This is a genomic window from Micromonospora sp. 050-3, assembly GCF_046549335.1.
In the GTDB taxonomy this organism is placed as follows: Bacteria; Actinomycetota; Actinomycetes; order Mycobacteriales; family Micromonosporaceae; genus Micromonospora; species Micromonospora trifolii.
Map to the genome: position 1 here is coordinate 2,458,651 of NZ_JAJPVX010000001.1, position 808,132 is coordinate 3,266,782.

The following is an 808,132-nucleotide window of genomic DNA, read 5'->3' on the forward strand; positions in this document are numbered from 1 at the left end:
CGTACTCGACCAGGCGGAGGCCATGCTCGGCGGCGTTCAAGGTGGGCGACCCGATCCGCAGCACGGGCAGGTCGACGGCTGCGCTCACCGCGTCCTTGAGTCGCTCCAACCGCTGCTCCGCCGAGCCGGCGGACGGCACAGGGCCGATCTGCACGGCGACGACCGGGCGGCCGGTGTCGGCGGCGTAGACCACGAAGTCGAAGCTGGCGCGGCTCGCCGAGGTCCACTGGCTGCCGGTGACACCGGGTGGGCGGCCCTGAACCAGGTCGCTGAGCCGGCGTGCCGCCAGGACCCGGTGACCGGCGCGGCTGAGCAGCGCGTCGCTACCCGCCTCGGCGGGCATCGCCCGCAGCCAGCCGCGGTCGTTGCTCCCGGTGCTCGTCATCTGCCTGATCCATCCGCCGGTCGGTCGAGCCGGGCCGAGTCTAGGTGGTCGATCATGGGCCACCGACTTCTCATGTGACGGGGATCACAGCAGCGTCGACGTTCCAGGGATGGCCGCCGGGTGTATCCAGCGACCGCCGGTACCGGACCGGCCCGGAGGTGACCATGTCGCGACAGCAGTTCGGCTTCCTCGCCGGGTTCCTCGCCGTGGCGGTCTGGGCGCTCGCCGGCGTCGGCGTGGCCGCCCTCGCCGTGCTCGCCGGCCTGCTCGGCTGGCTGGTCGTCCGGGTGCTCGACGGCGACCTCGCGGTGACCGGTCTCGGCGACCGCCGCGCCGACGCTCGGCGGCGTCGATGACCACCCGCCCATCCGCGGGGACGAACCCCAGCACCGGCCTGGCCGCCGGGACGACCGGTCCCGAGCGCCGCCCGGTCGACACCGCGGACGTCGCGCGGATCGCGGTGCGGGCGGCCAGCCTCGTGCCGGGCGTGTCCGTCGTCCGCCCGGCAGCGGTCCGCCTGGACGACCGGTCCGTCGCACTCGACCTGCACCTGATCACCTGGTACGGGCACAGCGTGCCGACGATCGCCGAAACGGTCCGGGCGGTGGTCACCGACCGGGTGGCCGCCCAGACCGGGCTCAGCGTGGCGGTGGTGACCGTCACCGTGGACGACCTGCTCGTCCCCGGCGTCGACTCCTCCGGCGCCGGCACCGCCACAGTGGAGGACGGCTGAGATGCGCACCGCCAACCGGGTCGCCTCGTTGATGCTGGCCACCGCCCTGCTTCTCGGCGGCGCGGCGGCGGCCGTCCAGGCGTTGCTGCTCGCCCTGCACCGACCGACGCCGCTCGACACCACCGGCTGGCTCGACGCGCTGAGCGGCACCCGCTGGCGTGACCCCACCGTCCGGGCCGTGGCCGGCGGGGCGCTCCTGCTGGGCCTGGCCATCCTCGTCGCCCAGCTGCGCCGCTGGACGCCGGTGCGCCTGCGCGCCGACGAGCGCGACGGCTGGTATCTGCACCGGCGCTGTGTGGAACGGCGGCTCGCTGACGCCGCCGGCGCGGTGCCGGGCGTCCGCCGCGCCCGGGTCCGGGTCCGACGACGCGGCGGCCAATGGCGCCCCCGGGTGCGCGCGACCGGCGACCCGGCGGCCCGGGCGGAGATCGAGTTCGCCGTGCACCAGGAGTTGCGCCACCTCACCGCGCCCCGCCCGGCCCGGATCGACGTCCGGCTGCTGCCTCGGCGACGGCCGGCGTGACAAACGCCGGGCACCGACTGCTGTGGACCATCATCGCGCTGCTGCTGGTGGCGGGCGGCGCTGCGGCGCTGACGGCCAGCCTCGGAACGTTGCCCGGCGCTGACCCGGCGGCGGTGCTGCTCAGCGGCGAGCTGGTCGACCGGTGGCGACTGGCCGCGCCGTGGAGCACCCTGGCCGCGGCCGTCGCCGGAGCGCTGTTCGCGCTGGCCGGGCAACGCCTGCTGGCCCGGGAGCTGCGGGGCCCGGACGGCACGCTGCGCGGCACCCTGAGCCACCCCGGACGCCGGCCGGGCCGCACCCGGCTGGCCACCGACGTTCTCGCCGACGCGCTGGTACGCGATCTGACCGGCAACCCCGGGGTACGCCGGGCCCGGGTGGTGCTCACCGGCGCGCCACCGCACCCCGACGTGTGGATCCGGGTGGACCTCACCTCCGACGCGCCGGCCGCCGGCGTACGCGAGCACGTTCGCGCCGCGGTCCGCCGATTCGCGGTGACGACCGGCTGCCAGCCCGCGCACCTCGACGTGACCGCCCGCATCGAGCCCGGCCACCCCTGACCCGCCGCCGACCCGACGGGCATGATCGGTGTCGGCGAACGGAGGTACGCGGGTGCGGGTGGTGTCGCTGGTGCCGTCCCTGACCGAGGCGGTGGCGCTGACCCTGCCGGGGGCGCTGGTCGGGGCCACCGACTGGTGCAGCCACCCGGCCGGGCTCGACGTGGCCCGGGTCGGCGGCAGCAAGTACCCCGATCTGGACCGGGTGCGCGCGCTGCGGCCGGACCTGGTGCTGCTGAACGTGGAGGAGAACCGCCGGGCCGACGCGGAGGCGCTGCGGGCGGCCGGCGTACCGGTGCGGGTCACCTATCCGCGGACCGTTCCTGGCGCGTTGACCGAGCTGGGCGACCTGCTGACCGAACTGGGTGCGCCGGCCGAGCCGGCCTGGCTGCGGGACGCCCGGCGGGCGTGGGCCACGCCACCCCGGTTCACGACGACCCGCCGCGCGGTGGTGCCGGTCTGGCGTCGGCCGTGGGTGGTGCTCGGCGGCGACACGTTCGCCGGTGACGTGCTGCGCCGCCTCGGCGTGCTGAACACCTACGACGAGCACCCCGAACGCTATCCCCGCCCGACCCTCAGCGAGCTACGCGAACGAGAGCCCGACCTGGTGGTGCTGCCCGACGAGCCGTACCGGTTCACCGCCGACGACGGGCCCGAGGCGTTCCCCGGCCTACCCTGCGCACTGCTCTCCGGGCGGCACCTCACCTGGTACGGCCCGTCCCTGGCCGAGGCACCGGCGCTGCTCGCCGACCAGCTGTCCCGGCCGGTGCGGGTCGGCTGACCCCGGACGCCGCCCGGCGGCTCAGCTGTCGGTTCGGCGGCGGGCGGCCAGGGTGCTGGCGCCGATGGAGACCGCCAGGGTCAGCAGCACCACGGCCAGGGTCAACCAGACCGGCAGCTTGCCGACCGGCGTCTCGGCGAGGATCAGCTTCAGCCCGGCGAAGGCCAGTAGCAGCGCGAGCCCGTACCGCAGGTAGCCGAAGTGCCGCAGCAGGCCGGCGAGGCAGAAGTAGAGACTGCGCAACCCCAGGACGGCGAACGCGGTGGCCGTCCAGACCAGGAAGGTGTTGGTGGTGATGGCGAGGATCGCCGCCACCGAGTCGATGGCGAAGACCACGTCGGTGGCCTCGATGGCGACGAGCGCCACCAGCAGCAACGTCGCCACCCGCCGGTCGGCCACCCGGGCGGTGAACCGGTCGCCGTGGTAGCGGGCGTCGGTGGACACCAGCCGCCGGAACAGCCGGACCACGACGTTGCGCTCCGGGTCGACGTCCGGCTTTCCGCGTACGGCCAGGCGCCAGCCGGTCCAGATCAGGAACGCGCCCAGCACGAACCCGGCCCAGGCGAGCCGGTCCAGCAGCTCGGCGCCGGCGAAGATGAACAACAGCCGGAAGACGAGCGCCCCCACGACACCCCAGAACAGCACCTTGTGCTGGTAGCCCGGCGGCACCTGGAAGTAGCCGAAGAGCAGCGCGAAGACGAACACGTTGTCCACCGAGAGCGCCTTCTCCAGCAGGTAGCCGGAGAAGTACGCGATGGCCGGGTCACCGCCGAGGCCCCACCAGACGACCAGTCCGAACAGCAGACCCGCGCCGATCCAGATGGCGCTCCACAGCAGCGCCTCGCGGAGCTCGATGACGTGGTTGTCCCGGTGCAGGAGCACATCCACGGCGAGCAGCACCGCGATCACCGCGCCGACCGCCGCCCACGCCCACAGCGGGACCGCGACCGTCGCCTCAGCCACCGACGCCCTCCGCATCGACCACTGTGCACCGCCCGTCACCAGGCCGGCCGGCCCTTTCCGAGCCTAGGTGAACACCCCACCCGGTATCGGGCGGTCCAACAAAGTGGGGTCGGGCCCCGCAACGGCGACCTGGCAGCTACCAGTGGGCGGCGAGCGGCGCTTCCGGAGCCGAGGGGGTCAAAGGTCCCGAGCGGTTGCGGTCTGTCGACCCTGCCGCCGAAAACGCCGTGGGCGTCCACTGGAGATGCCACCGGGAAGCGCGGTGCGAAGCTGAGAAGGGACGTGGAGACCATGATCGCGACGATCGAGCGGGTCACCGCCGAGAACACCGCTCCGATGGCCGGCACCGCTCACGAGCGGGCCATCCGGTACATCCTGGCCGGCACCCGGCTGGCACTCGGCTGGATCTTCCTCTGGGCCTTCATCGACAAGGTGTTCGGCCTCGGGATGGCCACCGAGTCGAAGAACGCCTGGATCAACGGGGGTAGCCCCACCAAGGGATTCCTGGCCTTCGGCGTGACCGGCCCGTTCAAGGATCTCTACGCCGGGATCGCCGGTGCCGCCTGGGCGGACTGGCTCTTCATGGCCGGCCTGGCCGGGATCGGTGTCGCGCTGCTGCTCGGCATCGGCATGCGGGTCGCCGCCGTGGCCGGTGGGCTGCTGCTGGTCATGATGTGGACCGCCGTCCTGCCTCCGGAAAACAACCCCTTCATGGACGACCACCTGATCTACGCGGCGGTGCTGGCGGTCCTGGCGCTGGCCAACGCCGGCGACACCTGGGGCCTGGGCCGGGTGTGGGCGAAGCTGCCGATCGTCCGGCGGACGCCCTGGCTGCGGTGAGCACCGCGCACCCCCTCGGCGGGCGTCACCAGCACCGGTGACGCCCGCCAGGGCGTCGTTCCACCGTCCGGACCCGGAGCGCCATCGGGACCGCCGGCGCACGACCGGCGTGTGGGGCTGCGGAGCAGGTTGCGGGTCCGCCGCACATCGGTGAGGGGTGATCCGGCAGGATCGACGGTGACCGGACACATCACCCAACACGGCAGGAGATCCCCGCATGACCCAGGCAGCAGGCGCCCAGTCGGGCAAGCCCGAGGTTGGTCCGATCGAGGGTGCACCGCCGGCCGACCTCGTGATCGAGGACATCACCGTGGGCGACGGCCCGCAGGCCGAGCCGGGCCAGCTGGTCAGCGTGCACTACGTCGGCGTGTCGCACTCCACCGGCGGCGAGTTCGACTCGTCGTGGAACCGCGGCGAGGCGTTCGACTTTCCGCTCGGCGGCGGTCAGGTCATCGCCGGCTGGGACCAGGGCGTCGCCGGCATGCGCGTCGGCGGTCGCCGCCGCCTGATCATCCCGCCGCACCTGGGGTACGGCGACCGGGGTGCCGGCGGCGTCATCAAGCCGGGCGAGACGCTGGTCTTCGTCGTCGACCTGCTCGGCGTTCGCTGACCGATTGTCGGGGTCGCCGGCTCACGCCGGCGGCCCCGTGCCCGGTGCGACGGTGGCGGCCCACCTCGTCGACCAGCGTCAGGCGGCCAGTTGCAGGTCCGTGGTCGCGACCACCGGGCGACGCGCGGCCTCGATCGGCGAGGCCAGCTCCAGAATCGGCATCACGCGGTGCAGCCCGCTGACGCGCAGCACCCGGGCCACCACCGGGCTCGGGTCGACCAGGACCAGCTCGCCACCGCAGGCCCGCACGCGCAGATGCGCCGCGAGAAGCGTGCGAACGCCGGCGGCGGAGAGCAGCCGCAGCCCGGACAACTCCAGTTGAAGCACCGGGCGGGCCGGCGCGGACCACAGCGCGGACCGGAACGCGGCCACCGTGGCGATGTCGATCTCGCCGGCCACCCGCACGAGGACCATCTGGTCACCCACGCTGACCTGCACGTCCAGCCGGTCGCTGTGCTCTTCCATGCCCAGAAATCTAGCCGGCACCACCGACACTTTCGCCCCTCCACGGAGTGATTCCGGGTACGCCCAGGGGCATACCCCGAGGTACCCCGCCTCCCTCTCGGGGTGGAGTCAGGGGCCCGGGCGGCGCGCCGCGCGGTCCCGGAACCCGGGGGTCGGCCGGCATTCGGGTGGAGAATAGGTCGATGCTGATCCCCCGGCCCCGGCCGCCCCGGCTGATCCGCCCCGTCCGCGAACCGGCGACGAGCCCTCCGGCGCTGGCCGGGGCGTGGGCCCCCACCGACCGCCGGCTCGATGAGGCCGAGTTGCTACCCCTCCCCGCGGGAGCCGTCGGCCCCGAGGACGTGCTGGTCGACGGCGCCGGGCGGGTGATCAGTGGCGACGAGGACGGTCGGCTCTGGTGGTGGCCGGTCGACGCGCTGGCCGGCACCCCGCCTCAACTGCTGGCCGAGACCGGGGGCCGTCCGCTCGGCATCGAGCTGGACCCGTCCGGCGAGGCCCTGGTGGTCTGCGACGCGTACCGCGGGTTGCTGCGGGTCACGCCCGACGGCGCGGTACGGGAACTGACCGGAACGGCACCTCCGGTGCACCTGGCCAACAACGCGACGGTGGGCCGTGACGGCACCATCTACTTCACCGACAGCTCCGACAGGTTTCCGGTCTCGCACTGGAAGCGGGACCTGCTGGAGCACCGCCCCAACGGTCGGGTGCTGGCCCACCATCCGGGCAGCGGCCGCACCGAGGTGGTGACCGACGGGCTGTACTTCCCCAATGGGATCGCGCTGACCCCGGACGAGTCGGCGCTGATGCTCGTGGAGACCAGCACCCACCGCCTGCTGCGGGTCGAGCTGAGCGGCGGTGTGCGGGTCCTCGCCGACCTGCCCGCGTACCCGGACAATCTCGCCTCGGTGGGTGACGGGACGTACTGGATCGCGCTGCCCAGCCCTCGGGTGCCGATCGCCGAACGGCTGCTGCCCCATCCGCGGCTGCGCCAGATCGCCGCCCTGCTGCCCGACGCGATGCAGCCGCAGCCACGCCGCTACGGGCTGGTCGCGTTGGTCGACGACGCGGGAACGGTCCGCCGGACGCTGCACGGCCCGAACGGGCACTACTCGATGATCACCGGGGTACGCCAGCACGGCGACCACCTCTGGCTGGGCAGCCTGACCGGGTCCGGGGTGGCCCGCGTACCCCTGGCGTGATGGGCGGCGACAGGGCCGGTCCGCCGTCATGGCGGGCCGGCCCTGTCCTGCCGTAGGTGGTGTCTCAGCGGCCGCTGACCGAGGGCGCCGGTGCGGGCGATCCGCCGGCCACCGCGCCCGGGTGCGCAGGGGCGACCGGCGCGGGCTTGAGCCCGGGCGGCACCGGCAGGGCGCTGCCCCGGGCGAACTCGTCCCAGCTCACGTTCCACGCGGTCCAGCCGTTGCCCGGCTGTAGCTCCACCTCGGTGCCCTTGACGGTGACCAGGTCACCAACCTGCGTCACCCCCATCAACCAGTCGGCCGCGGTGGCGGAGACGTTCGCGCAACCGTGCGAGACGTTGGTGTTGCCCTGGTCCCCCTCCGACCACGGGGCGGAGTGGATGAACTCGCCGCCCCAGGTGTAGCGCTGGGCGTCGTCGACGTCGACCACGTAACCACCGTCCGGCTCACCCCGGGTGTCGAAGGTGACCCGCTCGTGCTTCTCCATGATCACCATCTTGCCGCTGGAGCTCGGCGTGCTCGACTTACCCAGGCTCACCGGGATCCGGCGGACCTGCTTGCCGTCACGCAGCACCGTCATCTGCTTGGTGGCGTTGTCGATCTCCAGCGAGACCTGCCGTCCGATCTTGGAGGTCGCGGTCCGCTCGGCGTCGCCGACCAGTTTCTTTCCGATCGGCAGACCCTCCAGACCGGCCCGGACACTGACGGTGGTCCCCGGCTTCCAGAAATCGGGAGCCCGGTAATAGACCTGACTTCCATCCTCAAGCCACGACCAGGCACCCGGTTGCGGTGGATTGGTCTTTACGAACAACCGCCGCTGGACATCCGCTCTGGCCTCTTTCGGAATTCCTGGGTCGAACGCCACAGTTACCGGCATCGCCGTGCCGTACGTCCGATTGCCATTGAAATAGAGGGTGCTGGTGATCTGCGGTCTGGTCGATTTGGCCATCGTCGTGAACGTGGTGGTGCGGGTGGTGGTGGCACCGGAGTCACCCGTCGCTGTCACCTCGGCGGTGTAGGTCCGTCGCGGTTGCAGCGGGGCGCTCGGCACCCAGCCGGAGCCGTCCTCGCGAGGCTCAGCGTTGACCTGCTTGCCCTTGTCGTCGGTCAGGCGTACGCCGGTGACCCGCCCGCCCTTGACCACGGTGCCCACCTCGGCGCTGACCGGTACGTCCCGGGCCTTGTCCCCCGGTGTCACAGCGAGCTCCGGTGGGGCGGCGTGCTTCTTGGCCGAGCCGGTCGCCGAACCCCGGTCGGCGGTGCACGCACCCAGGACGAGTGGTGCGGCTGCGATGGTTACCGCCAACAGCGTCAATCGCCGCCTAGACGTCATGTTCAGTCCCCCCGTTTTCGACTTCCCTCCGCCACATTCTTGCTCGCTTGAGCGGACCATTCGCGGCATTTCGAAATAATCGGCAGCGCATTTATCGACGCATTTTCCGACAATGCTCCGCTTGGCCGGAACAGGGGTTCAACCGACCCGTGTCATGCGCTTTGCTCCGCTTGAGCGAGGCAACGTCGACTGTCCGGATGGCGGTGGGGGCACCGTCGACCCGCTTCATGATCGACTCAGCTTCAAGGAAGTCGCGGTATCCCGGTCGTCCTGACACCGCGACTTTCATGAACCCTCGGGCCCGGGGGATGCGGATCGCGCGGCGCGGTAGGCGCGGGAAGTAGAAGGCCACGCCCGGCGGCGCACCTCGTGGGCGGACTTTTGTCAGTTGAAGCGAAACTTCCGGCGAACGCGACAAAGCTTTGCCTTCGTCCGGAGGCAAGGGTAGGGTCTCGATCTAGATAGAGGGTTGCCCATTCGTCGATCAACTTGCCGCCACCTCTGCCGGGTCGCCGCGTTCCGCTCCCGATGGGTCCGGGCCGCACCCGCGCCGTCCCTCACCGTCCAGCCGGAGCCCGCCTCCGGCCGGTTCGGCGCGCCCGGCGGACGGCAGTCAGGTCGACCGCCGCCGACGGCGTACCAGCCGTCAGGAAGGGACCACCACCATGGATCAACAACTCAACCGACCGGGGCCGACACCGGCGTCCGAGCCGGTCAGCCGGCGTGGAGTGCTGCGCGCCGCGACCGTCTCCGCGGCCGCCGTCGGCGCCGCCGGTCTGCTCGGCGGCACTGCCGTCGCCGCGCCCGCCGCATCCACCGGGCAGGCCCAGGGCCGCCGTCGGGTGCCGGTGGACCGGATCAGCATTCAGCTCTACACGCTGCGCGATCAGCTCGCCGCCGACCTGCCCGGCACCCTGGACGCGCTGCGTCGGATCGGCTACCGGCGAGTGGAGCACGCCGGCTTCGTCGGACGCACCGCCGCACAGTTCCGGGCCGCGCTCGACGAGGCCGGGCTGCGTTCCACCTCCGGTCACGTCGGCATCCCGCAGCCGTTCGACGCCGCCACCTGGGAGCAGGCCCTCGCCGACGCCAACGTGGTGGGCTGCAAGAAGATCGTCCACCCGTACTTCGGTCGGGACGCGAGCGGTCAGCCAATCCGGGACCCCGCCGTCTACCGGGCCCTGGCCCGGGACCTGAACCGCGCCGGTCGGCTCGCCGAACGCGCGGGGCTCGACTTCGGCTACCACAACCACCAGCTCGAGTTCGTGCCGCTGACCGGCGGCTCGACCGGGTTCGACATCCTCAGCTCGCAGACCGATTCCCGGCTGGTCCACTTCGAGCTCGACCTCTACTGGACCTGGCGGGGCGCCCACGACCCGGTCGACGTGATCCGGGCCAACCGCGGTCGGATCCGCCAGGTGCACGTCAAGGACCTCGACGTCGAGGGTGGCTTCGCCGACCTCGGTGACGGCGTCATCGATTTCGGCCGCATCTTCGCCCACGAGCGTGAGGCCGGCATCGAGGAATACATCGTGGAGCGTGACGACGCGGGCACCGCGCCGCGCTCCCCCGCCGACGCCCTGGACACCGCTCGCGTCGGCTTCGACTATCTCGCTTCACTTCGGTACTGAAACCACCCCGGGGGACTCACCTGATGAACAGGACCGCATTAGCGTCCGCCCTGCTACTGGTGACGGCCGGCCTGGCCGTACCACCGTCGGCAGCGGCCGCAGCGCCGGCCGCGCCGCCGGACAGCAGCTTCCAGAAAGTGACACTGAACGACTTCCCGGGCGAGCCGATGAGCCTCGCCGTCCTGCCCGACCTGCGGGTGCTGCACACCTCCCGCACCGGTGAGGTCCGCATCCACGACCCGCGCACCGGGCTGAACACCCTCGCCGCCGACATCCCGGTGTACGAGCACGACGAGGAGGGTTTGCAGGGGGTCGCCATCGACCCGAACTTCGCCCAGAACAAGTGGGTGTACCTCTACTACTCGCCGCCGATGGACACCCCGGTGGACGACCCGGCGACCCCTGGCGTCAACGAGGGGGACGCGCCGGAAACCGGCACCGAGGCGGACTGGCAGCGGTTCAAGGGCGCGCTGCGGCTGTCCCGGTTCAAGCTGGACGGGACGAAGCTGAACCTCGCCAGCGAGCAGCAGATCATCGACGTGCCCACCGACCGGGGCATCTGCTGCCACGTCGGCGGCCAGATCGACTTCGACAGCAAGGGCAACCTGTACCTGTCGACCGGTGACGACACCAACCCGTTCGCCTCCGACGGTTACATCCCGATCGACGAGCGGGCCGACCGCCACCCGGCGTACGACGCCCAGCGCACCTCGGCCAACACCAACGACCTGCGCGGCAAGCTGCTGCGTATCAAGGTGAAGGCCGGTGGTGGTTACACGGTGCCGGCTGGCAACCTGTTCAAGGCCGGCACGGCGCAGACCCGCCCGGAGATCTACGCGATGGGGTTGCGCAACGCGTTCCGGTTCGCCGTCGACCGGCGCACCGACAACGTGTACGTGGGTGACTACTCCCCGGACGCCTCCAACCCGAACCCGGAGCGCGGGCCGGCCGGGCACGGCCGGTGGATGCTCGTCGACAAGCCGGCGAACTACGGCTGGCCGTACTGCGTGACGCCGACGATCGCCTACCGCGACTACGACTTCGCCACCGGCGAGTCCGGTGCCAAGTTCAACTGCAAGCGCCCGGTCAACGACTCACCGCACAACACGGGCAAGCGCGTGCTGCCGCCGGTCGAGCAGCCGGAGGTCTGGTACGCGGCCGCCCCCTCGGCCGAGTTCCCGCAGCTGGGCACCGGCGGCATCTCTCCGATGGGTGGCCCGGCGTACGAGTACGACGGAACCAGCACGTCGCGCACCCGCTGGCCGGCCTACTACGACGGGGTGCCGCTGTTCTACGAGTGGTCCCGCGACTACATCAAGGAGTTCCGCCTCGACTCCGACGGCGACGTCACGGACATCCGTCCGGTAGCGCCGTCGCTCGTGGTGGACAACCCGATGGACATGGAGTTCGGCCCGGACGGCGCGCTCTACGTCCTGGAGTACGGCGACGGTTACTTCGCCGAGAACCCGGACGCGCAGCTGTCCCGGATCGACTTCGTCCGGGGCAACCGGACGCCGATCCCGAAGATCAGCGGCACCCCGACCGTCGGGCAGGCCCCGCTGACCGTCGCGTTCTCCAGCGCCGGCACGACCGACCCGGACGGTGACAAGCTCAGCTACGCGTGGGACTTCAACGCGGACGGCTCGGTGGACAGCACCGCTCCGAACGCGAGCTGGACGTTCCCGGAGAACGGCTCGTACACGCCGACGTTGAAGGTCACCGACCGCACCGGACGGTCTGCCTCGGCGTCCCTCCCGCTGGTGGTCGGGCCGACCGCGCCGATCGTCGAGTTCGTCGCCCCGGTGGCCGGACAGCCGTTCCAGTTCGGGCAGACGGTCGCGTACGAGGTGAAGGTCACCGACGACCTGCCGGTGGACTGCTCCCGGGTGAAGGTCACCTACGTGCTCGGGCACGATGAGCACGGGCACCCGCTCTCCACCTCGACGGGTTGCTCCGGGACCATTCCCACCTTCCTGGACGGTGGGCACAGCGGCGCGGACAACCTGACCGCGGTGTTCGTCGCGGAGTACACCGACGCGCCGACCGACCCGGGCGTACCCGCCCAGTCCGCTTCGGCGACGGTGGTGCTGGACCCGACCCCGGTGGCCGGTCTGGCCGGCTGATCAGTTAACCGAGACAGTGGCGGCGGCCGGATCCTTCCGGCCGCCGCCACACGTCGTTCAGCGCCGATCTCGGACCGGGCCGGTCAGCTCCAGTCGCTGTCGACGTGGTTGTCCCGCCACCGTCCGCCCACCGGCGGGGTGTCCAGTCGCATCCCCTGCTCGGCGTTGCCGGCCAGGTCGTTGTCCTCGACCCGGCAGTCCACACAACTGCCCCGCTCGGTGATCCACAGCCCGTGCGTCTGGGTCGGGTTGTCGTGGTTGTCCCAGACCCGGTTGCCCCGGATGGTGGCCGAGTCGAACGGGGCGTCGATGGTGATGCCGGCCCGCAGCTTCGGTGCGGCGGCCAGTTCGTAGCCGCATCCCGGCGGTGGCACGTTCCCGCTCCACGCGGTGAACGCGTCCGGGCGGACCGGGGCGAGGGTGAGTTCGTCGCCGGTGTTGGAGGCCACCATGGCGACGGCCTTCCCGACCCGCAGGACCTTGCCCCGGTGCCCGTCGTGCGGCCAGTTGGCCGACCGGTCCACCAGGCACCGCTCGCTGTAGCGGACGGCGTCGCCCACGCCCTCGGTGCCCTCGCCGTACTGCCGCCCATTGTTGCGGATCCGGTTGTTGAGCAGCACCGCGTCGGTCATCTGGTGGTCGATCCGGACCGCGTCGAGGCCGTTGCCCCAGAACTCGTTGCTCTCGATCACCACGTCCCGGATCGAGCCCCGGTAGCCGCGCCCGAGGTCGTGCGCGTGATAGCCGTGCCGGCCGTTGCCGCTGATCCGGTTGCCTCGGACGGTGTACGGGCCGGGGCTGTTGCCGAGGCTGACCCCGTCGCACATGTTGCCGTCGATGACGCAGTCGGTGAGCAGCCCGCCCCGGCCGGCCACCGACGAGGTGCCCTGCGCCGACACGTCGAACCCGGTCTCCAGGTTCCCGGTCATGGTGCAGGCGGAGACGATCAGGCCGTCGGCGCCCCAGTCGGAGATGCCGAAGCGGTTGCCCTGACTGTGGCAGCCGATGATGCGGTAGCCGCGCGGCGGCATCCAGTAGTCCTTCTGCAACTCCAGGAAGATGCCGTTGGTGCCGTTGGCCAGGGCGGTGCAGTTGGCGATGGTCAGCCGCTCCACCGCTCCCCAGCCGCCGATGCCGATTCCGATGCCGGCGCCGCCCATCTGCTCGCCGTTGTCCAGTCGGCCACAGCCGACCACCACCACGCCGTCGATCAGGGAGTCCTGGAGGAAGTCGCAGCCCAGCCCGGTGGCGGCGGTGTGGTGGATGTAGAGGTTGCGGAAGACGCCCCGCACCACGTACTGGAGGCCGAGGCCCTTGGCCAGGTAGTTGTACTCGGCCATGGCGACGCCGGAGCCGTCGATCTGAAAGTCGGAGAAGGTGCAGTCGGCGATGTGCCGGTCCCGGTCGGCGCCGTGCTGCACAGTGGTCCAGAAAGCCAACGGGGTGGGGTCGGCCCGGTTGCCCTCGTTGCTGAGCATGAACCGGGTCGCCGCCGGGCCGGCCCCGATCAGCGACACACCGCTGCGCCACACAGTGCCCGCGTCCCGGATCGAGTAGATGCCCGGCGGGCAGTAGATGACCCGGGCCCGCCCGTCCGAGGCGTACCCGTCGCCGAGGCGGTCCACGAGGGCCGCCAGCGCCGGCTGGTCGTTGGTAGCGCCGTCACCGGTGAGCCCGTACTCCAACGCGTCGCAGTACAGCGGCGCGCCGGCCGAGGCGGGCCGTCGTACCCGGACCGAGTTCAGTAGCAGCTCGTTCGCCACGGCCACGGTCGGGCTCCCTTCGACGCGTTCGGTGCGCTCCGGCGGGGCCGACTTCCCGGTGAGGCCGCAGGGAAACCCCGGGCCGATGACACCGCCGGGGAGGCCCGGCCCGATGACACCGCCGGGGAGGCCCGGACGTGCGTCGGCCCCGGCGCCGCACGGGCGGCGCCGGGGCCGAGGGGGTACGCGTCAGACGGCGGCGATCAGCAGCGCCGGTCGCTCCACGCAGTCGGCGACGTGCCGCAGGAAGCCGCCGGCCACCCCGCCGTCGCAGACCCGGTGGTCGAAGGTGAGGCTGAGCTGGGTCACCTTGCGGACGGCGAGCTGCCCGTCGACCACCCACGGCTTGTCCACGATCCGCCCGACCCCGAGCAGAGCCGCCTCGGGGTGGTTGATGATCGGCGTGGAGCCGTCGACGCCGAACACCCCGTAGTTGTTCAGCGTGAAGGTGCCACCGGTCAGCCGGGCCGGGGGCAGGCTGCCGGCCCGCGCGGCGGCGGTGGTCGACGCCAGTTCGGCGGCCAGCTCGGCGGTGGTGAGCCGCTGGGCGTCGCGCAGCACCGGCACCAGCAGTCCCCGGTCGGTCTGCGCGGCAATGCCGAGGTGCACCCCGGCGGACTGGACGATGCGCTGCGCCTCGGTGTCGACCCGGGCGTTGAGCTGCGGGAACCGGCGCAGACCACTGAGGCAGATCCGGGCCAGCAGGGCCAGGATGCTCACCGGCGCGTCGGGCGTCGCCGCGTTGATCGCGGCGCGGGTCTCCAGCAGCCCGGTGGCGTCCACGTCGACCCAGATGGTCACTTCCGGGATCTCCCGCCGGCTGCGGGAGAGCTTGTCGGCGATCACCTTGCGGACGCCGGTCAGCGGGACGATCACGTCGCCGTCCCCGACCGGGGCCGACCCGACCTGCGGGTCCGGCACGGCGGCGAGCCGGGCGGCGGGCGCGGTCAGCGCGGCCTCCACGTCGGCGCGGCGGATCACGCCTCCGGGTCCGGTGCCCCGCACCGTGTCGAGGTCGACTCCGTGCTCGCGGGCCAGCCGCCGCACGATCGGCGAGATGACCAGGGCGGCGACCGGTGGTGCCGGGTCACCGGACGCGGCAGCCGCGCCGGACGCGCCACCGGAAGCGGTCGGGCCGGCGTCGAGCGGTTCGGGGGCCACCGCCAGTCGAGGCCGACGCCGACGACGGGTGGCAGTGCCGTGGCCGGTGCCGTACCCGATCAGCACGTTGCCGGAGCCGGCCCGCTCCTCCTCGCGGTAGGTGGCGTGCCCAGCGGGCTCGTCGCCCCCGTCCAGCGGCGCGATGGTGATCAACGGCTGGCCGACCGGGCGTACCTCACCGGCCGCGCCGTGCAGGGTGACCACCCGGCCGGCGTACGGGCAGGGCACGTCGACGACGGCCTTGGCGGTCTCCACCTCGACCACGCTCTGGTCGACGGTGACCACGTCACCCACGGCGACCCGCCACTCGACGATCTCGGCCTCGCTGAGCCCCTCGCCCAGGTCGGGCAGGAGGAAGACCTGCGTCCGTTCGACGATGGTCATGCCGCCGCCCAACGCGCGTCCGGCTTGTCGTCCCACTGGAGGCGGGCCACCGCGTCGAGCACCCGGTCCACGCCGGGCAGGTGGGTGTGCTCCAGCATCGGCGCCGGGTACGGGATGTCCAGCCCGGCGACCCGCAGCACCGGGGCGTGCAGCGCGTGGAAGCAGCGCTCCTGCACCCGGGCGGCGATCTCCGCGCCGACGCCAGCGAAGCCGGGCGCCTCCTGGATCACCACGCACCGGCCGGTACGCCGGACCGAGGCGGTGATGGTCTCGTCGTCGAACGGCACGATGGTGCGCACATCGACGACCTCCAGGTCCCACCCCTCCTCCCGGGCGGCCTCGGCGGCCTCCAGCGCGACCGGCACCGCCGGCCCGTACGCCACCAGTGTGGCGTCGCGTCCGGGCCGACGCACGACGGCCCGGCCGAACGGCTCGTTGCGGGTCGGCAGAGACGCCTCGGCGCTGGCGAAATAGAGCTTCTTGGGCTCCATGAAGACCACCGGGTCGGGGTCCTCGATCGCCTCACGCAGCAGCGAGTACGCGTCGTCGACGGTCGCCGGGGTGACGACCTTCAGCCCGGGGGTGTGCGCGTAGTACGCCTCGGACGAGTCGCAGTGGTGTTCGACGCCGCCGATCCCGCCCGCGTACGGCACGCGGATGACGATCGGCACGCTCAGCGCGCCCCGGGTGCGGTTGCGCAGCTTCGCCACGTGCGAGGCGATCTGCTCGAAGGCCGGGTACGCGAACGCGTCGAACTGCATCTCGACCACCGGGCGCAGGCCGGACATGGCCATGCCGACGGCGAAGCCGACGATGCCGGCCTCGGCGAGGGGGGTGTCGAAGCAGCGCTTCTCGCCGAAGCGGGCCTGGAGGCCGTCGGTGATCCGGAAGACGCCACCGAGCGCGCCGACGTCCTCACCGAAGACGACGACCCGGTCGTCGGCGGCGAGCGCGTCGGCGAGCGCGGTGTTGAGCGCCTTCGCCATGGTGGTGGCCATCAGGCGTCACCCTCCTCGGCATGGGCGGCGGCCAGCTCGGCGCGGACCTGCTCACGCTGTTCGATCAGCTGTGGGGTGGGCTCGGCGTAGACGTGGTCGAAGAGGCTCAGCGGGTCGACACTGGGCTGCTCGTTCATCCGGGTCCGCAGGTCCGCCGCGTACGCCTCGGCCTGCTCGGCGATCTCGGCGACCGCCGCGTCGTCGAGCACGCCGCGGGCGCGCAGGTAGGTCTCCAGCCGGGCGACCGGGTCCCGGTCCCGCCAGGCGTCGACCTCGGCGCCGTCGCGATAGCGACTGGCGTCGTCGGCGTTGGTGTGCGGCTCCATCCGGTAGGTGTGCGCCTCGACCAGGAACGGCCCCTTGCCGGCCCGGGCGTGGGCGACCGCGCGGGTGAGCACGGCGAGCACAGCGACCGGGTCGTTGCCGTCGACCTGCTCGCTGGGTACGCCGTAGCCGACGCCCTTGTAGGCCAGCGACGGCGCAGCGGTCTGCCGCGACAGCGGGACGCTGATGGCGTACTTGTTGTTCTGCACGAAGTAGACGACCGGCGCCTTGAACACGGCGGCGAAGTTGATCCCCTCGTGGAAGTCGCCCTCGCTGGTGGCGCCGTCGCCGATGAAGGCCAGCGCCACCGTGTCGCGACCCTGGTACGCCTCGCCGTACGCCAGCCCGGCGGCGTGCACGCACTGGGTGGCGAGGGGGGTGCACTGCGGTGCGGTGTGCACAGCGGTGGGGTCGTAGCCGCAGTGCCAGTCGCCACGCAGCAAAGTGAGCACCTCGACCGGGTCGATGCCTCGGGCAACCAGCGCCATCGACTCGCGGTACGTGGGGAAGACCCAGTCGGTGTCGCGGACCGCGAGCACCGCGCCGACCTGGCAGGCCTCCTGGCCTCGCGAGGACGGGTAGACGGCGAGTCGGCCCTGCTTGGTCAGGGCGGTCGCCTGGGTGTCGAAGCGGCGGCCGAGCACCATCCGCCGGTACAGCTCGCGCAGCACCTCGGCGGGTGGTTCGGGGTAGTCGGCGCGGGCGGGCAGGGGCGTGCCGTTCTCGGCGAGCAGGCGGACGGGCTCGGCGTCCGGTAGCAACGAGCGCGCCGGGTCGGGCGGGGTGACCGTTCGACGGGTGCGCGGGGATGCCCTGCGGACCGCCTGGGGAGTGGTCGTCACGGCGGAACCTCCTGGGACGTGTGGTGAGCCTATGCTTCCGCTTGTGGATGATTGACTCAAGATCGACACGGAAGGCGGGACGGTTGGCATGCGGAGGGCCCATCAGTGAGCCAGGAGACCGCCGACGAAGCGAGCCGGGGCGCGGGATCGGGACGATCGGCCCGAGCGTTGGACGAGGTCGACCGGCGGATCCTCGACGAGCTGGTCCGCGACGGCCGAACCTCGGTGCGCACCCTCGCCGAGCGCATCCACATCTCCCGCACCAACGCGTACGCGCGGGTGGAGCGGTTGCTCCGCGACGGGGTGATCACCGGGTTCCGGGCCCAGGTGGCGCCCGAGGCGGCCGGGCTGGGCACGTCGGCGTACATCGCCCTGACCATCGAGCAGAACACCTGGCGGGAAGTGTCGGCCGAGCTGGCCCAGGTGCGCTACATCGAGCACGCCGCGCTGCTCGGCGGCGACCACGACGTGCTCGCGCTGGTACGGGCGCCGGACAACGCCGCGCTGCGCGACGTGGTGCTGGGCCGGGTGCAGAGCATTCCCGGGGTGCTGTCCACCCGCACCTGGCTGGTCTTCGAGGAGTTCGACGGGGTGGGCAGCCCCTGGGCGTGACCGGCAGCGGCTCAGCGCTCCGGCGGGGCCTCCAGCCCGTCGCGGTCGGCCAACTCCAGCAGCGGTTCCAGCGAGTGCCGGTCACCGTCCAGCCCGGCGTGCGGGTCGCCGCGCTCGGCGAACCGAGCCGGCATGCTGAGCACGTCGAAGTCCTCCGGTCGGACCTGGTCCAGCTCCGACCAGTCCAGCGGCGCGGAGACCAGCGCTGCCGGCGTCGGCCGGATCGAGTACGCCGAGGTCACCGTGTGGTCCCGGGCCATCTGGTTGTAGTCGACGAAGACCGGCCGGTCCCGTTGCTCGCGCCACCAGGTGGTGGTGACCAGGTCCGGCAGCCGGCGCTGCATCTCCCGGCCCAGCGCGAGCACCGCCCGACGGCAGTCGCCGAAACTCCACAGCGGCTCGATCGATATGTAGACGTGCAACCCCCGACCGCCGGTGGTCTTCGGGTAGCCGGTCATGCCCAGCTCGGCGAGGAACGCCCGCACCTCGTGCGCCACTGGCACCACCTGCTCGAAGCCGACGCCGGGCATCGGGTCCAGGTCGATGCGCAACTGGTCGGGGCGTTCCACGTCGGCGGCGGTGACCGGCCACGGGTGGAACCGCAGGGTGCCCAGGTTGGCCGCCCAGATGACCACTGCCAACTCGCTCGGCGCGACCTCGTCGGCGGTACGGCCACTGGGGAAGGTGATGTGCGCCGTCCGCACCCACTCGGGCGCGCCGGCCGGCAGGCGCTTCTGGTAGAACGCGTCGCCCCGGTTGGTCTGCCGGGTGGCGATCGTCGCGCCCTCGAAGACGCCACGGGGCCAGCGTTCCAGCATTGTCGGCCGATCCCGTAGCGCCCGCAGGATGCCCTCGCCGACCGCCAGGAAATAGTGGACGACGTCCAGCTTGGTCAGCCCACGCTCCGGAAAATACGGCTTGTCGGGGCTGGAGACGCGGACCAGCCGCTCCCCCACCTGGATCTCCTCCGCCGCCGTGGCCACGCCCTGAGGGTACGACGCACGAGCGCGCCGTACACCGACCGAGCGGACACTGGCGCGCCGCCGACGGAGCTGCCCTAGCACGGCAGCGATGACGCGCTGAGTCAGGTGAGCAGCAGCACGCCGACCACGATCAGTGGCAGCCCGACGAAGAGAAATATGCCGACCCCGGTGAGCACGCGCCCACCGTCGGCCGTCTCCCGCTCTGGCCCGGCACCGAAGGTGGCACGCGGGCCGAGCATGCCGATCCGACTCAGCGTCAGGTCGCCCGTCACGCCGAGTAGCCCGCCCACCACAACCAACCCGATGCCCAGCCGGGCGGCGTAGTCACCGCCAGCGACCGCCACCCAGATCATTGCCGCAACCGCGACAACCGCCCCGACCACCACGAACAACAGGAGCGCTTCCCGCAGACCTCGCAAGACTGTCATCGTCGACCCCCGTCGGCTGTCCGGCGCACATTGTTTCGCATCACCAGGTCGCGGCGCTGCCCCGAAACCGACAGCGGAGACCGGATACGGTTACCGGCGGCGGCGCCCGGGTAGGGGGGCCGCATGGCGGAACTGGCAACCCTCTGGATCGTCCGGCACGGCGAGAGCACCGCGAACGTCGCGGCGACGCAGGCCGAGGCGTCGGGCGCGGAACTGATCGACCTCACCCACCGCGACGCCGACGTGCCGCTGTCCGCGACCGGCGAGGAGCAGGCTCGGGCGACCGGCCGTTGGCTGGCCGAGCTGCCGGACGCGAAGCGCCCGGATGTGGCGGTGGTGTCGCCGTACCTGCGCGCGGTGCAGACCTCGCGGCTGGCGCTGGCCGGCACCGGCATTCCCGTCCACCGCGACGAGCGGCTGCGCGACCGGGAGCTGGGCATCCTCGACGGGCTGACCGGGCACGGGGTGCGCCGGCGCTACCCGGACGAGGCCGAGCGTCGGGAGCGGTTGGGCAAGTTCTACTACCGGCCGCCGGGCGGTGAGTCCTGGACGGACGTGGCGTTGCGGCTGCGGACGCTGCTGGGCGACCTGCGCCGGGACCACGAGGGTTGCCGGGTGCTGCTCTTCGGCCACGACGCGCTGGTCTTCCTGCTTCGCTATTTGCTGGAGGGGTTGACCGAGGACGAGCTGATGGCGCTCACCCGGCAGGACGTGATCGCCAACTGTTCGATCACCGAGTGGTCGGCGGACGGCGACGACCGCCTGGCCCTCACCGCCTTCAACAATGTCGCGCATCTGCGTCAGCAGGGCGCCCAGCCGACCAGGGAGGACGAGATCCATGCCGAGCCGGTCTGAGGTGAAGGTGATCACCCCGGCGTTGCTGCGGGACTGGGCGCTGCCGGTGCCGGTCGGTGGAAAGGAGAGCCGGGGCACCGTGCTGGTGGTCGGCGGTTCCCGCTTCACGCCGGGCGCGGTGCTGCTCGCCGGGGTGGCCGCGTTGCGCGCCGGTGCCGGGGTGCTCCAGCTCGCCGCCGCCGAGTCCACCGCCGCCGCGCTGAGCATCCAGGTGCCCGAGGCGCTGGTGGTCGGTCTGCCGGAGACCTCCGACGGCGCGGTGGCCGCCGACCGGGACGGCCAGCTCGGCGAGCTGGTCACGCAGGCCGACGTGGTGGCCATCGGCCCCGGCCTGAAGGCGATCGACGAGACCAACCGCCTGCTGAGCCTGGTCCTGGAGGCGGCCCGTCCGGACACGTCGCTGGTGCTCGACGCGTACGCCCTCGGTGCGCTCAGCCACGCACCGGACCTGCTGGTCGGCTCGGGTCGACCCGTGGTGCTCACCCCCAACGTCACCGAGGCCGGGCACCTGCTCGGGCGGGACCCGGGCGACGACCTGGACGCCGAGGCGGCCGAGTTGGCCGCCCGGTACGAGGCGGTCGTGTCGCTGTACGGGCACGTGGCCGCCCCGGACGGGCGGGGTTGGCGGGAGGAGAGCGGCGACGCCGGGTTGGGCACCTCCGGCAGCGGGGACGTGCTCGCCGGGTTGCTGGCGGGGCTGTTGTCCCGGGGTGCCGACCCGGCGCAGGCGGCCTGCTGGGGCTCGTTCGCGCATTCGGTGAGCGGTCAGCGGCTGATCCCCCGCTACGGCCGGATCGGCTTTCTGGCTCGGGAGTTGCTCGACGAGATCCCCCGCACCCTGGCCATGGTCTGATCGGACCCAGGCCCCTTCGTCGAACCTCGGCAGAGCTTCGCTGGAGGGCGGCCCGAACGGCCGGTAACGGCCCGGTAGGATCCTCCCGGGCCGTTACTGGCGCGTGGGGATGGAGAACCATCGGGGAGCGGCCTCGTCACGTGGACGTTTGCCGAGCGCCTGGGCCTTCCCGCACGTCTGTTGGAGGTCGCATGTCCCGCAACGCCGAATCCACCGCATTCCGGAGTGCCCTTGAGGTGATCCGGGCTGTCGAGCCGCGGGTCGCCGACGCCATCGGCGCCGAGCTGACCGACCAGCGGGAGTCGCTCAAGCTGATCGCCAGCGAGAACTACGCCTCACCGGCGACCCTGCTGGCCATGGGCAACTGGTTCAGCGACAAGTACGCCGAGGGCACCGTCGGCCGCCGCTTCTACGCCGGCTGCCAGAACGTCGACACCGTCGAGGCGCTCGCCGCCGAGCACGCTCGGGAGCTGTTCGGCGCCGCGCACGCGTACGTACAGCCGCACTCGGGCATCGACGCCAACCTGGTCGCCTTCTGGGCCGTCCTGGCCGACCGGGTGGAGTCCCCCGCCCTCAAGAAGGCCCAGGTCCGCCAGGTCAACGACCTCAGCGAGGCCGACTGGTTCGCGCTGCGCCGGGAGCTGGGCAACCAGCGGATGCTCGGCATGTCGCTGGACGCCGGCGGCCACCTCACCCACGGTTTCCGGCCGAACATCTCCGGCAAGATGTTCGACCAGCGCAGCTACGGCACCGACCCGACGACCGGCCTGATCGACTACGACCGGGTGGCCGAGGCCGCCCGTGAGTTCAAGCCGCTGATCCTGGTGGGCGGCTACTCGGCGTACCCCCGGAAGGTGAACTTCCGGATCCTGCGCGAGATCGCCGACTCGGTCGGCGCCACCTTCATGGTCGACATGGCGCACTTCGCGGGCCTGGTGGCCGGCAAAGTGTTCACCGGCGACTTCGACCCGGTGCCGCACGCGCACATCGTCACGACCACCACGCACAAGTCGTTGCGCGGCCCGCGCGGCGGCATGGTGCTCTGCCAGCCGGAGCTGGCCGACCAGGTGGACCGGGGCTGCCCGATGGTGCTCGGCGGCCCGCTGCCGCACGTGATGGCCGCCAAGGCCGTCGCGCTCGCGGAGGCCCGCCGTCCCGACTTCGCCGACTACGCCCAGCGGATCGTCGACAACGCCCAGGCGCTCGCCGAGGGGCTGCTGAGCCGGGGCGCCACGCTGGTCACCGGCGGCACCGACAACCACCTGGTGCTCATCGACGTGTCCGGCTACGGGCTCACCGGCCGGCAGGCCGAGCAGGCGCTCCTCGACTCGGGCATCGTCACCAACCGCAACTCGGTCCCGCAGGACCCGAACGGCGCCTGGTACACCTCCGGCATCCGGATCGGCACCCCGGCGCTGACCACCCGGGGCCTGGGCACCGCCGAGATGGACCAGACCGCCGAGCTGATCCACACCGTGCTGACCCAGACCACCGCCGGCGCCAACGCCGACGGCACCCCGTCGAAGGCGAAGTACACGCTGGACGCCGGACTGGCCGACAAGGTCGCCCGCCAGGCCACCGACCTGCTTGCCACGTACCCCCTCTACCCCGGCGTCGACCTGAGCTGAGCCGACCGACTCGCGTCGATCATGGAGTTGTGGTGCCCGAATCAGGGTGGTCGGCGACTTTTGTCCACCACCACAACTCCATGATCGACGCGGACAGGCCGGCGGCCCTCAGGCCATCGGGCGCTTCAGGTGATAGCGGTGGACTTCGGTGCTGCCCTGGACGTTGTTGACGTCCTCGGCGGCGGAGACCAGCTCCCACCCCTCCCGGCCGGCGCGGTTGAGGTGCGCGATGGCGGTGTCGCCGTAGGCGGTGATGTCCTTGCGGGACCCGTCCGGCGCGTACCAGACGAACGAGACGTGAAAATTGCGGCCCTGTCCCTGATAGCGACGGACGAGCAGGGCGTACTCCCAGGCAACCATGCGGCTTATTATGACCGTCCAACCAGGACGGCGGCACGCGGGTCGTCGCGCATTGCCATCCGATGAACGCGGTGTGTCAACCCGCCCGGCGAGCCAATTCGTCGGTGATCAGCGCCGTGAGGCGATCCAGCCCGACGTCGATCTGCTCCGGTGTGACAGCGCTGACCGACAACCGCAACGCGCACACCGGCGCGGTGTCGTCGTAGAAGTGCGCCATTGGCGTCCACAACACCCCGTAGTCGCGCGCCGAGCGGTCCAGCAACGCGTCGTCGACCGGGAACGGCACTGTCACCACCACGAAGAAGCCGCCGGCCGGCACCGTCCACCGCACCGCCGGCCCGTCCGGCTGGTCCGGCTGATCGGGGAAGCGCCGGGTGAGGCCGGCCACCAGGTGGCGCAGATTCCGGGTGTACGCGGACCGCTCCCGGGTGTTCGCGGCCACCAGGCTGCATCCGTGCTCCAATAGCCGGCCGCCGATAACCGCCTGCGCGATCGGCGACGTGTTCACAGTGACCATGCTCTTGATCATGGCGAGCTGGTCGGCGAGCGGGCCGACCCGCCCGTCCGGGCCGGCCACCCGCTGGTCGGCGACGACGTACCCGACCCGTGCGCCGGGGAGCACGGTCTTGGCGAACGAGCCGAGATAGACGACCCGCCGCCCGGTGTCCAACGCCTTGAGAGTGGGCGGGCGCGGCCCGTCTTCGCTGTGGAACAGGCCGTACGGGTTGTCCTCCAGCAGCAGCAGATCCTCCCGCGCGGCCAGGTCCAGCAGCCGTTGCCGGTGGGTGGCATCGATGCTGACCCCGGAGGGGTTGGCGAAGTCCGGCATCACGTAGCAGGCGCGCGGCCGCAGCCCCGCCGCCCGGGCCCGGTGTACCTGGGCGGCCAGGTCGGCGAGGTCGACCCCGGTCGGCCCACCAGCGACCGGCCACACCGGCAGGTCCACCAGCCGGGCCGCCCCGGTCAGCCCGACGTAGGTCGGGGCGACCGCGAGCAGCACATCGGTCGGCCCGGCCCGCAGCGCCCGCAGCACCAGGAACATCGCCTCCTGGCAGCCGACGGTCACCACGATGCCCTCCGGGTCGACGGTGATCCCCTCGTCGACCGCGAGGTTGCGGGCGATCAGGTGGTGCACGATGCCCTTGGTCCGGCCGTACTGGAGCAGCAGCCGGCGGGCCTGCTCGGGTCGGTGCCCCAGGTCGTCGACGAGGTGCCGGTGGAAGGTGTCCAGGTGCCGGTGCACCGCCGCGAGGTCGAAGAACTCCTCGTACGGCCGGCCGGCCGCGAGGGACACCGCCGCCGGGTAGCGCTCGGACACCTCGTTGAGAAAGTTCATCGAGGTCAGCGCCGGATCGCCCAGCGCGGGGTGCAGGTCGGCGACGGTCAGGTCGACCGGTTCGGCGGCGCTCATCCCTCACCCCACCCCGAGGGTGCGCAGCTCGCCGGCCGCCACCACGTCGGCGCAGCCCGCCAGGGTGAGCGCGTCGGTCAACTCGGCGACGAGCAACCCCAACGCGTTCCGGGCGGCCGCTTCGCCACCGACGGCCAGCGCCCAGAGCAGCGGCCGGCCGACCAGCACCCCGGCCGCACCCAACGCCAGCGCCCGCAACACGTCGGTGCCGCACCGGATGCCGCTGTCCAGCAGCACCTGGCAGCCGTCCCCGACCACGTCGACGACCTCCGGCAGCATGGTGACGCTCGCCGGTGAGCCGTCCAGTTGCCGCCCGCCGTGGTTGGAGACGACCACAGCGTCCGCGCCGACCCGTACCGCCTCGGTCGCGTCGCGCGGGTCCAGCAGCCCCTTGACCACCAGCGGCAGGTCGACCTGCTCGCGCAGCCACGCCAGGTCCGCCCAGCGCAGCGCCGGCGCGAACGACGCGGCGGTGTGCGCGGCGATCGCGGACACCCCGGGGGCACCGGAGTGCGCCAGCGCGTCGCGACCGTCGGGGAGGTTCGCGGCGACCACCTCGGCCGGCAGCCGGAACGCGTTGCGCAGGTCCCGGGGACGTCGGCCGAGCACCGGGACGTCCACGGTGACCACCAGCGCCCGGCACCCGGCCTCGACGACCCGGTCCAGCAGGTCGCGGACGAGCGCCCGGTCGCGCAGCCAGTAGAGCTGGAACCAGACGTCCGCGCCCGCCGCGGTGACCTGTTCGATGGGGGTGCTGCCCAGCGTGCTGGCCAGGTACGGGATCCCAGCCGTGCCAGCCGCCGCCGCCAGACCCAACTCCCCGTCCGGGTGCACCAGCCGCTGGTACGCCATCGGCGCCACCCCGACCGGCATGGCGTACCAACGGCCGAGCAGATGGGTGCCGAGGTCGACGGTGTCCACCCCGCGCAGCACCCGGGGCAGCACCGCGACCCGGTCCAGCGCGTGACGGTTCGCGGCGAGGGTCACCTCCGCCGCGCTGCCGCCGGCCAGGTAGTCCCATACGTCCGGCGGCAGCACGGCCCGGGCCCGCTCGGCGTAGTCGGCGAGCGACACGGCCGGCGGGTCGGCCAACACCCGCTCACCCATCGCCCGCCGCCGGGCCCGTCGCGGCTCCCGGCTCGGCCGGGCCGGCCAGGTCGTCGGCCTCGCCCGCCCCGGCCGGCAGCCCGAAGCGCTCGCGGAGGAAGGCCGCAGCGCTATCCTGCGCGCGCCGTCCGTCGGCGAAGGTGCCCGGCATGGCGAAAAACCCGTGGATCATGCCCGGGTAGTGCGCCAACCGGGTGGATACGCCAGCGTCGCGCAGCCGCTCGGCGTACCGCTGCCCCTCGGCGCACAGGGGATCCAGTTCGGCGGTGATCACCAGCGCCGGCGGCAACCCGGACAGGTCGTCGGCGAGCAGCGGCGAGGCCAGCGGATCCTTGGCGTGCGCCGGGTCGGCCAGGTAGTGCGTCCGGTACCAGGCGACCGATCGGCGGTTGAACAGCGCCGGGTCGTCGTCCCCGGCCGGTTCGCCGCTCTGGTCGGTGTTCGGGTAGACCAGCAGCTGCGCGGCGAGCGGCGGCCCGTCCGTACGGCTGAGCAGGGTCACCGCGGCGGCCAGGTTGCCGCCGGCGCTGTCGCCTCCCACCGCCACCCGGGTCGGGTCCACGCCCAGCTCGTCGGCGTGCCGGGCGATCCACGAGGTGGCAGCGTGGCAGTCGTGCACCGCCGCTGGGAAGGGGTGCTCCGGGGCGAGGCGGTAGCCGACGGTGATCACCTGACAGGGCACCGCGTTGGCCAGGCGCCGGCAGATGCCGTCGGCGGTGTCGACGCTGCCGAGCGTCCACCCGCCGCCGAAGAAGTACAGCAGGGTGGGCAGCGGACCCGACCCGGTCGGCCGGTACACCCGCAGCGGCAGCTCCCCGGCGGGGCCGGGGATCCGCGTGTCGCGTACCTCGGTCACCGGCTCGACCGCGCCGCTGCCGGCGCGGATCGCGGCCAGGTCCGCGGCGCGCGCCTCGGACAGGGTCTGCGCGTACAGCGGCGGGGTGCCGGCCGCGGCACGGGCCGCCCGGTAGGCCGCCACCTCCGGGTGCACTGCCATGTCGCTCCTATCCACCGGTGCTGACCAGCAACGTGTCGATGCCGCGCAGGAACAGGCTGCCGCTGTACGTGGGCGTCTCGGTGACCGTCAGCGCGGGGAACCGGGCGAACAGCCGGGGCAGCGCGAGGCGGCCCTCCAACCGCGACACCGCCGCGCCGAGGCAGAAGTGCGGGCCCACCCCGAAGGCCAGCGACGGAGGGCCGGAACGGGTCGGGTCGAAGGTGTCCGGGGCCGGGAAGCGGGCCGGGTCGCGGTTGGCCGCTCCGATCATGATCAGCACGTTGTCGTCAGTGGCGACCGGTACGCCGTGCAGCACTGTGTCGGCCGGCGCGGCACGGGCCAGGAAGTGCACGGGGCTCGCCAACCGCAGCACCTCGTCGACGCAGCCCTGCGCGAGCGTGGCGTCGGTGGGCAGCGCCGCGACGGTCTGCGGGTGGGCCAGCAGCAACGGTAGTCCGTTGCTGAACATGTAGACGGTGGTGACGAAGCTGGCGTTGAACAGCACGATCAGGTTGCTGACCAACTCCTCCTCGGTCAGCTCCACCTCCCCGGAGTCGAGCGCCTCGACCAGCGCGCTGAGCAGGTCGTCCCCGGGCACCCGGCGGCGGTGCCCGAGCAGCTCCCGGTAGAAGGCCCGCAACTCCCGCGCGGCGGTGTTGGCCGCGGCCAGCCGCTGCGGCGTCTTCCCGGCCACGTCCAGGAACTCGTCGATCCACTCCACCCGCTCGCGGTACCACGGCAACTCGGCGGCCGGGATGCCGATGAACTCGGCCATCACCAGGGCCGGGATCGGGTACGCGAAGTCGGCCACGAAGTCGACGACGCTCTCCCCGGCGTCCGCCATCCGGTCCAGCAGCTCGTCGACCACCCGCAGGATCACCGGTTCCAGCGCGCCGAGCCGGCGCGGCGTGAAGGTACGGGAGAAGACGTGTCGCATCCGGGTGTGATCGGGCGGGTTGACGAACATCATCGAGGTCTGGAAAGTCCGCAGGATCTCCTGCTCCTCCCAGCCCGGCGGCGGCTGTTTCGTCCACTCCGGATCGCGCAGCAACCCGTCGACGAGGTCGTAGCCGACAGCGACGGCGGCCACCGTCCGGTGCTCGGCGCGCGCCGGCACCGCGCTGATCGGGCCGAGCCGGTGCAGGTCCGCGTACCACGGGTACGGGTCCTGTCTGCCCTCCTCGCTGTACAGGCCGGTGAGTATCTCGTCCACGTCCACGGCCAACTCCTCCGCCAGGATGTCGGTGACCGGGGGCAGCGGGGATCCCCCGCCGCCCCCGGCCGATGTCACAGGTCGAGCAGCCGCAGCGGCACGGCGTTTGCCAGTGCCTGGTTACCGGCGTCGTTCGGGTGGATGTGGTCCCCCGAGTCGTACGCGGGCAGCAGCTGGCTGGGCCGTGCCGGGTCGCGCAGCACCCGGTCGAAGTCGAGCAGCCCGTCGAACTCCCGACTGCCGCGCAGGTACGCGTTCACCGCCTGGCGGGTGGCCTCCTTCTGCGCCGTCCACACGCCCGGCGCGCCGTGCCCCTCGTACGGCGTCAGCGTGGCCACCAGGCTGGTCAGCCCGCGCTGCTGGAGCTGCTGGTTGATCTGCCGCAGCGTGCCGATGATCGCCTCGGGTGAGTCGTTCGACATCCAGATGTCGTTGATGCCCAGGTGGGTGACGACGGTACGCACCCCGGTCTGGGGAAAGACGTCCTCGTTGAGCCGTGCCGCCGCGTTCGGGCCGAGCTGGTAGTAGCCCGGGTAGTTGCCGTCGCCCGGCTCGGTGCCCTCGTGGTTGAGCCGGTTGCCGGCCAGGCTCAGGTTGAGCACGCCCGGGGTGCGCTTGTCCGGCCGGTCGGCGAGCAGCCGGTCTGAGAGCAGGTCGGGCCAGCGCCGGTTGGCGTTGACGGTGCTGCCGTTGCCGTCACCGATGGAATCGCTGAGCACCACCAGTGCGCCGGGGCTGCCCTTGCGCTGCACGTCGACGCCGGAGAGGAAGAACCAGCAGCAGGTGGGACGGGTGGTGAACCCGGTGCCCTCGGCCGCCCCGGTCAGGTCCCCGGCGCCGATGAAGTTGGCCTGCTGGGACTGCCCGTGGAACGTGGTCGGGCCGGTCGGCGTCGGGAAGTGCACTGTGACCACCAGGTCGCTGTCGTCAGCGACCGGGAAGGCCAACGGGTCGCTGAGCAGTTCGGCGCCCCGATTCATGGTCGCCGTGGTGGCACCGGTGAAGGTCAACGGACGCACCGACGCCGCGTCGATGTCGGAGAGGTCGTCGGGAGTCGCGGTGTTCGGTCGGGCCACTGTGGCGCGCCCGACCTTGACCGCCTGCTCGCCGTAGAGGTTGCTCAGGCGGACCCGCAGCGCCGGGCCGCCCACCGACACGTGCACGATCATCCGGACGCTCTGGTCGTTGAGGCCAGTGTTGGTCAACCCGACCGAGTTGCCCCGGGTGACCGCGGTGGCCCAACTGCCCGCCCAGTCGGCGCGGTCGGGTCGGCTGGCGACGGTGCCGGACGGACCGGCGCTGGCGACGACGGCGGGTGCGCCGGCGACCAACAGCGCGGCCGCAGCGGCGATGACAGGCCATCTCTTCGGGGTTGCCGTTGCCATGGAACCTCCATCGTGTGGCAGCCCAGGGCCGTCCGCTGACGGCGCCCGCCTGGACGATGGTCCAGAAACCTAGCCGCCGCCGCTGACGGGCGTCAATCAACCTGATCGACGCGATCAAATGTCCGGCGGGCCGCTCGGACCGCCCTTCGGCACGGTTCCGACCAGCCGTTTCCCGCCTAGGCTTCCAGGCGGCGGCGGTGCGGTCGCCCAAGCGCGCCACCGTCGCGTCGTCACCGGGAGCTGCCCGGGGACCGCCGCTTTCTCGGATGGGGGCTGCCGGATGACTGACGGACCCGGGCACACCACTACCTACGTGCACAGTGTGTTGGACCTCTTCGCCGAATTCGGCGACCGGGAGGCGTTGGTCGGCGCCGATCGGCGACTCACCTACACCGAGGCCGCCGCGCGGGTCCGGGCGATGGCCGCGACGTTGACCCGGCACGGCGTACGGCCCGGGTCGGCGGTGCTGGTGACCGTCGCGAACGCGGTGGAGGGTCCACTGCTGCAACTCGCCCTGCACCTGCTCGGCTGCCGGACGATGTGGGTCGCCCCGGTGACCGCGCGCCGGGAGGTCGACGAGTTCATCCGGTTGGCCCGCCCGGACGCCCTTGTCTACGACGCCCGGGACCGGGCCAGTCTGGGCCCGGAGCTGGCCGCCGCGCTGCCCGACACACCGGTCTGCTGTCTGGGCGCGGGCGGCGCCGGCCCCGACCTCACCGCCGACACCGACGCCGACGTGGCGGAGCTGCCGGCGTCAGTGCCAGCGCCCGAGTCGTTCCTGCAGACCAGCGGCACCACCGGCAGCCCCAAGCTGGTGCACCACCGGGAGAGCTTCTACGCCCAGATCCTCACCCTGGCCGCCGACTTCCGCGCCGCCGGGTTCCCGCTGCTGCGGCACCTGTCGCACTCGCCGATGTGGCTGGCCAGCGGGCAGATCACCACGCTGTTCAACCTGTTCACCGGCGGGGTGCTGTTCCTGCGCGACGACTGGGACCCGGTGGCCTTCGTGAACACCGTGCAGCGGGAGCGGATCAACTCGACCTTCGTCACCCCGCCGATGCTCTACGAGGTGTTGGACCACCCGGCGCTGGTCGGCGCGGACTTCTCCGCCATGTTCATGTTCAACGTGGGCGCCGGGCCCGCCGCGCCAGCCCGGCTGCGCCAGGCCATCGCGCGGTTCGGCCCGGTGCTGCGCATCGTGTATGGCCTCAGCGAGGCGGTCGTGATCACCGCGCTGCCCGGGTTGACCGACGATCCGGAGCACCCGGAGCGGTTGGGCTCCTGCGGGCGGCCCTACGGCGACGTCCGCATCGAGATCCGCGGCGACGACGGCACCGTGCTCCCGACCGGCCGCGACGGCGTGGTGTGGGTGCACACCCGGCTGAGCTTCGCCGGCTACCACGGCCAGCCGGAGCTGACCGCGCAGACGCTCGTGGACGGCTGGGTGCGAACCCGCGACATCGGTCACCTCGACGACGACGGCTACCTCTACCTGGTCGACCGGGCAGACGACGCGATCCTCACGAAACGACGGAGCTGGCCGATCTTCTGCCGCCCCATCGAGGACGTGCTGGCCGGGCACCCGCGGGTACGGGCCGCCGCCGTGATCGGCGTACCGGACGAGACGGCCGGTGAGGTCCCGTACGCGTACGTGGTGCTCGCCCCGGACGCGACGGTCGCCGGGGCGGAGCTGATCGACCTGGTGACCGCCGAACTCAACGAGATGTGGGCGCCGGCCGCTGTGGAATTCGTCGACCAGTTGCCGGTGAACCGGTCGATGAAGGTGGACAAGCGGGCGCTGCGCGCCCAATACGCGGGCCGTCGGGCGGCGGCGGTCGGGGCGTGACCCCCCGCCGACAGCTGGTCGTCCTGGTCAGCGCCGACCTGATCTCCAATCTGGGCACCCGCATCTCGGTGGTGACCATTCCGTGGCTGGTGCTGGTCACCACCGGCAGCCCCACCAAGATGGGCCTTGTCGCGTTCGCCGAGACCCTGCCGTACCTGCTGTCCAGCGCGTTGGGCACGCCCTGGGCGGACCGGATCGGCCTGCGCCGTACCTCAATCCTCTGCGACGCGGGTAGCGCGGTAGTGATGGTCGTCGTGGCGCTGACCCCGTGGTTGGGCTTCGTCCCGCTGGTGGCGCTCGTCGCGGTGGCCGGCGCGCTGCGGGGCATCGGGGACCGGGTGAAGCACGTGATGTTCCGCCCGGTCGCGGAGGCCGCCGGAGTGCCGCTGATCCGGCTGACCTCCGCGTACGACGGGCTCAGCCGGGTGGTGACCCTGTTCGGCGTCGCCGTGGGCGGTCTGCTGATCGCCGCGTTCGGGGTGACCGAGGCAATCCTCATCGACGCGGCCAGTTTCGGCGTCTGCGCACTGCTCATCGGCGTCCTGGTCCGCCCGCCGGCCACCCCGACGCAACCCGCCCAGCCGGAGAGCTATCTGCGCGCCCTGCGGGGTGGCTTCAGCTACCTGGGCCGGGACCGGCCGCTGCTCGGCATGCTCGCCGTCATCTCGGCGCTGAACATGGTGGCCAACGCCAGCGTTGCCGTCTACATCCCGGTCTGGGTCGCCCGGGAGCTGTCCGGCCCGAGCGGTCTCGGCCTGGTGCTGGCGGCGTTCTCGGCGGGCGCGCTGCTGGGCAACCTGGTCTTCACGACGCTCGGGCCCCGCCTGCCCCGGCGACTGACGTTCCTGGTCGGCGCGCTGGTCGCCGGCACGCCCCGGCTGGTGGCGCTGGCGATCAGCGACGAACTGCCGGTGGTGCTCGTGGTGACGTTCCTGTCCGGAATCGGCATCGCGGCGATCAACCCGCTGCTCGGGGTGGCGCTCTACGAGCGGGTGCCGCCGGAGTTGCAGACCCGGGTGATCGGCATCGCCGGTTCGTTGGCGTTCGTCGGGTTGCCGGTCGGCGGGCTGCTCGGCGGCTGGTCGGTGGACGCTCTGGGATTCACCCCGGCCCTGCTGACCATGGCAGCGGCGTGCCTGGTGGTCACCGCGTATCCGCTGGTGGCCCGCTCGTCCGAGTCGAAGACGCAGACGCAGTCCACCCCCGCCGTCACGCCCTGACGCGACACGCGGGCTGCCGGCCATGCCAGAAGACTCGGGCGGAACTCCTCGCGAGCAGAGCGTGGCCCGCTGAGCGCGTACCGTCTGTGCATGGCCAGCTGGGACGACGTCCGTCGGATCGCGCTCGCGCTGCCGGAGGCCACCGAGCGGCCCTCGTACGATGGGCTGCCGGCCTGGCGGGTGCGCGACAAACCATTCGTCTGGGAGCGACCGCTGCGGCAGGCCGACCTCGACGCCCTCGGTGCCGCCGCGCCCGACGGCCCGCTCCTCGGCGTACGAGTGGCCGACCTCGGCGTCAAGGACGCACTGCTCGCCGACGACCCGTCGGTCTACCTCACCACCCCGCACTTCGACGGCTACCCGGCGGTGCTGGTCCGACTCGACCGGATCAACCCGTCCGAGCTGATCGAGGTCATCACCGAGGCGTGGTACGCACGCGCCCCGAAGCGGCTCGCCGCCACCCACCGCACCGAACAGGGACCGACCGACGCCTAGCAGCGCCCGGCGGCAGCCGGGGTGGCGTGTTCGGTACGGCAGCGCAGTCGCGCAGTGCGACAGCCCACGTTGTTCGTCGGACGTTCGGCTGCTGGCCGCGCGGGCGTCGACCGGGGACGGCTAGCGTCGACCGTCGTCACCGCACCTGGAGGCCGCCGCGTATGACGTCGTCACCCACCCGCCGCCGCACCGCCGAGGTCACCGCCGTGCGCCGGATCGGCGACAGCGCGCCGCACAGCGCGTTCACCGACCTCGTCCGGTACGCCGGAAGCTGGTTCTGCGCCTTCCGGGAGGCCCGCACCCACCTCAGCGACGACGGCGTGATCCGGGTGCTGACCTCGACCGACGGCCGGTCCTGGACCTCCGCGACAGTCATCGCGCAGGCCGGCACCGACCTGCGCGACCCGCGCTTCGTCGCGCGACCCGACGGGCGGCTGCAACTACTGGCAGCGGCCGCCACCGGCGAGGCCACCAAGACGTTCCAGACGGTGACCTGGCTGTCCACCGACGGGCACACCTGGGGCGATCCGAACCCGGTGGGCGAGCCAGGCGTCTGGGTGTGGCGGGCCGCCTGGCACGACGACGCGATGTACGGCGTCGGCTACGCCACCCGGGAGCCGAGGTTCGCCCGGCTCTACCGCAGCACGGACGGTGTGGACCTGCGGCCCTGGGTGCCGACGCTGTTCGAGGACGGGTACCCCAACGAGTCCGGCCTGGTCTTCGCCCCGGACGGCACCGCCCTCTGCCTGCTGAGGCGGGATGCGGCCACCGCGAGCGCGCAGCTCGGCAGGGCCGTGCCGCCGTACCGGGACTGGACCTGGACCGACCTGGGTGTCCAGGTGGGCGGGCCGACGCTGCTCCGACTGCCCGACGGGCTGCTGCTGGCCGGGGTGCGGCTGCACGACGGCGAGGTCCGTACCGCGATCTGCGTCGTGGACCCGGACCGGGGCGAGCTGACCGAGTTGGTCGCGCTGCCGTCCGGCGGAGACACCAGCTACCCCGGCCTGGTCTGGCACGACGACCTGCTGTGGGTGAGCTACTACTCGTCGCACGAGGGGCGGACCTGTGTCTACCTGGCCGAGGTCAGCCTGACCGGCTGAGCCTGGCCCGGCAGCCCGGCGGTCGGCTAGCGTGCCGGCATGCCATCGACGTTCACCGAATCGACGGATCCGCACTGTCTGCGCCCCGGGGAGGCCGACGAACTGCTGCGCGGGCACCCGTGGCGGCGGTTCGTGGCGCTCGGCGACAGCGTCGTGGAGGGCATGTGTGAGCCGACACCGGGCTACCCGGACGTGCAGTGGGTCGACCGGGTCGCCGCCGAGCTGACCGCCGTGCGCCCCGAGCTGGCGTACCGGAATCTGGGTCGACGCGGGCTGCGCGCGCACCAGGTGCGGGCCACCCAGCTCGCCCCGGCGCTGGCCTTCGCCCCGGACCTCGCGCTGGTCGTCTGCGGCGGCAACGACGCCTTTCACCCGGCGTACGACGCGGAGGCGGTGGACGCCGAGCTGACCGCGATGATCACCGCGCTGCGCGACGTGGGCGCCGACGTGATCACAGTGGGCATGTTCGACGTCTCGCACAGCCCGGCGGTGCCCGAGCACCTCCGGCCCGGCCTGGGCGAACGGATGCGCCGTCTGTCGGCGCACACCGCAGGCCTGGCCGAGCGCCTGAACACGATCCACGTGCACCTGACCGACCACCCTCTGACGGCCGACCCCACCCTCTACAGCACCGACGGCCGCCACGGCAGCGCCCGCAGCGACGCCATAGCAACAGCCCAAACCCTCCGCACCCTCTCCCGCCGGCACCCCGGCCCTGTTGATCATGAAGTTATTGCCACGACACGCCGCCGCGATGGGCAATAACTTCATGATCAACGAGCGCAGGGCAGGGGTCGAGCGGGTTCAGTCGGTCAGGAGGATTCCGGTCAGGAGGACGCCGTGGGCCAGGTTGAGGATCCCGTCGCACCCGGGGTAGCCGACCCTCGCCAGGCCGCCGGAGGCGTGGCGACCGAACAGGTACGGGGCCAGGGAGTACGGGACGTCGGCGGTGACCGTCTCACCCGTCTCGATCTGGACGAAGTCCATCGACACCCGGTCGGTGGGCAGGTACTCCTGGAGGATGGCGCCGCCCTGGTCGACGGCGGCCCGCACACCGTCGGCCCAGTCCGCCGCGCTCAGCTCCGGGCCGAGCAGCACGCCGTGCCCGGCCGAACCGTCGGCCGGCTTCGCCACCAGCGTGGCCTGCTCGGCGATGGCCCGGTCGAGCACCGCGGCGGTCAACGGCACCGTGTACGGCACGTGCCGGCGGATCAGTGCCTGGTCGTCGGCGGGCAGCCCGTCCACGTCCTCCCACAGCCAACCGAACGTGGTCTTGTTACCGAGCAGCCAGGCAGCCGCCGACACGAACATCGGTAGGGTGCCGGCGGCGAGGGCCACGGCCACCGCGTCCAGGCCAGCGGTCGGGGTGACCCGGTTGGGCACGAACAACCGGAACAACGCGTCGACCGGCGCGCCGTCGACGACCAGGCGGTTGTCGGCGTCCACTGTGGCGGTGGCGACCGGGGCGATGACCAGGTCGATGCCGAAGTCCCGGGCCCGCACGGCGAGGGGGTCGAGGATCCGGATGAACGTCTGCGGGTCGTCGAGGCCCGGGTAGTCGCCGTCGAAGTCCATCAGCAACGCCACCCGGGTGCCCTCGGGCAGCCGCAGCTCCTCGCGGATCGCCACGAACCGCTGGTCCAGCAGCGACGGCGCGGCCCGCACCGGCAGGTCGTCGAGAATGCCGTGCTCCCGGTAGAGGCCCGCGTACCGCTGGATGACGGTGTCGGCGTCGAACCCGCCGCCGAGGCTGCTGTCGATGTTGTACTCGACGAACTTCGGCACCCCGGCGGAGAAGATCACGTCCGGGCGGTACGCGGCCAGCAGCGCCTCGGTCAGCGGCTCGGCCTCGTCCAGCAGCCGGGTCTCCCCCGCTGGTACGCCGAGCAGCCGGCGCAGCTCACCGGCGGTGCCGGCCCGCCGACGGCAGGCGTCGAGGATGAGCTGGGCCAGCCGGTCGCAGACCTCGTTGAGTTCCCGCCAGGCGTCGGCGGTGAGCACCGGGGGTCGGGCCAACCGCCACTGCTTGTTGTAGGTGGCCCGGCCGTGGAAGACCTGCTCCCAGGCCGCCGCCCCGCTGGCCACCATGGCCCGACGGGCCGGTTCCGGAAGGTCGGTCCAGGCCCGGTCGGCCGCCGGCCACGGATAGTTCGGGTCGATCATGATCCGTCCTTCAGTGTCAGGTGGATGGCGGTGGCAAGCTGGTCCCGGCCGGGCTGGACGGCCCGGTCCAGTGCGGGGGCGAACGGCAGCACCGCACCGTCCGGGCGAGTGACCCGGCGCGGCGGGGCGAGCAGCCGGACCCGCTCCACCACGCTCGCGATGATCTCGGCGGCCATCCCGCAGGAACGGTTACCGTCGTCGAGCACCACGAGGCGTCCGGTCCGGGTCACCGACTCGGTGAGACCGTCGATGTCGAACGGGTACAGGGTGCGTGGGTCGAACACCTCCACCGAGACCTGGTCGGCCAACTCCTCGGCGACGGCGAGCGCGTCGTGCACCAGGTGCCCGATCGCTACCACCGTCACGTCGTCGCCGAAGCGGTGGATCCGTCCCCGGCCCAGCGGCACCGGCGCGAGGTCGTCGACGTCGTCACGCACGTCCATGGCGCCGGCCGGCGCGAACACCACCACCGGGTCGTCGTGGCGGATCGCGGTGACCAGCAGCCCGTACGCGTCGGCCGGGGTGGCCGGCACGACGGTGACCACGCCGACATGGGCGAAGAGGCTGTACGGGTGGTCGGAGTGCTGCCCGGCCCACCCGGTACGCGAGCCGGAGCCGGGCACCAGGTAGGTGACGGGAACACTGCACTGCCCACCGGTCATCAGCGGGAACTTGTGCGCGTGGTTGACGATCTGCTCGAAGACCAGGAACAGCAGCGACGGGATCTGGAACTCGATCACCGGTCGCAGCCCGGCCAGCGCCGCCCCGGTGGCGAAGCTGGTGAACGCCTGCTCCGACAGGGGGGTGTCGCGAACCCGTTCGGTCCCGAACCGCTTGGCCAGCCCGGTGGTCACCAGCGACGCACCGACCTGGACGTCCTCGCCGAGCAGGAACACCGCCTCGTCGCGGGCCAACTCGTCGGCGAGGGCCCGGGTCAGCGCCCGGCGGTACGACAGTCGGGGCACCTCAGCCACCTCCGGTGCGCACGGTCATTCAGCCACCTCCGGTGCGGGCGGTCAGGCCGCTGGCGTACAGGTAGGTCAACGCGTCGGCCGGGTCGGGTTCCGGGCTGCCCAGGGCGAACCGCACCGCCGCGTCGAGGGTCGCCTCGACCTCGGCGTCCACGGCGGTCCGGTCGGTGTCGGGAAGGCGTTCGCCCTGGATGCGCACCGGGTCCCGGGCCCGACCACGGGTCACCTCGTCGGGTGGCCGGTAGCCGTCGAGGCGTACCGCGTGTTCGAAGGTGTGGTGGACGTCGAAGCGGTAGGTCCGGGCCTCGATCAGCTCGGGGCCGCCGCCGGCGCGCATCCGGTCGACGGCGGCGGACGCGGCGACGCGTACCGTCTCGGGGTCCTGGCCGTCGACCTGCACGGCCGGGATGCCGAACGCGGCGGCCCGGCCGGCGATGCTGCCGGCCACCGCGCCGGCGACCGGCATGGTGGTGGCGTAACCGTTGTTCTCGCAGACGAACAGCACCGGCACCCGCCAGAGCGCCGCCAGGTTGAATGCCTCCAGCAGCATCCCCTCGTTGACAGCGCCGTCGCCGAAGAAGCTCACCCCGACGGTGTCGCGGCCCTGGCGGCGGTGGGCCCAGACCGCGCCCGTGATGATCGCCCCGGAGGCGCCGACGATCGCGTTGGCGCCGAGCACGCCGATGCTCAGGTCGGCGGCGTGCATCGAACCACCCCGGCCGGCGTTGAGGCCGGTGATCCGGCCGCACAGCTCGGCGAGCATCCGGGCCGGGTCGGCACCGCGGGCCAGGACGTGCCCGTGCCCGCGGTGGGTGCCGGCGAGCACGTCGTCGGCGTCCAGCGCGGCGCAGACGCCGGCGGCGATCCCCTCCTGACCGAGGTACGGGTGGATGCCGCCGACGATCTGCCCGCCGTGGACCAGCTCCACCGCCCGTTCCTCGAACCGGCGGATCAGCCGGACCGTGCGGTAGAGCCGGACCGGGTCGGCGTCGGTCACGCAGGCCCCTTGATGGCGGCCAGGATGTCGTCCCAGAGGCGGGCCCGGGCAGCGAGAGCGGTGTTGACAGTCTCGGCGCACTCCTGCCACTTGCTGTCGTCGTCGCCGCACAGGTCGGCGAGCATCTGCATGGCCATCGGGGTGTGCTGTTCGCCGTCGACCTCGATGTGCCGCTCCAGGTAGTCGACGAAGGTGTGCAGCCTGTTGCTGTGCTCGTTGACCGAGACGACCTGGGTGAACATGTCCGGGATCAGGTCCTCCCGGCCGAACGCGAAGGCCGCCGCCTGGCAGTGCACCGGGGTGGACTCGATGATCTGCCAGGTGGTCGCGGCGAACCTCGCCGACGCGGCCGGCACCCCGGCCTCGGCGAGCGCCTCGGTGACCGGCCGGCCGGCGCGCAGCAGGTCGATGAGGGCGTTCACCGCAGTGGTGTCCGCGCCGGCCTCGGCCATGCCCTGCACGTACAGCTCGAAGTGGCTGATGTAGCCGCCGCCCAGCTCGTCGCTCTCCTCGACCATGACGATGTCGTTGATGAGGCGGCGGCTGCCGGTCGGGCCGGTCGGGATCCACGGCACGCTGACGCAGGTCAGTTGCCGTTGCAGCGACTTCAGCAGGGACATGAAGTCCCAGACCGCGAAGACGTGGTGCTGCATGAAGGTGACCAGCGCCTCGTGGGTGTCGAGGTTGGCGTAGAGCGGGTGCTTGACCACGACGTCGCGCCGGTCGGTCACCGCCCGCTCCAACCGCTCGATGCCCGGGTGCGTCTTACCCCAGTCGTACCGTGACATGTCAGCCTCCCTGCTGGGCGCGGTGGCGCCAGATGATCGGGCAGTAGTCGGGGTCCGCGTAGTCCGGCCGCCCGTCGTGGGTGCGGCGGACCAGCACGTCGTGGTTGTACGCGGCGAGCGTGCCGTCGGAGAGCGGATACTCCCGCCAGGCGTTGTCGCCGTCCTGCAGGTGCAGCGAGATCGCCTGTCGGGGGCGACCGCTGACGTTGGGTCCACTGCCGTGATAGGTGCGGCAGTGGTGGAAGCTCACATGTCCCTTGGGGATCACCATCGGGATCTTGCGGATCTCCGCGCCGTTGTACGCGGCGTTCTCGGCCAGCATCTCCTCCAGCTGGCTGCGGTCCCGGTCGGCGAAGTGCCGCACCACCGTGTCGTCAGCGCCGATCTCCTTCCACCGGTGCGAGCCGTCGACCATGGTGATGGTGCCCATCTCCTCCCCGCAGTCGTGGAAGGGGATGAAGGCGGTGAGCATCTTCTCCGACGACGAGGACGCCCAGTAGTGCTTGTCGAAGTGCCAGGGCACGATGTTGCTCGGCTCGCCGGAGATCGGCGGCTTGTAGATCAGCGTGGACTGGAAGACCCGGATCTCGTCGGCCTGGGCCAGCCGGGCGGCTACCGCGCCGAGCAGCGGCTTGCGCAGGATCGCGCCGAGCCCGTCGTGTTCGTGGTGGACATAGTCGTTGTGCCGCTGCACCGGGCCCAAGGACTGCTCCCAGTAGGCCAGCTTCGGTGGGCGTACCGGCAGCCGGCGGTCCCGCTCCCCGTCGTAGTAGCGCTGCGTGGCGGCGGCGAGGGCGTCCACCTCGTCGTCGGTGAACACCTTCCCCGACAGGTACCAGCCGTGCTCGGCGTAGTGCCGCACGTCGTCGTCGGACGGCAGCAGCGCCCGCTCCTCGGCGGTCAAGCTCACGCCCCCACCCCCTGTGGTGTGGCCGCCACGGCGGCCAACTCCCGCTCCTTGGCCTCGTAGAGCGCCTTGATGTTGCCGCTGCCGAAGCCCCGCGCGCCGCGCCGCTCGATCAGCTCCAGGAAGAGCGTCCGACGCACGTGCATCGACTCGGCGAAGATCTGCAACAGCTGACCGTCGTGGTCGGAGTCGACAAGCACACCCAGCTCGCGCAGCCGGTGCAGCGGAGCGTCGATCCGACCGACCCGCGCCTCCAGAGCGTCGTAGTAGCTGGCGGGGGTGCCGGCGAAGCGCACTCCGCGCCGCCCCAACGCCTCCACCGCGCCGACGATGTCGTCGGTGCGCAGCCCCAGGTGCTGCACTCCCCCACCGGCGTGCTGGTCGAGGAACGCGTCGATCTGCCCGGGCCGCCGCGTGCGGTCCGGTTCGAGCAGCACCACGGTGACCCGCCTGGACGGGCTCTGCACCACCTTGGAGTTCATCCCCTGCCCGTCGACCTCGATGTGCTCCTCGAAGATCTGCGCGAAGTCGAACAGCGCCTCGAAGTGCCGGACCGTCTCCTCGAGCTGGCCGGGCGGCACGCAGACCGCCAGGTGGTCGATCTCGGCGAGCACCGGCGGGTGACCGTCCGTCGTGGACGCCGCCGCGGTGATGGCGCCGGGCAGGAATCCGCCCCCCTCGCCCCGGCGCTGCACCAGCCGGTGCCGCACGTCGGCGAAGCCGTCCACCTCGGCGATCACCACCTCGGCGTCCGCGCCGGTGTGGGTGGTCGGCGGCGTCACCCCGGTCGCGCCCCGACCCACCAGCTCGGCGTACGCGGCCGACACGTCGTCGACCTCGACCGCGACGACCCCGATGCCGTCGCCGTGGCGTTGCACGTACCGCGCCGCCGGATGCTCGGCGCTCAACCCGGAGGTGAGCAGCAACCGGATGTCACCGTGGCAGAGCAGCAGCGAGCGCTGCCCCGCCAGCCCGGTCTCCGGACCACCCTGGCCGCAGATCTCGAAGCCGACGGCGGTGCTGAAGTAGAAGGCCGCCTGTCGGGCGTCCCCCACGTAGAGTTCGATGTGGTCGATACCACGGATGTCCATGTCCCCTGAAACCCTTCCCACCCGATTCCCCCTGTGTTGCCGTCCGGGCACACCCCGCCCGGAATGCCGCCTCGATCACCCCCTCGGCTCGGCGACGCGTGCCAGCAGCAGGCTCACGTTCTGGCCGCCGAACCCGAACGAGTTGGTGACCGCGTACTCCAGGTCTGCCTTGCGGGGCGTGCCACGGATGTGGTCCGCCGGGCAGGCCGGATCCGGATCGTCGAGGTGGTACGTCGGCGGGAGCAGCCCCCGACCGAGCGCCAGCGCGGTGGCCGCCGCCTCCAGCACCCCGGAGGCCCCCAACAGGTGACCGCTGAGGGCCTTGGTGGAGCTGACCGGCACACCGCCGACGCCGAAGACGTCGGCCAGGGCGGTGGTCTCCGCGATGTCACCGAGCTTCGTGCCGGTGCCGTGCGCGTTGACGTAGCCGACCACCGCCGCCGGCACACCGGCGCTGCGCAGCGCCCGGCGGATGCACGCCGCCGCGCCGGCGCCGTCCGGGCGCGGGGCGGTCGGGTGGTACGCGTCCGTCGTCGCGCCGTGGCCGGCCACCTCGGCGTACCCGACGGCGCCGCGCGCCGCGGCGTGCTCGGCGCGTTCCAGCACCAGCAACGCGGCCCCCTCGGACAGGACGAACCCGCTGCGGGAGGTATCGAACGGTCGACTCGCCCGGCCCGGGTCGGTGCCGGCGCGCGCCAACGCCCGCGCGTTGCCGAAGGTGTCGGCGAAAGTCGGGAAGAGCGGCGCCTCGCTGGCCCCGCAGAGCACCACGTCGACCTCTCCGGTCGCGATGAGCCGCACCCCGTCGGCGATTGCCTGGGCGCCGGAGGCGCAGGCGGTGCCGACCGACGAGCTGTAGCCCCGGATACCGTGCGCGATGGCGATCCGCGCCGCCGGCATGTTCGGCAGGATCCCGGTGAGCAGGTACGGGCTGACCGCAGCACGACCCCGGGCCGCCCGGGCCAGCACCTGCGACTCCAGAGTGGCCATCCCGCCGACCCCACCGACGATCACACCTATCCGGTCGGGGTCGACGTCGCGACCCACCTCGATGCCGGCGTCGGCGAGAGCGTCGGCGGCGGCGAGCAGAGCGAGGACGACGATCCGGTCCAGTACCCGGGTCTCCGGCCCGGACGCGACGGTGCGCGGGTCGATGTCGGGCAGCAGGCCGGCGACGTCCAGTGACGCGCTCGCCGGGTGCCCCTCGGGCGGGCGGGTCAGCCCGGACCGGCCGCTGGTCAGCGCGTCGAAGGTCTCCTCGACGCCCCGCCCGACCGGGGTGAACAGACCCATCCCCGTGATCAACGCGCTCACGCCGCCGCTCCGCTTCGCTCCACGGCGGTGTGAGACTCATCGCTGCTGAGCCGCCTGATTCGCTCGCTGCGCTCGCTCATGAACTGGCCTCGGTGAGGTAGCGCTCGCGCAAGACCACCTTGCGGACCTTGCCAGTCACCGTGACCGGGATGTCGGCGGAGCGCACCGGCACGACCCGGCGCAGTGTGGCGCCGACGTCCGGGCCGAGGGCGGCCCGGACCCGCTCGGTGCGGTCCTCGGCCTCGTCGGCGCCGGCGGCCAACTCCAGCAGCACGTCGGTGACGACCGCGCCGGCCTCGGCGACGATCACCACAGTGCAGTCGGTGACGTCCGGGCAGGCGGCGAGGATGCGCTCCTCGGACAGCGCTGTGTAGAAGCGCCGCCCGTCACCGGCGTCGACCGAGTCCACCGCCCGGTCCAGGTGGTAGTAGCGGCCGTCGGCGTCGGCGCGGACCAGGTCACCGGTCAGGTACCAGCCCCGCTGGCGGAAGCGGTAGGTGGTGACCGAGTCGTTCCAGTAGCCCCGGAACAGCGACGGCGAGTCGATGCCCAGGAAACCCACCTCGCCGACCGGCACCGGTTCGCCGTCGGCGTCGAGCACCGCGACCTTGGCGAACTGGTACGGGCGGCCGATGCAGCGGCCGTACCGGTCGGTGTCGGCGCGGTGGGTGATGTGGAACATCGAGTGCCCCATCTCGCTGGAGCCCAGCCCGTCGATGAAGACCGAGCCGGGCACCTTCGCCACCCCGTCGCGGGTGACGGTGTCGTGCCAACCGACCGCGACGAGGCGGCGGATGTGCGGCTCGTGCGAGGCGTCGCCGGTGTTGAACCACAGCCGCACCGAGTCCAGGTCGTACCCGGACAGGTCGAAGCGGGCCAGCTCCGCCCAGGTGACCGAGAAGCCGAAGACCCCGTCGGGGCGCCAGCGTTGGATGGCGTCCAGCACCTGCGCGCCGCCCTGCTCGGAGAGCAGGAACATCTGCGCGCGGTTGCCCAGCGCCTGGTTGACCATCAGCACGGTGGCGGTGTGCGGTGCGGGCAGCGCGTTGAGGATCCGGGTGGTGCCCTGCGCCTGCGGCATGGTGAGCAGGTGTCGGGTGGCCGCGAACAGGCTGGCGTGCGAGTGCAGCACCGCCTTGGGCACCCCGGTCGTTCCGGAGGTGTGGGTGATCACGATCGGGTCGTCCGGGTGGTGCCGGTAGTGCGCCGGGGCCGCGGCAGGGTTGCCCGTGCCGGCCTGCGCGGGGGTGCCGAGCAGGGGTACGCCCAGGTCGTGCCCGGCCAGCAACGCGGTGTGCGCGTCGTCGGCCAGCACACCGACGCCCCGCAGGCGGCGGATGTACTCGGCGGCGATCTCCGGGCGGAGTTTGCCGTTCATCAGCGCCGGGATCGCCCCGAGCCGGGCGAGCGCCAGGAAACTGAGCACCATGTCGGCGGCGGCGGTGGCCCAGACGGCGACCGGGTCGCGGGGGCGTACCCCTTGTTCGTGCAGCCAGGCGGCGCGGGCGGCGACCCGCTCGTCGAGCCGCCCCAGCGTCAGTGGCGTCTCGGCGGGGTGCCCGTCGACGGCGGTGTCGAAGGTCAGGCCGGGCCCGTCCGGGTCGGCGCCGTGCGCCAGTACCCGGGTCAGGACGTTGCCCGCACCCAGCTCGGTGTCGGCGGCCAGCGCGCCGCGCAGTCCCCGTGTCCTCATGGTCGTGCTCCTCCCCCCAGCAGCACCGCGACCGCCTCGGTCGGCTTGTCGGGTGCCTGTTCGATCAGGATCAGCAACACCTCGTCGGCGTCGCCGTCGTCGCGCAGCAGGTCGGCCTCGTCGACGCCGTCGGTGTACGGGTCGCCGGTCGGGCTGAGGCAGACCACCGGGCCGCGCAGGTCCCAGCGGGCCGCGATGTGCCCGGCGACGCTGTTGGGCACGGACTGGAAGAAGAACAGTGGGCCGATCCGCCCGCCGGCCTCGACTGTCGCCCGTACGTGCCGGGCGCTGGCGTGATCACCGCTGGCGCTGACCAGCACGATCCCCGTCCGCACCCCGGCGGGCACTCCCGCCGACCCGTACCCCCGCCGTAGACACCGCTCGGCGACGGCAACCACCACCGGCGCGAAGTCCGAGTGCACAAACCCCGGCACCCCCGCGACCGTGCCGTCAACGTCCCCACCCTCAGGCCAAAAGGCCCAAGCCCTCTCCCCGGCCCTCTCCCCCGGTGATCTTGCGGTTTCGGTCGTCGGTTTGGGTGATTGGTCGGATTCGTCGGGGCAGAAAGTGCACGATCGCGGGGAGTGGGGGGCGGTCATCCGACGCCGACCAGGAGAGCGGTGTTGGCGCCGCCGAAGGCGGCGTTGAGGGTCAGGGCGTGGGTGGCTTCCGTCTTGTGGGGACGGTTCGTCACCACGTTCAGGGGGCAGGAGTCGTCTCGGCCCAGCCAGCCGGCGTTGACCGGCAGTTCGCCGTGGCGCAGCGCGAGCGCGGTGACCACCAGCTCGAGCAACCCGGACGCCTCCAGCGCGTGCCCGTGCACCGACTTCGTGGAGCTGACCGGGACCCGGTTGGCATGCCCGCCGAGGGCCCGGCGCAGGGCGGCCGCCTCGGCGGTGTCGCTCTGCGCGGTACCGGTGGCGTTGGCGTTGACGTAGCCGACGGACTGCGGTGGCAGCCCGGCCCGGCGCAGCGCGCCGTCGACCGCGCGGGCCAGCCCGGTGCCGCCGGGCTCCGGCTGGCAGGGATGGAACGCGTCACCGCCCCGCCCCCAACCGGCCACGGTGGCCACCGGATCGACACCGCGTCGTCGGCCGGTGCTCGATTCCAGCACCACCGCGGCCACGCCGTCGCCCAGCAGCAACCCCCGGCGGCCAGCGCTGAATGGGCGGACCGCCCCGTCGACCGCGAGGGCGCGACCGGCGTCGAAGAGCGCGAACTGGTCCGGTTCCACCAGGTAGCCGGCCGCTACCACCACACGCTCGACGTCACCCCGGGTGATCCGGGCGGCGGCGTCGGCCACCGCCGTGCTCGCCGACACGCAGGCGCTGGTGTAGACCCGGGTGTGACCCGACAGTCCACATCGGGTGGCGAGCTGACCGGCGAGCACGGCCGGCGTCGGGCCCACGGCCGGGCCGCCGTGCACGGCGAGCAGCAGGGTGCAGCCGGCGCGCTGCGCGCGGTCCAGACCGGCCGCCCGACAGGCCGCGTCGATCGCGGCGGCCAGCTCGTCGGGAAGCGTACCGACCTCGGACAGGGTGGCTGCCACGGTGACCCGGCGGGCGGCGGTGTCGAATCGGCCCACCGGTCCGAACGCCGGCACCCCGGCCAGCACACCGGCAAGCTGCGCTTCGGCGCCCCGCCCCAGGGCGCTGACCGCGTGCACACCGGTGAGCTGGGCGACCCGCGCCTCAACCATCTGCGGAGGCGGTCAGCGACGCCCGGAACACCAGCAGGGCGTCGTCGACGGTGCGGATGCCGGCCAGCTCGTCGTCGGTGATGTCGAGCCGGCGTTCGTAGCGCTGCTCGACGAGGTGCACCAGCCAGGCAAGCTCCATCGAGCCGATCCGGTCGGACACGTCAGCAGCCGGTTTCGCGGTGAGTTCGGCGAGCATGGTCATCAGGTCAGCTCGCCCCAGATCGGGCTGACCGCTCATCAGGCTTTGTCGCTCGTCGCCTCGGTGACGCGATTGGCGACCATTGTGGTGAACTCGCCGACCGTCATGAGGGCAAGCTGCTCCGACTCGTCGTCGGCGAACGTCAGGCCGTACCGGTCCTCGACCCGGACGGACAGGTCGGCCAGGGCGAGAGACTCCAGGTCGACGCCGGAGGGGCCGAGCGTGGTGTCGTCGTCGAGTCCCTCGACGTCGTAGTTCATGTCGGCGAGCTGCTCGACGACGAAGGCGCGGACCTCGGCTCTCATGGATAACCTCTCTGTGTGGCTCAGCTGACGGCGTCCGGTCGGGACACCGCCTACGTGTGGGTCGGTCGGGACACCGGCGGTCAGCCGGATCCGGCCGCTGTGCTGTTGCGGCGGGCGGGTGCCCTGCTGCTCGGTCGCCCGGAGACCGAGCTGGTGCTGACGCACGACCGCGAAGGACGGCCGGTCGTGCGGGTCGACGAGGTGACCGGGTCGGTCGAGCTGGCGGTCAGCGTCAGCCGCACCGCCGGGCTGGTGGTGGTCGCCGCCCGTCGGGCCGGCGCGGTAGGGGTGGACGTGGAGCGGATCCGTCCGCTGCCGGCGCTCGCGCTGGCCCGCCGCTGGTTCCCGCCCGCCGAGCTGGCCTGGTTGGGCAATCGGCCCGAGGCCGGCCGGACGGTGGACTTCCTGCGGCTGTGGACCGCCAAGGAAGCTGTCGGTAAGGCGCTCGGGCGGGGGTTGCGCAACGGCGGGCTGCGCCGGTTGATGCCGGTGCCGGGGCTGCCGTTGCGACCGGTGCCCGGCGCCGAGCCCCTGTGGGTCGGTCACCCGCAGTTGGGCGGGGGCCTCGTCCTGGCGGTCGCCGCGCGGGCGAGCGCGCAGGTCGACGTCGAGGTGGTGCAGCGGCCCGGTCACGGGGTGACCGCCGAGCGCAGCGCGTCGGTCGAGCGGACCAGCTTGCCGGTGGTGGTACGGGGCAACTGATCGAGCAGGTGCAGCGCTCGGGGCCGTTTGTAGCCGGCCAACCGCTCGGCGAGGAGCTTGTCCAGCGTCTCCTCTGACAGCGGGCCGTCGGGTTGGACGTAGGCGGTGATGCCGTCGTCCCAGACCACCACCGCGGCGGCCACCCCGGTCAACTCGGCGACTGTGGCCTCCACCTCGGTCAGGTCGACCTTCATTCCGCCGACGGAGACCTGCGAGTCGAGTCGACCTCGCACCGTGACCAGGCCGGTGTCCTGATCGACGGTGCCGGCATCACGGGTGTGCAGCCAACCGTCGGACCAGCGGGTCGGGTCGCTCGGTCCGACGTACGGCGAGGCCGGGCAGGACACCCACAGCTCACCGCCGGACTCGCGGACGTCGATGCCGGGCGCCGGGGCGATCGACGGTCGGTGCGCGCCGTGCAGGTCGGTGCCGATCACCCCGACCTCGGTCATCCCGTACATGTTGCCCAGGGGCACCCCGTACCGGTCGGTGAACGCCCGGGCGACGGCGGCCGGCACCAGCTCGCCTCCGGTGGTCATCCGGCGCAGCTGCGGGAGCGGACCGGTCGGGCGGGTGGAGGCGAGCAGTCCGATGTGGAACGGCACTCCGAGCACGGTGGCCGGTGTGGTGCCGGCACTGATCGCGGCCAGCACGGCGTCGCCGCTGAGCCGCTCCGGCGGAACCAGCTCGACCCCGGCGTGCAGCCCGTAGAGCAGGCCGCCGACCAGGCCGAGCACGTGCACCATCGAGGGCAGCAGGATGATCCGCTCGCCGGGCAGCGCGACCCCGTCGATCCGGGTGTAGCGGTGCACCTCGGCGACCAGGTCGGCGGCGGTGCGGCCGATCACCTTGGACGGGCCGGTGGAGCCGGAGCTGAGCTGGATCACGGCGTGGCCGCTGACCGCCGGACGGTCGGCGTACCGGGTGACGCCCTCGGTGACGTCGACGAAGATCTTCAGCGCGCCGCCACCGGTCCGCAACGGGGCGACCACCACCTGCGGGGTCAGCCGGGCAAGCGCCCGGTCCACCTCGTGGTCGGTGAGCCGGTGGTCGAGCAGGATCGCCTGTCCCCCGGCGCGCCAGGTGGCCAGCAGGTTCACCACGTACGCCAGGGACGGCGGCAACCGCAGCGCCGCGGCGCCACCGGGGCGCAGTCCGGCGGCGGTGAGCCGGTCCTGCGCGGCGGTGACCAGCCGGTGCAGGGTGGCCCGGTCGACGGGCTCGGGCAGACGGAGACAAACGTCGGTCGGGTGGCCGGCAAACAGGACTTCGTCCACCCATCCCGGGTCGGTCGCCGTAGGATCTTCTGCCGTCATTGCCGTTCACCGCCCAGCATGAAAGAGGGCGAATCCGCCCATCACGTACGCTTGTTGGGGTGCTGCGGGGAACCATACGACGCCCACAGGGCCATTGCTAGATGCGAATGGATGGATCAAAAGAAGCGGCCAGCCGGATTGCCGACAGCCCGTTCGGCCGACAGGATCGGGCGGGAGATCTGGCAGAGCGTCACCGAGGCATGACGCCTCGTACAAGCGTCGCATGGCCCCAACCGGACGGCCGATGGCGTCGCGGTCGCCGGGTGAGCCCGACGATCCTCGGGCGCTAGCTCGGTTTGATGCTGGCGAGTTGGACGAGCAGCTGAACCAGCCGGTATGCCTCGGCGACGTCGGCGGCGTGGAAGGCGACCGTCCGGCCGCCGCCGACGCGGGTCACACCCGGCACCAGCGTGGCGAGGTCGACCATGTACGGGCCGTACAGGTCGACCTCGACGTCCAACGGCCCGGCCATCGCCTCCGGGGGGATCGAGGCGCGCCGGGCGATCGCGTCGGCGGCAGCGCGGCGCAGCCGATCCCGTGCCTCCTGCGGATGCAGCGCCACCGCGGCGGCCTGCCCCAGGGTCTGCTTGACGGCGACGGTGACTGCCGAGGGCACCAGCTCACTGAATTCGGCGCAGGCGGTGTCGTCTCCGCTGAGCAGGACGACGGGCGCGTCCAGGTGCCCCGCCATGGCGACGTTGAGGCCGATCTCGCCCAACGATCGGCCGGCCACCCGCACGTCGAGGACGGCGTCACTCATCGTGTGGGCCAGCACGGCTGGCCCGGCACCGGCTCGAGCGTGATAGCCGATGAGCAGAACGGCATCCGTGTGCTCGTCCAGCCCCGCGAGCATGCCCAGCGGGCGGGGTTTGCCTCGCACGAGGCGAGCACGCCGGTCGAGGTCCTCCGGCAGGATGTTCCGAAACGTCCCGTGCGCGTCGGCGACCCACACCACAGCGTCGGGCTCGGCATCGAGGACCCCGGCGATCACCGCGTTCGCCTCGGCCGTCATCAACGCCCGGCCGCGCTCGTAGTCGTACCGATCCGGATTCGTCTCGGTGGGGTGCACGATCCCCGAGATGCCTTCCAGGTCTACCGAGATCAGCACCTTCATGGCTCCAGGACCCTACGCGCTCCCGAGACAATGTCGACCCCCGCGCGGCGCAGCCCGTCCCACAGGGCCGATCTCGCAGTTTCGGTCGTCGTCGGGAAGGAAGCCGTCGATCATGGAGTTGTGGTGCCTGGATCGTCGCGGTAAGGGGCACTTGTCCCCCGCCACAACTCCATGATCGACGGCGGGGCGGGGCGGGGGCGGCGCGGTTCGTCAGGCTAGGGCCGGGGTTTGGGCGTGGATGTGGAAGCGCAGCGAGCGGGCGTCGGTGAAGCACTCCCGCATCGGGCGCACCAGGTCCCGGTGCTCCGGGCTGCGTTCCCACTCTTCGAAGTCGGCCAGGCTCGCCCACTCACTGGTGATCAACCACTGCTCCGGGTCGGTCGACGACCGGCACACCTGGTCGACCAGGTGCCCCGGCACACCGCCGGCGACCAGGTGCCGCACCTCCTCGTACGCGGCGAGGAACTGCTCGGTGCGCGGCACCGGCACCCGTACCAGAAAGACCACCCGGGCTCGTTTGTCGCTCATGACGCCTCTCCCCTCATCGGCGCGGCCCCGCGCAGGACCAGCGCGCTGTTGAACCCGTCGAAGCCCCGCGCGCAGATCAGGGCGAGTCGGCTGCGCGGTCGCCGGTGCTCCCGCAGGAAGTCCAGCTCGCACCCCTCGGCCACCTCGTCCGGACCCGCCGACGCTGGCAACGTGTCGTGGGCGAAGGCGAGCAGCGCGGTGGCCACGTCCAACGCCGAACCGCCCTGGTACGCCCGACCGGTCAGCGGTTTCTGCGTGGTCACCGGGGGCGGCCGGTCGGCGAACACGGCACGCAGCGCCTCGGCCTCGCTGCGGTCGTAGCGGGGCACACCCAGCGCGTCGGGCAGCACCACGTCGATTCCGGCCGCGGCGACGCCCGCCCGGTCCAGGGCCAGGCGCATCGCCCGCGCGTACTGAGCCGGGTCGCCGGTGCTCTCCGCCGTGGTGTGCGCGGCGTCGTGGGTGGAGCCCCAGCCGCTCACCTCGCCGTAGACCCGGGCGCCCCGGGCCAGGGCGTGCCCCAGCTCCTCCACCACGAACACCGCTCCACCCTCGGCCGGCAGGTAGCCGCTGGCAGTGGCGTCGAACGGCCGGTACGCCCGCTCCGGGTCGGCGACGTCACTGAGCAGCCCCGAGCGCAGTTGGCAGGCCAGCGCGTACGGGCTCAACGGGCACTCGGTGGCCCCGGCGATCACGACCGGGGTGCCCCGGCGCACCGCGCGGGCGGCGTGCGCCAGGCTGTCCAGCCCGCCGGCCGACTCCGCGACCAGCACTCCGCTCGGACCCTTGAACTGGTGGTGGATGGAGAGCTGCCCGACGCTGGCCGCGTAGAACCAGGCGATCGACTGGTACGCCCCGACCGTCCGGGACGTGCCACCCCACAGCCGTTGCAGCTCCCGCTGACCGAACAGGTTGCCCCCGGACGAGCTGGCCAGAGTCACCGCGTAGCCGTACGGGTCGGGGGCCCGCTCGGGCAGGCCGGCGTCGGCCAGCGCCAGCCGGGTGGCGGCGAAACCGAGGTGCGTCCACCTGTCGGTCTGCACCAGTTGTCGACTGTCGGCGTAGGAGTCGGCGGTGAAGCCGGGCACCTCCCCGCCGAAGCGGGTCGGATAGCCCGCCGGGTCGAACAACGTGATCGGGCCGGTCCGGCGGGTGCCGGCGAGGACCGTGCGCCAGTGCGCGTCCGCGCCGATGCCGCTCGGTGCGACCACCCCGATGCCGGTCACCACCGCCCGGGCCGTCGCGCCGCCACTGTGCGGAGCGGCGCTCACGCCAGCACTCCGCTTCGCTCCGCGCCGGCGCGAGACGCCACGCTGCTGTGCCTGATGGCTCGCTCGCTACGCTCACTCACGTCGCCACCGCGCCGAGCATCCGACGGAAGACCATCGCCGACTGGAAACCGCCGAACCCGCTGCCCACCGAGAGGGCCACGTCCACCGGCACCTCCCGCGCCTCGTTGGGTACGTAGTCCAGGTCGCACTCGGGGTCCCGGGTGCTCCAGTTCGCCGTCGGCGGCACCACACCGAACTCGATGGCGAGGGCGCACGCGGCCATCTCGATCGACCCGATCGCGCCGAGCGAGTGCCCGACCATCGACTTGATCGAGCTGATGGGTATCCGGTAGGCGGCCTGGCCCAGCGCCCGCTTGAACGCGGCCGTCTCGTGTCGGTCGTTCTGCCGGGTGCCCGAGCCGTGCGCGCTGATGTAGGAGACCTGCTCGGGCAGGATCCGGCCCTGCCGGAGCGCGTCGGTGACGGCGAGGCCCATTTCCAGCCCGTCCGGCCGTAGCCCGGTCATGTGGAAGCCGTTGCTGCGGCTGGCGTAGCCGGCCACCTCGCAGTAGATGTGCGCTCCCCGCCGCCGGGCGTGCCCGGCCTCCTCCAGCACCAGCACCGCCCCGCCCTCGGCCAGCACGAACCCGTGCCGGTCGGCGTCGAACGGGCGGGAGGCGTGTGCCGGGTCGTCGTTGTCCGGGCTGGTCGCCTTGATCGCGTCGAACGAGGCGACAGTGACCGGCGAGATCGGCGAGTCGGACGCGCCGGCCAGCATCACGTCCGCCTCACCGTCCACAATCATCTGGTGGGCGTACCCGATGGCGTCGATGCCGGAGGTGCAGCCGGTGGACACCACCTGCGCCGGGCCGTGCAACCCGTGCCGGCAGGCCACGTCCGCCGCGAGGCTGCTGGGCACCAGCGCCTGATAGAGGTACGGGCCACCGCGCGCCCCGTCCACCAGCCAACGCCGGCCGTGCTCGCTCACTGTGACGTACTCCTGCTCCAACGCCATCGTGCCGCCCACCGCCGTGCCCAACACCACCCCGGCCCGGTCCCGCTCCGCGTCGGTGAGCACCAACTGGGCGTCGGCCACCGCCTCGGCGGAGCAGGCCAGCGCGAACTGCACGTACCGGTCGGCCCGCCGCAGTTCGGCCTCGCTCAGCCCCGCCGCGACCGGGTCGAAGTCGCACTCCGCCGCGATCTGCGACCGGAACGCCGACGGGTCGAAGAAACTGATCCGACGGGTGGCGGTCCGCCCCTCGGTGATGGTCTTCCAGAAGCGGTCCCGGCTGGCGCCGCCCGGGGCGACCACCCCAATCCCGGTCACCACCGTGCGGCGCCCCGTCATGACCCGCCCCGCTGTTCGACAAGCTCGGTGTCGACGTGACCCAGTTCGGGCCGGGGGGCGAGCGGGCCCAGGTGGAAGACCACCTCGGCCGGTTCGACGCCGGTGTTGCGCAGGCGGTGCCGCACGTTCACCGGTACGAAAAGCCCTTCGCCGGCGGCCAGCAGCGTCGGCTGGTCGTCCAGGTCCACGGTGATCGCGCCCCGGACCAGGTACAGGAACTCCTCGCTGTACGGGTGGTAGTGCTCGGCGATCCGCTCCCCCGGCTCGAGCGTGGCCACCCCGAGGAAACCCGAGGTGCTGCCGACGGTGCGAGGGCCGAGCAGCACCCGCAGCTCACCGCCGCGCCGGCGGTCGGCGGGTACGTCCCGGGCGGCGATCGGGCGGGTGCTCAGGTCACTCATCGTCGGCCTCCGTCGGTGCGTCGCTGGCGGTCGGGCTGCCCTGGTCGGCGCGCTGCCAGGCGGTCCGCTCCACCCGGTCCTTGATCACCGCGAGTTGGATCACGCTGTTGGTGTTGATCCGCTCGGTCATCGCGGCGTTGTCGACCGGCGCTGTCGGCTTCATCGCGAAGTCCTGCGTCCAGGTCATCCGGGTGCCACCGGCCTCCTCGGTGTAGCGCCAGTGGATGCGCATGTACTCGAACGGTCCGGTCTCCACCCGGTGCGCCCGGACCTGCCTGCTCACCGGGTCGGCGGTGCGCTCGCTGACCCAGCTCCAGGACACCCCGTTCTCGTCGGGGTACATGGTGAGGCGGAACCGCACCGTGTGCCCTTCGCGGTGCAGGATCTCCACCACGGCGTACTCGGTGAACAGCTCGGTCCAGTTCGCCACGTCGTTGGTGACCTCCCAGACCAGCCCCAGCGGCGCGTCGATGACCACGCTGTTCTCGGTGTGCCCGGGCGGGTCGGCGCGGCGGGCGACCAGGTCGGCCACCGCCGGGATGCTCAACTGCCCGGCCTGCTCGGGGATGCTCACCTGCCAGCGGTCGGCGACGACCGCCGACAGTTCCAGCAGGGCGAGCGAGTCCATGCCCAGCTCCTCCAGCGACGCGGCGGGCGCCCGGGCCGCGGCGTCGGCGTCCAGCCCGCAGTGCGCCACCAGGATGTCGGTGATCTCGGCGGTCATCGGTCGACCATGGGTGACGGTCATCAGGTCCTCCTGTGGGTTGCGTCGGGATCTGCGGCGGGCGCGGTGCGCGGTGCGGGGGTGGCCGCCGGCCCCCGCACGGGGGCGGCGAGCAGACGGTCGACAAGGCCGGTGGTGTAACGGCCCTTGCGGAATGCGGCGTCGTCGAGCACCCGCCGGACGAACGGGATGGTGGTGTGCACGCCCGGACCGGCGATGTCGAACTCGTCCAGGGCACGTTCCAGCCGGTTGAGGGCCAACTCCCGGTCGGGCGCCCAGACGATCACCTTGGCCAGCAGTGAGTCGTACCAGGGGCCGACCACGTAACCGGCGCTGGCGTGGGTGTCCACCCGGGTGAACGGGCCGCCGGGTGGGGTGAACCGCTCCAACCGGCCGGGGGTGGGGGCGAAGCCGCGCGCGGGGTCCTCGGTGTTGACCCGACACTCCACCGCGACGCCGTGCAGGCGGATCTCCTCCTGCCGCCACCGCAGCGGCACCCCGGCGGCGATGTGCAACTGCTCGTGCACCAGGTCGATGCCGGTGACCATCTCGGTCACCGGATGCTCCACCTGGATCCGGCAGTTGATCTCCAGGAAGTGGAACTTCTCCTCGGCGTCGACCAGGAACTCCAACGTGCCGGCACCGACGAAACCGACCTGGAGCGCACCCCGCAGGGCGGTCTCGGCGATGGTGTCGAGAACGGCGGCGGGCAGCGCCGGAGCGGGCGCCTCCTCGAGGAGTTTCTGGTGCCGGCGCTGCACCGAGCAGTCCCGGGTGCCCAGGTGCACCCCGTTGCCGTGGGCGTCGCAGAGCACCTGCACCTCGACGTGCCGGGCCTCGGTGAGGTAGCGCTCGACGTATACCCGGTCGTCGCCGAAGGCGGCCTGCGCGGCGGCCCGGGTCCGGGTGTACGCCTGGCGCAGCTCCCCCGGGGTGTGCACCACTGTCATCCCCCGGCCCCCGCCCCCGGCGGCGGCCTTCACGATCACCGGGTAGCCGACGGCCTCGGCCACCTCTGCCGCCGCGGCGGCGGTCGGCACCGGCGCGACACTGCCCGGCGACAGCGGCAGGCCGGCGCGGCTCATCAGCGCCCGTGCCGAGGACTTGTCGGCCAGCGCGGCCATCACCGCCGGTGGCGGGCCGATGAACGTCAGCCCGTTGTCGGCGCAGATCTCGGCGAAGTCGGCGTCCTCGGAGAGGAAGCCGTAGCCGGGGTGCACGGCCTGCGCGCCCACCTGCCGGGCCGCCTCCACGATGGCGGCGGCATTGAGGTAGCTGCGTCGACTCGACGCCGGTCCGATCCGGACGGCCTGGTCGGCGAGGCGGACCACCGCAGAGTCGGCGTCGGCGGCGGAGTAGACCACCGCCGTTCGCACGCCGAGCTCCTTGCAGGCGCGCAGCACCCGCAGCGCGATCTCGCCCCGGTTGGCGATCAGCACGGTCTCGAACATGGTCAACCACTCCGCGCCGTCATGCCGGGTCCAGTTCGACGAGCGGCTGGTCGTACTCGACCGGCTGGCCGTCCTCGACGAGGATCGCGGCCACCCGGCCGGCCCGGTCGGCGGTCACCTCGTTCATCAGTTTCATCGCCTCGACGATGGCGACCGGCTGGCCCGGGCGGACCAGGTCGCCCACCGCGACGAACGGCCGCGCGCCGGGCTCCGGCGCACGGTAGAAGGTGCCGACGATCGGTGCCCGCACCGCGGCGCGCCCGGGCACCGGTGGCCGGAGCACCGCGGGTGCGGCGCCGGGCGCCGGCACGACCGCCGGTGCCGCCTCGACCCGGGGCAGGGGTACGTCCGGTCGGGTCGCGTCCTCGGGGTGCCACTCGACCTCCAGCACCGCCGGCCCGCTGCGCAGCCGGATCCGGCGCACCGGCCCGGCCAGCTCGGCAATCAGGTGTTGCGCCTGCCGGCGCAGCCCGGCCAGTGCCTCCTCGCCGTCCACCCCCAGGTCGTCGGACGCGTCGACTGTCGACAGCGCGCGATCGCCGGCGGTCATCGCAGGCCCGCCCGAGCGCCGACGCGGTTCGCGCCGAACCGTCGGAAACGTTGCCGGCGCAGGCGGACCAGCATGGCCGGCGGCACGTCCAGCAGCGGCAGGAGGTTGGCCAGCAGAGCGGCGCGCAACCGGTGGGCGGTCTCCGCCGGGTCGTCGTGCGCGGCACTCGACGGCTCCGAGACGACCTCGTCGACCACCCCGAGCCGGCGCAGGTCGGGCGCTGTCAGTCGCAACGCGCGGGCGGCCTGCGGCGCCGCGGAACGGTCCGGCCAGAGGATCGCCGCACACCCCTCGGGGCTGATCACCGAGTAGACGGCGTTCTCCAGCATCAGCACCCGGTCGGCCACCGCCAGCGCCAGCGCGCCGCCGCTGCCCCCCTCACCGGTGATCACCGCGAGCACGGGTGTGGGCAGCACGGTGAGGGTGAGGATGTTCTCGGCGATGGCAGCCGCCTGGCCCTGCTCCTCGGCGCTCACCCCGGGATCGGCGCCGGGGGTGTCCACCAGGGTGACCACGGGCAGGCCGAGCCGGGCCGCGAGGCGCATGAGCCGCAGCGCCTTGCGGTGCCCGGCCGGGCTGGCCATGCCGAAGTTGCGGGCGACCAGCTCGGCGGTGGTGTGCCCCTTCTGGTGACCGATGACCATCACGTGCCGGCCGGCCAACCGGGCCACCCCACCCACGATGGCCGGGCAGTCCGCGCCGAGCCGGTCGCCGTGCAGCTCCAGAAACCCGTCGAAGACCGAGTCCAGGTAGTCCAGAGTGGTGGGTCGCCCCGGGTGCCGCGCCATCCGGACGGTGTCCCACGCGTCGCGTACCGCCGGGGTGTCCCCCGCTCCCGGGGTGCCGGCGTCTCCCTCGGCCGCCGGGTCCGCCAGCGCCGCGCCGTCGTCGGCGAGGCGCTCGCGGCGCGACGCCGGCTCCTGCCGGGGTACGGGCGAATGCGCCGGACGGCCGGCGCGGGTCGCGGCGAGCAGCGCCATCAGCCGCCCGCGCAGCGACCGGCGCTGCACCACCATGTCGACCTGCCCGTGTCGGAGCAGGAAATCGGCGGTCTGGAAGCCCTCCGGCAGGGCCCGCCCGGTGATCTGACGGATCACCCGGGGGCCGGCGAAGCCCATCCGCGCGCCACTCTCGGCGAGCACCAGATCGGTGTTGGTGGCGAACGAGGCGGCCACCCCGCCGTAGGTCGGGTCGGTGAGGACGCTCACGGTGAGCAGCCCCGCCTCGCGTAGCGCGGCGATGGCCTGGCTGACGGTCGCCATCTGCATCAACGACAGCGCGCCCTCCTGCATCCGCGCCCCGCCGGAGGCGGTGATCAGGACGAGCGGGGTGCGGTCGTCCAGCGCCCGTTCGGCGGTCCGGGTGATCAGCTCACCCACCGCGCAGCCCAGGCTGCCGCCGAGGAAGCGGAAGTCCATCACCGCCAGTGCCACCGGGTGCCCGCCGATGGTGGCCGTGGCGCAGACGACCCCCTCGGCCAGACCCGTGCTGGCCCGCGCCCCGGTGAGCCGGCGCGGGTACGGCAGCACGTCGACGAAGTCGAGCGGGTCCGCCTCCGGCAGCAGGTCGGGCAGCAGGCGCTGCGAATCCGGGTCGACCAGTTGGCGCAGGCGTTCCGGCGCGCCGAGTCGGGCATGTTCGCCGCACTCCGGGCAGACGTCGAGGTTGCGGCGCAGCCGTTTGCGGTAGAGCAGGCTGGCGCAGCCCGCGCAGCGAGACCAGAGCTGCTCTTCGCGCGGCGCGGTGGCCGTCACGACCGCCGCCCGGCGTCCGGGGCGTCGAACCGGTAGAAACACCGCGCCATGGCGTCGCGCGGCGAGCGCCAGGTCGACAGGTACGGCGACACGTACGGGCGTAGACGGTCGCTGACCCGGATGAACTCGGGGTGGTCACGAGCGGCCTCCACCGCGCCCTCCGCCGGCTGCGCGGTCTCGAGCAGGTGGACGTAGAGATCGTGTAGTCGGTACAGCGAGCGGTGCCGGACACCGACCAGGCGCGGCAGCTCCGTAGCGTCCGACTCGGCGAAGATCTCGGCGACCCGCTCCTCGGCGGTCGGATCCACCTTCGCGACGATCAGCGATCGGTCCATACTGGGCCTCCCCCCACAGCGTCCGGCCGGCGACGGGTGGCCCCCGGACGCACTGGACGACTGCCGACACGATGCGCCGATCCTCGTCACGGCGGCGTCACCGCGCCGGGTCGGCCAGCGACGGATGGTGGTGACGCTGCGTTGACGCAACCTGTGTATCAGCTATGCGCCCGGTGTACGGCGAGCGCTAATGTTTATGCAGTTCAGAACCGATCTCGGGTTGACTGTCACTAACAGAAGGTCCACGCTGGCGTTGACGCAACGTGACCACTATTGATAATCTTCAGCGTGGTCAGCCCGGCGGCCTCGGCGGGCGGGTCCGCGCCCGGCCACGCCGCGATCGGCGGGGTCGACAGTGGCGTCGAGGGCAACCGATCCGGGACACAGCAGACAGTCGGGACGAGCGTTCCGCAGGGGGTGCCGCCGTGGCCGCTGATCCGTCCGTGCCGACCGCCGGAGACCCGCCCGAGGAGGGCGTCTCACTGCACCTGCTCGGCGGCTTCCGACTCCTTCGCGAGGCGGTGCCTGTCGTGGTGCCGCGCGGGCTGCAACGGGTGATCGCGCTGATCGGGCTCCGCCCCGGCGCCACCCGCAGCCAGCTCGCCGGGCTGCTCTGGCCCGACGTGTCGGAGGAACGGGCGCTGTCCTCCCTGCGTACCGCCCTGTGGCGGCTGCGACAGGACCCGTGCTGCCCGATGACAGTGGCCAGCGACACCGTACGCCTCGGCTCGGCGGTCCGGCTCGACGTGGACGACCTGGTCGGCACCGCGGCCCGGGTCCGGGACGGCGACGACCCGCGCACCGCGGCCGGGGCGCTCGCCGCCGGGCGGCACGACCTCCTGCCCGGCTGGTACGACGACTGGGTGCTGCTGGACCGGGAACGCCTGCGCCAACTCCGCCTGCACATGCTGGAACAGGTGGCCGGGCACCACCTGGCCGCGGGGCGGCACGGCGAGGCCCTCGAAGCCGCGTTGGAGGCGATGGCCGCCGAGCCGTTACGGGAGACACCACACCGACTGGTCGTCCGCATCCACCTGGCCGAGGGCAACGCCTTCGAAGCCGTGCACGCCTTCTACGTCTACCGGGACCTGCTGCGCCGGGAGCTGCGGCTGGAGCCGAGCCCCGCCATGTCCGCCCTGCTCGACGACACCCTCGCCCCGATCCGCCAGGCCAGCCGCGAGGCCATTACCGACCGCCCGTCACCGGCCGCTCGGCGTACGTGACGGTGATGTGACAGGTGCTGCGGCACGGTGGGCGCACAGTGCACGTGGCACCGATCCCCGAGGGTTCGGGCAGGCCACCGGCGGAAGGGGTCCCATGAGTCGTCTACTGATCGTCAGCCGGATCATCCCGGGAGCGGAGGGTCGCGTCGCGCAGATCTTCGCCGAGTCCGACGCCACCGAACTCCCCAGCCTGACCGGTGTCACGCACCGATCCCTGTACTGCCTGCACGACCTGTGCGTACACCTGCTGGAGACCTCCGACGACGTCGACCCGGACGCCCTCGCGGCGGCGCGCAACCACCCGCTCTTCCAGCAGGTCAACGAGCGGCTCTCCGCGCACACGTCGCCGTACCTGCCGACCTGGCGTTCCCCCCGGGACGCGATCGCCGGCTGCTTCTACCGCTGGGACGCAGCCGAGGTGCCGACGGCACGCCCGACCAGCACCGACGTGCCCACGACGCGCCCCACCAGCACCGAGGCGCCCGCTCCGCGCCCGGCCAGCACCGAGGCGCCCGCCGCGCACCCGGCCGGCTGACATGCTCGCCGCGCCGCCGCACGTCCTGATCATCGGCGCGGGCACGGGCGGGCTGTGCCTGGCGCACGGCCTGCGCCGCGCCGGGATCAGCGTCGCCGTCTACGAACGACACCGCGACCGCGCCGAAGGGCTGCTCGGCTACCGGGTCGGCATCGGCCCCACCGGTAGCCGGGCGCTGCGGGAGTGCCTGCCCCCGGAGCTGTTCGCCACCTTCCTGGCCACCTGCGCCCGGCCGCCGCACTACTTCAACGTCGTCACCCAGGGGCTGCGCCAGACCGCGTCGTTCGCGCTGCGGCCGAGCGCCGACCCGGTACGCACCGAACACTCCGTGGCCCGGATGGTGCTGCGCCAGGTGCTGCTGACCGGCCTGGAGGACGTGGTGCACTTCGACAAGACCTTCACAAGGTACGAGCAACGCGACGACGGCACTGTCACCGCGCACTTCGCCGACGGCACCAGCGCCACCGGCGACCTGCTGGTGGCGGCCGACGGCACCCATTCCGCCGTACGCCGCCAGTACCTGCCGCACGCCGTCACCCGCGACGCCGGGACGATCAACATCGCCACCCGGATCCCGCTGACCCCGCACACCAGCGGCCTCATTCCGGAGCGGGTCCAGCAGGGCATCTCGCTGATCTTCGGTGTCGGCGGGATGATGGGCGTGCTGCACGTCATGGAGTTCAAGTGGGACGCCCAACGCGCCATCAAGCCCGGCGTCAGCGAGCCAGACGCCGCCCTGCTCCGAGGCTGGCCCGGCCTGGCCCACGACACCACCACCGACAACATCAACCTGATCATCTGGAGTGCGGCCAACCGGTTCCCGGCCGACATCATGGAACGCCGCGGCGAGGACCTGGTGCAGGTCGCCCTCGACCTCACCTCGAACTGGCACCCGCACCTACGGGAACTGCTCGCCCACGCGGACCCGGCCAGCGCACTGCCGATCAAAGTGTCCACGTCCGAGCCGGTGCCGCCCTGGAAGAGCAGCACCGTCACCATGCTCGGCGACGCCATCCACACCATGACCCCGGGTCGGGGCGTTGGCGCGAACACCGCGCTGCGCGACGCCCGCCTGCTCTGCGCACAGCTCAGCCGCGCCACCGCCGGCGACAAGACGCTTCTCCAGGCGGTCGCCGACTACGAGGCCGTGATGGCGCCGTACGGCTTCGCCCGGGTCGCCGAATCGTTGAACCGCAGCGGCACCAGCGGTGATGACCGGATGTACCGACCGGTGGTGGGTCGGCTCGCGCTGCTCGGCGCGCGCGGCTACTTCGGAGTGACCAGCCGGGTACCACGGCTCCGTCGCCGGTTCGTTGACGACTTCCACACCTACGAGGGCGACCGGGACTGAACCCCGCATCGCCCGACCCGGGCTCGGCTTCCCACGCCGAACCCGGGTCTCATCGTGTCCGGAGCGTTCTGCCGACCGATCCATGCCCGGCCCGGTCTCATCGGGTCCGGTTTGGCGTGATCGGGCGACGCTGTGTCACCCGGCAGGCACCGGCTGAGGTGGCTGTCCCACCCGCACCGCCGACGGCCGATCCTGCCTGTCGTCGGCAATACGCGTGTGCGAAGCTGCGGCGAGTTTTTCTCGTGACTTTTCCAACGAGCTGAGAGGGAGGTTCGCCGTGGCGTGGTCTTTCGGACACTCGCTGATAGTGGTACTGGCACTGTTGCTGGGCCTGGCCGCCGGGTGGCTGTTGCGCGGCCGGCGGGGCGTACAGGGCAATTCGATTGTGGATGGTGACCCCGTCGCCGGCCTGGCCGTGATCAACACGCCCACGCCGGCTGCCACCACCGACGAGGCCCGGCCTGCGGCCGCCGTCGACCCGGCACCGACCGCGGTCGCCGACGAGCCGGTACCGGTCGACACGGTCAGCGCGCCCGGCGCGCTGACCGAACCGGACGGTCCCACCCCGGTGCCCGTGCCGGCCGACGCTCCGAGCACCGTCGACCCGGCGGACATGGCGCTGACCGAGGACCCGCCGCCGGTACCGGCCACCGAGCAGTCCGACGCCGCTGAGCTGCGGCAGGAGCCGGCAGTGGAATCGGCCCCCGAGCCGGTCACTGTCGACGAGCAGCCCGCCCCGGCGGCCGTGGTCGCTCCCCGCCAGCCCGCGGACGATCTCCCGTCCGCCGACACGGCACCGCTCGACACGACGCCGGTCGACGATGCGCCGGGAGCGGCCACCCCGGCCGACACCACGCCCGCCGACACGACGCCGGTCGACGATGCGCCGGTTTCCGTCGGCCCGGCCGACGACGTGGAGACCACGGCGACGGCGGCCGACGCCACGCCGGCAGAGGCGTTGACGACAGCAGGTACGTCCGATGCCGAGCCGGTGCACGCCGATTCCGTGAACGCCGAGCCTGCGGAGGCCGCCGCGGAGGCCGAGCGGTCGACGGTGGCCACGCCACCGGTCCGACCGGTCAGCACCGCTACCCCTCCGGTTCGTTCGGCCGCCGACACGGCGATCGGCAGCGTCGACGCCGACCCGACGGGCCCGGCCGACGACTTCCGCCGGATCCAGGGGGTCGGGCCGAAGATGGCGGCCGCGTTGCAGGACGCGGGCGTGCGCACGTACGGCCAGCTCGGCGAGTTGGATGAACCGGCACTGCGTGACCTGATCCGGGCCGCCGGCCTGCGCGCCGCACCGGGGCTGGCCAGCTGGCCGCAGCAGGCCCGCGTGCTCGCCGGCGCCGGCGACCAGATGGCCTCGGTGCTGCCGAACGGCAACCAGGCCTGACCGCCTACGGCCGAGCCCCCGGCAGCCGTTCATCGCGACGGCGCGCCGGGGGCTCGACCGTAGGTGCCGGGGATGCTCCGCCGCCCGGTGATCGACTCGGTATTCAGGAAACCGCGCGATCCACTCGACCGGGACACCCCGACCTCCCGAAACCCGAGTCGATCACGCCGGGGGCGCGGGGGGGGGCGGGTGACGTCCGACTCAGGCGCGCAGGTCGGCCGCGAGGTCGCCGATCGACGCCATCGCGTACCGCTGCATTCCTGGACCGAAGGTGATGCGGGTGGCGCCCTGCCGGCCCAGCTCAGCCACGGACTCCCGGTCCGGTCCGGCGGCCATGTTGATCGGCCCGGAGATGCCCTCCCGCAGCCTTGGGAGCACCTGCGACGGCGCCAGGATCGGGTAGACGCAGTCGGCGCCGGCCGCCACGTAGAGACGGGCGCGTTCCACAGCGTCGGCCGGGTCACCCGTTCCTACCAGGAAGGTGTCGACTCGGGCGTTGATGAAGAGGGCGTCGCCTGCCTCTGCGCGCACCTCGGCCAGCCAGTCGGCGTGCCGCCGGGGGTCCTTGAGGGTGGCGGACCCCTCCGAGTCTTCCAGGTTGCAGCCGACGGCGCCGGCCTCCAACAGCCGTCCGACCAGCTCGCGGGGCGCGAGGCCGTAACCGCCCTCGACGTCGGCGGAGACGGGGACGGACACGGCGCGGACGATGCGCGCGACCGCCGCGAACATCTCGTCCGGCGGGGTCGCCCCGTCCTCGTATCCGAGCGAGGCGGCGACACCCGCGCTCGGGGTCGCGAGCGCCGGGTAACCGGCGTCGGCCAGCACCCGGGCGCTGCCCGCGTCCCAGGGGCCCGGCAGGACGAGCGGGTCACCGGCGGCTCGGTCGTGGTGCAGGGCACGGAAGGTGGAGGCTGTCATCGTTGTGGTCTCCCGACGGGGCTGCGGAGGGGCGGGGCTCAGGCGGTGTATCCGCCGTTGGAGTCAAGCACGGCACCGGTGATGTACGAGGCCGCGGGGCTGGCCAGAAACGCGATGGCCGCGGCGGTCTCGGCGGGGTCGCTGACCCGTTGGATCGCGAGGCTGGACACCATGCCCTTGAGCATCTCCGGGGAGGGCGGCTCCATTCCGGTCGGCATCAGCCCGGCCTGCACCATGTTGACGGTGATGCCGCGCGGCGCCAGGTCGCGGGCGACGCCCCGGGTGTAGCCGACCAGCCCGGCCTTGGTCGCGGCGTAGTCGGCGAGACCGGGCACCCCGACGCGGGTGCCGATTCCCGAACCGATGTTGACGATCCGGCCGTTGTCGCGCAGCACCTTCGCCGCCGCGCGGATGATCGCAATGACGCCGGTGTAGTTGGTGGCGTGCATGCGGTCCAGGGTGGCCACGTCGACGTCCGGGTCGTCGACCGTCCTGCCCTGCTCCAGGGAGATCGCGGCGTTGTTGACCAGGATGTCCAGACCGCCGAGCTGGGTGACAACGTCGTTGATCAGCTGCGGTGCGCGGGAGCTGTCCGCCTGGTCGTTCTGCAGGGCGAGGGCGCGCACCCCCCTCCTCACCAGCTCCTCGACCACGGCGGCGGCCTTGTCGGCGGAGCCGACGTAGGTGATGGCGACGTCCGCACCGGCGTCGGCCAGAGCGCGGGCCGTGGCCGCGCCGAGACCGCGGGAACCGCCGGTGACGAGGGCGACCTTGCCGACAAGAGGCTGCGTCATGGGTGGTCCTCCAGGTTGCCTGGTTATTGACTGATCGGTCCACCATACGTTTGGTGGACCGTGCGGTCAACAATTGCTACGCTGGTCACATGGCCAGGCCACGGCAGTTCGACGAGGAGCAGGTGATCCGCGCCGTCCGGGACCAGTTCTGGGATGCCGGCTACGCGGCGACCTCGCTGGAGGACCTGGTGCGCGTCAGCGGGCTGGGCAAGGGCAGCCTCTACGGCGCCTTCGGCGACAAACACCGACTGTTCCTGCGGGCGTTGCGGGAATACACCGACACCAGCGGCGGCTACCTGCGCGAGATGCTCACGTCCGCTCCCCGTGCCCTGGACGCGCTGCGCGCGTTCGTCATGGCGCCGGTGAACGATCCGGGCGGAGCTACCGCCCGGCGCGGCTGCCTCATGGCCAACAGCACGTACGAACTCGCCACCAGCGACCCCGACGTTCTCGCCGAGGCGCGACGCACCTACGAGGCGACGACCGCCCTGGTCGCCGAGAGCGTGGGGCGGGCCCAGGACGAGGGCGACCTGCCGCGCGACGTCGACCCGGTCGAGACGGCGCGGGCGCTGCTCGCGGCACAGCAGGGCCTGGTGTTCATGGGGCGGACGGGGCTGGACATCGACACCCTGACCGCGACGGCCCGCACCCTCGCCGCCAAGCTCCTACCGGATGCCTGACACCCCGCGACCAGGGGCAGCGATTATTTGATCTTGCGGGTGGACCGGACCACGATGCTCTCGTACTCCGGGTGCTTGATCACCCAGTCGGAGAGGAACGGGCAGATCGGCACGACGGTCCGGCCCTTGCTCCGCGCGTCGTCCAGCACGGCCCGCGCCAGCGTCGACCCGAGGCCCTTGCCCTCGTACGCCGGGTCGACCTCGGTGTGGGTGTAGGCGATGATCGAGCCGGTCAGCTGGTAGGTGACGGACCCGACGACAGCGCCCGCCTCGTCGCGCGCCTCGAAACGCTCCCGCGCCGGCGCGTCTGTCACTGTGAACTGCACCCGACCATCCAACCACCCGGCCCGGCGGCGCCACCCGCGAGGCCGGCAGGGGACGCGACCCCCACGCGCATTGTCTCGGCCGAAACGGGAAACGCAACGCCGCCGGGCACCGGGAAACGCACCATCGCCGGGCACCACCGCGGGAGGAGACACGCCACCATGACGAACCCATCGACGGACGGCGGCTTCGCCGTCGTCGAGATGTTCACGTCCCAGGGCTGCAACAGTTGCCCTCCCGCGGAGGAGTTGCTGAGCGAGATCGAGCGCGACGCACGGGAACGGGGCCAGAACGTCTTCGCCCTCGGGTTCCACGTCGACTACTGGGACGACCTGGGCTGGCCCGACCAGTTCGCGGACGCGTCGTACACCGCGCGGCAGGAGGCGTACGCCCGCGCGCTCGGTACCCGAGGTCTCTACACCCCGCAGATGGTCGTCAACGGCACCGTCGAGTTCGTCGGTTCCGATCGCCGACGGGCGGCCGCCGCGATCATGTCCGCCATGGCCTCGACGGCCACCACACCACTGGCGCTCTCCATCGCCAACCTCGACAACGACCGGGTGATGGTGGACTACCGGGCCGACCAGCCGCCGGGGCGCGCGGTGCTGCACGTGGCAGTCGTGGAGCGGGACCTGACCAGCGAGATCGCCCGGGGGGAGAACGCCGGGCGGACGCTGCGGCAGGACAATGTCGTGCGCGCCTTCCGGTCGGTGGGCCTGGACGCCGAGCGGGGGCAGGTGGAACTGGCAACACCGCCTGGCCTCGACCCAGGGAGCGCCAGCGTGGTCGGCTACGTCCAGGAGGGCGGCGAACGGGCGATCGTCGGCGCCACGGCCATCGAGCTGTCCACCGCGTAATCTCGGCGCATGCGGATGGTGCGCGGTGCGAGGAGGTTCGGTGGCTGACGCGGACGACGTACGCCGGGTGGCGCTGGCCCTGCCGCACACGGCGGAGATCGCCAGTGACGGCTTCGACTTCCGGGTGGCCGACAAGGGCTTCGTCTGGTCCTATCCGGAGCGGATACCGGGCAAGCCGCGGGTGATCCGGCTCGACGTCGCGGTGCTGTTCGTCGGCGACGAGGCCGAGAAACAGGCTCTCCTGCTCGGGGAGCCCGAGGTCTTCTTCACAGCGCCCGGTTACGACGGCCTGCCCCTGGTGCTGCTGCGCCTGGCGGCGGTCGACCTGGACCGGCTGACCGAGCTGGTGACCGACGCGTGGCGGATGCGCGTGCCGGACTCGCTGGTGAGCGACCGTGCGGGCGAGCCGCTGGGCAGCCGTGCGGGTGAACCGCTGGGCGACCGTGCGAGCGCCGGCAAATAGCGACATCAGCACGCAACGGGTTGGACACATTGACGGGGATCTCGGTGCTCGTTTACCGTTGCCGAGAGAGCGCTCTCTCACCTGACCTTCCCCCCAATTCAGACGCATAGCGCTGGACCCGGCAAGGGCCGCACCCGGCGCGCGCGATGGAGGCACGATGAAACCTCCCGTCCCCCACCGCCGATGGGCCCTGGCCGCCGCCACCGCGCTGGCCCTGGTCGTCGGCGGCCTCGCCATCCCCGTCACCCGCGCGGCCGAAGCCGCACCCGTCGGCGCCGGCAGCTACACCACCACCCCGGTCGGCCCGCTCCCCAGTGGCTGCGGCGCGATGTCCAGCAACCCCCGGCAGTTCGCCACCGCCAACGCGCCCGCCGGGCCGATCCCCACCAACGACTGGTGGTCCTCACTGCTGTGGAAGCGCACCGACTGCTCCTTCAGTGAGCCGCTGCACGCCCACCCGATCTCGTACGACACCTTCGGCGACGGGCTCGGCTTCTCCGCCAACTCCACGCCCGCCATCAGCGGCACCGCCACCGGTGTCGGTGAGTTCCACTACCCGTACGTGCAGGACATCCGAGTCGGTGTGGCCGGGCTCAGCGCACCCCTGGTGAAGGTCGACGGCTGGACGGACTGGACGGTCAGCCCGCACTGGAGCGACGGCACGCGCACCATGCGCGCGACCATCGGCCACGGTCTGCCCTTCGCGTACTTCCAGACCACCGGCGGGAACGCGCAGATCAGCACCGCCGGCACCCCCGACGTCTGGTCCAACAGTGGCGCCACCATCGGTTTCCGGGTCAACGGCCACGACTACGTCGGGTTCGCGCCCAGCGGCGCCAGCTGGACCGTGGCGTCCGGCCGGATCTCGTCCACCCTGGCCGGTCGCGGCTACTTCTCCGTCGCCCTGCTGCCGCCGACGTCCAGCGCGGCCGAGCGCGCCGCGCTGGCCGCGACCTACGGTCAGTACGCGCACGCCCACGTGACCGGCACCCAGGTGTCGTACGCCTACAACCCCGCGACCAGCGGCCTGACCACCACGTATGCGTTCACCACGACCGCCCGGGAGGGCACCGCCACGCAGACAGTGGTCAGCCTCTACCCACACCAGTGGAAGTCGCTGAGCGGTTCCACAGCTATCACGCCGACCTACCCGTCGGCGCGCGGCCGAATGAAGGTGCTCACCGGCGTCAACCAGTTCCGCACCGCCATGAAGTTCCAGGGCATCCTGCCGGAACTGCCGGCCGTCGGCGACGGCAGCGGTGGTGACCTGTCGACGCTCACCGGGCACCTGACCGCCACCCGCGCCAACCCGATGGACCAACGCGGCAACGACACGTACTGGACCGGCAAGGGGCTCGGCCGGGCCGCGCGGATCGCCGAAATCGCCGACCAGGTCAACGACACCACGACGCGCGACAGCGCGCTGAACGCGATCCGTAGCACGCTCACCGACTGGTTCACCGCGTCCAGCGGCAAGACCAGCCGGGTCTTCTACTACGACAACAACTGGGGCACCCTGATCGGCTACCCGGCGTCGTACGGGTCCGACCAGGAGCTCAACGACCACCACTTCCACTACGGCTACTACATCGCGGCCGCCGCGACCCTGGCGAAGTTCGACCCGACCTGGGCGGCCACCAGCCGCTACGGCGGGATGGTCGACCTGCTGATCCGGGACGCCAACAACTACCGCCGCGGCGACACCCAGTTCCCGTACCTGCGGGACTTCGACATCTACGCCGGGCACGACTGGGCGTCCGGGCACGGCTCGTTCGGCTCCGGCAACAACCAGGAGTCCTCGTCGGAGGGGATGAACTTCGCGAGCGCCCTGATCCAGTGGGGGCAGACGACGGGTAATACCGCCATCCGTGACGCGGGCGTCTTCCTCTACACCACGCAGGCCGCGGCGATCCAGGAGTACTGGTTCGACGTCAGTGACCAGAACTTCCCCGCCGCCTTCGGGCACTCGACGGTCGGCATGGTCTGGGGTGACGGCGGCGCATACGCCACCTGGTTCAGCGGTGAGCCGGAGATGATCCAGGGCATCAACCTGCTCCCGGTCACCGGCGGGCACCTCTACCTGGGCAACAACCCGGCGTACGTGCGGACCAACTACGCCGAACTCGTCCGCAACAACGGCGGACAACCGACGGTGTGGCAGGACATCCTCTGGCAGTTCCAGGCCCTCGGCGATCCCGACGCGGCGCTGGCGAACCTCCGCGCGAACCCGGGCTACACCCCGGAGGAGGGCGAGAGTCGGGCACACACGTTCCACTGGATCCGTAACCTCGCCGCCCTCGGCAATGTCGACACGACGGTGACCGGAAACCATCCGCTGTCCGCGGTCTTCTCCCGCAACGGGGCCCGCACCTACGTGGCGTCGAACCCGACGGCGACGCCGATCACTGTGACGTTCTCCAACGGCACCACGCTCAGCGTGGGAGCCGGAAAGACGGCCACCACCGGGGCGTACACCTGGAGTGGCGGCAACGCGGCTGGCGGTGTCCCTCCGACGACGCCGACGGATCCCCCGCCGACGACCGACCCGCCGACCACCCCGGGCAACCCGACGCGGTACCTGCTGCCCGGGGGCGGGTTGGGCGCCGCCGGTAGCGCGGCCACGACGACGGTCGCGGCGGCAAACGGAAACCACGACGGTACGCCCACCAACGCCCAGGTTTTCACGGCGACCGGCCTCAACCTCGCCTACGCCGGCGGCCAGACGGCGTTCGACCTGTTCGTGGACGCCGGGACGGCGGTCGGCAACGGCGTGCAGGTGCGGATCTCCTACGACCTCACCGGCAACGGCAGTTGGGAGCGGGTGGAGACGCTGCGCTACTTCGCCACCGACCCGGTCACCGGCTACGAGCACTACACCCAGAACGCCGGCCTGTCCTCGGCCACCGGCACCCTGGGCGCGCTGAGCAACGGCACGGTCCGGGTGGAGGTCTGGTCGGCGATCGGCAACAACCCGACCACCGTGGGCATCGGCAACCAGTCGGTGCTGCGGCTTCCGTACTCCTGATCGACAGGTTCGAGCACGACACGACGCCGGCCGGTGTGGAGGAGCAGGATCGCTCCTCCACACCGGCCGGACTGTGCGGTCGGTCAGTCGTGCTCAGGAAGCGGTGCAGGTGGGCGTGATGCCGGCCCCACTGCCAGTGCCCTGGAAGCCGAACTCGGTGACCTGACCCGCTCCGAGGCGGCCGTTGTAGTCCACGTTGGCGAACCGCACCGTGCCGGTCGAGCCACTGGCCGTCGCGCTCCAGGTGTTGGTGACACTCGCACCACTGGCAAGGGTGACACCGACGTTCCACCCGCTCGTGCCGGCGGAGCCGGCGGTCACCTTCACTGTGGCCACGAACCCGCCGTTCCACGAGTTGAGTGACACCGATGCCGAGCAACCACCCGTTCCCGGCGGCGGGGTGGTGGGCGGGTCGGTCGGCGGGTCGGTCGGCGGGTCGGTCGGCGGGTCGGTCGGGATGGCGGGGCCGGCGTTGAGGGCGTTCAGAACGCTGGTGTACGCGGCCTTCTTGTTGCCGTTGCAGTCGAACAGCAGCGCGTTGTCCGATCCACGCCACGAGTCGCAGTCCCGTACTCCCCAGGTGGTGATGCCGGTGCAGCGGGAGACGTTCATGCAGGCGCGGGTGACGGCGCCGAAGATGTTGGCCTGGTTGCCGCCGGTCATCACGTCCAGCTCGGTGATCTGCACATCCACACCGAGATCGGCGAACCGCTGCAGGTTCGCCTGGTAGTCACCGGCCAGCGAGGTGCCCAGGTGCGACTGGAAGCCCACGCAGTCGATCGGCACGCCACGGGACTTGAAGTCCCGCACCATGTTGTAGATGCCCGTCGACTTCGCGTTGATCCCGTCGGTGTTGTAGTCGTTGTAACACAACTTCGCACCCGGATCCGCTGCCCGCGCCGCCCGGAACGCCGCCTCGATCCAGTCATTACCGGTGCGCTGCAGGTTCGAGTCCCGACGCCCACCGCCACCACCGTCGGCGAACGCCTCGTTCACCACATCCCAGGCATAGATCTTCCCCCGGAAATGCGTGGCGACCTGGGTGACGTGGTTGATCATCGCGCTGCGCAACGCGCTGCCCGACATGCCCTGCGCCCAACCCGGCTCCTGCTGGTGCCACAACAACGCATGGCCCCGCACACTCATGCCGTTGGCCTGCGCGTGACTGACCAGACGATCACCACCGGTGTAGCTGAACCGACCCTGCTGCGGCTCGGTGGCGTCCCACTTCATCTCGTTCTCGGCCACGACACTGTTGAACTCACGGTTCAGAATCGTCGTGTAGGCGCTGGTGGACAGCTTGCCCGTCGCGACGGCCGCGCCGAAGTAGCGACCCTTCTCGGCCGCCGAGGCCCGGAGGGTCGTGCCGGCGCTGGCCGTGGAGGTCAGGGTCATCGTCATAGCGGCGGCGAGAGCGCCGGTGACGGCGACGGTCACCACCGCTCGCAAGGCTCTTCTGTGATTCATGCGGATTCCTTCTCTGTGGTGGTGCGGCGATGGAGGCGCAGCGCCCGAATCTGCTCCTGCGACGTCGGCGACGGCAGCACCAATCGCCGTCGCGGCAGCAGTGCGGGGAATCCTGACCCGACGTCCGGCATGCCCTGGGCGGACGTCGCGCTCCGAGGGGCCACAGCAGGTTCGCCCGGTGAACCACAGGTGCGGCCGCCCTCAACCATCGACTGTGAGCGATAACATGCCGTTCGTCAAGTCGTAACCAACCACGCCGGGGCACCTGTCGCTCCGTCGCAGTGGTGGGGCACGTCGCCGTGCTGCCGGAGCCGCGCCGAGCACGGCCCCGGCAGCACCCGTCACTGGAACGAGGCGTCGTCGACGAGGAGGCTGTCGGTGCCCTCGGCCGTCTCCACGTAGAAGGCGGCACTGGACAACGTGCCGCTCCACGACACGGTCGCGGTGCCGGTGAGCAGGGTCCAGCCGTTGACGGTCACGCCCACCGCCGGCGTCAGTTGGAGGTAGTTCGTCGTGCCGTTCGCGGTCAGCGACAGTGTCGCCTTCGCCGACGGGGTGCCGCTCTGTGCTCGTACCCAGACGTTTGTGGTGTAGCTCTTGCCGTTGGTGAGCTTGGCGGTCACGTCCTGACTGGGGCCGTTCCAGGCGCCGGTCCGGCCAGTGATCGACAGCGACCCGCTGCCGCCGTGCGCGACCGCGGTGATCCTGGCGAGGGTGCCGCTGCCGTGCACACCCCAGCCCGTCGTGCCGTTCTCCACGTCGCCGTTGGTGAGCAGGTTGGTGGCGCTGCCGCCGCCGGTGCCGCTGAACTGCCACCAGTTGATGTTGAACAGGTTGCCGCTGCCGCCGGCGAAGCGCAGGTAGAGATCACGGGTGCCGGTCGCTCCGCTGACCGCGCAGGTGCTGGTGGTCCAGGTCTGCCAGCCGCCGGTGCCGCCCACTGTGCAGGTGCCCACGGTCGGACCACTGGCACTGTCCAGGCGTACCTCGATCCGGCCGCCGCTGGTGGCCGACGCGACCCGGGCGCTGAACGAGGTAGCACCCGCGCCGAACGCGACGCCCTTGACCTTGATGTAGTCGCCGTTCTCGATCCAACCGACGTTCATCCCGCCCTCGCTGGACGCCTCGGTCTCGATCCCCGAGCCCCACGCGATCGTCTCGGCTTCCTGCCGCACATACGGGTTCAGCGTGCCCACCTGCGGGGCACCCGTGCTCGTCATCGTGATCGTCGGGAACAGGCCACTGCTGGTGTAACTGAACTTCTCCACAGCGACCGAACGGGTGTAACCACCGCCACCGGGCAGCGCACCGTTGTGATAGAAGAAATACGAACCACCCTGGAAATCGATCACACCCGCGTGATTGGTGAAGCTGGCGCCCTGCCGTGGCATGATCGTTCCCCGATAGGTCCACGGCCCCGTCGGTCCGGTCGCCGTGGAATACGCGATGAACTCGGAGCAGCATTCCGCCGCGAACACGTTGTAGTACAACCCGTTGCGCTTGAACACCCACGGGCCCTCCTCGTACAGCGTCGGCCGACTCGCATTGCCGTTACGGGTACCGAACCCCGCCGTCGTGAGGGGAATACGGGTCGCGCTGCCGGAGAACGAGATCATGTCCGGGTTCAATTTCACGTACCACAGACCAGGGTTACCCCAGTACAGATACGCCTGCCCGTCGTCGTCGATAAACGCGTGCGGGTCGATTTCGTTGTTTCCGACCAGTGGTCGACCGAGCGCGTCGCGGAACGGCCCGGTCGGGCTGTCGGCCACCCCGACGCCGATGACCATCTGCCCGTTGGAGCGCTGGCGCACCGGCACGTACCAGTAGAACTTTCCGTTACGCGGAACTACCTGCCCGGCCCACGCGTTGGCGTCCGCCCACGCGAACGTCACCAGATTCATCGGCGATCCGTGGTCGGTCCAGTTCACCATGTCGGCGGACGAGTACACCCGCCACTCACGCATGGTGAAGTAGGTGGACCCGTCCTCGTCATGTCCGGCGTAGAGGTAGACCCGGCCGTTGTGCACCATTGGCGCCGGGTCGGCGGTGTAGATGTTCTGGACGATGGGGTTGTCGGCCCTGGCCGTGCCCGGGACCAGTGCGAGGACACAGGCCATGCTCGCCAGCCAGGCGATGGCGCGCCTGGCCCGGTGGCCGATCCGGGTTGTGGTTCGGTCTTCCACTTTCACGATTACTCCTACAGAGAGTGCGCCGTGCGCGATGTCTGACTGGGCGGGCCACCGCAGTGGCTGGCAGCCGGTCGAACCGGCTTTGCCGTTCCCGGCAACAGCACGGCCGGCGGCCGTGTTAGCGCTAACAGCCTTTCCTGAATGCCTCCTCCCCCATCTGACCTGGATTTATGTGAGGTGCGAGATGACCGTCGTAACCACATCGCAGCATTGATGTATTGACGTTGACATCGAAGATTTACGATGCACCGTACTGAGCGGCCGGACGGGCGTCAACGGACGGAAGCTCATCGACATCCGTCACCCACTGTCACGCTCCGGTGATCGCAAACCCGGTGGATGTCCGTTTCGGACCATAGCTGCCACCAGGCCCGGCGGCACCGGGCCAGGTCGTCCCAGGGATAGGTCGACGAGGCGCCCCGGGGGTTGCGGGCGTGTTAACGACGAACTATGTTAGCGATCACATCGATGTGCCGCGATAAGCGCAGGGGTGGGCACCCGGCGTCCACGGCGACCCACGTCCCACCCACCACAGCGCACCCGGCGTCGGCGGCCCATTGCCGCCGACCACCCACCGCCATCGATGGCGGCCCCGACGTACCCGGCCACCTGGAGGTTCCCCCATGCCACCACCCCCGCCCCTCAGCCGCCGCCACCTGCTTCAGGCAGCCGGAGCCACAGTGGTGGTCTCCGCGACTGGCGCCGCCATCCTTCCCGGGAGCGCGTCCGCCGCCGTCGTGCCCCCGGCCCGGTCCGACATCGGCGTCTCGGCGTACGCATTCGACCCGGGTCAGGTTCGACTCAGCTCCGGCCGTTGGATGGACAACCAGACCCGGACGCTCAACTATCTGCGGTTCGTCGACGTCGACCGGATGCTCTACAACTTCCGCGCCAACCACCGGCTGTCCACGAACGGCGCCGCCACCAACGGCGGCTGGGACGCGCCGAACTTCCCGTTCCGGACCCACATGCAGGGCCACTTCCTGAGCGCGTGGGCGTACGCGTACGCGGTGCTGGGCGACACCACCTGCCGGGACAAGGCCAACTACATGGTGGCCGAGTTGGCCAAGTGCCAGGCCAACAACTCCGCCGCCGGGTTCGGCGCGGGTTACCTCTCCGGCTTCCCGGAGTCCGACTTCACCGCGCTCGAGGCACGGACGCTGTCCAACGGCAACGTGCCCTACTACTGCATCCACAAGACCCTCGCCGGTCTGCTCGACGTCTGGCGCTACATCGGAAACACCCAGGCCCGTACGGTGCTGCTGTCCCTCGCCGGCTGGGTCGACACCCGGACCAGCCGGCTGAGCTCCGGCCAGATGCAGTCGATGCTGGGCACCGAGTTCGGGGGCATGAACGACGTGCTCGCCGACATCTACCAGCAGACCGGCGACAGCCGGTGGCTCGCCACCGCGCAGCGGTTCGACCACGCCGCCGTGTTCGACCCGCTGGCCAACAACCAGGACCAGCTCAACGGCCGGCACGCCAACACGCAGGTGCCCAAGTGGATCGGTGCGGCCCGGGAGTTCAAGGCCACCGGGACCACCCGTTACCGGAACATCGCCAGCAACGCGTGGAACATCACCGTCGGCGCGCACACCTACGTCATCGGCGGCAACAGCCAGGCGGAGCACTTCCGGCCGCCCAACGCGATCGCCGGCTACCTCAGCAACGACACCTGCGAGCAGTGCAACACGTTCAACATGCTCAAGCTGACCCGGGAGCTGTGGCTGCTCGACCCGAACCGGGCGGACTACTTCGACTTCTACGAGCGCGCGCTGATCAACCACCTGATCGGCGGGCAGAACCCGGCCGACAGCCACGGCCACATCACCTACTTCACCCCGTTGCGGCCGGGCGGACGTCGCGGTGTGGGCCCGGCGTGGGGTGGCGGTACCTGGAGCACCGACTACAACTCGTTCTGGTGCTGCCAGGGCACGGGCCTGGAGATCAACACGAGGTTGATGGACTCCATCTACTTCTACAACGGCACCACACTGAGCGTGAACCTGTTCACGCCGTCGGTGCTGAGCTGGACGCAGCGCGGCATCACCGTCACCCAGACCACCAGCTTCCCGGTCAGTGACACCAGCACGCTGACCCTGTCCGGCTCGATGAGCGGGTCGTGGAGCATCCGGGTGCGGATCCCGTCCTGGACCAGCGGCGCGACGATCGCCGTCAACGGCACTGTGGAGAACGTCACCACCACACCGGGCAGCTACGCCACTGTCACGCGTACCTGGGCCGCTGGCGACACCATCACCGTGCGGCTGCCGATGCAGGTCGCCGTCAAGGCCGCCAACGACAACGCCAACGTCGGCGCGGTCACGTACGGCCCCTCGGTGCTGGCCGGCAACTACGGCAACACTGCCCTGAGCACCCTGCCCACCCTCACCGTCTCCTCGATCACCCGGACCAGCACCAGCTCGCTCGCGTTCACCGCCAGCGCCAACGGGTCCACTGTGAACCTCGCCCCCTTCTACGACGCCCACGGCTACAACTACACGGTCTACTGGAACACCAGCGGCAGCGGCGGCCCCACCGGCAGCTACCGCCTGGTCAATGTCGGCACCGGGCTGGTCCTCGGTGTTCAGAACATGTCCACCGCCGACGGTGGTCTGGCCGTGCAGTGGGGCGACAGCGGCACCGCTGACCACAACTGGGTGGTCATCACCGACGGCAACGCGGTCCGGTTCCGCAACGTCAACAGCGGCAAGGTCCTGGGCGTGGAGAACATGTCCACCGCCGACAACGCCCGGGTCATGCAGTGGGCCGACAACGGCACCGCCGATCATCGGTGGATCCTCGTGGACAACGGCGACGGCACCTACAAGATCCGCAACGTCAACAGCAACAAGCTGCTCGGAATCCTGAACGGGTCGACCGCCTGGGGAGCGCAGGCCGTGCAGGATCCGGACAACGGCAGCGCGGACAACCGGTGGAGGCTGGTCCGCAACGCCTGATCTCCGCCCCGCTCGACGGGCGCACCGGCGCGGTCACCCGAAGGCCGCGCCGGTGACGCCGAGCGGGCGCCCGCCAGCGGTCGTACAGTGGGGAGGGTCCTGGCCCCAGTGAACGTGGCGGACGTGTCGGCTCGTGCCGCTTCCGCCCGGAAGGAGCACAGTGAACCGCCCCCTCCGCACCACGCTCGGCGGCGCGTTGACCGCCGCCATGCTGGCCACCGTCGCCGTCGCACCGGCGCAGGCGCACCCCGCAGGGCGGCCGCCGGCCGTCCTCGCCCTCCCCGACGGGTTCCAGCCCGAGGGCATCGCCACCGCCGGCCGGTACGCCTACTTCGGTTCCCGCGCCACCGGTGCCATCCAGCGCGTCGACCTGGTCACCGGCCGGGGCACGACGATCGGCGCGGCCACCGGCACGCCGTCGCTCGGCCTCAAGGTCGACCCGCGTGGCCGGCTCTTCGTCTCCGGTGGCACGGCCGGCGACGCCCGCGTGCTCGACACCCGCACCGGTGAGGTGCTGGCCCGCTACCAGTTCGCCACCGCCCCGACGTTCGTCAACGACGTCGTGCTGACCCGCGACGCGGCATACTTCACCGACTCGAACCGGCCGGTCCTCTACCGGCTGCCGCTCGGTCGCGGCGGGGCGCTGCCGCCCGCCGACGCGTTCACCACGATCACGCTGACCGGCGCGTACGAGCAGGTCGGCACCGGGGTTAACCTCAACGGCATCGCCACCACACCGGACGGCCGGGCGCTGATCGTCGTCCAGTCCACCACCGGCACGCTGTACCGGGTCGACCCGGCGACCGGCGCGAGCACCGTCGTGGACGTGCCGGGCCACACCTTCACCAACGGCGATGGACTGTTGCTGCTCGGCCGCACCCTCTACGTCGTGCAGAACCGCCTCAACCAGATAGCGGTGGTCCGGCTGAACCACTCCGGTACCGCCGGAGCGCTCACCGGCACCATCACCGATCCGAACTTCGACGTGCCCACCACAGTGGCCAAGGCGTTGGGCCGGCTGTACCTGCCCAACGCCCGGTTCACCACGCCGCCGACCCCCACCACGCCGTACACGGCCGTCGCGGTCCGCGCCCACTGAGCGACCCGAGGGGGTACGCGCCGCGCGCGTGCCCCCTCGGCCCACCGCTCTGGATCCCGATCGCCGATTCGGCCGCCAGTAGGATCACCGGCACCTCGGCGATGACTGTCGCCTCGTGCACCCCGGAGTCCGTGTGGCCGCCCGTCCGTACCGGTTCCTGCGCCGAACCCTGGCCGTGGGCTGCCTACTCGCCGCCGCCGCACTCCCGGCCAACCGGCCGACCACATCGCCGGTCGCCGGGGCCGCCGCGCAGCCCACTGTCCTACGGATGCTCCAGCTGAACCTCTGCAACAGTGGCCGCGCCGGCTGCTACACCGGCCGAGCGATGGCCAGGGCCGCCGAGGTGATCACCATCGAGGCACCCGACCTGGTCACCCTCAACGAGATCTGCGAGCCTGACGTGTCCGCCCTGCACGGCGTGTTCCAAGCCGTCCACCCTGGGCGGACCGTCGTGGCCGCGTTTCAGGCCGCCGGCGACCGTCCGAGCGGCGACGACACCCGCTGCCGCAACGGCCAACGGTTCGGCATCGGCCTGCTGACCCATGTGCGGACGCCGGCCACCCCGAACACCGTGTACGCCGGAACCCATCCGACGCAGGACCTCGCGGACCCCGAGGAACGAGCCTGGCTCTGCGTCGACGTCGACGGCACCCTGCTCGCCTGCACCACGCACCTGTCGGCCACCGGCTACCGTGTCGCGCTCACCCAGTGCGACCACCTGGTCGACACCATCCTGCCGACGATCAGCCGCAACGCCGGGTACGAGCCCACCGTGCTGGCCGGCGACCTCAACCTGCGCGCCGGCCACGACCCCGACGTGCGGTCCTGCACTCCGCCGGGCCATCAGCGGATCGACGACGGCCAACTGCAACACGTCACGGCCACCACCGACGTCACGCTCTGCTGTCGCAGCCTGGTGCCCATGCACGGGGCGACCGACCACCCGGGGCTGCTGGTCACCCTCACCATCGACCGCGGCCGACCCGGTCGGCGGCCGGCCTGATCCGCCTCCGTACCCGGGCACGGAGGCGGCCTGACCCGCGAGGCCGCCAGCAACGAGGCGCAAGCCGGCCGCACGGTGTCAGCGCGGCGGCGTGTCCCGGCGCGACGGGAACGGAGTGCCGGGCTGGCCGAGGGTGGAGCGAGCACGCAACCCGACCGGGTCGGGAGCAGCGGTGGGCACCGGGGCCGCCGGCTCCGAGAGCCGCCGCCCGTCCAGGTACGCGGCAGCGGCCCGGTCGTCGTCGGTCGGAGCGGCGAGCAGCGCGTAGAGCAGACCGACCACCCCGAAGACCACCGCCAGCACGATCGGCACCAACAGGGTGCTCACCCCGGCGCCGGTCACCTCACCCGCCCGTTCGTGGCGGTGCACCGACAGGGCGCTCATGCCGGTGAAGTGCATCCCGTTGACGGCGATCCCCATGACCAGCGCGGAGGCGAAGATCGCCAACCCCCGCCGGACGGTCATCGCGAGCCACAGCGCGACGGTGGACGCCACCACGGCGATGACCACCGAGAGCACGACCCGGACCGTGTCGTAGCCGAGGCTGCCGTTGAGGCGCATGGCGGCCATGCCGGTGTAGTGCATGGAGGCCACGCCGGCGCCGGTGAAGACGCCGCCAGCGATCAGTCGTACCGGATTCAGCCGGCCGGTGCCCACGATGGCCAGGCCGATACCGACCGCCACCACGGCGATGGCCGTGCTGGCCGCGGTCAGCGGCACGTCGTAGCGGATTCGGGTGTTCTCGACGGCGAAGCCGAGCATGGCCATGAAGTGCATCGCCCAGATGGCGGTGCCGCCCAACGCCCAGGCCGACAGGAGACCCCACCACGCCCGCTGACCGTTCGTCCGGGCCGTACGGATGCGCCCGGCGCAGACCAGACCGAGGATCGAACCGAGCACGGACAGCGCGTAACTCAGCGCGGGCGTGATCCAACCGTACTCAAAGTGATTGATCTCCGCCACGGCGGCTTTCTCCCCATTCGTTACCGACGCGTCAACAAGACGCCTCGGCAATGATCAGGGGTGCTGTGATCAGGCGCAACAGTGCCCCCCGGGCTATCCGAGGGGTGCGGTTGCGGTGACCGTCCGCTGCGTCGATTCGACGACGATAATGACTGAGCGTGATTATCAGGCTGACGTGTGGTATGCGAGAACGCCCCGATTGACGGCCGCTATAGCCTGTCGAGCGGTGGACCGCAGCTCCGTTGTGGCACCGCCGGAGTCGGCAATCTGACCCAGCAGGTCGACGACCTGTCGGGCCCACCGGACGAAGTCACCAGCGGGCATCTCACCATCGATCTCGTGCCCGCTGCCGAGCACCTTGGCCAGCGCCTCGCCCCGGGCCCACCGGTAAACGGGCCAGGCGAAACCGAGATCCGGCTCCCGGGTCGCGGTCAGCCCCCGCGCCGCCTCGTCGGCCTCGATCTCCCCCCACAGCTTCAGCGTCTCGTCCACCGCGTCGGCCACCGGCCCGCGCGGCAGCGACGCCCGCTCGTCGACATCGCGGCGCGCCTCGAACACCACCACGGACACCGCGGCGGCCAACTCGGCCGGGGACAACCCGTTCCACACCCCCCGGCGCAGGCACTCGGCGACCAGCAGGTCCGCCTCGGTCCAGATCCGGCCCAGCATCCGACCGGCGTCGGTGACCGCGCCGTCGGGGGCGAGGTAGCCACGCTCGGTCAACAGCGCCACGATCCGGTCGAACGTCCGCGCGAGGGATCCCGTACGACCACTGACGCGCTCGCGCAGCTCCTCGGTGTCGCGCTCCAGCCGCCGACGCCGCTCCGCCCAGCGGGCGTGGTCCTCCCGCTCGGGGCAGACGTGGCAGGGGTGGTGGCGAAGCTCGGTGCGGAGCTGGGTGATCCGGTGGTCCTCGCCGGTCACCTGCCGGGAACGGCCCCCACGTCGGCCACCGTGCCGGTCCAGGCCGGTGCCGCTGACCTCGGCGGCTAGATCCCGCCGCGCGCCCGGGGACCGGTGGTTGAAGTGCTTGGGCACCCGGATGCGGGCCAACACCTCGGCCGGAGTGGTGAAGTCGCCGGGGCTGACCCGCCCGGCCCAACGGTCCTGGGTGAGCACCAGTGGCCGGGGCTCACCGAACCCGCCGGTCGCCGGGTCCAGCACCACGGCCAGCCCGGCCCGCCGGCCCGACGGCACCCGGATCACGTCGCCCACCCGCAGCCGCTCCAACGAGGCCACCGCGGCCGCCTTGCGCTGGGTCTGCCCCTGCCGGGCGATCGCCTTCTCCCGGTCGGCGATCGCCACCCGCAGTGCGAAGTACTCGTCGAAGTCGCCGTGGTGGCAGGCGGCCTCCGCGCCGTACGCCTCGATGGTCTCGGTGTTGCGCTGCACCTGCCGGGCCAGGCCGACCACCGACCGGTCCGCCTGGAACTGGGCGAACGAGGACTCCAGCAGGGCCCGGGCCGGCTCCACGCCGACAGTGCCGACCAGGTTCACCGCCATGTTGTACGACGGCCGGAAGCTGGAGCGCAGCGGGTAGGTGCGGGTGGACGCGAGCCCGGCCACGTGCCGGGGATCGGTCTCCGGGGACCACACCACGACGGCGTGCCCCTCCACGTCGATGCCTCGGCGGCCGGCGCGCCCGGTGAGCTGGGTGTACTCCCCCGGGGTCAGGTCGACGTGCGCCTCGCCGTTGTACTTGACCAGCCGTTCCAGCACCACGCACCGGGCCGGCATGTTGATGCCCAACGCCAGCGTCTCGGTGGCGAAGACCGCCTTGACCAGGCCCCGGACGAACAGTTCCTCGACGATCTCCTTGAACACCGGCAGCATGCCGGCGTGGTGGGAGGCCAGGCCGCGTTCCAGGCCGTCCAGCCACTCCCAGTAGCCCAGGACCGACAGGTCCTCGCCGGGGATGGCGGTGACCCGGGACTCGACGACCCGGCGGATCTCGGCCCGCTCCTCCGCTGAGGTGAGCCGCAGCCCGGCGGCGAGACACTGCTGCACCGCGGCGGCGCAACCGGCCCGGCTGAAGATGAACAGGATCGCCGGCAGCAGACCCTCCCGGTCCAGCCGGTCGACGATGTCCGGGCGCAACGGACCCCGCCAGCGCGGGCCACGCCGGCCGGCACCGGGCCCCGCGCTGCGCCCCTCGCCCAACTCCAGCCGCCGCGCGGTCTCCCGGGTGTAGCGCAGCAACTCCGGGTGCACGTCGTGCTTGCGGGCGGCGTCGGCGTCGTGGAACAGGTCGAACATCCGCTTGCCGACCAGCATGTGCTGCCACAACGGCACCGGCCGGTGCTCGCTGACCACCACTGCGGTCTCGCCTCGTACGGTGACCAGCCAGTCGGCGAACTCCTCGGCGTTGGAGACGGTCGCCGACAACGAGATCAGGGTGACCGAGGCGGGCAGGTGAATGATCACCTCTTCCCACACCCCACCGCGGAACCGGTCGGCCAGGTAGTGCACCTCGTCCATCACCACGTACGCGAGGCCCTGGAGGGTGCTGGAGCCCGCGTAGAGCATGTTGCGCAGCACCTCGGTGGTCATCACCACCACCGGCGCGTCGCCGTTGATCGCGTTGTCGCCGGTCAGCAGGCCGACCTGCTCGGCGCCGTACCGGGCGACCAGATCGTGGTACTTCTGGTTGGACAACGCCTTGATCGGCGTGGTGTAGAAGCACTTGCGCCGAGTCGGCGGGGTCGTCGCGTCGACGGCGGGCACCGGGTCGTCGGGCCGCCCCCGCAGCGCCAGGTGGACGGCGAACTCCCCGACCACCGTCTTACCGGCGCCGGTGGGAGCGCAGACCAGCACACCACTGCCCCGCTCCAGCGACTGACACGCCTCCCGCTGGAAGTCGTCGAGGTCGAACCCCAACTCCAGGGCGAACTCGTCCAGCGCCGGAAACTGTGCGGCTTGTGCGGCCTTGCGGCGCGCCGCTGCGTACCGCTCGGCGGGGCTCGACATGGCACCAAGATTAGTGCGTGCCGAGTCATGTCACCCCACAAGGCCGTCCGGAGGCGCGGTCGGGGGCGGTCGGTAGGGTGCACGGCGTGCCGGACCATGCCGAACCGCCCCAGACCAGTCCGCCGGGCACCGCCGAGGCGCCCGCCGCCCGCCGGGCGTCCCGACGCCCTGTCAAGGCGGTGCTCTTCGACTTCCACGGCACCCTGGCACAGGTGGAGGACCCCCAGCGGTGGGTGCTGGAGGCCGCGGCGACGTGCGGCGTGACCCTGGACCGGGTCCGCGCCACCTCGCTGGCCGACCGACTGCTGACCGCCGGCCGCGCCGGCGGGCCACTGCCGGCGCGGGTGCCGCCCCGACTCGCCGAACTGTGGGCCGACCGGGACCTCTACGAACACGCCCACCGGGGCGCGTACACCGGGCTGGCCGAGACCGTCGATGCCGGCATCGAGGGCTTCGCCGACGCGCTCTACGAGCGGCTGCTGACCGCCGAGGGCTGGCTGCCGTACGCCGACACCGCCCCCACTCTCACCGCGCTGCGCGACGCCGGGGTGCCGGTGGCGGTGGTCAGCAACATCGGCTTCGACCTGCGGCCACACTTCGACACCTGGGGGCTGACCGACCTGGTCGGCGCGTTCGTGCTCTCGTACGAGGTGGGGCGCTGCAAACCCGACCCGGCGATCTTCTGGCGTGCCTGCGGCATGCTCGGCGTCGACCCGGAGCAGACCCTGATGGTCGGTGACACCCCGGCGGACGCGGGCGCGGTGGCCGCCGGCTGCCCGGTGCTGGTGCTCCCGGCAGCCGACCCGGGCCGGGAAAACGGGCTGGGCGCGGTGCTCGACCTCGCCCTGCCAGGCTGACCGACGGTTGGGGTGCCGTCAGTCGGGGATGTGAATCACCGGCAGCTCACCGTCGCCGTACCGGTCCTCCGCGGTGAGGATCGAGGCGTCGTGTTCGAGGACGGCCAGCGCTGTGCTGGCCAGATCGGCACGTCCCGTCACCGTCCGCCAGAAGCTGAGTTCGTGCCAGGAGTGCCCTTCGGTCGAGAGCACCTCGCAGGCGTCCAGGCCCAACAGCCGGTGCAATGTCGCCCGTTCCTTCGGGTCGCTGACGATGGCCAGCGCCTCCGCCGCGGTCACGGCGGTGACGCCAAACCTGTTGCGATCCTGGATGACCTCGTGCAGCGGCTCCCCGACATGCACCGACCCCGCCAGGTACGCCAGCAGCGCCGACCGGTCCAGCACGAGCCGGACCGGGCGGTCGTCCTCGGGGCTCACGCCGCCGGTTGTTCGAGCGTGCCGGCGGCGGCGTCCAGCGCGTGCTGGCGGGCCCGCTCGCGAAGGGCGTTGCGGCGCTCCGGCGACCAGTCGGCCTCCACGGCAGCCCGGCGGGCGCGCGACTCGGCCACGCCCTGCTCGGTGATCGGGATGCCCTGGTGAGCCAGCTCCGCGTCCAGGGCGTCCAGCCGCATCCGGTCACGGACAGCCTGGGTGATGTAGGCGCTGGCGTTGGACTCGCGCTCCAGACGCTCAGCCACGTCGGTTGGCACGGAGATCGATAGCTTCCGCATCGCGCTGGTCATACCAGGGACCGTACGCCGGTAGCACCACGTTGGCGAACACTTACGGCCGTGTCGGCAGGTGGATACCGCCGCCAGGTAGCCGGAGCTGAGCGCCTACCGTCGTGCCCGTGACGGACACCCTGCTGCCCACGCCACTGTCGGGCGAGACACGACCGGCCCGGCGCGGTGGCGTCGTCGCGGTGGGGCTGGTGCTCGGTGGGGCCCTGTCGGTGCAGTTCGGCGCCGCCGTCGCCGCGTTGCTCTTCCCACGTACCGGGGTGGCCGGCGCGGTGACCCTGCGGCTGACCATCGCGGCGGTGCTGCTGCTCATCGTCTGCCGGCCCCGACTGCGCGGACACGACCGGTCGGCCTGGCTCGCGGCCGGAGCGTTCGGGCTGGCGCTGGCCGGCATGAACTCGCTGTTCTACCAGGCCATCGAACGCATCCCGCTGGGCCCGGCGGTGACGCTCGAGGTGCTCGGCCCGTTGGCGCTGTCGGTGTTCTCCGCCCGCCGACTGGCCAGTTGGGGCTGGGCGGGGCTCGCGCTGGCCGGGGTGGCGCTGCTCGGGCAGGGCGGCTTCGACCGGCTGAACCCGGTCGGCGTGGCGTTCGCGTTCGGCGCGGGCGCCATGTGGGCCGCGTACATCGTGCTGAGCGCCCGGGTCGGCGACCGCTTCCCCGGCGCGGACGGGCTGGCCCTGGCGCTGACCCTCGCCGCGCTGGTCACCCTGCCGCTGGGCATCATCGACGGCGGCGCGGCGCTGCTCGACCCGCCGGTGCTGGCACTCGGCACCGCCCTCGCGGTGCTCGCCTCCGGGCTGCCCTACACCCTGGAACTGCTGGCGCTACGGCGGATGCCCACCGCCACCTTCGCGGTGCTGATGAGCCTCGGCCCAGCCGTCGCCACGCTCGCCGGGTGGCTGGTGCTGCGGCAGGCGCTGACAGTGCTGGAATGCGCCGCCATCGTGCTGGTCATCGCCGCGAGCATCGGCGCGGTACGGGTCAACGCAGCAGCCGCAGGGCGCCTGGAACCGCGCTGATCGTCACCGGCAGCTTCAGGGAACGTTCCCCGTCGGCGTACGAGGTGATGCCCTCGGCGGCCAACTCCACCGTGCGGGCCCGGAAGCTTTGCACCAGCGGGTGGCTGACGTGGGTGCCCTGGTAGATGCGCGGCTTCACCCGAACCAGCGTCCGCCGGTTGACCCGACCCGCCACCACCACGTCGAGCAGTCCGTCGGTCGGGTCCGCGTCGGGGCAGATCCGCATCCCACCGCCGTACGTGGGGCAGTTGCCCACCGCCACCAGCACCGCGTCCAGGTCGTGCGACACCCCGTCGAGGCGCAGCGTGTAGCGGCGTGGGCGCAGCCGGGCCAGCTCGACCAGGATCGCCAGGTCGTACCGGCGCGGGCCGCGTGGCCAGCGCATCCGGTTGGCCCGCTCGTTGACGATCGCGTCGAACCCGGCCGCGAGGACCGCCCCGTACCAGCGCTCGACGCCGTCGAACCCGACCATCCGGGCCAGGTCGACCGGTTGGCTGCGGCCGACGCGCAGCGCCTCGGCGATCACCGCCGCCGCCGCGAGGGGGTCGGCCGGGAAGCCGGTGTCCAGGGCGAAGTCGTTGCCGGTGCCGGCCGGGATCGGGCCGAACGGCACGGCGGTCCCGGCGACCGCCTGCAACGCCCGGTGCACGGTGCCGTCCCCACCGACCGCCACCAACGCGCCAGCGCCCTCGGCGATGGCGGCCCGGCACGCCGCCTCCGCCTCGGCGGGGCTGGACGCCGGCAGCAACCGGATCGGCCGCCCGGCGGCGGCCAAGCCGTCCAGCAGCCGGGGCAGTAGCGCCCGGTGCCGTCCGCGACCGGCGGTCGGGTTGGCGAGCACGGCGACCGGGCCGGGCAGGTGATCGTCTGCGGTCACGGGCAGCACCGTACCGGTCGGACACCCGCCGTTCGCAGGGGCAGGTGCCGTCACCATCAGTTCCGCTGCCGGCGCGCGTGAGGTGACGCGACGACGCCGCCCCCGGGAAACGGGGACGGCGTCGGTGGACCGGTCGGCGCGGGGCCGTCAGGTCATGTCGTCGTAGCGGCGTTCGATCGGCGCCGGTGGGGCAACCGGTTCGGGTACCCCGATCGGAGCGGTCGAGTCGACCCGCTGCCCGGCCACGACCGGATCCGCGTCGAACTCCAACGGCGACACCTCGTCGTCGTCGATGCCGGCGTAGACCTCCTTGCCCCGCCCACGCCGCCGATCGTTGATGAACGCGACGCCGACCGCGGCGAAGTAGAGCGCGGACAGGCAGAGCGCCAACGCGGTCATCCCGAACGGATCAGGGGTGGGAGTGACCACTGCGGAGAAGGCGAAGAACACGAAGATCGCCACCCGCCACCAGCTGAGGAGCCGTTTCGCGCTGGCCAGGCCGACGAAGTTGAGCATCAGCACGATCAGCGGGAACTCGAACGCCACCCCGAACAGCAGGATCAGGTTGGTGACGAACGAGATGTACCGCGTGACTTCCAGATTCGTCGAGATGTCATCGCCGGACACGTTCAGCAGGAACTCGAGGCCCTTGGTGGTGACGAAGAAGGCCAGCACCGCGCCGGCCGCGAACAGCGGCGCGGCCAGAGCGGTGAAGATGTACGCGTAGCGCCGCTCGTGCCGGTGCAGACCCGGCGCGATGAACGCCCACAGCTGATAGAGCCAGATGGGCGCCGCGATGACCAGGCCCACCCAGAGACCGATCTTCAGGTTCAGCAGGAAGACGTCCGCGACACCGAGCTGGACGAACTTGCACTTGCCCGAGACCGGATCGATCGAGGCCGGGAGGTCGCAGTACGGCTTCGACAACAGGATCCGGACCGGCGTCGCCAGCCAGATGCCGACGCCGAAGCCGATCATGATCGCCAGCGACGCGCGGAACAGGCGGTTGCGCAGTTCGCGGACGTGCTCGATGAGCGTCATCGAGCCGTCGGCGGCCCGCTCGAACGCCTTTGGGGCGCGTTTACGCAGTGCGAAGGCCACTGTGGTGGGGCCCTTCGGTCAGTTGTCGCGGACGCGGTGCACCGGGTCGACGACCGGCTGCTGCGTCGGCGCCTGCTGGTACGGGGCCTGCTGCGGCTGGCCAGCGTACGGCGCCTGCTGCCCGGCGTGCGGCGGCAGCGGCTGGTAGCCGGCCTGCGCGTCGGCCTTCTCGGCGAGGTCGCGGTCGTCGTCCTGCAGGCTCTTGGTCTCGGCCTTGATGATCCGCAGCGACCGACCCAGCGAACGGGCCGCGTCGGGGAGCCGCTTCGCACCGAAGAGCAGGATCAGCACAACCACGAGAACAGCGATGTGCCACGGCTTGAGGGCACCCATGAGAAGCTCCAGTCGCTCTGTGTCCGGGGGGTGGTACGCAGCCCATCGTACGTGCGGATCGGCTGCCCGCCACCCGCCGGGTGGTGGTGGTCTGGGCAGGAGGGTGAAGTCTTGACCAACCCGCGATGATCCGTCAACCACCGCCGGGTGCGTACTCGGTCAGCCGCGCTTGGCCTTGATCACCGCGAGTCGCTGGGATGCGGTGTCGAGCCGCCGCTGGATTTCCTCGGCACGCTGTTGCAGCGCCTCGGCGGTTTCCCGCAGCGCCTCGGCCTCGGCGGCCCGCCGCTGCAACGCCACGGCGGCCCGTTGTAGTCGGGGCAGCCGGGCCAGCACCGGGCGCACGGCCAACGCGAGCGCCACGAGGGGTAGCAGCACCACCGCGAGCACGATCCAGATCAGCACGGCGGTCAGCCTACTGGGTGCGGCCAGCCACCGCCGGGTCACCCGACGGCGCGCGCTCCCGGTCGACCTCGGGCGGCCGGGGCACGGCCGTGGGCGCGGGAACGGCGTACGCGTCCAGCGCGGCGGCCGCAGTCGCCCGCACCTGCTCGGCCAACTCGACCGGGGCGACCACAGCCACCTCCGGGCCGAGGCCCAGCACGAACCGGCGGGCCCACCCCAGGTCGGTGACTCGTAGGGAGACGAGCCACTGGTCACCGTCGCCGGCCTCCACCCGCTCGCACGGGTAGTACTCGGTGATCCAGCGCTCGCCCCGACCGATGCGCAGGGTGATCAGCGGCAGGTCGGCCGAGGGGCGGAACACCCCCTCGGTGAGGTCGTGCGGGACGGCCTGCGGCGGCACCGTGGCCGGCTCGTCCAACTCGGTGACCGCGTCGATCCGGTCGGCGCGGAACAGCCGGACGGCCTCCGCACGCCGACACCACGCCTCCACGTACGCCCGGCCGCCGACCATCAGCATCCGCAGCGGGTCGATGACGCGCTCGGTGGTCTCGTCCCGGGCAGCCGTGTAGTAGGTGATCCGCAGAGCCTTGCCGCCTTCCACGGCGGCACGCAGCGCCTCGGCCCGCGGGGTATCTCCGGGCAACCGGACCGCGACCGGCGCGCCCACCAGGTCGCCCGCGGCCTCGATCTTGGCGAGGGCGCGTTCGACGGCCTCCCGGTTGGCCACCCCGGGCGTCTCGGCCAGCATCCGCAGGGCCACCACCAGTGCCAGGGCCTCGTCGGGGGTCAGCCGCAACGGCCGGTCGATGCCGGCGTCGTAGGTGATGGTCACCCGGTCACCGTCGAACGCCATGTCGATCAGGTCACCGGGGCCGTACCCGGGGAGCCCGCACACCCAGAGCAGCTCCAGGTCCTCCCGGAGCTGGCGCTCGGTAACGCCCAGGTCACCGGCCGCCTCGGCGATCTCGATGCCGGGCCGGGCCAGCAGGTAGGGCACCAGGTTGAGCAGTCGGGCCAACCGGTCGGCGGACGCGCGGGAACCGTTGCGGGCGGCCGGGCGGGTCACCGGGCGCCCCCGCTGACGGCCAGCTCGTCGTGACGCACGGCGATCTCCTTGAGTCGTTGGATGACCGCCTCGCGGACCTCCGGTGGGTCGAGGACCCGCACGTCCGGGCCGTAGCCGACCAGATGACCGGCCAGCCCGTCCGGGTCCGCGTACGGCAGGACCAGCCGGTCGCCGTCCGGCCCGGCGGTCACCTCCAGCGCCCAGCGGCGCAGCCCGGCGGCCCGCCCGGGCGCGGCCAGCACGGTGGCCCGACCGGTGCGCTCCACCGGACCCGACCAGCGGGCGACGTGGCTGATCAGGTCGACGTTGGCCGGCGGCTCGTACGCGCCGGGGGCGCCGGTCACCCGGACCGCGCCGACGACCCGGGACAGCCGGAAGCAGCGGGTCGCCTCCCGGTCCTGGTCGTGGCCGACCACATACCACCGGCCGCGCCAGCAGACCACGCCCCACGGTTGCAGCCGGCGCCGGCTGGGCGCGTCGCGGTCGGGCACCCGGTAGTCGAACCCCACCTCGCGGCGGTCCCGGGCGGCGGCGGTCAGCGGCGCGAACGCCGGGTCGACGGTGACCATCGGCTCCAGGCCGAGGGTGGCCTGCGGGTCCACGTCCACCCCGGCGGCGCGCAGCTTGGCCAGCCCCGACGACGCGGCGGCGGCCAACCCGGCGTGCTGCCACAGCCGGGCGGCGATGCCGACAGCGGCGGCCTCGTCCGGTTCGAGCAGGATGTCGGGCAGCGCGTATTCGCGGTGGGCGATCCGGTAGCCGGGCTCGGCGTCGAAGGCGCTCGCCGTGCCGGTCTCCAGTGGCACACCCAACTCGCGCAGCTCGGCCTTGTCCCGTTCGAACTTGCGCTGGAACGCCTCGTGGTCGCGCGCGTCGTCCGGATCGTGCTCGTAACCGGGCACGGTCGCGGCGATCTGCGCGGCGGTCAGGAACCGTCGCGTGGACAGCAGGCAGATCACCAGGTTGACCAGGCGTTCGGTGCGGGTCCGCGACACGCGGTAGACGCTAGCAGCCGACCCGCCCAGACCGTGCACCCACGCGGGCGTGCCGCACACTTGTTCGGATCGGGCCTCCCCCGGCGCGTCGCCGTCTGCGGTCATAGGGTGATTCTCATGTCGCAAGCGGACGTCAGGCCCGAGAGCGAGAGCGTCGGCACCGTCGTCGTCGCCGGCGCCGCCAACCTCGCCATCGCGATCGCCAAGCTGATCGCCGGGGTGATCTCCGGGTCCGCCGCGATGCTCTCCGAGGCGGCGCACTCGGTCGCCGACACCACCACCGAGGTACTGCTCTTCCAGGCGCTGCGCCGCGGCGCCCGCCCGGCCGACCAGCGACACCCCTTCGGGTACGGCAAGGAAAGCTACGTCTGGGCGTTCTTCGCGGCCATGTTCACGTTCGTCGCCGGCGCCGGTTTCGCCGTCACCCACGGCGTCACCACGATCCTTGTGCACAAGCACAGCGGCGACTACCTGATCTCGTACATCGTGCTCGGGGTGTCGTTCGTCATCGAGTCGATCTCACTGGCCCGGGCGGTGCGGCAGGTCCGCCGCGAGTCGCGACGCTGGCGGACCACGCCTCGGCGGTTTCTGCGGCTGACCGCCGACACCACCGTCAAGGCGGTCTTCCTGGAAGACAGCGCGGCCCTCATCGGCCTGGTGCTGGCCGGGCTCGGCGTCGGCCTGTCGCACGCGACCGGCGACGAGGTGTGGGACGGCGTCGCGTCGATCCTGATCGGGCTCCTGCTGCTGACGGTCGCCGGGGTCCTCGCCGGCAACAACCTGTCGCTGCTGGTCGGCCGGGCCGTGCCGGAGCGGCTGCGCCACGAGATCGAGCAGGAGTTGGCCGGGCTGCCCGAGGTGGAGCGCATCGACACCCTGTTGACCATGCAGCTCGGCCCGCAGGACATCCTGGTCGCCGCGAAGGTCGACTTCCGCGACGAGGCCACCGGCGCGCAGATCGAGGCCACCGCCGACGAGGCGGAGCTGCGGCTCACCGACAGGTACCCGGAGATCCGATTCGTCTTCCTCGACCCGACCCGTTCGATGCCCGGCGCCACCGGCAACGCCCGGCACACCCAGGCTGGGCCGAGCCCCGACGCCGGCGGGCCCGAACCGACCTGACGCACACCCGGGCGCGGGCCGCCGGGCCCGCGCGGCTAGCGTGCCCGTCATGGTGCGATGGCGTACGGGGACGGTGGCGACGCTGCGACGGCAGTGGACCGGGGCGGTGGAGCTGGACGTCGACCTGCCCGACGGCACCCGGATGCGGGCGCTGGCCTACCCGGAGCTGGTTGGCACACCCGAACCCGGCGACCGGGTGCTGCTCAACGCCGGCGCGCTGCTGATGGGGTTGGGCACCGGCGGGTACGCCCTGGTGGTCGCCCTGCCGGACCGGCTGCCGCCGGACCCGCCGGACGTCGCCGACACCCGCGACGCCGGGCACCTGGTCAAGGCCCGCTACACGCCGTTGCAGCCGATCCTCCTCGGCGTCGACGAGGAGGCGTCCCCGCACCGCGACGTGCTGGCCGACGCGGACGACCTGGGCGGCCTGCCGGTGGTCACCGCCGACCTGCACTCGGCGCTCCCGGCGATCCTGGCCGGCATCCGGGCCGACGCCCCGCAGGCGCGGGTGGCGTACCTGCTCACCGACGGTGGTGCGCTGCCCGCCTGGTTCTCCCGCACCCTCGCCGGGCTGCGGGCCGAACTGGCCGGCACGATCACCGTCGGGCAGGCGTTCGGCGGCGATCTGGAGGCCACCACCCTGCACGGCGGTCTTCTCGCCGCCCGGTACGTACTCGAAGCGGACGTGGCGATCGTGGCGCAGGGGCCGGGCAACCTCGGCACCGGCACCCGGTGGGGCTTCTCCGGCGTCGCCGTCGGCGAGGCCGTCAACGCGATCGCCACGCTGGGCGGAAAGCCGGTCGGCTCGTTGCGCATATCCGACGCCGACCCGCGCCCCCGACACCGGGGCGTGTCACACCACAGCCTCACCGCGTACGGCCGGGTGGCGCTCGCCCCGGCGGAGCTGGTGGTGCCCGAGGACCTGCCGCCGTCGCTCGCGACCGAGGTGCACGCGGCGCTGGCGCCCCTGGCGGCCCGGCACCGGATCGTCGTGGTTCCCACCGACGGTCTGGACGCCGCGCTGCGGTCCAGCGCCGTGCCGCTGTCCACCATGGGCCGTGGCCTCGACGCCGACCGCGCGTACTTCCTGGCGGCAGCCGCCGCCGGCCGCCACGCCGCAACCCTGATCCCCTAAACCCCCGGCGGGGGTAGGGCACGTGGGGGCGGGGTGGGTTAGGCCAGGAAGATCAGGGCTAGCCAACCGCCCACGATGAGCACCAGCGCCAGGGCCAGCACCCAGGTCGGCACCGTGTAGTCACCGCGCCGGTTGCGGTCGATCTCGGCGCGGATCTTCTCCCGCCGGCGCTCGATCCAGTTCTGCCGCTCGGCGCCGCGCTCGGAGCGGTCGGAAGGTCCAGAAGTCGTCATGGCGCGCTCAGCTTAACCGCTCAGCGCATCGGGCTGACCGGCCCCGTCGGCGTAGCGCACCGCCGGGGCCGGCAACCGGTCACATGCTGGCGATCAACCGCTCCACCCGCTCGTCGTACGCCCGGAACGGGTCCTTGCACAGCACGGTGCGCTGCGCCTGGTCGTTGAGCTTCAGGTGCACCCAGTCGACGGTGAAGTCCCGGCGCTTCTCCTGGGCGTGCCGGATGAACTCGCCCCGCAACCGGGCCCGGGTGGTCTGCGGCGGGGTTTCCTTGGCCTCGAAGATCTCCGGGTCGGTGGTCACCCGGTCGACGTCGCCGCGGCGCTCCAGGAGCCCGTAGAGACCCCGGCCACGGCGCACGTCGTGGTAGGCCAGATCCATCTGCGCCACCCGGGGGTGCGACAGCGGCAGGTCGTGCTTGCGCTGGTAGCGCTCGATCAGCCGCAGCTTGCTGACCCAGTCAATCTCCCGGGAGACCGGCTCCAGGTCGCCGCTCTCCACCGCGTTGAGCACCCGGCCCCACAGCTCGACGACCCGCTTGGCGGCCTGGTCGCCGCCGCGGCGCTCGACGAACTCGGTGGCCTTGGCGAGGTACTCCTGCTGGATGTCCAGTGCGCTGACCTCCTTGCCGTTGGCCAGCCGCACCTTGCGCCGTCCGGTGATGTCGTGCGACACCTCCCGGATGGCCCGGATCGGGTTCTCCAGGGACAGGTCGCGCATCACCACCCCGGCCTCGATCATCCGCAGCACGATGTCGGCGGTGCCGACCTTGAGCAGCGTGGTGACCTCGTTCATGTTGGAGTCACCGACGATCACGTGCAGCCGCCGGTAGCGCTCGGCGTCGGCGTGCGGTTCGTCGCGGGTGTTGATGATCGGGCGGCTGCGGGTGGTCGCCGAGGAGACGCCCTCCCAGATGTGCTCGGCCCGCTGCGAGAGGCAGTAGACCGCGCCGCGCGGGGTTTGCAGCACCTTGCCGGCCCCGCAGATCAACTGCCGGGTGACCAGGAACGGGATGAGCACGTCGGCGAGCCGGCCGAACTCGCCGTGCCGGGAGACCAGATAGTTCTCGTGGCAGCCGTACGAGTTGCCGGCCGAATCGGTGTTGTTCTTGAACAGGTAGATCTCACCCGCGATGCCCTCGTCGTGCAGCCGCTTCTCCGCGTCGACGAGCAAGCCCTCCAGGATCCGCTCGCCGGCCCGGTCGTGGGCGACGAGATCGGTCACCGAGTCGCACTCCGGTGTCGCGTACTCCGGATGCGACCCGACGTCCAGGTAGAGCCGGGCCCCATTGCGCAGGAAGACGTTGCTCGACCGACCCCAGGAGACCACGCGACGGAACAGATACCGCGCGACCTCGTCCGGGGACAGCCGCCGCTGCCCGCGATAGGTGCAGGTGACGCCGTACTCGGTCTCGAGGCCGAAGATTCGCCGCTCCATGGTGTGACATTAGCCGCCCGGAGGCCCGGTTCGTCACTGTCAGACCACAGGTCGTGCCCCGAGCGCGGTCACATACCGGTTGAGTGCGACATTCCGTCCGGACCGAGGCTCGCCACGAACCGCCGGCAGCTGTCGTACTCCGGAAGCAGGCCCCGCTCGCGGGCCTGGGCGAGGGTCGGCGCCGCGTCGTCGCGCGCGGACAGCAACGGAACGTCGGCGGGCCACTCGATGCCCAGTTCCTCGTCGAGCGGGTGCACCGCGTGCTCCCCGGTCGGGTTATAGGTGGCCGAGCAGAGATAGCTCAACGTCGCGTCGTCGGTCAACGCGCAGAACCCGTGCCCCAGCCCCTCGCTGAGGTAGACCGCCCGGCGGTCGGTGTCGTCCAGCCGGACGCCCTCCCAACGACCGAAGGTCGGCGAGCCCACCCGCAGGTCCACGATCACGTCGAGGACCGCGCCCCGCACACAGGTGACGTACTTGGCCTGCCCGGGCGGGACGTCGGCGAAGTGGACGCCGCGCACCACGCCCCGCGCGGAGACCGACAGGTTGGCCTGGGCCAGCCGCAGCGGATGCCCCACCACCTCGGCGAGCTTGTCGAAGCGGTACCACTCCATGAACATGCCGCGCGGGTCACCGTGCTGCTGAGGGCTGATCTCCCAGGCGCCCTCGATGCCCAGCTCCCGGATCTTCACCAGGAACCCCCGTCGGCGCCGGCCTGATCGCTGAGCAGACCGAGCAGGTAGTTGCCGTAACCGCTCTTGGTCAGCGGCTCGGCGAGCGCGCGCAGCTGCGCATCGTCGATCAGGCCCGCCCGCCAGGCGACCTCCTCGACGCAACCGATCTTGAGACCCTGCCGCTCCTCGACCACCCGGACGAACTCGGCTGCCTGCATCATCGAGGTGAACGTGCCGGTGTCCAGCCAGGCGGTGCCCCGATCCAGCACCGTCACCGCCAGCTCCCCGGTCTCCCGGTACACCTCGTTGACCGCCGTGATCTCCAGCTCGCCGCGGGCGCTCGGGGTGAGCTTGCGGGCGATGTCGACCACCCGGTTGTCGTAGAAATAGAGGCCGGGGACCGCGTAGCGGGACTTCGGCCGGGCCGGCTTCTCCTCGATCGAGAGCACCCGACCATCGGCGTCGAAGTCGACCACGCCGTACTCCTGCGGGTTGGCCACCTGGTAGGCGAAGACCCGCCCGCCGACCGGGTCACCGTGGTCGGCGAGCTGCCGACCCAGACCCACGCCGTGGAAGATGTTGTCGCCGAGGACCAACGCCACCGACTCGGTGCCGATGAAGTCCGCGCCCAGGATGAACGCCTGCGCGATGCCCTCCGGGCGCTCCTGGCTGACGTACTCCAGCCGCAGGCCGAACTGGCTGCCGTCGCCGAGCAGCCGACGGAACTGGTCCTGGTCGTCCGGAGTCGTGATCACCAGGATCTCCTGGACCCCGGACATCACCAGGGTGGAGAGCGGGTAATAGATCATCGGCTTGTCGAAGACCGGCATCAGCTGCTTCGAGACCGCCCGGGTGATCGGCCAGAGCCGGGACCCGGTGCCGCCGGCAAGTAGGATTCCGCGCACCGGGGAAGCCTAGCCGCACCCGGACACGTTGTGCGGGGGTTGTATACCCGGCGCCGCGTCGCCCGTCGCGTATACTTCCGGACCCGTGAGGATCCTCGTCACCGGCGGAGCCGGATTCATCGGGTCGGAGTACGTTCGCCTGCTACTGGGCAAGCCCCTCGGCAGTGCAGACGGCGTGCCGCCGCTCGAGCCGGCCGCGGTGACCGTGCTGGACAAACTGACCTACTCGGGCAACCTGGCCAACCTCGACCCCGTCCGCGACGACCCGCGACTGCGGTTCGTGCAGGGCGACATCTGCGACCCGGTCGTGGTTGACGAGGTGGTCGCCGAGCACGACGTGATCGTGCACTTCGCCGCCGAGTCACACGTCGACCGCTCGATCGCCGGCGCCGCGCCGTTCGTCACCACCAACGTGCTGGGCACCCAGACGCTGCTCGACGCGGCGCTGCGCCACGGCACCAGCCGGTTCGTGCACGTCTCCACCGACGAGGTCTACGGCTCGATCGACGAGGGCTCCTGGACCGAGATCTGGCCCCTCGCCCCCAACTCGCCGTACTCGGCGTCCAAGGCCGGCTCCGACCTGCTCGCGCTGTCGTACCACCGCACCCACGGCATGGACGTGGTCGTCACCCGCTGCTCCAACAACTACGGCCCGTACCAGTTCCCCGAGAAGGTCATCCCGCTGTTCGTCAGCAACCTGCTCGACGGCGGCACCGTCCCCCTCTACGGCGACGGCGGCAACATCCGGGACTGGCTGCACGTGCACGACCACTGCCGCGGCATCGCCCTGGTCCAGCAGAAGGGCCGCGCCGGCGAGGTCTACAACATCGGCGGCGGCACCGAGTTGACCAACAAGGAACTCACCGGCCTGCTCCTGGACGCCTGCGACGCCGGGTGGGACCGGGTCGTCCCGGTCACCGACCGCAAGGGCCACGACCGCCGGTACTCCCTCGACATCACCAAGATCAGCGAAGAGCTCGGCTACCACCCCAGCATCACCCTTGACCAGGGCCTCGCCGACACCGTCCGCTGGTACCGGGACAACCGCAGCTGGTGGGAACCCCTCAAGTCCGCGCCGACCGCATGACCCGACTCCTCGTCACCGGCGCGGGCGGGATGCTCGGCCGGGACCTGGTCACCGTGCTGGGGGCACGGCCCGACCTCAAGGTGACCGCCGCCACCCGCGCCGACCTGGACGTCACCGACCGCGCGGCGGTAGACGCCGCCGTCGCCGGGCACGACCTGGTGATCAACGCGGCCGCGTGGACCAACGTCGACGCCGCCGAGGCCGACGAGGCCGCGGCGACCGCCGTCAACGGCCACGCCGTGGCCAACCTGGCCGCGGCGTGCGCCACCGGCGGCACCCGGCTGATCCAGGTCTCCACCGACTACGTCCTCGCCGGCAACGCGGAAACCCCCTACCCGGAGGACGCGCCCACCGCGCCGGTCAACGCCTACGGCCGCGGCAAGCTGATCGGCGAACAGGCCGTCGCGCGGCTGCTACCCGACACCGGGTACGTCGTGCGCACCGCATGGCTGTACGGCGCGCACGGCCCGAACTTCGTGGCCACCATGCTCCGACTCGCCACCCAGCACGAACACCTCGACGTGGTCGACGACCAACACGGCCAACCCACCTGGTCCTACGCGCTCGCCGAGCGGCTCGTCGCGCTCGCCGACGCGGCGCTGGCCGGTCACGCGACGCCCGGCGTCTACCACGGCACCTGCGCCGGGCAGACGACCTGGTACGGGCTGGCCCGCGCCGCGTTCACGCTGGCCGGGCTGGACCCGGACCGGATCCGACCCACCACCAGCGACCGGTATCCGCGTCCCGCCCCCCGGCCTGCGTACAGTGTGCTAGGGCACAGCCGCTGGGCAGCCGTGGGTCTGCCCCCGCTTCCGGACTGGCACAGCGCCCTGGTTGACGCGTTCCACTCCCCCGCTCCACCCGCCCCGTGGAAGGTCGCATGAAGCTCACCCTCGTCACCGGCCTGACCGGCCTGCTGCTCCTCGGCACCATCGTCGAGCTGCTGCGCCGCCGTCAGCTGCGCGAGAAGTACGGCATGCTCTGGCTCGCCGTACTGGTCGTCGTGATCCCGCTGTCCCTGTTCCCCCGGCTGCTCGACAACGTCGCCGAACTCCTCGGCGTCGCCTCCGGTGTCAGCCTGGTGCTCTTCCTCGGCATCGTCTTCCTGCTGCTCGTGTGCGTGCACCTGAGCTGGGAGGTCAGCGCACTCGAAGAAGAGACCCGCACCCTGGCCGAGGACTTCGCCCTGCTCCGCGCGGAAATCGACGCGGACCGTGCGGCCCGTGACGAACTGGTGTCGACCGATGGTTAACGGCAAGCGCACACTGATCATCATTCCGGCCCTCAACGAGTCGGGTTCCATCGCCGACGTCGTCGGTGAGGTCCGCGGCGAACTGCCCGGCGTCGACGTGCTCGTCGTCGACGACGGCTCCACCGACCGCACCGCCGCCGTCGCCGCCGCCGCCGGCGCCCAGGTCGCCAAACTGCCGTACAACCTCGGCGTCGGTGGGGCCATGCGCCTCGGCTACCGCTACGCCCGCGACCACGACTACGACGTCGCCATCCAGATCGACGCCGACGGTCAGCACGACCCCCGGTACGTGCCGAAGCTCGTCGACCTCCTCGACGACAACGACCTCGTCATCGGCGCCCGCTTCGCCGGCGAGGGCGACTACATGGTCCGCGGCCCCCGCCGCTGGGCCATGGTGATGCTCTCCGCCGTGCTGTCCCGGGTCGCCCACACCAAGCTCACCGACACCACGTCCGGCTTCCGGGCCGCCAACCGGCGGGTCATCGAGATGTTCGCCACCTGGTACCCGGCCGAGTACCTCGGCGACACGGTGGAGACCCTGGTACACACCGCCCGTCGTGGATACCGCATCCGGCAGGTGCCGGTCGCCATGCGCAAACGGATGGCCGGCACGCCCAGCCACTCCCCCGCCCGCGCGATGATCTACCTCGGCCGCGCGTTCGCCGTCCTCACGCTGGCGCTCATTCGCCGGTGATCCAACGCCTGCTACGCCTGATCCCGCCCGGCACCATCGCTGTTGGTGCCGGGCTGGGCCTTCTTGGCCTCGCCTCCTACGTCCACCTCGCGGTCGCCGGCCACAGCCTCAGCAAGGCCGACTACTCGTCCCTGTCGGTGCTCTGGTCGATCGTGTTCACCCTCGGCATCGGCGTGTTCATGCCGATCGAGCAGGAGGTCGCCCGCGTCGTCGCCGCCCGGCACAGCCAGGGGCTGCCCCCAGGGCCGGTGCTGGCCCGCGGCGTCACCGTCGCCGCCGTGCTGCTCGCCGTGCTGGTGTTGGCCGTCACCATCGGCCGACAGCCACTCGCCGACAAACTCTTCGCCGGTGACGGCAACCTGGTCACCGTGCTGATCGGCGCACTCGCCGCGATGGCCGTCGCCTACGCCACCCGCGGCGTGCTCTCCGGCCTGCAACTGTTCCCCTGGTACGGCACCCAGCTCGGGATCGACGGCGGCCTGCGCATCGTCATGGTCGCCCTGCTCGGGCTGGCCGGAGTGGCCTCCCCCGTCTGGTACGGGCTGGTGCTCGTCGCCGCCCCGCTGGTCAGCGTCCTGCTCACCCTGCCGCCGGTGCTACGCGCCATCGGTGCAGGCCCGCCCGTCGCCTGGGCCACCCTGCTGCGCGGCCTCGGCCTGCTCACCGCCTCCAGCCTGCTCTCCCAGGTCGTTGTCAACATCGGCGTGATCAACGTGCAGCTGCTCGCCCCCTCCGACGCGGCAGCCGCCGGCGCGCTGCTCTCCGCCCTCGTGCTGGTCCGCATCCCCCTGTTCGTCTTCGGCTCCCTCCAGGCGTCACTGCTGCCCGGCCTGGCCACCACCGCCACCACCGGCGACCAGGCCGGCTTCCACAGCCTGCTGCGTCGGGCGCTCGGCATCGTCACCGCGCTCGGCCTCACCGGGGCCCTCGGCGCCGTGCTGCTCGGCCCGTGGCTGGTCGGCACACTCTTCGACGCACCCGGCGTCCTCGGCCACGGCGACTTCGCCTGGTTGGCGGCCGCCACGCTCGCCTACCTGTGGGCGATGGTGCTCGGCCAGGCCCTGCTCGCCCTCGACCGGCACCGCGCCCAGGCCCTCGCCTGGACCGTCGGCGTCGCCGCCCTGATCGCCGTGACGCTGATCCCGGCTCCGGTCACCCTGCGAGTCGAGTTGGCGTACACCATCGGCTCCGTCATCGTCGCCGCCACCATGGCGACACTGCTGCTGCGCGGCGGCATCCGCCGACCCACCACCCCCACCCGGCCGCTCGCCGAGGCCGTCGCCCCTGCCGCATCCGGAGGCCTCCGATGACCCGCCCACAGGTGACCGCCGTCATGCTCGCCTACGGCGCCGAGCCGTACCTGGTCAACGCCGCCCGAGCCGTCCTGGCCAGCACCGACGTCGACATCGAGCTCGTCGTCGTCGACAACGGTTGCACCGGCGACGGCATCGACATCGTCAAGGGCTTCCCCCAGGTCCGGGTGGTCCGCCCCGAACAGAACACCGGCTACTCCGGCGGCTGCCGGATCGGCGCCGCCGAGGCCACCGGAGACTGGCTCGCCTTCGTCAACTCCGACGCCATCGTCGCCCCCGACGCCCTCGCCAAGACGGTCACGGTCGCCGCCGAACCGGGCGTCGGCGCCGCCATGGCCTCCATCCGGCTCGCCGACACTCCCGAGCTGATCAACACCTCCGGCAACCCACTGCACTTCACCGGGCTGTCCTGGGCCGGCGGCAACGGCGAGCCAGCCACCGCCCACGCCGTACGCAGCAAGGTGCCGTCGCTCAGCGGCTGCTGCTTCGTGATCAGCCGCCAACGTTGGCAGGAACTCGACGGCTTCGCCGCCGAGTACTTCGCCTACCACGAGGACACCGAGCTGAGCCTGCGGCTCTGGCAACGCGGCCTGCGCCTGGAGTACGTACCCGACGCCGTCGTGCGCCACCACTACGAGTTCTCCCGCAACGACCTCAAGCTCTACCTGGTGGAACGGAACCGGCTCGTCACCCTGCTCACCGCGTACCAGACCCGGACGCTGGTGGTGCTCGCCCCGATGCTGCTGCTCACCGAAGCCGCCATGCTCGCCGCCGCGCTCGCCGGCGGTTGGACCCGGCAGAAGACCCGCGGCTGGGGTTGGCTGTGGCGCAACCGGTCCTGGGTCGGCGCCCGCCGCCGTCAACTCCAGGCCGAACGCACAGTGCCCGACGGGGTGATCGCCGAGCTGATGACCGCCCGGGTCGCCCCCTCGAACGTCGACTCGCCGCCCGGCATGGGCGTGTTCAACGCCGTCGCCGCCGGCTACTGGGCCCTCGCCCGGCCCCTGCTCCAGCGCCGCTGACCCTCGACAGACAACAGCGCCGGGGCCCGCGTGTGCGGGCCCCGGCGCTGTCTCGTCACCTGATCAGCTGTCGGGTTGACCCGGCCGGTCCTCCAGGTCAGCGGACCCCGCAGAGCTGGTCGGCTTTCCGGCCTTTTCGGTCGGCACGCTCGGCGTGTCCGGCCGGTCGCTGGTCGGCGGCGCGGACTCCCCGTCCAACAGCGCGGTCAGCGCAGCCCCGGTGATCCGCCGAAACGTCCGGCCGACCCGCTGCCGGTCCAGCACCGCCACCTCGAGCTGGTTAGCGGCGATCGTCCGGGCGGCGCCACCCTCACCACCGACAGTGCTCAGCGCCTGCACCGCGACCTGGACCGCCTCCCCGAGCGACATTTCCGGCCGGTGGTTGGACTTCAGCACGCCGGTGATGGCCTCAGCCTGACCACCCATCGCCATCCGCCCAGGCTCGTCGTTGACCGAACCGTCGTAGGTGAGCCGGTACAGCTCGTCGTCAGCGGCAGTGGCCCCGACCTCCGCCACGCAGATCTCCACCTCGAACGGCTTCGACTGCTCGGTGAAGATCGCGCCAAGGGTCTGCGCGAACGCGTTGGCCAGGGCCCGACCGGTGACGTCCCGGCGGTCGTAGCTGAGCCCGTTCAGGTCGGCCATCCGCACGCCGGCCCGCCGGAGGTTCTCGAACTCGTTGTAACGGCCGACCGCGGCGAAGCCGATCCGGTCGTAGATCTCACTGACCTTGTGCAGGGCGCTGGAGAGGTTCTCCGCGACGAAGAGCACCCCGCCGGAGTAGCTCAGGACCACCGCGCTACGCCCGCGAGCAATGCCCTTACGGGCCAACTCGGAGCGGTCACGCATGATCTGTTCGGGCGAGGCGTAGAACTGCATGGCCACGGCGGCGGTTCTCCTAACGGCACTGTGCTGACGACTGCTGGCTGGTGGGGGTGGTCGGGCGGAACTAGCCGCCCGGGTTTTCCATCCGGCCGGCGACCACGCCCTCGGCGATCGTCGCCGTCTCGGCGTCGGTGAGCCGGTAGGTGCCCTCGGCAGTAGCGGTCATCACCACGGGGTAGATCCGCCGGGTCAGGTCGGGCCCGCCGGTCGCAGTGTCGTCATCGGCCGCGTCGTAGAGCGCCTCGACCGCCAGCCGCGTCGCGTCCTCGACGGACAGCCCGACCCGGTACCGCTTCTTCAACGCGGACTTGGCGAACAACGACCCGGACCCGATCGCGTCGTAGCCGGTCTCCTCGTACGGGCCACCGGTCACATCGAAGCTGAAGATCCGACCGGCCCGCGCCGGGTCGGCGGCGGCCAGGTCGAACCCCGCGAAGAGCGGCACCACTGCCAACCCCTGCATGGCCGCCCCCAGATTGCCCCGGATCATCGAGGCCAACCGGTTGGCCTTACCGTCCAACGAGAGCATCGCGCCCTCGATCTTCTCGTAGTGCTCCAGCTCCACCTGGAACAGTCGCATCAGCTCGATGCCGATACCGGCGGTGCCCGCTATGCCGACCAGCGAGTACGCGTCGGCGGGATGCACCTTCTCGATGTCGCGCTGGGCGATCAGGTTGCCCATGGTGGCCCGTCGGTCGCCCGCCATCACCACACCGTCGGCGGCCGCGATGGCCACGATGGTGGTCGCGTGCGGCGCCAGGTCGGCGGCCATGCCCGGCGGCAGCGGTCGCCGACCGGGCAACATCTCGGGGGCCACCCGACTCAGGAACGTCGTGAAGGAGGACGTCCCCGCGTTGGTGAACACATCTGGTAGACGCCCGGATGGATCAAAGCCCGCTGCCACGTGGTTCCTCTCAGGTACGTGATCGCCCTGGCCAGCCTCATGGGACTGTCACGGAACTGGCCAAGACCACCGTTGCAGTTGAAGCAGAGTATCCCGCGCACCCATCCGGTGCGATGATCGTGGTCCAGATGTTGCGGGTCGGCGCGGCCACAGATCGCGCAGAGCCCGCCCTGCTCGGCCAGGAGCTCCTGAAACTCTTTCTCACCCACGCCGTAGCGCTGCCGCAGGTGGTACTCGCGGTTACCCCCGTAAAGCCGCTCTTTCGTCTCTCTGGTCTTCGTGTTGTGGCAGGGCTTGCAGTAGCTGGCATATCCGGAGCTGTCCGCCCGGTTACGGGGAAAGGCATCTAACGGCTTGTCCGTATCGCAGGCCGAGCAATACTTGTGCCCCTCCGGCACGGCTCGACCTGCGCGCACCTCACGGTCGAACTTGGCCCTCACCCGACGCGCGTAACTTGCCTTGGACCGCTCGTTGAAGCAGAGCTTGCAGTAGCTGCCCCGCCCACCCGGCCTTTTGGAATTCGCACAGAACTGATCGAGCGCCTTCCATTCGCCGCAGTCTCGGCAGCAACGAAGGCCGTCCCGATCATCGCTTGCTTTAGGCATGTCCGAATTAACCCTATATGTTTACTGACCTCCTTTTTGTACGTAACCCCTCACAAATTCCTCTGCGTTTTCTTCGAGGACGGAGTCGATCTCGTCGAGGAGGTCGTCGACGTCCTCGGTGATCTCGGCGTGCCGCTCGGCCACCTCGGGGTTGGCCTCGGTGGTGACGTCCTCGATTTCCTCGCCCTGACGGGACTTGCCGGACTGCGACTGGCCGCCGCTGTCATGAGTGGCCACTGCTGCCTCCTCCACGATCGTCTGCGATGAACTTACCTCGCGCGGGCGACGAAAAGCCCGCCGCGCGCCGGCTTGCGGCACGCGACGGGCTGACGAATCCGGAATCAGCCCCCGGTCAACGTCTCGAGCAGGTCCTTGGCGCTGGCGCAGCGGTCGAACAGGGCACCGACGTGCGCGCGGGTGCCCCGCTCCGGCTCCATCATCGGGACCCGGACCAGCGACTCCCGGCCCACGTCGAAGATCACCGAATCCCAGCTCGCGGCGACCACCTCGGAGGCGTACTGGGCGAGGCATCGACCGCGGAAGTAGGCCCGGGTGTCCTCCGGCGGCTCGGTCATCGCGCTGCGCGTCTCGTCGTCGGTGAGCAGCGTCTTCATGGCCCCCCGGCTGACCAGGCGGTGGTAGAGGCCCTTCTCCGGCCGGACGTCGGAGTACTGAAGGTCGACGAGCTGGAGCTTGTGCGAGCCCCAAGCGAGCTTCTCCCGCTCCCGGTAGCCCTCCAGCAGCCGCAGCTTGGCGACCCAGTCCAACTCGTCGGCGCAGAGCATCGGATCGCGACCCAGCCGGTCCAGGACGCTCTCCCAGCGGTCGAGCACGTCGACGGTCTGCTCGTCGGCGTCGGTGCCGTACCGATCGTCGACAAAGGACCGGACCCGCTCCAGGTAGGCCCATTGCAGGTCCAGCGCGGTGAGCCGGCGGCCGTCGCGCAGTCGCATCCGGTGCGTCAGGGAGGGGTCGTGGCTGACGGCGCGCAGCTCGCTGACCGGGTCGGCGATCCCGAGGTCGGCCCCGAGCGCCTTCTCCTCGATCATGGTGAGGATCAAGGCGGTGGTGCCGACCTTGAGGTAGGTGGAGATCTCGGAGAGGTTGGCGTCGCCGATGATGACGTGCAGCCGGCGGTACTTGTCGGCGTCGGCGTGCGGCTCGTCGCGGGTGTTGATGATCGGACGCTTGAGCGTGGTCTCCAGGCCAACCTCGACCTCGAAGAAGTCGGCGCGTTGGGAGATCTGGAAGCCGCTCTGGCCGCCGTCCTGGCCGATGCCGACCCGGCCGGCGCCGCAGACGATCTGCCGGGTGACGAAGAACGGCGTCAGGTACGCCACGATGTCCGCGAACGGCGTCTGCCGGCGCATCAGATAGTTTTCGTGGGCGCCGTAGCTGGCGCCCTTGTTGTCGGTGTTGTTCTTGTAGAGGTGGATCGGCTGGGTGCCCGGGATGGTGGCGGCCCGGCGGGACGCCTCGGCCATCACCCGCTCGCCGGCCTTGTCCCAGCGCACGATGTCCCGGGGGGTGGTGACCTCCGGGGTGGAGTATTCGGGGTGGGCGTGGTCGACGTAGAGGCGTGCGCCGTTGGTGAGTATCACGTTGGCCAAGCCGAGGTCTTCGTCCGCGAGGGCCTCGGCGGGGTCGTACGCGGCGCCGGAGTAGGTGAAGCCGCGGGCGTCGCGCAGCGGCGACTCTTCCTCGTAGTCCCACCGGGCCCGGCCGCCCCGGTTGAGCTCCGGACGTGCCCCATAGGCGTTCACCACCTGCGATGAGGTGACCATCGGGTTGGCTCCGGCCTGCCCGGGCACGGAGATGCCGTACTCGACCTCGGTGCCCATGATTCGCCGTACGCTCATGCCGCGCCCCGCTTCAGCTCGCTGACGTACCGGTCGACGCCCATCGCCGGCCGGCGCGTTACCGCTCGATCGGCCCTGTACTCCAGCCTAGTCCGAATCCGACAGCAACGCCCGCACCGGGCGTGGTCGGCCGGTCGGCCGATCAGCGCAGATCCGTCGCCGGTGTCTGCTCGGCGATCGCGGGCGTCGGCTCGTCGGGCTCGTTCAGTGGGCGCATCGAGACCCGCCAGGCGAGGACGCCGAGCAGGGTCAGGCCGAGCACGCTCGCCAGCAGGGGCGTGATCGAGCCCAGTGGTGGGTGCCAGTCGCCGGCGAAGGGGTTGAAGGTGCGGAAGGTCAGGTATCTGGGCAGCCCGTCCTGCCACCGCACCATGGTCAGGATCAGCGTGAAGAGTTGGATCGGCAGGAGCAGGATGACGCTGAGTCGGACCAGGGTGCGGCTGCGGGTGGCGTCGAGCCCTCGTTCCTCCCAGACGTACGCGGCGAACAGCATCGCCCCGCCGAGCATCGGCAGCATGTAGCGGCCCTGGGTGACGAACCCGGTCTGCTTGACCAGGGCCACCTGCATCACGGACGGCACGACGGTGCCGGCGACGACCAGGACGAGCAGCCGCCAACGGTCGACCAACCGGCCGAAGACGAACGCCCCGATCAGCAGCGTCGCGGCGACGAACTGCCAGGTCAGGTAGATCGGCGCGGGCATCCGGGTGTCCAGCCATGACGTCACTCCGACCATCTGGTCGAGGTAGCTGCGCCACCGGTCGGCCTCGGCGAGGGCGGCCTGGCCGTAGGTGTACACGTGGCCGCCGTACTTGCCAAGGTCGGAGGACTTCATCACGACGCCCCAGCCGACCGCGGTGAGGGCCGCGACGGCGATGCCGCCAACCCACCACCAGACGGCCTTCTCGCGCACCAGCCGGCCGACGTTGCTCTGCCGCCAGGGGAAGGCGAAGGCGACGAACGCCGCGGCCAGCCAGAGCGGCCCGGTCTGCCGCAGCATCGCGAGCAGCAGGCCGCTGATGCCGGCCAGGATGAGCAGCCCGTGGTGCGGCTTCGGTCGGCGGTCCAGGAACAGCGGGATGGTCGCCGCGAAGAACGCCACCCCGGCGGCGATCTCCACGCCGTTGGGGTTGACGGCGCTGGCCATCTGGGCGGCCATCGGGGTGACGGCGACCAGGAGGCCGGCGACCATCAGACGACGCCGGGACCAGTTCACCGCCACGACGAAGGCGCTGGCCAGCAGCGCGGCGGCGATGCCGGCGCTGATGAACCGGGCGAGCAGCACCCCGGACCAGCCCGGCCAGAGGTCGAGCGGCCAACCCACCAGGGCGTAGTAGACGGGGTGGTAGCGACCGGCGCCGGTGCCGGCGCGTACGGGGGTGTCGTCGCTGCCCGGTGGGACCGCGCAGGCGGCGGAGACGGCCGGCTTGAACTGCCAGCACTGCTCCCTGACCAGGCCGGCGGGCACGTCCTGGAAGGCTCCGGAGCCCTTCTTGGCGGCTGCCGGCGGCGGGGCGATCTCCCCCGCCGCCACACCGGCGGCGCGGATGATGTGTTCCCGCTCGTCCGGTGTGCCGTCATAGGGGGCGGCGACCGACCAGGCCCCGATGGTCAGCAGGAAGCCGACGAACGCCAGGATCCAGACCCGGCGGGCGCCGGCGACGGCGCGGTCGCCGTCGCCGGCCGCAGGTTGTTCGGTCATCGCGGTTCTCTGCGCTGCCTTTCAGGGGGCGTGGATCGGATCAGGGCCCGGTACCGGTCAGTCCGGCGTCGACTGGATGTCCAGGGTGAGCGCGGAGATCAGCATGTGGATGCCGGTCAGCAGCGGCCCGACGCAGAGCAGGACGCTGCCGGTGGTGGCGACCGGTGGGCCGAGCGTCTCGGCCAGCACCCAGATCCCCCAGCCGCCGCCGAACAGGATGAGGAACAGGCCGGTGAAGAAGAGCAGCGCGACGGCGGAGAACGAGGCGAGCACGTGCTTGAGCAGCATCCGCCGCCAGAAGCCGCGGAACAGGAGGCTGGCGATGCGGGGGGCCACCCGGTGGATGCGCATCGTCGACACCTCCTCGCCGTAGCTGGCGGGGATCGGCACGTCCTTGGCTCGGGCGTTGGCGATGTTGAGCCAGATCAGGAGGTCGTTCTCGAATTCGTAGCCGCGGGCCACGGCGGCGACGTTGAGCCGCAGCAGGGCCGAGCGGGACACCGCGGTGTAGCCGTTCTGCGGGTCGAAGAGGTTCCAGTAGCCGCTGGCGACCTTTGTCGCGAACGACAGGGCGACGCTCCCCAGCATCCGTACGGCCGGCATGTCGGCGAACGACGTGCGGGAGAAGAAGCGGTTCGCCTTGGTGAACTCGTAGCCGTCGTCGCAGATCGGGTCGAGCAGCGCCGGCAGGTAGGCCGGGTCCATCTGGGCGTCACCGGCCATCACGACGTTGATGTCGGCGCCCAGGGCGAGGGCCCGCTCGTGCCCGTCCATGATCGAACCACCGACGCCGGTGTTCTTCACGTGGTCGATGACGACGACCCGCGGGTCGCCCACCGCGCGGGCACGCTCGGAGGTGTCGTCGGTGGAGCAGTCGTTGATCACCACGATGAGGTCCACGAAGTCGGGCATCGTGGTGATCGTCTTGCCGATGAGCCGGCTCTCGTTGTAGGCCGGGACGACGGCGGCGACCTTCTGACCCTTGTACATGCTCAGCCGACCAGGGCGGTGTCGCGGATCTGGAGGCACACCTCGAGCGCGGCCAAGCCGTCTTCGCCGCTGACCACGGGTCGGCGACGGTTGACGACGCAGTCGGCGAAGTGCCGAAGCTCGTGCATCAGCGGCTCGCCGTGCTGCGAGAGGAAGGGGATCTCGACCCGCCCGCTCTGCCGGTAGCGCACGCCGCCGTCGGAGAGGAACTCGGAGTGCTCGATCCGGTGCACCTCGACCTGCTGGCGCAGCAGGTCGGCGATGACGCAGTCATCGCGCTGGGTGAGGGTGACGCGGCGGATCTTTTGCTGGCTGACTCGGCTCGCCGTGATGTTGGCGATCATGCCGTTCTCGAACATGAGCAGGGCGAAGGCCAGGTCCTGCTCGGCGGAGCGGACGATCCGGGTCGCCGCGCGGTGCGCGACGATCTCCGAGCCGGCCACCGTCCGTGCCAGGTCGACGTCGTGGATCATCAGGTCCAGCAGGACGTCGGCGAGGGCGCGGTTGGAGAACGGACCGACCCGGGTGATCTCCAACGACAGTGGGTCGTCCACCAGTTGGAGGAGCTCCGTGACCGCCGGGTTGAAGCGCTCGACGTGGCCGACCATCAACACGCGTTCGTGCTTCTCCGCGAGGTCGATGAGGTGCCGCGCGTCGGCGACGGAGGTCGCGATGGGCTTCTCGACGAGCAGGTCGCGGCCGCTGCGCAGGATACGCGCGCCCAGTTCGCCGTGCGTCTCGCTCGGGGTCGCCAGGATGGCCGCGTCCACGCCGGCCAGCGCCTCGTCGAGGTCCGTCGTGTACTCCGCACCGATGGCCTTGGCCAGGGTGGCGGCCCGCTGGGGGTCGGGGTCGCAGACCGTGGTGACGGTGACGTCCGGCGTGGCGCGGGCCACGCGACCGTGGTTCGCGCCCATGATGCCCGCGCCGATGATTGCCAAATTAGGCATTGAACGCACCTCGTACGGCCTCGATCACCTGGTCGACGTCGTCGTCGGCCAGGTGCTGGTGAACAGGAAGGGAGAGCGCCTCTTCGGCGGTGCGAAGGGCACGAGGGGTCTCGTCCGTGCCGATCTGGGGGTGACCCACGTAGCAGTCGTAGTGGTGCATGAGGCGGGGGTAGTACAGACCGTAGCCGATCTCCCGCTCGTCAAGCCGCTTGCCGAGGTCGTCGCGGCTCAGCGGCGCGTCGGCGCCGATGCGCACTGTGTACTGGTGCCAGACGTGGCTTCGCCCAGCCGGCACCGACGGGGTGGTCAGCCCGGGCAGGTCGGCGAGGCCGGCGCTCAGCCTCGCGGCGTTCGCGGCCCGGCGGGCCGTGGTCTCGGCCAGCCGGCCGACCTGCGGTACGGCGATGGCCGCCTGGAGGTCGGTCAGTCGCCAGTTGTGGCCCGGCGCCTCGTACTGGTAGCGCACCCGCATGCCCTGGTTGCGCAGCAGCCGGAGCCGGTCGGCGATGGCGTCGTCGGAGGTGGTGATCAGGCCGCCTTCGCCGCACTGCAGGTTCTTCGTGGCGTACATGGAGAAGCAGCCGACGCCGAACGAGCCGACCGCCCGGTCGCCGACGCGGGCGCCGTGCGCCTGGGCGGCGTCCTCGACGATCGCGAGCCCGGCGGCGTCGGCGATCGCGGTGAGGGCCGTCATGTCGGCGGGCAGGCCGTAGAGGTGCACCGGGAGGATGGCCTTGGTCCGTGCGTTGACCAGCGCCTGGACCGAGTCCGGGTCGATGGTGAAATCGTCACGGATGTCGGCGAAGCGGACCGTCGCTCCGGATTCGAGAATCGCGTTCAGGGTCGCCGCGAAGCTGAAGGGAGTGGTGATCACCTCGTCGCCGGGCTGCAGACCGAGCGCTTCGAGAGCGGCCACCAGGGCAACTGTGCCGTTGCTGACGGCCACGGCGTGGGGGACGCCGCAGAGTTCCGCGAAGGACCGCTCCAGTTCGGCGACCATCGGTCCCTGGGCCAGCCTGCCGGACCGCAGAACCGACAGGACCGCGGCCTCTTCCTCGGGGCCGATGACCACCGAGGTGATGGGAATAGACATGGGGGTTATCTCCTGAGAGGTTCAGCGGCCTTCGAGTACGCCGGCGGGCAACTGCTCGTCGCCGCGGGCGACCACCTCGCCGTTGCGGTTGACCCAGCCGAGATGCCGGGCCGGGTTGCCGGCCACGAGTTGGTACGGCTGCACATCCCGCGTGACGACGGCACCCGCGGCCACGAGGGCGAACTCCCCGATCTCGGTGCCGCAGACGATCGTGGCGTTGGCGCCGATCGAGGCGCCCGTGCGGACCAGGGTCGGCGTGACCTTCCAGTCCGGGTTCTGGGCGCGCGGGTTGAGGTCGTTGGTGAAGACCGCACTCGGGCCGACGAACACCTCGTCCTCGAGCGTGACACCGTGGTAGACCGAGACGTTGTTCTGCACCTTGACGCGGTCACCGATGGTGACCCCGGCGTCGACGAACACGTTGCGGCCGAGCGTGCAGTCGGCGCCGATGCGGGCGGTCGACCGGACATGCGTCAGATGCCAGATCCGAGTCCCGGCTCCGACCTCGGCCCCGGCTTCCACCTCGGCTGTCGGGTGGACGGAGACGCTCGGCATGTCGGTCACTGAACACCTTCGGGGGGTCTCGGGGCGATCGCGGGACGGGGAGACGATAGCGTGCTCCACCGTGACGACACATGGCGGGTCCGCATCCAAGGGTCAGCGATGAAGGCGGCGGCCTCGGCGACGCTCGCCGGGCTGACACGCCGCAGCGAGGTGCGGTTTCTGATCGTCGGTGGTCTCAGCGCGATCACCGACACCAGCGCGCTCTACCTGTTCCACGGTGTGCTGGGGGTGTGGCTGCCGTTCGCCACGGTGCTCGCCTTCGCCGTGGCGTTCGTGGTCAACTTCGGGCTCAACCGCGCATGGTCGTTCGGCTCGACCGGCGACGTCGGCGGTCAGGCCTGGCGGTATCTGCTGCTGGTGATAGTCAACCTGGCTCTCACTGTCGCCCTCGTGCAGGGGTTGACCTGGGCCGGCCTTCCGTACCTGGTCGCGAAGGTGCTCACCACCGGGGGCCTGGCGGTGCTGAATCTCTTCGTCTCCCGCAAGTGGATCTTCACCGACGGTCAGAGCTGACCCGCGCGCGACAGCCCGCCGGACGCCGGCGGAACGACAACCGGGGCGGCGCGTCGAAACGCGTCGCCCCGGTTGAACGCTGGCCCTACAGGTACTGGCCGGTGTTGCTGGCGGTCTCGATGGACCGGCCGGCCTCGGCGCCCTTACCGCCGGAGACGAGCGTGCGGATGTAGACGATCCGCTCGCCCTTCTTGCCGGAGATGCGCGCCCAGTCGTCGGGGTTTGTGGTGTTGGGGAGGTCTTCGTTCTCGCGGAACTCGTCGACGCAGGCGTCGAGCAGGTGCTGGAGGCGCAGCCCCTTACGGCCCGAGGTGAGGAACTCCTTGATGGCCATCTTCTTGCTCCGGTCGACGATGTTCTGGATCATCGCGCCGGAGTTGAAGTCCTTGAAGTAGAGGACTTCCTTGTCACCGTTGGCGTAGGTGACCTCGAGGAATCGATTCTCCTCGGTTTCCGAGTACATCCGCAGCACCACGGCGTCGATCATCGCCGCGACGGTCGCCTGGGGGTCGGTGCCGTGTTCGGCCAGGTCGTCCGGGTGCAGGGGCAGCCCGGAGAGGATGTACTTGGAGAAGATGTCCTTGGCCGCCTCGGCGTCCGGTCGCTCGATCTTGATCTTCACGTCGAGGCGACCGGGGCGCAGGATCGCGGGGTCGATCATGTCTTCCCGGTTGGAGGCGCCGATGACGATGACGTTCTCCAGCCCCTCCACGCCGTCGATCTCGCTGAGCAGCTGCGGAACGATGGTGTTCTCCACGTCGGAGGAGACACCGGAGCCGCGGGTCCGGAAGATCGAGTCCATCTCGTCGAAGAACACGATCACCGGCGTGCCCTCGCCGGCCTTCTCCCGGGCTCGCTGGAAGATCAGCCGGATGTGCCGCTCGGTCTCACCGACGTACTTGTTGAGCAGCTCCGGGCCCTTGATGTTGAGGAAGAAGCTGGTGTGCTTCTCCTTGCCCTGCCGCTCGGCGATCTTCTTGGCCAGCGAGTTGGCCACCGCCTTGGCGATGAGCGTCTTGCCGCAGCCGGGCGGGCCGTAGAGCAGGATGCCCTTGGGTGGGCGGAGCTGGTGCTCACGGAACAGGTCCGCGTGCAGGAACGGCAACTCCACAGCGTCACGGATCTGCTCGATCTGCGACTGGAGGCCACCGATGTCGCCGTAGTCGACGTCGGGCACCTCCTCCAGGACCAGCTCCTCGACCTCACTCTTCGGGATCCGCTCGTACGCGTACGCCGAGCGGGGCTCGATCATGAGCGAGTCGCCGGCCCGGATCGCCGAGCCGATGAGTGTCTCGGCGAGGTGCACGATGCGCTCCTCGTCGGAGTGGGAGACCACCAGCGCCCGGTCGCCCGGCCCGCCGTTCGGCCCCTCCAGGATCTCCTTGAGCATCACCACTTCGCCAACCCGCTCGTAACCGAACGCGTCGACGATGTTGAGCGCGTCGTTGAGCAGGACCTCCTGGCCGCGCCGCAGGTCACCCACGTCGAGCGAGGGCGAGACCGCGACCCGCAGTTTGCGGCCACCGGTGAAGACGTCCACCGTGCCGTCCTCGTGCTTGGCCAGGAAGACTCCGTAACCGCTCGGCGGTTGCGCGAGCCGGTCGATCTCCTCCTTGAGCGTCACGATCTGCGTGCGAGCTTCCTTGAGGGTGCTCACCAGCCGGTCGTTGTTCTCGGTCAGCCGCGCCAACTGTGCCTGGGTGGCCGCCAGCCGCTCTTCGAGCTGCCGGACGTGTCGGGGGCTCTCGGTCAACTTGCGCCGCACCAGGGCGAGTTCCTCTTGCAGGAACGCGACCTGCGTGGAGAGATCGTGGGCTTCCTTCTCCCACCGTGCGGCGCGCGAGTCCGCGTCGTCGCTACGTGCTGCCACGTCCCACCTCCCCGGGGGGCTTGAACGTTCTGCCCTAACACTAGCCGCTATGAGGCCGATTCGGTCCCACGCAACACCCTCGTCACCGAACCTTGATCGCCAAGGGTGGCCTGACGGGCCGTTACCGGCGTTCGGGTACCGTCGGAGCGTGGCACGGGAGAACATGGGGGGTGCACAGGTGGCCGAGGTCGCGACCGACGAATTGCAGGTCTGGGTCGACCAGGACCTCTGCACGGGCGACGGGCTCTGCGTGCAGTACGCGCCGGAGGTTTTCGAGTTCGACATCGACGGCCTGGCCTACGTCAAGGGCGTCGACGGTGAGCTGCGGATGGCGCCGGGCAGCCGGGTCGACGTCCCCGCGCACCTGCGACTCGAGGTGATCGACTCCGCGAAGGAGTGCCCGGGCGACTGCATCCACGTGGTGCGCGGCGACGGCGTCGAGGTCGCCGGCCCGGACGCCGAGGAAGACTGACCCACCGCCCGGGCCGCGCCGCCCGGCCGGGTCCAGAACGGGGTACGCCTCAGAGCATCGGACGGCCGACCACCGAGGCGACCAACCGCGCGAACTCCTCCAACCGGGCGATCTGCCCGGCCCCGCCGTCGTCGAGGGTCTTGCCGAAGCGCAGCGCGTCGTGCCGGGGTGTGCCGGCCATCTCCTCGCTCGGCGGTGCCTCGTCCAACGAGGTGAGCAGCAGGTAGACGTCGATGCTGTCGACCCGGATCTCGCCGCTCTCGGCACGGTTGAGCCGCCGCCGGCAGCCCACCTCGGTGACGGTGGAGACCGGCACCACACGCAGCGACGAGGTCATGGAGCCCGGCGGGCCCTCCTCCGGCGGCACGTCCTCGCCGTGCCAGAGGATGAGCCGGCTGCCGTCGCAGACCACTACCTCCTGCCACACCCCGTTGACCTCGTTGACGAAGCGTTCCAGGGTGAAGCCGAGCACCGACGCGCCGCGCAGCACGCCGCCGAGCGCCTCCAGGGCAACGTCCGGGTCACGCAGGTAGGCCCGCGCCGCCGACTCCAGATCCTGGTAGGGCGACCAGTCGGGAAAGACCGCGGGGAGGTCTCCACCGCCGTAGCCCGGTCGGCTCATGCCAGCGTCTCCCCCTGCTCGGCGCTGCCGACACCCAGCTCGTTGGTCACGGCCTGTCCATCTCCCCCGCACCGTTGGGTTGCGCGCCGGCCGCCTGCGCGGCAGCGGCCTGTCGGGCGGCCTCCGCCTCGCGCAGGTCCTGGCGGCGCTGCGCGTACGCCTCGATGCCCTTGCTGGGCTTGCGCCGGCGCGGCGGAGCGGTGACCCCCGGGGCCAGCTTGCGCGCGGAGACCAGGAAGGCGGTGTGCGCGATCATCCGGTGGTCCGGGCGGACGGCGAGGCCCTCGGCGTGCCAGTCGCGCACCAGGGACTCCCAGGCCCGCGGCTCGGTCCACCCGCCGCGCTCGCGCAGCGCCTCCACCAGCTCGGAGAGCTGCGGCGTGGTGGCGACGTAGCCGATGAACACCCCACCGGGCACCAGCGCCCGCTCGACCATGTCGAGGGTCTCCCAGGGGGTCAGCATGTCCAGGATGATCCGGTCGAAGCCGGTCTCCTGGCACTGCGCGACGTCGCCGACGTGCAGGTTCCACGAGGGGTGCGGCCCGTTGAAGAACGCCTCGACGTTGCGCTTGGCGATCTGGGCGAAGTCGTCGCGCAGTTCGAACGAGTGCAGCTCGCCCTCGGTGCCGACGGCGCGCAGCAGGGAGCAGCTCAGCGCGCCGGAGCCGGCGCCGGCCTCGAGGACCTTCGCGCCGGGGAAGATGTCGCCCATCGCGACGATCTGCGCGGAGTCCTTGGGGTAGATCACCTGTGCGCCGCGCGGCATGGACAGCACGTAGTCCGACAGGAGTGGCCGCAGGGCCAGGAACGCGGTGCCGCCGCCGGAGGTGGTCACCACGCTGCCATCAGGGAGCCCGATCAGCGCGTCGTGCGCCAGGATGCCGCGGTGGGTGTGGAACTCCTTGCCGGGCTCCAGCGTCACTGTGTGCATCCGCCCCTTGGGGTCGGTCAGCTGGACCCGGTCGCCGGGCCGGAACGGCCCGCGGTGCACGGGTGTCAGCGCCGGGTTGGCGGGGTCGGCGGCGACGGTGGAGGGAGTTGCGGTCACGGTGTCATCTTCCGGTTGGGTTCGAGGAGCTGTGCCAGGTCCGCGATGTGCAGAATGCCGACGACATCTTCGCCTGACGTCACCACGTACTGTGCGCCCGGGTAGGTCTGTACGGCCTCCATCACCCGCTCGCCGTCCCACCCGATCGACAACGTGGGAAGTGTGCCCAGCGACCGGGCGACGGCGTCCACCGCCAACCACGGTCGGCGCTCGACCGGCACCGCGTCGGCGGCGACCGGGTCGACCAGCGCCACCGGTCGACCGGTGGAGTCGGTGACCAGCAGCGCGGCGCCGGGCTGCTCGCTCTCGGCGCGTCGGCGCTGGGCCTCGGCCAGCGGCGTACCGGTGGCCACCGGCCAGACCGGACGGGCCAGCCGGGCGAGGTCGATCAGCGGGAACCGGCGGCTGACCCGGGCGGCCCGGATCGACTGCCCGGCGCCACGCCAGAGGGTGACGGCGACCAGCAGCATCAGCGGCAGCGCCAGCGGCGCCAGCCGCCGCTCGACGGTCAGCAGCAGGACCAGGGCTGCGGTGCCGACGGCGACGACCCGGCCCGCCCACCCGGCGACCTCGGTGCCGAGGTGCCGGTCACGGGTCAGCCCCCACACGGCGGCGCGCAGCGCCCGGCCGCCGTCGAGCGGCAGCCCGGGCAGGCTGTTGAACAGCGCCACGATGACGTTGCTGACCGCGAGCTGGAAGGCGAGCTGGTGCGCCACGGTCCCCTCGGGCAGGGCGAGCGTGGCGGCTACCGCCAGGACGCCGAGCACCGCGGAGACCGCCGGGCCGGCCAGCGAGACCAGCAGGTCGACGCGGGGCGACGGGGCGTCCCGGTCCATCTCGGTGTAACCGCCGAGCAGTTCCAGGGTGATCCCGCGCACACCGATGCCGTACCGCCGGGCGGTGAGCGCGTGGCCCAGCTCGTGCAGCAGCACCGAGCCGAGCAGCGACACGACGAACCCGAAGCCGATCAGGTATCCGCTGAGCTGCGGCAGGTCCAGTTGTCGGCGGGCGAACTCGCCGTACAGCACCGCGATGAGCACCGCGAGCAGGACCATGGAGCCGTTGAGGTGCAGCGGCACCCCGAACACCCGGCCGACGTTCAGGCCGAGGCGTCGGTCTGGTCGGCGCGGCGGCCTGGTTGTCTGCTCCATCGCCACGATGCTACGGACCGTCGCTGTGTGGGGCGGGCGGCGGTCGGTGTCACACCGGTGCCCTAACCTTTGCCGACATGACGGCGGAATCGGTCACCACCTCCCAGCCCTCCCCCGCGGCGCAGGCGCCGCCGACGGTGCGGGCCTCGCTGTCCCCGTCGCGGGCGGCGGATTTCAAGACCTGCCCGCTGCTCTACCGGTTCCGCAGCATCGACCGGCTGCCCGAGCGCACCACCATCGAGCAGGCCCGGGGCACGTTGGTGCACGCGGTGCTGGAGCGCCTGTTCGACCTGCCGGCCACCGGCCGCACGCCGGAGGCGGCCGGCGACCTGGTGGCCCCCCAGTGGGACCGGCTGGTCACCGAGCAGCCGGAGCTGGCCGGGATCTTCGACGGCGCGGAGCCGGCCGGCCCGGTGGAGTTCCTCCGCTCCGCCGCCGGGCTGTTGCAGGGTTACTTCGCGGTGGAGGACCCGACCCGACTGGAGCCGGCCGAACGCGAGAGCCTGATCTCCGCCGTCGTCGACGAGGAGTTGCTGATCCGGGGCTACCTCGACCGGCTCGACGTCGCGCCGGACGGCGCGCTGCGGGTGGTCGACTACAAGACCGGCGGTGCTCCGCGGGAGGCGTTCGAGGCACGGGCGCTGTTCCAGCTGAAGTTCTACGCCCTGGTGCTGTGGCGCACCCGCGGGGTGGTCCCCCGGGTGCTGCGGCTGCTCTACCTGCGCGACGCCGAGGTGCTGGATTACACCCCGGACGCCGACGAGCTGGTCCGCTTCGAGCGCACCGTGGTGGCGCTGTGGCGGGCGATCGAGCAGGCCACCGCCCGGCAGGATTTCCGGCCCCGGCCGAGCCGGCTCTGCGACTGGTGCAGCCACCAGGCGCTCTGTCCCAGCTTCGGCGGCACCCCGCCGCCGTTCCCGGTCGCCGCGGCGAGCGCCGACCCGCTGCGCGACTCCCGGGCCACCCCGGTGGCGCCGGGCGCCGACGAGTGACGGCCTCCTGACCGACGCGTACGCCCGGCGCGGCGATTCAGGCCGCCGGGGCCGCCTGCCGCACGCCGCCGCCGAAGACCCGACCGCAGCGGTGCCGCCGCGGTCGGGACAGGGCGACCGGCCGGCCTCTACGGTGATCCGCGACGCACCGGCTCCGGTGCGCAAGGATGACCGGTGCGCGTCACGACGTCGGCGGACGGGAGATGACATGAGCGATCAGGTGCCCTCGGCGCGGCCGGTGCGGATCCTGCTCGCCGACGACCAGCCGCTGCTGCGGACCGGGTTCCGGATGGTACTGGGCGCCGAGAGCGACCTGGACGTGGTGGCGGAGGCCGGTGACGGCGTGGAGGCGGTGGAGCTGTCCCGCCGGCTGCTGCCCGACGTCGTGCTGATGGACATCCGGATGCCCCGGATGGACGGGGTGGCGGCGACCCGGGCGATCGTCGACGCCCGACTGCCGGTACGGGTGTTGGTGCTCACCACCTTCGACCTGGACGAGTACGTGGTGGGCGCGTTGCGGGCCGGCGCCAGCGGGTTCCTGGCCAAGGACGTGCCGGCCGAGGACCTGATCGCGGCGATCCGCACGGTCGCCGGCGGTGACGCGGTGGTGTCACCTCGGATCCTGCGGCGACTGCTGGACCGCTTCGCCGAACTGCTGCCCGACCCGGCGGCGACGCCGTCGGCGACGCTCAAAGCGCTCACCGACCGGGAGCGCGAGGTGCTCGTGCAGGTCGCCCGGGGGCTGTCCAACGCCGAGATCGCGACGGTCCTGTCGGTGAGCGAAACCACCATCAAGACGCACGTCGGGCATGTGCTGACCAAGCTGCGGCTACGCGACCGGGTGCAGGCGGTGGTGCTGGCGTACGAGTCGGGGCTGGTCCGCCCCCGGGCGTAGTTCCGCCGGCCCGGGTACCTCACTCGGCGTACTCGAAGATCCCTCCGTGGGGGGACGGCTGTCGTTGCCGTCGTCACCTACCGTGACCGGAGACGGCTCGGTTCGGTTGACCCTCCTGTGGCGTCAGGTGCAAGTGTCGGTGCTGCCGCCCGCCACAGTGGGAGAAAACGGTCGACCGGCCGTCGACTCAGGGGCAACCCTGATGCGGCATGGGGGTGCACCCGCAGCGGGAAATCCGCGCCGGGTCCCCCCAGGGTCGGACGGGGTGGGCGTACTCAGCACCGATGATTGAACAGTCGCGCCGGACCATCGGGGGGCGGCGTGCATTTTCGGACAGACGGAAGAGGTAGATGACGTGACCGCGACGGTAGGCCAGCAGGCGCAGGCCGCGGCCCGGGCGAACGACGTGTGGAAGGTGTACGGCAGCGGCGAGGCTCAGGTCATCGCGCTGCGGGGGGTCAGCGCGGAGTTCGAACGTGGCCGCTTCACCGCGATCATGGGCCCGTCGGGTTCCGGTAAGTCGACGCTGATGCACTGCCTGGCCGGCCTGGACTCGGTGACCCGGGGGACGGTGTCGATCGGTGAGACGACGGTCACCGGGCTGGGCGACGCGGGGCTGACGAAGCTGCGGCGCGACAAGGTGGGTTTCATCTTCCAGCAGTTCAACCTGCTGCCGACGCTGACCGCCAAGGAGAACATCCTGCTGCCGCTGTCGATCGCCGGGCGCAAGCCGGACCCGGCCTGGTACGACACGGTGATCGAGACGGTCGGTCTGAAGGACCGGCTGGACCACCGGCCGGCGCAGCTCTCCGGTGGGCAGCAGCAGCGGGTGGCGTGCGCCCGGGCGCTGGTCTCCCGCCCCGACGTGATCTTCGCGGACGAGCCGACCGGCAACCTGGACTCGCGCTCCGGCGCGGAGGTGCTCAACTTCCTGCGTAACTCGGTGCGGGAGCACGGCCAGACCATCGTGATGGTGACCCACGACCCGACGGCCGCCGCGTACGCCGATCGGGTGGTCTTCCTCGCCGACGGCGAGATCGTCTCGGAGCTGATCGAGCCGACCGCCGAGACGGTGCTGGACACCATGAAGAAGCTGGACACTGCGGCCGAGGTGGGCAACTGATGTTCCGCGCGACGCTGAAGAGTCTGCTGGCCCGTAAGGTCCGGCTGATCCTGTCCGGCCTGGCGGTGGTGCTCGGGGTGATGTTCGTCTCCGGCGCGTTCGTGCTCACCGACACTCTGGGTCGCTCCTTTGACTCGGTCTTCGCCGACGGTTTCTCCGAGATCGACGTGAACGTCGCGGCGAAGCCGAAGGTTCAGGTCAACGAGATGGAGGGCGAGCAGACCGTCGCCCCGCTGCCGGCCGCTCTGGTGGACCGGGTGAAGCAGGTACCGGGGGCGGCCTCGGCGACCGGCGTGGTCAACGCCGACGGTGCCCGGGTGATCGGCAGCAACGGCAAGGTCGTCACCTCGTTCGGCCCGCCGCAGTTGGGCGAGAACTGGACCGGCGAGAGCGAGCTGCTGAAGCTGCGTGAGGGGCGCGCGCCGCAGGCCGAGGACGAGATCGTCATCAACAAGGCGTTGGCCACGGCCGCGAAGGTGCAGGTCGGCCAGAAGGTCGGCGTGCTGACCGCGTTCGAGTCGAAGAAGCGGGACTTCACACTGGTCGGCGTCTTCGGTTACAGCGGTGACCGGGATTCGATCGGCGGGGTCAACGAGGTCTTCTTCACCACGCCGGTGGCGCAGCGGCTGATGCTGGGCGAGCCGGACGTGTTCAGCAGCATCACCGTGCAGGCCGCAGGCGGGGTCTCCGATGAGAAGCTGCGCGACGACGTGGCCCGCACCCTGGGCGCGGACTTCGAGGTGAAGACTGGCGAGCAGGTGGCCGCGGACGCCTCGGCCAGCCTGAAGGAGGGCCTGTCCTTCTTCAACAAGATCCTGCTCGGCTTCGCCGCTGTGGCGCTGCTGGTGGGCACCTTCCTGATCCTCAACACCTTCTCGATCATCGTGGCGCAGCGGACCCGGGAGTTGGCGCTGATGCGCGCCATCGGGGCCAGCGGCCGGCAGATCATCGGCTCGGTGGTGCTGGAGGCCATCGCGGTGGGCCTGATCGCGTCGGTGCTCGGCCTCGCCGCCGGCATCGGGGTGGGCGCGCTGCTGGCGTTCCTGTTCGGCAAGCTCGCCGGTGGGCTCACCCTGGCCGGAATCGGCGTGCCAGCGGCTGCGGTGATCGGTTCGTTCGCCGTCGGTCTGGTGATCACCGTGGTGGCGGCGTTGCTGCCGGCGCTGCGGGCGTCCCGGATCCCGCCGATCGCTGCCATGCAGGACGTGGCCACCCCGGACCGACCCTTGACCAAGATCACGGTGGCCGGGTCGCTGGTCACCGGCATCGGCGCGGTGCTGCTGTTCCTCGGGCTCAGCGGCAACGCCCGCGGTCAGACCCTGGCCACGATCCTCGGTGGGGTGCTGTTCGCCTTCATCGGCGTGGCGCTGCTGACCCCGCTGATCAGCCGGCCGGTGGTGAGCCTGCTCGGCGCGATCTTCTCCTGGTCGGTGCCGGGCAAGCTGGGCCGGCTCAACTCCGGGCGCAACCCACGTCGTACCGCGATCACTGCCGCCGCCCTGATGGTCGGCATCGCGCTGGTCACCGGCGTCACGGTCATCCTCGATTCGGCCAAGGGCAGCATCAGCGCGCTCGCCCAGGACACCATCAAGGCCGAGTTGGTGATCGCCGGCCAGCAGGGCGGCCCGCGTCCGCCGACCTTCGACCCGGGGGTGCTGGACAAGGCCAAGGCCCTGCCCGGTGTGCGGATGGTCGACGGCGAGTACGGCGACATGGGTCGGATCGACGGCGAGGGCACCTGGGTCGCGGCGAGCAGCGACATCGCGTCGCTGCGGCAGATCTTCGGCGCGAAGCCGACCGCCGGTGACATCGACCGGCTCGGGCCGACCCAGATGCTCGCCAGCTCGGACACTGCCACGTCCCGTGGCTGGTCGGTGGGCTCCACTGTGAATGTGCAGCTGACCCGGGGCGAGGCACGCACCTACACGATCAGCGGCATCTACGAGTCGTCGCAGCTGACCAACCCGGTGACGCTGCCAGCGACCGCGGCGAAGGACTTCGCCATCCCGCAGCCCATCCAGGGCTTCATCCAACTGGATCCGGGCACCCGGGTGTCCGACGTCCAGCCGCAGGTGGAGGCGTTGCTCGCGGACAGCCCCGAGGTGTCGGTGGCTGACCGGGACGCGTTCATCAAACAGCAGACCAGTTCGCTCGACGGGCTGCTCACGATGATCCAGATCCTGCTCGCGCTGGCCATCGTGATCGCCGTTCTGGGCATCATCAACACCCTGGCCCTGTCGGTGCTGGAGCGGACCCGCGAGTTGGGTCTGCTGCGGGCGATCGGCCTGCGCCGGTCGCAGACCATGGGCATGATCACCGTGGAGGCGGTGGTGATCTCGGTGTTCGGCGCGCTGCTCGGCGTGGCGGTGGGCACCGGCCTCGGCGCCGCGGTGGTCGAGGCCCTCAAGGACGAGGGCATCACCGACCTGATCCTGCCCTGGGGGCAGATGGGTGTCTTCCTCGGTCTCGCCGCCATCATCGGCGTGGTGGCCGCGGTGCTCCCGGCCATCCGGGCAGCCCGGATCAACGTCCTGGGCGCCATCGCCCACGACTGATCGGCACGAGAAGGGGGCCCTGCTGACGCCAGCGCGTCAGCAGGGCCCTCTTCTCGTGTTCAGGCCGCGGCCCGATCGGTCAGCAGCGCCGCGAGCAGCGCCAGGTCCACGCCGGTCAGGCTCTCCACCTGGTGTACGCCGACAGTGCTCGGCAGCGCCACCTCCGCCGGTACGGCGAGCACCGCCGCGCCCGAGGCCAGCGCGCTGGCCACCCCGGTCGGTGAGTCCTCGATCGCCACGCACCGCTCGATCGGCACACCCAGCAGCCGGGCGGCGGTCAGGTAGGGCTCGGGGTGCGGCTTGGCCGCCACCACCTCGTCGCCGGCGACCACAGTGTCGAAGTTGTCCCGACCGAGGGTGTCCAGGGCGATCTCGACCAGCGCCCGGGGGCTGGAGGTGACCAGCGCGGTGGGGATCTCCGCCGCGCGGACCGCGCGCAACAGGTCGAACGCCCCCGGCCGCCAGCGCAGACCGGTGCGGAACAGCTCCAGGATCCGGGCGTTGATCCACGCTGCGCTGATCTCCGGATCCCGTTCGGGCTGCCCCAGGTCGTCGTGCAGGATGCGCATCGACTCGGCCATGGCGGTGCCGATGATCGACTGGCGGGCGTCGACGGAGAGTTCCCCGCCGTACTCCTTCGCGAGTTCCTGCAACGCGACGTCCCACAGCTTCTCGCTGTCGACCAGCGTGCCGTCCATGTCGAAGAGCACAGCGGCGGGGTGATGGCTGCTCAGCGGAACCTCCAGGGTCGTGACCGACACCGGCGATCCTGCCAGCACCTCCCGTGGCAGGTGGCGGCAACGGGCACCAGGGTGATCCGGGCAACCCCGTTCAGCCCAGGTCGCACTCCTTCAGCGAACCCTCGTAACCCCTGAAGAACATGTCGGTGCGCTGCTCGGCGGTGCCGTGCGCCCCTTCCGCGAACCACGGCTGGTCCGGGTCGTCGCCGACCGCCGCCACCCCCTCTCGGAACTCGTCCAGGTCGCCCTCGGCGAGGGTCAGGGCGCCCGAGCGCACCGAGTCGCCGAGGTACGCCCCGGCCATGCAGTCGGCCTGCAACTCCTGCTGGATGGTGAAGCTGTAGTTGATGCCGAGTCGCACCTGGATGGCGTGCGCGTACTCGTGCCCCAGCAGGTAGAACACGAACGCGTCGCCGACCTGGCGGAACGCCGCCACCGACCAGGCGACGTCGTAGGCGATGAAGTCGCCCTGCGAGCAGTAGACGGCGTTGTTGCGGGGCAACGGCTGGCCGCCGCAGGACACCTCGCCCTCGCGCTGGTACGGGGTGATCCGCCGGATCGGTCGGAACCGCTGCCCGGATTCCTTGAACTGGGCCGCCCAGTACCGCTCGGCGACCGCCTGCGCGTCGGCGACGTCCTGCTCGAACTCGGCGACGCTGGTGGTGCTGTCGGCCCGGGTGGTGCTCGGCCCCGGTGCGGCTGCCGACGGGTTCGCCCCGGGGCGCTCGGCCTCCGGCTCGGCCAGCCCACCGCCGGCGCAGGCGAGGGAGACCAGTGCGGCGATCAGCAGACCCGCCAGCGGGCCCCGCGCGTCGCGGCCGAACCGTGCTCCCACTGCGCCTCCCCAGACATCGGTGCTCGCGCTGCGATGTACCCCGACGATACGACCGCCACGCCCATCACCGATTCACGCACGAGGTGGCCGGACGGTTCACGCCCGGTCGCGAGGGGCGCCGCTGCGGGGGCCGCCACAATGCTCCGGGGCGGGTGTCGCCGTCCAGGGAGGAGGGCCGTGGTGCACGAGCTTGGCAGTCGCAGCCGACGTCAACCGGCGCCGGCACACATCCTGTGGCGGTCACTGCGCTACCCGTACGAGGCCGGCAGCCGGCCCTGGTTGGAGTTGCGCGACGACGAGGTACCGCCCCGGGTGCTGGCGGGCTACGCGCCGATGCTGCTCGTCTGGTCGTCGCTGTGGCCGCACCGACCGTTGGACCGGATTCGCTTCGACCTGACCCCCGGGCTGCCCGGCGGGGACTGCACCCTGCGCTGGACGCTCACCACCGACGGGGAACTGCCGAGCGAGAGCACCCTCGGCCACCTACGCCACCGCCTCAACTACCTGATCAACGGCCGGCTGCGCCGCTCGTACGGCCAGTAGGGTCGCTCACCCGCCCGACTCCCGGCCGCGCTGCCAGGTGTCGCCCTGGTCGCCGTGCCGCTCGGCCTCGTAGCGCTGCTGCCGTGCCCGAGCGTCCCGCCCAGCCCGAGGGTCGTCGCCCCCAACCTCACGGATCCGCCCCCGCCGCGCCACGACGCCAAACGCCACACCCGCCACCACAACGAAAGCCCCGACCACCACCCACACCACAGTCATCCCGCCAACCTAGGTCCCACCCACCACCCCGAACCTCGGTGATCATGAAGTTAGCGGCATCCCACTCGGCGTGTCGTGACGCCAACTTCATGATCACCGGTTCGGGTGGGGGGTGTGGGTGTCCGGGTGGGGGGGTTGGGTTCGACGTCTTCTGTGGGGGCGCCGGGGTGGCGTCCCGCAGGAGGAGGGGGAGAACCGTGAAGTACATGATTTTGCTCTACGGGTCGCAGCAGGACTATGACGTGCTGTCGGGGCGGGCTTCCGACCGGCCGGCGATGTCGGCCGAGCAGATCGCGGCGATGCACCAGCACATGGAGACCTTCCACCAGGCGCTGGTCGAGTCCGGCGAGTTGGTCGACGCCCGGGGCCTGAGCGAGCCGGTGCACGCCCGCCGGGTGCAGGTGCGCGAGGGAGCACCAGTGGTCACCGACGGCCCGTACCCGGAGACGCAGGAGGTCCTCGCCGGTTACACCATCGTGGAGTGCGCCAGCTTCGACCGGGCCACCGAGATCGCGGCCGGCCTGGTCGACCCGGACGCCCCCGGTGGTTACGTGGACGTGCGGCCGGTGCTCGACGGTGTCGAGGACCTGGCCGGCTGACCCGGTGCCGGAGACTCCCGCCGAGGACCTGCTGCGCGAGCTGGCGCCGCAGGTCCTCGGCGCGCTGGTTCGCCGCTACGGGCACTTCGACACGGCCGAGGACGCGGTGCAGGAGGCGCTGATCGCGGCGGCGCAGGGTTGGCCGCGCGACGGCGTACCGGACAATCCGCGGGGCTGGCTGATCACCGTGGCGTCCCGCCGGCTGACCGACCTGCTGCGTCGCGAGCAGGCCCGGATGCGGCGGGAGGACACGGTGGCCCGGTGGGTGCTGCCGGAGCAGTGGCGCGCCCCCGCCGCCGACCGTCCGCCGACGGACACCGACGACACGCTCATCCTGCTGTTCCTGTGCTGCCACCCGTCGCTGTCGGCGGCGTCGCAGATAGCGCTCACCCTGCGGGCGGTGGGCGGGCTGAGCACCGCCGAGGTGGCGCGGGCGTTCCTGGTGCCGGAGGCGACGATGACCCGGCGGATCAGTCGGGGCAAGCAGCGGATCCGCGACAGTGGGCTGCGGTTCGCGCCGCCCACCGGCCCGGAGCGCGCCGACCGGCTCGCCGCCGTGCTGCACGTGCTCTACCTGATCTTCACGGAGGGGTACGCCCGCACGGCCGGGCCAGGGTTGCTGCGCGCCGACCTGACCGCCGAGGCGATCCGGCTGACCCGTCTGGTGCGCCGGCTGGTGCCCGAGGACCCCGAGGTCACCGGGCTGCTCGCGTTGATGCTGCTCACCGACGCCCGCGCGCCGGCCCGGATCGGCCCGCACGGTGAGCTGGTGCCGATGGCCGAGCAGGACCGCTCCCGGTGGCGGGCCGACCAGATCGCCGAGGGGATCGAGCTGATCACCGGGGCGCTGCCGCGCGGGGTGGTCGGGGCGTACCAGCTCCAAGCGGCCATCGCGGCCGTGCACGACGAGGCGCCCAGCGCGGCGGCCACCGACTGGGCGCAGATCACCGCCCTGTACGAGGTGCTCCTCGGGATGTCCGACAACCCGGTGGTGGCGCTCAACCACGCAGTGGCGGTGGCGATGAGCCGGGGCGCCCCGGCCGGGTTGGCGCTGCTCGCCGACCTGGCCGACGACCTCCGCCTCGCCGACGACCCTCGACTGCCGGCCGCCCGCGCCCACCTGTGGGAGCGGGAGGGTGAGCGGGTCGCGGCGCGGGAGGCGTACCGGATGGCGGCGGCGCGCTCGACGAACCTGGCGCAGCAGCGCTACCTGAACGCCCGCGCGGAGCGTCTCGCGGGCGACCCGCCGCCCACCGGCTGAACCGGCGGGCGGTGCGGGGTCACGGGATGAGCCGGCGGGCCGTGCGGGTCACGGGCTGGCGGCCAGGAAGACGAAGGCGGCCATCAGCACCAGGTGTACGCCGCCCTGCAACACGTTGGCCCGGCCGGGCACCACGGTGAGGACGGCGGTCACGGCGGTGAGCGCCAGCAGGGCGAGCTGGGTGCCGCCGAGGCCGAGCAGAAGCGGGCCGTCCAGCCAGATCGAGGCGATCGCGATGGCCGGGATGGTCAGACCGATGCTGGCCATCGCGGAGCCGAGCGCGAGGTTCAGGCTGGTCTGGACGCGGTCGCGGCGGGCGGCGCGGGCGGCGGCCAGGGTCTCCGGCAGCAGCACCAGCAGGGCGATGATCACGCCGACGAACGCGTGCGGCAGGTTCGCCGCCGCGACCCCGGCCTCGATGGTCGGGGAGACCGTCTTGGCGTCGCCGACCACTGCAACCAGCGCCACCAGGAGCAGGCCCAGGCTGACCATCGCCGCGCGGGTCGTGGGCGGCTTGGCGTGCTCCTCCGTCTCGATGACCTGGCCCCGGCTGTCGACCGGCAGGAAGTAGTCGCGGTGCCGGCCGGTCTGCACGAGCACGAACAGCCCGTAGAGCGCCAGCGAGGCGACGGCGGCGAAGGCGAGCTGGGCCGGGCTGAACTCCGGGCCGGGCCGGGCCGTGGTGAAGGTCGGGATGACCAGGCTCAGGGTGGCCAGGGTGATCACGGTGGCCAGGGCCCCGCCGGTGCCTTCCGGGTTGAACACCGCGACGCGACGGCGCAGCGCCCCGAGCAGCAGGGACAGGCCGAGTATCCCGTTACACGTGATCATGACTGCGGCGAAGACGGTGTCGCGGGCGAGCGACTGGGTCTTCTCCGGCCCGCTGATCATGAGCGTGACGATCAGGGCCACCTCGATCACGGTGACCGCGACGGCGAGCACGAGGGACCCGTACGGCTCCCCCACTCGGTGGGCGACCACCTCAGCGTGGTGCACGGCCGCGAGCACCGCGCCGCCCAGCAGCACCGCGACAACCACGATGACGGGCCCAGGCAGGCTCCGCCCCCAGGTGACCATCAATATCAGGACGGCGAGCACAGGTACGACGAACGTCCAGTCGGTCAGGCGGGAGCGAAGGAGGGCGGCCATGCCATAGAGAGTGCCAGGTCAAGTGATCATGTGCCCACCATCGACGCGGCGACATGCGGCCGTCCGTGGCCTTCACCACGCCAACCCGTAACCCATAGGTTACGCTTTCCGGGTGAACGAGGTGGCCACCGCGATCGCTGACCCGGTACGACGGCACATCCTGACCCTGCTGCGCGACGAGCCGCTGTCCGCGGGTGACATCGCCCAGCGATTCGTGATCAGCCGACCCGCGATCAGCCGCCACCTGCGGCTGCTGCGCGAGAGCGGTCTGGTGCACGACGAGATGGTCGGCCGACAGAGGATCTACCGACTCGATCCGCGTCCGCTCGCCCCGCTGGTCGACTGGCTCGCCGCGCTCGCGGCCACCGACCGGTGGGAGCGGCACCTCGACGCATTGGAGACCGAGGTCTATCGCACCCGCCGAGAGCGCCGCAGCCGCGGTCCGGCGGAGCACCGAAGGGAGAACACGGCATGACCCGCACACCCGCCGGACGCCTGTTTTACACCGACACCGGCCACGACCTCGTCCTCACCCGAACCTTCCGCGCCCCGGCGGAAGACGTCTGGGCCAGCCTGACCGAGCCGGAGCGTACGGCCCGCTGGTTCGGCCCGTGGGAGGGCGACGCCGGGCCCGGACGGACCATCCGGGTCCAGATGGCGTACGAGGAGCAGCAGCCCTGGTGCGAGGTGCGCATCGACGCGTGCGAACCGCAGCAGCGCCTCGCCGTGTCGATGATCGACAGCTACGGGACCTGGCTGCTGGAGATGGTGCTGACCGAGACCGACGGCTGCACCGAGCTGCGGTTCGTGCAACACCTCACCAGCATCGAGGGCATCGCCGAGGTCGGCGCCGGCTGGGAGTACTACCTGGACATGCTGGTCGCCTCCCGGGACGGCTCGCCCCGCCCGGAGTTCGACGACTACCACCCGGCGATGCAGCCCTACTACCAGGGGCTGGTCGCCTCGGCCGGCTAGGTGTCGAGGGCCCGCCGCAGTTTGGCGAACTCGGCGGTCAACGCCGGCAGCGGGAAGTGCGCGTTCAGGCCGCTGGGGTTCGGCAGCACCCAGACCCGGGCCGGCCCCAGCCGGTCCGGTCGCGGGCCCAGCCCGGCCTTCGGTCGGACGAAGGCGATCCGGTACGCGCTCACCCCGAGGATCGCCACCCAGCGCGGCCGGTAACGCTCGGACTTCACCGCCAACCCGGTCACCCCGGCCACCAATTCCTCCGGGGTCAGCTCGGCGGCGCGGGCGGTGGCCCTGTTGCTCAGGCTGGTGATGCCCAGACCCTGCCGCAGCAGCTCGTCGCGTTCCCACGAGTGCAGCTGGCGATCGGTGAAGCCGGCCCCGTGCAGGGCCGGCCAGAATCGGCTGCCCCGGCGGGCGAACGGCTCCCCCACGGCAGCCGAGTAGAGGCCCGGGTTGTAGCCGCAGAACAGCACGCGCAACCCGGGCCCGATGATGTCCGGCAGGCCCCGGCCCGCCGCCGCCGCCACCTCCTGCGGGGTCGGCCGTCGCGGCGGCCCCGCACGCTCGGCGTCCATCACACCGATCCTGCCGTATGCCCCGGTGCCGGACCCGGCGGACGGCTTGACACCCTCAACGGATGCAGTCAACCGACCACCTCGCCGCCAGCCGTTACGCGCGGATGCGCTGGAACACTCCGCTCTCGCCGGAGCACGCCGCGTTGCTGCTGCAACGGCTCGACGTCCGCCCCGGCGCGCGTGTGCTCGACCTCGGCTGCGGCTGGGGTGAGCTGCTGCTGCGGGCGGTCGCCGCCGGCGGTGTATCCGGCCCGGTCGCGACGCGGGGCGTCGGCGTCGACACCGACGAGGCCGCGCTCGCCCGAGGGCGGCGGCTGGCCGCCGGGCGGTCGCTGAACCGGCACGTCGCCTTCGTGATGGGGGAAGCGGCGGCCTGGCAGGAGCCGGCCGACCGGGTCCTCTGCATCGGCTCGGCGCACGCCTTCGGCGGCACCGGGGCCGCCCTCGACGCCCTCGCCACAGTGGTCCGCCCCGGTGGGCGGCTGCTGTTCGGTGACGCGTACTGGGAACGGTCTCCCACGGCGGAGATCGCCGAGGTCTTCGGCCCGGAGGTCCCGACCCTTCCCGGGCTGGTCGAGGCCGCCCGCGAGCGGGGCTGGCGATTGCTGCACCTGAGCACCGCCGACCAGCGGGAGTGGGACGACTTCGAGTCCACCTGGCTCGCCGGCCGGCAGGAGTGGCTGCTGGCGTACCCGGAGGATCCCCGTGCGGCCGAGGTCCGCGCGGAGCTCGACGATCGGTTGCGCCAGTACGTCGGCGGTTACCGGGGTGTCCTCGGCCTCGGCTACCTCGTCCTCGGCCGCTGACCGTCCATCCTTGACGCCGCTGGCTAGGCTGCGCGTGGTGAGCGCCGGATCTCGTCTCGCCCTGCCCTGGCGGATCCTCGTCGTGGCCGCCGCCGCGGTGCTGGTGTGGCTGTTCCTGGGCGTCCTGCTCGATCGTGACTACGACCGGCCCACCCATGCGGTCGGGGCGGTCCTCAGCACAGTTGTCGTCGTACCCCTGGTGATCCTCGCCCGTCGCGTCCTGGACCGACGGCCGTGGGCAGGCCTCGGGTTGCCGTCGCTGCGCGCCGGCTGGCGGCGTCTGCTGTTCGGCGCGGCCTGCTGGCTCGTCCCCGCCGCGGTGGGGTTCGCGCTCTGCCTCGGCGTCGGTTGGGTCGAGATCAGTGTCCGGACGTCGGTCGGGGACGTGCTGCGGGTGGCGGCGCTGCTGGTCGTGCTGGTCTTCCTGAAGGAGGCGCTGCCGGAGGAGCTGCTCTTCCGCGGGTACCTGCAACACAACCTCGCCACCCGGCTGCCCGCCTGGCAGGCGGTCATCGGTCAGGCAGTGCTGTTCACAGTGTTCGGGTTCCTCACCGGGGCGGCCAGATCCGTCGACCGGCTGGCGCTCTTCCTCGTCTTCGCGCTGCTGTTGGGCGCCTTCCGCGCCGCCACCGGCGACATCTGGGCCGGCATCGGCCTGCACGTCGCGTTCCAGACGGTCGCTCAGTTGTTCGGCGACGTCGGGGCGGTCTTCGACGTGGTCGGCGCGGACGTCCTGGGCGTGGTGGCCATGGGGGCCATTCCGTTCTCGGTCAGCTGGTTGGTCCTGCGTCACCACTACCGGGACCGCCTGAACTGGCGCGCCCTCGCACCGGACCCGGTGTGCCAGAGCGGCTGAGCCTGAGCGTTTGGCCCACCGGCCCCACCGGCGTGGGGAAGAGTGGCGGGCGAGAGCTGTCGTCGACGAGCGAGCGACGGCGCGGCGTCGTGCGGAGGTTTTCGGATGAGCGAGACGTCTTCGGCCAAGCCCGCCCGCAACGTCGTCCTGGTCCACGGCGCGTACGCCGACGGGTCGTCCTGGTCCGACGTCATCCCGCTGCTACAGCGGGCCGGGCTGGCGGTCACCGCGGTGCAGAACCCGCTGACCTCCCTGGCCGACGACGTCGCGGCCACCAACCGCGCCCTCGACCGTCAGGACGGCCCGACGGTGCTGGTGGGCCACTCCTGGGCCGGCACGATCATCAGTGAGGCCGGCAACCACCCGAGGGTCACCGCTCTGGTGTACGTCGCGGCCCGCGCGCCGGACGCCGGCGAGGATTACAACGCGCTCGCGGCGAAATATCCCACGCCGCCGGCGAACGCCGGCCTTGTGCATCACGACGGGTTCGCGCAGCTCAGCGAGGGCGCGTTCCTGGCCGACTTCGCCGGGGGGATCGAGGAGTCCCGCGCCCGCGCCCTGTACGCGGTGCAGGGCCCGATCGCCAAGGACCTCTTCCAGGGCCGCACGACGACTGCTGCCTGGCGGGACCGGCAGTGCTATTACTCGATCTCCACGCAGGACCGCACCACCGCGCCGGAGCTGGAGCGGTTTCTGGCCGATCGGATGCACGCGACGACCATCGAGGTCGAATCATCGCATCTCGCCATGGTCACTCACCCGGACACGATTGCCGACCTCATTCTGATGGCGACCCGGGGCACCCGCGGCCCCGCGTAGGGCCGTTCTCCCACAGACCCTGGTCCATCCCAGGGTTCCCGTCGTAGTAGTCGATCTTCATCGGTGGCATACCACCGACCATACGTCATACGTCTCACCTCCACGCCACCGCCGGCCGTGCACGGGCGCACTCGGACCGGAGCACGTGGGCTTGACGGGGCGTAGACATCGGAGGTTTACTGCGTCAACGATGCCAGTCGATGAATTCTGACCGTCCAATGTGGGTGGTCTGCATCATCGGCTGGTTTCACCGGCCCACCCCCGCACCCCCACCACTCCGCACCACCTCAGCCGAGCATCGGCGGCCCGGCTTCCGCACCACCGCCATCGCGGCCTCCGGCCTGCCTGTGTGCACAGCCTGAGGTCGACGCTCAGCAGAGGAGCAAGACCATGCGTTCCCGTCCCCGCCTGTTGGCACTCGTCACCGGCCTGGCCGTCATGCTGGCCGGCCTGGTCACCCTGCCGACCCCCGCCTCGGCGGCACCCCTGACCAAGGTCCTGGTGTTCAGTAAGACCGCCGGCTTCCGGCACTCGTCCATCCCCAACGGGATCGCCGCGATCCAGCAGCTCGGCTCCGCCAACGGCTTCACAGTGACCTCGACCGAGGACGCCACCCAGTTCACCACCTCCAACCTGGCCCAGTACCAGGCGGTGGTCTTCATGTCGACGACCGGCGACGTCCTCAACGCCAGCCAGCAGACCGCGTTCGAGTCGTACATCGCCGCCGGTGGTGGCTACGTCGGCGTGCACGCCGCGGCCGACACCGAGTACAGCTGGCCGTGGTACGGCTCGCTGGTCGGAGCGTGGTTCGACTCGCACCCGGCGATCCAGACGGCGACCGTGAAGATCGAGGACCAGACCAACCCGTCGACCGCCCACCTCGGCACCACCTGGGTCCGCTCCGACGAGTGGTACAACTACCGCACCAACCCCCGGTCCAGCGCGCGGGTGCTGGCCAGCCTCGACGAGTCGTCCTACAGCGGCGGCAACATGAGCGGCGACCACCCGATCACCTGGTGCAAGGCGTACGGCGGCGGGCGTGCCTGGTACACGGGCCTCGGGCACACCGAGGCGTCGTACACCGACCCGAACTTCACCCGGATGCTGCTCGGCGGCCTCCAGGTCGCTGCGGGCTCCGTGACTGCCGACTGCTCGCCGCGCACGACGACCCCGCCGCCCACCGCCAGCGGTTCCACCCTGCGGGCGCGCGCCAACAACCAGTACGTCAGCGCGCCCAACGCCACCACCGCGCTGATCGCCAACAAGACCTCCGTCGGCACCAGCGAGCGGTTTGACCTGGTCAACCTCGCCAACGGCAACGTGGCGGTGCGCGCCAAGAGCAACGGGCAGTTCGTCGCGGCCGAGAACGCCGGGGCCGCCGCGCTGATCGCCAACCGGGCCACCGCCGGCGCCTGGGAGACGTTCCAGCTGGTCCGCAACTCCGACGGCACGGTGAGCCTGCGGGCCACTGTGAACAACCGCTACGTCGCCGCCGACAACGGGGGCGCTTCACCGCTGATCGCCAACCGGACCTCCATCGGTCAGTGGGAGAAGTTCGACCTGGTCACCACCAACTGACCTGGTCCCCCCGCTCGTTCTCCACCACCCCCACCTGGTCGTGGCGCGCCCCCGCGCGCCCGTCCACAGGTCGTCGAGAAAGGACGATCATGCTCTCGTACCCCCGGCGCTGGCCCCGGGCCCTCCTTGCGGCGGTCACCACCGTCGCGAGCGTGGCCCTGGCTGTGGCCGCACCGTCCACCGCGCAGGCGGCGGTCATCCCCGCCTCGGACTATCAGCAGGTCAAGCTCGCCACCGGCTCGGGCGAGCTCGGTGAGGCCATGTCCCTGGCTGTCCTGCCCAACCGCTCGGTGCTGCACACCGCCCGCAACGGCGTCCTGCGGGTGACCGACGTGGCCGGCAACACGAAGGTTTCCGGCACCCTGTCGGTCTACACCCACGACGAGGAGGGGTTGCAGGGCGTCGCCGTCGACCCCAACTTCGCCAGCAACCGGTGGATCTACCTGTACTACTCCCCCACGCTGAGCACCCCGTCCGGGGACGCCCCGACCACCGGCTCTCAGTCGGACTGGGACCGGTGGAAGGGGCACCTGCGGTTGTCGCGGTTCACCCTCAACAGCGACGACACGCTCAACCTGGGTACCGAGAAGATCGTGCTCCAGGTCGCCAACGACCGTGGGCAGTGCTGTCACGTCGGCGGTGACCTGGACTTCGACGCCGCCGGCAACCTGTACCTGACCACCGGCGACGACACCAACCCGTTCGAGTCGTCCGGCTACGCGCCACTTGACGAACGGACCAACCGCAACCCGCAGTTCGACGCCCAGCGCTCGGCGGGCAACACGAACGACCTGCGGGGCAAGGTGTTGCGGATCAAGCCGCAGGCGGACGGCACGTACACGATCCCGTCGGGCAACCTGTTCGCGCCCGGCACGTCGGGCACCCGCCCGGAGATCTACGCCATGGGCCTGCGCAACCCGTTCCGGATGAGCGTCGACAAGGCGACCGGTGTCGTCTACCTCGGCGACTACGGCCCCGACTCCGGGTCCACGAACTCGAGCCGTGGCCCCTCCGGTCAGGTCGAGTTCAACCGCATCGCGGCACCCGGCAACTACGGCTGGCCGTACTGCACCGGCAGCAACACCAGCACGGAAACATACAATGAATACACCTTCCCGTCCGGGCCGTCGCAGTCCAAGTACAACTGCACCGGCGGGCCGACCAACAACTCGTTCCGCAACAGCGGGCTCGGCACGTTGCCCGCGGCGAAGCCGGCCTGGATCAAGTACGCGGGCGACTCCGGCTCGCCGTCGGAGTTCGGCAGCGGCTCGGAGTCCCCGATGGGCGGGCCGGTCTACCGGTACGACGCCTCGCTCAACTCCAGCATCAAGTTCCCGTCCTCGCTGAACGGTCAGTTCTTCGCCGGTGAGTACGGACGCCGCTGGATCAAGGCCATCGCTGTCAACTCGGACGGCTCGCGCGGGGAGATCTCCAACTTCCCGTGGACCGGCACCCAGGTCATGGACATGGCCTTCGGCCCGGACGGCGCCCTGTACGTGCTGGACTACGGCACCGGCTCGAACAACCAGGCGCTCTTCCGGATCGAGTACATCGGCGGCGGCAACCGCAGCCCGATCGCGGTCGCCTCGGCGAACCCCACGTCGGGGGCCAACCCGTTGACCGTCAACTTCTCGTCGGCCGGCAGCTCCGACCCCGAGGGCGGCGCGCTCAGCTACCTGTGGACCTTCGGCGACGGCACCACGTCGACGGCGGCCAACCCCACCAAGACGTACACCACGAACGGCAGCTACAGCCCCACTTTGAAGGTCACCGACCCGACCGGCCTGTCCGGCACGGCGAGCCTGATCGTCACCGTGGGCAACACCGCACCGACGGTGTCGCTCACCTCGCCCACCGACGGACAGCTGTTCACCTTCGGTGACACGGTGCCGTACCAGATCTCGGTGAGCGACCCGCAGGACGGCACGATCGACTGCTCCAAGGTGAGCCTGACGTACGCGCTGGGCCACGACAGTCACGCCCACCAGATCACCTCGAAGACCGGGTGCAGCGGCACGATCACCGTCCCGACCGACGGTGAGCACGACGCGGCGGCCAACATCTACGGGGTCTTCGACGCCGCGTACACCGACAACGGTGGGCTCACCACGCACAGCATCAAGACGCTGCAACCGAAACACCGCCAGGGTGAGCATTTCAGCGCCCAGTCCGGTGTCCAGGCCACCGACCACACCAACGCCGAGGGCGGTCGCACGGCCGGGTTCATCGAGAACAACGACTGGATCTCCTACCAGCCGTACAACCTCTCCAACGCGAACCGGTTCACCGCGCGGGTCTCCTCGGCCGGCGCCGGCGGCACCATCGAGGTACGCGCCGGGTCCGCCACCGGCACCCTGCTGGGAACCGCCACGGTGCCGGTGACCGGTGACTGGGAGACCTTCGTCGACGTCTCCACCGCCATCAGCAACCCGCCCGCCTCGACGACCACGCTGTACCTGGTCTTCAAGGGCGGCTCGGGCAACCTGTTCGACGTCGACGCGTTCACCTTCACCACCGGCACCAGCAGCGGCACCCCGGTGACCACCCTGCGGGCGCAGGTCAACAACCAGTACGTGTCAGCGGTCGGCAGCACCGCGCTGATCGCCAACAAGGCCAGCGTCGGCACGACCGAGCAGTTCGACCGGGTGGACGCCGGCAACGGCAACATCGCCCTGCGGTCCCGCGCCAACGGGCTGTACGTCTGCGCCGACAACGCCGGCGCCAACCCGTTGATCGCGAACCGCACCACGATCGGACCGTGGGAGACGTTCCAGATCATCAACAACTCCGACGGGACAGTCGGTCTGCGGGCTCTGGCCAACAACCAGATCGTGGCCGCCGAGAACGCCGGGGCCGGATCACTGATCGCCAACCGGACGTCGGTCGGGTCCTGGGAGAGGTTCGTCCTGACCACCGGCTGACGCGCACGTGGTGGGCCCGGCCTCGGCGGTGACCAGGCCGGGCCCTACCGTGTGAAGTAGGCGGCGCTCTGCTGGTCCGCCGGGTAGTAGGACTCCACAGCGATCTCCTCGATGCTGATGTCCATCGGGGTGCCGAACGTGGTGATGGTCGAGAACAGCCGCAGCTCGCGTCCACCGATCCGCAGGATCATCGGGATCACCACGTCGGCGTCGACCCGTTCGGCCGGCGGCTCCTCGGGCAGCGGATTCAGCAGCTCTTCGTAGAGCGCCGCGAGTTCCGCGTCGGGGGCTGCGGCGAGCTGGCGCGAGATCCGACTGCGGAACACCGCCCGCACGTCCGCCAGGTTGACGACCAGGGGGGCGAGCCCGCGCGGGTGCAGGCCCAGCCGAACCAGGTTCACCGGCGGCCGCAACAGCTCGGGCGCCGCGTACGCGAAGAACGGGTCGACCGCGCGGTTGGTCAGCACGATGTTCCACCGGCGGTCGAAGACCAGCGCCGGATACGGCTCGTGCGCCTGGAGCACCCTGCGGACCGCGTCGAGGGCACCCGACAGGGCGACGTCGTCGAGCGGGCGCTGCGCGTACCGGGGCGCGAAGCCGGCGGCGAGCAACAGCTGGTTGCGATCACGCAGCGGCACGTGGAGCTGGTCGGCGAGCCGGAGGATCATGTCGGCGCTCGGCGTGGACCTGCCGGTCTCGACCAGGCTGACGTGCCGAGCCGAGACGTCCGCGGCGATCGCCAGGTCGAGTTGGCTGAGCCCTCGGCGCTTACGCCACTGCCGCAGGAGTTCCCCGACCGCATACACGATCATGAGCCTACTCATCGTCGCCCGGAACGCCATGAAGTGCGATGTCATCGACAGGCACCCGGGCCGGGGAAACACTTGCAGCTATGACCACCGAGAACAAGAGCATCGTCGGACGTGCGTTGGCGGGGCTGGTCGACACCGGCGACGTCGAGACGCTCGCCTCGTACCTGAGCGAGGACTTCACCCATCACCGGTCGGATTCGACGACCTCGACCAGGGCGCAGTGGCTCGCCGCGGTCCGCGCCGCGCTGGGCCCGACCGCCGGCATGCGGGTCGACATCCTGCACCTGCTGGCCGACGGTGACCACGTCGTGGTGCACTCGCGGCGCCGGCTTCCCGGTGCGGGGCCGGAAATCGTGGTGGTCGACGTCCTGCGGATCGCCGACGGCTTCATCGCGGAGGTGTGGGAAGTCATCGAACCAGCGGCCCGCGCCGCCGCCAACACCGCGTGGTGGGACGCGCGTGCCTAGATCGGGAAGCGGCCGTGGCGCCAGTGCCAGTGGCCGCCGGCCCGCAGGTGGTCGATGATCGCGCGCTGGAGCGCGGTGCGGCGCGGCAGCTCGTCGAGCGGCGTGGTCAGGGTCCGGAACCCGAAGCGCAGCACCTCGATGTCGGCGTCCGGCCCCGCCGACTCGTCGTAGGGCTCCAGCTCGAACCGGCGCTGGAACCGCGCGATGTTGGAGTCCTCGGGAAGGTACTCCCGCAGCTGCGGGTCGAGCAGCCACGAGGCGCAGGAGAACGCGGTGTAGCGCTCGTCGGGGAAATGTCGGGGGAAGAACGCGCGGGCCTCGTCGAGGGACGCCGCTACCGCCTCCGGGGTCAACGGCCCCGAATCGGGGACGTGCAGGCCGATGGCGCCGTCGCCACGCTGGTGCTGTAGCCGGCCCAGCTCGTAGACGCTGCCGCGCCAGTGCAGCGTCAGCCAGCTCTGCATGATCGGCCAGCCCTCGCCGCGCATCCGTCGGTCGACGGCGAGGTTGCGGCCCAGGTCGGCCAGGGTCACCCAGGTTACGGCCTCGGGGACGCCGTGGTCGCTGTGGTACCCGCGCACCACGTCGACCAGGGCCAGGTACGCGTACACGTAGAGGTGCCGCCACGCGGGCCCGCGCTCTCGCGGCAACTCCGGGCCGGGCGAGAGCCACTCGTAGCCCGCGAGGTCGGCGCGGACCAGGGCGATCGAGCGGTCGAGCAGCCAGCGCAGCTCCGGGGTCCAGAACGGAGAGTCCGGGTCGGGCCAGCCCGCCATGACCTCGGCGGCGTCGTCCGGCGGCACGGCGAGCCGGTCGAGGATCGCGGGCGCGTCGGCCTTGGCGGGCAACGGGGCTGACGGCTTGTCACCGGCGAGCCGGTGCAGGCGGTCGACCTCCTCGACGGGCACCCCGAGCCGGGCGGCGATGTCGTCCAGATCCACGTCGACGACCCTACCGGCCGGCGGGCTTCTCAGGAGTCCGCCGGCACCCCGGCATCGAGCTGCCCGATCATCGGCGCGAGAAGGTCGTTGAGCTCCCGGGCCAGCACCGCCACGGCCCGGCGCGCCGCCACGGCGACCTCGTCGTCCGGACCCTCGGGCGTCGGCGGCAGGTCGTCGAGCGGCACCGGCGCCTCCACCTGGAGCAACGCGCGCAGATGCGGGCGGCGCGTCTGGTCCTGCTCGGTGGGCGTGGTGAACTGGCCGAACATCTGGGGCCAGTTCTGCCAACCACGGTCGCGCTGCCACTGCTTGGTCCAGGTCAGCTCGGCCGGCCAGCGGGACGCCACTGCCACCGCGCAGACCAGGCTGCCGTCCCACGGGCTGCGCGCGCAGGTCGCCGAGATGATCCGCCGGTGCCAGCGGACGAAGCCCGGCGACAGCTCGGTGGCCAGCCGCCAGGCGGTCACCGCGAACGCCACGGGCGCGAAGTCACCCCAGGTGTCGGCGAACTCGTCGATCCGACGAAACACCTCGGCCTCGTACCGGCCGCGCCCGTCGGTGCCGTGCTCGCGGTCGAACTGCTCGTCCAGCCAGAAGGCGCGCGGCTCCGGCATCCTCAACCCCGTTTCACAGCGATGGCGATCCGTACCTCGAACCTATGCCAATGTCGGGGTTGCGGACGCCATCCTCGCCCGTTGTCAACCTGCGCTGCGGTGAGGTGGCGGCAACCCGCTCAGCCGACGAAGACGCAGAAGGGGTGCCCGGCCAGGTCGGCGTACACCCGGAGAGGCTCGTCCGGGTCGTCGATGCGGTCGTACAACTGCCGGCCGCCGAGGCGCAGCACGCGCTCATGCTGGACCAGCAACTCCTCGACGGACTCCACGGTCAGGTCCAGGTGCAGCAGCTGGGGCACGGTGTTCGTTGGCCACGTCGCCTCCGGCAGAACAGCTTGGGCACGCTCTCCTGGTCGACCATGGTCGATCACCTCCGGGTGCCATTCTGGTCCGAACCGCGCCGTTGCCGCAGCCGCAGCGTCTTGACAAAGGGCGGGTTCCAGAGTGGACGATGCACTGTGAGAATTCTTGTGGTGGGTGGCAGTGGCCTGATCGGCGCTCACGTCGTGGACGTTCTTCGGGAGCGTGGCCATGCCGCGACCACTGTGGCGCGTACGGCCCAGCCGGGTGTCGACCATCTGCTCGATGTCGGGTCCGCCTCGATCGAGGAACTGCGGCCGTTGCTCGCCGGTCACGACGGCGTCGTGTACGCCACCCGCACCGAGGAGCAACGGCCGCTGCCCAAGCCGATCTACCCCGAGTTCCGCCGTGACAACGTCGACCCGGTGGTACGCCTGTTCACCGCCGCCCGCCTCGAAGGTCTCACCCGGGGCGTCGTGATGGGCTCCTACTACACCTACTTCGACCGGCTCCACCCGCAGTGGCGCCTCGCCGAACGGCACACGTACATCCGGTGCCGTCTGGAGCAGGCCCGGGAGGGGCGGGCAGCCGCCGGCGAGGGCCTGCCGATCGCCGTACTCGAACTGCCCTTCGTCTTCGGACGGGCCGGCGACCGACTGCCCAACTGGGCCGGTCCGCTGGACCGGTGGGCCCGCTCGCGTACCCCGCTGGTCGCCCCGACCGGCGGAAGCGCCGCGGCCTCCGCCCGCAGCGTGGCCGAGGTCGCGGTCGACGCCCTGGAGCAGGCCAGCGGCGCGGACCTTCCGGTCGCCGACGAGAACCTCACCTGGACCGACATGATCGGGCGCATCGCCGACGCGGTGGGCCGACCCCGCCGGGTCAGCCGCCTGCCGGCCGGCGCGGCGCGCGCCGCGCTGCGACTCGGCGGCGCGGCGCAGGCCCTCGGCCGCAAGGAGTCGGGGGTGAACCCCAGCTACCTCGCCGACCTCCTGCTCACCGACCTGTTCATCGAACCGACGAGCGGTCGACCGCTCGACCCGGCCCTACGCGAAACCTTCCCGATCGGCGCCGCCTGACCCCCCTTGGCGTCGATCGTCGGGTTGTGGGGCCTGCCGGGCGGCGATCTCGACGAACTCGTGCACCAGAGGTGAGCGGTTGTCCTCGGCCCAGGCCAGGCACACCTGGTTGTGGCCGAGGTCGGCGACGGGCACGTGGCTGACGTCGGGTCTCGTGTAGAACGTCGCCGTCGACAGCGGCAGGATCACCATCCCGGCGTACGCGGCGACATGCTCCAGCTTCTCCTCCACGGAGTTCAGCTCGGGGCGAGGGCGGGGGTCGGGCTCCGTCGGGCGGTTCGGCAGGTCCCGCCACTCCGGCACCGCGTCCGGGTCCTGCAAGAGCCGTTCCTCGAACAACTCGGCGAGGTCGACCGACTCCTTGCCGGCCAGGCGGTGATCGGTGGGCAGGACGACGACGCGGGGTTCGGTGAACAGTGGGCGCAGGCGCAGGCCACGCTGGTCGACCGGGAGCCGCACGTAGCTGACGTCCGCGCGCCCCGCGCGGACGATCTCGGCCTGGTCGTTCCAGGACGTACGGACGACGTTGACGGCCAGGTCGGGGTGCCGCTGGCCGATGACGCGGGCCTCGGCGGTGACGAGTACGCCGGGCATGAACGCGATGGTGAACGTCGGCCTGCCGTGCGCGGCCCGTTGCACCCGCCGCCGTAGGGCCTCGGCCGAGGCGAGCAGCGGACGGGCGTCGGTCAACAGTTGGCGGCCGGCGTCGGTCAGCACGGTGGAGCGGCGGTCCCGGATGAAGAGCTCGGCGCGCAGTTCGTGCTCGAAGGCCCGGATCTGGCGCGACAGGACCGGCTGGGCGATGTGCAACCGCGCGGCGGCCCGACCGAAGTGCAGCTCCTCCGCGACCGCCACGAAGTAGCGGAGCTTGCGCAGATCGACGTCCATCCTGCCCCCGTCCGGTTTCCGCTCCGGGCGGTTCCACGATACCCGCCGGGTATGCCTGGGGTGATGTTCAACGGGCATCACAGGAGGTGAAAGAGGTCTTGGACGCGGGCGTTCCCGGCGGAGCACGGTGGTAACCGTTCCCACCACACCATCCGGAAGGACACGATCATGACCCTCATCGACCAGCGCGTCGTCGTACTCGGCGGAACCTCGGGGATCGGCCTCGCCACCGCCGCCCGCGCCGCCCGTGAGGGCGCCCAGGTCGTGGTCGCCTCCAGCAACCAGCGCAGCGTGGACCGCGCCCTCACGACCCTGCCGACCACGACCCAGGGGTACGTCGCCAACCTCACCGACCCCGACGCCGTGTCCCGGCTGTTCCACGATCTCGGGTCGTTCGACCACCTCGTCTACACCGCCGGCGAACCCCTCGCGCTGATGTCCGTCGACGCCCTCGACCTCGCCGCCGCCCGGGCCGCCTTCGACCTGCGCTACTTCGGCTCCCTGTCGGCGGTCAACGCGGCACTGCCGCACCTGCGCCCCGGTGGGTCGGTCACCCTCACCACCGGCACCGCCAACCACCGGCCCAGCGCCGGCTGGTCCGTCGCGGCCAGCATCACCGGGGCGATCGACGCGCTGGTCCGCGCGCTCGCCGTCGAACTCGCGCCGATCCGGGTCAACGCCGTCTCGGCCGGCGTGATCCGCTCACCGCTCTGGGACTCACTGCCGACCGAAACCCGAGAGCAGATGTACGCGCAGCTCAGCGAGTCGCTTCCGCTCGGCCGGGTGGGCGAGCCCGAGGAGGTCGCCGAGGCGTTCGTCTACCTCCTGCGGGCGACCTACGCCACCGGCACGGTGGTGACCGTGGACGGCGGCACCCTGATCTCCTGAGCCCTTCTGCTCCTGCTGGCGGCTGGGGTGCTCCAAGATCCGCACTACTTCAGGGATGTAGTGGTCTCCGCCACCCGCGAGGCCCCTACATCCCTGAAGTTGCGGGTGGATCGGGCTGCGGCGGCCGTCAGCGGAGCTGTTCGGCCAGGCCGACGATGATGCCCTCGGGTCCGCGGACGTAGCAGAGCCGGTAGACGTCCTCGTACCGCTCCAACTCCCCGACGAGTTCGGCGCCGTGGCCTCGCAGCCGGGTGATCACGTCCTCGATGTCGTCGACGGCGAACATGATTCGTCGAATGCCCAGCGTGTTCGCCGGCGCGTCCTTCGGGTCCGCACTGATCGCCGCCGGTCGGTGGAACATCGCCAGCTCGACCTTGCCGTGGCCATCCGGGGTCCGCAGCATCGCGACCTCCTGCCGGACGTCGTCGATCCCGATGACACGCTCCACCCACCGCCCCTCGACCGGCCCTCGCCCCTCCAACTCCATACCGAGTTCGACGAAGAACGCGATGACCGCGTCGAGGTCCTCGACAACGATGAGGACGTTGTCCATCCGCTGGATCGCCATGCTGGATCTCCCTGCTCTGGTGCGGTCACAGTGACCGCATCCTCCCCTCGAAGACGGAGCCACCCGGCCGTTCTCGACATCTAGAGCTTCGCGTGGCGGCCCCGCTAGCCGTCGGCGAGCCTTAAGCGAGGGGCGTTCAGCTGTCCGGCGTCCCGAGGATCAGGGTGAGCCCTTCGTCAGCCGCCAGCACCGCACCGCCGAACTCCACCTGAGCGGCGGCCACCGCGGCCGCCCGGTCGTTGCCGGGCCAAAAATGGGTGAGCATCAGGCGGCGGGCACCCGCGCGGTGAGCCCACAGACCGGCCTCGGTGGAGGTCAACAGGTTACGGGTGGGACGGCTGGACTCGCCGTCGTAGTCCGTCGCCTCGACGATGAACAGGTCGGCGCCACGGCCCAACTCGGCCAACGCGGGAGTCGGCCCCGTGTCCCCGGAGTAGGCCACGGCAATCCCGTCTGCCTGAATCCGGATGCCGGCGTTGGGCACGAAGTGCGGCAGAGACAGCCCGGTGAGGTCGAACGGCCCGACCCGGTAGCTGCCGGGTAGTGGGTGCACATCGAAAACCGCGTGCAGGTCGACATCGGGCTCCAAGCCGCCGAGCCGGTCGAGCACGCCGGGCGGGCAGTACAACGGCAGCCGTGGTCCGCCCGGCTGACCGTAGAACCGCATCCTGAACAGACCGTGCAGGTCGACGCAGTGATCCGGGTGCTCATGGGTGATGACGACGGCGTCCACCGCACCATCAGGCCACTGCTTGAGCAACCGCGGCAGCGTGGCGTAGCCCAGGTCGAGCACCAGGCGGTAGCCGTCCCAGTCCACCGCGAATCCGCTACAGGCGCGGCCTGGCTCGGGAAAGGCACCAGAACTGCCGAGCACGGTGACCTGTCGCATCCATTCAGCTTCTCACCTGGCCGGGCTCGGCCGAATGGCGTGGCAGGAGTGTCCGGCCTCGTGCAACCCAGTCGCCACCCGGCTAGTCACATAAGCCCTGGGTTCGAGATCCGGCTGGCCGAAGCCTCACCTGCCAGTTGTGGGCAACGTGGTCGATGACAACCGCATCGAGGTAAACGCCGACAGGTGGGGGCTCGCTGCCGCGCGGAAGCGTGGTTATCTCGATCAGGGCGAGCGCACCGGGCTGACCGTCGATCTCGGCGAAGACGCCGAACGGCATTGTCGCGAGCACGCGCGCTCGGACTCGCGCCCCCACGGGCAGTAACGACGTGGTTTCCGACCATGAGCTCTTCGCTCGTTCGGCTCTGCCGTCGAGCAAGCTCCACGCGTCGGGGCTCATGGCCAAACATCCTCGCATGATCAGTGCGGAAGGAGGCCTGTGCCCACTTTGACGGACCGTTTGGTACGCCTGCCGACCAGCCGTACCGCTGGTCGGGGACGGGTCGGGGACGGTCTGTGGACCAGCGTGCCGTGGAGTGTGCCGAACCGGTGGGAGTAAGAGGCGGCGCGGGGAGACCGCACGCGTGGCACGCGACCGGTGCCCTGAGTAGACCCCACCGGACCCGGCACCCTTCAGTGAGCTGGTGGGGAGGTCCGCTAGCTGCGAGATCCTTGCGTCAGTCGTCTTCGGTGACCGTGAAGGGCGCGTAGCCCTCCCCCACCTCCGTCACCTCAAGGTCGCTGAAGACGAGAGTGATGGCGTGAGCGTTCATCTTCAAGTGCACCTCGTGAAAGGGAATGCCGATCTTGTCAGCCCACGACCGCGCACGCTCGGAGTCCGCCACCACCTTGGCACCTGGGTAGAGCGGCTGCCAGCGCACTGCCCACACGAAGCCGTCCAGGTCCGGGCCGATCTCCCGGTCGGTCAGTCGATCGTCGAGCGAGCGACGCCAGGTATCGGGACTCACCGCCGTCTGCACTTCAGCTGCGACGCAGTACGTGAAGAGGTAGCGGAGGTGGGCAGGTGGGATGCCGGTACGCGGATCTGCGGTGACGTAAACGACGATCTCGTAATCGCGAATGTAGTCGGTGTAGCCGTGGTGCACGACCGCACCGTCGAAGATGTCATCCAACGCCTGGCTGAGCTGGCCAATCTCCACGCCCCGTTCTATCACCCTCCGGAAACCCGATCCACAACGCTTTAAGACGCTGATTGCGGCAGATCGTGCGACTGAGCTGCTAGAGCGGTCTCACAGTCGGTTGCGGCCTGCTGATCGTCGCGCTCTTGGTCCTCGTCGACCTGCGCCTCAGGTTGCCAGCGTCCGCTGCTGTTCGGCGGCTTGGCTGCTCCGATGGCTGCTCGACCGAAGTGCCGCCCAGCCAGGGGCCGACGGGGGTTTGTGCGGTAAAGGTTCAGTCAAGCGCCCTGTACTCAGCCCGCGTTTCAGCAAGTTCCGGGTGCTGGATCCAGTACCTCTCCCCGTAGATCTTCAGCATCGCCCAGTGCCATGCTTCGTCATGGAAGACGAGTCCTCGGTACGGGGCATCGCTGGCCTCGAAGGGGTAGTGCTGCACGGCCGCCGTCTCGGCCTGGGTTGCGCTGAGACCCCCGTAACGCTGCATCACCCACGCGAAGCGTCGGCGCTCGTCGTGCAGGTACTGCACATACTCGTCCTCGCTCCAGTCCGCCCAGTCCGCCATGTCTTTAGCCTCGGATCCCGATACCGCGGTCTTTGAGCGATAGCCCAAGCTTGAGCCGCTCTTGGGTGACACTCCGGTTGCTATCGCCGTTGCTGTCAATCATCGGGGACTACGCAGGGCAGCTATCACCGACCTCGCAAGGCCTCGTCCAATGCCTAGATCAACTGTGATGCCACGTTCTGGCCGCCGCACGCAGCACTGCCGCCTCAGCACGGGCAGCCTCTGCTTCCATGCAAGCAAGGGCTCGGTCTTGCGGGAAGGGCATGACGTGGGCCAGTTCATCCAGGACCCCAGCCATCGCTTCGCGCCACACGGCAAATTCGAAGGGATCAGCAGAATCAGCCGGGCGCTGCGACCGCACGGTGCGAAGCTGGCGCAGGGCGGCCTTCAGTACAGGCTCGACACCCATCACGCAGTCTTCTCTCGCCTCCGCCACGACAGCGACCCCGCAAGGTCTTACCAACTACAGTGACACGATGCCCTGGCTCGATGGCTATCCGCTGTCGCGGGGCGGCCGGAGATGCTGGCTCATCCGCTCCTGCCGATGATCCGGCCGGGGTCTTGTGCTTGGATCCGGACGGGGCCGCGGGAAGGGCGCTCACCGCTGCCAGTGGTAGGGCGTCGTCGTCGACACCTTGATCAGACCGTAGCGTTCAAGGATCGGGCGTGAGTACTCGGTCGAGTCGCTGTTGATGAGTGTCTTGCCCATGCGGAGTGCTGAGCGGGCCCGCGCCGCGGTCAACGCGCGGTAGATCCCACGGCCGCGCCACTCCGCGCGGGTCGCGCCGCCCCAGATCCCGGCGAAGTCGGTCCCACGCACCGGCTCCAGCCGACCGGCACTGATGATCCGTCCCTCCGCCTCGGCAACCCACAACTCCATCCCGTCATCGCGGGCCAGGCGGCGCAGGAGGGCGTTCGCCATGTCATCGCTAACCGGGTTCTCAAAGGCTTCGTCCTGCATCGCACTCATCGCACGGACGTCCGCCTCCTCGCTGACCCGACGCAGTGTCACGCCTTCGGACAGCGGAACGTCAACGGCTAGTAGCCGCGCCTCGCCAATCATGATCGACTCAGGCTCATCCGCGGTGAACCCATTCACCAGCAACGCCTCGTGCAACCCCGGCGCATGGTCGTGCCCACGCGTCTTCCACTTGACCCGCCCGATCTCGGAGTCTGCCTGGTAGTGAGCGAGCGCCTCTGGGACGAGCCGACGAACCGTATCGGCGTCCGCCCCGCCGAGATCGCGGTAGGTGACGAAACCGCGACCGCCCGCGAAGGTCACGAGACGCAGTGGCCCGAGTCGGGTGACTGAGACCGCGCTCGGCGTCTCGGCGTCAGTCCGAAGCTGTTCGTCGTAGGCCGCAAGCAGTCGAGCCAAGTTGATCATGGTCGTAGGCTGCAACAACGGGGGCCGGAGACGCAACCGCTTTTCGAGTCCACGACCTCAGGTGCAGGTCAGTGCACCTGCACCCGTCACTTGGCGTTGAAGTAGTTGGCCTCCGGGTGGTGGACCACTATCGCGTCGGTGGCCTGCTCCGGCATCAGCTGAAACTCCTCGGACAACTCGACCCCGATCCGGTCCGCGCCGAGCAGATCCATGATCTTCGCCCGGTCCTCCAGGTCGGGGCAGGCCGGGTAGCCGAACGCGTACCGGCAGCCCCGGTAGTCGTTGTGCAGGATGCCGGCCAGGTCCGCCGGGTCGTCGTGCCCCAGCGGGCGACCGTCGGGCAGGGTCATCTCGGCGCGGATGCGCTGGTGCCAGTATTCGGCGAGCGCCTCGGTGAGCTGCACGGAGAGCCCGTGCACCTCCAGATAGTCGCGGTACTCGTTGCGGGCGAACAGCTTCGCCGCGTACTCGCTGACCGGCTGGCCGACGGTGACCAGTTGCAACGCGACCACATCGAGCTGGTCGCCCTGGGGCCGGAAGAAGTCCGCCAGGCAGAGCCGCCGCTCCTGCCGCTGCCGAGGGAAGGAGAACCGGGCGCGCTCCGCGTGCCCGTTCTCGTCGAGCACCACCAGGTCATTGCCTTCGGAGTACGCGGGGAAGTAGCCGTACACCACTGCTGCCTCGAGGACCTGGTCGGCGATCAGCCGGTCCAGCCAGTACCGCAGCCGCGGCCGACCCTCGGTTTCGACAAGCTCCTCGTAGGAGGGTCCGCCGCCGCCCCGGGCACCGCGTAGCCCCCACTGCCCGGAGAAGGTGGCCCGCTCGTCGAGCAGCGCAGCGTAGTCGGCCATCGGCACGCCCTTGACGACCCGGGTGCCGAAGAACGGCGGGGCGGGCACCGCCACGTCGGCGGCCACGTCGGAGCGGACCGACGAGTCGTGCAACTCCGGCAGCGACGTGGTGACCATCGAGCGCTGCCGTTCCCGGCGCGCCCGCCGGGCCGCGAGAGCCGCCTCCCGCTCCGGGTCGACGACCGGGGCGCCGCCACGCTTGGCGGTCATCACCCGGTCCATCAGGGACAGACCCTCGAACGCGTCCCGCGCGTAGTGCACCTGCCCGGGGAACGTCGACCGCAGGTCGTCCTCGACGTACGCGCGGGTCAGCGCCGCCCCACCCAGCAGGACCGGCCAGCGCTCCGCGACCCCGCGCGTGGCCATCTCGGCCAGGTTCTCCTTCATGATGACAGTGCTCTTGACCAGCAGCCCGGACATGCCGATCGCGTCGGCGCGGTGCTGCTCGGCGGCGTCCAGGATGGCGCTGATCGGCTGCTTGATGCCGATGTTCACCACCTCGTAGCCGTTGTTGGACAGGATGATGTCGACCAGGTTCTTGCCGATGTCGTGCACGTCGCCGCGCACTGTGGCGAGCACGATGCGGCCCTTGCCGCCGTCCTCGATGGTCTCCATGTGTGGTTCCAGGTAGGCCACCGCGGTCTTCATCACCTCGGCGGACTGGAGCACGAACGGCAGCTGCATCTGGCCGGAGCCGAACAGCTCGCCGACCACCTTCATGCCGTCCAGCAGGATGTCGTTGATGATTGACAACGGGGACCGGCCGCCGGCCATCGCCTCGTCCAGGTCGGCCTCCAGGCCGTTGCGCTCACCGTCGATGATCCGCCGCTTGAGCCGCTCGTCCAGCGGCAGCGCCGCCAACTCCTGGGCGCGGGTGGCCCGGGCGCTGGTCACGTCGACGCCCTCGAAGAGCTCCAGGAAACGCTGCACCGGGTCGTACCCCTCGCGACGCCGGTCGTACACGAGGTCCAGGGCGACTTCGCGCTGCTCGTCGGGGATCTTCGACATCGGCAGGATCTTGCTGGCGTGCACGATCGCCGAGGTCAGGCCGGCCTCCACACACTCGTGCAGGAACACCGAGTTGAGCACCTGCCGGGCCGCCGGGTTGAGCCCGAACGAGATGTTCGAGATGCCCAGTGTGAAGTTCACACCGGGGTAGCGGCGGGAGATCTCCCGGATCGCCTCGATCGTCTCGATGCCGTCGCGGCGGGTCTCCTCCTGGCCGGTGGCGATCGGGAAGGTCAGCGCGTCGATGAGGATGTCGGAGCGGTCCACGCCCCACCGGCCGGTCAGGTCGTCGATCAGCCGCGCCGCGACCCGGACCTTCCACTCCTGGGTACGAGCCTGGCCCTCCTCGTCGATGAGCAGCGCCACCACGGCCGCGCCGTGCTCACGGACGATCGGCATCACCCGCGCGTAGCGGGATTCGGGGCCGTCGCCGTCCTCGAAGTTCACCGAGTTGACCACACAGCGGCCGCCGAGCATCTCCAAGCCGGCCTCCACCACGTTCGGCTCCGTGGAGTCCAACATGATCGGCAGGGTGGACGCGGTGGCGAAGCGGCCGGCCAGCTCACGCATGTCCTGCGTGCCGTCGCGGCCGACGTAGTCCACGCACAGGTCGAGCAGGTGCGAGCCGTCGCGCGCCTGACTGCGGGCGATCTCCACACAGGCCCGCCAGTCGCCGGCGAGCATCGCGTCCCGGAATGCCTTCGAGCCGTTGGCGTTGGTCCGCTCCCCCACCATCAGCACCGACGCGTCCTGGGCGAACGGCACCGGGTGGTAGACCGAGGAGACGCCCGCCTCGTGCCGGGGCTCGCGGGCCGGGGCGGTGACGCCGTGCAGCCGCTCGGACAGCACCCGGATGTGCTCCGGGGTGGTGCCGCAGCACCCGCCGACCAGCCCCACGCCGTACTCGGTGATGAACCGTTCCAGGGCCTCGCCCAGCTCCACGGGAGTCAGCGGGAAATACGCCCCGTCGGCGGTCAGCACCGGCAGGCCGGCGTTCGGCATCACCGACAGCGGGATGCGGGAGTGCTGCGACAGGTACCGCAGGTGCTCGCTCATTTCAGCCGGGCCGGTCGAGCAGTTGAGCCCGATCAGGTCCACGCCGAGCGGCTCGATCGCGGCGAGGGCCGCACCAATCTCGCTGCCGACCAGCATGGTGCCGGTGGTCTCCACCGCCACGTGACAGATGATCGGCACCGACTGGCCCAGCTCGGCCATCGCCCGCTTCGACCCGACCACTGCCGCCTTGACCTGGAGCAGGTCCTGGCAGGTCTCGATGATCAGCGCGTCCGCGCCGCCGACGATCAGACCCGCGGCGTTCTCCTGGTAGGCGTCGCGCAGGGTCGCGTAGGCGGCGTGCCCGAGGGTGGGTAGCTTGGTGCCCGGCCCGATCGAGCCGAGCACGAACCGGGGCCGCTGCGGGGTGCTGGCCGCGTCGGCGGCCTCCCGGGCGATCCGGGCGCCCGCCTCGGACAACTCGCGGATGCGGTGCGGGATGTCGTACTCGGCGAGGTTGGCGAGGTTGGCGCCGAAGGTGTTGGTCTCCACGCAGTCGGCACCGACGGCCAGATAGGCGTCGTGCACCCCCCGCACCACGTCCGGACGGGTGACGTTGAGGATCTCGTTGCACCCCTCAAGCCCGTCGAAGTCGTCGAGCGTGAGGTCCGCGGCCTGAAGCATCGTGCCCATCGCGCCGTCGGCGATGAGAATGCGATCAGCCAGCACATCCATCAATGAAGTCCGCACCCGTTCAGGTTAGTGCGATTCGGCCGGACTCCACGACCATCCTCGAGCGATCCCCTATTGTGTCACGGGGATCACCCTGTCTGGTTCGTTCGGGTATGACCTGCTGCCGGAGCGGCCGACCGGCGCGGCCGACGGGCCGCACCCTCGCCCTGCACGTAGGCTGACGGACGTGAAGGACAACAGGGACGCCGCCGTGCCACACGGTATGACGACCGGGCGCGGTCCCGGCGCCAGCCGCGACGAGCAGGGTGAGGTGACGGCGTGACCGAGTTCGACGGACTGCCGGTGCTGCGGTCCCCGGTGGCGATCGCCGCGTTCGAGGGCTGGAATGACGCCGCCGACGCGTCCACCGCCGCGGTCGAGCACCTGGAGCAGGTTTGGAACGCCCGGCAGATCGCCGAGCTGGATCCGGAGGACTTCTACGACTTCCAGGTCAGCCGGCCCACCATCACCATGGCCGACGGGGAGACCCGACGGGTGGAGTGGCCGACGACCCGGTTCATGGTGGCCAGCCCGGAGGGCACCGACCGTGACGTGGTGCTGATCCGCGGCATCGAGCCGAGCATGCGCTGGCGGACGTTCTGCGAGCAGGTGCTGGAGATCTGCCACAGCCTGGAGGTGGAACGGGTGGTGCTGCTCGGCGCGTTGCTGGCCGACGTGCCGTACACCCGGCCGCTGCCGATCAGCGGCAGCGCCTCCGACGCTCAGGCCGCGGAGCGTTACCAGCTCACCCCCACCCGGTACGACGGTCCGACCGGCATCGTCGGCGTGCTGCACGACGCCTGCACCCGCGCCGAGGTGGACGCCGTCTCGTTCTGGGTGCACGTGCCGCACTACGCCAACAACCCGCCCTGCCCGAAGGCCACCCTCGCCCTGCTGCACCGGGTGGAGGAGGTCGTCGACCTGCCGGTGCCGATGGCCGACCTGGCCGAGGAGTCCGCCGAGTGGGAGCAGCGGGTGCGCAGCGCCGCCGAGCAGGACGCCGAGCTGGGCGAGTACGTCCGCGAACTGGAAGAACGGGTCGGCGACGAGGGAATCACGCCGTTGACCGGTGACGAGATCGCCCAGGAGTTCGAGAAGTACCTGCGCCGCCGGGGCGGTTCGGCCGGCCCCACCGCCGGCTCCTGGTAACACTGTCTCGCTGCGGGCCTTCGGACCTTTTGTGGTTCGAGGGCCCGTTTTCGCGTGTCCGGGGTAGCGCCGTCACAACCACTGGGGCATCCTAGGAACCTAGATGTGATCAAGGAGGCGGGTGTGCAGATCAATCCCGGGGCCGCCGAGTTCCCGCACCGACAGATCGCCGCGCAGCTCAAGGCCCAGGTCCGCCGTGGCGACTGGGGGCCGGGCGAACGGCTACCGTCCATCCCGGCCATCGCCGAGATGTTCGGCGTCGCCAAGCAGACAGTGCAACGCGCCGTCGACCAGCTGCGGGTCGAGGGCATCCTGATCACCAAACCCGGCTCCGGTACGTACGTCCGGGGCACCCGCCGCCGCCTCAACCGCCTCTCCCGAGGCCGGTACGGCGGCTTTCGCGGCTACCACACCGACCTGGCCGCCCGATACCGTCAGCAGCTCGTCTCCGTGGGGCTCGCCCCCGCCCCCGCCGAGGTGGCCGACGCCTTCGGCGTGGCCGACGGCACCAGCCTGCTCTGCCGCCGGCACCTCGTCCGCACCGACGACTCCCCCGTGGAGGTGGGCGCCTCCTGGTTCCTCCCCCGCGACACGGACGGCACCTCTCTGGAGCGCACCGAAGCCTTCGGTCGACCGCTCTACCAGGAGGCCGAGGAAGCCACCGGACGGCGGTACGTCTCGGCCACCGACACGATCAGCGCCCGCCAGCCGAGCCGGGAGGAGGCCGAGACCCTCCAGATCCGGCCGGACACCCCGGTGCTGCATCTGCTGCACGTCGCGTACGACGCGCACCGCAAGCCGATCGAGGTGTCCCAGGCGACCTGGCCGGGCCCGATGACCACCCTCACCGAGGAGTACAAGATCCCGGGCCCGACCCCCGACCCGGAACCCGACCCCGGTCTGGTCCTGGGCTAACGGGCACCCCGCCCCGGCGATCTTGCGCTTTCGGTAGTACTAATGCCGACTTTGCGCCTTTCGCCGGGACAGAAACTGCAAGATCGCGGGGCGCGGGGCGCGGGGCGCGGGGCGCGGGGCGCGGGGCGCGGGGCGCGGGGCGCGGGGCGCGGGGCGCGGGGCGCGGGGCGCGGGGTGGGCCCTGAGAACTCCGTGCCGACACCGTTGCAGCTATACACTCAGTATATATACTGCGGGTGTATCGGTGGCCGGGCGGCTCGGTTCCGGCGTCGAGCAACCCAGGGGAGGACCAATGCCAACCGTGAAACCTGTTGGTACACGGGGGATAACGCGCCGTGGCCTTGTCGGAGCCGCGCTGGCGGTCGGGGTCGGCGTACCGATGGGCGTTGCCGGCCGCGCCACGGCGGCCGCCGCCGATTCGGGTCCGGTCCGGCTCACTCTCCCCCGGCCGACCGGGCCGTACCGCGTGGGTGTGGTGCCGCTGCACCTGGTCGACCGGTCGCGGCTGGAGCCGCTGGCCGGGCCGGGGCGGTATCGGGAACTGATGGTCAGCGTCTGGTATCCCGCCCGGAACGAGCGGCGCTACCCGCGCTCGCCGTGGATGACAGCTGCCTCGATGCGCATGCTGCTGGACTCCGCCGGCTTCGACCCCCACGCCGCGCTGGCACCCTTGACGGCCGGGCACGAGGGCGCCCCGGTGCGGCATTCCGGTCGACGGATGCCGGTGGTGCTGTACTCGCACGGTGCCGGCAGCCACCGTTCGGACACCACCATCGTGGTGCAGGAACTCGCCAGCCACGGGTACGTGGTCGTCACTGTGGACCACACGTACGACGGGTTCGGCGAATTCCCCGACGGCCGGGTCACCGTCCAGGAAGAAGACTTTGATTCCACCCCGTGGACCTACACCCGGGACGTCCGGTTCGTCCTCGACCAGATCGCCGACCTCGCCACCGGGGGCAACCCCGACGTCGACCACGCGCCGCTGCCGGCCGGGCTGGGAGCCGCCCTCGACCTGAGCCGGATCGGCATGTTCGGCTGGTCGAAGGGTGGCACCGCGACGGCCCTGACCATGGGCACCGACCGGCGGATCCGAGCCGGGCTGAGCCTGGACGCCCCGATGCAGTCCCAGCCGCTGCCCACCGTCGACCTGTACCGGCCGTTCATGCTGATGACGGCGGAGTTCACCCGGGCCGCGGAGCCCGCCGTCGCCGAGTTCTTCACGCACCTACGCGGATGGCGACTCAACGTGCAGGCCGACGAAGCGGTCCACTCGTCCTACGGCGACAACCAGTGGCTCGTGCCGCAACTGGCACGGCTCATCGGGATGAGCGACGAGGAGCTCGCCGGCTGGGTCGGCGTGCTCGACCCCGCCCGCGCGGTCCGCATCGGGCAGGCGTACCCGCTGGCGTTCTTCGACCTGCACCTGCGGCACCGGGGCGGCCACCTACTGAGCGGCCCGAGCCGGTCCTTCCCCGAGGTGAGGTTCATTCCGTGACCGGATCGAGGGCGCGCCCCGACCCCGACCTGGGCTGAGCCGTTTGATCGACTCGGCTTTCTGGAAATCGGTGCGTCGCACGCGTCGGGACACCGCGACTTCCTGAAAACCGAGTCGATCAACGCGGGCGCACGGCACCACGCACGTGGCCTCAGAGGCGGATGCCCAGGAGGGCGTCGACAGTGTTCGCGAAGAGGGCGGGCGCTTCGGGGTCGTCGGTGGCGCCGGCGAGGGTGGCCTCGGCCCAGCGGTCGGCTGCGGCCAGCGCTCCGGGGGTGTCCAGGTCGTCGGCCAGGCGGGCGCGTACCTCGGCCAACAGCTCAGCCCCGGACGGCCCGGCGGGCGCGGCGGCGGCCCGCCGCCAACGGTCCAGGCGCTCGTGCGCGGCGGTGAGCAGTTCGTCGGTCCAGGTGCGGTCGCTGCGGTAGTGCCCGGAGATCAGCGCCAGCCGGATCGCCATCGGGTCGACCTTGTCGGCGCGCAGCCGGGAGACGAAGACCAGGTTGCCGCGGGACTTGGACATCTTCTCGCCGTCCAGACCGATCATGCCGGCGTGGACGTAGTGCTCGGCGAACGGTGCCTGGCCGGTGAGCCGCTCGGCGTGCGCGGCGGAGGCCTCGTGGTGCGGGAACAGCAGGTCGTTGCCGCCGCCCTGCACGTCGATCCGGTCGCCGAGCAGGTTGAGCGCGATCACGGCGCACTCGATGTGCCAACCGGGGCGGCCCGGGCCCATTTCGCCGCCCGGCCAGGACGGCTCGCCCTCGCGGGCGCCGCGCCACAGCAGCGGGTCCAGTGGGTCGCGCTTGCCGGCCCGGTCGGGGTCGCCGCCGCGCTCGGGGAAGATCTCCAGCATCTGCTCGCGGGTCAGGTTCGACTCGTAGCCGAAGCGGGGCGTGGCGGAGATGTCGAAGTAGACGTCGCCGGTGCCGTCGTCGAGCCGGTACGCGGCGCCGTCCTTGAGCAGCACCTCGACCTTGTCGGCGATGTCCGGGATCGACTCGACAGCGCCCACGTAGTGCGCCGGCGGGATGATCCGCAGCGCCTCCATGTCCTCCCGGAACAGCGCCGTCTCGCGCATCGCAAGGACCACCCAGTCCTCGCCGTCGCGGGCGGCCCGCTCCAGCAGTGGGTCGTCGATGTCGGTGACGTTCTGCACGTAGCGCACCGGGCGGCCGGCGTCGCGCCACATCCGCTGCACCAGGTCGAACGTGATCATGGTGGCGGCGTGGCCGAGGTGGGTGGCGTCGTACGGGGTGATGCCGCAGACGTACATGCTTCCCGCGTCGGTCGGCTCACTCGGGTGGACACCCTGCCGCGCCGAGTCGTACAACGCCAGTGGCTCGCCCCTGCCCGGCAGCCGTGGCACCTCGTGTCCCGCCCAAGACTCCATGGGATCAGCCTAGCCAGCCCTGCGACAACGCCGGAGCACCCCACGGGTGATCAAGATGACAGCGGGTCACATGGGCGGCCAGGGCATCGCCGGCCAGTCCTCCGGAGGCTGGGGGAAGCAGCCGGTCTCGCGCAGCCGGTCGACCCGGGCGCCCACCTCGGCCACCTCGCTGATCGTCAGATGGTCGGCCAGCTCCGCCCCGAGCGCACCGGCGACCTGCCCGGCCAGCGCGTCGAGCATCTCCACGGCGTCCGTGGGCAGCCGCTTACCGGCCCAACCCCAGAGCACCGTGCGCAGCTTGTCCTCCACGTGGAAGCTCACCCCGTGGTCCACGCCGTAGATCCGGTCGTCGGCACCGACGAGCACGTGACCGCCCTTGCGGTCGGCGTTGTTGAGCACCGCGTCGAGCACCGCGAGCCGGGCCAGCCGTGGGTCGTCGGCGTGGGCGAGGGCGTACGCGGCGCCGTCGTCGTCCCGGGCGGCGGCGATCGGGATCCAGCGCGGCGGCAACTCCCCGGCGGGCAGGAAACCGACGAGCGGTTCGGCGTCCTCCGGCTCGTCGATCCACAGCTGGCAGGAGCCGGGGCCGAACGGGCCGTCCCGCAGCACTGTGGGCGGCACCAGGTCCCATCCGGTGGCCCGGGAGACCAGGTACGCCGAGACCTCCCGACCGGCCAGGGTGCCGTCGGGGAAGTCCCAGAGGGGGCGCTCGCCCCGGACCGGCTTGTAGACGCAGCGGGCGGTCAGCCCGTCCAGGGTCAGGATGCCGCGCAGCGTCGTGTTCGACGCGTCGACCAGCCGACCCTCCAGGTCAAGGACGCCGTCACGCAGCAGCCGCAGCGCGGCGTCGCCGTCCTGGCGAGGCTGGAGGCCGGACGAGGTCACCGGTGATAACCGTTGTGCCGCGGGCAGAGGTGCCCGGCGGGGTCCAACGGTTGGCCGCAGAGCGGGCACGGTGGCCGGCCCGCGTTGACCACTCGCCGGGCCCGCTCGATGAACTGGCGGGTCGCCTGCGGGGTGAGCCGGACCCGGAGTCGATCCAGGTCCTCGTCCGGCTCTTCGTCCTCGTCGTCGTCCTCGTCGTCGTCCTCGTCGCCGAGCTCGACCTCGGGCTCCACCTCGCCCGCGGCGATCGCCTCGATCACCACGGTCGCGGTGTCCACGTCGAAGGCCAGCCCGAGCGTCCCGACCCGGAACTCCTCGTCGACGGGAGTGTCCAGCGGCTCGTTGTCGCCGATCACCGGCGCCAGCTCGGGCAGGTCCACCCCGAAGCGACGCTGCGCCTCGGTGAGCAGCTCCTCCAGCTTCTCGGCGAGCAGGGACACCTGGACCTTCTCCAGCGCGACGCTGACCAGCCTGCCGCCGCCGCGGGCCTGCAGGAAGAACGTGCGCTCCCCCGGCGGCCCGACAGTCCCGGCGACGAACCGCTCCGGCGGTTCGAAGGCGTGCACCTGGTGGGTCATACCCACGACCCTATCCGGCCCGCCTTGGCATCGCGCACCCCACCGACGCGAATCGCCCCAGCGGCGGCGCGCCCGGCGTACCAGGGGCTAAACCCGGGCGTGGCGGCCTTTCCGGGGTGAGCTGACACCCCGGCCGGGGGTGGTGTCGTGACGCGCCTCACCGCGAGGCACCCGCCCCACCGCCGACGGCCGCGTCCGAGTCGGTCACGCGGTTCGCACGGCGACGCCGCTTGGCCGGCGGCGGCACCAGCGCCGCCAGGTCGCCACCGGTGTCGTTGAGCCGCACCAGAAACGGACGCAGCGGCGTGAACCGGATCGCCGTCACCGACGCCGGGTCGGCCACGATCCGCTGAAAGGCATCCAGGTGTACGCCGAGCGCGTCCGCCACGATGGCCTTGATCACATCGCCGTGGCTGCACGCCAACCAGACCGCCTCGGGCCCGTGCTCGGCGTTCACCCGGGCGTCCCAGGAACGCACCGCCGCCACTGCCCGCGCCGCCATCGCCGCCATCGCCTCCCCGCCCGGGAAGACCGCCGCGCTGGGGTGCTGCTGGACCACCGGCCAGAGCGGCTCCTTGGCGAGCTTCTTCAGCGGCTGCCCCTCCCAGCTGCCGTAGTCGCACTCGATCAGCCCGTCCTCGACCACCGGGGCGGCCTGCGGGAGCGCCAACTCCAGGGTCTGCCGGCAGCGGATGAGCGGGCTGGTCACCACGGCGGCCAGCGGCACCGCCCGCAACCGCTCGCCGACCGCGGTGGCCTGGGCGCGCCCGGTGTCGTCCAACTCGACAGGTTGCCGACCGGCCAGACCGCCATCGGCGTTCGCCGTGGTTCGGCCGTGTCGCAGAAGAAGAAGGGTCGCCACGGAGACCACCCTATGACCTGGCCCCCAGGCCGGGCCGTCGCGGGCGGCGACCCGACGACTGCGGCCCCCGGCTACGCCTGCGGGCGGAGCCGGGGGCCGTCGACAGATCGGTCAGGTGGCGTCGATGGTGCCGGTCAGCAGCAGGGCCAGGACCAGGGTGCCCAGCGCGACCCGGTACAGCACGAAGACGTACAGGGTGTGGTGGGCGACGTAACGCAGCAACCAGGCGATGGCCGCGTACCCGATGCCGAACGCGATGAGGGTGGCCACGATCGTCTGGGCCACGGTGGGCACGGACGTGCCCGGGGCGGACGGTTCGAAGACGTCGCCGAGACTGAACACGCCGGACATCACCACCGCCGGGATGGCCAGCAGGAACGAGTACCGTGCCGCCGCCTCCCGGGTCAGGTTGAGCAACAGGCCGGCGGTGAGCGTGCCGCCGGAGCGGGACACCCCGGGGACCAGCGCCATGGCCTGGGCGAAGCCCATCACGATGCCGTCCTTCATCCGGAAGTTTTCCAGGGTGCGGGTCTGCCGCCCCCAGTACTCGGCGAAGGCCAGCACGAAGGCGAACACGATCAGCGTGGTCGCCACCACCCACAGGTTGCGCCCGGCGGTCTTGATCTGGTCCTTGAACACGAAACCGAACAGCCCGATCGGGATCGAGCCGACGATCACGTACCAGCCCATCCGGTAGTCGAGGCTGGAGCGGACCGACTTGTCCCGGATGCCCACCAGCCAGGTCCGGGTGATCCGCCAGATGTCCTTGGCGAAGTAGATCAGCACGGCCGCTTCGGTGCCGAGCTGGGTGACCGCGGTGAACGACGCGCCGGCGTCCCGGTCGAAGAAGATCGCCGAGGTGATCCGCAGATGCCCCGACGAGCTGACCGGAAGGAACTCGGTCAGTCCCTGGACGATGCCCAGGACGATGGCCTCGACCCAGGTCACTCGCCGACTCCCGAGAGGTCGAGAGCCTCGGCGACGGTCCGCAGGGTCTGCACGCCGCTGTCCCGGTCGGCCACGAAGAGGGTCACCGACAGCGTGGTGACGCCGGCCGCGGCGTACTCCCGCATCCGCTCGGCGATGCGCTCCTTCGGGCCGAGCAGCGAGGTGCGGTCGATGAACTCCATGGGTACGGCGGCGGCCGCGTCGCGCTGCCGCTTGGCCAGGTACAGGTCCTGCACCTCGCGGGCGGCGTCGCCGTAGCCCATCCGGGTGGCGAGCTGGTTGTAGAAGTTCTGCTGCCGGCTGCCCATGCCGCCCACGTAGAGCGCGGCGTACCAGCGGACGAGTTCGGCGCAGGAGGCCACGTCGTCGCCGATCACCACGGGCACCGACGGCACCACGTCGAACCCGGCCAACTCCTTGCCGACCTTGGCCCGCCCGGCGCGCACCGAGGCCAGCTGCTCCTCGGCGAACTCCGGGGCGTAGAACACTGCCAGCCAGCCGTCGGCGATCTCGCCGGCCAGCTCCAGGTTCTTCGGGCCGACAGCGGCCAGGTAGATCGGTATGTGCTCGCGGGGTGGGTGGAAGCCCAGACGCAGGGCCTTGCCCGGGCCGTCCGGCAGCGGCAGCGTGTAGTGCTCGCCGTCGTACGCCACCTCCTTGCGGGCGATGGCCAGCTTGACGATGTCGACGAACTCGCGGGTCCGGGCGAGCGGCTTGGCGAAACGCACGCCGTGCCAGCCCTCGGAGACCTGCGGGCCGGAGACACCCAGGCCGAGCCGGAAGCGGCCGCCGGAGAGCGCGTCGATTGTGGCGGCGGTCATGGCGGTGGCCGCCGGCGTACGGGCGGGGATCTGCATCACCGCGGCGCCGACGTCGATCCGTTCGGTCTGCCCGGCCATCCAGGCGAGCATGCTGGGCGAGTCGGAGCCGTATGCCTCCGCCGCCCACACCACCGAATAGCCCAGCCGGTCCGCCTCCTGGGCCAGCGCCAGGTGGTCGGCCGGTGTGCTCCACGCCGTCTGGTATCCGAGACTGAGCCCGAGTCGCACTGGTCCTCCCCCATCCGTGGCACAGGTCGCCCCAGGTTACGCAATGCCGATAACGGACTCGATCACCGGCTCGACACCTTTGGTCCCCCCTCCATCGGGGCAGCCCGGGGCGGCGGAACCGGCAGAACCGGCAGAGATACGGGAGCGAGGATATCGGTGGCGGCAGGTTCGAAATAAGGTTCACCCATGCAACAGCGACCGCTCGGCCGAAGCGGGCTGGCGGTTTCGCGGCTCGCGCTCGGCACCATGACCTGGGGCCGGGACACCGACGCCGACGATGCGGCCGCTCAGCTGAAGAGTTACCTCGACGCGGGCGGCAACCTGATCGACACCGCCGACGTGTACGGCGACGGCGACGCCGAGTCGGTGATCGGCTCGCTGCTGGGTTCCCTCGTGCCCCGCGAAGATCTGCTGATCGCCACCAAGGCCGGTTTGCGCCCCGGCAGTGGCCGCCGTCGGGACGGCTCCCGGGGGCACCTGCTGCGCACGTTGGACGCGTCGCTGCGCCGGCTCGGCACCGACCACGTCGACCTGTTCCAGGTGCACGGGTACGACCCGGACACCCCGCTGGAGGAAACCTTGGCCGCCCTGGACCACGCGGTGGCCAGCGGTAGGGTCCGCTACGTCGGCGTGTCGAACTTCTCCGGCTGGCAGACCGCGCGGGCCGCCGCCTGGCAGACCGCCTGGCCGGGGCGGGCGCCGGTGGTCGCGTCCCAGGTGGAGTACTCGCTGCTGGAGCGCGGTGTGGAGCGGGAGGTGCTGCCCGCGTGCGACGCGCTCGGCCTCGGCGTGCTGCCCTGGTCGCCGCTGGGCCGGGGCGTGCTCACCGGCAAGTACCGGCACGGCCGTCCGGCCGACTCCCGGGCCGCGTCGCCGCACTTCGAACGGTTCGTCTCGACGTACCTGGAACCGCGCTGCTCCAGCATCGTGGAGGCGGTGGCGACAGCGGCCGGTGGGCTGGGGGTGTCGCCGCTGGAGGTGGCGTTGGCCTGGATCCGGGACCGGCCTGGCGTGACCGCGCCGATCCTCGGTGCCCGCACGGTCGGGCAGCTGCTCGGCGCGCTCGCAGTGGAACGGATCACCCTGCCCGAGGAGATCACCACCGCGCTGGACGACGTGTCCGCGGTGCCGGTCGGCTACCCCGAACGCGACGGCTGACCGGCCGGCCGGGCACGGCTGACAAGCACGCCGGCCTGCTGCTGACCCGCCGGCTGGGTCACGGCGTCGGGCGCTGCCCGGGAAGGTCGTGGATGGCGGTCAGGAAGCGCGACTGGTCGTCGCGCAGCGCGGGCTGGGTGAGCCGGACCCACGAACCGTCGTCGAAGACGATGGTGGAGGTGAGCTGCACCATCCCGCTCGCCCCACGCTCGGAGTCGACCCGGGCCACCCGGTCGCGTCGCACACTCCACAGCACCCGCGGTTGACGGCGGTCGGGCCGGTCGGCGTCCGGGCGGGGGCCCATCCGCAGCAGGTGCAGGTGAGTGTCGGTCACCGCCAACGGGGTGCCGCTGTAGCGTTCCAGGAAGAGCAGCAGGCTGCCGGCGAGGGTGGCGAGGTCGCCGCTGAACACGTACCGGCGGCGGTAGGCGATCTCGGCGAGCTGCTCGGCCAGCGGACGGTACAGGCTCAGCCGGAACAGCGCGCGGAACGCCTCCTGCTCCTCGGTGAGCGGAATCGGCTCCCGCTGGGCGGGTTGGTGGGGCAGGCCCGGCTCCGGCGCGGCCAACTCCGGCACCCCGGCGGCGATGGCGCCGGCCTTTCCCGGCAGCAGCAGCACACCCGCGGCCAGCCGCACCGGCGCCAGCACCGCGTCGACCCAGACCACCGGGTTGACGATGTTGAGCAGCCCGAACAGCACCTTCGGGTCGAGCGCGTCGGCCAACTCGGCGCCGACCTCGTCGGCGAGCTGCCGACCGGCCTGGTGGGTCTGCGACAGGCGCACCGGCCCGAGCCCCACGTAGCGGAGATCCTGCCCGGCCAGCAGCGGCGCCACCAGGGCGCGCTCCGGCTCGTCGCTGGTGCGGAGTTCGTCCCGCAGCTCGCGGGCCCTGTCCCGGGCCGCCCGCGCGCCGCCGAGCACCGCGTCGGTGAACCGGCCCAGCCGACCCCGCTCGCCTGACATCACCCGTCGCCTCCTTAGCGGCCCGCCGGCTGACCTGCCGGCGGCTGCCCGAAGACATTCTGGTCGATCCAGTCCGCGCCGCCCTGCACCGCCTGGTCGATCTGGTCGCCGACCTGTTCGCTGCCCGGCACGGAGAGCCCGCTGGTCAACGCCACAGTCCCCCAGGTGACACCGTGGACGACGGAGTTCGGCACGTTCCACGGCAGGTGGGTCGCCCAGTCCCGGGCGATCACCCGGGCCCCGTCGGCAACCCCGTGCGCCCGCAGCGCGGCGGCCCGGTCGAGGGCGCCCATGTCGAACGGGGAACCGGACTTGCCCAGCTTGTAGGTGCCCTTGGAGGGGTCGAGGAACTTGTGGTGCCACTTGTCGAGCTTGCCGGCGGCGCGGCGCTTGTCGGCGTACTTCTTGCCGGTGCGCAGCGCCTTCTGCATGTCGACCAGCTTGTCCAGGTGGGTGCGCAGCTTGCGCAGGTACAGCAGGACCCGTTGCAGCAGCCGGATGACCTTCTGCAGGTGCACAGCGAGCGGCCGGATGACCTTCAACATCCGGGTGACCACGATCAGGCCCCTGGTGACGGCCACGCCCACGCCGGCGGCCCAGGACGCGCCCATGGTCACCGGCGCCATCAGCAACGCCGTCACCAGCGTCACCAGGAGGAAGTTCACGAACTCCACGCAGAGGTCCACCAGCACGTCGTGCACGGTCTGCAGACCGTCGGCGACGCTGCGCAGGTACTCCGCGGTCGCGGCGAACTGCTCGGCGACGTCAAGCAGCTGCTGCTCCACCTCGGCCAACCGCTGGCCGTACGCCACACCGGACGGTGAGCGCCAGCCGGCCTGAGCGGACTCCCGGGTGCCGCGGTGCCCCTGGGCCAGGTCGCGCACCTGCGCGGCCAGCGCGTCCCACTCGGCGGCCTTCGCGCGCAGCACGGCGGGCTCGCCGTCGACCAGGTCGACGAGTTGAATCAGTGGCCACGCCAGGGTCCGGCAGACACTGTTGACGGCGTCCTGCACCCCGGAGAGCGCGCTGTCCAGGCCGTTCCACAGTTGGACGGCGCTGCCGGCCGGGCCGCTCATCCGGGCAACCCCGACTGGATGGCCTTGAACCCGGCGTCGAGGTCCCGTTCGTTGTGCTCGTACGCCTCGGCCGTGTCGCCCAGCGCCGTGGCGACCCGGCCGAACGCGGCGTTCGCGGCGGCGAACAACTCCTTGCCGCCGGTGACCTGCTCGGCGTACTTGTCACGGAGCATGTCGCTGGCGAACGGCAGGTGGCCGAAGGCGTCCGACGGCACGTCGCCAGCCGAGACGATCTGCCCCTCCAGCGCGGCCAGCGAGCTGGCGACCTGCTTGGCGGCTGTCTCCAGTCGACGGACCGCCTGCACGTCGACATCGATATCCGGTGGCATGCCGTTCCTCCCCCATGAGTCGAGCGCACCGACGATACGATCTCCCGGCCGCCGGGCACCACCCGGTCGCATGATTCACGGGGAGGAATCTCATGACGGACCCGACGTCCGCGTTCGACGCGCTCGCCGGGCGGATCGCCGACATCGAACGCCGCTTCGCGGGCCTCCGCGACGACCTGGCCGAGCTGTCCGGCACTGCGGCCGACGAGAGCGGGCTGGTCTCGGCGACCGTCGACGCCACCGGCGCGCTGATCGGCCTCACCCTCGCGCCCGCCGCCCTGCGCATCGGCACGGAGGGGGTGGCCGAGCTGGTGCTCGACGCGTACCGGCGGGCTCGCGAGGTCGCCTCCGGGCACGTCGACGAGCACACCGAGGGGTTGGACGTCGCGCTCGGCGCGGGGCTCGGCGACCTGTTCGGCACACCGGGGGACTTCTCGGCGCTGGGCCGGCTGGAGGAGACAGTGGCCAAGCTCGGGCGGCTGGACGACCGCCTGCCGGGCGCGCCGGCGTGACGTCGCCGACCTGGCCGGAGATCGCCGCTCGACTGCGGGACACCGTCGCCCGCTGCGACCGGGACACCGACCTGGAGCTCTCCGCCGGTCCGCGCGGGATCCGGCTGCTGGTGCGCCGCCAGGTGGTGCGGGTGATCTGCCCCGGCCACGACGAGGCACGCCTTGCCGCGCTCGGCTGGCACCGCCCGACCGGCGACGAGGGCTGGTGGTACGAGGCGGCGCGCACTCCGGAGCAGGTGGAGCAGCTCAGTGTGTTCGTGACCCGTACCGCCGCAGAGGTGTTGACCGACGAGCCCGGCACGCTCTCCTGCCGGGCGCTGCCGCCGGCCGCGCGCCCTGGCCCGGCGGCGGTGCCGGCCGCGCGCCCTGGAGCGACTGTGCCGGCTGCTCAACCTGGACCGGCGGTGCCCGCTGTGGACGCGGAGCCGGCGGTGGTGGCGGTGCTCGCGGCGGCTGTCGACCGGCGTGACCTGCCCGGCTACCTCGGAGTGCTGGCCGGGGCCACTGTGTGCGTCCCCCTCTCCCGGGAACCGGCGCCGGATGCCGACTTCCCGTGGACGGTAGTCGGCGACGCGACCGGCGCGCCGCTGCTGCCGGTCTTCACCTCGCCGGGAGCCCTCGCCGCGTTCACCGGGGACGGGGTGCCGTTCGTCGCGCTGCCCTGCGCCGAACTGTTCGAGGACTGGCCGGACCCGTCCTGGGGGCTGGCGGTCGACCCGGGCAGCGCCCGGGCGGTCGCCCTGGCCGCGCCAGCCCTCGCCGCCCTGCTGTCAGCAAACCTTCCCACCCCCTGACCCACAGCCCCGTCCCACCGCCCGTCGATCATGGAGTTGTGGCGCCCGATATGACGAAATAACAAACCGTTTGTCGCCCACCACAACTCCATGATCGACGGGTTAAACGGAATGACGTGCACGGGCGGCGGAGAGGGCTCACTGATCTAGCGCGTCGATCTTGCAGTTTCTGTTGCCGTTACGGCGGGTATGACTGTTTTGTCGCGACAGGAAGTGCAAGATCGGCGCGGGCGAGGGGGTCGGGCGGGCGCGGGGGCGCGGGTGGGTGGCGCGTTCGGTGGTGGCGTCGTTGGTCACTCCGGAGGGGGTGGCGAACGGCCGCTGGGCTGGGCAGCATGGAGGGCATGGACTACGAGTACGCGCCACTGCGGCTGCCGCCGAACGTCGACCGGTTGACCGCCGCGGCGCAGTTGGCGATCCAGGCGGAGTTCTCTGGTTGGGAGTTGGCCCGGGTGCGGCTGTACCGGGACGGCACGCGGCAGGTAGTGCTGCGTCGTCGGCGGGTCAACCAGCCGCAGCCGGGTCTGTCGTACTGACGACCGGGCGGTGCCGCCCGAGGCCGGAGTCGGCCCCGGGCGGCACCCGGCCTAGTGCTGGTGCCCGGCGTGGTCGTGGTCGTCGTCGAGCTCCAGGAACGGGTGCTCGTCGAGCCGACCGACCAGCCGGTCGTCGGCAGCCGGCTGGAACGGGCCGACCGCGTCGTCGTCGTCGAACGACTCCAGATCGACCGGGGTGCCCACCTCGCTGACCATGACCACCCCGTCGAGCGGTTCCAACTCGGGGACGTCCAACGCGCCGAGCGAGCCGTCACCGCTCTGCAGCAGCTCCAGCACCGCCTCGCCGACGCCCTCCACCGGCGCCGGCTCGTCGTCCTCCGGAGTGCCCTCGCGGCGGGCCGCCTCGGCCACCCGCAGCAGCGCGGCGACGCTCGGCACCCGGTAGTCACGACGCTGACGCACCGAGATCACCCGGGGGTGCGGGTCGCTGGCCTCGGCTCCCTCGCCGCCGCCGAAACGCTCGTCGGCCTCGTCCGGGTCGATCGAGTCGACATCCCACGGCGTCACCTCGCCGAAGGCGTCGAGCAGTCGCTCGTCGTACGCGAAGGAAGCGTTGTTCAACGCCACGTACGCCTGCCAGACGTCGTCGTCGTCGACGCGGCCCTGCGCGGCGCGTACGGCGGCCAGGTGGTGGCGGGCCGCTTCGATCACCCGCTCGAGAGCGGCGTCCAGCTCACCATGCTGGTCGGTCATGTGGGGCAGTCCCTTCACGATGGGGAGGTTGCGCGCCGGCGGCTACCGCCGGACACGACTAGCAGGTGCGGAGGAACCGGTCGAGAACCCGCACGCCGAACTGTAGTCCGTCGACCGGAACGCGCTCGTCGATGCCGTGGAACAACGCGGAGAAGTTCAGGTCGGCGGGCAGCCGCAGCGGGGCGAACCCGAAGCAGCGGATGCCGAGCTGCGAGAACGCCTTGGCGTCGGTGCCACCGGAGAGCATGTACGGGACGGGCCGCGCCCCCGGGTCCTCCGCGCGCAGGGCCGCCGACATGGCCTCGACCAGGTCACCGTCGAAGGTGGTCTCCAACGCCGGCTGCCGCTGGACGTACTCGATCGCGATGTCCGGGCCGACCAGCTCGCGCAGCTGTCGCTCCAGCAGCTCGGACTGGCCGGGCAGGCTGCGGCAGTCGATGGTGGCGGTGGCCCGGCCGGGGATGACGTTGTCCTTGTAGCCGGCGCTCAACCGGGTCGGATTGGCGGTGTTGCGGATGGTCGCGCCGATGATGTTGGCGATGGGGCCGAGTTTCGCGATGGCCGTCTCCGGGTCGTCCGGGTCCAACTCGATGCCGAGCAGGTCGGAGACCTCGGTCAGGAAGGCCCGCACGGTGTCGGTGACCACCACCGGGAAGCGGTGCCGGCCGATCCGGGCGACCGCCTCGGCGAGCGCGGTGACGGCGTTGTCGTCGTGCATCATCGAGCCGTGCCCGGGGCGGCCCTTGGCGTGCAGCCGCAGCCAGTCGATGCCCTTCTCGGCGGTCTCGATGAGGTAGAGCCGCTGGCTGTCGTTGACCGAGTAGGAGAAGCCACCGACCTCACCGATCGCCTCGGTGCAGCCGTCGAAGAGGCCCCGGTGGTTGTCGACCAGGAAACGCGCGCCGTAGTCGCTGCCCGCCTCCTCGTCGGCGGTGTACGCCAGCACGATGTCGCGCGGGGGTCGCACGCCGGTGCGCTGCCAGTGCCGCACCACGGCGAGCACCATCGCGTCGAAGTCCTTCATGTCGATCGCGCCCCGGCCCCAGAGGTAGCCGTCGCGCAGCTCGCCGGAGAACGGGTCCACCGACCACTCGTCGGCGTCGGCGGGCACCACGTCCAGGTGGCCGTGCACCAGCAGCGCGCCCCGGCTCGGGTCGGTGCCCGGGATGCGGGCCACCACGTTCGCCCGGCCCGGCGCGGACTCGTGCAGGACGGACTCCACGCCCACCTCGGCGAGCTTCTCCGCCACGTACTCGGCCGCGCGGCGCTCGCCGACGCTGGTGTCGTTGTCACCCGTGTTGGTGGTGTCGATGCGCAGCAGGTCGCGGCAGAGGTCCACGACCTCTGCGGTGGGGTCGGGTCGGGCGGAGGCGGCATCGCTCGTCATCGCCTCTTCATACCAGCCCGGGCTGCTCGACAGGCCGGCGCGGGGGGACGCATCGACGGGTCGGTTTCGCCGCGGCCGCGTTCGGGTACCGCGGCCCACGACCGTACGTCCCTGCCGGAGCTTCCGCCCGCCAGTCGAGGAGGGCACCATGTCCGCTGTTCCCCTGCCGCCGCTGCCGCCCGCGCCCGCACCCGAGGAGGGCTACCGACCCGCCGGTCGCAGCATCGCCGACATCGTCGACCGGGAGCACAAGCAACTGCTGGCGCTGCTGGACCAGCTCACCGGCCCGGGCACCACGCCGCAGGAGGGGCTGGCGGTGCTCACCGCCGCGCTCTCGCGGCACCTGTCCGCCGAGGAGCAGTACCTGCTGCCGGCGGTCCGCGCGGCGCTGCCGGCGGCCACCGAGCGGGTGGACGCGGAGATCAACGCCGACGCGGCCCTGCTGAGCGCTCTGAAGGGACTGACGGACGAGGCGCTGACCGAGGTCGCCGAGCGGGTCCGCCGGCACGTCGACGGGGTGGGCACGCTGGTCACCGAGCTGCGTGCCGTCGCGACCGAGGAGGAGCTGATCCGGCTCGGCAACCGCTTGGAGATCGCCGAGGAGGCCGCGCCGACCCGGCCGCACCCGGGCACGCCGGCCACCCCTCCGTGGAACCGGATCGTGGAGCCGGCGGTCGGGGTGGTGGACAAGGTCCTCGACGCGGTGACCCGCCGGCCGACGTACCTGGCGGACCTGCCGGAGCCACCGCGCGACCGGTGACCGGCGACCGCCGGCAATGCATTCATTATCACCGATCCGCTTGGGCTATTCCGCCAGCAGACGCGTAGTCCTACCGTCACCCTATGAACCTGGAGCTGCGTCACCTGCGGGTGGTCTGCGCAATCGCGGAGACGGGAAGTGTGACGAAGGCGGCCTCGGCGCTCGGCCTGGCCCAACCAGCGCTCACCGCCCAGCTCCAACGCATCGAACGGACGCTGGGCGGCCCGCTGTTCGACCGGGACCGGCGCGGGGCTCGGCCCACCGCGCTCGGTGAGCTGGTGCTGGCCCGCGCCCGGGTGCTGCTGCCGGCGATGAAGGGCCTGCAGGACGAGGCCGCCCGGCTGGCGGGGGCGGGCGACACGTTGTCGTCCTACCGCTTCGGTGGGGTGAACAGCCCGATCCTGGGTCGGCTGGTGCACCGGTTGGCGGCCGAGCAACCACCCGCCCAGATCACCACGTACGCGTCCTGGTCGGTCGACGAGTTGGCGCAGTTGGTGGCCGGCGGTCGACTGGACTTCGCGCTGGCCGGCGTGTGCGGTGACGCCAGCCCGTCGGCCGGGTTCGGGTTGAGCTGGCAGGAGGTGGCCGTCGACCCGGTGCTGGTGCTGCTGCCGGAGACCCATCCCCTCGCGGCGCAGGACGAGGTACGCCTGGCCGAGCTGCGCCACGAGCAGTGGGTCGCCGCGCCGGGCGACGGCTGCTTCGCCGACTGCTTCGCCGCCGCCTGCGCCCGCGCCGGCTTCACCCCCCGCAAGGTGTACGAGACCGACATCCGCGGCTGCGTCGACCTGGTGGAGGCCGGCGTGGCGGTGGCCCTGTGCCAGGCGACGTTCCGCCCGGTGAGCGGTCTGGTCACCCGTCAACTCGCCGGGACGCCGCTGCGCTGGCGGCTGCTGCTCGGCTGGCATCCGGACTCCCCCGCCGCCCAGGGCGCGGAGCTGGTGCTGGAGACGGCCAAGGCGGCGTACGTCGACTCGTTGGCGCCGCATCCGGCGTACCTGGCCTGGCTGCCCCGTAACCCGGGCTTCGGCGTCCGGCAGCCCACCGGGGTCCGGCCGGGCTGAGCTGCCGGTATTCCCGGCCGTTGGCGGTGCGAACCGCCGTGGGCCGGGTATCTGGCGGACATGACCGACCTCTACCCGCCCGCCGACGACCGCGAACTGCTGCGCCAGGCGGCTGCCGCGCACACCGCCGCCACCCGCGAGGTGGAGGCGTTCCTGCGCCGGCTGCCGACGGTGCCCGACCCGGCCGACGTGACCGAGTACGCGAACCTGCTCACCCGGGAGGACCAGACCCGCGGCGACCGGGACGCCGCCGCCGACGCGGCGGGCCTGACCATCGCAAGCCTGGAGCCCGACCAGGGCCAGTAGCGCGCCGCGACGGTGCCGTCCCGGGTTCGGGACGGCACCGTCGCGGGTGAACCTCGTTCAGAGTTCGACGAGCGGGTCGTGACCCAGGTCCAGCAGGGAGTGCCGCCAGCTGTCGTCGGCGTTGCCGCGCGACGGCTTGGCGTCCATCAGCTCGCGGATCCGCTCGACCGCCTCCCGCATCACCTCGATGTCCTCCGGGGTGAGGTCCACCTTGCGTTTGTTGAGCACCTTGAGGATCTCCCGGCCGGGCTGGGGCAGGTCGAGGTTCGGGTTCGGGCTGAACGACTCCTCTCCCGAACCCCGGGTCAGCAGCCAGGTTCGCAGCTGCTCCGACGGGACGTTGACCTCGGCGTGGAAGTCCTCCCAGAGCACTTCCACCTCGGGGTCGAGCCGCGCTTCGCGTACCATCAGGTCTCCTCTCCGGGCGGCGGCCCGGACGTCTCCGGGTCGTCCTTTTCGGTCTTCGGATGCAGGCCCTCCGCGGGCACCCGCGTGCGGCGGGGGTTGGCGGTGGGCGGCGCCAGGATCGGGTCGGGATGGTCGTCCTCGTCCCGGGGTTTCGCGGACTCCGCAGGCTGGTGCGGGTCCTCGTGGTCGTCCCTTCGCGCCGACCCGCTCATCGCGGGTGTGTTGTCGTGGCGGCGGTGTACCCCCGCTCGCCCGCGGTCACGTCGAAGGTGAGCGCGCCGTCGCGGACGTCCACAGTGACCTTCTGTCCCGGTGAGATCGCCGACTCCAGCAGCATCCGGGACAGGTGGTTGTCCACCTCCCGCTGGATCACCCGGCGCAGCGGGCGGGCGCCGAACTCCGGCTGGTACCCGTGCTCGGCGAGCCAGTCGATGCCGGCGGTGGTGAACTCGACCTGGAGGTCCTGGGCGTGCATCCGGCGGCGGGTCTCCTCCAGCAGCAGCGCGGTGATGTCGCGCAGCTGCTCGGCCTCGAGCCGGCGGAAGATGATGACCTCGTCGATGCGGTTGAGGAACTCCGGGCGGAAGTTCTCCTGGAGGCGGCGCATGAGCCGTTCCCGCAGCTCGTTGCTCTCCTGCTCGCTGCCCACGTCCCCGGTGCCGAAGCCGACCGAGCGCTGGGCGCCGGTGATCAGCTCGGAGCCGAGGTTGCTCGTCATGATCAGGACGGTGTTCTTGAAGTTCACAGTGCGACCCTGGCTGTCGGTGAGCCGCCCGTCGTCGAGCACCTGGAGCAGGATGTTGAAGACGTCCGGGTGGGCCTTCTCGATCTCGTCGAGCAGCACCACCGCGTACGGGCGGCGACGCACCGCCTCGGTGAGCTGACCGGCCTCCTCGTAACCGACGTATCCGGGCGGAGCGCCAACCAGCCGGCTGACAGTGTGCCGTTCCTGGAACTCGCTCATGTCCACCCGGACCATCCGGTCCGCCTCGCCGAACAACGCCTCGGCCAGGGCCCGCGCCAACTCGGTCTTGCCGACGCCGGTCGGGCCGAGGAACAGGAAGCTGCCCATCGGTCGCTCCGGGTCGGCCAGCCCGGCCCGGGAACGGCGCACGGCCTCGGCGACCGCGGTGACCGCGTCGTCCTGACCGACCACCTTCTGGTGCAGATGACCCTCCAGGCGCAGCAGCCGGTCGCGCTCCTCCTCGGTGAGCTGGCTGACCGGAATGCCGGTGGCCCGGGAGACCACCTCGGCGATCTCCTTGGGGCCCACCTCGGGCACCTGGGAGCCGGACGAGCCGTCCTCGCCGTTCGCGCGTCGGATGTCCTCCTCCAACTCGGAGATCCGGTCCCGCAGCGCGGAGGCCCGCTCGTACTGCTCGTCGGTGACGGCCTGTTCCTTGTCCCGGCGTACCTCGTCGAGTTCCTGCTCCAGCTCGCGCACGTCGGACGCGGGGGTGCGGGTCCGCAACCGCACCCGGGCGCCGGCCTGGTCGATGAGGTCGATCGCCTTGTCCGGCAGGAACCGGTCGGTGACGTACCTGTCGGACAGCTCGGCGGCCGAGACCAGCGCCTCGTCGGAGAAGCGCACCTGGTGGTGGGCCTCGTACCGGTCGCGCAGCCCGCGCAGGATGGCGATGGTGTCGTCGACGCTGGGCTCGGGCACCAGCACCGGCTGGAAGCGCCGGGCCAGGGCGGCGTCCTTCTCGATGCTCTTGCGATACTCGTCCAGCGTCGTCGCGCCGATCACCCGTAGCTCGCCCCGGGCGAGGGCGGGTTTGAGCATGTTGGACGCGTCCATTCCGCCCTCGCTGCCGGCGCCACCGGCTCCGACCAGGGTGTGGATCTCGTCCATGAAGATGATCAGCTCGTCCCGGTGCGCCCGGATCTCGTCGATCACCTTCTTCAGCCGCTCCTCGAAGTCGCCCCGGTAGCGGGTGCCGGCGACCAGGCCGGCCAGGTCGAGCTGGACGACCCGCTTGCCGAGCAGGGTCTGCGGTACGTCGCCGTCGCAGATCCGTTCGGCCAGCCCCTCGACAATGGCAGTCTTGCCGACGCCGGCCTCGCCGATCAGCACCGGGTTGTTCTTGGTCCGCCGGGACAGGATCTCGATGGCCTGTTCGATCTCGTCGGCCCGGCCGACCACCGGGTCGATCTGATCGTTGCGGGCCAGGTCGGTCAGGTCCTGCCCGTACTGGTCCAGGGTGGGGGTGCCGCGGTCCGGCTTCGGCCCGGTCATCGGCCCGCGCTCGGCGTTGGCGGCCTGCAACGACTCGGGTTGGATCCGGCCGGCGGCCAGCATCCGCCCGGCCGGCGACTCCGGGTTGAGCGGCAGCGCCATCAGGATGTGCTCGGGGCCGATGTAGTTGGCGCCCATCGCCCGGGACAGCTGATGGGCGTCGAGCAGCGCCCGCTTGGCGGCGGGGGTCAACGACAGGTTGGGCGGCACCTCCCCGCGCGGCGCACCGTCGCCCTTGCCACCGAGGGCGTTGAGCAGGGTGTCCGGGTCGGCGCCGGCCCGGCGTACCAGGTCACGCAGCGGTTCGCGTTGCAGCGCCGCCCAGAGCAGGTGGTCGGTGTCCAGGTCACTGCTCTGCCGTTGCGCGGCCCGCCGGGCCGCGTCGGCCAGCATCTCCCGGGCGTCGGCCGTCATCAGTCGGGTGATGTCGACCCGGTGCGGCGGTCGGCGCCCTCCCTCGCCCCGGCCGAAGTACCTGGCCAGGAATTCGTCCCACGGGTCGGAGCCGATGTCACCGGGTCCCATCATGTCTGTCCTCCGCAGTAGGGCTCGGCACGGTCGGCAGGGGCTACCCGGCGCGCGCCCCGACAAACGCCGCAGGTGGCGGAGGACCGGCATTCCGGGAGTGGCGTCGGGTCAGGGCCGGCCGATGGTGGCAGGCTGACGGGATGGATGAGACCCCGCTGCTGATCGTGGATGGCGCCAACGTGGTGGGCTCGCGCCCGAACGGCTGGTGGCGTGACCGTGCCGGGGCCGCGGCCCGGTTGCGCGACTCGCTCGCCCCGGTGGCGAGCGTCGGGTTGCCGGCCCGGCTGACCGCCCCGGTGGAGGTGGTCCTGGTGGTCGAGGGGGCCGCGCGGGACGTGCCGGGCACCGAGGGCGTCCGGGTGGTCTCCGCCGCCGGCTCCGGCGACGACACTGTGGTCGAGTTGGTGGAGGGCGCGCCGCGGCGTCGGCGGCTGGTGGTCACCGCCGACCGGGAGCTGCGCGGGCGGGTGACCGCGCTGGGCGCCGAGGTGTACGGCCCGCGCTGGCTCCGGGAGAACCCGACCAGCAACTGAGAAATCTTCGCACTGGGACTCCCACAGATCGGACTCCCGGCACTTCCGTGGGCCTTCCGGACAGGCGGGCAGGAACACCGACAGGGCGGATGTTCTTTAGGAACCGCCGATAGGCTCTAATGGAGATCTCCCCGCCCCCAGGAGGTTCCGCCGTGGCGAGCGTCGCCGAGCTGAAGGCTGCCATCGATGTCGCCCTCCAACAGATCGGGGACGGGCAGACAGCCGTGCAGGCGGCCGGCGAGAAACTGTCCGAGGCACAGCAGACCCTGGCCGGGGCGCTGGAGGGCAGCGGGCACGAGACGGTGGAGGCGGCCCAGGCGTCGCTGACCCAGGCCAGCCAGGAGCTGGAGGAGTGTCTCGCCGCGACACTTGTCGCGGTGGAGCAGGCGCAGCTCTACGTCTCCACCCTGTAGGCCGCCATGTCCATCATCGAAGATGTCGGCGGGCAGGTCCGTGCCGCCACCGAGGAGTTCCCGGTGGCCCTGCTCGGGCAGGCGCTGGAGAAGTTCGGCCTGGCCGCGGAGCGCCTGCGCTGGGTCCGACAGGAGTCGGCCAACCCGATGGGGGTGCCCGAGCTGTCCGCCGCCACCGAGCACGCCGAGAGCGCCGGCTACGCGCTGCGGGTGGCACAGGAACAGCTGTCGGCCTACCTGACGGCGATCGGGCTCGGCGCGGACGGCGCCCCGGCGCCCCGCCCGGAGCAACGCGCTCCCCGACACGACACGCCACCGGCGGGCGGGCCCACAGCAGTCGCGCCGGAGCCGGCCGAGCAGGTGCGAATGCGCCGCTGGTGGTCGGTGCGGGTGGCCGAGCTGACCGGCGGGCGCGAGGGCACCGACGACGAGCCCGACGAGCGGGTGCACGACTCCCAGGAGTTGCTGCGCCGGGTGGTGGGTGGTGTCCGCTCCGGCGACCGGGACCGGCTCCGCAAGGAGCTACGCCGGGCCCCGGCCGACGTGGGGTTGGGCATGGCCGCGCTGGCGCCGCCGCTGCTGCGCGAGCTGGCCGGTGAGCTGCTCGGGCACCCGCCGCGCGCCACCGACCTCGGGCGGCTGCGCGGCGAGTTGGACGGGCGGGTTCGCGACCTGCTGCCCGGGCTGCCGCCGCCGGTGCTGGAGACGCTGCTGACCCGGATGTGCCGGATGCCGCCGCCGCGCGCCTCCGGGGAGCCACCGCACGCCGCCGACTCCGCGGTGACCGCCGGGGTGGCGACCGGGCTGCTCCTCGCCCGCCTCGGCCGGGACCTACCGGCCGGCGGCGCGAGAGAACCGGCGGGCGCCAGAGAGCCGGCGGGCGCCGGACAACCGGGCGGCGCGGGGCAACCGGCACGGGCCCAACCGGCCGGCGCGCAGCAACCGAGTGGGACCGGGCGGCCGGGCGCGGTTCCCCGCGCCGGCGGTGCGGTGCAGCGGCCGGGCAGCGCCGCCGCGCAGCGCTCCGGTGGCCTGCCGCCGCGCGCGGATGGGCCGCCGCCGCGCCCCGGTGGGCTGCTCCCGCGCTCGGGCAGCCCCTGGCGGGACGCGCCGACGCGTCGGGGCTCCGATGGCTGACCGGCGCGGTCAGCTGGCCAGCCGGGTCCGGGACACCCTCGCCGAGGCGTTGGGCGCCACCCGTACCCGGCTGTCCGCCGCCCAGGCCGACCTGACCGCGGGGCGGGAACGACTGGCCCGCGTGCAGCGGGCGGCGGCCGCCGTACCGGCGCGGGTGGGCGCCCAACGGGACCGCCGCATCGCCGAGATCGACGACCGCTACTCCACCCGGATCGCCGAGCTGGCCCGGCGGGCTGCCGACGCGGCACGCCAGGAGGCACCCGGCTGCGCGGGAGCCAACTGGGCCGGATGGACGCCGACGCCCGCCCGCCGGGCTGAGCCGCCCGGCGCGCTGCGGGTCGGCACGGTCCGGATCGACGGCGTCGACAGGGTGCCCGCGCTGGTGCCGCTGCTCGACGCCGGGCACGTCCACCTGTCCGGAGACGACCGCGCCGGCTGCGACGCAGTGGTGTCCGCGTTGCTGCTGCGGGCCGTCGGCCGCGCCGACCCCGGGGCGGTACGACTGATCGGGTACGACCCGGATCAGCTCGGCGGCGGACTGGCCGGGTTCGCTCCGTTGGGCACGGCGGGGCTGCTCACCTTCGTCGGCCCGGGCGGGCTGGGCGCGCTGCTCGACGACCTGGTGGAGCAGATCCGCCGGATCAACGAGACGGTCCTCGCCGGCGAGTACGCGTCGCTGCGCGAACTGGCGGCGGCGACCGGCCGGCGACCCGAGCCGTGGCGGGTGGCGGTGCTGCTCGGTGGTGAGGAGCTGAACCGGCACGAGCGCGGGCAACTGGACCGGGTGGTGCGGGCGGGCGCGGCCTGCGGCGTACACCTGGTGGTGCACGGTGTGCCGTTGCCGGAGGACCCGACGGTGACCCGGGTGGTGGCCGGGGTGTCCGGCGCACGGATCGGCGGTTCGGCCGGGCTGCCGGTCCGGCTGGACCCACCGCCACCGGCGACGCTGGTCACCGAGACCTGCCGGGACGTCGCCGCCCGGGTGAACGCGGGCCCCCCGCCGACCCCCTTCACCGACCTGCTGCCCCCGCCCGAGCTGATGTGGCGGGAGGACTCCGCCGACGGGCTGATCGCGCCGATCGGTGAGGGCCCACAGGGCCGGCCGGTGCGGTTGACGCTGGGCGACTATCCACCGCACGCGCTGATCGGCGGGCCGTCCGGCACCGGCAAGACCAACCTGATCTTCGCGTGGATCGGTGCCCTTGCCGCCCGCTACTCCCCCGCCGAGCTGGAGTTCTACCTGCTGGACTTCAAGGAGGGGGTCTCCTTCGCGCGGTTCGCCCAGGGCCGGCGCGACCCGAGTTGGCTGCCGCACATGCGACTGGTCGGCATCAACGTCAACACCGACCGGGAGTTCGGGCTGGCGCTGCTGCGCTTCCTCACCGAGGAGTTGCGCCGACGCGCCGACGCGGCCAAGAAGCACGAGGTGACCAAGCTGGCCGAGCTGCGGGCGGTCGACCCGACCGGGCACTGGCCACGCATCGTCGCCGTGGTCGACGAGTTCCAGATGTTGCTGGCCGGCCGGGACGCGGTCGCCCGGGAGGCGGCCGACCTGCTGGAGGACCTGGCCCGGCGCGGCCGGTCCCAGGGCATCCACCTGGTCCTCGCCTCGCAGGACGTGCGAGGCATCGAGGCGCTGTGGGGCCGCCCCGCGCTGGTCGCCCAGTTCGCCCTGCGCATCGCGTTGCCCAAGGCGCTGCGCATCCTCGCCGAGCGCAACGACGCGGCGCAGTCGCTGCCGCGCTGGCACGCTGTCGTCAACGCCGAGTCCGGCATGGTGGAGGGCAACGAGGTCGCCCGTATCCCGTCGGCCAGCGAGTGGGAGACGTGGAGCGGGTTGCAACACCGGCTGTGGCGGATGCGCGCCCCCGACGCGGCGCCCGCCCGGCTTTTCGACGGCGACGCGATCCCCCGGCTCGCGGACGCCCCGGACTTCCGGGCGCTCGCCGTACCCCCGGACGGGACCGCGCCGCGCAACCCGGTGGCGCTGCTCGGCGAGATCATCGACGTGCAGTCCCGCTCGGCGTCGCTGCGGCTGCCGCGCGCCCCGGGCCGCAACCTCGCGGTGCTCGGGACCCGGGTCGACGAGGCGTGCGCGGTGCTGGACGCGGCGGCCCGGTCGCTGGCCCGCCAGCACACGCCGGGCACCGCCCGGTTCTCGATCGCCTGCCTCGACCCCGACGCCGACCCGATCGCCCGCGCCCTCTACGACGACCTGGCCGACGACGCCGCCTGGTACGACGAGGAGACCGTCGGCGAGCTGATGGCCGAGACGGCCGACGGGCTCAGCGGCCCGGGAAGCCCGCACTACCTGCTGCTGTTCGCGGTCGACGCGGCAGCGGGTGCGCTGGCCGCCCGTGCGGGTCGCCGTACCGGCCTGGAGCAGCTGCGCCGGATCATGCACGACGGGCCGGAACGACGCACGCACGTGCTGGCCTGGTGGCGGGGTGTGGCCCGGATGCGCGCCGATCTCGGTGGGCCGGCCGCCCGTACCGACCAGATCGGCGCCTGGGTGGCCCTGGACGCGCACGGCGGCGAGTTGGGCTCGTCGCTCTACCCAGGCACCGGTGGCCCGGACTGGTACCCCCGCCCCTGGCGAGGGCTCTTCTTCGACCGGGCGGTCCACCGCACCGGACAGGTGATCATCCCGTATGGACCCGCACGATGAACGAACCGGTGACCAGCGAGACGTACGCGGCGCAGCTGCGGCGGCTGGCCGACCTCACCGCGCGGGTGCGCGAGCAGCGCGCCGAGGCGCACACCTGGCACGAGCGGCAGTGCGCTGCCGCCGAGCGGGCCGTCGCCGACGCGGCCGAGCAGCTCCAGAACGCCGAGGAGGAGCTGGTCGCCGCCCGTGAGCAGCAGGAACGGGTCGACGCCGAGGTGGCCCACCTGTGGCAGCAGGTCCGGTCGCGCCTCGGCGCCCGCCGCCTCGGCGGCCCGCCCGCCCCGGCGAACGGCGTCGGGGCCACCGACCCGGTGCTGCTGCTCGCCAAGGCCCGTGACCTGCTCGACCGGGCCGGGCAACCGGGGGAGCTGCCGGGATCGGTCAACCCCCTGCTGGCGCTCTGCGGGGTGGCCGGCGCAGTGCTCGCGTACGCGCTGGGGGCCGGGGCGCGGGCGTTGGGGGTCGGGTACGGCGGCGACCTGGCGGTCGGGATGCCGGTGCTGGCGCTTGTGGTGACCCTGATCGGGCCGTTGGTCGGGCTGGCGCCGGCGCGCGTGTTGGCCGACCGGAGACACGCGGTGCTCGGCCCCCGGCCGATCATCGTGGTGCTCGGCGCGGGTCTGCTGACCACCGCGCTGCTGCTGGCACTCGGCCGCTGAGCCGGTCGGGGCGTCCACAGAGGGTTGTCGAGTAGCCGACCGCAGGCGCGGCGACAATCAGAGGGCGATCTTCGATACGGTACGTGAAATGGTCAGCTTCCTCATGAGTTACCGCTCCGACGACGATCACGCCGCCGCGCGCCTGCTCGATGACGCTCTGACCGCTCGATTTGGCAGCGAGAGCGTCGTTCGCGACGATCCCCGCGCGATCCCGCGCGTCGCCGAGCTCCGACGCCGCCTGTCCGCCTCGGCGGCGCTCATCGTCGTGATCGAACCGCTTCCACGCGGTGAGTCGGCGGGCCCCGTGAAGCGCCTACCGGGCTTCAGCCTCCGGACGATCGCCGCCGCCTTCGCTCAGCAGGTCCCGGTCATCCCGGTGCTTGTGGACAACGCCGAGCTGCCATCCGCGAGGCACCTGTCCGAAGCGCTCAAGCCGCTTGGCCACCAGCACTACCGGCGGATCCACACGGACAGCGTCCAGGCGGACATCGGGCACCTGGTCGACGACCTCGCGACGACCTTCAGCCCGGAGACCGCAACGGCCGGGCCGCCGATCCCTCTGATCCTCAGCGCGGAGCCGGTGCGATGGCTCATGCCGCCCCCCAGCCACGGGCCCTCGGCGGCGATCGTCTACTCGACCCGCCGGGGTGGTCTGGAGGCCGCCGACGGTGACCGGCCGATGTGGTGGCGGCAGCCCGGGTTCGTGGCCCGATACTCGACGCGCTACGAGGTGGACACCAGCGACCACTCGATCGTCGTCAACCTCCGGCTGCCGGCCAAGACCGGCGCGTACCACTTCGAGGCGTCGATCACCCTCGGCCTCCAGGTGACCGACCCGGCGCGGATCGTCCGACACGCAATCACGGACGCCGGGGTCCTGGTCCGCGAGTTCCTGCTGCACACCTGCCGGCTGATCACGTCGCGGTACACCATCGACGAGATTTCCCGGGCCGAGATCGCCGTCGACCGACAGCTTGCTGAAGACGCCTTCAAGCTCGGCGGCATCACCCTTCGGCAGAGCGACACCCGGCTGTCCCTCGACGAACGCACCCGCCGCTATCTGCGCGAGCGCGAGCCGAAGCGGCAACCAGGTGACCTGCGCGAACGCGCCGAGCACCGGCCGACGTGGCCGCGCAGGCTGAGCATTTCGGCAAACGACGAGGACTACGATGCGGCGCTCGGCGAGGACAGGGCGACACCGACGCTGAGCGGACGTTGGACCTCGCCCGAAATCACGGGAGGAGCCGGGCCCTGGGAGCGGGCGGGATCGACACCAGTGGCGAGACCTCGCTCCTCGGAGACTATTCCGACATCGGACCGGCAGCTGGTGGTCCGGGCTCCCACGCGAGTCCCGGCGGGTCGGGACTTGAGCGTCGAGGTGCGGCTCGTCTCCGAGGGACGATCTGTTCCTGCAGACGCCGTGTCGGCACGCATGCGGAGCTTTCTCGTCGCCGAGGCCGGCACACCGGTGACCGTGACCATCCACGCGCCCGCCGGCCTGCACGCCGAGGGCCCACTCCAGCAGACGGTGCGGGTCACGCCGAACGATGATCCCGATCCGATCCGGTTCGGTTTCGGGGCGCGTACCCCTGGTCTGTATCGCATCGACGTGACCGCCTGGGCCGGCGGCACGTTCCTCACCGAGGTGTCGGTGGAGGTCTCCGTCGCGGACGGTGGGCCGTTCCGCGACGGGCAACCGCAGACAGCGCCGATGGGCGCGCCGCAGGCGCGGCCGGGCGAGGTCACCATGGAGGTCCGGTTCGACGGCAGCCGGTACACCTTCCAGTTGCGGTCCGATGCGGCGCTGTTCGCGCCGGTCGTCGAGTCGGTCACGAACCCGCCGGACGCCGCCGTGGAGAACGCCATCCGGGAGATGCAGCAGTTGGCCGGCGGTGGTTCCCGCTACACCGCGAGGATGACCCGCGAGGTCATCCGGTCGGCGGGCATCCAGCTGTGGTCGGAGCTGGTGCCGGCCGACGTGCGGGACCAGTTCTGGCAGGTCGGCGGCGACATGAGCGCCTTCACGATCGCGACCGACCACGACGTGGTCCCGTGGGAACTGCTCTATCCGCTCAGCGCCCAGCGCGACGCCGGCTTCCTCGTCGAGCAGGTCCCCGTGGTACGCCGCACCTACGGTCAACGCCGCAACGCGACGGTCGGCCTGCGCAACCCGCGCTTCGTGGTGCCGACGAAGGCCCCCACCGGCGCGCACGAGGAGATCGCCACCATCCGCGCGATCCTCGGAGCGGCCGACAGCGAGCCCATCACCAGGGCCGACGACCTCCTCGCCCTGATCAATTCGGGGGCGCTCGGGGCGACCCACTTCGCCTGCCACAACACGTTCTCGTCGGACGGCTCGTTCATCGACATGGACGGCGGCCGGTTCAGGCCGACCCTGCTCGCCGAGGCCAGTATCCGGAAACTGCTGGCGGAGACCGGTCCCCTCGTGTTCATCAACGCGTGCCGCAGCGCGGGCGTGGCCCCGACGTACACGAAGATGCTCGGCTGGGCGCAGCAGTTCATGTCGTCCGGGGCCGGCGCTTTCGTCGGCACGCTCTGGGCGGTGCGCTCGGACAGCTCGGCGCGCTTCGCGACCGCGTTCTACCGGTCCCTCGCCGACGGCGCCACGCTCGGCGCGGCAGCCCTTGCCGCGCGTGTCGAGCAGCAGGACGACCCGCTCGACCCGACCTGGCTGGCCTACACCGTGTACGGCGACCCGTTCGCCACCGCCGCCGTCTGAGCGGGCGGCAACCCCACTCGTGCAGAAGGATGGTGCGGCATGGATGTGACCGACTACAGCGTGCCCGTCGAGGAACTGGTGGCGGCGGTGAAGAACGCGGTGAAGCAGGCCGGCATCTCCACGACCGACGAAGGCCGGGACCTGCGGGTCGACACGGTTCAACTGATCTTGAGCGCGGTCGTCACCACCAAGCTCGGCGGTGGCGTGGACTTCCGGGTCCCGGTGATCGGCTGGAAGGTCAAGGTCGGCGGCAGCCACGCCCGCCAGCGGACCCACACGATCGACATCACGCTCGTCGCCGAGGATCTCCAGGATCGGCACGAGCTGCGCCACAGCGCGGTCGAGGCGACCCTGGTGGACGCGATCACCACGATCCGCGCGGTGGTCGCCGCCGGCAACAGCGGTGATGACCCGCTGGTGTTGAAGGCCGGCACTGTGGAACTCGTCTTCGGCGTCACCGACCAGGGCACGATCTCGGTCGGCGCGGAGGGCGAGCTGACCGACGAGGTCACGAACACGCTCAGGATCGAGCTGGTCGTGGCCACCGCCGGCTAACTCAGGCCGGGACGAGCACGGCCTCGCGGAGCAGTCGGCGGGCCAGGGTGACCCGGTCGGCGTCGTCGGGCAGGCCGGGCAGGTCGCCGACCCGGGTGACGGTGCCGTCGAGCAGGGTGCGGGCGGCCGGCTCGCAGCTCGCCGGCAGGGTGATGGTGCGGTCGAAGAGCCGCAGCGCCACCGTGTCCGGGTCGTGCGGCACCAACTGCCAGCGCAGGCCGGGCCGCACTGTGACCCGGGAGTCGGCGTCCAGGGTGGCCAGCGCGTCGGCCTGGGCGAGCGGCCGGATCGGCGCCGGGCGGGCGGCCGGCCAGGCCCGCTGCCGCAGGCGCGCGGCGACAGCGCCCGGGTCGGCGCGCAGCAGCCAGTCCCGCAACGCCTCCACGGTCTCGGTCAGCTCCGGCTCGATGGCGTCCGGGTCGGCGACGTCGGTGCCGAACGGCAGGCTGGCCCGCAACCGCTGGTCCTCGGCGGCCAGCGCCAACAACTCCTCGACCAGGGCGTAGCGGGTGAGCGCGCGGATGCCCACGGTCAGGTGCAGCGAGCTGGCGTCCTGCGCCTGCGCGCTGTGCAGCCACCCCCGGGGCAGGTAGAGGGCGTCACCGGGGGCGAGCACCACGTCCAGCGCGGCCGGGCCCTGCGCGGTGGCACCGACCTCGTCGGCGCGCCCACCCCAGTGCTGCTTCTCCAGCGGGTCGGGCAGCACCGGTGGGTGGATCCGCCAGTGCTTGCGGCCGTCGACCTGGAGCACGAACACGTCGTGGGTGTCGTAGTGGGTGGCGAAGCCCTGGCTGCCGGCCGGGGTCAGGTAGGCGTTGATCTGCAACGGCTGGTTGAGCGCGAGGCCCAGGTCGCGGGCGAAGTCGACGAGCGGCGGCCAGATCCGGTGCAGACCCTGCAACACCAGGGTGGCCCCGGCCGCGTACTGCTCCAGGACCCGCTCGTCGAGCACCTGGTCGCCGATCTCGGCGCCCGCGCCGCCGCCGCCGGTCCAGCGCGACGCCGCGACCAACTGGCCGTCCCTGGCGACGCGCAGGAACGGGGTACGCAGACCGCGCCGGCTCAGCAGCTCGTCGGCGTCGGCGGGGCTGAGCAGGTCGGTGAAGCCGGCCTGGTCGGGCAGTTCGGCGGCACGGGACAGCAGCGGGGTGTGCCCCCAGTGCGCGGCGGCGAATTTGGCCGGTTCGACCGAGACGCAGCGGGCCAGCGCCGTGGTGGCCTCGGCGGACGGAATCGCCGGGCGGCCGTCGTGGCCGCCCGGCGGGTCGAGGTAGGTCATGGCGTGCCGCTACCGGGCGCTGCCGTCAGCGCCACCGTCCTGATGGCCCGGGGTGGCGCCACCGTCGGCGGGGCCTTCCGCGCCGCCATCGGCGCCACCGTCGTGCTGACCCGGGGTGGCACCGCCGTCGGCGGGGCCTTCCGCGCTGCCGTCAGCGCCACCGTCGTGCTGACCCGGGGTGGCACCGCCGTCGGCGGGGCCTTCCGCGCCGCCATCGGCGCCACCGTCGTGCTGACCGGGGGTCGCGCCGCCGTCGGCCGGACCCTCCGCGCCGCCGTCGCCGGTGGTCTGCATGTCGTCATCGTTGAGTGCCATCGGTACTCCCTCGGGTGTGCCGCCCCGCCGTACGCCGGGGTCCGTCGTGCTGCGGGTGGTACCCCACGCGCGATCTTCTCTAACCCTCACCGTAGACGCCGAACCGGGGCGACACGGGCAGTTCTCCGGGCAGCGCGGACGGCTGAGCCCGCCCGACACTGGGCCGGACGGGCTCGCGGTGTCAGGCCGTCACGGCATCATCGTCGCGAGGTCCTTGGGCATGGTGTCCTTCACGTCCTGCCACTCACCCTGGGTGACGTGGCGGCGCAGCGTGTCCAGCACCACCTGCGTCACCCGCTCCGGCCCACCCTCAGCGTCGTACGGGAAGCCCTGCCGGACCTCGTAGAGGAAGTCGTCACGGTTGAGCTTGATCGGCACGTCGGACGGCACCCAGCCGTCGAAGTAGATGCCCCGCACCAGCACCGGCAGCTGCTGGGCGAACTCCACGCTCTCGTCCACCGGCAGCCGGTCGCGCAGCAGGTGCAGCACAGTGCGCAGGGCCGCGTACGACTGGTTGCGCCGATCCTTCGGCCAGCCGTAGGCGTTCTCGATGTCCTTGAGAATGAGGTTCGTCTTGTCCAGCGAGGACTCGAACGCCGAGATCATCGAGTCAGCCATCGGTCGACCCCCGTTCCGTGGCGTCCCACCGTCGGTCGTCGGCGCGGCGCGGCGGCCCCACCGGGCCACGGCGGGCCCGCAACGGGCTGCCCTGCGGGGCGCGCCGGGCATTGTCGGCCGTGCCGACCACGTGCAGGACGGCACCACGCCGTCGATCCGTCACCAGTCGAACCGTCATCCCCGTCACCTCCGTGTCGTCTCCGGCTTCGGCCGTCCACGGGGCGGCCGAACCCACCGCGTCCACCCTCCCCGGAGGGCGGGTGAGGCGGCCCCACCCGGATCGGGTGAGGTCAGCCGGCGTCGAGGAGGCCCGCGAGGGTCTTCGCGTTGGTCTGCGCGTAATCGCGGTAGCAGTTGTTCATCAGCACGTGGGTCTGCCCGGCCTCGTCGGCCAGCTCGCGCAGCTTCGGCGCCCAGTCGGCCAACTCCCGCTTGGAGTAGTGGTAGCCGAACTTCTCGTGGATGTCCTTGCTGGTCCACTTGTCGCTGTGCCCGTGGAAGCGCACGACCGCGAGGTCCGCCGTGGCGGCCAGCACCGGGGGCAGCGACGAGCGGTGGCCCTGCGGCATGTCCACGCAGACGTACGGCAGTTTGTGCTCGCGCAGGAAGGCCAGGGTCTCGTCGGCGTTGTCGCCGTCGAACCAGGAGGCGTGCCGGAACTCGTACACCGGGCGCAGCGGCGCGCAGCGCTTCGCCACCTCCAGCAGGTACTGCTTGTTGGCCCGCTTGATGGTGAACCAGGGTGGGAACTGGAACAGCAGCGCGCCCAGCTTGCCGGCCTCGACCAGCGGGTCCAGCGCGGACAGGAAGCGCGTCCACACCTCCTCGTACGACTGCGCGGGCAGGTCGTCGGGGTAGACGTTCTTCTTGTCGGTCTCCGGGCGCAGGTCCTTGTAGAGGGCGCTGACCCGGGTGGGGTGCCCGGTCAGCAGGCTGAACGCCTTGATGTTGAAGGTGAAGCCGGCCGGGGTGCGCTCGACCCACAGCCGCGCGGTCGCCTCGGCGGGCGGCGAGTAGTAGGTGGCGTCCACCTCGACCAGCGGGAACTGCCGGGCGTAGTAGGCCAGCCGCTTCTCCGGGGTGTCGGCGGTCTGCGGGTACCACCCCGAGTCCAGCAGTGTGCGGTCGGTCCAAGACGCGGTGCCCACGAGGATGTCACCCATTGTGGAAGTCCATCGCGTCGCGGACCGACCGGCAACCGCTGGAGTGGCTCAGGCTGCCCGCCGCTCGCGAGTCTGCTTGCACGTCACACAGGTGGTGGCGGACGGGAAGATCTCCAGCCGCTCCACCGGGATCGCCGCCGAGCAGCCCTCGCACCAGCCGTAGGTGCCCTCCTCGAGCCGGCCGAGGGCGTGCTCGTACTGGGCGCGGCGGTCGAGGATGGTGCGCAACAGGGACTGGGCGGTGTCCCGCTCGGCCGTCTTCGTGCCGCTGTCGGCCTGGTCGTCGCCAGCGGTGTCGCCGACCTCCACCAGCCGCAGTACCTGGCTCTGGAGCACCGCGTGGTCGTACTCCGCGGTCAGCTCGTCGTAGCGCGCCTGGAGCGACTGTCGGATCTGATCGATCTCCGTCTGGGACCGGGTCGTACCGACCGTGTCGTGGACGAGCATCGCTGCCTGCCTTTCCTGGGCCTGTGGCTCAAGGTGAACCGGGTGCCGGCGGCGCGGGCCCCGGTCACGGTCGCGTTCGGTACGCGGGCGGTCACCCGCGCTCTGTGAGCCGGGCGAGTACCCGCCGGATCCGCCGTGCAAACCGACAAGTTTTCGGTTGTTGTCAGTCGTTGCCGCCGGGCTCCACGAGCGCCGGTCGGCGGGGGTCGTCGGCGCGTACCACGACGTCGGCGAAGCTCGCCGGGACGACCTCCTCGGCGTACCGGTCGAACGCCGGCAGCGCCCACTGCTGGGCCGGTTCGGTGCGCCGGCGCAGCGCTGCCGGGGACAGCTCCAGGTGGACTGTCACATCGAAGGGCAGGCCGCCGCCGAGCAGCAGCGAGCCGCTGACCAGGACGACGCCGCCGGGTGCCAGGTCGACGTAGCGGGCGCGGCTGGCCCGGTCGGCGTCGGCGTCCCAGAGCGACGGGAGCAGCCGGCCACTGCCGCCGGGACCGGCCGGGTCGAGTACCTCCCGGCGCAGCCCGGCCTCGTCGACCCAGGCCTCGTAGAAGGAGTCCGGGTTGGTGCGCCCCAACTCGAAGCGCAGCGACGCGGGGCGGAGGAAGTCGGTGGCGCGGACGTGCAGCACCGGGTGGCCCTGGGCGCGCAGCGGGTCGACCAGCGCCGCGGCCAGTTCGTCGGCGCCGGCGGCGGGGGCGCCGTCCACGGCCACCCGCAGGCGCGCGGGCCCGGCGGCGGCGCTCGCGGCGCGGGTCGCCGCGTCGACAAGCCGGCCGGTCAGCTCGGTGCGGAGCAGGTCGGGCGAGATGGGGCGGATGCGCACCGGACCATCCTGCCCCGCGCCGGGCGCGTCGGTGCCGCCGGTCAGCTGCTGCGGTCGATGGTGACCCGGGCGTCGTCGGCCAGCCGGTAGCCCACGCCGTAGACGGTGGTGACCAGCGGGACGTCCACGCCGACCTTGCCGCGCAGCCGACGCACGTGCACGTCGACGGTGCGTACGCCGGCGTGCTCGTAGCCCCAGACGGCGTTGAGCAGTTGCAGCCGGGTGAACACCCGGCGTGGGTGGGCGACCAGGTGCAGCAGCAGGTCGAACTCCAGCCGGGTCAGCGGCAGCGGTTCTTCGTCGCGCAGCACCGAGCGCGACGAGGCGAGGATGTGCAGGGCGGGAATTGTTGGGCTGATCGGGCGGGTCGCCGACCGGCTGGCGGGCGCCTGGTCGGGGCGGCGTTCGGCCGGGACCGAGCCGACGATCACGCCTTCACCCCGCTCCAGCATCTCGCGAGCGGCCTCCAACAGCCGACGTGCCGCCGGGGTCAGCGACTCCTCACAGGCCAGCGGGATGGACAGCGTCACGGTGAGCACGGGCGCGGCGGTGTTCGCCGGGCGACGCTGCCCGCCGGGAGGTCGACCGGGCACCGCGGGTTGGGACGTATGCCATCCGGCGCGCGACGAGGCGGGGCTGACCGACATGGTCCTCCTTGGGCTGGTCCGGGTATCTCCCCACGGCCCGGGATGCCGCTTCATCGATGCTTCCCGGCGCCTGGGCGAGGGTCAAGAGGCGGCTGCGTTGCATGAATGTGACAATTGACGAACACATCGGAGCCAGATGCTCGCTCTGCGTACGAGGCCTGATGATTACAGCAGAGTCGTCGAGATGCCCCGTTACGGGGGTCCCCGACCGGTTCACCAGGCGGTCACATCGCCGCCGGACCAGGGCTCAGCTGCTGTGATCCACGCTGATCGGGGCCTCGTCGGCCAGTCGGTAACCGACGCCGTAGACGGTGGTGACCACCTCCGAGCCGGCCAGCTTGGCGCGCAGCCGGCGGACGTGCACGTCCACCGTCCGGGCCACCGCGTGCTCGTAACCCCAGACGCTGGAGAGCAGTTGCAGGCGGGTGAAGACCCGGCGGGGCCGCTCGGCCAGGAACAGCAGCAGCTCGTACTCGATGCGGGTCAGCGCGATGACCCGGTCACCCTGGCGGACCATCCGCGAGCCGGCCAGGATGCGGACGTGGTCCGCCTCGGCGGGGCGCGGGGCCGGTCGCGGCCCCGACGCGGCGTCCTCCACGGCCCGCAGTTGACCCTCTCCCGATTCGGCCAGCTCGCCGAGCAGCTGCACCAGCCGGGCCAGCCGAGGGCTCAACGGCCCGGGGACGAGGTCGAGGGTGATGGTCAGGGTCGGGCCGGTGCGCGGACGGGCCGACGGACGCACGCCGGGGTGGCGGCGCGTGGGGATGGCGACGACGGACATGGTGCCTCCTGAGTGGCGGTACGCCCGCCACGCCGGGTGTGGCGTGACGGTCAGTGGCGCGCCCAGCCGGCGTTGACCGGGGACGCGAGGGGAGAGGGGTGATGCAGTGGGGTCGGGCCGAGGGCCGGCAGGCCGGCGATCCGCCAGGCCGCGAACCCACCGACCACATCGGTGGCCCGGTGCAGGCCGACGTCCTGCAACGCGGCGGCGGCCAGCGACGAGGTGTAGCCCTCCTGGCAGAGGATCATCACCGGCACGTCGTAGTCGACGGCCTGCGGCAGGCGGGCCGGGCAGCGGGGGTCGAAGCGCCACTCCAGCACGTTGCGCTCGACGATGAGCGAGCCCGGCACCACGCCGTGCGCGGCCCGCTGGGCGGCCGGGCGGATGTCGACCAGCAGCGCTCCGGTCCGGTACGCCAGGTGGGCCCGCTCCGGGTCCAGCCGGTGCAGCCGGGCCCGCGCGGCGGCCAGGATCTCGTCGATGCCCCGGGAGCCCGGTGGCGGCACGGGGGCGGGACAGTGCTCGGCGGTTATCTGCATTCTCGGGTTCCTTCCGGTGACAGGGGGTTCTCGGTGCGCGCGGCTACCAGGACCGGCCGGCCTCGGCGACCTCGGCGACTCGCAGCCGACCGTCGATGAGGTGATAGCGGGTCATCCGCAGCAGCGCCGGCCGGTAGACGTGCACGCTGACCGCCGGCGCCGAGCCCCGGTTGGTCACCTGGTGCACGTGCCGGGGGCCGAAGCGGCGGCCCGTGCCGGCCGGCAGCAGTCGGGGGCGTAGTCGACCGGCGCTGACCGTCTCCTCGGTGAGCGCGCCGCTGACCACCCGGAACGCTCCGGAGGAGCCGCCGTGGTCGTGCAGGTCGGTGCCCTGCCCGGGTAGCCAGCTCAGCGCCCACACCTCGTGCTCGTCACTGACGGCGAGGCGGGCGTACCAGCGCTCGGCGGGATCGAAGCGCAGCGCGACCGGCCAGCCGGCCGGGTCGGCCCACCCGGCGGCAACGGTGAGCAGGTCGGGCTCCGGACGGTGGTGCGTCATGGCGGTTCCTCGCGGGTCGTTCGGCGGGGTGCTCTCGTACTCTAGACGGCAAAGCCTATAGGTTTAGTAGGTAATTCCGCCTGTTGGGACACGAGTCACCCGCACGGGTGAATCAGCGCAGCACCGGCGGGTCCGCCCGGTAGCCCGGCAGCGAGGGCCACCGCACTGTCAACACCACCGACGCGCGCTCGGCGAACCAGGAGTGGTCGACCCCACGAGCCCACACCACGTAGTCGCCCGGCGCGGCCAGCCGTACCGTCCGGTCCGGCAACTCCACCCGGAAACACCCCTCGACGAGTACGAGCAGAGTGGTGCGCACCTCGCCGGTCGCCCACCGCGAACGGGCCTGCCCGGGCGGGTGCACGCCCCACTTCACCTCGACGTCGGTGCTGTGCCGGATCTCCCCCGGCGGCGCGAAGTGCCCGAGCAGCCAACCCGCGTTGGTGGCGCCGTCGACGCCGGCGTTGCCCACGTACACCGTCTCATCCATCGGACCTCCCCCAGCGCGCCGGCCGAGCAACCTATCAGGACCCTTGCGACTAATCTGGACCGGTGACCGAGGACCTCGACGCCGAGACGCTGGCGTTCGCACACCGGATGTTCGACCTGGCCCGAGCCGGCGCCACCGACGAGCTGGCGGCACAGATCGACGCCGGCCTGCCGGTCAACCTCACCAACGACAAGGGCGACACGCTGCTCATCCTGGCCGCGTACCACTCCCACCCGGACACGGTGGCCGCCCTGCTCAGCCGCGGCGCCGACACCACCCGGTCCAACGACCGGGGCCAGACCGCGTTGGCCGCGGCGGTCTTCCGCAGCAGCACCGAGGCGGTCCGCGCGCTCCTCGCCGCCGGCGCGGACCCGGCACACGGCAACCCGTCGGCAATCGAGACCGCGAGCTTCTTCGACCTGCCGGAGATGACGGAGCTGCTGCGCGTCGGCTGACACCCGCACGGCCGGCCGGTATACAGGGTCGGTGGAAGATCCTCTGCCGGAGCAGATGCGGGCCGCCGGCACCGCGTTGCTGACCGCCCTCGACCCCGCCGCCCGTGAGAGCGCCATGCACTCCTTCGACGACGAGGCCGCCCGACGCTGGCTGGAGTACCGGCCTCGACCCCGACCGGGCGTCTGCCTCGCCGAGCTCGACGTCACCGCCCGCAAGGCCGCGCACCGATTGCTGGCCACCGCGCTCAGCCCCTCGGCGTACGCGCAGGCCATGGCGATCATCTCGCTGGAGGAGGTACTGGACCGGGCCGAGGGCTGGCAGCGCGGGCGGCACAGCGGCGACTACTGGGTGGCCGTGTTCGGCGACCCGGCGCGCGACGAGCGCTGGGCGTGGCGGCTCGAAGGGCACCACCTGTCGGTCAACATGACGGTGGTGGACGGTCAGGTCTCCCCCGCGCCGATCTTCTTCGGCGCCAACCCGGCCGCTGTCCGCTACGCCGGCCGTCCGGTCTCCCGCCCACTTGGTGTCGAGGAGGACCTGGCCCGCGCCCTGCTCGACGCGCTGGGCCCGGCCGAGCGGGCCGCCGCGATCATCGCCGACGAGGCGCCGGCGGACATCATCAGCGCCACCCGTGGGCGGGTCGACGCGCCGCTGGAACCACTCGGCGTACCGGCGGATCGACTGGGACCGACCGGCCGCGCGCTGCTCGACCAGGTGGTCGCCCTCTACCTCGACCGGCTGCCGCCCGAGCTGGCCATCCGGGAGGCGGCTCGACTGGACGCCGGCCCGCTGCACTTCGCCTGGGCCGGCCCGACCCACCCTGGGCGGCGGCACTACTACCGGGTGCAGGGCGACGACCTGCTGATCGAGTACGACAACACCACCGCGGACGGCAACCACGCGCACACAGTGCTGCGCCGCCCCGCCAGCGACTTCGGCGCCGACGTCCTAGCCACCCACCACCAATCCCACCCCCACTAACCCCACCAACCCCGCTCCCTGCTCCCCGCCCCTGTCGATCTTGCAGTTTGTGTGGTCGAGTTGCCCTGGTGAATGGCTTCGCGGGGGCCGAAAGTGCAAGATCGGCGGGGTGGGGGTGTCCGTCAGGGGCGGGTGGCCTCGATGAGGAAGCGTTGGGCGTGGGCTACGAAGGGGCCCTCGTTGACGATGCGGTGGTGCAGGTCGCGCAGTGGTGCGCGGTAGCGCTCAACAGTGAACCCGGGCACCGTCCAGATCACCTTGCGCAGGAACCAGACCACCGCCCCGATGTCGGCGAAGGTCGCCCGCAGGGTGGCCCGACGCAGATCCACCACCCGCAGGCCGGCGGCTTCGGCAGCGGCGACCGCGTGCTCGGGGTGCCGTTGGGTCGGCGGCGGCGACGGCCCCAGGATCGCCTCACTCAGCTCCCGCATGGTGCCGGCCCCGATCTGCTGCGACAGGAACGTCCCGCCCGGCCGCAGCACCCGCGCCGTCTGAACCCAGTCGGTACGTACCGGATGCCGACTGACCACCAGGTCGAACGAGGCGTCGCGAAACGGCAGCGGCCCGTCCGGCGCGACCGCGACCACCGACGCGCCGACCCGACGCAGGGTCCGTCGGGCGACCTCCACGTTCGGCGGCCACGCCTCGGTCGCCGTCAGCAGCTTCGGTGGACGCGGCACCCCGGCGAGCACCTCACCGCCACCGGTGTCGACGTCGAGGGCCGCGTCGGCGTGCGCCATCCGGTCGGCGACCAGCCGGGCGTAACCCCAGGGCGGACGCTCCTCGGTGGCCCGGCCGGCCAACCAGCCGAAGCCCCAACCATCGACAGGCTCTGCGGCGGCCTCCGCGATCAGGTCCTCGGCGTCACGCTCAGCAGTCATGCCGGTCAGCCTCGCGGCCGGTCACCTGGCCGGCAACTGATTTGCCGCCGCCCGGCCGGGGCGCGGGTGGTGGATCTCAGCCGAGGCCGAGCCCGTGCTCCTCGAGGGCGGCCTGGAGGATTCCGAGCGCCTTCGGACCCATGCCGTGCAGCTTGGCCAGATCCGCCCGCGGGACGCCCGCGAGCTGGCGCAGCGCGGTGTAGCCGGCGCCGTGCAGGGCCCGGGTGGCGGGCGCGCCGATCTTCGGCAGCGTGTCCAGAAAGGAGGTCATCCGGGGATGGTAGACGGACCAATCGCACGGATGCTGGCCCCGCGCACCAGGCCTGCCGGCCGCGCCCGGCTCGCCGGTCGAGCGAGCCCGTCCGGCAAGCCGGCTCAGGGCGAGCCCGTCCGGTGGGTGGGGTCAGGGACGAGCCCGGCGGGCGGGTCAGGGCGGGCCCGGCGGGTCAGGGGCGGGCGATCTCGCCGGTGGAGCCGGCGAGCGCGTCCAGGCCGCCGGCCTCGGCACGGCCGCTGTCGAACTGACGCATCAGCCGGGCGCCCAGGTGCACGCCGACTCCGCCGACGGCCAGCGCGACCAGCTCGGTGACCAGGACCGCGACCGACGCGCCGCGCTGCGGGGAGTGCGACCGGACCAGGCAGGTGAGCAGGAACATCGCGGCCATCACCGCGTTCACCAGGTTGAAGGCGACAGCGGTGCGGCGGGTACGGTCGCCCGGCACGTCCCACAGGTCGACCATGCCGGCCACGGCGGTCAGCGCGGCGGCGACGAGGGCGGCGACGCCGGTCCAGTAGCCGACCTCGCCGAGGAACGCGGGCCCGCCGATCACGTCGGTGAGGTCGAAGACGGTGGCGCTGACGAAGAGCCCGAGCGGAAACGTCACGAGCATCGGTTGGATCGGGTGCCCCTGCACCCGTAGCCGGCTCTGCATCGGTCCTCCCCCGGGTCGGCGCAGCTCACCCGACCAGAGTGCTACCCGGGGCCGGTAGAGGCGAAACGATGCCGCCCGACTCGCCGGCAGCAGGGAGAACGGGCACCCTTGCCGCCGCTCGCCGAGGCCGAGCGACCGGACCGACGCCTGATCGACTCGGCTTTCAGGAAGTCGGGGCGTCCGCCGGCCCGTAACGCCCCGAGTTCCAAGAACCCGAGTTGATCCTCGGACCAACACGGCCCGAGCCGCCGACGCGGCCCGAGCGGGCGACGCGGCCCAGCGGGCGACGCGGCCCAGCGGGCGACGCGGGCGGGGTCAGTTGTCGCGTTGGCGGGAGACCGTTCGGACCAGGCGCTCGGCCACCTCGCGCAGCGGGATGTCCAGCGACGAGGCGGCGGTGCGCAGCACGTCGAGGGCCTCGGCCGGCGAGCACCCGCGCTGCGTCATGATCACGCCGACGGCCTGGCCTACCACACCGTCCTGCAGGAGTGAGGCGTCCCGTTCACCGGCGAGGGTGAGCTGTCGGCCGCGGTCGCGGACGGCGGCGAGTAGCAGACCGGCGTGTTCGGCGAGCAGCATGGCGGTCAACTGGTGTTGCGGGGTCAGCAGGTCCGGCGCGGCGGCGTACAGGTTGATCGCCCCGATCACCTGGTCGTCGATGTCGACCGGCGCGGAGATCACCCCGCGTACGCCGAGGTGGCGGGCGTGCGCCGTCCAGGCCGGCCAGCGGGGCTCACCGGCCAGGTCGGCGGCGAGGATCATCTCGCGGCGGTGGACAGCGCTCATCGCCGGCGTGTCCGGCCCGTGTCGCAGGTCGTCCAGCCCGGCCAGCCCTTCGTCGGAGGCGGCCACCCCGGCCGGCTCGCCGGCCCGCAGGGCGGTGAACCCGCACCAGCGCACCCCGGCGACGGCGTCCCGGGTGACCCGGACCAGGGCCAATAGCGCCTCGTCAAAGTCGGTCAGGGCGATCAGCCCGGCGGTCAGCTCCCGTAACAGCGCGGCTGCTTCCAGGACGCCGAGAGTCTGCACCACCGGCATCCGCGTGTCGAGGTTCACCGGTTCGCAGCCTCCGTGCCGTCGCGCGCCTGTCCGGCAAGCATCGTCACCTGTGTCATCGTCTGCTCTCTCCCGACTCGACCGACCAGCCCTACTACCCTGGGAAACCTGGGTCGAAACGGCGTAAATCCGGGCCCCGGTCGCACGCGGAGGCGCGATCGGGGCCCGGACGGTCGATTCGTCAGCGCGAGGCGCCGCTGAGCCGCCGCCCGATCGACGCGATCAGTCGGTCGAGCTCGGACCCGAACGGGTTGTCGTGCACCAGGTACGTCCAGGTGGCGGTGGGCCGGACCAGGGTGCCGTCGTCGGGCTGCCAGTCCTCATCGAATTCGGTCTCGGTGAAGGTGGCGATGGTACGGGCCTCGATCTCCGGGATCAGGTCGTTGAACGCCGGCACCGCGGCCCGGTGGAACTCGTCCAGCGGGTCGAGCCGGCCCAGCGCGCGCAGGTGCACGCCCTCGCGGACCTCCGACAGCTCGGCCAGGTGCTCGGCCCAGAGCCGGTCCAGGTGGTAGAGCGCGATCGACCGGGCGGCACGGGCGAGCAGGTCCTCGTCCATCTCGCCGGCCTTCTCGGGCTCCTTCTCCAGCAGCATCACCGCGGCCACGTCGCTGGTGAGCAGCCGCTCCCGGCGGGCGGCGAGGGCCTTGCGCTGCTGCTCGATCACCACGCTGTAGCGCCAGGTGTTGCGGTGGATCTCGTGGTTGACGCCCTCGGCGACCCGCTGGGCGTGCTCCACCGCGTAGTCGACCTGCTCATCGGTCACCAGACCGTCGGCGTTCATCCGCGGCGACGCCGGCACCGAGTCGGCGGCGTGCCGGACGACGAGGTCGTCCTCCAGGCTGACGAGGAAGACCGAGCCACCCGGGTCGCCCTGTCGGCCGGCCCGACCACGCAGCTGGTCGTCCACCCGGCGGCTGTCGTGCCGGCCGCTGCCGATCACGTAGAGCCCGCCCAGCTCGGCGACCCGCTCCTGGTCGGTCTGGTCGCTGCCGCCGAGGCGGATGTCGACGCCCCGGCCCGCCATCTGGGTGGAGACGGTCACCGCGCCGTGTGCGCCGGCCTCGGCGATGATCGCCGCCTCTTCGTCGTCGTTCTTGGCGTTCAGCACGACGCAGGGCACCCCGGCGGCGTTCAGCCCGGCGGCCAACCCCTCGGACTCCTTGACGTCCAGGGTGCCGACCAGCACCGGCCGCCCCTTGGCGTGCCAGCGCTGGATCTCGTCGATCAGCGCCTCGTCCTTCTCTGCCCGGGTGGCGTAGATGCGGTCCGGCTCGTCCTCGCGGATGCACGGGGTGTTCGGCGGGATCACCGCGACCTCGAGGTCGAAGAACTCCCGCAACTGGTCGCCGACCAGCACCGCGGTGGCGGTCATCCCGCAGACCTTCGGGTAGAGCGCGATGTACGCCTGCATGGCGATGGTGCCGAGCACCTCGCCCTCGGCGGTGGCGTCCAGCCCCTCCTTGGCCTCGACCGCGGCCTGGAGACCGTCCGGCCAGCGGCGGCGCTGGGCCACCCGGCCGCGCATCTCGTCGACCAGCTCGACCGAGCCGTCCCGGACGATGTAATCCACGTCACGGTGCAGCAGCGCGTGCGCGTGCAGCGCCACGTTGACGGCGGAGAGCTGCGCGACGTGCTCCTCGTCGTACAGGTCGATGCCGAGCTTGGTCTCGATGGCGGCCAGGCCGGCGGAGGTGAACGCCACGCTCCGCCCGTCCTCGGCGACCGTGTAGTGCTTGCCCTTGCGCAGGCCACGCACCAGCGCGGCGGCGGCGTGCACCGGGTCCTGCTCGCCCGGCACCGCGCCGGCCAGGACCATCGGCACCCGGGCCTCGTCGATCATGATCGAGTCGGCCTCGTCGACGATGGCGGTGGTCAGCGCCGGCTGCACCCGGTCTTCCACGTCGGTGACCAACTGGTCGCGCAGGTAGTCGAAGCCCGCCTCGCTGACCGAGACGTAGGTGACGTCGCAGCCGTACGCGTCGCGCCGCTCCTGCGGGGTGGATGCCTCGTTGACCCAGCCGACGGTGAGGCCGAGCAGGGTGTAGACCGGCTCCATCCACTGGGCGTCGCGGCGGGCCAGGTAGTCGTTGATGGTGAGCACGTGCACCGGGCCGTTGCCGAGCCGGACGTGCCCGTACGCGGCGATCGTGGCGGTCAGTGTCTTACCCTCACCGGTGGCCATCTCGGCGACCTTGCCGGAGAGCAGCGACATCGCGCCGAGCAGCTGCACGTCGTACGGCCGCTGGTCGAGGCCACGGCGGGCGGCCTCGCGGCCGACGGCGCAGATCTCCTCGTAACCGGCGGCGGCGCCCGCGGCCGCGGTCAGCTCGGCGTCGTCGAGCGCGGTGAGGTCAGCCTCGCGCGCCTCGATCGCCGGGAGCAGTTTCTCCAGCGGAGCAAGATCCACGGTCGAGCCGGGGCGCTGGAGGAACCGCCGGAACTTGCTCTTGAACCGTTGCGACACACCCATGAGCGGCAACGGTACGCGATTCCGGGCGGCGCGCGCGGCCCGGCCGCCCGGCAAGTCGGCCTTCCTGGGGCGCAGTCAGCCGACCAGCAGCTGATGGCTGGCGAGTTCCCGGTACAGCGGGTCGGTGGCGGTCAGTTCGGCGTGGGTGCCCACGGCCACCACCCGGCCGCCGTCGAGGACGACGATCTGGTCGGCGTCGACCACTGTCGCGAGCCGGTGCGCCACGATCAACAGGGTCCGGCGGACGGCCACGGCGTCGATGGCGCGGCGCAGTGCGACCTCGTTGCGGGAGTCGAGGTTGCTGGTCGGCTCGTCGAGCAGCAGCACCGGCGGGCCGGCGAGCAGCGCGCGGGCGATGGCCAGCCGCTGTCGCTCACCTCCGGAGAGCAGCACGCCGCCCTCCCCCACCTGTACGTCGAGGCCCAGCGGGGTGCGCTGCGCCAGGTGGCCCAGGTTGACCTCGTCCAGGACGTCGCGCAAGCGGTCGTCGGTGGCGTCCGGGGTGGTGATCAGCAGGTTCTCCCGCAGCGTGCCGGCCAGCACGGGGGCCTCCTGCTCGACGTAGCCGAGCCGGGCCCGCAGCGCGTCGCGGGGCAGGTCCCGTATGTCGGTGCCGTCGAGTCGGACCGCGCCGGCGCTCACCTCGTAGAAGCGCTCGACCAGGGCCAGCAGTGTGGACTTGCCGGCGCCGGACGGGCCGACCAGGGCGGTCCGGGTGCCGGCGGAAACCGCGAAGCTGACCTCGTGCAGCACCGGTTCGCCACCCGGGTAGCCGAAGCCCACCCGGTCGAACTCGATCATCGGGGTCGACCGGCGCGGGGTCGCCGTCGCGACGGCCGGCGCCGGGCGGTCGTCCGCGCCCTCGGCGGGCACGGCCAGGATCTCCTCGATCCGCTGGAGAGCGCCCAGGCCCGACTGCAACTGGGTGTACGCCCGCAGCACCTGACCCAGCGGCAGCGCCAGCAGGAACAGGTACATGACGAACGCGACAAGGTCGCCGACGGAGATCGCCCCGGCGGCGACCCGCGCCCCGCCGATGCCGAGCACCAGCAGGAACGCGCCCTGCACGGTGACCGAGCCGATCGGGCCGACCAACGCCTGCACCCGGGCCACCCGCAGCCCCGCCTCGTACGCCTCCCGGGCGCTGCCGGTGACGGCGTCCGTCTCCCGGGTCTCCGCGCGGCTGGCCCGGATGGTCCGGGCCGCCGAGATGGCCCGCTCCACCGCCGAGGTCATCTCGCCGATCCGCTCCTGGGCGACCCGGGCCAGCGCCCGGACCCGGCGGGCGAAGGTGGCGGCGAAGACCAGCCCCAGCGCCACCCCGAGCAGGGTGACGCCGAACAGCAGCGGATCGAGCAGCACCATGGCCGTGCCGGCGCCGACCACCGTCACCGCCCCGGTGACCGTCTCGAAGAGCCCGGAGGTGACTACCGCCCGCAGCAGTGTGGTGTCCGAGCCGACCCGGGAGAGCAGGTCGCCGGTACGTCGGCGGTCGTACTCGGCGATGGGCAGCCGCAGCAGGTGACCGGCGAGCCGGCGCCGGGTGCCCAGCACCACTCCCTCGGCGGTGCGTTGCAGCAGGTAGTCGCGCAGCCCGCCGATCGCCGCCCCGAGCACCACGAGGGCCACCAGCACCGCCACCAGCCGGGACACCCCCTGCTCGGCGCCGATCCGCTCGAGCACCGACCGGGTGAGCAGCGGCTGCGCGAGCGACGCCGCCGAGCCGATCAGCGACAGCGCCCCTACCACAACCAGGGTGCCGCGGTGCTCCCGCAGGTACGGCAGCAACGCGGCCAGGCCGACCGACCGGCCCGTCGGGCTGCCGTCGACCGGCCGGTCGGTCGAGGTGTCGCCGGGAACCGGCCGGTCCTGCACGGTGCTCATGTCGCGAACGGTAGTCGGCCCCGGCACGCGGCGAAGGCGGGTCAGGCGGCGAGCACCACCTGAAGCTCCTGGCGGCGACGGTCGGCCAGGTCGGTGAGGAGGGCGGGCGCCTCGTCGAACGGCACCACCGCCGAGACGAGGTGCTTACGGATCGCGTCGCCGTACGTCCTGAGCAGGTCGACGGTCTCGGCGGAGAGCCGTTCGCGGTCCCAGGTGGGCGCGAGCCCGCGTGGCACCCGGCCGATCTGGGCGCAGCGCAGCGACAGACCGTTGTGGTGGAACTCCTCACCGAGGCGGACCTCGTCCGCGCCGCCCTGGTAGAAGGCGAGGTCGATGACGGTGCCCTGGGGCCGCAGCAGCCGCAGGGCGAGGTGCAGCGCCCACGCCTGCCCCCGACACTGGAACACCACGTCGGCGCCCCGGTCGCCGGCGGTGTGCGCCCAGCGGGTCTTGAGCACCACCGCCGGGTCGTCCGCGTCGGGGTCGAGGGTTTCCAGACCGAGCGCCTCGGCGACCTGGCGGCGTTGCGGGGTGGGGTCGAGCACCACCACCGACGCGGCGCCGTTGCGACGGGCGAACAACGCCGTCAGCAGCGCCACGACACCGGCGCCGACGACGGCCACCCGTCGGCCGCGCACCCCGTCGCCGAGCGCCCGGACGTCGGTGCCGTGCAGGTCGGCGGCGGCGTGCAGCAGACCGTTGGCGCAGATCGGGCCCATGTGCGCGACGTAGACGCCGAGAAGCGGGTCCAGGTCGTCGGGCAGCGCCACGAACCGTTCGGCGACGGGGTCGGCCAGCCAGCCGGTGCGGTGCCCGTACGTCATCGCGCCGACAGTGCCCACCTCGATGGCCGGGGTCTCGCTCTCCACCACCCGGCCCACCTGCATGTAGCCGAGTCGGGTGACCGGGTAGGGCGTGCTGGCCGCGCCCGGCTGGAACAGGCCCAGGTCGGCGTTCCAGGTGACGTTCAGGTAGGGGTTCGTGCCCTTGACGTAGCTCAGCTCGGTGCCGGCGGACACACCGCTGAACAGCGTCTCGACCCGGAACGTGCCGGGGCGCAGCGGGGCGGCGTCCTGCTCGACCAGGTCGACCCGGCCGGGGCCGGTGACCACCACGACCTTGTCACGCATCGACGGTCACCCCGGTGGCGAGCACCGCCGGGGCGGTCGCGCTGGCGAGCCGCACTGTGGTGCCGGTACGGGCCGAGTCGGCCACCGCGAGGGCCAGGCGCTGGGTCGCGAGGGCCTCGGCGTACGGGACGCGCACGTCGTCGCCGATGCCGCGGACGGCGTCGACGAAGGCGCGGTCCACCGCCACCCGGGCGGCTTCCGGGTCGGCCGGGACGTGTCGTTCGCCGTCGGCGTCGCGGATCGACAGCCCCTCCTCGGTGATGGCGAGGGCCAGCCCGTCGGCGAGGATCTCCAGGCCGGCGCGGTGCTTCCAGCCGAGGACGCAGGCGGCGCTGAGCGTGCCGACCGCGCCGTCGGCGAAGCGCAGCGCGGCGGTGGTCACCGAGTCGATGTCGGCGCCGTCGACCGGCGGTGGGGTGCCGTTGCCGTACGCGGTGACCTCGGTCACCTCGCCGGCCAGCACGCGGATCAGGTCGAGCACGTGGGCGGCCTGCTCGACCACCGGCCCGCCGGAGCGGTCCCGCCGCGACCACCACGCCACCGGGGGCACCTTGTCCAGCCAGGCGCCGCTGACCATCCGCACCGGACGGTCGGCGAGCAGGTCGCGGGCCTGGTCGAGCACGCTCAGGTAGCGCCAGTGGTGGCCGACGGCGGTGCGCAGCCCACGCCGCACGACCAGGTCGGCGATCCGCTCGGCGGTGTTCAGGTCGACAGCGACCGGCTTCTCCACGAACATCGGCACCCCGGCCTCGATCACCGCCTCCTCGGCGGGACCGTGCGCGAACGGTGGCACACAGACGTACACGGCGTCCAGATCGGCGGCGAGCAGCTCGGCGACGTCGGCGCAGGCCCGCCCGCCGTGCTGTGCGGCCAGCGCGGACGCCGCCTCCGGCGCCACGTCGGTGACCCCGACCAGCTCCACGTCGTCAAAGCCGGCCAGCACCCGGGCGTGACGTTGTGCCACTCCCCCGGCTCCGATCAGACCCACCCGGCATTCCCGCATTCGGCACCCCTTTGAAGACCTTTCATGAGCGATGGGAGCAGTCCCCCGGGGTGTGCGCAATCAAACGTTCATCCCCAGGGAACGCGGAGATGTCACCGTTGTGATCAAGCTGTTGCCGAGAAAGCGGTTAGCGCGTGATGAGGAATGGGAACAACCAATTTCGGTTTTTCCACGCACGAACGGAGGGGTGCCCGTGCGGGATACGACATCGAATGTGTCACCGGTGGTGGAGGCGTGGGCCACGTACCGGACGACAGCTGCGTCGGACTGGCCGACCCGTCGGCTGATGCGTGCCAAGGGTGAGACCCGGGTCAGCGTGGTGCTGCCGGCGCGCAACGAGGAGGCCACCGTCGGCGCGATCGTGTCGACCATCCGGGAACACCTGATGGATCGGGTGGCCCTGGTCGACGAGCTGATCGTTGTGGATTCCCGCTCGACGGACCGGACCGCGCAGGTGGCCCGCGCCGCCGGCGCGGAGGTGGTCAGTCAGGACGCGATGACCAGGGGGCTGCCCCGGCTCACCGGCAAGGGCGACGCGCTCTGGGCCGGGCTGGCCGCCGCCGAGGGAGACGTGGTGGCGTTCATCGACGCCGACCTGCGGGAGTTCCGGCCGCACTTCGTGAGCGGGCTGCTCGGCCCGCTGTTGACCGACCCGTCGGTCGACTTCGTGAAGGGCTTCTACCACCGGCCCCTGGTGGGCACCGCCAGCGTGGAGCAGGACGGCGGCGGCCGGGTGACCGAGTTGATGGCCCGTCCGTTGCTCAACCTCTTCTGGCCGGAGCTGGCCGGCTTCGTGCAGCCGCTCGCCGGCGAGTACGCGGCTCGCCGGGACGTGCTGTCCCAGGTGCCGTTCGTCTCCGGGTACGGAGTGGAGACGGCCATGATGATCGACCTGCTCGACCTGGTCGGCCTGGACGCGCTGGCGCAGGTCGACCTCGGTGAGCGCAAGCACCGCCACCAGGACACCGCCGCCCTGGGCCGGATGTCCGCGCAGATCATGTTGACCGCCTGGTCCCGGCTGCAACGTCGCGGCTGGGCGACCCCCGGTCTGGCGCCGGAGTCGTTGCTGACCCAGTTCCGTCGCGGTGGTTCGGACACTCTGCCGAACCTGGACCGCGAAATCGTGGTCAGCGACGTGTCAATCGAGGAGCGCCCGCCGTTGGCCGAGCTGCGCCACCGGGTGCCCCGCCGACGGGTGGCCGCCGCGTGAGCCCGACGAGCCTCACCGTGCTGATGAACGCCGGCCCGTGGCTGTCGGTGCCACCGCCCGGGTACGGCGGCATCGAGAACGTCATCGCCACGCTGGTGCCGGAGCTGCGGCGACTCGGCGTACGGGTGGTGCTCGCCTCGGTGGGCAGCAGCACCCTGCCGGTGGACGAGCAGATCTCGGTCTTCGCCGACGGGCAGTTCGCCGCGTTGCAGCGGCCGTACAACCAGGTCTGCGGGATCGCCCAGGCGCACCTGGCCGGGGTGGTCCGGGAGCTGCACTCCCGCGACGACATCGACCTGGTGCACGATCACGTCGAGGCGGTCGGTCTGGCGACCCTCGCCGCGATGGGGCCGGCCGGACCGCCGACCCTGCACACCCTGCACTGGGACCTGGCCAAGCACCCCGCTCTCTATGGCAGCCTGGACGGCGGCGACCGGGTCCGGGTCAACGGCGTCTCCGCGTCGCAGCTGGCCCGCGCCCCGCTGGCGCTGCGGGAGCACTCGGTGGGGCACGTGCACCTGTCCACGCCGCTCGCCGTCGACGCCGACCGGCAGCCCCGACCGGAGAAGGGCGAGCACCTGCTCATCCTGGGCCGGATCAACCCGGGCAAGGGCCAGGACGTGGGCGCCCGTCTCGCGCACCGGGTCGGCATTCCGTTGGTGCTGGCCGGGCCCGTGGGCCCGTACCATCGGCCGGCCGACCTGGCCGCGGCCGGCGACGAGGCCCGGCAGAACCCGGACGTGCGGTTCTTCCTCGACGAGGTGGCACCGCACGTCGACGGTGACCTGGTCCGCTGGGTCGGCACCGTGGCCGGCCAGGAGCGCGACGACCTGCTCGCCAGCGCCCGCGCGTCGCTGTTCCCGCTGCGGTGGGAGGAGCCGGGCGGCACTGCGGTCGTCGAGTCGCTCGCCCTGGGCACGCCGGTGGTGGCCACCGCCCGGGGTTGCCTGCCGGAGCTGATCGAGCACGGCCGGACCGGGCTGCTCACCACCGACGAGGAGGAACTGGACGACCTCATCCTCGCCGCCGAGTTGCTCGACCCCGACGAGTGCCGGCGGGTGGCCGCGCAGCGCTTCACGCCCGCGGTGATGGCGCAGCGTTACGTCGAGCTGTACGAGCGGGTCCGGCAGTCGGCGAGCGCGCCGAGGTTGCTGCCGGCCTGACCGACGGCGGGGCCGGCCGGTTTGCCGGTCGCGACAGCGGGTAGCCGACAGCGCTCATGCCCGCCGCGCGACGAGGAGCCGGGAATGGTCGGACCAATGGCGCACTCCCGGGCCCGACCCAACCCGGCCGACGGCAAACCGCCGGTCCGACGCGCGGCGGCCACGGCGGGGGTGTTGTTCCTGCTGGTCGGCGTGCTCGGCTTCGTGCCGGGGATCACCAGCGGCACGGACGCGCTGCGCTTCGCCGGCCACGACTCGGGCGCGTACCTGTTCGGCGTCTTCCAGGTGTCGGTGCTGCACAACCTGGTGCACCTGGCGTACGGGGTGGTGGGTCTGCTGTTGGCCCGGACGGTCACCGGCGCTCGGGCGTTCCTGATCGGCGGCGGCGCGGTCTACCTGGTGCTCTGGCTCTACGGGCTGGCGGTGGACCACGACACCGGGGCGAACGTGCTGCCGGTCAACGACGCCGACGGCTGGCTGCACCTGGGGCTCGGCGTCGGCATGATCGCGCTGGGCGTCCTGACCGGCCGGCCTCGCCGCTGACCGCCGATCCGGCCTGACTGGTCGACCCCGTCCCTGACCTGGGGTTGCGGGACGTGACCTGCCTCGCCCCGCCGTCGGCCCGGTTTGATCGGGAACCGCCTCGGGTAGTTGGCAGATCCCGACCCAGCAGCGAATTGAGGCGCCCGATGTCCAGCCGGATCACCTGCGAGGTGCGCACCACAGCACCGGTGGCGGTCGTTCGGCTCGCCGGCCCGCTGCACCTGGGCACGATGCGCTCGGTGCACCACGCGCTGACCGAGGCGCTGGTCGACCAGCCGGAGGCGCTGGTGGTCGACATGGCCGAGGTGAACGTCGAGGACCGGTTGGCGCTGTCCGTGTTCGCCGCGACCGCCCGCCGGGCCGAGGAGTGGCCGGCAGTGCCGGTGCTGCTCTGCTCCCCGTCGCCGATCGCCGCACGATGGCTGGCCGAGTCGACCACGTGCCGCGTCCTCCCGGTCTCCGCGGACTGCGCGGAGGCGACCCGGTTGGCCGGCACGACGTCCCCGTTGCGGATGCGGGCCCGGCTGGAGCCGGTGGCCGGGGCCTGCCGGCGGGCCCGGGAGCTGGTCACCGACGCGTGCGCGCGGTGGAACCTGCCCGACGCGTCCGGCCCGGCCGCGTTGGTGCTCAGCGAACTGGTCGGCAACGTGGTGCGCCACGCCGGCACGCCGATGCAGGTGACGGTGACCCTGCGCCGGCCGTATCTGCACCTGGCGGTGGTGGACGGCAGCAGCGCCCAGGCCCGGGCGCGCGGGACGGACCTGCACGCCGAGGGTGGGCGAGGGTTGATGCTGGTCCGGGAGCTGACCCAGCGGTGGGGCAGCGTGCCGGCCGGGCAGGGCAAAGCCGTTTGGGCGATGCTGCCGGCAACCTGAGTGTTCGAGGCGCTTGCGCCCGGTACCAGCGTTCTGACCGAAATTACCGCTCTGGCCTGGTTAAGTGGTGCGAGGGTCGGGTAGGCACGCCCGTCCTTTCTGCCGTCACGACGGGGTGAGCAGCCATGCCCAAGCGGGTAACCACGGAACCCGGTCGCGATCGGGGCCCGGCGATCCTGGCACCGGCCCGTTTCGGGGGGTTCCCGGGAGCGGTACGAGCGCCGGTCCCCGGCAACTCCCTGATCAAGTTCCTCGCCACTACCGACCACAAGCAGATCGGCCTGCTGTATCTGCTGACCTCCTTCGGGTTCTTCCTGCTGGCCGGGCTCCAGGCGATGCTGATGCGCGCCGAGCTGGCCCGCCCGGGGATGCAGTTCCTCTCCTCCGAGCAGTACAACCAGCTCTTCACCTCGCACGGCGCGGTGATGCTGCTGCTGTTCGCCACGCCCGGCGCGTTCGGGTTCGCCAACTACATCGTGCCGATCCAGATCGGCGCACCGGACGTGTCGTTCCCCCGCCTCAACGCGCTCGCCTACTGGCTGTACCTCTTCGGCGGCCTCATGGTGGTCGGCGGCTTCCTCGCCCCGGGTGGCTCGGCGGACTTCGGCTGGACGGCGTACAGCCCGCTCAGCAGCGTCGAGAACAGCCCCGGCGTGGGCGCGAACATGTGGGTGCTCGGGCTGGTCGTCTCCGGGCTCGGCACCATCCTCGGCGCGGTCAACCTGATCACCACGATCCTCACCCTGCGCGCGCCCGGCATGACCATGTTCCGGATGCCGATCTTCACCTGGAACATGCTGTTCACCAGCGTGCTGGTGATCCTGGTCTTCCCACTGCTGGCCGCCGCGCTGCTGGCGCTCTCCGCCGACCGGTTGCTCAACGCTCACGTGTACGACGCGGCCACCGGCGGCCCGATGCTCTGGCAGCACCTGTTTTGGTTCTTCGGCCATCCCGAGGTCTACATCATCGCGTTGCCGTTCTTCGGGATCATCACCGAGATCATTCCGGTCTTCTCCCGCAAGCCGCTGTTCGGCTACACCGGGATCGTGCTGGCCACCATCGCCATCACCGTGCTGTCCATGACGGTCTGGGCGCACCACATGTTCGCCACCGGCCAGGTGCTGCTGCCGTTCTTCAGCATCCTGAGCTACCTGATCGCGGTGCCCACAGGTGTGAAGTTCTTCAACTGGATCGGCACCATGTGGAAGGGCCAGCTCACCTTCGAGACGCCGATGCTGTTCGCCATCGGATTCCTGGTCACCTTCCTGCTCGGCGGCCTCACCGGCGTCCTGCTGGCCAGCCCGCCGGTCGACTGGCACACCCACGACAGCTACTTCGTGGTGGCGCACTTCCACTACGTGGTGTTCGGCACCGTGGTCTTCGCCCTCTTCGGCGGCTACTACTTCTGGTGGCCAAAGATGACCGGGCGACTGCTCGACGAGCGGCTCGGCAAGGCGCACTTCTGGACCATGTTCATCGGCTTCCACGGCACCTTCCTGGTGCACCACTGGCTGGGCGCCGAGGGCATGCCCCGCCGGTACGCCGACTACCTGCCCACCGACGGTTTCACCACCCTGAACACGATCTCCAGCATCTTCGCGTTCATCCTCGGCCTGTCCACCCTCTTCTTCATCTACAACGCCTGGAAGTCCTGGCGGTACGGGGCGGTGGTGACTGTGGACGACCCGTGGGGCTTCGGCAACTCCCTCGAATGGGCCACCAGCTGCCCACCGCCGCTGCGCAACTTCGACCGGATGCCCCGGATCCGATCCGAGCGCCCCGCGTTCGACCTGAAGTACGGCCCGCTCGTCGCCGACCTGGGCCGCGACCTGCCGCAGCGCACCACCAAGCCGCCGCAGCAGTTCGCCGAGGAGCTGCGGACGGAGCACCACGTCCCGGAGTCGCCGTCCGCCGAGGGCGCGCACGGCGCCCGCGACGCTGTCGACTACCAGCCGGCGCCGCGCTCCGGCGCCCGGCCGGTGGACGTGCCGGAGCCCGAGGGCGTCCGCCGGCCGAGCTTCGAGCAGTCCGACCCGCCGAAGGACGCCGAGGACGCGCCGAAGCCGCACGAGCGCTGGCGGCACCCGCACAGCGACGGCAACCCCGAAGAGCACTGACCAGGGGTACGCGCAGAAGGGCCGACACCCGGCGGGTGTCGGCCCTTCGTTCGTCAGTGTGCGGTCAGTCCCGGGCCGGCGCCAGGCCGGCGGCGGTGAGCGAACGGCGTACCGCGGGCTGGACCCGGGTCAGCCGCAGCGGCACCCCGGTCCGCTCCGCCGCGTCCCGACCGGCCATCAGCGCGGCGATCCCACCGGCGTCGAAGCCACCCGCGCCGACCAGGTCGACGACCACCTCGCTGGGCTGTCCGGTGACCGCCTCCAGCATGGCCCGGCGCAGCTGGTCCGCGCCGTCGCGGTCGATCTCGCCGCCGACCTCGACCACCACCGAGTCGCCGTCCTGCTTGACCGAGATCCGGGTCTTGCCCGGGTCGGGTTCGGCGGCGCCGTTCTGCCACGGCGGCGGCGCGTCGGCGAGCATCGCCTGGCGCAGCCAGGTGAGCGCCCGCGACAGCAGCCGGGACACGTGCATCTGCGAGATGCCGAACCGGGCGGCGATCTCCGCCTGGGTCTGGTTGCCGTAGAAGCGCATCGCGAGGATCCGTCGCTCACGCCAGGGCAGTCGGTGCAGCAGACCACTCACCGTCACCCGGTCGTCGACCGACTCCAACGCGTTGTCGGACTCGCCGACCAGGTCTCCGAACTCGGCGGAGCTCTCCCCACCCACCGGCGCGTTCAGCGAGGCCGGGCTGTAGCCGGCCGCCGACTCCAGGGCGGCGAGGATCTCCTCCTCCGGGGTCTCCAGCCGGGCCGACAGCTCGGCCACCGACGGGGCCCGGGACAACTCGCTGGTGAGCGCGGCGGTGGCCTGCCCCACCTCGAGGATCAGGTCCCGCAACCGGCGGGGCACGTGTACGCCCCAGGTACGGTCCCGGAAGTGCCGTTTGATCTCGCCCACGATGGTGATCGCGGCGTACGCGGTGAACGAGCCCCGTTCCGGGTCATAGCGGTCGACGGCGTTGACCAGCCCCAGCCGGGCCACCTGCTCCAGGTCCTCCAGCGGCTCCCCCCGCCCCCGGTACCGGCGGGCCAGCCGGCCGGCGAACGGCAGCGCGAATCGCACCAGGTCGTCCCGGGCCTCCCCCCGCCGCTCCGGCGGCAGCCCGGCGATCCGGGCCGCGTACGCCATCGCCGCCGCGTCAAGGTCCTCCAGACCTCGATCGGTGGGTGGTGGTGTGGTCGTGGTCGTGCTCGTCTGTCCGAACATCCGCGCCTCCCTCAGGAAGGTCCCCCGCCCGGATCGGGAAACCGGTCGTGCGCGTGGTCGAGCCACGCACCGGGCCGGAAAGTGGGTCAGTGACTGGGATGCCAGCGGGCGACACCGCCTCTACGCAGCGCAATCAGGCCGTCGCAGCCAGCGATGTTCCCGCTCCGTAGGTACTCAATCACGGGACCCCGGGTTCGCGAGGATGTTTCGGCGTGCTCCGTCTCAGGAGACCAACAACCCCTGGTGGCCGCCGCTGTCGCTGAGCACGGCCAGTGCCTCGGCGACCCCCAGCGGGGGCGGCGTGGGCAGGTCGTACGGCTGAGCGCGCAGCACCTCGGTGGCCCGGCGGGTGGGCACCGAGGTGACCGGGTAGCCCCGGGCGGTGGTGCGGTCCAGCGCCCGACGCCGCCGGCCGAACCCGGCGACGGCCAACCACTGCGGCAGCCCGGCCAGCGCTGGCGAGCGCACCCCGGGCGGCTCGGGCAACACGTCCACCGAGCTGAACGCCTCGCTGCCGGCGAGCCACCACTCGGCCTCGTCGACGCTGCGGCGGGTGGCGTTCTCACACCAGTACGGCACCAGCCCCGCCCGCACCACCTGCCACGGGTCGAGCAGGCGACCGCATTCCACCACCAACCGGTCACCGGTCTTGCCGGCCCGCCGCAGCCACCGCCGGTACAGGTCGGCCACGGCCGCGCTCAGCGCCGCCGGCCGGGGCACCAACACCCGGTGCAGCGGGTGCTGGTGGCGGGTGGACCAGTCCCGCGTGGCCAACTCGAAGCCCGAGTCGACGCCGTGCTCGGCGTACGCCGACGGTACTGACACCTCCGGCGGCTCCCACCGGGTCGCGTCGCCGCCGGCGGAGCGCAGCACCTGCCGCAACGCGTGGCTGTCCGGGTGGAAGTCCACCGGGTCCAGCCCGCTGCCCGGGCAGCCGACCTGGAAGCTGTGCCCCGGTCCGCGCTCCAGCACCGGCCAGGTGCGCGCGTCGTGGACCAGCAGCACGGGGGCACCCGGCACCAGCCGGTCGGCCAGGAACTGCGCGTACGCGGCCGGTAGGGCCCTCCACGCGGCTGTCAGCGACACGGTCGCCCCCGTCAGCGCGCCACGGCTGGCCGGGCAGTGCACCTGGCGCAGGTGCAGGTCGGCGTTGCCGGCGAGCAACCGGGTGGCGAGTGCCGCGCCGTGCTCCGCGGCGTCCGCCGGGCGGTCCACCCCGCCGTCGGACCAGTGCACTGTCATCTCGAAGCCCGCCGGAAGCCACGGCACGCCGAGGGCCACCGCGAGGTGCGCTGCCGCGCCGTGCGGAGAGCCGATCAGCACCCCGGGGTAGCGCCGGCGGGGGTACTGGTCGACGAACCAGCGGGCCACCCGAGCGGCGTCCACCTCGTCGATCTGGGCCACTGTGAGCGCGACCCGGCCGGCGGCGCGGGTGACAGCGGCACGGCGTACCGGCTCGGGGGCGCCGGGGAACCGCGACGTCGGTCCGGTGTGACCGAGGTCGGCGCAGTCGTCTCCGCGCAGTGCCCGGGCGGTGGCGGCGACCAGCACCCGGGCGGAGCTGCCCGCGGCCACGACCCGGTCGCCGGCGAGACCGGCGCCATCGGCCGTGAGCCCCTTGTGCACCTTGTGCACCGGCCCCACCTTGCCTCGTTCGCTCACCACGCGGCCCGGCTTCCCGTCCCGATGGGGTTCAAACGGGGCATCACCCACCCGGCGGCACATTTCGCTGGTCAGCGGGGTGCCCCGGTCATCACCGGCGTTCGGCGGCTCGGGTTTCGCCAGGGCCAGGACGGGCACTTCCGGGGCCATGCGCACCGACGACACCAGCGAGCCCGCCGCCGCCACGATCACCCCGTACGAGGACGGACCGCTGCTGGTCCGCGGCGACTTCGCGTTGGTCACCCCGGACGGTGAGCGCATCGACGCGCGGCGGGGCACTGTGGCGTTGTGCCGGTGCGGCAAGTCGGCGCTCAAGCCGTTCTGCGACGGCACCCACAAGGCGATCAACTTCCGCGCGGGCACCACCCGCGAGGGCTGACCCCACGTCGCCACGCCACGCAGCGAGAGCGCGCCTCGGATCAGACGAGCGCGGGCGGGGCCACTTCGGGTGACGCGACGAGCGAGACCTTCGGCGGCAGGGCCGGCGGGGCGGGTGTCCGCAGCGAACTGCGGCCGGCGGCCCAGCTGTCCAGCAGGTGAGCCGCGAACAACCGGTCCACAGCGAGCCCGGCTGCGGCACCGAAGAGCACGTCGGCGGCGAGGGCCGGCTCGACGCGGACCAGGCCGCCGCACAGGTCGTGGGCGGCGATCTGCTCGTGCACCGCGTCGGCCTCGACGTGCTCGTCGTAGAAACGGGTGGCCACCTCGTCGAAGCCGAGCCGGCGCAGCCCGTTGCCGTAGCGACGGTTCGGCAGCGAGGAGGTCATCTCGAACGCGGCCAGGTGCCCGAGCAGCGCGCCGCGCAGCCGTCGGTGCAGCCCGAACAGCGACATCAGGTTGTTGGTCGCCAACGTCACCGCCGGTGCCACGTCAATGTGGGCGCCGTAGCCGGTGTCCAGGCCCAACCGGTCGAGGGTGCTTCGGAACAGCTCGGCGTGCATGCGGTCCAGCCGCCCGTTGCCGTACTCGTCGGTCTGGATCTCCACGAGCGCGGCCTTGGCCGGGCCACCGAGGCGGGGCAGCGCCCAGCTGTGCGGGTCCGCCTCCCGCAGGTGGTAGACGGAGCGGTGGGTGACGAACTCGCGGAACTGGGTGAGGTCGGCGCGGCGTTGCAGTGTCGCGGCCAGCGACGGCCCGTCGTCGGCCCCGACCAGCTCGGCCAGGCCGGCCGCCACGCCGGCGGCGGGCACCGACGGCGCGCCGACCAGCCGACGCAGCGCCGCCTCGAAGACCCGTTCGCAGCGGGCGCGCAGCGCCAGCAGTGTCGGCTGCCACTCCCACGACTCGTCCACTCCGAGCCAACCCCGGTAGTGCAGCTCGTAGCAGAGGAACAGCGTCAGCTGAAGGTCCTCGTCGGTGATCGGGTCCGCCGGGTCGAGGTCGACGCCGAGATCGGCCGGCAGGTCGCGCGGTGGGCGCCGCAGAGCCTCGACGACCGCTGCGGAGAGCGGACCCCGCGCCGTCGGCAGTGTCGCGGGACCGTAGCGGCGGTCGGCGGGCTCGGACATGGGACCTCCAGCGTCGTCGGGCCGCTACTGATGCCCTGGTCCGGGGTGGCTAAACGAGATCGTCGGCGTTCGCGGTGACCTCCACCTGCTCGCGGACCTTCCGGGCCGGAGCGCCCTCGGCGTACAGGCCGCGCAGGTCGGCGAAGGCGGGCTCCGGCGGCGCCAGCGACACCGCCGGGTCGACGACCGCCTCCAGTACGCAGGGGCGGTCCGCGGCGAGGGCCTCGTCCCAGGCAGCGCCGACCAGCTCCGGGCGGTCCACCCGCACTCCGTGCAGCCCCAGCAGCCGCGCCCACCCGGCGTACGGCACGTCGGGGCGGCGGTGGGTCGGGTCGGACAACGGTCGTCGCCCGCCACCCATGCCGTTCTGGTCCCGGTTGTTGAGCACCAGCACGACCAGCCGCGGGTCACGCCACTGCTGCCAGAGGTGCGAGACGGTGATCAGTTCGGCGAGCCCGTTGAGCTGCATCGCCCCGTCACCGAGCAGCGCGACCACCGGCTGGTCGGGGGCGGCGAGCTTGGCCGCCACGGCGTACGGCAGCGCGCAGCCCATCGAGCCGAGGGTGCCGCACAGCTGCGCGTTGACCCCCGGTGGCAGGGTCAGGTGCCGGGCGTACCAGTAGAGGACCGAGCCGACGTCGACGGCGACCGCGCCGGTGCCGGGCATCCGGGCGGACAACTCCTGAAGGACGAGCTGCGGGTTGACCGGGTCCGCGGCGGCGGCGGCCCGCTCGGCGGCGACCTCCCGCCAGCGGTCCACCGAACTCTCCACAGTGGCGCGCCACTGCTGTTCGGGCCGGCCGCGCAATCGGCTCAGCAGCGCCCGGAGCGTCTCGGCGGCATCGCCGACCAGCGGCACGTCGGCCGGGTACCGGGTGCCGATCCGCCGGCCGTCGATGTCGATCTGCACCGTGCGCGCCTGCTCGGGCATCGGGAAGTAGTCGGTCCACGGGTCGTTGGTGCCGACCATCAGCAGCGTGTCGCAACCACCCATCAGCTCGGCCGCCGCCGGGGTGCCGACCTCGCCGAGCACCCCGGTGTGGAACGGTAGCCGCTCGTCGAGCACCGGCTTGCCGAGCAGCGAGGTGGCCACCCCGGCGCCCAGCCGGTCGGCGATCTCGATGATCTCGGCGGCCGCGTCGCGACCACCCTGGCCCACCAGGATCGCGGTCCGCTGGCCGCCGGTGAGCAGCTGCGCGGCGGCGTCCAGGTCCGCCTCGTGCGGCAGGACCCGGGCCAGCGGTTCGCCGGGGGTCGCCGTGATCACCCCGGCGCCGTACGACTGCAGGTCGGGCACCAGCGCCTCCTGCAACTGTCGCGGCAGCACCACGCACGTCGGGCTGCGGGTGGCCGCCGCCGTCCGGAACGCCTGGTCCAGCAGCGCCCCCACCTCATCGGGGCTGCGGCCGTACCGGACGAACTGGTTGCACACGTCCCCGAAGAGCCGGCTCAGCCCGATCTCCTGGTGCGCGCCGCCGAGTGGCCCGGAGATGTCCTCCCCGACGATGGCCACCACCGGCTTGCTGTCCAGCTTGGCGTCGTAGAGGCCGTTGAGCAGCTGGACGGCGCTGGGCCCCTGGGTGGCGAGGCAGACCCCGATGCCGCCGGTGAACTTGGCGTGCCCGGTGGCCATGAACGAGGCGGTCTCCTCGTGTCGGGCCGGGATGAACGCCGGCTCGCCGCCCGTGCGGTCCAACGCGTCGACCAGTGGAGCGATCGCCTCGCCCGGGTACCCGAAGGCGCGGGGTACCCGCCAGGCCAGCAGCCGCTCCACCACGACGTCCGCGACCGTTCGGTCAACCATTGCCGCGCCCCGGTGTGCTGGGGTCGACGTAACGCAGTACCGCGCCGACGCCGTCGGTCAGGTCGGGCGCCTCGTCGGCGCCGAGCACTGTCAGTGCCGCGTCGGTGCCGACGAGCGCTCGGACCAGCGCCGCGTCGGCGCGTACCCGCTGCGGGTCGGCCACCGACATGGCGGCCAGCTGCCCCGGGTCGACGGCGATCTCGGTGGGTTCGGCGCCGATCCACAACTCACCGTTGGCCGACGGATCATCCACGATGATCATCATGTCCACCTGGTTGCGTTGCAGGGCCGAGACGACCGCGTCGAGGCCGCCGCCCACGTCCTCCTGCACGCCGAACTTGTCCAGCGCGTCGCTGATCCGCTGGTCGGCGATCTCCGCGATGGTCTGCACGGTGAGGTCGTCCAGCATCGTCTGGTCGGCGCCGCCGGCCCGCGACCCGGCATCGGTGCGGACCACCAGGTCCTGCCAGCGCTCCGGCATCTGGGCGGCGATCATTCCGGTGGCCCGGACGTCACCGGCGACCACCACCACGTCCGCGCCGACCCGGTCGGCCAGCTGCACTGTCGCCGCTGTGACGTCGCCGGCGTTCTGGTGCCACGCCTCCATGGCCGCCCGTTGGTAGCGCGACTGGGACCAGCCGCCGGGCTTCGCCCGCCGAAGCGGGTACTCGTCCCGGCCGGCGACGTGCGCTCGCCGGGGCACCCCGCCGGCGCTGACCGCCATCGCGTCGGCGCCGAGCCGGTCGGCGACCACACGCACCCAGGCCACCTGTTCGCCGCGCTGGGCGAGCAGCGGCATCACGTGCGGCAACGGGCCGACGTTGGCCAGGTCCCGCAGTGGCGGCGCGGACAGGTACTCGGACAGCACCACGTGGCCGTGACTGGCGAAGAGCGCCAGGCCGTAGTCCCCGACCATCGGATCGTGACCCCGGACCACCCGGTCCAGCGCGGCGATGTTCGCCTCGTCCGCACCCTGTTCGGCCAGGCTGCGTTCCAGGGCGCGCCAGCGCAGGTCCAACGCGGGTTTGGCGTCCTCCGTGTCCGCGGAGGCGTCCAGATACACCGAGCACCACGGCCCGGGACGGTCGTAGAGCGGGCGCAGGAAGGACAGCTGCATGCTCGACCCCTTTCCAGCTCGGCCCCCCGCTTACCCGGGTCGCCGGGGATGTCACCTCGCGGCCGTGAGCCCGTGACCAGGTTTCATTCACGTCGTTCAACCGAGGACGTCGATACGATCTGTGAACACAAGCGGACTCTCGGTGGTGGAAATGGACAGCGGACTCGATACCCGACGGATCGCGCACCCGACGGAACGGATCGTCACCGGGCGGCTGATCCGCCTGCTCGACGGCTACACCCGTGAGGTACGCATCGGTCAGCCGGTGTTGGTGGCGGTGCTCGCCGCCGCGGCCTTCGCCCGGTTGCCCGCCCTGCTGCTGCGCTCGCTCTTCTCGTTCGGTGGTGGCGGCACCCGCCGTCGCTGGAAGGAGCTGAAGCAGGGCCCGGAATACCTGGTCACCCCGGTGCGGCTACGCAACACCGCCGGCCAGCTCTGCGAGGTGGAGCTGCACGGTCACCTGCCGCAGAGCGCCCTGCACCCGGCCGACCAGGTGCAACTGACCCTGCGCCCGCAACGCGACCCGGAGCTGCCGCCCCGGATCGAGCGGATCGTCAACCTCACCACCGGGCAGTTGCTGACCCCGCGTACGGCGACCCTCTGGTCGCATCTCGGGCCGCCACTGCTGTTGCAGGCGTTCCTGGGCACGCTGCTGCTGGCCGGCATCGCGGCCTGCTCCGCGCTGACCTGACCGGTCCGGCGGGCGGGCGGGCCGCTCGGCGGCTCAGCTCAGCGGGTGGGGTCCGCGGGCGGGTCGGCGGCTCAGCCGACCGGAACGGCCTCGCGGGCCGTTTGCCGGTCGACGCCGAGCATGCCCCGGCGGCGGGCCCAGCGCTCGAAGGCGAGGGTGGCGAACGGCGGCACCGCGCTGGCCAGGGCCACCGCCGTAGCCAGCAGGCTCCACCGGTGCAGCCGGGCCACGGCCAGCACCAGCAGGACGTACGCGACGAACAGGCCGCCGTGGATCGGACCGAAGATCTTGACGCCCAGCTCGTTGTCCGGCGGACCGTACTTGACCAGCATGCCGACCAGCAGGGCCAGCCAGGAGCAGGCCTCGGCGATCGCCGCCGCGACGAACAGCCGGGTCACCTTCTCGCGCATCCGCACGCCACCACCTCTCGGGCCGCAATGCTATCGGTCTGCTCCGGCTGGGCTAACGGGGCGGGCAGTTGGGTAGGAAAGGGTCCTCGGGTCTTCCCCCGCCCGCCGATCACGTGCGAGGTTAGGGGGACCAGCGGTGACAGGGTGGTGACCATGGGCGAGGACGTCGGCGTACGAACCTTCAGTCGAGAGGATCGCGCCCGCTATCGCGACAAGGTCCGCCGCTGCCTCGATGTCTTCGCCGAGATGCTGCGCGAGTCCCGCTTCGACCTCGACCGGCCGATGACCGGCGTGGAGATCGAGCTGAACCTGGTCGACGAGGCGTCGAATCCGGCGATGCGCAACGCGGACGTGCTGGCGGCCATCGCCGACCCGAGCTTCCAGACCGAGCTGGGCCAGTTCAACGTCGAGATCAACGTGCCGCCGCGCCGGCTGACCGGCACCGGCACTGCCGACTTCGAGGAGTACGTGCGGGCCAGCCTCAACGCCGCCGAGGTGAAGGCCCGGGCGATCGGCGCGCACATGGTCATGATCGGCATCCTGCCGACGCTTCGTCCCGAGCACCTGACCGCCGAGACGCTGTCGGCCAACCCCCGTTACAAGCTGCTCAACGAGCAGATCTTCGCGGCCCGTGGTGAGGATCTGCCGATCGCCATCAGCGGGGTGGAACGGTTGGCGGTCACCGCCGACACGATCACCCCGGAGGCGGCCTGCACCAGCACCCAGTTCCACCTCCAGGTCAGCCCGGCCCAGTTCGCCGACTACTGGAACGCCGCCCAGGCGGTGGCCGGCATCCAGGTCGCGGTCGGCGCGAACTCGCCGCTGTTCTTCGGCCGGGAGCTGTGGCGCGAGACCCGGATTCCGCTGTTCCAGCAGGCCACCGACACCCGGTCGGAGGAGATCAAAGCCCAGGGGGTGCGCCCCCGGGTCTGGTTCGGCGAACGCTGGATCACCAGCGTTTTCGACCTTTTCGAGGAGAACGTGCGCTACTTCCCGGCGTTGTTGCCGGTCTGCGATCCGGAGGACCCGGCGCAGGCACTCGCGGCCGGTGAGGTCCCCAATCTGGCCGAGTTGCGCCTGCACAATGGCACCGTCTACCGGTGGAACCGCCCGGTGTACGACGTGTCGCGGGGCCGCCCGCACCTGCGGGTGGAAAACCGGGTGCTGCCGGCCGGTCCGACAGTGTTGGACACCATCGCCAACGGCGCCTTCTACTTCGGTTTGGTGCGCGCCCTCGCTGAGTCGGACCGGCCACTGTGGTCACAGATGTCGTTCAGCGCCGCCGAGGAGAACTTCACCAGCTGCGCCCGGCACGGCATCGACGCGCAGGTCTACTGGCCCGGTCTCGGCTACCTGCCCGTCACCGAGTTGGTGTTGCGCCGGTTGCTGCCGATGGCGCATCACGGCCTGGACCGGTGGGGGCTCGACCCCACCGAACGGGACCGGTTGCTCGGCATCATCGAGCAGCGCTGCCTGACCAGCCGCAACGGCGCGACCTGGCAGGTGGAGACGCTGCACCGGTTGGAGTCGGCCGACCACCTGGACCGGCCGGAAGCGCTGCGCGAGGTGGTCCGCCACTACGTCGACCTGATGCACAGCAACCGGCCGGTGCACGAGTGGCCGATCCCGTAAGCCCTCGTGTGCCCCGCTGGACCCCCGACCGGGTCCCGACCCAGCGGCCCGCGGTGGTGCGAAGCGAGGCCGCTCGATTCGCTGCCGGCAGGAACGTTTCTCGGTCGAGACGCCCCGCGGCGCCGACCGCTCGGCGCGCCTGTCGTTGATGATGGGTGCCATGACGTCAGTGGGCGCACAGCGGGCGCGGGATGTGAACGGCGCGACGCACACTGCGGTGGAGCAGCGGCTGATCGAGTCCGTCGCCCGCGGTGAGGTGCTCGACTTGGCCGGCGACGGGCCGGCCGACGAGGAAGCGATGCGCTCCTGGGGCGACGACCACGCGATCTCGGCCTCGGTCATCCGTGAGCTGATGCGCGGCCGGCTGGTCAGCGAGCCCGACCCGCATGGCCTGCGGCTGCGCGGGGCCCGGATCGTCGGCCAGATCGACCTGGAGAACGTCATCAGTGACCTGGCACTGGAGTTGCGCGACTGCCTGCTGCCCGACGGCGTGAACCTTCGCAACGCCCGCCTGTCGGCGGTCGCCCTGAGCGGGTGCCGCATCGAGCAGGCGCCCGGCTCGGCGGACGCGGCACTGGAGGCCACGCGCTGTGCGGCCTGGGCGCTCTCGCTCGAGTGGAGCACGGTGAGCGCCGACACCGTCGCCGCCACGATTCGTCTCGCTGCCGCCCGCGTCGGCACACTGGACTGCCGCGGAGCGCGGTGGAAGAACAGCACCGGACCGGCCCTGGATGCCGACGGCCTCACCGTCGACCAGAGCGTGTTCCTGAATGACGGCTTCACCGCCACCAGCCCCAGCGCGCGCGGCACGATCCGGCTGCTCGGCGCCCACATCGGCGGCCAGCTCAACTTCGGTGGGGCACGGCTGGAAAACACCGTCGGCCCGGCGCTCAACGCCGACAATCTTCGAGCCGACCAGGACGTGCTGCTCTGGAACGGCTTCAGCGCCAGCAGCGCCAGCCAGCAGGGCACGATCCGGCTCATCGGCGCGCACATCGGGTCGCTGAGCGCGGGCGGTGCGCGGCTCACGAACACCGCCGGACCGGTCCTCGACGCCGACGGCCTCACCGTCGACCGGGACCTGGCCCTGGATCGTGGCTTCACCGCCCGCAGCGCCAGTGAGTGGGGCGGCGTCGGCCTGGCCGGCGCCCACATTGGTGGGCTTCTGGCCTGCGGTGGGGCGCAACTGGAGAACACAGTTGGTCCCGCCCTCGACCTGAACGGCCTTCGGGTCGACCAGGACGTGCTCCTGGATGATGGGTTCAGTGCCACCACCGGCGGTGACGAGGTGGTGGTGCTGGTGCTGGCCGGAACCAGGGTCGGTGGGGCACTCCGCCTCGAGACCGATCGGGTGGCCCGTACGGCACCGGGCCCGGGACCGCTTGTCGAGGTGGAGGGGCTCACCTACAGCGGGCAGCCGCGGCCGGCGTCACTGCGCCGCTGGCTGACCCTGCTGCGCGAGGACACGCCCCGTTACAGCGCCCAGCCCTACCAGCAGCTCGCCGCCGCCTACCGGGCCGCCGGCCATGACCGCGACGCCCGCACCATCCTCATCGCCCAACGCCGTGACCAGCTCCAGCGCGCCGGGCTGAGCGCCGCCCAACGCGCCTGGGGTCGCCTCATCGGGATCACCCTCGGCTACGGCTACCAGCCCTGGCGAGCCCTGCTCCTGCTCCTCGCCACACTGGCGGTCGCCGTCGCGCTCAGCGTCGTCGGCGGCCACCATGGCGGCCTCGCGCAGAAGGGGGTGGCCAGCGGAGCTGCCGCCGCCTGCACGAGCATCGACCAGATCGGTGTCGGCCTCGACCTCGGCGCCCCACTGTTCAAGACCGGTGCCCGGGATCGCTGCCAACCGACCGACACCGGTGCCGGTCGGACCCTCACCGTCGCCGGCTGGATCCTGCAACTGCTCGCCTGGAGCTTCGCCACCCTCTTCATCGCCGGCTTCACCAGCGCGGTCCGCAAGACTTGAGCCCACGCTGACCTGCTCCGCGCCGGTTGCGGCGGGGGCGGTGCTCAGCCTCGCGGGGTGGGGACACCGAAGAGGTCGATGATGCCGCCGGGCAGCTGGGCGAGCAGGTCGTGTCGCTCGTCGTCATTCAGCGCCTCGGCAACGGTCCGCAGCACCGCCTGGGCGTGTTGACGCACCTGGTCCGCGTTCGCGACCTGTTCGCGGTCGCCGACGTGCTTCAGGAACTCACCAATGTCCCACCGGCGGCCCTGCGGATTACGGGTGACCGACGTGTCCAGCCGATCCGGTAGTTGCGCCGCCAGGTTGTCCGCCTCCTGTCCGGCGAGCCGTTCGCCGAGCACCGACAGGACTGCCTGTATGGAACGCACCGCTTCGTTCTCACCGAGGCCCGCGCGCTGTCGTACCGTGGCGATCATCTGCTCGTACTCCATTGCCCCGCTCCTTCGGTCTCGTCGGCATGCCGTGAGGCCTGCCTGCGGACGAACGGGGCGAGTTCCCAGGCTCCCTGACCACAAACGGGGCCGCGCGCGGATCCGGACTCCCCGCCATCGGCGGGTGGGGCCTCACAAAACGTGCCAGTCACGTCACTCGGGTCGCCAGCTGAGCCAGGTCGCGCCCTATGTCGTCCTTTGTGGACACCCATGCGGATCGATGGCTGTCGTAGGCTGTGGCAGCTCGCACATCGTCTGATCACGATGAGGGGACGCCGGTGACCACTTCTGGAACAGACCCAGCCACGATCCAGGGGCCCGCGCGGGTGCCCCTGTCCCGTCGACACATGCTGCGGATGGGAGCGGCGGCGGCCGGTGGCGCTGTGCTCGTCGGCACGGCGGAGGCCGCGTCCGCGCAGGCCGCGCCGGTTGGTGCGAAGCGCGTCCTGCGGGCACCGGCGCTGGCACCCGGTGACCGGGTCCGGGTCGTTTCGCCCGGCAGCACGCCCGACCCCACGAACATGGCCCGCGGCATCGAGATCCTGCGCAGCTGGGGCCTGGAGGTCGAGCTGGGCACGCACGTCTTCACCAAGTACGGCTATCTGGCCGGCACCGACGCGCAGCGGCTGGCCGACCTGAACGCCGCCCTGACCGACCCGGGCATCCGTGCCGTCTTCGCCGCCAGAGGCGGTTACGGCACCCAGCGGATCGTCGACCAGATCGACGCCTCCGTTCTGCGCCGGGACCCCCGGGTGGTCGTCGGCTTCAGCGACATCACCAGCATCCACGGCAAGCTCTGGCGCGACACCGGCCTGGTCACCTTCTACGGCCCGATGGTCAACTGGAGTGACGCCCGCACCGGCCCCGAGTCGGCCGAGGCGCTCCGCAGGGCGGTGATGACCACCGCGCCCGTCACCATCTCCCGTGACCCGGCCGAGACAGCCGCTTCCGTGGTGGTGCCGGGGCGCGCATCGGGGCCCCTGCTCGGCGGCTGCCTGACGCTGATCTCCACCTCGCTCGGCGCGGAGGACTCCCCAAAGTTCGACGGCGCGATCCTCTTCTTCGAGGACGTGGACGAGGCGCCGTACAGCATCGACAGCATGCTGACCGAGCTGCGCCGGGTGGGCGTGCTGTCCAGGGTCGCCGGGGTGGTCATCGGCCAGATCACCAACAGTGTCGGTGAACCGGGCGAGTGGGACGCGGCGGCGGTGCTCAAGGACCGCCTGTACGACCTTGGCGTGCCGGTACTGGGCGGGTTACGGCTGGGGCACGGCAACGGGCAGCTCACCGTTCCGCTGGGCTCGCGCGCCACGATCGACGCCACAGCCGGGACCCTGACGGTGGAGCCTGGGGTCCGCCCGCGCTAGTGCTCAGACCTGCGGTGTCGGGTCCCAGGGGGACGGGTCGTCGCGCAACCGGCTGTACAGGTAGCCGTCGCGCCACCGGCCAGCCCGAAACTCGCTGGCCCGCACGACGCCCTCAAGCTGGAAACCGGCCTTCTCCAGCGCCCGTTGCTCGGCGACGTTCTCCGGGTGCGTGCCGGCCTGGATGCGCTGGGCCGGGCTGTGGTGGAAAAGGTAGTCGCAGAGCAACGCCTGGGCGCGCCAGCCGACGCCCCTCCCCCGCCACTGCGGCAGCAGGGCGATGCCGATCTCCCAGTACGACGCCCGGCCGGCGTAACGCCCAGCGGTGTAGCTGACGACGCCGGCAGCGGCCTGCTCCTGCTCGACCTCCACGACGAGCCGTCCGTCGTCCTCGCCGAGGTAGCCGTCGACGGCGAACCGCCGCGCCGGCACCCCGGCGTCCCGGAAGCCGGCCCAGTCCAGACCGATCAGGCCCGGCTCGGTGCAGAACCGCCGCAACATCGCCAGGTCGGGCTCGGCAACCGGCCGTAGCCGGACAGTGAGATCAACCGAGACAGACATCGAACTGCCACCACTTTCCATGGCGACACGCTAGCTGCCGGACAACGGGAGACGTGCTCGGAGCTTTCGTCGCATGCACGTGCGGCGACCCGCGGTGGTGGCCGAGGGGTGGCCGCCAGTCAGACCTTGAGCAGCACCTTCGTACAGTCGTCCTGCTTCTTCTGGAAGATCTTGTAGCCCTTCGGGGCGTCGCGCAGCGACATGCGGTGGCTGACGATGAAACTTGGGTCGATCTCGCCGCGCTGGATGCGCTCCAGTAGCGGCCGGGTGTAGCGCTGGACGTGGCACTGACCGGTCCGCATGATCAGCGAGCGGTTCATGAACGCGCCCATCGGGAATTTGTCCACGAAGCCGCCGTACGCGCCGACGACCGAGACCACCCCGCCGGAGCGACAGGCCAGGATCGCCTGCCGCAGCGCGAACGGCCGTTCCGTCTCGACCCGCGCGACCTGCTTCGCCCGGTCGTAGGCGTACATGGCGGCGTTGCCGTGGTGGCCCTCCAGGCCCACTGCGTCGATGCACGCGTCGGGGCCCCGACCGGCGGTCATCTCGTTGAGGGTGTCCAGCACGTCGGCTTCCTCGTAGTTGATCGTCTCGACGTCGATGTGCTCCTTGGCCAGCCGCAGCCGGTACGGGAACCGGTCGATGACAATCACCCGTTCCGCGCCGAGCAACCGGGCGCTGGCCGCGGCGAGCAACCCGACCGGCCCGGCGCCCCAGACGGCGATCACCTGCCCCGGTTTGATGTCGCACATCTCGGCGCCCATGTAGCCGGTCGGGAACACGTCGGCCAGCATGACCGCCTGGTCGTCACTGATCTCGTCGGGCACCTTGACCGGGCCGACGTCGGCGAACGGAACCCGGGCGTACTCGGCCTGGCCGCCGGCGTACCCGCCGAGCAGGTGCGAGTAGCCGAAGATGCCGGCCGGCGAGTGCCCCAGGATCTTCTCGGCGATGCCGGCGTTCGGGTTGGAGTTCTCGCAGACCGAGTAGAGGCCGCGCTGGCAGGACGAGCAGTGCCCGCAGGCGATGGGGAACGGCACCACCACCCGGTCGCCCGGCTTGAGGTTGCGCACCTGCGGGCCCACCTCGACCACCTCGCCCATGAACTCGTGGCCGAGGATGTCGCCCTTGCGCATGGCGGGGATGTAGCCGTGGTAGAGGTGCAGGTCGGAGCCGCAGATCGCTGTGGTGCTGATCCTGACGATCGCGTCCCGGGCATTCATGATCTTGGGGTCGGGTACGTCGATGACCTTGACGCTGTCGGTGCCCATCCAGGCGGTGGCCTTCATTCTCGGTCCCTTTCGGAGAGCTCGGGCGGTCAGCGTCGGGACGCCGGCAGCGGCTGGGCGGGTCGCTGCATGGCCTGTTGGCGTACGGAGATGCCGTTGGGGCTGCCCTCGGAGCGGACGACCTCGCCGGTCTCCAGGACCTGCTTGAATCGGCGCAGGTCGTCGCGGACCTGTTGCTCGGGTTCCTCGCCGAAGAGCTTCGCCACCACTCGGCCGAGCGCGCCGGCCGGCGGCGCGTAGCGCAGCTCCACCCGTACCTCGGTTCCCCGGTCGCCGGGTGCGGGCACGAACCGGACCCGCCCGGCGTTGGGCACCCGGGTGCCCGGCAGCGAACGCCAGGTGATCAACTTGTTCGGCTGGTCGTCGATGATCTCGGCGTCCCACTCGACGCGGCGCCCGGCCGGACCACGGGCGATCCAGTGCGAACGGCGCAGATCGTCGACGCGGACGGACTCCAGGTGCGCCATGAACCGGGGCAGGTTCTCCATGTCCCGCCAGAACCGGTACGCCTCGGCGGGCGACCGGTTCACCGTCACCGCGATCTGCATCCGGATCACCCGGGCGCGGGCCCGTCGAGCCCGGCCGACGCGTGCAGCGGCGAGCACGTCGACGGCGGTGATGCCGGCGATGGCGAGGGTGGTCAGCGCGACCCGGTGGCGGCGTTCACCGCCGCGGTCGGCGAGGGCCCGCCCGAGCAGTGTGAGGTCCATGGCGTCGCCGACCACCCGACTCCAGGCCCAGCCGGCCGGGCGGCGGCCGCTGAGCAGGCCGGCGGCGCTGCCCAGCTCGCGTAGGCCGATGGCCGGGAGCACCGCCCGCGCGGCGGGGATGTCGTCCACTCCCGTCATCCGCGCGACGGGTCCGGGCGCGACCAGCGCGCCCACTCCCAGGGCCAGGCTCAGCAGACCGAGCGCGCTCGGCAGCGTCGCCGGCACCGGCCCGTCCAGCTCCGGCAGGAGCACACTGTCGACACGACTCATGTCCGGTCCCTTCCGGTGGGCGCCGCCGCCGGTCCGCCGGCGGAGGCGGCGGTGGTCCCGCCCCCGTGACGCTATGTCGTACCCGTGCCGCATGCGCCGGGTTCGGGGCAGAACGTCCGATGCGGTCGGTGTGGGCCGGAACGCTCGTGGTGGACTTCAACCTCGGCTGACCCGGATTCTGGCCGGACACCGGAACCTTCTCCCCGGCCCGTTGGTGGGAGTGGTGGAGAAGGGGGGTGACGGTGTCCGACGGCGATCTGATCTCCGAGCTCTACGCCGGCTGTTTCCGACGCCTGGTCGTCCAGCTGTACGCGGTGACCGGCGACCTGACCGAGGCGCAGGAGGCGGTCCAGGAGGCGTTCACCCGGGCGCTGATGGCGCCGGGGCGGTTCGCCGGGCTGGAGAACCCGGAGGCCTGGTTGCGTCGGGTCGCTGTGAACTGGGCCCGCAGCCGGTTCCGCCGCCGTCGGATGCTCGACGGGCTGCTGCGCCGCATCGGTCCGCCGCCGGCCGTCGCCGACCACTCCCCGGAGCACCTCGCCCTGCTCGCGGCGCTGCGCGTGCTGCCGGAGGGGCAGCGACACGCGCTCGCCCTGCACTACCTCGTCGACCTGCCGGTGGACGAGGTCGCCGCGACGCTGGGCGTGTCGTCCGGGACGGTGAAGTCCCGGATGTCGCGGGGCCGGGTCGCTCTGGCGGCGTTGCTCGCCGACACCGACGCTACGGAAACCGGGAGGATCGATGTCCGGTCGTGAATTCTCCGGCTTCGACGTGGACACCGTCACCGAGGCCGTCTCGCAGCCGCCCCTGAACGAGCTGCGCACCACCGCCCGCTCCCGTCGGCACCGGTCCGTCGCGACGGTGACGATCGCACTTGTCGCACTGGCCGGGCTGGCGGTCGTACCGCTGCTGGCAGAGCCGGACCGGGCCGCGCCGGCCGACCCGCCGACACCGTCGGGTGCGCAGTTCAGCCAGTTCACGCTGACCGGGCAGGACTCCGGGGTCGACGTGCGGCAGGACGGCTGCGTCGTGCGCTTCGCCTACACCGACGACGGCGGCCGCAGCTGGTCGGACTGGGACGCGGCGCGCTTCGAGGGCACCCGATGTGCGGCCGGCATCGCCGCCGGGACGCCGGGCAGCGGCACTGACTTCTTCGTACTCGGTGAGCGGTCCTACCTGGCCACCGACTCGGGGCTGGCGAAAATCTCCACCGACTACGGCCGCACCTGGCGGGACGCGGCTTCCGCGATCGTGGCCGTACCCACGTTCCCGGCGACGGCCCGACCGGTCCTCTGCGGGTTCGGCTGTAGGCCGGTGTTGGAGCCGCTGGCGGTGGACCCGTCGAACGGAACCGTGTACCGGCTCACCGCCACGGCGCCCTCGTGGCGTGCGCTGTACAGCCTCTACCCGGCAGCGGACGGCAGCATCTGGGCCACGTACCGGATGGCGAGCGCCCAGGGTTCGACAGTCGCCCGCAGCGCCGACCGGGGCGCCACCTGGACCACCTGGGAGGTGGGCGACGGCGGGGATGTGATCGCGGCGGTCGGCATCGACGACCAGGAAGGGTACGTGCTGACCGAACCGACCACGGCGGGTGGCGGGGCGCGGCTGCTGCGGACCACCGACGGCGCGAAGACCTGGACGGACACCGGCGCCGAGCTGTCGGATCAGCTCCACTACGACCTCACTGTGGGGTCGGACGGGTCCCTGCTGGCGATAACGCCCGGTGCGGGCACCGAACCCGACCGCCGCGCGCGCCTGCTGGTCAGCCGGGACGACGGGAAGCGATTCACTGTCGCCCGGGAGTACGGCCGGCTCGTTGGTGCGGTCAGTGTCGCGCCCGGCTACGCCTGGCTCTTCGGGCGTGACGACGGGTCGACGGAGGAGCCGGACCACGTCCTGGTCACCACGGACGCGACCACCTGGACCCGCTTCTCGCTCGCACCCTGAACAAGGTGCGCCGTCCGGCGTTAGGAGTGCGCGGCACCGGGTAGCCGGCATGCGCTCTTACCAGCGCCCGAGGAGGTGGGATGTCGGCGACCAGCGCCTTCTTCGAGCGGTTGACGGTCGCTGGCCAGGATCCGCGGTTCAGCAAGGTCTGTGGCAGCGTGCGATTCGACATCCGCGACGACGGCCACCTGGAGCAGTGGCTGCTGGACATCGATCATGGTCGGATGCGGGTGACCCGAAGCGGTGGCCCCGCCACCACCGTGATCCAGGTGTCCGCGCAGCTTGCGGAGGCGATGGCGCGGGGCGAGGTGAACGGGCTGGCGGCGATCACCCGGGGCGAGATCATGGTCGACGGTGACCTCGCCCTGGCGTTGCGCATCGGGCGGCTGTTTCCGCGAGAGCCCGGACGGCTTCAGCGCGACAACCCCGACAGCGGGACGTGACCGATGAGGGATATCGCGGGCACCGCAGCGTGCATCGATGGCAACACGTTCATGGTGTCCGACGCCAGCGGCGACGTGCAGTCCTCCCCGAGCACCCCGGTCGGCCTCTTCGCCGCCGACACGCGTTTCCTGTCCCGCTGGCGGCTCACCGTCAACGGCGAGTGCATGACAGCGCTGTCGGTGGACGACAGCCAGTACTTCGAGGTCACGTTCTTCGTGGTGCCGGGCGCGGCGGTGGACTACGTGCAGGCCGACGTGTCGGCCATCCGGCGTCGGCGCATCGGCCCGGACCTCACCGAGTCGCTGACGATCTTCAACTACGGCGAGCGGGACATGACGCTCGACGTACGTCTGGAGGTGGCCGCCGACTTCGCCGACATCTTCGAGATCAAGTTCGACAACGGCGACAAGACCGGCGAGCACTACACGCGCGTCGGCCCGAACGAGTTGCGGCTGGGCTACCGGCGCGGCACCTACCGACGTGAGGTCGTCGTGTCGGCGAGTGAGCCCGCGGAGTTCGACCCGGGCGGCCTCCGCTTCGCGGTCCGGCTGCGCCCCGAGCAGCAGTGGTCGACCCGCTTGCAGGCCGTCATGCTGGCGTTGCGCCCGGACGGCGTCGACCTGCGCGCCGCCCTGCGCGCCCAACGGCCGGACGACTCCACTCTGCCGGCGAGCGTGCAGGCGTGGGTCGCTGCGGCCCCGACCCTGGACACCGACAGCGTCGGCCTCCAGCAGGTCTACCACCGCAGCCTGGTGGACCTGGCGGCGCTGCGCTTCGCCCCGCTCTCGCTCAGCGGCGCGAGCGTGCCCGCGGCCGGGTTGCCCTGGTTCATGACCCTGTTCGGCCGCGACAGCCTGTTGACCTGCTTGCAGACCCTGCCCGTCACCCCGTCGCTGACCCCACCGACACTGCGGATCCTCGCGTCGCTGCAGGGCGTCCGGACCGACGACGTGCTGGAGGAGGACCCGGGCCGGATCCTGCACGAGCTGCGCTACGGGGAGTCGGCAGCGTTCGAGGAGCAGCCGCACTCCCCGTACTACGGCACTGTGGACGCCTCACCGCTGTTCGTGGTGCTGCTCGACGAGTACGAGCGGTGGAGCGGCGACACCGCGCTGGTGATGGAGTTGGAGCAGGAGGCACGCGCGGCCCTGGCCTGGATCGACAGGTACGCGGACCTGACCTCCACCGGCTACGTCTGGTACCAGCGGCGCAACCGTGCCACCGGGCTGGACAACCAGTGCTGGAAGGACTCCTGGGACAGCATCTCCTACGCCGACGGCCGGCTGCCGGGCTTCCCGAGGGCCACCTGCGAAACCCAGGGGTACGCCTACGACGCGAAGATCCGAGGAGCACGACTGGCCCGTACCTTCTGGGGTGATCCTGCCTTCGCCGATCGGCTGGAAAGCGAGGCGGCGGCCCTGTACGACAGGTTCAACCGGGACTTCTGGCTGGAGGACCGCGGCTTCTACGCCCTCGCGCTCGACCACGACGGCACCCCCGTGGACAGCCTGTCCTCCAACATCGGGCATCTGTTGTGGAGCGGCATCGTGCCACCGGAGCGGGCTCCCCGGGTGGTCGAGCACCTGATGGGTCCGGCGCTGTTCTCCGGTTGGGGGGTGCGGACGTTCGCCGAGGGGCAGCGCCGCTACAACCCGCTCGGCTACCACAACGGCACGGTCTGGCCGTTCGACAACTCGTTCATCGCCTGGGGTCTGCGCCGCTACGGGTTCAGCAACGAGGCGGCCCGCATCGCCGAGGGCATCCTCTCCGCCGCCACCTACTTCGAGGGTCGGCTACCCGAGGCGTTCGGCGGGTTCGACCGCGAGACCACCCGGTTCCCGATCCGGTATCCGACGGCGGGCAGTCCGCAGGCGTGGTCCAGCGGCGCCTCCATGCTGCTGATCCGCACCATGCTCGGTATCAACCCGCACGAGGACCACCTGGCCGTGGACCCGGCGCTGCCCACCACCTTCGGGCGGATCGCGCTCCTGGACATCCCCGGCCGCTGGGGCAAGCGCGACGCGTTCGCCCGGCAACGCCCCGACCAGCGCTAGTGCTGTGACCCTCAGCTCACGGCGAAGCCGCCGTGAGCGCGTGCCTCCCTCAGCCAGTCGAGCCAGGCCACCCACAGCTCGTCGGTCTCCCACTCGGCGCGCGGGCTCGTCGGCGACGCCTCGTAGAGAATCAACGCCTGCTCGATCTCGGTCCGGCCCACCACCCAGGGGCCGTTGCTCGTCAACTTGAACTCGGGGATCCCCACCTTGCCCGGGCTGGTCTGCGTGGACGCCGCCCGTTCGGCCTCCTTGTAGGCGTCGCGTCGGCGCTGATCGTTGCGCCAGTCGTCGACGCTGTCGAACGGCCAGTCCGGAAAGGGCTGTGGCGTTGCCTGGTAGGTCATGCCGGCCCACCGCATGCGTTCCCGACAGAACGCCATGCCGGCGATGTTCAGGTCGAACTGGTAGGCGGCGGCGAGCGACGAGTACTCGTCGTAGCACTGTGGCCAGTTGCCGCACGACCCGTTCAGATCCATGCACGCTTCGGCGTGGGCGCGCGCGGTAGCGGCGGGTTCGGGCAGATCAACGTGTTCGAAGCTGTAGCCCATCGGACCCCCGACCGCCGGCAGAGCAGGAGCTTGGCATTCTGCCCGACGCCGACGAGCGACGCCCTCCGCGCGTACCCCGGTCAGGGCTCAACCCGCGGCAGGCTCAGGCGCTGCGGAAGGTGCGCCGGTACGCGTCCGGGGGCACACCGACGGTGCGGTGGAAGTGCCGACGCAGCGTCGCGGCGGTGCCCATGCCGGCCGCCTCGGCGATGGCGTCGATGCTGTCGTCGGTGTTCTCCAACAGCTCCTGGGCGCGGCGGATCCGCTGCGTCGACAGCCACAGCAGTGGGGTGGTGCCGGTGACCGACCGGAAGTGGCGGGCCAGGTTGCGTGAGCTCATGTTCGCCTGCCGGGCCAGGTCCTCGACTGTCAGTGGCCGGTCCAGTCGGGCCAGCGTCCAGGGGAACAGCGTGGCGAGCGGGTGGTCCTCGCGGGCCGGCACCGGGGTGGTGACGTACTGGGCCTGACCGCCGGCGCGATGCGGTGGCACGACCAGGCGGCGGGCGACGGCGTTGGCGACGGTCGAGCCGTGGTCGCGTCGGATCAGGTGCAGGCACAGGTCGATCGCGGCGGCCTTGCCGGCGGAGGCGAGCACGGAGCCGTTGTCGACGTAGAGCACGTCCGGGTCGACCAGCACCCGGGGATAGCGGGCGGCCAGCGCCTCGGTGTGCGCCCAGTGCGTGGTGGCCCGCAGCCCGTCGAGCACCCCGGCGGCGGCCAGCACGAACGCGCCGGTGCACAGCGAGACCATCCGGGCGCCCGCCCGGTGGGCCACGCGGACCGCGTCGAGCAGGTCGGGGGGTACGTCCGCGTCGACGTCCCCGACCGACGGGATGATCACGGTGTCGGCGCGGGCGAGCCGGTCCAGCCCATCGTCGGGCGCCACCAGGAAACGGCCGATCCGGACCGGGCCGGGGCCGCAGATCGCCACGTCGTACCAGGGGTCGGCCAGGCCGGAGGGGTCGTGGGCGAAGACCTCGCAGGCCAGAGCCAGCTCGAAGTGCAGCATGCCGTCGGTGGCGGCGATCGCGACGAGAGTCATGTCCGAAACTGTACGGGGCTTGGCGTTCCCGACACTGGTCGGTCGCCGGCCGCTGCGGGAGGCTGGACCCAGTCGATCTTCGAGGGGGCAGCGATGGGCCACAACGTGGCGGTGTTCGGAGCGTACGGGCACACCGGACGGTTCGTGATGACGGAGCTACGCGAGCGCGGGTTCGACGCGCTGGCGGTGGGCCGCGACCCGGGCCAGTTGGCGGCGTTCGGGCTCACCTATCGGGTGGCGTCGGTCGACGATCCGGCCTCGCTCGACGCGGCGCTGACCGGCGTGGACGCGGTCATCAACTGCGCCGGTCCGTTCGCGTCGACAGCTCCCGGCGTGATCGAGGCCGCGCTGCGCGCCGGAATCCCGTACGTGGACGTGGCGGCCGAGATCGAGGCGAACCTCGACACGTTCGCGCACTTCGGCGAGCGCGCCCGGGCGGCCGGTGTCGCTGTGGTCCCGGCGATGGCCTTCTTCGGCGGGCTCGGTGACCTGCTCGCGACGACGGCGATGGGCGACTGGACGTCGGCCGACGAGGCGCACGTCGCGTACGGACTGAGCAGCTGGCACCCGACGGCCGGGACTGTCGCCGCCGGCGTCGTCTCCCGCGAGCGCCGCGCCGGCCGTCGGGTCCGCTACACCGGCGGCCGGCTGGAGTACCACTCCGGTGGGGAACTACCGAGGGTGGACTGGGACTTCCCTGCGCCGCTGGGCCGGCGCACCGTCCTCGGGGAGTTCACCATGGCCGACGTCGTCACCATCCCCCGTCACCTGGCCATCCCCGAGGTCCGCACCTACATGACCGTCGACGCCGCCACCGACCTGACCGCCGCGGCGGCGCCGGTCGCGGTCGACGGGCGGGGCCGGTCGGCGCAGACGTTCACCGTCGACGTCATCGTGCGTCGCGGCGACACGCGCCGCCGCGTCGTGGCCAGTGGCCGGGACATCTACGCCGTGAGCGCGCCCCTGGCCGTGGAGGCGGTCCGGCGTGTCCTCGATGGTCAGACCAGGACCAGCGGCGTCGCCTCCGCCGGCGAGATGTTCGACGCGCCCGACTTCCTGCGCGCGCTGTCGCCGGCCATCCGCGTCGAACCGGTCGGCGACTGAGGCCGAGAATTCGGCCACAATTCGTTAGGCAAAAGTCGTAATCATTGGGCCAGAACGGTGCGACGGGACTTAAAAGAAACTTAAGACTGTACGAGCGAAAAATTGTCATTCGGAGCCGCCGCGCTGGCTGCCAGGGCACTTGTCGACCGGCCTCCTTAATTCTTTCCCCACAAGTTGATGAAGGTCCCTGACGTGCACATACTCCTTCCGACAGGAGCTTTGTCGTCGACTCGAAGGAAACCACTGGTAATGCGGACTCCCCCCGCGCACGTCGCACCGCCGGATCGGGCGCGAAAGCGTCGTCGCGTCACTCGTATCACGCTCGCCTCCGCTGTCGTCGCCGCGCTGGCCGGCAGCGGCATCTACATCGCCGGCGCCCAGGCCGAAGAGGTCGCCGTGCCCGGCCGGGTGCAGGCAGAGGCCTTCGCGGCACAGTCCGGGGCGCAGACCGAGGGCACCGGCGACGCCGACGGCGGCCGGAACGTCGGCTGGCTGGCCAGCGGCGACTGGCTGCGCTTCGACGGTGTGTCGGTAACTGGCGTCGACCTGACGGCCCGGGTCGCCTCACACAACGCCGCCGGCGGCACTGTCGAGTTGCGCCTCGGCGCGCAGGACGGTCAACTGCTGGCCGGCTTCCCGATCGCCCAGACCGGCGGCTGGCAGAAATGGACGACCGTCACCGCGAAGGCATCCGCTGTGCCGGCCGGGGCGCAGACCGTCTTCGCGGTCATGAAGAGCGCCTCGAAGTCGGATTTCGTGAACCTGAACTGGTTCACGTTCGGCCCCGCGACGGGCACGTCGCCGAGCGCGTCGGCCACGCCGAGCACGTCGACCGCCCCGTCGGCCACGCCGAGTTCCACCGCGTCCGCGTCCGCGTCCCCGTCGACGTCCGTCCCGCCGAGCGCGCCGGCCGGCGGCTGGGTGCCCGTCGACCAGGCCAAGTGGAACAAGGAACTGGCTGCCTTCAACGCCATCAAGCCGAAGGCGGTGCCACCGGGCACCACCCGGGTGCCGGAGTTCCACACCGACTGCGGCGTCGCGAACTCCGCCCCGGACGACCCGATCGTCCTGCCGGGCCTCGCGGGCGCCTCGCACATGCACACCTTCTTCGGCCCGAAGATCGACGCCTTCACCACGACGGACAAGTTGTTCGCCGCGGCGAACACCTGCAACGCCCCCGGGGACAAGAGCGCCTACTGGACCCCGGAGCTGCGCAAGGACGGCAAGGCCGTGCCGATCAAGAGCATGCGCATCTACTACGGCTCGCGGGTCAAGGACCCGTCGACCGTCAAGCCCTTCCCGCCGGGCCTGGTGGTGGTCGAAGGCGACGCCAAGCGGCAGGTCGACACGCCGAAGAACGCCGGTAGCAACCAGTTCTGGTGCGCGGGCAGCGCCGAGGTCGGCCGCAGCGCCGACGGCAACTGGCCGAAGTGTGCCCCCGGCGGCAACCTGATCTTCCAGCTCGTGTTCAAGGACTGCTGGGACGGCAAGAACATCGACTCACCCGATCACAAGTCGCACATGGGCGACCCGGTGAACGGCGTCTGCACCGGTAAGTACCCGGTGGCCGTGCCGGATCTCTCCTTCATGGTCAACTACGAGTCGCTGGGCGGTGACGGCCTCAGCCTCTCCTCCGGCAAGCCGTCATCCATGCACGGCGACTTCATGAACGCCTGGGAGCCGGAGCGTCTCGGCGACCTGGTGAAGTCCTGCCTCAACCAGAACGCCAAGTGCGGCGTCGACACGACCTTCGCCGGCGGCTGACCACCGCCTCCGCTGTCGACGGACGGCCCCCACGCTCAGGCGTGGGGGCCGTCCGTCATCGCACCACGTTGGTCACAGGACCAGGTTGACGCCGAACGCCTTGCACGCGGTGGAGATGTCCTTGCCGGCCTTCTCGAAGACCGGATTGTCGGCGGCGGTCGCCGGGTCCGCCGCGGCCGCGGCCTTGGCCGCCTCGGCGCCGAACGTACGCAGGGCAGCGGCCAGCTTGCCGTCCCCGCTCGCGGCGACCGCTGTCACCTTCTTGTCCAGATCGCTCAGGATCTTCTGGTAGTCCGCGGCCGACGGCTCGCCGGCAGTGGCGACCTTCACCAGCTCCACCCTCATCTCGTCGCTGGCCTTCTTCGCCGATTCGCAGAGTTCCTTGTCGCTCGCGGTGCCCGCGGCGGGTGACGAGGCCGGAGGGGCGGCAGCGGAGGTGGCCACAGCGGACGGGGCTGCGGAGGTGGGAGCGGGCGTGGTGGATCCGGCGGTCGTCGCCTTGTCGGCGTCGCCGCAGGCGGCGAGGGCGGCCGAAACGGCAAGGATCAACATGGCGGAGGCAAGACGGGAAGATTTCACGGACGCGGACGATAGTCGAAGTCCCAACGATGATCAATTCGCTCGGTGCCCCGCCCGCTCTGGACTACTCCACAGTGTTTGGTCCTGGTGAAGCCACGTCACGGAGCGCGAGGATGGAGGTCGCCGTCAGTGCGACGGCCCGGTCCTCGTCGCGCGACAGGTCAGTGAGGGCGCGTACGGCGGCGCTTCCCGGGATGTCCGCCAACGCCTCGGTCAGCCGTCTCCGTGCAGACGGTGCGACGCCACTCCGCCCGAGGCAGGCCACGAGCCCTGTCGTGATCTGGTCTGCCAGCGCGGGATTGGCCGCCAGCAGGCTCAACGCGTCGGCGGCGTCGACGTCCCTGGTCTCTTCCAAGACCATGCCGACCAACGTGGGTAGCGCGTCCGCCACTCCGCGTGCCCCGAGCGCCAGAGCCGCGTACCCGCGGACCACGGGATCGGGGTGCGCGAGGGCGTCCCGCAGCACGTCGGTCGCCGCAGCGTGCGGAATCTCGGCGACGGACTGGACGGCACGCTTGCGTACCTCGGCTTCTGGTGAGCCGAGGCCCTCGGCCAGCGGCGCCACCCCGCCGTCGCCGGACTGCGCCAGCGCCCAGCGCAGGGCTCCGGCGACGTTCGGGTCCGACTCGCTCAGCACCGCCTCGACAAGTGCCTCCACCGGCACCGGACCCTCACCGACCGAGGACAGGGCGGCGCGCTGGCGGGTGCCCGCGCTCTCCGACCCCAGTGCCCGCAGGAGCGTGACGACCTGAAGGACGTCCTCCCAGTCGGTGGGGTCCGCGGCACCGATCTGGTGGAGTCGGGTGAGCAGCTCCATCTCGTCCGCGATGCGGAGTCGCGTCCGCCGGATGAGGTCGTCGACGAGTTCGGCGGGTGTGAAGCCGGGATCGTCGAGCGCGCGGCGCACGTCGCGTAGCGACAGGCCCAACGACCGCAGGCTCTCGACGTGGAAGATCAGCCGGATGTCCTCGCTGGTGTACTCGCGATAGCCGGAACCGGTGCGACCAGTGGGCCGGATCAGCCCGAGCGCGTCGTAATGCCTGAGCATGCGGGCGCTGACGCCGGACCGTCGCGCCACCTCACCGATCAACACCTGGCGTCATCCCTTCTCTCCCGTCGAGCCGAGGGCGACGACACGCTTCGCGGCCTCGATCGCGAACTCGAAACCGGCATCCGGATCCCGCATCAGCCGCTGCGTGGCGACCGCGTGCGCGCGTACGCGCGGGTCGGGATCCGCCATCGCGGCGCGCAGGATCGGCATGACCACCTCGCCGAGCGCTATGAGCGCCCGGCTGAGGCTCAACTGCATCTCCCGCCCGCCCCGCCCGAACTGTGTCGACAACACCACGGCCAACTCGGGCTCTCCGCCGGGGGGTACGAGCACAACCGCTGCGCGCCAGGCGCTTCGCGCCACCTCGTCGTCGGCGTCGGTCAGCAGCGCCCGAGTGATCGCCGGCCAGGCTCGCCGGTCCCCGATCTTGGACAGCGTGTGCAACGCCTGACTTCGGGCCTGCGCACGCTCCGAGCGGAGCTCGTCGGTGAGCTTCGCGACGGTCAGTTCGGTTGGGTGGCGCAGGAGTGCCCAGGTGAGCATCTCACGTACGGAGAACTCGGGCTCGACCGCGCAGCGCTCGATGAGCGTGTCGATGAGCTGCGGGTCAGGGGTCGTGCCGACAGTCAGTGCCGCGCGCAGCCGCACCGACGAATCGCTGTTCTCCAGCCCGCGGAGGACCCTCATCGCGTTCATGTCCTGTTTCGGCGTGGTCATCGGAATCACCCCTTCCGCCTCAGTGAAGACCTTGTCACGGTGTCAAGGTCAACCCGTCAGTGTTGTTGGTCGCGGTGGCGAAGGAGCAGGGGCGTGTCACCGTCGCCCAATGGCCACCGCACGGCAATCACCTATGTGGACGGCGGGCTGGTAGGAAGAGACGAGATGCCTCACCCCAGGGAGATGATCGTGGCACGTTCCCACCTGTCCCGCCGTTCGCTGTTGACCGCCGGTGGCGCCGCCGCCGTGGCGCTCGGCGCGGCCGCAGCCAGCCCGTCCGCCGCCACCGCCGCGCCCGCCGACAACCCCGTCGACACGCCGACCGAGGCGCTGCGTCGGCTACAGGCCGGCAACCGGCGGTTCACCTCCGGCCACGGCCGGCACCCGCACCAGGGCCTGACCGACCTGCACCGACTCGCCGCCGGCCAGCACCCGTTCGCCATCACCGTCGGCTGCGCGGACTCCCGGGTGGCCCCCGAGGTGCTCTTCGACCAGGGGCTGGGTGACCTGTTCGACAACCGGGTGGCCGGCAACATCGTCGACGACCTGCTGCTCGGCAGCGTCGAGTTCGCCGTGGAGGAGTTCGGCAGCCTGCTGATCGTCGTCCTCGGCCACGAACGCTGCGGCGCGATCACCGCCACCATCGACGCCATCCATACCGGCGGTACGGCGCCCGGGCACATCGGAACCATCGTGGACGCCCTGCGCCCGGTTGTCGAGCCGGTGCTGGACCAGCCCGGCGACCCGGTCGAGAACGGGGTGCGCGCCAACATCGCCGCCCAGGTGCGGGCGCTCAGCGCCCGCAGCACCATCATCGCCGACAAGGTGCACGAGGGCGCGCTGCGCGTGGTGGGCGCCCGCTACGACCTGGACAACGGGCGAGTTTCCCTGGTGGCCTGAGGCCGTCACCCGATCCTGGGCCACCCGGACCGCGGCGCTGGTCGGTCCTCCACTGCCGCCGACCAGCGCCGCCGTTGGCCTCGCGGCAGACGGGTACGGCGGTAGTAGGACCAACCGGCCAGCGGCAGCGCGACAGTCCAGGCCAGCAGGAGCGGGAGGCCGATCAGGACGCCGGTCGGGGTGAAGATGTCGTCCGCGCTGGATTTCCTCAGATCCGTGGCGAACTGCCAGGGCAGGGTCACCGAATACCCGATCATCAGGGCGGATCCCAGCACCGTTGGCGTCAGCGGCAACCACTGTGGCACCCGACGTCCGCGCAGCCACGGCACCCACCGGGGGAAGACAGCGCCCCAGTCCTGAATGAGCCCCAGCGCCAGTACGCCGCCGAGCCCGGCGAGCACGCACAGCAGACCCAGGTAGAACGCGCCGGCCGGCAGGCCCAGGAAACCGTCGACGGGGTGGTCCCCCACCCCGGGCCCGCGACCGTGGTACCACTCGCGGAACGGACCGGGATTGGCGAACAGCGGGATGCCGAGGATCCATGGCACGTGCAGCGGGATGAACCCCAGTACGGGGGCGATCCACGCCACGTGACCGGCTCGGCGGGCCCAGGGCGGCGGCGGTGGCGGGGCGGGCATTGTCGTCGTACGTGATGTTCGAGTCACGGCGTCGTCTCCATCAGCGGCGGGCGTTGGCACCTCTGAGATCACCGTGGCCGAACGGCGGGACGAGCGGATCGCCGCGCGGAGGGAATCGCCTCCCCCTGCCCGGGGATGGGGCCTTTTCATCACGACAGCCCGTGTGACGAAAACACTTCACGGCAGCGGGCCACGCTCCGGAGGCTGGACACCATGAATGTGACAGGGCTCGACCGACCGGGCGACGGCCACCCACAGCCCTCGCCCGAGGACACCCTCGCCCGCATCACCGCCGTGGACGCGCTGCGGGGAAGCGCGCTGCTGCTCATCCTGCTGGTGAACATCGCGTACTTCAGCTCCGGCTACGACTTCCACCTGGTCGACGATCCGACACGTGGCGCCGTCGACCTGCTGATCGCCGGCGCTGTGGAGCTGTTGTTCGCGATGAAGGCGTACCTGCTGTTCGCCTTTCTGTTCGGCTACAGCTTCACCCTGCAACTCGACTCCGCGGCTCGGCGCGGCGCGGCGATCCGCCCGGCGTTCCTGCGTCGGCTCTCCGGGTTGTTCGTCCTCGGTGTGCTGCACGCGGTGCTGCTGTTCCATGGCGACATCCTCACCACGTACGCGCTGCTCGGTCTCGTGCTGCTCGCGGTCCGGCGGATCGAGCCCCGCACCGCGCTGATCGCGGCGGCGTCCATCATCGGCGGCATCGCGGTGGTGGTCGGGATCGCCGCGGTCCTCGGTGCCTCGCTGGTTCCGGACGAGGCCATCGCGGTCAGCGCCGGTTCGCGTTCGACGCTGGCCCTGGGCGGCGGCCTCGGCGATGTCGTCCTGGAGCACCTGCGGTCGATGCCGGCGATGATCGGCGGTCTCGCCGTGCAGGGGCCCCTGGCGTTCGCGGCGTTCCTCGTCGGCCTCGCCGCCGGCAAGCACCGGCTGCTCGCCGCCGTGCCCGCCCACGAGGACCTGCTGCGCCGGTGCGAACGGGTGGGGTATCCGATCGGTCTGGCCGGCGCCGTCGTGTTCGCGGTCGGTGGTTCTACGGCGAACCTGACCGGACTGATGGTCAGCATCGTCACCGCGCCGTTCCTGGCTGCCGCCTACGCCGCGACCCTGCTGCGCCTGTTCACGCGGCGGCCGCGCGTCGCGGACGCGTTCGCGCCCGCTGGGCGGATGGCCCTGACGAACTACCTGGCCCAGTCGCTCGTGTGCGTGCTCGTCTTCACCGGCGTCGGGTGGGGCCTGGTCGGCCGCACCTCGCCGGCACAGACACTGCTGATCGCACTGGTGATCTTCGCCGGGCAACTGGTGGTCAGCTCGTGGTGGCTGCGGCGGTTCCGCTACGGCCCCGTCGAATGGGCGCTGCGCGCCTGGACCCACCGGGAACGCCGCCCCGACTAGGGTGCTGACATGGTCGATCGGCACCAGGTGATGAACTTCCGGGTCCGGGCCCAGCAGCTCGACCGGGACGAGGGCACACTCGCCGACACCGCCGTCCTGGACCTCGGGGTGCAGAACACCGGTCCGGACGGCGGCCGGTGGGCGCTGGCGGTTCGCGGGGTCGACGTGACCGCGCCGTCTAACACCGATCTGGTCCTGCTGTGGACCGTGCGGGGCGCTCCCCACCTCTACCGCCGGGCCGACGTTGCGAAGGTGGCGGCCGCCGTCGAACCCTTCTCCGAGGCCGACGCGGGCAAGCGCATCTACGACGCCGCGAAACCGTTGAAGGCCGCTGGCATCGACACCCTCGCGGCCCTTGACGAGATCGCCGAACGGATGCGGGCCATCGTCAGCACCCCGACGGTCAAGGGGGACGTGTCCGGCCGGCTGGCCACCATGCTGCCCGAGCCGTATCTGCGGTTCTGCCGGCCGTGCGACGCCACGCACGTCTACGAGATGCCGTTCCGGCTCGCCGCCGTGCGGGCCGGGCTGGAGTTGCAGCTCGACACCTCACCCCCGGTCCTGCGGCGCATCACCGGGTTCAGGAAAGCAGCCGCAACGGGCGACCGCTTCGACCTGATCCGCGCGTATCTTCGCCTGCTGGGTCCTGCCACCCCGAAACAGGTGGCCGACTATCTCGACGCCCCGGTGAAGGACGTGAAGGCGCGCTGGCCCGACGATGTCATCGAGGTGACGGTCGACCGCGAGGTGCGCTCACTGCTGGCCGCCGACGAGGAGGCGCTGGAGTCGGCCGACGCCAGGGTCACCCGTCTGCTCGGCCCGTTCGACCTGTTCCTCCAGGCCAAGGACCGGGCAACGCTGGTGCCGGACGCCGCCCGCACCAAGGAGCTGTGGCCGGTGCTGGGTCGCCCCGGCGCCGTCCTGGTCGACGGAGAGCTGGTTGGCACCTGGCGGCCCCGCAAGTCCGGCAGGACGTTCACGGTCGCCGTCCAGCCGTGGCACCGGCTGTCGGACGCCACGCGTAAGGCCATCACCGCGCAGGCAGAACACCTCGCCGCGTACCGCTCCGTCTCCCTCAGTGGCGTCGACTTCGGCAGCTAGTTCTCGAAGGCATTCACTCCACCGCCCAGGCGATGGCGGGCGGGTGCACCCGAGCGCAGATCGGCCCGCCGGCGGCATCGGTCAACCCAACCCGGCCGACCAGCGTCGCGTTGCCCTCGTGTGCGGCGCGCAGCAGCTCGGTCGGCACGTCGGTGAACATCAACTTCGCTCGTCGGAACATCGCGAAGCCGTCCTGGGTCACAGCCCCCCAGCTCAGGTAGAGAAACCGCGCCCCGGGGCGGCCGTGCACCCAGGGGCCACCGACGTCGAGCGCTCCGTCGATCTCGCGGCTGGACACCTCGAAGGACCAGGTGGCGCTGGCCGCGTCGGCCGGCACCTGATCGACCACCTCGGCCTTGCGCTGAACCCCGACGTGCACGTTGCCCCGCCGCAGCGCGTCGGCCCCCGCACCGGGACGCTGACCTGGGAAATCGGTGCCGTCGATCCTGATCCGCATGGCAGCGACTCTAGTTACCCGGCCGGCTGCTCGGCGGAGGTATCGTCCTCGCCGTACTCGCCGCGAATGGGCAGGTAGTAGGCGGGCAGGAACGCGGCGATGATGGCGACGCCGGCGATTGGCACGAACGCGCCGACGAGGATGCCGGAGCCGATCCAGACCAGCGCGAGCGCGAACCGGCGGCCGATGGCCCGCGCACCGAAGGGACCGAGGCCGGGGTCCAGCAGTTTGGCACGGCGCAGGTGCGCCCACACGATGTTGAAGAGAGCCGCCGCCGTCCACAGTGTGCCGCCGTAGACGACGACCGACGCACGCAGTCCCTGCTCCGCGCGCAACGCGTCGGCGAGCAGTGACGTGGAGAACGGCAGGAACGCGATGACCATCAGGAGCAACGTGTTGAGGAACAGGACCCACCGGTCGACGTGCCGGACGCGGTCGAACATGACGTGGTGATTCACCCACACCTGCCCGATGAGCAGGAAGCTCAGCGTGTACGCCAGATACGAGGGCCACAGCGCACCGAGCCCCTGGACGAGGCGCCCGAAGTCGTGGGGCGGTTGGATCTCCAGCACCAGGAGCGTCACGGCGATCGCGAAGACACCGTCGCTGAAGGCCAGCAACCGACCCGGGCTACGGGTCAGCCGCGAAGTTTCCCTTTTGGGAGGCACATAGCGAATTATGCAATAGGTCAGCTTTCGTCATTGGCGGCGCGACGCCAGAACTGACGTGGCGCGAAACCCTCACGTCGCAGCCAGTGCTCCGTGTAGACGATCCGCTCCGCCTCGACGACAACGAGCGTGTCCTCGGGCGGCTCGGACAGCGCCCGCCCCCGCTCGGCGTGCTCGTTCTCCCATCGCACCGCTGCCCAGTAGTGCGCGCGGTCCGGGTGCTCCGGAGCGAGCACCCGGGCCGTCCCGAACAGTTGGGCACCGCGGCTGCTGGCCAACCCGACCAGCGGCGCGAAGATGCCGATGGACACGCGCGGGTCGGCGGCGATGTTGCGGATCTTGGGCGATCGTGGCGCGGCGGTGAAGAGCACCGCGAAGCCGAGCGGGTAGTACCGCACCGGCGTGGCCAGCGGTCCGTCCGGACCCGTGGTCGCGAGCACGCACATGTTCTGCGACGACAACAGGTTGAGCAGGCGCTCTTCAAGCCGTTCGCGATCGAGCCGCCTCGCTGGCGTGGGCTCCGACAGCCACGGATTCGTCAGCGGCATACAACGTCCTCGATCATGGCGAGCACTCTAACCGCGCAGCCCACCGTCAAGATCGGCAGGGCGCACCCTACGCCGTCCTGCGCAGGTAGGACTCGGCCAACTGGCGAAGGCGCGTCCGGTCAAAGCTGTTTCCGTGGCCGGGATGGACGAGGGACACGTCGAGGTCGACGAGGACCTGCATGCTTCGCCGGTACGCGGCCACGTCGGAGTTCGGCAGATCGTCGATCAGGGCGCCCTCGTAGATGATGTCGCCCGAGTACAGGGTCCCGGTGTGCTCTTCCAACAGGGCGATGCTCCCCGGCGTGTGGCCGGGCAGGTGCAGCACGGTCAGCACCCGACCGCCCAGATCGACCCGGTCGCCGTCGTCGAGCAGACGGTGCAGGGTCATCGGTGCGACGCGGTAGGCAGCCGGGTCGTAGCCGGCATCGGGCAGGACGTCGATCATGAGCTCCGGGATGTCTTCTTCGGCAGCGTCGATGCCCAGCTTGTCGAAGAGTTCCGCGCCGTACAGGCTCGCCGGTACGCCCGCCGCCAAAATCCCGGCCTCTTCGGGGTGGGCAGCCCGGTCCACGAACTCCGACGCCCCACCGACGTGATCCAGGTGCGCGTGGGTGAGCACGACCATCGGATCGCGCTCGAACAAGCCCGGAATCGCCTGCCGCACGGCGACGACACCGAGCCCGGCGTCGATCACGACGTCCCGATCGTCGCCCCGCAACCACCAGAAGTTCGCCGACAGCAGTTCGTTGACGTGCGGCTCCGAGATCCGGACGACGCCGCCGTCCACGTCGGCCCGCGCAAACCAATCGACCATGCCCGAGAGTCTGCCAGCGCGGCGATGCCTCTTCTATGCCTGACCGACGGCCTGAGCAATGGCGAAGGTGTGCTGATACTCGCGCCAGTGGGCCAATTTGCCGTCCCGGGTCCGCAGCACCCCGATAAACGGCGCCGAGGCGGTCACCCCGGTCGCCGTATGGGTGCCGACCAGTTCGTATTCGACCACGATCACCTCGGGGTCAGCGGTCTCGTGCAGGACCACGTTGCGGCAGTCGTCGAATCTGCTGACGGCGTTGCGCACCCAACGGGATCGGGCGCTGCTGGAGATGATGTGGGAAGGCGGCCTGCGGCCGGGCGAGGTGCTGGGCCTGCGCCTGGGGGACATCTCGTACGGACGGCGCCGCATCGTGGTCCGGAATCGCACCGACCATCCCGCCGGCGTGCGGCAGAAGTCGCGTCGCGACCGTACCGTCGACCTGTTGGAGGGCCGTGCGCTGCCCGCCGTCAGCGACTACGTGTTGCACGAACGGCCTCCAGACGCGGAGACCGGCTACGTATTCCTCGTCGGCGGTCGAGGCCAGCGGCGCCACGAGCCGCTCAGCTACGACGGACTGGTTCGGATGTTCGCCCGTGCTGCCGGGCGGGCAGGTGTCCGCGACGCCTGGTTGACTCCGCACGCGTTGCGTCACACTCACGCCACCCGCATGTTCGAAGGCGGGATGCGGGATCTGACACTGATGACCCGGCTCGGCCACGCCTCCCCGGACTCCACCACATCCCCAGGCTCCAAGACCGGCTGCGCGTCGAAGAACAGCTCATCGCCGATGCTGCCGAACGTGGCTGGCCGCGTGAGGTCGAACGATACCGATGCGCATTCACAGCCTCCTCACCGACCTGAGCGAACCGCACGCTGAGCCTGAGCCGCGGGCCTCCGGCAGAGTCGAGCGGTAACCAGGCCCGATCCGCCCCGCGGCGGACGGCGATGGTGCGGATCATGAAAGATAGGACGATGGCGAGACTCGAAACTCCACGACTCGTGCTGCGCCGTTGGCGCGATGACGACATCATGCCCATGACGGCGATCAACGCGGATCCGGACGTGATGCGGTGGATCGGCAGCGGGACGCCTGCCGATCCAGAACGCACGGCGGCGGGAATCGCCGGCTGCGAAAGCGCCTGGGACGAACACGGGTTCGGGCTGTTCGCGGTCGAGGTCCGCCAGACCAGCGAACTGGCGGGTTTTGCCGGCTTGGCGATCCCAACCTTCCTGCCCGAGGTTATGCCCGCGGTCGAGATCGGTTGGCGGCTGGGCAGACCGTACTGGGGACAAGGCTTCGCCACCGAGGCCGCCCACGCAGCGCTGCACTTCGCGTTCGTCGATCGAGAACTCGATCGGATCCTCAGCATTCACCAGATCGGCAACGACGCATCTGAACGTGTCATGCAGAAACTCGGCATGCGGCTAGACCGCGAAACGATCGACCCCTCCTGCAACCGCCCGACCCGCGTTTATGCGATCACCCGCGATGAGTACAACCGCACTCGCGCCATACCGGCCTGACAGGGCACTCGACAGTTGTGAGGTGCCCCACAGGGTGCTTCAAATGTCCAGATAAACCCTCCACCGTCCAGGCCAGGCTGGGGAGAGTGAATCCGTCCGCTCCGGCAGGCGGGAACGCCCGATCCGCCAATCCGAACGAGTACGACATGAAAGACTCGCCCGGCTGGCGGAAGGGGCGCGGATGCAACCTACCTGGCTCGTAGCGCTCTCGTGGGCTTCGCTCGCGGTCGGTGTCGTCAGCTTCGCGGTCGTCCTGGCCGACACCTATCTGCGCGGACACCGTCAGCCGGTCCGGGTCATGGAGATCGTCTGGCTGGTGACCGTCCTCTACATCGGCCCTGCCGCCGTCCGCCTCTACTGGAACTGGGGCCGGCCCGAGTCGTTCTTCCGGCGGCGGCAGGAGGGTCAACCGCGGCGGCCCCGCCGGGGCATCGTCGTCACCCACGTGTCCCGCTGCGGCGCCCACTGCGCTCTCGGCTTCATCGTCGCCGAGGTCGCCCTGTACGCCGTGAGATTCGACCCGGCCGAGGACCCGCTGTGGGTCGACTACGCCGGCGACTACCTGATGGCGGTGACGATCGCCGTGCTCTTCCGGTACTTCGCCGGGCCGGGTCGCAGCCTGACGAAGGTCTGGCACGCACTGTCGAACGTCGGCAGGATCGAGCTGCTGACCATCACCGCGTTCGAGGTGGCGCTGTTCGTGTGGCTGACCCTCGCGCATCGCGTGGTCCTGCCGGAGCCACCCCTGCGACCCGACAGCCCCACGTTCTGGTTCGCCGGTCAGCTCGGGCTGATAGCCGGGTTCATCGCGGCCTGGCCGACCGCCTCCTGGCAGCTCGGCCGGGGGCTGAGTATCGAGCCGCGGCCACTCCCCTACGACTGAGCGGCCCGGCAACCCCGACAAAAAGCAAGCGGCAAGGAGATCGCTCTCCCTGCCACTTCTAACGTATACCGCACCTGGGGGCTTGCGGCAAGACCCCGGTCGTGGCGCAGAATCGGCGGCCGGACCAGCACAAACGAGGTAACGGGGGCGCGACGTGGGTGTGTTGTCGATGGACGGGGACCGCGGCGACCAGGCACCGCTGGTGGATCTTCGAGAGGTCGACGAGACGCAGGTGTCGGTCGTCGGCGGCAAGGCCGCGCACCTGGGCGCGCTGTCCCGGATCGACGGCATCCGGGTGCCGGCCGGGTTCTGCGTGACGACGGCCGCCTTCCGGCGGGTGATGGAGCAGGCGCCGTCGATCGACGGTTGGCTCGATCAGCTGTCGCGCCTGAGCCCGGATGACCGGGAGGCGATTCGCACGCTCAGCGCGGAGATCCGCCGTAGCGTCGAAGAGACAGCGATCCCGGGCGACCTGGCCGCCGCGATCACCGTCGCGCTCGCCCGGTTCGGCGAGCAGACCGCCTACGCCGTGCGCTCCAGCGCGACGGCGGAGGACACACCCACCGCGTCCTTCGCCGGCCAGCAGGACACCCACCTGAACGTGGTGGGGCCGGAGGCGATCCTGCGGCACGTCAGCCGGTGCTGGGCGTCGCTGTTCACCGAGCGGGCCGTCATCTACCGCCTGCGCAACGGCGTCGACCACCGCACCGTCCAGATGGCTGTCGTCGTACAGCAGATGGTTTTTCCGGATGCCTCCGGCATCCTGTTCACGGCGGACCCGGTGACGGGCAACCGGAAGGTCGCGACAGTGGACGCGAGCTTCGGCCTCGGCGAAGCCCTGGTGTCCGGCCTGGTGAACCCGGACGTCTTCACGGTGCGCGACGGTGAGGTCGTCGCCGGCACTGTCGCCGTGAAAGAGCGTGCCGTCGCCGCGCTGCCGGGCGGTGGGACGCGGGAGGTGGCGATCGACAGGCAGCGGCAGGAGCAGCCGGCGCTGACGCAGGCTCAGGTGCTGCGGCTCGTCCGGCTCGGGCGACGGATCGAAGCGCAATTCGGCCGTCCGCAGGACATCGAGTGGTGCCTGATCGACGACGAGTTCCAGATCGTGCAGAGCCGGCCGATCACCACGCTGTTCCCCATCCCGGCGGCCGACGACCAGGAGAACCACGTCTACCTCTCGGTCGGCCACCAGCAGATGATGACCGACGCGATGCGGCCGCTGGGGCTCTCCATGTGGCAGCTGACCGCCATGGCCCCGATGCTGGCGGCCGGCGGGAGGTTGTTCGTCGACGCCACCCGGCTGCTGGCCTCCCCCGCCAGCCGCGCCGGCTTCCTCACGATGGCGGGGCGCGACGATCCGCTGATGCGGGACGCGCTGGAGACCCTCCTCGACCGCCGGGACTTCCTTCCGACGCTCCCGGACCAGGGCGGTTCGGGTAGGCCGACGACCGGCGGCGCGTCCACCTCGGTCGACACCGACCCGGCCGTCGTCGCCGAACTGATCGAGCGCAGCGAGGCGTCCATCGCCGCCCTGCGGCGCGACATCGCGACGGTGACCGGTACGGCCCTGTTCGACTTCCTGCTGGAGGCCTTTCAGGAGCACAAGCGGGTCCTCGGTGATCCGCTGAACATGCAGGCGATCATGGCCGGCATGGAGGCCACCTGGTGGCTCAACGACCGGCTGCACGAGTGGCTGGGCGAGAAGAACGCCGCGGACACTCTCACGCTGTCCGCCCCCGGCAACGTCACGTCGGAGATGGGGCTGGCGCTGCTCGACGTCGCCGACGTGATCCGTCCGCATCCGGAGGTGGTGGCGTTCCTTCAGGACGTCGCGCACGACGACTTCCTCGACGAGTTGCCGAAGGTCGCGGGCGGGGCCGAGGCGCGGGCCGCCATCGAGGCGTACCTCGACCGGTACGGCATGCGCTGCGTCGGCGAGATCGACATCACCAGGCCGCGGTGGAGCGAACGCCCCGGCACGCTCGTGCCAGTGCTCCTGGACAACGTCAAGCTCTTCGAGCCGGGCGCGGCCCGCCGGCGCTTCGAGCAGGGCCGACAGCAGGCGCAGGAGCAGGCCCAGGAGGTGTTGACGCGCCTGCGGGCGCTGCCGGACGGGCAGCAGAAGGCCGACGAGACCGCGCGGATGATCGACCGGGTGCGGGCCTTCATCGGCTATCGGGAGTACCCGAAGTACGACATCATCAGCCGCTACTTCGCCTACAAGCAGGCTCTGCTGGCGGAGGCCGAACGCCTGGTGCGGGCCGGCGTGCTCAACGAGACCGAAGACGTCTTCTACCTCACGTTCCAGGAGTTCCACGCTGTCGCGCGCTCGCACCGGGTGGACGACGAGCTGATCCGGCGACGCCGGGAAGAGTTCCGGTCGTACCAGGCGCTCACCCCGCCCCGGGTGCTGACCTCCGACGGCGAGGTCATCACCGGCGCGTACCGACGCGACGACGTGCCGGCCGGCGCCCTGGCCGGTGTGCCGGTGTCCGCCGGGACGGTCGAAGGGCGCGCCCGCGTCATCCTGGACATGGCGCAGGCCGACCTCGAAGCGGGTGACATCCTCGTCACGGCCCACACGGACCCGAGCTGGACGCCCCTGTTCGTCGGCATCGCCGGCCTGGTGACGGAGGTCGGCGGGTTGATGACCCACGGCGCGGTGATCGCGAGGGAGTATGGCCTGCCGGCTGTCGTCAGCGTGCTCGACGCCACCCGGCTGATTCGCGACGGGCAGCGGATCCGCGTGCACGGCAGTGACGGGTACGTCGAGATCCTGCCCTGACCGACGGCACCCTCAGGAGGAACGACGATGGCGGTTTCGGTCCGACGGCTGGCGATCGTGGTGGTCACGGCGTCGACAGTGTTGTCGTTGGCGGGGTGCAGCGGCGGCGGCGAGGCGGGGACGACGACGCCGAGCCCGCAGGTGTCGCTCGCCCCGTCGCCAGCCGCCGATCAGGAGTTCCGGCGGCTGGAGGAGCAGTTCGGGTCGCGGCTGGGGATCTACGCCGTCGACACGGGCACCGGCCGCACCGTGGAATACCGCGCCGACGATCGGTTCGCGTACGCCTCGACGTGGAAGGCCCTCGCTGCCGCCGAGGTGCTCGACGGCACCACCGACGCGCAACTCGATCGGGTGGTGCGGTACTCGGCGCGGGACCTGGTGGCGCACTCCCCCGTCGCCGAGAAGCACGTCGGCGAGGGCATGAGCCTGCGCGCCCTCGCCGACGCCGCGGTGCGCTACAGCGACAACACGGCCGGCAACCTGCTGCTGCGCCACCTCGGCGGGCCGGCGGGGTTCGAGTCGAAGCTGCGCGCGCTCGGCGACACGGTCACCGACGTCGCCCGCTACGAGACCGCGCTGAACGAGGCAACACCCGGCGACAAGCGGGACACCAGCACCGCGCGGGCCCTGGTGCGCGACCTCCGGGCGTACACAGTGGGGGAAGCCCTGGAACCGGCGGACCGTGACGTGCTGCGCGGCTGGCTGCGGGGCAACACCACCGGCGCGGCGCTGGTCCGCGCCGGGGTGCCGGCCGGCTGGGTGGTCGGGGACAAGACCGGAACCGGCGGGTACGGCACCCGCAACGACATCGCGGTGCTCTGGCCGCCCAGTCGCGCCCCGATCGTGCTCGCGGTGCTGTCCAGCCGCGGCAAGAAGGACACCACGCCCGACGACGCCCTCATCGCCCAGGCCACCCGGGTGCTCGTCAACCAACTGTGAGCAGGAGTCGGTCAGGTCGCGCTGCGGTTGTCGTACGCCGTCTGGTGGTGGCGGATCTCGGCGTGGTGGTCGGCGGACCAGGCCGCCAGGGCCAGGACGGTGGAGAGCAGTGACCTGCCCAGGTCGGTGAGGGCGTATTCGACGCGGGGTGGCACCTCGGGGTACGACGTCCGGGTGACGAGGCCGGTGCGCTGGAGGTGTTTCAGGGTCAGCGTGAGCATGCGTTGGGAGATGCCGGGGATCGCGTCGCCCAGGTCCGAGTAGCGGACGGGGCCGTCGGCGAGCGTGCCGATGATCAGCACGCTCCACTTGTCGCCGACGAGGTCCAGGACCTCGCGGATGAAGTCGGCGTCCTCGTCGTTCCAGTGCGCGCAGGGCCCCGGAGCGTCCCGGACGTTCCCCCGGACGTTGGTGCGCCTGCGCCGAAGTTCTCCTGCACTCATCCCCGCCACCCCCTCCGCGCAGTCCGCGCTACGCACATGAATGTACCTTTTGTGGCCCTCCGATTCTGATGCATCATGGCGCTACGAACAAGAAGTAAGAATCAGTGAGGAGCATCATGAAGATCGAGTTCTGGTCGGACATCGTCTGCCCGTACTGCGGGCTGATGGACCACCGGCTCCACCAAGCCCTGGACCGGCTCCCGTACGGCGATCAGGTCCAGGTGATCCACCGGTCGTTCCAGCTACATCCCGACCTGCCCCGCGCAGGCGTCAGCCAGCGGGAGCTGATCACGATGGCGGGGGCTCCCGCGACGACCGTCGAGCGGGTCCTGCGGCCCATCGAGCAGGCGGCCGAGGCGGAGGGTTTGACGCCCTACCACGCTGTGGACCGCACGCTCGGGCCGACGGACTTCGCTCACGAACTGCTCGCGTACGCGACCGACCAGGGTCGCGGCGCCGAGATCTGGACGGCGATGTTCCGCGTGCACTTCGGGCAGGCCCGCAAGCTGTGGACCGTCGAGGAGGTCCTCGACTTCGCCGCCGAGGTGGGTCTGGACCGCGCCGGGGCCGCCGACGCCCTGCGAAGCCGCCGCTACCGGGCCCGCGTGGCGGCCGACCAGCGCGAGGCACAGCGCCTCGGGGCACGCGGCGCGCCGTTCCTCGTCTTCGACGGCCGCTTCGCCGTTCCCGGGGCGATCGGCCTCGACGACCTGCTCGCGGTCATCGACAAGGCGTGGGCCGAGAGCCACCCGACGCCGCAGCCGCTGCCGGTTGTCGGTGCGGCCGAGGGCATGTGCGCCCCGGACGGGTGCGTGGTGCCCGACCGCACCACCTGAGCCCGTCAGGCCGGGTGGTACTTCAGCAGGACGACACCGGAGGCGAAGGGTTCGGCGGACATCAGCTCCAGTCGTGCCGGCGGCTGACACCGTCGAACAGCCCGCTCGTATTTCTGCAGGTGGTCGTCGACCAGGAGCCCGTTCACTCGGCGTGCTGGCTACTGGCCGCCGCTGAGCGCGGCTCGGACGGGTTCGGCCCCCGGCGGTTCAACGACCTGCTCGGCGGCCTACCGGGCGTGAGCCCGAACGTGCTGAGCCAGCGGCTGCGCCAGTTGACCGAGCACGGCGTGGTGCACCGGCGGGACCTGGGCCCGCCGACGCGGGTCGACCTCTACGAGCTGACCAAATGGGGCCGCGCCCTGGAGCCGATCCTCCTTCAGTTCGGACGCTGGGGAAGCCAGTCCCCCCGACTCCCCGACGGCCCCCTCGGCGTCGACTCCCTGCTGCTCAGCATCAAGGCGGCGTTCGACCCGGCGCGAGCCCCGGCACTCGCCGGCAGCTACGCGTTCCACATCGACTCCGACACGTACCTCGCCGACGTCGCCGGCGAGACGGTGCAGCTCCGGCGTGGCACCGCGTCCGACCCCGACGCGGCCCTCACCACCGACATCGACACCCTCCGGGCCGTCTGTGGCCAGGAGATCACCATGGACGCGGCGCTGGAGTCGGGTGCGCTGCGGTTGAGCGGCGACGAGGACGCCAGGCGGCGCCTCACCGATCTGCTCCTGGCCCCGTTCGCCCCCGCACCCCGGCCCGCCACGCCCTGACGACCGGCCACCCGGCCCCCGCGGAGAAACGTCACCCTCGACGTGGGCTGATTCCCGCTACCGCCAGGTCGAGCAGTCGGGTCGCGGCGGCGGCGGGATCCCGGTGGTGCTCGGTTGCCAGGGCGATGCCGGTGATCAGCGCGAGCAGATCGGCGATGGTCACGTCTGGTGCCACCGCGCCGCCCTGCACGGCGCGACGGACGAGTGGGTCGCCCGCCTCGGTGAGCTGCGCGGAGGCGCAGTGCTCGTGCGCCTCGGTGGGGTTGGCCGTGCAGTCGCGGGTCAGCGCGATGGCCAGGCCCCTGATGGTGGCGACGTTGCCGTTGACTGCGGCGAGCCAGTCCAGCAGCGCGGCCCGCGCGTCGGCGGCGTCGGAAAGCTCCCGGGCGCGGGCGCCGAGGTTCTCGATCACGCCACGGAAGACGGCGTCCAGCAGCGCGTGGCGGCTGGGGAAGTGTCGGCGCACGGTGCCCGAGCCGACTCCGGCGATGCGGGCGATCTGCTCCAGGGACGCGTCGGCGCCGTGGGCGGCGATCTCCTGTTCAGCCACGGCCAGCAGACGCGCGTAGTTGCGCCGGGCATCCGCTCGCTGGCCGGACATGGCGTCACCTCACGGTTGCTAAGTGGCGGGGTCCGCCGTATCTTAGCGAAGCATAAACGGCGGATCCCGCCGTTTATGCTTCACCCCGTGACAGGAGACCCCTCATGCCTACCGAATCCGCACCCGTCCTGGTCACCGGCGCCACCGGAAGGCAGGGCGGCGCCACCGCTCGCGCCCTGCTCGCGGCCGGCGTACCCGTCCGGGCTCTGGTCCGTGATCCCGCGACCGACCGTGCGCGGGCCGTCCAGGCCCTCGGGGCCGAACTGGTCACCGGCGACCTCGACGATCGCGATTCGCTGGTCCGGGCCGCGCGCGGAGCACAGGCCGTCTTCTCGGTGCAGATGCCCGCGATGACTGGCAACAGCATCAACTTCGCCGGCGAATTGGCGCAGGCCGTCAACCTGATCGAAGCTGCGCTGGCCGCCGAGGTGCCGCAGTTCGTGCACACGTCTGTGAGCGGGGCCGGCCAGCACACCGAGGCGCCCGGCTGGGCCGAGGGTCGGTGGGCGGCCATGGAGCCCTACTACACCACCAAGGCCGGCATCCAGGAACGCGTACGCGAGGCGGGCTTCCCGCACTGGACGCTCATCAAGCCGGGCTTCTTCATGGACAACCTCCTGCCCTCGGCGGCCTACCTGCTCCCCCGGGGCGTCGCCGGCGGTCTGGCGACAGTCCTCAAGCCACAGACCTCACTTTCCCTCGTCGCGGTCGACGACATCGGCCGCGCAGCCGCCGCGGCCATCGCCGATCCCGATCGGTTCCACGGAGTCGAGCTGGAGCTGGCGAGCGACCACCTGACGATGACGGAGATCGCGAAGACGCTCTCCGACGCGCTGGGCGCCGAGCTGACCGCGCCGGACATGACCGAGGAGGAGGCGGTCGCCGCCGGGATGCCGGAGTGGGCCGGCATCTCCCACGATCTGATGAACGTCGCCGGCCAACCCGCTCGCCCGGAGTACGCGCGGGCCCTCGGCATCCCCCTCACGACCTTCGCGGAATGGACGCGCGAAGCTCTGCGCGAGTCGTCGCTGCGATAAGTGGCTGACGCCCACCCCCAGCCCGAGGCAGGATCCCATCGCGGCTCGCAGGCGTGGAAATGGCAGGTCTGGCAACCAACGCTGTGGCTCGTCGACTCCTGGCCTAATCTATGAGCGTCGATTGTTGTCGCCCTGGCCGCACGACTGGATCCGACCTGACCGGGGGCCGGCCGCCGGCGAGCCGAGTTCGAGGAGAGGAATCCCGATCGTGAACGTCGGTAACCGAATCCTTCCCATCCTGTTGACCGTCGTGCTCGCCACCGGCCTGTCCCTGGTCGGCGCCGGGCCAGCGGCGGCAGGGCAGACCAGCCTGCGGGCCGCCGACCCGAGCGTGATCCGCGTCGGCGGCACCTACATCTCCGTACAGTCGCTCAACGGCGGGATCGCCGTCCGGCAGGCGGCCTCCCCCGACGCGCTGGCCGCCGCACCCGCGCGGCAGGTGTGGACGGACAGCCGCAACCTCGGTGAGGTCTGGGCCCCGGAGATCGTCACCGACGGTGGCCGCTACTACATCTACTTCTCGGCCGGGCGCGGCACCGCACACCGCATGTACGCGATCCACTCGGCGTCGCCGGCCAGCGGATACACGGCCGAGAGGCAGCTCGCGCTGCCCGACGGAAAGTGGGCCATCGACGGCAGCTTGTTCACCTTCAACGGTCAGCGGTGGTTCGTCTGGTCCGGTTGGGCCGGCGACACCAACATTGAACAGAACATCTACCTCAGCCGCATGAGCGACCCGCTCACCCCAACCGGCAGCCGGTACGTCATCTCCCAACCACGCGAGAGCTGGGAGCGCGTCGTCGGCAACCCGTTCATCAACGAGTCCCCCGAGGCGATCAGGGACCCTAACGGGCAGTTGCACATCGTCTACTCCGCCAATGGCAGTTGGAGCGACCAGTACTGCCTCGCCGACCTGCGGCTGCGCGCCGGCGGCGACCCGACGTACGTGTGGGACTGGTACAAGTCGAACGGCTGCCTGTTCGGCTCGAACCGGGCCACCATGATGGCCGGCTGGGATCCCACCCTGCACGTCAACGGCCCCGGCCACCACAGCTTCGTGCTGCTCAACGGCGACATCGCCACCAGCCCACCCGCCGGGCCGAGGTTCCCACTGATGTACCACGGCGTGCCCAAGGGCACCGCGTACTCCTGGGCGAACCGCTACTGGTACACCGGCACCTTCTGCTGGTGGGGCAACACCACCTACCGCCGCGCCAACGTGCCCGGCCCGACGGCCGACACCGGGTTCAGCATCAAGTTCTTCGAGTGATCCGACGAGCATCCTGATCGTTTCGGGTCTGGTGAAGCCGGCGCGTCCCCGACTCGGGCACGATCAGACGGTGGCGGCTACCTGGCCCACCGGGAACCGCACGCCGGTGAGGTCTTCCGAGACGGCCCAGAGGCGTTGCTGCACGCTCACGTCGTAGGACTCGGGGCTGGAAGTGACAAGCCTCGGGTAGCCGCGCGCCTCGGCCACGCCGTCGGGGCCGTAGTACTGCCCGCCGAGGACGGACGGGTCGGTGGCGGCCCGCAGGGTGGGCAGCGCACCCGCCGTCGCGGGCTGGGTGATCACGGGGGCGAGCCAGGTGAGCGGTCGGCGGACGACCGCCGGGGCGTTGCGGGCCAGTTCGGTGTTGGAGATGCCGGGGTGTGCGGCCACCGCGACGGTGGTGCCGTGCGCGGCGAGCCGGCGCTGCAACTCGTAGGTGAACATCAGGTTGGCGAGCTTCGACTGGCCGTAGGCGGCGACCCGACCGTAGGACCGTTCCCATTGCAGGTCGTCGAAGTGGATGGCGGCGCGGATGCGGTGGCCGGTGCTGCTGACAGTGACCACCCGGGAGCCGGGCACGGGCAGCAGCAGGTCGAGCAGCAGGCCGGTGAGCGCGAAGTGGCCCAGGTGGTTGGTGCCGAACTGCATCTCGAAGCCGTCGCGGGTGGTCTGCCTCGGGGTGTACATCACGCCGGCGTTGTTGATCAGCAGGTCGATCCGCGGGTGGGTGGCGCGCAGGCCGGCCGCGGCGTCGCGTACCGATTCCAGCGAGGTCAGATCCAGTTCCCGTACGGAGACGTCGCCGTTGATCCGGGCGGCGGCAGCCTTGCCTTTCTGTGTGTCCCGCACGGCCAGCACGACCGACGCCCCGCGCTCGGCGAGCCGCCGGGCGGTCTCGAAACCCAGCCCGGTGTTGGCGCCGGTGACCACGGCGACCCGGCCGTCCTGGCGCGGAATCTGCTGCTCGGTCCACTTCATCTCAGGCTCCTTAGGTACCGCCGGTAACTTATGCCAAAACGGTAAGGTACCGCCGGTACGTTGTCAAGGGACCGCCGGTACCTAAGCTAGGGTTGGCGACATGACGTTCCAGCGGGCGCGCAGCGAGGAGCAGCGTGAGGTCCGGCGCCGGGCCATCCTGGAGACCACCTCGGCGATGCTCGACGAGATGCCGGTGGCCGAGGTGACCCTGAACGAGCTGAGCCGGCGGGTCGGCCTGGCCAAGACGGCGGTGCTGCGCTATTTCGAGTCCCGCGAGGCGGTGCTGCTCGACCTGATGGACGACCGGACGACGACCTGGCTGGCCGAGCTGGACCAGGACTTGGCCCACGGTGTCGACCTGGGCCGGCCGGCGATGGAACGGGCGGAGCAGACGGCCGACGTGCTCAGCCGGTCGCTCGCCGCCCAGACGGTGCTCTGCGATCTCTTCGGCGCGCAGGGCGGGGTGCTCGAGCACAACGTCTCGGTCGAGGCGGTCCGCCGGCACAAGCGGGCCTCACTGGGCAACCTCGCGGTGATGGCCGACCTCGTCCGGCGGCACCTACCGGAGGTCGGCGACAACGCCGAGCTGTTCTGCCTGAACGCCCTGATCCTGGGTGGCGCGCTGTCCGCCTACACCTCGCCGCCGCCGAGCCTGCTCGCCGTCTACGAGTCAGAGCCGGCGCTCGCGGTCCACCATGTCGACCTACGGACAGCCCTGCGGGTCGCGATCATCACGTCGCTCGTGGGCATACTGCCGCGCTCCTGATCCCGGCGGGAAATCGGTGGTCATGAGCTTGTGTGCGGTCTACCGTTGCCCGCCGTGCTCTCAAACGAACAGATAATCGGACAGGCCCTGGACCGGATCGAGGCCGGGTATGTCTTTCCGGAGAAGGTCGCTGACATCGACGCCGCGATCCGGCGCCGTCTCGCGGCAGGCGAGTACGACAATCTGGACGGGCCGGCGCTCTGCGAGACGGTGACCGTCCACCTCCAGGAGGTGTGCCCGGACAGGCATCTGCGGCTGCTGTGGTCGGACCAGCCGCAGTCGCTGGATCCAGCCGCCGAAGACGGCGGGCGCGCCGCGTTCCTCGCGCTGCTCAGGGCGGAGAACCAGGGGATCCGGCGGGTCGAGCACCTGGACGGCAACGTCGGGCTCATCGACGTGCGGCGCATCGCGTACGCCGACGAGGGCGCCGCCGCGATCGGCGCGGCCATGCAACTGGTCGCCCTCAGCTCCGCGCTCGTCCTGGACCTGCGCGCGTGCTCCGGCGGAACACCGGAGGGAGCCGCGATGTGGTGCAGCTACTTCTTCCGCGACGACCAGGTGCACCTCAACGACTTCTACGAGCGGTCCACCGGCGCCACCCGCCAGTTCTGGACGACCGCGCACCTGCCCGCGCCGCGCTACACGGACCGCCCGGTCTATGTGCTCACCAGCGCGGCGACGTTCTCCGGCGGCGAGGACGTGGCGTACACCCTTCAGGCGCACGGTCGGGCCGCCGTCATCGGTGAGACGACGCGCGGCGGCGCGCACCCGACGGCCCGCCACCCGGTCACCGAACACATCCTCGTGACAGTGCCGACCGCCCGCACCATCAACAGCGTCACCGGCACCAACTGGGAAGGCGTCGGAGTGGTCCCCGACGTACCCGTCCCGGCAGACCAGGCACTCGACACGGCCCTCAAGGCCGTCCTGGCCGGATAGGCGCGGCGGCGGCCGTTGCGAACCGCGACGGTGGCCCCCGTTCCGTCTTGCCGGCGGTGGCGAAGATCGACTCGGGTTTCGTGAAGTCGGGGTGTCCTTAGACCCCGGACACCCCGACTTCCGTGAACGCGAGTGGATCACCAGGTCGTGCTGGCGGTGCCGCCGCCAGCACGGGGTTGTCCCCCGGTGGCACCATCGTTCTGATGAACGTGCGTCGCTTGGCGGCCATCGACATGTACGGCAGCCGAGGAACCACCCGCCGGCGGCGGATCATTCTGGCCGAGTTCCTCGTCGGCGTGGTTCTCATGGTGACGTGGGGCATCTGGCTGCTGACGTCGTCGAGCGGCCTCAGCACCCGAGCGATCGGCCTGTGGCTGACCGGCGCAGGTCTCAACTACGCACCGCTGTCCCTGTACGCGCTGGCGCTGATGCGACCCGGTGCCCTCGAAGCCGAACTGGCAGGCGCCGACATCGACCGGGAACTGCGCCGGTACACAGTGCTGCAGCTCTGGGTGTTCGTGCCGCTCTCGCTCGTCGTTCTCGCCGTCCGCGACGCACTCGCCCGGCGTAAGGCTCGAACGACAACTCCTTGACCACCTGACGTGCCTGATCGACGCGCCCGTCATCACACAGGTTTGGCCGACGACAACTTCGAGCACAACCAACAGGGTCAGGTCCGGTTGCCACTCAGGAGTGAGCCCAGTGAAACGACCGACTCTCGGCGTACTCCTCATAGTCCTGGGCACCATCATCGGGTACGTGCTCGCCAGCACCGTCGGTGAGCGCTATCCAGACGCGTTCGTGGGCGCATCCGCCGTGATCATCATCCTGGTCCTGACTGCCGTGCTCGTGCACCTGCTGCGCCGCAAGCGACAGCAGAGGGACTGAGGGAACCGCGGACCGGACGGTCAGGGCCGACGAAAGCCCTGGTAGGCCTGCCAACAGCCCCAGCCGAACGCGGCGAAGCAGGCGACCCGCGCCGCCAGCAGTATCGGCAGGCCCAACCGGCCCTGATCGGTGAGCCAGTCGTACAGTCCCCAGAAGAGGGCCGTGAACATGATCGCCGCAATCACGGCGACGGCCAAGCCGCTCACCACCTGCGCCCAGCGGCGGCTCGGCAGGACCTGAGCCGAGTCGCGGTCGCCGTCGAGCGGGCGCCCGCCGTCATCGACCCCCGTCATGCCCGGCAGCCTAGTCGCGCCCGGCCAGGGCTGATCGGCTTGGTGCGGCAGTTCCGGGACGCGATGGTCCGCGCCGGCAACGAGTGCACGCTCCTGGAGTACGAAGGCGCCGAGCACGGATTCCACTACCCCGGCACCGGCGGGCACTTCGACGACGTCATCGCCGCCGCAGCGCGGTTCCTCCTCGACCGGACAGCAACGACCTGAACGGCGCGCGTGTCAGCTGGGCGGCGGCGGACATTCCAGGACGGCGATCGAGTTTCCCGCGAACAACCCCAGGTGCGGGTGCCCGGAGAAGATCTGAACCGCCTCGTCGTGCGAGCCCGCTTCCACAGTGGTGTAGGCGATCAGGGCGTCGGTGAAGTCCTCGACACCTCGCGCCGTGACCCGCTTCTTGGCGTTCAAGGGAGCACCGGGGTCGACGATGGCCTTCTCGTTGGCCTGCGCCCAGGACGCCCACGCGTTCATGAACTCGGTCTGCTGCTGTTCGGTGAGTTCGGCCTTGTCGGCCTCGTCAGCCGCGCCGTTGAAGAGCGCCAGGAACCTGCCCACCTCGGCATCCTAGCGGCGGCCCGTGCAGGCCGCCGAGTCACAATCGCGACCCCGGCCGAAATGCCAGGTCGTTGACGCCTCAACAGAAGGGGTACTTTCCGTCACAGGTGAAACACTCTCTGCTTCCGTACTCATCGGGCATCGTGGATGCATGAAGCTACGTATGCTCCTGATCGCGGCCTTCGCGGCCCTCATCGCCACGCTGGCAGTGCCGTCGGCCGCCACCGCGGGCCCGGCCGATCAACCCGTCGTCAGCGTCGCGGCGCAGCCGGCCAACGCGACTGCGGCCGACAACCCGAACGCCGGCATCAGCGGCGTCGCGTCCCAAGCGCTCGGCCCCTGCCCGTACGGGGCCACCTACGTCTACACCGACACCTACTTCGGCGGACGGATGTTCGTGCTGTACCAGTGTCGGTGGTACTCGCTCACCAACTGGAACGGCTGGGGTTCCATCTACAACAACCAGACCTGGGGTGCCTGGGCCGACATCATGGACCGGAACGGCAACCCGATCCGCGGCTTCAGCTCTGGGGTCGCCTGGGAAGCTGTCGACTTCTCGCCGGTCTGGTACATCCGGATGTGCTGATCCGCTTGCCGTGGGCGGGAGTCGGTGTTGCCCGCTCCCGCCCGCCGGGCGCCCGGCAAGCAACACCCTTCGACCGCGGCGGGACCTCTTCGGGTCCCGCTGCGGTTTCGCGTTCCCCGCCGGCGGAGAGATCGACTCAGGCCTCCTGTAACCGAGCACAGCCTTAAGAAAGTTAAGATCAGCTTCTTGGAAGTTGAGGATTCTTGAGATACAACTTTAGGTATGACAGAGCAGGCGATGGACTGGCAGGAGCTGACCAGCCTGACGCGGGGGCAGCCGTTCGTCGTCGAGCGGGTGCGCCTGGCGAACAACGGCGTCGCGATCGAAGGCGCGTTCGAGCCACCGCAGCTGGCTCAGCTCAACGTCGATGATCAGGTCTTCGTCACGGCGTTCGTGCGCTGCCACGGTTCGATCAAGGAGATGGAACGCATCTTCGGGGTGAGCTACCCGACGATCAAGTCACGGCTCAACCGGATCACGCAGATGCTCGACTTCGTCGAGACCGACCCGGCGCCCTCGCGAGCCGACGTCATCGACCGGCTGCGCCGCGGTGAGATCACCGCACAGCAGGCGCTGGCCGAGCTGGACGGCCGGTCGTGATGCCGCAGTTGGTGACCGTCAAGGTCAACCGCCCGGACCGCCGGCCCATCCGCCTCTGGGTTCCGGTGCTCCCCGTGGCGCTCGTGCTCTTCCCCGTCGTGGTCCTGGTCGTGCTGGCGGCGATCGTGGCCTGCGTCGTGTTCCGCATCGGTGTGGTGCGGGCACTCGGCGCCGCTTGGCGTGTCATCTCGGCACTGCCCGGCGCCCGCTTCGACATCGAGCAGGGCCCCATGGCCGTGCTCGTGGCTATCCGATAAGGAGAGGTTCGAATGACCGAACAACGCAAGGACATCCTCGACATGCTGGTCACCGGCAAGATCACCACAGAGGAGGCGGACCAGCTGATCGCCGCACTCGAACGGGACCAGGCACCGGCGACGGTGAGTCACGACGCCCGGCCAAAGGGCAAGGTGAAGTACCTGCGGGTGATGGTGGACGCCACCGAAAACGGCGAGCCGTCGCGGGTCAACGTGCGGGTGCCACTGCAACTGCTGCGGGCCGGTGTACGGCTGGCGGCGCTGATCCCGCCGCAGGCCCTGGTCAAGGCCAATGCCTCACTCAGCGACTCGGGCGTGCCGATCGACCTGACGCAGCTCAAGCCCGAGCAGTTGGAGGCGCTCGTGGAGCACCTCGACGAGGTCACCGTGGAGGTGGATTCACCCGATGCCACAGTGCGGGTCTTCTGCGAGTAGGCGCCGTCTGATGGGACGGGCCCTCGAGAGGGTGCTCGAACACCCTCCCGAGGCTGCGCCCGCCGCAGCAGAGCACAGGTGAACTGCCAACCTGAAGTTTAGCCACTCACCAGCAACCGCGGAGGGACCACTCGGACGGGTGGTCCCTCCGCGGCTCGCCCACTGACCGACTCTTCAGCTCTTGGCCTGGCTGCGACGGGCCCGCCGACGGGGCTTGTCGTCACCGCCGGCAAGCCGGGTGAAGGTGAGCATGTTCGCCAGCGCCACGGCGATGATCGCGACGACGACCTGGATCGCGAGCACGACCCAGTCCCAGCGCAGCACCCACACCTCCACGCCGGCCCCGTCGTCGATATCAAGCGCCCTGGCGACCACGGTGCCCAGCACCGCCGAGCCGACGCCGATGACGAACGTGGCGAAGAAGCCGATCCGTTGCCGCCCCGGCAGGATGAGCCGGCCGAGCAGGCCGACGAGGGCACCGATGAGCACCGCGCCGAGATAACCAGTCACCAGCATTGCCGTCTCTCCCCTCCAGCAGTGCCCAGGTACATGCCCGAATCTCACGTTCCCGGAAACCCCGCCCCGGCCTCGACCGGTCGCGGGATGGTGTCGAAGCGACGCCATCGGGCACGTCGATGAGGGGCGCTCGGAGGGGATCCGCGCCGTCCGCAGTGCTCGTGTGGGGCCCACTCGGCACGATGGGTAGCCTGCCGGCATGGCAAAGGTTGTCACGTACCTGGAGATGAACAACGCCACGGACCTGCGACCGGGAAAGGTCGTGCCGGAACTTTCCCTACGGCGCGTCGACGTTGGCCTGCCGCTCGTGCACGCCATCAATGCTCAGGTCGGGGCGCCCCACGGGTGGCGTTGCGCGTCTCGCACGAGCGAAGAGTGGCAGGAGCTGATGCGGTCTCGTCCGCTGCGCCAGTACCGGTTCATCACCCTCAAGGACGAGACCGTGGGGGTGGCGAATGTGGAGCCCCACCCGGGCGGAGATGTGGAGATCACCGCCTTCGGGCTGTTGCCAGAACATGTCGGGAAGGGTCTCGGCGGCCATGCGCTGACGCTGACCATCCGGCAAGCCTGGGACATGGTGGCCCTGGAGTCTCCAGCTGTGCACAGGGTGTGGCTGCACACCTGCTCGTTGGACCATCCGAATGCGCTGGGCAACTATCAGCGACGCGGCATGACTGTCTACCGCACCGAGGTCGAAGCCGAGTAGGTGTCGGCTCAGGCCGAAGCGAACCGGCGGTACGACCGCGGCACAACGGAGCACTACTGGTAGCTGGAGACGGGGATGGCGAAGTGGAACGCGCCCGGGTCCGGGACGTGCGGCCCGCCGTAGCGGAAACACACCCCTCGCTGTGGCGCCCAGCCGTTGTAGAACAGCTGACAGCAGTTGATGCAGTACTCCCAGTTCGCCTGGGTGCCAGGGGGCTCGCCGATGTCGTGCGGCAGTACATAGTTGTTGCCGACGCATCGACCGTAGTTGGAAAAAAGCCACTGAAGAACAGCCCGAAACAGTTCCGGCACCACCGCCAGTCAGGCTGGTCGTTGGGCGTCCAGCCACCCCCGAACGGGATTTTGAAGATCCAGCCGATCTGACGGTGCGTGCTGCCCGTCGCCGCACAGCGCCCACTGGGAGCGAAGCCCCAGTAGAACATCACGAAGCAGTCGCCGCAGTACCGGTACGGGGCGTGTGTGGTGCTCGTCCAGGCGGACGCCGGGGAACCAGTGCCCACGGTGGCGAGAAGGGTGGCTGCCGCGCCCAGACCGGCGGTCGTGGTGAGAACCGCTCGGCGAGTCCAGCGTGGAACTTGATGAGGGCTCCGAGCGAGTGGCGTGACACGAATCGTTGATCTGACAACGCGCGGCGGAATTGCGCTGGGCGGCCGTCGGGCACGGGCACCGATGATCGCGGCCCTCGTCAACGCACCACACGAGTTGCCAACTGCGAGCCGACGGCGGTGTCTCCCCACAACCCCGCTGAGCGATGTCTCGACATGGCTGCGAGGGCTACGATCGGCCGTGCGATCGGTCCGGCGAGGAAGCACCCGCCGGTGCTCATCTGGCGGACGTCGACGTGCCGATCATGAACATGCCGCAGGCAGCCGTGCACCACGGCGGCGCGGTCTCGATCGGCGCTCAGCCACGGAAGGCCTGACCAGTGCATCAGTTCCGGGCGGTGATATTCGACTGGCGAGGCACGCTCGTCACCACGCTGTCGTCGCAGGACTGGGTGCACGCAGCGTTGCGGCTACTTGGGCGTGACGGTCGGCCGGAAGCGGTCGCCGGCGTGTTGGCAGCCATCACCGAGGCGGCCGGACAACCGGATTGCCTGGCGGCCCCGGGCGTGGACCGGGATGCCGCGGTGCACCGGGCGACGTACCACGGCGTCTTCACCGCGGCCGGCCTCGACGTCGACCTGGCAGATGCCCTGTACGCCGTGGAGTCCGATGCCGCGTACAACGAGTTCGCCGTCGACGTGGCTCCGGTACTGCGCGCGATCTCCACACACGGTGTGCGCATCGCAGTGGTCAGCGACATCCACTTCGACGTGCGCCCAGCGTTCGTTGCTGCGGGTATCGCCGACCTCATCTCGGTTTTCGTGCTGTCCTACGAGCACGGTGTGCAGAAACCCGATCCGGAGATCTTCCAGCACGCCCTCGACCGACTCGGTGCGCTGCCGAAGGAGACGCTGATGGTCGGCGACCGGCACGAGTACGACGGCGCCGCCCTGGACGTCGGCATGACGACGCTGCTGCTACCGCCGCTGAACGACGTCCGTCACGAGCGGCTCGGCCTGGCCGCCCGGCTGCTCGGCGTACCCCTCGGCGACGTACCCCCGCCGCCCGGCCCACGGTGACGCCCCGGCGTAGCTAGGCGGCGTCATTCCGGGCCGGAGCCAGGGCCACCGCGCGCAGCACGCCCATGATCAGGTCGCGGGCGTGTCAGCTCGTTCCACTACGCTGACGGAGCTTTCACACGTGAACGAAGGACGCCCATGGCCCGCCCCTACAGTCCCGGACCGAAGCTGTTCGTCTTCGCTGCCGGTGATGGCAACGACCAACACGTCTCGGTGGGCGACCCCCAGGAGGCCTACGTCGCGTTCTCTGCGTTCTTCCGGGGTCGAGAGTCTGACACCTACACCATCACTGACGAAGCGGCGAAGCAGAGCTTGGAACTCAGGCCCCGTCGAGGTGTGATCTCCCGAATCGAGGATGCAGGCCAACCTCGGTCGGAACACCTCCAGGTCGACAGGGGCAACCGCTACCTTCCGAGCGCGATGCTGTTCTTCGAGAACGGATACGCCGGCCTCGACCACTTCGGCCAGTGGTTTTCTGACCTCTCCGACCTCGACGCCTCACCGGAGACCCGTGGTGCCGCCCGCGCCGCCACGTTCACGACGGAAGCAGCGGCAATCGAAGAAGTCGCCCGGATCTGGTCGGATTCGGGCATCGTCGACCCGAGCGACAAGTACTACGTCTTCTTCGACTCGCATGATGTCGACGAGGACCGAGCCGAACGAGCCGAGCTGCTTCGATTGATCGAATTCCTCGGTCTCGAACGGGTCGACGCCCCGGCCGAGGCCGCCGGGGGCGAAGTCTGGGTGCGCACCGACCCACGCCTCGCTGTCGAATGTGCACAGTGGTCGTGAACAGATGACAGACATCGTTTTCACGCGTAGCGGCAACGGCTGGATCCCGAAGGTGATCCGCGAGGACGGCGAGCTGAAGCTGATGCTCGCCGCCGGGGCCGACGCCAACCATGACCCTCGCACGTTCGCGTTCCCGATCGGGGAAGCCCACCTCGCGGTGATCCGGGAGGACCTGGCCAGACACCTGCTGCTGTGGAGTGCGGTCCTTCCGCTGTGCGACGCCGCCGGAACCCGGGGCCAGCTCGACGAGAACGCCGCCGTCGCGCTCCTGGACCCGATCCTGCTCTCCCCGCCCCCGGATGTTGACGCGCTCTTTCGGCGCATCCGGTGGGACAGGAGTCGTCTCGTCGCCCATGGCGCCGACATCGAGCTACTGGAGCGCGGTCAGGTCTGCGAGGCGATGCGCACGGCGACGGAGCTGTCGAACGCGAAACGTGCCCAGGAGTATCACGCGAACCGCCGTCGCGCCGAGCGCGGAGTAGTCCTCGGGCCACTCGACGCTGAGGTTCTGAGGTACACGGGCCAGTATCTGCATGGCGCGACGGTTCCACGGCGGAACCCCGATGCCGTCGACCCCGCACTGCTGCCCCAGGTCATGCGTGTGATCGCCACCGCGGAGCAGGCGTGCGCCGGGATGCGGATCGGCCTCGATCCGCGGCGGGGAAAACGGGCCACCGACAAGCGCGACTGGGATCGGATGGCGGCGACGGTCGACGCGGCAGTGCGCCACGCGTACCCCGAACTCGTCGATGACGCGGTGCGGACGGTGAGCTTCCTGATGTGCTCGGAGGCCGCGGACCGCTCCAAGAGCACACCGGTGGAAGACGACGACGAGGCCGCCGACGACCACGGTAAGACGGCCCTGTCGTTCACCGATGACAAGGGCGGCGAGAAGAAGTGGGTACGGGACGGTCCCCGCACCGCCTCCGCCGAGTTCTGGGAGTTCGTCGCCGATCGCTCCGCTGGGGACAACGAAGTGTTCACCATCGAGGACGAGGAGATGGGCGAGGGGATTCAATTGCACTTCTACGCCGACTCCATCGCCCGGATCACGACGGTGCGAAACGGGGAAGCCGGGTCGGACCCGGAGTACCAGGTCGAGTACAGCCTGGTTGACGGGATGGGCGGGTACCGAAAGCTGGTGAGCGCCTTCGTTCGCGGCGGCTGCGCCGCACTCGAACAGCACGGTCCCTGGATGTCGGATGTCGCCGAGTTCGAGCGCGCGCGTCGCCGGCGCAACGCCCGGTAGTCCCAGAGGGAACTGACTCCCGCGCCGTCCCGGGCACTCAGCTGGTGACCGCCGCGTAGGAGGCCGTCGCCACGCCGATGTTAAATTCGCTGACGTGACTGGGCAGATCACGGCCGCGCAGTTCCACGCGGCCGACGGTGTCGAGGGCTGGCGCTGCCTCTACCATCTGGTCTCGGCCTACTTCCCGACCGGCTCGCTGTCCAAGGGCATCGCGCTCGTCGATGAGATTGGCCGGCTCGCCGACGAGGCCCAGCAGCAATACCTCAGCGTCGACCTGCGCGGCACCGGCGTCACCGTGAGCCTGACTCGGCGCGACATCTCGTTGGCCCGGCGCATCTCGGCCGCCGCCAAGGAGTTGGGCCTCTGCGCCGACCCGACCGCCGTCCAACTCATCAACGTCACCCTTGACGCACTCGTCGGCGCGGACGTGCTGCCGTTCTGGCAGGCGCTGCTCGGCTATCGGCAGATTGGCGACGACTACCTGTTCGACCCATCGCGCCGCGGCCCGGGCTTCGGTTTGCAGCCGTCGGACGAGGCGCGCCCACAGCGCAACCGCATGCACCTCGACATAGCTGTCCCGCACGATCAGGCAGAGGCTCGCATCGCCGCCGCCCTGGCCGCCGGCGGCAACCTGGTCTCCGACGCGCACGCACCCAGGTGGTGGGTCTTGGCCGACGCCGAGGGCAACGAGGCGTGCGTCGCCACCTGGGTCGGTCGCGAATAGCAGGACGGCGAGCTTTCACCTCGTGAGGCCGGCCGGCGTCGCCAGTCGCGCCACGCCAGCCGGCGGCGGCCATCGCCCGGTCGGCGGCGGCCATCGCCCGGTCGGCGGCCAACCAGGCTAGGTCGGCCTCGCCGAGCTTCACCAGCAGCGACGAGGTGATCCTGGGCGATGGCGGACGAGCGGATGATCGATCCGGCCAAACCGGCGTCGTTCACTACGGCTCCGACCCACAATGTGGGGTGCGGAGGCGGTATCCGCAGCCGCCATGCGGAGCGCCCGGTTGTGGGTGGGTCATCACCGCGGACCGGCACGAAAGAACCAGGAACCCCGATTCGGGACATTCCGCGCAGTTAGATCAATCGGCCGTGGCTGCAGGTGCCAACGGTCCGACCACACCAGCGTCAGCCACTCACGCGGTGCTGATCAGATGCTCATCGGTCTGCGGCAAGGTCGAGAGGAGCGCCTGCCGAATTGCGGCAGGTGCACCGTCTTGGCACCGGTCGGCGACCACTCACTAGGAGAACAGCACGTGGACCTGCAGCTCAGCGGCAAGACCGCATTCATCAGCGGATCCAGTCAAGGCATCGGTTACGCAACCGCGAGGGCCCTGGCCGGCGAGGGCGTCGACGTGGTCCTCAACGGCCGCGACCCGGCAAAGCTGGCCGAGGCTGTCGAAGTGTTGCGTCGGGAGGCGCCCCGCGTATCCGTCACTGGTATTCAAGCCGACTTCTCGGTTGCCGATGACGTCGACAGGCTGTGCGACGAACTGCCCAGCGTTGACATTCTCATCAACAACGTCGGGCTCTTTGAGCTCAAACCTTTCGAACTCATTTCCGACGAGGAATGGCGGCTCTACTTCGAGGTGAACGTGCTCAGCGGGGTCCGGCTTGCGCGGCACCTCATGCCGGCAATGCTCGATCGGGGGTGGGGCCGGATCGTGTTCGTGAGCAGCGAGTCGGGCGTCAACATCCCCGCCGACATGCTCCACTACGGCACGTCCAAGACGGCGATGCTCGCAGTGGGTAACGGCCTGGCGAAGCTCACGAAGGGCACTGCGGTAACCGTTAACTCGGTGCTGGGCGGCCCCACATATTCCGCCGGCGTCGCCGAAACGGTCAAGTCGCTGGCCGATGCCCAATCCCTGCTGGAGGACGACCTGAAAGTGGCGATCATCGGCGCCAACCAGACCTCCCTGCTGGGACGCTTCATCGAACCGAGTGAGATCGCAAACACCGTGACCTTCCTCGCCAGTCCCGCCGCGTCCGCAATCAACGGATCGGCGGTACGCGTCGACGGAGGCGTGCTGACAACGATTCTGTGAGTCCGCGGCGGGATTAACCCGCCGAGGCCTGTACCGGTGGTTGCGTCGGTGACAGGTCGTGGGATCACCGGAGCGAGCCCACAGTAGACGGCGAGGTGGCCGGGGCGGCGACGCTGCTTCCGCGTCGCGCCACGCCGGCCGGCGCCAGCTGCGCGCGGGCAACGTCGGCGATCACGGGTACGCGCCAACGGCTGCCCCCGCTGACCACCCCGGCGCGGGCGCACCTTCGCCTCGTTGATCATGAGGTTGACGGGCGCTTCGATCTCCAAAAGCCCGCCAACCTCATGATCGTCGGGGTGGGATGGGGACGGAGCGCACCCCGCCTCAGCCTGCGCGAGCAGCCTCTGCTTGGCGGTTCAGCGTTCGGCTGCCTCAGACTGCTCGCCGTTGCTTGCCGGCGTGCGGACCAGGCCAGACGCGTCCCCTACGGCATGCGGACAAGACCCCCAGGCTCCTGCGGGAGCTGTTCGAGCTGCCGGCGGCACCATCCTGGCGCCCCTTACCAAACCCGGGCGGACCCTCAGCGGCAACCCGGAAAACGCCGCACAGGATCGAGATTCGAACTGGTTCGAATGTCTCGGCTGCGCCGCTACCCACGGGGTTGACTGACCTCGTCCACACCGGTGCCACCAGCACAATCACTCAGCTCCGGCAGAAAGATCCCAAAGCTAAGGAGACTCATGAAGCGACAAATCCTGGCGTTCTTCGGTGCGTTGGCGCTGGCGGCCGGCGGGCTCCTGGCCGTGGCCAGCCCGGCCCAGGCGGCGACCTCGCGCAACGGCGTGTGCGAGAGCGGCGAACTGTGCATGTGGCAGCACCCTGACCTACGCGGCGGTCGCTACGACACCCTCTCGACCACTGCGGACTTTAAGCAATGGTCGTTCGTGGCTGCCTGCACCTCGGACTGCTCGCTGCATGACAACGTCAGCTCACTGCGCAACTACGACCCGGTGAATCCGGTCCGCCTCTTCGAGCACGAGAACTACCGGGGCCTCTACTTCTGGCGTCAAAAGGCCAACAGCGGCCAGTCGGACGAGGCCTTGAACCTCACGCTGGACCGGGACCAGAACGGGAACAACTGGAACGACCGATTCAGCTCGTTCTGCTTTGTCTGGGCTGGCCAGCCGCAAACTCGCTGCCGCCCCTAGGACCGCATCGAGGGGCTCGCGTCGGCCGTGAGGTAGCGGGCAACGCGAGCCCCTCCAGCCTGAGCGAGGTCTCCATGCCCATGATCCGCAGACAATTCGCGGCCCTGGTGCTGGCCTGCCTGACCGTCGGTGCCGGGACCGCCTGTGACCCGAACGAGCCCGCGCAGCGGCCCGCCGGGCCGTCACCGGTGGCGACCGTGAGCCTTCCGTTGGATCGGCTGTTTCCGTCCGGGGACGAGGACCTGCTTCTCCAGCGGGCCGAGGCGAAGCTTGTCGTGGCCTGCATGCGCCGGCTCGGCATCTCCTACCGTCCGCCGGAACCGCACCACACCGACCCGGCTGCCACGCGCGACGGGCTGTACGGCCTGGTGGAGCACGACCAGGCGCAGCGCCTCGGCTACCACGCCGCACCCGGCGGTGACGCGGCTGAGGACAAGGGCCAACCGCCACCGGAAAAGACGGCGCTGGCGCTCAGCGGCACCCGGTTCGGCGCCGACGGACCGGAGCCGGCCGGCGGTCGGATCCCTGTGGGCGGCTGCCTCGGCGAGGCGAACCGGCGCCTGACCGAGGGCGCGCCACCGGTCGGCGAGACGCTCCTGTACGACATGGCCCTGCGAGCCGGTCAACAGGCAGAGCAGGACGCGCGCGTTCAGGCCGGGTTCCGGGCCTGGTCGACGTGCATGGCCGGCAAGGGGTTCACCTACTCCGACCCGTGGCAGGCCAACGACGACCCGAGGTGGAGCACCGACCATCCCAGCGACGTGGAGCGCCGGACCGCGGTGGCCGACGTCGCGTGCAAGGACAGCACGGATCTCGTGACGATCTGGCAAGCGGCGATGGTGGAGCATCAGCGGCGCACGATCGCGAGCCGCTCCGCCGACATCGAACGCTACGAGCAGGCCAAGAGGGCCCGACTCGCCAACGGCCGACGCGTGCTGGCGACGAGGTGAGGCCAGCGCGACCGGCGGGTAGGTCGGTCAGCGGGTGAGGCCGACCAGGTTGGCCAGTCGCGCCACACCGGCCGGCGCCGGGTGACCCCTGGCGACATCGGCGATCACGGTACGCGCCAACGGCCGGCACCGGACCTCAGCCGGCGCGATGCTGTCCGCGTCGACGAGCGCGCGGGCAGCGCCGCGCAGGTCACCCACTTGGAGGTACGCCCGCGCGACATCCACCAAATACGCGCCCCGGTACTCGGCCGGTAACCGCCGCCACGCCTCCCGCCGCACCACTGTCGAATGCCTTTGGAGTGCCTCGACGACTTGACCCCGTTGCGCCGCCACCAGCACCCGCGCCAACTCGACGGCGACCGGTCCGAAGCTGGTCCGGTGTACATCGTCGTACCCCCTGAGCCCGGCGGCGATCCCCGCGGCCCGGTCGATCAGCTCGTCGGCGCGGCGGGTGTCACCGCAGCCAACGGCGGCCAGGGCGGCCTGGAGCAGCAGCGTCCCACCCACGGCCCACTCCCCCGCCGACCGCTGCGGACCTGACGTGATGCGATTCGCGGCAACGAGCGTCGCGGCCAGGGCCAGGCGGTCGCGGCCCGACGCGCGCAGCGCCTGGGCTACCGAGATGGCCGCCGTCGCCGCCAGGATCGGATCGTCGCCGGCGGCGGACATCGCCCGATCGGCGGCCAGCCACCCGAGGTCGGCCTCGCCGAGCTTGACCAGCAGCGACGAGGTGATCCGGTACGCCTGCACCAGCAGCTCTGGTGTCCGTGCACCCTGGGCGGCGTCGAGCAGACCCGGCAAGACGCGCACCAACTGCCCGTAGTGCGCGTGCTGGTAGCTCAACCAGGCGTACCCGACCTGCCTCCTCATCTCGTCCGTCTGCTTTGGGGCTTGCGGGGTGTCGTAGCGGGCGAGAGCGGCCCGGATGTCGTCTACCCCGTCCGGCGTGCCCGCCGGCGTGCTGGGCTGTTGGCCGAGCAGCACCTCCGGGTCGACCCGCAGGACGTGGGCCAACTCCTGGATCACTGAGTACCGGTCCAGCGCGCGCACGCCCCGCTCCACCTTGTCTACCCAGCTCTTCGACCTGCGCAGCCGGTCCGCGAGCATCTGCTGCGTCATCGACCGCCGCACCCGCCACCGCGCGACGCGGCGGCCGATCGGCACGTCATCGCTGCTCACGCCGCCACCGCCGGTCCGGGACCGCGCGGGTCGTGTCCTCCACGGGTACGCGTTCCGCCTCGGCCTGCGCCAGGAGACGCTGCTTGGCGGCCTCCCGCTCGGCCGCCTCAGACTGCTCACCCTTGTTCGCTGACTCGTCGCTCTGCATAGCCACCTCCGTCAACCCGGGGCGCGACGCTCAGACTTCGTCGGCACCCAGGACACCTGCGATCAGCGAAGCGGGCTGACGATCAACGGACCAGATGGCAAGTAATGCGCTCGATTGCGCTGCTCAGGACGTGGGTTGCGCAGGGTTGCGCGGGTCCCCATAGGACTTCGGCAACCCATAGGCTCATCACTGTTGGTAGTTGACCGATGCGTGGAGGCGGAACATTGGCGCGACCGGTAACGAACGCGGCATTCGAAGGACTTCTGCTGGCCGCCGGCTACGCCAACTCTCACGCTGCTTTCTCCCGACAGCTCAATCACACCGGCCGCAAAGAGGGCGCCTGGCGCTACGATGCCGCCAGCGTCTACTGGTGGTTGCGCGGTCGCCGGCCTGGCGAGCACGTCCAGGCCGCGATGGCTGAGACCCTAGCCCGCAAGCTCGGTCGCTCGGTCGCCATTACCGAACTGGGCTTCGGCTCGGGCGACAGCATCGGAATGTGTGTCTACCCCGTGACCGTCGATGGGGCGATCGATACCGCCGAGCAGATCTGGACGCTGGCCAAGCACCTCAACCAACAAGCCGGCGGGACGTTCGACAGCGGTAAGGCGTTAGAGGCAGCACTCGGCTGGCGGTATGACCTGCCCGACAAGACGGCCAGCCGGAACGGCCGGCAGCAAGTTACCTCCACCGACGTTCAATCGCTGTACGCGCTGGCGGACCACTTCACCGATCTCGACCGACGTCATGGCAGCGGCTCTCCGCACACCCGTGCCGTCATGGCCGACTTCTTGGTGCGTCAGGTCGCGCCGATGCTGCACGGCACCTACACCGATGCCGTGGGACGCGACCTCATGCTCGCAGCGGCGACGCTCTCCGGCCAACTCGCCTTCATGTCGTACGACGCGGGCGAACATGCGATGGCGCAACATCATGTAACGCTCGGCCTGCGGCTCGCCAAGGCCGCCGGCGATCGGCTCTACGGCGCTCACCTGCTGGCCAACCTCGCCACCCAGGCGGTGTTCCTGGGCCACGGTCGGGAGGCGGCCCGGCTTGTCGAAGCAGCCATTGACGGGGCCGGCCGCGCACCCGCAGCCGTCCTCGCTCGGCTACAGGCCACCGCAGCTACCGCTTATGGACAGTCAGGCGAGCGACGTGCCTGCCAACTCGCTCTCACTAGGGCTGACCGTGCTCTCGACCGGACAGGCACAGACCCCGGCCCACGCTGGGTCGGCTACTTCAGCCCAGCCCACCTGGCTGGGGCCGCGTTAAGGTGCCTGGGCGACCTGCATCTGTACTCGCAGGCCCTTCGACACGCCCCCGATGCGCTCAACCTCGCCGGCGAGAACACCCGGACGCGTGCCCTTCACACCGCCCTCATCGCCACGACTCATGCCCGTGCTGGAGAAACCGACGCCGCCTGCAATTGGGCCTCTAAGCTCGGACGGCACGGTGTGGGCATCCAGTCGGCGCGAGTTCAACAGCGGGTCCGCGAACTCGCTAACACTCTCGGCTCGCAGCAGGCATCGCCCGGGGTCAACGAAACCCTGCATGCCCTCGCGGCCATACCCGCAGCCCTCCAGGGCGAACCTGGACATGTCCGCTAGCGTCACCGACGTGACTTGGACGGAGCCCAACATCTGGTACGCCAACCTGGCTTCCTTCTACGCCGCCGCTGCGGCTTTCATCACCGATCCGGACGGCAACGTCTTGCTCGTCAAGCCCACGTACCGCGATCACTGGGCCTTTCCCGGTGGCTACGTGGACGAGGGCGAATACCCGCACGACGCCTGTGCCCGCGAGATCCGAGAGGAGTTGGGGGTCGCTGTGGCGGTGGGCGACCTCCTCGTAGTCGACTGGGCCCCGCCCGTCGGGGAACGACCGCGCGCGATCATCAGCTTCACGTTTGACTGCGGGTCCGTTGCCAGCCTCGACTACTTCAATCTGCCGGGACAGGAGCTTGAGGACTTCGGCTTCTTCCCGCGTCAAGAAGCGGAGCAGCGTCTTCCCGACAACGTCGCCACGCGGGTTCATGCGGCGATAAGTGCGCGCGAGCGACGCACTCCGGCCTACCTTGCTTGCGGCTCGGCCGTCCCAGAAGCCATGGCTGACACAGCAGACAGCGCGTGACCTGGCCACCCGCTACGCCAAACGAGCGTCCCTCTACCAGGCCAGCCTCGTCCTCATCGCCGCCATCATCTGGCTTCCATGATCGACAGGAGAGGCCCTAGTTGCCGCGAACCTCGCCAGAGTCAGGCAGGTCGAGGTACGCCAGCAGCCGCAAGAGGCCGCTCACGTGCGGGATGTCGTGCCACAGCGCTACGACGTCCATCGGATCTCGCTGGAGAAGGCTGGACAGCTCTGCGAGATCGTCGGTGCTTTGCCCGCAGTCGATCTCCAGCTCCGGCCGCGGGACCATCGCGAATGCTGCACGAAGATCGACGTTCCAGTAGTAGTCAACGCCGAGCTGTGACAGCTGCATCTGAGGACCGAACCGGCTCTCCGCCGCGTCTAACATCATCGAGCACGCTCGGCGCAAATCCGCGATCCTCAGCACCGCATCAGCATCGGTCATGCCTCATGATCCTTCGATGTGACGTCACCTGACCAGTCGATTCAAGATCGACAGGACAGGCCCTAGGCTTCGGGCGGCGATCATGCTTGGACACCCGACCCGGGCGAGCCGTCCGCCAGCCCCGCCCTGGTCCGGTGGTACACCACGAGGCCTTCGTAACGTATCCGAATGTTGAACGGTTGCGAGGCCCGGTGGCCGCCATCGATTACACTGACATGCTCCAGATCTCCCTGCCTGAAGGAGTGGACGAACAGGATTCGCTGTAGTTCCCGGCTGGCGGACAGCCCGTCCCGACCTTCGGGCGACGGCTCCCCAAGGGAACGTTGTCGAATACCGACCCCGCCACGCAGAAGGACTTTAGCCAGCACGGACGGCGGGTCGACAGCTCATCTTGGTTGATTACCCGTTAAGTCGGTAGCGACAGCCGGCCCAAAAGTTGCATGGAATTGGTAGCCCTTAAGAAGTTGCCTCTTCAATACACGTCCGCAAAACCGTGAGGTCCCGCCTCTTTCAGAGCGCCACGATCGCCGCAGTCTCGGCCGGCAACTGGATCCGGTCCCGCATGACGGTGACCCCCTCCCCCGTAGCCAGCAGCACCCGCCGCGCTACCCCAGGCAGCGACACCCCCTGCCCCCGCCCAGCCAGGTTCGCCACGACAAGCGTGTCCCCCCGCCGCATCACCAGGAACTGGTCCCCGTGCTGCACAGATACCTCGTTCATCCGAGGATCCGACAGATCAGGAAGAGACCGCCGCAGGGCGATCAACCGCTGGTAGAACGCCAACATCTCCCGATGCTCGGGCTTGTCCAGCTCCGCCCAGTCCAACCGCGACCGCACGAACGTCTCCGGGTCCTGCGGGTCGGGCACGTCCCCCTCCGGCCACCCGTGCGCAGCGAACTCCCGCCGCCGCCCGGTCCGCACCGCAGAGGCCAACTCCGGCTCCGGGTGCGAAGTGAAGAACTGCCACGGCGTAGAAGCAGCCCACTCCTCCCCCATGAACAACATGGGAGTGAACGGCGCCGTCAACAGCAACGTAGCCCCAACCCGGAGCAGCGAAGGCGATAGAGAAGCCGAGATCCGGTCCCCGGTAGCCCGGTTCCCGATCTGATCGTGGTTCTGCAGGTAAGCCACGAACCGGTGCCCCGGCACCCGAGGATCAACAGGCCGCCCATGGTGCCGGTTCCGGAAGCTCGACCAGGTGCCAGCGTGGAAGAACCCGCCGGTCAGCACGTCCGACAGCGTTTCGAGGGACCCGAAGTCCCCGTAATAGCCCTGCCGCTCCCCCGTCAGCAACGTGTGCAGGGCGTGGTGGGCGTCGTCGTTCCACTGCGCGTGCAGCCCGAGGCCACCCGCCTCGCGCGGGGTGATGACCCGCGGGTCGTTGAGGTCGGATTCGGCGATGAGCGACAGCGGCCGACCCAGGTGCGTCGACAACGACTCCACGGAGATGGCCAGCTCTTCCAAGATGGGAACGGCCCGCGAGTCGTGCAGCGCGTGTACAGCGTCCAGACGCAGCCCGTCGACGTGGTAATCGCGCAGCCACATGAGCACGCTGTCGATGATGTAGCGGCGTACCTCGTCGGAGTGCGGGCCGTCCAGGTTGATCGAGCGTCCCCAGCTGTTGCTCTGCTCCGCGAGGTAGGGCCCGAACTGCGGCGCGTAGGCCCCGGAGGGCCCGAAATGGTTGTAGACAACGTCGAGGATCACCCCCAGACCGCGAGCGTGGGCGGCGTCGACGAACCGTTTCAGGCCGTCGGGGCCGCCGTAGGGCTCGTGGGGGGCGTACCAGCAGACGCCGTCGTACCCCCAGTTGTGTTCGCCGTTGAAGGCGTTGATCGGGAGCAGCTCGATCAGGTCGACGCCCAGTGACACCAGGTGGTCGAGGCGGTCAATGGCCGCGTCGAAGGTGCCTTCCGGGGTGAAGGTGCCGATGTGCAGCTCGTAGAGGATGCTGCCGGGCAGCTGCCGGCCGGTCCACGCGCTGTCTGACCACGCGAATTCGGCGTGGTCGTAGCGGCGGCTCGGCCCGTGCACCCCCGCAGGTTGCCACGGTGACCGGGGGTCGGGCAGCGGGGTTTCGTCGTCGTTCAGCAGAAAGGAGTAGTCGAGGCCGGCGTCGGGCACCTCGACCCGCCACCAGCCGTCTGCGGCGGCGCGCATCTCGTGGTCGGTGTCGCCGGCCAGGCGCAGCCGGACCCGGGTGGCGTCCGGTGCCCAGACGGAGAATTCGGTCATGAAACGGCCTCCTCGGCAGCGGTGGGAGGAGCCAGCAGAGCCACTGGATAGTCGGCCAGAAGGTCGTCCAGAGGGGTCTCCCCGCCACTGTAGACCCGGCCGGTGAACAGGTCCTTCATCTCGTGAACGGGAAGTGACAGAGCTGTGTCACACCAACCACCGGCGCGTGCCAGGCCCAGCGGCAGCCGGGTCGCCACGGCGATCACGCCACCCCGGTCGAACGCCACCACGTGCCGGCCCACCGGCCCGTGCGCGGGCACCGGCCGGTAGGTGGTGAACAGCTCCGGGTGCGCCCGCCGCAACCGCAGGGTCCGCGACACGACGAGCAGCTTCGCCGCTCCGTCGGTGTCGACCGGGGGACGCCAGCCGCCGTCGATGCGTGCCAGCAACTCTCGGCGTACGTCGAAGTCGACCGGTCGGCGGTTGTCCGGGTCGACGAGGGAGTTGTCCCACAGCTCGGTGCCCTGGTAGGTGTCCGGCACTCCGGGCATGGTGAGTTGGATCAGCTTCTGCCCGAGCGAGTTGCACCAGCCGGCCGGGGCGATGGCGGCGGCGAGTTCGGTCAGCTCGTCGTGCAGGCTCGGGTCGTCGTACATCTGGTCGACCACGGCGTGCACTGCCTGCTCGAAGGCCGGGTCGGGGTCCGCCCAACTGGTCGAGGCCCCGGCCTCCCTGGCGGCCTTCTCGACGTACGCGTGCAGCCGTTCCCGCTCGATCGGCCACGCGCCGACGGCGGTCTGCCAGAGCAGGTGGGCGAAGGCCGGGTCGGGCAGCGGCGCGTACTCCATCCAGGTCTTGACCTGCTCGGCCCAGCGGCCCGGCAGTTCGCTGAGCACGGCGAGCCGGGCGCGGACGTCCTCGCCGCGTTTGGTGTCGTGGGTGGAGAGGGTGGTCATGCTGGCCGGCCAGCGGACCTGTTGGGCGGCGGCGAAGCGGTGGAATTCCGCCGGCGGCACCCCGAAGTGGGAGGGGTCGTCGCCGACCTCGTTGAGCGCCACGAACCGGGTCCAGCGGTAGAACGCGGTGTCCTCCACGCCCTTGGCCATCACCGCGCCGGTGAGCTGCGGGAACCGTTGGGCCAGCTCGTCGTCGGGGTTGCGCAGTCGGCGGGTGACAGCGTCCAGGGCGCCGGCCAGGTCGGGGCGGCGGCGGCCGGCCTCGGAGCGGGCGGCGGCGAGGTGCCGGGCGCCGTGCGGCGGGTAGCCCCGGTAGACGGCGAACGCGGCGGCCAGCTCGGCGAGCGCCGCGCGGGCCTGCTCGGTGGGCACCTCGGGGGCGAGGGCGGCCAGCCGGGTCAGCTCGGCGGCGAGCAGTTGGGTGGCGGCGGCCAGCTTCGTGGCGTGGGTCAGGTCCTCCCAGGAGGTGTGCTGCCCGGTGAGGCGGTTGTCCAGCGCGGTGAAGTCACCCTCGGCGTCGGTGTCGACGAAGAGCCCGCCGACAGCGGCCAGGGCGTCGTAGCCGGTGGTGCCGTCCACCGGCCAGTCCGGCAGCTCCTCGCCGTACTCCAGGATCTTCTCCACCACGAGCCAGGCGTCGGGCGCGGCGGCCCGCAACCGGGCCAGGTAGCCGGCCGGGTCGCGCAGGCCGTCCGGGTGGTCGACGCGGATGCCGTCGACCTCCCCGGCGGCGGCCCAGCGCAGGATCAGCTCGTGGGTGGCGGCGAAGACCGCCGGGTCCTCCACGCGCAGACCCGCCAGGCCCGCGATGGCGAAGAATCGGCGGTACGTCAGCTCGGCGTCACCGCGCCGCCAGGAGACCAGCTCGTAGTGCTGCCGGTCGTGCACCTCGCGGGCGTTGCCGTCGCCGGTGCCGTCGGTGATCGGGAAGCGGTGCTCGTGGTAGCGCAGCTCCCCGTCGACGACCTTGAGGTCGTCGAGGGCGGCCGGGTCGTCGCCCAGCACCGGCAGCAGCAGCCGGCCCCGGTCCCAGTCGATGTCGAACCAGTCGGCGTACGTCGAGTCGCGACCCCGGCGCAGCACGTCCCACCAGGCGGGGTTGGCGGCCGGGACGGCGACCCCGGCGTGGTTGGGCACGATGTCGACGACCAGGCCGAGTTGCTTGTCGCGTAGCGCTGCCAGCAGCCGCTGCCGGGCGGCCTCCCCGCCCAGCTCCGGGTTGACGGCCCGGTGGTCGACCACGTCGTAGCCGTGCTGGGAGCCGGGGGTGGCGGTCAGCAGCGGGGCGCTGTAGAGGTGGGTGACGCCGAGGTCGTCCAGGTAGTCGACGATCGCGGCGGTGGCGTCCAGGTCGAAGCCGGGGCGGACCTGGATCCGGTAGGTGGCAGTGGGAGGGGTGGCCGTCATGTCAGATCGTCCTCTCCAGCACGACGAGGGAGCGGTCCGGCACCCGGATGGTGCCGCCCGCGCTGATCACCGTGGCGTCGCCCGGCTCGGGTTCGGCGGTGCCGATGACCCGTTCCCACTTCTGGCCGTACTCGCTGCCGGGCATGGTGAAGTCCAGCGGCGCGTCGTGGGCGTTGAAACAGAGCAGGAACGACGCGTCGTGGTGCTTCTGGCCGTACTGGCCGCGCTCGCGGATGCCCTCGCCGTTGACGAAGAGCGCCACCGAGCGGCCGAAGTCGTTGCCCCAGTCCTCGCCGGTCATCTCCCGCCCGTCCGGGGTGTGCCAGGCCAGGTCGGGCAGTGGCTCGTCGATGCCGCGCCCGTTCACCGGCAGGCCGGTGAAGAATCGGCGACGCCGGAACACCTGGTGTCGTTTGCGGAACGCGGTGAGCGTCTGGACGAACTCCAGCAGCTGCTCGTCGACGTTGTCCCAGTCGACCCAGGCCAGCTCGCTGTCCTGGCAGTAGACGTTGTTGTTGCCGTGCTGGGTGCGGCCCAGCTCGTCACCGTGGCCGATCATCGGCACGCCCTGCGACAGCATCAGGGTGGCCAGGAAGTTGCGCCGTTGCTTGGCCCGCAGGGCGAGGACAGCCCCGTCGTCGGTGTCGCCCTCGACCCCGCAGTTCCAGGACCGGTTGTGGCTCTCGCCGTCGCGATTTTCCTCGCCGTTGGCCTCGTTGTGCTTGTCGTTGTAGGACACCAGGTCGTTGAGGGTGAACCCGTCGTGCACGGTGACGAAGTTGATGCTGTGGAACGGGCGGCGGCCGTCGTCCTGGTAGAGGTCGGCGGAGCCGGAGATCCGGGACGCGAACTCGGCGAGGGTGGCCGGCTCGCCGCGCCAGAAGTCCCGCACGGTGTCGCGGTACTTGCCGTTCCACTCCGTCCACAGCGGCGGGAAGTTGCCCACCTGGTAGCCGCCGGGGCCGACGTCCCACGGCTCGGCGATCAACTTGACCTGGCTGACCACCGGGTCCTGCTGCACCACCTCGAAGAACGTGGACAGCCGGTCCACCTCGTAGAACTCGCGGGCCAGGGTGGCCGCCAGGTCGAACCGGAAGCCGTCGACGTGCATCTCGGTCACCCAGTAGCGCAGCGAATCCATGATCAGTTGCAGCGAGTGCGGGCTGCGCACGTTGAGGCTGTTGCCGGTGCCGGTGTAGTCGACGAAGTAGCGGCGGTCCTCCTCGCTGAGCCGGTAGTAGCTCGGGGCGTCCACGCCCTTGAAGCTCAACGTCGGGCCGAGGTGGTTGCCCTCGGCGGTGTGGTTGTAGACCACGTCGAGGATGACCTCGATGCCGGCCGCGTGCAGCGCCTTCACCATGCCCCGGAACTCCTGCACCTGCTGGCCGGTCCGGCCCAGCGCGGAGTAGCCGTGGTGCGGGGCGAAGAAGCCGATGGAGTTGTAACCCCAGTAGTTCTTCAGTCCCAGGTCGACGAGGCGGTTGTCGTGGATGAACTGGTGCACCGGCATCAGCTCGATCGCGGTCACCCCGAGCCGGGTCAGATAGTCGATCATCGGCGGGGAGGCGATGGCCGCGTACGTGCCGCGCAGCTCCTCCGGGATGTCCGGGTGGCGCATGGTCAGCCCGCGCACGTGCGCCTCGTAGATCACCGAGTGGTGGTAAGGGGTGCGCGGCGGCTTGTCGTTGCCCCAGTCGAAGTACGGGTTGACCACCACCGACTTCGGCATGAACGGCGCCGAGTCGGTCTCCGACATGCGCTCCGGCTCGCCCAGCTCGTAGTCGTAGACCGCCGGGTCCCACTGCACGTCACCGTCGACGGCCTTGGCGTACGGGTCGATCAGCAGCTTGTGCGGGTTGCAGCGCAGCCCGTTCGCCGGGTCGTACGGGCCGTACACCCGGTAGCCGTAGCGCTGGCCCGGCTCGATGCCCGGCAGGTACGCGTGCCACACGTAGGCGTCCACCTCGCGCAGCTCGACGCGGCGCTCCGCGCCGGTGTCCCACTCGTCGAAGAGACACAGCTCGATCCGCTCGGCCACCTCGGAGAAGATGGCGAAGTTGGTGCCCATCCCGTCGTAGGTGGCGCCCAGGGGGTACCGCTCGCCCGGCCAGACCTGCATGTCGCTCCTTAGACCATGGTTATGTGCGCACCGGCCGAGATCGCCCGCGCGCACGCAGGTAGTGCCCCCGGCCCGGGCACGCCAATCCATCCTTCCAGGCGTGACCGGAAACCACCCGTCTGATGCGCGCTACACCACTCGGGTGTCCTCCGTCACGATGACCCTTTTCGAGGTGCGTTCTTGGCCCCGATGGACTTTCCTTGTTCGGGGGCAAGCGACCGCGTGTGCCCCGCCAGGCCCTCGGCCACCCCTTACACCTCTCGCTCCGCCGCCACTGATGCCGGCGCGCACCACCATGCATGGACGGAGATTGATGTGACGACCCTGCGGGTCGACGAGCAGTTCGCTGCCACCAAGGACCGGGCCCACCGGCCCACACTCACCTCCCGGCCCACCGCGCAGTCCGGGCCCACCGCGCAGCCCGGCACGCCCGTGCCGGCGCAGTCCGGCCCCGGGGCGCCCCCGCAGACCCGCCGCATCCTCATGCTGTCCTGGGAGTACCCGCCGGTGCTCGTCGGCGGTCTCGGTCGACACGTGCACGCCCTCTCCGTCGCCCTCGCCGCCGCCGGCCACGAGGTCACCGTCGTCACCCGCCACTCCGAGGGCGCACCCCTGGAGGAGTACGCCGACGGCGTACGCATCCTGCGCGCCCCCGAAGACCCGGTCACCTTCCCCCTCGCCACCGGCTCGCTACTGGCCTGGACCATGGCCTTCAACCACACCCTCACCCGCACCGCCCTGCGCGCCACCCAGGCCGGCTCCTACGACGTCATCCACGCCCACGACTGGCTCGTCGCCCACACCGCGATGACGTTGCGCGACCACCTGGACGTCCCGCTGGTCAGCACGATCCACGCCACCGAGGCCGGTCGTCACCAGGGTTGGCTGCCGGAGGAGATGAACCGCACCATCCACGGCGTCGAGCAGTGGCTCAGCAGCGAGTCCAACCGGGTGATCGTCTGCTCCGGTTACATGCGCGACGAGGTGAACGCGCTGTTCGGCGTACCGGCCGGGCGGGTCGACGTGGTCGCCAACGGCGTGGAGCCGCACCGCTGGCGGGTGCCAGCGCGTGCCGTGGCCGCCGCCCGCGCCCGCTTCGCCGGGAACGGCCCGCTGGTCACCTTCGCCGGCCGCCTGGTGTACGAGAAGGGCGTGCAGCACCTGATCGCCGCGCTGCCCCGGCTGCGCGAGCGGCACCCCGGGCTGCGTGCCGTGATCGCCGGCGACGGCCCGTACCGCGCCGAACTGGAGGCCGAGGTGCACCGCCGCGGCCTCGGCGGCATGGTCACCATGCCGGGCTTCCTGGGCGGCACCGACCTGCCGGCGCTGATGGCCGCGTCTGACTGCTTCGCCGTGCCGAGCATCTACGAGCCGTTCGGCATGGTCGCCCTCGAGGGCGCGGCGGCCGGTGCTCCGCTCGCCGTCGCCGCCACCGGTGGCCTCGGCGAGATCGTCGAGCCGGGCGTCACCGGGATGACCTTCCGCCCGCACGACCCGGACAGCCTCACCGACGCCGTGGACGCGCTGCTGTCGGACCCCGACCGTGCCCGCGTCATGGCCCGCCGCGCCCGCCGGATGGTCCACGACCAGTACGGCTGGGCCGCTATCGCCCAGCACACCGCCGCCAGCTACGCCGCCGCCATCCACCACGACGCCGCGTTCACCGCCGAACGCGCCGAGCAGCGGATGTCGCAGGGCCGCGCCCTCCCGGCGCTCCCCGAGGGCAACCTGCTCGCCGCCGCCGGCCTGCGCTGACGCTCGTCGTTTGCGATTGATCGACTCGACTTCCTGAAAGTCGCGGTGTCCCAGCGCCACGGACACCGCGACTTCAAGGAACCCGAGTCGATCATGGCGGGACGGGGCAGCGCGGAAACGCGGCAGGCCGCCGACCCGGAGGGGTCGACGGCCTGCTGGTGCAGCGAGGAGCGGGTCAGCGCTCCCCGAAGGGGACGTAGTCCCGCTCGGCGGAGCCGACGTAGACCTGCCGCGGACGGCCGATCTTGGTCTCCGGGTCGCTGATCATCTCGCGCCACTGGGCGATCCAGCCGGGAAGCCGGCCGAGCGCGAAGAGCACTGTGAACATCTTGGTCGGGAAACCCATGGCCTTGTAGATCAGGCCGGTGTAGAAGTCCACGTTCGGGTAGAGCCGACGGGAGACGAAGAAGTCGTCGGCGAGGGCGATCTCCTCCAGCTCCATGGCGATGTCCAGCAGCGGGTCGGGCTTGGCCATCCGGCCCAGCACGTCCTGCGCGGCCTTCTTGACGATCGCCGCCCGCGGGTCGTAGTTCTTGTAGACCCGGTGGCCGAAGCCCATCAGCTTGACGCCGTCCTGCTTGTCCTTGACCTTGCGGACGAAGGACCGGACGTCGCCGTCGCCGGCGTGGATCTGCTGGAGCATCTCCAGCACCGCCTGGTTGGCGCCACCGTGCAGCGGGCCGAACAGCGCGTTCACGCCGGCCGAGACCGAGGCGAACAGGTTGGCGTTGCTGGAGCCGACCAGGCGGACTGTCGACGTGGAGCAGTTCTGCTCGTGGTCGGCGTGCAGGACGAAGAGCATGTCCAGCACCTTCGACATCACCGGGTCGACCTCGTACGGCTCCGCCGGCACGCCGAACGTCATCCGCAGCAGGTTGTCCACGTACCCGAGCGAGTTGTCCGGGTACAGCAGCGGCTGACCGATGGACTTCTTGTACGCGTACGAGGCGATGGTGGGGACCTTCGCCATCAGCCGGACCGTGGAGATCTCCACGTGCTCGGAGTCGAACGGGTCCAGGCTGTCCTGGTAAAAGGTGGACAGGGCGCTCACCGCGGACGAGAGCACCGCCATCGGGTGGGCGTCCCGGGGGAAGCCGTCGAAGAAGCGGCGCATCTCCTCGTGCAGCAGCGAGTGCCGCCGAATCCACTCGGTGAACTCGGTCAGCTGCTGCTCGGTCGGCAGCTCACCGTAGATGAGCAGGTAGGAGACCTCCAGGAAGGAGGACTTCGCGGCCAGCTGCTCGATCGGGTACCCCCGGTAACGCAGGATGCCCGCGTCGCCGTCGATGTAGGTGATCGCGGATGAGGCAGCGGCGGTGTTGACGAAACCGGGGTCGTACGTGGTCATCCCGGTTTCCTTCAGCAGCTTGCTCACCCCGATACCGGCGGGGCCCTCGACCGCAGGATGCACCGGCATCGACAGCTGCCCACCGGGGTGATCGAGCTTGACTTCCGTCATGTGGTTCCTCGCTTCGCCGGCAGATCTACGTTGAATTGCCTTCGCTTCTACCGTAATTGCGGCTCGGGGGACAACGCCCGCCGTGGTTCGGCGGTGAGGTATGCGTCACCCGATTCCCGACCGGGCGACCGGGAAACCCAGCATCCCGCCAGACGGGACCGGACCGGACCGAACCCGGAAGCCAGGCCGGACCAACCCCGGAAACCAGGCCGGAAGCCAGGTCACGACAGGGTGAGGCGTCGCAGCGTACCGTCCGTCGCGACCTGGAAGACGTCGAGCTGGTTGGTGCCGGCGTGGAACAGCTTGTCGTCGGCGAGCAGCGCTGCGAACCGGCGTCCGCCGGGGTCGGCCGGCACCACCGGGACGACGGCCCCGATGCGGCCGTTGACGGCGACGGCGAGCAGGGTGCCGTCCGGGATCCGGTCCGGGACGTCTCCCCAGACCAGCGCCGGAAGGGTGCCGGTGTCCGGGTCCGTGGCGGTGAACGCGGCCAGGTCGGCGACCCGGGCGCTGCCGGCGGCCGGGCCGGCGCGGACCTCGGTGCCGACCAGGGGGTGGGGTGTCGGCAGGGGTGGCGGGGCGGGCACGCCACCGGGGAAGGTGACCGGAACGCCTGGGCGGTCGTAGAAGTGCTTCGCACCGTCGGTGCGGGGGGCCTGCCGGGCGGAGCGCCCGTCGACCCGCCAGGGCAACCGGACGCCGGCCTCGTCGGCCACTGTCGGCAGCAGGTCGACGTGTTCCCAGTTGCGGTCGTCCACCCGGCCGGTCTGCTGCCGGGGTTCCTTGACGAACGTCGGCACCCAGGCCACCTCGCCGGCGGCGGCCTTGATGGCGTCCATGCCCCGGCCCTGGGCGCCGGGGCGGAAGCTGACCCCATGGTCGGCGGTCACCACGACGAGGGCCTGGTCGTAGAGGCCGTTGGCGCGCAGCGTCCGCAGCGTCTCGCCGATCAGCCGGTCGGTGTAGCCGAGCTGGGCGAGGTGCCGCTGCCGGGCCAGGTCGACCCACCCGGCGCCGTCGTTGGGCAGGTCCTCGGGGGCGTCGTAGCGCGCCCCGGACGGCAGGTACGCCCACGGTGAATGCGGCATCAGCAGGTGCAGGAAGTGCAGGGTGGGCCGGGTGGTCGGCTTCAGCCCGGCCAGGAAGCTGGTGAACCGGGCCGGTTGGTTGTCGTCCAGGCTGTCCCAGCGGAACTTCGGGTCGGCCGGCACCGGTTCGGCGGCGTCCAGGCCGGCTTCGGCGCGGGTCTGCTCGCGGTAGGAGTCCTCCGGGTCGACAGCGCTCTCCGTCGGCCCGGCGACCCGGCCGAGCAGCTTGCCGGTCTCCCGGACCAGCACGCCGAGCCCCTGCTCCGGGGTGACCGGCTGCTCGCAGCGACTGGGTGGGCAGAGCCGGGTGATGCTCTCCTCGGCGCGGATGTCGTACAGGCCGCCGAAGGCGGTGAAGATGTTGTCCGGGTACTGCGAGTAGTGCGGGGCGACCGGCTTGGCCGGGTAGCGGCCGGTGAGCATCGCCGGCAGCGCGTTGGGCGTCCATCCGCTGACCCCGGTGGAGTTGCGGTACCAGGTGGAGCCGCCGGCCAGCTCGGCGAAGTGCGGGTACCGCCCGGCGTCGACCTTCCCGTCCGCGCCGAGCAGGCTGACCAGCGGCAGCTCGTCGAGGATCAGCATGACCACCGGCGGGTGCACGGCCGAGCCCTGCGCGGTGCCGGCCGCGCCGCCGTCGCCGCGCGGCAGGACCACCGCCGAGGTCGGTGAGGCGAGCAGGAAGAGCGCCACGAAGGCCACCGGGCCGGCGGCGGCCAGTCGCAGCACCCGGCCCGGCGCCCGCCACCGCCGGTGCGCGGCCGCGCCGGCGGCTCCGGCCAGCACGGCCACCAGCAGCAGGGGTACGCCCCGAAGTGGCGTGACGTGTCGGCCCACCTGCACGGCGAGGGCGGCGGCCAGCAGCCCGACCAGCGCGGTGTGGGTGAGGGCGCGGGCGGTCCGGCCGGCCAGTCGGCTGAGCGCGCCGAGCAGCGCCACCGCGGCCGTGGGGAGCACCGTCACCAGGGCGAGCAGCAGCAGGATCTGGGCCGGGCCGGCGCGGTGGAAGAGGAAGAAGTCGGGGCTGCGGCCGAGCACGTCCAGCAGTGGCTGGGTGACCACGAGGCCGACCAGCGCGACGATCTCCAGCAGTCGGCCCAGCTCACCTCGCCAACCCCGGTCCCACAGCGGTTCAGCCACCCATCACCGTCCGGTAGAGCGTGCGGGTGCCCGAGGACAGTTCCAGCCGGTCGGTGATCCGTCCTCGGGAGGCGAGCAACGTCTCGAAGGTGTCGCGTCGGTAGTCCGGGAAGAGACCGGCGGGCTTGTTGGCCAGCAGTCGGGTCGCCATCGGGTCCTCCGGGTGGACGAATTCCACCACCACAGCGCCGCCCGGCGCGGTCAGCCCGGCCAGCCAGTCGATGACCTCCGGCAGCGGAACGTTGCGCCCGATCGCCAGGTGGTGCACCACGGCCAGGGCGAGTACCACGTCGGCGGACGCCCGCTCGGCGAAGCCGGCCCGCTCGACGCCCCGCCAGCCGCCACCCGGCGACGGGTCGGCCAGGTCCAACACGAGCGGCAGGATGCGGCGCTGCCCCTCGGAGCGCAGCTGTCGGTACAACTCGTCGACGACTGTCGGGTCCTGCTCGACGGCGACCACGTAGTCGGCGTGCCCGGCCGCCAGCCGGGAGTAGCGGCCGTCGTTGGCGCCGAGGTCGAGCACCAGGCGGGGGCGGGTGCCGGCGGCCACGGCGGTGGCCACGAACTGCTCCTTCGCCACCCGGTCGCGGGCCGAGTAGCCGCAGCTGCGCTGGTAGTCCGACCAGTGGCTCTCGGGCGGGCGGCGGTCCAGCTTGCGGACCAGTTTCTCGATGCCGCGGACGGTGGCGAGCAGCAGCTCCCGGGAGAAGCCGGCGGTCCGCAGTTGGTCGCGGACCTCGGTGGTGCTGGCGGCGGCGTTGCGTTGCTGCATGGCCCCGTGCAGGTGCAGGTGGGTCAGCACGCCGGGGCGCAGCCGGCGGGCCCCGTTGAAGAGTGGCCGCAGCTCGTCGGCCTCGATGCCGTCGACCCGGGCGCGCAGCCACGGTTGGAAGTCGACGCCCAGGTGGGCGGTGAGCATCAGCGGGTAGAGCACGGTCTGGCAGAACTGCCGGTAGCCGGCCCACGGTTCACCGTCGCGAACCGGCTCGAAGGAGCCGATGTCGATGAAGACCGGTTGGGCGCCGCGCCACTGGAGGTTGTACGCCGAGCCGTCCTTGGTGGTGAATCCCTCGCCGAGCGCGGCGGTCAGGATCTCCAGGTGCAGCAGGGCGGCGTCGCGCAGCATGCTGAACGACCACTCGTACGGGTGGGAGACGAACGGGATGCGCTCGTGGCGCAGCACGGCGGCCCACGGTGCTCCGGTCGCGGCGGGCACCAGGGTGGGCGGGGCGTCCTCGGTGGCGCAGACCTTGCGCGCGGCGACGAGCGCCGGGAAGAACGTGCTGCCGGTCAGTGCCCGCCAGTGCTCGGCGGCCTGGGGGTCCAGACCGCGCAGCACCTCGTCGCCGACGTGGAAGACCCGGTTGGCGGGGTCGCGGAAGGAGGCCGGCTCGGGCCGTACCTCGGTGGGTGAGATCGCCATCGTCGGGGCTGGCCCGTTCAGCGCTGGTCGGTGGGTTGCCGGCGGAACCGGTCGACCAGCCGTCGCCAGTAGAGTTTCGCGGCGACCGCGGCGCCCGCCACCCCGCCGACGACCGCCTGCACGATCAGGCTGCCGGACCCCGCGTCCAGGTAGGCCAGATGTTCCACCGATCGCTCCTTGCCTCGCCGCCTCGACACCGGCGTCCCGGGCGTAACCGATGAGGCTTTTGACCCAGAAAGCCGGACTTGTCCCTCACCGTACGCCGGTCGTCCGCGCCGTCGCGGGCACATCGGCGTACTCCCAGCCTCACCACAGAATGCGGCCGGGACGGCCGGCCGCGCCGGTACGCTGCGGACGTGCGCTGGATGATCGTGGACGCGCCGCTGGACTCCTCCGGGGCAGGGCGCGGCGAGGAGCGGGCCCCGGCCGCGCTGCGCCGGGCCGGCCTGCGCGAGGCCCTGGCCGCCGACGACGACGGGCGGATCGACGAGGCGCGGTTGCGCGGCCCGAACCGCGACCAGTCCAGCGGGGTGATCGGCGCGGCGGACCTGGTCCGGGCCGGCGGCGCCATCGCCGCGCGGATCGGCGCGCTGATCGCGGACGGCCACCGACCACTGGTGCTCGGCGGCGACTGCGCGATCCTGCCCGGCATCTGCCGGGCACTGCCCCCGGCGACCGACCTGTGGTTCGTCGACGCCCACCCGGACTTCCTCGACGGCACGACCTCGCCGACCGGCGAGGCCGCCGACATGGACCTCTCGGTGGTCACCGGGAACGGCCCCGCCGCCGTCGGCCCCGGCGGCGCGCTGATCGAACCGAGCCGCGTCCACCTGCTCGGGCACCGCCCGGCCACCGACGAGAGCAGCCGGGTCGAGGCGGCCCGGATCGACCCGGCGATCCACCAGGTCAACGCACCCGAGTTGCTGCGCCGGGGCGCGGCGACGGTCGGCGTGGGCCTGGCCGCCGACGGCGACGGACCGGCCTGGCTGCACCTCGACCTGGACGTGGTGGACCCGCGCGACCTGCCGGCCGTGACCTACCCCGAGCCGGACGGGCCGCGCTGGGCCGACCTGATCGCACTGGTCACGCCGTTGGCCCGCGCCGACCGGCTGCTCGGGATGAGCGTGACCGACCTGAACACCGACGAGGACCCCGACGGGCGGCACACCCGCCGCGTCGTCGAGGTCCTCACCGAGATGCTGGTCGGCTGACCAGCCGGTGACTCAGGTGCGCCGGTGGTGCATGCCCAGGCGCAGCAGCACGAACCGCAGCACTGTGGCGGCCAGGTTCGCGGCCACCAGCACGGCCAGCTCCACCGGCCGGGCCGGTACGGCGGAGACGACGTGCAGCACCGCCAACGCGCCACTCGTCAACGCCAGACCGAGAGCGAAGGCCAGTAGCCCCTGCGCGTGGTGCCGGGCGGCGTGCCGGCGTCCGCTGATGCCGAACGTCAGCCGGCGGTTCACGGCCGTGTTCGCCACCGCCGTCACCAGCAGCGCCAGCAGGTTCGCCGGCTGCGCGCCGAGGATGCCCCGGGTGGCCACGAACAACAGCAGGTACGCGAGCGTGCTCGCCACCCCGACCGCCGCGAACCGGACCAGCTGCCGAGGCAACCCGACCGGCACCTGCCCCGGCAGCGCCTGGCCGGGCTGGGCCTGGCCGGGCTGGGCCTGACCGGGCTGGGCACTCGGCGCGGTCAGCGGCGTCACGCCCGGCTGGGCACGCGGCGCGGTGAGCGGCGCCCGGCCGAGCTGCGCGCGTAGGTCGGCCAGGGGCAGCGCGCCGGTCAGCAGCGCCCGGCCCAGCCGGCCCACGCCACGCAGGTCGGCCAAGGCGGTGGCGACGATGTCGACGCGGCTGTCCGGGTCGTCGACCCAGTCCACCGGCACCTCGTGGATGCGCAGCCCGGCCCGCTGGGCCAGCACCAGCAGCTCGGTGTCGAAGAACCAGCCGGTGTCGCGTACCAACGGCAGCAGCTCCGCGGCCACGTCGGCGCGGATCGCCTTGAACCCGCACTGCGCGTCGGAGAACCGCGCCGCCAACGCCCCGCGCAGCAGCAGGTTGTAGGCCCGCGAGATCACCTCCCGCTTGGCGCCGCGCACCACCCGGGAGGTACGCGCCAGCCGGGTGCCGATCGCCAGGTCGGAGTGACCGGAGATGAGCGGCGCGACCAGCGGCAGCAACGCCGCCAGGTCGGTGGAGAGGTCCACGTCCATGTACGCCAGCACCGGCGCGGACGACGCCGACCAGGCGGCGGAGAGCGCCCTCCCCCGGCCCTTGGCGTCCAGGTGCAGCACCTCGACGCCGGGCAGCTCACCGGCGAGGCCGTCGGCCACCTTCAGGGTGTCGTCGACGCTGGCGTTGTCGGCGATGGTGATCTGGAACGGGTACGGGAAGTTCGCGCTCAGGTGGGCGTGCAGCCGCCGTACGCACGGCCCGAGGTCGACCTCCTCGTTATGGACCGGGATCACCACGTCCAGCACGGCGGCGGTGGGTCGGGCCTGGACGGCGGCCCGTGGTCCGCCCAGCGCGGTCACGACGCCTCCGTACCGGCGCTGAGGTCGTAGAGGGTGACCCCGTCGACGGTCTGCGCCGTGAACGTCTCCGCGACCCAGGCGGCGATCTCCTGAGAGGCCGAGCTGCCGCCGTTGGCCCGGAAACCACCGCCACCGACGAAGTAGTGGATCTTTCCGTCGCGGACGTACCGCTGGAACTGCCCGAGGGTCGGTGACGGGTCGCTGCCGTTGAAGCCACCGATCGGCATCACCGGTTCGCCGGTGGCGAGCTGATAGCCGGACGCGTTGTTCGAGCCGATGGTCGCCGCCACCCAGGTGTAGTCGGCGCTGTCGTGCTCCAGCAGCTCGCGTAGCGCGGCGCTGGGCTCACGGGCGTCGAGCAGGCCGCCCATTCCCCCACCGGCCGGGCGCCCCTGGCCGCCGGTGGCGCCGGGCCCGCCGGTGCGGCCACCGCCGGGGAAGCCGGGCATCTGACCGCCGTTCTGGCCGCCACCGTTCTGGCCGCCGCCCGGGAACTGGCCCCCGCCGGGGAGACCGCCCGGGAACTGGCCGCCACCGTTCGGCCCCCCGCCCGGGAACTGACCGCCGCCGGGGAGTTGACCGCCGGCCGGCAGTTCCATGCCGCCGGGCGGTCGCCCGCCGGGGAAACCGCCCCTGCCGAACCCACCCGCCACGAACGGGCCGGCACTCGGAATCGACCCGGTGTGCGGGGTCGCGGTGGTCTGCACCGCGTACGCCACCGGGCCGGCGAGGGCCGCCGCCGCGCCAAGACCCAGCACCACCGGCACCAACCGGCGGGGCAGTCGGGTGACGAGCAGGAGCAGCACCGCGCCGACCAGACCGGCGACGAGCACAGCGGTCCGCAGCCACGGGTGCCAGTCGGGGCTACGTCCGAGCAACACCCACGCCCACCACACGGTGACCGCGAGAGTGCCGGCGAGCGTCGCCGTGGCGGCCAGCGGACGCCATCGCCGCCAGCGCGTACCGGCAGCTTCGGCGGACCCGGACGCGGGCAGCAGTCGGCGGTGCCCCCAGAGCAGCGTCACGCCAATGCCGACCAGCGCGCCGATCGCCGGTGCGAGCGCCACCGTGTAGTAGGCGTGGAAGATCCCGGACATGAAGCTGAAGATCAGGCCGGTGACCAGGAGCCAGCCGCCCCAGAGCAGCAGCCCGGCCCGGGTGCGGTCGGTGCGGGCCGCCCTTCCGGCCAGCAGCAGGCCGACGACCAGCAGGATCAGCGCGGCCGGCAGCAGCCAGGAGACCTGACCACCGATCTCGCCGCCGAACATCCGCAGCACGCCGTTCTGCCCGGAGAACGGGCCACCGCCGCCGCCCGGTCGGGCGCCACCGCCGCCGACGCTGCCGACCTCCTCGCCGGTGATTCGGCCGAGGCCGTTGTAGCCGAGGGTCAACTCCAGGATGCTGTTGCCCTGCGAGCCGCCGATGTACGGGCGGGCGCTGGCCGGCACCAGCTCGACCAGCGCCACCCACCAGCCGGCGGAGACCACCACCGCCAACCCGGCCAGCAGCAACTGCCGGACCCGCCGCCACAGCCCGGTCGGCGCGGCCAGCAGGTAGACGCCGGCGAAGACCGGCACCACAAGGAACGCCTGCAACATCTTGGTGAGGAAGCCGAAGCCGACCAGCACACCGACCAGCACGATCCACCGGGTGCTGGCCGTCTCCAACGCGCGCACTGTCGCGTACGCCCCGGCGACCAGCAGCAGGACCAGCAGCGCGTCGGGGTTGTTGAACCGGAACATCAGCGTCGCCACCGGGGTGACCGCGAGGACCGCCCCGGCGATCAGACCGGCGGCCGGCCCGTACCAGCGCTTCACCGTCGCATAAAGCACGCCGACCGATGCGACCCCGCAGAGCGCCTGCGGCACCAGCATCGCCCAGCTGTTCAACCCGAAGACGCGCACGGACAGGGCCATCAGCCACAGCGACGCGGGCGTCTTGTCGACGGTGATGGAGTTCGCGGCGTCCGACGAGCCGTAGAGGAAAGCCTTCCAGCTCACCGAGCCGGCCTGCACCGCCGCCGCGTAGAACGAGTTCGCCCAGCCGGACGCGCCCAGGCCCCACAGGTAGAGCAGGCCGGTGGCGAGCAGCAGGATCGCCAACGCGGCCCGGGCCCAGGCCGGCGAGCGGCGCGTCGGCGGCGAGTGCTCGTCGGGGCGTGCGGCAGTTGGCGGCTCGGGTTCGGCGGGTGCCGTCAGCAGGGTCTCGGTTCTGTCCATGCGGCCAGCCTTGAGGGCTCGCCTGGCGCGACCCCGTGCACGAACTATGCGTCAGCTGTGGGATTCGGCAGCCGGACGGTGAACCGTGTCCGACCTGGACGGCTGTCCACGCCGACCGTGCCGTGGTGCGCCTCCACCACCGCCGCGACGATCGCGAGGCCGAGGCCGGTGCTGCCGTGGGCGCGGGAGCGGGAGCTGTCGCCCCGGGCGAACCGCTCGAACATCTCCGGTTGCAGCTCCACCGGCACCCCCGGCCCGTCGTCGGCGACGGTGAGCACCGCGCTGGCGGCGTCGACGGCCAGTGTGGTGGTGACAGTGCTGCCGGGCGGGGTGTGCACCCGGGCGTTGGTGAGCAGGTTCGCCACCACCTGATGCAGCCGTGCGGCGTCGCCGGGCACCCGGATCGCCACCTCGGGCAGTTCGAGCTGCCAGCGGTGTTCGGGGCCGGCGACGTGCGCGTCACTGACCGCGTCCACCACCAGGGCGGTCAGGTCCACCGGTTCGACAGCGAGCGGCCGGCCGGTGTCGAGGCGAGCCAGCAGCAGCAGGTCGTCGACGAGGCTGGTCATCCTGGTGCTCTCCGACTCCACCCGGCGCAGCGCGTGCGCCACGTCGGCGGGAACCTCGTCACGGCCACGCCGGGCCACCTCGGCGTAGCCGCGGATCGCCGCGAGAGGCGTCCGCAGTTCGTGGCTGGCGTCGGCGACGAACTGGCGTACCCGGGTCTCGCTGGCCTGCCGGGCGGAGAGCGCGTCGGCGACGTGGCCCAGCATCCGGTTCAGCGCCGCGCCGACCTGACCGACCTCGGTGCGCGGGTCGGTGTCGGCGGCCGGGACCCGGACGGCGAGCGCCACCTCCCCCCGGTCCAGGGGCAGCTCGGTGACGCGGGTGGCGGTGGCGGCCACCCGGTTGAGCGGTCGCAGGGTCGCCCGCACGATCAGCGCGCCCGCCACACCGGCGAGCAGCAGCCCGACCGCAGCCACCCCGGCCTGCGCGGCGACCAGCGCCCAGACGGTCTCCTGGACGCCGGAGAGGGGGATCGCGACGACGCGTACCCGGCCGTCCCAGTACTGCCGGGCCACGGCCCGGTAGTCACCGCGATCGCCGAGGTCGACGGTGCGCGGTCTGGCGTCGACCGGCAGGTCCGCCAGCACGGCGACCTCCCCCACCGCGACGGACTGCTCGTCGGGGAACGGATCGGCGCTGGAGACGCTCTTGGTCAGGGTCCGGGCGCTGGTCACGCGGCCGTCGGTGATCTCGGCGACCACCGCGCCGGACGGCAACCCGGGCGGGATGCCCGGTCCGTTGCCGGGAAACGCCGGCCGCCCCGGCCGGTCGCCCCGCATGGCCGTCGCGGGGGCCAACTGGGCGTCGAGCCGGTCGATCAGGAAATGTCGCAGCGCCACAGTGGTCAGGCCACCGATGGCGACGCTGACCAGGGCGAGCAGCGCGAGCAGCGCGAACACCAGTCGGGTACGCAGGGAGCGCCCGGCCAGCCACCCGCGGGCGGCACGCAGCGGGCGGCGCCTACTCGGCGGGTTTGAGGACATAACCCGCGCCGCGCAGCGTGTGGATCATCGGCGCCCGTCCGGCGTCGATCTTCTTGCGCAGGTACGAGATGTACAGCTCCACCACGTTGGCCTGACCACCGAAGTCGTAGTTCCACACCCGGTCGAGGATCTGTGCCTTGCTGAGCACCCGGCGCGGGTTGCGCATCAGGTAACGCAGCAGCTCGAACTCGGTCGCGGTGAGGGTGACGAGCTGGCCGGCCCGGCGGACCTCGTGGCTGTCCTCGTCGAGGCTGAGGTCACCGACGGTCAGCACCGCCTCCTCCCGGGCGGCGATCGCCAGCCCGGAGCGGCGCAGCAGCGCGCGCAGCCGGGCGATCACCTCCTCCAGGCTGAACGGCTTGGTGACGTAGTCGTCGCCGCCGACGGTCAACCCGGCGATGCGTTCCTCGACCGCGTCGCGGGCGGTCAGAAAGAGCACCGGCACTGTGGGGGCGTGCTCGCGCAGCCGGCGCAGCACCTGGAAGCCGTCCAGGTCGGGCAGCATCACGTCGAGCACCACGGCGTCCGGTTGGAAGTGTCGGGCGGTGCTCAACGCCGCCATGCCGTTGCCGGCGGTGCGGACCTGCCAGCCCTCGTAGCGCAGGGCCATCGACAGCAGGTCGGTGAGCGTGGGTTCGTCATCGACCACCAGCACCCGGACGGGTTCACCGTCGGGGCGACGCAGCTCGATCCGGCTCGGCGCGGCCTGCCCGTTCATGACCATGGGCCCCATCGTGGCCGCCACGCCTGTGCCGCGCCCCTGCGGAAGCTGTGCGCGAGCTGTGCGGCCGGGCCGACGCGACGCCGGCGAGACCACCGGTCAGCCCCGCCTCGTGGTCACTCGGACACCCCGTACGCGTCGGTGCGCACGAACCGCATGCTCCAGCCGCCGGCCTCGTCGAGCCGGTCGCGTTCGTAGAGGTGGTCGGGGCCCGGCTGCACCGGGCCCGTGCCGTCCGGGTGCCGCATGATCCAACGCTGGGGTGGGGCGCCGTCCGACCCGGCCGGCAGCAGCCGGACCAGGCCGTCCGCGGGCCCACCGATGAAGCGTACGGTGACCTCGCTCATCGCGGCGTCCCCCCGGGTGACCGTGCCGGCACAATCGGTGACACCGGCTCTGGCTCGCAAGCTACCGCACCCACCGCCCTGGCGCAGCGAGGTGCGCACTGCCCGTCCGCCCCGAGTCGGGCTCCGGTTTGCCCAGCTCGGCGCTCGGGTACCGGCACCTGAGCACCCGCCGTCGGCGGGGCGAGGACGAGGAGCGGTCGATGCGAATGCTGGACGGGCGGTACCGGCTCGAACAGCGCATCGGGGTGGGCGGGATGTCCGAGGTGTGGCGGGCCTACGACCAAGTGCTGGACCGGCCGGTCGCGGTGAAGCTCATCTCGCCCGGCCGCGACGATCGGGACGGCCCGGTGGACCGGATCCGCGCGGAGGCCCGCTCGGCGGCCCGCCTGGAACACCCCAACGTGGCGACAGTGCACGACTTCGGCACCTCCTCGACCTGGCCCGGCCGACCGGTGCCCTTCATCGTGATGGAGCTGGCCGAGGGTGAGACGCTCGCCGTGCACCTGCGCGCCGGGCCGCTGGACTGGCAGATCGCGGTGCGGGTCTGCGCGGAGGTCGCCGCCGCGCTGGCCGCCGCGCACGCCGAGGGCATCGTGCACCGGGACGTCAAGCCCGCCAACGTCATGCTCACCCCGGCCGGGGTGAAGGTGCTCGACTTCGGCATCGCCATCGCCGCCGGGGAACCGGACCCGATGCCGACCGGGATGGTGCTCGGCACCCCGGCGTACCTGGCGCCCGAACAGCTGGACGAGGCGCCGGCCACCCCCGCCGCCGACATGTACGCCCTCGGCGTGCTGCTCTACTACAGCCTCACCGCCCGCCTGCCCTACCGCGCGGCGACCGCCAGCGAACTGCTGCACGTCCGCCGCCATCGGCCACCGGAGCCGCTGCCCGACATCGCCGGGCTCCCGCCGGAGGTCGCGGAACTGTGCCACTCCTGCCTCGCCGACGACCCCGAGCAGCGTCCGACCAGCCTGGTCGCCGCGCTGCAACTGGCCGAGGCGGTGGACGCCCGGGTGTACGTGCCGATGACGATCCCGACGACCCGCCGGCCGGCCCCGACGTCGCCGTGGACCGAACGGGCCGCCGCGGCGGCCACCGAGGCGGTGGCGCTGGTGGACGAGCCGAACCAGCCCGCCGGGCGCTGACCGGACGACAGGCGGCGTTTCGCCGGGCGGCGAAGGGGTAGCCGTCCTGGTGAGCGACGGGAGAAACGCGATGCCGGATCAGAGTTCCTGGCTGCGTGAGGCCACAGCGACCGCCGAGGGCGGTCACGTACGCACCGACGATGGCGGGCTCTCCACCGCGCTGGCTTCACCGCTGGCGCCGCACTGCACCGGGTTGACCCCGGAACAGTTGCTGGCCGCGGCCTTCGCCTCCTGCCTGCATCACGCGGCAGTGGAGGTGGCCGGGGAGATCACCGATGAGGCGCACACCGTGCAGGTCCGGGCGGAGGCGAAGCTGGGACGGGACACCGACGGTCGATACCGGGCCGACGTGCACGCGGAGATCTCCTCAGCCGGTCTGAGCCGAGAGCAACTGGCCGACCTGGTCGAGTACGCCGACCGGCTCTGGCCGTTCTCCAGCAGCGACACCAGCCGACACCGCCTAACCGTCACCCCAGCCGAAAACGGCCGACACTAACGCCGCAGCCCGCCAGCACGCCCGCACGCCCGCACGCCCGCACGCCCCACCGCGCCGATCTTGCACTTTCGGTCGTCGATATCGGGGGGATGCCCCCCTTATGTCGCGACAGCAAGTGCAAGATCGCGGAGCAGGGCGGGGATCTTGGGGCGGCGCCGGGACCGACCTGCGGGGCGGGCGGGGGCCGGTTGGTGGAGGTGGGGCTCGGGTGTTCGGGTGAGTTCGGGAGGTGGCCAAGGGCTTGGCCGGCGGGGTGGCGGGGCGACCGGATTTGGCCGGCGAATCGGGAATAACCGTCTGGGGTGATCCGCGAGGTTGATCAGCTTCGCTCGTGTTTTGCCCGCTAAAGTCGGCATGATCAGGGCAAATTGTGGCGCATGCCACCGTACGGGCTGGTGGCATCGGGCATTCAGCTCTTTAACCTCGGCAGGTGCATCCCGACGACCCCTCCGACCAGAAGCTGACCGAAGCGCGCCCGACCACCCTCTCGGACGACGCCACATCAACCGAACGGACGATCGGCCGTCACCGCGCCGCCGAACCGTCGCGGCGCGCCCTGCTGGGCTCGACCCCGGTGCGGGTGGCGCTGGCCACCGGTGTCACCTGCTGCCTCAGCCTCGTCGCGGTCGCCACCGCGCGCGGCAACGACGACACCCCCCGCCCGGTTGAGCCGCTCGCCGAGGCGGTGGCCGACCGCGCCGCCATCGCCGACGAACGCGCCTCCCGGTCGCTGGACCGCGACGCCGCCCCCGCCCGGATCCTGCCGCCCAGCCCGACGGCGAAGCCCACGCCCACTCCCACCGCCGTCCGCAAGGCGCCCAAGAAGCCGGTCAAGCCCCGCCGCCCCCGACCGGTCGCCGGCCTCGACCAGGCACAGATGGACAACGCAAAGATCATCGTGGACGTCGGCCTGGAGATGAAGATGCCGCGTCGGGCCCTGGTGGTGGCACTGGCCACCGCCATGCAGGAGAGCAACCTCTACAACCTGGCCAGCGACGTCCTGCCGGAGTCGGCAGAGTACCCGAACCAGGGCAGCGGCTCCGACCACGACTCGGTCGGGCTGTTCCAGCAGCGGCCCAGCAGCGGCTGGGGCACTGTGGCCCAGCTGATGCGCCCGTCGTACGCCGCGCGGGCCTTCTACACGGCGCTCAACGAGATCCCCGGCTGGCAGGACATGAGCGTCACCACCGCCGCGCAGTCCGTGCAGATCTCCGCCTACCCGGACGCGTACGCCCAGCACGAGGATCGGGCGACCACCGTCGCGGCGGCGCTCACCGCCTGAGCCGGGCACCCACGCCCGCGCCCGCGCGTCTCAGCGACGACCGGGTGGAGGCTCCACGCCCGCGTCCCGGCCGCCGACCCCGACCCGACTGCCCGGCACCCCGGCGGCCGCGGTGGGGGTGTCGGCGGGCACCTGGTCGACAGTCACCTGGCTGAGGATCTCGTCCACCCGCACCTCGCGCCGTCGACGAGCGTCCAGCGCGGCCTCGAAGTCGCGTCGGGCCTGCACGGCCTCCGTGTACGCCCGCTCCCGCACCCGCCGTGCCTCCTCGCGGGCCTCGTCCAGCTCGGCGCGGGCCCGGGCCCGGATCTCGGCCGCCTCGTGCCGCACCGCGTCACCGGCGTGCCATCTGGCGGCGGCGTCGCCCAGGTCGAGCCGTTGCAGGAGCCCGCTGAGCCAGGCCGCCTCCTGGCGGATCTCGTCCCACTCCCGGGCCGCCCCGGCCGCCCCCTCGGCCCGCGCCGCGAGCCGGGACAACCGGATCCCCAACTCGTCCAGGCAGTAATCCACCTGCCGCTGGTCGTAACCGGTCTCAACGACGGAGAACCTCATACTGTCGCCCCCCAGGCAGCTGCTGTTATTTCCCCACCTGGATCCTCGGCCGCGACCGCTCGCGCCGAGGGGGTTCGGGAAAAATGTTCAGCATGCGCGCAGGTGGCGCGGGCGTCAGCCTCGCTTGGGCAGCACGACGACCCGGCCGAAGAACTCGTCGATGCGGCGGACCACGTCGTTGAAGTCGTCCAGGTCGATCGGCTTGGTGACGTACGCGTTGGCCTGCAACGTGTAGCTGCCGACGATGTCGGTGTCGGCGTTGGAGGTGGTCAGCACGACGATCGGGATGGTCCGCAGATCCTCGTCCTGCTTGACCGCCCCGAGCACCTGCCGACCGTCCATCCGGGGCATGTTCAGATCCAGCAGGATCACGTCCGGTCGGCGGGCCTGCTCGTGCCGGCCTTCGGCGCGGAGGAACTCCATCGCCTCCTCGCCGTCACTCACCACGTCGATGATCTTCTCGACGTCGGAGTCCGCCAGCGCCTCCTCGATCATCAGCACGTCACCCGGGTCGTCGTCGACCACCAGGATGCGTACCGGCTGCGGGCTGTCTGCGCCCATCACTACCTGCCTCGGAGTCGGCGGGGACGGGACCCTGACGGTCACCGCTTTGGCGGGGAAATGCTGGCGGGGAAATCTAGCCCATCAGGAAGCACTGCGGGACGCGGGGTCGACCGACTCCGGTTCGTAGCGCAACACGTCGGCGAGGCCGGTCACCCGCAGCACCCGCTCGACCCGCCCGTTCGCACCGGTGAGCCGGAGCCACCCCCCGTCGGCCGCCGCCTGATTGTCGCCCCGGACGAACACGGCCATCCCGGTGGAGTCGCAGAACGTGAGGTCGGTCAGGTCGAGCAGCACCCGGGTCTCGCCCGCCGCGGTGAGCCGGTCGATGGCGGCGGTCAGCTCGGGGGCGGTGCTCAGGTCCAGCTCGCCCACGAGCCGCAGGCAGGCGCCACCACCGTCGCGCTCGACGTGATTGACGCTGAACGTCACCGTTCTCCCCCTCGCTCCACCATCGGGTGGGACGTTTGCAGTCCGGCAAGTATACGCAGAGCTGCCTCGTCCGCCGCCGAGCGCGGTGATCGATCCGGCTGCCACCCGGCGGGTCGGTCAGCGGGCCGTGCCGGGCAGCGCCGCGCATCCCAGCGCCAGCGCCCGCGCCGCCCGGGGGAAGTCCCGCAAAGCGGCGGCGTAGTGCTCCAGCGGCAGGACTACCGCCCCGGCGGGCACCCCACGACTGCGCAGAATCTCCGACAGCCACTCCACGAACTCGGTGAACAAAGAGTGGTCGTCGACGTAGACCGCAGCGGCCAGAAAATCCACTATCTGGCCCAGGTCGCTCACTGTCGCGTCGAGCTGCGCGTCGCTGTACGCCCGCGCCGCCGGCACCCGCTCCCGCAGCTCCGCCAACGCGCTGTCGATCAGCTCACCGCGACGGCGCACCAGGCTGGCGTACTCGTCGTCGGCCAGGTGGGCCAGCCGCGCCGGCGGCACCCCGCGCAGCGCCCGCTCGTCGGCGATCAGCTCGGCCGCCGAGGGCGCGTCCGGTGCCCACGCCACCCCGAGCCGGCGCGCCCACCGGCCGTCCGTGCCGAACCCACGCCCGCCGACCACCACCGGCACGTCCGAGCGGCGGCAGGCCTCGATCATCCGGTGGGCGTACGGCAGGCGCATCGGTAGCGCGCACGCCAGCGCGACAGCGTGCGCGTCGTAGCGGTGCAGGTACGACACGAGGTGCGCCGCCGGGACGCTGGCACCCAGGAAGGTCACCTGCCACCCGCGTAACCGCAGCACCTCCGCCACCAGCCGGGGCGGCAGCGCGTGCCACTCGCCGTCCATGCAGGCGACAACGACCCGGCCGCCGGTTGGCCGCGGTTTGACGTGCGCGGAGACTGCCGCCACCACCTGCTCGCTGATGTGGGTGGCCGCGTGCTCCTGGGCGACGCTCCACTCGTTGCGCGCCCACCGCTCGCCCACCTCGGCCTGGGCGGGCGCGACAAGGTCGAGCAGCACCCGCTCCGCTGGGACGCCCGCGTCGAGCAGGCCGATCGCCAGGTTGGTCGCGGCGTACTCGTCGGCGTCGGCGAGGTGGTCCAGGTATCCGGAGTACGCGTCGCCGAGATCGGTGGTGGCCGTGGCGGCGGTCACGCGTCGGTCCCCTCTGCGTGGTCGATGCCGGCGGGCACCGAGTGCAGGTGCCGTGCCCCGCGCCCGCTCAGGCCGGCCGCCCGCAGCGCCAACACGGCGATGTCGTCGTGGTCGCCCTGCGCCAGCCAGTCGCAGGTGAGCTGCTCGACCCGTTCGGCCAGGGCCGGCGCGGGCATCCGGTGGCAGCCGGTCAACGCGGTGACCAGTCGCTCGGCGCCGAACTGCTCGTCGCCGCGTCGCCCGCCCCGGGCCTCGGTCACGCCGTCGCTGTAGAGCAGGCAGGTCTCGCCCGGCGCCAGCCGCACTGTCACCTCCCCGACGCGGGGGTCGGGGACCACTCCGATCAGCATGCCGTGCAACGGCACCGTCTCCACCTCACCGGAGGCGCGCAGCACCAGTGGTGGCAGGTGCCCGCCGCCGGCCATGGCGAGGGTGAGGCCACCGTCGCGCTCCGGGCGGGCCACGCCGAGCACGATGGTGGCGAAGCGGCCCTGGCCGTGCGCCTGGGTCGTCTCCAGCAACGCGTCGTTGAGCAGCCGCAGCAACCGCGCCGGGTGCGACTCCAAGCGGTGCAGCGCCTGGAGGCACTGGCGAAGTTGGCCGGTGAAGACGGCGGCTTCGACGCCCTTACCGGACACGTCGCCGAGGAAGAACACCGAGCCGCCGTCGGTGAGCCGGTGCGAACCGTAAAAGTCACCGCCGATGCGCAGCCCCGCCTGCGCGGGCCGGTACGCGGTGCCCCACTGCACACCGACGGCCTCGACCGGCTCGACCGGCAGGAGGCTGGCCTGGAGGGTGTCGGCCACCTCGGCCTGGTCGCGGTAGAGCAGCGCGGTGGTCAACGCGGCGCCGGCGCGGGCGGCGAACGCGCGAACCAGCTCCACGTCGTCCTCGTCGTACCAGCGGGTGGCGCGACGGGCCACCAGCAGCACACCGACCGGTGCGTCGCGGCCTGGCAGCGGGACGACCCGGGCGGCGCTCTCGGCGCCGGCCAGCCCCGGCAGCCAGCCGGCGTCGACCGCCTGCTCGACCAGCCAGTCCACCGCGTGCGGCTCGGCACCGGTCAACCCGTCGGCAATGGCGGTCGGCAACTCGCCGCCGGCCAGTACGCCGCTGTCCACCGTCGGCACCTCGTCGTCGGTGCGCGAGGCCCGCCACCAGCGGGCGCGCCCGGCCCGCGGGGCGAGCACCAGCACCGCCACCTCGGCCAGGGTCGGCACGGCGAGTCGGACGACAGCGGCTGCCGCCCGGTCGGGGTGCAGGGGGTTGCCCAGCTTGTCGCCGACCACGGCCAGGAACGCCGAGCGGGCCCGCTCGGCGAGCAGCGCGTCGGCGCGGCTGACGCTGTCGGTGACGTCCTCGACATACCAGCAGCAGCGGTCACCGGAGAGCGGCACCTGGCGCGCGGTGAGCCGGTGCCCGCGATGGGTGAACCCCCCGGGGACGCCGTTGCTCAACCCGGGCACACCGGCCGCGCTGAGCAGCTCGCCGGGTGTCACCTCGGGCAGCAACCGTTCAGCCACCGGGCTGACGTGCCGCACGACGCCATCGGCGTCGCAGACCACCAGGCCCTCGCGGAAGTGCTCGACGACCTCTAACCAGTCGGGCGTGGCCTGACCCCGGTCGGGGGCCAGCGGCGGCAGGGCCGCAGTGGGGCGGCGAACGTCGGCGGACCACGCCGAGGGTCGTGTCGCGCTCGGCGTGGAGAGCCGTCCGTCGCCCGGGTCCCAGTCCCTGACGTCGGAAGCAGTCACCAGCTGAGCCTCACTCCTTGTCGTTCACCGAACCCGTGCCGGAACCGGCGTCTACGGTCAAAACTCTCCAGCCACCCTACGCCCGAACCCGGAAAGCGGCATCTCACGGCGGGTGGCGGGCACCGCCACGGCGGGGGTCCTGGACGAGGGACACGGGGGCGCGTCGCGGCCCCCGCTTTGCGTTCTGTCGCTCGACAAGCAAAATGGTGGGATGCCCGATCAGCTGTTGACCATCGAGACAACCCGGCTCGCCGCCGGGAACGTCCGACTCCGGCTGACCGGCGAACTCGACTACGACAGCGCGCCCCAGCTGATCGCCGCGGCAGGCGAGCTGCGCGGCGACGATGACGCCCCGGTGCTGGTCGACCTGACCGAGGTGACCCTCTGCGACTCCTCCGGGCTCAGCGCGTTGCTGGTGGTGCACCGCGCCGCCGGGGCGATCCGACTGACCGGGGTCAGCCCTCAGCTCCAGCGGATGCTGGATCGCACGGGTCTGACTGAGTTGCTGGCCGTGGCGTACGCCGACGACGACGTGCGCGCCATCGGCTGACCCGCAGGCCACCTCCAGAACAGACGGGGTGGCCCCCGACCCTGGGACCTGGGGTCGGGGGCCGGAGGAATGTCTAGGGCACCGTCATCGGCTGGAGCCGGGGGCCGTTCTCACGCAGGTCGCCGACTGGAGCCGCGTCCACGTCCTCGGGCTCCCCCGAATCGGGCGTCTGGTACAGGTAGCGGACGAACTGCCCACCCGCCTCGTTGTCGTCCGCACCGGGCCACTGACCGATGCAGTCCATCCCGATCACCTCGCGGCCTGTTCCGTCGGCCTCCTCCAGCAACGCCCACAGGCTCACCGGGTAACACCTGGTGACCTCGGGTGTGAGCTGCCAGCGGGCGTACCAGCCGGGTCGAGCGGGGACGATCTCGACAACTTCCTTCATGACGACCTTCCTTCCGCGTACCTCGGAAGAACTCCGGTCCTGACCCGATCGTGCGGGCCGTGCGGGTGAACACCCCTCACCCCCGCCGGATGAAGCGTGGCGCAGGCCGGTCCGACCCGGCCGGCGGCCTCCGTTTCGTTCTCCGGGACGGCGGGAAGGCGACTGGCGCAGCAACGATCCCCAGCGGAAGGGATGCCAGCATGCGCAAGCAGATGGAGGGCGACAACCAGAGGCGCCGGGCGCTGGCCCGGCAGGCCCGGGAACAGAATCGCCAGCCCAGCGAGATCGGCGCCAGCCTGAGCGCGTCCAAGCAGCTCACGAGCCTCGATGCGGGTAAGCGCGCCGGCCCGCCAGCGGCCGGGCCGCACAAGTCGGACACCACGCGCGGTGGGCCGGCACCGCCGCCGATCGGTAGCGCCGACAACCCGCGACCTCAACCGTCCCCGCCGAGCGGCGCGGCCGGTGTGAACAGCATGGGCTACCACGACCTGGTCGACGAGGTCCGGCGTCGCGCCGGGGTCGACTTCAAGACCGCCAAGGTGGGCACCGAGGCGACGGTGCTGGTCCTCGCGTTCGCCCTGGAGGCCGCCGAGCGGCAGCGGCTGCTCGCCGCGGTGCCGGCGTCGCTGCACGACGTGGTGCCGGTCGACGGCATCGAACGGCACCAGGACCTGCCCGGCTTCCTGGCCGAGGTGGGCCGGATCAGCGGCAACACCCCGGAGCAGGCCCGGTACCAGGCCGAGGCGACGATCGCCGCGCTCGCCGAGCAGGACGGCGACCTGGTCGAGTCGTTGCACGTACCCGACGGGTTGCGCGACCTGCTGAACCCGCCGGAGGCCGGCGGCGGCCTGGTGGGCGCCTCCACCACCACGCCCACCCTGGACGCCGACGAGATCAGCGCGGCGCTGGACGACCTGCCCTACTGGGCCGGCGACAGCCAGGGCCTCTACCGGGTGGTCGCGCTGCCGCCCGACAACCTGGACCGGGTGCTCGCCCGGCTCGACCGGCTGCGCCAGGACAACGGCCGAGGCCCGAGCATCGGGCGTCCGGGCGACACCGCCGCCGTGTTGAGCGTGCGGACCAACCAGGCCAACGGGGTCACCGCGCTCGACGTGGACCTCGCCCGCCAGATCGACGACGCGATCGACGAGGTGGGTGCCGGGATGGCCGGCGGCTGACCGGACACCACGACATCGGCGGGCCGGCGGACCGGGGGCGACCCCGCTCCGCCGGGCCGTCCGCCGCGCCGGGCCCCGGGCCGGGTGCACCATGGGCTCGGCTAGCGTGCCGGATATGAACCGCGCCGCCGACCGGCTGGAGCTGGTCGCCGACCCGGTCCGCCGGACCGGGCGGACACTGTTGTCCGCCGGTGTCGAGCAGTCGTACGTGGATGTCGAGGACCCCCGGCACCTGCACTTCGAGTACGTCCGGCGGATCGCCTCGGCGGTGGAGGTGGCGGCCCCGCCCGGCGCCCCGCTGAACGTCCTGCACCTGGGTGGCGGCGCGTTGACGTTGCCCCGCTGGCTGGCCGTCACCCGACCCGGCTCCCCGCAACGGGTCGTCGAGCGGGACGCGGCGGTGGTCGAGCTGGTGGCCCGGGAGTTGCCGCCGCTGCCGCCGGAGGTGCGGGTGGAGGTCGCCGACGCCCGGGACGCCCTGACCGGCACCCCGGACGGCCGGTACGACCTGGTGATCGCCGACATCTACCGCGCGGCCCGGATGCCCCGGCACGTGCGCACCGTCGAGTTCGCCGCCGAGGTGGCCCGCGTCCTGCGCCCCGACGGGTCGTACCTGGTCAACGTCACGGACCTGCCGCCGCTGGTCGGGACCCGGGTGCAGGTGGCCACGTTGCGGGTGGTCTTCGCCGACGTGTGCGTGTTCGGCGACCGGCGGATGCTGCGCGGCCGCAGGTACGGCAACCTCGTGCTGGCCGCGACCTCCCGCCCCGGCGGGCTGCCGGTGGCCCGGCTGGCGGTGGCCGGCCTGCGCGACCCGGTGCCCGGCGGGCTGCTGCACGCCGCCGCGCTCGACACGTTCGTCGCCGGCGCCCACCCCGTCACCGACGCGGACGACAACTCCCGCCACTGATCGCCGTTGTGCCCGCAATGCCGGGTTTCCGACGGCACGCGCGGGGAAGGCCCGCCGGATGAGCAACGCCGACAATCGGGAGACCGGCCGCCGAACGCTGATCGTGATCGGTCTGGTGCTGGCGACCGCGCTCGCGCTGGGGTTCGTGTACGCGACCCGGCGGGTGCTGGTCTGGGCGGTGGTCGCCGCGTTCTTCGCCGTCGCGCTCAAACCCCTCGTCGACCGGCTGCAACGCCGTTTCGTCCGGCGTCGGGCACTGGCCACCCTGCTGGTGTTCCTCGCCGCGTTCGTGCTGCTGGCGATCCTGGCCGCGCTCATCCTGGTGCCGTTGTTCGGGGAGTTGGGCCGATTCGCCGACCGGGCGCCCGAGCTGCTGCGGGAGGCTCGCGCCGGACGGGGCCCGGTGGGGCAGGTGCTGGAGCGCACCGGGGCACGACGTTACGTCAGCGAGCATTCCGAGCAGCTACGTGACCTGGGCGGCCGGCTGCGCCAACCCGCTGTCGGTGTGCTGCGCGGCGTCGTCGAGTCGGTCGCCGGGCTGGTCACTGTCATCGTGCTCGCGTACCTCATGGTGTTGGAGTCGCCGCGGATCACCCGCGGCCTGCTCGCGGCGGCCGGGGACGGTCAGGGCGAGCGGCTGCGCCGGGTGGGCCGGGAGGTGTCGCGCACGGTCACCGGCTACCTCACCGGGAATTTGCTGATCAGCGTGATCTGCGGGGCGTTGACCTTCGTGGTGCTGACCCTCACCGGGGTGCCCTTCGCGGCGGTGATCGCCCTGCTGGTGGCGGTGGCCGACCTGATACCGCTGGTGGGGGCGACCCTCGGCGCGGTGATCGCGGCCGGCGCCGGGTTCCTGCACTCCCCCACCGCCGGGGTGGTGGTGCTGGTGTTCTTCGTGGTCTACCAACAGCTGGAGAACCACCTGCTCCAGCCGCTCATCCTGTCCCGCGCGGTCCGGCTGAACCCGTTGACGGTGCTGATCAGTGTGCTGCTCGCGGCGGAGCTGGCCGGTCTGCTCGGCGCGCTGCTGGCCATCCCCGCCGCCGGCATCATCCAGACCCTGCTGCGCGAGTACGGACCGCGCCGGCTCCGACCCGCGCCGCCGGCCGGTCCGGCCGCACGGTCCGCGCGGTCGACCGGCTCCACCGACTGACCGCGCGGGGCCCGCTCAGCGGGACCGGCTCGCGACCTCGGGTGTGGTGCTCTCCAGCGGGACCGCGTTCGCCGGCACCAGCCCCAACTGGACCGCGGACCGGGTCAACGCGGCGTCCAACGCCCAGTCGGCGCTGACCCGCGTGCGGTTTCCCGGCATCGCCATCAGGTGGTACGCCCGGGTGACCGCCTTGGCCGGCAACCCGGCCAGGTTGACCTGCAACGGGTTCGCGGCCGCGTCCTTGCCACCCAGGTCGACGACCCAGCCCAGGTCGTGGTGCTTGTACGGCTTGCGGCGGCCGAATCCGTACGACGCGGCGATGTTGTACGCCGCCCGCTTACCCTGCCGCTGCGCGTGCTGGGCGGTCATCCCGCACACCTTCCCCGGGTTGACCAGGTCGGGCACCGCAGCGGCGTCCCCGCAGGCGAAGACCTCCGGGTAGCCGGGAACGTTGAGGAACTCGTCGGTGACCAGTCGACCCCGGTCGGTCCGCAGGCCCAGCTCGTTGACGAACGGGTCGGGGCGCACCCCCACACACCACACCAGGGTGCAGGTCGGCACGTACTCGCCGTCGGTGAGTTTCACCCCGTCGCAGGTCGCCTCGGCTACCGAGGTGCCCATCCGCACGTCCACCCCACGCCGGTTGAGCACCTTGTGCGAGGTGTCCGACATCCGCTTGTCCAGTTCCGGGAGCACGCGGGACGCGACGTCGAGCAGCATCCAGCGGGGCCGGACGGTGAGTCGGGGCCGCTGGGCGTGCAGCGCGTCGGTGAACAGCTGCCCGTGCGCCGCGACCTCGGTGCCGGTGTAGCCCGCCCCGACCACCACGAACGTGGACCGGGCCTGCTGCTCGGCCGGATCCTCGGCCTGCTCGGCCAGCTCGATCTGCCGGACGATGTGATCATGCAGGTAGACGGCCTCGGGCAGGCCACGGAAGCCGTGCGCGTACTCGGTCACCCCCGGGATGGGCAGCAGCTTGTTGACGCTGCCCACGGCGAGCACCAGCCGGTCGTACGCCAGTCGGTTCTTCTCCCCCTCGGCCTGGGTGAACCCGACCCAGCGGTTCTGCAGGTCGACGTGGTCCGCCTCGCCGACCACCACCCGTACGCCCTTGAGCGTCCCGGTCAGCGGCACGGCGATCCGTTTGGGCTCGACCACCCCGGCCGCCACCTCGGGCAGCAGCGGCAGGTACAGGAAGTAGTCGGTGGAGTTCAGCACCACGATCTCGGCCCGGTCCCGGGCGATCCGGCTCAACGTCTTCGCCGCGTGGTAACCGGCGAACCCGGCCCCCACGATCACCACACGAGGTTTCGTCATTGCGGGCCGTTTCCCGTCGAAGCCCCGAACAAACGTCCGGCGCGCCAGCCGCGGTCAGCTCGACTGAAGCCGGACGTGGCCGCTCTGACCCACCGCCTCCAACTCCCACTGCTGGCCGAACGCGCGGACCCGCTCGGCGGTGATCCGGCCCAGTTCCGGAGGAACGTCCGGGTCGAGCACCAGCCGTCCCTCGACCGGGTTGACGCCGAGCATGGCGCGGATCAGGGCCAGCGGCGTGCCGGCCGCCCACGCCTGCGGGCTGCAAGCGGTCGGGTAGGGCACGGCGAAGATCAACCGCTCCCGGTCGAACCCGCTGAGCGCCTCAGGCAGGCGGTAACCAAACTGGTCGGCCGCCTCGATCATCGCCAGACTGATCCGGTTCGACTCGGCTCGGTAGCCGTAGCGGGCCAGGCCGAGTGCGGCGATCGAGTTGTCGTGCGGCCAGACCGTGCCCAGGTGGTAGCCGAGGGCGTTGTAGAGCGTTTCCTCCCGGGACAGCGTGCGGATACCCCAACCGGAGAACATGTCCGGCGACATGAGTTGACGCACCACCGCCTCGGCCCGGTCCGGTGGCACAATCCCGCTCCACAGCAGGTGACCCATGTTCGACGTCTTGGAGTCGACGCGGTTCTTGTCGCCGTCCAGCGCAACCGCGTAGTAGCCGCCCCGCTCATCGATCCAGAAGTCGCGGTTGAACCGCTCGTGCAGGGTGTTGGCCTCGTCGCGCAACCGGTGGGCCAACGCGGGGTTGTCCAACGGCCCGTCGAACAACTCGGCCAGCCGCAGCTTGGCGTCGTAGGTGTAGCCCTGCAGGTCCGAGGTGGCCAGCGGGAGCACGGGGATCCGGCCGTCGGCGAAGACGACGCCGTCCGGGGAGTCCCGCCAGCACTGGTTGCCCAGCCCTTCGGGCGAGCGGGTGGCGTACTCGACGAAGCCGTCGCCGTCCCGGTCGCCGTACTCATCGATCCAGCGCAACGCCGCCAGCGCGTTGTCCTGCAGGTGCCGGACGGTCTCGTCGTCGCCGGTCCAGCGCCAGTACTCGGAGAGCAGGATCAGCCAGAGCTGGGTGGCGTCGGCGCTGCCGTAGTACGGCCCGAACGGCTTCTCGCCGCTGCGAGTCAACTCGCCGCTGCGCACCTCGTGCAGGATCTTGCCGGGCTCCTCGTCGGTGAAGTCGTCGCACGTCTCACCCTGCAGCCGGGCCAGGGCGAGCAACGCACCCTTCGCCAGTGCGGGCCCGGCGACCAGCGTCTGATAGGCGGTGATCAGCGTGTCCCGGCCAAAGACGGTGAGGAACCAGGGCAGTCCGGCACCGGGCAGCAGAATCCGCTGCCCCTTGACCTCCAGGTCGAGGCGCAGTGCCGCCAGGTCGTTGCGAGACTGCCGCACGGTGCGCTCCACCGTCGCGTTGTCGCTGCGCAGCACCGCCCGGTCCTCAAGCCACCGGCGCAGCGGGTCGTCGGCCCGGCCGTGGATGACGTCGGCGATATCACCCCGGACCGGCTCGACCACCCCCATCCCGGGCGGCAGTGGCACGTGCAGGTCGACCTTCCACTCCTCGCCGCGGCCCAGTTCCAGCTCCCAGACCAGGTCGTCGCCCTCGATGCGGTCGGCCGGCTTCGCGCTGCACACCCGGGTCTGCGCGGAGAAGTCACCGCGCTGGTAGGAGAAGCACAGCTCGGACCCGTCGGCGGCGTGGTGGCGGGTGATCTCGGCGGAGCGGTCCCGGACCCTCGATTTCACCTCGAACAGGTCGGCGAAGTCGGCGGCGACGGCCAGCCGTAGCTCCACCCGGACCGGCTCCAGCCGGAAGGAGACCAGTTCCACGCGCTCGTGAAAGCCGTCGCCGACGTAGCGCAGCCGTCGCAGGCCCAGCGTGTTCGGCGGCAGCCCCGGCAACTCCGGGTTGGTCAGCACGTACTGCGCGGAGTAGTGGTCGATGGTCTCGGCGCGCAGCACCAACAGCTCGCCGCCGTTGACGGTCAGCCTCCAACCACTGATCAGGCGGGTGTCCAGGTGGACGAGCCCACCGATGCTGCCCGTCGGCACATCGCCGCACGCGTTGGAGTACAGGAACGTGGGCCCGCTGAGCACCGCGAGAGAGTCGGGGCCCAATTCGGGCGGGATGGCCCGCTGGTCGGCGCTGTCCGCCTCCGCGAAGGACAGGCCGGGGAAAGGGTTGGCAGGGGTCGCGCGAGCGGCAGCCATGACACCCACCGTAGGAAGCAGGGTACGGAGAGTCATCACCCGGTCCGGGTGAAAGTTGCCGAGCAGCGCTGCACGCCGACTGGCAGTTCAGGCCTGCGGCGCGGTGATCGCCCAGCGCTCGTGGTCGCGCCAGGCACCGTCGATGAACAGGTAGTCCGGGGAGAAACCCTCCAGCCGGAAACCCAGCTTGCGGGCCACCCGCCGCGACGGCTCGTTGCCCGGTTGGATGTTCGCCTCCAACCGGTGCAACCCGACCGAGGTGAACGCGTGATCGATCACCAGGGCGACGCCCGCCGAGGCGTGCCCGGTCCCGCTGTACGGCAGGAACGCCGCGTACCCCAGGTAGCCACCACGCAGCGCGCCGAGCACGATCCCGCTGATGTTCACGTAGCCGGCGATCTCGCCGCTGGCCCGGTCGCAGATCAGGTAGCCGGCGCTGTCGCGGCGACGGATCCGGCGCAGATAGAGCTCGTACTCCTCCGGGTTGGCCGGCGCGGCCAACCACGGGTGGTGCAGGTCCCGACTGCGACGCACGGCGGCGACGAATTCGTCGGAGTCGGTGGGCCGGGGTCGCCGGATCGCGGCGGGACCACCGGTACGCAGGTATCTCACGGCGGATCACTCTGACCGACCGGTGCCGCCGGTGTCCAACCGGCCGCCGCGTGAGCGTGCCTCGAGCAGCGCCGGGAGATGCTCGTCGCTCCAGGCACGCGCGGCCGCGATGAGGGTCAACAGACTGCGCCCCAGCGGGGTGAGTTCGTACTCGACACGGGGCGGATTCTCCGGGTAGGCGGTCCGCACCACCAGACCGTCCCGCTCCATCGCCCGCAGGGTCTGCGTGAGGACCTTGGGCGTGATGGCACGAAGTGGCACCCGGATCTCGGTGAACCGACGCGGGCCGCCTTCCAGGCAGAGCACGACCATCCCGGTCCACTTGTCGCCGATCTGGAACGGCAGGGCGCCCGACGGGCACATCGGATCGAACATCTCGGCATCGAGATCCGTCATACCAGTATCTTTGCAGTAACCGGTATCTCGTGGATACCGTCTCTGACGTCGAGGAAGGCCGCCGGACGGGGACGAACACATGAGCAGCATCGCCATTTTCGGAGCAGCCGGCAGAGCGGGACGGGCCATCACCGCCGAGGCGCGCGACCGTGGCCATCGGGTCACCGCAGTTGTCCGGGATCCGCGCAAGGCCGGCGACATCACGGCGGACGGCATCGCGGTGGTCCGGGGTGACGTCACCGACCCGCGTTCGACAGCCGCGATCGCACCAGGCCACGACGCCGTGGTCAGCGCCGTCACTCCCGCGTCAAGCCCTGAGGCCCTCGCCGCCCTCGGCCACCTCGACGACCGGTTCTTCGTCGACGCCGCCGACGCGCTCCTGCACGGCATGACCGAGGCCGGAGTGGTTCGTCTCGTCCTCATCGGGCTGTTCGCCAACCTCCAGAACGAGCACGGCCGCCTGATCCTGGACGACCCCGCGTCGTTCCCCAGCCACCTGCGCCCCTTCGCCCTGTCGCACACCGCCGGCCTGGACCGGCTCCGCGCGGCGGACACCACTGTCGACTGGCTCATGCTCACCCCGCCGGCGATGCTGGACCCGGCGGCCCCACGGCAGGGCCGCTACCGGGTCGGCGGGGACACCGTGACGGCGTCCGGATCAACGACGTTGTCGTACGCCGATCTCGCCGTCGCGGTGATCGACGAGATCGAAGCCCCTCGGCACCACAGCACCCGGGTGTCCCTCTTCGACTGACAGTCGACTAGCGGGACGTCAGCAGGCTGAACTCCTGACCATCGGGGTCGGCCAGCACCAGTCGGCCTGTCCCCTCCTGGTCGGTGTCGACTCGCGTCGCCCCGAGCGAGAGCAGACGGTCGACCTCGACCTGCCAATCGACGTCGACAGCCGGGGCGAGGTCGAGACGCACGCGATCCCTGCCGCCGTTCGGCATGTATGGCGGGCCACCCCAGGAGATCTTCGTGCCGCCGTGCGGCGACTGGATCGCGGTTTCCTCGTCCTGGTCCCAGACCAGCGGCCAGCCCAGCGCCCGGCTCCAGAAATATCCGACCTTCTGCGACCCGTCGCTGGCCAGCGCACCGACGAAGCCGCAGCCGGCGAGGAAATTGTTGCCCGGTGCTATGACGTCGAACTCGTTGCCCTCGGGGTCGGCGAGCACCACGTGATCGATCTCCGGGCCCTGCCCGATGTCGGTGTGCCGCGCCCCGAGTTCCAGTGCCCTGGCCACCGTCTGCCGCTGGTCCTCCAGCGAACTGCTGGTCAGATCGAAGTGCATCCGATTCTGGACCACCTTCGGCTGCTGGTTCGGGGCAAAGCGGATGTGGAACCCGTTGTCGTTGGTGGGTCGGAGCAGGACGCCGTCGTGCGGATCGTCGACGATCTCCCGCCCCAGGAACCCGGCCCAGAACTGCGCGAGCCGCAGAGGCTCGCTCGCGTCGAAGCTGATCGCAAACAGGTGTGCGGTCATCGCTGCGCTCACTCTCCCGTCGGACCGGACGCCGTGCCGGCCGTCGGAGCGGGAGCCTAGGGGTGTGCCAGGTCGACCGCACCCGAGTTTCGGGTCAAGCGGTGAGGTACGGCGGGGCCACACCCCAGCCCCAGCGTGGGACCGGCGCCTGCCTGATCGGGTCCGCGTCCGGTTGGGAATTGCCCACCGCCAACCGGGTGCCCCACTCCAGGTAGCCCGCGAAGGCGGCGCGAAACTCCGGATCATCGGGTAGGCCGACCTCGTCGGCGGCGTCCATCATCAGGTTGACCCACCGCCGACGCTGCGCCTCGCTGATCGCCTTGCCCAGGTGCTGGCCGAGCATGTGGCGGTAGCCGCCGTGCTGCGTCGTGTAGGTGGCGGGTCCGCCGAAGACCTCGGCAAGCCACACCGCTACATGCCGGGCGTGGTCGGGGTGCATGTGCGCGAACATCGGCGCCAGCAGGTCGTCGGAGCGGACCAGGCGGTAGAAGGCCTCGCAGAGCTTCAGAAACGCGTCGGTGCCGCCGGCCCACTCGTACAAGCTCGGCGGCGCGGCGCCGCCAGGGCCGGCAACCGACGTTGGGGTGTAGTGCCGCATCTCCTGGATGTCCTCGACGTACGGCTTGATCGCGGCGAAGAACTGCCCGAACACCGGGCCGCCCCGAAACCCCTCCAGGTGCTCGTCCACCGATGTCCAGGTGATGCGCAGCAGGTGGCAGGCGGGGTCGTCCAGGCAGCGGCTCAACTCGTAGTCCACACACTGCGGCGCGGCGCGTAACGCGACAGCGGCCCGCTCGTACGCCGCCTCGAAACCGTCCAGCCGTTCCTGCGGGACGCGGTACCTGATGTACTCGATCACCATGGATACAGCTCAACACCCGCAGCGGCGATGATCAAGTACGCACCATTTGGTACGTGCCGAGGGAGGCCACGATGCCTAAGCGATACCACTGCCCGGTGGAGCTCGCCGTCGACGTCGTCGGCGGAAAGTGGCGACCGGTGATCCTGGCCCATCTCAAGGAGGGCGTACACCGCTATGGCGAACTGCGCCGCCGGATGCCAGGGATCAGCGAGAAGATGCTGACCCAGCGTCTGCGCGAGCTGGAGGCCGACGGGCTCGTCCTACGGCACGACCACGAGACGACACCACCTCATGTCGAGTACCGGCTCACCGAGGAAGGACTCAGCCTGGCTCCGGTGTTGCAGGCCCTGTACGACTGGGGCGCGGCTAGGGCCGCACGTACCGGCACCGCCATCGACGAACCCTCTGCTGCCTGACTCGACGCGCCGCATGCCGCCCCGCAGCAGTCGGAGGACCGTCGTCGGGACGTGCAGGGTTGTGATCCACTGGCCTGGTGAGCCGAACTCCCCCGATCCCTGCGGCGGACGTCGAGGAGCGACTGTCGCGGGAGCTGAACGTCTGGCTGTGCACGGTGCGGCGCGACGGGTCCCCCCACCTGACGCCGGTCTGGTTCGTCTACCTCTCCGCGACGTTCTGGGTCGGTTGCGAGAGCCGCAGCGTCAAGGCCCGCAACGTCCTGGCCGACCCGCGGGTGTCAGTGGCTCTGGAGGGCGGCAACGCCCCAGTGGTGGCAGAGGGTGCCGCCCAGTGAGCCGTCGATGCGAGAATCGGCCGGTGGAGCACGAGCTGACGACGGCCCTGGCGGGCGTACGGGACGCGTGGACCGACGACCGTCAGAGCGGGCCGGGGAACGTCTGTTCCATCGGCATCGGCACCTGGAGGAAGGTGGTGCCACGCATGTCCAGCCAGGCCCGGTCTGGCCCGCGCACCAGGCGCACCATCACCTCCTCGCAGGAGGGGCAGCGGGCGACGAGGCCCGGGGCGTGCGAGTAGACGTGCAGGCTGGCCATCGAGCCGGTCGTCCCGCAGTTCTCACAGCGGCCCATCGCGCTGCTCAGGTCGACGGTGAACAGCTCACGCATCGGGCCGTCGAGCATGTTGCCGTCCAGGTACGACATCTCGGTCATCGGATCTCCTCGACACTGCGTGAGCGGGCGGGTGGTCAGCCGGTGGGGCCGAAACGTTCGGTCTTGACCCGACGCGACGGGTGACCCAGCCCCACCAGCAGGTCGGCCACGGTCTCCACGAAAGCGGTCGGGCCACAGACGTAGGTGAGCGGTTCCAGGTCCGGTGGCCACCCGTGGGTGTTGACGTCGGCCAGCCCGATCCGGTGCGGCTCACCGCGCCAGCCCTCGGGCGCCTCACGGGTGTAGACGTACGCGACGTCCAGCCCGAAGTCGTCGCGGCCCCGGCGGCGCAGCTCGTCGGCGTAGATCACGTCGCCGGGGGTACGCACCGAGTAGATCAGCCGAAACGGCGCCTTGCTGCCCACCGCCCGCCGTGCCCGGATCATCGCCATCAGCGGCACGACGCCGGAGCCGCCGGCGACGAGCTGCACCGGCGCGGTCTCCTCGGGCCGCCAGATGAACCAGCCACCGAGCGGTCCGCGTACCTCCACCGGGTCGCCGGCGCCAAAGACATCAATGAGGTACGGCGACACCTCGCCGTCGTGCACCCGCTGCACTGTCACCTCGATGCGCGGCCCTCCCGGCCCGTCCACCGCCGGCCCGGCAATCGAGTACGACCGGGCCGCCTGGTAGCCGTCCGGGGCGGTGAGCCGCAGGTCGACGTGCTGACCGGGCAGGTGCCCCGGCCAGTCCGGCACCTCCAGCACGAGGGTCTGCGCTGTGGGTGTCTCCACCCGACGCTCCACCAGCCGGCCGACCTGCCAACGGTTCGGCGTCCGGCGCTGGGTGCTCGTCGCCACGGCGCGGTCAGTCACCCTGGTACCGCTGTTCGCGCCACGGGTCGCCGTAGTCGTGGTACCCGGCGGTCTCCCAGAACCCCGGCTCGTCCATCGTCTTGAGCCGGAGGCCGCGCACCCACTTGGCGGACTTCCAGAAGTACAGGTGCGGCACCAGCAGTCGCGCCGGCCCGCCGTGCTCAGCGGGCAGCGGGGCGCCGTCGAAGGTGTGCACCACCCAGGCCTGGCCGCCGCGCAGGTCGTCGAGCGGCAGGTTGGTGGTGTACCCGCCGTAGGAGTGCGCGAGCGCGAAGTGCGCCCCCGTGTCGACGTCGGCGAGCAGGGTGTCCAGTGAGACGCCCTGCCAGTTGGTGCCGAGCTTGGACCAGCGGGTGACGCAGTGGATGTCCACCATCGGCGTCTCCTGCGGCAGGGCCATCAGCTCCTGCCACGACCACCGGTGTTCGCTGCCGTTCTCGGCGGAGATGACGAACTCCCAGGTGTCCAGTGACACCCGGGGCGTCGGGCCGGCCGAGAGCACCGGAAAGTCCTCGGTCAGATACTGACCGGGTGGCAGGGCCGGCTCCTGCGTTCGGGGCCGACCCTGAAAGCCCGGTGACACGATTCCCATTGCACAGTCGTACCACCCGCGCCGGTGGGGGCGGGAGCTTTCCCGCGTACCCCGTCGTCAGCCGGCGCGGCGCGGTCAGTGCCGCTCCGCGACGACCTTGCGGTCCTCGGGCAGGTCGCCGCCCTGGGTGGCGCGCAGGCTGGTCAGGGTGACCACCACCAGCACACCGATGATCACGCCGAGCGAGGCCAGGGTGGGAATCTGCGGCACGCTGTCCCAGATGCCGTGCGCCCAGTGCAGACCCAGCTTGAGGCCGATGAACGCCAGGATGATGGCCAGGCCGTAGCTGAGGTGCACCAGCCGGCTCAGCGCCGCGTGCAGGACGAAGTAGAGCGCCCGCAGGCCGAGCAGGGCGAACGCGTTGGTGGCGAACACCAGGTACGGGTCCTCGGTGATGCCGTAGACCGCCGGCACCGAGTCGACAGCGAAGACGATGTCGGTGGCCAGCACCGCGACCACCACCAGGGCGAACGGCGTGAGTGCGCGCTTCGCGCCCTGCCGGATGGTCATCTTGGTGCCGTGGTAGTCGTCGACCACCGGCATGACCTTGCGCAGCAGCTTCACCGAGCGCATCTTGTTGATGTCGACTTCCTGCTGATGCCCGGACATGGCATCGCGCAGCAGCTTCACCGCGGTGGCGATGAGGATGATCGCGAAGAGCAGGAAGGCGAAGTCGAGGGTCTGCAACGCCGCCGCGCCGAGGGCGATGAAGACGGCCCGCAGCACCAGCGCGCCGGCGATGCCGTAGAGCAGCACCCGCTGGGCGAGCACCGCCGGCACCGCGAACGCCGCCAACAGCAGCATGAAGACGAAGAGGTTGTCGACGGAGAGCGACTTCTCGACCAGGTAACCGGTCAGGTATTCGACGCCCTGCTGGGAGCCGAAGCGGGACCAGATCCAGCCGCCGAACGCCAGCGGCAGCGCTATGTAGAACGCCGACCAGCCGATGGCCTCCCGCATGGACACCTCGTGCGGGCGACGGGTGACCAGGAAGTCCAGCACCAACAGCAGGAGGACACCGATGATGGTGACCGCCCACAGCGTGGGCGTGCCCACCGACGACAGGTCACTTGCGGCGGACAAATAAGACACTTCGGTCATGGCTCTCCTCGAACACCGTCATGTTCGAGGTCTCCTTCACCCACCACCTGATGGGCAACCACCCGAGGCGCGCCGGGCGCGCCGTACTGACCGGAATGGTTCGTGGGAAGTACTCCCCTCGCACGACAAGGTTAGGCCAGGCGGAATCGTCACGCCAAGCGGGACATTGATGGTTGCCCTGGTAAACAGCTGTGTGTGCCCGGTGCGAGCGCTGTCAGCCGCGGCGCAACGTCGTGCCCGGGGCCATCGCCTGCTCGACCAGGCCCCGATAGTCGCGCGGCAGTTGGGTCGCCACGTCGTCGAACTCACCGCCGGTGATCGCCTCCCGCAGGGTGGTGAAAACCGCCCGACTGGCGTCCTCGGCGGCGGGCTCGGGCACACCGGCGCGCAACGCGACCCGGGCGACGAACTCCGCCGCGCCGAACCGGTCCGCCTGCTCGGTGCTCGGGCTCGGTTTGAGCACGAGTTGCAGCGGTTGGGGCAACTGGGCGGCCAGGTCCAGGACCTCACCGCCGGTCAACCGCTCGGCGAACGTCTCCAACACGGCCCGGGTCAGCTCGACCGCCCGCTCGGACGACGTGGCGGTGCGCTGGGAAACCTGGTCGATGAAGGTGTCGTAGTTCATCGCGTACTCCCTTGGGCTCGCGTCGGCGTCTGCGGATACCCGCGGCGGCCGAGGAGAAACGGCGCCGGGAATCCTGCACCGGGCGGGCGTGACCGGCCGGCGGGCGGGTAACCGCCGCCGGTCGTCACCACATCGATGCCCGAGGGAGCCCACGCCATGGCGAGCTACGCCGACGTCCTGCAGTACCTGTCGAGCCTGGACTACCCGGCCGAGAAGGACGACGTGGTCCGCGAGGCCGAACGGGAGGGTGCCCCGCCGGACGTGCTGAAGGCGCTGCGCGCCCTGCCGCCGGTCGACTACGCCAACGGGACCGAGGTGGCCCGGTCGGCCGGGATCGAGGCGGCGCCCGAGGTCGGCCCCGCCCAGCGGGCCGAGCAGGCCCGGGACAAGAAGCACAACCGGGTCTCGCAGCATCTGCGCGGCATCTGATCCGGCGGTGACGCCCACCACCCCGACCCGGGAGCGGCCGGGATGACCCAGACCGGCCCCGACCGGCCAGCGGACGTGCGTTTCCCGGCTGCTGCGAAGCAGCTCGCCGTGGTGGCGGTGGTCGGCGTCGTTTCCGGCTGCGCCTTCGCGCTGCTGCTGCCACTGCCGCTCGCCGCGCTGGCCGGCTGGGACGTGGGCGCGCTGAGCTGGCTGGTGCTGGTCTGGCACAAAATCTGGCCGATGGACGCCGAGCGGACCGCCCAACTGGCCGTTCACGAGGACCCGAATCGGGCGATCCGGGACGCCCTGCTGCTCGTCGCCTGCCTGGCCAGCCTGCTGGCCGTCGGGTTGGTAGTGGCCAGCGCGCAGAGCGCGCCCCCCGGGATGGCCCGGGAGCTGCACAGCGGCGTGGGCGTGCTCAGCGTGGTGCTCTCCTGGTTCGTGGTGCACACGGTGTTCGCCGCCCGGTACGCCCGGATCTACTACACCGGCCCGGACGGCGGGGTGAACTTCAACCAGCCCGAACCGCCGCGCTACTCCGACTTCGCGTACGTCGCGTTCACCATCGGGACGACGTTCCAGATCTCCGACACCAACCTCACCAGCAACGAGATGCGTCGCACGGTGCTGCGGCACTCGATGGTGTCGTACCTGTTCGGCGCGTTCATCATCGCCGTGACCGTGAACCTGCTGGCGGGTCTGGCGCGGTGAAGCTGGTTTCTCGGCCGCGCTGTCCCCCGGAGTGCGACACGGGGAGGAGCCGATCGAAGGGCCGGGACAGGCGGGCGCCCCTGGTCACGAACCGCGACCTAGGGCGCCACGCAAGCCTGCCCAGGCGGTGAACCGCATCCGAACCGGTCGCGGTCACCAGGCGGTGGAGGTCCACTCGAACCGAGCGGCCAGCACTGCCGGGTCCAACCATACGGCAGAACATCCTCCGTTTGGTCAGAATTTGGGGAAGTGTGGGCCAGGGCACGTCACGGCCGACCGGTCACCTCCGCGTACCGATGCTCCAGGTCAACCCGGGCCAACGCCCCCACCAGCCAGGTCAACTGCTCGGACTCGCCAGTGGCCAGGCCGGCCAGGTCGTCCGCCGACCTGCCCAGCCCGAGCCGACGCGCGGCAGCCAGCGCCCGCCGATCGGCGACCGGCGCCACCTCCCGCCACAACGCCTGCGCCTCGCGGAGAAACAGGTCGACGACCTGCTCGTCCACGCCCGGAAGCTCGGCCAGCAGCGCCCGCTCCCGGACCGGGTCGTGGTGCGCCACCGCCCGCAACCGGCGCAGATCACCCCTGTACCGCTCGACCACCGTCCGAGCCAGGTCACCCAGCACATCGGCGAGGGCGTCCACGTCACCGCGCTGGCCGCTGGCGCGCAGCACCCGGACCCGGTCCTCGTGCAGCGAACGCGCCAGCCGGGCCGCGCTGTCCCACCCCTCGTCGCGCACCGCCCGCGCGCCGTCCAACGCCCGCCGGAAGTCACCACGACGGGCCAGCAGCACCGACAGGTAGAGCACCTGGAACAGGCTCGCCGGATTGTTTGTCACCCGGAACCCGTACTGCTCGGCGAAGCCCCGCCCGCTACCGGCGAGCCGGCGCGCCAGACGTTTGCGGTCCTTCAAGGGAGTGATCAAACTGGTCGCCATGGCGGCGACTACCCGCGCCGCCACCAGCCACACCCAGCGCCCCGGGCGGGCGTCGTCGTCAGCCGTGCAGGCCGCCGGTGCGGTCGCGGGCCTTAAGGCGGGTCGTGGGCAGGGCGGGCGCCGGCAGCGGCGGCGCCGAATCGTCGGCGACCACGCCGAAGCGCCCGTCGCCGGCCATCCAGTCCTCCCGGGCGGCGGCGATCTCCTCGTGTGACCGGCCAACGAAGTTCCACCACATCACCAACGGCTCCTCGAACGGCGTGCCGCCCAGCAGCAGCAACCGGGCCCCGGCACCGCCACGCACCGTCAACTCCCGGCGGCCCGAGCCTAGATACAGCAGCGCCCCCGGTTCGAACCCGACCCCGGCCGCCTCCGCGGACCCGGACATCGCCAGCACGGCGTACTCGAAATCCGGCCGCAACGCCATCGTCGCCGGCGCCTCGCCGCGCAGCTCCAGCTGCACCCCCACCAGCGGGGTGTGCACCACCGCCGGCGACCGCTGCCCGGCGAACTCACCGACCAGCACTGTGACGTCCAGATCGCCGTCCCGCCAGCGCGGCAGGTCGGCGTGGTGGGCGAAATCGGCCGCTCCGGCCCGCGCCGGGTCCGGCAGCGCCACCCAGAGCTGCACACCGTGCATCACCGGCGGATGGGTGGCCGGCGACCGCTCCGAGTGGGCGATACCGTTCCCGGAGGTCATCACGTTCAGCTGGCCGGGCACGATCGGCTGCACGTTGCCGAGGCTGTCCCGGTGCAGAATCTCCCCGTCGAGCAGCCAGGTCACCGTCTGCAGCCCGGTGTGCGGGTGCGGCGGCACCTCCATACCGGGCCGCTGCGCCACATCGTCCGGGCCGAAATGATCCACGAAACACCATGCGCCGACCATCCGGCGGGCGCGCTGCGGAAGCAGCCGCCGCACCGTGGTGTACCGACCCAACGGCACGTCGTGGCCGGGCAACAACACACTGCCGGGATCGACGTCGGCCACGCCAGGCGGTCGGGTCTGCGCCAGCATTGATTCAGTACGCTCCACCGCCCGACTGTACGCGCACGCCCGTTCGCGACCGCGGCGCTTCCGGCAGGCGGGCGGGGTTCACCAGCTCGTGGTTATGGGGTTGGCCTGGCGTCGGCTGGCCCGGCGTGGGCTCGCACGGTGTGGGTTGGCCCGGCGTGGGTTTACCGGTTGCTGGAGGAGACCAGCACGCTGTTGGCACCGGCGACCAGGTCCAGGTACAGGCGCTCCGCCGACCGGTCCCAACCCGGCGTACCCAGCACCGAGCCCGCGGCCACCCCATCCCAACGCTCGCCGCGTACCACCACCGAGCCGGCACCGGCGCCCGCCCGCACCCGTACCGGAGTCTCCCCGGGAACCCGGACGTCGAGCTGGCTGGTCCCACCGGTGAGTCGTACGGTGAGGATGCTGGCGGGCTGGTCTGAGCCCGGTCCGGTGGCGTTGCCGGGGCCGGCGGCGGTGATCGGTGGCAGGAGAATCTCGGTGCGGCTGGAGCCGCCGGCGAGTTCCACGCCGAGGAGCCGGGCCCGGGTCAGGTCCAACACCTGACTGCTCACCCCGCCGACGAGGTGAAGACGCCAGGCGACCCGCTCGTTGAGCAACACGCGCACGACCCGTGGCCCGCGCGTACCGGACTCCACAAGGTCAAGCCGCACGGTCTCCCCCTGTACCGCCGGTCGACCCGCCACAGCCGAGCCGGCCGGGGTACTGATCCGGTACAGGTCATCGCCCAACTCGGCCACCCGCAGCTCGAACGAGGACAGCCCATCCGCGAGCACGAAGGTGCCCTTCTGCCGACCCGCCAGCGGCGCTGTCAACAGCTGCTCGGCAGCAGCACCGGCACCACCGCGGCGCCCCTCAGTCGCGTCCGGGTCAGCGACGCCCCCCGGACGGCCGCCGTCACCGGGCCGGGCGCCGTCGGGGCGGGCGCCGTCAGCCCGGGTGCCGTCGGGGCGGGTGCCGTCAGGTTGGCCGGAGTAGGTCATGCCGAGGCGGTCGGGATCGGCAACGATCACGGCCACCGCTCCCGCACCCAGGAGCAGCACGACGGCGGCAGCAGCCACCAACAGGCGAGCACCGGTAGACCACCGCCGCGGTGCGGCCTCACCGGACGGTTCCGGTTCTGACTCCGGTTCGCGATCCGCGCCGTACCCCACTGCGGCCATGCCTCTGTCCCTCCGCCGGTCCCCGTCCAGGGGTACGTACCCGCCGGCCGATCGGATCACTCGGCGCCGATCACCTCACTGCGCTACGTCGCCAACGTAGATCTTGGACAGTTTCCGTTCGGACGGAACGGAAACTGTCCAAGATCTACACACCCGCACGGCTACCGGCAGACAGGCCGCTGGCCGGCACCCCCGGGTTGCGGGTGCCGGCCAGCGGTCGGTGTCGTGCGGCGGTGCGGCGTGCTTATCGTGCGGGTCAGCTGTTCCAGTACTGGCCAACCAGGTCAGCGGCCTGCTGCTCCCACTGGGCGTAGGCGTCCGGGTAAGCCGACACCTGCACCGTCTGCGCCGCGTCGGTCAGCGGCATGTCCTGCCACCCATCAACCTGCTTCAGACCCTTCAAAAACGCGGTGGTGGAGTACTCAGGGTCGGTGATCTGCTCCGGCGTACCCCAACCCGAGCTCGGGCGCTGCTGGAACAGGCCCAGCGAGTCGTGGTCGTTCATGTCGCCCAGGTGACCCAGGTTCTCCAGCTTCGACTCCTGCAGGCTCGTCGCGATCGAGATGACCGCGGCCCGCTCCGGGAGACCGGCCTTCTTCGTGGCGGCGATGATCGCCTTGGCGTTGGCGGTCTGCTCGTCGTTCAGGGTGATGCGGGACTGGTCGCCCTGGGTGCCGTGCGGGATCAGCTTGCTGATGTCGGGCTTGTCGGCCTGCACCGCTACCGCGACGGGCTTGGCGTCGACGGGGTTGGCCACGTGGGCGATCGGACCGGCGAAGACACCACCGGCGAACGCGAGACCAGCAACAGAAAGAACGCTCTTACGCATGATCGTGTTCATGGGGGTAGCTCCTTCGGGGGTAGGACACCCGAACCGCCAACGGGGGGCGGCGGCAGGGTGTGAGCACCTCGTCCGGCGCTGCACATACAGGGGGAAAGTCTGGGGGGTTGACGCCTGTCGGGCGTCGGGGCGGCGGCCTGGCGAGCGGGGGCTCGTGGCGCCGGGTCCAGGTGTAACGACCGGGGGGCCGGGGTCATTCCGGGGTTGGCACCGTCATCGGAGCGGTGCCTGCGGTCGTTCGTGGGGACTGTAACGACCGGGTGCTGGCTGGCATTCCCACCTGCGCGACCAGCCCCCAGGGGTCGGGCCGCGGGTCGGTGGTACTGCGATCGTCAGGGTATGTAACGACCCCGACCCCGCCAGGATTCCGACCTGAGGGTGCGGCCGGTCACGACCCACAAACACTCTAATCGGACAAAATGCCCAGGCAGCGCCGCGTCCACGGCGTCGAATCGGCCCTCACTCGGGTGATTCACTCGGGTTCACGGAAGTCGGGGCATCCGGGACGCCGGGACACCACGACATCAAGGAAACCGAGTCGATCACGAATCGGCGACCGGACGCTGGGGGCGTTACTGGCCTGTCAGGCGGGAGCGCACCTTTGCGGCGCAGGCGTCCAGGGCGGCCTGCGCGTCCAGCCCAAGGCTTTCGATGGCCACCAACGCGGTGAAGGCGACGTCGGCCAACTCAGCCGCGACGTCCTCGCGGGTGTGGGTGACACCTTTGCGCGGATTCTGCCCGAGCAGGCCGATCCAGGCAGCCGAGGCCTCCCCCGCTTCCTCGGTGAGCTTGAGGATGCGGCAGGTCAATTCGGTCTGCCCGGTGCCGTTCGCCGCGTCCAGCCAGCTACGCGACGCTCGGGCCGCCTCCCAGATCGACTCGTCCACGGCGACCAGTCAACCCGATCGGCCAACCGGCCCGAACGACCGGGTACGACCGAACAGCCGTGTTGACCGACCGATCAGCGAACCCATTGACACTGGTCGACGGCGGTTCTAGGTTCAGGACGCTACCGGCCGGTAGGCAACCGTCCCGCTGGTCGCCCCCGGGCGACAACCGTCCGATGGGGAGCATCGATGCTGTCCACACCCGTTCGTACCCTCCGCAGGCTGCTCGCCGCCGCCGCGACGCTGACCCTCGCGGTCGGGCTGGCCGGTGCCGCGCCGGCCAGCGCCACCGGTCGCGACGCAAGGGGCGGCGAGCCGCTGCCCGGCTACACCATCGAGAATCCGCCGTTGGCCCCGCTGGTCGTGGCCGGCAAGCCGACGACGGTCCGTCAGGGCGTGCACCGCCACGCCGGGTACATCATCGAGGTCCCCGCCCGGTGGAACGGCGACCTGGTGTTGTGGGCGCACGGCTACCGCGGCCAGGGCACTGTGCTCTCGCCGGAACCGCCGGCGTTCGGGCTGCGCCAGCGCCTGCTGGAGCAGGGGTACGCGTGGGCGTCGTCCTCGTACGACCGGAACGGCTTCGACATCCGCTCCGGGGTGCTGGGGACGAAGGATCTCGCGGACCACTTCGGGCGGACGGTCCGTCGGCCGCAGCACACCTACGTCGCCGGGGTGTCGATGGGTGGGTACGTCATCGGTCGTTCCCTGGAGCAGTATCCCGGCTTCTACGACGGCGCGTTGCCGATGTGCGGGGTGCTCGGTGATCAGACGCTGCTCGACTTCTACCTGGACTACAACCTGGTCGCGCAGGCGCTCGCCGGGGTGCCGGCGTACCCCACGCCGGCTGACTATCTGACCAACGCGGTGCCCCGCATCCAGGTGGCGCTCGGTCTGGCCGGGCTGACTCCCACCGGGCCGGACACCACCACGGACCGGGGCAAGCAGCTGCGGGCGATCACTGTGAACCGTTCCGGCGGGCCGCGCCCGGGAGCCGACGCGGCGTTCGCGGTCTGGAAGGACTTCCTCTTCTCGATCAGCGTCCCCACCGGGAGCGGCAACTCCCCCGCCCAGCGGCCCGGTCAGCTGTCCACCAACCTGCTCACCCGCTACACCCCGAACAGCCCGGTCAACGTCAACGCGACAGTGCAGCGGGTCGCACCGGAGAACGTGTGGCAGCGGCTCCTGCCGACGCTGACCGAGGTGCCGCGGATCGCCGGCCGCCCGACCGCGCCGGTGCTCAGCCTGCACGGTCTCGGCGACATGTTCGTACCGTTCAGCATGGAGCAGGCGTACGCCAGCGACGTGGCGCGCAACGGTCGCAGCAGGCTGGTGGTTCAGCGGGCGATCCGGGCCACGCAGCACTGCGAGTTCACCCCGGCGGAGGCCGGCGTCGCCTGGGACGACCTGGTGTCCTGGGTACGCACCGGCAAGCGCCCGGCCGGCGACACAGTGACCGACCCGGCGGCGGTGGCCCGACCCGACTACGGCTGCCGATTCAGCGACCGGGACGCGTACGCGGCCGGGGTCGGCACCCGCCGCCTCTACCCGGCCTGCTGATACGCGAACACGAACAACCGGCCGGCTCCCGTCGAAGGGAGCCGGCCGGCCTCGTGTGCGGGTGTCACCAGATCTGCTGGACGATGTCCGCCGCCTGTTCCTCCCACTGCGCGTACGCGTACGGGAAGGCGGAGACCTGCACGGTCTGCGCGGCGGTGGTCAGCGGCAGGTCCTGCCAGCCGCCGATGTTCTTGAGTGCGGTGAAGAACGCCGTGGCGGCGTACTCCGGGTCGGTGATCTGGTCGGGCGTGCCCCAACCGGACGACGGACGCTGCTGGAACAGGCCCTGCGAGTCGTGGTCGTTGTACGCGCCGAGGTGGCCGAGGTTGTACAGCTTCGACTCCTGCAGCGAGGTGGCGACGCCGATCACCGCGCCCCGGTCACCGACGCCGGTCTTCTTGGCGGCGTCGACGATGGCCCGGGCGTTGGCGAGCTGCGCGTCGTCGAGCGGTACGCGCGACTGTGCGCCCTCGATGCCGTGCGGGATCAGCTGGGCCCGGCTCGGCTTGCCGGCCGGCGGCTTACCGGTGGCGGAACCGGTGGTCAGGCCCGACTCGACGGGCTGCTCATCCTGGTGTGCCGAGGTGGCGGCCTTGCCGGTGGCGAGGTCGATGGCGGCGACGGCGCCCTGGTGTGGTCCGGAGGTGACCGGGGCGGCGGCTGCGGTCGGCGCGAGCGCCAGACCGCCGAGGGCTGCCACACCCGCCACGCTCAGCGCGGTTTTGCGGTACGAGTCCTTAGCGATGGCGGGGAGCCATCGAGTGAAGTCTGCCTTCACGATGGTTGCCCTTTCGATCGTGCGGAGCGTTCCGGGGTGAACACTCCTCGGGAGATGACCGCGGAAAGGGTTTGGGCTCCGGCGGTACGGGGGACACAACCGGGTTCACGTGTCGGGCATTCCGGAAATGCCGGGCCCCGGGTCGGGTGCGGTCCCGGTCACCTGGGGAAATGGGATGGTTGACGCCACCGGCGGGGCGGCGGCGGGAAACGGACTACCGGCGCAGCCGTGACGAGCCGGCAGATCAGGCGCTGTACGGCGTGCCGAAGCGGACCAGCACGTGCCAGAGCTGCTTGAGGTGCTGAAGGGTGTCCGCGATCGGGCCGCGATCCGCCCAGCGGTGCGGTTCAACGACCACCGAGGCCGCCGCCCGACCGATCAGCGCCGCGTCCACCGGGTCGCCCGAGCGGGCGAACTTTCGGTGCACCCGGGCTGCCAGCACCGGGATCGCCGGGCCCCGGAACTCCGCGTCGACCTGGTCGACGGCCAGCACAAAGCCGGGGTGCCACCGCAATGGGAAACCGAACCGCCCGGCGATCGATTCCAGCGTCGCGCCGGTCGGCGTGCCGGCGAAGGACGGGTCGACCACCAACTCCTCGACGTCGTACGCGAGGTCGAGCGTGCCGTGGACCTGGGCCTCCACGTAGTCGTCCAGCGCGCGACCGACAGCGCCCGGGGTGGTCGGCGGGTCCAGCAACGTCCGCGCCAGCGCGGCGACGCCTGTCCCGGCGCGACCCAGGCATTCGCCGGTGGCGGCGACGCCGGCCAGGAGCCCGGCGAGCACCGCCTCGAACGCGTCGGCAGTGCCCACGACCTCCGGGCTGAGGTGGCTGTCGCCGAGGCAGAAGGTCGCCCGGCTCAGCACCGCCGGGCGCAGCCGCAGGTGGCAGGAGCCGAAGCGGGGGCAGGCGCCGTCCGCGTGGTCGAGCAGGTTCAGGCCGCCGTACGTGGGCCGATGGGCCGGCGTCACGCCGTGCCGCTGGTACGCGCCGTCGAACATCCGGTGCTCCCAGCGGTCCCGGTCACCACCGGGGTAGGCGGTGAGCCCACCGTTGGAGATCCCGGTGACGAACTGGCTGTGGTACACCCCGTTCTCGGCCAGGGCGTCGGCGACGGTCCGGCCGTCGGCACACAACCGGTCGGGGTGGAAGTTGACGGTCAGCCGCCGAGACTGGATGGCCCCGAGCAGGTGCTCCGGGCGGTGACCGACGTCGGCGGTGGTGAGTTGCCGGGCGATGGCGGCCAGCGCGGGAGGACGCTCGACCACGGCCAACGACCGCACGTACGCGACGGCGGCCGTCTGCGCCGGGGTGAGAGCAGCGGCGCGCAGGCCGCCCCGTTCAGACGTCGCCGTCATGTCCGGGGTCGTCGTCGTCCAGCCCGGTGCCCAACTCCTGGAAGATGGTGATCTGAAGGTCGGCGGGAGCGTCGAGGCGGGAGTTGAGCGACTGCCACGGCGTACGCGTCGGCGGCGCGATCTCGCTAGCCCCGGCGGCCACCAGTCGGGCGGTCGTCGCCTCCGTGTCGGCCACCTCGAAGGCCACCCGGATGCGCGGCGCGACCTGCCGACCCACCTCGACCTCGTCGATCAGGCGCTTCTGTACGGGGTTGGCGATCTCCAGTGTGGCGCGGCCGGCGTCCAGGATCACCACCCGCGCATCCCCCTCCCCGCTGAACGCCGCCTCCTCCGGCAGGCCCAACGCGTCGCGGAAGAACGCGACGGCGGCCTCGTGGTCGGCGGCCTCCACCACGAGGCGCAGCTGACGGACGACGGGGGCGGGCGAGTTGGCGGGGGCGGGCGAGTCGGCGGCCATGAGCGGATCCTAGCGTCGCGGCGGGGCTAGGTTGGGACCGTCCAGGAGGGAGCGAGGATGGTCGAGGCAGTGAGCGACGACGCGTACCTGCTGCGCCCGGTCGGTCGGGTCGCCTCGTCGCTGACCGACGCGGCGAGCGCGCCACGGCAGGGCGACGAGGGTGCGCCGCCGGCGTGGCTGGTCTTCGACCCGGGGGTCGAGCGGGCCCTACGTGAGCTGCGGGTCGACACGGAGCTGCTGGTGCTGACCTGGTTGGACCGTGCCCGGCGTGACGTGCTCGCGGTGCACCCACGCGGCGACGAGAACCGGCCGGAGACCGGGGTGTTCAGCACCCGCTCCCCGCATCGGCCCAACCCGATCGGGTTGCACCGGGTGCGGGTCCTGGCGGTGGACGGGTTGCGTATCGAGGTGGCCGACCTGGAGGCCCTCGACGGCACCCCGATCCTGGACGTCAAACCGGTGCTGGGCGCGGCCGACGAACGTTGAGCCCGTCGACCACGCGCCAGGGCGGCAGCCCGACCTGAGACGCCCACAGGGCGTCAGTGGCCGCGGTCCAGCCACTCCTGCAGGTGCGGCGCCTCAGCCCCGATCGTCGTGTCGTCGCCGTGGCCGGTGTGCACGACAGTCTCCGCGGGGAGGGTCAGCAGGCGAGTGCGGATCGACCGGACGATGGTGTCGAAGTCGCTGTACGAGCGGCCCGTCGCGCCAGGGCCACCGGCGAAGAGCGTGTCGCCGGTGAACACCGCGCCCAACTCCGGCGCGTGGAAGCTGCACGCCCCGGGGCTGTGCCCGGGGGTGTGCAGCACCCGCAGCGTGGTGCCGCCCACCTCGATGCTCTGCCCGTCGTGCAACTCGCCGTTGGGCGGCAGGTGCGGGTGGACCATGTCCCAGAGGACCCGGTCGGCGGCGTGCAGCAGCACCGGCGCGCCGGTGGCCTCGGCCAGCTCGGCCGCCACCCGGACGTGATCGTCGTGGGCGTGGGTGGCCAGGATCGCCCGGACCTGCCGGTCGCCCACCAGGGCGAGGATCGCCGCAACGTCGTGCGGCGCGTCCAGGACGACACACTCGCGGTCGTCACCGATCACCCACACGTTGTTGTCCACGTCGAACGTCTGCCCGTCCAGGGAGAACGTGCCCGAGGTGACCGCGTGGTCGACGCGGGCGGTCACGGGAACACCACCACCGAGCGGAGCACGTCGCCGTGGTGCATCCGGTCGAAGGCGTTCTCGACCTGGTCGAGCGCGATCTCCTCGGTGACGAACGCGTCCAGGTCGAGCCGGCCCTGCAGGTACAGCTCGGTGAGCATCGGGAAGTCCCGGCTGGGCAGGCAGTCGCCGTACCAACTGGACTTGAGGGCGCCGCCACGCCCGAAGACGTCCAGCAGTGGCAGCTCGATCTGCATCTGCGGGGTCGGTACGCCGACCAGCACCACAGTGCCGGCCAGGTCGCGGGCGTAGAACGCCTGCTTCCACGTCTCCGGTCGGCCCACCGCGTCGATCACCACGTCGGCGCCGAAGCCACCGGTGGCGGCGCGGATCGCCTCGACCGGGTCGGTCTCGGAGGCGTTCACTGTGTGCGTGGCGCCGAACGTGCGGGCCCAGTCGAGCTTGCGGCTGTCGGTGTCCACAGCGACGATCGTGGTGGCGCCGGCGAGGACCGCACCGGCGACCGCCGCGTCCCCGACGCCGCCGCAGCCGATCACCGCGACCGAGTCGCCCCGGGTGACGTTCCCGGTGTTCATCGCCGCACCCAGCCCGGCCATCACTCCGCAGCCGAGCAGACCCACTGCGGCGGGTCGGGCCGCAGGATCCACCTTCGTGCACTGCCCTGCGTGCACCAGGGTCTTCTCGGCGAACGCGCCGATGCCCAGCGCCGGGGCGAGTTCGGTGCCGTCGGTGAGGGTCATCCGCTGGGTGGCGTTGTGGGTGTTGAAGCAGTACCAGGGCCGCCCCCGACGGCAGGCGCGGCACACGCCACAGACCGCCCGCCAGTTGAGCACCACGAAATCGCCCGGGGCTACGTCGGTGACGCCCTCGCCGACCTGCTCCACGATGCCCGCCGCTTCGTGACCGAGCAGGAACGGGTAGTCGTCGTTGATGCCACCCTCGCGGTAGTGCAGGTCGGTGTGGCAGACGCCGCACGACTGAATCCGGACGATCGCCTCACCGGGCCCGGGATCGGGCACCACGATGGTGGTGACCTCGACCGGCGCGCCCTTGCTGCGGGAGATGACTCCCCGGACTTCCTGGCTCACTTCGCCTCCTGCTGGTGGTCTGCGGCGGGACCGGGTGCCGGGGTGCGCGGGTGTGCCACGGGCTCGGCGGTGGGCCCCCGGCGAACCTACCGCGACCACCACGGCCAGCCCAGCCGGCCCGGCGGGTTATCGCGGGCGGTCCGGGGTACGCGGGCCGCATTCGACCACGGCCAACGGGAGTGACAATGAAATTCGCGCACCTGCCGCTACGGGTCAGCATCGGCGCGTACTTCCTCAACTCGGGTCTGGGCAAGCGCACCCTGGAGGGCACCGCCGCGGAGGGCTTGCACGGGATGGCGGTCGCCGCCATGCCCCAGCTCGGCCAACTGGAACCGGGGCGCTTCGCCAAGCTGCTGTCGTACTCGGAGATCGCTCTGGGGGCCGCGCTGATCGCGCCGTTCGTCCCGGCGCCCCTGGTCGGGCTCGGCCTGACCGCTTTCGGCGCGGGCCTGGTGCAGCTGTACCTGAAGACGCCAGGGATGCGCGAACCCGGCAGCATCCGCCCGACCCAGCAGGGTGCGGGGCTGGCCAAGGACGTCTGGCTGGTCGGCGCGGGGCTGACCCTGGTGCTGGAGGGGCTGACCCACGGCCGCCGGCACGGCTGAACCGGCGCGGGCCGCCTGAGGAGCTGCGGTGACCCAGCCTCGGCCGGTGCGGCCGTTCTACCGGCCGATGCGGCCACATCGTCGCGACGAGCCGCACCGCGCTGCCACGCCGCTGGAACTCTTCTTCGACCTGTGCTTCGTGGTGGCCGTGGCGCAGGCCGCCGGCAACCTGCACCACGCCGTCTCCGAGGACCAGATCGGCCACGCGCTGGCCAGGTACCTGATGACCTTCTTCGCGATCTGGTGGTCGTGGATGAACTTCACCTGGTTCGCCTCGGCCTACGACACCGACGACGATCTCTACCGGATCACCACGCTGGTGCAGATCACCGGAGCGTTGATCATCGCCGCCGGGGTGCCCCCGGCGTTCACCGACGGTGATTTCAGCGTCATCACGTACGGGTACGTGGTGATGCGGCTGGCCGCCGTCGTGCACTGGATTCGAGCGGCCATCGGCGACCCCGCGCACCGTGCGGCGGCGCGCCGCTACGCGATCGGCGTGACGGTGGTGCAGCTCGGGTGGCTGCTGCGACTGTTGCTGCCCGCCGAGTGGGGCATCGCGGCGTTCGTGCTGCTGGCGCTGGCCGACCTGGCGGTGCCGGCGGTGGCCGAACGCCCCGGGATGACCCCGTGGCACCCGGCGCACATCACCGAGCGGTACGGACTGTTCACCCTGATCGTGCTCGGTGAGGCGGTGGGGGCCGTCTCCTTGGCGATCCAGGACGGGCTCGACGCCGGCGAACACGACCTCTGGTCGCTCGCGGCGGCCGGCGCGGTCATCGTGTTCGCGCTCTGGTGGCTCTACTTCGACCGGCCGAACAAGGCTCCCGACCGGCAGCCGTACTCCCTGATCTGGGGTTATGGCCACTACCTGATCTTCGCGGCGATCGCCGCAGCCGGCGCGGGTCTGAGCGTGTCGGTGGACTACGAGCGGCACCTGGCGCACATCTCGGAGAGGACCGCCGGGTACGCGGTGGCCGTCCCGGTCGCCGTTTTCCTGCTCACGGTCTGGGTGCTGCACGTACGCCGGCAGCAGCACGGCGCCGTGGTCGTCGCCTTCCCGGTCGTCGCGCTGCTGACACTGCTCGCGCCGCTCGGTCCGGCCCCGGCGTACGCGGTGGCGGCGCTGCTCGTCGCTCTCGTGGCGCTGACAGTGGTGATGCGCAGCCGCGACGTGGCCTCGGGCGCGACGGTGGCCGACCAGGCCTGAACCGCTGTCACGCGACCTCGCGGGCCGGGTCGGCGAGGGTGTCGGCCGGGCGTTGCACCGGGACGCCGGAAGCGGGCGGCGCCGGACGGACCACGCCCCGGTTGAGGCCGGTGACCAGGAGACGGTTGTACGACGCTGGCATGACCCGGGCCAGCAGGTCGGGCAGCTTCGCCGACCAGCCGATCAACACCCGGCCCCGTCGCCGCTCGACGCCGCGCAGGATCACCTCGGCGGCCCGCTCCGGCGCGATGGTCAGCAGCTTCTCGAACTGTGCCCGACCGGCCGCGTACTCGTCGTGGGAGACGCCGCTGCCGATCCGGGCGTTCTCGGTGATCCGGGTGCGGATGCCGCCGGGGTGCACCGAGGTCACCCCGATCCCGTCGTCGACCAGCTCGTGGCGCAGCGCCTCGGTGAAGCCACGTACGGCGAACTTGCTCGCCGCGTACGCGGTCTGCCCGGCCGGCGCGATCAGCCCGAACAGGCTGGAGATGTTGACCAGGTGCGCGCCCGGCTCGGCCCGGAGGGTGGGCAGCAGGGCGTGGGTCAGCTGCGCCACGGCCCGGAAGTTGACGTCGATCACCCAGCTGAACTCGTCGAACGTCACCTGGTCGAACCGACCGCCGAGGCCCACGCCGGCATTGTTGATCAGCAGGCGTACCCGGGGATGCCGCTGGCCGATCTCCGCCGCCACCTGGGCGGTGGCGGTCTGGTCGGCGAGGTCCACCAGGTACGTGACGAGCTGACGATCCGGGTGGTCGGCGCGGATCGCGGCGGTGACAGCGTCCAGCCGCTCGGCGTCGCGGTCCAAGAGGACCAGATCGCTGCCTCGGCGGGCGAGCGCGTGGGCCAGCGCGGCCCCGATGCCACTGGCCGCACCGGTGACCACCGCTGTCGCGCCGGCGAAGTCGAACCTCTGCACGATAGTGCTCCTCTGCTGGCGGTTACCGACGCTCGGACGCGACGGGACGTCGGGTGTCCTCGGGCACTGTCACCTCGCCGGCGCGCGAGAACCGCACACCTTCGTCGGTGAGCCGGCCGTGCCGCATCAGCAGCACGTCGCGGGCGTAGTTCTGGTGCAGCCGCCACGGCGCTGTCGCGCCCTGCTTGGGCAGCGTGTCGACGGCGCGCAGCACGTAGCCGGAGCGCAGGTCGATCAGTGGCACCCGCTCGGCGTCGGGCGGCGGGAGCGGGGTGACGACCTGCTGGCCGGTGCGGTCCAGGTGCCGCAGCAGTCGGCAGAGGTAGCCGGCGACCAGGTCGGCCTTGAGCGTCCACGACGCGTTGGTGTAGCCGAGGGTCAGCGCGAAGTTCGGCACACCGGAGAGCATCATGCCCTTGTAGGCCACGGTGCTCGGCAGGTCGACGTCGACGCCGTCCACCCGCAGCGTCAGGCCACCGAGGGCGAGCAGGTTGAGCCCGGTCGCGGTGACCACGATGTCGGCGGGCACCTCCGCGCCGGAGGTCAGCCGGACACCGCTCGCGGTGAAGGTGTCGATGGTGTCGGTGACCACCGACGCGGTGCCATCGCGCACGGCCGTGAACAGGTCGCCGTCGGGTGCCACGCAGAGCCGCTGGTCCCAGGGGTTGTAGCGGGGCGAGAAGTGCCTGTCGACGTCGTACCCCACCGGGAGCAGGCCCCGCGCGGCCCGGCGCAGCACCCGCTTCACCAGGCCAGGTGCCCGCCGGCTGAGCTGGAAGTTGACTGTGGACAGCAGCACGTTCTTCCAGCGCACCACCGGATACGCGGCCTTCGCCGGCAGCCGACGCCGCACCGCGTCGGCCAGCCGGTCGCGGGCGGGCAGCGCCAGAATGTACGTCGGTGAGCGCTGGAGCATTGTCACGTGCGCGGCCCGCTGGGCCATCGCCGGCACCAGTGTGACTGCTGTGGCGCCGCTGCCGATCACCACCACCCGCTTGCCGCTGTGGTCGAGGTCGTCGGGCCAGTGCTGCGGGTGCACCAGCCGCCCGGCGTACGCGTCGACACCGGGCAGGGGCGGGGTGTAACCCTCGTCGTAGCGGTAGTAGCCGGCGCACGCGAAGAGGAACGAGCAGGTCAGCACCACGATTTCGGCGGTGTCGGTGCGCTGGGCGTGCACCGTCCAACGGGCGGTGTCACTGTCCCACTCGGCGCGCAGCACCCGGTGGCGGAAGCGGATGTGCCGCGGCACGTCGTACTCCCGGGCGGTCTCCCGCACGTACTCCAGGATCGTCGTGCCGTCGGCGATGGCCTTCGGCGCGGTCCACGGCTTGAACGAGTAGCCGAGGGTGAACATGTCCGAGTCGGAACGAATGCCCGGGTAGCGGAACAGGTCCCAGGTGCCGCCGATGGCGTCACGCGCCTCCAGCACCGCGTACGTCTTGTCGGGGCAGTCACGACGAAGGTGGCAGGCGGCGCCGATGCCGGACAGGCCGGCGCCGATGATCAGCACGTCGACGTGGTCGGAGGCCATCGTGTTCCTCCATCCGGGGCGGTGATCGGACCCTAACACCGCGCCCGAACGGCGGAAAGTCAGTGCGAGAGCACTCCCGCGCCGTCGAGTCGAGCTCGGGCACGTTCGTCAGCGAGCCGGACGAGCAACTGGTCGAAGCCCGCCGCGTCCAGCACCGGCCCGTTCTCCTTCCGCCAGCCCACGCGCCGGGACCGCCGCTGCACCGCCGACTCGAACGCCCCGTCGGTCGTGCGCACCCAGCAGGCGAGGCGCGATGTGGGCTCGCCGAGGAACAGCGCCGGACTCGCCTCGAACCCGGTCACCCCTGACCAGGGCAGGGTGCGGGTGGAGAAAACGTGCCGGAGCCGTACGCCCCGATCGCTGACGTAGATCCCGGCCAGGTGCAACCGAATGGCGAAGGTCAGCCACACCCCCATGAAGAGGAACGCGCCGGCCATGCCGAGGGCGGTCCGTACGTCGATCTCACCCCGGGTCAGCGCCCGCGCGGCCAGGACCGACGTCGTCGCGGCCACGGTGCACCCGACCAGCAGCATGAACCCGGTGAACACCTGTCGAGCGCCCCACGGGTCCATCCGCTGCCATCTCCGCATGGCCTGAAGGCTAGTCCTCCGATGCTCGGGTAAAGGTCATGATCCAGTTGGTTTCCCAGGTCTGCTCGCCGTCGACCGAGAACGCCTGCTCCCAGCGGGCGGTGGTGGCGCTGATGTCCGACCAGATGAACCGGCACCGGACCGGCCGCCCCTCGTGTTGGTCGTCGGCGTAGAAGCGCCCCACCCCGTCGACGAAGCGACCCACCATCGGTGGCAGTCCCAGCACCCCGTCGACGCTGCTCATCCAGTAGATCGACCACTCCTCGCGAGCCGGGTCGAAGATCCGGATCGTGGCACCAGCGGAGCCCTTGGTCGGGAACGTGATCTCGTCGAAATGACCGCCACCGGCGAAGAAGCCGTGCGCCACCGACACCCCCGGGAACTCCTCCCACTCGTCCGAGCCGACCAGCCGCTTGCGCAGCCGCCGGTTGACCACGTTCCAGGTGCCCACAAAGAAGTCGAAGTCGCCCATCAGCGGCCCACCGGCCCTTCCGCTCGCGTGTCACGCAGATAATCGGTCAGATTCGGACTCTCCGGCAGCAGCATGTGCCGGACCCAGGCGGCCCGCTCGTGTTCCAGAACCGCCAACTCCCAGACGCAGCCCACTGCCGGGCGGCGTAGGTGGACGAAGTGTGCCGGGTCGTCGTCGGGACAGTCCAGCGCCGGCTGCCCGGCCGCGGCGACGCGGACCTCCACCGCGTTGTCCCACACCCAGGTGTACGCCAGCAGATAGGCGCCGGTGTCCGCACCCCGGTGCAGCACCACCCACCCTGCGGCCGGGGTGCCGTCGTCGACGACGTCGGCCAGCAGGTCAGGCAGGAGGTCGTACGCGGCCTTCTCCACCTCGGGTTCGATAGGTCGCTCCGGCTGGTCTATGTGGTAGCGCTTGAGGTGCCGGCCGCCGATCAGAGCCGGTCCGGGCGTTCGTAATTCCTTGTCGCGAAATGCCATGCCGGGACGGTAGGACGGGTCCCCTGACAGCTAGTGTCAGTGAAGTGCGGGCTTCTCGACTTCTCTCCGTCCTGCTGCTGCTCCAGTCGCACGGGCGGTTGACCGCGGCGCAGCTCGCCGAGCGGTTGGCCGTCTCCCCCCGCACCATCTACCGGGACGTCGAGTCGCTGCACGCCGCCGGCATCCCGCTCTACGGCGAGGCCGGGCACGCCGGCGGCTACCAACTGGTCGACGGCTGGCGGACCCGACTGACCGGGCTGACCGCGGAGGAGGCCGACCGGCTGTTTCTCGCCGGGCTGCCCGGCCCCGCCGACGAGTTGGGCTACGGCGACGTGGTGGCGGCTCTGCAACTCAAGCTGCACGCCGCGCTCCCCGCGCCGCTGCGGGACCGGGCGACCCGACTGCAACAACGCTTCCACCTGGACACTCCGGGGTGGTACGCGGACGGCGACGCCTCCCCCGAGCTGGCCCGCACGGCCGAGGCGGTCTGGCGGCAGCACCGCGTCGAGGTGCGCTACCGCGGCTGGAACGGCGAGGTGACCCGGGTCCTGGAGCCGTACGGCCTGGTGCTCAAGGGCGGCCGTTGGTATGTGGTGGCCGACCAGCCCGGCCGGAGCGCGCCGGCGACCTACCGGGTCAACCAGATCCTCGCGTTGACCCCACTGGCGCAGGAGTTCGACCGACCGGCCGACTTCGACCTGCCGTCCTGGTGGCGGGCACACGTGGTGCAGTTCCGGGCCCGGCTGCACCGCGACGAGGCCCAGGTCCGGCTGTCCCCCGCCGGGCGGGAGCGGTTGCGCGAGGTGGGCAGCGATCCGGTGGTGACGGCGATGGACAGCAGCGCCGGGCCACCGGACGCGCGGGGCTGGGTGACAGCGGTGCTGCCGGTCGAGTCGCTCACCCACGCCCACGGTGAGCTGCTGCGCCTCGGTGCGGAGGTCGAGGTGCTGGCCCCGGTGGCGCTGCGCGAACGGCTGGCCGCCACGGCGGCCGGGCTCGCCGCGCTCTACTCCCCCGCCTGAACAGCCCGGATCGTCTCCACAGTGGAAGCGTCGGGGGCGTCGATTGTCGTCACGGTGTGCCACCCTGGGACGGTCATCAATGGTCACCGGAGGTGAGGGCCACGTTACGGCTACGCGCACTGGTCGCCGTCCCCGGCACCGGGCCGGTGACCCTCGACGTTCCCGCCGGCACGCTCGCCGCCCTGGTCGCGCCTCCCCGGTTCGGCACAGCGGTCGCCCGGGTGCTGGCCGGGCTGGCTCCGCCGGTGACCGGTCGCGTCCTCGTCGGCGACCGGGACGTCACCGGCCTGCCGCCGCCCCGCCGGCAGATCGGCTACGTGCCCGCCGGTGGCGCGCTGCTGCCGCAGCTCACAGTGCGGCGCAACATCGAGTACGGCCAGCGCAAACGCGAGCGGGTGCACGAGGTGGCCAACGACTGGACGGCCACAGTGGTCGACCGGCTCGAGTTGGGGCTCTCCCTCGCTCTGCTGCCGCACCAGATCTCCGCCGCCCAGCGGTTCCGGGTGGCGCTCGCCCGAGCGGCGGCCTGCCTGCCCGAGGTGCTGGTGGTCGACCTGCCGGCCGGTTCGGCGGGTGACAGCCGACTCGGTGACCTGATGCCTCGCCTCTCGCCGCCGGACGCCCCCGGGGTGGCGGTGCTGGTCTGCACCGCCGACCCGGCCACCCTGGCCGAGATACCGGTGCGGCACGAACTCGTCACCGAGCCGAGCGAGGCGACCCGATGAGGCCTGCCACCGGCGTGAGTCGTCGTACGCTGCTGCGCGCCGCCGCCGCGGGCGCCACCGCGCTGGCCGCCGGCTGCTCCGGCGGGACCCGGTCGGTGCAGGTCGCTGTGGTCTGGAGCACCAGCGAGTTGGACCGGTTCCGCGAGGTAGTGGCGGGCTACCCCGCCCCGGTGCAGGTGGTCAGCGCCGGCAACGACATCGACGCGTTCCTGCGCGCCCGACACCTGGCCGGCACCAGCCCGGACGTGGCGATCCTGCCGCGCCCCGGCCTGGTCACCGAGTACGCCCAACGCGGCTGGCTGAGCCCGGTGCGCCCGTCCACCGACTACGCCGTGCGCGTCGAGCTGAGCGATCTGCTGATGACCGAGAGCGAACGCTACGGCGTCTGGGTCAAGGCCGCACACAAGTCGCTGGTCTGGCACCTGCCCTCCATGCTGCCCGCGCCGCCGACCACCTGGGACGAACTGCTCCAGCGGACCAGGGAGCTCGCCGGGCACGCCCGACGCTACGGCGGCCCGGTGCCCCTGGCCATCGGCGCCGCGGACGGCTGGGTGCTCACCGACTGGTTCGAGAACGTCCTGGCCGACATGGCACCCGACAGCTACTACGCCCTCGCCCAACAGGGCGCCGACTGGCAGGACAAGCCGGTGCGCGACGCCCTGGACCGCCTCGCCGGGCTCTGGAGCATCGACGGGGCGTTCGTCGGCGGCGGCCGACGTGCCCTGCTCACCCAGTACGAGGAGTCGGTGATCCAGGTGGTGCACACGAAGCGGGCGGTGATGCTCCTCGGAGCCGACTTCACCGCCGACGTCGTTCGTCCGTTCCGACGCGGCCCGGAGGCACCTGTCACGTTCCGGTTCCCGGGCGCCCAGCCGGGCGGCGGTCCTCTGATCGTCGGCGGGGACGCGGCGGTGGCGTTCGCCGACGCCCGGGGTGGGGTCGAGCTGGTCGAGTGGCTCGCCAGGGCCGACTCGTTCCAGCCGTGGCTACGCCAAGGCGGTTACCTGTCGCCCAACACCAATGTCTCGATCACCAGCTACACCGACGGCGTCGGCAAGCAACTCGCCACGGAGATGCGGGCCCCCGGCACCCTGCGTTTCGACCTTTCCGACCAACTGCGCGGGGCGTTCACCGGCTCGGACGGGGTCGGCATCTGGCGGATCATGCAGGGCTTCTTCGCCGACGTCACCGACGGGGTCCGCGCCAACGAGGCGATCCGCCGGGCCACCGGCCTGCTCGCCGCGGCGGCCCGCAGCGCGGGGGGCGGCCGATGAGCCAGGTGCGGGTCCTCGGCGAGCTGGCGGTCCTCGACGACGTCGGTCCGGCCCGACGGGGTCGGGCCTATCCGGCGGCGGGGGCCACGTCGGCCCTGCTGCTACCGGCCGCGGTGCTGCTCGGCGGGCTGGTGCTGTGGCCGGTGCTGCGGACCATGCACGCCAGCGTCACCACCGACGGTCGCTGGATCGGCGCGGCGCACTTCCGGACCGCGCTCGCCGCCCCGGGCACCGGCGCGGTGGTCGGCCGGACGGTCCTCTGGGCGCTGCTGGTGCCGGTTGTGGTGACGGCCCTGGGCTATCTGCTCGCCGCCGCGTCCCGCCGTTCCCAGGAGGGCGGCCTGGTCCGGTTGATCCTCCTGGTGCCGGTGGCGTTGCCGCTGGTCGTCACCGGGGTCACCTTCCGACTGATGTACGACCCGGATCCGAGCCGAGGGCTGGCCACACTGGTCGCGACCCGGCTGACCGGCCGGTCGGTGGAGGACGCACCGCAGTTGCTCGGGCCGGGGATGGTCACCGTCGCGTTGATGTCGGCGTTCGTCTGGGCCTGGGTCGGGTTGGCGGTGCTGGTCTTCCGGTCCGCGCTGGACGCGGTGCCGCCGAGCCTCGCCGACGCGGTCCGCGCCTACGGCGGTAAGCGTCGCCATGTGCTGTGGGACGCGCAGTGGCGGCCACTGCTGCTACGGACGACCGCTGTGGTCTTCGCGTTGGTGGCGGTCGGCACCAGCCGCACGTTCGACCTCATCCTGGTGATGACCCCCGGTTCGGTCCGCGACGAGGCCTCGGTGCTGGCGCTGCGGATCTGGCAGACGTCCGGAGGCACCACCACCGGCGAGGGCGCCGCGCTCGGCGTGGTGTGGCTGGTGGCCGTGATCGGCGGGATCATGGTGGCCGCGCTCTTCGTCCGACAGGCCTGGCCCCCGCCACGCGTCGAGGCGGCACCGGAGCCCGCTCCGGTCGCCCCTCCCCGACGGGTGTTCCGGCTGCTCGCGGCGGGCGCCGCGATCGCCTGGCTGGTGCCGCTGGCGGTGCTGGTCGCCACGTCGGCGCACGGTCGGGTGGACGCCGCCGCGCGCGGTTGGTGGTCGGCACCGCCGAATGCCGAGTCCTACCGCAATCTGGTCACCGGCACCGAGCTGTGGCGCACGCTGGGCTTCACCCTGCTGTTGGCCACCGCGGTGACCGCCACGGTGCTGGTGGTCGCGCTGCTGGCCGCGTACCCGTTGGCCTGGTTGACCGGGCCTGCCGCGCAGGCCACCGGGCTGCTGCTGCTGGCGGCCAGCGTCGTGCCGATCCAGGTCATCGCCGGGCCGGTCAACGAGGTGCTGGGCCTGGTGCTCTCCTCCGGCACGGCCCAGGGCCTGGCCCTGGTGCACATCGCGCTGGGCGTGCCGTTCGCGGTGCTGGTGCTGCGCAACGCGTTCGCCGACCTGCCAGTCGAGCAGGTCCGCGACGCGCGGCTGGGCGGGCGCCGGTGGTGGCACACCCTGCGCCGGTTGGCCCGGCACAACCTGTCGGCGGTGGTGGCGGTCTCCGTGCTGGAGTTCGTCCAGGTCTGGAACGACCTGGTGGTGGGGCGGTTGTTCGGTGGGCCGGGGTCGTCGCCGCTCGGGCCGTTCCTGGCCGAGCAGACCCGCAGTTTCGTGAGCAACAGTGGCGCGCTGGCCGCCAGCTCGGTGCTCGCCTCGGTGCTGCCGGTGGTGCTGGTGGTCCTCTCGCGGCGGCACCTGGTCGCCGGGCTCGTCTCCGGGGGCGTGCGGTGACCGGGCCGGGTGGTTCGCGCGGCGGCTCGCGCTGGCCGGCGCTGATCGCGATCGGCGGCGTGGTCGGCAGCATCCTCGCCAACGTGGCCAGCAACCTGGCTGGCAATCTCCTCTCCGAGCTGGCGGCCAGCGTGCTCGGGCCGGTGACCATCGTCCTGGCCTCCAGCGGCGTGGTGGGTTACGTCGTGTACGAGGTGCGCCGCCGCCGGGCCGGCCGGGAGGTCGGCCCCGAGCCGACGGAGGTGCTCACCACCCCGGCCACCGGGGCGCCCACCCTGCCCTACACGGCCGAGTTCACAGGTCGCGACGAGCACGTCGACGCGCTCGTCGGTCTGCTCACCCGGGAGCACGCGGTGGCGGTCCTGGGCCGACGCGCGGTGGGCACCTCCGCGTGCGCGGTACAGGCCGCCAACCAATGCCGGGATGACTTCCCCGACGGGCAGTACTACCTGGACCTGCGGCGGCGCGGCCGCCCCCGCTCGGCCCGGCAGGTGCTCACCGCGCTGGCCCGGATCCTGGGCACCGCCCCGCCGACCTCCGGCCGTCCGGACGCGCTCGCCTCCGCCGCCGACGCGCTGCGCGGTCAGCTCGACGGTCGCAAGATCCTGCTGGTACTGGACAACGTCGACCGTCCCGACCAGGTCCGGCCGCTGTTGCCGCCGACCGCGCGCACCTGCCGCCTGCTGCTCGCCGGCGGTCCGGCGCTGGTCGGTCTGGAGGGTGTGGTCGCGCACTGGATCGCCGAACCGGGCACGTCCGAGGCGGTGGAGCTGTTCGCGACGGCGGGCGGGGCCGCGCCCGCCGCCCGGGTCCGTCGCGCCGACCCGCGCACCGACCCGGCGGTACGCGAGATCGTCGACCTGTGCGGGCGACAACCGCGTACCGTCCGCGCGCTCGGTTACCGCACCGCTCAACACGGCTGGCGACACTCCGACGTGCTCGACGCGCTGCGCCGCGCGGTGCAGACACCACCGCACCAGCGGCTCGCCGTCTCACCGGCGGCCCGCCTGGTCACCGAACGGGACATCGCGTACCGGGTGTTGCCCCGCCAGGCCCGCCGGTTGTACCGGCTGATGTCGCTGGTCCCCGCCCCGGTGGACCGGCCCACCATCGCCGCGCTGGCCGGCCGGCACCCCGAGCTGGTGACCGCACTGCTCGACCGGTTGGCCGCCGCCGCGTTCGTGGTCGGCGCACCCGGCGACCGGTACGAGATCCGCCCCCTGCTGGCCGGCAGCGCCCGACTGCACCTGCGGGACGCGGATCCGGCCCGGGCCCGGGTCGCCGCGCAGGCCCGGCTGACCCGGCACCTGGCCCGCCGGGCCGAACGGCACGCGGCCAACCTGGCGGTGCTCGGCTCCCCACTCGACCGGGAGTGGTCGCTGCCGCTGGACGACGACCCGTACGGCTGGTTCGACCTGCACCAGGAGCTGCTGCTGGCGGTCGTGCGGGTGCCGGCCGGCGCGAAGGAGACGCTGCCCCGCCGGGTCCGCCGGTGGTGGTTCCGGCTGGCCGTGGCGCTGTGCGGGTGGCTGGCGTACGCCGATCGGCTCGACGAGTGGGAGCAGGTCTGCCGCACCGTGCTGGCCACCCCGACCGCCGACGACCGCCCGGAGATCGCCGGGTGGGCGCACAACGAGCTGGGGGTGCTACGTCGACGCCGGCACGACCCGCAGGGGGCGGCGGCCGCGCTCACCCTCGCGGTCAACGAGCGGGGGCGGCGGGGCAACGCCCAGGCGCGGATGAACCTCGGCCTGGCCCTGCTCGACCTGGGGCAGCTCGACGACGCGGTGGAGCACCTGGAGATGTCCCGCCGACACCGCTCCGGCGCCGACCGGGCCGGGCACGCCCTCACCGAGCTGGGTCTGGGCGCGGCCCAGCTGGCCCGGGGCGAACCGGACACCGCGCACCACCACCTGGTGCGGGCGGCCAACACGTTCCGGTCGGTGGGCGACGCGCGCGGGTACGCGGCGGCGCTGACCAACCTGGTGCTGGTGCACGCGGCGCTCGGTGAGCACCTGGACGCCGCCCAGGCGTGGCGGGCCGCACTGCGCGAGTACGAGTCGGTCAACGACCCGACCAGCCGGGCGACGGCGCTGCTCAACGCCGGGGCGACGCTGCTGAGCAGCACCCCGGGGCAGGCGCGGACGGCGTACGAGCTGCTGGCCGAGAGCCGCCGGCTGCGCGAGGAGACGCAGCCGACCGCCGGGCTGGCGCGCACCCTGCTCTACCTGGGTGATGCCTGCGCCGCACTGGGCGACCGGGCCGACGCGCGGCGGCACTGGGCGGACGCGGCGGCGGTGGCCGAGGAGGTCGCCGACGCCCGGGGGTTGGCCGCCGCCGACAGCCGACTGGAGGACGACGCTGACAGCCGAGTGACGTAGGTCGCTCGGGTTGGTCGGTGGCAGGGCTCTGGGAGACTCTGTGATCGTGGACGCGCTCTCGGTACGGGGACTCAGTCGCAACTTCGGCAACCTGGTCGTGCTCGACGAGGTGAGCTTCACGCTCCCGGCGGGCCGGATCGCTGTGGTCCTGGGCCCCAACGGCAGCGGCAAGACCACACTGCTGCGCTGTGTCGTGGGCGCCGACCGGCCGGACGCGGGTGAGGTGCTGGTGCAGGGCCGCCGGGCCGACGAGACCGATCCTCAGGTGCGAGCGCTGGTGGCGGCCGCCCTGGACGACATCGACTTCTTCCCTGACCTGTCGGTGGTCGAGCACCTGGAGTTGGTCGCGTACGCCCACGGGGGTGACGCCGAGCCGGTCGAGGAGGTCCTCGCCGAGCTGGGCCTGGAGCCGGCCCGCGACCAACTGCCGGTGACGCTGTCCAGCGGGCAACGCCGCCGGCTGGCGCTGGCGTCCTGTTTCGTCCGGCCACGCCGGGTGCTGGTCCTGGACGAGCCCGAGCAGCGGCTGGACGTCCGCGGGCGACAGTGGCTCGCCGACCGACTGCTCCGGGAACGGGCGGCGGGCACTGCCGTGCTGCTGGCCTCGCACGATCCGGAGCTGATCGACGCGGTGGTCGACGAGCGCATCGAGATCGGCAAGTGACCGCCGCGCCGGCCACGATCGCCGACACGCCGGCCGGGGTGCCGACCGCCCGACAGGTACGGACGCACCTGCGCAAGGCCCGCAGCCGGCACCACGACCATTCCCTCGGCGACGTGCTCGGCGACGCGTACGTCATGGTCCTGTTCGTGGGTATGTACGGCTGGTTCGCGATCAGCGCCAGCCGCGACCTGCTGGACTCCCCCACTGTGGGGCAGGCCGAGCCGGGCGTGCGGTGGTGGCTGGCGGTCGCCGCGCTGCTGGCCGGCGCGGGGCTCGCCTGGCGCGGTCTGCGCGCGCTCGGCCCGCTGCTGGTCACCCCGGCGACGCAGAGCTGGGCGACGAGCGCGCCCATCGACCGGCGGGCCTGGCTGGCGCCGCGCTTCGTCCTGTTGCTGGTGGGCGCGGCGGCCGGCACCGCGGCGCTCGGAGTGGCAGTGGCGGCGCTCGGTGGGGTCACCGAACCGTCCGCCCTGGGCTGGGCGGCGGCGGCCGGCGCGGGCTGGGGCACGGCCGCGCTGGCGCTCAGCGTCGTCGCCCAGGGCAGCCGTTCGGGGCGACGCTGGCCGACACTGGTCGGGGCGGTGCCGATGGTGGCGGCTGCCGTGATCACCGCCCTGGTGGTGCTCGTCGGTCGCCTCGGAGACGGGCTGCCCCGGCCGGCGACAACGCCGACCGTCGCTGTGTTCGCCGCCGCGTTGCCCCTCGCGGGCCTGGGCGTGATCCTCGCGGTACGCGCGCTGCCCCGGGTCGACCGGGCCACCCTGACCACCGGCGCGCAGTTCGCCAACGCCGCCGCCACGGCCACGATCCTGCTGGACCCGAGCCTGCTCGCCGGCCTGGTGGAGAGCCGCCGCTGGCGCCGGATCGGGCGGGTTCACAGCCGCCGGTTCCGGCCCGGCCCCGGCTGGTGGGCGCTGCTCCAGGCCGACGTACGCCGGTTGCGCCGCCACCCGAGCGCCGTGCTGATCTGGGTGGCGCTGATCGGGGTGCAGTACGCTGCCGCGCTCGCCCTGCCCGGGTTGGCCGGGGCCGCCCAGGTGGTGTTCGCGTACCTCGCCGCCAACCGGCTGACCGGTGGTCTGCGGTCGGTCAGCCGGTCTCCCGGGCTGCGCCGGGCGCTCGGTGGCAGCGACAACCTGCTGCGCGGGATTCACGTGGTGGTGCCGGCCGTCGGTGCGGGCCTGTGGTGGTTGCTGACCCTGCCGTCCGTCGATCCGGGGCCGGCCTGGCTGGCGCCGACGCTGGCGCTGGGGGTGGTGGCCGCCGCGTTCCGGGCCGGCACCCGCCCGCCGATCAACTACGGCGGCGCGACGGTCAACACGCCGTTCGGGATGATTCCGGTCGACCTGATGCGTCAGGGGTCACGGGGGCCGGCGCTGCTCGCCGGGCTGGTCCTCGTCCAGCTGTTCCTGGGTTGAGCTTGCCCTTCCGCCCGGTCGGCCCGGGGCCCGATCAGGGCACCACCCGCTGTCGTTTCCGTCCAAGACAACGGCGCGACAGCGATCTAGCGTGGACCCGGCAGCCCGCTTCCGAGCATGAGGAGACACCACAATGCGCGACCTGGTCTACACCGGTTTCATGTCGCTCGACGGCGTCGTGGACTCGCCCGGCGGCGGGCCGGGTGAGGAGCACCGCAGCGGCGGTTGGGTGTTCAAGGACCTCGAGTTCGTCCCGGAGGCCTGGTCGCTCAAGGGCGAGGAGCTCGTCGACACGACGGCGTTGATGTTCGGCCGTCGCAGCTACGAGGCGTTCGCGCCGGTCTGGCCCGGTTCGGAGGACCACGCCGGTTACAAGGAGCTGCCCAAGTACGTGGTGTCGAGCACGCTGTCCGACGACGCGCTCGTCGACGGGTGGGGGCCGACGACGATTCTGCGCTCGACCGGGGACGTCGCCGCGCTCAAGCAGGGCGAGGGCGGCGCGATCTTCATCCACGGGAGCGCGGAGCTGGCCCGGCGGCTGTCCGATGAGGGGCTCATCGACCAGTACAACCTGCTCGTCTTCCCCGTGCTGCTCGGTGCCGGCAAGAGCCTGTTCGGCCGGGCCGACCGCGACAAGCACATGCTGACGCTGCGGGAGTCGGAGACCTACTCGAACGGGATCCTCAAGGTGGTCTACGACGTCAGGCGCTGATCCAGATCGAGGGCGATGGCGCCGCCGGTGCCTCGCGCAGCTGCCGGACGGTGCGTCCGAGGTAGGAGCGCAGTGCCCGGGCCAGGTGCGGCTCGTCGAAGTAGTCGAGCTTGGCGACCACGTCGGCGGCCGGGTCGCCGGTAGCCAGCAGCTCCGCCGCCGCGCGGGCCCGCTCGATCTGTCGGACCGCGCCGCGCGTCAGCCCGGTCGCGGCGCGGAACCGCCGTTCGACGGTACGCCCCGAGACGGCCGGACGGTGGCCCCGCAGCAGCTCGGCGACGAGCGGGTCACAGACCACGGTCCCGGCCCGCACGAGGCTGTCGACCAGGGCCTCGGCGTCGTCGGGGCCGGGCGTCTCCCAGCGCGTGCCGTCCAGCCGGAACGTCCGACGCGTGGTGTCGGGGAGCTCGATGCCGCCGTCGACAAGCGTCGGGGTGGGCACGGCCCGCAGCGAGGTGCCCACCGCGAACTCGATGCCGATGAAGGTCGCGCCCTCCGGCACCGGCGCCGTGCCGGTCCGGGTCTCGGGGCCGGTGATGCTCGCGTACGTCCGGCCAGCCTGCTCCCAGAACACCAGGCCCCACCGCACCCCTGCCACTGACGTCATCGTGGTGACCTGCTCGCTCGTGCAGGTCCACACGGTGTCGACCCAAGGAGAGTCGGACCCGCGCGTCTCGAACCGCAGTCCCACGGGCGAAGGATACGCCGGGGAGCACGGACGGTCCTCAGCCAGAGCCGAGCGCGGCGGCGACAGCGGCGACGCCGTCCTCGATCTCGGTGGGTGTACGGGCCGCGTAGCCAAGCACCAGGCCGGGCCGGTACGGCCGCTGGCAGTGCCAGGACAGCGGTTGCACCTTCACTCCGCGCGCCAGCGTCGCCGCCGCCAGCTCGGTGTCGACCACGGCGTCGTCCAGCGTGATCATCAGGTGCAGGCCGGCGGCGGCACCGTGCACCGTCGCCGACGGCAACGCGCGGGCCAGCGCGGCGATCATGGCGTCCCGCCGGCGGATGTGTCGCCGCCGCAGCAGCCGTAGATGCCGCTCGAAGGCGCCGGAGGTCATCAACTCCGCCAGCACCAGTTGCGGGAGCACGGCGTTGCCCAGGTCGGCGTTGCGCTTGGCGGCCACCACGGCCTCGCGCAGCCGCGCCGGAACGAGCAGCCAACCGACCCGCAGGGCGGGGGCGAGCAGTTTGGAGACGCTGCCGGCGTAGCAGACCTGCTCGGGCAGCAGACCACGCAGCGCCGGCACCGGAGGACGGTCGTAGCGGTGCTCGGCGTCGTAGTCGTCCTCGATGATCAGACCGCCGGCCCGCGCCCAGGCGACGAGCTGGCGGCGGCGGTCACCGTCGAGCACCACGCCGGTCGGGAACTGGTGCGCGGGGGTGAGCATCACGGCCGGTACGCCGCTGGCGGTCAACTCGTCGACCCGCAGCCCGGCGTCGTCGACGCTGATCGGCGGGGTGTCCATCCGCCAGTTGTTCAGGTGCTGGCGCACCCCGAGCGATCCCGGGTCCTCGACGGCGATCCGGTCGACGCCGGCGGCGGTGAACGCCTGGGCGAGCAGCCCGAGCGCCTGGGAGACGCCGGCCACGATGATCACCTCGGCGGGGTCGACGCTGATGCCGCGGTTGCGGGCCAGCCAGGCGGCGACGGCCTGTCGCAGCGCGGGCGTGCCACAGGGGTCGCCGTAGCCGAGGTCGGCCGCGGCGACGCTGCGTAGCACGCTCCGTTCGGCGCGCAGCCAGTCCGCGCGGGGAAAGGCGGCCAGGTCGGGTACGCCGGGCGTCAGGTCGATGCTCGCGTGCGCCGCGCGTACCGCGTCGAAGATGTCGGTGCCCGGTGCCGGCGGGAAGGTAGCGGCCGGTGCCGGCGCGGCGGCCGCTGTGGGTGTGGGCGCGGCCGGCGCGGCGACGACCACAGTGCCGGCGCGGCCCCGACCGGCGATGTGCCCCTCCTCGGTCAGGCGCTGGTACGCCTCGGTGACCACGCCCCGGGAGACACCGAGGTCGGCGGCGAGCACCCGGGTCGGGGGCAGCCGGTCACCGACCGGAACCCGCCCCTCGGCGATGGCCTGCCGCAGCCGGTCGGTCAGCCAGTCGGCGCGCCCGCCCGGCGCCGCGTCGGTGACGGTCAGGTGCAGGAAGTCGGACCCGGCCGATATGGACCCCTCGGACGCGGTCACTTTGGCTCTGCCCATCAGACCATTGTGGCAGCAGAGTGAGCAGGAGCCAGACCTGTCAACTCCGCCGGAGGACGATCGTGACCATCCCGTTCCTGATCACCACGCTGATCGTGGTGGTCACCCCCGGCACCGGGGTGATCTTCACGCTCTCCGCCGGCCTGTCGCGGGGTGCGCGGGCCGGCGTGCTGGCCGCGTTCGCCTGCACGCTGGGCACGTTGCCACACCTGCTGGCCGCGATGACCGGGCTGGCCGCGCTGATGCAGACCAGCGCCGTGGCGTTCGAGACCGTCCGCTACCTCGGCGTCGGCTACCTGCTCTACCTGGCCTGGTCCATGGCACGGGACCGTGACGCCTTCGCGGTGACCACCGACGCCCCACCCCGCTCGGCGATCCGGGTGATCGTCTCCGGGGTGCTGGTCAACCTGCTCAACCCGAAGCCGACGATGTTCTTCGTCGCGTTCCTGCCGCAGTTCGTGGACACCACAGCGCCGGGCTCGACCCGGGCGATGCTCGGCTGCGGCGCGGTGTTCATGCTGCTCACCTTCGTGGTGTTCAGCGGCTACGGCATCTTCGCGGCCAAGGTACGCGACCGGGTGCTGACCCGACCCCGGGTCACCGACTGGCTGCGCCGATCCGCCGCCGGCACTTTCGTCGCGCTCGGCGTGACCCTCGCCCTCACCGAACGATAGGACCACAGTGCAGTTCGAACATGCGCCACAGCTTCGCGAGGCGTACCCCGACCTGGTCGCCGGCGTGGTGCGGGCCGTCGGGATCACCGCCACCGCCGACGTGACGGCACGCACGGCCGACCATCTCGCCGACGCGCGACGGCGGTTGGCCGGCGGGGCCGAGAGCGGGTTCCCGGAGATCCAGGCGTGGCGGCGGGCGTACGCGGCGATGGGGTTGCGGCCCACCAGGTACCGGTGCGCGGCCGAGGCGCTGCTGCGTCGCCTGCGCCTGGACGGCGAGCTGCCCCTGGTGCACCCGCTCGTCGACCTCTGCAACGCCATCTCGGCCGCGTACGCCATCCCGGTCGCGGTGCTCGACCTGGACCGGGTCGACGGCGACCTGGTGGTCCGGCCGGCACAGGGCGACGAGGAGTACCTGAGTTTCGCTGGCGCCACCGAGCATCCCGAGCCGGGCGAGGTGACCTTCGTCGACTCCGCCGGGCGGGCACACGCCCGACGGTGGACCAACCGGCAGAGCGGCTGGTCGGCCGTACGGTCGGGTACCTCGTCGGTGCTGATCGTCGCCGAGGCGCTGCACCCGGGTGGCGAGCCGGCGGTGACCCGGCTGGTCGCCGACCTCGTGACGGCGCTGACCGACGGGTGGTCCGCCCCGACGGCCGCCGCGGTGCTCACCGCCGCCGCGCCCCGTTTCCGCGTCCCGACGGCAGATGGTCAGGCGGTGTCGCCGGGTAGCAGGTGACGGTAGCCGGGGATCGTCTCGGCAAACCAGCCCGCGACACTGGCCAGGCCGCGGTCGTTGAGCTGCGCGTCGTGGATCGGGTACGCCGCCGTCGCGCCCACGGCGCCGGCGAACCGGATCGCCTCGTCGAGGCGCAGCCAGGACCCCTGCGCCGGGACGAGCAGGGTGCGCACCGCCTCGTCCGGCACGTGCAGGGCGTCGCCCGGGTGGTAGAGCTCGTCGCCGATCAGGTAGCCGAGGTTCGGGCAGTCGGGCTGCCCCTCGTGGATCGCGGCATGCCGGCCGCCGTGCGCGCTGACCGCGATGCCGGCCGCCGTGAACCGCTGCCCCGCACGGACCCGGGTCACCGGCAGCGGGGCGAGATCTGGCAGTCGGGCGCCCTCCGGCGCGTACACGGGGACACCGAGACCGGCGAGCCGCAACACGTCTATGTGGTCGGCGTGTTCGTGGGTGACCAGGACGGCGTCCGCGCCGAGGAGGGCCTGCGGCTCGCTCCACGTCCCCGGGTCGACGACCAGCACGCCGCCGTCGTGCTCGACGCGCACACAGGCGTGCGTGAACCGGGTGATCCGCATCAGGCGACGGTACCCGTCGGCACATCGGTAGTGGTTTCCGTGGCGGTTGGGCCGGCCCTGCCGGGGTAGTGCGGCAGCATGCCACAGCGATACGAGAATTACCCCAGGATCGCCGTCGTCACCGGCGCGGACTCCGGCATCGGCAAGGCCTGCGCGGTGGCGCTGGCCAAGGCCGGCTTCGAGATAGGCATCACCTGGTACGGCGACCCCGACGGCGCGGAGCGGACGGCTACCGAGGTCCGCGCGACGGGGCGGCGCTGCGAGGTCGCCGAGGTGGACCTGACCCGGCTGCCGGACGCGGCGGTGGTGGTGGACGAGCTGGCCGACCGGCTGGGCGGCATCGGGGTGCTGGTCAACAACGCCGGCATCGGGGCCTCGGCGCCGTTCGTCGACACCGGGTGGGAGCAGTGGCGCGAGGTGCTCGCCGTCGACCTGGACGCGCCCTTCCTCTGCGCCCAGCGGGCCGCGCGACGGATGCGGGCCACCGGCGCCGGCGGGCGGATCATCAACATCACCAGCGTGCACGAGCACGCGCCCCGTGTGGGCTCCGCCGCGTACTGCGCCGCGAAGGGCGGGCTCGGGCTGCTGACCCGGGTGATGGCCCAGGAGTTGGCCGCCGACGGGATCACCGTCAACGCCGTCGCCCCGGGCGAGATTGCCACGCCGATGACCGGTCAGGAGGATGTCGACCCGTTCACCCAGGAACGGCCCGGCGTGCCGCTGGGACGGCCCGGCGACGCCCGGGAGGTGGCCGCCGTGGTCGCGCTACTCGCCTCCCCCGCCGCCAGCTACGTCACCGGCGCGTCCTGGCCGGTCGACGGGGGCTTGTCGCTGATGGGTCCCCAGGCCACTGCGTGGACGAACGACGACTGGCGATCGGTCTGAGCGGCACCGGCGGGCGTCGTCAGCGCATCGGCGCGGCCGACGCCCGGACGATGTACGCGAACTGCACACCGAACGCCACCACCGCGACCAGCACCCCGACCACTACCGTCAACGCGCCCCCGGCCCCGACGGTAGTGGCCACCAGGGCGATGCCGAGCCCGCTCAGCACGGCGTTGACCGCGCCCACGAGTGCGGCAGTGGTCAACATGAATTCCCACCGGCCCGGGCGCGTGCCAACCAGGTTCCAGGCCGTGCTCATGGCGTCGTCGGCCACCACCGCGTCGGCGAAGAAGTCGTGCTCGCCAGCGAGATTGTGTTGGTAGTAGGCCCGGATGCGTTGGATCCGCCGCAGGTCCAACGAGTTCTCCACGGTGGTCTCCACCAGCCGCAGGAACGTCAGCACCCCGATGATGACCAGCGTCGGCAGCACCGCCGCCAGGTACGGCCGGACCAGCTTGTCGTTGCTCGCGACGAAGCCGAGGCCGATCAGCGCCGCCGACAGGACGGACAGGAAGATGGTGGCGCGGCCGGTGGCCTCGGCGATGGTGCCGGCGCGGGACGTCTGCAACGCGTAGTGCTCGGTGGTCAGGACGGTGAGAAGCGCCTGCTCGCGTTCACTCTCGTCCACCCCGCCACCCTCCGTGGTCGCACGACTCCGTTACCGTCACCCTATGAGCGGTGGACCGGGTCGCAACGGCGAACCGGCCGCTCGGAGAACGGGACAGCGACCGGCAAAGCGGGCACGTATCCTCCGAACTCCGGTGATCAGCAAGCGGCGGTGGGGCCGACCGACGGCGGAAGGGGACCGGATGCCCGGGTGGGCTGGTCGGCGCGGGCGGCAACGACGGGCCTTCGTCGTCGGTGGGGCACTCTTCGCGATCGCCGTCGTCATGTTGCTGGCGGCCTGGCGCAGCACCGGTTTCCTCAGCGACCTGCTGCTCAACCTCGGGGCCAGCGTGGTCCTCGCCGCCATCTCGTACGTCATCTTCGACCCGTTGTTCGAAGAGGCCCGCAAGGCGCGGGTGCAGGAGCACCTCAGCTTCGACCAACAGGCGTTCGTGACGCGGCTGCACCGCTCCGGTCGTCGGGTGCGCATCCTCGACACCTGGACGATCCTGCTGGAACAACGGCACCGGGAGGACACCCTGAGCGCGGTGCGAGCGGCGCTCGCCAACGGCGCCCAGGTGCAGTTGCTCCTGCTCGACCCCGACTGCACCGCCGCGCAGCAACGCTCCGAGGAGCTGGAACGGCAACGGGTGGACGTGCCCCGGCAGATCCGCACCAACCTGCGCCACCTGGCCGCGTTCGCCGAGGCGCTCGACGCGCGGCTACGCCACCGCCTACAGGTCCGGCTCTACGACGCGTCCCCGTCGATCCAGCTCTACCAATGGGACGGGCGGGCGCTGATCTCATTCTTCCCGATCGGGAAGCTGTCGTTCAACGTGCCGCAGCTCGAGGTGGACATGGACAGCCCGTGGGGCGGGTTCGTGCACGCCCGGTTCGAGGAGCTGTGGGAGCACGAGCAGGCCACCCTCGACCTGGAGCGGTACTGGTCGGTGACGGTCACGCTGCGCCACGACGAGTCGGACGTGGTCGAGGTACGCGTGCCGTACGTGACTGTGGACGGGCAGCACTACGTCGACTGCCGGGGGTTCCGGGTCACCGGGCCACTGACCGTGCGAGCCGTGCTGCCGCCCCGCGCGCCCGGGGCGGCTCCCGGCGTGTTCGCGCTGGCCGAGCCCGCCGACGGGGACCGCACCCCGGTCGCAGTGGTGAAACGGCACTTCGACCAGAAGTACGGGCACGGCGACGGCGAGCGGGACGTCCGCCGACTGGTGCCGCCGCCGGGCGATGCCCGTACCCCGGCGCCCCGGCCCGCGACGGCCGACGACACGCACGCACGGTGACCCCCGACCTACCCGGTCGGCTCGGCACGGGAAACAATGGTGGCCCAACCCTGATCGCCAGGAGGACCGTCGCGTGTCGCACCGCACCGCACCGCCGTCCGGGGCGGCGCAGCTGCGCGCCGACTGCGGACGCTGCTTCGGGCTGTGCTGCGTGGTGCCCGCCTTCGCCGCGTCGGCGGACTTCGCCATCGACAAGCCGGCCGGCTCGCCCTGCCCCAACCTGCGCCCCGACCACCGCTGCGGCATCCACACCGAGCTGCGCCAGCGGGGTTTTCCCGGCTGCACGGTGTTCGACTGCTTCGGCGCCGGGCAGCAGGTCGCCCAGGTGACCTTCGGCGGGCGGGACTGGCGGGACGCGCCGGAGACGTTGCCGGCGATGGCCGAGGCGTTCGCGGTGCTGCGACCGCTGCACGAACTGCTCTGGTACCTCACCGAGGCGGTGGCGCTGCGCCCGCCGGCCGACCTGCGCGCCGAGCTGGAACTGGCCCGCGCCGAGACGCTGACGCTCACCGAGGGTGACCCGGCGCACCTTCGCGCGGTGGACGTCGCCGACCAACGGAACCGGGTCAACCCGCTGCTGTCCCGGGCCAGCGACGTGGCCCGCGCCCCCGGCGGCGCCGACCGTCGGGGCGCGCACCTGCTCGGGGTGGACCTGCGCCGCGTCGACCTCCGCCGGGCCAACCTGCGCGGGGCGCTGCTCATCGGCGCCGACCTGCGCGGGGTGGACCTCGGCCTGGCCGACGTCACCGGCGCGGACCTGCGCGGCGCCGACCTGCGGGGCGCGGACCTGCGGCGCACGCTTTTCCTGCACCAGACCCAGCTGGACGCCGCCCGGGGTGACACCCACACCGGGCTGCCGGAGACGCTCACCCGGCCGGCGCACTGGACGGCGCTGCCGCTCACCCCGGTCCGTCAGCCGTCCCGGTCTCCCGCACCCGCCTCTCGGGGCCGACGGCGCTGACCGCGAGGTTTCGGCCCTGACGACGCCGGGTAGCCAGCGCCGACGCGAATCGGCATCGACGGGGGGCACGGCGTGGGCTACCGAAAGCGCGACGGTGAGCTGCCGGGCGACCCGCAGCACAGCGAGGACGAGGCCGGCCAGGTGCCACTGGTACAGGTCGAGACGGACACCGAGGTCCCCGCACCAGCGGACACCGACGTCCGGCCGGACATCGTGACCGAGCCCGACAACTCGGGCGTCGCTGGCGGTTCCTCGGGCAGCAGCGGCGGCGGGTCGAGCATGCCGGGGCACCCCGACGCGACCCGCTGACCCAGGCTCAGCGGCTGGTCAGCGCGGCCCGTGCCTCGGTCATGCCCTTGTTGGCGAGCCCGTCGGCCCGCTCGTTCTCCGGGTGCCCGTTGTGCCCCTTGACCCACAGCCAGGTGACCTCGTGCCGTTCGCAGGCCGCCTCCAGCCGCTGCCACAGGTCAGCGTTCTTCACCGGCTGCTTCGCGGCGGTCCGCCAACCGTTGCGCTTCCACGACGCCAGCCAACTGGTGATGCCATTACGCACGTACGTGCTGTCGGTGTGCAGCTCCACGGTGACCGGCCGGTTCAGGCTCTCCAACGCCTGGATGGCCGCCATCAGCTCCATCCGGTTGTTGGTGGTGGGCGTGGCCTCGCCGCCGCACAGCTCCCGCTCGTGATCGCCGTAGCGCAGCAGCGCACCCCAACCACCCGGACCGGGGTTGCCACTGCACGCCCCGTCGGTCCAGATCTGCACGCCCCTGCCGGCCGCCGCGTCCACCATGCCCGGCAACCTACCGGGCGCGCACGTCGTCCTCCCCGCTCGGGGGGCCGCCGCGCCGAGCCGTCGACGCGGAGCCCGGTGGGTCTCCCACCACAGCGGGTGGGATGGCCGGCGCGGGCCGGGTGGGACGCAGCCGGTCGCGGACCCGGTGCACGGCGTCACCGGCGGTCGCGGCGATCATCGGCAGCAGCCGGGTCGAATTCATGATCGCGACCTCCTCGGCGGGGGTGGTGCCGCCGTCGAGGAAGCGCAGCACCCGCTCGGCCGGGTTGCTGTCGAAGAGCCGGTCGAAGAACTCGGGACCGCCCACCCCGCCCCGGTCCAGCGCGCGCAGCGCCACCGCGTCCATCCAGCGGTGCCGGCGCGGATACGCCGGCGCTGGCACCGGCGCGCGGCCCGCGGCGAGGGCGCGGGCCACCTGGTCGGCCTGGCGGTACATGGCGGAGAAGGTGAAGCCGGTGGAGGGGCGGGTCGCGCCCCCGGCAGTGCCGAGCCGGACCACGCGGGGGGTGGGACGGGCCGGGAACGGCGCGTCGGTCATCGGGATCACCCCGTTCTCCACCTCGCGAACCCGCAGCCCGGTCGGATTCAGCCCGAGCAGATCCCGGTAGCCGGCCAGCGCCGCGTCGTACCCGGCGTCGGTGAGCAGGTCCGGCGAGAACTCGGTGTACTCGACCAGGGCGTAGCGGTCGCTGACCGGCAGCACGTACCCGAAGGAGACGCCCTGGGGCGGCTGCGGGGTACGGAAGTCCATCAGCACCGCACGCGTCGGGTCGAACACCGGCCGGGCGGCCTCCAGCCACCATCCCCGGAAATGCTGCAACCAGGTCGTTCGCCCCGCTCGCGCCGGCGGGCGGGGACGGGAGTCGAGCACCCAGCCGGCCCGTACGCTGCGCCCGTCGCCGGTGCGCACCAGCACCCGGTCGCCGTCGTCGCGCACCGTCTCGGCGGGCGCGACGATCCGGGTGGCGTCGAGGCGACGCTCGGCCTCGGCAGCCCGGTCGTAGACCGGGCCGGAGCGGAGCATGGCGTACCGCAGCGGGGTGAGGTCCAGGACGCGGCGTCGCGCCGTCGTCGCCACCTCGACCTGCTGCCAGCTCGCGCTGAGCAGCGGGTCCAGGTCGCTGTCGGGGTGGCCCCAGAACGCCCAGGTGCGGTCCTGACCGCGCCGGCGCACCGGGTCGACGATGGCGACCCGCAGATCCCGGACGCCGTGTCGGTCCAGTGCGGCGAGCAGCAACGACGCGGCGCCGCCGCCACCGAGCAGCGCGAGGTCGACGTCGAGCGGCGCGGAGTCGGTCACCCCCACCACGCTGCCACACGACCGCCTGACACCACCGGATGGGCCGCAACGGCGTTCAGGCCACCGGGGCGGGCGACTCGACCGGGGGCGGGTCGGCGAACGCGCGCGCGACCGCGGCGCGGTTGAAGACCCGCCAGGTGGCGGCGGAGACGCCGATCGCCACCACCAACCCGACCCAGTACGGCGCGGTGATGCCGAATCGGGCGGCGAGCAGCCCGCCCAGCAGTGCGCCCACGCAGTTGCCGCCCGCTGCCACGAAGAGGTTCGTGCTGGCCACCCGGCCCTGCAGGTTCGGTGGGGTGAGTCGTTGGCGCAGTGAGTTCGCCACGATGTTCCACAGCCCGCCGTGCACGCCGAAGGCGAACAGCGCGAACCCGACCACGATGGTGTTGCGGGACGCCGCCAACGCCAGGTGCAGCCCCGCCTCGACGAGCAGGCCGATCCGGATCGTCCAGGTGGCGCTGATCCGGGCGATGATCCGGTCGCCGAGGAGGGCGCCGAGCACCCCTCCGGTGGCCATGCAGGTGAAGAGCAGGCCGTAGCCGACGGAGGAGAGTCCCAGCCGCTCGCCGGCGAGCAGCACCAGCACCGCGAGCGCGGCGGTGAGGGTCACGTTGAGCAGACCGATCAGCACGGCCATCGTGCGCAGCAGCCGCTGGTTGGCCAGCCACCGCAGTCCTTCGACGATCTCGCCGCCCATCGAGCGGGTACGGCCTACGTGCGTGTCGCCGACGGCGGCCCGGAAGTCCCCGCCGATCAGCGCCACCAGCACGGCGCTGAGGGCGTACGTGACGGCGTTGACCAGGAACGGGCTGCCCGCCGAGAGTGCGAACAGGAAGCCGCCGAGCGGGCCGGCGAGCATGCTGTGCATGAGGGTGGCGCCGCCGCTGAGCCAGCCGTTGGCACGCTCCAGGCGGTGCCGTGGCACCACGACCGGCACCATGGCCTGGCTCGCCGCGCGGAACACGATCTCACCGGTGTTCACCAGGAACAGCACCGCGAACAGCAGCGCCACCCCGCCTCGGCCGCTGAGGATCGCCGTGGCCAGAACGGCGAGCGCGACCACCCGGACCAGGTCGATGACGATCATCAGGCGGCGCCGGTCCATCCGGTCCACCAGCACCCCGCCGGGCAGGGCGAAGAGCAGCCACGGCAGCCACGCCACGGCGGACGCCCCGGCGACCACGAGCGGGTCGTCGGTACGCGACGCGACGAAGAGCGGCGCGGCGACGGTGGCCAGGCCGCTGCCCAGGGCCGAGAGGGTGCTCGCCGCCCAGAGTTTGGCGAACACTGGTCCCAGGCCAGCTCCCACGTTCGGTGTCACGGCGAGCGAACCTACCAGCGTCTGCCCTGGCCGCACGGGGATTTTTCCCGTCAGCAGATGGCCGCCCGCGCGCAGCGGGATCACGCCGGCCAGGTGGTGCATTTCCGCCGTCGTCGGCAATACCTCGCCATAGGCCCAGCGACGACAGCCCGACCGGATGGACATCGATCGGAGCACCGGTGCCGGTCGGGCCGTCCGGGCTTTTCCGCAGCTCTCCCCGCCTTCGGGTGGACACGTGACGGCAACGAGGATTTCTCATTTTCACCTGATCGAGGACCCAACCCACCTAGTGTTGGGCACACCGGTGCTAGTCACGGAGTTGGCCACCCGAACGACGTCCCACGCAGTCAGCGGACGAAAAGTGAGGGAAGACGCGTATGAAGGTCTCAACAGCACTCTGCTCGGCGGCGCTCGGCGTGGGCCTCGGCACGCTCCTGCTGCCGGGCGCCGCACTGGCCGACACCACTGTGTCACCGGCCACCACCCCGGTCGGTGGGACCGTCGTGCTCACCGCGACGACCTGCAACCCGAAGTCGGGTGACGCCATCTTCCGGGTCACCGGCCCCAACCGCGACCAGAACGTCCGATCCACCACGGCCGCCGCCGGCGGCGGGCTGAGCGCAGAACTCTTCACCGCCGGGTTCACCCTGGGCACGTACACGGTGGCGGCGACCTGCGGCGACGGCAGCTCGGCCGGCACCGCCACCTTCGCCGTCACCCCGATCGGCGGCGCGCCGGCCGGCTCCGGCGGCGACAACCGTGACACCGGCGCTCTCGCCGCCGGCGGCACGCTGCTCGGCACCGCCCTCGCCGGCGCGGTGATCCTGATCCGCCGGCGCCGTCCGGTGTCCACTGTCGCCTGATCGGCGACCGTTCCATCCCTGAGACGGGTGCCCGCGCCGGGAACACCGGTGCGGGCACCCCGACGATCCGGTACGGAGGTGCACACGTGTGGTGGCGGCGGACCCTACCGGCAGTGGTCGCCCTGCTCGGCGTCAGCGGGCTCGGGCTGATCACCGTCGGCCTCACCGCCGACCCGGAGCGGCCACCACGACCGTCGGCCGACGCGCCGACCCGCACCCACCCCGCACCGGACCTGGCGCCGCTGCCACCCGCCGCGCCGGTCCGGGTGCAGATCCCCGCCATCGACGTACGCGCCGACATCGTCCCCGTCGGCGCCGACGCCGCCGGGGTGCTGGAGGTGCCGCCACTGGACCGACCCACCCTCGCCGGCTGGTACCGACACGGGGTCAGCCCCGGCGAGAACGGCAACGCGGTCCTGGTCGGACACGTCGACGCGCCGTCCGGCCCGGCGGTCTTCTTCGACCTCGGTCGGCTCCGCGCCGGGCAGCAGGTACAGGTCACCCGCGCCGACGCACGGGTCGCCACGTTTACAGTGGACGACGTCCGGGCGTACCCCAAGGAGCACTTCCCCACCACCCTGGTCTACGGCCCGGCGGACGCCGCAGGGCTGCGCCTCGTCACTTGCGGCGGCCAGTTCGACGCCGCTACCGGCAACTACCTCGACAACGTCGTCGTCTTCGCCACCCGCACCGCCTGAGCCACGCCGCAGGCCCGAGCCGCCCGCCCCGCTGTCGGGAGCCGGAACCCGCTCGGCAGAATGCGGTGGCACCATCCCCTGATCGGGACGGTGCGCCGGCGACGGGGAGGCACGCGGTGGATCAGCGACCGGTACGGGACCGGACCGGACGAGGCGTACGCGCCCTGGCCCGGCGACTGCTCGGACGGGTCGAGGGCGACTCCCCCACCCCCCGCCGGACCAACCCGGACGCGGTGGTCGACTGCGCCGTCTACGTCAACGGCCGGCGGGAACCCGGTCAACAGCACTACGCCGACGCGTACGCCCGGGCGCGGCACGGCCGCGACGCCTTCGTGTGGCTGGGACTGCACGATCCCGGCCCGGCGGTGCTCGCCGCGGTCGGGCAGACCTTCGGCCTCGACGAACTGACAGTCGAACAGGCGCTCGCCGACGGGCACCGGCCCACAGTTCAGCGCCACGGCCCGGTCACGCTGCTGGTCCTGCGCACCGCCGGGTACGTGGAGCACGACGAGCTGACCGACACCTCCGAGGTGATCGACACCGGGGACGTCATGGTGCTGCTCGGTGACCGCTTCGCCATCACGGTGCGGCACGGCGCCGCCGGGGCACTGCGCAGCGTCCGCGCCGACATCGAACGCCGCCCCGCGTTGCTGGCCGCCGGCCCGTGGGCGGTGGCGTACGCGGTCTGCGCCCGCATGGTCGACTCCTACCTGGAGGTGGCCGGGCACGTGGAACGGGACCTGGAGCGGGTCGAGGAGGCGGTGTTCGCCCGCGACCGCACCGCCGACATCCAGCACATCTACCAGCTCAAACGGGAGGTGGTGGAGTTCAAGCGGGCGGTCCTGCCGTTGCAGGCGCCGATGCGGACGCTGCTCGACCCCGACGGCCCGCCGCGTGTCCTGCACCGCTGGTTCGTCGACGTCGACGGCCGGCTGAGCCGGGCGGTGGACCGGGTGGCCGCGTACGACGACCTGCTCACCTCGATCGTCCAGTCGCGACTGGCACAGCTCGCCGTCGAGCAGAACAACGACATGCGCAAGATCGCCGCCTGGGCTGCCATCGCGGCCACCCAGACCGGCATCGCCGGCATCTACGGCATGAACTTCGACCACATGCCCGAGCTGGCCTGGCGCTACGGCTACGCCGGAGCCCTCACCCTGATGGCGGCGGCGGCCCTGTTCCTGTACCGGCTGTTCCGCCGCTCCGGCTGGCTCTAACCCCCGCACCCCAAGCCACCCGCGCCCCAGCCCCAGCCCTGCGCGATCTTGCAGTTTGTGTCGTAGATATGAACCCTCTTGCCCCTTATGCCGGGGCAGAAAGTGCAAGATCGCGGAGGAGTGGGGGTGTGGGGCTTGGGGTGGTTTCGGTCGGGCTAACCTCGCGCGGGTGATGTGGCAGCGGTACGTGGCGATCGGCGACAGCACCACCGAAGGGCTCGACGACCCGGACGGCGCCGGCGGCTACCGGGGCTGGGCCGACCGGTTCGCGCTGGCGGTGGCCCGCTCCCAGGGCGGCCTGGAATACGCGAACCTGGCCATCCGGGGCCGGACCACCGCGTTGATCCGCGCCGAGCAACTCCAGCCAGCCCTCGACCTGGCCCCCGACCTGGCCACCGTGGTCGCCGGCATGAACGACGTGCTGCGCCCCTCCTTCGACGCGGACCAGGTCGCCGGGGATGTCGCGGCGATGCAGCAGGCACTGGTCGAGCAGGGGGCCACAGTGCTGACGTTCACGATGCCGGATCCGGCGCCCGTGATGCCGCTGGCCCGGCCGCTCCGGGGTCGCATGCTGGCGCTCAACGAGGCGCTGCGGGCCGCCACCGCGCGGACCGGCGCCACCCTCCTCGACCTGGGCGCCCACCCGGTCTCCTCCGATCCCCGGCTGTGGAGCGACGACCGGCTGCACGCCAACAGCGCCGGGCACGAGCGGATCGCCGCCGCGCTGGCGTACACGGCGGGTCTGCCCGGGTTCGACGACTCGTGGACGCGGCCGTTGCCGCCGGCACCACGGCGGCGCCGCGGTGAGGTGTTCGGCGCCGAACTGGCCTGGACCCGCCGGCACCTGCTGCCCTGGCTGGTCCGGCACCTGCGCGGCCAGTCGTCGGGCGACGACCGGGTGGCCAAGCGGCCGGTGCCCCTGCCGGTGCGGCAGGATTGGGGACGTGGGTAAGGGTGCGGGACGTCGGCGGGCGAACGCGACGACAGGGCGGGTGTGCCCGTGCGGTTCCGGCCGCTCGTACGCGGAGTGCTGCGCGCCGGCGCACGGCGGCGATGCCCCGGCGACGGCCGAGGCGTTGATGCGCTCCCGGTTCAGCGCCTTCGCCCTCGGCGACTCCGGTTACCTGCTGCGCAGCTGGCACTCCTCGACCCGGCCCGCCTCCCTGGAGCTTGACCCGGGGCAGCGGTGGACCCGACTGGAGATCGTGGAGACCGAGCGGGGCGGCCTGCTCGACACCGCCGGCACTGTGACCTTCCACGCGCACTACCGGGACGGGGGCCGGCCCGGCACGTTGACCGAACACAGCCGGTTCGTCCGCGAGGACGGCCGGTGGGTCTACCTCGACGGTGACCAACCCTGACGGCTGTTTGGGCGTAGGGTGACGTCGGCGTAGTCCTGCGCCGCACCTCCCTCCCGGCGCTCACGCCGCCGGCAACGCGGAGGCAAAGGGGGCCTGGAGCCCTCGGGACGTGGTGACACATGCCCCACTCCGGCGGGGTTGGCGGGAGCGTGAGTCCCGGTGACCGTGCCGTTGACCGGGAGCATGTGATGACCACCCAGAGATCGTTCAAGGCCCGGGTCCGGGCCCGGATGGAGAAGACCGGCGAGAGTTACACCACCGCCCGCCGGCACCTGATCAATCGGACCATCGAGCCGACTCCGGCGTCCACCGCCGCGTCCCCTCCCGCACCTACCGAACCGACCGCCACGGCTGCCGCTGCGCAGACCGAGCGGATCGCCGACGACCTGATCAGCGCCCGGACCGGCCGCGGCTGGGCCGAGTGGTTCGCAGTGCTCGACGCCGCGTCCGCCACCGAGTGGACGCACACCCGGATCGCCCGTCACCTGGCCACCGAACACGAGGTGCCGGGCTGGTGGGCGCAGACCATCACCGTGGGGTACGAGCAGGCACGCGGCCTGCGCGCGCCGGGTCAACGACGCGGCGGCGGCTTCGAGGCCAGCGCCAGCCGGACGGTGGCCGTGCCGGCGCGGCGACTGTTCGAGGCGTTCGCCGACGAGACGGCACGCGCCCGCTGGCTGCCCGACGTCGAGGTACGTGTCCGCACCGCCACCGCGCCACGCAGTTTCCGGGCCGACTGGGCCGGCGGCCCCACCAGGATCGTCGTCGGCATCGACGCCGTCGGCGAGTCAAAGGCCCGGGTCAACGTCCTGCACGAGAAGCTGACCGCAGCCGAGCAGGCCGCGGAGCTGAAGGCGTACTGGCGGGACCGGCTCGCCGCTCTGAAGGCACTGCTCGAAACGGACGGAGACCACCGATGACCATGACATTCATCAACCTGCCGGTGCGCGACCTGACCACCGCGACCGAGTTCTACCGGGCGATCGGCTTCACCAGTGACCAGGCTGTGCCGGACGGCGACAGCACGGTGCTCACCATCTCCGACACCACCCGGCTGGTGCTGCACCTCCGCTCGGGCTTCGAGGCGTACACCGGGGTCGCCACGACGGACACGGCGACCAGCCGGGAGGTCATCGTCGGGCTGTCGGCGTCGAGCCGGGAGCAGGTCGACGAACTCGTCGACCAGGCGGCGGTCGCCGGCGGGGAGTCGCTCGGGCCGGGGATGGCCAACGGACCGATGTACATGCGCGGCTTCCGGGACCTCGACGGCCACCAGTGGTCGTTCCTGCACATGGCCGGCTGACCGCGCGGCCCGGCGGCGGCCCGAGCAGGCCGACGCCGGGCCCTGGTCAATCCGGGCCACCCGGCACAGCCGCGGCCACGCCGACCGGCACGGCCGTCCGGCGCCGGCGGCGGGTCAGCAGCACCAGCGCCACCACGAGGTACGCCCCGGCGGTAAACGCGAACGCCACAGCGTTGCCGGCCGCCGTGGCGAGCAGACCGTAGCCGGCGTACGTCACGATGATCAGCACGTCGGTGGCCATCCCGGCCAGGGACGTGACTGTGGCGCGGCTGGAGCCGGTGATCCGGGCCTGGAGCCGCGCGTCGGCCAGCACGGTGGCCAACTGCGCGGCGCCGAAGGCCACCGCGAGCAGCACGAACCCCGCCGGGTGCCGCAGCAGGGCACCGCCGGCCAGCGCGACACCGACCAGCCCCAGCAGCGCGGCGTAGCCTCGGCTGCCCAGCCGCTCCCCCGCCGGGGCGAGCAGCCCGCCGACTGTCACTCCGGCCCAGAGCAGCAGGAGCAGCAGGGGTACTGCCTGCGCCCCGACGCCGGTGTCCAGGGCGAGCAGCGGGGTGTACTCGTCCAGGGCACCCCAGTCGGCGGCGACCACTGCCACCAGCAGCACGGCGGCCCGTACCGGCGGACGGGTGCGGACCTGCGACACCCCGGCCCGCAGCGTGTCCCACCACCCCAGCTCACCATCGTCGTCCGGGCTCGCGGGCGGGACGGTGGCCGGCTCGTCCTGCCCGGGTGGTGCGGCGCCCACCGGCCGAGAGGCCATCGCCGGCTCGGCGACCGGAACGCGTACGGCCCTCGGCGCGCGGTGTTCCGGCAAGCGGGTGGCGACGATCGTGGCGAGCAGGCAGGCGAGCACGCTGGCCGCCCCGACCGCCGGGTACCCGCCGACGGCGAGCACCGGGCCGGCGAGCACTCCGGAGACCACCACACCCAGCACACCCGCCGTCCGCGCCCGCCCAAGCACCCGGGCGTACCGATCGACAGCGCCGAGCCGGTCCAGCTCGGTCCAGACCAACGCCTCCAACGCACCGGAGACCAGTGCGCCACCGGCGCCCCAGAGCAGGAAACCGACAGCGAACGCCGGGTACGACGGCAGCAGCACCCAGAGCGCGAAACCGGCGGCGGCCACCAGCGGGGCGAGGCACAGCAGCAGCCGGCGGGACAGCACGTCGGCCCAGGCGCCGGAGGGCACCTCGAACAGGATGCCGGCGGCGGACCAGATGACGAAGAGCGACGCGATCTGCCCCACCGAGAGCCCGGTGTCGGCGAAGAACACCACGTACAGCGGGTAGAGCAGAACGAGGTCGCTGAGGAACGCGTACCCGTAAAGGGTCGCCGTCAGCCGACGGATCGCCGGCTCGGGCACGCGCGAAGCGATGGCAATCATGGGACCTTCCCGTGGGAGTGGAGACGGACACCGGATGTGCGGTGCCCGTGGTGGCCCACGGGATCGGCCGACGCTGCTGGATCAATGTCGCCAGGTCATGCCCGCGATGCTAGACAACCGGCGCGGCCGCGGCCAGCGCTTTCGGCGTGCCGAGCAGCGCGAGGCGGGGCGGGATCAGATCGATCCCGCCCCGCCGCCGTACCGCTGGTGTCAGCGCCGGTCGACCGGCGGAATGACAGTGGTGGTCTCGCCGTCGTCGCTGGTGCGCTGCCCGGGCACCGCGCGGTCGGTGCCACCCGTGACCACCTGGGTCGTGTCGGGGTCGACACCGGTGCCCACCGCCTGCGTGACGTCCGAACCGGCCGAGCCGCTGACCACCTGGGTCGTGTCGTCGGTCGCGGAGGGCCGGGCCGGCGTCGGCGTCGGCGTCACGTCGTCGACGGCGCTGCGATTGACCACCTGGGTGGGGTCGGAGGTGACCGGGAAGCGAACGACCTGGGTGGCGTCCGTGTCGGCCGGCCGGGTCACCACCTGGGTGGCGTCCGCGTCGGCGGGCCGGGTCACCACCTGGGTGGCCTCCGGATCGCTCGTGGTGGTCGACGCGCGCGCCAGCTCGGCCTCGGCGTCGCGGCGGCCGGCCCGGTACGCCTGGGCGTGCTCGGCAATCAGCTGCGACTCCCGCTCGGCGCGGGTCAGCCACGACTCCCAACGGCTCTGCATCGGACGGATCAGGCCGCCGCCGACACCGACGACGAGGATGCCGCCGATGGTGGCCAGCACGGCGATCAGCACGGGAGTGGTGACCGCGGTGGCAACGCCGATCTGGTTCAGGGCCGCGATGACGCCGAGGCCGAGAATGAACACCGACGCGATGGTGGCCAGCACCCGGCCGTACGACAGGCCACCGAGCGCGCCGCTGATGATGTCCTTGACCGCGTTGGCGATGGCGGCGGCGACCACGACGATGACGATCGCGACGAAGGCGCGGGGCAGCCACGCGATCACCGCGCCGAGCAGGTCGGAGATCGGGTTCGGCCCCCAGATGCCGAAGGCGAGCTGGAGCGTGAACAGCAGCACCGCGTAGTAGACGAGTTTCGCGACGATGTCGCTGGCGTCGTACCGGGAGCGGCTCAACGCGCGGCGGATGCCGCCGCGCTCGACGGCGCGGTCGAAGCCCACCCGTTCGAGGACCTTCTCCACGATCTTCAGTACGGCCTTGGCGATCAGCCATCCGGCCACCAGGATCGCCAGGAAGGCGACGGCCTTGGGCAGGAAGAGCATCACCGAGCGGAGAGCGTCGCCCACCGCGTCGCTGACGTTGTCACTCATCTGGTCATTCCTTAAATGGGGCAGCCGGAACGGTCAGCCCCGACCTACCCCGGACCCGACGCGCGGAAACACAAGTGATCATCAGGCCTGCCGGCCCTCTAGCGCGCGGGGGAGTCTTGGCAATATTCTTCGGCGTACGTGCGGCCACTGGAGCTACTTTTCATCCCCCCGCCGTCGGCCGCAGGAGGAGATGCAATGCACGTCGACCATTCCGAAGTGGATCGCCGGACGCTGCTGCGGGCCGGTCTCGGCGCCGCCACGGTCGCTGTCGTCGGGAGCGAACTCGCCTTCCCGAACGCGGCGCAGGCCGCGCCGGGCACCGACCTGGACTGGATCATCAGCTGTGACGAGTGGGCTGCCCGCCCGCCGAAGGACCCGCTGTCGGTGAGCGCCATCGCCACCAACAAGATCATCGTGCACCACATGGCGTTCCCGAACGTCACCGACTACTCCCGCGAGCAGGCGGTCAAGCTCGCCCACGACTGCCAGGACCTGCACATGGACGGCAACGGCTGGTCGGACACCGGCCAGCACTTCACGGTGAGCCGCGGCGGGTACGTGCTGGAGGGCCGCCGGGGCAGCCTGGAGCGCCTCGAAGCCGGCGACCGGCAGATGATCTCGGCGCACTGCCCGGGTGAGAACGGCCGGGCCATCGGCATCGAGAACGAGGGCACCTACGTCACCGAGACGCCACCCGAGGCGTTGACCGACTCGCTGGTCAAGCTCTGCGTCGCGATCTGCCGGCAGTACGGGCTGCACGCGCACGACATCTTCGGCCACTGGGACTTCCGCACCACCGAGTGCCCGGGCGCGGCCTTCTACCGGCAGTTCCCCGAGCTGCGGCGGCGGGTGCACGCCGCCCTGGGCACCAAGCTCGGTGACGTGCCGGCGCGCCGCTGGCCGGACCTGTGGCGTTTCGTCAACTCCCCCTCGGTCCGGGTGGTGCAGCACCTGCTCGCCCACCGGGGTTACCCAGTGACCGTCAGCGGCACCTTCGACGCCGCGACCGTCGCGGCCGTGCAGGACTGGCAGGCCCGCAACGGCATCGCTGTGGACGTGGACGCCACACTCACCACGCCGACCTGGGAGACCCTCGCTCCGGAGCTGGACCAGCACGCCGCCGGAGCGCCGGTCACGGCCGTGCAGGAAATCCTCGCCACCAAGGGGTACGCGGTCACCGTCACCGGGGCGTACGACCACGCCACCCGGAGGGCGGTGCAGGACCTTCAGGCGCTGCACGGGCTGCCCCGCAACGGCAAACTCAGCACGAGCACGTGGTGCACTGTCGTCGGCGGATCGGTCCGCGAGTCGTTCCGGCACCGCTGAGCGCGTGGTGGCGGTGCGGGGCGCACCCGTACCGCCACCAGCCGACTCACCGGTTTGATCCGCCGCCCGGGCGGAAAGAACCCCGGGCATGACCTGGGCCCGTCGAGCCGTACCCGCTGTCGCCGCCGCCGTCGCGGCCCTCGCCGCGCGGGACCTGATCCAGCGCGACCACGCGCTGCTGCGCAACTTCCCGGTCCTCGGCCGGGCCCGCTACCTGTTGGAGGCGATCGGGCCGGAGCTTCGGCAGTACATCGTGGCCGGCAACAACGAGGAGCGGCCGTTCACCCGCGACCAGCGCCGCTGGGTGTACGCGTCGGCCAAGCAGGAGAACAACTACTTCGGTTTCGGCACTGACAACGACATCGAGTACACCCCCGGGTACCCGATCATCAAGCACCGCACGTTCGGCCGTGCCGTGCCGCCGTCGTCACCGACCGCCGGGCACGACGTGCGGTTGCCCTGCGCGAAGGTGCTCGGTGCGGCACGGGGACGCGCCCGGGCGTTCCGACCGGAGTCGGTCGTCAACATCTCCGGGATGAGCTTCGGCTCGCTCTCCGGCAACGCCATCACCGCGCTCAACAAGGGGGCGGCTCTCGCCGGCTGCCTACAGAACACCGGCGAGGGCGGCCTGTCGCCGTACCACCGCAACGGTGGTGAACTGGTCTTCCAACTCGGCACCGCGTACTTCGGCTGTCGCGACGAGCACGGCCGGTTCAGCCTCGACCGGCTGAAGGACCTGGTCGTCAGCGCACCGGTGCGGGCGCTGGAGATCAAACTGAGCCAGGGCGCCAAGCCGAGCCTCGGTGGTCTGCTGCCCGGGGCGAAGGTGTCCGCCGAGATCGCCGCCACCCGGGGCATCCCGGCCGGTCAGGACTGCGTCAGCCCGTCGCGGCACGCCGAGTTCTCCGACTGCGACAGCCTGCTCGACTGGGCCGAGTTGCTGGCCGCCGAGACGGGTCTGCCGGTCGGCATCAAATCGGCGGTCGGTGACCTGGGCTTCTGGCAGGAGCTGGCCACCCTGATGCGGGACACCGGCCGGGGTGTGGACTTCGTGACGATCGACGGCGGCGAGGGCGGCACCGGGGCCGCACCACTGATCTTCACCGACTCCGTGTCGCTGCCGTTCCAGCAGGGCTTCTCCCGGGTGTACAAGATCTTCGCCGAGCACGACCTGCACGAGCAATTGGTCTTCGTCGGCGGCGGCAAGCTCGGCCTGCCGGACAACGCCATCGTGGCGTTCGCGCTCGGCTGCGACATGGTCAACGTCGGCCGGGAGGCGATGCTGGCGATCGGCTGCGTCCAGGCGCAGAAGTGCCACACCGACACCTGCCCCACCGGCGTCGCCACCCAGAACGCGTGGCTCGCCCGGGGCCTGGACCCGACGTTGAAGTCTGTCCGGGCGGCCAACTACCTGCGGACGCTGCGCCGGGACCTGACCAAGGTCGCCGAGGCCTGCGGCGTCGAACACCCCGGCCTGATCGGCACCGACGCCGTCGAGATTCTGGACGGCCGCACCGGCTCCACCCCACTGCACCAGGTGTACGGCTACCGGCCGGAATGGGGACTGCCCTCGCCCGCCGACCAGGCGGAGATCATCCGGCTGATGGTCCCGGAGGCACCCCAGGGCGGCAGCGCCCCGCCCTCCGCCACCGCCGTCGGCTGAGATCGCGCCCGACCTGGCCGCCGTCTGCATTCGACGGGATAACGCGTGGAGTCGCTGCCGAGGGCACCCGTATGGTGGCGCGGTGCTGATCAGACGCGAGACACCCGCCGACGTCGACGCCGTGCGGGCGGTTCACTCCGCAGCCTTCGCGAAGGCCGACGGCGGTGACGGCGTACCGGTCGAGGCGACCCTCGTCGACGCGCTGCGCGCCGACGAGGGCTGGCTGCCCGCGTACTCCCTGGTGGCGACCGACTCGGACGGCCAGGTGGTCGGGCACGTGGTGGCCACCCGCGGCCGGGTGGGCGGTGCGCCGGTGGCGTTGGGCCTGGGGCCGCTGGGCGTGTTGCCCGACTGGCAGCGCCGCGGGGTCGGCAGCGCGTTGATGCACGCGGTGCTCGGTGCGGCCGACGCGCGGGACGAACCGCTGGTGGTGCTGCTCGGGCACCCCGACTACTACCCGCGCTTCGGTTTCCGGCCCGCCGTCGAGCTGGGCGTCACCCCACCGCAGGCGTGGGGGCCGCAGTACTTCATGGCCCGACAGTTGCACGCGTGGCGCGAGTCGATCCGGGGCGAGTTCCGCTACGCCGGCCCGTTCGACGACCTGTGAACCGACCCGCTCTCCGTCGGCGGCGCGCCACCGACCTGGACGGCTGCGTCGCGGCGCTCGCCGAGGTTCACCGGGTCGACGGGTACCCGCTGAACTGGCCCGCCGACCCGCACCGCTGGCTGCGCGAGCCGCACCCGGCGCGAGCCTGGGTCGCCGTCGACGCCGACGCGACCATCGTCGGACACGTCGCGGTGCATCGGATCCCCGATCAGGTGGACGGGCCGCCCGGCCGGCTGACGGCCGAGGTGGCTCGCCTCTTCGTGGTGCCGAAGGCGCGTGGGTTGGCGCTGGGCAACGCGCTGCTGAACCGGGCCCGCCAGTGGGCGGACAAACGCGCCACGGACCTGGTGCTGGAGTTGGCCGGCGGTGGCGCAGCGGCCGCTGCGCTGTACGAGCGCGCAGGATGGCGGTGTGTCGGCACCGGCACTGCACCATGGACCGCTCCCGACGGCAGCCCGGTGTCGCTGCGCCACTACACGCTGCGTCACCGCACTCCGGGCTCCGACGGCGCACCGGCCAGCACCGCCAGGCGACGGGCGAGCCGGCCTGCGGCCTCGCGCAGCTCGGGAGGCTCCAGCACCTCCATCTCGTGATCCAGGCGGGCGAGGTGAGCGGCGAGCCAGTCCAGGTTGTCGCCGCCGACGACCAGCACGGACCACCCGTCGCGGTCGTCCTCGACCCGCCCCACCTGGGGCGGGACCACCTCCCGCAACCGCTCCGGTTGGGCGTGCACCCGCACCCGGGCGAGGTACCGGTACGGCGCACCGGTCACGGCCCGCTGCACGAACGCGACCGCGTCCGGGTGCTCGCGCGCCGGGAAACGCCAGGTCGTCGCCACCGCCGCCCGCATCCGGTCCAGCCGGAACGTCCGCCAGTCGGCGCGGTCGACGTCCCAGGCCATCAGATACCAGCGGCGGCCGGTCGTGACCATCCGGACCGGCTCGACAGTCCGTTCCTGCTCGCCAGCTTCCCGGCCGGGATAGTGGAATCGAACGCGTACCCCGTCCCGACAGGCCCGGGCGAGAGTCACCAGCAGCTCCGCGTCGATCTCGGCGACCGGGCCAATGAGGGTGTCGGTGGAGCCGTGCACCGCCCGTACCTCGGCGCGTAGCCGCGACGGCATCACCTGGTCGAGCTTCGCGAGTGCCCGCAGCGCGGCCTCGCTCGCCCCGGCGACAGTGCCCCCGGAGGCGAGCCGCAGAGACACCGCGGTGGCGATCGCCTCCTCGTCGTCGAGGAGCAACGGCGGCAGCCGGGTGCCCGCACCGAGTTGGTAGCCGCCGCCGACGCCCGACACCGCCTGCACGGGGTAGCCGAGCGTCCGCAGGCGCTGCACGTCACGGCGTACGCAACGCCCGGTGACCCCCAGCTCGGCGGCGAGTTCGGCGGCCGTCCAGGACAGTCGTCGTTGCAGCAGCGCCAGCAGGCGCAGCACCCGCTCGGTCGTCGCCTCGACGGTCACCCGTTGATCGTTGCACGGATAGCGGAACAACCCTGTCCGCTATCTGCGAGAGGCTGGGAGCATGACCGACCAGAACAGGAAGCAGGGATCCGCCGTGACCCGCGACGTCCAGATCACGTTCGACTGCGCCGACCCGGCGGGGTTGGCCACGTTCTGGGCCGAGGCGCTCGGCTATCAGGTGCAGGCCCCACCCGGCGACTTCGAGTCCTGGGACCAGGCGCTGGAGGCGATGGGTGTGCCGCCGGAGAACCGCAACGACGCGTCGGCGGTGGTCGACCCCGAGGGCACGCGACCACGGCTGTTCTTTCAGCGGGTGCCGGAGCACAAGCAGGTGAAGAACCGCGTCCACCTCGACGTACGCGCGGCCCCCGGGCTGGAGGGTGACGAGCGGATGGCGGCCCTGGAGGCGGAGGCCGAACGGCTCGCCTCGCATGGCGCCAAGCGGCTCAGTCGGCACGAGCCCGCTCCCCCGTTGGGCGCCGGTCATCTCATCATGGCCGACCCCGAGGGCAACGAGTTCTGCCTCGACTGACCGGGCGTTCGCCCAGCTCACTGCCGCACCGGCCGGGCGTCATGCGAACATGTGTACGTGTCGCCCGGCGCCAGCATCCTGCACGCCGACCTGGACGCGTTCTACGCGTCGGTCGAGCAACGCGACGACCCGCGCCTGCGTGGGCGGCCGGTGATCGTCGGTGGCGGCGTGGTGCTCGCGGCCAGCTACGAGGCGAAGGCACGAGGCGTCCGCAGCGCGATGGGCGGCCAGCAGGCGCGAAGGCTCTGCCCGGACGCGATCGTCGTGCCGCCCCGGATGTCGGCGTACACGGCGGCGAGCCGCGCGGTCTTCGAGATCTTCCGGCAGACCACGCCGCTGGTCGAGGGGCTCTCGATCGACGAGGCGTTCCTCGACGTGGGTGGTCTGCGTCGGCTGGTCGGGCCACCGGCCGAGATCGCCGAACGACTGCGGCGGGAGGTCAGCGACCGGGTCCACCTGCCGATCACGGTGGGGGTGGCCCGCACGAAGTTCCTGGCCAAGGTGGCCAGCGGGGTGGCGAAACCGGACGGCCTGCTGGTGGTCGCACCGGACGCCGAGCTGGCGTTCCTGCACCCACTGCCGGTGGAACGGCTCTGGGGCGTCGGCCCGGTCACGGCTGCCAAGCTGCGCGAACGCCGGATCCGTACCGTCGGGGAGGTGGCCCGCCTCGGTGAGGCGGCGCTGGTGTCGCTGCTCGGTGCGGGCGCCGGCCGCCACCTGCACGCGCTGGCGCACAATCGCGATCCCCGTGCGGTGCAGGTGGGGCGGCGGCGCGGTTCGATGGGCGCGCAGCATGCGCTGAGTCGCACCCCGCACGCTTCGACAGAGCTGGACGCCATCCTCGCCGGCCTGGTCGACCGGGTCAGCCGGCGGATGCGGGCGGCCGGACGGTCCGGCCGCACTGTGGTGTTGCGGCTGCGCTTCGGCGACTACACCCGGGCGACCCGCTCGCACACGGTGGGCAAGGCGACGGCGGACACGACACCACTGCTCGCCGCCGCGCGTGCGCTGCTACGGGCCGCGCTGCCCGAGATCGATCGCCGTGGCGTCACGTTGATCGGTGTCTCCGTGGGCAACCTCGACGACAACCCCGTCCAGCCTGAGCTGCCGTTCCAGCCGGACCCCGGGTCCGATCTGGACGCTGCGGTCGACGCGGTCCGCGACCGGTTCGGATCAGCAGCGCTCACTCGGGCGGTGTTGCTCGGCCGGGAGCCGGGCGTGGAGATGCCGCTTCTGCCGGACTGACCGATAAGTGTGCGGCGTCCGCGGCCGAGCTGCGATCAGAGACACATCACAGCAGGTCGGCGGTTTAGCCGGCGGCTGACGGGTGACCCTTGTGGGGTACAGCCTGACGAGGGGGGCCCACCATGTCCGACGACACCAGCAATCGACCGAGTCGCACCGCCGAGCGCCCGCACGACGTGACCGACCCGCTGCTGTGGCAGTTGGCGATCGACGTGCTGAGCGCACACGAGCCGGACGACGAGGGCCAGTGCCGCAACCTCCAGTGCGCCGGGCAGTCCTGGCCGTGCACGGCTCGCACCGGCGCCGAGCACTCACTGCGACTGGCCCGCAACACACCGGCCTCGGTCGAGCTGAGGATCGACGAAACCGACAGCGACGACGTCGACACGGACGGACGGCGCGACGCGGGGGCACCGGCCCCACGCTGGGGCTGGAACGCCGGCCCGGTGGCGTCGCACCGAGGGTCGAAGGCCGCCTCCGCGGCGTGACGGACCACCCACACCTGAACTGATCCGCACCGCACAGGCGAACGCTCGGCCGGTTGTCCGGCCGAGCGTTCAGCTGTCGTGGCGCAGCCAGGCCACGACGCGGCGCAGCAGCTCCTGGTGCCCCGGCGACTCGTACGACCGGACGTCGTGGCCGAGTGCGTTGTAGACGATCCGACTGCTCCCGACGGTGCGCGCCCAGACCAGCGGGTGGGTGTCGCCGCCCTCGTCGTGAACGTAGAGGGGCTCGACGTCGACGGCGTCGAGCAACTCCAGCTCGGTGTAGCGCTCGTCGTGAACCTCGAAGTCTCCGAGCCCGGCGCTGATCGGGTGGTCCACACCGCTGCGCCGGATGAGACTCGGGCCGATCGGCGGGTGGAAGGTCCGGCCGTGGGCCCAGGCGGCGCCGACCGTGGAACGCCAGCTTGCCAGCTGGGGAAACGCGATAGTGGCACTGTGCACGGCGAGCAGGCTGCCGCCACGGGCCAGGAAGTCGTCCAGGACGCGGCCGAAGGCCTCGTCCTCGGGGATCGGGGTGGTGCGGTCCGCGCTCGCGTTCACCACCAGCAGGCGCGCGCCGTCGAGCGCGGCCTCGAGCTGGTCGACGGCCGTCACGACCGCTACCGAACCCTCGTCGCCGATCAGCCGGGCCAGCGTGGCAGTGGTTTCGGCCAGCGGGTGCCAGGGGTCGGCGTGCGGGCCCTCCCCGCTGAAGATCACAGTGTCGACAGGCATGACGATGCTCCGCTCATCATTTGGATAATTTTCGAAATCACGAAATGAAAGGTAGCATGGCCTCCATGAGAGCCCTGCATCATCCCGATCTCACCTCGGTCGACCTGGCCACGCTGCTCGGCGCCCTGGCCGACCCGGTGCGCCTCAGCGTCGTACGGCAGTTGGCGCAGGCCGGCGGCGTCGTCTGCGGCCAATTCGACGCGTTGTCCGAGGTCAGCATTTCCACGCTCTCGCATCACCTGAAGGTCCTGCGGGCCGCCGGCGTCCTCCGTGTCACACCGAACGGCAGTTTCCGTCGCCACGAGCTGCGGGCCGACGAGATCAACGACCGGTTTCCGGGCGTCCTTTCCGCGATCGTCGCCAACCTCGACCTGCCGGAGCGAGTGGGAGTGCCCGCATGACCGACACCACATCGGCCGAAAAGAACCCGCCGAGCACGCTGGGCCTGTCCGCCGACGAGGTCCTCAGCACGACCCGCGCCGTCCGCAAACGTCTCGACCTGGGCCGCCCGGTCCCCCGGGACGTGATCGAGGACTGTCTGCGCATCGCGCTTCAGGCACCCAGTGGCCGCAACAGGCAGCGCTGGGACTTCATCTTCGTCGAGGACCGCGAGACCCGGGCGGCCGTCGCCCGACTGTGGCGACTCGGCCTGATGGCGCCGCCACCGGCGTCGGGCGGCACCGGGCCGGCCTTCAGCCGGATGAACTTCGCCTCCGAGCAGTGGGGTCGGATCGCCGGCAGTCTGGCGCACCTGGCGGACCATCTGCACGAGGTCCCGTTGCTGCTCATTCCCTGTCTACGCGTCGAGTCACGCGCCGAACTGGACAGCGTGCGCGGGCAGGCGGGGGCCTGGGGTTCGGTCATCCCGGCGTTCTGGAGCTTCATGCTGGCCGCCCGGGAACGCGGGCTCGGCACCGCCTGGACCACCAGCCATCTCAGCTACGAGCGGGAGATGGCCGAACTACTCGGCATCCCCTACGACACTGTCGTACAGGTCGCCCTCACCCCGGTGGCGTACACCCTGGGCACCGACTTCAAGCCCGGTCCGCGGGCCGACGCGGATGCGTTCGCCCACTGGAACCGCTGGTAGCCGGCCACCCGCCGGCTGCGGGCTTCCCGGTGATCCGGGAACCCCGCAGCCGAAGGGGTACGCCTACAGGGTGCGCGCCAGCCGATCGGCGAGCGTTCGGGTGAAGCGGGCCGGGTCGGTCAGCTCACCGCCCTCGGCGAGCACCGCCAGGCCGTAGAGCAGCTCGGCCGTCTCGGTCAGGGTGGCGGGGTCGCTGCCCTGCTCGTGGGCCTTGCGCAGCCCGGACACCAGCGGGTGACCGGGGTTGATCTCCAGGATCCGCTTGGTCGTCGGGATCTCGTGCCCCATCGCCCGGTACATCTTCTCCAGGGTCGGGGTGAGGTCGTGGGCGTCACCGACGACGCAGGCCGGCGAGGTGGTCAGTCGCGACGACAGACGCACCTCCCGGACATTGTCCGTGAGGGTGGCGCCCAGCCAGTCGAGCAGCCCGGCGAACTCCTGTCGCTGCTGCTCGCGCTCGGCCTCGGCCTGCTGCTTCTCCTCGTCGGTGTCCAGGTCGATCTCGCCCTTGGCGATCGAGCGCAGCGGCCGACCGTCGTACGTGCCGACCCGCTCGACCCACACCTCGTCGACCTGGTCGGTGAGGAGCAGCACCTCGTGCCCCTTGGCCCGGAACGCCTCCAGGTGCGGAGAGTTCTCGATGGCGGCCCGGGACTCGCCGGTGGCGTACCAGATGTCGCTCTGGCCGTCCTTCATCCGCGACACGTAGCCGGCCAGGTCGGTGGGCTCGGCCGGGTCGTTGGTGGACGCCACCGACAGGATGTCCAGGAGGGTGCCCCGGTTGTCGGTGTCGTCGATCAGCCCTTCCTTGACCACCGCGCCGAACTCGGTCCAGAACGTGCGGTACCGCTCGGCGTGGTTGGCCTTGAGGTCCTTGACGGTGGCGAGGACCTTCTTCACCAGGCGGCGGCGGACGATCTGGATCTGCCGGTCCTGCTGGAGGATCTCCCGGGAGATGTTCAGCGACAGGTCGTGCGCGTCGACCACGCCCTTGACGAAGCGCAGGTAGGTCGGGACCAGCGCCTCGCAGTCGTCCATGATGAAGACGCGCTTGACGTAGAGCTGGACGCCACGGCGGCCCTGCGGGGAGAACAGGTCCAGTGGGGCGTGGCTGGGCAGGAAGAGCAGCGCCTCGTACTCGAAGGTGCCCTCGCCCTTCATGTGCACGACCTCGAGCGGGTCGGCCCAGTCGTGGCTGACGTGCTTGTAGAACTCGTTGTACTCGGCGGCGTCGACCTCGTCGCGGGGCCGCGCCCAGAGCGCCTTCATCGAGTTGAGGGTCTGCACCTCGGTGGTGGCGGCCTCTCCGTCGGCGCCGGGGCGTTCGACGCTCATCCGGATGGGCCAGGCGATGAAGTCGGAGTAGCGCTTCACGATCTCGCGGACGGTCCACTCGGCGGTGTAGTCGTGCAGGTTGTCCTCGGTGTCGGCCTGCTTGAGGTGCAGCGTCACAGTGGTGCCCTGCGGCGCCTCGTCGACCGACTCGATCGAGTAGGTGCCCTCGCCGGTGGACTCCCAGCGGGTGCCGCCGGTCTCGCCGGCCTTGCGGGTCAGCAGGGTGACCCGGTCGGCGACCATGAACGCGGCGTAGAAGCCGACGCCGAACTGGCCGATGAGGTCCTGCTTGGCGTGGGCGTCGGCGGACTCGCGAAGTTGGCGCAGCAGCTCGGCGGTGCCCGACTTGGCGATCGTGCCGATCAGCTGGACGACCTCGTCGCGGGTCATCCCGATGCCGTTGTCGCGCACGGTGAGGGTGCGGGCGTCGCTGTCGATCTCCAGGGCGACGTGCAGGTCGTCGGTGTCAGCGACGAGGTCCTTGTCGACGAGGGTGGCCAGCCGAAGCTTGTCCAGGGCGTCGGACGCGTTCGAGATGAGTTCCCGCAGGAAGACGTCCTTGTTCGAATAGATCGAGTGGACCACCAACTGGAGGAGCTGACGCGCCTCGGCCTGGAATTCCAACGTTTCGGCCTGGTTGCTCACACCGTCTCCCATCTCGGCTCGTGCGAAGGTTCGCGGAAAGGATACGAGTCGTCACCGGTCGGGGTGTGGGCGCATCCGGGTCGTATTCCCGATCCGGTGGGCCCACCCGCGTGAGATAGCTGACTTTGCTTAACAGAAGTCAGGCCGGATAGCGTGGCGGCCATGAAGATCGCTGGAAGCACCGCTCTCGTCACCGGCGCCAACCGTGGCTTCGGCCGGCACCTGGCCGCCGAACTGCTCGCCCGTGGCGCCACCGTCTACGCCGGCGCCCGCAACCCCGACAGCGTCGACCTGCCCGGCGTGACGCCGGTACGGCTCGACATCACCGACCCCGCCTCGGTGGCCGCCGCCGCGAAGCTGGCCGGCGACGTGAACCTGCTGATCAACAACGCCGGCATCGAGACGGGCACCAACCTGCTCGACGGTGACCTGGACCTCGTCCGGCTGGAGCTGGAGACCCACTACTTCGGCAACCTGTCGATGGTCAGGGCGTTCGCGCCGATCATCGCTGGCAACGGCGGCGGGACGATCCTCAACGTGCTCTCCGTGTTGTCCTGGGTCAACTTCCCCGGCGTCGGGGCGTACGGCGCCGCGAAGTCGGCCGAGTGGGCGATGACCAACGCGCTGCGCGTCCAGCTCGCCGAGCGGGGCGTCCGGGTCGCCGGCCTGCACGTCGGCTACATGGACACCGACATGGCCGCCGGGGTCGACGCCCCGAAGTCCGACCCGGCGGTGATCGCCCGGATCGGCGTGGACGGCATCGAGGCCGACGCGTACGAGATCGTCACCGACGAGACCAGCCGCCAGGTGCAGGCCGGGCTGGCCGGCGGCGTCGCCGCGCTCTACCCGCAGCTCCCCTGACCCGCGACGCGACGGGCCGCCACCGGTAGGAACCGGTGGCGGCCCTTCTCGGGTACGTGGTCAGCTCGCCTGCAACGTCACGTCGTCGATCACGAAGGTGGTCTGCAACGACGAGTCCTCGGTGCCGGTGAACCGCAGCGTCACCGTCTGCCCGGCGAACGCGGCCACGTTGAGGCTGCGCTGCACGTAACCGGTCGCCGCGTTGAGATTCGAGTACGTCGCCAGCGTGGTCGAACCCGCCTGCACGGTGAGCCGGTCATACGCCGTGGAGCTGGTGGTCTCGGCGGTGTCGATGTGCAGCCAGAACGACAGCGTGTACGTGGAGCAGCCGGCCGGCAGGGTCACCGACTGCGACAGGCTCTCGGTGCGGGTGCTGCCGTACCCGTTGAGCCATGCCTTGTACGACCCGGTTCGGGCTGGCTGGCCGCTGGCGTTGGTGATCACGCCGGAGGACGCGGTCCACGGCGTGCTGCCGCTCTCGAAGCCACCGTTTCCGACCACCTGACCGCCGGTGCAGGTCGGGGTGCCGCCGCCCACGGCGAGCTGCCACAGCGCGTACGCAACACCGTCGGCCGCCCGGTTCAGCACTGTGGCGCTGACGTTGGCGGTGGTGTCGCAGGACCGGTGGTAGCACGGGTCGTACGCGGAGTTGGCGGTGCCGCCCCACTTGGCCGCCTGGGCGCTGGTCTTGCGGGCGCTGGCGCCCGCGGCGTAGCCCGAGGTGGGGATGCCGGCCTGCTGGAAGTAGTAGTCGTCGGAGCGGCCCTGACCCTCGACGTTCTCCTCCGGTTGCAGGCCCAACGAGTCCCAGTACGCCTTCAGCGGCGCCGCCGTGGTCGAGCTGACCCGGTTGATGAAGTAGCCGCCGTTTGTCGAGCCGACCATGTCGAAGTTGTAGTAACCCTTGATGTAGCCGCGCTGGGTGGCGCTGAGGGAGTTGACGTAGAACCGGGAGCCGTTGAGCCCCTGCTCCTCGTCGGTCCACCAGGCGAACCGCACCCGTTTGGTCACTGTCGGGTTCTGCGCGGCCAGGACCAGCGCGTTCTCCAGCAGGGTCGACGAGCCGGTGGCGTTGTCGTTGATGCCCGGACCGGCCGAGACGCCGTCCAGGTGCGCGCCGAACATGACCACCTGGTCGGCCGGGCCGCCGGGCCACTCGGCGATGAGGTTGTTCGAGGGGTACCGGCAGCTGGAGCAGTACTGCTCGCTGACTGTGTAGCCGGCCGACTGGAGCCTGGTCTTGACGTAGTTGAGTGAGGCGGTGTAGCCGGTTGAGCCGGCCCGTCGGTTGCCACCGTTGCTGGTGGCGATGGCGTTGAACTGGGTCAGGTGCGCCTGGACGTTGGTGATGGAGATGTCCGGTGCGGCCAACGCGGCGGTGGCCGCGGCGATCGGCCGGGTCACCGCCGTCGTCGTGGTCGAAGGTGACGCGGTCGCCGGCTGGGTGGCCAGCGTCACCGTCATCCCGGCGAACACGGCAAGCGCGATTCCCGCGCTCAGCGTTCTGCCTCTCATGGGGGCTCCTCGGGGTTGGAGAGATACCCGAGACACTTACAGATATCTATTTCTTGAGCATCGGTCGTTCGTTCCGAACCGCCGCCGGTTCGACGGTGGGTACCGGCGTCGGCACGGGTGAGTAGAGGTGTCAGGATGGGTAGGTAACGCGGCAGGGGTCGTCGGGCCCGGAACGGGGGCTTGCGATGGGGTCGGATCGAGCGTGACACGACCCAGCACTGACCTGTTCCTCGGCGGCGGCGACACCGGGCGGTTGATGGCACAACTGGACTGGGCCGGCACTCCGCTCGGCCCGGTCGGCGGGTGGCCACAGAGCCTGCGCGCCGCCGTCCGGATGGTGCTCTCCTCCCGGTATCCCATGCTGCTGCTCTGGGGTGAGAGCTACTCCCAGCTCTACAACGACGCCTACTCCGCGCTGATCGGCGACAAGCACCCCGCCGCGCTCGGCGACGACGTACGGGTGACGCTGGCCGAGGGCTGGAACGTGCTCGCCCCGCTGATCGAAGAGGCCATGGCGACCGGGGTGGCCAGCTGGGTCCCCGCGCTGCAACTGCTGCTGGAGCGGGCCGGCTACCGCGAGGAGGCGTACTTCAGCGTCTCGCACGCCCCGGCCCGCGACGACGACGGCCGCACCGTCGGCGTACTGACAGTGTGCAGCGAGGTCACCCAGCAGGTGGTCGGCGAACGCCGGTTGCGTCTCCTGCGCGACCTGTCAGTGCTCGGCGACGGGCGCACCGTCGACGTGGACGCCACCGGCGCTCGGCTGATCGACGTGATCGACGGCCACCCCTTGGACGTGCCGTTCGCCGCCATCTACCTGCGCGACGGCACGGCGCTGCGGCGGGTCGCCTGCACCGGCGGCGACCGGGGGCACGCCAGGGTCCTGCCGGACGCCGTCGAGCTGACCGACCCGGGCCAGCCCGCGTACGCCTGGGGGCTGGCGGACGCCGCCGAGGGCCGGGCGACACCGGTGACCGACGTCGCCGACCGGCTGCCACTGCCCGCCGGCCCGTGGAACGACCCGGTCCGCACCGCGCTGGCGCTCCCGCTGCCCTCCGCGGACGAGGATCAGCCGATCGGCGTCCTGCTCGTCGGGGTCAGCCCCAGCCGAGGGCTCGACGAGGCGTACCGCTCGTTCCACCAACTGCTCGCCCAGCAGATCTCCGTGGCCCTGCGCAACGCCCAGGAGTACGAGGAGGAGCGGCGCCGGGTCGAGGCGATGGCGGAACTGGACCGGGTCAAGACCGACTTCTTCGCCAACGTCAGCCACGAGTTCCGTACCCCGTTGACCCTCATCCTCGGTCCGCTGACCGACGCCCTGACCGACGCCACAGCGCCGTTGTCGGCAGTGCAGCGGGAGCGGGTGGAGACCGGCTGGCGTAATGCCACTCGGCTGTTGACGCTGGTCAACAGCCTGCTCACCTTCTCCAGCCTGGAGGCCGGGCGGGCGCGCAGCGACGCCCGGGTGGTCGACCTGGCCGCGCTGACCGCCGAACTCGCCGGAGTGTTCCGGGCCGCCGTCGAGCGGGCCGGGCTGACCCTCGAGGTGAGCTGCCCACCGCTGCCCCGGCCGGTCGCTGTCGACCCGGTCAACTGGGAACGCATCGTCACGAACCTGCTCTCCAACGCTTTGAAGTACACGTTCATCGGCCGCATCCGAGTCACCCTCGACGCCGACGACGAGGAGGTGCGCCTCACCGTCGCGGACACCGGTATCGGCATCGCGGAACGAGACCTGCCGAAACTCTTCGAACGCTTCCACCGGGTGCGAGGCGCCCGCTCGCGCAGTCACGAGGGCACCGGCATCGGCCTGGCCCTGGTGCACGAGTTGGCCCGGCTGGAGGGCGGCGACGTGCGGGTGACCAGCCAGGTGGGCGTCGGCAGCAGGTTCACCGTGACGCTGCCCTGGTCGGCGGCGCACCGCACCGCGGTCACCGGGCCGGCGGTGGACGGACGGGGTGACGCCGCCCGCGCCGCCGTCGAGGAGGCGATGGGCTGGCTCACCGAACCGGACGACGCGATGACCGAGCCCGATCCCGCGTCCGGGCCGGCCACTGACGAGCTGGCCGGCGCCCGGATCCTGCTCGCCGACGACAACGCCGACATGCGGGCGTACCTCACCCGGCTGCTCACCGGGCAGGGCTGGCGGGTGCGGGCCGTCACCGACGGCCGGCAGGCCCTCGACGAGATCCACCGCGACCTGCCCGACCTGGTCCTGACCGACGTGATGATGCCGGTGCTGGACGGCTTCGACCTGGTGCGCCGGCTACGCGCCGACCCGGCGACCCGGACGCTGCCGGTGCTGGTGCTCTCCGCCCGCGCCGGTGGGGAGGCCAGCGTGGAGGGCCTGAGCCTGGGCGCCGACGACTACCTGGTCAAACCGTTCGCCGCGGCCGAGTTGATCGCCCGGATCCGGGCCAACATCCGCCGGGCCCGCGACCGTGCCCCTGCCGCGGCCGTCGCGGGCGACCCGGCGACGGTCGCGACCCCGACTCCCTCGGCTCGACCCGCCCCGGTCGACCCCGGCACGCCGGCCCCGGCGGCCGAACCTGTCCGCGACGCGTCAGTGGTCGGGCAGGCGCCGGCCGACCCGGACGGGCTGGGCGACGTTCTGGACGTCGGGTGGACGTACCCGTCCGCGCCCACCTCCGCCGCCGCGATGCGTCGGGACGTCCGGGGCGCGCTGGACGACCTGGACGTCGACCCGGACGTGCTGGAAGATCTCCTGCTCGCCGCCTCGGAGGCCATGAACAACGCCGTCGAGCACGCGCAGCGGCCCAGCCGTCCGGAGGTACGGGTGCGCGTGCAGGTCGGTGGTGGGTTGAGCCGGATCTCGGTACGGGACTTCGGCACGTGGCGGGACCGCCGGCCGGCGATGGACCGGGGACGCGGCGCGCTGCTGATGAACGCCTACGGTGACGTGCGGCTGGTCTCCACCGCCGAGGGGACGACGGTGACCATCGAGCGTCGACTGGTCTGAGCGCCGGCGGCTCGTCAGAGTCGGCGGCCGCTGCTGTCGCGAGCGATGATGCCGTCCAACCGCTCCCCCGGGGTGAGCTGCGCCGGGTCGAACCAGAAGATCAGCACCTGCTTGTCGACACTCCAGCGCGTTACCCGGGCGTCGACCTGCCGACCGTCGACGGTGCCGATGATCCGCTTGGCGGGGCCGACGAAGTAGCCGAAGGTGGGCACCGGCGCGGCAGAACCCTCGTCGTAGCCGATCTGGTGGAACCCGGCGCTGCGGTCGGTGCCGTCGACGTCGTTGACCAGGATGTCGGTGGTCACCGAGCCGTCCGGAGCCTGGCGACCGGCGGCCAGCCCGATGGACACCTTTGGCGCACCGGCCACGGACACCCGGACGAAGTAGTAGATCCGCCGGTCGGTGCCGTGCCGCACCCCGCTGTCCACGAACTGGCCCAGCGGCTTCGGTGGCGGCTCGTCGCGGCCCACCGTCGGCGGTGGCGTGGAGCCCGGCGACTTCTCCGCCCACGGCGAGACACCGACCGACGGCGGAGCGACGGCGACCGGCGGTGGGTGCTCGGTCGGCGCCGGATCGCCCGGCCCGGACGCACCGACAGCCACCACGACGACCACGGCGGCCAGGCCGGTCGCGAGCGTCGCCGCCCCGGCTCCGGCGACGCGTCGACGGGTACGCAACCGACGTCCCTCGCGCATCACGGTGTCCAGGTCGAGCACGGCGTCGGGGCGCTCGGTCGCCCGCATCGCGTGGCGGAGCCGTTCCAGCTCGCTCATCGGCGCGCCTCCTCATCGGCCGTGCGGGGCGCGGCGGTGCGCAACTTCTCCAGGGCTCGCGAGCTGGTGCTCTTGACCGTGCCAACGGATACGGAGAGTTCCCTGGCCACCTGCGCCTCCGGCAGGTCGAAGTAGTAGCGCAGGACGACGATGGCGCGCTCCCGAGGGCTGAGCGCACCGAGGATGGTGATCAACCAGCGCCGGGTGGCCACGTCGTCGGCCAGGTCGCCACGCCGCTGTTCCGGCACCTCGTCGGTCGGGTACTCCCGCATCGGCCGTCGCCACCCGTCGACCAGATGGTTGACCAGCGTGCGGCGGGCGTACCCGTAGGCGTCGTCGTCATGGATCCGCGACCACGACGCGTAGGTGCGCACCAGGGCGGTCTGCGCGGCGTCCTCGGCCTGGTGGTGGTCACCGGTCATCAGGAACGCGGCGTGCACCAGTCGCGCGGACGCCGCCCGCGCGAACTCCACGAATTCCGCGTCACCCCGCGCCACCGCGAACCCTCCCCGTGCCACAGAGCTACAGACGGGCGAGGCCGGCAAAAGGTTGAGCCCTGGGTCACATCAACTTTTCGCCACTGTCACCCGTCTTCTCCTCCGCGCCGCCGTCGAGCGACGCGCGAGGGGAGAGACATGTCGACGAAGGCTACCCGCCGCCGGGGTCCCGCCTCGATGGCGTCGCTGCTGGTGGTGGCGCTGCTCACCGGGTGCGGCCTGCCCGCCGCCGGGCAACCCGCCACCGACCCGGTCGCCGCCGGACCGCTGCCCAGCGGACCGGCGACACCTGCCGGTCGGCCGACCGGGGCCGCCGAGGTCCGACCCAGTTCCGCGCCCGTCATCCCGGTCAGCTACCCCGCCGCCGGCGGTAACCGCTGGTCGGTGGCGCCCGGCGAGACAACCCGCGGGCGCGCGACGGCCGGCCGGTTGCTGCGCTACCGGGTCGCCGTGGAGCGCGACATCCGGGGCCTGCCGGCGACTGACATCGCCACGGCGATCACCACGACGTTGAACGACCCACGCGGGTGGACGGCGGGCGGAGCGTGGCGACTGCGCCGGGTCGCCGCCGGCGAGCCGACCGACTTCACCATCTACCTGGCGACCCCCGGCACCCGCGACACCCTCTGCCAGGACGTGCCGGACGCCTACACCTCCTGCCGCAACGGTGGCCGGGTGGTGCTCAACGTGGCGCGCTGGGTCAAGGGGGTGCCGGGTTACGGCGCCACACTGGAGACCTACCGGCAGTACATGGTCAACCACGAGGTGGGGCACAAACTCGGGTACGGCCACGAACGGTGCCCCGGGCGGGGCCGGCCGGCGCCGGTGATGCAGCAGCAGACGCTGGGCCTGCACGGATGCGCCGCGAACGCCTGGCCGTACCCGAAGGGCAAGGCCCGCTACAGCGGGCCGGTCGGGGCGTACGACGACGAGATCCCCCGGCGTGAGGGCGCCTACTCGGCGTCGTGAGGACGGCGTGCCCTCAGGTCCGCCGGCGGCGCTCCTGTTCGAGTCGCTCGTCCTGCCGGCCCATCTCGTAGATGGCGTTGAGGCTGGTCGGCAATCGGCTGACATTCTCCGGCACCGGGCCGGGATCCGGTGCCGGGCCGGAATCCGGTACCGGAGCGGGGTCGGGTGCGGCGGCGGGGACCGGGGCCCGGCGGCGCAGGAGCAGCAGACCCAGCACCGCGAGGACCGCCACGACCAGCAGGTACGACACGGGTGGCCAGGCATCCCGGGTGGGGTTGGCGAGCGCCGGCGGAGCGGTCGGTGCGGGGGTGTCGCCGTCACGCCAGGGCACGGCGGCCTCGCGGGTGCCGGTGCCCTCCCCAGCGGTGCGGCGATCGGGGGCTGCGGGTGCGGGAGCGCCGCCCGCCGACCCGGCGGGCCTGGGGATCGCTGTGGGTTCCGCCGGGCTGGGTTGACCGGCGACCGGCGGGCGACTCGGCGTGGCCGCCCCGGTGGGGGTGACGCTCGGCGTCGGAGCGGCACTCGGCGTGTCGCCGCCGAGCAGGTCGTCGACGATCTGGCCGACGCCGCCGACGATGTCACCGAGCGGATTCGAGGTGGCCGACGGGGACGGCGCGGGCGCGAGGGCGAGGGTCAGCGCGAGGACGACGACGGTAGGCATGACGCCACCTCCGATGTGCCGGATATGCCACGCACCGTATCGCATCGTGGGATCGCGTGGGTGGCACCGGCACACCGGGGCGGGGGGCGCGTCTGGCGCTCACCCCCGCCCGCGATGTCCTTGGTGGTCAGACCGGCAGTCCACCCACCTGAGTGGAGATCCACGATCGGATCGACGGCAGGTCGACGTAGATGGACGGGCCGGTGGCGCAGGTGGAGTTGTTGTTGCCGGCCCGACTCGTGGCGCCGATCAGGTTCCACACTCCGTTGACCCGGCGCACCTGCGGCCCACCCGAGTCGCCGTAGCAGGCGCCGGAGTTGCCGTTGGTGTTGTTGGTGCAGATCTCGTACGGGCCGTTGATGCCGGAGCACCGGCTGTCGGCCACGATGGACGTGTCGAGTTCGTTGGCCACGGCCGGAGCCGAACCGCAGCCCCGCGGGGCGCAGGTCTGGCCCCAGCCGATGATCCGGGTGGCGGTGCCGACCGCGCCGGAGGTGCTCGGGATCGGGGCCGGCGCGTACGTGACCGAGCTGGCCAGTTGCAGCAGCTTGACGTCGACGCTCGGGTGGTTGACCGCACGGGTCACCCGCACCACGGTCCCGCCGCTGGAACGGTTGATGCTGCCCACGCGCACCGAGGACGGCGTCGAACAGTGCTTGGCGGTGACCGCCCAGTTGCCCTTGATCAGCGTGCCGGTGCAGCCGGAGACGTACACCATGAAGGGGTAGTTCTCCGTGGCCGGCCGGCCGCCGACCACCAACGGCTCGATGTCCGAGGCGCCGTTCCAGGTGTAGGTCCTGCTGGCCGGCGCGGCCAGGGTGCCGGCGAACAGCGAATTCACCCGGCTCGCCTCGGCGGCGCTGGGGTTCGCGTTGCGGCAGGAGACCGGTGCGCTGCTGCCGGACATCAGGTCGGAGCAGAGGCCGGTGCGCCGGTCCGGCAGACCCAGGATGTGGCCGACTTCGTGGGTGGCGATGCGGGTTCGGTCGTAGCCCTGGTTAACGGCCGTGCGGCCCATCCAGATCCGGCCCGAGCCGAGGCTGGTCGGTTGCGCGCGGGGCCAGCCGTCGTCGACGTAGATGGTGATGCTGGCCGGGGTGCCGGGCAGGAGTCGGACGGTGCTGACCCGGCTGTTCCAGATCTGCGCCGCCTGGTCGAAGTTGGTGCGGAACTCGCCGGTCCGGCTCGCGTCGTAGTAGACGGTGCGGACGGCGGCGGCCGGCGCACCGGTGGCGAGCTGCATCCCGGCCGCCGCCAGGATCGCCACCAGCATGGCCAGCGCCGCGCGTCTCAGTTGTCCTCGGAACATCGGGTACTCCCCTGCGGTCGTCCGGCGGCCGTCGGTCACCGGGTCATCGATGCACGTAGATATTAATGTGACGGCGATCGATGTTCGGCATAGCGGAAGCGTCATACCGGCGATGTGGCGGCTGTTACTCAGCGGTTACGCCGCGGCGAAGCGCCTGTGCCGGGGCAGGACGACGGTGGCGGCAGAGGGTCACCGGCAGCGCCGCCGCGACGTGGCCCCGACTCTCGAACGGAGAACCACGATGAGGATCAGGAGCGCACTGACAGCGGTGGTGGTCGTCCTCGCCGGCCTGGTCGTCGGCGCCGGCAGCAGCACCGCCGCGGGCACCACGACCGGGTCGGCGTACTGCGGGATCACCTGGGGCAGCGCGGAGAAGACGGCCGGCGTGCTGAGCGACGCCCCGCTGGTCGACGTACGCACCGGCCGGCACGACTGCTACGACCGGGTGGTGTTCGAGTTCAACGGCCCGGTCGACGGTTACGCGATCGGCTACGGCGAGACGTGGACCGAGGGCGAAGGGCTGGCGCTGTCCCCGTACACCGCCGGCGGCGCGCTGCTGCGGGTCTCGCTGCGCGCCCCGGCGTACGACGACGACCACCTGGGCACCGTGCCCTACGCGGTCGGCGAGCACGTGGCGAACCTGCTGCGCTACCCGACACTGCGCGACGTGGTCTTCGGCGGCAGCTTCGAGGGCTACAGCACCTTCGCCGTCGGCGTACGGGCGCGATTGCCGTTCCGGGTGCTCGTGCTCGCCGGCCCTGGCACCCACAGCCGCGTGGTGCTCGACGTCGCCCACCAGTGGTGATCGGAGCCGGCCGATCCGCTTGGCCGTCCGCCCGGTTCAGGGCGGATGGCCGAGCGAGGCACTAGTCCGGCTGGCCGCGGCGAGCCGTGGCGAACCGGCGGTGGTAGGCGGCGGGGCTGATCGACAACTTCCGGGCGAAGACCCGTCGCATGCTCTCGTAGCTGGGGAACCCGGCGAGGGTCGCGGCCTGCGTCGCTGTGTGGCCCTGGTCGAGCAACGCCCTCGCCATGTCGAAGCGAATGTTCTCCACGTAGCGGGCCGGGGTGGTGGCCAACTCGTCGTGGAAGAGTCGGGTGAGCTGCCGGGTGCTCACGTTGAGGTGTTTGGCGAGGTCGGTGAGCGAGTGCTTCCCTCGGGGGTTCGCCGTCACCACGTCGGTGATGGTCCGCAGCGCCGCCGAGCGGGGCGGCGGTCCCTGCAACGGCGCGGAGAACTGGGACTGGCCGCCCGCCCGCTGCATGTACACCACCAGGGCGCGTGCGACGTCGCGCGCCAGGTCGGGCCCGTGGTCCTCCTCGACGAGCGCGAGCGCCAGGTCGATACCGGCCGTCACCCCTGCCGAGGTGTACGTGGTGCCGTCGCGAACGTAGATCGCGTCCGGCTCGACACGGCACGCTGGATACCGGGCGGCTAGCTCGTGTGCGACCTGCCAGTGCGTGGTCGCACGCTTCCCATCGAGGACACCGGCGGCGGCCAGGACGAACGCCCCCGTGCAGATCGAAGCGACCCTTCCCGCCACCGCCGCCGGTACGCGTACGGCATCGGCCAGGTCGGCGGGCACCTGGGCGCGCGGATAGTGGTCGGACCCGGCCACCAGTAGCGTGTCGAAGGCGGACTCGGCGCAGACGGCACCGTCGACCGCCAACCGAACCCCGAGACTCGCCGTGACATCCGCCCCGGTCGGCGACAGCAGCACGATCCGGTAGTCGGCGCCGAAACGGTTCGCCTCCTTGAACACCTCCGCCGGCCCGGCGACATCCAACAACGTCACCCCGTCGTAGACGAAGATCGCGACGCGATGCGGACCGGTGTTCAGCACCGCTCATTCGTAGCACGCCATCACCGGGCGTGAACCGTGTCCGGATATGAGGGTTTCCTGGCCGGACGAGGGCGGCGGCGTACGACGATCGCTAGGCAGCATGGAGGACGTCAGCACGTCCGCACACTGCCGGAAAGGTCGGAGGACATGTCAGAGGTCATCGGGGGGCTGGAGATTCCTGAGACGGCGGCGGTAGCCGAAGCAACCAGGCACATCCAGGAAACGACCAGACCGGTCATCTTCCACCACTCCCGCCGGGTCTTTCTCTTCGGTCTGATTCACGCTCACCGGCTTGGCGTGAAACCGGACCCGGAGCTGCTCTATCTGGCGGCCATGTTCCACGACTCCGGCCTCCTGACCCCGTTCGCCGACGGCGAGCAGCGCTTCGAGATCGATGGCGCCGACCACGCGCGCGCGTTCCTTCTGGGTCGGGGCTTCTCGACTGCCGCCGCCGAAACCGTGTGGACGGCGATCGCGCTGCACACCTCGCCGGGCATTCCCGACCGGATGGGCCCGGAGATCGCGACCACGTACCTCGGCGTCCTGACCGACGTGCTCGGCCTCGGTCTGGACGGGCTGGAACACGATCAGCTGGCCGACATCCTCGCCGCCCATCCGCGAGGGGACTTCAAGAACGAGTTCCTGCGCGCGCACGTCGACGGGTTGAAGAATCGCCCCGAGACCACGAACGGCACCGTGAACTCCGACATCCTCGAACACTTCATTCCCGGCCTCCAGCGCGTGACGACTGTCGAACGCATCGTCGGTTCGCCCTGGCCGAGTTGATTGGACGCCCATGCGAGCGATTACCGTACGCGACCGCGACGCGGGTGTCGGCGGGCTCACCCTGACCGACATGCCGTACCCCCATGCCGCGGAGAACGATGTCGTCGTGCGCGTCCACGCCGCCGGTTTCACCCCCGGCGAACTCGACTGGCCGGGGACGTGGACCGATCGCGCCGGCCGCGACCGGACACCCAGCATCCCCGGCCACGAACTGTCCGGCGTCGTGGTCGAACTCGGTTACGGAACCACTGGCCTCACCGTGGGCCAGCGGGTGTTCGGACTGACCGACTGGACGCGCAACGGATCCCTGGCCGAATACACAGCGGTGGAGGCTCGCAACCTCGCTCCGCTCGCGGCCGACATCGACCACACCGTGGCTGCGGCGCTGCCCATCTCCGGACTGACCGCCTGGCAGGGCCTGTTCGACCACGCCCACCTCGCGACTGGCCAAACCGTCCTCATTCATGGCGCCGCGGGCGGCGTCGGCTCGATCGCCGTTCAACTCGCCCGGGAGGTGGGCGCCCACGTGATCGGCACCGGCCGAGCCGACGACCGTGATCTCGCGCTCGCGCTCGGCGCGCAGACCTTCGTCGACCTGGACGCCGACGACCTGCACCAGGTCGGCGAGGTGGACGTGGTGCTCGACGTCATCGGCGGCGACATCCTCCAGCGGTCGACCGACCTGGTGCGCCCAGGCGGCACCGTCGTCACCATCGCCATGCCGCCGACCGTCCAGCCGAAGAACGGGCGAGCCATCTTCTTCGTCGTCGAGCCTGATCGCGCCCGGTTGATCGACCTCGCCCAGCGCCTCGGGTCCGGACGGCTCAAACCGATCGTCGGCGCCGTCCGGCCGCTACACGAAACCGCCTCGGCTTTCGCCCGTCAGCACCGGGCTCCGGGCAAGACGATCATCCAGATCGCGGACGGACAAGCACCGCAGCACCCGCGCACGGGTAGCTGACTCACGCGGGTGCCGACAGGCCGGGCTGTGGTTCCGGTTCGGCAAAGCCGACCTCGACGACCGGAGGTTGGACACCCTCTTTCCGGCGCGGGCCACGCTGGCGCCAGGGCCAGCCCAGCTGTCGTTCGACTTCGAGAACTTCTTCCTGGGCCACCTGCCCGCCCAGCTGCAGGGTCTGCGGGCACTGCTGGCCGAGTTCCCCGCGGACGTGGTGCTGGGTGAGCTCGGATTCTGGTCGATACCGGCGCTCAGCCTCGCCATGGCACCGGAGGAACGCCCGACGCTCGTGACGCTGGGCTCGGTCCCCCTGCTGATCCAGAGCGAGGACACTCCGGCTTTCGGCCCCGGAATACTGCCGACGTCGGGCGAGGAGGCACGCGCCCGCAACCGAGCGATGAACGCCGAGGCGCGCCAGGTCTTCGCCGCTCTGCAGACATTCGGCGAGGCAACGCTGAAGGAGTTGGGCGTGACGCTGTCGGACTACCTTTTCGACGCGCCCTTCCGCCGTACGGACCACTACCTGCAGCTGACCGTGCCCGGCTTCGAGTACCCCCGCAGCGATCTGCCGGCGCACCTGCGCTTCGTCGGCACGCTTCCTCCTTCTCGCACTGACGACTACGAGGAGCCGGCCTGGTGGCCTGAGCTGTCGTCCGGCCGACCGGTGGTGGTCGTCACCCAGGGAACTGTCGCCAACAACGATCTGAACGATCTGAACGACCTGGTCATCCCCACGGTGCGGACCCTTGCCGATCTCGACGTCCTCGTCGTCGCCGCCACCGCACGGGAGGACGGCCCGGCCCTGGTACGCCAGGCCCTGCACGACGTGCCGAGCAACGTGCGGCTGGCCAGCTTCGTACCGTTCGACCGGCTACTCCCGCACGCCGACGCACTTGTCACCAACGGCGGTTACGGCGGGGTGCAGACCGCCCTGTATCACGGAGTGCCGTTGGTGGTCGCCGGCGCCAGTGAGGACAAGCCGGAGGTGGCCGCCCGCGTCGAGTGGACCGGCACCGGGGTCAACCTGCGCACCAGCAGTCCGGGGAGCATCGAGTTGCGCGCCGCGGTGCAGGCGGTGCTGAACGAGCCCGGCTACCGCTCCCAGGCGCAGGTCTTGGCCAAGGAGATCGGCCAGTTCGACCCGTTCGACGCGATCGCCGACATCATCGACGGGACGGTTCAGACGTGCAGGGTGGGTCGATAGACGAGCTCCTGGGTACGGCCGTCGAGGGTCCGGCTCTCGATCAGCTCCAGGTCGAAGTCGGCCGCGCCCTGGAAGATCGGCTCGGTGCCGGTCTGTCCGGTGATCACCGGGAAGAGCGTCACCTGGACGAAGTCGACGAGCCCGGCGGCCATCAGCGCCCGGTTCAACGACAGGCTGCCGTGCGATCGCAGTGGCACGTCGGATGCCTCCTTGAGCCGGGCGACGACATCGACGGCGTCACCGGGCACGACTGTCGCGTCCGGCCAGTCGAGGGGGCCTTCCAGCGTGTTCGACACCACTGTCGCCGGGAGGTTCCTCATCTGGGTCACCCAGGCGTCGCGGACCTCGGACTCCCCGGTGCTCGCGGCCAGCATCTGCGCGAACGCCCGGTACGTGTTGGCTCCGAACACCATGCGCTGCTCCGCGCCGTACAGGGACAGGCGGTGCGCGAGCAGTTCGGGGCCCTGCTTACCCCAGTACCCGCCCCAGTTTCCACTGGTGGTGCCGAAGCCGTCGAGGCTGGAAAAGACGTCAACAGTGTAGGTAGCGGTCATGATGCTCTCCATTCACGGGTGAGTTGGGTGCGACGGGTCTTCAGGTAGGCCCGCTCGGTCTCGTTGGTGGCCAGCGCCGCGGCCCGGTCGTAGGCGGCTCGGGCCTCGTCGTCGCGTCCGAGCCGCGCCAGCAGTTCGGCCCGGGTGGCGGGCAGCCGGTGGTAGCCCGGCAGGGCGACGTCCTCCAGCGCGGCCAGGGCCACCGCCGGCCCGTGCACCTCGGCGACGGCGACCGCACGGTTGAGCGCCACGACCGGGGTTGGCGCGAACGCGAGGAGTTGGTCGTACAGTGCCAGGACCTGCGGCCAGTCGGTGGCGGTGCCGTCCGTGTGCACCGCGCTGATCGCGGCCTGGATCTGGTACGGGCCGGGCCGGTTGCGGCGCAGGCAACGGCGGACCAGGTCATGGCCCTCGGCGATGAGCTGCCGGTTCCACAGTGACCGGTCCTGGTCGGCCAGCAGGACCAGTTCGCCGGTCGGGCCGAGCCGGGCTGGGCGGCGCGCCTCGGTCAGCAGCAGCAGGGCGAGCAGACCCAGGACCTCGGGCTCGTCGGGCATCAGCGCGGCGAGTTCGCGGGCGAGCCGGATCGCCTCAGCGCACAGGTCCGTTCTGATCAGCGGGCCGGCGGTGGACGCGTAGCCCTCGTTGAACATCAGGTAGAGCACGGCGAGGACGGGCGGCAGCCGGTCCGGCAGCTCATGTTCGGCCGGCACCCGGTACGGGATGGCGGCGTCACGGATCTTTTTCTTGGCGCGCACGATCCGCTGGGCGACGGTCGCCTCCTGGACCAGGTAGGCCCGGGCGATCTCCGGTACGTCGAGGCCACCCAGCAGGCGCAGGGTGAGCGCCGTCCGCGCCTCCGGAGCGAGCGCGGGGTGACAACAGGTGAAGATGAGTCGCAGCTGGTCGTCCCGCACCGGTCCCACCTCCGGGGGCTCATCTTGCTGATACAGCAGCAGGGCCTGGGCGTGCCGGGCATCGCGGGTCGACTCCCGGCGAAGCCGGTCGACGGCACGGTTGCGTGCGGTGGTCACGATCCAGGCGCCCGGGTTTGGCGGCAGGGTCTGCCACTTTTGCACCGCCGTGGTGAAGGCGTCCTGGACGGCCTCCTCGGCGAGGTTGATGTCACCGAGGAGGCGGGCCAGGGTGGCGACGCAGCGGCCGTACTCCGCGCGGTAGATGCTCGCCAGGTCCATGTCGGGAGACCAGCTCCTGGTCAGGCCTGGGACAGGTCGTCGAAGGGGCGCACCTCGACCGGTCCGCAGGCCGCCGCGCACCTCTCGGCCCAGGCCAGCGCCGCGTCCAGGTCCGCGCACCTGATGACCCAGAACCCGGCGATGTGCTCCTTCGTTTCGGCGAACGGCCCATCACTCATGGCGGTGGTGCCGTTCTCGACACGGACGACTGTGGCGCTGTCCGGCGAGGTGAGACCCCCGCCGAAGACCCAGGCGCCGGCGGCCTGCATGTCGTCGTTGATCCGGTCCGTCTCCTTGAACATGGTCTGCGTCTCCTCGTCGGACGGCGCCGGCGCGCCCTCGACGACGTGCACGGACAGCAGGTACTGCTTCATGACGATCCTCCGGTAGCTCGATGGTCAGATGGGTACAGGTCAGGCGGCGAGGCGGCGCGCGACCACAGTCGTGCGGACGAACGTGAGCCGGGGGCGCCGGGCGAAACGCGCCAGCAACGCGGCGATGATCACGCCGATCAGCGAGAAGACGGCGGTCAGCACACCGAAGCCCAACACGGGGATCGGGGCGTCGCCCAGCTCGAGGCTGATCCCGGCCAGGTGTCCGGCGGCCGCGACGGCCATGGTGGCGACGCTCGCCGCGACAGTGGCGGCGACACCGGTCCGGATCAACGCACCGACCTTCGACGTGGCGGCGCGGGTCGTGTTCGCAGTGACGGTCATCGTGCCCTCCAGTGGGTGTACGGCCCGTTGCGATGCCGGGTTCTCACCAGGGCTACGAACTGAACCGATCCCAATCGACAGGCACGACCACACGTTTGTCGACGACTTTCGACCGCGAGGCAGTATCGGGACCTGACGGGTGAGCCCGACCACCGATTCTCGCAGCTTGACCGACCGGTAACCGACGGCACGCCGGCCGGATCACCGGCCGGCGTGCGGTCCAGCTGGGTGGGTCGTCAGTAATTCACGTAGGCGGTCACGGCGCGGTGCTCGGAGTACTCGCCGCCGGTCATCGACGGCGTGATGGTCGCGGCGTTGCTGAAGCCGTTGCCGCTCTTGACCAGCAGGAAGTCGATCCGCCGACTGCCGTTGGTGTCGTACGCCGAGGAGCAGTCGCGGCTGCCGCACTTCTCGGCGATCGGGTCGCGGTACCCGTCGGCCTTGCCGTCGTTCCACCAGCCCGCGTCCTCGGGCTCGGCGTTGGCATCACCCGCGACGATCTTCAGGGCGCCACCGAGGCGGTCCATCGCCTCGTCGGCCTCCTTGATGTTCTCGTCGGCGCACAGGGGCCCGTGCCAGGTGTTGGTCGGCCAGTGGATCGAGGCCACCGACACGTCCTCGTTGCGGAGGTTGTCGTGCAGTCGGACGGCGATGTTGTGGACGCGGTCCTGGCTGCTGCGGGTGGGTTCGAGGTTCTGGCACCCACCGGTGCCGGCGTCGTAGTCCTCGGGGGCGTCGGATCGCCACCGGGTGGCGTCCTCGAACGTGAACCGGTCCGAGCGGTAGATGACCGCGTTGGTCTGCTGGTTCTTCAGCTTGCCGCAGGTGCTGGTGTAACCCATCGAGCCCGGGCTCGCGATCGCGATCTGCCCGGCGTACGTACCGGGCAGTTCGTCGGAGAGGCGCTGCGTGAGGGTGTTGAGCTGCGTCTGGTTCGACACCTGCTGCACTGTGAAGATGTCCGGGCTCAACGGCCGACCCTTGAGGTAGGTGATCAGCCGGTCCCAGCTGTACCCGTCCGCGCAGGAGCTCGGCAGCCAGTTCTCGATGTTGTTGTTGTAGACCACCAGGTAACTCGTCGAGGTGTTCACGGCCGCCTGGGCCCCGGTCGAACTGGCGACGCTGATCGCCGCGGTGGTGAGGATCGTGGTGAGCACGGCGGCGGTGCCGCGCAGGAAACGGCTACGACGGATGGACAACTTAGCTCCTCTGTACACCGAACAGCCGGCATCGAAATGGGGCCTCAGAGCGTGCGCTGGTACTCCTCCCAGGTCCGCTTCGGGCTGACCGCCGGTCCATCATCGACGCCCCGGTTGGCCAGGCCGTTACGACCGAGGTAATAGTCGCCGGCCTGGTTCTGCGCACCTGTCGACTGGTCGGTGTCGGAGAGCGCGATGGCGTGGATGTGGTAACCCCAGTCTCCCTGGGCCGGGGTCCGCAGCCACGCGGCAAAGCCCACGGTGCGCAGTCGACGCAGCACGTCCGTCCGGACCGCCGAGGAGAGACCGCTGACCGAGAGGTCGAGCGCGCCGCCGCCGTCGTGCGTGCCGGCGGAGGCACCCACACCGCTGCTGTACGAACCCTGCGTGATGCCGAGCTGGCGGCCGAGCAGGCGTTCGGCCTCGAACAGCATCGACCTGGTGCGCGTGTTGACCTGCACACCGCGCACCGTCACCACGCTGCCGGGCGAAATCGCCCTGACCACTGTGTACCGCCCCTCGCCGAGCGACCGCAGCGACGACGGGCCGGGAAGACCTGTCGCGTCGAGACCGGTGTAGCCGAGGGACCGCTGGTACGCGGCGTACGCGGCGATTGTGCTGGTGCCGAAGTGACCGTCGACGTACGCCGACGAGAGCAGCCCTCTCGCCTGGAGTGCGCGCTCCACCAGCAGGACGCTGTCCTTGGCCCCCTCGGTCAGCGCGGTGTCCGGCCGACGCGGGTCGATCTGCGCCGCCTTGATCAGCGCCTCCATGTCCAGTTGCGGCAACGCGGCCGAGGCCGGGCCAGCCAGCGGTACGACGCCGACCACCGCCGCACCGGCGGCGACGAGCAGATTCCTTCTCGTGAGCACGCTTCCTCCGCAATATATCGACAGAAACACATGACGGAATGAAGCTATTCTTCAATGCGGGAGCTGAGTTGTCACCCCGCTGGGGCGTACCAACGTCCTCGGGATCGCCTCCCACCGGTAGACACGGATGGTCGGGACCGACCGGCCCCGACCATCCGATGGCGCCAGTCCGACCAGCTAGCTTCCGGCGCCCTGCTCGGTCGGGTCGGGCGCCTGCCCGCCCGCCTCGTCAGCGAGGTGCCAGACCTCGCGCATCGGGGCCCACCAGTCCCCCGAGCCGGGCTCGGCGATCGACTCCTGACACGGGTCGGTCAGCTTCCACCACTCCTGCGTCTGCGGGTCCGCCGCGATCATCCGCAGGTCGGCCTCGTAGTCGTCGCCCACGTACTCGTAGTAGCCGAAGAGCAGGTCGTCGTGGAGGAAGATGGTGTAGTTGCGGAAGTTCGCCTCGCGCAGCGTCTTCTCCACGCTCGGCCAGACGGCGGCGTGCAACCGCAGGTAGGTCTCCCGCTGCTCGGGGCGGAGTCGGATCACGCAGCCATGACGTTTCACGTCGTGCCCTTTCGTGTCAGCTGGTTCAGGGGTGCACAAGGCACATGACGGTAGCGGTTGGACCGCGCCCGGAGGGGGCCAGCCGGCCGCCGATGTCGACCGTTTTGCCAGGACTACGCACTGTGGCGCCGGGTCTACCCTCGGATGATGGAGGGCCGCGTGTTGGTGGTCGAGGACGACTTCTCGATCCGGGAGGTCACCGCCCTCGGTCTGCGCCGCGCCGGTTTCCGGGTCGACACCGCCGTCGACGGGCGGCAGGCCCTGGCCACGTTCCGCGCCCAGCCGGTCGACCTGATCGTGCTCGACATCATGCTGCCGGGCCTGGACGGCCTGGAGGTCTGCCGGGAGATCCGGCGGACCAGCCAGGTGCCGATCCTGATGCTGACCGCGCGCACCGACACCATCGACGTGGTGGTCGGGCTGGAGTGCGGCGCTGACGACTATCTGCGTAAGCCCTTCGACCTGCCTGAGCTGGTGGCTCGGGTCCGCTCGGTGCTGCGCCGGGTGAGCGTGCCGGCCCCCTCGACTGTCATCGAGGTCGGCGGTCTGGAGATCGACCCGGGCGGCTTCGTGGTGCGCCGGAACGGCCAGGAGGTGGCGCTCACCGCCACCGAGTTCCGCCTGTTACTGGAGCTGGCCCGCCGGCCCGGTCAGGTCTTCACCCGGGATCTGCTGCTGGACCTGGTCTGGAACCACGACTTCCTCGGCGACTCCCGGCTTGTCGACGTGGCGGTGCAGCGGCTACGCGCGAAGGTCGAGGACGACCCGGCGCAGCCACGGCTGATCCGGACCGTTCGCGGCGCCGGCTACAAATTGTCGACGGGCTGACGGGGGGTCGGCGATGGCCGGACGCGCGGTGTTCCCCGGCCGCCTGCGGCGCCGACTGACGATCGCGTTCCTCCTGGTCGCCGGCGTCTCGGCCGGGCTCCTCGCCGGCGGGACCGGGCTGCTGCTGCGGCAGTCCTGGCTGGACGCGTCGCTGCACGAGGCCACCGCCGACGCCCGCTACCAACTCGTTCTCGCTGGGCAGTTCCTGCCGCTGACCGAGCAGCGCAGCACCGAACTGCTCACCAGCTTCGAGGCCAGCGGTCGGCACGTGCTGCTCGTCGACGGCCCGACCCGCGCCTCGCACCCCGCGTACGCCCCGGTGCTGGGGACCAGGTTGCGGGCCGTCGTCGCGGACGGGCGACTCGGCTATCAGCGCTCCGCGCCGGCGGAGCGTCCTCGGCTGTTGGTGATCGGTGCGCGCATTCCCGGCTCGACCGCCGAGCTGTACGTCCTGACCGTGGAGGACGACGTCGCCACCGACCTGGGTCAGCTGCGCACCGCGTTGGTGGCCGGCTGGGTGCTCGTGGTGCTGCTCGCCGCCGCCGTGGGTCACGCGTTGGCCCGCCGCACGTTGGAGCCGGTGGGCCGGGCCAGCCGGGCCGCCCGAGCGCTCACCGAGGGTCTGCTCGCCACCCGCCTGCCGGTACACGGGCGCGACGAGTTCAGCGTCTGGGCGGCGACGTTCAACGAGATGGCCGAGGCACTGGAGTCGAAGATCGCAGCGCTGTCGGCCGCGCAGGCCCGCGAGCGGCGGTTCACCGCCGACGTCGCGCACGAGCTGCGTACCCCGGTGACCGCGTTGGTGGCCGCGGCGTCGCTGCTGCGCGAGCACCTCGACCAGTTGCCCGACGACGCCCGGCCGGCGGCCCGGCTGCTGGTCGGCGACGTGGTCCGGCTGCGCCGTTTGGTCGAGGATCTGATGGAGATCTCCCGGCTGGACGCCGGGCGGGAGCAGCTGGCCGTCGGGCCGGTCGACGCGTTGGCACTGCTGCACGGCATCGTCGCGGCGCGCGGCTGGTCGCCCCGGGTGCGGGTCACCGGTGATCCGGTCGCGGTGCGCACCGACAGGCGTCGGCTGGAGCAGGTGCTGGCCAACCTGGTCGCCAACGCGGTCGAGCACGGCGGTGGCGAGATCACCGCCAGCGTGGCGGGCTCGGGACCTCTGGTCGTCTTCGAGGTCACCGACGAGGGGCCGGGCATCCCGGCCGAGCATCTGCCCCGCGTGTTCGACCGGTTCCACCAGGTCGATCCATCCCGCTCCGCGCCGGGCAGTGGGCTCGGGCTGGCCATCGCGCGGGAGCACGCCGAACTGCTTGGCGGCACGCTGGGCGTGCGCAGCGAACCGGGCGAGGGGACCCGGTTCCGGCTGGAGTTGCCAGCTGACGGTCCCGCCGGCCCGCACGGTGACCTGCCGCGCCCGGGTCCGGTTGGGCGTACCGCCGGCGCGGCGGGCGGTGTGGGATGACCGGTCGTGGCGTGGTCGGGCTGGGCGTACCGGTGCTCGTCGCGGCGCTCCTGCTCGGCGGCTGCGGTACTCCCCGCTCCGGTGACCTCGGCCCGGCGCCCACCGCGCCGCCGCCGAGCGCCGCGCCCACCGCCGCGCCCATCGAGCGCCCGGAACCCACCCCGACCCGGGCCGCGGAGCCAACGCCACCACCCACGAACCGGCCGTCGAGTCCGTCGACGGCGGCGTCCACCGGCACGCGCCGGCCGGATCCGGTGACCATCGAGCTGTGGTACGTCCGTGCCGGGCTGCTCGTGCCGACCCGGCGCACCCGGCCGGCCACTGTCGCGACGTCCCGGCTGGCGCTGACCGAGCTGGCCGCCGGACCGAGCCCGGCGGAGGCTGCCACCGGGATGACCACAGTGCTTCCGGCCGGCGTCGAGGTCACCCGCATCGCCGACGGCGTGGCGACGCTGCGGGTGCCGTCCGTCGGCGACCCGGCCACCCGGCGGCTACGCGAGGCGCAGGTGGTGTGGACGCTCACCCAGTTCCCCAGCGTGCGTCAGGTCCGCCTCGACGGTGCCGCCCCGGTGGACCGGACGGACTACGCGGACCTGCTGCCGCCGATCGTGGTCACCGGCCCGATCCCCGGCGAGCGCGTCTCCGCCCCGCTCGTGGTCACCGGCACCGCCACAGTGTTCGAGGCCACTGTGAGCGTCCGGGTGCTGGACGCCGCCGGCCGAGAGGTGGCCACCGGCTTCGGCACCGCCAGTTGCGGCAGCGGCTGCCGGGGTGGCTACCGGGTGGTGGTCGGCTGGCGCACGGTCCGCGAACAGAAGGGCACCGTCGAGGTGTACGAGGTGTCCGCCGAGAACGGCGCGCGCGTCAACACGATGGCAGTGCCGGTGGTCCTCGCCCCCGGCGGCTGATCATCCCGTTCACCCGCAGGCCTCCCGGTAGAAACGCAATCGTTTCGTTGAATCGGTGCGAGGCAACTCACGAAAACCTGCACGATCAGCCAACCGCGAACTAGTGTCAGTACGACATCGTTTCGCGGGGGGTCGGGATGCTGGGTGGTCAGCAGGTGGGCGCGGGTGCCGGGGTTCCGGCATCCCGGGCTCCGCGCTGCACCGACAGCGACCTGTTCACCGTCGTCATCGACACCCTGCGCGAGGTCGGCTTCGACCGGATGACCATCGACGCCGTCGCCGCCCGCGCCCACGTCAGCAAGGCCACCATCTACCGGCGCTGGGACGGCAAGGCCGAGCTGGTCGTCGCCGCCCTGCGCGACCGGCACGTGGGTGTCCACAACCCGCCCGACACCGGCTCCCTCCGCGGCGACCTGATCGAGTTGCTGCGGGCCACGGCCGCGATCTGCACGGCCGACTGTGACCTGATGCAGGCGTTGACCTTCGCCATGCGGACCAACCCCGAGCTGGAACGTCTGGTGCGTCACCAGGTGCTGCCAGCCGGGCGGGTGGCCAGCACCGCCATCCTGGTCCGGGCCGCCGCCCGCGGGGAGATCCCGCCGGAGGCCGGCGAGCGGGAGCTGTTCCACGATCTGGCGCCCGCGCTCACCATGTCCCGCATCGTCGCGCACGGCCTACCCGCCGATGACGCGTTCCTCACCCAGGTCGTCGACCAGGTGCTGATCCCGGTTCTCCGCTATCAGCACGACCGTCCGTCGCCGGCCTGATTCACCGATATTCGCAACACGGAAGGCTTCACCATGCCCGGAACCACCTCGACCGCGCCCGGCGCGCCCAACGCCGGGGCGTCGACAGGCGCACCGCACCCGCGGCGCTGGATCGCGCTGGCGGTCATCGCGGTCTCACAGCTGATGGTCGTCCTGGACGCCACCATCGTGAACATCGCGCTGCCGCAGGCCCAGGCCGACCTGGGGATCACCGACGCGAACCGGCAGTGGGTGATCACCGCCTACACGCTGGCCTTCGGCGGTCTGCTGCTGCTCGGCGGTCGCATCGCCGACTACTGGGGGCGCAAGCGCACCTTCCTGGTCGGCATGACCGGTTTCGCGCTCGCCTCCGCCCTGGGCGGTCTGGCCACCACCGGTGAGATGCTCTTCGCCGCCCGCGCGTTGCAGGGCGCATTCGGCGCGCTGCTCGCCCCGGCCGCGCTGGCGCTGCTCACCGTCCTGTTCACCGAGGCCACCGAGCGGGCCAAGGCCTTCGCCGTGTACGGCGCGATCGCCGGCGGTGGTTCGGCGGTCGGCCTGCTGCTCGGCGGGGTGCTCACCGAGTACGCCGACTGGCGCTGGTGCCTGTTGGTCAACATCCCGGTCGCCGCCATCGCCATCGCGTTCGCGCTGCCGCTGGTGCCGGAGAGCCGGGCCCACGGCAACACCCGCTACGACGTACCCGGTGCGATCGTGGTGACCGCCGGCCTGGTCTCCCTGGTCTACGGCTTCACCAAGGCCGCTGAGGACGGCTGGGACGCCACCGCGACGCTCGCTTTCATCGCCGCGGGCGTGGTGCTGCTCGCCGCCTTCGTGGTGATCGAGCTGCGCTCCAGCCACCCGCTGCTGCCGCTGCGGATCCTGCTGGACCGCAACCGGGGCGGGGCGTTCCTCACGTCGACGCTGATCGGCGCCGGCCTGTTCGGGGCGTTCCTCTTCCTGACCTTCTACTTCCAGGTCGTGTTGCAGTACAAGCCCCTCGAAGCCGGTCTCGCGTCCCTGCCGGTCACCGCCGGTGTGCTGATCGCCGCGCTTGGTGCCAGCCAGCTGATGCCCCGGTTGGGTGCCAAGCCGCTGATGGTCGCCGGTTCGGTGCTCGCCGCCCTGGGCATGCTGGTGCTGACCCAGATCGACGTGGACACCTCGTTCCTCACTCACCTGCTGCCCGCGCAGGTCGTCCTGGGCCTGGGGCTGGGCTTCACCTTCGTCCCGCTGTCCAGCCTCGCCCTGGTCGGGGTGCCGGAGCACGACGCCGGCGCGGCCAGCGCGACGCTCAACGCCACCCAGCAGATCGGTGGCTCGCTCGGCACGGCGCTGCTGAACACCTTCTACACCAGCGCGGTCGCCGCCTATCTGGTCGGCCGGGCGCCGAACCCGGTCAACCAGGTCGAGGCGCTGGTACACGGCTACCGGGTGGCCTTCGCCTGGGGCGCGGCGCTGATCGTGCTCGCCGGACTGGCCACGCTGGTCCTGGTGAAGGTCCGCAAGGAGGACATCCCGACCGGCAACACCGTGCACATGGGCTGAGCTGACCGACATCGCCGCCGGCCGGAGCGCCCCGACCCTGGCGTGGGCCGGCCGGCGGCGATGTCCGGTAGCGTCCCGACCATCGTCGAAAGTCCGTTTGAGGAGATCCATGTCGACCCCTGCTGACCAGATCATCACAGCTCTGCGCGCGGGCCATGAGGAGCTCGCCGCGCTCGTACGGGACCTCAAGGAGGACGACCTGCTCCGGCCGTCGGGGGCCAGCGAGTGGCAGGTCTCCCAGGTGCTGAGCCACCTGGGCAGCGGCGCCGAGATCAACCTGGCGACGCTGGACGCCGCCCGCACCGGCGCGCCCGGCCCGGACGGGGACTTCAACCGTGGCGTCTGGGCCCGCTGGGACGCGATGTCCCCGGCCGAGCACGCCGCCGGGTTCCTCGCCACCAACGAACGGCTGATCGAGGCGTACGAGGCGCTGGACGCCGAGACCCGGGCCTCGATGCGGATCGACCTCGGCTTCCTGCCGGAGCCGGTCGACGTGGCCACCGCGGCCCGGTTCCGGCTCAGCGAGTTCGCCCTGCACCAGTGGGACGCCGAGGTGGCGTTCAACAGGTTCGCGGCGGTGACGCCGGGGGCGGTGGCGCTGCTGCTCGAGCAGATCGGCGGCATGCTGGCCTGGACCAGCCGACCGCAGGAGCTGGCCGGCCGGGAGGCCACTCTGCTGGTCCGGCTGCACGCACCCGAGCGGACGTTCGGGCTGCGGCTGGGCGAGAAGGTCGAGATCGTCGACGCGCCGGAGCGTCCCGACGGCGAGCTGGTGGCCCCGGCCGAGGTGTGGCTGCGGCTGGCCAGCGGCCGGCTGGGCCCGCAGCACACCCCCGACGGGGTGCAGGTGACCGGCTCGGTGACCCTCGACGACCTGCGCCGGGTCTTCGTCGGCTTCTGACCAGCGGCCGTGCGGGCCGGTCTCCCCGGCCCGCACGGCACGTCAGCCCTTCACGCAGACCACCTGCTTGAGGTGCGCGACCACCTCAACCAGGTCCTCCTGCTGGGCCATCACCTCGGTGATGTCCTTGTACGCGCCGGGGATCTCGTCGACCACCCCGGCGTCCTTGCGGCACTCCACCCCGGCGGTCTGCGCGGCCAGGTCCTCCGTGCTGAAGGTCCGCTTGGCCTGCGCCCGAGACATCCGACGCCCCGCCCCGTGCGACGCCGAGCAGTACGCGTCGGTGTTTCCCCGCCCCCGCACGATGTACGACCCGGTGCCCATCGACCCGGGGATGATGCCCAGGTCACCCCGGCCGGCCCGGATGGCGCCCTTGCGGGTCACCAGCACGTCCACCCCGTCGTAGCTCTCCTCGGAGACGTAGTTGTGGTGACACGAGATGGGCTCGTCGTAGCCGACCTGCGGGAAGTGCTCACGCACCACACCGCAGAGCAGGGCCAGCATGACCGCCCGGTTGCGCCGGGCGTACTCCTGCGCCCACCACAGATCCCGCCGGTACGCGTCCATCTCCGGCGTCCCGGCGAGGAACACGGCCAGGTCCCGGTCCGGGAGGTCGGCGTTGTGCGGCAGCCCTCGGGCCACCCCGATGTGCCGCTCGGCCAGCTCCTTGCCAATGTTGCGGGACCCGGAGTGCAGCATCAGCCAGACCCGCCCCTCGTCGGCGCCGCCCTGCTCCAGGCAGACCTCGATGAAGTGGTTACCCCCGCCGAGGGTGCCGATCTGCCGCTGCGCCCGCGTCTCCAGCTGCGCCACCCGCCGGTCCAGGCCGGCGAACCGGCCCCAGAAGTCGTCCCAGCCGGCCTGCTCCAGGCCCCGGATCCGACGCGTGTCGACCGAGTCCTTGCGCTGGGCGAAGCCGACCGGGATGGTGGCCTCGATCGCGGAGCGCAGGCCGGCCAGGTCGTCCGGCAGGTCGGCGGCGGTCAGCGAGGTACGGACCGCCGACATCCCGCAGCCGATGTCGACGCCGACCGCGGCCGGCGAGACGGCCTGCCGCATCGCGATCACCGAGCCAACAGTGGCGCCCTTGCCGAAGTGCACGTCGGGCATCACGGCGACACCCTGCACCCAGGGCAGCGCGCCGATGTTGCGCAGCTGCTTGGCGGCCTGCGGCTCGATGGCGTACGGGTCGGTCCAGACCCGGACCGGTGCCCGGGTGCCGGCGAGGGGGGTGAATCCCATAGTGGTCTCCTTCTGTCGTGCGGTGACCGTTATTGATCAGATTTTGGCGGCCAGCGGCGGTGCGCGGATACGAGAGGGCCGCCCGATCCCGGTGGGATGGGCGGCCGGCGGACGCGTCAGCGTCGGCGTCAGTCGCGCCACCCCGGCTCGCTCCGCCGCGATGGGCGGTAGGCACGGGTTTTGGCGGTGAGCTGCAAAGGGGTGCCGGCGGAGAGCAGGCACCAGCGGGCGTCGGTGCGGACGCGTCGCGACATGGCGTGCTCCCCTCGGGGTGTGATCGGTTGACCGGGCATCGACGAGACTAGGAGGGCGTCGGCGCGTCCGCAATGGATATCCCCCGTGGACCGTCGACGAACCGCCTCCCGGCGGTCGTAGGGCAGACTCGCGGGCATGGTGGAGACCTCCGTGCGCCTGCTGCGGCTGCTGACTCTCCTGCAGGTGCGCCGGGAGTGGTCCGGCGCCGAGCTGGCCGACCGGCTCGCGGTCACCACCCGCACGGTCCGCACGGATGTGGAACGGCTGCGGGTGCTGGGCTACCAGATCGAGTCGCACCCGGGGGTCGCCGGCGGCTACCGGCTCGGTGCCGGGTCGGCGCTGCCACCGCTGCTGCTCGACGACGACGAGGCCGTGGCGGTGGCCGTCGGGCTGCGGGCCGCGGCCGGCGGCTCGGTGACCGGCATCGAGGAGACCTCGCTGCGGGCGCTGGCCAAGCTGGAGCAGTCGTTGCCGTCACGGCTGCGGCACCGGGTGGACGCCCTGCGCTCGGCGACGGTCTCCGCCGCCGGCGGCGGCCCGACAGTGGACGCTGACACTCTGACCGCCGTCTCCACGGCCGCGCACCGCCGGGAGCGGCTGCGCTTCGACTACGCCGGCCATGACGGCTCGGTCAGCGTGCGCGACGTCGAGCCGTACCGTCTGGTCTACACCGGGCGGCGGTGGTACCTGCTGGGATGGGACACCGACCGGGCCGACTGGCGGACCTTCCGCGCCGACCGGATCCAACCCCGGGTGCCGACCGGTCCGCGCTTCGCGCCCCGGGAGCCGCCAGGTGGCGACGCGGTCGCGCACGTGCTGCGCGGCGTCGGCTCCACGGCCTGGGCACACCCCGCCCGGGTACGCCTGCACGCGTCGGCCGAGGCGATGGCGCGGCGGATCCCCACCACGGCGGGTCTGCTGGAGGCGATCGACGAGCGGGCCTGCCTGCTGCACACCGGCGGGGAGTCGCTGGGCAACCTCGCCGCCTTCCTCAGCACCCTGGCTGTCGACTTCGACGTGCTCGACCCACCGGAGCTGCGCACCGTCGTCCGGGACGTCGCCGCCCGGTTCGCTCGCGCCGCCGGCCCCGCACCGGGGTGAGTGGCGGTTCACCCCGGCGCGGACGTGGCAGTGGAGTTATGACTGCGGCACCAGCCGGAAGGACTGCGCCGCAGTGCCGTTGCAGGTGTACTGGATGAGCTGGACGCTGTCCGCGGTGGACGCTCCCGGCACGTCGAGACACTTGCCACTGTTGCGGTTGACCAGGCGGTAGTAACCGCCACCCTCGGGCTCGGCCCGCCACTGCTGGTTGTTGCCGCCGCTGTAGGACCAGAGCTGGATGCGTGCCGAGTCGGCGGTCGACCGGTCGGTCACGTCGATCACCTGGGCGCTGTTGTTGCGGTTGTTGACCCGCAGGTAGCCGCCGCTGGTCGGCACGAACTGGTACTGCTGCGCGGTGCTGCTGTTGCACGCGTACTGCTGGATGGCAGTGCCGTTCGCGCTGGCCGCGGCCCGCGCGTCCACGCACTTGCCGCTGGCCCGGTTGACAGCGGTGTGCCAGGCCGTCGGTGAGATGCCGTCGGACGGCGGGGGCGTGGTCGGCGGGACGGTGCCGACACCGGCCAGCCAGTGCAGCCCGTCGATCAGCAACTGGTTCTGTTGCGCGCTGTCGAAGGTGGAGGACAGCCCGGTGTTGGTGCTGTAGTTCATCGCGTTGTGGCCGAAGTTGGCGTAGAGCATCTTGTACTGCCGGTTGCTCCAGACAAGCGGGTAGTAGCCGCCGTACCAGGACTGGTTGGGGTCCGTGCCGACCGGGAAGCTGGACGGGTCGACCGAGGCGAGGATGTCGATGTTGGGGTTCTGCCGCAGGTCGTTGCTCCAGGAGTACCACTCGCTGATCGACGACGGGAACGTCGCCGGGAGGTTCCGGGTGGCGGCGTGGGTGCGGTTGTCGGCGCGCATGGTGACCCGGGTGGGTCCCCAGGTGTTCGTCTGGAACGAGCCGGTGCCGAGGAAGGTGTTGTAGTACCAGCTCCAGCTCGACGGGTTGTCGGTCCACGCGCTGACGTGGAAGCCCAGCCACGCCCCGCCGTTCTGCATGTACTGCTGGAACGCGCCCCGCTGCGCGGCGGGCGGCGCGTCGTCCAGGAACATGACGACCTTGTACTGGGCCAGGTTGGCGGTGTTCAGCAGGCCCCAGTTGTTGGTGGCCTCCCAGGAGAAGCCGTGCTGGGCGGCGGCCTGCGGGAACCAGGCCCGGGCGTCCTTGACGAAGTCGATGTGCGCGGCGTCCCAGGTGCCGTTGTAGAAGGCCAGGACCTTGAACGTCGGCGCGGCCTGCGCGCTTCGCGAGGCGTTGACCGCGAGACCGGCTGTCAACGCGACGACCAGGGCGACGAACAACGACAGGATTCGTCTGGTACGGGAGGAGAGTTCTGCGATCACCTGATCGTCCCTTCGGTCGGGACGCGCGCCGCCGCGTCGATGTGCATCTGTTCACAAGGTTTACAGATAGATGAGAGATTATGCCTCCGGTTCGGCGGCGTCAATCGCGAGGCGGCCGATCGGGTGGGATTCCTGCGGCAATGGGTACCCCGGCCGGATGACCAGCCCGGACGCCGTCGACGTCGACCAGCCGCTCGCCATGGACGTGCCCGCCGCGCCGCACGACGCCAGCGGCGAACGGGTGCCGACCCGCGACCTTGCCGGCCTCGCGCCGCCGACCCGCCCGGCGCGCCGCTGGACGCCGAGCCGGGTGGTGGCCACCCCCGCCGCACTCGACCACCCGCACGGCCAACGGATCGTCGAGCAGGTTCGGGCCCTCGGCATCGAGGTGGAACACCTGCGCGCCAACCGGCTCACCGGGGTACGCGGGCAGACCGACCGGGAGACCTACGCCCGGGCCAAGTCGACGATGGCGATAGTGGTGAGCCCACCCTCACGGCGCGTCCTGCAACCCATCGCGCCCAGCGCGGACTGGCGGGTCGACCTGGCCGAGGGCTGCCCGGCGCACTGTCAGTACTGCTACCTCGCCGGATCCCTGTCCGGCCCACCGGTGACCCGGGTGTACGCGGACCTCGACGACATCCTCGCCGGGCTGGCCGCGTACGCCGGGCGTGGAACGGTGACCAGCCGCAACGCGCGGCGTGCCGACGAGGGCACCACCTTCGAGGCGTCCTGTTACACCGACCCGCTCGCCCTCGAGCACCTGACCGGCAGTTGGCGGCGGGCGGTGCAGCACTTCGCCGACTGGGACGCCCCCGTGCAGTTGCGCTGGACCACCAAGTACGCCGATGTGGAGACGTTCGTGGGGTTGCCGCACGCCGGCCGGACCCGGGTCCGCTTCAGCGTCAACTGCGCCCCGGTCAGCGAACGGTTCGAGGGCGGCACCGCCCGGGTGCCGGACCGGCTGGCCGCGCTGCGCCGGCTCGCCCTCGACGGCTACCCGGTCGGGCTGACCATCGCGCCGATCATCGCGCTGCCCGACTGGCGGGAGCACTACGGCGAACTGCTCGACCAGGTCCGCTCGGCGGTCGACGGGGTGCCGGACCTGGACCTGACCGCCGAGCTGATCACCCACCGGTTCACGCCGGGCAGCAAGGAGGTGCTGCTCGGCTGGTACCCGCGCACCCGGCTGGAGATGGACGAGGAGTCCCGCACCCGCAAGCACGGCAAGTTCGGCGCGGTGAAGTACGTCTACCCGCGCGAGCAGATGGCCGAGCTGCGCGACTGGTTCACCGCCGAACTCACCGCCCGCGTACCAGCCTGCCGGATCCTCTACTGGACCTGACCGCGGCCCATCCGCGGGCTAGACACCGACGGTGCCGTCGACGCCCTCGCGGAGGAGATCGGCGTGGCCGTTGTGCCGTGCGTACTCGTGGATCAGGTGCAGCATCACCAGCCGCAGTGACACGGTCTCACCGGAGCGGGCGTTGAGGCCGGTCACGTCGAGCGACGCGGCCGACCGCTCGATCCGGCGGGCATGCGCGACCTCACGCTCCCAGGCGTCGAACGCCTCTGCCCGGGTGGCCGAGGTGGCGTCGTACGCCTGCTGGAAGTCGCCGGTCTCCGACCAGACCAAACCGATGTCCTCGCCGTCGATGATCCGCCGGAACCAGGCGCGCTCCACCTCGGCCAGGTGTCGCACCAGGCCGAGCAGGGAGAGCGTGGAGGGCGGCATCGACTGCCGGCGCAGGTCCTCGTCGGACAGACCCTCGCACTTGAGGGCCAGCGTGGCGCGGTGGAAGTCGAGGAAGTCGCGCAGCGTCTCCCGCTCGTCGCCGGCAACCGGGGGGCCGATCCGTTCAGTGGTCATTGAGACGATCATGCCGGATGGCACCGGCGGCTGCGGTGCCGGGACGCGGGGCAGGGCCGCGGGTCAGCCGACCGAGGAGCGGGCGATCGGGGCCGCGAAGAACGTGTCCGGGTACGGCTCGTCGCGCAGGCTGTAGTGCCACCACTCACGGTCGTAGTTGACGAACCCGGCGTCGGTCATCAGCCGCTGCAACAACCGGCGGTTGTCGCGCGCCGGCCCGGTGACACGGGGGTCGGCGGTGTGCGCCCGCGGGTCGAAACAGTCGAAGCCCGTACCCATGTCGATGCTGTTGTCTTTGAACCGCTGCGCGCGCGGCGCGGTGCAGGCGGCCAGCGGTTGCCCGACCCGGTACGGAGGTTGGCTGGCGGCGGGCTCGTCGACCAGTGTCAGGTCCAGGGTGCTGCCGCGGCTGTGCGCGGTGGGCGCCCCGATGTAACCGTCGGCGAAGAGCCGATTCTTGGCCAGGTCCGGGTAGAACTCGGCCTTGGTCTGCTGCTCATCGGGGCGCTTCGACCAGGCGACGAAGTCGTCCACCGCCGGTTGCGGGCGGTAGCAGTCGTACACCTTGAGGCTGTGCCCACCGGCCAGCGCGGCGTCCTGTACGCGGCGCAACGCCTCGGCCGCCTGCCGGGTGAGCAGGCAGAGCGGCTCGCGGTAGCCGGTGATCGGCCGGCCGACGAAGTTGTGCGGTGTGGCGTAGCGGATGTCGGCGTGGATGCGCGGGTCATGGTCGGTCAGCACCACGAACCCCGGCAGCGGGGCTGCCACGGAGGTGGACGGGGCCGGCGCGGGTGTGGGGCTCGCCGACGTCGGCTGGGGCGCGGCCGGCGCGGGGCGGGGCTCCGGCCGTGAGCAGCCGCCGAGCAGCGCGGCGAGCGCGAACACGACGGCCAGGCGGTAGCGCACGATTCCTGTCTATCAGCCCAACCGGGGCCACCATCCCAGGATCCCTGCGGTCCGCTGGCTGAAAGTAGCCGGAAAAACTCCGGAACTTTTCCGCAACTCAAGCGAAGCTTCGGTCGACCTGGAATGTCGTCAACCCCCGTCGGTGAGGCAAGATGGCGCGTGGGACGGGCACGCCGTTTCGGGACACACGGTGGGCGACGCCTGGTGGTCGTTCCTCCGGCTCGGTGAAGGAGACGCGGGTGGGCGCGGACGACGGACGCAGGGTGACCATCACCGCGATCGCACGGGAGGCCGGGGTGTCGGTGCCGACCGTGTCACGGGTGCTCAACGGACGCTCCGATGTGGCCCCGGACACCCGGGAGCGGGTCGAGGAGCTGTTGCGCCACCACGGCTACCGGCGCCGCACCAGCCGCAGCGTTCGCCGAGCCGGTCTCGTCGACCTGGTCTTCAACGACCTGGACAGCCCGTGGGCCGTGGAGATCATCCGGGGCGTGGAGGATGTCGGGCACGGCGCGGGCGTCGGCACCGTGGTCTCCGCCATCCACCGGCAGCCCACCGCGGCCCGGCAGTGGTTGCAGAACCTGCGCACCCGGGCCACCGACGGCGTCATCTTCGTGACCTCGCACCTGAGCCCGCCGCTGCACGCGCAGCTGCGTCGCCTCAACGTGCCGGTGGTGGTCGTCGACCCGGCCGGGGTGCCGGCCATGGACGTGCCGACGATCGGCGCCACCAACTGGGCCGGCGGGCTCGCCGCTACCGAACACCTACTCGCGATCGGGCACCGGCGCATCGGTTTCGTGGCCGGGCCGACGCACCTGCTGTGCAGCCGGGCCCGGCTCGACGGTTACCGGGCCGGGCTGGAGGCCGCCGGGGTGCCGGTGGACGACAAGCTGGTCTACCCGGGCGACTTCTACCACGCCTCCGGGTTTGCCGGCGGGACCGCGCTGCTCGACCTCGCCGACCCGCCGACCGGCATCTTCGCCTCCAGCGACCAGATGGCCTTCGGCGTCTACGAGGCCATCCGACGCCGCGGGCTGCGCGTCCCGGACGACGTGAGCGTTGTCGGTTTCGACGACCTGCCGGAAGCCCGCTGGGCCTCACCGCCGCTGACCACCGTGCGCCAACCGTTGGTCGAGATGGGACGGTTGGCGGCCCGGACAGTGCTGCGCCTGGCCCAGGGCGAGGGCATCGACTCGCCCCGGGTGGAACTCGCCACCGAATTGGTCGTTCGGGACAGCACCGCCGCCCCGCCGACCGGGTCGCCCGCCTCGGCGTGATGGCCGGAACCGCGTCGGTAACCGGTTGGACCGGTTCCGGTCCGTTCCCGAAAATTTCGGCCGGGCCGCGCGTGACCGAGGCTCACCCACTGTGGGCGCGGTGAGCGACCCTTTGTCACCCACCGCGCCGCGCGGTCAGTGGTGGTGGTGCCAGCGGACGGCCTTGCGGATGGTCACCGGCAGTGCGGGCGCGCCGTCGACCGGCGCCGGGTCCTCGGCGGTCGGTGCCACTCCCCCGGCGGCGATCCGGTCCAGGGTGGCCAGGCCGGCCCCGTCGACCTCGCCGAAGATCGTGTAGTTGGGGCGCAGCGCGGAGTTGGCGTAGACCAGGAAGAACTGGCTGCCGTTGGTGTCCGGCCCGGCGTTGGCCATGGCCAGCACGCCCCGGGCGTACACCCGGCGCTCCCCGGTCGGGTCGGTGGGCGCTGGCGGCAGGTCGGTCGGCAGCTCGTCGCGGTACCGGTAGCCCGGGCCGCCCTCACCGGTGCCGGACGGGTCACCGCACTGCAACACACTCAGCGTGGGGTACGCGGTGAGCCGGTGGCACGGGGTGCGGTCATAGAACCGCTTGCTCACCAGGTGCAGGAAGCTCTGCACCGTGCACGGCGCGGCGGCCCGGTCGAGTGTCAGCCCGATCGGCCCGTGGTTGGTCGTTAGGGTCACCCGGACGCTGCCCCGGGCCGGGGTGCGTCGCGGGTCGGGCGGCAGCGGCACCGGCCGCGCCGCGGGTTCGTCCGGGGTCTCGGTGTACGCGCAGGGGCCGTGGGTGGTGCGCGGCGGGCGGGTGGCGGTGTCGACAGCGGCGGGCGGGGCGGCGGAGACGCGCACCGCGTCGGCCGACGGGCCCGGCGCGGCGAGCGCGGTGGCGGACGAGCCGACGACCAGCGCCCCGGCGAGCACTGTCACCCCCGCGAGGCGGGTCAGGGCGCGCACCTGCCGGCGGGGTGCCGCCGTCGCGGGGCGCGGTTCGAGTTCACTCGACACAGGGATCCTCCTGGACTGGTGGTGCCAGAAAGACCGGAGTCTATGGAGGGCAGCGCCAGATGTCGATCCGTCAGGGCATCCGGCGACGACGACGCCACAGCAAACCGCCCAACAACGCCACCACTGTCGCGCCGCTCACAGCGGTCACCGACCACAGCCACCCCGAGCCGGTACGCGCGGGCCCGCTGGCCGCCGCCGGTCGGGGCGCGCCGGGGGCCGCCAGAGCGGACGGCGCCGCCGACGGGGTGGCGGTCAGCTCGCCGGGCTCGACCAGTCGACCCACTGCGGCGTCCCGGGGCAGCGTGAAGCCCCAGTCCAGGAGGGCCGCGCCCTGCTCCCAGCCGCGTACCGGTGCCGATTCGGCACCCAGCAGGGTCACCACCAGCCGCCGCCCACCGCGTTCCGCCGCCCCCACGTAGGTGTGCCGGGCCAGGTCGGTGAAGCCGGTCTTGCCGCCGAGTGCCCCCGGGTACCGGTAGATCAGCTGGTTCTCGTTCTGAATCTCGAAGCCCTTGGTGCGCTGCGCCCGCTGGACCGGAATCGACGTCTGCTCGGTCAGCGCGTACCGGCGGAAGGTCGGCTCGGCGAAGCAGGCCCGGGCGATCAGCGCCAGGTCGTACGCGCTGGTGAACTGCCCCTTGCCGTCCAGCCCGGACGGGGTGACCGCGTGCGTCTGGAGCGCGCCCAGATGGTGCGCCTGCTCGTTCATGGCGCGGACACCGGCGGCGCTGTCCGTCCCGCTGCCGAGTCGGGCCAGCGCGTTGGCGGCCTCGTTACCGGAGTTGAGCAGTAACCCGAGCCAGATGGTCTCGATGGTGTACCGGCCGCCCGCGACCAGGCCCACGGCCGAGGAGCCGGGTTCGATGTTCATGTCCGCGTCGGTGATGGTGACCGTCTGCTTCGGGTCGAGCTTGGGCAGCATCGTGGCCGCCAGCAGCAGCTTCTGCACGCTCGCCGGTGTGCCGTACTCGTGGGGACCGCAGCCGCCGAGCACCTGGCCGCTGTCGAGGTCGGCGACCAGCCACGACGTGGCCGTCACCCTCGGTGGCGCGGCGGCGCCAGCCGGCACGACCAGGCCGGCCGTGTCCAGCGCCGCGCCGCCGATCATCCGTTGCTCAGGGACGGCGGGCGGGGGCGACGGCCGGGGCGGGCGGGACGCCGCCGGCGCCGGGACCCGGGGGCAGCGCACAGTCGGCGCGGCGGACACTCCCGTCGCACCGACCGGCACGGGAGCGAGCAGGACGGCGGACGTCGTGGCCGCCAGCAGCACAGCTCTCATGTGCCCGACCCTAGTCAGGAAGATCGCCCGGCGGGACGGGATGGCGGTCAACTCGCGTCGCCGCGAGCGCGTAGGTAGTCGTGCAGGGCGGCGCTGCCCCGCAGCCGGCGCAGGCTGCGGGTGTGCAGCTCCTGCTCGCGGCGGGCCAGTTCGGCGCGGACCCGCTGAGCGCTGCCGGTGGTCCGCAGTTCGCCCAGCACCGCGGCGATGATCTCGAAGGGGTACGCGCCCCGGCGCAGCAATGCGATGACCTGCGCCGCGCGAAGCTCCGCCTCGTCGTACACCCGGTAGTTGGTGCCCGGGGTGCGGCCCGGCCGCAGCAACTCGCGCTCCTCCCACAGCCGCAGCTGTGACGTCCGGACCCCGACCAGGGCGGCGACCTCGCCGATGCGGGCGCCGTAGCGTGGCGCGGGCCGGGCCGCCGGTGGGCTGGCCAGCACGGTCTCGAAGGCGCCGAGCACCCGACGGATCTCGGCGCGTTCCCGGTCCAGCTCGGCATGGCCGCCGTCGAGCGCCGCCAGGGCCGCCGGCAGGTCACCCTTGTGCACCGCCGCCATGATCTCCCGGGTACGGCTCCAGCCGTGCCCCTCGGCCAACCGCCGCGCCACGCTCAGCGCCCGGGCGTGCTCGCTGGTGAAGATCCGGTAGCCGCTGGCGGTGCGGCGCACCGGGGGCAGCACCCCCAACTCGACGTAGTTGCGCACCTGCTGCACCGAGATCCCGACGGTGGCCGCCAGGTCCACGGCGCGCAACCGATCCTTCGAGGCGACGTCCACGCGAGCCACCGTACCGCTTACGACGTGATTTGAGACTTTCCAGGACGTAGCGCCGGAGCCTACGCTCGCATCTCGGCAGAACTGTCTACATGAGGATGAATGAGACAATAGAACCCGCCAGTGCCCGGCGGGGCGAAGTCCCGCCACGATTCCGTGAAGGGTTCGTATGTCGCAGCCAGCATGGTCCGCCGCCGACAGCCACGACATGATCGAGGTACGCGGGGCGCGGGAGAACAACCTCGCCGACGTCTCGGTCGACATCCCCAAACGCCGGCTGACCGTCTTCACCGGTGTCTCCGGGTCGGGCAAGTCGTCGCTGGTCTTCGGCACCATCGCCGCCGAGTCCCAGCGCATGATCAACGAGACCTACAGCGCGTTCCTCCAGTCGTTCATGCCGAACCTCAACCGGCCGGACGTCGACTCGCTGCGCAACCTCAGCGCGGCCATCGTCGTCGACCAGGAACGGATGGGGGTCAACTCCCGCTCCACCGTCGGCACCGCCACCGACGCGTACGCCATGCTGCGGATCCTCTTCAGCCGCCTCGGTCAGCCGTCCATCGGCGGCGCCGGGGCGTTCAGCTTCAACCTGCCCGAGGGCATGTGCCCCACCTGCGAAGGGCTGGGCCGGGTCTCCGACCTCGACGTCAACGAGTTGGTCGACGTCGAGCGCTCCCTCAACGACGGCGCGATCACCGTGCCCAACTTCGCCGTCGACTCCTGGTACTGGCAGACCATCGTCGGCTCCGGCCTGTTCGACCCGGACGTCAAACTCCAGGACTTCACCCCGCAGCAGTGGGAGGACTTCCTGCACAAGCCGGCCACCAAGATCAAGGTGGGCAGCAACAACTGGACGTACGAAGGGCTGGCGGTCAAGGTCAAGCGGCTCCTCCTGGCCAAGGACCGCGAGTCGATGCAACCGCACATCCGCGCCTTCGTCGACCGGGCGGTCACCTTCACCAGCTGCGGCGACTGCGGCGGCACCCGACTCAACGCGGCGGCCCTGTCGTCGCGGATCGCCGGGCACACCATCGCCGACTGCTCGGCCATGCAGATCAGTGACCTGGCCGCGTTCGTCCGCACCGTCGACGACCCGGGGGCCGCGCCACTCGTCGCCAACCTTCGCGACCTGCTGGACTCCCTGGTCGAGATCGGTCTGGGCTATCTCAGCCTGGACCGTGAGTCGGCGACCCTCTCCGGTGGTGAGGCGCAACGGGTGAAGATGGTCCGGCACCTCGGCTCCAGCCTCTCCGACGTCACGTACGTCTTCGACGAACCCACCGTCGGCCTGCACCCGCACGACATCGCCCGCATGAACGACCTGCTGCTGCGGCTGCGCGACAAGGGCAACACCGTGCTGGTGGTGGAACACAAACCGGAGACCATCGCCATCGCCGACCACGTGGTCGACCTCGGACCGGGCGCCGGCACCGACGGTGGTCGGATCTGCTTCACCGGCGACATCCCCGGCCTGCGCCGCTCCGACACGCTCACCGGGCGGCACCTGGACCACCGGGTGACAGTGCGCGAGGCGGTACGCCAACCCACCGGGCAACTCGCCATCCGCCAGGCCGACCTGCACAACCTGCGCGACGTGGACGTGGACATCCCGCTCGGGGTCCTCACCGTGGTCACCGGTGTGGCCGGCTCCGGCAAGAGTTCACTGATCCACGGGTCGCTGCGCGGCCGGTCCGGGGTCGTCATCGTCGACCAGTCCCCGATCCGTGGCTCACGACGCAGCAACCCGGCCACCTACAGCGGACTGCTCGACCCGATCCGCACCGCCTTCGCCAAGGCCAACGGAGTCAAGGCCGCGCTGTTCAGCGCCAACTCCGAGGGCGCCTGCCCGGCCTGCAAGGGAATCGGGCTCATCTACACCGACCTGGCGATGATGGCCGGCGTCGCGAGCGTCTGCGAACGGTGCGAGGGGCGACGCTTCACCGACGAGGTGCTCACGTACACGCTGCGGGGCAAGAACATCAGCGAGGTGCTGGCCATGTCGGTCACCGAGGCGCACGCCTTCTTCCCGCACGTCATCCTCGGTCGGCTGGTCGACGTCGGGCTGGGCTACCTCAGCCTCGGCCAACCACTGACCACCCTGTCCGGCGGGGAACGGCAACGGCTCAAGCTCGCCATCCACCTGGCCGAGAAGACCACCACGTACGTCCTGGACGAGCCGACCACGGGCCTGCACCTGGCCGACGTGGACCAACTGTTGGCCCTGCTCGACCGAATGGTCGATGCCGGGAACACGGTGATCGTCATCGAGCACCACCAGGCGGTCATGGCACACGCCGACTGGCTCGTCGACCTCGGCCCCGGCGCCGGCCACGACGGTGGCCGCATCGTCTTCACCGGCACACCTGCCGAGTTGGTCGCCGCCGGCGACACCGTCACCGCCAAGCACCTCCGCGAGTACGTCAACGACCCGGCGGTGGTCGGCCAGGGCTGACACCGCCACCCCGAGGCCGGCCGGCACGTGGTGGCCGGCACGGGCGGGCGGCACGGGCGGTGGTCCGGCGGTCCGGCTGCGGTCAGGAGACGCGGCGCAGCCAGCGCCGCTGCCAGGGGGTCTCCACCGCCTTCGGGTGGTAGCCGCTCCGAACAAACGGCACCGCCCGCTCGACCGGCAGGCCGTCGAGGATCGCCAGCGCGGCCAGGGCCGTTCCGGTACGACCCACCCCACCCCGACAGGCCACCTCGACACGTTCACCGTCGTGGGCCCGTCGCAGCGCCTCCCGCAGGACGTCGAGGGCTTCGGCGCTGTCGAGCGGCACCCAGAAATCGGGCCACCGGATCCGCCGGTGCGGCCAGGCCGGCTCCGGGCCAGGGGCCAGCAGCACGGCGAAGTCGGCGGGCGAGGTCGCGGCAGCGACGCGGCGTCCGCGCACCATCGCCCCGCTGGGGAGTACGAGTACGCCCGACTGCTCGGACCACGGCTGTGCGTCAGTCACCCGGACATTTTGCCGCCCCGTTCTGACCGATGAGCACAGACAGCGCCGCCCCCGGCCGGTAGGACGGGGGCGGCGCTGGTGTCGGTGTGCAGGTCGCCTCTCGGCGAGTGGCACGACGCGGCTCCAGCCGAACGGTATTCCGCGAAGGCGATATTAGGTGAGGCCCGGGGACACTGAGTCACACCGACACCCTCCACAACCAGCCCGCACCCCGCGTTGTTCCCCCGCCCCCGCCGGGCCGGGTGCCGTCAGGCCCATCGCTGCACCGCCGCTCGTCCCACGGCCACGACACCCGCCATCGCGCCGCACGTCGGCCGTGCCCCCGCGAGATCTTGGACAGTTTCCGTTCGCGCGGAACGGAAACTGTCCAAGATCTGCGGGCAGCCACCGACCCGACCGCGGCATCCGCTGCCGGATCGCGCCGTCAGCTCCCGGCGGGCACCCGGCGGCGCGGCATCCGCTTTCGGCGGCGCGGCATCCACCTCCAGCGGACACCCAACGGCGCAGCATCCGCGAACAACGACCAGTGGCCAGTGACATGTGCCAGCCGCACGGAAACGGAAATGCCGCTGGCCGACACCCGGTGTTGCGGGTGCCGGCCAGCGGTCCGTGTCGTGCGGTGGTGCGTGTTCCTGTGGTGGTGCTGCCGAGGGTCAGCTGTTCCAGTGCTGGGCGACGAGGTCGGTGGCCTGCTGCTCCCACTGGGCGTAGGCGTCCGGGTAAGCCGACACCTGCACCGTCTGCGCCGCGTCGGTCAGCGGCATGTCCTGCCAACCATCAACCTGCTTCAGACCCTTCAAGAACGCGGTGGTGGAGTACTCAGGGTTAGTGATCTGCTCCGGGGTACCCCAACCCGAGCTCGGGCGCTGCTGGAACAGGCCCAGCGAGTCGTGGTCGTTCATGTCGCCCAGGTGGCCGAGGTTCTCCAGCTTCGACTCCTGCAGGCTCGTCGCGATCGAGATGACCGCGGCCCGCTCCGGCAGGCCCGCCTTCTTCGTGGCGGCGATGATCGCCTTCACGTTCGCGGTCTGCTCGTCGTTGAGGCTGATGTGGGACTGGTCGCCCTGCGGCTTCGGCGCCGACTGCTGCACGGCCACCGCGACGGGCTTGGCGTCCACAGCCGGGGTAGCGGCGTGGGCAGCGATCGGACCGGCGAACACACCACCGGCGAACGCGAGACCAGCAACAGACAGCATGCTCTTACGGAAGATCGTGTTCATGGGGGGAGCTCCTTCGGGGGTAGGACACCCAACCGCCAAAGGGGGGCGGCGGCAGGGTGTGAGCACCTCGTCCGGCGCTGCACTAACAAAGGGGGGAAAGTCTGGGGGGTGACGCCTGTCGGGCGTCGGGTCGGCGACCTGGCGAGCGGAGGGCTCGTGGCGCCGGGTCCATCTGTAACGACCGGGGGGCCGGGGTCATTCCGGGGGTGGCCCATCCGTCGGCACCCTCGTCGGGGCGGTGCCCGTCGGTCGTTCGTGGGGACTGCAACGACCGGGCGGAGGCTGGCATTCCACCTGCGCGACCAGCCCCCAGCGCTCGGGCGACGGGTCGGTGGTACTGCGACCGTCAGGGTATGTAACGACCCCGACCCCGCCAGGATTCCAGCCTGAGGGTGCGCCCGGTCACCACCCACAACCACCCACCAACGGCCAAACCACCCACACAACACCGGCCCCACGGCGTCGAATCGGCCCTCACTCGGGTGATCCACTCGGGTTCCTTGATGTCGGGGCATCCCGGACGACCGGACATCCCGACATCAAGGAACCCGAGTCGACCATGTCGGCTCCGCCCGCGCGGCTGGCGGATCAGGTGCCCAGGTAGCGCAGGACCGCGAGGATTCGTCGGCTGTAGCCAGTGGTGTGCGCGAGGTCGAGTTTGTCGAAGATGGCGTTGACATGCTTCTCGACAGCGCTCTGCGATACGTGCAGCCGCTGGGCGATGGCGAGATTCGTGTGCCCCTGGGCCATCTCGTGCAGGACGTCCCGTTCCCGTGGCGTGAGCCGACCGAACGGGTCGGGCCGGGCCGAGCCGGCCACCACCTGACGGACCACCTCCGGGTCGAGGGCGGTGCCCCCGGCGGCGACCCGGTCGAGTGCGTCGAGGAAGTCGTCCACCTGGGCGACCCGGTCCTTGAGCAGATAGCCGACCCCCTCGGGACGGTCCGCGAGCAGCCGCGCGGCGTAACGCCGCTCCACGTACTGGGAGAGCACGAGGACGCCGGTGTCGGGCCACCGACGACGGATCTCCAGGGCGGCCCGCAGCCCGTCATCGGTGTGGTTGGGTGGCATCCGGACGTCGGTGACGACCACGTCGGGACGGGATCGTCCGACCGCCTCGACAAGTTGGTCGGCGGTCCCGACCGCCGCGAGCACCTCGTGCTCCTCGTCGGCGAGCAGCCGCGTCAGGCCCTCCCGGAGCAGCGTCGAGTCTTCGGCGAGGACTAGTCGCACGGCAGCTGCGCCAGCACTGTCGTCGGACCGCCGGCCGGGCTGGTCACCAGCAGGCGGCCGTCCAGCGCGGCGACCCGTCGCGCGAGCCCGGACAACCCGCGCCCGGTCGGTTCCGCCCCGCCGACGCCGTCGTCGTGCACGCGCATCCGGATCCACCCATCCCGTACTCCGATGTCGACAGTGACCAGGGTAGCGGCGGCGTGTTTCGCGGCGTTGGTGAGCGCCTCGCAGGCCACGAAGTACAGCACCGTCTCGACCTGCCGCTCGGGGCGGACCGGCAGCTCGCAGCGGATCCGCACCGGCACCTCGGATCCGCGGGCGACGATGGCCAGGACCTCGCCCAGATCGCTGTCGTCCAGTGCTGACGGGTAGACCCGCCACGCCACCTCGCGTAACTCTTCGATGGCCCGCTGCACGTCCTCGTGTGCCTGCACGAGCAGTGCGTGTGTGCGGTCGGCGTCGCGGGCGCGCCGGGCCCGGCCGAGCAGCATGCCGAGGGCGACCAGTCGCTGTTGGAGGCCGTCATGCAGGTCGCGTTCGATGCGCTGCCGTTCGGCGTCGACGGCGGCGATGACCCCGGCCCGGCTGATGGTCAGCTCGTGGACCCGCCGCGTCAGCTCCGCCCGACTGCCCGGCCCGAGCAGTCGTCGCGCCAGCCGGATGTCCAGCGCGGCGATGCTGGCAACGGCCTGAACGTTGAGCAGTAACAGCACCGCCCCGACGGCGATCTGGGTCAGTGCGTCGGGAAGGGTCAGCTCTCCGCGCACCGCTGCGCGCAGCACGATCCCGGCCAGCACCACGCCAACGCCGAGCACTGCGTATGCCAGCAGGGCGAGCGTGCCGGGTAGCAGTCGGGCGGCCAGGTAGCCGATCTGCCGCCGGGTCGCCACGGCGTTCGGCGCGGGCAGGTCCTCCGCGGCGAGCAGTCCGGCGAGGCGGCGATGTTCCATCAGTACCAGCCGGCTCCCGTACCGGTCGGTCAGGCCAGCGACCTGACGGCCCGCCGTGGGCGCGACCGCGCGCACGCTGGATGCGGCGGCCGCGACGACGAGGAAGGCGAGCTCGACGGCGGCCGTCGCGATCCCGACGGCGACGCCGAGAGGCAGCCGGAACCGAAGCCACCACGTGCCGGATCGCCGCTCCCCCACCACCTCGCCCGCCTCCCACACCGAGTCTGTTCCCCCTTGGTCTGCGTCATCTGACCCGCCCGCCCGCAGGCGACCCCGGGTGGCGCGTGGGGTGAAGCAGAGCAAAGGAAACCAGAAGAGGACTGGCTAGCGCTCGTCCGAGGCCCAGGTTCCGCTTCGGTAGAGGGTGCCGCGACCGCCCGGGTCGGGCATCCCGTTCAGTTCGCTCTCCTCGGGTTCGGTCGGCTCGGGGTCCCGGTCGGCGCGGCGGGCTTTCAGTACGCGGGACCCGACGAACCAGGCGGCCGCCGCCACGCTGACCACGATCACCACTTTCTGGAGCGTGCCGACGTAGCCCTCGACGAGGTGCCAGTTGTCGCCCAGCAGGTAGCCGGCGAGTACGAAGGTGGTGTTCCAGATCAGGCTGCCCAGCGTGGTGTAGAGCAGGAACGTGGTCACCGGCATCCGCTCCACGCCCGCCGGAATGGAGATCAGACTCCGGAAGATCGGGATCATTCGACCGAAGAAGACCGCCTTCACACCGTGCCGCAGGAACCACGCCTCGGTCCGGTCCACGTCGCTGAGCTTGACCAGTGGCAACCGGGACACGATGGCCCGCATCCGGTCGCGCCCCAGGGCCGCGCCGATCAGGTAGAGCGCGAGCGCGCCCACCACCGAGCCCAGCGTGGTCCAGAAGATCGCACCGACCAGACTCATCCGTCCCTGCGCGGCGACGAACCCGGCCAGCGGCAGGATCACCTCGCTGGGGATCGGCGGAAAGAGGTTCTCCAACGCCACCGCCAGGCCGGCACCGGGCCCGCCGAGTCGTTCCACCAGGTCAGTGACGTAGCCGACGATTCCGTCCTGTGGTGGCTCCGCTGCGGCGGCGGGGGTTCCGGTGGCGAACACGGCGTGGGACGTTCGAATCATGCGCCCACGTTACGAAGTCATCCTGAGAGCCGACCATGGGGCCGACCGCCCGACCCCGCGGGTCGACCACACCGGTGGGGGTGCGGAAAGCCGCACCCCGCTGCGGCTCGCTGTGGTCCAGCCGCCGTGCGTACCCCTGGATGTCGCGGCAAACGCGCGGGCGCACGCCGCCGCGGTCCGCGCGGCGCGCGCCCGGGTGGTGGTCTTTCCGGAGCTGTCGCTGACGGGGTACGAGTTGGACGCGCCGGTCGTGTCGGCCGATGACCCGCGGTTGGCGCCGCTGGTCGAGGCGTGCGCCGAGGCGGGTGCGCTGGCCCTGGTCGGCGCGCCGGTCGTCGGCGACCACATCGCGATGCTGGCGGTTACCGGCGGCGGTGTGACGGTGGCGTACCGGAAGATGTGGCTGGGGGACGCGGAGGCCCGCCGGTTCCGGCCCGGCGATGCCCCGGTCGTGCTCGATGTGGACGGTTGGCGGCTGGGGCTGGCGATCTGCAAGGACACCGGCGTGGCCGCGCACGCGGAGCGGACGGCCGCGCTCGGGATCGACGTGTACGCGGCGGGCGTCCTGGAGTCGGCCCGCGACGCCGCCGTGATAGACCAGCGGGCGCACCGGATCGCCACCGCGCACCGGGTCTGGGTTGCGGTGGCGAGCTTCGCCGGGTCGACGGGCGGTGGCTACACCGAGGCGGCGGGGCGCTCGGGCGTCTGGACGCCAAACGGCGAGGTGTACGCCCGCGCGGGCACCGAACCGGGCGAGTCGGTCAGCGTCAGCATCGGCTGACTGAGAGTCGACGTCGGACCCGTCCCCTAGCGTGGGCAGTGTCATCGACACGAGGAGAAGCGCATGGACGAGGCCGCGACGACCGGCACTGTCCGCTCGGCGGACGGCACCACCATCGCGTACGAGCGGAGCGGCGCCGGTCCTGTGGTGATCCTGGTGGATGCGGCGGGCGGGTTCCGCGAGATGGGCCCGATGAGGTCGCTGGCGGCCCACCTGGCCGGCGAGTTCACAGTGCTGACCTATGACCGGCGGGGTCGGGGGCAGAGCTCCGACACGTCGCCGTACGCGCCACGGCGGGAGGTCGAGGATCTGCGGGCCCTGATCGAGGACGCGTGCGGCGGTTCGGCAGCTCTCTACGGTTTCTCCTCGGGGGCGGTGCTGGCGCTGCTCGCCGCGGCCGGCGGCCTGTCGGTCACCCGGCTGGCCCTGCTGGAGCCGCCGTTCGCGCAGGGCGAGCAGTCGCCGGACGAGCCGGACCTGGCCGCGGACATCAGCGAGCTGGTCGCCGCCGGCCGTCCGGGCGATGCGATGCTGCATTTCCAGCGCAGCATCGGCGTGCCCGCGGAGTTCGTCGACGGGATGCGCGACGGGCCGGGCTGGCCGGCCATGGAGGCCCTGGCGCACACTCTGGTCTACGACCTCACCCTGCTCACGGGCCTGCCGGCCGAGGCGCTGACCGCACTGACGATCCCGACGTTGGTGCTGGACAGTGCGCAGAGCGACGCACGGCTGCGAGGCTGGGCACAGGGGGTGGCCGAGAAGCTGCCGGCCGGTCGGCACCGCACCCTGCCCGGCGAGTGGCACGGCGTCTCGGACGAGGTGCTGGCGCCGGTGCTTGCCGACCACTTCTCCGGTCGCGCCGACTGACTGGCGACGCCTGGCACCTGTCATACGGCTCGGGCAGGATCGGTCCATGAGCACTGTCCCCTCCCGACTGTCAGTGGTCACGCTGGGAGCACGCGACGTCGCCGCGCTGCGGTTGTTCTACAGGTCGTTGGGCTGGCCCGAGCTGCCGGCCAGTGACGACGGCTGGTCGGCCTTCCTGCTCGGCGGTGTGCTGTTCGCGCTGTACCCGCTGCCGGAGTTGGCCGCCGAGGCGGCGCCGGGAGTGCCGGCGCCGGCCGGTGGTTGGTCCGGCGTCACCCTGGCCTGCAATGTCGACAGCCCCGAGCAGGTCGACGCGGCCTTCGCGGCGGCCGTCGCGGCGGGGGCGACGGTGGTGGCGCAGCCGACCGGCAGGTCCTGGGGTGGGCGCTCCGGCTACATCGCCGATCCGGAGGGCAACCGTTGGGAGATCGCCTGGGCGGGCACCGCCCGCTTCGACGAGCGCGGCGCTCTTCTCTCCTTTGGCTGAGTGTGCTGTTTGCGCGGCGGCGATGACCTTGGAATGCTTCGGGAATGACAGCCTTTCCCCCGACCTTCGCCGACGATGTCGTCGGCCAGTCAGCCCAGACGCAGTTCGAGGCGTTCATCGACGAGCACCGCAGAGCGCTCAACGGCTACCTGGACGGGCTGACCGAGGAGCAGGCGCGCCGGTCGTTGGTGCCGTCCCGGACGACGCTGCTGGGTCTGGTGAAGCACGCCGCGTTCGTAGAAAAGGTCTGGTTCGACGAGGCCGTCACGTGTCGACCCCGCTCCGAGATCGGCATCCCGGCCACGCCGGACGAGTCGTTCATCCTCGACGACGACGACACGATCGCCTCGATCCAGCGAGCGCACCGCGAGGCGTGCGAGGCCTCCCGCCGCGCGACGGCGTCGCTGGGCCTGGACGACGTGCTGCGCGGCAACCGGCGCGGCCCGCTGCCGCTGCGCTGGGTGTACCTGCACGTGCTGCGCGAGCTGGCCCAGCACTGCGGGCACGCCGAGATTCTGCGCGAGCAGGTCCTGGCCGAGTAGCGCGGACGGTCAGCCGGCGTCCAGCACCTCGCGCAACCGTGCCGCGAACTCCTCGGGCTTGCCCGCGTAGCCGAACTCACCCCCGAGGAAGCCGCCGTGGTGACTCGGGAACACCACTGGCTCCCGACCGAGCAGGGCCGCCAGGCCGAGGGCCGTCCGCGCGGTGTACGTCCCTGTCGACTCCTCGCCGACCGCGATCACGATCCGGGTCGGTGCCGCGGTGAGCAGGCTAGCGTCGGGCCGGTAGTCGGAGACCGCCCACGAATTCTGCGACAGCAGCGGATCGTCGCGGGTGCCGTCGTCGTCGGTCGACATGCCGAACATCGCCGGGTCGGGGGTGGGCTGGGCGAAGTAGGCATCGGTGAATTCGCCCTGCCACGACGTCATCGCGATGAACGCGGCCATGCCGGCGCCGCTACCTTTCGCCTGGTACGCCTCGTAGAAGCCGGCCCGCGCGCGCTCGGCGGCCCCGGCGTCGGGGAGCACAGCGTTGATCGGCGGCTCGTGCGCCACCAAGGTGACGACGTCGCGCGGGTACGTCGCGACGAGGTCGAGTGCCGTCACCGCACCGCCGCTGCTGGCGAACACGTCGACCGGGCCAGCGTCGAGTGCCTTGATCAGCAGGTGCAGGTCGGCCGCCTGCTGCTGCGGCGTGTGGTCGATGCGGCCGTCCGTGCGGACGCTGCGGCCGAGCCCGCGCGGGTCGTAGGTGACGACGGTGCGGTCGGTGAAGTGCGGGGCGAGCGCGGTGAAGCCCTCCGCCGTCATCGGTTGACCGATCATGAGCAGCACGGGGTCCCCGCCGGACGGGGGCAGCGGGCCGCGGACGTCGTAGACCAGGTCGACGCCGGGTACGGCGAGGGTGTGTGTCTGCGTTGTCGTCATGTCGGTGAGACTACGGCCGGCGGAGACCGATGGGCGGGTACGACGTGCCGGCGGGCGGCTACCGTCGCGGCATGCCCGAGTTGCTCGCGCCCACCGTCCGCCTGCACGCCGCCTGGCTGGAGGCGCACGACGAGTGGGGCCCCGGTCTCCACGAGGACGGTTTCGGGCTGCGGTCGACAGACGAGGTGCGCTCGCCGGAGGGGTTCGCGGCCTGGGTGACCCGACTGGCCGACCAGTCGGATCCGGCGAAGCCGTTGGATGCGGGTCGCGTGCCGTGCACGTACCGGTGGATCGCCGAGGACGACCGGGTGCTCGGCGGGATCGCGCTGCGACACGACCCCAACGACTACTTGCTGCGGGTTGCCGGCCACATCGGCTATGGCATCCGCCCGTCCGCACGCCGCAGAGGGCCGGCGACCTGGGCGCTGGACCGGATGCTCGCCCACGCGCGGGCGCTCGGCTTGGATCGGGTGCTGCTGGTCTGCGAGGCGGGCAACGACGCGTCGTCGAGGACGATCGAGCGTTGCGGCGGCGTCCTGGACACCGACCTCGGCCCGGCACGGCGGTACTGGATCACGCTTTAGCCCACCCGCCGGTGTCGGCGAAGCGACGCAGCGTCCAGCGGGCGGGCGGCCAACCGCCGGGGTCGTGGTCGGTGGTCCATTCGGTGATCGAGGCCGGGGGCACGTCCAGGTCGAACGCCCGGAAGACCGGCTGCGCGCCGAGCGCGTGGAAGGCGCCCTCCACAGTCTCGCTGTGGCCGACCAGGACCACTGTGGAGCCCCGGTGCCGGTGGGCGATCTCCATGATCGCGCGGCTGACGCGGACCACCAGTTCGGCCCAAGTCTCGTTGCCCTCCTCGAACGGTCGGAACACGCCGCCACCCGCCACCGCGTGGTCGGTGCGGAAGAGAGCGGTCGGCAGGCCGTCGGCGTACGGGGGTGTGTGCCAGGTGCAGAGACCACAGTCGGGCACGGGTCGGACGCCGAACGCCGCGCCGATCGGTTGCGCGGTCTCGACGGCCCTGCGCAGCACGGACGAGTAGACCGCCACGGGCCCGGCGGCGGTGACCTCATTGGTGAGCCGGTTGGCCAGGTCGTGTGCCTGTTCGTGGCCGAGGGCGGTGAGGCCCCGACAGCCACGTGGCCCACCGACGATTCCTTCGAGCTGGTGAACCGCCTCGCCGTGTCGCACGAAGATCAGACGTGTCCGCATCGGGACATCATGCCAGCGGTATCGACGGAGGTATCAGTCGTCCGTACGGCTGGTAGAGGAGCTGCCGGCCTGGGTGAGCAGAGCGTCCAGTTTCGCGCCCGTCTGCGCTGGTAGGCGGTGCCGCCGCACCAGCTCGGCGATGTGGTCCCGTAGGTCGGCGACACGCTCGGCGCGGTCCCTGGTGCGGCGGTTGAGGTCGGCGAGGTCGTCACGCAGATCCTCGGCGGTCTTCGGGTCGACGTCGCCGCGGGCGACCGCGGTGGCGAGGACGGCGGCGAACTCGCTGCTCACCTCCCGGAAGCTGACCGGTAGCTGCTGCCCGACGGTCGGGGGCGCGGTGCTGGCTGTGGGGCGTGGTGGGGACGGTGCGGCAGGCGTCGGCGAGTGTGTCGTGGGCGCGGGGGCCGGGGCGGAGGTCGACGGCGCGGCCGCGATCTCGGCCGGGTCGGGTGTGCCCGGGTTGCCGAGCGGATTCTCCACGAAGAGGACGCCGACGCCGATCAGCACGGCGAGCACGGCCGCGACGAGCACGGCGAGGGGCCGACGCGATCGGCGTCGGGCCGGTGCGGCGGTTGCCGGGACGGGGCGGGCCAGCACCGACCGGTCGATCAGGGTGGGCGGGTGGGCGGCCGGCCGGATGCGCAGCAGCTCGGTGGGCGGCTCGACCGGCTGACCGGCGCCGAAGCGGCGGGCCAGATGCGCGGCGCTCGGCCGGTCGGCCGGGTTGGCGGCCAGGCAGGCGACGGTCAGCTCGGCGATGTCGGCGGGAAGGCCGGGCACCCGCAGCGGCGGCACGGGGGTGCCCCGCCGGTGCACCTCCAGCGCGTCCTCCCAGCTCTGTACGGGCAGTGGTGCCCGCCCGGTGAGGGTGCGGTAGAGCAGTGCGCCGAGGGCGTACACGTCGCTCGCCGGGTCGGGCGGGCCGGCGGTCAGCCGTTCCGGGGCGAAGTAGGCGGGGGTGCCCATCAGCGGTTCGCCGGACTGGCTGTCGAGGCCGCCGAGCGCGGCGATGCCGAAGTCGAGCACCTTGGCGCCGGTGTCGGTGAGCATGACGTTGCCGGGCTTGACGTCGCGGTGCACGACACCGATGCGGTGCGCGGCGGCCAGCGCGGCGGCGATCTGCCCGGCCACCCGGACCGCCTCCGGCCAGGGCAGCGGCCCGTTGCGCAGCCGGTCGGCCAGGTTGTGACCGTCGACGAGTTCCATCACCAGGTACGGGACCACGACGCCGCCGGCCAGGGTCGCCTCGGCGTAGTCGTACACCTGGGTCACGTGTGGGTGGGTCAGCCGGGCGGCCGCGCGGGCCTCGCGTTGGATGGTGGCCCGCAGCTGTGGGTCGGTGGCGAACTGACCGGCGAGCACCTTGATCGCGACGGGCCGCCCGAGCACCTCGTCGTCGCCCCGCCACACCTCGGACATGCCACCGAGACCGATCCGCTCGTGCAGTACGTAGCGGTCGTGAAGGCGGAGAGTGGGCGTGAGCGGCGACATGGCTTCACCAGTCTGCCTTGCAATACCGCCCTCGACCACTCTGCGTGCCCGGACCCACACTGTTCGTCCCGTGCGTACCGGAATGGGATTGGTGCGGGTCAGGAGCAGCGCGGGCTGGCGGGCAGCGGTCGCGGCTGGATGCGGTCGGCGAGCCGGCGCAGGGCGAGGGCGGTGGCCTGCCGGGTCGGGGCGAGCAGTGCCCGACGGGGGTGTTCGACCTGGACCGGAGCGTCCGGTCGGGCCGAGTTGATGTGCCGGTTCATGGCGTCGAGCGCGGTGATGTATCCGGTGGGAAGTTCCATGGTCAACTCCTCGGGACAGGTCCGGTGGAGCTCCGGACGACGAGTTCGGTGGGCAGCAACACGTGACCGGCCGCGGCGTCCGCGGGCGGGTCGAGCAGCAGTTCGGCGGCGATGCGGCCCTTCTCCTCGGCTGGTTGCCGAACGGTGGTGAGGCCGGCCGCGGCGGCCTCGGCGACGTCGTCGAAGCCGGTCACCGAGACGGTGGGGCGATCATGGGCCGGCCGTGCTGCCAGGGCGTCCAGCACACCGAGCGCGAGGACGTCGGAGCCGGCCAGCACGGCGGTCGGCGGTGCGGGTTGGTCGAACAGCCCGGCGATGGCTGCGGCTGCCGCCGGCCGGCTGTTGCCGGGGACGTTGACCACTGTCAGCTCGGCCCAGCCGACGCCGACCTCGGCGAAGGCGTCGGCGAACCCGCCGAGCCGACCTCGGGTGGTCGGGTGCGGCACCTGGTCGACCCCGGCCAGTGTGAGCGGGCCGGCCGGCGCGTCGGGCAGCACCGAGTCGGCGAGCAGCGCCACCCGACGGTGCCCGAGCCCGACGACGTGCGCGGCGGCGCTGCGCGCGGCGGCCCGCTCGTCGATGCCGACGAACCGTTCGTCGGCGCTGGCGTCGTCGCGGGCGGCCGTGCTGACGAACGGCAACCCGCGTTGGCGGATCACGTCCAACGCCCACTCCTCGTCGGCGACGCAGTAGACGCAGAACCCGTCGACGGCGGCGTTCTCCACCGCCCGTCGGGCGTCGGTCACCGCCGGAGGCAGCGGCACCAGCAGCATGCTGGTGCCGTGCCGTTCGGCCGCCGCGCCGACACCGGCGAGGAAGCGGACCGCGAACGGGTCGGTGAAGGCGTACGACAACTGCGAGGTGAACAGCACCCCGATCGACCCGACGAAGCCCCGGCGCAGGGAGCGCGCGGTGGGGTTGGGGCCGGGGTACCCGAGTTGCCGGGCGGCGTCCAGGATCCGCTCGCGCAGGGCGGCGGAGAGCTGGTCGGGGCGGCTGTAGGCGTTGGACACGGTGCTGCGGGAGACGCCGACCGCGTCGGCCACGGCTTGCAGTGTTGGCTTCACCGGCACCTCTCTGTATCGATCCAGTCTGTATCGATACAGAGACTAGCCGGACCAGTCGGCGTCGGTCAATACGTGAGCCGAGAGTGCGCCTGGGCGGTCAGGGCAGGCGGGCGACGCCGCCGTACATGCTCACGTCGACCACCGACGGGCGCGGCTGCGATTCGCTCTCGGCCCGCCACTCGGCGACCGAGGTGATGCCCGGCTCCACCACGTCGAGGTCGACGAAGAAGCTGGTGAACTCGTCCCGGCTGCGTAGGTTGATCACCCCGTGCGGGCCGCCACCCTTGGCCGCCGCCCGGGCCTGCTCGGCCACCGCCGACGGAAGATAGTCGTGGGTGGCGTGCGAGGCAGCGAGGTAGCTGCCCGCAGGCAGCACGTCGAGTAGTTGCCGCACCAGCGCGTACGGGTCCTCGTCGTCGGGCACGAAGTGCAGGACCGCCACCAGCATGAGGGCGACCGGCCGGGACAGGTCGATGGTGCGGCTCAGTTCCGGGTGGGCCAGGATCCGCTCCGGGTCGCGCAGGTCGGCGTCGATGTAGGCGGTGGCACCCTGCGGCGAGCTGCTCAGCAGCGCGCGGGCGTGGGCCAGCACGATCGGATCGTTGTCGATGTAGACCACCCGGGACTCCGGCGCGATGGCCTGGGCGACCTCGTGGGTGTTGTTGGCGGTCGGGATGCCGGTGCCGATGTCGAGGAACTGCCGGATGCCGGCCTCGCGGGTCAGGAAGCCCACGGCCCGCTGGAGGAAACGGCGGTTCTCCAGGGCGGCGGTGCGGATCGTCGGGAAGGCTGCCGCCATCGTGTCGCCGGACTCCCGGTCGGCCTGGAAGTTGTCCTTGCCGCCCAGCCAGTAGTTGTAGCGGCGGGCCGGGTGGGCCACCGAGGTGTCGATCCGGTCACTCGGTGAGCCGGCCGCCGCGCCCGAGGTGTTGGTGGTCAAGGCTGCCTCCGCACTGACGTCCGTCCACTGTCCACGGTCGTCGACCATGCTAGGGCCGTCGCGGTCTGGCGTCAGGCCGGGTAGAGGTCGTCCAGCAGGCCGCTGAGGATCTCCGGCGTACGCTCCGGCGGCTCGGCCTCGACGCAGAGCCGCTCCATGGCCACCGCGTAGTAGTCCAGATCGTCGCGCTTGTCGAGGTAGATCGCGCTGGTGAGTTGCTCGATGTAGACGATGTCCGGGAGCTCCTGGTCACCGAAGCGCAGGATGGTGAAGGCGCCACCGGCGGCGGCGTGGCCACCGGCGGCGAACGGGATGACCTGAAGCCGGATGTGCGGCGACTTGGTCGCCTCGATGAGCGCGGCGAGCTGGCCGCGCATGACCTCGGCGCCGCCGATGGGCCGGCGCAGGGCCGCCTCGTCCACCACGGCCCAGAGCTGCGGCGGGTTCTGCCGCTGGAGCAACTGTTGACGCTGCATCCGCAGCGCGACGCGCCTGTCGATCTCACCCGGACCGGCCGCGCCGTGCCCGAGCAGCACGACCGCCCGGGCGTACTCCCGGGTCTGCAGGAGGCCGGGCACGAACTGCACCTCGTAGCTGCGGATCAGCGCGGCGGCGGCCTCCAGGCCCAGGTACGACTGGAACCAGGACGGCAACACGTCGCCGTAGCGGTGCCACCAGCCGGGGCTGTTAGCGTCCCGTGCGAGCTTGAGCAGCGCGTCGCGCTCGTGGTCCTCGGTGACGCCGTAAAGGGTCAACAGATCGGCGACGTCGCGCTCCTTGAAGCCGACCCGGCCCAGCTCCATCCGACTGATCTTGGATTCGGAGGAGCGGATCTCCCAGCCGGCGCCCTCCCGGGTCACCCCGCTGGACTCCCGGAGTCGGCGCAGTTGGGCGCCGAGCAGCATGCGCAGCACGGTCGGCCCGGTTGTCGGGCCACCCTCGGCGGGAACGATCGTCACGTGCGGACCTCCGGACACCGATCCACGGCGGCCGGGCGCCCCGGCCCGGCCGACGTGTAAGCATGCCATGGACCGACAGTGAGGTGAACTCCTCCGCGCCGGTGAATAAGTCCCGTCGCCGGGACGACCCACGCCCGGCCGGTCAGTTGATCAGATGGTCGAAATCGCCGTCCCGCGCACCGAGAACGAAGGCGGCGATCTCGTCCACCGTGTAGATCAGCGCCGGCCCTTCCGGGTGTCGTGAGTTGCGGACCGCGATGCCCGCTCCCTCGGGCAGTTCGGCCAGTTCGACGCAGTTGCCGCTGGGGTTGCTGCGGCGACTCTTCTGCCAGCTCAGCGGAGGCAACTGGTGGATCGGTACGCCATTGGGTGGCTGCTGCATGGGGGCGTCTTTCTGTTACGAGCCCGCCGGTGGCCGTGGGAGGAGCGGTGACGGCGAGGGGGTGCGGTATCGACATTGGACGGTTCTGCACGTGCATCTGCTATTGCATCTGCATCCGACGGCGAGCATGATAACGCAGATGATCGGTGCCCATCCGTTCACTTTGTGTTACCACCAGACGGGCAACGATCAGGCAAAACTGGGCCCGACGCGGCGCGCCGCGTCAAGCGAAGGCTGGAGGCGGTCGCGGCGATGGGAGGGTTCGTGCCGGATCCGATGAGTGTCGCCTCCGGCGTCTGCGCGGCCGGCGCGCTGCTCTCCTCCTGGCAACTACGCCGACGAGCGGTGCGCGCCGAGGCCGAGATCGGCCATCTCCAGGCCGAACTGGCCGCCGAACGGCACGCCGCCAGTCATGACCCGCTCACCGGGCTGCCCAATCGACGCGCCTTCTACCGCCTGGCGGCCGCCCTGCTCACCGACGCCGCCGGCCAGCCGCTGATCGCCGTGGTGCTCGACCTGGACGACTTCAAGCAGATCAACGACCGGTACGGGCACGCCGCCGGCGACCAAGTGCTGATCAGTGTGGCCGAGCGGCTCGCCGGCTTCGCCGGTGACAATCTCGTGGCCCGCCTCGGTGGCGACGAGTTCGCCGGGTTGCTCTCCAGCCCCACCGTCGACCGGCGCTGGATCGAGCACTCGACCCGCCGGCTCAGCGAAACCGTCGCCGCGCCGATCCGGTTGAGCGGCTGCAGCGTCCGGGTCACCGCCTCCGTCGGGCTCGCCCCGGTGACCGGCCCGGCCCAGCTCACCGACGCGCTCAGCCGCGCCGACGCGGCCATGTACCAGGCGAAGAGCCTCGGTGGTGCCCGGTCGCCCCGCCAACTGGTCGACAGCGCGTTCCTCGCGGAGCGCTGACCGTTCAGCCCTGCCCCGCAGGGTGGCCACTGTGGACGGACGCCGGGCCCGCGACGCGCCGCGGGTCGAGACCGCGCATCGCCGCGTCGGCGAGGGTGACCAGACCCACCGGTGACACCAGCCCCCGCACGATCCGCGCCGCACGATCCCGGTCGGCCGTCTCGGCGTCGAGGTCCAACGCCTGGCGGGTCCAGTTGCTGACATCGTCGAGCGCGCGGACCGCGAGGAACCAGGCCAGGCGCACGGGGTCGACGTCGGTCCTGCCGTAGCCGGCGAGCACGGCCTGCTGCTGCTCGGGAGTGATCGGCGCGAAGGCGAGCACCCCGCCGAGGACGAACATGAGATCGCACTCGGGCGGGGCGAGCACCGCGTCGTCCCAGTCGATCAGCCAGACCTGCCCATCCGCGCCGAGCAGCAGGTTGCCCAGGTGCGGGTCACCGTGACAGACGACGATCGGGCCGGGCCGGTCGCGCTGCTCGACGGCGCGGCCCTCGACCTCGCGGGTCAGGGCCCCCAGCCGGTCGGCCACCGCCGACCACACCCCGGCCAGCTCCGCAACCAGCGGGTCCGCGAGGTCGGCCGGGGCCGGGTCGCGCAGCCGCGCGGCCATCGCCCGGGTCGCGGTCACGATCGAGGGGTACCCGGCACCGCCCGCCGGCAGCAGCGGGCTCAGCCCGTCGGTCACCGGCACGGCGTGCACGGCGGCCAGCACCTCGCCGTACGCGCGCCAGTGCGCGCCGGTCATCGGGCCGTCGAGCGCCCGCTGGTCGGAGACCCACGGCACCACCGAGAGGCGCCGGCCGTCGTGGTCGATGAACAACCGTCCGTCGGCGGCCCGCAGCGGCGCGGCGATGCCCGGCACCCCCTGCTCGGCCAGGTACGCCGTCACGACCAGGCCGGCCGGGGTGCCGCCGCCGCTCAGCTTGACCGCGTACCGACCGCCGTCGGCGGTCTGGGCCAGCCACAGTCGGGCGTGCTCGTCCGCGCCGAAGGCGACGCACTCCATCGTGGAGGGTTGCAGGCCGAAGCCCGTCCGCACCTGCTCGGCGACCTGCCGTGCGACGTCCTGCACCATGCGGACACCATGCCAGCGCTCCGGTCACCGACACAGCGATTTTGCCTGTCGCGCCGCGCTCAGCGCAGCGTTGCCAGGTGGCGGTCCAGCGCGGCGTACGACTCGGCGGCCCCCTGCGTCATACCGGAGTCGACCATCCCGTCGCGCTCCGCGGTGGTGTCGAAGCGGGTGGTGCTCGTGATGGTGGTGCGCCCCTCCTCTTCGGTGAAGAGCACCGTCTCCACCGCGACATGGCCGGGCATGCCCTCGAACTCGAAGGTCTGCACGAGACGCTCGGGAACGACGATCTCCCGGTACTCGCCGCGGAAGGCGTAGTCGTTGCCGTCCGTGGCGTGCTCGACGAACCGGTAGCCACCGCCCACCCGAAAGTCGATCTCGACGTCCAATGGGTTGCCCCGCCCCCACCACTGCCTGAGGTGCTCGGCCTGGGTGTGCGCGGCGTAGACCAGTTCGCGGGGCGCGTCGAACGTCCGGGTGAGGGTGATCTCCTGGTCGGACGGCAGGTCGATCGTCAGGTCAGGGAGCTTGTTCATGGCGGGTCTCCTTCAGGTCGCGTAGGTAGTCGTCCAGGGTGTCGTAACGGTCGTTCCAGAGCCGGTGGTACTGGTCGACCCACTCGGCGAGCGTCCGCAGCGGCGCCGGGTCGAGCCGGCAGCGACGCCACTGCGCCTCGCGGGTCCGCACGATCAGCCCGGCACGTTCCAGCACCGAGAGGTGCCTGGAGATCGCCTGGACGCTGATCGGGAACGGCGTCGCCAGCTCGTTGACCGTCGCGTCGCCGCTTGCCAGCCGGGCCAGGATCGCCCGCCTGGTCGGATCAGCGAGCGCGGCGAACACGGCGCTGAGAGGATCTGCGGTCATGTGTCTCTTTCAACCAACTCGTTAATCAACCTTGAGGTTGAATATACAGGTCATCGTGGTTGCGTCAACGACTTCCGCCGCTCGAACCTGGCAAAGGTGTTCCGGTACGCCAGCGGGGTATGGGAAGCCAGCACCCCCTCAAGGACCGCCGAGAGGAACCGACGTGGCGAGCATCCGCGCCCTCGTACTCAACTGCACCCTCAAGCCGTCGCCGGCGCCGTCGAGCGCCGAGCAGCTCGGTCGGGAGGTGCTCGCCGAGTTGGCCACGCAGGGCGTCGAGGGCGAAATGATCCGGGTGGTCGATCACGACGTGCGCTTCGGGGTGTCCACCGACGAGGGCGACGGCGACGGCTGGCCGGCGATCCGCGCCAAGCTGATGGCAGCCCAGGTGCTGATCATCGCCACGCCGATCTGGCTCGGTCAGCCCTCCAGCGTCTGCAAGATGGTCCTCGAACGCCTCGACGCCGAACTCTCCGAAACCGACGCCGAGGGCCGACTCCGCACCTACGGCAAGGTCGCCGGTGTCGCAGTGGTCGGCAACGAGGATGGCGCCCACCACACCATCGGCGAGGTGCAGCAGGCACTCAACGAGGTCGGGTTCACGATCGCCGCCGCCGCCGCTACCTACTGGGTCGGCGAGGCACTACACACAGTGGACTACCGCGACGCCGGCCCCAAGCCCGACACCACCGGCCGCACCACGAAGGCCCTGGCGCTCAACACCGCACACCTGGCCCGGCTCCTCGCCGACCAGCCGTACCCGCCGCCGGACGCGAAGGGTGCCGCGAGCCGCGAATAGACCTCAGCGCCAGCCGTAGCCGGCGCGCAACGCCTGCCCGACCCGGTCGAACCGGGGCCGATCCAACACTGCGCCCTCCCGGCGGATGCTGTCCTCGCGCATGGTGAGCACCCGGTCCAGCCGGACCCAGCTCGGCCGGTTGTCGCGGTCCCACTCACCCGGCCCGAGCGCGAACCAGTGCCGCTGCCCGTCCCGCTCGCTCTGGCTGGACAGCATCAACCCGAACAGGGTCCGGCTGTGCCGCCCGACGACCAGAACCGGCCGGTCCTTGCCCTGGCGCGGGTCGTCCTCGTACGGCACCCACGTCCAGACGATCTCGCCCGGGTCGGCCTGACCGTCCCGCTCCGGAGCGTAGGTCAGCTCCCGACGCTGCAACGCGCTCACCTGACGGCGGCGGGCCACCTGCGCGGGCGCCGGCCCGGTACGCCGGGGCGACGGGATCACCGCACCGACCCGGGAGATTCGCGCCGCGACATTCCTCAACAGACCAGCCACGGCGGGCAGCCTACCCGCCGCCGAAGCGGGCGGTGCGACAGACTGGCCCGATGAACGAGCTGCCCCGCGACCTGCCGATCCTCGAGCGACGCGCGGTGCGGGTGGTGGTCACCGACGGCACCGGCCGGGTGTTGCTGTTCCACACCCGCGACCCGGACCACGCCCGGCTGGGCACCTGGTGGGAGCTGCCGGGCGGCGGCATGGACCCCGGTGAGACCTACCGCGACACGGCGGTGCGGGAGCTGCGGGAGGAGACCGGCATCGCGGTCACCGCCGACCAGGTTGGTGCGCCGAACTGGCGGCGGCGGGCAAGCTTCCTGCACCGCCAGGTACGACACGTCCAGGACGAGGTCGTCGTCGCGGTACGACTGGCCGACCCCGGCCCGGACGTGGACGAGACGCATCGGCTCGACTACGAGCTGGAGGACTACTTCAGCTTCCGCTGGTGGCCGTTGCCGGAGGTGGTGGCCAGTCGGGAACGGTTCTACCCCGGGCAGCTCCCCCGGCTGATCACCCCGTTTCTCGCCGGCACGGAGATCGACGAGCCGTTCGAGCTGTGGTCATGAGCCGGGCCGGCGGGCAGAGTGGGGGCATGAGGACCGATCTGCACGGGCCGCTCTCCGCGTACGCCGCGCGGCTGCACGCCACGGCCGGCGACGGACACCACGTCGCCTCCCCGCTCGGTGCCTGGCTGCTGCTCGCGGTCACTGCCACGACGGCCGACAGCGATCCGGCCCTAGCGGACAGTGCCGCCGCGAAGCTTGCGCAGGCGCTGGGCACCGACCTGCCGAGCGCGGCCGAGGTGGCCCGCACGCTGTTGGACGCGCCGCACCCGCTGGTCGGGTCCGCCACCGCGCTCTGGCACCGAGCGGGGCAGGGCGACGGCGGGCCGGCGGCGTGGCAGGCCGCGCTGCCCGGCACGACCGAGGTCGGCGCACTGCCCGATCAGGCCGGGTTGGACGCTTGGGCGCGCGAGCACACCCTCGGCCTGATCGAGACGTTTCCCCTGACTGTCGAATCGGACGTGGAGTTCATCCTGGCCAGCGCGTTGGCCACCCGGGTGTCCTGGGCGACCCCGTTCGACGTCGCCGACGCACGCGCGCTCGGCGCCGACAGCCCGTGGGCCGGCCAACTACGGCAAGCACTGCGCAGCCCGAGCGAGGGCCACCGCTGCGCCATCGTGTCCAGCGCGCGGGCCGGTGACGTGATCGTGCACGCCGCACCCGCCCAAACGACCGAGGGCGCGGGGCTGGTCGTCCTCTCCGTTGCCGCCGCGCCGCAGGTGCCACCGGCCGAGGTGCTGGCCATCGCGTACGACCTGAGCGCCGGCGCGGCCGACGGCGCGCCACCGGCGGGCAGCCGCTCCCTGTTCGACCTGCCGCTCGGCGAGGCTCCGCTGTGGACGCTGACCGAGGACCGGGTGCACACCTGGGCCCGCGACGGCCGCGAAGAGCGGCAGACCGCCGTCCTGCCCTGCTGGTCCGCTCGGAACGACCATGACCTGACCGCCCCGGCGCTGGGCTTCGAGGCCGCGGTGGACTTGCTGGCGACGGCGATGATGCTGCAGGTGGACGGATTCGAGGCACGGCAGACGGCTGTGGCCCGGTTCGACAGGTACGGCTTCGAGGCGGCGGCGGTGACCGGCATGGCCGGGATCACCAGCATGCCGCCGGAGGGCGTGGCCCGCACCGCCGAGCTGCGCTTCGGCCACCCGTACGCGGTGGTGGCCGTCGCCACCGACGCCGGGGCTGACGGCGTCACCGGCCCGTGGCACGGGGTGCCGGTCTTCTCCGCCTGGGTCGCCGAGCCCGAGGAGGTGTCCGAGGCATGAGTCACCTCGCGGAGGAGCAGGTGGCCGCTGTGCTCCGGCAGTGGGGCGGGTGACGTCGGGTTGGCGGCGACCATCAGGATCCACCGAGCACTCGTACCATGCCACCACCCGGTCATTCCGGACAATCCTGATACAAGCGCCAGGGCCGGACCGAGCCGGGGCGGGCCGGGGCGAGGTCAGAATCCGCCGTCGCGCGGGAGCTGTGACATCTCGCCGCCTCCGTGAGAAGCTCCACTCAGTCCCCTGCCGGCACCTGCTCCTCCTCGCGCTGCGCGGCGCGGGCCGCGAGCCGGCGTTCCCGCTCCTGGGCGCCGATCAGGTCGTCGGGCAGCGAGTCCGGCACCTCCAGGTCGAAGCGGCGCAGCAGCCGGATCGAGAAACCGCCCAGGGTGATCAGGATCAGCGCCGCACCGAAGCAGACGTACGCGAAGCCGATGCCCCGACCCTCCCCGGTGCCGATCACCGCGCCTACCGACCCGGCGAGCACCCCGTCTGGGGCGAGCATCGGCTCGAACAGGCTGGTGGCCGCCGGAGCGAGCAACGCAAAGCCGATCGGCAGTGTCGACCAGGAGATGGTCTGGTTGAGGCTGAACACCCGGCCATGGAAGCGCTGCGGCACCTTGACCTGGACGATGGTGGCGTAGATGGACTGCGCGGTGGTCATCGACATGGCCAACCAGAAGGCCCCGACGCCGATCATCACGACCGACGCGTCCAAGCCGACGAGGACGCAGCCGAGCGCGGTGCCGAGGTTACCGATCAGCACACCGACCATGCGCCGGTGTCGAGGGCCGCCCCACAGCGCCATGAGTACGCCACCGGCAACCGCGCCGAGCGCCTCGGCGAGGGCCACCTGGGCCACCTGCGTGGCGCTGCCGAAGGAGAGCACCAGCGGGGTGACGAGCACCAGGGCCGGGGCCAGGAAGATGTTGCCCAATGCGAAGTATCCCAGCATCAGACGGAAGCCGCGGTGTCGCCACGAATAGCGCAGGCCGTTGACGATCGCCACGAGCAGCCGCTCCTTGGGCCGCCAGCCGAGCAGGTCGGGAAAGCGGACCACGGCCAGGGTGACCACCGCGACCAGGTAGCTGGCCACGTCCAGCAGCAGGATGCCCCTGAGGTCGATGGTGGCGAGCAGGCCCGCGGCGAAGACCGGCATCAGCAGCAGGGCGAAGCCGTTGGAGAGTTGAGTGATGCCCATCGCGTGCCCCAGGTAGCGTTTGGGCACCAGTTGCGGCACCGCCGACTGGAACGCGATGCGCTGGAACGACGCAGCCACCTGGCTCAGCGCCACCAGAACGTAGATGTGCCAGAGCGCGAGGTTGCCGGTCCAGAGCAGCGCGGCGAGCACCAGCTGGATCGTGCCGGCGCTGCAACTGGCGATCATCATGATCTTTCGCCGGCTGACCCGGTCGGTGATCGCCCCGGCGACCGGCAGCATCAGCACCCCGCAGATCAGCGCCAGCGCCCAGAGCAGACCCAGGTTGGCTACCGAGCCGGTACGGGTGAACAGCCAGATCGGCAGGGCGAACGCGGTCAGGGCCGAGCCCGTGGTGGAGACCAACTGCCCGACGGTCACCGCCACGAACCGGGCCATGCTCGGTTGGACCACCGGCTGCGCAGGGGTGGTGACGGCGTCGACGCCCCGGGCGTCGGCCACCACCCACGCGGCGTCCTCACCGCGGGCCCGCGTCGTCAACGCGGACACGTCACCGTCGACCAGCGCCGGATGCACCTGGGTGACGATCTCGGCCAACTCCTGCGCCCGATACTTGAGGAAGAAGTGCCCGGCTTGATCCAGCACCACCAGCCCCAGCCGGTCGCTGAGGAACTGCCACTCGGCGTAGCGCTCGGTGTGGTAGTCCGTGACCGGGTCCTCCGAGCCGACCACCGAGATGATCGGGGCGCGCAGCTTCACCGCACGCCGGTCGAGCAGGTCGGTGAAATATTCCTCCGAGGCTCGGGAGTCGGCCCGCATGTTGCTGATGATCCGATCGGCCTGCTCCGGGTCCAATTCGTTGGTGTCGACCCCCATCGACTTGAGCCAGCTCGCGTAGTGCCGGTTGCTGCGCAACTTCTCAAGCCGGGTACGCACCGCCGCGAACAGGCCCTTCGGGCGGGCGAACGGGAACATCGCCCCGATGTAGAGGGCCGTCAGTTCCCTGCCGGCGGCCTCCACCTTGCGGGCCACCTCGGCGACGATCGCACTGCCTACCCCGCAGTGCCCGTACAGCGCGAGGGGGCCCTCGACACGTTCCAGGATCTCCTCGGCGACCCGGGTGGTCAGCTCGTCGAAGGGCAGCGCGGCCTCGGTGAGCCCCACGTCGTGCCCGGGGATGGCCAGGGACCAGAGCGCGTGCCCGGCCGGCAACGCGTCCGCGAGCGGCTGGTAGACGATCGCGCTGCCACCGCCGTACGGCACGCAGACGTACGTGATCACCCGCTGCGCCGCCGGGATCGGTTTCGTCAGCTCGTAGAGCAGCCGACGAGGGCCGTCGCCAGCGCCGTCGCCGGACATGAAAGCGGCCAGGTCACGGATGGTGCGCTGCTGGAACAGATCCATCACGCCGACCGGCCGGCCGCCGTGCTCGGCCTTGCGGATCCGCGCCACCACCTGGGTCGCGAGCATCGAATGCCCGCCCAGGTCGAAGAAGTCGTCGTCGATGCCGAGGGCGTCCACGCCGAGGATGTCGGACCAGATCCCGGCGAGCATCCGCTCGGTGTCGTCGCGCGGCTCGACGAGCGCCACCGACTCGGCGCGGGTGACCACCGGCGCGGGCAACGCCCGACGGTCCAGCTTGCCGTTCGGGGTCAGCGGGAACACGTCCAGGGTGACGAACGCCGCCGGCACCATGTACTCGGGGAGGGTCTCCTTCAGCGCCACCTTCAACGCGTCGTGCTCGGCCGCGCCGACCACGTACCCGGTGAGGCGCTTGTCGCCGGGGGTGTCCTCACGGACCAGCACGACGGCCTCGGTCACGCCGGGCTGGGCGCGCAACGCGCTCTCGATCTCGCCCAGCTCGATACGCAGGCCGCGAAGCTTGACCTGGTGGTCGATCCGCCCGAGGAACTCGAGCACCCCGCCGGGCTGGCCGCCGGGCGCGACCCGCCAGCGGGCCAGGTCACCGGTGCGGTACAGCCGGGCTCCCGGCTCGGCGGCGAACGGGTCCGGCACGAACCGCTCGGCGGTCAACGCCGGCCGGCGGTGGTAGCCACGCGCCAGCCCGACCCCGCCGATGTGCAGTTCACCGGCGACACCGACCGGGCACGGGTTGCCCCGGGCGTCCAGCACGTGCAGGCGCAGGTTGCTGATCGGCGCGCCAATCGGCACGCTGGTCAGCCCGGCCAGCAGCGCCGGGTCGCACGCCCACGCGGTGACGTCGATCGCCGCCTCCGTCGGGCCGTACAGGTTGTGCAGGCCGCAGCCGGGCAGCCGGGCGGTGAAGTCCCGGGCCGCGGCGAGCGGCAACTCCTCACCGCTGCAGATCACCCGGCGCAGCGCGGTGGCCGCCTCGACGCCGTCCTCGGCGAGGAAGACCGTCAACATCGACGGTACGAAGTGGGCGGTGGTGACCCGCTCGGCGACCAGCAGGTCACGCAGGTAACCGGCGTCCTTGTGACCGCCCGGCTCGGCCAGCACCAGCCGGGCGCCCTCACGCAGCGGCCAGAAGAACTCCCACACCGACACGTCGAAGCTGGCCGGGGTCTTCTGCAACACCGCGTCATCGGCACCGAGCCGGTAGGTGCGCTGCATCCAGTCGAGGCGGTTGACAATGCCCCGATGGGTGTTCGGCACGCCCTTGGGCCGGCCGGTGGAGCCGGATGTGTAGATGACGTACGCCAGGTTGGCCGGGCCGCCCATCGGAGTCGGGTCATTCGCCGGCTGGTCGGCCCAGGCCGACTCGTCGTCCAGGACGAACACGCTGGCGTCGGTCGCGGGCAACACGTCACGCAGATGCCCCTGCACCAGCACCACCGGCGCGGCGGCGTCGGTGACCATGAACGCCAGCCGGTCCGGCGGGTACTCCGGGTCGAGCGGCAGGTAGGCGCCGCCGGCCTTGAGCACTCCAAGCAGGCCCGCGACCAGCTCCGTCGAGCGTTCCGCGCAGACCCCGACCAGGGTCTCCGGGCCCACCCCGGCGGCGCGCAGCCGGTGCGCCACCCGATTCGCCGCCGTGTTCAGCTCGGCGTACGTCGTCGATCGGCCGGCGAACCGCAACGCGACCGCATCCGGTGTACGGGCGGCGCGCTCCTCGATCGGGGCGTGCAGGGTCTGCTGCCGGGGGAAGTCGGCGGCGGTGTCGTTCCACCCGGCCAGCAGCTCCCGCTCGGCCGGCGCGAGCAGATCCAGTGCGGAGACCGGCAGGTCCGGCGTGGCGACCACCGTGCGCAGCAGGGTGGTCAGCCGGTGCGCCATCCGCTCGACGGTGTCCCTGGTGAACAGATCGGTGTTGAAGACCAGCTTGCCCCAGAGGCCGTCACCGGTCTCGACTGCGTGCAGCTCGAAGTCGAAGCGGGTGGCTCGCAACTCCATCGGTTGCCATTCGAAGCCGACCCCGGCGTCGTCGGCGACCCCGGCGAACCGGCCCATCTCGTAGTTCTGCAACACGAACATCGCCTGGAAGACCGGCGAGCGGCTGACGTCGCGCGGCAGCCCCAACTCGTGCACCACCCGGGCGAAGGGCACCTCGGCGTGCTCCAGCCCGTCCAGCACCGCCCTGCGGGTCCGCTGGAGCAGCTCGATGAAGCTCGGTTCGCCGGCCAGCTCGGCGCGCAGCGGCAGCATGTTGACGAACATGCCGACCACGTTCTCCAGCTCGGGTGCCGACCGCCCGGCCACCGAAGCGCCGACCACGAAGTCGTCCTGCCCGCTGTGCCGAGCCAGGAACACCTGGTACGCGGCGAGCAGCGTCATGAACAGGGTCCCGCCGTAGGAGCGCGTCAGCGCGGCCAGCCCTTCGGTGGTGACCCGATCAACTGTGAACTCGACGAAGTCCCCCCGGTAGGTCTGGGTGGCCGGACGGGGCAGGTCCAATGGCAGTTCCAGCGGGGTGATGCCGGCGAGCCTGTCCTTCCACCAGTCCAGGTGCCGGCGGGTGCCCGGGGCGGCCAGCTCCCGCGCCTCCCAGACGGCGAAGTCGCCGTACTGCACCGGTAGGTCGGGCAGCTCCCGGTCACGGTAGCGGCTGATCAGGTCACGCAGCAGCACGTCGACCGACCAGCCGTCACCGACGATGTGGTGCTGGCCGAGCAACAGCACGTGCTCCGTCGCCGTCAACCGGATCAGCAGGGCGCGCAGCAGTGGCCCGTTGGCCAGGTCGAACGGCTCGGCGGCGGCCCGGTCGATCAACTCCTGCGCGGCGGCCTCGTCGGCGGCGTCGACCACGGTCAGCGGCACCTCGGTCAGGTCGTCGAGCACCACCGTGGGCCGACCATCGGGGTCGGCCGGGAACCGCGTGCGCAGCGTTTCGTGCCGGCGGGTCAGGTCGGCCAACGCGCGGCGCAGCGCCGCGACATCGAGCGGGCCGCGCACCCGCAGCGGCACCGCGATGTGGTACGCCGCCTCGCCGGGCGCGAGCTGGTCCATGAACCAGACCCGCTCCTGGGCGTACGAGAGCGGCACCTCGGCGTCCGGCGGGCGGGGGGTGATCCGCGCGGTGGGCGCGCCGCCCGACCGGCGGCGCAGCCGTTGGGCGATCAGCGCCTGCCGGGCGGAATCGCGGGCCGTGTCCTTCACGTCCGTCATGAGGGGGTGTCCTTCTCCGCCACGAGCAGCGCGGCGACCTCGGTTTCGGAAAGCTCGTCGAGCTCAGCGGCGATCTGCTGTTCGATCTGGGCCGCCAGGTCGGCCACCACCGGGCTGCTGAACAGCGCCCGCATCGGCAATTCCACGTCCACCTCGGCGCGGATGCGGGCCATCGCCCGCATGCCGCGTAGCGAGTTGCCGCCGAGAGCGAAGAAGTCGTCGAGGACGCCGACCTTCTCCACCTGGAGGACGTCGGCGTAGACCTCGGCGACCAGGGCCTCGGCGTCGGTACGCGGAGCGAGGAACCCATCGGTGGCAGCGACCGCCGGGGCCGGCAGCGCGGCGGTGTCCAGCTTGCCGTTCGGCGTCAGCGGCAGCGCGTCCAGCACGACGAATGCACTCGGCACCATGTGCGCGGGCAACTCGAGGGCCAGGTCGGCGGCGAGCGCCCCCGTGTCGACCGGGCCGACCAGGTAGCCGACCAGCGTCGGCTCACCGCCGTCGGCGCGGACCACGACCGTTGCCGCGTCCACGTCCGGGCGGGCGCGCAGCACCGACTCGATCTCGCCCAGTTCGATCCGCATCCCCCGGACCTTGACCTGGTTGTCGCGGCGGCCCAGGTACTCCAGCGTCCCGTCGGCTCGCCAGCGGGCCAGGTCACCGGTGCGGTACATCCGCTCCCCCGGCGACCCGTACGGACAGGGCAGGAACCGCTCGGCGGTGAGGGCCGGTCGGCGCAGGTAGCCCCGGGCCAGTTGCGCCCCGGCGATATACAGCTCGCCGACCACACCGGGCGGCACCGGATTCAACGCCGCGTCGAGCAGGTGGACCCGGGTGGTCCAGGTGGCCTGACCGATCGGCACCGGCCCGGCGGGCACCGACTGCCCGGGCGCGATCCGCGCGGCGACACACCCGACGGTCGCCTCGGTCGGCCCGTACTCGTTGATGACGGCGACCTGCGGGTGCGCCGTCCGCCAGCCGGCCACCTGCTCTCCGGTCAACGCCTCCCCGCCGATCACCAGGTCGGTAGTGGGCGACAGCGCGTCGTCGAGCAGCGGCAGATGGCTGGGGGTGACCTTGAGGAAGGTGGGCGGCCCACCCGCTCGGGCGGCCGGCGTGTCGATCCCCGCCAGCCGGACCGTGCCCCCGACAGTGAGCGGGCCGAGCAGCCCGGTCACGGTCAGGTCGAACGTGACGGGCGAGTGCAGCAGGGCCGTGCCGGCCAGCCCCGGGTAGGTGTCCCGGGCCCAGGCCAGGTACGCGGTGACCGCGCGGTGCTCCACCAGTACACCCTTGGGCCGGCCGGTGGAGCCGGAGGTGTAGAGCACGTACGCCGGGTGCTCCGGGCGCAGCGGCGACCGGCGGTCGCCATCGAGCAGGTCGGTGTCGTCGAGGTCGGCGGCGGTCGTGGAGTCGAGCACCAGCGCGTCGGCCGGGGCCAGCGCGGCCGTCTGCGGGGTGGCCAGCACCAGCGTCGGCTCCGCGTCGGTGAGTAGGTAGCCGATCCGGTTCGCCGGGTAGTCGGTGTCCACGGGCAGGTACGCCGCACCGGCCTTGAGCACCGCAAGGATCGCCACCAGCAGCTCCACCGATCGGGGCAGCAGCAACGCGACCCGGGTCTCCGGGCCGGCTCCCCGCTCGACCAGCAACCGGGCCAAACGGTTGGCTCGGGCGGACATCTCGGCGTAGCTCAACTCCACCCCGTCGCAGAGCAGCGCGGCCGCCGCCGGGGTGGCGGCGGCCTGCCGCTGCACCTCGGCGACCACAGTGGTCGGCACCACCTCGCCACCGGTGCCAGCCCACGTGCGCAGCAGGTCGCGTTCGGCGTCGTCGAGCAACGGCAGCGCGGACAGCCTGGTGGCCGGGTCGGCGACGACGGCGGTGAGCAACCGCAGGTAGCGGGTGACGACCGTCTCGGCGGTGGCCCGGTCGAACAGGTCGGTGCGGTAGACCAGGCGGCTGGTGCCGCGCGTTATGTCGAACGCCAGGTCGTCCTTGGTGGTGCCCAGCGCCACCACGTCCAGGCCGGAGTCCGGGATGAAGTTCAGGGCGGTCTGAAACACCGGCTGCACCGACGGGTCGCGGTGGGCGGCGACCGCCTCGACGATCCGCTGGAACGGCGTCTGCCCATGTTCCATCGCGTCCACCAGACCGGCCCGGACCCGGCCGACCAGCTCGGTGCCGCTCGGGTCGCCGGTCAGGTCGCAGGACACCGCGACCGGATTGACGAACATACCGATCAACGGGGCCAGCTCGGCGGTGTCCCGGCCGGCGGTGGAGACACCGACCACCACCTGCGGGTCGCCCGAGATTCGGGACAGCAGCGCGGCGAAGGTGGCCAACAGCACCATGTACGGAGTCGCAGTCGTGCCAGCGGCGAGCTGCCCGACCCGGTCCAGCAGCCCGTCGGGAAGGTCGAAACGCACCTCGTCGCCGGCGAAGCCGAGCTGGGCGGGGCGCGGCCGGTCCAGCGGCAGGCCGGTCACCGTCGGCGCACCGGCCAGGCTGTCGCGCCAGAAGGCGAGCTGCCGGTCCAGCTCGTCGTCGGTGAGCTGGTCGCGCTGCCAGACGGCGAAGTCGGCGTACTGGATGGGCAGCTCGGGTACGTCGGCCGGCGCGCCGGTCAGCGCGGCCTGCGTGAACGCGGCTACTTCGGCGTCGAAGAGCACCGCGGAGTGGCTGTCGAAGACCGCGTGGTGCACCACGAACTGCAACCCGAGCCGGTCGGCGGCGAAGCGGACCAGCCGGGCCCGCCACAGTGGCGGGGCGTCCAGCGGGATCGGCGTCCGCGCCAGCTCGGCCAGCGTGTCGGTGGCGCGGGCTTGCTGCTCGTCGGCGGGCAGGTCGGTCAGGTCCAGCTCCGGCAGCTCCACCGGCTCGACGGCCCGGACGACCTGCGTCAGCACCCCGTCGGCCATCCGCAGGTGGGTGCGCAGTGCCTCGTGTCGGGCGATCACCTGCGTGAGCGCCTCGGCGACCTGGGTCGCGGTGACGCCGGCCGGAAACCCGAACGGTACGGAGATGTTGAAGACCGGCGAACCGGGGTCGAGCTGGTTGGCCGTCCACACCCGCTCCTGGGCGAAGGAGGCCGGGAAGGTCCACTCCTGGGTCATGACGCCGACTCCCGCACCGAACGGGGGCGCATGTCGATCCACACGGTGTCGATGTGCGCCAGGCACTCCTCGCGGGTGCCGGCGAACCCCATGTCGTACCAGCCCGCCGGTAGGTCCCGTCCGGCCGGCCAGATGGAGTACTGCTCCTCGTCGTTGCGCACGACCAGGAATCGGGGCTCGGCCATCACAGTGCTCCATCGGTGTCGGGGGTGTGCGGTTCGGCCATCGCGACGGCGATCTTGCGGGGGCCGGTGAACGGCTCCCGGCCGTGCGCGGCGGTCATGTTGTCGACCACCAGCACGTCGTCGCGCTGGTAGTCGAAGCGGACGCTGGCGGCCCGGTAGGCGGCACGCAGGTGGTCCATGACATCGACGGGGATCTCGCCGCCGTCGCCGTAGTAGGTGTTCGAGGGCAGCCCGTCCGCGCCGAACATGGCCAGCAGCCCCTCCTGGAGGTCCTTGGCCAGGCTGCTCACGTGGAAGAACGTGGCGTGGTTGAACCAGCGGGGGATGTCCGAGCCGGGCCGCTGGTGCACGACGTCGCGGACCGCACGGGTACGCAGCCCGTCGCGGCCCACCCACTCCAGCGTGATCCGGTTCGCCGCCGCGTACGCCTCGACCTCGGCGCGGTCGTCGGTGCCGAACACGTGCTGCCAGCTCGCGCCGAAATCTCCGTGGAAGTTGCGCACCAGCATCCAGCGGCGGCGGACGAACTCCTCGCGTACCGCGGGGTCGATCTCCCGGTAGACCCGGCGGATGTCGGCCAGCGGAGTGGCGCCCAGTGTCTGCGGCGCGGTGATGCAGTAGAAGAACAGCGTCAACGGCCAGCGCGCCTGGTACGAGTTCTCGTTGTGCAGGAAGATCTCCTCGTCCGGCGGGTAGTCGGTCGAGGTGTAAACCCGGCCCTTGATGGCGTGTCGTGGTGAGGACCGCTCGGTGTAGGTCAGCGGCTCACCGGCCAGCGCCCGGACCGCCCGGTCGAAGCCGTCCACCCCGCCCACGTCGAAGCCGCGGAACAACAACCCGCCCTGCTCGGCCACGGTGGCCCGCAGCTCGGCGCGGCGCTCGGTGATCAGCTCGGTCAGTGTCCGGCCGTCGGATTCGACGACCACGGGCAGCGTGGCGATCGTGTCGCTCATTGTTCTCTCCACTCCTGGTTTCTCGTCACGCGCGGGGCAGTCGCGGAATGGCGGGGATTGGTGCCGGGGTGGCCGGCTCGTCGGTGTCGGCCGCGGCGACGCGCAGTTCCTCGATCCGGGCTGCCAGCCCGGCCACGGTGGGGGTCTCGAAGAGGCTGCGCATCGGCAGGCGCACCCCGGTCGCCTTGCGCATGGCCGCGATCAGCTGGACCGCGACCAGGGAGTTGCCGCCCAGGGCGAAGAAGTCGTCGTCGACGCCCACCTCGGGCACCCCGAGCCGGTCCTGCCAGACCTGGGCGATGGCCAGTTCCAACTCGGTGCCCGGCCCGGCGGCGCCGGCCGACGCCCCGGTCGCCGCCGGCCCGGTGGCCGCCTCGTCGCCGGCGAGGTTGCCGGAGGTGACCCGGCCGGCACGGTGCCGAATGTCCTCGACCGTCCGGGTGGCGATCACCACCTGGGCGCCGAGACCGGCGGTGAGGCTACGGCGGAACGCCTCCGCGCCGTCCACCGGCCGGATGTCCTCGGTGGACGGAGCCGGCACCGCCCTGGCGTCGTCGCCGGCGGGCCCGCTCAGGCCACCGGTGACGGCGCCCTGGTCCACCCTGCGCAGCACGAAGTCGCTGATCTCGACCAGCTCCCGGCCGTCCGGGTCGCGCAGCGACAGGTCCGCGGCGACCACCTCGTCGGTGCCGCCGGCGCGGTGCCGCAACCGGCTGGTGAACCGGGCCGGCAGCGGACCGCGCACCACGATCCGGCCGTAGGACAGCGGCAGGTAGGTGCCACTGCCCTGGCCCCGGCCGAACGCGGTCGCCACGTCCAGCAGTGCCGGGTGCAGGCCCCAGACGGGCAGGTCGTCGGCCGCCGAGGCGGGCGCCTCGACGACCGCCAGCTCCTCGCCGTCGGCCAGATGGTGCTCCCGCAGCGCGGCCCAGCGCGGCCCGAACGTCAGCATGCTGGTCCGGCCCCGCCCGAACGACGCGTCGTCGTCCACCCGGCGACCCACGACCGTGGCCGGTTGCGGTGCCGGTGCCGGCTCGTCGGTCCAGCCCGCGCCGCCCCGCACGTGGGTCCGCAGCCGGCCGCCTGCGAGGCTCCGCACCGCGAACTCGGTGCCGCCGTCGTCGGTGCCGGTCAGCTCCACCCGGTACTGGGCGACGGTGCCTTCGGGCACCGCGAACGGCTCGAGGAAGACCACGTCGCGCAGCTCCACCGCCGCGGCCGGGCCGGGCGCGGGCAGCGCGGCGGCCACCGCGGCCCGGACCGACTCCAGGTGGGCGGTGCCCGGCACCACCGGCACACCCCCGATCCGGTGCTCGTCGAGCAGCCAGTGGGTGGCCGCGGAGACCAGCCCGTGCAGCACGGTGCCGTCTGGCCCGGTGACCTTCGTGGTGAGCACCGGGTGGTCGACCGCCGCGGTGACGGTGTCCCGGCCGGCCGCCCGGAAGCCGGCCGGCGCGGCGGTCTCCACGGCCATGCCGACCTCGGCCCAGCCGCCCCAGTTCTGCGCCAGCACCGGTGCCCGCCAGCCTGCGCCCGAGCGCGCGTGCGCGTCGAGGAACGCGTTCGCGGCGCAGTAGTCGACCTGTCCGAAGCCGCCGACCACGGCGGTGATCGACGAGCACAGCACCACGAAGTCCAGTGGCAGGTCACCGAAGACCTGGGCGAGGGCGAGCGTGCCGGCGAGCTTCGGGGCGAGCACCCGCTCGGCCTCGGCCCGCTCCTTCACCTCGGCCATTCCCCCGCCGGGCAGGCCGGCCGCGTGCACGATGCCGTCGATGCCGCCGTACGCGGCCTGCGCGGCGTCGCGGACCCGGCGCAGGTCGGCCGGGTCGGTGACGTCAGCGGCGAGCACCAGCACCTCGGCGCCCGCGGCCTCCATCCGACGGATCGCCACGATGGCCCGGCCGGCCCGGTCGTCGCCGTGCACCGCGAGGTGGTCGTCCCACCGCTCACGCTCCGGCAGCCCGGAGCGGGCGAGCAGCACCAGCCTGGCCCGGGCCCGGGTGGCGAAGTCCTCGGCCAGGGTGATGCCGATGCCGCCGAGGCCACCGGTGATCACGTACCGGCCACCGTCACGCAGGGCTCCCGCCTCCGCCTCGGAGTCCACAGTTACCTGCTCGAAGCCGGGCAGCCAGCGACGCCGCCCCCGCAGCGCCACCTCGGCCCGCTCCGGGTCCCGGAGGCGGCGCAGCTCGGCGACCACTGCGGCGACGTCGTCCTCGGCCGGGTCCCCGTCGACCAGCCGCACGGCCAGCCCGGGCAGCTCGGCCGGCAGCACCCGGACCAGCCCGGCCAGGGTGGCGTGCTCCGGGCGACGCAGGTCGTCGCCGCGGACGTCGCCGATACCGGCGGTTACCAGGTCCAGGGCGAGGCCGTCGTTCTCGCTGGTCAGGCCGGCGCCAGCGAGTGCCTGCACCAGGTGCAGGGCGCTGAAGAAGCCCCGCTCCTGCGCGGCCCAGACCGCCGCGATGTCGGTGCCGGCCGGCGGGCCGTCCAGCGTGAACGCGTGCACGAACCGGGCCGGCACCGCGTCGGCGGTGAGCGCCGCGACCAGGTCGTCGTAGTCGACGCGCACACCGGGGCGCAGGTGGTAGCCGGTGTCGGTCCCGGCGAAGGAGTCGCCGGGGCGTACCACGATCGGGTCGGCGCCGGCGGCCCGCAGGCCGGCGACCAGCGCGTCACCGCGCGGGCCGGCGGTCAGCACCAGGCAGCGGCCCAGCGGCTCGGCCGCCGGCAGCGGCGCGGCCTGCTGCCAGACCGGCACCGCGAACCACTGCGGCAGCGGTCGCGGCCCCACCTCGACCGGGGCGGTCACGACCGGCTGCTCCGGATCCGGGTCGATCCAGAAGCGGCGGCGCTCGAAGGGGTACGTGGGCAGCGGCACCCGCCGGGCCGCCGGGTCGTCGTCGAAGCGCACGGGCGCGGCGGCGGACCAGAGCGCGCCAACGGCGCCGAGCAGGGTGGCCAGGTCGCCGGTGCCGTCGCCCGGCCCGGGCAGGCTGCTCAGCGGGGCGAGCGGGCGCTGCTCCGGTGCGGCCCTGGCCACCTGCATCCGGGCCAGGCTCGCCAACTGCCGGCCGGGGCCGCACTCGAGCAGCTGCCAGGTGCCCGCCGCCAGCAGGGTGGCGACGCAGTCGCCGAACCGGACCGGCTGCCGCAGGTGCGCCGCCCAGTACGCCGGGTCGGTGGCCTGCTCGGCGGTGATCCAGGCGCCGGTGACGTTGGACAGGAACGGCAGCGTCGGCGGGCGCAGCGTGACCGTGCCCATCAGCGCCGTGAACTCGGCCAGGATCGGGTCCATCATCGGCGAGTGGAAGGCGTGCGAGGTGCGCAGCATCTTGCTCTTGCCGTCCAGCGTGGCGGCAAACGCCTCGACCGCCGCGGTCGGGCCGGCCACCACGCAGGTGCCCGGGCCGTTGACGGTGGCGACCGCAAGCTCCGCGGGCAGTTGCGCGGCGACCACCGACTCGTCCAGCGCCACCGCCAGCATCGAACCGGTCGGCACCGACTGCATGAGCCGGCCCCGGCCGGCGACCACCCGCAGCGCGTCGGGCAGGCTCAGCACGCCAGCGATGGTGGCGGCGACGTACTCGCCGATGGAGTGGCCGATCATCGCGGCCGGCCGCACCCCGGCGGCCTGCCAGAGGACGGCCAGGGCGTACTCGACGGTGAACAGGGCCGGCTGGGTGTAGCGGGTCTCAACGAGGCGCTCCCCCGCCGCCGGGTCGCGGCCGAGGATCAGGTCACGCAGGTCCAGGCCAAGTTCGGGGCGGAGCAGCTCGGCGCACTCGTCAACGGCGGCCGCGAAGCTGGGCTGCTCGGCGTAGAGCTGCGCGCCCATGCCGGCGTACTGGGCTCCCTGACCGCTGAACAGGAAGCCCACCTTCGGGGCGGGACTGTCGGTCACCGGCTCCGGCCCGCGCTTGCGGGCACGCAGGGCGGCGGCAGCCGAAGCCAGGTCGGTGGCGACCACGGCGCGGCGGTGCGCGTACTGCCGGCGGCCGACGCGCAGGGTGTGCGCGATGTCGGCGAGGTACTCCGGCCCGGCGTCGGCCGCGCCGTCCAGGTGATCGGCGAGGCGCCGCACCGCCGTGTCCAGGGCGGTGGGGGTGGCCGCGGAGACCTGGAGCAGGTGCGCCGGGCGCACCCGCCGGTCGTCCCGGTACGCCGCCGGCGCCTCCTCCAGCACCACGTGCGCGTTGGTGCCGCCGATGCCGAACGAGCTGACCCCCGCCCGGCGCGGCCCGCCGTCGGCGTCCCACTTGGTCAGCGTGTTCGTCACGAAGAACGGGGTGTCGGCGAACTCGACCGCCGGGTTCGGCGTCTCGAAGTTGATCGTCGGTGGAATCAGACCGTGCTCCATGGCCAGCACCGTCTTGATCACGCTGACGATGCCCGACGGCTGGCTGAGGTGCCCGATGTTCGACTTCACCGAGCCGATGCCGCACCAGCCCCGCTCGTCGGTGTCCTTCGTGTAGACCGCGGAGAGCGCGGCCACCTCGATCGGGTCGCCCATCGCCGTGCCGGTGCCGTGTGCCTCGACGTAGGTGATGGTGCGCGGGTCGACGTCGGCCATCGCCACGGCCTGGGCGACCACCGCCATCTGCCCGTCGACGCTCGGCGCGGTGAAGCCGACCTTGCCGGCGCCATCGTTGTTGATCGCGTTGCCGAGCACCACGGCGCGTACGGTGTCGCCGTCGGCGATGGCGTCGGAGAGCCGCTTGAGCACTGTCACCCCGACTCCGCTGCCCCACACCGTGCCGTTCGCGTCGGCGTCGAACGGGCGGCACCGGCCGTCAGGCGAGGTGAAGCCCTCCATCCCCAGGTAGCCGACGTGCGGCAGCTCGATGTTCGCCGCGCCGGCCAGGGCCATGTCGCACTCGCCGTTGCGCAGCGCCTCGCAGGCCAGGTGGAAGGCGACCAACGAGGTCGAGCAGGCGGTGTGCACGGTCATGCTGGGCCCACGCAGGTCCAGCCGGTACGACACGTTGGTGGCCACGTAGTTCGGCGAGTTGCCGGTGGCGATCGACACCGCGGTGTGCGGGTTGCCGCCGGCCCGCTGGTTACGCAGCACGTTGCGCTGCAGGTACGTGTTGCCGCCGGTGCCCGCGTACACGCCGACCGCGCCGTCGTAGCGCGACGGGTCGTAGCCGGCGTCCTCCAGCGCGGTGTGGCAGGTCTCCAGGAACAGCCGGTGCTGTGGGTCGGTCAGCTCGGCCTCCCGGCGGGTCATCCCGAACAACCCGGCGTCGAACTCGTCGTACCCGTCGACCAGCGGGACGCGGTTGACCCAGCCCGGATCGTCGACCTCGTTGACTGTCGCGCCCCGGGCCAACTGCTCCTCGCGGGTGAGCTCGGTGACCGACTCGACCCCGTCGACCAGGTTGCGCCAGAACTCGTGCACGTCGGCGGCGCCGGGTAGGCGCGCGGCGAGGCCGACGATCGCGATCGGTTCGATGCCCTCGTCCGCCAGGTCGGTGGCGTCGTCGGGCCGTGTGGTCGGGTTGCTCATCAGGCTGTCCTTCGTCACGCGGTGCCGCCAGGGCGGCGGGGAGGGATACGGCGGGTACGGCCACGGCGGGCGGCGGCCCGCATCGCGGCCCGGGCCAGCTCCGGCCGGTCGGCGGCGCCGTCCAGGCTGGCGGCGAGGGCCCGGACGGTGGGGTGGCGGAACAGGTCGAGCATCCGGATCGAGCGGCCGGTGGCGGCGGTCAGCCGGGCGTGCACGGCGGCGAGCGCCAGCGAGTGGCCGCCGATGTCGAAGAAGTTGTCAGTGACGCCGACCCGGTCCCGCTCGAGGACCTCCCGCCAGATGCCGGCGATCAGCTCCTCGGTCTCGGTGAGCCCGTCCGGTCCGGCGGGCAGCAGACCGGGCGGCGGGCCGGCGGCCTCCGCACCGGCGACCGTCATGGCGCCGAGCTGCGGCACCCGCACGGTGGGCCGGGGCAGGTCCCCGGCCACCGCACGGGCCGGCGCGTGCGGCGTGGCGGCCAGCGCGTCCACCAGATCCGCCAGGTCGGCGAGCAGGTCCTCGATCCGGGTGGCGTCGAACAGGTCGGGGTTGTAGACCACCTCGACCCCGGCCCGGCCGTCGCGCTCCACCACGTAGACGGTGATGTCGAACGGCGAGCCGGGCTTCGGCACGGCCACCGGCTCGGCGCTCAGCCCGCTCAGGTCCAGCCGGGGCGGGGCGAAGTTGAGCACGTTGAACAGCACCTGCACCAGCGGCGCCCGGGCGGTGTCCCGGCCGACGCCCAGTGCCTCGACGATGCGTTCCAGTGGCGCGCCGGGGTGCGCCGTGGCCTCGTGCAGCTCGCCGGCGCACCGGTCGACCAGCTCGGCGAAGCTCGCGCCGGCGGTCCGTACCCGGACCGGCACGGTGTCGATGAACAAGCCGACCACGTCGTCGAAGGCGGCCAGCCGCCGGTCGGCGACGATCGCCCCGAGCACGTGGTCGTCGCCGCCGGTGAGCCGGGCGATCAGCTCACCGAAGGCGGCGAGCAGCACCGCGGCGACCGTCGTGCCGCGCCGCGCGGCCACCTCCCGCACGGCGTGGTCGGCCGGCGCCGACAACCGGACGGACGCCTCCGCGCCCGCGTAGGTCTGCACCGCCGGCCGGGGCCGGTCGCGGGGCAGCTCCAGGACGGTCGGCGCGCCACTCAGGTGCCCGGCCCACCAGGCCAGATCGGCCTCGCCCCGACGCCGGTCCCGCGCGTCCCGCCACACCGCGTAGTCGGCGTAGCGGGCGCGCAGCTCCGGCAGCGCGGGCGGCTGGCCGGCCACCGCCCGGCCGTACCCGGTGGCCACATCGTCGTAGCAGACCCGCTCGGACCAGCCGTCGAAGACCGCGTGGTGCCAGGTGACCGCCAGCACGTGCTCGTCGGGCCCGAGCCGGTAGACGGTCACCTGCCAGGGCGGCCCGGTGGCCAGGTCGAACGGGTGCGCGGCGCCGGCGGCGAGCATCCGGGCCAGCTCCGCCTCCCGGTCGGCGCTGTCGGTCAGGTCGACCACCGGCACCGCCACGTCGGTGGGCTCCGCGCAGACCGCGTACGGCACGCCGCCGGTCTGCGGGATGCGCCACCGCAGCACGTCGTGCCGGACGGCCACGGCCCGCAGCGCGGCGCCGAGCGCGGCCGTGTCCAGCGGCCCGCGCAACCGGTGCGCCACCGCGATGTTGTACGGCGCACTGGACGGCGCGAGCTGGTCGACGAACCAGAGCCGGCGCTGCGGCGGGGAGAGCGTCGGCGGGTTGCCGGTGCTCAACTCGTCGCCGGCGCTCGGCGCGACGGCGACCTGCTCGACCAACCGGCCGAAGCCGCGCAGCGCGAACACCTCCCGGGTGTCCACCTGCCGGCCCAGCTCGGCGCGTAGGGCGGCCACCAGCCGCATCGCCGCGATGGAGTTGCCACCGGCGGCGAGGAAGTCGGTGTCCGGGCCCGGCGGCGTGCCCAGCAGCCGGGTCCAGATCCCGGCCACCGCCGCCGCGACCGGGTCGTCGGTCAGTTCGGCGGGCACCGCCGCGTCGGCGGGCGCGCCGCCCGGCTCGGCCGGTGGGGTGGTGAGGGCGGTGACGGCCAGCGCCCGCAACGCCGGCCGGTCCAGCTTGCCGCTGGTCGGGCTCACCGGCAGCGCGGCGCGGCGCAGCACCCGGGCCGGCAGCATCGCGGCGGTCAGCCGACTGCCGGCGTACGCGCGCAGCCGCGCGTCGTCGGGCGCGTCCGTCGGGGTGAGGAACGCGACCAGCTCGGTGCCGGCTGGCCCGGCCACCGCCTCAACGGCCACCGAGGCGACGCCGGGCAGGTCGGCCAGCACCGCCTCGACCTCACCCAGCTCGATCCGCTGCCCCCGGATCTTGACCTGCCGGTCGGCCCGGCCGAGGTAGACGATCCGCCCGTCCGGGTCGTGGCGGACCAGGTCACCGGTGCGGTACAGGCGCTCACCGGGCAGGCCGGAGAACGGGTCCGGGACGAAACGCTCGGCGGTCAGCGCGGGCCGGCCCAGGTATCCGTCGGCCAGCCCGGGCCCGCCGATCAGCAGCTCACCGGTCTCCCCCACCGGCACCGGGTCCAGCGCGGCGTCCACCACGTACGCGCGGTGGTTGGGCAGCGGCCGGCCGATCGGCACCGGGTCGGTCTCGGTGGCGCTCAACGGGCCGCTGACCGCCAGCACCGTGGTCTCCGTCGGCCCGTACCCGTTGAGGAAGCGTCGGCCGGGCGCCCAGCGCGCGGCCAGCGCGGCCGGGACGGCCTCGCCACCGCACAGCACCGTGCGCCAGTCGGGCACCTCCTCCGGGTCAAGCATGGCCAGCACAGTGGGCGTGATGAAGCCCCAGTTCACCTCGTGCGCGACGATGAACCGGGCCAGGCGCACCGGGTCGGCGCGGTCCTCGGCGCCGAGCAGCTGCACCGTGCCGCCGAGCAGCAGCGGGACGAACAGGTCCATGGTCGCCGCGTCGAAGCCCAGCGAGGCGATGCCCAGGCTGCGCACGCCGGCGTCCGCGCCGCTGAGCGCTACCACGCCGCTGACGAACTCGACCACGTTGCGGTGGGTGGTGAGCACACCCTTGGGTCGGCCGGTAGAGCCGGAGGTGAACAGCACGTACGCCGGATCGCCGGGGCGGGCCGGGCACGGCGCGAGGGGAGCCGGACCGGGCAGGCCGATCGCCTCGACGCCGGGCGCGGCGCCGAACTCGGCCTCCGCAGCATCGCCCACCACCAGCGACAGGCCCGCGTCGGCGGCGATCCCGCGCAACCGCCGACGCGGGCCGCCCGGCTCCAGCGGCACGTAACAACCGCCGGCCAGCAGCACACCGAGCACTGTGGCCACCAGGTCGGGTCGGCGGGTGCCGCACACACCCACCCGGGTCTGCCGACCGACCCCCCGGGCACGCAGCGTGGCGGCCACCCCGGCGGCCCGGGACAGCAGCTCGGCATAGCTGAGCCGGGTGTCCCACTGGCGCACGGCCACCGCGTCCGGGGTGCGGGCGGCCTGCGCCACGACCAGCTCGGCGAGCGTCGCGTCCGGCCAGGGCAGCGACTCGCCCCGTACGGCGCTGACGGGCAGGATGTCGGTCACCCGTTCCCCCCGGGGTAGCTGCTCGGATCGGTGACCTGCAGGCGGAGCTCGTTGACGTACCCGCGGCCCTTCGCGTCGGTCACCCAGCTGTCGTCGGGCGTCGGCAGCAACTCGGTGACCACGATCGCGACGTCCGGCCCGGTACGGGCGGCGGCGTCGACCATCGCGCACAGCGACTGGGCGTGGAGCGGGCCGGTCAGGTCTACATAGCAGGGCTTGACCTCGGTGCCGAGCTTCACGAACACCCGCTCCGGCAGGCCGAGCCGGGCCCGCCACCGGCGCACCGCAAGGAAGCGGCCGGCCTCCCCCTTCACCCCGGCCAGACCGCTGTCCCCCACCGTGGTCCGCCACGTCCGCCGGGCCACCACCAGGCGGTCGATGGTGATCCGGGGCGTGTGCGGCGCCGGGTCGAGCAACTTGAAGCTGTCCAACAGCAACGACCCGAGCAGGTTGGCGAAGACCTCCACCAGCGGCCAGCGGCTGCCGTCGGGCAGCACCGCCTCCAGCCGGTCACCCGCCGGCACCACCCGCACCTCGGTGGCGGGGACCAACCGGTCGATCTCACCGCCGCGGGCGGTGTCGATGCCGAGCTGCCGGTCGGCCGCGCTGTTCAGCCCGTACGTGGTGCGGGTGGTCACCCTCGGGAAGCCCTCGGGGTAGAGCACCCGGACCCGGGCCGGGCCGAGGTCGGCGTCCAGCCCGGCGCGCAGCGCCACCGGGTCCGGGTGGAACGGCACGAAGACCGCGCTGTCGAAGGGCACGTGAGCCGGGTGCAGCTCGCCCAGCACCAGCAGGAACTCACCCCGGTTCAACGCGTCCAGGTCGACGGCGCTGATCTGCACGTCCGGGCTGTGGATCCGGCCGGACGGCCAACCCGGCGCGGTCGCCGGGAACACCCGGTGGGCCCGCTCGGTCAGCTCCGCGGCGCTGAGCCGCAGCTCCGACTGCCCCGGCGGCAGCGCGGCCAGGTCGAACAACTCCGCCCAGCGGGCTGTGAAGCCGGCTCCGGCGGCTGCCAGTGGCCCCTCCGGGGCGAGCAGCAGCCCCTGGGCCAGGGACCAGACGTCGGCCAGCCGCACCGGGCCGTCGGCGCGCAACTCCTCGTACAGCTCGCCGAGGAGTCGTTCGCAGGCGGCGCCGATCTCCGCGGTCAGCCACCGCGCGGCCTGGAGCAGCACGGCCAGCGGCGCGGCGAGGGCATCGAGCACCCCCGCACCGACGGTCACGCTGAGATCCCGGGCGGTCTCCTCGTACACCACGGTCCGGCCGACGTACATCTGACCGGCCTGCCGGGTGGCGGGCCGACCGGTGACCTCGGTGAACTCGGCGTTCAGCGCCTCCAGCGCGGCGCCCAACCGGTCCGGGTCGCCAGCCGCCGCGGTGACGTCGTCGCGGCGCGCACAGAGCCGGTCGAAGCCGTCGATCACCTCGGCGCGCAGGTCGGCCGCGCCGATCGCGTCCAGCCGCTCCCGCAGCACCTGCTCGGCCCGGGGGCTGATCGGCAGACCGGCGTCCCAGGTCAGCAGGCCACGCTCGACCAGTCGGTCGAGCAGCAGGTACGCGTCGGCGGCGGAGCGCATGCCGGCGTCGCCGTCGGCAAGGATCCCCTCGACCAGCCGCAGTGCCGACGTACGCCCGTCGCACCCGGCCAGCAGCCGGGCCTCCAGCGTGGACACCTCCAGCGGGGGGTGCAGCGGCCGGTGCAGCCGCCGGCCCTCCACCGTCAGGTGCGGCGCCAGCGCTGGCGCCCACCAGCGACGCACATCCAGGTCGTCGGCGAGCCGATCGGCGTACGCGATCAACGCCCACGCCTCGAAGCGCACCAGCCGGCCCGACAGCAGCCCCGGCCCCGGGCGCAGCCGGGTCGACTCCTCAGCGGGGTCGAGGACGCCCCAGCAGACCGGGCCGAAGAAGCCGATCGTCTCGGCCTTGCCGCAGTAGCGCTGCCAGTAGCGCAGCAGGCTCAGTTCGCGCCGGCGCCGCCAGTGGTTGCGCACCGACGGGTCGGTACGCAGCAACCCGTCCAGGGCGGTCAACATGGCCGGGTTCTGCCAGGTGACCGCCTCGCGCAGCAGCGGGTCGGCGGCGATCTCGCCGGCGGTCGCCGAGGCCCCGGCCAGGGCCTCGGCGAACGTCTTGTCGAACAGGTCGGCGGTGTCCCCGCCGGCCAGTAGCGCGTCCGCGGCGGCGGCTGCCTCCGGGGCGGCGAAGGCGGCCAGGCCGTCGGCCGGGAAGCCGGCGGTACGCAGCACCACGTCGCGCCAGACCGACCAGCCCGTCGTGCCGAGGGGCAACAAGTGGTTCATCGAATCAGCTCCGGCTTGTCGGTGTCCACGATGTGCAGTCGTAGTTCGCTGAAGTAGCGCCGGCCCGCCGCGTCGGGCACCCAGGCGTCCTGCGGGGTGGGCAGCATCTCGCTGACCACCAGCGTCGTGGCGTCGCCGCCGTCCCGGCCGGCCGCCCGCACCATTGCGCAGAACATCGTGGCGAAGGCGGGACTGCTCAGGTCGACGAAGCAGGGCTTGGTCTCGGTGCCGAGCTTGACGTACACCTGCTCCGGCAGGCCCAACCGGCGCCGCCAGTCCCGCACGGCCAGGAAGCGGGCCCGCTCCGCGGTCACCGCGCCCAGGCCGCACGCGCCGACCGTGGTCCGCCAGGTCTGCCGGGCCACCACCAGCCGGTCGAGGGTGATCCGCGGGGTGTACGGCGCGGCGGCGACCAGTTTGAAGCCGTCGACCGCGTGTGTGCTGAGCAGCCCGGCGCAGACCTCGGTCAGCGACCAACGCTGTCCGTCGGCGGCGGCGACCACCAGCCGACCCGCCTCGTCGTGCACCGTCAGCGCCACGGTGGGCAGCACCCTGTCCGGGTCGGCGTTGGGCGCCGGCGCGAAGGCCAACTGCCGGTCGGTCGGGCCGATCAGCGCCTCCGCGACCCGGCTCGTGCGCCGCGGCCAGTCGGTGGGAAAGAGCAGCCGGATCCGGTGCGGACCGAGGTCGGCGGCCAGCGCGTCGCGCAGCCGCTCCACGTCCGGGTGCGACGGGGTGAACACCTGACAGTCGAACGACGGCCAGGCGGCGTGCAGCTCGCCGAGCACCACTGTGTAGTCGCCCCGGGCCAGCGCGGCCGCGTCGGCCGCGCAGATCTGCAGGTCCGGGCTGTGCAGCCGGGCGTTGGACCAGTCCGTCCGCACGGCCGGGAAGGCCTCGTCGACCCGAGCGGCCAGGTTCGCCACGTCGAGACGCACCTCGGTGGTGCCGGGAGGCTGCTGATCCAGCTCGAACAGCTCCGCCCAGCGGGCGGCGAACTGAGCGGCGACCGCGTCCACCGGGCGCTCCCCGGTGCCCCAGAAGAGCCCCTGGACCAGGAACCACAGGTCGGACAGGGCGACCGGGGCGTCGCCGGCCTCGGCGCGCAGCTCCTCGTACAGCTCCCGGAACACCGCCCCGTACGCGTCCTCGAGCGCGACGGCCAGCCAGCGGGCGGCCCGCAGCAGCACGGCCAGCGGCGCGGCGACGGAGTCCAGCAGCGGCGCTCCGAAGACCACGTCCAGGTCCCGGCTGGTGTCCTCGTAGCAGAGGGTCCGGCCGGCGTACATCTGTCCGGCCCGGCGTTGTGCGGCCTGCCCGGTCAGGTCGGTGAACGTCGCGTCGAGCGCGTCGAGCGCCACCCGCAGTCGGTCCGGGTCTCCGGCCACCGCGGCCACCGCGTCCCGGGCGGCGCAGAGCCGGTCGAAGCCGGCCTGGGCGGCGGCCCGGGCCGGGGCGTCGCCGACGGCCGCGATGCGCTGCCGCAGCACCTCCTCGGCGGCCGGACTGACCGGCAGTTCGGCGTCCCAGGTGACCAGCTCGCGCTGCACCAGCCGGTCCAGCAGCGCGTACCCGTCCTCCGGTCGGCGCAGCCCGATGCTCGGGTCGGTCACCACGTCGCGCGCGGTGCGGTGGCCGTCGGCGGCGGTGAGCAGGGCCGCCTCCACCGGGGACAGCGGGACGGGGGGCCGGCCCGGCCGACGCACCTCCCGGCCGACGAGGCACAGGTGCGGGGCGAGCCGGGGCGACCACCAACGGCGCACCGCCGGGTCCTGACCGATCCGCTCGGCGTACGCGGTCAGCGCCCAGGACTCGAACCACACCCAGCGGCTGCGGGTCAGCGCGGCGCCGGGGCGCACCCGCGCCGCCACCGGCAGCTCGGGGTCGATGGTGACCCAGCAGCTCGGCCCGAAGAAGCCGACCGTCTCGTTCTTGCCGCAGTACCGCTGCCAGTACTTGAGCAGGGCGCGTTCCCGTTCCCGGCGTCGCACGTTGCGGGCGGCATCGGGGCCGCCCCGGGCCAGCCCGTCGAGGGCGACCAGCGCACTCCGATTCTGCCAGGTGACCGCCTCGCGCAGCAGCGGGTCGGCGGCCAGCTCGCTCAGCCCCCGGCCGGTGGCGGTCATCGCCGCGGCGAACTCCTTGTCGAACAGGTCGGCACCGGTGCCGCTGGCGAGCAGTTCGTCGGCCGCGGCGGCGGCCTGCGGGGCGGCGAGAATGGTCAAGCCCTCGGCGGGGAAGCCAGTGCTGCGCAGGAGGGCGTCGCGCCACACCGACCAGCCGGTGTCGCCCAGCGGCACCCGGTGCCCGTCCGCCGCGGCGCGCGCCGGCCCGCCCGTCGTCGGGGAGCGAGCGGTCTCCCGGTCGAGCGCGGCGCGCAGGTCGGCGCGGATCGCCGCGGCCAGCCCGGGCAGCGCGTCGTGCAGGAAGAAGTGTCCGCCGTCCAGCTCGTGCAGGGTGAAGCCGGCGCAGGTGTGCTCCCGCCAGGCGTCGCTCTGCTCCCGGCTGACCGCCCCGTCGTGACGCCCGCTGAACACCACGATCGGCACCGGCAGCGGCTCCTCGGGTCCGTACCGGTAGCCGTCCACCCGCTCGAAGTCGGCGCGCAGCAGCGGCAGCAGCAGCTCGACCAGCTCGGGGTGCCCCAGCACCTCGCCGGGCAACCCGCCGCCGACCCGCAGCCGGCGCAGCAGCTCCTCATCGTCCACCTGCGACAGCCCGTCGAAGCCGCTGGGCGCGTTGATGTGCGGGGCGCGGGCGCCACCCACGTAGAGCCGCAGCGGCAGCGGACACCCGCGTCGGCGCAGCTCGCGGACCACCTCGAAGCCGAGCCGGCCGCCCATCGAGTGGCCGTAGATCGCGTACGGACCGTCGGCCCGCTCGGCGATGGCGGTGGCCACGTCGGCCACCCGAAAGCGGGGGGCCTCACTGATCCGGTTCTCCCGGCCGGGTAGCTGCACGGGCAGCACCTCGACGTCCGGGGCGAAACGGCCCGGGAAGTGGCGGAACGCGCTGGCGCCGGCGCCGGCGTAGGGCAGGCAGAACAGTTGCACCGGCGCCGGATCGCGGCTGCCAGCGGAGAGGAACCAGGTCACCGCTCGCCTTTCTGAGGGGGGTCGATCCAGTGCCGCCGCCGCTGGAAGGGGTAGGTGGGCAGCGAGGTGCGTCGGATGGCGTCGGCCGGGTGCAGGACCGTCCAGTCCAGGTGTTGGCCGGCCACCCAACTGGCGGCCAGCTCGCGGAGCGCGCCGGCCGGGCCGGCGACCCGGGCGTCGGTGCTCAGCAGCTCGTCCAGCGCGGCGACGGCGCCGGCCGCGTCGGTGGCGACCACGGCGGCCCGGCAGCCGAACTCGCGCCGGCCCAGCGCCAGCGTCGCGGCGACCTCGGCGAGGGCAGGCGCGGAGCCGGCCAGGTGCCGCCGCAGCCGGGTCAACGCCGCCCGAAGGGCCACCGGGGTACGCGCCGAGACCGGCAGCACCCGCGCCCCGGTCGGCCCCGCGTCGGGCGGTTCCGCCGGGGGCGGCTGTTCCACCACGACGTGCGCGTTGGTGCCGCCCAGCCCGAACGAGCTGACCCCGGCGACCCGACGCGGCGCGTTCGGCCACTCCCGTACCTTCGTCGGCACGTAGAACGGGCCGGCGGCCAGGTCGATCTCCGGGTGCGGCCGGGTGAAGTGCAGGTTCGGCGGGATGACGCCGTGCTGCACGGCGAGCACCGCCTTGATCAGACCGGCGATGCCGGCCGCGGCGTCGAGGTGGCCGATGTTGGTCTTCACCGAGCCGAGCGCGCAGGTCTCGGCGGGCGCGGAGCCCTCGTACACCTCGTGCAGCGCGGCCACCTCGATCGCGTCGCCGAGCGGGGTGCCGCTGCCGTGCGCCTCGATGAAGCGGACCTCGCCCGGGGCGACCTCGGCGGCGGCGAGCGCGCCGGCCACCGCGGCGGCCTGCCCGGCCGGGCCGGGGACGGCGAAGCCGGCCCGGTCGGCGCCGTCGTTGGTGACCGCCCAGCCGGGCAGGATCGCGAGGACGCGGTCACCGTCGGCCTGCGCGTCGGCGAGGCGGCGCAGCGCCACCACTCCGACTCCTGAGCCGAAGCCCGCGCCCTGGGCGGCCTCGTCGAAGGCCCTGCAGCGGCCGTCCGGTGAGGCCAGACCACCCGGGATGTGCCGGTGTCGGGGCCACATCACGCTCACTCCGCCGGCCAGGGCGATGTCGCACTGGTAGTCGGCGAGGCTCTGCGCGGCGAGACACACGGCGACCAGCGAGCTGGAGCAGGCGCTCTGCACCGCCACCGCCGGCCCGGTCAGCCCCAGCCGGTACGCGACCTGCCCGGGCAGGTGGTCGGCGAGCTGCCGACCGACCAGCCGGGCCTCCCAGTCGTCCGGGTCGACGTCGCCGACCACGGCCGGGTTGTCCATGAGGTGGAACAGGAAGTAGCGGTTGACGGAGGTGGTGGCGTACACGCCGACCGGGCCGGGGAACCGGGCCGGGTCGTGACCGGCATCTTCCAGCGCCTCCCACGCGGTCTCCAGGAACAGTCGGTGCTGAGGGTCGGTGCGGGCGGCTTCCTGGTCGCCGAAGGCAAAGAACTCGGCGTCGAAGTCGGCGACCCCGTCGAGCCGGCCGGTGGCCTTGACGTGCCGGGGGTCGGCGCGAAGTCCGGGGCCGACCCCCAGCGCCGCCAACTCCTCGTCACTGTGGTCGTGGATGGCGTCCACGCCGGCGCACAGGTTCCACCAGAACGTGGCCACGTCCGCCGCGCCGGGGAATCGGCCGGCCAGACCGATCACGGCGATCTCGTCGCCGGTGTACTCGCGTACGCCGACGGTTGCGGCGGACGGGCCAGCGGGCATCGGGGGCACGGCGGCCAAGGCCACGACGGCCGGTGCGGGTCCGACGGCCGGTGCGGGTCCGACGGCCGGTGCGGGTCCGACGGCCGGTGCGGGTCCGACGGCCGGTGCCGGCGCGACGGCCGGTACCGGTGGGTCGACCAGCCGAGCCTGGGCGGCGACCGTCGGATGCTCGAAGAGCCGGAGCAGCGGCAGCCGGACGCCGAACCGTTCGGCCAGCTGCTGCTGCACCTGACCGAGCAGCAGGGACTGCCCGCCGATGTCGAAGAAGCTGTCGGAGCGGCCGACGGCCTCCCGCCCGAGCACGGCACACCAGATGTCGTGCACGATCCGCTCGGTCGGGGTAGTCGGCTGGTCCCCCACCGACCCGGCTCGGGCAGGGTCGGGAAGGGCCCGCTCGTTGACCTTCCCGCTGACGGTCAGCGGGAACTCGGCGACCGGCACGACGGCGCGCGGCAACGCGTACTCGGGCAGGTGCCGGGCCAGGGTGGCGCGGAGCACGGCGGGGTCCACCGGCGGCCCGGCCGACCGGACGTAGGCCAGCACATCACCGTCGCGGGCGATGGCGCGCACCTCCGCGACGCCCGGCGCGGCGGCGAGCACCGCCTCGATCTCGGTCAGCTCGACCCGGAACCCCCGCACCTTGACCTGCCGGTCGAGCCGGCCGAGGCAGCGCAGATCGCCAGTGGGCAGCAGCTCACCCAGGTCACCGGTGCGATACGTCCGCACGCCGTCGGGGTCGCGGCCGAAGGTGTCGCTGGCCTGATCGAGGTAGCCGGGCGCGAGGTGTTGACTGCGGACCACGATCTCGCCGTCCGGTGCCAGTCGCAGCGCGTACCCGGGTAGGGCCGTCCCGATCGGCAGCGGGCCCGTGGCTGCCGGGTCGACGTCGGCAAGCGGCAGCGCGTATCGGGCCGCGAAGGTCATCTCGGTGGCCCCGTAGCCGTTGACCAGGACGCAGCCCGGGGCGAAGCGACCTCGGGACCGGGCGGCGTCGGCGTAGGTGGCCTGCTCGCCGCCGAGCAGCACCACCCGGACCCGGTCGAGCCGTTCGACGCCCGGGGTGTCCAGCAGGTACCGGTAGACGGTCGGGGTGGAGTGGTAGACGGTGACATCGTGGCGAGCCAGGTGTTCGACGGCGTACGCCAGGCCGTGCCGTCGCAGGTCGACCGGGACGACGGCGGCACCGGTGAGCAGCGCCGGGTACAGGTCGGGGATGGACGCGTCGAAGCTGAACGAGGCGAGCAGGCTGAGCCGGTCGCCCGGCCGCAGGTCGAGGGTGGCGATCTGGTTGTTCACCACGTGCGTGAGGTTGCGGTGGCTTTGCCCGACGGCCTTGGGGCGCCCGGTGGACCCGGAGGTGAACAGCACGTACGCGAGCGCGTCCGGGTCTACCCGCACCGGGCGCAGCGGCGCGGGTCGCACGTCGATGGCCGGGACGATCCGCAGGCCCGGCCGGTCGGCGGCGAGCCGTCGGGCCAACTCGGTGTGCTCGCCCCCGCAGAGCAGGGCGGTGGCGTCTGCGCCGTCGAGCAGTTGGCGCAGCCGCTGCTCGGGCAAGCCGGGGTCCAGCGGCACGTAGGCGGCGCCGGTGGCGAGCGTGCCGAGGATGGCGGCGATGGTGGCGGCCCCGTGTGCGGTCAGCAGGGCTAACCGGTCGCCGGGCTGGACGCCCGCTGCGGTCAGCAGGTCGACGTGCCCGCCGGCGAGGCCGGCGAGGCTGGCGTAGTCGAGCGGGCCGGTGTCGCCGAGCACGGCAGGCTGGTCGGAACGGGTGGCGGCGACGTCGACGAAGCGGTGGACCAGTGCAGTGGTCTTCATCTCAGAACGCGCGCGGCCGTCTACAACGGACAAATGCGCAGCTATAGATGACAGTGATCATGATCCCCCCCCCAGGACTTCACTATGGAAGGAGCATAGAGTTCGATGGCCGTTGAGAAAGATCATCGATTAGAGTCGGACCAAAGGGTCGACTCGGGGCTCGGACGAGGGACGTCGAACTTCGTCCGATCGTCCCTCTGGCCCGGTGGCAGATTTTCACCTAAAGCGACTTAATTCAGCGAATTTTTCGGCATGGCAATTTCTTGCGCGGTGGATTTCGCGACAGCCACAGTGAGGTCAGGTAATCGACAGCTGGCTGGTCTTGCCGACGGACACACGATCTGGCGGTACCCAGCTTTCCGGTTGCCGCGATGTCGGCGATCTGGAGTGGATCTAGCCGCAGCGGCCGGGTACGACGGAGTACGGGCCGGCTCAGGGCAGGTACGGGTCGGGCGAAACGGGAGGATCGGACGCGGCGCCGCCTCCGCCGTCGCGCGGCAGTCGCGCCACCATGTCGCGGAACTCCCGTACGGTCATCGCCTCCCGCAACGTGGCGAAGACGGCGCCGGTTCCGGCCCGGGCGGTGGCCGCATCCACCCCGGCGCGCTGTCCCACCCGGCGGAGGAACTCCGCCGGGCCGGCGTCCGCCGGCGGTGGAACCGCACCACCCACCTCCAGGCCCACGCCGGTGTTCAACCCGCCCACGCCAGGCTCCGGTCCACCGCTCAGAAGCGGATCCACGCCGGGATCCGGACCACCAGCCCCGCCCGGATCCGGGGGTGAGCCCCCGGCCGGATCCGGACCAACGGCCCCGGCCGGATCCGGGGCCGGGCCGGTGAGGTATCCCCCGACCGAGTTCGGAAGGTGCCCGGCGAGGTCGTCGGGCGGGCCGCCGGTCACCCGCTCGGCCATCGTCTGGAGCACGGCGCGGGCGAGGGCGGCGGCCTCCTCGGCCGGCAGGCCGGACCGCCGGGACACCGCGTCGATGAAGTACGGGAACCCGTCGCCGTCGGTCACGCTCGGGCGGTTACCCCTGGCCGGCCGCGACAAACTGAAGCTAGGCCAGCAGACCCTCGGCCAGCAGGTGGTCGAAGATGACCTGGTCGACAGGCGAGGTGCGGTGCCGGTCCGCGTACCCGAGCCAGGCCATCTCGGCGATTTCGCTGGCCGGCCGGAGCTGTCCCCGATAGCCGGCCCGATAGCAGGTCATCCGCACGGTGATGCCGGCCGTGTGGCCGTGCGCCTGGGCGGAGAAGGTGCCCAGGTGCACGGCGCCGGGCACGTCGACCTCGACGCTCAACTCCTCGTCGATCTCCCGGCGCAGGGTCTCCAGGTCGGTCTCGCCCGGCTCGCGCTTGCCACCCGGCAGGTACCAGACGTCCTTGCCCACCGACCGGGTGCTCAGCACCCGACCGTCCTCGACGAGGATCCAGGCCACCTTGTCGATCTCGCGCACGATGCTCCCTCCGGCCGCAAGGATCGGCGACGCTACCACCCGCAGGCGTGCTCAGTCGGCCAGCAGGTCGAGCAGCAGCGCGGCGGTCCAGCTGAACGCCGGTGAGCCCAGCCCGACGCCGGTGTCCGGGTGGAAGTACTCGTGGCAGCCGGCCCCGGCGACCAGACCGATCATCGAGTGGCGCAGCCCGGCGGCCAGCTCCGGGTGCCCGTGCGCGAGCAGCCCACGCCGGACCAGCCAACCGATGTTGAGCCAGCTCGGCCCACGCCAGTAACGCAGCGGCTCGAAGTCGGGCGCGGTGCGGTCGTAGGTGGGTAGCGGCCGGTCCATCCGCCGGGCCACTCCGAAGCGCGCCGACCCGGCCTCGACGACCAGCGCGTCGACCTGCCGGGTCGGCAGTTCGGGCAGGATCAGCGGAGTCAGCCCGAGCACGGTACGGGCGCTCACCAGGCGGTCGGTGCGCAGGTCACGAGGCTGGAACGTGCCTGTCTCCGGGTCGTACAGCCGGCGGAGGAGGGCTTCGGTGACGCGGGCCGCGCGGGCCCGGTGCGGCCCGGGGTCGCCGCCGACGAGCGCGGCGATCTCGGCGAGGGCGTGTTCGGCGGCCCCGAACGCCGCGTTGAACAGCGGGCACTCCACCAGGAACGGGTGGCCGGCGGCCAGGTCGCGGTCGGCGTAGCCGTGGTCGCGGTAGGCGGCGACGATCGCCAGGTAGCGCGCGTAGTCCAGGTTCGTGGGGCGGTGCGCGGCGTCGGCGTGCGTGGTGTCGTGCCGACGGTACGCGCGCATGACGGTAGCCTCGGCCGGCACCGCGGCCATCGGCTCGTCCCACGCCGGGCTGTTGTCCAACCCGGACTCCCACGGGTGCACGATGCAGACCAGCCCGTCACCTGCCACGTCCCGCCGGTCGGCAAGGTAGCGCTGTTGGGCGACCAGCGCGGGGTAGAGCCGGCGCAGCGCGGCCAGGCCGGTGGGGTCGGGCGCCCGCCGGTACGCCAGCAACGCAGCGAGCGCGTGCACCGGCGGCTGGACCAGGCCGGAGGTGGCCACCGCCGGTGCTCCCGGCACGTCGGCCGAACGCCACATCTCCGGCCCCGGGAAGTACGCGCCGACCCGCAGCGCCCTGTTGAACACGATGTGCGGCACCCGCCCGTCGGCCCACTGCGCCCGGAACAGGCTCGCCAGCTCCCGCCAGGCGCGGTCGGGACGGACCTGGGCCAACCCGACCGCGATGAACGCGGAGTCCCAGCTCCACTGGTGCGGGTAGAGCGTGCGCGAGGGCACCGTGTGGTCGTGCTCCCAGTTGGCGTCGAGGGTGTCGATCGCGAGCCGACGCAGCCCGGCCGCGTCGGCCGGGCCACCCGTGCCGGCGGCGTCGGCGCGCGTCGCTCCGACGTCGGCGGTCGCGCCGACTCCGGTGGTCGCGTCGACGCCTGTCTGCCCAGCACCGGCGGTCACGCGGCGGCCCGCCGGGGCAGCGCGTGCCGCAGCACCGTGGCGGCCTGTTGCAGGGCCCGGACCGGGTCGCCGCGGAGCCGGCACTCCAGGGCCAGCCATCCCCGGTAGTCCAGCTCCAGCAGGGTACGCAGCAGCGCCGGCCAGTCCAGGTGCCCGGCGCCGGGCTGGTACCGGTTGGAGTCGCTGACCTGAACGTGCCCGAGGTACGGCGCGGCAGCGCGCAGCGCGCGGTGCACGTCGTCCTCCTCGATGTTCATGTGGAAGGTGTCGGCGACCACCCGGACCGACGGCAGCCCGAGCGCGGCGCAGAGCGCCACCGCCTCGTCGAGACGGTTGACCATGTGGTCCTCGTACCGGTTGAGGGGTTCCAGGAAGAGGATGACCCCCTCGGCCTGGGCGTGATCGCCCAGCTCGCCGAGGGCGTCGAGGAGCACCTGCCGGTCGCCGGCCGGCGGGCGGGGCGGCTCGAACGGCGGCAGTCGCCGGGAGAACATCCCCCAGGCGGCCGGGGTCATCACCCCGACGCCGCCCAGCTCGGCGATCACCGTGAGCTGGGAGCGCAGGTTGCGGACGGCGTCGGCGGACCGGGCGGGGTCGAAGTCGCCGATGAAGTGGTCCATCTCGACGCAGACGGTGGGCATCACCACCCCGGCGGCGCGGGCCCGGCGCAGCTCGGGCAGCCGGCGGGCGAACGCCATGTCGCCGCGGCCACGTAGCTCGATGCCCTGGTAGCCGAGGGCGGCCGCGAGGGCGTACTTCTGGATCAGGTTGGCGCCCGGCAGGAGTTGTTCCTGACAGGCCAGCGCGATGGTGGTCATGAGAACCTCAGCACGACTTGGAGGACGTCACCGGCGCCGCGGTCGAGCAGCGCGAGGGCGTCGGCGACCGCGCTGGCGTCGACGATGTGGCTGACCAGCGGCAGCGGGTCGACGCTGCGGTCGGCCACCAGGTCCATGAAGGTCTGCGCGACCCGGTCTCCGGTCCACCGGCCGGCCATGCTCGGCGCGGGGGTGGGCCCGGAGACCTGGGCGGCCACCAACTGGATGCGGTTGTGGTGGAACTCCTCGCCGAGGCCGAGCGCGTCGGCCTGGCCCTGGTAGAAGCCGGCGGCCACGACCCGGCCGGCGTGGGCGGTGGAGCGTATTGCCTCGTGCAGCGCCGGGTACGCGCCGGACAACTCCAGGCAGACGTCGGCCCCTCGGCCGTCGGTGGCTTGGCGCAGCATTGCGGCGGCGGAGGCGACCGTGGCGTCCACCGTGGATAGCGCCCCGTATCGGGCGGCGTGCTCCAGCCGGCCGGGCACCGCGTCGACGGCCACCACCCGGGCCCCGGAGAGCACCGCGAGCCGGGTGGCGAGTAGCCCGATGACGCCCTGGCCGAAGACGCCGACCCAGTCGCCGAGGTGCAGGTCACCGGCGAGCACGGCGGTCAGCGCGATGGCGCCGGGGCGGGCGAAGACCGCGGCGAGCGGATCCAGCCCGGTGGGGAGCGCACGGACCGCGTCGGCGGCGAGCACCGCCTCGGCCCGGTGCCCCCAGATGCCCCAGACGAGCTGCCCCGGATGCCGGTCGGTGACCTCCGGCGCGACCTCGATGACCTCCCCGACCTCTTCGTAGCCGAAGCCGATCAACGGGTAGGGCACCGGCGTCTGTCGGGGGACGAACATCCGGGCGGCATCGTCCCAGTCCTTGCTCAGCCGGGGATTGCTGCCCCGGTAGAGGGTCAGCTCGGTGCCGGCGGAAATGCCCGAGTAACAGGTGCGGACTCGGACCTGGCCGGGGCCGAGCGGATCCGGCGGGCAGGGCTCGAGGCTGATGCGTCGAGGCCCGGCGAGAGAGACCACCCAGTTGCCCATGTGTCACATCCCGGTAGCACTGGGCTCCAGGATAGCAAAAAATCGCGATATGTCTTGCTATTGATCAATCGAAGGTGTTGGATCCTTCTTGTACCCTTCGAGAGGAGTGCCATCGATGTCTGCACCTCCGAGGCGGATACTCGCCACCACCCTGATCCTGGCACTGACCACGTCCACCCTGCTGGCCTGCGGCAACGATGAACCCGACAGCAACAGCAAAAAGATCACCGTCTGGAGCCTGGAGGACGTCGCCGACCGGGTCACCGCCACCAAGGCGATCATCGCCGACTTCACCGCCAAGACCGGGATCCAGGTCGATCTCGTGACCGTCAACGAGGACCAGTTCCCCTCACTGATCGCCGCAAACGCCGCCGCCGGTGACCTGCCCGACGTTGTCGGGTCGGTCTCCCTCGCCGGCATCCGCACGCTCGCCGGCAACGAGCTGCTACACGCCTCGGCGAACGCGGAGGTCGTCGACAAGCTGGGCAAGCAGACGTTCTCCCCCCGAGCGCTGGAGCTCACCGCCGACGACGGCAAACAGCTCTCCGTGCCCAGCGACGGGTGGGGGCAGCTGCTCGTCTACCGCAAGGACCTGTTCGCCGCGGCCGGCCTGCCCGCCCCCGACACGTACGAGCGGATCACCGCCGCCGCGGCCCGACTGAACACCGGCGGCGTCGCCGGCATCACCGCGGCGACCGCCCCCAGCGACGTGTTCACCCAGCAGACCTTCGAACACCTGGCGCTGGCCAACGGCTGCCAGCTCACCGACGACTCGGGGAAGGTGACACTTGATTCGCCCCAGTGCGTCGAGGCGTTCCGCTTCTACGGTGACCTGATCCGCACCAGCTCGGTGAAGGGCGCGCAGGACGTGGACACCACCCGGGCCACCTACTTCGCGGGCAAGGCGGCAATGGTGATCTGGTCACCGTTCATCCTCGACGAGCTGGCCGGGCTGCGCAACGACGCCAAACCGACCTGCCCCCAGTGCCAGGCGGACCCGGCGTTCCTCGCGAAGAACAGCGGGTTCGTGACCGCGATCAAGGGCCCGAACGGCACCGAGCCGGCCCAGTACGGCGAGATCAGCTCGTGGGCGGTGCTCGACGGCGCGGCGGCCGACCCTGCCAAGTCCTTCGTGGAGTACATGCTCAGTGACGGTTACCCGCGCTGGTTCGGCATGTCCCCGGAGGGCCGCTTCCCGGTGCGCAAGGGCACCACGGCCGAGCCCGAGGCGTACCTGACGGCCTGGAACACCAGCCAGGCGGGCGTGGACGCGAAGAAGCCCCTCACCGACGTGTACGGCGAAGAGGTGCTGGCCACGCTGCGCCGCAGCCCGGACACCTTCGGGCGATGGGGCCTCACCCAGGGGCAGGGCAAACTCGTCGGCGCCATGCTCGGCGAGTTGCCGGTGCCCAAGGCGCTGGGCGACCTCGTCTCCGGCAAGTCCGACGCGGCCGCCACCGCCGGCCGCGCCACGAAGGACGTGGACGCCATCAAGGCGGGCGTCAATTGACCACCACCGCGCCCGGCCCCGGCCGCTCCCCCACCCGGGAGCGGTCGGCGCCACCCCGGCGCCGACCGCTGACCCTGCGCCGCCGCGAATCCCGGGCCGGGCTCGCCCTGGTAGCACCGACCCTGCTCGTCACCATCGCGGTCATCGGCATCCCAATCGTGTGGACAGTGGTGCTCGCCTTCCAGCGGGTCCGGCTGGCCACGCTGCGCAAGACCGGTCTGTTCGGCGAGTTCACAATGGACAACATCGACCGGGTGCTGCACACCCCCGGCTTCGCCGAGACGCTGTGGGTCACGCTGATCTACAGCATCGGTGGCACCGTCGGGTCGATCCTGCTCGGCCTGGTGGCCGCCCTGGTCGTCCGCCGGCCGTTCCGGGGTCGCACCCTGGTCCGGGCGTCCATGCTGCTGCCCTACGTGGCGCCGGTGGTCGCTGTGACGTTCGTCTGGCAGGTGATGCTCGACCCACAGCTCGGCATCGTCAACGCCTGGGGTCAACGCCTGCTGGGCTGGGACGCTCCGGTGCCGTTCCTGACCCAGGAGTCGACAGCGCTGGCCACCGTGATCGTCTTCGAGGCGTGGCGGTACTTCCCGTTCGCATTCCTGTTCCTGCTGGCCCGGCTTCAGGCGGTGCCCGGCGAGTTGGAGGAGGCCGCCCGGGTCGACGGCGCCACCCCCACCCAGCGGTTCCGGCACATCCTGCTGCCGCAACTGCTGCCGGTGATCGCCCTGCTGGGCGTGCTGCGCTTCATCATGACGTTCAACAAGTTCGACGACGTCTACCTGCTCACCGGCGGTGCAGCCGGCACCGAGGTGGTCAGCGTGCGGGTGTACGAGTTCCTCACCGCCCGCACCGACATCGGGGCCGCCGCCGCGCAGGCGGTCGTGCTGGCCGTGGTGCTCATCGTGTTCGTGCTGATCTATCTGCGCTTCTTCGGACGGAGGGTGGGCTGATGGACCGGGACGTGGTCGAAACGGTGAGCCTGCGTTGGCTGCGCCGCCTGGTGATCGCCGCGTTCCTGGTGATCACGGTGTTCCCCTTCTACTACATGCTGGTGCTCTCGGTGCGCCCCATCGAGCGGCTGCTGCTCGACCCCGGCGCGCTGGTGGTCGGCTTCGGTGAGCTGACAGTGGCCACGTACGCCGAGGTGCTCAAGGCCACCGACGACGGCGGCCAGGGCTTCCTCACCTTCATCCGCAACAGTGGGCTGGTCGCCGTCGCGGCGACGGTGCTCACCCTCCTGGTCGCAATCCCCGGCGCGTACGCGGTGGCCCGGCTGCGGTTCTTCGGCCGGCGGCAGGTGGACTTCCTGTTCCTGGCGGTCTACCTGTTTCCGTCGATCGTCATCGCGATCCCGCTGTTCGTGGTCTTCACCCGGGCCGGGCTGCGCGGCTCGCTGTTCGGTCTGGTGCTGGTCTACATCTCGCAGACGTTGCCGGTGTCGGTCTACATGCTGAAGAACTACTTCGAGACCATCCCGGTCAGTCTGGAGGAGTCCGCCGCCATCGACGGCGCCGGTCGGCTCGGCATCATCCGACGTGTGAGCCTGCCCCTGGCGATGCCGTCGATCATGGCGGTCGCGCTCTACGACTTCATGATCGCCTGGAACGAGTTTCTCTTCGCCCTGCTGTTCCTAGTCGACAAACCCAACCGGTGGACGGTGTCACTGGGGTTGTCCCTGCTCGCCGACGGCGTGGAGGTCCCCAAGACGGTGCTGATGGCCGGGTCGGTAGTGCTCACCCTGCCCATCGTGATCCTCTTTTTCGCCAGCGAACGGCTGCTCACCGAAGGGCTGACCAGCGGCGCGGAGAAGGGATGATCGTCTCGTCCGGGTCACCCGCCCGGCCCCCACCGGCCCGGATACGGTGGCCTCATGGCCAACCCGACCCGCTGGGCGACCGACACCGGTCCCGAGCACTCACAGTGGTATATCGACCGGTTCCGCAAGCTCGTGGCCGAGGGCGCGGACCTGGCCGGCGAGGCCCGCCTGGTGGACGCTCTCGTCGCGCCCGGCTCCCGCATTCTCGACGCCGGTAGCGGCACCGGCCGCGTCGGTGCCGCGCTGGCCGAGCGGGGGCACACGGTGGTCGGCGTGGACGCCGACCCCGCGCTGGTGGACGCGGCCCGCGCCGACTATCCCGGCCCGACGTGGCTGGTCGCCGACCTCGCCGAGCTGGATCTACCGGCGCTGGGTGAGGCCGAGCCGTTCGACGCGGCGGTGCTGGCCGGGAACGTGCTCGCCTTCGTCGCCGTCGGCACCGAACCGGCGGTGCTGCGCCGGGTGGCCGCGCACCTGCGCCCCGACGGCGTGCTGACAGTGGGCTTCGGCACCGAGCGCGGCTACCCGCTGACCGCGTTCGACGCCGACGCGGTGGCCGCCGGGCTGCGCGTGGAGCAGCGCTTCGCCACCTGGGACCTGCGCCCGTGGCGCGACGACGCCCCGTTCGCGGTCACCGTCCTGCGCCGCCCGGCCAACTGACCACTGTCTGCCGCACGGTGCCTCCCGGTGATCAAGAGGTTTGCGTCAGGCTCGCGCCGAGTTTTGACGCGAACCTCTTGATCACCGCCGCCCCGGCGCGGGCCGGGCCGCCCCGGGCCGCGGGCCGGGTCGTCCTCAGTCCGGGGCGGCGATGGCGCGGGCGGCGGCCGGGTCGAGGGTGGCGCCGGCAGGCACCAGGCTGACCAGCCCGGCCGGTAGCCGCACCGGCCGCACGTCGCGGTAGCCGAGCATCGGGAGCACCTCCCGGTCGGCCAGCACGTACCGTCGGCCCAGGTCGGTAACCACTGAGACCGCGCCGCCGGTCGCGCCGGGCGCCGCGGCGGCCTCGACCACCGCGCCGCGGCCCGGTTCCACCACCACGTGGTCGGCCAGCACCGCGCCGCCGGTCGGCGCGGTGCGGGGCACGGCCGTCAGGTCCCGCAGCGGTACGCCCCAGCGCACCTCACCAACCCCGCCGTCGTCGCCGATGCGGGTGCAGAGCGCCCCGCCGTCGCCGGCCGCGAGCCGGGGCGGGGTCGGTGGCGGGGCGTTCGGGCCGGTCGGGGCGAGATCAGGCACCGTGGGCAGCGCCGCGAACCGACCCAACGTCATCGGCACCGGCTCCACCTGCCCGGTGCGGGCCAGCAACAACCCCGCCTGCAGCTCGGTGATGCCGGCCAGGCCGGCGTCGAGCGCCACCGCGTACTGCCGGCCGCCACCGGAGTTGCTCACCAGGTAGACCGTGCCGATCGCGGCGCCCGGCACCCGGGTGGCGGGCCGACCCAGCGCGGGCAGATCGAGCGGGGCGAGGTCGGTGCCGGCGGGCAGCGAATTTAGCAGTGCCGGCGCCACCGGAACCGCCTGGGCCCGGGTGGTGGCGAGCGCCGCCAGCACCCGGCTGGGATCACGGACGAGGTAGCGCCGCTGGTGCCAGACCAGGTGCAGCCCACCGTCGGGATGGCGCAGCAGCAGCGCGTCGTCGCCCAGCGCCCGACCGCCGTCGGGCTCGGTGCCGATCAGCAACGCCGAGCGGGGCGCCTCGACGCCCGCGCCGGCCGGAACCGTCGAGCAGACCGTCCACGCCGAGGCGGCCAGCCGGCCCGGGGCGGGCAGCGAGTCGGGTGCGTCGGCGATGCCCAGCGGCAGCCCGCGCGGGACCCCGTCGATCGTGCGTCGGGACACCAGAACGGTCTTCGAACGGTCCGCACCGACGATGAGCAGCGCCGAGGCGTAGTTGAGCACCGGGTGCAGCTTCTGCTCGCGATAGACGAACCGGGCGCCGGACTCCTTCTCCACGATCACCGCGCCCGGATCGCGCCACCCCTTGCCGCCGCCGGCGAACAGGCCGTAGAGGGCGAAACCACCGAGCCCGATCGCCGCGACCAGGACGCTGGCCAGGCCGGCGCCGGCCAGCCTCCGAAACGGCGACTGCGCGGGGTCGGTCTCCCGCATGACCAGGGCGGCGACCGCCCGCTGGACGCTGAACTGGTAGGAGTGCAGCTGGTCCTGCCGCGACGGCATGAGTCCGTTACCTTTCGGTGCGCTCTAGTGAGCGCGTGATTGGTTGCCCCGCCTTGCGGTGGGGGCGGTCCCGGTCTTGCCGGCGGATGCCGTGCCGGGTTCACGTTTCACAGCCACCTGCCCTTGTGTGTGGGTCTTCTGGTCGGCTCCGCGTGCTGCCACCGAGCCACTCCCGGCGGTGGTGCTGAGCTCAGCCGCGAGGGCGGCCAGGTTGAGTGCGGCGTTGCGGTCACGGTCGATGACCAGGCCGCACGCCTCACAGTCGTACTCACGCTCGTGCAGGGCGAGCTTGGCTTTCACCGCGCCGCAACCCGAGCAGGTTTTCGAGGACGGATACCAGCGGTCGGCCACGAGCAACCGGCCGCCGTTCCATCCGGTCTTGTATGCCAGCTGACGGCGGATCTCGGCGAACCCGGCGTCAGCGATGTGCCGGGCCAGCCGCCGGTTGCGCAGCATGCCCGCGACGTTCAGGTCTTCGACAACGATGGTGCCGTGTTCGCGTGTCAGCCTCGTGGTGAGCTTGTGTAGCCCGTCGCGGCGCAGGTTCGCGACTCGCGCATGGGCGCGACCAAGTCGGTCCGAGGCGCGTTGCCAGCGGTTCGAGGGGCGGCAGGCGGCGCGCCGGTGGGGGCCGGACTTCCGCGACGACGCCCGACCGAGCGCCCGCAGTCGGGCCTGCGCGGCGACGAGGTGGCGCGGGTTGTCGACCCGCTCGCCGGTGGACAACACCGCAAGATGTTTGATTCCGACATCCACCCCCACCACGGAGGCGGGCCGGGCCGGTTGCCGTTCGGTCCGCTGCACCTCGACGGTGAACGAGACGTGCCACCGTCCGCCGTCGCGGCGCACGGTGGCGGACATGATCCGCGCGGTGCCGCCCTCGATACGGCGGGCGAGCTTGCGGGCGGATTCGTGCAGCTTCAACCGACCCAGCCTCGGCAGCACCACGTGCCGGCGGTCGGGCTCGACGCGGATGGCGCCGGTGGTGAACCGCACCGCCGGTGTGCCACGGCGGCGGGACTTGAAGCGGGGGAAACCGACCGGCCTGCCGGCCCGCCCGCCCTGACGGGAGTCAGCCCAGTTCTTCAAGCCGCGGGCGAGAGCGTCCAGGCCGGTGTTGAACGCCTCTTTCGACACCTCACCCCACCACGGCGCCGCTTTGGCCTTAGCTTCGTTCCACGCCTTGCGCAGCCCGGCGAGCGACCACGGCAGTGACGGCGTCAGCAACTCATCCGGCACCCCATAGGAGCGCTCCGCAGCGCGCTGGTCCATGACCGCCTTGACCCGGGCGAGCGCCCAGTTGTGCGCCACTCGCGCGGCCCCCACATGCGCCCTCACGGCGCGTTCCTGGCCTGGGGTGAGGTCGAGGGCGAACCGGTAAGCCTGGATCGTCTTCACGTCGGATCCTCGATGACCACCTCGGCCGCGCGGCGAGCCGGTACGCGGGAACAGGCAACGTCCCGGACTCGTACCGCCGTCGCGTACGAGACGCCGGTAGCCGCCGCCCACTCCCTCAAGTTCACACCGCCCCTCTAGACGACCACTGAACACTCCTGACCGTCAGAACGCCAGCAGTTACTTCCCCTCCGGTGGATCGGCCGGGCACAGGATATGCGCTGCGTCGATCTCCCGTGGACCCTGCGTGGCCGCCCGTCGCGGGGCAACCGGTACCATCCGTGGACGAATCCGGCGGCGAGAGGGCACCCGTGGGCGCGCGTTTCGAAGAGCTGGCCTGGCGGGAGACCCCGATCGGCGCGATCAGCCTGCGCCGACGCCGGGACCCGGCACTCCAGGTCGAGGTGTACGAGGTCAAGCTCGACGACGAGTACCTGATGTCCAGCCTCTTCCCGGTCGCGGAGATCGAGCTGGCCCGGCTGGGTCTCGCCGAGGTGGCCGGTGACTCGCTCGACGTGGTGGTGGGCGGTCTCGGGCTGGGCTACACCGCCTGCGCGGCGCTGGGCGACCCCCGGGTGCGCTCGCTGTTCGTGGTGGAGGCGATCGAGGACGTGATCGACTGGCACCAACGAGGGCTGCTGCCGTTCGCGGCGGGGCTCGCCGAGGACCCCCGGACCCGCTTCGTGCAGGCCGACTTCTTCGCGGCGGTGGCCGGTGACACCGGCTTCGACAGCGAGGTGCCCGGTCGGCGGTTCGACGCGGTGCTGCTCGACGTCGACCATTCCCCGCGCAACGTCCTGCACCCGAGCCACGCGGCGTTCTACCCGCCGGTCGGGTTGCGCCGCCTGGCCGCCCTGCTGCGCCCCGAGGGCGTCTTCGCGCTCTGGTCGGACGACCCGCCGGACGCCGAGTTCACCGCGGCGCTCACCGAGGTGTTCGTGGACGTGCGGGCGCACGTGGTGCCGTTCGCCAACCCGCTGACCGGTGGGGAGTCGGCCAACACCGTCTACGTGGCGCGTACCAGCCCCTGATCGACTCGGGTATGCCGCTCGCGCATGGTGTCGGCCGGACGGGGAACGAGAAGCCGGGGCCGGCCGCACCAGGCGCGGCCGGTTACGGGAGGTCGACATGCGCGCACTGCTCTGGGTCGTCGGCGTGGTCGCCGGTGTGCTGATCCTGCTCGGGTTGATCCTCGAGGCGGTCCGCTGGCTGATCATCATCGGTGTGATCGCGCTGGTGATCGTGATCGTCTGGGGCGTCGTCAAGGGGCGGCAGGCCGTGAGCCACCAGTCCCGCCGACGCTGATCGGCGACGGGCCGGTCAGAACCAGTCCGGGCGCATGTCGAGAGTGGTCCGGTCCCGGCTCTCCAGCAGGTCGAACTGCGGCCCGGTCCGGGGCAGCTCGACCGCGAAGAAGTAGCGGGCGGCCTGCCGCTTGCCGGCGTGGAACGCGTCGCCGGCCCCCTCCGGCGGCAGCGCCAGCACCTGTTCCAACCACATCCACGCGATCACCACGTGCCCGACGGCCTCCAGGTAGGCGCTGGCGTTGGCCAGCGCGAGCACCGGGTCACCATCGGCCCACAGTCGACGGGTGACAGCGATGATCCGGTCCACCGCGGCGGCCAACCGGTCCGCCAGCTCGGCCGCCTCTCCCCCGACCTTCCGGGACCGCTCGACAGTGTCGCCGATCGTCGTGGTCAGCAGGGCGAGACCAGCGCCGCCCTGCATGGTCATCTTGCGCCCCAGCAGATCCAGTGCCTGGATGCCGTGGGTGCCCTCGTGGATCGGGTTGAGCCTGTTGTCCCGGTAGTGCTGCTCCACGTCGTGGTCGCGGGTGTAGCCGGCCCCTCCGAGCACCTGGATCGCCAGGTCGTTGGCGGTGAGGCACCACTGCGACGGCCAACTCTTGGTGATCGGCGTGAGCACGTCCAGCAGCAGGTGCGCGCGCTCGCGGTCGGCCTCGGCCGGGGCGGTCTTCTGCTCGTCGAGCAGCCGCGCGCAGTAGAGCACCAGCGCCAGCGCCCCCTCGACGTAGCTCTTCTGGGCCAGCAGCATCCGTCGTACGTCAGGGTGGTCGATGATCGGCACCTGCGCGGCGGCCGGGTCCTTCGCGCCGACCGGCCGGCCCTGCGGCCTCTCCTTCGCGTACGCCAGGCTCTTCAGATAGCCGGTGTAACCCAGCGCGGTGGCGCCCGCCCCGACCCCGATCCGGGCCTCGTTCATCATGTGGAACATCTGCGCCAGACCCTGATGCGGCGCGCCGACCAGGTGACCGACAGCTCCGGCGCGGCCGGCCGGGGTGTGCGCGCCGTCGCCGAAGCTGAGCAGGGTGTTTGTGGTGCCCCGGAACCCCATCTTGTGGTTGAGCCCGGCCAACACCACGTCGTTGCGCTCGCCGAGCGACCCGTCCGGGCCGACCAGCACCTTGGGCACGATGAACAGCGAGATGCCCTTGACCCCGGGCGGCGCGCCCGGGATGCGGGCCAGCACCAGGTGGACGATGTTCTCGGACAGCTCATGGTCACCACCGGAGATCCACATCTTGGTGCCGAACAGCCGGTACGTGCCGTCCGCCTGCGGCTCGGCGCGGGTGGTGATGTCGGCCAGTGAGCTGCCGGCGTGCGGCTCGGACAGGCACATGGTCCCGAAGAACCGGCCGTCCAGCATGGGCCGGACGTAGGTGTCCACCTGCTCGGAACTGCCGTGGGCCAGCAGCAGGTTGGCGTTGCCCAGGGTGAGGAACGGGTACGCCGAGGTGGCCACGTTGGCGGCCTGGAACCAGGTGAAGCAGGCCGCCGCGACGGCGTGCGGCAGTTGCAGGCCACCGACAGTGGCGTCCAGCCCGGCGGTGAGCAGGCCCGTCTCGGCGAAGCTGTCCAACGCCGCACGGACCTGCGGGATCAACTGCACCCGCTGCCCGTCGAAGGTGGGCTCGGCCAGGTCGGCGGCGCGGTTGTGCGGGGCGAACTGCTCGGTGGCCACCCGCTCGGCGAGATCCAGGGCGTCGTCGAAGGTCTCCCGGGAGTGCTCGGCGTAGCGGGGGCGCTCGACGAGCTCGGACACCCGCAGCCATTCGTGCAGCAGGAAGTCGAGGTCACGGCGGGAGAGCAGGGTGGACGGCACGGCACTCCTCAGCGGGCACGGGGGCGGGTCGGGCCGGGGCGACGGCCCACTGTCGCCCCGCCCATCCTGGCGGATCGACAGGGCGCGCACCACCGGCCCGAGCGGGGTTCGACGAGCGGAACTTGTCACACCGACCGTTTAGCGTCGTTGCCCGTGACCGCACCCGGAGATGTCCCGCCCGAGGTCCTCGACCGGCTGCGGCCGATCTGTCTCGGGCTGCCGGAGACCTACGAGGAGCCCGCCTGGGTGGGCACCCGCTGGCGGATCCGCAAGCGGACCATCGCCCACGTGCTCACCGTCGACCCCGATCGCCAGCCGGTGCACGCACGGGCCGCCGCACTCGACCAGCCCGCCTGCCTGCTGACCTTCCGGTCGCCCCTCGACGAGATCGCCGGTCTCCTCGCCGCGGGGCACCCCTTCTACAAACCGGACTGGAGTCCGACAGTGATGGGCATGGTCCTGAACGGGAACACCGACTGGGAGGAGGTGGGTGAGTTGCTCACCGAGAGCTACTGCGTCATGGCCCCAAAGCGGCTCGCCGCCCGGGTCGGTCCCCCGGCACCGCCGACCGGCTGAGCGCCGAGGGCACCCTGCCGCCAGCGGGGTCCTGCGACCGGCGGTTTCGGTCGGCCTGCTCCGGGAATACCGCACCGGATGGCCGTATCCGTCGTCACCGGCTGGAAGCCGAGGTGCCGCCGGGCGGGTGAGGAGCAGGTCAATGTCGTCGCTGCCCACCGAGGAGGATCACCGGTTGACGCCGGTGCTCCAGGAAGACCGGGTGTGCACGGGCGTGACCACGCTGCGCGGGCGGGTGTTCCTGAGCTACCCGTCGGCGGATCGGCCCGGCGTGCAGGTGGTCGAGGCGCTGTCTGATGGCCGTCGTGTCCCGTACCCCGATACCGCGTGGAACCGCGCTGACCAGCCGCCGAGCGGGACGTTCGTGCACGTCAACGGGTTGCGCGCCGGCCCGGATGATCGCTTGTGGATCGTCGACTCGGGCGCGCCAGGGATCGGCGGCGCACAGGTCGCGGGCGGCGCTCGGCTGATAGCTGTCGACCCGGACGGCGACCGTGTGGAGCGGGTCTACCACCTCGACGAGGCGGTGCACCCGGGCAGCTACGTCGACGACGTCCGCTTCAACGGCCGGGTGGCGTACCTCAGCGACGCCGGAGCGGCCGGCCTCATCGTGCTCGACCTCGACTCGGGTCGGCCGAGACGGGTACTCGATGGGCATCCGAGCACGGCGGGCGGCCCGGTGCTCGCCGACGGTCGCGTGCTGCGTGACCCGGACGGCGCCGAGGTCCACCTGCACGTGGACCAGTTGGAGGTGTCGCCGGACGGTCGCTGGCTCTACTACCAGCCGGCCTCGGGCGGGATGTCCCGGATCGCCACCCGCTGGTTGGACGACCCGTCGATGTCCGCCGACGAACTGGCCCGGAGGGTCGCACGCTGGTGTGACACACCCAGCACCGGCGGCACGGCCATCGACGCCACCGGCACCATCTACCTCAGCGATCTGGAACGGCGGCGCGTCCTCGTCCTCGCGCCCGACCGCAGCGTGCGGACGCTCGTCGCCGACCCTCGACTGGCCTGGGTGGACGCGATGTGGCTCGACGCCGATGCCCGGCTCTGGATGCCGGCGGCCCAGTTGCACCTGACCGCCGGGCTCAACGGCGGGCGCCCGGCAGTCGACTATCCGGTCCGGATCTACCGGATACCGGTCGAGGCTGGGCCGCCCGCACGGGACCACGCCTGAGTGCCCGGTCCGCCAGCCGCCGGCTCGCACGGGTTTTCCCGGGCCCGGGTACGAAATTCCGGTGGAGACGGTGCGGTCCGACGGGTGAGGATCACACTATGTCCGTTCCCGCGCGTCAGATCCGTGCCCGTTACTCGGAAGACACGATCACCGTGTACCAGGCGTACCCACCGGAGATCGCGCTGCCGGCGGTGGCCGCCGGTCGCTTCGTGGCTCCGTTCAAGCGTGACCGGATGACCTGGATCAAGCCGTCGTTCCTGTGGATGATGTACCGCTGCGGTTGGGCCACCAAGCCCGGGCAGGAGCGCGTGCTGTCCATCGACATCACGCGGGAGGGCTTCGAGTGGGCGCTGGCGCGAGCCTGTCTGAGTCACTACGACCAGGGCTTGCACGGTGACCGGGCGACGTGGTCGCGGCAACTCAAGGCCAGCCCGGTACGGGTGCAGTGGGATCCGGAACGGACGCTGCACCTGAGCGCGTTGCCTTACCGGTCGTTGCAGGTCGGACTGTCCGGCGAAGCCGTCGCCCGGTACGTCGACGACTGGACGGTCAGCGTCACGGACATCACCTCCAGTGTCCACCGCGTACGGGAACTGGTGCGGGCCCATGACGTGCGGGCGGCCACGGACCACCTGCCGGCCGAACGAAGCTATCCGCTGCCGAGGCAGATTGCGGCCCACCTCGACGCCACCGGGTGAGCCCGCGCGGTCGACGGCCCTCGGGTGCATCGAGCAACACATCGACATTCTCGATATCCTGGGCGGCATGCACCGAAGCCGCGTGTACGCGCTGCTGATCGACACCCCCGAGGCGGAGGCGGCCCAGGCGGCGGAGTTCTGGTCGGCGGCGCTCGGCGTCAGCACCCGGTCCGTTCCGGCCGAGCCGCAGTTCGTCGGCCTGCACAAGGCACTGCCGGGGCTGGTCACCGCGGTCCAGGCTGTCGACGACACGCCGCGCTTCCACCTGGACATCGAGACCGACGACGTGCCGGCCGAGACCGGACGGTTGATGGCTCTGGGTGCCACCGAGGTGTCGCAGTGGCTGGAGTGCCGGATCCTGCGGGCACCCGGTGGCCACCTGCTCTGTGTGCTTCCGGTGGCGAGTCCGCCGGAGGTGTTCGCGGCCGAGGCCCGCACCTGGTCGTGACCCGCCGACCTGTCGCAGGTCGGCGTTAGGCTCCCGGCCATGGCTGAATTCGTGATGGTGGCGGGGGCGTGGCTGGGGTCGTGGGCGTGGGACGAGGTGGTGCCGCCCCTGCGGGCGGCGGGCCACGGCACGCACCCGCTGACCCTCTCCGGCCTCGCCGACCGGCGGGATGTGCCCGCCGGGCAGCAGACCCACGTGCAGGACATCGTCGACGAGATCGAGCGCGGTGACCTGCACGACGTGGTGCTGGTGGGGCACAGCTACTCGGGCATTCCGGTGGGTCAGGCCGCCGAGCGGATCGGTGACCGGTTGGCCCGGGTGGTCTTCGTGGACGCCGAGGTGCCGGTCGACGGCGGCTCGTTCGCCTCCGGCTGGTGGCAGGGCCAGGCGGCCTTCGAGGCGCAGATCGCCGACAACGACGGTTACTGGGCTCCGCTCGGCGCGGCCGACTTCGACGGTCAGGGTCTGACCGATGAGCAGATCGCGCGTCTGGTCGACGGTTCCACTCCGCACCCGGGTGCGACGCTGACCGAGCCGGCGGTGCTGAGCCGCCGACTGGGTGAGTTGCCGGCGACGTACGTCAAGTGCCTGCTCGACGGGCCTGAGCCCAACGACACGGTGGCGAAACTGCTGACCAGCGACCAGTGGCGACTGGTCACGATGGCCACTGGCCACTGGCCGATGTTCTCCCAGCCCGCCGAGCTGGCCCGGGTTCTGGTGGCGGAGGCCGGCTGACCGTCGCTGGCCGGGGCGGCAGAACCAGGCCAGCCGCGCCCCGCAGCCCTCAGGTCGCGTCGATGGTCTGGATGTGGCGCACCGGTGACGCGAGCAACCACAGCACGGCGAGCACGCCACCCAGGCCGGCGATGGCCAGGGTGGGCCGCAGCCCGATGGTGGTGCCCAACGCGCCGCCGACCAGCGCGCCGAGTGGTCGGATGCCGTAGTTGACGGCGCTGTAGGCACCGGCCCGGCGTCCTAGCGCGTCGGCGGGTGTCACGGCGATGAGGAGGGCGTTGAGGTTCACGTCCATCAGCATCACCCCGACGCTGGAGACCAGCTCGATGGCCGCCAGCATTGCCACCTTCGTCCAGGTGGGTCCGGACACCAGCGCGGTCAGCGCCAGCGGCGCGGGGAAGAGCACCGCGCCGATCATGGCGGTACGGCCCAGACCGATGGCGCGTGAGACCCGCGGCGCGAGCGCCGCGCCGATGAATCCGCCGATCGCGCCGAAGCCGAGGGCGATGCCGATCGCGCCGGCCGACAGGTCGAGTTCGCGGCTGGCGTAGAGCACCAGCAGCGCGCCGGCGATGAAGGTAAAGAAGTTGACAGTGCTGGTGCAGCCGAGGGCGGCCCGCAGGACCGGATGCCGCAGTACCAGCACGAGCCCTTCGCGGACCAGGCCGAGGGTGGACGTCCGACTCGGCGGCGGCGGGGGCTCGGTCACCGGGATGCGGCTGAGCAGTAGCGCGGAGCCGAGGAAGGAGACCGCGTCGACGACGATCGCGACCGGCGCGCTGAGCGCCTGGACGAGCCCACCGCCGACGGCCGGGCCGGCGATGAAGGAGAGCGATCGGCTCATGCTCATCTTGCTGTTCGCGTCCACGTACGCCGATCGCGGCACCAGGCCGACGAAGAACGCCTGACGCGCCATGGCGAAGAGCACCGCGCCGGAGCCGGTGAGCAGTGCCACCAGGTAGAGCTGGGTGAGGGTGATCGCGTCGAACAGGTAGGCCACGGGCAGGCTGAGCAGCACCGCGGCGCGGATCAGGTCCGCAATGATCAGCAGTCGCCGCTTGTGGGTGCGCTGGTCCACCCAGGCACCCAGGAACAGGCCCAGCAGGTTGGGCAGCCAGATCAGCGCGGTGAGGACGCTGACCTGCACGGGTGTGGCGGTGAGCAGGGTGACGGCGATCAGCGGTAGGGCCAGTTCGCTGATCCGATCGCCGAAGTGGGAGATCGTCTCGCTGATCCAGAAGGTGCGGAAGCGCCGGTCACGGTGCAGGGCAGGCGGGGGCCCGGCGTCGGTTTCGGTGGGGGCGTCGGTGGCGGTCATGACGCGGCCGGGTCGTCGTCGCCGGGCTCGGGCAGCAGGTAGCGCAGCATCCGGATGATCCGCGCGTCGGCCGGGGCCGACTCCTCCTTGCGCCGCACGTACGGGGCGATCAGCTCTTCAATCGACTCCTCGAGTTGCCGCAGTTCGTCGGCGGTGGCCACGAACCGGGTGTCGGCCATGCCGGCCAGCGCGCGCCACTCGGGGTCCAGTCGGGGCTCCTCATGCAGCAGCCATTGCTGGGGTGCGTCGGCGTTGCGGGCGAACATCTCACCGCGCAACTGTTGGGTCGCGGACTGCCCCTCGACGCTGTCGGGCGCGGTGAAGCGGAAGCCCCGGGCGGCGGCCTGCCACCAGCGTTCCCGCTTGCTGGTGGCGCCATCCCAGTCGGTGACCAGGCCGAACGTCGCGAGGTGCCGCAGGTGCCAGCTGACCACCGACGGTGTGGCACCGACGTGCGGCGAGAGGCCGGTGGCCGTGGCCGGGCCGTGGCGCTGAAGGTGCTCCAGGATCGCCAGTCGGACCGGGTGGGCCAATGCCCGCAGCGCCTGCGGCTCGGTGATCTCGAAATCCCCATACGGATTCTTGAGAGACATGTTTCGAGAGTAGTCTCTCAGATCGGATCGGGGCAATCCCGAGCCGCTGCGGCGGCGCGTTGATCAGGCGATGCCCAACCGCGCCAACGGCTCGACCAGTTCCCGCTCCTCGTAGCTCAGGTGCGACAGGAGAGCGTCGGTCAGCAGGTCCACCGCTGCCCGCAGCTCGGCGATGCCGCCCGGAGACCCGACGTACGCGACCAGGGCCCGATCGACACCCTCCAGCACGTCGTGGATGACGTGATGTTCCTGCTCCAGCCGGTCGACCACCGGGCCGAGCCGGGCGTCCCGCGCCCGCAACCGGGGGAAGAGCGACTGGTCCTCGATCGTGTGGTGGGTGGTGACGATGCGGCAGTACGACTCGCAGTAGACGCCGAGGGTCCACCGGTTCTGCCGCATCGTCATCGTGTTGATGTGGGACCGGGCCGCGCCGGCGTCGATCTCGCCGGCCGCCACCTGCTCGATCAGGTCGTGAATCTGGGCCAGCTCGGCGCGCAGTCCGTCGTGGATCTGCACGAGGTGCGCGCCGGTAGCCTGCTCCTGCGGGGTGTAGGTGCGCTCCGGGTCGGGCGCGGGCCCGGTCGGCCGGGCCGACTCGTCCCACACCTGCTGCTCGCTTCGCCGTACGCCGTCGTCCGGGGTGGGCACCACTGCGAACGCGCCGCCGGTCGCGGTAGCGCGGCTCGCCCGGACCGGCGGCGCAACGACCGGCTCCGGCTCCGGCGTACGCTCCGGAGCCGCGCCCCGGTCACGTTCGGCGGCGACCAGCTCGCGGACGGCCGGGGCCACCTCGCCGGCGAAGCGGCGCAGGTCGTCGGGGTCGTCGCTGCCCAGGATGAAGGTGCCGACGCCCTCCCCCAGTGCCAGCTCGGCCAGTTCCTCGGCCCACTGCTCGGCGGGCCCGTTCAGCGAGGCGCGCCCGACTGTCGAGAACTCTCCGGCGATGTTGAGCAGCCGACGCACGTCCTGCGGGGACCGGCCGGCCTGCTGCGCGGCGTCGTCGATGATCGCGTTGCCCTTGGTCAGATCACCGGGTTGGAGGTAGCCCAGCGTGGGCAGCCAACCGTCGGCCCGACGACCGGTGAGCTGGAGCATCCGGGGCTTGTACGCGCCCAGCCAGATCGGCACCGCGTGAGCCGGAGCGGGGCCACGCTTGGCGCCCACCACCCGGTAGAACTCGCCGTCGACCCGCACTCCGCCGCGCGTCTCGACGTCCCAGAGCTGACGGACGACCTCGATGGCCTCCTCCAGCGCTCGTACGCCCTGGCCGGGGGTCAGCCGCCTGCCGCCCATCGCCTCGATGGCATCCCAGAACGCCCCCGCCCCGAGGCCGAGGCTGACCCGGCCGCCGCTGAGCAGGTCCAGGCTCGCCACACTGCGGGCGAGGACCGCCGGCGGGCGCAGTGGCAGGTTCGTCACGTTCGCCGCCAGGTGCACCCGGCTGGTGCGGGCCGCCACGAAGCTCAGCAGCGTCCAGGTGTCGAGGAACGCCGGCTGGTACGGGTGATCCTGGAAGGTGACCAGGTCCAACCCGACCTGCTCGGCCAGGACGGCGACGCCGACCGCACGGTCCGGATTGTCAGCGCTGGGCGTGACGAAGGAGCCGAAGACCAGGTCGTGGCCGTAGTCGCTCATCTGCGAGCCTCCCGATTCCCCGACGCCTCGGGCGATGCGTCGTGACCTCAACCTTATGCCACGCAGAACATCTTGTGCCAACAAGGTCTGCCTCGCTGCGGTATTGTCGGGGGATGACGGGTGCCTCTCACCGGCCGGACCGGCCCGATCCGCTCGACGACGACCTGGGCTGGATGCTCGGGATCGTCTTCCGCGGCTACGTCCGGGCGGCCGAACACGCGCTCGCCGACTTCCCCGGTGGTCCGCGCGGCTACCAACTGCTCACCGCGGCCTGTAACGGGCCGGCCCGCAACCAGGGCGCGATCGCCGAGGAGATCGGCATCGACCGCACCGTCCTCACGTACCTGATCGATGACCTGGAGCGGCCCGGGTTCGTGGCCCGGCGCGCGGACCCGACCGACCGGCGCAACCGGCTGGTCGAGGTCACCGACGCCGGCCGTGCCGCCTGGGAACAGCGGCGGTTGACACTGCGGCAGGTCGAGTCGCATCTGCTGGGGGCACTCACGCCGACCGAGTCGGCGACGCTGCGGTCACTGCTCCAAAAAGTCGCCTGCTCAGCCCAGGCGGTGGACCCGTTGCGCGACCTCTGCGAGGTGGTGACACAGGTGCAGGCCGACCCGGCGCCGGCGGCACCCGCTGCGCGCCGGACCGGCGCCGCGGCGACGCGGAGCGGGCGAACCGCCACCCCCCGAGCCCGCCGTAGCAGGCCCGACTGACCTGCGGATACAGCGGTGCGGGCCCGCCCCGCACCACCCGACGTCGTCCGTCGAGCAGTGCCGGGCAGACCCGCGATGTCGCTACCGCACTCGGTCAGCGCACGTGCACGAAGACCGGGTTCGAGTAGAACCACAGGTCGTCCCACGGGCTCTCCAGCCCGTCGGCGAGCGGCTCGGCCTCGTCGGTGCTGGTGCCGCGCACCCGCGCGTAGGTGTCCGCCTCGACATTGCGCAGGGTGTGCCGGATGACGTAGCTGTCGCCCTGCCGACGCCAGTCCCGCGGGCCGAACCGGGCCGCCACCTTCGTGGTGGGGTTGGTGTCGGCGTCCAGGCTGGCGCTCGGGCCGGTGATCTGGCCGACGATCAGGTCGACCCGGCGGACCTCGGGCCGGTCGCCGTTCGCGTTCGCCCCACCCAGCGGGCGGAACGTGATCTCGATCTCGACATCGGTACGGCTACGACGGCTCACCGTGATCGTCTCGCCCACCTCGACGGTCCTGCCCTGCGACGTGGCGGTGACGTCGAGGCTGCGGATCAGGTCACCGGTGGTGACCCAGATCCGGCCGTTGCGCAGGCCGTCCATGATGTCGCCGTAGTCCTGGCGGGCGTGCACGTACGTCTTGCTGTACTCGCCCGGCCAGAAGTCGGAGCCACCGCGGGTCCAGTGCACGTGCGAGTCCGAGGTCGCGGTGATCCACCAGCGCCGGCCCTCGCCGAGCAGTGAGTCCCACAGGCCACCGACCCGGGCGGTCATCTGGTCGAAGCCGCCGTAGGTGGGGTGGTTGCCGTAGCCGCCCCGCTTGCCACCGTTGAGCGGGCCAGCCTGGTGACCGGGGGCGCCCTCGAAGCCGATGTAGACGTCCGGCGCGGCGTTGTTGCCGTTGCGGAACTCGCGCGGGGTGTCCTGGCCGTAGACGCCGAGACCGGGCGCCGAACGGGACGCATGGTGGGCGATCACCAGCGGCTTGTGCGGCATGCCTCGGGCGACCTTGAGGAACTCCACCATCTTGGCCTCGGTGTCGCGGGCCGGGTCGGTGGGGAACGCGTCGTACTTGGCGAACCGGCTCTCCAGCTCGAAGAGCTGCTTCGCCTCGTCCTCGTGGCGCGGGATCATCAGCGTGTGGTGGTCCAGCGAGGGCGCGTCGAACTCCATGCCCCAGAACTGGAGCACCTCGGGGACCAGCTTGCGGGACCGCAGCAGGTCGGGGTATGCCTGCTCGATGTTCACCTTCGAGTGGGTGGGTCCACCGTGGTCGGTGCACATCGCCCAGGTCAGGCCGAAGTTCTTCGCCATGATGGCGTTGGTGACGATCGGGTAGACCGCGTCCGCGCCCTTGTGGAAGACGATCGGGGACTTCGTGGTGTCGAACTCGCCGCTGTACTCGGAGTGGATGTGGTGGTCGCCCGCACGCCACGCCCGGTTCTTGGAGTTACCCCGGTCGGTCTTGTTGTCGTCACCCGGCCGACGATCCTCGTCGGCCCACGCCGCGCCGGCGCCGACCAGTGGGCTGGCCGCGGCCAGCGTCGCGCCCACGCCCGCGTACTTGACCAGCTTGCGCCGGGACAGCTGCGCGTGCTCGGCCTCTTCGGGATGCTTGTCTCTCACGTGAGAGCCTCTCCTCGATCAAGCGAATGCTCTTTCGATCAAGGAGCCTCGGAGAAGGCGGTGAACACCCGCCGTACGCAACTGGTGCGCACGATGAACACCCTGCCCCGACCCGCGCGAAGCGTCGGGCGGGCAGCAGGAAGTCACCACGTGATCGCGCAGTGTCCAGTCGGGACCGGCCTCGGCCGGGCCAGGTCAGGGCGTTCGCCGACGGTGCCGCGCCGACGGCCCGGTCAGATCCGGGCGCGCGGCAGCCAGCCCAGGAATCGGAGCCGGACCCGGGGCAACGGCAACGTGGGCAGGTCCTGAGCGGCGGCGACGAGGCAGGAGCCGAGATAGACCGCGAGGGAGGCGCGCGCGCCACCGAACTCGGCGAGCAGTTGGCTCTGCTTGGTGGCGCAGGGCCACTCGCGGCCGCATCCGGTGCAGGTCCAGCTCGGCGGGTTGGGGAGGTGCTCCGGCAGCTTGGCGCGGCGGTACCGACCGACGACGCTGTTGTCCGCGCGCACGTCGCGTCGCCGTGCCGCGGGGCCTTCGTTGCGGTGGGCCACCGGACGGGCACCGGGCAGGTAGCGCCCGACGGTGCCGAAGAGCACCCCGACGCGGATCAGGGCGTCCGGTCCGACGTGCTGGGTCAGCAACGCGGTCATCAGGTAGTGCCCCAGCAGGTCGAAGGCGTCACGGTGCAGACCAAGGTCGCGGCAGAGGTCGACGAAGTCCGGCGTGGTCAGTGGCACCCGGTCGTCGAGTGCGCGGCGCAGCACCTCACGCAGCCCACGCCCGAGCCTCTCCAGCGCGTCCCCCTCGCCCAGGCCCAGGCTGTCCTCGTCCGCCACCCGGGCCAGCGCCTCGGCGGCGGCCAGCCGAACGATGCGGTCAGGATCGGTACTGTCCAACGCTTCCCCCTCGGTGGGTCGGCCCCCCGGCAGTGACCCGGTCGTCCTCCGACGAATCATGAACAAGATTTCGCTGTCGGCCACGCGGGTGGCTAGGACAGCAGACGTACAGCCATTGGCGCGCTAGCCGGAAAACGAAGTCGAGCTGCCGACACGTCACAGTGATTCGCGGGACGCACGTCAGTGATTGTCGTAGGGTGACATTCCCATCTACAGATATTGCGTTTTAGAATCGATGAATCGTCGGACCAGATCCGACACGCTCCACCGGTCGCTGCCGTCCCGCTCGCGACGTTCCATCCCACCGCACCGCCGGCCAACGATGTGCCGGGTCACCGCCGAGCACCCCGGCACGTCCCGAACCTGCCGTCGGCACCGTTCCAGCACCCGGCGGCACCTCCACCGGACGGAGACAGCGGATGACGTCATCGCCAGTGCAGACCCACCAGTTCGACAGCCGTGACCCGGCGGTCATCCAGGAATTCCTGTCCGCCACGTACGACCCGAAACTGCGCATTCAGAGCCGGAACGGGTACCGGCTCACCCACCACCGCGTCGACACCGGCCCCTTCGCCATCGCGACCACCCGCCAGACCGGGCACCTCGAGATCGATGCCAGCACCCTCGGCGGGCTGGTCATCGGTCGGACCCGCACCGCCCACGTCGATCGCTCCTGCGCCGGATCGGCCCACCGGTTCGGCCCCGGTGAGGTCTTCCTCGTCACCAGGCCCCAGGAGCCGTGCACCGTCAACTGGCATCCCGGTGAGGTGGAACTCTGCGTGCTGGACCTGTCGGTGTTGGCGCAGGTGGCCACCACCGCGCCGGCCCGCCGGCCCGGTCGGATCGAGTTCACCGAGTTGGGCGCCGCCAGCGCGACCCTCGCCCGGCAGTGGCGCAACACCACCAGCTTCGTCCGCGACGTCGTGTTGAACAGCCCGCCCGCCGGGGCACAGACACTGGTGATCGGCAACGCCGCCCGGATGCTGGCCGCGGCGGCGCTCGCGGTCTTCCCCAACACCGCGTTCACCGAACCGACCGCCATGGACCGGAACGACGCCACCACCGCCACGCTGCGCCGGGCGATCGCCTTTCTGGAGGAGCACGCCGACCGGGACATCAGCGCGGCCGACATCGCCGGCGCCGCCGGCGTCTCCCTCCGGGCGGTGCAACTCGCCTTCCGCCGCCACCTCGGCACCACCCCGATGGCCTACCTGCGTCGGGTACGGCTCGTCCGGGCACACCACGACCTGGTACGCGCCGACCCGCGCCAGGAGACGGTCTCGGCGATCGCCAGTCGGTGGGGGTTCGCCAGCCACAGCAGGTTCACCGCGCGATACCACGCCAGCTTTGGTGTGCCGCCGCGGGAGACGCTGAACACCTGAGACAGGCCGCGAGTCAGCCCCGGTCGCGCTCGCGGCTGTCGCGGGCGGTCTGCAACTCGGGCACCGAGGCCTCCAGCAGATCGGCGAGGCCACGCAGTTGCTCGGCGACCCGGGCACCGAGCGGGGTCAGCGAGTATTCGACGCGCGGCGGGATCGCGGTGAGCACCTCGCGGGTGAGCATTCCGTCGCGTTCGAGGGTCTGCAGGGTCTGGGAGAGCATCCGCTCGCTGACCCCGTCGATGCGGCGACGCAGCGCGTTGAACCGGTAGCGGCCCTCACCGAGCGCCAACAGGGCCAGCGAGGCCCACTTCGAGGTGACGTCCTCGAAGGCCGCACGGGAGGTGCACCCCCGGGCGAAGACATCGCTGACGAATTCCTGGGTAGGCCCCGCCGGGTCCTGGGCCGGCATGTCGCTCACCTCACCAGCCTATCCCACGCCGCATCTCGGTTAGTACTGTAGATTCGTAAGTGCTTACTAGTTTGCCCCTACCCTCCGGAGGTTCCCATGCCCACCTATGCCGTCACCGGCGCCACCGGCCGGCTCGGCCGCCTGGTGATCGAGCAGTTGCTCGACAGCGGCGTACCCGCCACCGAGATCGCCGCCATCGTCCGCAGCCCGGAGAAGGCCGCCGCCCTGGCCGCGCGCGGGGTCGAGATCCGCAAGGCCAGCTACGACGACCCATCGACGCTGCCCGGCGCCGTGGCCGGCGTACGCCGCCTGCTGCTCATCTCCGGCGACACTCCCGGTCAGCGCGTCGCGCAGCACACAGCGGTCATCGACGCCGCCAAGCTCGCCGGGGTGGAGCGTCTCGTCTACACCAGCATCCTCAAGGCCGACACCACGGCGAACCCGCTCGCGCCGGAGCACAAGGCCACCGAGGAGGTCCTCGCCGCGTCCGGTCTGAGCTACACCGTGCTGCGCAACAGCTGGTACACCGAGAACTACACCGACCAGCTGCCGCAGTACCTGGGGTCCGGCACGATCCTCGGCGCCACCGGCGGCAGCAAGATCTCCGCCGCGACCCGGGCCGACTACGCGGGGGCGGCCGTGGCCGCGCTGACCCGCGAGGAGGACGGCAACGCCGTCTACGAACTGGGCGGCACCGCGTTCACCTTCGACGAGCTGGCCGAGGCCGTCACCGAGGCGACCGGCACCACAGTCGTCCACCAGGACATGTCCGCCGCCGAGCTGGCCTCGGCCCTGGAGAACGTCGGCCTCGACGCGGGCACCGCCGGTTTCGTCGCCGCGCTCGACCACTCGATCGCCAACGGCGAGCTGGCGACCGACAGCGACGACCTCAGCCGGTTGCTCGGCCGACCGAGCACCCCGCTGCGCGACGCCATCAAGGCCGCGCGGGCCTGACCGGGTTCATCGCCGAAGCGGGCGGCGGGACCCCGGTCCCCGCCGCCCCGCCACGCGGTGAAGCCGCAGACGTATTGTCGACGGCATGGTGAGGCACGTCGATGACAAGCTCTCCCGGCCCGGCGGGCCGCCAGGTCGGCACGCCGGGCGGTTCGATTTGGACACTCCGGCGTCGACCCGGTGAGCGGCGGCGACTTCGTCGTCCGCGCCGCCGTAGCGCAGGACGACCCCGAGCTGGTCTTCGACGTGCTGTGGCAACTCGCTCCCGACGACGCGCGGCCGGCCACCGCCCGGCTCGCCGCCGCCTGGAGCGACCTGCACGCCCAAGCTGGCCGCCGCCTCCTGCTGGCCGCCGCCGGGGACACCTTCGTGGGCACGCTGGACACCCTCGTCGCCCCCAACCTCACCCACGGCGCGCGACCGTACATGGTGGTGGAGAACGTGGTGGTCGCACCCGGATGGCGCCGTCGTGGGGTCGCCCGGGCCCTCATGCTGGCGGCGCTCGATGAGGCGACCGCGGCCGGCTGCTACAAGGTCCAACTGGTGTCGAACGCGGCGCGTACCGACGCCCACCGGTTCTACGCGTCCATCGGGTTCACGCAGTCCGCTCTCGGTTACCGCCGGTACCTCACCACTGCGACGTGACACCGGGTGCGGGCACTCCCGCGTCCCGGCCGACTACTCCGCCTCGTCCTGCTCTTCGGTGAGCTCGGCCAGTACGTCAGCCGCGTCCCGGTTCCCGCCGTCGGCGAGCCGCCGAAGTTCACCAACGTCCGCCCGCTCGGCGGCCAACTCGACGAGTTGGTCGGCGGCGTCCCGGTCGCCCCGGTCGGCGAGGCGCCGCAGCTCGTTCGTGTCGCCGAGTTCGGTGGCGAGTTCGACCAGTTGGGCCGCCGCGTCGGCGTTGCCGTCCTCGGCCAGCTGCCGCAGCTCGGCGAGGTCACCCCGCTCCCCCGCGAGCTCGACGAGCTGGTCGACCGCGTCCCGGTCACCGTCCTTGGCCCGTTGGCGCAGGTCGGCAAGATCAGGGTCGGACATCGCGCACCTCTCCGCAGTTGGCGCGGGGTCGTCTGGTCCCGCTCACCATCGAGAACCTAGTCGAGGTGCAGGGAGAAACGGCAGAAACCACCTGTCCGCCGAGGCAATCAGCCCTCCTCGGTCGACTCCGCTAGCAGCAGGCCGGTCAGCAGACTGCGCAGGGTCCGCTCGACGAGGTCCGCCCGGGGCGCCGGCCCCGGGGGCTGACTGAACGCCGCGACCAGGTGCGGGTACGCCGCGAGGTCCACCCCGGCGAAGCTGAACGCCCCGGCGGCGGACTCGCGGCGGGCGAAGAGGCTCACCACGCCTGTCATCATCGCGATGGCCTCGAACTTGGCGGCGACGGGGCAGCGCACGGGTTCCAGGATCCGAATGCAGTTGTCGAACCAGGCCAGGCTCTGCGGGCCGATGCCGGAGGGCCGGTGAATCACGTCGAGCAGCCACGGGTGGGCGCCGAACAGTGCCAACTGCCGGCGCCCCAGCAGCACCATCGTCTCCAACCAGTCCCCCTCCACCTGCGGGTACGGGCGCAGCTCCCCCACGGCCCGGTCGGTCATCAGGTCCAGCAGGTCGTCGCGGGACGACAGGTAGCGGTAGAGGGATCCGGCGCCGGTGCCGAGAGCGGCGGCCACGGCGCGCATTGACACCGCGGCCAGGCCTTCGGTGTCGGCCAGGGCGATGGCTGCCACGACGATGGCGTCCCGGCTGTGCGCCGGAGCGGGGCCGCGGCTGCCGCGTTCGGGCCTGCTCCAGATCGGCTGCCGGTCGGGGCCGTCCGCGGCTGTGTCACTCACTGATCTACTGTAAACTGCAAACGTCGTTCGCGATTTGTGTCGTCGCCGGAGAATCGCGCCGAGGCGCAGCGAAACAGTCACGCTGCACGGATGCCGCGGTCGCCCAGCGTCGTTGATCTTGGCTAGGCTGGTGGGCATGCCCGCACACCAGCCGCACCGCCACGACGACGGCCGGAGGTGGGCCCCGGCCCCGGCGCGCCTCACCGAGCCGGCCCGCTGGTGAGTGACGCGCCCGTGCCCGCCCAGCGGGGTGGCCCGTCCACACCACCGCGGCACCGCTCGGGTTGGACCGACCGTTGCGACCAGCTCGCCCGGTCACGGCCCTTCGAGATCGCCATCGTCGTGGTCATCCTCGCCAACGGCATCGTTCTCGGCCTGGAGACGTACGACGACCTGAGCCCCGCGGGCACCGCGCTGCACGGGCTGGAGCTGTTCTTCCGGGCCGTCTTCGTCGTCGAGATCGCCGTCCGGCTGGCCGCCTACGGCAGACGCCCACAGGACTTCTTCCGGCACGGCTGGAACGTCTTCGACTTCGTGGTGATCGCGGCGATCTTCATCCCGGGCCTGCACGGCGACCCGGCGCTGCTGCGGGTCGTACGGGTCGCCCGCATGGTGCGCCTGGTGCGGTTCTCGCCAGGTCTGCGGACCATCGTCTCCGCGCTGTGGCGCAGCCTGCCGGGCGTCACCGGGTTCCTCGCCCTGGCCGTGGTGACGCTCTACGTGTACGGCATGGCCGGCTGGCTCATCTTCGGCAACAGGTATCCGGAGGAGTACGGCGACATCGGCCGGTCGCTGCTGACGTTGTTCGTGCTGTTGTCGCTGGAGACGCTGCCGGACCTCATCGAGCAGGGCATGGCGATCTCACCATGGACACTGCTCTACTACGTCAGCTACGTGGTCATCACCGTCAACCTGCTGCTCAACATCCTCATCGCGGTCATCGTGAACTCCATGGAGGAGGCCCGCCGGTTGGAGATGACCGAGCGACTGGCCCCCGGGTACGACGAGGACGGCGACGGCGTGCCGGACGAGGTGGACCGGATCGCGCTCACCCAGCGGCTGGACGACCTGCGGGCGGTCATCACCGAGTTGGAGCGCGAGCTGCGCATTGACCGGGACGACGGGCACGGCCGATCGCACCGGGACAACGCCCGCGCCAGACGGTAATCCGACGCTCGCGCTACGTCTTCGGGTTCGGATAGTGTCGACAGCGGTCCCGTCGGCCCGCCTGAAGGGGTACCGAGCATGACGACCAGTGTCGACAATGCCCAGACCGCCACCGACCCCACGGACACGCTCGGCACGGTGATCGACGACGTGATCCGCCCGCAGGCGCCGACCGTCGACCGGGATGGGGCCTTTCCCCGTCCGGGTGTCGACGCTCTCGCCGCAGCCGGCCTGCTCGGCCTGGCCTCCTCGACCGAGGTCGGCGGCGCCGGCCACGGCATGCGGACGGTCGCCGAGGTGATCGAGCGGCTGGCCGCCGAGTGCGGGTCCACAGCGATGGTGGTGCTCATGCACTACGCGGCGACCGCCGTCATCGAGGCGCACGGCCCGCGCGACGTCCGCGCCGCCATCGCCACCGGCGATCACCTCACCACGTTGGCCTTCTCCGAGTACGGCTCGCGCAGCCACTTCTGGTCGCCGACCGGCACCGCGACAGCCGCCGACGACGACACCGTCCGCCTCGACGCCCGTAAGAGCTGGGTCACCTCGGCTGGCGAGGCCAACAGCTACGTCTGGTCGAGCCTTCCGCTGACCCGCGACGCCGGCCCAATGACGCTGTGGTTGGTGCCGGCCGACAGCGCCGGCCTGAGCGTGACCGGCGACTTCGACGGGCTGGGCCTGCGGGGCAACGGCTCTCGCCCGATGACCGCCGACGGTCTTCGGGTTCCGTCGACGGCGAGGATGGCTGCCGACGGGGCCGGGCTCGACACCGCGCTGAGTGCCGTCCTGCCCTGGTTCCTGGTGCTCAACGCCGCTTTCTGCCTCGGTCTCGCGGACAGCGCGGTGGCCGAGGCCAGCCGGCATCTCACCCGGACCACGCTCACGCACACCGGTGCCGCCCTGCGCGACGCGCCCGTCACCCGACGCGACCTCGCCCGGCTGATGATCCGCACCGACGCGCTGCGCGCCTTCCTGGGCGACACGCTCACCGCGCTGGAGACCGGCCGCGACGACGCGATGCTGCGGGTGCTCCAGGTCAAGGCGCTCGCCGGCGAGACCGTCGCCGACGTGACCGATGGCGCGATGCAACTCTGCGGCGGCAGCGCCTTCCGCAAGGAGTTGGGCCTCGAGCGCCGCTTCCGGGACGCCCGCGCGGCCCGGGTGATGGCACCGACCACCGACGCGCTGCACGACTTCGTCGGTCGGGTCGCCACCGGGCTGCCGCTGCTCGACGAGGCCAACCGCTGATGCCCGCGCCAACCGTTCTGCTGGGCGCGGTCGCGTACGACCCGAAGGTGGTGACCATCTGGGAGGGGTTCCGCACCTGGCTGCGCGGGCGGGGCCTGGACTTCGACTTCGTCCTCTACTCGCACTACGAGCGACAGGTCGAGGACCTCGTCGCCGGGCGGATCGACGCCGCCTGGAACTCTCCACTGGCCTGGCTGCGGGCCGAACGGCTGGCGGCCGCCAGCGGCACGGTTGTACGCGCGCTCACCATGCGCGACACCGACCAGGACCTCACCTCGGTCGTGGTGGTCCGCGCGGACTCGCCGGTGGGTCAGCTCGCCGACCTCGCCGGACGGGCGGTCGCCGTCGGGGCGATCGACAGTCCACAGGCGACGCTGATTCCGCTGGGTCACCTCGCGGCGGCCGGGGTCACCGTCGACGTACGCCGCTTCGACGTGGGCGTCGGCCTGCACGGCGACCACATCGGTGGCGAGCGCGACGCGGCCCGCGCCCTGGTGGCCGGGGAGGTCGACGCCGCCTGCATGATCGACGCCAACCATCTGGCGTTCGTCCAGGAGGGCACGTTACCGCCGGAGGGCACCCGGATCGTGGCGCAGACCGCACGCTACGACCACTGCAACATGACGGTCCGCGCGCCGGAGTCCGACGGGGTGCGGCTCTTCGGCACGCTGCTGCTCGGCATGTCGTACGCCGATCCGCAGGTGCGCCCGCTGCTCGACCTGGAGGGGCTGACGGCCTGGCGGGAGGGCCGCACCACGGGCTATGACGCCCTCGCCGACGCTGTCGACGCCACCGGTTTCTACTCCCCCGACGGGCGGGTGACGGCCACGGACTACCGGCCGTGAGCGCGGCACCGATCGCCGAGGTCGACCTGGGTGAGCTGGGTTTCGGCCGCGGCGCGCACCTGCTGGTGCAGCGCGCCCTGGCCGGGTTGCCGCCCGGCGGCCGGTTGGCGGTCTCCGGTCGCGACCCGGCGCTGCGCGTACACCTGCCCGCCTGGTGTCGTGCCCGGGGCCATCGGGTCGAATGTCCGGATCGGGGCGAGGCGGGCGATCTGGTGGCGGTCGTGGTCCGGGGGTCGGCGGATGACGACCGCTGGTTCGGCGCGGAGCGGGCCGGGCCGGCCCTGCCGTCGGCGCTCAGCAGCCGTCCGCCCGCACGGTGGGGGCTCGGCGCCCGGGGCGCCCTGCTCGAAGCCGGCGGTCCGGAGGCCCGGTTCGACCTCGACGACCGCGACCTGGTCTGGGCCGACATCGCCCCCCACCTGTACGCGCAGGCCGCCGCCCGACAGTGGGACCCGCAGACCGCCGTGCCGTGGGACGACAGGTTCGCGCTGCCGGCCGACGTCGAGGCCGCTGTGGTGCAGGTGATGACCTACCTGGTCGAGAACGAGCAGGCCGCCCTCGTCGTGCCGGCCCGGTTCGTGGGGCGCATCCATCCGCACTTTCGGGAGGTGGTGCAGCTTCTCGCCGTGCAGATGGCCGACGAGGCGCGGCACATGGAGGTCTTCAGCCGGCGGGCGCTGCTGCGGGGCGCCGAGATGGGCACTTCATCCGCCGGCGGTCGGCAGTCGCTGTTCACACTCGTCGCGGAGTCGGACTTCGCGTTGGCGTCGTTCCTGCTCTCCGTGCTCGGCGAGGGCAGCTTCGTCGATCTGCTCTCGTTCCTGCACGAGAACGCCCCGGACCCGGTAACGCGCCGGATCTGCTGGCTCGCCATGCAGGACGAGCGCCGACACGTGGTGTTCGGCATGGCGCACCTGGAGCATCAGGCGCAGCTGGATCCGCTGCTGCGGGACCGGCTGCGGGCGGCGATCCACCGCCGCCACGACGCGCTGGTCGACACCGCGGGGCTCAACGCGGACGTCTTCGACGCGCTGGTGGTGCTCGCGGCGGGTGGTTGGCATCCCGACGACGTGTCCGCCGGCTTCGACCGCGTGCAGGCCCTGCAACACGCGATGGACCAGGGCCGTCAGCGCCGCCTCGTCCGCCTGGGCTTCCGGCCCGACGAGGCGGCGGCGCTCTCCGCCCTGCACACCCGCAACTTCATGTAGCCGATCCCCGCGCACGGCACGGCGTGCGCGGGGATCGCGGTACGGCAGATCAGCGGGTGCTGGTCACTGGCCGAGCAGGGTCCGGATCTGACGCGCGTAGCCGGCCACCGTGAAGTCCGGGCCGACGGAGTCCACCAGGACCAGGTCGTTGATGGTGTGATCGACGCGCAGCGACAGGATCGCCTGGTACTCGGGCGAGTTGTACCAGGTCTTGGCGGTTTCGGCGTCCGGGAACTCGATCAGCACGACGGAACCGGGCCAGCTGCCCTCGAGGACCTGCACCTCGGCATCCAGGACGAGCCACTTGGCGCCGTACGCCTCGGTGGTTGCCTGCACCTGCTCCAGGTAGCGCAGGGACTCCTCGGTCGGCACTCCGCCCGGGATACGCAGGTGGTTGATCAGGTACGTGCTCATGTCTCACTCCTCAGTGCGGGTACTGCTTCCCGGTCGAAGGCGTACGACCGGTCGTCTTGGATTGGATAAACGCCGCGCCGGGTGGGACGACGCGGCCTGTCACCGCTGGGATCGGACGCGGGTCAGGTGAGGACCCGGGCCGTGGTGATTGTGAAGAATTCGTGGAGGGCGGCCGGGTCACCGGATGCCTTCGCCCGCGCTGCCGCGCCCTCGTAGCTGGAGACGACGAAGCCGGCGAGATCACTGGTGGGTTCGTCGCCGTGCAGTTCACCGGCACCCCGCGCTTGCTCGATCGCCGTGGCGAGCGCGGCGACCCAGCGGCCGAAGCCGGCGTCGACGGCGTTTCGCAGAACATCGCTGTGCGCCGGGATCTCGGTGGCGAAGTTGCCGAGAAGGCATCCACGATCACCCATGGTGTCGCTGAGGCCGGTGATGTACCTCAGATGAGCGGTGATCCGCTCAAGCGGCGTGCCACCCTGCTTCTCGTCGAGCATCTCCAGCCCCATCGCTGCGGAGTATCTCGCCACCGAGTCGAGGGCGAGGTCTTCCTTGCTGGCGAAGTGGTTGTAGAAGGTGCCCTTGGGCGCCCCGGCTGCGGCGACGATGTCCTGGACACTCGTGCCGTTGTAGCCCCGCAGGTGGAACAGGTCCAACGCCGCGTCGGACAACCGTTGCCGGGTCCCGGCGGAGGCCGGTGACTTCGATCGTGGCATCTCGTGGCACTCCTCTCGCCCGGGTTCCGGCTGACTGACAAACATCACGATATGACCGGTCGTCTCGGAATGCCAGCGATGTGACCACGGTCATCCCCCAGGTATTGTTGAACGGCCATGAACAGGGATTCCAGCGCGGTCCGCGAGGCGTTGCTGCGGCTTCGCGAGCAGACCGAGGCCCAGGCCACCGCCTTGGACGGCGACCTGCGGAGCCTCTTCGAGGCGTCCCGGTCGTCCAACGCCGATGACGAACACGACCCCGAGGGCAGCACTATCGCCTTCGAACGCGCGCAGCTCACCGCCGTCCTGGACGCCACCCGCCGACGCCTGGCCGAGCTGGACGTCGCGCTGAAACGGGTCGACGACGGCAGCTACGGCGTGTGCGAACGGTGCTCCCGTCCGATTCCCGCCGAGCGGCTTGTCGCCCGCCCGTCCGCGCGTACCTGCGTGGCCTGCGCCAGCCGACGGTGACGGTGCCCGTCGACCGCGAGGGCGGCGGGCACCGTCGAATCCGGTGATCAGCTGGCGCAACAACCCTGCGCGGGCGCGGCGTCGAGGGCGACGAGGCTGATCGGCGTGGACCGCAGCTCTCCGGAGATGCCTGTGGACAGCCCACGCCCCGTCGGTTCCGGCCCGCAGCAGTCGTCGCCGGACGGCGAGTCGGCGGGGTTGCTGTTGCACACGCCGGTCTCGGGCAGGTCGAGCTGGACGTCACGGGCGGCGGCCCAGTCGCCGGCCAGCGCGGCGACCACGGAGCGGACCTGCTCGTAGCCGGTGGCCATGAGGAACGTCGGCGCGCGGCCGTAGGACTTCATACCGACGGCGTAGTAGCCCTGCTCCGGGTGGGCGAGCACGTCCACGCCGTGCGGCGGCACGGTGCCGCAGGAGTGCTCGTTGGGGTCGATCAGCGGGGCCAGGGCGCGGGTGGCACCCAGCACCGGGTCCAGGTCCAGCCGCAGCTCGGCGGCGATGCTGTGGTCGGGGCGGAATCCCGTGGCCGCGACAACACGGTCGACCGTGATCGACTCGGCGCTGCCGTGGCCGTGCCGCAGGACCACACTCACCCGGCCGTCCGACGGGGTGAGCGCCTGCACGGAGAACCCGGTGAGCAGCCGGATCCGTCCGGCGTCGACGTGCGCACGCAGCCGCGCGCCGAGCGCACCCCGCGCCGGGAGGGCGTCGGCGTCCCCGCCGCCGTAGGTACGCGTCGGCGCGGCGGCCCGGATGGCCCAGGTCACCTCGGTGCCGGGCTCGACGGCGGCCAGCTCCGCCAGGGACAGCAGGGTGTTGGCGGCCGAGTGACCAGCGCCGACCACCAGTGTGTGCCGTCCGACGAACCGGCCCCGGTCGGCGCCGAGGACGTCCGGTAGCGCGTGCTCCAGGTACGCCTCCGCGTCGGCCTCCCCTCGTGCGCGCAGACCGGACGCGCCGAGGACGTTTGGCGTGCTCCACGTGCCGGAGGCGTCGATGACGGCGCGGGCGACCAGCTCGTCGCCGTCGGCGAGGCGGAGCAGGAACGGCGCGGTGTCGCGCCCGGCGGTACGCAGCCGGTCGAGACCGAACCGGCTGATCGCCTCGACGCGTGCCCCGTACCGCAGGTGGGGCTTCAGTTGTGGCAGCTGCGCGAGGGGCCGGAGGTAGTCGTCGACCAGCTCCGCGCCGGTGGGGAGTGCCCCCGGGTCGGGGGCGACCCAACCGGTCTCGTCGAGGAGCCGGCGGGCGGCCGGGTCGATGTTGTAACGCCACGGCGAGAAGACCCGCACGTGCCCCCACTGGCGCACGGCGGCACCCGGGGTGTCGCCGGCTTCGAGGACGGTGAAGGGCAGCCCGCGTTCGTGCAGGTGCGCGGCGGCGGCGAGACCGGTCGGGCCGGCGCCGATGACGATGGTGGGAAGGTCGTCCAGGGCGTTCATCCGTGGCTCCTCGGTGTGGTGGCCCGTTCTGGGGGCCACGGCTTTTCAGGTGATGGTGGGGCTGCGACGTTCCAGCAGGACGACGTCGCGCCAGCGGTCGTGGTGGCGACCGACCCGCTCGCGTACGCCGATGACCCGGAAGCCGGCCCGCTGGTGGAGGGTGAGGCTGGCGGTGTTCTCCGGGAAGACTCCGGACTGGATGGTCCAGATGCCGGCGGCCTCGGTGGAGGCGATCAGCGCGGTCAGCAGCAGCCGGGCGATGCCCCGCCCCTGGGCGGCCGGGTCCACGTATACGGAGTGTTCGACCACTCCGGCGTAGACCGCGCGGGTCGAGGTCGGCGAGGCGGCGATCCAGCCGAGGACGTCCCCGTCGCTGTCGACGGCCACGAAGCGGTGCGCGCTCAAGCGTGCGGCGTCGAACGCCGCCCAGGTCGGGGCGGTGATCTCGAAGCTGGCATTGCCGGCGTCCAGACCGGCCTGGTAGATCGCCAGGACCCGGTGGGCGTCGGCGGCGGTCATGGGGCGCACTGTGATGTCGGCCAACAACGGGTTGCCTTCCGGAAGAGATCAGAGGACTGTCTCGACGTCCGTCGAATCAGACGGTTGCACACTGATTAGAGAAGTGTCAACCTAGAGCAATGTCGAATCAAGCAGGTCCGGCCGCGGACGTGTCGTGCTGCGCGCCGCTGGCCGAGCGACGCGTACCGGCCGGGGCCGCCGCCGTGCTCGCGCCCGCGTTCAAAGCCCTCGGCGACCCGGTGCGGCTGCAACTGCTGTCGATGATCGCGTCCACCGAAACCGGGGAGATCTGCGTCTGCGACCTGACCCCCGCGTTCGACCTGACCGGTCCGACCATCTCGCACCACCTCAGGACGCTGCGCGAGGCGGGGCTGGTCGACGCCGAGCGCCGGGGCACCTGGGTCTACTACCGCGCCCGGCCGGATATCCTGCGCCAGCTCGCCGCACTGCTCACCGTGGCGCCGGCGACATGACGACGACCTTCCAGAGCGACCCAGCCGAGAGCGCTGTCGTCGGCCGACTCTCCCGACTCGACCAGTTCCTTCCCATCTGGATCGGGCTGGCGATGATCGCCGGCCTGCTCCTCGGCCGGCTGATCCCCGACCTGAACAGCACGCTGGACTCCGTGACGATCGGCGGGATCTCGCTACCGATCGCTATCGGCTTGCTGATCATGATGTACCCGGTGTTGGCGAAGGTCCGCTACGACCGGCTCGACACCGTCACCGGCGACCGCCGGCTGCTGATCTCCTCGCTGGTCCTCAACTGGCTCGTCGGCCCCGCCGTGATGTTCGCCCTGGCCTGGATCTTTCTGGCCGACCAGCCCGCCTACCGCACCGGGCTGATCATCGTCGGCCTGGCCCGCTGCATCGCCATGGTCATCATCTGGAACGACCTCGCCTGCGGCGATCGGGAGGCCGCAGCCGTCCTGGTCGCCCTCAACTCCGTGTTCCAGGTCGTCGCCTTCGGCCTGCTCGGCTGGTTCTACCTCTCCGTGCTCCCCCAGTGGCTGGGGTTGTCCGGGACCGAGTTGACGATTTCGGCCTGGGACATCGCCGGCAACGTGCTCATCTTCCTCGGCATCCCGCTGCTCGCCGGCTACCTCACCCGTCGCCTCGGCGAACGCGCCAAGGGCCGCACCTGGTACGAGGCCCGCTTCCTGCCCCGCATCGGCCCGGCCGCCCTCTACGGGCTGCTGTTCACGATCGTGATCCTGTTCGCCCTGCAAGGCGACGCCATCACCAGCCGACCCCTGGACGTCGTCCGCATCGCCCTGCCCCTGCTGGTGTACTTCGCGCTCATGTGGGCCGGCTCCTACGTCCTCGGCCGGGCCATCGGTCTCGGCTACCAACGCACCACCACGCTGGCGTTCACCGCCGCCGGTAACAACTTCGAACTCGCCATCGCCGTCGCGATCGGCACCTTCGGCGTCACCTCCGGCCAAGCCCTCGCCGGAGTCGTCGGCCCCCTGATCGAGGTGCCCGTCCTGGTCGGGCTCGTCTACGTCTCCCTGTGGGCGCGCCGCCGGTTCTTCACCACCCCTTGATTGAGAGGCACCACCGTGAGCGACAAGCCCAGCGTCCTGTTCGTCTGCGTCCACAACGCCGGCCGGTCCCAGATGGCCGCCGGCTGGTTGCGCCACCTCGCCGGCGACACCGTCGAGGTCCGCTCGGCCGGCTCCGCCCCGGCCGAGACGATCAACCCCGCCGCCGTGCAGGCGATGCGCGAGGTCGGCATCGACATCACCGACCAGACCCCCAAACTCCTGGAGTACGCGACAGCGGAGTCCTCCGACGTCATCGTGACAATGGGCTGCGGCGACACCTGCCCGGTCTTCCCTGGCAAGCGCTACGAGGACTGGAAGCTCGATGACCCGGCCGGCAGGGGCATCGAGGCCGTCCGCCCGATCCGTGACGAGATCCGCGGCCGGGTGGAGAAGCTCCTCACCGAGCTGAACCTCACCTGACACCGTCACCGGCGATCGGAGGGCGGTGCACGACCGCCCTCCGGCCACCGGCAGCTCCGCGCGTGGAACGACCATCGTCACTTCTGCAACATGATCGATGCGGCGTTCGCCACAACACCGGCACCACAAGTCCATGATCGGCGAGACTGAACCACCTCTTCCACGCGATGGTCCTCAGGGGCAACGCGTGTGTCGCCGCCTAGAAGTCGTCGTCGAAGGCGACAGTGCCGGTCACCCCGACCTGGTACGCCGACACCCGCCGCTCGAAGAAGTTGGACAGCTCCTGCACGTCCTGCAACTCCATGAAGCCGAACGGGTTGCTCGACCCGTAGTGCGGCGCGATGCCGAGCTGGGCGAGGCGGCGGTCGGCGACGTGCTGGAGGTACTCCCGCATGTCGGCCAACGTCAGACCGGGCACACCGCGGCCCACCAGGTCCTCGGCGAACTGCACCTCACACTCGACGGCCTCGGTGAGCATCCGGCGAACCTGATCGGCGAGGTCGTCGTCGAACAGGTCCGGCTCCTCGGCACGGACGGTGTCGACGACGTCGAACGCGAACGCCATGTGCATGGACTCATCGCGGAACACCCAGTTGGTGCCCGAGGCGAGGCCGTGCAGCAGGCCGCGGGAGCGCAGGAAGTAGACGTACGCGAACGCGCCGTAGAAGAACAAGCCCTCGATGCAGGCGGCGAAGCAGATCAGGTTGAGCAGGAACGTCCGTCGGTCCTCGCGGGACCGCAGCTCCCGCAAGTTGTCCAGGGAGTCGATCCAGCGGAAGCAGAACTCGGCCTTACGACGGATCGAGGGGATGTTCTCGATGGCCGCGAAGGCCTCGAAGCGCTCGGCCTCGTCGGGCACGTACGTGTCGAGCAGGTTGAGGTAGAACTGGACGTGCACGGCCTCCTCGAACAGCTGGCGGGACAGGTAGAGGCGGCCCTCCGGGCTGTTGACGTGCTGGTAGAGGTTGAGCACCAGGTTGTTGGCGACGATCGTGTCACCGGTGGCGAAGAACGCCACCAGGCGGCTGACCAGGTGCCGTTCCGCCGGCGACAGCTTGTCCAGGTCGGCGAGGTCGGCGTGCAGGTCGACCTCCTCGACCGTCCAGGTGTTGCGGATCGCGTCGCGGAACCTGTCGAAGAAGTGCGGGTAGCGCATCGGGCGCAGAGTGAGGTCCATCCCGGGGTCGAGCAGCATGTGCGTGGTCCTCGTGTCGGTGGTGCTGGCGTCGGTGGTGCCGGCGTCGGTGATGGCTTCGGCGGGGGTCACTGGCAGGCCTCGCACGACTCGGGGTTCTCGAGCGAGCAGGCCAACGCCTCCGCGTCGACGACGACGGGTGCGACAGCGCTGACGGTGGCCTGCTGGATCCGCGTCGCGGGGCGCGAGCGCAGGTAGTAGGTGGTCTTCAGCCCGGCCTTCCAGGCGTACAGGTACATCGAGGAGAGCTTGCCGATGGTCGGCGCGGCCAGGAACAGGTTCAGCGACTGGGACTGGTCGATGAACGGGGCGCGGGCGGCGGCCAGGTCGATCAGCGCCCGCTGCGGCAGCTCCCAGGCGGTGCGGAACAGCTCCCGTACCCCGGCCGGCAGCTCGGCGATGTCCTGCACCGACCCCTCCGCCCGCTTGATCGCCGAACGGATCCGCTCGGTCCACAGACCGCGGGCCTTCAGCTCGCGTACCAGAGCGGTGTTGACCTGGAGGAACTCGCCTGACAGGGTCTCGCGCTTGAACAGGTTGGACACCTGCGGCTCGATGCACTCGTAGCATCCGGCGATCGAGGCGATGGTCGCGGTCGGCGCGACCGCCACCAGCAGCGAGTTGCGCAGCCCGTACGCCTCGACCCGGTCGCGCAGCGCGTCCCACCGCGCGGTCTGCATACCCTCGACACCCCACAGGTCGGGCTGGAGCTGGCCCCGCGCGGCCCGGGTCTGCGGGTACGCCGGGTGCGCGCCGAAGTCGCGCGCCAGGTCGGCGGAGGTCTCCAGCGCGGTCAGGTACAACTCCTCGCTGATCCGGGTGGACAGCTCCCGCGCCGCCGGCGAGTCGAACGGCAGCCGCAGCGCGAAGAAGACGTCCTGTAGGCCCATCAGCCCGAGCCCGACCGGCCGCCAGCGGGGGTTGCTCGCCGCCGCCTGCGCGGTCGGGTAGTAGTTGATGTCGATGACCCGGTCGAGGAAGGTCACAGCGGTCCGCACCGTGGCGCGCAGCCGCTCCCAGTCGATGCCGCCGGCGGTGAGGTGGGCGGCGAGGTTCACCGAGCCGAGGTTGCACACCGCGGTCTCGGCGTCGCTGGACACTTCGACGATCTCGGTGCAGAGGTTGGACAGGTGCACCACGTTGCCCGGCTCGGCGGTCTGGTTGCAGAGCCGGTTGGCGGCGTCCTTGAAGGTCATCCAGCCGTTGCCGGTCTGGGCGAGGGTCCGCATCATTTTCCCGTACAGCTCCCGCGCCGGGACCTGCCGCACGTAGCGCCCCTGCGCCTCGGCCTCCCGGTACGCGGCGTCGAACCGCTCCCCCCACAGGTCGGGCAGCTCGGGCACCTCGTGCGGGTCGAACAGCGACCACAGCTCGTCGGCCTCGACCCGGCGCATGAACTCGTCCGGGATCCAGTTGGCCAGGTTGAGGTTGTGGGCGCGGCGGGCGTCCTCGCCGGTGTTGTCCCGCAGTTGCAGGAACTCCTCGATGTCCGGGTGCCACGGCTCCAGGTAGACGCAGGCCGCGCCCTTGCGCCGGCCACCCTGGTTCACCGCGGCGACGCTCGCGTCCAGCGTGCGCAGCCACGGCACGATTCCGTTGGACTGCCCGTTCGTGCCCCGGATCAGCGCGCCGCGGGAGCGGACCCGGGAGTACGCGATGCCGATGCCACCGGCGAACTTGGACAGGTTGGCGACCTGGGCGTACCGCTGGTAGATCGAGTCCAGCTCGTCGAGCGGAGAGTCGACCAGGTAGCAGGAGGACATCTGGGTGTGCCGGGTACCGGAGTTGAACAGGGTCGGTGAGCTGGGCAGGTAGGCCAGGCTGGACATCAGCCGGTAGAAGTCGACAGCCTCGTCGGCCGTCCGGGACAGGCCGCAGGCCACCCGAAGCAGCCAGTACTGCGGGGTCTCCAACACCAGGCGGCTGGTGGGGTGGCGCAGCAGGTAGCGGTCGTACACAGTGCGCAGGCCGAAGTACTCGAACCGGCGGTCGCCGTCCGGGTCGATGGCGTGGTCGAGCGTCGCGGCGTGTGCGGCGACGAACGCGGCGGTGTCGTCACCGATCAGGCCCTCGGCGTGGCCGGCCCGGATCGCCGCGCTGAACGAGGTGATGCCCTGTCGACGCACCTCCTTGTCGACGTAGCCGGCCAGCAGCCGCGCGGCGAGGCGTGAGTACTGCGGCTCCTCACCGATCATCTCGGCGGCGGTCTGGATGGACAGGCGGTCCAGTTCGGCGGTGGTTGCACCGTCGTAGAGGCCGCTGATGGTGCGGGTGGCCACCCGCATCGGGTCGACGTCGGTGAGGTCGTCGGCCCACCGCTCGACCGCCCGGACGATCTTGTTCACGTCCACGGGTTCGGTGCCGCCGTCGCGCTTGCGGACCTGCATCGGCGCCCGCCGCACTGCCGCGTCGCCGCTGGCCGGGACTACCTCGGTGACTGTCACCACTCGCTCCTCGGAGTTCGAGACCTGGTGGCCCGGACGCGAGGAGACAGACACCGACGGACGCCACGCCAGCCCGGCGTGGGTCAGGTGGCGTCAGCCGTCCCACGCGGCCTCGGACCGCCGCCCACCCGGGTGCGGGTACGCGGCGCGCTGGCAGGTCTTCGGACTCGCGGGCACGACCGGGCTCGCCGGTCTCCTACTGGCCGTCGCTTCCCAGGCCGATTGGTGGCCCAGTGCTGATGACGGCGGTCGTTCCCACTCACCGCTGCGGGACAGTCCCGGATTTCCACCGGGTTCCCTGTTGCCTCGACCGCTCCGGATGAGCGGCCGAACCAGCTGCGCTCGACACCATATATAGGGACGCAGTCGTTGTCACACCCCACATGTCGGTCTCGGGCGTGTCGGCGCCGACTCGGTGACCACCGTCACCAACCCGGCCGTCAAAGGGCACTATGGACGGCAACGCGGATCGACGCGACCCGCCAAACATCATATGTCTACGGGCCTGCAGTGATCGACATCGTTGACGCGCCGAGACGACCCTCCGTATACTCCCAGTGATCATCTGATCTTTAGCCTAGCCGGGCGAGGAGCGCATGCCGCAGATCACCGCCGTCACCGTCGAAGACGTCCGCTTCCCCACCTCCCTGACCGCTGACGGGTCAGACGCCATGAACAAGGACGGCGACTACTCGGCGGCCTACGTCATCCTGCACACCGACGGCGTCGACGGCGTGGGCGCGCCACTCGCGGGGCACGGCCTGACCTTCACCATCGGTCGCGGCAACGACATCGTCGCGGCAGCGGCAGTCCACCAGGCACAGCTCCTGGTCGGCCTGGACGTGGCGACGATGGCAGCGGACATGGGCGCGGTCTACCGCCTCCTCACCTCCGACTCGCAGCTGCGCTGGCTCGGTCCCGAGAAGGGTGTCGTCCACCTGTCCCTCGCCGCCGTGTTGAACGCGTCATGGGACCTGGTCGCCCGGGTCGCCGACAAGCCGCTGTGGCGGCTGCTCGTCGACATGACCCCCGAGCAACTCGTCGACATCGCGGACCTGCGCTACCTGTCCGACGCGCTGACCCGCGACGAAGCACTGGCCATCCTGCGGGCCAAGGAGAGCACGAAGGCCACCCGCCTCGCCGAGCTCGACCGCACCGGCTACCCCGCCTACACCACCTCCGCGGGCTGGCTCGGCTACGGCGACGACAAGCTGCGCCGGCTGTGCCAGGAGGCGGTGGACACCGGCTACGGCTACGTCAAGCTCAAGGTGGGCGCCAACCTCGACGACGACATCCGCCGATGCGCGATCGCGCGGGAGATCCTTGGGCCGGATCGCAACCTGATGATCGACGCCAACCAGGTGTGGGACGTCGGTCAGGCCATCGACTGGGTCACCGCCCTCGCCCAGTTCACGCCACTGTGGATCGAGGAACCGACCAGCCCCGACGACATCCTGGGCCACGCGGCCGTCCGCCGCGCGGTCGCTCCGATCGGCGTCGCCACCGGCGAACACTGCCACAACCGGGTGATGTTCAAGCAGCTGTTCCAGGCCGAGGCCATCGACTTCTGCCAACTCGACACCGGCAGGTTAGCCAGCATCAACGAGATCGTCGCCGTGCTGCTGCTCGCCGCGAAGTTCGACGTCCCGGTGTGCCCGCACGCCGGCGGTGTCGGGCTGTGCGAGATGGTCCAACACGTGTCGGTGCTCGACTACGTCGCGATCTCGGGGGACCTCACCAACCGGGTCACCGAGTTCGTCGACCACCTGCACGAGCACTTCACCGATCCCTGCATCATCCGGGACACCGGTTCCGGCAGCGGATACGTCCTGCCCAGCCAGCCCGGCTACTCCACTCGGATGCGCCAGGAGTCGGTGGCGCTCTACCGGTTTCCCGACGGCCACTACTGGGGCGCGACAGACCCGACTACCGTGTCATCTCCGGAGCCGTACATGATCGCGGGTGGGAAGGCCACCCTCGCCGGCCGTTAGGGGGCAACTGCTGGTGACACCCCAGGCATCTGTGGCGCTCTTTGAAACGCTGATGACCAGATGAACCTGACGGAATGGGCGGCGTCGCAGGGTGTCTCGTCCATCCCCGCACGACGGCAGCACGGGGGCAGGGCCGCTGCCCGTTCCCACCTACAGTCTCGGTCGGCTCATCATGGTCGGCGAACCGCTCGCCCCGACGATCGCGGACCGCGATCGGTTCGTGGTGCAAGCGTCTGTTCCGCTGACCAAGAGCCCGGCCTCGACCAGTCGGGCGCCCGAGTCGCCGTCGGGGCCGCGGGGCAGCGTCTTGTCGCGGATCGGGTGGGGACCGAGGCCGGCTCGAGGCTCAACCGGCATCGCAAGAAGTTCCTCGCGCTGCTGCAGGACCCGAGTGTGTTAACGGTCGTGGTCGAGCATCGGAACAGGTTCGCTTGCTTCGGGGTCGAATATGTGGAGGCGGCGCTGGCCGCGCAGGGTCGCCGACTGCTGGTGGTGAACCCCGCCGCAATGGACGACAACCTCGTCCGGGACGTCACCGACATCCTCACGTCGCTGCGCACCCGCCTCTACGGACGCCGCGCGGCGGCGAAGCCTCCCCACTATGCCGTTGAGGCCGCCACCAAGGTCGAGTCGTGAAGTTGGTTCAGGCGTACCAGTTCGCCCTCGACCTGACTCCCGCGCAGGAACGGACGCTGCTCGCGCACGCCGGGGCGGCGCGAGTAGCCCACAACTGGGCGCTCGCCCGGGTGAAAGCGGTCATGAATCAGCGAGCCGCCGAACGCACCTACGATGTTCCCTACGAAGCCCTCACTCCAGCGGTGGGTTGGTCGTTGCCCGCGTTGCGGAAGGCGTGGAACGCCGCGAAGCAGGATGTAGCACCGTGGTGGCGGCAGTGCTCGAAGGAAGCCTTCAACACTGGACTGGACGCGCTCGCGCGCGCGCTCAAGAACTGGTCAGATTCTCGCAGCGGCAGGCGGGCTGGCCGCCCGATCGGTTTCCCCCGCTTCAAGTCACGTCGCCACGCTACTGCGTCAGTGCGTTTCACTACCGGCGCCATTCGGGTTGAGCCCGACCGGATGCATGTGGTGCTACCCAGGCTGGGCCGGTTGAAGCTGCACGAGTCCGCCCGCAAGCTCGCCCGGCGTTTGGACAACGGCACCGCCCGGATCATGTCCGCCACAGCCCGGCGTGGCGGCGGGCGTTGGCACGTCTCGTTCACCGTCGAGGTCGAGCGCGCTGAACGGCCAGCCGCCCGACCGGATTCCGTGGTCGGCGTCGATGTCGGAATCAAGCACCTCGCCGTCCTCTCCACTGGCGAACTGGTCGATAACCCGCGCCACTTGGATGCCGCGCAGACCCGGCTGCGGGCATTAGGCCGGGCGATGTCGCGTAAGCAGGGACCGGACCGGCGCACTGGCCAGCGTCCGTCGAACCGTTGGCAGCAGGCCGCAAAACGTCTCGGACGGGCGCACACCCGGGTGGCGAACCTGCGCCGCGACAGCCTGCATAAGCTCACCACCCGACTCGCCCGCGGGCACGGCACGATCGTGGTGGAAGATCTCAACGTCGCGGGGATGCTGCGTAACCAACGCTTAGCCCGACACGTCGCCGATGCCAGCTTCGCCGAGCTACGTCGACAGCTGGCATACAAGGCCGAGTGGAGCAGCAGCCAGCTGATCGTCGCCGACCGATGGTACCCATCAAGCAAGACATGTTCGGGTTGCGGCGCGGTGAAAACCAAACTCGCCCTGTCCGAGCGCGAATACAAGTGTGAGGCGTGCGGGCTAAGCATCGATCGGGATCTGAACGCCGCGCGAAACCTGGCCGCGCTTGCGGCCGAGGCAACAACCGCCGGGAGTGGCCCGGGGGCTGGACGTGAAGCCGACCGTCAGACCCGCATAAGCGGGCAGGTGGCTGTGAAGCGTCAACCCGGCGCCGCGCAAGCGGGTCAGACCGGGACCGTCCCGCCGAAGGGCAGGGCTACCAACCGTGTGCTCACTAGATCGCACCGAAAGGTAACGGATCATGTCTCGCACTGACGAAGTGGTCAACGGCATCAAGCGGATGATCCTCGAAGGGCAGTTCCGGCCCGGGGACCGGTTGCCCATCGAGAAGGACCTCGCCGAGCGGCTCGGTGTCTCGCGGGGCTCCCTGCGCGAGGGGATGTCGGCGCTGTCCATCCTCGGCATCGTCAACATCCGCCAGGGCGACGGCACCTACGTCACCAATCTCGACGCACCACAACTGCTGGCCCCGATGGGTTTCGTGGTGGACTTCCAGGGTCAAAGCGACCCCCGGCACATCCACACCGTTCGCCGTCTGTTGGAGTGCGAGGCCGCCTGCCTGGCGGCGACCAGGATCACCGACGAGGCCCTGGCCCAGGCGGGTGACCTGCTCGACGAGGCGGCCCGGCTGGTCGGCCAGTCATCGCCGGACCACGAGCGGATCATGGAGATCGACATCGCCTTCCACCGGATCATCGCGGTGCACGCCGAGAATCCTGTGCTCGTCGGCCTGATCGAAGCCTTCGCCGGGCGTACCATCCGTGGCCGGCTCTGGCGGAGTCTGCACGAGGAGGGCGCGGACCTGCGCACCCACGACGAGCACGTGGCGATCCTGAAGGCCCTCGTGGCGCGCGATCCGGAGCGGGCGCGCACCCGGATGGCCAATCACCTGATCGGTGTGGAGGAGTCGTTGCAGGGGTTGCCCGACGACGCTGACGCGAGCATCGAGACGGCCCGGTCGTGACGGCCGGCCCTCACGGCTGCACGTCGAGCAGCCCTTCGTCGTACAACGCCGCCCAGAGCTGATCCGGGACGTCGACGTCGGATCGGCGCAGGGTTTCGGTCGCCTGGGTCTCGTCCCGCATCCCGACCACTGTCGAGACCACGGCCGGGTGACGACGGACGAACGCCAACGCCGCCTGGGGCAGCGTGACGCCGTACGTCTGACAGACCCGCGCTATCCGGCGAGCCTGGTCGATCACCTCGGCCGGCGCCTGCTGGTAGTCGTAGACGGCGTCGGTCGGCGGCATGTCCCGGGCCAGCAGCCCGGAGTTGTAGACCCCGGCGACCACCACACCGACGTGGCGGGCCTGCGCGACGGGCAGCAGGTCGGTCAACGCGCCCTGCTCGAGCAGGGTGTACCGGCCGGCGCACATCACCACGTCCACGTCGGTCTCCGCCACGAAGCGGGCCAGCATCGCGGACTGGTTCATCCCCGCCCCGACGGCACCGATCACGCCCTGTTCCCGCAGCTCGACCAACGCCGGGATCGCCTCGTGCGCGGCCTGTTCCCAGTGCTCGTCCGGGTCGTGCAGGTACACCACGTCGATCCGGTCCAGTCCGGTGCGCCGGAGGCTCGCCTCCAGCGAACGGTGTACGCCGTCGCGGCTGAAGTCCCAGACCCGGCGATGGTCGGCGGGAACGTCGAACCCCTCCGGATCCCGCCGGTGCGCCGTCTCCGGTGACGGCACGAGCAGCCGGCCGACCTTCGTCGACACCACGTACTCTCCGCGCGGGCGGGAGCGCAGGGCCGCGCCCAGGCGCCGCTCGGACAGGCCCAGCCCGTAGTGCGGTGCCGTGTCGAAGTATCGGATGCCGCCTGCCCACGCGGTGTCCACAGCGGCGGCGAACTGCTCGTCCGACGTCGCCCGGTAGAGGTTGCCGCCCTGGGAGGCGCCGAAGCCCAGTGGGCTCAGCCGCAGCGGCGGCCCGACGCCGTTCGAGGTCGCCCGACGGGCGGGATCGCGGGCACCCCGCTGGACGACAGCCGTCACCGCTCGTCCCGATCCACGCTGGTGCTGCCGGTCATCGCGGCGACCAGATCATCGGTGGTGACCTCGTCGGCGCGGAGTTGGGCCGCGCGCCGACCGAGGCGCAGCACCTCGACCCGGTCGGCGATCTCGAGCACCTGCGGCATGTTGTGGCTCACCAGCACCACCGACATGCCGGCGTCACGGGCGCGCCGGACGACGTCGAGCACGCGCCCGGTCTGGACCACACCCAGGGCCGCGGTGGGCTCGTCGAGGATGACCACGTTGGTCGCCCAGATGATGGCGCGGGCCACCGCCACGCACTGGCGCTGCCCACCGGAGAGCATCGCGATCGGGGTGGTGACCCGGGGGATCCGTACGCCGAGTTCGTCGAGGGCGGCGGCGGCGCCCTGGCGCATGGCGCGTTTGTCCAGCAGCCCGAGCCGACCGAGTGGTCCGGAGCGGAGGATCTCCCGGCCGAGATACAGGTTGGCGGCGACGCTGAGGTCGTCGGCGACGGCGAGGTCCTGGTAGACGGTCTCCACCCCGGCCCGTCGGGCATCGACCGGAGTGGAGAACCGGACCGGACTGCCGCCGACCCGGATTTCGCCCTCGTCGGGTGGGTGCACGCCGGACAGGGTCTTGATCAGGGTGCTCTTGCCGGCGCCGTTGTCACCGATCAGTGCGACGACCTCACCTCGGCGGACGGTGAAGTCGGCGCCCCGCAACGCCTCGACGTGCCCGAACCGCTTGACGATGCCGCGGGCCTCGAGGACCGGCGGTTCCGTGTCGGTGGGTTGCTGATGGCTGTCGGCGGTGGCCGTTGGGATGCCGCCCATCATTGCACCGGCGGGTTGGCGCAGCTGGGCTCGAGCACCGCCTTGATCTCCGCCGAGTCGATGTTCTCCTTGGTGACGAACGTGACGCCGGTGTCGGCCGATGCCAGCGGTGCCTTGTCCCGGAGGTGCTTGACCATCTTGTCGACGCCGAAGTAGCCCATCTTGAAGGGGTTCTGCACGACCAGCGCCGAGATTTGGCCGTTGCGCACTCCGGCGATCTCGTCCGGGGCCGCGTCCCAGCCGATGATGACCACCTTGCCGGACTTGCCGGCCGCCTGGATGGCCTGCGCGGCACCGAGCACGCTCGGCTCGTTGGCGGCGAAGACGCCGGCGAGCTTGGGGTTGGCGGTGAGGATGTTCTCGGTGACCCGTCGGGCCTCGTTGACGTCGCTGCGGCTCGGCTGCTGGCCGACCAGTCTCAGGTTGGGGTACTGGGCGAGGCCGGCCTTGAAGCCGTCGACCCGCTCGGTGTTGGTCTGCGATCCGGGCTGGAACTCGACGAGCGCCACTTCGTGGTTGCCGGGGCCGAGTTCGGTGGCGAGCAGCTTCGCCGCCTCGGTCGCCGACGCGCGGTTGTCGGTGGCGAAGAGGGGCACCGTCGACGGTTGTGGGCTGGTGCCGGAGTCGATCATGGCGACGGGGATGTTGGCGCCGAGCGCCTTGTCGGTGGCCGGTGCGAGCGCGCTGGAGTCGGTCGCCGCGTAGACGATGCCGTCGACCTTCTTGGTGACGAAGTTCTGGATCAGGTTGACCTGGCCCTCGACGTCGGTCTCGGTGGTCACCCCGTCCCACTGGACGGTGACGTCCCCCGCCCGTTGCGCGGCGCACTCCGCGCCGGCCTTGACCGTGTTCCAGTAGTCGGCCCCGACCGCCTTGGGTACGACGGCGAGCTTCAAGGGGCCGCTCGCGTCCTTGGTCGCGCCGTCGCCGCCGTCACGGACCTCGACCCCGCCGCAGGCGCTGAGCAGAGCGGTCGCCGCGGCCGCGGCCAGGATCGCCTGCGCGCGCAGGAGTCGTCCTCGCGTCCGCCGGCTGGTGGTGGTGTGTGCCATGGTGTGTGTCCTTCCTCGTTCGGACTCTCGGAATGGCATGTCAACCCCGTGATTCCAGCCGCCGGCGGCGGTACTGGTCGAAGTAGACGGCGGCCCAGATGATCACGCCGACGATCACCTGCTGGTAGTGGATGCTGATGTCGAGCAGGACGGCGCCGTTGCGGACCAGGGCGATGAGGAACGCGCCGATGATTGTCCCGACGATCCGGCCCTGCCCGCCGAACAGGCTGGCTCCGCCGATGACCGCGGCGGCGATGACGTCGAGCTCCAGCGAGATTCCGTAGTTGGGCTGGCCGGAGTTGACCCGGGACGCGGCGATCATGCCGCCCAGCCCGACCAGCACGCCGGCCAGTACGTAGACCCCGGTCAGGTGCCGCCCGACCCGGATGCCGGAGCGGCGGGCGGCCTCCAGATTGGAGCCCATCGCGTAGGTGTACTGACCGAAGCGGGTCTGGGAGAGCAGGAAGGCGACCCCGACGGCGACCAGGACGGTGATCACCACGGCGAACGGAATGCCGAGGATCTGCCCGTTGCCGAGCAGTTGGAAGGATCGGGGCAGACCGTAGACGCCGACCGCTCCGGTGATGATGAAGACGAGGCCGCGGCCCACGGACATCGTCCCCAGGGTCGCGATGAACGGCGGGATCCGGGCCACCGTCACCAGCAGCCCGTTCAACAGCCCGGCCAGCGCGCCGACGCCGACCGCGACCGCCGTCGCCGCCCAGAGCGAGAAGCCGAGGTCGCGCACGACCATCGCGCCCAACACGCCGGCGAGCGCGGCGACCGACCCCACGGACAGGTCGATGCCCTTCGTGATGATGACCATCGTCTGGGCCGTGGCGATGATGGCGATCACCGCCGTCTGTGCCCCGATGTTGAAGAGGTTGTCCGCTGTCAGGAAGTACGGACTCGCGAAGGTCAAGGCGATGAACAGGACGACCAGCGCGGTCGCGGCGGTGAACTCGGAGACGGCGTGGGAGATCCGTTCCCGGAACCAGTCGCTGAGTTCGCCGCGCTGCGTGCCGGCGGTTGCCTCGGCGCTACTCATCGTCGGACCTGACCTCCCCAAGCGCGGCGCCGGCGTCCGACGGGGACCCGCCGACGAGCCGAACGCCTGTGAGCGACCGATCCCGCTCGGACGTAGTGCGGTTGACGCCGCACAACCCCTTGGAGATAGGTCGGATGTTTCCCACGATCAGGCGTTACCTTGCCACGCATTCACGTATGTTGCCAAGGTCTTGCCGGCATGTTTTGCCATCGTTACCTGCACCACCGAAGGCATACGTCAGACCAAATCGACATCGGCTGCTGTCGCTAACATGTTATCGATAACATGCTATGTCCCCAGTTCGGAAGCCGCTGCGCTCAGGAAGAGGCCAGCCGGTAGACGCGGCCGGCGGTCCGGCGCCAGATCGCCGCCCGCTCGTCATCGGACAGCGGATCCAGCAGGTCACCGACGACGGCAACCCAGCGGGTGTACGAGGTGGCGAGCAGGCACACCGGCCAGTCCGAGCCGAACATCAGCCGATCCGGCCCGAACACGTCGAGGGCGTGCTCGACTGCGGGCCGCAGGCCGGCCGTCGTCCAGGACCCGCCGTCCACTTCGGTCACCAGGCCGGAGAGCTTTGCCGTCGTGTTGGGCTCGGCCGCGAGCATCCGCAGGTCGTGCCGCCAGTCACCGAGATCGGCGCGCCCGAGCGGCGGCTTGCCGAGGTGGTCCAGGACGAACCGCACCTGGGGCAGGTCGCGGACGAGCCGGGTGGCCGCCGGCAGTTGACGATGGCGCACCAGGAGGTCGAAGGCGAGGCCGGCGGCACCGACCGTGGCGATGCCCCGCCGCACGTCGGGGCGGTCGAGATAGGTCGGGTCGGGTTCGGACTGGACCAGGTGGCGGATCCCGACCAGCCGTTCCCCGCCACGCGCCCGGCGTAATCGGGCGAGGCGGCGGTCGACATCGGCCCCGGTGAGGTCGACCCAGCCGACGACCCCGACGATGAGGGGGTCGTCGGCCGCGATGCCGAGCAGTTCGGGCGTCTCCGACCGAACGGCGACGGACTGCACGACAACGGTCTGGGTGACCCCGGCGGCCCGGGTCGCCGGGGCGAGCTCGACCGGCGTGAAGTCGTCGTCGATCGCGGCCATGGTGTGCGGATCGATCCAGGGCTGCGGGTGCCGCGCCCGGACCCAGAGGTGATGATGCGCGTCCACGATGCCCGGTCGTCGCGCGACCTCGCCGGTCGTCACCGGAACCGTCCTGGCGCGTTCTCGCCCACCCCACACCCCGCCCAGCCGCTGATCGATCCCCCCGGGGTCGACCCGGAGCCACAGGTCGATCTGGCAGGTTGACCATGTTAGCGGTAACAGACTGTTGTCGAGTGCAGGAACGCGCGCCACGAAAGGCCTGCGCCAGTGTCGCATTTTGGTCTGACGAATCCACCGGCACCTGCGGCTGGTCCGCCTCGTTGACGTACCGGTATCCGAACGCGTTCGGGGCGCGGAGCCCGGGTTGACCGCCTGAGGCGGCACCGATACCGTCGACCCACTATCTGCGGCGACGCGAGGGAAGCCGGTGTGAATCCGGCGCGGTCGCGCCACTGTGAGCGGTTCCCCAGCCACAACCGGGGGCCGCGAGCCAGGACGCTCGGTCGTCCGCAGCCTTGCGATGGGGACGCGTCATCCCTGGGGAGGTTCGTGTATTCATGTCTAGCTCCGCTTCCAGCCAGCCGGTGGTGCACCCCGCTGGCAGTTCCCGTCTGCTGTGGACGGCTCTGGCGACCGTTGCCGCGCTCACCCTGCTGACGTACCTCGTCGCCTTCGACCAGGGGGCGGTGTCGCGCAGCGGGATGTACCTGCACGAGCTGATGCACGACGGCAGGCACCTGCTGGGCGTCCCGTGCCACTGAACGCCACCACCACTCCCCCGTTCGTCGCCGTGCTCGTTCGCGGGCTGCTGGCCGGCCTGATCGCCGGCCTGATCGCCGGGGCGTTCGCGTACGTCGCCGGCGAACCGCACGTCGAGGCAGCCATCGCCATCGAGGAGGCGGCGTCGCACACCGAGCCCGCCGCCGCTGGTGCACACGATCATGAGGACGCCCTGGTCAGCCGCACGGGTCAGCGCGGCGGCCTGTTCCTGGCCACCGGCCTGTTCGGGGCCGCGATGGGTGGCCTGCTGGCCACGGCGTACGTCCTGCTGTCCCGGCGGCGGCGCGGCGACGACGACGGGCGGTCGGGTCTGCTGCTGGCCGGCGCGGCGCTGCTCGGCGCGGTGATCGTGCCGTTCCTCAAGTACCCGGCGAATCCGCCGGCGGTCGGCGACCCGGCCACCATCAACCAACGGACCGTCACCTACCTGTTGATGGTGGTGCTCGGGCTGGTGGCCGTGTGGGCCGGCTCGCTGGGCTACCGGTCGGTCGGCGCCCAGGCGCCGACGTGGTTGCGCGCCGCCGCGGCCGTGGGCGGGTTCCTGCTGGTCACGGCAGTGTCGTACGTGGTGATGCCGTCCTTCCAGGAGGTTCCGGCGGACTTCCCGGCGACCCTGCTGTGGAGTTTCCGACTGGCCTCGCTCGGCACCCAGGTCGTGCTCTGGACCGGCATCGGCCTGCTGTTCGCGGCCCTGATGCACCACGAGCGGCGTCGCCGGGCCGGCACCGCACTGCCGAGCACGTGACCGGCACCAGCCTCCGGCTGGTCGCCCACGGTCACACCGCCGCTCTTCGCCGGGCCCGCTTCGGCGGCGCCGACGACGGCCTGGACGAGGGTGGCCTGCGTGCCGCACTCGCCCAGGCCCGCGCGGGCGCAGACCGGCGTGGGCCCCTCGGCGTGAACGCCACCTGCCTGTCCAGCCCCGCGGCGGCCGCTCGACAGACCGCCGACGCCTTCGGCCTGTTGCCGACGATCGAGACGGCGTTGGCCGACTGCGACTACGGGGACTGGTCCGGGCGGTCGCTTGCGGAGATCGCTGACACGCAGCCGCAGGCGCTGCACGACTGGCTGTCCGCACCGGACACCGCGCCGCACGGCGGTGAGTCCGTCACGGCCGTGCGGGATCGGGTCGGCAGCTGGCTGGACGAGCAACACCGAGCCGGCGGGCGCGTCATCGCGGTCACCCATCCTCTGGTGATCCGGGTCGCCGTGGTGCACGCCCTCGGCCTTCCGATGGCGACGTACCGGCAGGTGGACGTGGAGCCGTTGGCGGTCGTCCGGCTCACCAGCCAGGGCGCGCGCTGGCACCTTCGCCTGGGCACGCCGGGAGCTTGAGGTCGCACCAGAACGGGGCAGGCCGTGCCCACCAGCAGTGGACACGGCCTGCGCTCGTTCGGCTCAGTGGTGCCGGTGGGGCAGGTGCAGCTCGACCGGCTCGGGCGGAAGGTCGTCGACCCCGGCGGCGACGGCCTGTTCGTGACGGCGACGCGCCGAGGGCAGGGCGAGGGCCGCGAAGACGGCCAGGACCGCGACGCCCGCGCACACCCAGAAGCCGGCGGTGAACGCCGTGTCGGTGGGCAGCCCCGCAGGGGTGCTGTTCGACGTGATGACGGCCGCCACGACCGCCGCGCCGATGCTGCTGCCGATGGTGCGGGCGATGGTGTTGACGCCGCTCGCCTCGCCGGTCTGCACGGCCGGGACGCTCTCGATGATGGCGTTGGACATCGCCGCGAACGCCAGGCCGATGCCGGCGCCGGTGAGGACCCCGGAGAGCAGCACCTGCCAGGTCGCTCCGTGCGCGAGCGCCGGCAGCGCGAATGCGACGACGACAGCGACAGTGCCGAGGAACATCGGAACCTTGGGACCGAAGCGCCGGTCCAGCAGGCCCGCGAGGGGACCGAAGACCACCATCATCAGGACGGTGGGCAGCAGGAACAGGCCCGCCTGGGACACCGTCTTGCCGAACCCGTACCCGGTGGCGGCGGGAAGTTGCAGCAGGGTCGGCACCAGCACGAACGTCCCGAACATCGCGAACCCGAGGATCAGGGCGACCAGGTCGGTGGCCCAGACACCGCGGATCCGCATCAGGCGCATGTCGATGAGCGGCTCACGTACGCGCAGCTCGACCCGGACGAACACCACCATCGCCACTGCGCCGAGCAGGAACAGGCCGATGGTCTTCGGCTCGGTCCAGCCCCAGCCCTGCCCCTTGCTCACGGCCAGCAGCAACGAGACCAGCGACACCGACAGGATGACCGCGCCGAGCATGTCGAGCCGCCCGGGCGTGCGGACCCGCGACTCGGGCATCCCGAAGATGGCCCCGAGCAGCGCGACGACGACGAGGACCAGCGGCAGCCAGAACAGCCAGTGCCACGACAGGTGCTCCACGATCGGGCCCGCGGCCACGATGCCGACACCAGCGCCGACACCGAAGATCGCCGACAGCAGGCCGACGGTGACGCCGACCTTCTCCCGGGGCAGTTGGTCGCGGACGATGCCGATCGACAGCGGCAGGATCGCTCCGGCGGCACCCTGGAGCGCACGCGCGACGATCAGCACGGTCAGGTTGGGAGCCAGGGCGGCGAGCAGGGTGCCCGCGGCGAGGGCCGCGAGGACGCCGATGAGGACCCGACGCTTACCGACCATGTCACCGAGACGTCCGAGGATGGGCGTCAGCACCGAGGCGGCCAACAGGTATGCCGTGAGCACCCAGCTGATGTCTCCGGTCGAGACGCCCAGGTCCCTTCCGATGGTGGACAGCGCGGGCGCCACCAGCGACTGGAGCACCGCGAACGCCAGGCCCCCCAGTGACAGGTACAGCACCAGGAGGGTGCTGTTGGCGCGCGGGGCGGCGCCGGGCGCGGAGCCGAGGTCTGTCGACTCCTCGATGGTGTGGGTCATGAAATCCCCGAACTAGATGTAAACGTTTGCTGACTTAGCCAGTATGCGCAGCCCGGGACGCATGTCAACAGTCGTTTACGTCACCTCGGGCCGCACCGGACCTTGCGGTCGGCAGAAAGTCAACATATGTTTACTTGCTAGGCCCGCACCGAGCGGCGGATGGACGGCAGAGCGACAGAGAGGACACGTCGTGACAGCAGAACCGCCTGTCCCCGCGACCGGTGACACCGCCGGCGAACCGGCCCAGCGTCGCCGTCGGGACGCGGCCGAGACCCGGCAACTCCTGCTCGACGCCGCTCGCCAGCGCTTCGCCCGGGACGGCTACGCGGCCACCACCGTCCGGGACATCGCCGACGACGCGGGCGTCAACGTCGCGCTCATCAGCCGCTACTTCACGTCGAAGGAGGGCCTGTTCGAGGCGTGCCTGCGAGCCGCGGGCGACGAACTGCGCCGAACGACAGGTCAGACGCCCGCCGACCGGGTGCCCGAGGCCATCGCCCGGCACATCGCCGACCTCGGCGCGGCGGGTCTGTCGAGCCAACTCTCACTGCTGCTGCGGTCGTCCGGGGACGCGGGGGCCGACGAGATCCGGCGCGCCGTCCTGGTCCGATCCGGCGAACAACTGGCGGCAGCTCGCGGGTGGCGCCCCGGCGAACCGGACAGCCAACAACTCCTGCTCCGCGCCCAGATGGCCCTCGCCGCCGGCATCGGAGTCGCGGTGCTGCGATCCTCGATCCAGCTGGAACCGCTGAGTTCCGCCACCGAAGAGGATCTTGTGGGGCCGCTGCGCGACCTGGTCAACGCGCTGCTGCCACCGCACTGAAAGTCGATCATTGTCTAACCGGCGTGGGGCGGGCCGTGATCACGGCCCGCCCCACGCGCTCGCACTGTCCCCGGCTCGGTGCTAGCCGGTGACGGTGAACGGTCGGGACACCTTCGTCGCCGACGTGGCGCCGTTCAGCGTGACACTGGTCGCGCCCGCCTTCGCCGCACCCGCAACGCTGACCGTCGCGCCGGAGATGACGCCGTCACCGTTCGCGCGCACGGTGCTGACCGCCAGTCCGGTCCCGAAAGCGATCGTGACCACCTCGTTCGGCGCGAACCCGGAACCGTCGACCATGATCGACGTGCCGCGCGGGCCCGACGTGGTCAACAACGCCACCCGCGGCTGGTAGGTGCGCGCCTCCGGCTCCCCGGTCACCTGGACGGTGGCCGTGGCCGGCGTACGCGAGGACGCGCCCGTCGCGGTGACGGCGTACCGGCCGGGTTGCGCGTCACCGGAGGTCGGCACCGAGGCACGGACCGTTCCCGTCGCGGAGGCCGCGACCTTCATGGTCCGGCCCGGGTCGGTGCCGACGCTGACGGTCACCTGCTCGCCGGCGGCGAAGCCGCTGCCGGCGACGGTGATCGCGCCACCGGTGGTGACGGTGCCGGACGCGGACAGCGCGATCGCCGGCTGCGACCCGCCCCGAGCCACGGTCACTGTGAAGGACTCGGTGCTGCTCGACAACGTGTCCCACGCGGTGACGCGCACCGTGTAGGTGCCCTCCCGTGCATAGGTGTGCTGGCCGCTCATCGCACCGGACTCGCCGATCGTCACGTCGTTCGGAACCGTGCCGTCACCCCACTGGACGCGGGCGCGGTAGCCCGTCGTACCGGGAACGCCGCCGGTCACCGCACCGAGGTTCGCCGCGAGGGCCTGCCCGGCGGTGGCCGTCTGGTTCTTCGGGGCTGCGGTCGCCAGCGCCGGGGCGGGCGTGCCGTCGTTGGCCACGGCGAACACGTGGATCCGACCCGCCGAGCGAGGGTCACCGGTCTGCGCCGGCAGGGTCACCGACACCAGCGTCTTGCCCGCCGGGATCTGGTACGGCGCGGTGGCGAAGACGAACGGCTGGGCGCCGTCGCGGCTCGTGCCCTGCAACCGGTACGCCGTCCGGGCGACGATGATGTTGCCGAAGGACGGGGTGCCGTTGGCGTTGCCGCCCAGCGTCCAGTCGCTCAACTGGATCGGAACGCTGGCCGTGCTGCCGTCGCTGAACGTCGCCGTGCCGGTGGTGCTCTGATTGCCCTGCGTTCCGGCACCGATGAACGAGATGCTCTTCGCGTCCTGCGGAAGGTCGAGAACGACCGTCGCCCCGTTGCCGGTGGCGTTGTCCGGCTGCCCGGCCGGGATCACCGGCAGGGTGAACCGCAGACCCGTTCCAGGAACCTGCTGCGCCTGGCCCTGGGTGGCACCACCGGCCGCCAGGGCGGCCCGCGAGTACGCCCACGACTTGGCGTCACAGTCCGCCGCCAGGACCCCTTCGTCACCGACGCAGACGTTGTCGAACGCGGCAGTGAGACCGGAGGCCGGGGCGTACGCCACCTCGACGCCGACCGTCGCGGAGCTCTGGCTCTCGCCATCGGTCACCGTGACGTTCGCCTGGTGGTAGCCGGGCGTGGTGTAGACGTGCGACCCGGCGATGCGGTAGACGGCCCGCGAGCTCAACGTCACGGTGCCCGCGGTGACCGGCGTGCCGTCACCCCAGTCGATCGTGGCCTGGTAGCCGCCGGCGTCGCCGCCGGTGACGGTGGCCAACGGCACCGAGACGGCTACACCGGAGGTCGCGTGCACGCCGTCCGCGGCGGTGACGGTGATGTCGCCGCCCCCGAGGTCGAGGTCACCCCCGGCGAGCAGCTCGACCTCGGCGAGGTTGGTCTGCGCGGCGCCGACGGTCTTCGTGACGGCGAGGCGGAACTGGGCGAACCGTCCCGGCTTGTGGATCGAGTACGGGCGGGTCTGGTTGCGCGACGGGAACACCTGGCCGGTGCGGGAGTCCACAGTGGTCCAGGTGAGGCCGTCGTTGGAGCCCTGGAGGCGCCAGTCCGCCGGATCGCCGGCAGCGGCCCCGGACGTGACGGTGTAGTACTTCGGCTTCTGCTTGCCACCACGGAAGGCCCAGGTGATCTGCGGGGTCGCCGAGGTGAAGGTCAGCTGCGTGTTCGACGAGTCGTCGAACAGCTTCGACGCGTCCTGACCGCCGGTCACGGCAGCGGTGCCGAGACCGGGGCCGGTGACGTCCTGCAACGGCTTCGGCGCCTCGTCACCCTTTGTCAACGACGGCGGGGCGTCGTTCCGGCCGCTGCCCCACGACGACGGCTTGGATCCCATCTGGAAGTCGATGGTGCCGCCCTTGGCGAGCGCCGCCACATCCACTGACAGGCCGCGCTGCTTCTTGCCGTTCACCTTGACGTCCTGCACGTAGACGTTCGCCGCGCTGTTGTTCGGCGCGTTGACGACGATGTCGCCGCTGCTGCGGTGCACTGTCATCCTGGTGAACTGCGGCGAGCCGATCGCCCACTCGGACGACCCGGCCTGCAACGGGTAGATGCCCAGCGAGCTGAGGATGTACCACGACGACATCTCGCCGTTGTCCTCGTCGCCCAGGTAGCCCTGGCCGATCTCACTGCCGACGTAGAGTCGCCGCAGGATCTCCCGCACCGTCTCCTGGGTCTTGGCCGGCGCGCCGGCGACGTTGTACATGTACGGGATGTGGTGCGACGGCTGGTTGCTCATGCCGAGCTGACCCATCCGCACCGCGCGCGCCTCGAGCATCTCGTGGATGACGCCGCCGTAACCACCGGGGCGGTCGGCGTTCTCCGGGGTGGTGAAGAACGCGTCGAGCTTGTCCCGCAGCGCCTTCTGCCCGCCGTACAGGTTAATCAGACCCTGGCCGTCCTGCTGCGCGGTGAACGCGAAGTTCCACCCGTTGGTCTCGGTGTAGACGCCACCCCAGTCCAGCGGGTCACCGGCGAGGAAGTTGCCGGCGGCGTTGCGGCCCTGGAAGAGCTTCGTCTTCGGGTCGAAGAGGTGGACGTAGTTGCGGGCCCGCTCCAGGAAGTACCGCGACTCCTCCTTGAGCCGGGCGCGCTCCGCCTTCGGCGTGGCCGGGTCCTTGGCGAGCGCCGCACCCATGTTGCCGATGCCGAAGTCGTTGATGTAGCCCTCCAGCGCCCAGGACACCGACTCCCCCGTGGACGTCGGCGTGTAGCCGAGGAACAGAGAGCTCTCGATGCCCTTGCGCCCGACCGCGCTGCGCCCGGACGCGACGGTCGCGTCCTTGACGGCCGCGTCGTACGCCGCGAGCGGGTCGGGCAGCTTGACCCCGGTGAGGTACGCCTGGGCCAGCGCCACGTTCGCGCTGGTGCCGGTCATCAGGTCGGCGTAGCCGGGGGACGACCAGCGGGCGATCCAGCCGCCGTCGCGGTAGTGCTGGACGAACCCGTCGGAGATCTTGGCGGCGACGTCCGGGTAGAGCAGCGCGTAGGCGGGCCACACGGTGCGGTAGGTGTCCCAGAAGCCGTTGTTGACGTAGATCTGCCCGTCGACGACCTTCGCGCCGGTCTGGGTGGGGGTCGACGCGCCGGTCGGCGCCGAGACCGGGCTCGCGTACTGCCAGCGCGGCTTGGCTGCGGTGCCGGTGTTCTCCGACTGGGAGTTCGGGTAGAGGTTCAGCCGGTACAGGTTCGAGTACATGGTGACCAGCTGCGACTCGTTGGCGCCGCGCACCTCGACCCGCCCGAGCCGGTCCTTCCACGCGGCCGTCGCGGCGGCGTGGATCTCGTCGAAGCTCTTGCCGGTGACCTCCAGATCGAGGTTGCGGCGCGCCTGGTCGACGGAGAGGAACGACGTGGCGAGACGCATCGTCACCTCCCGCGACCCGGAGAGGTCGAAGGTGGCCGACGTCGCGGCGGACGCCGTCGGTGCCCGGTCGAAGGTGCCGGAGACGAACATCCGGCTACGCCCGGCGGACAGGCCGCTTCCGTTGTCGACCCAACCGGCGAACGCGCCGTCCGCGCCGATGGTGAACGTGCCGTTGTGGAAGGCGAGGCTTCCGGTCGCCTGCCCGGTAGGGAAGGTGAACCGCATGATCCCGGCGTGGTCGGTGGGCGACATCTCCGCGACCAGGCCGTTCTGGAGCCTGACCCGGTAGAGGTCCGGCTGTGCCGTCTCGTCGTCGTGGCTGAAGGCGAGCGCGCGACTGGCGGGCTGACCGGTGAGCGGTCCGCCACCGACGACCGGCATGACAGACATCTGGTTGCGGTCACCCATCCAGGGGCTGGGCTCGTGGGAGATCGCGAGACCCTGGAGCATGGGCAGGTTGGCCTCGTTGTTGATCCGGTGGTACTCGTACTCCCACGAGTCGGAGGTCGCGTCGGTCACCGGGGTGAAGAAGTTGAACCCGTTCGGCACGGCGGTGATCGGCAGGTTGTTGCCGCGCGAGAAACCGCCCGTCGAGTTGGTGCCCCGTCGGGTGTCCACGTAGTTGGTCAGCTTCGAGCCGTCGATCGACGCCGGCGCGGCCGTCAGCTCGATGTCGTCGAGCCAACCCTGGAACCGGGTGGCCCCGGTGGCCTGCGGATTGTCGTACGCGAGCAGGATGCGGTCGATCGTCTTGCCGAGGGCGACGGTGCCGAGGTCGGCCTGCACCAGGTTCCACTGGTCGGCGAAGAGCACCTTCGAGGTGCCCTGGCCGGCGCCGGTGAGCGGGTTACCGTGCTGGTCGGCGGGCGAGCGAGCACTCAGGTAACTGCCGTCGGTGAAGTGCAGGTCGACGGCGGCGTAGGTGGACGGGTAGCGGCCGTCCCCACCGGTGAACTCGGGGAAGATCTTGTACGACAGCCGGGTCTTCGGCCCGACCGGGATGGTGACGTCGAAGAGCTTGTTGGTCGCGTACGACCGGCCGTTGCCCTCGGCGCCGCCGGAGTAGCGCAGCGCGGCCAGTCCGGTGAACCCGACGTCCGGCTTCGTGGTGTAGCCGCCGTTCGGGCCGGCGGTCGCCACGCTGACCATGGGGGTGGCTGGCGGGCGGACGTCCGAGCCGTCGCTGATGTTCCAGTCGGCGAGCTGCACGAGCGAGTCACCGGAGTTCGCGGTGACGCTGAGCCGGTAGAAGCCGTAGGCGTTCGGGTTGGTGAAGCTGTACGTCTTGGTGGCGAAGCGCCCGCTGAACTTCTCGCCGGCGCGCTTGTCCAGGTCGGTCCAGGTGCTGCCGTCGTTCGACCCCTGGACGACGAAGTCCTTCGGGTCCCGGGTCGGTGCGTCGTCGGCCGCGGTCAGCGAGTACCGCGCCACCGTCGCCGGCTTGGCGAGTTGGTAGGTCACCCAGCCGGTGGACGCGAACACGAGCCACTTGGTCGACGGATCGTCGTCCCTGAGGTTCGCGGCGATCTCTCGCGGCGGGTTCTCGTCGCTCGCGGTCACGGCGCTGACCTGGCCGAGCAGGCTGCCGGGCAGCGTGGCGACAGTGCCGCTCAGGTTGGCCTGGACCGGCTTTCCGTTCGGGCCGACCTCCACGGTGCTGGTGGCGGGCTGCGGGTCGGCGGACTCGAACGAGGAGGTGAAGTTGCCCGGCGGTGCGGGGGTGGGGGCGGCGTTCGCCAGGGGCGCGGCGACGAGCAGGCCCAGCGGTAGCAGGGCGGCTGTCGTCGCCGCGATCAGGCGGGGTGAGAGGGAACGCGCAAGGGGGGTGTGCGACATGAGGGACGGAGCCTTTCGACTCGAACCGGGTCGAGTACGTCGAACGTCTGGGCAGTGTGGAGCGGGTGGCGGGTCGGAGCCCTGACATCGTTGTCATCGGAGATCGTGAGCAACGGGTGCCGGGGCGGGTGGACTGCCGCTGATAGTTCCGGGCACAGCACGGCCGTGTCAACGGGTTGATCGCGCCGAAACGGCCGCCGCCCCCACCGGGCCCCGGCCGCCGATGCGCCGGGCCTCGACGCCGTCCGGGGACGTACGCCGAGGCCCGGCCACGGATCAGCAGTAGAGGTTGGCTCCTGCGGACACCCCGAGGATGCCGACGAACTGCTGGTACCTGGTGACGCGACTCTGCACCTGGGCGGGGTTTCCGCCGTTGCACTCGATCGAGCCGTTGATGCTGCGGATCGTCTGACCGAACCCGGCGCCGTTGACCATCGCGTTGTGGGCGGTCATGGTGCCCGGCCCGTTCTGGGTCATCCAGTACCAGATACCGGTCTTCCAGGCCACCGCGGCGTCGGTCTGCACCAGCCACGGGTTGGTCAGCAGCGGCAGGTTGAGGGCGTTGCCCGCGGCGTTGTAGTTGAAGTTCCAACTGAGCTGGATCGGCCCGCGCCCGTAGTAGGCGGCCTGCCCGGCGGGGCAGCCGTACGGCTGGCCGTAGTCGCAGTAGTGCGGGTAGTTCGCGGTGTTCTGCTCGACCACGTGCACGAGCCCGCCGGTCTCGTGGTAGACGTTCGCCAGGAAGGCAGCGGCCTCCTGCCGCTGGACTGTGGCACTGCCGCTGCGGGCGAACGCCGGGTAGGCGCTGAGCGCGGCGACGAGCCCGGAGTACGTGTAAAACGAGTTGCGGCCCGGGAACATCTGGTTGAACTGGGCCTCGGTGACCACGAAGCCACCCGGGTTGGTGGGCGGCGGGTTGGTCGGCGGCTGACCGCCACAGGTGTAGGGCTCCCAGTACCAGGTGCTGACGACGGGGTCGTACCCCGGATTGTCGTGCTCGGCGATGTAGTAGGAACCGTTGGTGTAGCGCACGATCGCCCCGGTGGCGTACCAGGTCCCGGCGGTCCAGTTCGGGTAGCTGCAGGTCCCCCCGGTAGGCGGCGTGGTGCCCCCTCCGCACGCACCGAGGTCCTCCCACACGCCGGTCGTGCCCGGCGGCGCCTCGTTCTGGGTCCACCACTTCGCCCGGTAGTTACGGCCGTTGTGGGAGACCTGGGCGTCTCCCCAGTAGACCGCCGAGGCCTGCCACGATGCCGAGCAGGCCGCCGCCGACGCGGCGGTGGCCGGGATGACCGCGACCAGTCCACCGGCGACGATCAGTGCCGCCAGCGCGACCAGCGCGCGCAGTCTCGTCATGGGATCACTCCTTCCTGGGACCTCACTGGCCGAAACCCGAGCGGACATCGACCGAAGTGACTGTAACATCTTCTGTTCACAATCTTTACTGTTGAGTGGGGCGGGGCGCTACGGACGCGACGGCGGACCCCGTGATCGACGATCGATAATTCCGGCCGCATTCCGGATCACCGCGCGAGCAGACCCATCGATTGACGTGATCGAGACGGCATCAGAGCTCCCGAACAGTGTCCTGAGTTGTTACGAGGATGTTCCGGAACTTGTTGACGCGTTGGAATTCTCGCTGTAATACTTCGATCCATTGGGGTCAATGCGATCGGCTTCGTTGCGGTTTCCGTACCACCTACCCACTTATCCACACCTGTCCGGACTGCGCTGCCCGCACACCAGGGCGCGTCCGGGCCTGCGCGAAGGGGCACCAGATGAGCAGGCTCTTCCCCCGCACGGCCCTGTGGTCCAGGCGGTTGCGCGCGGCGCTCGCCGTCCTCGCCACCGCCGTCGCCATGTGCGGCGTCGTCCTCGCGGCCACCTCCACCCCGTCGAGCGCCGCCACCTGCAACGGTTACGTCGGGCTCACCTTCGACGACGGTCCGACCGGCAGCACCAGCGCGCTGCTGAACGTGCTGCGCAGCAACGGCGTACGGGCCACCATGTTCAACGTCGGGCAGAACGTCCAGAACAACCGCTCGGCAGCGCAGGCGCAGGTGGCCGCCGGCATGTGGGTCGCCAACCACAGCTGGAACCACGCCCACATGACCTCGATGAGCCAGGCCCAGATGCAGTCGGACCTGTCCCAGACCAGCTCGGCGATCCAGTCGGCCACCGGCAGCCGACCGGTGCTGTTCCGGCCGCCGTACGGCGAGACCAACTCCACGCTGCAGTCCGTCGCGTCGTCACTGGGCATGCGCCAGGTGCTCTGGGACGTGGACTCCCAGGACTGGAACGGCGCCAGCGTCAGCCAGATCGTGGCCAACGCGAGCCGACTCCAAGCCGGTCAGGTCATCCTGATGCACGACGGGATCCAGAACACCCGCGACGCCATCCCCCAGATCATGGCCAACCTGACCAGCCGCAACCTGTGCCCCGGCATGATCTCGCCGTCCACCGGCCGCGCTGTCGCCCCGGACGGCACGACCCCGCCGCCCACCACCACCCCGCCGCCCGCCGGCGGCACCTGCACCGCGACCGCCACGACCCCCAACGTCTGGGGCGACCGGTACAACACGTCGGTGACGGTCAGCGGCGCCAGCACGTGGACGGTGGTCGTGGCCATCACCGCACCGCAACGGGTCACCACCATCTGGAACGGCACCGCCACCTGGGACAGCAGCGGCACAGTCATGACCATGCGGTCCAACGGCAGTGGCAACACCTTCGGCTTCACTACGATGACCAACGGCAACAGCAGCGCCCGCCCACAGATCCGCTCCTGCACCTCGGGTTGACATCGCCCAGGTGAAGACGTGCGCGGTGGGTGCGCCCGGCACCCACCGCGCACCTGCCTGCCTGCCGCACGTGGCCACTAGCCTGCACTGATGCGACACATCCTCACGCCCGGGGACGACAGCCTGCACGGCCACTTCTCCCCCGACTTCCCGCCAGTGCTCACCATCGACCCCGGCGACACCGTCACCTGTCGCACCCTGGACTGCTGGTGGTCCGCCGGCCCGTACCCCGGCGGGCCGAACCGGGACCGGCCCCGGGTGCCGCAGCACCGGCCCGATTACGGACACGCGTTGATCGGACCGGTCGCGGTCCGCGGTGCGCGCGCCGGCCAGACCCTCGCGGTACGCATCGACGCGGTCATCCCGAGCAGTTGGGGAACCACAGTGGCCGGCGGCTGGCCCAGCGGGTTCAACCAGCGTTACGGCGTGCAGGATCAACAGGTGGTGCACGCCTGGGAGCTGGACCCGGTGACGATGACCGGCCGCAACCAGCACGGCCACACGATCGCGCTGCGGCCCTTCATGGGAGTGTTCGGCATGCCACCCGCGGAGCCGGGGCTTCACTCGACGATCCCACCGCGCCCCTGGGGCGGCAATCTGGACTGTCGGGACCTCACCGCCGGCAGCACCCTCCTGCTGCCGATCCCGGTGGACGACGCGCTGTTCTCCGTCGGGGACGGGCACGCCGCGCAGGGTGACGGCGAGGTCGGCGGCACCGCGATCGAGTGTCCGATGGACGAGGTGACGTTGACAGTCGACGTGCGCGACGACTTCCCGGTCACCGGCCCGGTGGCCCGTACCCCCGACGCGTGGCTGACCCTGGGCGTCGGCGCCTCCCTCGACGACGCCACGTTCACCGCCCTGGACTCGATGCTGACACTGATGCAGCGCCTGCACGGCCTCAGCCGCGCGGACGCGGTGGCGCTGGCCAGCATCGCTGTCGACGTGCGGGTGACGCAGATCGTCAACCAGAGCGTCGGCGCGCACGCGGTGCTCCGCGACGACGCGCTGCGCTGGCCCGACGCCGATTCTGTCGGGGGGCGGCGTTAACGTGTGGTCACTGTCGCCGCGCCGGCCGGATCGCGCCGCCCGCTGACCCTCGGAGGCCCCCATGTCCCAGGAGACGACCTACCTCAAACTGTCCGAAGTGGACGGTGCCCACAAATTCCACGAGGTCATCGTCGACAACGCGCTCCACCGCACAAACCGCCCTGACGCGGAGGCTCTGGGGTGAAGACGTTCCAGGCGTACCGGTTCGCCCTGGACCTGAGTCCGGCGCAGGAACGGGCGGTGTACGCGCATGCTGGGGCGGCTCGGGTGGCTCATAACTGGGCTCTTGCGCGGGTGAAAGCGAACATGGACCAGCGCGCCGCTGAGCGTACCTATGGTGTGCCGGACGAACTGCTGACGCCGTCGCTGTCGTGGTCGCTGGCGGGGTTGCGTAAGGCGTGGAACGCTGGGAAGCGCGAGGTGGCGCCGTGGTGGGCCGAGGTGTCGAAAGAGGCTTTCAACACTGGCTTGGATGGCCTGGCCCGGGCGTTGAAGAGCTGGGCCGACTCCCGTTCAGGTAGGCGCACGGGACGGCCGGTCGGGTTTCCCCGGTTCAAGTCGCGCCGCCGCTCGACGCCATCGGTGCGGTTCACCACCGGTGCCATCCGCGTCGATCGGGATCGTAAGCATGTGGTGCTGCCGCGGCTGGGTCGGTTGAAGGTGCACGAGTCGACCCGGAAACTGGCCCGCCGTGTGGAGGCCGACACCGCCCGGATCATCTCCGCCACTCTGCGCCGCGACGGCGGACGCTGGTATGTCGCGTTCTGCGTCGAGGTCGAACGCCCCGACCACACGCCGGCCCGCCCTGAGTCGGTCGTCGGTGTCGACGTCGGCGTTCGGCACCTCGTGGTCCTGTCGACCGGCGACCTGGTGCCCAACCCGCGTCACCTCACCGACGCCCAGCGCCGCCTACGTACACTCGCACGGGCGGTGTCCCGCAAGGCCGGCCCGGACCGGCGCACCGGGCAGCGCCCGTCGAACCGATGGCGACAGGCGTGCACCCGCCTCACTCGGGCGCACGCCCGGGTGGCGAACCTGCGCCGCGACGGCCTACACAAACTCACCACCCGCCTGGCCACCACCCACGGCACGGTCGTCGTGGAAGACCTGAACGTGGCCGGGATGCTGACCAACCGGCGACTGGCCCGGCACATCGCCGATGCCGGGTTCGCCGAGATCCGCCGCCAACTCGCCTATAAAACAACCTGGAACGGCGGAAAGCTCATTACCGCCGACCGCTGGTACCCGTCCTCGAAAACCTGCTCAGGCTGCGGCACAGTGAAAACCAAACTTGCCCTGACCGAGCGCAAATACGGATGCGACACGTGTGGCCTGACCCTGGACCGCGACGTCAACGCCGCCCGCAACCTGGCCGCTCTCGCGGCACAGACAACAACCGCCGGGAGTGGCCCGGTGGCAGCACGTGGAGCCGACCAGAAGACCCGCACCCGCGGGCAGGTGGCCGAGAAACGTGAACCCGGCACGGCACCCGCCGGCAAGACCGGGACCGTCCCACCGCAAGGCGGGACTGCCGATCATGCGCACACCAAAGCGCACTGAGAGGTATCGGCAGGTCAAGGCGAGTGCCTATCTGGACTACGCCGGGGCTCGGGCCGCCGGGGCGTAGAAGATCGGGAATAAGGTCCGCGAGGGCTAAGCGCCCGGCGGTCCCCGGCGTCCGCCAGAAGCGCATCAAGGGGGCAAGTCACGAGTACCCGCTCCACGGCCCACACCGCCTCGGTGCTCGGCGCTACGACTCCGGCGCCCCGCTTTCGGCACTTGCCGTAGGGTGCCGCCATGGCGCTCCCCGTCCGGGTCAACGGCGACGCCAGCAGGGCCTGGTGGGCCGCCCCGCCGACGGGGCGAGTGAGTCACCTGCCGGGCATCGACCCGGAGCTGCTGCGGGTGGCACTCGACCCGCTGCCACCGGCAGCACCCGCGATCGTGCACTACCGGCCCACTGTGACGGGTCCCCTCGGTGACCTCGTGGACACAGTGCTTGACCAACTGGACACCGCAGCCCTCGCGATGTTCCCCCGCTGGCTGACGGGGGCCGACCGTTTCGACAGCGAGGGCACGCTCGGCGTGGCGGCGGTGCGGGCCCTCGCTGCCCGTACCGCCGCCGGCTCCCGGCATTTCGGCCCGTTCCTGGCCGACCTCGCCGAGCGAGGGCTGCGCGGCCCGCGGGGCCCTGGCGGCCGGTCGCGCTTCGCCCCGGGGGTACGCGCCGCCGGGCTCGCCCGGGTGATCGCCGCGGCGTACGACCGGGAGAGCTGCGTCCTCGTCGTGGCCCTGCCCGACCTGGGCGCCGACGCCGAGCGGACGCTGGTGGCCGTCGCCGAGTGGCTTGTGCGGCACGGCGGCTTCACTGTGTGGTTGGCCGGCTCGCTGCGCCACGCCGACCGGGTGCGCTCGGTGCCCATGCCGGTGCCGGCGCGATTCGCCGGGCTGGCCGGCGCGACCGGACGGCTTCCGGCCACCGCCGCCGAGCCGGAGTCGACGGTGTTGGCCTGGCCGCCGATCGCGGGGGTGCCACGCGGTGACAGCGCGGCCGAGCTGGCGTTGGAACGTGCGCTCGCGCCGCACGACTGGGCGCGGGGCCGGCGGTGGAACCAGACCTACGAGTGGCACGTCCTGACCGAGGCGTACCGTCTGGATCTGTTTTGGCCCACGGAGGGTCTTGCGGTCGAGGTGGACGGCCCGGAGCATCGTGGGCGAATCGCTTTCGCCAACGATCGGCGGAGAGACGTGCAGCTGCAACTCCTCGGGCTGGACGTGCTCCGCTTCACCAACGAGCAGGTGCTCACCGACGTGCCGGCGGTGGTCGACGGGATCCGTCGGCTGCTGGTCCGGCGACGCGCGGGCGGCACGCACCCCCACGGAGATGAGACATCATGACGAGCCCGGCGGACGTCCCGCGCCTGACGCCGAACCAGATCAACGCCCTTGTGGTGCTGATGGTCGAGGCACGCCGACTCTCCAACGTCGAGTTGAAGGAGCTGGCCGGTTTCACGCTGACCGGCAAGGACAACACGAAGCTCGTCGACCTGGGTCTGGTGGACACCGATCGGACGCACCGGCCGTTCGCCCACGAGCTGACCGAGGAGGGCTGGCGGGTGGCCCGTCAGCTGCACACCTCCGTGCCGCCGAAGCAGGGCGGCTCGACGACCCGGTCGCTGTTCGTCGTCCTGTCCAACCTGCACCGTTCGCTGGACCGGCTCCGGGTCAGCCACGGCGAATTCTTCAAGCAGACCGAGGCAACTGCCCCCGCGGCCGGCGAGCCGCGACACGACGCGCCGGCACCCACGGCGACGACGACGGCACCCGCAGCGGCGGCACCGGTGTCCGCGGCGGAGGTGGAGGCGCTGGTTCGTTCCGCGTACCGGGATCTGGCCACCGCGCCGGGCGCGTGGGTAGGCCTCGCCGACGTCCGCGACCGGCTCGCCGACACCGACCGGGCCGCCCTCGACGCGGCGTTGCGGGCGATGGTCGGTCGGGAGGACGTCCGCATCATTCCGGTGGCGAACACCAAATCACTGACCGCACGGGACCGGGCCGCTGCCGTCCGCATCGGGAACGAGGACAACCACGCCCTGGCGATCGGCCCGGCATGATCTCCGACGACCAGCGGGCCGCGCTGGAAGCGGTGAACCTCAACCCGGCGGTCACCCCGGACGACGTCTGGCGGCCCAGCCGGCACAACGTGCCGGAGCTGCACGAGAAGGTGGCCGCGGAGATCCTGCGCGGGGTTGCGCGGGCCCGCACCGACGACACCAGCATGCCGCTCGGCGTGGCCATGCAGGGCCGCGCGGGCGCGGGCAAGACGCACCTGCTCGGGGCGGTCCGCGAACGGATCCAGCGCGACGGCGGCTACTTCTTCCTGGTCGACATGGTCAGTGGCAAGACGTTCTGGGAGAGCGTGGCCCTGGCCCTGGTGGAGGGGATGGGCCGCCCCCACGTCGGCTGGGGCACCCAGTTGAAGACCTTCCTGCGTCGACTCACCCCCCAGCTCGGCCTGCCGGTGGAGGTCCGCGACGCGGTCGCCGGCGCCCGACCGGTGACCCGTGCGCAGCTCGACACCTTCATCCGGGCGCTGCGCGAGCGGGATCGGGAGGTCGGGCGGGACGCCCAGGACACCGCTCGGGCGCTCGTCCTGCACGGTGCCATCGACTTCGAGGCGCAGGACGTCGGTTACGCCCACCTCATCGCCGAACCGGGTGACCCGGCCGCACGGGCGGCATGGGGGTTGAGCACCGCGATCCGCACCCCGCAGCAGGTCGTCCAGGACATCTCCCGGCTGATGGCCCTGACCCTGGACCCCACGGTCATCGCCGTGGACCAGCTCGACACGCTGTTCGCCCAGACCAGCACCTCGCTGCTCAACCAGCATCAGGGGCTGGAGGACGGCCAGGCCAAGGTGCTCGGCCCGATCGCCGACGGCCTGCTCAAGCTCCGCGACATCACCCGCCGCACACTGGTCGTGGTCTCGTGCCTGCCGGACACCTGGGTGCTGATGACCCGCACCGCGCCCACCCCGGTCGCCGACCGCTTCCGTACGGCTACCCTGCCGGACCGGATCCCCACCCCGGAGATCGGGCAGGCGATCGTGGCGAAGCGCCTCTCCGCCGCGTTCGCGGGTATGTACTTCGGGCCACCGCACTCCACCTGGCCGATCGCCTCCGCCGCCTTCGCCGACGCCCCCACCCTGACGCCACGCGCCCTGCTGCGCCGGGTGGACCGCCACATCGCCTGGTGCCGTGACCGCGACGAGGTGGTCGAACTGGACCGGCTCATCGACGGCGCCGACACGACGCCAACGGTCAGCGCCGCCCGTGGCGCCTCCGCCGATCCGATGACTGACGAGCGCCGCCTGCACGAGTTGGACGAACGCTTCGCCGAACTGGTCGAGGCCGCGGACGTGTCGGCCGCCGTCGACCCGGCGGGCGAGGACGAGCACATGCCGCCGCTGCTCGCCGCCGGCCTGGCCGCCTGGATCGCCGAGCAGGCGCCGACCGGCGCCACCTACAAGTACGATCCGCCGCCCGGACGCAAGCCAGCGCTGCACGGACGGCTCATCGAGGTTCTCGACGAGGCCACCGAGAACGAGGCGCACTGGTGCTTGCGGGCCATCGCGCACCCCAATGCCGTCGCCGTCACCGCCCGGGTCAAGGCCGCCAGCACCCTCGCAGGGTTGGACCGGGACCTGCCACAACGGCGGCTGATCCTGCTGCGCAACGGTCCATGGCCGACCGGGAAGCGTACGACCGAGGTGTTGACCGGCTTCGACGCGGCCGGCGGCCTGCGGTGCGCCGTGCCGGAGGCGGACCTGCGGGTCTTCGCGGCGCTGCGGGTGATGGCGGCCGAGCCGTCCACGGCCTTGCAGGAGTGGCTGGTCGCCCGCCGTCCGGCCAGCGGCACCGAGCTGTTCCGCGCGGTCCTGCCCGGGCCCGACGGGACGCGCGGCGGCGCCCCGCCGCCGACGCCCGACGACGAGCCAGCATCGGGTGGCCCCGCAACCGACCCGACGAACGTGCCGGAGGCCGACGTCCCCGCTGGCGCGTCGACCGGCGCGACGGCCGGGCCCGTACCCGCTGACCCGGCCGACCTCACGGTCGGCACCGGCGGTCGGGCTGTCGGGCTGGGGCGGACCGTCGACGGCGGTCAACCGTTCACGGTGCCCCTGGAGTCGTTGCGCCGCCACGCCGTCGTGTTCGCCGGGTCCGGCTCGGGCAAGACAGTGCTGATCCGCCGGCTGGTCGAGGAGTGCGCCCGCGAGGGGGTCTCCGCGATCGTGCTCGACCCCAACAACGACCTCGCCCGGCTCGGCGACGCGTGGCCCAACCCGCCGGGCGGGTGGGGCCCTGGCGACGCCGAACGAGCCGCCGACTACCTCGCGCACACCGAGGTGGTGGTGTGGACGCCCCGGGTCACCGCCGGTCGGCCGCTGAGCTTCCAGCCGCTGCCCGACTTCACCTCCCTGCGGGACTGGCCCGACGAGTTCGACCAGGCCGTCCGCTCCGCCGTGGAGGCGCTCGCGCCACGGGTCGGCGTGGACCGCGCCGGCCGGCTCGCCCAGCAGGGCAAGGCCGTCCTCACCGAAGCCCTCCAGGCGTACGCCCGCAGTGGGATGGTGGGCCTGCCCGGCTTCACCGAGTTCCTCACCGACCTACCCGAGGGGGTCAGTCGGCTGGCCCGCGCCGGGAAGCTCGCCGAGGAGTTGGCCGAGGCGCTCAAGGCGGCGATGGTCACCGACCCGCTCTTCGGCGGGGTCGGCGCGCCGGCCGACCCGGGGCTGCTGCTGACACCGTCGGCGGGGCGGCGGGCCCGGGTGTCGGTGATCAGTTTCGTCGGCCTCACCTCGGATCAGGAGCGGCAGAGCTTCGTCAACCAGTTGCAGATGGCGCTCTTCGCCTGGATCAAGCGGCACCCCGCCGGTGACCGTCCGCTGGGCGGGCTGTTCGTGATGGACGAGGCGCAGACGCTCGCGCCGTCGACCGGCACCACTGCCTGCACCGCCAGCACGATCGCGCTGGCCTCGCAGGCCCGCAAGTACGGGCTCGGGCTGGTCTTCGCCACCCAGGCGCCCAAGGGTCTGCACAACCAGATTTCCGGCAACGCGACGACGCAGTTCTTCGGGCTGCTCAACGCGCCGACGCAGATCGACGCGGCCCGGCAGCTCGCCGAGGCCAAGGGCGGCCGGCTGCCGGACATCGGCCTGCTCAACAGCGGTGAGTTCTACGCGGCCGGAGAGGGGTTCTCGTTCGTCAAGGTCCGCACCCCGCTGTGCCTGACGCACCACCCGAAGGCGCCGCTGACCCCCGAGGAGGTCGTCGCCCGCGCCCGCCCGGCTGGGTAGCCTGGGGCCATGATCTTCATTACCGCCAAGTTCCGGGTCCTGGCCGAGCACGCCGACCGGTGGCCGCAGATCGCCGCCGAGTTCACCGAGGCGACCCGGGCGGAGCCGGGCTGCCTGTGGTTCGAATGGTCCCGCGGCCTGGACGATCCCACCGAGTACGTGCTGGTCGAGGCGTTCCGCGACGACCAGGCCGGCGCGGCCCACGTCCAGTCCGCGCATTTCCGCGCGGCCCAGGAGACCCTGCCGCCGCACCTGGCCGAGACGCCGCGGATCGTCAACGCCACGGTGCCGCAGGAGGACTGGTCGCTGCTCGGCGAAATGGCAGTTCCCGAGGGCCGCTGACCGCCACCGGTCCGGGGTCAGCGACCGTCGTCGGCGCAGCCGGTCCGGGGTCAGCGGCCCGCCGTCAGCGCAGCCGGCGGGCGGTGAACCGGGCCGGCGGGTCGGCGATCACGTCCTGCGCCGCGATCAGCTGGATCTCCCGGGTGCCCGCCGCGAGGGTGGCCTCGAGCACGGCGTAGACGGAGGCGATGGTGCGTTCCAGCGCGGTCGCGGGCGAGCCGGTCGTCCACAGGTGCGCGAGGTACAGCGCCGCGGTGACGTCGCCCCCACCGTTCGGGTTGATCGGCAGCAGCGGCGTGGTCACCGCCCAGGCGCCCTCGTCGGAGACCGCCACCACCTCCAGCGAGTCCGGAGGCAGGTCGCCGTGGAGCACGCTGGTCACCAGGACGTGCCGTGGCCCGGTCGCGCGCACCACGTCGACCGCGTCGAGAACCTCGGCCAGCGAGTTCGTGGTCCGACCGGCGAGGAAGTCCAGCTCGAAGTGGTTCGGCGTGATGATGTCCGCACGGGGCACGACGGTGTCCCGCAGGTACTCCGGAATTCCGGGTCGGACGAACATGCCCCGGCCGGCGTCGCCCATCACCGGGTCGCAGCAGTACACAGCGGCCGGGTTGGTCGCCTTCACCGTCGCCACCGCGTCCAGGATCACCGCGCCCATGGCCGGGTCGCCCTGATAGCCGGAGAGCACCGCGTCGGCGCTGCCGAGGACCCCACGGTCCTCGATGCCCGCGATCACCTCCGCCACGTCCGCCGCCGGGAGCATCGGGCCCCGCCACGCGCCGTACCCGGTGTGGTTGGAGAAGTGCACGGTCAGGACCGGCCAGACCTCGTGCCCGAGGCGTTGCAGCGGAAAGGCCGCCGCCGAGTTGCCGACGTGACCGTAGGCGACCGACGACTGGATGGACAGGATCTTCACCGGCCCATCATCGCCGCTGCGGCCGGCGGCGCACCGACGGCCCGCCGTTTCTGTCGGCTGGCCCACTCGCGCGGTGTCGGGTGGCACTTTCGCCGTCCTCCCGGCGGGACGCACGAACGGGCGACCCGGACCGTGTCGTCCGGGCCGCCCGAGCGGTAGTACGGTCAGCCGCCGAGGCTCGCCGCGGCCGAGGCGATCGACGAGGCGAAGTAGCTCACCTGGGTGTAGACACCCGGGTAGTTGGGCCGGGCGCAACCGTTGCCCCAGCTGACGATGCCGACCTGGATCCAGGCGTTGGAGGCGTCGCGGCGGAACATCGGGCCGCCGGAGTCACCCTGGCAGGTGTCAGTGCCGCCGCTGGCGTAGCCGGCGCAGATCTCCTGGGCGGGGATGAGGTCCCCGCCGTAGTTGGCGTTGCAGGTGGAGTCGCTGACGAACGGCACTGTCGCCTTGAGCAGGTACCGCTGCTGGCCGCCGCCCTCGCGCGCGGCACCCCAGCCGGCGACGGTGAAGGTGCCGCTGTCGTACGCGGTGGTGCTGGCGATCGGCAGCGTGCTCAGCCCGGTGACGGGGCTGGCCAGCCGGATCAGTGCCCAGTCGCGGCCGGCGCCGTTGTAGCCGGGGGCACGGTAGACGTAGTTGGACCGGACGGTGATCCGGCTGGACGACTGGAGGTCGACAGTCCCGAGCGTCGCGGTGATGCTGGTGTTGGTGCCGGTCGCGCCCACGCAGTGTGCCGCGGTGAGCACCAGCCGGGCGCTGTACAGCGCCCCGCCGCAGCCCATCGAGAGACGGACCATGAACGGGAACTCGCCCTGAGCGGCGCGGGTGCCGCCGACGACGTTCGGCGTCATGGGGCTGTCGGCCGCGGCGGCCGGCGCGGTGAGGGTGAGGCTGGCCGCGGTCACCGCGGCCAACGCGGTGGCCAGCAGGCCAGTGAGGGTACGCCAGCGAACCATGCATTCCTCCGCATCAGGATGGCACGCCTCGTGAGCGCACCGCAGTCGAGATAGCGGTCATCATATTGAGGTATATGGATCTCGTGGGTCATCCTCTCTGGGTCGTACCACCGGCGGTATGGATCTCGCGGGGGGCGTCGCAGGCCCTCTGGGCGAGCGTGATCAGGCGTCCGGGGTGCCGGTGCTCTCCCGGCGGAGAAGCCGGAACGGTGTCTGCACGGTCAGCGGCCCCGCGACCTCCGCGCCCTCGATGCGGGCGACGAGACGGCGTACCGCGAGACGGCCGATCTCCCTCTTGTCCGGGGCGATAGTGGTGAGGGTCGGGGCAGTGAACCGCCCCTCCTCGATGTCGTCGATCCCGACCACAGCGACGTCCTCGGGCACCCGGTGGCCGGCCTCGGCCAGCGCCCGCAGCGCGCCGATGGCGACCAGGTCGTTGTAACCGAACACCGCGTCCGGCGGGTCACCGAGGGCGAGCAGGTCACGCATGGCCCGCATGCCGTCGAGCCGGCCGAACGCGTCGGTGCGGGCGACCAACCGTGGTCGGTACGGCAGGCCGGCGGCCGCGAGGGCCTCCCGGTAACCCCGGACCCGCAGGTGGGCCGACTGCCGGTCACCGCCGGGGGTGGCGCCGATGAACGCTATCCGGCGGCGGCCGATCGCCACGAGATGTCGGATCGCCGCGTGGCTGGCGGCGACGTTGTCGATGGCGATGTGGTCGTGCGGCACGTCGTAGACGCCCTCGCCGATCAGCACGAGCGGACTGCCGGCCGTCCGGGCCAGCACCTCCTCCCGGCCGACGCGCACCGGGCTGAGGATCAGGCCGTCGATGATGCGCTGTCGCGAGCCGTCGAGGAGCGCCAGCTCGGCGTCCCGGTCTGCGGCGGTGTTCTCCATGACGAGCGTGTAGCCGAGCGCGGCGGCCTCGGAGATGGCGATCTCGGCGAGCTCGGCGAAGTAGGGGTTGGTCAGTTCCGGGACGGCCAGGGCGATCAGGCCGGTACGGCCCCGGCGGAGATGCCGGGCGCCGAGGTTGGGGCTGTAGCCGAGTTCGTCGATCGCCTGCTGCACCCGTTGTCGGGTCCGTTCCCCCACCGGCCGGTACCCGTTCACCACGTTCGACACCGTGGCCAGCGAGACACCGGCGCGCTGGGCGATGTCCTTCAGGTTGACGCCCATCCCCGACCTTTCGCGAATTCGTCCGGCGGGCCGACCAGACATTGATGAACAAACATTGACGGGAGGGCCGGCGCGGCTCTATAACGTTATACAGGTGATGATGGATGTCAATATGCCGGTCACCGTCGGCGCGTGGAGATCCCACCGACATCCGTCGCTGACGCCCGCCCCCGTCAATGACCACCCGATGCCCACCACCCACGCGCTTCGGGCCTGGCTGCACCGCCCGCGGCGACTCGCCCCCCGGAGACGGCATGACACGTCACGTCCCCATCCGCCTCGCCCTGCCACTGCTACTCGCCATCGCCCTGGTCGCCGGCGTTCTCGCCGCGCCCGCCTCACCGGCGTACGCCGCACCGGCCAAGACGCCACCACTGAGCACCCCCTGGACCAGCCAGGCCCTGGCCGGCACACCACTGCCCGAGTACCCGCGACCCCAGATGACGCGGCCGGACTGGCTCAACCTCAACGGCGAGTGGCAGCTACGCCAGTCGACGACCGATGACGCCCCGCAGTTCGGCACCAACCTGCCCGAGCGAGTCAACGTGCCCTTCCCGGTGGAGAGTGCCCTGTCCGGCATCCAACGGGCCGCCAACGACAACCGCAACTACCTGTTCTACCGACGCACCGTCACCATCCCGGCGAACTGGTCGGGCCGGCGCACCCTGCTGCACTTCGGCGCCGTCGACTGGCAGAGCACCGTCTGGGTCAACGGTGTCCGGGTCGGCGCGCACACCGGTGGCTACGACGCCTTCACCTTCGACGTCACTCCCCAGCTCACCACCGGGACGAACGAGATCGTCGTCAAGGTCTGGGATCCCACCGACACCCGGCAGAACGGCAGCCTGCCCGCCATCGGCAAGCAGACCAAGACACCCAGCGGGATCTTCTACACCCCCAGCTCAGGCATCTGGCAGACGGTGTGGATGGAGCCGGTGCCCGCCGCCTCGATCAGCAGCGTGGACGTCTACCCGAACCTGAGCAACAACACACTGCGGGTCCGGGTCTTCACCCGGGGCGACGTGAGCGGCCACAGCGTGCTCGCCGAGGCGCTGAACGGTTCCACAGTGGTCGGGTCGGCCACCGGCGGCTTCACCGACTTCAGCGTGCCGGTGCCCAACGCCCGCCGCTGGTCACCAGACGACCCGTTCCTCTACAACCTCCGGGTGACCCTGCGCGGTGCCACCGGCGCCACAGTGGACCGGACCACGCACTACTTCGGCATGCGGGAGATCACCACCGGCCTGGTCAACGGGGTGCTGCGCCCCAAGCTCAACGGCCAGTTCGTGTTCCAGGTCGGCACCCTCGACCAGGGCTTCTGGCCGGACGGGCTCTACACCGCGCCGACCGACACCGCCCTCGCCTTCGACCTGCAGAAGCACAAGGACCTGGGCTTCAACATGGTGCGCAAGCACATCAAGGTCGAGCCGCAGCGCTGGTTCTACCATGCCGACCGGCTCGGCCTGCTGGTCTGGCAGGACATCCCGTCGCTGACCGCACAGAACGTCGACCCCACCGACGCCCAGCAGGCGCAGTTCGAGGCCGAGGCACGCGAGATCGTCGACGAGCACCGAAGCTCACCCGCCGTGATCGCGTACACGCCCTACAACGAGGGCTGGGGCGAGCGGTCCCTCGCCGACACCCGTCGGGTCGCGCAGAACATCAAGAACCAGGACCCGACACGTCTGGTCAACCCGCACAGCGGGCACAACTGCTGCCAGTCCCTCGGCAACCCCGGCAACGGCGACATCGACGACTGGCACGTCTACCTCGGCCCGGACTCCCCCGTACCGTCGAGCAGCCGGATCGCGGTGCTCGGTGAGTTCGGCGGCCTGGGCCTGCACACGCCGGGCCACGAGTACAGCCCGAACGGCAGCTTCTTCGCGTACGAGTGGCAGTCCAGTTCGAGCGCGCTCACCGACCGGTACGTGGGGCTGGTGCAGGGCACCCAGAACCTGATGCTCGGCAAGGGGCTCAGTGCCTCGATCTACACCGAGATCACCGACCTGGAGGGTGAGCTGAACGGTTTCCTCACCTACGACCGGCAGGTGATCAAGATGGACCAGGCGCGGGTGCGCGCCGCCAACACCGCCCTGATCAACGCCTCGAAGACCATCGGCAGTTCGGCGCCCGTCGCCCTGCCGGTCAACACCCGGCGGTCGTTGCAGGTGACCACGCCCGGCTTCACCAACCGCTACCTACGCCACCAGGACAGCCTGGCCTACACGGAGGTGGTCGAGGCCGCGAGTTCCAGCCTGCTCAAGGCCGACGCCACGTACGCCATCCGGCCCGGCCTGGCCGGTACCGGTTGCTACTCGTTCGAGTCGGTCAACTTTCCCGGGCAGTACCTGCGCCACCAGAACTCCCGGGTCCGCAACTCGCCGGATGACGGCTCCGCGCTGCTGCGCGCCGACGCCACCTGGTGCGCGCGCACCGGACTGACCGGCACCGGCGTGTCGCTGGAGTCGTACAACTTCCGAGGTAAGTACCTGCGGCACTACAACTCGGAGGTCTGGCTCAGCAACGGCACCGGCGGCGACGCGTACAACACGCCGACGTTGTGGACCGCCGACAGCACCTGGAACATCGCCGCACCGTGGGCACCCTGACCGCCGCGCCCTGACCGGGCCGTCACGACAAGAAGACGCGCGGGGGTTCCGGCATGGGCCGGAACCCCCGCGACGCGTGGGCGGTGCAGCGGGGCCAGCCCCTTCCGTCGGGTCGTGACCGGACTCCGGCGTCACTCGTCGTCTCGGGCGTCGTTTCCCCGGTCATGAGCGAAAGCGGCGAGTTGATTGCACCGTGCGGCTGGGTCGACTTCACGGCAAGGACCGAGCCGCAACTTGCATCTGGCCAGGTTCACTCGGCTGTTGCAATGCGCAATTATGTCGACCCATAAATAGACCACAACCAATCTTGACTTGTACGGCCGGCCAGCGCACCGTGAAGAGCCAGAGGCAGATGCACGCCATTATCGGCCCGGCTGGAGTGGATCGCCAAATGGGGGCGCTGCCGGTTTCGCGCCGCGTGCATCAGGAGGCTTTCCATGCGGTTGAATCCGTTCACTGGGATCTATATCACCGATCCGGCAAGCATGTGGCGACGCATTCTCGACGATCCCGACGGGGTGCACTACGCCGAGGATCTGGGCCTGTGGTTGATCAGCCGGCACGCGGACGTCCGGCGGGCCCTCGCCGACGCCACGACATTCGCCAACGCCCTCACCCTTGCCCCGGTCTACGAGGTGTGCCCGCCGGCACTGAACGTCGTCATGCAGATCGACGCGCCACCCACGACGGCCGCCGCGGACCCACCGGCGCACCCACGCACCCGGCGGGCCCTACGGGCGACCTTCGCGAACACCGCCGAGCGGGTCGAGGCTGAGTACGGGGCGATCATCCGACGCCGGGTCGACCAGTTGGTGTCCCGCCTCGCCGCCCGCCAGGGCGATCAGGTCGACCTGATCCCGGAGTTCGCAACCGAGCTTCCCCTGCTGGTGGTCCTCGACATCCTCGGGGTGCCCGATGCCGACATCGGGCGGATCCGGAGTTGGGCGGACGGCCAGATCGCCCTCATCTGGGGCCAGCCGGACCCGGCCGAGCAGGTACGCCTGGCACAGGGCCTGCTCGAGTTCTGGCACTACTGCGAGGACCTGGTCCGCCAGCGGGTGGACAGTGGACAGCGGGGCGACGACTTCATCAGCCGCGCCCTGGACTACCGGGACGACGACGACAGCGTGCTCACGGTGCCCGAGGTGGCGAGCCTTGCCTTCAATCTCCTGGTCGCGGGCCACGAGACCACGGCCGGGTTGCTCGCGCACGCCCTCGACCAGGCCTTGTCCGCTCCCCAGCGTTGGTCGGCGATCAGCGCGGACCCGGGGCTCGTCCCCGCCTTCGTGGGCGAGACACTCCGCTTCGCGCCCGCCATCGACGGCTGGCTGCGGGTGACCACCCGGGATGTCACAGTGGGGGCGGTGACGATCCCCGCCGGGGCGCGTTGCCTGCTGTTGATCGGAGCGGCGAACCGGGACCCGGCGGTGTTCCATGACCCGGACCGGTTCGACCCACACCGGGCCGATCTGGGCAATCACCTTTCGTTCGGCCACGGTCCACATTTCTGCATCGGTGCGGGATTGGCGCGACTAGAGGCCGGAATCGCCCTCAGCCGGCTCGCCGAGACCATTCCCGGACTGAGGCTGTCACCGGAGCAACATCGCTCGTACAAACCCAATGTCGCGTTTCGGGCGCATCGCACGCTGCTCGCGATAATCGACGTTCCGACGCCCGCGGACGTGACGGCGGCACGGGATGGCGCGACGGCCGAAGTGCACGCCGCCTGAGCGGGCACCGGCGCCAGCGGTGCTGACCTGCGGACGGGTCGAGGGTGGGGTGGGCCGGCGTCGACCCGTTCCACCCGGCGCGCCTCACTGCCGGCACCGGGTCCGGCGAGCACCTTTCCCGCTTTTCCCGACGATCCATACCGGCGAACGTCTTCACACCCATCGCGTCCAGGGTTAAGAATTGCCCTCTGTGAATGTTCAGCTCATCGGCCAATCTCGATCTGGCGTCCGCCGCTGAATGTCCGTTCCACGAAGGTGAGCGCATGGAGCACACGTCCCCGTCGAGCTCGGCTCACTCTGCGGCCAGTCAGCGGTTCCGACGGGAGTTGCGCGACTGCCGCGTCCAACGGGGTCTGACCCAGCGAGCCCTGGCGGATCTGGTGCGGTTCAGCCGGGAGACGGTCGCGGCGGTCGAGTCAGGTCGCCGGTTCGGCAGTCACGAGTTCGCACTGCGCTGCGACGACGTGCTCGGCACCGACGGCCGGCTGGCCGCGCTGTGGCCGCAGGTCGCCGCCGAGCAGTTGGCCGCCGACGGTCGCCGAGGCCCCCGCGCGCCGGAACCGCCTCGGCTGGATCGGCAGGTGCCGCGCCAGCGTGGACGGCGGGACGCGCGCGACCCGGGCGCCGTGGTGGACGCGATCGACGAGCTGCGGGAGCTGATCGGCCAGGTGCTCAACGGTCAACCCGAAGCGGACGATCCGGAGCGGCGGCACTCGTCGGCCGAACCCCTCGACAACCAGCGCTGACCCGACGAATCCGACCCGACCTCGCGGCGTCACCGGCCGCTGACGTTGGGTACAGATGCTGGTACGGGCAGTTTGTACCACGGTCAGGTCTGGCCTACGAGCGCGGCTTCCGGCCGAATGGGACTTGCATTCGGCAACGTGCGTATAGACCGTCATCGACGAGTCGTGGGAGTCAATCTTGGCGTCGAGCACCCGGTCCCACGCGGCCAGACCCTACCCGACCCGCCGACGCGGTTGGAAGATAGCCGGCCGGATGCGCCTCATCGTCGCGGCCCCGCTCGTCGCCGTGATCGGCTTCGCCGGTCTCGCGCTGACCGAGAGCGCACGCCAGACGGCCCGCGCCAGCGACCTGCAGATCCTGGCGCAGGTCGGTGCCGAAGCCGGCGACCTGGCCTACCGGCTGCAACGCGAACGCATCGCCGCCGCCGACCTGCTCACCTATGCCCGGCCGGAGCAGCAGGACGCCTTCGGCGCGGAGATGGCCGCCACCGATGACGCCGTCGCCCGCTACCGCGGGCAGCGTGACCGACTGTCCACCGACAACGGCACCAGCTCCGCTCTCCTGCGGCGCATCGACGGGGCTCTGGACGGCCTCGCCCCGCTGCGCACCCAGGTGCGCACCGCCACGCACGCGTCGGTGTCGGCGATGACCTTCAGCTACCGCATCGCGATCGCCGACCTCATCAACTTCCGGGAGAACGTCTCACACGGCGTGGTGGACGCCCCACTCGCCGACGGGATCCGGGCCTCGGCTGCACTGTCGAAGACGGCCGAGGCCATCGGTCAGCAGCAGGTGGCCGTTCTGCGTGCCGTCGCGGGCGGCGAGCTGACCCCGGCCATGCAACAGGACATCACCGCGGCCCGCACCAGCTACACCGAGTCGAGCCTGTCGTTCCTGGCCCTGGCCCCACCCGAGTGGAGCATCTGGTGGGAGCAGGCCGGCACCGGCAAGGAGGCGCTCGCCCTGCAACGGATGCAGGACGAGGTGTCCCGGGCTCAGCCGGGGTCGCAGCTGAAACTGGAGACCGACGCCTGGGTGTCCACCACCCAGACACGCGCCGCCCGGCTGGCCGACCTGCGCGCCCAGGTCGACGACGCGGTCCGCGACGACGTTCGGGCCGCGCACGCCGACCAGCGCCGCCGGGCCGTGGCCGAGGCGGCCAGCGTCCTTCTGGCCCTGATCCTGACCGCATTGGTGACCTGGGCCGTCGCACGGCAGATCACCCGACGACTGCGCCGGCTACGGGACGCGGCCAACGCGGTGGCCTTCGAACAGCTCCCCGCCGTGGTGGCCCAGCTCCAACAGCCCGGCAGCGCCACCGTCGACCCACAGAAGCTCGCCCATCAGCAGTCCAGTGCCGCCCTCGAACCGTCCAGCGACGACGAGATCGGCGAACTGGGTCAGGCGTTCAGCGCCGTGCACCAGGCCGCCGTGCGGACCGCCGCCGAACAGGCCGTCATGCGCGCCAACACCGCCGACATCTTCATCCACCTGAGCCGCCGCGAACAGCGACTGGTCGACGCCGTCCTGGCCCAGGTCGACCTGGTCGAGCGGGACGAGACCGACCCCGACCGACTCGACCAGCTGTACACGCTGGACAACCTGGCGACCCGGATGGGCCGGATCAACGCCAGCCTGCTGGTGCTCGGCGGCGTCGGCGTGGGTCGCGTACGCCAGCGTGACGTTCCGCTGCAACAGGTGCTCCAGGCGGCGCTGTCCCAGATCGAGCACTACGCACGGGTCCGGCTCGGCATGATCGACGGAGACGTCGCGGTGGCCGCCAAGACCGTCGACGAGGTCGTGCACCTGCTCGCCGAACTCATGGACAACGCGACGACCTACTCGCCGCCGGGCAGCGAGACCTGGGTGAGCGGCCGGAGCCTGGGAGACCGCGTCATCGTCCAGATCAGCGACGAGGGTGTGGGGCTTTCCACGCAGCGGATGCAGCAACTCAACGAGCTGCTGGCCCGCCCACCGGCCATCGACGTGGCCGCCGTGCGGGCGATGGGGCTGGTCGTCGTGGGCCAGCTCGCGGCCCGGCTGGGCGCCACCGTCCAACTACGACGCGGCCCCCGACGCGGCATCCTCGCCGAGGCGACACTGCCCGCGGCGATCATCCGGTCGCTGCCACCGGAGGAGTACTTGCTCGCACCCGGCCGGCTGTCGCGGCGTGCGGCGCGGACGCCCAGCCCTCCGCCGCCGTACCAGCCGCGCCCCGAACCCACCGCCGGACGCCCGCCGGCCGAACGGACCCTGCCGGCCGCGCCGGTCTTCCGACCGGCGGCTCCCCCACCCCCGGACCGGGGTGACGCGCCCACCGAGGAGCTCCTCATCTTCGAACAGGTCAACCACTGGTTCCAGAACGACGTCGTCGACGGACAAGGCGGCCAGAACGGCCAGAACGGCCAGAACGGCCAGCAGTGGTCCAGCCCTGCCGACGACGCCTGGCGCACGGCCGCCCAGGTGCACACCCCCGAGGTCGCCACGACCACCAACTCCGGCCTGCCCAAACGACAGCCCCAACGGCACCTCGTGCCCGGCGGTGTGACAGTGCCCCAGCAGCAGCAACGGTCCGAGTACCGCGACCCGGCGCAGGTGGCCACGGCGATGGCCGCGTACGCGCGGGGCGTGGCGAACCGCCGGCGCACCCCGATCAACCTCGGCAACAAATGACGCGACAGGAGAGCACGTGACCGACCAACAGGATCTCGGCTGGCTGCTGGACAACTTCGCGGCGCGCGCTACCGAGGTCAGCCACGCGATCGCCATTTCCAGCGACGGCCTGATGGTGGCCGCCACCCGCGACCTGCCACCGGACCGGGCCGACCAGTTGGCCGCCACGGGTAGCGGGCTGGTCAGCCTGCTGCGGGGGGCGGCGGCCTTCTTCGACGCCGGCGCGGTGATCTCCAACGTCACCCAGCTCGAGGGCGGATTCATGTTCTCCATGGCCTTCAACGACGGCGCCTCGCTGCTGGTGCTCGCCGCGCCAGAGTGCGACGTCGGCAAGGTCTCCTACGAGATGACCGAGCTGGCCAACCGCATCGGGGACGCGCTGACCCCCGCTGCCCGAGCGGCGCTCGCCCGCAGCCGCTGACCACCCCGGCGCCCCCACGCCGGAGACCCCTTCCCCTTCCTCTGGAGTTAGACATGCCTCTCACCACGCCTTGGCGCAGCCGTGCCCTCACCGCCGCGCTGCTCGCCGCCGTGCTGACCACCAGCACGGCCTGCGGCGACGACGCTCCGGGCACGAGCGCCGGCGGCTCGATAAAGATCGGCCTGCTCGCGTCGCTGTCCGGGACGTACCAGGCGGTCGGTACGGAGATCCGCGACGGCTTCCAGCTCTACCTGGACACCCACGACGGCAAGTTGGGCGGCCGGCAGGTCGACCTCATCGTCGCGGACGAGGGCAACGGCGCCCAGACCGCTGTCCCGGCGGCGACCAAGCTGCTCAAGCAGGACCGGGTGTCCGCGCTCACCGGCATCGTCGGTGGCGGCTCGGTCGCCGGAGTCACCCCTGTGCTCAACGAGACCAAGGTGCCACTGGTCGGCTCCAACGGCCGGCCGGAGCTCAAGGATGTCTCCCGGGTCTGGCACACCTCGTACCTCTCCGACGAGCCCGGGGCGGCGATCGCCCAGCACGTCCGCGACAACGTGAAGGGCTCCGTGTACGCGATCGGCCCGGACTACCAGGGCGGTTGGGACGAGCTGCGCGGCTTCACCGACGCGTTCGGCAAGATCGGCGGAAAGCTCGCGAACGCCGACGGCAAGACGACCTTCACGCCGTTCCCGGCCACCACCAACTTCCTCCCGTACTTCGCCCGCATCAAGGCCTCGGGCGCGGCGGCCGTCTACACCTTCTACGCCGGCAGCGCCGCCGTCGACTTCGTGAAGCAGTACGCGCAGTCGGAAATCAAGGACATCCCGTTGTACGCGGCCGGGTTCCTCACCGAGGGCGGCGTGCTCAACGCACAGGGCGAGGCCGCCCGGGACATCTACTCGGTGCTCAACTACTCGCCGGACCTCGACAACGCGGAGAACCGCGCCTTCGTGGCCGCCTGGAAGGCGAAGCACGACGGTTCGCCGACGACCTACGCCCTGGCCTCGTACGACGCGGCAGCGGTGCTGGACCGGGCGATCGGCGCCGCCGGAAGCGACCCGACCCCCGAGGCCATCAACACGGCCATCGGCCAACTCGGCCAGATCGCCAGCCCGCGCGGCACCTGGCAGTTCTCCACCACCACGCACTCCCCCGTGCAGAAGTGGTACCTGCGGCAGGTTCGCCAGGACGGCCGGGCGCTGTCCAACACCGTCGTGGGCGACCTCGCGACCGTCGGCCGGTGATAGCGGTGGCGGCAGGCACGAACCGGATCGACCCGTACCTGATCCCGGCGCTGGACGGAGTCGCCTACGGGCTGCTCGTGTTCGTCGCCGCGTCGGGCCTGGTCTTCTGTTTCGGCGTCGCCAACATCCTCAACCTGGCGCACGGCCTGCTCTACGCGATCGGCGGGTACACCGCCGCGGCGCTGCTCGACGGCGGCTGGGCGAGCCTGGCGCTGGCCCTCGCCGTCGGTGTGCTGGCCGCCGCAGCGGCGGGGGTGCTGCTGGCCGGCCTGCTCACACCGGTCGCCACCGGCAACCACCTGAGTCAGGCGTTGCTGACGTTCGGGGTGGCGCTGGCCGGCGGCAGCCTGCTCGTCGCCGGGTTCGGGCCCGACAACCCGCAGGTCCAGGTGCCCTCCGCCCTGGAGGGGTCGGTGATGGTCGCCGGCCACCGCTACGCCGCGTACCGGTTGGTGTTCATCGTCGTCGCCGCCGTGCTCGCCGCCGCCCTCTACCTGGTGGTGCGACGCACCAGGGCCGGGATGCTGGTCCGGGCGGCCGTCGACGACCCGGAGATGGTCGCCTGTCTGGGCGTGAGTCCGGCGCGGATCCGGGCCGGTGTGCTCGCCGCAGCCGGTGCGCTGGCCGGCGCGGCCGGGGTTTTGGGCGCACCCATCATCGGCCCCGGCACGGGCACCGCCGACACGGTGCTGCTGCTCTCCCTGGTGGTGGTCGTCCTCGGTGGTCTCGGGTCGATGGCGGGCACCCTGCTGGCCGCGCTCGCGATCGGTGAGATCCAGACGCTGGGAGTGGCGCTGCTGCCGTCCGCCGCGCCGTTTCTGCTGTTCGCCGCCATGGCGGCCGTGCTGGCCGTGCGGGCGCGGGGCCTGGCCGGCAGGTGGAGGGCGGCATGAGGGGTGAGGTGATCCGGCGAGTTCGGGGCGGCATCGCGGCGCTCGTCCTGGTCGGCCTGGTCGTGGCGCCCTGGGTGGTCGACGACTACACCACGTCGATCCTGGCCCGGACGCTGGCGCTGGCCCTGGTCGGGGTGAGCGTGGCGCTGCTCACCGGCGTCGCCGGCATGCCCACCCTCGGCCAGACCGCGCCGTACGCGGCGGGCGCCTACGCCTGCGCCGTGGTCGGCAGCCGAGTCTCCGACGTCGGCGTCGTGCAGCTCGTCGTCGCGGCGGCCGCCGGGGCGCTGCTGGCAGCGCTCACCGTGCCGCTCGTCGTGCACGCCCGAGGGGTGATCGTCCTGATGATCACCCTGGCGATCGGCGAACTCGTCGTCATCGTCCTGGGGCGGTGGCGGTCGGTGACCGGCGGCACTGACGGGCTGGCCGGCATCCCCGCGGTCCGCCCGTTCTGGGGGCTCCCGGCCCTGGCCAACGATCAGGCCCGTTACCTGTACGCCCTGGCCGTCGTGGCCACGCTGGTCGGCGCGGTGCTGGTGTTGCTGCGTACCCGGGCCGGGCTGGTTCTGCGTGCCGGCCGCGACGACGAGACGCGGCTGCGGGCCAGCGGTCACCGGGTGGCGTTGCACCTGTCCGGCGCGCACATCGCCGCCGGGGCGATCGCCGGTGCCGCCGGCTCGCTCCTGGTCGTCGCCCAGCAGTACATCTCCCCCGCCGACTTCGGCTTCGACACGTCCGCGCTGCTGCTGCTCGGCGTCGTCATCGGTGGCACCGCCTCGGTGGGCGGAGCCCTGGTGGGTGCGGCGTTGGTCATCGCCGTCCGGGACTGGATGTTCGGGGTGCTGCCCGGCCACGCGCCACTGGTGCTGGGCGCGCTGTTCGTGGCGACGGTCTACCTCCTGCCCACCGGCGCCAACCGGGCCCGAGGTCGGCTGCGCCCGCCGTTCATCCCGGCGCTACAGCCGAACCCACCCGCCGCCCCTGATCAGGCCACCGTTGCGGAGCTGCGCCGATGACCGGCCTGCTGGAAGCCCAGGACGTCAGCGTGCGGTACGGCTCGCTCGCCGCGCTCGACGGCGTGAACCTGCGCATCCACGACGGCCAGCGCCACGCGCTGATCGGCCCGAACGGGGCCGGCAAGACGACCCTGCTCAACGTGATCGGCGGGTCCACCAGGCCGCAACGCGGCACCGTGCGGTTCGACGGACGAAACGTCGGTCGGCTCGGCCCGGCCGCCCGGGCGCGGCGGGGCATCAACCGCATCCACCAACGACCCGCGGTCTTTCCGACGCTCACCGCGACGGAGAACGTCGTGGTGGCCGCCCTGCCACGGGTCGTCCCACGCCGGCGGTGGTGGCCGGGCGGACGCCGACGCGCCGCCCAGCGCCTGGCCGGCCCGCTGCTGGACCAGATGGGGCTCACCGCCGTCGCGGCGGTGCCCGCCGGGCACCTCGCGCACGGACAACGACGCCAGTTGGAGATCGCGATGGCCCTGGCCGGTCGCCCCCGCCTACTGCTCCTCGACGAACCGGCGGCCGGGCTGTCCGCCATCGAGGTCGGCCGGCTGGTCGAGTTGCTCCAGGCGCTGCCCAGGGCGGTCGCCGTGTTGCTGGTCGAGCACCGACTGGACCTGGTGTACGCCCTCTCCGACACGGTCACGGTGCTGCGCGACGGTCAGACGCTGGCCGCCGGCACACCGGACGAGATCCGTACCTCGCCGCTGGTGCGGCAGGCCTACGCCGACGGGGTGGCCTGATGCTCACTGTGGATCGTCTCTGCGCCGGCTACGGCGGGGGAATCGTCCTGCACGAGGTCAGCCTTCGGGTACGCCCGGGCAGCATCCAGGCCGTGGTGGGCCGCAACGGGGCGGGCAAGAGCACGCTCGTGCACACCATCGCCGGGCTGGTGCGCGCGTCCAGCGGCCGGATCGAGATCGGCGGCGTGCACGTCGCCGGCCGACAACCACATCGCATCGCCCAGTCCGGTGTCGGTCTCGTCCCGCAGGGCCGACGGGTCTTCTCCCGGTTGACAGTGGCCGAGCATCTGCACCTGGCGGCCGCGCCGTGGCGGGCTCCCACCTCCGGCGGGGAGGGCTGGACGGTCGCCCGGACCCTGGAACTGCTGCCGAGGTTGGCGGCGCGTCTGCGACACCGCGGCTGCGAACTCTCCGGCGGTGAGCAGCAGATGCTGGCGATAGCCCGTGCGCTGCTCGGCCAACCCCGGGTGCTGCTGCTCGACGAACCGTGTGAGGGCCTCTCGCCCGATCTGGCGGCGCGGGTCCGCGAACTCGTCAACGGTCTCGCCGCCGACGGCCTGACCGTGCTGCTCGTGGAGCAGCAACTCCAACACGCCATCGAGGTCGCGGACCGGGTGGCGGTGCTCGAGTACGGCCGGGTGGTCTACGACCGGCCGACCGCGGAGGCCCGCCGCGATCCGGCCCCACTGGCGGCGATGTTGAGCGTCGCCGCCGTTGCGCCGCCCCCGGCCAACCGATCGACCCCTCGGCTCTGGGCCGACACCCCGTAGTCACCCGACCCTTCATGGAGAGGTAGACACCGATGACAACCGCTACGAGCGATGACACGTACACGTTCGACAACGGCGCACCGGACGCCGTTCCCCAGATGCACGCGCTGGAGTCCTTCCTGGACCCGATCACGACACGTCGGCTGGCCCGCCCGGTGCTGGAGCCGGGCGCGACCTGCTGGGAGGTCGGGGCCGGTGGCGGCTCGATGGCCCGGCGGATGGCCCGCGCGGTCGGCGACGACGGGCACGTGCTGGCCACCGACATCGACCCCACACACCTCGTGGCCGAAGGCAACCTGCACGTACGCCAGCACGACGTGCGCACCGAACCGCCACCCGGGGACGCCTTCGACCTGATCCACGCCCGGCTGGTGCTGCTGCACCTCCCCGATCGACGGCGGGTCCTGCGCACCCTCACCGGCGCGCTGGCGCCCGGCGGGTGGCTGGTGGTCGAGGAGTTCGACTGCACAGCGCCGCAGCAGGTGCTGACCGCGCCCAGCGACGACGCCGCGAAGCTCTTCGCGCAGGTCATGGACGCCATGATGGGTGTCCTGGAGGACCACGGCGCCGACCTGGGGTGGGCGCAGGACGTACACACCGAGATGGCCCTCGCCGGTCTGACCGACCTGGACACCATCACCCACTCGCAGAGCTGGGCCGGCGGCTCGACCGGAACCTCGCTCTACGAGACCAACTCCCGCCAGTTGGAACCGGACCTGCTGGCGGCTGGGCTGTCGCCCAACCAACTGAACGCCTTCCGGCGGCTGCTCCGTGACCCCGGATTCGCCGTCATGTCCTACCACTTCGTCTCCACGCGGGGCCACCTACCGAGCTGAGCAGGTGGACCACCGCGCGGAGCGCGGTCACGCCGTCCTTACCTCTCCCGTGCGCAGCACCTCCCCCCCGCTGCGCGCCGGACAGCTCTACGACGGCGTCGACCGCACCGGCCGGGCTCCCCGCGAGGGAGCCCGGCCGGCCCGTGCCCGTGGTGCCTGTCGGCAGGCCGGGTCCGGTCCCTCGCTCACCGAGGAAGCGTCTCCTGGTCAGCCAGGACAATCAGGTCGTCGGGGTGGGCCGACAGTGGTGCCGTCGCCCCGTCGAGCCACACGAGATAGCCCACCGGCGGACCTGACCGACCCCACCGGGCACCGATGATCGTGGCCGTCCGCCCGTGGTGCGGCTGCGTGAGCAGGCGTACGCGGGTGCCCGGCGCGTGTCCGTCGTCGGCGACGATGAGCAGCGCGTCGAGGATCTGCCGGACACCGGCGACAGGCAGCCCCGGTACGTACGGCTCGCCCGCGTACCCCAGACGCGGCGTCATCATCGTGCTCAACAGCGCGGTCTGTCGGATCGCCTCCTGGCGGACCTGCCCGTCCACGCTGCGTTCGGCCACGGTCAGCGCCCCTTGGATGCTCGACCAGAGGGCCAGGGGCTCCTGGTCGAGCAGGCGGCGGGCCTCCCGGTCGATTTCGGCGCAGGCCGTGTCGAGCGCGGTGTCCTCGCCGAGTTCCGCGATCCAGGCGAGGTCCCCCACCTCGGGCAGCAACCCTGGCGACTCGGCCACGATCACGATGTACAGCATCGCGAGTAGTTCCTCGCGGCCCTCACCGTGATAGAGCGAGCCCACCCCGCTGCCGGTACGCCCACGGCTGGGCGGAAACCGCTCGACGAGGTGCCGCGCGCGGCCATGAGGCAGGACCGCGGCCCGCCTGCTGTCCAACACCCGCTCCTCGAACGACCGCCGCTCACGACGTTCGACGAGCAGTTGGCGATGCGGGTCGAACCCGATCGGATAGATCGTCCGCCCGTACCTGGAAAGGGTTTCGCCGGGCCAAAGGCCGACCGCCTCAAGTTGCCGGGCAGCCTCCGAGTAGGCGACACCAGCCCGAGCGGCATGTTCACGGATGGCGCGCTTGCGGGCGCGCCCCGGGGCCGGGGTCCGTCGGGGGGTGGAATCAGACATGACGCCTCCGGTGCAGCCCCACGCACTCCACCGAACGGGCGGCGTGACCGGCACGCCGGAAGTCGACACATCGGCGCGGAGTCGGAGACTCTTGGCCCCAAGCATGTGGTCAGGCGTGGGCCGCCACATCGGGCGCTGGCAGGCGCTCTGCCGTGGCCAGCATATCGTGACGCCGGCCGTCGGTGTGGATGTGCACATCCTGGCCGCCCTCCCTCTCGGCCCCGGTGTCAGCCCGTGTCAGCCGGTGTCGGTGGCGTGTCGGGGCGGTGTCAGCGGGCCCGCGCAGACTGGGCGCATGACAGCTGACCTGGTGATCGAGGCCGAGGGCCTCGTGAAGACATTTGGGAAGACGAGGGCGCTACAGGGCGTGGACCTCGCCGTACCCCGCGGCACGGTGCTCGGGGTGCTGGGGCCCAACGGCGCCGGCAAGACCACCGCGGTGCGCATCCTTTCAACACTGCTCACCCCGGACGGCGGGACCGCCCGAATCGCCGGTTTCGACGTGGTACGGGACGCCGAGCGCGTTCGGCAGAGTATCGGCCTCACCGGCCAGTACGCCTCGGTCGACGAGGACCTGACCGGGCGGCAGAACCTGGAGCTGTTCGGCACCCTGCTGGAGCTGGGTCGCACCGGCGCCCGGCGACGGGCGGCCGAGTTGCTCGACTGGTTCGACCTGACCGATGCCGCGAACCGTCAGGCCAAGACCTACTCCGGGGGCATGCGGCGACGGCTGGACCTGGCCGCCAGCCTCGTCGGCTCCCCCGACGTGATCTTCCTGGACGAGCCGACGACCGGGCTCGACCCGGCCAAGCGCGAGGACATGTGGGACGTGGTCCGAACGCTTGTCAACAACGGCTCGACGGTGCTGCTCACCACCCAGTACCTGGAGGAGGCCGACGCGCTCGCCGACGCGATCACGGTGATCGACCACGGCCGGGTCATCGCGCACGACACCCCCGAAGGCCTCAAGCGGGTGGTCGGCGGGCAGACCCTGGAGGTCCGGCCGTCTGATCCGGCTCAGCTGCCCCGCACCGCGGAGATCCTGACCCAGGTCGGCTCCGGCGCGCAGGCCGACGAGATCCGCAAGGGCGTGCTCGCGGTGCCGGTCACCGACGACGCGGCCCTGACCGAGAGCGTCGCGCGGTTCGCCACGGCCGGCATCGCGGTCACCGAACTCTCCCTGCACCTGCCGAGCCTCGACGAGGTGTTCTTCACCCTCACCGGGCGTACGGCATCGGAAGACGACACCACCCGCCCCACGGAGGTCGCGGCATGAGCACTCTGACCGACACAGCGCCCCCGAGAAGCCGCGCACTCTCGACAACCGCGCCGAATCCTCGGCCGTTCCGGCTGGTCCGGCACTCGTTGGCGCTCGCCAAGCGCAGCCTCATCAAGACCTGGCGTACGCCCGAGGCGCTCATCGACGTCACACTGCAACCGGTGCTGTTCCTCATCATCTTCGTGTACGTCTTCGGCGGCGCCGTCGCCGGCTCGACCCACGACTACCTTCAGTTCCTGCTGCCCGGCATCCTGGCGCAGACGATCGCGACCGGTGCCATCGCGATCGGCGTCAACCTCAACACCGACATCGCCAAGGGCATCTTCGACCGTTTCCGGTCGTTGCCGATCCCCCGCTCCGCACCACTGGTCGGCGCGGTCCTCGGCGACGTCGTCCGGTACGTCATCGTCACCGTGTCGACCCTCGCGATCGGCTACGTGATGGGTTTCCGGATCGACACCGACCCGTTCCGGGCGATCGCCGGGTGTCTGCTCGCTGTGCTGTTCGCGCTATGCCTGAGCTGGCTGCCGGTGCTGGTGTCGATGAAGGTGCGGACCGCGGGCGCTGTGCAGGGCGTGATGTTCGCGTTGATCATGCCGCTGAGCTTCGCGTCCAACGTGTTCGTCGGCGCCGACACCCTGCCGGGCTGGATGCAGGCGTTCGTGGACGTCAACCCGATGACCCACCTGGTGGCGTCGGTACGCGGGCTGTTCCTCGGCACCCCACTGGGCAACCACGTGTGGTGGACGCTCGCCTGGTGCGCCGGCTTCGTTGCGGTGTTCATGCCGCTGGCGCTGCGGGCGTACCGCAAGAAGATCTGAGTCAGGCGAGCAGGTCGTCCATCACCTCGCGGATCCGGCTGACGACCGCGGCGGGTGGCCGCTCGCGCCACGCGGCCAGCAACGGCTCACGCTGCTCCTCGTTCCCGAGGATGGCGTTGAGCCGTTCGCCGTTTTCAAAGGGGAAGAACATCTCGATCTGGTTGCCGATCCGCTTCGCGAGTACGGCCAGCTCGCGGGCGGTGTCGACGTCACCCCGGTACGCCGCGAACTCCGCGCCGCCCGACGCCCACGCCCCGATCACCGGCAGGTCCCGCGAGGTCAGCGCGTCGTCCCGGGCGAGCGACAGCATCGCGACCGCCTGGACGGTCGCGTCGCTACCCGACACCCGCCCAACCTGGGCCACCCGCAGGTAGATGATCGCCGCCGTGACCCGGAGCATCACGCGCGGCTGCGGCTGCGGCCCGACCCAGCCGGCGAGGACGCGCGTCACCTCGTCGGCGTGGGCGAGCGCCTCGTCGTAGCGCTCACGCAGCCAGGCGAGGTGCGCCAGGCCGAGGAGCGCCTGCGCGGCGTCCATCTGCTCGGCCTGGCCCAGCGCGGCCGTCTCGCCCAGTCGCCGCTCCGCGTCCGCGTCGCCGCCCAGGGCGAGCTGCACGTCCAGCCGGACCCGGATCGACCGCGCGTCCTGCGTGGCGCCGACCAACTCCATGTGCCGGACGCTGCGGGTCAGCCACTCGGCCGACCGGGCATCCCCGCCCGGAACCAGGAACTGCCCGACGGCACCCGCCGCCATCGCCATGCCCCAGTGGTCGCCGGCGGCCTCGAAGCGGTGGTACGCCTGCTCGGCGTCGCCGATCGACGCCTCCGGCAGGCCGCCGTTCTCCCGTACCGCCGCGCGCGCGAACAGCCCCAGCCCCTGCACGTACGGGTCCGGGTGCGCGACCATCTCGGTCGCGCTCTTCAGGCTCTGCTCCAGATCGGACGCGTCGAAGCCGGGCAGCGCCGACGCGAGTGCAGTCAGCCGGGGCGACACCTCGGCGGGACGTTCGGCCTGGAGCGTCCGCAGGGCCCGCCGGGCGAGCACGGCGGGCCGCAGGTCGGCGCTGACGCCGGCGTTCACGCTGATCACCACGCACGTCCAGGCCAGCCGGTCGGCGTCGGGCAGCGGCCGGCCGCTGGCCGCGCCGCGCAGGATCGCCGACCGCAGCCGCCGCTGTGGGTCGTCGATGTGCAGCAGCCCGCGCGCCCAGGCGAGAACCTCCAGGTGCAGGCCCCGCACCGACCAGAGGTGAAACAACGCCCTTGCGACGTCGACGGCGGCGGGCTCGTCGTCCACTGCCATCGCCCACCGCAGGCCCGCTACCAGGTTGTCCTGTTCGGCGGCGCAACGGTGCAGCGCCTCGACCTGGCCGGGGCCGATGAAGCGGGCGGCCAATGCGACGGCCTGCTCCCGCGCCCACCGGACCAGGCCGGCCATGGCCTGATCCCGGGCGCCGGCCGCGTCCAGCCGGGCCTCGCCGTACTCACGGACCGTTTCGAGCATGCGGTAGCGCGGCGGACCGTCCCCCTCGACCAGGGTCAACAGGGACTGTTCGACGAGGGTCGCCAGGCCGCGACGGACGTCCGGGGCCTGCGCGACGGCGGCGGCGAGGTCCGCGGTGAACGGCGCGGGAATGACAGCGACCCGCTGGAGCAGGTCCCGGTCGGCCTCGGCGAGCAGTTCCCTGCTCCAGTCGACAAGCGCCCACAGGCTCGCGTGCCGCTCGGGCAGGCCGCGCAGGGCGTCGTCGAGCAGCGCGAACCGGTCGGTCAGCCCGGCGAGCACGTCGTCGATCGGCATGTGCCGCAGTCGCGCGGCGGCCAGTTCGAGCGCCAACGGCAGGTTGTCGAGCCGGTGGCACAGGGCGAGCGCCCGCTCGGTGTCCCAGGTCGGTACGGCGCCGCCGGCCCGTGCCCGAGACTCGACCAGCGCGAGCGCATCGGCGTCGGGCAACGCGGTCAGTCGGTGCACCAGCTCGCCGACCAGGCCCAGTGGGGCGCGGCTCGTCGCGAGCACCGCGACCTCCGGCGAGGCCGCCGCGACCAGGTCCGCGACGACGACGGCCACCGCGTCGAGCACGTGTTCGCAGTTGTCCAGCACCACCAGCCCGTCCAGATCGGGCGCGACGGCGCGCAGCCGCTCCTCGGGACTGAGGACCCGCCGTTCCAGACCCAGGTTGCCGCCGGTGGCCGTGGTGTCCGCGCCGCCGAGCGCGGCGAGCACAGTGGGCAGTACCTCGTCGGGCGAGCGCAGGCCAGCGAGTTCGATCACGCGTACCGCCCGCCCACCCGCCGCCGTGCGCCTGGCCACCTCGGCGGCGAGCCGGGTCTTGCCCGCCCCGCCGGTCGCCACGATCGTCACGACAGGTGTCTCGGCGAGCGCGTCGGTGACGGCCTTCACGTCCCGCTCCCGCCCGACGAGGGCGGCCATGGGACGGCGCCACGCGGCGGGCAGCGTGATCCGCGCCGGTTGCCGGGGCGGCGCCGCGACGGGCGGTGCGGTGAGTTCGCCGCGCAGCAGTGCCAGGTGGACGGTGGTGATCACGGGCGACGGGTCGGTGCCGTACCGGTCGGCCAGGTCGGCGCGCAGCCGCTCGACCACCTCCAGCGCCTCCGCCTCCCGCCCCTGCGCGGCCAGCACCCGGACGAGCAGGGCGGCCGACGGCTCGTCCGGCGGTGTCCGCGCGACGAGTCGGCCCAGGTCGACCTCGTCGAACGGGCCCACGCCGGCGAGTGCCGCCTGCGCGCGCAGCGCGGCGACCTCCGCGAACAGGCGGGTGTCCTCGGCGCTGACCAGCTCCGGCACCTCGGGGAACAGGGCCCTCGCCTGATCGGCCAGGGCACGGGCGGCACGGAGGTCGCCGCACCGGAGCACTGTGCCGGCCTGATCGACGAGCGCGCGCGCCTCGACCGCGTCGACGGTGATCTCCTCGGCGGGCAGCCGGTATCCGCCCGGCATGGCGACCACGGTCAGCCCGAGACGGCGCACCCGGGACACGAGCGCCTGGATGGCGCCGGTCGCGTCGTCGGGTGGCGCGCCGTCCCAGACGGCGTCCACGAGCAGGCTCACGGAAACCGCCCGTCCCCGCGCGTCGACGAGCGCGCGGAGCACCGCCGCGAGCCGCTCACCCCGAACGGGCTGGCCGTCGACGGCGAGTGGGCCGAGGGTCGCGATGTGCACGGACCCAGCATCCCCCACGCGCGCTCGGGCCCGACGACCACCGGTCCGGTAGGCCGGTCAAGGCCCCGCGACCGGCTTGACAGGCCGTCATTCGGTTAGGTTAGCCTAACCTCATGCAGAACGAGTTGGCGTCGGTCAACGGGGAGCGCAGCCTGTCCGGCGTCGACCTCCGGCTGGGCTATCACGGTGTGCCGGTGGTGCACGATGCGGTGATCGACCTCCGCCCGGGTGCCGTCACCGCACTGGTGGGGCCGAACGGCAGCGGCAAGTCCACCCTGCTCCGGGCTCTGGCCCGGCTGCACCCGATCGAGGCTGGAATCGTGCACCTCGCCGACGGCGTCACGGCCGCCAGCCTCGCGGCCCGGGAGTTCGCCCGGCGGGTCACACTGCTCGCCCAGAGCCGGCCGGTGCCCAGCGGCGTCACCGTCCGCGACGTCGTCGGCTACGGCCGCCACCCCTACCGGGGGCGCTGGCGCACCGAGGATCCGGACGGTCCCGCCGCCATCGCACGCGCCATGGACGTCACCGGCGTCGCCGCGATGGCCGACCGTCCCGTCGACGAACTCTCCGGAGGCGAGTTGCAGCGGGTCTGGTTGGCCACCTGCCTCGCCCAGGACACCCCGGTCCTGCTCCTCGACGAACCCACCACGTTCCTCGACCTGCGCTACCAGGTGGAGATCCTCGACCTGGTCCGTGACCTCGCGGACGATCACGGCGTCGCCGTCGGCGTCGTGCTGCACGACCTCAACCAGGCAGCCGCCGTGGCGGACGAGGTGGTCCTGTTGCAGCAGGGCCGGGTCCGCGCCACCGGCACCCCGGCAACGGTGTTCACCGAGAACGCCCTCACCGAGACCTACGGGATCCGCATCGAGGTGACCACCGATCCGATCAGCGGGCTGGTCACCACCCGCCCCGTCGGGCGGCACCAGATCCGCGCCCTGGTCTGAACCACCCCCATCCACAGCAGAGAAAGACCGTCATGACCCGTACCCGTTTCACCGCCCTCATCGCCGTCGCGGCCGCGCTGACGCTCGGCGCCTGCGGCACCACCGAGAACGCCGCGACCCCCGACACCTCCGCCTCGGCGGTCGGCGGCCCGGTCACCGTCACCGACAGCCGGGGCAAGGAGATCACCCTCAAGGCGCCGGCGACCAAGGTCGTCGGGCTTGAGTGGGGCGAGACCGAGTTGCTGGTCAGCCTGGGCGTCATGCCCGTCGGTGTCGCCGACCCCAAGGGCTACGGCACCTGGGTCACCTCCGCGAAGCTCGACCCGAGCGTCAAGGACGTCGGCGCACGCGGCGAGCCCAGCGTCGACGCGATCGTCGCCCTCCAGCCCGACCTCGTCGTGATGGAGGACGACCGGGGCGCCAACATGGTCAGTCAGCTCGAGAAGTTCGTGCCGGTGGTGGTCGCCAAGGGCAGTGACGCCACCGACAACCTCGGCCGGATGCGCACCGACCTCAACATGATCGCGAAGGCGGTCGGCAAGACCACCGAGGCGGAAAAGTTGCTCGCCGACTTCGACGCGGCCATCGCCGACGGCAAGAAGAAGATCGCCGACGCGGGTGCCGCCGGCCGACCGTTCGCCATCGCCGACGGCTGGAAGGAGGGCAGCACCGTCAGCATCCGGATGTTCGGCAAGGGCGCGCTGGTCTCCCAGATCGGCATTCAGCTCGGCCTCACCAACGCCTGGACCGGCAAGACCGATGAGGTGTGGGGCCTGGGCCAGACCGACGTCGAGGGCATGACGGTCCTCAAGAACCCGAACATGCACCTCTTCTACAACGCCTCCGACGGCGACGACGTGTTCGCCGACGGTCTCGCCGGCAACGCCATCTGGAAGTCGCTGCCCTTCGTGCAGAAGGGCAACCTGCACAAGATGCCCAACGGCATCTGGACCTTCGGCGGTCCGCTCTCGGGCAAGCAGTACATCGACGAGCTCGTCAAGACGTACACGGTGTGAGCGTGCTGATCGCGCCCCCACGCCCGGAGCCGGCCACCCAACCAGCTCCGGGCGGACGCCTGGCCGTGCCCCGCGTCGCCGGCGTCTTCGTCGCCGCGATCCTGCTGCTGCTCGTGGTCGGCGCGGTGCACCTCACCCAGGGCACCTCGAACGTCGGCGCCCTCGACCTGCTGCGGCTCGCCACCGGCGCCGACGACGAGGCGGCCCGCGTCCTGATCGCGTCCCGGCTGCCCCGGCTGCTCGCCGGGCTGGCCATCGGCGTGGCGCTCGGGTTCGCCGGGGCGGCGTTGCAGTCGATCGCCCGCAACCCGCTCGCCTCCCCCGACACCCTCGCGGTCAACGCGGGCGCCCACCTGGCGATCGTCGCCGTCGCCGCGTTCGGCGTCTCGCTGCCCGCGCTGCCCGCCGGCGGTCTCGCCTTCTGCGGCGGGCTGGCCGCCGCCGGCCTGGTGATGGCGATGTCCTCCGGTGGGCAGGCCGGCACCACCCGGCTGATCCTCGCCGGCTCGGCGACCGCGCTGGCGCTCGGCTCGGTGACCACCCTGCTGCTACTCCTGTTCGAGCAGGCCACCATCGGGTTGTTCGCCTGGGGGAATGGCTCGTTGGTGCAGAGCGACCTGACCGCGCTGACCCAACTCGCTCCGGTGATCGTCGGCGCCGCCGTCGTGCTCGTGCTGCTCGGGCACCGCCTCGACATCCTCGCCCTCGGCGACGACACCGCCACAGTGCTCGGCCTCGACGTGCGACGTACCCGGCTCACCGTCATGGTGCTGGCCGTGCTGCTCTCCGCCGCGGCCGTCACCCTCACCGGCCCGGTCGGCTTCGTCGGCCTGTGCGCACCGGTGATCGTCCGGCTGCTCGCCCCAGTGGTGCCGGGCGTGCACCGGCACCGCATCCTGCTGCCGTTGTCCGGCATCGCCGGAGTCATCATCGTGCTCGGCTCCGACGTGCTGCTGCGGGCCGTGATGGGCGGGCAGGCCGGGGTCGACATCCCCACCGGTGTGGTCACCACCCTGTTCGGCGCGGCGATCCTCATCTGGCTGGCCCGCCGGCACCGCGACGCCGGACCCACCCGCCGTCCGCCCGGCGGGCACGCGGCCGTCCGCTCCGCCGCCTTCCACCGCGGCGTCGTCGCCACCACCGCAGTCCTGACCGTCTGCGCCGTGGCGGTCGGCATGCTCGCCGGTGACACCTGGGTGCTGCTCGGTGACGTGGTCAACTGGGTCAACGGCACCACCGGGCCCGCGTACACCTTCGTGCTGGACCAGCGGTGGCCGCGCGTCGCCGCGGCGGTCCTGGCCGGCGCGGCGCTCGCGGTCGCCGGCACCACGGTGCAGGCGGTCTGCCGCAATCCGCTGGCCGAACCCGGCATCCTCGGCATCACCGCCGGCGCCGGGCTCGGCGCGGTCTCCCTGCTCACCTTCGTGCCGCTGGCCGGGGTGTGGGCCGTCTCCGGCGTCGCCGGGCTCGGCGCGATGGTGGCGTTCGCCCTGGTCTACGGCCTGGCCTGGCGCGGCGGACTGAGCTCCGACCGACTGGTGCTGATCGGTTTCGGCGCCTGGCAGGGCGGCATGGCTGTCATCACCTACCTGGTCGTCGCCTTCGATCCGTGGAACACCGGGAAGGCGTTGACCTGGCTGTCCGGCTCCACCTACGGTCGGATGCCCACCCAGGTGCTGCCGGTGCTGATCGCCCTGCTGGTGCTCACCCCGGCAGTGGTCGCCGCCCGCCGGGAACTCGACCTGATGGCGCTGGACGACGACACCCCCCGGGTGCTGGGCGTTCGGCTGGAACGCACCCGGTTGATCGCGCTCGGCGCGGCGGCGCTGCTCACCTCCACCGCCGTCTCGGCCGTCGGGGTCATCGGCTTCGTCGGTCTGGTCGCCCCGCACGCCGCGCGGGCGCTCGTCGGCGGGCGGCACTCCCGGGTGCTCCCGGTGGCCGCCCTGCTCGGCGCGGCGCTGGTCAGCATCGCCGACACCCTCGGTCGGACGGTCATCGCTCCGGCCCAGATCCCCGCCGGCCTGGTCACCGCCATGATCGGCACTCCGTACTTCGTCTGGCTGCTGTGGCGCTCCCGCGCCGTGGCGAGCACCACCCGGTAGAGCCGGCCCGAGCCGAGAGAGGCACCATGACCGAGACCCTGCCCATCGCCCCGTGGCGCGTGTTCGCCGTCACCGTCCGCGCGGTACGCCGACTGAGCCCGTCCTTCACCCGGGTGACCTTCACCGGGGCGGACCTGGACCGCTTCGCCGACAACGGGTACGACCAGCGGATCAAACTGGCGCTTCCGCTGCCCGGTCAGGACCGGGCGACCCTGCCGGACGGCGCGGACTGGTACGCGACGTGGCGGGCCCTGCCCGAGCATCTGCGCAACCCGATTCGTACCTACACCGTGCGGGCGGTCCGCCCGCACCTGGCCGAGGTCGACGTCGACCTGGTGCTGCACGGCGACAGTGGCCCGGCGACGCGCTGGGCTCGACGGGCTGCCGTCGGCGACGAGATCGCCCTGGTCGGGCCGGATGCCGGCTTCGACGGCAACCACGGCGGAGTCGAGTTTCGACAGTCCACCGGCGGCACGCTGCTGCTGGCCGGGGACGAGACCGCCGTGCCGGCGATCAGCAGCATCTGCGAGCGGCTCCCCCTCGACGCCCGGGGCACTGTCGTGCTGGAGGTGCCCGACGCCGCCGACGTGTTGCCGCTGGTCGCGCCGCCGGGCGTCGAGGTCCGCTGGCTGGCCCGGGGCGCCGACGGGTACGGCAGCCGGCTGGTGCCCGCCGTCGTCGCGGCGGCCGGGGAACTGCTGGCCCCCGGCGCGTCGGCGGCAGCCCAACCCGTGCCCGACGTGGACGTGGACACCGAGATCCTGTGGGAGGTGCCCGAGCAGGTGGCCTCGGCACCGCTCTACGCGTGGCTGGCCGGGGAGGCCGGCGTCATCCGTAACCTGAGCCGGCACCTGGTCGCCGAGCGGGGAATGGACCGGCGGGCAGTGGCCTTCATGGGCTACTGGCGGCTCGGTCACGCCGACGCCGACTGACAGCGCCGCGAGGCGCACCACGCCGGACGGCCGCGAGGTGCGTCGGAGGCCGTAAGGCGCGTACCGTTTCGGGTCGGACTTGGGGCGGGCCGGCTGGAGCCGGCACGGGATACGGGACGAGACAACGACGCATGACGGTGGACAACATTACCGAAAACGGTCAAGAGGGTATTGACCGAAGCCGGCTGGAGGCCTGCCTCAGCGTCTTCGAGGCGTTGGAGGCGCTGCCCTCCGACCACCCCGACGTGGTGCAGGTGCAGCGGGCCACCGCCCGGCTCTACAAGGTGATCAAGCAGCGGCGGCGGGAGGAGCGGCGGGACGCCATCCTCGCCGCCGATCGCGCAGTGACGGAGGCCACCGCCACCGGCGCTCCGGGGCGGATCGACGACGAGACGCAGGGCATTCCGCTCGCGTCGTCAGCGGCGGGCGAGACGGCGGGCTTCCTGCACAACCCGCGCGGCTGTTACGTCTGCAAGCAGCGCTACCGCGAGGTGGACGCCTTCTACCACCAGCTCTGCCCGTCCTGCGCCGCGCTGAACCGGGAGCGCCGCGACGCCCGCACCGACCTGACCGGCCGGCGTGCGCTGCTCACCGGCGGCCGGGCCAAGATCGGCATGTACATCGCGCTGCGGCTGCTGCGCGACGGCGCGCACACGACGGTGACGACCCGGTTCCCGCACGACGCGGTCCGCCGTTTCGCCGCGATGCCCGACAGCGCGGACTGGCTGCACCGGCTGCGCATCGTCGGGATCGACCTGCGCGACCCCGCCCAGGTGATCGCCCTCGCTGACGACGTCAGCAGCCAGGGCCCTCTCGACATCCTGATCAACAACGCGGCGCAGACCGTCCGCCGGTCCCCCGGGGCGTACGCGCAGCTCATCGCCGCCGAGGCCGCGGCCCTGCCGGACGGCCCGCTGCCGGAGCTGATCACGTTCGCCAAGCCGGACGGGCAGGGCGGCCCGGTGGGCAGCCTGACCGCCGGGCCACAGTCGACAGCGCTCACCCCGCACGCGCTCACCGCGCTGGCACTGACCAGCGGCTCGGCCTCGCCGGAACGGATCGCGGCGTCCACGGCCATCGACGCCGGAGGTCTCGTGCCCGACCTCGACTCGGTCAACAGCTGGGTCCAGCGGGTGCAGGAGGTCGACCCGGTCGAGCTGCTCGAAGTGCAGCTGTGCAACGTCACCGCGCCGTTCGTGCTGGTCAGCCGGTTGCGCCCGGTGATGGCCGCCGCGTCGGCCCGCCGCAAGTACGTGGTGAACGTGTCGGCGATGGAGGGCCAGTTCGGCCGCGGTTACAAGGGGCCGGGGCACCCGCACACCAACATGGCCAAGGCTGCGCTGAACATGCTGACCCGCACCAGCGCCGAGGAGATGTTGACCGACGGCATCCTGATGACCAGCGTCGACACCGGCTGGATCACCGACGAACGCCCCCACCCGACGAAGATGCGACTGGCCGACGAGGGCTTCCACGCCCCACTGGACCTGGTCGACGGCGCGGCCCGGGTGTACGACCCGATCGTCCGCGGCGAGCTGGGCGAGGACCTGTACGGCTGCTTCCTGAAGGACTACGCGCCCTGCGCCTGGTGATCGCCCCGCACGACGAGGATGATCGCCCGCACCATAGAGGAGAAGAACATGTCAGCTGACCGTGAATCGTGGCCGACGCTGGACGATCTGCTGCGCGAGGAAAACGAGCTGGAGCTCGCGGGCCTGTCCGAGACCGACGCGTACGAGCTGGGGATGCTCGCCGTCACCGCCGCGACCGAGCAGCGGCTGCCGGTCTCGGTGGGCGTGTGGCGGGCCGGGCGGCAGCTGTTCCACTGTGGCCTGCCGGGGTCGACGGCGGACAACGACGCGTGGCTGCGCCGCAAGGGGCGGGTGGTGATGCGGTTCGAGCACTCCTCGCTCTACATGGCCCGGCTGTGCCAGGACAAGCAGGTGACGCTGGCCGAGCGGTTCGGCCTGCCGGCCTCGCGGTACGCGGCCGCCGGGGGCGCGGTGCCCCTGCGCGTACGCGGCACTGGCGTGGTGGGCTGGGTCGGTGTCTCCGGGCTGCCGCAGCTGGACGACCACCGTTTCGTGGTCGACATCCTCCGCAAGCTCCCTCGCTAGAGGGTGCCCGGCGGCCTCGCTGGCGAGGCCGCCGGGTCACTCGCTCAGCGGGCGCGTCGGTTGGCGCGCAGGGCGCCCAGGAGCACGCCGGGGCGGGCCAGCGAGTGCGGGTGCTCGCGCATGGAGACGACGTCGTTGAACCGCCGCGCGGTCGCCACGTCCGTCACGGTCGCGGCGATGACCTGGCCGCTGGCCCACCGGGAGAACCGGTAGCCGCGCGGGTAGGGCCCGTCGACGTGGGGCAACGCCAGGTCCGCCGAGGTGGAGAGCGACCAGGCGGCGTCGACCACCACCTTCTGTAGCGCGAGGTAGTGGCGCGCGGGCGCCCTCAGGTCCGGGCCGGACCGAAGGTACGTCGACAGGCAGGCCGCGTGCAGGGCCGCCGCCGTCATGCCCTGCCCGTAGACCGGGTTGAACGAGGCTACGGCGTCACCGACGCTGATCAGGCCGGCCGGGAACCGCTTGAGCGCGTGGAAGTCCCGTCGCCGACTGTCGGCATGGTGGTAGGTCTGGACGTCGCCGATCATTTCCTGGTCGGCGACCTCGCCGAACTCCGGTGGGAACTGCTCGCGCAGGCGGCGGACGAAGTCCGCCGCGGTACGCCCCGGACGGTCGTCGCCGTAACCGGCCATCATGGCCATCCACCGGCCGTCCTCGATCGCGAAGAACGCGGCTCCGGCCACGTCCATCGCCATCCTCGGCGTGTTCAAAGCCAGCACGACAGTCGAGGCCGGGGTGACGTCCGGACGGCGGAACAGGGCTGTCGCGTAGTTGAGGTGCACTGTCATCCGCCGGGTGACCGGCCGGTCCCAGTCGGCCTGCTCCAGCCAGTCCGAGAGTCGGCTGGACCGCCCCATGGCGTCCACCACGAGGTCGGCGCGTTCGACACCGGGCACCCCGCCGACCTCACAGCGGACCCCGGTGACCGCGGTGCCGTCGAACACGAGGCCGGTGGCGCGGGCGGTGATCGTCTTGACGTTGGGCAGTCGGAGCACCTGCTGACGGATCAGGCCCTCCAGCAGCGGCCGACTGCCCGCCAGACTGTCGGCGTCGTCGGGGACGACGACCTTCAGCCGCCCGTCGAGGTAGTTGCGCCGGGCCGCGGGCGGCGCCTCGATCGCTCCGCGCGCCAGTGCCTCGTCGCGGAATCCGGGAAACAGCCGCTCCAGTTGGAAGAGGCCGCCGGGCAGCAGCGCGTGCAGCTGTGTCCCCTGGGGTACGCCGGGCCGCGCGCCGGCCACCTGCGGGTCGTCCCGATCGATGATGACGACGGTGTCAGCGTGGTCGGACAGCACCCGCGCGGCCAGCAGACCGGCGACACTTCCGCCGACAACGACGGCGGTGCCCATCGTCGGGGACGGCTGGTCAGGGGGTCGAGTCGCGTTCAGCTCTGCGAAGACCCGGGACGGGGAGAGGGACATCGTGCTCTCCAAGGGGGTAACGAGGTGTGTGCCCTCCCCGGTTACTGTCCGCGACCGTGCGCGGACAGACCGGTGGACGGTCGGTCGACGTGATGCCCGCCGATCGTCGCACAACCGCCTGAATGGCAACCGGCTGTGTCCGCCAGATGACCACCTGTTGGCCAATAGGTCGGACGAAGCCGACGTTCGGACGGGTCAGGTGGCACGTTGTCGGGCCGGCTGTCACGATCTCCGACATGCCCGTTGCGCGTCGTACTCTGCTCGGGGCCGGCCTGGCCGCCGCGACCTCCGCTCTCGCCGGTTGCCGCGACAACGGAGCGCCGAACCCCGGTTCGGCCGGCCCTGGCGACGCGGCGACCGGGAAGGGCGCCAGCGGCAGCCGGGTCGGATTTGGTGCGGCGGAAGACCCCGGGTCGCCGCCCAGGGCACCGGACGCAGGGGTCGGCGGCAACCCACCAGTGCGTCAGGCCCGCTACGCGCAGGACGTGACCGCTCTGCTCCGGCGACACCTGCCCGCGACCCCGCAGACCGTGCAACACAAGGGTTTCCCCGGTGCTGTCGCTCTCGTCCTGGTGGGCGGAAGGGTGACGGTGCGCACCGCTGTCGGTGAGGCGCTGCGTTATGAAGCGGGCCCGAAGCTGCTCGCGGTGAACCAGCGCATCGCGATGCGACCGGACTCCATCTTCGACCTCGCCTCGGTCACCAAGGTGTACACGGCCATCCTGCTGTTGCAGCAGGTCGACAAGGGGCGTGTCGACCTCGGCGCCCCGGTACGCGACTACCTGCCCGCCTTCACCGGCACCGGCAAGGAGCAGGTCACGGTCGAGATGCTGCTCACCCACACCAGCGGCCTTCCCGTCGGCGCCAAGGTCACCGGTCTGCCCGACAACGCGGCCCGCTGGAACGCCGTGCTCACCACGCCGCTGGTCTCCGGCGCCGTGCCGGGCAACACGTTCCGCTATTCCAGCGTCGGGCTCATGGTCGCCGGCAAGATCGTCGAGAAGGTCACCGGCCAGCGGCTCGACCAGGCGCTCAAGAGCAACCTGACCGACCCGCTCGGCCTGCGCGACACCGGCTTCAACCCGAACAGCTGGCTGTCGGCCGCCGCGAAGGCCAGCCGACTGGTCGCCACCGATGCCCGCTCGTCCCGAGGGCTGCTCCGTGGCGTCGTCCACGACGACGTCGCCAACCACCTCGGTGGCATCGCCGGTCACGCCGGTATCTTCGCCTCCGCGACCGATCTCGCGGCCATCGGTCAGCTGCTCCTCAACGAGGGCACCCACCAGGGCAAGCGGATCCTCGCCGCCGCGACGGTGCGCCGCATGCTCACCAACCACAACGCCGGCAAACCCGCCATCGACCCCGAGCGCCCCAACCGGACCTCGGCGCACGGCCTCGGCGTCGTCCTCGACCAGAGCTGGTTCATGGGCAAGCTCACCTCGGCCCGGACCTTCGGCCACACCGGATTCGCCGGCCCCTCGCTCCTGGTCGCGCCCGACCGCAAACTCGTCCTGGCGCTGCTCACCAACCGCGCGCACCCCAACTGGAGTTGGTCGAACCCCGACCCGGTCCGCGCCGCCGTCGGCGACCTGCTCGCCACAAAGGTCAACTGACCGGAAGGTGTGGACCATCGCGCCCCACCCTGACACGATACTTGCGCTAGCAGTGCAAATACTTCGTCCGTCCAGGTGGAGGATCGATGCACACATCTCGCCGGAGGCTGCTCTCCGTGGTGGCCGGGGTCGCCCTCGCGGCCAGCCTGTCCGCCGTCGCCGTTCCACGCGCCGAAGCCGCCGCCCCACCGACGTACCGTCCAGTGATCTTCGTACACGGCAGCGCGGGATCGGCGGCGCAGTTCGAGACCCAGACCAAACGGCTGGCCAGCAACGGGTACCCGATCGACATCATCGAAGCCCACGAGTACGACTCCCCGAACATCGCGACGATCCTGCCCCAGGTGTACGCGGGACTCGACGCACGAATCTCCCGCCTGCTGGCGGCCACCGGCGCGGACCGGGTCGACCTCGTCGCGCACTCGCTGGGCACCTTCGTCTCGCAGGGCTATCTCAACAGTTCGCCGGAGCGTGCCGCCCGGGTCGCGCACTACGTCAACCTGGACGGGCGCACCGCGACCTCCCCGCCGGGAGGTGTGCCCACACTGGCGATCTGGGGCGAGGGTGACCCGGCCCGCGCCGTCGTCGGCGCGACAAACGTGCGCCTGCCGGACCAGTCGCACACCCAGACGGTGTCGTCGGCGGAGTCGTTCACCGAGATCTTCGGCTTCCTTCGGGGCAGCGCGCCCCACACGACGCGGATCGTGCCGCAACTCTTCGGTGCCGCCCGGGTCTCCGGCCGCGCCGTGCTCTTCCCGAGCAACGTCGGTGTCACCGGCGCGACCCTCGAGGTCTACCCGGTCAGCCCGCTGACCGGCGGCCGACTGTCACACCGGCCCGCGCATCGGCTGTCACTCGGCGGCGACGGCTCGTTCGGCCCCCTCCCGGTGCTCGCCACGGCCCGCTACGAGTTCGCCATCGTCCGCCAGGGCACCGCGACGCACCACTTCTACTTCCAGCCGTTTCTCCGCTCAACCTCGTTCGTACGCCTCGCGACCAGCGAGCCGGGCGAGGGCCTCAGCGGCCTGGTCGAGACCAGCGACCGGCACACGGCGCTCACGATCCAACGGCAGAAGGAGTGGTGGGGCGACCAGGGCGACGCCGGCGACCACCTCTGGATCAACGGCAGGGATGTCCTGAACGCGGCGAACACCCCGCGCGTCAAGCGGACGATCGGCATCTTCGCCTTCGACGACGGCAGCGACGGCGTCACGGACCTGTCGGCCCCGTTGCCGGAGTTCTTCAGTCAGACCTTCATCACCGGCATGGACGTCTTCATCCCGGCGACGCCGGCACACCTCGGCCTGGTACGGATCACCGTGGGCCAACGCGGCGGCGGCTACGAGGTGATCAACGTGCCCAACTGGAGATCGAGCACCGACCGGGTGACGGTCAGCGTGGACGACTTCTGACCGCGTCTCGCGGACGGCCCGGCCACCGCAGGTCGAGACGGTGGTCGGGCCGCGCGCGCAACTCGTCAGACGGTGGCCGGGACCCGCTCGCGCACCCGTCGCCCGACGGCGAAGCTGACCAGCCCCAGGATCAACCCGACGACCGCCAGGACGACGCCCACCCGGGCCGGCGCGAGGTAACCGAATCCGGCGGCGATGGCGACGCTGCCCAGCGCAGCGCCCAGGCTGTTCGCGATGTTCATGGCCGACTGGTTGACCGCCGCGCCCATCAGTTGCGCTCCCGGGGCGACGGTGATCAGGCGCGCCTGTAGGACCGGACCGAGATAGAGACTTGTCGCACCGACCAGGAACGCGCCCACGAACAGACCGACGCGGGTCGACGCCACGAGGCTGAACACGGCGATGCTCACGATCATCGCCACGAAGCCGATGACCATGCTCCGCTGGAGGTCACGGTCCGCCAGCCAGCCGCCCAGGGCGTTGCCGACGGTCATCCCGAGACCCACAGCGACCAACGTCCACGGCACCGTCGCGGCGGAGAGGCCGGTGACGTCGGTGGTGACCGGCGCGATGTAGGTGTTCACCGCGAAGAAGCCGGCGAAACCGACAGCGCCGGTCGCGGCGACCAGCCAGACCTGCGAGGTCCGCAGCGCCCGCAACTCGGCGGCCGGCGAGCCGTCGACCGCCGCGGCGACCTCCGGCACGACCGCCAGCACCGCCAGCAGGGTGAGCACGAAGAAACCGGCGATGACCAGGTACGCGACCCGCCAGTCGACCGCCTGCCCCAGTCGCGTGATGAGGGGTACGCCGACCAGGTTGCTCACTGTCAGACCGCCGAGCACTGTGGCGAAACCACGGGCCTCGTTACCGGGGCCCATCAGGGTCGCCGCGAGCAGACCGGCCGCACCGAAGTACGCGCCGTGCGGCAGCGCCGCCGCGAACCGGGCCACCAGCACCAGGTCGAAGGTGGGGGCGAGCGCGGACGCGACAGTGCCGACGGCGAACAACACGAGCAGCCCGAGGACGAGCTTCTTGCGGGGCAGGCGCGCGCTCAACGCGGCGATCAGCGGCGCGCCGACGACCACGCCGAGCGCGTACGCGGTGATCATCCAGCCTGCCCGGGCGACAGCGTCCGACGACGACTGCGCGTACTCGTTCGGGAGCAGACCGCGGGCGATGTCGGGCAGCAGCCCCATCGCCACGAACTCGGTCAGGCCGACCGCGACGCCGCCCAGTGCCAGAGCGGCCAGCGCCGCCAACCGTCGACCTCTACTCAACTCGATCACCGAAAAAATTTAGCAACAGCGTTGCGTAATAGGGTGGTGAGATGACTCGCGTCACTGCCGACGTCACCTTCCTCCGCGGCTACAACCAGGCCTTGGTCATGGCGGTGGGGCGCACGGCCCGCACGTTCGAGCGTTCGACGGTGGTCCAGGCCACCGGTCTGACACCACAGGCGGTCTCCAAGGTCATCGCCCGGCTGACCGCCGACGGCCTGATCCGCCCCGCCGGCGTCCGGCGTCCGGGCATCGGCAAGCCCGCGATCGTCTACGAACTCGTCCCGGACAGCCGGTACGCGATCGGCGCCCACGTGGCCCGACGCACGCTGCGGCTCGTCCTGGTCGATCTGGCCGGCACCGTGCACCACTCGGCGGTCAGCCCACTGCCCCGCGACTTCACCCCGGAGCAGCTCCTCGACGCCCTGAGCGTCGGCATCGACACGATGGCCGGCATCGGCGACCTGCGCAGCCGGCTCACCGGGCTGGGCATCGGCATGATCGGCCCACTCGACCACGCCAACGGTCTGGTCCGGGACGCCCACGGCCTGCGGCACTGGCACGACGTACCGCTGCGCGAGATCGCCGAGAAGCACCTGGGCCTCCCCGTCCACCTGGACAAGGACGTCACCGCGGGCATCACGGCGGAGGCCTGGCGGCACGGCGCGACGTTCGGCGACGCAGCCCTCATCATGGTCGAGTCCGGCATCGGCGGAGGCTTCTGGCTGGGCGGCGCGGCCCGCCGGGGAGCGCACACCAACGCTGGCGAGTTCGGCCACACGGTCGTCGACCTCACCGGGCCCCGCTGCGTCTGCGGCCGGCACGGCTGCCTGGAGATCGTTCACCACCGCGCCGCCGAGGCCGGAGACATCGCGCACGCCGCCCGCGTGCTGGCCGTCGGCGTCGTCAACCTGCTCCAGACCCTCGACCTCGCCCACGTGGTGCTGGCGGGCGCGGACCTCCTCCGGCATCCGCAGACCTATCTCGCGGCGGTCACCGAGGCCGTCGGGGCGGACGCCCGACGCGCGGCCTGGCTCAGCACCGAGGTGGCCCTGTCCAGTCTCGGCGCGGACGTGATCGCCGCAGGCGCCGCCATGCAGGTCCTCGACCAGCACTACGGCATCCCGGAGCTGGCTCATTCCTTGATCGTTGGCAGCTGAGCAGCTCGACACGCCGAGCGCCGCCCTGCTGAGCTGCCACCGATCGCCGCGAGATCAGATCATGCACGCACCGTAGGCCGGCGATCGCAGACGCTCCGGCATCACCGGTCCCGCCGTCGGCGACGGGGACTCGCCGCGTCGCTACGCCACAGCGGCGTCGGTGTCCGCTCGGGTGCAACCGCTGGCCGGGCTCTCGCTGAGCGTGATGACCTCGTCGAGCCGCTTGCGCGCCTGCCGGAGTTGGGCGATCTGCCGATCGATGCGGTCGCGCTCGGCGCGCAGCATGGCCCGCGACTGCGGTGTGTTGACCTTCGCGTCGACGCAGGGCAGCAGGTCCAGGATGGTTCGACTCGACAGGCCGGCGGCGTACAGCATCTGGATCAGATACACCCGATCGACCGCGTCGTCGAGGTAGTGGCGCTGGCCGCCACTGCTTCGTGCGGCAGCCAGGAGGCCCTGCTCCTCGTAGTAGCGCAGGGCTCGTACCGACACCCCGGTCTTCGTGGCGAGTTCCCCGATCCGCATGGACCCCTCCCCCGGCCGGTGACGCCAGCCACACAGCCTCTTCCCTCACGTGCGCGTCAGGTTTTACCGTAACTCACCGGCCAGGGACCGACGACCCGGGCGACTTCCGTGCCGCGACGGCACACTGACTCACTGGCAGACGCGCCAGTCGCCGTCCTCCTTGACCAGCGCCACCCCCTGCGTGAACCTCGCACCGGTGGCCTCCTGGACAATCTCGACCTGGACGGTCCCGGTGACCCGCCCGTTGTAGTTGTTGACGTTCACGCCGGTGATCTCGTAACTGCTGATCTTCAACTGCGCGCTCTGGATCCGGGCGAAGTCCTCCTGCGGCATGGTGTCGCGCACCCGGTCGCACAGCCGCCCGTACGCGCCCGCGTAGTTGCCGGCCTGCACGTCGTCGAGGTAGGCCGTCGCGGCCACCTTGGCCGGTTCGACGGTGTCCTTGACCGAGCGGTAGAGCCAGAGGCCGACGCAGGTGCCAACCACGCAGCACAACGCCAGTAGGGCGCCGACGACGATCAGGACCGTACGAAGTGTCCGGTTGGGCCTCGGAGCGGGAACCATCATCGGCTCGTACGTCATGGCCCGGAGGGTAGGGCCGCCGGGCAAGCGGCGAGAGCCTGCCGGGCAGCCGGTGGTTCAGCCTCCGGAGGCGGACGGACCCGGCGTCGGTACGCCACCGGCAACCGCACGCGCGGGTGGCGCCGACGCCGGGGCCGGGCGGAGATCCGCGGGTACGGGCAGCGCGCTGCCCTTGACGAACTGGCCCCAACTGGTGTTCCAGGCCGTCCAGCCGTTGCCCGGCTGGAGCCGGACCTCGGTGCCGGTAAAGGTGACCAGATCACCGACCTGGGTGACGCCCATCAGCCAGTCGGCGTTGGCCGCCGAGATGTTCGTGCAGCCGTGCGAGACGTTGCGGTGTCCCTGATCCGACACCGACCAGGGCGCCCCGTGGATGAACTCGCCGCCCCAGGTGAGCCGTTGCGCGTCCTCGACGTTCACCACGTAGCCGCCGTTCGGCTCGCCGCGCGTGTCGAACGTGGTGTACTGGTGCTTCTCCATGATCACCATCTTGCCGCTGGACGTGGGGGTGCTGCGCTTGCCGAGGCTGACCGGGATCTTGCGGATCAGCTTGCCGTCCCGCAGCACGCGCATCTGCTTGGTGGCGTTGTCGACTTCGAGCGCCACCTGCCGTCCGATCCGGGACGTCGCCGTGCGGTCGGCGTCACCGATGTGGTTCCTGCCGATCGGCAGACCCGCCAGGCCGGCCCGGACACTGATGGTCGTGCCGGGCCGCCAGAAGTTGGGAGCCCGGTAGAAGACCTGGCTGCCGTCGTCCACCCAGGACCAGGCGCCCGGCTGAGGCGGGTTGGTGGTGACGAACAACCGACGCTGCACGTCGGCGCGGGCCGCCCTGGCGATGGGCGGATCGAAACCGATGGTCACCGGCATGGCCGTGCCGTACGTCTGCTTGTCGGCGAAGTAGAGGGTGCTGGTCACCTGCGGCTTCGTCGACGCCGCCGCGGTGGTGAAGGTGGTGGTGCGGGTGGTGGTCCGCCCGGAGTCGCCGGTGGCGGTCACCGCCGCGGTGTAGGTGCGCTGCGGCCGCAGCGGAGCGGTCGGCACCCAGGCCGAGCCGTCCGCGCGTGGCTCCGCCCGGACCAACGTGCCCGCGTCGTCGACGATGCGCACGGCGGTGATCTTCCCGCCCGTGACGAGCGGAACCACCTCGGCGCTGAGCGGCACATTCCGGGACAGGTCGGCGGGCGTGAGGGTCAGTTCGGGCGATGGCACCACCCGCTCGGCGGGGCGTGTGACGGGCTTCCGCTCGGTGGTGCACCCGCCGAGGACCAGCGGTGTCGCCGCGACGGTCACCGCCACGAGCGCCATGCGCCTTCGTAAACCCATGCAACGTCCCCCGGCTTCCGTGTGCTCCGTGGCGGCAATTCTCTCCGCGGCGCCGGCGCCCTGCGCTGTTTCCGGAAATCACGCAACGAAGGTGGGAACGTTCGGCACAGCGCGCGTCGGTTGCGCTTCCCCTTTCGTGATCCTCGGGGCATCGAAGTGTGACGCCGCCGTGGAATGCTGGCCGACATGCGCAGAAGACGACGTTCATGGATTCTGCTATCGCTTCCCCTCCTCGTCGTGACCGCCTGCACCCCACCGGATGAGCCAGTGGTCGCTCTCGCCGTCCAGGATGGTCGGCCGGTCGGCGTCCTGGTCCCCTGCGGCGGCAGTTTCGCGCAGCTCAGCGTTTACGAGAACGACCACCAGGACGAGACGGGCAATCGACCACACATCCGTTGGCGCGTCAGCGGCCGACCCACGAGTGAGGCCGTGGAGGTCGCTCTGTTGGGTCAGCCGCCGGAAGGCTGGGAGGTCGCCGACGCTGTCGACATCCCAGCAGCCGAGGCAGGCATCGATGTTGACATCGAGCCACTCACCGAACTCCGGCCGGGCGTCACCTACAGCGTCAGCGGGTCAGGCGGCCACGACGCCATCCCGGTGGACTTCACCCTCGCGGACCTCTCACGGATCGGGCCGGACCAGGTGCTGGCACCGCGCGGACACGACTCGACGACTGTCGTGTCCAGAGAGACCTTCCTGCGGAGGGCACGGGACAAGTGTTGAGCGGGACGGCGGTCGGGGGCACCTGGCAGAAGAGCAGAGTGCCGCCGCAGCCGCCGATTACGGTTTTTGGAGAGAAATCAAAGAATTGAGATTGAGTCGACATCGCGGCGGCTCCGCAGAGCTGACCAGGCAATCGCTGAGCGATATTTAAGGGAGAATTAATCGTTTCACCTGGAAACGCGCAGGGGGCCGACTCGTATTCTTCGTGCTCGGAAGAAAGGTGCGCCCCCGTTGATAAATCTCCGATCCACCCCTCGACACCGTCGTTCCGTCACCGCCCTGCTGCTGGTGAGCGTGGCGCTCGCCGGCGGATGCAAGGAGGCGCCGGGCACTCCCGGCGCGTCCGGCCCCTCCAGCGACACCGGCATCGGCTCGCCCGGCCCGGACGCGCCGACGGCCACCGCGCCGGGCGACCCGTCGGCCACGCCGAGCGCCCCGGGCACCTCGGCCACCCCGTCCGCGCCCGGCAAGCCGGGAACGCCGGCGACCAGCGCCGCCCCGCCCACCGCATCCGGCGGCTGGATCACCATCGACGCCGCCGCGCAGGCCGCCGCGACGAAGGCGTTCTTCGCGCGTAAGCCCAAGCCGGTGACCGGTAACCCCGTGAAGGTTCCCGAATTCAACGTCGGCTGTACGACCAGCCACCACAACAGCGACGACCCGATCGTGCTGCCGAAGCTGGTGGGCGGTTCGCACAACCACACGTTCTGGGGCAACAAGTCGACCGACGCCAACTCGACCGCCGAATCGCTGCGGGCGTCCAAGGCGACCACCTGCAACTCGCCGGACGACCAGTCCGCCTACTGGGTGCCGACGATGTACCAGAACGGCAAGGTCGTGGACCCGAAGGAAGTGACCGTCTACTACGGTTCCCGCCTGAAGGACCCGAGCAAGACCCAGCCCTTCCCCTTCGGTCTACGAATGATCACCGGTAATGCCAAGAACCAGGTCGACACCCCGGACAAGCAGGGCAACCACTTCTGGTGCGCCGGCATCGGCGGCGAGATCGGCCGCAGCGCCGACAAGACGTTCCCGGTCTGCGCCAAGACCGCGAACATCGTCCGGCAGATCACCTTCCCGGACTGCTGGGACGGCAAGCACCTGGACAGCCCCGACCACAAGGCGCACATGGCCAACGGGGACCACACCGGTGCGTGCCCGAAGAGCCACCCGGTGCCCGTCCCCTCGGTGTCCTTCGTGATCTCTTACCCGTTGAGCGCGAACACGGACGGCATCACCCTCGCGTCCGGCACGTCGTTCTCCATGCACGCGGACTTCTTCAACGCGTGGAAGGACGAGGCGCTCGCCGCACGGGTGCGCAACTGCCTCGACCAGGGCGTGAAGTGCAACTCGGCCGGTAACTTCTAGCGTGATCGTCAACCCGGGGCCGGTGTCTCTCGGCCCCGGGTTGACGATCACGCTAGGCATGCAGGAGTAGGCGCGGGCCGGGCTGTCTCCCTACTGAGTACGACCGCCCCCGTCAGCCCCAGGCGAACCAGCGCGACTTCGGCAGGCTGGCGATGTTCGCTTGAGCGGTACGCGTGTACGGGTGCTCTGGCCCGAGGACGCGGGTGTAGTCCGAGACGACGGCACTGAGGATCGCTTGGGCCCACCGACGCCGCCCGGTGGCTGCCTGAGCCAGGCCGAAGTTGCGCCTCGCGTTGAGTGACCCCGGGTGGTCGACGCCGAGGACGCGCTCCCGATCTGCGACCGTGCGCTCGAACAGCGCTAGCGCCTCGGTGTGGCGTCGACCAGCGAGCAGCGCTCGCGCCAGGAACAAGCGGAGTCGAATCGCCTGCGGGTTGTCATGTGGCAGAACGTCGTCCACACGCTGCACAAGAGCACGAAGTTGGCCGATCGCTTCGTCGTGCCGACCTGCGGCGGAGTAGGCGGCCGCGCGGTACTGAGGCCACCAGGTGAGGTGGATGTCGGCCCGTTGCTGGTCGGTTCCGAGTGCCGCGTTCTCCTCATGCAGCCGGACGCCTTCGGCGGCCCGTCCCGTCCGCACATAAATGCGCGCCAGCTCGCCGCGCGCGTTGATCGTCGAACTGTGGTCAGGGCCGTAGACCCGCACGTTCTCCGCGAGGTTCTCTTCGAACAAGGGGACGGCCCTGGCGAGGTCACCCATCGAGCGGTAGGTGCTGGCGAGATTGATCCTCGCGCGCATGGTGGAAGGCGCGTCCGGGCCGCAGACCCGAATACTCTCGACGAGGTTGTACCGGTGGATGGTCAAGGCGCGGTCGAGTTGACCCCCGCACTCGCAGCAGTAGCCCAGGAGGTTGCGGGCGCCTACCGTGCTCGGGTGATCGAGACCGGCCAGCCGTACACGATCGGCCAGGGCCTGTTCGGCGTAGGGGATGGCCTCATTCTCACGGTCGGCGGTCACATAGGCATCGATCAGTTCCCGTCGCGCCAGGGCAACGGCTTCGTGGTCAGACGGCGCGAGCGCTCGGTGCTCGGTGAACACCATGCGGCCCACTGCCACCGCACGATTGAACTCCCCCATGCCGGTGAGCCGTCCGACACTCCACCGCCGCAGCCGTAACAGCTCGGCGGCGATCTCGTCGTCCTCGCCGTCGCTCGCCAGAACCGTCTGCGTCTCGGCCCAGACCTCAGCGATGTGGTCCACGACGTCGACGCCGGGCGCAGGCTGCGCCTCCGTGGCACGGGTCAACAGCATCAGAGCATCCCGGACCGTGTCGCGGATTCGCCCCTCCGTTCGGGCCCGCGCCAACACCACCTGGCGGGTAAGCCGATGCATCGCCACCCGTGTGCCGTTGACGTCGAAGCCAACAACGGAGGCATTCGCCAACCCGCCCAACGCCTCGTCGACGCGCGCCGGTTCATCGAGCAGATTACGCAGTAGGTCGCGACGAACTCCCGCGTCCGACAGCACGGCCAAGAGATCAATGAGACGTCGGACCAACCCGTTCGGATCGCTGTCTTCGACCTCGCTGACCGACAGCAGCGTGGCTTCCTCCAGCGTGCGTGGATAGTTGTCGCCGGGTACGCGGGGAAGCAGCGACCTCAGTGGCATTGATCGAAACCCGGCCAGGTACTCGGCGAACGACCACCGATGACGGCGGATCACGGCGCCCGCCTGCGCGAGTGCGAGCGGCAGTTGACCTAACTCTCGCGCGACCAGCGCGGCGGCCCTCGGGTCGTCGAGGCCCGCTCGCGAGCAGAGAAAGGTCACCGCCTGCGCGGGCGTAAGGACGTCCACGTGGACAGTGGCGCCGAAGACGGTGAACTCCTGGTTCGTTGTCGTGATGAGGACGTGGACGTTTCCGCGCTGCGGCATCCATCGGGCGATCGCGTCGGCATCGAGCGCATTGTCGAACACGACTACGGATCGCTCCGATTCGTTCTCAAGCCAGCGGAGTGCGGTGCGCGCGGCCGGCTCAGTGTCGACAACCTCGTCCACTGCCCCCGCCTGCCGCGCGAAGTCAGCAAACGATGTGACCACCGCCGCGACGTCGTCCGCCACGATCCAGAGCACCCGCGCGACGTCAGCGCACAGTTGGTCGCGCACGTGCGTGGCCGCGAGATGCGTCTTTCCGACCCCCCGCCCGCCCATCAGCACACATACGTCGCTGTTCGCCAACACCGTCACGACCTCAGCCAGCAACTCCTCGCGACGCATGTGCGACACCGGCTCACGCGGAACGTCACCGACGACGAGTGGGCCGCCCAAACCCCGATTGCCCGTCACCGCCGCAGCGGACGGGGTCGAAACAGCCGCTGCGGGCGTCCGTCGCAGTTGCAGGAAGGCGGCCACGGTCCCCAGAACAGCGAGGACCGCGCTCAAGGCCCCGATGGCTACCTCCGCATCCACGGCATCCACGGAACCACAACCGGTAGCGACCCGGTACATCCGATCGATCACCGTCGTGTCGGTTGACGCGGCGCTGCTAGCTGCTTCCTGCCGCCCAATCCCTCGGCTTGCTGCTGGGCCGGGCGCCTGGATGGCGTCCGGCCCAGCGTCAGGGGTCGATCGGCTAGAGCCGGGCGGCGCCCGCCTCGGTGGCCTCCTGCACCGCCGAGGTACGGCGGACCTCGGCCCGCTGGTCACCGGCGTCCTCCCGGTCCGGGCCGGCCACCCGGGCCGACCGGTTGGTGGTCGTGGCCGCCTGGTCGCCGGTCACCCCGCCGCGGATCCGGTTGTTCGCGGCCACCTGGGCGGCCGGGTCGTTGGACGTCACCGCCAACTGACCGTTGATGATGTTGTCGTCGACGGTGACGCCGCCGGTGGTGCTGGTGACGCTCACGTCCCCACCCCAGTAACCGCCGGAGGCGCAGCTGTCGAGGGCGCCGTTCGGGCCGAGCTGCACGCCGCCCAGGTTGCCGGCGAAGGTGGCCCGGCCCTGGACCGCGCTGCCGCAGACCACGCTGCCGGTGGCGCTGTTGAGCACCGACAGCGTGCCGTCGACGAACGAGTCGTGCAGGTCGGTGTAGTAGGTGCCGGTGCTGCTGAGGTTGCGCTGCACCTGGGTGCCCCGGTCGAGCCGGACCTCACCGGCACCAACGTTGACGTGCCCGGTGACCGTCGACGCCTCTGCGAACAGGAAGCTGTCGATGGTCGTGGAGCCCTTCGGCCGTACGGTGACGGTGCCGGTGCGGGCGTCCTTCAGGAAGATGCCGTACCCCCCGGCCGCGAGCACCACCTGGCCGTCGACTGTCGTCTCGGTCGCGTCGAGGTAACCGTCGGCGGAGACACGTACCTCACCGCTGACCCGGCCACCGGTCACCACCAGGTTGCCGCCGGCCGCGACGGTGACGTTGCCGGTGATCGTGGTGCCGGTGAGCGCGCAGGACTCGCCGGCGGGCACGAGCAGGTCGTTGGGCACTGTCACCGCGCCGCCGGTGCCGATGCAGTGGGTGACCAGGTCGGCGTGTGCGGTGGGCGCCACGGCCAGCACCGAGGCCGCGATGACGGCGCTCACGGTGGCGAGCTTGGCGACGGTACGTCCGGGCATCGTGGTACTCCCTGTCGGTGAGGTTCGAGGACTCATGCGCCGACGTCCGATCGGGCCGCGGCCCGGACGATGGCGCCCTGCTGCCGCCGGTCGAGCGTGCCGCCGGTCACGAGCGCGGCGGTGACCGCTTCGACGTGCCGGACGAACTCGGCGTGGCCGGGGTAGTCGGCGTGTTCGTCGATCAGGTCGTTGATGGTGCAGCCGTCGCCGGTGTCCACGTTGGCCACACCGGTGTCGCCCCCGTCGATGATCACGGTGGCTCGGGTGTCCGAGTCGGGGCACTTGTCGGTGCCGTCGGCCACCACAGTGAACGTCGTCGACTGCTCGGTGGAGGAGTTCCCCGCCGTGTCGGTCGCCCGATACCGCACTGTGTGCGTGCCTGGCGTGCGGACGGCGACCGGAGCGGCGTACGCCGTCCAGGCCCCGGTGTCGAGCGCGTACTCGATCTTCGCCACGCCGGACCCGGCGTCGGTGGCCGTGACGGTGACTGTCGCGCCGCCGATGTACCCGCCGTCGTCGTTGCGGTCACCGGCGACAGTGGCGGCGACAGTGGGTGGGGTGGTGTCCTCGGCCGGCGGCTCGACGATTGTGAAGTGGGACATCTGCTCGGCCGACGTGTTGCCGGCGACGTCGGTGGCCCGGTAGTGCAGCATGTGCATTCCGGCCGCGTTCACCACGATCGGGTTGGTGTACGCGGTGAAGGCGGCCCCGTCCAGGGCGTACTCGATGGTGGCGACACCGGATCCGCTGTCGGTGGCGGTCACCGTGGCGGTGGCCGTACCGATGTAGTTGCCGTCGCCGTCGCGGTCGCCGGCCAGCGCGGCCGTGACCACCGGCGCGGTGGTGTCCTCCTCCCCCGGCTCGACGATCCGGAACGCCACCGAGCCGACGGCGCTGGTGTTGCCGGCCTGGTCGGTGGCGCGGAACTGCACCGCGTGGTCACCGATCGCTGTCACCCGCACCGGCTCGGTGTACGGCAGGAAGCTGGTGTCGTCGACCTGGTACTCGACGGTCTGTACCCCCGAGTCGGCGTCGGTGGCCGTCACTGTCACAGTGGCCGCCCCGAGGTAGTTGCCGTCCTGGTCCTGGTCGCCGGAGACCGCGGCGGTCACTGTCGGCGCGGTGGTGTCGCCACCGCCACCGCCGTCGGTGACCACCAACTCACCGACCATCGAGCTGTGGCCGGGGATCGAGCAGAAGTACCGGTACCGGCCCGGGGTCAGCGTCACTGTCGCCTGGTGGCGGCCGTCGTTGGCGTCGAACGGGCTGGCCAGGATGTTGAGGGTGACGTCGTGGTTGTAGCCCTCGGTGCTGGTGTCGAAGGTCAGCGTGTGCGGCATCCCGGTGGTGTTGCCGGTGGCCGCGCTGTTCTCCCAGATGATGGTGGTCGCTCCGGCCACCGCCGTGGTGGGCGCGGACTTGTACTGGGTGATGCTGTCGTCGGCGGTCCAGGTCAACACCTGGTCGGCGGCGACACGCGGGGCAGCGGAGGCGGGCGCCACTGCCAACGGGATCACCGTGAGCAGAAGCGTCGCCAGCGCGGCCGTCAGTCGTCGGGTCATCGTCACTCCTAGAGTTCCCGCGCACGGATGTTGCGGAACTCGGTCAGGTCGTTGTCACCGTGGTTCTGCAGGCCGATGAAGCCGCGCAGAAACTGCCGCAGGTCGGTCGGCGGGTCGCCGGCACGCGACGACTGCTTGCCGGGTGTGTTGTCGAACTCGTTGATCACCACGCCGTTGCGGATCATCGTGTAGTGCTGCCCGACGGCGCGGATCTCGTAGTCGTTCCACTCGTTCTTCGGCGTCACACCGGCCTGGGCCAGCGGCACCGGGTCGAAGTTGTAGACCGATCCGGTCTTCTGCGGCTCACCGGTGTCACCGTCGTAGATCTGGATCTCGTGTCCGCAGTAGATCGCCATCCACGCCTGCGAGGTCCGCGCCGACCCGACCGTGCCGCAGCTGTCCGGTGGCCGCTGGTCGAGGGGCGTTCGCAGGTCCGGGAACCGGATGAAGACTCCGGTGTTGGCCCGGCCGGTGCCCGGCGCGATGTCCCGGAACTGGAGCTTCAGCGAGAAGTCGCCCAGCTCCTTGGTGTGCCAGAGCATGCCCAGGCCGCCGCTGGAGCGCAGTGACCCGTCCGGCTGGATGCCGAACTGTCCCGACGGCGCCTGCTGCCAACCGCGCAGCGACTCGGCGGTGCCGTCGAAGAGCGGCTCGTACCCGGTGTGCCCGTCCCGGCCGATCTCCGACGCGGCGGCCAGGCGGGTGAGGGTGCCCACTTCGCGGGTGTTGAGCAGGTCGTCGTCCTGCAACGCGCGGGCCACAGCGGTGACGTGCCGGACGAAACCGTTGTGGTCGGCCCAGGTGCTCTCGTCGTCGATCAGGTCGTTGGCCGTGCAGCCCTGCCCGACAGTGCGACTGGGCACCCCGGTGTCCGTGTCGCCGAGCCACACCGTCGACCGGTCGTCGGGCACCGCGCAGCCCACCGTCACAGTGGTCTGCACCGTCACCGTCTGACCGTCGGCGTACGTGACGGTGAGCTTCGCGGTGTAGGTGCCAACAGTGGCGTACGTGTGCCGGGGGTCCGCCTCGGTCGACGTGGCGCCGTCGCCGAACTCCCAGCGGTGGCTGACGCCGCCGGAGCGGGAACCGGTGAAGGCGATGGTCAGCGGCTTGTTCTGCACGGCGACCGAGGTCGCCGCCGGTGCCGGGGTGGGCGCCCCGCCGGTGTAGGTGACCCGGATCAGCTTCTGGTTCGCGTGCAGGCTGAAGAAGCCGCCGCCGTAGTCGAGCAGGTAGAGCGCGCCGTCCGGGCCGAACTTCGCGTCCATCCAGCTCTGCAACCGGGTGTCGCCGTTGCCACCGGGGATGATGGCCCGCAGCGACTCGGCGTACACCGGTGGGGCGGCCTGCGGCACGCCGGCCGGGTCGACGGTGACCGCGACCCGGTTGGCGGCGTTCGACTGGTCGCCGATGAACCACTTGCCGTCCCAGTGCTCCGGCCACGCCACGCCGCTGGTGGTGTCGACGAGGCTCCGGTGGTACGTCGGGCCGGACATGATGGCCTGCCCGCCGCCGCGCAGGTACGGCTGGGTGTAGGTGGCGTCGGCCGCCACGTAGGTCGGCAGGCCGCTGCCGTCGGTCCGCTTCGGGAACACCGGGCCGCCGCCGTCCGGCGAGTACCAGATCATGTTGTCCCGGGCCGCCGGGATGTCCACCAGTCCGGTGTTGCGCGGCGACTCGTTCTTCAGGTTGTCGCAGTCGTACCAGCCGGTCAGCTCTGTCGCGTCGGTGGTGCTGCGGTCGCGGTAGGGCTGCCGGTTGCCCATGCAGTACGGCCAGCCCTGGTTGCCGGCCGAGGTGATGATGGTGGCCGTCTCGTACTTCGCCGGGCCCAGGGTGGGGCTGGGCGACGAGGCGTCCGGGCCGACCCAGCCGGCGGTCAGCCACTGGTGCACCGGGTCGATCTGGAGGCGGGCGATGTTGCGCACGCCCATCACGTAGATCTCCGGCCGGGTCTTCTCGGTGCCCGGTGGGAACAGGTTGCCCTCCGGGATCGTGTAGGTGCCGTCCGGCTCCGGGTGAATCCGGATGATCTTGCCGGCGAGGTCGTTGGTGTTACCCGACGTGCGGCGGGCGTCCTGGAACGAGATCCCCTGGTACTCCTGGGTCCAGTTGTTGCCGGCGTAGCCCTGCGACCCCTCCGAGGAGTTGTTGTCGCCGGAGCCGACGTAGAGGTTGCCCTTGGCGTCGAACGCCATGCCGCCGCCCGCGTGGCAGCAACTGTGGATCTGCACGGGGAACTGCAGCAGATCCTTGCGGGTGGTCTGGTCGATGGTCTGCGCCTGGCGGTCGTAGGTGAACCGCGAGACGGTCCGCTGACCGACCCGCTTCACCCGGTCGACCGAGTCGTGCGGCATCCAGTAGACGTAGAGCCAGCCGTTCTCGGCGAACGCGGGGTCGGGCACGATGCCGAGCAGGCCCTCCTCGTTCTTGACCAACTCGGAGCCGCTGCCCCGGTTGCCCATCACCTCCAGGGTGGTGAGCAGCTTGACCTGCTTGGTGCGCGGGTCCCAGGAGTGGACGGTGCCGCAGCCCAGGCCGACCTTCGGGTTGTTCCAGTCCGCGATCGGGCCGCTCGGGCAGGCCGCCTTGCCGACGTAGAAGACAGTGCCGTCCGGCGCGATGGTGAGCCCGTGCGGCTCGCCGATCTGGTCCAGCTGCCCGGTCTGGTTGGCTGCGGTGAGTCGCTCCACCTTGTAGTTCGAGGCGATGGTGGCCTGGCAGTCGCCGCGTACCCGACCGGTGGTCCAGTTGAGGGCGCCGGCGAGGTGCGTGCGGAACGCCTCCTCGCCGTAGCTGCCCTCGGTGTGGCCCATGCCGGTGTAGAAGGACCGGCCGCCGTCGTAGTCCCGGCACCAGGACACCGGGTGGAAGGCGCCGTTGGCGGCCGCCCCCGGGTTGTAGTGCCGCTCCTCGACCTGGGCGAGGGTGTGCACGGTGCCGATCGGGTTCGGGTCCCAGTTCTCCCAGCGGTCGGACCGGGTGATGGTCATCGGCAGCGACGCGGTGGCCGGGTGCTTGCGGTCCAGGATGTTCACCACGGCGCGGTTCACCGCTGGCGGCTCCGGGGCTGTGGTGCTGCCGGTGAACAGGCGCAGGTCGGCGAGTTGGACCAGCGGTTCACCGCTGTTCGCGGTGACGTTCAGCCGGTAGCGGGTGAACTCCTGCGGCGTGGCGATGTCGAACCGCCGGGTCTGGTACCGGTCCGGGAAGACCTGCCCGGTGCGGCGGTCCAGGTCGGTCCAGCTCTGACCGTCAGTGGAGCCCTGGAGGGTCCAGTCCTTCGGGTCCCGACCGGCGGAGTCGTTGGCCGACGTGAGCGCGTACCCGGTGATCTTCTTCGGCGCGCTCAACTCGTACGCCACCCAGGCGGTCGGGGTGCGGACCAGCCATTTCGTGTTGCCGTCGCCGTCGGTCAGCTTCTCCTTGGTCTCGTTGGGCGGGTTCTCCCCGCTCGCGGTCACCCGGGTCACCGGCTCGGCGACCGGGATGGCGCCGGCCGGCCGGGTGCCGATCAGCCCGGTGAACCAGGTGGAGTCGACCTGGGCGCGGGCGGCGTCGGCGATGCCGACGAAACCGCCGCCGGCCTTGACGTAGTTCTGGAGCGCCGACTCCTGGTCGCGGTTCAGCGCGGCGCCCGTCGCGGAGAGAAAAACCACGCTGCGGTACGCGGACAGCCCGGCCGCGGTGAAGGTACCCGGGTCCGTGGTGGCCGTGACATCGATGTCATGAACGGCACCAAGCTGTTTGATGGTGTCCACCGCGCGCCCGACCGGGTCCTGCTGCTCGGCCACCGGGCCGTGGAACACCAGGACCGCTGTCTGCTGCGGCGCCGCCTGCGCGGCGGCAGTTCGTGGGGCGGCCGCGGCCGCCGTCGTTGCCGGGATCAGTGTCGCGAACGCCGCTACCGCGGCGAGGGTTAGTCGTAGTTTTCTGGTCATCCCCGTCCCCACTTTCGGTTCGGTCAGCTTCCGTGCGTGTGGGTGTGGCCCTGGAACCGGTGGATCGCCTCCTCGGCGCCCGGCGGCATGCTGCCGTCGGCGTTGCGCACCAGGAAGATCCCGGCCATGCCGCCGTCGGAGTGCGTCTGCACGTGGCAGTGGTACATCCACGCGCCGGGTCCGACGCCCTCCCCGGCCAGCACCTGGAAACCGAACGAGCTGCCGGGATTGAGGTCCTTGTTGTCGACCACCAGGCTCGGGTCGCTCGGCCCCTCCAACATCCCGGTGCGGTTGTCCGCCCACCGGTGCGCGTGCAGGTGGAAGGTGTGGAACAGGTTGCCGTGGCCGATGGCGATCCACTCGACGCGCTCGCCCAGGTTCGCCTCGAACATCGGGGTCGCCGGGGCCATCTTGTTGTTGATCATCATGTCGTGGAACACCGCCGTGAACTGCTTCGACGGCAGGATGTCGCCACGCCGCCGGACGATCAGCGCCCCGTACAGTCCCTTCGCGACACCACCGGTGCCGTGGTCGGTGCCCATCGCGTGATCGTGGTAGTGCCAGTAGCCGGCACTGCCCGGCATGTACCGCCGGCCCGCCGCGGCCACCATCTCGTGCGAGCGCCAGACGTACGTCCGCGTCTCACCCGGGTTGTTGAACGAGGCGTTGAACGGGCTGCCGTCGGACTCGGTGCTGTAGTCCACCCCGTGCGGATGGATGGAGAGCCGCTGGGTGGTGGTGTTGACCAGAGTGATCTCCAGCGTGTCACCCTCGTACATCTCCAGGATCGGGCCCGGAACGGTGGCCTGACCGGGCGCCAGGCCGTACCCGAACAGGTTGCCGGGCAACTGCTCGGCGTAGATGGTGATCTTCTTGGTGACACCGGCGGCGGCCCGGGCGGGGCTGCCACCGAACGCGGTGCCGATGGTTGGGGCGGACGCGCCCAACGCTCCGGCGGCGAGCGCGCCGGTGGCGATCAGCGATCTGCGGGACAGGTGGCGGTGAGGGCCACCAGCGTGATCGTCCATGGGTCTCCGTTCCCGACCGGGCGAAGACGCGACGAGGGCAGGGTGCATCGACCGCCGAGCACGGGGGCGGTGGCACGACTGAGGGTGAGGCTCGTCGCGGACTTTGCTCGGAAGACTCAGAACTTTCGATGGATGACTGCAACTTATGTAATCCATCGACGAAAGTACAGATCTGATTGCAAAAAGATTACCTTGACATCACGACGTCCGTCGATTGACATGAAGCTGACACGCAGGCCGGCGAACAGCAGGGCGTCGATCTGTCAGTCGCGGGCGGACGCTGCCAGCCGCACCGGCACCGGAGAAGCGCACAGCTCGACGCCGGGCTGCCCTCGATGAGGCAACCCGGCGGAAGGACGTACAGGAGCTGTCGTCAGAGGTTGTGGCGATCGTCCGCCGGCAGGCTGGGGGTCTGCGGCGGCGTGGGCGGCTGGTCGGGCTGACCGAGCTGCGCGACGTGGGTCGGGTCGAGGACCCGGGAGAGGAACGCGCGGGTCCGTTCGTGCTTCGGCGCGCCCAGCACCTCCTGCGGCGGCCCCTGCTCGACCACCACGCCACCATCCATGAAGACGACCCGGTCGGCGACGTCGCGGGCAAAGGCCATCTCGTGGGTGACCACCATCATCGTCATACCGTCCTCGGCCAGCTTGCGCATGACGGTGAGCACGTCGCCGACGAGTTCCGGGTCGAGGGCGGAGGTCGGCTCGTCGAAGAGCATCAGCTTCGGCTCCATCGACAGCGACCGGGCGATCGCGGCCCGCTGCTGCTGCCCACCGGAGAGCTGCGCCGGGAAGGCGTCGGCCTTGTCGGTCAGCCCGACGCGCTCCAGGTTGGCCCGCGCGATCCGCTCGGCTTCGGCCCGACCTCGCCGGAGCACCCGCCGCTGGGCGATGGTGAGGTTGTTCAGGACGGTCAGGTGCGGAAACAGGTTGAACGACTGGAAGACCATGCCGATGCCGCGACGGACCGCGTCGATCTCGACGTCCGGGTCGGTCATCTCGACCCCGTTCACCCAGATCTTGCCGGCGGTCGGCTCCTCCAGCAGGTCGACGCAGCGCAGCAGTGTCGACTTGCCGGAGCCGGACGGCCCGATGACGCAGACCACCTCGCCCTGGCCGACCTCGAAGTCGATGCCCTTGAGCACCTTGAGCGGCCCGAAGGACTTGTGCAGATCACGGATCTCCACGGCGGGGCGGGATGGGGTGGTCGTCATCGGGTCACCGAGCCTTGGCGTAGCGGAGTTCGAGGCGTCGTACCACCTGCGACAGCGGCAGGGTGATCACCAGGTAGGCGAGACCGGCCACCAGCAGCGGGGTCGCGTTCACCCGGTCGTTGAGCATGTCCCGACCGAACTTGGTGATCTCGATCGTCTGTGCCGTCACCCCGAGCACGTAGGCCAGCGACGAGTCCTTGGTGAGCAGGATGAGCTCGTTCGTCAGCGGCGGGATCACGATCCGGAACGCCTGCGGGATGACGATCGTGCGCATGGCGGTGAAGTGCGACATGCCGAGGGTCCGCGCCGCCTCCATCTGCCCCTTCGGCACGGCCTGGATGCCGGCCCGGATCGTCTCCGCCATGTATGCCGCGGCGGTCAACCCGAGGCCGATCGCGATCGAGCCGAACACCCCGCCCGGAATCTCACGCTCCGGGAAGGCGATCGGGATGCCGTACCCGACGAGGAAGAGCACCAGCAGGGCGGGCAGGCCCCGGAACAGCTCGATGTACGCCGTCGCCACCCAGCGGTACGGCGCCACCCGGGACAGCCGCATCAGCGCCAGGATGGTGCCGAACACGAGGCCGAAGGCGAACGCGCCCAGCGTGTAGAGGATGGTGTTGCGCAGCGCGACGGTGATGATCGTCGGGAACATCGACTTGATGATGTCGACGCGGAAGAACGCGTCGGCCAACCTGTCCCAGTCCGCGGCGACGAGCACCGTCGCGATGATGGCGATGAAGACCAGGTACTGGAGCCCGAGGGACAGCCGCTCCCGCTGGCGGCGTCGCAGCTTCACGTTCGCTCGTTGCCTTCCCGGAGGTTACCGACGTCGGAGGGCGCGCGGGACGCACGCCCTCCGGTACTGCGTGGCGCTCAGGCGCTCGGCCGCTACGCGGCTCAGGCGCTCGGCTGCTTGCCGATCCACTTCTCGTAGATCGTGTTGTACGTGCCGTCCTGCTTGGCCTTGGCCAGCACCTCGTTGATCTTCTTGAGCAACTCCGGGTTGGCGTCCTTCTTCACGGGGAAGCCGTACTGCTCACCGGTGTCGAACTCCGCGGCCACCTCGAACCCGCCCGGGTTCTTCTTCAGGTACTCGGTCCAGACCGGCAGGTCGTTGATGGCGGCCTCGACCTGGCCGTTGGCGACGGCCTGCTGGAGGGCGGCGAGGTCCTCGAACTCGACGAGCTTCAGGCCCTTCTCCGCCTCGAGCTTCTTGGCGTAGTCACGACCCGTGGTGGCCGCCTGGACGCCGAGCTTCTTGCCCTTGAGGTCGTCGAGCGACTTGTACGTCTTGCCGGTCTTCACCAGCATCGCCTGGGTGGCGTCGAAGTAGGGATCGGAGAAGTCGATCACCTTCCGCCGCTCCTCGGTGATGGTCATGCCGGCGGCGGCCGCGTCGCACTTGCCGGTGTTGAGGTCCTGGCCGGACTTGATCCCCTCGAACGGGGTGTCGATGATCGTCTGCTCGACGCCGAGTTCCTTGGCGACGAGGTCCATGATCTCGACGTCGAAGCCGGTCACCTTGCCGCTGGCGTCCTTGGACTGGAACGGCGGGTACGGCAGGTGGGTGCAGACGGTCAGCTTGCCCGCCGCGACCAGCTTGACGCCGCTCGCCTGGACCTCGCTGTCGTCCTTCTTCGCGCAACCCGCGGTCAACGCGAGGGCGGCGACGGCCACGACGAGGCCGGCCTGACGGACGGCGCTTGGGAACCTCACGGCTGTGTCCCTCCGATTCGGCTTCCATTGCATAGAAAGCCAATCTGGTTCATAGACTTTGCGATAAGCGACCGTACCCGATCCGGCGCCTCGCCCCCAGATCACGCCGTGACCCTTCGGCCGACCCGGCCCGGGGACTCACGCCGGCAAACCCGACACTTGCCCCGCAAGGTGACTCAGCCACCGGTTCCCTCGGCCGCCCCGTCCGGGGTGAGGGCTCCTTCGTGGGGGTCTGTGTCCAGGAACACGTGCTGGTGGCCCTGGCCGGAGTCGACGCTGATCTGATCGAGTTGGGTCGCCGCGACCGACCATATCGTCGCGGCCTCGGCCGCCTGCCGCGCTGTGACGTCCAGCAGGGCCGCCCGTTGCGCCGCCGGAACGCCGGCCGCCAGCGCGTAGGCGTCGACGGCCAGCGACGCCTGCTGGACCGCTCCGCGCAACCCTCCGCGCGCCACGTTGGTGGCGGTGCTCCCCGAGGGCGGGTCGGCGAACGGCTCCGCCGCCTGGCGCATGACCCCCTGCCACCGCCGCGCCTGGGCCGGGTCCGGCGCACGTCCGGCGGTCGCCTCCGTCTTGATGGCGGCCAGCACCGGGGCGACCTGGTCGCGGACGCGTCGGGCCGTCTCGATCAGCTCCACGATCTGCTGAGCGTCCCGCTTCGCGTCGTCCTGCTTGATGCTCGCGATGGTCGCCTCGGTCGCGTCCGGACGGCCCACCTGGTAGCCAATCAACCCACCCAGCAACGCGGTGACCAGTGCGATCACGCCCGCGACGGCCACGAAGCGCACTGTGCGGCCGTGACGCACATCGGCCTTGTCCAACTGGTAGGAGGGTCGACCGGTACGGCGCGCCATCGCATCTCCTCACATCGATGGTGTGGGGCCAAAGATTAGCCGCCACGCGTGACGTCCGTCGATAGCGCCGCCGGCGAGAGACGTCCCTAGACCGGGTAGCCCCACTCGGCCAGCGGCTTCTCCAGCACCCGCTCGATCGCGGTGAGCTGCGCCGGGCTGAGTTCGTCCCGGTACGCCTCCGCCCGACCCACAGTGAAGTCGTACCGGGAGAAGCCCTTCTCGAAGGCCGCCGACCAGCTCAGCCCGAGGAAGTCGAGCATCCGGCCGACCTGCTCGCGCGGCTGCTCGACCAGGTCCTCGTAGCGCACGTCCAGCCACTGGTCGGCCGGGTGACGCAGCCGGGCCTGCGCGAAGGCGTCCATCAGCATCTTCCAGCCCAACGCGGCGAGCACCTGGAAGGAGCGAGCGGACTCGACCCACTCCTCCCGCAGGTCGGACGGGAGCGGGCCGTAGATCCAGTTGTCCGGCCCGCGCCAGCCGTCCCACCAGCCCATCTGGAGCCACGAGTTGGCCACCGCCCGGCCGTCGCGCACCACGTTGACCACCCGCAGCTCCGGGTACGCGGCGTGCAGCAGGCCGGTCCGCGGCCACCCGGTGACGTGCTGCGCCAACTGCTGACAGCCCTGCCGCGCGATCCGCTCGTCGAAGAAGGCCCGCAGCCGCCGGGCCACGAACGGGGTCAGGTCCTCGGCCACCAGGTCCCGACACGGTCGGGAGAAGCCGGCCAGCACCTGCCGGTCGAGCAGGTGGTAGGCCTCCGACGGCGCCACCCGGAGCCGGCCCCGCTCCAGCAACCGTCGGCTGTGCCGCAGCGAGGTCATCCCCGCCGGGCGCGGTGCCGAACGCCGGTAGAGCGCGCCGTTGAACCTGCCCTTGGGGTTGAGCCGGGCCAGTTTGTCGTCCAGACCGGAGACGAAGCCGACCGCGGGATGCCGGGAGAGCAACTCCTGGACCAGCGTCGAACCGCACCGACCGGTGCCCACCACCAGTGAGAGCATCGTTCAGCCTTCCTGCCGGGTGGCGGGTGACGGGGAGACGGCCGGGTCCGCGGCGCGGCGGGCGGCGGGCGGGGGGACCGCCGGGCGGCGCAACGGATAGCCGAACCGGGTCAGGGCCACCGCGGTCAGCCCGGTCACCACGGCGTACGCGCGGGTGGGGAGCCCGGTCAGCCACTCGGTGTCGGCGACCACGTCGACCAGCCCGATGCGGTGCCGCGACGGATTGCCGGCCACCGAGTGGGTGGGGGCGAGCCGCACCGTGGCCGGTGTCGGAAACGGAAGCTCGCCGGGGACAGCGCCGACGAAGCCGACGATCCGGGCGGTGAGCCCGGCGGGGTCGGCCACGAAGTCCTCGTACCGCACCCGCAGGTAACGGCCCGGCGCGCGGCGGCGATCGCCCCAGAGTCGTACTGTCGCGGTGTTCCAGACCAGCCAGAGCAGCGCGGCCTTGCCCACCGGTGGGCGGCTCATCAGCTGGTCGTCGGCGCGCCCGTCCAGCGGGCGTCGGCGACGCCAGGAGTACGCGGTGGCGCGCGGGTCGCGCACCACGTGCAGGACGTACAGGTCGATGCCGGGCAGGCTGCCGAGCAGGGCACCGTACGGCGGCAGCTTGGAGGAGTCGACGATGACGCCGTCCGACCGGCCGGCCAGGGCGTGCTCGGCGATCGAGGCGTAGAGCCTTGCCAGCTGCGTGTCGTCGGGGTGGCCCGCGAGCGGCGGCTGCCCCCGACGCTGGCGGCGCAGCAGTGCGGGCAGCCCCCGCAGCCGCAGCCGCTGGGCCAACCGGGCGGCGATCCCGGCCGGGTCGGCGTCGGTCAGGTCGGCGCGCACCCGGGTCCAGAGTGGGCAGTCGGCGGCCGGGGATCCGCAGCCGCAGGGCCGGTTCTCCAGGATGCCGCGCCGCCACAGGTATCGCAGCTCGCCCGCCGCGAAGAAGCCCGGCAACTGTCCCAGGACCGTGGTGACCAGCGTGCTGCCACTGCGACCACTGCCGGCGAGGTAGAGCACCCGCACCGGGCTCACCGGGCCGCTCCCCCACCGGCGGTGGCCCGGCCGGCCCGCCGCCGCGACGGCAGCGCCTCGGCGGCCTCCGCGTACAGCCCACGGATGCGGTCCAGGTGCCGGTCCGGGGCGAACTGGGCGGCAATTTTCGCCCGGCCGGCCCGGCCCATCCGGTACGCCCGCTCCGGGTCGGCCACGAGGTCGTTGAGCGCGTCGCCGAGGGCCGTCGGCGCGTCGGCGGTGACGACGCGGCCGTCCACCTCCGGCTCGACCAGCTCGGGTAGCCCGCCCAGGTCGGTGGTGACCACCGGCACCCCGCAGGCGAACGCCTCCAGCACCGCCATCGGTTGGTTCTCGTGCCACCGTGACGGGACGGCGACGACCGCCGCCGACCGGATCAGCTCGTGCAGGCGCGGCTTGTCGAGACGGCCGTGGAACCGGACCCGGCCGGGCACCCGCCGTGCGGCGAGGGCCTCCAACTCCGGGCGGGCCGGGCCGTCTCCGGCGACGTCCACGCTGACCCCGTCCGGCAGCGCGGCGGCCGCCTCGATCAGCACGTCGACACCCTTCTCCGGCGCCAACCGGCCGGCGAAGACGACACCGCCGCCGGGCGTCTGCTTGGCCGTCACGCCGGTCAGGTCGACGAAGTGGTTGACCACCCGCAACCGGTCCGGGTAGACGCCCGCGCGGCGCATCACGTCGGCCAGGAACCCGCTCGGGCTGACGAAGAGCTGCACCGGGTCGTACGCGTCGAGCTGCCGGTGCAACCAGGACTCGACAGCGAGCAGCCCGCTGCGCGACAGCGATCCGTCCTTGCAGCGGCGACGGGCCGCCTGCAACGGGCCACCGGTGACGCACGCCTGGCAGGGGCGGCCCCGGTCCAGCAGTTGGTAGCTCGGGCAGGCGAGCTTGTAGTCGTGCATGGTCAGCACGCACGGCACACCGGCGGCGCGGGCCGCTGCGAGCACCGACGGGGAGAGCTGGTGGTAGATGTTGTGCAGGTGCAGCACGTCCGGCCGGAAATCGTCGATCACCCGGGCCAGGCCGCGGCGGCTCGTCGGCGACCACAGCATCCGGCCGACGGCCACCGCGCGGGGCCGCACCCCGCTCGGCGCCGGCTCCAACTCCACTTCGGACGGGAAGCGCGCGGCGTACGGCAGCGGTGACTCGTTCTCCGGGTGGCTCATGCCGAAGTAGGCGACAGTGTCGCCGCCAACCCGTTGCAGGTCGGCGAGATCGAGCAGATACCCCTCCGCGCCACCACGGCGGTAGAGGAACTTGTTCACATGCAGCACGCGCATCGACTCGCCCTGCTCACGTCGATCGGGCGAACCGGGCCCGGAGGTGATGACCGGGGTCTGCCCGCCCCGGCCAGGGCCCACGGTATGCAGGGCGAGTCGGCGAGTCCAGCTCACGTTTGGCATGTGGCTGAACGGGTGATCTTCGTCTGCCCGTGCGGTCCGCGGCCTGGCCTCCCGCCGTGATCTCCCGATAGCCTGGCTGCCGCCGGTCGCACCCGCTCTGGTTTCGGGCCGGGCCGGTGCCCGACGAGGAGGACCGTGGCAGCCGACGACGAGGTCTCCGCGCTCGCGTACACCGCGCGCCGGGTCCGGCGGCATCTGCGCTGGGCGCGTACCGAGGGGATCGGACGGCTGATCGAGGAGGACCGCCTCAACCCGGTCGACCGGATCGGCACGGCCCTGGCGAAGCGACGCTGGCGACGGCGGGCCGGCCGGACGCCCGGCTCGGCGATGCCGGTCTACCTGGTCGGTCTGCAACGCTCCGGCACGAACATGCTGGTCCGGGGCCTGGACGCCGCCGGAGAGGTCGAGGTCCGCAACGAGAACGACAGCACTCTCTTCCACCGCTTCCACCTGCGCCCGGACCCGGTGCTGACCGCCGCCCTCCACCGCAGCCGGCACGCGTACGTCCTGGTCAAGCCGCTCTGCGAGAGCCACCGCGTGGACGAGTTGCTGGCCCTGCCGGGGCAGACGCCCGGGCGGGCGCTGTGGGTCTACCGCGACGTCGACGACCGGGCCCGCTCCGAGGTCGCCAAGTTCGGTGACGCCAACCTGCGGGCCCTGCGGGCGATCGCCGACGGCAGCATCGGCCGACGGTGGCAGGGGCAACGCCTCGACACCGACACCATCGAGCTGATCCGGGCCCACGACCCGCAGCGGTTGGATCCGCACAGCGGCGCGGCGCTGTTCTGGTACGTCCGCAACTCGCTGTTCTTCCAGCTCGGCCTGGACCAGCGGGCCGACGTGCTGCTCTGCCGCTACGACAGCCTGGTCGCGGAGCCCGCCGCGCAGCTCCGACGGCTCTGCGCCTTCCTCGACTTCCCCTACCATCCCCGGCTGCACGCGCACATCGCCCCACGCGCGTCGCACGGCGCGGCGGGCGACCGACGGCTATCGATCGATCCACGCGTCCGGGCCCACTGCGACGAGCTGACCGACCGGCTCGACCGTGCCGCGGCCGACGCCCGATCCGAGACGACGAAGGCGGTCGACAGTGACTGAGACCGAAACCCGCACCGCGCCGATCTTCCTGGTCGGCTGCCAGCGGTCGGGCACCACGATGGTGCGCCTCGTCCTGGACTCGCACTCGCGGATCAGCTGCGGCCCGGAGACCCGGTTCCTGCCGGACCTCCGACGGATCGTCGGCCGGGACTGGGAGCGACTGGCCCGCTTCGGCTTTCCGCGCGAGGACTGGCTGCGCCGGATCCGGGACTTCTTCGGCGGCGTGCACGCCGACTACGCCGCCGCGCGGGGCAAGACCCGGTGGGCCGACAAGACCCCGCTGTACGCCATGTCGCTCGACTTCGTCACCGAGGTCTTCCCGGACGCCCAGATCGTGCACCTCATCCGAGACGGACGCGACGTGGTGGTCTCGCACCGCAAACGGTTCGGCTACTGGTCCGCGGTGAAGTGCGTGGTGAAATGGCCACGCTACATCCGCGCCGCGCGGGCGGTCGGCGCCACCCTGCCGGCGGACCGCTACTACGAGCTGCGGTACGAGCAGGCGGTCAGCGAGCCGGAAAAGGCGATGCGGGGCCTCTTCGAGTTCCTCGGCGAACAGTGGGAGGACGGCATCCTCGACTACGACAGCAAGCAGCACGACGTGGCTCAGAAGTACACCACCGAGGCCGAGCGGCGACGCGCGGCGGTGGGCGACCCCGCGGCCATCTACGGCTCCCGGGTGGGCAGCCACCACCGCGAACTCGACCCGTTCCTCCGCCTGCTGGTCTGGGTCTTCTCCGGTCCGACCCTGCGCGCGCTGGGCTACCGGTGAACCGCCCCGGCCGGCTGCGCGCGGTCGCCACCGCCGTCGCCATCACGCTCCTGCTCACCACCGGCTGCACCGCCGCCGACGACGATCCGCGACCGGCCGCCACCCCCTCCGCGACGGCGGCACCCGGAGCCGGCCCGCCGGCGCACGCCCTCGACCAGGTGAGCAACCCGTTCGGCGCGCACTGGGACTGGTCGCGCTACCAGCAGTTCGGGCCGTACCTGCGCCGGCTCGCCGGTTCGGCGACGTACGAGGAGATCTCCTGGTGCGAGATCGAACGGACCTCGGGGCAGGCCGACTGGGCCGGGCTGGACGAGATCGCCTCACGCAGCCGGGAGTTGGGCATCACCCTGCACCTGAAGATCCGCACCGGCGTGTGCTGGGCGACCGGTGGCACCGCCCGCCACACCCGGGGCGCGGCGAACAAGACCGAGTCGGCGATGCCCACCGACCTCGGCGCGTACCAGCGGTTCGTCCGCTCGGTGGTGCAACGCTACGGCCCGTACGGGGTGCGCGAGTACGCCATCGAGAACGAGGTCAACGCGCCGAGCTACTGGGCCGGCAGCCCCGAGGATTACGCGCGGCTGGTCCGGGCCGCCGCCGAGACGATCCGTGCGACCGACCCGAAGGCGCTGGTGGTCGACTCCGGCATCAGCAGCGTCGCGTACGGCATGGGTGTCGCCGACCGGCTGGTGGGCGACGGTCGGATGCCCGAGGCGATCGCCGCCTACCAGGCGTACTTCCAACGTCGGGTCGGCACCCGGGGGCAGCAGATCCCGGCGGTGACCGGGGAGGCGCAACTGCGCCGGGCGCTCGGCACCGAGACCAACAGCCGCAGCCTGCGTTTCCTCGCGGTGACCGAGTCGCTGCTGACTGACGGCACCGTCGACGTCCGGCAGGTGCACTTCTACGAGCACTTCAGCGGGGTGGCCCCGCTGCTGGACTATCTGCGCGCCACCACACCGCCGGGTATGCCGATCCAGGCGTGGGAGGTCGGGCAGTTCTGGCGCGACGGCGACGGTGACCCGGCCAGCCGGGCGGCGGAGATGGTCAAGACGGTCACCCTGCTGGTAGCCGGCGGAATCGGCGAGATCAGTTGGTTGCCGTTGGCGTACAACCCGAACAACGCGGCCGGCAGCGAGGTCCGCTACGGCCTGCTCGACCCGGACGGCACCGAACGGGACGCCGGCCGGATGATGGCCGCCCTGGCCGACGCGGCCCGGGACACCACAGTCACCCCGCTGCCCGCCTCGGTCGCCGGCAGGCTGAACGGGGTCGCGTTCGTCCGGGGCCTGTCGAGCACGCTGGTGCTCTGGTCGGCGTCGAAGACGCCGGTCACCGTGCCGGCGACACCGGGCGGACGGACCGGGGCTGTGGGTTCCCCGCTGGGCGCGGCCGGCGACGGCACCACAGTGACCGACGTCCCCGTCCTGCTCCGCGCCGACCAGCCGGTGGACCGGATCCTCGCCACCGTCCGCTAGCGGGCCGGCCAGGGTTCGGGCCAGTCGAGCAGGGCGGTCAGGCGGGCGTTGTGCGGCGCAAAGTACGCGCCGAGACGCTCGCGTAGCGCCGGGGTCAGCTGCGAGACACCGTTGTCGACGCGACGGGTGTGCCGGGTGAACGCCTCGGGGGTGAAGGCCGGCAGGCCGAGGAAGCGCAACATGTCGCCGTACGTGCCATCCGGGTCGGTGTCCAGGTCTTCGGTCCGGGCCAGGTGGATCCGCTCCCGCGGGACGTGCGCGAACCACAGGTCCAACTGCTCGGCGTAGCGCCCCCGGGCCGCGTACGAATAGTTACGCAGCGCCCGGTGCGCGGCGGGGCTGTCCGGGCCGCCCCGCGTCGCCCGGGCCAGCCGCTCCTCCTCCGCGTCCAGCGCGTCGGCGAAGGAGAGCGGCTCGGCGCCGTACGAGCGGGTGTGCAGGTAGTGCGAGTACGCCCGCTGCACCGGGTCACGCAGCAGTGCGACGAATCGGGCCTGCGGCACTGTCGCCGCGACCCGGGCCGGCACACTCGGGTGGAACAGGTAGTAGGGGCTCGCCTCGAACGTGCGCTCACCAGGAGCGAGGTGCGGGAAGTGTCCCCGGTACCACCGCACCCCCCGACCATGGTGGACGCTGAAGTACTGCAACTCCTTGCCGGTGGCCGCCCGGACCTGGGGATGCGCGGCGAGATGGTGGTAGAGCGAGGTGGTGCCGCAGCGCTGCCCGCCGATCACCAGGAAGTCGGGCAACGGCCCACTGTCGCCCGGCCTCGCCGCGCGCCCCCACGCCCGCGCCGCGCGTACGCCCCGGCGCAGCCGGTCGGTGACCTGACGCCGCGCGACCCCGGTCACGAGCGCACCCCGCTGCGGCCGGCACCCACACCGGCACCGTCGGCGGAGCCGGCCGGGGCGCGTCGACCACCTCGACGGGTCACCGAGCGCAACACCATCACGTCCTCCCGACTGAGCCCGAGGGCGAGCACCACGGCGAGGTACGCCACCACGATCGCGGCCAGACCGACAGCGAGCTGCGCGGCCCAGCCCTCGACCAGCCCTCGCACACCGAACCCGACGCCCATCGCGACCAGCGCGGCGACCAGGCCCTTGACCATGCCCGCCGTCACCGGCACGGTGTGCACCTGCGCGCGCACCTGCCAGACCCGGGCGACGTTCACCGCCGCCAACGACACCGCCCAGGCCACTGCCGCGCCGAGAATGCCGTACGCCGGAATGAGCCAGAGGTTGAGCAGGACGTTGAGCAGCAGGGCCGCGAGGTTGTCCATCATGTTGACCGAGACCCGGCCGGACATGTTCAGCAGCGTCCCGCAGGGACCGGTCGCCGCGTTGACGAGCTGGCCGAGCGCCAGCACCACAGTCACCGCCGCACCCCCGGCCAGACCCGGCCCGCCGACCAGGCGCAGCAACTGCTCCGGGAGGACCAGCAACGCCACGAAGGCCGGCAGCGACAGCCGGAGCACCCAACCGGTGGCGACCCGGTAGATCCGGCGTACCTCGTCCAGCCGACCCTGGTGGTAGAGGTGCGCCAGGTGCGGACCGAACGAGGCGTTGACCGGCGCCAGCACGAACACCGCGATCGTGACCAGCCGGGTCGCCACGTGGTAGACGCCGATCGCGTCGGGACCGTAGTCGAAGAAGCCGAGCAGCAACGCGTCCACCCAGATCAGCCCTGTGGACGACAGCGAGGAGACCCAGCTGACCGTGGAGAACCGGAACAGCTCGCCCGGCCGGTACGCGGGCCGGGCGGCGGGCACCCGGCGCACCATCCGGGCGAGCGCGACGAGGGCGAGCCCGGCCGCGCTCCAGCTCGCCGCCACCAGCGCCCAGAACGCGCCGGTCAGGCCGGCCCCGAGGGCGAGCGCCAACGCGGTGAGCACCAGCCGGGCGGCCGGCTCGTAGACCTGGCCGATGAGCGCGTAGGCCCGTTGCGTGCGCCACCCCCGGGTGGCCGCGAGCGCGGCCTCACAGACGGTCGCGGCGGGCAGGCACAGCGCCGCCAATCGCAGCCCGGTGGTGAGCTGCGGGTCGTGCAGGGCGTCGGCGAGCCACGGCGCGCCGACCGCCAGGCCGAGGGCGATCACTGTGGACGCCACGGCCGAAATGCCGATCCCGAGCCGGATCGCGCCCCGGAGGGCGGCCGGCTCGTCGTCGGCGAGATGCACCGCCACGAACCGGGTCAGCCCGGCCCGGAAACCGGAGAGCGAGAGCAGGCCCAGCAGCGACAGCACGGCGTAGACCTGGGCGTACCGGCCGAGTTCGCGTACGCCCAGGGCCCGGGCCAGCAACAGCATGACCAGGAAGAGCGCCACCTGGCTGAGCACGGCGCTGCCCAGGTTCAGCACACCGCCGCGGGCCATGCCGCGTACCTGCTGGTCGCCGGCCTCCGGCGCGGCCGGCGGCCGGCCGGTCACCTCGCGCACCCGGCGGCCTGTTCTCCGACGGTCACGGCCGTGCCGCGGTCACGGTCTCCGCCGGCGCCGAGGGGGCCGCGGCGGTCGCCGCCGCCGGCCGGGCGGCGGCGCGACCCCGGGAGAGCAGTTCGAGTACGCCCACCAGCAGCACCCCGAGCAGCAGACCCGCGCCGCCCACCGGCAGGGCGGTGCGCACCAGCTCGGTCATCCGGCTCACCTCGTGCGCCTCGCCGATGCTGGTCACCTGCTTGGGATCGGCGGCCTGGGCCTGCGCCCGCGCCGCCTGCAACCCCTCCCGCGCCTGGGACAGGGCGTTGGTCGCCGCGTCCCGCTGGGCGAGCAGGGCCTGGTAGTCGGGAAGCTTCGGCCCCAGCTCGTCGAGCTTCTTCTGGGCGGCGGTGATCGCGGCGGTCGCCGCGGAGACACCGCGACTGTTGCCGACGGCCTGCATGGAGAGCTGCTGCTGGCGCAGGCTGGTCAGCTCGCCCAGCGTCGCCTGGTAGATCCGGTCCGGCTGGGAGACCTTGTTCGCCTTCTCCCACTCACCGATCGCCTTGGTCGCCGCGGTGACGTCGGCGTTGGCCGCCTCGACCTCGCCGGTGGCGATGCCGACCTGGGAGGAGAAGAGGAAGGCCAGCGCCCGGGTGGTGGTAGCGGTCAGCACCGGCGCGACAGTCGCCCGGTCGCCGGCGGTGTACGTCACCTCCAACTGGCTGCTCGCGCCGACCTGGGTGACGGCGATCCCGTCGCGCAGCCGCTCCGGCGCCACCCCGGTGTCAGCGGCCACGTCGGCGAGGACGCGGGGCGAGGTGACCGCCGCGCCGAACGCCGCGACGAACTGGTTCGCCGCCTGCGTACCGGTGTACTGCGTCCCGGCCGCACCGCCGCCCACCAGGGCCGGCGCCGCCACGTACGCGGTCCCGCTGAACTGCTGTGGCGCGAACAGGACGATGGCGGCCGCGGCGCCGGTGGCGAGCACCGGCACCCCCACGAGTACCCAGAGGCGCCGCCGGGCGACCCGCAGGTAGTCGACGATCTCCACTTTCTCCCCAATGCTGTCGTTCAGTCAAACCGGGACGGACGTGCCTCGTGGCTGCTCGCCGGTCAGGTTCGGAGCCGGCTGGCGGGCGATCACACTGGCCGCCGCGGCGAACGCGACGAAGTACCAGAGAGTGACCACGTTGGAAATGACGTTGGAGGCGGCGCTGACCGCCACGAACGCGGCGGCGCAGCCGGTGAACCCGACCGCGACGCCACGCTCGAAGCTGCCCGGCGGCGCGCGCCGCAGCGCGGTCCGGGCGGTGTACAGAAAGGCGAACAGCATCAGCAGGTACGCCCCGAGACCGAGCAGTCCGGTCTCCACGTACGCCCGCAGGAAGTCGTTGTGCGGCTTCTTCGCCTCGTCGGTCTCGCGCTGGGTCATGTTCGGCCCGATGCCGGTCACCGGGTTCCGGTCGGCGAGCGTGACGATCTCGGTCCAGTAGCCGATCCGCCACGCCAGGGTGTTTCCGGTCGGGTCTCCGCCGACCGCGCGCGACGTGCCGAGTTGGGCGAAGCGTTCGCCGACGGCGGGCACCAGGGCCACCCCGGCGACCGCCACCACGCAGAGGGTGACCAGCATCCGCTTGCTGCGATGCAGCGCGGCGACCACCACCAGACCGATCGCCGCGCCGAGCAGGGCGCTGCGGGTGTTGGTGAGCAGCAGGAACAGCAGCGAGAGCGCGAGCAGCACCGCGAGTGACGCCCGCAGTCGACGATCCAGGAAGCGGTACACCGCGAACCCGAAGATCACCATGAACATCAGGTAGCGGCCGAACGTTGTCGACTGGCTGAACGTGCCGCTGATCCGGGTGAAGTCGCCCTTCACCTCGGCCGGCGGGTTGCCGAGCAGCGACAGCACGACGGTGTAGCCCAGTGCCAGCACCAGCGAGGCGTAGCAGGCGAGCAGGACCCGACGGATCGACGCGGTGTCCGGCATGAGCTGTTCCAGCACCACGAACATCACCACCACGGTGAGGATCCGCAACGCCTCCAAGAGGCTGTTCGCCGGTCGGCTGGCACCGAGGGCGCTGACCACGCTGCTGGCGCCGACGAGCAGCATGGCCCAGCTGAGCGGGGAGCCGCGCAGCCGCCCGTGTCGGCTGAGCTGTGCGGCCAGCCAGAGCCCGGCGGCGAGGAGGAACAGCACCGCGAGCACCGTGGAGGGGTCCACCGCCCGGGCCGCCCCGGCGGAGTCGGCCTGGCCGGCGCTCGGGCCGGTCAGTTTGAACAGGTCGACGCAGGAACGAACCGCGAGCATCAGCAGCACGTACCCGGCGAACCGGGTCAGCGCGAGGACGGCAACCGCGATGCCCGCAACCGCAGCGAGCGGCAGCACCATGCCCCTACGGTCACCGGCCGCCATCGAGACACCCGCGACCACCGCCACCACCGCGGCGGCCAGCGCCGCGCCGCCGGTGAGCAGGCGGGTCGGGTCGAGCCGCTTGGTCATGAGCGGGGTGACCTGCTGCGTGTGTTGTTCCACTGATCCCACTGAACTGAATCGGCGCTGCTCGGCCGCTGCCGGGCGCGGCCCACCGATGTCCTCCCGGCACAAGATCGGTTCAATCTAGTCCTGTCGCACCGACGGCAGAAGGGGCCGTTGCACCGACTGCGCCGTCCTCCGGGGGGCTGATCCGACACTCTCGCGGGGACCGTCCGGTCAGACGGCGGCCCCGGTGGGTCGTGCCCTGGCCCGTCGGCCGGGTTCCGGAGCCAGCCGGAGATAGAGCTGCTCCAACTCGCGGGCGGCGGTGTCCCAGCTGTACCGGCCGGTGATCCGTTCGCCCAGCGCCACGGCACCGGCCCGTTCAGCCGGCAGGTCGGCGAGCAGCGACGTCAGCACCCGGACCAGGTCGTCCTCGTCGCCGTCGCGGAACAACCGCCCGCCGGCGGCGTCGGACCTGAGCACCTCGACGTGCGGCGCGATGTCGCTGGCGACCACCGGCAGCCCGTACGCGGCCGCCTCCAGCAACGTCAACGGCAGTCCCTCCAACCGGGACGGTTGAACGAAGCCGGCCGCACCGGTGTACAGCTCGGCGAGCAGGTCACCGTAGGCGAACCCGGTGAAGACGATCCGGTCGTCCGCCCCGGCTTCCCGGCGCAGCCGGTCCACGAAGTCGTCGGTGAACGACGACCCACCGACGATCGCCAGGCGCATCGGGGTCTCGGTGCGGCGGAAGGCCCGGATCAGCAGGTCGGCCGCCTTCTCCGGAACCAGCCGACCGACCAGCAGCAGGTAGCCGCCGGAGGTCAGCCCGAACCGGTCCTGGATTTGACGGTTCCGCGCCGGTCGGGCCGGGTTCACGCCGTTCGGGATGTAGGTCGTCGGGCGGCCGAACCGGGCGCCGTAGTGGGCGGCGAGCCCCTGGGAGACCGCCACCCGCTGGTGCGGGACGTACCCGCTGAACCAGTGGGCGCTGCCCAGCACCGCCCGCGCGGCGAGGCCCCACTTGCCCCGCTGGTTGTCCAGCCCGTGCACGGTCAGCACCACGCGGGCCCGGGACAGGGCACGCGGGAGCGGGGCGACCAGGGCCGGCCCGAGCCCGTGGTAGTGCACGATGTCGGGCCGGGCGGTCATCGCCGCCATGGTCGAGGTCGCCGCGTGCACGATGGCGTCGAGGTGCTTGCTCGCGATCGTATGGGTCTGGCGCAGCCGTACGCCCCGGTAGCCGTCGGCGGGTGTCTCGCCGTAGCTCCGGCGGCAGTAGACGGTGACCTCGTGGCCGTAGCTGGCGAGCCGGCTGGCCATCTCCTCCACGTGCCGTTCGATCCCGCCGTAGGTCGCCGGCATCCCCTTCTGGCCGATCATCGCGATCCGCAGCGGACGCCAGGCGGTGCGGGTGTCGTCGACGCCCGCTCGGGGCTGCCGGGCGGGGACCACCCGCTGCCGGGGTATCGCGGGGCTTGCGGCGTGCTGGTCCACGTCCTCGGCCTGCAGGTCGGGATGGGCCACGTTGACTCCCTGCGTGACTAGGTCCGCGCCCGCCGCCCGGGCAGGATCAACACCTTGCCATGGATGGGCCCGTCCGCCAGCTGATCAATGAGACAGAAAAATCATCCATGGGATTCGTCGCTAAGGGAATGGCACCGAGGTGACATCGAGGTGGACGGCGCTGGTGCCGCGTCGAACGGCACGCAAAGGGCGACGAGCCCCGGCCGATCCTTGGCGGATCGGCCGGGGCTCGTCGGTGGTACCTGTCAGGCGAGATCGAACCGGTCGAGCTCCATGACCTTGGTCCAGGCGGCCACGAAGTCGGCCACGAACTTGTCGCGGGCGTCCTGGCTGGCGTAGACCTCGGCGAGGGCGCGCAGCTGCGAGTTGGACCCGAAGATGAGGTCGACCGCGCTGGCGGTCCACTTCACCTCATCGGTGGCCAGGTCGCGGATCTCGTACACGTGCTCGTCGGACTTCGACGCGCTCCACCGGGTGCCCGGGGAGAGCAGGTTGGCGAAGAAGTCGTTGGTGAGCACGCCCGGCCGGTCGGTGAGCACACCGTGCTGGCTGCCGCCGACGTTGGCGCCGAGGGAGCGCAGGCCGCCGATGAGGACGGTCATCTCGGGCGCGGTCAGGGTGAGCATGTAGGCACGGTCGATGAGCAGCACCTCCGGCTGGGTCTTCTCGCCGGGGCGCAGGTAGTTGCGGAAACCGTCAGCGCGCGGCTCCATGACCCGGAAGGAATCGGTGTCGGTCTGCTCCTGGGTCGCGTCGGTGCGGCCCGGCCGGAACGGCACTGTCACCTCGACGCCGGCGTCCCGCGCCGCCTTCTCGACGGCGGCCGAACCGGCCAGCACGATCAGGTCGGCGAGCGAGATGCTCGCCCCGCCGGCCGAGTTGAACTCCTGCTGAATGCCCTCAAGGGTGGTGAGGACGGCGGCCAGCTGCTCGGGCTGGTTGACCTCCCAGCTGCGCTGCGGCTCGAGGCGAATGCGCGCCCCGTTGGCGCCGCCGCGCTTGTCGGTGTGCCGGAAGCTCGCGGCAGAGGCCCAGGCGGTGGAGACCAGCTGGTCGATCGTGAGACCGGACTCCAGGACCTTCGCCTTGAGCGCGGTGACGTCGGCGTCGCCCACCAGCTCGTGGTCGACGGCCGGCACCGGGTCCTGCCAGAGCTGCGGCTCGGCCACCCACGGCCCGAGGAAGCGCTCGATCGGGCCCATGTCGCGGTGCAGCAGCTTGTACCACGCCTTGGCGAAGGCCAGCGCGAACTGGTCGGGGTTCTCCAGGAAGCGGCGGGAGATCTTCTCGTACGCCGGGTCGACGCGCAGCGACAGGTCGGTCGTGAGCATCGTCGGCCGGTGCTTCTTCGCCGCGTCGAAGGGGTCCGGGATGATCGCCTCGGCGTCCTTGGCCACCCACTGCTTCGCGCCACCGGGGCTGGTGGTGAGCTCCCACTCGTAGCCGAACAGGATCTCGAAGAAGCGGTTGCTCCACTGCGTCGGCACGTCGGTCCACGTCACCTCGAGACCACTGGTGATCGTGTCGGCGCCCTTGCCGCTGCCGTGGGTGCTCAGCCAACCCAGGCCCTGCGCCTCCAGCGGAGCGCCCTCGGGCTCCGGGCCCACGTGGTTGTCGGCGACACCGGCACCGTGGGTCTTACCGAAGGTGTGACCACCGGCGATGAGGGCGACGGTCTCCTCGTCGTTCATCGCCATCCGGCCGAAGGTCTCGCGGATGAAGTGCGCCGCCGCGGCCGGGTCCGCGTTACCGCGCGGGCCCTCCGGGTTGACGTAGATGAGCCCCATCTCGGTCGAGCCGACGCCGGCCGCCATCTCCTTCTCGGAGGCGTAGCGCTCGTCGCCCAGCCAGGTGTCCTCCGGACCCCAGAAGATCTCCTCGGGCTCCCAGACGTCCTCGCGACCGAAGCCGAAGCCGAAGGTCTTGAAGCCCATCGACTCCAGGGAGACGTTGCCGGCGAGCACGAGCAGGTCGGCCCAGGAGATCTGCTGGCCGTACTTCTGCTTGACCGGCCAGAGCAGCCGGCGGGCCTTGTCCAGGTTGGCGTTGTCCGGCCAGCTGTTGAGCGGGGCGAACCGCTGCCCACCGTCGCCGGCGCCGCCGCGACCGTCCTCGATGCGGTACGTGCCGGCGGCGTGCCAGCTCATCCGGATCATCAAGCCGCCGTAGTGGCCGAAGTCGGCCGGCCACCAGTCCTGCGAGGTGGTGAGAACCTCGACGATGTCGCGCTTGAGGGCCTCGACGTCGAGCTTCGCGAACTCCCTGGCGTAGCTGAAGTTCTCGCCCAGCGGGTTGCCCTTGGACGAGTGGGCGTGCAGCACCGAGAGGTCGAGCTGGTTGGGCCACCAGTCCCGGTTGGTGCGCGGACGACCGCCGGTCTTCGGGGTCGGCGAGTCGATCGCCGGGTTCTCACTCTCGCTGCCGTGCGCGGTCACCGAGTCGTGCGCGACCGGGCAGCCAGCCGCTGCCTTCTGGTCCACGCCCTGCGCACTGACGGGGCCGTTGTCCTGGGTGTCGCTCATGTACTTCCTTCCGAGCTTGCGGATCTCTGGGGAGTGCGTTCGGTCGCGCAGTCGGGGCAGGTGCCCCAGTAGACGACCTCCGCCTCGTCGACCACGAAACCGTGGTCGCCCGAGGCGGTGAGACAGGGGGCGTGACCGACGGCGCAGTCGACGTCGGCGATGGCGCCGCAGGAGCGGCACACGACATGGTGGTGGTTGTCCGCGACCCGGGACTCGTAGCGGGCGGTCGCACCGGCCGGCTGGATGCGCCGCACCAGGCCGGCGTCGGTGAGCACGCGCAGCACGTCGTACACCGCCTGGTGGGAGACAGTGGGTTGCTCCGCGCGGACCAGCGCGATCACCGCGTCGGTGCCGACGTGCGGGTGGTCGCGCAGCGCCGCGAGCACCGCCAATCGGGGCCGGGTCACGCGCAACGAGACGGCCCGCAGCTGCGCCTCGAAGTCGGACATCACGGGTACGAACACTAGCTCACTATTTTGGAACGAATCAAGTTTTGCGCCGCCCGAGGTACCCCAACGACGGACGATTCACCCGAGGTTAACCTGCGGGAGGAAAAAAACCGGACAGCGATGTCGAGAACTGCCGACCGGCTCCGTCCCCGCAGTGAACGCGATCACGATGGGTCGCAGCCAGCACCAAGGAGCATCACGATGGCCAAGTACCTGCTGCTCAAGCACTACCGGGGCGCCCCGGCCGCGGTGAACGACGTGCCGATGGACCAGTGGACGCCGGCGGAGATCTCGGCCCACATGCAGTACATGCGCGACTTCGCGGCCCGACTCGAGGGCACCGGTGAGTTCGCCGACGCTCAGGCCCTCGCCCCGGAGGGCACGTTCGTCCGGTACGACGGCGAGGGCCGCCCGCCGGTCACCGACGGCCCGTTCGCCGAGACCAAGGATCTCATCGCCGGCTGGATGGTGATCGACGTCGACAGCCACGACCGGGCCGTCGAGCTGGCCGGGGAGCTGTCGGCCGCTCCCGGGGCAGGCGGGAAGCCGATTCACGAGTGGCTGGAGCTGCGCCCGTTCCTGAGCGAGCCCCCCACCATCACGGAGTGACGACTCCGATGGACGAGACGCTGCTGCGCAGCCTCACGCCGAGCGTCCTCGGGATCCTCGTCCGCCGCGGAATCGACTTCGCGGCGGCCGAGGACGCCGTGCAGGACGCCCTGGTCGAGGCGGTCCGGGTCTGGCCGGCCGACCCGCCACGCGATCCGTTGGGCTGGTTGACCACTGTGGCGTGGCGACGGTTCCTCGACGCGGCCCGAGCCGACACCGCTCGCCGTCGGCGCGAGGATCTCGTCGAGGAGGAGCCGGCGCCAGGGCCGGCCCCCACCGTGGACGACACGCTCCAGCTCTACTTCCTGTGCGCCCACCCGTCGCTGACGCCGTCGTCCGCTGTCGCCCTCACGCTGCGCGCCGTCGGCGGGTTGACCACCCGACAGATCGCCCACGCCTACCTGGTGCCCGAGGCGACAATGGCGCAGCGCATCAGCCGGGCCAAGCGCACCGTCTCCGGGCTGCGGTTCGACCGACCCGGTGACGTCGCCACCGTGCTGCGCGTCCTCTACCTGGTCTTCAACGAGGGCTACTCCGGTGACGTGGACCTCGCCGCCGAGGCCATCCGGCTCACCCGGCAGCTCGCGGCCGCGATCGACCACCCCGAGGTGGCGGGGCTGCTCGCCCTCATGCTGTTGCACCACGCGCGGCGTGCCGCCCGGACCGCGCCCGACGGCAGCCTGGTGCCGCTCGCCGAGCAGGACCGCAGCCGCTGGGACACCCGGTCGATCGCCGAGGGCGTCGAGATCCTCCAGGCGGCCCTGGCCCGCGACCAACTGGGCGATTTCCAGGCCCAGGCCGCCATCGCGGCGCTGCACGCGGACGCACCGACCGCCGCCGAGACCGACTGGGTGCAGATCGTGGAGTGGTACGACGAACTCGCGCGCCTGACCGGGAACCCGGTCGTGCGACTCAACCGCGCGGTGGCGGTCGGCGAGGCCGACGGCCCCCGGGCCGGTCTGACGGCGCTCGCGGCGGTGGACGGGTCACTGCCCCGCTACACAGCGGTGGCGGCGTACCTGCACGAGCGCGACGGCGATCTGGCAACGGCGGCGCGGCTGTACGCCGAAGCTGCCCAGCAGGCCCCCAACCTCGCCGAACGCAACCACCTGACCCGCCAGGCCGCCCGGCTCAACGCCCTGCGGCGCCGCTGACCGATCGGGCAACGGGAGGCGCTGCCGGTGCCGCTGACCACGGCCGGGGCGCCTGGTCCGGAAACTCTCCGGAACTTTCGGCGGCCCCTACCCCGGTCGGCGTTCGGCTGTTGCGACGCTTCGGTGACCGCCCTGAACTCTGATCGACTACTGACCTGGATGGATACCGCTTCAGCGACGGCAGCGGTGTTGCCACGCTGTTTCCGAAAATTGTTGACAAGGAGACGGCTGGGTTAATACGGTCGCCATCGACGGCGCTCGATTGTCGTCAGCACCAGCCACCACGACCCACTTCTCCGGTCGTCGTGCAGGACGACCGTCCCACCACCACCGAGCGGTACGACGCCGTGGCCGTTACCCGACCACCGGCAGCCTGCCGAGGCGTACCGCGCCGCTGGCCCCCGCCAGCCGTCAGAGGAGGCAACAGTTCCATGACCGACACCAGCCACACCAAACCGAGAGGCCGCGGCCGCATGCGGCTGCTCCTGGGCGCCGCATGCGCCGCCGTCGTGGCCGTCGCCGGCACGATGACGGCCACCAACGCGTACGCCGAGGCCGACCGGACCCTCACGTCGAGCCTCACCGGCACACACAACGGGTACTACTTCTCGTTCTGGAAGGACAGCGGCAACGCCAGCATGACGCTGCGCGCCGACGGCCGATACACCAGCAGTTGGGACCGGAGCACCAACAACTGGGTCGGCGGCAAGGGTTGGGCCACCGGCAACCGCCGGACGGTCAGTTACTCGGGCAGCTACAACCCGGGCAACAACAACACCTACCTGGCCCTGTACGGATGGACGCGCAGCCCACTCATCGAGTACTACGTGGTGGAGAACTTCGGCAGCTACAACCCGAGCAGCGGCGCCACCCGGATGGGCACTGTCACCACTGACGGCGGCACCTACGACATCCTCCGCAGCCAGCGGGTCAACGCCCCGTCGATCGACGGCAACCAGACGTTCTACCAGTTCTGGAGCGTCCGCCAGCAGAAGCGCTCGAGTGGCACCATCACCACCGCCAACCACTTCGACGCCTGGGCCCGGGCCGGCCTGAACCTCGGCACCAACCACAGCTACCAGGTCATGGCCACCGAGGGCTACCAGAGCAGCGGAAGCTCCGACATCACCGTCCGGGAGGGCAGCGGCGGCGGCAACCCGACCACCCCGCCCACCACCGGCAACCCGGGCACCGGAAACTGCAGCGCGACGCTCTCCGCCGGCCAGCAGTGGGGTGACCGGTTCAACCTCAATGTCGCTGTCAGCGGCACCAACAACTGGGTCGTCAGCCTCGGCCTCGGTGGCGGCCAGAGCATTCAGAACAGCTGGAACGCCGCCGTCAACGGCAACAGCGGCACCGTCACCGCCACGCCGAACGGCAACGGCAACAACTTCGGCGTAACGATCATGGCCAACGGCAACTGGAACTGGCCGACGGTCACCTGCCGTACCAGTTGACCCCGATCGGTTCCTGACATCGCACCACTGGCGTGGCGGCCTCGGTCGCCACGCCAGACTGCGTTGCGCAGGCACCTCCCGTCCGCCTCGGCGTTCATGACGGCTCGGGGTCGCCGGTGCGGCACTACCCGGTTGTCGCCACCGTCCGCTACACCTGCGGCGCCGCGGTCTCTCCTTCGGCCGTCGATTCCTCCGCCGACGGTTCCGAGGTTGGGTCCGCCGCCGGGTTCTCCGTCGTCCCCCCGGTCGGTGCCGCTGTCGTGCCGCCCGTCGGGGCTTTTGTCGGCTCCGCAGGAGCGCTCTCGGACGCGGTGGGACCGGGCGCATCCGTGGTGCTTCCACCGGACGGCGTCGATGGGCTCGCCGTCCCCTCGCCCGCGGCCCGCGTCGGGGTCGGGGTCGGGGAGCCGGGCGCTCGGACCGGTAGGCCCGCAGAACCGCGGCTGTCCGGTTCACCGCCACCGACGCCGGGGCCCGGTTCCCGCTGCGTCGGCACCGTTGGCGACACCGCGGGCGGCACTCCGGGTGGCGTCGACGGTCCCCCGGTCGGCCCGGGCCTGATCCCGGTGGGGTCGGCGAGCACCAGGACGGAAGCCGCGACGGCCAACGATCCGAGAAGCACCGCGAGCGCTTTAGGCCCAGGAGTGACCGCCCGGCTTACCGTGCCAGCGGGGGCCGACCGCCGGGCAGCCGTGACCTCGGTCCGCATCCCGGTCCCGGTCGACCCGGTCGTGGTGGACAGCAGGTGGTCGGACGGGTCCGCGAGTGTCTGTGCCGCACTGGCCATGGCCGCTGCCGTCGGAAAGCGGTCCGCCGGGTCCTTGGCCATCGCTGTGGCGACCAGAGCCCGCACCTCCGCCGGAACGTCTTCGGGCAGCGGCGACGGTTCCTCCTCGAGATGCCGCAGCGCCACCGCGACGGCGTTCTCGCCCTGGTGCGGCGGACGACCGGCGAGGCAGTGGTAGACGACAGCCCCCAGCGCGTAGATGTCGATCGCCGGTGTGGTCTCGTTTCTCGCGACCTGCTCGGGTGCCATGTACAGGGCGGTGCCGACGATCTGGTTCGTTGCGGTCAGGCTCGCCGCTTCCTGCGTCACCGCAACCCCGAAATCGACGAGTACGACATGTCCGTCCGGCTCGATGATCAGATTGCTGGGTTTGACGTCACGGTGGACGACACCAGCGTCATGCGCGGCTTGCAGGGCACTCGCGGTCTGCGCCGCGATCGACATCGTCTCGGCCACGTCCAGTCGGCCGACCTCGGCGATCCGCTCCGACAGCGGCTGCCCCTGCACGCATTCCATCACGATGTACGCGAGGACCGGCGCCCCGGATCGGGACACCTCACCGTAGTCGTAGACCTGGGCGACACCTGGGTGACGCAGGGCCGCCATGGCCCGCGCCTCGCGCCGGAACCGCTCACCGAAGCCGCCATCGGTAACCAACCGAGGTTGCAGCATCTTGACCGCCACGCAACGGTCGAGGGTTTCGTCGACCGCCCGCCACACGTCACCCATTCCGCCGCTGGCGATGCTTTCGACCAGGCGGTAACGGTCTCCGACGACTTGCCCCACATTCGCCATAGCTTTCGGTACCCCGGACCCCCCGATCTCAAGCACAGCGAGGCTGGACGTCGCCGCGCGGCGCACCGCAGGAGTGACCCGCCCCGCCGTTGCCGGCGGGGCGAGCTCGGCCGATTACGGCCCGGTCAGCTGTTCAGCCTGGCGATCAGAGCGGTGGCCATGCCCTGCTCACCTCGGGCGTTGGGGTGGAACGGCGCGGCCGAGTTCTGCGGCACCAGGCCCTCGACCCACCGGGTGCCGCTGCCCTTGCACGCGTCGCGCCCGATCGACGGGGTGTAGACATCGGCGTAGGTCGCGCCGTTGGCACTCGCGGCACTGGCCAGCATCGCGTTGAGCGACTTCTCGATGCCCCGCAGGTACGGCACGTCCTGATAGGCGATCGGAACGACCGGCCAGCAGCCGTAACCGCTGTCCGGCAGGATCGCCGGATAGCCGAGCACCACGACCCGCGCGCCCGGTGCGGCCTGCCGAACCGCCTGGAGCACGGCGGTGATCTTCGGCGTGGCGGCGACGATCCGCGCCTGCAACTGATCGACACCTCCAGCGGTGTACCGGTTCTTGCACGGAGATCCGAGCGGGCTGCTGACGCTCGCCTCCGCACAGTCGCCGATGATGCCGGAGAAGCCGATGTCGTTGCCGCCGATCTGCACCGTCACCAGCGACGTGTTCGACGTGACCGCGTTGAGCTGCGGCGGCAACGTGATGCCCAGTTGGCCGCTACCGCCGTAGAGGATGTCGTCGGTGGTGGCGCCGGAGCAGCTCACATCGGCGAACGACGACGAGCCGGCGGACGCCGCCACCAGCGACGGGTAGTTGCGGTTGGACCGTAGGCAGTTGAGGTCGACCTGGCTGGGGATCAGCGGGCCTGCGGTGTACGAGTCGCCCAGCGCGACGTAGCGGCCGGTGGGCACAGCAGCGCTGGCGGGGGTGGCGACGGTGAGCAGCACGCCGGCGGCGGCAAGAGCGAGTGCTGCCAACCGGGTGGCTGCCCGCAGGCGGGGCAGGCGGGGACGGGTCATGGCGACTCCCAGGAGGGATCAGGGTGGTGGTGCCCGAGATCCTGTCGCCGCTGACGTCAACCGTCAATATCGATGACCCTCACTAAATGCCGGTCCGCAGTGTGGGATGAATCGGTGGTGGTCAATTCGGCGGCGCATACCACTGGGCACCGGTGACCCGGATCCGGCGGGACTGCTTGCGGTTCCACTCCACTTCCATGCCGTGCTTGCGAAGCACCGGAAAGGCGACCTCGTCCAGCAGTCGTTCCAGGTCGGCCTGGTAGTTGGCCTGCTGCTCGGCCTCCGACAGCCCCGCGTAGGCGACCTCGTCGAAGTCGGCCGGCGGGTAGACGCCATAGCCGAGATAGACCTCGCCGCCGTCGCTTGCGAGCAGCGACTCGGTGTCCTGCTGGTGGTACCAGAGAAACCCGCGCCAGTGCCGAGAGTCGTCCCGCTCGTCGTGGATCTCGGCGCTCGCGCAGGTGCCACAGCAGCTGAAGTTCTCCCGGGCCAGCACCCCCAGCTCGTTGAGCTCGACGAAAGCACGGGTGAGGTTGCCGCGCACCTCACCCCACTCGCGCTGCTGCTCCCGCCGAACCGTCAACGCCGTCTCGTGTGCCGCCCTGAGCTCGTCGTCAGTGGCGCCGCACCGCTCGTCGGCATCGTCGAAGAAGTCGACGAACTCGTCCGCGTCGGCCTCTCCCCGCACGACCCAGGCCCACAGCTCGTCCTCGACGGCGGTGCGGCCCGGCTCCGGGATCCGATCGGTGAGGAACCTGACGCCCACCGGGCGATCGTTGTACGTCCACTCAGTCACGACGAGATCTTCACATGGGCCTGTGACGGCCCCGGTCGGAGAACGGCCGGCGCGGCAGCCACCCCCAGAGGCGCCCTAGTTTCCGGCCGGCACCTGATCCGTGATCTCGTCGTATCCCACCGGAGCCGGTGCCGTGCCCGGCGCGTAGATCACGCGAAGGACCCCGGTCGGGAACGCCTCCGAAGCCACCAGTCGCAGGTGGTACGCCGCGTCGCCCTCGTCGAACAGCCTGCGGCCCTTGCGCGCGGCCACCGGATGCACCAGCAGACGCAGCTCGTCCACCAGGCCGGCGGCGAGCAGTTGCTGCACCACGGAGATCGACCCGGGGATGAGGACTCCCCGGACGCCCGCATCGGCCTTGAGCGCGGCGACGGCGTCGAGGAGGTCCCCGCTGATCAGCTCGGAGTTGCGCCAGGAGAACTCCGGCGATCGGCGCGAGACGACGACCTTGCGCATGTCGCCGAGTTGCTTGGCGAACGGCGCGTCGTCGCCACCCGCGGCCTCCCGGTCCGGCCAGGCCCCGGCGAAGCTGTCGTACGTCTCCCGGCCGATGAGCAGCACGTCGGCGGCGTCATAGTCCTCGGTGACGGCGCGGCCCATGTTCTCGTCGAAGTACGGGAAGTGCCAGTCAGGGTCGATCTCGGCCACACCGTCGGCCGAGATGAACAGCGTGGAGATGACCTTTGCCATCGCGGGGATCCCTTCGAGTCGGGTGATGTCGATGGTTCGACCGGCGCATCGTCCCAAACTCGTCGGCCGCAGGCGGCCTCGCTGATGCGTGTCGCATCCCCGGCTTGTTCCTTGATCGACTCGCGTTCAAGGAAGTCGCGGCGTCCGGACGACCGGGATACCGCGACTTCCATGAACCCGAGTGGCGTGGTGCGGGTCGGTCGAGCGTGATCAGACCGGGCGCTGCAGGGTCAGCAGACCCGGCCGGTACGGCAGGAGGCCGTAGTCGCCGCCCGACTGCGGGGAACGACCCTGGTAGAGCAGTTGCAGGTTGCAGGCGTCGACGGTCATGGTCTGGTCGGCGTTGGTGCGCAGCAGCTCGCCGTGGCTGATGTCGTTGGTCCAGGTGGCACCGCTGTTGGCCTTGCCGGCGAACGGGTTGCTCTCGCTGGTGGCCTGCGGCGTCCACGAGCCGCCCAGGCTGGTGGCCGTGAACGAGCGGAAGTAGCGGCCCTGCGAACCGATCGCCTCGACGATCATGAGATAACGGGTCTGGCCCTGGAGCTTGTAGACCTGAACGGCCTCGAACAGGTTGTTTGTGGTGTCGCTCATGATGGTCGTGTAGTTGGAGCCGAAGCTGCCCGGGAAGTTGCCGATCGGCATGCTGGCCCGGTAGATCTTGCCGTTGTCACCGGCGAAGAACAGGTACATGTTCGTGTCGTCACCGATGACCGCCTGGTCGATCGGGCCGGTGCCCGAGCCGGTGATGCTTCCGCTGAACAGCGTCTGCGCCGCAGACCAGCCGTTCGGGTTGGTCGGGTTGGTCGAGGTCCGGTAGGAGAACGCGGGCCCACCCCACTGGTAGGCGAGCACCCAGATGTTCTTCGGCGCGAAGTAGAACAGCGACGGCGCGACTGTCGCGTTGTTCATCGCGTTCTGGCTGGCCGAGGCCATCTGCGAGTAGTTGGTGAAGAGGCCGAAGTTCATCGAGCCCCACCGGGTGCCGTTGTCGTGGGTGGTGGCGTAGACGAGTTGCTGGCCGTTGTAGGGGGCGACGGTGAAGTCCTTGAGTGACACCCAGCCCGACTTCGGCTGCGCCAGCGCTCCCGTCGAGGACCACCGGTACGTCGACGGAAGGTTGCACGTCGGCGGGTCGGTCGGCGGGTCGGTCGGCGGATCGGTCGGCGGATCGGTCGGCGGATCGGTCGGCGGATCGGTCGGCGGATCGGTCGGCGGATCGGTCGGCGTCGTGCCACCGGTGCAGGTGACACCGTTCAGGGCGAAGCTCGTCGGTGCTGGGTTGCTGCCCGTCCAGGACCCGTTGAACCCGAACGACACAGTGCCGTTGGCCGGGATCGCACCGTTGTAGCCCACGTTCTTCGCCGTCACCGCCGACCCGCTCTGCGTCAGAGACGTGTTCCAGGCCTGCGTCACCGTCTGCCCGGCGCCGTACGACCAGGTCAACGTCCAACTGCTCAACGGATCACCCAGGTTCGTGATCGCCACGTTGGCGCCGAAGCCGCCCTGCCACTGCGACGAGACGGCGTAGTTCACCGAACAACCCTCAGCTGCGGCGCCAGCCGGCAGCGCCGCGACAACTGTCGACGACACCAGTAACCCGACGCCGGCCGCAACCAGACCGACATTGGTGGCTCTGGATCTGGTCATATAGCACCCTCCTCGCGGGACGGCGGCCCATGCATTGGTGGTGGTCGCTGCTCAGTGACTGATTGTGAGCGTTAACAGGCCGCGTCAGGTATGCTACGGGAGCGCTCCCATGCACTCAACAGCATCTATGTCTTGATCTCGCCTACGTCGACTTTCCCGGTGCGGCTGGCCCGGCGGCGACCTTCCTCAGACGACGGTGAGGGTGAGGACACCGAACTGGTTGCTCCGCTGCACGTAGTGCGGCAGGTAGAACTTCCATGTCACGGTCAGCTCGCGCCCGGCCCGCATCGAGGCCGGCACCTCGGCGACCATTTCGAACACGGCGCTGCCGCCGGCGGGGATCTGCGGGAGCGCGTGGCAGTTCAACCGGTACAGCTGGGCCGAGTTCACCGCGTCGTTCGTCGCGTCGCCGAGAGAGAAACGTTCCACCAGGTAGCCCGGGCAGGGGTCCAGCGCGAGGGAGCCGCCGGTCGGGTTGCCGAGGGTCACCCGGAAGGTGAGCCGCGACCCCGCGACGGCCGTCGTCGGCCCCTGGACAGCGACGGTGAGCTGGTCGAGCGGCGAGGACGGGGGCTTCGACACGGTGACCGGCTCGGTGAACCCGCTCGCGGACAGCGTCCCCCGCGCGCGGGGGTTGACCCCCTCCCCCTGCGGACAGCCCGGACGCTCGTCGGCGGTGACCGATGCGCGCACCCGGCCGCCGTCGTGCGGCAGCTCGATCGCGAGCTCCAACGACCCCTTCACGGGCTGGCAGAACGGCCCGGACCAGTCCAGGCGCAGGCTGGCGTGGCCGCCGGCCGGCACGGCGACCACTCGGGTGCTGCCCTCCTCGTTGATGCCGTGGGTGTAGAGCATCGGGATCTCGCGGCCGCCGGCCAGCATGGTCGTGGGCACCTCGCCCTGAAGGGTGCACTCGACAGTCGACGTGTTCCGCACGTCCACTTCGCCGATGAGCTTGCCGATCGCGGCGTCGAAGCCGCGGGGCGTCTCCCCTCCGGTGCCAGGCCGTGTCCACTCGGTGAGCCGGCCGGTAAGCTGCTCCGCCCGACACGGCTCGCTGCCGGTGGCCGGCTTTCTCGGCGCGGCAGGGCGGCCGTTGAGGTCCTCGCCGGTGATCTTCAGGTCGGCCCAGGGCACGCTGCCGTCGGCGAGCAGCTCGGTGGGCGCCGCCTCCGCCACCGTCGGGTCCGAGCGACCCGGCTGGGCGTTCGGGTCGGCGCACGCCACCGCCATGGTGAGGACGAGCAGCAGTGGCACCAGTAGTCGACGCATGTCGTCACCCTCACACGAACGATCGGCGCGGGCCTGAGTAGCCGTGCTCAGCGACGATCAGTCTGCGGTGGGCCCAGGGCCCTCGGTGATCGCGACGGGGGTGCCGAGCTCGACGGTACGGGAGACAGTGCACAACCGATCGTGCGACTGCTGCATCGACCGGGGCAGCGCCGCACGGGCCGCGTCGCCCTCCGCGCCCTCCGGGAAGGTCACTGTGAACTCGACCCGCAGGTTCCGCATCCGGTTTCCGCCGGCCTCGTCCCGGATTTTGTCGCCGGTGACGGCGACGGCGAACCCGGTCGGCTCAGCGCGACGGCTGGTGATGTGGTCGACGTCTACCGCGGTGCATCCGCCGATGGCGGCCAGCAGCAACTCCACCGGTGTGAAACTGCCGTCCTCGCCCGTGCCCAGCGACATCGAACCGCCGCGGGAGTTTCGCACGACGTAGTTGCCCAGGCTGGTGCGCTCGATCGCCACCGAACGGAAGCTGTCCTCAGTCATGACAGGAAAGCTACCCACACTTCCCGACTCAGGCGTCAGCTTCGACGGCGAAGGTGTTGCCATCCGGGTCCTGGAACCAGGCGATGCGCCCACCACCTGCCCGCGCGGTGATCCCCTTGGCGTCGTGGGTCAACTGCTCGTAGCGGATGAACTCGACGCCGGACGAGGAGAGTTCGTCGACAATCTGGTCGATGTCGTCGACATACCACGTAGCCAGTGTTGCCGGAGTCTTCCCGGCGGTGACCGACTGGAACACGTTGAGCGCCGGGCCACCACCGGAACCGTAGACGCGGCCGCCGTCGACGACTGTCGCGCTCGGCCCGGATCGCAACGCCGGTAGACCCAGTTTGCCTTCGTAGAACGCGACGGCCTCCGAGATGTCCGAGACGGCGACCGACGCTCTCAGGTGATGCGCGCTCAAGGGCATGAACCAGCCTGGCACAGGTGCGCGGCTCATCGGCCGGCAGGGCGATCACGAGTACATCAGGTGCAGCGTCATCCCGGCATCGGCGTGCGCCAGGTTGTGGCAGTGGTTGGCCCACATCCCCGGGTTGTCGGCCCGGAACGCCACCTCCCACACCTCGCCCGGGCGGACGTCGAACGAGTCCAGCCACAACGGGCTTCCGGCCGCCGGCTCTCCGTCGCGGGTCAGCACCAGGACGTGGTGGCCGTGCAGGTGCCACGGGTGAACGATCTGCGACCGGTTGACGATCGTGAACCGTACGACGTCGCCGAGGCGTACGACCTGCTGTGGGATGTCCGGGTCGGCCGCGCCGTTGACGGTGTGGGCGTACCGCGGTAGCAGTCTGCGCAGGTCGAGGCCACGATCGAGGACGAGGGTGAACGTCTTGTCGAACCGGGACCAGGGCACCGGAGCGGTCGCGCCGTAGCCGAGCGGATCGAGCACCGGCCAGGCGTCGGTCACCGTCGACAGCGGGCCGGTCGAGTAGACCGCCCGTCCGTCGACGAACAGCGCCACCGGGGTCGCCGGGGCGTCGAAGACCAGGTCGTAGCGGCCCCCGGCCGGGATCAGCACGGCGGTGTCCACCAGCGGCGTCGGGCCCCGCAGATCGACGCCGTCGATCGCGGCCACCCGGAACGGAGTCCCGGCCAGGGCGTACCGGTGTGTCGTGCTGTCGGTGTTGATCAGCCGCATCCGCACCGGCACGCCGGCCTCGACCTGCTCCACCCTCGGCACGGGCAACGGACGGCCCGCCAGGGTGTGCACCGGCACTGTGACGTCGAGGCCGGTCACCGGACCTGGTCGCACCACCAGCACCCCGTACAGGCCCATCCGCACGCCGACATCGGAGGCCGAGTGCGTGTGGTACCAGTACGTCCCGACCTGATCGGCGCGGAACCGGTAGACGAACTCCTGCCCGGGCCGCACCGCCGCCTGCGTCAGCCCGGGTACCCCGTCCTGGTCGTTCGGCACGTCGTACCCGTGCCAGTGCAGTGTGACGCCGCGCCCGATGTCCCGGTTGCGCAGCGTCACCTCCAGGACGTCGCCGACGGTGGCGGTCAAGTCCGGCCCGGGGACCTGCCCGTTGAACGCCCAGGCCGCGACGTTCCGGCCGCCCGCGTCCACGATGGCGGTCCCGGCGGTCAGGGTGAACCGCCGGGTGGGTTCGTCGGCGATCCGGGCCGCCGGAGGACCATGACCGTGCGGTACGGCGGGCGCGGCACCCGGGGCGACGGTCAGCCCGGTTCCGGTCAGCAACGCCGCGACCGCCACCACGAGGGCCACCCGGGACACCGTCCGGGACGGGCGCGCACCGAGCGCACGCCCCGAGATCACCGTCGCCGCCACGACCCCGGCGACCGCGAGCAACCCTGCCCCGGCCGACGCCGGATAGCCGTGCAGGATCGTCACGAGCAGGGCGCTGCTCGTGGCGTACCCGGCGAAGAGCAGCGGGAGCGCGACGGCCCGGATGTCGCCCGGGGCCCGCAGCAACCGCGGACCGGCGACACCCACCGCCGCGAGCGACAGCGGGCCCGCGATGAGGATCTTCTCCGCGGCGAACCACCAGCCGGCGCGGGCGAGGGCGGTGATCGTGATCGCGCGGGCGAGCGTGGCGAGCAGCGCGACGGCCGCCAGTCCCAGTGCGAGCGGGCGGCGGCCGGCGGCGGACGCGGCCCCACCCCCCAGCCAGCCGGCGGCGGCGAGGACCGCGATCACGAGGTCGGCCACGAGCAGCGACCCGGTGGTCATGCCGGCTCTCCTTCCGGGGTGACCAGCCGAGCCGCGCCGGCGGGAACCGGGACGGCCAGCTTCCGCGCCGCCCGATGGACGCCGACCACGACGTGCACCGCGATGATTCCGTTGAGCGCGTGCAATCCACCGATGGTCAGGCCCAGCGGGGTGCTGACACCCGACGCGTCGGTGGACGCCTCGGCCAGCATGGCGATGAGCGGCTGGAGGAGGACGAGGCCGATCGGCAGGATCGCCAGTCCGATGATCTTTCCCGGCGCCTTCGCCAGCGCGGCGAACAGGGCGGTGAGCACTGTGAAAATCGGAATGACCGCCATGCCGTTGACGCTGTGCAGCGCGTACGCGTCCTCGACGGTGGGTCTGGTGAAGCCGCCCACGGCGGCGAGAACGAACTGCACGGCGAACGCGACGAGCAGCAGGGCGCTGACGATGACGAGAGCCTTGCGCATGGGTTACCTCCTAGAGGTGCGCCGAGGCGAGGGCCTGGGCGACGTGATCGGTGGCCGTGATCGCCCCGTACGCGACCACCCGAACGAGGTCAGCGTCGGCGGGGTGGGAGAGCCGCCACAGAGCGACGTCGCCCGGGCTGATCGCGCTGGGCGCGAACGCCGCCAGCAACGCGATCCGCGTCCCGATGCGGTCCGTGCCCGGCACGTCCCGGACCAGGTCGACGGCCCAGTCCGCGGGCCGGGCCGGGAACCGCCCGTCCTCCCAGCGCACGGTGGCGGTGACGGTGTGGCGCGCCACGTCGCCCAGCAGGTCTTCCCCACCCCGGGTGGCGGCGTTCCGCAGTGACGCGTAGGCGACGCCCACCGGGCTGTCCCCCGCCCAGGCGGGACGTGATGCCGTCGGGTGGGCGTCGAGGAGCGGGAGGCTTCGGCCGGGCACCTTCGGCTCCCGGGCCGCCTTGGCGTAGAGCCGGCCCCCGATCGAGCGCACCAGTGGGGAGCGTTGCAGGCCGGCGGGGAGCAGATCGGGGTCGAGCAACGCGGAGACGACCCGGTTGATGAAGTGGAAGGCGAGCAGGGTGCCGGTGATCTCCGGGCCGTGCGGGCTGGTCCAGTCGGCGGCTCTGGGGCTGCGGCTCGCCTGCGCCCAGCGGACGAGCTGGGCGTGCCTCGGCTCGGCCGGTGTGTCGCCCCGGGCGACGGCCTCGGCAAGCTTCGGTGCGCCCAGCGCGTGCAGCAGCAGCACGTGGGCGTCGACGCAGAACTGACAGCGGTTGGCCCGGGACACCGCAGCCGCGACGAGTTCGCGGTCGACCCGGGGCGCGTCCCCGGCGAGCAGCGCCTCCCGCATCAGGGCCCAGGTCGCGGCCAGCACCTCCGGCACTGCCGAGAGCGCCTGGAAGGTCGGCAACGGGCCGAGAAAGTCGTCGCGCGACTGTTGGTAGACGGCCGCGGTGCGGCCGGTGGCCGCCCTCGCCGGCGCGGGGGTGAAGTAGCGATAAGTCATGGGCTCGATGCTCGCGGCGGCCGACTGGGAAAACGTCGTGCCGCCGCAGACACTTGTTTCGCCGCTCATACCGCGCCCGTGGTACGCCACGACTACCACGCGCGCGGGATGCTCCACCGACGGCGGCCGTTCTACAGTGCGACCATGCGCCGCGACCTCCCGTACGCCGTCGGCGGTCTCGCCCTCGGCGTCCTCCTGCTCGGCAACGCCGTGCTCACCCCGGACGCCGCGACGGTCGAGGTGCTCGACGTCGCCCTGGTCCTGGCCACGGTGGTGGCCCTGGCGGTGTGCCGCCGCTACCCGGTGGTGGCGCTGGGCGTGGTCACCGTCGCCATGCTGGCCGTTCACGTCCGGGTGCACCCCGGGGTGTCGGCCGCGTTCCCCGTTCTCTGCGCGGTCTACGTCAGCGCCTGGCAGGGACACCGGTCGGCCGCCGCCGTGGCCAGCCTCGCCTTCCTCGGTAGCTTCCTGGCCCGCGACATCTCGATGGCGCCGGCCGGCCGACCAGGCCAGCTGGTCGCCGAGCGGACGGCACTGCTGCTCGGCTGGTTCGTGGCGGCCAACGTCGCCGGGCTCGTCGCGCGGCAGCGCCGGGCGTACCTGGAGCAGGTCGAGCAGCGGGCGATCGAGGCCGAACGCACCCGCGAGGAGATGGCGTTGCGGCGCGCCGGGGAGGAGCGCCTGCGTATCGCCCGCGACCTGCACGACTCCCTGACCCACAGCATCTCGGTGATCAAGGTGCAGGCGGGGATCGCCGTGCACCTGGCCCGCAAACACGGCGAGGAGCCGTCGGCCACTCTGCTGGCGATCCAGGAGGCCAGCGGCGCCGCGATGCGGGAACTCCGCACGACCCTCGACGTCCTCCGCGCACCCACCGACGGCGATCGGGTCGGGTTGGCCCGGGTGAACGAGCTGGCCGAGCGCACCCGGGCGGTCGGCGTACCGGTGCAGGTGACAGTCACCGGCCAGCGTTGGGACCTGCCCGACGAGGTCGACCAGGCCGGGTTCCGGGTCATCCAGGAGGCGCTCACCAACGTGGCCCGCCACGCCGGTCCCGCGACCGCGCACATCCAGGTGGAGTACGCCCCGGCGGAGCTGACCGTCGCGGTCACCGACGACGGTCAGGCGTCGCCGGCCGAACCGCTGACCCCTGGCGTGGGCCTGCGCGGCATGCGGGAGCGGGTCAGCGCCCTGGGCGGCACGCTGCGGACCGCCGCGCACGACGACCACGGATTCACCGTACGGGCCACCTTCCCGCTGCGGGAGTCGGAATGATCCGGGTGCTGCTCGCCGACGATCAGGCGCTGATGCGAGCCGGCTTCCGGGCACTGCTCGACGCCGAGGACCACCTGGAGGTCGTCGGCGAGGCGACCGACGGCACCTCGGCCGTCCACCTGTCGCGGTGTCTGCGCCCGGACGTCGTCCTGATGGACGTGCAGATGCCGGGCCTCGACGGCATCGAGGCCACCAGGCGCATCGCCGCTGATCCCGACCTCGCCGCGATCCGCGTTCTCATCCTCACCAACTACGGGCTCGACTCCTATGTGTTCGCCGCCCTCCGCGCGGGCGCCAGCGGCTTTCTCCTCAAGGACGCCGACCCCGCCGACCTGCTGCACGCCGTCACCGTCGTCGCGCGCGGTGACGCGCTGCTCGCCCCGACCGTCACCCGCACACTGATCAGTGAGTTCGTGGCCGGCCCACCGCCGGCCGTGCCGACGGCCGGACGCGACGTGCTGACCGCCCGGGAGCAGGAGATCGTCGAGCTGGTCGCCCGCGGGCTGACCAACGACGAGATTGCCGCGCGCATGGTGATCAGTCCGTTGACCGCCAAGACACACGTCAACCGGGCGATGACGAAGCTGCACTGCCGCGACCGGGCCCAGCTGGTCGTGTGGGCGTACGAGTCGGGCCTGATCACGCCGCGTCGCCGGTGATCGCCGTTCCCGAGAGCGCGGTCGACCGGCCCCCCTTGGGAACATGAGGGAGGGTCGACGCACTAGCATTGCCGCCGTCCGCGACGGCTCTGCTGAATCGAGGCGACATGCGTTGGCTCCGTCGATTGCTGGGCGGCAGGCGAGTCCAGCTCGACCCGGGACGCCAGCAGGCGCTGCTGCACGACGTCCAGTCCCGGTACGGCCCCCACGCGCGGATCCGGTTCACCGAGCAGGTCGAGGCGCTCACCGGTTCGCTCGACAGTGACGACGGCCTGGTCGTGGCGACCCGGATCGTGAGTCAGGTCGCCGACGAGGCCCACGTGGACCTTCAGGCCCAGGCCCAGGAGATCCACCGACGGACGGGCCGGCGACTGCTGGTGCACCGCCGTAACTACCGGCCGCTGTGGAAGGAGGCCGGCCCGGCCCTGCGCTGGCCGCTGTTCGCGTTGCCGTGCGGCTTCCACCCGTACGCGCAGGTGGCCGCCGCTGTCACGGTGCTCGGCAGCCGGGCGCGCCGGCTCGACCGGGTGACCGACCCGAACCCGCTGGTGACCCGCGTGTTCGAGGTGCTCGACCTCACCACGTCGGGCTGGGAGTACGGCCGGGTGCGGGTGGACACCGACGCTGCCGCGCTGGCCGATCGGCTGATCTCCAGTGCCGGGCAGGTCCTCGCGGCCATGGACGACCCGCCGCGCCTACCGCCAGCGGTCCGTGAGCTGATGCGGCGCAACAACACCGTCGCCGTGCACGACACGGCCGGCCCTCGGGCGGTCGGTGGGATCAACCTGGGCGCGCGGATGCGGGAGGAGTTCCTGGTCTGACCGGCGCGGAGCGCCGTGAGGACAACTGCGCGCAACCGCTTGCCGGCCCGCAGACCACCGCTCGACCATGTGCGGATGGGGCCGGAGCGTCGGGTGATCGTCGGAGTCGACGTGGGCACCACGGCCGTGCGGGCTGTCGCGTTCGCTCTGGACGGCTCCGCACGACACGTCGCGACGCGGGAGTACCCACTGCTTGAGCCGATGCCCGGCTGGCGGGAGCAGGAGCCGGACATGCTGATGGCGGCCACAGTGGCGGCGATGTCCGCGTGTGTGGCTGCCACCGCCGGGGCGGAGGTGGTCGCCGTTGCGCTGAGCTCCGCCAGGTACGGCCTGATCGGGCTGGACGCGGCCATGACGCCGGTGACGCCGCTGCTGACCCGGCGCGACACGCGGTCGTCGGAGGCGGCCCGCGAGTTGCGGCTGTCCGGCCAGAGCTGGGAGCTGCACCGGTTGACGGGTACGCCTGTGCACCCGAAGAACCCGCTCTGCAAGCTGCTCTGGTTCGCCCGCCACGAGCCGTACCTCTGTACGGCGACGCGGTGGTGGATCGGCCTCAAGGACTACGTGGTCTATCGACTCACCGGGATGTTGGTGACCGAGTTGTCCTCGGCATCGGGCACCGGGATGTTCGACGTGCACCGTCGGTTGTGGAGTTCCGCCGTACTCGATCTTGCCGGGGTGTCCGAGAGTCAGCTACCCCCGGTGCTGCCCACGACGGCGGTGTTGCGGTTGTCGTCGACGGCCGGGCGCGCTGTCGGCCTGCCCTCCGGCACACCGGTGGTCGTCGGCGCGGGAGACGGTCCGTTGCGAAGTCTGGGCGCGGCGGCGATCGACCACACCGTCGGCGCCCTGACGCTCGGGGCCACCGGGGCCTTGCGGACGGTCGTCGAGGCCCCCCTCACCGACCCGAAGGAAACCTTCTCCTGCGGTGCGTTGACCGACGACGCGTGGGTTGTCGGCGGCGCGGTCGGCAACGGCGGCAACGTCGTACGGTGGGCGGGACGTGTCCTCGGTGACGACAGTGCCGCGCCCGCGCTCCTGGATCTCGCCGAGCGGATCGCACCGGGCAGCGACGGTCTCGTGATGCTGCCCTACCTGCGGGCCGACGAGGCCCCGCCGCAGGGCTGCGCCCCGCCGGGCGCTTTCCTGGGACTGCGCGGTGAGCACTCGCGCGGCCACCTGGTCCGGGCCGCCGTGGAGGGCGTCTGCCTGCAACTCGGTGGCGTCCGTGACCGTCTGGCCGAGCTGACGCCGATCGGCAGTGTCCGCCTGACCGGCGGCGTCTTCCGGTCTCCGCTGTGGCGGGAGGTGATGGCGGCGGTCCTGGACTGCCCGGTCCGCGTCGCGGGTGTGGCCGACCACGTCACCCTCGGCGCGGCGGCGCTCGGGCTCTTCGCGGTCGGCCACACCGCGGATCTTCAGGAGGCGGTCGCCCAGCTCGATGCCGGGGTCGCCGCCGGCGAGCCCGTAGCGGTCGACCCGGCTCTCGCCGCGGCCTATCGCGGTCTGCGGACGAGGCTGCCCGCGCTCCTCACGGTCGCGGGTCGCCTGGGTGAGATCCTCGACGCCGGCGCCGGCCTCAGTGCTCCGGTTCGTCCTTGACCTGCGCCACAAGCTGCGTCGGGTTGACGTAGCGCAGTGCAACGACGAGCAGGACCATCATCATCGAGGTGTAGATGACCGCCATGGCGTCGACCGACTGCTGGGCCCTGATCCCGGACGCGGACATCGAGTAGTAGAGCGCCACCACCAGGGTCTGCGAGTCCGGCCCCGCGGTCAGGAAGGTGAGCTCGAACATGCCCACGGTCCGGACCAGCACGAGGATCGCGGAGGCGAGGATGCCCGGCACGAGCAGCGGCGTGAGGACCCGGAGGAACACCGTGCGCAGGCCCGCGCCGCACATGCGCGCCGCGCTCTCGATGCGCGGGTCGATCTGCTCGATGAAGGGGGTCATGGTCAGGATGACGAAGGGCACCGACGGCACGAGGTTGGCGAGCACCACCCCGGACATGTGCCCGGCCAGGCCGAACTTGTAGAGGACTGTCGCCAGCGGAATGCCGTAGGTGATCGGGGGCATCAGGATCGGCAGCAGGAACACGAGGAAGATCAGCCGTTTGCCCGGGAACGAGCGCCGCGCGAGGGCGTAGGCGGCCGGCACGCCGATCACCAGCGAGAGGCCCACGACGAGGACGGAGACCTCCAGTGTCACGACGATGACCTGGAGGAGCGCGAACTCGTCCCAGGCCCGGGCGTACCAGTCGGTGGTGTAGCCGTCCGGGAGCCAGGTGTCGAACCAGCGCCGGCCGAACGAGCTGACCAGCACCGACGCCACGACGCCCAGCAGGTTGAGGAAGAAGAAGATGACGACGCCCCACACGATCCAGGCGGCCGGCCGCGCGGCGATGCGCCGCCGCCGGTCGGTGTTGGTGGCGGGGGGCCGCGCTGGTGGGGCCTGGGTGGTCGTTGCCATCAGCCCTTGCCTCCGGTGGAGCCGGTGTAGAACCGGCTGCGAGCGGCCAGCACGACCGCGATGATGACCAGCTCGACGAACCCCATGATCATGGCGATCGCCGAGGCGTACGGGTAGTCGTACTGCTCGTAGGCCGCCTGGTAGGCGGCGAGGGAGATGACCCGGGTCTCACCGGCCGGGTTGCCGACCAGAACCGCCGACGGGAACACGCTGAACGCCAGGACGAACGTCAGGCAGAACGTCGTGGCGAGACCGGGCATCAGCAGCGGCAGGGTGATCCGGGTGAACCGACGACGCCAGTCCGCGCCCAGCGTCGCTGCTGCCCGTTCCAGGGTCGGGTCGATGCCGGACAGGTACGACAGCACCAGCAGGAACGCGAACGGAAAACCAGTGATCACCAACGAGAAGAACACACCCCAGTAGTTGTGGGTCAGCCGCACCGGCTCGTCGACGAGGTTGCTGGCCAACAGGATCCGGTTGAACCAGCCGGTCGGGCCGAGGAAGTTCAGCAACCCCTGTGCGGTGAGGACCGTGCCGAGCGTGATCGGCACGACCAGCAGCGTGGTGACCAGCCGCTTGCCCCGGAACCGGCCGCGCATCCGGTAGGCGATCGGCACCGCGGCGAGGACGTTCAGGAGAGCGGCGGGCAACGCGATCCGCAGCGTGATCCAGATCGTGCCCCGCTCGTAGGAGTCGGAGAAGAAGCGGGCGTAGTCGCTGAACGGCCCGCCCCTGGTCGGCTGGAACGAGAGCGTCAGCCCGTAGAAGAACGGGTAGAGGAACAGCGCGATGACGAACACCAGGGCCGGGACCAGCAGCCAGAGCTGACGATCGACGCCCCGCTCGGCGAGGCGGTGCCGCCAGTGCGTCAGTGGCCTCCCGGGCCCGGCGCCGCTCACCGCGTCGCCACCGAGGCGTCCACGAGGCGATCGGGTTGCGTCGACGCGTCGGCGGGATAGACGAGCAGCCGCTGCGGGTCGACGGAGAGCTTGACCTGGTCGCCCGGCGCGATTCGCTGCTCGGTCCGCAGGTGCAGCAGCAGCCCGGTGTCGGTGCGGGCCTCGGCCGCCAACTCGCGACCCTGGTACTCCACCACCTCGACCGTCGCCGACATGGCGTTGCGGGTCTCGCCGGGCCCGTCGACGCGGATGTCCTCGGGGCGTACCGCGACCACGGCCTCGGCCCGGGTCTGGAGGCCCCCCACCACCTCGCCGAGCAGGCGATGGCCGGACGACTCGACTGTGGCCCGGGCGCCGTCGGACTGCTCCACCCGCCCCCGCCACAGGTTGCGGTAGCCCATGAAGTCGGCGACGTGCCAGTTCGCCGGCCGGGTGTGCAGCTCACGCGGCGAGCCGATCTGCTGCACCCGCCCCTCCCGCAGCACCACCAGCCGGTCGGCCAGGGAGAGCGCCTCCTCCTGGTCGTGGGTCACGTAGACGGTGGTGAGCCCCAGCGACTGGTGCAGCCGGCGGATCTCGGTCCTCATCTCCAGGCGCAGCTTGGCGTCGAGGTTGCTCAACGGCTCGTCCATCAACACCACTGACGGCTCGAACACGACGGCGCGGGCGATGGCCACGCGTTGCTGCTGGCCGCCCGAGAGCTGACCGGGCAGCTTGTCGACGTGGTCCTCCAGTCGCACCAGCCGCACCGCCTCCTCCGTACGCCGGCGCGTCTCCTCCTTGGGCAGCCGCCGCATCCGCAGCCCGAAGGCGATGTTCGCCCGGACCGTCAGGTGCGGAAAGAGGGCGTAGCTCTGGAACACCATGCCGAAGCCACGCCGCTCCGGTGGCAGCGTGTCGATGCGGCGCTCGTCCTGCCAGATGCTCCCCGCCGTCAACGGCAACAGCCCGGCCAGGCAGTTCAACGCCGTCGACTTGCCGCAGCCGGACGGGCCGAGCAGGGCGATGAACTCCCCCGCCTCGATCGTCAGGTCCAGCTCGGTGAGGGCGGCCTGGCCGCCGAACCGGCGGGACACCCCGTCCAGCCGCAGCTGGGTGAAGGCGCTCATCCCTGCTTGACCTTGCCGCCACCGATCTCGCGGTCCCAGCGGCTGAACGCCGCCACCAGGCTCTTCGCGTCGAGCGGGACCTCGGTCGGGTTTCCAGCGATCAGCGCGTCGTACTCGGGGCGACCGAACTCCCGGATCGCGTCCTGGCTCTTCTGCGGCGCCGACGAGAGCTGGACCTCCTTGATTGCCGGGCCCGGGTAGAAGTAACCCTCGTCGTACGCCTTCGCCTGCTGCTCAGGGGTGAGCATGAACGCCAACAGGGCCAGCACCGCGGCCTGGGTGTCGGTCGACACGCCCTTGGGCAGGACTGCGTAGTGCGCGTCGGTGACCCAGTGGAAGCCGTCGATCGGGGTGATCCTGGCCTCCTTGGGCACCGTGCCGAGCACCCGAGGGTTGATGTCCCAACCGGTCGTGCTGACGATCAGGTGCGCGGTGCCGTTGGCGAGGTTCTTCATCGTCTCGGTGGTGCCGGAGGGGTAGTAGTCGACGTACTGGCCCAGCTCCTTGAGGAAGGCCCACGTCTTGTCCCAGCCCTCTGTGGGGTCCTTCGGGTTCGCGTCGCCGAGGATGTAGGGCAGGCCCATCAGGAACGTCCGGCCCGGGCCGGAGTTGGCCGGGCGGGCGTACTGGAATTTCCTGGGGTTGGCTCTGGCCCAGGCGAGCAGCGCGTCCGCGCTGGTGGGTGGCGTCGCCAGGCGGGACGGCAGGTATTCGAGCAGCGGACCTGACGGGTAGTAGGTGACTGTGACGCCCGCGTTGCCGGCGAGCTTCTGCATCGCGGCGGCCGGCTCCAGGTAGTTGCTCATGCCGCCGAGGCGGTCCTGGAAGGTCGGCAACACGTCGATCCAGAGGCCCTGCTCGATCCCGGCGGCCAGGCCGTCGACGCCGGTCAGCACGAGACCGATGTCCACCCGGTCCGCCCCCTGCTGGGCCTTGATCTTCCCGGCCAGCTCGGGCGCCGGCGCCTTCGAATAGGTCACCCGGGAGATCACGTCAGGGTTCTTCGAGACGAACTCGTCGATCATCCCCTGGGTCAGCTGGAGGTTGCCCGCCACGTCGAGGACGTTGAGCGTGACGGCCTTACCGGGCCGCTGTGGCACCTCGCCGGTGCTGTCGCCCTTGGAGTCGCCGGGGGCCTCGGGTGCCCCGCACCCGACCGCGCCCACCAGGAGCGACGATGCCGTGACCAGGAGAGCGCCGCGCCGCGAGATACCCATGAGCCGTTCCCTCCGCCAGGTGTCATCCTGCTGATTCAGGCAGCCGGCGCGTCGCGGCGGCAACGGGTTGCCATGTATTGCCTCGCGCGAATGTGATCGGGCCGTTGGATTGTTGCGGGGGCATTGCCGAGTATTCACCGCCGCCATAGCATGATCACGGCGCGTAGCCGGGAGGAGCATGCAGATGCCCGACCACACCAGGCCGCCGGGACAGCGAGTCACGATCTACGACGTCGCCCTCGAGGCGGACGTCTCACCGTCCACCGTGTCCCGCGCCTTCTCCCGACCGAGTCGCGTCAACTCCGAGACCGCCGAACGGATCCGGCAGGTCGCCGAGCGGCTGGGCTACCGGACCAACCCCCTCGCTCGCGCCCTCACGACCTCCCGTACGCAGATGATCGCGCTGGTCATCGCCGACATCACCAACCCGGTGTACGCCGAGATCGTGCGCGGCGCGCAGGAGGTGGCTGCCGACGGCGAATACACCACGGTGCTGATCGACGCCCAGGAGTCCGACCGGTTGGAACGGGCGGCGGTCGAACGCACCATGTCGACAGTCGACGGCATCGTGCTGGCCAGCAGCCGGATGTCGGACTCGGCCATCCGGATGGTCGCCAAGCAGCGGCCGGTGGTGGTCCTCAACCGCGCTCTCGCCGACGTGCCGTGCGTCGTCACGGACGACCCCCGTGGGGTGCGGCGGGCCGCCGAGCACCTCGGTGAGCTGGGGCACGACCACATCACCTACGTCGCGGGGCCGCAGGCGTCCTGGCCCAACGGCGTGCGCTGGCGCTCGCTGCTCGAGGCCGGCATGGAGCTGGAGATCAAGGTTCGCCAGATCGGACCGTTCAGTCCGACCATGGCCGGCGGTGAGCGGGCGGCACAGGAGCTGTGCGCCCGTCCCGCGACGGCAGTCCTGGCCTTCAACGACCAGATGGCAATCGGGATCATCCGCGGCCTCAGCCGGATGGGCGTCAACGTTCCGGGCGACGTCAGCGTCGTGGGCTTCGACAACATCCTCGCCGCCGACATCGTCACGCCCGGGCTCACCACTGTCGCGGCACCGCTCTACGCGGAGGGCTCGGCCGCTACCCGGCACCTGCTCACGATGATCGAGGGGGCGCCCGGGCACACCGGCCGGCCGATGGTCCTGCCGGTACGCCTCGTGGTCCGCGACTCGACGGCCGCGCGCAACCCGAGCCCCGGCCGGGCCCGACCGTCGTGGGTACGACAGCGGCCCGTTCCCGGCCCGGCGGCCCACCTGCCGTGAGGGCGGCACGGCCCCACGACAAGAAACGACAACTCGTTGCCGAGGCGGAGCGACGCCCGGAAGGATCGACGCGCATCCATCCAACAACGTCGTTGCGCTCGTCGGACGGGCCGAACGGCGTCCCCAGCGGACGAACGAGGAGATGGCGATGAACCGAGCTTCGGTGCCCCGGCTACGGCGAACCCTCATCGTGCTGGGCACGGCACTGGCCACCGTCGCGGCCACCCTCACTGTCGCCACCACCACGCCGGTCGCCGCGGCCCCGTCGCCGGACGACTACAGCGGCTCCGACCTGTGGCTTCGGTACGTGCCGGTCGACGACGCAAAGCTGCTGCGCGACTACCGCCGCGCGGCCACGGCGATCGTGGTCGAGAACGCCGACACCACGAAGGTCCACCGGCACACGACGGACCTCGCCATGGCCCCCGGCTCCAGCGAAAAGCTCGTCGAGACGACGCTGGGCGCCGCCCGCGACGAGCTGGTCCGCGGCTTGGGCGGGCTGCTCGGTCAGCCGACGCCCGTGGCGACTGTCGACGGCGGCACGGTCCCCGACGGCGCGATCGTCGTGGGCACGCCGACGAGTTCGCAGCTGGTGGGCCGCACCATCGCGACCCGCGACCTGGCCACCGTGGGCGACGAGGGTTACCTCGTCCGTTCGGTGTCGAAGGGCAGGTCACGGTTCACCGTCATCGCCGGCAACACCGACCTCGGCGCGCTGTACGGCACCTTCGCCTTCCTGCGGCTGCTACAGACCCAGAAACCCATCGACCACCTGCGCGTCGCCGAGTCACCGAAGATCAAGCATCGGTTGCTGAACAACTGGGAGACCGAGCGTCTCTACGCGGGCAACAACGCCTCCGGAATCGGCGGGCTGAACGGGGAGAGCGGGGCGATCTTCAACTTCGCCGCGACCGGTGCCAGCGCCGGCCGGAACCTGCCCGTCATCCTCGACCGCTACCTCGTCATGGCCCGCGCATTGGCGTCGCTGGGCATCAACGGCATCACCATCAACAACGTCAACGCCGACAACGCGTACCTGACGAGCGCCCGCATCGCCCAAGAGGCCGCCCTGGCCGACGCGCTGCGTCCGTACGGCATCAAGCTGGGCCTGTCGATCCGCTACACAGCGCCCACCGACAGCCGGTTCGCGCCGGACACGCTGACCAACGCCCAACTCGATCCGTACGGCGCGGATTTCCGGGGCTGGTGGCACCGCCGGGCCCAGCAGATCCAGGCCGCGATCCCGGACTTCATGGGCCTCACCGTCAAGGCCAACTCCGAGGGCCAGCCGGGGCCACAGGACTTCGGGTACGACCACGGTGACGGCGCCAACGCCATCGCCGCCGCTGTCGCGCCGCTCGGGATGACAGTGCACTGGCGGACGTTCGTCTACAACGCCGAGGTCGACAACGATCGGCTCAAGCGGGCCTACCTGGAGTTCGGGCCGATCGACGACGAGGTCCAGCCGGACGGCAGCCGGGGACGCTTCGCCGACAACGTGTTCCTCCAGACCAAGAACGGGCCGCTGGACTTCCAGGCCCGGGAGCCCATCCACCCGATGTTCGGCCGGATGGAGAACACCAACCAGGCCCTGGAACTCCAGATCACGCAGGAGTACACCGGCCAGAACTGGATGCTGGCCTACCTCGGCCCGATGTACGAGGAGATCCTCAAGACCGACACGTACGCGACCGACGCGAACGGGAAGCTGCTCAAGAAACGCCTGGTCGGCAACATCGTCGACGGGACCGCCCAGCACCACCCGGACACCGCCATCGTGGGTGTCGCCAACCTCGGCAACGCGGACAACCTGACCGGGCACCACTTCGCCCAGGCGAACCTGTTCGCCTTCGGACGTCAGGCATGGGACTGGACGCTCGACTCGACGGACATCGCTACCGACTGGACGCGGATGACCTGGAGCAACGACCGGCGCGTCGTTGACACCATCCACCGGATGATGATGGGCTCGTGGCAGTCGCTGGTCAGCTACCAGACGCCGCTGGGCATCGGCCACCAGTTCGCCGAGGGCGTCCACTACCGCCCCGACCCCGCCGACTGGGCGGGCCGCGACGACTGGAGCCCGATCTACTACAACAAGGCCGACAGCGTCGGTCTGGGCTTCGACCGCTCCCCCACCGGCAGCAACCTGGCCGCCCAGTACTTCCCCCGGTTGCAGCAGCGCTACGGGAACATCAACTCGGTCCCGGAGAACCTGCTGATGTGGTTCCACCACGTGCCGTGGGGCCATCGGATGGACAGCGGCCGGACGTTCTGGGACGAGTTGGTCTACCGCTACCAGATGGGCGTGCAGTACGTGACCTGGATGCGGGAGACCTGGGACGGGCTCCAACCCGACATCGACGCACGCCGGTTCGCTGAGGTACGCGCCAAGCTGGCGGTGCACGAGGCGGACGCCGCCGACTGGCGGGACACCTCGGTGAACTACTGGAAGGAATTCAGCGGGCGGGACATCCCGGTCGACGACGGGCCACTGTCGGCGACGATCGTCGTGAACGGGAAGAGGTTCGGAGGCTTCAACCTGTCGGACACCTCGTACATCATTCCGGTGCCGGCCGGAGCGTCGCCGACCATCACCAAGGTGCGGACGACCGACCGCAAGGCCCGCTACGAGATCATCTCCCAGGCGGCCGGCGTACCCGGTCAGGCGGTCGTCAAGGTAACGACGGAGAGCTTCTTCGGCCCCCTGGTGAAGAACTACGTCTTCAACCTGGTGCCCGACACGACGCTGACGGCCCTGCGCGTCGACGGCAAGCGTCTGGCGTCCTTCAAGCCGACGGTGCTGCGCTACAACGCCCTCGCACCGGCCGGTACCACTACCGTACCGACGGTCACCGCCAGCGCCGCCGACCCCGCCGCCACGGTCGCGGTCGAGCAGGCGACCAGCCCCACCGGGCAGGCTCGGGTCACCGTCACCAACGGCGGCGCCTCGTCGACCTACACCGTGGACCTGAACACCACAATCACCGGCAGCGACGAGTTCGACTCGACCCCGCTCGGCCCGCAGTGGCAGTGGATCCGGCCGGACGAGAGCAACCGGCGACTGGCCGACGGGTCCCTGGTCGTCACCGCGCAGCAGGGCGACCTCCAGGGCAACGCCAACACCGCGAGGAACCTGGCTCTCCAGGACGTCGACGGCGACTGGACGGTCGAGTCCAGGGTCGTCTTCTCCCGCCCACTCGCCACGAACAACGAGCAGGGCGGTGTGCTCGGGTACGCGGACGACAACAACTACGTGAAGCTCGCCTGGGAGATGGGCAACGCGACCGCCGCCGTCAACAAGACCCGGATCGTCTTCCTGCGTGAGCAGAACGGCACGGCGTCCACCCTGGAGATCACCGGTGCCGACGCCCAGCGGATCGTCGGGGCCGACGGCGCCATCTGGCTGCGACTGACCAAGATCGGGAACAGCTACCGCGCCTACTACTCCAACGACGGAAGCGTCTACCGCTACCTCGGCACCCACACGCTGAACGTCGAGCCGACGAAGGCCGGGCTCCTGGCCTTCAACCGGGCCGGCACCTCCACCGACCTCGACGTCGCCTTCGACTACTTCCGGATCGAGAGCCGAGGGGAGCGCATCCGCTAGGTGTCCTGCCCGTGGCCGTTGGTGACAGAGCTGAGATCGTGAAGTGGTGAGGACCTCCGGGTGAGGTGGAGCTTGTCGAAGGTTCCGCATCACCCGGAGGTCCTCGTGACCCACGCTAATGCACCCCTGATCGAAGGCGGCAGCATGAAGTGGCTGGTGGGCATGATCACCAAAGGGCAGCGCCCTGGTCCACTGGGATCACTGCTCTGTCGACTGGCCGACCACCTGGTCACCAAGAGGGCTGCGCCGGTACAGCACGTGCCGTCCGTCGCGGGCGCGAGTGATCAGGCCTGTCGCGTGGAGGACCTGTAGGTGTTGTGACACGGCGCTGGGTGTGACTGTGAGCCGGCGGGCCATTTCCACGGTCGGTAGCGGTTCGGCAAGGAGGTGGAGCAGTCGCGCTCTGGGCGCGCCGAGGAGCGATGTGACGGCGGTCGCGTCGGCGGTCGGTGTCGGCGCCCAGAGCGTTGCTACTCCACGGCAGGGGTAGGCCAGCATTGGTGGCTCGTCCGGGCTGACTGGCGGAGCTGGCCTATGGGAGAAGATAGATGGCACCAGCAGCAGTCCTCGGCCGGCTGCCGCGACGTGGTGCCTGCCGATCATCTTGTCGATGTGCAGGACGCCGTCCTGCCAGCGCAAATTCGGGTGCAAGTCGGCGAAGAGCAGGCGTGCTCCTCCTACGGCCAGTTGTCGGGCGCGGTAGGTCGTGTCCGCCTCCAGGACGAGTCGCATCTGCGGCCAAGTCGGCCTGATCGCTGCTTGCCAATAGCGGAGCAGGCGGTCGCAGATGGCGTCACGGAGTGCGAGCACCGGCTCATCCTCGTTCGCGGTGATTTCCTGAACGACGGCCGGTAGCCCGCCACGTGAGTACAGGGCCAGCACGTCGCGGCGTACGACGTCCGGAGGTGTTCGGCGTACGGCGGCCAGTTCGTCCTCGAAGGTCGCGGCGAAGGCCGCCGGTCGGGGCGTGAGGAAGTCCGGAACGCAGCGGTCTGGCCCGACCAGTGACATCAACAGGTCGGCACCGGGCGCCTCGAGGCTACCGAGAACCGACCTGCGCCAGGGCAGGTGCAGCGCGTACAGGCCAGGCTCGCGTAACACTCGCAGGCTGAGCACGGCCTCGTGGATCGGCGAGATCGCGAAGCGGGTGTCCGCGAGGTCTTCGACGCCGAGCATGAAGCTGATCATTAAGCTGCACGCTACATCGCTTGGCGATCGTCGCCAACGTGCCGTGGACTACCCGGCATGACACAGATCAACATGACAAACCAGGCTATTCGGCGCACGGCGATCGTCACGGGCGCGGCACGCGGCATCGGCGCCGGGGTGGCCAGGCGTTTGGCGCGCGATGGCCTCGCGGTCGCCGTGGTCGACCTGGTCGAGGAAGACTGTGCCGGCACCGTGGCTGCCATCACCCGCGACGGCGGAACAGCGGCGGCGTTCGCCGCCGACGTCAACGACGAGTCGGCCGTGACCGCCGCTGTCGCTCGGATCGCGGCCGAGTTGGGATCACCGACGGTGTTGATCAACAACGCCGGCATCGGCGGCCCCAACGCCGGCGTCGAGGAGACGAGCACCCAGCAGTGGGACGCGGTCACCGGGGTCAGCCTGCGCGGAGCGTTCTTCCTCACCCGGGCCGTGACCCCCTACATGATGTCGGCCGGCTGGGGACGGATCGTCAACATGTCGAGCATTTCCGCGCTCGGCGATTCCGGCCGCGTTGACTACGCCGCCGCGAAGGCCGGTCTGATCGGCTTCACCAAATCGCTCGCGCTGCGGCTCGGGCAGCACGGCGTGACGGCGAACGCCATCGGGCCAGGCTTCGTGGTCAGTGACATGACCAGGGTCGGGGCCCAGCGGCGGGGCCGCAGCTTCGAGGAGCACCAGCGGATCGTGGCGCAGACCATCCCGGTGCGCCGGGTCGGCCAGCCCGAGGACATCGCGCACACCGCGTCGTACCTGGTCAGCCCCGAAGCCGGGTTCGTCTCCGGCCAGGTCATCTACGTCGCCGGCGGGCCGGTGGACTGACGTGATCGACGCTTTCGGACAGGCGGTTCGCAGATGAGTCGCAGGCTGCTGGTGCTCCTCGCCCTCACCTGCGGGGTCGCCGTCGGAAACATCTACTTTCCCCAGACGACCAGCCCGCTGGTCGCCGCCAGCCTGCACGTCAGCGCTGACTCGGCCGCCCTGGTGGTGACCGCGGTGCAGTTCGGCTATGCCGCCGGGATCTTCCTGTTGGTGCCGCTCGGCGACCGGCTCCCGCATCGCCCGCTGATCGTCACCCTGCTCGGCCTCACCGGGCTGGGGCTGCTCGCCGCGAGCGCCGCACCCGCGCTGCCGCCGTTCGTCGGCGCGAGCGCCCTCGTCGGGGTCACGACCGTTGTCGCGCCGATCATCGGCCCGATGGCAGCCGGCCTCGTTGCCGACGACCAGCGCGGCGTGGTCAGCGGCACCCTGCTGAGCGGCTCCATCGCTGGCATGCTGCTGTCCCGCACCGTCGCGGGCACCATCGGCGACTGGTTCGGATGGCGGGCCCCCTACCTGACGGCGGCGGCGTCCGTGCTGTTCATCGCCGTGGTCATGGCCCGCGTACTGCCGACAACACGACCGCCGTCCGGGCACCGATACCCGGCGCTGCTGGCCGAGTCGCTGCGCCTGCTGCGCACCGAGGCCGATCTGCGACGCTCCTGCTTCTACCAGGCGACGGTCTTCGCCGGTTTCTCCGCGGTCTGGACCGCCGTCGCGCTGCTGCTCACCGGCCCCACATACGACTTGGGCGCACCGGCGGTCGGAACGCTCGCACTGGTCAACGCGGCGACAATGCTGTGCACCCCGGTCGCCGGACGGCAGGTGGACCGTCGGGGCAGCGACGCGGTGAATTTGGCCTGCCTGCTCGGGATCATCGCCTCGGCCGCCGTCCTCGCGTTCGCCATTCTCGGCGGGGCGGGGGGCCTCGCGGCACTGGCGCTCGGCACATTGCTGCTCGACGTCGGGATGCAGTCCGGCATGGTCGCCAACCAGGTACGCGTCTACGCCCTGCGGCCCGAAGCCCGGAGCAGACTCAACACCGCCTACATGACCTGCGCCTACCTCGGCGGGAGCCTCGGCTCCTGGCTCGGAGCTCGCGCATACGCCCACTTCGGGTGGCTGGGCGTGTGCGCGGTCCTGGCGTTCCTCGCCGCGATCGCTCTTGCTCGCCACCTGGCGGCAAGCCCTGCCACCGGTCACCCTCGAACCACAGTCGCCGCCCAGAACACCTGACTAAGGATTATTGTCGTGCCAGCCTCCACCCACCGCCCACCCCTTTCGCCGGATGTGCCGATGCACGATGGCCAGCTCACAGTCTCACTCAACGCGGTGCGTGAGCTGGTGGACGCGCAGTTCCCCGAGTGGCGGAGCCTGCCTATCCGGCGCGTCGCTTCGCAGGGAACGGTCAATGCCATCTTCCGTATCGGGGAACGGTTCACGGCCCGGTTCCCCCTTCAGCCTCGTGAGGTCGACGCGGCGCAGGGCTGGCTGGAACGCGAAGCGGAAGCGGCCCGAGAACTGATGGGTCGTACGCGATTTCCCACCCCCGAGCCGGTCGCCATCGGTGACCCCGGCGCCGGCTACCCGCTTCCGTGGTCGGTACAGACGTGGGTACCCGGTGTCGTAGCCACCGACAAGGACCCAGGCGACTCCGTCGCGTTCGCGCACGATCTGGCCGATTTCGTCAGTGGTGTGCGAGCCATCGACACACGGGGACGCACGTTCACAGGCCAGGGTCGCGGTGGCGAGCTACCAGCGCACGACGGGTGGATGGAAACCTGCTTCGGGCGCAGCGAGGCGCTGCTGGACGTCCCATTGCTCCGCCGGATCTGGGAGGTCATGAGGGAACTGCCGCGGGGCGAGGCCACAGACAGGATGAACCATGGTGATCTCATTCCGGGAAACGTCCTCGTCTCCGGTGGGCGGCTGGCCGGGGTTCTCGACGTGGGCGGACTGGGGCCTGCCGACCCTGCCCTTGATCTCGTCAGCGCCTGGCACCTGCTGGAACGCGAGCCACGTCAGGCATTTCGGCAGCAAATCGGCAGCGACGATCTCGAATGGGAGCGCGGCAAAGCGTGGGCCTTCCAGCAGGCAATGGGGGTGGTTTGGTACTACCACCAGACCAACGCCGCCATGAGTCGGATGGGCCGACGCACCCTCGCGCGCATCATTGCCGACCCAACATCTGCCTGAACCGGCATGCCCGAACGAGTCGTCGCAGCCAGCAATACCGCCGCGTCGGCCCGCGCCGGATGCGGTGTACCGCCACAGCACCAACGAAAGCCGTGTCCGGGCCCGTCCCAGTTGAGACGGGCCCGGACACGCTCCCCCGAGCGGGATCCTTCGCCGTCAGCCCCCGATCGCGATGGCGAAGATGTGCATGGTCGGCACGTTCGTGGCGGGCCGGGCGCTGATGTTGGGCAACACGACCGAGGCAACCGCCTTGCTCTGCAACGCGACACCCACGTAGTAGACGCAGGCGGCGGTGGCCTGGCGGCCGTTGTTGGGCCGGTTCTGGTACGCGGACACGATGGCCGCGGTGCCCCCGGAGTGCGGCCCGCCGTACCAGTCGGGCGTGCTCAACGTGAACGTCTGGCGGGTGCCGTCGGCGTAGACCACGGTGCCGGTCCCCGACACCGCTCCGTAGGTGCCGGTCAGCAGGAAGCCGAGTGTGCTGCCGGAGCCGGTCACGCCGATGGTCTGGCCCGAGGCGATGGCGTTGTCGGCGGCCCCGGAGCTGACGTTGGGCCAGCGGAAGTTGACCCCGTTGCGGCTCACCGTGCCGCCCGGGCTCGCACCGGCCTGCGCCAGGGCCTGCGCGGAGAGCGAGGCCCCGCCGCCGTCGAAGTTGCCGACGTTGGTGTTGCTGTCGCTGGTGATGCCGACGTTGCTGAAGCTCTGCTCCAGCGTCGGTGTGGTGGCACCGGAACTGGTTACCCGGTAGGTGCGCCCGGCCTGCACTGTGACGTCGATCAGGTCGGACTCGATCCGGGTGGTCCGGGCCGCCGTACCGTCGGCGGTGTCGACAACAGTGACGGTGCCGCTCAGGATCCGGGAGCGCAGGCGGACGGTTCCGGCCCGGTCCGGTCGGATGAGGATCTCGGTGGCCAGACCGCTCGCCCAGGTGATGCCGACCGTGTGCCCACCCCGACCGCGCAGGCCGGTCACCCGCCCGCTCGGCCAGGCCGGCGGCAGCGCGGGTAGGACGTGCAGCTCGCCGGTGTGGCTCTGCAACAGCATTTCGGCGATGCCGGCGGTGGCGCCGAAGTTGCCGTCGATCTGGAACGGCGGGTGCAGGTCGAACATGTTGGGCGCGAGTCGCGCGGTGGTGGCGAGGTAGCGGATCAGGTCGTGGGCCCGCTTGCCCTCCTCCATCCGAGCCCAGAAGTTGATTTTCCAGGCCAGTGACCAGCCCGTGCCGTCGTCCCCGCGCAGCGCCAGGGTCCGCCGGGCGGCCTCGAACAGCTGCGGGGTGCCGCGCTTGGTGATCTGGTTGCTGGGGGCCAGCCCGTACAGGTGCGAGATGTGCCGGTGGTTGGGCTCGGTCTCCACCCAGTCGTAGAGCCACTCCATGATGTTGCCGCGCGAGCCGATCTTCATGGGTGGGAGCCGGTCCCGGGTGGCGCGAACCTGCGCCCGGAAGGTGCTGTCCACGTCGAGGATCTCGCTGGCCCGGGCGCACGCGTCGAACAGGTCCCGCAGGATCTGGTTGTCCATGGTCGGGCCGGCGCACACGCTGGCGTTCGAGTGGTGGCTCAGCTCCGGCGAGTTCGACGGGTTGGTCACCAGATAGCCGAGCGTCGGCTCGGTCACCAGGGTGTTGAGAAAGAACTGCGCCGCGCCCTTCATGGCCGGGTAGTTCGTCCGCAGGAACTCGATGTCGCCGTTGAACAGGTAGTGGTCCCAGATCAAGGTGGACAGCCAGGCGCCGCCGGTCTGCCACATGCCCCAGAACGCGCCGTCCACCACCGCGGTGGCCCGCCACGCGTCGGTGTTGTGGTGGGTGACCCAGCCACCGGCCCCGTACTGCACCTGGGCGGTCCGCGCGCCAGCGACGGCGAGATCCCTGACCATGTCGAAGACCGGGCCGTGGCACTCAGCCAGGTTGGTGGTGTTGGCCGGCCAGTAGTTCATCGGCAGGTTGGCGTTGATCGTGTACTTCGAGTCCCACGCCGGGGCCAGCGAGTCGTTCCAGATGCCCTGGAGGTTGGCCGGCTGTGTGCCAGGCCGCGACGACGAGATCAGCAGGTAGCGGCCGTACTGGAACAGCAGCGTGGAGAACTGCGGGTCGTTGACGCTGTTGTGTTGGGCGATCCGGACGTCCGTCGTCTGGTCGGCCGCGGACGTGCGGCCCAGGTCGAGAGTGACCCGGCCGAACAATGCCTGGTAGTCAGCCACGTGCCGGCTGCGCAGCTGGTCGTAGCTGCTGGCCCGCGCGGCGGTAAGGCGCTGCCGGGCGATGCCCTGGTAGTCGCCGCCGACGTTGCGGTAGTTGACGTAGCTGGAGCCGACGGAGATCAGCAGGGTCACGCTGTTGGCGTTTGTCACCCGCAGGGTGCCACCGGAGCTGGACACGCTGCCACCGCTGACTGTCGCGTTGGCCAGGGCGAGGAAACGGACCGCGCCGGTGACGCCCTCCATGTTCCCGGAGACGCCGTCGAGGCCGATCGTGGTGCCGTCCGGGCTGGACACCGTGGTGCGCTGCGGGCTGTCGAAGGTGGCGGTGAAGCTGATCGAGCCGGTCCGGTCGGCGGTCAGTCGTATCGCGATGACCTGGTCGGGCGCGCTGGCGATCACCTCCCGCTGGTGACGAACCCCGTTCAGCACGTACGACGTCGTGACGGTGGCGGTGGTGAGGTCGAGCGTGCGGTCGTACTGTGACGCTCCATTGGCGGAACCGAAGGCGAGCCGGAGGTTGCCGACGGTCTGGTAGGCCAGCTGACCGCCGGGGTTGCCCATCATGGTCTGGTTGATCAGATCCTGGGCCTGGGTCCACTGGTTCGCGTTGACCAGCCGCCGGATCTCCGCGAGCGCTCCCGCGCCTCTGGGGTTGCTGGGGTCGTGCGGCCCACCGGCCCAGACGGTGTCCTCATTGAGCTGAAGTCGCTCGGTGTCGACGTTGCCGAAGACCATGGCGCCGAGGCGGCCGTTGCCGATCGGCAGCGCCCGCAGCCAGTCGGTCCCGGCCCCTTCGTCGTACCAGAGGGCGAGGTCCCCGGCGGCCAACACCTGCGGCGGCGCCGCCGAGTCCGCTCGTGCCACGGCGGTCCAGGGCACCGGCAGGAGAGCACCGCCCGCGCCGGCCGCGCCGACCTTGAGGGCCTGCCGTCGGGTCAGGTCTGACATCGATCCTCCAAACGGTGACCAGTCCGGCCACCCCGAAGCGTGACAACTATGGGACTCGACATGGGGATCCGCTTGGTGGGGCCAACCGGGACCCTGCCTGAGCAGGCCGACGCCGGGCCTTGGCGCGCCAGACATCTGATGTGTTTCGGGAAGGTTACTCCGGGGCCACAGAATAGGCAACGGTCGATCGATGGGTGGACGGTGCACCCCACTGGCCGGTCAGCAACACGCACGGGCGGGTGAGCAGCGGCGCACCGAGCCGGCACCACGCGGTGATCCGCCAGAACCACGCCGACGATCACCCACCCCGACGGACATACATCAGATGTACGGGGGCGGACGGCCGAGTCAACCACGCACCAGCTCCGACGTGCACCCCCAAGCGGCAGCGCAACCCCTGTCCGGCACCACCCCGGCCGCCTGTCCGGTGAGCGCGGCGACCCTGCAGGCCGCATCGGGACTGCCCAGCACCCACCGGATCGACCTGGATCAGATCAGGTGCGCGAGGCAGTGGGCCACGGCCGGCGTGCTCGCCGTGGACCCCGGGATGCAGGGCGACGGTGTGCTGCTGTTCACGCACTCGGACGGCAGGTGGCAGAAGCTGGGCGAAGGCAGCGCACTCGAATGCACCCCGTTCGGCATTCCGCCGGAGATCGGCGACCAGGTCGGTTGTCGCGACCACTGAGCAGCGGCTCCCGTCCGCAATCGGGTTGTTCTCTGTCGGCGCACGGGTGACCATGGGCGGCATGGTGGGAGCTCGGTGGTGAGGTCGCCTCTGCAAGGTGGACTCCCACCCGGCGGCGCGGTGGTGGTCGGGGCCGTCGTGGAGATCGCCTGCGACGAGTCGGGATTCTCGGGTACGAACCTGCTGCACTCGACCGCCCCGGTGATCACGCACGCGAGCGTCGACCTGGCCGTCGACGAGGCGGTCGCGCTCATCACCGCCCTGCGGTCCGGGTTCCGGTTCGCACCGCACGAGCTCAAGTCCGGCCGTTTCCTGCGCGGCTCGGGTGCGCAAGAGGCACTGGAATGGTTCCTGGCGGCGCTGGCCGGCCGCGCCCACGTCCACCTCATCGACAAGGAGTTCTTCCTCGTCACCCGGATCGTGGACTTCCTGCTGACCGAGCCGTCGTACGCGGCGGGCACCCGCCTGGCTCGCGAGCACCATCCGGCGGCTCTGGCCCTGCACGAGGCCGGGCGCTCGGCCGGAGGCGACTGGGGCGCCTTCCTGTCGGCGTTCGTCGACCTGGTCCGGATGAAGCGGCGGCTTCCGGTCGAGCAGACCGTGCAGCGGTTCTTCCAGGCCCGGGACGCGCTGCGGCGACACGGCGTCGGCACGGTGGCCGACGCCGTCCTCGACGGGCTCAGCCCGAGCCACGTGCGCGCCGTGGTGGCCAGGCTCGACGTCGACGACCGCACGGTCCCTCCCCCGCTGGAACCGCTGCTGCCGGCGCTGGCGGAGACGGTCCTGTCCTGGAGCGGCGGCCAGCGGCAGGTGTTGGTGACCCACGACGAGCAGAGCGCCCTGACGGCCGACCGGCTGACGCGCCTCCAGCGGGTGTTGGCCGTCGACGGCCACCCACCGTCGGCCGGCGTCGACCGGGCCGGGGCGTTGCCGAACGGGGTGTCACCCCTGGCAGGGCTGGTGATGGTCGACTCTCGCGACGATCCGCGTGTGCAGGTCGCGGATCTCCTCGCCGGAGTGGCCCGGCGCATGCCCGCCATCATCGACGACGCGCTCCGTCAGCCGCCGCCCGCTCCCGCAGTGTGACGGGCAGCAGCCGAGTCACGATCGGCGCGGGCTCGGAGGACTTGCGTGGTCGCCGAGTCAGCCGGAAAGAACGCCTCGACGGCCAGCCCGGCGACTGTGACATCCCGCGGCGTACCGAAGAGGGTCGTGGTGCTGACGAAGGAGAGCTCCTGGTCGCCGTGCCGGTACCGCAGCGGGACGACAACACGGGAGAGGGCATCGCTGACCGGTGTCGGGTCGACGTCGCCACCGGGATAGCCGCGGAGCTCCTCGTACAGGTCGTACAGGATCGGGTCGTTGGTTGACGCCGCCTGCTGGTGCAGCCGTTTCAGCAGGTGGGCACGCCATTCGGGCAGGTTGACGATGCGCGGTGCCAGACCGTCGGGGTGCAGGCTGAGGCGCAGCACGTTGATCGGTGGGGTGAGTAGGTGCGGCTGCGCGTCCATGGTGAATAGGGCGACGGCAGGGTTGGCGTCGACGAGGTGCCAGTGCTGGTCGACGAGCAGCGCGGGGTACGGGTTGTGACCGTCGAGGATCTGCCGTACGGCGGCACGTACCGGTGCCAGCTCGGGGTCGCTCAGCTCGTGGCGCGGGTAGGCGGGAGCGTAGCCGCCGGCCAGCAGCATCGTGTTGCGCTCGGCCAGCGGCATCTCCAGGTGTTCGGCCAGCCGCAGGATGAGGTCCGGGCTCGGCCGGGATCGGCCGGTCTCGACGAAGCTCAGATGCCGGGTCGACACTCCCGCCTCGATCGACAGGTCGAGCTGGCTCTTTCCGCGAGTTCGGCGCCAGTCACGCAGCAGTTCCCCCACTGGTCGCCCCGGCCGGGTCGAGATCATCACTCACCGACCCTAATTCCGCGCCGGCACCCGGGCCATTACCTGCGAGGTAATCGACAGCCCATCAGGACAGCGGAGATAGTTCTTCCAGCACGACCGATCCGGTGCCGAGACGCGGCGACCCACGCCGCCCGCCACCACCGCGACCCAGGGCAGAAGACCAGACGCAAAGGACGGCAAATCGTGACTGCGTACGCACTCGCACACCTCCGCAAGGCACCCGTGCACGCCGAGGTGCTGACGTACCTGGAGCGAATCGACGCCACCCTCGCGCCCTTCGCGGGCCGGTTCATCGTGCACGGAGGCGCCATCGATGTCCTGGAGGGCGACTGGCCCGGCGACGTGATCGTCATCGAGTTTCCCGACCTGACCCAGGCCCGCTCCTGGTACCAGTCCAACGACTATCAGGAGATCAAGCCCTTACGGACGAGGCACCTCACCGGCGAGGTGATTCTCGTCGACGGAGTCGAGCCCGACCACGACTCGTCGGGGATGGCCGCGGCCATCCGCCGCGCCACGCCGGGCTGACGTCCGCTCAACCGGTCGTGTCGAAGTAGACCTCGACGTCGGATCTCGTGTAGCTCTCCGACCAGCCGTATCGTGAGACGCGGGGACGACGATCCGCCGTCTTCGATTAAACGCCACCTGCGGCGGTCGAGGAGAACGAGATGATTGGTCTGGCGACCGTCGGCGCGATCGTGGGTGTCCTGCTCGTCGGTCTCGTGGTCCTGGCCCGTAAGCCGGCCAACATTCGGTCGGTGCTCAGATGGTCGGCCCTGGCGATCACCGCGCTGGTGGCCGCCGTGCTGGCTCCCTTCACCGTGGACGATTCGGGCACAGCGGCCAGCTATCTGCTCGGCGTTCCCGTCGTCGCGGCGCTGCTGCCCGTTCTTGCGCAACGGGTCGGTCGGCTGACCATGGTCGCCGATCTGGTGGCCGCGCTCGTCCTCACCGGATGGGGTCTGCTGCTCGGGCTGGGCATCGGTGTCGCGTTCCTGCCAGCGGTGATACTCCTGGTCGCCAGCGCCGCGGGCACCTGGGCGCCGCGACCGTCCACCACCACGTGAAGCCCTTCAGCGTGTGCACCGCCAGACCAGCGGCCGGTATGCCTGGTTCTCGTAGACAGCCCCGACGACCGTCAGACCGTCGTCGCTGATCCCCTCGGCCATGTACGTGCCCGCCTCGGTCGCCCGGACCTCGGGTCGGCCCGGCAACCGGCGGGAGGTGCCGTCCGGGGCCACCACCAGTGGCGCACCGTCGGCGACCAGCACGTCACCATTGCCGGCGATGCCGCTCGCCCCCGGGAAGGGCAACAGGCTCACCGCCCCGGTGGTGAGGTTCCACCGCACCGGCAGCATCTGCACGGCGCCGTTGCGCCGACCGCCGGGAACCATGCCGATCGCCCATTCGCCCCGCGCCGAGTCGACCGACGCCCGCGGATAGCCGTCGGGCACCGTCAGCGCCGCCCCGACCCCCTGCGGCGTCCACCGGTAGGGCCGTTCGCCAACGGTGCCGACGATCGTGCCGTCCTCGGTGATCCCGGTCGCGGACGACCCCCGCTGGCCGACCAGCCGGTACTTCTGGGGGTCGTCCATCGACCACAGCACAGCCTGGTGCGAGTCGTCGGATCTGCGCGCGGTGCCGACGATGTCGCCCCGGCCGTTGACAGCGTGCACGAGCACCGCCTCGTAGCCGGGCGGGGTGGCCAGGAGACGCAGCTTCCCGTCCCGGTACAGCCAGCCGGTGCCGCCGCCGTTGGTGCCGACCACATAGCCACGGGTGTTGACCGCAGCCGCGTGCCGCGCGGCAGCCGGCAGGACCACCGGCCGGCCGTCGGTCCACAACACGACCCGTCCGTCCTCCCGCCCGGTTCCGATGTCGCCGACGATGTGCCGCCCGGTGGGGTCGACTCGGTTGGCAACCGCTACCGGACCACCGACCGGCAGCGGCAACCACGACGCCTGGCAGGCGACCGGCGGGCGCGGGGCGGCCGACCCGGTCCCCGCCGGTGACACCGCGAGCGTCGGCGTGGTGGGAACCGGCGGGCTGGCGGTCCCGCCCACCTGGACGGCACCCACGACGCCGACCCCGGCCAACACCGTCAGCGCGGCGATCCCGCCGACGTGCCGACGCTGACGGCGCCGCCGGCCGTCGCGGACCGCCCGGCTCAGGTCGACCCGCGGCTCCGGTACCGGCACCGACCGCAGCAGCTCGGCGATCCGCTGATCGTCTTCCGTGGTCATCTCGGACTCCTCACTGACATCTCGGTGACGTCGAGCACCTGGCGGACGGCCGCCAACGCCCGAGCCGTCTGCGACTTCACGTTGCCTTCGGAGCAGCCCATCGCGGCGGCCGTGTCGGTCATCGACAGGTCGCACAGGAACCGCAGGACCAGCACGGTGCGCTGGCCGCGCGGGAGGCGGGCGAGCGCGGCGAGCAGGCTGTCCCGCTCGGCCAGGTCGTCGTGCGGCGTCACCGGCGAGCGCTCCGGCTCCGGCACCGCCCCCAGCAGCCGAACCTTCGCCCAGCTCAGCCGCTTCTCATCGACGAGCTTGTGCACCAGCATCCGATGTACGTACGCGTCGACGTTGTCGGCCCGGCTGACCCGGCGCCAGTTCACGAAGAGCGCCGTGACCGTCTGCTGCACCACGTCGTCGGCCAGATGGGCGTCGCCGCACATCAGGAACGCGGTCCGATGCAGGCTCGGCAGTCGCGCGGAGACGTACTCCACGAACTCACCCTCGGCATCCACCATCGAGGCTCCCTCCTCCGCAAGCTCGACGGGACCGGACGACCGTCAGGTTGCGTTCCCGTCGAAGAATGCTGGGGACCTCTACCGTTCGCTGACGCGGCCGGGCCGGGGGTGTCCCGCCCGGCCGCGTCAGCGAACGGATCAGCGGGTCAGGCGGCCAGTGCGGCAGCGAGTCGGCGAGCTTCGGTCGCCAACCGACTCGTGCCGCCACGGGCCACCACGTCCGCCAGCCCCGGCACCTCGATGGGCACTCCGGTGGCCCTGGCCGTCTCGGCTCCCAGGGCCAGCAGGTCGGGCGTGCCGCGGGGCGGGGTCGGTGCCGCCAGCATCGGTGGCAGCGCGGCGGCGAGCAACCGCCATACGCTCAGCCGGGCACCGGCAGCGATCGCGTCGCGCAGCGGTGTGACCACCCTGCTCAATGTCACCTGGCCGTCAGCCGCCAGCGCGCCCAACTGGCCGCCGACGCCCGGAGGATCGAGGTCACCCGCGGCCGCCAGCATCAGCAGGGCGTCCAGAGCGGCCGCCCGGTCCACCTCGTGCCGGGCGCACAGCCCGTAGGCGAGCGCCAGGTCGAGCGCCGGACCGCCCGCGCCGGCGCACTCGGCGAGTACCGGCAGGATCGTGGCGGCATCCTGGGCGTCCTGCTGCGCCGCGCTGGCGAACTCGGGCAGCAGGTGGGCCGCGACCAGCCCCCGGTGCCCCGGTAGCAGCGCCGGCCACAGGTTGCTCGAGTCGCCCGGCCCTCGTCCGATGGGTTGCGCGCGGACGGTGAATAGCCCGAGCGGATCCGCCGCGCCTTCGAGCGGGGCAGTGGTGACGAGGGTGCGCCGCACGGGCAGTTGGTCGTAGCCGTAGTCGTAGGTGTGCCTGCGCTCGCGCCGACCGATCGTGACCACCTGCTGGACCGTTGCCGGTAGGGCGTCGCCGCGCAGCCAGCCGGCCAGGTCGTCGCCGGCGGGGGTGCCGAGCGCGGCGGCCCGGCTCGCCAGCGCCTCGTCCACGCCGACGGGCAGTCGCAGCAGAGCCTGGCTGAGATCCCATCGCCACACCGGGCGGTCGCCGAGGGCAGCCAACCGTTCGTAGAGCGCGGTGGGGTCGAGCGCCCCGGTGGCGCAGGTCGGGGCGGCCAGCAGCCCGGGGTCGTCCCGCCCGTCCAAGCGCTGCCCGATCTCCGCGAGGCGGGCGCTGTAGATCAGCGTGAGGGCGGACTGGTGGGGCGGGTCGACGGGCGACCGGCCGCGGAACGGGCGCAACGGCCGGGACAGTAACTGGCTGAGGATGCTGGACCACTGGTCGCGGCGGCTGGTCGCCTCGGGCGGTGCGGCGGCGGCCAGCAGGACGCCGTTGAGTTGGACCGTCACGTTGAACTGGGACCACATGTGGTCCCAGGAACCCACCTGGCCCCGTCGCAGCACCGGCAGCAGGGCGGCTCCCACTCGGTCCCGTTCGGTGGTGGTCAATCGGACCAGCCCGTCCAGGACCCGCTCCAGGGTCGCCGCCGGCCAGCGCGGGGTGAGCAGCCCGAAGACCTCCTCGACCAGCTCGTCCACGTCGGTGATCGGCGGTGCGGCGAGCGCGGGCGACACCGGCGGGGGCAGCTCGTCGCCGGCCACCTTCACTGTGACAATGGCGACCGGTCGGTGGCCGTACCGCTGTGCCAACGCCGTCGCGCGGTCGCGCAGGTCGGCGGCCGGGTGCTCGGCGCCCGAGGCGAGGACCTCGGCGATGTCGGCCGCCCGCTCGGGATTCTGCCGGGCCAGTCGGTCCAGCCAGGACAGTTGCGCCCGCACCAGCGCCTTTTCCGGCCGACCCAGCACGACCCGTGAGGTGTCCAGCAACGACGCGAACTCCACCTGCCCGCTCGTGTCGCGTAGCGCCCGCTGCGCGACGCCGGCCACCGGCCCGGGTCCGTCGGCCAGCAACCGCAGGTACCCGCTCGCCCGCGCGGCCACCTCGTCCGGACCGGGTCGAAGCTCTTCGTGCAGGGTGAGGAACGGACGCAGCGCGCCCGGCCGGTCGCCGCGCAGCAGCCGGCCCAGCACCCCATCCAGCAGCATGGCCCGGTCGAGCCGCCCCTCCGTCGCCAGCGCTGCCAACGTCGCGGGCACCGCCCGCCCGCCGCCGCTGAACCCCAGGTCGATGCCGGCCCCGTCGACCTCGAACAGGCGCGGCAACAGCACGTCCAGGAACGGGTCGGCGCGCAGCCGGTCGAGCAGCGGCGCTCGGCGCTGCCCGTCGGACGACCGTTGCCACCACATCGACTGCGCCCAGCCGAGGACGAACGCGTCCCCGGTCGGCGGCGGCACCTTCTCCGCCAGCAGCAGCTCGGCGATGAAGTGCCAGCCGTCCCACGCTCGACTGCGGGGCAGCCGCTCGGCCAGCCGGTACGCCAGGTCGGCCAGCCAGGAGACGCCCCGCTGTCGTGCTGCGGCGACCACCGGCTCGGGGTCGGCATCCGCCAACATGATCGACCGCCGACCCAGCAGGGCCGCTGCCTTCGTCGCGGTGCTCAGCGTGCCCACTGCGGCCACCGCCAGCGCGGTCGCCGTGCTGCCCCACGACACGTCGTCGCGCCGACGGACGTGGGCGGTCAGTTCGTCACCGAGCGCCCGGCGAGCCGGATCGTCCAGGGTGTGCAGCATCGACCCGACGGTCGTCACATCACCGCGGCCCAGTGCCCTGAAGAAGTCAGTCACACAGTCACCTCCGCGAGCATGGACACCGCGAGGGCATGCTTGCACGGGCCGCGCTGCCCCCGGTACTTCGCCCACCACCGACAGGTGCAGGTGAGGTTCCCGTCGGGAGGCCGGCGAACGCGGTACTCGTCGTCGTCGCTGCGTACCGTCGCATGATCGCCGTCGCGGCGGACCGCGCCCTGCTCGACCAGCGTGCGCGCGCCGACCAGCCGGGGGTTGTCCCGCTCGGCCCGGCCGGCGTCGTGCGGCATGACACGATGGAAGTATCCGGCGTCGGCGACGTCGTAGCCGACCCGCCCGGCCGTGCCGAGCTGGGCCAGGGCCGCGCGAACCCGGTCGTCGGACAGGCCGGTCGCGTCGGCCAGCGCGGCGACGTCGATGGTCGGATCCCAGGAGAGCAGGGCGCCGACCAGCTCCGCGTCGTCGATCACCTCGTCGCCGGCGAGCGCGAGCAACGCGGCGCCCTCACCGGAGAAGCCCCGGTACGGCTCGGGCGAGAGGGTCAGCGACAGCCGCAGCGACCCGGTGTCCAGTTCCCAGGTGCTCGGCACGGCCGGTGAGCCGGCGCGCACCGCCGGCCCGTACACCCGCAGGGTGCGGGCGTGCCGGAGCAGCCCGCGCAGCGCCGCGAGCCGCCCCGCGCCGGCCAGACAGACCGCCCCCGGTGTCGGGCGCGAGGTGAGCCGGAGGGTACGACCGGCCGGCACCGCCCACAGCACCGAGCGGTCGCTGCTCCCGGGCAGCCGGCGCAGGAACGCCGTGGCCTCGGCGGCGGGCACCTCGGCGCGCGGCTCGAACCCGGCGGTGAGCACGTGCACCTCGGCGAAACCGCGCATCCAGCGCCCCGGCAGCGGGACCTTCCGCTCCACCACCGCGCCCTCCATGGTGGAGACGGTGAGGTCGTCCGGGCCGACGGCCAGGTGCAGTGGCTCGATCCCACCCACCCGGGCCAGGGCTTCGCGCAGCGGCGGGTTGACGTCGACGTTAGTGGTGCCGTGCCCGGCGATCTCCCCGTCGAAGCCGGCGGGAACCACGTCCATCCGGGCGTACACCCCGCAACAGCCGGAGAAGGACTCGAAGCGCAGCCGCTCCCGGCTGCCGGTCACCACCGGATCGAGGCTCGCCGGGCTGACCGGCTGGTGGTAACGGGTGCGGGCCACCTCGGCCACGGCGAGCAGCCCGGCCGCCGCGGCCGCCGGGGTGGTGAGAAACCCGGAGAAGAAGCGCGGATTGGCCGCCGGGCCGCCGCTGGTCTGGAGGTCGAGACCGGCGGCACGCAGAGTGGACGGCTGGAGATATCGGTACGTCTGGACGGCGTTCACCGGCACACCGTAGAACCACCGACCGACACCCGTGCCGGTCTCAGCCGACGGCGCTGGTCATCCGGTGTACCGCCTCGGTGATGAGCTCCGGCGCGGTGGCCAGGTTTAATCGGACGTGCCCGACACCGCCGGTGCCGAAGGCCAGTCCGGAGTTGAGCGCCACCCGGCCACGGTCGAGGAACACTGCGGCCGGGTCGTCGCCGAGGCCCAGGGCGCGGCAGTCCAGCCAGGCCAGATAGGTGGCCTGACCGGGCTGGTAGCGGATGGCCGGCAGGTGCTCGGCAAGCAGCGCGGCAAGGAGCCGACGGTTGTCGTCGAGGCCGGTCAACACCGCGTCGAGCCAATCGCCGCCGTCGCGAAAGGCAGCGGTGTGGGCGATCACGCCGAGGTGGCTGGTGCTGACGCTGACCCCGAACGGGACGCGGGTGAGGTCCTCGGCCGCGGCCGCGCCGGCGACGAGGAGCCCACCGCGCAGGCCGGCCAGGTTCCACCCCTTGGAGGCGGACATCAGCGACAGGCCGTTCTGCGCGCCGGGCACCGAGAGGTACGGCACGAACCGCGCTTCCGCAGCCACCACCGGAGCGTGGATCTCGTCGGCGACCACCCGCACCCCGTGCCGCTGGGCCAGACCGGCGACGGCTGTCAACTCGGCGGCGCTGTGCACGACACCTGTCGGGTTGTGCGGGTTGCAGAGCAGGTACGCCGCTGGCCGTCCGCCGACGCGAGCCCGCTGGAACGCATCCTCCAGCGTGCCGAGGTCGATCCGCAGGTCCTCGCCGAGCGGCGCCTCCACGATCCGGCGGTCGGCGTGCGCCACGGACTCGTAGAACGGTGGGTAGACCGGGCAGTTGACGATCACCGCGTCCCCCGGCCCGGTGACCAGTCGCAGCGCCTCGACGACGCCGTGCATGACGTCGGGCACCAGCGCGGTGCGCTCCACGGCTAGCCCGTCCCAACCCCACCGCCGCGCGGCGAACTCGGCCACTGCCTGCGGGTACGCCGTGCCGGCGGTGTAGCCGGTGTCGCCGCGCGCGACGGCGTCGGTGATCGCCCGTGCGACCGGCTCGGCCAGCGGCACGTCCATCTCGGCCACCCAGAGCGGCAGCACGTCGTCGGGATACTCCCGCCACTTGAGGCTCGTCCGCTGACGGAGCTGGTCGATCGTGAGCTGGCGGAGGGGGTTGACGGCGGTTGGGGCACCACTGAGCAGGCCAGTCATGACCCGAGCCTATTCCCCGCGTCCGGCCCGGCGACCCGGACCACCGCTAATCCGTCCACTGTGGTCGTACCGGAAGGATTTCCCGAGACACTTTGGCATTGACCAGCGTCTTTGCGCATGAGCCCCGATTCGTTTCGGAATCAACGGCGAAAGATTGCTGCGGGTCACTGGTTCGTAACCTAGGCTCCCGAATGTCCACATCGACGGCCCGCCCTCACGCCGTGCCAGCCACCGACCTCGCACGCCGGCCATCGCAACCCTCGACGCCGATTGGAGTATTCGATGACCTGGCGTCCAACCATTGCCGCACTGGCCGGCCTGTGCCTGGCGGTCAGCGCCACCCCATTGCCCGCCGGTGCTGCCGCCGACGCTGCGCATGTCAGCGCTCACGCCGCGCTCGCCGGTCCGCCCGGCGCACCGCCCGGGGTCTGCCCGACGGGGGTCGGTTACGGCCCGCCGCTGCCGGCCAGCACCGTGACGGCCCCGCGAATCCAGGGCGGGTTCACCTTCCTCGAAGGGCCGGTCTGGGTCGCCGACGGCGGCTACCTGCTGCTGTCCGACATGACCGCCGGCACCGGGCCGTACAACGTCCAGCCGTCGACGATCCGCCGGTTCATCCCGTCGGCGAGCTTCGACACGTTCATCGCCGACGCCGGCAGCAACGGCCTGGCACTCAGCGCCGACGGCCAGCAGCTCGTCGCGGCCACCCACGACCAGCGGAGCGTGTCCGCGTACCGGCTGAGCGACCGGGCCCGCAGCACCGTCGCGGCGAACTACCAGGGCCGGGCGTTCAATTCGCCGAACGACGTCGCGGTCCGATCCGACGGCGTCGTCTACTTCACCGACCCCAACTTCCAGCGCGGCAACCGCCCGGACCAGATGAGCGGGCGTACCAGCGTCTTCCGCGTCTCCAACGGGCAGGTGTCGCTGGTCGACGACCGGTTGCGCCAACCCAACGGCATCTCGCTCTCCCCTGACGGGTCAGCGCTGTACGTGGGCGCCTACTCCGAAAACAAGATCTACAAGTACGCGGTACAGCCCGACGGCAGCATCGGCGCCCGCAGCGTCTTCGTGAACTACATCGGCGGCCCGGACGGCGGCACGATCGACTGCGCCGGCAACGTGTACTGGACCTCGGGCGGGGACTCCCTGGTCCACGTCTACTCCCCCACGGGCACCCAGCTCGGCACGATCCGGTCCGGCGGCTCCGGCACGACAAATGTGGCGTTCGGCGGCCCCGACCGGCAGACCCTCTTCGTCACGTCGGGTCGGTGGGGCGACTCCGGGCTCTACAGCGTGCGACTCAACATTCCCGGCTATCCGTACTGACCGACGGCTGGATGGCGCGCCGCCTCCGTCGTAGCCCGACGAGGCGGCGCGCTATCCGGCGGTTGCGGCGATGAACACCACCGCCCCGACCACCACCAACGCGGCGGCCAGGAAGGTCTGCCGGCGGGCCCGGCGCAACGCCTCCCGGACCTGCCAGGCGTGCGCGGTGGCGAGCAGCCACCGCAGGTACGGGTCGGTCCGGGCGATGTTGCGACGCGCGGTGGCGAGCCCCGCTCGGAGGGCGGCCCGCTCCTGCGGCGAGGCCGTCGACAGGCGGCCGGTGATCTCCGCGGCGATCCGGCGATGCCGCAGCAGACCGTCGACGTCACCGGCGTACCCGCCGAAGTGGTACCAGGGCTCGGCCTCCAGCCGCTCGCGCAGGCCTTGCAGCTCCGGTCCGCCGAGCGTCGCCGGCGTGGTCATCGGCGGGACGAGCACCTCGCTGGTCCGCCAGATCGCCCAGGCCACACCGAGCAGCGTCACCAGCAGACCGCCGCCCGCCCACACCGCGTGAACCCAGTCGGTGACCTTGCCGGCGGCGATCAGCGGGCCACCGCCGAGCAGCAGCGCGCCGACCGCGCCGGCCGAGGAGATGATCCACCGTGCCGCGGCCCGGCTGTCCGCTACCGAGTCCAACGGGGACGGCAGCGCGTCCAGCCCCGCGCCGCTCGCCGGCGACTCCCCGCTCATCGGTGGTCGTCGCGGAAGACGACACCCAGCGGGCCGTGCTCGTCGTCGGGCAGATCGGTGTACGGCACCCAGCGCTGGCCGTCGAAGAACTCCAGCTCGCCGCTGTCGTTGATCCGCACGGCGTTGACTTGCGCGAGCTCCTCAGGATCGTCAGCCATGGATACAGTATCGGTCAGTCCGGCAATCCGCCCCGGCGTCGGGTCGTCCGCCGGGCGACCGCAGGGGGCGTCTGTGATCCGGTTGACCGTCAGCGCGACCGACGTGGCCCTGACCGTTCGGGGCGACCGGCGCCGGCACCCGGTGGGCCCGGCCGATCAACGCACCGCCGACCTGCTCTGGCGGCTGCGCGGCGGCCCCTCGGTGGAGCTGTCGTACGAGGTGGGCGTCGCGCTCGGCCGCCGCTTCCTCGACGCCCCCGGCCCGGCCCTGCGCGCGGAGCTGGCCCGGCCCGGCCGGCACCGGCTCGGCATCAAGGTCGTCGACCCGGCCCTGGCCGACCTGCCCTGGGAGACCCTGGTGCTGCCCGGCGAGGAGCTGCCGCTGGCGCTGCGTCCCGACGTCGACGTCTGCCGGACCGGTCCCGACACGCCGGCGCCCACGGTCCGGGTGGACGGCCCGCTGCGGATGCTCGCGGCGATCGCGAGCCCGGACGACTCCACCCAGCCGCTGCTGGACCACGAGCGGGAACTCGAGCGGATCCTCGGGGCTGTGGAACCCGGGCACCGGCACGGGGTGCGGGTGCGCGTCCTGGAGTGGGGCAGCGCCGCCTCGATCCGGGCCGCCCTCGCCGAGGAGCCGTTTCACGTCCTGCACGTCTCCAGTCACGCGCGCCCCGGCGCGTTGCTGCTGGAGACCCCCACCGGCACTGAGGATCGCGTGGACGCCGCGCGGTTCCTGGCCGAGGTGCTGCCGCCGGGCCGGACCGTGCCGTTGATCGTGCTGGCCGGCTGCTCCACCGCCCGGCAGGATCAACGGGAGCTGCCCGGACTGGCCAGTGCGCTGCTGGCCCACGGCGCGCCGTCGGTGCTGGCGATGAACGGAACGGTCAGCGACGAATACACCATCGAGTTCTGCGCTCGGCTCTACGAGCGGTTGGCCGCCCGCGGCGAGCCGGAGCTGCTGGCGGAGGTTTCCGCCGTACGCCGCGAGCTGGCCCCGACCGCCGCCGCGTGGTGGATGCCGACGCTGTTCCTGGCCGACCCCGGGCTGCGGCTGGCCGGCGGGCGGGACGGCGCTGCCGTCGCCGTGCCGCCCGGCCAGTCGCTCGTCGGGGACGGCGTGGTGCGCGCCCCCACGGACTTCGTGGGCCGCCGGGAGATCCTGCGCCGGCTGTCCCGGGGAAAGCTGCGGGTGCTCGTCCACGGGATCGGCGGGATCGGCAAGACGAGTCTCGCCGCAGAGCTCGGGCAGCGGTTCCGCGACGTGGGCGGCATCGTCGTGGCGACCCGCGGCGACGCCACAGTCGACGGGATCCTCGACGAGCTGCGCCGCCAGGTGGAGGGACGCAGCGGGGGTGCGGCCCCGGACGACCCGGTGCGGCGATGGCTCGTCGCTCTCGCCGAGCCGGGCCAGGACTGGCGGCGACGGCTGGACGCGATCGGCACCGGCGGCCCGCCGCTGCTGCTCGTCCTCGACAACGCCGAGGACGCCCTGGACGCCGAGCACCGGTTGGCCGACACGGACCTGGCCGCGTTCCTCGCCGCCTGGGCGTCCCGCCACGAGCTGGTCGTGACCAGCCGGCACCCGTTCCCGGTCGTCGGTCTCGAAACCTGTCACCTCGGTCCGCTCTCCTGGCAGGAGACCCGCAAGCTGCTCTGGCGGCTGCCGGGCGTCGGCCAGCTGGCGCCGGCGGAACAGCAGCGGATGTGGCACCGGCTGGGTGGCCACCCGCGCGCGTTGGAATACCTCGACGGCCTGCTGCGCGGTGGCAGCGCCCGATCCGACGAGGTCGCCGGCCGGCTGGCCGCGGCCGGCGGGGGCCGGGACGCCGGGCCGGCGGAGGTCGGCACGCCGCTGGCCGAGGCCGGCGCGCTGGCCGCCGAGGATGTGCTGCTGCCCCGGCTGCTCGCCCGCCTGGAGGCCGTCCCGGCGGCCCGTCGGTTGCTGCTCGGCGCGGCGGTGTACCGCACCCCGGTAGACCGGACCGGCCTCGCCTGGCAGCTCGCCGATCCGGCGGACGGCGGCGACCCACCACCGGAGCCCAGGGGGCTGGACGAGTCGGTCGAGACGCTCTCCCAGCTGGGGCTGCTCGCCCCGGTGACCGGGGGCCACCTTGTGCACCGATGGACGGCGACGAGCCTGCTGCGGATCGCCGGCCGCGACGCGGTGCTGGACGCGCACCGCCGGGCGGGCCGCTACTGGGGCTGGCGGGCCCGGTCCAGCACCGACCAGCACGACTTCATCCGCCGGGCCGTCGAGGCGCGGTACCACCACCTGGCCGCCGGTGACACCGACGAAGTCGTCACCTACTCCGAGCTGGCCTGCCAGGAGTTGCACGCGGCCGGGCACTGGGCCTGGGAGGAGAAGATCTGGCGGGAACTGCTGCCGATGGCGCCCCCGCGCTCCGCGCGCTATGCGAGCTTCCTCAAAGGACTCGGCGACGTGCACCTCAGCCGGGGCGAGTACCCGCAGGCGACGCAGCGCTACGAGGCGGCGCTGGCCGTCTACCGGGAACTCGGCGACGACAGCGGGGTCGGCAAACTCCTGCACCAGTTGGGCCTGGTCGCCGACAACCGGGGTGACCGGGCGACCGCGGACCGGCTGTTCCAGGAGGCGTTGACGATTCTGAGCCGGCTCGACGACCGCTCGGCGGTCTCCCGGACCCTGCACCAACTCGCCGGCATCGCCCGCGGCAACGGCGACGCCGAGCTGGCCATGTCGCGTTACCTCGAGGAGCTGGCAATCGCCCGGGACCTCGACGACCTGGACGGGATCGCGGCGAGCCACCACCAGATCGGCGTACTCGCCTTCGAGGCCCGGGACCTCATGAAGGCGGAGCAGTGCATCCAGGTGGCGATCACCACCTACGGACGGTTGGGCGTCCGGGTCCAACAGGGCAGCGGGCTGGTGATGCTCGGGCGGATCGCCCTCGCACAGTTCGCGTACGAGACCGCCGAGGCCCGGGTCCGCGCCGCCCTGAAGATCTTCGAGGAGGTCGGCAGCAACGGTCACATCGCCGAGTGCACGCTGCTGCTCGGCCACCTCTCCCGCGACCTCGACGACCTCGAATTCGCCGAGAGCTGCTTCGCCCGCGCCCGGACGATCGTCGCGGCCCTCGGCGAGGACCCGCTGCTACGCCGCTGCGACGAACTGCTCGGCGGCGTCCGAACCGTCCTCGGCCAGGCCGCCGAGGCGGTGCCGCACACCCTGAACGCGATCGGCGGGGACGACCAACCGCCGCTCCAGTCGGCCCTGGAATGGCTGGCCGTGCAGCGCCTGGAACTGGGAGCGCAAGCCTTCTCCGCCCTGCTGGCCCGGCACCTCGACCGCCGGCAGGCGGCGCAGCGGACCGAGTGGGTCGAGGCGTACCTGCGGTTCCGGTTCGACGGATCCCACCCGACGCCGCTCGGCAGTGGGTACGTCCTGCTCGCCATCGCCGCCGCCCAGGCGGGCGAGTTCGGCACCGCCCGGATGTGCCTGCTGCGGGCGTTGCCGATCTGCGCCGCCGCCGGCTATCGCGCGGGGGTCGCCAAGTGCCACGAGGACCTCGGCCGGGCGGCCCTGGAGACCCGCCGGCTGGACGAGGCCCGGTCGCGCTACGAGCAGGCGCTCGAGGTCTACCGCGTGCTGCGCCACGAGCCCAACCAGGCCATCGTCCTGCACCAGCTCGGCCGGGTCTGCGAGGAGCAGGAGGACCTCGCCGGAGCGGACAAGTTCTACCGCCGCTCCATCGCGATCAAGAAGCGGCTCGGGAACCCGTCGGGCGTCTCCAACAGCACCTTCCACCTCGGCCGGGTCGCCGGCCTGCGCGGCGACCGGGCCCTGGCCGAGCGGTGCTACCGGACCTGCCTGAGGATCGACCGCGAGCAGGGCAACTGGGAGGAGGTGGCACTGGACCAGGTGGCGCTCGGGCAGCTGCGCGTCGAGCAGGGCCACCCGGCGGAGGGCATCCCGCTGATCGTCGAGGCACTGAGCATCGACCGGCAGATCGGGTCGACGAACGCGGCGCTCGACCTCAACGCGCTGCGCGAACTGCGGGCCGGGCTCGGCGACGAGGCGTTCACGGCAATCCTCACCGACGCCTTCGGCCCGGCCCGCGCCGTCGAGGTGCTCGACCTGATCGCGGTGCTACCGACCGCTGCCGAGCCGACCTGAATCCATCCGGCCACCCGTACACTCGGCTGATGGCGAACCGCCCGCGGCACCGGGGTCGATAGACCGATGAGGGCGCCGGGCGTAGGCACCGTGATCTTCGATTTCGATGGTGTACTTCTGCGCGGGGACGCATTCGGGCTGTTCCTGCGACGCACTGCTTTCACGGGTGCTCGGCTGCCGCTCGCCGTCGCCGCGCTCGTACTCCTCGCGCCCGCCGCCACCATCCCCGCCTGCCGCCCGTGGGCGGCGCGGTGGGTGAGCCGGATCGGCTTGTTGGGGCGGAACGCGGACGAGTTGCGGGCGGAGCTGGAACGCTTCGGTGCCGACCTCGGCGGAGAGCCGGGGCGGATCATCGGGCCCGGTCTGCGGATGATCCGTACCCACCTCGCCGCAGGCGACCGGGTCATCGTGGTGACCGCCTGCGAGCACACCCTGGCCCGCGCGGCGCTCGACGCGATCGGCCTCGCCGGGGTCGAGCTCGTTGCCTCGCGCATTCGCGGGCCGAGGCTGATCGTGCACAACCACGGGGTGACCAAGATGGCGCAGCTCGCCACCCAGGGGGTGAGGCCGCCGTGGCGGGTGGCCTACAGCGACTCGCTGTCGGATCTGCCCATCCTTCGCGCCGCCGAGCAGCCCGTGCTGGTCAATGGGAACGCGCGTCAGGTCGCCCGGGCGCGCCGGTTACTCGGTGCCCGGCTGACCACCGTCACCTGGACGGGTGGCCAGGGCCCGGGGGAAATCTGACACCGTGAGCCGTCACTGTCGCTGGGCCGCTGGCAGACAACGTCATCTGCCGGAGCGGCCCAGCGACCCCCCACCAACAAGCGACGGCCGGGCAGGGGCGGTCTGCCGCCACCGACCCAACACGCGAGCCACACCGCGGGAGGAGCCCCCGTTGTGCTCCCCGCGGAGCTAACCCCTCCCACCGATGGCCCCCCGGGCTTGGCCGGCCGGACCACACGCTCATCCGGCGCGCAACGGGTGTTGAGCCACGTGAGGTCGCACTCAACACCTGTTGCTCCAAACAGGAGCGAGCATACGCTCACGTTCCGTACAGGTGTCAACATCTGTTTTGCCGCACCGCACATCTGCGACACTGTCGTTTAGCGGCTGGAGGGTGAAGAATGATGGTTGACGATTGGCACGCAGAGCAGGAGCTGCCACCCCTCGACACCCTGGCCGCGAGGCTGGAATACCTGTTCGACAAGATCCGCCCGACGCCCGACGAGCTCGGCGACTCCGACGAGTCCGGACGCAGGTACACCAACAGGGAGATCGCCGACAAGATCAACGAGGTGGCCGCCGAGACGGGCGTGACGATCAGCGCCGCCTACATCGGAGAGTTGCGCCGCGGTGTGGCCAGCGATCCCCGTACCTCACACGTCCGCGCCCTGGCTACCGCCTTCGGGGTCAACTCGGGCTACTTCGTCGACGACGCGGCAGCACGACGAACAGCGGACCAGCTGACGCTGCTCAACGAGCTACGCCAGATGGACGTCAAGCAGGTGGCACTGCGCCAGGTGCTCGCCGACAACGGGCTCTCCGCGACGGACACGCAGCTCATCGAGCAGATGGTGGACCGACTGCGAGCCGTGGCGGCCGGCACCGGCACGACCAGTTCCGCGCCGGCCGATCGCGGCTAGCCGTGCAGATCCTTCGGTGGCAGTACACCGACGAGCAGGAGACCGCTGACGTGAAGTTGCACCGACTACGTAGGCGCTGCGAGCAGATGGTCGCCGAGCTTGAGGTGCCCGAACCCTTCGACATCCAGAAGCTCTGCGACGCCCTCGGCGAGCGGCGCGGTCGGCCCATCCACCTGGTGCCGATCAAGCTGCCGGCACACACCGTGTGCGGGATGTGCGTGCCGACCGGCGACTTCGACGCCATCTTCTTCGAGCAGGACACCTCGCCGCTGCACCAGATGCTGATCATCGGCCACGAGTTGGGTCACCTGCTCGCCGGCCACCAGGCCACCGAGGTGCTGGACGCGGACGCCTCCCGGCTGCTGCTACCGGATCTCGACCCGCAACTGGTCCAGCGCAGTCTCGGCCGCAGCAACTACGCCGCAGCCGAGGAACGCGAAGCTGAGATGATCGGTTCCCTGCTCCTGCGGCGGGTCCGCGGCAGCCGCAGCGACGCGGACGACGCGCCGCTGACCGGCCAGGACGTCGAGCTGTACGGCCGGCTGCGGCACTCACTCGAACATCCCCACTGGTAGCGGCGCGATGGACACCGTCCTCTACGCCGTCTGCGCCGCGGCCGGCTGGATCGCCCTCGGGTACATGGTGCGACTCCAGCGCCGGCACCCCAGCCACGCCCGCCGTGCGATCTGCTTCGGTCTCGGCGCGTTCGCGGCCGGGATCACGGTCGCCATCCCACCCATCGCGACGGCGATCGACCAGATCTCAGGGCTACCCAACCTGGCCAAGGTCATGGCCCACGCCGGCGCGCTGACCATCTCGGCGAACGCCGAGCTCATGCTCCTGCACTTCGCGCTTCCCCCGGCGACGGCCACCGCCCGGGCCCGCAAGTGGATCTGGGTCACCGCGTGCGCGTTCCTCGTCATGGTCGGCCTGTTCGCCTACACCCTCACCTACGACGACCCGGTGCTCCTGACCGTCGAGTATGCGACGGACCCCGTCGTCACCGCCTACCTGCTGATCTTCCTGTTGCTCGGCTTCTTCGCCTACTGCTTCGACATCGCCCGGCTGTGCTGGGGCTTCGCGACGATCTGCGGGCGGCCCTGGTTGCGCCGTGGCCTGCGCATCACAGCGGTCGGCGCCGCCTTCGCGCTGCTCTACAGCACCAACAAGATCGGCTATCTCGTCGCCTACTGGGCCGGCTACCAACCGGCCGGGGAACGACAAATCGCCGCGGTCCTGGTGACCATCGGCGCTCTGCTCATCACGATCGGCCTCACCATGCCGGCGTGGGGACCCACCCTCAAGATCACGCGACGGTGGGAGGACTACCACTCCTACCGGCGGCTCGAACCACTCTGGCGCGACCTCGTCGCGGCCTTCCCGAACTCGAACTCGAACCCGCCCTGCGCCGACGCCGCACGGCCGTCCGCGACACCGACTACGCGCTGACCCGCCGGGTGGCCGAGATCCGTGACGGCCGCCTGGCGCTGCGCCCGTACCTGGAGACCGGTGTGACGGCGCTGGCCGCACAGTTCGCCGAGCAGGCCGGGCTGACCGCCGAGGAGCGGCAGGCGTCCATTGAGGCCGCCCACCTGGCCTGCGCTCTGCGTCGCCACGACGCCGGTCTGGTGGCCACGGCCCCGCAACCAGCCGACGAACTGCACCGCCCGGACGGCGGCTACGCCGGTGAGGTCGCCTGGCTGACGCTCGTCACGGAGGTCTACGCCCGCTCGCCGGTGGTGGCGCGGACGATCGCCGCGACCCGAGAACTCACCGCCCCGGGCACCCCACATCACAGCGCTGGAGACGCCCGCCGATGAGACGCCGCTACGACAACCTGACCCGTACCCGTGCTCTCGACCCCGAGCGCGACTACCTGCACATCTACCAGACAATGCTGCGCTACGAGTTTCCGTGGGACATGAAGCTCGGGCTCAACCTCGCCTTCAACAGGTCGTTCTCCATCCCCGCCATCGCCGCGGTGCACACCGCCACGGGCGAGCTGACCGAACGCACCCAGAAGCGGATCGACGACACCGGCCTGCTGATGTACGAGATGGTGCTCAACGGCTTCGAACAGCCTCGGGGCCGCGACGCGTTGCGGCGCGTCAACCAGATCCACCGCCCGTACGACATCAGCAACGACGACTTCCGCTACGTCCTCGGCTGCCTGGTCGTGATCCCCACCCGCTGGTTGCAGGAGTACGGCTGGCGCCAACCCTGCTGCCACGAACGTCACGCCACGTACCTGTTCTACCGGGAACTCGGCCGACGGATGGGCATCACCGACATCCCCGGGTCGTACGACGAGTTCGAGACCTGGTTCGACGCGCACGACACAGAACACCTTCAGCCCAACGACGACGCGGCGGCCATCGAACGCGCCACCCGCATGCTGATGCTCACCCGGATCCCGCGGATCCTCGCGCCACTGGGAAACGCACTGGTCAGCGCCCTGTACGACGCGCCGCTGCGGCGCGCAACGCGGGTTGACACGCCGGCCTGGCCGGTCCGGGCGGGGTTGCACCTGGCCTTGCGGACGCGCTCGCGGTTGCAGCAGTGGTGCGGGGCGCCACGGACGACCGCGTTGTTCGCCGACGGGATCAAGGCCAAGAGCTACCCCGACGGGTACGAGATCAGCCAGCTCGGCCCACACCAGGACCGCGTGCGCGAGTAGCACCTCGGCAACGCTGGCGTCGTCGGCCCGGACGGGCGCCGGGCCCCGTGCTGCCGGCCAGGGGGTCGAACGGACGTCAACGACGACCGGGGCGCTCTGCGTGACAGCGCCGCGGCCTCATTCCGCGACCGTACTCAGGTCAGCGGTAAGCGACTCCGCTGGCCGGCAGTTGTCCGACGTTGTTTGTCCGACCCCTCGATGACCTACCGGCCAACCAGCCGGCACCCCACGGTGGTCGTGGCACGAACCCAGTGCACTCACCCTACGAAGCACCGAGGGAGTTCTCATGAGACGACGGTTCGCAGGAGCATGTCTGGCGGTGGTGGCGGCGGCCACGTTGTCGGTCACCGCCGGCGCCACGGCCGCGTACGCGGACCAGGGCTGGATCGGCCAGTGCTACCCGAACGCGTACGGCGGCTGGTGTGACGGCAACGGCCCGGGCTGGACGTACGCGGGGTACGTCCGGTGCGCCGCCCAGTCCAGCGGCAGCACGGAATACCTCGGCCCGTCCCGTTGGGCCGGCGACCGTCGGGGCTCCACCGCCAAGTGCACGCTGGGCACCTCGTACAAGTCCGGTGGCGTCAAGGTCTTCTACCGCGGCGTCCTCGTGAACACCCACCCGAACTGACCCTCCAACGGAAGGAGTCCCCGGTGGGGACCAGAAAGAGAATGCTTCGTGGCCTGCTCGCCGTGGCTGTCGCGGCGGTGTTCGGCTTCGCCGCGCAACCGGCGGCACCTGCTGCGGCTGCGGCACCGAGGGGCAACTGCTACCTGACTGGTGACCAGCAGTTCGCGCAGTTCAGGGCGCAGATCAAGGCCTTCGAGAAGGAGGGCAGGCTGAGCCGCGACGTGGCCGACGCAGTGACGTGCGACCCGCGCACCGCCCAGCAGTACTACACCTACGACGTCAAGACCGAACAGGTCGCGGCGCCGATGTGGCTCTCGGGCTGCAAGCAGAGCACCAAGTGGACCATCACCTGGAGCCTGGGCGGCGAACTCGGCGGGCACAGTCAGAGCCTGAACTGGTGCTGGAGCCAGGTCACCCACAAGGTGTCCGACTGGAACGGCATCTGCAGCGGCTACACCACCGGTTGGGGCACGACGAACGGGTGGCGGTGGGAGGGCTGCAGCCGCGACACCTTCAACCCGTACACGATGGACGGCTACTACCCGGCCGGCATCCACCACTCGACACAGGGTCACTGGTCGAACCTCGTGCCGTGGACCACCGACAAGTACCTCAACCTCGATATCTGGGGTCACTGGGACGGCACCTGCGACACCAAGTACAACTCCACAATCCGGAACTACTGCTGAGGCGTGGGTGGTGCCCCGACATCGGGGCACCACCGCGCGGTTCAGCGCTGCGACGACGGATCACATGACGGCCGGTAGGGCGCCGACGGCAGGTTGGCCGCCCACTCCCGCGTGGTCAGGGCGCGGCCGGCCACCTCGCAGACGTGCGCCCTGGCCGCTCGGACGTCCAGCGCCCAGGTGATGATCCGACCGTCCTCGGCCCCGGAGATGAGCGTTTCGGGGGCGAGGAAGGCCAGGCCCCGGACCCGGGCGGTGTGTCCGGTGAGGGTCGCGATCCGCTGCCGGGTGACGACGTCCCAGAGGACGATCGTGTGGTCGTCGCCGGCCGAGGCGAGGGTGCGGCCGTCTCGGCCGAAGGCGAGGACCTGGACGGGGGCGGTGTGGCTGTCCAGGAGCGCCATCTGACGGTAGGTGGCGGCGTCCCACACCTTGACGGTGCGGCTGTCCCCCGCGGTGGCGAGCAGGCGACCGTCGCCGCTGACCACGACATCCTGGATGGCGCCCTGCTCGGTGTCGATCCGCTCCAGCAGCTCCCCTGTCGAGACGTCCCAGACGTTGAGGAAGCCGCCCACGCTCGCCCCGACGAGCCGGCGGCCGTCCGGCGTGAAGAGCAACGAGGTGACGATGCGCGACGGGTACGCCGAGGTCAGCTCGGCCGGCCGTGCCGAATCCCGCACGTTCCAGACGTAGGGCCGGAGCGCGGCCGTCGCGACGAGGCTTCCGCCGGGGTCGAACGCGACGTCCGTGGAGGCGGCGCTGGTCCTCGACTGGAAGGGCCGCATCGCGTGGCGCCGACGCTCGACGTCCCAGATGACCACCATGTTGTTGCGGGTGACCGCCGCGATGAGGCGTCCGTCCGGGCTGAAGGCGATGGCCTCGACCTGGTCGGGGTGCCCGCCCAGGGTGGCGGTCCACTGCCCGTGCCGGTCCCACAGCCGGACTGTCCGGTCCTCGTGCGCGGAGGCCACCGTGTTGCCGTCCGGGCTGACTCGGACATCCTTCACCTTCGCGGTGAAGCCCCCGAACGCGGCGTCTGGCACCCCGTGGACCACGATCGTGCCGTTGAATCCCGCCGAGGCGAGCATCGTCCCGTCCGTACTGAGCGCGACGGCGACCGTCTCGGTACGGCCCCGGTCCTGGTATCTCTGGACCGGCTCCCGGCGGTGCAGATCCCAGACCGTGACCGTGCCGCTCTCATCCGCCACGGCCAGCTTGCCGCCGGCCGGCGCCGAGACGGCCCAGGCATAGTCTCCGGGCGGCGGCAGCGGCGGAAGGGGGACAGCTCGGCCGCCGTCGAGGTTCCACAGATGCGCACCGTGACCGTCCGCGGCCCCCGCGAGAAGACGTCCGGTGGAGCCGAAGGCGACCGAAGCCACCCCCTCGCCCCGCAGGTGAGCCGTCGGCCTGGCGGTGGCCACGTCCCACACGATCGGGTGCTCGTCGGCGTTGGTGGAGGCGAGGAGCACGCCGTCGTGGCTGAAGCTCAGGGACGTGACCGGGATCCGATGCCCGCGCAGCAGTGTTCGCGACCCGGTCGGCAGGTCGTGGAGCGCGACGTCGCCGGCTCTGGTGCCGGCGCTGTTCGGGTCGGCGCCGAGCGCGACAGCGATCTTCGTCCCGTCGGTGCTGACGGCCATGCCGGCTGCGGCGCTCTTCTCCGCGAAGGATGCCACCTGCTGCCGGGTACGGGTGTCCCACACGATGACGGAACCACTGGCACCGTCGAGGCCGAGCGTCACGAGCAGTTTGCCGTCGTCGGCGAAGGCGACCCGGGCGGCGCGGCCGGCATGGCCGGCTAGCGTGGCGATCTGCTCTCCCCGCGTCGGGTCCCACAGGCCGATGGTGCCGTCACCGGCGGCGGCGGCGAGCAGCGAACGGTCGGGGCTGAACGCGACCGAGTAGATCGACGGTCCGCCGACGTTGAGCGCACGCCGCCGGGGCGCCGCCGAGGCGCTGAGCACGGCACCGCGGGTGTCGGCGTCCGGGTGCAGGTCGTGCGCCTCGGCGGCCAGCAGCCCGGCCAGGTCGGGGTCGGTGACGAGCAGCGAGCGAGCGCGCAGCGCCAGTTCGCCGGAGAGCGTGATCTGCTGCTGACGGCGGGCGTCCTGGCGCTCCCGGACCGCCTGACCACCGGCGAGTACCGCGACCACGAGCAGCACGGACACGCCCACGACGAGTCGCTTCAGCACCCGACTGTGGCGGCGAGCGCGGTCCTCCTCGGCCGCCGCGAGGGTCGTACTGGCCTGGAGGAAGGAGGCTTCGAGCTGATTCAGCTCCTCGGGGTGGTCGTCGGCCCAGGCCCGGGCGGCCAGCAGTTGCGCGCCCCTGAACAGCGCGCCGGTGTCCCGCCGCAGCGCCGACCAGGTGTGGGCGGCCTCGGTGACACGCCGGTGGAGGAACAGGTTGTCCCGATCGTCGGTGAGCCAGCGATGCAGCCGGGGCCAACCCCGGATCAGCGCCTCATGGGCCACCTGGACGGTGCCGTCTCCGAGGACGACGAGACGGGCCTGGGCCAACCGGTCGAGGACCGTGTCGATGACGGTCTCGTCGGCGATGCCGTCCAGCTCGATCCGGGAGATGGGCCGCCGGGTGTCGTCGGTACCCTCGCCCAGCGCCGTGAGCCGGAGAAACATTCGGCGGGCGGCCTGACGCTCCGGTCGTCCGAACTCGTCGTACACCCGCTCTGCGGTCTGGGCGATCGCCCCGCGTACCCCGCCGCTCGCCTGGTACGCGGCCAACGTCAGCGTCGCCGCGCTTCGGCGGTGCCAGACTTCTTGGAGGACGTGCGAGACGAGCGGCAGTCCGCCCGGCTCCCCGTCGGCCTCGGCCAGGATCGTGGTGAGCAGTTCCGGTTCGACGCTCATCCCGGCCAGCGCCGCCGGACGGGTGACGATCTCGCGCAGGTCGGTTACGCTCACCGGCCCCACCAGCACCTGCGCGTCCTCCCCCACCGCATCGGCCAGTCCCGGGTACCGCGTGAGCTGGGCCAGGAAGTCGGCGCGTAGACCGATCACGACAGTGGCGCGACGGTCCTCGCCGCGGCTCGCGTCAAGCAGCGCCGTGACGAACCGACCGCGCTCGCCCTCGTCGGCGCAGAGCGTGAAGACCTCCTCGAACTGGTCGACGACCAGCAGGACCCGCGCATCGCCGGGCCCGGCCGCCAACACCGTGCGCAGCGCGATGTCCAGGGCGCCCGGCTCGTTGACCAGGTCCTCGCGTACGAGGTGGACATCCCTACCGGACAACTTCGCCACCTGCTCGGACAACGCCCTGAGCGGGTGCTCGGTCGGCGTCATCAACATCACCCGCCATCGTCGCGCCGCCTGCGGGTCGCTCGCGATCGTGCCGAGCAGCCCGGCGCGCAGCAACGACGATTTGCCGCTTCCGGACGCCCCGAACACGCCGATCAGCGATCCCCGCTCGACGTGCCGCAGGAGTCGGTCGACCAGGCGAGCGCGGCCGAAGAACCACTCGGCCTGCTCGGGCTGGAACGGGGTCAGGCCCTGGTACGGGCAGTGCTGCTCGATCTCCGCTGGCCCATCCGACACGTTCGTCGCTGCCGCGGTCGCCGTCCACCGCGAGCGCCAATCGTCGATGTCACCGTCGCATGCCGCGACGTACGCCAGGGTCACCTCCAGGGTGGCCAGCCGGTCGCCCTTGGCCGCCTCCGCCAACGTGCTGGCCGAATAGTGCGCCCGCCGCGCGAGTAGGCGGTAACTGGGGTTGCCCGCCCGTTCCCGCAGTTGGCGGAGTTGCCAGGCCAGCTTCTGGATCGGCCCCGACGCGGGATCGACGGGCTTCTCGGGACGACCCAACGCCGGCACCTCCGGGTCTGATGTCCGCACGGCGTGCGGATCCGGACCAGGGGCCGCGCGCCCGTGGTTCCGCAATGGATTCTAGGAACCCATCGACCGGTCTGATCGACTCGGCCGGGCGGGATCAGCGGCACCGCCGGGAACCGACAGGCGAGTGGGGCCGGCCCGCAGACTGTCCGCTGGGGACAGTCGGCGGACCGGCTCTCAGCGCACGTCGGTGGTGGTCCAGCGTGGGGAGGCGTTGGTGACCGGGACGGTGTCACCGACCAGCGTGGTCAACGCCTGGGCGTCGCGCCGCGCGCTGGTGCCGACCCAGAGCTCGACGTCGCCGGGCTCCACGACGCGGGTGAATGTGCGGTCGGAGAAGGCCAGGCGGGTGGTGGGCACCGTCAGCTCGACCGTGACGGACTGGCCCGGTTCCAGGTGGACTCGCCGGTAGCCGAGCAGCTGCGCCACCGGCCGGGTCACCGAGGCGACAACGTCGCGACCGTAGAGCTGGACCACGTCGTCGCCAGCGACCGCGCCGGTGTTCGTCACCCGCATTGTCACCCCGACCGCCCCGTCGACGGGCACCGTGGTCGGCACTGTGAGGTCGCCGTACGCGAATGTCGTGTAGGACATCCCGTGGCCGAACGGCGCCACGGGCGTCGCCGGCAGGTTGGTCACCTCGTTGCCCGCACCGAGGGTGGGGTGCAGGTAGGAGTACGGCTGTGCGCCGGCCGACCTGGGCAGGCTGACCGGCAGCCGGCCCGACGGGTTGACCCGCCCGGAGAGCACCCCCGCGATCGCCCCGGCGCCCTCCTCGCCCGGGAAGAACGCCTGCACCACCGCCGCGCAGCGCGAGAGCGCCCAACCGATCGCGTACGGCCGGCCGGTGACCAGCACGAGGACGACAGGTGTGCCGGTTTCCAGCACCGCCTCGACCAGTTCGCGCTGGACGCCGGGCAGCTCCAGGTCGTCCCGGTCGCAGCCCTCGCCGACCGTGCCGCGTCCGAAGAGGCCGGCGTGGTCGCCGACGACCAGGACGGCCACGTCCGCGCCGGAGGCCGTGGCGACGGCCTCGTCGAAGCCGGAACGGTCGTCGTCGTCCACGTCGCAGCCGCGTGCCCAGGTGACGAGGTCGCCGCCGAACTCGGCGCGCACGGCGTCGAGCACCGTCGGCACGTCGATGCCGGTCTCCACGCCGGGGTGCTGGACGAGGACGTGGTTGAGGAACGAGTAGCACCCGAAGAGCGCACTCTGCCGGTCGGCGTTCGGGCCGATGAGGGCCACCCGTCGCCCCGCGGGCAGCGGCAGCGCGTCCCGGTTGGCGACCAGCACTATCGATTCCTCGGCGAGCCGGCGGGCGATCGACCGGTGCTCGGGCGAGTCGAGGTCGATCGCCTGGGGCGGCTCGTCGCTGAAGGTCGCGTCGAGCAGACCAAGGTCCTGCTTCTGGCGCAGCACCCGCAGCACCGCGCGGTCGATCAGCGCCTCGTCGAGCTTGTCCGCCCGCACCGACTCCCCCAGGGTCAGATAGGCGTCGCCGGTCGGCAGTTCGACGTCGACCCCGGCAGTCAACGCCTGACCGGCCGCGTCCGCGTGATCGCTCGCCACGTGGTGCAGCAGGTTCAGGAACGCCACGCCGTAGTAGTCGGCCACCACGGTGCCGTCGAAGCCCCACTGGTCGCGCAGGATGCCGGTCAGCATCGTCGGGTCGGCGGCGACCGGAACCCCGTCGATCTCGGCGTACGAGTGCATGACACTGCGGGCGTCGCCGTCGATGATCGCCATCTCGAACGGGAGGAGCAGCACGTCGGCCAGTTCCCGGCGGCCGACGTGCACCGGCGCGAAGTTACGCCCGGCGCGCGAGGCGGAGTAGCCGGCGAAGTGCTTGAGGGTGGCGTGCACCCCCTGCGACTGCAGGCCGCGCACGTACGACGTGCCGATGGTGCCGACCAGGTACGGGTCTTCGGCGATGCACTCGTCCACCCGGCCCCAGCGGGGGTCACGGATCACGTCGAGCACCGGAGAGAGCCCCTGGTGCACGCCCAGAGCCCGCATCGAGGCGCCGATCGCCGCGGCCATCTCGGTGACCAGGTCGGGGTTGAACGCGGCACCCCAGGCCAGCGGGGTGGGGAAGGTGGCCGCCTTCCACGCGGACAGCCCGGTGAGGCACTCCTCGTGGACGATCGCCGGGATGCCGAGCCGGGTGCCGGTCACCAGGTCCCGTTGGAACTTCCACAACCACGACGCGCGTTCCGCCGCGTCCAACGGGCGGGTGCCGTAGGCGCGGGTGAGGTGACCGAGCCCGTGCCGGGAGAAGTCCTCGAGCTTGAAGGCGTCGCCGAACTCCCCCTGCAACGGTGCGACCGCCTCGCCGTCCTCCTTCTCCCAGAAGCCGACGAGCTGGGCGATCTTCTCCTCGATCGTCATCCGGCCGAGGAGGTCGCGTAGGCGGGCCTCGCCGTCCTGCCCGTCCGGTCGTCCGTGCCCCGGACCTGCCTGAGCCGGTGCCGGCCCGCCCACCACCGCGTGGACCTCAGTCATGCTGTGCCTTCCTGTGGTTGTGCTCGTACCGCTGCCGCTCAGCCCTTGACCGCGCCCTGCAGGCCACCGACGATCTGCTTCTCCGCGAGCGTGAAGAAGAGCAGTGCCGGCAGCATCGCCAGCGAGGTGAAGGCGAGTACGCCTGCCGTGTCGGTGGTGTACTGGCTGGAGAAGTTCTGCACGCCCAGCGGCAGGGTGTGCAGGTTGACGTCGCTGAGCACGAGCAGCGGCAGCAGGAACGAGTTCCAGCTCGCCACGAACGCCAGGACGCCAACGGTGACGAGCGCGGGCCGCGACAGCGGCATCGCGACGCGCCAGAGGAAGCCGAGCCGACTCGCACCGTCGATGGCGGCGGCGTCCTCCAGCTCTCTCGGGATGGCCGAGAGGAAGGGACGCAGGATCACGATCGTCAGCGGCAGTGAGAAGGCGACCTGCGGCAGGATCACCGCGTAGTAGGAGTTGATCAGGTTCAGGTCACGCAGCATGAGGTAGAGCGGCAGGATCGCCGCCCCGGCCGGAAACAGCAGGCCGAGGGTGAAGAAGGTGTAGAGCCCTTCCCGCCCTCGGAAGCTGTAGCGGGCGAGCACGAACGCTGCGGCCAGTCCGAGCACGACCACTGCCAGCGTGGTTCCCAGGGCGATGACCGCGCTGTTGAAGGCCTGTTGCCAGAAGTTGCTCTGGGTCAGCACCCTGGCGTAGTTGTCCCAGACGATCGGGTCGGGCAGGCCGGCCGGGTCCGCGACGATCTGCGGTGTCGTGCGGAAACCACCGATGACCACGTAGAGGACCGGGGCGATCGACACCGCCGCGATCGCAAGGGCGAGCGCGTAGGTGAGCGGCGTGCCATAGGAAACCTGACGGCGCCCGGTGGACGGGGGAGGAACCGAGTTCACGGCCATCGTCACTTCGACCTTCCGGTGATGGCGCCCTCGATGTCGCGGCGGAGCAGGAACCGCTGGAACAGCAGCGCCGCCACGAAGGAGATGACGAACAGGATTACCGCCACGGCGTTGCCATAGCCCCACAGCCGGGCGAAGAACCCGTTGTCCACCATGTACGTCGCCATGGTGGCCGATGCGCCGAGAGACCGCACCGCGGGCACCGAGGTCACCCAGATCATGTCGAAGATCTGCAGCGAGCCGATCATGGACAGGAACATCCAGATCCGGATCGTCGGGCCGAGCAGCGGGATCGTGACGTGCCGTTGGATCTGCCACCAGCTCGCGCCGTCGATGGCGGCCGCCTCGGTCAGCTCGTCCGGCACATTGGACAGTCCGGCGAGGAGCAGGATGATGGCGAAGCCGACGTACTTCCAGGTCAGGACGGCCAGCAGAGTCCAGATGACCACATCCAGGTCCGCCAGCCAGGCCTGCACCAGGCCGCCCATTCCCAGCGACCGCAGCAGCGCGTCGACAGTGCCGTCGCCGGTCAGCAGCAGCTTCCACATGATGCCGACGGTGACCTCGGCCAGCACGTACGGCACGAACACCAGCAGGCGGAACACGGCCCGCCCACGGAAACGACGGTTGAGCAGCAGGGCGACGCCCAGGGCGATCGGGCCCTGGATCAGCAGCGACCCGAACACGATGATCGCGTTGTTGCGCAACGCGTCGAGGAAGATCGGGTCCTGGAAGGCGAGGGTGTAGTTGCGCAGGCCGACGAATTCGGTGGGAGGCCCGACGCCGCGCCACCGGAACAGGCTGTAGTAGACCGCGAAGCCCATCGGGACCAGCACGAACATCACGTAGATCAGGACAGCCGGCGTGGTGAGCCCGATGATCTCGTACCACTTGCGGCGGTTGTCGGCTCGGCGGGCGGAGTCGCGCCCGGCCCTGTGGGGGCCCGCCGGCGACGCGGGAGCGTCGCCGGCGGGCATACGGATCTGGTTGGCGGAGGTCACTTGCTTGCGGCCGCCTTCATTGCCGAGACGACCTTCTCAGGCGTCCCGTTGCCGGCGAAGATGGCGACGATCGCATCGTTCATCGCGTTGCCGACCGTGCTGCCGTACGCCGTGTCCAGCCAGAGCTGGACGTAGCTCGCCCCGGAGGTGGCCTCCAGGATGGACTTCAGCGCGGGGTCCTTCACGGCGTCCGCCGCGCCCTTGGCGACAGGCAGGCCGGTGCCGGTCTCGGCGTAGCCCTTCTGCACCTCGGGGCTCACGATGTACTTAAGGAACTCGACGCACTCGGCAGGGGCGTTCTTGGCGCAGGAGAACCCGTCGCCACCGCCGAGAGCCGCCTTCGGGTCGCCCGGGGAGCCGGAGATCGCCGGCACCGGGAACCAGCCGAGGAACGACGCGAGCTTCGCCTTGTCCGTGGTGACGGTGTCCAGCGTGCCGCGGTTCCAGTCACCCATGAGCTCCATCGCGGCCTTGCCGTTGGCGAGCATGCCGTTGGCGCTGGTCGGGTCGTTCTGGCCCGGCGTGGCGATGAAGTTGGGCTGGAACGGCTTGGTGTCGATGAACGTCTTCAGGTCCTGGCCGGCCTTCACGAAGCACGGATCGTCGAAGGTCTTCTCCGCGGAGGCCTTCTTGAGGGCGTCGACCGAGCAGGCGCGCAGCGCCATGTTGTACCACCAGTGCGCTGCCGGCCACTTGTCACCGGCACCCACGGCGATCGGAATGACGTTGATCGCCTTGAGCTTGGTGACCGCGGCGTTGAGCTCCTCGAAGGTGGTCGGCGGCGCCGCGATGCCCGCCCTGGCGAACATCTCCTTGTTGTACCAGACGCCCTCGATGCCCATCCGGAACGGCAGGCCGTACTGCTTGCCCTTGACCTGCCAGATCTCCGCGGCGCTGCCGATGTCGCCGACCTCGGTCTTGGTCTGGTCGGTGATCTCCTTGAGGTAGTCGGCCTCCACCTGCTCGCTCATCTCGCCGCCGCCCCAGGCCTGGAAGATGTCCGGCGGGTCGCTGCTCAGCAGCGCGGCAGGGAGCCGGGTGCGCTGGAGCTGGTTCGTCTCGATCGCCTCGATCTCGATCTTGACAGTGGGGTGAAGTGCGGAGAAGTCCTTGGCGACCTTCTCCCAGTAGGTCTTGCCGGGCCCGTCCTGTGAGGCGTTGTGCCACCAGCTCAGGGTCACCGGGTCCTTGTACAGCTCGCTCTGAGGGGCCGCCTCTTCGCCGCCGCCGGAACACCCGGCGAGGACGACAACACTTGTCATTAACAGTGCCAGGACGGCACTCGCACGCCGCTTCGTTGCCATCGATGTCTCCTCGACTAGTCAGTCGCGGTACTCGGCCTGCGGCGAAGTTTTACAGTCATGTAACTTGATGTCAATCGGTATCGATAACGTTTTCGAGTCGCCGGCGACGCACCCCCGGCGGGGCCCTATCATCATCGACGTGGTGTTTCAGCAGCGCGTCAAGATGTCGGATGTGGCACGTACCGCCGGCGTCTCGGTCGCGACCGTGTCGAAGGTCGTCAACGGCCGCTACGGCGTGGCCCAGGCAACCGTGGAGCGCGTCCAGCAGGTCATCCATGAGCTCGGCTACGAGGCGAGCCTGGGGGCGCAGAGTCTGCGCAGCCACCGCACGAACGTGCTCGGCATCCTGGTCGCCGAGTTCGAGCCGTTCTCGACCGAGCTGCTCAAGGGGGCGTCGCAGGAGGTCGCCGGGAGCGGATACCAACTGCTTGCCTACTCCAGCGGTGACGGCGAGGGCGCCGCCGTGGGGTGGGAGCGGCGCTCGCTCGCCCGGCTCTCCGGCACTCTCATCGACGGCGCCGTGATCGTCACGCCGACAGTGGTCGAGACCGAAAACAGCTTCCACGTCGTGGCCGTCGACCCACACACCGGGCCGTCCGACCTGCCCACCGTCGATTCGGACAACTTCGCCGGCGCCGTGCTGGCGACCAACTACCTGCTGTCCCTCGGCCACAAGCGGATCGGGCACATCAGTGGACGCACCGACCTGAAGTCGGCGCAGCTGCGCGAGGCCGGTTTCCGCAGTGCGATGGCCGACGCGGGCGTGCCGGTGGACGAGCGGCTCGTTCGCGTCGGCGGGTTCCGGATCGAGAGCGCCGCCGGCACGGCCGCGGAGCTTCTCGCCCTCACCGACCGGCCGAGCGCGATCTTCGCGGGTAACGACCTCTCCGCGATCTCCACGATGACAGTGGCCCGCGACATGGGCCTGTCGGTGCCCGAAGACCTGTCGGTGATCGGCTTCGACAACGTGCCGGAGTCGGCGCTGGTCAACCCGCCGCTGACGACCATCATGCAGCCGCTGCAGCGGATGGGCGCCGAGGCGTTGCGCCTGCTCATCGACCTGATCGCCGGCGTCGAACGCGACACCCACATCCGGCTCCCCACCGAGCTCGTCATCCGTTCCTCCTGCCGCCCGCCCCACTGACCTCCGGCGCCGACCACGGCTCCGGCGCCGACGCGGCCGCTGCCGTGGCACATGCGGGCACGCGACAGGGTGGCGGAACGTGAATCTCACCTAAGTCGACAATTCCTCCCCTAGGTTCGATGCGCAGGACGCAGCCGAACCGGGGAGAGACGTGGACAGCTATCCGGCGATCGAGGATCACGGGCTCATCGGCGACCTGCAGACCGCCGCGCTGGTGACGTGTGACGGGACTGTCGACTGGTTCTGCGCGCCGCGGTTCGACTCGCCGAGCATCTTCGCCGCCCTGCTGGACAAGGAGAAGGGCGGCTACTTCCAGATCGCACCGCACGACGTGCGGTACGTGACCAAGCAGCTCTACCTCCCCGGCACCCCCATCCTGATCACCCGGTTCATCAGCGCCGACGGGGTGGCCGAGGTGATGGACTTCATGCCGGTCACCGGCGAGCGGGCCACCGACGCGCACCGGCTGGTCCGCACCGTCACCATGGTCCGGGGCAGCATGCGCTTCCGGGTGGAGTGCCGTCCGCGCTTCAACTACGCCCGCGAAGAGCATCAGCTGGAACGCCACCACAACGGGTTCGTCTTCCGCAGCCGGTCGGCGACGCTGACGTTCCACCCGGTCGACCCGGTGCGGCGGTTGATCTCCGAACAGGGTGACGTCCACCTCGAGGGTGGCGACCTGGTCGCATACGGCACCCTGAACGAGGGCGACACCGGCGGGGTGGTCCTGGAGACGGGCGGGACCGAGCCGCGCATCTTCGCGCCGGAAGAGATCCAGGGCATGTTCGAGTGGACCCGGGACTACTGGCGGCGCTGGCTCGAACGTTCCCGCTACACCGGCCGCTGGCGGGAGATGGTCGAGCGCTCGGCCATCACGCTCAAACTCATGACGTACGCGCCGACCGGCGCGATGATCGCCGCGCCCACCACCGCGCTGCCCGAACTGGTCGGCGGGACCCGCAACTGGGACTACCGCTACACCTGGGTACGCGACACGTCGTTCTCGGTGCACGCGCTGCTCGGCCTCGGCTTCACCGAGGAGGTCAGCCGGTACATGAACTGGCTGGACGAGCGGATCCGTGAGGCCGGCGACCAGCAGGACCCACTGAAGATCATGTACCGGGTGGACGGCTCCTCCGACCTGCACGAGGAGGTGCTGAACCATCTGGAGGGCTACCGCGGCTCCCGCCCGGTGCGGATCGGCAACGGCGCCGCCGACCAGCTCCAGCTCGACATCCACGGTGAGGCGCTCTACGCCATGCACCTCGCCGACGAGCAGGGCATCCGCGTCTCGCACCAGGTGTGGAAGAGCACCGTCCGGCTGGTCGACTGGCTCTGTCAGAACTGGGACCAACCCGACGCCGGCATCTGGGAGAGCCGCCACCACCCCCGCAACTACACCTTCGGTCGGGTGATGTCCTGGGTCGCGCTGGACCGGGCCATTCGGCTGGCCACCCGCACCGGCCGCCCCGGAGACATGACCTGCTGGACCGAGCAACGCAACCGCATCTACAACCAGGTCATGGAGCGCGGATACGACCGGGCCCGCGGCACCTTCGTGCAGGCGTACGACGAGAACGTGCTGGACGCGGCCCTGCTCGCCATGCCGGCGGTCGGTTTCGTCACGCCGAGCGACCCGCTGTGGCAGTCCACCTTGCAGGCGATCGAGCGCGAACTGGTCTCCGACAGCCTGGTCCACCGGTACGACCCGGTCCACTCCCCCGACGGTCTCCCCGGCCACGAGGGCACCTTCAACATGTGCACCTTCTGGTACGTCGAGGCGCTGGCCCGTTCCGGCCGTCTCGACGACGCCCGACTTACGTTCGAAAAAATGTTCACCTTCAGCAACCACCTCGGCCTCTACGCCGAGGAGATCGCCGCGACCGGGGAGCAGATCGGCAACTATCCCCAGGCGTTCAGCCACCTCTCACTGATCAACTCTGCGCTGACTCTCAACGACCTGCTCGACACCGAGGCCGACGCCCGCCGGCGCCGGTAGCGCCAGCAGGTTCGGGTCAGCCGCCGCCGGCGCAGGGCCGACGGCGGGAAGAGCTTGACGTGCCTACATCCATCGCGCATGGTCGATAAATATTGACCAGCTCGAATGTACTGACGCGGGGAGAACCGATGAAGGCCTTCATCACCACCGTCTCGGCTGCGGCCCTACTGCTCCTGGCGACGGGCGGCGCATCCCACGGGCAGCCGTCGGCCGACCCGCCCTGCTCCGGGCAGATCCACCCGAACCCGGGGTTCGAGCGCGGCACCACCGGCTGGACGGCCGGCCCCCGCATCGTCGTGTTCGGTGACGCGACCCGGCCCGCGCACACCGGCCACGCGTACGCCACCTTCGCCGGGCTGGACGTGACCCGCGCCGATCTGCTGCGCACCACAGTCACAGTGCCGGCCAACTGCGACCTGACTGTCCGCTTCTGGGTGCGGACCACCACCACGGAAACCAGCCGCGGCGACTACCTGAACGTGGGACTGGCGGTCACCGGGATACCTCCGAAGACGAGGTTCTCGCTGGCCTTCGACGGCGGGGCGCAGTGGCGGCAGTACGTCATGTCGAGCGGCACCGCGACGACCGAACGCACCGCGACGGTCAGCTTCCTCGCCAGCGAGACGGCCGGTAACGGCGCCACGACCTTCGACGTCGACGACACGTCCTTCACGTTGAGCTGACCTGGGCAGGGGACCAGTCCACCGTCTCGAGAGCGCTGTGGCTCTTGACCGCCTCGACCAGTTGCTCGGACCCGCTGACCTTGGTGCCGAACAGGTCCCAGTCCGTCCAGATGAACCAGGACCGGTCCGTGGGCCACAGATTCGTCGGTGAGAACGGGTAGGGCCCTCCACGTTCTTCGATCAGTTCGGGGACTGCCGACAACGGTCCCCGCCACACGTGCGGGTCGTCGAAGTCACCGGCCGGCAAGGACGCGTAGAAGGCGACGCAGTCGGTCCCGGGGCCGTCGACCGAAAAACGGCTCACGGTGTCCAGTAGGGCGTCCAGGCTCTCCTCGTCGAGGGACCCTTCAGGCGGTGGCTGGACGGCGACGGGCCAACTGCGGTGTGGGAACCACCGGTGGCATGGCGGGTAACTCCGATCCGATGCCTGCCCCTCGGTGAGATGCTGCGACCAGAGCGCCCGTCGCCAAGGACTCCCCGGTCGGACGACGAAGCCCAGGGAAATACCAGTGTTAGTGGTGTCCTCGTCGAGGTTAATGCCTCCGATGATCTCCGGCGCGAGGTCGCCAGTTTCGAGCCGGTGGCGATGGAGTTCGTCGTGAGTACCCAGACCCGCAAGGCCGGGGTTCTCGTACATCGCATGAAGAACCCAGGTCGACGATTGCCAACCAGCGGCGTCGTAGCCGGTGGTCGCCTCCCGAACAGGACGGTCTGCGAGCCAGGTCAGCAGCGTGGCTGGAGCTTCAACGCGTTCCATCGACACGCCACCATCGTGCCGCACCCAGGTCCCGGGGCCGAAGAGCACCCGCACTGCTCGGAACGCCCCCGCAGAACAGATGAAGACTGAACTGTCAATATGCGAATCGGGATTGCGAGGTCACAAGCAAGCCCGGAACCGCAAGGCATTGAGATTCCGATCTCTGCCGGCGAATCTTCTGGCCGGTGAGGAAAACCAAATCTATGCTTGCCGCCGAATGCGCTGCGGCTCGTCCGAGCCGAGGGTTACCCCGATACGAGGATTTGCTAATGCACCGGAAGTCTGCTCTGAGCAAGGGCACTGCTGGCGTCGGCGAAGTAGCACCTGACGGCCAACTGCCGGCCTCTACCGCAGAGGGTGCCGCGCGCCGGTCCGCGCTCGCCGAGGAACAGGCATTTCTGGATGTGGCCACGGCCCGGCGCGACAGGCTGGCCGATCACCTCCAGGTCGAGCTTTCGTCAGAGGCAGTGGACGCGTTGGAACGGGCCCGGCAGCGCATGCTCCGGCAGCAGTACGACGAGCTACGGCGAGCAGAGGAAGGGTTGGTCTTCGGCCGCCTCGACGGCCTTGATGGCACAGTGCGCCACGTGGGCCGTATCGGTCTCCGTAACGAGGGCGAGGGCGCTGAGCCGCTGCTGGTGGACTGGCGCGCGCCCGCAGCGCGGCCGTTCTACACCGCGACGGCCGTCGACCCACAGGGTCAGGCACGGCGCCGGCACATCCGTACGACGGGATCGGCCGTCGTCGGCGTGGACGACGAGCCTCTGGACGGGAGCACAACTGCGGAACTCGTCGGCGAAGGCGCCCTACTCGCCGCCCTCGACCAGCGGCGCACCGGTCACATGTCGACGGCGATCTCCACCCTGCAACGAGAGCAGGACGACATCATCCGGGCTGAGGCGACCGGTCCGCTGGTCGTCCAGGGCGGCCCCGGCACGGGCAAGACCGTGGTTGCCCTGCATCGCGTCGCGTACCTGCTGTTCACCTACCGAAAGCTGGCCGACCAGGCGGTCCTGGTTCTGGGCCCCTCGCCGCGGTTCCTCCAGTACATCGCCCAGGTGCTGCCCGCGCTCGGTGAGACCGCCGTCGTCTCGGCGACCTGCGACACCCTGCTGGCCGACGTCCACGTGGGCCGCGACGAGAGCCGGCTACTCGCCGAGATCAAGGGCCGCGCCCTCTGGCAGCCCGCGCTCGAAAGCTACGTCGCGTCGCTGCTCCCCCGGCCGCGCGAGCTGAAGCTGCGCTGGGAGGGCGATTTCTACGTCATTCCGGCCGCAACTGTGGCGCAGGCGCTCGCCTCGGCGGTGCAGGGGCGCACGTACCACCGCGCCCGCACGGCGTTCGCCGAGCAGTTGCATCACCTCCTGGCCGATGTCGTCGCCGAGCAGCGCGAGGCGCTGATGGAGGAGATGGAGGAGGGCTTCGAGGACATCCTCGCCCGCGTCGACAGGGGCATGGGGCAGGACCACCCCTCCACCCGGACGTCCACCGGCAGCGACATCGACGGATTGCTCTCCGAGGAGGAAGTCGAGCAGCTTCGTTGTCGTATCGCCGAGAACGCCACAATCGCCCGGTTCATCGAGGCATGGTGGCCCACCCTCGCCCCCGAAACCCTGCTGGGTGGCTTCCTGACCGACAGCACCCTGCTGGCCCGGTTCGCCCCGCAGCTGTCCCCCGAGGAGATCGCCGCCGTCGCGGCCGAGCCCACCTCATGGGCATCAAGCGACATCGCGCTGCTCGACGCCCTCGCCGACCTGCTCGGCGAGGTCGACACCCCGCAACCACAGGGCGAGTTCCTCGCCGAACGCGCGCGCCGCCAGCGCGGCTGGGTGTACGGCCACGTCGTCATCGACGAGGCGCAGGAACTGTCCGAGATGCAGTGGCAGATGGTTCTCCGGCGTTGTCCCAGTCGCTCCATCACCGCCGTCGGCGACATCGACCAGGCCGAGGCAGCCCACCGGCACACCACGTGGGCACAGGCGGTGCAGTCTGCCTTCGGAGACCGCTGGACCGGCGCGGAACTCACCATCTGCTACCGGACCCCGCGCGAGGTCATGGACCTCACCGAACCGGTCTTGAAGAAGGCCGGCAGCCACAACACGCCGCCACGAGCGGTACGCGCCTCCGGCATCGCCCCCTGGGAGCTCGCGATCACACCCGCTGAGCTAGCGGGCGCCGCCGTGGAAGCAGTGCGGCAGTTGCAGCAACGGTGGCACGGCGGCACTGTCGGCGTCATCGCCCCCGCGGACCGCATCGCCACACTCCAAGCCGTGCTGAGTGACGTGCCAGTGCTCACCGCAACCCAGTCCAAGGGACTGGAATGGGACGCGACACTGCTCATCGACCCTCAGGGCATCGCCGCCGAACCGCGCGGCTGGAACGGCCTCTATGTCGCGCTCACCCGATGCACCCAGGAACTCGGACAGCTGACACTCACGCAGCATCTGGGAGACGAGTTTCAGCCACACGGGTTGCGGACCTCGGACATGTTCGGCAATCCGTCATCGCTGCCGGCTGACGTGCGTCAGGCCAGGGTGTAGTCCAAGACATAAGAGTGGCTGCCGTCGTCGGACTGAATGATCTCGAAAGCTCCTACGATCCCTGTAAGGTCACCGGAGCCCGTTCCCGGGACGATGCGGATCGCGAGTCGCTCACCCTGGCTGCCGGGTGCGCTGTGTTGGAGAACGAACGAGCCCTTGAGGCCGTCGAGTTCGCCCGTGAATCGCTCCACGGCGACATAGGCAGCGGGGCTGCCCTCGATGTCGGCCACCGAGAGCATGTTCACCGTGCTGATGCCGGCCAGGCCGCCCTGGAAGGTTTTGGTGATCCGCGCCCGGCCGAGCGTGGCCCCCGAGCCTTCGTCGAGCACCTCCGGCTCGAATGATGTGAGGTCAAAGGTCCCGCCAGCCTTCGTGCTCATTTCCCACCCTCTCGCTCTGATGGCATTTATCGCGGAGCAGCCTCGCACACGGCACTGACACTCCCCGGACGGTGACGCTCGGAAGCCCTGGACCAACCAGATCGAGATCTTCTCGATCGCCCAGCACAAGGTCGCCTCGTCCAGCGACTTCACGGACCTGACCGCGGTCAGGAGCCGGCAGCGAGCAATCGAAGACCGCTACAACGCCACGGCTCAGCCGTTCCAGTGGAAGTCCACCACTTCCGACCTGGACGACCTGCTGGCCAGAATCAACCGACACACACCCGCCGACCGACAAGAAAGGTCCTCTGTAGTCCGGCTACCTGGCCAACCGCAGAAAGGCTTCGAGCGTTGACCACTTAGCTACGCAGGCAGAAGGGATGGCCGGCCGGGTCGCGCAGGACGCGAAAGCGTTCCGGCGCGGGTTGTTGCACTTCCCTGACGGCTCCGAGCGCGATCGCACGCGCCTCGGCGTCGTCGAGGTCGTCGGGGTCGTCGACGGCCAAGTCGAAATGGATCTGCTGTGATCGTTCGCCCGAGGGCCAGGTCGGTGGCCGGTAGTCGCTGACGCGAACGGCGCCGAGGTACAGCGGACCAGCCTTGACCGCACAGAAGTCCGGGGTCTGGACCGTGACCTCACCATCCAGCATCGCGGCCCAGAAGCGGGCCAGCTCAGCTGGGTCCGGGCATTCCAGGTTGATCGCAGCGATGTGAGCTACCGGCATGGTTCTCCAGTGGGCGGGATCGTGTGGGCGACAGTGACTTACTAGCGGCGTCGCCGATGTCCACCGCCCATCAGTGATCATTGAGCGGTGATGACCCCTGCGGCGCCGTCGGCCGACTCCGGTGCGTTCTCGTTGGCAGTTCCGCCACTGTTCGCCGCGTTGGCTCCGGCGCGGAGCATCCTCATCGCCGGCGCGGGCGGCGGTTTCGACGTCTACGCGGGACTGCCCCTGGCGTTCGCCCTGTGGCATGCCGGCGCGCAGGTGCACCTGGCGAACCTCTCCTTCTCGGAACTCGAGTTGATCGACCGGGACGCGTGGATGGTGGAGCACGTGGCAGCGGTTCAGCCGGACACCACCAGCCCCGACTGGTACTTCCCGGAGCGAACGCTCGCCCGATGGCTGGCGGCTCAGCAACTGCCGTCGACGGTGTACGCGTTTCCGCCGCTCGGTGTCCAGCCGCTGCGGACGGCGTACCGGCACCTGGTGGAACACCTCGACATCGACGCGGTGGTGCTGGTCGACGGCGGCACCGACGTGCTGCTGCGCGGCGACGAAAGCAACCTCGGCACTCCGGTGGAGGACATGACCAGCCTGGCCGCCGTGGCCGCGCTGGACGTACCGGTCAAGCTGGTGACCAGTCTGGGCTTCGGCATCGACGCCTACGACGGCGTCAACCATGTCGAGGTGCTGGAGAACCTGGCCGCGCTCGACCGCGACGGTGGTTACCTCGGCGCCCTGTCCATCCCCGGTTCCAGCCGGGAGGCGGAGCTCTACCGCGCTGCCGTCGCTGATGCCCAGGCCGCCACCCCGCAACGGCCGAGCATCGTTCAGGGACAGATCGCCGCCGCCACCAGCGGCGAATTCGGGGACGTCCGATTCAGCCGACGGACCGGCGGTGGCGATCTGTTCATCAACCCGCTGATGGCGATCTACTTCACAGTCGATCTCGACAAACTCGCGGCCCGATGCCTCTACCTCGACCGCATCGAGAACACCATCGGCAGACGGCAGGTCATCACACGCATCCAGGCGTTCCGCGACGAGCTTCCGGGCTCGCGCATCCCCCGCGCCTACCCGCACTGATCCGGCACCGCGCATACCCGGCCAGGCGTGCCCACACGGCGCGGTGTCACCCGGTTGGTCACTCGGCTAGATGGCGCTGTCCTCGAGCTTGCTGAGCATCACGTCGAGGTCGCCGGATCGGATCATCTCCCCCAGGGCCGCCACCATCGCCTCGACACCGGGCCTCGGGACGATGACCAGGTCGGAGCACCAGAAGTATCGGCCGCCACCAACCTCCCCCGTCCTGGCCCACCGTTGCAGGATGCGACCGATCTCATCCGTCGTCATGAACGTGGCGTACCGACGGGTGCCATCGGCAAGGATCAGGTGCGCGTCGATGTTGTCGGCGGTCTCAGGCTTGTGGTCCGGGCCGGCCATGAAACAGACACGAGCGCCCTCGACCACGCGGTCCCATTTCGTCGTCTGACTCACCGAAGGATCATCGCAGGCTTCGAACGCTCAAGCCCTCGTCAACCGTGGCGACTCTTGGACATCTGCATCGAGCGTGCGGTGGCGCGGGCGGCGGTGTCGATGAGGTCTGCGACCGGGCCGGGTTGCGAGACTGCCACCGCGTGGGAAGCGGCGATCTCAACCGCCGTGGACCCCGCCCGGTCGGCCAGGAAGCGCTGCAGGTCTGGGGGAATGCCCTGGTCCTGGGTGGTGATCAGCGTCCAGGAAGGGATCGTCTTCCAGGCGGCCTTGGTCACGCCCTCCTCCTGGGCGCTCGCCGAGGCGGGTCGCTGCGTTGCCGCCATGATTGTGGCCGTTTCGGGGTCGACATCGGCGGCGAACACCTCGGGGAACTTGTCCTGCAGGAGGTACTGATCCATCGTCGTGCCACCGTCATCGGAGGGGATCGGCACCATGCTGATGCTGGAGGGAAGCTGACTTCCGGGGTACTTGCCGACCAAATCGATCACGCTTTCGCCTACGTCCGCGCTCACGCTGGCGACGTACACCAGGGCCTTGACGTTGGGGGCACCGGCCGCGGCCTCGGTCATGACCAGCCCGCCGTAGGAATGGGCGGCCATCACGACCGGTCCGGGCAAGCTGTCCAAAAGAGCCCGAACGTACGCGGCGTCCTTCTGCACACCGCGGAGCGGGTTGGCGACGGCAATGACCGGATAACCCCGGCGCTTGAGGTTGGCAATCACCCCATTCCAACTCGACGATCCGGCGAATGCGCCGTGAATCAACACAACTGTCGGCATCCCTGCCTCCTGGGCAGACATGTCAGGAGCAGCGCTCATCTGGAGTCCTTTCAAGAGGCTTCGCCGGCGATCCCGGCTCCGGTACCTTCCAGCACCCAGAATTCAGCATTGATCAGGCCACTGTCAGCGAGATCGAGAATGAAGCGCCGCGCCGAACGTCGGTGCGAAATGCCTGGCAGGCGCCAATCAGACCGAACGTTCTATCGCTAGGATGGTGGGATGGCGAGCGACGAACCCAGTGCCCGGCCCTCTGAGGCACGCCTCAAGCTTCTCCGCACGGCGACCAGGATCTTCTACGCGGAGGGCATTCACGCCGTCGGCGTCGACCGGATCATCGCCGAGGCGAAGGTGACCAGGGCTACTTTCTACCGCCACTTCCCCAGCAAGGACGACCTCATCCTGGCCTATCTGCGTGAGGTACATCAGCTGGAGCGCGGCATGGTCGACGAGGCCCTCGCCGCCAACCGATCACCGGTCGATCCGCTCCTGGCCATCGCCAATTCCATCGCTCAGAACATCCAGTCCCCCGGGTTTCGCGGGTGCGCGTTCCTGAACGCAGCGGCGGAATATCCCGACACGAATCATCCCGTGCACCAGGAGCTCATGGCCCACCGGCAATGGTTCCTGAATACCATCACCACGCTCATGTCACAGGTCCACGAAGGAACGGCGGATCCCGCAGCGCGCCACTTCGTCATGCTCCGGGACGGCGCCATGGCGGCCGGATGCCTCTCCGACCCCACGTTGGTGTCCGAGACCTTCCTGCGCGGCATCGAAGGACTCCTCAGGATCAACTCGGAACGTCAGTCGGCAGAGTCGGCCCGTTAGCCCCCGCACGACCTCGAGCTGGACCACCCCCGGACGAGCGGACTCGGCCGGGGGTGGGCGGACGGCCGCACGGCTCAGGTCAGCGGCCGTACGCCTCCAGCAGGCGCAGCCAGACCTCGCTGACTGTCGGGTACGCGGGCACGGCGTGCCACAACCGCTCCAGTGGGACCTCACCGACGATGGCGATCGTCGCGGCATGGATCAGTTCCGCGACGTCCGGGCCGACGAGGGTGAGGCCGACGATCACCCGTCGGTCCTCGTCCACGACCATCCGGGCATGCCCCTGGTAGCCGTCGGCGTGCAGCGCGGACCCGGCGACGGCGGCCAGGTCGTAGTCGACGACCCGGATCCGCAGTCCGGCAGCCTCGGCGGCAGCGGCGGTCAGCCCCACCGACGCGACCTCCGGGTCGGTGAAGACGACCTGCGGCACGGCGCGCTCGTCGGCAGTGGCGACGTGCCGACCCCACGGGCGGTCGTCTGCCACTTCGCCCCGGGCCCTCGCCACGATCACGTCGCCCACCGCACGAGCCTGGTACTTGCCCTGATGGGTCAGGAGCACACGCCGGTTGACGTCCCCGGCCGCGTACAGCCATCCGTCGCCAATCAACGCGCCGGCACCGTCGAGGACCCGCAGTGTGTCGTCGACAGTGAGCCAGGCACCCGGCTTCAGGCCGATCCGGTCCAGGCCGACGTCGTGCGTGTTCGGCGTACGGCCGATCGCGACGAGGATTTCGTCGGCCTCGACCTGCTCGCCGTCGGTGAGCGTGACGTGCACAGTGCCGTCGCCGTCGCGGCTCACCGACGCGGCCTCGGCACCGAGGTGGACCGATACGCCAGCCTCCCGCAGAGACTGCGTGACCCGCTCGCCGACGAACGGCTCCGCCTGAGTGAGCACTCCGTCGCGCACGAGCATCGTCACCGCCGATCCGAGGCCGGCGTACGCGGTCGCCATCTCCGTGGCCACCACGCCACCGCCGATGATGGCGAGCCGGCCGGGAACCTCGCTCGCGGCGGCTGCCTCACGGCTGGTCCACGGTGCCGCCTCGCGCAGACCGGCGATGTCCGGCACCAGTGCGCTACTTCCGGTCGCGATGACGACCGCGTGTCGGGCGGTGAGCGAGGTGGTGGCGCCGTCCGCGCCGGTCACCTCGACGACCCGGTCGGAGCCGATCCGCCCCTGGCCCCGATACAGGGCGATCCCCGCGGAGTTCAGCCAGGACACCTGCCCGTCGTCCCTCCAGTGCGAGGCGAAGGAGTCCCGGCGACGCAGCACGGCCGCCGCGTCCAGCTCGCCGGTCACCGCCTCGCGTGCACCGGGCAGCTGACGAGCCGCCCGGAGCGCGGTCTGGCTGCGCAGCAACGCCTTGGTCGGCATGCAGGCCCAGTACGAGCACTCGCCGCCCACCAGTTCCCGCTCGACGATCGCAGCGGTCAGGCCGCCCTGCACGGCGCGGTCGGCGACGTTCTCCCCCACCGGCCCCGCGCCGATGACAATGACGTCGTACGTGGCGTTCTGCACGTCAGTTTCCCTTCGCTGCGCGGCCGAGGCGGATGGCCGCGATGAGGAAGAAGATGGCGCCGGGGATGGCGTAGCCGATCGCGTTGGTCAGCGCAGGGTTGTCCGCGGATGCGGCCGCGACGAACGATCCACCGGCGATGACGGAGATGCCGCCGCTGATGATCATCGGCCACTGGCCACCCATCCTGCGGCGGGTGACGCCCACGATCAGCTGAACCAGCCCGGCCACGACCGCCCAGGCACCCCAGACGCGCAGGACCGCCGGGATGCCGGACGCGCCGGCGATGCCCAGGCCCACCGCGGCGAGCAGGCTGATCGCGACGTTCACGTACAGCAGGGTGGGCGATCCGGTGGCCCGCGACGCACGGACATCGACGATGGCGGCGGCCACGTCGAACAGGGGGTAGATCACGAGCAGCGCGGCGGTGAGGGGGTTGAGGTGCTTGGCCAGGGGGAACGTCACGGCAGCCCAGACGATCGCGAAGGCGAAGCGACCGAAGTACAACCGCCGCAGGGCGGCGGCCGTCGTCGAGATGCCGGGAACGGCAACGGTGGTCATGGTCATCCTCTCGGTGATTCCGGAGCGAAGGGACGCCCAGCGGGGTGCGGTTCACCGCCGGGACGGGACGGCGGTGCTACTCGACGTTGGAGAACAGCCCCGTGATCTCCACCTGAGCGCCCTGGAGCCCACCGAAGACGGCACCGGCAGCGGGCGTCGCCACTGCGGCAGAGGCGTCCTCGTAGCTGGCGAAGTACAGGTCGAGCGTCCGGTACGCCGGAGTGGGCGTGCCGTCCTCCTTCGGCCACACCTTGGCCGACTCGACCCGCTGAAGCTTCGGGAACGTCTCCGCGGCCCGGCGTACGTCGGCGTAGACCTTCTCGAACTCATCGGGGTTGGCGGGATTACCGATGACAAGGGTGATCTTGGTGGGCATGGCGCTCTCCTTCAGGCACAACCGCACACCTGGCCAGTGCCAGGTGGAACGAACGTTCTGTCTGTGAGAACCGTACCGGCTCAAATCCCCAGCGTCAAGACCGACCGTTCTCTCTACCGACCAGCGATCGCGGTCCGTTACGCGTGAAAAGCACCGGCTGGTCATCAGCCGGCGCGGTGCGCGCCTCGCTGGGCGGTTACGCGCGAAACGGGTTGATCGCGGCGATCGACCGGTCCGAGTCCGCTTCGGTCGTACCGGGACGGGACGCGGGAGTCCCGCTGCGTCACGCCTCGGAGTCGCGATCTCCGGACGCCTCGCGTCCGATCGGCGAGGCGGGAACCTCCTGCGGCTGGCCCCGCCTCCGCAGCGCGCCGAGAAGCGCGACCAGGGCCAGCACTGCGGCCACCACGCTCAGCCCGACCATCGGCGCCCAACGTGCCAACACCGGCGTGAACAGCACCAGGGCGGCCAAGCCGATGAGCTGGGGTCGGGAGGCCTTACCGAATATCTCGTACTCCAGCCGCATACGGGCGACGAGGAAGAGCATCGGGCCGCCCACCACGAACAGCAGCCAACTGGGCCGCGGCTGCCCGAACGGATGATCGATCACCAGCTCGTAGCCGACCGCCGTGACGAGCACGCTGAGCACGATCAACAGATGCGTCCGCTCCGACACCGCGCCCAGCCGGCCGGGCATACCCGCCCGGCCGAACGCCTCCGTCAACAGCAGACCGGCGCGGTAGAAGTAGATCCGCCAGAGCAGCGCGCTGGTGGCGAACGCGACAGTGAAGGCGGCTGCCCGCCCCGCGGAGTAGTCCGCGCCGCTGAAAACCACGCCGATAACCAGAATCGACTCACCGAGCGCGATGAGAAACATCTGCTGATAGCGGTCCGCGAGATGGGTCCCCGCGATCCGCCACCGACCTACCTTCGAGACCCCGAGCCACGGCAGCGGCCAGCCCAACGCCCAGGCGAGGTAGTCGACAGCGAGGGCGACGACCCACAGCGGCAGGCGGAGGTGATCCGGTCCCAACGCGCCGGCCAGCCACAGCGGGGCGCTCGCCAAGGCCCACACGACGAGCCGGAACGGCACCAGCCGTCGCGGATGGCCACGCAGCGCGACGGCGACCACCAGCGGCCGCAGCACCATGACCATCAGGTACGCGACGGTGAACGGCAGCGCACGCTCCTCCATCGCGCGCGGCAGCGTCACCGCCATGATCAGGCCGGCGAACATGGTGCCGACCACGACGGCCTGAATGATCGGCTGTTCCGGTTCGTACCGACTGGTGATCCAGGCGGTGTGCGACCAGATCAACCAGAGCGCCAGAAAAAGCAGCAGGGTACGCCCGAACCCCGTGGCGAGCGCCCAGCCGTTGTCATCACCCAACTCGGCGAATCGTTGCGAGACCCGAGTGAGGGCCACAACGAAGGCCAGGTCGAAGAACAGCTCCAGGAACGTCGCCCGACCCGAACTCAATGGAGGGCGCAGCAGATCGGCACCCCGCCCCGCCGCCATCGTCAGCCTCCGTCCGCCCCTCGCTACCAACGAGCCGGCCGCCAGCGGAGTTGCGTCAGCGCTCATCCCGCCGCAACGACACCTGGGCCGACCGACCGCGAGAGATCAGCGAGGCGGCCTCGGTATCTGGGCCCGGGTGGCACCGCAGCTGCTCGGGCACGCGGTCGTCCAGCCGCCGTTGACCCACCAAACGGCCCGCGACACGAGGTCATACTGATGATGTGGGCGAGGAATCTGAGCTGGCGATCGCTGCGGTTCGCCGCTACGCCGCCGCTTTGCGGCGCATCCAGTCGCGCTTGTTCGATGCCTATCCAGACGTCGGCGGCATCAAGGACCTGATGGTGGCGGTGAGGCACAAGAAGACGCTCCCGCGAGCAGGCACGTCGAGCACGGGCGTCGAGTACTCGATTCACGGAGCGGGCTGTCAAATGATCGATGAGCTGGGCCAGGCGGTCGACGTCGATGTGGTCGATGATGTCGAGGCGTTCGACGCCTGGCGGATCAGATGGTTCCTCGACGAACAGGCGGACACCCGGCCCTCGGTCGAGGAGCTGCGCACAGCGTGTTCCCACCTCGCCAGCACTGGTGAACTGTTGGAGGTGCAGGCAGGCCGCTGGTACGCCCTGCCTGATCGTTGGGGCAAGGGCGACTGACCTCCACTTGGGAGGCGCCTCGCCTCAGCCTGTTAGGCGCGTCGATCAATGGCACGGAACGCGGAGGGCAGGCCGAGTTCGGCCCGGGCGACCTCGATGAATCGGCGCTCGGCTTCCCACAGGGCGTCGAACCGATCCGCGGGCAACGCCTCGGCGTCGCTATCCGCCCGTGTCGCCGCCAGAAGACGGGCCTGACGCACCAGCTCCGACGAGCCGCTCACCACCTCGACCTGACCGGCCACCAGCCGAAGCGCGGTCTTCGTGCTCTCCAGTCGCTCCCGGTAGCGACTGCCCTCGTCGTCGAAGAACGGCATGAGATCACCCGGATCACGCGGGCGCGGCACCGCGGTGATGCGGGCGGCCGGGTTGAGGACGTAGGCCACGTACTCCCGGACCGCACCGATGAAGTCGGTGTACGCGTTCAGCCGGATGTCCCGCCACTGTCGATCCTGGTCGCGCCGCCACAGCCGGTCCTGAGCCCGGACGGTGAGCCACCCACCGATCAGGACCGCCAGCATCGTCGTCGTCGCGGTGACACCCACCTGGATCAGACTCACCGACACCACCGTTCGTATCGATCGGTGACTCACCCTACCGCCCGATGTCACCCGCTCCGGACGTCGCGCGACAGCCCGATCCGGCTCGTGCCCACGAGGTGGCAAGAGTTGGATATTGACCAGAGCCAATGTATCGTGGGAACGCTCCCAGACCGTGTCCACCACCCACCTGCTCGAGGAGCTGAACATGTCACGACGACGTCGTCGCCCGGCCGCCATGCTGGCCGGGTTGCTCGCTCTGGCCCTGGCTGCGTCCCTGTCGCCAGCGGCGCCGGTAACCGGCACCGCCGCGGCCAGCCCATCCAAACCCCGTGCTGTGCCGCTCGCTGAGCTGACCGTGGTTTCCGAACGGGTGGCTTTCGGTCTGCAGCGTCCGATCGCGATCGCCGGGCTGCCGGACGGCCGGATGCTGATCGCCGAGAAGAACGGCACTGTCCGCGCCTACCACCCCGACACCGGCCTGGCTCCCGACCCGGTGATCGACCTGAGCGCCCGGATCGACCCGTCCGACAACGAGCGCGGCCTTCTCGGCATCACTCCGGCACCGAACTTCGCGCGGACCGGGATGCTCTACGTGGCCTACACGAGCCTGCCGGCCGGCGCGCTGACCCTGGCGCGAGTGCCCATCAACGCCCCTGATCGGGTGCAGGTGCTGCTCACCCAGGAGCACGCCGAGTACGGCAACCACAACGGCGGACAGGTGGCCTTCGGCCGCGACGGCTACCTCTACTGGTCCCTCGGCGACGGTGGCTACGCGAACGACCCCTACAAGAGCGGCCAGAACCTCGGCACCCTGCTCGGCAAGATTCTGCGGATCGACGTCAACCGCAGCTGCGGGGGGAAGCCCTACTGCGTGCCCTACGACAACCCGTTCGTCCGTACGGCGGGCGCGCGGCCAGAAATCTGGGTCTACGGGCTGCGCAACCCGTGGAAGTTCTCCATCGACCCGGCCGACAACTCGCTGTGGATCGGTGACGTCGGCCAGGGTCTGATCGAGGAGATCAACCACGTCCGCCCGTCGCAGCGTGGCGCGAACCTCGGCTGGTCCTGTCGAGAGGGCACGCCGGTCTTCGACGAGACGCAGTGCCGGCCGGGCGTGCGGCTCACCGACCCGATCGTCGAGTACGACCACTACATGACGGAGAACTGCTCCATCATCGGCGGCCTGGTGTACCGGGGGTCCGTCACCCCGGAGGCACGGGGCACCTACATCGCCAGCGACTACTGCTCGACCCGCGCTTTCGCCGTACGTCCCAAGTCCACGGGTGGCTACGAGTCCACTGAGATCGGCACGTTCCCCACCCAGCCGACGGCGTTCGGCGCCGACGTCAACGGCGAGCTGTATGTGCTCAGTGACCTCCCGGGATGGCTGAGCAAGGTGCGGTTCGAGCGGGTCCAGCCGACCCCCACCAGCGGGGCGACGATCCGCTGAACCTCGGGACACGCCCTTGACACCAGCACTACCTCCGGGGACGGCCGCGTTCGACGGCCGTCCCCGGACTGCTGCGCGGCAGCGATCACCCGCCTTCGACGGCGGGCGACTACCGACGCGTTCGGCCCGCCTAGGCTTGGAAGAGGGTCGGCTGTGACGGATCGACGAACTCTGGATCAGGCTGACGGCGTCCCCGCTCGGGATTGGTCGCGCCCCACCAGCTCGTACGGTCGGAATCAAGGTGCGGCGGCTCAAGGCATCCGTTAAGCCACGCATCGAGCCAATCCACAAGCGGAATGCCTTCCGAGTAGAACGAGTGTTCGCCAAGCCCCGAGTTCGGGTCAAAGCCCCACATCATCGCTCCCCGGCCCGCGCAATCGACATACGAGTAGATCGCGCATCCCCAATGGGCGATCGGCAGCAAGCCGGCGGGTTCCCGAGGGTTGAGCCGATCAATCGCCGTACGCCCGAGATCGTCCGTGCAACCGCCCGCAATGCCCAGCACGGGACCGAAGCCGCCATTGGCGACCTCCAAGTAGATGCGTCGAAGCAGAGGCGGCAGCGGATGCCCAAGCACCTGTTCAGCGTCGTCCACAGCCTGAACGGAGGCAGGTTCAAGCGGCGGCAGCGGGTCGACGGCGTCGGCTGCCAGCGCGGCGAGGTGTTCCTGCGATCCACGTGCCACCAGCCACCGGGTGCCCTCGGGCATGGGATTCACTACCCACATCCCGCTCGCGTCCTGGTGGCCAGGGCGGATGTACACGTCATCGCTGTAGTCGTGAGCTGCCACGCGAGCGGCGATGCGCCGCAATACTTCGTCGTCGCGCATCCGCTCATTATCGTGCGCCGGTCGGCCCGGCCGATGCCCGCCGGAGGCCGCCAGCATGCCGAGGCCGACCGGCGCGGCCCGCTTTCGGGCCGGCACCGTGGTCGAGGTGGCAGCCAGGACCTGTGTCCCGGCAGACCCTCCGCTTCTGGCTGGCCCGCCACACCGAACTGGGTCTGGTTGGGGTCGGATAAACGGCAAGACCGTCACCATCCACGCCACCGACACCGAGCTGACCATGGCCTGCGACGACGGCATCCGCATCGTCGGACGCACCATCTACCAACCGGCTCGCAAGCGCACCCGGGTATAGCCACCGTCTACGGAGAAATGGTTACTGCGGAAGGGTTAGAGACATGGAGGCGCTCGACGTCTTGGCAGCGTTCGGCTCAACTGGCCGGGTCGGCCTTCTTCATCCCGGCGCCCGCCTCCGGACTGTCGTCGGCGACTACGGCATGCCGTGGGACATCGGACGGATCAACCTACGCCACAGGTGGCCGCACCTGTACTCCTACGGTGACGTCGAACTGGTCGTGTGCCGCTGTCGGATCATCACGTCAGTGACGGTCCAGACCTGGCGACGGACGGTTGAGCTGCCAAGCCACGCACAGTCTGACAAGGCTATCGTCCTGCCCGCGCGACTGACCTTCACTCAGGTGACCGGCGCCCTGGCCGCCTTGGGCTGCCAGTGGGAACTGCTCAAGCCGATCGAGGGACAGTCGGCTTTGCGCACCCTGCCGCAACGCGTCGAATTCACCTTCGAAACCGACGACGGACCTGACCCCGTGCTGCACGTTGCGGGCACTTGGGCCCACGATCACGAGTGCATGCCCCCGGAAGTCGTCGACGCTGCGTTCGCCGACGACTTCCCACCCGAGCAGGCCGACTGACCGTCGCGTCGAGTAGAGGGACTCGCCCATTTCTCTAGGTCAGCCGTCAAGCATGTCCTGGGACAGTTTCGTCAATCACCTGGTGGGACTAGGCACTGGCTCATACCGGTGTCCGGCCTCGAGACCTGCAGCACAGCGAGGCTCCCGGTTGGGGCACCGGATCTCGCTCGACTGCCTTCTTACCGGGAGCCTCGCTCCACGTCCACATCAGACCGTCAGACCGACCGTGACCTGCACCTTCTGCGACCAACCTATCCGTCCCGGCCGGGGCCGGCCTCAGTCACCGGAGATCCAGAGATATCCGCGCGCCCGGGTCGCCTCCTCGATGAGCGCCCCCAGCGCCTGCACGTCGACCCGGAGCTCCGGTTTGCGGCTCGCGATCTCGTCCAGCTCCGCGGTCAGCTGCGGCAGCTGGATCAGGTTGATCATGGTGTCGCCGTAGGAATCGATCCTCGACACCAGGTGGTGCCGCTCCCGGTCGCTCGCCGCCACCAGGCGTTGCAGCGAGGAGCCTGCTTCCACACCGGCATACCGTTGCTCGTGCACCTGGTTCTCGACATACACAGCGAGCCCCACCGCCGCGCCTCCTTCACGAAATGGCCGGCCAGGGCATGCACACAACGGCCGGCCAACCTTACGGTCGTCAGTCCTTGCAGCGAATCCGATACCTCGTTCGCACGCCGCCCCACCTGCCCTGAACCACCAGGTAACACCTCGTGATCTGTGCGCCACTGTCCTTCGACCTCCGGCCGACCGGCTTGTCGGCCCTCGCCTCACACTCGCAGTCGCCGTCCTTGTACGGTCCGTTGCACGGGCACTTGTTCGCCTCGTCGACGAGATCGTCGAGATCCACCCTGTCGCCGAAGACACCCTTGCTGTCCTCGAACTTCGACCGTGACCTCCACCGTCACGATGAAAATGGCTCAATATCAGGATCTGCGTGACACTCCGCCGAGTGTTGGTGGAGATGCGTGATGGAAAACCTGACTGGGCTCCGCCCTAGCGGTGCCATCCAGCAACAGCTCAAGCAGACGGCGTGACCGGGGACCGAAGGCCGAGCCACTGCTCAGCGTCCCAGGCATGGAAACGCTCTACCTCCGTGAACCCGAGCTTTGCCGCAAGGCGCATCGAGCCGACGTTGGCGGTTTGGGTGGTGAGCACCACTGGCTCGCCGGGAAGGACACCGTCGAACCAGTCGAGTGCCGCCGCGCACGCCTCGGCGGCGTACCCGAATCCCCACGCCTGCGGCAGGAACAGGTAACCGAGGTCGGCCTTCCCCATGGCAGCCGGGCGACGGCGCCCCGTCGCTCTCCTGAGCAGGATCTGGCCGATCATCGCCCCGTCGAGGTCGACGACGAAGCTTCCGGGCCACCGCTCGGGCACTTCGGGCAACTCGCGCTCAAGCTCGCCAGGCAGGCGGGGACCACCGAGGTAGGTGTTCACCTCTGGCGACGCCAGCAACTCGATGAACGCAGCCCGGTCCCGGGCCTCGGGCTCACGGAGCACGAGCCTCTCGGTCCTGATCGAGGCAGGCGGCCACTCGACGGCTCCCAGGTCTGACACGCGCGTCATTGGTCGAGGCTGGCACATCGGGTCATGAAGCCGAACCCAGCCAGCGGCCCACCATCGGCGACGGCGTCCGCGAGGGTCACAGCCAGGTCTCCGCTGTAGGTAGTGTGCGGAAGTGACAAGAAGCGAGCGGATCGCCGACCAGCTGGACCGGCACTGGCACAAGAACCTGCGGCCGCGCCTGCACGGTCTTGCCGACGAGGAGTATTTCTGGGAGCCGGTGCGTGGCTGCTGGAGCATCCGTCCACGGGGCACGTCGGCCGCACCGATGTCGGCAGGTTCAGGGGAATGGACGATGGACTGCGGGTCCCCTGACCCGGTGCCGGCGCCGGTGACGACGATTGCCTGGCGGCTGGCGCACATCATCGTCTCCTGCCTGGGCTATCGGGTCGGGTGGCACTTCGGCGGCCAGGACGTCGACGACCAGACATTCGCCTACGCGGGAACAGCTGACGAGGCGCTGAACCAGCTTGATGAGATGTACGGGAGATGGAACGCCGGGGTCCGCGAGCTCTCGGACGCCGACCTGGAAAATCCGCCCACAGCGGGTCCCGAGCGGTTTCCCATGGAGGGCATCGTCCTGCACGTCAACAGGGAGCTGATCCATCACGGCGCCGAGATCTCCCTGCTGCGCGACCTCTACCGCTGGCAGGACGAAGCCGTACCGCAATCAATCAATCGGCAAGGAGCACCGAGCCTCATAGCGTTCCCGGAATGAGCACGAGCGACGAGCGGGACATGGTTCGACGCGGGTACGACGCACTCTCCTACAACTATCGACCGGACGACGCTGACGACGGCCAGTACGCTCCCTGGCTCGCCGGCCTACACCAGCGCCTACCTGCCTCAGCGGCAGTCCTCGACCTCGGCTGCGGCTGCGGGGTGCCGATCGCCCGCTTCCTCGCCAACGCCGGACACCACGCCACCGGCGTGGACATCAGCGACGTACAGATTGAGCGGGCGCGCCGCCTGGTGCCCGACGGCACCTTTCTCCGCGCCGACGCCACCCGACTCGACCTGCCGCCGGCCTCGTTCGACGCCGTAGTCTGCCTGTACGCCTTCATCCACTTGCCCCTGGCCGACCAGCCGCAACTCATCAGGAGCATCGACACCTGGTTACGCCGTTGCCTCTCAGTGCGCTCTTGCGAGCGCGCGGTTGGCAGTCCCGCCTTGCGGTGGGACGGTCCCGGTCTGATCCGCTGGTGCGGTGCCGGGTTGACGTTTCAATGCCACCAGCCCCGCGTTCGGGGTCTTGCGGTCGGCTCCACGTCCGGCCGCCGGGCCACTCCCGGCGGTTGTTGCCTCAGCCGCGAGCGCGGCCAGGTTGCAGGCGGCGTTGAGGTCCCGGTCGAGGACCAGGCCACACGATTCGCACTGATATTCACGCTCGGACAGGGCGAGTTTGGTTCTCACCGCGCCGCAGCCCGAGCACGTCTTGGAGGAGGGATACCAGCGGTCGGCCAGGATCAGCCGGCCGCCGTTCCACCCGGTCTTGTAGGTCAGTTGCCGGCGGATCTCGGCGAACCCGGCGTCGGCGATGTGCCGGGCCAGCTTGCGGTTGCGCAGCATCCCGGTGACGTTGAGGTCTTCGATGACGACTGTGCCGTATTCGCGGGTCAGCCGGGTGGTGAGCTTGTGCAGTCCGTCGCGGCGCAGGTTCGCCACCCGGGCATGCGCCCGGCCGAGCCGGGCTGCCGTCCGCTCCCACCGCTTCGAGGCGCGTCGGCCGGTGCGCCGGTCCGGGCCGCTCTTGCGCGCCAGCGCCCGAGCGAGCGCCCGCATCCGCTGCTGCGCGGTCGTCAAATATCGCGGGTTGTCGATCAGCTCGCCGGTCGACAACACCGCCAGGTGCCTGATGCCAACGTCGACGCCGAGCACCGCGCCCGGCCGGGCGGGCGGGTCGCCGCTCGGGACGCTCGACCTCGACGCAGAAAGCGACGTGCCACCGGCCGCCGTCACGTCGCACGGTGGCGGACATGATCCGGGCGGTGCCCTGGTCGATGCGGCGGGCGAGCTTACGGGCGGACTCATGCAGCTTCAGCCGGCCCAGCCGGGGCAGCACCACATGCTTGCGGTCGGACTCGACCCGCATCGCCCCGGTGGTGAACCGCACGGACGCGATGGTGCGGCGGCGGGACTTGAACCCCGGGAACCCGACCGGCCGGCCGGCGCGCTTACCTGAGCGCGAGTCGGCCCAGTTCTTCAACGCGCGAGCGAGGGCGTCGAGGCCGGTGTTGAACGCCTCCTTCGAACACTCCCGCCACCACGGCGCGACGTCGGGCTTGGCGACGTTCCACGCCTTACGCAGGCCGGGCAGCGTCCACGACACGGCCGGCGTCAGCATCTCCTCCGCCACACCGTAGGTGCGTTCGGCGGCCCGCTGATCCATGACCGCCTTGACCCTGGCCAACGCCCAGTTATGGGCCACCCGCGCCGCCCCGGCGTGCGCCAGCACGTCACGTTCCTGCCCCCGGGTGAGATCAAGGGCGAACCGGTACGCCTGAATCGTCTTCACACCCGAACCCCGGCGGCGGCCCCGACCGCACGACGGGCACGGATCGCGGCCGGGCGGCGCCCGTACAGGCGGGCGCACAACGACGTCAACATCTCGGCGACGTCACCCACGAGATCGCCGTCCACCTCCGCCGGGTCGCGCAGCAACGCGAGAAACTCCTTGCGGTGGCCGTTGAGCGCCGAACCGACCTCGGTCACCACCCGGTCCACGGCCAGGCGCTGCCAGTCGCCCACACGGTGTCCCGGCCGACCTGCCGGTCCAGGCCCGGCTTCCGGTCGGCCAACGACACCCGCGCGTACACCGGTCTGCCCGGCCTCGGTGGTCGCACCGGTCAACAGCTCACCAACCATGATCAGCCGACCAAGTCGATACGCGGGAACAGGCAACGTCCCGGACTCGTAACGCCGCCGTGCAGTTGCATACGAGATGCCGGCAGCCGCCGCCCACCCCTTCAAGTTCACGCTGCCCACAATAGATAAACAGTGAGCACTACTGACGACCGAGGTGTTAGCAGCAGCCAAACCCGGCGGCTGGCTGCTCACCACAGTCTGCAACAGCGCTTGGACGGGCACTGAGGACAACTAGCTCGGTGGCCCCGCTAGCATGTGGTGGAGCCACGCCGACGCCTTGAGTTACCGCTCGTGGGTGCAACAGGCGGGCCTGACAATCATGGCCGAGGATTTCGTCCCGGAAGGCGGCAGCGGGCACGCCCTCTTCTGGGCACAGCGCCTACCGAGCTGACCTGGTTCCTCGACGCTCCAACTCCGAGAACCTCCATCAGCTTGTATCGATGTGCGGCCAGGCCCATCGTCAGGCAGCCGCAGCAGTCAGTGAGCTCGGTCCCGGCGGAGGAAGCACGACAGCAGTTGCCGGAACTCGTGCGGGTGCTCGATCGACGGCACGTGCCCGCATCGGCCGAGCACGTGCAGACGGACATCGGCCAGGTGTTCGAGCAGGGGCTGGGCTGCCGTGTCGAGCGGGGTGACTCGGTCCTCGGCGCCGTGAATGAGCAGCACGGGCGCGCGTACCGCTGCCAGCGTCTGCGCCGAGAGGGTGAGGTCGTCGACCCATCGTGCCCTGGGTGGAGGGAACAACGACGCGAATGCGGTTTCCCCCGCTCGCATCGCAGCGGCGCGGGCCTCGACGGCCGAATCGGTCACGAGCGCCTGGTCGAGGACGAGGCGACTCAGCATGTCTCGTGCTCCGAGTGGGCCGGCGGGGGCGGCCCAGACCGCGTCGAGGTCGGCGGACAGCGGCGCCCCGGGGGCGCCCATTGTCGAGACCGCCACGACACGGGTGACCTGCTGGGGGCGGGTGGCCGCCAACGCCAGCGCCACGGCGCCGCCCATGGAGTGACCCACCACGGCGTAGTGCTCGATTCCGAGAGCATCCATCAGGCCCGCGGCCTGCTCTGTCCACAGCCGGAGCCCACCCCTGGAGCCCGCCGGGACAGGTGTACGGCCGAACCCCGCTTGGTCCGGAGCCACCAGGTGCAGGGACGTGCCCAGCGCTTGCGCCGTCGTCGTCCAGGCTCCGGACCCGGTCGTGCCGGGTCCGGAGCCGTGCAGCATCAGCACTGCGGGCCCGGTGCCGCTCTCCAGGACGTGGACGGGGGAACCGTCCACCGTGACGGTCCGAAGTGCCGTCACCGGGGCAGTCCAGGTGTGCTCATGCCGATGCGGGGCTGACAGACTTCGCGAAGAGCTCCATCATCGCCCTGCCGAATTGCGGCATGTCGGGCCACCCCCGGCAGGAGACGAGGTTGCCGTCCACGACGTCGGGAGCGTCGATGACTGTCGCGCCGGCGTTCTCCATGTCACCGGTGATGGGGGGAAAGCACGCTGTCTTCCGACCCTTCAGCAGCCCGTAGACCGCTGGCACCTGCGCGCCGTGGCACACCAGCGCGATGGGGAGGTTGCGCGCGAAGAAGTGCTCGGTGATGCGCCTGACGTCGGCGTCGACCCGGATCCACTCGGGGGCACGTCCCCCGGGGATGATCAGGGCGTCGTAGCGCTCGACGTCGACCTCGGCCCAGGGGACGTCGACCGGCAGCTTCCGGCCGTTCTTCTCCACGTAGGCGTCGGAGTTGGGGTCGAACTCGTGGATGACCAGTTGCACGTCACGCAACGTCCGTGACGAGACGTCGACGTCCCAGCCGCCCTCCTGCACGCGGTAGTAGGGGTACATGGTGTCGAGCTCCTCGGCGGCGTCGCCGGTCAGGAGCAGCGCTCTGGGCACCTGCTTCTCCTCGCATCTGGGGGCGGGTGAGGTGGATCCAATCCGATCCGATCAGGATTGAGTTAGCATTCCTGGGCCCAGCGCGCCCGTCAAGCCTCTACCGCCACTCCGTCCGCGTCCTCGATCTCGTCGAACAATCGCCGGAAACGCTCGCCGGAGCGCAGGATGTGCCGACGCATCGAGTAGGCGGCGGCGTCGGGGTCACGGGCGGCGATCGCTGCGACAACTTCCTCGTGCTCGGCCATGGCCAGGTGAGTGACCTGGGTGTCGTGGTGAAGCCGGAAGAGGTGCACGTGGCTGTGCAGGCGAGCCAGTGCTTCACGGATGACCTGGTTCTCCGCGCTCAGGGCGACGAGATCGTGAAAAGCGGCGTCGCGTAGCCCGAAGGCGCCATAGGCCGAGGGCCCGTCGCCCCCCTCCAGCTCGGCCATCTCCTCCAGCATTCGTCGCAGACCGGCTACCTGCTCCGAGGATGCGCGTTCGGCGGATCTGCGCGCCGCCGCCGGCTCGAGAAGTAGGCGGACCTCGAGCATGTCCTCGAATCGGTGACGGGTGATCTGGGGGGGAATGCGGTAACCGGCATGGGGCACACGCACGACCAGGCCCTCGGCCTCCATGCGGTTCAGGGCGTCTCGGATCGGCGTCTGCGAGACCCCCAGCTCTCGCGCCAGGACGTCGATAGTGACGCGGGAGCCAGGCTCGATCCGTAGCGACATCAGCTGTCCGAGCAGCGTGTCGTACACCTCGTCGGCGAGCCGGCCGCCAGATCTTCCCGGCGGCGTTGCGCCCGTCACGGCCCTGCGGCCCCGCGCGATCATCGCTTCGTCGTCCATCGTGGCGTGAGGTCCTTTCTTGCACCTTCGGGAACCTGTTGACATCAGTCACAAGGCTGCGACATGCTGACGCCCCCACTGGATCGTATAGGAAAAGTGACGGATGCCTGGCATCCAGCACCATCGCGGAACCGCCCGCGATCGCTCTACTTCGATCACCTGGAGCTCCCATGAGCGTGCTCGACGTCCTGCTCGATTCGTCCCCGGGCCGCGGATGGGCCGAAGGACTTCTCGACGGCACGACGACCCGGTGCATCGCGGCGTACTCGTGACGCCGGTCCGCGGGTCGGCTCCCGCGTCAGCCCGGCGACACGCCTGAACTACCCAGCAACTGCTCGGCGAGGCACATAGCGAGGCTCTAGAAGTCCCCACCCAGAAAGCAGGCAGAACTATGCGGCATCCACAGCGAACAGGACGAATATCCGCTTCCGGTCGGAAGGTGCAGTTGGCGACGATGGCCATGCTGCTGGTGGCCACGACCGCGGCGGCTTGCGGCGATGGCAAGGACGACGGCGAGAAGGCGAGCGCACCCAAGGCGCCGGCGACAATCCCGGAACTCACTAAGGATCCGCTGACCCTCAGCTTCATCTGGTTCGACTGGCCGCCCGCCAAGGCGCTGGAAGCCTTCGCGAACGCGGAGTACAAGAAGGAACGGCCGAACGCGACCGTCAAGGTCAACACTGTGCCGAACGCGAACTGGCACGACGCGATGTTCACCCAGTTCGCGGCGCGCAAGACCGACTTCGACATCGCGATCCTGGACTCGCAACACATCGGCGAGGCAGTGACGAACGGCAACATCCTCGACCTCACCGACTTCGTCAAGGAAAACATCGACGTCGCGGCGTACAACCCGTACCTCCTGGCGGCGTACGGCCAGTTCCCCCAGGCGGAGACCGGCAAGCGCGACGAGAACGCCAGCCTGTACGGACTTCCGCTGCTCGGCGACACCTGGACGATGATCTACCGCAAGGACCTGATCGGCGACAAGCCGCCGCAGACTTGGGACCAGATGATCGCAGCCGCCGAGAAGTGCCAGGCGGACAACCCTGGCGTCAGCGGGCTGGCTTTCCACCAGGCCAACGGCTCCGACGCCGCGGCCGTCACCTACAACACTGTCAACGGCGTCTACGGCGGCAACCTCTGGGATTCCAAGACGCGCAAGATCGATGGCGTCATCAACGACGCTGCGGGCCAGGAGGCGATGGACGTCCTGGTCAACAAGATGAAGCCGCTGACCGCCAAGGGCTCCGGCAACTGGTTCATCGACGAGGTGAACGCGGCGGTCGCCCAGGGCAAGGCCTGCATCGCGTTCAACTGGATCGCCGCGAGCGGCGGCCTGCTCGATCCGAAGCAGTCGACGCTCGGCACCACGCGGGAGCAGATTCTCGACAAGCTGGGCTTTGCCACCCTGCCGAGCCAGAAGACGAACCTGGTCCCTCTCGGCGGTATGGGGATGCACGTGTCGGCCTACTCCGCTGCGGCGAACCAGGCGGAAGCCCTGAACTTCATGGAGTGGTTCGAGCGGGCTGACGTCCAGAAGAAGTGGGCCGCGGCTGGTGGCGTGCCATCGCGTACGGACGCCCTGGAGTCGCCTGAGTTCCTTAATGCCGGGCCGTTCAACCAGGTGTACACCGACTCGGTTCCGCGGATGCGGGACATGTGGAACGTGCCCGAGTACGCGCGCCTCGTCGACATCGAGAACACCAACGTGAACGCGGCTCTCAACGGCGCGAAGAAGCCGAAGGATGCGCTCGACGACATCGCCAAGGAGCAGCAGGGCGTTCTCGATTCGAGCAAGCGCAAGGGTGGCGGCGGGCTGTGAGTGACCCCGTCCCTTCGACGACCGACGGTTCCGGGCAGGTGGCGTCCGCGAGGCCGCCTGCCCGGGGTCGGTCCCCTCGGCTGAGTGACCGCGGGCTCGCCGTGGCCTTCATCTCCCCCGCGATGCTGCTGTTGCTCGCCATGTCGGTGTTTCCGTTGCTGTGGGCGTTGTACCTGTCTTTCACCGACTACTCGGCCACCCGCGGGGGGCCCGCCAATTTCATCGGGTTCGGGAACTACACCGCCATCCTGACGTCGGCGCAGGTCCACACGAGGGCGCTGACGACGGTGATCTACGTGGTCGGCGCGGTCGGTCTGCAGACCGTGCTCGGATTCGGCATCGCCTACCTGATCTCACGGCGCACCCATGGGCGAGGGGTGCTGACGACTCTGTTCCTGGTTCCGATGATGCTGTCGCCGGTCGTGGTGGGGCTGTTCTGGCGGTTCATGCTCGACGCGCAGTTCGGTGTGGTCAACAGCATGCTCGGCTCGATCGGCCTGGGGCAGGTGGAGTGGCTCACTCGCCAGCGAACGGCACTGATTTCCCTGATCGTTGTCGACACCTGGCAGTGGACGCCGTTCATCATGCTCATCGCGCTCGCGGGCCTCACCGCGGTGCCCAAGTACCTGTACGAGGCCGCCTCGATCGACAGGGCGTCCGAGTGGTTCAAGTTCCGCACCATCACCCTTCCGCTGGTGTGGCCGCTGCTTCTCATTGCCGTGATGTTCCGGGCCATCGAGGCGTTCCGGTTGTTCGACCTCGTCTACATCCTCACCAACGGGGGTCCGGGTGTCTCCACCGAGACGCTGTCGTTCCACATCTACAAGGTCGCGTTCCTGGGCTTCAACACCGGAACCGCCTCGGCGTACGGGATCCTCATGGTCCTCGTCGTCATCGTCCTCACGCAGCTCTACCTGCGCTATCTGAACAAGCTCAAGGAGGGCTGATGGCCGTCTCCGTCGACGAGGCCGTGTCCACGGGTCCTGCCCGGGACCACACGCCCCCCGCGCGCCGCCTGGGCAGCCGAGGCCGCTCGGTGCTGGAGGTCACGCTGCTGACCGTGCTGGCCGTCGTGATGCTCTTTCCGGTGCTGTGGATGATCGAGACGTCCATCAAGGAGAACCGGGACGTCTACGCCATCCCGGCCAAGTTCTTCGACTTCAAAGTCACCCTGGCCCACTACAAGGACGTGTTCGTCGACCCCGACGGTGGTCGCTCGGCACTGTCCGTCTCGTTCCTCAACTCCGTCGTGGTCGCCGGAGTCTCCACGGTGCTGGCCACCGTGCTGGGGGTCCCCGCGGCCTGGGCCTACTCACGCTTCTCCGTGAAGGCCAAGAAGGACCAACTGTTCTTCATCCTGTCCACCCGCTTCATGCCGCCCGTGGTGGTCGTGATCCCGATCTTCCTCATGTACCGCCAGGTCGGACTCATCGACAACAAACTCGGCCTGATCCTCATCTACGCCGCGTTCAACGTCCCGTTCACGATCTGGATGATGAAGGGGTTCGTCGACGAGGTGCCCGCCGAGTACGAGGATGCCGCGATGCTCGACGGTTACACCCGCTTGCAGGCGTTCCGGCGGTTCACCCTTCCCCTGCTCGTGCCCGGCATCGCCGCGACGGCGGTCTTCGCACTTATCTTCTCGTGGAACGAGTTCGTGTTCGCCACCTTCCTCACCTCCAGCGACAGCGTCCGGACGGCCCCACCCGCCATCGCCGGCCTCATCGGCGGCACCACCACGGACTGGGGTCTCGTGGCCGCCGCCTCAGTGGTGTTCGCCCTACCGGTGCTCGTCTTCGCCTACCTGGTGCGCAAGCACCTCATCGCCGGCGTGACGCTCGGGGCGGTGCGACGCTGATGGCGGGCATCGAGGTGACCGCGCTGCACAAGCGCTACCCGGACGGAACGGTGGCGGTCGAGCACGTGGACCTGTCCATCGGCGACGGCGAGCTGTTCGTGATGCTCGGCCCATCGGGCTGCGGCAAGACAACCACCCTGCGGGCCATCGCCGGCCTGGAGAGGCAGACGACGGGCGACATCCGCATCGGCGACACGCTTGTCAACGACCTGCCGCCCGCCGAGCGCGACATCGCCATGGTGTTCCAGTTCTACGCTCTCTACCCGCATCTGAAGACCCGCGACAACCTGGCGTTCCCACTGCGGGCCGAGGGACTGCCCAAGCCGGAGGTGCACGAGCGGGTCGAGGAGGCCGCCCGGCTGATGCGGCTTGGTCCGCTCCTGGACCGGCGACCGCGCCAGCTGTCCGGCGGGGAGCAACAGCGCGTCGCGCTCGCTCGCGCCCTGGTGCGACGACCGCGCGCCTTTCTCATGGACGAACCTCTCACCAATCTGGACGCGGAGCTGAGGGCGGACATGCGCACCGAGATCAAGCACCTGCAGGGCGAGCTGGGGGCGACGATGGTCTACGTCACCCACGACCAGGTCGAGGCGATGTCGCTCGGTCACCGAATCGCCATCCTCAACAAGGGCCGCGTCGAGCAGATCGGCACGCCGCTGGAGGTCTACGACCGTCCCGCGAGTCTCTTCTGCGCCGCTTTCATCGGCTCCCCACCGATGAACCTGATCGAGGTGGAGGTGGCCGACGGGAAGCTGCGCGGTGAGGGCGGGCTGGCCCTCGCGCCACCGCCAGGCCTGCCGCGCGACCGTCGCCTCATCGCCGGCGTCCGGCCGGAGGCGCTGGAAGTCACCGCACCAGGGGAGGACCGTTCGGTCCCGGCCCGCGTGGTCTCGGCGGAGTGGCTGGGCGACGAGATCATCTACGTGGTCGACCACGGCGGCCAGCGCGACGTGCGGGTTCGGATGCCTCCGACTGTCCGTTTCGCGGCTGACGCAACGGTTGGGCTGCGGCACACCGGCGGAACCCCGGCGGTCTACGACGTGAGCACGGAAGAGCTGGTGGCCTGATGGGAACCGTGGCAGCGCATGGGCTGCGCAAGTCCTTCGGGAAAGTCCAGGCCCTCGACGGGGTGACGCTGGACGTGCCGGACGGCTCGTTCTTCGTCGTACTCGGGCCCTCCGGGGCAGGCAAGACGACGACCCTGCGGGCGATCGCCGGCCTTGACAAGCTTGACGCCGGGTCCGTGCATCTGGACGGCAGGGACGCGACCGGTGACACACCGGCCGCACGTGACCTGGCCATGGTCTTCCAGAGCTACGCCCTCTACCCGCGACACACCGTGTACGAGAACATCGCGTCGCCGCTGCGGGCACGCCGCTGCTCGTCAAGTGAGATCGCCGCGGCCGTCGAGCAGATGTCGAGCCTGCTGCACATCGAACGTCTGCTGCAGCGTCGTCCGGCGCAGTTGTCGGGCGGTGAGATGCAGCGTGTCGCCCTGGCCCGGGCGCTGGTCCGTCGCCCGCGCGCGTTCCTCATGGACGAACCGCTGACGAACCTCGACCTCAAGCTCCGCGTCGAGATGCGCACCGAGCTCACCCGCATCCACCGGAGCCTCGGAGCGACGTTCGTCTACGTGACGAACGACCAGGTCGAGGCCCTGTCCATGGCCGACCAGGTCGCGATCCTCAAGGAGGGGAAGGTGCAACAGGTCGGGACGCCGACCGAGGTGTACGAGCGTCCCGCCAACCAGTGGGTCGCCGGATTCGTCGGGAGCCCGCCGATCAGCCTGCTCGCCTGCCGTGCCGAGGGAGATCGTCTGGTCGGTGCGGCAGGCTGGACGTTGCCGCGGCCCCGCTGGACCACGGCCGAGGACGGTCGCGAGCTGCTGCTGGGCCTGCGCTCGGAGGACCTGTCCGTCGAGCAGCGTGGGAACGCGTCGTTGTCGGGTGAGCTCTACGGGCTTGAGCCGCTCGGTGACCGAACGGTGGTCGACGTCCGAGTGGGGACGGAGATCCTCAAGGTCAAGGCGCGACCCACCGTCACCGGTACGCCGGGCGAGCGGCTGCTCGTCACTGTCGACCTGGACCGTGCGCATCTGTTCGATGCGGGCACCGGGCTGTCGCTGTCCGAGGCGGGGCGGTAACGGCGCCCGGCGACGACGGCGACATGCGTCCGCACCTGGCAACCGAGCCTCGACGGACCGTCACCGGTGAGCACGGTCTGACGACGCGGAGACGCCGTGGCCCGCGAAGGCGATCGATGGCGCGCTGCGTCGCCCCGCAGACCGGGCCGAGGCCACATTCGACCCGCTCGGCAACCTCGCCCCCGACAAGGGCGTGTGACCCGTCCGTCTACGCGCAGCGCGATCACTGAGGCACGCCGGACATCACGAAGAAGATCACAGGAGGCGACGCGATGAGTGACCCGATGAACGTGCTGACCCCCGAGCATCGGCGGCTGCGGATCGGCGACGCCTGGCGCGACGCCGCAAGCGGAGCCACCTTCGCCGTTGAGGACCCGGCCACCGGCAAGACCATCGCCGAGGTGGCGGACGCCGACGTCGTTGACGGGCTCGCCGCCCTCGACGCCGCCAGCACGGCGATGGCGCAGTGGGCGGCGACCCCGCCGCGGAAACGGTCAGAGTTGTTGACCGCGACGTACCGGGCACTGACCGAGCGATCCGAGCAGGTTGCCCGGCTGATCACGCTCGAGATGGGCAAGCCGCTCGCCGAGGCTCGGGGAGAGGTGGCCTACGGCGCCGAGTTCTTCCGTTGGTTCGCCGAGGAAGCGGTGCGCGTCGAGGGTCGCTACAGCACCGCTCCCTCAGGTGGATATCGCATCCTCACCGTGCCGAAGCCGGTCGGACCGTGCGTCTTCGTGACGCCCTGGAACTTTCCGTTGGCCATGGGTGCCCGCAAGATCGCTCCTGCGCTGGCCGCGGGCTGCACGACGATCACCAAACCAGCAGGCCAGACGCCACTCACCATGCTGTTCCTGGCCCGCATCATGGAGGAGGTCGGCGTTCCCCCGGGCGTCGTCAACGTGGTGACCACCAAGCGTTCCGGCGAGGTGGTCTCCGCACTGCTGGCCGACGGTCGGACCCGCAAGCTCTCGTTCACCGGGTCGACCGAGGTCGGACGCGTACTGCTGCGACAGGCCGCGGACAACGTGCTGCGCACGTCCATGGAACTGGGCGGCAACGCGGCCCTGATCGTGTGTGCCGACGCTGACCTGGACGTCGCGCTCGACGGTGCCATGGTGGCCAAGATGCGCAACATCGGGGAGTCCTGCATCGCGGCCAACCGGATCTACGTCGAGGAGCCGGTACGCGAGGAGTTCGCGGCGCGCTTCGCCGAACGGATGGGCGCGCTGTCGGTGGGCCATGGTCTCGACGACGGCGTGAACGTCGGGGCGTTGATCGACGAGGCCTCGGTCAGCAAGATAGACGAGCTCGTCGCCGACGCGGTCGATCGCGGGGCCCGGGTCCTGGTGGGCGGCGAGCGTCCGGAGGGCCCGGGCCACTTCTACCCGCCTACGGTCCTCGTCGACGTGCCCGAAGACGCGCAGATGCTGAAGGCGGAGATCTTCGGCCCGGTGGCCCCGATCATCTCGTTCACGTCCGACGACGAGGTGATGGCCAAGGCCAACGACACCGAGCACGGCTTGGCCGGGTACGTCTTCACCCGTGACCTCCAGCGGGCGCTCCATTTCACCGAAGGGCTGGATACGGGAATGCTCGGCATCAACCGTGGTCTGATATCGGATCCGTCAGCTCCGTTCGGAGGCGTGAAGCAGTCCGGAATCGGCAAGGAGGGGTCGCACGAGGGCATCCTCGAATACCTCGACCTCACCTACGTGGCGATCGACCTAGCGTGACCGGCCTGCTGCGCCGGGCGCCCAGCACGCGCGTCTGCGCCAACCGGGCGGCCAACCTCGCCGACGCCGTCCCGGTCTCGCAGGTGACCTGGACGTCCGCCCAGCACATCGTCGCCGACGTTCCGGAGAGGCACTGACATGCTTGAGACCGTCCGCGGACCACGCCAGCTGATAGTGGGCGAAGGGGTCGCGCAGAACATCCCACGAGTGGTGGCCGAGAGTGGCTCGCGAGTCCTCATCGTGACCGACCAGGTTCTTCTGGGGCAGCCTGGCGTAGCCGAGATCGTGGCCGCCGTGCGGGAGAAGGTCACTGCCGTCGAGGTGTTCTCCGACGCGACTCCAGACGTGCCACTCGCCGATGTCGCACTGGCCGTCTCGGCCGCCGCCGAGGTGGACGCCAACGTGATCCTCGCCATCGGCGGTGGCACGGTGATCGACCTCGCCAAAATCGTCGGCGTCATCCGGCGCCATGGTGGGACACCGCGCGACTATTACGGCGAGTCGAAGGTGCCGGGGCCGACGATTCCTCTCGTCGCGGTCCCGACGACGTCAGGCACCGGCTCCGAGCTCACCCCCGTCTCGGTGTTGACCGACCCGGACCGCGAGCTGAAAGTCGGGGTGTCCAGCGTCCACATCGTCCCCGACTTCGCCATCGTCGACCCCGAACTCACCTACACCTGCCCTGCTACCGTCACCGCCCACTCCGGCATCGACGCGTTCTGCCACGCTGTGGAGAGCTACACCGCGCGCCCCCGGGCCCACGGACCGCGCGACCCGGTGGAGCAGGTGTTCCTCGGCCGCAACCCGATCACCGACCACTACGCGTTGCTGGCCGCGGAGCGGATCGCCCGTAGCTTGCGTCGTGCTGTCAGGGACGGAGGCGACACGGACGCGCGCGCGGACATGTCCTATGGGTCCATGCTCGCCGGGCTCGCCTTTTCCCACGCGGGCAACGCGGCCCCGCACGCCCTCCAGTACCCCATCGGCGCGGCCACGCACACGCCGCACGGCGTGGGCGTCGGGCTGCTACTGCCCTACGCGCTGGACGCGGCCAGGGATGCCATCGGCGACCGGTTGGCGATCCTCGCCCGGGTGTGCGGGCTCGACGTGGCCGACGCCTCCGATGCCGAGGCCGCAGACACGTTCCTCATCTGGCTCGACGGGCTCCTCGCCGACATCGGCATCCCTCGCACCTTGGCGGACATCGGCGTGGCACGCGCCGACCTCCCCCGCTTGGCGGAAATGGCCAGTGGCGTCACCCGCTTGATTCAGAACCACCCAGGCCCGACCGACACCGCCAGCCTGACCGCGATCCTCGAAGCGGCCTGGACGGGGGACCGGACCCGACACGTCCTGACTTCGAGCAAAGACGGGCATCTCTGAGGAGGGCCGGGGTTCGGGGAAGAGCCCCGAGGTCTTGTTGCCCTAGCCTGACCCAGTGAGCAACTCGGGAACCGTTCTCCTGGCTTCCTCGATTTCGGCAATGGTGGCTATGGCCGTCGTTGGGCTCCAGTAAGCGGATGCCTCAACGGCCAGGTCCGTTTGGCTTATCGCCCGTCCTCCAGGTTCCGGATCATGGTTTGGAGGTTGGTGATAGTCCGGTCGTACTCTCGCTGGTCGAGGCCGGTGGTGGTCAGCTCGCGTATGGCTTCGACGTCGGTGGTCAGACTCCGGAACAGGTCACGTCCAGTGTCGGTGAGGGTGACGGCACCGCCATCGTTGTGCACGAGTCCTTGCCGCCTGAGCGGGTCGATGTGTGGCTGGACGGTTTCACCGGCCGCCGAGTCGAGGAATGGTGCCAGGGCATCCGTGAGTGCCGCGAGCGTGCAGCCGCCATCGCCGAGAGCATTCAATATCTGCCATTGCCGCCGAGTGATTCCGCGCTTGCCCAGAGTGCGTTCGAACGACTCCTCGATCAGGCGGTCGAGCTTGCGCAGGGCGTAGCCGATCGGCGGCTGACCGCGTCTACCATCAGTTGCATTCATACAACTGATGGTAGGCACATCAGCAACCCGGTTGTCAAGTTACAACTGCTGTAGATTGTCGCCATGACGGAGGCCGAGCACGGACCAGATCAGATCATTGCCATGGCCCTGACCCAGATCCGGCGTGACCAGCAGACACGCCACCTCCAGCGGCGTGCCGCCGAGGGTGATTCAGCTGCGGCATCCGCTTCGAACGCCGCCCGCTACCGCTACCTCGATGCCCTCGATGGTTTCCGCACGGCTGTGCCGATCTCGCAGATCGCCGACGCCATCGGGGTGGATCGGCCGCGCGCCAGCCGGCTGACCACACAACTGCTCAACGAGGGCTACATCGAGCGGGAGCCGGCCCCGGGCGACTCGCGGTACGCCCTGATCCGCCTCACGTCGCTGGGTGAAGAGTTCGTTGCCGGCGTCCATGAGAGCCGTCGACGCGGCGTGGCCGAGGCGCTCGCCGATTTCACCGCGCAGGAGGCGCACACACTCGCCGAACTCTTGAAGCGGTTCATCGATGCCTGGCCACGAACTCCATCGACCACCTGAGGTTCGCCCGCTTGGAACGTCTGCCATGAGCCGATATGCGAAGCATCCGGATCTGCCGCAGTCCGGGCGTTACTCGGCGTATCCGCAGGCCTGAATTGGTGCAGCCGTATTCGGGCTCAGGTCGATATAGTCGCGCCGTGGTGCAAACCAGGCGGTAGCCCGCGAGGGGTGGGGCCAGCGGCGGTCCAGACCGTCCGGGAGGGGTGCTTGTTGGTGAGCACTGAGCGGGTCGCGTGCATCGATGCCAGCAACTGCAGCCGTTCCGCGTCGGCGCTGCCCGGCTCGACGGTGAAGACGAGCATGAAAGAGCCGGGGTTTCCCGGTAGGGGGTAGGTGTCCCAGTCCAGGACGATGTCGCCTACTCCGGGAATCCGGAAGGTCTTGGTACCGCTGACCGACTCACGTACGTCGTGCTGGGCCCACAGCCGCCGAAACTGAGCGCTGCGGATGCTCAGCTCACCAACGATCGCGGCGGCGCGTGGGTGGGTGGGGTCGGTGGCGACGGCGGCGCGCATCATGCCGATGTAGTCCAGGGCCTGCCGCTCCCAGTCCGGGCAGCTACGCTCGCCGGTCAGCGTGTCGTCGAACAGCAATAGGAGCATGTTGAGCCGGTCGGCAGGGTAGGCCTCCGGGTCGCCGAGCAGGGCCTGCGCCATCGGGTTCCAGTCGAGCAGGTCGAGATGCCGGCCGAGTATGACCGCAGGCGTGTCCATCACCCGCAGCAGGCGCCGTGTGCCCTCCGGCACCCGCTCCGGATCGCGGTTCACCCGGGCGGGCATCGACCGGCGGGCGGCGTGCGCCAGGGTGAACAGGTGCCGGCGTTCTTCGTGGTCGAGGCAGAGCGCGCCGGCAAGCGCGTCCAGGACGTCGTCGGACGGGCGTACCTCCCGGCCCTGTTCGATCCGCTGGTAGTAGTCAGTGCTCAGCCCAGCCAGCAGGGCCAGCTCGTCGCGCCGTAGCCCGGTGACCTTGCGCCGGCCGCCCGGCTCCAGGCCGACGTCGTGCGGACGCAGCCGACTACGCCGAGCGCGTAGGAAGTCGCCGAGCTCGCGAGCATACGGATGAAGGCTGTCCATGCCGCAAGTGTGCAGCGGCCCGGACCGCCGAGGGTAGGTCCCTCAGACCTAGGCAACCGAGAACGACTGAACCCATCGGGATCGCCCCTAACGTCGATGGGGGCCAGCACACCGACACCCTCAGGAGCAGCAGATGACCGGATGGACCATCGACCACATCCCCGACCAGCACGGTCGGGTTGCCGTCGTGACCGGCGCGAACTCGGGCCTCGGCCTGGTCACCGCCACCGAATTGGCCAGCCACGGCGCCCACGTCGTGCTCGCCGTTCGCCACACTCCCGCCGGCGAGGAGGCCGCCCGCCGGATCGGTGGCGACGTTGAGGTACGCGAGCTGGACCTGGCCTCCCTCACCTCCGTGCGGACCTTCGCGGCGAAGCTGGCTGGCGCCCACCCGGCGATCGACCTGCTGGTCAACAACGCCGGCGTGGTGCTGCTTGGCCCACGTCGCACCTCCGCTGACGGATTCGAGCTGCACCTCGCCACCAACATGCTGGGCCACTTCGTACTGACCGGCCTGCTGCTCGGCAACCTGGCCGCGGCGCGGGAAGCCCGCGTGGTCAGTCTCAGCTCAATCACCCACAAGAACGCGCACCTGGACTTCAACGACCTGATGTTCGAACACGACTATCGGGCAGCCACCGCCTACGGCCGGTCCAAGCTCGCCACCACGATCTTCGGCATCGAACTGGACCGCCGCCTGCGCGCCGCCGGAACGTCGATCGTCAGCGCCCTGGCCCACCCCGGTCTCACCCGCACCAACCTGACTCCGCGTGCCTGGGAACACCGTGGCCGATTCGGGCGACTGATCGCGTCGGCCGGCCTGCTGGCAACCCAGCCGGTGGCGCAGGGCGCGCTGCCGCAATTGCACGCTGCGACCGAGCCCGGTGTGCGGGGTGGACAGTTCTTCGGCCCGTCCGGACTCTGGGAGACGCGAGGCAGAGTCACCGAGGCCCGGCTCAGCCAGGAGGCCGCCGACCCGGCCGTCGGCACGCGACTGTGGGCGACAGCCGCGGACCTGACCGGCGTCAACTACCTCTGACCTACGACGGTCACCGGCTGGACGGCAGCAATCCGCAGCGTCGCGATCAGCCGCCGCACCTGCCTTCGCGCGGCTGCTTGCCACGATCGCGCGTCGCCCATTGGCATGAGCGGAAGCCGCCCTACCGCCTCTGCGGGACGCCAACGCTGATGCCTTCGGGTCCGTCGAAGAGGTCTCCCAGCAAGAAGTCCTGGTCAGAAGGTTGCTGGTGAGGCAGCTACTCACCAACCCCTCGCCGACACCCAGAAGTAGGCTGCGAGCCCAGAATGCTGAAATACGCCGCCGCTCGGATCGCGGCATGACAGTGCGCGGAGTTCGCCGCCGGCCTGCGGGCCTGGTAGTGCGCCTGGCGCGCCGGCACTCCGTTCTCGCAAATATCCGCGCCGGCGGTCCCAGGGTTCGTTGCCGTCCCGTGAGTGGTCAAGTCTGAGCTCAGGCATCCGTAAGAGCACGGCCCGCGGGCACCACAGAGGCGACGGTTCTAATCCTGGCTTCAGGTTGATCGGGGAGGATGAGCGGCAAAGCATCGACTGGAAGGGGGCGGGCCGGCGTGCGGATCCTGATCGCGGATGATGACGTGGCCATCCGTGAGTCGCTGGAGCGGGTGCTCCAGGTCGAGGGTTACGACACCAGCACCGTCGCCAACGGTCTCGCCGTGCTCGACGGGGTCGGTGGGGCGGGCGGTGACGCGCTGGATCTGCTGATCCTCGACGTGATGATGCCTCGCCTCGGCGGGTTGGAGACCTGCCGGCGGTTGCGGGCCGCGGGTAGGGATCTGCCGGTGCTGATGCTGACCGCCCGTGATCAGGTCTCCGACCGGGTCGCGGGGCTCGACGCGGGCGCTGACGACTACCTGCCCAAGCCGTTCGCCACCGAGGAGTTGCTGGCCCGGGTGCGGGCCCTGCTGCGCCGGCGCACGCCGGCCGACGGGGAGTCGCAGATCCTGTCGTTCGCCGACGTCCGGGTCGATCCCGACAGGTTCGAGGCGTGGCGTGGCGGGCGGCCGTTGCGCTTGACCCGGACCGAGTTCTCCCTGCTGGAGGTTCTCGTGCGCAACGCGACCCGGGTCTTGACCCGCGACGCGCTGTTCGAGGCGATCTGGGGCTTCGACATGAGCGCCACCGCCAACAACCTCCAGGTATACGTGAGCTACCTGCGCCGCAAGATGGAGGCCGAGGGTGAGCCGCGATTGATCTACACGCTGCGCGGCCTGGGATACACGTTGCGGGAGACTCCTCCGTGAGCAGGCCCGCCGGCCGGGAACCGCGCCGGCTGACCCGATGGTGGCGCCGGCGGTCCCTGCGGACCAGGCTGACGGTGATCGCGGCGACGGCCATCGCGGTCAGCGTGTTCGTGGCCTTCCAGGTGGCCAGCGAGCTAATGGACAGGGAACTGCAGGACACCGCCGAGGATCAGCTGCGCGCCGACTCCCGCGTCCTGGCGACGGACGCGGAGCACGCCGGTGTGGCGCAGGTCCAGCTACCGCCGTATCCCGGGTCCGGTCGGCTGGTACGGGTCATCCTGCCCGACGGCTCGACCCGGACGCCGGTCGGCCAACCCGCGCTGCCTCCGGTCAGCGGGCGCGCCGGGCGGGTGGCGCAGGGCGCGTCGGCCGACCTGATCGAGTCGAACGACAGCGACGAGGACGGCTACCGCATTTACACGCTGCGGGCGGGCGACGGCGCAGTCCAGGTGGCCCGCGTCGCCGACGACAGCCCGATCAACCGGTTCGGGTTCGGGATGTTGGTGATCGGGCTGCTCTGCGTGCTTGGCGGCGCCCTTGTCGGGCGGACCGTGGCGCGGGCCGGGCTGGCACCGATCGACCGGCTGACTGCCGCAGCGGTACGTGTCGCGCACACCCGGGTTCTCGACGCCGACATCCCGGATGAGGGCGGTGGGGAGATCCGGAGGCTGATCCAGTCGATCAACGAGATGCTCGCCGCGCTCCGGGACTCCCGGCGGGCCCAGCGGCTGCTCGCCGAGGACGCCGCCCACGAGCTCAAGACCCCGCTCACCAGCCTGCGCCTCAACGTCGAGCTGCTGATCCGGCTCGATCGGCGCGGCACCCTGGACAGCGCACTGTCGGCGGAGAGCCGGACCCGATTGCTCAACGATCTCGGCGCCCAGGTGGCCGAGTTGAGCACCCTTGCTGCCGAGCTGACCGAGGTGGCGCGCGGTGACGTCAGCGACGAGAGCACCGAGCTGCTCGACCTCGCCGATGTGGTGGTGGCCGCCGCGACCCGGGCGCGTTCCCGCGTGCCTGACATCGAGGTCGCGCTCGACGTGACCTCCGTGTGGGTGAGCGGGCGTCCCGCTGCGCTCCAGCGGGCGGTGCTCAACCTCATCGACAACGCCGGCAAGTGGTCCCCCGCGGACCAGCCGGTCCAGGTCCGGCTGCGTGCCGAGGGCGCGTCGGCGGTGCTCGAGGTCGACGACGCCGGGCCGGGCATCGACGCAGTCGACGTACCGCGGGTGTTCGACAGGTTCTACCGTGCCGACAGCGCCCGGGGGTTGCCGGGATCCGGTCTGGGGCTGTCGATCGTGCAGCGGGTGGTCGACGCCCACGGCGGCCGGGCCGCTGTCGCCCGTTCCACACGCGGTGGCGCGCTGCTTCGGGTCGACCTTCCGGCCGCGGCCCCGCCCGCCCCGATCGCGTGCCGCACCGCCGGGGAGGACACCGCGGCGCGCTGACCCCGTCCCGGCGGTGCGGCGCAGGACAAGAGACGGCCGCCTTCGGGCATGACCCCGCGCCGTTCACCTTCGGGGCCGGACACCGCGGTGCGCCGACCCCAGGCCCGGCGCGTCGCGCAGGACCGGAGGGTGGCGGCCGTCGGGCCCACGAAAGGACACGGGACGGGCTGGATGCCCGTCCCGTTTCTCGTCCGTGCCGCCGCGCTCACCGCTGCAGCGCGGGCTCCTCCTCGTCGGCGAGCGTGTGTCGACCGATCGGCGGCCCTGCCGCTGGACGGGACAGCCGGCTCGGCCACCAGATCCGCCGGCCGATCAGGAGGGTGAGGGCGGGCACCAGGACCGACCGCACCAGCAGGGCGTCGAGCAGCACGCCGAAGGCGACCAGGAACCCGACCTCGATGAGCATCACCAGCGGAAGTGTGGCGAGGACCGCGAACGTGGCCGCCAGGACCAGCCCTGCCGAGGTGATGACGCCACCGGTGGCCGACAGGGCCTTCAGCATGCCCTCTCGGGTGCCGAGCCGCACGGTCTCCTCCCGGGCCCGGCTGGCCAGGAAGATGTTGTAGTCGACGCCGAGCGCCACCAGGAACAGGAATGCCAGCAGCGGCACCGAATAGTCGATACCTTCGAACCCGAGGATCGTGTCGAAGACGAACACGCTGCCGCCGAAGGCCGCCGCGAACGAGACAATCACAGTCGCCATCAGGACCAGCGGGGCCACGATCGCGCGCAGCAGCAGCCCGAGGACGATCAGGACGACGGCGAGCACCAGCGGGATCACCCGCTTCTCGTCGCGGCTGGTGGTCACCTCGGTGTCGAGGTTCTCCGCGCTCGGCCCGCCGACGATCGCCTCCGCCCCGTTCACCGCGTGCACAGCGGTGCGCACCCGCTTGATCGTGTCGTACTCCGCGGCGGTGTCCGGCGCGTCGGTCGGGAACACGGAGATGTCGGCCCAGCCTCCGACGGTCTGGCCCGGGACGGCCTCTGCCACGCCGGGAGTGCGCTTGACGATGTCGACCACCCGCTCCTGGTACGCCGGCCGCGTATAGATCGTCATCGGCTGGCCGCCGAGCTCCGGGAAGTGCTGGCGGAGGACGGTGAAGCCGGTGACGGACTCCGGCGCGGACAGGAACTGGTCCTGCTCTCGTAGGGCGCCGGTGTTACCCGTCAGACCGATGGCGAGCACGCCGAGGACTCCGAGTGAGCTGAGCGTCGCCACCCACCGTCGGCGGCTGATGGCGGTGCCGAGTCGTCCCCACAGCCCCGGCTTGTCCTGCACTGCTGTGCTGAACCGCGGGATGGCCGGCCAGAAGATTCGCCTGCCGAGCACTACGAGCACCGCCGGGAACAGCGTCAGCATGGCCACCAGCGCGCACAGGATGCCGGCCGCGCCGATCGGGCCCAACCCGCTGGTGCTGTTCAGGTCCGCGACGAGCAGGCAGAGCAGGCCGGCGATCACGGTGGCCGCGGACGCGACGATGGCCGGCGCCGCGCCGCGTAGCGCGTGGACCATCGCAACCCGGACGTTCTCGTGGTGGTGCAGTGCCTCCCGATATCGAGCGATGAGCAACAGCGCGTAGTCCGTGCCGACGCCGAATACCAGGATCGTCAGCAGCGCCGAGTTCTGGTCGTTGACCACGATGCCGAAGCCCTTGACGAGCAGGTAGACGGTCGCCATCGCGGTCAGTGCGGCCGCGCCCACGGCCACGAGCGGGATGAACCACAACACCGGGCTTCGGTAGGTGAGGATGAGCAAGAGCGTGACGACGACGACGGTGGTGAGGAAGACCTGGAGGTCGATGCCGTCGAAGACAGCGTCCATGTCGCCGTCGATCGCGGCCGGGCCGGTCACGTCGAGTTCCAGGCCGGTGGGGCGGTCCTTCGCGGCGTCACGCAACGGGCCGACGATGGCCTCCGGTGCGCCGTAGGTCGTGCTCACGTCGAGGGTGAACATCATCGCCTTGCCGTCGGTGGAGAGTCTCGTCGCCGGGCCCTCGTCGTCCTCGCCGGCCGCCACCTTCGGCGGGTACCGCTCGGCAAGGGTGTTGTAAAGGCGCTCGACCGTCGCGCGGTCGGCGTCGGTCATGCCGCCGGCGCGGTGGTACACGAAGGCGAACGTGTTGTTCTCGCCGCCGGGGAGACTGTCCTCCAGCACCGCCACCTTGGTGGATTCGGCGCTGGCCGGCAGGGTGTCCACGGCTTTGTCGGTGGTGACCGAGCTCAATTTTCCGCTCAACGGCACCATGACCGCCGCGAGCGCCAGCCACAAGCCGATCACCAGCCACGGCACCCACCGGCCTGCCAACCGACCGGGCGGCGCTTCCCTGGGCGGCGCTGCGTTGACTGACATCGATTGCCTCCTGACGGGTTGCATCGCTTGTCTGAGGCCAACTTCGTACCGAGCGAATCTGAGACGACCGTTAATCCGGTGATCAGACCGGTTGGCAAGGCCCGGGCGACACAGCCGTCGGACCGGATGAGCATCGCGGCACGGCTCTCGTGCGGGTGTCGAACGGCGCTCCGGGAGTGGTACTGCGGTACCACCTCCCACCCGACGATGACGACCGCGGTACGACGAAACGAGACGGAATCTGTCCTAGCGTCCGGGCTATGAGGACATTTGACAGTCCACGGTGGAAGTTCGCGGCGGGCGCCATGACGCTGGTGACAGCGTTCGCTGCTGTCGCCGCTTGCGGGTCGGACGCCGACAACAGTGGGGCGCCCCCAGCTGCCGGCCCGCACAGCATGCACGCGGGCGCGTCGTCGGCTCCACCGCAGTCGCTGCGCGCCGGCGAGCGGTTCCTGGACCTGAAGATGGCCGAGGGCTACACGCCTACGGCGCCGGAGGGCGGCGGCACGGACGAGTACCGGTGCCAGGTGATCGATCCGGGCCTGACCAAGACGGCATTCGTGACCGGGTCCCAATTCGCACCGGAGAACGTCGCCATCGCGCACCACGCCATCGTGTACGCGGTGCCGCCGGACCGCGCTGCCCTGGTGCGCAAGCAGGACGCGAAGACGCCCGGCCTCGGCTGGCAGTGTTTCGGCGGGACCGGCGTGCCCGGCGCCGACGTGGAGGGCGACGACCAGGGCGCGACGTGGGTGGACACCTGGGCGCCGGGCGCCACGGAGACGCTGCTCGACCAGGACATCGGCTTCAAGCTGGGGCCGGGCAGCCTGATCATCCTCCAGATCCACTACAACCTGCTCGCGACCGACGGCAAACCGGCCGGGTCGGACCGCTCGGCGGTGCGGCTGCGGCTGACGGACGGCACGCCCCAAACCCGGGAACTCGAAACGTGGTCGCTCGACGCGCCGACCGACCTGCCCTGCGCCGCCGACGAGTCGGGTCCGCTCTGTAACCGGGCGGCCTCAATCGCGGACGTGACGAAGCGGTTCGGAGCGGATGTCGGCGAGTCGGCGGACCGTCAGGTGGAGGAATGCAACCCGGGCGGCGTGCCGAAGCCCGGTAACACCCAGAGCTGCGACCAGAAGGTGCCGGCGCCGATGACGCTGTTCGCCGGTTTCGGCCACATGCACCTGCTCGGGCGGGCCATCAAGGTCGAACTCAACCCGGGCACGCCGAACGCCAAGGTCGTGCTCGACGTGCCGCAGTTCGACTTCGACAACCAGCGGCTGATGAAGTTGCCGTCGCCGGTGGAGATCGGTCCGGGGGACACGCTGCGGGTGACGTGTACGCACGACGCGAGGCTGCGCAGACAGCTGCCGCAGCTGAAGAGGCTGCCGCCCCGCTACGTGGTGTGGGGCGACGGCACCAGCGACGAGATGTGCGCGGGCATCATGACGGTCTCCCCCCGCAAGTCCTGAGGAAGCGTCGAACGTGTGTGAGCAGACCGAGGTCGACGAGCCGAGAAACGGCTCTGAGCTCACACACGTCCGCACTGAACGGGCGGTGACGTGGAGGGCTGCAGGCGGACCCGGCAGCGGAGCGGCTGGGAACTACGGTCGCGCCCTCGACTGACGCGCGAGATGAAATGCTAGACCGGCCGGGTGAGTCTCAGGTTGTAGGCGAGGATGACCGCCTGGATCCGGTCCCGTGCGCCGATCTTGGCGAGGACCCGCCCGACGTGGGTCTTCACCGTCGACTCCGACAGCGTGAACCGTTGCGCGATCTCGCCGTTGGTGAGGCCCTGGCCGATGGCGACGAGGACCTCGCGCTCGCGGTGGGTCAGGAAGCTGAGCCGGGGATCCTTCCGCACGGGTCCGCAGAGGTCATCGTCGAGCCGGTCGGCGAACGCGTCGAGCAGCCGCCGAGTCAGCGCCGGCGCGATCACCGCGTCCCCAGCGGCGACGGCCCGGATGCCGGCGAGCAGCTCCTCCGGGCCGATGTCCTTGAGCAGGAAACCACTCGCCCCGGCCCGCAGCGCGGCGAACGCATACCGTTCCACGTCGAACGTCGTCAGCACCAGGATCCGCGAACGCCCACCGGCTGCGACGATGCGCCGGGTCGCCTCGATCCCGTCGACGCCCGGCATACGGATGTCCATCAGCACCACGTCGGGGCGCAGCTCGGTGATCCGCCGAACGGCCTCGGCGCCGTTGCCGGCCTCGCCGACGATCTCGGTGTCGGGGGTGCACTCCAGCAGCACACGAAACCCGAGGCGCTGCAGCGGCTGGGCGTCCACCACGAGCACAGAAATCACGAATGGCTGCCCTTCAGGGTCGAGACCCGCGTCGCCCGGCGATGCCCAGTTCATACCGAGCGAACCTGAAACGACCGTTAGAAACGGAACTCAGACGGACTTGCACGGCGAGCGTGCCGGTTTCACGCCGCTTTTCAACGAAGGATGAACAACAATCTCTCCGTCTGCCTCCGCCAGCCAACGCACTCACATCGGCAAATCCGGACGAAGTGCTGCTGCTCTGCCGTCACCCTTCCGTGGTCACTGATGAGTGGGACGATGCGAGCGGAGGAGTTCATGGCCTGTCGTCGCAGAGCAGCGTTCGTTGGTCAGGGCTGCGATGACGGTGGCGGCGGCGTCGAGTTTGTCGTGTAGTTGGCGGCGCTCGACTCCGGCGGCGGCAAGTGAACTCCCCTGCGCGACCGCTCTAAGCTGGGCGGCGAAGTCCGTCAACTTGCAGTCCGCTGCGGCCAAGCTCGTCGCGCCCCGCTTCTGCGGCACGAGACTGCGACGCGGACTTGGGACCATGCGCTCAGCTTGCCAAAACCCCTTGTTACCATCCGTGACTGAATCGAGCTTGTCATTGACTGTCAAAAATAGGCCTTGAGCTGCACAGACACGATCAAGCAGTGATCGCTTCTTGTCACAGTTTGTCAACGGCAGCCGGGGGTTTTCGGGGGGTAACCGGGGGCAGGCCGACAGGACAGCGCTGGGTCCCACCGCGCCCGCTCCCGCCGTGCGAACCCGAGGGTCTGCGCGTCATGCGCACGCCGCCGCATCATCATCGGACGCACCGGCGACGGCTCCGACTTGTGCGCGACCTGCTGCACCCCCGGCCAGCCGGCACCAGACTGCAAGACCTGCGGTGCGCCCAACGACCTTCTGCCGGACGGCAGGTGCCCCAGCTGCACCCTCGCCGCTCGCCTGACTGACGTGCTCTCACCCGCGCTCCCGGCGGCACTTGTGGCCCTGCACAGCGTGCTGACCGACACCGACAACCCCTATCGAGTCATCCAGTGGCTGCGGCGCAGCCGGACGGCTCAACTCCTCGCCCGAATCGAAGGGGGCCGGCGAGACTGTGATGTGAAGCGATCCACGTCGCTCTTGCGCAGCGTCATCGCAGCCGGGTCGGGTTGGTGCATGGCACTTATCGCGTACGACGAAGCCGACGCCGCCGCGTTCCAGGCGACCCGCCACCTCCACGACGGTGCGCTTGGTGCGTGGCGGGAGGCGATCACCCGGTACTTGGATCCGCAGCCGGGCATGCGCCTGCTCGACCTGGGCTGCGGCACCGGAAGCTGGTCACAGGCGTTCCAAACGTGGTGGCCCGCCACTGACGTGCTCGCCGTCGAACCATCCCCCGCGATGCGTGGCCGTGCTGTCTGCGCGCCGGTCCTCGCCGGCGACGCCGCCGACATCCCGGCCGGCGACGCGAGCATCGATGCGGTCTGGCTTTCCACCGTCGTGCACCACATTCCCGACCTGCCCGCTGCCGCCCGTGAGATCCGCCGGGTTGCGAAACCCGGAGCCCCGGTCTTCATCCGTTCCGCGTTTCCGGGCCGCCACGAGGGCATCAACCTGTGTCGCTTCTGGCCGGAGACAATCACCGCGCTGAACGACAGCTACCCGAGCGTGGCCACCATCGAGGCCGCGTTCGCCACCTCAGGTTTCACCACCGCCGGACTCGAGCCGGTCGCGCAGGTCTCCGCACCTTCGCTGCCGGAGGCCGCCACCGGGCTACGCCGCGAGGCGCACACCTTGTTACAGCTGATCAGCGATGATGCCTACGCGAAAGGCCTTGAACGGCTGCACGCCGCCGCACGAACTGCCACCGGACCGTTGATCGACGTCCTGGATCTGCTCGTTCTGCGCTGACCGTCGGCGCCGACCCCGACTCAGCCGTGCTCCAGACGGGCGGGTGAGATGTTCGGGAAGGTCCCCAGCCGTCTCAGCCGTCGCCCGCACATCGGCGTAGCCGAGCCACATGCTCTGCCGTCAGACGAGTGGCTTGGTGCACAGCACGTCCGGGCACGGCAGGTAGCCGAGCCGTTGCCAGAACGCCAGCCCGGCCGCGTTGTCCGGCAGCACCAGCAGGTTCACCCGCGGGCAGCCGATGCGGCGCAGGCGCACCTCGAGTTCCGCAACCAGCCGCGTCGCAATACCGCGCCGCCGGTGCTGCGGGTGCACCGCCAGGCGCAGGATCCAGCCCCGCCGGCCGTCGAAGGTGCCCATCACAACCCCGCACACCCGGTCACCGTCCTACGCCACCACCATCAGCGACGGGTCGGTGATCTCGTGGCGCGGCAACGTCTCGCGGCCTGCGGCCGTCCACACGGCGCACACCGCCTCGTAGTCGTCCGAGGAGAAGGAACGAATCACGGGCATGAACCTAGCCCGCCAGCAGGCTGGTTCGGCGCGCAACTATCGCAGGGTGGACGGCTCGATCGATGCCCTGCCGCGCCGAGCGATGCTGAGAGCATTCACTGCCGCTATCCGGACAGGATGCGGTTTCTTGTGGGCTAAATGGCGCACACCTGTGCACCGCACGTCCTCAGCAGGAGTCTCGGTTCAGCTCCGACAACGGCTTCCACATGGGGCTCTCGGCAACGCGACTGGCGGCGCTACACGTCGCGCTTGCGGCGTACGTCGCCTGCCACAGCCGCTCGGCGTGCTGGACGGCAGGTCACCTGCCAGCCTGGCAGCGCATCAACCGCAAGGGCCCCCACCGCCTCTTTCGTGAAAGGTCGTCAGGTAACAGACAGCGTTCACGGGTGTCCTTCTCTACCGTTGGCGTTTCGCGGCTCAGTCGGTCCAACGGGGAGGACATCATGAGCGGGCGGCGGCAGGCCCTTCTGTGCGGCATCTCGGTGGCCCTGTTAGCAGTTACCGGTTGTACCGGCGGAGACAAAAAGATCGAGGTGAGCACCAAAGACGCTTTCGCCGCGGCCATAGAAGCGATGCGGCAGGCACCCGGGCTGCAGTACACGTCAGATCTGGGGGGCATGGCGGTCACCACGCGCGCGACCAGCGCCGGCCAGTCGCTGAGCACGATGGCACTCGGCGGGATCATCGTGCAGAGTTTGAGCATCGGCGGCACGGCCTATGTCCGCTTCCCCGACGGCTTCGCGGTCCCTGGCACCACCGGCGCGCAGTCGAGTTTGTTGACCGGTAAGTGGCTCACCGGAGGAGCCGCAGCCGGCCCCGCCGCTCAGCGGGCTCTCACGCCCCGATCCCTCGCTGGCGCCGTCGACGAACGCCTCCGCGCCGACGGCACCACTTTCCCGCGTTCAGGTGACACAACGCCGGTGGAAGGGGTGACGACGTGGAAGGCCACCACCTCTCAGGCCGAAATCTTCGTGAGCACACAGCGTCCGCATCGGCTGGTGCAGATCGTGTCCAAGGAGGGAGGTGCGTCACTTCCGTCCTTGCCGAGCCTACCGGCCTTCCCGACCAGGACCGGTGCTCCCTCAGCCCCTGATCTACCAAGTCTGCCGCCGTTGCCGAGCCTGCCGTCACTGCCCGGCATGCCGACGCTGCAAGGCGCCGCACACGCCTCCACGGCTCGGGCCCACAGTGGCGGTTCGCTACAGGTCAGCTGGCGGCGGACGGCACCTGCGGCGCCGACGTTGCCCGGACGGATCCGCGTGGCCGACATGGGGCAACCCGAGGTGGATGCCCTGTTCCGCGACCTGACCAGAAATGCCAAGGAGCTGGAGAGTTCGTTCGACCTGTCCTACCAATTCACGGCCAAAGGCAGCGCCCGCTTCACCGGATGCGGTCCCGGCGCCTGCCGGATAACCGTCACCATCAGCAGCCGCTTCGTGGGCAAGGACCTGCAGACGCCCAAGTCCGCCAGCGCCACCATGACCGTCACGATGACCGGTGATGGCAGACCAGTCGGCGGCTGCACCACCACAGGCACCCTGCCGGTCAACGGCACTGGCCAACTGAGCTGCACCAACGTGTCCCCCGCTTGGACCAGCTGGTACCTGCGGGCCCGCGCTCAGCGCGGCGCGCACGTCTACGCGGCGCAGGCTCAGGTGCTGGCGCGTGCGGTGACACGCGTGCAAGTCCAGCGGATCCTCGATGAGCTGCAAGAGTGGCTCGACGACGCCCGCACCCGCCTGCAGCCGACGCCCACGGCCGCGCCGAGCGCCAGCGCATCGCCCGCACCGGCTACCGCCTCCCCGTCGCCCAGCAGAAGCACATGCGTGAGTTCCCGTCCGGCGGGCGCGCAGGGCAGCGGCGGCGGGTGGATCGTAAACGCCACACAACCGGTGGCCCACCGCAACAAGACCACCACTCCTCCAGGCGGTCCCGGTGCTCGGGCCAGCCAGGCGACCGCCTGCATCACCAAGCCCGCCGCGACGGGAACCGACGCTCAGGGAGACATCACCGGCTGGCAGGACGCCCAATCGTTCGCTACCAGAAACGGCGGCGGCAGCCTCGCCCGGTGCCACCTCGTCGCCAATGTCCTCGGAGGCAAGGGCATTGCGGTCAATCTGGTCCCCTGCTGGCAGGTGGGCATGAACACCGGCACGCCCAGCATGCGCACATATGAGCAGACCGCCCAGACAGCGGTGGGACGGTTGGACGCCGGCGAGGCGGTGTACTACGAGGTGACAGCGCAGTACCGCGACGCCACCAGCACCATCCCGACGTCGGTCACCATGAGCGCTACCGTCCAGAGGGCCGACGGCACGACACAGCCCCTTTTCAGCGGCAGTATCGTGCCCAACACTCGGACGGTTAACGGAGCGGTGGTCAACCTTGGAAACTGACGGTCCCGGGCCATCAGCAGCCGGCGCCCCCCGCAGCACCCCGCCACGGCCGGCCGACATCGCGGTGGTGTTCCCGCAACTGGTGCCGCTGGCACGCACGACGACACGTCTGCACCCACGTCCCGGCTCACCGTCTGTCCGCGGCAGCTCGGTCGGCGGGCCGCTGCTGTGGCCGGTCAGCGAGGCGTGGCCGTTCTGCGATGGTCCGCACCAGCCGGACAGCCGACCGGCGACAACGGTGCAGGATGTGAGACTGCTGCGGCAGCTCATGACGGCGGCGAACAAGCGTCCTGCCGGTGACATGCTGTTCACGCCGCAGGAGCAGGAGGTCGTGGACCGTATTGATCGTGGCCGCCCCTGGCCCGAGGAGCCAGTGGCGTTGCTGCCCGTCGCCCAGCTCTATCTTCGCGACGTGCCCCAGCTACGTGTGCCCGAGCAGGCGGACATGTTGCAGGTGCTGTGGTGCCCATTCGACCACCCCGAGCAGCAGATACCTAAGACGGCGCTGTTCTGGCGCTCCTCGACCCGGCTCACCGACGTGGTCGCCTCTCCCCCGCAACCCGTTGCGGTCCAACATGAGGGTTACGTGCCGCAACCGTGCCTCATCCATCCTGAGCAGGTGACGGAATATCCCGCCCCGCTGGAGCTGGAGCAGGGCCTGCGCGAGCAGGTGGAGCAATGGAGCGCTCGGCAGAAAGCCGGCGCTGCCCCGGAAAGCGCGTACGACCAGGCAGAGTCGGCGTTCTACCAGTACGAATTGTCCGTTGCGCCGGGCTGGAAGGTCGGCGGCTGGGCGCCCTGGAGCTTCACTGACCCTCGTCCGCTGCCCTGCCAGAGCTGCGGAACACCGCTCGAGCCGCTGCTGACGATCGCCTCGAGCGAGTGGGACGACAGCAAACACAGCTGGATCCCCTACGAGGACAGAGACGACGCCACGCGTGAGGTATACCCGGACCCGGCGCGGCCGAGCCTGGTATCTATCGCCGGGTTCAACCTGCAGCTCTACGTCTGTCCGGTATCGCCGGAGCATCCACACGCCGAGTTGCTGCAGTAGCGCGGCCGGACGGAGCGCTGCGTCGTCATGCATCTGGGCGGTAAGCGAGGAGACCTCCTGGCGCACCGTGCTGGCCGGCACCGAGCATCGCGGCTGGGCGCAGAAACCGGCACACCGATCTTCCCCGACCCGCTGACAACCCTGCCGAACGACGAGCCCACAACGGTACGGCTGACGACCGGCCCCAACGGCGTGACGCTGCGACACGAGGCATTGCGGGGCCGGCACGCCGTCGCCCTCCGCCTGATCTGGGACCACCTGCTGGGCGGTCCGCCGCGCGATTCGGGTGGCCGGGCTGGAGCAACTCGGCTGGATCGCCGATGCTCTCGCCGCCGCCGAGGACAGCCGTCCACTGCCCCGCGCCTTCATCGAACAGGGTGGTGCCGCCGCGTTCCGCCGGCTGCTGTCCGACCCCGAGGTTCCCCGCACCACCATCCCGGACCGAGCCCGAAAGCGTTCGGCGCGCAGGGTGCCACCGAGATGCTCCAGCAGGCCGCCGCATTCCCCGCCCTGACCGCGCTGGTCAACGACGACCCACTGGCAGCCGCGATCGACGCCGTCTACAACGCGGCGTCCGCCCAAGGCGACGACCACACCCGCCTCCTCACCGAGGCCCAGGAAGCTCTACGTTGAACTGCTCACCGTCGCGGCAGCCGCGACGCCGTCGAAGCTCAGCCTTGATCGCCCTCCGACAAGGGCACCCATCGCATTCTTGTCACTGGTCGTTAGCCGCAGGCGAGTTTCTCGGGGGGATGAACGGGGGCAGGCCGACAGTCCGTCGCCAGGACCCCGCCGTAGCCCACTCCCCCACCATGGGACCTACGGTCACCGAGAAAACGACCCATCACGACCCGCCTACCGTAGGGATGGGGGTTCGTGTCGGCGGGACGACACGATCTACGCCCGACCATCGTCGATGCACTTCTCAGCGTCGGCAAGAGCTGGAACAGCGTAGGGTCAGCGTGCAGTGAAGGACTTCGCGACCGCCGCGGATCGTCCGCCACCTGCACGCCGCGATCAGGCGAGTACCACGCTGCACGTTCACCGACCTGCGCCAGGAGGTTCGAACATGTCCAAGGACTCGACGAGCAAGGCGAACGTCAAGAAGAAGGGTAAGACGACAAAGGAGAAGCAGACTGCGAAGCGCCTGAAGCGCGACGAGCAGAACGGCAAATCCTCAAACGTCGTTTCCACCGGGCGCTGACGCCAGCAGCATCGCCCAATTGTCCGAATGCGGCGAGTAGGTGGGGGCTGACGATCGTCGGCTCCCCACCTGCCGCTGCTGCCTTGGAGCCGACGCCCTGCCGGCACCGCGGAACGCCCATGGGCCTGCCAGGGCGGTACAGCCCTGGGTATTGGTCACGATCGTCGGGGCAAGTCCAGCGCAGACAGGGCGCTCCGGGCCTCGTCGGCGAGGTTCCTGTTGCCCAGCCTTTCGTATTCGTCGATCGCCGCCCGGAACGCCTGGACCGCCTCGTCCCGGCGACCCTGAGCTTCGGCGACTGATCCGAGGGCTTGGTGCGCCGCGCCTACCCCGGCGCCATGCCGGATCCGTAGGAAGATCTCCAGCATGGCGCGGAAGTCCTTCTCGGCGTCACGGTGCCGCTCGTCCTCCACGGCGAGCCAGCCACGCTCGTGGAGGCAGTATCCGCGGAGGAACTCGTCGCCCAGACGGTCGGCGATGCTGAAGGCCCGCGTCGTCAGGGCAGACGCCTCCGTCGGGTGGCCGGCGAGCTTGTGTCCTGCAGCCAACCCCAGGTGCACGTAGCCGTGCAAGGCTGTCTCCGGCGCCGAAAGGAGCGCTGCCGCTCGTTCCAGCATGGGGATGCTGCGCTCGGGACGACGAAGGGTGTTGTAGAGGACGCCCAGGGCGGAGCGAACCTCGATCTCCTCCTCGACCGCGTGCGATCGTTGGAAGAGTCGCAGGGCATGGAGCAGCTGCCCTTCCGCCTCGTCCGGACGGCCGTGCGCCCGCAGCGCCTCGCCCAGCCGGCGCGTGGTCTGTGCCAGCTCTCCCGGATCGTCGAGTCGCTCGGCGACTGCGACGGCCTCCCGCGCGGTGGTCAGCTCACGCTCGACCTCGCCGGCCAGTCCGTAGGAATGCGAAATCCATCGCAGTGCCCGCACTCTTCTCCGGTCATCGGCTGCCGCCCGCTCTGCCGAGCGCCACAGCTGTAGCCGGTAAGTGTGGTCGTCGGCTGCGGTCAGCAGCGGGTGCACCGCCTCCACCAGTGCCCACGCCTGATCGGTGAGTCCCTCCGCAACCGCGGTGCGCAGCACGGCCAGAATGTTGTCGCGTTCATACGCGACGTCGCCACCGGATACGGCCAGGTCCCGCAGCCAATCCAGCTGCCGGATCAGGCAGGCAATACGGTCGCCGGGCGTCTCTTCCCGCTCCAGCATCTCAGCGGCGAACAACCGCAGGAGGTCGTGCAGCCGATAACTCGACGGTGTCGGCGCCTCGATCAGGAAGGCGTCCACCAGCCGGTCCAGGGCATCCTGCACGATCCGTCGATCAAGTCCGCACCGACGGGCCGCCGACTCGACGCCGAACACCACACCCGGGTGCGCCCCGGCTCGCCGGAACACCAGCCGGTCCACGTCGCTCAACTCGTCGTACGTGGACTGGAAGGTAGACCTGATTGCCCCGTCGCCCAGCCGCAGCTCGTCGAGCCGACGGTTCTCGTCCGCCAAGCGGTCGGCGAGAGCGGACGGAGTCCAGGTTGGTCGGACCCGGAGCCGAGATCCGACGATGCGCACCGCAAGCGGTAGCCCCGCGCAGATCTCGACCAGCCGTCGTGCGCCCGAGGGGTCGGCCGCGACACGGTCCGCGCCGATCGTGGCGGTCAACAGCTTCAGTGCCTGCCCGGGCGATAGCGCGTCGAGGGTCAGGACCGCGGCTCCCGGCAGATCGGCGATGAGCCGGCGACTCGTGACCAGTGTGAGACAACCCGCGCCCGCGGGGATCAGCGGTCGCACCTGCGCCGCGTCGACGGCATCGTCGAGCAGGACGAGGAGCCGTCGGTCGGCGACCGTTGAGCGGAAGCGCGAGGACAACTCGTCAAGCGTGCCCCGCCGTTCCTCAGCGTCGCGGCCGACCGCCCGCAGCAACCGGATCAGGGCTTCCTGTGGTGGCACGGGAGTGGCACTGGCGCCGCCCAGGGCGACGTACAACTGGCCGTCCGGGAAGTGCTCACGGACCCCGTGGGCGTACGACAGGGCCAGCGCCGACTTTCCCGTGCCCCCCGCTGCGGAGATGACGACGACCTGCGCTCCCGCCCCGACCAGCTCCTCGACAGCAGCCAGCTCAGCCTCGCGGCCGACGAGTCGGGGCGCGACCGGAAGTTCACTCAGCGGAGCCGGGTCGTCCGCAGGCGGGGGAACCGGTGACGCCGAAGGCTGGCTGGCCTGTCCCAGCCGGTGCTGCCACAGGGCGAGACCGACCCCGGTGAGGGCCAGGACGGCGACCGTGGGCCAGGCCAGCCATCCGTACGCCGCGACCGGCTCGGGCAGTTCACCGCCGGTCGCGACGTTGACCACGACAGCCAGCACGACTGAGAGCAGACTCGACACCGTCACCAGCAGCAGCGTCACATGCCGGCCAGGAACTCCGTCTCCGGCGACACGACGCGGGCCACCACGCCCTCTGACGCCACTCAACCGACAGCCACCCTCGCCGCGTCGAGGAACGCCAGGCGGTTTGCTTCGAGATAGTCCCGGACGCTTTCCCCGTCCGGCAGCCCCTCCCAGACGACGAGGTTGAGGTCGAGAAAGTAGACCCGCGCCGCCTCATGCACCGCGAGCGGGAACGTCAGCCGGATCAGGCGCTCCGAGACCCAGACCCGGTTCATCACAGTCTGCGTCTCGACGAGCCAATCGTCGCCGACCGTCCAGCTCGTCGGACGGTTGAACGCGCACCGCTCCGCCTCGGCCGTCACCTCGATGAACCTCTCAAGCTGGGCGAGCCGTTCCGCGCGACGGCCCTCCGCCAGAGCGAGACCCCGCCGCCGCTCCTCGGCCCGCTCCGCCGAGCGTTGGGTCTGATGCTGCACGCCGAAGGACAGTGCGCCGCCGAGGGCCACGCCACCCAGCGAGAGCATCGACACCCAGAGATCGCTCGGCATGCGGCCATGATGCCAGTTCCGCTCCACGCGGAACTTCCCTGGCGCCGGTCCCGGTTCCCGAGGCAGGGCCTCGTTCGGCTGGCACCCTTGGCCTGATGACCTCTGGAGGACACAATGCCTCCCGTGAACAGGCAGAACCTGACGACGGAAGAGGCACATGCGTGGCCTCGTGCTTTGGCCGTGGCCGCGCTCCTAACCTCCGCTCTTGCCGCTGGCTGGTCGCACCTCGCGCAGGGCAACGCATCGGGCGTTTGGATGGGGTGGCTTCCGGCCGTGATGACAGCGATCCCCCTGTTCACTGTGCGTCGTAAACCGTTCGAATACGCCTGCCTGGCAGCTGGGGTCCTGGTGCTTTGCCTGGCGGTCGTGGGCGCATCCCTCGTGATGCTCTTCCCGGCCGCCCTGATTTTCTTGGCTGCGGTTGCGGATCCGCGGCGGGCACCACGGCGGGCACGTGTGTCGGTGCTCGTCGGCGTGTTGCTGGCAATCGTTGCAGGCGTGGCGCTGGCCGGGGGAATCTACCCGGCGCTGACGTCCCCGCCGGTCGGGTTCATTGTCCACACCAGTTCCGAGTTCACGGTGACCGAGCCGACGTTTGAACGCTTCGTCCACCGTGCCGCCAGGGGCGGCTATGGCGTGGAAGGTGGCGTGCGCGTCGACGCTGCGGGCGACGATGAAGGCCCCACCATCACCATCCAATTCCGCTCCAACCTTCCCGCAGACGGGCAGGAGCGGCTCCGGCGACACCTGGCGGAGGTGCCCGGTGTGACAAAGGTCTGCTCGTGGTACCGAGACAACCACCTACGCTCCCGGTGCTAGCCGCAGCCACCGCACACGCTCGTGACTCGCAGTGGGCCCGGGTTGTCCGGGACTCGCTGAACGCCTACCAAACCGCCACTCCGGCACCGCCTGTCGCGAGCAGGGCGGCCCCCAGGCCCCCACGTCGATGTCGATGTACACCGCCTGACCTCCACGCCGCGTCGCTACGATCGTGCAGGCTACGGCTCACTGTCCAGACGTAACGCCGCGCTCCGCCGGCTGCCCGGCAACGGTTGTAGCCGGTCCGGCACCGGTGACGCGGCTGAGGTATGACATGGCGAAGGCCTGCACTCACAGCCTCTGCGCCCTCCATTCCGCTCTTCCGATACCTCGTCACTCACCACGGCCCGCTGCGCCTGCCGTCGGCCAAACCCAGCAGAGGGCCCACGACGACGACCGCTATGTCCAATGCGGCGCAGTTAGCAGTTGCGGCGAGATGTCAAGCGGATGTGTCGATGCATATGGAACAGCGGAACTCCCGCTAAAGAGGGGTTGTCCTCACAAGACACCCTTCGAGCTGACGCAGGTGGTGCTGTTCGAGATGGTCGATGACGTCCTCGCCACGACCGGCACGACACAGACCCGGATCCGGGGCCTGCCGTCACGAGTCGCGGTCTACCTGCTGCTGGCCGTCGGCCTGTTCGCCGAGTCCGGCTACCGCCAGGTCTGGGCCAGACTCGTCTCCGGCCTCGGCGGTCCCGCCGTGGCCGCTCAGACGTCACCGGCTCTGGCCCAGGCCCCGTCGCCGGATTGGCGTCACCCTGATCGCTGGCCCTGCCGCCGCAGCCGAACAGTGGCGGGGATCCGGCGCTGCGGTTAGATTCGGAACATGTCTTCCACATCTGTCACAGATGTCGAAGGGCTGCGCGCGCTGGCTCATCCCGCGCGGCTGCGGATCCTGGATCTGCTCCGCGTCCACGACCGGCTGACCGCCTCGGAATGCGCGGCGCAGCTCAAACTCTCTCCCAAGTCCTGCTCGTACCACTTGCACGTGCTCGCCAAACAGGGCCTAGTGGAGCAGGGCTCTCCACTTGCCGAAGACACCCGGCAGCGACCCTGGCAACGCCGCTTCGACGAGGTACGGACGCCCTTGCCAGGAAAGACCGGTGGCGCGGACTCCGACAGCGCCCGCACGGACGCGATCGGCGCCGCGGCCCGGCACGACCTCAGGCTCTTCCTCAGCTTCCTGGCGTCACCGCTGGCAGGGAGCGACGACTGGGCATCGAGTACCACCGTGCACACCCGGACCGTCCTCATGACACCCGCCGAACTCGAAGCCTGGGGCGAGGCGGTCGAGGAAATCACCCGCCGCCACGTGGAGAAGGCGGGCCGGACCCGCTGCGACGGACGCGGCCCGGTCCGGCTGGCCGTGCGCGGCTTCGCGCAGACCGCACCAGGGACGGAGACTGCCGAATGACCGGTAACGAGACGACGGGCCTGCGCCGCTACGCCGCAGTGGTCGCGAACCGGCAGATTCTGGCGGCCCTGATCGGCGCACTCGTCGCACGGCTAGCCCAGACGATGTCACCGCTGCTCATCCTGCTGCTGGCCAACCAGCGGTACGGCGGGTTCGCCATTGCGGGCGCGGCCGCCGCCACCTACGGACTCTGCGCGAGCCTGAGCGGGCCGCTGATCGCCCGGCTGGCCGAGCGCTACGGCAACCTCGTCCTACTGATCGCCGGGATCCTGAGCAGCACCGGCCTGTTAGTCATCGTCCTGCCGTGGCAGTCGTGGAACTTCTGGGCCGGTGTCGTGCTGGCCGGTGCGGCGATCCCGCCGCTGAGCGCAACGCTGCGAGCCACGATCGCGACCAGCATCGAGGACCCGCAGGAACGCATCGCCGCGTACGGCCTGGACACCGTGGGCACTGAAGTGCTGTTCGTACTGGGGCCTGCCCTCGTCGGGCTGGTCGTGGTCTTGAGCAGCCCGACGGCTGCCCTGGCCGGAACCGCGCTGCTCCCGATTGCCGGCGCCACCACCCTGCTGATCCAGCAGCGTCGCGTCCCGTCGCCGGAGTCGTTGCCGGACGCGCCGGAGCAGGCTGCGGACCGCCGGATGCTGATCCGGCTTTCCCCGTGGCTGGGCGTGGCGGCGGTCCAGATGGCCGCGATCGGTCTTGTGGAGGTCGCGCTGATCGCGGTCGCGGTCACGTTCAGCTCCTCGGCCGCCAGCGGGGCAGTGCTCGCGACGTGGGCGGCGGGCAGTGTTGTGGGTGGATTGTGGTACGGGTCGCGGTCGTGGCGCGCGCCGGTGCGCCGGCAGGTCCGGCTGCTGCTGCTCGGCAGCGCTGTCGGGTTCGCCCTGCTGCTCGCCGCCCGGTCCGCTCCGGCCCTGTACCCGCTGGCGTTCCTCGCCGGCGTGTTCATCACCCCGGCGGCAGCGGCCCTGCTGACCGATCTGAGCGAGAACCTGACGGGCGGGCATCGGCTGACCGCGTTCGCTTGGCTGGCGTCCGCGAACGGGCTGGCCGGATCCTTGGCCTACGCCGCAGGTGGAGTACTGGTCACCGGCGCTGGGCCGTGGGCGACGATCGCCGTCGCCGCCACCCTCCCCGCGCTCGCGGCACTACTGTTCCGTAGCCGTGGCACAGGTCCCGGCCTTCCACACTCGACGTCTCAGAGTCAAGGACCTCTGCCGGCCCATGCCCGACCGTCCGCGAGACGGCTGTGAGAGATCGAAGCGGCACCGGCCACCGCCGCCCGTCATGTGGCGACGGCCGGGACAGACCAGGGGCGCAGGAACCTTCGAAGGTCCCTGCGCCCCATCGTGCGCGGTCTACCCGATCAGCTGTAGACCTCGAACTCGAACAGCGAATATCCCCAGGCCGTGGCGCGGACCGTACCGTTGATCCGCACGTAACGACCCGTGGCGGCCAGCGCGGTGTTGTCGTCCACCCCACCGTCGCCGCCGGTCACCGTCCGGACCGTGGTCCACGTCGTCCCGTTGGCTGACGTCTGGATCTGGTACCCCGAGCCGTACGCCCCCTCCCAGGTCAACTTGACCCGGTTGATGGGGTACGACTGACCGAGATCCACCTGGATCCACTGCGGGTCGGCGAAGGCACTCGCCCACCTGCTGGTCAGCGAACCGTCGACCGCAGCGGAGGCCGGGTAGGCGACCGCCTCGGTGCTCGACGCCGTCGCCGGCTTGTTCAACGCCAGGTTGCCCGAGGGCGGCTGTACGACGCCGCCCCCGTAGACCTCGAACTCGAACAACGAATATCCCCAGGCCGTGGCGCGGGCCGTACCGTTGATCCGCACGTAACGACCCGTGGCGGCCAGCGCGGTGTTGTCGTCCACCCCACCGTCGCCACCGGTGACTGTCCGGACCGTGGTCCACGTCGTCCCGTTGGCTGACGTCTGGATCTGGTACCCCGAGCCGTACGCCGCTTCCCAGGTCAGCTTGACCCGGTCGATGGAGGTCGACTGGCCGAGGTCCACCTGGATCCACTGCGGATCACTGAAGGTGCTCGCCCACCTGGTGGTCAGCGAACCGTCGACCGCCGCCGAGGCCGGGAATGCGCCGGACTCCGTGCTCGACGCCGTCACCGGCTTGTTCAACGCCAGGTTCCCCGATGGCGGTTGCGTGGTGCCGGAGGTGAACGTGAAGTCGTCGATGTCGAACAGCGATCCCGCGCCGCCGGTGAACACCAGGTACAGCTGGTGTGTTCCGGCCGGTGGGCTGATCGTCCCGGTGACGTCGGCCCACGTCTCCCAGCCACCGGTCGGGGCGACCTGCACCGTGCCGGCCACCGGGCCGGTCGGTGAGTCGACCCGCACGGTCAGCGTGCCACCGACGCCGGCCGAGGCGACCCGCGCCTTGATACCGGTGACGCCGGCCAGGTTGTACGGCGTGAAGGAAATCCAGTCACCGTTTTCGATGTACCCGATGGCGTTGCCGCCGTGGGCGCTGGGCTTGGCGGCGAGCTGGACGCCGTTCATGGTGCCAAAGTGTTCGGCCTGCCGGGTCCGCGGCTGCAGCACGTGCTGGTCCTGGACCGCGACCCCGCTGACCGGGGTGTAGACCGCGGCGAGCACCCCGATGATGTTCGCGGACGCGTCGTGTTCACCGTCCACCGTGGTCTGGATGGACCCGGTGCAGCCGTTCTTGCTGGTGATCGGGTGACCGTGACTGTCGTGGCCGAGGATGTAGTTGAGCTGGACCCGGTTGCAGTCGATGGTGCCGGCGTTCGGATCGGTGACCCTCACCTCGTAGGGCACCAGGTCGCCGAACTGGAACACGGATCCGTCGGCGGGTGTGATCAGTTGGATGGATGGTCGGCCGACCCCGATGACGGTACTGGCCGTCGAGGTTCTGCCGCCGGGGTCCCGTACCGTCAGCGTCGCGGTGTACTCGCCGTTCGCCGGGTAGGTGAACGTCGGGTTGGCCGCCGTGGAGTCGGTGCTGCCGTTACTGGTGAAGTCCCAGGCGTACGTGATCGGGTCGCCGTCCGGGTCGTTGCTACCCGCCGAGCTGAACTGCACGGCCAGCGGCGCCGCGCCGGAGGACGGGGTGGCGCTGATCTGCGCGATCGGTGCCCGGTTGCCGCCGGTGTTGTACTCGATCCGGTAGAGGGCCGAGTTGGCGTCGCCGCCGAACCAGGTGGTGCCGTAGTCGAGCACGTACAGGGCGCCGTCAGGCCCGAACTCCATGTCCATGATCGCGGTCCCGGACCACGGGATCGGCTCGATCGCGCCGGCCGTGCCGTTGGCGTTCAGGGTGACCGCCTTGATCCAGCGACTGGTGAACTCCCCGAGGAAGACCTTCCCGTTGTACGACGCCGGGAACTTCACGTCGGAGGCCAGCGCCGGGTTGAAGGTGTAGACCGGACCGCCCATGGGCCCGCCCCCACCCAATTCGGGCCGCCAGGGCCCCTGCCCGCCGTAGGGCAGCCAGGCCGCCTGCGACGGCGGCAGCGTGGTGATGCCGGTGTTGTTCCGGGAGTTGTTCGTCGGCCCACCGGCACAGTTGTACGGGCCGGACGACGGCCCGCTGGGGAACGTGAACTCCTGGTAGGGGGTGTTGTAGTTGGAGCAGTACGGCCAGCCGTAGAAGCCCGGCTGGGTGATCCGCTCGAACGAGACGGTGCCCGCCGGCCCGCGCTGCGGGTCGGCAGAGCCGGCGTCGGGGCCGTAGTCACCGAGGTAGACGACCCCCGTCGCCTTGTCCACGCTCATCCGGAACGGGTTGCGGAAGCCCATGGCGTACACCTCGGGCCTGGTGTTCGCCGTGCCCGGGGCGAACATGTTGCCGGCCGGGATGGTGTAGCCGCCCGTCGCACCCGGCCTGATCCGCAGCACCTTGCCGCGCAGGTCGTTGCTGTTGGCCGAGGTGCGCTGCGCGTCGTAGGCGGGGTTGCGGTCGGCCCGCTCGTCGAGCGGCGCGGAACCGGCCGAATCGAACGGGTTGGTGTCGTCACCGGTGGACAGGTACAGGTTGCCGGCGGCGTCGAAGTCAATGTCACCGCCGACGTGGCAGCACAGCCCACGGCTGGTCGGCACGTCGAGGATCGTCACCAGCGAGGCCGGGTCGATCGTGTTGTCGTCCCGCACAGTGAGCCGGGCCAGCTTGTTGGAGCCGTTGAACGGGGCGAACTGCGCCGCCGTGCCGGTGGACGGAGCGTCGCCGCCCGGCGTGCTGAGCGGCGGCGCGTAGTAGACGTACACCCAGCGGTTGCTGGCGAAGTTCGGGTCGGCCTTGATGCTCTGCAGACCCTCCTCGTCGTGGCTGTAGACCGGCAGCGTCAGGGCGATCTTGGTGTTGCCGTTGACGTCGGTGTACCGGATGACGCCGTTCCGCGAGGTGTGCAGCACACCCCGGTTGGGCAGCACGGTGAGGCCCATCGGTTCACCGGTCTCCGCCACGCCCTTGGCCAGGTTCACCTGGTTGAACGTGCCGACGGGAGCCTGCACCGAGCAGTTGCCGATGTTCTGCGCGGCGTACCTGATGCCGCCGAGCAGGTGGGTGCGGAAGTTGGCCTCGGTGTAGCTCTCCTGGGTATGGCCGAGGCCGGTGTACCAGGAGCGGCCGCCGTCGTAGGGCCGGCACCACGAGATCGGGTGGTCGCCGTTCATGGTGCCGCCGGTGTACGTGGCCTCGTTGAGATTCGCGAGGACGTGCACCTGCGAGCGGGGGTTGGTGCGGTAGTTGTACAACTCGTCGGTGCGGTTCCAGTTCACCGGGATGCCCGCGTTCGAAGGGTGGGCGGTGTCCTCGATGCGGACGGTGGCCGGCTGGATCGCGGGGTGGCTGGAGAAGTAGGCGCCGACGAGGTTGCCGTACCAGGGCCAGTCGTATTCGGTGTCGGAGGCCGCGTGCACGCCGACATAGCCGCCGCCGGCGCGGATGTAGCGCTCAAACGCGGCCTGCTGGGTCGAGTCGAGCACGTCGGCGGTCGTGGACAGCCAGATGACCGCTCTGAACCTGGCCAGGTTCGTGTCGGTGAACTGGGCGGCGTCCTCGGTCGCCTCGACCGTGAAGTTGCCCTGCGCGCCCAGTTGCTGGATCGCACTGATCCCTGCGGGGATCGCGTCATGCCGGAACCCCGCGGTCTTGCTGAAGACCAGCACCGAGAAGTCGGCCGCGAATGCCGGGGCGACGTTGACGCCCATCCCGGCCAGTACAAGAGCGACGATTAGCAGCACTCTGCGAATCATGATCGGTTGGTTACCTCTCGTGAGGAAGCAGCCGAAACGTGCGCCGATCACGTCTCGAACGTGGCCGCGGTAGGCGGCGCCGCGTGGGTAGGTCCCGGGACGCGCGCATAGCGGTGCCGCGTCTGTCCCGGCGATGGAGGGTCGTCGCCACGTCGCGCCTATGTGAAGGTCGCGCGGCGCCGTGATGGGGGGTGGGGGTGGGGTCGGGTGGACGTGGGCGGCTGTTGACGGTGCCTGGTCGGGGGTGCAGCGCCGTCATCTTCTTTGACCTCTACCCTCGGGAGAGCGCTCTCTCATCGAGGTTTGGAAAAGCTAACAGATTCGTCATCGCCCAACAACGGTTTCATCGACCGCCGTGAAATCCGACTGCCGAAGTCCGCCCCGGTCGGGTAGGTGGCAGCGACGAGATGATCCACGCGCTCGTGCGCGACGAGATCGAGACCGACTGTTTCTCGACAGACTGGATCCGGTCGTCGCTGCCCTGCGGGGCGAGGGGCGTGGCGGAGATGCCCGGCAGCAGGCCGCTGGCGCTCGAGCGACTGGGCACCGACCACGGGAGGCGGCAACCTCCCGCACCCGCCCTGTCCACCGATGCGTATGGATGACAAACCTGGTTGCGACCCCGGTAATCGGGGGGGTTTTCGGGGGGCGGTTCAAAATTCCATAACAAACTTAAAGCCCTGACCAGCGTTTCCACTGGTCAGGGCCCTTTGTCCCGTCGGGACAGTCGGATTCAAACCGACGACCCCTTGATCCCCAGGCAACCAACACAACTGCCCGACCTGCTCCCCTACGGCAGGTGAGCGGCGAGAGAAGTCTTCAGGCGTCCACGGCTGTCCGCCGATGTCGGTGCCGGTCGTCACTCAGCTAGTCACCCAGCTCGACTCATGCGCAGCCGGGATAGCCTCCCAGCATGCGTCACCTCACCCGGCCGTTCGTCCTCGGCGCACTCGCCCGCAGGAAAGGCGTTGAGCAGTTCGTCGGACCCATCACCCTGGGACGCGAGCGAGGCATCCGCTGGGTTGCGGTCTGGCCTTGGCAGGACGGGTACAACGTGTCCGTCCATGACGTACAGGACCTGGACGACGAGGACTACCACGACTTGTCCGCGTTCCCGCCCCTCGACCCCGAAGACGAAGACGACACGGGCTACGGCCGCGCGATCGGCCACTTTCAAGACCCGGCCGAGGCACTGTGGCTGGCAGAGCAGGACACCGAGGCGAACCCAAATCGGTGGGTCAACCACGGGGTTGCCGGGGATGACTATGCGGACTTCGTCTTGGCGAGGCGAGCCCAGCAGCAGCCCTGACCGCTGGTGGGACGGTAGAGCACTAGCTTGGGAAGCGCCTTGATTCGTACGGTGGGTAGTCACGTCACGCGAGACACAGCTACAGGGCATCGATTGCAGGACCGGCTGGGTAACGGTGTGCCCCGTGTTGGCCGCTGCGTCGGGCACGGACCGGGCGCGCCAATCGCACGCGCGTTCCTCGGCGGGCGACGCTAGCCCTCCGCTGGCGGGGACATCATTATGGTGGGTATGAGGAAAAGCCTCCCGCTGGTCGGCCTGGTCCTGGGAGCGCTCGGTGGGGCGCTCTGGGGCTGGTTGGGCGGCGACGGGTACGAGGCAGGAGACTCGGCGCTGGGCACCGGCCTGATGGGAGCCATCGTCGGGCTGCTGATCGGGGCCGTCGCGTACGGCCTGGCAGGTCGCGGCAACCGGGACAGCCCCAGCCGGAACCGCTGAGAGAGGAGCATCATCGACTGCCTCCGGCGGCTCCACGGACGGACTCATGTTGCGGTCGGGTGCGGCTCAGACATGCAGCTCAACAACTACAAGTAAAAGTTCTTGGCCATCGCTGGTCCAAACGATGTGACGCTGCGCCAGCGGAGTGACGGACGCGCGCCTAGGCGGCGGCGCGTGCGGCCCGCTGCGGGCCGCCTTGAAGACGTACAGAAACTTTGCCGGCGGCTCGGTGTCCTGCGCTGTCGTGCTCTGCTTGATGCGTTACACGGTGACTTCAGTTATTGGGTTACACACGGCCTTGAGCATGCCGGATACGGACCGTGACGCCGACTGTCCACGACGGCTGGTGTGTCAGGCATCCGCTTCTGCCGAGATGAGTGCGCCCCAGTGGGAGCGGGCTGCACACCGTCGCTATGGTCGGTGTCGTGGAGACACTGGGCCGACTTGTCGGAGTCACGGTCGACTGCCGGGATCCGCAGCGACTGGCTGACTTCTGGTCCGTGGTGCTTGGAGGACGCGTGACGGAGTCTCTTCCCGGCTGGCGGCGCGTCACTGTCGCCGGGGGCGGCCCGGTGCTGACATTCCAGCCGGTCCCGGAGCCCAAGGCCGGCAAGACGCGACTACACCTCGACATCGCCGTTACCGACGTTGACGAAGCGGTCGATCGGATCGGGATGTTGGGCGGGCGGTGGACAGGTGAACGGCATGACTACCAAGAGGGCGCAGTCCTCGTCATGACCGACCCCGAGGACAACGAGTTCTGCGTCGTGCAGTACTACCGGGTGTGATCTGGTTAGGCTTTCGACCGAGCATCCGAGACCTGCTGATGGCGTCGTACGCACCGTCGTCGTTGCACACTGATCACAAACGGCCGCGAGAGTGTGGAGCCGTCGACACACTCTTCTGCCGCCGATCGCGCGTCTCGACCGGTGTCGAGGATCGCCTGCCCCGGCGATAGGCGGCACGCCAGTTACGCAACGTGACAGCCGAACGCGGAGAGAGCCGGCCAACTGTCACCCTTCAAGTGAAGTTGATGTGTAACGGATCAAGTGGAGCCCGGCACTCGCTGTCCTGCGCCGGGTAACGCTTGACGTCGTGGCCTCGGACGACGCTTGATGATCGCGAGGCGACAACCGCGCGACGCGGCATGTCAGTGCGTTGCGGGACGCCAGGGGAGACGCGCCCAGATGGGCATTACGGCCTGAAGCGCGTGGGGCCAGTGGCGCAGAAGGACGTCGTTGCCGCTTCCCCGTCAGCCAGACAGCGGCCATCCACCAACGTTCTGTCCTGCAGAGGCTCACCGAGATCGACCGTGTAGGGAACCTGATCGTCGGCGGGGCACGCTGCAAAATGCGGCTGCATCGTAGCGACGCTGACAGTCCATGATGTTCATGGAGGCGGCAGCGGTGAGTGTGCTCGCCTCGACCGCCGGCTGCGTGCTCGGCTCCTACGGCGCCCCTTGGCTCGCGAGCCTGCTCGTCAACGAACACCTCCCCCGCCGTGGTTCACCATCGGCACCCATTCGTGGCCGTACCATGTGGCCTTTGGGACCGGACTGATCGTGGCGCTGGCCGGCGTCACGGTGGCGACGGTCCGGGCCGACCAGATCCGCACAGCCGGGAACCAGGGAGTCGGCCAGCCGTCCCTGCAGATTGAGCAGCCGCAGGGAATGCGCCTCGACAGGAGCCACACCGACAGTGGCGCGGACACCGTACGCCGAAACAGCTCGGAGCTCTCGGTCGCCGGGACCCGTGGGTCGTCAGTGCCGAAGACGGCCAGGGTCGGCCGGCGCAGCGCGGCGAGCGCGGGCGCGGGCGCCTAGGTCGCCTCTCCGAACAGCCCCGCGTCAGTCACCAGCCGGTACATCCGGCTCAGGTTCGCGGTGGGCAGTGCTGGCTCGATGGGGGTCGGCACCCGCGGCGGTGGAGCGGGTGTCGCCGTGGCCGCCGTGCCAGTCGAGGACCAGGAGGCAAGCGTCGTCGGGCAGGACAGGGCCGGCAATGTCGAGGACGAGATCGCCGAGGACCCGGACAACTTCTCTGGGGTGCAGCTCGGTCAGGTGCGGTAGTCGTGCGGACAGGTCGAGCTCGGCGGCACCTCGTTCCAACATGCCGTCAGTGAGCAGGACCAGGCGGTCCCCGGGCCGCAACGGGAGCTGGGTCGCCCGGTAGGGCTTGTCACGCAGCACACCGAAAGGCCGATTCACTGTCAGCGCCAGGGGCTGCGCGTCCCCGTCGCGGACCAGGATCGGTGCGGGGTGCCCGGCGTTGACAACATCGAGGATGCCGGTTGACAGGTCAAGGCGGCCGAGAAGGCCGGTAGCGAAGGTGGATGCTGCCGGAGTGTTGTCGATGATTGCCTGGTTCGCGGCCTCTGCCTGTTCGAGCAGGGCACCGCCGCGACGGCGAGCGTTGCGCAACCCGCTGACGCACAGGGTCGCGGTGAGCGCGCTGTGCACACCGTGGCCCACGGCGTCGGTGATGCTCAGATGCAGCAGATCGCGGGCGAGGCTGTAGTCGAAGGTGTCCCCGCCGATGCTGGCTGCCGGTTCCAGCCATGCCGACAGGGTGAACGAGTCGGCTTCGCAGGTGAACGCCTCGGGTAGCAGCCGCCGCTGAATCTCCGCAGCCAAGGTGAAGGGCGTCGTTCGCTGGCCCCATTCGAACAGATCGGTGTGCCGACGATTCGCGATCACCACGAATGCCAGCGTGTGGGCGGCCCGCGACACCCGCTGCACAGCTGCGTCACTCGGCGCCGCCGACAGCGCGATCTCCAACAGTCCGATGGCCTCCCCGCGCTGGGTGACCGGTGCCCGCACCACGAACTGGTCACCGACGGACTCAACCAGGACTTGCTGCGCGCGCAGCGCCTGCTCCTGAGGGCCACCGTCGAACGGCAGCACCATCGCGGCATCCTGGTCCTGCCGACGACCGCCGGACACGCCTCCGATCGGGACGTGGATTAGCCGTACCAGGGCACGACCACTCATGTCCGCCACGAGAAACGACACCCATGACGCATCCAGGTTCACCCCGATGCTGCGGGTCACCGCCTGAACCGCGTCGACCGGGGCAGCCTTCTCGACCGCGAGCAACACCTCGTCAAGATCCATACCGCTCGTCGCCCTCTCACTCACGAGTCGCAGCATATGCGCGATCAAGCATGGACACCGGATCGCGAGATCGTCCTGGGATACGCGACCCCACCAGCAGATCTGCGACGATCAGTAGGCACCTCCCGTACCCCACTACGCCTTGAACAGGCACCGGATGCGTCCAGACCAGCAACCCACTGCGTCACGGCCGACCGCCGGCCGTGGTGCGCCTGTTACAAGCGGAAGGCGTCATCATCGTCGACGTCGCAGATCAGGACCAGAAGCCTCTGCCCGAGCCGCCCGCCGTCGAGGTCACCGACGTCGGGGGCCGAGGGCTCACATCGCTCGTTCGCCGGCAGTAGAGGTCTGCTGGTATTTGACGGAGCACGCCAAGCACATCTGGGCCGCGTTCCCCACGGACCTACCTATCGTCCGGGGCGGTCACGGCGACGTCTGAGCCTTGGGCCCGGTCGAGCACCGGCGGTCAGCCCAATGGCTCAGCGGGTCGTCGACCCTCGTCAGCGAGCAGCACCTCGGTGAGGCTCTTCGACCTGGCCACACGCATTGCAGACGCAACGCTTCGCCATCGCCCGTGGCGTTCGAAGATCTCCTCAAGGTGACGTCAGGCGTCGCTGGTCGGATGCGGCGACCTCGTCGGTGCTGCTGACAGTCCAACGTTCGGTACGGGGGTCATACAGGATGATGCTGCCGTCGTTCAGAACGATCCGGTCGCGGTAGCTGTCCGGGTCGGCGGCAGTCGTGGCCTCCTGGTCGAACTCAGCGAGCGCCGGGATGACGTCGGCGAGGAGGATCGTCATCGTCATGGACGGCTCGTCGAACGCCCGGTTCAAGGTCTCGGCAACTTCGTGGGCGGTAGCGGTCATCATGAAGTCCTTCATCGTGCGCTCGTGGTACGACCGCCGAAGTAGCAGTGGTGCCGGCGGCGGAGGTCTTGTGGCTGCGGACCGTCCGCTGCCCTGTGCCCGCGTCACGCCCCGCTTATGCGTCGTATCCCCATCCGACAATCACGAGGTCTCCGGCTGCAGCCGACCAATGGGTTCCCGGCGTATTGCCTGGCGCACGACCTCTTCCGGAGTCTTCGTCCAACACGGCCGGTGCGCAGAATGCGGCGTCGACGCGCGGTGGGCGGTGTGCAGGGCGTCGGCGATGATCAGCAGCCGGTCAGGCTGCCCAGCACCTGTTCGACCGCGTCGAGCAGCGGCGCGAACGCGGGGATCTCGCTCGACTTCGCGGCGATGGTGACCTGGGCCAGGACGATGCCGGTGCTGGTGCTGGTGTCCAACGTGGAGAAGAAATGGACCTGGCCCCTGCGACCCCGCCGGTTGAGCGCAGCTGACTCTCCGGACCTCGGCGGCGCCAACCTCGGCCGCGCTGCCACCGGCTCCACGGCCTCCGCTAGCAACCCGAAGTCCGGATGATCGTTAGTGCCGGAGGGGTGTCCAGAATGTCGGACGTGTGGACGGCACGGCTTCTGCGGGATCCGCGTGCGTCATCCCGGGCGGCGTTCCTCGAGCTCTTCTTCGATCTGGCCTTCGTCTTCGCCCTCACTCGAGTCTCCCAGCGGCTGATCAGCGAGGTGACCGCCAGCGAACCGGAACGCGACGTGGTGGCGGGCGGCGTCGAGTCGCTGTTCTTTTTCCTGGCGCTCTGGTTGATCTGGATGTTGGCCGCCTGGGTCACCAGCCTCTACGACCCCGAGCAGGCATTCGTCCAAGCATTGGTAATCATCATCATGCTCGGCGTGCTGATGCTGGCCATCACCATGCCCCACGCGTTCGGCAGCCGGGCCGTGGCCTTCGCGGGCACCTACGTGACCATCCAACTCGGCCGGCCGCTCCTGCTCACCCTGGCGTTACGGGGCCATCCGCGGCGGAAGGTGACCACCCGGATCACGATCTGGACGGCGGTTGCCGCCGTGCCCTGGCTCGTCGGCGCCGTGGTGGGCGAGCAGGTTCGCCCTACGGTCTGGGCGATCGCGCTGGGTATCGAGTTCGTCGGGTTCGTCACCGGCTGGCCGATACCCCGGCGCGGCGCCTCCCGGGTGAACCAGTGGGAGTTCAACGGGGTCCACCTGGTCGAGCGCTACCAACAGGTATTCCTGATCGCCCTCGGCGAGTCGATCCTGATCATCGGCCTGACCTCCAGCGCCAACCAACTCACCACCGTCGCCGAGGTCGCCGCCTTCGCGATAGCGTTCGTCGTCACCGTGCTGCTCTGGCGGATCTACTTCCACCGCGCCGGCCACATGCTGCCCGAGGCAATCCGCGTCGCGCAGTCCCCGGGACGACTCGGCGAGTCGTCGACCTACACCCACCTGGTTACAGTCGCCAGCGTGCTGACGACCGCAGTCGGATTCGAGCTGGTCATCGCCCACCCCACCGATCGAGGTGGAATGCCTCTGGCGGTCATCATGCTCGGCGGAGCGGCGCTGTTCCTCCTCGCACAGAGTTGGGCCGAGCGCGAGGCCTTCGGGCTGCTGTCCGTCCGCCGGCTGGCCGGAGCGCTGGTGCTGGCAGTGGCAGTCCCTTTCGGGTCCCTGCTGCCCGGCCTGGCGGTCCTGGTCACGACCGCCGTAGTGCTCACCCTCGTCAACACGGCCGACACCCTCGAAACCCATCGCCGTCCCCCGAAGACCCCTCGCGCCTGACATCGCAGCCGTTCACGGGGTTCCCGCCGGCGGCCCGTCTCGCCGTCGTGGTGGGTGATGCATCGAAGCCTGAGCCTTTCGTGGTGCGGGTCAAGCTGCCTGCGGGCGAGAGACTGATGCCGCACCGGCACCAGGAAGACCGGGTCTACACGGTCGTCTCCGGGATTTTCTACGTTGGTCTGGGCGATGAGTTCGGCGACGAGAAGTTGCAGGCTTACCCGCCGGGCGCGGTCGTGGTGCTGCCAGGAGGAACCCCCCATTTTCATTGGGCGAAATCTGGTGAGTACGTCACGCAGGTGACCGCAATCGGTCCCATTTCCCTGGAGTACGTCGACGCCCGCAACGATCCGCGGAAACAGTGAGGCCGCTTCCACCGTTTCTCCGCTGGTCAGGTCAACATGGAGCCATTTTCATCCTGCGTAGCGGTTGGCTTCGACGTGCTGAAGCACAAGGATGGCCTGCACGATCGCAGTGGCGCGGCGGGGACAACAGGGTAGCTTGACCAGGGCCTTCCAGGTTTTGAGGATGGCGTTGGCGCGCTCACCCCGGGTGCGGATGCGGGCGTGGGCGCGGTTGACAGCCTTCTGTCGGCGGGACAGTTTCGGCCGACACCGGTGGCGTTTGAACGGCGTGCGGATGCTCCCGCGGGCGCCGTGGTACGCCTTGTCGGCAAGGGTCATCACGTTCGCGCTGCTCAGCGCGTCGATGATGCCGTGGGTGCGGGCCGCGGTCAGGTCGTGGGCAGAGCCTGGCAGCGCCGCGGAGGCCCAGAGCAGCCGGCCGGCCGTGTCCGCGATGACCTGCACGTTCATGCCGTGACGTCGGCGCTTTCCGGAGTAGTAGGGCTTCTGATCAGCGACCCGGTCGATCAGGATCAGGGTGCCGTCGAGGATCGCGTACGCCAGGCTGCGGATCCTTTCCATCGCGGTGTCCAGATCGTCGGCGGCTGCGGCGAGTAAATCGACTGCCTCGCGGATTCAGTCACCGGAGATCCAGAGATATCCGCGCGCCCGGGTCGCCTCCTCGATGAGCGCCCTCAGCGCCTGCACGTCGACCCGGAGCTCCGGTTTGCGGCTCGCGATCTCGTCCAGCTCCGCGGTCAGCTGCGGCAGCTGGATCAGGTTGATCATGGTGTCGCCGTAGGAATCGATCCTCGACACCAGGTGGTGCCGCTCCCGGTCGCTCGCCGCCACCAGGCGTTGCAGCGAGGAGCCTGCTTCCACGCCGGCATAGCGTTGCTCGTGCACCTGGTTCTCGAGATACACATCGAGCCCCACCGCCGCGCCTCCTTCACGAACTGGCCGGCCAGGGCATTACACACCCCGGCCGGCCAACCTTACGGTCGTCAGTCCTTGCAGGGAATCGGGTACCTCGTTCGCACGCCGCCCCACCTGTCCTGAACCACCAGGTAACAACTCGTGATCTCTGCACCACTGTCCTTCGACGTCCGGCCGACCGGCTTGTCGGCCTTCGCCTCACACTCGAAGTCGCCGTCCTTGTTCGGTCCGTTGCACGGGCACTTGTTCGCCTCGTCGACGAGATCGTCGAGATCCACCGTGTCGTCGAAGACGCCCTTGCTGTCCTCGATCTTCGACCGTGACCTCCACCGTCACGATGAAAATGGCTCATGGGAGCCAACGTGGCCATCGCCGAGATCAAGACATTTCCGCTGCGTATTCCGTTCAAGCGCGGTGTGGAGTCCGCGGCTTCGGCCTGGGCCCGAGAGGCCTGAACGTGGTGGACACGCTGTTGACTCGGGTGACCACCGACGACGGGCTGGAAGCCTGGGGTGAGTCCTTCGGGTTCGTCGGCCTGCCGGTGACCCGCACGGCGATCGACGACGTGATCGCGCCGCTGTGTGTCGGAAGGGACCCCTCGCAGATCGGTCCACTCATGGGCGACGTGCAGGAGCGTCGATACCGGTCAGTACCCGGGACAGGGTGCTGTCGTCAGGCACCCGCCGGACACCGGTGAACGCGTCGCGGGTTGCACCGGGACGCTCCCACACCGCTCCGGCAGGTCGGCGGCCCATTCGACGATCTCCACGACGCGGCTCGATCCCGAAACCACCGCCGCGATCGCGAGCAGTCCCGGCTACCGGAACGGCATTGATCGATGTCTTGACTCTATGCGTCGCCCTGCTCATGATTTACTGCGGCGGTTCTAAAGTGAGGGTTGATGTGATGACGCAGGGAGAGCCACCGGCAGGAGGCCCCACATCAGCCGTCACTCTCAGCGAGCCTGGAAAAAATGGCCGACTCGCGCGCGCCGGTCGAGGCACGAGGGATTGGCTGACACGTGGGGCCCATCGGCGGGAACTGAGCATCGCGGGCCTCGGTTCGGTGCTCCTCGCTGTCGCGATGATCTGGCTGATTCCGCCGTACGCGATTCGCGTGATGACTGCCGGCGCCAAGACTGTGCCGATCGCCGACCCGGCCCACACCATCGTCGGTGACGCGGCTGACCCGACGGCCCAAGCATGGCTGGTGGGATGGGGTGGCCACGCACTCACCCACGGTCTGCGTGGCCTGTGGGATACCAACGCCTTTTATCCCGACAAGTACGGCCTAGCCCTGAACGACACCCTGCTCGGCTATGCCCCGGCAGGGCTGATAGGCAGCGGTGTAGTCGGCGCCGTGCTGCGCTACAACATCCTGTTCGTGCTGGCTTTCGCACTCGCCTTTCTCGGCGGCTACGCGCTCCTGCGCCAACTTGGCGCGAATAAGGTCGCCGCCGCGGTAGCCGGGGCCGCCCTCGCCTACGCGCCCTGGCGCTACGGCCACGACGGCCATTTGAATATTCTCTCCACCGGTGGTATCACTCTGGCCCTGGCGATGCTGGCGCGCGGCCACGGACTCTCGTTCACCCGTGGCTACCTTGCCGAACGAGTCCGGCCGGGCTGGGCGTTCGCTGGCTGGCTGGTTGCGGCCTGGCAGGTCAGCTTAGGCTTCGGCGTGGGGCTGGGATTCGTATACGTTCTCGCCGCCCTCTGCCTGATCACACTGACAGCCTGGCTGATCCACCGCCCACCCCTTAGCCGCCGGCTGATCGTCGGTGATCTGATCGGCGGGCTGGTCTTCACCGCGGTGACCGGATACTTCGCATACGCGTACCAACACGTGCGCGAGCTCAACCCAGCTGTCACCCGGGACTGGGACTACGTCGCGTTTTTCTCCCCGACACTGCGCGGACTTCTCGTAGCTCCGCAGTCCTCGCTGCCCTGGGGCACCCTGCACAACGACGCCCGCACCGCTCTTGGTGGCGCACCGACTGAGAAAGTGCTGCTATGCGGGTATGCACTGTATCTACTGGCCTTCGCCGGCCTGTTCCTATCCCGCTGGTCACCGGTGCAACGACTTCTGCTGCTGTTTGGGGCGGTCGTCGGAGTGTTGTTCGCGCTGGGCACGAACGGGCCGATCTACCGCCTGCTCTATCTTTACGTGCCCGGGTTCGATGGATCCCGTACACCAGGCCGGTTGATCTTGTGGCCCACTCTCTGCCTGGCCATCCTCGCGGCCGGCCTGGTTACTCACCTGGCCGAGGTGGCTCGCAGGGGCGCCGAGCCGACATGGTCGGTGAGAGAGGCACGGCTACTGACCGTTCCGTTGCTGGTCCTCGTGCTAGCTGAGGGCCTACCTGACCTGAACCACCCCCAAACCCCAGCCAAACCGGCCGCGATGGCGCTAGCCTCCGCGCACGCTCCCATCATGGTATTGCCGTCCGACGACAGCATCGACCTCAACGTCCTACTTTGGTCGACCGACGGCTTTCCCACCATGGTCAACGGTGCGGCCAGCTACACCACACCCAACCGTCAGGCGATCCGCGACGTTATGGCGACCTTCCCCAGCGAGCAGGCCTTGGATCGGTTGCACCAGCTCGGCATCCGCAGCGTCGTCCTGCTGCGCGACCGGGTCCAAGGCACCCCGTACGAACCACTGCTTAACATCCCCGACGTACCCGGCATCACCCGCCATGACGTCGGGCCAGACGTGGTTTACACCATCGACACCAACACCAAGAACCCCTAACGAAACGATGGTGGGCGTGTCCTCGGGACACGAGGATCATTCTGTCTGAACGTGAGGAGGGGTGAGCAGCCGCCGTGGATCGGCGCCCGCATCGGCGAGATCCTTGCCCTGCGATGGGAGGACCTCGACCTCGCCGCCGAACGCCCCACCCTGACGATCTGCGGCACGCTCGTCTTCGTCAAAGGCCAGGGCTTCTTCCGCCAACCCTGGACCAAGAGCGACGCCGGCTGGCGAATGGTCGTGCTGCCCCGGTTCGCCGTCGGCGTGATCATGGCCCGCAAGCTCATCGCCGCCAACAACCCCCACGACGCGATCTTCGCCTCCCGACGCGGCACTGGCTCTCGCCCAACAACGTCCGCCGCCAGTGGCGTGAGGCCCGCGCCGACACCGACCTCGCCTGGGTCACCCCCACACCTTCCGCAAGACCGTGGCCACCCTCATCAAGGAAGAGACCGACACGAAAAGCGCCGCAGCACAGCTTGGACACTCCAGTGAGGAGGTCACCGCCACGTACTACATTGCCAAGCCCGCCCAAGCCCCGGACGTCTCGGACATGCTCGAGCGACTCGGTGCCGATTGCGGGCGACGTCCCACACACACATTGCCCAACGATGCGCAGGGATGACGAACCTGGTCGTCGACCCCGGGCAAATAGGGGATTTTCGGGGGCCGGTTCAAAACTCCATAGACAAACTTAAAGCCCTGACCAGCGTTTCCGCTGGTCAGGGCTTTTCCTCTGTCGGGACGGCCGGATTCGAACCGACGACCCCTTGACCCCCAGTTTCACAACGATTCTGTCACGGCATGCCAGAACCGATTGATACGTCCGCAGATGCGGACAGATTGGCAGCCCTTTGTGACGCCCTCTGCTGCCTTATGTCAATCACTCCTCGGCTGTCAGCCACGAGCCGTTACCGGACTCGTTACGGCGAGCGGTCAAGGACCCGCCCTGACATCGGGTCCAGGTAGCTCTGTTGCCCGCCCCTTCATACCTGACCCGTGTACGCGCCTTCGCCAGCAGCTGAGGTATCGGCATTCACGGTGGATGGACCCCTGCTAGCCCCGGGGGCAGCCGCGACGCGGCGCGGCAGCACTTGGGCTGGCACGACCGACTTCCCAGCCTGAGCTTCACCCGACAGCTCGCCGTCGACGTGCGGGAAACGTGGACCGAGACCGACTGGTACCAGCCAGAAATCTGGCAGGTGAGCCTGGACCTGCTCTTCCCAGACGCACCCGCGCTCGCCGACCTAGACCAGCTCAACGTCCAGGACACCGGGTTCGACTTCAGTCCGCCCGGCCTGGAGCGAGACCGTGCGATAGGTGAAGCGGAGTCGGAGGTCCAGCACCACCCGACACTGCGAGCACTGTGGGCGAGCATCCCCTTTGTACAGCGCCATCACGCTAAACCGCGCAGACTAACCATCCGAACGCCCCAGGCGCACCCGGCTACGGATGCCGGTGGATCATTTCCGGCTGAGGAGTACGGCGCCGACCGCGCGTGGTTTGCGGAGTCAGACGAGCACGGTCGTCCGATTTGCTTACTATGCAAACCGGATCACCCGGAACCGACCGTCGAGCCCTCCGCCCGACGGTACGCTGCCCTCAAGCGATAAGACGTTCGCAGCAAGAACTCCTGTGGCATTGGCCAGCGTGGACAACGCGGTCCACACATCTCCCAGAAGGGCTGTTTTTAATGGCTGGAGCATCTGGTGGCGGCGGGAAGAATATTGTGCTTGTCCATGGAGGGTTCGTGGACGGGTCAGGTTGGCAGGGCGTATATCAGATTCTCCGGCGGGACGGTTACAAGGTCAGCATTGTACAGAACCCCACGACTTCTCTCGAAGGCGATGTCGCCGTAACCAAGAGTGTGATCGCCAGTCAGGATGGCCCAGTGACTCTCGTGGGCCACTCATATGGCGGGGCTGTGATAACCGTGGCAGGAAACGACCCGAAGGTGTCCGGGCTCGTTTACATCAGCGCGTTCGCTCCCGACGAGGGTGAATCTGTCTCGGCGTTGATCAAGGATCCCCCTCCCGGAGTGTCACCACCGCCGATCCTGCCGCCCCAGGATGGATTCCAATTCCTGGATAAGGCGAAGTTCCCGGCGGCCTTCGCGGCGGACGTCGATCCAGATGTCGCCGCCTTCATGGCCGATAGCCAGGTTGGGTGGGGTGTTGACGCCCTCGCCGGGGTGGTAACTGCGCCCGCGTGGAAGAACAAGCCCAGCTGGTACATGGTCACCACAGAGGACTCGATGATTCCACCTCCAGCCCAACGCATGATGTCCGAACGTGCGGGGTCGACGGTCCTCGAGCTCGACGGCAGTCACGCGGCCTACATAGCGAAGCCAGAACCCGTTGCCGCGCTGATCGAACGTGCCGCTATCAGTACCGCTTCAGAGAAATAAGCCGAGGGGCCGCTGCCAGGATGGGTATCCGCATCATGGAAGCCGCCCTCGGCAGCGCTTCGTGCGTCGGTGAATGAAGGCCGCATCCGGCCGATGGCGCGCGTGGATGAACGATGACCTTGGGCGCCATTCTGAGACGCCGCGATCACCGACCCGGTTACGGCCCGGGCACCGGCCGGTGCCTGGGTGCTCGAGTCGGCCAAACGTCCATTCAGGCGGCCGTGATTTTGACAAGGGTGAAAGGCAGCAATGCTGCTAGCGTTTACGTGCCCTAACGACCTCGTGCACGGTTGCCGAGAGGGCCATTTACCTCATCGGCGGTAAGGTGCGGCTGGTAGGGCTTTGAGCGGCCGGGTGGCGTTCTCGGTGCGGTACGTGTGTTGGGGGTCGGGTAGCAGGCTGGCGATGGCGCGGATGGTGGCGTCGAAGTGTTCACGTCGGCCGTGGTAACGAGCCAGGATCCGCCAGTTCTTCAGGTGTCCGATGACATGCTCGACGCGGATCCGTGCGACGAGTGCCGTTTGCGGGCTGGGACGTGCGCGGCGATGACGCTGGGCGGCAGTGACGATCCCGAGTTCCTGGACGCGCCGGTCATCGCGCGTCTCTACGGCGTCGCGGCGGACACCGTCCAGATCTACCGGATCGCCGAGCTCAACGTTGTCAAGGTCTCGTTCCCGCCCCCCGTGGCACAGGGCAGCTTGCACGACCGCGACATGCACGCCGGCCAACACCATGTCCCGCTGGCCTTGCTGCAGGTGGCAACCGCCGAGGGTGAGGGAAACGCCGTCCTGGATTGACACAACCCCTCTGGTGGCCGGCTCGTTGGTGCGACAGGGGGCGGACGGAGGCGGACGATGGCGTCGGAGCGCGGTGCGGCACTGCTGCGCCCTCCGATGAGTTCGGGCCGTGCCACGTTCCTGGAGCTCTTCTTCGATCTGGCCTTCGTTGTGGCCCTCACCCGGGTCTCGCAACGATTCGCCGACCTGAGCGATGACACTGGCTGGGCACTCGTCGCAGGGTTCGGTCGTACCCTGCTGCTCTTCTTGGCGCTCTGGTTGATCTGGTCGCACACCACGTGGATCACCAGTCGCTACGAACCAGAGCAGCCGATCATCCAGGCCGTCGTGGTCGGCACCATGTTCGCCGCCCTGGTGATGGCGGTGACGCTGCCGCGCGCTATGGAGGAACGTGCGCTGCCGTTCGCGGCCGCGTACGTGATGGTGATGGTGGTGCGGCCGCTGGTGCTCGCCGCCGCACTGCGTGGCCATCCGCGACGGCTGGTGGGGTTCCGGTTTGCCGTGTGGGCTGCGGTGACCGCACCGCTGTGGCTGGGCGGCGCGGTGGGCCCAGACCGACTTCGCCTGCCGCTGTGGGCTGCCGCCCTTGCTGTCGACTACCTCGTCTGGGGCCTGGGCTGGCCGCTGCCGTGGCTCGGGGCCTCGAAGGTAAGCCGCTGGCGGATCGCGGGGACGCATCTTGCCGACCGTCACCAGCAGATGTTCCTCATCGCACTCGGTGAGTCGATTCTGGTCATCGGCGTGGTTTACAGCGGCACGGACTATTCGGCCGAGCGGGCAGCCGCCTTCGCGGTCGCGTTCGCCACCAGCGCGCTGCTGTGGCGGATCTACTTCTACCGCGCCGGTCTGCTGCTGAGCGACGCGTTGGGTCGAGCGGGCATGCCCGGCCGACTGGGCACGGCGTCGGGACGGACGCATTTGCTGCTCGTGTTCAGCGTGCTCGTCACCTCGGTCGGCTACGAGCTGGTGATCGACCATCCGTTCGGGCCGCCGCGGCCCAGTTGGCTTCTGTTCGTGGTAGGCGGTCCGGTGCTCTTCCTCGCCGGCCGCATGCGGCTGGAGTACGAGATCTTCGGCCGGGTTTCCCGGTCCCGGATGATCGGCCTGGTGGCCCTGCTGCTGTTCACGCCGGCGTTGGCCCACTGGGCGCCGATGGTCGGGCTGAGCGTGGTGGCCGGAGTGCTGGCCCTGGTCGCGCTGCTTGACGCGCTGCGGAGCCGGGGACGGCCGCTGGAGGTTCCCGCGTCGCCGATCGGGCGGGAGACATCCGGCGATCGCGACTCCGAGGCGTGACCGCATGCGCTCGCACACGGCGACCAGCCCCTAAACCCGCCCCGTGCAGGACTAAGGACTTACGCCGGGGTGAGAAGTGGTGGCCACCGACCTGATCGCCTCGACGTAGTCCTAGAGACGCTCCGTCCGTTGCCCGAGTCCCGGACAACCCGGGCGAACGGCACCCCGCCACCGGGCTCATTCGGATGCTGCACGCGTTCCTGCCTCTGTTGGGACTGACCGGGACTGATGCAGTGGCCCTCCCGCGACGACGTCATGCTCGAGGCCCTGCTCGAGCGGGTCGAACCGCACGGCACCTACCCCGACACTGGAGACCTCTCGGCGGATTTCAAGACGCGGCTGCAATCAATCACCACAGTGGTGGCCTCTACCGTCGTCGGTGACACTCTGCGTGCACTGCTGGCCGATGCGCAGAACGATCTGGAGGTGGCCAAGTCCTTCCGAGACGCTTTCTATTCCCGCGGCGCAGCGTGGCCCGCTCGGTGCTGCGGCGAGCCGTCGAACGTGGTCAACTGGACCGGCTCTGTTGCATCGGGCGCAAGCATGATCGGTTCCAGCTTGCCCAGTGGTCTGCTGGGCCGGTGAGGTCGCTGTCTCGTGTCGGTCTTGGTCCCCGCCGCCGTCGGCATTCGCCGGGATCCGGTTTCCGCCTGAGGTGATTGTCCTGGCGGTCCGCTGGTACCTGCGGTTCAACCTTTTCTACCACGTTCCGACCGTTCCGCCCAGACGATCGTCACCGGACACGCCTTCGTTCAGAACCTCCGACGCGGACACTACGCACTCGGACTCGACGTCCCACCCGCGCTGCGGGTGGCCGCCGCGTTCACCGAACTGGCACGAGCGATCTGACCAGTGCCCGCTGACGCGGCTCGGCGTGGCCACCGATCCGGCAATGCAACAGAGCCCTCCGCCGGCTGTCGACGCGATGACAAGCCGCTCCACTGTCCACTGATCAACTCGTGAAAAGCAGAACCAGGGAGCGCCGACGATCCTGCCTTACATCCAGGCTCGTCGAAACACCCGACGTAGCGACAGCTGGCAACATCTGCAGCGCTTGACGCGGAATCAAGAGACCAAATGCCGCTTCATCCAGGACACAGATGAAGCGGCAGGTCAGGGCGGTTAACAGCGAACAGATCAGCAGCCAACCGTCTACCCGGTTACCGCCAACAAAGATCATCCGTTACCGGATGTTACCGCCGCTACCTGGGATGATCTTCATCTTCCCAGGTCAATCGGTCGGGACGGCCGGATTCGAACCGACGACCCCTTGACCCCCAGGACGATCCGTTAAGCGTTGTCGCAGTCCAGCACGTTCTCGCGAGGGTTCCTCACGTGACGCCACAAGCACCGGGTTCGGCACCGTGCATAGCGTGTGGTCCCTCCGTGGTCCCCCCGTGGACCCCTCACTCGTCCTCATCCTCGTACTCAAGCGCGGACATCACCTTGCCCATCACCGGGCACGACGTGCGGTCCCCTGCCTCCACGTCGAGCGCTGCCACCAAAATCAGCTTCTTCCTCACCCGACACTCCATCATGTCCGGAAGGTCGTCGCACATCTCTGCTAACGTCCATGAACGTCGAAATCTTCACGATGCGGTGGGACGATTGGAAGAGATCTTGACTCAAGGGGAAGATCGATACGCGCACGAGTGCCGCATACGGGACCTCTACGCGACCCGCCTCGACGAGTTCAGACCAGACGAACGACTGCTCAAGACGGAGCACTCCTACGAGGACAGCAAGGTCCGGGGGGACATGCGGACAATCGACCGACATGACGTCATTCGCATCTGGGAGTTCAAGATCAGCGCTGGCTACGAGGGCCTGGGGCAGATTCTCACGTACCTGGCGTTGGCGAGACGGGACCTCGCCTTTGGGCGGAGGGTACGCGGCGTACTCGCCGCCTTCGATGTTCAACCGGAGGTAGACCTTGCCATCGAAGTACTCAACCTTGGCATCGAAGTCGTCCGACTCCCAGACAAGATGCGACTAGCTGGAGGCATACCGAGAATTCGCGAACCGCTTGCAGTTCCCCAGATTCCACAACTAGCGACGCTCCTACCACCAACCAAGAAGGATGCTCGATGACGATCCCCGTAATACCGAAAACTACACTCGTCCCGAATAGCAAGATCTCAGTCGACGATAAATTCGGCGGCCTGAGGCTTCTTCGCTATCAGAGCAACGCGGAAGAACGAGCGATCTACGAGGCTTTCCGGTACGAGTTCCAGCACGAGATGGCTAAGCGACACATGATTCACGGAGCCGTACTTGCACTCAAAGGGGCGTCCCCCAACTATCGAATAACGGCCATGCTCCACCCCACACTACGGCAATTCATCGAAATTGTGCGATATGACCCAGCAGCCCCGCCGCTGGAAGATTACGAAGCGCTCGGAATGCGTACTGCCCACGACCAGACGCAGCAAGACTTCAGGGGTGCCAAGAAGGAGAATTTGCACAACTTCAAGCAGTACAATGTGGAAGCTATTCGCGGAGATCGGACGGCCTACCTCCCACCTGTTAGCGGATGGCAATCTAGCGAGGTCTTCGAGGACACAATCTTTGTTGCCCTCGATGAAAGCAACCCGATGGCGCTGTATGGAATCCTGTATCTACCCAAAAAGCCCGTGATGCAGTCCGACGGCCAGACTCAAACGGCGGCTCTTTTTCAGGCAGCAGCCGCAGGAGTTGCCATTAAGGCCGGGGCCTTGGACAACTTCGGCACCACGCTAGAGATAGAATTGAACGTCACGCCACTCAAGGCCGGCCAAAGCTTCGCCGATCGCAATGGGCGCGGCTCGAAGAAAAACAAGAACCTCGTTGCTCTTATGGACAACTCATCGGCGCTGGCACGGCTTCGCCAGAGCGCGATCGTAGATACGATCTTCGAGGGACGGTTGGCGGACGGGCGGTCTGTTGGAGCAAGCGAGACTGCAACCAAGAATATCGTTGACCTTTCAACGATGGACCAGATGCTACTGAATGTGATTTCTCGAGGTTCCAAGAAGCCGGAGCAAATCAAGCACTATCACGTTGAACACCTGCTGCCATACTGCCGAGAGTTTCTCCTGCTGCTACAGGAGGAGTTCGGCCCGCACTGGCTCGATCCGACGCCAAAGGATAGCGAACCCTACCGCAGGCTGTATGTACATGGGTGGGCTTTCGCACTGAAAGCCATCGCGCTGGCCTACCATGATTGCCGTCGCGATGTTATAGCGCCACTGGCAACACCAATCGGGCAAGGTGCACGAGACGAACACACAACGTCCGCCGAAGCTGAGGCCGCCTATATTAAGGCAACGAAAGAAGCGATTGCACCACCGGTGGAAGTCGGCTTCGATGAATTGCGGAGTCGGCTAGAAAAGATCGATTGGCTGCGCTACCGCAAGCACTGGATCGAGATCACTGGGAACAAGCTTGACAAGGCCGGAGCTAAGAAGACTCGGGTCATCAAAGATGGCTCACCGCACGGAAAACTGGTCGTAGAAGGCAAGGCTGAAAATACAGCCGCAGCCATCTCCAACGTCGCGAGGAAAATCCTGTCGGATCATTGGACAGAGCTGACTTCCGAAGTGGATGCAACGCCATAGCTCATCGTCGCCCGCGCTTCCGCGACCGTTGAAGCGCGGGCAGGGCTTGACGAGTTAGCACGGCCGACAACCACGGTCGCTGGGGTTGTCAGCAGTGCATGCAGTCTTCAATCGGCGCTATCGTCAATCGGCGCGCCTGGGAATAGAGAAGACTGACGCGAAAGAGTCGCAAACGCCCCCCATTTACTGAGGTCCATCTGCTTCGGGATTTTCCCACTTAAGTGCCCGACCATTTCCGGGAGGGTCAAAACCGGAATGCCGGGTGCCAGACGGTCCAACTCTGCCCGATGCTCCGCGGAGAGGAGCAACGGACTGGAAACACAAACGATACCCGAGATGTCCGAGTATGCTCGGAAGTTAAAGCTGTTGATGCCGCTACCCGCCCTCATTCTCATAATATCTTCGTATAGCTTCCGGGCGGCCTTCAGGGCATCCTTCGCCTTATTCTGAACTGCCGAAAAGTCACCGACATCGTACCGATTACTCAATTGCCAACTCTTACAACTGACAACGATTAGCGATTTTCCACGGCATGCAACAGCGTCGACGTCAGTGAAGGCCCGCCCGCCGATCCTTAACGTCTTAGAAATCAAAGTTTTAGCCGCCGCAAAGGGCTGCCACTGGGTTTTGTTGATAGCCGCCTGAACCACGGCCTCCCATGACTTACCTCTATACCCGCTAATGACGCCACCGCCGGCGGTGACTGATGCTATCGCCGCTTCCAGCCGCAGGGTCGCTGCGAGGAGATCCAGGCAGAAGTAGTCCGAACCCACTCTAAGTGCCGGGCCAAAATACCGACCGGACCTGCCACCCTCGACCCTGGTTAACACCTGAAGAGCCACGCTCTTGTCAGCGATCGGCAGATCACCGGGAAACATGCGGCTACCCCAGCCGTTTGCTTCGGTACAGACTCTGTCGAGGTAGTCGTCCAACCGATCGGTTGGCCTCATCACAAGCCCGATTTCGTGAAGAACCCGCCACAGACCGCTGTAAATGCTGACGTCCGCCAAAGCAACACGCATGACTCCAGCTAGCAAACGCACTTCCATGGCCCCGGACGACGGCCCACCATTCCAGGGGAACGACGAAAGCTCCTTGTCGGCACAATGAATATAGGGGACGAATTGGGCAATCTCCGCCTCTGGATTGGCGGCAAGTTTCTGCTTGGTGAGCAGAAGCACTGGCATCGATATAGCCATGAGTGCCTGCGAACGCTTGCTCTGCGCCCGGTTAAACTACGATAAATACGTATTCCCCATCCTCGTCGCTCCGGTATGGGTATCGTTCAGACGCGCCTGCTCGTCGAATAAATGCATCGCCTCATCCACCGCGTCTGACGACACCAGCTCAAAGGGTCTGTCGACGCTTGGCACGAGTCTAGCGCCCAGGTAGACGGGATTGAGGTTCGCCCGCACGTCTTCTGCGACGGCAGCTGTTATGACGAGACGGATACAGCGCTTAGCTTGAGCTTCGCTCAAGTGGCCAGTACCCGGAAATGCGAGCCACTGCCTTTCACTATAGGCGCTTGCCCGTTCGGCAAATCCACGGTACCTGGCATAGGAGAAAGAGTTACAGCCAAAGATGACCGGGGATATTACCCGTAGGTAGAAGAGCCACCAGTTGCTGGGATAGACGCCAACCTGAGCGCGACAGGAGGCCTCCAGCTTGGCTGCCTGTGCTTCAAGGTACTCCGCCGCTTCCCTACCTTCGAGTACAGCTGGGATTGGATCTATTATCTGCTGAGCCTTCGAGTAGTAGGCTTGAACGTTCTCTTCATAACACCATCGAGAGAGCGTCCGGGCGGTAAGAACTTTCATCGTTCCGACATCCATCAACGTCGCCCCCACTCGGCAACCAATCGGGCCTCCCGCAGGTTCCGGGACGGTCCCCTGGGCTTCAAATCCTCGCCGCCCTGCTGCTCGGCTTGCCATCCATCGTAGATGGTGGGGCCTTGTCGTACTTCTTTAGTAGCGCGCTTGGCGAGTCTCCACGTAGGGCAGTCATCGACCCATGCGGGCCGTCGGATGGGACCAAGGCCGTTCCTCGGGTAGGGCGGCCCTTCACCTTGTCGCCCTGGCCCTGGCCCGCGCCGCCGAAGTGCGGATCGGCGGCAGGCGGGATGGCAGGTCACCTCCGGCGGCTCGTGGGGAGGGGGTACCTCCACGTACGTTTCCGAGCGGTCGAAAGGTCGAACCAATCCACGGTGATCGTGAAATCGCGGGTGGCCATCGTGGGAACTGCCATGAAGCCCAGCGACTCGCCGGCGTCGACGTTCTGCCCATCAGTAGGCTTCACCAAATCGAGTGACTTGTCAGCACTGATTCGTACGCTGTGTGCGGCTGCATCTCCGATGTTCGTGAGCAGGTACTTATCGCCGTCGTGGTGCTCGAGAGACCAGCGGACGCGGGGTGCGGCGATCACCAGTTCAGCGCCCGCTGGGCGAGCGGCCATCGTCTCTAGCGCCTCGACGACCCGGCGCGTGTACTCCTCGGTCAGCCGAGCAGCCGACTCTGCCCGCTCGGCGGCAGCGGTCGCGTGTTCCGACTGAAGTTGCTGGCCCTTCCTCGTAACTTTCTCCTGGCGGATCATGACGACGGTCGTGGCAATGCCCACGGCGAGGGCGACAAAGACGCCAAGGAGCGTCGCTTGGTCCGATGCTTCCTGCCAGTCGACAGCTAGTAGCACGGGGCTCAGCAGCACAGGGCCACGGTAACGGGGGCGCGCAAATTACTGGGCGGCGTGCAGCGAAAGTGCAGCCGGCGAGGTGAGCCGGCTGCCGGCAGCCGGGTCACCTCGCCGGCTGCGCGACCGCATCGCCGGCCTGCAAGTGTCACCTAACTTCCGCAGCGTTTCCGCAGCTCAACGGACGACCAGTGACACGGGTGACAAGGGTGGCATTAGAGGTAGTGCCGTCAGCTGAACTCCGGCTTACCGATCCGGCCCGGCGACGGGCAGCATCACCCTCGTCGAAAGCGCACTTCAGCGGCGGCTTACAATGCGCGCCGCGCTCAAAGCTGCGACCTGGTCAGACAGGCTGCCTCGCCGCCCTGCTGCCGACACACATGCAACGCGACCTTACGACGAAGGTAGGCGAAGGTGACCCAGGGCCAGTACAGCGACAACCATGGTTGTCAGTCGGGGGCCGAGCTACGGCAGCCAACGGTGTACCCGTGTTCTAGACGGGAGCGGTCGAGGGTGTCGCGGCGACCAGGCTCGCGCGCATATGCGACACTCCGTGGTTGTGGCCATGTCAGAGACGCTCGCTGCAACTGGTGCACAGACCATCCCCGTCTTCGCGCTGGCTGCCGTAATCGAACTCCGGGCGGTATTCGGTCGGTTTCCTCTCACCCAGCCGTGGACCCGAGCGGCCGCAAGGGAGTCATGGTTCCTGGAGGCCGGGACGCTTGCGGTGGGCCACTTGCTCTGGGGCGGCGTCATGATCTGGCTCGTCGTCGCGGAATACCAGTGCCTGCGTCGTTTACGCGGCCTGCCTGTTCCGGATGACGCGCCGACGAACGTCCAAAATTCGATCATAGCGGCACTCGTGCTTCTTGTTGTGCTCCCCGTAGCGGCGTCATTGATGGTGAACGTCATCGCCCTGGTGAGGCCGACGCAGGGACCGCAACCAGCAGAAGCCGCTTCTACGGGAGCCCAAGGGGATGGTCAGACGGATCAACTGCCGAAGGCTGGTTCTAGGTAATCGTCGCCGAGTTTGCTATCCCTTCCTTCATCGGATGCCACCACGCCGAGTTCCGAAGCCGGTTGAAGGATTCGCTCGGAACACCTATCCGCTGAAGAAGGCATGCGCGGGCGACCAGGGCACCGCTTCTCACCAGCCAAAAAAGCTCGCCTGGGTCCACCGAGGGTCGGTTGGCATGCTTCACGCCATTGTATGCGTCGGCAAACCTGCTTCCCCAACGGTCGGCACCTCCAAGGATATTCACGACTGACTCTCCCACCCCTCCAGCAAGGGCAGATGCGCGATTCGCGATAGACTCGCCGTTCGCCACACCTTGCGACTCTCCTGTTCCTATCCGGTCGGCAAACCTAAGCGCTTCCAGGCAAATTCCGATATGCGTCATCTGCGTCTCTACAGGTAGGCCTGTCAAATATAGATGGGACATCAACGGGGCAATCGTTCGGCTATGGCTTCTCGATAGCTCGAACCATCGTTTGACGCCATTCTCACCAACATCGTTGTAGGTGAAATGCTCGGACTGGACACGCGGCTCTGTTGGTGACACGTTGTGTGTGCGGCGGGTCCGGTGGAGGTAGTGCAAGGTTCGCCAAGGCATCGGCGGCTCGTCCCCGTTTGGAAGTTGTCGGGACTCGCTCGGGTGTTGCACCTCGTGGGAAACATAATCAACAGGATGCCAGAGGCTAAGAGCCACTAGGTTTCTAATCGCCGAGTGCAGCACGAGATGGCTGTCCCAAGACGTTGGCTGGTCGGCCAGTGTGTCGTAGTGCGTCTCTTCTCCTGTGAAGTCGAAGTCCCTCGTCTTCACAGTCGGCGCAAATCGCACCGTATATGAGCCTTCTGAGACTACAGTCGCTGCTACGATTCTTTTGGAAATGCCCACCTCCTCGATGTTGTCTTCGGCATCATTTTTTATTGTCATTGTTGTAATTTGCCAGCCCATCCAAGCGTGCAACCCTGCCAGCTGCGACCGCACGCCGTGAACCTGCTTTGTCGACTCATCCGAAAAGTCTGCACCCTTGACCGCGAAGGCCGCCCGGAGGAACTTTCGGCCGCACCCGCTGGCACTATTCCAGCGATGGCCCCGCCCATGGCAGCCCCCGAGAGTCAAAAGGCCTCTATCGTCCTTGAAGTGCAGATACTCGGGGCTTGGCGCGGGATTGTCGAGTGAATGAGGCGGATAGGCCCCCGGGAGCAGAGGGATGTCTACGTCAATTCCCGCATGCTCGTCAATCCGTAGCAGGGCGGGTGCAGGCGGGTCGCTCGAATTGGGCACAAAGACGTAGCCTAGTCTGACGTAATCGTTTAGCACGTGAGGCTGGGTCATACGGGATCCTCGCGGGGGTTTCGGCGTTGGTTAGGTAGGCGACGCTCACGTGAGGCCGATACCGGCTGGGGTCCTCCGGGATTTTCGAGGGAGTTCCCGCAGGTCAAGATGGATTCAATGATTGCGATGACAGGAGCGCGGCGGGAATGTCAGCTATCCCGATTACCTGACCAGGGCCGATAAACCGTCGTGCGACCAGCAGGCCCGCCTCGTGTGCCTCGGTGCCCGCGTGGCTCGCCGAGGCATCCGCGATCAGCCACGGCGTGAAGTCGTGCTCGAACGCGTCCACGGCTCCTTTCAAGACGCAGCTTTCGGTGGCAATTCCGCAGAAGTAAAACTCTTCCCATCCGCGCTGCTTGAATAGCGCGATCCCCTCCGGGGTGAATGGGCCGTAAGTTCTCTTGTCCAGCGTCACACCCTGATCTGCATACGGGTTTAACTCGGGCGTAAGGTCAATGTCAGGGGAGGACTGAAGCCGTTGCCAGCCAAAGAAGCGCTCGAAGGGACTGCCCGGGTAGTTCAGGTACCGAGTGAAGAGAGTGTCGCCGCCGACTGCCTGCCAGCGGCGCACGAGGTCGACAACGACAGGAACGATGTGCGCGGACTGCTCCCGCACGAAGCCGTTTTGCATGTCGGTAACGACAAGTACTGGGCGACCCGATGTCATTGACTCAGCCTCGATCCGTATCGCGGAGGGTTTCGATAGCTTGATCTAGCGCAGGCATTAGGTCACATGTCCGCAGAATCGCTCGGCGCATTGCCTGATGCTGTCCTGTCTCCCGCAGGCGGGAAACAGTAAGCCGGGAGCGTACCGCCCGGAGGTAGCGCCACCCATGTTCAGGCGGCACCCGTGGATCTCGCCCCTGCTCTACCTGACGGGCGATCGCATCGCTGTACGCCCACATAGATTGAATAGCAAGCTCACACGCGATCATCTCGGCTTCCGTTAAGGAACGCTCAGCTGAAATCGGATGGTAAACGACTCCAGACCATGAGGCGTAGCCCACCGAAATACCACGTACGCCGAATGATTCTATGCCTCCGTGGTCGTACGCCTCGGACAGCAACGACTGTTCGACCATCTCGGCATGCGCGAGGTGTTCGTCGTCCATCGCACGGCCACGGTGCAGCAGCACCTTTGGCGTCGACATGATACGTAGCGCGGCCTCCAGCAACTCAGCGGGCCATGCTGGCTCTATAACCCAGTGAGCGCCAAGGACATACACCGCTGACTCGTCCTCGGCTGGCGCGATGGGCGCGAGGTAGTCGATGGCCCATTTGATGTTGTCGCCATAGGACACCTCCCGCCAAGCGGCTAGTGCAGAGATCGTGGACAACTGGATGTCCTCGACAAGGTGAAAGACCGCTGACCCGCACGGCCACACGTACAGGGTGCAGTCGCCTTCGGGGTGCTCTACGGGAGCCGAAAAGCAGGTGTGCCACTCCCCCACGGCGGGCGTACAACCCGCGTCCTCCTGTAACCGGGCAGCACCTTCAGCGCCGATGAACGCCGTGACGAACTTGTGGGAGCGCGCAGAAAAGTGCGGGTGATCCGCTGCGCCACTCGTCAGCTCACCGAAGAGATCATGGGGCTTTGCTCCGTAAGCCAGGCAGTAGAGCTGCCGGTAGATCGTGTCGGTGACCGCCACGCGCCCGGTTTCATGGCGGTACATCGCCTTTTCGATGGCCTCCACTGTGGGCGTCTCCCGGATGCCGCGCTGTTGGCCGAGGCGGTGTAGCTCGCGTGCGGCACGCTTGCGCGATTCCCAGCCGGCCGCCCTGCGCCGGTTGACCAGTACAAGATTCGGCTTGAACTGCCGAGGGACCTCAGTGGACATAGTTCGTGTCCTTCGTGTCCGTGCTTGGCAGCTGCCCGGATCGCCGCCCGCAGGGCAGTCTCATTGGCAGGCGAGCAAGGTGCCGCCGCAGACGGGAGCCGAAGACAGGAGGCACCAGATGATCCGGCCCTAGCCCGTGGTGCCTTTACGTGGCCTGTCGGCCTGCCACTTTCGGATCGTCTCGGGCTGCCAAGCCGGAGATCGGCCGAACGTCCGATCGGGTGCGGGAGCCTGCCCGCGTGAGACGTAAGAAGCCCAGGTTGCGCGACTGATCGGGGCACCTACCGAGGCGAGGTAGGTGCGTACGTGGTCCGTCGTCCACCAGTCAGCGGGCAGGTCAGCGTCAGTCATCAGTACAAGCCTACGCGGTACAGGTGCTTGCACGAATACAACGTGGCGTTGTAGCGTCACGAATACAACGCCACGTTGTACCGGCCGGATGGCTCGGGGAACGACGGCACACGTTGCCGCACGCCCATGAGACGCCGGATCAGGCCGTTCATTGAGAACTGCATAGCGACAGGAATGAGCACGCGTGAAGCCGCCGAGCGGCACTCCCTGCCTTGAACCACCTGGTGGTCGACCCCGGTATGTCCCGGGCGAGCGGGGCGAGCTAAGCGGATAACGCGTGCAGCACAACCTCGGTTCCGGGCTGGCGACGCCCGCCTACTCGGTGACATCACCACCCCGGACCCGAGCTTCTTCCCCGCTGTTTCAACCTGTACCGGAGGTTCCCTGTGAGGAAGCACCTCGTTGCCGTCACCGCCGAGCCGACCGCCACCGACCTGGCCGCGATCGACGCGGAGTGGCCGCTGATCGCGGCCGAGCTGGACCTGTTGGACGCCGAGATCACGCTCATCTACGCCGAGGACCACGGCGGACCGTCGCCGCTGGACTGGCGGCGGCTGCGCCGGGCAGAGGCCCGCGTCACCCGCGCCGCCACCGACCTGCCCGCCACCCGGACCGACCCGCGCCGCGCGGCCTGATGGCCCGCATCCGCGCCGCCTACTTCGATCCGGACGGCACGCGGTACGGCATCCCCACCTACTGGTGGAAAGGCGCCCCGCCCGGCTACGCCACCCGCCGCCAACTGACCGCCGCCGGCCTACGCCCCGGTGGCCAACCCGTCGCCGCTCAAGTGCTCTGGCGCGGCGTCGGCGGCACCCGCACCGCATACCTCTACCGGCTCGACCTCGCCGCGCCGAAACGCACCGCGACCCCCGCGCAGCGCGCCGCCATCGGCAAGGCACTCACCGCCCGTCGCACCTGCCCGACCTGCCACACGGTGCGGCCCTACTTCATCCCGCGCTCGCTGGGCGAATGCCTCGCGTGCGCCTCCCCCCAGGAGGACGCAGCATGACCGCCCCCACCATCAACGGCACCCGCTACCCCCAACCGATCGAAGACCTGTTGCCCGCCGCACGCTCGTTGGACCTGCCGGACGGAGAGGTGTTCCCGTCGCGCAACCGGCTGATGCGGGAGTTCCGCATCGGCGCACCGAAGGCCGGCGAACTGCTCGCCCTGCTCAAGACCACGCCCGCCGCGCCGCCGGTCGACACCACCGAGGCGGCCACCCCGGACCCGGCACCCGCGCCGGCCGCACCCGAGGCCGCGCCGCCGGTTGCACCGGACCCGACGCCCGCGTCGGAGATCACCCCGCCCGAGCCGGTCGAGCAGGTCGCGCCGGTCAGTCGCCCGGACACGCCGCCTGCGCCCGCGCCAGCCGCGCCGGTTCGGTCGGCGGTGGTGTGGCCGGTGGTGCTGCTGGCCCTGCCCGCGTTCGTCGCGATCTGGTCCGGCTGGGTCGGGTTGGGCGGACTCACCGGATTCGGCATCGTGCACCCGCTGCCGGGGATCTGGGACAGCTTCTCCATCAACAGCGCGATCACGCTGCCGATCGGGGTGGAGACGTACGGCGCGTACGCCCTGTACGTGTGGCTGTCCGGTCGGGTGCCGGACCGGGCGCGGACGTTCGCCAAGTGGTCCGCCCTCGGCTCCCTCGCGATTGGCGCACTCGGGCAGGTCGCTTACCACCTGTTGGAGGCCGCCGGGGTCACCTCGGCCCCGTGGTGGATCACCACCGCCGTGGCGTGCCTCCCGGTCGCGGTGCTCGGCATGGGGGCCGCACTCGCACACCTCGTCCGCACCCACGACTAGCGCCGCCCGGCGGCACGGCCCTCGTGGCCTGGAAACCCGTGCCGTGCCGCCGGCCCTCAACCCCCGACCCTCACAGATCAGATGGAGGAACACCCATCATGACCTCCCCCCGAGATGACGACCGATTCGACTGGCAAGCCGCCGAAAACGACCTGACCGGACCGGATGCCGACGTGGTCGACCTGGACGCCGCCCGCTCCCGCCGCCAGGCACCCACCCCACCCGACCACAGCGACCCGGCCGACACCGGCCCGCGTTTGGTGGACTCGCCGGCCGCGCAGCGGTCCCCGCGATTCAGCATCGCAGGGTTGCAGGACGCGAAGCGGCGGCCGATCGTGCCGGCCTGGCTGCGCTCGCGCGCCGAGCTGCGCGACGCCGCCCGGTGGACGATCGGGCACCTGTTCCACGCCGGAGCGTTCCACCTGACCCGCACCCCGAAGTACGCCGGGAAGCTCGCGTGGCGTGCCCCGCGCGGCGCTGCCCGACTGATCGGCGGGTGGGGGCGGTGGCTGTTCGACCTGCAAGGCGAGCACGTGCGCCAGTTGACGGCGGACAAGGGCGACGCGGAAATGTACCTCAAGGTGTCGCGGCTGCGGGACCAGCGCGTGCGGTGGCGCGGGTTCATCACCGCCGCCGTCGTGCTGGGTGTGTTGCCGGCGCTGGGCATCGCCTACGCCCTCGCCCCGGCCGAGGCCCGCTACGCCACCCTCGCCGCCCTGCTGGCCGCACTCGGTGCGCTCGGACGCCCAGCGGATAAGCCGCTGCTCGACACCGCCGTGGTCGTACCCCGCGTACAGAAACTCACCTCGGACGTGGTGGTGCGGGCGCTGGGCAACCTCGGCATCACCGGCATCAACCAGGCGCTATCCAAGGGCGACCGGGGCAAGGACTGGTTCCCCGCACCGATCACCCGCGACGGCCCCGGCTGGCGCGCCGACGTGGAGCTGCCCAATGGCGTCACCGCCACCGAGGTCATCGAGAAGCGGGAAAAGCTCGCCGCCGGCCTCTCCCGCCCCCTCGGGTGCGTGTGGCCCGAGGGACAGCCTGAGGTGCACCCCGGCCGACTCGTGCTCTGGGTGGGCGATCAGGACATGTCCAAGGCCCGTAAGCCGGTGTGGCCGCTGCTCAAGGCCGGCACGGTGGACCTATTCCGGCCGCAGCCGTTCGGCACCGACCCACGCGGCCGATGGGTCGACCTCACGCTGATGTTCATGGCCATGGTCATCGGCTCCATCCCGCGCATGGGCAAGACCTTCACCCTGCGGGAAGTCCTGCTCATCGCCGCGCTTGACCCGCGTGCGGAGATCCACGCCTACGACCTCAAGGGCACCGGCGACCTGTCCGCCCTAGAGCAGGTCGCGCACCGCTACCGCGCCGGTGAAGAAGACGAAGACATCGAATACGCCGTGGCCGGCATGCGGGAGCTGCGCGACGAGCTGCGCCGCCGGGCCAAGGTGATCCGCGACCTGCCCCGCGACCTCTGCCCCGAGAACAAGGTCACCCCGGAACTGGCCTCGAAGAAATCGCTTGGCCTGCATCCGCTGGTCGTCGGCGTGGACGAGTGCCAGAAGTGGTTCGAGCACCCCGAATACGGCAAGGAACTGGAGGCCATCGCCACCGACCTGGTGAAGCGGGGTCCGGCGCTCGGGATCATCCCGGTGTTTGCCACGCAGCGGCCGGACGCCAAGAGCCTGCCGACCGGGATCTCGGCGAACGCGTCGACCCGGTTCTGTCTCAAGGTGATGGGGCAGACCGAGAACGACATGGTCCTCGGCACGTCGCAGTACAAGCAGGGCATCCGGGCGACCATGTTCGCCTGGACGGACAAGGGCACCGGCTACTTCGTCGGCGAGGGCGCAGACGCCCGGATCACCACCACCGTCAACATCGACGGACCCCTAGCCGAGAAGATCGCCGCACGCGCCCGCACCGCCCGGGAAGCCGCTGGACGGCTGACCGGGCACGCCCTCGGCGAGCAACCCACCATCGCACCGACCCTCACGTTCAACCTCCTGGAAGACATCGCCGCCGTGGTCCCGGCCAGTGAGGCCAAGGTGTGGTGCCGCACCGTCGCCGCCCGCCTCGGGGAGCTGCGGCCGGACGTCTACGGCGGGTGGGACGGCGAGCGGGTGACGGTGGCGCTGAAGCCGTTCGGGGTGAGGGTCGGGCAGACGTGGGGCACCGACCCGGACACCGGCAAGGGCGCGAACCGGGGCGGTTTCGAACGCGCCGCCATCATTGCCGCGATAGCGGAGCGTAACCAAAAGCGCGACGCGAGCTAACGGCCGATCGGTCCTAGGTCTAGGAGCAGGCACCTCCTAGACCTAGGACCGCCCCTAGGACGCCATCCGAACCGTGATCAGGACGCTAGGAATCTAGCGGCCTCCCCCAACCACACCCAAAAACCGGCCCCGGAGGCTGTCATGACCCCCCGCACCCTGCTAGCCACCGCCCCCTGCCTCGCCCTCGTCCTGCTCACGCTCGGTTACCTCGCGCTGTGTGTGGCCGATCCGTTCGGACGCTGCCGCACCTGCAAGGGCACCGGCCGCAAGCGGTCCCCGTTCGATCGTCTGCGGCGGGAGTGCCGCCGCTGCGCCGGAACCGGACTGCGGCTGCGCGTCGGCCGGCACGCGATCAACCACATCAAAGACGAGTACCAAGCGGCCAAGCGATGAACCGCCGACCACGCGACGGGCACACCGAGTGGTGCGGCAAGGACCACCGCTGCGGCCTCGGCGAGCACCGATCCGACGAGATCGTGGTCGACGTCGCCGGCCGCTCCCGTGCGGTGCTCGTGCGGGTGCGCACCGCCGCCGGTCGGGAGCACGCCGAGGTCCGCGTCAGGGTCGCGCTCGCCCCGACTGAGGTGGCCGCGCGCCGGCAGCTGGTCGGGCTACTCGGCGACCTGCGGCACGCCGTCACCCGCGCCGCGATCACGGCCCGCCCGCGACCGAGGCGGGCCGGCTGATGGAGGCGTGGCTGACCGGCACCCGCGCCGAACTGGACACCGTTACCACCGCCCTTACTGACCTCGGGCACGTCATCCAACAGGGCCAACGGTGGCCGATGGGCGGAGTCGACACCGGCCGCTACCGCCTCTACCTGCGGCTCGCCGTCGCCACCACCGCCGCCGCCCGGCACCGCCCCGCCGCCGACGCCGGGGGCGCGCTGATCGACCTCACCGCCGCCCGCGCTCTGCGTCGCCCCGCCTGAACAGGAGCACCCATGTCTGACCTGCTCACCGCCGCTCTCGCACACGCCGAACACGGCTGGCACGTCTTCCCGCTACGCCCCGACGACAAGCGACCCGCCTTCCCCGACCACCCCGGCGACCAGTGCACCGGCCGCGACCCGCGCTGCCGGGCACCACCTCGGGTGGGAAGCACGCGCCACCACCGAGGCAAACCGCATCCGCCGCGCATGGACTGCCTGCCCCTACGGCATCGGGTTGGCCTGCGGCCCATCGCGGCTCGTGGTGGTCGACCTCGATCGGCCGAAGGACGACACCGCCGGCCCGACCGGGCTGGACACCCTCGCCGACCTGGCCGCCGCACACGGTGCCGGCATCGAAGCGACGTACACCGTGACCACCGGGCGGGGCGGCACCCACCTCTACTACCGCCACCCGAACGACGGGCCAGCGCTGCGCAACACGGCCGGCACGCTCGGCCCGCTGGTCGACACCCGGGCGCATGGCGGCTACGTGGTCGCCGCCGGGTCGACGGTCAGCGGACGGCTGTACCGGGTCGACCTGGAGACCGACCCCGCCCCGCTGCCCGAGTGGCTGGCCACCCGGTTGGCCCCGGCGCCGCTTCCGCCGCAGCGGCCGGTGGTGGTGTCGCTGCCGACCGACCGCAGCGGCGCGTACGTGCGGGCCGCGATCACTCGGGAAGCCGACCGGGTAACCACCGCGCCGGCAGGTGAGCGCAACCGGGCGCTGTACATCGCTGCCGTCGCCCTCGGGCAACTCACCGCCGGTGGGTCGCTCACCGCAGAGGACGCCGAAAGCGTGCTGGAACAAGCCGCAGCGGCTGCCGGGCTGGGCAGTGTCGAGACTGCCCGGACCATCCGATCCGGGCTGGCCGCCGGCAGCAAGCGACCCCGGCAGGTGGCCGCGTGACCCGGCCCGACGACAACCGCAGTTGTCACCGCGCGCCCCAGCTCCACCCCGCAGCCGCTCACGCCGCCGACCACGCCGCCGGGTTGGCCGCTGCCCGAACGCCATCGGACATCCTCGCCAGGCTGGCCGCGATGGAGGCCGCGTGCCGGGAAGCCCGAGAGTGGATCGCGGTGGACCTCGTGCTCAACGACGGATGGTCGTATGCCGAGGTCGGCCGGGCGATGGGCACCACCCGGCAGGCGGCCAGCAAGGCATACGCCGACCCGGTCAACGCCCGGATGCGCCGCAGCGTGATGGGCCGCGACGACGCGGTGGTGATCGTGGGATGTGGCAGCGCGAAGCTTGACCGGCCCTCGCCGGCCGGGCGGATGTACACCGGCAGCTACCACCGCGCCTGCCGGAGAGCGGCTGACCGGATCGGCGGGCGGTTGGTCATCCTGTCCGCCCGCCATGGGCTGCTCACCCCAGACACCGTGATCGAGCCCTACGAGCTGCGGATGGGCCAACCCGGTGCCGTCACCGCGCCGACCCTGTACGCGCAAGCACGCCGCCTCGGCATCGACATGGCCGCCACCGTGACCGTGCTTGCCGGCCGCGACTACGCCGACCCCGTATCGGAGGTGTGGCCGCACGCCCGCCGGCCGCTCGACGGCACACGCGGAATGCCCGAACAGATGGCGGTGCTCGCCGAGCTGGCGCGCACCGCGACAACCCCGGTTGTCACCAATCCCCGTCGCACCGCACCGATACCGGAAGGACGTGCCGCATGACGCCCGCCCGCCTTCACCTCGTCACCGATCCGGAAGCCACCGACGCACCACCGGCCAGCGGCGGCCCGCTGTGGGATGTTCCAGTGCCCCTGACCGGGCCGAGCACCGCGCCGCCGCCGTTCCCGGTCGACGTGTTCCCCGCGTGGCTGGGCGACATGGTGACCGGCGTCGCCCGGTTCACGCAGACCGATCCGGCGATGGCCGGCACTCTGGCCGTGGCCGTGCTCTCCGCGTGCGCGGGTGGCCGCCTGGAAGTCGAGCCGGTCGGCGGGTGGCGCGAGCCGGTCAACGTGTTCGCCGCCGTGATCGCCGGCCCCGGCGAGCGGAAGTCACCTGTTCACCGGGCGATGACCGCGCCGCTGTTCGCCGCACAGTCGACGCTTGGGGAGGCGATGCGACCTCGGATCGCCGAGGCCGCCGCGCTGCGGGACATCGCCGACCGGCACGCCGAACAAGCCAAGGCGCAGGCGGCTAAGGCCAGCGACCCGAGCAAGCGGGATGAGGCCGCCGCCGAGGCCGTCGCGGCTGCGATCGCGGCCGAGGCGATCACCGTTCCTGGCCTGCCTCGGCTGATCGTGGATGACGCCACCCCGGAAGCCCTCATCGGGTTGATGGCCGCCAACGGCGGACGGATGGCGATCATCTCGGATGAGGGCGGGATCTTCGACACCCTCGCCGGTCGGTACTCCGGTGCCCCGAACCTCGACCCCTACCTGAAAGGTCACGCGGGGCAGCCGATGAGCAACGAACGGCAGACCCGAGAGGGAGCCTCGGTCGACAAACCCGCACTGACCGTGTGCGTCATGGCGCAACCAACCGTGCTGCGCAAGTTCGGCGGCAACGCTGACCTCGCCGGGCGCGGCCTGCCGGCCCGGTTCCTGTTCGCCCTCCCCCGATCCCTCGCCGGGTACCGGCTGGTCGACACGGAGCCGGTGCCCGAGGCAGTGACCGCCGGCTACCGGCACCGGGTGCACGACCTAGCCGCCACCCTCGCCGAATGGGAAGACCCCGCCGTGGTCACCCTCACCCCCGAGGCCGGGCGGGTGCGGCTGGCCGCCGGCCAGGAGGTGGAGGCGCAGCTACGCCCCGGCGGGACGCTGCACGACATGCGCGAGTGGGGCAACAAGCTCTCCGGCGCAACACTGCGGCTGGCCGGCCTGTTGCACGTCGCCCACCACCCCGCCGACGCCTGGCGACGCCCCATCGAAGCCGACCGGATGACCGACGCCGTGAGGCTGGCCGAGTTCTTCGCCGCGCACTACCGGGCCGCACTCACCACCATCGGCAGCGACACCGCCATCGAGAACGCCCGGTACCTGCTCGGCGTGCTCACCACCAGAGGCATGACCACCTTCACCCGGCGCGAGGCGCACCGCCGGGTAGCCCATAAGTTCCCCAAGTCCGATGAAGTCGCCGCCGTGCTGGCCGAACTAGCCGCCCTCGGCTGGGTCCGCTCCGGGCCGGACGGCCGCTACGAGTTGCACCCTCGCGCCACCGGACAGGGGGCGGAAAGTGCTGACAGTCTGACAACGCCGACGGCCGACGACGTTTCCGCAGCTCAGAGCACACGAGAGGCTGTCAGCACCCCCACCTGACGGCACCTGACAGGTGCTGACAGCACCCCGCCGGCACCCACCAGTGTCAGCAACTGTCAGCACCTGTCAGGTGGCCCACCTGACAGGTCGACACCTCCATCAACCTGCGGAAACACTGCCCGGCGGCGTGGTTGTCAGGCTGTCAGCACTCAGCCCGACTCTTCCCAACCACCCGCGCCACCGGCACGGTCACGACACCGGGAAACGGCCCGCCGAGAGCCACACAGACGGAATGACCCTACGCCGTACACCAACCCCGTCCGAATCTTGCGCCTACGGCGCTCTCAGCGGGCCGCTCTACGCCCTTCTGCCGCACCGCCACACCGACCCCTCCACAAGCGACCAGCGTCGACCGAAAGGCCCTCACCGTGCGACTCGTGACGCAGAATCCCGCACCGGAAAGGCGCGCCAATCCGGAAGCGGACGGCACCATTCGGCTTTCACCCAAGCTGTTCATGTCCACCGAGGAACTTGCCGAACTGCTCGACGTCGACCCGTCGACCATCCGGCGGTGGCGTACCGTCCCACCTTTGCAGGGTCCACCCTTTATCCAGATTTCCGACCGCGTCGTGAAGTACGCGACGGCCGACGTAGAACGGTGGCTTTCCGCTCGCCGAGTCCACCCGAAGGCGGCCTGATGGCATCTCCGCAGCAGCCGCCGATCGGCGTACCGCTTGCCTCTGACGTAGAGGTGCGAGCAGGTCGGGAGCGCCCCTACCGGGCGCGGGTCCGGTGGGTCGACCCAACGACCAAACGCCGCCTGTCCAAGTCAACGTCGGTGGCGACACCGGAAGAGGCGCAAGCGTGGATCGACGCAATGGTCAGCGCGGCGCAAGGAGGCGTCGACCCGCTCGCGGCAACGAAGCGGCTGGCCGAATACGGCGAGAGCGTGATGACGCTGGCGCTGCGCGGCCTGGAACTGAAGACGCTAGACCCGTACCTCGCCGGTTGGCGTAAGCGGGTCGTGCCGGCCCTCGGACACATTCCGATTCGCATGATTACCAACGGTGCGGTAGATCGGGCCGTCCATGGGTGGATCGCCGACGAGTGCAGCCGATCGACGGTCAAGAACAGCCTTGCCGTGCTGGTCCGAGTAATGCAACAGGCCGTACGGGACGGCATCATTGCGCGAAACCCCGCTCAGGTCACCGGGTGGCAGCGCGAATACCAGCGGGCAGAAGACGAGTTGGACAACCCGCGCACTCTGGCTCTGCCCCACTGGGAAGCCCTGACACTGCTCGCCGCCGCACTGGTCGAACGGTCCATGAACGGGTTTCCCGGTTGGGGCGACGTGACGATTTTCGCCGCGTGCACAGCCGCCCGTATCGGCGAGGTTTCCGGCGTCCGTGCCGAGGACATCGACCGGGAAACGTGGATGTGGACCGTGCGCCGCCAGACCACGCCCGGCCCGGGTGGCCTAATCGACAAGGGCACCAAGGGAAAGCGCGCCCGCATGGTGCCGCTGATCGAAGAGGTGCGACCGATCGTCGCTCGCCGCCTCGACTCGGTCACCGAGCCGCACTCCCGACTGTTCACCGGGCCGCGCGGGGGACGGATCAGCACTGCTGTGCTGCGGGACGCGACCCATTGGGATGAGGTGGTGACGAAGCTGGGCTACGAACACCTGCGACGGCACGACCTACGGCACACCGGGCTGACCTGGATGGCCGACGCCGGGGTTCCGGTGCATGTACTGCGGAAGATCGCCGGTCACGGGTCGCTGACGACGACACAGCGATACCTGCACCCTGATCGGCAGTCGATCACAGACGCTGGAACAGCCCTCAGCGCTCACTTGAAGGCTCGCCGGTCCCCAAGTGGTCCCCAGCTACGCGCCGTCTAGATCAGCAAATCTCCACTGTTCCAGTACGAATTAGAGGCCGTTGACCAGGGAGAATATCCCGGTCGACGGCCTCTTTTCGTGCTGTCGGGACGGCCGGATTCGAACCGACGACCCCTTGACCCCCAGTCAAGTGCGCTACCAAGCTGCGCCACGTCCCGCCCCCGCGTGGTTTCCCCCGCGGCAGCCGGTACAGCTTAGCGCAGCAGCTCCGGCCCGTCCGCACAGGCCCCACCGGCATCGTGACGCAGCCGAACCACCCCACAAGGAGCCACCGCACAACCCCTAGAGCGTCCTAGGAGGGTGGGGGTGGATAGGGAAATGCCGGATGGGCAGGATCGCCCATCCGGCATTTGGCAGAACTGGACCGGGTCAGCCGTGCGCCTTGCCTCGGCCGCCGGGGCCGAGCTTCTTGCGCGGGCGGACCGATATCTCGATCGGGCTGCCCTCGTACCCGAATTCCTCGCGGAGCTTGCGCTCGACGAAGCGCTGGTAGCCGGCGTCCAGCGGGCCGGTGGTGAAGAGCACGAACCGTGGCGGCGCCACACCGGCTTGCGTGGCGAACAGGATCCGCGGCGCCCGCCCACCACGCACCGGGTGCGGGGTGGCCTGCACCAGCGCGGTCAGCCACTGGTTGAGGTGCGCGGTCGGCACGCGGGTTTCCCAGCTGGCCAGCGCCTTGTTCAGGGCGGGGGCCAGCTTGTCCACGGCACGGCCGGTCATCGCCGACAGGTTCAGCCGGATCGCCCAGGGGATACGGCGCAGCTCCCGGTCAATCTCCTTGTCCAGGTAGTACCGACGGTCGGCGTCGACCAGGTCCCACTTGTTGAACGCGATGACCAGCGCCCGGCCCGACTCGGTCACCATCGACAGGATCCGCTGGTCCTGCTCGCTGATCGGCTCGCTGGAGTCCAGCAGCACCACGGCCACCTCGGCGGCCTCGATCGCGCCGGCGGTCCGCAGACTGGCGTAATACTCCGTGCCGCTGGCCTTGCCGACCCGCTTGCGCAGCCCGGCCGTGTCGACCAGTTGCCAGGTCTGACCGCCGATCTCGACCAGGCTGTCCACCGGGTCCACAGTGGTGCCCGCCACCGAGTCGACGACCGCCCGCTCCTCGCCGGAGAACCGGTTGAGCAGGCTGGACTTGCCGACGTTCGGCCGCCCGACCAGCGCCACCCGGCGCGGTCCACGCGGGCGGTTCTCCACGATCGGCGGCGCCTCCGGCAGCGCGGCGAGGATGGCGTCTAGCAGGTCGCCGGAACCGCGTCCGTGCAGCGCGGACACCGGGAACGGCTCACCGAGGCCGAGCGACCACAGCGAGGTGGCCTCCATCTCGATGGAGTTGTTGTCGGCCTTGTTGGCCACCAGGATTACCGGCTTGGCGCTGCGCCGCAGCATCTTCACCGCGGCCTCGTCCACGTCGGTGGAGCCCACCATCGCGTCGACCACGAAGAGCACCACGTCGGCGGTGACGACCGCCGTCTCGGCCTGCGCCGCGATGGCCGCGGCCCGGTCCTTCGCGTCCGGTTCCCAACCGCCGGTGTCCACCACTGTGAACGCCCGGCCGTTCCACTGCGCGTCGTACGGAACCCGGTCACGGGTCACGCCAGGAACGTCCTCGACGACCGCCTGCCGGCGGCCGATGATCCGGTTGACCAGCGTCGACTTGCCCACGTTGGGACGGCCGACCACGGCCACCACCGGCTGCGGGCCGCTCGGTTCCTCGACGACGACCTCCGGCTCACGCAGCTCAACCCACCCAGCACCCTCGCTCATGCCACGCCCCGCTCGGTGAGCAGCTCGCGCATCCGCGCCACGACCTCGTCGATACTCAGCTCGGTGGTGTCCAGCACCACCGCGTCGGGCGCCTGGGCCAGCGGGTTGACCTTGCGGGTCGAGTCGAGGCGGTCCCGCCGGGCCAGATCGGCGGCCGTGGCCGCCACGTCGGCGGCGTCCTCGGCGCTGCGCCGGGCGGCACGGGCCGCCTCGGAGGCGGTCAGGAAGACCTTCAGGTCGGCGTCCGGCGCCACGACCGAGCCGATGTCGCGACCCTCGACCACCATCCGAGCAGCGTTGGCGATCATCTCGCGCTGCCGGGTGACGAGCAGCTCACGGACAGCCGGCACGGCGGCGACGGCGGAAACCGCGCCGGTCACCTCGGTGCCACGGATGTCGGCGTCCACGCCCACACCGTCGATGGTCACTGCGTACCCCTGCGGGTGGGTGCCGATGCGCAGGTTGACCTCGCCGGCGACCTTTGCCACCGACGCGGCGTCGGTGAGATCCACGCCGGAGCGCAGCACTGCCCACGTGATCGCCCGGTACATCGCCCCGGTGTCCAGGTAGCGCGCACCGATGCTCGCGGCGAGCCGCCGCGACACGGTGGACTTACCCGAACCGGACGGCCCGTCCACAGCGACCACACATCGCCCGGCCCGTACGTTTTCCTCCACCGTGTCCTCCTCAGCCCGTACCTCACGGATCGCCCGGTGATCTGGCGCCGCAAGCGGTTGTCAATCGTCATCAATCATGCCCGGGGCCACTAGCGGACCCGCGCGCGACGCCGCCGGAGGCGACCCACGCCACCCGGGCGGCCGCGTCCCGGCCATCGGTGAAGCCTACCGGCTGCCGTACCCCGAACTCGGGGGTCAGTCACCCACCGCGTTGAACAGGGCGGCGACCTCGGCGTTGGTCAACCGCCGGATACGCCCGGTCCGCAGTTCACCCAGCCGGATCGGCCCGATCGAGGTACGCACCAGCCGGGTGACCGGGTGACCGACCTCGTCCATCAGCCGCCGGACGATGTGCTTGCGGCCCTCGTGCAGGCTCAGCTCCACCTGAGCGGATTTGCCCAGGGTGTCCACCACCTTGAACGAGTCAACCTTGACCGGCCCGTCCTCCAGCTCGACGCCGGCCAGCAGCCGCTTGCTCAGGTTGCGCGGGATCGGCCCGACCACCTCGGCCAGGTAGGTCTTCAGCACCTGGTACGAGGGGTGCATGAGCTTGTGCGCGAGCGTGCCGTCGTTGGTGAGCAGCAGCAGGCCCTCGCTGTCCGCGTCAAGCCGCCCGACGTGGTAGACCCGCTGCTCCAGCCGGGCGCCGATGAAGTCCGCAAGCTCGTTGCGTCCCTTTTCGTCCGCCATGGAGGTAACCACCCCACGCGGCTTGTTCATCGCCACGTAGACCAGGCGAATGTCGACCTGGAGGCGCTCCCCGTCCACATGGATCACGGAGGTGGCCGGGTCGACCTTGTCGCCGAGCTTGGCGACCCGCCCGTCCACCGTGACCCGGCGGCGGAAGATCAGGTCTTCGCAGGCACGCCGGGAACCCACGCCGGCGGCGGCGAGCACCTTCTGCAGGCGCTCAGCCCCCTCGTAGACGGGCGCGTCGGCTTTGGGGGAACGGTTATCGGGTCGCATCAGCAAGCTCTTCTACGTCGTCGGGCAGGAAGGGTGCGAGGGGCGGCAGCTCGTCGACGGTGTTCAGCCCGAGCTTCTCCAGGAACAACGTGGTGGTCCGGTAGAGGAACGCCCCGCTGTCCTGTTCGGTGCCGCACTCCTCGATGAGGCCACGGGTGACCAGCGTACGGATGACCCCGTCGCAGTTCACACCCCGGATGGCTGAGATTCGCGAACGGGTCACCGGCTGCTTGTACGCAACCACGGCGAGCGTCTCCAGCGCCGCCTGGGTCAGCCGCACGGACTGCCCGTCCAACACGAACCGCTCAACGTACGTAGCGTATTCCGGCCGGGTGTACAGCCGCCACCCGCCGGCCGCCCGGCGCAGCTCGAACCCGTGCCCGGCCGCTGTGTAGCCGGCGGCGATCTCGTCGAGCATCGGCCCCACCCGTTCGGCGCGCTGCTCCAGCACCTGGGCCAGCACCAGCTCGCTGACCGGCTCGTCGACGACCAGCAGGATCGCCTCCAACGCGCCGCGCAGCTCGGGGTCGGACAGCTCGGGCGCGGGCTCCGGCGCGACAGTCGCCCGCCGCCGCCCCGCCAGCTGCCGCCGGAGTACGTCCCCAGCGCCACCCCCCGCCGTGGCGTCTGTCACCCCACCGAGGTCCGGCCGCGCCGAGCCCACCTCGTCCGCAGCCGCCTCGACACGATCTGGCTCACCCGGGCCCACCTCGTCCGAGGCCACCTCAAGGGCTGCCGCTTCGGGTTCTTCGGTGTCCGGTGCTGTGGCTGACTCGTCCGGCTCCGTAGGGGTGTCGGCGGCGGGTGGGCGGGGGCGGTCCCACGGGGGGACCCAGGCGGCGGCCTGGTCGGCCAGCGAGTCCCGACGTTGTTCGTCACTCATCCCGCGCACCCTCCGTCGTTCCCGTCCCGTCCGGCCCGCCGGCCTCCCCCGTCGACGCAAGGTCAGCCCCCACCGGCTCAGGCTCAACCCCCGCCAGCGCGGGCCCAATCCCCGAAGGCTCAGCCCCCACAGGCTCAGCCCCCACAGGCTCAGCCCCCGAAGGCTCAGGCCCAGGCTCCGGGTCGGCCGGGGTGCCGGCGTACTCGTCGACGTGCAGCTCGGTGTCACCGTCGACCGGGCCGGTCCAGCGCACTGTCAGCTCCTCCAGGGCCTGCTCCTGCACGAAGGAAACCAGGCCCTCCCGGTACAGCTCCAGCAGCGCGAGGAACCGGGCCACCACCTCCAGGGTGGCCTCGCAGTCCGCGCAGAGCAGCGAGAACGTGGCGATGCCGGCCCGGCGCAGCCGGGCCGCGAGGATCGCCGCGTGTTCTCGGACACTGACCCGGACCATGTGCACGTGGGCGATGGAAACCTCCGGCACCGGCTTCGGGGTCATCGCCTTCACGGCCAGCTTCAGCAGCCGCTGGGGGCCGATGCCGAGCACCAGGTCGGGCAGCGCCTCGGCGTAGCGGGCCTCCAGGCTGACGGCGCGCGGATAGCGTCGGCCGCCGACGGCCTCCAGCTCGGCGATGTGCGCCGCCGCCTCCTTGTACGCCTTGTACTGCAACAGCCGGGCGAAGAGCAGGTCCCGTGCCTCCAGCAGGGCGAGGTCGGCCTCGTCCTCGACGTCGGCGGCGGGCAGCAGCCGGGCCGCTTTCAGGTCGAGCAGGGTCGCGGCGATGAGGAGGAACTCGCTGGCCTCGTCCAGGTCCCAGTTGTCGCCCATCGCCCTGATGTAGGCGATGAACTCGTCGGTGACCGTGTGCAGGGCCACCTCGGTGACGTCGAGTTTGTGCTTGCCGATCAGTTGCAGCAGCAGGTCGAACGGGCCGGTGAAGTTGGCCAGCCGGACCGTGAACCCGGCGGGCTGCACACCGTCGACCACGGCCGCGGCGGCGGTCTCGGGTGGGTCGATAGGTGGCGCGGTCACCGGACGACCGTAGTCCACGAGGCGGGCACCGGGCGTTCCGGCTACCGCTCCGACTGGGCGGCGATCACCTCGCGGGCCAGCTGACGGTAGTTACGTGCCCCGGAGGAGGCCGGGTCCATCGTGGTGATGGGGGCACCGGCCACGGTGGACTCGGGGAACTTCACCGTCTTGGTGATGACCGTCTGGTAGACCTTGTCGCCGAACGCCTCCACCACCCGCTGGAGGACCTGGCGGCAGTGCGTGGTGCGGCTGTCGTACATGGTGGCCAGGATGCCTTCGAGCTCCAGGTCGAAGTTGAGCCGCTCGCGCACCTTGTCGATGGTGTCCAGCAGCAGTGCCACACCGCGCAGGCTGAAGAACTCGCACTCCAGCGGGATGAGCACGCCGTGTGCGACGGTCAACGCGTTGATCGCCAGCAGGCCGAGTGACGGCTGGCAGTCGATCAGGATGTAGTCGTACTCCTTGCGGACCGTGCGCAGGACCCGGGCCAGGGCCATCTCCCGGGCGACCTCGTTGACGAGCTGGATCTCGGCGGCGGAGAGGTCGATGTTGGCCGGCAGCAGGTGCAGCCCCGCGACGTCGGTCTTGATGACGACGTCCTCGGCCATGATGTCGTCCTGCATGAGCAGGTTGTAGATGGACAGGTCGAGGTTGTGCGGGTTGACGCCCAGCCCCACCGAGAGGGCGCCCTGCGGGTCGAAGTCGACGAGCAGCACCTTGCGGCCGTACTCGGCGAGCGCGGCGCCCAGGTTGATGGTGGTGGTGGTCTTGCCGACCCCACCCTTCTGGTTAGCCATCGCGATGATGCGCGCGGGGCCGTGCCGGTCGGTGGGCATCGGCTCGGGAATGGGCTTGCGCATCGTGTAGGCAGCCGGGTCCGCAGGACCCAGGTCCGCGCCGAGCGTGGCCTGCTGCTCGCGGAGCTCCGACGTCCAGGTCTCGGCACGGTCACCGTTGCCAGCCATGTGCTCGTTGCCCCCTCCCGACGACCCACCCGGCGTCGGAGCCGTCCGACGTCCTTCGCGGCGCCGCTGCGCACCCCGGTCGTGTCGCTCCAGGAGGTCCGCGCCGATGCCGACTGTACGCCACCGACCAGCAGGGGGTTCGGCACCGGCCCGGCGTGTCGGCGTCGACCGCTACCGGTTCAGCCCTGGGCGCGCGGATGCGCGGTGGCGTACACCTCGCGCAACCGCTCCACGGTGACCAACGTGTAGACCTGGGTGGTGGTCACCGACGCGTGGCCGAGCAGCTCCTGGACCACCCGGACGTCGGCGCCGCCGTCGAGCAGATGGGTGGCGTAGGAGTGGCGCAGGGTGTGCGGGGAGACGGCGGCGGGCCCGTCGACGGGCAGCCCGGCCCGGTCGGCGGCGCGGCGCAGGATGCCCCAGGCGCCCTGGCGGGACAGCGCGCCGCCGCGGGCGTTGAGGAACACCGCCGGGGTGCCGCGGCCGGCGGCGGCGAGCCCGGGGCGGGCCCGGACCAGGTAGGCGCGGACGGCGTCGACGGCGTACCCGCCGATGGGCACCAGCCGCACCCGGCCGCCCTTGCCGCGCAGCAGCACGGTGCCGTCGTCGGTGTCGGTGTCGAGGTCGTCGACGGCGGCGCCGACCGCTTCGGAGATGCGCGCGCCGGTGCCGTACAGGAACTCCAGCAGCGCCCGGTCGCGTAGCGCGAGGGGCGCGTCGTCGCCGGTCGCGGTGATCGGGCCGGCGGTCTCCAGCAGCCGGACCACGTCGTCGACAGGTAGCGCCCGGGGCAGCCGCCGGGGCGGCGTGGGCGGGCGGACGTCGCGGCTCGGGTCGGCGCCGGTCAGGCCCTCGCGCAACGCGAAGCGGTGCAGGCCGCGTACCGCGCTGGCCGCGCGGGCGGCGGAGGAGACGGCGAGGGGCGGGTGCGCGTCGTCGCCGGCGCGCAGCCGCGCCAGGTGCGACTCGACGAGGCCGGTGCCGACCGACGCGAGGTCGGTGACGCCGGCATCGGTCAGGGTGGCCAGATAGCGGTCCAGATCCCGGCGGTACGAGGTGAGCGTGTTCGCGGAGAGGCCACGTTCGACGGTCAGGTGGTCGAGGTAACCGCGAACGGCACGGCGCAGCGCCGGCGTGGGTGGTGTGCCCACGCCGGCGGAGTCCGTGCCGCTGGTCAGCCCGCCACCGTTCAGGCCAGCGCGTCGGCCAGTGGGAGCACGTCCATGCCGTGCGCCTCGGCGACCGGGCCGTAGGTGACCTGACCGGCGTGGGTGTTGAGGCCCAGCGCCAGCGCCGGGTCGTTGCGCAGCGCCTCGCGCCAGCCCTGGTTGGCCAGCTCCAGGGCGTACGGCAGGGTGACGTTGGTCAGCGCGTAGGTGCTGGTGTTCGGCACCGCGCCGGGCATGTTCGCGACGCAGTAGAAGATCGACTCGTGCACCTTGTAGACCGGGTCGGCGTGCGTGGTGGGGCGCGAGTCCTCGAAGCAGCCGCCCTGGTCGATGGCGATGTCGACGAGCACGCTGCCCGGCTTCATCCGGGAGACCAGCTCGTTGGAGATCAGCGTCGGGGCCTTCGTGCCAGGCACCAGCACCGCGCCGATGACCAGGTCGGCGTCGAGCACGGCGCGCTCGACCTCGTAGGCGTTGGAGGCGACGGTCTGCAGGTGGCCCCGGTAGATGGCGTCGGCCTGCCGCAGCCGGGCGACGTTCTTGTCCAGCAGCAGCACCTCGGACTGCAGGCCCAGTGCGATCGCGGCGGCGTTCATGCCGGAGACGCCGGCGCCGATGACCACGGTCTTGGCCGCGTACACCCCGGAGACACCGCCGGGCAGCACACCGCGCCCGCCGCCGGTGCGCATCATGTAAAAGGCGCCCATCTGCGGGGCGAGCCGGCCGGCCACCTCGGACATCGGGGCGAGCAGCGGCAGCGACCGGTCGGGCAGTTCGACGGTCTCGTACGCGATGCCGGTGACCCCGCTGTCGATCAGCGCGTCGGTGCACTCCTTGGAGGCGGCCAGGTGCAGGTAGGTGAAGAGCACCTGCCCCTCGCGCATCCGGTGGTACTCCTCGGCGATCGGCTCCTTGACCTTCAGCACCAGTTCGGCGGTCGCCCACACCTCGTCGGCGGTGGCGAGGATCTTCGCGCCGGCGGCGGCGAACTCCTCGTCGGTGATGCTGGAGCCAACCCCGGCGCCGGACTCGACGAAGACCTGGTGGCCGCTGCGGGTGAACTCGTTGACACCCGCTGGCGTGATCGCCACGCGGTACTCGTGGTTCTTGACCTCGCGTGGGATTCCGACCTTCACGATGCAGACACCTCTCTTCGGGGCTGCTCTCCCCCGACTGCTCGGTGCCACGACGGCCCCTTTGCCACCGCGGTACACCGGTCCTGCGGCGGCAGTCTAGGCGCGCCCGGTGCCGCCGAGAGCCAGCACAGTGGCATCCGGTGCCCGAGTGTCCTGACGATGTGTCAGGGCACCGCCGGGATTCAGCGGTCGAGCGTCACCTCAGCCAACAGGACAGTGTTTCACCATTATCGTCCCATCTGTCGGGCGGCGGTGCGGACAGGCGGCGAGTGGATCACTAGTGTGTCCGCCCATGACCACTCCTCCTTACCAGCCCGGCTACCCCCAGCCGGGATACCCCCAGGGCGTCTCCGACAAGAGCAAGATCGTCGCGGGCGTCCTCGGCATCCTGCTCGGCACCTTCGGTGCCGGTCGGTTCTACACCGGACACACCAAGATCGCCGTTCTCCAGCTCGTCGTCAGCCTGGTGACCTGCGGCCTCGGCGCTTTCTGGGGCCTCATCGACGGCATCCTCATCCTGGTCAACGGCGGCACGGACGCGCAGGGCCGTCCGCTGCGCGACTCCTAGACCAGACAGCCAAAGGGGCCCCGCGGCTGACCGCGGGGCCCCTTTGGCGCGTACTCCCTTGCCGGCTTAACCGGCGGCGACGCTCAGCGCGGCAGCGGCGCGTCCGCCCGGCGCAGAGACGTGAAGCCGGTGTCCCGGGCGCGGGCCGCGGCCAGCAGCCCGGCCACCGCTGACGCGTTGGTGATCTCACCGGCCAGGACCATGGCGACCGCCTCGTCGAGGTCGATCCGGACAACCTGGAGGTCGGCCTCCTCGTCGTGGCGCTCGTGCCGCTCGTCGGCCGGCACGTCGGCGAGGTCGCGGGCCAGGAACACCCGCACGATCTCGTTGGTGAACCCCGGCGAGCTGTGCAGGTCCACCAGCACGTCGACCCGCCCGGCCGTGAGGTCGGCCTCCTCGGCCAACTCCCGCAGCGCGGCCACCGGCAGCTCCTCGCCGGAGACGTCCATCAGACCGGCCGGCAGCTCCCACAGGTGCCGCCCGACCGGGTGCCGGTACTGCCGGATCAGCACCACCTGGCCGGCGTCGTCGAGCGCCACCACGGCCACCGCCCCGACGTGCCGGACGAGGTCACGCAGCCCTGTCCCACCGCCCGGCATGGTCACCTCCTCGGTGACCACGTCGAAGATCCGCCCCCGGTACCGCTCCTCCCGGGAACGCACCTCGTACCGGTGCTCCAACCCGCTCACGAGGCCGACGATGCCTTCGTCGCGGCGCCGTTGCGGGCGGCCTTGCGCGTCGTCGGGGCCTCCGCCGCCGCGTCCAGGTCGACCGGAAGCTGGTCGGCCTGCGAGTACGTCACCGCGGCCTTGACGAACGAGGCGAACAGCGGGTGCGGGCGGGTCGGGCGGCTCTTCAACTCGGGGTGCGCCTGGGTGGCCACGAAGAACGGGTGCAGGCTCCGGTCCAGTTCGATGAACTCGACCAGCCGGCCGTCCGGCGAGGTGCCGGAGATGTGCAGGCCCGCCTTGGTCAGCGCGTCCCGGTAGGCGTTGTTCACCTCGTACCGGTGCCGGTGCCGCTCGCTGATCTCGGTGCTGCCGTACGCCTCGGCGACGATCGAGCCCTCGGTCAACGTCGCCGGGTACGCGCCCAGCCGCATGGTGCCGCCCAGGTCGCCCCGGCCGGCGACGATGTCCTCCTGGTCGGCCATGGTGGCGATGACCGGGTGGGCCGCCTGCTCGTCGAACTCCAACGAGTTGGCGCCGTCCAGGTCGGCCAGGTGCCGGGCCACCTCGATGGTCATGCACTGCAGACCGAGGCAGAGGCCCAGCAGCGGGATGCCGGCCTCACGGGCGTACCGGGCGGTGCCGATCTTGCCCTCGATGCCGCGCACGCCGAAGCCGCCGGGGATGAGGATGCCGTCCACGCCGGCCAACGCCGCGGCGGCGCCGGCCGGGGTGACGCACTCGTCGCTGGGCACCCAGCGCAGTTGCACCCGGGCCCGGTGGCCGAAGCCCGCCGCCCGGATCGCCTCACTCACCGACAGGTACGCGTCGGGCAGGTCGACGTACTTGCCGACCACCGCCACGGTGACGGTGTGCCGGGGACGGTGCACCCGCTCCAGCAGGTCGTCCCAACTGGCCCAGTCCACGTCCCGGAAGGAAAGCCCGAGCCGGCGCACCACGTACGCGTCGAGCCCCTCCCGGTGCAGCACCTTCGGGATGTCGTAGATGCTCGGGGCGTCCGGGGCGGCGACGACCGCCTCGGTGTCCACGTCGCAGTAGAGCGACAGCTTCTCCTTGAGCTTGACCGGGATCTCCCGGTCGCAGCGGAGCACAATCGCGTCCGGCTGGATACCGATGTTGCGCAGCTGCGCCACCGAGTGCTGGGTCGGCTTGGTCTTCAGCTCACCCGAGGGCGCCAGGTACGGCACCAGCGAGACGTGCAGGTAGAAACAGTTGTCGCGGCCCAGATCGTGGCGGACCTGGCGGATCGCCTCCAGGAACGGCAGCGACTCGATGTCGCCGACAGTCCCACCGACCTCGGTGATCACCACGTCGGGGACCTGGCCGTCCTCGTCCGGGTCGGCCATCGCCAGGATCCGCGACTTGATCTCGTTGGTGATGTGCGGAATGACCTGAACGGTGTCGCCCAGGTACTCGCCGCGCCGCTCCTTGGCGATCACGTCGGAGTAGATCTGGCCGGTGGTGACGTTCGCCTTGCCGGACAGCGCCCGGTCGAGGAACCGCTCGTAGTGCCCGACGTCGAGGTCGGTCTCGGCGCCGTCCTCGGTGACGAAGACCTCACCGTGCTGGAACGGGTTCATCGTCCCCGGGTCGACGTTCAGGTAGGGGTCGAGCTTCTGCATCACCACGCGCAGCCCGCGCGCGGTCAGCAGGTTGCCGAGGCTGGAGGCGGTGAGGCCCTTACCCAGCGAGGAGGCGACGCCCCCGGTGACGAAAATGTGCCTGGTCGTCCGTGCTGATGGGGCCAAGGCCTGCTCCCGTGTCGTCTGTCGCGGTCATGCAGACCGCCGTGCTTGATCAGCAAAGTGATCACGCGATCCACGGGATTCGACGGTAACACCTCCCGGGCGGGTACCCGCAGGCCGCACCCCGGCTGCGACACCTCCGGGCCATCCGGACGAGGCCCGGCGCTCAGGACGCGGCAACCTCCGTCGATGACCGGGAGACCTGCCGAGGCGCTACGGGCACCGTCGGCGCGGCGTCCGGCGTCGACCCGCTCCCGGTCGGCTCGGCCGGCTCGCCGGCGTCCCCGCGGCGCTCGCCCGGGGTGTCCGGCACCGGTTGGACGACCTTCGCCGGTGCGCTCGCGGGCGGGCCGCTGATCGGACGGGGGTGCACGGCACCCAGTGGCCCACCGCCGCCGGTCGGACCGTCACCGACCGGGCCGACCCCGCCGGACCCCGAGTCGTCGTCGGCGCCGTCGGCGCCGTTGGCCCGGGAGCGGCCCGCTACCGGGCGGGTCCGGTCCGCGGCATGCCCGAGCACCCGCAGCGACGCCAGGGCGGCCATCGGCACCACCAGGGCGGCGGCAGCGCCCATCAGGTCCAGTGCCGCGCCGTCGAGCACACCACCGAGCACCGCGGCGACCACAGTGCCGGCGAACGCGGCCCGGACCGCCGGGTAGATGCCGAACAGCCGCATCAGCCCACCCCACGGCTGCAACAGGGCGAACCACACCAGCAACCCGCCGGCCAGCGCCAGCACTGTCAGCGGGCTGTTGACCAACGTCTCGAAGTTCTCCGTGCTGGACCGGTGCACGGCGAACCCGCCGGTGCCGTCACCGAGCGCGGAGAGGAACCGGCCCAGGCTGCCCCGCTCCACCGCAGGACGCCGCAGGTCCACCACGGCGAACCCGATACCGACCGCCAGTGCGGCCATGGTGGCCCACGCCAACCGGCTGATCGTCAACCAGCCACCGGCGCTGATCACGGCGGCGACGCTCACCCCGGCGGTGAGCGCGATCGCGCCGACCGGGTCAGCGCCCAGGTACGGGCTGCCGACCACCACCACGGCGAGGCCACCCACCGCCACCATCACCGCTGGCCGCCAGCCCCGGTGCACCCGTTGGGCGAACCAGCCGCCGGTGACCAGCGCGCCGGCGAGGAACACTCCCAGCCCCACAGTGCTCAGCCCGGCGTACCGGCCGCCCTGCAACGCGGAGTAGCCGACCACGCTGTTGAGCTGGAGGCGGGCCCCGGTGAGCACGTCCAGCCCGACCACGAGCGTGGTGAGGCCGGCCACCGCGCCGTGCGGCCCGAGGGTGTTCGCGTACCCGGGAACGAACCGCACCGCCGCGGTGCCGGCGGCCACCAGCAGCGCCGTCACCCCGGCGAAGATCCACCCGGGGTGCTCGCCGCGCCACCAGGGCACCGCGTCGGCCAACAGCGCCGCCGGCACTGTCAACGCCGCGGCGACCAGCAGCAGCTCCATCACCGCAACGATCCGCCCGGAGACGGGCGTCGGACCGGCCGGGCCGGCGTGCGGCCGGGCCCGGCGCAGCAGCGGCAGGATCGCGATCGCCAACAGCACCTGCACCCCGGCGAGCAGCGCGAAGAACAACCCGGAGACGGAACGCTGGGCGGACGCCTCCCGGTCGGCGTTCGCCGGCGCGTTGATGGCCTCGGTCAGGTCGGCGGGACGGCCGCCGGTGCTGATCGCCGGACGGCCGAGGAAGAGCCGCTCGGGCATCGGCCGGCCCAACGCGGCGAGGGCGGTCGGGGCGAGGTCGACAAGTTGCAGGTAACCGTCCCGGCCGGTGCTGGCCGAGGTGAGCCACCCCCGCTCCCAGCCCGGCCCGTCGGCGACCGCCACGTGCAGCCGGGCCGGCTGGGCGGTGTCGGAGATCCCCGCGACCAGCACCAACGACCGTGGGGGTCGCGCCGCCAGCACCCGGGCCAGCTCGGCGTCCGCCGCGCGGGCCTCCACGGCGCGGGTGGCCGGGTCGGACCCCTCCACCGTGCCGAGGTCGACGATGCTCAGCACACACGAGCCGAGCAGCGCCCGCGGGTCGGCCGGCAGCCCCGAGGCGTACCGGTCGACGCGGCCGAACGGTCGGGCGGCGGCCACGGCCGCACCCGGGCCCACGGCGACGGAGCACCGCACCGACTCGGACAACGAGCCGGGCATGGCGCCCCAGGGCAGCCGCTGCTGGTTGTACTGGACCACGCTCTCCTGGTCGGGCAGGTTCGCGCCGATGCCGTCCGGTTGTTCCACCGTCACCGCCGCCGACGGGCAACCGTCGACCGACCGGCTGCCGTTCCACGCGGCGAAACTGCCCGCGCCCAGTGTCAACCAGCCGTCCACCGGGCAGGTGGGCCGGTGCGCGGAACGCACCGACAATGAGCCGATCGAGCCGTCCTGGGCCATCCGCCACAACGTCGGGGTGCTCTGCGGATCCACGTCCTCCCAGCGCAGCCCGGCGATCCCGGCGAGCACCACGAAGTCGGCGGTGCGCTGCGGGGTGCCCTGGGGTGGGCGGGCGGCGAGCGCGGTGACACCCAGCGCCACCACGAGCACTGTCAACAGGGCGGGGGCGATTCGGCGCAGCATCACCGGTGTCCCGTTCTCGGGGCGTCGGAGCCCGGGGCGGCCGCCGGACCGCCGGCGTTCCCGGCCAGCTCGGCATAAAGGGCGGCGAGCGTGGCGACGGTGTCCGCCTCGGTCGGCCACGTCGCCGCCCGTTCAGCGCCACGCCGGCCCAACTCCGCCCGCGCCGCCGGGTCGTCCAGCAACGCGCGGACGGCCGCGTCGACAGCGTCCACGTCACCGGCGGGAACCAGCGTGGCGGCGTCGCCGACCAGGTCCGGGAGACCGCCGACAGCGGTGGCCACCAGCGGCACACCGGCGCGCAGCGCCTCCTGGGCGAAGAGCTGTCGCGCCTCCCAGTCGCTGGTCACCACCGCCAGGTCGGCGCCGGCGAGCAGGTCGGCCACGTCGGTGCGGTGCCCCAGCAGGGTCACCGGGGCGCGGGCGGCGGAGGTCCGCGCGGCGAGCGGCAGATACGCCGGCCCGCTGCCCGCGATCACCACGACCGGCGGCGGGGTACGCGTACGCCAGCGGGCCGCCGCGTCGATCAACACGTCGTAACGCTTCTGCGGGTGCAACCGCCCGACCGAGAGAACCAACGGCTGGGCCGGGCGGACACCGAACTCGGCGCGTACCGCCGCCGGGCGTCGTCGCGGCGGGGGCAGCGTCGGCGCGGCGACCGGGGCGAGCCGGGCGTCGGCGGCGCCCACCTCGCCGGCCCGTCGCACCAGGTCCGCGGAGGCGCCGAGCGCCACCCGCACGCCCCGGGCCACCACCCGTTCGACGAGCCGGGACACCCCGCCCCGCAGTCCCCCCGCCAGCACCGCGTTGTGCCAGGTGACGATCAGCGGGGCGGCCGGACGGGCCAGCACGGCGACCAACCCGGCCCGCAGGCCGTGCGCGTGCACCACGTCGACGCTGGCGGCGGCGAGCACCCGACGCAGCGCGAGCACCGCCCGCGCGTCGGCCGGAGTCGGGCTGGCCGGGATCTCCACCGGCTCGAACCGGGCACCGACACCGGTGAAGTCGAACTGTTCCTGAGTGGCGGCGGGTCCGCAGACCAGGACTGTGGCGCCACCCGCGACGAGGCCACGGGCCACCGAACGGACGTGTTGGCCGACCCCGCCGGTGCTGGACGCGAGCACCAACGCGACGGTGCCCGACCAGCCGGCAGGCAGAGGTGGCTCAGTCATCGCGTCGCCGTCTCCTTCCCGTCGCCCCGCTCCGGGGAGCCCGCGCCGGGTGTCGGCGCACCGCCGGACGGCCCCCGCCGGCCCAGACGCCGCAGCACCCCGGCGAGCAGTGGCGTTACGTCCCGCCGGTCGACGAACCAGACCACGGCGAGGAACACAACCCCAACCAGAACCCCGGACAGCATGCCCTGACCGAACGCCGCCGCCGTCGTCGGGGTGCCGCCGTCCGACTGGTCGAGCCACCGGCTGAGGCCCCACCCGGCGAACCCGGCGAGCACACCGGCGAGACCACCGGCCGCTGCGGCCCGCGCCGCGCCCGCGAGGGCGGGACGGCCGGCGCTGCGCAGCACCGCCAGGATCAGCAGGGCGCCGAGCACCAGCATCCCCACCGAGTTCGCGGACGTCACCGCGAGCACCCGGTCGCGCAGTGGCAGCACCGCGCCGAGCAACAGGACGACGGCCGGCACCACCAGGAAGCCGACCGCCGTGGCGAGCGTCGCCGCCCGGGTTTCGCCCCTGGCGTAGAGCGCCCGGGTGAGCACCGCGAAGAGGCCGTAGCCGACCAGGCCAGGGGCGTACCCGATGATCGCGGCGGTGGCGGTCGACGCGGTGTCCGACGGGAAGAAGAAGTGCCCGACCGGCCCGGCGGTCCCGATCAACGCGGCCGTGCCGAGGCAACTGAACAGGAGCACACCGCGGACGGCCGGTGCCAGAGTCGCGCGGTAGGTGTGCTCGTCCCCGGCGGCTCGCGCCGCCGCCAGAGTCGGGTAGGCCGCGATGGCCAGCGGCACCGCCAGCACCGCCCACGGCAACAGGTAGACGGTCTGCGCCAGGTTGTAGACGCCCGGGTTGCTCCGCGCACCGGCGGTGACCTGGTTCAGGCTGACGATCAGAGCGATCTGCTGGGTGGTGACGGTGACCGCTCCGGCCACCGCCAACCCGCCGACGCGGGCCCGCGCGTCGGTGGGGAACCCGAACCCGGGCCGCAGCCCGAGGTGCAACCGGCGGACCGGAACCAGCAACGACAACGACAGCACCACCACGCCGAGGGTGGTGCCGCCGGAGAGCAGCAACTCGCCGCCGGGGCTCACCCCGCCGACGGTGGCGTACCGGCCCTGCGTGGCGGTGAACCCCAGGTACACGAGGATGACGGTGAGGCTGGACAGCAACGGGGCGAGCACCGGCCAGGCGAAACGGCGGTGCGCCTGGAGCACCCCGGTGAGCACGATGCCGACCCCGTACAGCGGCAGTTGCGGCGCGAAGACCCGCAGCATCCGCACGCCGCTCTGCTGCTGGGCGGTGCTCAGGTGGTGGCCCAGCGACTCGACCACCGGGCCGGCGAGCAGCACCACGAGCAGCGCGAGCGGGACCAGCAGGGCCAGCGTCCAGGTCAGCAGCGCCCCGGTGGTCCGGGCCACGGCCGTCCGGTCGCCCGCCGCGACCGCGCCGGCGAGCAGCGGTACGACGAGACTGGCCAGCGCTCCCCCGGCGACGATCTCGAAGATGAAGTTCGGCACCGCGTTGGCCACCACGTAGGTGCCACCGAGGTCGGTGGGCGCCAGGCTCCAGGTGAACACGGCGGTGCGGCCGAAGCCGGCGAGTCGGCTGGCAACGGTGAGGACGGCGATGAGCGCGGCTGCCCCGGCCAGCCGGCCGGCGCCGGCGAGGGGTGCCGGTTTGTTCACGTCAGTCGGCGCGTCGGCCCAGTGCGTCGAGTTCGCGCAGCCCCGGGGTCCGCTGGATCACCGCAGTGAAGCTGACCTTCTCGCTGGCGGCGGTGAGCCCGGCGAGGACGGCGAGCAGACCGGCCCGCCCGAGCGGGCCGGTACGGGCGGCGAGCGCGACGCCGAGCACCGCCCCGAGCGCGTTCGCCCCGCTGTCGCCGAGCATCACGTCCTCGGCCAGGTCGTCGCGGAGCAGGCCGGCGGCGGCACCTGCCGCGCCGGCGGCGATCCCGCCCTGCGGGCCGCCGGTCAGCGGCGCCGCGAGCAGCAGCCCGGACTTGAGGGCGCGGCCCGGCCGCAGGTCGAGCAGGTTGAGCAGATTGGCCGTGCCGGCGATCACGCCGGCCCCGAGCAGCACGTCGACGCCCCGGCCGAACGCGCCGTGCCGCTGCCGGCGCGGGTGCGCGGCGACCCGGGGGTCGGCGGCGAGCAGCGCGGCGGCGCCCAGCCCGGCGGCGCCCACCCCGACGACCTTGACCAGACCGGCGGTGACCCGCCCCTCGCGCAGCGCGGCGAGGTGCCCGGCGAAGCCCTTGGCCGCCTTCTGCTCCGGCCGCGCGCCGACCACGTCGTCGTACAGGCCGACGCCGCCCGCGCCGAGACCGGCGACCAGGGCGGCACCACCGGCGGCACCGCCGGTGGCACCGAACGCGCCGGCGGCGGCCGCGCCGGCGGCGAGCGACGGCCCGGCGGCCAGGCTCACCGTGCGGCCACGGAAGTTGGTGCGCTCCAACGCGGGTCCGGCCGGAGAGGTACGCGCCTCACGCAGCGCATACCGGGCCGCCGCGGCGCCCGCGCCGGCGATCAACAGCCGGCCCAGCGAGCTCACGCCGTCACCTCGCTGCTGTCCCTCAGGCTCGGTCGCTCACGCGCCGCCTCGGCGATTACGGACACGGGGGTACGTGGTTCGCTCACTGGGGCAGTTTAGGCAGCAGAGACGGGGCGTTGTCGCCGACGCCGTACTGCCCGGCCTTCTTCTCGGTGAGTTGCTGCACCAGGGCGAGGGTGGTGACCACCTGGCCCTGCACGGTGTTGGCGTTGTCGACCGTGGAGATGGTCTGGGCGAGCACCGGGTCGCCGCGCACCACGCCGATCAGGTTGCCGCCGACGGAACCGTTGCCGGCCACCACGATCGAGCCGGTACGGTCGAACTGCTCCGCGATGTTGACGACCGACTCGTCCCGCTTGTCGGAGTCCTTGTCGACATACGGCTGGCCGCTGACCACCACGACGGCCTCCGCCGAGGCGGTGACCTTGTTGCTGTCGGTGGTCAGGTAGCCGGCGTTGTTGTAGGCGGCGAGCACCGCCCGCCGGTCGGCGTCACTGACCGGCGCGACGCCCTGGGGACGGTCCAGCAGGACGCTGGCCAGCAGCGCGCTGGAGGTCTCCACGCCGTGCCCGTTGCCGGGCAGGCCGGTGGTCTGCGCGGTCGGGCGGGCGGCGGTGACGGCCAACTCCAGCAGGTTGGAGTTGTTGTCCGGGTTGATGAACTTGTCCTGCAGATCCACCTGGCCGGTGATGGTGGCCCCGGCAAGCTGGAGCTTCTTGAGCACGCCCTCGGTGTGGTCACGCCCGTTGGGCAGGCTGAGCACCACGACCCGACGCCCGGTGAGGGTGCCGGGCAGGACGACCTGGGAGATCTCCTCGGCGAATTCCTCCTCCAGCGCGAGTTGCTTCTCCATGTTGCTGACCGTCTGGCGCCACTGCTGGTTGTCCTTGCGTAGCCCGGTGACCTGCTCCTTGAGCGAGTCGGCGAGCGGGCCGTTGAGGGCGGCTGTGCCGACCACCAGGCCGATCGCCAGAGCCAGGAAGACCGCGGTGAGGGACACCACGTGGTAGCGGAAGTTGATCACGCTTGCAGCCTCTTGATCGGTCGGAAACTAGAAGAGCCGGTACAGCTGGAACACAAGATTGTCCCACCACTCGGCGACCACGCCCAGGTACGCCTTCCCGACGGTCGACACGGCCACCGCGGACGCCATCGCCGCGATCGCCGACAGGACCAGCAACAGCAGCGACGAGCCGGAGATGCTCTGCCGGTAGAGCCGGCTCACCCCCTTGGCGTCGACCAGCTTGCCGCCGACCTTCAGCCGGGTCAGGAACGTCGAGGCCATGCCGCCGCGGCCCTTGTCGAGGAACTCGACGAGGGTGGCGTGGGTGCCGACCGCGACCAGCAGCGAGGCGCCCTTCTCGTCGGCGAGCAGCATGGCCAGATCCTCGCTGGTCGCCGCGGCCGGGAAGGTGATCGCCGGCACACCGAGACCGTTGACCCGGGGCAGGCCGGGCGCACGCCCGTCCGGGTACGCGTGCACGATCACCTCGGCGCCGCAGCGCAGCACGTCGTCGGTGACCGAATCCATGTCCCCGATGATCATGTCGGGGGTGTAGCCGGCCTCGACCAGGGCGTCCGCGCCGCCGTCGACGCCGATGAGCACCGGCTTGAACTCCCGGATGTACGGGCGCAGCACGTCCAGGTCGGCCTTGTAGTCGTAGCCGCGCACCACGATCAGGCAGTGCCGACCCTGCATCTGGGTCTCGATGTCCGGCACCCCGACACCGTCGAGCAGCAGGTCGCGTTCCTGGCGCAGGTAGTCCATCGTGTTGGCGGCGAATGCCTCCAACTGCACCGACAGACCCTCCCGGGCGTCCGCCATCGCCTTGCCGACCGACTCGGCGTCCTGAAGGCTGCCGTGGGCCACCGGCTCGTCACCGGCGAAGACCGTGTTGCCCTCAATGCGCACCTGGTCGCCCTCGCGGATGCGCTCGAAGACGCCCTCCCCCAGGTCGTCGAGGAGCGGGATGCCGGCGGCGATCAACACCTCCGGGCCGAGGTTCGGGTAACGGCCGGAGACAGAGGGCTTGGCGTTGAGCACCGCCGCGACCCCGACGGCGACGAGCGAGTCGGCCGCCACCCGGTCCAGGTCGACGTGGTCGATGACAGCGATGTCACCGGGGCGCAGCCGACCGACCAGGCGTTTCGTCCGGCGATCAAGGCGCGCGGTGCCGAGGACTCTGCCCGGTTCGGAGTTCCGGTTCCGGCGCAACGTGGGTAGACGCATCGTGACCATCCTGGCATGTGAGGCAGGCTTTTCTGTCGCGACATGCCTGAGCAGGGCCGCCTACCCAGGGAAGCACACACCGGCACAAGCCGGTGTGCTTGCGCTCACAATACGCGGCGTCACAACCGCCTTTCCTTGGCGGCCACTGCCAGAAGCTCCTCGGCGTGAGCGATACCCAGATCTGAATCGGGCAAACCCGCCAGCATGCGCGCCAGCTCCCGAGCCCGCTCGGTGTCCTCCACCACCCGCACCCCGCTGGTCGTCACCGCGCCGCCGGTGTCCTTCGCCACCACCAGGTGCCGGTCGGCGAACGCGGCCACCTGCGGCAGGTGCGTGACCACCAACACCTGGTGGCTGCGGGCCAACCGGGCCAACCGGCGGCCGATCTCCACCGCCGCCTGCCCGCCGACCCCCGCGTCGACCTCGTCGAAGACCAACGTGGGCGGGCCGCCGGAGCCGGCGAACACGACCTCGATGGCGAGCATCACCCGGGACAGCTCACCGCCGGAGGCGCCGCGCTGCAACGGCAGCGACGGCGCGCCCGGGTGGGCCAGCAACCGCAGCTCCACCTCGTCACCGCCGTCCGAAGTGACACCCACCTCGACGCCGTTGACCGCAAGCGTCGGCTCGGCACGCCCGGCCGGACGGGGCAACACCGCCACCTCGATCCGCGCATGCGGCATGGCCAGCCCGGCCAACTCGACGGTGACCTGATCGGCGAAGCGGATCGCCGCCTCCTGCCGGGAGGCGGACACCCGCCCGGCCAGGTCGGCCACCTCGACGGCGAGCCGCTGCCCCTCCCGCTCCAACTCGTCGAGCACGTCGTCGGACATGTCCAGGTCGGACAGTCGGGTGCGCGCCCGATCGGCCCAGGCGATCACCCCGTCGACGTCGTCGGCGTACTTGCGGGTCAACGCGCGCAACGCCGCCCGCCGCTCATAGAGGTGCTGCAACCGGGCCGGGTCCGCGTCCAGCGTCGCCAGGTACGCCGACAGCTCCGCGGACACGTCGGTGACCAGCGTGGCCGCCTCCTCCAGGCGGGCCGCCAGCTCACCGAGCGCCGGATCGGTGCCGGACTGCGCCTCCAGGGTCCGCCGGGCGGTGCCGAGCAGCGCCGCCGCATCCGGAGTTTCCTCGGCGGCCTCCGCGCCACCGGCCACGCACTGCTGGGCGATCTGCGCGGCCGTCCGCAGGCCCTCGGCGTGCTCCAGCCGCTGCGCCTCGGTCTTCAGCTCGTCGTCCTCACCGGGCTGCGGATCGACCCGGGTGATCTCGTCGAGGCCCAACCGCAGCAGGTCGGCCTCCTGGTTGCGCTCGCGGGCGTTGCGCCGCCGGTCGGCCAGGTCGTCCACGACCCGACGCCACCCCGTGTACGCCTCGCGCAGCGCGTCGAGCAGCTTCTCGTGCGCGGGCCCGGCGAACCGGTCCAGTGCGGCCCGCTGCTCGGCCGGACGCAGCAACCGCAGCTGATCGGACTGACCGTGCACGGCGACCGCCTGCTCGCCGACCTCACCGAGCATCGACACCGGCATGCTCCGACCGCCGACGTGGGCGCGCGAGCGCCCCTCCACCGTCACCGTTCGGCTCAGCAGCACCGAGCCGTCCTCGTCGGGTTCACCACCGGCCTCGATGATCCGCGCGTGCACGGCGTCGGCGACCCGCCCCTGCAGCCGCAGCCGCCCCTCCACCACGGCACGGCCGGGTTGGGCGCGGACCCGCCCGGCGTCGGCCCGGCCGCCGAAGAGCAGGCCGAGGCCGGTGACCACCATCGTCTTGCCCGCACCGGTCTCGCCGGTGATGACGTTCATGCCGCCGGTCAACGGCAGCGTGGTGTCTTCGATGACGCCCAGTCCGGTGATGCGCAGCTCTTCCAGCACAGCCACCGACAGTAGACGCGAGGCCCGACAATTGACCAGCCGACGGGCCCGGGCACGGCCCGTACCCGGCCGACGTACAGTTCTGCCCCGTGTTGGACGTGATCGGCCTGACCTCGGCTGAGGAGGAGCTCTACCGCTGCCTGCTCCAGCTCACCACGGCCCGCATCGACGAGTTGGCCCGTCGCCTTCACCGGCCCCGTGAGCAGGTCGTCGCCCAGGTCGAGGCGCTGCGCGGCAAGGGCCTCGTGCAGCGCAGTGACAACGACCCGGACGCCCCGCTGCGCCCGACCGCCCCGGACGTCGCCCTCGGAGGGACGCTGCTGCGGCGTCAGGAGGACCTGGAGTCGGCCCGCCGACTGGTCACCCAACTGGCCGAGGAGTACCGCTCCGGGCTGCGCCGACACCACGTCGACCACCTGGTCGAGGTGATCACCGGCGCCCGGGTTCTGCGGGACCGCCTGCGCGACCTGCAGAACTCGGCGCGTTCCGAGGTGCTCTGGTTCTGCCGGGCCAACCCCCTCGCCATGGCCGGCCCGGAGAATGTCGAGGAGTTCGACGCGCTGGCCCGCGGGGTGAGCTACCGGGCCATCTACGAGCGTGACCTGCTGCTGGAGCCGGGCGCGTTGGCCGACCTGGCCAAGGGGGTCGCCGCCGGGGAGCAGGCCCGCATCCTGGACCGGCTGCCGGTCCGACTGGCCATCGTGGACGCCCGCACGGCCATCTGCCCGTTGGTGCCCGACCTTGACGGCGGCGAACCGAGCGCCGCGGTGATCGGCCGCAGTCAACTGCTCGACGCGCTGCTCGCCCTCTTCGAGAGTCACTGGCGGGTGGCCACCCGGCTGCGCCTCGACGACCCCCTCGCCGTCGCGGCCCCCGAGGCTCGACGGCCGGAACCCGCGGACCGCCCTGGCGACGGTTACCAGCCCGACGCCGACGAGGCCCGGCTGCTGTCGCTGTTCGTGGCGGGCGTACCGGACAAGTCCATCGCCTCCCAGCTCGGGGTGAGCCGGCGGACCGTGCAACGGCGGATCGCCGACCTGATGGCCGCCGCCGGGGTGGACACCCGCCCCGGGTTGGCGTTCCAGGTGGCCCGACGCGGCTGGCTCTGACACGAAAAAGGGTCCGCCGTCGACCGACGGCGGACCCTTCAACCGGCGGGGCGGGACGGCCAGGCCGCCCCGCCCGCCCGATCAACGCAACCCGTACGCCTGGAGCACCGTCTGGTCGACGGTGTTCCCGGCCCGGTCCGCGGCGTGCACCCGCAGCGACACCGTTCCGCGCCCCGCCGGCACGGTAGCGGTGTACCGGGTGCCCGACCCCGTGGTCGGCGCGTTGCGCCAGGTGACGCCCCCGTCGAAGGAGACCTGCACCCGGACGCTGGTGCCGGTCGGCGCCGGCACCCCGGCCGGCTGCCGCAGGGTCAGCCCCAACTGGTGCGGCCGGTTGCCGCGTACCGCGCCGAGCAGGTCGGCCGGCACCCGGTAGTCCACCTGCAGCAGCGACAACGGCGTGGCGGCATCGCCCGCCGGCCGCGCCGAGGTGAACTCCCAGGCCGTGTCGGTCCGCGTGCCGTAACGCCACTCGGCCGAGGACCGCTGGGTGGTCACGTCCAGGCGGTAGCGGGCGGCCACGGCGGTCGTGGGCACCGACGCCCAGCCGTCGGAGAGGTCGGCGATCTGCTGCCCGTTGCGGCTGACCCGCGCCGCGACGCTGTCCGACTCCTCGCTCTCCCCGGCCACGCTGTAGTGCCCCTCGGCGTCGACGAACTCGGGCACCCGCAGGTCCAGGTTGTCACCGGTGCGGGTGGGCACCGGCGCCCCTCGGGCCGGGACGGCCGGACGGAGCACCGGCGCGTGCCAGGTCTCGGTCACCCGGTCGTCGGCGGCGTAGCGCCGGGGCTGCTGGGTCAGGCCACCGGCCAGCTGCCCCCACTGCATGAACATCTGCTTGTGCAGCACCCGTTGCTGCCACCAGGAGTCCCCGGCGCTGACGAACTCCTGCCGGGTGGTGCCGTTGCGGACCATCCGCTGGTCGTCGTTCCAGGCGTACTCCTGCCACGGACGCCAGCCGAACCGCTCCTCGGTGGCCCAGCCCGCACCCATGTCGCCGTAGCTCGCGGTCACCTCGGCGGTGTTCCTGGCGGTCACCGTGTGCACCACACGCTCCGGCACCCGACCCTTCGACACCTGCCACACGTCGTACAGGTAGGGGCTGTCCACGGTCAGCGTCAGGTCCAGCGTCGCCCGACCCTTGCGCGCCGCCGCGATCAGCCGCTGCCCGTCGTCGTACGCGACCACCATCGACGGGATCGGCAGCCGCTCTCCGGTGGGCCGCCAGACCGTCCACGCGCTCTGGTCCTCCGGCCGGACGATCAGCACCGCGGCGGCGCCGGCTGCCGCGGCGGCGGCCACCTGCTCCTCTTCAGAGCGGTTCGGGTCGGCGCCGAGCAGCACGGCGGCGCCCCGCACCCGGGTCAGTTCGGCGGGAGTGCCGGTGCCGGCCCAGACCAGCGGCAGCTTCCGCCGACCGGTCGGCGCCGGCGACGTGCCCAGCAGGTTGATGTCCGACGGACCGGACACCCCGCTGATCTTCGCGTCCACCATGGGCGCGACGAGCTGCCACCGCGAGGCGAACTCGAACTCGCCCTGGCGCACCTGGCGGGTCGGCGTGACGTTGACCTGCTGAACGGTGCTGTAGGCCATTACACCGTGGTCGATCTGCCGGCCATTGCCCAGCACCCGGTGCACGTAGTAGCTGAGCGTCGCCCGCTGCTCGCTGGGCTTCGGCGTCTCGATCCGCACCGGCGTGCCCTTGCGCGCGTCGAGCACCACCGTCAGGTCCCGGTCGACGGTCACCTCCGGCTCGATGATCTGGGTCATCTGCTCGTCCAGGGGGACGCCGTGCGTGACCAGCGCGGTCAGCACGTACGCGCCCTCCTCGACCTCCAGGGTGCCCTCGCCACCCCACATGCCCCAGAAGTCCGACTCAGGCTGCTCACCGAAGACGGTCAACCCCGGCGACAGGCCCGGCTGCCCCTCCCGGTCCAGCAGCTTGATGGTGAGGTGGTGCACGGGACCGCTGACGGTGAGCCCGACCGGGGTGCGCACGGCGACGCCGTCCGTGCCTGTCGCCACCAACCAGCCACCGTGCGGGCCCCGGCCCAGCTTCGCCGGGTCGGCGCGCAGAGGCACGGCCACGCTGCCGCCCGCCGGCACTGTCACCTCGCCGGAGGTCACGGCGACCCCGTCGGGCTCGGCCGCGCCGGTGTCCAGGTTGCGCAGTTCCAGGGCCAGCCGCAGGGTCTGCGCGGTCTTCGTGCCGTTGGTGTACGTCACGGTCCGCTCGACCGCCGCACCGCCGGTGGAAATCCGGCCGAAGTCCGCGGTGGCCGAGGCGTACACCTGCTGCCCGAGCGCCCGCGCCACGTCGACCCGACCGCCACCCTGCTCGAAGACGGTCAGCGCCGGGTTCGCCTTCGTGGTGCTGACCAGCGCGTCCTTGAGCTTCGCGGCGGGCCAGTCCGGGTGTTCCTGGGCGAGGATCGCCGCCGCCCCGGCCACGTGCGGGGTGGCCATCGAGGTGCCGGACGCGGTCGTGTAGGCGTCGTCCACCGGCGTACCCATGGCGGTGCCGGCGGCCCGGGCGGCGACGATGCCGACGCCCGGCGCGGTGATCTCGGGCTTGAGGCCGTTGTCGCCGAGTCGAGGCCCGCGGCTGGAGAAGTCGGCGAGGTTGTCGTCGCGGTCCACCGCGCCGACGGTGAGCGCCGCCGCGGCCGCGCCGGGCGCGCCGACGGTACGCGCGGCGCCCGAGTTGCCGGCGGCGACCACGAACAGCGCGCCGGTCTCGGCGGTCAGGTCGTTCACCGCCTGGCTCATCGGGTCGGTGCCGTCGGTCGGGTCGCCGCCGAGGCTCATGCTGACGACCTTCGCGCCGGAGTGGGCGGCCCACTCCATGCCCGCGATGATGGACGAGTCGTAGCCGGAGCCACCATCGTCGAGCACCTTGCCGATCAGCAGCTGGGTGCCGGGGGCGACGCCCTTGCGCAGACCGGCGGACGCCGCGCCGCTGCCGGCGATGGTGGCGGCCACGTGGGTGCCGTGGCCGTGCCCGTCGCGGGCGCTGCCGCTGTTGGAGAAGTCCTGCTGCTCGGCGATCCGGCCGGCCAGGTCGGGGTGGGTGGCGTCGACGCCGGTGTCGAGCACCGCCACCTTCACGCCGGTGCCGTCCCGCCCGGCCGCCCAGGCGATCGGGGCGCCGATCTGCGGCACGGAGTGCTCCAGCGCCGGGCGGACCCGCCCGTCCAGCCAGATGCGGGCGATGCCAGCACCCAACTGGGGTGCGGCGGCAGTGGTGGTCCGGCTGGCCGGCGTGCCGGCGAGTGTGGTCCACAGGCCGCCGAGGGCGCCCTTGCCGACCCGCAGCGCCGCGCCGTTGATGCTCTCCAGCGGCCGGGCGTCGGTGGCACCGGTGAGCGGCTTGACCCGCCCGGCCGCCTGCTCCCGGTAGCGCACGATCAGTGGCAACGCACCCTGCGCGGCGTCGCCGTATCCGTCGGCGGCCAACTCCTGCACGTCGAACAGGTTGGCGTCGAGGACCCCGCTCGAGACGTAGGGCAGGGCGTCGCTGGGCAGCACCCGCAGCCCGCCGTCGACCTCCAGGGTCTGGAAGATGACCCGCTCGCGCCCGGGTCCCGGGCGGACGGTGGCGGCGACCCGGCCCGGCGCCGCGGGCGCGAGCTCGACCTGGTCGCCGGTGATCAGGGTGATGCGGACGGGTGCGTGCTGTGCGGGCGTGCCCGACGTCGGGCCGGTGGGCCGGGCGGGCGGGTCGGCGGACGCCGGTGCGGCGACGCCGACCACCAACGCGCCGACCGCGCCGACGGCGAGCCAGCGTGGGGACCAGTGCATGCGATGGGCTCCTCTACTCCTCCAGGCCCGCCATCCGTAGACGAGGGCCGATCGGAGTCTGCGTCGGAGCGTGTCACCAGGTCACTAGTCGCCCGCCGCCGCAGCGGCGACATGTCGTCAGGTGGACACCCGACATCCACTGACCGTGTGCGCCACGGTCACCGGCGGCTGCCGCGCCAACCGTGCACGGGGAGGCCGAACTTGGCCACCAGCCGGTCGGTGAACGGGCGGGGGCGCAGCCGCACGATGCGCACCGGCAGGGCACCCCGGCGCACCGTCACCCGCGCGCCGGGCGGCAGGTCGTAGACGCGCCGGCCGTCGCAGGAGAGCACCGCGAGGGTGGTGAACGGGTCAACGGTGATCACAAAAGTGGACGTCGGGGCCGTCACCAACGGGCGGCTGAACAACGCGTGCGCGCTGATCGGCACCAGCAGCAACGCCTCCACCTCCGGCCAGACCACCGGACCGCCACCGGAGAACGCGTACGCGGTGGATCCGGTGGGGGTGGCGCAGACGACACCGTCGCAGCCGTAGCGCGACAGCGGCCGGCCGTCCACGTCGACGAGCAACTCCAGCATCTGGGCCCGCTCGCCCTTCTCGATGCTGATCTCGTTGAGCGCCCAGGACTCGATGGTCGGCCCACCGTCGAACTCGGCCGTGACGTCCAGGGTCAGCCGCTCGTCGACCGTGTAGTTGCGGCCGACAACGTCCCGGACCGCCGTGTCCAGGTCGTCGATCTCCGCCTCCGCCAGGAAGCCCACCTTGCCGAGGTTGATGCCGAGCAGCGGCGCCTTCGCGGGCCGGGCCAGCTCGGCGGCGCGCAGGAAGGTGCCGTCGCCACCGAGCGCGAAGACGATCTCAGCGCCCTCGGCGGCCTGCGGGCCGGCGACCGGCACCACACCGGGCAGGTCGAGGTCGTCGGCCTCGTCGGCGACCACCCGTACCTCGAAACCGGCGTCGATCAGGTCGGCGGCGACCGACCGGGCGTGCTCCGTGCTGCGCCGACGGCCGGTGTGGGTCACCAGCAGCGCGGTGCGGCTCATCGGGCCGCCCGCCCACGCCGGACCGGGCGGCGTCGCGCCACCGGCACCGTCGCCTCGGCATTGCCGCGTGTCACCGCGCGGCCCGTTGCGGCGCCCTCACTGCGCGCGTTCACCCTGCGACCTCCTCCGCCGCCACGTCCGGCACGTCGCCGGCCGTCGTCGAGCCGTCCGGCCCGGCCGCCACCACGGCCCGCACCCGCTCCGGGTCGGCCGCTGGTGCGCCCCGGCGCAACCATACGAAGAACTCCACGTTGCCGCTCGGCCCGGGCAGCGGGCTGGCCGCCACGTCGGCCAGTCCGAGGCCGAGCCGCGCGGCCGCCGCGGCCACGTCCAGCACCGCTTCGGCGCGCAACTCCGGATCGCGGACCACACCGCCGGCGCCGACCCGGTCCTTGCCGACCTCGAACTGCGGCTTGACCATCAATGCCAGGTCACCGTCGTCGCGGGTGCAGCCGGCCAGCGCCGGCAGCACCAGTCGCAGCGAGATGAACGACAGGTCGGCCACCGTGAGGTCGACCGGGCCACCGATCGTGTCAGCATCGAGAGTACGGACATTCGTGCGCTCCAGGACGCGGACCCGCTCGTTCGTGCGCAGCGGCCAGGCGAGCTGCCCGTAGCCGACGTCCACGGCGACCACCTCGGCCGCGTCGGCGCGCAGCAGCACGTCGGTGAACCCACCTGTCGACGCTCCCGCGTCCAGGCAACGCCGCCCGGCGACGTGCAGCCCACCGGGGGCGAACGCGGCCAGCGCGCCGGCGAGCTTGTGCCCGCCTCGGGAGACGTACTCCTCAGCTGGGTCCGCACCGGTCACCAGGAGCGGGTCGGCGGGGTCGACCATCGCGGCCGCCTTGCGGGCGACCACACCCCGCAGTTGGACCCGGCCGGCCTCCACCAACGCGGCGGCCTGCTCACGGGAGCGGGCCAGACCGCGGCGGACGAGTTCGGCGTCCAGCCGGTTACGACGTGCCATGGGTGGTTCTCCGGTCTGCTCAGGCCTGGTCGTCCCGCTCAGGTCTGGTCGATGGTGGCGAGGGTTTCCCGCAGCGTCTCGTAGGCCGCCTCGTACTGGGCGATCTGGTCGGCGGGAGCGAGCGTCGACGCGTTGGCGATGGCCCGCACGGCGGCGTCCACCGCCGGATGCCGTGTCTCGTCGTCCCCGAGATCCGGCGGCGGCCCGGGGCGGGCACCCACCGGCGGACCGGGACGGGCCGGAAAGGACCCGCCAGCCGGCGGAGCGGGACGGGCCGGGAACGAGCCGCCAGCCGGCGGAGCGGGACGGGCCGGGAACGAGCCGCCAGCCGGCGGGCCGGGACGAGCCGGGAAGGACCCACCCGGCGGTGGACCGGGCCGGGTCATTCGGTGTCGTCCGGCCGCTGCTTGCGGACCGCCTTCTTCGCGGGCATCACCGCCGGTGTCGGGACGTCCTCATCGGCGGTCCGGCTGATCGTCGCCGGCGGCCTCTTGGCGATGGCCTTCTTGGCGACCGCCTTCTTCGCCACGGCCTTCTTCGCCGCCGGCGCGGAGACCGGGGCACCGGCCGAGGCGTCGGACGGCACGAGACCGGTGCCGGGCCGCGCGGCGACGGTCGGGTCGGGTTGTGGCGTGGGACCGGCGGCCGGCGCGCCGGCCGGCTCGGTGGACCGCGCCTCCCGCAGCCGCCGTTCCAGGTCGTGCACCCGCCGGGTCAGCTCGGCCACCTCGTCGGCGGTGGCCAGACCGACAGCGCCGAGGGCCCGGTCGACCTCGAAGCGGACCAGCTTGGTCAGCGCCTCCCGGTTGGCGGCGCCGGTGGTGACCAACTCCTCGCCGAGGGCCTGGAGTTGGGCGGCGGTCGCGCCGCCGGAGCCGACGAGGCGACGTGCCACGTCCTGGGCCTTCTTCCGGGGCGCCTCCGCAAGGCCCATGGCCAGCTCGAGGTAGGCGCGCCACGCGTCCTGCATGCCTGAGTCCTTCCACGGGGCGGGGTGTGCAGGTGTCACGCTACCGGGCACCCCGGACCGACCCGTGCGGTACGGTGCCGAGGACGGCGTGGCGATCAGCGAGGGGGAGATGTGGCCAGCGTGGACGAGTGCCGGCAGGCGTTGCAGGAGCTGGCCGCCCGGTTGGATCGCAACGCCGAGACGGTACGCGAACGGATCGACCTGGACCGCACGCTGGCCTGCCGGATCACCGACCTGGACACCGCGTTCCACGGCCGGATCACCGGCGGCCGACTGGTCGAGCTGACCGACGGCGACGACCCCAAGGCCAAGATCGCGCTGAGTACGTCCAGCGACGACCTGCTCGCCCTGGTCCGGGGCGACCTGGACGTCACCAGCGCGGTGACCTCCCGCCGGGTGTCGATCAAAGCCAATCCGTTCGACCTGCTCAAGCTGCGCAAGCTGCTCTGACGACCGCCGGCTCACGCCGCCGCGGTCAGACCGAAACTCTCCACCGCGTTAGCCGCGTCCTGGCCCACCGGGCGGATCTTCGGCAACGCCGGCACCGGCGCCGACCAGGCCACCGCGCAGAGCGCGGCCAGGGCGTCCAGCGGCCGGCCGGTACCGGCCAGCTCCAGCACACCGTCCCGGTCGGTCACGGACCAACCGCCAGCCTCCGCCGGGCCCGGGACCCGCACGGCGGCAGCCGGGTCGAAGAGCCCCGCCAGGTCTCTCGCGACGTACGTGGGACGTCGCTGCGGCTCGGCGGCCAGCAGCTCCGGTACGCCGCTGACGCCGGTGAGCACGAGCAGGCTGTCCAGCCCGGCCCGGCGGGCGCCCTCGATGTCGGTGTCCAGCCGGTCACCCACCACCAGGCTCCGCCCACCGCCACTGCGCCGGGCGGCGGTCTCGAACAGCGCCGGCTCCGGCTTGCCGACCACCACGTCGGGGTCTCGCTCCAGTGCCGTACGCAGCACGGCAACCAGCGAACCGTTCCCGGGCAGTGGCCCCCGTCCACTGGGCAGGGTCCGATCGGTGTTGGTGGCGATCCAGATCGCACCCGCCCGCACGGCGACCGACGCTTCGGCCAGCTCGGCCCAGCCGACCTGCGGGCCGTACCCCTGCACCACCGCCGCCGGCTTCTCATCGGCCTGGGTGACCGGGTTCAGACCGACCGCGCGCAGCTCCGCGTGCAGCGCCTCCGCACCGACCACCAGCACCGACGCCCCGGCGGGCAGCCGGTCGCGCAGCAACTCGGCCGAGGCGGCGGCGGAGGTGAGGACCTCCTCCGGCCGGGCCGGCACGCCCATCCCGGTCAGCAGGTCCGCGACCTCGCTGGACCGGCGGGACGCGTTGTTGGTGGCGTACGCCACCGCCCGTCCCTCGGCGTGCAGCCGGGCCACCGCCTCGACGGCGCCGGGGATCGGCCGGTCGATCAGGTAGATCACGCCGTCCAGGTCGAAGACGACCAGTGTGTACCCGTCGGCCAGCCGCTCCCCCACGCCCGCGTTCACCGCTGCGTCGACCCCGACTCGTCGTCCCGGGCCGGCACGGTCCCGTCGGCGTCCGCCGCGTCCCCGTTCGCCGCGCCCCCGTCCGTCACGCCGCTGTCGCCAGTGGTGGCCGCGTCGGCGTTGCCGCTCTCGGTGGGGTGACGGTCCTCGTCCTCGTCGTCGAAGCCTTCGTCGTCGGCGGGACGGCCGACAGCGTCGTCCTCCTCGTCGTCGTCGAAGTCCTCGTCGTCGTCATCGTCGGCGGCGTCATCGTCATCGTCGTCGTCGTCATCGTCGTCATCGTCGTCGCCGACTTCGTCATCGTCATCGTCATCGTCGTCGCCGGCCAGGTCGGCGTCGGGTCGGGCCGGCACCGCGCCGGGAGCACCCGGGCCTGCGGCGATCTCCTCGGCGGCCTCTTCCTCGTCGTCACCCTCGATGACCACGCCGTCGAGTTCGAGCAGCCGCTCGGCGGCGTCGGTCTCGCCCTCGGTGTCCACGTCGGAGGCGCGGGAGAACCATTCGCGGGCCTCCTCGCGCCGGCCCACCGCGAGCAGCGCGTCGGCGTACGCGTACCGCAGCCGGGCCGTCCACGGCACGGTGGCCTCGTTGGTGAGGTCCGGGACCTGGAGCATCGCGACCGCGGCGTCCTTCTGCCCGAGGTCACCCCGCGCGCCGGCGGCGACGATCAGCAGTTCGATCGCCACGGCCTGGTCCAGCTTCTCCCGGTCCGCGCCACGGAACAGGTCGATGGCCCGCTCCGGCCGGCCGAGAGCCCGCTCGCAGTCCGCGAGCACTGCCAGGTGGCTCTGCAACCCGCTCATCCGGTGGTACGTGCGCAGCTCGGCGATCGCCGACTGCCACTCCCCCGCGCGGTAGGCGGCCAGGCCGACCGCCTCACGGACAGCGGAGATGCGCGACGCGAGCCGCCGGGCGGCCAGCGCGTGCGCCAACGCCTCGGCCGGGTCCTCGTCGATCAGCTGCCCAGTGGCGACCAGGTGCCGGGCCACCGTCTCGGCGACCGGCTTGTTCAGCGAGAGCAGCTCAGCGCGGACGTCCTTGTCGAGGTCGGTCGCGACGATGTCGTCCGGCAGCGCCGGGGCCGAGTTACGCCCGCCCTCGGACGACTCGGAGCCACCCGAGCGGTCATCGCGACGGAACTCCCCGTCGCGACGCGGCCGATCGTCGGACCGGAAACCCCCGGTACGCTCGCCGCCCCGGTAGCCGCCCTCGCGGTCACCGCCACGGAAGCCACCCTCACGGGGAGCGCTGGAACGCGAACCGTCGCGGTCCCCGCCACGGAAGCCACCCTCGCGGGGAGCGCTGGAACGCGAACCGTCCCTGTCGCCGCCACGGAAACCACCTTCGCGGGGGGCACTGGAACGCGAACCCTCCCGGTCCCCACCGCGGAAACCGCCCTCGCGGGGGGCACTGGTACGCGAGCCGTCGCGGTCGCCTCCCCGGAAGCCACCTTCGCGACGGTCGCCGCCGCGGAAGCCGCCCTCGCGGTCACCGCCACGGAAGCCACCTTCGCGCGGCGGGCCGGAGCGAGTGCGGTCGCCGCCCTGGTAACCGCCCTCACGACGGTCCCCACCACGTGAGCCACCCTCACGGTCACCGCCACGGAAGCCACCTTCACGGGGAGCACTGGTACGCGAGCCGTCGCGGTCGCCTCCCCGGAAACCGCCTTCGCGGCGGTCGCCGCCGCGGAAGCCGCCCTCGCGGTCACCGCCACGGAAGCCACCTTCGCGCGGCGGGCCGGAGCGAGTGCGGTCGCCGCCCTGGTAACCGCCCTCACGACGGTCCCCACCACGGAAGCCGCCCTCGCGGTCACCGCCACGGAAGCCACCCTCACGGGGAGCACTGGAGCGCGAACCGTCGCGGTCGCCGCCCCGGAAACCACCCTCACGGGGAGCACCCGAGCGCGAACCGTCGCGGTCACCACCGCGGAAGCCACCCTCGCGACGGTCGCCGCCGCGGAAGCCGCCGTCGCGGTCACCGCCGCGGAAGCCACCCTCACGGGGAGCGCTGGAGCGCGAGCCGTCACGGTCGCCGCCACGGAAACCGCCCTCGCGGTCACCACCGCGGAAACCGCCCTCGCGGCGGTCGCCGCCCCGGAAACCGCCCTCACGGGGAGCGCTGGAACGCGAGCCGTCACGGTCGCCGCCACGGAAGCCACCTTCGCGGCGGTCGCCGCCCCGGAAGCCACCCTCGCGGTCACCGCCACGGAAGCCACCTTCGCGCGGCGGGCCGGAGCGAGTGCGGTCGCCGCCCTGGTAACCGCCCTCACGACGGTCCCCACCACGGAAGCCACCTTCGCGGGGAGCGCTGGAACGCGAACTGTCGCGGTCGCCGCCCCGGAAACCGCCCTCACGGGGAGCGCTGGAACGCGAACTGTCGCGGTCGCCGCCCCGGAAACCGCCCTCACGGGGAGCGCTGGAACGCGAGCCGTCGCGGTCGCCGCCCCGGAAACCGCCCTCACGGCGGTCGCCGCCCCGGAAACCACCGTCGCGGTCGCCGCCACGGTAGCCACCTTCGCGCGGAGCGCTGGAACGCGAACTGTCGCGGTCGCCGCCCCGGAAACCACCCTCGCGGGGAGCGCCGGACCGGAAGCCGCCCTCACGCGGAGCACCCGAGCGCGACCCGTCACGGTCGCCGCCACGGTAGCCACCTTCGCGCGGAGCGCTGGAACGCGAACCGTCGCGGTCGCCGCCCCGGAAACCACCCTCGCGGCGGTCGCCGCCACGGTAGCCGCCCTCACGGGGGGCGCTGGAGCGAGAGCTGTCCCGGTCACCACCACGGGAGCCAGAGTCGCGGCCGCCGGCGTATCCGCCTCGGGCGCCGCCGCTGTCGCGGTCTCCCCGGTACGGGGGTCGGCCTTGGTCATCGCGGCGCGGGCCGCGGTCGCTTCCGCCCGCACCGTCAGTACGGTCTTCGTAACGACGGGGACGGTCTCCGCCCTGCGGTCCTGAACTCACAGGTACATCCTTCCTGATTGCGCCACCAATGGCGCTACGCAGTCGAGGGCCGACCCGGATGGGGCGGCCCTCGACTGGAAGATTGTCCGGCGGCGTCCTACTCTCCCACACCCTCACGAGTGCAGTACCATCGGCGCTGGAGGGCTTAGCTTCCGGGTTCGGAATGTAACCGGGCGTTTCCCCTCCGCCATGACCGCCGTAACTC

Annotated in this window: 751 protein-coding genes, 1 tRNA gene, 1 rRNA gene, 10 pseudogenes and 3 riboswitches (1 of these 766 cut by a window edge); of the genes and pseudogenes, 352 read left to right on the forward strand and 411 right to left on the reverse strand. The window is 71.0% G+C overall.

All coding sequences use genetic code 11. From position 1 onward, the window contains the following. On the reverse strand, positions 1–385 hold the 5' portion of the coding sequence (locus ACLJOK_RS11125) for a hypothetical protein (protein WP_410818110.1). Its footprint begins 491 nt before the window's first position; only the first 385 of its 876 coding nucleotides appear in the window; its start codon is at positions 383–385; the stop codon falls past the left edge of the window. Between the two features lie 164 nt (positions 386–549). Between ACLJOK_RS11125 and ACLJOK_RS11130 the strand changes: the two genes are divergently transcribed. The 5 genes from ACLJOK_RS11130 to ACLJOK_RS11150 are packed head-to-tail and all read left to right on the forward strand — an operon-like array spanning position 550 to position 2,976. After that, positions 550–741, forward strand: coding sequence for a hypothetical protein (locus tag ACLJOK_RS11130; protein WP_146754562.1), 192 nt, complete (start codon positions 550–552; stop codon positions 739–741). Next, positions 738–1,118: an Asp23/Gls24 family envelope stress response protein gene (locus ACLJOK_RS11135; protein ID WP_410818111.1), complete on the forward strand. Its 381-nt coding sequence runs from the start codon at positions 738–740 to the stop codon at positions 1,116–1,118. Before ACLJOK_RS11130 ends, ACLJOK_RS11135 begins: the two co-directional genes overlap by 4 nt. A gap of 1 nt (position 1,119) precedes the next feature. Beyond that, positions 1,120–1,641: a DUF6286 domain-containing protein gene (locus ACLJOK_RS11140; protein WP_410818113.1), complete on the forward strand. Its 522-nt coding sequence runs from the start codon at positions 1,120–1,122 to the stop codon at positions 1,639–1,641. Then, positions 1,638–2,198: a hypothetical protein gene (locus ACLJOK_RS11145; protein ID WP_410818115.1), complete on the forward strand. Its 561-nt coding sequence runs from the start codon at positions 1,638–1,640 to the stop codon at positions 2,196–2,198. The genes ACLJOK_RS11140 and ACLJOK_RS11145 overlap by 4 nt, the downstream gene beginning before the upstream one ends. 52 nt (positions 2,199–2,250) lie before the next feature. Then, positions 2,251–2,976, forward strand: a complete 726-nt coding sequence (locus tag ACLJOK_RS11150; protein ID WP_410819313.1) for a helical backbone metal receptor — start codon at positions 2,251–2,253, stop codon at positions 2,974–2,976. Positions 2,977–2,997: 21 nt separating this feature from the next. Here ACLJOK_RS11150 and ACLJOK_RS11155 read toward each other — a convergent pair whose 3' ends face one another. Then, positions 2,998–3,954, reverse strand: a complete 957-nt coding sequence (locus ACLJOK_RS11155; protein ID WP_410818116.1) for a TerC/Alx family metal homeostasis membrane protein — start codon at positions 3,952–3,954, stop codon at positions 2,998–3,000. Between the two features lie 267 nt (positions 3,955–4,221). Here ACLJOK_RS11155 and ACLJOK_RS11160 point away from each other — a divergent pair, with 267 nt between their 5' ends. Together ACLJOK_RS11160 and ACLJOK_RS11165 are read left to right on the forward strand one after the other, a co-directional pair. Beyond that, on the forward strand, positions 4,222–4,779 hold the full coding sequence (locus ACLJOK_RS11160) for a hypothetical protein (RefSeq protein WP_410818118.1): 558 nt from the start codon (positions 4,222–4,224) through the stop codon (positions 4,777–4,779). A gap of 217 nt (positions 4,780–4,996) precedes the next feature. Next, positions 4,997–5,389 (forward strand): FKBP-type peptidyl-prolyl cis-trans isomerase, encoded by a 393-nt coding sequence (locus ACLJOK_RS11165; RefSeq protein WP_354946389.1) that lies wholly within the window; start codon positions 4,997–4,999, stop codon positions 5,387–5,389. 78 nt (positions 5,390–5,467) lie between these two features. Here ACLJOK_RS11165 and ACLJOK_RS11170 read toward each other — a convergent pair whose 3' ends face one another. Continuing rightward, positions 5,468–5,854: an STAS domain-containing protein gene (locus ACLJOK_RS11170; protein WP_410818119.1), complete on the reverse strand. Its 387-nt coding sequence runs from the start codon at positions 5,852–5,854 to the stop codon at positions 5,468–5,470. Positions 5,855–6,036: 182 nt separating this feature from the next. Here ACLJOK_RS11170 and ACLJOK_RS11175 point away from each other — a divergent pair, with 182 nt between their 5' ends. After that, entirely contained in the window at positions 6,037–7,053 is a 1,017-nt protein-coding gene (locus tag ACLJOK_RS11175; protein WP_410818120.1) for an SMP-30/gluconolactonase/LRE family protein, read from the forward strand. 64 nt (positions 7,054–7,117) lie between these two features. On the opposite strand, the gene ACLJOK_RS11180 is transcribed toward ACLJOK_RS11175, so the two are convergent. Further along, on the reverse strand, positions 7,118–8,386 hold the full coding sequence (locus ACLJOK_RS11180; protein ID WP_410818122.1) for an Ig-like domain-containing protein: 1,269 nt from the start codon (positions 8,384–8,386) through the stop codon (positions 7,118–7,120). Positions 8,387–9,051: 665 nt separating this feature from the next. Between ACLJOK_RS11180 and ACLJOK_RS11185 the strand changes: the two genes are divergently transcribed. Together ACLJOK_RS11185 and ACLJOK_RS11190 are read left to right on the forward strand one after the other, a co-directional pair. Then, a complete protein-coding gene (locus ACLJOK_RS11185; protein ID WP_238677889.1) occupies positions 9,052–10,017 on the forward strand; it encodes a sugar phosphate isomerase/epimerase family protein in 966 nt (321 codons plus the stop codon). A gap of 23 nt (positions 10,018–10,040) precedes the next feature. After that, positions 10,041–12,140 carry a PQQ-dependent sugar dehydrogenase gene (locus ACLJOK_RS11190; protein ID WP_410818123.1) on the forward strand — a complete coding sequence of 700 codons (2,100 nt, stop codon included), beginning with the start codon at positions 10,041–10,043 and terminating at the stop codon, positions 12,138–12,140. Between the two features lie 83 nt (positions 12,141–12,223). On the opposite strand, the gene ACLJOK_RS11195 is transcribed toward ACLJOK_RS11190, so the two are convergent. From ACLJOK_RS11195 to pdhA, 4 genes are all read right to left on the reverse strand, one after another. After that, entirely contained in the window at positions 12,224–13,903 is a 1,680-nt protein-coding gene (locus ACLJOK_RS11195; RefSeq protein WP_410819315.1) for a right-handed parallel beta-helix repeat-containing protein, read from the reverse strand. 189 nt (positions 13,904–14,092) lie between these two features. Continuing rightward, a complete protein-coding gene (locus ACLJOK_RS11200; protein ID WP_410818125.1) occupies positions 14,093–15,448 on the reverse strand; it encodes a dihydrolipoamide acetyltransferase family protein in 1,356 nt (451 codons plus the stop codon). Next, entirely contained in the window at positions 15,445–16,449 is a 1,005-nt protein-coding gene (locus tag ACLJOK_RS11205; RefSeq protein WP_410819316.1) for an alpha-ketoacid dehydrogenase subunit beta, read from the reverse strand. Before ACLJOK_RS11205 ends, ACLJOK_RS11200 begins: the two co-directional genes overlap by 4 nt. After that, positions 16,446–17,612 carry a pyruvate dehydrogenase (acetyl-transferring) E1 component subunit alpha gene (pdhA, locus tag ACLJOK_RS11210; protein WP_410818127.1) on the reverse strand — a complete coding sequence of 389 codons (1,167 nt, stop codon included), beginning with the start codon at positions 17,610–17,612 and terminating at the stop codon, positions 16,446–16,448. The genes ACLJOK_RS11205 and pdhA overlap by 4 nt, the downstream gene beginning before the upstream one ends. A gap of 105 nt (positions 17,613–17,717) precedes the next feature. Here pdhA and ACLJOK_RS11215 point away from each other — a divergent pair, with 105 nt between their 5' ends. Then, complete coding sequence (locus tag ACLJOK_RS11215; protein ID WP_354946383.1) at positions 17,718–18,224, forward strand: Lrp/AsnC family transcriptional regulator; 507 nt, start codon at positions 17,718–17,720, stop codon at positions 18,222–18,224. A gap of 11 nt (positions 18,225–18,235) precedes the next feature. Here ACLJOK_RS11215 and ACLJOK_RS11220 read toward each other — a convergent pair whose 3' ends face one another. Continuing rightward, complete coding sequence (locus ACLJOK_RS11220) at positions 18,236–19,207, reverse strand: DNA polymerase domain-containing protein (RefSeq protein ID WP_410818129.1); 972 nt, start codon at positions 19,205–19,207, stop codon at positions 18,236–18,238. Positions 19,208–19,308: 101 nt separating this feature from the next. Further along, complete coding sequence (locus ACLJOK_RS11225) at positions 19,309–19,635, reverse strand: hypothetical protein (protein ID WP_410818131.1); 327 nt, start codon at positions 19,633–19,635, stop codon at positions 19,309–19,311. Positions 19,636–19,758: 123 nt separating this feature from the next. On the opposite strand from ACLJOK_RS11225, the gene ACLJOK_RS11230 reads away from it, so the two are divergent. The 3 genes from ACLJOK_RS11230 (at position 19,759) to ACLJOK_RS11240 (ending at position 22,971) form a co-directional block, all read left to right on the forward strand. Continuing rightward, positions 19,759–20,490, forward strand: a complete 732-nt coding sequence (locus ACLJOK_RS11230) for a histidine phosphatase family protein (RefSeq protein ID WP_410818133.1) — start codon at positions 19,759–19,761, stop codon at positions 20,488–20,490. Then, complete coding sequence (locus ACLJOK_RS11235) at positions 20,474–21,343, forward strand: NAD(P)H-hydrate dehydratase (RefSeq protein WP_410818135.1); 870 nt, start codon at positions 20,474–20,476, stop codon at positions 21,341–21,343. The genes ACLJOK_RS11230 and ACLJOK_RS11235 overlap by 17 nt, the downstream gene beginning before the upstream one ends. A gap of 82 nt (positions 21,344–21,425) precedes the next feature. After that, positions 21,426–21,515, forward strand: a riboswitch (ZMP/ZTP riboswitch). A gap of 19 nt (positions 21,516–21,534) precedes the next feature. After that, on the forward strand, positions 21,535–22,971 hold the full coding sequence (locus ACLJOK_RS11240; RefSeq protein WP_410818137.1) for a glycine hydroxymethyltransferase: 1,437 nt from the start codon (positions 21,535–21,537) through the stop codon (positions 22,969–22,971). Positions 22,972–23,079: 108 nt separating this feature from the next. Here ACLJOK_RS11240 and ACLJOK_RS11245 read toward each other — a convergent pair whose 3' ends face one another. The 6 genes from ACLJOK_RS11245 to ACLJOK_RS11270 all read right to left on the reverse strand — a co-directional run bounded on the left by ACLJOK_RS11245 (position 23,080) and on the right by ACLJOK_RS11270 (position 29,411). Continuing rightward, positions 23,080–23,340 (reverse strand): hypothetical protein, encoded by a 261-nt coding sequence (locus ACLJOK_RS11245; protein ID WP_091397680.1) that lies wholly within the window; start codon positions 23,338–23,340, stop codon positions 23,080–23,082. Between the two features lie 67 nt (positions 23,341–23,407). After that, positions 23,408–24,742, reverse strand: coding sequence for a PLP-dependent aminotransferase family protein (locus ACLJOK_RS11250; RefSeq protein WP_410818139.1), 1,335 nt, complete (start codon positions 24,740–24,742; stop codon positions 23,408–23,410). Between the two features lie 3 nt (positions 24,743–24,745). Next, positions 24,746–25,849, reverse strand: a complete 1,104-nt coding sequence (locus ACLJOK_RS11255; RefSeq protein ID WP_410818141.1) for an alpha-hydroxy acid oxidase — start codon at positions 25,847–25,849, stop codon at positions 24,746–24,748. Continuing rightward, on the reverse strand, positions 25,842–26,846 hold the full coding sequence (locus tag ACLJOK_RS11260) for an alpha/beta hydrolase (protein WP_410818142.1): 1,005 nt from the start codon (positions 26,844–26,846) through the stop codon (positions 25,842–25,844). Before ACLJOK_RS11260 ends, ACLJOK_RS11255 begins: the two co-directional genes overlap by 8 nt. A 7-nt stretch (positions 26,847–26,853) precedes the next feature. Then, positions 26,854–28,065, reverse strand: coding sequence for a cytochrome P450 (locus ACLJOK_RS11265; RefSeq protein ID WP_410819319.1), 1,212 nt, complete (start codon positions 28,063–28,065; stop codon positions 26,854–26,856). A 68-nt stretch (positions 28,066–28,133) separates the two neighbouring features. After that, positions 28,134–29,411, reverse strand: coding sequence for an SGNH/GDSL hydrolase family protein (locus ACLJOK_RS11270; RefSeq protein ID WP_410819320.1), 1,278 nt, complete (start codon positions 29,409–29,411; stop codon positions 28,134–28,136). 313 nt (positions 29,412–29,724) lie between these two features. Between ACLJOK_RS11270 and ACLJOK_RS11275 the strand changes: the two genes are divergently transcribed. From ACLJOK_RS11275 to ACLJOK_RS11295, 5 genes are all read left to right on the forward strand, one after another. Beyond that, positions 29,725–31,290 carry an AMP-binding protein gene (locus ACLJOK_RS11275; protein WP_410818143.1) on the forward strand — a complete coding sequence of 522 codons (1,566 nt, stop codon included), beginning with the start codon at positions 29,725–29,727 and terminating at the stop codon, positions 31,288–31,290. Further along, positions 31,287–32,510 (forward strand): MFS transporter, encoded by a 1,224-nt coding sequence (locus ACLJOK_RS11280; RefSeq protein ID WP_410818144.1) that lies wholly within the window; start codon positions 31,287–31,289, stop codon positions 32,508–32,510. Before ACLJOK_RS11275 ends, ACLJOK_RS11280 begins: the two co-directional genes overlap by 4 nt. Before the next feature lie 90 nt (positions 32,511–32,600). Next, complete coding sequence (locus ACLJOK_RS11285; protein ID WP_410818145.1) at positions 32,601–33,005, forward strand: MmcQ/YjbR family DNA-binding protein; 405 nt, start codon at positions 32,601–32,603, stop codon at positions 33,003–33,005. Positions 33,006–33,166: 161 nt separating this feature from the next. Beyond that, the gene (locus ACLJOK_RS11290; RefSeq protein WP_410818147.1) at positions 33,167–34,105 is read left to right on the forward strand and encodes a sialidase family protein; all 939 of its coding nucleotides are present in this window, start codon (positions 33,167–33,169) and stop codon (positions 34,103–34,105) included. A 39-nt stretch (positions 34,106–34,144) separates the two neighbouring features. Then, entirely contained in the window at positions 34,145–34,870 is a 726-nt protein-coding gene (locus tag ACLJOK_RS11295) for an SGNH/GDSL hydrolase family protein (RefSeq protein WP_410818149.1), read from the forward strand. Between the two features lie 39 nt (positions 34,871–34,909). On the opposite strand, the gene ACLJOK_RS11300 is transcribed toward ACLJOK_RS11295, so the two are convergent. The 12 genes from ACLJOK_RS11300 to ACLJOK_RS11355 all read right to left on the reverse strand — a co-directional run bounded on the left by ACLJOK_RS11300 (position 34,910) and on the right by ACLJOK_RS11355 (position 46,232). Beyond that, a complete protein-coding gene (locus ACLJOK_RS11300; RefSeq protein ID WP_410818150.1) occupies positions 34,910–36,268 on the reverse strand; it encodes a hypothetical protein in 1,359 nt (452 codons plus the stop codon). Continuing rightward, positions 36,265–37,233, reverse strand: coding sequence for an alpha-ketoacid dehydrogenase subunit beta (locus ACLJOK_RS11305; RefSeq protein WP_410818152.1), 969 nt, complete (start codon positions 37,231–37,233; stop codon positions 36,265–36,267). Before ACLJOK_RS11305 ends, ACLJOK_RS11300 begins: the two co-directional genes overlap by 4 nt. A 28-nt stretch (positions 37,234–37,261) precedes the next feature. Then, entirely contained in the window at positions 37,262–38,236 is a 975-nt protein-coding gene (locus ACLJOK_RS11310) for a thiamine pyrophosphate-dependent dehydrogenase E1 component subunit alpha (RefSeq protein WP_410818153.1), read from the reverse strand. Then, positions 38,233–39,024 carry a DUF3050 domain-containing protein gene (locus ACLJOK_RS11315; protein ID WP_410818155.1) on the reverse strand — a complete coding sequence of 264 codons (792 nt, stop codon included), beginning with the start codon at positions 39,022–39,024 and terminating at the stop codon, positions 38,233–38,235. Before ACLJOK_RS11315 ends, ACLJOK_RS11310 begins: the two co-directional genes overlap by 4 nt. A gap of 1 nt (position 39,025) precedes the next feature. Continuing rightward, the gene (locus ACLJOK_RS11320) at positions 39,026–39,934 is read right to left on the reverse strand and encodes a phytanoyl-CoA dioxygenase family protein (protein WP_410818156.1); all 909 of its coding nucleotides are present in this window, start codon (positions 39,932–39,934) and stop codon (positions 39,026–39,028) included. Further along, positions 39,931–41,022: a 4-hydroxyphenylpyruvate dioxygenase gene (gene hppD, locus ACLJOK_RS11325; protein ID WP_410818158.1), complete on the reverse strand. Its 1,092-nt coding sequence runs from the start codon at positions 41,020–41,022 to the stop codon at positions 39,931–39,933. The genes ACLJOK_RS11320 and hppD overlap by 4 nt, the downstream gene beginning before the upstream one ends. A gap of 75 nt (positions 41,023–41,097) precedes the next feature. Further along, the gene (locus ACLJOK_RS11330; protein ID WP_410818160.1) at positions 41,098–42,336 is read right to left on the reverse strand and encodes a beta-ketoacyl-[acyl-carrier-protein] synthase family protein; all 1,239 of its coding nucleotides are present in this window, start codon (positions 42,334–42,336) and stop codon (positions 41,098–41,100) included. Positions 42,337–42,412: 76 nt separating this feature from the next. Further along, positions 42,413–44,029, reverse strand: a complete 1,617-nt coding sequence (locus ACLJOK_RS11335; RefSeq protein ID WP_410818162.1) for a class I adenylate-forming enzyme family protein — start codon at positions 44,027–44,029, stop codon at positions 42,413–42,415. Further along, on the reverse strand, positions 44,026–44,463 hold the full coding sequence (locus tag ACLJOK_RS11340; protein WP_410818164.1) for a beta-ketoacyl synthase chain length factor: 438 nt from the start codon (positions 44,461–44,463) through the stop codon (positions 44,026–44,028). The genes ACLJOK_RS11335 and ACLJOK_RS11340 overlap by 4 nt, the downstream gene beginning before the upstream one ends. Positions 44,464–44,624: 161 nt before the next feature. Beyond that, a complete protein-coding gene (locus ACLJOK_RS11345) occupies positions 44,625–45,728 on the reverse strand; it encodes a beta-ketoacyl synthase N-terminal-like domain-containing protein (RefSeq protein WP_410818166.1) in 1,104 nt (367 codons plus the stop codon). Continuing rightward, the gene (locus ACLJOK_RS11350) at positions 45,721–45,966 is read right to left on the reverse strand and encodes an acyl carrier protein (RefSeq protein ID WP_410818168.1); all 246 of its coding nucleotides are present in this window, start codon (positions 45,964–45,966) and stop codon (positions 45,721–45,723) included. The genes ACLJOK_RS11345 and ACLJOK_RS11350 overlap by 8 nt, the downstream gene beginning before the upstream one ends. Further along, a complete protein-coding gene (locus ACLJOK_RS11355; protein ID WP_196922961.1) occupies positions 45,966–46,232 on the reverse strand; it encodes an acyl carrier protein in 267 nt (88 codons plus the stop codon). The genes ACLJOK_RS11350 and ACLJOK_RS11355 overlap by 1 nt, the downstream gene beginning before the upstream one ends. Positions 46,233–46,247: 15 nt before the next feature. Here ACLJOK_RS11355 and ACLJOK_RS11360 point away from each other — a divergent pair, with 15 nt between their 5' ends. Beyond that, entirely contained in the window at positions 46,248–46,934 is a 687-nt protein-coding gene (locus ACLJOK_RS11360) for a 4'-phosphopantetheinyl transferase family protein (RefSeq protein ID WP_410818170.1), read from the forward strand. Here the strand turns inward: ACLJOK_RS11360 and ACLJOK_RS11365 are convergent. From ACLJOK_RS11365 to ACLJOK_RS11415, 11 genes are all read right to left on the reverse strand, one after another. Further along, positions 46,862–48,250 carry a class I adenylate-forming enzyme family protein gene (locus ACLJOK_RS11365; RefSeq protein WP_410818172.1) on the reverse strand — a complete coding sequence of 463 codons (1,389 nt, stop codon included), beginning with the start codon at positions 48,248–48,250 and terminating at the stop codon, positions 46,862–46,864. The two genes, ACLJOK_RS11360 and ACLJOK_RS11365, sit on opposite strands and share 73 nt — an antisense overlap. 286 nt (positions 48,251–48,536) lie before the next feature. Beyond that, positions 48,537–49,364, reverse strand: coding sequence for a M55 family metallopeptidase (locus ACLJOK_RS11370; RefSeq protein ID WP_410818173.1), 828 nt, complete (start codon positions 49,362–49,364; stop codon positions 48,537–48,539). Positions 49,365–49,574: 210 nt separating this feature from the next. Next, positions 49,575–49,892: an antibiotic biosynthesis monooxygenase family protein gene (locus ACLJOK_RS11375; RefSeq protein WP_091408806.1), complete on the reverse strand. Its 318-nt coding sequence runs from the start codon at positions 49,890–49,892 to the stop codon at positions 49,575–49,577. Next, positions 49,889–51,163, reverse strand: coding sequence for a beta-ketoacyl synthase N-terminal-like domain-containing protein (locus ACLJOK_RS11380; RefSeq protein ID WP_410818174.1), 1,275 nt, complete (start codon positions 51,161–51,163; stop codon positions 49,889–49,891). The genes ACLJOK_RS11375 and ACLJOK_RS11380 overlap by 4 nt, the downstream gene beginning before the upstream one ends. Before the next feature lie 76 nt (positions 51,164–51,239). Next, positions 51,240–52,514: a beta-ketoacyl-[acyl-carrier-protein] synthase family protein gene (locus ACLJOK_RS11385; RefSeq protein ID WP_410818175.1), complete on the reverse strand. Its 1,275-nt coding sequence runs from the start codon at positions 52,512–52,514 to the stop codon at positions 51,240–51,242. Next, entirely contained in the window at positions 52,511–52,915 is a 405-nt protein-coding gene (locus ACLJOK_RS11390; protein WP_112587250.1) for a cupin domain-containing protein, read from the reverse strand. Before ACLJOK_RS11390 ends, ACLJOK_RS11385 begins: the two co-directional genes overlap by 4 nt. Further along, positions 52,908–53,663 (reverse strand): SRPBCC family protein, encoded by a 756-nt coding sequence (locus ACLJOK_RS11395; RefSeq protein WP_410818177.1) that lies wholly within the window; start codon positions 53,661–53,663, stop codon positions 52,908–52,910. Before ACLJOK_RS11395 ends, ACLJOK_RS11390 begins: the two co-directional genes overlap by 8 nt. After that, the gene (locus ACLJOK_RS11400; RefSeq protein WP_410818178.1) at positions 53,663–55,090 is read right to left on the reverse strand and encodes an acetyl/propionyl/methylcrotonyl-CoA carboxylase subunit alpha; all 1,428 of its coding nucleotides are present in this window, start codon (positions 55,088–55,090) and stop codon (positions 53,663–53,665) included. The genes ACLJOK_RS11395 and ACLJOK_RS11400 overlap by 1 nt, the downstream gene beginning before the upstream one ends. A 19-nt stretch (positions 55,091–55,109) precedes the next feature. Next, positions 55,110–55,640 carry an acetyl-CoA carboxylase biotin carboxyl carrier protein gene (accB, locus tag ACLJOK_RS11405; RefSeq protein ID WP_410818179.1) on the reverse strand — a complete coding sequence of 177 codons (531 nt, stop codon included), beginning with the start codon at positions 55,638–55,640 and terminating at the stop codon, positions 55,110–55,112. After that, positions 55,637–57,394, reverse strand: a complete 1,758-nt coding sequence (locus ACLJOK_RS11410) for an acetyl-CoA carboxylase carboxyltransferase subunit alpha (protein ID WP_410818181.1) — start codon at positions 57,392–57,394, stop codon at positions 55,637–55,639. The genes accB and ACLJOK_RS11410 overlap by 4 nt, the downstream gene beginning before the upstream one ends. Continuing rightward, positions 57,391–57,729, reverse strand: coding sequence for a TcmI family type II polyketide cyclase (locus ACLJOK_RS11415; protein ID WP_238685782.1), 339 nt, complete (start codon positions 57,727–57,729; stop codon positions 57,391–57,393). The genes ACLJOK_RS11410 and ACLJOK_RS11415 overlap by 4 nt, the downstream gene beginning before the upstream one ends. A gap of 425 nt (positions 57,730–58,154) precedes the next feature. Between ACLJOK_RS11415 and ACLJOK_RS11420 the strand changes: the two genes are divergently transcribed. The 4 genes and pseudogenes from ACLJOK_RS11420 (at position 58,155) to ACLJOK_RS11435 (ending at position 62,234) form a co-directional block, all read left to right on the forward strand. Next, complete coding sequence (locus tag ACLJOK_RS11420; RefSeq protein ID WP_410818183.1) at positions 58,155–58,952, forward strand: AfsR/SARP family transcriptional regulator; 798 nt, start codon at positions 58,155–58,157, stop codon at positions 58,950–58,952. 94 nt (positions 58,953–59,046) lie between these two features. Beyond that, positions 59,047–59,367, forward strand: a pseudogene (locus ACLJOK_RS11425) (TcmI family type II polyketide cyclase); the annotation flags it as partial. Positions 59,368–59,488: 121 nt separating this feature from the next. After that, positions 59,489–60,838: an FAD-dependent oxidoreductase gene (locus ACLJOK_RS11430; protein WP_410818185.1), complete on the forward strand. Its 1,350-nt coding sequence runs from the start codon at positions 59,489–59,491 to the stop codon at positions 60,836–60,838. 277 nt (positions 60,839–61,115) lie between these two features. Further along, positions 61,116–62,234: a hypothetical protein gene (locus ACLJOK_RS11435; protein WP_410818186.1), complete on the forward strand. Its 1,119-nt coding sequence runs from the start codon at positions 61,116–61,118 to the stop codon at positions 62,232–62,234. A 201-nt stretch (positions 62,235–62,435) separates the two neighbouring features. On the opposite strand, the gene ACLJOK_RS11440 is transcribed toward ACLJOK_RS11435, so the two are convergent. Together ACLJOK_RS11440 and ACLJOK_RS11445 are read right to left on the reverse strand one after the other, a co-directional pair. After that, positions 62,436–63,152 (reverse strand): isocitrate lyase/phosphoenolpyruvate mutase family protein, encoded by a 717-nt coding sequence (locus ACLJOK_RS11440; RefSeq protein ID WP_410818188.1) that lies wholly within the window; start codon positions 63,150–63,152, stop codon positions 62,436–62,438. A gap of 38 nt (positions 63,153–63,190) precedes the next feature. Next, the gene (locus tag ACLJOK_RS11445) at positions 63,191–63,946 is read right to left on the reverse strand and encodes an SDR family oxidoreductase (protein WP_410818189.1); all 756 of its coding nucleotides are present in this window, start codon (positions 63,944–63,946) and stop codon (positions 63,191–63,193) included. 89 nt (positions 63,947–64,035) lie between these two features. On the opposite strand from ACLJOK_RS11445, the gene ACLJOK_RS11450 reads away from it, so the two are divergent. Beyond that, the gene (locus ACLJOK_RS11450; RefSeq protein WP_410818191.1) at positions 64,036–64,626 is read left to right on the forward strand and encodes a TetR/AcrR family transcriptional regulator; all 591 of its coding nucleotides are present in this window, start codon (positions 64,036–64,038) and stop codon (positions 64,624–64,626) included. A gap of 23 nt (positions 64,627–64,649) precedes the next feature. Here the strand turns inward: ACLJOK_RS11450 and ACLJOK_RS11455 are convergent, their stop codons facing one another. Further along, positions 64,650–64,952, reverse strand: a complete 303-nt coding sequence (locus tag ACLJOK_RS11455; protein WP_410818193.1) for a GNAT family N-acetyltransferase — start codon at positions 64,950–64,952, stop codon at positions 64,650–64,652. A gap of 159 nt (positions 64,953–65,111) precedes the next feature. Here ACLJOK_RS11455 and ACLJOK_RS11460 point away from each other — a divergent pair, with 159 nt between their 5' ends. From ACLJOK_RS11460 to ACLJOK_RS11470, 3 genes are all read left to right on the forward strand, one after another. Further along, on the forward strand, positions 65,112–65,807 hold the full coding sequence (locus ACLJOK_RS11460) for a DUF1223 domain-containing protein (RefSeq protein WP_410818194.1): 696 nt from the start codon (positions 65,112–65,114) through the stop codon (positions 65,805–65,807). Between the two features lie 40 nt (positions 65,808–65,847). Then, entirely contained in the window at positions 65,848–66,270 is a 423-nt protein-coding gene (locus ACLJOK_RS11465; RefSeq protein WP_410818196.1) for an MmcQ/YjbR family DNA-binding protein, read from the forward strand. 157 nt (positions 66,271–66,427) lie between these two features. Continuing rightward, positions 66,428–69,295: a glycosyl hydrolase gene (locus ACLJOK_RS11470; RefSeq protein WP_410818198.1), complete on the forward strand. Its 2,868-nt coding sequence runs from the start codon at positions 66,428–66,430 to the stop codon at positions 69,293–69,295. 93 nt (positions 69,296–69,388) lie between these two features. Here the strand turns inward: ACLJOK_RS11470 and ACLJOK_RS11475 are convergent, their stop codons facing one another. Further along, positions 69,389–70,762, reverse strand: a complete 1,374-nt coding sequence (locus ACLJOK_RS11475; protein ID WP_410818200.1) for an endo-1,4-beta-xylanase — start codon at positions 70,760–70,762, stop codon at positions 69,389–69,391. Positions 70,763–71,103: 341 nt separating this feature from the next. Then, complete coding sequence (locus tag ACLJOK_RS11480) at positions 71,104–72,954, reverse strand: family 43 glycosylhydrolase (protein ID WP_410818202.1); 1,851 nt, start codon at positions 72,952–72,954, stop codon at positions 71,104–71,106. A 623-nt stretch (positions 72,955–73,577) separates the two neighbouring features. Here ACLJOK_RS11480 and ACLJOK_RS11485 point away from each other — a divergent pair. The 3 genes from ACLJOK_RS11485 to ACLJOK_RS11495 all read left to right on the forward strand — a co-directional run bounded on the left by ACLJOK_RS11485 (position 73,578) and on the right by ACLJOK_RS11495 (position 78,016). Beyond that, positions 73,578–75,914: a beta-L-arabinofuranosidase domain-containing protein gene (locus tag ACLJOK_RS11485; protein ID WP_410818204.1), complete on the forward strand. Its 2,337-nt coding sequence runs from the start codon at positions 73,578–73,580 to the stop codon at positions 75,912–75,914. A 160-nt stretch (positions 75,915–76,074) separates the two neighbouring features. Further along, positions 76,075–77,013 carry an SMP-30/gluconolactonase/LRE family protein gene (locus tag ACLJOK_RS11490; protein ID WP_410818206.1) on the forward strand — a complete coding sequence of 313 codons (939 nt, stop codon included), beginning with the start codon at positions 76,075–76,077 and terminating at the stop codon, positions 77,011–77,013. 133 nt (positions 77,014–77,146) lie between these two features. Next, positions 77,147–78,016 (forward strand): endonuclease/exonuclease/phosphatase family protein, encoded by an 870-nt coding sequence (locus ACLJOK_RS11495; protein WP_410818207.1) that lies wholly within the window; start codon positions 77,147–77,149, stop codon positions 78,014–78,016. Positions 78,017–78,094: 78 nt separating this feature from the next. Here the strand turns inward: ACLJOK_RS11495 and ACLJOK_RS11500 are convergent, their stop codons facing one another. Together ACLJOK_RS11500 and ACLJOK_RS11505 are read right to left on the reverse strand one after the other, a co-directional pair. Then, on the reverse strand, positions 78,095–78,979 hold the full coding sequence (locus ACLJOK_RS11500; protein WP_410818208.1) for an MHYT domain-containing protein: 885 nt from the start codon (positions 78,977–78,979) through the stop codon (positions 78,095–78,097). 165 nt (positions 78,980–79,144) lie between these two features. After that, on the reverse strand, positions 79,145–81,946 hold the full coding sequence (locus ACLJOK_RS11505; protein ID WP_410818210.1) for a DEAD/DEAH box helicase: 2,802 nt from the start codon (positions 81,944–81,946) through the stop codon (positions 79,145–79,147). An 86-nt stretch (positions 81,947–82,032) separates the two neighbouring features. Between ACLJOK_RS11505 and ACLJOK_RS11510 the strand changes: the two genes are divergently transcribed. Then, positions 82,033–82,803: an HAD family hydrolase gene (locus ACLJOK_RS11510; RefSeq protein ID WP_410818212.1), complete on the forward strand. Its 771-nt coding sequence runs from the start codon at positions 82,033–82,035 to the stop codon at positions 82,801–82,803. An 18-nt stretch (positions 82,804–82,821) separates the two neighbouring features. Here the strand turns inward: ACLJOK_RS11510 and ACLJOK_RS11515 are convergent, their stop codons facing one another. After that, complete coding sequence (locus tag ACLJOK_RS11515) at positions 82,822–83,220, reverse strand: PIN domain-containing protein (RefSeq protein WP_410818213.1); 399 nt, start codon at positions 83,218–83,220, stop codon at positions 82,822–82,824. Beyond that, positions 83,217–83,513, reverse strand: a complete 297-nt coding sequence (locus ACLJOK_RS11520) for a hypothetical protein (protein WP_410818214.1) — start codon at positions 83,511–83,513, stop codon at positions 83,217–83,219. Before ACLJOK_RS11520 ends, ACLJOK_RS11515 begins: the two co-directional genes overlap by 4 nt. A gap of 119 nt (positions 83,514–83,632) precedes the next feature. Here ACLJOK_RS11520 and ACLJOK_RS11525 point away from each other — a divergent pair, with 119 nt between their 5' ends. After that, on the forward strand, positions 83,633–84,544 hold the full coding sequence (locus ACLJOK_RS11525; RefSeq protein WP_410818216.1) for an EamA family transporter: 912 nt from the start codon (positions 83,633–83,635) through the stop codon (positions 84,542–84,544). Here ACLJOK_RS11525 and ACLJOK_RS11530 read toward each other — a convergent pair. The 6 genes from ACLJOK_RS11530 to ACLJOK_RS11555 form a co-directional block, all read right to left on the reverse strand. Beyond that, complete coding sequence (locus ACLJOK_RS11530) at positions 84,507–85,430, reverse strand: diacylglycerol kinase (protein ID WP_410818217.1); 924 nt, start codon at positions 85,428–85,430, stop codon at positions 84,507–84,509. The two genes, ACLJOK_RS11525 and ACLJOK_RS11530, sit on opposite strands and share 38 nt — an antisense overlap. 138 nt (positions 85,431–85,568) lie before the next feature. Further along, positions 85,569–86,522, reverse strand: a complete 954-nt coding sequence (gene tatC / locus ACLJOK_RS11535; RefSeq protein WP_410818219.1) for a twin-arginine translocase subunit TatC — start codon at positions 86,520–86,522, stop codon at positions 85,569–85,571. Between the two features lie 18 nt (positions 86,523–86,540). Then, entirely contained in the window at positions 86,541–86,855 is a 315-nt protein-coding gene (gene tatA / locus ACLJOK_RS11540; RefSeq protein WP_355031473.1) for a Sec-independent protein translocase subunit TatA, read from the reverse strand. Between the two features lie 159 nt (positions 86,856–87,014). Further along, positions 87,015–87,260, reverse strand: coding sequence for a hypothetical protein (locus ACLJOK_RS11545; RefSeq protein WP_410818222.1), 246 nt, complete (start codon positions 87,258–87,260; stop codon positions 87,015–87,017). 10 nt (positions 87,261–87,270) lie between these two features. Then, on the reverse strand, positions 87,271–88,326 hold the full coding sequence (locus tag ACLJOK_RS11550) for a helix-turn-helix transcriptional regulator (RefSeq protein WP_410818223.1): 1,056 nt from the start codon (positions 88,324–88,326) through the stop codon (positions 87,271–87,273). Next, positions 88,323–89,321, reverse strand: coding sequence for a helix-turn-helix transcriptional regulator (locus ACLJOK_RS11555; protein ID WP_410818225.1), 999 nt, complete (start codon positions 89,319–89,321; stop codon positions 88,323–88,325). The genes ACLJOK_RS11550 and ACLJOK_RS11555 overlap by 4 nt, the downstream gene beginning before the upstream one ends. A gap of 117 nt (positions 89,322–89,438) precedes the next feature. On the opposite strand from ACLJOK_RS11555, the gene ACLJOK_RS11560 reads away from it, so the two are divergent. Both ACLJOK_RS11560 and ACLJOK_RS11565 read left to right on the forward strand, forming a co-directional pair. Next, the gene (locus tag ACLJOK_RS11560) at positions 89,439–90,443 is read left to right on the forward strand and encodes a cation diffusion facilitator family transporter (protein WP_410818226.1); all 1,005 of its coding nucleotides are present in this window, start codon (positions 89,439–89,441) and stop codon (positions 90,441–90,443) included. A 49-nt stretch (positions 90,444–90,492) separates the two neighbouring features. Continuing rightward, a complete protein-coding gene (locus ACLJOK_RS11565; RefSeq protein ID WP_410818228.1) occupies positions 90,493–91,578 on the forward strand; it encodes a DUF3866 family protein in 1,086 nt (361 codons plus the stop codon). A 38-nt stretch (positions 91,579–91,616) separates the two neighbouring features. Here ACLJOK_RS11565 and ACLJOK_RS11570 read toward each other — a convergent pair whose 3' ends face one another. From ACLJOK_RS11570 to rfbA, 4 genes are all read right to left on the reverse strand, one after another. After that, on the reverse strand, positions 91,617–91,811 hold the full coding sequence (locus ACLJOK_RS11570) for a hypothetical protein (RefSeq protein ID WP_238680391.1): 195 nt from the start codon (positions 91,809–91,811) through the stop codon (positions 91,617–91,619). A gap of 79 nt (positions 91,812–91,890) precedes the next feature. Further along, on the reverse strand, positions 91,891–93,249 hold the full coding sequence (gene pafA, locus ACLJOK_RS11575) for a Pup--protein ligase (RefSeq protein WP_238680390.1): 1,359 nt from the start codon (positions 93,247–93,249) through the stop codon (positions 91,891–91,893). 68 nt (positions 93,250–93,317) lie between these two features. Beyond that, positions 93,318–93,941, reverse strand: coding sequence for a dTDP-4-dehydrorhamnose 3,5-epimerase (rfbC, locus tag ACLJOK_RS11580; protein WP_410818231.1), 624 nt, complete (start codon positions 93,939–93,941; stop codon positions 93,318–93,320). After that, positions 93,938–94,828, reverse strand: coding sequence for a glucose-1-phosphate thymidylyltransferase RfbA (gene rfbA / locus ACLJOK_RS11585; protein WP_410818232.1), 891 nt, complete (start codon positions 94,826–94,828; stop codon positions 93,938–93,940). Before rfbA ends, rfbC begins: the two co-directional genes overlap by 4 nt. An 85-nt stretch (positions 94,829–94,913) precedes the next feature. Between rfbA and rfbB the strand changes: the two genes are divergently transcribed. Genes rfbB through ACLJOK_RS11615 form a run of 6 tightly spaced genes read left to right on the forward strand, consistent with a single transcriptional unit; the run spans position 94,914 to position 100,196 of the window. After that, positions 94,914–95,915 (forward strand): dTDP-glucose 4,6-dehydratase, encoded by a 1,002-nt coding sequence (gene rfbB, locus ACLJOK_RS11590; RefSeq protein WP_410818234.1) that lies wholly within the window; start codon positions 94,914–94,916, stop codon positions 95,913–95,915. After that, positions 95,912–96,799, forward strand: coding sequence for a dTDP-4-dehydrorhamnose reductase (gene rfbD / locus ACLJOK_RS11595; RefSeq protein ID WP_410818235.1), 888 nt, complete (start codon positions 95,912–95,914; stop codon positions 96,797–96,799). Before rfbB ends, rfbD begins: the two co-directional genes overlap by 4 nt. Beyond that, positions 96,796–97,167, forward strand: a complete 372-nt coding sequence (locus ACLJOK_RS11600) for a DUF2304 domain-containing protein (RefSeq protein ID WP_030332916.1) — start codon at positions 96,796–96,798, stop codon at positions 97,165–97,167. Before rfbD ends, ACLJOK_RS11600 begins: the two co-directional genes overlap by 4 nt. Further along, the gene (locus ACLJOK_RS11605; protein WP_354946139.1) at positions 97,160–97,861 is read left to right on the forward strand and encodes a glycosyltransferase family 2 protein; all 702 of its coding nucleotides are present in this window, start codon (positions 97,160–97,162) and stop codon (positions 97,859–97,861) included. Before ACLJOK_RS11600 ends, ACLJOK_RS11605 begins: the two co-directional genes overlap by 8 nt. After that, positions 97,858–99,171 (forward strand): lipopolysaccharide biosynthesis protein, encoded by a 1,314-nt coding sequence (locus ACLJOK_RS11610; protein ID WP_410818237.1) that lies wholly within the window; start codon positions 97,858–97,860, stop codon positions 99,169–99,171. The genes ACLJOK_RS11605 and ACLJOK_RS11610 overlap by 4 nt, the downstream gene beginning before the upstream one ends. Continuing rightward, the gene (locus ACLJOK_RS11615; protein WP_410818239.1) at positions 99,168–100,196 is read left to right on the forward strand and encodes a glycosyltransferase family 2 protein; all 1,029 of its coding nucleotides are present in this window, start codon (positions 99,168–99,170) and stop codon (positions 100,194–100,196) included. Before ACLJOK_RS11610 ends, ACLJOK_RS11615 begins: the two co-directional genes overlap by 4 nt. Before the next feature lie 63 nt (positions 100,197–100,259). Here ACLJOK_RS11615 and prcA read toward each other — a convergent pair whose 3' ends face one another. The 10 genes from prcA to ACLJOK_RS11665 form a co-directional block, all read right to left on the reverse strand. Beyond that, the gene (gene prcA, locus ACLJOK_RS11620; RefSeq protein ID WP_410818240.1) at positions 100,260–101,081 is read right to left on the reverse strand and encodes a proteasome subunit alpha; all 822 of its coding nucleotides are present in this window, start codon (positions 101,079–101,081) and stop codon (positions 100,260–100,262) included. A gap of 64 nt (positions 101,082–101,145) precedes the next feature. After that, the gene (prcB, locus tag ACLJOK_RS11625) at positions 101,146–101,985 is read right to left on the reverse strand and encodes a proteasome subunit beta (RefSeq protein ID WP_238680381.1); all 840 of its coding nucleotides are present in this window, start codon (positions 101,983–101,985) and stop codon (positions 101,146–101,148) included. Continuing rightward, positions 101,904–102,590 carry an endonuclease VII domain-containing protein gene (locus tag ACLJOK_RS11630; RefSeq protein WP_410818242.1) on the reverse strand — a complete coding sequence of 229 codons (687 nt, stop codon included), beginning with the start codon at positions 102,588–102,590 and terminating at the stop codon, positions 101,904–101,906. Before ACLJOK_RS11630 ends, prcB begins: the two co-directional genes overlap by 82 nt. A gap of 21 nt (positions 102,591–102,611) precedes the next feature. Then, the gene (locus ACLJOK_RS11635) at positions 102,612–102,827 is read right to left on the reverse strand and encodes a ubiquitin-like protein Pup (protein WP_030332902.1); all 216 of its coding nucleotides are present in this window, start codon (positions 102,825–102,827) and stop codon (positions 102,612–102,614) included. 104 nt (positions 102,828–102,931) lie between these two features. Next, positions 102,932–104,449, reverse strand: coding sequence for a depupylase/deamidase Dop (dop, locus tag ACLJOK_RS11640; protein ID WP_410818243.1), 1,518 nt, complete (start codon positions 104,447–104,449; stop codon positions 102,932–102,934). Positions 104,450–104,591: 142 nt separating this feature from the next. Next, positions 104,592–106,151: a DUF2142 domain-containing protein gene (locus tag ACLJOK_RS11645; RefSeq protein ID WP_410818244.1), complete on the reverse strand. Its 1,560-nt coding sequence runs from the start codon at positions 106,149–106,151 to the stop codon at positions 104,592–104,594. A 57-nt stretch (positions 106,152–106,208) separates the two neighbouring features. Then, positions 106,209–107,141 carry a glycosyltransferase family 2 protein gene (locus ACLJOK_RS11650; RefSeq protein WP_238680378.1) on the reverse strand — a complete coding sequence of 311 codons (933 nt, stop codon included), beginning with the start codon at positions 107,139–107,141 and terminating at the stop codon, positions 106,209–106,211. A 2-nt stretch (positions 107,142–107,143) separates the two neighbouring features. Then, the gene (locus ACLJOK_RS11655) at positions 107,144–108,091 is read right to left on the reverse strand and encodes a Gfo/Idh/MocA family oxidoreductase (RefSeq protein ID WP_410818246.1); all 948 of its coding nucleotides are present in this window, start codon (positions 108,089–108,091) and stop codon (positions 107,144–107,146) included. Further along, positions 108,084–109,184 carry a DegT/DnrJ/EryC1/StrS family aminotransferase gene (locus ACLJOK_RS11660; RefSeq protein ID WP_410818248.1) on the reverse strand — a complete coding sequence of 367 codons (1,101 nt, stop codon included), beginning with the start codon at positions 109,182–109,184 and terminating at the stop codon, positions 108,084–108,086. Before ACLJOK_RS11660 ends, ACLJOK_RS11655 begins: the two co-directional genes overlap by 8 nt. A gap of 21 nt (positions 109,185–109,205) precedes the next feature. Continuing rightward, complete coding sequence (locus ACLJOK_RS11665) at positions 109,206–109,739, reverse strand: acyltransferase (RefSeq protein WP_410819321.1); 534 nt, start codon at positions 109,737–109,739, stop codon at positions 109,206–109,208. A gap of 108 nt (positions 109,740–109,847) precedes the next feature. On the opposite strand from ACLJOK_RS11665, the gene ACLJOK_RS11670 reads away from it, so the two are divergent. Further along, complete coding sequence (locus ACLJOK_RS11670; RefSeq protein WP_238680375.1) at positions 109,848–110,261, forward strand: GtrA family protein; 414 nt, start codon at positions 109,848–109,850, stop codon at positions 110,259–110,261. An 85-nt stretch (positions 110,262–110,346) separates the two neighbouring features. Here the strand turns inward: ACLJOK_RS11670 and arc are convergent, their stop codons facing one another. After that, positions 110,347–112,131 (reverse strand): proteasome ATPase, encoded by a 1,785-nt coding sequence (gene arc, locus ACLJOK_RS11675; RefSeq protein ID WP_030332887.1) that lies wholly within the window; start codon positions 112,129–112,131, stop codon positions 110,347–110,349. Positions 112,132–112,309: 178 nt separating this feature from the next. On the opposite strand from arc, the gene ACLJOK_RS11680 reads away from it, so the two are divergent. Continuing rightward, complete coding sequence (locus ACLJOK_RS11680) at positions 112,310–112,603, forward strand: ferredoxin (RefSeq protein ID WP_091408893.1); 294 nt, start codon at positions 112,310–112,312, stop codon at positions 112,601–112,603. 49 nt (positions 112,604–112,652) lie between these two features. Here ACLJOK_RS11680 and ACLJOK_RS11685 read toward each other — a convergent pair whose 3' ends face one another. Genes ACLJOK_RS11685 through ACLJOK_RS11695 form a run of 3 tightly spaced genes read right to left on the reverse strand, consistent with a single transcriptional unit; the run spans position 112,653 to position 115,361 of the window. Beyond that, positions 112,653–113,225: a hypothetical protein gene (locus ACLJOK_RS11685; protein WP_091408625.1), complete on the reverse strand. Its 573-nt coding sequence runs from the start codon at positions 113,223–113,225 to the stop codon at positions 112,653–112,655. Positions 113,226–113,271: 46 nt separating this feature from the next. Next, entirely contained in the window at positions 113,272–114,273 is a 1,002-nt protein-coding gene (locus ACLJOK_RS11690; protein WP_410818250.1) for a tRNA (adenine-N1)-methyltransferase, read from the reverse strand. Then, positions 114,270–115,361, reverse strand: a complete 1,092-nt coding sequence (locus tag ACLJOK_RS11695) for a site-2 protease family protein (RefSeq protein WP_410819323.1) — start codon at positions 115,359–115,361, stop codon at positions 114,270–114,272. The genes ACLJOK_RS11690 and ACLJOK_RS11695 overlap by 4 nt, the downstream gene beginning before the upstream one ends. A 140-nt stretch (positions 115,362–115,501) precedes the next feature. Between ACLJOK_RS11695 and ACLJOK_RS11700 the strand changes: the two genes are divergently transcribed. From ACLJOK_RS11700 to ACLJOK_RS11715, 4 genes are all read left to right on the forward strand, one after another. After that, entirely contained in the window at positions 115,502–116,416 is a 915-nt protein-coding gene (locus ACLJOK_RS11700; protein WP_410818252.1) for a RecB family exonuclease, read from the forward strand. A gap of 208 nt (positions 116,417–116,624) precedes the next feature. Further along, positions 116,625–117,311 (forward strand): response regulator, encoded by a 687-nt coding sequence (locus tag ACLJOK_RS11705; RefSeq protein WP_410818254.1) that lies wholly within the window; start codon positions 116,625–116,627, stop codon positions 117,309–117,311. Positions 117,312–117,666: 355 nt separating this feature from the next. After that, positions 117,667–118,434, forward strand: a complete 768-nt coding sequence (locus ACLJOK_RS11710; protein WP_410818255.1) for an ABC transporter ATP-binding protein — start codon at positions 117,667–117,669, stop codon at positions 118,432–118,434. Next, on the forward strand, positions 118,434–120,989 hold the full coding sequence (locus ACLJOK_RS11715) for an ABC transporter permease (protein ID WP_410818256.1): 2,556 nt from the start codon (positions 118,434–118,436) through the stop codon (positions 120,987–120,989). Before ACLJOK_RS11710 ends, ACLJOK_RS11715 begins: the two co-directional genes overlap by 1 nt. A 59-nt stretch (positions 120,990–121,048) precedes the next feature. On the opposite strand, the gene ACLJOK_RS11720 is transcribed toward ACLJOK_RS11715, so the two are convergent. Together ACLJOK_RS11720 and ACLJOK_RS11725 are read right to left on the reverse strand one after the other, a co-directional pair. Continuing rightward, positions 121,049–121,699, reverse strand: coding sequence for an HAD family hydrolase (locus ACLJOK_RS11720; protein WP_410819325.1), 651 nt, complete (start codon positions 121,697–121,699; stop codon positions 121,049–121,051). Between the two features lie 121 nt (positions 121,700–121,820). Continuing rightward, the gene (locus ACLJOK_RS11725) at positions 121,821–122,564 is read right to left on the reverse strand and encodes a neutral zinc metallopeptidase (RefSeq protein ID WP_410818258.1); all 744 of its coding nucleotides are present in this window, start codon (positions 122,562–122,564) and stop codon (positions 121,821–121,823) included. 177 nt (positions 122,565–122,741) lie between these two features. Between ACLJOK_RS11725 and ACLJOK_RS11730 the strand changes: the two genes are divergently transcribed. After that, on the forward strand, positions 122,742–123,107 hold the full coding sequence (locus ACLJOK_RS11730) for a hypothetical protein (protein WP_410818259.1): 366 nt from the start codon (positions 122,742–122,744) through the stop codon (positions 123,105–123,107). Between the two features lie 6 nt (positions 123,108–123,113). Here the strand turns inward: ACLJOK_RS11730 and ACLJOK_RS11735 are convergent, their stop codons facing one another. Next, positions 123,114–123,323, reverse strand: a complete 210-nt coding sequence (locus ACLJOK_RS11735) for a hypothetical protein (RefSeq protein WP_410818260.1) — start codon at positions 123,321–123,323, stop codon at positions 123,114–123,116. 206 nt (positions 123,324–123,529) lie between these two features. Between ACLJOK_RS11735 and ACLJOK_RS11740 the strand changes: the two genes are divergently transcribed. Together ACLJOK_RS11740 and ACLJOK_RS11745 are read left to right on the forward strand one after the other, a co-directional pair. Continuing rightward, on the forward strand, positions 123,530–123,922 hold the full coding sequence (locus ACLJOK_RS11740) for a YciI family protein (protein ID WP_410819327.1): 393 nt from the start codon (positions 123,530–123,532) through the stop codon (positions 123,920–123,922). A 4-nt stretch (positions 123,923–123,926) separates the two neighbouring features. Beyond that, entirely contained in the window at positions 123,927–125,183 is a 1,257-nt protein-coding gene (locus ACLJOK_RS11745; protein ID WP_410819329.1) for an RNA polymerase sigma factor, read from the forward strand. A gap of 48 nt (positions 125,184–125,231) precedes the next feature. Here the strand turns inward: ACLJOK_RS11745 and ACLJOK_RS11750 are convergent, their stop codons facing one another. Continuing rightward, the gene (locus ACLJOK_RS11750) at positions 125,232–126,332 is read right to left on the reverse strand and encodes a calcium:proton antiporter (protein WP_238672322.1); all 1,101 of its coding nucleotides are present in this window, start codon (positions 126,330–126,332) and stop codon (positions 125,232–125,234) included. Positions 126,333–126,444: 112 nt separating this feature from the next. On the opposite strand from ACLJOK_RS11750, the gene ACLJOK_RS11755 reads away from it, so the two are divergent. After that, complete coding sequence (locus tag ACLJOK_RS11755; RefSeq protein WP_410818263.1) at positions 126,445–126,807, forward strand: metalloregulator ArsR/SmtB family transcription factor; 363 nt, start codon at positions 126,445–126,447, stop codon at positions 126,805–126,807. Further along, on the forward strand, positions 126,804–127,307 hold the full coding sequence (locus ACLJOK_RS11760) for an SRPBCC family protein (RefSeq protein WP_410818264.1): 504 nt from the start codon (positions 126,804–126,806) through the stop codon (positions 127,305–127,307). Before ACLJOK_RS11755 ends, ACLJOK_RS11760 begins: the two co-directional genes overlap by 4 nt. On the opposite strand, the gene mug is transcribed toward ACLJOK_RS11760, so the two are convergent. Next, positions 127,304–127,873 carry a G/U mismatch-specific DNA glycosylase gene (gene mug / locus ACLJOK_RS11765; RefSeq protein ID WP_410818266.1) on the reverse strand — a complete coding sequence of 190 codons (570 nt, stop codon included), beginning with the start codon at positions 127,871–127,873 and terminating at the stop codon, positions 127,304–127,306. The genes ACLJOK_RS11760 and mug overlap by 4 nt on opposite strands. A 62-nt stretch (positions 127,874–127,935) precedes the next feature. Between mug and ACLJOK_RS11770 the strand changes: the two genes are divergently transcribed. From ACLJOK_RS11770 to ACLJOK_RS11790, 5 genes are all read left to right on the forward strand, one after another. Continuing rightward, entirely contained in the window at positions 127,936–128,679 is a 744-nt protein-coding gene (locus ACLJOK_RS11770) for an SAM-dependent methyltransferase (protein WP_410818268.1), read from the forward strand. A gap of 37 nt (positions 128,680–128,716) precedes the next feature. After that, a complete protein-coding gene (locus ACLJOK_RS11775) occupies positions 128,717–129,535 on the forward strand; it encodes a CPBP family intramembrane glutamic endopeptidase (protein WP_410818269.1) in 819 nt (272 codons plus the stop codon). 105 nt (positions 129,536–129,640) lie between these two features. Next, entirely contained in the window at positions 129,641–130,354 is a 714-nt protein-coding gene (locus tag ACLJOK_RS11780; protein ID WP_410818271.1) for an alpha/beta fold hydrolase, read from the forward strand. A gap of 390 nt (positions 130,355–130,744) precedes the next feature. Beyond that, positions 130,745–131,932, forward strand: a complete 1,188-nt coding sequence (locus ACLJOK_RS11785) for a ThuA domain-containing protein (protein ID WP_410818273.1) — start codon at positions 130,745–130,747, stop codon at positions 131,930–131,932. Between the two features lie 89 nt (positions 131,933–132,021). Then, positions 132,022–134,853 (forward strand): PQQ-dependent sugar dehydrogenase, encoded by a 2,832-nt coding sequence (locus ACLJOK_RS11790; protein ID WP_410818274.1) that lies wholly within the window; start codon positions 132,022–132,024, stop codon positions 134,851–134,853. Positions 134,854–134,897: 44 nt separating this feature from the next. Here ACLJOK_RS11790 and ACLJOK_RS11795 read toward each other — a convergent pair whose 3' ends face one another. Then, complete coding sequence (locus ACLJOK_RS11795; protein ID WP_410818276.1) at positions 134,898–135,710, reverse strand: helix-turn-helix domain-containing protein; 813 nt, start codon at positions 135,708–135,710, stop codon at positions 134,898–134,900. A gap of 35 nt (positions 135,711–135,745) precedes the next feature. On the opposite strand from ACLJOK_RS11795, the gene ACLJOK_RS11800 reads away from it, so the two are divergent. Then, on the forward strand, positions 135,746–136,132 hold the full coding sequence (locus ACLJOK_RS11800) for a nuclear transport factor 2 family protein (RefSeq protein WP_410818277.1): 387 nt from the start codon (positions 135,746–135,748) through the stop codon (positions 136,130–136,132). On the opposite strand, the gene ACLJOK_RS11805 is transcribed toward ACLJOK_RS11800, so the two are convergent. The 3 genes from ACLJOK_RS11805 to ACLJOK_RS11815 all read right to left on the reverse strand — a co-directional run bounded on the left by ACLJOK_RS11805 (position 136,129) and on the right by ACLJOK_RS11815 (position 138,265). After that, positions 136,129–137,073 carry an acyltransferase domain-containing protein gene (locus ACLJOK_RS11805; RefSeq protein WP_410818279.1) on the reverse strand — a complete coding sequence of 315 codons (945 nt, stop codon included), beginning with the start codon at positions 137,071–137,073 and terminating at the stop codon, positions 136,129–136,131. The genes ACLJOK_RS11800 and ACLJOK_RS11805 overlap by 4 nt on opposite strands. A gap of 29 nt (positions 137,074–137,102) precedes the next feature. Next, positions 137,103–137,687: a hypothetical protein gene (locus tag ACLJOK_RS11810; protein WP_410818281.1), complete on the reverse strand. Its 585-nt coding sequence runs from the start codon at positions 137,685–137,687 to the stop codon at positions 137,103–137,105. 119 nt (positions 137,688–137,806) lie between these two features. After that, positions 137,807–138,265: a VOC family protein gene (locus ACLJOK_RS11815; RefSeq protein ID WP_410818283.1), complete on the reverse strand. Its 459-nt coding sequence runs from the start codon at positions 138,263–138,265 to the stop codon at positions 137,807–137,809. On the opposite strand from ACLJOK_RS11815, the gene ACLJOK_RS11820 reads away from it, so the two are divergent. Then, complete coding sequence (locus ACLJOK_RS11820; RefSeq protein WP_410818284.1) at positions 138,146–139,063, forward strand: NAD-dependent epimerase/dehydratase family protein; 918 nt, start codon at positions 138,146–138,148, stop codon at positions 139,061–139,063. The two genes, ACLJOK_RS11815 and ACLJOK_RS11820, sit on opposite strands and share 120 nt — an antisense overlap. Here ACLJOK_RS11820 and ACLJOK_RS11825 read toward each other — a convergent pair. Then, positions 139,031–139,951 (reverse strand): LysR family transcriptional regulator, encoded by a 921-nt coding sequence (locus ACLJOK_RS11825; RefSeq protein ID WP_410818285.1) that lies wholly within the window; start codon positions 139,949–139,951, stop codon positions 139,031–139,033. The two genes, ACLJOK_RS11820 and ACLJOK_RS11825, sit on opposite strands and share 33 nt — an antisense overlap. A gap of 168 nt (positions 139,952–140,119) precedes the next feature. Between ACLJOK_RS11825 and ACLJOK_RS11830 the strand changes: the two genes are divergently transcribed. Continuing rightward, positions 140,120–140,839, forward strand: coding sequence for an SDR family oxidoreductase (locus ACLJOK_RS11830; RefSeq protein WP_410818287.1), 720 nt, complete (start codon positions 140,120–140,122; stop codon positions 140,837–140,839). 127 nt (positions 140,840–140,966) lie between these two features. Here ACLJOK_RS11830 and ACLJOK_RS11835 read toward each other — a convergent pair whose 3' ends face one another. Both ACLJOK_RS11835 and ACLJOK_RS11840 read right to left on the reverse strand, forming a co-directional pair. Further along, the gene (locus ACLJOK_RS11835) at positions 140,967–141,407 is read right to left on the reverse strand and encodes a VOC family protein (protein WP_410818289.1); all 441 of its coding nucleotides are present in this window, start codon (positions 141,405–141,407) and stop codon (positions 140,967–140,969) included. Positions 141,408–141,543: 136 nt separating this feature from the next. Next, positions 141,544–142,296, reverse strand: a complete 753-nt coding sequence (locus ACLJOK_RS11840) for an MBL fold metallo-hydrolase (protein WP_410818291.1) — start codon at positions 142,294–142,296, stop codon at positions 141,544–141,546. 139 nt (positions 142,297–142,435) lie between these two features. On the opposite strand from ACLJOK_RS11840, the gene ACLJOK_RS11845 reads away from it, so the two are divergent. After that, positions 142,436–142,621 carry a hypothetical protein gene (locus tag ACLJOK_RS11845; protein WP_410818292.1) on the forward strand — a complete coding sequence of 62 codons (186 nt, stop codon included), beginning with the start codon at positions 142,436–142,438 and terminating at the stop codon, positions 142,619–142,621. A gap of 352 nt (positions 142,622–142,973) precedes the next feature. On the opposite strand, the gene ACLJOK_RS11850 is transcribed toward ACLJOK_RS11845, so the two are convergent. The 5 genes from ACLJOK_RS11850 to metH form a co-directional block, all read right to left on the reverse strand. Further along, positions 142,974–143,456: a hypothetical protein gene (locus ACLJOK_RS11850; RefSeq protein WP_410818294.1), complete on the reverse strand. Its 483-nt coding sequence runs from the start codon at positions 143,454–143,456 to the stop codon at positions 142,974–142,976. A gap of 253 nt (positions 143,457–143,709) precedes the next feature. Next, the gene (locus tag ACLJOK_RS11855; RefSeq protein WP_410818295.1) at positions 143,710–143,997 is read right to left on the reverse strand and encodes a hypothetical protein; all 288 of its coding nucleotides are present in this window, start codon (positions 143,995–143,997) and stop codon (positions 143,710–143,712) included. A 160-nt stretch (positions 143,998–144,157) separates the two neighbouring features. Beyond that, positions 144,158–144,433: a hypothetical protein gene (locus ACLJOK_RS11860; protein WP_410818296.1), complete on the reverse strand. Its 276-nt coding sequence runs from the start codon at positions 144,431–144,433 to the stop codon at positions 144,158–144,160. Between the two features lie 162 nt (positions 144,434–144,595). Continuing rightward, positions 144,596–145,384 (reverse strand): GNAT family N-acetyltransferase, encoded by a 789-nt coding sequence (locus ACLJOK_RS11865; RefSeq protein WP_410818298.1) that lies wholly within the window; start codon positions 145,382–145,384, stop codon positions 144,596–144,598. An 86-nt stretch (positions 145,385–145,470) separates the two neighbouring features. Beyond that, on the reverse strand, positions 145,471–148,971 hold the full coding sequence (gene metH / locus ACLJOK_RS11870; RefSeq protein ID WP_410819331.1) for a methionine synthase: 3,501 nt from the start codon (positions 148,969–148,971) through the stop codon (positions 145,471–145,473). A gap of 276 nt (positions 148,972–149,247) precedes the next feature. Between metH and ACLJOK_RS11875 the strand changes: the two genes are divergently transcribed. The 3 genes from ACLJOK_RS11875 to ACLJOK_RS11885 all read left to right on the forward strand — a co-directional run bounded on the left by ACLJOK_RS11875 (position 149,248) and on the right by ACLJOK_RS11885 (position 152,530). After that, complete coding sequence (locus ACLJOK_RS11875) at positions 149,248–150,117, forward strand: PAC2 family protein (RefSeq protein ID WP_030332815.1); 870 nt, start codon at positions 149,248–149,250, stop codon at positions 150,115–150,117. Between the two features lie 123 nt (positions 150,118–150,240). Beyond that, positions 150,241–151,032: a GntR family transcriptional regulator gene (locus tag ACLJOK_RS11880; protein WP_410818301.1), complete on the forward strand. Its 792-nt coding sequence runs from the start codon at positions 150,241–150,243 to the stop codon at positions 151,030–151,032. A gap of 379 nt (positions 151,033–151,411) precedes the next feature. Beyond that, positions 151,412–152,530: an alpha/beta hydrolase family protein gene (locus ACLJOK_RS11885; protein ID WP_410818302.1), complete on the forward strand. Its 1,119-nt coding sequence runs from the start codon at positions 151,412–151,414 to the stop codon at positions 152,528–152,530. Between the two features lie 151 nt (positions 152,531–152,681). Here the strand turns inward: ACLJOK_RS11885 and mshC are convergent, their stop codons facing one another. The 6 genes from mshC to ACLJOK_RS11915 all read right to left on the reverse strand — a co-directional run bounded on the left by mshC (position 152,682) and on the right by ACLJOK_RS11915 (position 158,242). Then, positions 152,682–153,920, reverse strand: a complete 1,239-nt coding sequence (mshC, locus tag ACLJOK_RS11890; RefSeq protein WP_410818304.1) for a cysteine--1-D-myo-inosityl 2-amino-2-deoxy-alpha-D-glucopyranoside ligase — start codon at positions 153,918–153,920, stop codon at positions 152,682–152,684. A gap of 66 nt (positions 153,921–153,986) precedes the next feature. Next, positions 153,987–154,805: an SCO1664 family protein gene (locus tag ACLJOK_RS11895; protein ID WP_410818306.1), complete on the reverse strand. Its 819-nt coding sequence runs from the start codon at positions 154,803–154,805 to the stop codon at positions 153,987–153,989. Then, positions 154,802–155,383 (reverse strand): DUF3090 domain-containing protein, encoded by a 582-nt coding sequence (locus ACLJOK_RS11900; RefSeq protein ID WP_357232892.1) that lies wholly within the window; start codon positions 155,381–155,383, stop codon positions 154,802–154,804. The genes ACLJOK_RS11895 and ACLJOK_RS11900 overlap by 4 nt, the downstream gene beginning before the upstream one ends. Positions 155,384–155,540: 157 nt before the next feature. After that, the gene (locus ACLJOK_RS11905) at positions 155,541–156,254 is read right to left on the reverse strand and encodes an MSMEG_4193 family putative phosphomutase (RefSeq protein WP_410818308.1); all 714 of its coding nucleotides are present in this window, start codon (positions 156,252–156,254) and stop codon (positions 155,541–155,543) included. A 102-nt stretch (positions 156,255–156,356) separates the two neighbouring features. Beyond that, positions 156,357–157,193 (reverse strand): undecaprenyl-diphosphate phosphatase, encoded by an 837-nt coding sequence (locus ACLJOK_RS11910; RefSeq protein WP_112587410.1) that lies wholly within the window; start codon positions 157,191–157,193, stop codon positions 156,357–156,359. Then, complete coding sequence (locus ACLJOK_RS11915; protein WP_030332780.1) at positions 157,190–158,242, reverse strand: LLM class F420-dependent oxidoreductase; 1,053 nt, start codon at positions 158,240–158,242, stop codon at positions 157,190–157,192. The genes ACLJOK_RS11910 and ACLJOK_RS11915 overlap by 4 nt, the downstream gene beginning before the upstream one ends. A gap of 186 nt (positions 158,243–158,428) precedes the next feature. Between ACLJOK_RS11915 and ACLJOK_RS11920 the strand changes: the two genes are divergently transcribed. Beyond that, complete coding sequence (locus ACLJOK_RS11920; RefSeq protein WP_410818310.1) at positions 158,429–159,400, forward strand: aldo/keto reductase; 972 nt, start codon at positions 158,429–158,431, stop codon at positions 159,398–159,400. Positions 159,401–159,458: 58 nt separating this feature from the next. Here the strand turns inward: ACLJOK_RS11920 and ACLJOK_RS11925 are convergent, their stop codons facing one another. From ACLJOK_RS11925 to ACLJOK_RS11935, 3 genes are read right to left on the reverse strand one after another with little or no spacing between them, the layout of a single operon-like run. Further along, a complete protein-coding gene (locus ACLJOK_RS11925) occupies positions 159,459–160,367 on the reverse strand; it encodes a hypothetical protein (protein ID WP_410818312.1) in 909 nt (302 codons plus the stop codon). Positions 160,368–160,378: 11 nt separating this feature from the next. Continuing rightward, positions 160,379–161,440: a WXG100 family type VII secretion target gene (locus ACLJOK_RS11930; RefSeq protein ID WP_410818313.1), complete on the reverse strand. Its 1,062-nt coding sequence runs from the start codon at positions 161,438–161,440 to the stop codon at positions 160,379–160,381. Continuing rightward, the gene (locus ACLJOK_RS11935) at positions 161,437–161,769 is read right to left on the reverse strand and encodes a hypothetical protein (RefSeq protein WP_410818315.1); all 333 of its coding nucleotides are present in this window, start codon (positions 161,767–161,769) and stop codon (positions 161,437–161,439) included. Before ACLJOK_RS11935 ends, ACLJOK_RS11930 begins: the two co-directional genes overlap by 4 nt. A 92-nt stretch (positions 161,770–161,861) precedes the next feature. Here ACLJOK_RS11935 and ACLJOK_RS11940 point away from each other — a divergent pair, with 92 nt between their 5' ends. The 3 genes from ACLJOK_RS11940 to ACLJOK_RS11950 all read left to right on the forward strand — a co-directional run bounded on the left by ACLJOK_RS11940 (position 161,862) and on the right by ACLJOK_RS11950 (position 163,611). Continuing rightward, positions 161,862–162,281 (forward strand): YbaB/EbfC family nucleoid-associated protein, encoded by a 420-nt coding sequence (locus ACLJOK_RS11940; RefSeq protein WP_238679132.1) that lies wholly within the window; start codon positions 161,862–161,864, stop codon positions 162,279–162,281. After that, a complete protein-coding gene (locus tag ACLJOK_RS11945; RefSeq protein WP_410818316.1) occupies positions 162,278–163,075 on the forward strand; it encodes an SseB family protein in 798 nt (265 codons plus the stop codon). The genes ACLJOK_RS11940 and ACLJOK_RS11945 overlap by 4 nt, the downstream gene beginning before the upstream one ends. 344 nt (positions 163,076–163,419) lie before the next feature. Beyond that, positions 163,420–163,611, forward strand: coding sequence for a DUF5703 family protein (locus ACLJOK_RS11950; RefSeq protein ID WP_013734349.1), 192 nt, complete (start codon positions 163,420–163,422; stop codon positions 163,609–163,611). A gap of 51 nt (positions 163,612–163,662) precedes the next feature. On the opposite strand, the gene ACLJOK_RS11955 is transcribed toward ACLJOK_RS11950, so the two are convergent. Continuing rightward, on the reverse strand, positions 163,663–164,325 hold the full coding sequence (locus tag ACLJOK_RS11955) for a hypothetical protein (protein ID WP_091408864.1): 663 nt from the start codon (positions 164,323–164,325) through the stop codon (positions 163,663–163,665). 58 nt (positions 164,326–164,383) lie between these two features. Then, positions 164,384–165,712 carry a M20/M25/M40 family metallo-hydrolase gene (locus ACLJOK_RS11960; RefSeq protein WP_363616337.1) on the reverse strand — a complete coding sequence of 443 codons (1,329 nt, stop codon included), beginning with the start codon at positions 165,710–165,712 and terminating at the stop codon, positions 164,384–164,386. Between the two features lie 148 nt (positions 165,713–165,860). Between ACLJOK_RS11960 and ACLJOK_RS11965 the strand changes: the two genes are divergently transcribed. The 3 genes from ACLJOK_RS11965 (at position 165,861) to ACLJOK_RS11975 (ending at position 167,842) form a co-directional block, all read left to right on the forward strand. Next, the gene (locus ACLJOK_RS11965; protein ID WP_410818319.1) at positions 165,861–166,472 is read left to right on the forward strand and encodes a hemerythrin domain-containing protein; all 612 of its coding nucleotides are present in this window, start codon (positions 165,861–165,863) and stop codon (positions 166,470–166,472) included. 83 nt (positions 166,473–166,555) lie between these two features. Beyond that, positions 166,556–167,536, forward strand: coding sequence for a LysR family transcriptional regulator (locus ACLJOK_RS11970; RefSeq protein WP_410818321.1), 981 nt, complete (start codon positions 166,556–166,558; stop codon positions 167,534–167,536). Positions 167,537–167,596: 60 nt separating this feature from the next. Then, positions 167,597–167,842 carry a hypothetical protein gene (locus ACLJOK_RS11975; RefSeq protein ID WP_238646958.1) on the forward strand — a complete coding sequence of 82 codons (246 nt, stop codon included), beginning with the start codon at positions 167,597–167,599 and terminating at the stop codon, positions 167,840–167,842. Positions 167,843–167,899: 57 nt separating this feature from the next. On the opposite strand, the gene ACLJOK_RS11980 is transcribed toward ACLJOK_RS11975, so the two are convergent. From ACLJOK_RS11980 to ACLJOK_RS11990, 3 genes are read right to left on the reverse strand one after another with little or no spacing between them, the layout of a single operon-like run. After that, positions 167,900–168,250: a DUF3140 domain-containing protein gene (locus tag ACLJOK_RS11980; RefSeq protein ID WP_238672160.1), complete on the reverse strand. Its 351-nt coding sequence runs from the start codon at positions 168,248–168,250 to the stop codon at positions 167,900–167,902. Then, positions 168,250–168,462, reverse strand: a complete 213-nt coding sequence (locus ACLJOK_RS11985) for a hypothetical protein (protein ID WP_410818322.1) — start codon at positions 168,460–168,462, stop codon at positions 168,250–168,252. Before ACLJOK_RS11985 ends, ACLJOK_RS11980 begins: the two co-directional genes overlap by 1 nt. Then, the gene (locus ACLJOK_RS11990) at positions 168,459–171,017 is read right to left on the reverse strand and encodes an ATP-dependent Clp protease ATP-binding subunit (RefSeq protein ID WP_410818324.1); all 2,559 of its coding nucleotides are present in this window, start codon (positions 171,015–171,017) and stop codon (positions 168,459–168,461) included. The genes ACLJOK_RS11985 and ACLJOK_RS11990 overlap by 4 nt, the downstream gene beginning before the upstream one ends. A gap of 140 nt (positions 171,018–171,157) precedes the next feature. Here ACLJOK_RS11990 and ACLJOK_RS11995 point away from each other — a divergent pair, with 140 nt between their 5' ends. The 7 genes from ACLJOK_RS11995 (at position 171,158) to ACLJOK_RS12025 (ending at position 179,722) form a co-directional block, all read left to right on the forward strand. Then, on the forward strand, positions 171,158–171,550 hold the full coding sequence (locus ACLJOK_RS11995; protein WP_238679125.1) for a hypothetical protein: 393 nt from the start codon (positions 171,158–171,160) through the stop codon (positions 171,548–171,550). Between the two features lie 152 nt (positions 171,551–171,702). After that, positions 171,703–171,963: a hypothetical protein gene (locus tag ACLJOK_RS12000; protein ID WP_030332749.1), complete on the forward strand. Its 261-nt coding sequence runs from the start codon at positions 171,703–171,705 to the stop codon at positions 171,961–171,963. Positions 171,964–171,969: 6 nt separating this feature from the next. Then, on the forward strand, positions 171,970–173,100 hold the full coding sequence (locus ACLJOK_RS12005; protein ID WP_410818326.1) for a hypothetical protein: 1,131 nt from the start codon (positions 171,970–171,972) through the stop codon (positions 173,098–173,100). Next, positions 173,093–175,768 (forward strand): FtsK/SpoIIIE domain-containing protein, encoded by a 2,676-nt coding sequence (locus tag ACLJOK_RS12010; protein WP_410818328.1) that lies wholly within the window; start codon positions 173,093–173,095, stop codon positions 175,766–175,768. The genes ACLJOK_RS12005 and ACLJOK_RS12010 overlap by 8 nt, the downstream gene beginning before the upstream one ends. Next, positions 175,765–176,427, forward strand: coding sequence for a hypothetical protein (locus tag ACLJOK_RS12015; protein ID WP_410818330.1), 663 nt, complete (start codon positions 175,765–175,767; stop codon positions 176,425–176,427). Before ACLJOK_RS12010 ends, ACLJOK_RS12015 begins: the two co-directional genes overlap by 4 nt. An 88-nt stretch (positions 176,428–176,515) precedes the next feature. After that, positions 176,516–179,167, forward strand: a complete 2,652-nt coding sequence (locus ACLJOK_RS12020) for a CHAT domain-containing protein (protein ID WP_410818332.1) — start codon at positions 176,516–176,518, stop codon at positions 179,165–179,167. Positions 179,168–179,206: 39 nt separating this feature from the next. Next, complete coding sequence (locus tag ACLJOK_RS12025; RefSeq protein ID WP_410818334.1) at positions 179,207–179,722, forward strand: trypco2 family protein; 516 nt, start codon at positions 179,207–179,209, stop codon at positions 179,720–179,722. Position 179,723: 1 nt separating this feature from the next. On the opposite strand, the gene ACLJOK_RS12030 is transcribed toward ACLJOK_RS12025, so the two are convergent. The 12 genes from ACLJOK_RS12030 to ACLJOK_RS12085 all read right to left on the reverse strand — a co-directional run bounded on the left by ACLJOK_RS12030 (position 179,724) and on the right by ACLJOK_RS12085 (position 187,326). After that, complete coding sequence (locus ACLJOK_RS12030; RefSeq protein ID WP_410818336.1) at positions 179,724–181,001, reverse strand: cupin domain-containing protein; 1,278 nt, start codon at positions 180,999–181,001, stop codon at positions 179,724–179,726. Between the two features lie 9 nt (positions 181,002–181,010). Further along, positions 181,011–181,316, reverse strand: a complete 306-nt coding sequence (locus ACLJOK_RS12035) for a hypothetical protein (protein ID WP_410818338.1) — start codon at positions 181,314–181,316, stop codon at positions 181,011–181,013. 189 nt (positions 181,317–181,505) lie between these two features. Then, complete coding sequence (locus ACLJOK_RS12040; protein ID WP_238679119.1) at positions 181,506–181,934, reverse strand: DUF2267 domain-containing protein; 429 nt, start codon at positions 181,932–181,934, stop codon at positions 181,506–181,508. Beyond that, positions 181,927–182,112 (reverse strand): hypothetical protein, encoded by a 186-nt coding sequence (locus ACLJOK_RS12045; protein WP_410818340.1) that lies wholly within the window; start codon positions 182,110–182,112, stop codon positions 181,927–181,929. The genes ACLJOK_RS12040 and ACLJOK_RS12045 overlap by 8 nt, the downstream gene beginning before the upstream one ends. Positions 182,113–182,224: 112 nt before the next feature. Then, positions 182,225–183,097 (reverse strand): DUF72 domain-containing protein, encoded by an 873-nt coding sequence (locus ACLJOK_RS12050; protein ID WP_410818342.1) that lies wholly within the window; start codon positions 183,095–183,097, stop codon positions 182,225–182,227. A 48-nt stretch (positions 183,098–183,145) separates the two neighbouring features. Continuing rightward, positions 183,146–183,544, reverse strand: coding sequence for a TraR/DksA family transcriptional regulator (locus ACLJOK_RS12055; protein ID WP_210787443.1), 399 nt, complete (start codon positions 183,542–183,544; stop codon positions 183,146–183,148). 163 nt (positions 183,545–183,707) lie between these two features. Further along, the gene (locus ACLJOK_RS12060) at positions 183,708–184,370 is read right to left on the reverse strand and encodes a uridine kinase (protein ID WP_410818345.1); all 663 of its coding nucleotides are present in this window, start codon (positions 184,368–184,370) and stop codon (positions 183,708–183,710) included. A gap of 41 nt (positions 184,371–184,411) precedes the next feature. Continuing rightward, positions 184,412–185,017 (reverse strand): winged helix-turn-helix domain-containing protein, encoded by a 606-nt coding sequence (locus ACLJOK_RS12065; RefSeq protein WP_410818346.1) that lies wholly within the window; start codon positions 185,015–185,017, stop codon positions 184,412–184,414. Between the two features lie 247 nt (positions 185,018–185,264). Then, positions 185,265–185,798: a winged helix-turn-helix domain-containing protein gene (locus ACLJOK_RS12070; protein ID WP_410818347.1), complete on the reverse strand. Its 534-nt coding sequence runs from the start codon at positions 185,796–185,798 to the stop codon at positions 185,265–185,267. Positions 185,799–185,848: 50 nt separating this feature from the next. Further along, entirely contained in the window at positions 185,849–186,337 is a 489-nt protein-coding gene (locus ACLJOK_RS12075) for a rhodanese-like domain-containing protein (protein ID WP_410818349.1), read from the reverse strand. Positions 186,338–186,380: 43 nt separating this feature from the next. Further along, positions 186,381–186,836 (reverse strand): cysteine dioxygenase, encoded by a 456-nt coding sequence (locus tag ACLJOK_RS12080; RefSeq protein ID WP_410818350.1) that lies wholly within the window; start codon positions 186,834–186,836, stop codon positions 186,381–186,383. A gap of 112 nt (positions 186,837–186,948) precedes the next feature. Next, on the reverse strand, positions 186,949–187,326 hold the full coding sequence (locus ACLJOK_RS12085) for a signal peptidase I (protein WP_410818352.1): 378 nt from the start codon (positions 187,324–187,326) through the stop codon (positions 186,949–186,951). 62 nt (positions 187,327–187,388) lie between these two features. Here ACLJOK_RS12085 and ACLJOK_RS12090 point away from each other — a divergent pair, with 62 nt between their 5' ends. Both ACLJOK_RS12090 and ACLJOK_RS12095 read left to right on the forward strand, forming a co-directional pair. Further along, positions 187,389–187,781: an ankyrin repeat domain-containing protein gene (locus ACLJOK_RS12090; RefSeq protein WP_410818354.1), complete on the forward strand. Its 393-nt coding sequence runs from the start codon at positions 187,389–187,391 to the stop codon at positions 187,779–187,781. A gap of 31 nt (positions 187,782–187,812) precedes the next feature. Then, positions 187,813–188,763 carry a DUF3500 domain-containing protein gene (locus ACLJOK_RS12095; protein ID WP_410818355.1) on the forward strand — a complete coding sequence of 317 codons (951 nt, stop codon included), beginning with the start codon at positions 187,813–187,815 and terminating at the stop codon, positions 188,761–188,763. A 122-nt stretch (positions 188,764–188,885) separates the two neighbouring features. Here ACLJOK_RS12095 and ACLJOK_RS12100 read toward each other — a convergent pair whose 3' ends face one another. The 8 genes from ACLJOK_RS12100 to ACLJOK_RS12135 all read right to left on the reverse strand — a co-directional run bounded on the left by ACLJOK_RS12100 (position 188,886) and on the right by ACLJOK_RS12135 (position 198,122). Beyond that, positions 188,886–189,644: a class I SAM-dependent methyltransferase gene (locus ACLJOK_RS12100; RefSeq protein WP_410818357.1), complete on the reverse strand. Its 759-nt coding sequence runs from the start codon at positions 189,642–189,644 to the stop codon at positions 188,886–188,888. 76 nt (positions 189,645–189,720) lie between these two features. After that, positions 189,721–189,915: a DNA-binding protein gene (locus tag ACLJOK_RS12105; RefSeq protein ID WP_410818359.1), complete on the reverse strand. Its 195-nt coding sequence runs from the start codon at positions 189,913–189,915 to the stop codon at positions 189,721–189,723. A 175-nt stretch (positions 189,916–190,090) separates the two neighbouring features. After that, a complete protein-coding gene (locus ACLJOK_RS12110) occupies positions 190,091–190,576 on the reverse strand; it encodes a DUF2231 domain-containing protein (protein ID WP_410818360.1) in 486 nt (161 codons plus the stop codon). A 315-nt stretch (positions 190,577–190,891) separates the two neighbouring features. After that, complete coding sequence (locus tag ACLJOK_RS12115; RefSeq protein WP_410818362.1) at positions 190,892–191,632, reverse strand: GAF and ANTAR domain-containing protein; 741 nt, start codon at positions 191,630–191,632, stop codon at positions 190,892–190,894. 181 nt (positions 191,633–191,813) lie between these two features. Further along, complete coding sequence (gene secA2, locus ACLJOK_RS12120; RefSeq protein WP_410818363.1) at positions 191,814–194,105, reverse strand: accessory Sec system translocase SecA2; 2,292 nt, start codon at positions 194,103–194,105, stop codon at positions 191,814–191,816. Positions 194,106–194,180: 75 nt separating this feature from the next. Further along, positions 194,181–195,989: an ABC transporter ATP-binding protein gene (locus ACLJOK_RS12125; RefSeq protein WP_410818364.1), complete on the reverse strand. Its 1,809-nt coding sequence runs from the start codon at positions 195,987–195,989 to the stop codon at positions 194,181–194,183. 41 nt (positions 195,990–196,030) lie between these two features. Beyond that, on the reverse strand, positions 196,031–197,119 hold the full coding sequence (locus ACLJOK_RS12130) for a zinc-dependent alcohol dehydrogenase (RefSeq protein WP_410818366.1): 1,089 nt from the start codon (positions 197,117–197,119) through the stop codon (positions 196,031–196,033). Further along, positions 197,112–198,122, reverse strand: a complete 1,011-nt coding sequence (locus ACLJOK_RS12135) for a Gfo/Idh/MocA family protein (protein ID WP_410818368.1) — start codon at positions 198,120–198,122, stop codon at positions 197,112–197,114. Before ACLJOK_RS12135 ends, ACLJOK_RS12130 begins: the two co-directional genes overlap by 8 nt. Positions 198,123–198,348: 226 nt before the next feature. Between ACLJOK_RS12135 and ACLJOK_RS12140 the strand changes: the two genes are divergently transcribed. The 5 genes from ACLJOK_RS12140 (at position 198,349) to ctaD (ending at position 204,030) form a co-directional block, all read left to right on the forward strand. Next, a complete protein-coding gene (locus ACLJOK_RS12140; RefSeq protein WP_410819333.1) occupies positions 198,349–199,332 on the forward strand; it encodes a glucosyl-3-phosphoglycerate synthase in 984 nt (327 codons plus the stop codon). 23 nt (positions 199,333–199,355) lie between these two features. Continuing rightward, entirely contained in the window at positions 199,356–200,495 is a 1,140-nt protein-coding gene (locus ACLJOK_RS12145) for a glycosyltransferase (protein ID WP_410819334.1), read from the forward strand. 84 nt (positions 200,496–200,579) lie between these two features. Further along, the gene (locus ACLJOK_RS12150) at positions 200,580–201,038 is read left to right on the forward strand and encodes a DUF4383 domain-containing protein (RefSeq protein ID WP_410818370.1); all 459 of its coding nucleotides are present in this window, start codon (positions 200,580–200,582) and stop codon (positions 201,036–201,038) included. A 146-nt stretch (positions 201,039–201,184) separates the two neighbouring features. Next, positions 201,185–201,913 (forward strand): ATP-binding protein, encoded by a 729-nt coding sequence (locus ACLJOK_RS12155; RefSeq protein WP_410818372.1) that lies wholly within the window; start codon positions 201,185–201,187, stop codon positions 201,911–201,913. Between the two features lie 125 nt (positions 201,914–202,038). Then, complete coding sequence (gene ctaD / locus ACLJOK_RS12160; protein WP_410818373.1) at positions 202,039–204,030, forward strand: cytochrome c oxidase subunit I; 1,992 nt, start codon at positions 202,039–202,041, stop codon at positions 204,028–204,030. 64 nt (positions 204,031–204,094) lie between these two features. Here the strand turns inward: ctaD and ACLJOK_RS12165 are convergent, their stop codons facing one another. Together ACLJOK_RS12165 and ACLJOK_RS12170 are read right to left on the reverse strand one after the other, a co-directional pair. After that, positions 204,095–205,237, reverse strand: a complete 1,143-nt coding sequence (locus ACLJOK_RS12165) for a SigB/SigF/SigG family RNA polymerase sigma factor (RefSeq protein WP_410818375.1) — start codon at positions 205,235–205,237, stop codon at positions 204,095–204,097. 222 nt (positions 205,238–205,459) lie between these two features. After that, positions 205,460–206,902 carry a hypothetical protein gene (locus ACLJOK_RS12170; protein WP_410818377.1) on the reverse strand — a complete coding sequence of 481 codons (1,443 nt, stop codon included), beginning with the start codon at positions 206,900–206,902 and terminating at the stop codon, positions 205,460–205,462. Between the two features lie 145 nt (positions 206,903–207,047). Between ACLJOK_RS12170 and ACLJOK_RS12175 the strand changes: the two genes are divergently transcribed. Next, positions 207,048–207,278, forward strand: coding sequence for a CDGSH iron-sulfur domain-containing protein (locus tag ACLJOK_RS12175; protein WP_112587484.1), 231 nt, complete (start codon positions 207,048–207,050; stop codon positions 207,276–207,278). A gap of 40 nt (positions 207,279–207,318) precedes the next feature. On the opposite strand, the gene ACLJOK_RS12180 is transcribed toward ACLJOK_RS12175, so the two are convergent. Genes ACLJOK_RS12180 through ACLJOK_RS12190 form a run of 3 tightly spaced genes read right to left on the reverse strand, consistent with a single transcriptional unit; the run spans position 207,319 to position 211,328 of the window. Then, entirely contained in the window at positions 207,319–208,407 is a 1,089-nt protein-coding gene (locus ACLJOK_RS12180) for an iron-containing redox enzyme family protein (protein WP_410818379.1), read from the reverse strand. Between the two features lie 49 nt (positions 208,408–208,456). Next, positions 208,457–210,211: a thiamine pyrophosphate-binding protein gene (locus tag ACLJOK_RS12185; protein ID WP_410818381.1), complete on the reverse strand. Its 1,755-nt coding sequence runs from the start codon at positions 210,209–210,211 to the stop codon at positions 208,457–208,459. Continuing rightward, positions 210,204–211,328: a Vms1/Ankzf1 family peptidyl-tRNA hydrolase gene (locus ACLJOK_RS12190; RefSeq protein WP_354946292.1), complete on the reverse strand. Its 1,125-nt coding sequence runs from the start codon at positions 211,326–211,328 to the stop codon at positions 210,204–210,206. Before ACLJOK_RS12190 ends, ACLJOK_RS12185 begins: the two co-directional genes overlap by 8 nt. Before the next feature lie 142 nt (positions 211,329–211,470). Here ACLJOK_RS12190 and ACLJOK_RS12195 point away from each other — a divergent pair, with 142 nt between their 5' ends. Further along, complete coding sequence (locus tag ACLJOK_RS12195; RefSeq protein ID WP_410819336.1) at positions 211,471–212,019, forward strand: hypothetical protein; 549 nt, start codon at positions 211,471–211,473, stop codon at positions 212,017–212,019. 71 nt (positions 212,020–212,090) lie between these two features. On the opposite strand, the gene ACLJOK_RS12200 is transcribed toward ACLJOK_RS12195, so the two are convergent. Further along, entirely contained in the window at positions 212,091–212,429 is a 339-nt protein-coding gene (locus ACLJOK_RS12200) for a DUF3817 domain-containing protein (protein WP_410819338.1), read from the reverse strand. Between the two features lie 153 nt (positions 212,430–212,582). Between ACLJOK_RS12200 and ACLJOK_RS12205 the strand changes: the two genes are divergently transcribed. Together ACLJOK_RS12205 and ACLJOK_RS12210 are read left to right on the forward strand one after the other, a co-directional pair. After that, the gene (locus ACLJOK_RS12205; RefSeq protein ID WP_410818383.1) at positions 212,583–214,061 is read left to right on the forward strand and encodes a glutamate--cysteine ligase; all 1,479 of its coding nucleotides are present in this window, start codon (positions 212,583–212,585) and stop codon (positions 214,059–214,061) included. Between the two features lie 160 nt (positions 214,062–214,221). Further along, positions 214,222–216,033 carry a hypothetical protein gene (locus ACLJOK_RS12210; protein WP_410818384.1) on the forward strand — a complete coding sequence of 604 codons (1,812 nt, stop codon included), beginning with the start codon at positions 214,222–214,224 and terminating at the stop codon, positions 216,031–216,033. Between the two features lie 44 nt (positions 216,034–216,077). Here the strand turns inward: ACLJOK_RS12210 and ACLJOK_RS12215 are convergent, their stop codons facing one another. After that, entirely contained in the window at positions 216,078–216,464 is a 387-nt protein-coding gene (locus tag ACLJOK_RS12215) for a DUF2267 domain-containing protein (protein WP_355007862.1), read from the reverse strand. 347 nt (positions 216,465–216,811) lie between these two features. Here ACLJOK_RS12215 and ACLJOK_RS12220 point away from each other — a divergent pair, with 347 nt between their 5' ends. Further along, entirely contained in the window at positions 216,812–217,831 is a 1,020-nt protein-coding gene (locus ACLJOK_RS12220) for an LD-carboxypeptidase (RefSeq protein WP_410818386.1), read from the forward strand. Positions 217,832–217,834: 3 nt separating this feature from the next. Here the strand turns inward: ACLJOK_RS12220 and ACLJOK_RS12225 are convergent, their stop codons facing one another. The 3 genes from ACLJOK_RS12225 to ACLJOK_RS12235 form a co-directional block, all read right to left on the reverse strand. Further along, entirely contained in the window at positions 217,835–218,389 is a 555-nt protein-coding gene (locus ACLJOK_RS12225) for a GNAT family N-acetyltransferase (RefSeq protein WP_410818388.1), read from the reverse strand. Positions 218,390–218,508: 119 nt separating this feature from the next. Beyond that, positions 218,509–219,681 (reverse strand): zinc-dependent alcohol dehydrogenase, encoded by a 1,173-nt coding sequence (locus tag ACLJOK_RS12230; RefSeq protein ID WP_410818390.1) that lies wholly within the window; start codon positions 219,679–219,681, stop codon positions 218,509–218,511. 29 nt (positions 219,682–219,710) lie between these two features. Further along, positions 219,711–220,661, reverse strand: coding sequence for an SRPBCC family protein (locus ACLJOK_RS12235; RefSeq protein WP_410818392.1), 951 nt, complete (start codon positions 220,659–220,661; stop codon positions 219,711–219,713). A 236-nt stretch (positions 220,662–220,897) separates the two neighbouring features. Between ACLJOK_RS12235 and ACLJOK_RS12240 the strand changes: the two genes are divergently transcribed. The 4 genes from ACLJOK_RS12240 (at position 220,898) to ACLJOK_RS12255 (ending at position 225,109) form a co-directional block, all read left to right on the forward strand. Further along, on the forward strand, positions 220,898–221,416 hold the full coding sequence (locus tag ACLJOK_RS12240) for an RNA polymerase sigma factor (protein WP_410818395.1): 519 nt from the start codon (positions 220,898–220,900) through the stop codon (positions 221,414–221,416). Next, on the forward strand, positions 221,403–222,611 hold the full coding sequence (locus tag ACLJOK_RS12245) for a hypothetical protein (RefSeq protein WP_410818397.1): 1,209 nt from the start codon (positions 221,403–221,405) through the stop codon (positions 222,609–222,611). The genes ACLJOK_RS12240 and ACLJOK_RS12245 overlap by 14 nt, the downstream gene beginning before the upstream one ends. 80 nt (positions 222,612–222,691) lie before the next feature. After that, positions 222,692–223,054, forward strand: a complete 363-nt coding sequence (locus ACLJOK_RS12250; RefSeq protein WP_410818399.1) for an SCP2 sterol-binding domain-containing protein — start codon at positions 222,692–222,694, stop codon at positions 223,052–223,054. A gap of 3 nt (positions 223,055–223,057) precedes the next feature. Continuing rightward, positions 223,058–225,109: a glycogen debranching N-terminal domain-containing protein gene (locus ACLJOK_RS12255; protein ID WP_410818401.1), complete on the forward strand. Its 2,052-nt coding sequence runs from the start codon at positions 223,058–223,060 to the stop codon at positions 225,107–225,109. A gap of 11 nt (positions 225,110–225,120) precedes the next feature. Here ACLJOK_RS12255 and ACLJOK_RS12260 read toward each other — a convergent pair whose 3' ends face one another. Next, positions 225,121–225,585, reverse strand: a complete 465-nt coding sequence (locus ACLJOK_RS12260) for a hypothetical protein (RefSeq protein WP_410818402.1) — start codon at positions 225,583–225,585, stop codon at positions 225,121–225,123. A gap of 175 nt (positions 225,586–225,760) precedes the next feature. After that, a complete protein-coding gene (locus ACLJOK_RS12265; RefSeq protein WP_410818404.1) occupies positions 225,761–226,699 on the reverse strand; it encodes a helix-turn-helix domain-containing protein in 939 nt (312 codons plus the stop codon). Between the two features lie 93 nt (positions 226,700–226,792). Here ACLJOK_RS12265 and ACLJOK_RS12270 point away from each other — a divergent pair, with 93 nt between their 5' ends. Further along, on the forward strand, positions 226,793–227,803 hold the full coding sequence (locus ACLJOK_RS12270) for a saccharopine dehydrogenase family protein (RefSeq protein ID WP_410818405.1): 1,011 nt from the start codon (positions 226,793–226,795) through the stop codon (positions 227,801–227,803). A 249-nt stretch (positions 227,804–228,052) separates the two neighbouring features. After that, positions 228,053–229,567 (forward strand): DUF1996 domain-containing protein, encoded by a 1,515-nt coding sequence (locus tag ACLJOK_RS12275; RefSeq protein ID WP_410818406.1) that lies wholly within the window; start codon positions 228,053–228,055, stop codon positions 229,565–229,567. Between the two features lie 72 nt (positions 229,568–229,639). On the opposite strand, the gene ACLJOK_RS12280 is transcribed toward ACLJOK_RS12275, so the two are convergent. The 3 genes from ACLJOK_RS12280 to ACLJOK_RS12290 all read right to left on the reverse strand — a co-directional run bounded on the left by ACLJOK_RS12280 (position 229,640) and on the right by ACLJOK_RS12290 (position 231,914). Further along, positions 229,640–230,146 carry a hypothetical protein gene (locus ACLJOK_RS12280; protein WP_410818408.1) on the reverse strand — a complete coding sequence of 169 codons (507 nt, stop codon included), beginning with the start codon at positions 230,144–230,146 and terminating at the stop codon, positions 229,640–229,642. Between the two features lie 64 nt (positions 230,147–230,210). Then, entirely contained in the window at positions 230,211–231,239 is a 1,029-nt protein-coding gene (locus ACLJOK_RS12285; RefSeq protein WP_410818409.1) for a HEAT repeat domain-containing protein, read from the reverse strand. Positions 231,240–231,245: 6 nt separating this feature from the next. Continuing rightward, positions 231,246–231,914, reverse strand: a complete 669-nt coding sequence (locus ACLJOK_RS12290) for a HEAT repeat domain-containing protein (protein ID WP_410818411.1) — start codon at positions 231,912–231,914, stop codon at positions 231,246–231,248. Between the two features lie 183 nt (positions 231,915–232,097). On the opposite strand from ACLJOK_RS12290, the gene ACLJOK_RS12295 reads away from it, so the two are divergent. Further along, the gene (locus tag ACLJOK_RS12295; protein WP_410819340.1) at positions 232,098–232,814 is read left to right on the forward strand and encodes a carbonic anhydrase; all 717 of its coding nucleotides are present in this window, start codon (positions 232,098–232,100) and stop codon (positions 232,812–232,814) included. 5 nt (positions 232,815–232,819) lie between these two features. On the opposite strand, the gene ACLJOK_RS12300 is transcribed toward ACLJOK_RS12295, so the two are convergent. Further along, positions 232,820–233,479, reverse strand: a complete 660-nt coding sequence (locus ACLJOK_RS12300; protein ID WP_410818412.1) for a hypothetical protein — start codon at positions 233,477–233,479, stop codon at positions 232,820–232,822. 186 nt (positions 233,480–233,665) lie between these two features. Between ACLJOK_RS12300 and ACLJOK_RS12305 the strand changes: the two genes are divergently transcribed. After that, on the forward strand, positions 233,666–234,853 hold the full coding sequence (locus tag ACLJOK_RS12305) for a DUF418 domain-containing protein (RefSeq protein ID WP_410818414.1): 1,188 nt from the start codon (positions 233,666–233,668) through the stop codon (positions 234,851–234,853). Positions 234,854–234,862: 9 nt separating this feature from the next. Next, positions 234,863–235,954 (forward strand): winged helix DNA-binding domain-containing protein, encoded by a 1,092-nt coding sequence (locus tag ACLJOK_RS12310; RefSeq protein WP_410818416.1) that lies wholly within the window; start codon positions 234,863–234,865, stop codon positions 235,952–235,954. 13 nt (positions 235,955–235,967) lie between these two features. Here ACLJOK_RS12310 and ACLJOK_RS12315 read toward each other — a convergent pair whose 3' ends face one another. The 5 genes from ACLJOK_RS12315 to ACLJOK_RS12335 form a co-directional block, all read right to left on the reverse strand. Further along, complete coding sequence (locus ACLJOK_RS12315) at positions 235,968–236,411, reverse strand: DUF5990 family protein (protein ID WP_410818417.1); 444 nt, start codon at positions 236,409–236,411, stop codon at positions 235,968–235,970. 14 nt (positions 236,412–236,425) lie between these two features. Next, the gene (locus ACLJOK_RS12320; RefSeq protein ID WP_410818418.1) at positions 236,426–237,079 is read right to left on the reverse strand and encodes a TMEM175 family protein; all 654 of its coding nucleotides are present in this window, start codon (positions 237,077–237,079) and stop codon (positions 236,426–236,428) included. A 20-nt stretch (positions 237,080–237,099) separates the two neighbouring features. Next, a complete protein-coding gene (locus tag ACLJOK_RS12325) occupies positions 237,100–237,627 on the reverse strand; it encodes a pyridoxamine 5'-phosphate oxidase family protein (protein ID WP_410818420.1) in 528 nt (175 codons plus the stop codon). A gap of 67 nt (positions 237,628–237,694) precedes the next feature. After that, positions 237,695–238,441, reverse strand: coding sequence for an MBL fold metallo-hydrolase (locus ACLJOK_RS12330; RefSeq protein ID WP_410818421.1), 747 nt, complete (start codon positions 238,439–238,441; stop codon positions 237,695–237,697). Positions 238,442–238,474: 33 nt separating this feature from the next. Next, entirely contained in the window at positions 238,475–238,705 is a 231-nt protein-coding gene (locus ACLJOK_RS12335; protein WP_410818423.1) for a nuclear transport factor 2 family protein, read from the reverse strand. Between ACLJOK_RS12335 and ACLJOK_RS12340 the strand changes: the two genes are divergently transcribed. From ACLJOK_RS12340 to bla, 5 genes are all read left to right on the forward strand, one after another. After that, entirely contained in the window at positions 238,698–239,318 is a 621-nt protein-coding gene (locus ACLJOK_RS12340) for a tyrosine-type recombinase/integrase (RefSeq protein ID WP_410818425.1), read from the forward strand. The genes ACLJOK_RS12335 and ACLJOK_RS12340 overlap by 8 nt on opposite strands. 95 nt (positions 239,319–239,413) lie before the next feature. After that, positions 239,414–239,965 carry a GNAT family N-acetyltransferase gene (locus ACLJOK_RS12345; protein ID WP_410818426.1) on the forward strand — a complete coding sequence of 184 codons (552 nt, stop codon included), beginning with the start codon at positions 239,414–239,416 and terminating at the stop codon, positions 239,963–239,965. 181 nt (positions 239,966–240,146) lie between these two features. Further along, positions 240,147–240,848: a DUF4396 domain-containing protein gene (locus ACLJOK_RS12350; RefSeq protein ID WP_410818427.1), complete on the forward strand. Its 702-nt coding sequence runs from the start codon at positions 240,147–240,149 to the stop codon at positions 240,846–240,848. Positions 240,849–241,017: 169 nt separating this feature from the next. After that, positions 241,018–243,633 (forward strand): rifamycin-inactivating phosphotransferase, encoded by a 2,616-nt coding sequence (gene rph / locus ACLJOK_RS12355; protein WP_410818429.1) that lies wholly within the window; start codon positions 241,018–241,020, stop codon positions 243,631–243,633. A 27-nt stretch (positions 243,634–243,660) separates the two neighbouring features. Then, the gene (gene bla, locus ACLJOK_RS12360; protein WP_410818430.1) at positions 243,661–244,572 is read left to right on the forward strand and encodes a class A beta-lactamase; all 912 of its coding nucleotides are present in this window, start codon (positions 243,661–243,663) and stop codon (positions 244,570–244,572) included. Between the two features lie 11 nt (positions 244,573–244,583). Here bla and ACLJOK_RS12365 read toward each other — a convergent pair whose 3' ends face one another. Continuing rightward, entirely contained in the window at positions 244,584–245,015 is a 432-nt protein-coding gene (locus ACLJOK_RS12365) for a winged helix-turn-helix transcriptional regulator (RefSeq protein WP_410818432.1), read from the reverse strand. A gap of 116 nt (positions 245,016–245,131) precedes the next feature. Between ACLJOK_RS12365 and ACLJOK_RS12370 the strand changes: the two genes are divergently transcribed. Together ACLJOK_RS12370 and ACLJOK_RS12375 are read left to right on the forward strand one after the other, a co-directional pair. Continuing rightward, the gene (locus ACLJOK_RS12370; RefSeq protein WP_410818433.1) at positions 245,132–245,851 is read left to right on the forward strand and encodes a DsbA family protein; all 720 of its coding nucleotides are present in this window, start codon (positions 245,132–245,134) and stop codon (positions 245,849–245,851) included. Positions 245,852–245,970: 119 nt separating this feature from the next. Beyond that, positions 245,971–246,618 (forward strand): winged helix-turn-helix transcriptional regulator, encoded by a 648-nt coding sequence (locus tag ACLJOK_RS12375; protein ID WP_410818435.1) that lies wholly within the window; start codon positions 245,971–245,973, stop codon positions 246,616–246,618. Between the two features lie 31 nt (positions 246,619–246,649). Here ACLJOK_RS12375 and ACLJOK_RS12380 read toward each other — a convergent pair whose 3' ends face one another. Continuing rightward, positions 246,650–247,219, reverse strand: coding sequence for a TetR/AcrR family transcriptional regulator (locus tag ACLJOK_RS12380; RefSeq protein WP_410818436.1), 570 nt, complete (start codon positions 247,217–247,219; stop codon positions 246,650–246,652). Positions 247,220–247,323: 104 nt separating this feature from the next. On the opposite strand from ACLJOK_RS12380, the gene ACLJOK_RS12385 reads away from it, so the two are divergent. Beyond that, positions 247,324–248,256, forward strand: a complete 933-nt coding sequence (locus ACLJOK_RS12385) for an NmrA family NAD(P)-binding protein (RefSeq protein ID WP_410818438.1) — start codon at positions 247,324–247,326, stop codon at positions 248,254–248,256. Between the two features lie 208 nt (positions 248,257–248,464). Further along, a complete protein-coding gene (locus ACLJOK_RS12390; RefSeq protein WP_410818439.1) occupies positions 248,465–249,526 on the forward strand; it encodes a glycoside hydrolase family 43 protein in 1,062 nt (353 codons plus the stop codon). A gap of 63 nt (positions 249,527–249,589) precedes the next feature. Here the strand turns inward: ACLJOK_RS12390 and ACLJOK_RS12395 are convergent, their stop codons facing one another. Further along, positions 249,590–250,504 (reverse strand): SDR family NAD(P)-dependent oxidoreductase, encoded by a 915-nt coding sequence (locus tag ACLJOK_RS12395; RefSeq protein WP_410818441.1) that lies wholly within the window; start codon positions 250,502–250,504, stop codon positions 249,590–249,592. Between the two features lie 100 nt (positions 250,505–250,604). Here ACLJOK_RS12395 and ACLJOK_RS12400 point away from each other — a divergent pair, with 100 nt between their 5' ends. The 4 genes from ACLJOK_RS12400 to ACLJOK_RS12415 all read left to right on the forward strand — a co-directional run bounded on the left by ACLJOK_RS12400 (position 250,605) and on the right by ACLJOK_RS12415 (position 253,097). Further along, positions 250,605–251,270 (forward strand): TetR family transcriptional regulator, encoded by a 666-nt coding sequence (locus ACLJOK_RS12400; RefSeq protein WP_410818442.1) that lies wholly within the window; start codon positions 250,605–250,607, stop codon positions 251,268–251,270. A gap of 54 nt (positions 251,271–251,324) precedes the next feature. Continuing rightward, on the forward strand, positions 251,325–252,209 hold the full coding sequence (locus ACLJOK_RS12405; RefSeq protein WP_410818443.1) for a S41 family peptidase: 885 nt from the start codon (positions 251,325–251,327) through the stop codon (positions 252,207–252,209). A gap of 203 nt (positions 252,210–252,412) precedes the next feature. Continuing rightward, a complete protein-coding gene (locus ACLJOK_RS12410) occupies positions 252,413–252,802 on the forward strand; it encodes a hypothetical protein (protein WP_410818445.1) in 390 nt (129 codons plus the stop codon). 109 nt (positions 252,803–252,911) lie between these two features. Further along, positions 252,912–253,097, forward strand: coding sequence for a hypothetical protein (locus tag ACLJOK_RS12415; protein ID WP_410818447.1), 186 nt, complete (start codon positions 252,912–252,914; stop codon positions 253,095–253,097). A gap of 20 nt (positions 253,098–253,117) precedes the next feature. Here the strand turns inward: ACLJOK_RS12415 and ACLJOK_RS12420 are convergent, their stop codons facing one another. Further along, positions 253,118–253,390 (reverse strand): hypothetical protein, encoded by a 273-nt coding sequence (locus ACLJOK_RS12420; RefSeq protein ID WP_410818449.1) that lies wholly within the window; start codon positions 253,388–253,390, stop codon positions 253,118–253,120. A 42-nt stretch (positions 253,391–253,432) separates the two neighbouring features. On the opposite strand from ACLJOK_RS12420, the gene ACLJOK_RS12425 reads away from it, so the two are divergent. Next, a complete protein-coding gene (locus tag ACLJOK_RS12425; RefSeq protein WP_410818450.1) occupies positions 253,433–253,597 on the forward strand; it encodes a hypothetical protein in 165 nt (54 codons plus the stop codon). Between the two features lie 12 nt (positions 253,598–253,609). Here ACLJOK_RS12425 and ACLJOK_RS12430 read toward each other — a convergent pair whose 3' ends face one another. Next, positions 253,610–253,942 (reverse strand): hypothetical protein, encoded by a 333-nt coding sequence (locus tag ACLJOK_RS12430; RefSeq protein ID WP_410818451.1) that lies wholly within the window; start codon positions 253,940–253,942, stop codon positions 253,610–253,612. Positions 253,943–254,093: 151 nt separating this feature from the next. Between ACLJOK_RS12430 and ACLJOK_RS12435 the strand changes: the two genes are divergently transcribed. The 4 genes from ACLJOK_RS12435 (at position 254,094) to ACLJOK_RS12450 (ending at position 255,820) form a co-directional block, all read left to right on the forward strand. Continuing rightward, positions 254,094–254,528 (forward strand): hypothetical protein, encoded by a 435-nt coding sequence (locus ACLJOK_RS12435; protein WP_410818453.1) that lies wholly within the window; start codon positions 254,094–254,096, stop codon positions 254,526–254,528. 222 nt (positions 254,529–254,750) lie between these two features. Then, positions 254,751–255,128: a DUF2089 domain-containing protein gene (locus ACLJOK_RS12440; RefSeq protein ID WP_410818454.1), complete on the forward strand. Its 378-nt coding sequence runs from the start codon at positions 254,751–254,753 to the stop codon at positions 255,126–255,128. Positions 255,129–255,139: 11 nt separating this feature from the next. Continuing rightward, positions 255,140–255,385, forward strand: coding sequence for a hypothetical protein (locus ACLJOK_RS12445; protein WP_410818456.1), 246 nt, complete (start codon positions 255,140–255,142; stop codon positions 255,383–255,385). 12 nt (positions 255,386–255,397) lie between these two features. Then, positions 255,398–255,820 carry an SHOCT-like domain-containing protein gene (locus ACLJOK_RS12450; protein WP_410818457.1) on the forward strand — a complete coding sequence of 141 codons (423 nt, stop codon included), beginning with the start codon at positions 255,398–255,400 and terminating at the stop codon, positions 255,818–255,820. A gap of 174 nt (positions 255,821–255,994) precedes the next feature. On the opposite strand, the gene ACLJOK_RS12455 is transcribed toward ACLJOK_RS12450, so the two are convergent. Continuing rightward, positions 255,995–256,336, reverse strand: a complete 342-nt coding sequence (locus ACLJOK_RS12455; protein WP_410818458.1) for a GlsB/YeaQ/YmgE family stress response membrane protein — start codon at positions 256,334–256,336, stop codon at positions 255,995–255,997. A 199-nt stretch (positions 256,337–256,535) separates the two neighbouring features. Here ACLJOK_RS12455 and ACLJOK_RS12460 point away from each other — a divergent pair, with 199 nt between their 5' ends. Then, complete coding sequence (locus ACLJOK_RS12460) at positions 256,536–257,042, forward strand: GNAT family N-acetyltransferase (protein ID WP_410818459.1); 507 nt, start codon at positions 256,536–256,538, stop codon at positions 257,040–257,042. A gap of 53 nt (positions 257,043–257,095) precedes the next feature. Here ACLJOK_RS12460 and ACLJOK_RS12465 read toward each other — a convergent pair whose 3' ends face one another. After that, positions 257,096–257,353: a hypothetical protein gene (locus tag ACLJOK_RS12465; RefSeq protein ID WP_410818460.1), complete on the reverse strand. Its 258-nt coding sequence runs from the start codon at positions 257,351–257,353 to the stop codon at positions 257,096–257,098. 634 nt (positions 257,354–257,987) lie between these two features. Here ACLJOK_RS12465 and ACLJOK_RS12470 point away from each other — a divergent pair. The 7 genes from ACLJOK_RS12470 to ACLJOK_RS12500 all read left to right on the forward strand — a co-directional run bounded on the left by ACLJOK_RS12470 (position 257,988) and on the right by ACLJOK_RS12500 (position 264,870). Continuing rightward, positions 257,988–258,686, forward strand: a complete 699-nt coding sequence (locus ACLJOK_RS12470) for an HAD family hydrolase (protein ID WP_410818462.1) — start codon at positions 257,988–257,990, stop codon at positions 258,684–258,686. A gap of 138 nt (positions 258,687–258,824) precedes the next feature. Beyond that, positions 258,825–259,478, forward strand: coding sequence for a hypothetical protein (locus ACLJOK_RS12475; RefSeq protein WP_410818464.1), 654 nt, complete (start codon positions 258,825–258,827; stop codon positions 259,476–259,478). Between the two features lie 4 nt (positions 259,479–259,482). Beyond that, a complete protein-coding gene (locus ACLJOK_RS12480) occupies positions 259,483–260,727 on the forward strand; it encodes a DUF6357 family protein (protein WP_410818466.1) in 1,245 nt (414 codons plus the stop codon). Positions 260,728–260,821: 94 nt separating this feature from the next. Continuing rightward, positions 260,822–261,451, forward strand: coding sequence for a VOC family protein (locus tag ACLJOK_RS12485; protein ID WP_410818467.1), 630 nt, complete (start codon positions 260,822–260,824; stop codon positions 261,449–261,451). A 529-nt stretch (positions 261,452–261,980) separates the two neighbouring features. After that, positions 261,981–262,772 carry an SDR family NAD(P)-dependent oxidoreductase gene (locus ACLJOK_RS12490; protein WP_410818469.1) on the forward strand — a complete coding sequence of 264 codons (792 nt, stop codon included), beginning with the start codon at positions 261,981–261,983 and terminating at the stop codon, positions 262,770–262,772. Positions 262,773–263,452: 680 nt separating this feature from the next. Beyond that, positions 263,453–263,920 (forward strand): peptidase inhibitor family I36 protein, encoded by a 468-nt coding sequence (locus ACLJOK_RS12495; protein WP_410818470.1) that lies wholly within the window; start codon positions 263,453–263,455, stop codon positions 263,918–263,920. A gap of 80 nt (positions 263,921–264,000) precedes the next feature. Beyond that, entirely contained in the window at positions 264,001–264,870 is an 870-nt protein-coding gene (locus ACLJOK_RS12500; protein WP_410818472.1) for a hypothetical protein, read from the forward strand. 27 nt (positions 264,871–264,897) lie between these two features. On the opposite strand, the gene ACLJOK_RS12505 is transcribed toward ACLJOK_RS12500, so the two are convergent. Then, positions 264,898–266,049, reverse strand: coding sequence for a helix-turn-helix domain-containing protein (locus tag ACLJOK_RS12505; protein ID WP_410818473.1), 1,152 nt, complete (start codon positions 266,047–266,049; stop codon positions 264,898–264,900). Beyond that, positions 266,036–266,197 carry a hypothetical protein gene (locus ACLJOK_RS12510; RefSeq protein WP_410818474.1) on the reverse strand — a complete coding sequence of 54 codons (162 nt, stop codon included), beginning with the start codon at positions 266,195–266,197 and terminating at the stop codon, positions 266,036–266,038. The genes ACLJOK_RS12505 and ACLJOK_RS12510 overlap by 14 nt, the downstream gene beginning before the upstream one ends. 224 nt (positions 266,198–266,421) lie before the next feature. Here ACLJOK_RS12510 and ACLJOK_RS12515 point away from each other — a divergent pair, with 224 nt between their 5' ends. Further along, complete coding sequence (locus tag ACLJOK_RS12515; RefSeq protein ID WP_410818475.1) at positions 266,422–267,801, forward strand: hypothetical protein; 1,380 nt, start codon at positions 266,422–266,424, stop codon at positions 267,799–267,801. A gap of 10 nt (positions 267,802–267,811) precedes the next feature. Next, positions 267,812–268,324 (forward strand): NUDIX domain-containing protein, encoded by a 513-nt coding sequence (locus tag ACLJOK_RS12520; protein ID WP_410818477.1) that lies wholly within the window; start codon positions 267,812–267,814, stop codon positions 268,322–268,324. A 97-nt stretch (positions 268,325–268,421) separates the two neighbouring features. On the opposite strand, the gene ACLJOK_RS12525 is transcribed toward ACLJOK_RS12520, so the two are convergent. From ACLJOK_RS12525 to glgX, 4 genes are all read right to left on the reverse strand, one after another. Then, positions 268,422–268,769, reverse strand: a complete 348-nt coding sequence (locus tag ACLJOK_RS12525; RefSeq protein WP_410818479.1) for a hypothetical protein — start codon at positions 268,767–268,769, stop codon at positions 268,422–268,424. A 510-nt stretch (positions 268,770–269,279) separates the two neighbouring features. Next, positions 269,280–271,004 carry a malto-oligosyltrehalose trehalohydrolase gene (gene treZ / locus ACLJOK_RS12530; protein ID WP_410818480.1) on the reverse strand — a complete coding sequence of 575 codons (1,725 nt, stop codon included), beginning with the start codon at positions 271,002–271,004 and terminating at the stop codon, positions 269,280–269,282. Continuing rightward, positions 271,001–273,307, reverse strand: coding sequence for a malto-oligosyltrehalose synthase (treY, locus tag ACLJOK_RS12535; protein ID WP_410818482.1), 2,307 nt, complete (start codon positions 273,305–273,307; stop codon positions 271,001–271,003). Before treY ends, treZ begins: the two co-directional genes overlap by 4 nt. A gap of 1 nt (position 273,308) precedes the next feature. Further along, positions 273,309–275,426: a glycogen debranching protein GlgX gene (gene glgX, locus ACLJOK_RS12540; protein ID WP_410818484.1), complete on the reverse strand. Its 2,118-nt coding sequence runs from the start codon at positions 275,424–275,426 to the stop codon at positions 273,309–273,311. 315 nt (positions 275,427–275,741) lie between these two features. On the opposite strand from glgX, the gene ACLJOK_RS12545 reads away from it, so the two are divergent. Then, positions 275,742–277,181 carry a glycosyltransferase family 4 protein gene (locus tag ACLJOK_RS12545; protein ID WP_410818485.1) on the forward strand — a complete coding sequence of 480 codons (1,440 nt, stop codon included), beginning with the start codon at positions 275,742–275,744 and terminating at the stop codon, positions 277,179–277,181. Between the two features lie 175 nt (positions 277,182–277,356). Here ACLJOK_RS12545 and ACLJOK_RS12550 read toward each other — a convergent pair whose 3' ends face one another. The 4 genes from ACLJOK_RS12550 to ACLJOK_RS12565 form a co-directional block, all read right to left on the reverse strand. Then, positions 277,357–278,640, reverse strand: coding sequence for a citrate synthase (locus ACLJOK_RS12550; protein ID WP_410818487.1), 1,284 nt, complete (start codon positions 278,638–278,640; stop codon positions 277,357–277,359). A gap of 221 nt (positions 278,641–278,861) precedes the next feature. After that, positions 278,862–280,865, reverse strand: coding sequence for a sulfatase-like hydrolase/transferase (locus ACLJOK_RS12555; protein WP_410818489.1), 2,004 nt, complete (start codon positions 280,863–280,865; stop codon positions 278,862–278,864). Next, a complete protein-coding gene (locus ACLJOK_RS12560) occupies positions 280,858–282,288 on the reverse strand; it encodes a class I SAM-dependent methyltransferase (protein ID WP_410818491.1) in 1,431 nt (476 codons plus the stop codon). The genes ACLJOK_RS12555 and ACLJOK_RS12560 overlap by 8 nt, the downstream gene beginning before the upstream one ends. 17 nt (positions 282,289–282,305) lie before the next feature. Continuing rightward, positions 282,306–282,455 carry a hypothetical protein gene (locus tag ACLJOK_RS12565; protein ID WP_165947858.1) on the reverse strand — a complete coding sequence of 50 codons (150 nt, stop codon included), beginning with the start codon at positions 282,453–282,455 and terminating at the stop codon, positions 282,306–282,308. A gap of 198 nt (positions 282,456–282,653) precedes the next feature. On the opposite strand from ACLJOK_RS12565, the gene ACLJOK_RS12570 reads away from it, so the two are divergent. Continuing rightward, positions 282,654–283,499, forward strand: coding sequence for an arginase family protein (locus ACLJOK_RS12570; protein ID WP_410819342.1), 846 nt, complete (start codon positions 282,654–282,656; stop codon positions 283,497–283,499). Positions 283,500–283,511: 12 nt separating this feature from the next. On the opposite strand, the gene ACLJOK_RS12575 is transcribed toward ACLJOK_RS12570, so the two are convergent. From ACLJOK_RS12575 to ACLJOK_RS12595, 5 genes are all read right to left on the reverse strand, one after another. After that, the gene (locus ACLJOK_RS12575; protein ID WP_410818493.1) at positions 283,512–284,825 is read right to left on the reverse strand and encodes a glycosyltransferase; all 1,314 of its coding nucleotides are present in this window, start codon (positions 284,823–284,825) and stop codon (positions 283,512–283,514) included. Continuing rightward, positions 284,822–287,044, reverse strand: coding sequence for an ArnT family glycosyltransferase (locus ACLJOK_RS12580; RefSeq protein ID WP_410818495.1), 2,223 nt, complete (start codon positions 287,042–287,044; stop codon positions 284,822–284,824). The genes ACLJOK_RS12575 and ACLJOK_RS12580 overlap by 4 nt, the downstream gene beginning before the upstream one ends. 44 nt (positions 287,045–287,088) lie before the next feature. Next, entirely contained in the window at positions 287,089–288,594 is a 1,506-nt protein-coding gene (locus ACLJOK_RS12585) for a sensor histidine kinase (protein ID WP_410818497.1), read from the reverse strand. Then, positions 288,572–289,312, reverse strand: a complete 741-nt coding sequence (locus tag ACLJOK_RS12590; RefSeq protein ID WP_410819344.1) for a response regulator transcription factor — start codon at positions 289,310–289,312, stop codon at positions 288,572–288,574. Before ACLJOK_RS12590 ends, ACLJOK_RS12585 begins: the two co-directional genes overlap by 23 nt. 119 nt (positions 289,313–289,431) lie before the next feature. Beyond that, positions 289,432–289,662: a hypothetical protein gene (locus tag ACLJOK_RS12595; RefSeq protein WP_410818498.1), complete on the reverse strand. Its 231-nt coding sequence runs from the start codon at positions 289,660–289,662 to the stop codon at positions 289,432–289,434. 200 nt (positions 289,663–289,862) lie between these two features. Between ACLJOK_RS12595 and ACLJOK_RS12600 the strand changes: the two genes are divergently transcribed. The 3 genes from ACLJOK_RS12600 (at position 289,863) to ACLJOK_RS12610 (ending at position 292,588) form a co-directional block, all read left to right on the forward strand. Further along, positions 289,863–290,810, forward strand: a complete 948-nt coding sequence (locus tag ACLJOK_RS12600; RefSeq protein WP_410818500.1) for a serine/threonine-protein kinase — start codon at positions 289,863–289,865, stop codon at positions 290,808–290,810. A 70-nt stretch (positions 290,811–290,880) separates the two neighbouring features. After that, the gene (locus ACLJOK_RS12605) at positions 290,881–291,306 is read left to right on the forward strand and encodes an OsmC family protein (protein ID WP_410818502.1); all 426 of its coding nucleotides are present in this window, start codon (positions 290,881–290,883) and stop codon (positions 291,304–291,306) included. Between the two features lie 430 nt (positions 291,307–291,736). Continuing rightward, a complete protein-coding gene (locus ACLJOK_RS12610; RefSeq protein WP_410818503.1) occupies positions 291,737–292,588 on the forward strand; it encodes a hypothetical protein in 852 nt (283 codons plus the stop codon). A 30-nt stretch (positions 292,589–292,618) separates the two neighbouring features. Here the strand turns inward: ACLJOK_RS12610 and ACLJOK_RS12615 are convergent, their stop codons facing one another. From ACLJOK_RS12615 to ACLJOK_RS12635, 5 genes are all read right to left on the reverse strand, one after another. Then, the gene (locus ACLJOK_RS12615) at positions 292,619–293,140 is read right to left on the reverse strand and encodes an ATPase (protein WP_410818504.1); all 522 of its coding nucleotides are present in this window, start codon (positions 293,138–293,140) and stop codon (positions 292,619–292,621) included. A 114-nt stretch (positions 293,141–293,254) separates the two neighbouring features. Beyond that, positions 293,255–293,701: a response regulator gene (locus ACLJOK_RS12620; protein WP_124819418.1), complete on the reverse strand. Its 447-nt coding sequence runs from the start codon at positions 293,699–293,701 to the stop codon at positions 293,255–293,257. Positions 293,702–293,785: 84 nt separating this feature from the next. After that, complete coding sequence (locus tag ACLJOK_RS12625) at positions 293,786–294,133, reverse strand: STAS domain-containing protein (protein ID WP_410818506.1); 348 nt, start codon at positions 294,131–294,133, stop codon at positions 293,786–293,788. Between the two features lie 117 nt (positions 294,134–294,250). Continuing rightward, on the reverse strand, positions 294,251–295,288 hold the full coding sequence (locus tag ACLJOK_RS12630; protein WP_410818507.1) for a cobalamin-dependent protein: 1,038 nt from the start codon (positions 295,286–295,288) through the stop codon (positions 294,251–294,253). Next, positions 295,285–297,042 (reverse strand): PP2C family protein-serine/threonine phosphatase, encoded by a 1,758-nt coding sequence (locus ACLJOK_RS12635; protein WP_410818510.1) that lies wholly within the window; start codon positions 297,040–297,042, stop codon positions 295,285–295,287. The genes ACLJOK_RS12630 and ACLJOK_RS12635 overlap by 4 nt, the downstream gene beginning before the upstream one ends. Positions 297,043–297,253: 211 nt before the next feature. Here ACLJOK_RS12635 and ACLJOK_RS12640 point away from each other — a divergent pair, with 211 nt between their 5' ends. Next, positions 297,254–297,592: an STAS domain-containing protein gene (locus ACLJOK_RS12640; protein WP_410818511.1), complete on the forward strand. Its 339-nt coding sequence runs from the start codon at positions 297,254–297,256 to the stop codon at positions 297,590–297,592. 73 nt (positions 297,593–297,665) lie between these two features. On the opposite strand, the gene ACLJOK_RS12645 is transcribed toward ACLJOK_RS12640, so the two are convergent. Continuing rightward, a complete protein-coding gene (locus ACLJOK_RS12645; RefSeq protein ID WP_410818512.1) occupies positions 297,666–297,980 on the reverse strand; it encodes a hypothetical protein in 315 nt (104 codons plus the stop codon). A 200-nt stretch (positions 297,981–298,180) separates the two neighbouring features. On the opposite strand from ACLJOK_RS12645, the gene ACLJOK_RS12650 reads away from it, so the two are divergent. From ACLJOK_RS12650 to ACLJOK_RS12660, 3 genes are all read left to right on the forward strand, one after another. After that, the gene (locus ACLJOK_RS12650) at positions 298,181–299,158 is read left to right on the forward strand and encodes a DUF2267 domain-containing protein (protein WP_410818514.1); all 978 of its coding nucleotides are present in this window, start codon (positions 298,181–298,183) and stop codon (positions 299,156–299,158) included. A gap of 115 nt (positions 299,159–299,273) precedes the next feature. Next, positions 299,274–300,068, forward strand: a complete 795-nt coding sequence (locus ACLJOK_RS12655) for a spermidine synthase (protein ID WP_410818515.1) — start codon at positions 299,274–299,276, stop codon at positions 300,066–300,068. Positions 300,069–300,126: 58 nt separating this feature from the next. After that, the gene (locus tag ACLJOK_RS12660) at positions 300,127–301,221 is read left to right on the forward strand and encodes an AI-2E family transporter (RefSeq protein ID WP_410818516.1); all 1,095 of its coding nucleotides are present in this window, start codon (positions 300,127–300,129) and stop codon (positions 301,219–301,221) included. 15 nt (positions 301,222–301,236) lie between these two features. On the opposite strand, the gene ACLJOK_RS12665 is transcribed toward ACLJOK_RS12660, so the two are convergent. The 4 genes from ACLJOK_RS12665 to ACLJOK_RS12680 all read right to left on the reverse strand — a co-directional run bounded on the left by ACLJOK_RS12665 (position 301,237) and on the right by ACLJOK_RS12680 (position 305,754). Further along, positions 301,237–302,538, reverse strand: a complete 1,302-nt coding sequence (locus ACLJOK_RS12665; RefSeq protein ID WP_238679012.1) for an NAD(P)/FAD-dependent oxidoreductase — start codon at positions 302,536–302,538, stop codon at positions 301,237–301,239. Positions 302,539–302,592: 54 nt separating this feature from the next. Beyond that, positions 302,593–304,746, reverse strand: coding sequence for a glycogen debranching N-terminal domain-containing protein (locus tag ACLJOK_RS12670; RefSeq protein WP_410818518.1), 2,154 nt, complete (start codon positions 304,744–304,746; stop codon positions 302,593–302,595). Between the two features lie 87 nt (positions 304,747–304,833). Continuing rightward, positions 304,834–305,358, reverse strand: a complete 525-nt coding sequence (locus ACLJOK_RS12675; RefSeq protein ID WP_410818520.1) for a GNAT family N-acetyltransferase — start codon at positions 305,356–305,358, stop codon at positions 304,834–304,836. A 6-nt stretch (positions 305,359–305,364) separates the two neighbouring features. Then, positions 305,365–305,754 (reverse strand): winged helix-turn-helix transcriptional regulator, encoded by a 390-nt coding sequence (locus tag ACLJOK_RS12680; RefSeq protein WP_410818522.1) that lies wholly within the window; start codon positions 305,752–305,754, stop codon positions 305,365–305,367. Between the two features lie 79 nt (positions 305,755–305,833). On the opposite strand from ACLJOK_RS12680, the gene ACLJOK_RS12685 reads away from it, so the two are divergent. Further along, positions 305,834–306,508, forward strand: coding sequence for an NAD(P)-dependent oxidoreductase (locus ACLJOK_RS12685; RefSeq protein WP_410818524.1), 675 nt, complete (start codon positions 305,834–305,836; stop codon positions 306,506–306,508). A 7-nt stretch (positions 306,509–306,515) separates the two neighbouring features. Here the strand turns inward: ACLJOK_RS12685 and ACLJOK_RS12690 are convergent, their stop codons facing one another. After that, positions 306,516–307,238, reverse strand: a complete 723-nt coding sequence (locus tag ACLJOK_RS12690; protein ID WP_410818526.1) for a VOC family protein — start codon at positions 307,236–307,238, stop codon at positions 306,516–306,518. Between the two features lie 94 nt (positions 307,239–307,332). Continuing rightward, positions 307,333–308,100 (reverse strand): group II truncated hemoglobin, encoded by a 768-nt coding sequence (locus ACLJOK_RS12695; RefSeq protein ID WP_410818528.1) that lies wholly within the window; start codon positions 308,098–308,100, stop codon positions 307,333–307,335. 71 nt (positions 308,101–308,171) lie between these two features. On the opposite strand from ACLJOK_RS12695, the gene ACLJOK_RS12700 reads away from it, so the two are divergent. Next, positions 308,172–308,516 carry a winged helix-turn-helix transcriptional regulator gene (locus ACLJOK_RS12700; RefSeq protein ID WP_238682780.1) on the forward strand — a complete coding sequence of 115 codons (345 nt, stop codon included), beginning with the start codon at positions 308,172–308,174 and terminating at the stop codon, positions 308,514–308,516. 77 nt (positions 308,517–308,593) lie between these two features. Then, on the forward strand, positions 308,594–308,851 hold the full coding sequence (locus ACLJOK_RS12705) for a pyridoxamine 5'-phosphate oxidase family protein (RefSeq protein WP_410818530.1): 258 nt from the start codon (positions 308,594–308,596) through the stop codon (positions 308,849–308,851). Between the two features lie 82 nt (positions 308,852–308,933). On the opposite strand, the gene ACLJOK_RS12710 is transcribed toward ACLJOK_RS12705, so the two are convergent. The 5 genes from ACLJOK_RS12710 to ACLJOK_RS12730 form a co-directional block, all read right to left on the reverse strand. Further along, complete coding sequence (locus tag ACLJOK_RS12710; RefSeq protein WP_196922747.1) at positions 308,934–309,227, reverse strand: DUF6510 family protein; 294 nt, start codon at positions 309,225–309,227, stop codon at positions 308,934–308,936. A gap of 35 nt (positions 309,228–309,262) precedes the next feature. Next, on the reverse strand, positions 309,263–310,027 hold the full coding sequence (locus tag ACLJOK_RS12715; RefSeq protein WP_238679137.1) for a ferredoxin reductase: 765 nt from the start codon (positions 310,025–310,027) through the stop codon (positions 309,263–309,265). A gap of 7 nt (positions 310,028–310,034) precedes the next feature. Then, positions 310,035–310,634 (reverse strand): sulfite oxidase-like oxidoreductase, encoded by a 600-nt coding sequence (locus ACLJOK_RS12720; RefSeq protein WP_091408112.1) that lies wholly within the window; start codon positions 310,632–310,634, stop codon positions 310,035–310,037. Positions 310,635–310,709: 75 nt separating this feature from the next. Then, positions 310,710–311,735 (reverse strand): TerC/Alx family metal homeostasis membrane protein, encoded by a 1,026-nt coding sequence (locus ACLJOK_RS12725; RefSeq protein WP_410818532.1) that lies wholly within the window; start codon positions 311,733–311,735, stop codon positions 310,710–310,712. A 214-nt stretch (positions 311,736–311,949) separates the two neighbouring features. Further along, the gene (locus ACLJOK_RS12730) at positions 311,950–312,360 is read right to left on the reverse strand and encodes a DUF2267 domain-containing protein (protein ID WP_410818533.1); all 411 of its coding nucleotides are present in this window, start codon (positions 312,358–312,360) and stop codon (positions 311,950–311,952) included. Positions 312,361–312,516: 156 nt separating this feature from the next. Here ACLJOK_RS12730 and ACLJOK_RS12735 point away from each other — a divergent pair, with 156 nt between their 5' ends. Continuing rightward, entirely contained in the window at positions 312,517–312,789 is a 273-nt protein-coding gene (locus ACLJOK_RS12735) for a DUF2795 domain-containing protein (protein ID WP_030332551.1), read from the forward strand. A gap of 42 nt (positions 312,790–312,831) precedes the next feature. Further along, a complete protein-coding gene (locus tag ACLJOK_RS12740) occupies positions 312,832–313,500 on the forward strand; it encodes a DUF1345 domain-containing protein (protein WP_410818534.1) in 669 nt (222 codons plus the stop codon). A gap of 266 nt (positions 313,501–313,766) precedes the next feature. Here the strand turns inward: ACLJOK_RS12740 and ACLJOK_RS12745 are convergent, their stop codons facing one another. The 5 genes from ACLJOK_RS12745 to ACLJOK_RS12765 form a co-directional block, all read right to left on the reverse strand. Then, on the reverse strand, positions 313,767–314,435 hold the full coding sequence (locus tag ACLJOK_RS12745) for a hypothetical protein (protein ID WP_410819346.1): 669 nt from the start codon (positions 314,433–314,435) through the stop codon (positions 313,767–313,769). Between the two features lie 58 nt (positions 314,436–314,493). After that, positions 314,494–315,468: a pirin family protein gene (locus ACLJOK_RS12750; protein WP_354948155.1), complete on the reverse strand. Its 975-nt coding sequence runs from the start codon at positions 315,466–315,468 to the stop codon at positions 314,494–314,496. Between the two features lie 143 nt (positions 315,469–315,611). Next, entirely contained in the window at positions 315,612–316,511 is a 900-nt protein-coding gene (locus tag ACLJOK_RS12755; RefSeq protein ID WP_410818536.1) for a hypothetical protein, read from the reverse strand. A 358-nt stretch (positions 316,512–316,869) separates the two neighbouring features. After that, entirely contained in the window at positions 316,870–317,454 is a 585-nt protein-coding gene (locus ACLJOK_RS12760; RefSeq protein WP_410818537.1) for a hypothetical protein, read from the reverse strand. A 572-nt stretch (positions 317,455–318,026) separates the two neighbouring features. Beyond that, a complete protein-coding gene (locus tag ACLJOK_RS12765) occupies positions 318,027–318,341 on the reverse strand; it encodes a MazG-like family protein (RefSeq protein WP_410818539.1) in 315 nt (104 codons plus the stop codon). A 189-nt stretch (positions 318,342–318,530) separates the two neighbouring features. On the opposite strand from ACLJOK_RS12765, the gene ACLJOK_RS12770 reads away from it, so the two are divergent. After that, complete coding sequence (locus tag ACLJOK_RS12770) at positions 318,531–319,901, forward strand: alpha/beta hydrolase family protein (protein WP_410818540.1); 1,371 nt, start codon at positions 318,531–318,533, stop codon at positions 319,899–319,901. A gap of 64 nt (positions 319,902–319,965) precedes the next feature. On the opposite strand, the gene ACLJOK_RS12775 is transcribed toward ACLJOK_RS12770, so the two are convergent. The 3 genes from ACLJOK_RS12775 to ACLJOK_RS12785 all read right to left on the reverse strand — a co-directional run bounded on the left by ACLJOK_RS12775 (position 319,966) and on the right by ACLJOK_RS12785 (position 322,493). Then, positions 319,966–320,679 (reverse strand): hypothetical protein, encoded by a 714-nt coding sequence (locus ACLJOK_RS12775; protein WP_410818541.1) that lies wholly within the window; start codon positions 320,677–320,679, stop codon positions 319,966–319,968. Between the two features lie 244 nt (positions 320,680–320,923). Beyond that, positions 320,924–322,036: a DUF3626 domain-containing protein gene (locus ACLJOK_RS12780; RefSeq protein WP_410818542.1), complete on the reverse strand. Its 1,113-nt coding sequence runs from the start codon at positions 322,034–322,036 to the stop codon at positions 320,924–320,926. Continuing rightward, positions 322,020–322,493, reverse strand: a complete 474-nt coding sequence (locus tag ACLJOK_RS12785; RefSeq protein ID WP_410818544.1) for a VOC family protein — start codon at positions 322,491–322,493, stop codon at positions 322,020–322,022. The genes ACLJOK_RS12780 and ACLJOK_RS12785 overlap by 17 nt, the downstream gene beginning before the upstream one ends. 57 nt (positions 322,494–322,550) lie before the next feature. Here ACLJOK_RS12785 and tsaA point away from each other — a divergent pair, with 57 nt between their 5' ends. Beyond that, a complete protein-coding gene (tsaA, locus tag ACLJOK_RS12790) occupies positions 322,551–322,979 on the forward strand; it encodes a tRNA (N6-threonylcarbamoyladenosine(37)-N6)-methyltransferase TrmO (RefSeq protein WP_410818546.1) in 429 nt (142 codons plus the stop codon). Between the two features lie 53 nt (positions 322,980–323,032). On the opposite strand, the gene ACLJOK_RS12795 is transcribed toward tsaA, so the two are convergent. Further along, complete coding sequence (locus ACLJOK_RS12795) at positions 323,033–323,662, reverse strand: MBL fold metallo-hydrolase (RefSeq protein ID WP_410818547.1); 630 nt, start codon at positions 323,660–323,662, stop codon at positions 323,033–323,035. Beyond that, a complete protein-coding gene (locus ACLJOK_RS12800; protein WP_238682763.1) occupies positions 323,659–324,747 on the reverse strand; it encodes an S-(hydroxymethyl)mycothiol dehydrogenase in 1,089 nt (362 codons plus the stop codon). The genes ACLJOK_RS12795 and ACLJOK_RS12800 overlap by 4 nt, the downstream gene beginning before the upstream one ends. A 185-nt stretch (positions 324,748–324,932) precedes the next feature. Between ACLJOK_RS12800 and ACLJOK_RS12805 the strand changes: the two genes are divergently transcribed. Both ACLJOK_RS12805 and ACLJOK_RS12810 read left to right on the forward strand, forming a co-directional pair. Next, a complete protein-coding gene (locus ACLJOK_RS12805) occupies positions 324,933–325,352 on the forward strand; it encodes a hypothetical protein (protein WP_410818549.1) in 420 nt (139 codons plus the stop codon). Positions 325,353–325,380: 28 nt separating this feature from the next. Further along, entirely contained in the window at positions 325,381–326,562 is a 1,182-nt protein-coding gene (locus ACLJOK_RS12810) for a low temperature requirement protein A (protein ID WP_410818550.1), read from the forward strand. 7 nt (positions 326,563–326,569) lie between these two features. Here the strand turns inward: ACLJOK_RS12810 and ACLJOK_RS12815 are convergent, their stop codons facing one another. Genes ACLJOK_RS12815 through ACLJOK_RS12835 form a run of 5 tightly spaced genes read right to left on the reverse strand, consistent with a single transcriptional unit; the run spans position 326,570 to position 330,553 of the window. Further along, entirely contained in the window at positions 326,570–327,481 is a 912-nt protein-coding gene (locus ACLJOK_RS12815; protein WP_410818552.1) for an SDR family NAD(P)-dependent oxidoreductase, read from the reverse strand. 22 nt (positions 327,482–327,503) lie between these two features. Beyond that, entirely contained in the window at positions 327,504–329,012 is a 1,509-nt protein-coding gene (locus ACLJOK_RS12820; RefSeq protein ID WP_410818553.1) for a flavin-containing monooxygenase, read from the reverse strand. Between the two features lie 59 nt (positions 329,013–329,071). Continuing rightward, the gene (locus tag ACLJOK_RS12825) at positions 329,072–329,602 is read right to left on the reverse strand and encodes a hypothetical protein (RefSeq protein WP_410818555.1); all 531 of its coding nucleotides are present in this window, start codon (positions 329,600–329,602) and stop codon (positions 329,072–329,074) included. A gap of 10 nt (positions 329,603–329,612) precedes the next feature. Continuing rightward, the gene (locus ACLJOK_RS12830; RefSeq protein ID WP_410818557.1) at positions 329,613–330,074 is read right to left on the reverse strand and encodes a hypothetical protein; all 462 of its coding nucleotides are present in this window, start codon (positions 330,072–330,074) and stop codon (positions 329,613–329,615) included. Next, positions 330,074–330,553, reverse strand: a complete 480-nt coding sequence (locus tag ACLJOK_RS12835) for a hypothetical protein (protein ID WP_410818558.1) — start codon at positions 330,551–330,553, stop codon at positions 330,074–330,076. The genes ACLJOK_RS12830 and ACLJOK_RS12835 overlap by 1 nt, the downstream gene beginning before the upstream one ends. Positions 330,554–330,597: 44 nt before the next feature. Between ACLJOK_RS12835 and ACLJOK_RS12840 the strand changes: the two genes are divergently transcribed. The 8 genes from ACLJOK_RS12840 (at position 330,598) to ACLJOK_RS12875 (ending at position 340,512) form a co-directional block, all read left to right on the forward strand. Next, positions 330,598–331,575 carry a helix-turn-helix transcriptional regulator gene (locus ACLJOK_RS12840; RefSeq protein ID WP_410818560.1) on the forward strand — a complete coding sequence of 326 codons (978 nt, stop codon included), beginning with the start codon at positions 330,598–330,600 and terminating at the stop codon, positions 331,573–331,575. 92 nt (positions 331,576–331,667) lie between these two features. Further along, the gene (locus ACLJOK_RS12845) at positions 331,668–332,300 is read left to right on the forward strand and encodes an ATP-binding cassette domain-containing protein (protein ID WP_410818561.1); all 633 of its coding nucleotides are present in this window, start codon (positions 331,668–331,670) and stop codon (positions 332,298–332,300) included. Further along, positions 332,297–333,574: an extracellular solute-binding protein gene (locus ACLJOK_RS12850; protein ID WP_410818563.1), complete on the forward strand. Its 1,278-nt coding sequence runs from the start codon at positions 332,297–332,299 to the stop codon at positions 333,572–333,574. Before ACLJOK_RS12845 ends, ACLJOK_RS12850 begins: the two co-directional genes overlap by 4 nt. Beyond that, a complete protein-coding gene (locus tag ACLJOK_RS12855) occupies positions 333,571–335,337 on the forward strand; it encodes an ABC transporter permease subunit (protein ID WP_410818564.1) in 1,767 nt (588 codons plus the stop codon). The genes ACLJOK_RS12850 and ACLJOK_RS12855 overlap by 4 nt, the downstream gene beginning before the upstream one ends. Next, positions 335,334–337,718, forward strand: coding sequence for a hypothetical protein (locus ACLJOK_RS12860; RefSeq protein ID WP_410818566.1), 2,385 nt, complete (start codon positions 335,334–335,336; stop codon positions 337,716–337,718). The genes ACLJOK_RS12855 and ACLJOK_RS12860 overlap by 4 nt, the downstream gene beginning before the upstream one ends. Positions 337,719–337,758: 40 nt before the next feature. Then, positions 337,759–338,382, forward strand: coding sequence for an ATP-binding cassette domain-containing protein (locus ACLJOK_RS12865; RefSeq protein WP_410818567.1), 624 nt, complete (start codon positions 337,759–337,761; stop codon positions 338,380–338,382). Next, positions 338,379–339,800 carry a DUF6297 family protein gene (locus tag ACLJOK_RS12870; protein ID WP_410818569.1) on the forward strand — a complete coding sequence of 474 codons (1,422 nt, stop codon included), beginning with the start codon at positions 338,379–338,381 and terminating at the stop codon, positions 339,798–339,800. The genes ACLJOK_RS12865 and ACLJOK_RS12870 overlap by 4 nt, the downstream gene beginning before the upstream one ends. A gap of 133 nt (positions 339,801–339,933) precedes the next feature. Next, on the forward strand, positions 339,934–340,512 hold the full coding sequence (locus tag ACLJOK_RS12875) for a dihydrofolate reductase family protein (protein ID WP_410818570.1): 579 nt from the start codon (positions 339,934–339,936) through the stop codon (positions 340,510–340,512). Here ACLJOK_RS12875 and ACLJOK_RS12880 read toward each other — a convergent pair. Beyond that, positions 340,494–341,203 (reverse strand): annotated as a pseudogene (locus tag ACLJOK_RS12880) (helix-turn-helix domain-containing protein). The gene ACLJOK_RS12875 and the pseudogene ACLJOK_RS12880 sit on opposite strands and share 19 nt — an antisense overlap. Before the next feature lie 34 nt (positions 341,204–341,237). Then, a complete protein-coding gene (locus ACLJOK_RS12885; protein WP_410818572.1) occupies positions 341,238–342,710 on the reverse strand; it encodes a PLP-dependent aminotransferase family protein in 1,473 nt (490 codons plus the stop codon). Positions 342,711–342,772: 62 nt separating this feature from the next. Between ACLJOK_RS12885 and ACLJOK_RS12890 the strand changes: the two genes are divergently transcribed. Together ACLJOK_RS12890 and ACLJOK_RS12895 are read left to right on the forward strand one after the other, a co-directional pair. Then, positions 342,773–343,384, forward strand: coding sequence for a LysE family translocator (locus tag ACLJOK_RS12890; protein WP_410818574.1), 612 nt, complete (start codon positions 342,773–342,775; stop codon positions 343,382–343,384). A 7-nt stretch (positions 343,385–343,391) separates the two neighbouring features. Then, positions 343,392–344,123 (forward strand): B3/4 domain-containing protein, encoded by a 732-nt coding sequence (locus ACLJOK_RS12895; RefSeq protein WP_410818575.1) that lies wholly within the window; start codon positions 343,392–343,394, stop codon positions 344,121–344,123. Here ACLJOK_RS12895 and ACLJOK_RS12900 read toward each other — a convergent pair. Next, positions 344,096–344,698: an MBL fold metallo-hydrolase gene (locus ACLJOK_RS12900; protein ID WP_410818577.1), complete on the reverse strand. Its 603-nt coding sequence runs from the start codon at positions 344,696–344,698 to the stop codon at positions 344,096–344,098. The genes ACLJOK_RS12895 and ACLJOK_RS12900 overlap by 28 nt on opposite strands. Before the next feature lie 78 nt (positions 344,699–344,776). Between ACLJOK_RS12900 and ACLJOK_RS12905 the strand changes: the two genes are divergently transcribed. Continuing rightward, positions 344,777–345,583 carry an SDR family oxidoreductase gene (locus ACLJOK_RS12905; RefSeq protein ID WP_410818578.1) on the forward strand — a complete coding sequence of 269 codons (807 nt, stop codon included), beginning with the start codon at positions 344,777–344,779 and terminating at the stop codon, positions 345,581–345,583. Positions 345,584–345,602: 19 nt separating this feature from the next. Here the strand turns inward: ACLJOK_RS12905 and ACLJOK_RS12910 are convergent, their stop codons facing one another. Beyond that, positions 345,603–346,211, reverse strand: a complete 609-nt coding sequence (locus ACLJOK_RS12910) for a hypothetical protein (RefSeq protein WP_410818580.1) — start codon at positions 346,209–346,211, stop codon at positions 345,603–345,605. Between the two features lie 181 nt (positions 346,212–346,392). Here ACLJOK_RS12910 and ACLJOK_RS12915 point away from each other — a divergent pair, with 181 nt between their 5' ends. From ACLJOK_RS12915 to ACLJOK_RS12925, 3 genes are all read left to right on the forward strand, one after another. Further along, complete coding sequence (locus tag ACLJOK_RS12915) at positions 346,393–347,490, forward strand: DUF5919 domain-containing protein (protein ID WP_410818581.1); 1,098 nt, start codon at positions 346,393–346,395, stop codon at positions 347,488–347,490. A gap of 73 nt (positions 347,491–347,563) precedes the next feature. Then, a complete protein-coding gene (locus ACLJOK_RS12920; protein ID WP_410818583.1) occupies positions 347,564–348,451 on the forward strand; it encodes a pentapeptide repeat-containing protein in 888 nt (295 codons plus the stop codon). Positions 348,452–348,523: 72 nt separating this feature from the next. Continuing rightward, on the forward strand, positions 348,524–348,760 hold the full coding sequence (locus ACLJOK_RS12925; protein ID WP_354946801.1) for a preprotein translocase YidC: 237 nt from the start codon (positions 348,524–348,526) through the stop codon (positions 348,758–348,760). A 7-nt stretch (positions 348,761–348,767) separates the two neighbouring features. On the opposite strand, the gene rnhA is transcribed toward ACLJOK_RS12925, so the two are convergent. From rnhA to ACLJOK_RS12940, 3 genes are read right to left on the reverse strand one after another with little or no spacing between them, the layout of a single operon-like run. Continuing rightward, a complete protein-coding gene (gene rnhA / locus ACLJOK_RS12930; protein WP_030491933.1) occupies positions 348,768–349,241 on the reverse strand; it encodes a ribonuclease HI in 474 nt (157 codons plus the stop codon). A gap of 10 nt (positions 349,242–349,251) precedes the next feature. Further along, complete coding sequence (locus tag ACLJOK_RS12935; RefSeq protein WP_410818585.1) at positions 349,252–350,544, reverse strand: lycopene cyclase family protein; 1,293 nt, start codon at positions 350,542–350,544, stop codon at positions 349,252–349,254. A gap of 55 nt (positions 350,545–350,599) precedes the next feature. Further along, complete coding sequence (locus tag ACLJOK_RS12940; protein ID WP_410818586.1) at positions 350,600–351,835, reverse strand: MFS transporter; 1,236 nt, start codon at positions 351,833–351,835, stop codon at positions 350,600–350,602. A gap of 410 nt (positions 351,836–352,245) precedes the next feature. On the opposite strand from ACLJOK_RS12940, the gene ACLJOK_RS12945 reads away from it, so the two are divergent. The 7 genes from ACLJOK_RS12945 to ACLJOK_RS12975 all read left to right on the forward strand — a co-directional run bounded on the left by ACLJOK_RS12945 (position 352,246) and on the right by ACLJOK_RS12975 (position 357,310). Further along, on the forward strand, positions 352,246–352,731 hold the full coding sequence (locus tag ACLJOK_RS12945) for a hypothetical protein (RefSeq protein WP_124775133.1): 486 nt from the start codon (positions 352,246–352,248) through the stop codon (positions 352,729–352,731). 86 nt (positions 352,732–352,817) lie between these two features. Next, complete coding sequence (locus tag ACLJOK_RS12950) at positions 352,818–353,429, forward strand: class F sortase (RefSeq protein ID WP_410818588.1); 612 nt, start codon at positions 352,818–352,820, stop codon at positions 353,427–353,429. Positions 353,430–353,545: 116 nt separating this feature from the next. Then, positions 353,546–354,646, forward strand: a complete 1,101-nt coding sequence (locus ACLJOK_RS12955; protein WP_410818590.1) for a magnesium and cobalt transport protein CorA — start codon at positions 353,546–353,548, stop codon at positions 354,644–354,646. Between the two features lie 172 nt (positions 354,647–354,818). Beyond that, positions 354,819–355,598 carry an SGNH/GDSL hydrolase family protein gene (locus ACLJOK_RS12960; RefSeq protein WP_410819347.1) on the forward strand — a complete coding sequence of 260 codons (780 nt, stop codon included), beginning with the start codon at positions 354,819–354,821 and terminating at the stop codon, positions 355,596–355,598. Beyond that, a complete protein-coding gene (locus tag ACLJOK_RS12965; RefSeq protein WP_410818592.1) occupies positions 355,591–356,007 on the forward strand; it encodes a YchJ family protein in 417 nt (138 codons plus the stop codon). Before ACLJOK_RS12960 ends, ACLJOK_RS12965 begins: the two co-directional genes overlap by 8 nt. 188 nt (positions 356,008–356,195) lie before the next feature. After that, positions 356,196–356,927, forward strand: a complete 732-nt coding sequence (locus tag ACLJOK_RS12970; protein WP_410818593.1) for a hypothetical protein — start codon at positions 356,196–356,198, stop codon at positions 356,925–356,927. After that, positions 356,924–357,310 (forward strand): VOC family protein, encoded by a 387-nt coding sequence (locus tag ACLJOK_RS12975; RefSeq protein ID WP_410818594.1) that lies wholly within the window; start codon positions 356,924–356,926, stop codon positions 357,308–357,310. The genes ACLJOK_RS12970 and ACLJOK_RS12975 overlap by 4 nt, the downstream gene beginning before the upstream one ends. 46 nt (positions 357,311–357,356) lie before the next feature. On the opposite strand, the gene ACLJOK_RS12980 is transcribed toward ACLJOK_RS12975, so the two are convergent. Then, positions 357,357–358,697 (reverse strand): MFS transporter, encoded by a 1,341-nt coding sequence (locus tag ACLJOK_RS12980; RefSeq protein ID WP_410818596.1) that lies wholly within the window; start codon positions 358,695–358,697, stop codon positions 357,357–357,359. A gap of 549 nt (positions 358,698–359,246) precedes the next feature. Further along, positions 359,247–360,026: pseudogene (locus ACLJOK_RS12985) on the reverse strand (mechanosensitive ion channel family protein); the annotation flags it as partial. A gap of 195 nt (positions 360,027–360,221) precedes the next feature. On the opposite strand from ACLJOK_RS12985, the gene ACLJOK_RS12990 reads away from it, so the two are divergent. The 4 genes from ACLJOK_RS12990 (at position 360,222) to ACLJOK_RS13005 (ending at position 364,215) form a co-directional block, all read left to right on the forward strand. Further along, entirely contained in the window at positions 360,222–361,352 is a 1,131-nt protein-coding gene (locus ACLJOK_RS12990; RefSeq protein WP_410818598.1) for a peptidoglycan-binding protein, read from the forward strand. An 88-nt stretch (positions 361,353–361,440) separates the two neighbouring features. Further along, positions 361,441–363,015: a glutamate synthase-related protein gene (locus ACLJOK_RS12995; protein ID WP_410818600.1), complete on the forward strand. Its 1,575-nt coding sequence runs from the start codon at positions 361,441–361,443 to the stop codon at positions 363,013–363,015. Between the two features lie 82 nt (positions 363,016–363,097). Further along, positions 363,098–363,622 carry a GNAT family N-acetyltransferase gene (locus tag ACLJOK_RS13000; RefSeq protein ID WP_410818601.1) on the forward strand — a complete coding sequence of 175 codons (525 nt, stop codon included), beginning with the start codon at positions 363,098–363,100 and terminating at the stop codon, positions 363,620–363,622. Then, positions 363,619–364,215: a GNAT family N-acetyltransferase gene (locus ACLJOK_RS13005; protein WP_410818603.1), complete on the forward strand. Its 597-nt coding sequence runs from the start codon at positions 363,619–363,621 to the stop codon at positions 364,213–364,215. Before ACLJOK_RS13000 ends, ACLJOK_RS13005 begins: the two co-directional genes overlap by 4 nt. Here ACLJOK_RS13005 and ACLJOK_RS13010 read toward each other — a convergent pair. Continuing rightward, a complete protein-coding gene (locus tag ACLJOK_RS13010) occupies positions 364,107–365,084 on the reverse strand; it encodes a helix-turn-helix transcriptional regulator (RefSeq protein ID WP_410818604.1) in 978 nt (325 codons plus the stop codon). The two genes, ACLJOK_RS13005 and ACLJOK_RS13010, sit on opposite strands and share 109 nt — an antisense overlap. Before the next feature lie 61 nt (positions 365,085–365,145). Here ACLJOK_RS13010 and ACLJOK_RS13015 point away from each other — a divergent pair, with 61 nt between their 5' ends. From ACLJOK_RS13015 to ACLJOK_RS13025, 3 genes are all read left to right on the forward strand, one after another. Beyond that, positions 365,146–365,616: a VOC family protein gene (locus ACLJOK_RS13015; RefSeq protein ID WP_238678947.1), complete on the forward strand. Its 471-nt coding sequence runs from the start codon at positions 365,146–365,148 to the stop codon at positions 365,614–365,616. Positions 365,617–365,673: 57 nt separating this feature from the next. Beyond that, a complete protein-coding gene (gene dinB, locus ACLJOK_RS13020; RefSeq protein ID WP_410818606.1) occupies positions 365,674–366,861 on the forward strand; it encodes a DNA polymerase IV in 1,188 nt (395 codons plus the stop codon). Positions 366,862–366,983: 122 nt separating this feature from the next. Then, complete coding sequence (locus ACLJOK_RS13025) at positions 366,984–367,349, forward strand: hypothetical protein (RefSeq protein ID WP_410818608.1); 366 nt, start codon at positions 366,984–366,986, stop codon at positions 367,347–367,349. A 69-nt stretch (positions 367,350–367,418) separates the two neighbouring features. Here ACLJOK_RS13025 and ACLJOK_RS13030 read toward each other — a convergent pair whose 3' ends face one another. Then, positions 367,419–368,081, reverse strand: coding sequence for a ThuA domain-containing protein (locus ACLJOK_RS13030; protein ID WP_410818610.1), 663 nt, complete (start codon positions 368,079–368,081; stop codon positions 367,419–367,421). Between the two features lie 65 nt (positions 368,082–368,146). On the opposite strand from ACLJOK_RS13030, the gene ACLJOK_RS13035 reads away from it, so the two are divergent. Next, positions 368,147–368,482 carry an ArsR/SmtB family transcription factor gene (locus ACLJOK_RS13035; protein WP_410818612.1) on the forward strand — a complete coding sequence of 112 codons (336 nt, stop codon included), beginning with the start codon at positions 368,147–368,149 and terminating at the stop codon, positions 368,480–368,482. Next, positions 368,479–369,171 carry a nitroreductase family protein gene (locus ACLJOK_RS13040; protein WP_410818614.1) on the forward strand — a complete coding sequence of 231 codons (693 nt, stop codon included), beginning with the start codon at positions 368,479–368,481 and terminating at the stop codon, positions 369,169–369,171. The genes ACLJOK_RS13035 and ACLJOK_RS13040 overlap by 4 nt, the downstream gene beginning before the upstream one ends. 63 nt (positions 369,172–369,234) lie before the next feature. On the opposite strand, the gene htpG is transcribed toward ACLJOK_RS13040, so the two are convergent. Beyond that, positions 369,235–371,163 (reverse strand): molecular chaperone HtpG, encoded by a 1,929-nt coding sequence (gene htpG / locus ACLJOK_RS13045; protein ID WP_410818616.1) that lies wholly within the window; start codon positions 371,161–371,163, stop codon positions 369,235–369,237. A gap of 150 nt (positions 371,164–371,313) precedes the next feature. Here htpG and ACLJOK_RS13050 point away from each other — a divergent pair, with 150 nt between their 5' ends. Then, positions 371,314–372,012 carry an SDR family oxidoreductase gene (locus ACLJOK_RS13050; protein ID WP_410818617.1) on the forward strand — a complete coding sequence of 233 codons (699 nt, stop codon included), beginning with the start codon at positions 371,314–371,316 and terminating at the stop codon, positions 372,010–372,012. 60 nt (positions 372,013–372,072) lie between these two features. Here the strand turns inward: ACLJOK_RS13050 and ACLJOK_RS13055 are convergent, their stop codons facing one another. Further along, the gene (locus ACLJOK_RS13055) at positions 372,073–373,527 is read right to left on the reverse strand and encodes a M28 family peptidase (RefSeq protein ID WP_410818618.1); all 1,455 of its coding nucleotides are present in this window, start codon (positions 373,525–373,527) and stop codon (positions 372,073–372,075) included. 202 nt (positions 373,528–373,729) lie between these two features. Here ACLJOK_RS13055 and ACLJOK_RS13060 point away from each other — a divergent pair, with 202 nt between their 5' ends. After that, on the forward strand, positions 373,730–376,507 hold the full coding sequence (locus ACLJOK_RS13060) for an ATP-binding protein (RefSeq protein ID WP_410818620.1): 2,778 nt from the start codon (positions 373,730–373,732) through the stop codon (positions 376,505–376,507). Between the two features lie 14 nt (positions 376,508–376,521). Here ACLJOK_RS13060 and ACLJOK_RS13065 read toward each other — a convergent pair whose 3' ends face one another. Together ACLJOK_RS13065 and ACLJOK_RS13070 are read right to left on the reverse strand one after the other, a co-directional pair. Further along, positions 376,522–377,280, reverse strand: a complete 759-nt coding sequence (locus ACLJOK_RS13065; RefSeq protein ID WP_410818622.1) for a hypothetical protein — start codon at positions 377,278–377,280, stop codon at positions 376,522–376,524. Continuing rightward, a complete protein-coding gene (locus ACLJOK_RS13070; protein ID WP_410818624.1) occupies positions 377,277–377,777 on the reverse strand; it encodes a SigE family RNA polymerase sigma factor in 501 nt (166 codons plus the stop codon). Before ACLJOK_RS13070 ends, ACLJOK_RS13065 begins: the two co-directional genes overlap by 4 nt. Before the next feature lie 138 nt (positions 377,778–377,915). Here ACLJOK_RS13070 and ACLJOK_RS13075 point away from each other — a divergent pair, with 138 nt between their 5' ends. Continuing rightward, positions 377,916–378,746, forward strand: a complete 831-nt coding sequence (locus ACLJOK_RS13075) for a DUF3152 domain-containing protein (protein ID WP_410818626.1) — start codon at positions 377,916–377,918, stop codon at positions 378,744–378,746. Between the two features lie 13 nt (positions 378,747–378,759). Here ACLJOK_RS13075 and ACLJOK_RS13080 read toward each other — a convergent pair whose 3' ends face one another. Both ACLJOK_RS13080 and ACLJOK_RS13085 read right to left on the reverse strand, forming a co-directional pair. After that, a complete protein-coding gene (locus ACLJOK_RS13080) occupies positions 378,760–379,407 on the reverse strand; it encodes a hypothetical protein (RefSeq protein ID WP_410818628.1) in 648 nt (215 codons plus the stop codon). A 127-nt stretch (positions 379,408–379,534) separates the two neighbouring features. Next, positions 379,535–380,821 (reverse strand): snapalysin family zinc-dependent metalloprotease, encoded by a 1,287-nt coding sequence (locus tag ACLJOK_RS13085; protein ID WP_410818630.1) that lies wholly within the window; start codon positions 380,819–380,821, stop codon positions 379,535–379,537. A gap of 136 nt (positions 380,822–380,957) precedes the next feature. Here ACLJOK_RS13085 and ACLJOK_RS13090 point away from each other — a divergent pair, with 136 nt between their 5' ends. Next, entirely contained in the window at positions 380,958–381,521 is a 564-nt protein-coding gene (locus tag ACLJOK_RS13090) for a hypothetical protein (protein WP_410818631.1), read from the forward strand. A 61-nt stretch (positions 381,522–381,582) separates the two neighbouring features. Here ACLJOK_RS13090 and ACLJOK_RS13095 read toward each other — a convergent pair whose 3' ends face one another. Next, complete coding sequence (locus ACLJOK_RS13095; RefSeq protein WP_410818633.1) at positions 381,583–382,560, reverse strand: GlxA family transcriptional regulator; 978 nt, start codon at positions 382,558–382,560, stop codon at positions 381,583–381,585. A gap of 147 nt (positions 382,561–382,707) precedes the next feature. Here ACLJOK_RS13095 and ACLJOK_RS13100 point away from each other — a divergent pair, with 147 nt between their 5' ends. From ACLJOK_RS13100 to ACLJOK_RS13110, 3 genes are all read left to right on the forward strand, one after another. Continuing rightward, positions 382,708–383,346 (forward strand): HD domain-containing protein, encoded by a 639-nt coding sequence (locus ACLJOK_RS13100; protein ID WP_410818634.1) that lies wholly within the window; start codon positions 382,708–382,710, stop codon positions 383,344–383,346. Positions 383,347–383,356: 10 nt separating this feature from the next. Continuing rightward, positions 383,357–384,307: an NADP-dependent oxidoreductase gene (locus ACLJOK_RS13105; RefSeq protein WP_410818636.1), complete on the forward strand. Its 951-nt coding sequence runs from the start codon at positions 383,357–383,359 to the stop codon at positions 384,305–384,307. Positions 384,308–384,374: 67 nt separating this feature from the next. Next, entirely contained in the window at positions 384,375–385,508 is a 1,134-nt protein-coding gene (locus tag ACLJOK_RS13110; protein WP_410818638.1) for a glycosyltransferase, read from the forward strand. Here ACLJOK_RS13110 and ACLJOK_RS13115 read toward each other — a convergent pair. The 7 genes from ACLJOK_RS13115 to ACLJOK_RS13145 all read right to left on the reverse strand — a co-directional run bounded on the left by ACLJOK_RS13115 (position 385,484) and on the right by ACLJOK_RS13145 (position 390,579). Continuing rightward, positions 385,484–386,062, reverse strand: coding sequence for a dihydrofolate reductase family protein (locus tag ACLJOK_RS13115; RefSeq protein WP_410818640.1), 579 nt, complete (start codon positions 386,060–386,062; stop codon positions 385,484–385,486). The genes ACLJOK_RS13110 and ACLJOK_RS13115 overlap by 25 nt on opposite strands. After that, positions 386,059–387,258 carry an RNA polymerase sigma factor gene (locus ACLJOK_RS13120; protein WP_410818641.1) on the reverse strand — a complete coding sequence of 400 codons (1,200 nt, stop codon included), beginning with the start codon at positions 387,256–387,258 and terminating at the stop codon, positions 386,059–386,061. The genes ACLJOK_RS13115 and ACLJOK_RS13120 overlap by 4 nt, the downstream gene beginning before the upstream one ends. 20 nt (positions 387,259–387,278) lie before the next feature. Further along, a complete protein-coding gene (locus tag ACLJOK_RS13125) occupies positions 387,279–387,632 on the reverse strand; it encodes a YciI family protein (protein ID WP_410818643.1) in 354 nt (117 codons plus the stop codon). Positions 387,633–387,671: 39 nt separating this feature from the next. Then, a complete protein-coding gene (locus ACLJOK_RS13130; protein WP_410818645.1) occupies positions 387,672–387,974 on the reverse strand; it encodes a DUF6069 family protein in 303 nt (100 codons plus the stop codon). Positions 387,975–388,210: 236 nt separating this feature from the next. Next, the gene (locus tag ACLJOK_RS13135) at positions 388,211–389,173 is read right to left on the reverse strand and encodes a hypothetical protein (protein ID WP_410818647.1); all 963 of its coding nucleotides are present in this window, start codon (positions 389,171–389,173) and stop codon (positions 388,211–388,213) included. A gap of 44 nt (positions 389,174–389,217) precedes the next feature. Continuing rightward, positions 389,218–390,045, reverse strand: a complete 828-nt coding sequence (locus tag ACLJOK_RS13140; RefSeq protein ID WP_410818648.1) for a peptidoglycan-binding domain-containing protein — start codon at positions 390,043–390,045, stop codon at positions 389,218–389,220. A gap of 177 nt (positions 390,046–390,222) precedes the next feature. Then, positions 390,223–390,579, reverse strand: coding sequence for an L-rhamnose mutarotase (locus ACLJOK_RS13145; RefSeq protein WP_410818650.1), 357 nt, complete (start codon positions 390,577–390,579; stop codon positions 390,223–390,225). Between the two features lie 165 nt (positions 390,580–390,744). Here ACLJOK_RS13145 and ACLJOK_RS13150 point away from each other — a divergent pair, with 165 nt between their 5' ends. From ACLJOK_RS13150 to ACLJOK_RS13175, 6 genes are all read left to right on the forward strand, one after another. Beyond that, positions 390,745–391,425, forward strand: a complete 681-nt coding sequence (locus tag ACLJOK_RS13150) for a response regulator (protein ID WP_410818652.1) — start codon at positions 390,745–390,747, stop codon at positions 391,423–391,425. A gap of 13 nt (positions 391,426–391,438) precedes the next feature. After that, positions 391,439–392,890 carry a sensor histidine kinase gene (locus ACLJOK_RS13155; RefSeq protein ID WP_410818654.1) on the forward strand — a complete coding sequence of 484 codons (1,452 nt, stop codon included), beginning with the start codon at positions 391,439–391,441 and terminating at the stop codon, positions 392,888–392,890. Further along, positions 392,887–393,798 carry a Gmad2 immunoglobulin-like domain-containing protein gene (locus tag ACLJOK_RS13160; protein ID WP_410818655.1) on the forward strand — a complete coding sequence of 304 codons (912 nt, stop codon included), beginning with the start codon at positions 392,887–392,889 and terminating at the stop codon, positions 393,796–393,798. Before ACLJOK_RS13155 ends, ACLJOK_RS13160 begins: the two co-directional genes overlap by 4 nt. A 137-nt stretch (positions 393,799–393,935) precedes the next feature. Further along, complete coding sequence (locus ACLJOK_RS13165) at positions 393,936–394,565, forward strand: TetR/AcrR family transcriptional regulator (RefSeq protein ID WP_410818657.1); 630 nt, start codon at positions 393,936–393,938, stop codon at positions 394,563–394,565. 33 nt (positions 394,566–394,598) lie between these two features. After that, a complete protein-coding gene (locus tag ACLJOK_RS13170) occupies positions 394,599–396,092 on the forward strand; it encodes an MFS transporter (protein ID WP_410818658.1) in 1,494 nt (497 codons plus the stop codon). A gap of 109 nt (positions 396,093–396,201) precedes the next feature. After that, complete coding sequence (locus tag ACLJOK_RS13175) at positions 396,202–396,993, forward strand: maleylpyruvate isomerase family mycothiol-dependent enzyme (protein WP_410818659.1); 792 nt, start codon at positions 396,202–396,204, stop codon at positions 396,991–396,993. A 42-nt stretch (positions 396,994–397,035) separates the two neighbouring features. Here ACLJOK_RS13175 and ACLJOK_RS13180 read toward each other — a convergent pair whose 3' ends face one another. Next, on the reverse strand, positions 397,036–398,235 hold the full coding sequence (locus ACLJOK_RS13180) for an RtcB family protein (RefSeq protein ID WP_091406679.1): 1,200 nt from the start codon (positions 398,233–398,235) through the stop codon (positions 397,036–397,038). A gap of 390 nt (positions 398,236–398,625) precedes the next feature. Here ACLJOK_RS13180 and ACLJOK_RS13185 point away from each other — a divergent pair, with 390 nt between their 5' ends. After that, complete coding sequence (locus tag ACLJOK_RS13185; RefSeq protein ID WP_410818661.1) at positions 398,626–399,591, forward strand: helix-turn-helix transcriptional regulator; 966 nt, start codon at positions 398,626–398,628, stop codon at positions 399,589–399,591. A 36-nt stretch (positions 399,592–399,627) separates the two neighbouring features. Here the strand turns inward: ACLJOK_RS13185 and ACLJOK_RS13190 are convergent, their stop codons facing one another. Continuing rightward, positions 399,628–400,935, reverse strand: a complete 1,308-nt coding sequence (locus ACLJOK_RS13190; RefSeq protein ID WP_328654761.1) for an RICIN domain-containing protein — start codon at positions 400,933–400,935, stop codon at positions 399,628–399,630. Positions 400,936–401,092: 157 nt separating this feature from the next. On the opposite strand from ACLJOK_RS13190, the gene ACLJOK_RS13195 reads away from it, so the two are divergent. Then, complete coding sequence (locus tag ACLJOK_RS13195; protein ID WP_410818662.1) at positions 401,093–402,280, forward strand: spore photoproduct lyase family protein; 1,188 nt, start codon at positions 401,093–401,095, stop codon at positions 402,278–402,280. A gap of 18 nt (positions 402,281–402,298) precedes the next feature. Here ACLJOK_RS13195 and ACLJOK_RS13200 read toward each other — a convergent pair whose 3' ends face one another. Together ACLJOK_RS13200 and ACLJOK_RS13205 are read right to left on the reverse strand one after the other, a co-directional pair. Beyond that, positions 402,299–402,805 carry a DinB family protein gene (locus ACLJOK_RS13200; RefSeq protein ID WP_410818663.1) on the reverse strand — a complete coding sequence of 169 codons (507 nt, stop codon included), beginning with the start codon at positions 402,803–402,805 and terminating at the stop codon, positions 402,299–402,301. 63 nt (positions 402,806–402,868) lie between these two features. After that, positions 402,869–403,711, reverse strand: coding sequence for a M15 family metallopeptidase (locus tag ACLJOK_RS13205; RefSeq protein WP_410818665.1), 843 nt, complete (start codon positions 403,709–403,711; stop codon positions 402,869–402,871). A 239-nt stretch (positions 403,712–403,950) separates the two neighbouring features. Between ACLJOK_RS13205 and ACLJOK_RS13210 the strand changes: the two genes are divergently transcribed. Further along, complete coding sequence (locus ACLJOK_RS13210; RefSeq protein WP_238677359.1) at positions 403,951–404,988, forward strand: LacI family DNA-binding transcriptional regulator; 1,038 nt, start codon at positions 403,951–403,953, stop codon at positions 404,986–404,988. Positions 404,989–405,123: 135 nt separating this feature from the next. Here the strand turns inward: ACLJOK_RS13210 and ACLJOK_RS13215 are convergent, their stop codons facing one another. The 3 genes from ACLJOK_RS13215 to ACLJOK_RS13225 all read right to left on the reverse strand — a co-directional run bounded on the left by ACLJOK_RS13215 (position 405,124) and on the right by ACLJOK_RS13225 (position 408,027). After that, entirely contained in the window at positions 405,124–405,972 is an 849-nt protein-coding gene (locus tag ACLJOK_RS13215) for a peptidylprolyl isomerase (protein ID WP_410818667.1), read from the reverse strand. A 70-nt stretch (positions 405,973–406,042) separates the two neighbouring features. After that, positions 406,043–407,251, reverse strand: a complete 1,209-nt coding sequence (locus ACLJOK_RS13220; protein WP_410818669.1) for a D-alanyl-D-alanine carboxypeptidase family protein — start codon at positions 407,249–407,251, stop codon at positions 406,043–406,045. A 47-nt stretch (positions 407,252–407,298) separates the two neighbouring features. Then, complete coding sequence (locus tag ACLJOK_RS13225; RefSeq protein ID WP_410818671.1) at positions 407,299–408,027, reverse strand: MerR family transcriptional regulator; 729 nt, start codon at positions 408,025–408,027, stop codon at positions 407,299–407,301. Positions 408,028–408,193: 166 nt separating this feature from the next. Between ACLJOK_RS13225 and ACLJOK_RS13230 the strand changes: the two genes are divergently transcribed. Further along, a complete protein-coding gene (locus tag ACLJOK_RS13230; protein WP_410818673.1) occupies positions 408,194–410,476 on the forward strand; it encodes an ATP-binding cassette domain-containing protein in 2,283 nt (760 codons plus the stop codon). Positions 410,477–410,558: 82 nt separating this feature from the next. On the opposite strand, the gene ACLJOK_RS13235 is transcribed toward ACLJOK_RS13230, so the two are convergent. The 5 genes from ACLJOK_RS13235 to ACLJOK_RS13255 form a co-directional block, all read right to left on the reverse strand. Continuing rightward, complete coding sequence (locus ACLJOK_RS13235) at positions 410,559–410,978, reverse strand: protein-tyrosine phosphatase family protein (RefSeq protein ID WP_410818675.1); 420 nt, start codon at positions 410,976–410,978, stop codon at positions 410,559–410,561. A gap of 653 nt (positions 410,979–411,631) precedes the next feature. Then, entirely contained in the window at positions 411,632–412,198 is a 567-nt protein-coding gene (locus ACLJOK_RS13240; RefSeq protein ID WP_410818012.1) for a hypothetical protein, read from the reverse strand. Between the two features lie 588 nt (positions 412,199–412,786). After that, positions 412,787–413,431, reverse strand: a complete 645-nt coding sequence (locus ACLJOK_RS13245) for a response regulator (protein ID WP_410818677.1) — start codon at positions 413,429–413,431, stop codon at positions 412,787–412,789. Beyond that, positions 413,422–414,600, reverse strand: a complete 1,179-nt coding sequence (locus tag ACLJOK_RS13250; RefSeq protein WP_410818679.1) for a sensor histidine kinase — start codon at positions 414,598–414,600, stop codon at positions 413,422–413,424. The genes ACLJOK_RS13245 and ACLJOK_RS13250 overlap by 10 nt, the downstream gene beginning before the upstream one ends. Positions 414,601–414,705: 105 nt before the next feature. Continuing rightward, the gene (locus ACLJOK_RS13255) at positions 414,706–415,488 is read right to left on the reverse strand and encodes a DedA family protein (protein ID WP_410818681.1); all 783 of its coding nucleotides are present in this window, start codon (positions 415,486–415,488) and stop codon (positions 414,706–414,708) included. On the opposite strand from ACLJOK_RS13255, the gene ACLJOK_RS13260 reads away from it, so the two are divergent. From ACLJOK_RS13260 to ACLJOK_RS13275, 4 genes are all read left to right on the forward strand, one after another. Then, a complete protein-coding gene (locus tag ACLJOK_RS13260; protein ID WP_410818682.1) occupies positions 415,487–416,269 on the forward strand; it encodes a carbon-nitrogen hydrolase family protein in 783 nt (260 codons plus the stop codon). The two genes, ACLJOK_RS13255 and ACLJOK_RS13260, sit on opposite strands and share 2 nt — an antisense overlap. A 63-nt stretch (positions 416,270–416,332) precedes the next feature. Then, positions 416,333–417,136: an alpha/beta fold hydrolase gene (locus ACLJOK_RS13265; protein ID WP_410818684.1), complete on the forward strand. Its 804-nt coding sequence runs from the start codon at positions 416,333–416,335 to the stop codon at positions 417,134–417,136. A 46-nt stretch (positions 417,137–417,182) separates the two neighbouring features. Next, positions 417,183–417,623, forward strand: a complete 441-nt coding sequence (locus tag ACLJOK_RS13270) for a VOC family protein (protein ID WP_410818686.1) — start codon at positions 417,183–417,185, stop codon at positions 417,621–417,623. 44 nt (positions 417,624–417,667) lie between these two features. Continuing rightward, complete coding sequence (locus ACLJOK_RS13275) at positions 417,668–418,165, forward strand: DinB family protein (protein WP_410818687.1); 498 nt, start codon at positions 417,668–417,670, stop codon at positions 418,163–418,165. A 9-nt stretch (positions 418,166–418,174) separates the two neighbouring features. Here the strand turns inward: ACLJOK_RS13275 and ACLJOK_RS13280 are convergent, their stop codons facing one another. Further along, entirely contained in the window at positions 418,175–419,050 is an 876-nt protein-coding gene (locus ACLJOK_RS13280; protein ID WP_410818689.1) for an alpha/beta fold hydrolase, read from the reverse strand. Positions 419,051–419,121: 71 nt separating this feature from the next. Between ACLJOK_RS13280 and ACLJOK_RS13285 the strand changes: the two genes are divergently transcribed. Then, positions 419,122–419,634 (forward strand): GNAT family N-acetyltransferase, encoded by a 513-nt coding sequence (locus ACLJOK_RS13285; RefSeq protein WP_410818690.1) that lies wholly within the window; start codon positions 419,122–419,124, stop codon positions 419,632–419,634. Here ACLJOK_RS13285 and ACLJOK_RS13290 read toward each other — a convergent pair. The 7 genes from ACLJOK_RS13290 to ACLJOK_RS13320 form a co-directional block, all read right to left on the reverse strand. Next, a complete protein-coding gene (locus tag ACLJOK_RS13290; protein ID WP_410818692.1) occupies positions 419,624–420,265 on the reverse strand; it encodes a histidine phosphatase family protein in 642 nt (213 codons plus the stop codon). The two genes, ACLJOK_RS13285 and ACLJOK_RS13290, sit on opposite strands and share 11 nt — an antisense overlap. A gap of 33 nt (positions 420,266–420,298) precedes the next feature. After that, the gene (locus ACLJOK_RS13295) at positions 420,299–421,756 is read right to left on the reverse strand and encodes a serine/threonine-protein kinase (protein WP_410818694.1); all 1,458 of its coding nucleotides are present in this window, start codon (positions 421,754–421,756) and stop codon (positions 420,299–420,301) included. A gap of 98 nt (positions 421,757–421,854) precedes the next feature. Continuing rightward, positions 421,855–422,058, reverse strand: coding sequence for a hypothetical protein (locus ACLJOK_RS13300; protein WP_410818695.1), 204 nt, complete (start codon positions 422,056–422,058; stop codon positions 421,855–421,857). 2 nt (positions 422,059–422,060) lie between these two features. Further along, positions 422,061–423,125, reverse strand: coding sequence for a LacI family DNA-binding transcriptional regulator (locus ACLJOK_RS13305; protein WP_410818697.1), 1,065 nt, complete (start codon positions 423,123–423,125; stop codon positions 422,061–422,063). A 97-nt stretch (positions 423,126–423,222) separates the two neighbouring features. Then, entirely contained in the window at positions 423,223–424,113 is an 891-nt protein-coding gene (locus ACLJOK_RS13310; protein WP_410818699.1) for an SAM-dependent methyltransferase, read from the reverse strand. A 23-nt stretch (positions 424,114–424,136) separates the two neighbouring features. Further along, positions 424,137–424,970 (reverse strand): helix-turn-helix domain-containing protein, encoded by an 834-nt coding sequence (locus tag ACLJOK_RS13315; RefSeq protein WP_410819349.1) that lies wholly within the window; start codon positions 424,968–424,970, stop codon positions 424,137–424,139. Positions 424,971–425,166: 196 nt separating this feature from the next. Beyond that, positions 425,167–425,406 (reverse strand): DUF397 domain-containing protein, encoded by a 240-nt coding sequence (locus tag ACLJOK_RS13320; protein ID WP_091406718.1) that lies wholly within the window; start codon positions 425,404–425,406, stop codon positions 425,167–425,169. A 264-nt stretch (positions 425,407–425,670) separates the two neighbouring features. Between ACLJOK_RS13320 and ACLJOK_RS13325 the strand changes: the two genes are divergently transcribed. Continuing rightward, entirely contained in the window at positions 425,671–426,321 is a 651-nt protein-coding gene (locus ACLJOK_RS13325) for a GGDEF domain-containing protein (RefSeq protein ID WP_238658305.1), read from the forward strand. A 4-nt stretch (positions 426,322–426,325) separates the two neighbouring features. Here ACLJOK_RS13325 and ACLJOK_RS13330 read toward each other — a convergent pair whose 3' ends face one another. Genes ACLJOK_RS13330 through ACLJOK_RS13340 form a run of 3 tightly spaced genes read right to left on the reverse strand, consistent with a single transcriptional unit; the run spans position 426,326 to position 428,257 of the window. Beyond that, a complete protein-coding gene (locus ACLJOK_RS13330; RefSeq protein WP_410818702.1) occupies positions 426,326–427,396 on the reverse strand; it encodes a phosphotransferase enzyme family protein in 1,071 nt (356 codons plus the stop codon). Between the two features lie 59 nt (positions 427,397–427,455). Continuing rightward, positions 427,456–427,929, reverse strand: a complete 474-nt coding sequence (locus tag ACLJOK_RS13335) for an SRPBCC family protein (protein ID WP_410818703.1) — start codon at positions 427,927–427,929, stop codon at positions 427,456–427,458. After that, positions 427,913–428,257 (reverse strand): ArsR/SmtB family transcription factor, encoded by a 345-nt coding sequence (locus tag ACLJOK_RS13340; RefSeq protein ID WP_410818705.1) that lies wholly within the window; start codon positions 428,255–428,257, stop codon positions 427,913–427,915. The genes ACLJOK_RS13335 and ACLJOK_RS13340 overlap by 17 nt, the downstream gene beginning before the upstream one ends. Before the next feature lie 163 nt (positions 428,258–428,420). On the opposite strand from ACLJOK_RS13340, the gene ACLJOK_RS13345 reads away from it, so the two are divergent. Continuing rightward, entirely contained in the window at positions 428,421–429,056 is a 636-nt protein-coding gene (locus tag ACLJOK_RS13345) for a flavodoxin family protein (RefSeq protein ID WP_410818706.1), read from the forward strand. Positions 429,057–429,059: 3 nt separating this feature from the next. Here the strand turns inward: ACLJOK_RS13345 and ACLJOK_RS13350 are convergent, their stop codons facing one another. Next, complete coding sequence (locus ACLJOK_RS13350; protein ID WP_030336385.1) at positions 429,060–429,551, reverse strand: type II toxin-antitoxin system PemK/MazF family toxin; 492 nt, start codon at positions 429,549–429,551, stop codon at positions 429,060–429,062. A 50-nt stretch (positions 429,552–429,601) separates the two neighbouring features. On the opposite strand from ACLJOK_RS13350, the gene ACLJOK_RS13355 reads away from it, so the two are divergent. Then, positions 429,602–430,117 carry an NUDIX hydrolase gene (locus ACLJOK_RS13355; RefSeq protein ID WP_410818709.1) on the forward strand — a complete coding sequence of 172 codons (516 nt, stop codon included), beginning with the start codon at positions 429,602–429,604 and terminating at the stop codon, positions 430,115–430,117. Between the two features lie 26 nt (positions 430,118–430,143). Beyond that, positions 430,144–431,382, forward strand: a complete 1,239-nt coding sequence (locus ACLJOK_RS13360; RefSeq protein WP_410818711.1) for a hypothetical protein — start codon at positions 430,144–430,146, stop codon at positions 431,380–431,382. 235 nt (positions 431,383–431,617) lie between these two features. On the opposite strand, the gene ACLJOK_RS13365 is transcribed toward ACLJOK_RS13360, so the two are convergent. From ACLJOK_RS13365 to ACLJOK_RS13430, 14 genes are all read right to left on the reverse strand, one after another. Continuing rightward, on the reverse strand, positions 431,618–437,128 hold the full coding sequence (locus ACLJOK_RS13365; protein ID WP_410818713.1) for an amino acid adenylation domain-containing protein: 5,511 nt from the start codon (positions 437,126–437,128) through the stop codon (positions 431,618–431,620). Further along, positions 437,125–440,241, reverse strand: a complete 3,117-nt coding sequence (locus tag ACLJOK_RS13370) for a non-ribosomal peptide synthetase (protein ID WP_410818714.1) — start codon at positions 440,239–440,241, stop codon at positions 437,125–437,127. Before ACLJOK_RS13370 ends, ACLJOK_RS13365 begins: the two co-directional genes overlap by 4 nt. Then, entirely contained in the window at positions 440,238–440,426 is a 189-nt protein-coding gene (locus tag ACLJOK_RS13375) for an MbtH family protein (protein ID WP_410818716.1), read from the reverse strand. Before ACLJOK_RS13375 ends, ACLJOK_RS13370 begins: the two co-directional genes overlap by 4 nt. Further along, the gene (locus tag ACLJOK_RS13380; protein WP_410818718.1) at positions 440,426–441,379 is read right to left on the reverse strand and encodes a TauD/TfdA family dioxygenase; all 954 of its coding nucleotides are present in this window, start codon (positions 441,377–441,379) and stop codon (positions 440,426–440,428) included. The genes ACLJOK_RS13375 and ACLJOK_RS13380 overlap by 1 nt, the downstream gene beginning before the upstream one ends. A gap of 25 nt (positions 441,380–441,404) precedes the next feature. Continuing rightward, complete coding sequence (locus tag ACLJOK_RS13385) at positions 441,405–446,891, reverse strand: SDR family NAD(P)-dependent oxidoreductase (protein WP_410818719.1); 5,487 nt, start codon at positions 446,889–446,891, stop codon at positions 441,405–441,407. Between the two features lie 14 nt (positions 446,892–446,905). Next, the gene (locus ACLJOK_RS13390; RefSeq protein ID WP_410818721.1) at positions 446,906–450,454 is read right to left on the reverse strand and encodes an amino acid adenylation domain-containing protein; all 3,549 of its coding nucleotides are present in this window, start codon (positions 450,452–450,454) and stop codon (positions 446,906–446,908) included. Next, positions 450,451–452,760, reverse strand: coding sequence for a lantibiotic dehydratase (locus ACLJOK_RS13395; RefSeq protein ID WP_410818723.1), 2,310 nt, complete (start codon positions 452,758–452,760; stop codon positions 450,451–450,453). The genes ACLJOK_RS13390 and ACLJOK_RS13395 overlap by 4 nt, the downstream gene beginning before the upstream one ends. Further along, entirely contained in the window at positions 452,757–455,855 is a 3,099-nt protein-coding gene (locus ACLJOK_RS13400) for a thioesterase domain-containing protein (RefSeq protein ID WP_410818725.1), read from the reverse strand. Before ACLJOK_RS13400 ends, ACLJOK_RS13395 begins: the two co-directional genes overlap by 4 nt. Next, positions 455,852–459,430, reverse strand: a complete 3,579-nt coding sequence (locus tag ACLJOK_RS13405) for a beta-ketoacyl synthase N-terminal-like domain-containing protein (protein WP_410818726.1) — start codon at positions 459,428–459,430, stop codon at positions 455,852–455,854. Before ACLJOK_RS13405 ends, ACLJOK_RS13400 begins: the two co-directional genes overlap by 4 nt. A gap of 432 nt (positions 459,431–459,862) precedes the next feature. Then, entirely contained in the window at positions 459,863–460,447 is a 585-nt protein-coding gene (locus ACLJOK_RS13410; protein ID WP_410818728.1) for a DUF2267 domain-containing protein, read from the reverse strand. 40 nt (positions 460,448–460,487) lie between these two features. Continuing rightward, positions 460,488–460,886, reverse strand: a complete 399-nt coding sequence (locus ACLJOK_RS13415) for an NUDIX hydrolase (protein WP_410818730.1) — start codon at positions 460,884–460,886, stop codon at positions 460,488–460,490. Between the two features lie 51 nt (positions 460,887–460,937). Next, the gene (locus ACLJOK_RS13420; RefSeq protein ID WP_410819351.1) at positions 460,938–462,224 is read right to left on the reverse strand and encodes an MGH1-like glycoside hydrolase domain-containing protein; all 1,287 of its coding nucleotides are present in this window, start codon (positions 462,222–462,224) and stop codon (positions 460,938–460,940) included. A 116-nt stretch (positions 462,225–462,340) separates the two neighbouring features. Beyond that, positions 462,341–463,162 carry a TIM barrel protein gene (locus ACLJOK_RS13425; RefSeq protein ID WP_410818731.1) on the reverse strand — a complete coding sequence of 274 codons (822 nt, stop codon included), beginning with the start codon at positions 463,160–463,162 and terminating at the stop codon, positions 462,341–462,343. After that, positions 463,159–464,199, reverse strand: coding sequence for a zinc-dependent alcohol dehydrogenase (locus ACLJOK_RS13430; protein ID WP_410818733.1), 1,041 nt, complete (start codon positions 464,197–464,199; stop codon positions 463,159–463,161). The genes ACLJOK_RS13425 and ACLJOK_RS13430 overlap by 4 nt, the downstream gene beginning before the upstream one ends. Before the next feature lie 115 nt (positions 464,200–464,314). On the opposite strand from ACLJOK_RS13430, the gene ACLJOK_RS13435 reads away from it, so the two are divergent. Genes ACLJOK_RS13435 through ACLJOK_RS13450 form a run of 4 tightly spaced genes read left to right on the forward strand, consistent with a single transcriptional unit; the run spans position 464,315 to position 468,188 of the window. Further along, positions 464,315–465,709: an ABC transporter substrate-binding protein gene (locus tag ACLJOK_RS13435; protein ID WP_410818735.1), complete on the forward strand. Its 1,395-nt coding sequence runs from the start codon at positions 464,315–464,317 to the stop codon at positions 465,707–465,709. Then, positions 465,706–466,662 carry a carbohydrate ABC transporter permease gene (locus ACLJOK_RS13440; RefSeq protein WP_210785044.1) on the forward strand — a complete coding sequence of 319 codons (957 nt, stop codon included), beginning with the start codon at positions 465,706–465,708 and terminating at the stop codon, positions 466,660–466,662. The genes ACLJOK_RS13435 and ACLJOK_RS13440 overlap by 4 nt, the downstream gene beginning before the upstream one ends. Further along, on the forward strand, positions 466,662–467,528 hold the full coding sequence (locus ACLJOK_RS13445; RefSeq protein WP_410818737.1) for a carbohydrate ABC transporter permease: 867 nt from the start codon (positions 466,662–466,664) through the stop codon (positions 467,526–467,528). Before ACLJOK_RS13440 ends, ACLJOK_RS13445 begins: the two co-directional genes overlap by 1 nt. A 54-nt stretch (positions 467,529–467,582) precedes the next feature. Continuing rightward, complete coding sequence (locus ACLJOK_RS13450; RefSeq protein ID WP_410818739.1) at positions 467,583–468,188, forward strand: class I SAM-dependent methyltransferase; 606 nt, start codon at positions 467,583–467,585, stop codon at positions 468,186–468,188. 135 nt (positions 468,189–468,323) lie between these two features. On the opposite strand, the gene eccB is transcribed toward ACLJOK_RS13450, so the two are convergent. Next, a complete protein-coding gene (gene eccB / locus ACLJOK_RS13455; RefSeq protein ID WP_410818741.1) occupies positions 468,324–469,709 on the reverse strand; it encodes a type VII secretion protein EccB in 1,386 nt (461 codons plus the stop codon). A 24-nt stretch (positions 469,710–469,733) separates the two neighbouring features. Then, on the reverse strand, positions 469,734–471,107 hold the full coding sequence (gene tnpB / locus ACLJOK_RS13460; protein WP_410818742.1) for an IS607 family element RNA-guided endonuclease TnpB: 1,374 nt from the start codon (positions 471,105–471,107) through the stop codon (positions 469,734–469,736). Positions 471,108–471,415: 308 nt separating this feature from the next. On the opposite strand from tnpB (ACLJOK_RS13460), the gene ACLJOK_RS13465 reads away from it, so the two are divergent. Next, on the forward strand, positions 471,416–472,135 hold the full coding sequence (locus ACLJOK_RS13465) for a spermidine synthase (RefSeq protein ID WP_410818744.1): 720 nt from the start codon (positions 471,416–471,418) through the stop codon (positions 472,133–472,135). 97 nt (positions 472,136–472,232) lie between these two features. Further along, the gene (locus ACLJOK_RS13470) at positions 472,233–472,409 is read left to right on the forward strand and encodes a hypothetical protein (protein WP_238677404.1); all 177 of its coding nucleotides are present in this window, start codon (positions 472,233–472,235) and stop codon (positions 472,407–472,409) included. A gap of 15 nt (positions 472,410–472,424) precedes the next feature. Here the strand turns inward: ACLJOK_RS13470 and ACLJOK_RS13475 are convergent, their stop codons facing one another. Then, a complete protein-coding gene (locus ACLJOK_RS13475; protein WP_410818746.1) occupies positions 472,425–474,227 on the reverse strand; it encodes an acyl-CoA dehydrogenase in 1,803 nt (600 codons plus the stop codon). A gap of 153 nt (positions 474,228–474,380) precedes the next feature. On the opposite strand from ACLJOK_RS13475, the gene ACLJOK_RS13480 reads away from it, so the two are divergent. From ACLJOK_RS13480 to ACLJOK_RS13500, 5 genes are all read left to right on the forward strand, one after another. Then, a complete protein-coding gene (locus tag ACLJOK_RS13480) occupies positions 474,381–474,803 on the forward strand; it encodes an MmcQ/YjbR family DNA-binding protein (protein WP_410818747.1) in 423 nt (140 codons plus the stop codon). A 142-nt stretch (positions 474,804–474,945) separates the two neighbouring features. Then, positions 474,946–475,983, forward strand: a complete 1,038-nt coding sequence (locus tag ACLJOK_RS13485; protein ID WP_410818749.1) for an SMP-30/gluconolactonase/LRE family protein — start codon at positions 474,946–474,948, stop codon at positions 475,981–475,983. Between the two features lie 98 nt (positions 475,984–476,081). Further along, positions 476,082–476,681: a DUF4291 domain-containing protein gene (locus ACLJOK_RS13490; protein ID WP_410818750.1), complete on the forward strand. Its 600-nt coding sequence runs from the start codon at positions 476,082–476,084 to the stop codon at positions 476,679–476,681. 67 nt (positions 476,682–476,748) lie between these two features. After that, a complete protein-coding gene (locus ACLJOK_RS13495) occupies positions 476,749–477,129 on the forward strand; it encodes a VOC family protein (RefSeq protein ID WP_410818752.1) in 381 nt (126 codons plus the stop codon). A gap of 39 nt (positions 477,130–477,168) precedes the next feature. Further along, on the forward strand, positions 477,169–477,864 hold the full coding sequence (locus ACLJOK_RS13500) for an alpha/beta fold hydrolase (RefSeq protein WP_410818754.1): 696 nt from the start codon (positions 477,169–477,171) through the stop codon (positions 477,862–477,864). A gap of 49 nt (positions 477,865–477,913) precedes the next feature. Here ACLJOK_RS13500 and ACLJOK_RS13505 read toward each other — a convergent pair whose 3' ends face one another. From ACLJOK_RS13505 to ACLJOK_RS13515, 3 genes are all read right to left on the reverse strand, one after another. Continuing rightward, positions 477,914–479,182 (reverse strand): MFS transporter, encoded by a 1,269-nt coding sequence (locus ACLJOK_RS13505; protein ID WP_410818755.1) that lies wholly within the window; start codon positions 479,180–479,182, stop codon positions 477,914–477,916. Next, on the reverse strand, positions 479,179–479,775 hold the full coding sequence (locus tag ACLJOK_RS13510; RefSeq protein WP_410818757.1) for an ArsR/SmtB family transcription factor: 597 nt from the start codon (positions 479,773–479,775) through the stop codon (positions 479,179–479,181). The genes ACLJOK_RS13505 and ACLJOK_RS13510 overlap by 4 nt, the downstream gene beginning before the upstream one ends. Positions 479,776–479,838: 63 nt before the next feature. Beyond that, positions 479,839–481,410 (reverse strand): LLM class flavin-dependent oxidoreductase, encoded by a 1,572-nt coding sequence (locus tag ACLJOK_RS13515; protein WP_410818758.1) that lies wholly within the window; start codon positions 481,408–481,410, stop codon positions 479,839–479,841. Between the two features lie 113 nt (positions 481,411–481,523). Between ACLJOK_RS13515 and ACLJOK_RS13520 the strand changes: the two genes are divergently transcribed. Then, positions 481,524–482,126, forward strand: coding sequence for a MarR family winged helix-turn-helix transcriptional regulator (locus ACLJOK_RS13520; protein ID WP_410818760.1), 603 nt, complete (start codon positions 481,524–481,526; stop codon positions 482,124–482,126). A gap of 94 nt (positions 482,127–482,220) precedes the next feature. Here the strand turns inward: ACLJOK_RS13520 and ACLJOK_RS13525 are convergent, their stop codons facing one another. Then, positions 482,221–483,732, reverse strand: a complete 1,512-nt coding sequence (locus ACLJOK_RS13525; RefSeq protein WP_410818762.1) for a phosphoesterase — start codon at positions 483,730–483,732, stop codon at positions 482,221–482,223. 233 nt (positions 483,733–483,965) lie between these two features. After that, positions 483,966–484,628 (reverse strand): hypothetical protein, encoded by a 663-nt coding sequence (locus ACLJOK_RS13530; protein ID WP_410818764.1) that lies wholly within the window; start codon positions 484,626–484,628, stop codon positions 483,966–483,968. A 419-nt stretch (positions 484,629–485,047) separates the two neighbouring features. Between ACLJOK_RS13530 and ACLJOK_RS13535 the strand changes: the two genes are divergently transcribed. Continuing rightward, positions 485,048–486,010, forward strand: a complete 963-nt coding sequence (locus ACLJOK_RS13535; RefSeq protein WP_410818766.1) for a helix-turn-helix transcriptional regulator — start codon at positions 485,048–485,050, stop codon at positions 486,008–486,010. 13 nt (positions 486,011–486,023) lie between these two features. Here the strand turns inward: ACLJOK_RS13535 and ACLJOK_RS13540 are convergent, their stop codons facing one another. Further along, complete coding sequence (locus tag ACLJOK_RS13540) at positions 486,024–486,419, reverse strand: winged helix-turn-helix transcriptional regulator (RefSeq protein WP_196924914.1); 396 nt, start codon at positions 486,417–486,419, stop codon at positions 486,024–486,026. A gap of 96 nt (positions 486,420–486,515) precedes the next feature. On the opposite strand from ACLJOK_RS13540, the gene ACLJOK_RS13545 reads away from it, so the two are divergent. After that, positions 486,516–487,373, forward strand: coding sequence for an SDR family oxidoreductase (locus tag ACLJOK_RS13545; RefSeq protein ID WP_410818767.1), 858 nt, complete (start codon positions 486,516–486,518; stop codon positions 487,371–487,373). Positions 487,374–487,553: 180 nt separating this feature from the next. Next, entirely contained in the window at positions 487,554–488,018 is a 465-nt protein-coding gene (locus ACLJOK_RS13550; protein ID WP_410818768.1) for a GNAT family N-acetyltransferase, read from the forward strand. Positions 488,019–488,051: 33 nt separating this feature from the next. Here the strand turns inward: ACLJOK_RS13550 and ACLJOK_RS13555 are convergent, their stop codons facing one another. Together ACLJOK_RS13555 and ACLJOK_RS13560 are read right to left on the reverse strand one after the other, a co-directional pair. Next, positions 488,052–488,411 carry a hypothetical protein gene (locus ACLJOK_RS13555; protein WP_410818770.1) on the reverse strand — a complete coding sequence of 120 codons (360 nt, stop codon included), beginning with the start codon at positions 488,409–488,411 and terminating at the stop codon, positions 488,052–488,054. 107 nt (positions 488,412–488,518) lie between these two features. Then, positions 488,519–489,205 (reverse strand): TetR/AcrR family transcriptional regulator, encoded by a 687-nt coding sequence (locus ACLJOK_RS13560; protein WP_410818772.1) that lies wholly within the window; start codon positions 489,203–489,205, stop codon positions 488,519–488,521. Positions 489,206–489,424: 219 nt separating this feature from the next. On the opposite strand from ACLJOK_RS13560, the gene ACLJOK_RS13565 reads away from it, so the two are divergent. The 4 genes from ACLJOK_RS13565 to ACLJOK_RS13580 all read left to right on the forward strand — a co-directional run bounded on the left by ACLJOK_RS13565 (position 489,425) and on the right by ACLJOK_RS13580 (position 493,673). Next, positions 489,425–490,372: an ion transporter gene (locus ACLJOK_RS13565; protein WP_410818773.1), complete on the forward strand. Its 948-nt coding sequence runs from the start codon at positions 489,425–489,427 to the stop codon at positions 490,370–490,372. 78 nt (positions 490,373–490,450) lie between these two features. Further along, on the forward strand, positions 490,451–491,620 hold the full coding sequence (locus ACLJOK_RS13570; protein WP_410818774.1) for an acyl-CoA dehydrogenase family protein: 1,170 nt from the start codon (positions 490,451–490,453) through the stop codon (positions 491,618–491,620). Continuing rightward, positions 491,620–492,465, forward strand: a complete 846-nt coding sequence (locus tag ACLJOK_RS13575) for a phosphate/phosphite/phosphonate ABC transporter substrate-binding protein (protein ID WP_410818776.1) — start codon at positions 491,620–491,622, stop codon at positions 492,463–492,465. Before ACLJOK_RS13570 ends, ACLJOK_RS13575 begins: the two co-directional genes overlap by 1 nt. Further along, on the forward strand, positions 492,462–493,673 hold the full coding sequence (locus tag ACLJOK_RS13580; RefSeq protein ID WP_410818777.1) for a ferritin-like domain-containing protein: 1,212 nt from the start codon (positions 492,462–492,464) through the stop codon (positions 493,671–493,673). The genes ACLJOK_RS13575 and ACLJOK_RS13580 overlap by 4 nt, the downstream gene beginning before the upstream one ends. A 63-nt stretch (positions 493,674–493,736) precedes the next feature. On the opposite strand, the gene ACLJOK_RS13585 is transcribed toward ACLJOK_RS13580, so the two are convergent. Continuing rightward, positions 493,737–494,087 carry a DUF1330 domain-containing protein gene (locus tag ACLJOK_RS13585; RefSeq protein WP_196922600.1) on the reverse strand — a complete coding sequence of 117 codons (351 nt, stop codon included), beginning with the start codon at positions 494,085–494,087 and terminating at the stop codon, positions 493,737–493,739. 122 nt (positions 494,088–494,209) lie between these two features. Further along, positions 494,210–494,800: a TetR/AcrR family transcriptional regulator gene (locus ACLJOK_RS13590; RefSeq protein ID WP_410818779.1), complete on the reverse strand. Its 591-nt coding sequence runs from the start codon at positions 494,798–494,800 to the stop codon at positions 494,210–494,212. A 117-nt stretch (positions 494,801–494,917) separates the two neighbouring features. Here ACLJOK_RS13590 and ACLJOK_RS13595 point away from each other — a divergent pair, with 117 nt between their 5' ends. Next, positions 494,918–495,271, forward strand: coding sequence for a TraR/DksA family transcriptional regulator (locus tag ACLJOK_RS13595; protein ID WP_410818780.1), 354 nt, complete (start codon positions 494,918–494,920; stop codon positions 495,269–495,271). 47 nt (positions 495,272–495,318) lie between these two features. Here ACLJOK_RS13595 and ACLJOK_RS13600 read toward each other — a convergent pair whose 3' ends face one another. Together ACLJOK_RS13600 and ACLJOK_RS13605 are read right to left on the reverse strand one after the other, a co-directional pair. Further along, entirely contained in the window at positions 495,319–496,713 is a 1,395-nt protein-coding gene (locus ACLJOK_RS13600; protein ID WP_410818782.1) for an FAD-dependent oxidoreductase, read from the reverse strand. Positions 496,714–496,758: 45 nt separating this feature from the next. Then, positions 496,759–497,256 carry a GNAT family N-acetyltransferase gene (locus ACLJOK_RS13605; RefSeq protein ID WP_410819353.1) on the reverse strand — a complete coding sequence of 166 codons (498 nt, stop codon included), beginning with the start codon at positions 497,254–497,256 and terminating at the stop codon, positions 496,759–496,761. 95 nt (positions 497,257–497,351) lie between these two features. Here ACLJOK_RS13605 and ACLJOK_RS13610 point away from each other — a divergent pair, with 95 nt between their 5' ends. Genes ACLJOK_RS13610 through ACLJOK_RS13620 form a run of 3 tightly spaced genes read left to right on the forward strand, consistent with a single transcriptional unit; the run spans position 497,352 to position 499,198 of the window. Next, a complete protein-coding gene (locus ACLJOK_RS13610) occupies positions 497,352–497,705 on the forward strand; it encodes an ArsR/SmtB family transcription factor (RefSeq protein WP_410818784.1) in 354 nt (117 codons plus the stop codon). Continuing rightward, a complete protein-coding gene (arsB, locus tag ACLJOK_RS13615) occupies positions 497,702–498,778 on the forward strand; it encodes an ACR3 family arsenite efflux transporter (protein ID WP_410818786.1) in 1,077 nt (358 codons plus the stop codon). The genes ACLJOK_RS13610 and arsB overlap by 4 nt, the downstream gene beginning before the upstream one ends. Positions 498,779–498,793: 15 nt before the next feature. Next, on the forward strand, positions 498,794–499,198 hold the full coding sequence (locus ACLJOK_RS13620; protein WP_410818788.1) for an arsenate reductase ArsC: 405 nt from the start codon (positions 498,794–498,796) through the stop codon (positions 499,196–499,198). Between the two features lie 199 nt (positions 499,199–499,397). On the opposite strand, the gene ACLJOK_RS13625 is transcribed toward ACLJOK_RS13620, so the two are convergent. Together ACLJOK_RS13625 and ACLJOK_RS13630 are read right to left on the reverse strand one after the other, a co-directional pair. After that, a complete protein-coding gene (locus ACLJOK_RS13625) occupies positions 499,398–500,393 on the reverse strand; it encodes a ribonucleotide-diphosphate reductase subunit beta (protein ID WP_410819355.1) in 996 nt (331 codons plus the stop codon). Between the two features lie 68 nt (positions 500,394–500,461). Next, positions 500,462–502,780 (reverse strand): ribonucleoside-diphosphate reductase subunit alpha, encoded by a 2,319-nt coding sequence (locus ACLJOK_RS13630; RefSeq protein ID WP_410819357.1) that lies wholly within the window; start codon positions 502,778–502,780, stop codon positions 500,462–500,464. Positions 502,781–502,971: 191 nt separating this feature from the next. After that, positions 502,972–503,189, reverse strand: a riboswitch (cobalamin riboswitch). A 244-nt stretch (positions 503,190–503,433) separates the two neighbouring features. On the opposite strand from ACLJOK_RS13630, the gene ACLJOK_RS13635 reads away from it, so the two are divergent. The 4 genes and pseudogenes from ACLJOK_RS13635 (at position 503,434) to ACLJOK_RS13650 (ending at position 507,576) form a co-directional block, all read left to right on the forward strand. After that, positions 503,434–504,828 carry an enolase C-terminal domain-like protein gene (locus ACLJOK_RS13635; protein ID WP_410818789.1) on the forward strand — a complete coding sequence of 465 codons (1,395 nt, stop codon included), beginning with the start codon at positions 503,434–503,436 and terminating at the stop codon, positions 504,826–504,828. Between the two features lie 60 nt (positions 504,829–504,888). Then, positions 504,889–505,464: pseudogene (locus tag ACLJOK_RS13640) on the forward strand (IS607 family transposase). Continuing rightward, positions 505,461–506,867, forward strand: coding sequence for an IS607 family element RNA-guided endonuclease TnpB (tnpB, locus tag ACLJOK_RS13645; protein ID WP_410818791.1), 1,407 nt, complete (start codon positions 505,461–505,463; stop codon positions 506,865–506,867). The pseudogene ACLJOK_RS13640 and the gene tnpB (ACLJOK_RS13645) overlap by 4 nt, the downstream one beginning before the upstream one ends. Next, entirely contained in the window at positions 506,854–507,576 is a 723-nt protein-coding gene (locus ACLJOK_RS13650) for a FadR/GntR family transcriptional regulator (RefSeq protein WP_410818793.1), read from the forward strand. The genes tnpB (ACLJOK_RS13645) and ACLJOK_RS13650 overlap by 14 nt, the downstream gene beginning before the upstream one ends. A 10-nt stretch (positions 507,577–507,586) precedes the next feature. On the opposite strand, the gene ACLJOK_RS13655 is transcribed toward ACLJOK_RS13650, so the two are convergent. The 5 genes from ACLJOK_RS13655 to ACLJOK_RS13675 all read right to left on the reverse strand — a co-directional run bounded on the left by ACLJOK_RS13655 (position 507,587) and on the right by ACLJOK_RS13675 (position 512,867). After that, complete coding sequence (locus ACLJOK_RS13655) at positions 507,587–508,606, reverse strand: aldo/keto reductase (RefSeq protein WP_410818794.1); 1,020 nt, start codon at positions 508,604–508,606, stop codon at positions 507,587–507,589. After that, the gene (locus tag ACLJOK_RS13660) at positions 508,603–509,421 is read right to left on the reverse strand and encodes an ATP-binding cassette domain-containing protein (RefSeq protein ID WP_410818796.1); all 819 of its coding nucleotides are present in this window, start codon (positions 509,419–509,421) and stop codon (positions 508,603–508,605) included. Before ACLJOK_RS13660 ends, ACLJOK_RS13655 begins: the two co-directional genes overlap by 4 nt. Then, complete coding sequence (locus ACLJOK_RS13665; protein WP_410818797.1) at positions 509,421–510,473, reverse strand: ABC transporter substrate-binding protein; 1,053 nt, start codon at positions 510,471–510,473, stop codon at positions 509,421–509,423. Before ACLJOK_RS13665 ends, ACLJOK_RS13660 begins: the two co-directional genes overlap by 1 nt. A 40-nt stretch (positions 510,474–510,513) precedes the next feature. Next, on the reverse strand, positions 510,514–511,521 hold the full coding sequence (locus ACLJOK_RS13670) for an ABC transporter permease (protein WP_366338083.1): 1,008 nt from the start codon (positions 511,519–511,521) through the stop codon (positions 510,514–510,516). Between the two features lie 317 nt (positions 511,522–511,838). Continuing rightward, positions 511,839–512,867 (reverse strand): amidohydrolase family protein, encoded by a 1,029-nt coding sequence (locus tag ACLJOK_RS13675; RefSeq protein ID WP_410818800.1) that lies wholly within the window; start codon positions 512,865–512,867, stop codon positions 511,839–511,841. Positions 512,868–513,034: 167 nt separating this feature from the next. Next, a riboswitch (cobalamin riboswitch) is annotated at positions 513,035–513,114 on the forward strand. A gap of 58 nt (positions 513,115–513,172) precedes the next feature. Here ACLJOK_RS13675 and ACLJOK_RS13680 point away from each other — a divergent pair. From ACLJOK_RS13680 to ACLJOK_RS13690, 3 genes are read left to right on the forward strand one after another with little or no spacing between them, the layout of a single operon-like run. Beyond that, the gene (locus ACLJOK_RS13680) at positions 513,173–513,376 is read left to right on the forward strand and encodes a CbtB domain-containing protein (protein ID WP_410818802.1); all 204 of its coding nucleotides are present in this window, start codon (positions 513,173–513,175) and stop codon (positions 513,374–513,376) included. Then, positions 513,367–514,140 (forward strand): CbtA family protein, encoded by a 774-nt coding sequence (locus ACLJOK_RS13685; protein ID WP_410818804.1) that lies wholly within the window; start codon positions 513,367–513,369, stop codon positions 514,138–514,140. Before ACLJOK_RS13680 ends, ACLJOK_RS13685 begins: the two co-directional genes overlap by 10 nt. Continuing rightward, positions 514,137–514,730 (forward strand): histidine phosphatase family protein, encoded by a 594-nt coding sequence (locus ACLJOK_RS13690; protein ID WP_410818805.1) that lies wholly within the window; start codon positions 514,137–514,139, stop codon positions 514,728–514,730. The genes ACLJOK_RS13685 and ACLJOK_RS13690 overlap by 4 nt, the downstream gene beginning before the upstream one ends. 63 nt (positions 514,731–514,793) lie before the next feature. On the opposite strand, the gene ACLJOK_RS13695 is transcribed toward ACLJOK_RS13690, so the two are convergent. After that, on the reverse strand, positions 514,794–516,296 hold the full coding sequence (locus ACLJOK_RS13695; protein WP_410818807.1) for an MFS transporter: 1,503 nt from the start codon (positions 516,294–516,296) through the stop codon (positions 514,794–514,796). 190 nt (positions 516,297–516,486) lie between these two features. Between ACLJOK_RS13695 and ACLJOK_RS13700 the strand changes: the two genes are divergently transcribed. After that, on the forward strand, positions 516,487–517,119 hold the full coding sequence (locus ACLJOK_RS13700; protein WP_410818808.1) for a TetR family transcriptional regulator: 633 nt from the start codon (positions 516,487–516,489) through the stop codon (positions 517,117–517,119). A gap of 81 nt (positions 517,120–517,200) precedes the next feature. Here the strand turns inward: ACLJOK_RS13700 and ACLJOK_RS13705 are convergent, their stop codons facing one another. Further along, on the reverse strand, positions 517,201–522,816 hold the full coding sequence (locus ACLJOK_RS13705; protein WP_410818810.1) for a GH92 family glycosyl hydrolase: 5,616 nt from the start codon (positions 522,814–522,816) through the stop codon (positions 517,201–517,203). Positions 522,817–523,092: 276 nt separating this feature from the next. Continuing rightward, positions 523,093–524,172 carry a glycoside hydrolase family 19 protein gene (locus ACLJOK_RS13710; protein WP_410818812.1) on the reverse strand — a complete coding sequence of 360 codons (1,080 nt, stop codon included), beginning with the start codon at positions 524,170–524,172 and terminating at the stop codon, positions 523,093–523,095. 422 nt (positions 524,173–524,594) lie between these two features. On the opposite strand from ACLJOK_RS13710, the gene ACLJOK_RS13715 reads away from it, so the two are divergent. The 7 genes from ACLJOK_RS13715 to ACLJOK_RS13745 all read left to right on the forward strand — a co-directional run bounded on the left by ACLJOK_RS13715 (position 524,595) and on the right by ACLJOK_RS13745 (position 533,865). Then, positions 524,595–525,617 carry a polysaccharide deacetylase family protein gene (locus ACLJOK_RS13715; protein ID WP_410818813.1) on the forward strand — a complete coding sequence of 341 codons (1,023 nt, stop codon included), beginning with the start codon at positions 524,595–524,597 and terminating at the stop codon, positions 525,615–525,617. Between the two features lie 90 nt (positions 525,618–525,707). Continuing rightward, a complete protein-coding gene (locus ACLJOK_RS13720) occupies positions 525,708–526,667 on the forward strand; it encodes an acetamidase/formamidase family protein (RefSeq protein WP_410818815.1) in 960 nt (319 codons plus the stop codon). Between the two features lie 180 nt (positions 526,668–526,847). After that, positions 526,848–528,227 (forward strand): IS607 family element RNA-guided endonuclease TnpB, encoded by a 1,380-nt coding sequence (gene tnpB, locus ACLJOK_RS13725; protein ID WP_410818817.1) that lies wholly within the window; start codon positions 526,848–526,850, stop codon positions 528,225–528,227. 237 nt (positions 528,228–528,464) lie between these two features. After that, positions 528,465–529,565 carry an endonuclease domain-containing protein gene (locus ACLJOK_RS13730; protein ID WP_410818819.1) on the forward strand — a complete coding sequence of 367 codons (1,101 nt, stop codon included), beginning with the start codon at positions 528,465–528,467 and terminating at the stop codon, positions 529,563–529,565. Next, on the forward strand, positions 529,562–530,281 hold the full coding sequence (locus ACLJOK_RS13735; RefSeq protein ID WP_410818820.1) for a hypothetical protein: 720 nt from the start codon (positions 529,562–529,564) through the stop codon (positions 530,279–530,281). Before ACLJOK_RS13730 ends, ACLJOK_RS13735 begins: the two co-directional genes overlap by 4 nt. Continuing rightward, a complete protein-coding gene (locus tag ACLJOK_RS13740) occupies positions 530,278–533,523 on the forward strand; it encodes an ATP-binding protein (RefSeq protein ID WP_410818822.1) in 3,246 nt (1,081 codons plus the stop codon). The genes ACLJOK_RS13735 and ACLJOK_RS13740 overlap by 4 nt, the downstream gene beginning before the upstream one ends. Positions 533,524–533,532: 9 nt before the next feature. Continuing rightward, positions 533,533–533,865 carry a putative quinol monooxygenase gene (locus ACLJOK_RS13745; protein ID WP_410818824.1) on the forward strand — a complete coding sequence of 111 codons (333 nt, stop codon included), beginning with the start codon at positions 533,533–533,535 and terminating at the stop codon, positions 533,863–533,865. A gap of 64 nt (positions 533,866–533,929) precedes the next feature. Here the strand turns inward: ACLJOK_RS13745 and pdxY are convergent, their stop codons facing one another. The 3 genes from pdxY to ACLJOK_RS13760 all read right to left on the reverse strand — a co-directional run bounded on the left by pdxY (position 533,930) and on the right by ACLJOK_RS13760 (position 536,919). Then, positions 533,930–534,781, reverse strand: coding sequence for a pyridoxal kinase PdxY (gene pdxY, locus ACLJOK_RS13750; RefSeq protein ID WP_112602567.1), 852 nt, complete (start codon positions 534,779–534,781; stop codon positions 533,930–533,932). A gap of 164 nt (positions 534,782–534,945) precedes the next feature. Continuing rightward, a complete protein-coding gene (locus tag ACLJOK_RS13755; RefSeq protein WP_410818826.1) occupies positions 534,946–535,740 on the reverse strand; it encodes a S1 family peptidase in 795 nt (264 codons plus the stop codon). Positions 535,741–535,902: 162 nt separating this feature from the next. Then, positions 535,903–536,919 (reverse strand): LacI family DNA-binding transcriptional regulator, encoded by a 1,017-nt coding sequence (locus ACLJOK_RS13760; protein ID WP_410818827.1) that lies wholly within the window; start codon positions 536,917–536,919, stop codon positions 535,903–535,905. A gap of 254 nt (positions 536,920–537,173) precedes the next feature. Between ACLJOK_RS13760 and ACLJOK_RS13765 the strand changes: the two genes are divergently transcribed. The 11 genes from ACLJOK_RS13765 to ACLJOK_RS13815 all read left to right on the forward strand — a co-directional run bounded on the left by ACLJOK_RS13765 (position 537,174) and on the right by ACLJOK_RS13815 (position 550,601). Next, entirely contained in the window at positions 537,174–539,528 is a 2,355-nt protein-coding gene (locus ACLJOK_RS13765) for an AbfB domain-containing protein (protein ID WP_410818829.1), read from the forward strand. Between the two features lie 437 nt (positions 539,529–539,965). Next, positions 539,966–541,258, forward strand: a complete 1,293-nt coding sequence (locus tag ACLJOK_RS13770) for a cytochrome P450 (protein WP_410818831.1) — start codon at positions 539,966–539,968, stop codon at positions 541,256–541,258. Between the two features lie 263 nt (positions 541,259–541,521). Then, positions 541,522–542,004: a helix-turn-helix transcriptional regulator gene (locus ACLJOK_RS13775; RefSeq protein ID WP_410818832.1), complete on the forward strand. Its 483-nt coding sequence runs from the start codon at positions 541,522–541,524 to the stop codon at positions 542,002–542,004. A gap of 253 nt (positions 542,005–542,257) precedes the next feature. Further along, the gene (locus tag ACLJOK_RS13780) at positions 542,258–544,678 is read left to right on the forward strand and encodes a nitrate- and nitrite sensing domain-containing protein (RefSeq protein ID WP_410818833.1); all 2,421 of its coding nucleotides are present in this window, start codon (positions 542,258–542,260) and stop codon (positions 544,676–544,678) included. A 16-nt stretch (positions 544,679–544,694) separates the two neighbouring features. After that, a complete protein-coding gene (locus ACLJOK_RS13785) occupies positions 544,695–545,099 on the forward strand; it encodes a roadblock/LC7 domain-containing protein (protein ID WP_030490280.1) in 405 nt (134 codons plus the stop codon). Between the two features lie 53 nt (positions 545,100–545,152). Further along, complete coding sequence (locus ACLJOK_RS13790) at positions 545,153–546,346, forward strand: ABC transporter substrate-binding protein (RefSeq protein WP_238684964.1); 1,194 nt, start codon at positions 545,153–545,155, stop codon at positions 546,344–546,346. A gap of 5 nt (positions 546,347–546,351) precedes the next feature. Then, entirely contained in the window at positions 546,352–547,239 is an 888-nt protein-coding gene (locus ACLJOK_RS13795) for a branched-chain amino acid ABC transporter permease (protein ID WP_354946214.1), read from the forward strand. Then, positions 547,236–548,255, forward strand: a complete 1,020-nt coding sequence (locus ACLJOK_RS13800) for a branched-chain amino acid ABC transporter permease (protein WP_410818836.1) — start codon at positions 547,236–547,238, stop codon at positions 548,253–548,255. The genes ACLJOK_RS13795 and ACLJOK_RS13800 overlap by 4 nt, the downstream gene beginning before the upstream one ends. Next, on the forward strand, positions 548,252–548,995 hold the full coding sequence (locus tag ACLJOK_RS13805) for an ABC transporter ATP-binding protein (protein ID WP_410818837.1): 744 nt from the start codon (positions 548,252–548,254) through the stop codon (positions 548,993–548,995). Before ACLJOK_RS13800 ends, ACLJOK_RS13805 begins: the two co-directional genes overlap by 4 nt. After that, the gene (locus tag ACLJOK_RS13810; protein ID WP_410818839.1) at positions 548,995–549,765 is read left to right on the forward strand and encodes an ABC transporter ATP-binding protein; all 771 of its coding nucleotides are present in this window, start codon (positions 548,995–548,997) and stop codon (positions 549,763–549,765) included. The genes ACLJOK_RS13805 and ACLJOK_RS13810 overlap by 1 nt, the downstream gene beginning before the upstream one ends. A 32-nt stretch (positions 549,766–549,797) precedes the next feature. Beyond that, complete coding sequence (locus ACLJOK_RS13815; protein WP_410818841.1) at positions 549,798–550,601, forward strand: class I SAM-dependent methyltransferase; 804 nt, start codon at positions 549,798–549,800, stop codon at positions 550,599–550,601. Positions 550,602–550,786: 185 nt separating this feature from the next. Here ACLJOK_RS13815 and ACLJOK_RS13820 read toward each other — a convergent pair whose 3' ends face one another. Continuing rightward, a complete protein-coding gene (locus ACLJOK_RS13820) occupies positions 550,787–551,728 on the reverse strand; it encodes a hypothetical protein (protein WP_410818842.1) in 942 nt (313 codons plus the stop codon). Positions 551,729–552,023: 295 nt separating this feature from the next. On the opposite strand from ACLJOK_RS13820, the gene ACLJOK_RS13825 reads away from it, so the two are divergent. Beyond that, a complete protein-coding gene (locus ACLJOK_RS13825) occupies positions 552,024–553,004 on the forward strand; it encodes an ATP-binding cassette domain-containing protein (protein WP_410818844.1) in 981 nt (326 codons plus the stop codon). Further along, entirely contained in the window at positions 553,001–553,828 is an 828-nt protein-coding gene (locus tag ACLJOK_RS13830; protein ID WP_410818845.1) for an ABC transporter permease, read from the forward strand. The genes ACLJOK_RS13825 and ACLJOK_RS13830 overlap by 4 nt, the downstream gene beginning before the upstream one ends. 1 nt (position 553,829) lies before the next feature. On the opposite strand, the gene ACLJOK_RS13835 is transcribed toward ACLJOK_RS13830, so the two are convergent. Next, positions 553,830–557,009 (reverse strand): BTAD domain-containing putative transcriptional regulator, encoded by a 3,180-nt coding sequence (locus ACLJOK_RS13835; protein ID WP_410818846.1) that lies wholly within the window; start codon positions 557,007–557,009, stop codon positions 553,830–553,832. 113 nt (positions 557,010–557,122) lie between these two features. Between ACLJOK_RS13835 and ACLJOK_RS13840 the strand changes: the two genes are divergently transcribed. The 6 genes from ACLJOK_RS13840 to ACLJOK_RS13865 all read left to right on the forward strand — a co-directional run bounded on the left by ACLJOK_RS13840 (position 557,123) and on the right by ACLJOK_RS13865 (position 564,126). Continuing rightward, positions 557,123–557,956: an ABC transporter ATP-binding protein gene (locus ACLJOK_RS13840; RefSeq protein WP_410818848.1), complete on the forward strand. Its 834-nt coding sequence runs from the start codon at positions 557,123–557,125 to the stop codon at positions 557,954–557,956. 32 nt (positions 557,957–557,988) lie between these two features. Continuing rightward, the gene (locus ACLJOK_RS13845) at positions 557,989–558,972 is read left to right on the forward strand and encodes an ABC transporter substrate-binding protein (protein WP_410818850.1); all 984 of its coding nucleotides are present in this window, start codon (positions 557,989–557,991) and stop codon (positions 558,970–558,972) included. Positions 558,973–558,977: 5 nt separating this feature from the next. Further along, positions 558,978–561,077, forward strand: coding sequence for an iron ABC transporter permease (locus tag ACLJOK_RS13850; protein WP_410819359.1), 2,100 nt, complete (start codon positions 558,978–558,980; stop codon positions 561,075–561,077). A gap of 26 nt (positions 561,078–561,103) precedes the next feature. After that, positions 561,104–562,009, forward strand: a complete 906-nt coding sequence (locus ACLJOK_RS13855; protein WP_410818852.1) for a siderophore-interacting protein — start codon at positions 561,104–561,106, stop codon at positions 562,007–562,009. Between the two features lie 131 nt (positions 562,010–562,140). Further along, a complete protein-coding gene (locus ACLJOK_RS13860) occupies positions 562,141–563,601 on the forward strand; it encodes an SDR family NAD(P)-dependent oxidoreductase (protein ID WP_410818853.1) in 1,461 nt (486 codons plus the stop codon). A gap of 48 nt (positions 563,602–563,649) precedes the next feature. Further along, positions 563,650–564,126 carry a heme-degrading domain-containing protein gene (locus tag ACLJOK_RS13865; RefSeq protein ID WP_410818855.1) on the forward strand — a complete coding sequence of 159 codons (477 nt, stop codon included), beginning with the start codon at positions 563,650–563,652 and terminating at the stop codon, positions 564,124–564,126. 44 nt (positions 564,127–564,170) lie between these two features. Here ACLJOK_RS13865 and ACLJOK_RS13870 read toward each other — a convergent pair whose 3' ends face one another. Further along, positions 564,171–565,547, reverse strand: coding sequence for an FAD-dependent oxidoreductase (locus tag ACLJOK_RS13870; RefSeq protein WP_410818857.1), 1,377 nt, complete (start codon positions 565,545–565,547; stop codon positions 564,171–564,173). 236 nt (positions 565,548–565,783) lie between these two features. Between ACLJOK_RS13870 and ACLJOK_RS13875 the strand changes: the two genes are divergently transcribed. Further along, positions 565,784–567,160, forward strand: a complete 1,377-nt coding sequence (locus ACLJOK_RS13875; protein WP_410818858.1) for a serine hydrolase domain-containing protein — start codon at positions 565,784–565,786, stop codon at positions 567,158–567,160. Between the two features lie 86 nt (positions 567,161–567,246). After that, positions 567,247–568,572 (forward strand): alpha/beta hydrolase, encoded by a 1,326-nt coding sequence (locus ACLJOK_RS13880; protein ID WP_410818860.1) that lies wholly within the window; start codon positions 567,247–567,249, stop codon positions 568,570–568,572. Positions 568,573–568,637: 65 nt separating this feature from the next. On the opposite strand, the gene ACLJOK_RS13885 is transcribed toward ACLJOK_RS13880, so the two are convergent. Next, positions 568,638–569,858: an MFS transporter gene (locus ACLJOK_RS13885; RefSeq protein ID WP_410818862.1), complete on the reverse strand. Its 1,221-nt coding sequence runs from the start codon at positions 569,856–569,858 to the stop codon at positions 568,638–568,640. A 41-nt stretch (positions 569,859–569,899) separates the two neighbouring features. On the opposite strand from ACLJOK_RS13885, the gene ACLJOK_RS13890 reads away from it, so the two are divergent. After that, the gene (locus ACLJOK_RS13890) at positions 569,900–571,009 is read left to right on the forward strand and encodes an ROK family protein (RefSeq protein ID WP_410818864.1); all 1,110 of its coding nucleotides are present in this window, start codon (positions 569,900–569,902) and stop codon (positions 571,007–571,009) included. A gap of 141 nt (positions 571,010–571,150) precedes the next feature. Here ACLJOK_RS13890 and ACLJOK_RS13895 read toward each other — a convergent pair whose 3' ends face one another. From ACLJOK_RS13895 to ACLJOK_RS13905, 3 genes are all read right to left on the reverse strand, one after another. Then, complete coding sequence (locus tag ACLJOK_RS13895) at positions 571,151–571,534, reverse strand: MerR family transcriptional regulator (protein ID WP_410818866.1); 384 nt, start codon at positions 571,532–571,534, stop codon at positions 571,151–571,153. Between the two features lie 129 nt (positions 571,535–571,663). Then, positions 571,664–572,116, reverse strand: coding sequence for a hypothetical protein (locus ACLJOK_RS13900; protein ID WP_410818867.1), 453 nt, complete (start codon positions 572,114–572,116; stop codon positions 571,664–571,666). 57 nt (positions 572,117–572,173) lie between these two features. After that, positions 572,174–573,424, reverse strand: coding sequence for an Ig-like domain-containing protein (locus ACLJOK_RS13905; RefSeq protein ID WP_410818869.1), 1,251 nt, complete (start codon positions 573,422–573,424; stop codon positions 572,174–572,176). 255 nt (positions 573,425–573,679) lie between these two features. On the opposite strand from ACLJOK_RS13905, the gene ACLJOK_RS13910 reads away from it, so the two are divergent. Together ACLJOK_RS13910 and ACLJOK_RS13915 are read left to right on the forward strand one after the other, a co-directional pair. Beyond that, positions 573,680–574,165 (forward strand): hypothetical protein, encoded by a 486-nt coding sequence (locus ACLJOK_RS13910; RefSeq protein ID WP_410818870.1) that lies wholly within the window; start codon positions 573,680–573,682, stop codon positions 574,163–574,165. Positions 574,166–574,396: 231 nt separating this feature from the next. After that, the gene (locus ACLJOK_RS13915) at positions 574,397–575,533 is read left to right on the forward strand and encodes a DUF1996 domain-containing protein (RefSeq protein WP_410818872.1); all 1,137 of its coding nucleotides are present in this window, start codon (positions 574,397–574,399) and stop codon (positions 575,531–575,533) included. A 112-nt stretch (positions 575,534–575,645) separates the two neighbouring features. On the opposite strand, the gene fxsT is transcribed toward ACLJOK_RS13915, so the two are convergent. From fxsT to ACLJOK_RS13975, 12 genes are all read right to left on the reverse strand, one after another. Then, positions 575,646–578,009: an FxSxx-COOH system tetratricopeptide repeat protein gene (gene fxsT, locus ACLJOK_RS13920; protein WP_410818874.1), complete on the reverse strand. Its 2,364-nt coding sequence runs from the start codon at positions 578,007–578,009 to the stop codon at positions 575,646–575,648. A gap of 154 nt (positions 578,010–578,163) precedes the next feature. After that, positions 578,164–579,141: a hypothetical protein gene (locus ACLJOK_RS13925; protein WP_410818875.1), complete on the reverse strand. Its 978-nt coding sequence runs from the start codon at positions 579,139–579,141 to the stop codon at positions 578,164–578,166. Between the two features lie 32 nt (positions 579,142–579,173). Next, a complete protein-coding gene (locus tag ACLJOK_RS13930) occupies positions 579,174–580,703 on the reverse strand; it encodes an OmpL47-type beta-barrel domain-containing protein (RefSeq protein WP_410818876.1) in 1,530 nt (509 codons plus the stop codon). Positions 580,704–580,711: 8 nt separating this feature from the next. Continuing rightward, a complete protein-coding gene (locus ACLJOK_RS13935; RefSeq protein WP_410818878.1) occupies positions 580,712–584,644 on the reverse strand; it encodes a ThuA domain-containing protein in 3,933 nt (1,310 codons plus the stop codon). Between the two features lie 23 nt (positions 584,645–584,667). Beyond that, a complete protein-coding gene (locus ACLJOK_RS13940; RefSeq protein ID WP_363887637.1) occupies positions 584,668–585,672 on the reverse strand; it encodes a multicopper oxidase domain-containing protein in 1,005 nt (334 codons plus the stop codon). A 373-nt stretch (positions 585,673–586,045) separates the two neighbouring features. Continuing rightward, positions 586,046–586,885 carry an amino acid ABC transporter ATP-binding protein gene (locus ACLJOK_RS13945; protein WP_410818879.1) on the reverse strand — a complete coding sequence of 280 codons (840 nt, stop codon included), beginning with the start codon at positions 586,883–586,885 and terminating at the stop codon, positions 586,046–586,048. Between the two features lie 4 nt (positions 586,886–586,889). Then, complete coding sequence (locus ACLJOK_RS13950) at positions 586,890–587,684, reverse strand: amino acid ABC transporter permease (RefSeq protein WP_091406922.1); 795 nt, start codon at positions 587,682–587,684, stop codon at positions 586,890–586,892. Positions 587,685–587,785: 101 nt separating this feature from the next. Beyond that, positions 587,786–588,604, reverse strand: coding sequence for a basic amino acid ABC transporter substrate-binding protein (locus tag ACLJOK_RS13955; protein ID WP_238679145.1), 819 nt, complete (start codon positions 588,602–588,604; stop codon positions 587,786–587,788). Positions 588,605–588,780: 176 nt separating this feature from the next. Continuing rightward, positions 588,781–589,458, reverse strand: coding sequence for a hypothetical protein (locus ACLJOK_RS13960; protein ID WP_410818882.1), 678 nt, complete (start codon positions 589,456–589,458; stop codon positions 588,781–588,783). Between the two features lie 86 nt (positions 589,459–589,544). Beyond that, a complete protein-coding gene (locus tag ACLJOK_RS13965) occupies positions 589,545–590,456 on the reverse strand; it encodes a sulfotransferase family protein (protein ID WP_410818883.1) in 912 nt (303 codons plus the stop codon). A 3-nt stretch (positions 590,457–590,459) separates the two neighbouring features. Then, a complete protein-coding gene (locus ACLJOK_RS13970; protein ID WP_410818885.1) occupies positions 590,460–591,479 on the reverse strand; it encodes a sulfotransferase in 1,020 nt (339 codons plus the stop codon). Continuing rightward, complete coding sequence (locus tag ACLJOK_RS13975) at positions 591,476–592,759, reverse strand: glycosyltransferase family 4 protein (protein WP_410818886.1); 1,284 nt, start codon at positions 592,757–592,759, stop codon at positions 591,476–591,478. The genes ACLJOK_RS13970 and ACLJOK_RS13975 overlap by 4 nt, the downstream gene beginning before the upstream one ends. A 258-nt stretch (positions 592,760–593,017) precedes the next feature. Between ACLJOK_RS13975 and ACLJOK_RS13980 the strand changes: the two genes are divergently transcribed. The 3 genes from ACLJOK_RS13980 to ACLJOK_RS13990 are packed head-to-tail and all read left to right on the forward strand — an operon-like array spanning position 593,018 to position 596,230. Further along, entirely contained in the window at positions 593,018–593,980 is a 963-nt protein-coding gene (locus ACLJOK_RS13980) for a hypothetical protein (protein ID WP_410818888.1), read from the forward strand. Further along, positions 593,973–594,752, forward strand: coding sequence for a sulfotransferase family protein (locus ACLJOK_RS13985; protein ID WP_410818890.1), 780 nt, complete (start codon positions 593,973–593,975; stop codon positions 594,750–594,752). The genes ACLJOK_RS13980 and ACLJOK_RS13985 overlap by 8 nt, the downstream gene beginning before the upstream one ends. Continuing rightward, positions 594,749–596,230 (forward strand): hypothetical protein, encoded by a 1,482-nt coding sequence (locus tag ACLJOK_RS13990; RefSeq protein ID WP_410818891.1) that lies wholly within the window; start codon positions 594,749–594,751, stop codon positions 596,228–596,230. The genes ACLJOK_RS13985 and ACLJOK_RS13990 overlap by 4 nt, the downstream gene beginning before the upstream one ends. Here ACLJOK_RS13990 and ACLJOK_RS13995 read toward each other — a convergent pair. The 7 genes from ACLJOK_RS13995 to ACLJOK_RS14025 form a co-directional block, all read right to left on the reverse strand. Further along, entirely contained in the window at positions 596,227–597,081 is an 855-nt protein-coding gene (locus ACLJOK_RS13995) for a sulfotransferase (protein WP_410818893.1), read from the reverse strand. The genes ACLJOK_RS13990 and ACLJOK_RS13995 overlap by 4 nt on opposite strands. Beyond that, a complete protein-coding gene (locus ACLJOK_RS14000) occupies positions 597,078–598,658 on the reverse strand; it encodes an oligosaccharide flippase family protein (protein ID WP_410818895.1) in 1,581 nt (526 codons plus the stop codon). The genes ACLJOK_RS13995 and ACLJOK_RS14000 overlap by 4 nt, the downstream gene beginning before the upstream one ends. Positions 598,659–598,689: 31 nt before the next feature. Then, complete coding sequence (locus tag ACLJOK_RS14005) at positions 598,690–599,700, reverse strand: Wzz/FepE/Etk N-terminal domain-containing protein (RefSeq protein ID WP_410818897.1); 1,011 nt, start codon at positions 599,698–599,700, stop codon at positions 598,690–598,692. Between the two features lie 24 nt (positions 599,701–599,724). Next, positions 599,725–601,182: an O-antigen ligase family protein gene (locus ACLJOK_RS14010; RefSeq protein ID WP_410818898.1), complete on the reverse strand. Its 1,458-nt coding sequence runs from the start codon at positions 601,180–601,182 to the stop codon at positions 599,725–599,727. Positions 601,183–601,359: 177 nt separating this feature from the next. Next, the gene (locus tag ACLJOK_RS14015; RefSeq protein ID WP_410818900.1) at positions 601,360–602,652 is read right to left on the reverse strand and encodes a glycosyltransferase family 4 protein; all 1,293 of its coding nucleotides are present in this window, start codon (positions 602,650–602,652) and stop codon (positions 601,360–601,362) included. Positions 602,653–602,897: 245 nt separating this feature from the next. Next, entirely contained in the window at positions 602,898–605,174 is a 2,277-nt protein-coding gene (gene katG / locus ACLJOK_RS14020) for a catalase/peroxidase HPI (protein WP_410818902.1), read from the reverse strand. Then, on the reverse strand, positions 605,171–605,626 hold the full coding sequence (locus tag ACLJOK_RS14025; protein ID WP_410819361.1) for a Fur family transcriptional regulator: 456 nt from the start codon (positions 605,624–605,626) through the stop codon (positions 605,171–605,173). The genes katG and ACLJOK_RS14025 overlap by 4 nt, the downstream gene beginning before the upstream one ends. Before the next feature lie 198 nt (positions 605,627–605,824). Between ACLJOK_RS14025 and ACLJOK_RS14030 the strand changes: the two genes are divergently transcribed. The 3 genes from ACLJOK_RS14030 (at position 605,825) to ACLJOK_RS14040 (ending at position 608,843) form a co-directional block, all read left to right on the forward strand. Beyond that, positions 605,825–606,232 carry a YciI family protein gene (locus tag ACLJOK_RS14030; protein ID WP_410818903.1) on the forward strand — a complete coding sequence of 136 codons (408 nt, stop codon included), beginning with the start codon at positions 605,825–605,827 and terminating at the stop codon, positions 606,230–606,232. Positions 606,233–606,240: 8 nt separating this feature from the next. Then, positions 606,241–607,386, forward strand: a complete 1,146-nt coding sequence (locus ACLJOK_RS14035) for an RNA polymerase sigma factor (protein ID WP_410819363.1) — start codon at positions 606,241–606,243, stop codon at positions 607,384–607,386. 431 nt (positions 607,387–607,817) lie between these two features. Continuing rightward, positions 607,818–608,843: a glycoside hydrolase family 11 protein gene (locus ACLJOK_RS14040; RefSeq protein ID WP_410818905.1), complete on the forward strand. Its 1,026-nt coding sequence runs from the start codon at positions 607,818–607,820 to the stop codon at positions 608,841–608,843. 148 nt (positions 608,844–608,991) lie between these two features. Here ACLJOK_RS14040 and ACLJOK_RS14045 read toward each other — a convergent pair whose 3' ends face one another. The 11 genes from ACLJOK_RS14045 to ACLJOK_RS14095 all read right to left on the reverse strand — a co-directional run bounded on the left by ACLJOK_RS14045 (position 608,992) and on the right by ACLJOK_RS14095 (position 620,017). Next, complete coding sequence (locus ACLJOK_RS14045; protein ID WP_410818907.1) at positions 608,992–610,359, reverse strand: protein kinase domain-containing protein; 1,368 nt, start codon at positions 610,357–610,359, stop codon at positions 608,992–608,994. A 191-nt stretch (positions 610,360–610,550) separates the two neighbouring features. After that, the gene (locus ACLJOK_RS14050) at positions 610,551–611,444 is read right to left on the reverse strand and encodes an SGNH/GDSL hydrolase family protein (protein ID WP_410818909.1); all 894 of its coding nucleotides are present in this window, start codon (positions 611,442–611,444) and stop codon (positions 610,551–610,553) included. 121 nt (positions 611,445–611,565) lie between these two features. Continuing rightward, on the reverse strand, positions 611,566–612,240 hold the full coding sequence (locus ACLJOK_RS14055) for a DUF6891 domain-containing protein (RefSeq protein WP_410818911.1): 675 nt from the start codon (positions 612,238–612,240) through the stop codon (positions 611,566–611,568). Positions 612,241–612,315: 75 nt separating this feature from the next. Then, entirely contained in the window at positions 612,316–612,930 is a 615-nt protein-coding gene (locus ACLJOK_RS14060; RefSeq protein WP_410818912.1) for a dihydrofolate reductase family protein, read from the reverse strand. 210 nt (positions 612,931–613,140) lie between these two features. Beyond that, a complete protein-coding gene (locus ACLJOK_RS14065; protein ID WP_410818914.1) occupies positions 613,141–614,577 on the reverse strand; it encodes a non-reducing end alpha-L-arabinofuranosidase family hydrolase in 1,437 nt (478 codons plus the stop codon). Positions 614,578–614,763: 186 nt separating this feature from the next. Beyond that, on the reverse strand, positions 614,764–615,849 hold the full coding sequence (locus ACLJOK_RS14070) for a hypothetical protein (protein ID WP_410818916.1): 1,086 nt from the start codon (positions 615,847–615,849) through the stop codon (positions 614,764–614,766). A 57-nt stretch (positions 615,850–615,906) separates the two neighbouring features. Further along, entirely contained in the window at positions 615,907–616,350 is a 444-nt protein-coding gene (locus ACLJOK_RS14075) for an OsmC family protein (protein WP_410818917.1), read from the reverse strand. 28 nt (positions 616,351–616,378) lie between these two features. Beyond that, a complete protein-coding gene (locus ACLJOK_RS14080; RefSeq protein WP_410818918.1) occupies positions 616,379–616,777 on the reverse strand; it encodes a VOC family protein in 399 nt (132 codons plus the stop codon). Between the two features lie 45 nt (positions 616,778–616,822). Next, entirely contained in the window at positions 616,823–618,562 is a 1,740-nt protein-coding gene (locus ACLJOK_RS14085; protein WP_410818920.1) for a multicopper oxidase family protein, read from the reverse strand. Beyond that, positions 618,559–619,011 carry a DUF6220 domain-containing protein gene (locus tag ACLJOK_RS14090; RefSeq protein ID WP_410818921.1) on the reverse strand — a complete coding sequence of 151 codons (453 nt, stop codon included), beginning with the start codon at positions 619,009–619,011 and terminating at the stop codon, positions 618,559–618,561. The genes ACLJOK_RS14085 and ACLJOK_RS14090 overlap by 4 nt, the downstream gene beginning before the upstream one ends. Positions 619,012–619,021: 10 nt before the next feature. Continuing rightward, positions 619,022–620,017 carry a carboxymuconolactone decarboxylase family protein gene (locus ACLJOK_RS14095; protein WP_410818922.1) on the reverse strand — a complete coding sequence of 332 codons (996 nt, stop codon included), beginning with the start codon at positions 620,015–620,017 and terminating at the stop codon, positions 619,022–619,024. A 144-nt stretch (positions 620,018–620,161) separates the two neighbouring features. Here ACLJOK_RS14095 and ACLJOK_RS14100 point away from each other — a divergent pair, with 144 nt between their 5' ends. From ACLJOK_RS14100 to ACLJOK_RS14115, 4 genes are all read left to right on the forward strand, one after another. Continuing rightward, positions 620,162–621,292 (forward strand): sensor histidine kinase, encoded by a 1,131-nt coding sequence (locus ACLJOK_RS14100; protein WP_410818924.1) that lies wholly within the window; start codon positions 620,162–620,164, stop codon positions 621,290–621,292. Continuing rightward, positions 621,289–621,951 (forward strand): response regulator, encoded by a 663-nt coding sequence (locus tag ACLJOK_RS14105; RefSeq protein ID WP_410818926.1) that lies wholly within the window; start codon positions 621,289–621,291, stop codon positions 621,949–621,951. The genes ACLJOK_RS14100 and ACLJOK_RS14105 overlap by 4 nt, the downstream gene beginning before the upstream one ends. A gap of 107 nt (positions 621,952–622,058) precedes the next feature. After that, a complete protein-coding gene (locus ACLJOK_RS14110) occupies positions 622,059–622,772 on the forward strand; it encodes a hypothetical protein (protein ID WP_410818928.1) in 714 nt (237 codons plus the stop codon). A gap of 75 nt (positions 622,773–622,847) precedes the next feature. Next, a complete protein-coding gene (locus ACLJOK_RS14115) occupies positions 622,848–624,374 on the forward strand; it encodes a gluconokinase (RefSeq protein ID WP_410818930.1) in 1,527 nt (508 codons plus the stop codon). On the opposite strand, the gene ACLJOK_RS14120 is transcribed toward ACLJOK_RS14115, so the two are convergent. From ACLJOK_RS14120 to ACLJOK_RS14135, 4 genes are read right to left on the reverse strand one after another with little or no spacing between them, the layout of a single operon-like run. Continuing rightward, a complete protein-coding gene (locus ACLJOK_RS14120) occupies positions 624,352–625,242 on the reverse strand; it encodes an ABC transporter permease (protein WP_410818931.1) in 891 nt (296 codons plus the stop codon). The two genes, ACLJOK_RS14115 and ACLJOK_RS14120, sit on opposite strands and share 23 nt — an antisense overlap. Then, positions 625,242–626,141 (reverse strand): ABC transporter permease, encoded by a 900-nt coding sequence (locus tag ACLJOK_RS14125; protein ID WP_410818933.1) that lies wholly within the window; start codon positions 626,139–626,141, stop codon positions 625,242–625,244. The genes ACLJOK_RS14120 and ACLJOK_RS14125 overlap by 1 nt, the downstream gene beginning before the upstream one ends. Next, a complete protein-coding gene (locus ACLJOK_RS14130; protein WP_410818935.1) occupies positions 626,138–627,250 on the reverse strand; it encodes an ABC transporter ATP-binding protein in 1,113 nt (370 codons plus the stop codon). Before ACLJOK_RS14130 ends, ACLJOK_RS14125 begins: the two co-directional genes overlap by 4 nt. Continuing rightward, positions 627,247–628,467 (reverse strand): ABC transporter substrate-binding protein, encoded by a 1,221-nt coding sequence (locus ACLJOK_RS14135; protein ID WP_410818937.1) that lies wholly within the window; start codon positions 628,465–628,467, stop codon positions 627,247–627,249. The genes ACLJOK_RS14130 and ACLJOK_RS14135 overlap by 4 nt, the downstream gene beginning before the upstream one ends. A 184-nt stretch (positions 628,468–628,651) precedes the next feature. Here ACLJOK_RS14135 and ACLJOK_RS14140 point away from each other — a divergent pair, with 184 nt between their 5' ends. Continuing rightward, positions 628,652–629,734, forward strand: a complete 1,083-nt coding sequence (locus ACLJOK_RS14140; protein WP_410818938.1) for a LacI family DNA-binding transcriptional regulator — start codon at positions 628,652–628,654, stop codon at positions 629,732–629,734. Positions 629,735–629,882: 148 nt separating this feature from the next. Continuing rightward, positions 629,883–633,344, forward strand: coding sequence for an alpha-glucuronidase family glycosyl hydrolase (locus ACLJOK_RS14145; RefSeq protein WP_410818940.1), 3,462 nt, complete (start codon positions 629,883–629,885; stop codon positions 633,342–633,344). Positions 633,345–633,542: 198 nt separating this feature from the next. Here the strand turns inward: ACLJOK_RS14145 and ACLJOK_RS14150 are convergent, their stop codons facing one another. After that, positions 633,543–634,532 carry an ArsR family transcriptional regulator gene (locus tag ACLJOK_RS14150; RefSeq protein WP_410818942.1) on the reverse strand — a complete coding sequence of 330 codons (990 nt, stop codon included), beginning with the start codon at positions 634,530–634,532 and terminating at the stop codon, positions 633,543–633,545. Positions 634,533–634,589: 57 nt separating this feature from the next. Here ACLJOK_RS14150 and ACLJOK_RS14155 point away from each other — a divergent pair, with 57 nt between their 5' ends. From ACLJOK_RS14155 to ACLJOK_RS14165, 3 genes are read left to right on the forward strand one after another with little or no spacing between them, the layout of a single operon-like run. Further along, positions 634,590–635,372: an SDR family NAD(P)-dependent oxidoreductase gene (locus ACLJOK_RS14155; protein ID WP_410818944.1), complete on the forward strand. Its 783-nt coding sequence runs from the start codon at positions 634,590–634,592 to the stop codon at positions 635,370–635,372. A 33-nt stretch (positions 635,373–635,405) separates the two neighbouring features. Continuing rightward, positions 635,406–636,605 (forward strand): MFS transporter, encoded by a 1,200-nt coding sequence (locus ACLJOK_RS14160; RefSeq protein ID WP_410818946.1) that lies wholly within the window; start codon positions 635,406–635,408, stop codon positions 636,603–636,605. A gap of 15 nt (positions 636,606–636,620) precedes the next feature. Further along, positions 636,621–637,565 (forward strand): aminoglycoside phosphotransferase family protein, encoded by a 945-nt coding sequence (locus ACLJOK_RS14165; protein WP_410818948.1) that lies wholly within the window; start codon positions 636,621–636,623, stop codon positions 637,563–637,565. A 156-nt stretch (positions 637,566–637,721) separates the two neighbouring features. Here ACLJOK_RS14165 and ACLJOK_RS14170 read toward each other — a convergent pair whose 3' ends face one another. Then, complete coding sequence (locus ACLJOK_RS14170) at positions 637,722–640,718, reverse strand: glycosyl hydrolase family 95 catalytic domain-containing protein (RefSeq protein WP_410818951.1); 2,997 nt, start codon at positions 640,716–640,718, stop codon at positions 637,722–637,724. Positions 640,719–641,088: 370 nt separating this feature from the next. Here ACLJOK_RS14170 and ACLJOK_RS14175 point away from each other — a divergent pair, with 370 nt between their 5' ends. Beyond that, entirely contained in the window at positions 641,089–641,403 is a 315-nt protein-coding gene (locus tag ACLJOK_RS14175; protein ID WP_410818952.1) for a hypothetical protein, read from the forward strand. 78 nt (positions 641,404–641,481) lie between these two features. Further along, positions 641,482–642,489: a hypothetical protein gene (locus tag ACLJOK_RS14180; protein WP_410818953.1), complete on the forward strand. Its 1,008-nt coding sequence runs from the start codon at positions 641,482–641,484 to the stop codon at positions 642,487–642,489. Here ACLJOK_RS14180 and ACLJOK_RS14185 read toward each other — a convergent pair. Beyond that, on the reverse strand, positions 642,462–643,304 hold the full coding sequence (locus ACLJOK_RS14185) for a helix-turn-helix domain-containing protein (protein ID WP_410819364.1): 843 nt from the start codon (positions 643,302–643,304) through the stop codon (positions 642,462–642,464). The two genes, ACLJOK_RS14180 and ACLJOK_RS14185, sit on opposite strands and share 28 nt — an antisense overlap. A 183-nt stretch (positions 643,305–643,487) precedes the next feature. On the opposite strand from ACLJOK_RS14185, the gene ACLJOK_RS14190 reads away from it, so the two are divergent. Continuing rightward, positions 643,488–643,832, forward strand: coding sequence for a DUF1330 domain-containing protein (locus ACLJOK_RS14190; RefSeq protein WP_410818955.1), 345 nt, complete (start codon positions 643,488–643,490; stop codon positions 643,830–643,832). 140 nt (positions 643,833–643,972) lie between these two features. Next, entirely contained in the window at positions 643,973–644,371 is a 399-nt protein-coding gene (locus ACLJOK_RS14195) for a hypothetical protein (protein WP_410818957.1), read from the forward strand. A gap of 6 nt (positions 644,372–644,377) precedes the next feature. Here the strand turns inward: ACLJOK_RS14195 and ACLJOK_RS14200 are convergent, their stop codons facing one another. From ACLJOK_RS14200 to ACLJOK_RS14220, 5 genes are all read right to left on the reverse strand, one after another. Beyond that, complete coding sequence (locus tag ACLJOK_RS14200) at positions 644,378–645,547, reverse strand: hypothetical protein (protein WP_410818958.1); 1,170 nt, start codon at positions 645,545–645,547, stop codon at positions 644,378–644,380. After that, the gene (locus ACLJOK_RS14205; protein WP_410818960.1) at positions 645,544–646,059 is read right to left on the reverse strand and encodes a SigE family RNA polymerase sigma factor; all 516 of its coding nucleotides are present in this window, start codon (positions 646,057–646,059) and stop codon (positions 645,544–645,546) included. Before ACLJOK_RS14205 ends, ACLJOK_RS14200 begins: the two co-directional genes overlap by 4 nt. A 146-nt stretch (positions 646,060–646,205) precedes the next feature. After that, on the reverse strand, positions 646,206–648,752 hold the full coding sequence (locus tag ACLJOK_RS14210; RefSeq protein WP_410818962.1) for a DUF6493 family protein: 2,547 nt from the start codon (positions 648,750–648,752) through the stop codon (positions 646,206–646,208). After that, on the reverse strand, positions 648,749–650,074 hold the full coding sequence (locus tag ACLJOK_RS14215) for an SWIM zinc finger domain-containing protein (RefSeq protein ID WP_410818963.1): 1,326 nt from the start codon (positions 650,072–650,074) through the stop codon (positions 648,749–648,751). The genes ACLJOK_RS14210 and ACLJOK_RS14215 overlap by 4 nt, the downstream gene beginning before the upstream one ends. Before the next feature lie 40 nt (positions 650,075–650,114). Then, complete coding sequence (locus ACLJOK_RS14220; protein WP_410818965.1) at positions 650,115–651,293, reverse strand: MalY/PatB family protein; 1,179 nt, start codon at positions 651,291–651,293, stop codon at positions 650,115–650,117. Between the two features lie 282 nt (positions 651,294–651,575). Between ACLJOK_RS14220 and ACLJOK_RS14225 the strand changes: the two genes are divergently transcribed. Continuing rightward, positions 651,576–652,622 carry an SMP-30/gluconolactonase/LRE family protein gene (locus ACLJOK_RS14225; RefSeq protein WP_410818967.1) on the forward strand — a complete coding sequence of 349 codons (1,047 nt, stop codon included), beginning with the start codon at positions 651,576–651,578 and terminating at the stop codon, positions 652,620–652,622. A 51-nt stretch (positions 652,623–652,673) separates the two neighbouring features. On the opposite strand, the gene ACLJOK_RS14230 is transcribed toward ACLJOK_RS14225, so the two are convergent. Together ACLJOK_RS14230 and ACLJOK_RS14235 are read right to left on the reverse strand one after the other, a co-directional pair. Beyond that, positions 652,674–653,312, reverse strand: coding sequence for a hypothetical protein (locus ACLJOK_RS14230; protein WP_410818969.1), 639 nt, complete (start codon positions 653,310–653,312; stop codon positions 652,674–652,676). Further along, positions 653,309–653,470, reverse strand: coding sequence for a hypothetical protein (locus ACLJOK_RS14235; protein WP_354947746.1), 162 nt, complete (start codon positions 653,468–653,470; stop codon positions 653,309–653,311). The genes ACLJOK_RS14230 and ACLJOK_RS14235 overlap by 4 nt, the downstream gene beginning before the upstream one ends. A gap of 73 nt (positions 653,471–653,543) precedes the next feature. Here ACLJOK_RS14235 and ACLJOK_RS14240 point away from each other — a divergent pair, with 73 nt between their 5' ends. The 8 genes and pseudogenes from ACLJOK_RS14240 (at position 653,544) to ACLJOK_RS14275 (ending at position 663,263) form a co-directional block, all read left to right on the forward strand. Next, a complete protein-coding gene (locus tag ACLJOK_RS14240) occupies positions 653,544–657,626 on the forward strand; it encodes a tetratricopeptide repeat protein (RefSeq protein ID WP_410818970.1) in 4,083 nt (1,360 codons plus the stop codon). A gap of 90 nt (positions 657,627–657,716) precedes the next feature. Beyond that, on the forward strand, positions 657,717–658,370 hold the full coding sequence (locus ACLJOK_RS14245) for a haloacid dehalogenase-like hydrolase (RefSeq protein ID WP_410818972.1): 654 nt from the start codon (positions 657,717–657,719) through the stop codon (positions 658,368–658,370). 383 nt (positions 658,371–658,753) lie between these two features. After that, positions 658,754–659,269 carry a hypothetical protein gene (locus tag ACLJOK_RS14250; RefSeq protein ID WP_410818974.1) on the forward strand — a complete coding sequence of 172 codons (516 nt, stop codon included), beginning with the start codon at positions 658,754–658,756 and terminating at the stop codon, positions 659,267–659,269. Between the two features lie 2 nt (positions 659,270–659,271). Continuing rightward, positions 659,272–659,844: a hypothetical protein gene (locus ACLJOK_RS14255; RefSeq protein ID WP_410818975.1), complete on the forward strand. Its 573-nt coding sequence runs from the start codon at positions 659,272–659,274 to the stop codon at positions 659,842–659,844. A gap of 7 nt (positions 659,845–659,851) precedes the next feature. Next, positions 659,852–661,089 (forward strand): annotated as a pseudogene (locus ACLJOK_RS14260) (MAB_1171c family putative transporter). After that, positions 661,086–661,946: an oxygenase MpaB family protein gene (locus tag ACLJOK_RS14265; RefSeq protein ID WP_410818977.1), complete on the forward strand. Its 861-nt coding sequence runs from the start codon at positions 661,086–661,088 to the stop codon at positions 661,944–661,946. The pseudogene ACLJOK_RS14260 and the gene ACLJOK_RS14265 overlap by 4 nt, the downstream one beginning before the upstream one ends. 286 nt (positions 661,947–662,232) lie before the next feature. After that, the gene (locus tag ACLJOK_RS14270; protein ID WP_410818979.1) at positions 662,233–662,574 is read left to right on the forward strand and encodes a hypothetical protein; all 342 of its coding nucleotides are present in this window, start codon (positions 662,233–662,235) and stop codon (positions 662,572–662,574) included. Between the two features lie 23 nt (positions 662,575–662,597). Continuing rightward, positions 662,598–663,263: a hypothetical protein gene (locus ACLJOK_RS14275; protein ID WP_410818981.1), complete on the forward strand. Its 666-nt coding sequence runs from the start codon at positions 662,598–662,600 to the stop codon at positions 663,261–663,263. Between the two features lie 41 nt (positions 663,264–663,304). Here the strand turns inward: ACLJOK_RS14275 and ACLJOK_RS14280 are convergent, their stop codons facing one another. The 5 genes from ACLJOK_RS14280 to ACLJOK_RS14300 all read right to left on the reverse strand — a co-directional run bounded on the left by ACLJOK_RS14280 (position 663,305) and on the right by ACLJOK_RS14300 (position 672,811). Then, positions 663,305–667,078: a hypothetical protein gene (locus tag ACLJOK_RS14280; RefSeq protein ID WP_410818983.1), complete on the reverse strand. Its 3,774-nt coding sequence runs from the start codon at positions 667,076–667,078 to the stop codon at positions 663,305–663,307. Positions 667,079–667,282: 204 nt separating this feature from the next. Beyond that, complete coding sequence (locus tag ACLJOK_RS14285; RefSeq protein ID WP_410818985.1) at positions 667,283–669,607, reverse strand: glycoside hydrolase family 3 N-terminal domain-containing protein; 2,325 nt, start codon at positions 669,605–669,607, stop codon at positions 667,283–667,285. 38 nt (positions 669,608–669,645) lie between these two features. Further along, positions 669,646–670,512, reverse strand: a complete 867-nt coding sequence (locus ACLJOK_RS14290; protein WP_410818987.1) for a carbohydrate ABC transporter permease — start codon at positions 670,510–670,512, stop codon at positions 669,646–669,648. Then, entirely contained in the window at positions 670,509–671,507 is a 999-nt protein-coding gene (locus ACLJOK_RS14295) for a carbohydrate ABC transporter permease (RefSeq protein WP_410818989.1), read from the reverse strand. The genes ACLJOK_RS14290 and ACLJOK_RS14295 overlap by 4 nt, the downstream gene beginning before the upstream one ends. Further along, a complete protein-coding gene (locus ACLJOK_RS14300; protein ID WP_410818991.1) occupies positions 671,504–672,811 on the reverse strand; it encodes an ABC transporter substrate-binding protein in 1,308 nt (435 codons plus the stop codon). Before ACLJOK_RS14300 ends, ACLJOK_RS14295 begins: the two co-directional genes overlap by 4 nt. 139 nt (positions 672,812–672,950) lie before the next feature. On the opposite strand from ACLJOK_RS14300, the gene ACLJOK_RS14305 reads away from it, so the two are divergent. The 3 genes from ACLJOK_RS14305 (at position 672,951) to ACLJOK_RS14315 (ending at position 676,637) form a co-directional block, all read left to right on the forward strand. Beyond that, on the forward strand, positions 672,951–673,955 hold the full coding sequence (locus ACLJOK_RS14305; RefSeq protein WP_410818993.1) for a LacI family DNA-binding transcriptional regulator: 1,005 nt from the start codon (positions 672,951–672,953) through the stop codon (positions 673,953–673,955). A 151-nt stretch (positions 673,956–674,106) separates the two neighbouring features. Continuing rightward, complete coding sequence (locus tag ACLJOK_RS14310) at positions 674,107–675,954, forward strand: glycoside hydrolase family 15 protein (protein WP_410818994.1); 1,848 nt, start codon at positions 674,107–674,109, stop codon at positions 675,952–675,954. 128 nt (positions 675,955–676,082) lie between these two features. Next, complete coding sequence (locus ACLJOK_RS14315; protein WP_410818995.1) at positions 676,083–676,637, forward strand: hypothetical protein; 555 nt, start codon at positions 676,083–676,085, stop codon at positions 676,635–676,637. On the opposite strand, the gene ACLJOK_RS14320 is transcribed toward ACLJOK_RS14315, so the two are convergent. Next, complete coding sequence (locus tag ACLJOK_RS14320) at positions 676,624–677,400, reverse strand: hypothetical protein (RefSeq protein WP_410818996.1); 777 nt, start codon at positions 677,398–677,400, stop codon at positions 676,624–676,626. The two genes, ACLJOK_RS14315 and ACLJOK_RS14320, sit on opposite strands and share 14 nt — an antisense overlap. A gap of 263 nt (positions 677,401–677,663) precedes the next feature. Between ACLJOK_RS14320 and ACLJOK_RS14325 the strand changes: the two genes are divergently transcribed. Further along, positions 677,664–679,934 carry a HelD family protein gene (locus tag ACLJOK_RS14325; protein ID WP_410818998.1) on the forward strand — a complete coding sequence of 757 codons (2,271 nt, stop codon included), beginning with the start codon at positions 677,664–677,666 and terminating at the stop codon, positions 679,932–679,934. Here ACLJOK_RS14325 and ACLJOK_RS14330 read toward each other — a convergent pair. Both ACLJOK_RS14330 and ACLJOK_RS14335 read right to left on the reverse strand, forming a co-directional pair. After that, positions 679,919–680,314: a DUF3224 domain-containing protein gene (locus ACLJOK_RS14330; RefSeq protein ID WP_410818999.1), complete on the reverse strand. Its 396-nt coding sequence runs from the start codon at positions 680,312–680,314 to the stop codon at positions 679,919–679,921. The two genes, ACLJOK_RS14325 and ACLJOK_RS14330, sit on opposite strands and share 16 nt — an antisense overlap. A gap of 359 nt (positions 680,315–680,673) precedes the next feature. Further along, the gene (locus tag ACLJOK_RS14335; RefSeq protein WP_410819001.1) at positions 680,674–681,039 is read right to left on the reverse strand and encodes a VOC family protein; all 366 of its coding nucleotides are present in this window, start codon (positions 681,037–681,039) and stop codon (positions 680,674–680,676) included. A 90-nt stretch (positions 681,040–681,129) separates the two neighbouring features. On the opposite strand from ACLJOK_RS14335, the gene ACLJOK_RS14340 reads away from it, so the two are divergent. After that, a complete protein-coding gene (locus tag ACLJOK_RS14340; RefSeq protein WP_410819366.1) occupies positions 681,130–682,122 on the forward strand; it encodes a DUF1152 domain-containing protein in 993 nt (330 codons plus the stop codon). A gap of 66 nt (positions 682,123–682,188) precedes the next feature. Here ACLJOK_RS14340 and ACLJOK_RS14345 read toward each other — a convergent pair whose 3' ends face one another. Both ACLJOK_RS14345 and ACLJOK_RS14350 read right to left on the reverse strand, forming a co-directional pair. Further along, a complete protein-coding gene (locus ACLJOK_RS14345; RefSeq protein ID WP_410819003.1) occupies positions 682,189–682,533 on the reverse strand; it encodes a hypothetical protein in 345 nt (114 codons plus the stop codon). A 38-nt stretch (positions 682,534–682,571) separates the two neighbouring features. Beyond that, on the reverse strand, positions 682,572–683,351 hold the full coding sequence (locus ACLJOK_RS14350) for an alpha/beta fold hydrolase (RefSeq protein ID WP_410819005.1): 780 nt from the start codon (positions 683,349–683,351) through the stop codon (positions 682,572–682,574). A gap of 180 nt (positions 683,352–683,531) precedes the next feature. Between ACLJOK_RS14350 and ACLJOK_RS14355 the strand changes: the two genes are divergently transcribed. After that, positions 683,532–684,140 carry a TetR/AcrR family transcriptional regulator gene (locus tag ACLJOK_RS14355; protein WP_410819007.1) on the forward strand — a complete coding sequence of 203 codons (609 nt, stop codon included), beginning with the start codon at positions 683,532–683,534 and terminating at the stop codon, positions 684,138–684,140. Between the two features lie 79 nt (positions 684,141–684,219). On the opposite strand, the gene ACLJOK_RS14360 is transcribed toward ACLJOK_RS14355, so the two are convergent. The 4 genes from ACLJOK_RS14360 to ACLJOK_RS14375 form a co-directional block, all read right to left on the reverse strand. Next, positions 684,220–685,659, reverse strand: a complete 1,440-nt coding sequence (locus ACLJOK_RS14360; protein ID WP_410819009.1) for a dihydrolipoyl dehydrogenase family protein — start codon at positions 685,657–685,659, stop codon at positions 684,220–684,222. Between the two features lies 1 nt (position 685,660). Further along, the gene (locus ACLJOK_RS14365; protein ID WP_354947780.1) at positions 685,661–686,218 is read right to left on the reverse strand and encodes a hypothetical protein; all 558 of its coding nucleotides are present in this window, start codon (positions 686,216–686,218) and stop codon (positions 685,661–685,663) included. A gap of 76 nt (positions 686,219–686,294) precedes the next feature. Continuing rightward, positions 686,295–686,594 carry a hypothetical protein gene (locus ACLJOK_RS14370; RefSeq protein ID WP_410819011.1) on the reverse strand — a complete coding sequence of 100 codons (300 nt, stop codon included), beginning with the start codon at positions 686,592–686,594 and terminating at the stop codon, positions 686,295–686,297. Positions 686,595–686,877: 283 nt separating this feature from the next. Next, the gene (locus tag ACLJOK_RS14375; protein WP_410819013.1) at positions 686,878–688,113 is read right to left on the reverse strand and encodes a low temperature requirement protein A; all 1,236 of its coding nucleotides are present in this window, start codon (positions 688,111–688,113) and stop codon (positions 686,878–686,880) included. Between the two features lie 221 nt (positions 688,114–688,334). Between ACLJOK_RS14375 and ACLJOK_RS14380 the strand changes: the two genes are divergently transcribed. Next, positions 688,335–688,766 carry a DUF6896 domain-containing protein gene (locus ACLJOK_RS14380; protein WP_410819015.1) on the forward strand — a complete coding sequence of 144 codons (432 nt, stop codon included), beginning with the start codon at positions 688,335–688,337 and terminating at the stop codon, positions 688,764–688,766. A 32-nt stretch (positions 688,767–688,798) separates the two neighbouring features. Here ACLJOK_RS14380 and ACLJOK_RS14385 read toward each other — a convergent pair whose 3' ends face one another. Then, the gene (locus tag ACLJOK_RS14385; protein WP_410819016.1) at positions 688,799–689,323 is read right to left on the reverse strand and encodes a hypothetical protein; all 525 of its coding nucleotides are present in this window, start codon (positions 689,321–689,323) and stop codon (positions 688,799–688,801) included. 187 nt (positions 689,324–689,510) lie between these two features. Between ACLJOK_RS14385 and ACLJOK_RS14390 the strand changes: the two genes are divergently transcribed. Beyond that, a complete protein-coding gene (locus ACLJOK_RS14390; RefSeq protein ID WP_410819018.1) occupies positions 689,511–690,755 on the forward strand; it encodes a PQQ-dependent sugar dehydrogenase in 1,245 nt (414 codons plus the stop codon). Between the two features lie 130 nt (positions 690,756–690,885). Here ACLJOK_RS14390 and ACLJOK_RS14395 read toward each other — a convergent pair whose 3' ends face one another. Then, complete coding sequence (locus ACLJOK_RS14395; protein ID WP_410819020.1) at positions 690,886–691,584, reverse strand: SMI1/KNR4 family protein; 699 nt, start codon at positions 691,582–691,584, stop codon at positions 690,886–690,888. 353 nt (positions 691,585–691,937) lie between these two features. Between ACLJOK_RS14395 and ACLJOK_RS14400 the strand changes: the two genes are divergently transcribed. Next, a complete protein-coding gene (locus tag ACLJOK_RS14400; protein WP_410819021.1) occupies positions 691,938–692,471 on the forward strand; it encodes a hypothetical protein in 534 nt (177 codons plus the stop codon). Positions 692,472–692,747: 276 nt separating this feature from the next. Here the strand turns inward: ACLJOK_RS14400 and ACLJOK_RS14405 are convergent, their stop codons facing one another. Both ACLJOK_RS14405 and ACLJOK_RS14410 read right to left on the reverse strand, forming a co-directional pair. Beyond that, on the reverse strand, positions 692,748–693,047 hold the full coding sequence (locus ACLJOK_RS14405; RefSeq protein WP_410819023.1) for a hypothetical protein: 300 nt from the start codon (positions 693,045–693,047) through the stop codon (positions 692,748–692,750). Positions 693,048–693,494: 447 nt separating this feature from the next. Continuing rightward, positions 693,495–694,061, reverse strand: a complete 567-nt coding sequence (locus tag ACLJOK_RS14410; protein WP_410819024.1) for a GNAT family N-acetyltransferase — start codon at positions 694,059–694,061, stop codon at positions 693,495–693,497. A gap of 94 nt (positions 694,062–694,155) precedes the next feature. On the opposite strand from ACLJOK_RS14410, the gene ACLJOK_RS14415 reads away from it, so the two are divergent. After that, positions 694,156–694,758 carry a DinB family protein gene (locus ACLJOK_RS14415; RefSeq protein ID WP_410819026.1) on the forward strand — a complete coding sequence of 201 codons (603 nt, stop codon included), beginning with the start codon at positions 694,156–694,158 and terminating at the stop codon, positions 694,756–694,758. Between the two features lie 20 nt (positions 694,759–694,778). Beyond that, positions 694,779–695,102: pseudogene (locus ACLJOK_RS14420) on the forward strand (class I SAM-dependent methyltransferase); the annotation flags it as partial. 69 nt (positions 695,103–695,171) lie between these two features. Here the strand turns inward: ACLJOK_RS14420 and ACLJOK_RS14425 are convergent. The 6 genes and pseudogenes from ACLJOK_RS14425 to ACLJOK_RS14450 form a co-directional block, all read right to left on the reverse strand. Next, positions 695,172–696,071 (reverse strand): RNA-guided endonuclease InsQ/TnpB family protein, encoded by a 900-nt coding sequence (locus tag ACLJOK_RS14425; protein ID WP_410819027.1) that lies wholly within the window; start codon positions 696,069–696,071, stop codon positions 695,172–695,174. A gap of 415 nt (positions 696,072–696,486) precedes the next feature. Further along, positions 696,487–696,555: pseudogene (locus tag ACLJOK_RS14430) on the reverse strand (hypothetical protein); the annotation flags it as partial. Beyond that, a pseudogene (locus ACLJOK_RS14435) lies at positions 696,552–697,016 on the reverse strand (IS607 family transposase). The pseudogenes ACLJOK_RS14430 and ACLJOK_RS14435, both read right to left, overlap by 4 nt. 366 nt (positions 697,017–697,382) lie before the next feature. Further along, positions 697,383–698,204 (reverse strand): alpha/beta fold hydrolase, encoded by an 822-nt coding sequence (locus ACLJOK_RS14440; protein ID WP_410819029.1) that lies wholly within the window; start codon positions 698,202–698,204, stop codon positions 697,383–697,385. A gap of 19 nt (positions 698,205–698,223) precedes the next feature. After that, positions 698,224–698,793 (reverse strand): DJ-1/PfpI family protein, encoded by a 570-nt coding sequence (locus ACLJOK_RS14445; RefSeq protein WP_410819031.1) that lies wholly within the window; start codon positions 698,791–698,793, stop codon positions 698,224–698,226. An 89-nt stretch (positions 698,794–698,882) separates the two neighbouring features. Continuing rightward, positions 698,883–699,626, reverse strand: coding sequence for a GntR family transcriptional regulator (locus ACLJOK_RS14450; RefSeq protein ID WP_410819032.1), 744 nt, complete (start codon positions 699,624–699,626; stop codon positions 698,883–698,885). A gap of 439 nt (positions 699,627–700,065) precedes the next feature. Here ACLJOK_RS14450 and ACLJOK_RS14455 point away from each other — a divergent pair, with 439 nt between their 5' ends. The 8 genes from ACLJOK_RS14455 to ACLJOK_RS14490 all read left to right on the forward strand — a co-directional run bounded on the left by ACLJOK_RS14455 (position 700,066) and on the right by ACLJOK_RS14490 (position 708,568). Continuing rightward, positions 700,066–701,451, forward strand: coding sequence for an extracellular solute-binding protein (locus ACLJOK_RS14455; RefSeq protein WP_410819034.1), 1,386 nt, complete (start codon positions 700,066–700,068; stop codon positions 701,449–701,451). Between the two features lie 101 nt (positions 701,452–701,552). Further along, positions 701,553–702,398, forward strand: a complete 846-nt coding sequence (locus ACLJOK_RS14460; RefSeq protein WP_410819036.1) for a carbohydrate ABC transporter permease — start codon at positions 701,553–701,555, stop codon at positions 702,396–702,398. Beyond that, positions 702,398–703,309: a carbohydrate ABC transporter permease gene (locus tag ACLJOK_RS14465; protein WP_410819038.1), complete on the forward strand. Its 912-nt coding sequence runs from the start codon at positions 702,398–702,400 to the stop codon at positions 703,307–703,309. Before ACLJOK_RS14460 ends, ACLJOK_RS14465 begins: the two co-directional genes overlap by 1 nt. Then, positions 703,309–704,376: an ABC transporter ATP-binding protein gene (locus tag ACLJOK_RS14470; protein WP_410819039.1), complete on the forward strand. Its 1,068-nt coding sequence runs from the start codon at positions 703,309–703,311 to the stop codon at positions 704,374–704,376. Before ACLJOK_RS14465 ends, ACLJOK_RS14470 begins: the two co-directional genes overlap by 1 nt. Beyond that, positions 704,376–705,452 carry an ABC transporter ATP-binding protein gene (locus ACLJOK_RS14475; RefSeq protein ID WP_410819041.1) on the forward strand — a complete coding sequence of 359 codons (1,077 nt, stop codon included), beginning with the start codon at positions 704,376–704,378 and terminating at the stop codon, positions 705,450–705,452. Before ACLJOK_RS14470 ends, ACLJOK_RS14475 begins: the two co-directional genes overlap by 1 nt. A 272-nt stretch (positions 705,453–705,724) precedes the next feature. Continuing rightward, positions 705,725–707,185, forward strand: a complete 1,461-nt coding sequence (locus ACLJOK_RS14480; RefSeq protein WP_410819042.1) for an NAD-dependent succinate-semialdehyde dehydrogenase — start codon at positions 705,725–705,727, stop codon at positions 707,183–707,185. After that, positions 707,182–707,322 (forward strand): hypothetical protein, encoded by a 141-nt coding sequence (locus ACLJOK_RS14485; protein ID WP_410819044.1) that lies wholly within the window; start codon positions 707,182–707,184, stop codon positions 707,320–707,322. Before ACLJOK_RS14480 ends, ACLJOK_RS14485 begins: the two co-directional genes overlap by 4 nt. Before the next feature lies 1 nt (position 707,323). Beyond that, positions 707,324–708,568 (forward strand): iron-containing alcohol dehydrogenase, encoded by a 1,245-nt coding sequence (locus tag ACLJOK_RS14490; RefSeq protein WP_410819046.1) that lies wholly within the window; start codon positions 707,324–707,326, stop codon positions 708,566–708,568. Positions 708,569–708,732: 164 nt separating this feature from the next. Here ACLJOK_RS14490 and ACLJOK_RS14495 read toward each other — a convergent pair whose 3' ends face one another. After that, complete coding sequence (locus ACLJOK_RS14495; RefSeq protein WP_410819047.1) at positions 708,733–709,170, reverse strand: MarR family winged helix-turn-helix transcriptional regulator; 438 nt, start codon at positions 709,168–709,170, stop codon at positions 708,733–708,735. Positions 709,171–709,233: 63 nt separating this feature from the next. Between ACLJOK_RS14495 and ACLJOK_RS14500 the strand changes: the two genes are divergently transcribed. Further along, positions 709,234–709,710 (forward strand): MarR family winged helix-turn-helix transcriptional regulator, encoded by a 477-nt coding sequence (locus ACLJOK_RS14500; RefSeq protein ID WP_410819048.1) that lies wholly within the window; start codon positions 709,234–709,236, stop codon positions 709,708–709,710. Between the two features lie 116 nt (positions 709,711–709,826). Here the strand turns inward: ACLJOK_RS14500 and ACLJOK_RS14505 are convergent, their stop codons facing one another. Next, positions 709,827–710,786, reverse strand: coding sequence for a helix-turn-helix transcriptional regulator (locus tag ACLJOK_RS14505; RefSeq protein ID WP_410819049.1), 960 nt, complete (start codon positions 710,784–710,786; stop codon positions 709,827–709,829). A gap of 133 nt (positions 710,787–710,919) precedes the next feature. Here ACLJOK_RS14505 and ACLJOK_RS14510 point away from each other — a divergent pair, with 133 nt between their 5' ends. The 3 genes from ACLJOK_RS14510 to ACLJOK_RS14520 all read left to right on the forward strand — a co-directional run bounded on the left by ACLJOK_RS14510 (position 710,920) and on the right by ACLJOK_RS14520 (position 714,516). Further along, the gene (locus tag ACLJOK_RS14510; protein ID WP_410819050.1) at positions 710,920–711,825 is read left to right on the forward strand and encodes an oxidoreductase; all 906 of its coding nucleotides are present in this window, start codon (positions 710,920–710,922) and stop codon (positions 711,823–711,825) included. 550 nt (positions 711,826–712,375) lie between these two features. Continuing rightward, positions 712,376–713,068, forward strand: coding sequence for a response regulator transcription factor (locus ACLJOK_RS14515; protein ID WP_410819052.1), 693 nt, complete (start codon positions 712,376–712,378; stop codon positions 713,066–713,068). Next, positions 713,065–714,516: an ATP-binding protein gene (locus ACLJOK_RS14520; protein ID WP_410819053.1), complete on the forward strand. Its 1,452-nt coding sequence runs from the start codon at positions 713,065–713,067 to the stop codon at positions 714,514–714,516. The genes ACLJOK_RS14515 and ACLJOK_RS14520 overlap by 4 nt, the downstream gene beginning before the upstream one ends. A 205-nt stretch (positions 714,517–714,721) precedes the next feature. On the opposite strand, the gene ACLJOK_RS14525 is transcribed toward ACLJOK_RS14520, so the two are convergent. After that, positions 714,722–716,866 (reverse strand): MMPL family transporter, encoded by a 2,145-nt coding sequence (locus tag ACLJOK_RS14525; protein WP_410819055.1) that lies wholly within the window; start codon positions 716,864–716,866, stop codon positions 714,722–714,724. A 260-nt stretch (positions 716,867–717,126) separates the two neighbouring features. Between ACLJOK_RS14525 and ACLJOK_RS14530 the strand changes: the two genes are divergently transcribed. Further along, positions 717,127–718,344, forward strand: coding sequence for a monooxygenase (locus tag ACLJOK_RS14530; protein ID WP_410819056.1), 1,218 nt, complete (start codon positions 717,127–717,129; stop codon positions 718,342–718,344). A gap of 170 nt (positions 718,345–718,514) precedes the next feature. Here ACLJOK_RS14530 and ACLJOK_RS14535 read toward each other — a convergent pair whose 3' ends face one another. Beyond that, the gene (locus tag ACLJOK_RS14535) at positions 718,515–719,180 is read right to left on the reverse strand and encodes a response regulator (RefSeq protein WP_410819058.1); all 666 of its coding nucleotides are present in this window, start codon (positions 719,178–719,180) and stop codon (positions 718,515–718,517) included. A 1,119-nt stretch (positions 719,181–720,299) separates the two neighbouring features. On the opposite strand from ACLJOK_RS14535, the gene ACLJOK_RS14540 reads away from it, so the two are divergent. Continuing rightward, positions 720,300–721,034 carry a class I SAM-dependent methyltransferase gene (locus ACLJOK_RS14540; RefSeq protein ID WP_410819368.1) on the forward strand — a complete coding sequence of 245 codons (735 nt, stop codon included), beginning with the start codon at positions 720,300–720,302 and terminating at the stop codon, positions 721,032–721,034. 120 nt (positions 721,035–721,154) lie between these two features. Here ACLJOK_RS14540 and ACLJOK_RS14545 read toward each other — a convergent pair whose 3' ends face one another. Next, positions 721,155–721,406 (reverse strand): GNAT family N-acetyltransferase, encoded by a 252-nt coding sequence (locus ACLJOK_RS14545; protein ID WP_410819060.1) that lies wholly within the window; start codon positions 721,404–721,406, stop codon positions 721,155–721,157. 581 nt (positions 721,407–721,987) lie between these two features. Between ACLJOK_RS14545 and ACLJOK_RS14550 the strand changes: the two genes are divergently transcribed. From ACLJOK_RS14550 to ACLJOK_RS14565, 4 genes are all read left to right on the forward strand, one after another. Next, complete coding sequence (locus tag ACLJOK_RS14550) at positions 721,988–723,940, forward strand: DNA/RNA non-specific endonuclease (protein WP_410819061.1); 1,953 nt, start codon at positions 721,988–721,990, stop codon at positions 723,938–723,940. A 67-nt stretch (positions 723,941–724,007) separates the two neighbouring features. Then, entirely contained in the window at positions 724,008–724,994 is a 987-nt protein-coding gene (locus tag ACLJOK_RS14555; RefSeq protein WP_410819063.1) for a hypothetical protein, read from the forward strand. A 480-nt stretch (positions 724,995–725,474) separates the two neighbouring features. Then, positions 725,475–725,627: a hypothetical protein gene (locus ACLJOK_RS14560; protein ID WP_410819065.1), complete on the forward strand. Its 153-nt coding sequence runs from the start codon at positions 725,475–725,477 to the stop codon at positions 725,625–725,627. A gap of 334 nt (positions 725,628–725,961) precedes the next feature. Beyond that, a complete protein-coding gene (locus tag ACLJOK_RS14565; RefSeq protein WP_410819066.1) occupies positions 725,962–726,198 on the forward strand; it encodes a hypothetical protein in 237 nt (78 codons plus the stop codon). 155 nt (positions 726,199–726,353) lie between these two features. On the opposite strand, the gene ACLJOK_RS14570 is transcribed toward ACLJOK_RS14565, so the two are convergent. Together ACLJOK_RS14570 and ACLJOK_RS14575 are read right to left on the reverse strand one after the other, a co-directional pair. Continuing rightward, positions 726,354–728,573, reverse strand: coding sequence for an ATP-binding protein (locus ACLJOK_RS14570; RefSeq protein WP_410819068.1), 2,220 nt, complete (start codon positions 728,571–728,573; stop codon positions 726,354–726,356). A 77-nt stretch (positions 728,574–728,650) separates the two neighbouring features. Continuing rightward, complete coding sequence (locus ACLJOK_RS14575; RefSeq protein ID WP_410819069.1) at positions 728,651–729,118, reverse strand: hypothetical protein; 468 nt, start codon at positions 729,116–729,118, stop codon at positions 728,651–728,653. Between the two features lie 123 nt (positions 729,119–729,241). Between ACLJOK_RS14575 and ACLJOK_RS14580 the strand changes: the two genes are divergently transcribed. The 4 genes from ACLJOK_RS14580 to ACLJOK_RS14595 all read left to right on the forward strand — a co-directional run bounded on the left by ACLJOK_RS14580 (position 729,242) and on the right by ACLJOK_RS14595 (position 732,607). Further along, positions 729,242–729,937 carry a hypothetical protein gene (locus tag ACLJOK_RS14580; protein WP_410819071.1) on the forward strand — a complete coding sequence of 232 codons (696 nt, stop codon included), beginning with the start codon at positions 729,242–729,244 and terminating at the stop codon, positions 729,935–729,937. Between the two features lie 526 nt (positions 729,938–730,463). Beyond that, positions 730,464–730,757, forward strand: a complete 294-nt coding sequence (locus ACLJOK_RS14585) for a transposase domain-containing protein (RefSeq protein ID WP_410819072.1) — start codon at positions 730,464–730,466, stop codon at positions 730,755–730,757. A gap of 9 nt (positions 730,758–730,766) precedes the next feature. Further along, complete coding sequence (locus ACLJOK_RS14590; protein WP_410819074.1) at positions 730,767–731,354, forward strand: helix-turn-helix domain-containing protein; 588 nt, start codon at positions 730,767–730,769, stop codon at positions 731,352–731,354. After that, a complete protein-coding gene (locus tag ACLJOK_RS14595; protein WP_410819075.1) occupies positions 731,351–732,607 on the forward strand; it encodes an MFS transporter in 1,257 nt (418 codons plus the stop codon). Before ACLJOK_RS14590 ends, ACLJOK_RS14595 begins: the two co-directional genes overlap by 4 nt. A gap of 113 nt (positions 732,608–732,720) precedes the next feature. On the opposite strand, the gene ACLJOK_RS14600 is transcribed toward ACLJOK_RS14595, so the two are convergent. Next, positions 732,721–736,593, reverse strand: coding sequence for a ThuA domain-containing protein (locus tag ACLJOK_RS14600; protein ID WP_410819077.1), 3,873 nt, complete (start codon positions 736,591–736,593; stop codon positions 732,721–732,723). Positions 736,594–737,506: 913 nt separating this feature from the next. On the opposite strand from ACLJOK_RS14600, the gene ACLJOK_RS14605 reads away from it, so the two are divergent. From ACLJOK_RS14605 to ACLJOK_RS14615, 3 genes are all read left to right on the forward strand, one after another. Next, on the forward strand, positions 737,507–737,902 hold the full coding sequence (locus ACLJOK_RS14605; protein ID WP_410819079.1) for a hypothetical protein: 396 nt from the start codon (positions 737,507–737,509) through the stop codon (positions 737,900–737,902). A 228-nt stretch (positions 737,903–738,130) separates the two neighbouring features. Then, positions 738,131–738,337 carry a hypothetical protein gene (locus ACLJOK_RS14610; RefSeq protein WP_410819081.1) on the forward strand — a complete coding sequence of 69 codons (207 nt, stop codon included), beginning with the start codon at positions 738,131–738,133 and terminating at the stop codon, positions 738,335–738,337. Positions 738,338–738,762: 425 nt separating this feature from the next. Continuing rightward, positions 738,763–739,125 carry a VOC family protein gene (locus tag ACLJOK_RS14615; protein ID WP_410819082.1) on the forward strand — a complete coding sequence of 121 codons (363 nt, stop codon included), beginning with the start codon at positions 738,763–738,765 and terminating at the stop codon, positions 739,123–739,125. A gap of 1,058 nt (positions 739,126–740,183) precedes the next feature. Here ACLJOK_RS14615 and ACLJOK_RS14620 read toward each other — a convergent pair. The 3 genes from ACLJOK_RS14620 to ACLJOK_RS14630 form a co-directional block, all read right to left on the reverse strand. After that, positions 740,184–741,473, reverse strand: coding sequence for a PP2C family protein-serine/threonine phosphatase (locus ACLJOK_RS14620; RefSeq protein WP_410819084.1), 1,290 nt, complete (start codon positions 741,471–741,473; stop codon positions 740,184–740,186). A 569-nt stretch (positions 741,474–742,042) separates the two neighbouring features. Further along, a complete protein-coding gene (locus ACLJOK_RS14625; RefSeq protein WP_410819086.1) occupies positions 742,043–742,330 on the reverse strand; it encodes a hypothetical protein in 288 nt (95 codons plus the stop codon). A gap of 272 nt (positions 742,331–742,602) precedes the next feature. Continuing rightward, positions 742,603–742,734, reverse strand: a complete 132-nt coding sequence (locus ACLJOK_RS14630) for a hypothetical protein (protein WP_410819088.1) — start codon at positions 742,732–742,734, stop codon at positions 742,603–742,605. Positions 742,735–742,896: 162 nt separating this feature from the next. On the opposite strand from ACLJOK_RS14630, the gene ACLJOK_RS14635 reads away from it, so the two are divergent. Together ACLJOK_RS14635 and ACLJOK_RS14640 are read left to right on the forward strand one after the other, a co-directional pair. Then, the gene (locus ACLJOK_RS14635) at positions 742,897–744,099 is read left to right on the forward strand and encodes a low temperature requirement protein A (RefSeq protein WP_410819090.1); all 1,203 of its coding nucleotides are present in this window, start codon (positions 742,897–742,899) and stop codon (positions 744,097–744,099) included. An 83-nt stretch (positions 744,100–744,182) separates the two neighbouring features. Then, complete coding sequence (locus ACLJOK_RS14640; protein ID WP_410819092.1) at positions 744,183–744,461, forward strand: cupin domain-containing protein; 279 nt, start codon at positions 744,183–744,185, stop codon at positions 744,459–744,461. 48 nt (positions 744,462–744,509) lie between these two features. On the opposite strand, the pseudogene ACLJOK_RS14645 reads toward ACLJOK_RS14640, so the two are convergent. The 3 genes and pseudogenes from ACLJOK_RS14645 to ACLJOK_RS14655 form a co-directional block, all read right to left on the reverse strand. Continuing rightward, positions 744,510–745,076, reverse strand: a pseudogene (locus ACLJOK_RS14645) (transposase family protein); the annotation flags it as partial. Next, positions 745,077–745,376 carry a hypothetical protein gene (locus ACLJOK_RS14650; protein WP_410819094.1) on the reverse strand — a complete coding sequence of 100 codons (300 nt, stop codon included), beginning with the start codon at positions 745,374–745,376 and terminating at the stop codon, positions 745,077–745,079. Between the two features lie 68 nt (positions 745,377–745,444). Beyond that, complete coding sequence (locus ACLJOK_RS14655; protein ID WP_410819096.1) at positions 745,445–745,654, reverse strand: hypothetical protein; 210 nt, start codon at positions 745,652–745,654, stop codon at positions 745,445–745,447. An 805-nt stretch (positions 745,655–746,459) separates the two neighbouring features. On the opposite strand from ACLJOK_RS14655, the gene ACLJOK_RS14660 reads away from it, so the two are divergent. Continuing rightward, complete coding sequence (locus tag ACLJOK_RS14660; RefSeq protein ID WP_410819098.1) at positions 746,460–748,130, forward strand: hypothetical protein; 1,671 nt, start codon at positions 746,460–746,462, stop codon at positions 748,128–748,130. Positions 748,131–748,166: 36 nt separating this feature from the next. On the opposite strand, the gene ACLJOK_RS14665 is transcribed toward ACLJOK_RS14660, so the two are convergent. Beyond that, on the reverse strand, positions 748,167–748,436 hold the full coding sequence (locus ACLJOK_RS14665; RefSeq protein ID WP_410819100.1) for a hypothetical protein: 270 nt from the start codon (positions 748,434–748,436) through the stop codon (positions 748,167–748,169). A gap of 1,387 nt (positions 748,437–749,823) precedes the next feature. Between ACLJOK_RS14665 and ACLJOK_RS14670 the strand changes: the two genes are divergently transcribed. From ACLJOK_RS14670 to ACLJOK_RS14695, 6 genes are all read left to right on the forward strand, one after another. Beyond that, the gene (locus ACLJOK_RS14670; protein WP_410819102.1) at positions 749,824–750,537 is read left to right on the forward strand and encodes an alpha/beta fold hydrolase; all 714 of its coding nucleotides are present in this window, start codon (positions 749,824–749,826) and stop codon (positions 750,535–750,537) included. A 428-nt stretch (positions 750,538–750,965) separates the two neighbouring features. Then, a complete protein-coding gene (locus tag ACLJOK_RS14675; protein ID WP_410819104.1) occupies positions 750,966–751,334 on the forward strand; it encodes a DUF4387 family protein in 369 nt (122 codons plus the stop codon). 57 nt (positions 751,335–751,391) lie between these two features. Then, entirely contained in the window at positions 751,392–752,627 is a 1,236-nt protein-coding gene (locus ACLJOK_RS14680) for a low temperature requirement protein A (protein ID WP_410819106.1), read from the forward strand. Positions 752,628–752,882: 255 nt separating this feature from the next. Then, positions 752,883–753,212, forward strand: a complete 330-nt coding sequence (locus tag ACLJOK_RS14685) for a TetR-like C-terminal domain-containing protein (protein ID WP_410819108.1) — start codon at positions 752,883–752,885, stop codon at positions 753,210–753,212. A gap of 1,023 nt (positions 753,213–754,235) precedes the next feature. Further along, positions 754,236–754,718, forward strand: coding sequence for a hypothetical protein (locus ACLJOK_RS14690; protein WP_410819110.1), 483 nt, complete (start codon positions 754,236–754,238; stop codon positions 754,716–754,718). Continuing rightward, a complete protein-coding gene (locus ACLJOK_RS14695) occupies positions 754,715–756,223 on the forward strand; it encodes a hypothetical protein (protein ID WP_410819112.1) in 1,509 nt (502 codons plus the stop codon). The genes ACLJOK_RS14690 and ACLJOK_RS14695 overlap by 4 nt, the downstream gene beginning before the upstream one ends. A 107-nt stretch (positions 756,224–756,330) precedes the next feature. Here ACLJOK_RS14695 and ACLJOK_RS14700 read toward each other — a convergent pair whose 3' ends face one another. The 3 genes from ACLJOK_RS14700 to ACLJOK_RS14710 all read right to left on the reverse strand — a co-directional run bounded on the left by ACLJOK_RS14700 (position 756,331) and on the right by ACLJOK_RS14710 (position 758,923). After that, positions 756,331–757,410 (reverse strand): hypothetical protein, encoded by a 1,080-nt coding sequence (locus ACLJOK_RS14700; RefSeq protein WP_410819113.1) that lies wholly within the window; start codon positions 757,408–757,410, stop codon positions 756,331–756,333. 48 nt (positions 757,411–757,458) lie between these two features. Beyond that, entirely contained in the window at positions 757,459–758,055 is a 597-nt protein-coding gene (locus tag ACLJOK_RS14705; protein ID WP_410819115.1) for a hypothetical protein, read from the reverse strand. Positions 758,056–758,350: 295 nt separating this feature from the next. Beyond that, positions 758,351–758,923, reverse strand: coding sequence for a hypothetical protein (locus ACLJOK_RS14710; protein WP_410819117.1), 573 nt, complete (start codon positions 758,921–758,923; stop codon positions 758,351–758,353). Positions 758,924–759,470: 547 nt separating this feature from the next. Between ACLJOK_RS14710 and ACLJOK_RS14715 the strand changes: the two genes are divergently transcribed. After that, complete coding sequence (locus ACLJOK_RS14715) at positions 759,471–759,923, forward strand: hypothetical protein (RefSeq protein WP_410819118.1); 453 nt, start codon at positions 759,471–759,473, stop codon at positions 759,921–759,923. Here the strand turns inward: ACLJOK_RS14715 and ACLJOK_RS14720 are convergent. The 3 genes from ACLJOK_RS14720 to ACLJOK_RS14730 all read right to left on the reverse strand — a co-directional run bounded on the left by ACLJOK_RS14720 (position 759,916) and on the right by ACLJOK_RS14730 (position 763,085). Then, complete coding sequence (locus ACLJOK_RS14720) at positions 759,916–761,247, reverse strand: HEPN domain-containing protein (RefSeq protein WP_410819119.1); 1,332 nt, start codon at positions 761,245–761,247, stop codon at positions 759,916–759,918. The genes ACLJOK_RS14715 and ACLJOK_RS14720 overlap by 8 nt on opposite strands. Positions 761,248–761,350: 103 nt before the next feature. Next, positions 761,351–761,914, reverse strand: a complete 564-nt coding sequence (locus ACLJOK_RS14725) for a cysteine hydrolase (RefSeq protein WP_410819120.1) — start codon at positions 761,912–761,914, stop codon at positions 761,351–761,353. Positions 761,915–761,918: 4 nt separating this feature from the next. Further along, entirely contained in the window at positions 761,919–763,085 is a 1,167-nt protein-coding gene (locus tag ACLJOK_RS14730) for a hypothetical protein (RefSeq protein ID WP_410819122.1), read from the reverse strand. A 737-nt stretch (positions 763,086–763,822) separates the two neighbouring features. Here ACLJOK_RS14730 and ACLJOK_RS14735 point away from each other — a divergent pair. The 12 genes and pseudogenes from ACLJOK_RS14735 (at position 763,823) to ACLJOK_RS14790 (ending at position 773,570) form a co-directional block, all read left to right on the forward strand. After that, positions 763,823–764,071, forward strand: a complete 249-nt coding sequence (locus tag ACLJOK_RS14735; RefSeq protein ID WP_410819124.1) for a DUF6284 family protein — start codon at positions 763,823–763,825, stop codon at positions 764,069–764,071. Continuing rightward, on the forward strand, positions 764,071–764,445 hold the full coding sequence (locus ACLJOK_RS14740; RefSeq protein ID WP_410819125.1) for an RRQRL motif-containing zinc-binding protein: 375 nt from the start codon (positions 764,071–764,073) through the stop codon (positions 764,443–764,445). Before ACLJOK_RS14735 ends, ACLJOK_RS14740 begins: the two co-directional genes overlap by 1 nt. Then, positions 764,442–765,242: an ABC transporter permease gene (locus tag ACLJOK_RS14745; RefSeq protein WP_410819127.1), complete on the forward strand. Its 801-nt coding sequence runs from the start codon at positions 764,442–764,444 to the stop codon at positions 765,240–765,242. The genes ACLJOK_RS14740 and ACLJOK_RS14745 overlap by 4 nt, the downstream gene beginning before the upstream one ends. A 98-nt stretch (positions 765,243–765,340) precedes the next feature. Beyond that, complete coding sequence (locus ACLJOK_RS14750; protein ID WP_410819128.1) at positions 765,341–767,524, forward strand: cell division protein FtsK; 2,184 nt, start codon at positions 765,341–765,343, stop codon at positions 767,522–767,524. A 141-nt stretch (positions 767,525–767,665) separates the two neighbouring features. Then, the gene (locus ACLJOK_RS14755) at positions 767,666–767,917 is read left to right on the forward strand and encodes a hypothetical protein (protein WP_410819130.1); all 252 of its coding nucleotides are present in this window, start codon (positions 767,666–767,668) and stop codon (positions 767,915–767,917) included. Then, positions 767,914–768,210, forward strand: coding sequence for a hypothetical protein (locus ACLJOK_RS14760; protein ID WP_410819132.1), 297 nt, complete (start codon positions 767,914–767,916; stop codon positions 768,208–768,210). The genes ACLJOK_RS14755 and ACLJOK_RS14760 overlap by 4 nt, the downstream gene beginning before the upstream one ends. Further along, entirely contained in the window at positions 768,210–768,455 is a 246-nt protein-coding gene (locus ACLJOK_RS14765) for a hypothetical protein (RefSeq protein WP_410819134.1), read from the forward strand. Before ACLJOK_RS14760 ends, ACLJOK_RS14765 begins: the two co-directional genes overlap by 1 nt. After that, positions 768,452–769,362 (forward strand): annotated as a pseudogene (locus ACLJOK_RS14770) (bifunctional DNA primase/polymerase). Before ACLJOK_RS14765 ends, ACLJOK_RS14770 begins: the two are co-directional and overlap by 4 nt. After that, positions 769,359–770,132 (forward strand): DUF6884 domain-containing protein, encoded by a 774-nt coding sequence (locus ACLJOK_RS14775; protein WP_410819136.1) that lies wholly within the window; start codon positions 769,359–769,361, stop codon positions 770,130–770,132. The pseudogene ACLJOK_RS14770 and the gene ACLJOK_RS14775 overlap by 4 nt, the downstream one beginning before the upstream one ends. Then, complete coding sequence (locus tag ACLJOK_RS14780) at positions 770,129–771,727, forward strand: YfjI family protein (RefSeq protein WP_410819138.1); 1,599 nt, start codon at positions 770,129–770,131, stop codon at positions 771,725–771,727. Before ACLJOK_RS14775 ends, ACLJOK_RS14780 begins: the two co-directional genes overlap by 4 nt. A 455-nt stretch (positions 771,728–772,182) precedes the next feature. Further along, positions 772,183–772,365: a helix-turn-helix transcriptional regulator gene (locus ACLJOK_RS14785; RefSeq protein WP_347815141.1), complete on the forward strand. Its 183-nt coding sequence runs from the start codon at positions 772,183–772,185 to the stop codon at positions 772,363–772,365. Then, a complete protein-coding gene (locus ACLJOK_RS14790) occupies positions 772,365–773,570 on the forward strand; it encodes a tyrosine-type recombinase/integrase (RefSeq protein WP_410819140.1) in 1,206 nt (401 codons plus the stop codon). Before ACLJOK_RS14785 ends, ACLJOK_RS14790 begins: the two co-directional genes overlap by 1 nt. Before the next feature lie 84 nt (positions 773,571–773,654). Here ACLJOK_RS14790 and ACLJOK_RS14795 read toward each other — a convergent pair. From ACLJOK_RS14795 to ald, 9 genes are all read right to left on the reverse strand, one after another. Next, positions 773,655–773,728 (reverse strand) — tRNA-Pro (locus ACLJOK_RS14795). 211 nt (positions 773,729–773,939) lie between these two features. Then, on the reverse strand, positions 773,940–775,343 hold the full coding sequence (gene der / locus ACLJOK_RS14800; RefSeq protein ID WP_410819141.1) for a ribosome biogenesis GTPase Der: 1,404 nt from the start codon (positions 775,341–775,343) through the stop codon (positions 773,940–773,942). After that, on the reverse strand, positions 775,340–776,020 hold the full coding sequence (cmk, locus tag ACLJOK_RS14805) for a (d)CMP kinase (protein WP_410819143.1): 681 nt from the start codon (positions 776,018–776,020) through the stop codon (positions 775,340–775,342). Before cmk ends, der begins: the two co-directional genes overlap by 4 nt. Positions 776,021–776,215: 195 nt before the next feature. Beyond that, on the reverse strand, positions 776,216–776,986 hold the full coding sequence (locus ACLJOK_RS14810) for a pseudouridine synthase (RefSeq protein ID WP_410819144.1): 771 nt from the start codon (positions 776,984–776,986) through the stop codon (positions 776,216–776,218). Then, positions 776,973–777,869 carry an SMC-Scp complex subunit ScpB gene (gene scpB / locus ACLJOK_RS14815; RefSeq protein WP_410819146.1) on the reverse strand — a complete coding sequence of 299 codons (897 nt, stop codon included), beginning with the start codon at positions 777,867–777,869 and terminating at the stop codon, positions 776,973–776,975. The genes ACLJOK_RS14810 and scpB overlap by 14 nt, the downstream gene beginning before the upstream one ends. Then, positions 777,862–778,899: a segregation and condensation protein A gene (locus ACLJOK_RS14820; RefSeq protein ID WP_410819148.1), complete on the reverse strand. Its 1,038-nt coding sequence runs from the start codon at positions 778,897–778,899 to the stop codon at positions 777,862–777,864. Before ACLJOK_RS14820 ends, scpB begins: the two co-directional genes overlap by 8 nt. Positions 778,900–778,940: 41 nt before the next feature. After that, positions 778,941–779,864: a ParA family protein gene (locus ACLJOK_RS14825; protein WP_410819150.1), complete on the reverse strand. Its 924-nt coding sequence runs from the start codon at positions 779,862–779,864 to the stop codon at positions 778,941–778,943. A gap of 179 nt (positions 779,865–780,043) precedes the next feature. Then, positions 780,044–781,015, reverse strand: coding sequence for a site-specific tyrosine recombinase XerD (locus tag ACLJOK_RS14830; protein ID WP_410819152.1), 972 nt, complete (start codon positions 781,013–781,015; stop codon positions 780,044–780,046). 38 nt (positions 781,016–781,053) lie between these two features. Further along, a complete protein-coding gene (gene ald / locus ACLJOK_RS14835) occupies positions 781,054–782,169 on the reverse strand; it encodes an alanine dehydrogenase (protein ID WP_410819153.1) in 1,116 nt (371 codons plus the stop codon). Between the two features lie 292 nt (positions 782,170–782,461). Between ald and ACLJOK_RS14840 the strand changes: the two genes are divergently transcribed. Beyond that, positions 782,462–782,737 carry a TM2 domain-containing protein gene (locus ACLJOK_RS14840; RefSeq protein ID WP_357189324.1) on the forward strand — a complete coding sequence of 92 codons (276 nt, stop codon included), beginning with the start codon at positions 782,462–782,464 and terminating at the stop codon, positions 782,735–782,737. 83 nt (positions 782,738–782,820) lie between these two features. On the opposite strand, the gene ACLJOK_RS14845 is transcribed toward ACLJOK_RS14840, so the two are convergent. From ACLJOK_RS14845 to recN, 9 genes are all read right to left on the reverse strand, one after another. Next, positions 782,821–783,426 (reverse strand): NUDIX domain-containing protein, encoded by a 606-nt coding sequence (locus ACLJOK_RS14845; protein ID WP_410819155.1) that lies wholly within the window; start codon positions 783,424–783,426, stop codon positions 782,821–782,823. Then, complete coding sequence (locus tag ACLJOK_RS14850; protein WP_410819157.1) at positions 783,423–785,174, reverse strand: CTP synthase; 1,752 nt, start codon at positions 785,172–785,174, stop codon at positions 783,423–783,425. The genes ACLJOK_RS14845 and ACLJOK_RS14850 overlap by 4 nt, the downstream gene beginning before the upstream one ends. A 163-nt stretch (positions 785,175–785,337) precedes the next feature. Continuing rightward, positions 785,338–787,755, reverse strand: coding sequence for a hypothetical protein (locus tag ACLJOK_RS14855; protein ID WP_410819158.1), 2,418 nt, complete (start codon positions 787,753–787,755; stop codon positions 785,338–785,340). After that, positions 787,755–788,924 carry a glycosyltransferase family 4 protein gene (locus ACLJOK_RS14860; RefSeq protein WP_410819160.1) on the reverse strand — a complete coding sequence of 390 codons (1,170 nt, stop codon included), beginning with the start codon at positions 788,922–788,924 and terminating at the stop codon, positions 787,755–787,757. The genes ACLJOK_RS14855 and ACLJOK_RS14860 overlap by 1 nt, the downstream gene beginning before the upstream one ends. Continuing rightward, a complete protein-coding gene (gene murJ / locus ACLJOK_RS14865) occupies positions 788,921–790,609 on the reverse strand; it encodes a murein biosynthesis integral membrane protein MurJ (protein WP_410819161.1) in 1,689 nt (562 codons plus the stop codon). Before murJ ends, ACLJOK_RS14860 begins: the two co-directional genes overlap by 4 nt. A 1-nt stretch (position 790,610) precedes the next feature. Next, positions 790,611–791,477 carry a hypothetical protein gene (locus ACLJOK_RS14870; RefSeq protein WP_410819163.1) on the reverse strand — a complete coding sequence of 289 codons (867 nt, stop codon included), beginning with the start codon at positions 791,475–791,477 and terminating at the stop codon, positions 790,611–790,613. 82 nt (positions 791,478–791,559) lie between these two features. Next, positions 791,560–792,501, reverse strand: a complete 942-nt coding sequence (locus ACLJOK_RS14875; protein WP_410819164.1) for a copper transporter — start codon at positions 792,499–792,501, stop codon at positions 791,560–791,562. 27 nt (positions 792,502–792,528) lie between these two features. Continuing rightward, a complete protein-coding gene (gene steA, locus ACLJOK_RS14880; protein WP_238681182.1) occupies positions 792,529–793,707 on the reverse strand; it encodes a putative cytokinetic ring protein SteA in 1,179 nt (392 codons plus the stop codon). Between the two features lie 119 nt (positions 793,708–793,826). Then, a complete protein-coding gene (gene recN, locus ACLJOK_RS14885; RefSeq protein WP_410819371.1) occupies positions 793,827–795,584 on the reverse strand; it encodes a DNA repair protein RecN in 1,758 nt (585 codons plus the stop codon). Positions 795,585–795,673: 89 nt separating this feature from the next. Between recN and ACLJOK_RS14890 the strand changes: the two genes are divergently transcribed. Beyond that, the gene (locus ACLJOK_RS14890) at positions 795,674–796,693 is read left to right on the forward strand and encodes a helix-turn-helix domain-containing protein (protein WP_410819166.1); all 1,020 of its coding nucleotides are present in this window, start codon (positions 795,674–795,676) and stop codon (positions 796,691–796,693) included. A gap of 81 nt (positions 796,694–796,774) precedes the next feature. Here ACLJOK_RS14890 and ACLJOK_RS14895 read toward each other — a convergent pair whose 3' ends face one another. The 5 genes from ACLJOK_RS14895 to ACLJOK_RS14915 all read right to left on the reverse strand — a co-directional run bounded on the left by ACLJOK_RS14895 (position 796,775) and on the right by ACLJOK_RS14915 (position 803,477). Next, the gene (locus tag ACLJOK_RS14895; RefSeq protein ID WP_410819168.1) at positions 796,775–800,494 is read right to left on the reverse strand and encodes a S8 family serine peptidase; all 3,720 of its coding nucleotides are present in this window, start codon (positions 800,492–800,494) and stop codon (positions 796,775–796,777) included. Between the two features lie 158 nt (positions 800,495–800,652). Beyond that, a complete protein-coding gene (locus tag ACLJOK_RS14900) occupies positions 800,653–801,537 on the reverse strand; it encodes an NAD kinase (RefSeq protein WP_091407282.1) in 885 nt (294 codons plus the stop codon). A 109-nt stretch (positions 801,538–801,646) separates the two neighbouring features. Then, a complete protein-coding gene (locus ACLJOK_RS14905; RefSeq protein WP_410819171.1) occupies positions 801,647–802,507 on the reverse strand; it encodes a TlyA family RNA methyltransferase in 861 nt (286 codons plus the stop codon). Between the two features lie 38 nt (positions 802,508–802,545). Next, a complete protein-coding gene (locus ACLJOK_RS14910; RefSeq protein WP_410819172.1) occupies positions 802,546–802,728 on the reverse strand; it encodes a hypothetical protein in 183 nt (60 codons plus the stop codon). 161 nt (positions 802,729–802,889) lie between these two features. Further along, entirely contained in the window at positions 802,890–803,477 is a 588-nt protein-coding gene (locus tag ACLJOK_RS14915) for a phasin family protein (RefSeq protein WP_410819174.1), read from the reverse strand. A 111-nt stretch (positions 803,478–803,588) separates the two neighbouring features. Here ACLJOK_RS14915 and ACLJOK_RS14920 point away from each other — a divergent pair, with 111 nt between their 5' ends. Continuing rightward, a complete protein-coding gene (locus tag ACLJOK_RS14920; protein ID WP_088947517.1) occupies positions 803,589–803,927 on the forward strand; it encodes an SCP2 sterol-binding domain-containing protein in 339 nt (112 codons plus the stop codon). 11 nt (positions 803,928–803,938) lie between these two features. Here ACLJOK_RS14920 and ACLJOK_RS14925 read toward each other — a convergent pair whose 3' ends face one another. From ACLJOK_RS14925 to rrf, 3 genes are all read right to left on the reverse strand, one after another. Continuing rightward, positions 803,939–804,970, reverse strand: a complete 1,032-nt coding sequence (locus ACLJOK_RS14925; RefSeq protein ID WP_410819175.1) for an HAD-IIA family hydrolase — start codon at positions 804,968–804,970, stop codon at positions 803,939–803,941. After that, on the reverse strand, positions 804,967–805,959 hold the full coding sequence (locus ACLJOK_RS14930; RefSeq protein WP_410819372.1) for a tetratricopeptide repeat protein: 993 nt from the start codon (positions 805,957–805,959) through the stop codon (positions 804,967–804,969). Before ACLJOK_RS14930 ends, ACLJOK_RS14925 begins: the two co-directional genes overlap by 4 nt. A 2,052-nt stretch (positions 805,960–808,011) precedes the next feature. Then, positions 808,012–808,128, reverse strand: a 5S ribosomal RNA gene (gene rrf, locus ACLJOK_RS14935). Between the last annotated feature and the right edge of the window lie 4 nt (positions 808,129–808,132).

Coding starts and splice junctions, on each gene's coding strand:
- ACLJOK_RS11130 (WP_146754562.1), top strand. CDS start 550: ATGTCGCGACAGCAGTTCGGCTTCCTCGCCGGGTTCCTCGCCGTGGCG.
- ACLJOK_RS11135 (WP_410818111.1), top strand. CDS start 738: ATGACCACCCGCCCATCCGCGGGGACGAACCCCAGCACCGGCCTGGCC.
- ACLJOK_RS11140 (WP_410818113.1), top strand. CDS start 1,120: ATGCGCACCGCCAACCGGGTCGCCTCGTTGATGCTGGCCACCGCCCTG.
- ACLJOK_RS11155 (WP_410818116.1), bottom strand. CDS start 3,954: ATGCGGAGGGCGTCGGTGGCTGAGGCGACGGTCGCGGTCCCGCTGTGG.
- ACLJOK_RS11165 (WP_354946389.1), top strand. CDS start 4,997: ATGACCCAGGCAGCAGGCGCCCAGTCGGGCAAGCCCGAGGTTGGTCCG.
- ACLJOK_RS11170 (WP_410818119.1), bottom strand. CDS start 5,854: ATGGAAGAGCACAGCGACCGGCTGGACGTGCAGGTCAGCGTGGGTGAC.
- ACLJOK_RS11175 (WP_410818120.1), top strand. CDS start 6,037: ATGCTGATCCCCCGGCCCCGGCCGCCCCGGCTGATCCGCCCCGTCCGC.
- ACLJOK_RS11180 (WP_410818122.1), bottom strand. CDS start 8,386: ATGACGTCTAGGCGGCGATTGACGCTGTTGGCGGTAACCATCGCAGCC.
- ACLJOK_RS11185 (WP_238677889.1), top strand. CDS start 9,052: ATGGATCAACAACTCAACCGACCGGGGCCGACACCGGCGTCCGAGCCG.
- ACLJOK_RS11190 (WP_410818123.1), top strand. CDS start 10,041: ATGAACAGGACCGCATTAGCGTCCGCCCTGCTACTGGTGACGGCCGGC.
- ACLJOK_RS11200 (WP_410818125.1), bottom strand. CDS start 15,448: ATGACCATCGTCGAACGGACGCAGGTCTTCCTCCTGCCCGACCTGGGC.
- ACLJOK_RS11225 (WP_410818131.1), bottom strand. CDS start 19,635: ATGACAGTCTTGCGAGGTCTGCGGGAAGCGCTCCTGTTGTTCGTGGTG.
- ACLJOK_RS11230 (WP_410818133.1), top strand. CDS start 19,759: ATGGCGGAACTGGCAACCCTCTGGATCGTCCGGCACGGCGAGAGCACC.
- ACLJOK_RS11235 (WP_410818135.1), top strand. CDS start 20,474: ATGCCGAGCCGGTCTGAGGTGAAGGTGATCACCCCGGCGTTGCTGCGG.
- ACLJOK_RS11240 (WP_410818137.1), top strand. CDS start 21,535: ATGTCCCGCAACGCCGAATCCACCGCATTCCGGAGTGCCCTTGAGGTG.
- ACLJOK_RS11250 (WP_410818139.1), bottom strand. CDS start 24,742: ATGAGCGCCGCCGAACCGGTCGACCTGACCGTCGCCGACCTGCACCCC.
- ACLJOK_RS11255 (WP_410818141.1), bottom strand. CDS start 25,849: ATGGGTGAGCGGGTGTTGGCCGACCCGCCGGCCGTGTCGCTCGCCGAC.
- ACLJOK_RS11260 (WP_410818142.1), bottom strand. CDS start 26,846: ATGGCAGTGCACCCGGAGGTGGCGGCCTACCGGGCGGCCCGTGCCGCG.
- ACLJOK_RS11275 (WP_410818143.1), top strand. CDS start 29,725: ATGACTGACGGACCCGGGCACACCACTACCTACGTGCACAGTGTGTTG.
- ACLJOK_RS11285 (WP_410818145.1), top strand. CDS start 32,601: ATGGCCAGCTGGGACGACGTCCGTCGGATCGCGCTCGCGCTGCCGGAG.
- ACLJOK_RS11290 (WP_410818147.1), top strand. CDS start 33,167: ATGACGTCGTCACCCACCCGCCGCCGCACCGCCGAGGTCACCGCCGTG.
- ACLJOK_RS11295 (WP_410818149.1), top strand. CDS start 34,145: ATGCCATCGACGTTCACCGAATCGACGGATCCGCACTGTCTGCGCCCC.
- ACLJOK_RS11300 (WP_410818150.1), bottom strand. CDS start 36,268: ATGATCGACCCGAACTATCCGTGGCCGGCGGCCGACCGGGCCTGGACC.
- ACLJOK_RS11315 (WP_410818155.1), bottom strand. CDS start 39,024: ATGTCACGGTACGACTGGGGTAAGACGCACCCGGGCATCGAGCGGTTG.
- hppD (WP_410818158.1), bottom strand. CDS start 41,022: ATGGACATCCGTGGTATCGACCACATCGAACTCTACGTGGGGGACGCC.
- ACLJOK_RS11335 (WP_410818162.1), bottom strand. CDS start 44,029: ATGAGGACACGGGGACTGCGCGGCGCGCTGGCCGCCGACACCGAGCTG.
- ACLJOK_RS11345 (WP_410818166.1), bottom strand. CDS start 45,728: ATGGTTGAGGCGCGGGTCGCCCAGCTCACCGGTGTGCACGCGGTCAGC.
- ACLJOK_RS11350 (WP_410818168.1), bottom strand. CDS start 45,966: ATGAGCGGTCAGCCCGATCTGGGGCGAGCTGACCTGATGACCATGCTC.
- ACLJOK_RS11355 (WP_196922961.1), bottom strand. CDS start 46,232: ATGAGAGCCGAGGTCCGCGCCTTCGTCGTCGAGCAGCTCGCCGACATG.
- ACLJOK_RS11365 (WP_410818172.1), bottom strand. CDS start 48,250: ATGACGGCAGAAGATCCTACGGCGACCGACCCGGGATGGGTGGACGAA.
- ACLJOK_RS11370 (WP_410818173.1), bottom strand. CDS start 49,364: ATGAAGGTGCTGATCTCGGTAGACCTGGAAGGCATCTCGGGGATCGTG.
- ACLJOK_RS11375 (WP_091408806.1), bottom strand. CDS start 49,892: ATGAGCGACAAACGAGCCCGGGTGGTCTTTCTGGTACGGGTGCCGGTG.
- ACLJOK_RS11385 (WP_410818175.1), bottom strand. CDS start 52,514: ATGACGGGGCGCCGCACGGTGGTGACCGGGATTGGGGTGGTCGCCCCG.
- ACLJOK_RS11390 (WP_112587250.1), bottom strand. CDS start 52,915: ATGAGTGACCTGAGCACCCGCCCGATCGCCGCCCGGGACGTACCCGCC.
- ACLJOK_RS11395 (WP_410818177.1), bottom strand. CDS start 53,663: ATGACCGTCACCCATGGTCGACCGATGACCGCCGAGATCACCGACATC.
- ACLJOK_RS11400 (WP_410818178.1), bottom strand. CDS start 55,090: ATGTTCGAGACCGTGCTGATCGCCAACCGGGGCGAGATCGCGCTGCGG.
- accB (WP_410818179.1), bottom strand. CDS start 55,640: ATGACCGCCGGCGATCGCGCGCTGTCGACAGTCGACGCGTCCGACGAC.
- ACLJOK_RS11415 (WP_238685782.1), bottom strand. CDS start 57,729: ATGGACCGATCGCTGATCGTCGCGAAGGTGGATCCGACCGCCGAGGAG.
- ACLJOK_RS11430 (WP_410818185.1), top strand. CDS start 59,489: ATGCTCGCCGCGCCGCCGCACGTCCTGATCATCGGCGCGGGCACGGGC.
- ACLJOK_RS11440 (WP_410818188.1), bottom strand. CDS start 63,152: ATGACAGCCTCCACCTTCCGTGCCCTGCACCACGACCGAGCCGCCGGT.
- ACLJOK_RS11445 (WP_410818189.1), bottom strand. CDS start 63,946: ATGACGCAGCCTCTTGTCGGCAAGGTCGCCCTCGTCACCGGCGGTTCC.
- ACLJOK_RS11450 (WP_410818191.1), top strand. CDS start 64,036: ATGGCCAGGCCACGGCAGTTCGACGAGGAGCAGGTGATCCGCGCCGTC.
- ACLJOK_RS11460 (WP_410818194.1), top strand. CDS start 65,112: ATGACGAACCCATCGACGGACGGCGGCTTCGCCGTCGTCGAGATGTTC.
- ACLJOK_RS11470 (WP_410818198.1), top strand. CDS start 66,428: ATGAAACCTCCCGTCCCCCACCGCCGATGGGCCCTGGCCGCCGCCACC.
- ACLJOK_RS11475 (WP_410818200.1), bottom strand. CDS start 70,762: ATGAATCACAGAAGAGCCTTGCGAGCGGTGGTGACCGTCGCCGTCACC.
- ACLJOK_RS11485 (WP_410818204.1), top strand. CDS start 73,578: ATGCCACCACCCCCGCCCCTCAGCCGCCGCCACCTGCTTCAGGCAGCC.
- ACLJOK_RS11505 (WP_410818210.1), bottom strand. CDS start 81,946: ATGTCGAGCCCCGCCGAGCGGTACGCAGCGGCGCGCCGCAAGGCCGCA.
- ACLJOK_RS11520 (WP_410818214.1), bottom strand. CDS start 83,513: ATGCGGAAGCTATCGATCTCCGTGCCAACCGACGTGGCTGAGCGTCTG.
- tatA (WP_355031473.1), bottom strand. CDS start 86,855: ATGGGTGCCCTCAAGCCGTGGCACATCGCTGTTCTCGTGGTTGTGCTG.
- ACLJOK_RS11560 (WP_410818226.1), top strand. CDS start 89,439: ATGTCGCAAGCGGACGTCAGGCCCGAGAGCGAGAGCGTCGGCACCGTC.
- ACLJOK_RS11565 (WP_410818228.1), top strand. CDS start 90,493: ATGGTGCGATGGCGTACGGGGACGGTGGCGACGCTGCGACGGCAGTGG.
- ACLJOK_RS11570 (WP_238680391.1), bottom strand. CDS start 91,811: ATGACGACTTCTGGACCTTCCGACCGCTCCGAGCGCGGCGCCGAGCGG.
- pafA (WP_238680390.1), bottom strand. CDS start 93,249: ATGGAGCGGCGAATCTTCGGCCTCGAGACCGAGTACGGCGTCACCTGC.
- rfbD (WP_410818235.1), top strand. CDS start 95,912: ATGACCCGACTCCTCGTCACCGGCGCGGGCGGGATGCTCGGCCGGGAC.
- ACLJOK_RS11600 (WP_030332916.1), top strand. CDS start 96,796: ATGAAGCTCACCCTCGTCACCGGCCTGACCGGCCTGCTGCTCCTCGGC.
- ACLJOK_RS11605 (WP_354946139.1), top strand. CDS start 97,160: ATGGTTAACGGCAAGCGCACACTGATCATCATTCCGGCCCTCAACGAG.
- ACLJOK_RS11615 (WP_410818239.1), top strand. CDS start 99,168: ATGACCCGCCCACAGGTGACCGCCGTCATGCTCGCCTACGGCGCCGAG.
- ACLJOK_RS11630 (WP_410818242.1), bottom strand. CDS start 102,590: ATGCCTAAAGCAAGCGATGATCGGGACGGCCTTCGTTGCTGCCGAGAC.
- dop (WP_410818243.1), bottom strand. CDS start 104,449: ATGAGCGTACGGCGAATCATGGGCACCGAGGTCGAGTACGGCATCTCC.
- ACLJOK_RS11645 (WP_410818244.1), bottom strand. CDS start 106,151: ATGACCGAACAACCTGCGGCCGGCGACGGCGACCGCGCCGTCGCCGGC.
- ACLJOK_RS11650 (WP_238680378.1), bottom strand. CDS start 107,141: ATGTACAAGGGTCAGAAGGTCGCCGCCGTCGTCCCGGCCTACAACGAG.
- ACLJOK_RS11655 (WP_410818246.1), bottom strand. CDS start 108,091: ATGCCTAATTTGGCAATCATCGGCGCGGGCATCATGGGCGCGAACCAC.
- ACLJOK_RS11660 (WP_410818248.1), bottom strand. CDS start 109,184: ATGTCTATTCCCATCACCTCGGTGGTCATCGGCCCCGAGGAAGAGGCC.
- ACLJOK_RS11665 (WP_410819321.1), bottom strand. CDS start 109,739: ATGCCGAGCGTCTCCGTCCACCCGACAGCCGAGGTGGAAGCCGGGGCC.
- ACLJOK_RS11670 (WP_238680375.1), top strand. CDS start 109,848: ATGAAGGCGGCGGCCTCGGCGACGCTCGCCGGGCTGACACGCCGCAGC.
- ACLJOK_RS11685 (WP_091408625.1), bottom strand. CDS start 113,225: ATGAGCCGACCGGGCTACGGCGGTGGAGACCTCCCCGCGGTCTTTCCC.
- ACLJOK_RS11700 (WP_410818252.1), top strand. CDS start 115,502: ATGACGGCGGAATCGGTCACCACCTCCCAGCCCTCCCCCGCGGCGCAG.
- ACLJOK_RS11705 (WP_410818254.1), top strand. CDS start 116,625: ATGAGCGATCAGGTGCCCTCGGCGCGGCCGGTGCGGATCCTGCTCGCC.
- ACLJOK_RS11715 (WP_410818256.1), top strand. CDS start 118,434: ATGTTCCGCGCGACGCTGAAGAGTCTGCTGGCCCGTAAGGTCCGGCTG.
- ACLJOK_RS11735 (WP_410818260.1), bottom strand. CDS start 123,323: ATGACTGTGGTGTGGGTGGTGGTCGGGGCTTTCGTTGTGGTGGCGGGT.
- ACLJOK_RS11740 (WP_410819327.1), top strand. CDS start 123,530: ATGATTTTGCTCTACGGGTCGCAGCAGGACTATGACGTGCTGTCGGGG.
- ACLJOK_RS11750 (WP_238672322.1), bottom strand. CDS start 126,332: ATGGCCGCCCTCCTTCGCTCCCGCCTGACCGACTGGACGTTCGTCGTA.
- ACLJOK_RS11760 (WP_410818264.1), top strand. CDS start 126,804: ATGACCCGCACACCCGCCGGACGCCTGTTTTACACCGACACCGGCCAC.
- mug (WP_410818266.1), bottom strand. CDS start 127,873: ATGGACGCCGAGCGTGCGGGGCCGCCGCGACGGCCGACCCCGCAGGAG.
- ACLJOK_RS11770 (WP_410818268.1), top strand. CDS start 127,936: ATGCAGTCAACCGACCACCTCGCCGCCAGCCGTTACGCGCGGATGCGC.
- ACLJOK_RS11780 (WP_410818271.1), top strand. CDS start 129,641: ATGAGCGAGACGTCTTCGGCCAAGCCCGCCCGCAACGTCGTCCTGGTC.
- ACLJOK_RS11785 (WP_410818273.1), top strand. CDS start 130,745: ATGCGTTCCCGTCCCCGCCTGTTGGCACTCGTCACCGGCCTGGCCGTC.
- ACLJOK_RS11790 (WP_410818274.1), top strand. CDS start 132,022: ATGCTCTCGTACCCCCGGCGCTGGCCCCGGGCCCTCCTTGCGGCGGTC.
- ACLJOK_RS11795 (WP_410818276.1), bottom strand. CDS start 135,710: ATGACATCGCACTTCATGGCGTTCCGGGCGACGATGAGTAGGCTCATG.
- ACLJOK_RS11800 (WP_410818277.1), top strand. CDS start 135,746: ATGACCACCGAGAACAAGAGCATCGTCGGACGTGCGTTGGCGGGGCTG.
- ACLJOK_RS11810 (WP_410818281.1), bottom strand. CDS start 137,687: ATGCCGGAGCCGCGCGCCTTCTGGCTGGACGAGCAGTTCGACCGCGAG.
- ACLJOK_RS11815 (WP_410818283.1), bottom strand. CDS start 138,265: ATGGTCGACACCCGGCTGGGCCGTACGCGCCACAGTGGTCGCGGCATG.
- ACLJOK_RS11825 (WP_410818285.1), bottom strand. CDS start 139,951: ATGGACGTCGATCTGCGCAAGCTCCGCTACTTCGTGGCGGTCGCGGAG.
- ACLJOK_RS11830 (WP_410818287.1), top strand. CDS start 140,120: ATGACCCTCATCGACCAGCGCGTCGTCGTACTCGGCGGAACCTCGGGG.
- ACLJOK_RS11835 (WP_410818289.1), bottom strand. CDS start 141,407: ATGGCGATCCAGCGGATGGACAACGTCCTCATCGTTGTCGAGGACCTC.
- ACLJOK_RS11840 (WP_410818291.1), bottom strand. CDS start 142,296: ATGCGACAGGTCACCGTGCTCGGCAGTTCTGGTGCCTTTCCCGAGCCA.
- ACLJOK_RS11855 (WP_410818295.1), bottom strand. CDS start 143,997: ATGGCGGACTGGGCGGACTGGAGCGAGGACGAGTATGTGCAGTACCTG.
- ACLJOK_RS11865 (WP_410818298.1), bottom strand. CDS start 145,384: ATGATCAACTTGGCTCGACTGCTTGCGGCCTACGACGAACAGCTTCGG.
- metH (WP_410819331.1), bottom strand. CDS start 148,971: ATGGATGTGCTGGCTGATCGCATTCTCATCGCCGACGGCGCGATGGGC.
- ACLJOK_RS11885 (WP_410818302.1), top strand. CDS start 151,412: ATGGGCGTTGCCGGCCGCGCCACGGCGGCCGCCGCCGATTCGGGTCCG.
- mshC (WP_410818304.1), bottom strand. CDS start 153,920: ATGGAGTCTTGGGCGGGACACGAGGTGCCACGGCTGCCGGGCAGGGGC.
- ACLJOK_RS11900 (WP_357232892.1), bottom strand. CDS start 155,383: ATGACCCACCAGGTGCACGCCTTCGAACCGCCGGAGCGGTTCGTCGCC.
- ACLJOK_RS11920 (WP_410818310.1), top strand. CDS start 158,429: ATGCAACAGCGACCGCTCGGCCGAAGCGGGCTGGCGGTTTCGCGGCTC.
- ACLJOK_RS11930 (WP_410818313.1), bottom strand. CDS start 161,440: ATGAGCGGCCCGGCCGGCAGCGCCGTCCAACTGTGGAACGGCCTGGAC.
- ACLJOK_RS11935 (WP_410818315.1), bottom strand. CDS start 161,769: ATGCCACCGGATATCGATGTCGACGTGCAGGCGGTCCGTCGACTGGAG.
- ACLJOK_RS11940 (WP_238679132.1), top strand. CDS start 161,862: ATGACGGACCCGACGTCCGCGTTCGACGCGCTCGCCGGGCGGATCGCC.
- ACLJOK_RS11950 (WP_013734349.1), top strand. CDS start 163,420: ATGGACTACGAGTACGCGCCACTGCGGCTGCCGCCGAACGTCGACCGG.
- ACLJOK_RS11955 (WP_091408864.1), bottom strand. CDS start 164,325: ATGACCGACCAGCATGGTGAGCTGGACGCCGCTCTCGAGCGGGTGATC.
- ACLJOK_RS11960 (WP_363616337.1), bottom strand. CDS start 165,712: ATGACGAGCGATGCCGCCTCCGCCCGACCCGACCCCACCGCAGAGGTC.
- ACLJOK_RS11965 (WP_410818319.1), top strand. CDS start 165,861: ATGTCCGCTGTTCCCCTGCCGCCGCTGCCGCCCGCGCCCGCACCCGAG.
- ACLJOK_RS11970 (WP_410818321.1), top strand. CDS start 166,556: ATGAACCTGGAGCTGCGTCACCTGCGGGTGGTCTGCGCAATCGCGGAG.
- ACLJOK_RS11975 (WP_238646958.1), top strand. CDS start 167,597: ATGACCGACCTCTACCCGCCCGCCGACGACCGCGAACTGCTGCGCCAG.
- ACLJOK_RS11980 (WP_238672160.1), bottom strand. CDS start 168,250: ATGGTACGCGAAGCGCGGCTCGACCCCGAGGTGGAAGTGCTCTGGGAG.
- ACLJOK_RS11985 (WP_410818322.1), bottom strand. CDS start 168,462: ATGAGCGGGTCGGCGCGAAGGGACGACCACGAGGACCCGCACCAGCCT.
- ACLJOK_RS11990 (WP_410818324.1), bottom strand. CDS start 171,017: ATGATGGGACCCGGTGACATCGGCTCCGACCCGTGGGACGAATTCCTG.
- ACLJOK_RS11995 (WP_238679125.1), top strand. CDS start 171,158: ATGGATGAGACCCCGCTGCTGATCGTGGATGGCGCCAACGTGGTGGGC.
- ACLJOK_RS12005 (WP_410818326.1), top strand. CDS start 171,970: ATGTCCATCATCGAAGATGTCGGCGGGCAGGTCCGTGCCGCCACCGAG.
- ACLJOK_RS12010 (WP_410818328.1), top strand. CDS start 173,093: ATGGCTGACCGGCGCGGTCAGCTGGCCAGCCGGGTCCGGGACACCCTC.
- ACLJOK_RS12015 (WP_410818330.1), top strand. CDS start 175,765: ATGAACGAACCGGTGACCAGCGAGACGTACGCGGCGCAGCTGCGGCGG.
- ACLJOK_RS12020 (WP_410818332.1), top strand. CDS start 176,516: ATGGTCAGCTTCCTCATGAGTTACCGCTCCGACGACGATCACGCCGCC.
- ACLJOK_RS12025 (WP_410818334.1), top strand. CDS start 179,207: ATGGATGTGACCGACTACAGCGTGCCCGTCGAGGAACTGGTGGCGGCG.
- ACLJOK_RS12030 (WP_410818336.1), bottom strand. CDS start 181,001: ATGACCTACCTCGACCCGCCGGGCGGCCACGACGGCCGCCCGGCGATT.
- ACLJOK_RS12035 (WP_410818338.1), bottom strand. CDS start 181,316: ATGGCACTCAACGATGACGACATGCAGACCACCGGCGACGGCGGCGCG.
- ACLJOK_RS12040 (WP_238679119.1), bottom strand. CDS start 181,934: ATGGCTGACTCGATGATCTCGGCGTTCGAGTCCTCGCTGGACAAGACG.
- ACLJOK_RS12045 (WP_410818340.1), bottom strand. CDS start 182,112: ATGACGGTTCGACTGGTGACGGATCGACGGCGTGGTGCCGTCCTGCAC.
- ACLJOK_RS12050 (WP_410818342.1), bottom strand. CDS start 183,097: ATGGGTGACATCCTCGTGGGCACCGCGTCTTGGACCGACCGCACACTG.
- ACLJOK_RS12055 (WP_210787443.1), bottom strand. CDS start 183,544: ATGCTCGTCCACGACACGGTCGGTACGACCCGGTCCCAGACGGAGATC.
- ACLJOK_RS12065 (WP_410818346.1), bottom strand. CDS start 185,017: ATGTCGGTCAGCCCCGCCTCGTCGCGCGCCGGATGGCATACGTCCCAA.
- ACLJOK_RS12070 (WP_410818347.1), bottom strand. CDS start 185,798: ATGTCCGTCGTCGCCATCCCCACGCGCCGCCACCCCGGCGTGCGTCCG.
- ACLJOK_RS12075 (WP_410818349.1), bottom strand. CDS start 186,337: ATGCAGATAACCGCCGAGCACTGTCCCGCCCCCGTGCCGCCACCGGGC.
- ACLJOK_RS12080 (WP_410818350.1), bottom strand. CDS start 186,836: ATGACGCACCACCGTCCGGAGCCCGACCTGCTCACCGTTGCCGCCGGG.
- ACLJOK_RS12085 (WP_410818352.1), bottom strand. CDS start 187,326: ATGGATGAGACGGTGTACGTGGGCAACGCCGGCGTCGACGGCGCCACC.
- ACLJOK_RS12100 (WP_410818357.1), bottom strand. CDS start 189,644: ATGACTGCTGAGCGTGACGCCGAGGACCTGATCGCGGAGGCCGCCGCA.
- ACLJOK_RS12105 (WP_410818359.1), bottom strand. CDS start 189,915: ATGACCTCCTTTCTGGACACGCTGCCGAAGATCGGCGCGCCCGCCACC.
- ACLJOK_RS12110 (WP_410818360.1), bottom strand. CDS start 190,576: ATGCAGAGCCGGCTACGGGTGCAGGGGCACCCGATCCAACCGATGCTC.
- secA2 (WP_410818363.1), bottom strand. CDS start 194,105: ATGGGTGTGTCGCAACGGTTCAAGAGCAAGTTCCGGCGGTTCCTCCAG.
- ACLJOK_RS12125 (WP_410818364.1), bottom strand. CDS start 195,989: ATGAGCACCGTGCAGGACCGGCCGGTTCCCGGCGACACCTCGACCGAC.
- ACLJOK_RS12130 (WP_410818366.1), bottom strand. CDS start 197,119: ATGCGTGACAAGGTCGTGGTGGTCACCGGCCCCGGCCGGGTCGACCTG.
- ACLJOK_RS12135 (WP_410818368.1), bottom strand. CDS start 198,122: ATGCGGGAATGCCGGGTGGGTCTGATCGGAGCCGGGGGAGTGGCACAA.
- ACLJOK_RS12145 (WP_410819334.1), top strand. CDS start 199,356: ATGAACGCCGGCCCGTGGCTGTCGGTGCCACCGCCCGGGTACGGCGGC.
- ACLJOK_RS12150 (WP_410818370.1), top strand. CDS start 200,580: ATGGTCGGACCAATGGCGCACTCCCGGGCCCGACCCAACCCGGCCGAC.
- ACLJOK_RS12155 (WP_410818372.1), top strand. CDS start 201,185: ATGTCCAGCCGGATCACCTGCGAGGTGCGCACCACAGCACCGGTGGCG.
- ctaD (WP_410818373.1), top strand. CDS start 202,039: ATGCCCAAGCGGGTAACCACGGAACCCGGTCGCGATCGGGGCCCGGCG.
- ACLJOK_RS12165 (WP_410818375.1), bottom strand. CDS start 205,237: ATGTTCGGACAGACGAGCACGACCACGACCACACCACCACCCACCGAT.
- ACLJOK_RS12175 (WP_112587484.1), top strand. CDS start 207,048: ATGCGCACCGACGACACCAGCGAGCCCGCCGCCGCCACGATCACCCCG.
- ACLJOK_RS12180 (WP_410818379.1), bottom strand. CDS start 208,407: ATGTCCGAGCCCGCCGACCGCCGCTACGGTCCCGCGACACTGCCGACG.
- ACLJOK_RS12185 (WP_410818381.1), bottom strand. CDS start 210,211: ATGGTTGACCGAACGGTCGCGGACGTCGTGGTGGAGCGGCTGCTGGCC.
- ACLJOK_RS12190 (WP_354946292.1), bottom strand. CDS start 211,328: ATGCAGCTGTCCTTCCTGCGCCCGCTCTACGACCGTCCCGGGCCGTGG.
- ACLJOK_RS12200 (WP_410819338.1), bottom strand. CDS start 212,429: ATGCGCGAGAAGGTGACCCGGCTGTTCGTCGCGGCGGCGATCGCCGAG.
- ACLJOK_RS12205 (WP_410818383.1), top strand. CDS start 212,583: ATGGGCGAGGACGTCGGCGTACGAACCTTCAGTCGAGAGGATCGCGCC.
- ACLJOK_RS12210 (WP_410818384.1), top strand. CDS start 214,222: ATGACGTCAGTGGGCGCACAGCGGGCGCGGGATGTGAACGGCGCGACG.
- ACLJOK_RS12215 (WP_355007862.1), bottom strand. CDS start 216,464: ATGGAGTACGAGCAGATGATCGCCACGGTACGACAGCGCGCGGGCCTC.
- ACLJOK_RS12220 (WP_410818386.1), top strand. CDS start 216,812: ATGCTGCGGATGGGAGCGGCGGCGGCCGGTGGCGCTGTGCTCGTCGGC.
- ACLJOK_RS12225 (WP_410818388.1), bottom strand. CDS start 218,389: ATGTCTGTCTCGGTTGATCTCACTGTCCGGCTACGGCCGGTTGCCGAG.
- ACLJOK_RS12230 (WP_410818390.1), bottom strand. CDS start 219,681: ATGAAGGCCACCGCCTGGATGGGCACCGACAGCGTCAAGGTCATCGAC.
- ACLJOK_RS12235 (WP_410818392.1), bottom strand. CDS start 220,661: ATGAGTCGTGTCGACAGTGTGCTCCTGCCGGAGCTGGACGGGCCGGTG.
- ACLJOK_RS12245 (WP_410818397.1), top strand. CDS start 221,403: ATGTCCGGTCGTGAATTCTCCGGCTTCGACGTGGACACCGTCACCGAG.
- ACLJOK_RS12250 (WP_410818399.1), top strand. CDS start 222,692: ATGTCGGCGACCAGCGCCTTCTTCGAGCGGTTGACGGTCGCTGGCCAG.
- ACLJOK_RS12255 (WP_410818401.1), top strand. CDS start 223,058: ATGAGGGATATCGCGGGCACCGCAGCGTGCATCGATGGCAACACGTTC.
- ACLJOK_RS12260 (WP_410818402.1), bottom strand. CDS start 225,585: ATGGATCTGAACGGGTCGTGCGGCAACTGGCCACAGTGCTACGACGAG.
- ACLJOK_RS12265 (WP_410818404.1), bottom strand. CDS start 226,699: ATGACTCTCGTCGCGATCGCCGCCACCGACGGCATGCTGCACTTCGAG.
- ACLJOK_RS12270 (WP_410818405.1), top strand. CDS start 226,793: ATGGGCCACAACGTGGCGGTGTTCGGAGCGTACGGGCACACCGGACGG.
- ACLJOK_RS12275 (WP_410818406.1), top strand. CDS start 228,053: ATGCGGACTCCCCCCGCGCACGTCGCACCGCCGGATCGGGCGCGAAAG.
- ACLJOK_RS12290 (WP_410818411.1), bottom strand. CDS start 231,914: ATGACCACGCCGAAACAGGACATGAACGCGATGAGGGTCCTCCGCGGG.
- ACLJOK_RS12295 (WP_410819340.1), top strand. CDS start 232,098: ATGATCGTGGCACGTTCCCACCTGTCCCGCCGTTCGCTGTTGACCGCC.
- ACLJOK_RS12305 (WP_410818414.1), top strand. CDS start 233,666: ATGAATGTGACAGGGCTCGACCGACCGGGCGACGGCCACCCACAGCCC.
- ACLJOK_RS12310 (WP_410818416.1), top strand. CDS start 234,863: ATGGTCGATCGGCACCAGGTGATGAACTTCCGGGTCCGGGCCCAGCAG.
- ACLJOK_RS12315 (WP_410818417.1), bottom strand. CDS start 236,411: ATGCGGATCAGGATCGACGGCACCGATTTCCCAGGTCAGCGTCCCGGT.
- ACLJOK_RS12325 (WP_410818420.1), bottom strand. CDS start 237,627: ATGCCGCTGACGAATCCGTGGCTGTCGGAGCCCACGCCAGCGAGGCGG.
- ACLJOK_RS12330 (WP_410818421.1), bottom strand. CDS start 238,441: ATGGTCGATTGGTTTGCGCGGGCCGACGTGGACGGCGGCGTCGTCCGG.
- ACLJOK_RS12345 (WP_410818426.1), top strand. CDS start 239,414: ATGGCGAGACTCGAAACTCCACGACTCGTGCTGCGCCGTTGGCGCGAT.
- ACLJOK_RS12350 (WP_410818427.1), top strand. CDS start 240,147: ATGCAACCTACCTGGCTCGTAGCGCTCTCGTGGGCTTCGCTCGCGGTC.
- rph (WP_410818429.1), top strand. CDS start 241,018: ATGGACGGGGACCGCGGCGACCAGGCACCGCTGGTGGATCTTCGAGAG.
- bla (WP_410818430.1), top strand. CDS start 243,661: ATGGCGGTTTCGGTCCGACGGCTGGCGATCGTGGTGGTCACGGCGTCG.
- ACLJOK_RS12365 (WP_410818432.1), bottom strand. CDS start 245,015: ATGAGTGCAGGAGAACTTCGGCGCAGGCGCACCAACGTCCGGGGGAAC.
- ACLJOK_RS12370 (WP_410818433.1), top strand. CDS start 245,132: ATGAAGATCGAGTTCTGGTCGGACATCGTCTGCCCGTACTGCGGGCTG.
- ACLJOK_RS12380 (WP_410818436.1), bottom strand. CDS start 247,219: ATGTCCGGCCAGCGAGCGGATGCCCGGCGCAACTACGCGCGTCTGCTG.
- ACLJOK_RS12385 (WP_410818438.1), top strand. CDS start 247,324: ATGCCTACCGAATCCGCACCCGTCCTGGTCACCGGCGCCACCGGAAGG.
- ACLJOK_RS12395 (WP_410818441.1), bottom strand. CDS start 250,504: ATGAAGTGGACCGAGCAGCAGATTCCGCGCCAGGACGGCCGGGTCGCC.
- ACLJOK_RS12400 (WP_410818442.1), top strand. CDS start 250,605: ATGACGTTCCAGCGGGCGCGCAGCGAGGAGCAGCGTGAGGTCCGGCGC.
- ACLJOK_RS12410 (WP_410818445.1), top strand. CDS start 252,413: ATGAACGTGCGTCGCTTGGCGGCCATCGACATGTACGGCAGCCGAGGA.
- ACLJOK_RS12420 (WP_410818449.1), bottom strand. CDS start 253,390: ATGACGGGGGTCGATGACGGCGGGCGCCCGCTCGACGGCGACCGCGAC.
- ACLJOK_RS12435 (WP_410818453.1), top strand. CDS start 254,094: ATGAAGCTACGTATGCTCCTGATCGCGGCCTTCGCGGCCCTCATCGCC.
- ACLJOK_RS12440 (WP_410818454.1), top strand. CDS start 254,751: ATGACAGAGCAGGCGATGGACTGGCAGGAGCTGACCAGCCTGACGCGG.
- ACLJOK_RS12450 (WP_410818457.1), top strand. CDS start 255,398: ATGACCGAACAACGCAAGGACATCCTCGACATGCTGGTCACCGGCAAG.
- ACLJOK_RS12455 (WP_410818458.1), bottom strand. CDS start 256,336: ATGCTGGTGACTGGTTATCTCGGCGCGGTGCTCATCGGTGCCCTCGTC.
- ACLJOK_RS12460 (WP_410818459.1), top strand. CDS start 256,536: ATGGCAAAGGTTGTCACGTACCTGGAGATGAACAACGCCACGGACCTG.
- ACLJOK_RS12475 (WP_410818464.1), top strand. CDS start 258,825: ATGGCCCGCCCCTACAGTCCCGGACCGAAGCTGTTCGTCTTCGCTGCC.
- ACLJOK_RS12480 (WP_410818466.1), top strand. CDS start 259,483: ATGACAGACATCGTTTTCACGCGTAGCGGCAACGGCTGGATCCCGAAG.
- ACLJOK_RS12495 (WP_410818470.1), top strand. CDS start 263,453: ATGAAGCGACAAATCCTGGCGTTCTTCGGTGCGTTGGCGCTGGCGGCC.
- ACLJOK_RS12500 (WP_410818472.1), top strand. CDS start 264,001: ATGATCCGCAGACAATTCGCGGCCCTGGTGCTGGCCTGCCTGACCGTC.
- ACLJOK_RS12510 (WP_410818474.1), bottom strand. CDS start 266,197: ATGCAGAGCGACGAGTCAGCGAACAAGGGTGAGCAGTCTGAGGCGGCC.
- ACLJOK_RS12525 (WP_410818479.1), bottom strand. CDS start 268,769: ATGACCGATGCTGATGCGGTGCTGAGGATCGCGGATTTGCGCCGAGCG.
- treZ (WP_410818480.1), bottom strand. CDS start 271,004: ATGACCGAATTCTCCGTCTGGGCACCGGACGCCACCCGGGTCCGGCTG.
- treY (WP_410818482.1), bottom strand. CDS start 273,307: ATGACGGCCACCCCTCCCACTGCCACCTACCGGATCCAGGTCCGCCCC.
- glgX (WP_410818484.1), bottom strand. CDS start 275,426: ATGCAGGTCTGGCCGGGCGAGCGGTACCCCCTGGGCGCCACCTACGAC.
- ACLJOK_RS12550 (WP_410818487.1), bottom strand. CDS start 278,640: ATGACGGAAGTCAAGCTCGATCACCCCGGTGGGCAGCTGTCGATGCCG.
- ACLJOK_RS12560 (WP_410818491.1), bottom strand. CDS start 282,288: ATGGCGATCTCACCCACCGAGGTACGGCCCGAGCCGGCCTCCTTCCGC.
- ACLJOK_RS12570 (WP_410819342.1), top strand. CDS start 282,654: ATGATCGTGGACGCGCCGCTGGACTCCTCCGGGGCAGGGCGCGGCGAG.
- ACLJOK_RS12580 (WP_410818495.1), bottom strand. CDS start 287,044: ATGGACAGAACCGAGACCCTGCTGACGGCACCCGCCGAACCCGAGCCG.
- ACLJOK_RS12585 (WP_410818497.1), bottom strand. CDS start 288,594: ATGTCCTCAAACCCGCCGAGTAGGCGCCGCCCGCTGCGTGCCGCCCGC.
- ACLJOK_RS12590 (WP_410819344.1), bottom strand. CDS start 289,312: ATGAACGGGCAGGCCGCGCCGAGCCGGATCGAGCTGCGTCGCCCCGAC.
- ACLJOK_RS12595 (WP_410818498.1), bottom strand. CDS start 289,662: ATGAGCGAGGTCACCGTACGCTTCATCGGTGGGCCCGCGGACGGCCTG.
- ACLJOK_RS12600 (WP_410818500.1), top strand. CDS start 289,863: ATGCGAATGCTGGACGGGCGGTACCGGCTCGAACAGCGCATCGGGGTG.
- ACLJOK_RS12605 (WP_410818502.1), top strand. CDS start 290,881: ATGCCGGATCAGAGTTCCTGGCTGCGTGAGGCCACAGCGACCGCCGAG.
- ACLJOK_RS12615 (WP_410818504.1), bottom strand. CDS start 293,140: ATGAGGTTCTCCGTCGTTGAGACCGGTTACGACCAGCGGCAGGTGGAT.
- ACLJOK_RS12620 (WP_124819418.1), bottom strand. CDS start 293,701: ATGGGCGCAGACAGCCCGCAGCCGGTACGCATCCTGGTGGTCGACGAC.
- ACLJOK_RS12640 (WP_410818511.1), top strand. CDS start 297,254: ATGCCCGATCAGCTGTTGACCATCGAGACAACCCGGCTCGCCGCCGGG.
- ACLJOK_RS12645 (WP_410818512.1), bottom strand. CDS start 297,980: ATGAAGGAAGTTGTCGAGATCGTCCCCGCTCGACCCGGCTGGTACGCC.
- ACLJOK_RS12650 (WP_410818514.1), top strand. CDS start 298,181: ATGCGCAAGCAGATGGAGGGCGACAACCAGAGGCGCCGGGCGCTGGCC.
- ACLJOK_RS12655 (WP_410818515.1), top strand. CDS start 299,274: ATGAACCGCGCCGCCGACCGGCTGGAGCTGGTCGCCGACCCGGTCCGC.
- ACLJOK_RS12660 (WP_410818516.1), top strand. CDS start 300,127: ATGAGCAACGCCGACAATCGGGAGACCGGCCGCCGAACGCTGATCGTG.
- ACLJOK_RS12665 (WP_238679012.1), bottom strand. CDS start 302,538: ATGACGAAACCTCGTGTGGTGATCGTGGGGGCCGGGTTCGCCGGTTAC.
- ACLJOK_RS12670 (WP_410818518.1), bottom strand. CDS start 304,746: ATGGCTGCCGCTCGCGCGACCCCTGCCAACCCTTTCCCCGGCCTGTCC.
- ACLJOK_RS12680 (WP_410818522.1), bottom strand. CDS start 305,754: ATGACGGATCTCGATGCCGAGATGTTCGATCCGATGTGCCCGTCGGGC.
- ACLJOK_RS12685 (WP_410818524.1), top strand. CDS start 305,834: ATGAGCAGCATCGCCATTTTCGGAGCAGCCGGCAGAGCGGGACGGGCC.
- ACLJOK_RS12690 (WP_410818526.1), bottom strand. CDS start 307,238: ATGACCGCACACCTGTTTGCGATCAGCTTCGACGCGAGCGAGCCTCTG.
- ACLJOK_RS12695 (WP_410818528.1), bottom strand. CDS start 308,100: ATGGTGATCGAGTACATCAGGTACCGCGTCCCGCAGGAACGGCTGGAC.
- ACLJOK_RS12700 (WP_238682780.1), top strand. CDS start 308,172: ATGCCTAAGCGATACCACTGCCCGGTGGAGCTCGCCGTCGACGTCGTC.
- ACLJOK_RS12710 (WP_196922747.1), bottom strand. CDS start 309,227: ATGACCGAGATGTCGTACCTGGACGGCAACATGCTCGACGGCCCGATG.
- ACLJOK_RS12720 (WP_091408112.1), bottom strand. CDS start 310,634: ATGGGAATCGTGTCACCGGGCTTTCAGGGTCGGCCCCGAACGCAGGAG.
- ACLJOK_RS12725 (WP_410818532.1), bottom strand. CDS start 311,735: ATGACCGAAGTGTCTTATTTGTCCGCCGCAAGTGACCTGTCGTCGGTG.
- ACLJOK_RS12730 (WP_410818533.1), bottom strand. CDS start 312,360: ATGAACTACGACACCTTCATCGACCAGGTTTCCCAGCGCACCGCCACG.
- ACLJOK_RS12735 (WP_030332551.1), top strand. CDS start 312,517: ATGGCGAGCTACGCCGACGTCCTGCAGTACCTGTCGAGCCTGGACTAC.
- ACLJOK_RS12740 (WP_410818534.1), top strand. CDS start 312,832: ATGACCCAGACCGGCCCCGACCGGCCAGCGGACGTGCGTTTCCCGGCT.
- ACLJOK_RS12745 (WP_410819346.1), bottom strand. CDS start 314,435: ATGGCGACCAGTTTGATCACTCCCTTGAAGGACCGCAAACGTCTGGCG.
- ACLJOK_RS12760 (WP_410818537.1), bottom strand. CDS start 317,454: ATGAACACGATCATGCGTAAGAGCGTTCTTTCTGTTGCTGGTCTCGCG.
- ACLJOK_RS12770 (WP_410818540.1), top strand. CDS start 318,531: ATGCTGTCCACACCCGTTCGTACCCTCCGCAGGCTGCTCGCCGCCGCC.
- ACLJOK_RS12780 (WP_410818542.1), bottom strand. CDS start 322,036: ATGACGGCGACGTCTGAACGGGGCGGCCTGCGCGCCGCTGCTCTCACC.
- ACLJOK_RS12785 (WP_410818544.1), bottom strand. CDS start 322,493: ATGGCCGCCGACTCGCCCGCCCCCGCCAACTCGCCCGCCCCCGTCGTC.
- tsaA (WP_410818546.1), top strand. CDS start 322,551: ATGGTCGAGGCAGTGAGCGACGACGCGTACCTGCTGCGCCCGGTCGGT.
- ACLJOK_RS12805 (WP_410818549.1), top strand. CDS start 324,933: ATGAAATTCGCGCACCTGCCGCTACGGGTCAGCATCGGCGCGTACTTC.
- ACLJOK_RS12820 (WP_410818553.1), bottom strand. CDS start 329,012: ATGGCCTCCGACCACGTCGACGTGCTGATCATCGGCGCCGGCCTGTCC.
- ACLJOK_RS12825 (WP_410818555.1), bottom strand. CDS start 329,602: ATGCGGAGATGGCAGCGGATGGACCCGTGGGGCGCTCGACAGGTGTTC.
- ACLJOK_RS12830 (WP_410818557.1), bottom strand. CDS start 330,074: ATGGGCGACTTCGACTTCTTTGTGGGCACCTGGAACGTGGTCAACCGG.
- ACLJOK_RS12835 (WP_410818558.1), bottom strand. CDS start 330,553: ATGGCATTTCGCGACAAGGAATTACGAACGCCCGGACCGGCTCTGATC.
- ACLJOK_RS12850 (WP_410818563.1), top strand. CDS start 332,297: ATGAGGCCTGCCACCGGCGTGAGTCGTCGTACGCTGCTGCGCGCCGCC.
- ACLJOK_RS12855 (WP_410818564.1), top strand. CDS start 333,571: ATGAGCCAGGTGCGGGTCCTCGGCGAGCTGGCGGTCCTCGACGACGTC.
- ACLJOK_RS12875 (WP_410818570.1), top strand. CDS start 339,934: ATGCGCGACCTGGTCTACACCGGTTTCATGTCGCTCGACGGCGTCGTG.
- ACLJOK_RS12885 (WP_410818572.1), bottom strand. CDS start 342,710: ATGGGCAGAGCCAAAGTGACCGCGTCCGAGGGGTCCATATCGGCCGGG.
- ACLJOK_RS12900 (WP_410818577.1), bottom strand. CDS start 344,698: ATGCGGATCACCCGGTTCACGCACGCCTGTGTGCGCGTCGAGCACGAC.
- ACLJOK_RS12905 (WP_410818578.1), top strand. CDS start 344,777: ATGCCACAGCGATACGAGAATTACCCCAGGATCGCCGTCGTCACCGGC.
- ACLJOK_RS12915 (WP_410818581.1), top strand. CDS start 346,393: ATGCCCGGGTGGGCTGGTCGGCGCGGGCGGCAACGACGGGCCTTCGTC.
- rnhA (WP_030491933.1), bottom strand. CDS start 349,241: ATGGTGGACGCGGCGGCCGGCAGGGGCGTGCAGATCTGGACCGACGGG.
- ACLJOK_RS12945 (WP_124775133.1), top strand. CDS start 352,246: ATGAAGGTCTCAACAGCACTCTGCTCGGCGGCGCTCGGCGTGGGCCTC.
- ACLJOK_RS12960 (WP_410819347.1), top strand. CDS start 354,819: ATGTGGCAGCGGTACGTGGCGATCGGCGACAGCACCACCGAAGGGCTC.
- ACLJOK_RS12970 (WP_410818593.1), top strand. CDS start 356,196: ATGACCACCCAGAGATCGTTCAAGGCCCGGGTCCGGGCCCGGATGGAG.
- ACLJOK_RS12975 (WP_410818594.1), top strand. CDS start 356,924: ATGACCATGACATTCATCAACCTGCCGGTGCGCGACCTGACCACCGCG.
- ACLJOK_RS12980 (WP_410818596.1), bottom strand. CDS start 358,697: ATGATTGCCATCGCTTCGCGCGTGCCCGAGCCGGCGATCCGTCGGCTG.
- ACLJOK_RS12990 (WP_410818598.1), top strand. CDS start 360,222: ATGCACGTCGACCATTCCGAAGTGGATCGCCGGACGCTGCTGCGGGCC.
- ACLJOK_RS12995 (WP_410818600.1), top strand. CDS start 361,441: ATGACCTGGGCCCGTCGAGCCGTACCCGCTGTCGCCGCCGCCGTCGCG.
- ACLJOK_RS13015 (WP_238678947.1), top strand. CDS start 365,146: ATGACCGACCAGAACAGGAAGCAGGGATCCGCCGTGACCCGCGACGTC.
- ACLJOK_RS13025 (WP_410818608.1), top strand. CDS start 366,984: ATGTCCGACGACACCAGCAATCGACCGAGTCGCACCGCCGAGCGCCCG.
- ACLJOK_RS13030 (WP_410818610.1), bottom strand. CDS start 368,081: ATGCCTGTCGACACTGTGATCTTCAGCGGGGAGGGCCCGCACGCCGAC.
- ACLJOK_RS13035 (WP_410818612.1), top strand. CDS start 368,147: ATGAGAGCCCTGCATCATCCCGATCTCACCTCGGTCGACCTGGCCACG.
- ACLJOK_RS13040 (WP_410818614.1), top strand. CDS start 368,479: ATGACCGACACCACATCGGCCGAAAAGAACCCGCCGAGCACGCTGGGC.
- htpG (WP_410818616.1), bottom strand. CDS start 371,163: ATGGGAGACGGTGTGAGCAACCAGGCCGAAACGTTGGAATTCCAGGCC.
- ACLJOK_RS13050 (WP_410818617.1), top strand. CDS start 371,314: ATGAAGATCGCTGGAAGCACCGCTCTCGTCACCGGCGCCAACCGTGGC.
- ACLJOK_RS13055 (WP_410818618.1), bottom strand. CDS start 373,527: ATGAGAGGCAGAACGCTGAGCGCGGGAATCGCGCTTGCCGTGTTCGCC.
- ACLJOK_RS13065 (WP_410818622.1), bottom strand. CDS start 377,280: ATGAGCGAGCTGGAACGGCTCCGCCACGCGATGCGGGCGACCGAGCGC.
- ACLJOK_RS13075 (WP_410818626.1), top strand. CDS start 377,916: ATGTCGACGAAGGCTACCCGCCGCCGGGGTCCCGCCTCGATGGCGTCG.
- ACLJOK_RS13080 (WP_410818628.1), bottom strand. CDS start 379,407: ATGCCTACCGTCGTCGTCCTCGCGCTGACCCTCGCCCTCGCGCCCGCG.
- ACLJOK_RS13085 (WP_410818630.1), bottom strand. CDS start 380,821: ATGACGCTTCCGCTATGCCGAACATCGATCGCCGTCACATTAATATCT.
- ACLJOK_RS13090 (WP_410818631.1), top strand. CDS start 380,958: ATGAGGATCAGGAGCGCACTGACAGCGGTGGTGGTCGTCCTCGCCGGC.
- ACLJOK_RS13100 (WP_410818634.1), top strand. CDS start 382,708: ATGTCAGAGGTCATCGGGGGGCTGGAGATTCCTGAGACGGCGGCGGTA.
- ACLJOK_RS13105 (WP_410818636.1), top strand. CDS start 383,357: ATGCGAGCGATTACCGTACGCGACCGCGACGCGGGTGTCGGCGGGCTC.
- ACLJOK_RS13115 (WP_410818640.1), bottom strand. CDS start 386,062: ATGACCGCTACCTACACTGTTGACGTCTTTTCCAGCCTCGACGGCTTC.
- ACLJOK_RS13120 (WP_410818641.1), bottom strand. CDS start 387,258: ATGGACCTGGCGAGCATCTACCGCGCGGAGTACGGCCGCTGCGTCGCC.
- ACLJOK_RS13125 (WP_410818643.1), bottom strand. CDS start 387,632: ATGAAGCAGTACCTGCTGTCCGTGCACGTCGTCGAGGGCGCGCCGGCG.
- ACLJOK_RS13130 (WP_410818645.1), bottom strand. CDS start 387,974: ATGACCGTCACTGCGAACACGACCCGCGCCGCCACGTCGAAGGTCGGT.
- ACLJOK_RS13150 (WP_410818652.1), top strand. CDS start 390,745: ATGGAGGGCCGCGTGTTGGTGGTCGAGGACGACTTCTCGATCCGGGAG.
- ACLJOK_RS13155 (WP_410818654.1), top strand. CDS start 391,439: ATGGCCGGACGCGCGGTGTTCCCCGGCCGCCTGCGGCGCCGACTGACG.
- ACLJOK_RS13160 (WP_410818655.1), top strand. CDS start 392,887: ATGACCGGTCGTGGCGTGGTCGGGCTGGGCGTACCGGTGCTCGTCGCG.
- ACLJOK_RS13165 (WP_410818657.1), top strand. CDS start 393,936: ATGCTGGGTGGTCAGCAGGTGGGCGCGGGTGCCGGGGTTCCGGCATCC.
- ACLJOK_RS13170 (WP_410818658.1), top strand. CDS start 394,599: ATGCCCGGAACCACCTCGACCGCGCCCGGCGCGCCCAACGCCGGGGCG.
- ACLJOK_RS13175 (WP_410818659.1), top strand. CDS start 396,202: ATGTCGACCCCTGCTGACCAGATCATCACAGCTCTGCGCGCGGGCCAT.
- ACLJOK_RS13180 (WP_091406679.1), bottom strand. CDS start 398,235: ATGGGATTCACCCCCCTCGCCGGCACCCGGGCACCGGTCCGGGTCTGG.
- ACLJOK_RS13185 (WP_410818661.1), top strand. CDS start 398,626: ATGGTGGAGACCTCCGTGCGCCTGCTGCGGCTGCTGACTCTCCTGCAG.
- ACLJOK_RS13195 (WP_410818662.1), top strand. CDS start 401,093: ATGACCAGCCCGGACGCCGTCGACGTCGACCAGCCGCTCGCCATGGAC.
- ACLJOK_RS13200 (WP_410818663.1), bottom strand. CDS start 402,805: ATGACCACTGAACGGATCGGCCCCCCGGTTGCCGGCGACGAGCGGGAG.
- ACLJOK_RS13220 (WP_410818669.1), bottom strand. CDS start 407,251: ATGAGAGCTGTGCTGCTGGCGGCCACGACGTCCGCCGTCCTGCTCGCT.
- ACLJOK_RS13230 (WP_410818673.1), top strand. CDS start 408,194: ATGTCGCAGCCAGCATGGTCCGCCGCCGACAGCCACGACATGATCGAG.
- ACLJOK_RS13240 (WP_410818012.1), bottom strand. CDS start 412,198: ATGAACACGATCTTCCGTAAGAGCATGCTGTCTGTTGCTGGTCTCGCG.
- ACLJOK_RS13260 (WP_410818682.1), top strand. CDS start 415,487: ATGCGCCCACGTTACGAAGTCATCCTGAGAGCCGACCATGGGGCCGAC.
- ACLJOK_RS13255 (WP_410818681.1), bottom strand. CDS start 415,488: ATGATTCGAACGTCCCACGCCGTGTTCGCCACCGGAACCCCCGCCGCC.
- ACLJOK_RS13265 (WP_410818684.1), top strand. CDS start 416,333: ATGGACGAGGCCGCGACGACCGGCACTGTCCGCTCGGCGGACGGCACC.
- ACLJOK_RS13270 (WP_410818686.1), top strand. CDS start 417,183: ATGAGCACTGTCCCCTCCCGACTGTCAGTGGTCACGCTGGGAGCACGC.
- ACLJOK_RS13275 (WP_410818687.1), top strand. CDS start 417,668: ATGACAGCCTTTCCCCCGACCTTCGCCGACGATGTCGTCGGCCAGTCA.
- ACLJOK_RS13280 (WP_410818689.1), bottom strand. CDS start 419,050: ATGACGACAACGCAGACACACACCCTCGCCGTACCCGGCGTCGACCTG.
- ACLJOK_RS13285 (WP_410818690.1), top strand. CDS start 419,122: ATGCCCGAGTTGCTCGCGCCCACCGTCCGCCTGCACGCCGCCTGGCTG.
- ACLJOK_RS13290 (WP_410818692.1), bottom strand. CDS start 420,265: ATGCGGACACGTCTGATCTTCGTGCGACACGGCGAGGCGGTTCACCAG.
- ACLJOK_RS13295 (WP_410818694.1), bottom strand. CDS start 421,756: ATGTCGCCGCTCACGCCCACTCTCCGCCTTCACGACCGCTACGTACTG.
- ACLJOK_RS13300 (WP_410818695.1), bottom strand. CDS start 422,058: ATGGAACTTCCCACCGGATACATCACCGCGCTCGACGCCATGAACCGG.
- ACLJOK_RS13310 (WP_410818699.1), bottom strand. CDS start 424,113: ATGGTCGACGACCGTGGACAGTGGACGGACGTCAGTGCGGAGGCAGCC.
- ACLJOK_RS13315 (WP_410819349.1), bottom strand. CDS start 424,970: ATGCTGCTCGGCGCCCAACTGCGCCGACTCCGGGAGTCCAGCGGGGTG.
- ACLJOK_RS13320 (WP_091406718.1), bottom strand. CDS start 425,406: ATGCAGCAGCCACCCAATGGCGTACCGATCCACCAGTTGCCTCCGCTG.
- ACLJOK_RS13330 (WP_410818702.1), bottom strand. CDS start 427,396: ATGGTGCAGGACGTCGCACGGCAGGTCGCCGAGCAGGTGCGGACGGGC.
- ACLJOK_RS13335 (WP_410818703.1), bottom strand. CDS start 427,929: ATGAACAAGCTCCCTGACCTGACGATCGACCTGCCGTCCGACCAGGAG.
- ACLJOK_RS13340 (WP_410818705.1), bottom strand. CDS start 428,257: ATGACCGCAGATCCTCTCAGCGCCGTGTTCGCCGCGCTCGCTGATCCG.
- ACLJOK_RS13355 (WP_410818709.1), top strand. CDS start 429,602: ATGAACGAGCTGCCCCGCGACCTGCCGATCCTCGAGCGACGCGCGGTG.
- ACLJOK_RS13360 (WP_410818711.1), top strand. CDS start 430,144: ATGAGGACCGATCTGCACGGGCCGCTCTCCGCGTACGCCGCGCGGCTG.
- ACLJOK_RS13365 (WP_410818713.1), bottom strand. CDS start 437,128: ATGACGGACGTGAAGGACACGGCCCGCGATTCCGCCCGGCAGGCGCTG.
- ACLJOK_RS13370 (WP_410818714.1), bottom strand. CDS start 440,241: ATGACCCAGGAGTGGACCTTCCCGGCCTCCTTCGCCCAGGAGCGGGTG.
- ACLJOK_RS13375 (WP_410818716.1), bottom strand. CDS start 440,426: ATGGCCGAGCCCCGATTCCTGGTCGTGCGCAACGACGAGGAGCAGTAC.
- ACLJOK_RS13380 (WP_410818718.1), bottom strand. CDS start 441,379: ATGAGCGACACGATCGCCACGCTGCCCGTGGTCGTCGAATCCGACGGC.
- ACLJOK_RS13385 (WP_410818719.1), bottom strand. CDS start 446,891: ATGAGCAACCCGACCACACGGCCCGACGACGCCACCGACCTGGCGGAC.
- ACLJOK_RS13395 (WP_410818723.1), bottom strand. CDS start 452,760: ATGAACCACTTGTTGCCCCTCGGCACGACGGGCTGGTCGGTCTGGCGC.
- ACLJOK_RS13405 (WP_410818726.1), bottom strand. CDS start 459,430: ATGAAGACCACTGCACTGGTCCACCGCTTCGTCGACGTCGCCGCCACC.
- ACLJOK_RS13425 (WP_410818731.1), bottom strand. CDS start 463,162: ATGACCACCATCGCGCTGGCCTGTCAGGAACAACTCCTGCCGGGCGCC.
- ACLJOK_RS13430 (WP_410818733.1), bottom strand. CDS start 464,199: ATGGGCAACTGGGTGGTCTCTCTCGCCGGGCCTCGACGCATCAGCCTC.
- ACLJOK_RS13435 (WP_410818735.1), top strand. CDS start 464,315: ATGTCTGCACCTCCGAGGCGGATACTCGCCACCACCCTGATCCTGGCA.
- ACLJOK_RS13445 (WP_410818737.1), top strand. CDS start 466,662: ATGGACCGGGACGTGGTCGAAACGGTGAGCCTGCGTTGGCTGCGCCGC.
- ACLJOK_RS13450 (WP_410818739.1), top strand. CDS start 467,583: ATGGCCAACCCGACCCGCTGGGCGACCGACACCGGTCCCGAGCACTCA.
- eccB (WP_410818741.1), bottom strand. CDS start 469,709: ATGCCGTCGCGGCAGGACCAGCTGCACTCCTACCAGTTCAGCGTCCAG.
- ACLJOK_RS13470 (WP_238677404.1), top strand. CDS start 472,233: ATGCGCGCACTGCTCTGGGTCGTCGGCGTGGTCGCCGGTGTGCTGATC.
- ACLJOK_RS13485 (WP_410818749.1), top strand. CDS start 474,946: ATGTCGTCGCTGCCCACCGAGGAGGATCACCGGTTGACGCCGGTGCTC.
- ACLJOK_RS13490 (WP_410818750.1), top strand. CDS start 476,082: ATGTCCGTTCCCGCGCGTCAGATCCGTGCCCGTTACTCGGAAGACACG.
- ACLJOK_RS13495 (WP_410818752.1), top strand. CDS start 476,749: ATGCACCGAAGCCGCGTGTACGCGCTGCTGATCGACACCCCCGAGGCG.
- ACLJOK_RS13500 (WP_410818754.1), top strand. CDS start 477,169: ATGGCTGAATTCGTGATGGTGGCGGGGGCGTGGCTGGGGTCGTGGGCG.
- ACLJOK_RS13505 (WP_410818755.1), bottom strand. CDS start 479,182: ATGACCGCCACCGACGCCCCCACCGAAACCGACGCCGGGCCCCCGCCT.
- ACLJOK_RS13510 (WP_410818757.1), bottom strand. CDS start 479,775: ATGTCTCTCAAGAATCCGTATGGGGATTTCGAGATCACCGAGCCGCAG.
- ACLJOK_RS13515 (WP_410818758.1), bottom strand. CDS start 481,410: ATGAGCGACTACGGCCACGACCTGGTCTTCGGCTCCTTCGTCACGCCC.
- ACLJOK_RS13520 (WP_410818760.1), top strand. CDS start 481,524: ATGACGGGTGCCTCTCACCGGCCGGACCGGCCCGATCCGCTCGACGAC.
- ACLJOK_RS13535 (WP_410818766.1), top strand. CDS start 485,048: ATGACGTCATCGCCAGTGCAGACCCACCAGTTCGACAGCCGTGACCCG.
- ACLJOK_RS13540 (WP_196924914.1), bottom strand. CDS start 486,419: ATGCCGGCCCAGGACCCGGCGGGGCCTACCCAGGAATTCGTCAGCGAT.
- ACLJOK_RS13545 (WP_410818767.1), top strand. CDS start 486,516: ATGCCCACCTATGCCGTCACCGGCGCCACCGGCCGGCTCGGCCGCCTG.
- ACLJOK_RS13555 (WP_410818770.1), bottom strand. CDS start 488,411: ATGTCCGACCCTGATCTTGCCGACCTGCGCCAACGGGCCAAGGACGGT.
- ACLJOK_RS13570 (WP_410818774.1), top strand. CDS start 490,451: ATGACGACCAGTGTCGACAATGCCCAGACCGCCACCGACCCCACGGAC.
- ACLJOK_RS13575 (WP_410818776.1), top strand. CDS start 491,620: ATGCCCGCGCCAACCGTTCTGCTGGGCGCGGTCGCGTACGACCCGAAG.
- ACLJOK_RS13585 (WP_196922600.1), bottom strand. CDS start 494,087: ATGAGCACGTACCTGATCAACCACCTGCGTATCCCGGGCGGAGTGCCG.
- ACLJOK_RS13590 (WP_410818779.1), bottom strand. CDS start 494,800: ATGCCACGATCGAAGTCACCGGCCTCCGCCGGGACCCGGCAACGGTTG.
- ACLJOK_RS13595 (WP_410818780.1), top strand. CDS start 494,918: ATGAACAGGGATTCCAGCGCGGTCCGCGAGGCGTTGCTGCGGCTTCGC.
- ACLJOK_RS13600 (WP_410818782.1), bottom strand. CDS start 496,713: ATGAACGCCCTGGACGACCTTCCCACCATCGTCATCGGCGCCGGCCCG.
- ACLJOK_RS13610 (WP_410818784.1), top strand. CDS start 497,352: ATGTCGAATCAAGCAGGTCCGGCCGCGGACGTGTCGTGCTGCGCGCCG.
- arsB (WP_410818786.1), top strand. CDS start 497,702: ATGACGACGACCTTCCAGAGCGACCCAGCCGAGAGCGCTGTCGTCGGC.
- ACLJOK_RS13625 (WP_410819355.1), bottom strand. CDS start 500,393: ATGCTGCTCGACCCCGGGATGGACCTCACTCTGCGCCCGATGCGCTAC.
- ACLJOK_RS13630 (WP_410819357.1), bottom strand. CDS start 502,780: ATGCAGGTCCGCAAGCGCGACGGCGGCACCGAACCCGTGGACGTGAAC.
- ACLJOK_RS13635 (WP_410818789.1), top strand. CDS start 503,434: ATGCCGCAGATCACCGCCGTCACCGTCGAAGACGTCCGCTTCCCCACC.
- ACLJOK_RS13650 (WP_410818793.1), top strand. CDS start 506,854: ATGTCTCGCACTGACGAAGTGGTCAACGGCATCAAGCGGATGATCCTC.
- ACLJOK_RS13660 (WP_410818796.1), bottom strand. CDS start 509,421: ATGGGCGGCATCCCAACGGCCACCGCCGACAGCCATCAGCAACCCACC.
- ACLJOK_RS13665 (WP_410818797.1), bottom strand. CDS start 510,473: ATGGCACACACCACCACCAGCCGGCGGACGCGAGGACGACTCCTGCGC.
- ACLJOK_RS13670 (WP_366338083.1), bottom strand. CDS start 511,521: ATGAGTAGCGCCGAGGCAACCGCCGGCACGCAGCGCGGCGAACTCAGC.
- ACLJOK_RS13680 (WP_410818802.1), top strand. CDS start 513,173: ATGTCTAGCTCCGCTTCCAGCCAGCCGGTGGTGCACCCCGCTGGCAGT.
- ACLJOK_RS13695 (WP_410818807.1), bottom strand. CDS start 516,296: ATGACCCACACCATCGAGGAGTCGACAGACCTCGGCTCCGCGCCCGGC.
- ACLJOK_RS13705 (WP_410818810.1), bottom strand. CDS start 522,816: ATGTCGCACACCCCCCTTGCGCGTTCCCTCTCACCCCGCCTGATCGCG.
- ACLJOK_RS13710 (WP_410818812.1), bottom strand. CDS start 524,172: ATGACGAGACTGCGCGCGCTGGTCGCGCTGGCGGCACTGATCGTCGCC.
- ACLJOK_RS13715 (WP_410818813.1), top strand. CDS start 524,595: ATGAGCAGGCTCTTCCCCCGCACGGCCCTGTGGTCCAGGCGGTTGCGC.
- ACLJOK_RS13720 (WP_410818815.1), top strand. CDS start 525,708: ATGCGACACATCCTCACGCCCGGGGACGACAGCCTGCACGGCCACTTC.
- ACLJOK_RS13730 (WP_410818819.1), top strand. CDS start 528,465: ATGGCGCTCCCCGTCCGGGTCAACGGCGACGCCAGCAGGGCCTGGTGG.
- ACLJOK_RS13735 (WP_410818820.1), top strand. CDS start 529,562: ATGACGAGCCCGGCGGACGTCCCGCGCCTGACGCCGAACCAGATCAAC.
- ACLJOK_RS13740 (WP_410818822.1), top strand. CDS start 530,278: ATGATCTCCGACGACCAGCGGGCCGCGCTGGAAGCGGTGAACCTCAAC.
- ACLJOK_RS13745 (WP_410818824.1), top strand. CDS start 533,533: ATGATCTTCATTACCGCCAAGTTCCGGGTCCTGGCCGAGCACGCCGAC.
- ACLJOK_RS13755 (WP_410818826.1), bottom strand. CDS start 535,740: ATGGTTCGCTGGCGTACCCTCACTGGCCTGCTGGCCACCGCGTTGGCC.
- ACLJOK_RS13760 (WP_410818827.1), bottom strand. CDS start 536,919: ATGGGCGTCAACCTGAAGGACATCGCCCAGCGCGCCGGTGTCTCGCTG.
- ACLJOK_RS13765 (WP_410818829.1), top strand. CDS start 537,174: ATGACACGTCACGTCCCCATCCGCCTCGCCCTGCCACTGCTACTCGCC.
- ACLJOK_RS13770 (WP_410818831.1), top strand. CDS start 539,966: ATGCGGTTGAATCCGTTCACTGGGATCTATATCACCGATCCGGCAAGC.
- ACLJOK_RS13775 (WP_410818832.1), top strand. CDS start 541,522: ATGGAGCACACGTCCCCGTCGAGCTCGGCTCACTCTGCGGCCAGTCAG.
- ACLJOK_RS13780 (WP_410818833.1), top strand. CDS start 542,258: ATGCGCCTCATCGTCGCGGCCCCGCTCGTCGCCGTGATCGGCTTCGCC.
- ACLJOK_RS13790 (WP_238684964.1), top strand. CDS start 545,153: ATGCCTCTCACCACGCCTTGGCGCAGCCGTGCCCTCACCGCCGCGCTG.
- ACLJOK_RS13800 (WP_410818836.1), top strand. CDS start 547,236: ATGAGGGGTGAGGTGATCCGGCGAGTTCGGGGCGGCATCGCGGCGCTC.
- ACLJOK_RS13805 (WP_410818837.1), top strand. CDS start 548,252: ATGACCGGCCTGCTGGAAGCCCAGGACGTCAGCGTGCGGTACGGCTCG.
- ACLJOK_RS13810 (WP_410818839.1), top strand. CDS start 548,995: ATGCTCACTGTGGATCGTCTCTGCGCCGGCTACGGCGGGGGAATCGTC.
- ACLJOK_RS13815 (WP_410818841.1), top strand. CDS start 549,798: ATGACAACCGCTACGAGCGATGACACGTACACGTTCGACAACGGCGCA.
- ACLJOK_RS13820 (WP_410818842.1), bottom strand. CDS start 551,728: ATGTCTGATTCCACCCCCCGACGGACCCCGGCCCCGGGGCGCGCCCGC.
- ACLJOK_RS13825 (WP_410818844.1), top strand. CDS start 552,024: ATGACAGCTGACCTGGTGATCGAGGCCGAGGGCCTCGTGAAGACATTT.
- ACLJOK_RS13830 (WP_410818845.1), top strand. CDS start 553,001: ATGAGCACTCTGACCGACACAGCGCCCCCGAGAAGCCGCGCACTCTCG.
- ACLJOK_RS13840 (WP_410818848.1), top strand. CDS start 557,123: ATGCAGAACGAGTTGGCGTCGGTCAACGGGGAGCGCAGCCTGTCCGGC.
- ACLJOK_RS13845 (WP_410818850.1), top strand. CDS start 557,989: ATGACCCGTACCCGTTTCACCGCCCTCATCGCCGTCGCGGCCGCGCTG.
- ACLJOK_RS13855 (WP_410818852.1), top strand. CDS start 561,104: ATGACCGAGACCCTGCCCATCGCCCCGTGGCGCGTGTTCGCCGTCACC.
- ACLJOK_RS13860 (WP_410818853.1), top strand. CDS start 562,141: ATGACGGTGGACAACATTACCGAAAACGGTCAAGAGGGTATTGACCGA.
- ACLJOK_RS13865 (WP_410818855.1), top strand. CDS start 563,650: ATGTCAGCTGACCGTGAATCGTGGCCGACGCTGGACGATCTGCTGCGC.
- ACLJOK_RS13870 (WP_410818857.1), bottom strand. CDS start 565,547: ATGTCCCTCTCCCCGTCCCGGGTCTTCGCAGAGCTGAACGCGACTCGA.
- ACLJOK_RS13875 (WP_410818858.1), top strand. CDS start 565,784: ATGCCCGTTGCGCGTCGTACTCTGCTCGGGGCCGGCCTGGCCGCCGCG.
- ACLJOK_RS13880 (WP_410818860.1), top strand. CDS start 567,247: ATGCACACATCTCGCCGGAGGCTGCTCTCCGTGGTGGCCGGGGTCGCC.
- ACLJOK_RS13890 (WP_410818864.1), top strand. CDS start 569,900: ATGACTCGCGTCACTGCCGACGTCACCTTCCTCCGCGGCTACAACCAG.
- ACLJOK_RS13895 (WP_410818866.1), bottom strand. CDS start 571,534: ATGCGGATCGGGGAACTCGCCACGAAGACCGGGGTGTCGGTACGAGCC.
- ACLJOK_RS13900 (WP_410818867.1), bottom strand. CDS start 572,116: ATGACGTACGAGCCGATGATGGTTCCCGCTCCGAGGCCCAACCGGACA.
- ACLJOK_RS13905 (WP_410818869.1), bottom strand. CDS start 573,424: ATGGCGCTCGTGGCGGTGACCGTCGCGGCGACACCGCTGGTCCTCGGC.
- ACLJOK_RS13925 (WP_410818875.1), bottom strand. CDS start 579,141: ATGCCCGGACGTACCGTCGCCAAGCTCGCCACCGTGAGCGCCGTCATC.
- ACLJOK_RS13930 (WP_410818876.1), bottom strand. CDS start 580,703: ATGACCCGACGACTGACGGCCGCGCTGGCGACGCTTCTGCTCACGGTG.
- ACLJOK_RS13935 (WP_410818878.1), bottom strand. CDS start 584,644: ATGACCAGAAAACTACGACTAACCCTCGCCGCGGTAGCGGCGTTCGCG.
- ACLJOK_RS13940 (WP_363887637.1), bottom strand. CDS start 585,672: ATGGACGATCACGCTGGTGGCCCTCACCGCCACCTGTCCCGCAGATCG.
- ACLJOK_RS13945 (WP_410818879.1), bottom strand. CDS start 586,885: ATGACGACCACCCCATCCCGCCCCGCCGTGGAGATCCGTGATCTGCAC.
- ACLJOK_RS13960 (WP_410818882.1), bottom strand. CDS start 589,458: ATGGCGCGCCGTACCGGTCGACCCTCCTACCAGTTGGACAAGGCCGAT.
- ACLJOK_RS13965 (WP_410818883.1), bottom strand. CDS start 590,456: ATGCTCTCACTGGTGGTGGGCACCGGTCGGTGCGGTTCGACGCTGGTC.
- ACLJOK_RS13975 (WP_410818886.1), bottom strand. CDS start 592,759: ATGCGCGTGCTGCATGTGAACAAGTTCCTCTACCGCCGTGGTGGCGCG.
- katG (WP_410818902.1), bottom strand. CDS start 605,174: ATGAGCGACACCCAGGACAACGGCCCCGTCAGTGCGCAGGGCGTGGAC.
- ACLJOK_RS14030 (WP_410818903.1), top strand. CDS start 605,825: ATGGCCAAGTACCTGCTGCTCAAGCACTACCGGGGCGCCCCGGCCGCG.
- ACLJOK_RS14035 (WP_410819363.1), top strand. CDS start 606,241: ATGGACGAGACGCTGCTGCGCAGCCTCACGCCGAGCGTCCTCGGGATC.
- ACLJOK_RS14040 (WP_410818905.1), top strand. CDS start 607,818: ATGACCGACACCAGCCACACCAAACCGAGAGGCCGCGGCCGCATGCGG.
- ACLJOK_RS14045 (WP_410818907.1), bottom strand. CDS start 610,359: ATGGGTGACGTGTGGCGGGCGGTCGACGAAACCCTCGACCGTTGCGTG.
- ACLJOK_RS14050 (WP_410818909.1), bottom strand. CDS start 611,444: ATGACCCGTCCCCGCCTGCCCCGCCTGCGGGCAGCCACCCGGTTGGCA.
- ACLJOK_RS14060 (WP_410818912.1), bottom strand. CDS start 612,930: ATGGCAAAGGTCATCTCCACGCTGTTCATCTCGGCCGACGGTGTGGCC.
- ACLJOK_RS14065 (WP_410818914.1), bottom strand. CDS start 614,577: ATGACCAGATCCAGAGCCACCAATGTCGGTCTGGTTGCGGCCGGCGTC.
- ACLJOK_RS14070 (WP_410818916.1), bottom strand. CDS start 615,849: ATGCGTCGACTACTGGTGCCACTGCTGCTCGTCCTCACCATGGCGGTG.
- ACLJOK_RS14075 (WP_410818917.1), bottom strand. CDS start 616,350: ATGACTGAGGACAGCTTCCGTTCGGTGGCGATCGAGCGCACCAGCCTG.
- ACLJOK_RS14080 (WP_410818918.1), bottom strand. CDS start 616,777: ATGCCCTTGAGCGCGCATCACCTGAGAGCGTCGGTCGCCGTCTCGGAC.
- ACLJOK_RS14085 (WP_410818920.1), bottom strand. CDS start 618,562: ATGACCACCGGGTCGCTGCTCGTGGCCGACCTCGTGATCGCGGTCCTC.
- ACLJOK_RS14090 (WP_410818921.1), bottom strand. CDS start 619,011: ATGCGCAAGGCTCTCGTCATCGTCAGCGCCCTGCTGCTCGTCGCGTTC.
- ACLJOK_RS14095 (WP_410818922.1), bottom strand. CDS start 620,017: ATGACTTATCGCTACTTCACCCCCGCGCCGGCGAGGGCGGCCACCGGC.
- ACLJOK_RS14100 (WP_410818924.1), top strand. CDS start 620,162: ATGCGCCGCGACCTCCCGTACGCCGTCGGCGGTCTCGCCCTCGGCGTC.
- ACLJOK_RS14105 (WP_410818926.1), top strand. CDS start 621,289: ATGATCCGGGTGCTGCTCGCCGACGATCAGGCGCTGATGCGAGCCGGC.
- ACLJOK_RS14110 (WP_410818928.1), top strand. CDS start 622,059: ATGCGTTGGCTCCGTCGATTGCTGGGCGGCAGGCGAGTCCAGCTCGAC.
- ACLJOK_RS14115 (WP_410818930.1), top strand. CDS start 622,848: ATGGGGCCGGAGCGTCGGGTGATCGTCGGAGTCGACGTGGGCACCACG.
- ACLJOK_RS14120 (WP_410818931.1), bottom strand. CDS start 625,242: ATGGCAACGACCACCCAGGCCCCACCAGCGCGGCCCCCCGCCACCAAC.
- ACLJOK_RS14130 (WP_410818935.1), bottom strand. CDS start 627,250: ATGAGCGCCTTCACCCAGCTGCGGCTGGACGGGGTGTCCCGCCGGTTC.
- ACLJOK_RS14135 (WP_410818937.1), bottom strand. CDS start 628,467: ATGGGTATCTCGCGGCGCGGCGCTCTCCTGGTCACGGCATCGTCGCTC.
- ACLJOK_RS14140 (WP_410818938.1), top strand. CDS start 628,652: ATGCCCGACCACACCAGGCCGCCGGGACAGCGAGTCACGATCTACGAC.
- ACLJOK_RS14145 (WP_410818940.1), top strand. CDS start 629,883: ATGAACCGAGCTTCGGTGCCCCGGCTACGGCGAACCCTCATCGTGCTG.
- ACLJOK_RS14150 (WP_410818942.1), bottom strand. CDS start 634,532: ATGATCAGCTTCATGCTCGGCGTCGAAGACCTCGCGGACACCCGCTTC.
- ACLJOK_RS14155 (WP_410818944.1), top strand. CDS start 634,590: ATGACACAGATCAACATGACAAACCAGGCTATTCGGCGCACGGCGATC.
- ACLJOK_RS14160 (WP_410818946.1), top strand. CDS start 635,406: ATGAGTCGCAGGCTGCTGGTGCTCCTCGCCCTCACCTGCGGGGTCGCC.
- ACLJOK_RS14170 (WP_410818951.1), bottom strand. CDS start 640,718: ATGTCAGACCTGACCCGACGGCAGGCCCTCAAGGTCGGCGCGGCCGGC.
- ACLJOK_RS14185 (WP_410819364.1), bottom strand. CDS start 643,304: ATGATCTCGACCCGGCCGGGGCGACCAGTGGGGGAACTGCTGCGTGAC.
- ACLJOK_RS14195 (WP_410818957.1), top strand. CDS start 643,973: ATGATTGGTCTGGCGACCGTCGGCGCGATCGTGGGTGTCCTGCTCGTC.
- ACLJOK_RS14200 (WP_410818958.1), bottom strand. CDS start 645,547: ATGACCACGGAAGACGATCAGCGGATCGCCGAGCTGCTGCGGTCGGTG.
- ACLJOK_RS14205 (WP_410818960.1), bottom strand. CDS start 646,059: ATGGTGGATGCCGAGGGTGAGTTCGTGGAGTACGTCTCCGCGCGACTG.
- ACLJOK_RS14220 (WP_410818965.1), bottom strand. CDS start 651,293: ATGACTGGCCTGCTCAGTGGTGCCCCAACCGCCGTCAACCCCCTCCGC.
- ACLJOK_RS14225 (WP_410818967.1), top strand. CDS start 651,576: ATGACCTGGCGTCCAACCATTGCCGCACTGGCCGGCCTGTGCCTGGCG.
- ACLJOK_RS14230 (WP_410818969.1), bottom strand. CDS start 653,312: ATGAGCGGGGAGTCGCCGGCGAGCGGCGCGGGGCTGGACGCGCTGCCG.
- ACLJOK_RS14235 (WP_354947746.1), bottom strand. CDS start 653,470: ATGGCTGACGATCCTGAGGAGCTCGCGCAAGTCAACGCCGTGCGGATC.
- ACLJOK_RS14250 (WP_410818974.1), top strand. CDS start 658,754: ATGGTTGACGATTGGCACGCAGAGCAGGAGCTGCCACCCCTCGACACC.
- ACLJOK_RS14265 (WP_410818977.1), top strand. CDS start 661,086: ATGAGACGCCGCTACGACAACCTGACCCGTACCCGTGCTCTCGACCCC.
- ACLJOK_RS14270 (WP_410818979.1), top strand. CDS start 662,233: ATGAGACGACGGTTCGCAGGAGCATGTCTGGCGGTGGTGGCGGCGGCC.
- ACLJOK_RS14285 (WP_410818985.1), bottom strand. CDS start 669,607: ATGACTGAGGTCCACGCGGTGGTGGGCGGGCCGGCACCGGCTCAGGCA.
- ACLJOK_RS14300 (WP_410818991.1), bottom strand. CDS start 672,811: ATGGCAACGAAGCGGCGTGCGAGTGCCGTCCTGGCACTGTTAATGACA.
- ACLJOK_RS14315 (WP_410818995.1), top strand. CDS start 676,083: ATGAAGGCCTTCATCACCACCGTCTCGGCTGCGGCCCTACTGCTCCTG.
- ACLJOK_RS14325 (WP_410818998.1), top strand. CDS start 677,664: ATGCACCGGAAGTCTGCTCTGAGCAAGGGCACTGCTGGCGTCGGCGAA.
- ACLJOK_RS14330 (WP_410818999.1), bottom strand. CDS start 680,314: ATGAGCACGAAGGCTGGCGGGACCTTTGACCTCACATCATTCGAGCCG.
- ACLJOK_RS14335 (WP_410819001.1), bottom strand. CDS start 681,039: ATGCCGGTAGCTCACATCGCTGCGATCAACCTGGAATGCCCGGACCCA.
- ACLJOK_RS14340 (WP_410819366.1), top strand. CDS start 681,130: ATGACCCCTGCGGCGCCGTCGGCCGACTCCGGTGCGTTCTCGTTGGCA.
- ACLJOK_RS14350 (WP_410819005.1), bottom strand. CDS start 683,351: ATGAGCGCTGCTCCTGACATGTCTGCCCAGGAGGCAGGGATGCCGACA.
- ACLJOK_RS14355 (WP_410819007.1), top strand. CDS start 683,532: ATGGCGAGCGACGAACCCAGTGCCCGGCCCTCTGAGGCACGCCTCAAG.
- ACLJOK_RS14365 (WP_354947780.1), bottom strand. CDS start 686,218: ATGACCACCGTTGCCGTTCCCGGCATCTCGACGACGGCCGCCGCCCTG.
- ACLJOK_RS14370 (WP_410819011.1), bottom strand. CDS start 686,594: ATGCCCACCAAGATCACCCTTGTCATCGGTAATCCCGCCAACCCCGAT.
- ACLJOK_RS14375 (WP_410819013.1), bottom strand. CDS start 688,113: ATGGCGGCGGGGCGGGGTGCCGATCTGCTGCGCCCTCCATTGAGTTCG.
- ACLJOK_RS14390 (WP_410819018.1), top strand. CDS start 689,511: ATGTCACGACGACGTCGTCGCCCGGCCGCCATGCTGGCCGGGTTGCTC.
- ACLJOK_RS14395 (WP_410819020.1), bottom strand. CDS start 691,584: ATGCGCGACGACGAAGTATTGCGGCGCATCGCCGCTCGCGTGGCAGCT.
- ACLJOK_RS14400 (WP_410819021.1), top strand. CDS start 691,938: ATGGAGGCGCTCGACGTCTTGGCAGCGTTCGGCTCAACTGGCCGGGTC.
- ACLJOK_RS14410 (WP_410819024.1), bottom strand. CDS start 694,061: ATGTGCCAGCCTCGACCAATGACGCGCGTGTCAGACCTGGGAGCCGTC.
- ACLJOK_RS14425 (WP_410819027.1), bottom strand. CDS start 696,071: ATGAGTCCGCCCGTAAGCTCGCCCGCCGCATCGACCAGGGCACCGCCC.
- ACLJOK_RS14450 (WP_410819032.1), bottom strand. CDS start 699,626: ATGGACGACGAAGCGATGATCGCGCGGGGCCGCAGGGCCGTGACGGGC.
- ACLJOK_RS14465 (WP_410819038.1), top strand. CDS start 702,398: ATGGCCGTCTCCGTCGACGAGGCCGTGTCCACGGGTCCTGCCCGGGAC.
- ACLJOK_RS14470 (WP_410819039.1), top strand. CDS start 703,309: ATGGCGGGCATCGAGGTGACCGCGCTGCACAAGCGCTACCCGGACGGA.
- ACLJOK_RS14475 (WP_410819041.1), top strand. CDS start 704,376: ATGGGAACCGTGGCAGCGCATGGGCTGCGCAAGTCCTTCGGGAAAGTC.
- ACLJOK_RS14480 (WP_410819042.1), top strand. CDS start 705,725: ATGAGTGACCCGATGAACGTGCTGACCCCCGAGCATCGGCGGCTGCGG.
- ACLJOK_RS14490 (WP_410819046.1), top strand. CDS start 707,324: ATGCTTGAGACCGTCCGCGGACCACGCCAGCTGATAGTGGGCGAAGGG.
- ACLJOK_RS14495 (WP_410819047.1), bottom strand. CDS start 709,170: ATGAATGCAACTGATGGTAGACGCGGTCAGCCGCCGATCGGCTACGCC.
- ACLJOK_RS14500 (WP_410819048.1), top strand. CDS start 709,234: ATGACGGAGGCCGAGCACGGACCAGATCAGATCATTGCCATGGCCCTG.
- ACLJOK_RS14505 (WP_410819049.1), bottom strand. CDS start 710,786: ATGGACAGCCTTCATCCGTATGCTCGCGAGCTCGGCGACTTCCTACGC.
- ACLJOK_RS14510 (WP_410819050.1), top strand. CDS start 710,920: ATGACCGGATGGACCATCGACCACATCCCCGACCAGCACGGTCGGGTT.
- ACLJOK_RS14525 (WP_410819055.1), bottom strand. CDS start 716,866: ATGTCAGTCAACGCAGCGCCGCCCAGGGAAGCGCCGCCCGGTCGGTTG.
- ACLJOK_RS14530 (WP_410819056.1), top strand. CDS start 717,127: ATGAGGACATTTGACAGTCCACGGTGGAAGTTCGCGGCGGGCGCCATG.
- ACLJOK_RS14540 (WP_410819368.1), top strand. CDS start 720,300: ATGGCACTTATCGCGTACGACGAAGCCGACGCCGCCGCGTTCCAGGCG.
- ACLJOK_RS14550 (WP_410819061.1), top strand. CDS start 721,988: ATGAGCGGGCGGCGGCAGGCCCTTCTGTGCGGCATCTCGGTGGCCCTG.
- ACLJOK_RS14560 (WP_410819065.1), top strand. CDS start 725,475: ATGCTCCAGCAGGCCGCCGCATTCCCCGCCCTGACCGCGCTGGTCAAC.
- ACLJOK_RS14575 (WP_410819069.1), bottom strand. CDS start 729,118: ATGCCGAGCGATCTCTGGGTGTCGATGCTCTCGCTGGGTGGCGTGGCC.
- ACLJOK_RS14590 (WP_410819074.1), top strand. CDS start 730,767: ATGTCTTCCACATCTGTCACAGATGTCGAAGGGCTGCGCGCGCTGGCT.
- ACLJOK_RS14595 (WP_410819075.1), top strand. CDS start 731,351: ATGACCGGTAACGAGACGACGGGCCTGCGCCGCTACGCCGCAGTGGTC.
- ACLJOK_RS14600 (WP_410819077.1), bottom strand. CDS start 736,593: ATGATTCGCAGAGTGCTGCTAATCGTCGCTCTTGTACTGGCCGGGATG.
- ACLJOK_RS14605 (WP_410819079.1), top strand. CDS start 737,507: ATGCGTCACCTCACCCGGCCGTTCGTCCTCGGCGCACTCGCCCGCAGG.
- ACLJOK_RS14610 (WP_410819081.1), top strand. CDS start 738,131: ATGAGGAAAAGCCTCCCGCTGGTCGGCCTGGTCCTGGGAGCGCTCGGT.
- ACLJOK_RS14625 (WP_410819086.1), bottom strand. CDS start 742,330: ATGAAGGACTTCATGATGACCGCTACCGCCCACGAAGTTGCCGAGACC.
- ACLJOK_RS14635 (WP_410819090.1), top strand. CDS start 742,897: ATGTCGGACGTGTGGACGGCACGGCTTCTGCGGGATCCGCGTGCGTCA.
- ACLJOK_RS14660 (WP_410819098.1), top strand. CDS start 746,460: ATGATCTGGCTGATTCCGCCGTACGCGATTCGCGTGATGACTGCCGGC.
- ACLJOK_RS14670 (WP_410819102.1), top strand. CDS start 749,824: ATGGCTGGAGCATCTGGTGGCGGCGGGAAGAATATTGTGCTTGTCCAT.
- ACLJOK_RS14680 (WP_410819106.1), top strand. CDS start 751,392: ATGGCGTCGGAGCGCGGTGCGGCACTGCTGCGCCCTCCGATGAGTTCG.
- ACLJOK_RS14685 (WP_410819108.1), top strand. CDS start 752,883: ATGCTCGAGGCCCTGCTCGAGCGGGTCGAACCGCACGGCACCTACCCC.
- ACLJOK_RS14695 (WP_410819112.1), top strand. CDS start 754,715: ATGACGATCCCCGTAATACCGAAAACTACACTCGTCCCGAATAGCAAG.
- ACLJOK_RS14700 (WP_410819113.1), bottom strand. CDS start 757,410: ATGCCAGTGCTTCTGCTCACCAAGCAGAAACTTGCCGCCAATCCAGAG.
- ACLJOK_RS14705 (WP_410819115.1), bottom strand. CDS start 758,055: ATGGATGTCGGAACGATGAAAGTTCTTACCGCCCGGACGCTCTCTCGA.
- ACLJOK_RS14715 (WP_410819118.1), top strand. CDS start 759,471: ATGTCAGAGACGCTCGCTGCAACTGGTGCACAGACCATCCCCGTCTTC.
- ACLJOK_RS14720 (WP_410819119.1), bottom strand. CDS start 761,247: ATGACCCAGCCTCACGTGCTAAACGATTACGTCAGACTAGGCTACGTC.
- ACLJOK_RS14725 (WP_410819120.1), bottom strand. CDS start 761,914: ATGACATCGGGTCGCCCAGTACTTGTCGTTACCGACATGCAAAACGGC.
- ACLJOK_RS14730 (WP_410819122.1), bottom strand. CDS start 763,085: ATGTCCACTGAGGTCCCTCGGCAGTTCAAGCCGAATCTTGTACTGGTC.
- ACLJOK_RS14740 (WP_410819125.1), top strand. CDS start 764,071: ATGGCCCGCATCCGCGCCGCCTACTTCGATCCGGACGGCACGCGGTAC.
- ACLJOK_RS14745 (WP_410819127.1), top strand. CDS start 764,442: ATGACCGCCCCCACCATCAACGGCACCCGCTACCCCCAACCGATCGAA.
- ACLJOK_RS14750 (WP_410819128.1), top strand. CDS start 765,341: ATGACCTCCCCCCGAGATGACGACCGATTCGACTGGCAAGCCGCCGAA.
- ACLJOK_RS14755 (WP_410819130.1), top strand. CDS start 767,666: ATGACCCCCCGCACCCTGCTAGCCACCGCCCCCTGCCTCGCCCTCGTC.
- ACLJOK_RS14760 (WP_410819132.1), top strand. CDS start 767,914: ATGAACCGCCGACCACGCGACGGGCACACCGAGTGGTGCGGCAAGGAC.
- ACLJOK_RS14765 (WP_410819134.1), top strand. CDS start 768,210: ATGGAGGCGTGGCTGACCGGCACCCGCGCCGAACTGGACACCGTTACC.
- ACLJOK_RS14780 (WP_410819138.1), top strand. CDS start 770,129: ATGACGCCCGCCCGCCTTCACCTCGTCACCGATCCGGAAGCCACCGAC.
- ACLJOK_RS14785 (WP_347815141.1), top strand. CDS start 772,183: ATGTCCACCGAGGAACTTGCCGAACTGCTCGACGTCGACCCGTCGACC.
- ACLJOK_RS14790 (WP_410819140.1), top strand. CDS start 772,365: ATGGCATCTCCGCAGCAGCCGCCGATCGGCGTACCGCTTGCCTCTGAC.
- der (WP_410819141.1), bottom strand. CDS start 775,343: ATGAGCGAGGGTGCTGGGTGGGTTGAGCTGCGTGAGCCGGAGGTCGTC.
- ACLJOK_RS14810 (WP_410819144.1), bottom strand. CDS start 776,986: ATGCGACCCGATAACCGTTCCCCCAAAGCCGACGCGCCCGTCTACGAG.
- scpB (WP_410819146.1), bottom strand. CDS start 777,869: ATGAGTGACGAACAACGTCGGGACTCGCTGGCCGACCAGGCCGCCGCC.
- ACLJOK_RS14825 (WP_410819150.1), bottom strand. CDS start 779,864: ATGGCTGGCAACGGTGACCGTGCCGAGACCTGGACGTCGGAGCTCCGC.
- ACLJOK_RS14840 (WP_357189324.1), top strand. CDS start 782,462: ATGACCACTCCTCCTTACCAGCCCGGCTACCCCCAGCCGGGATACCCC.
- ACLJOK_RS14855 (WP_410819158.1), bottom strand. CDS start 787,755: ATGCTGCGCCGAATCGCCCCCGCCCTGTTGACAGTGCTCGTGGTGGCG.
- ACLJOK_RS14860 (WP_410819160.1), bottom strand. CDS start 788,924: ATGACTGAGCCACCTCTGCCTGCCGGCTGGTCGGGCACCGTCGCGTTG.
- steA (WP_238681182.1), bottom strand. CDS start 793,707: ATGCGTCTACCCACGTTGCGCCGGAACCGGAACTCCGAACCGGGCAGA.
- ACLJOK_RS14895 (WP_410819168.1), bottom strand. CDS start 800,494: ATGCACTGGTCCCCACGCTGGCTCGCCGTCGGCGCGGTCGGCGCGTTG.
- ACLJOK_RS14900 (WP_091407282.1), bottom strand. CDS start 801,537: ATGAGCCGCACCGCGCTGCTGGTGACCCACACCGGCCGTCGGCGCAGC.
- ACLJOK_RS14905 (WP_410819171.1), bottom strand. CDS start 802,507: ATGGCACGTCGTAACCGGCTGGACGCCGAACTCGTCCGCCGCGGTCTG.
- ACLJOK_RS14915 (WP_410819174.1), bottom strand. CDS start 803,477: ATGCAGGACGCGTGGCGCGCCTACCTCGAGCTGGCCATGGGCCTTGCG.